We start from the raw sequence: 922746 nt of genomic DNA on the forward strand, positions 1-922746 counted from the left end.
CGACGACCGTGGGATCGACGACCTGGTTGATGCTGATGTCCTTGCCGTACCGCTCGGAGAGACCGCGCGTGACGCGGGCCGACTGGGCGGGGGTCAGTGGCGTCGCCGTGACGACGGTCGCGACGAGCTTGCCGGCCTGCTCGGCCACGATGCGCGAGGCGTCGCGGACGATCTCACCGATGCGGCGGCCGCGGGGCTGCTGCACCAGGGCCGACACGATCGTGATCGTCTGCTCCGAGGCCTTGGCACCGAGGAGCCGCTCGACGAGCGCGCCCTTCTGCTCGGGGCTGCCGAGCTTGGTGCCGAGCGCCAGCTCGAGGCCGGCGTCCGAGCGGACGGCGGTCTCGAAGGCGAACAGCTCCGACTCGATCGACGAGTCCGGACCCGCGGTGGCGGCGACGGCGCGGATGCCCGCGTCCTCGATGCCCGCGAGCAGGTCCTGCTGCGAGGACCAGCGCGAGCCGGCCACCGCGGTCAGGACCGCACGCGTCGCGTCCGACTGCCCGGCGAAGACACGGTCGATGAGGACCTTCTTGCCGGCCGCGTCGGCCGTGGGGTCGGACAGCAGCCCGAGCAGCTGCGGCGCACCGGCGATCGCACGCCCGGAGGCGAGGATCTCGGCACCCGCGGCCAGGCCGGCGCTCGGACCGAGGTCCGACAGCACCGCCCTGGTGGACGCGAGTGCTTCTCTGGTAGCGCTGCGCATGCTCAGTGCTCCCCCGTCTTCGTGGCCTGCGAGGCCTCGAGGTCGGCGAGGAAGCGGTCGACCACTGCGGTCGACTTGGCGTCGTCCTTGAGGGATTCACCGATCACACCGGACGCGAGGTCCAGCGCGAGGGTGCCCACTTCGGACCGGAGTGCCTGGACGGCGCTCTGGCGCTCGGCCTCGATCTGCGCCTGGGCGTTGGCCGTGATGCGTGCTGCATCGGCGGCCGCCTGCTCGCGGACCTCGTTGCCGATCGCCGTGGCATCGGCGCGGGCCTGCTCACGGATGCGCGAAGCCTCGGCGCGTGCATCGGCGAGCTGCTTGTTGTACTCGTCGAGCGCAGCGGCGGCCTGCTCCTGAGCGGCCTCGGCCTTCTTGATGCCGCCCTCGATGGCCTCGGTGCGCTCATCGAGCATCTTCGTGATGCGCGGCGTGACGACACGCCACATCACCACGAAGATGATGACGAAGGCGAGCGCCGACCACACGATGTCGTACACCGGCGGGATCAGCGGATTGTGCGCTTCCTCCGCCGCGATGATGAGTGCGTTCTGCATCGAGGAACCTTAGTTGGTGAAGATGAAGTACGTGGCGATACCGATGAAGGCCAGGGCCTCGGTGAAGGCGATACCGATGTACATGAGGGTCGTCAGGCGGCCCTGGAGCTCGGGCTGGCGAGCGACGGACTCGATCGTCTTACCGACGACGATGCCGACACCGATGGCCGGGCCGATCGCTGCGAGGCCGTAGCCAACCGTCGCGATGTTGCCGTTGATCTCCGCGAGAACGGTCGTTGCGTCCACGTGTTTTCCTTTCGAGGTGCGGGTCCGACGGTCGCCGGTCCCGTAGGGGGTCAGTGAGGAATCAGTGCTCGTCGGCCAGCGCCAGCTGGATGTAGACGGCGGTGAGGAGCATGAAGACGTAGGCCTGCAGCAGCGCGACGAGGACCTCGAAGAAGCTGAACGCGATGCCGAACGCGATGGTCCCGACGCCGAAGGCCTTGAAGCCGAGCGAAGCGTCGAAGAAGAAGAACTGCGTGGCCGAGAAGAACAGCACGAGGAGCAGGTGCCCCACGACCATGTTCATCAGGAGTCGCAGCGTCAGGGTGACGGGACGGAGCACGAAGGTGGAGACGAGCTCGATCGGCGTCACGATGATGTACAGCGGCCACGGCACCCCGGGCGGGAAGAGCGAGTTCTTGAGGAACGTGCCCGGGTGCTTGCGGAGACCGGCGTAGATGAAGGCGAGGTACGCGACGATCGCCAGGATCATCGGCATCGCGATGCGGCTGGTGCCGGCGAGGTTCATGCCCGGGATCAGACCGGTCAGGTTCATGAACAGTACGCCGAAGAAGATCGTCGCCAGGAGCGGCAGGAAGCGCTTGCCGTCCTTCTCTCCGAGGTTGTCGAAGGTGTTGCGACGGACGACGTCGAACGCGTACTCGATGAACGCCTGACCGCGGTTCGGCACGAGCTTCAGTGCACGGGTACCCACGAACGCGAACACCAGCAGAACGGCGACGGCGAAGAAGCGGATGAGGACGACCCGATCGATCTCGAACGGCGTCCCGGCGAAGAAGATCGCATCCGGGAAGAACTCGTTGATCGACGGACCATGGAACTCGGCGGCCTTGCTGCTCCCCGCCGCGACGGTGTCAACCGCAGCGGAGAGGGACAGGGGAAGAGCGTGGGATAGCAGCGCTGTCTCCTGTGTCGGCGCGCGCACATCATGGCACGCGATGGTGGACGTTGTGGAGGCTCGTCCGCCCCGAGCGAAAGGCTCCGGTAGCGGACTTCGAGAAGCCTATCAGGTGCGAGAGGCTTCCCGGCTTCTCAGACGCGGGGGGTCGGGTTCCCAGCGTCCGCGGAGTCGTCGAGGCCGTCGCCCGGCAGCCGGACGCCGATCGGGATGCGGGCCTTCGCGACGGCGACGACGTCGATCACCAGGGAGCCGACGACCCCCGCGATGATCACGATCGCCAGCACCGGGAAGTCGACCCAGTCGCGGTCCTTGAGCAGGACCAGCAGCACGATGAAGACGATGAACTTGAGCAACCAGGTGCCCATCACGATGCCGAAGAAGGCACCGGAGATCATCTGCCCCTTGGAGACGCGCAGCGCGACGAGGACACTGACGGCGGTGAGCCCGAGGAACACGACGCTCAGCACGGCGCCGAGCAGTCCCCCGACCAGCCCCGGGCCGTCCGCGACGAGGAACCCGATGAGCCCGCCGACCACCGCCAGGGCGACGGCGAGGACCGCGCCCCAGGTGATGATGCGGCGGAACACCGGCCGGACGTGGTCGAGCGCGTTCGGTGCGGTCACGTGATGTCTCCAGGGATCGTGCGGTCGTTGGCGGCCCGGTCGAGCGGGTCGAGGCTGGCGTCCACCACGGCGGCGGAACGGTTGGCGGTCTGGGCGGCGATCTCGGTGCGTTTGCGGCCGAGCGGCGCGAACGTCGCGACGGCGCAGACGGTGAAGCCGACGGACACGAAGACGACGACCCAGTACCAGTCCACGAAGAGGAACAGCAGGCACCCGAAGGCGACGGTCGCGGTCCACGCGTAGAAGATCAGCACCGCGTGGAAGTGCGAGTGCCCCATGTCGAGCAGGCGGTGGTGCAGGTGCTTCCGGTCGGCCGAGAACGGCGACTTGCCCGCGCTGAGCCGTCGGGTGACCGCGAGCCCGAAGTCCAGGATCGGCACGATCAGGATCGCGAACGGCAGCAGGATCGGGATGAACGCCGGCAGCAGCGCCTGGCGTGTCTGCACCGCCGCCGGGTCGATGTTGCCCGTGACCGACACTGCGCTCGTGGCCATCAGGAACCCGACGAGCAGCGCGCCGGCGTCGCCCATGAAGAGCTTGGCGGGGTGCCAGTTCAGGATGAGGAAGCCGAAACAGGCCCCGACGAGCACCGCGGTGAGCAGCGACGGCAGGTTGAAGAAGAACTCGGTCTGCACGACCACGCGGTTGATGAAGAACGTGTAGAGGAAGAAGACCCCACCGGCGATGATCGCGACGCCGGCCACCAGGCCGTCGAGCCCGTCGATGAAGTTCACCGCGTTCATCACGAGTACCACCGCCAGCACGGTGAAGATCAGGCTCATGTACGACGAGCCGACGCCCAGCGTGTTGCCGATGGGCAGCGAGACGATCGCGACGCCCTGCCAGGCGAGGATGCCCGCCGCGATGATCTGCCCGGCGAGCTTCGTCATCCAGTCGAGGTCCCAGATGTCGTCCGCGACACCGAGGACCACGATGATGGTCGCTCCCCCGAGCACCGCGAGCACGCGACCCGGTTCGGAGAACACGAGCCGGAAGTAGTCGGTCCCCGCTATCGACGGGAACAGGAACCAGGCCGCGAGCAGCGAGACGATGACGCCGATGTACATCGCGATGCCGCCGAGCCGCGGCGTCGGGGTGCGGTGCACGTCCCGCTCGCGGACCTGCGGGTACCACTTGTACTTCAGCCCGAGCTTCCAGACGATCAGGCTCATCACGAAGCTCACGACCGCGGCGATGGCCCCGGCGAGCAGGTAGTACTTCATGTGACGAGGTCGGCTCCGACGACCCGGATGATCTCCTCGTCGGGGATCACCCCGTGCCGGACGATGCGGAGCTTCCCGCCGTCCGACAGCCCGGTGGCGTCGACGATCGTCGAGCCGGTGCTGGCTTCGAAGCCGTCGTGCACCTCGACGGGTCCGCCGTCCAGGTAGATCGCGACGCTGTCGCCGAGCATGCGCTCGGCGGCGTCAACGTCCATCGCGGCCGGGTCGCCGGTGGAGTTCGCGGACGAGACCGCGAGCGGCCCGACCTCCTGCAGCAGTTCGAGGGCGATCCGCGAGTCCGGCATCCGCAGCGCGACCGTGCCGCGCGTCTCGCCGAGGTCCCAGTCGAGCGACGGCTGTGCGTGCAGGATGACGGTCAGCCCGCCCGGCCAGAACTCGGCCACCAGGTCGCGCACCGGCTGCGGGACCTCGCTGGCGAGGGCGTCGAGCGTGGGCGGACCAGGGATGAGCACGGGCGGCGGCGACTGCCGCGTGCGGCCCTTCGCGTCGAGCAGCCGCTGCACGGCCGTCGCGCTGAAGGCGTCCGCGGCGAGGCCGTAGACGGTGTCGGTGGGGACCACGACGAGCTCTCCGCGTCCGAGGGCGGCACGTGCGAGCCGCATCCCGGTCAGGAGCCCGTCGGAGTCGGTGCAGTCGTATCGGGATGCCATGACTCGACGATGATAGTGCGACACAATGGTGGACATCGTGAACGAGACGCCCGCACCCCCGCTCCTGTTCCTCTTCGACATGGACGACGTCCTGGTCCGGTACGACTGGCAGGTGCGCATGGCCGCACTCTCCGAGTTCACCGGACACGAGTTCCAGGAGCTCCGTCGCCGCTGGTGGGACTGCGGTCACGAGATGCGTGCCGAGGCCGGTGGGTTCGCCGACGGCGACGAGTACCTGGCCGCGTTCGAGCGCGCGATGGAGTGCGACGTCCCCGAGGCCGACTGGGCCCGGATCCGCGGATCCGCCATGACCGAGCTGCCGGAACGCATCGAGGCGGTCCGGATCGCGAGCGAGCACGGGCGTGTCGGACTGCTCACGAACAACGGTCCGCTGGCCGGCCGCTGGATCCACGAGTGGGCGCCGTCCCTGCCCGAGGTCTTCGGCGAACACCTGGACACGTCGAGCAACTTCGGTGCCCGGAAGCCCGAGCCAGAGGTCTTCGAGCGTGCGGTCGCGCACCACGGCGTCCCCGCGGGGCGCACGTTCTTCGCCGACGACATGCCCGAGAACGTCGCGGGAGCGCGGAGCATCGGCATCCACGCGGTCCTGGTCGAGCACGACACCGACCTGCGCGAGCACGTCCGCGCCTTCGTCGCGGCGCAGCAGCGCGAGGCCTCCCCCGTCGCGTAGCCCGCCACGCCCGTTCCTTCCCATCGCGGTCGCGCTGGAAAGCAGGAACGGGCATACATGGTCATTCCGAACGACCCGGTACGCCCGATCCCACCAGGTACGCCCGGATCCACCCGGCACACGCACGCCCGGCCGAGCGACGGGAGGCGCGGCCCGCGCCCGCCACGCCCGCTCCTTCCCATCGCGGTCGCGCTGGAAAGCGGGAACGGGCATACCTGGTCATTCCGAACGACCCGGTACGCCCGATCCCACCAAGTACGCCCGGATCCACCCCGCACACGCACGCGGGGCCGAGTGACGGGAGGCGCGGATCGCCCCCGGCTAGCGCGTCGCGGTGGTCGTGCGGTCGCGCCCCGTCAGGTCGACGTGCGTCTCCGGGGTGCGGAACCCCCGGCGCGCCAGCACCTGCCGCACGCCGGCGCCCTGCGGCTCGGCGTGCTCGACGACCAGGACTCCCCCGGGCACCAGCAACCGCCAGGCCGTCTCGGCGAGAGCCCGGACGGCGTCGAGGCCGTCGGGACCGCCGTAGAGAGCCATCGCCGGGTCGTGGTCGCGGACCTCGGGGTCGATCGGGATCGCGTCGTCCGGCACGTACGGCGGGTTCGACACGACGACGGACACGGTGCCGTCGAGTTCCGGCAGCGCGTCGGCGAGGTCGCCCTCGACGAGCCGGACGGTCCCACCGTGGGCGTCGACGTTCCGCCGGGTCCAGGGCAGGGCCTCGGCCGACCGCTCGACGGCGTAGACCACGGCGTTCGGCACCTCGGTGTCCATCGCGATCGCGATCGCACCGCTGCCGGAGCCCAGGTCCACGGCGATCGGCTCGGGGACCGCGGTCGCCCGCAGTGCGTCGATGCCGAACTGCACGACGCTCTCGGTCTCCGGACGGGGCACGAACACGCCCGGTCCGACGGCCAGGGTGAGCGCGCGGAAGTACGCCTGCCCGGTGATGTGCTGCAGCGGCTCACGGGTGGCTCGGCGCGCGACGGCGTGCCGGAAGCGGTCGACGTGCTCCGGCGCGATGCCGCCACCGATGAGTGCACGGGCCTGGACGGCACCGCGCGAGGTGTCGGTCGCCCACGCGAGCAGTAGCTCGGCGTCGACCCGGGGCGTCGGGACGCCGACGGCGACGAGCGCCGCGGTCGCCTGCTCGAGCAGGCGATCCGCGGCGTACGTGAGGGGCGTGTCGGCGGTGATCCGGGCCTCCAGGCTGGGTGTGCGGTTACGCGTCCTGGTCGCCGATGGCGGCCAAACGTGCCTCTTCGTCCGCCTGGATGGCGGACTGGATGACGGGCTCGAGGGCACCGTTCATCACGCGGTCGAGGTCGTACGCCTTGTAGCCGGTGCGGTGGTCCGCGATCCGGTTCTCCGGGAAGTTGTACGTGCGGATGCGCTCCGAACGGTCCATCCCGCGGATCTGCGACTTGCGCGCGTCCGAGGCGATCGCGTCGAGCTCCTCCTGCTGGCGCGCGAGGATGCGTGCACGGAGCACGCGCATGCCGGCCTCGCGGTTCTGCAGCTGCGACTTCTCGTTCTGCATCGCCACCGTGATGCCCGTGGGCAGGTGGGTGATGCGGACCGCGGAGTCCGTCGTGTTGACGGACTGTCCACCCGGGCCGGAGGACCGGTAGACGTCGATCTTGAGGTCGTTCTGGTTGATCTGGACCTCTTCGGGCTCGTCCACCTCGGGGAACACCAGCACACCGGTGGTCGAGGTGTGGATGCGCCCCTGCGACTCGGTCTGCGGCACCCGCTGAACGCGGTGCACACCGCCCTCGTACTTCAGGTGCGCCCAGACGCCCTGGGACGGATCGGTCGTGTTCGACTTGATCGCGACCTGGACGTCCTTGTAGCCACCCAGGTCGGACTCGGTGCGCTCGAGGAGCTCGACCTTCCAGCCCTTAGTCTCGGCGTAGTGCGAGTACATGCGCAGCAGATCGGCCGCGAACAGCGCCGATTCCTCGCCGCCCTCGCCGCCCTTGATCTCCATGATGACGTCACGGCCGTCGTCGGGGTCGCGCGGGATGAGCAGCCGGCGGAGACGCTCCTGGCGCTCCGACAGCTGCTCCTCGAGCCCGGGGACCTCGTCCGCGAACGCCGCGTCTTCACGCGCGAGTTCCTGGGCGGCGGCGAGGTCGTCCCCCGCCGCCTGCCAGGCCTCGTACGCGGACTTGATCTGGTTGAGCTCGGCGTACCGCCGGTTCACCTTCTTCGCCCGGGCCGCATCGGCGTGGAGCGCGGGGTCCGACAGCTGCTGCGTCAGGTCCTCGTGTTCCGCCAGCAGCCCCGCTACCGACTCGAACACGCGTTACTCCTGGTGACCGTTGTGGTGGGCGCCGGTCGTGGGGACCGACTTCTGCACCTGCACCAGGAACTCGACGTTCGACTGCGTCTCCTTGAGGTTCCGCAGCACGATCTCGAGGGCCTGCTGCGGGTCGAGCCCGGCGAGGGCCCGGCGCAGACGCCAGGTGATCTTGACCTCGTCGGCGGAGAGCAGCTGCTCCTCGCGACGGGTACCCGAGGCGTTCACGTCGACGGCGGGGAAGATCCGCTTGTCGGCGAGGTGACGGTTCAGACGGAGCTCCATGTTGCCGGTGCCCTTGAACTCCTCGAAGATGACCTCGTCCATCTTGGAGCCGGTCTCGACGAGCGCGGTCGCGAGGATGGTCAGCGAGCCACCGTCCTCGATGTTGCGCGCGGCACCGAAGAAGCGCTTCGGCGGGTACAGCGCCGCCGAGTCGACGCCACCGGAGAGCACGCGGCCCGACGGCGGGGTCGACAGGTTGTACGCACGGCCCAGACGGGTGATCGAGTCGAGCAGCAGCACGACGTCGTGGCCCAGCTCCACCAGGCGCTTCGCACGCTCGATGGCGAGCTCGGCGACGGTGGTGTGGTCCTCGGCGGGACGGTCGAAGGTCGAGGCGATGACCTCGCCCTTCACCGTGCGCTGCATGTCGGTGACCTCTTCGGGCCGCTCGTCGACGAGGACGACCATCAGGTGCGCCTCGGGGTTGTTCTTGGCGACGGCGTTCGCGATGGCCTGCAGCACGACGGTCTTGCCGGCCTTCGGCGGGGACACGATGAGACCGCGCTGGCCCTTGCCGATCGGCGACACGAGGTCGATGATGCGGGTCGACAGCTTGCCCGGCTCCGTCTCGAGGCGCAGGCGCTCGTTCGGGTACAGCGGGGTGAGGTCGTTGAAGTCGACGCGGGCCGCGGCCTCGTCGGCGGACTGGCCGTTGATCGACTCGACGGCGACGAGCGCGTTGTACTTCTGGCGGCTCTGCTGCTCGCCGTCACGCGGCTGCTTGATCGAACCGACGACGGCGTCGCCCTTGCGCAGGTGGTACTTCTTCACCTGGCCGAGGGAGACGTACACGTCGCTCGGGCCCGGCAGGTACCCGGTGGTGCGGACGAACGCGTAGTTGTCGAGGACGTCGAGGATGCCCGCGATCGGGATCAGGACGTCGTCCTCGGTGACCTCGGGCTCGAAGTCGTCGTTCTGGCCGCCACGGCCGCGCTTGCGGTCGCGCTGGCGACGGCTGCGGCCGCTCTCGGCCTCGTCAGCGTGCTGTTGCTGCTGCTGCTTCTGCTGGCCGCTGGTCTGCTGCTTCTGCTGACCGGCGTTCTGCTGCTGCTTCTGGTCGGCCTTGTCGTCCTGCTTGGCCTCGGCCTGCTTCGGCTGGTCGTTCTGCTTCTGGCCGCCGTTCTGCTGGCCGTTCTGCTGGCCGTTCTGCTGCTCGCCGCCGTTCTGCTTCGGCTGGTTCTGCTGGTCGGCGCCGTTCTGCTTCTGCTGGCCGGCGTTCTGGCCGCCGTTCTGCTGGTCGGCGCCGTTCTGCTGCTCGCCGTTCTCGGCGTTCTGCCCACGGCCACGACCGCGACCACGGCTGCGACGACCGCGACGCGAGCCGCCCTCGCCCTGCTCGGAGTTCTGGTCGCCCTGGTCGTTCTGGTCGCCGGACTCGTTCTGGTCCTGGTCGGCCTGGACGGCGGACGTCGGGGCCTGCTGGCCCTGCTGGGCCGCCTGGCTCGGCTGCTCGGCCTCGGCGGGCGTCGACGCCTGCTGGCCCTGCTCGGTGCCACGCTGGTCGGTGCCACGCTGCTCGGCGTTCCGCTGGCCACGGCCACGACGCTGCGAGCCGGACTGCGCGGCTTCCTGGGCGTCCTTCTCGGCGCGGACCTGGTCGAGCCCGGCGAGGAGGTCCTCGGTGCCGGTCTGGCCGTGGTTGGTGTGCTCGGCGGCCGAGGTCGGCGCCGCGTTCACGGTGCCACTGGACGACGCGCGGCGCGAACGACGGGCACGGCTCGGGGCTGCCGACTCGGAGGGTGCCTCGGAGTCGGCGACGGGTGCCTCGGCAGCGGGCTGCGCGGGGGTCTCGGCGGGCTCCGGCAGGGTCGGCTGCTCGGTGGCGGCCGGCTCGGCGGGGGTCTCGGCGACGCCGGCGGCGGCCGGGGCGGCCGGCGTCTCGTCGACGGGACGCTTGTCCTCGATGGAGGCGATCAGGTCGCCCTTGCGGAGCTTGGAGAGCCCGGTGATGCCGAGCGAGGAGGCGATGCGCTGGAGCTCCGGAAGACGGAGGGCACGCAGGTCGCTGGGGATCTCCACCTGGGCGGAGTTGTTGTCGGTCAAGGTCGGTGTTTCCTTTCGAACCGCAGAACGCGGAGAGTTTCCACCGTCCCGGATGCAGGGTGAGCATCGACCGCCGTTCAGACGACGGATCGGGATTCGGTGATCAGAAAGAGATGCACACTCGCGCACCGGACCCTGCGACGTCGCAGGAGCTGTCCTGAGGACGAGCGATCCGTACGGTTACGCGGGTTCGGCTTCGAGCGCCGAGTGCGCTGCCACTGTAGCACCACCGAGATCGACGGCCAGCATGAGCGGCCGCCAGTCGGATTCGGCGTGTCGCTGCACCAGTTCGGCGGCGGTCAGGCGCTGTGCCGGGTCGCTGCCGAGGACGAGCAGGCTCGGCCCGGCCCCGGAGACCACCGCGGCGAGGCCGTGCTGTCGGAGCAACCGGATCAGGGCGTCGGTCTCGGGCATGGCGCTGGCACGGTACGCCTGGTGCAGCCGGTCCTCGGTCGCGGCGAGCAGCAGCTCGGGGCTCTGGATGAGCGCGGCGACGAGCAGCGCCGAGCGGGAGACGTTGAACGCGGCGTCGGCGTGCGGGACCTGCTCGGGCTGCAGGGAGCGCGCGAGCTTGGTCGAGAGCGTCGAGGTCGGCACGAACACCACCGGGGCGACACCGCGGTGCACCAGGAGCCGCTTGTAGGCCGGGCCCTCGGCGGTCATCCACGCGATCGTCAGGCCGCCGAAGAGCGCCGGCGCGACGTTGTCCGGGTGGCCCTCCATCTCGGTGGCCAGGGTCAGGAGCGTCGAGGCGTCCAGGTCGACGATGCCCTCGAGCAGCCCACGGGCAGCCATCAGCCCGGCGACGATCGCGGCGGCGGAGGAACCGAGACCCCGGCCGTGCGGGATCGCGTTCGTGGCGTGCAGCTCGAGACCGGGCTGGTCGACACCGGCGTGCTCCAGGCCCCGGCGGACCGCACGGACGACGAGGTTCGTGTCGTCCGTGGCGACCTCGCCGGCACCGACGCCCTCGACGGTGACGGTCGCGCCGGGTTCGCGGCGGACACGCACCACGACCTCGTCGTAGAGCGAGAGCGCGAGGCCGAGCGAGTCGAAGCCGGGGCCGAGGTTCGCCGACGTGGCCGGCACCCGGACGCGGACCGCCGATCCGGTCGGCAGCGCACGGACCGCCCGTCCGGCCGGTACAGCACTGCGGGCGGTCATGCCCTCACCCGGTCCGGACGAGCGGTCGGAGATCACTGCTCGCTGACCAGACCGAGCACGTCGGCGATCGACTTCGTGTCGACCGGCACGCTCGTCGGGGTGACCTCGCCGCCGTCCGGCGTGCGGAGGGCCCACTGCGGGTCCTTCAGGCCGTGGCCCGTGACCGTGATGACGACCTTCGCGCCCTTCGGCACGACACCGGCGTCGGCACGCTCGAGCAGCCCGGCGACACCGATGGCCGATGCGGGCTCGACGAACACGCCGACCTCGGCCGACAGGATGCGGTGCGCCGCGAGGATGGCCTCGTCGGTGATGGCACCGAAGTAGCCGTCGGTCTCCTGCTGCGCCTCGAGCGCGAACTGCCACGAGGCCGGGTTGCCGATCCGGATCGCCGACGCGATGGTGTCGGGGTGCCGGACGACCTCGCCGTGCACGATCGGGGCGGAACCGGCGGCCTGGAACCCGAACATGCGGGGCAGCTTGGTGCTGCGGCCGGCGGCGACGTCCTCGCGGTAGCCGCGCGAGTACGCGGTGTAGTTGCCCGCGTTGCCGACGGGCAGGAAGTGGAAGTCCGGTGCGTCACCGAGGACGTCGACGACCTCGAACGCGGCGGTCTTCTGCCCCTCGATGCGGTCGTTGTTGACGGAGTTGACGAGGTGCACCGGGTAGTTCGCCGCCAGGTCGCGGGCGATGTCGAGGCAGTCGTCGAAGTTGCCCTGCACCTGCAGCAGCTGGGCGTCGTGGGCGACGGCCTGGCTGAGCTTGCCCATGGCGATCTTGCCCTCGGGCACGAGCACCGCAGCGGTGATGCCGGCGTGCGTGGCGTACGCGGCGGCCGAGGCGCTGGTGTTGCCGGTCGAGGCGCAGATGACGGCCTTCGCGCCGTGCTCGACGGCCTTCGAGATCGCCATCGTCATGCCGCGGTCCTTGAACGAACCCGTCGGGTTCATGCCCTCGAACTTCACGTAGACCTCGGCGCCGGTGCGCTCGGAGAGCCGACGAGCCGGGATGAGCGGCGTGCCGCCCTCTCCGAGCGTGACGATGGGCGTCGCCTCGGTCACGTCGAGTCGGTCGGCGTACTCGCGCAGGACTCCCTGCCACTGGTGGGCCATCAGGCTTCTCTCTCTGTCCGGTGGGGTGGATCTGGTGGTGGTTCGGCTCGGTGAGCCTGCTGGTCGGCCGGGAGGCCCGTGGTCGCGTCAGCGACCGACGACGCGCAGGACGCTGGTGACGTCCAGGACGACGTCCTCGCCGCGGAGGGCGACGACGGTGTCCGCCAGGTCGGCCTCACGCGCCAGGTGGGTGCCGATGACGAGCGTCGCGGTCCCCTCGGCTGCGCCGGTGGTGGTCTGCTCGACCGTCTCGACGCTGACGCCGTGCTTCGCGAGTACGCCGGCGACCGTCGACAGCACGCCGGGGGCGTCCGTGACGTGCAGGGTGATCTGGTAGCTCGTGCGGACGGTGCCGATCGGGAACACCGGCAGCTCGGACTGCGTCGACTCGGCGACCCCCGGACCGCCGATGACGTGCCGACGGGCGGCGGAGACCAGGTCGCCGAGGACCGCCGAGGCCGTCTCGACGCCACCGGCACCCGCGCCGTAGAACATCAGGTCGCCGGCGGCCTCGGCCTCGACGAACACGGCGTTCTTCGCACCGTGCACGCTCGCGAGCGGGTGCGACTCGGGCACGAGGGCCGGGTAGACGCGGGCGCTGACGCCCTCGCGGCCGTCCTCGTCGGTCAGACGCTCGGCGGTCGCCAGGATCTTCACGACGTAGCCGGCCTTGCGGGCGGCGCGGACCTGGTCGATCGTGACGTGGGTGATGCCCTCGCGGTGCACGGCGGCGAGCGGCACCGAGGTGTGGAACGCCAGCGAGGCCAGGATCGCGGCCTTCTGCGCGGCGTCGTAGCCCTCGACGTCGGCGGTCGGGTCTGCCTCGGCGTACCCGAGCTCCGTCGCGGTGGCCAGTGCGTCCTCGAACGTGGAGCCCTTGCGGTCCATCAGGTCGAGGATGAAGTTCGTGGTGCCGTTGACGATGCCCATGATCCGGACGATGCGGTCACCGGCGAGCGAGTCGTGCAGCGGACGGATGATCGGGATCGCCCCGGCCACGGCGGCCTCGTAGTAGAGCTGCGCGCCGACCTGCTCGGCCGCGGCGAAGAGCTCCGGGCCGTGGGTCGCGAGCAGCGCCTTGTTGCCGGTGACGACGTCCGCGCCGGACTGCAGGGCCTGGAGCACGAGGGTGCGCGCCGGCTCGATCCCGCCGATGAGCTCGACGACGATGTCCGCGCCGAGGATGAGCGATGCAGCGTCCGTGGTGAAGAGCTCCGCCGGCAGGTCGACGTCACGCTGCGCGTCCACGTCGCGCACGGCGATCCCGACCAGCTCCAGCCCGGCACCGGCGCGCGAGGCCAGCTCGTCGCCGTGCTCGAGGAGCAGTCGCGCGACCTGGGAACCGACCGAGCCGGCCCCGAGCAGCGCGACACGGACGTTGCGGTATTCGATCATCTGGTAGCGGTTCCTGTCGGTGGGGGTGCGCCCTGCGGGGTGGGCGGACCCGGTCGGGTCGGGGGTCAGCGGCCGGTGCCATCGGCGGGCACGGCGGCGACCCCGGTGTCACGGGCGAGGAGGTCGTCGATCGTCTCGCCCCGCACGAGGATACGGGCTGCGCCGTCCGCGACGGCGACGACCGGCGGGCGGCCCACGTGGTTGTAGTTGCTCGACAGCGCCCAGCAGTAGGCACCGGTGGCCGCCACGGCCAGCAGGTCGCCGCGCTGCACGTCGCCGGGCAGGTACTCGTCGTCCACCACGACGTCGCCGCTCTCGCAGTGCTTGCCGACGACGCGGCTCAGCACCGGCGGGGCGTCGGAGGTGCGGGCGAGCCGGGCCGTGTAGTCGGCGCCGTACAGGGCGGGACGGATGTTGTCGCTCATCCCGCCGTCGACCGAGACGTACGTGCGGGTCGCGCTGCCGCCGTCGTCGGTCTCGAGCGTGACCGGCTTGATCGTGCCGACGCGGTAGAGCGTCACCCCGGGCGGGCCGACGATGTAGCGGCCCGGCTCGACGGCGATGTCCGGCACCGGGATGCCGCGCTCGGCGCAGGCCTCGCCGATGATCGTGGCCAGTGCGTCGGCGACGTCCTCGGGGGCGAAGGCCGAGTCGGCCTCCGTGTAGTCGATGCCCCAGCCGCCGCCGAGGTTCAGCTCGGGCACCGGACCGGAGGCCACGAGCGTCGCGTGCACGTCCATCAGTCGGCGTGCGGCCTCGCGGAAGCCAGCGTCGTCGAAGATCTGCGAACCGATGTGCGAGTGCAGCCCGACGAAGGCGAGCGAGGGCTCGGCGCGGACGGCTGCCGCGGCCTCGACGGCCTCGGACAGCGGGATGCCGAACTTCTGGTCCTCGCGAGCGGTCGCCAGGTACTCGTGCGTGGACGCGTGCACGCCGGTGTTGATCCGGATGCGGACGCGCTGCACGACCCCGGCGTCGGCGGCGGCACGGGCGACTCGCTGCACCTCTTCGTGGCTGTCGAGCACGATCGTGCCGATGCCGACCTCGACCGCGCGGGTGATCTCGGCGTCGGACTTGTCGTTGCCGTGGAAGCCGAGCCGGCCGGGGTCGATGCCGCCGGCCAGGGCGACCGCGAGCTCACCTGCGGTGCAGACGTCCACGCGCAGGTCGGCCTCGGCCATCCACGCGACGACCTGCGTCGTCAGGAAGGCCTTGCCGGCGTAGTAGACGTGCGCGTGGCTGCCGATGCGCTCGAACGCCTCGGCGAACGCGTTCCGCACGCGGACGGCGCGGGACTGGACATCACGCTCGTCGACGACGTACAGGGGCGTGCCGAACTGCGCGACCAGGTCCGTCGCGCTGATGCCGCCGATCGCCAGGGTGCCGTCGTCGGTCCGCGTCGCGGACGCGGGCCAGATGCGGTCCACCAGTTCGGAGGCGTCCGTCGGGAACCGCAGCCGCGGCGGTGCAAGGGGGTTCTCGCTCACGGGACCCGATCCTACCGACGCGAGCCGTTCCTCCAGGCCGCGTTACGCACCCGTCTGCTCAGCCGCAGCTGCCGACGGTCCGCAGGCCGTCCTCGTTGAGCGGCAGCGCGTCCGCGGTGATCCGGACCGTCGCGTCCGACTTCGACACGTCGAGCGAGCGCACCCGCAGCGCCTCGGGCAGGAACTGCGCGGTGCAGACCTGCACCGGGACACCGGTGACACCCGGGATCGAGTCGACCTTGAGGCCGAGGTCGGAGTTCGTGATCCGGACGCTCTCCGGGGTGATGGTGATGCCGCGGCCGTCGTCCTGCGCGTCGACGGCGCCCTTCGCCGCGTAGGTGATGTCGTAGCCGAGCACCGACGACGACCCGGTGAGTTCGACTCCGCCGTCGACCAGGTTCAGCCGGTCGAACAGCGGGCTGTACTTCGCCAGGTCCTTGACGCTCGACGACGCCAGGGTGACGGTGCCGTCGACGTCGCGGACGTCGCCCTTGCCGTCCACCGGGACGTCCTGAGCGGTGACGTCGGCGGCGAGCGGGATGCCGTCGACCGTGAGCTTCGCCGAGGAGATCTCGACGCGGTCGAGGGTGCCGCTGATGAGCTGCGGGATGACGATGCCCTCGGCGTGGGCGTCGACCTCGCCGGTCGTGCCTTCCGGCAGCGACTGCTCGACCTGCTGGGCGATGATCCGGTCGACGACGCCGCGCAGCACGAACTCGGCGATCACGACGAGGGCGGCGAGCACGACGACGACCACGAGCAGGACGACGGGCCAGCGGCGGCGCGTGGTGGGGCGTTCGGTGGCTGCGGGCATGCGTCCTACCCTGCCAGTCCGGTCTGCGGCCGAGCTGCGGCCGGGCTGCAAAACACCGGTGTTCGCGCTCGGCACCGCGGAATGCGGGTGTTCGGTGCGCGAACACCGGTGTTTTGCGGAAGGAGTACCGCTACATGCGGGACGGCGCCGACACGCCGAGCAGGCCGAGGCCGTTGCGGACGACCTGCCCGGTGGCGTCGTTCAGCCACAGGCGCGTGCGGTGCAGGTCGGTCACGGGCTCGTCGCCGAGGGGCGAGACACGGCAGGAGTCGTACCAGCGGTGGTACAGGCCGGCCAGCTGCTCGATGTACCGCGCGATGCGGTGCGGCTCGCGCAGCTCGGCGGCGTGCCGGACCACCCGCGGGTACTCGGCGAGGGCTCCGAGGAGCGCGCTCTCGGACTCGTGGGTCAGCAGCGACGCGTCGAACACGGACCGGTCGACCCCGGCCGCCGCGGCGTTCCGGGCCACCGACTGCGTGCGTGCGTGGGCGTACTGCACGTAGAAGACGGGGTTGTCGTTCGTGCGCTTCGTGAGCAGGTCGAGGTCGATGTCGATCGCGGTGTCGCTGGCGAACCGGACCAGGGCGTACCGGCCGGCGTCGACACCCACGGCGTCGACGAGGTCCTCCATCGTGACGATGGTGCCGTTGCGCTTCGACATGCGCATCGGTTCGCCGTCCTTGAGCAGGTTGACCATCTGCCCGATCAGGATCTCGAGGTTCTTGCCCGGCTCGTCCCCGAACGCGGCGCACATCGCCATCATCCGGCCGACGTAGCCGTGGTGGTCGGCGCCGAGCATGATCAGGTTCCGCTCGAACCCGCGCTCGCGCTTGTCGAGGTAGTAGGCCAGGTCGCCGGCGATGTACGCGGGCTCACCGTCCGACTTGATGACGACGCGGTCGCGGTCGTCGCCAAAGTCGGTCGTGCGGAGCCACTCGGCACCCTCGGCCTCGTACATCACGCCGGCCGACCGCAGTCGGGCGATGGCACGCTCGACGGCCTTCGACTCGTGCAGGGCGTTCTCGTGGAAGTAGACGTCGAAGTCGACGCCGAAGTCGTGCAGCGACGACTTGATGTCCGCGAACATGAAGTCGACGCCCTCGCGACGGAAGAGCTCCTGCGCCTCGTCGCGCGGCAGGTCGCGGACGTCGATGCCCGGCTCGAGGGTCGCGATGACCCGTGCGGCGATCTCGGCGATGTAGGCGCCGCCGTAGCCGTCCTCGGGCGTGGGCTCACCGAGTGCGCTGGCGACGAGGGAGCGGGCGAACCGGTCGATCTGCGCGCCGTGGTCGTTGAAGTAGTACTCGCGGGTGACGAGCCCGCCCTGCGCCTGGAACACGCGGGCCAGGCTGTCGCCGACTGCGGCCCACCGCACGCCGCCCATGTGGATCGGGCCGGTGGGGTTGGCGGAGACGAACTCCAGGTTGATCCGGACGCCGTCGTACAGGTCGCCGGTGCCGAAGGACTCGCCGCCGTCCACGATGGTGCGCGCGATCTCACCCGCGGCGGCGGCCTCGAGCGTGATGTTGATGAAGCCGGGGCCGGCGACGTCGACCGAGTCCACACCGTCGAGCTCGGTCAGCTCGCCGGCGATCTCGGTCGCGAGCTCGCGCGGGTTCGTGCCGAGCCGCTTCGCGAGCTGCATGGCGGCGTTCGAGGCCCAGTCGCCGTGGGCGCGGTTCTTCGGACGCTCGAGCACCACGTGGGACTCCTCGATCGTCACGGTCTCGGACGCGCCTCGGCGCTCGACGATCCCGGTCAGGATCGACAGGTACGCGGCGGAGAGTTCGGCAGGAGTCACGAGGACCGATCCTACCGGGACGCCCAGGTCCGCACCGGTCGATGCAGCATCATGTCGGGATGACCCCCCGCAGCCGTGCCCGGGCGCTCACCGTCGCCACCCTCACCACCGCAGCAGCCGTCGTGCTCGCCGGGTGCTCGGGCGGCGGGGACAGCACCCCGTCGGCCACCGCGACCCCGGCGGGCAAGCCGGTGTCCGAGACCTGCGCGGAGCTCCTGCCGACCAGCGCGCTGTCGGTGTACGGGCAGACCTTCGAGCTCGACGACTCCTTCACCCCCGCGAAGGGCTCCCCCGCTGCGACCATCGCGAAGCAGCAGGGTCGCGTGTGCCGGTTCGTCAGCACCGACGCGGACGCCACGGCGATCACGCTCGCGGTCGCCGACCTGCCTGAGAAGTCGCTCACCAACCTGAAGGACGCCCTGTACGAGCGGGGCGGGTCCGTCCCCACCTACCGCGTGGAGGGGTACTTCGCCCTGAGCGGCGACGTCGGCCGCGCCGATGCCTTCGCCGACCCGTACTGGATCACCGCGCAGTCGACGCTGTTCACCGAGCCGGGCGGGGCGCAGCCCGTCGTCGACGCGGTGCGGGCTGCGCTGCAGCCGTCCGCGTCGGCCACGGCCACGCCCGCGGGCTGACCCGCGCTGCGGCCGCGCACGGTGCGAGGCCGCCGTCCGGTGCGAGGTTGCGCACGTGGTGCGCGGCTCGCAACGCTGCACGGAATGCGGAACCTCGCACGGGAACGCGACGCTCGCACGGTGCGGACGGGAGGCCCGTGGCGGGCCCGCACCGCGCCTCCAAGCCGGCGGCGGCCACGCACGGTGCGAGGCCGCCGTCCGGTGCGAGGTTGCGCACGTGGTGCGCGGCTCGCAACGCTGCACGGAATGCGGAACCTCGCACGGGAACGCGACGCTCGCACGGTGCGGACGGGAGGCCCGTGGCGGGCCCGCACCGCGCCTCCAGGCCGCCCGTCGTGACGTCCACGGCGCGACACGCGCTGTCCAGGACCACCCGCCGGACCTGCTACGGTTGTTGACACCCCTTGGCCCCCATAGCTCAGGGGATAGAGCACTGCCCTCCGGAGGCAGGGGCGGAGGTTCGAATCCTCCTGGGGGCACAGTCACATTTCCGCGCAAGCAGTTGTCTTCGCTTCGCTCAGTCAGCTGCGCGCGATGTCGCCTGCGGCGACCTCTCCCCGTTGAGACTCCTCCGGGTTCTTCGCCGGTCTCGCGGCTGGGTGCCTCGACGGCGTGCTACGCGCCTGCCCGGTAGCGTTCGGGCATGACGATGACGTTCCCGGCGCCCGGAGTCCACGCGCTGCGGGGCGGACCCGTGCTCCGGTGGGGTGTGATCGGCCCCGGGGAGATCGCGAACGACTTCACGACGACGCTGCACGCGAACTCCGACCAGCGCGTCGTCGCCGTGGGCTCCCGCTCCCCCGAGCGTGCCGCGGCCTTCGCCGCCCGCCACGGCGTACCCGGGGTGCACGGCTCGTACGAGGCCCTCGTGGCGGACCCCGCCGTCGACGTGGTCTACGTCGCCTCGCCGCACCCGCAGCACCTCGGGCACGCACTGCTCGCGATCGCCGCCGGCAAGCACGTGCTCGTCGAGAAGCCGATGACGACCTCGGCGGCGGACACCCGCACCCTCGCCGACGCCGCACGGGCCGCGGGTGTCCTCGCGATGGAGGCGATGTGGACCCGGTACCTGCCGGGCACCACCGTCGTCGCGCGTCTGCTCGCGGACGGGGTCCTCGGTGACGTCCGCCTCGCGACGGTCGACGTCGGGTGGCCGCACGACCCGGACCCGGCCGACCGGATGTTCGACCCCGCCGCCGGAGGGGGTGCCCTCCTCGACGCCGGTGTGTACGGGCACTGGTTCGCACGCTTCGCCACCGGCGCCCCGGTGACCAGCAGCACGACGGGGGCGGTCTCGGATCGCGGGGTGGACCTCCAGTCCGTCACGGTGTCGACGGCGGAGGGTGGCGCGCAGTCGGTGGTGACCACGTCGATGACGGCGTGGACGCCGGGGCTGGCGGTGATCGCCGGGAGCCGGGCCACGGTCCGGTACACCGACCACTTCGTGTTCCCCGCGTCGTTCGCGGTGCACCACCCGGGTGCAGAGGACCACTGGGAGGAGCCGACGGGGCTGCGGGGCCGTCATGGACTCGTGTGGCAGGCGGCGGCGCTCGCGCAGTACGTGGCTGATGGCCGGACGGAGTCGCCGGTGCACTCGCTGGACGACTCGATCGGGGTCGCGGCGGCGCTCGACGCGGCACGTGCGGCACTCGAGCCGACCGGTGCGGCACCGTCCGTTCCCGAGCAGGACACCTCGACCCTCTAGGATCACGGGCCGGTCGTCCCGCACGCGACCGGGAAGAGGCCTCGATGACCATCGGCACCGGGAACGCGCAGCTCGAACTCGCCCGCGGCGGCGACGCACCCGCCCCACGGACCCTGTTCGACGTCCTGGCGGCGACCGCGGCGACCCACCCGGACGCAACCGCCCTCGAGGACCCCGCCGGCAGCGTCGACTACGCCGCCCTGCTCGACCTCGTGCGCGCGCAGGCCGACGACCTGGCCCGCCGCGGTGTCCGACGGGGCGACCGGGTCGGGGTGCGGATCCCCTCCGGCGGGCGTGACCTGTACCTGTCGATCCTCGCCGTCCTCGCCGCCGGAGCCGCGTACGTGCCCGTCGATGCCGACGACCCCGAGGAGCGCGCCACCCTGGTGTTCGGCGAGGCCGGTGTCGTCGGGGTGATCGGCGCGGGCGGTGTCCTGCGTGACCGCAACGGCACGGAGCTGCCGGTGACGGACCCTGCGGCGAGCGCCGAACTCCCCCGGGAGACCGACGACGCGTGGATCATCTTCACGTCCGGGTCGACCGGGGTGCCGAAGGGTGTGGCGGTCACGCACCGCAGTGCTGCGGCGTTCGTGGACGCCGAGGCGCGGATGTTCCTGCAGGCGGCGCCGATCGGTCCGGGTGACCGGGTGCTGGCGGGGCTGAGCGTGGCGTTCGACGCGTCGTGCGAGGAGATGTGGTTGGCGTGGGGGCACGGTGCCGCGTTGGTGCCGGCGCCCCGGTCGTTGGTGCGGACGGGGGTGGACCTGGGGCCGTGGCTGATCGCGCACACGATCACGGTGGTGTCGACGGTGCCGACGCTGGCGGCATTGTGGCCGGACGATGCGCTGGAGCAGGTGCGGCTGGTGATCTTCGGTGGTGAGGCGTGCCCGCCGGAGTTGGCGGCGCGCATCGCGAGTCGTGACCGTGAGGTGTGGAACACGTACGGGCCGACCGAGGCGACGGTGGTGGCGTGCGGGTCCCTGCTCGACGGGAGCCAGCCGATCCGGATCGGGTTGCCGCTGGACGGGTGGGACCTCGCCGTGGTGGACGGTGCCGGACAACGGGTGGAGCCGGGCGGCGTCGGTGAGCTCGTGATCGGCGGGGTCGGGCTGGGGCGGTACCTCGACCCGGCGAAGGACGCGGAGAAGTACGCGCCGTTCCCGGAGCTCGGGTGGGAGCGGGCGTACCGGAGCGGGGACCTGGTGCGGTACGAGCCCGAGGGGCTGGTGTTCCAGGGGCGTGCGGACGACCAGGTGAAGCTCGGTGGCCGGCGGATCGAGCTCGGGGAGATCGATGCGGCGCTGCAGGCCCTGGACGACGTGGCGGGTGGTGCCGCGGTGGTGCAGCGGACCCCGGCGGGCAACCAGGTGCTGGTCGGGTACGTGGCCCCGGTGGCCGGGGCGACGGTGGACGTGGCCGCGGCGAACGCCCGGTTGCGGCAGGAGCTGCCGGCGGCGCTGGTGCCGTTGGTGGCCGTGGTGGAGTCGCTGCCGACGCGGACGTCGGGCAAGGTCGACCGTGCGGCGCTGCCGTGGCCGTTGCCGGGCGCCTCGGACGCGGCGATGCTGCCGGACACGGTGGCGTGGATCGCCGAGCGGTGGTCGGCGATCCTGGGGGTGCCGGTGGCGAGCGTCGACGACGACTTCTTCGCGCACGGCGGTGGGTCGTTGACGGCGGCGCAGCTGGTGTCGGCCATCCGGGAGCGGTTCCCGACGACGACGGTGGCGGACGTGTACGACCACCCGCGGATCGGGGCGTTGGCGGCGGCGCTGGACGAGTCCGGCCCGGTTGAGGCGTCGTCGCGTGACGTCACGCCGGTGCCTCCGGCGACGGGGTTGCTGATGACGCTGCTCGGGCTGCCGGTGCAGGTGCTCCGGGGGTTGCGGGTGCTGACGTGGACGGCCCTGGTGGCTGCGGTGCTGCACGCGACGACGCTGCCGTTCCTGCCGGTGCTGCCCTGGCCGGTGCTGGTGCTGGCGCTCCTGGTGTTCGTGACGCCGATCGGCAAGATGGCGCTGACGGTGGTGCTGGCGCGGCTGCTGCTCGCCGGGGTCCGGCCGGGGTCGTACCCCCGCGGTGGTTCGGTGCACCTGCGGGTGTGGTTGGCCGAGCGCATCGCCGAGGCGGTCGACGGCCCGTCGACGGCGGGTGCCCCGTGGATCAGCTACTACGCCCGGGCGCTCGGTGCGCGGATCGGCCGGGACGTCGACCTGCACACGTTGCCGCCGGTGACGGGGATGCTCACGATCGGCAAGCGTGCGTCGATCGAGCCCGAGGTCGACCTGGCCGGGCACTGGCTCGACGGCGACGTGTTCCACCTGGGGCACGTCCGTGTCGACGAGGACGCCGTGGTGCGCAGCCGGACGACGCTGCTGCCGGGGGCGCACGTCGGTGCGGGTGCCGAGATCACGGCGGGTTCCGCCGTCGGCGGCCCGGTGCCCGCTGGCGAACGCTGGGCGGGGGCACCGGCGGAGCGCACCGGGTCGGCTCGTGACGACCGGGAGGCCCGTCCCGCGACCCGTCGACGCTGGCTGCTGGCGTACGGGGCCGGGTCCCTGGCCGTGGCCGGGTTGCCGGTGGTCGGTGTCGCGGTCGGACTGCTGGTCGCCTTCGCCCTGGTCGGGCGGGCGTCGACCCTGGGCGACGCGCTGCTCCGTGCGCTGGTGACGGTCCCCCTGGCGACGGTCGTCGCCGGTGCGGTGTACGCGCTGCTGGTGGTGGTCGCGGTGCGGCTGCTCGGCATCGGGCTGCACGAGGGGCGGCACCCGGTGCGCTCCCGGATCGGCTGGCAGGTGTGGTCGACCGAGCGGGTGCTCGACGCGGCGCGCACCCTGCTGTTCCCGCTGTACGCCTCGCTCGTGACGCCGGTGTGGCTGCGGCTGCTCGGTGCCCGGGTCGGTCGGGACACCGAGATCTCGACGGTGCTGCTCATCCCGGCGTTGACGCAGATCGCGTCGGGGGCGTTCCTGGCCGACGACACGATGGTGGCGACGTACGAGCTCGGCGGCGGTCGGGTGCGGATCGGTCGTTCGAAGGTCGGCCGTCGTGCGTTCCTCGGCAACAGCGGGATGACGGGTGCCGGACGCTCGGTGCCGCGCGAGGCCCTGGTGGCGGTGCTGTCCGCGGTGCCGAAGAAGGCCAAGCGCGGGTCGTCGTGGCTCGGGTCGCCCCCGGTGCGGCTGCGGCGTGCGGCGACGGAGTTCGACGAGGCGCGCACGTTCCGCCCGTCCAGGCGGCTCAAGGTCGCCCGCGGCTGCTGGGAGCTGCTGCGCCTGGTGGCCCCGATGGTCTCCGCGGCCATCGCGCTCGGCGTGGCCGGAGCCCTGCTGGCGCTGTGGTCGGCCGTCGGGATCGGGTGGACGGTGCTGCTCGCCGGGCCGGTGCTCATCGCCGCCGGTGCCGTCGCCGCCGTGGTGTCGACGATCGCGAAGTGGGCGTTCGTCGGCCGGATCACCGCCCGGGAGCACCCGCTGTGGTCGTCGTTCGTGTGGCGCAACGAGGTGCAGGACACCTTCGTCGAGACCGTCGCGCGCCCCTGGTTCGCCGAGCAGGCCACCGGCACCCCCGCGCTGGCCGTCTGGCTGCGGAGCCTCGGTGCGACGATCGGCCGCGGCACCTGGCTCGAGACGTACTGGCTGCCCGAGGCCGACCTGGTCACCATCGGCTCCGGGGCGTCGGTGGCGCGGGGCACGGTCGTGCAGACGCACCTGTTCCACGACCGCGTGATGCAGCTCGACACCGTCCGGATCGACGCGGGTGCGACGCTCGGGCCGCACAGCGTGGTCCTGCCGGCGGCCGGCATCGGTGCCGGGGCGACCGTCGGGCCGTCCTCCCTCGTGATGCGCGGTGAGCAGGTACCGACGGGCTCCCGCTGGTCCGGCAACCCGATCGCTCCGTGGACATCCGCAGCACCGTCGGTGACCGCCCCACCGGCGCCATGAGGTTGACTGTCCCCGTGCCCTCCGATCCCGCTGCAGACCCGTACACCCCGCACAGCGGCGACCGACGGTGGAGCGCCGAGCACTACGAGCTCCGTCTCGACTACCGCGTCGCCACGAACCGCCTGGACGGCACCGCCACGATCACCGCGCGTGCCCTCGAGCCGCTCGACAGGGTCGTGATCGACCTGCACGGGCTCACGGTCGACCGGGTCGACGTCGACGGACGCCGGGCGAAGAAGGTCTCGACCGCGACGCACAAGGTGACGGTCACCCCGGCCGACCCGATCGCCGCCGACACCGTGTTCAGCGTGCACCTGCGGTACCGCGGCACCCCGCACCCCGTCCGGAGCGCGTGGGGACAGCTCGGCTGGGAAGAACTGTCCGACGGTGTCATCGTCGCCGCGCAGCCCACGGGAGCGCCGTCGTGGTTCCCGTGCAACGACCGCCCCGACGACAAGGCCACGTACCGGATCGAGATCGCGGCCGAGGCGGCGTACGACGTCCTGGCGAACGGGGAGCTGCTCGCCAAGGAGCGCGACCGCGTCGGCACCCGCTGGACCTACGCCACCACCGAGCCGATGGCGACCTACCTGGCGACCGTCCAGATCGGCCGGTACCGCACCACGAAGCTGCGCACGAGCGGGGTCCCCGTCACGCTGCACCACCCCGCCGACCTCGCCGCCGCCGCGAAGACCGACTTCGGCCAGGTGCCGGAGATGCTCGCGCTGTTCGGTGACCGGTTCGGCCCGTACCCGTTCGCGGCGTACGGCGTCGTGGTGACCGACGACGACCTGGAGATCCCGCTCGAGGCCCACGGCCTGGCGGTGTTCGGCCGGAACCACGTCGACGGCGAACACGGCACCGACCGCCTCATCGCCCACGAGCTCGCCCACCAGTGGTTCGGCAACTCCGTCACGGTCACCCGGTGGCAGGACATCTGGCTGCACGAGGGGTTCGCCTGCTACGCCGAGTGGCTGTGGTCCGAGGACCGCGGGGACGACACCGCCGACCAGCTGGCCGAGCGGTACCGGCAGGCGCTGCTCGAGCAGCCGGAGGACCTGGTGGTCGGTGACCCGGGCGCGAAGGACATGTTCGACGACCGCGTCTACAAGCGCGGCGCCCTCGCCCTGCACGCCGTCCGCCGCACGATCGGCGACGACGCCTTCTTCACCGGGCTGCGGAGCATCACCGAGCGGCACCGGCACGGATCCGTCACCGTGCCCGACGTGCTCCGTGCGTTCGCGGACGCCACCGGCCGGTCCGTCGCGGACGTCCTGGCGGTGACCGGACCCTGGATCGACGAGGCCTCGGTGCCGGCGCTGCCGGCGCCGCGCGTCGACTAGCGGGCTCCCGCCGCGCACGACGACCAGCTCGCCGTGCAATATCGTCGAACGGGGCGGCCGTTGGTGAGCGGCCGGTGAAGGGGGACACGCTCGTGAGGCAGACCAAGGCGGGACGGGCTGACAGCGTCGTCGAGTTCTGGCGGATGTTGGAGCTGTTTAGCCCGCAACCGATACCGAAACGCCGTGGCCCGGGTGTCTCGGAGTGGACTCCAGGCAAGCGTCTCCCGTGGGAGTCCCGCCCTGACGATGATCGGGACCTGGTCCAGCACCACGTCGTCTACCTCGGTCCCTACCCACTCGCAGGCATCTACGACTGGCTGCATCAGGCGTTCTCCGACGCTCAGGATGCCTTCGATTCACAGCCACCCGGGGAGAGCGCTTGCGCGGCACTCGTGGTCGACGAACACGGATCACTGGTACCAGGCTCGCCGACACTGTCGTCAGCGCTCTGGGCCGTCGGACGTATCAGGGCCGGCGACGATCGGCCATCGGAGTGGGTCGAGGCGTTCTCGCCGGCCGCGGAGCAGTTCACGGAACGCGTGACGGATCTCGTCGGCGAGGATGAGGACGACGGAACCACGCCGATCATCGGCGCCACGGCGATGCGCGAACTCCTCGAGGCCGCACATGCGAGTGCCGGCGTCACCGGACTCTCACGACTTGCAGGGCAGGACGTCCGTATCCGAAGTGTGCCGGTGAAGCGGGCAGCGCCGGACCAAACGGTCGACTCCGACTTCCTCAACAGTTTCTTCCTCGGAGACCTCACCGTCGTCCGGAATGCGGTGGACGCTGGTGACGTCGGGGCAGCGCTCAGGTCGTACCTCACACCAGACGGCGCAGTGGACGAGGAGTCGCGACACGACGTAGCGGCCGATGTCCAGGCCGAGAACGACCTGCTGGGTCCCTCGAAGATCCCACTCGGCCGGTGGCCGGCGTCGGCGACACACCACCTTGCGCGCAGTCAGCAGTTCGCCGTCAACCATCTGTTCGACGCTCTCGGGGACACAGGCGGAACCCGCGGTGTGAACGGCCCGCCGGGCACCGGGAAGACCACGATGCTCAGGGACGTCCTGGCGGGCAACGTCGTCGAGCGGGCCCGAACGCTCTCCCGCTTGCCAGACCCGAGTGCTGCTTTCTCACCGACCACGCACAGGTGGACGGCAGACCAGTACACCATGAGCGTTCCCGCCCTGATCCCGAGTCTCACCGGGTACGAGATGGTCGTGACGTCCGCGAACAACGCCGCCGTCGAGAACGTCTCCGAAGAACTCCCGTCGAGCGATGCCCTCGGCGAAGAGTTCGGAGACGCTGAGTACTTCGCGGACATCGCCACTTCCCTGCTGGACAAGCGGAAGGCGCCCGACAAGGATCCGCAGGCGTGGGGCCTCGTCGCCGCGAAACTCGGGAACAAGAAGAACCGGGGGCGATTCCACTCTGCATTCTGGTTCGGCGCCCGTGACGGCTCACGTCCCGGGCTCCAGGACATCCTGAAAGCGGTCAAGAACGGTGAGCGTGAACCGGCCGACTGGGCTCGGGCTCGCGAGGAGTTCAAAGCCGCTGAAGGCCTCGTCCAACGGCTCCTCGAGGAACGAGCCGCGGCAGCCCGACGGATCGCCGATCTCGAGTCCACGACTGCTTCCCTCCGCAGCCTCCGCGACCAGGAAGAGCGATCGCTGCACCAGCTCCGGCGCGCGCGGACAGCAGTTGCGGAACGGCAAGCCGTTCTCGAAGCTGCGCAACGACGTCAGTCCGAAGTGCAGCAGCGTCTGTATTCAATCATCGCGTTGCGTCCCGGTTGGGTGGAGGCACTCCTGACTCTCGGAAGGGCACCACGCGAGTGGCGAAGTCAGGTCACTCCCGTGATGGCGGAGCAGACGCAACGTCGACGGGAAGTGGGGTTCGCCGACGTTGAGTACGCAAGTGCACAGCACACCGCCACGGTCTCTGACGAGCAACTCGGGGCAGTCCGCACCGCCATGGCGGATACGCAGACGACCGCCGACTCCCTCGCCTCCCTCTGTTCCGAGGATCGCACCCGGTACGGAGACGCGTACCCGCTCGACGACACCTCCGTGGACCGCTTCCACACGCGAGCACCGTGGCTCGACCCCGAGCTCGACCGTGCACGCTCGATGCTCTTCCTCCAGGCTCTGCGGCTGCATCGGGCCTGGTTGGAGAACACTGTCGACAAGACGCTGCCAGGGTTGCGCGCCGCCGTGTCGGTCGTCGCCGGAAGCGCACCAGCGGGGCTTTCACCAGAAGCCGCGAAGGCTGCCTGGCAGCTCTTCTTCATGGTGGTCCCGATGGTGTCGACCACGTTCGCGTCGATCAGTCGGATGTTCGGTGCACTCGGATCGGAAGCCCTCGGCTGGCTGCTCATCGACGAAGCGGGACAGGCCTGTCCTCAGTACGCGGTCGGGGCCATCTGGCGTGCACGGCGAGTACTCGCAGTAGGTGATCCGTTGCAGCTCACGCCCGTGGTCACGATGCCGGCCAAGGCACAGCGTGACATCGCCACCGCGTTCGGCCTGACCTCCCTGTGGATTCCACCCGCAGCCTCGGTGCAGACGCTCGCAGATCGGGTCTCACCGTTCGGCACCACCTTGGCCGTCGGAGACGACGACAAATGGGTCGCGGCGCCCCTCCGCGTGCACCGGCGGTGTGACGACCCGATGTTCTCGTTGTGCAATCGGATCGCGTACGGCGGCCTCATGGTGAGCGCTGTCCACCGTTCACTCAAGGGTCCTAGCGGTCCCGATCGCTTCGACGGCACGGCCGGCCCGATCATGGCGAGCAGCTACTGGGCGGACACCCCCGCAGAGACTCCTGGTTCGCATCTGCAGGAGCGAGAGTTCGAGCGCCTCGGGCTTGCCATGGAGTACCTGCAGACGCACGGCGTCGACGCACACGAAGTCATCGCGGTCTCACCCTTCCGCGCCGTCGCGAATCGTCTCGAGAGCTTTTCGAGGGACTACCCCGGTATGCATGGTGGGACCGTGCACACCGCCCAGGGCCGCGAGGCTGAGGTCGTGTTCCTCGTGCTCGGAGGCGATCCTGATGCACCCGGCGCGAAGGCGTGGGCATCGGAATCGGTGAACCTCGTGAACGTCGCCGTCAGCAGAGCAAAGCGGCGGCTGTACGTCATCGGTGATCGTACTGCGTGGGCCGAGTTCCCGTTCTTCCGCGACCTCGCCGCCTCGCTCGGCTAGCCCGTCAGGCGATGTCCGCGGAGTCCGCCGGGTCGCAGCTGACCTCGGACCACACCGCGTCGAGCGACAGTCCGACCACGCCCGCGACCGACGCGATCGTCGAGAACGCCGGCGTCGCGATGCGGCCGGTCTCGATCTTCCGGAGCGTCTCCGGCGAGATCCCCGCGGCCAGGGCGGTGTCCACGATCGACCGCGGGCCACGGGCACGACGGAGCAGCGCACCGAGGCGACGACCGCGCGCGACCTCGTCGGGGCGGAGTGGGAGACGGACCATGACCACATAGTAATACCGGTATGATCATCCGCGTGATCGAGATCCTGACCCCCGCCGAGGTCGACAAGGGCCGCGCCACCGGAGCCCTCGTCGGCACGATCCTGCAGACCCTGCGCGAACGCACCCGCGTCGGCACCAACCTGCTCGAGATCGACCGGTGGGCGAAGCAGATGATCGAGGCCGCCGGTGCCGACTCCTGCTACGTCGACTACGCGCCCTCGTTCGGCCGTGGTCCGTTCGGCCACCACATCTGCACGGCCGTGAACGACGCCGTGCTGCACGGGCTGCCGCACGACCGGGTGCTGCACGACGGGGACCTGCTCACCCTCGACCTCGCGGTGTCCCTGGACGGCATCGCCGCCGACGCCGCGATCAGCTTCGTCGTCGGCACCCCGCGCTCCGAGGACCTCGCCCTCATCGACGCCACCGAACGCGCGCTGGCCGCGGGCATCGCCGCCGCCGGACCGGGCGCCCGCATCGGTGACCTGTCCCACGCGATCGGCACCGTCCTCGAAGCCGCGGGCTACCCGGTGAACGTGGAGTTCGGCGGACACGGCATCGGCTCGACCATGCACCAGGACCCGCACGTGTCGAACACCGGACGCCCCGGCCGCGGCTACACGCTCCGGCCCGGACTCCTGCTCGCGCTCGAACCGTGGGTTATGGCGGACACCGACGTCCTGGTCACCGACGCCGACGGGTGGACGCTGCGGAGTGCCACCGGAGCGCGGACCGCCCACACCGAGCACACCATCGCGATCACCGAGGACGGCGCCGAGGTGCTCACGCTCCCCCGCTGACCGTCCCGACGACCTCGACGGACAGGCCACCCGCCGCGACGACGAGCACCACGTCCGGCGCGGGGGACAGCACGGTGAGCGGTTGTCCGACACCCTCGAACACGGCGGTGCCGGCGGCCACGTCGACCTCCACCGCGAGCGGGTCGACGCGCAGCCCGCGACCGTCGCGTTTCAGCACGGCCTCCTTGGCCGCCCACGCGGTGGCGAGGATCGCCGGGTCCCCGTCGGCTCGACGGAGTTCGTCCGGGGTGAAGGCGTCGAGCGGTGCGGCAGCGACCCGCGACACCCGTTCGACGTCGACGCCGAGCGCCGACGGCCCCACCGCGAGGGCAACGACCCCCGGTGCGCGCGCCAGGCTCACGCCGACCGCGGTGCCCGCGACGGTCGCCCACGGACGACCGTGGTCTGTCCCCGCGCAGTGCGGGCAGACGCGCCCCGCGCGCACCGCGACCGGCTCGACGCCGGTCGCCGACGCGACGGCGGCGACCAGGGCCTCCCGGTCGTCGGCGCGGTCAGCAGTCGGCGTCCGGAGCGTCACCGTGACGGTCTGGAGGCGCGACCCACCGACCCGGGCGGCGCCCGTCGGTCGTGTGGTCGCGCCCAGAGCGGATCAGGCGTGCGTCAGCGCGATGAGCGCGACGTTCATGGTGCTGTACTGCCCCTCGGAGCGGGTCGCCTGGCGAACTCGTCCGCGCAGGACCTCGTAGCGGCCGTCGTGCTCGCGCACGAAACCGATCACACCCGTCGCCGGAGTCGACACCCGGTGGTAGCCGTCCTCGAGCGGGACGACCTCGGTGCTCGTGGTGCGTTCCATCGTTCTTCCCCTTCCGTTCATCCTCGAACAGTGGCGCCAGCATACCCCGGTACGGGGGACAAGACGTCCACAGGAAGCACGGTCCGGAGCGTTCCCCCAGAGTCTGGCGGTGCCCCTGCGTGGCCTGGATAGACTCCGGGCGACAGCGCCCTCGTGGCGCGGTCCGGTGCGGTGCCACGGGGTACCGACCGGCGACGGACGGAGGACGGATGCGAGCGGTCCAGCACGGATCGGGCACGGACGGATCGAGCGGGCGAAGGGGGACAACGCGGCTGTGGAGCCGTGTGACGGCGGCCCTGGTCGCGATGCTCATCGTCCTGGCTCCGGCAACGACCGCACACGCCACGGCGCCCGTCGACCTGGGCGGCGCGTACGTCCTCGACGAGGCCGACGCGCTGACCGCATCCCAGCAGTCGAAGGTCGAGCAGGCCGTGCAGGACCTGTACTCCGAGACCCAGACGCAGCTGTTCGTCGTGTTCGTGCCGTCCTTCACCGACCCCACCGACCACACCGAGTGGGGCCGGGCCGTGATGGAGCAGAACCAGATCGACACCGACGGCATCCTGCTCTCGGTCGCGGTCGACGAGCGCAACTACGACGTCCAGCAGACGAACGAGACCGCGATCTCCTCGTCCGACGTGGAGAACGCCGTCAACGACGCGCTGCTCCCCGAGCTCAAGCAGGGCGACTGGTCCGGCGCCGCCGTGGCCTTCGCCGACGGGCTGACCCAGTCGCAGGCCCCGGTGGACCTCACCTGGCTGTGGATCCTGCTGCTCGTCGTGGTCGTCGGGCTCATCGTCGTGGTCCTGGTCATCCGGACCCGGAACAAGCGCCGCACCGCCGCAGCGACCGAGGCGCAGGAAGCCTCGCTCGCCGACCTCGAACGCACCGCCGGCGGCGCCCTCGTCACCATCGACGACGAACTCCGCACCGCCGAACAAGAGGTCGGGTTCGCGAGCGCGCAGTTCGGCCCGGATTCCGCCAAGCCCTTCGCCGACGCCGTGCAGGCCGCTCAGCGCGAGGTCCGCAAGGCCTTCACGATCCGGCAGCAGCTCGACGACGAGATCCCCGACACCCCCCAGCAGCGCGCCGAGTGGGCGAACCAGATCATCGTGATCTGCGAACGGGCGCACGCCGCGATCGAGGAGCAGACCGAGGCGTTCGACCAGCTCCGGTCGCTCGAGGACGGCATCGAGGACGCAGCCGCGTCGCTCGCCCAGGCCGTGGCTGCCGCACCGGCTTCGGTCGGGGCCGCCGCCGCCGCACTCGACCGCGTCCGCGCCCGCTACACCGGCCGCACCCTCGCCACCGTGGCGAACAACGTCGACCAGGCCCACCAGGTGCTCGCCTTCGCCACCGAACGCTCGAACGCCGCCACCGCCTCCATCGCCGCCGGCGACAAAGGCGAGGCGGTCGTCGCCGTGCGCGACGCCCAGCACGCGCTCGCCCAGGTGCAGCAGCTCACCGACGGCGCACTCGCCGCCGAGCAGTCCTTCAACGAGGCCACCGCCCGCGCCGAGGCGATGCGCATCGACATCCAGGGCGACGTCGCCGCCGCCCGCAGCCTGCGCTCGGGCGGCCCGGACCTCGCCGCCGCGGTCACCCGCGCCGAGGCCGTGCTCCGCCAGGGGCTCGACCCGAAGGACCCCGTGGCGGCCGTCGACGCGCTGACCCGGGCGAACACCGAGATCGACCAGGCCATCGCCGCGGCACGGGGTGCCGAGGAACAGCGCCAGCGCGCCACCCAGGCGCTCGACGCGGCCCTGCGCGACGCCCGGAACCGGATCAGCCAGGCTCGCGACTACGTCTCCCTGCACCGCGGCGGCATCGGCCCGACCGCCCGGACCCGGCTGTCCGAGGCCCAGCGTGCCTACGACGACGCCGTCGAGCTCGCCCCGAGCAACCCCGGCCAGGCACTCAACGCAGCCCGCGCGGCCGAGCAGTACGCCGCCGCAGCGATGGACGCCGCCAACGACGACCTCGGTGGCTGGGGTGGCGGTCAGGGCGGTGGCGGTGGCGGCGCCCAACTCGGTGGCCTGGTCACCGGACTCGTCCTCGGCGGCCTGCTCGGCGGTCGCGGCGGCAGCTACGGCGGCGGCTCCTTCGGGGGCGGTGGCTTCGGCGGCGGCGGGGGCTTCGGCGGCGGAGGCGGCTTCGGCGGAGGCGGCGGCGGGGGCGGCGGCGGCTTCTCCGGCGGCGGCCGCTTCTGACGGGCACGCTCCCCCGCTCCCGACACGGCCGGACCCGACCGGAGCTGACCCGGCCTCCGGCACCCAGAACCAGACACGACCCGACAACACCGTCCACAGGACTTCCACGAAAGGGAACAGCAATGGCCAAGCAGACCATCTTCGGACGCATCTCCACCCTCGTGCGCGCGAACATCAACCAGATCATCGACGACGCCGAGGACCCGCAGAAGATGCTGGACCAGCTCGTCCGCGACTACACGAACAACATCGCCGACGCGAAGACCGCGATCGCGCAGACCATCGGCAACGTGCGCCTGCTCGAGCAGGACCACGAAGAGGACAAGAAGGCCGCGGTCGAGTGGGGCCAGAAGGCCGCCAACGCCTCCGCCGCCGCCGACAAGTACCGCTCCGAGGGCAAGTCGGCCGAGGCGGACAAGTTCGACAACCTCGCCAAGATCGCGATCGGCAAGCAGATCGCCGCCGAGCAGGAGGTCAAGGACGCGGAGCCGAACCTGGCGTCGCAGAACGAGGCCGTCGAGAAGCTCAAGACCGGTCTCGCCGGCATGGAGCAGAAGCTCGAGCAGCTCCGCGCGAAGCGGGACAACCTCGTCGCCCGCTCGAAGACCGCCGAGGCGCAGTCCCGCGTCAACGACGCCCTCGGCAACATCGACGTGCTCGACCCGACGAGCGACCTCGGCCGCTTCGAGGAGAAGGTCCGCCGCGAAGAGGCGAAGGTGCTCGGCCAGCAGGAGCTGCAGTCGTCCAGCCTCGACGCCCAGTTCGAGAGCCTCGAGGACGTCGGCAAGGACGCCGAGGTCGAGGCACGGCTCGCCGCGCTGAAGTCCGGCGGATCCTCGAGCATCTGACGAACGCCCTGACGACGCCGGACCCCAGCTGACAGACTGAGACGATGCACTTCCTCGTGGTCGGTCAGTGGCAGGGTTCGGCGTCGTCGCGCGCGATGCGGCTCGGGGACGGCGCGTCGGCGATCGCGGCCGACCTCCCCCGGGCGTCCACCACCGTGGTCGACGTCCCGGCCGGAGCGGGTGACCGCCTCGAGACCGCCGTCGCCCGCTACACCTCGGTGCTCGCCGTCGCCGAACGCGTCGCCGAGGAAACCGCAGTCGCCACCGAACCGGTGCTCGTCGTCGGCGGCGACGGCGCCAGTGTCCTCGGCGCGACCGCCGCCCTCGCACCGGACACCGCGTTCGTCCGCATCTCCGGGTCGAGCGGGTACCGCGCGCTCAACCGGGCCCAGCCCGTCGCCGCCGAGACCGCCGCCCTGCGCCTGCTGGTCGACCGCCCCGACGACCTGTTCCCCGGCCTGCCCGTGGTGCCGGCGTCCTCGGTCGTCGTCGCCGGGGTCCGCGGGGTCGAGGACGCCGAACGGGCCGCCCTCGACAAGGCCGGGATCGTGCACCTCGACGTCGACGCCGCCACCCCGGACGCCCTCGCCGCAGCGGTCGAGCGGACCGGTGCCGCATCGGTCTTCGTGCACGTCGACCTCGACGTCCTCGACCCGTCGGAGGTCGACGGACTCCTCGAACCCGTCCCGTTCGGCCTCGACGGCGCAGCGCTCGTCGAGCGCATCCAGGCCGCGACGCGCGGCCGCCGCCTCGTCGGCGCCGCGCTCACCGGATTCGCCCCCGTCGACCCGGACCGGGCGGTGGACGACCTCGGCGTGATCCTGCGCGTCGTCGGAGCGGTGACCAGCGCCTCCCGGGTGGGCTGACCACGGGCACGACGCGACCGGCGGACCCCCTGCCGGTCCGCGTACGCTCGGCAGCATGACGGACTACGACCTCATCGTGATCGGAGCCGGCGCTGTCGGCGAGAACGTGGCGGACTACGCCAGGAAGCGCGACCTTTCGGTCGCGATCGTGGAGGCCGAGCTCGTCGGCGGCGAGTGCTCCTACTGGGCGTGCATGCCCTCGAAGGCGCTCCTGCGCAGTGGACACGCCCTGGCCGCCGCCAAGCGGCTCGACGGTGCGAAGCAGGCCGTGACCGGCACGCTCGACGCCGCACACGTGCTTGCCCGCCGCAACTCGTTCACCTCCGACTGGAAGGACGACAGCCAGGTCTCGTGGCTCGAGTCCGCCGGCATCGACCTGATCCGCGGGCACGCCCGCATCACCGGCCCGAAGACCATCGACGTCGACGGCGAGACGCACACCGCGCGCGCAGCTGTCGCGGTCGTCACCGGTTCCCTGCACACGCTGCCCCCGGTGCCCGGTCTCGCCGAGGCGAAGCCGTGGGGCACCCGCGAGGGCACCAGCGCCCAGCAGGTCCCCGAGAGCCTGCTCATCATCGGCGGCGGCGTCTCCGGCTCCGAGCTCGCAACCGCGTGGGCGTCCCTCGGCGCGAAGGTCACCCTCGTCGCCCGGCACGGTCTGCTCGGCGGCATGGAGCCCTTCGCCGGGGAACTCGTCGCCGACTCCCTGCGCGAACTCGGCGTCGACGTCCGCACCGGCGTCAACCCGGTCCGGGTCGACCGCGACGAGCACGGTCTCGTCACCACGGTGCTCGACGACGGCACCACGGTCATCACGAGCGAGGTGCTCGCCGCCACCGGCCGCGCCGCCCACACGCGTGACCTCGGGCTCGAGACCGTCGGCCTGACCGCGGGTGACTGGCTCGACGTCGACGACACCATGCTCGTGCACGGCACCGACTGGCTGTACGCCGTGGGTGACGTCAACCACCGCGTCCTGCTCACCCACCAGGGCAAGTACCAGGCGCGCGCCGCCGGCGAGGCGATCGCCGCCCGGTACCAGGGCACGCCGCTGCACACCGAGCCGTGGGGCGCACACGTCGCCACCGCCGACCACGCCGCCTCGCCGCAGGTCACCTTCACCGACCCCGAGGTCGCGAGCGTCGGCCTGACCGAGGCGAAGGCCCGCGAGCAGGGGCTGAACGTCCGCGCGGTGGAGTACGACCTCGGTGCGATCGCCGGGTCCTCCCTGCAGGCAGACGGTTACACGGGCCGCGCGAAGATGGTCGTCGACGAGGACCGCGGGGTCGTCGTGGGCGTCACGTTCGTCGGCCAGGACGTCGCCGAGATGCTGCACGGCGCCACCGTCGCCGTCGTGGGCGAGGTCCCGATCGACCGCCTGTGGCACGCGGTGCCTGCCTACCCGACGATGAACGAGATCTGGCTCCGCCTGCTCGAGACGTACGGCCGCCCGGCCTGAGCGTGCGCAACCCGCTGCTCGACTCCCCCGTGTCCCGTGCGGGGTGGGTGTTCGCGACCGCCGTCGGGCTCGCCGTGGGCGTCCCCCTGTCGACGGGGCGGATCCGGGTGGAGGACGGGCTCGTGGTTTGCACGGGGCTGCCGCGCTGGGTGTTCCGGCGCGGCGGCACCTGCGTCGGTTCGGTGTACCTGACCCGCGACAACGACGGCCCGCGGGTGCTCCGGCACGAGCGGGTGCACGTCGAGCAGTGGCGCCGGTACGGCATGCTCATGCCGCTGCTCTACGCCGTCGCCGGGCGGGATCCCCTGCGGAACCGGTTCGAGGTCGAGGCCGGCCTGGAGGACGGCGGCTACCGCTGACGGGGGCGGGTGCGGCTACCGCTGACGGGTGCGGGTGCGACCTCGGCGGACGTGTCGGCCGGCGGCTCGGTCGGTCACGACACCCCGCCGGGAGCGCGGCGAGCGGTCGCAGACCGTCGCCTGCGGCGCCGCCAACCGACAGTTCGTGACCACTCGGCGTCCGGCGCACGACGTGTCGTGACCACTCGACGGCAGGCCCGCCAGGCGACGAAACGCGACCAGCCGACGGCCTGGAGGCGCGTGGCGGCGCCGCCACGGGCCTCCCGGCCGCCACGCCCCACCCCACTGCACCACCCGCCGGTCACAACACCCCGTCGGGAGCGCGGCGAGCGGTCGCAGACCGTCGCCTGCGGCGCCGCCAACCGACAGTTCGTGACCACACGGCGCCCGGGCCACGACGTGTCGTGACCACTCGGCGGCAGGCCCGCCAGGCGACGAAACGCGACCAGTCGACGGCCTGGAGGCGCGTGGCGGGCCCGCCCCGGGCCTCCCGGCCGCCACGCCCCACCCCACTGCACCACCCGCCGGTCACAACACCCCGCCGGGAGCGCGGCGAGCGGTCGCAGACCGTCGCCTGCGGCGCCGCCAACCGACAGTTCGTGACCACCCCGCGCCCAGGCCACGACGTGTCGTGACCACTCGGCGGCAGGCCCGCTAGGCGACGAAACGCGACCAGTCGACGGCCTGGAGGCGCGTGGCGGGCCCGCCCCGAGCCTCCCGGCCGCCACGCCCCACCCCACTGCACCCACCCGCCGGTCACAACACCCCGCCGACCCCGCGGCGAGCGGTCGCAGACCGTCGCCTGCGGCGCCGCCAGCCGACAGTTCGTGACCACACGGCGCCCGGGCCACGACGTGTCGTGACCACTCGGCGGCAGGCCCGCCAAACGGCGGCGGGCCCAGCCCAGCCCAGCGCGCCGGGCGGCGGCAGCGCCGCCCGCGCGTCAGGCCGCGCGCCGCCGCGGCACCACGAGCGGCGTGCCGGTCTCGGGGTCGGGGACGACGACGCACGGCAGGCCGAAGACGTCCTCGACGAGGTCCGCGGTGAGCACCGACGCCGGCTTCCCCGCCGAGACGATCGCCCCGTCGCGCATCGCGATGACGTGGGTGGCGTAGCGCGCAGCCTGGTTCAGGTCGTGCAGCACCGCGACGACCGTGCGACCGGCGGCGTGCAGCGTGGAGGCGAGTTCGAGCACGTCGTACTGGTGGGCGATGTCGAGGAACGTCGTCGGCTCGTCGAGCAGCACGATGTCGGTCTGCTGCGCGAGCACCATCGCGATCCACACCCGCTGCCGCTGCCCGCCGGAGAGCTCGTCGACGCTCCGGTCCGCCAGTTCCACCGTCTCGGTCTGCTCGAGTGCGGCCTGGACGGCCTGTCGGTCGGATCCCGACGATGGGTGCAGCAGGTCCTGGTGCGGGAACCGGCCCCGGGACACGAGGTCACGCACGGTGATGCCGTCGGGGGCGATCGGGGTCTGCGGGAGCATGCCGACCCGCCGGGCGACGGCCTTCGGGCGGTACGAGTCGATCGGCGCCCCGTCGAGGAACACCGTGCCGGCTCGCGGCTTCAGGGTGCGGGCGAAGGACTTCAGCAGCGTCGACTTGCCGCAGGCGTTCGGCCCGACGATGACCGTCAGCTCGCCGTCGGGGATGTCGACGTCGAGCGTGTCCACCACGACCCGGTCGTCGTAGGCCAGGGTCAGCCCGCGGGCCCCGAGCGCGGTGGTCGGGACCGGCCCGAGCGCGGTGCCCGCGTCCGACATCAGTGCTCGGCCTTGCCGTGCCGCCAGTACCCCATGAACGCGACCTGCTTGCGGTCGATGCCGACGCCGCGCACCAGGTGGCGGCGGAGTTCCTTGACGCAGCCGGCCTCACCGGCGATCCAGGCGTACACGGGGCGCTCGTCGACCGGGGCGGGGACGTCCCACAGCACCTGCTCGTCGACGTCGACGTCGGTGAGCTCGGCGGCCGGCTCGCACGCGGCGGCGGACGACGGCGCGACGGTGGAGGCCCAGGCGTGCACCTGGTCGGTCATCCGGACCCCGTGGGTGGCGCCGTTGCGGGCGATCCAGCGGACCTCGACCCCGGCGGGCGCGGTGACCGGCAACCGGTCGGCGTCGGTGGGCACCTCGATGAAGACGTGGCCGACGGTCGAGACGTCGAGCGCTTCGAGGATGGCGCAGATGGCCGGTGCGGCGGTCTCGTCCCCGGCGAGCAGGATCCGGTTCGCGTGTCCGGGAGCGAACTCGGCGGCCCCGGTCGGCAGGTCCTCCGGCGACTCGGGGACCCGCGGCCCGACGATGCGCAGCTCGTCACCGACGCGGCAGGCCGAGACCCAGCGCGACGCCGGGCCGGTGTCGCCGTGCGCGACGAAGTCGATGTCGAGCTCGCGGGCGTCCGGCCGGAACGAGCGGACCGTGTACGTGCGGAGCGGGTTGCGGGTCTCGTCCGGCAGCGCGCGCCAGGCGGCGTACCAGTCCTCGTCCTCCGGCAGTTCGGAGAAGCCGATGCCGGGCAGGGGCAGCACGATCTTGATCCGCTGGTCGAGACCGACCGAGGAGAAGTCGGCGAGCGCGTCGCCCGTCAGCGTCACCCGGACGAAGTTCGGGGTGAGCGACGTGACGGCGGCCACGCGGACGGAGAAGACGCGATACCGGGTTGCCACGGAATCGAGTATGGCATGCCTTACCTAACGTCTCCAGGCCCCCGGAACGGTGCGAGGATCGTCCCCGTGTCCGAAGCCCCCGACGACGAATTCGCCGACCTGCCCGCCCTCGCCAGCGCGAGCGGCGTCCCTGAGCCGCTCCGCGCCTCCAGGCAGGTGGTCCGCACCGCGGACGGGCAGGAGATCTCCGCCATCCGGTGGGGCGACGACGGCCAGGAGGCCCGGATCACCTACCTGCACGGGCTCGGCATCGACGCCCACAGCTTCGACACCACGGCACTCGCCGTGGGCGAGCCGGCGGTCGCCCTCGACCTGCCCGGCCACGGCCGGTCGTCGTGGCGGGAGGACGCGGACTACGCGGCGGCCGCGACGGCGCCGAGCGTGCTCGCCGCGCTCGACGCGCTCGCGGTGCCGCCGGGCATCGTCGTCGGCCACTCGCTCGGCGCCATCCTGTCCGCCCGACTCGCGGCCACCGCGCCGGAGCGGGTGACCGGGCTCGTGCTCGTCGACATGTCGCCGGACTTCGCGCAGCGTGCGGTGGACCGGATCGCCCGCGCGCTCGAGGCCGAGGAGCCGTTGGAGTCGCTCGAGCAGGTCGTCGACCGGGCGATCGAGGCGCGGGTCGGCGACGACCGGCAGGTGCTGCTGCGCGAGGCCCGGCACACCACGGCCCTCGGTGCGGACGGGCGGCTCGTGCGCCGCCACCACTTCCCGCACCTGCCCGCCGGGCGGACGTCGTCGGTGGGGCGCTTCGCCGATGCGTGGCCGGACCTCGAGGCACTGCGCGTGCCGATCCTGCTCGTCCGGGGTGACCGCGGGTACGTCTCCCCGAAGCTGCACGCCGGGTTCGCCGAACGCCTGCCGGACGCCGAGATCGTGACGGTCACCTCGCGGCACGCGGTGCAGAACCAGGCGCCCCTCGAACTGGCTTCGGCGATCCGGGCATGGGCCGAGCGGCACGGATTGTTGCACCCGATCGAAGAACCGTCGCCGGACGGCGCCAGCCGCCGGTACCCTCGTGCGAGCGCGAGGCCCGATCCCAGCCCTCGTGCCCGGAAGGAACCCACCACCCCATGAGTCCGATCCTGCTCCGTCGCACCGCGCGCACCTCGCGCATCGGGCGCGCTGCCCTCGCCGCCACCGCGGTCGCCGTCGTCTCCGCCCTGGCGCTGGCCGGCTGCTCCGGCTCGTCCGACACCACCGGCGGCAAGGACGCCACGGTGCGCGTCGGGCTGGTGCTCGAGCCGACGAGTCTCGACATCCGCACCCAGTCCGGGGCGGCGCTCGAACAGGTACTCATCGACAACGTGTACCAGGGGCTCGTCGGCCGGACCGCCGAGGGCGACATCCGCGACGTGCTGGCCTCGTCGCACGAGGTCTCGGACGACGGCCTGACCTACACGTTCACGCTGCGGGACGGCACGACGTTCCAGGACGGCAAGCCGGTCACCGCGGCCGACGTCGTGTGGTCGCTCGAGCAGGTCAAGTCGAACGACTCGTACGTCGACTCCGCCAAGCTCGCAGGGGTCACGTCGATCACCTCGCCGTCGGCCGACTCCGTCGTGCTGAAACTCGCGAAGCCCGACTCCGACCTGCTCTGGAACCTGACCGGCCGCTCCGGCCTGGTGCTCGAGAAGGCCGCGGACAACGACCTGTCCGACAGCGCGAACGGCACCGGTCCGTTCGAGGTGGCCGACTGGAAGCAGGGCGACTCGCTCACCTTCGACCGCAACGAAGACTACTGGGGCACGAAGGCGAAGGTCGCGAAGATCGTCTTCCGGTACATCACGGACCCGTCGACCGCCGTCAACGCGATGGCGAACGGTGACCTCGACGTCCTGAACCCGGTCGACGGCACGCTCAAGAGCCAGCTGCAGGGCAACGCCGACATCGCGCTGCACAGCGGCAAGACGACCGACAAGTACACGCTCGCGTTCAACAACCGCAAGGAACCGTTCACGGACGAGCGCGTGCGCCGGGCCATCCGGCAGGCGATCGACGCGAAGGCGCTCATCAAGGCGATCGGCGGCACCGGCGTGGAGCAGGGCGGCCCGATCCCGGAGCTCGACCCCGGCTACGAGGACCTCACCGACATCGACGCGTACGACCCCGCGAACGCGAAGAAGCTCCTGGCCGCCGCCGGCCAGCAGGACCTGAAGCTGACGCTCACCTACGCGAACATCTACCCGACCACGATCGGCGACGTGCTGAAGTCGCAGCTCGCCGACGTCGGGATCACCCTGACGGTCAAGCGTGTCGACTTCGCCACCTGGCTGTCCTCGGTGTTCCAGGCACCGAAGTCCGGCGAGCGGGACTTCGACCTGTCGATGGTCGACCACGTCGAGGCCCGTGACTTCGGCAACTGGGCGAACCCGGACTACTACTTCGGGTACGACAACGCGAAGGTGCAGGCGCTCTACGCCCAGTCGATCGCGGCGACCGACGAGGCCACGAAGACCGAGGCACTCCGCAAGGCTGCACGCATCGTCAGCGAGGACGCGGCCGGCGAGTGGCTCTACACGGCGACCGAGATCACCGCGGTGCGCTCCGGCGTGACGGGCTTCCCGGTCGACGGCGGGAACTCCCGCCTCGACCTGGCGAAGCTCGCGGTCAAGTGAACCGGAGCGGCCGCGGCGGGGTTTCCGTCCCCGTAGCATCGGTGTCGTGACCCGGTTCCTCATCGGGCGGGTGCTCCTGCTCGTCGTCGGCCTGCTCGTGGCGAGCGTCATCATCTTCGCCACGCTCCGCGTGCTGCCCGGTGACGTCGCCCAGGTCGTCGCCGGCACGCAGTCGACCCCCGCACAGGTGGAACAGCTCCGGCAGCAGCTCGGACTCGACCGGCCCGTCGCGGTGCAGTACCTCGACTGGATCGGTGGGGTGTTCCGCGGTGACCTCGGCCGCTCCCTGGTGACGAACGGCGCCGTCGCGCCGGAGATCGCGCAGAAGCTCGCGATCACCCTGCCGCTCGCCGCGATGTCGCTGACGACCGCACTGGTGATCGGCGTCCCGCTCGGGGTGATCGCCGCGGTGCTCCGTCGCCGCCCGGGTGGTGCGGTGATCGGGTTCGCGGCGCAGGCGGTCGCCGCCGTGCCCGTCGTGTGGGCCGGCATGCTCCTCGTCGCCCTGTTCGCGGTGACGCTGCACTGGCTGCCGACGCAGGGCTTCCCGCTCGACGGCTGGTCGGAACCCGGGCGGGCGTTCGCGTCGCTCGTGCTGCCCGCGCTGACGATCGGTGCGGTCGAGGGCGCCGTGATCCTCCGGTTCACCCGGTCCGCCACGCTCTCCGTCCTCGACGCCGACCACCTGCGCACGGCCGCCGCCGTCGGGCTCACCCGCACGCAGGCGCTGCTCCGCCACGGTCTGCCGAGCGTCGCCCTCACGGTGCTCGCCGTGCTCGGTGTCCAGATCGCCGGGCTGCTCGTCGGTGCCGTCGTCGTCGAGCAGCTGTTCTCACTGCCCGGGGTGGGCCGGATGCTCGTGACCGACGTCGGCCGCCGCGACATCACGAAGGTGCAGTCGGAACTGCTCGTGCTCACCGGACTCGTGCTGCTCGTCGGGTTCGCCGTCGACGTCGTGCACCGCACCCTCGACCCCCGACAGCGCGAGGTGCAGGGATGATCCGCCGCCTGGTGTCCCGACCGACCGGGGTCTTCGCCGTCGTCGTGCTCGGCCTGCTGCTCGTGCTCGCCGCCGTGTCGCTCGTCTGGACGCCGCAGAACCCGTTCCGCGCCGACCCGTTCCACCAGTGGGAGGGGCCGAGCGGCGCGCATTGGTTCGGCACCGACGCCGCCGGCCGCGACATCGCGAGCTACCTGCTCGCCGGCACCCGCACCACCGTGCTCGTCGCTGTCGGTTCCGGGGTGATCGCGAGTGTCGTCGGCATCGTCCTCACCGCGATCGGTTCGCTCACCGCCCGCTGGGTGCGCGAGGGCACCGCGGTCCTGCTCGACATCCTGGTGGCGTTCCCGACCCTGCTCACCGCGATGCTCCTGACCGCGGTGTTCGGCGGGTCGCTCGGCGTGGTGATCGTCAGCGTCGGGCTGTCCTTCGGCGTGACGATCGCCCGCGTGGCCCGCGGGGAGATCCCGCGGATCGCCCGGAGCGACTACGTGACCGCGGCCCGGGCGTCCGGCGTCGGCGGTGCCGGGGTGCTCTTCCGCCATCTGGTGCCGAACGCGGCGCCGCTGTTCACCGTGCAGCTGTCGCTCGCGATGGCCACGGCCGTGCTCGCCGAGGCCGGGCTGTCCTACCTGGGCTACGGCGCCGGGTCGGACACCGCGTCGTGGGGCAGCCTGCTGTCCGACCTGCAGACCTACATCGGGGTCCACCCCTGGAGTGCGACCTGGCCGGGAGCCGCCATCGCCCTCGTCGTCGCGGCACTGTCGTTGCTCGGCGACGCGGTGCGTGACGCCTCGGACCCGCGGCTGACGACGAGCGACCGCACGACGAGCGACCGCACGACGACCGACGGCACGACGCCCGACCGGAGCGCCGACCCGGCGACGACCACGCCGGGGGTGACCGCATGACCGACCACGCAGCCGGCCCCGCCGACGCCAACGGCACCGGCACCGGCCCCGCCCACGCCACCGCAGCCTCCGGGCTCGAGGTGCGCGGGTTGTCGGTCCGCATCACGGGGCGGACGATCCTCGACGACGTCAGCTTCACCGTGCCTCCCGGCCAGCGCGTCGGCGTGATCGGCGCGAGCGGATCCGGCAAGTCGATGACCTCGCTCGCCCTGATGGGCCTGGCGCCCACCGGCGCCGTCGTGACGGGCAGCGTCCGCCTGGACGGCACCGAACTCGTCGGCCTGCCCGACCGCGAGCGCGCGCGACACCGCGGGGCGGGCATCGCGATGGTGTTCCAGGAGCCGGGGACGGCGCTCGACCCGCTCCGCCGGGTCGGCGCGCAGATCGCGGAGCCGCTCCGGCTGCACCGCGGGTTCGACCGGCGTGCGGCCCGCGCGGCAGCCGTCGACCTGGCGGCGTCCGTGGGCCTGCCCGACCCGGAGTCGCTGCTGCGGCAGTACCCGCACCAGTTGTCCGGCGGGCAGCGGCAGCGGATCTGCATCGCGATGGCGATGGCGGGCGAGCCGTCGTACCTGGTGGCCGACGAACCGACCACGGCGCTCGACGTCACCACCGAGGCCCGCATCCTCGACCTGTTCGAGCACCTGCCGGCGGGCATGGTGTTCGTCACCCACGACCTCGCCGTGCTCGCGCGTATCGCCGACACCGCCGTGGTGCTCGACGCCGGCCGAGTGGTCGAGCAGGGCCGCGTCGCGGACCTGCTCGCCGCACCGCAGCACCCCGCCACCGCCGCACTCGTCGACGCCGCACGTGCCACCGCCAGGAGGACCGCCCCGTGACCCTCCCCGTCCTCGAGGCCACCGGCCTTCACCGCACCTACCGACTCCCCCGCCGCGGCCCGTTCGAGCCCGGTCCGGTCCGCACCGCCGTCGACGGTGTCGACCTGACGGTCGCCCCCGGCGCACGGCTCGGCATCGTCGGCGAATCGGGATCCGGCAAGTCCACGCTGGTCCGGTTGCTCGCCGGCCTGGAGGCCCCTTCCGCAGGCGCCGTCGCTGCCTCCGGCCGTCCGGTGGTCGCGTCCCGGTCCGCGCGTGCGTTGCGCTGGTTCCGTCGCGAGACCGGGGTGGTGTTCCAGGACCCCTACGCGTCCCTGGACCCGCGGATGCGCGTCGGCGCGATCGTCGCCGAGCCGCTGCGGGCCCTGCAGGTCCCGGGCTCGCACGACGACCTGGTCCGTGCCGTGCTGGAGCGCGTCGACCTGCCCGCCGACACGGTCGACCGGTACCCGCACGAGTTCTCCGGCGGGCAGCGGCAGCGGATCGCGATCGCCCGGGCGGTGGTGCACTCGCCGCGGATCCTGTTCGGCGACGAGCCGATGAGCGCCCTCGACGTGGTCGTCCGCGCTCGGGTGATCGAGCTGTTCCGGTCGCTCGCCGACGACCTCGGGCTGACGCTCGTACTGGTGTCGCACGACATCGGCGTCGTGCAGCGGCTGTGCGACACGGTCGCGGTGATGTCCGAGGGCCGGATCGTCGAGCACGGGCCGGTGTCGCTCCTCGACGCGCCGCAGCACCCGGTGACGCGGGCGTTGGTGGCGGCGGCGCCGACGCTGCCGTAGGCGGGGCTGCGCGGGGGTCGCGCGGGGACGGGTGCGGTGCCGGGTGCAGACGTGGAACGACACCGTCGACGTCGTACGACACCGACATCGTCGCCCGCACGCGCGTGCAACCGTTGCGGACGCGCTGGTGCGACAGGGTCGCTGTCGTACGACGACGACTTCGTCGCACCGGCTCGACGCACCCGACGCACCCGACGCACCTCGACGCGCCTGACGCACGAGCACGCAGCGCGCGTCAGGCGGTCCAGGCAGCCGGGTGCCGCCGCTGCCAGCGCAACCGGCGCTCGAGCTGCGCGCCGATCGCGAGCAGGACGCGCTCGCCTCCGGGGCGTCCGATCAGCTGCACGCCCATCGGCAGCCCGCCACCGTCGGGGTGGTCGTCGTCGGTCACGCCGACCGGCAGGGTGATCGCGGGGAGCCCGGACACGTTCGCCATCGACGTCCACGGTGAGTACGCGCACTGGCGGCGGAAGTCCTCGTCCGGGTCGTCGCCGTACCAGCCGAGGGGCCGCGGTGTCATCGCGAGGGTCGGCGTGAGCACCGCGTCGAACCGGTCGAACGCGCCGATGAGCGTCGTCGAGAAGGTGTCGAGCGTCGTCATCGCCTCGAGGACCTGCGTGCCGGACAGTGCCCGTCCGCGTGCCACGAGCCACGCCACGAGGGGGGTCAGCGACGACAGGTCGATGCCGGGCACCTGCGGCAGGCGGGCGGCCGAGCTCTCCCACGCCACCCGGAACGCGTCGGCGTACGGCACGCGGGGCATCCGGACGTCCTCGACGCCGTGCCCGACCTCGCCGAGCACCCGCACGGCGGTCTCCACGGCGGCCCGGGCCGCGGGGTCGACGACCACGTCGACGGTGTCGTCCCACGGTGAACCCTCGAGCACCCCGACGACGAACCGGCCCTCGCCGCGGACGGCGGCCGCGGTGAACGGCCCCTCGCCGGCGTCGGGGGTGACGAGCGCGTAGGGCGACGGCTCGGGCAGCCCGGTCGGCGCGACCAGCGCGTCGAGGAGCATGCCCGCATCGGCGACGGACCGGGTGAGCGGCCCGGCGACGGACAGACCGCCGACGCCGGAGCGGCCGGGCATCGACGGCACGCGGCCGCGGCTCGGCTTCAGCCCGACGAGTCCGGTCGCCGCGGCGGGGATCCGCACCGATCCGCCGCCGTCCGACCCGACCGCGGCGGGCACGAGTCCGGCGGCGACGGCGACGGCCGCACCGCTCGACGACCCGCCCGGCGCACGCGTGGTGTCGTAGGGGTTCCGCGTCACGCCGAGCCGGGTCTCGGACGACGAGGACATGCCGAACTCCGGTGACGCGGTCTTGCCGAGGCTGACGGTGCCGGCCGCGTCGAGCGCGGCGACGAGCGGGTGGTCGGCCGACGCGGGACGCTCCGGCAGGCTCGCGGTGCCGTTCCGCGTGGGGACGCCGGCGCGGTCGTACAGGTCCTTGTCGGCGGACGGGAGGCCCCACAACGGTCTCGACGTCGGCACCAGGTGGCCGAGGCGATCGGCTCGGGCCCGGGCAGCGTCCGCGGTGACCGTCACGAAGGCGCCGAGTCCGGCGTCCAGGCGTTCCACGCGGGACAGGTAGTGCTCGGTGACCTCGAGGGCGGTCGCTTCACCCCGGCGGATCCAGTCCCAGAGTTCCTGCGCGGAGAGGTGGTGGAGTTCGAACACGGCTCCGAGCCTAGGCGGCGGTGGCCCGTATCCTTCGACGGTGGACACCACTCTCCCCTCTGGCACGACGAAGCGCCGGATCGAACTCCGGCTCGTCCGGCCCCTGTTCGCCTGGTTCGCCCGGCCGACCGTCACCGTCGACGGGGTGGGGCACCCGGCCCAGTGGGGCACCGGCACGTGGGCGGTGCCGGACGACGGCGACACGGTGATCGGCGTGTACCTGTTCAACCGAGCGTGGCGGTTCGGGGCGGCCTCGGTGTCGGTCGGCGGCGCGACGGCGCTGGACTACCGGGGCGGGCTGCTGCCGGTGGGTGCGGGTCGGCTGACGCCGCGGGGCTGAGGGTCGCGCCGGGCAGGGTCGCTCGGCGGCTACTCGAACATCTCGGCGAGGAGCGCGTGCGGGTCACCGTCGACCACGTGCGCCGATCGTCGCTCCGGCCAGTGCGTCGTGGCGTCGTCCGGCCAGCACGGCACGACGTGGAGGTGCAGGTGCGGCACGCTCTGGCCGGCGTCTGCACCCGATGCCTGCAGCACGACGGTCCCGGTCGCGCCGAGGGCACCCTTCATCGCACGGGCGACACGCTGCGCCAGGGCCGTGGTGGCGGCGAGCGCCGTGGGTCCTGCACTGAGCAGGTCGGCGGTGTGCTCGACCGGCACGACCAGGGTGTGGCCGGGAGCCAGTGCCGAGTCGGGCAGGGGTGCGAAGGCGACGGCGTGCTCCTCGCGTTCGACCCACACGGCGGGTTCGTCACCGGCGATCACGGCACAGAAGACGCAGGAGTCCATCGGCCCAGTCTGCTGCACGTGGGGTGCCCGCTCCGCGTGGGACGATGGGCGCATGACCGCCACGCTCGTCGCCAAGGGCCTGTCCGGCGGGTACGCCGCTCGCACGCTGTTCGACTCCCTCGACCTGACGGTGGCGCCGGGCGACGTGATCGGGGTCGTCGGCGTGAACGGTGCCGGCAAGTCGACGCTGCTCCGGCTGCTGGCCGGGGTCGACGAGCCGCTGGCGGGCACGGTGTCCCTGGCGCCGACGGACGCGTTCGTGGGGTGGCTCCCCCAGGAGCACGAGCGCACCGCCGGTGAGACCGTCGCGGCGTACCTCGGCCGGCGGACCGGCTGCACCGAGGCGACCGCGACGATGGACGCAGCGGCGGCGGCGCTCGGCGACCCCGATGCCGGCGACGCAGCGGCCGACCGGTACTCGGCGGCGCTCGACCGCTGGCTCGCCGCGGGGGCCGCGGACCTGGAGGACCGGATCCCGGCGGTGCTCGCCGACCTCGGCCTCGAACCCGGCACCGGCGACTCGGGTGCGGACGGCGTCGGCCCGGACTCCCTGATGACCGCGCTGTCCGGCGGGCAGGTCGCCCGCGTCGGGCTCGCCGCGCTGCTGCTCTCGCGGTTCGACATCGTCCTGCTCGACGAGCCGACCAACGACCTCGACCTGGACGGCCTCGACCGGCTCGAGGCGTTCGTGCGCGGGCTGCGCGGCGGGGTGGTGCTCGTCAGCCACGACCGTGAGTTCCTGGCGCGCTCGGTGACCTCGGTGCTCGAGCTCGACCTGGCGCAGTCGTCGAACCGGCTGTTCGGCGGCGGGTACGACTCGTTCCTCGAGGAGCGCGAGATCGCCCGGCAGCACAAGCGTGACGCGTACGACGAGTTCGCGTCGACGAAGGCCGACCTGGTCTCACGGGCACGGACGCAGCGCGAGTGGTCGAGCCAGGGTGTCCGGAACGCCATGAAGAAGAGCCCGGACAACGACAAGATCCGCCGCCGTGCCGCCTCGGAGTCGAGTGAGAAGCAGGCGCAGAAGGTCCGGCAGATGGAGTCCCGCATCGCCCGGCTCGACGAGGTCGAGGAGCCGCGCAAGGAGTGGCAGCTCGAGTTCACGATCGGCAGTGCACCCCGGTCGTCGGCCGTCGTCGCGACGCTGTCGGACGCCACGTTCACCCAGGGCGACTTCACCCTCGGCCCGGTCTCGCTGCAGGTCGACGGCGGCGACCGGATCGGCATCACCGGTCCGAACGGCGCCGGCAAGTCGACCCTGCTGCGGGCGCTGCTCGGCAAGCAGGCACCGACGACGGGCACGGCCTCGCTCGGCTCGAGCGTGGCGGTCGGCGAGGTCGACCAGGCGCGTGCGGCGTTCACCGGCGACCAGCCACTGGCAGCGGCGTTCGAGGCGATCGTGCCCGAGTACACCACCGCCGACGTCCGGACGCTGCTCGCGAAGTTCGGGCTGAAGGCCGACCACGTCGGCCGACCGGCCTCGGCGCTCTCCCCGGGCGAGCGCACCCGGGCCGGGCTCGCACTGCTGCAGGCCCGCGGGGTGAACGTGCTCGTGCTCGACGAGCCGACCAACCACCTCGACCTGACCGCGATCGAGCAGCTCGAGCAGGCGCTGGAGTCCTACGACGGGACCCTGCTGCTCGTCACACACGACCGGCGCATGCTGGAGACCGTCCGACTCGACCGGCAGTGGCGGGTCGAGGGCGGCACCGTCACCGAACGCTGACGGATCGACCGAGGGGGACGCACCATGCGACGCAGCACCTGGATCGCGACGACCGCGGGGGTGGTGGTGCTCGCCGTCGCCGCCGTCGTGGTGGGGGTGACCGTCGGGTCGCCGGCACCGGAGCCGACCCGGGCGGCGCGGGCGACGACGACTCCGACCCCGAGCGCCACGCCGACCCCGACGCTCGCGGCCGTCCCCGCTGCACCATCCGACGCGACCCTGGCCGCACTGCCGTTGGCGTTCCACGACGCCGTCGTGCCGCAGTTGCTCGACGGCGGGGATGTGGAGCCCGAGGACACCTGGCAGATCGCGACCCCGCGCACGCCGCTCGTCGCCCTGTACGCGAGCCCGTCCAGCGGCGCCCGACCGGTGGCGACCCTGTCCCACCTGGTGTCGACGATCAACCGGCCCGCGGCGACCGCGGTGTGGGGTCGCTCCCCCGGCCGGGACGGCGGGATGCTCCTGGTGTCGACGCCGTCCCGCAACCGCACCCCCGGTGACGGCGGTGACCCGGACGCGCCGAGCGCGACGTTCGCCTGGGCCCGGGCGGCCGACTTCACCGTGACGGGGACCGACCGGATGATCCGGGTCGACGTCGCCGCCAGCACGGTGTCCGTCGTCACCCGGTCGGGCAAGGTCACCGCGACCGAGGCCGCCCGGCTCGGGACGCCGGAGGACCCCACACCGGCCGACACCGCCACCTACGTCGAGGCGGCGTACGTCGACACCCGCGTCGCGTACACGCAGGGCAACCCGATCATCCTGACCGGGGCGCACTCGTCCCGGATCCCGTCGTACGGCGGCAACGCTGCGCTGACCGCGTTGCACTACTACCCGGACCCGACCGGCAGCTCGCACGGCTGCGTCCGGATCTCGGCGGAGATGACCCGCACCCTGGCGGCGCTGCCCGTCGGCACCCCGATCCGGTTCGACTGAGACGGGGTCGACCGAGACCGGGTCAGTGGAAGGGGCAGCGGCCCCGGACCTCGCCACCCGAGGCCGGCTTCGTCGGCAGCCGGCGGCGGTCCACCTGCAGCCCGTCGTCGAGGATCGTCAGCCGCGGGTCGCTCAGCACCGAGACCGCGGCCGCGAGCGCGGCGACGGCGACCTTCTCGCCGGGGCACCGGTGTCCCGTGGCGACGTCGGCGCCACCGTGCGGGACGAACGTCGTGATCGCCTCGGAGTCCTCCACGCCGAGGAACCGCGACGGGTCGAAGTCGCCCGCACGGTCCCACGAGCGCTCGTCGGTGTCGGTCCCGGTGATGTCGAGCACCACGCGCCCGCCGGCGGGCAGGTGCTGGCCGTCCAGCTCGACGTCCGTGGTGGCCCAGGCAGGCAGCATCGGCACGAACGGCGCCGTCCGGCGGATCTCCTGCGCGAAGGCGACGGCGAGCGGGCCGTCGACGCGCGGACCGACGGCGAGCGGGCCGTCGACGCGCGGACCGTCGACGCGCGACCCGTCAGCGGTGTCGGCCGCCGCGCTCTCGGCGGCGATCCGTGCCCGCCACTCCGGCCGGTCGTGCAATTCCTTCGCCGCGAACGCCACGAACCGGGCCACCGCGATGGCCGGCCGGATGCTGTTCTGCAGTTCGATGCCGGCCAGCCGCGCCGGGAGCAGCGCCCCGGAGGGGTCCCGGTGCCACGCCCACTCGTGCAGTGCGGTGTGCGGCTCGGGGGTCAAGCGGCCACCGCGCACGGCCTCGACCAGCCGCCGGGCGTGCCGGTCCGACCAGTGCCGGTTCAGGACGGCCTGCAGGTACTCGGGTGAGTACGGCACCCCGAAGCCGTCGACGACCTGGGCGAGCCGTGCCGCCCACCGGGACTTCGCCGCCGGCGCCCCCGGTAGTCCGGCCCAGCGCATGACCGCACGGCCGATCGCGCCGACGGCAGCGTCGTACGCCGAGCGGGTGCCACCCGCGAGCCACGCGTCGCGTTCGGTCGCCCACTCCCGGGTCAGCAGGGGCGCGAGGCGCCGGACCTGCTCGTCCTCGTACGCGACGTCGACGAAGGTCGCCTTGCGGTGGTGGTGCTCCGCCCCGTCGAGGCTGTGCACCGACCCGACGCCGAACAGCGTCCGCTGCACGATGGCCGGCATCGCGCCGTGGCGTGCCGTGCGGTCGCCGTCGTAGAACAGCGCGACGCCCTCGGCACCACGCACGAGCAGCGCCGGACGTCCGAGCAGTCGGAAGCCCACGGCCCGCGCCCCCGGCCGGGTCCGGCGCCACAGGTGGGCACCGAACCCGTAGCCGCGGGTCAGGAGCGAGAGGGAGTCGTCGAGCGCCATGCAGCCATGCTGCCGAGCGCCGCCCGATCAGGCTCTCGGGATCCGGACCAGTCCGAGCCGCGCCACGACCTCGGCACTCTCCTCTTCGGGGGTGCGGTCGGCGGCGATCGTCAGGTGGGCCTCGTCGGGCTGCGGCGGCTCGAGCGTGGCGAGCTGCGACTGCAGCAGCGACGTCGGCATGAAGTGCCCGGAACGCTGCGACATCCGCTCCTCGATGAGCGCGCCGTCACCGGCCACGTGCACGAACACCACGCCGGGGGCCCGCAGCACGTCGCGGTACGAGCGCTTCAGGGCCGAGCAGGTCACGACGCCGTTCGTGCCGGCGTCCAGGTGTCCGCGGATCCAGCCGGCGACGACGTCGAGCCACGGCCAGCGGTCCTCGTCGGTGAGCGGGGTGCCGGCGTGCATCTTGTCGACGTTCGCCGGCGGGTGCATCGCGTCGCCCTCGGCGAACTCCCACCCGACCTGCTCCGCCACCATGGCGGCGACGGTCGACTTGCCGGACCCGGAGACCCCCATCACCACCAGGACACGTGCGTCCAGCCCGGTGTCGGCCGCCCCGGCAGCTGCGGCCGGACCGAGGTCTGCTGCGCCGCTCATCGGATGAACACCCCGGCCAGCAGGACCCCGAGCAGACCGAACACCGAGATGAGGCACTCGAGCACCGTCCACGTCTTGAACGTCTGCCCCACCGTGGTGCCGAGGTACCCCTTCACCAGCCAGAACCCGGCGTCGTTCACGTGCGACAGGAACACGGAGCCTGCACCGATCGCGAGCACGAGCAGCGACGTCATCGGCGTCGACAGGTCGGCGGCGATCGGCGCCATGATGCCGGCGGCGGTCACGGTGGCGACCGTGGCCGACCCGGTCGCCACGCGGACCAGTGCCGAGACGACCCAGGCGACGAGCAGCACCGAGACGCCGGAGTCCTTGACGGCGTCGGCGATCACGCCGCCGATCCCGGTGTCGATGAGCACCTGCTTGAAGCCACCGCCGGCACCGACGATGAGCAGCACCCCGGCGATCGGGGGCAGCGCGCTCTCGAGCGACTTCGACACCGCCGAGCGGTCCATGCCACCGCCGATCGCGAAGAAGACCATCGCGTAGACGGCCGCGATGCCGATGGCGATCATCGGCGAACCGAGGAAGTCGAGCAAGCTCACCCACGAGCCGGCGGCGTCGGGGGCGGTGGCCTCACGGATCGCCTGGGCGAGCATGAGCACGACCGGCAGCAGGATGCCGATCAGGGCGACGGTGAACGACGGGCTGCGCGGCTCGCTGATGACGCGCGTGAAGTCGCTCTTGCCGTTGGGCAGGGACGCGGTGTCCTGCGTGGCGGGGCCGCGCCGGGCCTCCCGTCCGGGGTGTGCCGGGTCGTCGGCGAAGGAGGCGGACCCGGAACCCGACCCCGAACCCGGGCCGGCGGTGGCGACCGCCCCACGCGATCCGAACATGTCGGGGACGGGGATGTCGACCCAGCGAGCCGCGAACCGGGCGAAGAGCGGGCCGGCCAGGATGATCACCGGGATCGCCAGCACGATGCCGAAGGCGAGCGTGGTGCCGAGGTTCGCACCGACGGTGGAGATCGCGACGAGCGGGCCGGGATGCGGCGGGACGAACGCGTGCATCGTCGACAGGCCGACCAGGGCGGGGACGGCGATCTTCATGATCGGCACCTCGCTCCGCTTGGCGACCAGCACGATGATCGGGATGAGCAGGACGAGCCCGACCTCGAAGAACATCGGCAGCCCGATGAGCGCCCCGATCAGGGCCATCGTCCACGGCAGCGCCGCCTTCGACGACTTCCGCACCAGGGTGTCCACGACGCGGTCCGCTGCGCCCGAGTCGACGAGCATCTTGCCGAACATCGCCCCGAGCCCGACCAGGATGCCGACACTCGTCATGGTCGCGCCGAAGCCGTCGCCGAAGCTCGTGACCGCCTTGTCCGGCGCCAGGCCCGCGCCGATCCCGACGCCGAGCGCGCCGATCGTGAGCGCGATGAACGGGTGCACCTTGAGCCAGGTGATGAGCGCGATGATCACCACGATGCCGACGAGCGCCGCGATGATCAGCTGCGGGATCGAACCGGACGGGTCGACCGTCTCGGTGGTGCCACCCGCGGCGAGCAGGTGGTCCGGGAGAGCGTGAGGCATCAGCGCCCCTTCCTGGAGTCGCTGCTGCGCGGCTCCGTCGCCTTCGTGTCGAGGGTGGACTGGCGCGACGAACGCCGACCCTCAATAATCTGATTAATCAGACTATACGACGTCGTCCCGCGCGCCAACCGCCCGTCTCCGGAGTCTGCCGCTTCGATGGGACCGGCGTCACGACGACCGCGTGACCCGTACTGCACGGAGGAAACGATGCCCACCGCACGCGGACTGCACGCCCACGTGCTCGACACCCTGGGCCAGCGGATCGTCGACGGCGACCTGGCCACAGGTGCCGTCGTCCGACCCGAACTGGTGGCCGACGAGTTCGGGGTGTCCCGCTCGGTCGTCCGCGAGGCCCTGCGCGTCCTGCAGTCTCTCGGCCTGGTCGAGCCCCGGCAGCGGGTCGGCACGCTCGTCCGCGACATCACCGCGTGGGAGCTCCTCGCCCCCACCGTGATCCGGTGGCGCGGTACCTCACCGGCGTACTTCGTGCAGCAGCGGGAGCTCGTCGAGCTCCGGCTCGGCGTCGAACCGGTCGCGGCGTCCCTGACCGCCGGCTCCGAGGGCGCGGACGCCGTGCTCGCCGCCGCCGAGGACATGCTCGACGCGTGCGGGCGCGAGGACAGCCGCGCCTACCTGGAGGCCGACGTCCGCTTCCACCGTGCACTGCTCACCGGGTCGGGGAACGCCGTGTTCGCGCACTTCGCCGGCACGGTCGAGGCCCTGCTCCGCACCCGCACGTCGGAGTCGCGCGACCCCATCACGCGCTGGACGCGCGAGGCGGCGCTCCGGCACCAGGCCGTCGGACGCGCAGCGGTCGACGGTGACGCGGACGCGGCGGCGGCGGCGGCCACCGCGCTGCTCCGCGTGACGCGCGACGAGTTCATCACCGAGGCGCCGGCGGGCTGACCCGGCCACGGCGGTCCGGCGCGGTCAGGGGACGGCCTGGAGGCGCGTGCCGGGCCCGCCACGGGCCTCCCGTCCGCCCTGCCCACGTTCGCCTGCGTGACGCGCGTCGACCGCGTCGGCTCCGTCAGCTCCGTCGGTCAGTCAGTGTCGTCGTGCGAACAGCCGCGGGCCGCGCAGGCGGAGCCGCATCGTGACGGTGCCGAGCCAGCGGTCGTACTTGTAGCCGACCTTGCCCATCCGGCCGACCTCCTCGAAGCCGAGCCGATCGTGCAGCCGGATCGACGCCTCGGCCTGGCGGTCCGCGATGACGGCGACGACCTCGCGCACGCCGGCCGACCGGCACTCGTCGAGCAGCGCCTCCATCAGCGCGCGGCCGAGCCCCTTGCCACCGGACGCGGCACCGAGGTAGATCGAGTCCTCGACGACGTGGTTCGAGCGGTCCCGGGGGTTCCACGCGTCGACCAGGGCGTACCCGAGGATCTGCCCGGCGGGGTTCTCCGCCACCAGGAACGGCAGCCGGCGCTTCCGGATGTCGTCGTAGCGCTTCTTCCACGCGGCGTACGTGAACGCCGCCGGGTCGAAGGTCACCGACGAGTTGCGGACGTAGTGCGTGTGGATCTCGCGCACGTGGGGCAGGTCCCCCACCTCGGCCGCACGGATGCGGTACTCGAAGGCGGTCTCGGTCGCCGCCGGGGCACGCAGGTGTCGCGGCAGGACCCGCCGTCGCTGGTATTCCTCCTCGAGCACGTGCCGAGCCTACTGAGCGGGCAGCGTCCAGTCGACGGGCGGTGCGCCCTGCGACTCGAGCAGCGCGTTCACCTGCGAGAACGGGCGGCTGCCGAAGAACCCGCGCGACGCACTGAGCGGGCTCGGGTGGGCCGAGGCGACGACCGGGGTGTCACCGAGGAGCGGTCGCACCGATCCGGCCTGGGCACCCCAGAGCACGGCGACCAGCGGGGTGCCACGGGCGACCAGCGCGCGGACGGCCTGGTCGGTCACCGCCTCCCAGCCCTTGCCTCGGTGGCTGCCGGCCTCGCCCGCCTGCACGGTGAGCACCCGGTTGAGCAGCAGGACGCCCTGGTCGGACCAGGCCCGCAGGTCACCGTGCTGCGGCGGGGTCACCCCGAGGTCGTCGGCGAGCTCGCGGTAGATGTTCGCCAGGCTGCGCGGCACCGGACGGACGGCGGGGTCGACCGCGAACGACAGGCCGATCGGGTGGCCGGGCGTCGGGTACGGGTCCTGCCCGACGACCAGCACCTTGACGGCATCGAACGGGGTCGTGAACGCGCGCAGCACGTCGCTGCCGGCGGGCAGGTAGTGACGGCCCGCAGTGGTCTCGTCCCGCAGCCATGCGCCGATGCGGTGCACGTCGACTTCGACGGGTGCGAGCGCCGTCGCCCAGCCGGGGTCGACCAGGTCGGCGAGCGGCCGCGGTTCCACGTCGGCTACGCGCCCATGGTGGCGACGGCCACCGACTCCTCGCCGGCCATCACGCGCCAGACGCTGCCGGTCCCCCGGACCTCGAGCGCGCCCTCGCCGACGACGAGCGTGGTGTCCTCGTCGATCGCGAGTCCGGCGGTGACGAACTCGGCCTCGGCGCTGGCGATGAGCCGCGCGAGGGTGCCGGCCTGCACCGCGTGCACGTCGATGGTCAGGTCGACCAGGCCGAGGCCCTCGCGGAGCTCGACCTCGTCCAGCCCCTCGGACGCCGCCTCGGGGCAGATCTCGACGCCGCCGATGCGCCAGCCGCCCACCAGCGCACGGTCGGCGGCGATCATCGCACCGGCCGAGTAGCCGAGGTAGGGCAGACCGTCGGAGACGAGCAGCCGGAGCTGGTCGACGAGCGGGGCGATCGCCGCCAGGTAGTCGGGGGTGACGCCGCCACCGACCACCAGGGCATCGACGTCGCTCAGGACGGTGGTGTCGAAGACCTGACCGGCCGCGACCTCGGTGACGAGCACCTCGGCCGTGCGCGGGCCGCCGAGGACCTCGGCGATGTCGGCGGTCGACGACGGGCTGCCGCCGTCCGGGCCCGCCACGGAGAGCAGGGCGATGCGCGGGACGCTCCGGCCGACCGCTGCCGAACGGGCGGTGGCCTCGGCGAGGAACGGCGCTGCGGCGTCCGAGGCGGCGAACAGACCGCCGCCGACCAGGTGGATGCTCACGACTCGGCCGTCACAGGGGCGAGTGCGCTCCACGGGAACGTGATCCAGCCGTCGACCCGACGCCACACGTGGTCGGGCTCGAGGACGGTGCCGGGCTTCGAGTACAGGCAGGCGCTCCGGACGTCGGCACCGGCGTTCCGGATGATGTCGACCACCAGGCGCAGGGTGCGGCCGGAGTCCGACACGTCGTCGACGACGAGGACCCGCTTGCCCGCCAGGCTCGGGGCGTCGAGGGCGGGGGCGAGCACGACGGGCTCCTCCAGCCGCTGCTCGACGTCGGTGTAGAACTCGACGTTGATCGAGCCGCACTCCTTGGTACCGAGCGCGTACGCCACGGCGCCGGCGATGATCAGTCCGCCGCGGGCGACGGCGACGACGACCTCGGGCTCGAAGCCGCTGGACAGGACGTCCTTGGCGAGCAGGCGTGCGGCGTCACCGAACTCCAGCCAGCCGAGTACCTCGGGCCCGCTCGTCACGGTCACGGTGGACGGAGCCGCGGGCTCGGGTTCGCTGCTGATCGGCATCCGACCACGGTACCGGCAGGGAGCCCACGCCCGCGACCCGCGGCCGCCGCCCGGGCGCTGCGCGGGTCCGGCGTGGGCGCTGCGCGGGTCCGGCGCGGGCGCCGCGCGGGTCCGCCGTGGGCGCTGCGCGGGTCCGGCGCGGGCACCGCGCGGGTCCGGCGTGGGGTCCGCTCAGCGGGGCGTCAGCGGGCCGCGCGCGAGCTTGTGCTGCGCCGACTGCGCCACCGGCCGGATCGTCACGAGGTCGAGGTTCACGTGCGCCGGCAGCTCCACGGCGTGCACGACCGCCTCGGCGACGTCGTCGGCCACGAGCGGCTCCGGCACGTCGTCGTACACCGCGGCGGCCTTCTGCTCGTCCCCGCGGAACCGGGTGAGCGCGAACTCGTCGGTCTTCACCATGCCCGGCGCGATCTCGACGACGCGGATCGGCTCGCCGTTCAGCTCGAGCCGGAGTGCGCCGACCAGGGCGTGCTCGGCGAACTTCGCGGCGTTGTAGCCGCCACCGTTCTCGTACGCGACGAACCCGGCGGTGCTGGTCACCGTGACGATGTCCGCTCCCCCGGACACGCGAGCGCGGTCGCGCAGGTGCGGCAGCAGCGCGGAGACGACGCGCTTCGTGCCGATCACGTTGACCTCGAACATGGCGCGCCAGTCGTCGACGTCGGACTCCTCGACACTCGCCGACCCGAACGCCCCACCGGCGTTGTTCACGAGCACGTCGGCACCGCCGAGGTCCGCGACCCGCGCGGCGAGCGCCGCCACGTCGTCGGCGTCCGTGATGTCGGCGACCAGCGTGTCGGCCCCGGTCTCCGCGGCGAGCGCCTCGAGCTTCGCGGCGCGGCGGGCCACGGCGAGCACGTCCCAGCCCCGTGACCGGAACAGCCGGACCGTGGCCGCCCCGATGCCCGAGCTCGCTCCGGTGACGACTGCGCGCCGTGCTGCCATGTGATCTGCCTCCTGCGTCGGTGACCGGGGCGCGTGGTGGCCCGGTCCGACCACCGTACCGAGCGGGACGCTTCCGGCACCGCACCGGGCCGTCCAGATCACGATCCGGTAACGTGACCGGCGATGACGACGGATGCCGCCCCTCCCGCCCCCTCGGCCCCGGCGACGCAGCTCGAGCCCGGTCGAGCCCCGCGCCGGATCCCGATGTGGGACACCGCGCGGTTCGTCGCGGTCACGCTCGTGGTCATCGGGCACGCGATCCAGCGGCAGACGCCGGCGAGCGAGCACGCCCTGGCGCTCTACACGTTCATCTACGCGTTCCACATGCCGGCGTTCGGCGTGATCAGCGGGTACTTCTCGTCGGCGGACACCCCGACGGCGAAGCGGATGCGCCGGACGATCACGGACATCGTGGTGCCGTACATCATCATGCAGACGATCTGGACCGTGGTGCAGGGCATCGTCGAGGGCGGCAAGGACTTCAACCCGACGAAGCCGACGTGGACCCTGTGGTTCCTGTTGGCCCTGGGCATCTTCAAGCTGATCCTGCCGTACCTGGCGCAGCTGCGGTGGCCGCTGTTCTGGGCGATCGTGTTCAGCATCGGCGTCGGCTACTTCGACAACGTCGACTCCACGCTCTCGCTCTCCCGCGCGATCAGCCTGCTGCCGTTCTTCCTGCTCGGGTGGCAGGTCAAGCAGTGGGGCGTCTTCGACCGCTGGTACGAGGCGTCCCGTCGCACGGTCGTCCGGGTGCGGATCGCCGCCGTCGTGGTGTTCGCCGCGTGGGCGGTGTCGTGCGCGGTCTGGATCCCGCAGTTCAAGGAGTTCGACCTGCACCACTGGTTCTTCTACGACGACTCCTACTCGGGGCTCGGCGAGGACGCCTGGTGGGCGGGTGCGGTGCGCTTCGGCCTGATGCTGCTCGCGACCCTGCTGACGGCGTCGTTCCTGGTGCTCATCCCCCGTCGGAACGTCTGGATCACGCAGTTCGGCGCCGCGACGATGTACGTCTACCTGCTCCACACGTTCGTCCTCTACCCGATCCGGGAGTCCGGCGTCCTGGCCGGCGAGCACTCGGCCTGGCCGTTCGTGCTCCTCATGGTCGTCATCGCGTGCGTCGTGAGCCTGTTCCTGGCGCAGCCGTTCGTGCGGCGCGGGATGCGGTGGCTGCTCGAACCGAAGGTCGACTGGCTGTTCCGCCGCGACGCGTGACATTTCCGCGCAAGCAGTCGTCTTCGCTGCGCTCAGTCGGCAGCGCGCGATGTCGCGGCAGGCCGCGACGGATCCCCCGTGGTCGCCGCCGTCAGCCCCGGGCACCATCCTGGCCGGGAGGCGCGGGGCAGCCCGGCGGGCGCGTTACGTCCCGAGGCGGGTGCGGTGGTGCGGGCCCGGCCACCTGCGTACCGTGACACCCGACGCACAGCAGCGCCGAGCCTCCGGGCCGAGCGCAGGGCGACCCGACGACCAGCCGCACCGGACAGGAGCACCAAGATGACCGAGCACGACGCCGCGCAGTGGCAGTTCGAGACCACCCAGGTCCACGCCGGCGCACAGCCGGACCCGACCACGGGCGCCCGAGCGACGCCGATCTACAAGACGACCTCGTACGTCTTCGCGAACTCGGACGAAGCACGCGACCTGTTCGCGCTCGCCAAGCCGGGCAACATCTACTCCCGGATCATGAACCCGACGAACGACGTCGTCGAGCAGCGGATCGCCGCACTCGAGGGCGGGTCCGGTGCCCTGCTCGTCGCGTCCGGCCAGGCTGCCGAGACCTACGCGGTGCTGAACATCGCGGGGGCGGGTGACCACATCGTGTCGTCGTCGTCGATCTACGGCGGCACGTACAACCTGTTCAAGTACACGCTGGCGAAGCTCGGCATCGAGACGACGTTCGTCGAGGACCAGGACGACCTCGAGGAGTGGCGCCGAGCGGTCCGCCCGAACACGAAGCTGTTCTTCGCGGAGACCATCGGCAACCCGAAGATCAACGTCCTCGACATCACGGGCGTCAGCGACGTCGCCCACGAGTCCGGCGTCCCCCTGATCGTCGACAACACGATCGCGACGCCGTACCTGATCCGTCCGTTCGAGCACGGCGCCGACATCGTGGTGCACTCGGCCACGAAGTTCCTCGGTGGCCACGGCACGGTCATCGGCGGGATCATCGTCGACGGCGGGAAGTTCGCCTGGTCGCAGCACGCCGACCGGTTCCCGGAGTTCAACACGCCCGACCCGTCGTACCACGGCGCGGTCTTCGCCGAGGCCGTCGGCAACGAGCTCGCGTACATCGTGAAGGCCCGGGTGCAGCTGCTCCGGGACCTCGGTGCGTCGAACTCGGCGGACACGGCGTTCGCGCTGCTGCAGGGCATCGAGACCCTGTCGCTCCGCATCGAGCGGCACGTGTCCAACGCGCAGGAGATCGCGGAGTGGCTCGACCAGCACCCCGACGTCGCCACCGTCGCCTACGCCGGTCTGCCGACGTCGCCCTGGTACGCCGCCGCGAACCGGTACGCGCCGAAGGGCGTCGGCGCCGTGCTGTCGTTCGAGCTCAAGGGCGGGGTCACCGCGGGCAAGGCGTTCGTCGACAACCTGCAGCTCTTCTCGCACCTGGCGAACATCGGTGACGTCCGCTCGCTCGTCATCCACCCGGCGTCGACCACGCACTCGCAGCTCACCCCCGAGCAGCAGCTCACCACCGGCGTAACGCCCGGCCTGGTGCGCCTGTCGGTCGGCATCGAGAACATCGCCGACCTGAAGGCCGACCTCGAGGCCGGCCTCGCCGCGGCCCGGGCGATCGCGCAGGAGAGCCAGCGCGCGTAGGTCCCGCGCGGCCTGCCCGCCTGCCTGGCTCCCTGCCTGCCTGCCGACGCAGAACGACAGGGTCGACGTCGTACGACATCGACCCTGTCGTTCTGCGTCGTTCCAACGCGCCCGACCCGCCCGACCTGCCCGGCGCGCCCGCGGCCCGGACACCCGGCCACGCGCCGGGCGTGACGTAACACGGCGGCGGCGACCCGCGCCTCCCGGCAGACTGGTCGCACGATGGACTGGCAGACGACCCCCGAGGACTCCGTGCCGTCCACCCTGGTGCCCGGCACCGAGCTCGGCACCCTCGGCAAGCCGCCCGTGACCGGTGCCTGGCGTCCTGGTGACCACCCGGGTGCACGCCACTTCGAGTCCCTCGGCGAGCAGTGGGTGCGCGGCGGCCGCCTGCCGTCCGTGCGCGTGGCGTACGAGACGTGGGGCACGCTCAACGCCGCCCGCGACAACGCGGTGCTCGTCCTGCACGCGCTGACCGGTGACTCGCACGTCGCGGGTGACCCCGGCCCGGGACACCGCACCGCCGGCTGGTGGGGCGACGTCGTCGGGCCCGGGCGGGCGATCGACACAGACCGGTGGTTCGTGATCGCGCCGAACATGCTCGGCGGCTGCCAGGGCACCACCGGGCCGTCGTCGGTGTCGCCGTCGGGCGCGGAGTGGGGCGCACGGTTCCCGTTCGTGACGGTGCGCGACCAGGTCGAGGTGCAGGCGCAGCTCGCCGACCGGCTCGGAATCGAGACCTTCGCGGCCGTCGTCGGCGGGTCGATGGGCGGCATGCACGCCCTCGAGTTCGCGGTCTCGCACCCGGCGCGCGTGCAGCGGCTGGCGGTCCTCGCGTCGACGGCGCAGACCACCGCCGACCAGATCGCGGCGAACTCGCTGCAGCGGGCGGCGATCCAGATGGACCCGGCGTTCGCCGGCGGCGACTACTTCGAGGCCGAGGTCGGCGAGGGACCGCACCGAGGCCTGTCGCTGGCCCGGCGGATGGCGCTCATGACGTACCGCGCGTCGGACGAGCTGAACAGCCGCTTTGCGCGGTCCTGGCAGAGCGACGTCTCCCCGCTCGGCGACGACGGCCGGTTCTCGGTGGAGAGCTACCTCGACTTCCACGGCAACAAGTTCACGCGGCGGTTCGACGCCTCGAGCTACGTCACGCTGACGTACGCGATGGACTCGCACGACGTCGGAGCCGGTCGCGGCGGGGTGTCGGCCGCCCTCGGGCTGGTGACCGCACGGACCCTGGTGGTGGGGATCTCGAGCGACCGGCTGTTCCCCGTCGAGGACCAGCACCGGATCGCCGCGGGCGTGCCGGACGCGCTCGACGGGGACACCGCAGCGGTGATCGAGAGCGAGTTCGGACACGACGGGTTCCTCATCGAGCACGAGCAGGTCGGGGCGCACCTGCGGCGGTTGCTGGAGTCCTGAGCGGGCCCGGCCGCCACCGCGGCGCGCCGAAGTCCCCCCAACGGGTGGCGCGCGTGGAATGATGGCGTGGAGCCCGGCACTGACCGACGCTCGGTTTCCCGCACCACCCAGATCGTCACCAACCAGGACATCGATGGACTTCATCGCACAGGAACGCGACCGCTTGCTGCGGTCGGCGACCCGTGTCGTGGGCATCGTCTGCGCGCTCGTCAGCGTCGTGGGCATCCTCTCCGCCGCCGCCGTGCCCACGCCGCCCCTCATCGGCGCACTCCTCTGCATCGCCGCGATGATCACCGCCCTCGTGTGCTTCGGTCGCGGCGGCGAGGTGTGGTGGACCGCCGCCATCGTCGTCGCCGGGCTCGCCACGATGGTGCTGCTCTTCACCGGCGTCGAGGACTCGGCCAGGCCCCTCATCGCCAGTGCCGTCATGCCCCTGGCCGCCGGCGGACTCTCGGCACCGCTGATGGCACAGCGCGGGCACCCGGTCGGTCTCGGCATCACCATCGCCGGTGGCGGCGCCGTGGTGGTGCTCATGGTGTGGGGGTCGGGCTCGCTCCTGTCGACCCCGGTCAGCGGCGCACTGCTCGGGTGGATCCTGATGGCCGTCGTGGCGATCTGGATCTCGCGCAGCATCCCCCGCGTCGCCCGCCGCATCTACAGCATCGGCACCGCCCACCGCGCCGAACGGCAGGCCAGCGAGACCGAGGCGCAGCGCCGCCAGGGTGCCCGCCTGCTGCACGACACCGTGCTCGCGACCCTGACGCTGCTGGCGCACTCCGGCGTCGGCGTCTCCGAGCAGGCGATGCGCGAGCAGGCCGCCGAGGACGCCCGACTGCTGCGGCACCTGCGCCTCGGTGCGACCCCGCAGCCCTCGCAGTCCGGTGACTACTCGCTCACCCGCGAAGAGGAGTCACCGCTCGGGCAGACCCTCGAGTCGGTCAAGCAGCGCTTCGGCCGGATGGGGCTCGAGGTCAGCTGGCACGGCACCGGGCAGGTCCTGCTGCCATCGAACGTGCTCGACGCGTTCCTGCTCGCGCTCGGCGAGTGCCTCGAGAACGTCCGTCGGCACGCCGGCGTCGGCGAGGCCCACGTCACGATCGTCCACGACAACGAGGTCGTCCGCGCGATGGTCACCGACTCCGGCGTCGGCTTCGACCTCACCACCGTCAGTGCCGAGCGACTCGGCTTCAAGGAGAGCGTCGTGAACCGCCTGCGCGAGGTCGGCGGCGACGCGAAGCTCTTCTCCGCGCCGGGCTCCGGCACCACCGTCGTCCTGGAGGCACCGCGATGACCCGGGTCCCCGAGGACACCATCGGCCGCCGTCTGCCCGGCGAGACCGCACCACCAGCACCCCGGACCCGTCGCGAGGCGCGCGAGCGGTACCGGACGAGCGAACGTCGCCAGGCCCGAGGGCTCCCGTCGACGTCCACCGGTGCCCGGTCCCTGCGGCAGGCCGCGAAGCCCGGCGCCTCGCTCGGTGCCGGCTACCTCGGCCTCGGCGCCGCGGTCCTCACCGCGATCGAGGCCCTCGCCGGCATCGTGTTCTTCCTGGTGCGCTGGAACGAGTACTCCGACCCGTGGTTGCCCGCCGTCGCCTGGGGGCTCTACGTCGTCGCCGCCGTCGGGGTCGGCCTCAGTGTCCTGACCTACGGCGAACGACTGACGGGTCCGGCGTTCGCGTTGATCTGCGTCGTGCTGGCCTGCGTCGTCACGCTCGACTTCATCGGCATCTGGCCCGAGCACGACATCGCGCACACCGCCACGGCGTCGATGGCCGCGGGCTTCGCGCTGCTGCCGATCGCCACGCTCCGCCCCGCCCGCGAGGTCGCCGTCGCCATCGGCGTGCTCGGCATCGCGTTCATCGTGATGGCCGTCGCGTCGACGCCGATCACCAACGACACCATGCCCGGCATCGTGTCCCTGCTGTCGCTCGTCGTCGTGCCGCCGGCGCTCGCGCTGTACGTCGTGCAGCGGTTCCGACAGCTCGTGCAGCGCGAGCTCGACCGGGTGCTCGTGCAGAGCAACGTGCAGGCCCCGCAGTTCGCCGTCGGCATGCTCGCCTCGGACGAGCTCGCCCGGCTCGACCTGGCCGCGGAGAAGCTGCTCGACGCCGTCGCGAACGGCACCGACCCGCTGCCGTTGTCCGACGCCTCGAGCTCGGTCGCCGCGTCACTCGCCACCGAGCTCCGCCTGCACCTGATCGAGGGCCGTCGCGAGACCTGGCTCTACCACGCCATCACCGAGTCCGACCACCTCGGTCGCTCGGTGAGCGTCGCCGACCCGACGGCCCTGGCGGGGCACCTCTCCCCCACCCAGCGCGACGGGCTGCTGCAGGCGATCTGGCAGATGGTCGGCGACGGCCGCACCGCCCAGCCCGGTATGCCCGTCGTCTCCGTCACGCTCGGCCCGATCGGCTCCGACGGCCATCCGGTCAGCGACGACACCATGGACGTGCCCGTCGTCATCGAGTCCCGCGGGGTGCCCCGGCGCAGCCTCGGCCCGACGGCCTGGAGTGCCCTGCAGCGCATCGGCCCGTACACCGAGACCGTCCGCGACGGCGCGCTGCACATCGTCGCGCACTGCGTCGTGAACCGACATCCGTCGATGTAGCCGCCGGACACCCGCACGCCTGACCGACTTCCGGCCCGGATCCTCCTAGGATCGGCCGAGCAATCCGCACCGAGAAAGGACGCCAGCATGGCGACTCCAGAGGAACCGATCCGACTCGCACTGGTCGACGACCACAGGATGCTCCTCGGCGCGCTCACGGAGTGGATCCGGAACGCGGCCGACGACATCACCCTGGTGGCCGCCGTCACGACCTGGCCCGAGCTCCTGACGAGCCCGGCGTTCCCGGTCGACGTGGTGCTGCTGGACCTGGACCTCAAGGACTCCATCCCGGTGTCGCTGAAGATCTCGACGCTCAAGACCGCGGGCGTCAAGACCGTCGTGATGAGCACGTACTCGGAGCCGAACGTCGTGCGCGAGGCCCTCGGCGCCGGCGCCCTCGGGTACCTCGTCAAGAGCGAGGACGCCGACATGATCGTCGAGGCGATCCGCTCCGCCCAGCGCGGCGAGCAGTACGTCTCGGCAGAGCTCGACCTCGCCATCAACAGCGGCGACGTCGGCGGTGTGCCGAAGCTCAGCGCCCAGGAGCGTCGTGTGATGGCCCTGTACGGCGGTGGTGAGCCCGTCAAGAGCGTCGCCTACCAGCTCGGCATCTCCGAGGAGACGGCGAAGAGCTACCTCAAGCGCATCCGCGAGAAGTACCGCGTGGCCGGCTTCGACGTGGGTACGAAGGTTGCGCTCCGGAAGCGTGCGATCACCGACGGCATCATCGTGCAGGACGGCAGCCCCCTGGGGCTCTAGCGCGCGTCGCGCGTTGCGCTTCGTGAGCAGCAATGGTCGGGTCCCGTCACGGGACCCGACCATTGCTGCTCACCATGTGCGGTGGCCGCACCACACGACGGACGGGAGGCCCGTGGCGGCGTCGCCACGGGCCTCCCGTCCGGTGGGTGCGTGCGCACACCCCGCGTGTCAGGCCGTCGGGACCGGTGCGGTGATCGGACCGGTGGACGGTGACGAGGAGCGGACCGCGGCACGACGGGTGCTCCGCCGCTCGACCGCGTAGCTGACCATCGTCACCAGGACGCCGAGCAGCGCCAGGCCGATGCCGAGCCAGCCCGGTGCGAGGAACCCGAAGCCGGCGGCGATGACCGCGCCGCCCAGGGCCGCACCGATCGAGTTGCCGATGTTGAACGCCGAGTGGTTCAGCGCCGCCGCGATCGTGCGGGCATCCCCGGCGACGTCCATCAGGCGCGACTGCACCGCCGGCGGGATCGCCGACGAGGTCGCCCCGAGCAGGAACGCGCCGAGCAGCATGCCCCAGAGCCACTGCGCCGTCAGGACGGTGATGAGCAGGGCGCCGATGAGCGCGAACATGCCGACGTAGATCGTGCGCTTCACACTGTGGTCAGCCAGGTGTCCGCCGAGCACCCCGCCGACGACCATGCCGATGCCCACGACGACGAGCACGATCGGCACGAACGACTCGGGCATCCCGGTGACGTTCTGCACGAGCGGCGAGATGTACGAGTACACCGCGAAGAACCCGCCGAACCCGACGGCGCCGAGGCCCATCACGATCCACACCTGCGGCACGCGGAACGCCCGGAGCTCGCGGCCGATCGTGGCGTGCTCGTCGCGGGCGCTCTTCGGCACGAAGGCCGCGACGGCCAGGAACGTCAGGGCGAACAGCGCGGCGACGACGCCGTAGGCGACCCGCCACCCGGCCACCTGTCCGACCCACGTGATCGCCGGGACCCCGACGACGTTCGCGACCGACAGGCCGAGCAGCACCATGGCGATGCCCTTGCCGCCCTTGCCCGGGCCCATCATGTCGCCGGCGACGATCGACGCGATGCCGAAGTAGGCACCGTGCGGCAGACCCGCGACGAAACGGGCGACGAGCACCAGACCGAACGAGGGCAGCAGCGCGCTCGCGATCGTCGCGACGACGAACCCGACGAGCAGTACGAGGATCAGGCCCTTGCGCGGGAACCGGGCGGACATCGCCGCGATGGTCGGCGCACCGACGACGACCCCGAGGGCGTACGCGCTGACGAGCCAGCCGGCGTGGGCGATCCCGGCGTCGGGATCCATGCCGTACTGCTCGGGGAGCAGGGCCTGCGCGATGTTCGGCAGCAGCCCCATCGCGACGAACTCGGTCGAGCCGATGGCGAACCCGCCGAGGGCGAGCGAGATGAGCGCGAGGGTGCGACGCGCAGGCGTGAGCTGTGACATGGGGCCTGTTCTCGTGCGGGCGGAGCGGGACGACGGTGCAGCACCCCACCGGACGGGGCGGCCGTGATGTCCTGGTCCATCGAGTGTAGACCGCTCCAACGGACCAGCGAAAGCCCGCCGGAGGTCAGGCTGCCTGGCGCTCCGTCGTGCGGGTCCGTGCCGGGGTCTGCTCGGGCAGCTCGTCGCGGTGCACCCATCCGGTGCCGCACTCCGCGCAGGTCGCCCAGGCGTTGTCGCCGTGTTCGTCCGTGTCGATGACGACCGTTCGCAGGTCGCAGTCGGGGCACCAGCCGTCGTGCATCATCACGCGCTCCTCGTCGTCTCAGAGGCCACCCGATGTGGCTCGATGCAGACCATGAGACACCCGACCACCGACATCCGAGGGACCGCTCCGGCGTGTCGTCCGTGCCGCCGCGGGCTACTCGCCGAGCGCGGCCTCGAGCCGTTCGAGCTTGCCGTCGATCTCGCCGGTGTGCCCGGGGCGGATGTCGGCCTTGAGCACGAGCGACACCCGCGTGCCGTACGCACCGACGGCCTCGGTGGCGCGCTTGACGACGTCCATGACCTCGTCCCACTCCCCCTCGATCTCGGTGAACATCGACGAGGTGCGGTTCGGCAGCCCGCTCTCGCGCACCACACGTACGGCGGCCGCGACGGCGTCGTGCACGGACCCGTCGGACGTTGCAGCGGGACCACCGGACGGAGCGACGGAGAAGGCGACGATCATGCGTCCATCCTGCCCGGCTCGGGCTGGTCGTGCACGGACGGCGACGAGCGCGCCGACACCCGTCCGGACCCCGCGCGACGCCCCATCCGCACCAGCACGACGACGCTCCACACCAGGATCGCCACCTCGAGCACGTTCCGCACCGTGAGCACCACGAGGATCCACGGCTGCACGCCGAGCAACTGGTCGTAGTAGCCCGGGTAGACCACCTGCGTGAGCAGGGCCATCGGCAGCGCGAGCACCGCGATGGGCACGAACCGACGCGCACTCGGGGTGCCCGCCGCGAGCCCCCACACGATCGGCACCGCGAACCAGCCGATGTACTGCGGCGACCCGACCTTGTTCGTCGCGATGAGCGCCGCCACGAACAGGAGCGCGAGGACCGGTGCGAGCTCGGCCCGACGGGCACCGCGGTGTGCGGCCCAGAGCGCGATCACGACCCCGGCCACCACGACGACGGCCATCAGCGGCGTCGACACCGCGGCGGCGACCGACGTGCCGGCACCGGACACCTCGAAGGTCAGGATCTCCTGGTCGTAGAACACCGCCGCTCCGGGGACACCGAACGCAGCAGCCCACATGAAGGGTGTCGCGAGCGGCGACTCGATCTGCAGGGCACGACCGGTCTGCTCACCGACGAAGGACAGCAGGTACGGCGCACCGCCCCACAGCACGTCGACGAGCACGATCAGGGCGCTCAGCACCAGGGCTCCGGCGAGCACACCCCGGCGGTGTCCGCGTCGCAGGAGCAGCAGCACCGCGACGAGCGCCGCGGGCCACACCTTCGTCCACGCGCCGGCAGTGAAGAGCGCGGAGGCGACGGCCGGCCTCGAGGCGACGAACGCCACGCCCACCATCGCGAACACCGTCGCGACGGTGTCGATCCGACCGAGCGCGATCGGCCCGAGCGCGAGCAGGAACAGCAGCCACCACCAGACGACCCGCACGCCGTGCACGCCGAAGCGGTCGGACGACCCGACGCGGGCCCGGAACCGCCACAGGAACGCGCACGCCACGGCGTCGAGCAACACCATCAGCAGCAGCCAGCCGGTGCCGATGGACTCGACTCCCCCGAGCGCCGCGGCCGCCATCGGCACGATCGCCAGGATCGGGTACACCCAGGCGCCGTCGACGCCGACCCAGAAGTCCGCGGTCCGCCCGGTCTCGATCCAGCGGCTGTAGGTGATGGTCACGTCACCGAGCGGCAGGTTCGCCGACACGAGGGTCAGCCACCACAGGAACCCGTGCACGGCGACGAACGCCAGGACGAAGCCGGCGAGTTCGAGCCACCGGGTCGAGGTCCTCTGCACCGGACGAGCGTAGCGGCCGGACCGGGGGCGATCGCTGCCACGATCTCAGGCTCTCCCGAGCATGACGTGTCACCGTTCAGTTCGTGACCTCCGACACCCCGCGCAAGCGCCGCAAGGCCGTCATCTGGATCTCCGTCATCGCCGCCGTGGTCGTCCTCGGCGTCGTGGGTGCGGTGGTCTTCACGAACGTCTACACGAGCACCGAGAACGCGAAGGCCTCGGCCGCGCCGTCCGTCGCCGCCACCCGCGAGGCCTCCACCCTCGACGGCACGGACCTGTCCGGCGAGTGGACGGTCGGCGGCGACTCGGAGGCCGGGTACCGCGTCCACGAGGTCCTGAACGGCTCCGACGTCACCGTCACCGGCCGCACCGACAGCGTCGCCGGCACCGCGACCGTCGACGGCACGAGCATCACCGCCGCGAAGATCACGGTGCAGGTCGCCGACATCACCACCGACTCCGACCAGCGCGACGCCTACTTCCGCGACTCCGCGATGGACGCCGCGGCCTTCCCCGAGGCCACCTTCGAACTCACCACGCCGATCGCCGACGCGGTCCCGAGCGGTTCCGACACGACGACCGTGACGGCTCCGGGGAAGCTCACCCTGCACGGCGTCACGAAGGACGTCACCGCGAAGCTGCAGGTCGGCCTGAACGGCGACGGCGTGGACATCTCCGGTTCGGTCCCGATCACCTTCTCGGACTACGGCGTGCAGGCCCCGAGCCTGGGGTTCGTCAAGGTCGACGACGCCGGTTCCGTCGAGTTCCTGGTGCACGCGACCCCCGCGAGCTGACGTCCGCGACGCGCGTCGCGCCCTTGACGTGACCGCAATCGGACGGGAGGCCCGTGGCGACGCCGCCACGGGCCTCCCGTCCGTCCCACGCTCGCGTCGACAACAAGCGACACCACCGACGTCGTACGACACCGACACTGTCGTCACCCCGCGCCCGCAACGAACGACGAAGTCGATGTCGTACGACCTCGACGCTGTCGCTCCCGCGCACCCGCAACAGTCCGCGCCTGCAGCGAACGACGAAGCCGATGTCGTACGACGTCGACACCGTCGTTCCACACCGACGACTAGCCGCGCGCGTCCCCGTCGACGACCAGGTCCCGCACGACCCCCGGCAGCTCGGCGATGAGCGTCGTCATCGGGAACGGTCCGCCGCCGGACGCCCGCCGCGCCGCGAGTCCGTGCACCACGGCGGCCGACGCGGCCAGGTGCGCGAGGTCCGACGGCGTGAGCAACGACCCGGCCGCTTCGACGGAGCCCTGCCGCGCGGCGACGAGCGCCCCGAGCACCCCACCCAGCACGTCCCCGGCACCGGCCGCCGCGAGCCACGGCGTCGCGGACGCAGCCACGAGCCGCACCGACCCGTCCGGGGTGATCACGTGGGTCCGCTCCCCCTTGAGCAGCACGACGCTGCCGGTCTGCTCCGCCGCTCGGAGCGCCGCCGCGGCCGGGTCCTGCTCGATCTCGACGCGATCGACCCCCAGGAACGATGCGAGCTCACCGGCGTGCGGGGTGAGCACGGCGAGCGGCCCGAGGTCGACGAGCGGGATCGCCCCGGCGTCGACGACGACCGGGACGCCGTCGTCGGAGGCGTGCGAGAAGCCCGACGCCGTCGTCTCGTCCAGGTCACCGAGCGACGGCGCCGAGACCCCGGAGCCGACGAGCCAGGCCTGCACGCGGCCGACACCGGACACGACCTCGGGGCGGCGGGTGAGCACGTGGTCGGTGGCGCGTGACGGCCCGACGTACCGGACCATGCCGACGCCGGTGTGCACGGCGGCGTCGACCCCGAGCACCGCGGCGCCGGGGTACTGGTCGGAGCCGGTCGCGACGCCGAGGACCCCGCGGCGGTACTTGGTGGACTCCCCCGTCGGCGCGGTGACCCACGCGGCGGCATCGGACGGTCGGAGGGGCACGAAGTCGTTCACCGGCCCCACGTTACGGTGGAGCGCATGAGCCTGTTCCTGCCTGGTCGCGTGGTGGTCTTCGACTACGGCGAGGTGATCAGCCGGACGCCGCACGCCTCGCGGGACGCCCTCGTGGCCGCCACCGGGGTCCCGGCGGACGAGCTGTTCCCGGTGTACCAGGAGCTCCGGCACGACCTGGACCGCGGCGACCTGTCCGTCGTGGCGTACTGGCGTGCGATCGCGGAACGGACCGGACGGACCTGGAGCATCTCGGAGATCCACCGGTTCTGGGCGATCGACTTCACCGGGTGGTTCGAGGTCGAGCCGGAGACCCTCGAGATCGTCGAGGAGCTGCACGACGCCGGCACCCGTGTGGCCCTGCTCTCGAACGCGGGCTTCGACTTCGGTGACCCGTACCGCCGCTCCCCCATGGGCTCGCTGTTCGAGACCGTCGTGGTGAGCGCCGAGGAGCACGTCCTGAAGCCCGCGGCATCCATCTACCGCGACACCTGTGCGCGCTTGGGAATCGACCCGGGTCAGATGGTGTTCGTGGACAACAGGGCCGAGAACGCCACCGGTGCGGAAGCGATCGGGGCGGTCGGCCACCACTACACGTCGCCGGCGTCGCTGCGGTCGTTCCTGACGGAACTGGCCGAGGCGCCGGCACCCGTCCTCTGAGGAGCCCGCGTGACGCACGCCCTGTTCGACCCGATCACCGTCCGTGACCTGACCGTCCGCAACCGCATCTGGGTCTCCCCGATGTGCCAGTACTCGGTGGACCAGCAGGACGGCGTCCCGACGCCGTGGCACCTCGTGCACCTGGGCGGGTTCGCCAAGGGCGGCGCCGGCGCGGTCGTGGTCGAGGCGACGGGTGTCGTGCCCGAGGGACGGATCACCCCGCAGGACCTCGGGCTGTGGAACGACCAGCAGCGCGACGCGTTCAAGCCGATCGTCGACTTCCTGCACGAGCAGGGCGCCGCGGCGGGCATCCAGCTGGCACACGCCGGCCGCAAGGCGTCGACCTACCGCCCCTGGGACACCACGCACGGCACCGTCCCCGCCGACCAGGGCGGCTGGACCACGGTCGCTCCGTCGGCCGTGGCCTTCGACGGCTACGACGTCCCGCGCGAACTCGCGGTCGAGGACATCCGCGTCGTCGCCCTCGCCTTCGCGCAGTCCGCCCGCCGCGCGGTCGAGGCCGGGTTCGACCTGGTCGAGATCCACGCGGCCCACGGCTACCTGCTGCACCAGTTCCTCTCGCCGCTGAGCAACCAGCGCACCGACCAGTACGGCGGCTCGCTCGAGAACCGTGCCCGCGCGCTGCTCGAGGTCGTCGACGCCGTGCGCGCCGAGGTCGGCGAGGGCTTCCCGATCGTCGTCCGGTTCTCGGCCACCGACTGGGTCGACGGCGGGCTCACGCTCGACGAGACCACAGTCGTCGCCCGCTGGGCCGCTGAGCACGGTGCCGACCTGGCCGACGTGTCGACCGGCGGCAACGTCGCGAGCGCGCCGATCCCGGTCGGCCCCGGCTACCAGGTACCGCACGCCGCAGCGATCAAGCGCGACGCCGGCATCCCGACGATCGCCGTGGGCATGATCTCCGAGGCGTTCCAGGCCGAGCAGATCGTCGCGACCGGCCTGGCCGACGTCGTGATGATCGGTCGCGAGATGCTCCGCGACCCGTCGTTCGCGCTCCGTGCCGCCGTCGAACTCCGCGTGCCGGTCGACTACGAGCCGCAGCAGTACCACCGCGCGCGGATCACGGCCTAGGCGCGGTCGCTTCTGTACGGATTCACGGTTCAGCGACCGCGCAGGCAGTACGATTGGCAGCACTGTGGACGATCCCCCGAATAGTTCTTCGCCTCACTCATCCGCCGCTCACTCGGTGAGCTGCACGTCATCCCTGTGCGCGAACGGGGGTGAATCATGAGTCCGATCGACATCGTCATGCTGATCGGCGGCATCCTGCTGACCCTCGGCACGGGTGTCTTCGTCGCGTCCGAGTTCGCGCTGGTCAACCTCGACCGCGCCGACGTCGAAGCGCGGCGCGACCGCGGTGAAGCCGGCCTCGCACCGGTCATCGGCGCGCTGAAGGTCACCTCGACGCACCTGTCCAGCGCACAGCTCGGCATCACGCTGACCACGCTGCTGACCGGTTACCTGCTCGAACCCTCGATCGCGAAGCTGCTCGATGCGCCGTTCCTGGCGATGAACCTGCCAGAGGGCATCGTCGAGACCGTCGGCTCGATCGTGGCGCTCGTCATCGCGACCCTGCTGTCGATGATCCTCGGCGAACTGGTGCCGAAGAACTTCGCGCTCGCGCTGCCCCTGCAGACCGCCAGGCTCGTGGTCCCGCTGCAGATCGCGTTCACGACGGTCTTCAAGCCCGCCGTCGCGCTGCTGAACGGCACCGCGAACGCCGTGCTCCGGTCGCTGGGCATCGAGCCGCAGGAGGAACTCTCCGGTGCCCGCAGCGCCGAGGAACTCACCTCGCTGCTGCGCCGCTCGGCCTCCGAGGGCTCGCTCGAACAGGACACCGCGACGCTCCTCGAGCGCACCATCTCGTTCTCCGAGCTGAGCGCCAGCGACGTGATGACCCCGCGCCCGAGGCTCTCCACCATCCGCGTGTCCGAGTCCGCCGAGGACGTCATCGCCCTTGCGCGCAAGACCGGCTTCAGCCGCTTCCCCGTCATCGAGGAGGACGCGGACGACGTCGTCGGCATCGTGCACGTCAAGCAGGCCGTCGCCGTGCCGCGCGAGAAGCGTCCGGAGGTCCCCGTCGGGGCCCTCATGACCGACGCCGAACGCGTGCCGGAGACCATGCCCGGCGACACCCTGCTCGCCGAGGTCCGCGGCCGCGGCTACCAGATGGTCATCGTCGTCGACGAGTACGGCGGCACCGCCGGGGTCGTCACGCTCGAGGACCTGATCGAGGAGATCGTCGGCGAGGTCTCCGACGAGCACGACCGCGCCCGCATCGACGTGGTCCGCTCCCGTGACTGGCTGACGTTCCCCGGTCTGCTGCGTCCCGACGAGCTCGAGGACCGCGCCGGCGTCAAGGTGCCCGAGGAGGGCCCGTACGAGACCGTCGGCGGGTTCGTCATGTCGACGCTGGGCCGCCTGCCCGTCGTCGGCGACGAGGTGCCCCTGGACGGCGGGGTGTTCCGCGTCGAGCGGCTGGACGGCCGTCGGATCGACCGCATCCGCTGGACCCCGACGCGGCCGTCGACCGACACGGCGGCGACCGCGATCATCATCCCGTCCACCAAGAGCACCCCGACCACCACGACGAAGGGCAGCACCCGATGAGCTCCGATTGGTGGGGCATCTTCTGGCTCGTCGTCCTGTTGATGGGCAACGCGTACTTCGTCGCGGCGGAGTTCGCGGTCATCTCGGCACGTCGCTCGCAGATCGAGCCCCGCGCCGAAGAGGGCTCGAAGGCTGCGCAGATGACGCTGTGGGCGATGGAGCACGCCACCCGCATGCTCGCCACGACCCAGCTCGGCATCACGGTCTGCTCGCTGCTCATCCTGAACGTGTCCGAGCCGGCGATTCACCACCTGCTCGAGGTCCCGCTGCACCTGACCGGCTGGAGCGCCGAGGTGATCGGCACCGTGGCCTTCGTGTTCACGCTGCTGCTCGTGTCGTTCCTGCACGTGGTGTTCGGCGAGATGGTGCCGAAGAACATCTCGTTCTCGATGCCGGACCGCGCCGCGCTGCTGCTGGTGCCGACGCTCTGGTACATCGGTCACGGCCTGCACTGGGTCATCGTCGGCCTGAACGAGGTCGCGAACGCCGTGCTGCGGCTGTTCCGCGTCGAGCCCAAGGACGAAGCGGTGAGCGCCTTCACGGTGGAAGAGGTGCAGACCATCGTGGAGCAGTCCCGCCGCGAGGGCACCCTGACCGACGACGGCAAGCTCGCCCTGGCGTTCGAGTTCACGGAGAAGAAGGTCCGCGACGTCGCCGTGCCGATGGCCGAGCTCGTCACCCTGCCCGACGACGCCACCCCGGCCGACGTCGAGCACGCCGTGGCGCAGCGCGGGTTCTCCCGCTACGTGCTCGTCGGCGAGGACGGCTCCCCCACGGGCTACGTGCACGTGAAGGACGTCATCGACCTGCGGCCGGACGAGTTCGACGACCCGGTGCCGCCGAAGCGCATCCGCCAGCTCATCTCGCTCTACACCGAGATGGACCTCGAGGACGCGCTCGCGACCATGCGGGCCGCCGGGCGCCACGTGGCCCGCGCCTTCGACGCGGACGGCCGCACGATCGGCGTGCTGTTCCTCGAGGACATCCTCGAAGAACTGGTGGGCGAGGTCGAGGACGCGACCCGACGCCGGTAGACGCACCGGCAGACGGACGGGAGGCCCGTGGCGACACCGCCACGGGCCTCCCGTCCGTTCGTGGTCGCGACCAGGGCGACGCGCGCCCCGTCCGCGCTACCAGCTGACGGGCAGGGGCTTGCCCTCCTCGTACCCGGCGGCGGACTGGATGCCGACCAGCGCGCGCTCGGAGAACTCGGCGAGGGACGACGCGCCCGCGTAGGTGGCGGAGCTGCGGACGCCGGTGGTGATCATGTCGAGCAGGTCCTCGACGCTCGGACGCTCCGGGTCGAGGTAGATCGTCGACGACGAGATCCCCTCGGCGAAGAGCGCCTTGCGGGCCCGCTCGTACAGGTCGAGACGCTCGAACCGCTCACGCACGGCCTTGGCCGAGGCCATGCCCCAGCTCTCCTTGTACGCCTTGCCCGCGGCGTCACGACGCAGGACGCCCGGGGCCTCGAGCGTGCCGGCGAACCACGAGCCGATCATCACGGCGGACGCCCCGGCTGCCAGCGCGAGGGCGACGTCGCGCGGGTAGCGCACCCCGCCGTCCGCCCAGACGTGCGCGCCGAGCGAGCGGGCCGCCGCCGCGGTCTCGAGCACGGCGGAGAACTGCGGACGACCGACGGCCGTCATCATGCGGGTCGTGCACATGGCACCAGGCCCGACGCCGACCTTGATGATGTCCGCTCCGGCCCCGACCAGGTGCGCGACGGCGTCGGCGGTGACGACGTTGCCGGCGACGAGCGGGATGCCGAGCTGCAGCGACGCGACGGTGCGGAGTGCACGGAGCATGCCGTCCTGGTGGCCGTGCGCGGTGTCGAGGACCAGGACGTCCACGCCCGCGGCTGCCAGTGCCTTCGCCTTGGCGGCGACGTCGCCGTTGATGCCGAGCGCGGCGGCGACCCGGAGCCGGCCGGAACCGTCGACGGCGGGCGTGTAGATGTCGGAGCGGATCGCGCTCGTCTGGCTCGTGGTACCGACGACCCGGCCGTGCCGCATCACCGGCGCGAAGTCGACCTCGGCGGCCGAGAGCACGTCGTACACGTGCCGGGGCGTGCCGGCGTCCTCGGCGTCGATCGCGGTCGAGGCGCCGTGCAGCAGGTCGCCGAGGACGGCGTCGGGGCCGGCGGTGCCGAGGCGTGTCGCGGGCACGCAGCCCAGGTACTCCCCGTCGGCGTCGCGGACGACCACACCACGGCCGGCCACCGGCAGGAGCTGCTCGAGGGCCTCGGCGACGGTGGTCTGCGCCCCCATGTCGTAGGCGGTGTCGAAGTCGACCGGCTGGTCCTTCACCCAGCGGATCGCGGCGTCGAGGTCCTGCAGGTGCATGTCCTGCGGCAACACGCCGAGACCGCCGCGGCGGGCCAGGGTGGCGGCGAGCCGGGGGCCGGTGACGGAGTTCATGTTGGCGCTGACGATCGGGATCGTGGCACCGCTGCCGTCGTTCGCCGCGAGGTCGACGTCGAAGCGGCTCGTCACGCCGGAGCGGCTCGGGACGAGGAAGACGTCGGAGTAGGTCAGGTCGTGCGTCGGCCGCGTCTCGTAGAACCTCATGCGCTCCACTGTACGGCTCCCGTCAGGGCCCCGACCGGGTGCTCGGGGGCTGCCGACTCGCGCCGCGGCTGACACGGAACGGACATGTCGGAGCGGCTAGGCTTGGCACCTGTGCGGCGCAGGGTTGCTCCGCACGACACACACGAGCATCTATCGACGGAGAGTGGGCGATCGGCTGTGTCGAGCCATCTGACCGGAACGGACGAGACCGCGGGCGAATTCGGGGCGAACGAGTGGCTCGTCGACGAGCTCTACGAGCAGTTCGTCGCGGACAAGGAGTCGGTCGACAAGTCCTGGTGGCCGGTCCTCGAGAGCTACCACCGCACGCAGGTCGGTGACGCTCCGGCTCCGGCGGGGTCCCCCGCACAGCAGGCGCCGACGCAGCAGCAGTCCTCGACGCAGCAGCCGGCCACCGGGGACACCCCCGGCGAGGCGAAGTCGGGTCCGATCCAGGCGAAGACCACCTCGCGCCAGCCGGCACCGCAGCCGATCCCGGCCGAGGCGAACGACGCCGCCGACGACCACGAGGAGACCCACGAGGACGTGGCGACCCCGCTCCGGGGCATGGCCAAGACGCTTGCGTCGAACATGGACGCCTCGCTGACGGTCCCGACCGCCACGAGCGTCCGGACCATCCCGGCGAAGCTGATGATCGACAACCGGATCGTCATCAACAACCACCTGCGACGCGCCCGCGGCGGCAAGATCTCCTTCACGCACCTGATCGGGTGGGCGATGGTGCAGGCGATCAAGGACTTCCCGAGCCAGAACGTCTTCTACGAGGAGCGCGACGGCAAGCCGTTCGTCGTCGCCCCGGCGCACGTCAACCTCGGCATCGCGATCGACGTCCCGAAGAAGGACGGCACCCGCTCGCTCCTGGTGCCGAGCATCAAGCGCGCCGAGACCCTGACGTTCGGGCAGTTCCTCTCCGCCTACGAAGACCTCGTCAAGCGTGCCCGTGACAACAAGCTCACCCCGGCGGACTTCCAGGGCACGACGATCTCGCTCACCAACCCGGGTGGCATCGGCACCGTGCACTCGGTCCCGCGTCTGACGAAGGGGCAGGGCTCGATCATCGGCGCCGGTGCCCTCGAGTACCCGGCGCAGTTCCAGGGTTCGGCGTCGAAGACCCTGGTCGAGCTCGGCATCGGCAAGACCATCACTCTGACGAGCACCTACGACCACCGCGTCATCCAGGGCGCCGGTTCGGGTGAGTACCTCAAGCACGTGCACGAGCGCCTCATCGGCGAGCACGGCTTCTACGACGGCATCTTCGCCGCGCTCCGGATCCCCTACAAGCCGATCCAGTGGGCGAACGACATCAACGTCGACCTGGCGCACCGGGTGAACAAGACCGCCCGCGTGCAGGAGCTCATCAACAGCTTCCGCGTCCGTGGGCACCTGATGGCCGACATCGACCCACTCGAGTACCGCCAGCGCACGCACCCCGACCTCGAGATCGAGAGCCACGGGCTGACCTTCTGGGACCTCGACCGCGAGTTCGTCACCGGTGGGCTCGCCGGCACCACCTCGGCACCGCTGCGCGACGTCCTCGGGATCCTGCGCGACGCCTACTGCCGCACGGTCGGCATCGAGTACATGCACATCCAGGACCCGGAACAGCGTCGCTGGGTGCAGGAGCGCATCGAGGTGCCGTACTCGAAGCCCTCGAAGGAAGAGCAGCTCCGCGTCCTCGGCAAGCTCAACGAGGCCGAGGCGTTCGAGACCTTCCTGCAGACCAAGTACGTCGGCCAGAAGCGCTTCTCGCTCGAGGGCGGCGAGTCCACCATCGCCTTCCTCGACACCCTCATCCAGCACGCCGCCGGAGCCGGACTGGCCGAGGTCGCGATCGGCATGGCCCACCGCGGCCGCCTGAACGTGCTGACGAACATCGCCGGCAAGACCTACGGCCAGATCTTCCGGGAGTTCGAGGGGTCCTCGCTGCCGGGCACGGTGTCCGGTCAGGGCTCCGGCGACGTGAAGTACCACGTCGGCACCGAGGGCGTGTTCCGCACGTCCGACGGCTCGAGCATCCCGGTGACGATCGCCGCGAACCCGTCCCACCTCGAAGCCGTCGACGGCGTGCTCGAGGGCATCGTCCGCGCCAAGCAGGACCGCGAGGCCCCCGGCAGCTTCGGTGTGCTCCCCGTGCTCGTGCACGGCGACGCGGCGATGGCCGGCCAGGGTGTGGTCGTCGAGACGCTGCAGATGTCGCAGCTCCGCGGCTACCGCACGGGCGGCACGGTCCACCTCGTCATCAACAACCAGGTCGGGTTCACCACCCCGCCCGAGTCGGCGCGCAGCTCGGTGTACTCCACCGACGTCGCGAAGACGATCCAGGCGCCGATCTTCCACGTGAACGGTGACGACCCCGAGGCCGTCGCCCGCGTCGCCGAACTCGCCTTCGCGTACCGCGAGGAGTTCCACCGCGACGTCGTGATCGACCTGATCTGCTACCGCCGTCGTGGGCACAACGAGGGCGACGACCCCTCGATGACGCAGCCGCTGATGTACAACCTCATCGAGGCGAAGCGCTCCGTCCGCACGCTGTACACCGAGGCCCTCGTCGGCCGCGGTGACATCACGCAAGAGGAGTACGACGAGGCGCACCGCGACTTCCAGGATCGCCTGGAACGCGCCTTCGCCGAGACGCACGAGGCACAGACCGGCACCATCCCGGTCATCGACGTCGACGACGACGGTGCGGTGCAGGGGCTCGAACGCCCGGCCGCGCAGCGCGACGACTCCGAGGTCGAGGTGCACGAGACCGCCGTGTCCGAAGAGCTCGTCCGGGCGATCGGTGACGCGCACAGCAACCCGCCCGCCGGGTTCTCCATCCACCCGAAGCTGCAGCAGCTGCTGACCAAGCGGACCGAGATGACGCGCAACGGCGGCATCGACTGGGCGATGGCCGAGCTCATGGCGATCGGGTCGATCCTGGTCGAGGGCAAGCCCGTCCGCCTCGCCGGACAGGACGCCCGACGCGGCACGTTCGTCCAGCGCCAGTCGGTGTTCCACGACCGGGTGAACGGCCAGGAATGGCTGCCGCTGTCGAACCTCACCGAGGACCAGGCCCGGTTCTACGTGTACGACTCCCTGCTGAGCGAGTACGCGGCGATGGCGTTCGAGTACGGCTACTCGGTGGAGCGCCCCGAGTCCCTCGTGCTCTGGGAGGCACAGTTCGGCGACTTCGCGAACGGCGCCCAGATCGTCATCGACGAGTTCATCTCGTCCGCCGAGCAGAAGTGGGGGCAGCGCTCCGGCCTCGTCCTCCTGCTGCCGCACGGGTACGAGGGCCAGGGGCCGGACCACTCGTCGGCGCGCATCGAGCGCTACCTGCAGCTGTGCGCCGAGGACAACATGATCGTCGCGCGACCGTCGACCCCGGCGTCGTACTTCCACCTGCTCCGCCGTCAGGCCTGGGCCCGGCCGCAGAAGCCGCTCGTCGTGTTCTCCCCGAAAGCGATGCTCCGGCTCCGTCAGGCGACGAGCGCGGTCGAGGACTTCACGACGGGAACGTTCGAGCCCGTGCTCGACGACGCGCGGATCACCGACAAGGGTGCCGTGCGCCGCGTCGTGCTGCACTCCGGCAAGGTGCACCACGACCTGCGTGCCGAGGTCGACAAGCGTGGCATCACCGACGTCGCACTCGTCCGGCTCGAGCAGCTCGCCCCGCTCCCCCTCGACCGCCTGCTCGAGGTGCTGGCGGGCTACCCGGACGCCGACGTCGTGTGGGCGCAAGAGGAGCCGGAGAACCAGGGCGCCTGGCCGTTCGTCTGCATGAACCTGTCGCCGCACCTGGGCGGCCGCCCGTTGTCCGTGGCGGCCCGCTCGGCGAGTGCCGCACCGGCGACGGGTTCCTCGAAGCGCTCCGCACAGGAGGCCGCCGAGGTCATCAGCACCGCGTTGAGCGCGTCGGCCTAGCCACGAGGAAGCGCCCCGTTCGGGAGTCCGAGGGACTCCGGCACGGGGCGCTTCGACGTTCGTGGGGAAGGCGGTGGCGCTACGCGATCTTCGTGTACCGCACCCCGGCGTCGTGGTACCCGCGCTTCTGGTAGAAGCGGTGCGCACTGTCCGTCGCGGCCGCGCTGACGGCACTGAGGCGACGCGCGCCCTGCTCGACCGCCCATGCTTCGAACGTGCCGATGAGCGCCGAACCGGTGCCGAGCCTCCTGGCCGTGTCGTCGACGACCAGCAGCAGCAGCTGCGCCGTCGGCTCGTCGCTGGCGTACGCCCACGTGACCTGCGCGCCGGCGACGGCGACGACCCGTCCGTCATCCCCCCGGACCACCCAGGTGCGGTGCCCGGCTTCGGGGGTGAGCCGATCGAGGCGGGCGCGCATCGACGCGTCGTCGACGTCGTGACCGAGCAGGCGGACGAGGGCGGCGACGTCGGCGACGTCCGTGTCGGACCAGGTGGTGGTCGACTCGACGGAGAGGGTCATGTCGGCCAACCTACCCGGGCCGTCGGTCGTGTTGCGACGGGCTTCCATAACAACTGATATTCATATACTCTGCTGTCATATCACCCGCCGGGTGAACCGACCGACAGGACAGCCATGCACATCACCTCCCGCCACGGCCGCACCGCCGCCTGGATCGCCTTCCCGCTCGCCGTCGTCGCCAGCGGCGCACTCATCGCCACGGCCTCGTACGCCGCCTTCTCGAGCAGCACCGACAACGCCGCGAACAGCTGGCGCACCGGTGCCGTCTCCCTCACCGACGACGACCAGGGCGTCGCGATGTTCGACGTCGACGACCTGGTGCCCGGGTCCGCCGGATCGAACTGCATCACCGTGACGGCGAACACCACCAACGCCTCGACCGTGAAGCTCTTCACCGCCGACGCGGCCGACGACGACGCGCTCGCCGAGCACGTCGGCCTGACGGTCGAGCGCGGCAGCCTCGGCACCCCCGACGACTGCAGCACGTTCACCACGACGACGACCGTGCACGACGGCACGCTCGCCGGCCTCATGGAGTCCGAGTCCTTCGGCACCGGCGTCGACGCGTGGAAGCCGGCGACGGGTACGGCGAGCACGACCTACCGCGTCAGCTACGACCTGGACGAGGATGCGCCGAACACCGTGCAGTCGTCCGAGGCCGGCACCTCGTTCGTGTGGGAAGCGCAGACCGACTGATCCCCGTCCCGATCCGTCCCACCCGACCCGCCCGTCCCGCCCGACCCGCCCGACCCGAGGAGCAGCCGATGCCGAACGTCGCCACCCGCCGTCACGTCCGCTGCGTCGGCGACCTGCCCCGGCTGCTCCTCGCGGTCTCGGCGCGGACGGTCCTCTGGTCGGTGCTGCTGCTCGCACTGTGGGCGTCGCTCCCCGCGGCGTTCGGGTGGCACGTCACGACGGTCGTCTCCGACTCGATGGCCCCCGGCATCCGGACCGGGGACGTCGTCGCCGCGATGCCCGTCGACCCGGACGACCTCGAGGCCGGACGGGTGCTGCTCGTCGAGGACCCCGACCACCGGGATCGACTCCGTCTGCACCGGCTCGAGCGCATCGAACCGGACGGCGCACTGCGTCTGCGCGGGGACGCGAACCCGACGGCCGACCGCACGGCCGTCGAACCCGCGGCGGTCCTCGGAGTCGGGGTGCTGCGGTTCCCGTGGATCGGGCTGCCGGGCGTCTGGATCCGCGGGGGCGACTGGGCCTCCCTGCTGCTGGCCGGCGTCGTCACCGCCGTGCTCGTCGTCGCCGGGCGAGCCGATCGCGACATCGTCGCCGGTCGCCCCTGCCGCACCTGCGGCACGCCCCGCCGTGACCTCCGCTCTCCCGTCGTCGCGGAGCCCCGGACGGCGACCGTCACCGCTCCGACGTCGACCACCGTGCCGGTCGCGGTGTTCACGGCAGCGGCCATCACCCTCACCCTGCTCGCCGGAGCAGGAGCCGGAGCTGGCGCGGGCGCTGGGTTCAGCGGTTCGACCGGCACCGCCTCGGCACTCGGCACCGGCGGGTTCGGGTGCTTCCACCAGCCCGCACCCGGCACGGCACTCGCGTGGGACTTCGCAGAGAAGAGCGGCCCCCGGGTCGTGGACTCGAGCGGGTCCGGGGCCGACGGCACCTTCACGCCCGCCGCTGCCCGGGTCGACGCCGACTGCGCCACGAACCCGTACGCGACGTTCTGGACCGAGGACGGGGCCGAAGGGTGGGCGGTCACCGACACCGCGGTCGCCGCTCCGAACGCCTTCACGATCGAGGTCTGGTTCCGCACCCAGGACACCGACGGCGGACGCGTGTTCGGCTTCGGCTCGGACCGCTCTGCGGCGTCCCAGTACCGCGACCGGCACCTGTACATCGGCGCCGACGGAGTCCTGCGGTTCGGCGTCGAGGGATCAGGGTCGCAGTTCAAGTTCACGCTGGGATCGACGGCGACGGTCACCGACGGCGAATGGCACCACGCGGTCGCGACGTTCCAGTCGCGATCGATGGCGCTCTGGGTCGACGGCCAGCTGCAGGGCAGTCGTTCCGACGCCGTCACCCTGCGGCAGTACGTCGGACACTGGCGCGCCGGACGCCAGACGCTGGCCGGTTGGCCGAACGCCGGCGACTACGTCTACACCGGCGACGTGGACACGGTCCGGGTGCACGAGCGCGTCCTCGACGCAGCGGCGATCACCCGCGCGTTCCAGGCCGGCCGCTGACGCCCGGCCGTTCGACGGAGCCGTGCTGTCAGTGCGTCGCCTGCTCCACCCGGATGCGCGCGAGGATCTCGCTGCGCAGCTGGTCGGGAGCGGTCTCCTTGCAGGCGCGACGGACGGTCTCCATGAGCACGACGCCGACGCGGTGCTCGGTCTGGCAGTCCTCGCAGCCGTCCATGTGCTCGCGGATGTCCGCGGCGTCCTCGTGGCGGAGCTCGTCGTGCAGGAACTCCTCGAGCTCGGCCTTCGCCTTCGAGCAGTCGCAGCCGCTCATCGTGCGTCCTTCCGTCCGGTGCGACCCGTGGCCGCGGTTGCCTTCGTCGTCTGTGCCGCGCCTCGTCCCCGTCCACGCATCGTCGCCGTCGACGCTGCGTCCGGGACGATGCCGGTCTCACGGGCGTGGTCCGCCAGGAGCCCACGGAGGAGCCGGCGGCCACGGTGGAGGCGGCTCATGACCGTCCCCACTGGGGTCTTCATGATGTCGGCGATCTCCTGGTACGAGAAGCCTTCGACATCGGCGAAGTACACGGCCATCCGGAAGTCCTCCGGGATGGCCTGCAGTGCGTCCTTCACGGCGGAGGACGGCAGGTGGTCGATCGCGTCGGCCTCGGCGGACCGGGCGGAGATCGACTGGGTGACGCTCTCCGCGCCGCCGAGCTGCCAGTCCTCGAGCTCGTCGATGGTGCCCTGGTACGGGTTCCGCTGGTTCTTGCGGTACGTGTTGATGAACGTGTTCGTGAGGATCCGGTACAGCCAGGCCTTCAGGTTCGTGCCCTGCTTGAACTGGCGGAACGCGGCGAAGGCCTTGACGAACGTCTCCTGCACCAGGTCCGACGCGTCGGCCGGGTTGCGGGTCATCCGCATGGCCGCACCGTAGAGCTGGTCCATGAAGGGCAGCGCCTGGTCCTCGAACAGGGACCGCAGCTCCCCCTCGGAGACGGTCTTCGCATCCACCGGCTCGTCTGCGGCGTCGTCGAGGGCTTCGTGCTCCTCTTCGACGGCGTCGAGCTGCACCTCGGTCTCGTCGACCAGGTGGTGCGGAGCTGCCTGCGGTTCGTCGGTCGTCATCGCCGCCAAGTCTAGGCCGAGCGTGCCGAGCGTCGTCGGCACCGCGGTCAGCACGGTTGCCGTGCCGGTCCGCTCTCGTGCGAGTGTTGCTGTCGCCACTGATCCTCCCGGTGCGTTCAGTACCCTGGTGAACCGATGGCAGACACGACGCATTCCCACAGCGGGGCCCAGCCCGCCGACCCCTGGATCGCCCCGGTCGCAGGGGGTCCGCTGCGCGGCGACGTCGCGCTGCCCGGGTCGAAGTCGCTGACGAACCGGGAGCTCGTGCTCGCGGCCCTCGCGGACGGCCCCTCGACGATCCGGCTCCCGCTGCACTCCCGTGACTCGGCGCTGATGATCGCGGGCCTCCGTGCGCTCGGCGTCGGCATCGAGGAGCTCGAGCCGGCGGCCGGCACCGCCCCGAACCCCTACGGCCCGGACCTCCGGATCACGCCCGCCCCGATGCACGGCGACGTCCGCCTGGACTGCGGGCTGGCCGGCACCGTGATGCGCTTCCTGCCACCGCTCGCCGCCCTGGCCGTCGGACCCGTCACGGTCGACGGCGACCCCTACGCCCGCAAGCGACCGATGCACGCCATCGTGCAGGGACTGGTGGACCTCGGTGTCGACGTCACGGACGACGGCGGCGGTTCGATGCCGTTCTCGTTCACCGGAACGGGCTCGGTCCGCGGTGGGGCCCTGACGATCGACGCCTCGGCGTCCTCGCAGTTCGTCTCCGGGCTGCTGCTGTCAGCACCCCGCTTCGACGAGGGCCTGCACCTCACCCACGTGGGCGAACGCCTGCCGAGCATGCCGCACATCGAGATGACCGTCGCGGCGCTCCGTGCCCGCGGCGTCCGCGTCGACGAGCCGTCGGTCGGCGAGTGGGTCGTGCACCCGGGCCCGATCGGCGCCCGCGACGTCACGATCGAGCCCGACCTGTCGAACGCGGCGCCGTTCGCCGTCGCCGCGCTCGTCGCCGGCGGCACGGTGCGCATCCGCACCTGGCCCACCGAGACGACGCAGGTCGGTGCCGATCTCGAGACGCTCCTGCCCCTGTGGGGGGCGAGCGTGGCACGTGACGGTGACGACCTGGTCGTCGACGGCGGCGTCGGGATCCGGGGTGGGGCCTCCTTGCCGGGTCTCGAACTCGACCTGAGCCGCGGCGGCGAACTCGCCCCGGCGCTCGTCGCGCTGGCCGCGCTGGCGGACGGCCCGAGCGAGATCACCGGCATCGGTCACCTGCGGGGGCACGAGACGGACCGCCTGGCCGCGCTGGCGGCGGACCTCAACCGGTCTGGAGGCGCGGTGCACGAACTCGACGACGGCCTGCGGATCGAGCCGGCGCCGCTCCACGGCAGCGCCTGGGGCGCGTACGACGACCACCGGATGGCGACCGCCGGGGCGATCGTGGGCCTCGTCGTCGACGGCGTCGCCGTCGACGACATCGGGTCGACCGCGAAGACGCTGCCGCAGTTCCCGGAGCTGTGGGCGGCGCTCGTGGCGTCCTCGGTGGCCGCTGCACCGGTGAGTGGGGACTGACGCATGAGTTGGTGGGACGACACCGACGGTGACGACTCCGACGGGGACGAGCCGTACGGGCAGTACGACGAGTCGAGCGTGCGGGTGCGCCCGAACCCGAAGGGCAACCGACCGCGCACGAAGACCCGTCCGACGTACGACGACGCCCCCGTCGGCTGGGTGACGAACGTCGACCGCGGGCGGTTCGGCGTGCTGATCGACGACCACGTCATCACGGCGACGAAGGCCCGCGAGCTCGGCAAGAAGTCCGTCGTCACGGGCGACCAAGTGTCGCTCGTCGGGGACGTCTCCGGCGACCCGGGCTCGCTGGCACGCATCGTGAAGGTCGCCGAGCGCACCACACTGCTGCGGCGGAGTGCCGACGACTCCGACGAGGTCGAGCGCGTCATCGTGGCGAACGCCGACCAGATGCTCATCGTGGTGGCCGCCGCCGACCCCGAGCCGCGCACCCGCCTGATCGACCGGTACCTGGTGGCCGCGTTCGACGCCGGCCTCGACCCGATCCTCTGCATCACGAAGACCGACCTCGCCGACCCCGCTGCGTTCCTGGCGCACTTCGCGTGCCTCGATCTGCGGATCGTGACGAGTCGGTCGGACGACGTCCCCTTCGAGGCCCTGCACGAACTGCTCGACGACAAGGTGACCGTGACCGTCGGGCACTCCGGTGTGGGCAAGTCGACCCTGGTGAACGCCCTGACCGGGTCGACGCGCGCGATCGGCGTCGTGAACTCCGTGACGGGTCGCGGGCGGCACACGTCGTCGTCGTCGATCGCACTGCGGGTTCGCGACGGCGGGTGGATCATCGACACGCCGGGTGTGCGGTCGTTCGGCCTGGGGCATGTCGACCCCGCGAACGTGTTCCGGGCGTTCGCGTCGCACGCCGTGCCGGTGCTGCCCGCGCGGGACGGCATCCCGCTGGCGCAGGCGCACGACTGGGAGATCGTCGACCGGGTGCAGGACGGGGAGCTGGGGCCGACCGGCGTCGAGCGGCTCGACTCGTTCCGGGCGCTGCTGACCGGGATGGGTGCGTCCGACCCCGGTTCCGAGTAGCGCGCGGGGGTGCTGGCTGGCGCTGGCCGGCGCTGGCCGGCGGCTGGTCGGCGCCGGTCGGCGGCTGGTCGGCGGCTGGTCGGCGGCTGGTCACGACACCCCGCGGTGTGTGCGTCGAGCGGTCACGAACTGTCGACTGGCGACGCGGTACCCGACAGTTCGTGACCACTCGAGCGCCAGCGCGCGGTGAGTCGTGACCACTCCGGTTCCCGCACCCCTCGCACCGGCGCCCGGTCTCCGCGCCCCTCGCACCGTGCAGACCTCGCACCGTGCGAGGGGCGCACGAACGGTGCGAGGTTGTGCACCCCGTGCGGGCTCGCGCGCCTCGCACCGAGTGCACAACCTCGCACCGGACGACGCCTCGACACCGAGCCGGCGTCGACAAGCGCGCATCGGGGTTGTACAGTTGCGGTCGTGTCTGACGTTGCAAAGTACAACTTTGCGCCGACCCCCGCTGTCGACGCCCCGTCCCCGAGCACGACGACGACGTCGCACGCGCACCACTCCCCCACCCACAAGTCCCCACGAGCCCCGAAGCCGCAGCGGTCCGACAGCGTCCTGCGCCCCGCCGGCCTCGGTCGTGTGCTGCTGACGTTCGCCTCGCACATCCTCGTGCCGCTGTTCCTGGCCGCCGGCATGGGCCTGGCCTACCTCGGTGCCTTCCACGCCCCGGCGCCGCAGGAACTGCCCGTCGGCATCGTCGGCCAGGGTGCGGCCACCCAGGTGTTCGCCCAGACCGTGACCGACCAGTCCGACGGGGCCCTCGTGGCCCACGTCGTCGCCTCGACGAAGGCGGCCGAGCAGCAGGTGCGCGACCGCGACCTCGCCGCCGTGTACGCGCCGACGGCGACGGGTGCCACGCTCTACGTCTCGACCGCCGCGTCGGAGACGACCGCGAGCGCCGCGCAGAAGGTCTTCCTGCCGATCGCCTACGACCAGCACGTGCCGTTCCGGGTCGTCGACGTCGTACCCACGGGCGACCAGGACACCACCGGCCAGGGGCTGTTCTTCCTGCTCGTGGCCCTGAGCGTCGGCGGGTACGCGTCCGCGATCGCCGTGGCCTCGGTCGCGACGAAGCTCCGTGCCGTGTGGACCGCGGTCATCGGGCTCGCCACCGCGGGGGTCGTCGCCGGCATCGGCGTGATCGTCGCCGGACCGATCTACGGCGTCATCACCACCCACCACTGGCAGGTGTTCCTGTTCGCCTGGCTCTACGACGCGATCATCGTCGCGCTCGGCGTCGGGCTGCACCCCGTGCTCGGCCGGTGGACCACCCCGATCCTCACGATGCTGTTCGTGATGCTGAACTTCACGTCGTCCGGCGGGATCTTCCAGCCGGCGTTCCAGCCCGGGTTCTTCGCCGCCCTGCACACCTTCTGGAGCGGTGCCGCATGGCTGCAGGCCGCACAGGACCTGCAGTACTTCCCGGACGCCTCCCTCGGCCGGTCGTCGCTCGTGCTCGCCCTCTGGCTGGCCGCCGCGCTCCTGCTCTGCGTCGTCGTGCACGGACTCGTCGCCCGCCGGACCCGCATCGCCCGCGAGCGCGAGGTCACCCGGCTCGAGGAAGAAGAGGTCGTCGCCGCGTAGCGACGGTAGGTTGGGCGACGTGGACCTCAGCGCCGACCTGGACTTCGCCCGCTCCCTCGCCGACACCGCCGACGCGATCAGCCTCGAGCGCTTCCGTGCCGCCGACCTGCACGTGACGAAGAAGGCCGACAGCACGCACGTCACCGACGCCGACCAGGCCGTCGAACGGGCCCTGCGCGAGCGGCTCGCCGCCGAGCGACCGGACGACGCGTTCCTCGGCGAGGAGACGACGGCGGACACCGGGGCCGAGGCCGTCAGCGAAGGGCACCGCCAGTGGGTGGTCGACCCGATCGACGGCACCGCCAACTACCTGCGCGGCGTACCGGTGTGGGCGACCCTCATCGCGCTCGCGGTCGACGGCCGCCCGGTGCTCGGCGTCGTCAGTGCGCCCGCCCTCGGCAAGCGCTGGTGGGCGGCCGAGGGCTCCGGAGCGTTCTCGCTGGACGGACCACTCCGGGTCTCCGGGGTGTCCGAGCTCGCCGACGCGAGCCTGAGCTACAACAGCATCCAGCAGTGGGACGACGACGACCGCCTCGAGCCGCTCGTCGACCTGTCGCGCCGGGTCTGGCGCACCCGGGCCTACGGCGACATGTGGTCGTACATGATGGTGGCCGAGGGCGTCCTCGACGTCGCCGGCGAACCGGACCTGAAGCCGTGGGACATCGCGGCCCTCGTCCCCATCGTCGAAGAGGCCGGCGGTCGCTTCACCTCGCTCGACGGCGACCCCGGGCCGTGGCACGGCAGCGCCCTCGCCTCGAACGGCCTGGTGCACGATGCCGTGGTCGAGGTCATCCGCCGCGACTCCTAAGACCGGTCGGCGCGCCGACCACCCCGCTCGGCGGACCCCGACGCCTCGGTCTGCTCGGCGGACCCCGACGCCTCGGTCTGCTCGGCGGACCCCGCAGCCGCGCCAGGGTGCTCGGACTCCCCGGACCGCCGCGCCGCCCGCCGACGCGCCACCAGGTCCGCACCGGCCAGCACGAGCGCCAGCGCCATCAGCGACACCGTGAACGTCGTGCCGCTGCGGAACGCGTCGTGGTACGCGTCGAGACGCCCGCCTGACCCGCCGGATCCCGACCCCGCCGCCTCGCTCCGCACGATCCCGTAGAAGATGCTGGTCGCGACCGCGGTGCCGATCGCCGTGCCGACGCGCTGGCCGAGCTGTTGCATCGACCCCGCCACCCCGGACTGCTCGACGGGGATCTCGGCCAGGGTCAGGGTCTGGTTCGGCGACACCACGAACCCGCCACCGAGTCCGCCCACCAGGAACGCGCCGGCCATCGCCCACGGCGTGACCTCCGGCGGGGTGGCGACGGCGGCGACCATGAGCAGCAGGAAGCCGACGACGACCATCCCGAGCCCGGCGACCACCAACGCCCGCCCGACCCGGTCCACGATCCGTCCGCCGATGTAGGAGCCCACGGCACTCGTCGCGGCGAAGGGGATGCTCACCATGCCGGCGAACAACGGCGACAGCCCGAGGCCCTCCTGCAGGTACAGCGTGACCATGAGGAACGACGCCGGCAGCGCCGCGAAGTAGACGGCCACGATCGACAACCCGTTGCGGTACGACGACAGCCGGAACAGCTCGAAGTGCACCACGGGCGACTTGCCCTGCCGCTTGAACCGCTGCTCCCAGAGCACGAACAGCACGAGGAACACCGCGAAGCCGACGAGCCAGAACCAGCGGCTCGCGGAACCACCGCCGCCACTGGTCAGCACGAACGGCAGCATCAGGGTGATGATGGCGGCACCGAGCAGCAGGATGCCGACGACGTCCAGTTCGCGGTCCTGCGCCTTCCCCTGGGCACCCTTCGGCAGCAAGCGGACGGCGAAGAGCAGTGCGGCGATCCCGAGGGGCACGTTCATCCAGAACAGCAGCCGCCAGCCGGACTCCTCACCGCCGATCGCGATGAGGCCACCGCCGATGGTCGGCCCGAGGGCGGTGGAGATGCCGATCATCGCCCCGAACAGCCCGAACGCGCGGCCCCGCTCCGGTCCGCGGAACAGCTGCTGCACCAGTCCGATGACCTGGGGCATCTGGATCCCGGCGGCGAAGCCCTGCAGGATCCGGGTGACGATCAGCACCTCGATGTTCGGTGCGACGGCGCACAGCAGGCTCGATCCGGTGAACGCGCTGAGGCCCACGATGAACATGACGCGCCGGCTCTTCAGGTCGCCGAGCCGACCGGCGGGCACGAGGGCGAGGCCGAACGCCAGCGCGTACCCCGCCACGATGAGCTGGAGCGACGAGCTGGTGGCCCCGAGGGACTGCTCGATCGAGGGCAGCCCGACGTTCACCTTGGACAGGTCGAGGATCGTCAGGGCCGCGACCGCCACGCAGACGGCGAAGGCCCGCCACCGGGTGCGGTCATCGAGGCGGGCGTCGGTCGGTTCGGCGTTGGACATCCCGTCCGTGCTACACCTGCGACGACGAACGAGGTCCGGACAGACCTGTACCCCGGTTCCGTCCGGCGGACCCGGATCGGGGTGCAGAGGGCGGGTGCCACACCCCCCTCGTGGCCCCCCGTACTGGGGGCACCGTTCTGGACATCTGCTCACCGGAGTCCGCTCGGCGAGCCGGTACCTGAGTTATCGTGCTCCAGACGGCAGGTCACGTGATGCTCTCGGATTCCCTAGATCCGGACGGCGGAACAGACCGGTCGTGTTCGTCCGAAGACCCTAACCCGAGGGGTGATACAGACGATGACATCATCGTTCCCGAGCGGAACCGAGTGCACCCACACTCGTCGACCGCATCCAATCCACGACAGTTCCGGCGCGCGCTCAGTCGCCGCCGCTCGTCTGCACTCCGCCACGGTCACCCGCCGTGCAGCAGTCCGGTCCGCCTCCGTGCGCCCCGTCGCAGCGACCCCCGTGTTCGCCGACGCCCTCCTCGCAGCATCCGCCTCCGGACCCGGAGGCCGGTGAGTCATGGCACTCACCGGTCGACGTCTCGAGGTCGACCGGATCGCGACCCTCGCAGTGCTCCCACGGGAGTCCGCGATGGTCGTGGTCGGCGACCCTGGTTCCGGACGTAGCAGCGTCCTCGACGCGGTCTCGAACCGCGTTTCCCTCCCCGTCGTCCGGGTCGGTGTCAACGGGAGTGAATCCCGCTGGCCGCTGGCCGGGGTGACCTCCCTGTTCACCGCGCTCGACGACCCCCGAGCGACCGCACACATCGCCCACCTGCTGCAGGCCGGCGGGACCGCAGCGGCCGTGACGGCCGGGCTGGCGGCGGCGCACGACTTCCTCGACGCCGTGCACGCCCTGACCCTCCCGCCGACGCTCGTCCTCATCGACGACCTCGACCGGATGGACACGGAGAGCCAGGAGCTCATCGCGTTCCTCGCCGGACGACTCGCGGGCACCGCCCTGCGCGTCGTGGCGACGGTCCGTTCGGTGCCGTCGGACGGTCCGCTCGCGGCCCTGCCGATCCTGCGCATCGAACCGCTGCCGGCGGACGAGGCCCTGGTCCTCGCCCGGGCCATGGCACCGGCCGAGGCGAACGACGGCGTCCTCGCCGTCCTCGCCGAGGAGACCGGTGGCAACCCGGGCGCGCTCCGTGAACAGCTCGCGGTGCTCACCCGGGAGCAGCTCACCGGCGCGGAGCCGATCGTGCTCCCGCTCCGACCCACTCCGACGACCGAGGCCATCGCGGCGCTCGCACTCGGGCCCGCCGCGGGACGCGATCTGGACGTCCTCGCGAAGCTCGCCCTGGTGCCCGTCGCGAAGACCACGGCGTGGGACCGCGACGAGCTGGACGACCTGGTCGGGGCCGGTCTCGCGACCGTCCGCGGGCAGAGCGTCACCGTCCGGCACCCGTTGGTCCGTTCCGCGCTCTACTGGCGGATGCCCGCCCGTGACCGTCGTGCGGCACACGCCGAGCTGGCCACGGCGAGCGCGGAGACCGACCCGCGGTCGGCCGCGTGGCACCGGAGCTTCGTCGACGACGTCCCCGACGTGGTCGCGCTGCTCCAGGCCGCACGGTCGTACGTCGTGGACGGCAACGTGCACGCCGCGATCGCGCTGACCGAACGTGCCCTGCACATCGGCGGCGGGACCGAGGACGAGCACGTCGCGCTCCTCGGGGTCGCGGAGGCCATGCTCGGCAAGCGCCTGCTCGGCTTCGCTGCGCGGTACCTCGCGGCGCTCCGTCCGTTCCGGACGACGCCGAACGAGGTCCGCCGGCTCCGGCTGCAGTACTCGGCCGAGTACCTCAGCGGTGACGCCGTGCACGCGGACGAGCTGCTCGTCCCCGTCGACGCGACCGACCCGGCCGAGGTGGACGCCGTCGCCGGGCTGATGGCCATGGTGGCGTGCTTCCGTGCCGAGGCGTGGGAGCTCGACCAGGCCAAGGACCTGCTGCACCGGATCGAACCGCTCGAGGGGTCGGCGTCCGCGCACACCCTCGAGATCGCGACGACCGCGCGGGAGCTCATCGCCGCCGTGGACGGCGTGCTGCCGCCCGACACCGAGCTGCACGACGGGCTCGCGACGTCGGAGCTCGTGGCGATGTCGGACCCGGCCCTGCTGCTCCTCGCCCACGCGCTGAGCATCGGCGAGCGCTACCGGAGCGCGCGACGGGTGTTCGCACTCGTGCTCGCCCGGGGGCAGGAGACCGCGGCGGTGTGGACCGAGGCGGCCCGCTACCTGACGTCCGAGAACGAGGTGCGCTCCGGCAACTTCCGGCAGGCGCTCCGCGCGATCGACGTGTGGGAGTCCGGTTCGTCCGTCGCCGAGCGGTTGCGTGAGCCCTCCCGGGCGATCGCCGTCGCGTGGCGGCACTTCGCCGAGGGCCGTTCCGCCGAGGCGCTCGACGTCGTGGACCGGTGCCTCGAGCACCGATCGACGAGTCGGCTCTGGGGTGCGACGGCGAAGCTGCACGCGCTCCGCGGCAAGGTCCTGCTGCTCGACGGCCGCCTCGACGAGGCAGCCACCGCACTCGAGGCCGCCGACGCCATCGGTCGGTCGCTCCGGAACCCCGCGGTGCTCCGGCACCTCGGCGACCTGGTCGAGGCGTACGTGCGTCTCGGACGGACCGACGACGCGCGGACGATCACGGCCCGCCTGGCGGCTGACCACCATGCCCGTCCCGGGCGCTGGGGTGCCCTCGTGCTGGCGCGGAGCCTCGCGCTCGTCGCCGACGACACCACCCGCGAGACGGCTCGTCGCCGTGCGCTGGAGCTGTTCCAGCCGCACGACTCGCAGTACGAGCGGGCTCGCACGTTCGCGGCGCTCGCCGCGGTCGGCAACCCGGCCGAGCGTCCGCGCCTCGGTGCGGCGGCCGCAGCGGCGTACGAGGCGGCCGGCCTGCGTCGACCGCTGGTGACGCCGGCGCCGGCTGCGGCGATGCCGCAGTTCGGCACGGGCTCGTCGTCGATCCGGTCCGGACCCGTGCTCTCGCCGGCGTTCCCGGGGACCCCGCGCAGCGCCCCCGACGCGTCGGCGGTGCTCACGTCACTGACCGCCGAGGAGCGTGCGGTGGTGCAGAAGGTCACCGAGGGGTACCGCAACCGCGAGATCGCCTCGTCGCTGTTCATGTCGCAGCGCACGGTGGAGCTGCGGCTCACGCAGATCTACCGCAAGGTCGGCGCGCGGTCGCGATCGCACCTGGTCGCGCTCCTCACGTAGGAGACGCACAACAGGACGGACGGGAGGCCCGGTACCAGCTGGTACCGGGCCTCCCGTCCGTCGTCCCTCGCTTGGTGCGACGGCGGTTGCGGGAGTCCGCACGCGACCGCAGCGCGGTGTGCCCCCGCACGCGGGGAACCGCAAGAGCGTCCGACGGGTGTTGCCGTGTGGTCGGCGGCGGGTGAGGCTTCTCCTGCACCGACCGCCGTGCCCCTCCCCCGGGGGCCAGCCCGCGGTACCCCGTCCGGTACCCGAACCCCTCGGCCCAACGACACCGACGTCCGTCCTCGCCTGATCCGAGGACGGGCGTCGGTTCCCGGGCCGGGAGGCCCCGGACGCGCGGCAGACCCGACGGCGGTCGGTGCCGCACCAGTCCCACCTCCCCGTTCCACCCACCCTCGTTCCCCCGAAGGGACAGCCGATGTGCGGCATCATCGCGGCCCGCGTGTCTGACGACGCGACCCCCTACCTGCTCGACGGACTCGAACGACTCGAGTACCGCGGGTACGACTCCGCCGGCATCGCCGTCCGGACGGCTGGCGGCCGTACCGAGACGATCCGCTCGGTCTCCCGCGTCGGCGACCTGCGCACCCTCGTCGCTGCACGCTCCGGTGACGCGCTCACCGGCGTCGGCATCGGCCACACCCGCTGGGCCACGCACGGTGCCGTGCGCGAGGCGAACGCGCACCCGCACGCCGACTGCACCGGCCGGATCTCGATCGTGCACAACGGCATCGTCGAGAACGCGGACCGGCTGCGCCAGACGCTCGAGGCGCAGGGCCACCGCTTCCGGTCCGACGTCGACTCCGAGGTCATCGCGCACCTGGTCGAGCGGGCGTTGGCGGTCGACCCGGACCTGATGCTCGCGGTGCAGATCGCGACGGCGCAGCTCGAGGGCTCGTGGGCGATCGTGGTCCTGGACGCCCGGGACGGCCGCATGGTCGTGGCGGCGGACCGTTCGCCGCTCGTCGTCGCCCGCTCCGGCCGCGGCGACTTCGTGGCGAGCGACATCGGCGCGATCGCCGAGTGGTGCGAGACGTTCGTGGCGCTGCGCGACGGCGACGTCGTCGAGCTCGGTGAGGCCTGGACCTGGTCGTCCGACGGCATCACGGTTCCCGTGCCGTTCCCCACGCCGTCCCCGTTCGCCGCCGCCGCACTCGACCTCGGCGACCACACCGACCACATGGCGAAGGAGATCGACGAGCAGGCCGACGTCGTCGCGACGATCCTGGACCGGGTGACCCGCCGCACCGCCGACGGCAGCATGTGGGTGGGCCTCGGCCTGGCCGGCTTCCACCGGCTGGCGATCGTCGCGTGCGGCACGTCGCTGAACGCGGGCCAGGTGATCGCGACCGCACTGCGCGGGATCGGTGGTGTGCCGACCGACATCGTCGTCGCGAGCGAGGCCGACCAGGCCGTCCTCGGTCCGGGCACCCTGGTCGTCGCGATCAGCCAGTCCGGTGAGACCGCCGACGTACTCCGCGCCCTGAACCGGTTCGAGGACCGCCACCCGGTGCTCGCGCTGACCAACAACATGCACTCCTCGCTCGCCCGACGGGCCGACGCCGTGCTCGACTGCCACGCCGGCCCGGAGATCGGCGTCGCCGCCACGAAGACGTTCACGGCGCAGGTCGTCGTCGGCGTCGCGGCGATGATCTCCGCGATGGTGGCCTCCGGCCGTATCGAACCGTCGCGCGCGCAGGTGCTCGTCGACGAGCTGCTCGACCTGCCGGCACGGATCGAGCACGCCGCGCGGGTGTCCGCCGAGCGGATGCCGCTGCTGGTGTCGAGCGTCAAGGAGGCGACGGGCTTCCTGTTCCTCGGCCGCGGTGCCGGACTGCCGTACGCCGCCGAGGGCGCCCTGAAGCTCAAGGAGCTCAGCTACCGCTGGGCCGAGGCGTACCCCGCCGGCGAACTCAAGCACGGGCCGCTCGCGCTGGTGGACGACGGCACCCCGGTGGTCGTCATCGACCACGGTGAGCCGAAGATCCAGTCGGCGATCGCCGAGGTCCGGGCCCGCGGTGGCTTCGTCATCACGATCGGCGGCGAGTCGGCGGACATCCCCGCGCTCGGCCGCCGTGGCACCGGGGACCTGGCCTGGGGTGCGATGACCGCGCCGTGGGGTCCGCTCGAGGCCGTCGTGCCGCTGCAGATGCTCGCGCGGGAACTGGCCCTGCAGCTCGGGTGCGACGTCGACAAACCCCGGAACCTCGCGAAGTCGGTGACGGTCGAATAGCCGGGCGCCGACGCGTGAACCGCCTGACGGTGTTCCTCGCCGTCCTCACAGCCCTGGCGATCACCGGCACCGTGGTCCTGGTCACGGTGGTGCTGACGACGCCCGTGCTCCCCTGACGCCGGTCCCGCAGGGTCTTCCTGGGCGGGGCTGCGATGCTGGTCACTTGACCACCGCAGCCCCGCCCCTCGTCTTCGTCGCGCTCCTCGTCGGCGCCGTCCTGCCGTTCGTGCCGTTCGTCGGCCGGGTGGCCCGCATCGCCGCGACCATCGCGCACGAGGTCGGGCACGCGATCGTCGTCGTGCCGTTCGGCGGGCGGATCCAGCGGATCGAGCTGCACCCGGACGGGTCCGGCGAGGCCTGGGTCCAGCTCGGCCGGGTGCCCGGCGGCATCCGGTGGCTCGTCCGGATCCTGAACCTGTACGCCGGGTACAGCGCACCCCTCTGGGCGGGGGTGCTCCTGGTGACCGGGGTGCTGCACGGCTCCCGCTGGCTGCCCGTGGTGGTGCTCGCGGTCATCGGGCTCGTCGCGCTGGCGTTCGTCCGGAACTGGTTCGGCCTGCTCGTCGTGCTCGGCTTCGACGCCCTCGCCCTGTGGGTGGCCGTCCGCCCGTCCGAGGCGACCGTCCTGGTGGTCGCCGCCGTCGGGGCCTTCTTCGTCGTCGACGGCCTGCGCTCGGTGGTGCAGGTCGGCCGCTGGCTGGTCACCGGCGCACGGGTGCAGACCGACTTCCACATCGCCGCGGCCGAGATGCGGGTGCCGGCGTCCCTGTGGTTCGTGCTGTTCGTCGCCGTGAACGCCGTCGCCGTGTGGCTGGCGCGCGAGCCGCTGCTCCAGGTCTGGGACACCGTCGTCACCGGGGTCCGCGCGCTCGTCTGAGGGGTCGCGGCCACGTAACCGGGGGCCGCAATCGCCTGTCCGCGCCGAGGGGCTGCGAGGCTACCGCCAGACGACCCCCGGAGGTGTCCCATGGCGACCGACGACCACGGCTTCGCGACCGAGCAGGTACACGGCGGCTTCGTGCCCGACGCCGGGCACGGCGCCCGGATCCCCGCGATCCACATGTCCTCCGGGTTCCTGTTCGACGACTTCGACCAGGCCCGCGACCGCTTCGCCGACACCGACGACGGCTACACCTACACGCGCCTCGGCAACCCCACGAACGCCGACGTCGAGCGTCGCGTGGCGCTGCTCGAACGCGGTGTCCAGGCGATCCTGGTCGGCAGCGGTCAGGCGGCGGCGACCGTGGCGTTCCTCGGCCTGCTGCAGGCCGGCGACCACGTCGTCAGCGCCCGGAGCATCTACGAGGGCACGCGCGGCCTGCTGCTGCAGAACCTCGGCCGGCTCGGCATCGAGGTCGACTTCGTCACCGACGCCCGCGACCTCGATGCCTGGGCCGCCGCGGTGCGACCGAACACGAAGGCGTTCTTCGCCGAGACGATCCCGAACCCGAAGAACGACGTCCTCGACATCACCGGCGTCGCCGAGACCGCACACCGCGCCGGCGTCCCGCTGATCGTCGACAACACCCTCGCCACGCCGTACCTGGTGCGCCCGGTCGAGCACGGCGCGGACATCGTCGTGCACTCGGCGTCGAAGTTCCTGTCCGGCCACGGAGCCGGACTCGGCGGCGTGGTCGTGGACGGCGGCCGGTTCGACTGGACCGCCGCCCCCGAGCGCTGGACGCACCTGACCAGCCCCGAGCGGTCCCTCGGCGGCGAGAGCTACGCCGAGCGGTACGGCAACCGGGCGTTCGCCGTGTTCGCCCGCGACGTCGTCGCCGCACGCATCGGCCCGGCGCCGTCCCCGTTCAACGCGTTCCTGCTCCGCCAGGGCATCGAGACGCTGTCGCTGCGGGTGGAACGTCACTGCGCGAACGCGCTGGCCGTCGCGTCCTGGCTGGACCAGCAGCCGGAGGTGACGAGCGTCGACCACGCGGGCCTGGCCTCCAGTGGGTTCCACGACCTCGCCCAGCGCTACCTGCCCCGCGGAGCCGGGTCCGTCTTCGCCTTCACGCTCGCCGGTGGCGAAGCCGCCGCGCGGGCGTTCATCGACGCCGTGCAGCTGTTCAGCCGGATGACCCACCTGGGCGACGTCCGCTCGCTGATCCTGCACCCGGCCACCACCACGCACGCCGGCCGCACGCCGGAAGAGCGCGCCGAGCAGGGCATCAGCGACGGCCTGATCCGCCTGTCGGTCGGCATCGAGGACGTCGCGGACCTGCTCCGCGACCTGGAACGCGGGTTCGCCGCGGTGCGGTCCGCAGACGCCACCGCAGGCCTGGAGGCACGTGGAGCGTCGGACGCGCAACGCACGGCAGCCGGTGGGCCGGCCCTCGACCGGCAGGAGCGCTGAATGGCCGAGCTGCAGCACTTCGGGTACTTCTTCTCCCGCGGCTTCGGCCCGCAGGCCTGGGGACGGTCCGACTGGGACTGGGGCCACGACTGGACGAAGCCGGACCTGTACCAGCAGTCCGTCCGGACGCTCGAGCAGGCCGGCATGGACCTGGTCATCGCCGAGGACGCCGTCTCGCTCGGCTCCCCCACGACCCTGGACCTGCGCATCCGCCAGGCGTACGGCGGCCCGAAGCACGACCCGCTGCTGCTCGCCCCGTACCTGTTCGCCGCCAGCTCGCACATCGGCATCGCGCCGACCGTCAACGCCGGCATCACTCCGCCGTACCTGGCGGCACGGCAGTTCGCGACCCTGGCGCACCTGTCCTCGGACCGGCTGGGCATCAACGTCGTCACCGACGTCGGCAGCGCACGCCACGCCGGCCTGCCGCCGCTGCCGCACGACCAGGCATACGACCGCGCCGAGGAGTGGATCACCCTGCTCCGCCGGCTCTGGCACTCGTGGGGCGACGCGTACGTCGGCGCACCGGACTCGTGGCACTTCGCGGACGGCGACGCGCTCGACGCGTTCCACCACGAGGGCGCCCACTTCACCGCCGACGGTCCGCTCAACGCCCTGCCGCTGGCGTCGGACCCCGTGGTCGTGTCCCCCGGTGGCTCGGGCCGAGGGCTCGCGTTCGCCGGCACCCACTCGGACGTGCAGCTCGCGCTCGCGCCGCTGTCCGCCGCCGCGGTGACGGACTACCGCGCCCGGGTGATCGCGGCAGCCGAGGCCGCAGGGCGGTCCGCCGCGGACCTGCGGATCCTGTTCGTGCTCAAGCCCGTGATCGTGTCCTCACCGGAGGAGGCCGACCGCATCGTCGCGGCGTCCGAGCACCCCACCGACGACGCCCTGCGAGCGGCGGCGATCGCGTGGTCGAGTGACTCGGAGACCGACCTGCTCGCGCTCGACCTGGACGCCCCGGTGCCCGAGGGGACCTTCGGTGAGCACGTCTCGGCCGGCACGATCCGCGGGCTGCTCGGGGACACCCCGGACGCACCGCTGCGGGCGCTGCTCGCACGCAAGGCGCGGCAGGGACGGATCGCATCACGCTCGGGGTTCGTGGGGACCGCCGACGAGTTCGCGGACTTCATCGAAGAGCTCGGCAGCGACGCCGACAACGACGGGATCATCTTCTCGGGCGACCTGCACCCGGCGCAGATCCAACGGATGTTCGGCGACCTGGTGCCCGTGCTCCGGCGCCGTGGGCTCCTGCGACGGGAGTACGGCGCCGGAGGGATCCGAGCGAACCTGTTCGACTTCTAGCGGAAGCGGCTGCGTCTGCGTCGCTGTCCGGCGGCACGGGCGCCCCGTCGACCGTTCGGTCCGGATCCGCGGTCCGGACGGTCGATGTGTGGCACCGCCCGTCGGCGTGAGGCTGGACCCACCACACCGAACGGAAGGTCCTCCCCCATGCGTCTCCCCCGCACCCTCGTCGCCACTGCCGCCGCAGCCCTCGCCGTCACCGGCATCACGGCTGGCGCAGCCGTCACCTCGTCGAACAGCGCCACCGCCGACGTCCGCACCGCCACGGACGCCCGCACCGTCGCCGTCACCGGCGATGCCGTCGTCGAGTCCAAGCGGCTGAGCTCCGCCGAAGCCATGCGGGCGGCCTCGGCCGCCCTCGCCGCTGCAGAGGCGGACGGCGCGGGCTTCGTCAGCGTCTCGGTCGTCGACCGCAACGGTCAGCTGCAGGCCTTCGTGCGCGGCGAGAACGCCGCGTCCCACACGATCAGTGCCTCGCGGCAGAAGGCGTACACCGCCGCGGCCTTCGGGTCGCCGACGTCCGAACTCGCGAAGCGCGCCACGGGCGACAACGCCGGGCTGAAGGACCTGCCCGGCACGCTGTTCCTCGCCGGGGCCGTGCCGGTCAAGGCGGGCGAGGCCTCCATCGGCGGCATCGGGGTCGGCGGCACCCCGTCGGGCGCCACGGACCAGGAGTACGCGCAGGCCGGGCTCGACGCGATCACGAAGTGACCGGGCGACGTCGGGGCGTGCTCCGACGACGCTGAGTCCGTCACGGCGACGGCGGGACGACCATCGGTCGCCCCGCCGTCGTCACGTCGTCGGGCCGTCCGGCGACCGCGCGGGGTGCGCCAAGCCGTCGAGGGCGATGATGCCCCGTCGGGTCGCCTCGGCCACCGCCCCGGCTCGGCCGTCGACACCGAGCTTCGCGAACACCCGCACCAGGTGCGTCTTCACCGTCGACTCGCTCATGAAGAGCCGCCCCGCGATCAGACGGTTCGTCGAGCCGTCAGCGAGCAGTTCGAGCACGTCGAGCTCACGTGGGGTCAGGGTCTCGTCCGGTCGGCGACCACGGTCGAGCATGCGTTCCGCCACGGCCCGCGTGTACACGGCGGTCCCGGTGGCCGCGGCCCGGACCGCGGCGGCGAGTTCCTCGGCGGTCGCGTCCTTGAGCAGGTACCCCGTCGCCCCGGCATCGAGCGCCCGCATGATCGACACGTCGGTCGCCGTGGCCGTGAACACGAGCACGCGGGTGGTCCGCACCAGTCCGGGGATCAGGTCGACACCGTTCCGCGTCCCCAGGCCCAGGTCGAGCACGACGACGTCCGGAGCCGCCTCGGCGACCAGGGCGCTCACGGCTTCCGGATCCCCGGTCGAGGCGACGACGTCGATGTCGGGGAAGGTCCCGAGGATCGCGGCGACACCGGACCGTAGCACCGGGTGGTCGTCGACGAGCAGGACGCGGGTCATGGTTCCTCCAACGGGACGGTCGCCCGCAGCACCGTACCGTCCGGGCCGGAGCGGATGTCGAGCGTGCCTCCGACGGCCTCGAGTCGCCGGCGCATCATCGTCAGGCCGTGTCCCCCGGTCGGCCCGGGCGTGACCGGCCGGCTCGGGTCGAAGCCACGGCCGTCGTCGCGGACGACGACTGCGACCGAGTCGTCCTGGTTCCGGAACTCCAGTGAGATCGACGCAGCGCCGGCGTGCCGTTCGGCGTTGCCGAGCGCCCCCTGCGCGCTCCGCAACAGGGCCATTGCACGTATCGGTGTCAGCGTCTGCGGCTCCCCGACCACCGACCAGCGGGCGCCCACGCGCTCGGCGGCTGTGGAGAGGGCGGCCGTCAACGAGTCCGTCGACCCGTCCGCCGCGCCGTTCGCTGACTCGCCGACGTCCGGGTGATCTGCTCCGAGGCCGTCGACCAGCGCGCGGGTGTCCACCACCGCGCTGCGCAGTGCACGGCGTGCCTGCTGCGCGAGGGCGTCGTCCCCGGACCGTTCCGCCGCTTCGGTCAGGAACAGTGCGCCCGCCACCGACTGCACCACCGTGTCGTGCAGCTCAGCGGCGACGTGCTGGCGTGCTTCGAGTGCACCGGCCCGCCGCTCGGAGGCAACGAGTCGCGCGCGGGTGGCGACGAGCTGCCGGACCGTTCGCGACCGCTCGTCCAGAGCCACCCGCGACACCACGATCGCGGCGAGGAACACCGCGCCGGACAGCAGACACCCCACGAGCAGCCCGGGGTCGTCGTTCCCGGTCAGACGGGGCACCGAGACCGCTGCGACGACGATCGCCGCAGCGCTGGCGAGCGTGGCCGGCACGAGCCGCGCGGTCGTCTGCAGCAGGACCACCAGCGGGACGACGCTCCACGCGGCGCTCGGGGCGACCACGACGAGCACGACCGCGAGCAGCGTCAGCCCGAGGGGCACCGCGACGGGGACCGGACGGCCCAGGAGCACGACAGCATTGGCCGAGCCCGCTGCGATCAGGGCGACCCCGAGGGTCACCGCGACGACGTGGTTCGGCTCACCGGCGTGGAACTGGTGGTACCGCAGCGTCCCGACGGCGGTGACGAGCGCCAGGGCTGCGGCGGCGAGGGTGCTCGCCCGGCGGCTGAGGCGCCGGCCCAGCCCGCGCCAGGACGACGAGGGTGGGACCGGGGGCACCGCACCAGGGTACGGACCCCCGGTCGGAGATCTGCTGTGCCGCTACTTCTTCTTCTTGGCCTTCTTGCCGTCGTCCTTCTTGGACTTCTTCGACTTCTTCTTGTCGTCGTCCTTCTTGGACGGCTTCTTGTCGTCGTCCTTCTTCTTCGACTTCTTCTTCTTGTCGTCGTCCTTCTTCGACTTCTTCTTCTTGTCGTCGTCCTTCTTCGACTTCTTCTTCTTGTCGTCGTCCTTTTTCGGCTTCGCCTTGCTCGCACCCGTCGGCAGCGGCAGGACGGCCGACACGGCCGCCGGCTCCGCCTGCGAGGCGTCGGCGTCGGCATCGCCGGACGCACCGGTCTCCGGCGACTCCAGCCCGTCGATCGGCTCGACGACCACGGCCGATCCGGTGTCCAGCTCGACGTCGACCGCGTGCTCCTCGAGCACCGGTGCCAGGGCGTCGGCGACCCGCTCGACCGTCAGCACCGCGTCCGCCTCGGCGAGTCGGAGCAGGGCCTGCGCGGTCCGGACCCGGGTGGTCGCCTTGCGCGCGAGGACGTCCGACCGTGCCCCTTCGAGGAACGTGCGCAGGGCGCGTTCCACGGCGGAGCGTCCGCGTGGGGCAGCGCGGTCGAGCCGATCGAGTTCCCCGGCGACCCCGGAGACGTCGTCGGCGACGTGCTCGTGGCGGACCGACTCGATGAGTGCGGCGATGGCGGCGGCGGCACGTTCGACCCCGGCGGAGCGCTGGTCGAGCACGACGAGCATCTCGACCACCGAGCCGTAGGTGACGGTCTCGAGGCGGACCGGCTCCGCGCCGCGACCGCGAACGACCAGGCGGGTGTCGGGTTTCGGCAGCCATGCGGCGAGGGCGGCGACCGTGGCGACGGAGCCCACGATCCGCTCGTACTCGCTGAGCACAACTCGTTCCTGCTCCCGCAGACGGACACGGATCGCGATCTCCTGCACCACGTGCTGACCTCTCGTTCGGGTTCGACGCGAGCGTGTTCTGCGCGCCTGCTCCGGAGCGTAGTCCTCGGACGTGGCGGAACAGCGAACGCCCCGGCACTGTCCAGGGGACGGTGCCGGGGCGTTCAGGTGGCGCAGCGTGACAGCGGTTCGTCGTTCGGCGAATGGTGGAGATGGGGGGAATCGAACCCCCGTCCATCGCTGCAATTCGACGTCTTCTACGGGCGTATCCGGATAGTTCGTTCTGCTCGGCCCCGTCCTTTGCTACCGGCTTCTAGGACGACGGGCCCAGTCTCAGTGCAAGTCCCGCACGGCCCTGAGGCGCAACCGTGCAGCAAGTCCTCTGGATGACGTCGGGATCAGGTTAGAAGACGGTCACCTGGCCGACGGACTTCATGTGCTGGGCTGCTTACGCAGCGAGAGCGAAGTCAGTGCGCTTGGAATTGGCACTTGTTGTTTTCCACGGATCGTTTACGAGATAACCGTGGGTCCTCGGCCCGCTTCCCGTCGGCACACAGGCAATGTCGAAACCGATCATCCCCATGCGGGCCGGACGTGCGAGCCGCTGTCACGCTGTTGAGTTGCCAATGCCCCTGTCGGAGCAGTCCCTCAGTCTAGCCGAGGAGATGCGTCAGCGCTACTCGCCGACGCGGTTCCGGGTGCGCATGGCCCGCTCGGCCTCACGCTTGTCGGTCTTCTCGCGCAGCGCCTGGCGCTTGTCGAACTCGCGCTTGCCCTTCGCGACGGCGATCTCGATCTTGGCCCGACCGTCGTGGAAGTAGATCTGCAGCGGCACGAGGGTGTACCCGCCCTGAGCCGTCTTGTGCGAGATCTTCACGATCTGCTGCTTGTGCAGGAGCAGCTTGCGCTTCCGTCGGGGCGAGTGGTTGTTCCACGTGCCCTCGGTGTACTCCGGGATGTGCACGGCGTCGATCCACGCTTCGCCACCGTCGATGTAGGCGTACCCGTCGACCAGGGACGCCCGCCCCATCCGCAGGGACTTCACCTCAGTGCCGGACAGGACCATGCCCGCTTCGTACGTGTCCTCGATGAGGTAGTCGTGCCGGGCGCGACGGTTCGTTGCGACGATCTTCTCCCCGCGTTCCTTCGCCATGACGACTCCTCTCGATGGTGACCGGTGCAGTGCGCTGCGTGGGTGGTTCGGCGCAGCCCTACAGACTACTCAACACGAAGCGGGCGGCGCACCTTCCCGGCGCGCCGCCCGCTCGCGGATGCTGTGCTGTGTCAGACCTTCAGGTACCGGCGGATGGCGATCGACGCCGACGCCGCGGCGAGGAGCACCCCGATCACGATCACCGCGGGGACCACGATGGCCGCGTCGCCCATGCCGATGAACGCCGTGCCGGTGAAGCGCTCCGCCAGGAAGTTCCGGACGAAGAACCAGACCACGGCGGTGATCGCGCCACCGGCCAGGACGGCTCCGATGGCGGCGGCGATCACCCCCTCGAGCACGAACGGTGTCTGGATGAACCGGTTCGACGCACCGACAAGCCGCATGATGCCGAGCTCTCGCCGTCGACTGAACGCCGACAGGCGGATCGTCGTCGCGATGAGCAGCACCGCCGCCACGAGCATGAGCGCCGCGATGCCGATCGCCGTGTACGACGAGGCGTTGAGCAGGTTGAAGATCGGCTGCAGGTACCCGCGTTGGTCGACGACGCTCTGCACGCCGGCGACCTTCGACAGGCTCTCGACCAGGACGTCGGCCTGCGAGGGGTTCTTCAGGTTCACCCAGAAGGTCTCGTTCAGGTACTCCGGCTTGACGAACTCCGTCGCGGCCGAGTCCTTGAACTGCTCCTTGAACCGGGTGAAGGCCTGGTCCTGGTTCTCGTAGTAAGTCTTCTCGATGTACGGCTTGAGCGTCGACGAGTCGAGCTGCGCCTGGACCTGTTCGCGCTGGTCCGCGGTGGCCTTGGCGCCGGTGCAGTTGCCCGTGGTGTCGGTGTCGGTGCACAGGTAGACGGCGACCTGCGCCCGGTCGTACCAGTACCCCTTCATCTGGTTGATCTGCATCTGGAGCAGGATCGCCGTACCGACGAAGGTCAGGGAGATGAAGGTCACGAGGACGACGGAGACGACCATCGACGCATTGCGCCGCAGGCCCGAGCCGACCTCGGACATGACGAGCCCGAGCCTCATCGGATGAGCCCCGGGATCGTCTGGATGCCGGTGGTGTTGGACACGGTGCCTCGCTGGATCGGGACGGCCTGGGTCTGGTAGCCGCCGGACTGCTCGTCGCGCAGGACGGTGCCGTTCGAGAGCTCGATGACCCGCCGCTGCATCTGGTTCACGATGCTGGCGTCGTGCGTCGCCATCAGCACGGTGGTGCCTCCCTGGTTGATGCGTTCGAGGAGCGCCATGATGCCGGCGGACGTGGTGGGGTCCAGGTTTCCGGTGGGCTCGTCGGCCAGCAGGATCGCCGGCTTGTTCACGACGGCGCGGGCGATGGCCACGCGCTGCTGCTCACCACCGGAGAGTTCGTGCGGCATGCGGGTGGCCTTGCCGGCGAGCCCGACGAGCTTCAGCACGTCGGTCACGGCCTCACTGATGAAGCCCTTGCTCTTGCCGATGACCTGCAGCGAGAACGCCACGTTGTCGAACACGTTCTTGTTCGGCAGCAGACGGAAGTCCTGGAAGACCACGCCGAGGTTGCGGCGGAAGTACGGGACCTTCCGCGATGCCAGGGACCCGAGGCGCTGCCCGAGCACGTGGATCTGCCCGCTGGTGGGCTTCTCCTCCTTGAGCACGAGGCGCAGGAAGCTGGACTTGCCGGAACCGGACGCGCCCACGAGGAACACGAACTCGCCCTTGAGGATCTCGAGGGTGAGGTTGTCGAGCGCCGGACTCGGGTTGCCCGAGTAGACCTTGGTGACCTGGTCGAATTTGATCATGACCGGATCAGGGTAGGTCGCCGCGCTTGGAAAGCAAGCGAGGCGCGCGGCTCACGAACCCCTACTCGGCGGCGGATTGCTTGCGCCAGCGGATGCCCGCGTTGATGAAGCCGTCCAGATCGCCGTCGAACACGGCTGAGGGGTTGTTCACCTCGTGCTCCGTCCGGAGGTCCTTGACCATCTGGTACGGCGCCAGGACGTAGGAGCGGATCTGGTCGCCCCAGCTCGCCGTGATGTTGCCGGCGAGTTCCTTCTTCTTCGCGTTCTCCTCTTCCTTCTTCAGGAGGAGCAGGCGCGACTGCAGCACGCGCATGGCGGCAGCACGGTTCTGGATCTGCGACTTCTCGTTCTGCATCGAGACGACGGTGCCGGTCGGGATGTGCGTCAGGCGCACCGCGGAGTCGGTCGTGTTGACGGACTGCCCGCCGGGGCCCGACGAACGGAACACGTCGACGCGGATGTCGTTCTCGGGGATGTCGATGACAGCGGTCTCCGGCATGAGCGGGATGACCTCGACCGCGGCGAAGGAAGTCTGGCGCTTGCCGGCGGCACCGAACGGCGACATCCGCACCAGGCGGTGGGTGCCGGCCTCGACCGACAGCGTGCCGAACGCGTGCGGGGCGTCGATCTCGAACGTCGCGGACTTGATGCCCGCTTCTTCGGCGTACGAGGTGTCCATCACGGTGGTCTTGAAGTTGTGCTGCTCGGCGTACCGGAGGTACATGCGGAGGAGCATCTCGGCGAAGTCCGCCGCGTCGACACCGCCAGCACCGGCGCGGATCGTGATGACGGCCGGACGGTCGTCGTACTCGCCGTCGAGGAGCGTCTGCACCTCGAAGTCGCCGATCATCTTCTGGATCGCCTTGAGCTCGGCGAGGGCTTCGTCGGCGGACTCCTGGTCGTCGCCCTCGTTCGCCATCTCGACCAGCACCTCGAGGTCGTCGATGCGCTGCTCGGTGTCGGTGATCTTCTTCAGCTCCGACTGGCGGTGCGAGAGCGCGCTCGTCACCTGCTGCGCGTGGTCGACGTCGTCCCAGAGGTCCTGGGCCCCGGCCTGCTCGCTGAGGTCGGCGATCTCACGCTGCAGGCGGTCGACGTCGACCACCGAGCGGATGTTGCCGAAGGTCTCGCGAAGGGCGGAGAGCTGCTCGGTGAAGTCCAGTTCGACCATGGTCATCGATCCTACCGGCGCGAGTCCGACTCGGCCGACCGGGAGGCCCGGTGCGGGTCCGCCCCGCTGGTCGCGGTCGTCCTCCACGCGCCTCGCACCCCCGCCCGGCCCCGTCATCCGGGCCTCCGGTGCGACCTGGCGATCGCGTACCGCCGCAGCCGCACGCCCCCGCGGCGCTCGGTCGACAGCAGGACGGCGTCGTAGTGCTCCAACACCCCGATGGAGCCGTCGTTGTCATCGCGGCAGACGGCGATCACCGGGTCGATCCCGACGCGCGAGGCGTGCGCGAGCACCTGGCCCAGCGCCCAGGTCGCCACGCCTCGGCCCCTCGCCGACGGACGGATCCCGTACCCGACGTGGCCGAACCGCTGCACGCCGGCGGCGTCTCCCGGCGCCCGGAGTGCGATCCCGCCCAGGACGCGTCCGTCCTCGACGATCCACCAGAGCGCTCCGGGTCTGGCGTGCAGTCGGCCGACCCAGGTGCGGAACCCGTCCTCGTCACCGACGTAGTCGTGGGTGGTGATCCCGAACCCGTCCTCGTGCGCGCCCGGCCCCCACTCGGCATGCGCTTCAGCCCACGCCTCGTACAACGCCGCCTGCGGTCTCACCAACTCGAGCATGTCCAAGTATCACAACGATGCGGCTCGGTGGCGATCCCCTCGTGGACATCGCGTCGGGCGCTCGGGCTGCGTCGCGAGGCACTGCCGAGTGATCGTCGCGCCCCGGCTGGAACGGGTCTGCTCGCGGCGAGCGCGCGGTCCTGCTCGTCTTCGGTGCAGAGCCCGACCCTGTCCGCGGCTAGTTCGGCCTGCGACGGTCGGATGTCACAACGGCCAGCAGGGCAACGGCGCCCAGACCGATGACGGGGAACGCGCCGACCGTCAGCGTCATCGCCGCCGGGTCGTCGGGGGCGAAAGCGAACCAAGCGACACCGACCAGTGCGATCCCGGCGACCGCGAACGCGGCCCCGATCGCGAGCACGGCAGCTCGGGCTGACCTGCTCATCATGACCGACTCCTTCCGCTTGCGCCGTCACGCTCCGACCGCTCCGTCGTGCGTGCTGGAATATTAGCGGCCCGATCACTGCAGGAGTCAACCGTCGGGATCGCGGGTGGCCTACCGCCCGAGCAGCGGCTCCCTCGACGCCATCCCCGCTGCACCGGCCCGTGCGACCGCATCCGGCAGCGCCGCCAGGAACGCGTCGACGTCGGCATCGGTCGTGGTGTGGCCGAGCGTGATCCGGAGCGCACCGCGGGCGTCCTGCTCGGACAGCCCCATCGCGAGCAGCACGTGCGACGCCTCGGGCACCCCGGCCTGGCACGCCGACCCGGTCGAGACCGCGACCCCGGCGGCGTCGAGCAGGAACAGGAGCGAATCGCCCTCGCACCCGGGGAACGTGAAGTGCGCGTTGCCCGGCAGCCGGTCGACGGGGTCCCCCATCAGCACCGCCGACGGCACGGCCGCACGCACCCCGGCGACCAGCCGGTCCCGCAGGGCGACGAGCGACGGGTGCGGCATCGGCTCGGCGACGACCGCACTGGCCGCCACGCCGAAGGCCGCGGCCGCCGGGGCGTCCTGCGTGCCGCTGCGCACCTGCCGCTGCTGCCCACCACCGTGGATGAGGGGCTCGACGGTGGCCTTCCGTCCGAGCACGAGCGCACCGATGCCGACGGGCCCGCCGACCTTGTGCGCGGAGACGCTGAGGGCGTCGAGGCCGGACCCGGCGAACAACACCGGCACCTGCCCGTAGGCGGCGACCGCGTCGCTGTGCACGGGCACGCCGGCGGCGTGCGCGAGCTCGACGATCCGCGACACGGGCTGGATGGTGCCCACCTCGTTGTTCGCCCACAGGAACGTGACCAGGGCGACGTCCGAGGCGTCGGCGAGCCGCGCCTCCAGTCCGGCGAGGTCGACGCGACCCTGCGCGTCCAACGGGACCACGTCGATGACGGCGCCCTCGTGGGTCTCCAGCCAGGTCAGGGTGTCGACGGTGGCGTGGTGCTCGCCACCCGGGACGACGATGCGGGGCCGCTGGCGGTCGCGCTGGCGAGCCCAGAACAGGCCCTTCACGGCGAGGTTGATGCTCTCGGTGCCGCCGGAGGTGAACACGACCTCCACCGGGTCGGCGTCGAGCGAGCGGGCGACGGCGGCGCGGCCGTCCTCGAGCAGCATCTTGGCGCGCTGACCGGCGCTGTGGATGGACGACGGGTTGCCGACGGTGCCCAGGGCATCGGTGAAGGCGGCGAGCGCCTCCGGCAGGATCGGCGTCGTCGCGGCGTGGTCGAGGTAGACCGACAAATGCACCCCCTGGATCGAGCAGTGTCCAGGATACGCGCCGGTCCTCGTACCCTTGTCGCGTGCACGAGACAGCGATCGACCTCACGCCGGGGTTCTCCCTGGGCGGGACCGTCCCCCGGTTCACCCTGCGGTCCGCGACGGCGACGGACGTCGTCCTGGTCGTGGCGAGCGCGGGAAGCGCCGACGGGGCCGACGGGGAAGACCGCTCCGGCGGCCGACCGACCCGGCACCCGCTCGAGCGTGTGCCGGACACGGACGTGTGGACCGGCGAGGTCCCCGGGATCGTGCCCGGCGACCGCTACCACCTGCTCGTCGACGGGCCGGTCGGGCCGCGGCACGAGTTCGACCCGACGCGTCCGCTGCTCGACCCGTACGCGCGGGGCATCCTGCCGACCGGCGACGACGAAGCGGTCGGCTCCCGCTGGACCAGCGTGGTCGTCGACGACGCGTTCGACTGGGGCGGCGTCGTGAAGCCGCAGGTCCCGCTCGACCGCGCCGTCGTCTACGAGGCGAACGTCCGCACCCTGACGGCCGCGAACCCGCACCTGCCGGAGTACCTGCGCGGCACGTACGCCGGGGTCGCCCACGAGAGCACGATCGCGCACCTGCACCGCATCGGCGTCACCACGCTCGAGCTGCTGCCCGTGCAGGCGTTCGACACCGAGCGGTGGCTCCGCGACGCCGGCCGGCAGAACGCCTGGGGCTACAACACGCTCGGGTTCTTCGCCCCGCACGCCGCGCACGCCTCGGCGCCGGCGCAGCAGGAGGGCGCCGACGCCGTCCTGCGGGAGTTCAAGGGCATGGTCCGGCTGCTGCACGAGGCCGGCATCCAGGTCGTCCTGGACGTCGTGTACAACCACACCGCGGAAGAAGGCCTGGGTGGTCCGACGACGAGCCTGCGTGGCATCGACGGTGCGAACCGCTACCGCTGGGCGCAGACCGACCCGCCCCGCCGGGACACCTACTACGACACCACCGGGTGCGGGAACACGCTCGACACCTCGGTCGAGGCGACGGCGGACCTCATCGTCGACAGCCTGGTGTACTGGGCGCGCGAGGTGCAGGTCGACGGGTTCCGCTTCGACCTGATGGCCGCCCTGGCCCGTGACGGCGAGCACCGGTTCGACCCGTCGCACCCGCTGCTCGAACGCATCCGGAACCACCCGGACCTGCAGGACACCCTGGTGATCGCCGAGCCGTGGGACGTCGGCCCGGACGGCTGGAAGACCGGGGAGTTCGGCGCGGCCGGCCAGCGCACGAGCGAGTGGAACGACGGGTTCCGCAACACCGTCCGCCAGTTCTGGCTCACCGACATCGCCGAGGAGCGCCGCACCGGTCTGCCGCAGACCGGGATCGGCCGGCTGGCTGAGGCGTTGTCGGGATCGAGGAGTGTCTTCGGCGCCGACCGCGGCCCGCTGGCGAGCGTCAACTTCGTCACCGCGCACGACGGCTTCACCCTGCTCGACCTGGTGTCGTACGACGGCAAGCACAACGAGGCCAACGGCGAGGACAACCGCGACGGCTCGAACGACAACCGCTCGTTCAACCACGGCATCGAGGGTGACACCGCCGACCGCGGGGTCCGCGCCGCGCGGGGTCGGTCGATGCGCAACCTGGTGGCGACCCTGATGCTGTCCGCCGGGGTGCCGATGCTCACCGCCGGCGACGAGCGGAGCCGCACGCAGCACGGCAACAACAACGCCTACGTGGTGTCCGACGACCTGACCCCGGTGGACTGGTCCGACGACGAGGACGCCGAGACGATGACCGAGGCCGTCGCCGCGCTGGCCCGGTTCCGGCGGGCGCACCCGTCGCTCCGCCCCACCCGCTTCGGCGTCGAGGGGCAGGAGACCCCCGGGGCCTCGCGGATGTCCTGGTACGGGCCGGACGGGCACCCGATGACGATCGAGGGCTGGGACCAGCCGGTGCACCGCGCCCTGCAGTACTTCGTCGAGTCGACGCCCGAACACGAGCCCTTCGACCGCGTCCTGGTGGTCGTGCACGGCAGCGGCCGCACCCGCGACCTGACCTTGCCGGTGCGCGAGGACGTCCTCGGGTACCGCCTGGCCTGGTCGAGCGAGAAGCACCGCGACCACGAGCGCCTCCGACCTGCCGGGCAGGTCTTCACCGCCTACGGCCCCGGCATCCACCTGTTCGAGGTGGCGTAGCGCCGAGCAGTCGGGTGCGGCCCGGCGTCGCGACCGACCGACGGACGGGAGGCCCGTGGCAGCCCCGCCACGGGCCTTGCGTCCGGTCCTCAACAGGCTCCACGGCGCGCCCGGCCCTCCACAGCGGGCCGATTCCGGGGAACGCGGAGCCGCCCGCCGGGTAGCGTCGCTTCCGTGGCCACCGCAGACCGACCCCGCCGCCCGAAGATCGGGCGCATCCCGATCACCGAGCTCGCCCCGAGGACGCCGAACGGCTTCCCCGGCAAGGCATTCGACGGCGAGGTGATCACGTTCGGTGCAACCGTCTTCCGAGAAGGACACGGCATCATCGGCGCCGACCTCGTCCTCGAACGCCCAGACGGTGGAACCCGCACCGTCCCCATGACCCTCGGTGCCCCCGGCACCGACCGCTACGAAGCCACCGTGCAGGTCGACCACGTCGGCGTCTGGACCTGGCACGTCGAGTCGTACTCCGACGACTGGGCGAGCTGGCTGCACGGCGCACGCCTGAAGATCGCGGCCGGCGTCGACACCGAGGCGACCCTGCTCGACGGTGCCGTGCTGCTCGACCGGCTGGCCGAGGAGACCGACTCCCCCGCCGCCACCCGTGCCGCCGCACGCGTCCGTGACACCGACCTCGACCCGGCCGAACGCCTGGCCGCCGTCGACGACCCGCGCATCGTCGCCGAGGTCGAGGAAGCCCCGCTCACTTCGCTCCGCACGCACTCCGCCACCCAGCTGCTCGACGTCGAACGCACCCGCGCCGGCGTCGGCGCCTGGTACGAGTTCTTCCCCCGCTCCGAAGGCGCGAAGAAGAACCCCGACGGCTCCTGGAAGAGCGGCGACTTCCGCACCGCGGCCCGCCGCCTGCCCGCCGTCGCCCGGATGGGCTTCGACGTCATCTACCTGCCGCCGATCCACCCCATCGGCACCACCGCCCGCAAGGGGCCGAACAACACGCTCACGCCCGGGCCGAACGACCCCGGCAGCCCCTGGGCGATCGGCTCCCCCGAGGGCGGGCACGACGCGATCCACCCCGACCTCGGCACCGAGGACGACTTCCGCGACTTCGTCGAGACGGCGAAGAACACCGGCATGGAAGTCGCGCTCGACTTCGCGCTGCAGTGCTCCCCCGACCACCCCTGGGTCACCCAGCACCCGGAGTGGTTCACGCAGCGCGCCGACGGGTCCATCGCGACCGCCGAGAACCCACCGAAGCGCTACCAGGACATCTACCCGATCCAGTTCGACACCGACCCCGAGGGCCTGGTCACCGAGGTCGAGCGTGTCCTGCGCCACTGGATCGCCTTCGGCATCCGCATCTTCCGCGTCGACAACCCGCACACCAAGCCGCTCTGGTTCTGGGAACGCGTCATCCGTGAGATCCGCGACGAGCACCCCGACACCGTGTTCCTCGCCGAGGCGTTCACCCGCCCGGCGATGATGCGCGCGCTCGCCGAAGCCGGGTTCCAGCAGTCGTACTCGTACTTCACCTGGCGCAACACCAAGGACGAGATCGAGGACTACTTCACGGAGCTCTCACACGAGACGAGCGACTACCTGCGCCCGAACCTGTTCGTGAACACCCCCGACATCCTCACCGAGTACCTGCAGTTCGGCGGCCGTGCGGGCTACAAGGTGCGTGCGGCGCTCGCCGCCACCGGTGCACCGACGTGGGGCATGTACGCCGGGTACGAGCTCTTCGAGGACGTCGCCCGACCGGGCTCCGAAGAGAACATCGACAACGAGAAGTACGAGTACAAGCCGCGTGACTTCGCCCTGGCCGAGGCCGAGGGGGCGTCGCTCGCGCCGTACGTCACGATGCTCAACCGCTTCCGTGCGGCGCACCCTGCGCTCCGGCAGCTGCGGAACCTGCACGTGCACGCCGCCGAGGACCCGGCGATCGTCGTCTACTCGAAGCACCTGTCGGGCGAGTACATCCGGTCAGGACGCCCCGACACCGTGATCGTGGTCGCCAACGTCGACCCGCACTCCGCCCGTGAGACCACCGTGCACCTGGACCTCGCCGCACTCGGTCTGCCGACCGAGGGCCTGTTCGACGTCCGTGACGTCGTGACCGGTCAGCGCTGGACCTGGGGCGCGTCGAACTACGTCCGCCTGGATGCGTTCCAGGAGCCCGTGCACCTGCTCGTCGTGGAAGGACCCCACCGATGACCCCCGAACCGACCGACCCCACGAAGCGCGGACCGGCCGTCCCGCCGGTGCCGCCTCCGCCGCCGGCCGTGCCGCGGTACGAACCGAAGGTCTCCGCGCCCGACGAGGACCTGCCCGGCGCCCCGCCGGTGCAGCGCGAGGCTCCCGACCGCGGGGTGGCGGAGTCCGCCACGCTCGCCGGGCACCCCGCCGACCCGACGCACCCGCGGCAGCCGTCCGTCGCAGCCACCTCGGCGTCCGATGCCCCGACGGCACCGACGGCACCGACCGGGGGCGCCGCCCCCGTGGTCCGGCCGGCCTCCGTCGAGGCTCCGGCCGCCCCCACCGCTGCTGCTTCGGCGCAGGCTGCTGCCTCGGCTCCGGCCGCCTCCGGTACGGCCACGGATCCGCGTCCGGCTCCGATCGAGGACTGGCTGCGTCTGCAGGTGGCTGAGGGCCGCTGGTCCCAGCCGCACGACGTCCTCGGCCCGCACCCGGTCGACGGCGGCACCAGCGTCCGCGTCGTCCGGCACCTGGCCCGTGCGGTGCGCCTCGTGCGCCCCGACGGCGACGACATCGAGCTCACGCACGAGGGCGACGGCCTCTGGGCCGGCGCCACTGCCGAATCCCTCGGTCGCTACCGGGTCGAGTCGGAGTACGACTACGACGAGTCGACGGACGAGGACGACGCCACGTGGACCACCGACGACGCGTACCGGTTCGCCCCGACGCTCGGCGAGCTCGACCTGCACCTGTTCGGCGAGGGCCGTGACGAGCAGCTCTGGCACCACCTCGGCGCACACGCCCGCACCGTCGACGGGGTCGACGGCGTCGCGTTCGCCGTCTGGGCGCCCCGGGCGACCGCGGTCCGCGTGATCGGCGACTTCGAGGGCTGGGAAGGCCGCACCACCGCGATGCGCCGTCTGAGCGACCTCGGCGTCTGGGAACTGTTCTGGCCCGGCGCCGTCGTCGGCCAGCGCTACAAGTTCCAGATCCTCACCGACTCCGGGTGGGTGGAGCGGGCCGACCCGTTCGCCCGCGAAGCCGAGATCGCCCCGGCGACGGCCTCGGTCGTCACCGAGTCCACGTACACGTGGTCCGAGGGCGACGCCGCGTGGATGGAGCGCCGCGCGCAGACCACCACGCACGACGCCCCGATGAGCGTGTACGAGGTGCACCTCGGCTCGTGGCGCCCCGGCCTGTCGTACCGCGAGGTCGCCGACCAGCTCATCGGGCACGTGGAGTACACCGGCTTCACCCACGTGGAGTTCCTGCCGCTCGCCGAGCACCCGTTCGGCGGCTCGTGGGGCTACCAGGTCACCGGGTACTACGCACCGACTGCGCGCTTCGGTTCGCCGGACGACCTGCGCTACCTGATCGACCGTCTGCACTCCGCGGGCATCGGCGTGATCATGGACTGGGTCCCCGGGCACTTCCCGAAGGACGAGTGGGCCCTCGGGCGCTTCGACGGCTACGCGCTGTTCGAGCACCCGGACCCCCGCCGCGGCGAGCAGCTCGACTGGGGCACCTACGTGTTCGACTTCGGACAGCCGCAGGTGCGCAACTTCCTGGTCGCGAACGCGCTGTACTGGTTCGAGGAGTTCCACATCGACGGCCTGCGGGTCGACGCGGTGGCCTCGATGCTGTACCTCGACTACTCCCGCACCGACTGGCTGCCGAACGTCCACGGTGGCCGCGAGAACCTCGACGCGATCTCGTTCCTGCAGGAGACGAACGCGACGGCGTACAAGCGCTACCCCGGCATCGTGATGATCGCGGAGGAGAGCACCTCGTGGCCGGGCGTGACCCAGCCGACGAGCGCCGGTGGGCTCGGCTTCGGGCAGAAGTGGAACATGGGCTGGATGCACGACTCGCTCGAGTACGTGCAGCGCGACCCCGCGTACCGCAGCTACCACCACGACGAGATCACGTTCTCGTTCGTCTACGCGTTCAGCGAGCAGTTCACGCTGCCGATCAGCCACGACGAAGTCGTGCACGGCAAGGGCTCCCTGTACGGCAAGATGCCCGGTGACGAGTGGCAGAAGCTCGCCAACGTGCGTGCCTACCTGGCGTTCATGTGGGCGCACCCCGGCAAGCAGCTGCTCTTCATGGGCCAGGAGTTCGCGCAGCCCGCCGAGTGGTCCGAGGCGAAGGGCCTCGACTGGTGGCTCCTCGACCAGCCCGGTCACCGTGGTGTGCAGGACCTCGTCGCCGAGCTCAACCGCATGTACAAGGACTCCCCGGCGCTCTGGACGCACGACTCGACGGCCGACGGCTTCGAGTGGCTCGAGGGCGGCGACGCACCGCACTCGACCCTCGGGTTCCTGCGGAAGGACGGCGACGACCGGGTCGCGGTGTTCGTGAACTTCTCCGGTGTGCCGGTGGAGCGCCGCTTCGGGCTGCCGACCGCGGGCGAGTGGCATGAAGTGCTCAACACCGACGCGGCCGAGTACGGCGGCTCCGGGGTCGGCAACCTCGGCGTCGTCACGGCGGAGGACACCCCGTGGGCGGGCCGCCCGGCCTCGGCGCACCTCGTGGTCCCGCCCCTCGGCGCCGTCTGGCTGAAGCTGGCCCAGTAGCCCGGCCAGCGTCCGCGACGCGACCGACCGACAGACGGGAGGCCCGGTGCCAGCTGGCACCGGGCCTCCCGTCTGTCCGTTGCCGGGTCCACCGCGATGCGCGAGACGCCGTCGTGTCCGCGGGACGCCGTCGTGTCCTCGCGACGCCGTCGTGTCCTCGAGACGCCGTCGTGTCCTCGAGACGCCGTCGTGTCCTCGAGACGCCCGGGAGACACCGAGACGCCGCCGTACCCGGCGGCGTCTCGGTGTCACGACGGCGTCTTCTTCGCCGCGCCGACCCTGCGGGCCTAGTACAGGGCGTTCGCCAGGCGGCGACGCGCCGCGACGACGCGCGGGTCCTCGCTGCCGATGAGCTCGAAGTACTCGACGAGCCGGACACGCAGGGCCTCGCGGTCATCGCCGAACACCGTCGGCACGAGGTCGAGCAGACGCCCGAAGGCGTCGTCGACGTGCCCGCCGGAGACGTCGAGGTCGGCGACCGCCAGCTGTGCCTGGACGTCCTGCGGACCGGCGGCCGCTGCCGCACGGATCTCGTCGGCCGTCCGACCGTTGAGCCGGTCGAGCAGCGACACCTGCGCGAGTCCGGCGACGGCCATCTGGTCGTGCGGGTCCTGCAGGATCGCGGTCTTGTACTCCTCGACAGCGGTGGCGTAATCGCCCCGCTCGATCGCGTCGTACGCCGCCTGGTGGTGCGGCGGGAGCGGCTCCGGCTCCGGCTCGCCCTGCTCGGCGTCGGAGGGGGCCGCTGCGCCGTCGACGGTGACGCGACCGGTCACGCCGTTCTGCTCGGCCGCCTGGAGCACCTGCTCGTAGACGTCGCGGACCTGCGCCTCGGGCAGTGCCCCGACGAAGAGCCCGAGCGGGCGTCCGCCGATCACGGCGGCCACGGTCGGGATCGACTGCGCCTGGAACGCCTGCACGAGCTGCGGGTTCGTGTCGGCGTCCACCTTGGCGAGCACCACGCGGCCGTCGTACTCCGCGGTGAGCTGCTCGAGGATCGGCGAGAGCTGCTTGCACGGCCCGCACCACTCGGCCCAGATGTCCACGATGACCGGGACGACGGTCGACAGCTGCAGGACGTCCTGGAACGTCGCGTCGGTGACGTCGATGACGAGCGACGGGACGGTCAGGTCAGCGCCGTTCACGGTGCCGGCTTCGGTGCCGGGCACGGCACCGCCAGGGGAACCCGCCGGGGCCGGAGCACCGGACGGCTGGGGCGGCCGCTGTGCGCGGTCGACGAGGGACGACAGGTCCACGGCTCCGCGGAGCCCGGACGGGGTCGGGGGGATGTTGCTCATTGCACCTCACTCGCTGCGGTCAGGCCCTGTGTGAACCCGAGCAGGACCACTTTGCCATCCGAGGCGACCGGCGGCACGTAGAAGAGCAGCTGGACGCTGTAGGTCGCGCTGATGCCCTTCTTGCTCGTGTCCACGCCGGACAGTGCCTTGACGGCACCCTCGGTGTTCACCTCGGCGCCGGAGGCGGTCGGGGTCACCTTCTCGACCTCGTCCAGGTCGGCGGAGACCAGGGCACCGGCATCGTCGGTCGCGATGGCGACGGCGGAGTCGGCCGGGACCTCGGACGAGTACTCGATCTTCGCCGTGTCCGGCAGCGCCTTGGCCTTCTTGTCCTTGTACGCCTTGCCGATGGTGGTGCGGAGCGCATCGCCCTCGGTCGCGAACAGGTCGGCGTACTCGCTGGCGGTGTCCTTCGACAGGATGTCGCCGTACGCGGTCGCCACCTGGTCGGGCTGGATCGTCAGGAGCTTCGACTCCGGCGCGAGCAGTGCGGCACCGATCGTCGTCGGCGCGAGGCTCGGGATCTTCGCGTCGGCCTCGAGCGAGACGTCGTACGCCACCTTGTAGGGATCACGGGCGCTGTCCTGCACCAGGGTCAGGGCCTGCGGCGCCGACTTGGCGTCGCAGTCCTCGGCGACGATCGTGAAGACCGTGCGCGGCCAGCTGTCGGTCTGCTGCGGCAGCGCAACGCACACCTGCGCGGCCGAGATCGCCGGGGGCGCCTTGACGTCCGCGTCCTTCGCGCGGATCGCGTAGTTCGCCTCGCGCAGTTCGAGCGCGGCACCCGTGAAACGGGTCCCGGCGAGCCTGCTGTCACGGGTTTCGTCGGCCTGCTTCGCCACGGCGGCGGTGCGCTGCACGACACGGGTGATCTGCTGCTTGGTCGCAGCCGTCGGCTCGGTCGTGTCCGCCGCCCCGGTGGCGGTGGCCGTCGGCGTCGCGGTGGCGAGCGACGGGTCGCCACCCTGCGGCCAGTAGTCCGAGGAACAGCCGGCCAGGGTCAGGGCACCGACGAGCAGCACCGGCACACCGACGAAGGCGCGCGATCCACGGCGACCGGGACGCGGCACCTGCGCGCCGGCTGCGGCAGCCCGGCGCGAGGCGCGCACCCGCGGCGGCCGGCTGCCCCCACTGCGACGACGGGGGCCGCGGCCGCGGCGCTGGTGCAGGAACGCGAGGACGAGCAGCACGAGGCCTCCGACGACGAACACGCCACCGGCCACCAGCAGCGGACCGACCGCCGGGGTCGCGGTGTCCTGCGGCCAGGTGACGGACACGTCGCTCGGGGCCGCGGCCTTGCCGTCGCTGACGACGAGCACCGAGACGTCCTGCGGCAGACGCACGGTGAACTGCCCGGCACCGTCGTACTCCTGGTACCAGAGGTCGCTGCCCTTCGGCGAGGGGACGCTCGTCCCGCTGCCCGAGGTCGATCCGACGAGCGATCCCTTCTCGGCGTCGAAGCGGAGCGTGGTGTGCTCGGCCTCACCGATCCAGGCGTCGACGTCGGCGGTCTTGCCGTAGGCCGCGAAGACCTTGCCGGAGCCGGACACGTTGATGCGCTGGTAGCCGGGGTTGGCGTTGAGGGTCGTCCCCGGGATCACCGTCACCGGGGCGGAACTGGTCGTCGAGCTCTCGGCCACGAGCGAGGACGGCGGCGCGAACACGGTCCGCTGTCCCACCGCCAGCGCCACGAGCAGCAGACCGATGACGAAACTGACGATCGCCAGGACGAATCGCACGAACTCTCTCCCTACCGCGCCGGGGTGGGGATGTCGGCGCGCGAATCAGCGACTCAGGATAGCGAGCAACGCTGGACAGTGCATCAATCCGCGCTGTCGCCGGACTCAGACGCCCCGCTCCGGCCCCCACTACAATCGACCGCGGGCCGAACCTGGCCCGCTGCCGACCCCAGGAGCGACACGTGGCGAACGACGAGGCCGAGTTCGGAACCGAGCTGCGCGGGTACCGCCGCGACGAGGTGGAGCGTTCGCTGAACGACCTGCGACGCGAGCTCATCAAGTCGAACAACGACCGCGCCGACGCCGCGAAGGAGATCCGTCTCCTGCAGGCCCGGGTCTCCGAGCTGCAGGGCGAGCTCGACGAAGCCGGCACCCCCACGTACAGCGGACTCGGCACCCGCCTCGAGTCCACCCTGCGCGTGGCCGAGGAGCAGTCGACCCGACTCATCAGCCAGGCGGACATCGACGCCCAGCGGCTCCGTGCCTCGAGCCGCGCCGAAGCCGAGCGCACCGTCCGCGAAGCACAGGAAGAAGCGCGCGACACCCTCGAGGACGCCCGCACCCGCGCCACCAACGAGCTCACCCGCGCCCGCGCCGAGGCCGCCGACACCGTCGAGCGCGCCCGCGCCGAGGCCGGTCTGCTCACGCAGGACGCCCGCAACGAAGCTGCCGCGATCCGCGGTGCCGCCGTGACCGAGGCCGCCGAGGTCCGCTCCATCGCCATCCGCGAGACGAACGCCCTGCGCGCCCAGGTCGAGCACGAGGTCGCCGAGCTCCGCGAGATCGCACAGCGGGAGTCCGCCGAGGCCCGCACTGCCGCCGCCGAGCTCGACCGCGAGACCGAGCACCGCCGTTCGGTCTTCGAGGCCGAACACACCCGCCGAACCGAGGACCTCGACCGCGAGGAGACGACCCGACGCGAGGCCCTCGAGCGCGAGGTCACCGAGGGTCGTGCCGCCTGGCACCGTGAGCGTGACGAGGAGCAGCAGGCACATGCGCTGGCCCTCGAGACCGGTCGCGCCGAACTCGAGTCCGAGGTCACGCGTCGCCGCGCCGAGCTCGACACCGAGGTCGCGGACCGCCGCCGCGAGCTCGACGAGGAACTCGCCGCCGCCCGCGCCCAGTGGGACCGCGAACTCGCCGCCGCCCGCACCGCACTGGAGCAGGAGACCGAGGCGGCCCGTGCGCAGCTCCGCGTCGACGAGGAGCAGACCCGCGTCGAGAACGCGCGCCTGGTGCAGGAGACCGCCGACCGGATCGCCCGTGAGCTCGAGGAGCACGACGCCCGGATCGCGCAGGAGCGCGCGGAGGCCGATGCGGCAGCCGAGCGTGCTGTCCGTGAGCACGAGAACGCCATCGCCGCCCGACGCGAGCGTGAGCACGCCGAAGTCGACACCGAGATCGCCGACCGCCGCACCGCCGAGCTCGGCGTGCTCGAGGCCGAGCGCACCGCCCTGCGGCAGGAGATCGACACCGCCCGCGCCGCCCTGGTGAAGGAGCGCGACGAGGTCCGCGCCGAGATCGCCCGGGAGCGCGACGAAGCCCGCACGACGCTCGAGTCGGAGCTCGCCTCCCGACGTGACGACGCCGAGCAGGACTACCTGCGGAAGCACCACGAGACGGTGACCGAGACGCAGAAGTACCTGGACGAGGCGAACCTGCAGCTCGCCGAGGCCACGCGTCGTGCGACCGAGGCCCGTGAACGCGCCGAGCGCCTGCAGCAGGAGGCCGACGACCTCGAGCGCACCAGCACGGCCGAAGCCCAGGAGCACGCGCGCACCATCGTCGCCGACGCGCAGGACCGGGTGCACCGGATGGTCGCCGACGCCGAGGAGCGCACCGCCGGCGTCATCGCCGAGGCCGAGGACCGCCTGGCGGCGATCCGGACCGAACGCGAAGCCGTCGCGGGGTACCTCGAGAACCTCCGCGGGGTCCTCACGAACGCCACCGGCCTGCTCGGCACGGCACCCGCCGCAGCGTCCGATGCGGACGCTGACGACGACGTGGACGCGACCGAACGCTGACGGTCCACCGCCTGGAGGCGCGACCCGCGCCTCCAGGCAGTGCCACCTGGTGCAGATGGCGGGCCGCAGGGCGTCTTCCGGGCGTCGTCAGACCGGCCAGTGGGTCGGCAGCGGCGCGCTGCCAGGGACGACGAGGTCGGCGATCGCGTCGAGGACGATCCGCACGTACCGCTCCCCCACCCACAGGTGCTTCGCGCCCGCGACCGGCACGACCCGGACGTTCGGGGCGAGTGCGAACCGTGCCGCCGCGGCCTCGGGCTGCAGGAAGTCGTCGTGCTCCGGGACGAGCGCCACGACCGGGACCTCGACGGCAGCCCAGCGGGCGAGTTCCTCGTCCGAGGTACGGTGCAGCGGCGGGGACAGCAGGACGACCCCGGCGACCGTGCCGGCCTCGACGTGTTCGAGCGCGTGCTTGAGGATCACCTCGGTGCCGAAGGACCACCCCACCAGCCACGGCGTCGGCAGGCCGCGGTCGATGACCTCGGCGACGGCGGCTCGCAGGTCGAAGCCCTCGGACACACCCTCGCCGAAGACGCCCTCGGACGTGCCGCGCGGCGACGTGACGGACCGGAAATTGAACCGCAGCACCGCGATGTCGGCGAGGGCGGGCAACCGCGCGGCGGCCTTCTTGAGCACGTGTGAGTCCATGAACCCGTGCGCGGTGGGCAGCGGGTGGAGCGTGACGATGGTTCCACGGGCCGAGGTGTCGGCAGGCTCGGCGAGTTCACCGACGAGCGTCAGGTGGTCGTCCGTGACCAGCTCGAGCTCGGTGCGACGGGCCGGCAGCTCGGTGGCGGATCGAATCTCGGTGTCGTGCTCGGTCATGCGATGCTCCAGCAGTGGTTGTGCCAGTGCCGGCGTGACGCCAGGTCGGCGGCGTCACCGAGCACGCCGTCCGCCCGCCAGACGACCACGTGGGCGGTGCCGGGCACGACGGTTCCGCCGCACCCCGGGCAGATGTACTCCTTCTGCGCCGACGCGGCCGAGATCGGCTGCACCTGGTACTCGCGACCGTGACGGACCTCGGTGCGCTTCCACGAGCTCATCAGCCGGTCGAGGGTGGTCTCCTCGTCAGGCTCGACGTCGCGACCACGGGGACGCCGCGGTCGGTTGCTGCGCGGCACCCGAGCAGCCGATCAGTACCAGTTGTTGGCCTGGCTGTGCCCCCAGGCACGACAGGGGGTGCCGTAGACGCCGGCGATGTAGTTGAGACCCCAGGTGATCTGCGTCGCCGGGTTGGTCTGCCAGTCGGCGCCCGCCGTGGCCATCTTGCTGCCGGGGAGGGCCTGCGGGATGCCGTACGCACCGCTGGGGTTGTAGGCGTTCACCCGCCAGCCGGACTCCTTGTTCCACAGCGAGACCAGGCAGTTGTACTGGTCGGTCCCCCAGCCACGAGCCGTGACCTGCTGCAGGGCGATCGCCTGCGCGCTGCCCGGGTCGGGCGTCGCGGCGGTGGCGGCGAGCGTGTTGGCGGCCGAGACCGGCTGGGTCTCGGTGGCCGCGGCGTCCGCGGTGTCGTCGGTGGTCTCGGCGTCGGCCTCGTCCTCTTCGACGACGGGCTTGACGACCTTCGGGGCCGGGACGGTGACGTCGTAGCCGTCACGGTCGGCGGCGGCCACGGCGTAGGTGCCGTGCGCGGTGTACTGCTGCGGCGCCGGCGGGGTCTTCACGAGCACCGGGGTGTCGACCGCGGCCTGTGCCACGTCGGCCTGCAGCGGGTTGAACAGCGAGCCACCCACGAACAAGAACACACCGACGAAGGACATCATCGGGGCCGTCGCGCGCTTGCGGGCCACGGCGTTCACCGACGAAGCGGCGGGCTTGCCGAGCTTCGGCGTCGCACGACACTGCACCGTCGCGGTGCGCTGCTTCGCGGGACGCTGGTCGGCGTCGACGAGGGCGTCGTGCGCGAAGGACGCCACGCGCTCGTCGGACACGCGGTTCGCCGCCACCGACTTCGGCGTGGCGACCGGACCCGTCGTCGCGGGCGCTGCCTGCGGGGTCACCCCGAACGCCGACGTCTCCGTCGTACGGGTTCGCTGCATTGCCGCGCGGCGCTCACCGGAAGCCTGGAGGCTGAGGTGCTCGCGGGTATCGCGGTCGGAGCTTGAGTCTGCCGTGTGCCTGCCCATGAGTAGGACCAGGGTAACGGAACGATCACGGAAAGCGAAGCACCTGGGGACAGCGCGTCGTCACCGGACAGCGAGCATCACTTCGACGACGGCGTCGAGCAGCGCGTCGACCTGCGCCTCGCGGTACCCGCCGTGCTTCGGGCGGAAGACGATCGAACGGACCTCGGTGAGGCTGAGCGGCTTTCCCTCGCGGAAGTACCCGGCGAGCCGGGCGGCGAACGCGTCGACGTCCTTCGGGTGGTAGCCGGTGCCGAGCACGTTGACCCGGCTGAACCGCTGGCCGTCGGGCCGCTCGAGCCGCGCCACGACGTCGGATGCCTTCGTCCGCGCTTCGGCGTACCAGGCCTTCTTGCCGACCTCGCTCATCTCCCGCTCACGCTCACGGGCCGCGAAGGCGTCCTCGAGCCGTTCGAGCGCAGCGTCGACGTGCGACGTGGAGTACCCGCCCTTGCGCATCGAGAAGGCCGTGGCGCGGATCTTCGCGGCCTCGATGCCGGGGGCGCTGTCGTCTGCGGAGTACGCGCGCCGGGCGTCCTCGAGGAAACGCTCGACTTCGTCGACGTCGTAACCGAGGGCGGAACGGGCTGCGGTCGGGAAGGTGGTGGCCACGGCGTCATTCTGCCAGTCCGGACCCGTGGCACAACCTGGACGCGCTGAGTGCGGCGTTCAGCCCGACACGAGCGCGGTCAGTGGTTGACGATGAGGTACAGCACGTAGGCGACCGCAGCGGACGGCAGGATGCTGTCGATGCGGTCGAGCAGGCCGCCGTGTCCGGGCAGGAACGACGAGATGTCCTTGATGCCGAGGTCGCGCTTGATCATCGACTCGGTCAGGTCGCCGAGCGTGGCCGAACCGGAGATGAGCACACCGAGCAGGACGCCCGTCCACCAGGGCAGCCCGAGCATGAACAGGGCCACCAGGATGCCGACGACGATGCTCGCCGCCACGGACCCGGCGAAGCCCTCCCACGTCTTCTTGGGGCTGATGCGCGGTGCCATCGGGTGCTTGCCGAGGTTCAGCCCGGTGGCGTACGCGCCGGTGTCGACCGCGACGACGACGAGGATGAACCCAATCACCCAGAGGTTGCCGTCCGGCTGGGCGGAGAGCAGCACGACGCAGGCGCCGAGCAGGGAGATGTAGGCCTGGACGAACAACCCGTTGCTGAGGTCACGGGCGACGTTGCCGGCCGGGGGCTTCTGCCGCGCGACGGCGACCTCGACCAGGCGCCAGACGCTGATCAGGACGATGCCGCCGAGCAGGGTGAACAGCGCCGCCACCTGCCCGACCAGGAACGCCGCCGGCACGATCGCGATCGCGACGGCGACACTCGGGATCCGCGGGACGTCGCGCCCGGCGAACCGCATCGCGCTCGTGAGCTCGTAGACGCCGACACCCAGCAGGAACGCCGCGACCACCATGAAGGACGGCGGCCAGAGGAGCAGCGTGCCGAGCATCACGACGGCGAACGCGAGCGCGATGCCGATCGCTGCCGGCAGGTTGCGCCCGGTCCGCGCGGTCAGCGCCTCGTTGCGCGCGCCGAAGTCGGCCTTGCGCTGGCGGAGCTGCGCCTCGAAGTCGGTGCGCGCCGCTCGTGCACGCGCATCGAAGTCCTGACGGAGCCCCTTCTTCACGGGCCCGCTCGACGCGGGCCCGTGCTCTGCTGTGGGGCGGTCATCGCCCTGGTCGGAGCGACGCATCAGACCTCGAGGAGTTCGGCTTCCTTCTTCTTCAGCGACTCGTCGATCTGGTCGACGTGCTTCTTCGTCAGGGCCTCGAGGTCCTTGTCGCCGCGCGAGATCTCGTCGTCGGAGATCTCACCCTTGAGTGCGTCGAGGTCGTCCTTGGCCTTGCGGCGGATGTTCCGGACGACGACCTTGTGGTCTTCGCCCTTCGTCCGCACGAGCTTGACGAACTCCTTGCGGCGGTCCTTGGTGAGCTCCGGGATCGTCACGCGGACGATGTCGCCGTCGTTCGTCGGGCTGGCGCCGAGGTTCGGGAAGGTCGCGATCGCGCGCTCGATCTCCTTGAGCGCCGTCTTGTCGTACGGCGTCACGATGAGCGTGCGGGCCTCGGGCGTCTGCAGCGACGCGAGCTGCGCGAGCGGCGTCGGCGTGCCGTAGTACTCGACCGGGATCTTCTGGAAGAGCGCCGCGTTGATGCGGCCGGTGCGGACGGTCGAGAAGTCGTCCTTGGCGACCTCGACAGCCTTCGCCATCTTCTCGGTGGCTTCGGTCAGGACATCACTGATCACGGTGTTACTCCTTCGGTACTGGCGTCGAGTCTAGTCAGCGCGGGGGTCAGTTGCTGACGACGGTGCCGATGCGCTCGCCACGGATCGCGGCCTGGACGTTGCCCTCGCCCTCCATGCCGAAGACGTGCATCGGCATGCCGTTGTCCATGCAGAGCGAGAACGCGGTGGCGTCGACGACCTTGAGGCCCTTCAGCAGCGCGTCCTGGTAGGTCACGTGGTGCAGCTTCTCGGCCGAGGCGTCCTTCTTCGGGTCGGCGGTGTACACGCCGTCGACGCCGTTCTTGGCGACGAGGACCTCGTCCGCCTTGATCTCGAGCGCACGCTGCGCCGCGACCGTGTCGGTCGAGAAGTACGGCAGTCCGGCACCGGCGCCGAAGATGACGACCCGGCCCTTCTCGAGGTGCCGCTCGGCGCGCCGCGGGATGTACGGCTCGGCGACCTGGGTCATCGCGATGGCGGACTGCACGCGGGTGGCAGCTCCCGCCTGCTCGAGGAAGTCCTGCAGCGCGAGTGCGTTCATCACCGTGCCGAGCATGCCCATGTAGTCGGCGCGACCGCGGTCCATGCCGCGCTGCGAGAGCTCGGCACCGCGGAAGAAGTTGCCCCCGCCGACGACGATCGCGATCTCGACCTCGCGCGCGGCGACGGCGATCTCCTTGGCGATGGTGCCGATCACGTCGGGGTTCACCCCGAGGGAGCCGGCGCCGAACGCCTCTCCCGACAGCTTCAGCAGAACGCGGCGTCGTCCGGTCTTCTCGTCGGTCATCTGGTCCGCACCCTTCGTCGTGGTCTCGTGGAAATGTACTCGCGGATGTGTCGCGCGCGTGCCGTGCCGGTGCGCGCGAAAAACGGGGCCAGGAACCTCGTTGGTTCCTGACCCCGTCACGGGTTCGTTACGCGCCGACCTTGACGCGGGCGAAGCCCTGGATCGTGATGCCGGCGTTCTCGGCGGCCTTCGCGACGGAGATCTTGTTGTCCTTCGCGTAGTCCTGGTCGAGGAGCGACACCTGCTTGATGTAGGCGTTCACCCGGCCCTCGACGATCTTCGGGAGCGCAGCCTCGGGCTTGCCCTCTTCGCGCGTGATCGCCTCGACGGTCGCACGCTCCTTCTCGATGGCCTCGGCCGGGACCTCGTCGCGCGTCAGGTACGTCGGGTTCGCGAACGCGACGTGCTGCGCGATCGAACGTGCCTCGGCGGCGTTGTCACCCTCGTACGCGATGACGACGGCGATCTGCGGCGGCAGGTCCTGGCTGATCTTGTGCAGGTAGATCTCGAAGGCCGAGCCCTCGACACGGCGGACCGTGCGGACCTCGAGCTTCTCGCCCAGCGCGGCGGCCGACTCGTTGACGACCTCGAGGACGGTCTTGCCGTCCAGCGGTGCGGCGTTGGCGGCAGCGACGTCGGCGGCACCGGCAGCGGCGACAGCGCCCAGCACCTTGTCGGCGAGGGTGGTGAACTTCTCGTTCTTCGCGACGAAGTCGGTCTCGCTCGCCAGCTCGACGACCGTGGCGGCGCCGTTCTCGGAGGTCGCGACGACGACACCTTCGGAGGTGGCACGGTCGTCGCGCTTGGCGACGGCCTTGGCACCCTTGATGCGGAGCAGCTCGACGGCCTTGTCGTAGTCGCCGTCGGCCTCGACGAGCGCGTTCTTCGCGTCCATCATGCCGGCGCCGAGGTCCTCGCGGAGCTTCTTCACGTCAGCAGCGGTGAAGTTTGCCATTGACTGGAGTCCTTTCTGGACTGTACGTGTGTGGAGAGTGGAGTGCAGTCGGGGCGCCGGACCCGGTGGGGTCCGGCGCCCCGGCGACTCACTCGGCGGGGGTGGTCTCCGCGGCTGCCTCGGCCTCGGCCGTCGGCTCCGCGTTCTTCGCCTCGTCGGCGATCGGCTCGCCGATCTCCTTCGCGGCGACCTGCGCGTCAGCGTCGTTCTCCTCGACGGGGGCGGCGGGCGCCTCGGTCGTGGCGGCGGTCTCGCCACCGAGGAGCTCCTGCTCCCACTCGGCGAGGGGCTCGCTGGCCTCGTCCTCGTCGCCACCGTTGTGGCGGGTCTTCAGGCCCTCGGCCGCTGCGTCGGCGACGATGCGGGTCAGGAGACCGACGGAGCGGATCGCGTCGTCGTTGCCCGGGATCGGGTACGTGATCTCGTCGGGGTCGCAGTTGGTGTCGAGGATGCCGATGATCGGGATACCGAGCTTCTGCGCCTCGTCGACGGCGAGGTGCTCCTTCTTGGTGTCGACGATCCAGAGCGCGCTCGGGGTCCGCGTGAGGTTGCGGATACCACCGAGGGTCTTGTGGAGCTTGTCCAGCTCGCGCTTCTTGATGAGGAGCTCCTTCTTGGTGAAGCCCTTCGTCGTGTCGTCGAAGTCGATCTCCTCGAGCTCCTTCATGCGCGCGAGGCGCTTGGAGACCGTCTGGAAGTTCGTGAGCAGACCGCCGAGCCAACGCTGGTTGACGTACGGCTGGCCGACGCGGGTCGCCTGCTCGGCGATGGAGCCCTGGGCCTGCTTCTTGGTGCCCACGAAGAGGATCGTGCCACCGTGCGCGACCGTCTCCTTGACGAAGTCGTACGCGCGGTCGATGAAGGCCAGCGACTGCTGCAGGTCGATGATGTGGATGCCCGAGCGCTCGGCGAGGATGAAGCGCTTCACCTTCGGGTTCCACCGACGGGTCTGGTGTCCGAAGTGGACGCCGCTGTCGAGCAGCTGGCGGATGGTGACGACGGCCATGTGCCGTCCTCCTTCTGTGTTCTCGGCGCGCAGCCGTGCTCTCGCACGTCGCTGCGGACCTGTTGCGGTTGTGTCGATCACGACCGTCGGTCGTGGTCCCTGGTGTCCTGGCACGCGACCGCCCGCTCGTGAGAGCGGGACCGGTGGTCGGGTACCGAGCCCGTGAGGGCTTGGTGGACACGCGAAGTCAGCGCGCATCAGCACGCTGCTGGATAGATGCTAACAGAAGGGAGGCCCGGATCACGCGCGCCTCGCGGCTGACGTGATCCGGGCCTCCTGTCCGGCGATCCGTGCGGAACGGACGCGGTGCGCGACCGGCCGATCAGGCCTTGGCGTCCACCGTGTCGCCGTCGGCGGAGATGCCCATCTCCTCGAGCGAGCGGCCCTTGGTCTCCGGGATCTTGGCGATGACGAAGAACAGCGACAGCAACGCGAACAGCGCGTAGATGCCGTAGGTGACCGTCAGGTTGAAGCCGGACAGCACCGGGAACGAGATCGTGACGATGAAGTTCGCGATCCAGTTGGCGGCCGAGCCGATGCCCAGCGCGGTGGCACGGATGCGGTTCGGGAACATCTCGCCGAGCAGCACCCACATGAGCGGACCCCACGTGGCACCGAAGGACACCACGAAGAGGTTCGCGAAGATCAGCGCGATGACGCCCCACGAGCCGGGGAGGCTCGGGCTGCCGTCGACGATCGTCGCCTGCGAGAACGCGATGGCGACCATGGTGAGCGAGACGAACATGCCCGCCGAACCGGCGACGAGCAGCGGCTTGCGGCCGACCTTGTCGACCAGGAAGATCGCGATGAAGGTCACGGCGACGTTGACCACCGAGGTGATCGTGGAGATGAGGAACGAGTCCTCCTCCTTGAAGCCGACGGCCTGCCAGAGCGTCGTCGAGTAGTAGAAGATCACGTTGATGCCGACGAACTGCTGCAGCACGGCCAGGATGATGCCCACCCAGACGATCGGCTGGAGCCCGAAGCGGTTGCCCCGGATGGAGCCCTTCTTCTCGTTGGCTTCCTTCTCGATGCCGTCCTGGATCTCCTCCAGGCTCGTGTTCACGGTGTCGCGCGGGACGATCTTGCCCATCACCACGCGCGCGTCGTCAGCACGACCCTTGGTGAGCAGGTAGCGCGGGGACTCCGGCAGCGTGATCGCCAGGACGCCGTAGACGACCGAGGGGATCACCCCGACCAGGAACATCCAGCGCCAGGCCGCGAGACCCCAGACCTCGGCCGAGGCGCTGCCCGCGGTGACGGCGAAGAGCTGGTCGGACAGGAGCGCGGCGAAGATACCGAGCGTGATCGCCAGCTGCTGGAACGAGGCCAGCCGCCCGCGGATCGCCTTCGGGGAGACCTCGGAGATGTACGCCGGTGCGATGACCGAGGCGGTACCGATGCCGAGACCGCCGACGAGACGCCAGATCACGAGGTCCCACGTCGCGAACGCGAACGCCGAACCGATCGACGAGACGAAGAACAGCACGGCGGCCCAGAACATGATCCGGGTGCGGCCGTAGCGGTCGGCGAGGCGGCCGGCGAAGTAGGCGCCGAACGCACAGCCGATCAGGGCCGAGGCGACGGCGAAGCCGCTGGCCGCGTCGGAGAGGTTGAACTCGCCCTTGATCGCGTCGACGGCGCCGTTGATGACGGACGAGTCGAAGCCGAACAGGAAGCCACCGACCGCCGCCGCGATGGCGAACAGGGTGACCTTCCCCTTGAACGCACGGTCTTCGCCGTGCCCGGTGGTCGTGGTGGACACGATGCTCCTGGGTTCTGCCGCCGTGCCGGTGTGCAGCACGGTGCCCCGGCGGTCGGCTGGTTCGCCGTCCGAGCGGCGTTGCGTGTTCCGGAGCGGCCCCGACTGTACTCCTCGCTCGGGATCTGGTCATAACCGGGGCGTGATCGGGACGGGCGGCCCCGCGCGCCGACGCGGAACGACACTGTCGCCGTCGTACGACGTCGGTTCTGTCGCTTCCGTCCTCGGCACATTCCTCCCCAGGCCTGGAGGCGCGACTCCCCCTCCACAGATCGCCCCGGTCCGCCCCGTGGCCGGGTTCCACTGCCCAGGCTGGGGACATGCGATCGAGCGCACGTCCCGTCCTGCTGTCCGTCGTGTGCGTTGCGCTGCTGAGCGGGACGGTGCTGAGCGGGACCGTGGTGTTCGGTGCCGCGCCGTCGACGGGAGGCGGGGCGACGGTGGGCTCCGGGGAGTCGGCGGGCGCCGGGGCGTCGGTGGGTGCCGGGGCGTCGGTGGACACTGTGACCGAGCCGCGCCGGGTCGAGGCTCGCTGGGTCTGGCCCACCGGATCGCGGGTGGTCGAGCGCGCATGGGAGGCACCGTCCTCGGACTACGCCGCCGGCCACCGGGGCCTCGACGTCCCGGCCGTCCTCGGCAGCCCTGCTTCGGCGGTGGACGACGGCACCGTGGCGTTCGCCGGGGCGGTCGGCGGCCGCACCGTCGTGACGATCGACCACGGTGACGGGCTGGTCAGCACGCTCGACTCGGTGACCCCCCTGGTCGCCGCCGGCGACGAGGTGGTGCAGGGCGCGCCGGTCGGCCGTGTCTCGGTCGGGCACTGTCCGGAGTCCGCGCCGTGCCTGCACCTCGGTGCTCGTGTCGACGGTCGCTACGTCGACCCGATGGCGTACCTGCCACCGGCCGAGTGGCCGGTGCTGCTGCCCGAATCGGCTTGGCCCGGGTGAGCCGAACGACCTGGACCGACCGGGAACCGACCGGGAACCGATCGGAACCGGACGGGACGCACGTCGGCGCAGGGTCAGGCGCGCGGGTGCGCTGTCCGGTACACCTCGCGCAGCCGGGCCGACGACACGTGCGTGTAGATCTGCGTCGTCCCGAGGCTGGCGTGACCGAGGAGTTCCTGCACCGCGCGCAGGTCCGCTCCGCCGTCGAGCAGGTGCGTCGCCGCGGTGTGCCGGAAGGTGTGCGGACCGCTCGGACCCTCGCCCGGCAGGTCACCGAGCAACCGGGCGACCACGCGGTAGGCACTGCGGACGCCGAGTCGGGCACCACGGTCGCCGAGGAACAGCGCCGCGCCTGCAGGTCCCTCCGCCCGTGCGGCGAGGGTGGGCCGTCCGCGCTCGAGCCACGCCTCGAGTGCGTCCCGCGCCGGAACCCCGAACGGCACCACGCGTTCCTTGCCGCCCTTGCCGAGCACCCGCACGGTCAAGCGTCCGCGATCGACGTCGGTCACGTCGATCCCGACGAGTTCGCTGACCCGGATGGCCGCCGCGTACAGGAGCTCGACGAGGGCCAGGTCCCGCAACGCCGTCGGGTCGTCCGTCGCCGCCCGGGAACCGAGTCCGTCGAGCAGGGCGCGCACCTGGTCGGCCGACACCACGCGCGGCAGGTGTGCCCCACCCTTCGGGGCGCGGAGCCGGACCCCGGCGTCGGTCGTCGTCACCCCGATCTCGCTCGCCCAACGCGTGAACGCCCGCACGGACGAAGACCGCCTGGCGATGGTCGACCGGGCGAGCCCCCGGTGGTCGGCGTCCCACAGCCAGTCGCGCAGGAGCTCGAGCTCGACGTCGGCGACGCGGTCGATGCCGCGACCGTCCGCGAACGCCACGAGCTGCTCGAGGTCGTTGGCGTACGCACGGAGGGTCTGCTCGCTGAGGCCACGCGCGTGCCGGGCGTGCCCGAGGAAGGCGTCCACCGCCACCACGAGTCGACCGTCCGTCCGCGCAACCACGACGCCAGCGTACGGCGACCCGACGTCATGCCCGACCCCACCCGCCGCCGGTGGCGACGACGAGTCCCTGCAGCTGTGCGAGCGCGAGCGCGTCGGCGACGTCGGCCGTCGACATCCCGGCCCGGCGGGCGATCTCGGCCTCGGGCAGGGCGCGACGGCCGAGCGCGTCGAGCACCCGGAGCACCTCGGGGTCCTGCCGGCCGGACAGGAGCGGTTCGTCCGGCACCGCTCCCCCGCTGGTACCGGTCGCGGGCCTCGCCGCCGCGACCGGATCCCCGGGGTGGACGACGATCTGCGCCCGCCCCTGTGCGATGAGCCGATGGCACCCGACCGACGCCGAGGACGCGAACGCTCCCGGCACCGCGAACACGGGCCGGCCGAGCTGTGCGGCGTGGTGGGCGGTGTTGAGCGCCCCGGACCGGGCGCCCGCTTCGACCACGACCGTGACGTCGGCCAGCGCGGCGATCAGCCGGTTCCGGGCGAGGAAACGCCACCGCGTCGGTCGTGTCCCCGGTGCCGACTCGGCGAGCAACGCCCCCTGCCGGGCCACGTTGTGGAGCAGTTGCGCGTTCCCCACCGGGTAGAGCTGGTCGATGCCGCCGGCCAGGACTGCGACGGTGGGCGTTCCGGCGGCGACGGCGACACGGTGCGCCACCGCGTCGATGCCGTAGGCACCCCCGCTCACGATGCGGCACCCGGCGTCCGCCGCCGTCGAGGTGATCTCCGCCGCGGCCTCGGCACCGGCCACCGTGTTCGCCCGGGACCCCACGACCCCGAGCGCCGGCATCCCGTCGCCGAGGTGCGCCCCTGAGCTGCGCGTCCAGAGGACCACCGGGGCGTGTGGCCCGAGGTCGTCCATCGCCGACGGCCACCCGTCGCTCCCGGGGACCAGCAGACCGGCTCCGACCGCACCGGCCGCCGCGAGCACGTCGCCCGCCTCGACAGTGGCCAATCGGGGCCGCCACCGTTCCACCGCGGTCTGCAGCACACCGAGCAGCACCGCTGGGTCCTCCGCACCCGGCACCTCGGCGTCGACGCAGCATCCCAGCAGCGAATCGAAGTCCTCGTCCGCGGCGAGCAGCACCGCACCGAGCGCACGCTCCGGTCCGAGGCCGGTGAGGAGCTCGCCGGCGACGGAGTCCCCCGGTTCGACGACGGCCGACCAGGCGACCCGTGCCGCGGCCTGCACCGGGTCCACCGCGGCACCGCTCGGCCCGAGCAGGCGCGCCACCGTGTCGAGGAGCTCCGTGCCCGCCGGGATCACAGCGCGCTCCGCAATGCGAGGGCACCGCGGACGTGCACACCCGTGGGCCGCTCCACCGCGTCGAGGTCGGCGAGCGTCCACGCCAGTCGCATCACGCGGTCCCAGCCGCGCATGGTCAGGGTGCCGAGGTCGAGTGCCCGGTCGAGGTCTGCCGTCGACCCGGGTTCGATGCGCCCCTCGGCCCGGAGCCACGCCCCGGTGACCTCGGCGTTGCGCGACCATCCCGTCCCGTGCAGGCGCTCCGCCATCCGGGCGCGGGCTGCCGCGACCGCCGCACGGGCGACCGCCGTCGTCGGGGTGCTGCCGTCGGCGTCCCGCATCCGACCCGTCGTCACCCGCGGCACCAGCACCCGGATGTCCATCCGGTCGAGCAGTGGCCCCGACATCCGACCGAGGTACCGGCGCACGGTGCTCGCCGAGCACTCGCACGGCTGCCCGTGCGCACCACCGGAGTTGCCGCACGGGCAGGGGTTCGCCGCCAGGACGACCTGACAGCGTGCGGGGAACTCGGCTGCACCCGCCGCACGGTGGATCGTGATCCGACCGGACTCGAGCGGCTGCCGGAGCGCGTCGAGGACGGCCCGCGGGAACTCCGGCGCCTCGTCGAGGAACAGGATGCCCCCGGTGGCGCGCGACACGGCTCCGGGGCGCAGGACCCCCGACCCGCCGCCGATGAGCGAGACCGCCGACGCGGAGTGGTGCGGGGCTTCCCACGGTGGCTTCGTGCTCCACGAGGCGGGACCCAGCCCGGCGACGGACCGGACCGCGGCGACCTCGAGCGCGGTCTCGTCGTCGAGGTCGGGCAGCAACCCGGGCAGCCGCTCGGCGAGCATGGTCTTGCCCGCGCCCGGTGGCCCGAGCAGCAGTGCGTGGTGTCCCCCGGCCGCCGCGGCGATGAGGGCTCGGACGCCGACCGGGTTCCCCACGACGTCCGACAGCTCGGCCACGGGACGCGGCACCGACGTGACCGGGACCGGCAGCACCGGATCGACCTCGACCGCCGGCAGGAGTGCCCCGGCGTCGATCGCCGCCGCCCGCAACGAGTCCACGCCGCTGATCCGCACCCCGCCGACCACGCGGGCCTCGGTCAGGTTGCCGACGGGCAGCACCACGCGGTCCGCACCGGCGTCGCGCGCGGCGACCAGCATCGGGATCACCCCGGGGACCGGACGCACCCGCCCGTCGAGCCCGAGCTCGCCGATGTAGACGATGCGCTCCGAGACGTCCGGCGCGAGACCGGCTCCGGCGAGCACGGCCATCGCGATGGCGAGGTCGAACCCCGATCCGCGCTTCGGGATCGCCGCCGGGGTCAGGTTCACGGTGATCCGACGTGCGGGCAGCGGGCACCCCGCGTTCGCCGCCGCGGATCGCACGCGTTCCCGTGCCTCTCCCAGTGAGGTGTCCGGCAGACCGATGATGCTGAACGCCGGGAGCTGACTGGTCAGGTGCGCTTCGACCTCGATACGGCGACCGGTGACCCCGAGCAGCGCGACCGCGGCAGCGCGACCGATGCCCGTCACAGCACACCCGCCAGGTGCTCGACGACCGTGCGGGGACCGTCGACGTGGACCGCGACGACGTCCACCCGGACCGCGCGCGCCGAGACCTCGGGATGCGCGTCGAACCACTCGGGCACGAGTCGTCGCATCCGGGTGAGCTTCGCAGCGGTGATCGCCTCGAACGGGTGGCCGGTCGCGGCCCCGGAACGGGTCTTCACCTCGATGAACGCGAGTGTGCAGGAATCCCAGGCGACGATGTCGATCTCGCCGCGGGCACACCGCCAGTTCCGCTCGAGCACGCGGAATCCCCGCGCCTCGAGCCAGACCACCGCTCGTTCTTCACCGAATCGTCCGAGTCGACCGTTCCGGAGCGACCGCCCCGGTGGACGTTGCACGTCTTGTTCCATGTCGTTGCCTCCACGACAACGATCTCCGGAACGAACGCCCCGATCGGCGGAGTCAGAGAGTCTGTGGAATCAGCACGGGCGAATTGCCCTCTGTGGAGGAAAGAAGAAGGACCCGGGCGATCGAGATCACCCGGGTCCTGCTGCGACGAGCGTCAGTGCGCTGCTGCGTAGGCTTCCTGCACCTGCGTCGAGATGCGGCCGCGGGACGAGACCTCGTACCCGTTCTCCTTGGCCCACTCGCGGATCTTGCCGAGCTCTTCCGAGTTGCCACGCTTCGGGGCGGACTTCGGGGCGGAACCGCCGCCGGTGCGACGACCGGAGACCTTGCGCGCTGCGGCGATGTAGTCGGAGATCGCCTCGCGGAACTTGTCGACGTTGTCGTTCGACAGGTCGATCTCGTACGACGAGCCGTCGAACGCGAATTCGACCGTCCGGCCTTCACCGGTGGTGATGGGGGAATCGTCGAGGTCGTCGACGAGCTGGACGGTGACCTTCTGTGCCATGGGGTGCTCCTGTTCGTGGGGCGGTTAAATCCCCATCAGAATAGCGCGAACAATTCACCGCCGGTCCGGATCAGCGGCGATTCACCCAGAAAGAAGCAGAAGAAAGGAAATTGACGATCACTCGTCGAGTGCGAGTTCCTTCGGCAGTTCGAGTTCCCGCGTCGTGAGTTCCTCGACGTTCACGTCCTTGAACGTGAGTACCCGGACGCCCTTGACGAACCGGTCGGAACGGTAGACGTCCCAGACCCAGACGTCGTTCATCGTCAGTTCGAAGTAGAAGTCGTGCTCCGTGTCACGGCGCACGAGTTCGACCTCGTTCGCCAGGTAGAAACGGCGCTCCGTCTCGACCACGTAACGGAACTGCGACACCACGTCTCGGTACTCGCGGTACAGGGCCAGCTCGACCTCGCGGTCGTAGTCGTCGAATTCGTCCTCATCCATTGCGCCCACAGTCTACGGCGACCCAGGGCCGAGCGGGCGACGGGCTCAACCCGCGACGGCGTCGAGTTGGTCGAAGCCGTCCAGCGCGACGCTCGAAGCCTGGTGCAACCAGGACTTCCGGTGCAGCGCGTGCGCCCCGATCGTCCGGATCGCGTCGTAGTGCGCCGTCGACCCGTAGCCCTTGTTCGACACCCACCCGTAGTGCGGAGCCTCGTCGTGCGCCGAGATCATGAGCGCGTCACGGGCGACCTTCGCCACTACCGACGCCGCGGCCACCGAGGCACAGTCTCGGTCGGCCTTGACCCGGACGACGACCTCGAGCGGATCGGCTGCCGGACGCAGCGACGCGGGCAGGGCGCGGCTCAGCCAGTCGAACGAACCGTCGAGCACCACCACCGCGCCGTCGAGCGACACCCCGTCGGCGACCAGGGAGCCGAGCGCCTGCGCACCCGCTGCGCCGAGGGCCGGGACGATGCCCTGCTGGTCGACGAAGTCCGCCGATGCCATACCGACCGCCGTGCGTGCCCAACGCTGCACGACGGGCACCAGGTCGGTGCGGCGCGCTTCGGAGAGCAGTTTGGAATCAGCGAGCCCCTGGGGCACACGACCGATGTCGAGCGTCACCGCGGCCACACCGACGCCGACCGGACCGGCGATGGCGCCACGGCCGACCTCGTCCATGCCGATGACCGTCACGCGGCCCTCGGCGAGCAGACGTTTCTCGAGCCGGAGCGACGGCCGGACGGCGGTCACTCGTCGCGCTCCTCCACGCCGGCGAACACCTCGGGATGGTCGTCGAGCCACGTCCAGCGGCTCGCCGGCCAGGAGATGACGAACGCGCGGCCCGTCACGTCGGACATCGGGACGAAGCCCTTCGACGGGGTGTCGCCGTTGTACCGGGAGTCCTTCGAGTCGTTCCGGTTGTCGCCCATCACCCAGATGGTGCCCTTCGGCACGGTGACCGAGAAGTCGGTCGCCGAGGCCGGGGCGCCGGCGGGGAGCTTCAGGTACGGCTCCTTGATCGGCACACCGTTCACCGACATCTGCCCGAGGTCGTTGCAGCAGGACACCTTGTCACCGGGCAGACCGATGACGCGCTTGATCAGGTGGTCGTCGCTGTCACCGGTGCCGAGACCGACCTGGGTCAGGGCCCAGTCGATCGCCTTGGCGGGCTGGGTGTCCGGCGTGACGCTCGGCACCTCGGATCCGGTGAGCCAGCCGCCCGGGTCCTTGAACACGACGACGTCTCCCCGCTTCAGCGCCACGGCGCCGGGGACGAGCTCGTTGACGATCACCCGGTCGTTGATCTGCAGCGTGTTCTCCATCGACGCCGACGGGATGTAGAACGACCGGATCAGGAACGTCTTGACCAGGAACGACACGAGCAGCGCCGCGATGAAGATGATGACGAGGTCGCGGACGAATGTGAGGACACCGTTCCGTTGCTTCTCGGCACGTGGCCTGCGCCCGGAATCCTCTGTCGTGTCCGTCATTTCCGCTCTCGTTCGAACCACTGACTCCCCGCAATGGGAAGAGCCCCCCGTCGATGCACAACCGTACATGGACGAGGGGCTCGCAGCGTCGTCCGGCTCGCGGACGTTCACTGTGAAGGCGATCAGGCGTCGCGCTTCTCCTTGATCTTGCGGCGGGCCGCCTTGCCGCGGAGCTCGCGCAGGTAGTAGAGCTTCGCACGACGGACGTCACCCTTGGTGACGATCTCGATGTGGTCGATGATCGGCGAGTGCACGGGGAACCAGCGCTCGACGCCGACCTGGAAGCTCACCTTGCGGACCTTGAAGGTCTCGCCGATGCCGTGGCCCTGACGGCCGATGACGACTCCCTGGAAGACCTGGATACGCGAGCGCGTGCCTTCGATGATGTTGACGTGCACCTTGATGGTGTCGCCGGGACGGAAGTCCGGGACGTCGGTACGCAGCGATGCTGCGTCGACGTTGTCGAGGAGCTGGCTCATGGTGGGTTTCACTCTCTGCGGACGCGCACGGGTCGCCGCGGATCGAAGGTTCGGAAAGTGGTGGTGCGTGCCCGGTGTCGGCGACTCCCCCGTGGCAGAGTCCAGCCAGGGCACAGCGTTCAATACTGCCACAGAGAGCGCGGGAGACAAAACGACGAGGATGGACCCATGATCGAACTCCGCACCCCCGCCGAGCTGGACGGACTGCGCGTCGCCGGCCGGTTCGTGGCCGACGTCCTCGACGAGCTGCTCGAGACCGTCGACGTCGGCGTCAACCTGCTCGACCTCGACCGCGTCGCGGCCCGGATGATCGCCGAACGCGGCGCGGAGAGCTGCTACGTCGACTACCACCCGTCGTTCGGCATGTCGCCGTTCGGCAAGAACCTCTGCACCTCGGTGAACGACGCCGCCCTGCACGGCCTGCCGCACGACCACACCCTGCAGGACGGCGACCTGGTGAGCCTGGACTTCGCCGCGAGCGTGGACGGCTGGGTCGCGGACTCCGCCGTCAGCGTCCAGGTCGGCACGCCGCGCGACGAGGACCAGGCCCTGATCGCCACGGTCGAGCGAGCACTCGCCGCCGGCATCGCGCAGGCGACTCCCGGCAACAAGCTCGGCGACGTCTCGCACGCCATCGGTCACGTCGCACACGAGGCCGGTCACGACGTGAACCTGCAGTTCGGGGGGCACGGCGTCGGTCGCACCATGCACGGGGACCCGCACGTGCCGAACGACGGCCGTCCGGGTCGCGGCCTGAAGCTCCGACCGGGGCTGGTCGTCGCGATCGAGCCGTGGCTCATGCAGACGACCGACGAGCTCTACCAGGACGACGACGGCTGGACCCTGCGCAGCGTCGACGGCTCACGTGCCGCGCACGTCGAACACACGGTCGCGGTCACCGAGGCCGGCCCCGAGGTCCTGACCCTGCGTCGCGCCCAGCGCGCCGACCCGACCGCCTGACGGACTGGAGGCACGGTGCGGGCCCGCCCCGTGCCTCCAGGCAGACCCGGCGGGGCCGGGTTTCGTGCTCAGCGACAGTTCACGCGGAACGAACCGCGAGGAGTGTCGCTCAGCCCGAAAATCGTCCAGCGGACAAGCGCGCGAGCCGGTCAGGCAGGCGGCAGCAGGTCCGGACGGACGCGCCGTGTCCGCTCCAGCTGCTGCTCGTGCCGCCAGGCACCGACGCGGGCGTGGTGCCCGCTGAGCAGGACGTCGGGGACGTCGAGGCCGCGCCACGACGCGGGCTTGGTGTACGAGGGGTACTCGAGCAGGCCGTCCTCGTGAGACTCCTCGACCAGCGACTCGGGGTTGCCGACGACGCCGGGGACGAGTCGGCCGACAGCCTCGATCATCGCCATCGCGGCGACCTCGCCGCCGTTCAGCACGTAGTCGCCGAGCGAGAGCTCGACGACGGTGGCGCGCGACGCCGCCCACTCGAAGACGCGGGCGTCGATGCCCTCGTACCGCCCGCAAGCGAACACGAGGTGCTCCGACGTCGACGCGAGTGACCGCGCGATCGACTGCGTGAAGGGCGTGCCGGCCGGCGTCGGGACCACCAGGGTCGACGAACCGTCGGGCCGGAAGAGCGCCTCGAGCGCCTGCGCCCACGGCTCCGGCTTCATCACCATGCCGGCGCCACCGCCGTACGGGGTGTCGTCGACGGTGCGGTGCCGGTCGGTGGTCCAGGACCGCAGGTCGTGCACGTGCAGGTCGAGCAGTCCGCCGGAGCGGGCCTTGCCGAGCAGGGACACGTCGAGCACGGAGAAGAACTCCGGGAAGATCGTGACGATGTCGATCCGCACGGGGACTAGTCCGTGACCGTCTCGGGGCGCGAGGTGTCCTCGGGGTCCTCGAACAGCCCCTGCGGCGGCGTGACCGTGACGGTGCCGGCGGCGATGTCGACCGCGGGCACGATGGCCGAGACGAACGGCACGAGGACCTCGCCGCGGGACGGCGTGTCGATCGCGAGCAGGTCCTGTGCGGGCATGTGGTCCACGCGGGCGACGGTGCCGACCTCGACGCCGTCACGCAGGACCTTGAGCCCGACGAGCTGGTGGTCGTACCAGGCGTCGTCCTCACCGGTCTCGGCGTCGGCGTCCTGCTCGACCCAGAGGATGATGCGCGCCAGGGACTCGGCTGCGGTGCGGTCGTCGATCCCGGCGAAGAACGCGACGGGGTGACCGTTGTACCAGCGGAGTTCGTCCAGCTCGAGAGTCTTGCCCGACCACGGTGAGTCGTCGGGGACCTGGAGCGTGAAGGTGGCGCCCGGGGTGAACCGACGATCCGGGTCGTCGGTGTAGAGCTCGAGCTTGATGCCGCCCTTGAGCCCGTGCGCCTTCGTGATTCGACCCACCCGGAGCTGGGTCGTCTCCCTAGGAATCGGTGTCCACCACGTCGACCCGCACGCGCTTGCCGTCGGCCAGGGCCGTGACGAGGGTGCGGAGCGCCTTGGCGGTGCGCCCGGCGCGACCGATCACGCGGCCGAGGTCCTCGGGGTGCACGCGCACCTCGAGGACCTCGCCGCGTGGGGAGGTGGAGCTGGCGACGCGCACGTCGTCAGGGTGATCGACGATCCCCTTGACGAGGTGCGTCAGCGCGGATTCGAGCAAGGACTACGCCTCGGTCGTCTCGTCGGCGGTCTCGGCGTCGTCGGCCTTGGCGGCGGGAGCCGTCTTCTCCGACTTCGGCTTGAGCACGGCCTTCTTCGAGGAGTCGACCTGGAAGGCCGGCTTCGGCTCGGCGACCTTGACCTTGGACTCGGTGTCCTTCTCGCCCTTGAACTTGGCCCAGTCGCCGGTCAGCTTGAGGAGGGCCGCGACCTGCTCGGTCGGCTGCGCGCCGACGCCGAGCCAGTAGAGCGCACGCTCGGACTCGATCTTGATGACCGAGGGCTCCTCGGTCGGGTGGTACTGACCGATCTCCTCGAGGACACGACCATCGCGCTTGGTGCGCGAGTCGGCGACGACGATGCGGTAGTAGGGCGCACGGATCTTACCGAGACGCTTCAGACGGATCTTGACAGCCACAATTGCTCCTGTTTGCTTTCGTTGTGGTTGAACTGGAACCGCGGGCGTGGGGGCACACACGGCGAAAGCTCGAGAGAGATCGCTCACAGCTGGATAGAGGGTCGAGCTGCGGCGATTCGACCGTTCATTCTTGCAGATTCCCGGCCGTGATGCGAGCCGACTCGCTACGGCGCGAGGCGTCGCACCGCTTCGAGGGCCTCGGACGTCGCCCGGACCGCGTCCACGCTCCGTGCGTCGCGCGCGCCGCCGACGACGGCGTACGGCACGCCGGCGGCCTGGAGGCCCGTGGCGAGTCCGTCAGGCGCGTCGCCCTCGGCGTCGGTCGCGCGCTCCTGCCCGGCGCAGACCACGACGGTGTCCGCCGGCACGCCGACCTCGTCCCCGTGCTCGTCGCGGATCCAGAGCACCCCGGGTTCGATGCGCAGGTACTCCTGCACGCCGCCGACCATCCGCACCCCGGCGTCCCGCAGCCGGCCGAGCGCGACCCACCGCGAGGTGATGCCGATCCCCTGGCCGAACTTGCCCGAACGCCGGAGCACCGTCACCTGCGCCCCCGGTCGGGTGGTACGCCGTGCCGCGGGGAGCCGCTGCGGCACGTCGCCGACGAGCTCCTCGGACACGTCGAGGTCCCAGCGGGCCGCGAACTCGGCGGCCCGGACGACCTCGTCGGGTGACTCGGTCAGGAACGCCGCGGTGTCCACGCCGATGCCACCGCCGCCGATGATCGCGACGGTGCCCTCGGGTACGCCGTTCCGCAGGGCCTGCTCGTAGGACAGCACGTGCGGCAGGGCGCTGCCGGGGACGTCGATGCTCCGCGGGACCACCCCGGCCGCGAGCACGACGGCGTCGCTGTCGACGAGGTCCCGAGCAGTGGCCGGGCGTCCGAGGTGGATCGTGGCGCCCCGCTCCGCGAGCTCGGCGCGGGCGGACCGCACCGTGGCGGCGTAGTCCTCCTTGCCCGGGACGAGTGCGGCGAGGCCGAACTGGCCGCCGAGGCGGTCGGAGGCCTCCCAGACGGTGACGTCGTGGCCCCGTCGGGCGGCGTCCACCGCGGCGGCGAGCCCGGCCGGTCCGCCACCGACGACGTCGACGCGCTTCGGGTCCGCGGTCGGCCGGGCGGGGAAGGCCACCTCGCGGGCGGCACGGGGGTTCACGAGGCAGGACACCGGTGCGCCGATGATCGAGCGGTCGAGGCACGCCTGGTTGCAGCCGATGCAGGTGTTCACCAGGGCGAACCCGCCCGCGAGCGAGCGCGACACGATGGCGGGGTCGGCGAGGAACGGCCGGGCGAGCGCGACGGCGTCGATCAGGCCGTCGCTGAGCACGGCTTCACCGTCGCGCAGGTCCGTCATCCGGTTCGACGCGATCACGCGGACGTCCGGGTACGCGGACGAGCGCACCACCGCGGCGATCCGTGCCGCGTACGCCAGCCAGGCCCCGTGCGGCACCGAGGCCTGCACGGTCGGGGTGCGGGACTCGTGCCAGCCGATGCCGACCGAGATGCCGTCGAGCCCGAGCGGCAGCAGGTCGTGCACGAGCGCGTCGACCTCGTCGTCGGTCGACGAGCCGGGCATCAGATCCGCGCCGGACAGCCGGATCGTCACGGCGAGCTCGGGCACCGCGGCGCGCACGGCCCGGACGACCTCGATCGCGAAGCGCCGACGCCGTTCCGCATCCCCGCCCCACTCGTCGTCGCGCAGGTTGGTCAGCGGCGACTGGAACTGGTTGATCAGGTACCCCTCGGACGCCATGATCTCGACGCCGTCGAACCCGATCGCGCGGGCGGTGCGGGCCGCGGCGGCGAAGTCCTCGATGGTCCGCTCGACCTCGGCCGACGTCAGCTCGGTCGGCACCACACCGCGGGCGGCCGCCCACGGCAGGGCCGAGGGTGCCACGACGCGCTGCGGGTCGCCGTGCCGGTCGACCATGCCCGACGCCAGCGCGTACCGCCCGGCGTGGAACAGCTGCGCGAGGATCGTCCCGCCCTCGTCGTGCACGGCGTCGACCGCCACCCGGAACCGCTCGTCGGCTCCCCCGACGCCGAACACCGCGAAGTCCGGACCCCCGCGGGCCTCGTCGTTCACCGCGATGCCGCCGGTGATGATGCACGCCGCCCCGCCGGCCGCCCGTTCGCGGTAGAAGGCGGCCATGCCGGCTCCGCCGTCGTCGTGCACCTCGAGCCCGGTGTGCATCGACCCCATCACCACCCGGTTCGCCAGGTGCAGGGGGCCGAGGGTCCAGGGTGACGCGACGGTCCGGAGGGACTCCGGCACGACGGGGGCGGAAGCGACGCTGCTCATGCGCCTATTCTGCGGGGTCCGCGCCCGGAGCGTCGGCCGGCAGCACCGCGTCGCGGAGGGGCGACGTCGTGTCCGACCAGTACGGCGGGGCGATGACCGTCAGACCGCCGTCCACCGAGAGCACCTGCCCGGTGATGTACCCGGCCTTGTCCGACAGCAGGAAGTCGACGGCGTCGGCCATGTCGTCGGCCGTCCCGGGGCGCTGCAGCGGGAGCTTCTCGAGGACGGTGTCCATCGGCGCCTGGCCGGGGACCTTCGTGTAGAAGTACTCGAGCGAGTCGGTGTCGATGAGGCCGCCGTTCACCGCGTTGACGGTGATCTGGCGCGGACCGAACTCCACCGCCATGTACTTCATGTACGCCTCGCTCATGGCCTTGGCGGCACCGAGTGCGGCGTAGGTCGGGAACGCCCGGAGCGATCCGTACGACGTCACGACGACGATGCGGCCACCGCGGTCCATGAGTTCCGCCGCGCGCTGGGCGCCGAGCACGAACGAGCGGGCGTTCGTGGCGTAGCTGCGGTCGAGGTGGTGCAGCTTGAGGTCGGCGACGGGCTTGAACGCGCTGGCCGCGGCGTTCGCGACGAACATGTCGAGGCGTCCGTAGGTGTCGCGCACCAGGTCGAACAGGGCGTCGATCGACTCCGGCTGCTCGATGTCGACCTGCGCCGTGATGCCGTCGCCGCCGGCCGCCCTGACGTCGGCCAGGGACTCCTCGGCCAGGTCGGCGTTGCCCTTGTACGTCACCACGACGGTGACGCCGCGCTGGCCGAGCTTCTGCGCGAGCAGGCGGCCGATGCCGCGCGAAGCGCCCGTGATGAGTGCGATGGGTGCGTTGGTGCTGTCGGTCACTGCGGTCCTCCAGGTGAGTGGGAGACGGACTGGAGGCGCGGGGCGGGCCCGCCACGGGCCTCCAGTCCGGTCGTCGGTCGGTTTCAGAACCCGGCTGCGCCGGTCACGACGGCGCGGCCGACGATCAGCTTCTGGATCTCGTTGGTGCCCTCTTCGAAGCGCTGCGCGCGTGCGTCGCGGTAGACGCGCTCGATGGCGTTGCGCTTCCAGTAGCCCTGCCCGCCGTGCACCTGCAGGGCCTTGTCGGTGACCCGGGCGAGCATGTCGACGGCGACCATCTTCGAGGCGCTGGAGAGTGTGCCGGCGTCGGGGCGGTCCTCTTCGTAGGCGCGAGCGGCCTCGAGCACCAGGGCGCGGGCGGCGGCGATGTCGGCGTAGTTCTCGGCCAGGTAGAACTGGATCGCCTGGCGGCTGGAGAGGCGCTTGCCGAAGGTCTCGCGCTTGTTCGCGTACTCGACGGCGAGCTCGTTCGCCCGCTCGGCGAGACCGACGGCGCTCATCGCGACGGACACCCGGCTCGGCAGCAGGAAGCCGCCGAGCGCGACCTCGAGGCCCTGGCCTTCGGCGCCCAGACGTGCGCTGGCCGGGATCGGGGTCTCGGTGAACCGCAGGATCGCGTGGTCGGTGCCGCGGATGCCCATGGTGTCGGAGTCGTCGATCACCTCGGCACCCGGCAGCCCGCTGTTCGGCATCAGGAACGCGACCGTGCCGTCCTGGCCGCTGGTGCCCTCGAGCCGAGCGGCGATGAGCCAGTGGTCGGCCTTGACCCCGAACGTGATGAGGTGCTTCTCGCCGTTCATCACGTAGGTGTCGCCCTCGCGCCGGACCGTCGTGCGGATGTCCGCTCCGGTGCCCGCGGTGGCCTCGGTCAGGGTGAACGCGACGAGCGTGTCACCCGCGACGGACGGCTTGACGACCTGCTCGATCTGCTCCGGCGTCGCGTAGGGGGCCATCGCGCGCCAGGTGCCGTTGATGACGTGCACGAGCATGCGGATGGAGGCGTGCGAGCGGGAGACGACCTCCATGATCTCGAGGTAGCGCGAGAAGGGGATCGCCCGTCCGCCGAGCTCCGTCGGGGCGGCGAGGCTGAGCCATCCGTTCTCCTTGAGCTCCTGGAACAGCTCGGGGGCGACCCGGCCCGTGCGCTCGATCTCGTCCGCCCACGCCTCGCCGGGGCCGCGGACCCACTCGGTGACCTCGGCCTTGAGCTGCTGGAAGGCGGCTTCGTCGAAGCCCGTGCTCGTCTGCTCGACGATCGTCATCGTGTCTCGTTCTCCTTCGTCGCGACGAGCGCGGCCGCCTGCTCGCGCAGGATGTTCTTCTGGACCTTGCCGACCGCGTTGCGCGGCAGCTCGGTGGTGTACTCGAGTCGTTCCGGCCAGTAGTACTTGCTCACGCCGGCCGTGTCGAGGTACTGCTGCATCCCGGCGAAGTCGAGCGGCTCGTCCGCGCGGGCGTTCACGACCCAGGCGCACGCACGCTCACCGAGCCGCTCGTCCGGCATCGCCACGATCGCGACGTCCGTGACCAGCGGGTGCTGGTACAGCAGGTTCTCGATCTCGACGACGGGGATCTTCTCGCCACCGCGGTTGATGACGTCCTTCACACGCCCGGTGATCGACAGGAAGCCCTTCTCGTCGACCTTCGCCAGGTCGCCCGTGCGGTACCAGCCGTCCGCCGTGAACACGTCGTCGGTCAGGTCCGGGCGGTCGAGGTAGCCCGCGAACATCGTCGGCGAGTGCAGCTCGAAGTTGCCCTCGGTACCGGCGGGCAGCTCGATCCCCGCGTCGTCGACGATGCGGATCACGATGCCCGGCAGCGCCCGGCCGTCGTGGCCGTGGGCGTCGGTGGGGTCGTCGCTGGGGCTGGACAGGGCCCCGAGACACGTCTCGCTCGTCCCGAAGGCGCCGAGGATGGCGCTGCCGAGCACCGTGCTCGCTCGCTGGGCCAGTGCACGGGGCACCGCGGCGCCCGTCGGCACGAAGATCCGGAGCGACTCCGGCTGCGGTGCACCGGCCTCGACCAGGTCGACGAGGTCGGTCAGGAACGGCGTCGCGCACTGCACGAAGGACGCCCGGGCGACGCCGAACGCCTGCTCGAGTGCGACCCGGCCGTCCCACACCGGCTGGATGACCTGCGGGGCACCGAGCCGGAACGCCAGCAGCATGCCGTACAGGAACCCGGTCTGGTGAGCGAGCGGCGACGGGATGTAGATGCGGTCGGCGCTGGTCAGCCCGGATTGCGCCACGTGCATGGCGGTAGCGAGTCCGAGCGTGCGGTGCGGGTGCTGCACGCCCTTCGGCTCCCCCGTGGTACCGGAGGTGAAGAGCAGCTGGCAGACGTCGTCCGGTCCGGGAGCGTGCGACGCGATCTCGTCGACGTCGACGTGCACGGCGGCGAGGGCGTTCTCGAAGTAGCGCCAGTGCCAGTCGCTCGCCACGACGCGCTCCAGGGCGTCGGCGGGCAGCGGCGGCTGGTTCGTCGGGGTGTCCCCCTGCCCGCGGGCCTCGGCGCGGAGCACGATGACGTGCTCGAGCGACAGGCGACGGTCCTGCGTGGCGGCCTCGTCGATGACGTCGAGGAGTTCGAGGGCGGGACGGCGCTTCCGGAACACGTTCGGCAGGAAGACCACGCGGGCCTTCGATCGCGCCAGCGTCATCGTGGTCTCGCGGGGGCCGAACACCGGCATGATCGGGGTGGCGACGGCGCCGATCTGGATCGCACCGAGGGTGATCGACACGAACTCGCGCCAGTTGGGCAGCTGCATCGCGACGGATTCACCCGTGCGCACGCCGAGTTCGAGCAGCAGGGCGGAGACCCGGTCGGCCTCGTCCTGCAGCTCCTTCCACGTGGTGTTCGCGGGGGTCGCACCGCCGACCTCGATCACGGCCAGGCCGTCGGGGTCGGTCTGCGACAGGGCGCGGACCCGCTCGCTCAGGACGAGCGGGTCGGCGTCGACGCCGGCGAGCTCGGGTACGGCGACGGCGGGCTGCGGGACGGTGGGCTGCGCGGCGGTGGGCTGCGCCGTGGGCTGCGCGACCGGCTGGTCGGTTGGCTCGGGCGCTGCAGGCGTCTCGAGGGGCGTGCCCAGGTGCGTGCGGACCCCGTCGGCCTCGGCGGCGTCGATCCGGTCGTCCCGCGCCACCTGGGCTGCGAGCCGGTCGCCGACCGACATGTCGAGCCCGACGGAGTTCATCGCCTCGAGGAACGTCGGGTAGGAGATCCGGTAGGCACGCGGGTAGGTCAGGCCGGACACCCCGTCGGCACTCGACGCCGCGACCGCGAGGGACATCAGCACACGGTGGTCGTTGAACGAGGACATCGGCGCACCGTGCAACCCGGCCGCGCCGACGCCGGTGACCCGGAGCTCGTCCGCGCCCTGCTCGGCACGGCCGCCCATCCGGTTCAACTGGAGCATCGCCGCCACCCGGTCGGATTCCTTCAGCCGGATGTGCGCCACGTTCCACAGTCGGCTCGTGCCCTCGGCGAAGGTGGCCATCGTCGACAGCACGGGCAGCAGGTCCGGGATCGGACGGCAGTCGACGTCGAGCGGCCGGAGCGGGGACCCGTCGTGCTCGATCCGGACGAAGCCGCTCTCCTCGTCGATCCGCATCGGCACGCCCATCGCGGTCGCGAGGTCCAGGAACTCGCTCTCCGGGTGGTCCGTCTCGGCCGTCGTCGTGGCCGTCATGCCGCGCAGCAGCACGTTCGACTCACGGGTGCCGGCCGCCGCGATGCCGAACGCTGCGGAGCCGATGTCGGGCGGGATGACGTAGTCGTGCGGGGTGGCCTGCTGGCCCGCCGGGATCCGGTACTCGAGCCAGTCGTCGGAGACCTCGACCGTCAGGCCGAACTGCCGCATCATCCGCACGGTGAGCTCGACGTAGGGCTGTTCGTTGAGCCGCCCGCCGGTGATGTGGATCCGGGTCTCGTGCTCGGCGAACGGGGCCACCAGCAGCAGCCCGGACACCCACTGCGACAGGGTGCCGGCGATCGTCACGTCGCCGCCGCGCGGACGCCTGGGCTGCACGGTGACGGGTGGGCAGTCGTTCGTCGCCTCGAGCTCCACCCCCATCTGCGTCAGCGAGGTGAGCAGCGCCTTGATCGGGCGGCGCTGGAAGTACTTCATGCCGGACAGGGTCATCGGGCGGTCGGCCAGCGAGGCGAGCCCGGTCATGAAGTAGAGCGTGGTGCCCGAGGACCCCATGTTCAGCAGTCCGTCGGCACCGCGCGAGCCGTGGTCCACGACGTCGGTCGCCCGGTACCGGCCGCCCAGCCCGGTCACGTGGTACGCGTTCCCGCGACGCTTGACGTCGACGCCGAGCGCGCGGAGCGTGCCCACGGTCCACTCCACCTGTCGCGTCGCGCTGACCCCGGAGACGACACTCGTCCCCTTCGCCAGCGACGCGAGCACCAGCGCGCGGTGCGCGTGGTACTTCGAGACCGGGATGTCGAGTTCTCCGACGAGCGGGGCGTTCGTCCCGCGCACCACCAACTGCATGCGTACCTCTTCCCTGTAGGAACATTTCAACGGTACGCCCGGAGTGGAACTAGTTGCAGGACGATCCGCACGATCGGGACAACGCTTCGTTGTGCGTGTCCGACAAGGACCCGGGCAGGATGGACGGCATGGACATCCGCTTCACCGAGTCCCGCCCGTCGACCATCGGCGTCGAGTGGGAACTCCCCCTGGTCGACCGGGCGACCGGCGACCTCGCTCCCCGTGCCCCCGCCGTCATCGCCGCCGTGCACGAGCGGCTCGGCGACCACGACCGCGTCACCGAGGAGCTGCTGACCAACACGGTCGAGGTCGTCTCGAGCGTCCACGACCGCGTGGGGGCTGCGACGAGTGAGCTGTCCGGCATCATCGGCGAGGTCATCGACGCCGCCGAACCGCTCGACGCCCAGGTGATGTGCTCGGGCACGCACCCGTTCGCGGTGTGGGACCAGCAGGAGATCACCCCGGACAGCGAGCACTACACGACGCTGATCGACCGCACCCGCTGGTGGGGACGCCAGATGCTCATCTGGGGCGTGCACGTGCACGTCGGCATCGACGAGCGCGACAAGGCGGTCCCGATCATGAACGCGATGCTCGCCTACGTCCCGCACCTGCAGGCGTTCACCGCGTCGAGCCCGTTCTGGGGCGGCACCGACACCGGGTACGCCTCGAACCGCGCCCTCATGTTCCAGCAGCTCCCGACCGGCGGGCTCCCGCCGCAGCTCGGCGCCTGGGCGAACTTCGAAGAGGTCGTCGGCGACCTCACCCACACCGGCGTCATCGACGGCGTGAAGGACCTGCGCTGGGACATCCGACCGTCGCCGGGCTGGGGCACCCTCGAGAACCGGGTCTCCGACGGCATCTCGACCCTGCACGAGGTCGGCGCCGTCACCGCGCTCGTGCAGTGCCTGGTCACCGCCTGCTCGGACCGGCTCGACGCCGGTGAGACCCTGCCCACCATGCAGCCGTGGTTCATCCGCGAGAACAAGTGGCGCGCGGCCCGCTACGGCATGGAGGCCGAGATCATCACGAACGTCGCCGGCGACGAGCGGCTCGTGACCGACGAGGTGCACGACCTGGTGCAGCGGCTCGACCCGATCGCCGAACGGCTCGGCTGCCTCGACGAGCTGCACCACCTCGACACGATGATCGAGCGCGGCGCCTCGTACCAGCGGCAGCTGCAGGTCGCGCAGGAGAACGGCGGCGACCTGCGCGCCGTGGTCCGCCACCTGGTCACCGAGTTCCGCGACGCGCTCTAGCCGCCACCGGACCGCCCCGGGCATACCTGGCCGAATCGGGCATACCTGGCCGAATCGGGCATACCTGGCCGAATCGGGCATACCTGGTCGTTCCTTTCGACCAGGTACGCCCGATTCCACTTTCCATCGCGCGTGCAATGGGAAGGAACGTCGCGCCGCGACCGGACCACGGACGGGAGGCCCGGTGCCAGCTGGCACCGGGCCTCCCGTCCGTCAGGTGGTCGCGATCGCGAGCCGCGTCAGCGCCCCAGGAACTTCTGCAGCGACGCGAGCTCTTCCTCGGTCGGTGCCTTGCCGCCCTTGGCACCCCCGAGGCCGAGGCCGGACCCCTGCGGGGCCTGCTGCGGCGTAGCCGCCGCGCCGGCAGCCAAGGCCGCGCGCTTGGCGGGGTTGCCCACCTTCGACTTCTTCTTGCCGCCCTGCTGCTGCTTCTTGCCGCCGTGCATGCCCGGGATCGGACCCATGCCCGGCATCTGCGGCACGCCACCGCGGGCGACGGTCTTCATCATCTTGGCGGCCTGCTCGAAGCGGTTGACCAGCGCGTTGACCTCGGTGACGGTCGATCCGGCACCGCGCGCGATGCGCAGACGGCGCGAACCATTGAGGAGCTTCGGGAGCTCACGCTCCTGGGGCGTCATCGACTGGATGATCGCCTCGGTACGGACGATCTCGCGCTCGTCGAAGTTGTCGAGCGCCTCGCGCATGCCCTTGGCTCCCGGGAGCATGCCGAGCATGCCCTTGATGGAGCCGGCCTTGCGGAGCTGCTGCATCTGCTGCAGGAAGTCGTTCAGCGTGAAGTTGTCGGTCGCGATCTTGTCCGCGACCTTGCGCGCCTCTTCCTCGTCGAAGGCGCCCTGCGCCTGCTCGATGAGGGACAGGATGTCGCCGAGGTCGAGGATTCGGCTCGCCATGCGGTCCGGGTGGAACGGCTCGAAGTCGTCGAGCGACTCACCCGTCGACGCGAACATGATCGGACGGCCGGTCACGCTGGCCACCGACAGGGCGGCACCACCGCGGGCGTCACCGTCGAGCTTCGAGAGCACGACACCGGTGAAGTCGACGCCTTCCTGGAACGCACGGGCCGTGTTGACGGCGTCCTGACCGATCATCGCGTCGATGACGAACAGGACCTCGTCCGGGTCGACGGCCTTGCGGATGTTCGCGGCCTGCTTCATCAGCTCGGCATCGACACCGAGTCGACCGGCGGTGTCGACGATGACGGTGTCGTACTGCTGGTCGATCGCGGCCTTGATGGCGTTCTTGGCGACCTTGACCGGGTCGCCGACACCGTTGCCGGGCTCGGGAGCGAACACGTGCACGCCGGCCTGCTCGCCGACGACCTGCAGCTGCTGCACGGCATTCGGACGCTGGAGGTCCGCCGCGACGAGCATCGGGGTGTGGCCGTCCTTCTTGAGCCACTTGCCGAGCTTGCCCGCGAGCGTGGTCTTACCGGCACCCTGCAGACCCGCGAGCATGATGACCGTCGGCGGCTTCTTCGCGAACTCGAGCCGTCGCTGCTGCCCACCCAGGATGCCGACGAGTTCCTCGTTGACGATCTGGACGACCTGCTGCGCCGGGTTGAGCGCGCGGTTGACCTCGTCGGAGAGGGCACGCTCGCGCACCGATGCGGTGAACGCCTTGACGACCTCGAGCGCGACGTCGGCGTCGAGGAGCGCCCGCCGGATCTCGCGGACGGTGCCGTCGACGTCGGACGGAGTCAGCCGACCCTTGCTCCGCAGATTGCGGAAGGTCTCGGTCAGCCGATCGGAGAGTGAACCGAATTGCGCCATGATCCGTCGATTCTACAAGGCTCCCGCCGACGGCACCGGCTCGTTCACCGCAGGAGGACACCCTCGGTCAATCCGACCGGCGCGTCGAGCCCCACGTCGATGACCACCGGCGCGCTCGACGGACTCCGGTCACCGGTCGGGAACCAGCGCCGGTCGGGCGACACCAGGATCACGAGACCGTCCACGTCACCGACCGCCGCGAAGGACTCCCCCGGCGGGTTGGCGTACGGCTCGAGACCGGCGCGTCGCAGAGCCGAGGCTGCGCCGAGGACGTCGGGGACGGGGACGCCGACCTCGCTGACCGAGACGAGCGGGACGCCGGCGTCGGTACCGACGCCAACGCGCCGGGCGCCCGGCTCCAGGTCCCGCCGCTCGATGAGTTCGAGGAGCTGCTGGTCGGGGCCCTCGAAGTAGACCGACCGCGAGTTCCAGTTCGGCGGCCCCTCGAACTCGTCCTGGTCAGCGGTACCGAGCACCGTCGTCAGTCCGGCGATCCAGGCCTTGGCCGCGTCGAAGGTCCCCGTGGGGATCGTGATCGCCAGGTGCAGGGCTCCGGTCATCTCCGGCAGTTCGCGGAACACGAGGAGCGTCGACCCCACCACGATGCGCACCGTGGTATCGACGATCTCGACCGAGCACCCCAGCCGTTCGTAGAACCGGGCGGTGTCGGCGAGCGAGCGGGTGGCGAGCTGTACCTGTCGGATGTCCATGCCCCCATCGGACCATCTCAACCTTTGTTGACGTCAAGCACCCCCGTTGTTGGACGCCGTCCAGAAACTGTCGTACGCTCGCCGCATGCCGGAACTCGAGATCGTCCGCCACCACGGCCTGCTCGACTACTCGGACGGCCTCGCCCTGCAGCGGGACCTGCACGCCGACGTCGCCGCCGGCCGTTCCCCCGGGGCCCTCGTGCTGTGCGAGCACCCGTCCGTGTACACCGCCGGACGCCGCACCGAACCGTCCGACCTGCCGACGAACGGCGCCCCGGTCGTCGACACCGACCGTGGCGGACGCATCACCTGGCACGGCCCGGGGCAGCTGGTCGCCTACCCGATCGTCCGGCTCGCCGAACCCCTCGACGTCGTCGCCTGGGTGCGTGACCTGGAGCAGGTCGTCATCGACGCCGCGGCTGCCGTCGGTGTGCACGCCGAACGGGTCGCGGGTCGCAGCGGCGCCTGGGTGCCGGGCACTGACGGCTCCCCCGCCGCCAAGGTCGGCGCGATCGGCCTGCACGTCGCCGAGGGCGTGACGAGTCACGGCATCGCGATCAACTGCGACAACGCCCTCGACGCCTACGCCGCGATCGTCCCGTGCGGCATCGCGGACGCCGGGGTCACGACGCTGAGCGCCGCGGCGGCGCACGCAGGTCGTGCCCACGTGACCGTCGACGACCTCGCACCCCTGGTCGCGGACCGCGTCCGACAGGCCGTCGACGGCATGCACAGCGGCCGCCGGATCAGCACGACGGCCCCCAGCACCAGCACCGGCACGAGCACCAGCACGAGCACCAGCACCGCGCCCGCCCGACAGGAGACCCTCGTATGACCCTCGCCCCCGAAGGCCGCCGCATGCTCCGGGTCGAGGCCCGGAACGCCGAGACCCCGATCGAGACGAAGCCCGCGTGGATCAAGACCCGTGCCACGCAGGGCCCCGAGTTCCGCGAGCTGTCGAGCCTGGTGCGCGAGAAGCAGCTGCACACCGTCTGCCAGGAGGCCGGCTGCCCGAACATCTTCGAGTGCTGGGAGGACCGCGAGGCCACCTTCCTGATCGGCGGCTCGCAGTGCACCCGTCGCTGCGACTTCTGCCAGATCGACACCGGCAAGCCGGAACCGCTCGACCGCGACGAGCCCCGCCGGGTCGCGGACTCCGTGGCGGAGATGGGCCTGCGGTACGCGACCGTGACCGGCGTCGCACGCGACGACCTGCCCGACGGCGGTTCCTGGCTCTACGCCGAGACCATCCGCGCGATCCACGAGCACTCCCCCGGCACCGGCGTCGAGATCCTGGTGCCGGACTTCAACGGGCGACCGGACCAGCTCGGCCCGGTGTTCGACGCCCGCCCCGAGGTCTTCGCCCACAACGTCGAGACCGTCCCGCGGATCTTCAAGCGGATCCGGCCGGCGTTCACGTTCGAACGGTCCCTCGACGTCATCACCCAGGGCCGCGACGCCGGGCTGGTCACGAAGTCGAACCTGATCCTCGGCATGGGCGAGGAGCGCGTCGAGATCGAGGACGCCCTGCAGCGCCTGTACGACGCGGGTACGGACATCATCACGCTGACGCAGTACCTCCGCCCGTCGCCCCGGCACCTGCCGGTCGCGCGCTGGGTCAGCCCTGCGGAGTTCGTCGAGCTCCGCGAGGTCGCCGAACAGATGGGCTTCGCCGGGGTGCTCGCCGGACCGCTGGTCCGGTCGTCGTACCGGGCGGGCCGGCTGTGGGCGCGGGCGACGGTGGCCCGCGGCGGCTCGGTTCCCGAGCACCTGGCCCACCTGCTCGACGCGACCCCTGGTCGCCAGGCCGTCTGACGCGCGCGCGGCTCGCGCGGCGTACGCGGTGTGGCCGGCGTTTCGCGCTGGGCGACAGTTCACGTGCTGCGGAGCACGTGAACTGTCGCTCAGGCCGAAACTCGGCGCGTCCGGACGACGCCCGGACAGACGGGAGGCGCGGTGCCAGCTGGCACCGCGCCTCCTGTCCGTCAGGTGGTGACGGCTACTTCGCGTCGGCCTCGACCGACTCCTTCGGCTGGCCGGTCGGAGTCAGCCCGCGCTCCTGGCGGCGCTTCGAGACCACCAGCGACGCGGTCGTGGCGACCGCGATCGTCAGCGCGATGAAGCCCAGCGAGAACCAGATCGGGATCTCCGGCGCCCACTCGATGTGCTCGCCACCGTTGATGAAGGGCAGCTCGTTGACGTGCATGGCGTGGAAGACGAGCTTCACACCGATGAACGCCAGGATGACGGCCAGGCCCTGGCCCAGGTAGATGAGGCGCTCCAGCAGGCCGGCGATCAGGAAGTACAGCTGCCGGAGGCCGAGCAGCGAGAACGCGTTCGCCGTGAACACGATGAAGGCGTCCTGCGTCAGCCCGAAGATCGCGGGGATCGAGTCGAGCGCGAAGAGCACGTCGGTCAGGCCGATGGCGACCATGACGAGCAGCATCGGGGTGAACAGCCGCTTGCCGTCGACACGGGTGGTCAGGCGGTCGCCGTCGTAGTGGTCCGAGGTCGGGATGATGCGCTTGAGGATCCGGATGAGCCGGGATTCGCCCTCGCTGCCGTGGTCGTTGCCGCTGCGGGCCTGCGACCAGGCGAGCCAGAACAGCAGCGCACCGAACAGGTAGAAGACCCACGAGAAGTTCTCGATGATCGTGACGCCGAGGGCGATGAAGACGCCACGGGCGACGAGCGCGATCGCGACGCCGACCAGCAGGACCTTCTGCTGGAACTCCTTCGGCACGGCGAAGCTCGACATGATGATGAGGAAGACGAAGAGGTTGTCGACCGACAACGCCTTCTCGGTCAGCCAGCCGGCGAAGTACTCACCACCGGCCTGCCCGCCGCCGAACACCAGGATCCCGATGCCGAACAGGATCGCCAGCCCGATGTAGAAGGCGGACCAGAACGCGGATTCGCGGATGTGGGGCACGTGCGGCGTGCGCACGTGCGAGTAGAAGTCGAACACCAGCAGCGCGAGGATGCCGGCGATCGTGATGAGCCAGACGAAGAGTGGGACGTCCACGGTGTCCTTCAGGTAGGGCGCGCCGCTGATGTGCGGGTACGCCGAGGCCTGAAGGTCTCTTCCGTCGCACGGCACCGGAACCGGTGTCGCACGACCGGCGCCCCGGGGCCGGATCGTTCCGGACCGTACTGACGGGGTCACCGAGAGGGAATACTCCCCTTCGTGTTCCCGAGCATACCGGGCACAGCGGACATGTGCCGCGCTCTAAGCTGGGAGCATGGCGAGTTCCTGGTCACTGTCCTCACGGCTGCGCGGCCTCTTCCAGCGCAAGACGATCGACGAGACCACGTGGGAGGACCTGGAGACCGCCCTCATCGGCGCCGACTTCGGGCCCGATATCTCCGAGGAGATCATCGAGGACCTGCACGCCCGCGTCGACCGGTACGGCACGACCGACCCCGCCGACCTGCAGCGCATGCTCCGCGAGGTCCTCGAGGAACGGCTCTCGAAGCTCGACACCACCCTGAAGCTCAGCGCGCGGCCCGCCGTGGTGCTCGTCGTCGGGGTGAACGGCGTCGGCAAGACCACGACGATCGGCAAGTTCGCCAAGTTCCTGAAGACCTACGACCGCACGGTGCTCGTCGGGGCGGCGGACACGTTCCGCGCCGCGGCGGTCGAGCAGGTCGCCACCTGGGCCCAGCGCGCCGGGGTCGACGTCGTCCGTCCGTCGCAGCCCGGGCAGGACCCGGCGTCGGTGGCGTACCAGACCGTCGAGAAGGCGATCCGCGACCAGACCGAGATCGTCGTCATCGACACCGCCGGGCGTCTGCACACCAAGGCCGGCCTGATGGACGAGCTCACCAAGATCAAGCGCGTGGTCGAGAAGCAGACCGAGATCAGCGAGGTCCTGCTCGTCCTCGACGCGACGACGGGCCAGAACGGCCTCGCACAGGCCCAGGCCTTCATCGAGGGTGCCGGCGTGACCGGCCTCGTCATCACCAAGCTCGACGGCTCGGCCAAGGCCGGCTTCGTGCTGAGCGTGCAGGAGAAGACCGGCATCCCGATCAAGCTCATCGGGCAGGGCGAGGGCATCAACGACCTGACGGGCTTCACGCCGCACGTCTTCGTGCAGAACCTCGTCGGCTGAGCGAACGCGGCGGCACGCCGAGGAGTAGCGTCCCTGACGGTCCGGGCATCTGCTCGGTCTCGTTCCAGGGATAGGAGACCCTCATGCCCGCACTGCTGATCATCGCGATCATCGTCGGCCTCGTCCTGCTCTTCAGCGGCATCTTCGTCGGTGCGCTGAAGTTCCTGCTCTGGGTGGGCATCGTGCTCATCCTGCTGGCGGTCATCGGCTGGCTGCTCCGGACGATCCGCGGTCGCGCGTAGCGACCCGGCGTCCTGTCCGGACGCACCTGACAGAACGGGAGGCGCGGTGCCAGCTGGCACCGCGCCTCCTGTCTGCCGTCCGGTCGCGACCAGGACGCCTAGGCGACCGCGTCCGCCGGCTCGCGCTTCTGCACCCGCTGCCCGACGACCGCCGAGACGCCGTCCTGCCGCATCGACACCCCGTACAGGGCGTCGGCGATCTCCATCGTGCGCTTCTGGTGCGTGATGACGATGAGCTGGGACGACTCGCGCAGACGCTCGAACACGGTCAGCAGGCGGCCGAGGTTGGCGTCGTCGAGTGCCGCCTCGACCTCGTCCATGATGTAGAACGGCGAGGGCCGCGCGGTGAAGATCGCGACGAGGAGCGCCACCGCCGCCAGGGACCGCTCGCCGCCGGACAGCAGGGTCAGGCGGTCGATCTTCTTGCCGGCGGGCTTCACCTGCACGTCGATCCCGGTGCCGAGCAGGTCGGTCGGGTCGGTCAGGTTGATGGACCCCGAGCCGCCCGGGAACAGGATCGGGAAGATGACGTCGAACGCTTCCTTCGTGTCGTTGAACGCGGACTCGAAGATCGTCTGCATCTTCGTGTCGAGCTCGTCGATGATCGTCAGCAGGTCCGTCCGGGTCTTCTGCAGGTCCTCAAGTTGCTCGGCGAGGAACGCGTGCCGCTGCTCGAGCGCCTGGAACTCCTCGAGCGCGAGCGGGTTCACCTTGCCGAGCTGTCCGAGGTCGCGCTCCGCGGCCTTGAGTCGGCGCTCCTGCTCGGCACGGACGTAGGGCACGGTCTCGACGTCGGCGGGGTCGATCTCGTCGGTCGTGTCGAACTCGGGCAGCGCCGGGCCGCCGGGCAGGGTGGACTCCGCGTCGACGAGGGCCACGTCGTCGGTGTCGGGACCCGCTTCTGCCGCTGCTTCCTCCGGCTCGGTCACGCCCGCGGCCTCGGCGGCGGCGGCCGCCGCCGCGCGCTCCGCCTCGCGGTGCTTCCGCGCGCGCACCCGCGGGTCCACGAGCACGTCGACGGGCACCGGCACGTGCGGCCCGTACTCGGCCACCAGCACGGCCTCGGACAGCCCGAGCTCGCTCTGCGCCCGGTCGAGGACGCCGGACACGTGCAGCTTCTTCTCGTAGATCTCCATCTCGAGCGAGTGCACGCCGTCGGTGATGGTCTGCAGGCGGTCCCGGAGCTCGCGCTCCTCGTTGCGGATCGTCTGCAGCTCGGTGTTGCGCTTCGACCGCTCGGCTTCCTCCGTCGCCAGCTGCACCCGCGCTTCGGCCAGCGAGCGGTCGACCGCTCCGAGCACCCCGGGCAGGTCGGCGAGGACGGCTTCGGCGGTCCGGATCTGGCCACGGCGGATGACGGCGAGCCGCGCGGCCTCCTCCGCGGCGGCGCGCTCGGCCTCGAGCTGGCGGTCGAGCTGGTCGGCGCGGTTCCGTTCCGCTCGCACCCGCTCGCGCACGGTCTCCACCTGGATCCGCTGCTCGACCTCGGCGGCACGTGCGGCCTCGAGCGCGTCCTGCAGCGCGGGACGCTCGGACGCGTCGACCACGGGGCGCTCCTGGTCGGTGAAGGCGCGGTGCGCCGACTCGGCCTCGGCCAGCACTGCATCCGCGGTCTCGACGGCGCCGTCGGTCTCGGCCAGCGCGGCACGCAGCCGCTCGACCTCGGCCGCGGCGTTCTCCGCCTTCGCCCGCGTCGACGCACTCGTGCGGTCGTACTCGGCCTTCGCCCGCGTGTAGGCGCGGGAGGCTGCGTCGGCCTCGTCCGCACGGCGGCGTGCGTCCTCGACGGCGCTGCGCGCGGCCTGGAGGCCCGTGGCCGCGTCCTCGGCGTCGGTCGCGATCGCGTCGCGTCGCGTCACGGCGTCGTCGCGCTCCGCGACGAGCTCGATGCGCGAGGTCGCGCGCTCCCCGCCGCCGGTCACGCGGACCGCACGGACGAGGTCGCCGGACCGCGTGACCACCGTGGCGTGCGGGGCGGCCGTGAGCACGGCCTCCAGGTCGAGGTCGTCGGTCTCCGCGACCAGCGTGTCCCGCAGGATCGACGCGAGCACCGGCGGTCCCTGCACCAGGTCCGTGGCACGGCGGACGCCGGCCGGCAGGGTCTCGGGCAGGGCCGCTGGGACGGACGCGGCGTCCGCGACGACGACGTCGATCCGGCCGAGGTCGGCAGCGCGGGCGTGGTCGACGGCGTCGAGCGCCGCACCGCGGTCGTCGGCGAGGACGGCGTCGGCGAGTCCCTCGAGCGCGGTGGCGATCGCGGCCTCGAACCCGGGCGACACCGTCAGGCTGTCGGCCAGGCGACCGACGATGCCCGCGCGACCGGCGTCGATCAGTGCCTGCGAACCGTCGCGGACCTCGATCGACATGCCGAGCGCGGTGACCCGGGCGTCGAGGGCGTCCCGCTCGCGTTCGAGGGCGTGGAGCCGGTCGCGCTGCTCGTCGCGCGCGGTCTGGGCCCGTTCGAGCTCGGCGCGCGCCTGCTCGAGTGTCTGCGCGAGCGCGGTCTCGTCGCCCCCCTCGGACGGGTCGACACCGAGTTCGGCGAGGGCCGCCGCGGCACGCTCGGCACGCTCCCCCGCCTCGGCCAGAGCCCGCTCCCGCCGCTCGCGGTCGGCGACGGCGGAACCGCGCTTCGACCGGGCGACGTCGACGGCGCTGGCGAGCCGCTGCGCCTCGAGGTCGTGCTGCGAGACCCGGGCAGCCTGGGCAGCGATGCGTTCGTCCAGGGCGTCCAGCGCGGCGCGTGCGTCCTGCACCGCGCGGGCGGTCGTCGCCGAACCGCCCTGCATCTCGTCGGCGCGGGCGGCGAGGCGGTCGGCCTCGGCTCGGACCCCGGCGACCTGCTCCTGGGTGACGGTCGGGCCCTGCTGCGGTGCGTCGGCCTGCTGCGCGAGGAACATCAGGCGCTGGTTCGCCAGGCTCGACAGGCCGCGGAGGCGCTCCTGCACGCTCTCGAGCCGGTGCACGACGGTGCGGGCGCGGTCGACGTCGTCGCCGACCATGCTCTGCTCGACGTGCTGCTGGCGCACCCGGGTCTGGTCGAGCCGCTCGGTCAGGACGATGCGCTCGGACTTGCGGCCCGCCTCGACCTCCTGGTGGTCGTGCAGCTCACGGCGCAGGCGCACCACGTCGTCGGCGAGGACGCGGGCCTTGGCGTCGCGGAAGACCGCGGCCACCGACTGGGCCTTGCGTGCGACCTCGGCCTGCCGCCCGAGGGGCTTCAGCTGCCGCCGGATCTCACCGGCCAGGTCGGACAGGCGGGTCAGGTTCGTCTGCATCGCGTCGAGCTTGCGGAGGGTCTTCTCCTTGCGACGGCGGTGCTTCAGGATCCCCGCGGCCTCCTCGATGAAGCCGCGGCGGTCCTCGGGGGTGGCGTGGAGCACCTTGTCGAGCTGCCCCTGCCCGACGATCACGTGCATCTCACGGCCGAGGCCGGTGTCGCTCAGCAGCTCCTGGACGTCGAGCAGCCGGCAGTTCTCGCCGTTGATGGCGTACTCGCTGCCACCGTTGCGGAACAGCGTGCGCGCGATCGTCACCTCGGAGTACTCGATCGGCAGCAGGCCGTCGCTGTTGTCGATGGTCAGCAGCACCTGGGCACGACCGAGCGGACCGCGGGTCGAGGTGCCGGCGAAGATGACGTCCTCCATCTTGCCGCCGCGCAGGGTCTTCGCCCCCTGCTCCCCCATCACCCAGGCCAGGGCGTCCACCACGTTCGACTTGCCGGAGCCGTTCGGGCCGACGATGCACGTCACGCCCGGCTCGAACGCGAACGTCGTCGGCTGCGCGAAGGACTTGAACCCCTTGATGGTCAGGCTCTTCAAGTACATGCGGTCTCCGGATGCTCTGGTTGGCGTCAGGCTAACGCGTGCGGGCGCGGGGACGGGGTTGGCACACGGGGCAGATGTGGCTCGACCGGTTCATGAAGGCCTCGCGCACGATCGTCGTGCCGCAGCGTGGACACGGCTTCCCCTGCTGCCCGTAGACGTTCAGGCGCTGCGAGAAGTACCCGGACTGCCCGTTGACGTTGACGTACTGGGCGTCGAAGCTCGTGCCGCCGTCCTCGAGCGCCCGGCGCAGGATGGCGCGGACCTCGTCGAGCAGCCGCCGCAGGTCGGCACGGGTGAGGCGGTCGGCGGCGCGGTCGTAGTGCAGCTTCGCGGCCCAGAGCGACTCGTCGGCGTAGATGTTGCCGATGCCGCTCACGACGCCCTGGTCGAGCAGCACCCGCTTGATGCCGCTCGAACGCTTCCGTGCCATCGCGGTGAACCGGTCGTCGTCGAAGGCGGGGTCGAGCGGGTCACGGGCGATGTGCGACACCTGCCCGGGCACCCACCGACGCCACACGGCATCGGGGTCGATCGCGTCGACCTGCCCGCCGAACCCGGCGGGAGCACCGTCGATCGTCGGCACCATCGCGTCGATCGCCATCGAGCCGAACGTGCGCTGGTCGACGAACTCGAGTTCCACGGGGGGCTCCGCCGCACCCGAGCGGTCGGAGCCCGCGGGCTGCACGTCGATGAGGATCCGACGGTGCTTGGCCGCCGGTCGACCACGGCCGAGCAGGATCTGCCCGCTCATGCCGAGGTGGGCGACGAGTGCCTCGGGGCGGTCCCCGTCGTGCTCGGGCTGCAGCGGCATCCAGAGGAACTTGCCCCGGCGGACGGCAGCGGCGATCGTGCGACCGGTCAGTCGGTCGGCGAAGTCCTCGGCGAGGCCGTCGTGCCGGGTGAGGGCACGGTCGTCGACCACGTCGACGTGCAGGACCCGCGCGCCGCTGACGGCGGGTTCGAGGCCGGCGCGGACGACCTCGACCTCGGGGAGTTCGGGCACGCGGTCAGGCCGCTCGGCCGGACAGCCGGGTCCAGGCGTCGAGCGCGGCGGCCATCTCGGCGGCCTTCTTGCTCGACCCGGTGCCGGTGGCGATGTCCTCGCCCTGCAGGACGACCGTCGCCATGAAGGTCTTGTCGTGGTCCGGGCCGGTCTCGGTGACGCGGTACGCCGGGTTGCCGAGCGAACGACTCGACGCGAGCTCCTGCAGGCTCGTCTTCGGGTCCATCGCGGCGCCGAAGCGGTCCGGGTCGATCATGAGCGGTTCGACCAGGCGGAGCACGAGCTCGGTGGCCGGGTCGGGGCCGGCCGACAGGTACGTCGCGCCGATGACGGCTTCGACGGTGTCGGCCAGGATCGACGACTTGTCGCGCCCGCCGGTCTGTTCCTCGCCCTTGCCCAGGCGCAGGTAGCGGCCGAGCCCGATCATCCGGGCGATCTCGGCCAGCGCCACGGTCGACACCAGGCTCGCTCGACGCTTGGCGAGGTCACCCTCGTCGAGGTCGGGGAACGACCGGTAGAGCTTCACGGTCACGGCCTGGCCGAGGATCGAGTCCCCGAGGAACTCGAGGCGCTCGTTGTGCTTGATGCCCCCGTGCTCGTAGGCGTAGGAGCGGTGCGTCAGGGCGAGCTGGAGCAGCTCGAGGTCGATGTCGGCCCCGAGGATGCCCTGCAGACGAACGACGTCCGGCCCCGCGGGGCGAGACCCCGCAGCGCCGGACGTTGTCGTCATGCGTTCGGTCCGATCAGACGTCGGCGACCTTGCGGCCCTTGTACTCCATGTACAGGGGCGTGCCGGCCGAGTCCTCGACGACCTTCGCGCGGTGCGGGAGGCTGTAGGTGACCTGACCGTTCTCGATCGTCTTCACGAGCTGGATCGGCGTGGCCTTCCACTGCGAACGACGGGCGTGCGTGTTCGCACGGGACTGCTTGCGCTTGGGAACGGCCATGGTGAATCTCTTTCGGTTGGTCGGTGGTCGGTACGGGGGCTGGCGGTGTCGGGACCTACTCGGTCTCGGCCCGCTCCTCGCCCTCGGTGGTCTTCGGTGCGGTGGTGTCACCGTCGGTGCTGTCGTCGAGCTCGATCGCGCTGAGCGCTGCCCAGCGGGGATCCAGCACCTGACGAGCGGGCTGCTCGCCGAGGTCGGCCAGACGCTCGCCCGTCACCGGGTCGAGTCCTGGGCAGTCCGGTCGGCAGACCGGCTGGAACGGCAGCGACAGCACCACCGCATCTCGAACGACCTGTTCGGTGTCCACGTGGTCATCGCGAACGAAGAAGTCGAAATCCTCCGAGGCATCATACGCGAACAGCTCGGCGAAATCGACCTCGATCGGTTCGCTGATGTCGATGAGGCAGCGCGAGCACTCCCCCGTGGCGTCGGCCGAGGCGTGTCCGGACACGAGGACACCCTCGTGCAGGCCTTCGAGCTTGACGTCGATGTGCAGTTCGGCACCCTGTCGGACGCCGATCAGACCGGCCCCCATCGCGTCGGGCACCTCGATGTCGAGCGAGTGCTCGCGCATCTCACCCGGCCGGTGCGCGAGGTCGCGCACGCGCAGGGCGTAGGGGCTGTTCACGGGGGAAGACACGATCGACAAGCCTAGCGCGATCGGGGCCGAGAGTCGAGGTGGCGACAGGCGTGTCCGGACGCGGTGGGCGCCGTGCGCGTGCCGGGCGGGCTGTGCAGGCGCGCTCAGCGGGCCGCGAGCGCGTCGGCGACCGTCTTCGGCACGTAGGGGGTGACGTCTCCGCCGAGCGACGACACCTGCCGGATCAGCGAGCTCGACACGTGCGCCCGCGACGCCTCGGGCAGCAGGAACACCGTCTCGACGTCGGCCAGGTGGCGGTTCATGATGGCCATCGGGGTCTCGTAGGCGACGTCCTCGCCGGACCGCACGCCCTTCACCAGGACCTTGGCCCCGACCTGGCGGCAGTAGTCCACCAGCAGGCCGGACGTCCACTCGCCCACCGTGACCGTGTCCGGCGCGCCGACTTCGACCAGCGAGTCGCGGATGAGCCGCACCCGATCGACCGCCTCGAACATCGCCGGCTTCTTGTCGGGGTTGTGCACCACGAGGACGTGCACCTCGTCGAAGAGCCCGGCCGCGCGGCCGATGACGTCGAGGTGCCCGAGGGTGACGGGGTCGAAGGAACCGGGGACCACCGCGATCTGCGCCATGGCAGCGACGATACCGCGCGGGCCGTCGTGCTCCGGGGTCAGTTCTTGCCGAGGAACGCCGCGTCGGACTCGTCGAGGCGCCGGGCGAGGGCGTCACGGAGGGCCGGGGACCCCTCGAGCTCGGGATCGGGTTCGAGCACGCGCTCCGCTTCTCCGCGGGCGTCGACGATGAGGTCGGCGTGCTCGACCACCCGGAGCAGGTTGAGCGAGGACCGCCCACCGGACTGCCGTTCGCCCAGGACGTCGCCCTCGCGTCGGAGCTCGAGGTCGACCCGGGCGAGCTCGAACCCGTCGTCCGAGGCGGCCACCGCGTCGACGCGCTCGCGCGAGGTGGTCTCGAGCTCGGCCGAGGTGACCAGCAGGCAGACCCCGGCCCACTGCCCACGACCGATGCGGCCGCGGAGCTGGTGGAGCTGCGAGACCCCGAACCGGTCGGCGTCGAGGACGGCCATCATCGCCGCGTTCGGGACGTCGACGCCGACCTCGATCACGGTCGTCGCCACGACCACGTCGAGGTCGCCGGCGGCGAAGGACGTCATCACGCGGTCCTTCTCGTCGGCGGTCATCCGGCCGTGCAGGACCGCGATCGAGCGCCCGTCGAGCACGGGCATGGTGCGCATCCGCTCGGCGGTGGCGAGCACGGTCGCCGGGGCACGCTTCGGGGCGTCGTCCTCGCCCTCGGCCGGCTCCGGCTCGCCGTCGTCCTCGGTGTGGGCGTCGTCGATGGCCGGGCAGACGACGAACGCCTGGCGACCCTTGGCCAGTTCTTCGGCCATGCGTGACCAGATCCGGGGTTCCCACCCGGGGTGCTCCGCCAGCGGGACCGTGAAGGTCTCGACACCCGCGCGCCCCGACGGCATGCCCGTGATGGTCGAGACGTCGAGGTCGCCGAACACCGTCATCGCGACGGTGCGCGGGATCGGCGTCGCGGTGAGCACGAGCACGTGCGGCGGGGTCGTGCCCTTGGTGCGGAGGGCCTCGCGCTGCTCGACACCGAAGCGGTGCTGCTCGTCGACCACCACGAGCCCCAGCTCGGCGAAGTCCACCCGGTCCCCCAGGAGCGCGTGGGTGCCGACGACCAGCCGTGAGCTGCCCGACGCCGCGGCGAGCAGGGCCCGGCGACGTTCGTCGGTGGACTGCGACCCGGTCAGGATCACCGGTCGGAGCTCGGCGGCCAGGTCCGGCCCGAGGAACTTCACGATGGAGCGCAGGTGCTGGGCCGCCAGCACCTCGGTCGGGGCGATGAGCGCGGACTGGCCGCCGGACTCGGCCACCGTGAGCATCGCCCGGATCGCCACGAGGGTCTTGCCGGACCCGACCTCGCCCTGGATCAGCCGGTGCATGGGCCAGGTGTGGGCGAGGTCCTGGTCGATGTCGGCACCGACGGCCCGCTGGTCGTCCGTCAACGTGAACGGCAGGGTGGCGTCGAAGCGCTCGAGGATGCCACCCGGGGCGGCCACGCGCGGGGTGGCCGCGGTGCGACGGGCCGCGATCCGGCGCTGCACCAGGGCGGTCTGCAGCACGAACGCCTCGCGGTAGCGCAGGGCGTCCTGCGCGCGCTTGAAGTCCGCGACCTTCTCGGGACGGTGCAGCAGCTCGAGCGCGCGGCGGAACGGCACGAGGTCGAGCCGGGACCGCGCGGACGCCGGCACCGGGTCGGGCAGGTCCGGCAGGGTGTCGAGGACGATCCCGATGGACTTCGCGATCTGCCACGACGTGAGCGAGGCCGTCGCCGGGTAGATCGGGATCGGCTGGCGCGACCACCGGATCGCTTCGTCGGAACCGGGTTCGGCCGTGGCGCGGGGGTCGTCGGGGTCGAACAGCTCGTAGTCGGGGTGGGCGAGCTGCCGGGCACCCCGGTAGTCGCTGACCTTGCCGGAGAAGATGCCCCGCGCGCCGGGGACGAGGTCCTTCGTGCGCCAGCCCTGGTTGAAGAACGTGAGGGTGAGCAGGCCCTTGCCGTCGCCGATCTTCGCTTCGAGGATCGAGCCGCGGCGCGCGCGCATGGTGCGTTCACGGACGTCGACGACCTCGGCCACGATGGTGACGGGTTCGCCGATCGCGAGCGAGTCGAGGGCCGTCAGTGCACCACGCTCGGCGTAGCGGCGGGGCGCGTGCTCGAGGAACTCCCCCACCGTGCGGTAGCCGAAGGCCTTCTCGATCGCGGTCGCCGTCCGACCGCCGAGCACGTTCGCGAGCCGCGCGTCGAGCGGCGCCGGACCGAGGTCGGGCGCGGCCGGCGCAGCGGGGGTTCCGGAGGTGACCACGCTCCAACGGTACCGGGCACGACCGACCCCACCCGTGCCTCCCGAGCGGCCTGTGGAGAACACCGGACCGGACCCGCCGGGCCGATACGGTGGCTGCATGACCCGCATCATCGCCGGCGCCGCCGGCTCCCTGACGCTCCGGGTGCCGAAGTCCGGCACCCGCCCGACGAGCGACCGCGTGCGCGAGGCGCTGTTCTCGTCGCTCGAGGCACGGGGGCTCGTCGAGGCCACGTCGGTGGCCGACCTGTACGCGGGAACGGGCGCGCTCGGGCTCGAGGCTGCGTCCCGCGGTGCGGCCGAGGTGGTCCTGGTCGACCGGGCATCCGCCGCCGCGCAGGCCTGCCGGGCGAACGCCAAGGCCGTGCAGCAGCGGGTGCCGGGCGTCCGGATCGACGTGCAGCCCCAGCCGGTGCTCGGGTACCTGCGCGGGACCGTCCGCACCTTCGACCTGGTGTTCATCGACCCGCCCTACGACGTCACCGAGCACGAGCTCGCCGAGGTGCTCGAGGCCCTGGCGCCGAAGCTGACGCCGGATGCCGTCGTCGTGGTCGAGCGGAGCAAGCGCTCCCCCGAGCCCACCTGGCCGGCGGGGCTCGCGCCGTTCAGCAAGCGCAGCTACGGCGAGACCGTCGCGTGGGAGGCCGTCGCCGCCGGCTGAGGCAACGGGGTCAACCGGGTCAGCCGGCGACGCCGTCCCAGTCGGCGTAGGGGTCCCAGCCGGTCGTCGGCACCGCGGCACCGGCGCGCAGCAGGTCCGCGTCGCCGCGCTCCCGCACGACACCGATGCGCCGGAAGCCCCCGGGCAGGACCGCGTCGGCCGGGAACGTGGCGAGCAGTCCGTGGTCCTCGCCACCGTGCAGCGCGACCTCGTCGAGGTCGGTGGCGGCATCGAGTTCGAGCGTCACCCGGCTGGCACGGGCGAGCCGACCGGCGTCGATCGCCAGGCCGTCGGACAGGTCGAGCATCGCGGTGGCCCCGGCCCCGGCTGCGAGCGGCCCGTCGGCGATCGGGGGCTCCGGGCGGCGCTGGCGTCCGACGTCGGGGTCGACGTCCGCGCCGCTCGCGACCGTCGCGGCACGGTCCGGCTCGCCCCGGCCGTCGACGCCGTCGCGGAACAGCCGGGACAGCCCACGGGCGGCACGTCCGAGCTCGCCGGACACCGCGAGCACGTCACCGACGGTCGCACCCGACCGCAGCACGGGCGCGCGGCCCAGCAGGTCGCCGAAGGCGGTGACGGCCACCGTGAACGTCGCCGAGGTGGAGAGGTCTCCCCCGACGACCCCGCACCCCGGCGCGAGTGCGTCGACGGCGAGCCGGAAGCCGTCGGCGATGCCCTCGAGGACGGCCACGGGGGTGTCCTGCGGTGCGGCGAGGGCGATCACGAGGCCGCTCGGCACGGCACCCATCGCGGCGACGTCGGAGAGGTTCGTGGCGGCCGCCTTCCAGCCGATGTCCGTCGGCGACGACCACGCCCACCGGAAGTCCGGACCGTGCACCATCATGTCCGTCGTCACGACGAAGCGGCCGTCGGGGGCGGCCACGACCGCACAGTCGTCTCCGGGGCCGAGGATCGGTGTGCCTGCGGGCAGGCGACTCGTGATCCGGTCGAGGACGACGAGTTCGCCGAGCTCCCCCACCGTCGGTCCGGCCCAGGCGTCGTCCGTTGCATCCACACGAGAACGGTAGCCTGGACGACGATGGACACCGCGCGCCGCACCCCTCGCACCCTCGCGATCGTGGGGGCCGTGATCACCCTCGCCGCCGGGCTGACCGGGTGCACGAACGCCGTGTCGATGTCCGCAGCCCCGTCGGCCAACGCAGCGGCGTGCGCCGCCGTGCAGGTCCGGTTGCCCGCGACCGTGGACTCGAAGTTCGACCTGCGGAACACGAACGCGCAGGCGACCGCTGCCTGGGGCGACCCCGAGGTGGCGATCTACCACTGCGGTGTCGCCGTCCCCACCGTGTCCGACCTGCCGTGCTTCTCACAGGGCGGCGTCGACTGGATCCGCGACGACCGGGGCGACCAGGTCGTCTTCACGACGTTCGGTCGGTCACCGGCGGTGCAGGTCGTGGTCGACTCGACGAAGACCACGTCGACGGTCGTGCAGGAGCTGTCCGACGCCGTGTCGTCGCTGCCGAAGGACGGCCACGAGTGCCTCGACCCGGACGACGTGCAGGGCTGACCCTCGTCAGCGGACGGCCGCGCGACCCAGCTCGATGAGCTCGGTGACGAGCTCGCCGTAGGACACCCCCGACGCCGCCCAGCAGCGCGGGTACATCGACAGCGGCGTGAAGCCCGGCATCGTGTTGACCTCGTTCACGACGAAGCCGTCGTCGGTCAGGAAGCAGTCGACACGGGCGAGCCCCGAACCACCGATGGCCTCGAACGCGCGGGCACCGATGGAGCGGATCTCGTCGGTCTGGTCGTCGGTCAGCGGGGCCGGGCAGAGCAGCGACTCGTCACCGCCCAGGTACTTCGAGGCGAAGTCGTAGAAGCCGTCCTCGGCCACGACGATCTCGCCCGGCAGGCTCGTGCGCGGCACACCGTCACGACCTTCGAGCACGGCGACCTCGACCTCGCGGCCGACCACACGGGGCTCGACGATCACCTTGGAGTCGTGCTCGAACGCCAGGTCCATGGCGGCACCCAGCTGCGAGGGCTCGTCGACGCGCGAGACACCCATGCTCGACCCCGCGCGGGCCGGCTTGACGAACAGCGGCCAGCCGTGCGCGGCGATCGTCTCGGCGACGTCCACCGGGTCGGCCGCCCACTGCCGGCGGAGCACGGTGGTCCACGGTGCGACCCGCAGCCCGGCGTGCTCGAGCACGGCCTTCGCGACGTGCTTGTCCATCGCCAGTGCGCTCGCGAGCACGCCGTCGCCGACGTACGGCAGCCCGGCGATCTCGAGCAGGCCCTGGATCGTGCCGTCCTCGCCGAAGGGGCCGTGCAGGATCGGGAACACCACGTCGACCGGGATCGCGGTGACCGTGCCGTCGGGGTGGGACACGACGAGTTCGTTGGTGGCCGGCGAGGTCGGGAACGCGATCCGCGTGCCGTTGTCGGGCACCGTCGGCAGCGCGCCGTCGCGGATAGTCCACTGCGCCGGGTCGTCCGACTGCAGCGTGAAGGCACCGTCCTGGGTGATCCCGATCGGCACGAGGTCGTACTCGGCCCGGTCGACGACGTCCATGATGCCGCCGGCGGTCACGCAGCTGATCTCGTGCTCGCTCGAGCGACCGCCGAAGAGCACGGCGACGGTGGTCCTGGGCATGGGGGTTCCCTCGGGGATCGTGGGCACGGGAGTCCCTTCGTGACTCGGTGCGGGACCGGTCACTCGCCCTGCGGCTCGTCGGTCTCGGTGAGGTGCGGCGCGATGTTGCGCGGATCGAGCCTACCGGCGAGGACCTCGCCGACCTGGCTGACGATGGGCATGTCGACGCCGTTCGCCGCGGCCAGCTCGAGGATCGGGGCGACCGAGGCCAGCCCCTCCGCCGTCTGGTTCATCTGGCGGACGACCTCGTCGAACCGGTAGCCCTGGCCGAGCAACCGCCCGGCGGTGTTGTTCCGCGACAGCGGTGACTGGCACGTGGCGATGAGGTCGCCGAGGCCCGCGAGTCCGGACAGCGTCGACGACTGCGCGCCGAGCGACACCGCGAAGTCGGTCATCTCGGCGAGGCCGCGCGTGATGATCGAGGCCTTGGTGTTCTCGCCGTAGCCGACCCCGTCGACGATGCCGATCGCGACGGCGATGAGGTTCTTCAGCACGCCGCCGAACTCGGTGCCGATGACGTCGGTGTTGATGAACGACCGGAAGTACGGGTTCGTCGCGACGGCGGCGACGTCGGTGGCGGTCTCCAGCGACGACGACGACACCACGGCGGCGGTCGGCTGCCGACGGGCGATCTCGAGCGCCAGGTTCGGGCCGCTGGCCACCGCGATGCGGTCCTGGTCGATGCCGAGACCCTGCAGCAGGACCTCGCTCATCCGCAGTCCCGTGCTCTTCTCGACGCCCTTCATCAGACTGACGACCGGCACGTCCGCGGGCAGCAGCTCGCGGATCGCGGCGAGGTTCGAGCGCAGGGTCTGCGAGGGCACCGAGACGTACACCTGCGAGGCGCCGTCGAGCACGCGCTCGAGGGACGTCGACGCGGTCAGGGTGCGGGGCAGGTTGATGCCGGGCAGGTAGTCCGAGTTGCGCTTGGTCTCGGTGATCTCGCGGGCGACCTCGGGGCGTCGGGCCCACACCACGGTGGACGCACCGCCCTCGGCCAGCACCTTCGCGAACGTGGTGCCCCAGCTGCCGGCACCGATCACGGCCACCCGGGGCTTGTCGGTCGACTGCATGACCACCCGGATCGCGGCGGTGTCGAAGGCCCCCGGAGCCGCGGCGGCGGGGTCGGGTCGGTCGTCGTGGGGTCGGAGGTCACTCAAACCGGCCGGTCTCCTTCTGGTTGTTCGCCGCCGGGTCCCAGCGGGTCGCGGGTGCCCGTTCGCCGCGGAGCACCTCGAGCAGCGCGGTGATCTCGCGCATGACGAGTTCGGTGGCCTCGCCGAGCATCTGCTGGTCGATCTGCCGACCGCGGTACGCCGACAGGTCGACCGGGTCACCGATGATCACGTCGACGCGGGACGGCGGGAACAGCCGGAGCTTCTTGCCGTACCTGGCCATGATGTTCTGCGTGCCCCAGTGGGCCATCGGGATGAGCGGCACGTCGTTCTCGAGCGCGATCCGCACCGCGCCCGTCTTGCCGCGCATCGGCCACAGGTCGGGGTCGCGGGTGAGCGTGCCCTCGGGGTAGACGATGATCGCCCCGCCCTGCTCGACCAGGGACCGGCCGCCCCCGAGCGGGTCGCTCAGGCGCGTCCGGCCGGAGCGTTCGACCGGGATCTGTCCCATGCCGGACATGAGCTTGCCGACCACGGGGACCTTGAACAGCGACGCCTTCGCCAGGAACCGCGGCGCCCGCTTCGAGATGTACACGGCGGTGCCCACGACCAGGGGGTCGATGTTCGTGAAGTGGTTCGGCGCGAGCACGAACGCGCCCTCCGCCGGCAGGCGGTTCGGGCCGTGCCAGTGGTAGCGCGCCGAGAACCGGAACGTCGGGATGACGATCGACGCGACGATCCGGAACGCGGTGTTCAGCTCACCGCGGCGCCACCGGCGCCCACGCACGGGGAGGCCGGTCGTGACCTGCGCGTCGGAGCCGCCACGGGCCTCCAGACCGTCGCCTCTCGCTTCTGCCGGCACTGTGCCTACCCAGCGAAGTCGAAGTCGGCGCCGAGCTTGCGCAGCTTCGGGATGAAGTGCTCGTAGCCGCGGCTGATGATGCCGACGTTGGTGATGTGCGACTCGCCGTCGGCGGTCAGCGCCGCGATGAGGTGGCTGAACCCGCCACGCAGGTCGGGGACGCGGACGTTGGCGGCGTGCAGCTTCGTCGGACCGGTGATGACGGCGGCCTGCTCGAACGGGCGGCGGGCGACGCGGCGGTCGTGGCCGGGCAGCCCCTCCTTGTGCACGACGATGTCGGCACCCATCTCGTTCAGCGCGTCGGTGAAGCCGAAGCGGTTCTCGTAGACGGTCTCGTGCACGATGCTCTGGCCCTCGGCCTGGGTCAGCGCGACGACGAGCGGCTGCTGCCAGTCCGTCATGAAGCCGGGGTGCACGTCGGTCTCGATGACGACGGGCTTCAGGGTGTCCAGCTCGCGGTAGAACCGGATGCCGTCCTCCTGGATGTCGAACCCGCCGCCGACCTTGCGGAAGACGTTGAGGAACGTCATGAGCTCCTGCTGGTTCGCGCCCTCGACGAAGATGTCGCCGTTGGTGGCGAGCGCGGCGGAGGCCCAGCTCGCGGCCTCGTTGCGGTCGTTGATCGCGCGGTGCGTGTAGCCGCGGAGCGACTCGACGCCCTCGATGAAGATGACGCGGTTCGGCTCGACCGAGACGATGGCGCCCATCTTCTGCAGGATCGCGATGAGGTCCATGATCTCGGGCTCGATCGCGGCGTTCCGCAGCTCCGTGACGCCCTTGGCGAGGGTCGCCGAGAGCAGGACCTGCTCGGTGGCGCCGACGCTCGGGTACGGCAGCTCGATCGAGGCGCCCTTCAGTCCGTCCGGGGCCGTCAGGTGGATGCCGTTGACCTGCTTGTCGACGACCGCACCCATGGCGCGGAGGGCGTCGAGGTGGAAGTCGATCGGACGGTCGCCGATGCGGCAGCCGCCGAGGTCGGGGATGAACGCCTCGCCGAGCTTGTGCAGCAGCGGGCCGCAGAACAGGATCGGGATGCGGCTCGACCCGGCGTGCGCGTCGATCTCGGCGAAGTGCGCCGACTCGACCCGCGACGGGTCGAGGATGAGTTCGCCTCGTGCAGGATCGGTGATGCGCACGCCGTGCACCTCGAGCAGCCCGCGGACCACCTTGACGTCGGAGATGTCCGGCACGTCACGGAGGATCGACGGGGTGTCACCGAGCAGCGACGCCACCATGGCCTTGGTCGCGAGGTTCTTCGCCCCACGGACCTCGATGCGTCCCACGAGCGGCTTGCCCCCGCGGATGACGATCTCGTCCGACTTGAGGCCCACGCGCGCCCCTGCGGCCGCTGCGTCCTGTACGAGAGAGTTCACTACTTCACCGGCAATGTCTTCGGCCGCCAACTGGAGCGGCGGGATTCGAACTCCGTGATCGAGGTCTCGTCACGGAGGGTGAGCCCGATGTCGTCGAGCCCTTCCATCAACCGCCAACGAGTGTAAGCGTCGATCTCGAAGGGGACGTCCACATCCCCCAGCGACACGCGCTGCGTCTCGAGGTCGACCGTCGCCTCGATGCCCGGGTTCGCCTCGACGGCGGCCCACAGGCGCTCGACCTCCGGTTCGGTCACGATCGCCGTGACCAGGCCCTGCTTGCCGGCGTTGCCCTTGAAGATGTCCGCGAAACGGGGCGAGACGACCACCGTGAAGCCGAAGTCGCGGAGCGCCCAGACGGCGTGCTCGCGGGACGAGCCGGTGCCGAAGTCGGGGCCGGCGACGAGCACACGGGCGCCCTGGTAGCGCTCCTGGTTCAGCACGAAGTCGGGGTCCTGCCGCCACCCGGCGAACAGGGCGTCCTCGAAGCCGGTCTTGGTGACGCGCTTCAGGTAGACCGCGGGGATGATCTGGTCGGTGTCGACGTTCGACCGCTTGAGCGGCGCGGCGATGCCGGAGACGGTGGTGATCTTGTCCATCAGAAGGTCCCCTCGGTGGCGGTGGCGGACGTCGCCGCCGCGATCTCGTCGTCGGTCTCCAGGTCCCACGGGCTGGACAGCGTGCCGCGCACCGCGGTGGCCGCGGCGACGAGCGGCGACACCAGGTGCGTGCGGCCGCCCTTGCCCTGGCGACCCTCGAAGTTGCGGTTCGAGGTGCTCGCGCAGCGCTCCCCCGGTGCCAGCTGGTCCGGGTTCATCCCGAGGCACATCGAGCAGCCGGCGAACCGCCACTCGGCACCGAACTCGGTGAACACCTTGTCGAGCCCCTCGGCTTCGGCTTCGAGCCGGACCCGCGCGGAGCCGGGCACGACCATCACCCGGACGCCGTCGGCCTTGGTGCGGCCCTTGATGATCGACGCGAAGGCCCGCAGGTCCTCGATGCGCGAGTTCGTGCAGGAGCCCATGAACACCGCGTCGACGGCGATGTCCTTCATCGGGGTGCCGGCGGTGATGTCCATGTACTCCAGGGCGCGGCGTGCGGCGGCCTGGTCGTTGGGGTCGCTGTAAGCGGCCGGGTCCGGCACGCTCTCGGACAGCGAGACGCCCTGGCCGGGGTTCGTGCCCCAGGTGACGAAGGGCTCGAGATCGTCCGCGTCGATGAACACCTCGGCGTCGAAGACGGCGTCGTCGTCGGTGGCGAGGGTCTCCCAGTAGGCGACGGCGTCGTCCCAGTCCTGACCGGTGGGCGCGTGGTCGCGGCCCTGCACGTAGTCGTAGGTGGTCTGGTCGGGGGCGACCATGCCGGCGCGGGCACCGGCCTCGATCGACATGTTGCAGATCGTCATGCGGCCCTCCATCGAGAGGGCACGGATCGCGGAGCCGCGGTACTCGAGCACGTAGCCCTGTCCGCCGCCGGTGCCGATCTTCGCGATCACGGCGAGGATGATGTCCTTCGCGGTGACGCCGGGGCGCAGCGTGCCCTCGACCGTGATCGCCATCGTCTTGAAGGGCTTGAGCGGCAGGGTCTGCGTGGCGAGGACGTGCTCGACCTCGGACGTGCCGATGCCGAACGCCATCGCGCCGAAGGCCCCGTGGGTGCTGGTGTGCGAGTCGCCGCAGACGACGGTGATGCCGGGCATGGTCAGGCCGAGCTGCGGGCCGACCACGTGGACGATGCCCTGCTCCTTGTCGCCCAGGGAGTGCAGCCGGACGCCGAACTCCTCGCAGTTGCGACGAAGGGTCTCGATCTGGATCCGGCTCGTCGGGTCCGCGATGGGGCGGTCGATGGCGAGCGTCGGGGTGTTGTGGTCCTCGGTCGCGATCGTCAGGTCGAGGCGGCGCACCGGTCGCCCGGCCTGCCGCAGGCCGTCGAACGCCTGCGGACTCGTCACCTCGTGCACGAGGTGGAGGTCGATGTAGAGGAGGTCGGGGTTGCCGTCCTCGCCCTTGACCACGACGTGGTCGTCCCACACCTTCTCGGCGAGCGTCTTTCCCATCAGCTCAGCCCTCCTCGTCCTCGTCGTTGCGCCGCGACCGCGGCCCGATCAGGCGACTCTACCATTGGTATACCAACGCGCGGCACCCCGCGCGTCGCGGGTCCGTCACCCCGTGGCGGCACAGCCTGGAGGCCCGTGGCGACTCCCCGACACCCGTCGCGGTGGGAAGATGGTGACGACATGACGACACCTGCGCACTCGACCCGGACCATCAACCTCGAGGGCGCGGCACGCGCCGCGATCGCCGGTGGCGCACCGCTCGCGCTGCTCATCGCCCTCGGCATGCCGGGGTACGCCGCCTTCGCCATGTTCGCCGGGTTCACCGCCATCTTCGGTGCGACCGAGCCCTACCGGCAGCGTGCCGTCACCACCGGTGTCGCTGGTGCACTGCAGGCGCTCTGCATGTTCGCCGGCATCGGGGTCGGGCTCGTCGGGTCGCCGCTCTGGCTGCAGGCCGTGGGTCTCGTCGTCGTCCTGGTGGTCGCGGTCTGCACCCTCTCCACGCTCCGGGCGATCCCCGCGCAGCCGATCTTCCCGGTGTTCGCGTTCGTCGTGTCCGCACTCGTGCCGATGCGCCCGGCGGACGTCCCGCTCGTCACGACGATCATCGTCTGCTCGGTGGTCTGGGCCTGGCTCGTCGCGATGTCCGGTGCGGTCCTCCGTCGGGTGTTCCACCCGCACGCCCCGCACCGGTTCCGCCCGCTGGCCGACCGCAAGCACCGGTCGCTCGCGATCCTCGAGACCCCGGCGCTGTGGGAGACCGTCGCGCTCAACGTCGTCGGGTCACTCGTCGCCGGTGCCGTCGCGGAGTCGATCCCCGGGCTCGGACACCCCTACTGGGCGGTCATCGCGGTGGTCTCGACCCTGCCGGCGATCCGCCAGCGGCACACCGTGGTCCGCGCCGGGCAGCGTGTGGTCGGCACGATCGGCGGCACGGTCATCGCGGTCGGCATCCTGCTGCTCGAGCCGTCGGCGTGGTGGATCGTCGTGCTGGCCGTCGTCGGACAGTTCTTCGCCGAGATCTTCGTCGCCCGGAACTACGCCGTGTGCCTGCTGTTCCTCACCCCGCTCGCCCTGGCGGTGTCGTGGTTGAGCCTGCCCGAGGCACCCCAGCTGCTGGCGCTCGACCGCATCGCGCAGACCGTGCTCGGTGCCGTGGTCAGCGTGGGGCTGCTGCTCGTCGGGCGTGCGATCGAGCGCCGGCGTGGCCGTGCCCTGGGTGCGACGAGCGCGATCCGGACCGTCTGACGCGCCCGGTCGAACCGGGCGTACCGGGTCGAACCGGGCGTACCTGGTCGAACCGGGCGTACCTGGTCGAACCGGGCGTACCTGGTCGAACCGGGCGTACCGGGTCGAACCGGGCGTACCGGGTCGAATCGGGCGTACCTGGTCGAATCGGGCGTACCGGGTCGTTCCTTTCGACCAGGAACGCCCGATTCCGCCTGGCATCGCGCGTGATAGGGGAAGGAGCGGGCGCGGACGGCGGACGGGAGGCCCGTGGCGGCGCCGCCACGGGCCTCCCGTCCGTCCGTGGTCGCGACCACCGCGTCCGTCGCTGACGCGACCCGCCGGCTCCACCCCCGCGTCAGTCGCGCGGCTGGATGTTCCAGGCGTCGATGACGGGGCGACCGTGCTCGTAACCGAGGATGCTGACCGAGGCGGTGCCGAGCTTCAGCACGGCGCCGTCCTGCGGCGCGAGCCGGATCCACGCGGCACCGAGTGCCCGCAGCACGTGGCCGTGGGCGATGAACACCGCGTCGTGGCCCTCGGCGAGCACCGGGCGGGCACGGTTCAGGATGCGCTCGACGCGGACCCGGACCTCGGCGGCGTTCTCACCGGGGGTGTCGCCGGCGGGGACCCCGTCGGTCCAGAGGTCCCACGGCCCGTGGCGCAGCACCTTGATCTGCGGGGTGGTGAGGCCCTCGTACGCGCCGTAGTCCCACTCGTACAGGTCCTCGTCGAGCTCGGGCTCGACACCGATCAGGTGCGCGGTGTCGCGGGCGCGCTGCAGCGGGCTCGACAGCGCCAGCGCGAACGACCGGTCCCCGAGGTACCGGCCCGCGCGCTTCGCCTGCTCGACACCGTTGTCGGTGAGCGGGATGTCGGTGCGGCCGGTGTGCTGCCCGCTCTTCGACCACTCCGTCTCTCCGTGACGGACGAGGACGAGTTCGCCGGGGCGTTCCGAGGTCATGAGTTCCTTCCGATCCAGAGGCCGAGCGCAGCTGCGCCGACCGAGACGACGAGCATCCCGAGGCCGTTCAGGACGGCGAGCCGGGTCTTGCCGGATCGGAGGAGCTGTACGGTCTCGACGCTCGCCGTCGAGAACGTCGTGTACCCACCCATCATGCCCGTCCCGAGCACAGCGACCGTCGAGGCGGGGACGGCGCCCGCCTGCCCGAGGCCCGTCAGGAACCCGAGCACGAGCGATCCGGACACGTTGATGAGCAGGGTCCCGACCGGGAACCCGGCGAACCGGGAGCCGGCGAGGCGGCCCTTGACGACGCCGTCGAGCACGAAGCGCAGGGCGGCGCCGGCTCCCCCGCCGACGGCGACCAGGACCAGTTCGACCGGGCTCATCGGGCGTCCTGCAGCGGCTCGGGGCGGGTGCGGGGCCGGGTGGCCGCAGCGACCCACAGACCGAGGACGACCGCGACGAGTCCGAGCACGACCGACAGCAGGGCGTACCCGCTGCCCGCCGCCCAACGGCCGAGGTCGAGCAGCTGCGCGGTGTCGTCCGCGAGCGTGCTGTAGGTCGTGAAACCGCCGAGGACGCCCGTGCCGACGAACAGCCGGACCGCGCGACGACGACCGACGTCCGGGCCGCGGCGTGCGAGCGCGTCGAGCAGGAAGCCGAGGCAGAACGCCCCGACGACGTTGATCGCGAGGATGGTCCAGCTGATCCCGTCGTGCGCGGGGAACGCTGCGGCGAGGAGTGCGCGGACGGCCGTCCCGATCGCGCCGCCGAGGGCGACGAGGGCGACGAGCCTCCAGCGCAGGTGCGGTGGGCGTTCGGCGTGCATCGTGCTCCCGTCGCGAGGCGATCGTTCCCCGGGCGACGGGGACGATCCAGGCTAGCCGAGACGACGAAACCCCCGCCGAGCCGGAGCTGGACGGGGGTTTGCGTGCTGGTGACCCCAGCGGGATTCGAACCCGCGTTACCGCCGTGAGAGGGCAGCGTACTAGGCCGCTATACGATGGGGCCGCGGCTGTTGTCGGACTCGGAGCATGTCACCTGTGGTGACCCCAGCGGGATTCGAACCCGCGTTACCGCCGTGAGAGGGCAGCGTACTAGGCCGCTATACGATGGGGCCGTTCCGACAACTCGACAAGTATTGCACAAGGCTCGCATCCGCACCAAAACGGGGCGTGTCGCCCGGGTGTGCCGCCGTGTCGGAGCGGGCATACGGTGGATCGATGACGGCGGACCACGACGCGATGGCAGCGCCTCGACACGTCGGCGGCAGCCCCTCGGCCACGGTCCGGATCGGCCTGTCCGGGTGGCAGTACGACGGCTGGCGTGGGGACTTCTACCCCGAGGGCCTCGCGAAGCGGCGGTGGCTCGAGCACGTGGCGTCGCGGTTCCCGACGGTGGAGCTGAACGGATCCTTCTACTCGCTGCAGCGTCCGGCTCGGTACCGGGCGTGGCGTGCGGCCTCGGGCGGGCAGCGGTTCCGGTTCGCGGTCAAGGGCGGCCGGTACGTCACGCACATGCTGCGGCTGCGGAACGTCGAGACCGCGCTGGCGAACTTCTTCGCCTCGGGTCCGCTGGAGCTCGGGGACACCCTCGGGCCCGTGCTCTGGCAGCTGCCCGAGCGCCTGCTGCCGACGCCGGAGGTGCTCGACGCGTTCCTCGGGGTGCTCCCCCGGACGCACGGTGCGGCCGCCGAGCTCGCACGCCACCACGACGACAAGGTCCCCAGCGAACCGGACGGACTCGTGGAGCCGGAGGAACCGGCGAGGCCGATCCACCACGCGCTCGAGGTCCGGGCAGCCGGCTTCGGCGAGGAGCACCTCGACGTGCTCCGCCGGCACCGCGTCGCCCTGGTCGACTCGCACGCCGGCGACTTCCCCCGCTTCCGGGCGGACACCGGGGCACCGCTCGCGTACCTCCGGCTGCACGGTGCACCCCGGACCTACCACGACGGGTACTCACCCCGGGCACTCGGCGGGTGGGCGACGACGGTCCTCGAGCACGCCGAGGCCGGCCGTGACGTCTACGTGTACTTCGACAACGACGCCGAGCGGCATGCCCCGTGGGACGCCCTGACGCTCGACCGCCTGGTCGCGGCGCGACTGCGTCGCGCTTCGTGAGCAGAAACGGTCGCCTCGGGCGCACGGACCCGACCGTTCCTGCACACGATGCGGACAGGAGGCCCGTGGCGGCGCCGCCACGGGCCTCCAGGCCGCGCAGCGCAGCCCTAGAGCGTGAGCGACTCCCCCGGACGCAGCACGACGAGCGACCCGGCGGGCTCGACGGCGTCGCGGAGCCGCCCCGTGTGCATGCCGAGCCCGACCTCGGACAGGGTGGCCTCGTGGATCGGGTACGCGCGGGACGGCGCGATCGCGGCGACGTAGTCCATCATCTCGGCGACCTTGAGCCACGGCGCCCCGACGGGTGCCGCGAGGACCTCGACCGGGACGCCCGGGTCCGTGTAGGAGTCGCCCGGGTGGAACAGCCGGCCGTTCACGAGCACGCCGGTGTTGTCGACGATCGGCACGGACGAATGGATCAGCTGGTGCCGAGTGCCGTGGAAGGTGAGCGCGAAGGGGCCGACCGTCCGGTGGTCGCCGTCCGTGACGACGTCGACCGTGACACCCGCCTCGGCGAGCGCCGCGCGGACCCCCTCCGGCCCGATGACGACCGCACGGGGATTGGCGTCGAGGATGCGCCGGACCTGCTCGGGGGTGACGTGGTCCGGGTGCTCGTGCGTGACGACGACGGCGACGACCCCGGTCACGTCGACCGGTCGGGTGAAGTTCCCCGGGTCGAGGACCAGGCGAGCGTCCCCCTCGGTGATGACCTGGCAGGCGTGTTCGAGTTTGGTGACCTCCATGCGGGCGACCCTACGCGGCACCGTGCGGGCGGGGCCCCGTGGTCGCGCGGACGACCAGGTGCGCGGGTGCCGCCGCGATCGGGCCGGCGACACCGCCGTCGACCTCGGCGAGCACCGCACGGGCAGCGGTCCGTCCCTGCGCCACCGGGTCCTGCGCGACCGTGGTGAGTCCGACGGTGGCGCCGTACTCGTGGCCGTCGACCCCCATCACGGACACGTCCTCCGGTACCGCGAGTCCGGCTCGGCGTGCGGCGAGCAGGACGCCGAGGGCCATCTCGTCCGAGGCGCAGAGCACCGCCGTCGGTCGCTCCGACGCGGGCTCGGCGAACAGCACGGCCCCGGCGGCGGTCCCGCCGGCGAACGAGAACCGGCCGTCGAGCGACCACCGTTCCGGTACGGCCTGTCCCGACGACCGCACGGCGTCGACGAACCCGTCCCGCCGCAGGTGCGGCACGGCGACGTTCATGCCGGCCTCGTCCTGCCCGCCGACGTAGGCGATGCGCCGGTGGCCGAGGCCGTGCAGGTGCTCGACCGCGATCCGGGTGACCTCGCGGTCGTCGACGCCCACGTTCCGCAGGCCCGGTGCCGGGCCGCCGATGACGACGATGGGGTGCCGGCTGAGTTCGAGTTCGGCCCGTTCGGTGGCGTCGAGCACCAGGGAGAGCAGGACGAGGCCGTCGACGCGGTGCCGCAGCATCGAGCGTCGGAACGCCCGGTCGCGGTCGCCGCCCGGGCCGCCGAGGTTGTAGAGGACCAGGTCGTACCCGGCCTGGCGGAGCTCCGCGTCGACACCGCCGAGCGCCTTGACGTAGAACCAGCGGTCGATGACGGGCACGACCACCCCGACGGCGCGCTGACGACCGGTGGCGAGGCCGGCCGCCGCCGAGCTCGGGACGTACCCGAGTTCGTCGGCGACCCGCTGCACCTGCTCGATCGTCGTGTCGGCCACGTTCGACATGCCGCGGAGCGCCCGCGACACCGTGGACTTCGACAGCCCCGTGACGGTCGCGATCTCCTGGATCCCCATCGGTGCGACCCGGGAGGCCCGTCAGCCGTCCGTGCCGTGCGTCACGTCCGCCGGTGCGTCGGGTCCACGGCGTCGGGCCGCCACCGCGGGCACGCCGCGGTCCGCCCGGCGTTCCGGTACCCGTGCGGTGCGCGCCTGCCGTCGTGCGGCCGGAGCGACCTCGTCCCAGCCGGCGTGCTGGTGCACCCGTCCGTCCGCGCCGGGTCGAGGCCTGCGACCGGTGGGGTCGGTGACCGACGTGTGCACCGGGGCCACCGCGGGTGCAGCACCGACGCCCCGGGGTACGGGCGCGCCCGTGCCGTCCTGCGGTGCGGTGCGGCGGAGGACGGCGACCCGCCACCGGTCCAGGGCGACGACGCCGAGCACGCACACGAGCAGGGTGAGTGCCCAGCCGAGCGCCGGTCGCCCGGTGAGCTCGCAGAACACCGTCACGCCGAGGAACAGGACGCCGAACATCCCGACGAAGCCGATCGCCTCCTCGATGCGGGCGGTGGGACGGGTGGGTCCGCGCTGCGCCATGGTCGTCAGCCCTTCACGCCGCCGGCGGTGAGCCCCGCCACGATGCGCCGCTGGAAGATCAGGACGAGGACCACGAGCGGGATCGTGACGATCGTGCCGGCGGCCATCACCGCCGTGTAGGGCTCCTGGTGCGGCTGCGACCCGGCGAACGAGGCGATCGCCACGGTCACCGGCTGGGTCGCGTCGCTCGACAGCTGCGACGAGATGAGGTACTCGTTCCAGCTCGAGATGAACGCCAGGATCGCCGTGGTGAACACCGCGGGCGCCGCGAGCGGCAGGATGATCCGCCGGAACGCCTGCACCCGGGTGCACCCGTCGATGCGGGCTGCTTCTTCCAGGTCCCACGGCATCTCGCGGAAGAACGACGCGAGCGTGTACACGGTCAGCGGCAGCACGAACGAGATGCTCGGCAGGATGAGCGCCTGGTACGACCCCATCCACCCGATGTCGGTGAACAGCTGGAACAGCGGCGAGATGAGGGCGACGCCGGGGAACATCGACGCGGCCAGGATCGCGCCGGCGATGAGCGACTTGCCGCGGAACTCGAGCCGGGCGAGGGCGTACGCCGCCGTGGTGCCGACGAGCAGGGCGATGATCGTCACGACGCCGCCGATGAGCAGGCTGTTGGCGAGCGCCCGACCGAGGTGGTTGCCGAGCGACGTGGAGAACGCCGTGGCGTAGTTGTCGAGCGTGACGTGCGTCGGCCACGGGGTGGCGTCGAACGTGAACCCGACGTCGCGGAAGCTCGTCACCACCATCCAGTAGAACGGCAGGAGGCACCACACGGCGATGACGATCGCCTGCACGGCCGTGCGGATGCGCGGCCCGGTGTCGCGGCGCACGCGCACCTCGGTGCGGTCGACGGCGCGGTCGCGTGCTGCTGCGGAGGACCGGGGGCGGTCTGCTGCGAGGGTCACTTGAGTTCACCCTTCTGCTGGGCGGCCTGCGTCTGCACGACGTTGGCGCCGAGGAACCGGACGAAGACGAACGCCACGATGAAGATCACCAGGAAGGTGATGGTCGACAGCGCTGACGCGGAGTTGAAGCCCTGCCGGATCTGTTCGACGACCAGGATCGACAGGGTCGTGGTGGCGTTGCCGGAACCACCGCCACCGCCGGTGAGGATCGCGGGCAGGTCGTACATGCGCAGCGCGTCGAGCACGCGGAACAGGATCGCGACCATCAGCGCGGGCTTGATGAGCGGCAGGGTGATGAGCACGAAGCGCTGGAACGTCGAGGCGCCGTCCATCTTGCCGGCCTCGTAGACCTCCTCCGGGATCAGCTGCAGCCCCGCCAGGATGAGCAGCGCCATGAACGGCGTGGTCTTCCAGGTGTCGGCGATGATGACCGCCCACCGGGACGCCCACTCGCCGCTCGTCCACAGGATCTGCTGCCCGAGGACGTGGTTCAGCACGCCGTTCGCGTCGAAGATGAAGTACCAGAGCTTCGCGGTGACGGCCGTCGGGATCGCCCACGGCACCAGGATCGCGGCACGGACGAGGGCGCGGCCCTTGAAGTTGCGGTTCATGATGATGGCCATCCACACGCCGATGACCGTCTCGGCGAGCACGGTGACGACGGTGAAGAAGAACGTGTTGCCCATCGACACCCAGAACTGGGAACCGAGGCTGCCGGGCGGGCACGTGACGTTGCCGCACTGCTGACCGAGCCAGTGCGCGTAGTTCGTGATGCCGGCGAACCCGCCCTGCACGAACAGGCCGGTGGCCTTGTCGAGGCCCTGGTCGAGCTGGAACGACTGGATGATCGCACTGACGACCGGGTAGCCGATGACGATCGCGAGGAGCAGGATCGTCGGGCCGATGAGGTACACGGCCCAGCGGCCGTGCTCGGCGTTGAGTCCGCCCTTGCGCCGTCGGCGCTTCGGTTCCATGCCCGTCGGGTTGGGGATGGCTGCGGGGATCTCGGTTGCTGCTGACACGTGTCGGCCTCCTTGCCGGGGGTGTCGGAACGCAAGTACGGGGCGGACGGGAGGCCCGTGGCGGACCCGCCACGGGCCTCCCGTCCGACGCGGCGTGAGCCGCTGTGTGTCAGCTGCTGGTCGCCGACTTCAGGGCGTCCTGCATGTCCTTCATGGCTTCGTCGACCGACTTCGATCCCTTGAGCGCCGCGTAGGTGTTGTCCTGGATCGCCTTCGTCACCGCCGGGTAGAACGGCGTGACCGGGCGCGGCTCCGCCGACTCGATCGACTTGAGCAGCGTCGGCAGGTAGGGCAGCTTCGCCGTCAGCTCGGAGTCGGTGTAGAGGTCACCGACGACCGGGGCGAGCGACCCCTGCGTCGCGAAGAACTTCTGCGTGTCGTTCGAGATGAGGAACTCGAGGAAGTCGTGCGCCGTCGCCTTGTGCTTCGAGTACACGCTGATCGCCGCGTTGTGCCCACCGAGGGTGGAGGCACCGACGCCGTCGGCACCGGGGATCGGCGCGATGCCGAACGTGTCCTTGACCTTGCTCGAACCGTCGGTCTTCGCCAGGTTGTAGACGTACGGCCAGTTGCGCAGGAACAGCAGCTTGCCGGCTTCGAACGCGGTGCGGCCCTGCTCCTCCTGGTAGGTGATGGCCTCGGCCGGAATGTTCCCGTCCTCGAACGCGTCGACCAGGTTCTGCAGGCCGGCCTTGGCGTCCGAGGTGTCGACGTCCGGGTCACCGCTCTTGCTGAGCACCGAACCACCGGAGCCGTTGATCGCCTCGGAGGCGTTCACCGTCAGACCCTCGTACTTCGCGAACTGCCCGGCGTAGCAGCCGATGCCGGCGTCCTTGGCGATCTTGCAGTCGGCCATCATCTCCTTCCACGTGGTCGGAGGCGTCTTGACGAGGTCCTTGCGGTAGTAGAGCAGCGCGCCGTCCGAGGTCTGCGGCGCGGCGTAGAGGGTGTCGTTGTAGGTCGCGGTCTTCACCGTCGACGGCAGGAGCTTCGAGGTGTCGATCTTCATGTCGCCGGTCAGCGGCGTCAGCCAGCTCTTCGCGGCGAACTCGGCGGTCCAGACGACATCAACGTCGACGACGTCGTAGTTCGCGTCCTTGGCCTGGAAGTGCTGCACGAGGTCGTCGTGCTGCTGGTCGGCCTGGTCGGACTGCTCCTTGAAGGTGACCTTCTCGTCCGGGTGGGCCTTGTTCCACTTCGCGATGAGCGGGCGGACGACGTTCGAGTTGTCCTTGCCCTGCACGTAGGTGATGGGTCCGCGGCTGTCCTGGCCGCTCTTGGCGTCGTCCGAGCCGGCGCCGGAGCTCCCGCTCGAGCAGCCGGTGAGCACGAGGCCGATGACGGCGACCCCGGCAACGGATGCGAACCGCACCCTTGAGCGTGTTGTCTTCACAGCGTTGTCTCCTCGTTGAGATCACCAGGGGGCATCGACCGGGTTCGACGACACTGCCCTGGAGCAAGCGCCGCTGCCTGCTGGTGGAGGAAGCTACGCCCGGTCCAGCGGGAGCGCAACCGGTTGCATCGGTTCCGTGACCTGAGCGTGACCCATGAGGTTCCCGTGGCTTCCTGGGTGAGCGCTCACCCCCGTCGGGGGCACACGCACCGCGCTGCGGAACCCCGCACGAACCCCGCCACTGCTGGTCCGGTCCGTTGTCCGGCCACCGCGGGCGGTCGTAGCGTCCCGAGCATGACCCTGCACTCCTCCGTCACCGTGCCCGGCCCCCGTCGGGTCGTCAGCGTCGACCTCGACGCTCCGCTGCCGCGCCTGGTCGCCGACGAGTCGGGTTCCTCCGCGCTCGTCGTCGGTTACCGCGACGGCTTCCCCGTCACCACCCTCGACGTGCTGCTCACCGCGGACCCGGCCGACGCCGCCCGCGCGATGGCGCCCCTGGTGGACGGCCTCGCACGGACCTCCGGTGCGACCCAGACCCCCATCCCCGACCTCGACCTCCCGCTCATCTCGATCGTCGTGTCGACCATCGTCACGCGGGTCGAGGACATCCGGAAGCTGCTCGACTTCCTCGAGCACCTCGACTACCCGCGGTACGAGGTCATCCTCGTCGACAACCGCGTGAAGCTGCCCGAGGTCGACGCCCTGCCCGGGCTGCTCGAGGGCCGCGACGTCCGGCTGGTCACCGAACGCCGTCCGGGCTGCTCCGCCGGCCGCAACGCCGGGGTCGCCGCGGCGCACGGCGAGATCATCGCGTTCACCGACGACGACGTCCGGGTGGACGCACAGTGGCTCCGGTCCATCGGCACGCGCTTCGTCCGCGAGCCCGAGGTCGCCGCGGTCACCGGGATGATCCTGCCCGTCGAGCTCGAGACCCCCGCGCAGATCTGGTACGAGGCGTACTACGGCGGCTTCAGCGGCGAACGCACCTTCCAGCCGGTGACCATCGTGCCGGACGACGTCCCCGGGGTCATGCGTCACGCGCAGGCCCGGGCCGTCCGCCCCGACGGCTCGGTGCAGAAGCACTTCGCCGTGTACGGCATCGGCGGCTACGGTGCCGGCGCGAACTGGGCGGTTCGACGGTCGGCGTTCGACGCCGTCGGCGGGTTCGACCCCGTGCTCGGTGCCGGTGTGCCCGCCCGCGGTGGCGAGGACCTGGCGATCTTCATCGACATCCTGTGGAGCGGTGGCCGGATCGGCTTCGAACCCCGCGCGGTCGTGCACCACCGGCACCGGCAGGACCTCGCCGGGCTGCACGGGCAGCTCCACTCGAACGGCGTCGGGTTCACGGCGCTGATGTGCGAGCTCATCGCGAAGGACCGCCGGCACGCGATCGTGCTCGCGCGGCTGATGCCCCGCGCCGGCAAGATCAAGCTGAAGCAGCTCGTGTCACGACTGGCCGGCCGGCGTGACGCCGCGGCCGAGAGCATCACCGAGGCCTCCACGACCCGGATCCCGCGCTCGCTGGCCTACCACGAGTTCCGCGGCTTCCCGGCGGGCCCGGCTGCGTACTTCCGCAGCCGTCGGTTCTGGCGCGAGGTCGAGGAGGGCCGCTTCCGCCCGTAGGCGGAGCAGCAGACGTCCGCACCGGAACGGACGGGAGGCCCGTGGCAGCGTCGCCACGGGCCTCCCGTCCGTTCCGATGCGTGCGGTGGAGAGCAGTGCACGCGGTGCGTGCCGTGCACGCGGAGCGCGGCCACCCGCGCCGCGGTCACCCGCGCCGCGACCGCCCGACGACGTACCGCCACGGTCCGCCCAGCGCCGCCACGAGCTCGACGCGCTTGAGGCCGGCCGTCGCCTCGCGGAACGCGTCGTCGACGGGCCACCCGCCGACGGCGTCCACCGCGGCGGACACCTGGTCCGCATCCGCGCCGGTGCCCTGTCCGAGCGCCCCGAGCTGCCGCAGCGCCCCGACCGCCCGACGGAGCACGGCCAGTGCGGTGCGCGGTCGCAGCATGAGCTTCGCGACCCACGCACCGAGACCGGTGCCGTAGCCGAGCGCCTGCGAGCGCAGCGCCGCACGGTCCGGCCGGTGCTTGTGCCAGACGACCGCCGAGGGCTCCACCGCGAGCGCACCGCCGGAGACCAGCACCCGGGTGAACAGGTCGGGGTCCTCGCCGGCGCGGGCCAGGGTGCCCGGGCCGAGTGCGACGTCGAACCCGCCCAGGGCGAGCGCGGCCGAACGGCGGAGCGACATGTTGGCACCGGTGCCGAACGCGCCGACCGAGAACGGGAACAGCGGCAGGTCCGCCGGCGGCGCCGACGTGCGGAACACCCGGCGGTCGGTGTTGCGCGCCCAGGTCACGCGCTCGTCGAAGTACCGCTGCGTGGGGGTCCGGAGTTCGCCGCTGGGCACGAGGCCGGTCACGCAGACGACGTCCGCGTCGCGGGCGTACGCGTCGGCGAGCGCTGCGAGCCAGTGCCGGTCGACGACCACGTCGTCGTCGACGAAGGCGACCACGGCCCCGGACGCGAGGGCGAGTCCGGCGTTCCGTGCGCGCGAGACGCCGGGTCGGGCCTCCAGGACGTACCGCAGGCGCGGATCCGCGAGCGACGTGACCACGTCGCGGGTGGCGGTGGTGGTGGGCGCGTTGTCGACGACCAGCACCTCGAAGTCGTCGTGCTCGGACGCGAGCACCGAGCGCACGCAGCGGCGCAGGTCCTCGGGCCGGTCACGGGTCCCGATGACGACGGAGACGCGTCCGACCGGCGTCCCCGCGGGGGCGGCCGGGAGGCCCGTGGTGCGCAGGGCGCGCAGGGCCGGTCCCAGCTCGGCCGGGTCCACGCCGCCGTCCGCGTCGACGCTGACGTCGACGAACCCGGCGATCTCGCGTCCGTCACGGACGAGCAGGCGGGCGCGGCGGAAGCCGGTGGCGCCGGCGAGTCCGACGGCGGACGCGGCGAGCGCCTCCTGTCGGTCGACGGCGCCGACCCAGGCTGCGCCGGCCCAGGCGGGCACGTCCGGGGACGGCATCGCGGGGGTGAGCGTGAGCACGCGGGTGGTGGTGGCCTGCTGGTCGGTCATGGTCCGATGCTCCGGTGGGGCTGCTGCAGGGTCAACGGCAGCCGCCCGCGGTTGCGGCGACGGTCGTCCGACTTGCGGTTTGCCGCCAGCACACGCCCCCGGACGGTAGGATCGTGAGGACGACTCGGCGGCAGCACGCCGGGCACGAGGAGGACGCATGTCGATGGGCCCCACCGACGAGCTCGGCGCCGTGCTCCCCTCGGAACAGAGCGTCTTCGTGGTCGACTCCGTGACCTGCGTCTGCGGCCACGTGCAGGACGCCCACGAGCACTACCGTCCGGGCACGGACTGCGCCCTCTGCGACTGCCAGAAGTTCCGCAAGAAGCGCTGATCAGGCCTTCCGGGCACTGATCGATCAGGGGCGGTGCGGGAAACCGCCGCTTCCCCGCAGACGGGCACGGGTCGCCTTGTCGGCCCCGGAACGGCGCGGTTAGCGTCGCGTCCATGGCCATCTCCCCCGCGGTCCCCGCGTGCATCGTCCTCGCCCACGAGGACCCGGCACACGTGCGCCGACTCGTCGAGGCGCTCGACCCGTTCCCGGTGTTCCTGCACTGCGACGCGCGCACCCCCGAGACGGTGTTCCGCGCCATGACCGACGGGCTGCCGGATCGTGTCCGACTGCTCCCCCGGATCCGGACCGGCTGGGCGCGCTGGGAGAACGTCGCCGCCGAGGTGTCCGGCTACCGGGCTGCCCTGGCCGAGACCGACGCCTCGCACGTGGCCGTGCTGACCGGCAGCGACTACCCGCTCGCGAACCCCGCCGAGATCACGGCCTTGCTCGAGACGCACCGCGAGGAGTCGTTCATCTCGGTCAACCCGCTGCCGTTCGCACCGTGGGGCCGTGACGGCGGCATCTCCCGCATCCGGTTCCGGCACTGGGCGTGGCGGAAGCACATGCTCCGGCTGCCGGTCCCCCGCCGCGTGCCGGCGAACGTCTCCTTCGCCGGGGGCTCACAGCTCAAGGTCCTCGCCCGCCGGCACGCCGCCGCCGTCGTGGACACCGTCGACCAGCGCCCCGACCTGGTCCGGTTCTGGCAGCGCACCTGGGTCGCCGACGAGACCTTCGTGCCGTCGGTGCTCAACTCGCCGTCGCTGACGCCGGGGTTCGCCGACGAGCACGTCCCCCAGCCGCTCTGGTGGATCGGGTGGGACGGCACCGCGCGGAAGAGCCCGCCGTGGTTGACCGTCGCCGACGCGGGGCAGCTGCTCGAGCGTCGGACGGACGCGGACGTCGAGGTGCAGCACCTGTTCGCACGGAAGTTCTCGACCGACCGGAGCGGTGACCTGCTCGACGTCGTGGACGCAGCCTTCGGGCTGCGCGCGGGCGCGGCGACGGCGTCGGCGTCGGAACGTCAGGACGCGGCAGCGGTGGTCGCACCGTGAGCTTCCCCCCGCAGACCCGCCGCGAGGCCCGCGCAGCGCGCGAGGCCGAGGCTCCCACGCCCATCGCCCGGGAGCCCATCGCCCCGGAAGCCACCGCACCCGTGCCCGAGTCGCTCGACACCGGATCGGTCGCCGTGCGGAAGGGCGCCTCCGTCCTGTTCGGCCGCGGCCTGCTGTACGTCGTCGTCTGGTCGATGCAGCTCGTCGTCTCGTCGCTCATCTCCCCGGTGCTCGCACACCTCATGCCGCCGGCCGAGTTCGGCGTCCTCGCCTCGGCCATCGCCCTGTACCAGGCGCTCGTCGTGCTGGCCGTCCTCGGCATCGACCAGGCGTCGGTGCTGCAGCGGGCCGAGGACGGCGACGACCGCCGGGCGCGCGGCCTGCTCGCCGTCGGCATGGTCACCGCGATCGTCGTCACCGTCGCGGCGCTCACCACGATCCCGGTCTGGGCGGACGCCGCCGGCTTCGTCGGCAACCACCCGCTGCTCCTCGTCGCGGTGCTCTGGACCGGCCCCGCCGCCATCGTGCAAATCTCGCTGGCGCTGCTCGTCGCCCAGGACCGCATCCGGGTCTTCGCGGTCACGAGTCTGCTGTCCTCGATCGGCGGCTCGGTCATCGGCCTCGGGCTCCTCACCTGGGTGCAGGCCGACGCGACCACCTACGCGTGGGGCGGCGTCGTCGCCCAGGGCGTGGCGATGGTCATCGGCATCGCGGCGACCCGTCCGCGTCTCGCCGGCCTGTTCGACCGCAAGACCACGGCCCGGGCGTTCCGCCTCGGCGTGCCGATCGCCCTCGGCAACCTGTCGTACTTCGTGCTGAACGCCGGCGACCGGATCGTCGTCCAGCGACTGCTCGGCCCGGACGAGGTGGCCCGCTACCAGATCGCCTACGTCGTCGGCTCGGCCGTCATCCTGCTCCTGACCTTCACCAACCAGGCGTGGGCGCCGCACTTCGCCGCCCTCCGCGACCCGGTCGCCCGCCGGCAGCTCGCGATGCACTCCCGCGACGAGCTGTACCGGATGCTCGGACCGGTCCTGCTCGCCGTGACCCTGGTGTCACCGGTCGCGCTGCCGATCCTCGCCCCGGCGTCGTACCGCGTGCAGGAGCTCTCGGTCGTCGTCTTCGTCGTCGCGATCACCGCGTTCCCCGTCGTCGCCAGCGGTGCGACCGGACGCCTGCTCCTGGTCGAACGCCGCGGTGTCGCCGTCGGGGTGATCGCCGCGATCGCCGGCGCCGTGAACATCGGCGCGAACCTCGTGCTCGTGCCCGTGCTCGGCATCGCCGGCGCGGGCCTGGCCACCGTCGTCGCCTACGCGATCCTGGCCGCCATGCAGCTGCTGGCCCTGCCCGACCGCCGTGAGTGGCGCGGACCGGGTGCCCGGATCGTCCTGACGACCCTCGCCGCGCTCGTCGTGGCCGCCGCGTCCCTGCTCCTGCCGCAGGACGTCCTCTGGAACTGGGTCCGCATCGCCGGGGTGGTCGCCTGCCTCCCCTGGTTCCTCCGCCGACTGAAGACCGCAAGGGGTGGTGTCTCGTGAGACCGCGACAGACTGCACACGACGGCACCCGCCGACTCCGCGTCGGCGTCCTGGTGACCGGACTCGCCATCACCGGCGGACTCGAACGCTGTGTGCTCGAGGACACCCGCGAGCTCGTCGCCGCCGGCCACGAGGTCGAGGTCTGGCACCGGAACGCCCAGTCGCCGCGCGCCGCCGAGGGCCCACCGCCCTACGAGGCGATGGGCGTGGAGCTGGTGGAGGCCACCGACTACCGGTTCGGGATCACGACCGCGCTCCGCGACGCCTGGCGGTTCGCCCGCGAGGGGCTGCGGATCCGACGGTCGCACCTCGACGTCCTCTGGTTGAACCGGCCCGAGTACCTGCCGTTCGGCCGGGTCGCGTCGCTCGTCTCCGGCGTCCCGCTCGCGGTGCACCTGCACCACGCGCCGAACTACCGGCGGCTCGGCCCGATCGCCGGCGGCCGCACCCGCTACTTCGCCGTCTCGCACGCGATGGCGCGCGCCTGGGCGGAGTCCGGCGTGCCGACGGACCGCATCACGATCGTGCCGAACGGTGTCGACACCGACGCGTTCCCGGCCGCCACCCCGGCATCGGTGCACGACGCCCGCGCGGCACTCGGCATCCCCGAGGACACCCCGACGGTGCTGTACTACGGTCGGCTCACCCGGTCGAAGGGCGTGCTCGCCCTCCTGGAGGCATGGGGTCGCGTCCGCACGGCCGCTGCGGCACGCGTGCTGGTCACCACTCCCCCCGTGGCCGGTCACGCGGCGCCCGCGCCGCTCCTCGTGCTGGCCGGTGCGCTCTACCCGGAAGAGGCCGACGCCGTGCACGCCGCGATCGACGCGCTCCCCGCCGGTTCCGTGCTCGTGCTCCCCGAGCGGGACGACGTCGTCCCGCTCCTGCACGCCGCCGACGTCGTGGTGGCGCCGTCCATCGAGCCCGAGGGCTTCGGGCGGGTCGTGGTCGAGGCGATGTCCGCCGGCCGTCCCGTCGTCGCCGCCGCATCGGGCGGCACCGGGGAGATCCTGTCGGGCGACTGGGCGCGGTACACCGTCGACCCGGCCGACCCCGACGCACTGGCGGAGAAGCTGCTCGACACCCTCGACGACGCCGAGCTCGACCCGTCCGTCGCCGCACGGTGCCGCGCGTGGGTCCGTGACCGCTACGGGCGCGAGCCGCACGTGCGAGCGCTGCTGCTGGCGCTGCTGGCACACGCCCGGCGCTGACCGGGGCCGGACCCGGCGCCGTCAGCCGGCGGCGGGTCCCGTGGACGGCAGCGTGGCCCGGGGGCTCTCGCCGTCGGCAGGCACGTCGATCGTCATCCAGTCGACCAGCAACGACCCGGCGGCGTCCCGGGGCGGCAGGCCCTCGAGGGATCCCGTCTGCACGACCAGGTGCATGCGTTCCACGGGGATGTCCTGCGTGGTGCTCCCGACGACCTCGTCGTCGACCAGGAACGACATCCGCGAGGGCGTCCACTCGATCGTGTACGTGTGCCAGTCGGCCAGCGACGCGTCGGTCTCGTGGTGGACGCACTTCTCGGCCGGGTCGACCAGGCAGTGCACGTTCAGCCAGGCGGGCGCACCGAGCGCGCCCTCGGGGAAGTCGATCTCGCCGTGCGCCCAGACGTTCTCGTCGCTCCAGAGCAGCACCGCCACCCCGTACCCGTCGACCTCGTCGCTCTTCATCCGGATGCTGTAGCGCCCGGAGGTCTGACCACCCCATCGTCCGTCGACGAGCGGGACGACCCCGCCGGCGAGCGGGGTGCCCGCCTTCGTCGTGCGCAGGTGCATGTCGAGCATCCCGTCGTGGGCGCTCAGCGTGGACGCCTGGTACCGACCGGTCCCCGCGGTGTCCGCGAAGCCGTGGTAGACGGTGAACCGGTCGTCGTAGGCCGCCTCGAACCCGCCCGACGAGGTGGTGTCGTCGAAGTCCTCCGAGAACACCCGCTTCCAGCCGTCACCGTCGCCGGTCGGCATCGCGACCCCGCTGGGTCCGGGGCCGACGGACGTCGTGCCGGTGGTCGCCGCGGCGACGGCACCGACCGCGACCATCAGGGCCGCGGCCACGATCGCGACCCGTCGTCCTCGTGTCCGGAGCGGGGTGCGGTGGCGGGAGGCGCCGAGGCCGTGCGCCGGTGCGGCACCGTGCGCGGCGGCCGACTGCTCGGCGACGGGGCGGGGGCCGTCCTCGTCCGGGGTCATCCAGCTGCCCACGCGCGGACCTCCGAGAGACCGACGTTGATCGTGCTGTTCGACACCCCGGTGGTGGTGAACCGCACCCAGGTGACGTTCCGGGCGGTGAAGTCGACCGTCCGGGCGCTGCCGTCGTTCGGGAGTGCGCCCACGGCGACCTGGCTGCCGTCCGAGAACGTCAGCGTGCCGCTCGTGATCTGGTCGTCGCTGTTCGGACGGTCGTGCAGGACGATGCGCTGGAGCGCGACGGGGGCGGCCCAGTCGAGCTGGATCCAGATGCCGGTCCGTCCCCAGGGCACGGCCCACTCGGCGGTGTGGTCGACCGGGTGGCCGGACACCACGCCGTCGACGGCCTTCGCAACGGTCTGGCCGTCGGCCGGGTTGTCGGCGATCGCCGTCGGGGTGGCCGAGCCGGTGACGTCCCGCAGGCCCGGAGCGGGCGTGGGCGTCGGGGTCGGGGTCGGCGTCGGGGTCGGGGTCGGCGTCGGGGTCGGCGTCGGGGTCGGGGTCGGCGTCGGCGTCGGCGTCGGCGTCGGCGTCGTGCCGCCGCTGCTGCTCGCCGGCGCCAGCGCGCGGATCTCGGCAAGACCCACGTTCTGCGTCCCGCCACTGACCGACGTCACCGTGAACCGCACCCACGTGACACTGCGCGCCGCGAACGTGATCCGCTGCACCGCACCACCGTTGCTCAACGCCGGTACCTGCACACTCGAGCCGTCCGAGAACGTCAACGTCCCGCCCAGCACCTGGTCCACGGAGTTCGGCCGATCAGCGAGGTCGACCGCGTCCAACGCCGTCGCCTTCGCCCACCCGAGCTGGATCCACGTCCCCGCACGACCAGACGGCGCGACCCACTCCGCCGTCGGCGCATCCGGGTACCCGCTCACCACACCATCGACCGCCTTCACAGCCGTCTGACCGTCAGCCGGGTTCTCCGCACTCGCCGTCACCGACGCCGAACCCGTCACGTCCGTCCGCGTCGGGGTCGGGTCCGTGGGGTCGGTGGGGTTCGTCGGCACCGGCGAGCCGGCGGTGTACTGCCGGCTGAGCCACGAGGTCTCCGGTCGCGCCGAGCAGGCCTGGTACGACGCGCAGGTCTCACTGTCATGAGCGGCGTAGGTGAAGAACGCGTCGGCCTTCGCGTGGGTCTGGGCCGTCGTCAGGTTCGCCGGACGGTCGGCGATCGGGTACCCCATGTACCCGGTGAAGCCGTGCGCGCCGGTGTACTGCCGCTGCACCTGGTCGGTCAGGTACGCGACCGTGTGGTGGTCGCTGTGGTCCCCGTCGCCGTACTCGCCCTCGTGGTCGAGGGTGTGGATGTCCGTCGGTGCGAAGTCCTGCACGATCCCCTGCAGCGTCGCCCGGAGCTGCGCGAGCGTGTACGTGGCGCTGTGCGGGGCGTCGGCGACGGTGTGCAGGGTGTCCATGTCGCCCGTGTAGAGGCGCTGGAGGCTCTCGTACCCGTTCGCCCAGAAGCCGTTGCCCTCGACGTTGCCGTCCGGCAGGTCCATGAAGACCAGGCTGATCCGCGGGTCGGCAGTGAGGGTCTCGGTGAGCAGGGTCCGTCCGGCGACCGTCGTGGAGCCGGTCGTCGACGCCGGGTCGACGCCGGCCATGCTCGCGTAGGCGGCCATCAGCCCGACCTGGCGTTCCTGCCAGTACCAGTCGGGCTTGCCGGCGTCACCGGCGGTGACGATCACGGAGCGCACGCAGCGTCCCGCGTCGATGTCCTTCCGCAGGTCCGTGCCCTGGAAGAGCAGGTCGTCGTCGGGGTGGGCGACGACGTTGAGCACCCGCCCGGCGCTGCAGTCCGCCGCCGCGGCCACGGCGGGCTGGACCGCGAGGTTCGGCGCGACCAGCACGGCGAGCACCGTGGCGACCACGCCCGCGACGGACGCGACGGTGGCCCGTCGCGTCCGCCGCGGTCTGTCGGAGGTCGGTTCAGTCGGTTGCATGGCGCAGGCCCTCCGTCGTCAGTTCGTACATCGCGGTCGTCCCCGACGACCAGACCCGCTTCCAGTAGGGCGAGGACGCCATGGCGGCGGCGAGCTCCTGGTAGTCGGCGTCACTCTGGTAGCCGTACCGCTCGTCGTAGGCGCCGAAGGGCTCCGCGACCAGGGCGTAGTAGCCGGTGGCCGACCAGTTCACGACCAGTTCCCGCGTCACGTTCGACAGGTCGGCCTCGGCGTCGTAGCCGCCGGTCGGGTCCGGGTACGGGCCGAGTGCTTCGCGGGACAGGTAGCCCACGTCGAAGTACCGTGCGCCGGTGTTGCTCGGGACGGCGTTGGCCGAACCGGTGAGCAGCATCACGGAGCCCGCGGGTGCCGTGCGGTCGTAGTACTGCGTCGCCGCGGACTGGCTCCGGGTCATGACGCGGTTCCAGTCGAGCGAAGTCTGCCCGAACGCACCGATCGCGACGAGCGCCGCCACCGCTGCTCCGGCGACCGCGAACCGCACGGCGGACGGGCGCATCCCCCGCTGCAGGACCGCCCCGACCGGGGCGAACCGACCGGCGGGCATCGGGAGCGCCGCCGCCAGGATCGCGATCCACGGCGTCGCGAAGAGCACGACGCGGAAGACGCCTTCCTGGCCGTAGTTCGTGGCGACGAGCAGCGAGATCGGGCTCGCGGCGGTGGCGAGCAGCGCCCAGTGCGTCCGGTCGCGCCGCATCAGCACGGTCACCAGGGCGATGAGCCCGAGCACCACGAGCGCGGCTGCCGGGATGTCGAACGCCAGGCGCGTGACGAGCGGCTTCGGCAGGACGGTCATGTCGTGCGCGGGCGGCTGCACGTTGTCGAGCACGCGTCCGACCGCCGCGAGCGAAAGGAACCGTCCGAGGATGTCACCGTTCAGCGCGGCGAAGACCACCGCCGGCACGAGCACGACGACGGGCAGCCACCAGGGGCGGAGCATCCGGAAGACGATGAGCGTGACGAGTGCGGCGACCGTCAGGTACGGCGAGATCTGGTGCGTCACGGCGAGCACGATGCCGATGAGGGTGATCGCGATGATCCGCGAGAGCCCCACCCGCCGTGCCCGCGGCTTGGCGGCGACCGAGCCGTCGGCGGTGGTGACGGCGGCGTCGCGCAGCGGTCCGGTGGCGAGCACGAGGATCACGATCGACATCAGGATGCCGGTCGACTGCGGCGAGAAGTACGTGGTGTTGAGCGAACCGGTCATCGCGGTCAGCAGCGCTGCGATCCACGGCCGACGGGCGCCGGGCAGCCAGTGCGCCGCCAGGACCCCGACCGCGATGGTCGTGCTGAACGCGAGCAGGACCGGCACCCAGGCGGCGATGAGGATCGTGTTGACGATGCCCCCGACGTCGGCGACCCAGGCAGCGCCCGCGAACAGGCCGGACCAGGTCTGGAAGATGTCGGCCGACGGGTTGGTCCCACCGAACTGGCGGATGTACTCGACGACACCGATGTGCCGGGCCGCGGCGGTCACGGTCGGCACGCCGTACGTGATCGCCTGGGCGAGCTGCACGACACCGCCGAGCACGACGACCGGCACGGCGAGCCCGCGACCGCGCACCGGGGCGATGACCGCGGCGGCGACGACGAGCACGAGGCCGACGACCAGGCCCGGGCCGAGCGAGCCGAACAGGCCGGCGGGCACCGGGTCGCCCATGTGGGTGAGCGCGGCGACGACCACGACGACGAGCCCGCCGAGCGAGAGCGCCGTCACGGTGGCGGTCGTGCTCCACCGGGGCCGAGCGGTCGCACGGTGCACGAGTCCGGCGCGACGGAGCTCCGCCACGTCACGGGGTACCGAGACGGCGAGCGCCGCCGCGGTGAGCACGACGACACCGACGAAGGGGACCGTCGGCGCCCAGATGTGGAAGGTCGCCATGGTGTACCCGATGGCGATCGTGCCGACGAGCGACCCGGTGACGGCGAGGACGGCGAACCGTGCGAGGGACATCGGACGGACGAGCAGCATCGGGGCGACTCCGAGCAGGGCGAACAGGAAGACCGCGACGGCGCTCGCCCGCAGCGTGGGCAGCTCGACGACGCTGCCGACGGCGGCCAGCACGAGCGTCAGCACGACGATCGCGGCGGCACCGAGTCGCGCCGCCGGCCCCATCGCGCCACCGGGGGTCGGTCGTGCCGGCCCCGCGGTGTCGAGGCCGCGCTGCAGCTCGTGGCGGCCGTGCGCCGTGCGGTCGATCGTTCCCGCGCCGCCCATGCGTTCCCGGAGCGCCAGGACCGGAGCGGTGAGCACGGAGCGCCGCTCGACGCGACGCAACCGACGCTTCGTCGCCGCGAACTCCGCGTCGACGGCGTCGACGGCGTCGACGGTGTCCGCGTCGCGTGCGGTGCCCGTCCCGTGGCCGTTCGCCGGAGCAGCGTCGTCAGCGTCGTCGCCCTGCTCGAGGCCGAGGCGCGCGAAGGCGCTGATGGCCTCCGGTGCCGCGTCCACCGAGGCGGTCAGCGTGTCGCGGTCGAGTGCGTTCTTGGTCATCCAGGCTCCGAGTCCGTGGCCGTGCGCGGCAGCGGCGGCGCGGAGCGACGCGACGTCGTCCGCCGATCGCTGCCACGCGATCGCGGCCGGTTCGACGGCGATCGCGGATCCGGCGAACAGCAGTCGTGTGAAGAGGTCGAGGTCGTCGCCGCCGCCGACGCGGGTGCCGGGGCCGAAGGCGGTGTCGAACCCACCGATCCGGAGCGCGGTCGCGCGGTGCACGGCGAGGTTCGCGCCGGTGCCGTAGGCCGAGGCGGCGAAGGGGTGCAGCGGGAGGTCGTCGACCGGGTCGTCGAGCCGGAACACCCGGCGGCGGACGGTCCGCCCACCGGGGGTGCGGTCGTCGTGCCAGCGCTGCGCCGGCGTCCGGAGCTCGGCACTCGGCACGAGCCCGGTGACGCAGGCCACGTCCGGGTCGGCCGCGAAGGCACGGGCGATCGCGGCGATCCAGCTGCCGTCGACGACGGCGCCCTCGTCCACGAACGCGACGACGTCGCCGGTCGCGACGAGCAGGCCGGCGTTCCGCGCGGCGGCGAGGCCGCCGTCGGGCGCGGCGATGGTGGTGACGCGGCGTCCGCCGATGTCGACGGTCGCCACACCGCCGTCGTCGGCGCCGTGCGAGACGACGACGACGTCGAAGTCGGGGTGTCCGTTCGCGAGCACCGACCGCATGGTCGTGCCGGCGGCACCGTCCGTGCAGAGCACCACGGTGACGGACGGCAGCACCAGACCTGCTGCCGGCCGACGCTCGGGTGCCGGCATGGGCCGGATCGCGCGCTGCAGCGCACGGACGTCGATGGTGCCGCCGATGCGGCGGCGTTCGGTGATCTCGGCCTCGACGAAGCCGAGCGGCTCGCCGTGGTCGCGGACGAGCAGGCGTGCACGCCCGTACCCGGTCGATCCCTGCAGGGCGATGACGTCCCGGTGGCTCGACGCGTGCACGTCGGCACGGTCGACCTCGCCGACCCAGAGCGCGCCGTCCCAGGTAGGGACGAGCGGCCCGGTCACGACCGGCGAGAGGACCATCGCCAGGGTCGCGCGGGTCACGGTGTGCCCACCGGCTGCGGGAGCGGGGCGGGTGCGGGCGGGGTCCGCACGACGACGGTGCCGAGGACCCGGCCGACGGCGTAGCCGGCGACCGTCGAGACGACGGAGAGCGCGATGGCGTACGCCCGCAGGCCTCCGCCACGACCGACGTGACGCAGTTCGCGCAGCACGGCGCCCGGGATCACCCGGGTCAGGTAGGTCGACTCGCTGGCGAGCGAGTCACCGGTGCCGACCCGACGGCTCAGCACGGCCTTCGAGATCCCCTCGTAGTAGCTGCGGCGGCGCAGGTAGCGCATCGTCACACGGTCCGGGGAGACCCGGTGCGAGACGTTCGAGCGCGGTTCGTGCCGGATCCGCGCGCCGGGACGGGCCTGGGCGATGCGGATGCAGAGTTCGGTCTCCTCGCAGCCGAGCGGCTGGTTGCCGACGCGGCCGATGCCGGAGCGGAAACCGCCGGCGAGCAGGATCGCGTCGCGGCGGAACGCCATGCTCGACCCGATGACGTTGCGGACGTCGCCCGGGGTCTCGGGCAGCCCGCGGTACGAGCACCCGACGATCCAGAGCAGTTCGTCGGCGTACGGGCCGGGGCCGGTCGCGGTCGGCCAGGACGGCGTGGCACGACCGCCGACACCGACGACGTCGGGGTCCTCGAGCGCGGTGAGCATGTGCCCGAGCCAGTCGGGGTCCGCGGTGGCGTCGTCGTCCAGGAACGCGACGACGTCGGCGTCGGTCAGGGCGACACCGGTGTTGCGGGCCCCGGAGAGTCCGCGGTCCTCGGTGTTCGGGACGACCCGGAGTTCCGGCCAGCGCGCGGCGGCGCGGGCCAGGAGCTCGGGCTCGTGGTCGATGACGACGACGACCTCGGGGCCCTCGGGCTGGCGCTTGGCCGACTCGACGCTGTCCTGCAGGTCACCCCAGCGCTGCTGGGTGTAGGCGCAGATGACGACCGCGACGGTCGTCACGCGACGTCCTCCTCGAGGGCGACGACGGACGCGACGACGGACGCCCCGGCGACGACGGACGCCCCGGCGACGGCGGACGCGGCGACGGGGGTCGCGACGGACGCAGCGACCGGCGACGCAGCGGCGGGCGCAGCAGCGACAGGAGGAGCAGCCGGCGCGGCGAGCTGCTCGGCCGGCGGGACGACGCTCATCGCCGCGCGACGGACCTCGGCACGGCCGATGGCGGCGCGACGACGCTCGTGCATGATCGACTTCAGCACGCGGATGCCGTCGGTCACGGCGTTGAGGTTGCTGGAACCGTGCACCCGGAGCTTCTCGTGGCTCGGCACCTCGGTGATCGCGAGTTCGGCGGCCGACCAGCGGCAGGTCAGGACGGTCTCGATCTCGAACCCGTCGCCCCACAGCATCGAACCGTCGGCCGGCTTCGGCAGCTCGGACGACAGCAGACCGATCTCCGGCAGGACGTCCGCCCAGAAGGCGTTGTAGCCGTAGCAGAGGTCGCTGTAGCGGGTGCCGAGGATGATGTTGCAGAGCATGTTCAGGCCGCGGTTGCCCATGTTCCGGACGATCGTGATGTCGTCGCTGCCACCGCCGAGCGAGTACCGGGTGCCCTTCGCGACGTCGGCGCCGTCGATGAGTGCCTGGACGAACCGCGGGATCTCGTCGGGGTCCGCGGAGCAGTCGGCGTCGAACATGACGACGATGTCGCCGGTGACGGCCTCGAAGCCGCAGGCCAGGGCGTTGCCCTTGCCCTTGCGGGTCTGGTGCACGACGCGGATGTCGGGCATCACGCGCTGGGCGGCGGCGATGGTGTCGTCGACGGAGTTGCCGTCGACCAGGATCACCTCGTACACGGGCGGGAGCTTCGGGAGGATGATCTCGAGGTTGCGGGCCTCGTTCCGTGCCGGGATGACGACGGAGACCCTCGGGTCTGCAGGGCGAACGGTACGTGCGGGCATGGCGCGGTCCTGTCGGGTCAGGGTTGCTGTCGGGTGGTGGCTCGTCGAGACGAGCGGCGCGTCCTCGGATGACGCATCGACGACGGTGACCGTCGTCGGTCGAGCAGCGGGACGCGGGTACGACGCCGCCTGCTTGCCGCGGGTGAGTGGGTACTCTCCCCCGCGGTTCCAACCATCGCCGTGGCCAGCGGGAGGGTCAATGCGCGGTGCGGTCCCTTGCGGACACCCGGGTGCGGATACGGAAACCCGCAACCCTCGTGCAGGTTGGCCCTCCGGCGCGGCGGCCGGCGGGTGGTGGACGCAGGACGAGCGGACGGGAGGCGCGGTGCCAGCCGGCACCGCGCCTCCCGTCCGCTCGTGGGCCGGTCTCAGACCTGCGGCACGTCCGCCGTCTCGAAGGCGGCCCGCAGCGCGACCGCCAGCTCGGCGACGTGCGGTTCCCGCAGCAGCGACGTGTGCTCGCTCGCGATCCGCACCATCTCGGTGGGCCCGCGCAGCAGGGCGGACCACCCGGCGGCGTCGGGGTTGGCGTCGGCGAGGACGTAGGTGGCCCTCCCGTGGAACGGCGTCGGGTGGTGGCGTCTGGTGACGATCTCGGCCTGGTCGAAGAACGCGTCGAAGTCCTTCTGCCCACCGTGTCGCAGCACGCCGGCCGTGTACGCACGGAGCCGCTTGGCGAACAGCGCTCCGTACGGCACACCCGCGGGCAGCACCCGCCTGACGGCGCGGTCGAGCCCCCGCTGCACGGCCCGGACGGCGGTGTTCGGCTGGTCGCGCGGCTCCATCCGGCCGAAGTGCAGGCGGGCCTGTTCGGACTTCGTGCGGGGCAGGTAGGTGTCGAGCAGGACGACGTGCTCGACCTGCTCGCCGCTCTCGGTGAGGAGCCGGGCGATCTCGAGCGCGACGAGTCCGCCGAGCGAGTGCCCGACGAGCAGGTACGGGCCGCGGGGCTGCACGATGCGCATCAGGGCGAGGTAGCGGCGGGCGCTCCGCTCGATGTTCCAGTCCGGCATCCCACGGCGCTCGAGGGCGTGCTGCTGGAACGCGTACAGGTCGTGCGCGGGCAGGTGCCGCGAGAGCGGCAGGAACGTCAGCGCCAGGGCACCGCCACCGGCGAAGCAGAACACCGGCGGACGGCCGCCCTCGCGCGCCTCGGACACCTTCACGACGTCGGGGTGGCTCGGCAGCGCGCTCGTCCCGCTCCGCACCCGTCGGGCGAAGGCGCGGAGCGTCGGGTGCTCGAGCACGTCCGAGGAGCGCAGGTCGACCCCGAGCCGGTCCTGCACGACGGCGAGCATCTCCTCGGCGGACAGCGAGTCGCCGCCGAGCGCGGAGAAGTCCTCGTCCAGGTGCACGCCCCGGAGCCCGAGCACCTCGGCCCAGATCTGCCCGACGACGAGCTCCCACTGGTCGTACTCGCCCTCGACCATCTCGGTCTCGACGCTCGGCGCCCCGGGGAGTTCGGCCCGGTCGACCTTGCCGCGCTCGTTCCGCGGCAGTTCGGTCATCGGCACGATCGACGCCGGCACCATGTACTCGGGCAGCCGCTCACGGAGCGCCCGGCGGAGCGCGCCCGGTGCCGGGGTGCGGTGCCCCGGGCGACCGACCACGTAGGCGACGAGCCGGGTGACGGAACCGGGGTCGACCTGTGCCGTCACGACCGCGTCGTGCACCTCGGGGACCGCGCGGAGGGCCGCCTCGACCTCACTCGGCTCGACCAGGTAGCCGCGGACCTTCACGGCGTCGTCGGATCGGCCGAGCAGCACGAGCCGCCCGTCGGGGTCGACGCGTGCCAGGTCGCCCTGCCGCCAGCTCGGGGTCCCGACGGGGATGCCGGCGACGGCCTCGGCTTCGCCGGTGTGTCCGGCCCGTTCGGCGGTCTTCTCCGGCGCGCCCCAGTAGCCCGCGGTCAGGGCGTCGGAGACCACGACGAGCTCGCCGGTCTCCCCCGGGTCGGCAGGGCTGCCATCCTCACGGAGCACGAGGACCGTCTTGCCGGGCAACGGCCACCCGGCGGGCACGACGCCCTCGGGCACCGGCTCGCCCGGGGGCACCGGGCAGTAGGCGACGCACGCGGTCTCGCTCGAGCCGAAGGCGTTCAGGAGCAGCGTGTCCGGGTCCAGGTGGGGTCGGGCCGCGGCGAGGTCGGCGCCGGTGACGGACTCGCCCGTGGTCATCAGGAAGCGCAGCCCGCCGAGCACCGGTGCGGTTCCGGCTGCGGTCCCGTGCGACCCGGGGGCGCTCTGCGACCCGATGATCGAGCGCAGCAGGTGCGGGGTGCAGACGAGCACGTTCACGTCGTCGTCCCGGAACCGCCCGAGCAGCCGCTCGACACCGAGTTCACGCGGCTCGAGCAGCACGATGGTGCCGCCGCAGAGCAACGTGTCGAACGAGAACAGGAGCCCGGCGGCGAAAGACAGCGGCAGGACGACACCGAGCCGGTCGCCGGGGCCGAGTCCGAGCGCGACCGCGTCCTGTTCGGCATCGGCGATCTGCTGCCGGTGCGTCAGGACGACGCCCTTCGGCATGCCGGTCGAGCCGGAGGTGAAGACGATGGCGAAGGGGTCCCGCCCGCCGGGGCGCACGCCGACGGTGTCCGCCGACGGGGCCGCGCCGGGACCGCCCGCGTCCAGCGGTTCGCCCGCGTCCAGCAGTTCGCCGAGTGCGTGCACCCGGCCGTCCCGCTCCGCGACGACGGCAGCGGCCAGCGCCGCACGCTCGGTGTCGGCCACGATCTCGTCGACGCCGGCGAGCCGGGCCACGTGCGCCAGGCGTGCTGCGGGCAGGTGGTCGTCGAGCACCACCACGGTCCGTCCGGCACGCACCAGCGCGAGGATGCCGATCACGGCCTCGGTCGACTGCCCCGCCATCAGCCCGACCGGCTTCGACGCCCCGCCCGGGGTGTCGCCGACTCCGGCGCCGCTGTGGTCGTCGGGTCGGAGCGTCACGGCCAGGGCTGCGGCCAGCGCGCGCGAGGCCCGGTCCGCTTCGGCGTAGGTGTACGGGCGGCCGTCGCCCGCGAGCGCGGCGGCGTCGCCCCGGAGTGCCACCACGCGGTCCCAGCGGTCCAGCACGGAGTGGTCGGCCGCCGCGGGCACGGCTGCGGGGTGGTTCCAGGGATCGACGGTCGTCAGCGGGTCGACGGAGGTCACGATGACACCTCGGGTGCTCAGCAGCGGACCGCCACGACTCCCGCGACGGTCTTCCGACCGTAGGTCCGCGCTCCCCCCGCCCGCGAGCAGTCGAGAGCCCGGTGCGGGGAACCGCAACCGGCCTGGAGGCGCGGCCTGCGCCCGCCACGGACGGTACGACTCCGGAACGACCGGACCACCGCCGTGGGCGCCTTCCGCACGGCGGCTCGCCCGGCTCGGGGATCGTGCGGTTCCGCGCAACCTCCGGATCAGCCGTGGCGTGACCGTGGATGAGCCGTGCATCCCCGATGAGGACGCTCGGAACCAGCGCGGCCGCGAACGAGATCAGCCCGGTACGAGAACAGCCCGGAACGAGAACAGCCCCCGGGAGATCCCGGGGGCTGTTCATCGAGTGCTGGGGTACCTGGACTCGAACCAAGAACGACGGTACCAGAAACCGCTGTGTTGCCAATTACACCATACCCCAAAAGGCCTGTCGGCCTTCTGGCCCGGTCACCCGGGGCACGATCAACTACTGTACAGCATCCCGGAGGTCCGCAAGACCACCCACCAGGTCTCGGTGCACGGCGGCGGCGGTCGCGGCTCCGTGTCCGGCGGCGACGATGAGCTGCTCCGGCCCGGGAGGCGTGACGTCTCCCACGGCGTAGAGCCCCGGGACGGACGTCCGGCCCACCCGGTCGACCACGAGGAGTCCCTGCGTGTCGCGCTGGAGCCCCTCGAGCGCTCCGGGCGTGTCGCTGTTCGCGGCCGTGTTCCCGCTCGTGGCGCTCGTACTCGTGGTGGCGCTGGTGCGCAGCCAGTCGAGGTCGGCGTGCCACACCGGTCGGACGAACCCACCGGTCCGCGGCTCGACGTGGCCGTCGGCGAGCCGGACGCCGGTCATCCCGGAGCGATCGCCCTCGAGGTCCTCGACGACCCGCTCGTCCACGACGACCCCCGCCGACGCCAGCCGAGCGCGGCCCGCGTCGTCGAGCGGCGCCACCCCGTTCGTGTAGACGATCAGGTCGTCGGTCCAGGAGGCGATGAGCAGCGCCCGGTCGACCACGTCGTCGGTCTCGCAGATGAACGCGAGCGGCTGCCCGGCCTTGTCGTACGCATCACACTCGACGCAGCTGTGCACCGCGGTGCCGTAGAACGCGCGGAGCATCGGCAGCGCCGGGAACTCCTCACGCAACCCCGTCGCCACGACGACCGTCCGGGCTCGAGCCTCGAGCTCGGTGCCGCGCCACGAGCCGTGCACCCGCCAGGTGTCCGTGTCGGCGTCCGGGGCCACATGGTCGACGACGGACTGCACGACCGTCGCCTCCGGGTACCCCTCGACCTCGGTCCGCCCGAGCTTCCGGAGCTCGAGCGGCGAGATGCCATCGCGCGTCAGGAACCCGTGCGACCGGAGCGTCGCGGCGTTCCGGGGGCGGTTCGCGTCGACGAGCAGCACGGTGCGCTTCGCACGGACCAGGTTGAGCGCAGCGCTCAGCCCGGCCGGACCAGCGCCGATGATCGCCACGTCGTGCACGACCGGGACGGTGTGCGCCGTGCTGCTCACGGTCGGTCAGCGCGCCGCGAGGGCGCGGAGCCGGATCAGGGTGGACTCCTTGCCCAGGATCTCCATCGACTCGAACAGCGGCGGACTGATCCGACGTCCGGACACCGCCACGCGCAGCGGGCCGAAGGCGACGCGGGGCTTCAGGCCGAGCTCGTCGATGAGGGCTGCACGGAGCGCGCCCTCGACGGCCTCGGTGGTCCAGTCCTGGACGCCCTCGAGTGCCGCGGTGCTCGCCGCCAGGACCGTCGCCGTGTCGCCCTTGAGCGAGGCCAGTGCGTCGTCCTCGACGACCAGGTCGGCGTCGGAGGTGAACAGGAACCCGAGCATCGCCGGTGCCTCGCCGAGCAGCTGCATGCGCTCCTGCACGAGCGGAGCCGCCTTGGTCAGGACCTCGAGCTGCTCCGGGGTCGCCGGGTCGCTGATGAACTCCGACAGGTACGGCAGCAGGCGCGACCGGAAGTCCTCCGGCGCCAGCAGACGGATGTGGTCCCCGTTGATCGCTTCGGCCTTCTTGTGGTCGAAGCGGGCCGGGTTCGGGTTCACGTCGGTGACGTCGAACGCCGCGACCATCTCGTCGATCGAGAACACGTCGCGGTCGGGGCCGATCGACCAGCCGAGCAGCGCCAGGTAGTTGACGAGCCCCTCCGGGATCATGCCGGCGGCACGGTGGTGGAACAGGTTGGACTCGGGGTCACGCTTCGAGAGCTTCTTGTTGCCCTCCCCCATCACGTACGGCAGGTGCCCGAACACGGGGATGGAGGGCGCGAGACCGATCTCGTACAGGGCCTCGTACAGGGCGATCTGCCGCGGCGTCGACGACAGCAGGTCCTCACCCCGGAGCACGTGGGTGATGCCCATCAGGGCGTCGTCCACCGGGTTCGTGAACGTGTACAGCGGCTTGCCGTTCGGGCGGACCACCACGAAGTCGGGGAACGTGCCCTGCTTGAAGGTGATCTCACCGCGCACCAGGTCGTCGAAGCTCAGGTCACGGTCGGGGACCCGCAGCCGGAGTGCCGGCTCGCGGCCCTCGTCGCGGAAGGCCTGGCGCTCGGCATCGGTCAGGTCACGCTCGTGGTTGTCGTACCCCTGCTTGGGGTCACGACCGGCGGCCTTGTTGCGGGCTTCCATCTCGTCCGGCGTGACGAAGGACTCGTAGATGTGGCCGGATTCCTTGAGCTTCGCGATCACGTCGTCGTAGATCGCGGTTCGCTCGGACTGCCGGTACGGTCCGTGCTCGCCGCCGGCGTCCACCCCTTCGTCCCAGTCGAGCCGGAGCCAGCGGAGCGCGTCGAGGATCTGCGCGTACGACTCCTCGCTGTCGCGGGCGGCGTCGGTGTCCTCGATGCGGAACACGAGCTTGCCGCCGGTGTGGCGGGCGTACGCCCAGTTGAAGAGCGCCGTACGGATGAGCCCCACGTGCGGGGTCCCCGTCGGGCTCGGGCAGAAGCGGACGCGGATGTCGGAGCCGGAGGCGGTGGTGAATGGCGCAGTCATGACCCGTCAACCCTACCGCGGCACCTGTCCCTCCCACCGGCCCTGTGGATGGGTCGCAGAACGCAGAAAACCCCTGACCACTAATGGTCAGGGGTTCCCTGGTTCTTCTACGTTAAGTCCGGCGGCGTCCTACTCTCCCACAAGGTCCCCCTTGCAGTACCATCGGCGCTGAGAGGCTTAGCTTCCGGGTTCGGAATGTGACCGGGCGTTTCCCTCTCGCTATGACCACCGGAACACTCTCGACCAGATCATGCATTTGGTCTCAAAGCTGTCCCAGCTACTGTCTTCCGTGAAGAAGACAGAGCGGTGTATTCAGTTTCGATTCCCGATCGTCTGTCGGGAACCACAAAGTGGACGCGAGCCCGTGCAACAAGTGCACGGAAATCAGTGTGTTATCAAGTCTTCGGCTTATTAGTACCGGTCAGCTCCACGGGTCGTTAGTCCCCGCTTCCACATCCGGCCTATCAACCCAGTAGTCTGCTGGGAGCCTCTCACACTCAAGGTGCATGGAAATCTCATCTCGAAGACGGCTTCCCGCTTAGATGCTTTCAGCGGTTATCCGGTCCGAACGTAGCTAATCAGCGGTGCCCTTGGCAGAACAACTGACACACCAGAGGTTCGTCCATCCCGGTCCTCTCGTACTAGGGATAGATCTTCTCAAATTTCCAACGCGCGCAGCGGATAGGGACCGAACTGTCTCACGACGTTCTAAACCCAGCTCGCGTACCGCTTTAATGGGCGAACAGCCCAACCCTTGGGACCTACTCCAGCCCCAGGATGCGACGAGCCGACATCGAGGTGCCAAACCATGCCGTCGATATGGACTCTTGGGCAAGATCAGCCTGTTATCCCCGAGGTACCTTTTATCCGTTGAGCGACAGCGCTTCCACAAGCCACTGCCGGATCACTAGTCCCGACTTTCGTCCCTGCTCGACCTGTCAGTCTCACAGTCAAGCTCCCTTGTGCACTTACACTCGCCACCTGATTGCCAACCAGGTTGAGGGAACCTTTGGGCGCCTCCGTTACTCTTTGGGAGGCAACCGCCCCAGTTAAACTACCCATCAGGCACTGTCCATGAACCCGATCAGGGTCCTACGTTAGACATCCAAAGTGACCAGAGTGGTATTTCAACAATGACTCCACGAACACTAGCGTGCCCGCTTCACAGTCTCCCACCTATCCTACACAAGCCACTCCGAACACCAATACCAAACTGTAGTAAAGGTCACGGGGTCTTTCCGTCCTGCTGCGCGTAACGAGCATCTTTACTCGTAGTGCAATTTCGCCGAGTTCGCGGTTGAGACAGCTGGGAAGTCGTTACGCCATTCGTGCAGGTCGGAACTTACCCGACAAGGAATTTCGCTACCTTAGGATGGTTATAGTTACCACCGCCGTTTACTGGGGCTTAAATTCAGAGCTTCGCCCAAAGGCTAACCCTTCCTCTTAACCTTCCAGCACCGGGCAGGCGTCAGTCCGTATACATCGTCTTGCGACTTCGCACGGACCTGTGTTTTTAGTAAACAGTCGCTTCCCACTGGTCTCTGCGGCCTTCAACGCTCACGGAGTAAATCCGGTCACGTGTCCGGCCCCCCTTCTCCCGAAGTTACGGGGGCATTTTGCCGAGTTCCTTAACCACGATTCTCTCGATCTCCTTGGTATTCTCTACCTGACCACCTGAGTCGGTTTCGGGTACGGGCGGCTGCAACCTCGCGTCGATGCTTTTCTCGGCAGCATAGGATCACTGATTTGCCCTTACGGGTACGCGTCGGATCTCAGGCACACAGACGACGGATTTGCCTATCGTCAGCCCTACATCCTTACACCAGGTTCACCTTACGGATACCATCGCCTGGCTCAGCTACCTTCCTGCGTCACACCTGTTCATACGCTAACCGCACCAGCATGGGGTCGAGCGTTAGACCGGCCACCATCACCCCGAAGGGATCCGGTTGTACCGGGTTAGGACTCTTAGCACCACTGGATTAGCTTGGGCGGTTGTTCGCCGGTACGGGAATATCAACCCGTTGTCCATCGACTACGCCTGTCGGCCTCGCCTTAGGTCCCGACTTACCCAGGGCGGATTAACCTGGCCCTGGAACCCTTGGTCTTTCGGAGGACGGGTTTCTCACCCGTCTTTCGCTACTCATGCCTGCATTCTCACTCGTGTAGCGTCCACGGCTGGATCACTCCGCCGCTTCACTCGCCACACGACGCTCTCCTACCACTCCGCACGACTGAACCACGAAGGCTTGTCTATAGTGCGAAATCTACAACTTCGGTGGTGTGCTTGAGCCCCGTTACATTGTCGGCGCGGAATCACTTGACCAGTGAGCTATTACGCACTCTTTCAAGGGTGGCTGCTTCTAAGCCAACCTCCTGGTTGTCTGTGCAACTCCACATCCTTTCCCACTTAGCACACGCTTAGGGACCTTAGTTGGTAGTCTGGGTTGTTTCCCTCTCGACGATGAAGCTTATCCCCCACCGTCTCACTGCTGCGCTCTCACTCACCGGCATTCGGAGTTTGGCTGACGTCAGTAACCTGTTGAGGCCCATCGGCCATCCAGTAGCTCTACCTCCGGCGAGAAACACGCAACGCTGCACCTAAATGCATTTCGGAGAGAACCAGCTATCACGAAGTTTGATTGGCCTTTCACCCCTATCCACAGCTCATCCCCTCCATTTTCAACTGAAGTGGGTTCGGTCCTCCACGACGTCTTACCGTCGCTTCAACCTGGCCATGGATAGATCACTTCGCTTCGGGTCTAGAACATGCGACTCAAACGCCCTATTCAGACTCGCTTTCGCTACGGCTGCCCCTCACGGGTTAACCTCGCCACATATCACTAACTCGCAGGCTCATTCTTCAAAAGGCACGCCGTCACCCCTACTAAGGAGGCTCCGACGGTTTGTAAGCAAACGGTTTCAGGTACTATTTCACTCCCCTCCCGGGGTACTTTTCACCTTTCCCTCACGGTACTTGTCCGCTATCGGTCATCTGGGAGTATTTAGGCTTATCAGGTGGTCCTGACAGATTCACACGGGATTTCTCGGGCCCCGTGCTACTTGGGATACACATCCGGCCATAACACCATTTCGTCTACGGGGCTGGCACCCACTACGGCCCGGCTTTCAAACCGGTTCGACTATGATGCGCTGTAACCGTCCCAGTCCGGCAGAACTGAGTGACGTGTCCCACAACCCCGACCATGCAACGCCCGCCGGCTATCACACATGATCGGTTTAGCCTCATCCGCTTTCGCTCGCCACTACTCACGGAATCACATGTTGTTTTCTCTTCCTGTGGGTACTGAGATGTTTCACTTCCCCACGTTCCCTCTACCCGCCCTATATATTCAGGCGGGAGTCACCAGGTCGCAAAACGCCTGGCGGGGTTTCCCCATTCGGAAATCCTCGGATCGATGCTCGATTATCAGCTCCCCGAGGCTTATCGCAGATTTCTACGTCCTTCATCGGCTCCAGATGCCAAGGCATCCACCGTTTGCTCTTAGAAACTTGACCACAAAGATTAAAATTGCGATCCAACGTCACCAATCAACAACCCGAGGGCTGATCATGGATGACGCGAATCAAAGATGCTCGCGTCCACTGTGTAGTTCTCAACATACGATCGGCACCAGCACTCCCCCACCACAACGGTAGGTTCACCCTGGCCCGACGAAGGACCCGTAGGCCCAACCCCCACCACCACTCACGTGACGACAGGAAGCCTGGTCCCTCAGGACCCAACAACGTGCACCAGCCAGTCGCTCCACCCCGACCCGTCCCAACCCTGCAAGCAGAGCGTACTGAGGTCGGAAGCATCACTCCCAACTGCACTGTCAATGTTCCACCCATGAGCTACCCGTCGGACACGTTCGGTCCGAATCAGGCGCCTGGACCATGCGTGCCCCGATAAGGGACAACACGAGGCCAGATGCTCCTTAGAAAGGAGGTGATCCAGCCGCACCTTCCGGTACGGCTACCTTGTTACGACTTAGTCCTAATCACCGATCCCACCTTCGACGGCTCCTTCCACAAGGGTTAGGCCACCGGCTTCGGGTGTTACCGACTTTCATGACTTGACGGGCGGTGTGTACAAGGCCCGGGAACGTATTCACCGCAGCGTTGCTGATCTGCGATTACTAGCGACTCCGACTTCATGAGGTCGAGTTGCAGACCTCAATCCGAACTGAGACCGGCTTTTTGGGATTCGCTCCACCTTACGGTATCGCAGCCCTTTGTACCGGCCATTGTAGCATGCGTGAAGCCCAAGACATAAGGGGCATGATGATTTGACGTCATCCCCACCTTCCTCCGAGTTGACCCCGGCAGTCTCCTATGAGTCCCCGGCATAACCCGCTGGCAACATAGAACGAGGGTTGCGCTCGTTGCGGGACTTAACCCAACATCTCACGACACGAGCTGACGACAACCATGCACCACCTGTACACCGACCACAAGGGGGCGACCATCTCTGGCCGTTTCCGGTGTATGTCAAGCCTTGGTAAGGTTCTTCGCGTTGCATCGAATTAATCCGCATGCTCCGCCGCTTGTGCGGGCCCCCGTCAATTCCTTTGAGTTTTAGCCTTGCGGCCGTACTCCCCAGGCGGGGCGCTTAATGCGTTAGCTACGACACAGAAACCGTGGAAAGGTCCCTACATCTAGCGCCCAACGTTTACGGCATGGACTACCAGGGTATCTAATCCTGTTCGCTCCCCATGCTTTCGCTCCTCAGCGTCAGTTACGGCCCAGAGATCTGCCTTCGCCATCGGTGTTCCTCCTGATATCTGCGCATTCCACCGCTACACCAGGAATTCCAATCTCCCCTACCGCACTCTAGTCTGCCCGTACCCACTGCAAGCCCGAGGTTGAGCCTCGGGATTTCACAGCAGACGCGACAAACCGCCTACGAGCTCTTTACGCCCAATAATTCCGGACAACGCTTGCACCCTACGTATTACCGCGGCTGCTGGCACGTAGTTAGCCGGTGCTTTTTCTGCAGGTACCGTCACTTTCGCTTCTTCCCTACTAAAAGAGGTTTACAACCCGAAGGCCGTCATCCCTCACGCGGCGTTGCTGCATCAGGCTTTCGCCCATTGTGCAATATTCCCCACTGCTGCCTCCCGTAGGAGTCTGGGCCGTGTCTCAGTCCCAGTGTGGCCGGTCACCCTCTCAGGCCGGCTACCCGTCGTCGCCTTGGTGAGCCATTACCTCACCAACAAGCTGATAGGCCGCGAGTCCATCCCCAACCAAAAAATCTTTCCACCACCAGACCATGCGGCCAGTGATCATATCCAGTATTAGACGTCGTTTCCAACGCTTATCCCAGAGTCAGGGGCAGGTTACTCACGTGTTACTCACCCGTTCGCCACTAATCCACCCAGCAAGCTGGGCATCATCGTTCGACTTGCATGTGTTAAGCACGCCGCCAGCGTTCGTCCTGAGCCAGGATCAAACTCTCCGTAAAAAAATACAGACCCAACACCCGAAGGCATCAGACCGAGTTGATTCTGACTGTTGACTGTCTACTGACAATCTTCAATCCAAAAGGAATTGCTTCATGACCCAGTCAGCAAGCCGACCAGGCACGAGGTCAATCAATAAATTGGCATTGACAATGTGCACGCTGTTGAGTTCTCAAGGACCAGACGCACTCCCCGCTCGACCCATCACAGGTTCCGCAGAGAGGCATTCGTCTTGTACAACATCCTGGGCGCACAACCAGAGGTCGTGGTTCCGAGGAGTTGGTTGCCTGAGTGGGACCCCGTCCGGACTGCATCTCCAGGTGTTCAACCCGGTGATCGTCTCGGCCGTTCCGTTCTCCGCCTCAGCGGCAACGAGTGATTACTTTACGCAGAGGTGAACGGCAGCGCCAAGCCGGGCCACATCCCGGGCGTGTCGCCATCTGCGCCGCGGCTGGGCACTGCCCCGAGAACGACGAACGGCCCGCTCCCCACCTGGGGGAACGGGCCGTTCGGCAGCGCTGTCAGTGCCGGGCGATGACGGGGTTCTTGAGCGAACCGATGCCGGAGATGGTGACCTCGACGATCTCGCCGTCGCGGATCTGTCCGACACCCGCCGGGGTCCCGGTCAGGATGACGTCACCGGGCAACAGGGTCCAGATCGAGGACACGAACTCGACGAGCGACGGGATGTCGTGCACCATCTCGTTCGTCGAAGCCGCCTGCCGGAGGTCACCGTCGACGCGGGTCTCGATGCGGATGTCCGACGGGTCGATCTCGGTCTCGATCACGGGGCCGAGCGGGCAGAAGGTGTCGAACCCCTTCGCCCGGGTCCACTGACCGTCGCGCGCCTGCAGGTCACGGGCGGTCACGTCGTTGGCGATCGTGTAGCCGAGGATGACGCTCGCGAAGTCCTCACGCCGGACGTTCTTCGCGAGCGAGCCGATCACGATGGCGAGTTCGCCCTCGTGGTCGACGCGTCCGATGTCGGCGGGGAGGCGGATGGGTTCGTCCGGACCGATCACCGAGGTGTTCGGCTTGAGGAACACCACCGGGTCGTCGCCGGCGCGCTCGTCCATCTCCGAAGCGTGCTCCGAGTAGTTGAGCCCGACGCCGATGACCTTCGAGCGCGGGATGACGGGCGCGAGGAGCTTGGCGTCGGCGAGTGCCACGCGCTCCCCCGTGGTCTCGAACCCCTGGTACATCGGGTCTCCCGCGAGCACCACCAGAGCGCGCTCGTCGAGGATGCCGTACCGGGGGTCTTCACCCTTGCTGCTGAACCGTGCGATCTTCACCGTTCGACCCTACCCACGCCCGCCGGTCGATCAGGACGCGTCGGTCAGCTTGGTCATCCACCCGTGCGGGTCGGGACGACGGCCGTACTGGATGTCGGTGAGCTCGTCGCGCAGGGACATCGTGAGCTCCCCCGCCCCGACGGTCGGCGAACCGATCGTGAAGCCGTCGCCCCGGAGTTCGGCGATCGGGGTCACCACGGCGGCGGTGCCGCATGCGAAGGCCTCGGTGATCGAGCCGTCGGCGACGCCGTCACGCCACTCGTCGAGGGTCACCCGGCGCTTCTCGACGGTCAGGCCGCGGTCCTCGGCCAGCTGCAGGATCGAGTCACGCGTGATCCCTTCGAGGATCGAGTCGGAGTCGGGCGTGACGAGGGTGCCGTCGGACGTGACCAGGACGACGTTCATGCCGCCGAGCTCTTCGAGGTACTTGCCCTCCACCGAGTCGAGGAACATCACCTGCTGGCAGCCGTGCTCGTAGGCCTCTTGCTGGGGCAACAGCGACGAGGCGTAGTTGCCACCGGTCTTCGCCGCGCCGGTCCCGCCCTTGCCGGCACGGGCGTACTGCGTCGACAGCCAGATCGACACCGGCTTCGGGCCCGAGGTGAAGTACGCTCCGGCCGGGCTCGCGATGCAGTGGTACGCGACGGCCTGTGCCGCCCGGACCCCGAGGAACGACTCCGTCGCGATCATGAACGGCCGCAGGTACAGGCTGGTCTCGGGCGCCGAGGGAACCCAGTCGACGTCGGTCTGCACGAGCTGCCGGATCGACTCGACGAACGCCTCGACCGGGAGCTCCGGGAGCGCGAGCCGTCGGGCGGACCGCTGGAACCGCCGGGCGTTGGCGTCCGGTCGGAACGACCACACCGAGCCGTCCGCGTGCCGGTAGGCCTTGAGCCCCTCGAAGATCTCCTGGGCGTAGTGCAGGACACTCGCGCTCGGGTCCAGGGACAGCGGCCCGTACGGGTGGATCGACGCGCTGTGCCAGCCGTCGTCGAGCGTCCACTCGACCGTCGCCATGTGGTCGGTGAAGTGCTTGCCGAAGCCCGGGTCGGCCAGGATCTGCTCGCGCTCGGCGGCCGCGCGACGGTCGGCGGACGGGGTGCTGGCGAACTCGAGTCCGAAGGCGTTGTCGGTGCTCATGGGGAGGACTCCTTCTCAGGCGGTGGTGGTGCGTGCCGTGGCCGCGGCGGCGATCGCGTCGCCGATCTCGGCCGTGCGACGCGGCGTGGTGCCCCGGTCGGCGAGGTCGGACTCCACCGCAGCCGTCACCGCGGCCGCCAGGTCACCGCGACCGATGTGGTCGAGCAACAGGGCGACGGAACGGATCGCGGCGGTGGGGTCGGCCAGCTGCTGACCTGCGATGTCCGGCGCGGAACCGTGGACCGGCTCGAACATGCTGGGGAAGGTGCCGTCCGGGTTGATGTTGCCCGAGGCCGCCAGACCGATGCCGCCGCTGATCGCGCCGGCCAGGTCGGTGATGATGTCGCCGAACAGGTTGTCGGTGACGATGACGTCGAACCGTGCGGGGTCGCGCACCATGTGGATGGTGACCGCGTCCACGTGCTGGTAGTCGACCGTGACGTCCGGGTACTCGGCGCCGACGGCCGCGACGGTGCGCTGCCAGAGGGCCCCGGCGTGCACCAGGACGTTGCTCTTGTGCACGAGGGTCAGGTGGCGACGCGGGCGTCGGTCCGCCAGCGCGAAGGCGTACCGCACGACCCGCTCGACACCGAAGGCGGTGTTCAACGAGACCTCGGTCGCGATCTCGTGCGGGGTACCGGTCCGGATGGCACCGCCGTTGCCGACGTAGGGCCCTTCGGTGCCTTCGCGCACGACCACGAAGTCGACATCGCCGGGTTCGGCGAGCGGCGTCGGGACGGCCGGGTGCACCGTCGTCGGCCGGAGGTTCACGTAGTGGTCGAACGCGAAGCGGAGCTTGAGGAGCAGCCCGCGCTCGATGATGCCCCCGGCGAGCCGCGGGTCACGCGGGTCACCGCCGACCGCTCCGAGCAGGATCGCGTCGTGCTGCGCGATCGCTGCCATGTCGTCGTCGGTCAGGATGTCGCCGGTCTCCAGGTACCGTGCGGCGCCGAGGGAGAACGGGGTCTCCTGCACCACGAGGTCGTCCGGCAGGACCGCGTGCAGGACCTTCAGGGCCTCGTCGACGACCTCGGGGCCGATGCCGTCACCACGGATGACCGCGAGTCGGATCGTCTGCGCGCTGCTCATGTCCGCCACTCCCCTAGAGCGTGATGTCGATCTCGCGGAGCGAGGACGCGTCGATCGCCGAGCGGACGTGCTCGAGGATCTCGGCCGGCACGGGCGAGTCGACCGTCAGGACGCTCAGCGCCTGGCCACCGGCGGCTTCGCGCGAGATCTGCATCGCGGCGATGTTGATGCCGGCCTGGCCGAACTCCTTGCCGTAGACCGCGACGATGCCCGGTCGGTCGGTGTACTCCATGACGACGTGGTGCCGGTCGAGCGGCACCTCGACGTCGTGCCCGTTGATCTCGACGAGCTTCTCGACCTGCTTCGGGCCGGTGAGCGTGCCGGACACGCTGATCGCCGGGCCGTCGGACTGGGCACCGCGGATCGTCAGCACGTTGCGGTACTCGGGGCTGTCGGTCTCGGTGATGAGGCGGACGGTGACCCCGCGCTGCTCGGCGATGAGCGGGGCGTTGACGTACGAGACCTGGTCGCTCACGACGTCGGTGAAGACGCCCTTGAGCGCCGCGAGCTTCAGCACGCTGACGTCGTACTCGGCGAGCTCGCCGTGCACCTCGACGTCGATGCTCGTGACCGGCGAGGTCGCCAGGGCGGTGAAGACCTGGCCGAGCTTCTCGACGAGCGGGATGCCGGGGCGCACGTACGGGTCGATGACCCCGCCGGCGACGTTCACCGCGTCGGGCACGAGCTCGCCGCCGAGGGCGAGACGGACCGACTTGGCGACCGAGACGCCTGCTTTCTCCTGCGCTTCGTCGGTGGAGGCACCGAGGTGCGGCGTCACGACGACGTTCGGGAGCGCCAGGAGCGGCGAGTCCTTCGGGGGCTCGGCGACGAAGACGTCGAGGCCGGCGCCGGCGATGGTGTTCGCCGTGAGTGCACGGTGCAGGGCGTCCTCGTCGATCAGGCCGCCGCGGGCCACGTTCACGACGAACGCGGTCGGCTTCATCAGGGCGAACTGGGCGTCCGAGATCATGCCGAGGGTCTCCGGCGTCCTCGGCATGTGGATCGTGGTGAAGTCCGCTCGGCGCAGCAGGTCGTCGAGGGAGACGAGCTCGACCCCGAGCTGCTGCGCACGTGCCGTGGTGACGTACGGGTCGTACGCGATGACCGTCACGCCGAAGGCCTGCAGCCGCTGGGTGATGAGCGCGCCGATGCGGCCGAGGCCGATGATGCCGACGGTCTTCTCGTAGAGCTCCACACCGGTGTACGACGAGCGCTTCCACGCACCGGCGGCCAGCGAGGCGTGGGCGGCCGGGATGTGCCGCGCGAGCGACAGGATGTGCCCGACCGTGAGCTCCGCCGCCGAGATGATGTTCGAGGTCGGGGCGTTCACCACCATCACGCCGGCGGTCGTCGCGGCCTTGATGTCGACGTTGTCGAGGCCGACGCCGGCACGGGCGACGACCTTGAGGCTCGGTGCCGCGGCGATCGCCTCGGCGTCGATCTTGGTGGCGGACCGCACGAGGACGGCGTGCGCGTCGGACAGCGCCGCCAGGAGCGCCGGACGGTCGGTGCCGTCCACGTTCCGGATCTCGAAGTCGGGCCCGAGGGCGTCGACCGTTGCGGGCGAGAGTTCTTCGGCGATCAGGACGACCGGCTTCGACACAGCAGCTGTTTCCTCACTCGAGACGGTTGGTATCCCACCATGCTATCGACGCGGGCCGGTGGTTACGACCGCGGGAGCGGTCCTGTGGAGAACCACACGACGGCCGGGAGGCGCGGGGCGGGGCCGCACCGTGCCTCCTGGCCGTGGGCGGGTCGCGTCAGAAGTCCAGCAGCGTCGGGACGAACAGCTGGAGGTCGAGCCAGAGGGCGCCGGCACCCGCGAACGCGACCACGAACACCGCGATCGTGACGGGCAGGCTCGCGCGCCGGGTGATGACGATCGCCGCGACGAACGCGACCGGCGCGATGAGGATGTCGAGCACGAGCCACAGCCACGGGGTGCTGGTCTGCAGCGAGTCGCCACCCGAGGTCGTCTGGAGGAACGCGTTGAAGGCGTCCACCCGCTGGTTGATCTGCGTCAGGTTGCCGACGGCCTGCACCGTCATGTAGGCGAACAGCGCCGCGAACACGACCCAGACCACGATCTTCGCGACCACGGGGGCACTGTTCCGGCGGGTCGTCGCCGGCACTGCCCCGGTCACCCGAAGCTCCGCGTCAGGAGGAACGGCCAGGGGAAGAGCACGACGGCGCCGAGGAGCATCCAGAGCAGGCGGGTCCGGGTGCGGCTGCTGCGCGCTGCCCAGAGCACCACCGTGAACCAGAGTGCCGGCGCGAGGATCGCGAGGAAGCGGAGCACCTCGACGAAGAGCGTGAGGACGGTGTCGACGCCGGAGACGTACGCGGTCGAGGCGGTCAGGAGCCAGGCCACCGTGTAGAGCAGGTAGAGGCCCCCGAAGACGCCGAACCCGACGAGCGCGCCGGAGGTCTCGGGTGCTTCGGGGTCACGGGCTCCGCGGTCGCGCACCGCCACCGGGTTGTGCGCCGCGTCGACGTGGGTGGCGTCGTCCGCGTCACCCCAGCTGAGGGCGGCGTCGTCGGTGTCGACGGCGTTCGGCACGTCCGGGTCGATCGACCCGTCTGGTGGGGATGCTGCCGTGGTCATGCCCCGATTCTACGAGGGACACGAACCCGGGGAGACCAGCGGCGGCCGGGAGGTCGACGTCAGACGTCGGCCGGCTGCGTCGCGAGGACCTCGGCGACGACGTCACGGACGGCCGGGAAGAGCGGGTGGCTCTCCATCAGGCCCGTGAGGATCTCGGTGAGCGCGTGCGCGGTCGCCCCGGAGCGCAGGAGTGCGTGCAGCTCGATCGACTCCGGGTCGTTCTCGTCGTCGAACGCGAGCGCCGCGCGGACCGCACCGAGCAGGTGTTCGACGGGCAGGCCGCGCTCGGCGAGCTGTGACGCCGGGCCGACGAAGCGTTCACGACGGCCGAGCTTGCGGAGCGGGTTGCGGCCGACGCGTGCCGTGGAGTCCGGCAGGTGCGGGTTCGCGATGCGGGAGAGGTTCGCGGCGACGTAGCGCGCGTGGTCCTCGGGGTCGAAGCCGTGCTTCGCGATCAGCAGTGCGGTGGTCTCGGCGAGCACCCCGTCGACCTCGGCGCGGACGGCGTCGTCCTCGAGTGCTTCGCGGATGAGCCGGATGCCCCGCACGTAGCCGTGGTAGGCGGCGGTGGCGTGCGCCGTGTTGACCGTGTAGAGCTTGCGCTCGACGAACGGCTGCAGGTCGTCGACCCAGGTGACGCCCTCGATCGTCGGCGGTTCGGCGTCGGAGCCGAGGAACGGGGTGCGCTCGATGACCCACTCGTAGAACGGTTCGAGCACGACGTCGAGGCCGCCGGACTGCCCGAGCACACCGGACTGGTCCGGGACGATGCGGTCGATCGCGCAGTTCGCGAAGACGGCGGCGATGTCGCGGTCTTCGAGGATGGGGGCGCGGCGGATGCTGGCGTGCAGGGAGTCGGTCGCGTTGAACGCGTTCTCGCAGGCCACGATCGTGACGTCACCGCGCTCGAGCGGACGTGCCGCGAGCCCTTCGGCGATGAGCGGCGCGACGAGCGGGAGCGTGCGTGCGCCCACGGCGGTGGTCACCACGTCGGCCTCGGCGATGGCCTGCACCACACGCTCGCGGTCGGTCTTGCTGCTGAGCGCACGGAACCCGTAGACGAGGTGCTCGACCGGCATCTCGCCGACCTCGTGCACCACGAACCGGCCGGCTTCGTTCAGGGCCGAGACCACGCGTTCGTCGACGTCGACGAAGGTGAGCTCGTAGCCGCTCGCCACGAGGAACTGGCCCACGAACCCACGCCCGATCTTGCCGGCGCCGATGTGGACCGCTCGCTTCGTCACCGCCATCGAACGATCATCCCATGCTGGTCGGGGCGGTCCTGACCGCGGGTGCGCAGCACGGCCGACGGGTGTCGGGAATCGTCCGCGCGCACGGCGGAGGGACGCCGGTCCGCGGCGTCGGGGCTGGAGAAGAGCTGCTGCATAACGTTCGGGTCACATCGCGAGGCGGCGGTGCAGGTGCACCGCCGCCTCGTCGTCGAGTGGTTCTCGGAAGACTACCGCGCGGCCGAGCCGTCCACGTAGTCGCCGTCGTTCTGCTTCCACGCGAAGAGCGCGCGGAGCTCACGGCCGGTGGCCTCGATCGGGTGGCCCTCGCCCTTGGCACGGAGCGCCTTGAACTCCGGAGCGCCGGCGTCCTGGTCCTCGATGAAGCGCTTCGCGAAGGCACCGTTCTGGATGTCCGCGAGCACCGCCTTCATGTTCTCCTTGACGTCCGGCGAGATCACGCGCGGGCCGGAGACGTAGTCACCGAACTCGGCGGTGTCGGAGATCGACCAGCGCTGCTTGGTGAGGCCGCCCTCCCAGATGAGGTCGACGATGAGCTTGAGCTCGTGCAGGACCTCGAAGTAGGCGATCTGCGGCTGGTAGCCCGCCTCGACCAGGGTCTCGAAGCCGTACTGGATGAGCTGCGAGGTGCCACCGCAGAGGACGGCCTGCTCGCCGAACAGGTCGGTCTCGGTCTCCTCGGTGAAGGTCGTCTTGATGCCGCCGGAGCGGAGGCCACCGATGGCCTTGGAGTACGACCACGCGAGGTCCCAGGCGGAACCGGACGCGTCGACCTCGACGGCGACGATCACGGGGACGCCACGGCCGGCCTCGTACTCGCGGCGGACGGTGTGCCCCGGGCCCTTCGGCGCGACGAGCGACACGTCGACGCCCTCGGGCGCCTCGATGTAGCCGAAGCGGATGTTGAAGCCGTGGCCGAAGACGAGCGTCGCGCCCGGCTTGAGGTTCGGTCGGATGTCCTCGGCGTAGACGATGCGCTGGACCTGGTCCGGCGCGAGGATGACGACGACGTCGGCCCAGGCGGTGGCGTCGCCCGGGGTGTGGACCTCGAAGCCCGCCTCTTCGGCCTTCTGCCGGCTCTTCGAGCCCTCCTGCAGGCCGATCTTCACCTCGACACCCGAGTCACGGAGGTTGAGGGCGTGGGCGTGGCCCTGCGAGCCGTAGCCGATGACGGCGACCTTCTTGCCCTGGATGAGCGTCAGGTCGGCGTCGGCGTCGTACACGATGTCAGTCACGAGGGTGTGTCTCCTTGGTTCTGTGGTCTGTGCCGGGCACCATCGGCGCCCGGGAAGGGTGTGACGGGCGCTCAGCGCACCCGGTCGGTGATGCTCTTCGGTCCGCGGCCCACGCCGAGGAGGCCCGCGCGGGCGAGCTCCTTGACGCCGTACGGCTCGAGCACGCGGAGGATCGCCTGGATCTTGCCGGGGTCGCCGGTCACCTCGACGATCAGGGAGTCGGTCGCCACGTCGACGACCTGGGCACGGAACAGGTTCACTGCTTCGAGCACCGCCGAGCGCGTCTGGTTGTCGACGCGCACCTTCACGAGCATGTGCTCGCGCTGGACCGACTGCGAGAAGTCCAGTTCGACGATCTTGATGACGTTCACCAGCTTGTTGAGCTGCTTCGTCACCTGTTCCAGCGGGAGGTCCTCGACGTCGACGACGACCGTGATCCGGCTGAGGCCGTCCACCTCGGTGTTGCCGACGGCGAGCGACTCGATGTTGAACCCGCGCCGGGCGAAGAGTCCGGCGACACGGGTCAGCAGACCGGGCTTGTCCTCCACGAGGAGGGAGAGGACGTGGCTCATGCGGTTTCTCCCGTCATGTCGGCGTCCTCGTCGTCCCAGGTGGGCGCGAGTGCCTGGGCGTACTCGATGGAGGAGTTGCTGACGCCCTGCGGGACCATCGGCCAGACCATCGAGTCACGGCTCACGACGAAGTCGATCACCACCGGGCGGTCGTTGGTCGCCAGGGCGAGCTCGATCGCGGCGTCGACCTCGTCGGCCTTCTCGACGCGGATGCCGAGGGCACCGTAGGCGTCGGCCAGCTTCACGAAGTCCGGGACGCGGCGCGAGGCGTGCCCCGTCTCGAGGTCGGTGAAGGAGTGCCGGCCGTCGTAGAACAGCGTCTGCCACTGCCGGACCATGCCGAGCGACGAGTTGTTGATGATCGCGACCTTGATCGGGATGTCGTTGATGACGCAGGTCGCGAGTTCCTGGTTCGTCATCTGGAAGCAGCCGTCGCCGTCGATCGCCCAGACCACGCGGTCCGGCTGCGCGACCTTCGCACCCATCGCCGCGGGGACCGAGTAGCCCATCGTGCCGGCTCCACCGGAGTTGAGCCAGGCGTTGGGCCGCTCGTACTTGATGAACTGCGCGGACCACATCTGGTGCTGGCCGACACCGGAGGCGTAGACGGCCTCGGGACCGGAGAGCTCACCGATGCGCTTGATGATGCCCTGCGGCGCGAGGAGTCCGTCGGTCGGCTCGGCGTACCCGAGCGGGAAGTCGGTCTTGAGCTGGTGGAGCTTCGCCCACCACTCGTCGGTCGACGCGCGGTCCTCGACGGCGATGCCGCCCCAGGCGTCGAGCAGGTCGACCAGGACCTCGCGGGCGTCACCGACGATCGGGACGTCGGCGAAGCGGATCTTCGAGATCTCGGCCGGGTCGATGTCGACGTGCACGACCTTGGCGTCCGGGGCGAACTCGTCGGCCTTGCCGGTCACGCGGTCGTCGAAGCGGGCACCGAGGGCGACGATGAGGTCGCTGTCCTGCAGGCCGAGCACCGCGGGCACCGTGCCGTGCATGCCGGGCATGCCGAGGTGCTGCGGGTGCGAGTCCGGGAACGCGCCGCGCGCCATCAGGGTCGTGACGACCGGCGCACCGGTCGCCTCGGCGAAGCGGAGCAGCTCGGCGGTCGCGCGGGAGCGGATGACCCCGCCGCCGACGTAGAGCACCGGGCGCTTCGACTCGGACAGCAGCTGCGCGGCCGCGGTGATCTGCTTGCCGTGCGCCTTGGTCACCGGGCGGTAACCGGGCAGGTCGATCTTGGGCGGCCACACGTACGGCGCCGACTTCTGCTGGGCGTCCTTCGTGATGTCCACCAGCACGGGACCGGGCCGACCGGTCGTCGCGATGAGGTGCGCCGCGGCGAGGGTCGCCGGCACGTCGGCCGGGTCGGTCACCAGGAACGAGTGCTTCGTGATGGGCATCGTGATGCCGACGATGTCGGCTTCCTGGAACGCGTCGGTGCCCATCAGTGTCGAGAACACCTGACCGGTGATCGCGATGAACGGCACCGAGTCCATGTAGGCGTCGGCGATGGCCGTGACGAGGTTCGTCGCACCGGGGCCGGACGTCGCGATGGCGACCCCGACCTTGCCGGACGACGAGGCGTAGCCCTCGGCGGCGTGGCCGGCGCCCTGCTCGTGACGGACGAGGATGTGGCGGATCGTGGTCGACGCCATCAGCTCGTCGTAGAACGGGATGATCGCGCCGCCCGGCAGGCCGAAGACGTCGGTGATCCCGAGGTGCTCGAGCGTCCGGAGGACGGCTCCCGAGCCGGTCAGGATCTCCGGCGACCGGCGTGCACCGGCGGCCGCGGACAACGGAGTTGCTTCCGTGGGCATGAGTGGTCCTTGCCTGAGTGGTGGCGGTGGTGCGGGTGTCGGACGCTAGCCCGTGACCGCGCCCTGGGCGGCGGACTTGACGAGCTTGGCGTACTTCGCGAGGACTCCGCGGGTGTAGCGCGGGGGCAGCGGGGCCCAGCCGTCACGGCGGGCCTCCAGCTCGGCCGGGTCGACCAGTAGGTCGAGCGAGCGAGCCGCGATGTCGACACGGATGCGGTCGCCATCACGAACGAAAGCGACTGGACCTGCGTCCACTGCTTCCGGTGCGATGTGGCCGATGCACAGGCCGGTTGTGCCGCCTGAGAATCGACCGTCGGTCAAGAGTAGTACATCCTTGCCGAGGCCCGCGCCCTTGATGGCCGCGGTGATGGCGAGCATCTCGCGCATGCCCGGGCCGCCCTTGGGGCCCTCGTAGCGGATGACGACGACGTCGCCCTTCTCGATCCTGCCCTCGGTCAGGGCGTCCATCGCCGCACGTTCGCGGTCGAACACGCGGGCGGGGCCCTCGAAGACGGAGGCGTCGAAGCCCGCGGTCTTCACCACGGCGCCCTCGGGGGCGAAGGAGCCCTGCAGGACGGTCAGGCCACCGGTGGCGTGGATCGGGTTGTCGAGCGTGCGGAAGACCTCGCCGTCGAGTGCCGGCGGGTCGATCTCGGCCAGGTTCTCGGCGACGGTCTTGCCCGTCACGGTCATGCACTCGCCGTGCAGCAGGCCCGCGTCGAGCAGCGCCTTCATGATCACGGGGATGCCGCCGTTGCGGTCGACGTCGACCATGACGTACTTGCCGAAGGGCTTCATGTCGGCCAGGTGCGGGACCTTCGAACCGATGCGGTTGAAGTCGTCCAGCGACAGCTCGACCTCGGCCTCGTAGGCGATCGCGAGCAGGTGCAGGATGACGTTCGTCGAGCCGCCGAGGGCCATCGCGACGGCGATCGCGTTCTCGAAGGCTTCCTTGGTGAGGATCTGGCGGGCGGTGATGCCGTGCCGGAGCATGTTCACCACGGCCTCGCCCGAGCGGTGCGCGTAGTAGTCGCGGCGACGGTCGGCGCTCGGCGGGGCGGCGGAGCCCGGCAGCGACATGCCGAGTGCCTCGGCCACGCTCGCCATCGTGTTGGCGGTGTACATGCCACCGCAGGCGCCTTCACCCGGGACGATGGCGCACTCGATCTTCTTGAGCTCTTCCTCGCTCATGGTGCCGGCCTTGCAGGCACCGACGCCCTCGAAGGAGTCGATGATGGTGACTTCCCTCATCGTGCCGTCGGCCTGCTTCACGTAGCCCGGCATGACCGAACCCGCGTAGAGGAACACGCTCGCCAGGTCGAGTCGCGCGGCGGCCATCAGCATGCCGGGCAGCGACTTGTCGCAGCCGGCGAGCAGGACGGTGCCGTCGAGGCGTTCGGCGTTGACGACGGTCTCGACGCTGTCCGCGATGACCTCACGCGAGACGAGGGAGAAGTGCATGCCCTCGTGGCCCATCGAGATGCCGTCCGAGACGGAGATGGTGCCGAACTGGAGCGGGTAGCCGCCACCGGAGTGCACGCCCTCCTTCGCACCCTGCGCGAGGCGGTCGAGCGAGAGGTTGCACGGCGTGATCTCGTTCCACGAGGACGCGATGCCGATCTGCGGCTTCTCCCAGTCCTCGTCTCCCATACCGACGGCCCGCAGCATGCCACGCGAGGTGGTTGCTTCGATCCCGTCGGTGACGACCCGGCTGCGCGGCTTGACGTCGATATCAGGCATGGGATGAGTCTAGGACGCTTTGGGATACCAGCCGTGCACCCCCGTGCATTCTCATGCTCCGGGCCCGCGATCAGCGGGTGGCGCGGAGCCTCGCCAGCTGCTTCAGGACCCCGGTCAGGGCCGCGGGGTCGGCGATGCGGTACCCGGCCCGGGTCTGGCCCGGCCCGACCTTCACCCCGACGTCGCCGTCGCCGAGCACGCGGAAGGCGTCCTCGTCGGTGACGTCGTCGCCGGCGAAGAACACCGCGTCGGCGCCGTGCAACTCGCGGAGCCGGGCGATCGCGTCGCCCTTCGTGACGTGGCGCACCGCGAACTCGACGATGTCCTTGCCACCGCGCTCGAGCACCTCGGGGTCGGCCTCGTGCGCCGCACGGCTCGCCGCCGCGTTCGCCTCGGCAGCGACCTCGGCGGAGACGCGGCGCGTGTGCACCCCGTGCCCCGCGGGCTTGTGCTCGATGACGACGCCCGGGAACCGTTCGCCGACCGCGTCGAGCGCGGCGCCGATCCGTGCCACACGACCGACCTCGTCATCGGACAGCGCGGCCTCGTCGTGGCCGTCCACGCGCCACTCGACACCGTGCGAGCCGACGAGCGCCATGTCCTCGGGTGCGTGGGTCACCGCGGCCAGGCTGCCGAGCGGACGCCCGGACACGAGCACCACCTCGGTGTCCTTCGCACGGTGCAGGGTCAGGACCGCGGCCCACGAGCCGGGCAGCGCGCCGACCTGCGAGGGGTCGTCGGCGAAGGGGGCCAGCGTGCCGTCGAAGTCGAGGGCGACGATCAGTCGCGGCGCAGCCGCGAGCGTCTCGAGGGCCGCGTCGATGGCGGTCTGGTCGGTGGTGGTCTCAGTCATCACGTGCCTCCCGGGTGTCCTCGGCAGCCCTGGCGGACTGGGCGTCCTGGTCGAAGATCGACATGTTGTCGGTCTGCGCCTCACGGTGCTGCTCACGCGGGTCGGCTGCGGACGGGTCGATCTGGGCGTTCCGCGGCGCGTGTCGGTCGAGCGCCTCGAGGAACGAGCGCGACCAGCGCGCCACGTCGTTGTCACGGACGCGCTTGCGGAGCGCCCGCATGCGCGTCGACCGCTCGCGACGCGGCATCTGGATGGCGCGCTCGATCGAGTCCTTGAGCGCCCCGATGTCGTGCGGGTTCACGATCACGGCCTGCTTGAGCTCGTCGGCGGCACCGGCGAACTCGGACAGGATGAGCACCCCGTCGTTGTCGAAGCGGGCGGCGACGTACTCCTTCGCGACCAGGTTCATGCCGTCGCGCAGTGCGGTGACGAGCATGATGTCGGCGGCCAGGTACAGCGCCACCATCTCCTCGCGCGGGTAGCCGTGGTGCAGGTACGAGATCGGCTGGTGGCCGATGACGCCGAGGTCGCCGTTGATGCGGCCGACGCTCAGCTCGATCTCGTCGCGGAGCGCCGCGTACGAGTCGACACGCTCGCGACTCGGGCTCGCGACCTGGATGAGGGTGGCGTCCTCGACGGCGATCCGGCCGTCCTCCACCAGCTCGCCGAAGGCCTTGATGCGGTGGCGGATGCCCTTGGTGTAGTCGAGCCGGTCGACACCGAGCAGCACCGTCTTCGGGTTGCCGAGGCTCTCGCGGATCTCGCTTGCACGCTCCTGCACCTCGGGCTTGCGGGCGATCGCCTCGAAGCTCTCGGCGTCGATGGAGATCGGGAAGTGCCTGGCCTCCACGTGCCGGACCGTGATGCCCTTGCGGCTGCGCGGGGCTGCCGGGTCGTCCACCGGGACGTCGATCGTGGTGCCCTTGGTCGTGTAGCCCTTGATGTGCCGCACCGCACGCAGGAAGTCGCTGGCGTCGTCGTGGCGCTGGAAGCCGATGACGTCGGCGCCGAGCAGCCCGTCGAGGATCTGCGCACGCCACGGCAGCTGCGCGTAGATGCCGACCGGCGGGAACGGGATGTGGTTGAAGAAGCCGATCGTCAGGTCGGGACGCTTCGCACGGAGCAGGGCCGGCACGAGCTGCAGCTGGTAGTCCTGCACCCAGACGATGCCGTCCTGCTCGACGATCTCGGCGATCTGCGTGGCGAAGCGCTCGTTCACCCGCTTGTACGCGTTCCACCAGTCGCGGTGGTAGCTCGGGTGCTCGATGACGTCGTGGTACAGCGGCCAGAGCGTGTCGTTGCTGAAGCCCTCGTAGTACTCCTCGACGTCGTCGTCGGAGAGCGGGACGGGGACGATGTGGATGCCCTCGTTGTCGAACGGTGCGACCTCGACCTCGGCCTGCCCCACCCAGCCGACCCAGGCTCCGTCGTTCGCGCGCATCACGGGTTCGAGGGCGGTGACGAGGCCGCCCGGCGAGTGCCGCCAGCCCTCGTTGCCGTCCTGGTCGACGACGCGGTCCACCGGGAGTCGGTTGGAGGCGACGACGAACGAGTAGCGGGTCTGTTCGGTGCGGTCTGCAGGCATGGGGTGGTGTGATCTCCGTTCCGCCCGGCCGGGGCCGGGTGCGTCGGTGCGTCGTGCGTCGGGTGCGACGGCCGGCGTGGTGCGCCGGGCGCGCTGCCGAAGTTACCAGCGTGGGGACAGCGCATTCACGGCGGATCGGCGGTTCCGCTACGCTGCAGGCACGTGTCGGGGGGACACGGGTGCTGGAGTGCGGCGCCGGCCTCCCGGTCGGAGAGGACCCCCAGCCGTGAGCGAGAACCCGCCCAACCAGCCCGTCCCGCCGTCGCAGCGTGGTCCCGGCCAGCCAGGTCCCGGCCAGTTCGGATCCGGCCAGTCCGGTCCCGGCCAGTCCGCCGGGAACGGCCAGCCCGCCTGGCAGCAGCAGCCTGGAGGCCCGCAGCAGTGGTCGGGTCAGCCCGCCCCCGCCGCGCAGCCGTCCGATGCGTTCGGTCGCTTCTTGCGCTCCGTGTCCGGTCGCGACTGGCTGGCGGCCGTGCTCGCCGCCGTCGGCGGCTGGGTCGCGGCGTACGTCGTCGCCGGGCTCTCACTGCTCATCACCGTGGGCCTGCTCGCATCCGGCGGCAGCGGTTCGGCCGCTCCGTCCACCGGGTCCGGCACCGACCTCGGCGCGGGCTCGGCCCCCGACGTGGAGTCCCTACTCTCCGGCGTGAGCGTCCTGCTCGGTGCGCCGGCGCAGCTCGTGGCCCTCGCCGACCTCGGCCGTCTGCACCTGTCCGGGTCCATCGGGTTCCTCGGTTCCGGTTCGGGCTCGCTCGCCGTGGTGCCCGCGCTGGTGCTCGCCGCGCAGGTCGTCCTGGCCGTCGTGCTCACCCGCCGGATCCGCACGCGTGGCCTCGGTCGCACGCAGGTGCTCGTCACCGCGGTGGTCTCCGGCCTCGTCACGACCGTGCTCACGAACGTCGCGGCCGCCCTGTTCGCGATCCGGTTCCCGTCGATGTCCGGCGCGGTCATCGAGCCGGTGCACGCCGTCGGTGTCGGGAGCATCCTCGGCGCGTTCGTCATCGGTGCCCTGGCCGCGCTCCTCGCCCGGCCCTCCGTCCTCGCTGGTGGCAACGTCTTCGCCGCCCGTCTGCTCGGCACACTGCGTGTCGCCGCGTCGCAGCTCACGGTCCTCGTCGTGCTGGTCGCCCTCGTCGTCCTCGTCGTCGCCGTCATCGCCCAGCCGTCCTTCGGCTCCGCGTTACCGCTGCTGCTCGGCAACGTCGCGGTCGGGCTGACCGCGCTCGGGTTCTTCGGTGGTGTGGGGACCTCCGGCTTCGGGTCCGCCAGCGACACCGCCTCGGTGTTCGGCGGGGCCGGCGGCTGGACCTGGCTGGTCGTGCTGTTCGTCGTCGTCACCTCGGTCGTGGCCGGGCTCGCACTCGCCGTCCGCCGCAACGACCGGATCCGCACCACCCTCGACTGGGTCGTCACGCCGCTGGTGTGGTTCGCACTCGGTCTGCTCTTCTTCGTCCTCGGCACCGGCGTCGCCTCGTACCAGGTGAGCAGCACGAGCTCCGTGGACGCATCGGGGTCGATCGGCGTCGCGCCGTGGACGCCGATCGTCTTCGCCCTGTGGGGCGGCGTGATCGAGGTCGTCGCCCGGTACCTCGCTCCGGTGCTCCTGCCCCGCCTCGGTGGTGCCGCGGTGCTCCGGACGTCGCGTCTGGTCGGGGCGGACCCCCGCCCCGTCGTGCCGCAGGCGTTCCCGGCCGGGCCCGTCGCCGGTCCAGGCGCCCCCGTGGCACCCACCGCCTCCGCCGACCCGGCCGCTCCCGGTGCTCCCGCTGCGCCCGGCGCGCCTGTCGCCGCCGATGCTCCGGCCGCCGCCGCGTGGAACACTCCCCCGGCCGCCGGCCAGCAGGCCCCGTACCCGCCGGCCGGGTCCGGTCAGGAGCCCGCGGACGGCCAGCAGTCGATCTCCGGCGCGCAGCCGTCGTACGGGTCGCAGCCGCCCTACGGCACGCAGGCCCCGTACGGCGCACCACCCGCCTACGGGTCGCAGCCGTTCATCGGCGGTGGTGCCCCCGCTCCGGCACCGATGTCCCCGCGGTCCAAGAAGATCCTGGTCCGTTCGCTCATCGCCGGCGGCGCCGTGATCGTCGTCGTCATCGCCGGCGCGGTCACGACGAGCGTCCTCCGCGCCAACGTGTGGGGTCCGGCACCGACCGTCAAGTCCTACGTGCAGGCCATCGCCAGCGGTGACGCCGACACCGCCGCCGACCTGAGCGAGGTCCCCGACGACGCCGCGATGCTCGACTCGAAGGTGCTCCGGAGCGCGAAGGACCGCCCGTCGGACATCCGCGTCGGCCGGGTGGCCCGGACCGGTGACACCGCGATCGCCACCCTGAGCTACACGCAGGACGGCAAGAACCGCTCCGGCCAGGTGTCGTTGCGGCGCACGGGCACCTCGTTCCTGGTGAAGGACGAGTGGCGTGTCACGCAGCCCCTCGCCCAGCAGGTCACCCTGACGGCCTCCGACGTGCTCGAGGGTGCACCCGTGACCGTCGGCGGCAAGGAGATCGGGAAGATCAGCGAGGGCAAGTTCACGTCCCTCGCCTACCCCGGCACCTACCAGGTCTCGGTCGGCGGGACGAAGTACTTCACCGGCGGCACCGAGGAGGTCGCCGTGGGCACGGCCGCGTCCGGCTACGTCGACTTCGCGCCGAAGGCGACCAAGGCACTCGAGCAGGACGCCGAGCAGTACGTGACCGACCTGATCGACGACTGCGCCGAGAAGACCGAGCTCCGGGCCCTGAGCGGTTGCCCCTGGTACGGGCCCTACGACGCCGACGGCGGCGTGCAGTACGACGTCACGTCGAAGCCCGAGCTGCAGGTCGAGGCGTCCCGCGCCGGCACCGTGATGGTGACGAGCACGAAGGACGGGAGCGTCTCGTACAGCTACACCTCGTACCTCGGTGACGAGAAGCGCGGCGAGGATTCCTTCGATGTGAACCAGTACCTGAAGGTGGAGGACGGCAAGCTCGTCTCCGCCTACTGAGCAGGAGCCGACTGAGCAGGAGCCGACTGAGCGGCTCCGCAGCACCGCGACGGCCGACCCGGGATCTCCCGGGTCGGCCGTCTCAGTAGGCTGACGAGCATGGTCAGGACACGGGCGTGGTGCAAGGGCGACACGGTCGAGCGGGACTTCCCCGTCGACCGGATCTCCGACCTCGTCGCCGATCCGGACACGTTCGTCTGGATCGACTACACCGACCCGACGTCGGCTGACCTCGAGCAGATCGAGGAGGAGCTCGGCATCCACGCGCTCGCGGTCGAGGACGCCGTCGAGCACGGACAGCGGCCGAAGCTCGACCGGTACCGGGACAGTCTGTTCCTGGTCGTCTACGACGTGGGCGGCACGGACGACGAGGGCGACCTGATCACGCACGAGGTCAAGGCCTTCGTCACCGAACGGGCGCTCGTCACGATCCACGGGTCCGACGTCGACACCACCCCGATGGAACACCGGCTCACGGCGAACTCCGACATCGCCGAACACGGCGTGCCCTGGCTCGTCTGGGCGCTGCTCGACGCCGTCGTCGACCGGGCCACCGACACCGTCGAGGACCTGGAGCGGCAGATCGACGCGCTCGAGGACGACCTGTTCGAGCCGGGCGACCCCCGTGAGCAGCAGATCCAGCGGCGGTCGTTCCGGCTCCGCAAGACCCTCGGGGTGCTCCGGCGGCTGGTCGTCCCGACGCGGGACAGCGTCGCCTCGTTGCTGCACGGTGACGCGGAGACGATCTCGAACGGCATCCGGCCGTACTTCCGCGACGTCGAGGACCACCTGGTCTCGATCGCCGACTCGGTCGAACAGCTGCGCGACGCGGTGTCGAGCGTGCTCGACACGACCCTGAACCTGGCGTCGAACCGGCAGAACACCGTCATGAAGAAGGTCACGAGCTGGGCGGCGATCATCGCGATCCCGACGGGGGTGACGAGCTTCTTCGGGCAGAACGTCGAGTTCCCGGGCGAGGGAGCCTGGAGCGGGCTCTGGGCGTCGCTCGCGATCATCACCGCGTCGTCGCTCGTGCTCTACCGCGTCTTCAAGACCCGCGACTGGCTCTGAGCGCGCAGGGCTCCGGCACCCGAACGGTCCGAGGCCCCGCCGACGTCAGAGCGCGAGCGCCAGGACCCCGGCGACGACGGTGAGCGGCGCGACGATGCACCCGAGCGCCATGTACCGGCCCCACGACAGGTGCACGCCCTCGGCCGACAGCCGCGCGTGCCACAGGAGCGTCGCGAGTGAGGCCCACGGGGTGATGAGACAGCCGGCGTTCACGCCGATGAGCAGGGCCGCGTACCGCACGGCCTCGTGCCCGGCGGCAGGTTCGAGCACCAGGTACGCCGGCAGGTTGTCGATGCCGTTCGCCGCCACCGCGCCCGCACCGCCGAGCAGCAGCAGCGGGCCGGTCCCGGTGCCGCCCTGCAGCGCGTGCACGATCGGGTCGGTGATGCCCGTCGTGTGCAGCGCCTCGACCACCACGAAGAGCCCGGCGGCGAACAGCAGGGTCGACCACGGCACGCGGGACACCCGGAGTTCGGACGGCGACCGGAACGCCGCGACCACGACGAGCACCACGGCGGCCAGGACCGCAGCGATCCACACGGTCACCCCGGCCGTCAGGGCGACGACGAGCGCGACGAGCACGGCGGAGGCGGCCCAGAAGAACACGGGGTCGCTCGGCGTGCGGACGGACACCGGCGAGTAGCGGCCGAACAGCTTGCCCCGGAACACCACGAGCAGGACGACGCACGGCACGACCACCCCGGCGACCGCGGGCCAGGCCATCAGCCCGGCGAACGGCAGCGGGCCGCCGAGCCCCATCCGGTCGACGGCGAGCAGGTTCGTCAGGTTCGACACCGGCAGCAGCAGCGAGGCGGTGTTCGCGAGCCAGACCGTGGTGAGGGCGAACGGCATCGGGGGCAGTCCCACACGCCGTGCGAGCGAGATGACGATGGGGGTGAGGAGCACCGCGGTGGTGTCGATCGACAGGAAGACGGTGCAGAGCACGGCGAGCACGACGACCGCACCCCAGAGCCCGATGGTGCGTCCGCCACCGACCCGGGCGGCGACGTCGGCGAGGCGGTCGAACACTCCGGCGTCCGCGGCCAGCTCGGCGACGATGGTCAGTCCGAGCACGAACCCGAGGACCGGCAGGACCCGGTCGGCGAGCACGGCGAGGTCGTCGAGGGGCAGCAGCCCGAACACGACGCAGACCGCGCCGACCACGAGCAGGGCCGCTCCGATGACCGCTTGACGCACGAACACTCCTCCGGCAGACACCGCGGCAGGGTGACCGGCGGCGCTCCAATGTACGGGCCGGTAGCGTTGTCAGCACGACGACAGGAGGCCTCTGTGCGCAAGTTCATGTTCAACGGTGCGGTGTGGAGTTCGCTCATCAGCGGCTACAGCGTGCTGCAGACCACCCGCCAGGGACCGCGCGACTGGCGGCTCGCGCTGACCTGGGTCGCGTGGCTCGCCACGACGATCGTGGCGATCGGCACGGTCGTCGAGGACGACCGCGCGGTCAAGGCGCGCCAGTAGGACCAGACGCGGCAGGCGGTCGCAGACGCGACCGGCCTGACGGACGGGAGGCACGGTGCCAGCTGGCGCCGTGCCTCCCGTCCGTCGTCCTGGCCGTCCAGGGCACGCCGATCCCGTCACCGGGTCAGCGCTCGGACTCCGGGATGCCGGAGGTCTGGATCGGTCCGGTGAAGAGCGCACCGCGCTCGTCGTCGCCGAACAGCTGCGAGTCCCCCTCTGCCGGGCGTCCGCGTCGGCGCGGCGCCGTCGCGCTCGGCTCGGTGAGCTGCACCCGCTGCACCGGCAGGGCGTCCGGATGGGTGCGCTGGATCCACTCGACCATCTCCTCGCGGACGTAGCAGCGGAGGTCGAACAGGCCACCGGCATCGGGTGCGGTCACGAGGATGCGGACCCGGACGAGTCCTCCGACGGCGTCCGTGACCTGGAGCACCTTGACCCGGCGGTCCCAGATCGTCGAGGTGTCGAGGATCCGGTCGAGCTCCGCCCGCATGTCGGCCGGGCTCACCCGCCAGTCGAGGTCGAACTCCACGGCGCCGAGCAGTTCGCTGCCGGTCCGCGTCCAGTTCTCGAACGGCGTGCTCGTGAAGTACGTCGACGGCAGCACGAACCGACGGTCGTCCCACAGGTGCACGACGACGTAGGTCAGGGTGATCTCCTCGATCCGACCCCACTGCTGCTCGACCACGACGACGTCGTCCACCCGGATCGACCCGGAGAACGCCAGCTGCATGCCGGCGAACACGTTGCCGAGCGTGGACTGCGCGGCGAGGCCCGCGACCACGGAGATGAGGCCGGCGCTGGCGAGCACGCTCGCACCGGCCGCTTCGACCCCGTCGAAGGTCAGCAGGATCGCGCCGACCGCGATGATGACGAGCACGGCGACGGTGAGTCGCCGGATGATGAGCACCTGGGTGCGGATGCGACGCGCCTGCCGGTTGTCGGGCACGTCGATGCGGAAGCGGTGCAGCCCCAGGTCCTCGAGGAAGATCGCGACCTGGCACGCCAGCCAGCACCCGGTCGCGATCGTGACGATGAGGAAGGCGTGCGCGACCTCGTCGCGCCACGGGTAGGCGTCGGCGTTCCGCGGGATGCTCGACGTGAACGCGATCCAGAGCAGGACCACCAGCAGCACGGTGCGGAACGGGTGCTTCGTCCGTGGCGAGAGCACGCCGGCCCAGCGTTCCCGGCGCGCGATCGCCCGGAGGACCAGGTGCAGGACGAGGGCGACGACGGCGGTGACGAGCAGGGCGAACCCGATCGCGACGAGGAGTCGGAGGAGGATGTCCATCCCTCCATGCAAGCAACGGACGACGGTCGTCGTTCAGGATCGGGCCACCGTCGGCTGTGCGGACGTTCAGCAGCTGCGGTTCGACCGAACCGGGGTTTGCGTGACGGCCCGGTCCGGTGCGCATGTAGGTTCTCTCGCATGACAGCGCAGAACGACACGGGTGGCAACCGAGCGCCGGCGAACGACTTCTCGCACGAGCAGGAGGGCTACCAGCACGGTCTGAAGCCCCGGCAACTGCAGATGATCGCGATCGGCGGCGCGATCGGCACCGGCCTCTTCCTCGGTGCCGGTGGACGCCTGCACACCGCGGGCCCCGCGCTCGCGCTGACCTACCTGGTCGCCGGGATCTTCGCCTTCTTCATCCTGCGGGCCCTGGGCGAGCTGGTGCTGCACCGCCCGTCCTCGGGGTCGTTCATCTCGTACGCCCGCGAGTTCTACGGCGAGAAGTTCGCGTACGCCGCGGGCTGGATGTACTTCCTGAACTGGGCGATGACCTCGATCGTCGACACCACCGCGGTCGCGATCTACCTGCAGTACTGGTCGGCCTTCACCGCCGCACCGCAGTGGCTGCTGGCGCTGATCGCCCTGGTCGTCGTCCTCGCGGCGAACATGGTCGCCGTGAAGGTGTTCGGTGAGCTCGAGTTCTGGTTCGCCCTGATCAAGGTCGCCGCACTGGTGACGTTCCTCGTCGTCGCGATCATCTGGCTCGTCTTCGCGTTCCCGGTCGAGGCCGGTGGCGAGGCCGTCCGGACCGGCTTCTCGATCTGGGGTGACAACGGCGGGCTGTTCCCGAACGGGCTGCTCCCCGCGGTCATCGTGATCCAGGGTGTCGTCTTCGCCTACGCCGCGATCGAACTCGTCGGCACCGCGTCGGGTGAGACGCAGAACGCCGAGAAGGTCATCCCGCGCGCGATCAACTCCGTGGTCTTCCGCATCGCGGTCTTCTACGTCGGGTCGATCGTCCTGCTCTCCCTGCTGCTGCCGTACACGGCCTACAAGGAGGGCGAGAGCCCCTTCGTGACGTTCTTCTCGTCGCTCGGCAACCCGCACGTCGGCGCGATCGTCGGCGGCATCATGAACTTCGTCGTGCTCACCGCGGCCCTGTCGTCCCTGAACGCCGGCCTGTACTCCACCGGACGTGCGCTCCACTCGATGGGGATGAACGGTTCGGCGCCGAAGTGGACCACGAAGATGTCGAAGGGCGGTGTCCCCTACGCCGGCATCCTGCTCACCGCGGCGTTGACCGTCGCGGGCGTCGTGCTGAACTACTTCGTGCCGAGCCAGGCGTTCGAGATCGCCCTGAACATCGCCAGCCTCGGCATCATCACCGCGTGGGGCACGATCATCCTGTGCCAGATGCGGCTGCGCCAGTGGGCCAAGCAGGGGCTCGCGAAGGAACCCTCGTTCAAGCTCCCCGGGGCACCGGTCACCGCCTGGCTGACCCTGGCGTTCCTCGCCTCGGTCATCGTCCTGATGGCGATCGACTACCCCGTCGGCACGTACACGATCGCGTCGCTCGTCATCATCATCCCGCTGCTCGTCGTCGGCTGGTTCCTGCAGCGTGACCGCATCCTGCGCATCGCCGCCCTGCGCGAGGGCGTCACGGGTCCCTACCCGATCGGTGTCCGCAACCCCGCCGCCTCGGTGCGACGCGACGACGACGGGAGCTAGCGCTCCGCTTGTCCCCGGAACGCAAGGCCCCCAGCGCCGAACACGAGCGGTCCGGCACCCGTCGCTACCATCAGCGGGTGCCGGACCGCTCTGTTTCTCCCACCCTCGACCTGCAGCTCAGCTGGCGAGGTGCCTACGGACGCCTCCGGGTGTTCGCGGATCGTCTCGAGGCCGAGACCGACTACCAGCGCGAGACGCGGACGACGGTGCCGATGGACGCGGTGCAGGGGTGGCGCCTCGGACCGTGCGACGAGGACGCCGTCTGCGTCGAGTTCCTCGCCGGGCAGGACACCTACCGGGTGCTGCTCGACACCCCGGACGAGCAGCTCGCTGCGCTGGCGATCCGGAAGGTGCTCGGCCCGCCGCTGGAGTCCTGAGGACGCCGGTGCCGGGCCGCGGGAGGCCGCGGCGCGGTTGCCCGGTTGCGCGGTTGCCCGGGGGCCGGGGGCCGGGGGCCGGGGGCCAGGTCAGTCGTCGCTGTCGACGCGGTCGGTGACGACGTCACCGGAGCCGGCGTCGATGCGCACGCTGTGCTTGGTGCCGGACGAGTCGAGCACGTCGCCCTCCCAGACCACCGCGCCGACGTGGTCGTCGAGTCCGAGTTCGGTCACGGTCCCCGCGTGCAGGTCCTGGAAGGCGTCGACGGCCTGCTTGACGCTCAGGTCGGCGGCGGCGACGAAGCGCTCGTGCTCGGCTTTGTCGTCCGCGTCGGCGGCCTCGGTCTGCGGGGTGCCGGCGACCGAGGTGCCGTCGGCGTTCGTGTGCACCTCGTGCTCGGTGCCGTCCTTCGTCACGACCAGGACCTCGTAGGCGGAGGCGCCCTGCTCCTGCTCGACCGAGATGACGGTACCCGACCCGACCTCGCCGCGTGCGGTGGCGACCGCCGCGAGCAGGGCCGTGTTCGAGCCGGTGGACGCGGCGCCGGACGCACCGGACGACGACGAACCGGAGCCCGACGAGTCCGTCGACGACGAGCCGACCGAGCCGGAGCCGGCCGAGCCGGTGTCGTCGTCGGAGTCGTCGCTGGCGCAACCGGTGAGTGCGAGCGCCGCGACGATCGGCAGGGCGGCGAACGCGGCGATGCGGCGGACGGAGGGCTTCTGGTGCTGGGTGCGGAAGTTCATGTGGACGAGCATCGCGTCGGGGTGCTGAAGCAGCCCTGAAGCCACCTGTTCAGCCGCCGAGTGCGATGCGGACGACGAACCGCGCGCCACCGAGCGGGGACGTGACCACGGACGTGTCGCCGCCGTGCGCCCGCACGGCGTCGCGGACGATGGCAAGGCCGAGCCCCGCGCCACCGGCATCCCGGCTGCGGGCCTCGTCGAGACGGACGAACCGCTCGAAGACGCGCTCGCGCTCGTCCTCGGGGACGCCGGTGCCGTCGTCGTCGACCGTGAGCACCGCGGACCCGTCGTGCTCGGTGAGCGACACGGCGACGCGTGTGCTCGCGTGCCGGACGGCGTTGTCGACGAGGTTGCGGACCACCCCTGCCAGCACGCGCTCGTCGCCGAGGACCCGCGCTGCCGAGATCGCCGAGCCGTCCACCCGGACCGCGGGGGCGTCGCCGTCCCGCGCGGGCGCGTCACCGGCCGTCGACCGCGCTCGCGCGCGGGCCACCGCGTCCAACGCCAGGTCGTCGAGGTCGACGGGGCGCCGCGTGCGGATCCCGCCCTCGTCGAGGCGGGAGAGCTCGAGCAGCCCGGTGACCAGGTCCTGCAGGCGCACCGCCTCGGACCGGACGACGTCGGCGAGGTCGGCCACCTCGGTCCGCCCCGGGTGCGCGACGGCGACCTCGGCGTGCTGCCGGATCGACGCGATCGGCGACCGGAGTTCGTGGGAGGCGTCGGACACGAAGCGCCGCTGGCTCTCGGCGGAGAGTTCGAGGCGGTCGAGCATGGCGTTCATGGTGCTCGCGAGCCGGGCGACCTCGTCACCGGTGTCCGGCACCTCGACCCGGGCGTCGGGACGGGCCGCTCGGATCGTCTCGACCTCGGTGCGCATCTGCTCCACGGGCCGCAGCGAGCGACCGGTGACGGCCCAGGTGACCGCGACCAGCACGAGCACCAGCACGGGCACCCCGACGGCGAGGAGCACGACGGCGGTGCGGACCGCGGTGTCGGCCTGGTCGAGCGTGCTGCCGTAGACGAGCGTCGCCTCACCGCCGCCGGGCAGGTCCACGTCGTCCGCCACGAGCAGCCAGCGTTCGCCGTCGTGGGTCCACCGGGACTCGTCGGCGGTGGGCAGGGCGGCGCCGTCGGCGTCCTCGCCGTGCGCCAGGACCGCCCCGCCGTCGCCGATCACCTGCACCAGGACGTCCTCGTAGCCGGTCACCGCGGCCGCACCGTCCGTCTCGACCCGCGAGGACACCTGCTCGAGACCGGCCTCGGCCGAGGTCCGCACGCCGTCGAGCAGCACGAGCCGCAGCACGACGACGAACGCGACGGCGCCGATGACCAGGGCCGCGAGGACGACGACCCCGGCGCCGAGGGTGGTGCGGGCACGGACCGACCGTGGGCGCCGTGGCCTGCTCCGTGCGGGCCCGCTCGCACGGGGGTTGACCGGCCGCTCAGCCACCGTCGGCCGCCAAGCGGTACCCGGCGCCACGGACCGTCTCGATCGCGGCACGCCCGAACGGCCGGTCGAGTTTCCGGCGGAGGTGTCCGACGTACACCTCGACGATGTTCGGGTCGCCCTCGAAGTCGACGTCCCAGACGTTCTCGATGACGTCGCGCTTCGACCGGACTTGTCCCGGGTGCCGTGCGAGGTACTCGAGCACGGCGAACTCGCGGCTGGTCAGCTCGACGGGGGTCTCGCCCCGAGCCACGGTGCGCGCCGCGGGGTCGACGACCAGGTCGCCGAGGGTCAGCACGGTGGGGCGCTCGCGGGCACCCCGTCGGACGAGCGCCCGGAGCCGTGCGACGAGCACCGGGTGCGAGAACGGCTTGGTGACGTAGTCGTCGGCCCCCGCGTCGAGCGCCTCGACCTGGTCCCACTCGCCGTCCTTGGCGGTCAGCATGAGCACGGGGGTCCAGTCGCCGTCGGCGCGGAGCTGCGCGCACACGGCCCAGCCGCTCAGGCCCGGCATCATCAGGTCGAGCACGATCGCGTCGTAGCGGAACTCACGCGCGTGCCACAGACCGTCCACGCCGTCGTTCGCGACGTCGACCGCCCACCCCTCGGCCTCGAGGCCGCGGCGTACGCCGTCGGCGAGCCGGACCTCGTCGTCGACCACCAGCACCCGCATGGGGTCGATCCTGCCGTGCCCCGCTGAAGCAGGGCTGAAGCGGCCGGCTCAGACCAGCAGCAGGATCCCTGCGATCACCGACGCGACGGCGATCGCGAGCGCGATGAGCAGGAGCACGAGGTGCACCGTGTAGAAGGTCGTCGGCTTGCCGGCGGCGTCGCGGGCACGAGAGTCCTTCGCGACGCGCTGGAAGAAGCGCGGCCAGGTGACGACGTTGAAGACGGCGCCGATGAACAGGACGACTGCGGCGAAGACGAGCACGGGACGATCCTACTGAACGCCGGGCGGGTGGTGCTGGTCCGGCGATGCCGGGCGGGTGGTGCTCGGCCGCCCCCAACGCGGCCGAGTCCCGACCCGGCAGGCCACAGGATCTGTAGCACCTGCTACAGACTCTACACGGCCTGTCCGGCAGCGTCGAGGGACTACGCGGTCTCGAGCGCGGCCTCGGCGTCGGCGAGGGCGGCACGCTCGGCGTCGGACAGTGACGCCCGTGCGCCCCGGACGCCGTCGTTGATCTCGACGATGCGGCGGCTGAGCCGGGTCGCGGGGTCGTCGGTCGGCGGGTAGGCGTTGTCCACCCCGATCCGTTCGTGCAGCGGCGCCAGGCGGCGCAGCGCATCGTCCACGCGGCGGGCCCGGCGCCGGCGGGAGATCCGGTGTCCGACGACGAGCAGCAGCATGCCGGACGCCACGCACAGCACGGCTCCCGGCGTGGTGACGTCGTAGGGCAGCGAGAGCGCGTGCGTGACGTCGAGGTCACCGGCGACGTGGGCGACGTCCATCACGACGACCACGACCATGCGGACGACCCCGAGCACCCCACCGAGGACCAGGACCCACAGCCCCACCAGGTCGGTGGTCGTCCGGGCTTCGCGGAGCCGGAGCACGCAGATGAACCCCGTCGCGCCGAGAGCGACTCCGAGGTAGACGGTCTGCGCGATCGAGTAGACGGTGGCCGCCGGGTGGGAGCCGGCGTCGAGCATGAAGGTCGTCGTGGTCGCGGGCTTGTCGAGCACGGTGAACGCGACGACGACCACCACGACGACCACGACGAAGGACACCACGACCGCGTTCCGGAGCCAGGGCCGCGCAGCACCGACCGCCTTCGCCACGCCCCACAGCAGCGTGCTCGTGCCGGCCACCATGAGGCAGTCGCTGACGACGGTCACGACGTTGTACCCGCCGAGCAGCGGGTCGAGCCACCGGTACAGCGGGTCGACGTTCGTCACGATGGTGGCGGCGAAGAGCAGGAACGTGAACGCCAGCGTGCGGTCCTGCCCGCGTTGCAGGACCAGCAGCACGATCGTCCCGACGATGAGCAGCACCGCCTGGACGACGGCGATGATCACCCGAAGACCCCTCGGAAGGCGCTCGGGCGGCCGCGGTGCTGGCGGATCACCGTGGCCAGGCGGTCGGCGAAGACCTCGGCCTCGTGCTCGTAGGTGTTCGAGAACATGCCCCGGGCCAGCGCACGCTCGACCTTGTACTCGGGCAGGTCGGGGACGACGTCGCGGATGTACGCGCTCTGCGGGGCGTGCTCCTGGTGCCGGTGCAGGACGTGCCCGAGCTCGTGGCCGATGACGAACGACCGGAACGTCGGCGAGGCCGTCGGCGAGATCATCACGAGGTGCGCGTGCTCGAGCGTGGCCACGAAGCCGCACACGGGCTCGGCGGCCAGGAACGACTCCTCGCGCACCACGATCGGCTTGCCGACGACGTCAGCGGCGGCGGCGACGGCCTGGTCGACGTCCGACCACCCCTCGGCGGCACCACGAGCCCAGAACGCCTCGACGAGGGCGTCGGTCATGCGACACTCCCCCGCTGCGATTCCTCCTCGAGCACCTCGGCGATGCGCCGCAGCGCGTCGGGTGAGAGTTCACCGGGGAAGGTCCGGGCCGCGAAGCCGCTCACGCGGGCGGAGCGCAGGGACCGGACGAGGGCGAGCTGGGCACCGATCCGTTCCGGTACCTCGCTGTCCTCGAGCAGGAAGCGTTCGTCGACCTCGAAGTACCCGGCCAGCAGGCGCAGGAGCTCGGTGTCGCGGTTGCGGCGGCCGTCGCCGGAGAGCATGTACGTCCACTTCGCCCGGGACAGCGACCCACCGTGGGCCGCGACGTACTCCTCGATCGAGGAGAACGGCACCGGGGCGCCACGCTGGGACTCCTCGAAGTCGAGGAGCAGGTTGAGGCGGCGCGCGAGCTCGGCGGCGTCGAGCGCCCCGCCCTTCAGATCACCCGTGTCCATGTCGGACTCCTCCCCAGCCGTGTCCGCGCGAGGTGTGGGTCCGGCGCGTGGACGCCATGCTAGCGCGGGCGCCCGCCACGCGCGCCGCTACCCTCGTGGGCATGCCCCGCCGCTTCCCCGCCACCGTCGCGGCACCGGTCGAGCACGAGATCGTCATCACGAAGTCGCGCTTCATCACCACCGTCGCGCCGGTCTCCGGCGTCGAGGACGCCGACCGCGTGATCGCCGAGGTCCGCCGGCGGTACTGGGACGCCCGGCACAACTGCACGGCGATGGTCACCGGCGTGCTCGGGGACCAGGCCCGTTCCTCGGACGACGGGGAACCCTCCGGCACCGCGGGCGTCCCGATGCTCGAGGTCCTGCGACGCCGCGGCCTGACCGACGTCGTCGCGGTCGTCACGCGGTACTTCGGCGGGGTGAAGCTCGGTGCCGGCGGACTGGTCCGGGCCTACTCGACCTCGGTGTCCGAGGCGCTCGACACGGCGGTCCTCGTCCGCCGCGAGGCCCTGACGCAGGTGCGCTTCGACGTCGACCACGCCGACGCCGGTCGGCTCGACAACGTGCTGCGCGACTGGGTCCGGCACCACCACGCGACGCTCGGTCCGACCGAGTACGGGCAGGCGGCGACCTTCAAGGTGTGGGTCCCCCACGAGTCGCTCGGCGCCCTGACGGCCGACCTCGCCGCCGCGTCGGCCGGTTCGCTCGAACCCGTCATCGGCGAGGAGCGGATCGTCGACGTCCCCGCCGACTGAATCCGCGGTTCCTGCACACCTCGGGCGTGTCTCCGCTTCGGCGTGGAAACCTGCCCGGAACGCACGAACGCCCCGACTCGATGAGCCGGGGCGTTCGTCCTGCGGTGCACCCCCTCGGACTTGAACCGAGAACCCACTGATTAAGAGTCAGTTGCTCTGCCAATTGAGCTAGAGGTGCATGTTCCGGCTTCCGTGCCGCAACGGGAATCAACAATAGCATGGGTTTCGCGCGCCCACGACCACTCGTGGGCGCACGACGCGAACAGGAGCACCATGACCGACCGTCTCGTCCCCGGCGACACCGCCCCCGACTTCACGCTGCCCGACCAGGACGGTGTGGAGCACTCCCTCGCTGCCCTTCGTGGCAAGAAGGTCATCGTGTACTTCTACCCGGCGGCCTCCACCCCGGGCTGCACCACCGAGGCCTGCGACTTCCGCGACAACATGTCCTCGCTGCAGGCCGCCGGCTACGAGGTCCTCGGCGTCTCGAAGGACGAGCAGGCGAAGCTCAAGACGTTCCAGCACGAGCAGGCGCTGACCTTCCCGCTGCTGAGCGACCCCGACCTCGCCGTGCACAAGGCCTACGCGGCCTGGGGCGAGAAGAACAACTACGGCAAGATCGTCACCGGCACGATCCGGTCCACGATCGTGGTCGACGAGGACGGCACCGTGCAGCTGCCGCTCTACAACGTCAAGGCGACCGGTCACGTGGCGAGCCTGCGGAAGAAGCTCGGCCTGGTCTGAGGACCGGCCACGCACCGGAGGCCCGGTGCCGGTTCTCGGAACCGGCACCGGGCCTCCGGTGTGTGGCGGACCAGACCGTCTACTCGGCCGGACGCGCGAGCGCGGCCGTCACCGACCGGGACAGCACCAGCGTGATGCCGAGCAGGGCCGGGACGAGCAGCAGCCAGCCGACCGCGGCGACCCGGAAGACGCCCTGGAACGCTCCGATCGCGATGGCGCCCTGCAGGACCTGCCAGACGATGATGCCGGAACGCACCCAGGCCCGGCCCTGCCACAGGCCGTTCAGCAGCGCACCGAGCCAGAGCGCGGCGATGGCGACGAGGACCGTGAGGGCGATGCCGGAGGCGATGCTCGTGGCCGGGGCGACGAGCAGTTCGACCACCAGGACGACCGTCACCACCACCAGCGCGAGGAACTCGAGGCCGACCACGGCGAGCAACCCCAGCATCGCCGGCGACCGGCGCGCGACGGGTGCGGAGGGATCGGTGTCGTTCGGGGTGTCGTCGTGCACAGTGATCCTCCAGCATCGGAACCCTTGATTTGGCCCTACCAGTATGGAACGATATTGGAGGTCGTTTGGACGGCACGATGTGGTGTGCGTCTCCCGTGGTTCATCGCTCCTCCCCCGAGCGTCTCGCGGGCGTCAGACACGCTTCCTGCGGACTCCTCCCCACAGTTGTCCCCTCCATGCCGCATGCATGGTCAGCGTTCCGATCCCCCGAACCACGGCCCCGGCCTGCCGTTCGAGCATCGACATCAAGGAGCACCACACATGGACTGGCGTGACAAGGCTGCCTGCCTCACCGCAGACCCCGAGCTCTTCTTCCCCGTCGGGAACACCGGGCCCGCCGTCGACCAGATCGAGAAGGCCAAGTCGGTCTGTGCGCGTTGCACGGTCACCGAGATGTGCCTGCAGTACGCACTCGAGAACAACCAGGACTCGGGTGTCTGGGGTGGTCTCAGCGAGGACGAGCGTCGTGCCCTGAAGCGCCGCGCCGCCCGCGCTCGCCGCGCGTCCTGACCCCGGTCGTCTGACACCACGACGCCCGTCGTCCCCTCGGGGGCGGCGGGCGTCGTCGTGCGTGCGGGCGGCTTCTGCAAGACACCGGTGTTCACGCATCGAACACCGGAATGCGGGTGTTCGACCGGCGAACACCGGTGTTTTGCGGACTCGAACCGCCGGGCGGCGTCAGGCGGGGGCGGTCAACCAGCGGAACGGGATGGTGATCGTCACCTCGGTGCCGCTGCCCGTCAGGGTGTGCCAGTCGATGGTGCCGCCGAGCTCGCCCTGGATGAGCGTTCGGACGATCTGCGTGCCGAGGCCCGAACCGACCTTGCCCTCGGGGAGCCCCACGCCGTTGTCGCGGACCTCGATCTCCAGGTGGTCGTCGAAGCGGCGGGCGACGATCTCGACCTCGCCGTCACGGCCGTCCAGCCCGTGCTCGACGGCGTTCGTCACGAGCTCGGTGAGGCCGAGGGCGAGCGGCGTCGCAGCCTCGGACGGCAGCACCCCGAACTCGCCGGTCTTCTTCGGGTGCACGGTGGTGTTGTGCGACGCGGCGACCTCGGTGACGAGCTTGAGCACCGAGTCGAACACCTCGTCGAAGTCCACCGTCTGGCTGAGGCCGCTCGACAGGGTGTCGTGCACGACGGCGATGGCGGCGACGCGCCGCATGGCGTTCTGCAGCGAGGTCCGCGCTTCGTCCGAGTGCGTGCGACGCGCCTGGATCCGGAGCAGGGACGCCACCGTCTGCAGGTTGTTCTTCACGCGGTGGTGGATCTCGCGGATCGTGGCGTCCTTGGTGATGAGCTCGCGCTCCTGGTGCCGCAGTTCGGACACGTCGCGGCAGAGCACGATGGCACCGATGCGCTCACCGTGGTCGCGGAGCGGGATCGAGCGGAGCGACACCGTGACGCCCTTCGACTCGATGTCCGCCCGCCACGGTGCGCGGCCGGTGACGACGAGCGGCAGGGACTCGTCGACGTCGAGCTGGGCACCGATGAGCTCGGTGGTGACCTCGGCGAGGGACTTCCGCTCGAGTTCCCCCTCGAAGCCCATGCGGTTGAACGCGCTCAGGCCGTTCGGGCTCGCGAACGTGACGATGCCGGCGGTGTCGAGGCGCAGCAGGCCGTCACTGGCACGGGGCGCACCACGACGAGGGCCCGCCGGTGCACCGAGGTCGGGGAAGTCACCGGTGGCGATCATGCCGAACAGGTCGTTCGCGCTCGCGGTGAAGTTGAGCTCCTGGCGGCTCGGGGTCCGCATCTCGTCCTGGTTGGAGTGCCGGGTGACGACGGCGATCGGCCGCTCGGTGGTCTCGGCGCTCTTCGCGCTGAGGCGGCGGAGCACCGGGATCGCGCGGACGCGAGTCGGGGTGTCCTCGTACCAGTCCGGCTCGGCGGAGTCGACGACCCGTGACCCGGCGAAGCTCTCGGTCACCTGGCCGCGCCACTCCTCGCGGATCTCCTGCCCGACGATGTCCCGGTAGAACAGCGTCGCCGCGGAGCTCGGCCGGGCGTGTGCGACGGCCACGAACGAGCCGTCCTCGGCGGTCGGCACCCAGAGCACCATGTCGGCGAACGACAGGTCGGCGAGGAGCTGCCAGTCCCCCACGAGCAGGTGGAGCCACTCCACGTCTGCTTCCGAGGAACGGCCTTGCGCGAGGACGAGGTCACTGAGGGTCGACACCCAGCCAGTCTAGGTCCGACGCCTTGTGGAGAACGTCGCCCTCTCCACAGCGTGGAACGGTTTGTATTTTGCATGTTGCACGCCCCATACGCTCGCTCCAACGACGGAAGGGGCAGGGGTGGCAGAGCAGGCACGCCGCATCGATCACGAGACGACGACGACGCACCCACCGCCGTTGCGGATCGTCGAACCGCCGCCGGAGCCCGCCACGGCGACCGGTCCCCCGGACCCGGCGACGACGGCACGAGCGCTCGGGCTCTGCGTCGCCGAGGTGCTCACCGGCGCGCGGGAGGTCGACAGCATCGCCCGGTGGATCAGCGACGACGTGCAGCGGCACCTGCAGCAGCGGGCCGCGGTGGCAGCGCACGCCCGGGGCTCCGGTCGGCGGGCACGCGGGCGCCCGGTGCTCCGGGTCGGCAGCGTCCTGGTGTGCCGCCCCGCGGCGGGCGTCGCCGAGGCGACGGTGGTCGTGCACACGCGCAGTCACGCGCGAGCGGTCGCCATGCGGCTCGAAGAGCGACACGGACGGTGGCAGGCGACCGCGATCGGGGTCCTGTAGCCGGGTCGCGGACGGACTGGAGGCCCGTGGCGGCGCCGCCACGGGCCTCCCGTCCGTCGGCGGTCACGCTTGGTGAGCAGGAATGGTCGGGTCCCGACGTGGGACCCGACCATTCCTGCTCACGATGCGCTCGCGCGCGGACGCTAGTTCTTCTTGGCCGCCTGGCGACGCTCGGCGCGGTTGCTCGCCGCGGCCTGGCCGGAGGCCGTGGCCGCGTTGCCGAACGCGGAGCCCTGCTCCGGTTCGGCGGCCGCTTCGGCCTCGGCCTGGGCGCGCTGCGCACGAGCGGTCGCCGCCTGCTCGAGGCGACCCTTCTCGTCGCGGACCTCGACCTCGCCGTCGATCGACGGCGCCGAGTACTCGAGGCCGGAGACCTCGTCCTCGCCGAGACCCTTGGCCTCGATCACCGCGTTCTCGCCGTCGGACTGCACCTGGACCTCGAGGTTGAACAGGTAGCCGACGGACTCTTCGCGGATCTGCCCCATCATCGTCTGGAACAGGGCGTAGCCCTCGCGCTGGTACTCGACCAGCGGGTCGCGCTGCGCCATCGCGCGGAGGCCGATGCCGTCCTTCAGGTAGTCCATCTCGTACAGGTGGTCGCGCCAGCGGCGGTCGATCACCGAGAGCACCACGCGACGCTCGAGCTCACGCATCGCCTCGTCGCCGAGGAGCTCCTCACGCTGCTGGTAGGCCAGCTTGGCGTCCGAGAGGATCTCGCGGGCCAGGAAGTCACGCGACGCCTTGCCCTTCGAGCCGGCCTCGGTGATGACCTCGTCGATGGAGATCGAGATCGGGTAGAGCGTGCCGAGCTCGGTCCACATGGCGTCGAGGTCCCAGTCGTCCGGGGAGCCTTCGCCGGTGTGGCTGTCGATCACGTCGTCGATGACGGCCTTGAGGAACGACTGCGCACGGTCGTGCAGGTCGTCGCCCTCGAGGATGTGGCGGCGGTCGCTGTAGATCGCCTCGCGCTGGCGGTTCAGGACGTCGTCGTACTTCAGGACGTTCTTGCGGATCTCGGCGTTGCGGCCCTCGACCTGCGCCTGGGCGGACCGGATCGCACGGCCGACGAGCTTGTTCTCGATCGCCAGGTCGTCCGGCACGTTCGAGCGGCCCATGAGGCTCTCGGCGGCACCGGAGTTGAACAGGCGCATAAGGTCGTCGGTCAGCGACAGGTAGAAGCGGCTCTCGCCCGGGTCACCCTGACGGCCGGAACGACCACGCAGCTGGTTGTCGATGCGGCGCGACTCGTGGCGCTCGGTACCGAGCACGTACAGGCCGCCGACGGCGCGGACCTTGTCGCCCTCTTCCTCGACCTCGGCCTTGACGCGGGCGAACACGTCGTCCCACTCGGCCTCGTACTCGTCCGGGGTCTCGGTCGGCGACAGGCCCTTGACGTGCATCTCCTGCACGGCGAGGAACTCCGCGTTGCCACCGAGCATGATGTCGGTACCACGACCGGCCATGTTCGTCGCGACGGTCACGGCGCCGAAGCGACCGGCCTGGGCGACGATCGCGGCTTCACGGGCGTGGTTCTTGGCGTTGAGGACCTCGTGCTTGACGCCCTGCTTGGCGAGGAGCTTCGACAGGTACTCGGACTTCTCGACGCTCGTGGTGCCGACGAGGACGGGCTGGCCCTTCTCGTGGCGCTCCGCGATATCCTCGGCGACCTGCTCGAACTTCGCCTTCTCGTTCTTGTAGACGAGGTCCGTCTGGTCGATGCGCTGCATCGGCTTGTTCGTCGGGATGGGGACGACGCCGAGCTTGTAGGTCGACATGAACTCGGCCGCCTCGGTCTCGGCGGTGCCGGTCATGCCGGAGAGCTTCTGGTAGAGGCGGAAGTAGTTCTGCAGCGTGACGGTGGCGAGGGTCTGGTTCTCGGCCTTGACCTCGACGCCTTCCTTCGCCTCGATCGCCTGGTGGATGCCCTCGTTGTAGCGGCGGCCCATCAGGATGCGGCCGGTGTGCTCGTCGACGATGAGCACCTCGCCGTTCATCACGACGTAGTCCTTGTCCTTCTTGAACAGGGCGACGGCCTTGATGGAGTTGTTCAGGAACGAGATGAGCGGGGTGTTCGCCGACTCGTACAGGTTCTCGATGCCGAGGTAGTCCTCGACCTTCTCGATGCCGGGCTCGAGGACACCGACGGTGCGCTTCTTCTCGTCGACCTCGTAGTCCTCGCCCGGGGTGAGGCGCTTGGCGATCGAGGCAAACTCGGTGAACCAGCGGTTGGCCTCGCCCGAGGACGGACCGGAGATGATGAGCGGCGTGCGGGCCTCGTCGATGAGGATCGAGTCGACCTCGTCCACCACGGCGAAGAAGTGGCCGCGCTGCACCATGTCGGAGGCCTGCCACGCCATGTTGTCGCGCAGGTAGTCGAAGCCGAACTCGTTGTTCGTGCCGTACGTGATGTCGGCGGCGTACTGCTCGCGGCGCTCGGCCGGGCTCTGGTTCGCGATGATGCAGCCGGTGGTCATGCCGAGCGCGCGGAAGACGCGGCCCATGATCTCGGACTGGTACGACGCCAGGTAGTCGTTGACCGTGATGACGTGCACGCCGCGCGACGGGATCGCGTTGAGGTACGCGGCGGTCGTCGCGACGAGGGTCTTGCCCTCACCGGTCTTCATCTCGGCGATGTTGCCGAGGTGCAGTGCCGCGCCACCCATGAGCTGCACGTCGAAGTGCCGCATGCCGAGGGTCCGCTTCGCGGCTTCACGCACGGCGGCGAACGCCTCGGGCAGGAGGTCGTCGAGGGTCTCGCCGTTGGCGTACCGCTCGCGCAGCTCCTTGGTCTCGTCGTGGAGTTCCTCGTCGGTGAGGCTCGAGAAGTCGTCCTCGAGGTCGTTGATGGCCGAGGCGTACGCCTTCAGCCGACGGAGGGTTCGTCCTTCGCCGATGCGGAGGACCTTCTCCAGCACGTTTGCCACGTGAACTCCTTACGAGGTCGTCGCGCGCGACCTGCACGCCCGATCGACCAGTCATGCTAGCAACCCGCGAACGCACGGCGCTGTGAGCGGCGCCGCTGCCCGCGGACACGGGTGTGCGCGGCCCGCGAACGGACCGCGCACACGGTGCGGGACCGGTGGTCCCGAGTGGGATCAGGCGATCGCGGCTGCGCGCTCCGCGTCGGCGTCCGCGTCGACCGCGGCCGGCGCCTGGCCGGCCGGCACCTCGTCGATGCCGATCACGCCGTAGTCCCAGCCCTTGCGTCGGTACACGACACTCGGACGGCGGGTCTCGGCGTCGAGGAACAGGTAGAAGTCGTGCCCGACGAGCTCCATGTAGTACAGGGCGTCGTCGACCGTCATCGGGGCGGCCTCGAAGACCTTGTGCCGGATGACGACCGGGCTGTAGACCTCGTTCTCGTCCTCGGCGGTCTCCTCGTCGACGACCGGGACGGCACCGGTCGCGACGTCCTCGATGAGCTTGCCGTCGGCCGGGACGACACCCATGCCGTCGAAGCCGCTGCCGGCGGCCTCGGCGACCGAGGTGGGGCGGTGCCGGCCGTGGTGCACCTTGCGGCGGTCACGCGCCCGACGGAGGCGTTCCATGATCCGCGCGAAGGCGAGGTCGAAGGCGGCGTACTTGTCCGACGCCGCGGACTCGGCCCGTACGAGCGGCCCCGGTCCGATCAGCGTGAGCTCCACGCGGTCCTCGCCCTGGCTGCCGCTCGACTTCTCGTGGTGGCGGCTGATGCGCACCTCGAAGGCGAGGGCGCGGTCGGCGAGCACGTCGATCTTCTCGGACTTCTGTTCGACGTAGGTGCGGAAACGGTCGGTGACCCCGACGTTCCGGCCCGTGATCGTCACGTCCATGTGGCGGCTCCCATCCAGTGTCGGCGCGTCGCCTCCGTCCGGCGACCCGAACGCCTTGTCGCGAGGCTAGACCCGGCGCACCCTCGGCGTCACGGGGAGGCGGCGAGTCCGTCGGACACTCACCGGACACACAGCGGCCACCGGGTGTTCACCGAGCGTCAGTCGTCGACGCTCGCCACGGCGACACAGCGCACCACCCGCCCGCCCGCAGCGCGCACGGCACGGACGCCCTCAGCCATCGTCACTCCCGTGGTGACGACGTCGTCGACGAGCACGACGTCGCGGCCGTCGACGCCGGACGCACGCAGGGTCCCGACGGTCGCGGCGACGCGTTCCACCGCCGACCGCTCCTTCTGCCCCGGTCCGGATCGCCGTCGTCCGGCAGGGGTGCGGACGAGGCGCCCCGTGTGCCGGACACCACCACGGGCGAGCAGCAGCACCACCGGGTCGAACCCACGCCGTCGGGCGCCCGCCCGGGACGGCGGCACCCGGAGCACCACGGTGCCGTCCGGGGCCGCGGCGAGCGCCGCACGGACGAGTGCACCGAAGCGGACGCCGAGCGGTCGGGCGACGTCGACCCGGCCCCGGAGCTTGAGTTCGAGGACCAGGGTGCGGACCAGCCCCTCGTACTCGAAGGCGGCGTCGAGCCGGACGCCGGCGACCAGCCGGACCCGCCGGGGCCGTGCTGCGAGCGCCGCGCCGCACGGTGGGCAGAGCGCGCGGTCCGGGCGGCCGCAGCCCAGGCAGGTGACGGGCAGGACGAGCCCGAGCACGGCGAGCAGGGCATCGCACCAGGGGGTGGGGGCGTCATCAGGGGACATGCCCACGACTGTGGTGGTGACCGGACGACGGCGGTGGGCCGGTGCGCCGGACGGTGGACGGGCCTCCAGGCCGGGTGGGGTGTGGAGGACCGTCGCGTCAGCGCTGGACGCCGAGCACGTCGGCGGTGACGCCCGTCGTGTCCCAGCCACCCCCGGTGGACTGCAGGACGTTGCCGCTCGACATCCGGAGCAGCAGCGCGCCACCGCTGCCGCCGCTGATCGCGGTGGCGCGCCCGTCGGGCTTCGGCAGGGTGCTCGACTTGCCGCCGATGGTGGTGCGGACGATGTTCGGACCGGTGGGGGTCTGCCCGACCGAGGCGACGTCGGTGTCGCTCACCCACGTGGCGTCGACCGCGGTGCCGCTGGCGGCCTGCACCCGGACCGGGGCGCCGAACGAGGTCGGTGACCGGTCGGAACCGCGGATGATCGCCATCACGTACAGGCCGGGGCCGTCCGAGGTCTGGATGAGCGCGAGCGCCCTGGTCGAGTCGCGGGACACCTGGAACGACACGAGGTCGCCGCGCGGCAGGGTGGTGCGCACCTGGTGGGGGTCGCCGCCGAGGCCGTACGCGGTGATGTGACGGGTGTCGGACTGCTGCCCCGCCCAGACGAAGCCGAGGTCGTCGACGGCGGGGGCGATGAGGTCGTCGCGGGCATCGACGCGCAGGCGGTCCTTGCCGCGCACGACGACGACGCCGTCCCGGTTGCCGACGGCGGCCGTGGTGCCGGACGCCGACAGGGCGATCGAGGTCGGGTCGAGGCCGGCGATCGCGGCCCCGACGCCGCTGCCGAGCTCGGAGACCTTGCCGGTGCCCGAGGCGGCGTAGCCGACGACGCCGTCCTCGTCGACCAGGGGTCGGGGGTCGACGTCGGGGTTCTGCTGGGCGTCCGCTCCCCCGGAGTCCGGCACCGACAGCGTCGCGCCCTCGATCGTCATCGAGACCGACGAGATGGTGGCGACCGAGGCGAGGGACTTGCTGAGCTGTTCCCGCATCCGGACCTTGTCGACGGTGCTCGCGCGCAGGGCGTCGCTCGACAGGTCGACCAGGGCGGTGCCGCTGTCGATCGTCACCGCGTTGAGGGACAGCTGGGTGCCCTCCGGGAACGACGAGACGACGGCGCCCTTCAGCCAGTCGGCGGGCCCCGCGAGCAGGGCGCTGGCGATGCGGGTGCTCGTGGAGGAGCGGGCGAGGAACCAGCGCTGGTCGGGCACGAGGAAGCGGTAGGTCGGGTCGTAGAAGTACAGCGCGTGCGGCTGGAACACCGACTCGAAGCTGACCGGCGACAGGATGATGCCGTCCGGGGCGTAGGCGATGCGCCACTCGCCGTCCTCGCGGACGAACTGGAACGTCAGCGTCGACGAGGTCGGGCGGACGGCCTGGGTGTACTCCCCCTCGGAGTCGACCGTGGCACTGGCCGTCATCGTGTAGGTGAGTTCGCTGTCGTCGGCGCGCTCGACGGTGCCGCTGCCGTCGCGGATCGTGACGCCCTGCCGCGGGTTCCACTGCTGGGCGAAGTCGGCGGCCAGGAACTGCCGGGCGATCGCGTAGTTGTCCTGGGCACCGGTCGCGGCGGCGATGAACCCGCGGAGGATCGCCGTCTGGTCGGACCCGGTGATCGGCTTGTCCGGCCGGAAGTCGACGCCCGAGAGCGACTCGTCCTTGATCGTCTGCCCGGTGCGCACGGCGCCGTCGGTCGGGATGGCCGCGCAGGCGGTGACCGCGAGCAGGCTGACCGCGGCGAGCACGACGGCGAGGACGTGGCGGATCCGGTGGCGCATCAGGACTCCTCTCGCACGGCGCGGGGGCCGTCGTACGACTCGTCGAGCTCGGGCAGCGGGATCGCCGAGGTGGCGGTGGTGCCCTGCTCGTTGCGCGGCAGGGTGAGCACGAAGGTCGAGCCCTCGCCCGGTCGGGACCACACGTCGATGCGCCCGCCGTGGAGCTTCGCGTCGCCGAGGCTGATCGCCAGGCCGAGCCCGGTGCCTCCGATGGTGCGCTTCCGGCTCGGGTCGGCCCGCCAGAAGCGGTCGAACACCCGAGCGGCGTCCTCCGGTGGCATGCCGACGCCCTGGTCGCGGACGGCGATGGCGACGGTGCGAGCGTCGCTGTCGACGACGACCTGCACGGGCTTCGCGTCACCGTGCTCGATGGCGTTGCCGACGAGGTTGCGCAGGATCCGGCGGACCCGCTTGGCGTCGAGCCGCATCGTGGTGTGGCCGCCGGGGGTCGCGAGCTGCAGCTCGACGCCGGCGCGTTCGGCGAGCGGACGGAACTCGTCGACGATGTCCGCGGCGAGGGACGCCGGCACGACGGGTGCGGTGTCGAGCTGCACCGCCTGGGCGTCGTACCGCGAGATCTCGAGCAGGTCGGCGAGGAGCATCTCGAAGCGCTCCACCTGGGTGTGCAGGAGCTCGGCGGACCGGCCGACCGATGGTTCGAACGCGTGCCGGGAGTCGTAGAGCATGTCGCCGGCGAGCCGGATCGTGGTGAGCGGGGTGCGGAGCTCGTGCGACACGTCGGACACGAACCGCTGCTGCACGCGGGAGAGCTCGGCGAGCTGGGTGATCTGGCGGCTGACCGCCTCGGCCATCCCGTTGAAGCTCCGCGCCAGGGTCGCCAGGTCGTCCTGCCCGCGCACCGGGATGCGTTCGTCGAGGCGCCCCGCGGCGATCTTCCGGCTCGTCTCGGCGGCACCGCGGATCGGCACGACGACGAGCCGGACGACGAGCGACGTGACCAGGGCGATGAGCACCATGAGCGCCACACCGCCGATCGAGAGCGTCTGGGAGACGAAGTCCAGGGTCTGCTGCGCGTCGGAGAGGTCGTAGACCAGGTAGAGCTCGTACTGGCCGGCGCTCGGGATCTGCAGCGTGGACCCGACGGCGAGGCCCGGCACCCGGCGCCCGTCGTCGTCGAGTTCGACGGGCTGCAGGCTCAGCCGCCCGGTGTTCTGCGCGACCTCCTTGCGCAGGGCATCGGTGATCACCGCGTCCGGGAAGCCCTGGCTGGCGATGGTCTGCAGCGTCTGCGCCGTGGACTGGTCCGGGCTCCGCTCGATCGCGATGCTCGTGCCACCCGGACTCGTCGTGTTCGACAGGATCGCCTGCCGCGCCTCGTTCTGCAGCGTCTCGAGCTCGGACTGGTTGTTGTCCTCACCCGCGGTCGCCGCGTCGAAGATCCCCTGGGCGACGATGGTGGCCCGTGCCGACTCGGACTCGATCTGGTCGCGGCGCTGCGAGTAGACGTTCGTCGAGATGCTCACCATGACCGCGGTGCCGATGATCCCCACCGCGAGTCCCGTCGTCATCACGGTGATGGCGACCGAGCGGAACATGAGCGAGCGCCGCCACAGGTACGCGATCGGACGCCAGGCGCGTCGGAGCCAGCGCCGCATCCGGCGACGGCTGCGGTCGACGACGCCGATCGAGACGGTGGCGCCGCCGGCCCCGCCGGCGCGGCCCGAGCGGCGTGCCGAGCCCGACGGGCGCGTCGAGGGCGGCACGGTGCTCAGGCTCCTCCGGCGCGGTACCCGACGCCGCGGACCGTGGTGACGGTCTTCGGGTTGTCCGGGTCGTGCTCGATCTTCGCGCGAAGCCGCTGCACGTGCACGTTCACCAGGCGGGTGTCCGCCTTGTAGTGGTAGCCCCAGACCTGCTCGAGCAGCATCTCGCGGGTGAACACCTGGTTCGGCTTCTCGGCGAGCGCCCGGAGCAGGTCGAACTCGAGCGGCGTGAGCGCGATCACGGTGTCGCCGCGGCGCACCTCGTGCCCGGCGACGTCGACCGTGACGTCGCCGACGTGCAGCACGGTGGCGTCGGACGCGCTCGGCCGCAGGCGGGTCCGGATGCGGGCGACGAGCTCCTTCGGGTTGAAGGGCTTCACGACGTAGTCATCGGCACCGTTCTCGAGCCCGAGGACGACGTCGGCGGTGTCGCTCTTCGCGGTGAGCATGATGATCGGCGTGCCGCTCTCGGCACGGATGCGCTTGCACACCTCGATGCCGTCGATGCCGGGCAGCATGACGTCGAGCAGGACGAGGTCCGGCTTGGTGGCGTGGAACGCGTCGACGGCGTCGTTGCCGTCGGCGCTGAACTCGGGTTCGTACCCCTCGGAGCGGAGCACGATGCCGATCATCTCGGAGAGGGCCTGGTCGTCGTCGACGACGAGGATGCGCGGTGTCATGTGATCTGGACTCCGGGTGGCGTGCGGGTGCCGTGGTCGGCACGTGTCCCCACACGATAGCCGAGGCCCCGCCGAGCCGGGTTTTCCGCCAGGATGGAGGTGGACCGTGCATCGCTGGCTCGGTCCGACACGACGAGGGGGCTGGAGTCATGTCCGATTGGCACACACCGGGCGTTGGGCAGCAGGGTGCGCCGACGCCGCCGGCGTCCGGACCCGGACCCCTGTCTGGAGGCCCGCCCCGCTTCTCCGTGCCGCCGCAGCCCGCCCCGGGGCCGGGTCAGGGGCGACCGGGCGGCCCGTCCGGCGGCTCGCGTCCGGTGATCCCCCTGCGCCCGCTCGGCCTCGGTGACGTCCTGGCCGGCGCGTTCACGGTCTTCCGCCGGAACGCCCGCGTGCTGCTGCTCTGGAGCGTGCTGCTGAGCGGCGTGCTCGGCCTGCTCTCGACGCTGGCCAGCACCTTCGGGCAGCAAGCGCTGCAGTCGCGGATGTTCTCGGCCCTCGACGGCGGCAGCGGTGCCGACTCGGTGGTCGCGGGCACGCTGACGCTCACGGCACTGCTCTCGGTCGTGCTGCCGTTCCTCGCCTACCTCGGTCGCGGGTTCCTGGTGGCGCCGGTCGCCGCGGACACCGGGCAGCGGGTGCTCGGCCGTCGAGCCACGTTCCGGGGGCTGTGGGCGCTGCTCGCCGGCCGCCGGTGGTCCGTCGTCGCGTGGATGCTCGTGCAGATCGGGGCCGGCGTGGTCCTCGCGATCCTGGCCGGGCTCGTGTTCTTCGGGGTGTTCGCAGCCATGGGTGCCGCCGACTCCGGCACCGGGTGGTTCGTGCTGGCGCTCGTGCTGTTCGTGCTCGGGATCGGTGTCGTCGTCGTGTGGCTCGCCACGCGCTTCGTGCTCACCGTCCCGACCATCGCGCTCGAGGGCCGGCCGGTCTTCACCGCTGCCGCCCAGTCGTGGCGCCTGACCCGCGGGGCCTTCTGGCGGACCTTCGGCATCCTGCTGCTCGTGCAGCTCATGTTCGGGTTCGCCGCGTCCATCGCGTCGATCCCGCTCACCATCGGCGCCGTGCTCATCGGGGGCACCTTCGACCCCCTCGGGCAGACGGGCGGCACGTCGGGTGCCGGTACCGGTGCGGTCATCGCCATCGTCGTCGGGAGCCTGCTCGCGATCGCGGTGCAGTGCATCACCGACGTGCTGAGCGCGTCGATCACCACGTTCCTCGCCATCGACCGGCGGATCCGCACCGAGGCGCTCGACCAGCGGATCGCGTCGCACCTCGACTCGGGGCAGCCGACCGACCCGTTCGCGCCGTCCGAGCCCGTCGCACGCCCGCCGTGGCCGCCGCAGCAGCAGTGGGGTGGCCAGCAGTGGCAGGCGCAGCAGTGGCCGGGGCAGCAGCAGTCCTGGCAGCCCGCGCAGCAGCAGCCGTGGCAGCCCGGTCAGCAGCAACAGCCGTGGCAGCCGGGCCCGCAGCAACAGCAGCAGCCGTGGCAGCCGGGTCCGGGCCAGGCGCCACCGAACGGCTCCGCGTGACGGCGGTCGACCCGGACGAGGCGCGGCGCCTGCTCGAGCGTGAACTCGAGCGGTCCGCCTACGACGGTGCCCGGCCGACGTGGTGGGACCGTGCCTCGCGCTCCTTCCTCGACTGGCTCGGGTCGCTCCGCGCCGACGGCATCGACTCCCCCGCTGCGGCCCGCACGGCGCTGGTGATCGCGATCGTGGTCCTCGTCGCGGTCGTCGTGCTCGTCGTCGTCGCCCGCGGACTCCCCCGCCGGCGCGCCCGGGCCGGTGACGGTGACACCGGCGGGGTGTTCGACGCCGACGACCTGCGCTCCGCCCGGGAACTCCTCGAAGCGGCACAGGCCGCGGTCCGTCGCGCCGACTGGTCAGCAGCGGTGCTCGACGGGTTCCGCGCGATCGCCAGGGGCCTCGGCGAGCGCGACCTGGTGCCCGACGTGCCCGGAGCCACCGCGCGGACGATCGCCGCACGGGGCGCCGTTCCGTTCCCCGCGTCGGCCGGTGCACTCGACGCGGCAGCGACCGCGTTCGACGCGGTCCGGTACCTCGGTGGTGAGGCCGACGAGGCCGCGGCCCTCCGCGTGCTCGACACCGAGCGCTCCGTCCGGCAGGCCCGCCCCGCCCGCGCCGAGGGACCGGCGGTACCGGCATGACGACCGACACCGCCACGCGGACGAGCACCGGGCCGACTCCTGCTCCGGCTCCGGCTCCGACCGAGGGACGCCGGTTCCGCGTCGGGTTCTGGGTCGCCATCGTCCTGGTCGGCGTCCTGCTCGCCGCCCTGACTGCCCTCGTGCAGGGCACCGACCCGGACGCACCGCGCGCGCTCGACCCGACCTCGACGACGGCGAGTGGTTCGGCCGCCCTGGTCCGGGTGCTCGAGCAGCGGGGCACCGCGGTCTCCGTCACCGACACCGTCGACGGCGTCAGTGGGATCGACGGCGGCACGGTGTTCATCGACGACGCCGACGGTGCGCTCGACCCCGACGTCGCGGAACGGATCGCCCGCACGGCGCGGCACGTCGTGGTCGTCGGCACGAGCGGCGCCGGGCTCGAGGCACTGCTCGGGCTCCCGGTCGACCCGGCCGTCCAGGTCGACGGAGACGCCACCGTCTCGACGGCCTCGTGCGGGATCCCGGCGGCGGCCTCGGCTGCCCGGGTCACCACCGCCGGCTCCGGGTACGCCGTGGACGACGACGACGACGCAGAACGGTGCGCGCCGACCGGCGACGGCGGCTCGCGCGTCTGGGGACTCGTGCGCACCGCGACGCCGGGCGGCGACGTCACCCTGCTCGGCACGACCTCGGCGTTCCGGAACGACACGATCGCCACCGCCGGGAACGCCGCGCTCGCCCTCGGGCTGCTCGGCGCCGAGGAGCGACTCGTCTGGTACACCCCGGCGGTCGGCACCCCCGACGCCGCCCCGACCCTCGGCGAGCTCGCCCCGCCGTGGGTCCCGAGTGCCCTCGCACTGCTCGCCCTCGTCGCCGTCGCAGCCGGTGTCTGGCGGGGCCGACGGCTCGGCCCGCTCGTCGTCGAGCGGTTGCCCGTCGTCGTCCGTGCTGCCGAGACCACCGAGGGGCGTGCCCGGATGTACGCCCGCACCCGTGACCGCACCCACGCCCTCGACACCCTGCGCGTCGCCGCCGTCCGCCGCATCGGCCGGATGCTCGGACTCCCCCGTTCGGCCCACGTCGACGAGGTCGTCCGGGCCGCGGCCCAGGCCACCGGCATCCCGCACACCCGTGTCGGTGCCGTGCTCGTCGGCGGGACCACCGCCGACGACCGTGCGCTCGTCGACGGCACCGCGGCGCTCGACGACCTCGAACGCGCCGTGCGCCGGGCGACCTCCGGCGACCGACCGACCTCTGACCCCGACCGACCAGGAGCACGACCGTGACCGACCTGCCCCCTGCCACCACCGAGCACACCGCGCCGGAGCACGACCCCACGACCGCGGCCGTCTCCGACCTGCGCGACGCGTTCGGCCGGGTCCGCACCGAGGTCGCGAAGGCCGTCGTCGGCCAGGAGGGCGCGGTCTCCGGCATGATCGTCGGACTCCTCGCGCAGGGGCACGTGCTGCTCGAGGGCGTCCCCGGTGTCGCGAAGACCCTGCTCGTCCGCAGCCTCGCCGCCGCGATGACGCTCGACACGAAGCGCATCCAGTTCACGCCGGACCTGATGCCCGGCGACGTCACCGGGTCGCTCGTCTACGACGCCTCGACCGGCACGTTCCCGTTCCGCGAGGGCCCCGTCTTCACGAACGTCCTGCTCGCCGACGAGGTCAACCGCACGCCGCCGAAGACCCAGTCGGCGCTGCTCGAGGCGATGGAGGAACGCCAGGTGAGCGTCGACGGTGACGCCCGTGCGTTGCCGGACCCCTTCTTCGTCGCCGCGACGATGAACCCGATCGAGTTCGAGGGCACGTACACGCTGCCCGAGGCGCAGCTCGACCGGTTCCTGATGAAGCTGACCCTCGACATCCCGCCGCGCGACGTCGAGTGGCAGGTGCTCCGGCGTCACGCCGACGGCTTCGTGCCGCGCGACGTCCGGTCGGCCGGCATCACCCCGGTGGTCGGCGTCGACGAAGTGGTCCGTGCGCAGCGTGCCGTGCGCGCCGTCGGTGCCCGCGACGACGTGCTCGCGTACATCGTCGACCTCGCCCGGGCCACCCGGCAGGCACCGTCCGTCCGTGTCGGTGTCAGCCCCCGCGGTGCGACGGCACTGCTCGCGGCCGCCAAGGCCTGGGCCTGGCTCACCGGCTACGACGCGATCACCCCGGACCACGTGCAGGCCATGACCCTGCCGGTCTGGCGGCACCGCCTGCGGGTCGCCGCCGACGCCGAGCTCGAGGGCGTCGGCGCCGACGGCGTGCTCCAGCAGGTGCTCGAGCAGGTGCGGGTGCCGATCTAGTGGCGGTCTCCGGCCGGTTCGTCGCGCTCCTCGCCGTCGCCCTCGTGCCCACCGTGCTGCTCGGCAGCGGGTGGGCCGGTCTGGCGTGGGTCGGGGTGGTGCTCCTCGCCGCGGCCCTCGACGTCGTGCTCGCCGCCGACCTGCGACGGGTCCGGGTGGAGCGGCGGATGCCCCGGCTCGCCCGACGCGACAGCACCGCGGACGGCACCCTCGTGCTCGCCAACGACGGCTCCCGAACGGTCCGCGGTGTGGTCCGCGACATGTGGGAGCCGTCGGCCGGCCACCGTCCCCGTCGGATCCGGATGACGGTCCCCGCCGGGGAACGACGGACGGCCCGGATGCGCTTCACACCGTTCCGTCGTGGTCGACGCCGCACCACCGGGGTCGCGGTGCGGTCCTTCGGTCCCCTGGGCCTCGCCGCACGGCAGCGGGTCGTCGCGGCACCGGGCGAACTCGTCGTGACGCCGCCGTTCCGCTCCCGACGGCACCTGCCGTCACGGTTGGCACGGCTCCGCGAGCTCGACGGCGAGACCACGCTGCAGCTCCGCGGGCACGGCACCGAGTTCGACTCGCTGCGCGACTACGTGCGCGGCGACGACGTGCGGTCGATCGACTGGCGCGCCACCGCGCGGCGGCAGGACCTCGTCGTCCGCACCTGGCGGCCGGAACGCGACCGGCGCGTCGTCGTCGTGGTCGACGCCGGCCGGGCGGGTGCCGGCCGGGTCGCCGACGAACCCCGGCTCGACACGTTCATCGAGTCGGCACTGCTCCTCGGCGCCCTCGCGGCAGCCGCCGGTGACCGCGTCGACCTGGTGGTGCTCGACGACACGGCGCACGACCGGGTGCACGGCGCCACCCGCACCGACGTCGTGCAGCGCTTCGGCGAGGCGCTCGCGATGGCCGAACCCGGGCTCGCTGCGACCGACTGGGCATCCGTGCCCGCGCTCGTCGACTCGATCACGACCTCGCGCGCCCTGGTCGTGCTCGCCTCGAGCCTCGACTCCGTCGGTGCCTCGGGCGACCTGCTCGCCGTGCTCCCCCGGCTGTCCCGACGGCACGCGGTCGTCGTGACGAGCATCGAGGACCCGGCCGTCCAGCAGATGGCACGCGGCGGGGTGGACCCGAACACAGCGATCCGAACCGCGCGGGGCGGACGGGTGCCGGGCCTCCCGACCGGCGCGGAGCGCGACGTCTACCGACGCGCCGCCGCCGAACGCAGCCTGCTCGACGCGGACGGTGCGGCGGACGTCGCACGGCGCTCCGGCGCCGAGGTCGTGCGCGGCGCACCGGCGGACGTCCCGCCGCTCGTCGCGGACGCGTACATCCGCGCGAAGGCCACCGGCCGGCTCTGAACCGGGACGGGCGCTAGCCGGCCACCAGGGCGGTGGAGCCGCGCTCGAACTCCTCGAGGTCGCCGCGCTCCCCCGCTCGGTACGCGCGGCCGCCGAGCACCCACTGGTAGGCGAGCACCGCGACCAGGGCGAGGGTACCGATGCCGATCTTGATCGGCCACGGCCAGTCCTGCCGCGTCACCACGCCCTCGACGATGCCGGACAGCAGCAGGGTCAGGGTCAGGCCGATCGCGATGGTGATGAGCGCACGGCCGTCCTCGGCGAGGGCCTGGGCGCGGGTGCGTCCGGACCCCGGCGCCACCCACGACCAGAAGATCATCAGCCCCGCGCCGCCGGCGAGGAACACCGAGTAGAGCTCGAGCTGCCCGTGCGGGGAGATGTAGAGGAAGAAGTCGGCCAGGCGCCCCTGGGAGTGCATGATCGCCGCGGAGACCCCGAGGCTGACGGCGTTCTGCATGATCGAGAACGGCACGAAGACACCGGTGATGCCGAACGCCACCATCGTCGCGGCGATGTAGGCGTTGTTCGTCCAGACCTGCGCGGTGAAGGCCCCGAGGCCACGGTCGGAGTAGTAGTCGACGAAGTCCTGCGTGGCGTACCGGCGCAGGGCCTCGTCGCTGCCGAACGTCGCCGTCGCACCGGGGGTGGTGGTGATCCAGACGGCGACGATCGCCGCGATCGCCACCGTCGCGAGCGCGACCCAGATGGTCACCCAGCGGATCCGGTAGAGCGCCGCAGGCAGCTGCCGCGTGAAGAACAGGGCGACGGCGGTCAGCGGGTCGACGGGGGTCCCCGTGAACCGCAGGCGGGCGCGGAACAGCGTCAGCGAGAGCCGGTCGCCGGCCACGGTGCGCGGTGCGGCGCCCCGGATGCGGGCGAGGTCGGTCGCGGCCTCCTGGTAGCCGGCGACGAGCCGGTCGACGTCCGCACCGGACCGGTGCCGGGCACGTGCCAGACGGTCGAGCTCCTGCCACCGGTCACGGTGCACCTCGGTGTAGGCATCCAGGTCCACGTGTTCCCCCTCAGGTCGCGCGATCTCCGACAGAATGATCCCATGCCGAAGCCCCGCACGCCGCGTGACCTCGCCGACGCCCGGTTCTCGCGCGACCTCGACGAGACCGCCGACGAGCTGGTGGTGGGCGAGGGCGTCGCGCTCGACGTCCAACCCGCCGGACTCGTGCTGCGGCTCGCGGCCGCGCTGCTGGACGGCCTGTGCGTCCTCGTCCTGTTCGTGCTCGCGCTGTTCGGTGTCTCGCGGCTCTGGCCCAGCGGCATCGACCCGGCCTGGGGCGCAGCGCTCGGCATCGTGCTGCTCGTCGTCGTGCTGGTGCTGGTCCCCGCGGCGGTCGAGACGGTGACGAAGGGACGGAGCGTCGGACGGTTCGCCACCGGCACCCGGGTGGTCCGGCTCGACGGCGGCGCGATCGGGTTCCGGCACGCCTTCACCCGGGCGCTCGTCGGCCTGTTCGAGCTCTGGATGACGTTCGGCTCGGTCGCCCTGCTCGTCGCGCTGTTCGGCAGTCGGCCCCGGCGCCTCGGCGACCTGCTCGCGGGCACGATCGTGCAGCACGAGCGCCTGCCGAAGCAGCGGGACCCCGAGGTGCTGCTGCCCCCGGAGCTGACGGCGTGGGCCGTCGTCGCGGACGTCTCGGCGCTGCCGCAGCGGCTGGAGAACCGCCTGGGGGCGTTCTTCCGCGGGGCTGCTCTGATGCGCCCCGAACTGCGCGAGGCCGCGGCGCAGACCCTGGCGGCCGAGGTGTCCGCGTTCGCGCACCCCGTGCCGCCCGTCCCGCCCGAGGTCTTCCTGGCCGGGGTCGTCGTGCTGCGGCGCCGACGGGACGTCCGGGCGCTGGGTGCCCGCGCCGAACTGCTCACCGCCGCGGGTGCGACGGCGGCGGCGCCCCCGCCCGGCTTCCCGCGCTGACGCGCCGCGCCGCGCGCCGCGCGCTGCTCGCAAAACACCGGTGTTCGCGCGCTGAACACCCGCGCGCAGGGGTTCAACGTGCGAACACCGGTGTCTTGCGGAAGCGCAAGAACGCAGCGCTCAGTAGCGGTAGTGGTCCGGCTTGAAGGGACCCTCGACGGGGACACCGATGTACGCCGCCTGCTCCGGACGCAGCGACGTCAGCTGCACCCCGAGGGCGTCGAGGTGCAGGCGCGCGACCTTCTCGTCCAGGTGCTTCGGCAGCACGTACACGCCGGTCGGGTACTCCTCGCGCCGGGTGTGCAGTTCGATCTGCGCGAGCACCTGGTTCGTGAACGAGTTGCTCATCACGAACGACGGGTGCCCGGTCGCGTTGCCGAGGTTCATGAGCCGGCCCTCGGACAGCACCAGGATCGACCGCCCGGTCGGCAGCCGCCACTCGTGCACCTGCGGCTTGATCTCGACCTTCGAGACGCCGGGGAGCGCCTCGAGCCCGGCCATGTCGATCTCGTTGTCGAAGTGCCCCACGTTCGCCACGATCGCCAGGTGCTTCAGCCCGAGCATCTCGTCGACCCCGACGACGCCCAGGTTGCCGGTGCACGTGATGACCATGTCGACGGTGTCGACGACGTCCGCCAGGCGCGCGACCTGGTAGCCGTCCATCGCCGCCTGCAGCGCGCAGATCGGGTCGACCTCGCTGACGATGACACGGGCACCCTGCCCGCGGAGCGCCTCGGCCGCCCCCTTGCCGACGTCGCCGTAGCCGACGACGAAGGCGACCTTGCCGCCGATGAGCACGTCGGTGGCGCGGTTCAGGCCGTCGGGCAGCGAGTGCCGGATGCCGTACTTGTTGTCGAACTTCGACTTCGTGACGGAGTCGTTGACGTTGATCGCCGGGAACTTCAGCTCGCCGTTCCGGAACAGCTCGTACAGACGGTGCACGCCCGTGGTGGTCTCCTCGGTGACGCCCTGGATGTCGGCCGCGATGCGGGTCCAGCGGTCCGACGACGTCTCGAGTGACCGCGCGACGGTGCCGAGCACGATCTTCCACTCGGTGCTCGCGTCCGGCTCGGCGACCGGAGCGGCGCCGGCCGCCTCGGCGTCGGCACCGGTGTGCACGAGCATCGTGGCGTCGCCGCCGTCGTCCAGGATCAGGTTCGGCCCGGTCCAGTCGGCGCCGGCCGCGGTGGCCTCGTCGCTCCAGTCGAAGATGCGGCTGGTGCACCACCAGTACTCCTCGAGCGTCTCGCCCTTCCACGCGAACACCGGGACACCGGCGGGGGCGTCCGGGGTACCGGTGGGTCCGACGGCGACGGCGGCGGCGGCCTCGTCCTGGGTGGAGAAGATGTTGCAGCTGGCCCAGCGCACCTGCGCGCCGAGGGCGACGAGCGTCTCGATGAGCACCGCGGTCTGCACCGTCATGTGCAGGGACCCGGCGATGCGCGCGCCGGCGAGCGGCTGCGACGCCGCGAACTCGTCACGCAGGGACATCAGGCCCGGCATCTCGTTCTCGGCGAGGCGGATCTGGTGCCGGCCCGCCTCGGCGAGGGACAGGTCGGCGACGCGGAACGCAGCAGCGGTGCGGGTTTCGGTGGGCATACCCACAGTCTTCCATGCCGGGAGGCGCGGATCACCAGCCGATCCCGGTCACGTCCCACGGGCCTCCCGTCCGACCACCGCGGCACGTCGCGGACGCGAGCCGTCAGTCGGCGTCGCGCGGCAGCGGCTCGCGCCGCACCACCTGCCAGCCCCGCGGGACGCGCAGGGTGGCCGCGTGGCGGGCGCAGAGGTCGTAGCCGTGCGGTTCGACCCGGGTCGACAGCGGACCGACGACCACCATGGAGTCGCCGTAGTCGTACGTCAGGGTCGACGAAGCGCTGTTGGCACACGCCACCTTGCTGCAGATCCGCACGTCCATCTCGTCAGGGAGCCTAGCGGAGCGTCCGGCGCGCACCGGTCCCCGCGTACGATGTGGGGATGCGTCGGAAGCCTCGCCTCGTCACCCCGGTCGACCGCGGTCGGGGGCGCTCCCGGCACGGCCGTGGCGGGCGGTCGAGCGTCACCGGACCGGAACTCGCCCCGATCATCACCCGCGCCGAGGCGTTCGACCGGATCGTCGGTGACAGCGCGCACTACCTGCTCGGTCTCTGGCCCGAGGAGCTGTCCGGCGTGGTGTTCCAGGTGGCGGACATGCCGAGCGACACGACGCTGCCGGACGAGATGCCGCGCTGGCGCATCGACCGCGACACCCGCCGCGTGACCATCTTCCGGATCCCCGTCGAACGGGTGAACCGGAGCCCCGAGAAGGACGACTCGGACCGCCGGATCATCATCGAGACCGCGGTGTTCCGCGCCGTCGGCGAGCTGATCGGCAAGGACCCCTGGGACCTGGCACCGGACCGCTACCGCCACTGGTGAGCCACGGCGGTCCGCCGACGACGTCCGTCGACGCGCGTCCGCCGGACGTCAGGGGTAGACGCGGACCGGGGTCGACACCGCGGTGGCCGGACGGATCGGGAACCCGGCGATCCCGTCGTCCCCGAGGTAGCTGACGCCGGCGACGACGCCGTCGGCACCGGTGATCGTGAGCTGCTTCGCGGTCTGGACAGACAGGGTCTCGGTCGCTCCCGACGGCACCTCGACCCGACGCTGCTCGTCGCCCGAGCGGATCGTCACGGTGCGGTCCGATCGGGTCGGGTTGACGAGGTTCAGCCGTGCGCCGTCGCCCGGGGCGATCGAGGTGATCGCCCGCTCGCCGAGCGGCTCCGCCGACGCGAACCAGCCGAGGTCGGTGCCGTCGCCGTCGGTCGGGGTCGTCGTGCGGGCCCCGGCGACGATCGGGACGGTCGAGGTGATGGTGAACGAGTACCGGCCGTCCGGGAAGTCGTCGAGCGGGACGTCGGTGACGACGCCGGGTTCGGCGGTGGCGTTGACGGTCGTGCCGCCACCGTCCGCCGTCGTGATGCCGAGGGTGACGCGTGCGGACCGCTCGCCGGGGACGAACAGCCGGACGACCGGTGCGGCGTCCGCGGTGTCGCTGCCGCGCTGGGCCGCCTTGGCGTTCGCGAGGGCGACCGCGGGGATCACCTGCGAGCGCGTGGGCGCGGCGCCGCCGGAGACGATGTCGTAGCCGCCCGGCGTGAGCGTCCGGACGACGGTCTCCTGCATGTGTGCCACGATCTGGCCGCCGGATGAGGTGACGTGCACGACGGTCGAGGCCGCGTCGGAGACGAAGCCCGAGAGCGGGACGACCTTCTGCGTGTTCGGCGCCACGACGATCCCGGTGGTGCCCGGCGCGCTGACGGTGCCGTTGCTGTCGAAGATCGCCAGGTCGACGGTGGCGTTCACGTCGGTCGGGTTCGACAGCGTGACGAGGCTGGTGCGCCCGGTCTCCGTCGAACCGCCGACGAGCCAGGTGGACTGGCTCGGGTCGTCGCACGAGGCGGCACCGGCACCGACGAGGTCGCCGTTCGAGACGCTCTGGAAGCTGCTGCCCGCGACCTGCGGCGTGGTCTCCCCCGCCGGGGCCGTCAGCAGCCGGGGGTCGCTGCCGCCGGTGGTCGAGGCGTCGAGCTCGGACCGGTCGACCGTCGAGCCCGTGGTCGCGGTGGCGACGGTGGCGGTGCCGACCGTGCTCGCCTGGGTCGCGTCGTTGCCGGCGTCGTCGGACAGGCGCAGGGCGCTGCCCGCGCAGACGCGCTCGGCAGCGGCCGGGATCGGTGTGACCGTGCGCCCGGCCGGACGACCGGGCTCGGAGTCGGTGCCGTAGGCGTGCGCCGCGGTGACGGCGCCGGCGGCGACGACGACGGCGACCGCCGTGGCGGTGCCGCGGACGACCCACCGGCGGACGGAGGCGGGGGTGCGGCTCATTCGTCTCGCTCCTCGTCGAAGGTGGTGGCGGGTTCCTCGGCCTCGATGACGTTCGAGGTGGCACGGCGGCGGCGCGGTGCCGTCGGGACCGCGAGCAGGGCTGCGGCGCCGAAGACCACGCCGAGCACGACGAGGTACAGCACGTGGGTGGCCTGGGTCGCGGCGGAGCCGGAGCGGGTGCGGTCGACCTCGCCGTCGTAGTGGAACAGCTGCCCGTTGGTGGTCTCGCCGATGCTCGTGAAGAGCGCGTTCTGCCCGATGGCACCCGCGGCCCGGTCGTGCACCGTCTGCGCCTCGGGGTCGTCGTCGGCGTCGTCGATGAGCACGAAGCTCACGCCGAGCTCGCGGAGCGCCGGCCGCGGGTCGTACCCGCTGCGGCTCGCCAGGTTGCCGGCGAGCGTGGTGAGGCGTGCGCCGGACTCGCTCAGCCGGAGTGCGGTGGCGTCGAGCGTCGACTGGTCGTCGAGGGTGGAACCCTGCCCGCGCTCGAGCGTGACGGCGAGCGATCCGTCGTCCTGCGGGACGACCACGAGCGTGCCGACGTCCGGGTTCGCCTGGGCCTCGGCGTTCACGTAGGCGCTGAGCACCCGGCCCGTGGTCGGCTCGATCGTGGCCGTGCCGAGGTAGAACGCTGCGAAGGCCGGCGCCACGGCGACCCCGGCGAGCACGGTCGCGACGAGGCCGGTGACCGGGGCGGCCTTGGGCAGCACGTCGATGCCGATGCAGGCCGCGACCACGAGGGCGAGCCAGTACACGGACAGACCGCTGCCGGGCCAGACGATGGTGGTGGTCGAGCCGACACCGGTGACGGTGACGTGGGTGGCGGCGAAGGCCGTCGCGAAGCCGAGGAGCGCGATGACGAGCGCCGAGCCGGCGACCGCCCAGCGGTGTCCGAGCATCGCCCCGATCGCGGCGACGGCCACGGGGAGCGCGAGGACGGCCATCACGATCGGCAGCGCCGCGGCGACCAGTCCGAGCCCGGAGGTGGCCGGGAGCCAGCCGCTCCAGTCCGGCAGGGGCTGCCCGATGGCCAGCTGGAGCGCGGACGGCGCCCGGGTCGCGGACGGCACACCGGGGTCGGCGAACACGGCGAGCAGGTTGCCCCGTGCCGCCTGCGCCAGGATCAGCGGCAGGAACAGCACCGCGGTCGGCACCGGGATGAACACACGACGGTGTGCCCGGCGCCAGCCGACCAGGAGCGCCACGAGCCAACCGATCAGCAGGACCGGCAACAGCGACGGCGCCGAGGCGGCGACGACGGCGAACAGGAGCGACGCGCCGGAGGCCCACGCCCACGAGCGGTGCGCCTCGAGCACGGCGACGAACAGCCACGGCAGGACCAGGTGCGCGATCACGGCGCCGAGGTGCCCGGTGGTCACCGCGCCGACGAGCGACGGGGCGATCGCGTAGAGCGACGCACCGATGACCGGGACCCACGTGCGGGTCGTGACCTTGCGCACCGCGAACCAGGCGCCCAGGGCGGACAGCGGGAACGCGACGAGCATGACGAGCACGACCGCGGTGGACGGCGACCAGAAGACGATCGAGCCGAGCACGGCGAGCACCGCGGCGAAGGGGTCGGACGGGCCGGTGAAGCCCGTGCCGAGCGAGTGGAAGCCGTACCCGACGTTCTGCCAGAGCTGCCCCGGGGTCGCGGAGAGCGGCAGGAGTCCCCCGCCGGTCAGGGCCGGCGACCCGAGCAGCGGGTAGAGCGTCACGACGCTGAGGACCGCGGCGGCCAGGACCACCCAGATGCCGCCGTCGCTCAGGAACGACGCCCGCGCGATCGGGGCGTCCTCGACCCGGGCGAGTTCGACGTCGCGCGAGGTGGTGCGGTGTTCGTGCACCCGCCGCCAGCTCACGCGGAGCGGCTCGACGGCTGCCCACCCGAGCTTCTTGGTGCGGGCCAGGTTCTTGCGCGCGCGCCCGGTGCCACCGCCGAACGCGACGGCGAACGCGGCGGAGAGTTCGGGGACCACGGCGGCGGGGTGCTTCGCGACGAGGTGTCCGAGCGCGCGGCCGATCGCGAACGGCACGAGCGTGAGCCAGTGCAGCCAGACCAGCGCGGCCGGCGCGTAGGTCATCCGGCGGTGCAGCTGGGCCTGCCGGTGCATCCGGACGCGCCGCGCCTCGGACACACGCTTGCGACCGAACTCCTCGATCGGTCCGGCGCTGGTGACCTTGGCCTCCGGCACGAGGGCGACGCGGTGTCCGGCGAGACGGACCCGGACCGAGAAGTCGAGGGCCGCGTCGACGTCCGGCAGCGCCGGGTCGAAGCCGCCGAGTTCGTTCCAGACCGAGCGGCGCACCAGCATGCCGCCAGCGGCGACGGCGAGCACGTCGGTGTTGCGGTCGTGCTGGCCCTGGTCGAGCTCGTCCTGCACCAGCACGATCGACCGGCCGAAACGGGTCATGCTCTCGCCGAAGGCACGGATGAGCGAGGGGTCGTCGTCGGCGACGAGCTTCGGACCGGCGACGACGACGGACGGTGCGATCTCGACGGCGGACAGCAGCTCGGCGAGCGCGGTCGGTGCCGGCGCGTTGTCGTGGCCGAGGATCCACAGCCACTCGTCGACCGGCTCGTCGGTCGCTGCGGGCGGCGCGCTGCGCTCGCCCTGTCGGACGGCGTCGCCGAACGCCCTGCCCGCGGGGAGACGGACGAGCTGCGCGGACCCACCGAAGGACAGTTCGGCGGTCGATCCGTCGGTCGTGCCGACGTCGACGACCACCAGGTTCTCGGGGTGGCGGGTCTGGGCGGCGAGCGCGTCCAGGGTCCGGTCGAGGTGGGCCGCCCCGTTGGCGGCGACGAGGATCGCGGTGACTCTGGGCTGCATGACGGGCGTCACTCTACGGTCTGGAGGCGCGGTGTCGGCTGCGCACGGCGGCGCGCCGTGAACCTGTGGGCGCGCTCACTGCACGGTGCGGGACGGGCGGAGGTGGTCGCCTTCCGGCGCCTTCGTCGCAGGCTCCTCAGGGGCGCAGTCGCACGGCGCTGGCGCGCCGTGAACGCTCCTACGCCCGCTTCCGCAGCTTGCGGCGTTCGCGCTCGGAGAGGCCGCCCCAGATGCCGAAGCGTTCGTCGTTCTCGAGCGCGTACTCGAGGCACTGCGCCCGGACCTCGCACGAGGTGCAGATCTTCTTCGCCTCGCGCGTGGAGCCGCCCTTCTCGGGGAAGAACGCCTCGGGGTCGGTCTGCGCGCAGAGCGAGTCGACCTGCCAGGCGAGCGGGTTCTCCTCGTCGTCGGTCTCCGGACGTCGGACACCCGGGACGCCGAGCGCCACGGGATCGACGTGCCAGTCCTCCGGAACTCCGGCGTGGAACTCGGAACCGTTCACCCTGATCACCCCTGCCGCCTCGACAACGAACCCCAACTCTTGCGGCCGTTGCCTGTAATTACAGCGGTGTCATTCGCCTGAGTCAAGTCGCGGATCATAGAAGGCACTGACCGCTCCAGCGTGTCATGTCCCCCGTTTGGGCGTGTCGCGCCGCACAGGTGGGCCTTCCGGGGGACAACTGACGCGTCCTCAGGCGCTCAGGAGGCGCTGCGACGGGCCTCCCACGCGCTCGACACCATCTCGTCCAGGGAGTGCCGCATCGCCCACTCGAGGTCACGGGCGGCGGCCTCGCCGGTCGCGACGATGCGGGCCGGGTCGCCGGGGCGCCGCGGTGCGATCTCGGGGTCGAAGGCGATCCCGGTGCCCGCCGCCATGGCGTCCATGATCTGCCGGACGCTGACGCCGTCGCCGCTGCCGAGGTTGTAGGCACGCTCGAGCGGCTCCCCCGCCTCGAGCTTCCGCGCGGCCACCGCGTGCGAGTGCGCCAGGTCGGCCACGTGCACGTAGTCACGCACGCAGGTGCCGTCCGGGGTGGCGTAGTCGTCGCCGTTGATCCGCGGGGTCCGGCCGGCGAGCAGCGCGTCGAAGACCAGCGGGAACAGGTTGTGCGGGCTGGCGTCGTACAGGTCGGGCTCCCCCGAACCGACGACGTTGAAGTACCGCAGCGACGTGGTGGTGAAGCCCGCGGCGACCTCCATGTCGCGCAGCAGCCACTCGCCGATGAGCTTCGACTCGCCGTAGGGCGACTCCGGGTTCTTCGGGGTGGACTCGACCACGGTCTCGACGTCCGGGGTGCCGTAGACCGCCGCGCTCGACGAGAACACCGCCTTGGTGACGCCGGTCTCGGCCATCGCACGCAGCAGGGTGGCCATGCCGGTGACGTTCTGCTCGTAGGTGTGCAGCGGACGCTCGACCGAGACGCCGGCGTACTTGAACCCCGCGACGTGGACCACGCCCGTGACCTCGTGCTCGCGCAGGGTGCGTGCGACGAGCTCGCCGTCGAGGATCGTGCCCTCGACGAACGGCACGTCGTCCGGGACGAACGCGCGGAAGCCGCTCGAGAGGTCGTCGAACGCGACCGTGTCGATGCCGGCCGAGCGCAGTGCTCGGACGACGTGGGACCCGATGTACCCGGCACCGCCGGTGACCAGCCAACTCATGCTCGCCACGCTAGCGGACGTCGGCGACGCCCCGGTCGCGGCGCCGGTGTCGCGCCCTAGGCGCCGGTGGCGATGAACACGGTGGACGTGATGCCGTCCGACGAGTCCGCCTCGACCGTCACGTCGCCCTCGTCCGGCGTGACGAAGCACGACTCGCCCTTGCGGAGCAGGGTGGCGGACTTCGCGCCGACGAGCGTGACGACGCCCTCGGTGCAGACGGCGATCGACGGGCCGACCAGCGGGGCGACGCCGCCGGTGCTCAGTCCCGCGGGGCGACCGTCGCCGTCCACCCGCAGCAGCGCGAACCCGACGCCGTCCGGCGCGAACCGGTCGACGCCCGGGGCGATGCGCTCCGGCTCGAGGACCGGGGCCGGGTACGCGGTGAAGTCGAGCACCCGCAGGAGCTCCGGTACGTCGACGTGCTTCGGCGTGAGCCCGCCGCGCAGCACGTTGTCCGACGGCGCCATCAACTCGATACCGAGCCCGTCGAGGTAGGCGTGGATGTTGCCGGCGGGCAGGTACATGGCCTGCCCAGCGGCGAGCGTCACCCGGTGCATGAGCAGGGAGACGACGATGCCGGGGTCACCGGGCCAGCTGGTCGCCAGGTCGCGGACGGTCGCGGTGTTCGGGGTGAGCAGGTCGTCGTCGAGCGAGACGGCCAGGTCGCTCGCGGCCTGCACCACGGCGAGCGCCGACTCGTCGGCGGTCTCGAGCCAGCGGACGGTGTCCTCGAGCCCGTGCAGCAGGTGCACCTCGAGCGGACCGAGCCGTCCGGTGCCGGCGTCGAGCACGCGCACCTCGGCCAGGGTCTCCTCGACGGGGCGGAAGCCGCTCAGCGCCTCGAACCGCTCGCTCAGCGCGACGACGAGCTCGGGCTTCGGGAACGGGTCCTTGTAGTTGCGTGCCGGGTCGTCGAGCGGGATCCCCTCGCGCTCCTCGCGGGCGAACCCTTCCTCCGCCTGCTCCGGGGTCGGGTGCGCCTGCAGCGAGAGCGGTGCCGCCGCCGCGAGCACCTTGAGGAGGAAGGGCAGGTCGGTGCGGTCCGGACCCAGTGCGGTCTCCGGCTCGTCGGCGATCCAGTCACGGAGCGTGTCGGCCCCGCCGACCATGGCCGGGTTGACGACGACACTGGGGCTGCCGGCGTGGGCGCCGAGCCAGAGCTCCGCCTGCGGGGCACCCGTGACGGTACGGCCGAGGAGCTCCGGGATCGCGGTGACCGAGCCCCAGGCGTAGTCGCGGGGGGTGTTCGTGATGCCGAGGAACATGGGCCAGAGCCTACCGGCGCGGCGCGCGACACTAGAATCTCCGCGATGTCTGCAAGCACGGTGGAACCGCCGACCCGAGGATCCCTCCGCACCTCTTCGCCCCGGTCGACCGACCCGACCCGGTGGGACATCCAGGGGCTCCGCGCGTTCGCGGTCCTGGCGGTCGTGCTCTACCACCTCTGGCCGGCACGTCTGCCCGGCGGGTTCGTCGGCGTCGACGTGTTCTTCGTCATCTCGGGTTTCCTCATCACCGGACACCTGCTCCGCGAGCTCACCGCCACCGGCCGGATCGGGCTCGCCGGGTTCTGGGCGCGCCGGGCGAAACGGCTGCTGCCCGGGGCGTTCATCACCATCGTCGCGACCGGTTCCGCCGTCCTGCTGTGGGTGCCGAGCGCGCTCTGGGGGCAGTACGGACGCGAACTCATCGCGTCGACGGTGTACGTGCAGAACTGGCAGCTGGCAGCCGACTCGGTCGACTACCTGGCGCAGGGCAACCGGCCGTCGCCGTTCCAGCACTTCTGGTCGCTGTCGGTCGAGGAGCAGTTCTACATCGCGCTCCCGCTCCTCCTGCTCGCCGCACTGTGGGCCGCTCGCCGCATGCGCCGATCGGGTGCCGACCCGGTCACCGTCACCCGGGTGCTCCTGGGGGCCGTGGTCGTGCTGTCGCTCGCGTGGAGCATCATCCAGACGCAGACGGCCCCGGGTGTCGCGTACTTCTCGACGGCGACCAGGGCGTGGGAGTTCGCGCTCGGCGGCCTCGCCGCGACCCTCCCCCTGACGGCGCCGCGGACGACGCCGGCGCGGTCGGTGCGCATCGTCGGCGCGTGGCTCGGCGCAGCGGGGCTGGTGGTGTCGTTGTTCGCCATCACCGCGTCGACGCCGTTCCCGGGCATCGCCGCGGCCCTGCCCGTCGTGTCGGCCACGCTCGTCGTGCTGTTCGGTGGGCACTCCGGCCTGCAGCGCGTCGGCCGGTCCACCCCGGTCGCGTTCCTCGGCCGGATCTCCTACGCGGTCTACCTCTGGCACTGGCCCGCGGTCGTCCTGCTGCCGATCGTGCTCCGCCACGACCTCACGACGAAGGACCGGCTCGCGATCCTGGTCGGCTCGGTCGTGGTCGCCGCCGTGACGACGCTCGGCATCGAGGAACCCCTGCGGTTCTCCGCGCGGGTACGGTCGCTCCGCCCGCGGCGGGTCGCGCTGTACGGCGTCGTCAGCACCGCCCTCGTCGTGGCGCTCGGTGCCGCGTCGCTCACCGCCCTGCACGTGCAGCAGGTCCAGGCGGCCGAGTTCCAGGAGCGCCTGAGCACCGGTGACGTCCGGTGCTTCGGAGCGGCGGCACTGATTTCGTCGTCCGATCCCTGCGTCAACCCGGCGCTCGCGGAGGTCCGCGTCCCCGCTCCCGCGAACGCCCTGGAGGACGACTCGAACCGGCCGGCGTGCTGGTCGAACGACTCGAGCGCGTTCAACGTCTGCGCGCTCGGCCCGAGGTCCGGCTACACGAAGCACCTCATCGCGATCGGCGACTCGCACAACAACGTCTTCGTGGACACGTACGAGAAGATCGCCGAGGCGCGCAACTGGCGCATCGACGTCGCCGGGCACCAGAGCTGCTACCTCACCACGGCGGTGCAGAGCGCCGGCTCGCAGAAGCAGGTCGACGACTGCAACGCGTGGAAGCAGAACGCGATGGCGTACCTCCGCTCCCACCCGGACCTCGACGGTGTGATCGTGACGCACTCGACCGGCAACGGGCCGGTCGAGCCAGCGGCCGGCGAGTCCGAGGAGGACGCCGTCGTCGGCGGCCTGGTGCAGGCGTGGCAGGCCGCGGCCGACGTCGGGATCCCGATCGTGGCGCTGCGCGACAACCCGGGCGCGCGACCGGACATCGTGGCCTGCGTGGGGCAGATGTCCGGACCGACCACCGACGAGTGCGACTCCAGCCGTTCGGTCGGGTTCACCCTGTTCGACGGCTCCGAGCAGGCGGTCGCCCGGATGCCGGACAAGGCGCGCCTGATCGACCTGTCGCGCTACTACTGCACCGACACGATCTGCCCGGCGGTCATCGGCGGCGTGCTCGTGCACCGTGACCGGACCCACCTGACGAACACCTTCGCGGTGACCCTGGCCCCGTACCTCGGCGACGAGATCGCCGGCGCACTCGACACGTTCGGCGGCGACGGTCGTCGATGAGCACGTACCCTGACGTCGTGACGAACACCTGGCCGCTGTCCCGCGGGACCGTCCCCGAGCGCGAGGCGTTCTCCTTCGGGGCCACCCTGCTGTTCGTGCTCTTCGCCGGGGACGCCGTCCCCAACACGCTCACGTGGGTGGGCGGGGCGGTCCTCTGGGCGCTCGTCGCCGCGTGGGGTGTCTCGATCCTGGTCCGGGCGCGTCCGCCGATCGTCCGGACGCCCTGGGCGCTCTGGTTCTTCCTGGGCTGGTGCCTGGTGTCGGTGGCGTGGTCGCACTGGCGTCTCGCGACGCTCGCCAGCATCACCGCGCAGGTGATCTGCGTCGCGGTGGCCTTCGCCGTCGCGTCCACCCTCACCTGGCGCCGGATCCTGGACGCGCTGAGCCTCGCCATGCGCTGGGTGCTGCTGGTCTCGCTGCTGTTCGAGGCGTTCGTGGCCGTGGTCGTGCGCCACCCGGTCGTGCCGGTCTGGACCGACTACGGCGACCGGGACATCCCGGACGCGTTCTACTTCTCGCGGGCCGAGCTCCTGACCGGCGGACGCATCCAGGGTCTGCCCGGCAACGCGAACCTGCTCGCCATGGTTGCCCTGCTCGTCGCCATCGCCGTCGCCGTGCAGTTCGCCGAGGGGCGCATCCGGCGGAACCGTGCCGTCGGCTGGCTGGTCCTGGCCGCCCTGGTGCTCGCCCTCACGCGGTCGTCCACCGTGCTCGTCGCGGCGCTCGTCGTCGTGGTCGTCCTCGTCGTCGCGCTGTGGATCCGGAGCGTCCCGACCGAGCGGCGGACCCCCAGGTACCTGGTCGTCCTGCTCGGGGCCGCGGTGGTCGCCGTGGTCTCGTCAGCGGCGAGCGGAGCCGTCTCGGAGCTACTCGGCAAGGGTGCCGACGCGACGGGCCGCGGGCAGATCTGGGACCGCGTCCTCGGCCTGGTCGATCAGCACCCGGTGCTCGGGTGGGGCTGGATCGGCTACTGGTGGCCGAGCATCCCGACGCTGGCCGACCTGGCGCACCGGAAGGGTGTGACCTACCTGCAGGCCCACGACGCGTACCTGGACGTGTGGATGCAGACGGGGTTGATCGGGCTGGTGCTGTTCGCCGTGTACGTCCTGACCACCCTGAACCGCTCGTGGTCGTCGGCGACCCGCATCGGGTACGGGGCGACGCAGGTCCCACGGCCGTTCGACCCGGTGTCCCTGCTGCCGCTGCTCGTCGTCGTCGCACTGCTCGTGCAGTCCGTCGCCGAGTCCCGGTTGCTCTACCAGGGCAACTGGGTGCTGTTCGCCCTCATCGCGATCAAGACGCGCATCGTCCTGGTCGGCGAGGAACCCCACTCCACGGGCGACGGCCCACGCACACCGGCCGCACGACGCGAGTTCCGGCTGCCGACCGGGCGCTGACCGCCTCCCCGGACACGGACCGAGCACACCGGGGCCGTCAGCGCTCGAGCAGTCGCGCGCACGGCACCCGTGCAAGCCACGGTGCTTTCCGGACGGCGACCGCACCCGTCGGGTCCCCGTCGCACGCCGCGACCGCCGCCGGGATCTGTGTCGCCCACACCGGACCATCGCTCCGGCGGGTCGGGCCCGGCCCGACGTTGCCCAGCGTGGCGACGACCACCACGGCGACGACGCACCAGCCGGTCAGGAGACGGACGAACCGGGTCGGCGACGAGCCCGAGGCCTTCCGCCTCGGCTGCTCCCCCAGCAGGACGCTCGCCGCGACGACTGCGCCGGCGAGCAGCAGCAGGCCGGACGCAGCGGCGTAGCGCAGCGGCGGGACGGCCGCGAGGGCCGCGGTCGGCGCCGCCCAGGGCTGCGCCTCGCCGCCGTTGGCGTACAGCGCCGCCCACCACAGGCCGCCGGACGCCACGGCGAGCGCCACGATCACCCACCGGGCTCGCCACTGCGCGACCACGACGGCGGCGACGAGCACGGCGGTCAGGAGCAGGACGGGGACGACCACGACGCCCCAGCCGTGCGTCACCACGGAGCGGACGGCGGCTCCGACGTCGGGGTTCCAGATCCCGGCGACCGGCTGCAGCACCCAGCCGGCGACCACGTCGGCGATCGTCGGCGAGCCCGCGGTGCGCGAACGGTGATCGGTGGCCGCCGTCACGATCTGTGCGACGCCTCCGGTCAGGGCGACCACCGTGACCGGGACGGCGCGGGGCCACGCCCGGGCTCCGGACGGATCCCGTGGCGGCCACCACGCGAGTCCGAGGAGCGGGAGGAACAGCACCGCCTGCAGCTCGGAGAGGACGACGAGGCCGGTCAGGACGGCGACGACGGCGGAGCCCCACCAGGTCCGTGCCCGGTACGCGAGCAGCCACGGCACCGCGAACAGCAGGAACCAGTGGAGGTTCGCGGCGTTCCCGGCGATCTCGAACGGGGCGAGGGGCAGCAGGGCGGGCACCGCGGCGAGCAGCGCACGGAGCGGCCACTGCGGCACGACCTCGCGGGACAGCACGAACACGGTCGCCGCCACAGCCCCGACGACCAGGCAGGCGCCGACCGACAGCGCCCGGGCGTACTCCTCGACGGGCACCGACCAGGCGACGTCGACGAGCACCCGCGGCACGAGGTGCAGGTACCCGGCGTACGGGTGCAGGAGGGAGTCGACCGGGCCGAGGGCGAGGCGTTCCCGGAGGAACACACCGCCGTCCTCCGCCCACACGGTCCCCCGGGTCGCCGGACCGAGGCGCCACCACGTGAGCGCGGCCACGACCACGCCGACCACGAGTGCGGCGCCGACCGCGCCGAGGGCGTGGAACGGGCGGGAGATCGTGCTCGCGGGGCGCTGCATCGTCGGACGACGCTAGCCGGTTCATCACGGATCAGCGATATCGACGCTCCGCGATGCCCGGCTCCGAGGTGCGTGCGCCAAGATGGTCGGGTGACGGACGGACGGTTGACGAAGCGTGTGCTCGCGCGCCGCTACCTCTCCGCGTGGGTCGGGTTCTCCGCCGGTGGACGGTTCAGCCAGGCGCTCGCGACGGTCATCGTCCTGTTCGCCTTCGGCCAGCCGACGGTCGAGGCGCTCGTCGGCCGTGCCGGGGTCTGGGCCGTGCTCGTCGCCCTCGTCGTCCTCGCCGGGCTCAGCCTGCTCGGCCAGCGCTACCGGATCGAGTGGCACGGGGTCCTCCCGCTGTCGCTCCTGGCCCTCGTCGGCTACTGCGCCCTGAGCGTGCTCTGGAGCGAGTACTCGTGGGTCGCCCTGCGGGGGCTCGTCAGCACCGTCTGCTTCATCGGCCTCGGCCTGTACCTGGCGCTCGGCCGCGACCTGGTGCAGCTCATCCGGGCGTCCGGCGACGCCTTCCGCATCCTGCTCGTCGCCGCGCTCGGCCTCGAGGTCCTGTCCGGGCTCGTCCTCGACCTGCCGATCCCCGCGTTCGGGATCCAGGGCACCATCGCCTACGGCGGCCCGATCCAGGGCATCGGCGGCACCCGCAACTTCATGGGGTTCATCGCGGCGATGGCCCTCGTCACCTTCGTCGTCGAGTTCCTCACCCGCTCGGTGACCACCTGGCGGGCGATCGGGTCCGTCGCCCTCGCCGTGATCGCGCTGATGCTGGTGCAGTCCCCCATCACCGGTCTGGCGATGATCGCCCTCGCGGTCACCGCCCTCGCACTGTGGTCGCTGCGGCACGCCCGCCCGACGACACGGCCCGTGGTCAACGGGGTCCTGGGCGGGACGGTGCTGCTCATGGTCGCCGTCGCCGTGCTCGCCCGGCACCGGGTCCTCGCCGAGATCGGCGCAGCGGGCGGTACCGCGACACGGCTCGACCTGTGGTCGCAGATCAGAGTGTTCATCGGCCAGTACCCGATCCAGGGCTGGGGCTGGGTGGGGACCTGGCCCCAGGAGGCAGTCGTCCCGTACGTCACCTTCATCGACCCCGCCGGGCACCGGTTCACGTCCGGGCTGAACGCGTTCATCGACGCGTGGCTGCAGATCGGTCTCGCCGGCACGATCATCCTCGGGCTGACGGCCGTGCTCGCGTTCGCACGCGCGTGGGTGACGGCGACGACGTTCCCCGGCGTCGCCTACGTGTGGCCGGCCGCCGTCCTGGTGCTCCTCGCGGTCACCAGCACGGCGGAGAGCTACCTGCTGCACGGCGCGGGCCTGATGGTCTTCGTGGCCGTCCTCGTCATCGCGGCACGACGTCGGTCGTGGCGTCGGCACCTGCCACGCACCTGATCGCCGAGCCGTGTGCCGACGGACACACCACCGCGCCGTCGAACGCGCTCCCGTCACCGGGTGCCCCTAGACTGCCCGGGACCGTCAGGGGGACGGTCCTCGTCGTCAAGGAAGCACCACATGCGCCTGCACCGCCGCCTCGCTCTCGTCCTGACCACAGCGCTCGTCGCCACCGGCGTCGCCGTCATCGCACCCGCGACGGCGGCCGACGCCGCAGCTCCGGCGACCGGTCGCTACACGCCGATCGACACGACGCGCGTGTGGTCGGGCGCGCTCGGCACGACGCCGAAGGCCGTGAAGATCGCCGGTTCGGCCGGGGTGCCGACGAACGCGACCGCCGTCGTCGTCAACGTCGAGGTCGCGAAGCCGACGGCCGCCGGCTACGTGCGGGTGACGCCGGCCGGCAAGGACGCCACCGTGGCCACCCAGGACTTCGCGGCCGGCCAGACGATCGCGAACCTCGTGACCGTCCGCCTGGTGAACGGGTCGATCCAGGCGAAGCTCTCAGCGGGCACCGCGAGCGGGTACTTCGACGTCGCCGGCTACTACGCCGACGGCGCCGGCGCGACGTACACCCCGCTGGACGCCGCCCGCGTGTTCAGTGGCCCGGTCGGCACCACCCCCGTCCCCGTGCCGCTCGCCGGCCGCGGCGGGATCCCCGCCGACGCCACGGCCGTCGCCGTCAACGTCGAGGTCAGTGGGCCGACGACGGCGGGCTACGTCCGGGTGACGCCCGCCGGGCAGGACCCGCAGGTCGTCACGCAGCTGTACTCGGCCGGGCAGTCGCTGTCGAACCTCGCCATCGTGAAGCTCGTCGGCGGTGCGGCGCAGGTGAAGCTCTCGAAGGGCTCGGGGACCGTCTTCATGGACGTCGCCGGGTACTACTCGAACGCGTCGACCGGTTCGGTGTTCGTGCCGATCGACACCACGCGCGCCTTCGCCGGAGCCGTGTCGACGACCGCGGGCACCGTCCGGCTCTCCGGCGTGGCCGGGGTCCCGGGCACCGCGACCGCCGTCGTCGCCAACGCCGAGGTCACGAAGCCCACGACGGCCGGGTACCTGCGCCTCACGCCGGCCGGACAGGACCCCCAGGTGGCGACGCAGCTGTTCGACGCCGGGCGGCCCGTCGCGAACCTCGTGATGGCCAAGGTCACCGGGTCGAGCGTCGACCGCCGGGTGCAGGCCAAGGTCTCGCGCGGCGCGGCGCAGCTCCACCTCGACGTCGCCGGGTACTTCCTGGACGGCTCGAGCGGGACCGGCTTCGGCGCCGACGTCTCGTGGCCGCAGGGCGGGTCGCCGTCGGACTACCCCGTCGGCCAGGCGTTCGGGATCGTCGGTGTGAACGGTTCGCTGCCGAACCAGGACAACCCCTCGCTCGCCCCGCAGCTCGCGTGGGCAGCCGGGTCCACGGGCGGGACGTCGCAGCCTGCGACGCAGCTCTACGTGCTCGCCGCGAACCCCGGAAAGGCCGCGTCGGTCTGGCCGCGGACGAACCGCGACCCGGGTGGCACGACGGTCACGAACCCGTACGGCACCTGCACCGGCGGCTACGACCAGGCGTGTTCCTTCATGTACGGCTACACCCGAGCGTACGAGGACACCCACACCCGTGGGGTCCCCAACCCGTCCTCCCACCGCTGGTGGATCGACGTCGAGACGGGGCTGTCCTGGCTGACGGCCGCCGACGCGAAGGACCACCAGACGCAGAACCGCGCGGACATCGAGGGCATGGTCGCCGCCCTGCGGGCCGCCGGGGTGTCCACCGTCGGCATCTACTCCACCGGGTACCAGTTCTCGCAGATCGTCGGCACCGTGCCGACGTCGTCGCCCCTGCGCGGACTGCCGAGCTGGCTCGCCGTCGGCGAGGACGGGGTGGCGGCCGCGCAGAAGGCGTGCTCCGGTGCCGGGCTGACCGCCGGCAGCCAGGTCCGGATGGTGCAGTACGTGGTCGACGACCAGGACCGCGACGTCACCTGCGTCTGAGCCGCGACGAGCGCCGGACCGGAGGCGCGGTGCCCGCCCGCACCGCGCCTCCTGCCCGGCGACGTGCCGGGAAACCACCGTCGTGCGGCGGGCGGATCAGCCGTGCCGTCAGGCGCGCGGCCGGCGCCGGAAGCGGCGCTGGAGTCCCCACCGGGTGACGCGGACCATGGCCTCGACGACGACCGAACGGCTCATCTTCGAGACCCCGTGCACACGATCGCGGAACCGGATCGGCACCTCGACGATCCGTCCGCCCAGGTCGTCGACCCGCAGGGTCATGTCGATCTGGAAGCAGTAACCCTTCGAGTCCACCGTGTCGAGGTCGATGCGCGCGAGCGACTCGGCCCGGTAGGCGCGGAAGCCCGCCGTGACGTCCCGCACGGCGACGCCGAGCAGGATCCGGGCGTAGGTGTTCGCGCTCCGGCTCAGCGCCTGCCGCGACAGCGGCCAGTCCACCGCCGACCCGCCCGGGACCCAGCGTGACCCGATCGCGAGGGCGACCGACTCGTCGTCGCGGACGGCGTCGAGCAACGCGGGCAGCCGGTCGGCGGGGTGCGAGCCGTCGGCGTCCATCTCGACGAGCAGCGGGTACTCGCGCTCGAGTCCCCACCGGAACCCGGCGACGTAGGCGGTGCCCAGGCCGAGCTTGCCGCTGCGCTCGACCAGGTGCACCCGCGGGTCCGTCGAAGCGATGTCGCGGACCACCCCGGCCGTGCCGTCGGGGCTGCCGTCGTCGACCACCAGGACGTGCGCCGTCGGCACCGCCCGGAGCACGGCGGCCGTGACCGCACGGACGTTCTCGGCCTCGTCGTACGTCGGGACGACGACGAGGGCCGAGGCCGGTGCCGGCGTCACCGGTTCGTCAGGCGCCGCTTGATCTTGCCCGCGACGCTGCGCGGACCCTCGGTGCGGAAGTAGTGCACAGCACGGCCGACGTCGTAGCGGACGCCCGACAGCGGCTTGCGCTCGGGCACGCGCACGCGCATCTGGTGCGGTTCGACGGCCGAGACGGTGTCGCGCACCGACTTGTCAGCCGCGCGGACGGGGTTCCGGCAGAACTCGACGAGCGGCGCGAGGACGTTCTCCCACGTGAACTGCTCGCGGATGCGGTCGACGTTGCCGATGAACTCGGCGCGGGCCTTCTTGTCGAAGAGCGCGGTCTCCAGCGCGTCGGCGAGGCCGTCGATGTCCTGCTCGTGCACGGCGATCCCGAGCTTCTCGGCAGCGACCAGGTCACCGAAGGAGTCACCGGCGGTCGTCACGATCGGCAGACGGGCCCACAGGTAGTCGAGGATCCGGGTGCGGAACGAGAACGTCGTCTCGAGGTGCTCGTAGTGCGTCGAGACACCGGCGTCGGCCTCGAGCAGGTACGCACCGCGCTCCTCGTACGGGATCCAGGCGTCGTTGAAGAAGACGTTCGTGCCCGTGAGTCCGAGGGCGTCGGCCTCGGCACGCACCTTGGCGACGATGTCCATCTCGGGGACGTCCGGGTTCGGGTGCTGCACGCCCATGAAGAACAGCTTGACGTTCGGCTTCCGCTCGGCGAGCCGGCCGATCGAGCGCACGAGCGTGATCGGGTCGAACCAGTCGTAGATCCCGCCACCCCACACGACGAGCTTGTCGGTCTTGCCGATGCCCGGCACCACGCCCTTGACCCGCTGCTGGTCGTGCACGGGCGGCGTCGAGGAGAGGCCGAACGGCACGACGCCGATGAGCGAGCGCAGGTCGGGATCGCGGGAGTACGTCCGGGCGTTCACCCGCCCGGACCCGGCGAGCTGGCCGAGCCAGAACATCCGCTGCCGTTCCGAGGCGCAGATGAAGTAGTCGCCGAGCTCGAGCTGGTGGTTCAGCGTGTCCGAGGCGTCGAGGATCTGACGGTTCCACTGGTCGACGTCGTCGCTGCGGCCCTGCTCGAGCTGCTCGAGGTGCAGCGGGTCGTAGACATCGACGACGAGGATCTTGCGCGTGGACTCGAGCACCGGGAACAGCCGGAGCGCGTGGCCCTGGACGATGATGACGTCCGCCCACGCCTCGTGCTCGACCATCTGCCGCGGGTGACGGTGCGGCACGGTGACGACGTCGTACGACGGGTCGATCTGCGACGAGCGCGTGAGGCTGATCACACGCACGTCGTGCTCGTTCGCGAGCTGCTTCGCCATCTGGGTGGCGCGGATCGCCGGTCCGGCCATCTTCTCGCCGATCGAGTCGCCGGTGATGATGAGGACGCGACGACGGGTCCCGACCTCGAGCACGCCGAGCGAGTGCACGATCTTGTCGTAGCCGGCCAGGTAGTTCTCGATCGGGTACGCGGGCTCGTCACGGTTGCCGAACAGGCGCAGGAGCTCGCGGTCACTGCGGACACGGCTCGCCTGGATCGCGCGGCGCGACTCGGTCATCGAGGGCAGCTGCTCGACGAACTGGTCGACGCCGTAGATGCCCGCCATGCTCGTCTTCGGCACCGGGATGGTCGGGACGCTGTCGTCGCCCGGGTTGCGGAGGTCGAGCTCGGTGGAGTCGAGTTCACCGCGGCCGACGGCCCGACGGACAGCCAGCGCGAGCGATCCCGGCAGTGCCGCCGCGAGCTGCTCGTCACCGAGGTTCTTGTACAGGGTGAAGAGCGCGTTCCGCTCGAGCAGGTACGTCTCGCGGAAGTCGCCGAACTTGTTCATCGACGCGTGGTGCTTGTGGAACGCGACCGACTTCGGCTGGTAGCGGAAGCGCCACCCGAGCAGGTTGAGACGCCATCCCAGGTCGACGTCCTCGTAGAACATGAAGTAGCGGTCGTCGAACCCGCCGAGCTGCTCGAACAGCTCCGCACGGATGAACATCGCCGCACCCGTGCCGAACAGCACGTCGGTCTCGGATTCCCAGCGGCCGGTGTCCGGCGACCCGGCGAAGGGCTTGTAGCCCATGCCGTACCAGGTCATCGCGGCCTCGGTGAAGTCGACGTTGACGCCTTCCCAGTCGAGGACCTTCGACGCCACGGCACCGATGTCCGCGCCGGCGGCGAAGGTCGCCATCGCCTCGCGCACCCAGCCGGTGTCCGGACGGGCATCGTTGTTCAGGAACGCCACGATCTCGCCGGAGGAGTGCTCGACGCCGAGGTTGCAGCCGCCCGTGAACCCGAGGTTGGCACCGGAGTCGACGAACGTGAAGTCGAGGTCGGAGGCCTTGAGCCGTCCGACGTGCTCGGGGCCGGAGCCGTTGTCCACGACGATGACCTCGAGCCGGTCCTGCGGCCAGTCCTGCTTGCGGAGCTCGGCGATGCTCGTCAGTGTGTCGTCCGTGCCCTTGTAGTTCACGAGAACGACGGACACGACTCCTGGCTTGCGCTCTGTCACGGCGAGTTCCTCCAGCTGCAGCCGCGGGCGCGGCACGGGTCGGTGATCCGGCCGTCGAGGATGCCCGACGGCCGACAACACCCTACAAGGCGCAGCACGGCGCTCGGCGGAGGTCGTGCCCGGGTCGGGCACAATGGGCACCGTGACGCACCACTCGATCCCCACGGCCCCCGCCCCGTCCCCGCTCGCCGCCGAGTACGACGCGATCGCTCGTGGCGACCACGCGACGGGCAGCAGGGGGACGATCCGCTTCGCGGTGTCGACGGACGACACCACCGAGGGCAAGGGCGACCTGTTCGTCGCGCTCGGGCTCGCCCGGGCGCTGCGTGCGCACGGCTGGGGCGTGGACCTGTGGCCGATCCGCCGCTGGGCCGAGGACGTCCCCGACGACACCACCGTGCTCGTCAGCATGATCGAGTCGTTCGTCCCCGGACTCGTGCCGTCCCGCACCGCCACGGTGGCGTGGGTGCGCAACTGGACGGCACAGTGGGCATCGTCGCCCTCCCTCGCCGAGTTCGACGCCGTGTGGGCGTCGTCCTCGATCGCCCGCGACGCCCTGTCCGAGGTGGTCGACGTCCCCGTCGAGGTGGTCCCGATCGGCGTCGACCTCGACCTGTTCCGGCCCGACGTGGACGGGACGCCCGGCCCGCGGACCGGACGCACCGTCACCACCGTCAACTTCTGGGGTGCCCGGCGCGGCGTGCAGGACGTGCTGCAGCAGGTGGCGCCGACCGAGCCCGTCGTCTGGTTCGCCGCCAACGTGGAGCACGTCGATGCCGCCCCGGGCGTGGAGCTCCGGCCGGCGGTGTCGTACTTCGCCCTGCCCGAGGTCTACCGGGCCGCCGCGTTCGTCGTCGACGACGTCATCGCGCCGGCCGCCGAGTTCGGCACCCTCAACTCACGGCTGTACGAGTCGCTCGCGTGCGGCGCGCTGCCGGTGACGAACTGCTCGCTCGGTCTCGACGAGCTCGGCCTGGCCGACGTCCCGGTCTTCACCGATGCGGCCTCGCTCGAGCGCGCGATCGCGATGCCTGCCGACGAGCGCGACGAACGCGCCGAACGGCTCCGGAACGTGGTCGTGGAACGCCACTCGTACGCCCGACGAGCCGAACAGGTCGCGCCGTCGCTCGACGCCGCGCTGGAGCGCGCAGCGACCCGCTCGGGCGCGCGGCACCCGCTGCTGCGGTGGGCGGCGCTGCAGCGCGAGGTCCTGCGCGCGACCGAGCAGGAGCGCGACGTGCACCGCGCCGGGGTCGACGACATCAACCGCCGGCTCATCGTGTCCGAGGAGGCGGTCGCGGTCCTGGACCGGGCCCGACAGGACGCCGAGGCCGCGCGGCGGCACGCCGAGGCCGAGCGTGACGCGATCGCGACCCGGTACGACGCCCTCACCCACTCCGCCGAGTTCCGTGCCCTCGACCGGCTCGGCGGCGTGGCGCGAGCCCTCCGGCGCCGCGGCTGACACCGGCGCCGCGGCTGCGTGCGCCCCGGGCTGGACGACGACGGAACGGGAGGCGCGGTGCCAGCTGGCAGCTGGGCCCACGCCGGCCGGTTCCGGCCGACGCGCCAGCGGCGGACCGGCCGTGCCCGGTGGGGAGCCTCCCGTTCCGTCGTCCCGTACCCGCTAAGAGACCGTCACCGTCTTGGTGCCGAAGTCCTTGTAGGCCCCGCCCGGCAGCTCCTGGTACCAGATGCGCACGGTGTGCTTGCCCGGCTTGACGCCGCTGAGCGTCGTCGCCAGACCGACGTCGGAACCCCATCCCGGGTGTGCCCGCTCCACGTCGGTCCGGACCGCGTTCGCCGTGCCGGAGGCCGCGCCGACACCGTCGAGGTGGATCTTGTACCTCACCGGGGCGAACGTGTCCGGGTCGATCGCCCAGCCCTTGACGGCGACGGTCCCCCGGCCGCCCGTCGCGGCGTCGTAGGCGCCGTACACGGCTCCGGTCTTGCCGGTGGGTGCGGGGACGGCGTCCTGCACGGTCACGGACTTCGTGCCGAAGCTGACGTAGTTCCCGCCGGGCAGGTCCTGGTACCAGACCGTCACCGTGTGGGTGCCCGCCTTGACGCCGGTGAGGGTGACCGCGAGCCCGAGGTCGTCACCCCACCCGGGCTTGGCGGCGGCGATGTCCGCACGGACCGCGTTCGCGCTGCCCGCGGCGGCACCGACGCCGTCGAGGTGGATCTTGTACTTGACCGGGTCGTAGCGGTCCGGATCGATCGCCCAGCCCTTCAGGGCCACGGTGTTCGGACCGGCGGTGGCCTGCTCGAACGAGCCGGTGACGGCGCCGGTCTTGCCCGTGGTACCGGTCGACGGCGGGGCCGCGACCGTGACGGTCTTCGTCCCGGCGCTGACGTAGGTGCCGCTCGGCAGGTCCTGCCACCAGAGGGTGACCGTGTGCTTGCCGGGGGTGAGGCCGGTGAGCGTGGTCGCCAGGCCGTGCGACGATCCCCACTTCGGGTAGGACTTCGCGACGTCGCTGCGGGCAGCGCTCGCGCTGCCGGCCGCCGCTCCGGCACCGTCGACGTGGATCTTGTACCGCACCGACGCGTACGTGTCCGGGTCGATCGCCCAGCCCTTCAGCGCGACCGAACCGATGCCGCCGGTGGCCGACTCGAACGAGCCCTTCACGGCGCCGGAGGTCCCCGTCGACGCCGTGACGGTGACGGCCTTCTGCGCCACGCGCACCCAGGTCGCGCCCGGCTTGTCCTGGGTCCAGAGCGACACCGTCCGCGATCCCGCCGCGACGTTCTGGATCGTCCTGGAGAAACCGACCGTGCTGCTGGCACCCGGGTACTTCGCGGCGATGTCGGTCCGCTGGACGTCGGCCGTCGCCGAGATCGCGCCGACACCGTCGACCTGCACCTTGTAGGCGGTCGCGGCGGACGAGTCCCGGTCGAGCGCCCACCCGCTCACCGCGATCGTGCCGGTGCCGCCGGTGACGGTCTCGAGGCTGCCCACCGGGGCCGCGGCCGGGACGGTGACGTCACCGCAGTTGAGCAGCGTGTTCGCGCCCGCGCCGACGTTGATGCCGAAGACGCAGACGGTGTGCTTGCCCGGCGTGATGCCCGTGAGCGTCGTCTGGAAGCCGTGTGCGGTGTTGCCCGAGCCGAGGCGCGAGGCCAGGTCGGTGCGGTTCGCGTCGGCCATCACCGACGCCTTGCCGACGCCGTCGACGTAGAACTGCGCCTTGATCGAGGCGGTGGTGTCCGGGTCGGCCGTCCAGCCGCGCACGGCGATGGTGCCGCCCACGTTGCCGGACTGCGAGTCGACGTGCCCGATCGGCGAGGAACCGCCCGTGGGCGATCCGAACCAGTCGGTGTACATCCGCCAGAAGTTGCGGTTGCCGTAGGCCGAGCAGGAGTCACCGGTGCCGTAGAGGTTCGACATCGCCGCCGTGTTCGGCGTGTACGGGGTGTAGATGTACAGGCCCGCGGTCGCCTGGTTCTTGATGTAGACCGTCTTGCGCCCGCACGCCGCGTTCGGGTTGTAGAGGATCGAGTTGTTGCGACCCGCCTGGTACGCCCACGACGTCGGCGACGCCTGGTAGCGCTTGAACTGCAGTGCCGCGGCGTAGACCTGCTGGCCGAAGCCGTAGTACGCCGGGTCGCACGGGGCGGTGTCCGGGCAGGCGAAGCCGGTGGCGTGCAGGTACATGTAGCTCGTCGGCGAGTTCGTCGCGACGATGCCCTGCTCCTTCTGCAGCAGGACCAGCAGCACCTTCTGGCTGATCCCGCACGCGGCACCCACCTGGGCGATGACCGTGGCTGCGGACTTGTTGCCGCCGGGGATCGCCGAGCACCGGTTCGGGACGACCCCGATGGCGCTCATGTTCTGCGTGAAGTCCTTCAGGCAGGCCGGGCCGCCCGAGGCGCGCTTGCAGTTCGGTGCGACGCTGTTGAGGAACGACTGGACGGCCGATCCGCTCATCGCGTCGCCGTCGTAGAAGTTGGCGTCGCTGATGATGTTGCCCGGGTCGAAGTTGGCGGGGACCGCGGCCGAGGCCGGTTCGGTCGTCGTCTGCTCGGACACGATCGTGCCGATGGTCAGGCCGCTCACCGCGATCGCCAGGGCGGCGGTCATGCCGAGCACCGCACGCAGGGGTCGACGGCGACCGCCACGGTCGAGGATGGAACGCATCACGGCACCTCCGCCGTCATCGGCTCGGACGTGGTCGACTTCGACCCGACCGAGTACTGCAGGGTGATGGACCACGTGCCGGTCGACACCTGGCTCGCGGGGAACGACGCCTGCGCGCAGTTCACGGACGAGGCGCTGGCATGCGCCGTGCTCGTCGCGCTGCGGGTGACGCCGCCCTTCTTCGCCTGGAAGGTGCAGGTCCCCGAGGCGTCGGTGGTGCCGGACACCAGACCGCCCGCCTGGAGCGTCTTGCTGCCCGCGTCCCATCCGGAGAACGTGACGACCGCCGTCGCCGGGAAGTCACCGGGGTCGACGTCGGGCTGCGGGGTCTCGCCGCTGCCCGGGAAGGCCGTCGGGACGTCGTCGTCGGACGGCTCCGCGGTCGGCTGGGTCGACTCGGGCGTCGAGGGCGTCGAGGGGGTCACACTCGGCGACGTCGTCGGGGTCGCGCTGGCCGTCCGCGTCGCGCTGGGCGAGGGTCGGGGGTCGTCGCCGGAGGAACACCCCGCCGCGAAGAGACTGAGAGCACCGACCACCGCGAGCGCAGCGATCGACCGTGGAGCAAGCTGCATGCTTTCGGGCCGTCCTGTGGTTGTTGACAAGGGTCCGGGTTGCGTCAACGGTAACCCCAAAGTGAAGGTTGAGAGTTGTTCTCGCGCACTTTGCCCCCCGCTCGGGGGCGGAGTCGCCAGGGATTCCGCGCACGGGGCGCGCGGCGTTCCCCCGCGGTGCAATGAGTATGCTGTTCCGGTCCTGCCCCCACGAACGAAGAGACGTATGGTCGACCAAGCCCGCATGACGGCGCTCGCGAACGAGCCCCTCGTCGTGATCGGCGCTCCGACGAGCGCCTTCAAGGGCACCTGGAGAGAACTGCGCGACGTCTTCCGTCAGCGCGAGATGCTCGGGATGCTCATCCGCCGCGACCTGAAGGCGCGCTACAAGGACTCGGCACTCGGGTTCGTGTGGACGCTGGTGCGTCCGCTGACCCAGCTGATGATCTACTACTTCGTGATGGGCAAGATCCTCGGCTCGTCACGGGCGATCGACAACTTCGCGATCTACGTGTTCACGGGCCTGACCGCCTACACGCTCTTCAGCGAGATCGTCGCCGGCTCGACCGGGTCGATCGTCGGCAACAGCGGGCTGATCAAGAAGGTCTACGTGCCGCGCGAGGTCTTCCCCCTCGCCAGCGTGGGCGCGGCCCTGGTCAACTTCCTGATCCAGTTCGCGATCCTCATCGCCGCGACCGTCGTGCTCGGGGTCTTCCCCTGGCACGAGGGGTTGATCTACCTCATCCCGTCGCTCCTGGTGATCCTGGTCTACGGCGCGGCCATCGGCCTCGTGCTGTCCGCGCTCAACGTGTACCTGCGCGACGTGCAGTTCGTGATCGACGTCGGCCTGATGGTGCTGCTCTGGGCGTCGCCGATCGTCTACTCGTACTCGATGGTCGTCGCCGAGCTGAAGGTGCAGTGGCTGCTGGCGGTCTACACGAACAACCCGCTCACCCTGTCGGTGCTGGGTCTGCAGAACGCGATCTGGATCCACCCGACGCCCGTCGACTACCCGCCGCACCTGATGATGCGCCTCGGCATCGCCCTCGTGATCGGGCTCTTCTGCCTGCTCGGGGCGCAGCGGGTGTTCTCCCGGCTGCAGGGCAACTTCGCGCAGGAGCTCTAGACCATGGCCATCAGCACCCCCGTCGCCCCGGCAGCCTCCGGCGCCCACACCGACCGCCCGGACGTCATCGTCATCGACCACGTCCGCAAGCGGTTCGTCGTCCGCAAGGACAACACCATCCGCGAGCGGATCGTCACCCTGGGCCGTGCCGGCCGGAAGCACCGGCAGGACTTCTGGGCGCTCGACGACGTCACCGTCTCGATCCAGGCCGGCACCACCGTCGGGCTCATCGGGCAGAACGGTTCCGGCAAGTCGACCCTGCTGAAGGCCATCGGCGGGATCATCCAGCCGACGTCCGGCACGGTCGCGCGCCGCGGTCGTCTGGCTGCGCTGCTCGAGCTCGGCGCCGGGTTCCACCCGGACCTGTCCGGCCGCGAGAACGTCTTCCTCAACGCGAGCCTGCTCGGCCTGACGCGCAAGGAGACCGAGGAGCGCTTCGACGACATCCTCGCGTTCTCCGGCATCGGCGACTTCATCGACACCCAGGTGAAGTTCTACTCATCCGGCATGTACGTGCGACTCGCCTTCGCGGTCGCCGTGCACACCGATCCCGACGTCCTGCTGGTCGACGAGGTGCTGGCCGTCGGTGACGAGGCGTTCCAGCGCAAGTGCCTCGACCGCATCCGCTCGTTCCAGGAGCAGGGCAAGACGATCATCATCGTCACGCACTCGCTCAGCCAGGTGCAGGAGATGTGCGACCGGGTCGTGCTCCTGAACAAGGGCAAGGTCCTGCACGACGGGGACCCGATCGGTGCGGTCAGCCTGTTCCGCGACGTCCTCGAGGAGCGCCGTGCCGGTGAGCTCAGCGCCGACGTGGCGGTCGGCCGCGGCACGGTCATCGGGGCCTCGGTGCACGCCGACGGCAAGGGCCAGCGCGACGGCGTCACGCCGGGCGACGACCTGCTGGTCGACATGGAGTTCGAGCACCTGGACGGCGTCGAGGACTGGGAGGCCGCGGTCCAGATCAACAACACGGCCGGACAGGTGGTGTACGGCACCACCACCGGCATCATGGGCATCCACCTCGACCCGCTGCACGGCCGCAAGAAGCTCCGCCTCCGGATCGCGGACACGAACTTCGGCACCGGCAAGTACTTCATCAACGTGTCGATGATGGACTCCGCTGGTCGGCACCTGCACGACCTGCCCGAGTGCGACTCGTTCGAGGTGCCGTCGTTCGGCGACGCCGTCGGCAGCGTCTACGCGAAGCCCTCCATCGAGGAGCTGGGCTGACGATCCCCGACGGCGTGACCAGCACCGCGGTCGTCGTCGTCAACTGGAACCGCGCCGACCTGACCACCGCGGCCGTCCGCGCCGTGCTCGCCGAGGGCGCCGCCGACGACGTGATCGTCGTCGACAACGGATCGACCGACGACTCCGTCGCCGTGCTCCGGCGCGATCTTCCGGACGCCGTCGTGATCGCGCGGGACGACAACGGAGGGTTCGCAGCCGGCGCGAACACCGGTATCCGGCACACCGACGCCGACGTCGTCGTGCTCCTGAACAACGACGCGGTGCCCGCGCCCGGCTTCGTCGCGGCGCTCCGCGACCACCTGGCGCAGGCGGGGCCGGAGGTCGCGGCGGTGACAGGCCGCATCGTGCTCGCCGGACGCTGGACGGGCCTCCCGATCGGCGTGACGCCCGCACCCGACCAGCGCGTCCTGCGCGACCACGACGGCCGTCCCTGGACGCCGTCGGCGGACGGCGAGGTGCGGCTCAACTCGACCGGCGTGCGCGTCGACCGCGACGGGAACGGCATGGACCGCGACTGGTTCGCGCCCGTCGACCGGGCCGCGGACGTCGACGTCTTCGGGTTCTCCGGCGGCGCGTCGGCCCTGCGGCGGAGCGCCCTCGACGACGTCGGCCTGCTCGACGAGTCCCTGTTCATGTACTACGAGGACACCGAGCTCGCCTGGCGGCTCCGCCGACGCGGGTGGCGCGTCGAGCACGCCGCCGGCGCGGTCGTGGAACACGACCACTCGGCGTCGTCCGGCGTGCAGAGCGACCTGTTCCTCTTCCGCAACGCGCGGAACCGGATGGTCGTCGCGCTCTGGCACGCACCGTGGCCGACCGTCCTGCGCGCGAGCGCCCGGACCCTCTTCCGCGGCCTGCGTGGACTGCGCACCGCGTCCACCCGTCGGGAGGCCCGGCTCGTCCTGGCAGCGTTCACGGACGTCGCCGGGGCGCTCCCGTCGCACCTCGCGCGGCGGCTCCGCGAGTCCCGGCGCGCGTCCGTCCCTCGTCGCAGCGTGGACCCGGGCGCATGAGCGCGGAGGGCTATCCTGGTCACTCCCCCGCCGACGGACCCGACCGTGGCGCCCCCGTTCGGAAGGACCCACGCGTGCCGCAGCTCACCGTCCTCGTCGACGGGACCGCGGTACCGCGCGAACTCGGCGGTGTGGGCCGGTACGTCGAGGGCGTCGTGTCACACCTGACCGACCCGGCGCTCGACGTCCACCTGGTCGTCCGACCCGTGCACGCCGAGCACTTCCGCGCCGTGGCGCCGGACGCCACCGTGCACACCGCGCCGGCGTGGACCGACTCCGTGCCGCTGCGGTTCGTGTGGGAGCAGACCGGCCTGCCGGCACTCGGCCGCAGGATCGGCGCGCAGGTGCTGCACTCCCCGCACTACACGTTCCCGTTCGGCTGGCGCGGTGGCTCCGTCGTCACCCTGCACGACGCCACGTTCTTCTCGAACCCCGAGTGGCACTCCCGCCTGAAGCGCGCGTTCTTCACCTGGTGGAGCCGTCGGTCGCTGCGCAGCCGCCCGGTCGTCATCGTGCCGAGTGCGGCCACCGCGACCGAGGCCGCACGGGTCGTCAGCGGGATCCGCGCCGACGTCCGGGTCGCACCGCTCGGCGTCGACCGTGCCGTGTTCCACGAGCCGTCGATCGCCGAGGTCGAGGACGCCCGGATCGCCGCGACACTCCCCGAGGGCGCACCCTGGATCGCGTTCCTCGGCACGATCGAGCCCCGCAAGAACATCACGGCCCTGCTCGACGCCTACGCCACCGTGCGGGCGTCGCGAGCGGCCGCCGGTTCGGACACCCCGTGGCTGGTGCTCTCCGGGGCACGCGGATGGGACGAGTCCGCGATCGCTCGACTCGACGCCCTGCAGCCCGACGACCACGTGATCGAGGCCGGCTACCTGCCCCTCGAGGACCTGTCCGGCTACCTCGGCGGTGCGGAGTTCGTCGTCTACCCGTCGCTCGGCGAGGGCTTCGGCCTGCCGGTGGTCGAGGCGATGGCCGCAGGCGCCTGCGTCCTGACCACCCGGCGGTTGTCGCTGCCCGAGGTCGGCGGCGACGCAGCGGTGTACACCGATCCGTCCGCACCCGCACTGGCCGAGGCGATGGCCGCGCTGCTCGACGATCCCGCACTCGTGGCGTCGCACCGGGCGGCCGCGCTGGCGCGTGCCGACGTGTTCACCTGGCAGGCCACCGCGGCCGTGCACGTCGACGCGTACGCCGCCGTCGCCGGGGGTGCACGGTGATCCGGGTCGCGGTGCTCACGGTCACCTACAACACCGGCGAGACCATCCGACCGTTCCTGGCGAGCGTCGCCGCTGCGTCGTCCGAACCGGTCGCCGTCGTGATCGCGGACAACGGCTCGACCGACATCGACGCACTGCGGGCGATCGGCGAGTCCTACGGCGCCGTCGTGGTGTCCTCCGGGGGCAACCGCGGCTACGGCGGGGGCATCGACGCCGCGCTGAGCGCCCTCGACGACGTGCTGCCCGACGTCCGCCCCGAGTTCCTGCTCGTCACGAACCCCGACGTCGTCCTCGCACCGGGATCGATCGACGAACTCGTGCGCGCCGCCGACCGGCTGCCGACGGGCGGGTCGTTCGGGCCGCGGATCCTGGACGAGCAGGGCGAGACGTACCCGTCCGCGCGCCAGCTGCCGTCGCTCCGGACCGGACTCGGCCACGCGGCGTTCTCGCGGTTCTGGCCCGCAAACCCCTGGAGCCAGCGGTACTGGTCCACGACGCAGGTCGTCGAGCGTGAGGCCGGCTGGCTGTCCGGCGCGTGCTTCCTCATCCGCACCGACCTGTTCCGGCAGCTCGACGGGTTCGACGAGTCGTACTTCATGTACTTCGAGGACGTCGACCTGGGCCAGCGCGTGGGTCGCTCCGGTCGCACGAACGTGTACGTGCCGACCGCCGTGGTCACCCACACCGGGGCGCACTCGACGTCGTCGAACCGTCGCCGGATGGAGATCGAGCACCACCGCAGCGCGTACCGGTTCCTGTCGCGGAGGTACCGGGCGTGGTGGCTGTTGCCCCTCCGTGTGGTGCTGCACGCCGGTCTGTCGCTCCGAGCCCGCTGGGTCACGCGCAAGTAGCGCGAGCCGGCGGCGGGCGTCAGGGGCCGGGGCGCAGACGCCTGCGTGCGGCGCGAGCGGCTGCGAGCAGCACCGCGGCCCGGGCGTCGAAGGAGTGCTCCGCCGCGATCCGATCGGCGACCGCAGCACGTTCGGCAGCCGCCGGCCACCCGTGCGCCGGGTCGAGCAGGGCGGCCACGTCGTCCCGCGAACGGGCGACGGCGAGCGTCGGGACGTCGAGCACGTCCCCGAGGCCGGCGACCTGGTCCGTGACGACGACCCCGCCGGACGCCAGCACGTCGAAGACCCGGTTCGACACGAAACCGCCCGCCGCCATGTCCGGCCAGTGGTCGTTGAGGACCACGCGGGCGGACGCGTACGCCGTCGCGACCTCGGTCCGTGACAGCGCGACGGCCCCGAGCATCGCGGAGGGCACGACGCCGTCCCACCCCGGGCCGTGCACACGCAGGTCGGTGCCGAGTGCGACCGCGTCGGCGACCACCGGCCGGGCCGCGCCACGGGTCGACCCGACGAACACCACGTGCCCCGCGTCCTGGCCTGCGTCCGACCGGGCGGCCGGGTGGAACACCGCCGGGTCGGTCGCCTGCAGCAGTGCCCCGACCGGCACGCCGGCACGTGCGGCGGCTTCGGCGGCCCACACCGGACCCGCAGCGAACGCTGCGTCGAACGACCGGAGCTCGGTGTCCGAGACGTCGTCGGGGTGGCTGATCACCCAGAGCAGGTTCACCGACGCCGGGTTCGGCGGCACACGGTCCAGCCCGCGGATGACGAGCGTGACGTCGTCCGCGGCGTCGTCGTCCCGGACGTGCGCGTCCCGCCGGTCGACGCGGACCCGCTGGCCGAGGCCCTCGAGCGCGCCCGCGAGCTCGGTGGCGAAGTGCACGTCGCCCCACCCGTCGCCCTCGGGCCCGGCCGGGGCGGCGATCTTGACGGACCAGGACAACCGGTCGTCGTCGGAGCGCGATCGGGGCGCCGGGGTGACGGGTCGCGCACCCCACGGGGGCAGCGGGGGTCCGGCTGCGACCGCTCCGTCGCCGTCCGGCGCCCGGTCGCGCCAGACCGAGAACGCATCCACCGTCGCCGCGTCGACCGTCCGTCCGGCCTCCGCCGAGCGGGTCAGCGACCACACCGCACGCACGGGGCGGCCGTCGCGGTCGGCGACCGCGCGGGTCCAGCTGGTCAGGGTCATCCGCTCGTCCGGGAGGCACGGTGCCGGCACCAGGGAAGCGCCCGGCAGCGAGACGGCCGGCTGGTCCGCTGCGAAGACCGGCACCGCGGCGAGCGGGGAGTCCTGGCGGTCGTCCGCCTGGCTGCGGGCCGGACTCGTCGACCCGTCGTCGGACCAGGGAAGCGCTCCCGGGCGCAGCAGCCGCACGCCGTCCCGCTGCGAACCGTCGGGCATCCGGATGCGGGCCTGGGCCACGCCGTCGCCGCCGGCCTGTGCGAGGACCCGCAGGTCCTGGTCGGTCACCCAGACCGTCGAGTCGACCGCCAGGAGCACACGCCCGACCCCGGCGGCGACCCCGGCGTTGATCGCCGAACCGATGCCGTCGACCGGCGCCGAGCGGACCCAGGGGATCCCCCGCGCCTGCTCGCCGACCGGCGACGCATCGGCGACGTAGCCGACCGCGCGGACGTCCGCCGAGGGGCCGAACGCCAGACGAGCCGCGGTGACCATCGACGGCAGCGCGTCGTACCGGTCGGACCGGCTCACCAGCAGCACCGTCACCGACACCTCGAGTGCCGGCAGGGCACCGTCCCAGCCGACCACCCGCTCGGGGTGGGCCGGCGTCACCGACGCGGGACGGGCCTCCGAGCCGGAGACCGCCGCATCCGGCCGGCGGCGACGGAAGAGTGCCATGCGAGGACCGGCCGCGCCGACGTCAGACGGCGAGCAGTCGCTGCAGGTAGACGCCGTAGCCGCCCTTGACGAGCGGTGCTGCCAGGTCGGCGAGCTGCGCGTCGTCGATCCAGCCGTTGCGCCAGGCGATCTCCTCGATGCAGCCGATCTTGAAGCCCTGACGGTCCTCGATGACCTTGACGTACTCGGACGCCTGCATCATCGACTCGAACGTGCCCGTGTCGAGCCAGGCCGTCCCGCGGTCGAGGACCTGGACGCCGAGCTCGCCCGCCTCGAGGTAGCGCTCGTTGACGGTCGAGATCTCGAGTTCCCCACGGGCGCTCGGCTCGATCGTCTTCGCGATCTCGATGACCTTGTTGTCGTAGAAGTACAGGCCGGGGACGGCGTAGTTCGACTTCGGCTCCGTCGGCTTCTCCTCGATGGAGACCGCGGTGAAGTCGTCGTCGAACTCCACGACGCCGTACGCCTTCGGGTCGGCCACGTGGTACGCGAAGATGGTGGCGCCGTCGACCTCGGTGTTCTTCCGCAGGTTCGTGCCGAGGCCCGTGCCGTGGAAGATGTTGTCGCCGAGGACGAGCGCGACGCTGTCGTCGCCGATGAAGTCCTCGCCGATGACGAAGGCCTGCGCGAGGCCGTCCGGGCTCGGCTGGACCGCGTACTGGATGTCCATGCCGAGGGACGAACCGTCGCCGAGCAGGGCACGGAACTGGTCGTTGTACTCCGGCGTCGTGATGACGAGGACCTCGCGGATGCCGGCCATCATGAGGGTCGACAGCGGGTAGTAGACCATCGGCTTGTCGTAGATCGGCATGAGCTGCTTGCTGATGCCCTTGGTGATCGGCCAGAGACGGGTGCCGGAACCCCCGGCCAGGATGATGCCCTTCATCGCGCTGTGCTTCCTTCGTTCGTTACTTGGTCGTGCGGAGCGACTCGGTGTACGCCACGCACTCCTCGTAGGTGGGCAGCAGACCCGCGGCGGCGGCTTCCTCGAGCGTCGGCGCGCTGGTGTCCTTCTCGGACAGGACCGGCTCGCCGAGTCCGTCGGGCAGCTCGAGGCCGACCGTCGGGTCGAGGATGGTGATCCCCTTCTCGCGCTCCGGGTCGTAGTGGGCGCTGACGAGGTAGTTCACCGTGGACTGGTCCTCGAGCGCGACGATGGCGTGCCCGAGGCCCTCGGACAGGTAGACGGCCCGACGGTCGACGTCGTCGATGCGCACGGAGTCCCACTGCCCGAACGTCGGCGAGCCGACCCGGATGTCGACGATGTAGTCGATGAAGGCGCCGCGCACCGCGGTCACGTACTTGGCCTGGCTCGGCGCGACGAGGGCGTAGTGGATGCCCCTGGCCACGCCGGCCGAGGAGATCGACATGTTCACCTGTCGGAGGTCCAGCGGGTGACCGACCGTCTCTTCGAGGACGTCGGCGCGGTACGCCTCGAGGAATGCTCCTCGTGCGTCGCCGTGCTGGACGGGCGTGAACTCCCACGCGCCGGGGATCTTCAGTTCGCGGATCTGCACGGCTGCACCCTACCAAGCCGCCCGCCCCGGGAAGCGTCGGCAGGCCGTACCTGCGCCGGTCCGTGGGTTCGCATAGGCTGTCATGGCCTCGCGCACCTGCCGGACCCCATGAAACGAGACACTGCGAACCCGTGAAGCTCTTCATCCAGATCCCCTGCCTCAACGAGGAGAACACCCTCGCCAGCGTCATCGACTCCATCCCGCGGGAGATCGACGGCATCGATGAGATCGAGATCCTGGTGATCAACGACGGCAGCACCGACCGCACCGTCGAGGTCGCCAAGGAGCACGGTGTCAAGCACTTCGTGCACCACACCACGAACATGGGGCTCGCCCGCTCCTTCCGGGACGGCGTCGACTACGCGCTGCTCCACGGCGCGGACATCGTCGTCAACACCGACGGTGACAACCAGTACCCGCAGTCGCAGATCGCCGAACTGGTGCAGCCGATCCTCCGGAAAGAGGCCGAGATCGTCATCGGCGACCGGCAGACGCGGACCATCGAGCACTTCTCCGGCTTCAAGAAGCTCATGCAGCGCTTCGGCTCGTGGGTCGCCAGCCGCGCCGCCGGGCTCGACCTGCCCGACGCCGCGAGCGGGTTCCGCGCGTACTCGAAGTACTCGCTCATCCGCCTGAACATCGTCACGCGCTTCAGCTACTGCATGGAGACCATCGTGCAGGCCGGCTACAAGCGCCTGGCCATCGCCTCCGTGCCGATCACGACGAACCCGAAGACCCGCGAGTCGCGGCTGTTCAAGAACATCTGGCAGCACATGTTCCAGTCGGGTTCGGCGATCGCCCGCGTCTACCTGATGTACCGGCCGATGGCGCTGTTCCTCTGGGTGGCGGCGATCCTCGGTGCGCTCGGGGCCTGGCCGCTCGTCCGGTACCTGGTGCTGCTGGCGATGCACACCGGCGGCAACCACCTGCAGTCGATCATCCTCGGCGTCGTCCTGTTGATCACGGCGGTGCTGAGCATCGTGATCGGCGTGGTGGCGGACCTGACCCGCCTGAACCGGACCCTGGCCGAGGAACAGCTCGACCTGCAGAAGCTGCAGCGGTATGGGGACTGAGCGCGGAGCGTCCGTGCTCGACCGGCGGACACGCTTCGCGCTCTGGGTCCGTCGACCCGGCAGCTGGGTGGAGATCGCGGCCTGGGCTGCGCTCGCAGCGTTCGTCGTCTGGACCATCGGACCGGCACTGATCGGACACGGCACCTTCCTGAACACGGGCCTGCTCGGCCGGTACACCCCGTGGGGTGCGGTGTTCCAGTCGACGACGACGCCGACCAACATCCTGAACAGCGACACGATCGACACCGTCGCGCCGCAGACCTCGCTCCTGACCCGCCTCGCCCACGAGGGCGTCTTCGGCGCGTGGAACCCCTACGTCGCCGGCGGCGCGGAACTCGGCGGCGTGCCCGACTCGGGCGCGTGGTCCCCGCTCGCGCTGCCCTGGTGGATCCTCCCCCTGGCGGCCGCGCCGGGCTGGGTGAAGCTCCTCGAGGTCGTCGTCGTCACGGTCGGCATGTCCCTGCTGCTGCGCCGCTGGGGTGTCCCCCGCGCGGGCTGGGCGATCGCCGCCCTCGTGTACTCGTCGTCCGGCTTCATGGTCGCGTGGTCGAACTGGCCGCAGACACGGGTCGCGGCCTGCATCCCCCTGCTCTTCTGGGCGATCGACCGCGCCGCGGTGGAGCTCCGCGCGCGTGACGTCATCGCCGTGGGCGTGCCGCTCGCGTCGATGCTGCTCGGCGGGTTCCCGGCCATCGTCGGCTACGCCCTCTTCATCGGTGGGCTGTACTTCCTCGTCCGCACGATCGTCGCGCACCGACGGTGGGTCCCCGTGGTCGTGAGCGGGGCGATCGCGGTGGGCGGCATCCTGTTCGGCCTGCTGCTGTCCGCGTGGCAGCTCGTCCCCTTCGCCATCAACGCCTCGAGCCTGGTCGACTTCAGCGGCCGTGGGCAGAGCGGCCCGAACGGTCTCGGCACCCCGCCGCTCGTCAGCGCGTGGGTGCCCGACATCTCGTTCGTGCAGAGCACCGGCCCCGCCTGGGGCATCCGCAACCCGGTGGAGGAGTACTCCTACCTGGGGATCGCGGCCGTGGTGCTCGTCGCCGTGGCGGTCCTCATCCGCCCGGCGACGCACACCGCCGCGGCCCTGCCCGACGACGCCACGCCGGCCGTCCGCGCACGGCACGACCTGGCCCGACGTCGCACCCGCGGCGTCGTCGCGATCGTCGCCTCGATGCTGGCGCTCGCGGTGGTCATCGTCTACCTCGGCGGCCCCGTCCTGTCCGCCGTCCGCGAGCTGCCGGTCTTCGACACGAACCCGATCGGTCGCGCTCGCGTCGTCGTGATGTTCCTCGCCGCTGCCATGGCCGGGGTGGGCTTCGGCCGCCTCGTGCAGCCGGAGAACCTCCGCGACGAGCTGGCACGCTTCCGCGCCGCCGGGCCCCTCCGGCGCACCGGTCGGATCGCGGCCGTCGCCGTCGTGCTGTTCACCGCCGTCGGCGTGGGGATGCAGACCCTGCTCGCGATCCCGCCGATCGCGGAAGAGTACGTGCACCGCACCAAGCTCGAGATCCTGGCGGTCGGCATCCTCGGCGCGGTCACCGTCGTGCTCGTCGTGCTCGTCTGGGTGTTCCGGTCGCGGGTGCTGGCGACCGTCGCCGCGATCGGGGTCGTCGCGCTCGTCGTCGTCCCCGCAGTGACGGCCACGAAGCCCTGGTGGCCGATCGCGCCCTCGTCCACGTTCTACCCGACCACCCCCGCCATCGACTACCTGCAGGAACACGTCTCCGCGCAGGACCGCTACGCCGCCACCGGCAGCGCCATGCTCCCGGGGTCGTCCTCCTACTACCGGATCCGCGAGACCACCGGACACGCGTTCCAGACGGGCGAGTGGAAGGACCTCATGCGGGCGGTCGACCCGGACACGTACCCGACGGCCACCTACCTGACGTTCGAACCGAACCTCATGCCGTCGCTCGCCCGGTCGGGGATCCTCGACCGGCTCAGCACGAAGTACCTCGTCGCCGATCCGTCGGGGCCGCTCGCCGGCACCGCCGAGCCGGGTGCAGCGCAGACGAAGTGGTCCGACCTGACCGCGGAAAACCCCTCGGTGGACTCGGCCAGCAACACCGGCCCGGTGAACGGCATCACCTTCACCGGTCCGCCGGCCCCGACCCTGACGCCCGGGGGCATGACCCTCGACGTGGCGATCATCGCCGACGACTCCGGCAAGACGATCACCTCGACGTCGACCCACGTGCCGGGCCTCGGCGGCCCGCGGAACGTGGCGCTCCAGGGCTCCACCATCCCGACGTCGACCTCGTGGCACGTCCGGATCACCGTGACCGGGCAGGACAAGCTCGTTCCGATCGGCACCGACGACGCCGGCGACGCCGTGATGAGCATCACCCGTCCGGTCTCCGGCGACGGCGTCCGCGTGGTGCACACCGGCGATGCGACGATCTACGAGCGCGGCAACGCCCTGGACCGCGTGCGCTGGGCCTCCGGCCAGGTGGTGGAACGCACCGGACCGGCGCGCGTCCGGGCACTCGCCGACCAGTCACTGCCGGACTCGACCGTCGTCCTGAGCGCGCCGTCCGAGCACACGGCCGACCCGGACTCGAGCGCCGAGATCACCCTGCGCGACAGCGACGTGAACAGCACGGTCGCCGAGGTCGACGCCACCGGGAGCGGCTGGGTGGTCGTCTCCGACTCGCTCCAGCGTGCCGGCTGGACGGCGACCGTCGACGGCGAACCGACCGACCTCGTCGCGGCCGACGACGCCGGCGCCGCCGTGTGGGTCCCCGGCGGCGAGCACACGGTGGAGCTGCGGTACGCGGTGCCGGGCGCCCGGACCGGGTACCTGCTGACCGGCGGCAGCATCGTCCTCGCCGTCCTCGCCTGCACCGTCGTCACCCTGCTCGTCCGGCGCCGCCGCAGGCGTGGCGACGACGCGGCAGGGCTGTGACCGGCTGGTATCGTCAACCGATCCACGGTCGGCCGGCGATCCTGAACGGGACGCCGACGACCGACGCACCACCGGACGGCCACCGCCGACCGGAGCACACCGATCCCAGAACCACACCGACTCCGAAAAGGAACCAGACCTCGTGAAGATCCTCGTCACCGGCGGAGCCGGCTTCATCGGCTCGAACTTCGTCCGACGCACCCTGCAGGACGCGTACCCCGGACTCGAAGGCGCCGAGGTCGTCGTCTACGACGCACTGACCTACTCGGGCAACCTCGAGAACCTCGCTCCGGTCTCGGACTCCCCCCGGTACACGTTCGTGCAGGGCGACATCCGCGACGCCGCGAAGCTCGACGAGGTGATCCCCGGCATCGACGCGATCGTGCACTTCGCCGCCGAGTCCCACGTCGACCGGTCGGTCCGCGACTCCGGCATCTTCGTCGAGACGAACGTCGTCGGCACCCAGCGTCTGCTCGACGCGGCGCTCCGCCACGGCACCGAGCGCTTCGTCCACGTGTCCACGGACGAGGTCTACGGCTCCATCAGCGAGGGGTCGTGGGACGAGGAGCGCCCGCTCGAGCCGAACTCGCCGTACTCGGCGTCGAAGGCCGGCAGCGACCTGCTCGCCCGCAGCTACCACCGCACGCACGGGCTGAACCTCTCCATCACCCGCTGCTCGAACAACTACGGGCCCTACCACTTCCCCGAGAAGGTCATCCCGCTCTTCGTCACGAACCTCATCGACGACCTGCACGTCCCGCTCTACGGCGAGGGCAACAACATCCGTGACTGGCTGCACGTCGACGACCACACCCGCGGCATCGCGATGGTCCTGACCCGTGGTCGCGCCGGCGAGATCTACAACATCGGCGGCGGCACCGAGCTGACCAACAAGGAGCTGACGCAGCTGCTCCTGGACGCGACCGGCAAGGACTGGTCGTACGTCGACCGCGTCGCCGACCGACTCGGCCACGACCTGCGCTACTCGGTCGACATCTCGAAGATCAGCAGCGAGCTCGGCTACGAGCCGCAGGTGCCGTTCGAGCAGGGCCTCGCCGACGTCGTGCAGTGGTACCGCGACAACCGCAGCTGGTGGGAGCCGCTCAAGGAACGCGCCGCACTCTCCTGAGCCGCCGCGGCCCAGGAGCACACCGGCGTGCTCCTGGGCCGACCCTGCTCGACCGCCACCCCCGACACGGAAGCGACACCATGACCCGGTACCTCATCACCGGCGCCGCCGGCATGCTCGGCCACGACCTGCAGCACGCCCTGGCCGGCCGCGACGTCACCGCCCGTTCCCGTGCCGAGCTGGACATCACCGATCCCGAGGCCGTCGACGCCGCGGTCGCCGGGCACGACGTCGTGATCAACTCGGCCGCCTACACGAAGGTGGACGACGCGGAGACCCACGAGGACACCGCGACCGCGGTGAACGCGGACGGGCCGGCGTTGCTCGCCGAGGCCGCGGTGCGGCACGGGGCCAAGCTCGTGACCATCTCGACGGACTACGTCTTCGACGGCAACGGCACCGCTCCCTACGCCGAGGACGCCCCCACGGACCCCCTGAACGCCTACGGCCGGTCCAAGGCCGTCGGCGAAGCCCGCGTCCGCGCGATCGCGCCGGACTCCTCGTACGTCGTCCGGACGGCGTGGATCTACGGCGCACACGGACCCAACTTCGCCGCGACCATGCTCCGGCTCGCGGCGTCCCACGACACCGTGAGCGTGGTCACCGACCAGGTCGGGCAGCCCACCTGGACCGGAGACCTGGCCGCACGCATCGTCGAGCTCCTCGACGCGGACGCCCCCGCCGGCATCTACCACGGCACGAACAGCGGTCAGGGCTCGTGGTACGACTTCACCCGGGCGATCTTCTCCGAGAACGGTCTCGACCCGGAGCGCGTCCTGCCGACCGACAGCGGTGCCTTCGTCCGTCCGGCACCCCGCCCGGCGTACAGCGTGCTCGGCCACGACGCCTGGTCGCGCGCGGGCCTCGCCCCGATGCGCGACTGGCGCGAGGCGTTGCACGCGGCGACCGAGGCCGGGATCTTCCGCGCATGACCCAGCCGTCCACCCTGGTGGTCGGCGCCGGCGGGTTCCTCGGCGGTGCCGTGCACCGGTCACTCGTCGGTTCGGGCGCAGCGACCACCGCCGCCCGCGTGCCGTGGGACGACCAGGACGCCGCCGTCGAGGCACTCGTCGACGCCTTCCGCTCGGTGCGGTCGCAGCCCGGCCGCTGGCGCGTGCTGTGGTGCGCGGGCACGGGGGTCGTCGCCACCGGAGCCGACGTCTTCGACGAGGAGCAGCGCCTGATCGCCCGGGTCCTCGACGCGACCCGGGACGACCCGTCCGGAGACGGCACGCTCTTCTTCGCGTCGTCGGCCGGAGCGGTCTACGCCGGCAGCGCCGAACCGCCCTTCGACGAGGGCACCGAACCGCTCCCGCTGGCTCCCTACGGCCACGCGAAGCTCGCCGCCGAGGCCCAGTTCCGGACGTGGGCCGCCGAGACCGGCACGCGCCTGGTTGTGGGGCGGATCTCGAACCTCTACGGCCCGGGCGCGAACCTCGGCAAGCCGCAGGGGCTCGTCTCGCAGCTCACCCTCGCCCACCTCGAGGGCCGGCCGTCGTCGATCTACGTGCCGATGTCGACCACCCGCGACTACCTGTACATCGACGACGCCGTCGACATGGTGCTCCGGACCATCGACCTCGTCGAGCAGGGTCCCCCTGCGGCCGCGGTCACGAAGATCCTGGCCTCCGGGCAGCCGGCGACGATCGCCGACGTCATCGACGCGGTCGAGCAGGCGATCGGCAGCCGCCTGGACATCCGCGAGGGCGCCGACCCCTCGGCCACGTTCCAGGGACTCGACCTCCGCATGCGGTCCGAGGTGCTGCCGCAGGTCGGCGACCGCACCTTCGTCCCGTTCCCCCAGGGGGTCGCGACGACCGTCGAAGCCATCCGCGCCCGTCGCGCACCCATCGGGGCCGAACCCGCCGAGCAGTAGGATCGCCGCATGCGTGATCGCCCCGCGGGTCGCATCGGGTCGTTGGACGGACTCCGTGGCGTCGCCGCCGCCGTCGTCCTGATCCACCACGGACTCCTCGTGGTGCCGACGCTCTCCGACGGCAACAACGGCCAGCCGATCCCGGCGAACCGCGCCTGGCTCGTCGACACGCCCCTCCACGTGTTCTGGGCCGGCGGCGAAGCGGTCTTCGTCTTCTTCGTCCTGAGTGGTTTCGTGCTGACGCTCCCCGCACTCCGCCGCGCACAGGACTGGATCGCCTACTACCCGAGCCGCCTGCTCCGGCTCTACATCCCCGTGATCGCCTCGGTCGGCCTGGCGCTGGCCCTGTTCCTGCTCGTCCCTCGGACCCCCGAAGCCGGGGCCTCGGGCTGGCTGCTCCGGCACGTCGAACCGCTCACCGCCGGCGGCCTGCTGGGCGACCTGACCCTGGTCGCGCCGACCCGACTCAACAGCCCCCTGTGGTCGTTGACGTGGGAGGTCGCGTTCTCCCTCCTGCTGCCGCTCTTCGTGCTCATCGCGAAGGCCACGCACCGGGTGTGGTGGCTCACCGCGATCGCCGCGCTCCTGCTCTCGGCACTCGGCCGGCAGTACCGCGAGGACTGGCTGATGTACCTGCCGATGTTCCTGCTCGGGTCCGCCCTGGCAGCCGGGTGGGAGCGGATCCCCGAGATCCGGCGTGGCCCGGGCTGGGTCCTCGCCGGACTGGCGGTGCTCGGCATCACGTTCGAGTGGTGGCTCCCCCGCTCCCTGGTCGGCATTCACGTCCCGATGGTGGTCGTCGCCTCGGCCGGGCTCATCGTCCTGCTGTGCGGGAAGTGGCTGCCGGCGGAACGCGTGATGCTCGGACCGGTCCCCCGAGCGCTCGGACGGCTCTCGTTCAGCCTGTACCTGGTGCACGAGCCGATCACGGTGTCGGTCGCCTACCTGCTGCCCACCTCGGTGCCGTGGCTCACGATGCTCGTGGCGATCCCGGTCGCCGTCGTGGTCGCCGGGCTCTTCGCCCGGCTCGTCGAGCTGCCGGCGCACCGGCTGGCCAAACGGGTCGCACGGACGATCACCGTGCGACGCGGACGCGTCGGCGGCCCGCCCGCCCGCGCCGACGACGCACGGCTCCCGGACGACGACCGCCGCGCAGCCTGACGGGCGTCAGGTCCCGGGACCGGGACGCAACGACTCTGCGGGCCTGGAGGCGCGTGACGGCGCCGCCACGCGCCTCCAGGCTGCCTGTGGTCGCGTCACCTCGTCGAGGGGACGCTCCCGGCTACCGGGCGCGTGCGGCGGTGAGCAGGGTGCGGTACCGGTCGCCGACGGCGCCGACGGTGTGTGCCGCGGCGGTGTCGGCCGCGGCGCGGCCGAGCCGCTCGGCCAGCGCGGGATCGGCGAGCAGGCGATCGATCGCCGCCGCGAGCGCGCGGGCGTCGCCGGGTTCGACGAGCAGCCCGTTCACGCCGTCCTCGACGACGTCGACGATGCCGGGGACCGCCGAGGCGACGATGGCGCAGCCGGCCGACATGGCTTCGAGGAGCGCCACCGGCAGGCCGTCGCGGTCGCCGTTGGCGGCCGGCACCGACGGGTAGAGCGCGATCGCCGCCTTCGCGTACTCGGACGCGAGCGCTTCCTTCCCCTGCGCGCCGAGGAACGTCACGGCCGAACCGGCACGGGCCTGCAGCTGGGCGCGCAGCGGACCGTCCCCGACCACGGCCACCTCGGTGGGCTGCTCGGCCATGCGGTCGAGGGCGTCGAGGAGGACGGTCGCGCCCTTCTTCTCGACCAGACGGCCGACGAAGAGCACCCGGCCGGGCACCCGGGTCTCGCGCTCGACGGCACGCGTGATCGGGTCGAGGTCGACACCCATCGGGACGACGTGCACCTGGTCGTCACGGGCGCCGAGCTTCCGGAGTTCGCGCGCCATGTCGGTGCTCATGCAGGTCACCGATGCGGCGCTGCGGATGACGGACCGCTTGACGGCCTGGAGGACCGGGTGGCGCAGCGCGTACAGGTCGCCGCCCAGCGTGGTCACGACGCGGGGCAGGTCGCCGAGCACGACGCGGCCGACGGCTCCCTGCGGGATGATCCAGTGCAGCAGCGCGACGTCGGGCTGCGAGCGGCGGCGCTCTCGGCCCAGCGCGGCGGCCATGGACACGAAGAAGAACGGGACCTGCAGCCAACGGGACTTCTTCGCCCGCAGGTTGTCGACGATCGCGCCGTCCGCCAGGTCACGCCAGCGCGACGGGAAGTAACCGAACCGACGGACCTCGACGTCCCCGATCCGCTGGTGCGCGCGGGCACCCTTCGTCATCGGGGCGACCACCACCACGCGGTACTCGTCCGACAAGGCCGTCGCGAGGTCGAGCACGAAGCCGGGCGTGCCGTCGCCGGCCTCGGCGGGGAAGGTCGACGCAGCGACGAGCAGGGTCGGGCGGAGTTCCGGATCGGGTCGCATCCAGCGCGCTCCCTTAGAGTTGTCGGTCGATGGACGCACAACAGCCTACGGGGTCGGCCGCGGGGTCCCCGGACCCGCTCGACACCTCCGCCGACGCCGCGATCGGCGCCGTCCCGACGACCGGACGGCGGGCCCGTGTGCTCACCGTCGTCAAGTGGGTGGCGGCCGTCGTGGCCCTCGCGTTCCTGGTCTGGAGCATCGCGCGGCAGTGGGACGCCATCAGTCGCGACTTCGTGCGGCTCGACGCCGGCACGATCGTCCTCGGCGTCGCCGCGACGATCGTCGCCCTCGTGGCGAACATGCTCTCCTGGCGGGCCATGATGTCGGCGAGCGGGTTCCGGGTGCGCCTCGCCGCGGCGTCCTCGATCTTCTTCGTCGGACAGCTCGGCAAGTACATCCCCGGCGGCGTCTGGTCCATCGCCGCTCAGGCCGAACTCGGGCGCGCACACGGCCTGCAGCGCACCGGCAGCGCCGTCGCGGCACTGGCGTCGATGCTCGTGAGCATGGTCACCGCGGCCGTCGTCGGGATCGTCGCGGTCCTGCTGGCCTCCTCCACCGGGTTCGCGACGTTCTGGTGGCTCATCCCCCTGATCGTGGTGGGGCTCGTCTGCCTGACCCCGCCGGTGCTCGGCCGCCTCATCGCCGTCGCGTTCCGGGTCCTGCGTCGCCCCGCCCAGGACACCACCCTCACGTGGACGGGCACCGTCATGTCGCTCGTCTGGTCGCTCGTCATGTGGCTGGCGTACGGAGTCCAGGCGACCCTCGTGCTGCGGGTCTTCGGAGCCGACTCGCCCACGCTCTTCCCGGTGGCCGTCGGCGCGTACGCCGTCGCCTGGCTCGTGGGGTTCGTGGTCGTCATCGCCCCGGCGGGGATCGGGCCGCGCGAGGGCATCCTGGTCCTGCTCCTCGGCAGCGTGGCCGGCGGATCGGCGCCGCTCGCCCTCGCCGTCATCAGCCGGGTCTTCATGACCATCGGGGACGTCGTGCTGGCCGGGGTCGGCGCACTGCTCGCGGCGCGCCACCGCCGGAAGACGGCCGCCGCCGCGCTGGGCGGTGGCGCTCCGGGAGCGCCCCGTGCCGACTGATAGGGTCGGCGTTCGGCCGCGCCGCGCGCACGGCAGCACCACGAGGAGGCGCACCACATGACAACGCTCCACGTCATCGTGGACCAGGTCGTCGCCCCGGTCCCCGGAGGCATCGGTCGGTACGCCGAAGAGCTCACCCGCCACCTCATCGAGCACGCCCCCGCCGGCTGCGAGGTGTCCGGCGTCGTCTCGGCGGTGGGCCGCGACGAACTCACCCACATCCGGACCCTGCTGCCCGGGCTCGCCGACCTCGACCGGCTGCCGCTCCCGCGCCGCGAGCTCTCCCTCGCCTGGCAGGGCGGGATCGTCGGCAGCCTGGCGAAGGGCATGGTGCACGCCCCGAGCGTGCTCGCCCCGTTGGTCCGGCACGACCGTTTCCAGGACCCGGGCCGGCAGACCGTCGTCACCGTGCACGACACGGTCCCGTGGACCAACCCCGAGACCCTGACGCCGCGCGGCGTCCACTTCCACAAGGCGATGGTCAAGCGTGCGTGGAAGCACGCCGACGCCGTGGTGGTGCCGACCCACGCGGTGGCGAGTGCGCTCAACGAGATCCACCGGTTCGACGACCGGCTCCGGGTCATCGGCGGAGCGCCGAGCGGGCGGCTCCGGCTGCCCGTCGACGCCGATCTCCGCGCCGAGCGGCTCGGGCTGCCCGAGCGGTACGTGTTGGCCGTCGGCACGCTCGAGCCGCGGAAGGCGCTGGGATCCCTGATCGAGGCGATGGCGCACCCCGACGCGCCGACGGACATCCCGCTCGTCATCTCCGGCCCGGACGGTTGGGGCGACGTCGACGTGTACGGCACGGCGGAACGAGCCGGTCTCTCGCGTGACCGGGTGAAGGTGCTCGGGCGGATCGACGACGCCGACCTCGCCGTGGTCTACGACCGGGCCACCGTGTTCGTGTTCCCGAGCCTGGCCGAGGGGTTCGGGCTGCCCGTCATCGAGGCGATGAGCTTCGGCACCCCGGTCGTGCACTCGGACGACCCCGCCGTGTCCGAGGTCGCCTCCGACGCCGGTGTCACCGTCGCCATCGGTCCGAAGGAGTCCTACCCGGAGCGGCTCGCGCAGGCCGTCTACCAGGTGGTCAACGACCCCCTGCTCGCCGGGCAGCTGGCCGTCGCCGGCCCCGATCGCGCACGCATGTACGACTGGAGCGATTCCGCCGCCGAGACCTGGCAGCTGCACGCCGACCTCTGACGGCGTGCAGCTGCCCGTCCGGCGGTCAGCCCGTGTACGAGTAGGTCGTGACCCAGTCGATGTACAGGTGGCCGACCCCGCCCCAGTTGCCCACCTGGAACATGTAGCGGTGCGCGGTGGTCGGGACGTCCCTGGTGACCGTCTTGATGACCTTCCCGTCGAGCGAGTACGACACGGACTTCCCGGGGATCCACTCGATCGAGTAGGTGTGCCACGAGCGCCACGTCGTCCCGGTGCTCAGGCTGGTCGCCGTCGCTTCACGTCCGGGCGTCATCGAGTGGTGGTGCAGCATCGGAGCGGACTCGAAGTTGGCCTCCGGGTAGTCGATCTCCCCGTCCGACCACTTGTCCGACGTCGGCCACAGCATGAAGGCGGCACCGTTCCCGTTGCCGCCGGCGGCCATGGCGCGCACCGTGAACTTCCCGCCCTTGTGTCCCCACGCGCCCGTGGGCGAGCCGAACGTGCCGGCTGACCCGCGCTTGCCGTCGAGACGGACGTCCATGTTCCCGTTGATCGCACTGATCTGCGTCCCCGAGTAGTACATCCCGCCCGTCCCGTCGGGGTAGGGCTGCCACGACTTCGCGTAGGACGCGGCGAACTTCCCCTTGGCCGCCGCGGTCGTCCGGAAGTCCTCGCGGAACGTCTGCTTGAACTTGCCGATGTTCCCGACCGGCGCGGATGTGTTCGCTGCCGAGGCGGCGCTCACCTGACCGAACGGCCCGGCGACCAGCACGACTCCCAGGAGCACGACGGAGAGTGCGGCTCTCGTGATCGCGCGTTTCTGCATGAGCTGTCACTCCCTGACATGACGATTCGCACCCGTTCCCGTGGGTGCCGGACTGCCGGCCCTCGGCCGTCCGGGGTCCACGGTAGTTGCGTTGTCCATCCTGCGCGGGGGGTTGACTTCGCCAGGGCGTCCCCAGTACGAGGGGTGTCGAACGGTACGGGGAGCGCAGCGGACGTCAGAGGGAGTCGCGGAGGCGCGCGGCCTTCTCCTCGACCAGGCGCTCGAGTCCTTCGGCGTACTCCGTGAGCCGCGCCGCGACACCGGGCTCGGAGGACCCGATGATCCGCGCGGCGAGCAGTCCGGCGTTCGCCGCGCCGTTGATCGCCATCGTCGCGACCGGGATGCCGGCCGGCATCTGGACGATCGACAGGAGCGAGTCGAGTCCGTCGAGCCGTGCCAGCTGGACGGGCACGCCGATCACGGGCAGCGTCGTCATCGAGGCCACCATGCCGGGCAGGTGGGCAGCCCCACCGGCACCGGCGATCACGACCCGGATGCCCCGCTGGGCGGCACCCCTGGCGAAGCGGGTCATCTTGTCGGGCGTGCGGTGCGCGGACACCACGTCCGCCTCGAACGGGATGCCGAGCTCGGCGAGGATGTCGGCCGCGGCCCGCATGGTCGGCCAGTCGGAGTCCGACCCCATGATGATCGAGACGAGCGGCTGTGCTGGGGCTGCGGAGTCGGTCACACGCCGAGCCTAGCCGAGCAGCACCCGCCGCCAGGTGTCACCGTCACGGCCGATCGTCCGCGCGTCGCGGACCCACCGCTCGGCCCGTTCGTCGGGCGCCCCACGCTCGACCGCGGCGCGGACGGCTGCCCGCCAGGCGTCGACGTCGTCGGGGACCCCGACCGCTCCGTACCGTTCGGCCACGGCGTACGACGGCCGGTCGGAGACCACGGCCGGCAGCCCGAGTGCCGTGTACTCCAGGAACTTCAGGTCGCTCTTCGCGCGGTTGAACTCCTCGTCGCGCAGCGGCGCGACCCCCGCACGCCAGCGCGCGCGGTGGGCGACGAGCCAGCGGGAGAACGCCGGGTAGTGCCCGTCGGGCACCTCGAGCCGGCGGAACCAGCCGGCGTCGCCGTCCTCGGTGACGCCGATGACCTCGAGCCGGATCGGGGTGCCGTCGGCGGTGGCCAGGTCGGCGAAGACGTCCCGGAGCAGTTCGAGGTCGGCGGCGTGGGTGAGCGTTCCCATGTACAGCACGCGGTGCTCGCCGGCCGGCCGTTCGTCGTCGTCGTCGGTCGCGCCGGACGTCCATAACCCCGGGTCGAGGGCGTTCGGCACGACCACGACGTGCCGGGCGACCGGACGCACCACCTCGGCGAGCTCCGGCGTGCTCACGATCACGGTGTCGGCGCCGCGCACCAGGGCGTCGATGGAGGCCAGGCGGTCCGGGTCGTACTCGGCACGGGCCAGCCGTGCCCGGCCGGACACCGTGAAGAAGTCGTCGTCGACCTCGGCCACCACCCGGATCCCCCGCCGCGCCGCGGTCTCGAGGAAGGGCTGTACGACGGTGCGCGGCAGGACGTCGCGCTGCACGAGGACCGCGGTGTACGCGGTGGTGTCGGCGCCCGCGACGAAGGCCACGGGATCGACCTGTCGGACCTCGGCGGCACCGGCGTCCGACAGGTGCTCCACCCGGCGCACGACGCGGACGTGGGCGGACGCGGGGTGTGCACCGCCCGCGCCCGCGACGACGTACCCGAGGACCGGCAGCGGCACGGCTGGAGTGGCCGTCGCCTGCTGCTGCTCGGGCTGATGCTCGTGCTCGGCATCGGGACGCGGCGCGCCGACGACGGCGCGGCGGAGCCGACGGACGGCCCGGCGGACGAGTTCACGCGGCATGGCGCCATTCTCCCGTACCCGCCGGACGGTCGCAGCCGCACCCGCCCAGGCGACCGCTCCGCTCGCCCTCGCGGTCGCGGTCGCCGTCGCGGTCGCGGTCGCGGTCAGCGCACCTGCACCGTCGCGCAGCCCAGCGACGTGTCGCCGCCCTTCCCGATCCCGACCGCGGTGAGGCACACCGATCGCTTCCCGGACGCGACCGGCACCGACCCGGTGAACCCGTGGTGCTCGCCGCCGCCGTGGACACGGTCGACGTCGCTGCGCTGCCGATCGGCGACGAGACTGCCGACGACCCGGCCGCCGACGCTCACCCGGACCGTGACCGGACGCTGCACGGCGTCCCGGTCGAACGCCCACCCCCGGACGCTGACGCGACCAGCCGATCCCGACGACGCTGATTCGCTCCGGCCGACCGGGGCCGCGACGGGCACCGTGACGCTCCGGCACGGGCTCGCCGTCCGGTCCGCGCCGCCGTCGATGTTCCGGGCGATCGCGCACACGGTGTGCTTCCCCGCCCCCGAGGCCACGATCTCGGCGAACCCGTGCGCGGGACCGGCGCCCCAGGTCCGGTCGACGTCGGCCCGGGCCCGATCAGCGGACCGGGACGCGACGACCCGTCCGTCGACTGTGAACGCGACCGTGCTGGCCGTGTCCGGAGCGTCCCCGTCGAACGCCCAGCCCGTCACGGCGACGCCACCGACCGCGACGGTCACCGACTCGAGGCCGACGTACGGGTCGTGCCGGAGGGCACGCACCTGCACGCACCCGAGCTCGGAGTCGGACCCCGCGCCGATGTTCACCGCGGTGACGCAGACGCGGCGGAGGCCCTCGGCGGCCGGCACCGCGGTGTCGAACCCGTGGGGCTCCCCGACGCCGTACGCCGCGTCGACGTCCGGGCGGGTGCGGTCCGCGCTCAGCACGCCGGCGGCGACACCGTCCACCGTCGCCCGGACCCGGACCGGCTGCGTCGGGTCGTCCTCGTCGAAGGCCCAGCCGCGCACGCGGACTCCGCCGCCGGCACCGACGACGGCCTCGAGCGCACCGCGCGGGGCCAGGTCCGCGGTGGGCACCCCGAGCCGGGCGTTCGCGACCAGCGCCTGCGCGTAGGAAGAGAACCACTTGCCTGCAGCCGGGGCACCGTTGCAGGTGCCGTCGCTCGCGCCGGGGGTCTTCACCCACAGCAGGGCGTCGAGCGCCGTGCCGTCGGACACCACCCGGGGCGAGGTGCCCAGACCGGCACCCGGCCCGTTGCACCAGGTGCCGCGCCAGCCCTGCCCGTTGCGCGAGGTGTCGATCACGTAGTGCGAGCCCCCGGTCGCGGCGGACACCTTCTGCGCGTACGCCTGCTCCTGCGCGGTCGGGTAGTAGTTCGCGACGTTCGTGAAGAACCCGCGGGCCTGCTGCACGCCCGCACTGTTCAGCCGCGACGCCATCAGCGCCGGCTGCACCCAGTTCGAGTTGCCGGCGTCCAGGTAGGCGGGGACCCCGGCGGCGGTCAGCCCGGCGACGGTGCGGGACAGGATGCGGTAGCGCTGCTCGTCGAGCGCGGTGCTGCACTTGGCGTTGCTGAGCATCGCGAGCGAGTCCGGTTCGACGATGACGGCTGCACGGTGCCCGGCGAGCGCCGCGGTGACCTGGTCGACCCAGGCGTCGTAGGACCGCTCGTCGAAGCCCCCGGCGGAGTACCCGCCGCAGTCGCGGTCCGGGATCGCGTAGAGCACGAACACGGGGGTGGTACCGGACTGCTCGGCCCCGGTGAGGGCGGTGCTGATCGTCTTGGTCAGCTGCGTCCCCTGGCTCCAGTCGCCGAGCCAGGTGGCGACGGGGTGGCCGGCGATGGTCCCCGCCGCAGCGGCTCCGGCCGGGTCGGTGGCGGCGAGGGCGGCCTGCGCCTTCGCGGCCTCGCTCGTCGGCGACCGGTACGGCCCGGCGCCGTAGAGCGACGCGGACGTGGCCGAGCGGATGGTGGCGGCCGAGGTCGCTGCGGACGCGGACGCGGTCGGCAGCAGGCCGGCGACGGCTGCGACGAGGGCGACGGCGGCGCCGCAGACGGCGGCACGGCGCGGACGGCGGCGCATGGGGACTCCCTGGACGGTGGGCACGGACCGTTCCAGGGGAACACGCGGTCCCGACCCCCGCCAGCCTCCCGACCGGGTGCCACCCGAGGGGGTGTCCGCAGAGCGGCCGACAAGTGCGTCCCGCACCCGGGACACTACGGGAGGCCCGTGGCGGCGTCGCCACGGGCCTCCAGTGACGTCATCCGGTCACGTCGGTGACGCGACCTCAGTCGTCGAAGTGCGCTGCGGCCGCGCGGGCGCGGTACACGACGTCGTCGACGTCGTCACCGAGCACCGTAACGTGCCCGATCTTCCGGCCGGGCCGGGGCGCCTTGCCGTAGAAGTGGTACTTCGCCTCGGGGAAGGCCTCGAGCGCTGCGGGGTACCGGGCGGCGAGGTCGCCGTCCGCGGGTCCGCCGAGCACGTTCACCATGACGGACGCCGGGGCGAACGAGCCGGTGGCTCCGAGCGGCAGGTCGAGGACCGCTCGCAGGTGCTGCTCGAACTGGCTCGTGGTGGCACCGTCGATGGTCCAGTGCCCGGTGTTGTGCGGACGCATCGCGAGTTCGTTGATCAGGATGCGTTCGTCGTCGGTCTGGAACAGCTCGACGGCCAGCACGCCGGTCACCCCGAGTTCTTCGGCGATGCGGACGGCGATCGACTCGGTCAGGTCGGCGATCCGGCCGGCGCTGTCCGGAGCGGGTGCGATGACCTCGGCGCAGACCCCGTCGCGCTGCACGGTCTCGACGAGCGGCCAGGCGACGACCTGCCCGGAGGGTCGGCGTGCCACGGACTGCGCGAGCTCGCGGGTGAAGGGGACGAGCTCCTCGACCAGGAGGGCCTGGTCGCCGCCGGCCTCGGCCACGGCGATGAACCAGTCGTCGACGTCGGAAGCGTCAGAGACCACCCGGACGCCCTTGCCGTCGTAGCCGCCCCGCGGCGTCTTGACGACGGCTCGGCCACCGTGCTCGGCGAGGAAGGCACGGAGTTCGTCGGGACCGTGCACGGCGGCCCAGTCGGGCACCGGCAAGCCGAGTTCGCTCAGCCGGCGGCGCATGGTGATCTTGTCCTGGGCGACGGCCAGCGCGTCCGGACCGGGGTGGACCGCCACGCCCGCGTCGACCAGGCTGCGCAGGACGTCCTGCGGCACGTGCTCGTGGTCGAAGGTCACGACGTCGACCTGCCGGGCGAACTCGAGCACCGTGGCGGCGTCGTGGTAGTCGCCCTCGGCGGTGGCGGCGATGCCTGCGGACATGCCCGGCCCCTCGGCGAGCACCCGGATGTCGATCCCCAATTCGACCGCGGCCGGCACCATCATCCGTGCCAGCTGTCCCCCACCGATGACCCCGACGCGCAACGCCATGCTGTGTGATCCTTCCGGCGTTCCCACCGCATGGTGTGAACGCGTTGTCTACAATCGCTGTTCGGGTCGCGCTCTGCACGACCGGTCACAACTCTACGGATCCTGGAGGGCTCGTGCGGCGCCTCATCGCCCAGCTGGCACGCTTCGGCGTCGTCGGTGCCGTCGGCTTCGTCGTGGACACCACGGTGTTCAACGTGCTGCGGTCGACCCTGCTGAACCCGGAGGACGTGCACTCGGGACCGTTCTGGGCGAAGGTGGTCTCCACGACGGTCGCCATCTTCGTCAACTGGATGGGCAACCGGTACTGGACGTTCCGCGAGCAGCGACGGGCCGTTGCCACCCGCGAGGGGGTCGAGTTCGTCGTCGTGTCCCTCGGCGGCATGGTCATCTCGCTCGGCTGCCTCGCCGTCTCCCACTACGTCCTCGGCTTCACGTCGGCGCTGGCCGACAACGTCTCCGGCAACGTCATCGGGCTGCTGCTCGGCACCGTGTTCCGCTTCTGGCTCTACAAGGTGTGGGTCTACCACCCGGAGCGCGTCGGACGCACCGGACCGGACGAGCGCGCCGGAGCCGACACCGTCGAGGACGCGACCGTCGCCGCGACGTCCCGGTCCGAGGCGTCCGGCCAGTAGTCTCGGAGCGATGCAGCACGCACCGCACCCCCTCGTCACCCGGGCGGAGGCCCTGCGGACCGCGGTGCTGACCGCCGCGTTCGGCCTCTGGCTCGTCCTCTGGGCGCTCGTCGTCCCGGCGTTCCAGGCACCGGACGAGCCGGCCCACTTCGACGCCGCCCTGCACGTCGCGACCGGCTCCGGGTGGCCCGACCCGGGCACCCTGCACGTGTCGAACGCCGTCGGGGCCGCGCAGCAGGAGCAGGCCTCCGGGGATGCGTCGTCCTGGTCGACCGTCAGCGCGCTGCTGCAGGAACACCCCGGCGACTCCCGGACGGTGAACCAGATGACCCAGCACCCCCCGACGGCGTACCTGGCGGACGCCGCCGTGCTCCGGGTCCTGCACCACGGCTCGCTGCGCTGGGACCACGCGCTCGTCGCCCTCCGGCTCGTCGACGCCGCGCTCGTGACCCCGCTCGCGCTGCTGACGTGGGCAGCGGTCCGCCGCCTGACGCGCTCGCCGCGCGCGGCACTGTTCGGCGCCCTCGCACTGTTCGCCCTGCCGCAGCTGGCGTCCGTCGGGGCGTCGGTGACGAACGACGCCCCGGTGCTCCTGCTCGGAGGCACGGTGGTGTGGCTCGCGACCCGGCTGCTCACGGGCGACCTCCGCCGCCGGACCCTGCTCGCTCTCGCCGTGGCGCTCGGACTCCTCGTCGCGACGAAGGGCACGGGGCTGCCGGCGATCCCCTTCGTGGCGCTCGTGGTGCTCGTCGCCGGAGCAGGCACGCTGACCGGTGGTGCACGATTCCTCCGGACGGCCGCCGCACTCGTCGTGGCGGGGGCGATCGGTGGGTGGTGGTGGGTGCGCAACCTCCTCGTGTTCCACACCCTGCAACCCGACGGCTACGCCGCGATCCGGCCGGACCGTCCGTTCCCGGCGGGTGAGCACCCGTCACCCGGGCACTTCCTCGACGTCAGCTGGGGAACGCTCGCGCGGACGTTCTGGGGGTCCCCCGGGCAGCGGGCGCAGGTGAGCATCGGTGACACCCTGACCGCCGTCCTGACCGCCGTCGCGCTCGTCGTGCTCGTCGGCTGGGCGTTCCGGCGCGGACCCACCCTGGTGCCGGCGGTGTGCCTCGCGGTGTTCCCCGGACTCCTGCTGCTCCTGCAGACGGCGAGCAGCGCCCGGGCGTACCTGGACACGACCGAGGTGGCCGGCACCCAGGGCCGCTACCTGTTCCCCGCACTCGTGTGCCTCGTGGTGCTCAGCGCCCTCGCGTGGCGGCGGCTCACGGGGCCGGGCGCCGGACGGACCGTGCTCACCCGGTCGCTCGCCGTCGCGCTGCCGGCGGTGGGGCTCTGGGGGCTCTCCGTCGTCAGCGCCTGGTTCTGGAACGCCGCCGACGGCCCCCTGTCGGCGACGAGCGTCGCGCGGTACGGGGCCACCGGTCCGGTGCCGTTCGCCGTGGTGCTCCTGGTCGCCGTCCTCGTCGCCGCCGGGATCACGGTCGGCGTGGGCGGGGTGTGGCGGCCGTGGCCCGTCTCGGTCAGCGCTCGGCGACCTGGATGACGTCCACCGAGCAGGACTGCTGCGGGGCGCCCTTGGCGTCCGAGCAGACCTGGTAGACCGGGAACGTGCCGACCACCGGTCCGATGGCGGAGTAGTCGCGGACCTGCGGGTCGCGCGGGTTCGTGTAGTTCAGGAAGTACTGCACGTCCGCTTCGCGGAGCAGGCCGACGAAGGCCGGGTCCTGGTAGTCGTACGCCTGCCCGTCCTCGCCGTACATCTGGGCACCGAGCCGGAACGCCACGAGCACCGTGTTGCGGGTGTTCGTGCCGAGGATCCTGCTGCCGGCGGGGATGACGTCGGACGCCAGGAGCGCGTCGACCAGCGGCTCGTCGGGGTGGATGACCTCGCCGAGGACCTGTCCGGCCGGGATGCCCGACGGGCGGACCTCGTACGTCGAGAACGGGGCGCGGACACCGTTCACGTTCTGACTGTACGAAGCGACCACGACCAGCACACAGCCGAGGACGGCGACGACCTTGCGGATGCGTCGACCGCGCCGCACCGTGCGCCAGAAAGTGGGCAGCAGGGCTCCGGCGACGAGCACCGAACCCGTGAAGAGCGGCAGGTAGTACCGCGCGTTGCCGCCCAACGACTCCACCGTCGCGATGCCCGCGTACCCGAGCAGGTACACGCCGGAGAACAGCCCGACGATGCTCGTGAAGACGAACCGCCGGTAGTGCACCACCCCGGCGACGGCCGCACCGACGAACACCACCCCGATGGCCAGGGCGAAGGGCGCGAACGAGCCGATGCGGGTGAAGTAGAAGGGCAGCGCTTCGAGGCGCTGCTCGACGTAGTACCGGACCTTGCCGACGAGCGTCGTCGTGCTGCTCTCGTCGGGCTCGGCCGCGACCGGTGTGCCGGCAGGCAGCCGGACCGGCAGCTCGCGCTCGGCGGTGTACACGCCGGCCTCGTACAGCGACGGGGTGCGGTCCTCGTTCGGCGACACCGCCAGCCCGTTCGGCGGCGAGGGGATCCGGACCTCCTGGTAGTCCTTGCCGGACGAGTCGGAGAACTTCTTCGAGACGTTGACCGTCAGTGACGATCCGAGCTCGATGCCACCGAACTTGGCCGACAGCGCCCCCACCCAGGGCGCGGAGAACAGCACCGCCGTCAGGAGCGCGACCACCGGCAGCAGCAGCGACCGCGGTTCTCGTGCGTCCCGCCGGTCCTGGAACCACCGGACGAGCGCCCACGACGGCACCACCACGAGGAACACGGGGACCAGGAACGCCTTCGTGCAGTACCCGATGGCGCACACCAGTCCGACGACCGCCGCGGCCACGACGATGCGCCGGACCGAACCGTGCCAGGCGCGGTCCGCCGCGAGCAACGACCACACGAAGAGCAGGCCCCACAGCAGCACGAGGGTGTCGGGCGTCTGCAAGGCGACGTTCGCCAGCATCAGCGGGGCGGTCGCCACGATCGACCACGCGGCGGTCCAGCCGTTGCCGGTCGTCCGCAGCAGCAGCCACGCGCCGACGCCCATCACGGCGGTGCTCGCCGCCAGGTTCACGATCGCGAACGCCGTGCTCGGTCCGAACCCCATCACCATGAACGGCGCCATCAGCCAGGAGACCATCGGGGACCAGTAGCCGTTGACCGCCTCGGCCCAGTGCCCGCCAGCGTACTGCTCGGCGATCGACATGTACGAGATGCCGTCGATGTTGGTCACCTCGAGCCGCGTGCGGTAGGCCACGACGCCGACCAGGACCGCGGCGACGAGCAGCAGCGCAGCGTTGGCCAGGATCGAGGAACGCGACGGGTGCCGCCCCTCGTGGAACGCGCCGAACCGACGACGGTGGCGCTCCCGCTCCCGCGTCCGTGGCCCGGCCGCGTGCGCGACAGCACGTGGCGGCACGGTCGTCCCCGTGTCTGTGTCCGCGATGCCCGTGCTGCCGCCCCCCGGGATGATGCTCAGCGCCCCATGCCGCGGTACGTGAAGCCCGCCGCGGTCCAGGCGTCGCGATCGAGGCAGTTGCGGCCGTCGATGACGACGGGTGACGCCACGAGCGCGGCGGCGGCGGTCGCGTCGAGCTCGCGGAACTCGGTCCACTCGGTGAGCACGAGCACCAGCTCCGCTCCCCCCAGTGCCTCGGCCGCGCTCTCGACGTAGTCGAGCTCGGGGCGCACGCGGCGCGCGGTGACGACGGCCTCGGGGTCGTACGCCGAGACGACGGCGCCGAGTTCGTGCAGGCGGGCCGCGATGTCGAGGGCCGGCGAGTCGCGGACGTCGTCGGAGTTCGGCTTGAAGGCCAGGCCGAGCACCGCGACGCGCTTGCCGCTGACGACCCCGCCGAGCAGCTCCTGGGCCAGCTCCACGACGTGGGCGCGACGGCGCAGGTTCGTGGCGTCGACGTCGGCCAGGAACGCCAGGGACTCCCCGACGCCCAGCTCGTTCGCCCGCGCCTGGAACGCACGGATGTCCTTCGGCAGGCAGCCGCCACCGAAGCCGAGGCCGGCGTTCAGGAACTTCCGGCCGATGCGGGCGTCGTGGCCGATCGCGTCGGCGAGCGCCGTGACGTCGGCACCGGCGACCTCGGCGATCTCGGCCATCGAGTTGATGAACGAGATCTTCGTGGCGAGGAACGCGTTGGCGCTGATCTTCACGAGCTCGGCGGTGGGCAGGTTGACGACGAGTCGGGGCGTGCCGGTGGACAGCGCCTCGGCGTAGACCTCGTCGAGGGCGGCGACGGCTTGTTCGCCGGCCTCGCCGTCGGGCACGCCGTAGACGAAGCGGTCCGGCGCGATGGTGTCCTGCACGGCGAAGCCCTCACGCAGGAACTCGGGGTTCCAGACGAGGGTGGCACCGGGGACGGCTTCGCTGACCTCGGCGGCCAGGCGTGCGGCGGTGCCGACGGGCACGGTCGACTTGCCGACGACGAACTCGCCCGCGGACAGGTGCGGGGTGAGCGCGGCGACGGCGGCGTCCACGTAAGTCAGGTCTGCGGCACCGGTCGGACCCTGCGGGGTGCCGACGGCGAGGAAGTGCACGCGGGCGCCGGCGACCTCGGCCATGTCGGTGGTGAAGCGGATCCGACCGGACTCGAGGGCCTCGGTCAGGATCTCGGGCAGGCCCGGCTCGAAGAAGGGGGCCTCGCCCGCAGCGAGCCGCTCGATCTTGGTGGGGTCGACGTCCACGGCGACAACCTCGTGTCCGAGTTTGGCCATGGAGGCGGCGTGCACGGCACCGAGGTAGCCGCAGCCGATCACTGAGATACGCACGTCGAAGACGGTACCGGTTTCTCGCCGAACTCTCATCACGGCGCCGCAGCGACGCCCGCGGCGACGCCCGCACCGGCCGGGGTCAGGCCCGCACGTCACCCCACGGCGGACGGTCCGGACCGCCGACGATCTCGTCCCAGTCCGGCTCACGGTGCCGGCGCCTGGCCTCGTACGCCTCCACCAGGTCGTGGAGGACGGCGACGACGAGGTCGGCGTGCGGCACGTCGGCGAGGACCACCGCCGGGTCGTCCCCGGGGAACACGAGCACGTCGCCGGAGCGGAACAGCCCCTGCAGCCCGCGGCGCCGCACGGTGACGTCGTAGCCGCGGGAGTGCAGGAGCTCCCGCCGCGTCCGCGTGCCGAGTCCGTTGACCACGACCAGGCGACGGGTGGTGACGACGTACCGCTCCGACATCCAGCGGAACAGCGGGACGGCGCCGCCGAACACGACGAGCACCACGACGACGAGCGCGACGACGGCGTTCAGCCACGCCAGCTGCGCCTGGAACACGCCGAAGCCGAACCCCCCGGCCGCGGTGACGAGCACGACGAACACCGCCGGGCGCACCAGCCGACGAGCGTGCGGTCGCAGGCGCGCGACGACACGTTCGGGCGGGGGCTCGGCGGTCATGCCGTCATGCATACCGCAGGTGGGTGACGTCTCCCACCGCGACGCCCCTGGTGCGCCCCGCCTGGTCCCGGATCGTGATGCGACCGGCGTCGTCGATGCCGGTCGCGTCGGCCTCCTCGACGGTGCCGTCCGGCAGCTCGAGGCGGATGCGGCGACCGATGGTGCCGCACGCGGCGCGGACGTGAGACCGGACCGTCTCGGCGGCGGGACCACCCGTGACCAGGCCGGCCACCGCCTCCAGGACGGACCGCAGGAAGGCGGACAGGACCGCGTCGGCCAGGGCGGGTGCGTCGTCGACCGCGCCGGCGAGCAGGAGCGAGGTGGACGTCGGGGTGGGCAGCCGATCAGCCGGGATCGTCAGGTTCACGCCGGCCCCGACCACGACGCTGCCGTCGGCGGCGACCTGGCAGAGGATCCCGCACACCTTGTCCCCGGCGACCTGCACGTCGTTCGGCCACTTCACCACGACGTCCGCGCCGGTGGGGAGCACCGACGCGATCGCGTCGCGCATGGCCGCGCCGGCCACCAACGGCAGCCAGCCGCGGTCGTGGTCGTCCAGGTCCGCCCGGACGAGCACGCTGGCGGCCAGCGTCTCACCGGCCGGAGCGGTCCAGGTGCGGTCGAGCCGACCCCGGCCCGCGGTCTGGTGCAGGGTCGCGAGGACGCTGCCGTGCTGCTGCTCCGGAGCGGCGGCGAGCAGGTCCGCGTTGGTGGACCCGGTCTCGGCGGGGGCGGTGATCGTCGCGCCCGCCGACCGGACCGCCTCGCTGGTGGCGGGGAACGACGGCGACGGGGATGTGGACATGCACGCAAATGTACGGGCAGGAACCGTGGGGGTCCTCCAACCGGCAGCGTCCCACCCGCCGGTAGGGTGAGCGGGTGACTTCAGGAGACACCCCCGATCTGTCGACGACGGCCGGCCGGCTGGCCGACCTCCGCGACCGGTACCACGAGGCCGTGACCGCCGCGGGCGAATCCGCCATCGCCAAGCAGCACGCGAAGGGCAAGGGCACCGCGCGCGAACGCATCGAGCAGCTGCTCGATCCGAACTCCTTCGTGGAGTTCGACGAGTTCGTGCGCCACCGCACCACGTCGTTCGGCATGGACGCCAAGCGCCCCTACGGTGACGCGGTCGTCACCGGCGTCGGCACGATCCACGGCCGCAACGTCGCGGTCTACGCCCAGGACTTCACGGTCTTCGGCGGGTCCCTCGGCGAGGTCGCCGGCGAGAAGATCATCAAGGTCATGCAGCACGCGCTGAAGACGGGCGTGCCGATCATCGGCATCCTCGACTCCGGCGGCGCCCGCATCCAGGAAGGCGTGGTCGCGCTCGGCAAGTACGGCGAGATCTTCCGCCTGAACACCCAGGCCTCCGGCGTCATCCCGCAGCTCTCCATCGTGATGGGCCCGGCGGCCGGCGGTGCGGTGTACTCCCCCGCCTTGACCGACTTCGTCATCATGGTCGACAAGACCAGCCACATGTTCGTCACCGGTCCGGACGTCATCAAGACCGTCACGGGCGAGGACGTCGGCTTCGAGGAGCTCGGTGGCGCGCAGACCCACAACGCGGTCTCCGGCGTGGCCCACTACCTGGCCGAGGACGAGACCGACGCGCTCGACTACGCGCGCTCGCTCATCGGGTTCCTGCCGGACAACAACCTGTCCGACCCGCCGGCCTACGACGTCGCCCCGGAGCTCGAGACCACCGACGCCGACCACGAGCTCGACCTCGTGATCCCGGACTCGACGAACCAGCCGTACGACGTCACCACGATCATCGAGCACATCGTCGACGACGGTGAGTTCCTCGAGGTGCAGCCGCTCTTCGCGCCGAACATCCTGATCGGCTTCGGCCGGGTCGAGGGCCGCACGGTCGGCATCATCGCGAACCAGCCGCAGGCGATGGCCGGCACGTTGAACATCGACGCCGGCGAGAAGGCCGCCCGCTTCGTGCGGTTCTGCGACGCGTTCGGCATCCCGATCCTGACCCTGGTGGACGTGCCCGGCTACCTGCCCGGCACCGACCAGGAGTGGACCGGCGTCATCCGCCGCGGCGCGAAGCTGCTGTACGCCTACGCCGAGGCCACCGTCCCGCTCGTCACCGTCATCACCCGCAAGGCCTACGGCGGCGCGTACATCGTGATGGGCTCGAAGCAGCTCGGTGCCGACATCAACCTGGCGTGGCCGACCGCCGAGATCGCCGTCATGGGCGGCCAGGGTGCCGTCAACATCCTGTACCGCGCCGAGATCAAGCGCGCCGAGGAGTCCGGCGAGGACGTCGCCGCGGTCCGCACGAAGCTCGCGAACGAGTACACGTACAACGTCGCGTCGCCCTACCTGGCAGCCGAGCGCGGTGAGCTCGACGGCATCATCCAGCCGCACGCCACCCGGGTGTCGGTCATCAAGGCCCTCCGGTCGCTGCGGGGCAAGCGCGCCACGCTGCCCCCGAAGAAGCACGGGAACATCCCCCTCTGATGGGTCGACACGCAGCAGCCGTGCCCTCGGACGAGCCCGCCTCGGTGGCGGACGTCCGGGTGGTCTCCGGCGACCCCACCCCCGAGGAGCTCGCCGCCGTCGTGGCCGTCCTGCAGCGCCAGGCCGACGAAGCCGCAGCGGCCGGACGCGCCGCCGTGGTCGTCGAGCCCCGCACGGGGTGGGCCGCCGGCGGCGGGACGCTGTGGAGCGGACACTGCGTGATCGATCGACGACGCGACGACCGGCACCGGGACCCGGAACCGGCCACGGGACGGCCAGGAGGCGCGGCACCGGCCCGCACCGTGCCTCCCGTCCGGTCCCTGCTCACGTCCACCGCCGGCGTCCCGCAGCTGGGTGCCGTCGCGCCCGGCGGGTCGGCGCTGGCCGCCGGTGGCGACCGCGTGGTCGCGGTCGACAGCGCGGTGCTGACCTTCGCCGACGACGTGTCCGTCGACGAGATCGACGCGTACGTCGCGACGGGCGAGCCGCTCGAGGTCGCGGGTGCCTTCACCATCGACGGCCGGGCCGCCGCGTACATCACGCGGATCGACGGCGCACCGTCCGCCGTGATCGGGATGTCGCTGCCGGTGCTGCGATCGATGCTCCTCCGGGGCTTCGGCATCGCCTGGCACGACCTGTGGGCACTGTAGACATCCGCACCTGTTCCGGGTGGTTCTTTGTGGGTGCCAGTCAAAACGCACTCCCGCCGCACGAATACGCTGATGTGTCATGCCCCGTATCAGCAAGGTCCTCATCGCGAACCGCGGCGAGATCGCCGTCCGCATCATCCGCGCGGCCCGCGACGCGGGCAAGGCATCGGTCGCGGTCTACGCCGACCAGGACCGCGATGCCCTGCACGCCCGCCTCGCCGACGAGGCCTACGCGCTGAACGGCACCACGAGCGCCGACACGTACCTCGTCATCGACAAGATCATCTCGGTTGCCCGCCGCTCCGGCGCGGACGCCGTGCACCCGGGCTACGGGTTCCTCGCCGAGAACGCCGACTTCGCCCGCGCCGTCATCGATGCCGGGCTCGTCTGGATCGGCCCGTCGCCGGAATCGATCGAGCGCCTCGGTGACAAGGTCTCCGCGCGCCACGTCGCCGAGAAGGTCGGCGCGCCGCTCGCCCCCGGCACCATCGAGCCCGTGCAGGACGTCTCCGAGGTCTTCGACTTCGTCGACCAGGTCGGTCTGCCCGTCGCGATCAAGGCGGCGTTCGGCGGTGGCGGTCGTGGACTGAAGGTCGTCCGCGACCGTGCCTCCGTCGAGGAGCTCTTCGAGTCCGCCACGCGGGAGGCGATCGCCGCGTTCGGTCGGGGCGAGTGCTTCGTCGAGAAGTACCTGGACAAGCCGCGCCACGTCGAGACCCAGTGCCTGGCGGACGAGCACGGCAACGTCGTCGTGGTCTCCACCCGCGACTGCTCCCTGCAGCGTCGTCACCAGAAGCTCGTCGAGGAAGCCCCGGCGCCCTACCTGACGCCCGAGCAGCAGACCGCGCTGTACGAGTCGTCCAAGGCGATCCTGCGCGAGGTCGGCTACGTCGGTGCCGGCACCTGCGAGTTCCTCATCGGTGCCGACGGCACCGTGTCGTTCCTCGAGGTCAACACCCGCCTGCAGGTCGAGCACTGCGTCTCCGAAGAGGTCACCGGCATCGACCTGGTGCGCGAGCAGTTCCGCATCGCCGAGGGCGGCGTGCTCGACTACTCGGACCCCACGCCGCGGGGACACTCGTTCGAGTTCCGCATCAACGGCGAGGACCCGGGTCGCAACTTCTTCCCCGCGCCCGGCCCCGTGCACGCCTTCAACGCACCGTCCGGCCCCGGCGTGCGTGTCGACTCGGGCGTCGTCTCCGGTGACGTCGTGTCCGGCTCGTTCGACTCGATGCTCGCGAAGCTGATCGTCACCGGCGCCACCCGTGCCGAGGCGCTGGAGCGTTCGCGTCGTGCACTCGCCGAGTTCGAGGTCACGGGCCTGCCGACCGTGCTCCCCTTCCACCGCGCCGTGGTGTCGGACCCGGCGTTCGCGACGGCCGACGACGAGCCCTTCAGCATCTACACGCAGTGGATCGAGACCGACTTCGTCAACGAGATCCCGGCGTGGAGCGGCTCCCCCGAGGAACTTCCGGCCCCGGCTGCGCGCGAGAGCGTCGTCGTCGAGGTGCAGGGCAAGCGCATCGAGGTCACCATGCCGTCGATCGTCGGTGGCGGTGCTGCCGGTGCCGGTCTCGCCGGTCGTCGTCCCGCCGGCCCCACCGCTCCTCCGAAGCGCCGCTCGTCGGCCGTCCGCGGGGGCCTGGCGAAGTCCGGGTCGTCCGTCGCGTCGCCGATGCAGGCCACCGTGGTGAAGCTCGCGGTCGCCGAGGGTGACACCGTGGTGAAGGGCGACCTGCTCGTCGTGCTCGAGGCCATGAAGATGGAGCAGCCCGTGCAGGCCCACAAGGACGGCGTCGTCACCGGCCTGAACGCCCCGGTCGGCCAGACGGTCTCGTCCGGTCACGTGCTGCTCGAGCTCGCGTAGCGCGGGCGTTTCTTCTCGCAAAACACCGGTGTTCGCCGGTTGAACACGCGCACACCGCGGTTCGACTCGTGAACACCGGTGTTTTGCTTCATCGAACACGATGCACTCCGGCTGCCTCGAGTGCCACGGGGCCGTTGCCGCCCGGCTCAACATCCGGCCACGTCACGCGGACGACCCTTCGGACGGAGCGGTGCGCACGGAGCCGGTCCTCTCGGAGCTTCTCGTCGATGACGACGCGCTCAGGGGTCCGACCAGCGCGCATCGTCCGGTCGCGGTACTTGACCAGCCCGTCGAACTCCACGACCACGCCGGCGTCCTCGAACCAGAAGTCCACCCGGCCGATCAGGCCGGCCGCATCGCGGAACTCCTGCTGCAGCACCGGCGCCGGGAACCCCGCTTCTGCCCAACACAGCCGCGCCACTGACTCACCGGGCGAGTCAGCAGCCGCGTCCGCGAACTCGATCACCCGTCGCGCGCGGGTGGACGCCCGCGGACGAGGCTCCCGGCTGCGCAGTTCGGCGAGCAGCGCTTCCTGTGACACTCCCCGGGCCAGCACCGCGTCCAACACGACCACCGCAGTGCGGAACGACGCTCGGAGCGCGACGTCGACCCCGGTGACCACGAGGGTCGTGACGGGCAGGCCGCCGACGCTCGCACAAGCGATGGGACGACCCGCCCCTCCGACCTTCTGCAGATGCGCGCGACGTTGACCGGTGGCTCGACGCGGATCGGTGGCGACGACGTGCTCGGGGAACTCTCCGAGCCACGGGAGTCCGAGCATCGCCACAGCCGACTCGTGGGAGATCACGAGGGTGGGGTGGATGTTCGGCGCGACCGCTTCGACCCGTGCACGATGGCGCTCCGCTGCAGTCGCTGCTTCGAACGCGTCTCGGTCGACGTACCGGCCGGCCGTGAGGCGGATGAGGGTTCCTCGGCGAGCGGCATCCGCGAGCCGTCGGTGCGCTTTCGGATCGGGATCGCCCGGAGCCGCGCCGAACACCGTGATGTGAGCCATGGCCCCACCGTCACGGCTCCCGCACGGCCCACACGACGACGACCCTCTCTTTGTGATCAGCCCTCGCTCCCCCACCCCCTGTGGAGGAACAGCAAAACACCGGTGCTCGCGCTCTGCACCGCGTTGTGCGGGTGTTCAGAGCGCGAACACCGGTGTTTTGCGGACCGGTGCCCTACGACACCAGGGGGCGCACCGCGGCGGCGAGGGCGTCGACCAGGCGCTGGGCCTCGGCGGGGGTGTCCGCGACCGTGTCGATGTAGACCTTCACCTTCGGCTCGGTGCCGCTCGGGCGGACGATCACCCGGGCGTCGCCGGACAGGTCGTAGCGCAGGATGTCCGAGGGCGGGAAGCCCGCCACCCCGTCGGCGTAGTCCGTCACCGTCTGCACGGACAGTCCGCCGAGCTCCGTCGGCGGCGTGGCCCGGAGCGACGCCACGATCTCGCCGATGCGCGACAGGTCGTCGACGCGGGTCGCGACCTGCCCCGAGGCGAACGCGCCGAACTCGGCGGCGAAGGCCTCGAGGTGGTCGGCGATGGTCGAGCCCGACGCGGCGAGCTCGTCGGCGAGGGACAGCAGCTCCAGCGCAGCCGAGATGCCGTCCTTGTCCCGCACGACCGACGGGTCGACCAGGTAGCCCAGGGCCTCTTCGTACCCGAACAGCAGCTCGGGCACGCGCGACACCCACTTGAAGCCGGTCAGGGTGTCGCGGTACTCCAGCCCGTGGCGCGCGGCCACCCGGGCCAACGCCGGCGACGAGACGATCGACGCAGCGAGGGTGCCGGTCGCGCCGGACTCCGAAGCCCGTGCGGCGGCCCGCCACCCGAGCAGCCAGCCGACCTCGTTGCCCGACAGTCGACGGTAGGAACCGGATCCGTCCGGGATCGCGAGTGCGAGCCGGTCGGCGTCGGGGTCGTTCGCGATCACCAGGTCGGCGCCGACCGCCAGACCGCGGGCGATCGCCAGGTCCATCGCGCCGGGCTCCTCGGGGTTCGGGAACGACACCGTCGGGAACGCACCGTCCGGCTCGATCTGCTCCGGCACGACCGCCGGCTCGGCGAACCCGGCCGCCGCGAACACCGCGCGGGCGGTCTCCCACCCGACGCCGTGCATGGCCGTGTAGACGACCTTCGGCTGCGCATCGCCCGCGAGCGCGGGAGCGGGCACGATCGCTGCCGTGGCGGCCACGTAGGCGTCGACCAGGGCCGACGTCGCCACGGTGTAGTCCGTACCGCGCGGCAGGTCCGTGACGGACCCTGCGGCGATGGCGTCGATGGCGTCCGCGATCTCGCCGTCGACGGGCGGGACGATCTGCGAGCCGTCGTCGTCCTGACCGAGGTAGACCTTGTACCCGTTGTCCCGCGGCGGGTTGTGGCTCGCCGTGACCATGACGCCGGCACCGACGTCGAGGTGCCGGACGGCGAACGCGAGCACCGGCGTCGGCAGGGCCGAGGGCAGCAGGGTGACCTCGAGCCCGAGGCCGCGCATGACCTCGGCCGAATCACGTGCGAAGACGTCCGAGTTCACCCGGCCGTCGTACCCGATCACGACGCTGCGCGAGCGCCCGGTGTCGATGAGGAACCGTGCGAGCCCCGCAGCAGCCTGGGTCACGACGACCCGGTTCATGCGCAGCGGGCCCCAGCCGAGCTCCGCGCGGAGTCCGGCGGTGCCGAACTGCAGCCGGCCGTCGAACCGCTCGGCGAGCGCCCGGACAGCGGGACCGTCGCCATCGGCCGCCGCGTCGATCGCCGCGGCCAGCTCGTCGCGGGTCTCCGGGTCGGGGTCCTGCGCCAGCCACGCCCGCGCGGTGCCGAGCACCTGGTCGAGGTCGAGCTTCACGATGCCGGCTGCCCGAGTGCGGCGACCACGCGCGCGAGCAGGTCGGCGATCACCGGCTCGGCCTGCTTGCCGGCCTCGAGGACCTCAGTGTGCGACAACGGGGTCTTCTGGATGCCCGCGGCGAGGTTCGTGATGAGCGAGAACCCGAGGACCTCCATGCCGGCCTGACGGGCGGCGATGGCCTCGAGCGCCGTGGACATGCCGACGATGTGCCCGCCGATGGTCTTCGCCATCTGGACCTCGGCCGGGGTCTCGTAGTGCGGGCCGCGGAACTGCGTGTAGACACCCTCGTCGAGCGACGGGTCGACCGTCCGGGCCAGCTCGCGCAGCCGCGCCGAGTACAGGTCGGTGAGGTCGATGAACGTCGCGCCCTCGAGCGGGCTGTCCGCGGTCAGGTTGATGTGGTCGCTGATGAGCACCGGCGTGCCCGGGGTCCAGTGCTCCTTGATGCCGCCGGCACCGTTGGTCAGCACCATGATCGAGGCACCGGTCGCCGCGGCGGTGCGGACGCTGTGCACGACCCGACGGACCCCGTGGCCCTCGTAGTAGTGGGTGCGGGCACCGATGACGAGCGCGTGGCGGCCGTCGGCGAGGCGGATCGACCGGATCGTGCCGGAGTGTCCGGGGACGGCCGAGGCGCTGAACCCGGGGACCTGCTCGGCCGGGATCTCGGACACGGTCTCACCGATGATGTCGGCGGCCTTGCCCCAGCCCGAGCCGAGGGTCAGGGCGATGTCGTGCCGCTCGATGCCGGACTGTTCGGCGATGGCGGCTGCGGCGTCCCGCGCGACCTCGAACGGGTCGGCAGCGGGGTCGTTCAGCGGGTTCTCGGTGCTCATGCCCCAACTCTAAAGGGCGGACTGCACGCTCAGTGCTCGCCGAGCGCCCGGTCCACCGCCGCCGTGATCTCGCCCTGGTCGAAGTGGTTCGCGATGACGATGACCTCGGCGTAGGTGTCGCCGATCGCCTCGACGAACTCCTGACTCGTCAGGATCACGTTGGCGTCGTCGGAGACGTCCCGCACGGACGCGACGTCCGCTGCGACGACGGACGCGGAGAGCCCGAGGGCGTCGAGTGCCTTCTCGGCGTTCACCTTGAGGATGCCGCTCGACCCGATGCCGGCGCCGCAGATGGTCACGATCTTCACGCGGAGACCCCCATGATCGTGCGGACCTCGTCCGCCGTGGTCGCCGCCGCGATCCGCCCGGTCACGGTGGCGTCGTTGAACAGGTTCGCGATCTCGCCGATCGACTCCAGGTGGGTGCCGACCTCGGCCACCGCGAGCCCGAGCACCACACGGACGGGGTCGTTGTGCGGGTGGCCGAACGCCACCGGAGCAGCCAGCGTCACGATGGCGAGTCCGTCCCGTACGACGGCACCACCCGGCCGGGCGTGCGCGAACGCGAGCCCCGGCGAGATGACGATGTACGGCCCGTGCTCCTCGACCATGCCGATCATGGCGTCGGTGTACTCGTCGGTGGTGGCACCCGAGGCGACGAGCGCACCGCCGACCAGGCGCATCGCGTCACGCCACGCGGGCGCGTCCGCACCGAGGAGGACGGCGGTGTCCGGCAGCGGTGGCAGTCCCATGCGTCAGGCCTCCTGGTACCCGGCGGTGATGGTGGCGATGATCTCCTCGCGGTCCTCGAGCGGCAGGAACGACCCGAGCGCGGCGTTGATCTGGAACGCAGCCAGGTCGTCGAGGTCGTAGCCGAACGTGCCGGCGAGCAGCGCGAGTTCCTTCGACAGCGAGGTGCCGCTCATCAGGCGGTTGTCGGTGTTCACCGTGACGCGGAAGCCGAGCTGGTAGAGCACGTCGAACGGGTGGTCGGCGAGGTCGTCGCCCCACGCGGCGATCGCCCCGGTCTGCAGGTTCGACGACGGCGAGACCTCGAGCGGGATCTCGCGGTCACGGACCCACGAGGCGACCTCGCCCAGGGAGGCCAGCGTCGAGCCGTCCCCGGCATCGGACAGGGCGACGTCCTCGAAGATGCGGACGCCGTGCCCGAGGCGGAGCGCCCGGCCGTCGACCAGCGCGGACCGGATGGACGCGAGCCCGTCGGCCTCGCCAGCGTGCACGGTGACGGGGAACAGTTCGGAGGCCAAATAGTCGAAGGCGGCGCGGTGGTTCGAGGCGGGGAACCCGGCTTCGGCACCGGCGATGTCGAAGCCGACGACCCCGGCGTCACGGTGCCGGACGGCGAGCTCCGCGATCTTGAGCGACCGGTCGGCGTGCCGCATCGCGGTGACGAGCTGGCCGACGCGGATGCGCCCGCCGGCGGCGTCGACGGCTTCCTCGATGCCGGCCTGTACCGCCTCGACCGTCTGGTCGAGGGTCAGTCCGCCCTGCAGGTGCTGCTCCGGCGCCCAGCGGACCTCGCCGTAGACGACGCCGTCGGCGACCAGGTCCTCGACGAACTCGCGGGCGATCCGGGTGAGCTGCGGTGCGGTCTGCATCACCGACGTGGTGACGTCGAACGTCTTCAGGTACTCGACCAGGGAGCCGGAGTTCGACTGGTCGGCGAACCACTGCCCGAGCTCGGCCGGGTCGGTGGTGGGGAGCGACACACCCGCCGACGCTGCGAGCTCGATGATGGTCGCGGGACGCAGGCCGCCGTCGAGGTGGTCGTGCAGTGAGACCTTCGGCAGGTCGTTGATGACCGCCCCGGCGTCGGGCAGGCGGTAGGTCGGGGCGTCGGCGCTCATGCCCCCCAGGCTATCGGTGGTCACCGCCGCCGCGCAGGCACCTGTGCACAACCCACAACGGAAGACACTGGAGGCTCCCCACAGCTGTGCAGGGAGCCTCCGGTCGGTCGGGTGGCCGGGTTCAGGACCCGATGCGCTCGCGCACGATCGGCCCACGTGCCGTGGCAGCGGAGCCCGCCGGGCCGATGGTCCACGCACCCTCGAGCGACTCGAGTGCGCGCGGGATCCGCGACGCGTCGTCGGAGTGGAGCGTCCAGAGCGGCTGGCCCTCGGTCACGGTGTCCCCCGGCTTGACGTGGAGCTCGATGCCCGCACCGGCCTGCACCGGGTCCTGCGCGCGGGCACGACCGGCCCCGAGCCGCCAGGCCGAGACCCCGAACGGCAGTGCGTCCTGCTGCGTGAGGACCCCCGACGTCCCAGCGGTGACGACGTGCTGTTCGCGGGCCACGGGCAACGCGGCGGACGGGTCCCCGCCCTGCGCCTCGATCATCCGACGCCAGGTGTCCATGGCGCGACCGTCCGCGAGCGCCGCTGCGGGGTCGGCGTCGGGCAGTCCGGCCAGCGTGAGCATCTCGGTCGCGAGCGCCACGGTCAGCTCGACGACGTCGGCGGGGCCGCCGCCGGCGAGCACCTCGACCGACTCCCGCACCTCGAGCGCGTTGCCGATCGTCAGCCCGAGCGGGACCTCCATGTCGGTCAGCAGCGCCGAGGTCGCGACCCCGGCGTCGTTGCCGAGGTCGACCATGGTCTGCGCGAGCTCCCTGGACGCCTCGTAGGTCGGCATGAACGCGCCGGACCCGAACTTGACGTCGAGCACGAGCGCACCGGTGCCCTCGGCGATCTTCTTCGACATGATGCTCGACGCGATGAGCGGGATGCACTCGACCGTGCCGGTGATGTCGCGGAGCGCGTAGAGCTTCTTGTCCGCGGGGGCCAGGCCGGACCCGGCGGCGCAGATGACCGCGCCGACGTCCTGCAGCACCTGCATCATGCGGTCGTTCGAGATGGACGCCTGCCACCCGGGGATCGACTCGAGCTTGTCGAGCGTGCCGCCGGTGTGGCCGAGCCCGCGGCCGGACAGCTGCGGCACCGCGACGCCGAACGACGCCACCAGGGGCGCCAGCGGCAGGGTGATCTTGTCGCCGACCCCGCCCGTGGAGTGCTTGTCGACCGTCGTCTTGCCGAGCGACGAGAACGACATCCGCTCCCCCGACGCGATCATCGCGAGCGTGAGGTCCTTGATCTCGCGCCGCTCCATCCCGTTCAGGAAGATCGCCATCGCCATCGCGGCCATCTGCGGGTCCTCGACGTAGCCGCGGGTGTACGCGTCGACGAGCCAGTCGACCTCGGCGGTGCTCAGGGCGCCGCCGGAGCGCTTCGTGCGGATGAGGTCGACGGTGTCGAACGGCTCGACGGCCATGTCAGTGCTCCTGCTGGTACGTGGCGAGGGTGCGCGGCCCGAAGGCGTCCGGCAGGACCTCGTCGATGGTGCGGATGCCGGAGAGCGTCTCGAGGAGCATGCCCTCGGTCGAGTGCTCGAACAGCAGCTGGCGGCAGCGGCCGCACGGCATCAGGGTCGCCCCGTCGCCGTCGACGCACGTGAACGCGACGAGCTTGCCGCCTCCGGTCATGTGCAGCTGCGACACGAGGGAGCACTCCGCGCAGAGCGTCACCCCGTAGCTCGCGTTCTCGATGTTGCAGCCGGAGACGATCCGGCCGTCGTCGGTGAGCGCCGCGGCGCCCACCGGGAACGACGAGTACGGCGCGTAGGCGCGCCGCATCGCGGCCGTGGCGGCGTCCCGCAGGACGCCCCAGTCCACGTCGTCGACCGGGAGGCCCGTGGCGGCGTCCGTCGGGTCGGTGGCGGTGACCGCCTGGTCACCTGGTTGCTGCGTGTCGGTCATGTGTCGTGCCTCCAGGCCGTCAGCTCTTGATGTAGGGCTTGCCGGACGCGGCGGGGCCGCGCGACTGCCCGACCAGGCCGGCCACGGCGAAGATCGTCACCACGTACGGCAGCATCAGCAGGAACTCGCTGGGCACGGGTGAGTCGATCGCTCCGAGCGTGTTCTGCAGGTTCGACGCGAAGCCGAACAGCAGCGCCGCGAGCGTCGCCTTGATGGGGTCCCACCGGCCGAAGATGACGGCGGCCAGCGCGATGTAGCCGGCGCCCGCGGTCATGTCCTTCGTGAACGGCCCGACCGCGTCGAGGGTGAAGTACGCCCCACCGAGACCGGCGATCGCACCGGCGAGGGAGACGTTCCAGAACCGGGTGCTCGTGACGTTGATGCCCACCGTGTCGGCGGCCTGCGGGTGCTCGCCGACCGCGCGGAGGCGCAGGCCCCAGCGGGTCTTGAACAGGCCGAAGGTGACGACCGCCACGGCGATGTAGGCCAGGTAGACGACGACCGTCTGCTCGAAGAACACCGGACCGATGACCGGGATCTGGTGCAGCAGCGGGATCTCGACCTTCGGGAACCGGATGCCGATGTTCAGGGTCTCCTCGTTCGGGGAGAGCACCTGCGAGTACAGGAAGCCGGTCAGGCCGGAGATGAACGCGTTGATGACGACACCGACGATGACCTGGTCGACCAGGTACTTGATGCTGAACGCCGCGAGGACGAACGACACGAGCATGCCGGCGACGAGCGCGGCGACGAGGCCGACCCAGGGCGACCCGGTGATCGAGGCGACCATCGCGGAGCTGAACGCACCGGCGAGGAACTGACCCTCGATCGCGATGTTCACCACGCCGACCCGCTCGGAGATGACGCCGCCGAGGGCACCGAACACGAGCGGGACGCTCAGGCTCAGCGCGCCGAGCAGCAGGCCGGGGATCGGCAGGGACGAACCGGCCGCGGCCCAGGTCAGGAAGCCGATGACGAAGACGACCGCGAACACCGACGTGACCCACAGCGGGACCCGGCGGAGTGCCCGCGTCTCGATGAACGCGTACACGGTCAGGATCGCGAGCAGGACGATGACGACGATGCCCGTCCCGAGCGCGGGCAGCGGGACGTTCGGCAGCGCGAAGAAGTCACCGGCGTTCGCGAGGCGGAACGTGGTGGTACCGGAACGCGGCAGCAGGCCGAACAGCACGATCGCGATGAGCGTGAACACGCCGTACCCGATCGGGAGCTTCCAGCTCCTGGTGGTCTCGACCGGACGGGCCGCGAGCGGCGACGCGGGGGCCGCGGTGGGGCTGATGGTGCTCATGCGGCGACCGCCTTCTTGCTGGTCTTGCTCGTCTTCGTGCGCTTGCGTGCACCCGGCTGCGGGATCCGGAAGATCGCGCGGACGAGCGGCGGCGCCGCGATGAAGAGGACGATGAGGGCCTGGATGACCCCGACGATGTCGATCGGGATGCCGTTGGCGGCCTGCATGGCGTATCCACCGTTCTTCAGCACGCCGAACAGGATGGCCGCCCAGAACACACCCCAGGGCTTGGAGCGGCCGAGCAGGGCCACGGTGATGGCGTCGAAGCCGATGCCGGCGTCGATGCCCGAGGTGAAGCCCGAGGTGACGGCGCCCTGCACCTGGTAGGCGCCGGCGATGCCCACCAGGGCACCGGAGATCAGCATCACCCAGATGGTCAGCGACGGGACGCTCATGCCGGCCACGCGGGCGGCACGGGGGTTCTCACCGATGGTGCGGAACCGGAAGCCGAGCGACGACTTGTTGACGAGCCACCAGACGACGACGACCGCGATGATCGCGACGATGAACCCGAGGTCCACGCCGTACCGCACGCCGAAGAGCTGCGGCAGCAGGGCGCTCTCCTTCGTGGCGGGCGAGATCGGGTTGCTGCTGCCCGGGGCCTGCAGCAGGCCCGGGGTGCGGAGCAGGTAGCTGACCAGGTAGAGCGCGACGTAGTTGAGCATGATCGTGACGACCACCTCGTTCGCACCCGTCCGGGCCTTGAGCACCCCGACGATGCCACCCCAGACCGCGCCGCCGACGATGCCGGCGAGGATCGTGAGCGGGATGTGGATCGCGGCGGGTCCGTCGAACGAGAACCCGACCCACCCGGCGGCAGCGGCGCCCATCAGGATCTGCCCCTGGCCGCCGATGTTGAACAGCCCGGCGCGGAACGACAGCGCGATCCCGAGTCCGGCGGCGATGAGCGGCACCGAGTAATCGACGGACCGCGTGAGCGGCCCGATCGCCTGCTGGAACGAGTCCGCGCCGAAGTTGAACACCGAGCCCTGGAACAGCGAGGCGTACGCGCCGCCGACCGCGGTGCCGACCGCCTGGAGCATGTCCGTCGGGCGGGCGAAGAAGTACCCGGCGGTGGCACGGACGTTCTCGTCCGTCACGGCGATGAGGATGCCGCAGGCGACCAGCGCGAGGACGACGGCGAGCACCGTGACGAGCACGGAGCCGTTCAGGATCCCCTGCAGGGCGGCCTGCCAGCGGTCACCACCGGCGCCGTTGCGGCGCTCGGTGTCCTCTGCCGAGTCCGTCATCAGGTGCGGGGTCGACTCGACCTCCTGCAGACGGTCGTCGGTGAGCGGGGCGTCCGCGGTGCCGTGCGCAGCCGGGGTCGGCTGCTGCGTGTTGTCTGGCGGTGGGGTGGTCACGCTGCCAGCTCCGTTCCGGTCGTGGGTGTGGCGTGGATCTCGCCGGCCGAACCGGTCATGCGGCCAGCTCCGTTCCTTCGGGGATCTCCCCGGCCATCATGAGGCCGAGGACGTCGCGGGGGGTGGTCGCGGGGACGATGCCGACGATGCCGCCGCGGTACATCACGGCGATGCGGTCGGCCAGGGCGACGACCTCGTCGAGCTCGGTGGAGACGACGATGACCGGCACCCCGGTGTCGCGGGTGGCGACGATGCGCTTGTGGACGAACTCGATCGAGCCCACGTCGATGCCGCGGGTGGGCTGCGCGGCGACGAACAGCCGCAGTTCACGGCTCAGTTCGCGCGCCAGGACGATCTTCTGCTGGTTCCCGCCGGACAGCCGACCGGCCGCGGTGGTGCGGCCGGGGGTGCGGATGTCGAACTCGGCGATCTTCTCGTCGGCGAAGGCGTCGCGTTCCGCCGACCGGATCGTGCCGGCGCGGACGAACTCGGCGTGGTCGGCCCGGTCGAGCATCAGGTTCTCGGCGATGGTGAACTCGCCGACCAGGCCGTCCTCCTTGCGGTCCTCGGGGACGAAGCCGACGCCCGCGTCGAGCACCTGCTTGACGCTCCGGCCGGTGAGCTCCTTGCCGTCCAGGGTGATCCGGCCGGCGTGGGCGGGCTCGAGGCCGATGATCGCCTCGGTGAGCTCGGTCTGGCCGTTGCCCTGCACCCCGGCGATCGCCAGGACCTCGCCGCGACGCACCGTGAAGGAGACGTCGTCGACGAGCACGATGCCGGACGGGTCGGTGACGGTGAGGTGCTCGACGACCAGGGCGTCGTCGCCACCGGTCGAGGGTTCTTTGTCGACCACGAGCGAGACGGCACGGCCGACCATCAGCGCGGCCAGCTCGTTGTTCGTGGCGGTCGGCGAGGCTTCGCCGACGACCTTGCCGAGACGGATGACCGTGATGCGGTCGGCGACCTCGCGCACCTCGCGGAGCTTGTGGGTGATGAAGACGATCGCGGTGCCGGCTTCGCGGAGCTGGCGCATGATGCCCATCAGCTCGTCGGTCTCCTGCGGGGTGAGGACGGCTGTCGGCTCGTCGAACACCAGCACGGAGGCGTCGCGGGACAGCGCCTTGATGATCTCGACGCGCTGCTGCACGCCGACGGGCAGGTCCTCGACCTTGGCGTCGGGGTCGACGTCGAACCCGAAGCGGTCGGAGATCTCCTGCACGCGCTTGCGGGCACCGGCCAGGTCGAGCCGCCCGCCGAAGGTGGTCTGCTCCTGGCCCAGCATGACGTTCTCGGCGACGGTGAACACGGGCACGAGCATGAAGTGCTGGTGCACCATGCCGATGCCGGCGCGCATGGCGTCACCGGGGCCGTCGAAGTCCTGCACCACGTCGTCGAGCAGGATCTCGCCCTCGTCGGCGTCGTACAGGCCGTACAGGACGTTCATCAGGGTGGACTTGCCGGCGCCGTTCTCACCCAGGAGGCAGTGGACCTCACCCGGCTCGACGGTGAGCGAGATGTGGTCGTTGGCGACCAGGGCGCCGAACCGCTTGGTGATGCCGCGGAGTTCGAGCTTCATGTTCGGGAGTCTATTTCTGTCTCGCGCGCGCCACGCGGGCGCACGGTGTCGCGTGCACCCCGCGGATGCACGATGTGGTGTGCGCCACCCGGGCGCACGAGAACGCGGGCGAGGGATGCTCCCCCGCCCGCGTTCACCGGGTCAGGACTGGGTCTTGACCTTGATCGAGCCGTCGATGATGCCGGCCTTCACGTCGTCGAGCTCGCCCTGCAGGCCCTTGTCGACCTTGGACTCGAAGTCGTGGAACGGCGCGATGCCGACGCCGTCGTTCTCGAGGGTGCCCACGTACGGGTCCTTCGAGAACTTGTCGTCAGCCGCCTGCTCGACGACGTCCTTCACGGCCGGGCGCATGCCCTTCTCGACCGAGGTGAAGGCGATGTCCTTGTAGCGGGGGTCGGCCTCGTAGAGGTCGCTGTCCGCACCGATCAGGACGGAACCGTTGTCGGCGTCCTTGATGGCCTCGGCGGCAGACTGGTAGATCGGGCCACCGACGGGCAGGATCACGTCGGCGTCCTGGTCGAGGAGCGTCTGCGCAACGGACTTGGCCTGCGTGCCGGCCTCGAAGCCACCGGTGAAGGAGCCCTTGCCGGTGTCGACGTTCCAGCCGACGACCTTGACGTCCTTGTCCTTCTGCTCGTTGTAGTACTTCACGCCGTCCGCGAAGCCGTCCATGAAGATGGTGACGGTCGGGATCTGCATGCCACCGAAGGTGCCGACGACGCCGGTCTTCGAGTAGGACGCCGCCGCGTAGCCGGCGAGGAACGCCGCCTGCGAGGTGTCGAACGTGATCGGCTTGACGTTCTTCGCGTCGATCGAGTTGTCGTCGATGATCGCGAAGTCGGTGTCGGGGTTCGCAGCGGCCTGCTTCTTCGTGGCGTCGGCCAGGTTGAAGCCGACGGTCACGACGAGGTTGCAGTTCTGGCCGATGAGCTGCTCGATGTTCGAGTCGTAGACGGTGGCGTCCTTCGACTCGGCCTCCTTGTAGGTGGCACCGAGGTCCTTGGCGGCGTCCTTCATGCCCTCGTAGCCGAGCTGGTTGAACGACTTGTCGTCGAACCCACCGGCGTCGGAGACCATGCAGGGGCGGAAGTCGGTCTTCTTCGCCGAGTCGGTGGTGGACGGCGCCGAGGCGCAGCCGGCCAGGACGGCGACGGTGCCGGCGAGCGCGAGGCCGCTGAGGACGACCTGTCGGGTACGAGATGTCACGGGTTGGTTCCTCCGGGGAGCGTGCCCGGACCACGTGCGTTCCGGGCGATCGTGGCGACAGTACACGACCGTCGGGCCGGTACAGGACCCGTTGCGGGGGTCCTGCGGATCGGTTACGGGATCGCGACCCCGCCGAAACGCGCCCGTAACGCGGGGTCGCACGCTGACCCCCAGTTCGAGGGGTTTGTCGGTGGAGCGCTACAGGACGTCGCCCCGGCCGCTGATCTTCAGGGCATCCACAACACCCTTCACCCGCTGCGCGTTCGCGCTGGTGGTGACGAGCAGGGCGTCCGGGGTGTCCACGACGACGATGTCCTCGACGCCGATGAGCGAGATGAGTCGCTGACTGTGCGAGATCACGATGCCGCTCGACGAGTCCGCCAGGATGCGGGCACCGTCCCCGAGCACGGCGAGGTTGTTCGGCCGACCGCCGGACTGCAGCTTGGCGAGGGAGGCGAAGTCCCCCACGTCGTCCCAGTCGAAGTCGCCGGGGACGACCGCCATGCGTCCGGCGGCTGCGGCCGGCTCGGCGACGGTGTAGTCGATGGCGATCTTCTCGAGCATCGGCCAGACGGCGTCGACGACGGCGCCGCGGGCCGAGGTGTCCCAGGCGTCGGCGAGCTCGTTGATGCCGGCCAGCAGCTCGGGCTTCGTCCGGCCGATCTCGGCGAGCAGCACGTCGGCGCGGGCGATGAACATGCCGGCGTTCCAGAGGTAGTTGCCCTGCTCGACGTAGGAGCGGGCGGTGTCCAGGTCGGGCTTCTCGACGAACGACTTCACCGCGTGTGCGGTCGGGGCACCCTCGATGTCGAGCGCGGCGGTGTCGGCGTTGATGTAGCCGAAGCCGATCGCGGGCTCCGTCGGGGTGATGCCGATGGTCGTCACGTAGCCGGCGCGTGCGACGGCGACGGCCTCGCGCACCGAACGACGGAAGCCGCGGGCGTCCCCGATGACGTGGTCGGCGGCGAACGAGCCGATGACGACGTCGGGCTCGCGGCGCACCAGGATCGCCGCGGCCAGGCCGATGGCGGCCGTGGAGTCCTTCGGCTCGCTCTCGAGCACCACGTTGTGGTCCTCGACGCCGGGCAGCTGCGACTCCACCGCGACCCGGTGCGCACGGCCGGTGACGACCATGATCCGCTGGTCGCCGGCGAGCGGCGCCAGGCGGTCCCAGGTCTGCCGCAGCAGCGAGGTGCCGGAACCCGTCAGGTCGTGCAGGAACTTGGGTGCGTCCGCGCGCGACAACGGCCACAGGCGCGATCCGATGCCCCCTGCGGGGATGATCGCGTAGAAGTCTTCGAGAGCGTCAGCCACGCGCTCACCGTACCGGTCCCACCGGGCGGATCCTGGGTGGTCTCCGCACGATTCCCGCATGCGGGCTCCCGCAGCGTTGTTCACCCGGCGCGCGCGTCCCGTTCACGTCGTCGGCCCCGCCGGGTCACGTCACGCCCGGAGCATGGGCAGCACCATGAGCGCACGCAGCGTGGAGCGCGGCACGTCCCCCCGGACCGTCGCCGTCGTGACCGAGAGCTTCCTGCCCACCCTCAACGGCGTGACCACCAGTGTCCTGGCGGTCCTCGACCACCTGGAACGACGGGGTCACCGCGCGGTCGTGATCGCCCCGGACACCCCCGGCCTCGCGCAGTTCCGGTCGCGCAGCGCCGTCGAGCGCTACCGCTCCTTCGACGTCCACCGCATCCCCGCCGTCGCCTACCGGCAGTTCCCGGTGGCGCTCCCCCACCCGGTGCTCGACACGATCCTCGCCGCCTCCGGCGCCGACGTGCTCCACGCCGCGAGTCCGTTCCTGTTGGGTGGGCGCGCGATCACGGCAGCCGGGAGGCTCGGCATCCCCTCCGTCGCCGTCTTCCAGACCGACGTGGCCGGGTTCGCCCGCCGCAACGGCCTGACCGCGACCGTCCCGTTGGTGCGGAAGATCCTCGGACGCATCCACGCCGGGGCCTCGCTGACGCTCGCCCCGTCGAGCGCGACCGCCGCGATGCTCGCCGAGGAGGGCGTGCCCCGCGTCGCCCGCTGGGGTCGCGGGGTCGACACCGAGCTGTTCCACCCCGCGCGCCGGTCGACCGGGCACGTGCGGGCACTCCGCCGCCGCCTGGCCCCCAACGGTGAGACCATCGTCGGCTACGTCGGACGCCTCGCCCCGGAGAAGGAGGTCGAGCGGCTCGCCGAGCTCGGCGGTGTCCCCGGCATCCGGGTCGTCGTGGCCGGAGGGGGTCCGTCGCGGGCGATGCTCGAACGTCGGCTCCGGCACCTCGACGTCACCTTCACCGGCCCCCTGCGCGGCGACGCCCTCGCCGACGCGTACGCGGCGCTCGACCTGTTCGTGCACACCGGTCCGGCCGAGACCTTCGGGCAGACCCTGCAGGAGGCCCACGCCTCCGGCCTGCCCGTGATCGCGCCGGCGTCCGGCGGCCCGCTCGACCTGGTCGCCCCGGGGCTCGACGGCGAGTTCTACGACGCCGATGCCCCGCAGGCCCTGCGGCACGCGGTCCTGCGGCTGCACCACGACCGCGCGCTGGCGGAGCGGATGGGTTCCGCCGGTCGACTCCGGGTCGAGGGAACCACCTGGGAGGCCGTCGGCGACCAGCTCCTCGACCACCACGACACGGCCCGCACCATCGGCGCGCCGCCCGTCGGACGGGGCCTCCGGGCCGGTCGGGACGAGAAGGTCAGCGCCCGCGCATAGGATGGGTCGTGTTCCACACGAACACGAACGGCAAGGGCTCGCCGATCGGGCGAGCCCGTCCTATGGAAGGACGAGCTCATGGCTGAGCACACCGGCGGGGGTACGGCGACCGCGGTGCCCGACGTCTCGATTGAAGCCCCGCGGGCTTCTCGGACGCCACAGGGCACGCTCTACCGCGGTTCGATCGGGATGTGGTCGTGGGTTCTCCACCGCATCACCGGCGTCGCGATCTACTTCTTCCTGCTCGTGCACATCCTCGACACGGCGCTCGTGCGGCTCTCCCCAGAGGCGTACAACGCGGTCATCGGCACGTACAAGACCCCGATCATGAACCTCGGCGAGATCGCGCTCGTCATGGCCATCGTGTTCCACGCCTTCAACGGCCTGCGGATCATCCTGATCGACTTCTGGTCGAAGGGCCCGAAGTACCAGCGGGCCATGTTCTGGATCGTCATGGTCCTGTGGGCGGTGGCGATCGCGGGCTTCCTGCCCCGCCAGCTCATGAACCTCGTCGCGGACTTCAACTGAGGGGCACGAACATGACCACGCAGATCGTCGAACCTCCCCGCTCGGCCGCAGCCGCCCGCAGCACCACCAACTGGGAGAAGTGGGGCTGGATCTACATGCGCGCTTCGGGCGTGCTGCTCGTCGTGCTGATCTTCGGCCACCTCTTCGTCAACATGGTGGCGGGCGAGGGCGTCAAGCAGATCGACTTCGCCTTCGTCGCCGGCAAGTGGGCCAACCCCTTCTGGCAGGTCTGGGACTCGCTCATGCTGGTCCTCGCCCTCATCCACGGCTCGAACGGCATGCGCACGATCGTCAACGACTACGTGTCGAAGCCCGGCATCCGCAAGACCCTCCTCGTCGCGATCCTGGCCGCCTGCGTCGTGCTGATCGTGCTCGGGCTCCTCGTCTGCTGGACCTTCGACCCGTGCCCCGCCGGCGCCGCTGCCGCCGACCTGCCGTCCTTCTGCCCCGCGCAGTAGCACCACCACCGTTGCTGCCCGCGTTCCCACCGTCTACGGAAAGACCCCTGTGACCGAGACCACCGTCCACCACCACCAGTTCGACATCGTCATCATCGGCGCCGGAGGCGCGGGCATGCGAGCCGCGATCGAAGCCGGCCCGAAGGCGAAGACGGCCGTCATCTCGAAGCTCTACCCCACCCGGTCGCACACCGGTGCGGCGCAGGGCGGGATGGCCGCGGCCCTCGCCAACGTCGAAGAGGACTCGTGGGAGTGGCACACGTTCGACACGATCAAGGGCGGCGACTACCTGGTCGACCAGGACGCCGCCGAGATCCTGGCGAAAGAGGCGATCGACGCCGTCATCGACCTCGAGAACATGGGCCTGCCGTTCAACCGCACGCCCGAGGGCAAGATCGACCAGCGCCGTTTCGGTGGCCACACCCGCGACCACGGCAAGTCCCCGGTCCGACGGGCCTGCTACGCAGCAGACCGCACCGGCCACATGATCCTGCAGACGCTGTTCCAGAACTGCGTGAAGCTCGGCGTCGAGTTCTACAACGAGTTCTACGCGCTCGACCTCATCATGGTCGACGTCGTCGGTGACGACGGTGTCACCCGCCAGCAGCCGGCCGGCGTCGTCGCGTTCGAGCTCGCGACCGGTGAGCTGCACGTCTTCCACGCCAAGGCGATGATCTTCGCGACCGGCGGCTTCGGCAAGATGTACAAGACCACCTCGAACGCGCACACCCTGACCGGCGACGGCGTCGGCATCGTGTGGCGCAAGGGCCTGCCGCTCGAGGACATGGAGTTCTTCCAGTTCCACCCGACCGGGCTCGCCGGGCTCGGCATCCTGCTGACCGAGGGCGCCCGCGGCGAGGGCGCGATCCTCCGGAACGCCTCGGGTGAGCGCTTCATGGAGCGGTACGCCCCCACCATCAAGGACCTCGCTCCGCGTGACATCGTCGCGCGCTGCATGGTGCAGGAAGTCGCCGAGGGCCGGGGTGCCGGACCGAACAAGGACTACGTGCTGCTCGACTGCACGCACCTGGGCGCCGAGGTCCTCGAGACGAAGCTGCCGGACATCACCGAGTTCGCCCGCACGTACCTCGGCGTCGACCCCGTCGTCGAGCCGGTGCCCGTGATGCCGACCGCGCACTACGCGATGGGCGGGATCCCGACGAACGTCAAGGCCGAGGTCCTGTACGACAACACCACCGTCGTCCCGGGCCTGTACGCCGCCGGCGAGTGCGCCTGCGTCTCCGTGCACGGCTCCAACCGCCTCGGCACCAACTCGCTGCTCGACATCAACGTCTTCGGCAAGCGCTCGGGCAACAACGCTGCCGAGTGGGTCCAGACCGCCGAGTTCCTCCCCCTGCCGGAAGACCCGGCGGCCGGAGTCCGCGGCATGCTCGACCAGCTCCGTGCCTCGACCGGCACCGAGCGCGTCTCCGCCCTCCGCAAGGAACTGCAGGAGGAGATGGACAAGAACGCGCAGGTGTTCCGCACGGACGAGTCGCTGGCCCGCGTCACCGAGACCCTGCACACGCTCCGCAACCGCTTCATGCAGGTCTCCGTGCAGGACAAGGGCAAGCGGTTCAACACCGACCTGCTCGAGGCCGTCGAGCTCGGGTTCCTGCTCGACCTGGCCGAGGTCGTCGTCTACTCCGCGCGCAACCGCAAGGAGAGCCGTGGCGGCCACATGCGCGACGACTACCCGAAGCGCGACGACGAGAACTACATGCAGCACACCATGGCGTACCTGACGGGCGACCCGCACTCGTCACTCGCCGACGACCACATCACGCTCGACTGGAAGCCCGTCGTCATCACGCGGTACCAGCCGATGGAGAGGAAGTACTGAGATGACCGACACCCTGGTCTCCGACGCACCCCGCACCGACACCGTGCAGGACGCTCCTCCCGGATCCTTCTCCGTCACGGTCATCGTCCGTCGCTTCGATCCCGACGTCGACGACGAGCCGCGCTGGCAGGACTTCGACGTCATGATGCTGCCGACCGACCGCATCCTCGACGCCCTGCACAAGATCAAGTGGGAGCAGGACGGGTCCCTGACCTTCCGCCGCTCGTGCGCACACGGCGTCTGCGGGTCCGACGCCATGCGCATCAACGGCCGCAACCGCCTGGCGTGCAAGACCCTCATCAAGGACCTCGACGTCTCGAAGCCGATCTACGTCGAGGCGATCAAGGGCCTGCCGCTCGAGAAGGACCTCGTCGTCGACATGGAGCCCTTCTTCCAGAGCTACCGCGAGGTGCAGCCGTTCCTGCAGTCCTCGTCGGCCCCGACGCCCGGCAAGGAGCGCGTCCAGTCCGTCGCCGACCGTGCCCGCTTCGACGACACCACGAAGTGCATCCTCTGCGCCGCGTGCACGTCGTCCTGCCCGGTGTTCTGGACCGACGGGCAGTACTTCGGCCCCGCCGCGATCGTGAACGCACACCGGTTCATCTTCGACTCCCGCGACGACGCCGCGAACGTCCGTCTCGACATCCTCAACGACAAGGAAGGCGTCTGGCGCTGCCGCACGACCTTCAACTGCACCGACGCGTGCCCCCGTGGCATCCAGGTGACGAAGGCGATCTCCGAGGTCAAGCAAGCGATCATGCGCGGCCGGGCGTAGTCCCGGCTCCGTCCAAGGCCCAGCACCACGCCGACCGATAGGCTCCCGACCATGACGTTCGCGGACACCCGCCCCATCCTCGACCAGCTCGGCTACACGACCCGGTACGTGCAGCTCCCCGGCGAGACCCTGCACGAACCGCCGGTCGAGGGGGCGCTCCGCATCGTCCAGACCGACGCCTCCGGCTACGCGCTCGAGGTCGTCGACTACGGCACGGCACGTCGTCTCGCGCAGGCCACGGGTGAGGACGACGCGGTCGAGATGCTGCGCCGGTTCCTGAACCGTCCGTTCCCGGAGCCGCGCGACATCCCCCGCCACGAGCTCGAAGGGCTCCGCGACCGCGCGGCGTCGACCTACCCGCAGCTCGCGCAGCAGGTCGCACAGGCCGGCGAGCAGGGGCTGACCATCCAGATCCCGGCCGGTGTCCCCGTCGACCGCATCGGTGGCCCGGACGGCTACCTGCTGCACCCGCTCGACACCCCGCTGCCCAGCCGGTCGCTGCCCCCGCACGTGGCCTCGTCGCCGGAGACCCACCGGTACGTCGTCGACCGGCCGTTCCTGGTGAACGTCCGCTTCGTCCAGCCGTGGTTCGAGCAGCCGGGTGGGGCCTTGCGCTTCCAGATCGCCGACCCGTCGGCCACCGTGCGTGACCTGGTCGTCGACGGTGCGCTCGTCCGTCTCCGGGTGGTCTGAGCCCTCCGACACACGAACAGCCCGCGCCACGCTCGACGCGTGGGGCGGGCTGTTCTGGTCCGCGGAACTACCGCAGGTCGGGGCGGTCGTACTGCGCGCCGGCCGGGCTCGACGGCAGGCAGCCGAACACGATCGCGGCGGCGCTGACGAAGAGCGCGATGAGCCAGAACGGGCCTGCCAGGTTCGCATCGTGCACGCGACGCCAGCCCAGGGCGATGCCCGGCACGATCGTGGCGAGCCACCAGAGGAAGTAGAGCCCGAGCAGCACGAAGGCGAACGGCGACGGCGCGCTGCTCCCCGTGGGGTTGCCGTACTCGTCGACGGCGCCGTTCGCCCCGACCGTCGCGAAGAGGACGGCGTAGAACCCGCCGAACAGCACGATGGTCACGATGGCGTTCGCGAGCACCGCGTACCAGAACTCACCCCGGCTGGCGCGGCCGTCGAACCGGGCGTACTTCTTGAAGAACCGGGTGAACGCGTCGAGGAACCCGATGCCGTACCACGGTGCCCAGAGCGGCGGGACCCCGTCGGGACTGAGCGGGATCGGCTGCGCGAACTGCGGGTACGGGTCGGCGTACGGCTGCGCGTACGGCTGCTGTCCGGAGCCCGGCTGCTGCCCGTACTGCGGCTGCTGCCCGTACTGGGGCTGCTGCCCGTACTGGGGCTGCTGCCCGTACCCAGGCTGCTGCCCGTACCCAGGCTGCTGCCCGTTCTGGGGCTGCTGCCCGTAGCCGGGCTGCCCCTGCGACTGGTCGCCGTCCGGCTGGCCCCACTGGGGCGTCCCGCCGTTGCTCATCGGTTCGTCCCGGGCCGGTCGTACCGTGCGCCCTGCGGGTTCGACGGCAGCAGGCCGAAGACGATGCCGACGACGCCGATGAACAGCGCGATGATCCAGAGCGCCCCGGAGAGGTTCGCATCGTGCAGGCGTCGCCAGCCGAGGGCGAGCGACGGCACCAGGGTCGCGAGGCCCCAGAGTGCCAGCAGGACGAGCACGACCCAGAAGACCGGCGGGACCGGGTCGACCACGGTGATCTCGTTGCCGTAGTAGTCGACGGTCCGGCTGTTGAGCGTGGTGAGGCGGATGACGGTGCCGATGGCCACGAGTGCCCCGGTGACGATCGTGTTCGCCAGGAACCACCACCAGAACTCGCTCCGGCTCGCACGACCGCTGAACGTGGCGTACTTCGCGAAGAAGCGCGCGACCGCCTTCGGGAACGAGATCCCGTACCACGGGGCCCATCGCGGCGGCGTCCCCGCGGCGTCGGTCTGCTGACCGGGCTGCTGCGGGGGCGCCCAATGCTGCGTGCTCTCGGTCATCGGGCGCCCTGCGGACGGTCGAAGCGCGCACCCTGCGGGTTCGAGGGCAGCAAGCCGAAGACGATGCCGACGATGCCGACGAAGATCGCGATGATCCACAGCGCCCCCGTCAGGTTCGCGTCGTGCAGGCGGCGCCAGCCGAGGGCGAGCGTCGGGACGATGATCGCGAGGCCCCAGAGCAGGAACAGGATGCCCGAGATGACGAACAGTGCCGACGGCTCGGTGACGGTCGACTGGACGCTGGTGGACGTCGAGGACGACATCGACACGGTCGAGCGCTCGGAGGTCGCGAAGCCGATGCCGTACAGGATGCTGAGGACGATGGTGACGATCCCGTTCGCCAGGTACCACCACCAGAACTCGCTCCGGCTGGCCCGACCGCTGAACGTCGCGTACTTCTTGAAGAAGCGGCCGACGGCCTTGCCGAAGGAGATCCCGTACCACGGTGCCCAGAGCGGCGGTTCGCCGTTCGGTCCGGTCGGCGGCTGCTGGCCGTACTGCGGTGCGCCGCCGTACTGGGGTGTGCCGCCGAACTGGGCGTTCGGCTGGTTGTTCGGATCCTGCGGGTACTGGTCGCTCACGTGGTCCCCCTCGAGTGTTGGCTGATGTTCACGGTCGAGTCAACCAGAACTCCTGAGAGGCCGTCAGGACCGACGCGGCGCGTTACCCCTGCTGTGGGCGGTCGTACTGCTGCCCCTGCGGGTTCGACGACATCAGGCCGACGATCAACGAGAACAGGATGCCGATCGGCGGGATGACGAACAACAGGGCGAGCAGGCCGCTGAGGTTCACGTCGTGCAGCCGCCGCACGGTCAACGCGATGAAGCCGAGCGCGCAGGCCAGGCTCCAGAGGCTGCCGAGACCGTCGGAACCGTCGTCGATGAACGGCAGCACGTTGAACCCGTTGCCGATGATGCCCGCGGCCGCCGAACCGATCAGGTACCAGAGCGCCCAGAACCAGTACTCCGACTGGCTGGCCCGGCCGTCGAACCGCACGTACTTCTTCCAGAAGCGCAGGAACGCCTGGGGGAACGGGATGCCGTACCAGGGCGCCCAGAGCGGCGGCTCGGACCTGCCGCCACTCGGCCGCCCCGGACCGGGCTGCGCGGACTGGCCGTACGGGTCCCGGGGCGGGTACTGGTCACTCATCGGTGGGTTCCTTCCGGCGGGGCTGTCGGTCCACACAGAGTGTGGCACTCCCCCGAGCCGGCGAGCGTCATCCGTGCGAACGACTCTGGCCCCGACCGTGCACCTGACCCGACCGTGCGGTCAGGGCAGGAGCGCGAGCTTGCCCCCGGGGTGCCCGGACTCCAGCAGCTCCGCCGCCGCCTTCGCCTCGGCCAGCGGGAAGGTCCGCGCCACCGGGACCTCGAGCTGTCCGGCACCGGCGAGGTCGATGAGCCGCTGCCGCACCGAGTCACGGAACGCCTTGCTGGCCGGCTGCGCCCCGCCCACCGCCGCCATGCCGTCCGATGCAGCCCGCGCCTGCGCAGCGATCGTCACGATCCGTGACCGGTCCGCGACCAACGCGAGCGAGACGTCGACGGCCTCGTCGGTGCCGACGCAGTCCAGTGCCACGTCGATACCGGAGGGTGCGAGGTCACGGACACGCGCCTCCAGGCCCTCGCCGTACTGGACCCACTCGCCACCGAAGCGTCGCACGACGTCCGCACCACGTTCCGACGCGGTGCCGATGACGCGGGTGCCGAGCAGCCGCAGCTGCTGGAGCAGGCTGACGCCGACCGCGCCCGAGGCGCCGTGCACCAGGACGGTGTCGCGCCCCTCGGCGCGGGTGACGCGGAGCATGTCGGCGGCGGTCGAGCCGGCGAGGAGCAGGTTGGCGGCCTCCGGGAAGCCGAGCGACGCGGGCTTCGCGAAGACGTCGGCCGCGGGCACCGTGACCGACTCCGCCCAGCCGCCGCTGATGCGGAACGCCAGGACCTCGTCGCCGACCGCTCCCCCGCCGGACGCGATCTGCGTGTCGGGGCCGACGGCGGACAGGACACCGGCGACCTCGTAGCCGACGGCGATGGGCAGGTCCGCGGGGTCGCCCTGGCGGGTGTGCTTGGTGTCGGCCGGGTTCATGCCAGCGGCGCGGACGGCGATCGTGACCTCGCCGGGGCCGGGCGCCGGCACCTCCGTGTCGACGTACTCCAGGACTTCGCTGCCGCCGAACCGCGGGGCCACCCAGTGCTTCGTCATGCGGGCGACGGTACGCCGGTAGCCTGCTGGCGTGACGAGCCACGAACGACCGACGGGCCTCGCGCTGACCTTCCGGCACGACGGCGCACTCCTCCTCGAGCTCCTGCACGGCTGGTACGACGCCTTCGACAGCGCCCTCACCCGCGTGGACGACGAAGACCGGATCCGAGCCGTGCTGCGCTGGTGGATCGCGACGACGCCCACGTCGACCGAGCGCCGCTCGACGTTCCCCGCCTGGCAGGAGTTCGGGTCGGATCGTGCGTTGCGGATGTTGATCACGGAACAGCCGAGCGCTGCGGCGAGGAAGCTCGCGTTCGGCACCGATTCCGCCTCGAGCGGCTTCGCGAAGACCCTGGCGACGGGGGCCACCGATCCGACGTCGCGGGCATCGCAGTTGTTCATCGACGGTGTCGCGCGCGGGGCCCTTCGTGTCTTCCGTAACGAACAGCAGCGTGCCGAGAAGCGTCTTGCCGGAGGGAAGTACCTCCCGATCCTCGAGGGGTACCTCGAGGAGATGCGTTCGTACGTCGACGTCAGCGACCAGTATGGCGCCTACCACGACGTCCGTACCGGCATCGGTGCGATCCTCGACAACGAGGAGTACCTCGCGCTGTCGACTGATCCTGGAGCTCGGGCGCTCTACGCGGAGCTGCTCGAGGAACAGAACAACTTGTACAACTGGTACATGGACCTCGCGAAGGGCGGGCACGAATGGGCTCGCAGGAGGCACTGACCCCAGCGACAGCCGCACGTCGTCGGTTCAGCGCCAATCCCAGGAGAACTTCCACTCGAGCGCGTCGAGCGCGGACGGGGCCACCTCTGGATGAAGTCGCGAGAAGTTCTCCTTGAACAGGTCCATTCCGCGGATCAAGTCGTTGTCGACGGAGGCCCAGCCGATCTGTGACAGCGTCTCATAGTCGCGCATGACCTCCTCGAGATCACGGTGAACCGTGTCGGGAAACGACTCCACTGCCATCCAGAACGCACCAGGTGTCGCACTGCGCCCCTTCCCGGTCAGTTGCACTACTGCTTGGCTGAGAGCAACATTCACGACCAAGTGCGGTCCTTCCGTTCAGCCCAGGTCACCCGGGCGGGGCTGGATGCCGGATCCACCTTCACGCTCGTTGTGATCGCCAGGTTGTTCTTCAGAGGCGGGATCCGCTCCCGATTCCCGATCGCCGCACCGATCGCTCGGCCGTGTGCTCTGGTCCTCACCTGACGAACGCCTTTCTTGTGATCATGGGGCCAGACCGGCTCTCGGGTCTCCTTCGAGGAACTGCGCAGCGTCGGCCACCGCACCGGCGGGAGCGATGATCTGCACCTCCTGCAGACGACCGTCCGGCTGTCAGAAGGGTCCTCGACCAGGCCCAGTCAGAACGGGCATCAGACCTGCGCTAGTGCCCGAGGAGCTTCTTGCGGAGCTCCTTGTACCGTACGGACCCTTGTACGCGGCTCACGAAATCGTCGACGGCTGCGGAGCGGTCCGAATAGTCGTCGACAGATTCCTCGGTGCTCCGTTCATTCGTCGTGGAGACCCGCCATCCGTCTGCTGTCTCGTAGATGCACGGGGTGTTCACATCGTTGGAGGGCCGCCGCATCCAGCAAAAGGGAACGCCCGCGGCCTCGGCGAAGGCGAGTTCGCGCATCACGTCGATGTCATCCATGAGTTCGTCCTGTTCTCAGTGCAGAGGAATTTCGCGGAGTACGCCGAGGACCTGGAGGATCTCGACCGGCAGCGGCAGTTGTACCTGCACTCCGCCGCCCGGAGAGCCGAAGCGACCGACTGCTGCGATCTCACCACGATACGCACCGAGGGATCCGAGGTCGTCCGCCGTCTTGTTGCGCTGCTGGAGCAGTGCGTTGACGAGTTCCTTGTCGATGCGCGACACGAAGTCCTCGATCGCGGCCGCGCGGTCCGCGTACTCGTGCACCCTCTCCTCCGTCGCACGCTCGTTCGTGGTCGAGACCACCCAGCGGCCGTCCGCCTCGTGAAGGGACGATACGTTCACGTCGTTGTGCGGTGCTCGCAGCCAGTTCAAGCCGGCACCGGCCGCTTCCGCGTCGGCGAGGTGTCGGAGCGCGTCGATCTGGTGCATCGGTGTCAGTGCTCCTCGTACTCTCGGTGCATCAGCGGACGGCTCTGCTGGCGATGAGGTCGTTGAGGTCCCGCAGCAGCGCCAAGGTACATCTCCAGCGCAATGGACTCGTCCTCGTAGTGCCGCCAGCCGACCTCGAGACACATCGGACGGAAGACTGCCGGTGCGATGGCCCGGGTCATCGGAGGTGACGATCGCGATCACTTCGGGCAGAGAACAGAGCCGCACCCACGCGAGCTGGCAAACGAGCGTTGTGCTGTCGTCAATGAGCACCTGAACGACGTGTTCCTCGCCTTCGGTCTCCCAGCGGAGCACCGTCCCGGATTTGTCCCTGAGGACGCCGATGCCGTCCGGGACACTCGCCAGTCCGGGGAACCACGAGACACTGTTCCGCCAAGCCCCTTCCCGCAGCAGATCTCGAACGCGAACCCAGAGCCGGCGACGGCTATCCGGAACGTCGTCTCCAGCTCGCCGAACTCGAAGAGGACGAGGTCGCCCCGTCTGATACCCGGAGCAGAAGACAGGTCCGGTGGTTCGTTGCCCACGAACTCCCCGAGCAGGTCGGCGTCATTGCGCGGGAGATCGCTGTGGTTCAACCGGCTCCTCGCAAGGCTCTGAGCTCCCGGAGGTGACGCGTCGGGCTCGGCGAGGTCACCACGTCCATCAATTGTTCAAGCGCCAGCTCACGCACCCGACAAAGTCGGTAGGCGGTACTCGCCTAGGCACACCGAACGCGCGGACAAAGTGTTCGTCGCTGCGGCCCTGCCACGAGAACGTCCACGTGCTGGCGACGACCGCCACCTGGACATCGTCGGGAGCCGTCGCTCTGGTACTCGACGAATCCGTGCACCCTCTTGACGAAGTCACCGATGGCCTCCTCACGATCTGAGTAGTCCTTAACGGACTCCTCGGTGGCGCGCTCGTTCGTCGTCGAGACACGCCAACCGCCATCCATCACGTAGATGCTCGGCATGTCGGCCTCGTTCGAAGGCCGCCGCATCCAGCAGCAACGAATGCCAGCAGCTTCGGCCACGGCGAGCTCACGCGTCGCGTCGACGTCGTCCATGGTTCGTCCTGCCTTCTCCGGCCGCTGCTCGAGGGCGTCGAGGACCCGGAGCATCCCGGCCCACGGTATCGGCCCGACAATCCCGAACCGGCCGAAAGCGACGCTCGGCCGTCGATACGCTGGTCGGGTGGCCTTCTCTTCGCTCCGCGCAAACCTCGACCGCTCCGGTTTCACCTCACAGTTCGTCGCGCTCCCCGGTGACGTGCTCGACGGACCGCCGCTCGAAGGCGCGCTCCGTATCGAGCCGTCCGGGACTGGCTTCGAGTTGCAGTGCGTGGATTACGGCCAAGCGCGAGTGATCGGACGCGCAGAGGACGAGGACGGCGCAGCGGAGGTGCTCCGTGCGTTCCTCCGCCGCCCGATGCCGGCGCCCAGGACGATCTCACGCAGAGAACTCGTTAGGCTCCGAGACTCGTCTGAGCGCTACCTTCCCGAACTGGCCGACCAGATCCGGTCCAGCGGCGGACAGGTCCTCATCCAGCTGCCCCCAGGAATCCCCGTGGACCGAGTCGGTGGGCCCGACGGATGGCTGCTCAACCCGTACGCCGCCTCGTTCGAATCGCGAGCGCTTCCGCCGACCGCGCTGTCGCTCCCGTCGACCGTCCACCCGTACGTGACGACGGAGAACGTCCTCGTTCACGCCCAGATCACACTCCCCTGGTTCGGGCAGCCCGGCGGCGCGGTCCGCTTCTCGATCGCGGAGGGTGCGGAGACGATCCGCGATCTGCTCGTCAGTGGCGCGCTGCAGAGGATCGTCGTTCAGGACTGAACGGACGGCCGCGCCTCGTGCCGAGAGACCGGAGTCAATCGGGAAGCGCAGGCTCGGCGAATGCTCGCCGGGAACCGGTCTCGAGCGCGCACTGCTCGATGCGGTCCACGGGAACACGCGCCACCGTTGCGAACGGCAACGAAACGACCCCTCCCGAACCAGGCACGGTGCGGGGCGCCGTGCGCCGTCCACCGGAGCACGTTCAACGTGGACTCGACCGTCGACGTCATGCCAGCGGGAAGCTCCTGGGGGTGATCGATGCAGCCAGTGGGCGCGTTCGAGGTCAGCTCGATCTCGGGTGACACCAGCGGCAGAGGACGCGATTCGACGCGCAGCATCGTCACCGTCTCCGTCTCTGAACACGACATCTGTCCAGTCTCCCGAGCCTCGGTCGCCTCGCCATCCCAGGACTTCCGAGTCCTGCACGACGTAACGCTCCAACGTCTCGTGATCGCCGAACTCCACGAGCGTCGGCTCGGTGACGACCCGCTCATGCCCAGCACTGCGCAAGAGGACCACGAGCACCTCGAGGCACGGTATTGCGGCGTAGTCCGATGGATCAGCGGCACGACGGAGTCGTTCAGCGCGAAGCAGCGGACGCCGCGGCCGCGAACGCCGAGCGGGCGTCGAGCTGGAGCGCGCACTCTTCGATCTGGTTCAGCGGCACCCGTGCCACGGCCGAGAACTGCACCGCATGGGCCTCCGGGAGAGCGCCGCCGAAACGGACTCGGTGTTCCGTTCCCGATGCGCTCCAGGTGAGGAGAACACCGGCGCCGTTTTGCTCCATAGTGAACCCTTCGGGGAGTTCGTGCTCTTGGTCGGGAAGCCAATGTGCGATCGGCAGGCCACGAGCTTCGCGAATGTACCCACTCGCGTCCGCGACGATCCACAATTCCGCGTCCGTGGCCGACCCGAACCGTGTGCCGGTCAGGGCGCCACGCCCCCGGTCTCCACGCCACTCCTCGACCGACGTGCCTGACACCGAGTACCGCTGCAGTGTCTCGTGATCGCCGAACTGCACCCTTCGCGGTTCACACGTGACGAGGTCGTTTCCGGCACGCAGCAGGACGTCCTCGAGGTACTGGAGGTCGGCGAACTCGCCTGGTTCACTGTCGGTCAACTCAGGATTCCCAATCTCTTGAGGTCGGTGACGGAAACGAACTCAATCGGATCGCCCGGCTTGAAGAACCGCACCTGCAGTCCACCGCCAGGGTGCCCGAAAGCCGGAGCGATCTCGCTCACCTCGATCTTCAGTCCCTTTCCTTCGAATGCAGCGGCATCAAAGTCGAACGTCGAGTACTTGTCGCTGAGGTTGGACGGCGGCAACGCTCGCTCTTCGAATGACGTCCCGGGGAACGAGAGGAATTCGCCCTTGTCCGCACCGAGCCGGTCCAACTGCGACCCGTACTGCTGCACGAACAACTGCGGATCCGTCCAGTCGACGCGATGGCCAGCAACAGCTCCCGCGTTGCCCGGGTACTCCGGCGCGTACGACTGCCAGTTCTCGTTCCAGTCGATGTACCGGTCTTCCCAGCCGTCCCGCGTGAGGTAGTTGCCGTCGGCGTCCTTGCCGTACAGGCTGTTCGGATTGCCCCAGTCGTCGACGAGAGCGCGCACTTCGTCGCTCATCCCCGCGCCCTTGTACGTCGGGTCGTCAGGAGCTCGGTAGTTCTCACCGAGCTCGTCGAAGTGGAGGTGCGGCTGGCCGTAGCCGGGCCGCTCGGCATCGCCCCGGGCCGACTCGTCACGCTCCCAGCCGGGACCACTGGGATCGTCGGAGAACACCGGGTCCGTCGAACGGTCGTAGTGGTGCGGGGGCGGAGTCCCGGACCCGTCGTGCCCGTCGCCGTCCGGCCGACCACCACCGGCGCCGTGATCGGCATCCGTGCCGTGGCCCGACCCACCGTGCCCGGCCGAATCGCCCCCGTGCCCTGCCCCGCCGTGCGATCCCGACGTCGAACCGCCGTCGCCTGTCGTCGTCTCACCGTGCTCCCCGCGCCCACCGGCCCCCACGAGCGCCGGCTCCCGCTCCGGCGCGTGCATCGTCGCGTCGCCGGCGTCGGCCCGCGCGTTCGCGTCGCTCCCCGCCCGCACGTCCGCGTCCGCCTCGGTCCGAGCCGGCGGCACCTCGACGTCGGTGTCGCCGTGCCGTCCGTGCAGGTAGTCACCGAGCCCGGTCTTGAAGTCGGCGAGGCGCCCGGTCGACCCGACCGCGTCGTCACCGACACCCTTGGTCATGATCGTCTTGAGCTCATCGAGCCTCGGCAGCACCTTGGTCAGGCCCTTCGAGACCCACGCGCCGGCATCGACGAGATCGAGGTACTTCCCCGCCTTGCCGACGGCCCCCGCGACTTCGCCGACCTTGCCGACGGCGCCGAGCTTGCCCGCCTGCCCGACGATCGGGACGACGATCGAGCCGATCCCCCACAGCGCCTGTCCGGCGGCGCGACCGGGGTCCCTGCCCCATTCGTCCCAACCGACGGTGGCCTTCCCCAGCTGGGTCCACGCCTCGCGCTGGAGGTCGGGGTCCTTCTGCATGGTCTTCGTGTTGAAGCCGGTGAGGGCGAGGACCCCACTCCACGACGTCGCCGCGGTCTCCAGGTGGAAGCCCGTGCCGTCCAGACCGACGAGGGTGCCGAGCCCCTTCACGGTGCCCCAGACGCCGTCGACGGCGACGCCCGTGAGCATGTTCGGCAGGAAGTCGACGGTCTTCTCGGAGCACGATTCCTTCCGCTCCGACGCGGTCCCCCACGGCAGCTTCGTGCCGGCGGGCAGTTTGTCGTACCCGTAGGCGAGGGCGTCGTCCGAACCACTGCCGCTCATCGCGTGCAGCGGTTGCAGGCCGGACAGCCCGCGGATGGTGTTCGCGCAGGTGCGCTCGGCAGCCTGGTACGCCACCACCTGGGCGGCGACGCCGTTGATGATCGCGTTGTTCTCGTCGGTCAGGGTCTCGTCCTGGTCCCAGGACTCGACGGTCGCGTTGTTGCCGTACTCGGTCGTCGCGGTCTTCGGGGTGAACGCGTCGACGTCGCGGTGCAGCTGCTCGGCACGCGTAACGTACGCCTTGAGCGCAGCGACGATCGGTGTGACCTCGGTGACGAACGTGTCGAGCGCCTTCGCCGCGGCGTCCAGGTCGTCGCCGAACGTCGTGCCCTGGGGCCCGATGGGCGTCATGACCGCGAAGAGTTCCTGATCGCTCGGGCCCTCGTAGGAACCGGAGATGCCGCTCCAGGCGGTGACGATGTCGGCCGTGCCGTCGCGGACGGCTGACGCGACGGTCCGCAGCGAAGCGGCGCCGCTCGTGATCGCCTCGAGCTGGACGTCCGTGTACGGGATGGCTCCCGTCTTGACGACGCCGGTCACCGGTCGAACATCCCGTCGAACGCGCGGAAGTCGCCGTTGGTGGACGCCGTGACGGCGTTCGCCTGCGCCGTGGCAGCACCCATCTCGTCATCGCCGTCGACGATGGCACGTGTCGCGCCGGCAGCGCCGTAGAGCGACGCCTGGATCCGGTTCTGGATCCCCGTCAGTGTGGCCTGCCGGTGCTCGAAGAACCCGGCGAGCGCCTCACCGATCACCGGTGACTGTGCTGCCGTCGCGGCGTCCTGCACGACTTCTCCGACACCCTGGATCGATCCGTCCGCGGATCCGCCCAGAGCGTTGTTCATCGTCGTGGTCTTGGTCGAGACGTCCGTCAGGACGGCCTCGACCCCGGCGGGGTCGACCCGCCATCCGTCGACCACGTCAGCCGATGTTGCCGACGGCCGACTTCGCCTTGCTGATGGCCGACTGCGCCGACTCGTCGTTCGACTGCAGCGATGCACGCAGCGTCGCGATGATCTGCTTGACCTCGCCGGCGACGGTGTTCCACCGCTGTTCCTTGGCGTGGTACTCGTCCGAGACGCCGTCGGCCTGGTAGTCGGCCATGGCTGCCTTCACGTCGGAGTCACGCTGCGCGATGAGCGACTCGAGCTGCGCCGCGACGGCGTTGAAGTTGTCCTGTGCGTTCTGCGAGGCCGCGACGTCGTAGTCGCGACGATCTGCCTGGTTGCCACCGCTCATGGTGTTCTCTCCCTCTCCCCGAAGATCCGTCAGGCGCGGCCGCTGAAGCGGGCCGCGTCGAAGTTCGAGCTGCCCTCGAGCGAGCTCGTGGACTGCGCCATGTCCTGGTCGCCTTCCTGGAACGAACGGTCCATGCCCGAGATGCCCTGCAGCACGCTCGCGAGCGCACCGTTCAGCTCGTTGGCGATGGTGTCGGTCTCGGCCTTGAAACGGTCGAAGGCCTGTCGACCGGCACCGTTGAAGCGACCCTGCAGCGGCTCGGCCGAGTCGGCCAGCTTGCGCACGAGCGTCCCCAGGTCACCGGAAGCACCGGACGTCTGCTTGGTCAGGTTGGTCAGGACCTGAGCCCCCATCGCGAACTTCATCGCGCATCCTCTCCGTCGTTCCCCCACCCCGAACGGGTGACAGCGAATACACGCAGCGTAGACCACGTCCGCCGCGCGCGTCACCCTTCGGTTCTGACATGATCGTTCCTGCCGAGGGGAGGTGGGGCATGTCGTCGATCGTGGTCGAGTCCGTGGTACCCGTGCTGACCTGTGGTCGCTGCGGGGTCGCGACGAGCCAGGGCCAGCGCTTCTGCACCGACTGCGGTGCCCTCCTCGGGCGAACGATCGGCTCCGCCGAGTACGACGCCGTGCAGGGCGTCGCCACGGCCCCGGCCGGTGCTGTCGTCCTCGCCCGGCTGGTGGACGTCGTCGTCTGCCTGCTCGGCGGTGCCGCCGGCGCCGCCCTCCTCTTCCTCGCCCACACCGCGGTCCCCTCCTCCGACCCCGTGGGTACCGCCGTCGCCGGAGCGGTCGCCGGGCTCGTCGTGACGACCGCGATCGTGGTGATGCGTGCCTCCAGGACGGGCCGCGGGCCGGGCGGGCTGCTCCTCCGTACCCGCGTCGTCGACGTCGACGACGCGCTGCCCGCCGGGCCCGTCCGACAGCTCGCCCGACTCGGTGGCGGTCGGCACCGACGTGCGCCCGGAGCCGGCCCGTGGGCCGCGGCGACGGGCACGGTGACCGCGTCGCTGCAGCGCGGACGCGAGCCGCTCGACCCCGCGGTGCCCGCGCTCGGCACCGCCTTCGGTGCCGCCGCGTCGGCGGGTGTCCGTCCGGGGTCGGCGCCGCTGCCTGGAGGCGCGGTGCAGGCTGGTCTCGACGCCACCCGTCGTGCGGGGTTCGGTCCCACCCCCGCGTCCGGGTTCGCGGCGGTGCCCGCGCCGACCGCACCCGTGGCCGACGACTCGGTACCGCCCGACGCGGTCGTGCTGCGCTTCGACTCCGGTGCGGTGCACTGGTTCCACGGCACGTGCGTGGTCGGCCGGAACCCCGAGGCCGAGCCCGGCGTGGCGACCGTCGCGGTGCCGGACCTGTCGCGCACGCTGTCGAAGACGCACGTCGCCCTCGTGCAGGCGGCGGGAGTCGTGGTGCTGCGCGACCTCGGCTCGACCAACGGCACCTCGGTGATCCGCTCGGACGCCTCGTTCGAGGACCTCGTCCCCGGCGTCGACCTGCCCGTGCCCGCAGGCGCGACGGTCCGGATCGGCGACCACGCGTTCGTGGTCGACCGGGTCGGAGCGACGCCGTGAGCCCGTTCCGCCGCGACACCGCCGCGGACGACCGTCCGGGCGCGACGCACCCGCTCGTCGACTCGGCGGGCGACGGCAGCATCCGGTACGAGACCCGCGCGGGGATCGTGCGGCTCGGACGTGCCCAGGCGGACCTGCTCGCCACCGCGGCAGCCGAGGGTGCCCGACCGATCCTGGTGACCGACGGCCTGTCCGTCGTGACCGAGGCCTTCCGCCAGGCGTTGCTCGACTGCGGCGGGGCGTGGGTCGTCCGCGGCGACGACGGCCTGCGGAACGGACTCGACGGCGGACGACTCGACGACTTCACGGACGCGCTCCGGACCGGACCGCCGACCTCGGTGCAGGACGTGGCGGTCGGGTACCTGCGCCCCTGGACGCCGACGGCGGAACACCTCGTCGTCTCGGTGTCCGTCCGGCACCGGGCCGCGGACGAGACCGTCCTCGGGGCCACCACCGAACTCCTTTCGACGGAGCTCGCCGGGGCGGCACCGACCGGCTGGGGAACGCACGAGCCCGCGGGTCGCGCCTGGGACCGCCGCACGCTGACCGAGGCCGCTCGTTCGCGGATGCCCGACCCGACGCGCTTCGTGGCGGTCGGCTCGGCCGACGCACCGGTCGCCCTGACGATCACGGCGCAGCGCACCGAGCACGGCGTCGAGGAGCTCACCACCGGGCTGCTCGCGGTCGGCGCCCTGGGCGACGCCGTCACCGACGTTCGGATCGCCGCCGTGGCGAAGGTGCTCGGTCGGCTCGCGACGACGCAACTCCCGCTCTTCGCGCTCGTGCTCCGCCGACCGGGCCGCGCCGACCTCGCCCAGGCACCCCGACTGGCCGCGCCGCCGGTACCGGTCGCGATGCTCCTCGGTGCGCCGGCCGTCCGGCAGCTCGACCTCGACGTCGAGGCGATGCGCGACCGCTTCGGCGCCGTCATCGCCGGACGCCCTCGGATCCCGGCGCTCGTGCTGCCCTTCGGGCGGCGGCAGGACCGCAACCCGGTCGACGAGCTGGCCGACGTCATCGACCACATCGGGCCCGACCGCGTCGCCGACGCCGTCGGGATGGACGACCGGACGAGGGAGCAGGTGCAGCGTGCCGCGGAACAGTGACTCGATCCTGCTGGAGAGCGTCTCGACGCACCGCCGACGACTCCGGCAGGCGTTCGTGCTCGGTCGCCTCGCCGACCGCCGGTTGGTGAACGACAACGTCAAGCGGTTCATCGGCAGCGTGGTGTTCGCCGCGGTCGTGGGGGTCGGGTGCCTCGGGTACTCCTTCGTCACGAACGCGCTGGCGCAGCAGGCCGCCCAGCAACAGGCGCAGCAGACCCCGCAGCCCCTCCGGACCGAGCAGACCGAGCCGACCGCGCAACCCCAGCAGGAGACCAATTGAGCGACTTCACCCGCGTGACCGTCGTCGGTGTCGGCCGCCGTGCAGACGTCGTCGTCGCCTCCGACGAGCCGTTCGCCGGACTGCTGCCGCGGCTGGTCGACATCCTCGACGAACCGATCGCGGACAGCGCGCAACCCGTCGCCCTCGTGCGCGTCACCGGTGAAGAGGTCTCCCTGGCAGCGGACGCCGCCACACAGGAGATCGCCGACGGCGAGGTCCTGCACCTCGTCCGTCGCGCCGACGCACCACCGCCGCCCGAGGTCTCGGACGTCACCGACGCCGTCGCGGACTCGCTCGGCCGTCGTCGCGACGGCTGGGGCACCGCCGCACGCTGGTCCGTCGCCGCCGCCGCCGTCGGGGCCACCGCCTCGGTCGCGGGCACCCTCGTGGTCGCCGCGTTCACCGTCGCCTCGGTCCGAGCCGCGTTCGACGGCGGGACCGTCTCCCCCGCACTGTTGCCGTCCGTGCTCGTCGGCAGCGGCGTGGTCCTGGCGATCGCGGCGCTCGTCGCGGGTCGTGCCGGGGCCCGCTGGACCGGCATCGCCCTCACCGCCGCGGCCACCGGGCTCGCGCTGCCGATCGGGCTGGCCGTCGGACCGGTCGTCGGGCGGGACGGCGACCAACCCGCGATGGTCGCCGCCCTGGTGCTCGTCTGGGCGTGGATCGCGCTCGGCCTCGGACTCGGCGTCGGACAGCGCACGCGGACGATCGGCGTCGCGGCCGTCGTCGGCGTCGTGCTCCCGCTGCTCGGCATGCTCACCTGGCTCACTCCGGCCCCGCAGGCCGCCGGCTGGGGCGTGGTCGGGATCGCAGCCGTCGCCGTCTGCGGGCTCCTGCCCTCGGTCGCGATGTCCTCCGCCGGACTGACCGGCCTCGACGACCGTGTGAGCGGCGGCGAGCCCGTCGCTCGCGGCCGCGTCGTCACGGCGCTCGAGGACGCGTACCGGGCACTCGACTGGACGACCGCCGCGGTGGCCGCCCCCATCGCCCTCGCCGGCGCCGCACTCGTCTCCGACCGCGACCCCTGGGCCGTCGGGCTCGGCGCCGCGGTGGTCGTCGTCGCCGCACTCCGCACGCGCGCCTTCCCGCTGACGCTGCAGGGCGTGCTGCTCTGGAGCGCCGTCGTGGTCGCCGCGGTGCTCGGGCTCCTCGGTCACGCCACCACCGCACCGTTCCAGGTGCTCGGCGCGCTCGCAGGCGTCGGGGTGCTCGGAGCCCTGCTCGCCGGGGTCCGGCCAGCCGCACACCAGCGAGCCCGCCTGCGGTCGCTCGGCAACGTCCTCGAGACGATCTCGGTCGTCGTGGCGCTGCCGCTGCTGCTCGGCACCTTCGGCCTCTTCGCCGCACTCCTGGAGACGTTCTGACCATGCGGCTCCTCGACGACGTCGTCCCCGCGCTCGGGCGGGCGTTCTTCGGCAGCGTGGCCGGTGGTGCACGCGAGCTCGACGATGCGCACCGGGCCATCCGGCAGGCCGTTCCCACCAGTCGGCGCATCGCGTTCGCCTCGCTCCGAGGCGGCACCGGCTGCTCCGTGACCGCGGCAGCCGTGGCGACCGTGCTCGCCCGTCGTCGCTCCGGACGGGTGCTCGGCGTGGACGGTGCCGCCGGGCTGCGCTCGTTCGCCACCCACGCCGGCGCCGACCGGACGGACCCGACGCCGCGGTCCGAGCGCCGTGACGCCGCCCGGACGTCCTGGGACGCGACCGACGGTCTGGCGGTGACCCCGTCCGGACTGCACGTGCTGCGGATCGGCGACCCGCGCCTCCCGAGCCGACAGGCCGCACCCGCCGAGTGGACCGACGCCGTCGAACCGATCGCGCGGTTCTTCGACGTCGTCGTCGGGGACTGGGGGTCCAGGAGCCCGTTCGTCGACCTCGGCGCCGTGGCTGCCGATGCCCACGTCGTCGCCCTCGTCACCGGCCCGGACCGCCCCGCCATCGAGGAGGGCGTCGCCCACGCCGACGCCGTCCGGCGGCACGCACCGGACACGCGCGTCCTGGTCGTCCCGGTCGACACCACGGGGGCTGGCCTCCGGGCCGCGAGCACCGCCGTCCGGTGGCCCGGGCACGCCGTCCACCCGATCCCGGGCGACCCGAGCGTCGCCGGGGGCGGCGAACGCCCCACGGCCTCCCGGATCGCGCTCATCCACCTGACGGCAGCGCTCGTCGACGCCGCGGTCGACCGTCGCACCAGCCGCACGACCCCGGAGGTCGCCCGGTGAACCGCGTCGTGCACCGGCCCGCCCGGGTCTCCACCCCGCTCGTCCGTCCCGAGGCCGAGCAACTCGCCCCGCCACCGCAGCTCCCGGAGGGGCCGAGTGGCGGCCTCCCGCTGCAGTCGCTGCTGCCGGTCGTCGGTGCGATCTCGTCGGTCGTGATGATGGTCGTGCTCCGGGGCAACAACCCGGTGCTCATGGTCGTCGCCGCCCTGGTCTTCGTGGTCGCCCTCGTCGGCGGCCTCGGCATGGCCTTCACCCAGCGGGGCAACGCCGTCCGGAACCGGCGGACGCAGCGCGAGCGGTACCTCGACTACCTCGAGGAACTGCGCGGCGACCTGCGGACGCGCACGACCGCCGTCCGGGAACGGGCCGAGCACGTCGACCCCTCGCCCGACACCCTCCCCCGTCTCGTCGGTGACCCGGCACGCCTCTGGGAACGGCGGCGCACGCACGGCGACTTCCTGCGGGTCCGCGTCGGATCAGGTGACGTGGGGTGGCTCGACCTCGCCGTGCCGCCCGACCAGAACCCGGTGCAGCCGCTCGACCCGCTCATGCTCGCCGAGCTCGAGCAGGTCGCCGAACACTACGGCACCGTGCACGCCATGCCCATCGCAGTCCGACTCGACGGCGCCGGGGACGTCTCGGTCGTCGGCGACCGCGACGCCGTGCTCGAGGTCGCACGGGCACTCGTCGTGCAGCTCGCAGCGCTGCACGCCCCGGACGACCTGCACCTCGCCGCGGCGTTCCCGGCGGCGCGCGCCGATGACTGGGACTGGTTCGACCTGCTCCCGCACGCACGGATGGACCGCACCTTCGACGGGCCGCTGCGCGCGCGCCGGGTCGCCGAGGACGTCCCGGCGCTCGCCCGCACCCTCGCCGGCGAGCTGGGCGAACGCGCCCGGACCGCCGCGATGTACCGGCGGTCCGGTGACTCGGCCAAGCGCAGCGACCTGCCGCGCCTGGTGGTGTTCGCGGACGAGCACGGCGCCGTCGCCGTTCCGCTCGCGCTCCCCGAGGGCGAGACCCGGCCGGAGGACCTCCGGATCACGGTCGTGCACCTCGTCGCCGACCGGCTGCACGAACCGTCGGACGTCCGGGTACGGGTGACTGCGAGGTCGCACGCCCCGGGTGCCGACCGTGGCACGGGCGCCGGATCCGGTGCACGCACGACGCTCCTCGAGATCGTCGACGCCCGCGACGTCGAGGAAGGTGAGCCCGCTCCGGTCCAGCTCGCCGTCTGCGACCCCGTCGCCCCGCCCCTCGTCACCGCCGTCGCGCGAGCGCTCGCACCCCTCCGACTGTCCGCCGACACCGAGCAGCGTGCCGAGTCGTCGGCCGCCATCGGCGTCTCGGACCTGCTCGGGGTCGATGACGTCGCCACGATCGACCCGGACCGCACCTGGCGCCCCCGAGCCCCGCGGGACTTCCTGCGCGTGCCGATCGGTGTCGACGACTTCGGCGCTCCGCTGCTGCTCGACCTCAAGGAGTCGGCGCAGCTCGGCATGGGGCCGCACGGCATCTGCATCGGTGCGACCGGATCCGGCAAGAGCGAGATGCTCCGCACCCTCGTGCTCGGCCTCGCGGTGTCGCACCCTCCGGAGGACCTCGCGATGATCCTCGTCGACTACAAGGGCGGTGCCGCGTTCGCCCCGTTCGCCCGCCTCCCGCACGTCGCGGGTCTCATCGACAACCTCGCCGACGACCCGCAGCTCACCCGGCGTGCCCGGGCGTCGATCGCCGGCGAGGTCCGACGGCGCCAGGAGATGCTGCGCGACGCCGGATCGGCGCCCTCCATCACGCACTACCGGGAACTCCGCACCCAGCGACCGGACCTGCCGCCGATGCCGCACCTCGTGCTCGTCATCGACGAGTTCGGCGAGCTGCTCACCGCGGAACCCGAGTTCGTCGACCTGCTCCTCATGATCGGGCGCATCGGACGATCGATCGGCGTGCACCTGCTGCTGTCGAGCCAGCGCATCGAAGCCGGCAAGCTCCGCGGCCTCGACACGTACCTGTCCTACCGGCTCGGCCTGCGCACGTTCTCCGAAGCCGAGAGCCAGGTCGTGCTCGACACGGGCGACGCGTTCCACCTGCCCGCCGTGCCCGGCTACGGCTACCTCAAGGTGGACACGAGCGTGTACACGCGGTTCCGATCCGGCTACGTGTCCGGCCCGGTCGAGGACGCCGCTCCCGCCTCGGCCGTCACCACGTCGTCCGCGGACACCGCCCCCGAGCCGTTCGAGCTGCCCGTCTACAACACGCTGGCGGCCGAGGACGACGCACCCGGTGAGGTCCCGCTCGAGGCACCCGACGTCGGGCGGAGCGTCGTCGACGAGGCCGTCGAACGCCTCGACCGCGGCGACCGCGACACCACGCCGGTGTGGCTGCCGCCGCTGCCGACGCGTCTCGCACTCGGCGCCGTCCTCGACCCCAACGCCGTCTCCGACCCGACCGGGGTCACGGTGCCGATCGGCCTGCTCGACGACCCCGCGCGGCAGCGACAGCGGCCGTGGATGCTGGACCTCACGCGGGGCGGCGGACACGTCGCCGTCATCGGAGCACCCGGATCCGGCCGGACCACGTTCCTCCGCACGCTGGCCGCATCGATCGCGCTGACCACGACGCCCCGCCAGGTCAGCGTCTACGGGATGGACCTCGCCGGCGGCGGCCTCGGTCGCATCGAGGGCTTCCCGCACGTCGGCGGTGTCGCCACGCGTGCCGACCGGAACCGCCTGCTCCGGCTGGTCGAGGAGCTGCAGGCGATGATCCGCCTGCGCGAACGGGTGTTCCGCGACCACGGCATCGATTCACTCGCGATGCTCCGCACCCGGCACGCCGCCGGCCGTGTCCCCGAACTGGGATCGGCGGACGTGGTGCTCCTCGTCGACGGGTTCGGCGTGATGCGCACCGAGTTCGAGGAGCTCGAGGACGCCTTCGCCGACCTGCTCCAGCGCGGCGGCAGCTTCGGCATCCACGTCGTCCTCGGGCTCACCCGGTGGAACGAACTCCGGCTCGCGAGCCAGCCACTGATCGGCCAGCGGTTCGAACTGCGCCTCAACGACCCGGCAGACTCCACCATCGCCCGCGCCGCCGCGGCGACCCTGAAGTCCGGCGAGCCCGGTCGAGTCCTCACCGACGGCGAGTTGTTCGGCCAGGTGGCCCTGCCGGTGCTCGACGACGTGGAGGACGGTGTGGTCGGCGACGAGCTCGGCGCCCTCGCGCAGCGGGTCGCCGACAGCTGGGGCGGCCCGGCTGCCGCGCCGATCCGCCTGCTGCCGGAGTCGTTCGACCCCGCCGAGCTCCCGGACCCGCTCGACACCCCGACGACGGTCCCGTTCGCACTCCGCCAGGACACGATGGACTTCGTGGCCTTCGACCCCGCCGTCGACCAGCACCTGCTGGTGTTCGGTGACACGGCCAGTGGCAAGACCGCGCTCCTCCGGGGGCTGGCGGCCGGGTTCATGGAACGTTCGACGCCGGACGAGCTCGTCCTCGCCTTCATGGACGTCCGCGGCAGCGCTGCGGCCGGGACGCCTGACGACTTCCTCGGCGGGCACGCGGCGAACGGCCGGGACGCCCGGGGGCTCGCCGCGGCCATCGCCGCGGAGCTCGAGCAGCGCGCCGCCGGCACGTCCACCGGACCACGGCCCCGCATCGTGGTGCTCGTCGACGACTACGACATCGTCGCCTCGGCCGGCACCGACCCGCTCGCGCCCCTCATGCCGTACCTGCCGTCGGCGCGTGACCTCGGACTCCACGTCGTGCTCACGCGGCCCGTCGCCGGTGCCGCTCGCGCGATGTACGACACCGTGATCCAGTCGATCCGCGACTCGGGTGCGACCGGGCTCGTGCTGAGCGGCGAACGGTCGGAGGGGCAGGTGTTCCCGAAGGTCTACGCGGAGCAGTTCCCACCCGGCCGTGGGCGTCTCGTCCGACGCGGGACGCCCCCGCGCATCGTGCAGGTCGCCCACTTCCCCACGGCGACGACCGTCGCCCCGGCGCAGGCCGACCCCGCCGGTCAGACGACCGTGCTCGACCCGAAGGGAGCCGTCGATGCCCCGTGAGGTGAACATCTTGTCCGCTGCGGCTCCCTCGTCGCTCGCACTGGTCGAGGCCGGAGCGCAGATCGCGCCGGATCTGCGGGTGCGAACGCTCGACCGCGTGGTCACCGAGATCGTCGACGACCGCGGGCGGGCCGTCCTGAGTGTCCAGATGCCCGAGCGTGTCGAGAACGCCGCGGAGATAGCACGACTCGCGCCGTGGGCGACGCTCGCCGCACCCGTCTGGTGGACCGAGGCCTGGGTTCCGTGGGGGCCGACGGGCGAGGTCGGTGTGGCGATCGTCCAGGCCTTCGCAGCGTCGATCGACGCCCAGCTCCTCGTGGAGGACGGCGCGTGAGCACCACACCCCCGACCTCCGCGCCGCTGCCGCCCATGCCCGGCTCCCGGCGGGCAGCCGCGCAGCGCGCCCGGACCGTGCTCGTCGCCGGGGTCGCCGGCGGCACCGGCACGACGACCGTCGCGGCACTCCTCGCCGATGCGGTCGGCGGACGTCTCGGCGTGGTGGTCCAGGCGACGGACCACTCCGGTGGCGAGCTCGCCGCACGACTCCCCACCCTGCAACCGGCCACCTCACGCGTGACGGTGCACGACATGGGGGCGCACGTCGGCCCTGCCGCCGTCCTCGCGGCGACGCCGGAGAACTCCCTCGTCGTGGTCGGGCGGGCCACCGCCGACGGTGCTGCGGACGTCCGGGCAGCGCTCGCGTCCATCGCCGACGCTCCGGACCCGACCCTCATCGGGCGATCGGTCGTGGTGCTCGTGGACCGCGGCGCGGCGCACGATCCGGTGGACACCCGTCGGCTGAGCGACACCGGGGTCTCGGCGGTCCTCGTGCTACGCGCCGACCGCGCGCTCGGCCGTCCCGGTCGGGTCCAGGTGGGAGCGATCAGCGACACCACGATCACGACGGTGTCCGGTCTGCTCACGGCCCTGGGCTGGTAGCCGCGACCGGTGGACGAACGGGAGGCCCGTCACCAGCTGGTGACGGGCCTCCCGTTCGGCGGTGCTGACGTCGTCAGGCGCGCGCGGACCGGATCCGCTCGGTGAACGCAGCGTGCAGCGGGTGCTCCGCAGCGAGACCGGTGATCTGCGTGGCGACGTCCGCGTCGGACGCGTCCGACGCCAGCAGCGCCTGCAGTTCGACGCTCTGCTCGTCGTCCGCGACGTCGAAGCGGAGCGCCGCGGCCATCGCGTCGAGGAGCGCCGTGGGCTCGGTGCCGTCCTCGGCCAGCGCGGCGGCGGGCGAGACGAACCGCTCGTCACGCGACAGCTTGCGGAGCGGCTGGCGGCCGACGCGGGTCACCGTGTCGGGCAGGTGCGGGTTCTCGAACCGGCCGATGATCGCCTGCACGTACGCGCGGTGCACCTCGGGGTCGAGCTCGTGCCGGCGGATGAGCAGGTCGCTCGTCTCGGCGAGCACGGACTCGAGCTCGGAGCGCACGGCGGGGATCGCGATGGCGTCCGAGATCTTGTCGGCCCCGGCGACGAAGCCGTGGTAGGCGACGGTGGCGTGCCCGGTGTTCACCGTGAAGAGCTTGCGCTCGATCGACGCCGCGAGGCCGTCGACGTAGTGCGCGCCGGGGATCTCCGGCTCGTTCCCACCGAACGGCGTGCGGTCGATGGCCCACTCGAAGTAGGTCTCGACGGTGACGTCGAGTCCGCCACCCTCGGGCTGTGCGGGCACGATGCGGTCGACGGCGGTGTTCGCGAAGACGGCCTTGGCCAGGGCGGCGTCGCGGCCGTCCTCGGGCAGGGCGGCGACGATGAACTCGCGCAGCCGGTCCGTGGCGTTCAGCGCGTTCTCGCACGCCATGACGGCGATCGGTGCGGCGTCCGCGTCACGGGCGACGAGCGCGCGCGCGATGACCGGGGCGATGAACCTCAGGACGTTCGGGCCCACGGCGCACGTGACGATCGCTGCGGTCGCGATCTCGGCGACCACGCCGTCCTCGTCCTGCGCGCTGTTCAGTGCGCGGAAGTTCGTGACCTCGTGGTCCTGGGCGCCGGCCCCGACCTCGTGCACGGTGTACGAGTCGGCTGCGGCCAGGGCGTCGATGAGCGGGGCGGCGACGTCGGCGAAGACGACCTCGTACCCGGCCTCGTGGAGCAGGAGCCCGACGAAGCCGCGGCCGATGTTGCCGGCGCCGAAGTGGACGGCGGTGCTGGTGCTCACTCGTTGACCTCGCCGAGGATCGACAGGATCGCAGCGGTGTCGGCCGCGTCGGTGAGCTTCTGGACCTCGTCCTCGTCGGAGAACACGATCGCGATCTTCGACAGGATGTCGAGGTGCTCGTTGTTCACGCCGGCGATGCCGACGACGAAGCGCACGGGGTTGCCGTCCCAGTCGATCGGGCTGGCGTAGCGGATGAACGACAGGGCGGACGACTTGATGGCGTCCTTCGCGTCGTTGGTGCCGTGCGGGATGGCGAGGAAGTTGCCCATGTAGGTGGACACGCTCTTCTCACGCTCGAGCATGGCCGGGTAGTAGTCGGCCGTGACCGCGCCCGCAGCCTCGAGGATCTCGGCCGCCTCCTTCATCGCTTCCGACTTGGTCGGCGCGGTGTCCTCGGTGTGGATGCGGATCTGGCTCTCCTGCAGGACGGGCATCGGGGGTTCTCCTTGTGTTGAGGACGAGATGGAGGGGACGGGTCAGCCCCGTCCCCTCCGATACTGCACTTCGTTACTGGTTGTGGCGTTACTGGTTCTTCAGCTGCTCGACGACCTGGTCGTACTGCGGAGCGTTCATGAAGTTGCCGACCGACACGTGCTGCGCGTTCGGGTTCTTCTGCTTCGCGCGGTCCGTCAGTTCTTCCTGCGTGATGATCAGGTCCTCGTCACCGGACAGGTTCGCGATCGCCTTGTTGGAGACCGTGACCCCTTCGATGCCCGCCTTCTTGATCTTGTTGCGCAGGACGCTGGCGCCCATCGCGCTCGAGCCCATGCCGGCGTCGCAGGCGAAGACCAGGTTCTGGACCTTCGTCGCCGTCGCCGTGCTCGCCGAGCCGACGCCGCCGAGGGAGGCCTCGGCCTCTTCCTCGTTGGCCGGGGAGTTGTTGCCGAGCAGACCGGCGGTCGCCGCGTTGACGTCGCGGCCCTTGTTGGCCTGGAGCTTCGCCATGGCGGCGCTCATGTCTCCGTCGTTGCCTGCGGCGCGGTCGCGCTTGCGGGTGGCGAGGAGGAAGAACGCGGCGACCGCGAACGTCACCGCCGCCGAGAACACGACCGACAGGATGACGCCGACGAAGCTGTCACGGGGCGTGTTGCCGAGCACCGCGATGATCGAGCCCGGAGACGCCGGAGCGGTCAGGCCCGAGTTGAAGATGACGTTCGTCAGCACGCCGGTGCCACCACCGAGGATGACGGCGATGAACAGGACCGGCTTCTGCAGCACGTACGGGAAGTAGATCTCGTGGATGCCACCGAAGAACTGGATGATGATCGCGCCGGGAGCGGTCGAACGGGCGATGCCCATGCCGAAGAAGGAGAAGGCGAGCAGGATGCCGAGGCCCGGACCGGGGTTCGCCTCGAGCAGGAAGAGGATCGACTTGCCCGACTCCTTGACCTGGTCGACGCCGAGCTGGTCGAGCACACCGTGGTTGATGGCGTTGTTCAGGAAGAACACCTTGGCCGGCTCGATGAAGACGCTGGCCAGGGGCAGGAGGGAGTGCGTGATGAGGAACTCCACCGCGACACCGAGCGCGTCGGCGATACCGGTGAAGACCTTCGACAGCCAGAAGAACCCGGCCAGGAACAACCCGAACCCGAGGATGCCCGCGGAGTAGTTGTTGACCAGCATCTCGAAGCCCGGCTTGATCTTGCCGTCCCACAGGCGGTCCATCTGCTTGACCAGGTAGGCGCCGAGGGGGCCACAGATCATCGCACCGAGGATCATCGTCGTACCGGAGCCGAGGATGACACCCATCGCGAAGATCGAACCGACGACGGCACCGCGGGTCTCGTAGACCATGCGGCCACCCTGGATCGCGATCGCGAGCGGGATGAGGTACGTCAGGATCGGGCCGACGACGCCGACGACGCTCCCGTCGCGGGAACCGCCGAGCGCCGCGACCGGCGTCCAGCCGTCCGGGATGAAGAAGGCCGTGATGATGCCCCACGCGATGAAGATCGCGATGTTGGGCATGACCATGCCGGAGAGGAACGTGCCGAACTTCTGAACGGCGACGCGTGCGCCGCCCCGCGACTTCGCGGGTGCGTCGGGCGCTGCAACGGACGACGTTGTCATGTGCGGTGACTTTCTGTGTGGTGGAGCTGCTGCGTGGTGATGGGAGGGGTGGTGCTGGGGGTGGTGGCTCAGGCGGCGTGCGTCGCGGCCGCGGCAGCGGACTTCGCGGCCGCCGCCGTGCTCGCGGCGAGTGCCGCCGTCGCCATCTCGCGGGCCTGTTCGAGCGTGTAGCGACCGAGTTCGGCGCGCACGTCGGCCAGGGCCGCGGGGGTCATCGAGAGGGTGGTGGCGCCGAGACCGACCAGGACGACGGCGAGCAGCGGGTCGGCTGCTGCCTCGCCGCAGATCCCGACGGCCTTGCCGGCGGTGGCGCCCGCGGTGCCGAGCTGCGCGACGAGGCGCAGGACGGCGGGGTGCCACGGGTCCTGGTAGGACGCGACGGTGCCGAGCATGCGGTCGGCGGCCATCGTGTACTGGGTCAGGTCGTTCGTGCCGATCGACACGAAGTCGGCATTCTGGAACACCTGCTCGGCCATCAGCGCGAGCGACGGCACCTCGGCCATGACACCCGCGGTGCGGATGCCGAGTTCGCGGGCCAGGGTGACGAAGTACTCGGTCTCCTCGGCGTCGGCGACCATCGGGGCCATGACCCACAGGTCGGCCTCGGTCGCGGCGTCGGCCTGCGCGAGCGCGGTGAGCTGGTCACGCAGGACCTCGGGGTGGTTCCGCAGGGCACGCAGGCCGCGGCGCCCGAGGGCCGGGTTCTCCTCGTCCTTGTCGGTGAGGAACGGCAGCGGCTTGTCTGCGCCGGCGTCGAGCGCGCGCACGACGACCTTCTTGCCAGGGAACGCCGCGAGGAGCTGACGGTACGACTCGGTCTGCTCGTCGACCGTGGGGGCCTTGGGCGAGTCGAGGAAGAGGAACTCGGTGCGGAAGAGCCCCACGCCCTCCGCACCGAGAGCAACGGCGCCGGCGGCGTCGGCGGGGCTGCCGAGGTTCGCGAGCAGGGGCACGACGTGGCCGTCGGCGAGCGCACCCGCGGTGAGCGGTGCTGCTGCGGCGGCGAGGCGGTCGGCGATGCGCTGGTCGACCTCGGCCACGAGCGCGTCGGACGGGTCGGTCGAGACGGTGCCGGCCACGGCGTCGACGACGACGTGGACGCCGTCGGCCAGGTCGTCGGCACCGGTCACACCGACGATGGCGGTGATGCCCTTGGCACGGGCGAGGATCGCGGTGTGCGAGGTCGGGCCGCCGTCACGGGTGACGAGAGCCAGGACCTTCTCGAGGTCGAGCAGCGCGGTGTCCGCCGGGGCGAGGTCGCGGGCGACGAGGACGAAGGGGGTGTCCGACTCGGGGACGCCGGGGGCGTGCACGCCGCGGAGCTTGGCGATGATGCGCTGGGCGACGTCGTCGAGGTCGGCCGCGCGCTCCCCCATGTAGCCGCCCATGCCGACGAGCAGGTCGCGGAACTGGGCGAACGCCTCGTACACGGCACGCTCGGCGTTGGTGCCGCCGTCGATGCGGGTGTGCACGTCGTCGAGGAGCGTCGGGTCCTGCGCCATGAGCGCCTGGGCCTCGAGCACGGCCTGTGCGTCGCCACCGGCGAGCTGTCCGCGCTTGTTGAGGTCGTCCGCCACGGCGGCCAGTGCGTCGTGCACGGCCTGCTTCGCGTCGTCCGCCGAGCCCACCAGGGCGTCCTTCGACGGTTCGCCGAGCGGGTCAGCCATCCGGAGCACGGGGCCGTGGGCAACGCCACGGCCGACGCCGGTGCCGAGCAGTTCGGACATTCGAGACTCCTTCATCTCACACGCGCTTGCGGTGGGGTGGATCGTTCGGTGCACACGACACGGGAACGGACCACGCCCGTGCGGCTGAGCAGCACACTACCCCGCTTCGCGTTGACAAACAAACACATCCGGGGATAAAAATGCAGAAACAGATGCCCGTTTGCGTCTGGCGGATCGAACGCAGGGGACGACATCGCGCATGTCGTGCCCGAGCATGTCCGTTCCGTTCCGACCCGAGACGACGAGGTCCGATGTACGCACCAGAACGCCACCAGCGCATCGTCGAGCAGGCGCGCGCGCAGGGCCGAGTGGACGTCAAGGACCTGGCCGAGCTGCTCGCCGTCACGCCCGAGACCATCCGCCGCGACCTGACGAGCCTCGAGCGCCGCGGCCTCGTCCGTCGTGCGCACGGCGGTGCGATCCCCGTCGAGCGGATCACCCTGCACCCCGGCGTCGGCGACCGCGGCGGGATCAACCAGACCGAGAAGATGGTCATCGCCGAGGCCGCCCTGGCGGAACTGCCGGAGAACGGCTCGATCATGATCGACGCCGGCACCTCGACCATCTGCCTCGCCGAGCTGCTGCCGACCGACCGCGGGCTGACAGTCGTCACGCACTCGCTCCCCGTCGCCACCGCCGTCGCGAACCGCCCGGGCATCGACCTGCACCTGCTCGGCGGCAACATCCGCAGCGACTCCCTGGCCGGCGTCGGCACCTGGACGCACCAGCTCATCGGCATGGTCAGCGTCGATGTCGCCTTCATCAGCATCAACGGCATCACGCCGGAGCGCGGTCTGACGACCCACAACATGGCCGAGGCCGCCGTGAAGAGCGCGATGATCAAGTCCGCACGACGGAGCATCCTGCTCGCCGACCACACCAAGTTCGGCCGCGAGGAGTTCGGTCGCGTCGCCCCGCTCGCCGCGATCGACACGATCATCACCGACCCCGCCGTCAACCTCGACCTGGTCCGCGAGGTCGAGGCCGCCGGCACCGAGGTCTTCTGGCCCGGCCGACCCTGACCGTGCCCCGTTCCCGCCCACCCAGCGCTCGCTAGCATGAGCCAACCACCCATCGACAGGAGTACATCGATGTCCGAAGCCACCCGCACCGTGACCGTCGCCAGCGCATCCGGCCTGCACGCTCGCCCCGCATCCCTCTTCGTCCAGACCGTGACGGCGTCGGGGCACCAGGTCACGATCGCCAAGGGCGACAAGTCCGGGAACGCCGGCAGCATCCTCGCCCTGCTCGGGCTCGGCATCGAGAACGGCGACGAGGTCACCCTCACCGTGTCGGGCGACGACGCCGAGACCACGGCGGACAGCCTGGTCGAGTTCCTGAAGACGGACCACGACGCGGCCTGATCGCGCAGGTCGCGTCCTGCACGCGACCACCAGACGGACGGGAGGCCTGTGGCTGCGCAGCCACGGGCCTCCCGTCCGTCGTCCGGTCGCCGCTACGGCGCGATGGGCGGGATCGCGCGCAGCTCGCCCCAGGCGAAGGAGCTCTCGGCGATGAAGTCCTGCAGGTCGTCGGCGAGGTCGTGGAGGAGTCCGGGCAGGTCGTCGACGTCCTCGACGAGGCTCCTCGTCCCCTGGGTCTCGCCCCCGATCTTCCAGACGACGCTCATCGAGCCGTCGATGAGTTCGTCCTCCTCGTGGTCGAGTTCCCAGTCCCCGTGCGGGCTCACCCAGAAGCGGGCTGAGCGGAACTCGTCCGGACGGAGCATCTGCGCTGCCACGGGTCGGAACGCGGCGAGCAGCTCGCCGACGGTCATCACGACGGTCATGGGCAGATCGTACGACCGAGGGCTGTCGGCACCCGCCGATAAGGTGTTCTGCATGACACGCCTGCGCCTCGCATCCGTCAACGTGAACGGCGTCCGCGCCGCCTTCCGCAAGGGCATGGGCGACTGGCTCGCCACCCGCGACGTCGACGTGCTGGCCCTGCAGGAGGTGCGCGCGTCGAGCGACGACCTGGCGGCGCTGCTCGGCGACGAGTGGGACATCGTGCACGACCCGGCGACCGCGAAGGGCCGGGCCGGCGTCGCGATCGCATCTCGACACTCCGCTCAGATCCACCGCGTCGCCCTGGGCGCCGACGACTTCGACTCGGCCGGCCGCTGGCTCGAGGCCGACTACGAGATCGGCGGGACGACCGTCACGGTGGTCTCCACGTACGTGCACTCGGGCGAGGTCGACACCCCCAAGCAGGACGAGAAGTGGAAGTTCCTCGACGCGATGACCGAGCGGCTGCCGGCGCTCCGCGAGCACAACCCGCTCGCCGTCGTCGTCGGTGACCTGAACGTCGGGCACGACGAGCGCGACATCAAGAACTGGAAGGGCAACGTCAAGCGGGCCGGCTTCCTGCCGCGCGAGCGCGCCTACTTCTCGCGGTTCTTCGGCGCCGACGGCGAACCGGTCGAGGGTGCCGACGGCTCCACGGGTCCCGGGCTCGGCTGGGTCGACGTGGGCCGCGCCCAGGCCGGCGACGTCGACGGTCCGTTCACGTGGTGGTCGTGGCGCGGGCAGGCGTTCGACAACGACACCGGTTGGCGCATCGACTACCAGATGGCGACGCCCGACCTGGCCGCCAAGGTCACGGAGTACACGGTCGACCGCGCCGCGGCGTACGACCAGCGATGGTCCGACCACGCCCCCGTGGTCGTCGACTACGAACTCTGACCCCTCTTCTCTCGCTTCACCTGACGCACCGGAGCACCACCATGACCAAGACCCGCATCTTCTCGGGCATCCAGCCGTCCGCCGGCTCACTGCACCTCGGCAACTACGTCGGGGCGCTCATGCAGTGGAGGACCCTGCTCGATGACTACGACGCCATCTACTGCGTCGTCGACATGCACGCGATCACCTCGCCCCAGGACCCGGCCGAGCTCCGCGCGAACACCCGGGCCACCGCTGCGCAGTACATCGCGTCGGGCATCGACCCGTCCAAGGCGACGCTGTTCGTGCAGTCGCACGTGCCCGCGCACGCTGAACTCGCCTGGGTGCTGAACACCCTGACCGGCTTCGGCGAGGCGAGCCGGATGACCCAGTTCAAGGACAAGTCGGCACGCCAGGGTGCCGAGGCCGCGTCGGTCGGGCTCTTCACCTACCCGATCCTGATGGCCGCGGACATCCTGCTCTACGACACCAGGGTCGTGCCGGTCGGCGACGACCAGCGCCAGCACGTCGAGCTCACGCGAGACCTGGCCGGACGCTTCAACTCGCGGTTCGGTGACACCTTCGTCACGCCCGAGGCACGCATCCTGACCGAGACCGCGCGCATCTACGACCTGCAGGACCCGACCAGCAAGATGAGCAAGTCCGCAGCGTCGGACAACGGCCTCATCCGCCTGCTCGACGACCCGAAGCGCACGGCGAAGAAGATCAAGTCGGCCGTCACCGACGCCGAGCGGGAGATCCGGGCCGACCGCCAGGCCAAGCCCGGTGTGACGAACCTGCTGTCGATCCTGTCGGCGTTCACCGGCACCTCGATCGCCGCGCTCGAGGAATCGTTCGCCGGCAAGGGCTACGGCGACCTGAAGGGCGAGGTCGCCGACGCCGTCGTGGCCGAGCTCGAACCGGTCCGCGCCCGCACACTCGAACTCCTCGACGACCCGGCGGAGCTCGACCGGCTGCTCGCCGTCGGCGCCGACCGCGCCGAGTCGATCGCGCAGGAGACCCTGGCCCGCGTCTACGACCGCATCGGGTTCGTCCCACGGTCGCGCGGCTGACCGTGCAGCCCGTCACGCTCGAGTCGGCGCGGGTCCGGCTCGACCTGCCCACCCGCGCCGACACCGCGGCGATCACCGAGGCCTGCCAGGACCCGGAGATCGTCCGGTGGACGACGGTGCCGACGCCGTACCGCGAGCAGGATGCCCGGACCTTCGTCGACGCCCTGGTCGGACCGGGTTGGGCCTCGGACCGCGAGTACACGTGGGCGATCCGACCGGCCGGTTCGACGTGGCGCGCGGGCATCATCAGCTACCGGACCGCCGGTCGTGACCTCGGGTTCTGGCTCGCACCGTCCGCGCGCGGCGCCGGGCTCATGCACGACGCCGTCCAGCTCGTCGTCGACTGGGCGTTCGAGCAGGGCGCGCAGGACGTCTACTGGGAGTGCTACGAGGACAACACGGCCTCGGCGGCGGTCGCACGTGCGGCCGGGTTCTCGTACACCGGCCTCGGCGCAGCCCGGGTTCCGGACCGGGACGGCGGCCCGACCACAGCGTGGACCGCACTGCGACGCGCCGACGGCACACCCGCATCCGAGCTCCCGTGGCCCAGCGCCTGAACGCGCTCACAACCGTGGTGACGTGTCACCCAACCACCGCCGGTAGGCTCGGCCCGTGAGCGACACGGCACGACCCACCGAGGTCCGGGCGATGCGCCGCGGGCTCGAACTCGCGGCCCTCGGGCCCGTCGTCGGCGACCACGCCCGCGTCGGCGCCGTGATCCTCTCCCCCGCCGGCGAGGTCCTCGCCGAGGGGTGGCACAAGGGCGCCGGCACCCCGCACGCCGAGGTCGACGCGATGGCCAAGGTCGATCCGGCACTGCTGCGCGGCGCAACGGCGGTCGTCACCCTCGAACCCTGCAACCACGTCGGGCGCACCGGGCCGTGCGCCGTGGCACTGCTCGACGCCGGGATCGCCCGGGTCGTCTACGCGATCGACGACCCCGGAGCCGACGTGCACGGCGGCGCCGACCGGCTCCGCGCCGCCGGGGTCCAGATCGTCTCCGGCGTCCTGGCCGACCAGGCCGAGGCGTTCCTCGAACGGTGGCTGCTCTCGGTCCGGCTCGGCCGACCGTGGGCCACCGTGAAGTGGGCTTCCAGCCTCGACGGGCGCGCCGCCGCTGCCGACGGCACGAGCAAGTGGATCACCGGCGCCGCCGCACGGCAGCACGTCCACGAACAGCGCGCCGCCCACGACGCGATCCTCGTCGGCACCGGCACCGTCCTGGCCGACGACCCGAGCCTGACCGCCCGCGGGGACGCCGGCGAACTCCTCGCCGACCAGCCGCTCGCCGTGGTGCTCGGTGACCGCCCGGTGCCGGCCGACGCCGCGGTCCGTCGGCACCCGCGCGGGCTCGTCACCCTGCCCGGACACGACCTGGCCACCTCGCTCGGTGCCCTGCGCGGGCACGGCGTGCACTCGGTCTTCGTCGAGGGTGGTCCCACGGTCGCCTCGGCGCTCATCGCCGCCGGACTCGTCGACGAGTACCTGGTGTACCTCGCCCCGGTGCTGCTCGGCGGACCCCGTGTCGCCCTCGACGACCTGGGGGTGGGAAGCATCTCCGAGCGTCGGCGGTTGGACGTACTATCGACCACCAGCCTCGGCCCCGACCTGCTGGTCCGAGCCCGACCGCACCGTCCGCAGCACCAGAACCAGCACCGCCAGCAACAGCAGCACGCGACACCCGGGCTCGGGAACGACGGGCCCACGAACGACCGGAGCACCCCATGACCGATGCGCTGACCTCCCCCACGCCGGGGAGCCCGGTCAAGTTCGAGGTGTCGACGAACGTGCCGACCACCCACGGCACCTTCCAGATGCGCGCCTACCGCGACCTCGTGACGAGCGCGGAGCACGTCGCGATCATCGGCACCCTGCCGGACGGCTCGATGCCCACCGACGGGGCACTCGTCCGGGTGCACTCCGAGTGCCTGACCGGTGAAGCCTTCGGGTCGTTGAAGTGCGAGTGCGGCCCCCAGCTCGACGCCGCGCTCGACACGATCGCGGCCGAGGGCGGTGTGGTCATCTACCTGCGCGGGCAGGAGGGCCGTGGCATCGGTCTCATCAACAAGCTCAAGGCCTACCGCCTGCAAGAGGACGGTCTCGACACCCTCGACGCCAACCTCGCGCTCGGCCTGCCCGCCGACTCCCGCGCCTACGGCGGCGCCGCGGGCATCCTCGCCGACCTCGGCATCACCCGCGTCCGGCTGCTGTCCAACAACCCGGAGAAGCGCCGCCAGCTCGAGGAGCACGGCATCACCGTCGACTCGCTCGTGCCGCTCGTCGTCGGCATCTCGGCACAGAACGCCGGGTACCTGGACACCAAGCGCGACCGGATGGGCCACCAGTTGCCGGAGCACCTCGAAGCCGGGGCCGGCGCGGGCGCGGGCGCCTGAGCGCGCGCCGGCGACGGACGCTGCGGCCAGCTGACTCTGGGCTGATTCGCAGGCAGACGACATCTGTCGTATGATCGGGCTTCCGTCACAAGCGGTCCCCCCTCAGCCGAACGCACCCGATCGGTGCCCGCGCCACCCCGCGCGAACCGATCGGTGTCCGCCGTTTCGGATCCTCGTGCTCCCCGTCGGGAGCACGCAGCACGGAAGACCCCGCACTGTCATGACCGCCGCCCCGGCACCCGCAACGCCCACCTCCGCTCCGGCACCCGCCGGCAACCCGCGCTCCCGCGTCGTCATCGCGAGCCTCGTCGGCACGTCGATCGAGTTCTACGACTTCTACGTCTACGCGACCGCCGCGGTGCTCGTCTTCCCGACGCTGTTCTTCCCGAACGAGGACCCGACGGCCTCGCAGCTGTCCTCCTTCGTCACGTTCGCCCTGGCGTTCTTCGCCCGGCCGGTCGGGTCGATCATCTTCGGGCACTTCGGCGACCGGATCGGACGGAAGACCACCCTCGTCGCATCGCTGCTCGTGATGGGCACCGCCACGTTCCTGATCGGCTGCCTGCCGACCTTCGACACCATCGGGGTCTGGGCCCCGGTCCTGCTCGCCGTGATGCGCTTCGCCCAGGGCGTCGGCCTCGGCGGCGAGTGGTCCGGCGCGGCCCTGCTCGCGACCGAGAACGCGCCGAAGGGCAAGCGCGGCGTGTTCGGCTCGATGCCGCAGCTCGGTGCCCCGATCGGCTTCCTGCTCGCGAACGGCCTGTTCATCGCGATCAACGCGGCGATGCCCGCCGGTGCCGACGGCACCCCGAACGCCGACTTCCAGGCGTGGGGCTGGCGCATCCCGTTCCTGCTCTCCGCCGTGCTCGTCATCATCGGCCTCTACGTGCGCTTCAAGCTCGTCGAGTCGCCGGTGTTCCGCGGTGTGCAGGAGTCCGGCACGGTCGCGAAGGTCCCGCTCGGCCGGGTGTTCCGCACCTCGTGGCGGGCCGTCATCGTCGGCACCTTCGGCATGGTCGCCACGTACGTGCTCTTCTACTTCATGACGACGTTCACGCTGTCGTACGGCACGACCGGCGCCGAGGCGAGCGCACTCGTCCCGAAGGTCGGCCTCGGCTACACCCGTGGCGAGTTCCTGACGCTGCTCATGATCGGCGTCGTGTTCTTCGGCATCTTCACCCCGATCGCCGGGCTGCTCGCCGACAGGTTCGGCCGCCGCAAGACCCTCATCCCGACCACCATCGGCATCGCGCTGTTCGGCCTGACGTTCCAGTTCTGGTTCGCGGCGTCGAGTGGGCCGATCACCGTGGTGACGTTCCTCATCGTCGGGCTCTCGCTGATGGGGCTGACCTTCGGTCCGATGGGTGCGCTGCTGCCCGAGCTGTTCCCGACGAACGTCCGGTACACCGGCTCGGCCATCGCGTACAACGTCGCGTCGATCCTCGGTGCGTCACTCGCCCCGACCATCGCGTTGGCACTCTGGAAGCCGGACGGCGACATCTTCCTGGTCGGCCTGTACCTGACGATCGCCGCGGTCGTGACGCTGGTCGCGCTGCTCTTCGTGCGCGAGACCAAGTCGAAGGACATCGCCGACGCCTGATCGGCGACCACCTGACGGACGGGAGGCCCGGTGCCAGCTGGCACCGGGCCTCCCGTCCGTCATGTGCGCGCCTCGCCCCCCCCGCGCAACACGCCGTCGTGTCAGCGGGACGCCGCATGCCCTCCGAGACGCCGCCGGATTCGGCGGCGTCTCGCGCGCGTGGCAGCGTCGAACGAAGACGCCGGCGTCTGCGCACCCGGTGCAGCGCGGCGAGACGCCGTCAACGCAGGTTGACGGATGTCGGTGCGTCAATGTAGGTTGACAGGCATGGACCGACCGACCATCACGAGCCTCGCGGCCGGAGCATCGGGGGACGACCCGTTCTCCGCCCTCGCCAACGTGCGGGAACTGCGCCGTGAGCTCGACCGGACCGAAGAGCTCGCCGCGCGACGTGCCCGCACCGCCGGCGCCTCGTGGCAGGAGATCGCGACGCTGCTCGGTGTCAGCCGACAGGCAGTGCACAAGAAGTACGGCAGAAACTAGGAACACGATGAGCTTCCCCTTCGCACGCCCGAAGACCTCCGACGGCCCCCGCGCCACGTTCGGTCGCCTGCTGTCCTACCTGTTCGAGAACAAGCCCGCGATGGTCGTGATCATCGTGCTGAGCGTCCTCGGTGCGGGGGCCTCGCTCGCGCAGCCGCTCCTGGTCAACCAGGTCATCACCGCGGTGCAGCAGGGCAACACCCTCAGCACGCTCGTGTGGCTGCTGGTCGGGCTCGTCATCGTCGCGGGGGTGCTGAACGGTGTGCAGCACTTCCTGCTGCAGCGCGCGGGCGAGGGCGTCGTGCTCTCTACCCGCCGCAAGCTCATCGCCCGCATCCTCAACCTGCCGATCTCTGAGTTCGACACCCGTCGGACCGGCGACCTGGTGTCCCGCGTCGGCAGCGACACCACGCTCCTGCGGGCCGTCCTGACCCAGGGACTGATCGAGTCGATCGGCGGCGCGCTCACGTTCGTCGGTGCCATCGTCGCGATGGCGATCATCGACCCGCTGCTGCTCGGCATCGTGATCGTCATCGTCCTGATCGCCATCGTCGTCGTCGGCGGGCTGAGCCGTCGCATCCGGGTCGCCTCGAAGCGTGCGCAGGAGAAGGTCGGCGACCTCACCGCGGCCGTCGAACGCGGGATCGGCGCGGTCCGCACCATCCGAGCGGCCGGCGCCACCGAGCGCGAGGTGCGCGAGGTCGACGGCCACGCGACCGAGGCCTACAAGCGGGGCCTCGACATCGCCAAGATGTCCGCCTTCGTCGTGCCCGTCGCCAGCATCGTCATGCAGGTCGCGTTCATCGCCGTCCTGGGCGTCGGCGGGGCACAGGTCGCAGCCGGCACCATCACCATCGCGACGCTCATCACGTTCATCCTGCTGCTCTTCATGATGATCATGCCGCTCGGCCAGGCGATGGGCGCGGCCGTGGCCGTCGCCCAGGCGCTCGGCGCGCTCGGCCGGATCGAGGAGATCCTGCACCTGCCGACCGAGTCCCAGGACGACGAGTCGGTCCGACCGGCCGCAGCGGTCGCCACCGACGACGCCATCGCGTTCGAGCACGTGTCGTTCCGGTACCGCGCCCAGGCGGACGCCTCGGGTGCCGACGGCGCGGTCGCGTCCGACCCCGCGGACCGTCCAGGAGGCCCGGATCACGTCGACGACGAGCGCCCGGCCGACGACGTGGTGCTCCACGACGTGTCGTTCCGGGTGCCCCGCGGCTCGCGCGTCGCACTCGTGGGCCCGTCCGGTGCCGGCAAGTCGACGACCCTGGCGCTCATCGAGCGGTTCTACGACCCCACCGACGGCGTCATCCGCCTGGGTGGCATCGACGTGCGCGGCATGGACCGCGACGAGCTCCGTGCCCAGATCGGCTACGTCGAGCAGGACGCCCCCGTGCTCGCCGGCACGATCCGCGCCAACCTGCTGCTCGGGTCGCCGAACGCCACCGAGGACGACTGCGTCCGGGTGCTCGAGGCGGTCAACCTCGGCGAGGTCCTGCACCGCGATCCCCGCGGTCTCGACGCGCAGGTCGGTGAGGACGGCGTGATGCTCTCCGGTGGGGAACGGCAGCGCCTGGCCATCGCCCGCGCGCTGCTCGCCGCTCCCCCGATCCTGCTGCTCGACGAGTCGACGTCGTCACTCGACGGGGTCAACGAGCAGAAGATGCGGCTCGCGATCGACGCCGTCGCCGAGGACCGCACCCTGCTCGTGATCGCCCACCGGTTGTCGACGGTGGTCGACTCCGACGTGATCGTCGTGCTCGAGCACGGCCGCGTCGTCGGCAGCGGCACGCACTCCGAGCTCGTGGAGTCGACGCCGCTCTACCGCGACCTGGCGAAGCACCAGCTGCTCGTGTGAGTTCGGGTACGGCCGCGAGCACCGCGGCCGTACCGTCGACTCGGACTCAGGCGGCGAACGGGTCCGGCGTCAGCACGTAGACGGTCTCGAGGTACTCCTCGATGCCCTCGTGCGAGCCCTCGCGGCCCAGGCCCGAGGACTTCACGCCGCCGAACGGGAACGCCGCATTGGACACGACGCCCGTGTTCAGCCCGAGCATGCCCGTCTCCAGGCGTTCGGCGAGCCGCTGGCCGCGCCGGAAGTCGGTCGTGAAGGCGTAGGCAATGAGTCCGTACTCGGTGTCGTTCGCGAGCCGGATCCCCTCGTCCTCGGTGCTGAAGCGCGTCACCGAGGCGACCGGTCCGAAGATCTCCGTCGTCATGATCTCCGAGCCGGGCTGCACGTCGTCGATCACGGTCGCCTCGTAGAAGGTGCCCGGGCGATCGATCCGGTGGCCGCCGGTGACGAGCCGGGCACCGCGGCCGACGGCGTCGTCGACCAGCGACGCGGCCTTGTCCACGGCCCGGTCGTCGATGAGCGGTCCGAGCGTCGTGCCGTCCTCGGTCCCCCGGCCGACGCGCAGGGCGTCCACCTTCGCGGTGAGGGCGGCGACGAACGCGTCGGCGATGCCGTCCTGCACGAAGAACCGGTTCGCAGCGGTGCAGGCCTCGCCCGTGTTGCGGAACTTCGCGAGCATCGCCGCGTCCACCGCCTCGTCGAGGTCCGCGTCGTCGAACACGAGCAGCGGGGCGTTGCCGCCGAGCTCCATGCTCGTCTTGAGCACGTTGTCCGCCGCCTGCTTGAGGAGCGCCGAACCGACGGGGGTCGAACCGGTGAACGTCAGCTTGCGCAGGCGCGGGTCGGCGATGATCGGCTCCGACAGCCCCTTGGCGTCGCTCGACGGGATCACGTTGAGCACTCCGTCCGGCAGCCCGGCGCGGCGGAACAGCTCGACCAGGAACAGGGTCGTCAGCGGGGTGAGGTCGGCCGGCTTCGCGACCACCGTGCAACCAGCGGCCAGGGCCGGTCCGATCTTCCGGGTCGCCATCGCGAGCGGGAAGTTCCACGGCGTGATCGCGTAGACGGGGCCGACCGGACGCTTCAGCACGATCGCGCGGCCGGTGCCCTCGGGGTTCGTGCGGTAGTCGCCGGTGATGCGGACCGCTTCCTCCGAGAACCACCGCAGGAACTCGCCGCCGTAGACGACCTCGCCGCGGGCCTCGGCCAGCGGCTTGCCCATCTCGAGCGACATCAGGGCCGCGAGGTCGTCGGCGTGCTCGTGCACCAGATCGAAGGCCCGGCGCAGGATGTCCGACCGTGTGCGCGGGGCCGTGGCTGCCCAGGACTCCTGCGCGGCGGCCGCGGCGTCGAGGGCGGCGACGCCGTCTTCGGGGGTGGCGTCGGCGACCTCGGCCAGGACGGCACCGGTCGACGGGTCGTGCACGGCGAACGTGGACCCGCTGGACGAGGCGCGCCAGGTGCCGCCGATGAAGAGCCCGGTGGGGACGTTCTCGACGCGGACGTGTTCGTCGGCGACGGTGGTGGTGGTTTCGTTCGTGGTGGTGTCGGTCACAGTCGTGCTCCTCCTGGGTTCGCGAGGCCCTCGTCCATGTCGCTGCGGTCGACGTGTCCGCCGGCCGCCCGGATCTCGTCGAGCGCACGGGCGCTGCGCTCGGCGTCGACGCCGGCCACCAGGTCCTCGTACACGGCGACGTCGAGGCCCGCGGCGCGGGCGTCGAGTGCCGAGGCCCGGACGCAGTGGTCGGTCGCGATGCCGACGACGTCGATCGTGTGCACGCGGCGCTCGGCGAGCACGTCGGCCAGCGGGACGCCCGCTTCGGTCACGGCCTGGAACGCCGAGTAGTCCGGCGTGCCCTGGCCCTTGAGGACGTCGACGTCGATCAGGGCGGTGTCGAGGTCGGGGTGGTAGTCGGCACCGGGCGTCCCGGCGACGCAGTGCACCGGCCACGTGTCGACGAAGTCGGGTCCGTCGGGTCCGGCGAAGTGTCCGCCGTTGTCGTCGTCGCCGTGGTGCCAGTCGCGGGACGCCACGATGAGGTCGTACTCGTCCCCGTGCCGACCGAGGAACGCGGTGATGCGCTTCGCGAGCGCCGCTCCCCCGGTGACCGCGAGCGCACCGCCCTCGGTGAAGTCGTTCTGGACGTCCACGACGAGCAGTGCTCTTGCCATGGGTCCATCCAACACCCGTCGGCTCAGGAGCCGGTGAGCTTGCTCCCGCACGAGTAGGTCGCGGCGGTCACCGCGTCGAGTGCCGGCAGTGCCGCCGCACGCGGCGAACCGATGGCGTAGAAGGCGAAGGTCAACCGGGACCCGTCGGCGGCGTCGATGTAGCCGCCGAGGGTGTTCGCGCTGTCGATCCAACCCGTCTTCGCGTGCACCTTGCCACGGGCGACCGCGTTCGCGCCGGTGAACCGGCTGGCGAGGGTACCGGACTGCCCGGACACCGGCAGGGCGTTCGCGAGCGTGCCGAGGCCCTTCGCGCCGGAGGCGACCTGCACCATCAGGTGGGCGACGAACTCCGGTGACACGGCGTTCGAGGCGCTCTCGCCCGAGCCGTCCTTGATCACGATGCCGGCCGGGTCGAGGCCGTAGGAGCGCAGCGCCGACTGGTACACGGACGACAGGGACGCCGCCGAGCCGTTCGACCCGGACTCCTTCGAGGACACCCGGGCGAGCATCTCGGCCAGGGTGTTGTCCGAGTTCGGGATCATCTGCCCGATGAGCGTCGACACCGGCTGCGAGGACACCGTGGCGATCGTCTCGGTGCCCGTCGTCGCCCGCTTGACGATCTGCGCGGAACCGGCGCCCGCGACTCCTGCGTTCGCCAGTGCCGTGCGGAAGGCGACGCCCGCCCGCCCGACCGGGTCCTCCGACCGCGGTGACGTCGCCGCTGCGGGGTTCGCTCGGTCGCCGTCGACCATCAGCGCGGTGACCTCCGGCTGGTACCCGATGGTGCGCTCGGAGACCGGCCACGTGGGGTCCCAGGCGTCGGCATCGCTCCAGTAGGAGTCGTCGGTGACGATCGTGGTGACCGGGGCGGCACCCACCTTCGCCTTCACCTGCTGTGCCAGCTGGGCGAGGGTCGGGGCGCCCGGGTACACGGTGCCGCCGCCGGCGGACAGCGTCGCGTCACCGTGCCCGACCAGGGCGACGGTGTTCGCGGACTCCCGTGTGACGGTCGTCGGGATGCGGTGGTCACCCCCGAGCACGGAGAGCGCGGTCGCCGACGTCAGGGTCTTCATGACACTGCCCGTCTGGGCGGCCCGCTCGCCGTGCTTCGAGAACAGCACCTTGCCCGTCTCGGCGTCCATCACGTACCCCTCGAAGTCGCCGAGGCCGCTCGCCGACGCAGCCGTCGCGATCGAGCAGGTCCGGAGGGCGGACGGGCCGGCGAGGTCGTCCGGCACCGCGCGGGCGTCGGCGGTCGGCGTCGGGGACGGCTTCGCCGTCGGGCGCTTCGTGGTGGTCGTCCGGTCCGGAGCCGAGGACGCGGTCCGGGTCGAGCTCGGCGCGGCGGCAGTCCGGGAGTCGGGGGTCGTGGCCGCTGCGACGGCGACGGCACCACCGGAGCCGACCACGAGCAGCGCCGCGAGACCACCCGCGATCCAGGGGACCGGGCGTCGTGCGGCGGAGGCGCGCACCGCGGTGACGGCGGCGCGGAACCGCTCCGGGACGGAACGCGTGGTGGGCTGCTGCTCGGACATCGTGACCGATCCTACGGAACTGCGGCAGGAGCCTCCAGGCCGGGGACGGGATCCGTCGAGGACGGGTGCCGGATCAGGGAGCCGTGCCGGGACCGTCGGCGGGGTACCGGACCCCGACCAGGCGACGTGCCTCGTCCAGCACCGCCATGATCGCGACGGTCTCGTCCGGGTCCATCGGGCCGCCGTCGTGGCGGCCCGACGTGATCATCGTCTCGAAGGCGCGTGCCTCGTGCTCGTAGCCGGCGAGCTCCTCGCGACCGTCGAACTCCTCGACCACGGCGCCGTCGCGGTCGCGGATCCGCCAGGTGGTCGGCGTGTACCAGGTGGAGTCGAGGTCGATGCGGCCGGTCTCGCCGATGATCGACGCCGTGTTCGGGCTCCGCAGGTCCATCCCGAAGTGGATCATCGACTGCGCGCCGCCCGGGTGCGTCATCACCAGGCCCATCTGCTCGTCGACGCCCTGCTCGCTCAGCGTGCCCGCTGCGACGAGTGCGGTCGGCACGCCGAGCACGTCCACCGCGAAGGAGACCGGGTAGATCCCGAGGTCGAGCATCGCTCCCCCACCGAGTGCCGGGTCGCGCAGCCGGTGACCCGGGTCCGTCGGGAGGGCCTGGTGGTGGGTCGCCTCGACCACCATCGGGCGACCGATCCGACCCTCGGCGACGATCTCGCGGATCATCGCCATCTGCGGCAGGAAGCGGGTCCACATCGCCTCCATCACCGCGACGCCCGCGTGCCGAGCTGCGTCGACGACCGTACGGGCCTCCTCCGCGGTCATCGTGAAGGCCTTCTCGACCAGGACGTGCTTGCCCGCCCGGATCGCGAGCAGGGCGTCCTCGGCGTGCCGGACGTGCGGGGTGGCGACGTAGACCGCGTCGATGCGCTCGTCCGCCACCAGGTCCTCGTAGGAACCGTGGGACCGCTCGATGCCGAGCTCCGCGGCGAAGGCCTCGGCGTGTTCGCGGGTGCGGCTGCCCACGGCGGTGAACACGATGCCGGCCGCGGTGCAGTCACCCACGAAGGACCGTGCGATGCCGCCTGTGCCGATGACTCCCCAGCGAACCGTCATGGGTCCTGTCTACCAGCGCGAGGTGGGCCGCGGCGGCGCTGTCAGCGGCGGTGGACGCCTCGGGTCGTCAGCGGCGGTGTTTGCCGAGCGCCGCGTCCGGGGCGGCCATCGGATGGTTGCGGAACCAGCGCAGGAGCTCACGGGCACGGCTCGTGTCGGCGCTCGCGTCGCCCTCGGCGAGGAACGAGTCGAAGCCGTCGGGCAGGTCGGCGTCCGGTTCGCGGTGGAACGCCATCTTCCACTCGCCGAAGCGCCGGGTGTGGATGCGCTCCTCGACCAGCAGACCGACATCGGTGTGCCGCGGGTCGTCGATGATGCGCTGGTACGTCTCGAGCACGGCCGCCTCGGGGCCCTCGAGCAACTGCATGAACCGGCCGTCCTTGTAGACGAGCAGACCGGACAGGCCGGACGCGGTGTTGCGGACCCGTGCGTGCTCGAGCAGTGCGTCGAGCCGCTCCTGGTCGAACACCTCGTTCGCCGCGCTCATGTAGACCAGGGACAGCAGCATGACGACCTCTCGGTGACGACGGAACGTGTTCCCTCTCATCGTGGACCGCACCGAGCCCGTCGGGCAGCCCCAGAACGGGGATCGTTCCCGTCCGCGCGCCCGCGTCGAGGTTCGGGTCATCGACGCGAGCACACGGGTGTCGGGTCGTACGACCGGACTGATTCGGAGCCCCCGTCCGGGGGGATTGGTCACTCACCTGTCGTAGGTGCGGACCCAGTCGATCTGGACGTGCCCCGGGTCGCCCCAGTTGCCGGTCTGGAACATGTAACGGTGCGGAGTGGTGGGGACGTTGCGCGGCACCGTGAACACGAGCTTGCCGTCGAGGTAGTAGCTGACGCTCTTGCCCGGCACCCACTCGGTCGTGTAGGTGTGCCACTCGTTCCAGGACACCCGGGTGTTGTAGTGCTCGAAGCGGCGCTCCAGCCCGGGCAGCATCGAGTGGTGGAAGACACGGGGCGACCCGTCGAACTGTCCCTCCGGGTAGCTCAACTCGCCGTCGGCCCAGGCGTTCGACGTCGGCCACAGCATGACCGCGATCCCGTTGCCGTCTCCGCCGGTCGCCCGCGCTCGGATGCTGAAGGTGCCGCCGACGTGTGACCACGCGCCGGTGGGTGTGCCGAACGTTCCGGCAGCACCGTGCTCACCGTCCATCGCGACGTCCAGGTAGCCGTCGTGGGCGCTGACGACCTCGTTCGAGTAGTACTTGCCGCCGGTGCCGTCGGGGTACGGCTGCCACGAGTTCCGGTACGTCTCGGCGAAGGGGCCGCCGGCTGCGGCGGGGGTGTCGAAGTCCTCGGAGAAGGTCGGCTCGCGGTCCGCCAGGTACGCGGGGCCGGTCGCGGACGCCGTCGGGGTCGCGGACGAACCGGTGCTCGGCGACGAGGTCGACGCGGACGTCGCGACGGACTCGGGCACGGCTGCCGCGGTCACCGCGAGGGCTCCGGCGGTGGCGGCGACCACGACGATGACCAGGACACGCTTCAGCACTGCGTCATCGCCGGTGGAGCGCTGGGCTGGTGGTCGGTCATCGTGTCCCCCGTATCGCGGACAAGGCTAGCCCGCGATCACGCCCGACGTCTGCCCCTCGGGCGAGGGACACGGATTCGTCCGGAATACGAAAACCCCGGTCAGAGCCACTTCGAGTGGACCTGACCGGGGTGTTCACGGAGCCGCCTGTCGGAATCGAACCGACGACCTATTCATTACGAGTGAATCGCTCTACCGACTGAGCTAAGGCGGCGCACACTCCATGTCCGGAGTGGCACGAGCAATGACTATACAGGTTCAGACGAGTGAACGCGAAACCAGCACGCCGAGCTCGGCGAAGGACCGTTCGAGCTCGTCGACCAGGTGTGTCCCGGCTTCGGAACCCGACCACTCCCACCATGCGTGGCGCAGGGCGGCGAGGGCGACGATGGCCGCGAGACCGGCGCGGCGACGAAGCGCCTCAGGGTCCGCGGCGAGCTCCGGGTCGGCGTCTTCGAGCCGCCGTGCGACGGCCGCCTGCAGCTCCGCCTGGAACTCCTTCATGGACGCCATCCGACGGCTGAACAGCTCCGGGTTCGCGCGGAGGACCTGCTGACGCTCCTCGATGAGCCCGCGCTCCTCGATCAGTTCGCGCGTGGAGTGCACGAGCAGCGTGCCGATGTCCGCGAGCAGGTCACCGCTCGGACCACCGTCGACGAACGCCCGCAACGCCGCGTCGTCGGGCAGCTGCGGGTCGTCCCCGAGGATCGCCTGCTCCTTGCTCGGGAAGTAGTTGAAGAACGTCCGCGGCGAGACGTCGGCTCTCCGGGAGATCTCGTCCACCGTGACCGCGCCGAGGCCGTCCTCGAGGGCGATCCGGAGCGCAGCCTGCTGGATGGCGCGCCGGGTGGCGCGGCGCTTCCGTTCGCGCAGGCCGGGTTCAGCGTCGGGCATGCCGTGATTGTCGCACGCCGTGCCTCAGCGGCGGGCGCGGGCGATGGTGACGAGCAGTGCTTCGAGCGCCAGGAGTGCCGCCACGTTGGCCGCGATGCGCTGGCGCGCCAGGGCGACGGCGTCGAGGACCTCGAGCGCGGCAGCGGGCGGTGTCGTCGGCAGCGCGTGCTCGAGCTGGTCTCGCATGGCCAGGTTGACCGGTTCCGCCGGGGCTCCCAGCCCCAGCAGGAGCAGGTCGCGGTACAGCGAGGAGACGTCCACCAGGATCCGGTCGAGGCCGTCGCGCAGGCTGCGGGTCGCACGGCGTTTCTGATCGTCCTCGAGGGCGCGGAGCTGTGACCGGAGCGCCGGCGGGATCGTCCCGCCGGGTTCGACCCCGAGCGAGCGCAGGGCCGCGTCGCGCTCTTCGGAGTCGCGCTGCTCGGTGATGGACTTGGCGTCTTCGTCGGCGACGGCGAGGAGCTCGGCGGCCGCCATGACGGCGTCACCCACGCTCCGCACACCGAGCACGGTCGTCAGGGTCCGGCGTCGGCGGTCACGTGCGGGCTCGCTCGTGGCCAGGCGCTGCGCCATGCCGATGTGGCTCTGCGCCTGACGAGCAGCATCCATCGCGAGGGCGCGGTCGACACCGGTCCGGGCGACGAGCAGGTCGGCGACGGACTCGATGCCGGGCACGCGCAGGCGTACCGAGCGGACGCGCGACCGGATCGTCGGCAACAGGTCGGCTTCACTCGGGGCGCAGAGGATCCAGACCGTGCGCTCCGGGGGTTCCTCGAGCGCCTTGAGCAGCAGGTTCGAGGTGCGCTCGGTCATGCGGTCGGCATCCTCGATGATGACGACGCGGTAGCGCCCGACCGACGGCGAGTAGTACGACGAGGTGACGAGCTGCCGGATCTCGTCGATCGTGATGATCACGCGCTGGGTGGTGAGCACCGAGACGTCGGGGTGGGTCTTCGCGGTGATCTGCCGCAGGGTGTGGTCGTCGTCGGGGCCGTTGCCCACGAGCGCCGCGGCGAAGGCGGTCGCCACGTTCGACCGACCCGACCCGGGCGGGCCGGTGATGAGCCACGAGTGCGTCATGCCACCTGTGCCGTCGGTCGACTCGGCCGCGTTGCGCAGCGACGCGACCGCTTCTTCCTGCCCGGTCAGGCCGTCCCACACGCTCACGGGACCATCCTGTCAGTGACCACCGTCATGCCGGGTCGATCCCGACGAGCGGAGCGACCGCTCGACGGACCGCGTCCTGCACGGCGTCGGTCGGGTCCGAGGCGTCGACCACCAGGAAGCGCGATGGCTCAGCCTCGGCCATCTCGAGGAAGGCCTGACGGACGGACTCGTGGAACGCCGCGGCCTCGGACTCGAGGCGGTCGAAGGTGTCCCCCCGTGCCGCGGCCACCCGGGCGCGTCCGACAGTGACGTCGAGGTCGAGCAGGATCGTGAGGTCCGGTGCCAGACCGTCCGCTGCCCACTCCGAGACGGAGCGGACCTGCTCGGCGCCGAGCCCGCGCGCGACGCCCTGGTAGGCGACGGACGAGTCGATGTAGCGGTCCTGCAGGACGACCTCGCCACGGGCGATCGCCGGACGGACGACCGTCTCGACGTGCTGGGCACGGTCGGCCGCGTACAGCAGCGCCTCGGCCCGGGGAGCGACGTGGCCCCGTTCGTGCAGGACCATCTGCCGGATCTGGACGCCGAGGTCCGTGCCGCCGGGTTCGCGGGTGCGCACCACGGTCCGGCCGTGCGCACCGAGCCACGCCGAGAGCAGCTCCGCCTGGGTCGTCTTGCCCGCGCCGTCGCCGCCCTCGAGCGTGATGAAGCGACCGGTCACTTCTTCTTGGCCGCCGTCCGACGAGCCGGGGTCTTCTTCTTGACCGGCCCCTTGGCACGCTTGTCGGCGATGAGCTGCACCGCGCGGGCGTGGTCGACGGCCTCGACGTCCTCGCCCTTCGGGATGGTCGCGTTCGTCTCGCCGTCGGTGACGTACGGGCCGAACCGGCCGTCCTTCATCTTGATCGGCTTGCCGGACACCGGGTCGGCGTCGAACTCCTTGAGGGCGGCGCTCGCGGTGCGGTTGCCGCCGTACTTCGGCTGCGCGAACAGCTCGAGTGCACCGGGCAGGTCGATGTCGAAGATCGCGTCCTCGCCGGGCAGGGTCCGGGTGTCGGTCCCCTTCTTCAGGTACGGCCCGTACCGGCCGTTCTGCGCCGTGATGTCGTTGCCCGTCTCCGGGTCCTGACCCACGACGCGGGGAAGGTCGAGGAGCTTCAGCGCGGTCTCGAGGTCGACGGTCTGCGGGTCCATCGACTTGAAGAGCGAGGCGGTGCGTTCCTTCGGCGCCGCGGCCTTCTTCGTCGTCTTCTTCGCGGGCGCCTTCTTGGCGGGGGCCTTCTTCGCCGTCGCCGTCTCGCTCGTCGCGGTCGCCGCAGCTGCCTCGGCCGCCGGGGCCTCCGCCGCTACGGGCGCCTCGACGACCTCGCCGGTCTTCGGGTCCACGGTGGGTTCGGGCTCGGGGGTGCGCTCCGTGACGTAGGGGCCGAAGCGGCCGTCCTTCGCCAGGACCTCTTTCCCGGTCTCCGGGTTGATCCCGACGACGCGGTCCCCGATCACCGGGGCGTCGACGAGTTCCTTCGCCTTCTCGACGGTCAGTTCGTCGGGAGCGAGGTCCTCGGGGACGTTGACACGCCGCGGCTTCTCGGGGTCGTCGCTCGGCACCTCGATGTAGGGGCCGTACCGACCGATCCGGAGCGTGAGGCCCGGAGCGAGCTCGACCGAGTTGATCTCGCGGGCGTCGATCTCACCGAGGTTGTCGATGACGGTCCGCAGGCCGCGCTGGTCGTCGTCGCCGCCACCGAAGTAGAAGCCCTTGAGCCAGTCCACGCGGTCGGCGTCGCCGCGGGCGATGCGGTCGAGGTCTTCTTCCATCTCGGCGGTGAAGTCGTACTCCACGAGCTCGCCGAAGTACTCCTCGAGCAACCGCACCACGCTGAACGCGATCCAGTTCGGCACCAGCTGCGTGCCGCGGAGCGAGACGTAGCCACGGTCGATGATCGTCGGGCTGATCGTGGGGTAGGTCGACGGACGCCCGATCCCCAGCTCTTCCAGCGTCTTGATGAGGCTCGCCTCGGTGAAGCGCGGCGGCGGGGTGGTGTCGTGCCCCTTCGCCTCGACGTCGGTGACCGAGAGGTGCTCGCCCTGGGCCACGTTCGGCAGGGCGACGTCCTGGCCGGCACGCTCGGAGGACTCGTGGCGGTCCTCGTCACGGCCTTCTTCGTAGGCGCTGAGGAAGCCGCGGAACGTGATGACGGTGCCCGAGGCGGTGAACTCGGCGTCGGTGCCGTTCGCGGTCGACGCGATGCCCTCGACCGACTCGGTGGAGGAGATGCCGAGCACGATCGACGCGGTCGAACCCTTGGCGTCCGCCATCTGGGACGCGATGGTGCGCTTCCAGATGAGGTCGTAGAGGCGCCACTCCACACCGGTCAGGGTGCCCTGCAGGTCCTGCGGGGTGCGGAAGGAGTCCCCGGCGGGACGGATCGCCTCGTGCGCCTCTTGCGCGTTCTTGCTCTTGCTCGCGTAGAGACGCGGCTTGTCGGGCACGGTGGCCGAACCGTACAGGTCGGCTGCCTGCTTGCGAGCAGCGTCGATGGCCTGCTTCGAGAGCGAGACCGAGTCGGTACGGATGTAGGTGATGTAGCCGTTCTCGTACAGGGTCTGCGCAGCACGAGCGGTCTGTCGCGGGGACAGACGGAGCTTGCGCGCGGCTTCCTGCTGGAGCGTCGACGTGGTGAACGGGGCGGCCGGGCGTCGCGTGTACGGCTTCGAGTCGACGCTGCGGACGGTGGCGTCACCGGCGCGCTCGAGGACCGTCGTCAGCGACGCGGCAGCGGCCTGGTCGAGCCGGACGACGTCACCACTGAGCGTGCCGCGGTCGTCGAAGTCACGACCGGAGGCGACGCGGGTGCCGTGGATCCGGGCGAGTCGCGCGGAGAAGGAGGACTCGCCGGCCTTCTCGAACCGGGCGGAGAGGTCCCAGTAGTTGGCGGAGACGAAGGCCAGGCGCTCGCGCTCACGGTCGACGACGAGTCGGGTGGCGGCGGACTGCACGCGGCCGGCGGACAGACCGGGGGCGACCTTGCGCCACAGGACCGGGGAGACCTCGTACCCGTAGAGACGGTCGAGGATCCGGCGGGTCTCCTGCGCGTCGACGAGGGCGGTGTCGAGCTCACGGGTGGCTTCCTGCGCGCGCTGGATCGCCTCCTTCGTGATCTCGTGGAAGACCATCCGCTTGACGGGGACCTTCGGCTTCAGGACCTGCAGCAGGTGCCACGCGATCGCTTCACCCTCGCGGTCTTCATCTGTTGCGAGGTAGAGCTCGTCGGCGTCTTTGAGGGCACGCTTCAGCTCGGAGACGGTCTTCTTCTTGGCATCGGACACGACGTAGTACGGCTCGAAGCCGTTGTCGACGTCCACCGAGAACTTGCCGAGGGAGCCCTTCTTGAGCTCGGCCGGCAGGTTCTTCGGCTCGACGAGGTCGCGGATGTGTCCGACCGAGGCCTGGACTTCGTATCCGTCACCGAGGTATTGCGCGATCGTCTTCGCCTTCGCAGGGCTCTCGACGATCACGAGCTTCTTCGTGCCTGGCACGTGTCTCCTTGATCGATGGTGCTGATCGGCCCTGTCCACGAGCGTGTCCGGGTCGACCGGGACATCGGTGACCGCGGGCCGACAGGCACACCATACACATAGTGTTCGGGCGGGTCGCCTGCCGGACCGGCCACCGCGAGTGCGCTGACGACGAACGGACCCGTGCCCACGACCACGCGGACCCGGGCCGTGGTGGCGACGAGTTCGCAGGCGTCGAGGGCGGCCCCGTTCGCCGTGGCGATCCGGGTGGCGACCGCGCAGGGCTCCCCCGGCACCAGCCCGGTGGCGGCCGCCGCGGTGCCCACGGCGGCGGCGTCGGCGGCGCCCTGGGCCCGGATGGCCTGCGTGCGGTGACCGGCTGCGGCGAGCGCCGACGACCCGACGAGGACACCCACGCCGAGGACCGCCACGAGCAGCACGGTCGCCGAGCCGCGTTGGCCGTCGGGACTCGTCACGTCAACCCCCTCGGGCCGCGGCGCACCCCGTCGCGGTCAGTGGGAGCGCCGCGGCGGGACCGGTCGCGCCGCGCGTGGCGTCGACGCAGACCAGGTCGCCGTCCGACCGGACGACGACCGAGACCCCCGGGACGATCCGGTCGGCCGCTGACCGCCCCTGGCTCTCGTCGTCGCGCCCGATCGCCCGGGCGGCGGTGGCTGCGGCGAGTTGCAGACGGCCCTGCGCGTCGACGACGAGGACCGCCGCGACGAGGGCGGTCAGCACGATCGCCACCACGGGGAGCGCCACCGCGAACTCGACGGTCACGGAGCCGCGCTCACAGCGAGAGCGCGCCACGGACGAGGTCGGTGAGGATGGTCTGGACCTCGCCGGACCGCATGACGGCGACGAGCACACCGGCGAAGGCCACGGCGGCGAGGATGACGACCGCGTACTCGGCGGTCGCCGATCCCCGGTCGTCCCGCAGTCGTGACCCCCAGCGGGCGACGAGGGGGCGCGGGTGACGGTGGCGGATGGTCCGACGGGTGCGGTTGCCGGGGGATGACGTGGTGCTCATGGTGTCCGTCCTTTCTGTTCGGTGGGACCAGCGTGTCCGGGCCGGGGTGTCGACGAGGCGGTCACGGTGGCATCTGTGGAGAAGTCATTCAGTACCGCCCACCGTGGAGGAGAGGACCCCCACCACCACGGGCACCACCCCTACGAGCACGAACGCCGGCAGGACGCAGACGCCGAGTGGCAGCACCAGTCGGACGGCCAGTCGTTCCGCCGCCACGAGCCCGTCGGCAGCGGCCTCGTCGCGCACGTCCTCGGCGGCGCGGCGGAGCAACCCTGCGGCGGGGACTCCTGCACGCCGGGCGAGGTCGAGGACCTCCCGCAGCCGGTCCAGGTCTCCGGCGGGCGCGGCGGCTCCCGCGGATGCCTCGGCGACGGCCTGCCCGGCGGTGGTCCACGACCCGCCTCCGGCGACCGCCACGGCCCAGGCGTCGAGGAGCACCCCGGGGACGCGGCCGTCGGGCGTCGCGGAACGGACCAGCCGGGCGGTCCACCTCCGACCGGCCAGGACGAGGGCCGCCGCGGTGCACGAGCACGCCCATCCGGCCGGTGAACCGACCAGGACCTCGACGGCTCCGGCGCCCCAGGCCGCACCGAGGCCCAGCCCGAAGAGCGGCAGCGCGAGCACGACCCGGGCGCTCGTCCGCGGACCGGCCAGGGCAACCCGGATCGCGCGGTCCGAGGCGGCGGCGCGTCGGAGCGCGCCGGCGAGCCCACGGAGGGTCTCCGCGACGGGCGCTCCCGTCCGGTCCGCCACGCGGAGGACGACGACGATGTCCTGCTGCGCGGGTCCCCCGGCCCCGGGCAGTCCGCCGACGAGCCGCCAGGCCCGCGGCGGCGGGACTCCCGCCGCGACCAGCGTCGCCACCCGGTCGAGCACCCCGGCAACCCGCGCCGGGCCGTCGGGTGTGGGTCGGTTCACCGCAGCCCGTCCACCGGGCGCACCTCGAGCCTCCCGTCCGGGCCGACGCACAACGTGCCCACGCCGCCGAGCCGCCGCTGTCCTGCTCGTCGTTCCACGTGCAGGACCAGGTCGAAGGCGCTGACGGCCTGCCGGGCGAGCGCCTCGGCACCGAGGCCGGCGAGTGCGCCGAGTGCTTCGAGGCGAGCGGCGACGTCGGCGATGCCGTTGGCGTGCACGGTGCCGGCTCCCCCGTCGTGCCCGGTGTTCAGGGCGGAGAGGAGTTCGCGGACCTCGGCGCCGCGGCACTCCCCCACGACGATCCGGTCGGGGCGCATCCGCAGCGCCTCGCGCACGAGCCGGTCGAGGCCGAGCGCGCCGACCCCCTCGGCGTTGGCCTGCCGCGCCTCGAGCGCGACGACGTGCGGGTGGGCGATCCGGAGCTCGGCGACGTCCTCCACCGTCACGATGCGCTCGTCGACGGGGACGTTGCCGAGCATCGCCGCGAGCAGGGTGGTCTTGCCGCTGCCGGTCGCGCCGGTGACCAGGACGTTCCGGCGCGCGGCGACGGCGTCCTCGACGACCGACCGTGGGACGAACGCGAAGGTGCCGCCGCGCTCGAGGGTGGCGAGGGAGGGTCGCTGGACCTGTGGCAGCCGGATCGACACGGCGGTGCCGCCGACGGACACCGGAGCAAGGACGACGTGGACCCGGACGCCGTCGCCGTGCCGGACGTCCGCGCACGGGGTGGTCTCGTCAAAACCATAAAATAGACATATGAACCAACCCGACGCCTCAAAGCCGACTGCGGAACGACTTCCGGCTGCAATCTACGCCCGGATCAGCCGCGACAAGGCGGGGGCAGGGCTCGGTGTCGACCGCCAGGAGGCTGACTGCCGCGCTCTCGCACACCGCCTCGGCTGGGACGTGGTGGCGGTCTTCGTGGACAACGACATCAGCGCCTACGACCGCCGGAAGGTGCGCCCGCAGTACCGGGCGATGCTGGAAGCCGTGCGGACCGGACAGGTCCGCGGCATCGTCGCCTGGCACCCGGACCGTCTGCACCGTCGGGCGGCAGAACTCGAGGAGTTCATCACCGTGGCCGAGGCACACAACCTCCAGATCCAGACCGCACAGGCGGGCTCGTACGACCTCGCGACCCCCGCCGGCCGAATGGTCGCGCGCATGCTCGGCGCGGCGGCGCAGCACGAGGTGGACCACAGTCGTGAGCGCGTGCAGCGAGCGAAGATGCAGGCCGCAGCGGATGGCAAGTACCGGGGCGGCATCCGGCCGTTCGGGTTCGAGAAGGACGGCGTGACCGTCCGCGAATCTGAAGCAAAGGTCATCCGCGAGTCGGCCAAGGCGGTCCTCGCAGGGCGCACTCTCGCCGCCCTGACGCGCGAGCTGAACGAGCGGGGCGTGCCGACCACCGGCCGTTCCGCGGAGTGGAAGTACGGCGCTCTGCGAGACATGCTGATCCGGCCGCGGAACGCGGGCCTTCTCGCGCGCGGCCTGCCGGGCAAGACCGGTCAGTCGTACGCCTACGAGGAGATCGGCCCCGCTTCGTGGGAAGCAATCATTCCGGAGGACGAGTGGCGCGCCCTTGTATCGCTCCTGACCGACCCAGCTCGCAGGATCAACACCAGCACCGAGAAGAAGTGGCTCGGGTCCGGCATTTACCGCTGCGGCGTCCCCGTGGTGGGCGAGGACGGCGCCGAGCACGCGTGCGGCGGCGTCCTTCGTGCGACGCCTCACGGTGGCACGGCCGTTCGCAAGTACGAGCGCCGGTACCTCTACCGCTGCTCGTCGTCGGCGCACCTGACAATCGGACAGAAGCAGACCGATGAGCACATCCGTAACGTGGTGGCTGAACTCGTGCGCGACCCTCGGATCGTCGCAGCGATGAGCCCCGGGAACGCACACCTCGCGGCCGACCGCGAGCGCCGAGTCGCACTAAGCGCGCGCCTCGAAGCGTTCGAGACGGACTACGCCCTCGGGAACATCACCGGAGCTCAGCTGCGGAAGTTCACCGAGCGCGTCGAGGCCGAGCTCGCCGACGTAGACACCCGGCTCGCGCAGGGCATAAGCCGGTCCGCGTCGTCTCCCGTACTTCGGGCTACGGATCCCGGCGAGGCGTTCCTGGAAGCGCCGCTCGATGTGCAGCGCGCGGTGCTCTCGACGGTGCTCCGCGTCGAGGTTCTGCCCGCCACGAATCGCGGTTCGGCGTGGGACGCCGAGCGGCTTCGGATAACGCAGATCGAATGAAGTGGTGCAGGATCCAGCCAGCCCGCTGGCCGAACCCTGCACCGCGACGTCGATCTAGAACTTGCCGTCCACGAACTTCTTGAAGGCCTTCACGAGGTCTTCAGTCGATTCGATGGCCTGCTTCGTGATCCGGATGTTCGTACGCCTACCCGGGCCGAACCCCTTCTGCTTCTTGAGCACGTCCTTCGGAGTCGGAACTTCCTTGCCGTTCAGGACCACCATCGTTCCGAGCTGCGCGTACGAGAGGATGGTCGTGCTCCAAAAACGCCTGGCGCTCATCAGAATCCTGGGCCGGGCCCAGCCAACAGGCACAAGGAGCAGGGGCTCGCCGTCCACGACCGGCAGTTCCACTTCCGCAGTCGTCCAAGCCTTGCTCGACGGGTCCCATACCTGTCGCTCAAAGGTCTTGACGCCGTCACCACCGGTCCTGAACTGCGGGTAACGGACGATCATGTCGGCCGTGAACGCGGCCAGAGGACCAAAAATGATCCGCGTGGTCAAATCGGAGGTGATGTCGTTGTCGACGCCTTCGACAAAGAGCGGGATGTCCTCGACCTGCTTCATGACGCCGACCCTGATCAGCGCCCGAACATCTCCGATGAGGGCGTTCCAGATGTCCGTTCCGACCTTGAGGGCACCGCCGTGTCCACGGAACCCAGCAGCGGCCATGCCCAGCCGCGTTTCGCGGGGTTCGGAGAACTTCTGAAGCAGCGCCTCACCCTCCTTGAGCGCCGAGGGCGTCCACAGGATGATCCGACTGGTGACGGCATCGAAGAACGTGTCCAGGCACGACACAGCGTCCGGCGCGAAGGGTGACGGCAACGCCATCAGCCTGATGGCGTGGGGGTCCACGTACAAGCGGTTGTCGTCGTCCAAGTCGACGTCGACGAAGGGCAGGGATCCAGTGATCCCGTAGAAGTCGCTGATGCGCCTCATGTGGTGTCTCCTCCTCAGGAGTAAGCGCCCGAGGAGAAGCCGGATGTGGCACATCCTGGAAACTTCGGTAAGCTGATGGGGACCTAGACAGTCGCCACCGAGCCCCTCGGGCCGGTTCTCTGGCTTGGTACCGCGGGAACGGTGCCGGGCCAGAAGTCTTTAGTTGGAGCTACCTGCCCCGGGACGATCCCGGGCGATTGGCGCGGTAGCTTGTGATGCGATCGATGAGGTCCATCACAAAGTCGCGGTCGGATTTCGAGAGCGCGAACAGGTCGACATCGAGCGTGATGTCGACCGACCCGCCCGAGTCGAGTTGCAGTGAGTGCTGCGCCGCGGACGAGTTGGGCACCCTCGGCACCTGCACCTCTGACGACCAACGGCCCGACCGATTGACTGTGGTCTTCCCGACTGAACGTGAGGCGCCTTCGGTGGCGACGGCTGCTGCCCGACTGACGGCCGATTTGCTAGCGGACCGTGCAGCGCTGTTTGCCGCGGCGATCGCCGCCCGCACAGCGGCTGAGTCGTCCCCAGACGTCATGTCAGCAGCTCTCATCAGCCCTTGGAACATGGACACCATTCGCGAGCGCTGACCGGGAGGTTGGAAGAGCGCGAAGGCTTGTTCCAGCGCATTCGTTGACGCGACGGTCGGGTCAAGGTCCTCGAAGATCGGCTTGTAGGCGCGCCGGATCAGCTTCTCGAGCGCCCTAGGCAAGTCGCCGGGAGGTGCAGAGATTAACCCCTCGAAGGTCGGGGTTACGAACCCATCGTCCGTGAGGAGGTCAAGCAGACGAAGCGCCTGCGCGGTGCGCGGGACCAAGCTCTCGCGGATCCCTAGCTTCTCCAGCGCCTCATTGTCGAAGTAGCGCAGTGTCGGATCCTTCCGCCTGGCCATGATCACGTCGAGCACGCTCGATGCCGGCGCGTACGGTGCTGTACCAAACCGTTCGATCACGTCGGACCTCCTTTCGTTACACTCAGACTAGCGTAACGTCGTTACATGTACCGCCGCCGTTACCAACTCGTTACATAGTGGTCACATTGGACGTTTCAAGTTGCAGCTGACAACTGGAAATTTGCCGTTTGCAGGGCGAAACGGGGCGTTCGCAAGTCGTCTGCCGCGAGCGCTCTCAAGACCGCTGAGAGCGCCGCGTAGCGCCCTGCAAATGGGAAACTTCCGGTTGGCTTCGCTCCCAAATCCGATAAACTGGAACAAGCGAGCCAGCAGCCCCACAGGGGCGCGCTCGTAGAAGAGGCAAGCCATGTGAGCCCTCCCGCGGATCGAACCACGGGCCGGCGACTGGGCGTCGCTGACTTCGAGATCCCTTCCCCTCACGCAGTTCAGCGCCATCGCTGTACCTGTCGCCGGGCGGGGTGGTTCGCCTGTCGGGGCCAACACGACAGGGCCTGGATTGTCCAGGGCAACGGGTACACACCCGGGGACTTCGTTCACGCGAAGGAAACCACCGTGGCCAACGTCACAACTCCCAGCCAGCCAGTCCCGCTGCTCGCCGCCGCGGGCCACTTTCAGGTCAGCGTTCAGACCGTCAAGAACTGGATCACGAAGCTCTACGTCCGCGGCTACGTCGATGCCGAGGGCACCGTCCTGGTCGACCTGCACGAGATAGAACAGGCCCTGCTCACCAACCCCCGGATGCGGGACGGCCGACGGTCCCGCTTTGGCGGCGCTCCGCTGGTGCCGCTGCCCGTCAAAGTCGAGGCGATCATCGAGGACGGTGACGCCAAGTGATCGACCGTATCGCCGCGAGAGAGGCCAAGCGGCGAGACGGTGAGGTCCAGCGGGACGTCGGCTGTATCCCCCCGCTTTCCGATGCTCAGGTGGCCCGTGTCGCCGCCTTGCTGAGCACAGCGCCGCTCGCGAGCACTTCGGAGGTCCCCCGATGAGCAGCTATCGGTGGCAGCCTGAACACGCTGCGAAGCACCGGAGCAAGACGCCACGGAAGTGCGACTGGTGTGGCCGGGACTACTACCCGCTCCGCAACAACCCTCGCCCGAGGTACTGCGGCGTCCCCTGCTCCGCCGCTGCACGACGTGCAGGCATTGAAACTCGGTCCGTGCACACCGAGCTGCCTATCGACCCCGCGCGCGCTGCTGCCGTCGCCCGGGAGATGCGCGAAGCCCTCGCTCGACTCCGGAAGGCGACCGAATCATGAGGCCGGAGGCCGAACGCCCGACAGTCCTCCTCCTCCATGCGAGCGGTAACCAGTTCACGATTCGTCCGGATGAGTGGGGTGGATGGCGCTGGGCGAAGCTCGTGGACAGGAACGACAGCAGAGAGGCACGCGAGGCGTTCGAGGCGGGACCGCTTCATGTTGTTTCCCCGGGCGATCCGCCGGGGCAAGCTCGAGCGGTGTCCGGAGCCGAGGCACGACGACTCCGAGCCGAGATCACGGGCGCGTACGAGAATCGGCGCCGGATCTTCGACCCAACCGATGAGCCCGCCACGAGGCCGTACATCCCGGGACTTTGGAATCACGGTCGAATCCCGGCGCTGTCCGGCCCCAAAGGTGTCGGTAAGACGACGCTCGTGTGCCAGCTAGCGGCAGCGCTGGTCCTCCCGCAGCGCCGCTTCCTCGGCCAGTTCGACCCCGCCGAGCTCACAGAGGAAGAACGCGAGCGGGACGTGTGGCTCATCAACTCGGAAACGAACCCAGGAGCCGTGCACGAAGAGCTGCTGCGTTCGGGCCTCGAGTTCGACTATCGCGAGGCTGTGCCGTGCTACCACGATCCCGACGACGACCATTGGCAAGAGCACGGCGTGCTCGTCGTGGAGCACCTTCTGAGAACGGGAGGAGCGAGGGCATTCGACCTCACCGACGACGCCGTGCGACAGCGTTGGGAGAACGACCTCATCGGGCTGACTGAGAGACGGGTGCCACCGCTTACGGTGATTGCCGACGGCGTGACTGCAATGCTCGGGTCGAACACATCTGGCTACGGCGCGTGGACGTCGGGATTCCGTCGGCTACTGCAGGAGGCAGGCATCCCGAACGGGCTTGGCGTCTTGCACTCCCCCATGTCCGCCGTGGGTCCGGGCCGTGCCCCGACGCCCATGAACGGTATCGAGTCGATGGGTGAGTGGGACGGGCTGTGGTACTTCGCCGCCGGCGCATTCCCGGTGCACCCTTGGACCAGCCGCGAACTCTTCACCGCTCCGCGGATGGGCGACCCCGTCGTCCTCTCGCACAAGGTGTCGATGGACGACGATCGGATGCTCCGGCTGCTCCCTCGCGCGACCAAGCCCGCGCAAGACCCAGGCACGAGCACGGTGCCTGGGTCCGACCAAGACGAGGCCGGAGAACGGGACGTACTCGATCGCCTTCGAGGGGCAGGAAGATCCGGGCTGTCGGGAACCGACCTGACGGGTAGTGGACGCGAGGGCAAGTCACGCCGAGAGGCGCGAGACCGCCTCGTTGAGTCCGGTCTGATCGTGTCTGTTCCTGACGGTCGCGGCACACGCTGGCTGCTGTCCGAGTTCCGCTGACCGCCGAGAGTGTCCCGTGTCCCGTGTCCTAGAGGGTGAGTGTCCTTGGACACTCATCCCTCTAGGGACACCGGACACGGGACATTCTCGGAGCGGCGGACAGGGCGGCCAGTGAGACGGCCGTGTCCCGTGTCCGAGCGCGTGGACACGGGACACGGTGCATCACTACATACCGAGGTCTTCCAGGAACTTCGCCACTGCCGCGTCCGCCGCCTCGTCGTCGGTCACGTCCGACCCGGCGATGGGAGTTGGTTCCTGCCGATCCTCGGATGCTCGTCCGTTCAAGAGCCCGAACCCTTCGCGGGCCACTCCCAGCGCTCTCGACCCGCCATGAGACTCGCACGAACGTCGTCAGCGCTGACCGCGCCCTCCTCCACGTCCCGCCAGGCGCGGAACAAGTCACGAGTGTCGATGAAGCAGCCGCCGGCACTTGCGAGGACCGCTAGGTCCCCGGCACTTGTAAGTGCGACCGGACGTGTCGATGGATCCTGTTCACGGTAGGAGTTCACGATGTGCCATAGGCCATCGGGGTCGCGGCCAGTTTCCTTGTAGAAGACGAGTAGCGGCCTACTCGTGATCTGCGCGACATCGTTCGCCTTCGCGCCCTTCGAGTAACCCTTCACCTCGACCAAGCAAGTCCAGTCGGGTTCCGACTCCCGCGCAACGCTCACTCGAAGATCTTCAAGCTTCGCACCGTTTTGCGTCGTGTGATGCTCGTCCATTTCTTGCACGCCGAACCCGAAGCATTCGAGCACGGCAGAAACCGCATCTTCCAGCGGCTTGCTTTGCTCGGTCAGCAACCTGCCGAACCCGGCCTGTGCATCGACGCTCGCCTCATGCACGGCGCCACGCGCGCTGTTTTCCTCTCGATCGAGTTCGGCAAGCGCTCGCTGCCGCTGTTCCTCGACACTCGCAAGCGCGGCCGTTGCTGATCGAACCGAGGGAGTGGCCCACTCGTCTGCGAGACGCCAATCCGGAGCCTCGGGGAAGCGAACTTGGTCCGTCTCATGTAGGGCTCGAAGCACAAAGGCAAGCCACTCGACGTGTCCAGTCGTCTCGCTTGGGAGCGCCCATACCCGCTGACTTCCGTAGTCAAGTAGGGCTGCCCATGGCAGCTGCTCCTCGCCCGCTACCACCAGGGGCGTCCATCCGGTCGGAAGCCTCATCAACCCGACTCTCCCTCGCGGGCCCGGGTCCTGACTCACGATCGTTCGCTCGAGTAGCCGCCGCTCTTCCCCATCAAGCGAGATTGGTGTGTACACGTGCCGCGCACTGAGCACCTCGCCGCGTGTTGGTTCGACCTCGGTGCCGCCCCATTCCCACGACGGAAGCACCCGTGCTCCAAAGGTGAGCGCGTGCATTCCCCCACCAACGTATGGAGTGTCGTCAAAGGAGACGATCAAGTCCCAGTCCGAGTCATGAATGTCGGTGATATCGAAAACGTCATCGACGAAATCGTATGTGCCCGCAAGGAGCCGGAGGGGCTCCCTCAAATGCTCAGGTACGTTTTCAAACAGGATGCGTGGGTGGGGCGCTTCGGACATATGAGCACAATAGATTCCCACACCGCACGTTCGACGCGTACACGCCGAGGCGTCCAGAGCGCCCGGTCCGTGGCCTGCAGTCGCACCAGCGGAGGAGTCCGCCTGAACCGGACGCCCTGGACGCCCTACGTGCAGCTACGCCGTAAGCACCGAGGGGAACTCGCGCATGTGGCGGGAGAACGCTTCGTAGCGCTGAGTCGGGTCCTCGATCCGCTCTACCGCCGCGAGCGAACGAGCAGCCAGCGCTGCGCGCGAGGGCTGGTACGAGAACGTCTGCGTGCGCGACGTCATCGATTGCGTGCGCTCGGTCGGCTTCGCGTTGAGAGTGCCGTCAGTAGCCATCGCAGACTCCTTATTTGCGGGCAGGGTTTCGCCTGATGTCGAAACCACGCCTACCAGTGTAGTACGCTTCGGGTCACGGCTAGCGGAATCTCTCGCAGCCGACGCATTCGCTGCTGGCAGTAGGGCCGAGCGTCCGATCAAGGGACGCCCATGCTGAAGTCCGCTTCGCTGACCGAGCACATCCGGCTGAAGGACGAGCGCCGTGTGCGCGACGGCCTCGACCGGAGCCGTCAGCGCATCGCTGCTGCCCTCTCGCTTTCCTGTCCCGAGTGCGCCGCTTCGCCTGGCGCGTACTGCACGTCGGCACTCCGGGGTCTTTGCCGGGTCCGGTTCGAGCAGGGCCTCGCCTTCTCGCTCGCCACCCCGACGAGAACGAAGGTGAGCGGCGCCCCCTCCCCCGCCCTCTCGATCCCGGGGCAGACATCGCAGCCGGACCGCCGCCACCCCAACCGGCACCCCGTGAGGAGCGCTCGGTGAGCCCCGCCCGCTTCATCCCCGTCACACACTCCGCCGCCGAGATCGCGGATTCTGTGCAGCGAGAGAACGCCGCAGCCGCGGGTGCCTCCTACGAGCGCGAGCAGAACGACCGCGCGCAGGCCGACCGGTGGCGCGAAATCGACAGCGCAGCGACGCGCCGCTTTGCGGCACGAGGAGCCGTAGGGGTGAGTACCGAGGGGCAAGTCACGCAGACGTTCGCCTGTCACTGCGGGAAGCACTCACACGGTCACGGAACGCCCGATCACTCGGACGGCTTCGCCAAGATCAAGCAGCCAACCCGCTTCGAGTCACCCGAGCCCGAGTGGTCGAAGCGCGTCCGGACCGACGCCGGGCGCGAGGAGGCCCGCGCTCTGGCGAAGCGAGTCGACGCTGCTCGCGCCCCGCTGTCTCCCCCCACCGGTGCCGCCACCAAGTCACTCCCAACCACCAGGGGGTCCAAGCAAGTCCGAATCACCGTTCGAAAGGACTCGAGCCGATGAGCACGCCCTACCTCGGCGAACACGCTGCGGGCCAGACCGGCCAGGCGGAACCTATTGGATGCCGCGACTGCGGAGCCCGGGTCACGGACCCGCTGGCACCGGTCGAGACCGTGCGCGCGACGGAGCGAGAGTTCCGACAGAAGCGCGGGGGTGCGGTCTTCGTGGATCAGCGAGAGCAAGAGATCCGCGTGAGCTTGTGCATCCGATGCGCAAAGCGAAATGCCAGGGCCGAAGCGTTGGTGGACGAGTACCCGGAGCTCTCCCGTGCGCTCGGTGATCGCTGGTACGCCGCCTTGGTGTTCGAAGCGCTGCTCATCATCCCGGACGTCCTCGGGCTCGATGAAGGCCGCATCACTAGGGGCGGCCAGAAGTCGATGCGCCTCGCGGTTGAGCACCTTCGCGCCGTTGGCGGTGCCGTGCGCTGGTCCGCTCTGCTGTTCCCCACACTCCGCGTGGACGTCGATCCGAGTCGACCCAGCCGGGCCCGCTGGGCGCACGTCACCGAGGACCAGCGCGACCGCCTGCACGAGGCGTTCGCTGCCCTGCTCGCCGACCTAACGGACGGACCGCGGCAGGTCCAGCCGCCGGAGGGCACGGAGTTCCGAACGGCACTCCGCGGATGCCTGCTCTGCGGGGTCGGATCGGTGCTCGCCACGCGACGGCACGCGGGCATCGCGTGGGGTCCGCTTCGCGGAGCGGAGCCGGGGTCTCTCGGTGGCCAGCGCCGGCCGGAGATGGTCTACGGCTATCTCTGCCCCGTGTGCAGCCGCGCTGCAACACAGGCCGGGCCGGGGCTCGGGCCGACCGCAATGGAGAAGGCCTTCTTCGCTTTCCTCGGTACACAGCCGTCCGAGCGCCCGGCTCGTGACGCTGACCTTTTCGGCCGCAGGACTGTTCAGGTGGAGGGACTGCGGGCCTGGGCCGTACTCTCCGACGGGACGCAGCCCAACGAGTCGCCGTGGGCCCATGTGCCCGACTTGAACGGGCTGGCGGACGAGCTTCGGAGGTTGCACCCCTGACAGCCTCGAAACTGGCAAAGTCCCGGTCAAAAATATGTCAAAAACTTGGTTTTGACTCGTCGACGTGGCGACCGCCGAGCGCGACGAGCCGGGTCGCGAGCTCGCGGGCTCGCGCTTCGGTCAGTCGAGGCTGGACGGCTTCGAGCCCGGTCCCGCGGTCGACCCACGTCCCCACGCCTCCGAGCACCAGGACGTCCGTCACGGTGGCATCCGCCACCAGGGCGGCGAGTTCCTCGAACTCTACGACCACGGCGGCCCGGCGACGAGTCGGCTGCGCGGTTCCGGGCAGGAAGGGGGCCGACGGAGCGAACGGCCGCGCCGGTGCCGAGAACACAGGCGGTGTCGACGCAGCAGGCGCCGAGGCGTGAGACGGCGACGCGGCGGACACCGACGCCGACGCGCGGGGAAGAAGAGGAGCACGGTGCAGGGGCATGCCGCCGACGGTAGGGAGCGCGCCACTGCCCCGGAGAGACGGTCCCCACTTCTGTGGACAACGTCGGAATGCCTCACCAACGGACCGGTTTGTCCCCCGAAACGGAAAGCCGTACCCCGGTCGATGATGCGACACCGACGCGCTCGGGGTGACCCACCACCCCCGCTTCCCGCGGCCGGACTGCGCGTAGCACCTGCTACGCAAGAACATGCGGAATGCATGCACGAGCATGGACCGGTCTGTCCACGCGACCGGCGTCCCTGCGCGGATCGGGGCACACGACGGCGCCCGACGAGCAACCGTCGCTCGAGTCGGACCCCCGGAAACAGAAGAGGCGGCACCGGTTGGGGGGAACAGGTGCCGCCTTGACATCGAGGGATTGGGGGGAATCCGATTCGATGCCGCCGGAAACGAGTCCAGCGGGAACTACTGTACCCCACGATCGGCCCTCGAGGGCAACCCCGGACACGACCTCCGGGCGTGCCGCGCCCCGACCCGGCCGAGGGGTAGTCTCCGGATGCACGCAGGCACCGGCGAGGGATGCACGCACGCAACCGCCCCGGATGCGCGCACGCACCCACGACGGATGCCACCAGAGGCCGCAACGACGCGAAAGGACATCGATGTCCACTCCGACCCAGACCGACCCCCGAGGCGACGACGGAGCGACCTTCGCGCCGCCGCCCGAGTTCGTGGCCGACGCGGTCGCCGGCGAGGACCTCCACCGCGCGGCAGCAGCCGACCGCGAGGCGTTCTGGGCCGAGCAGTCCCGCTCCCTGCTCGACTGGCGCACCCCGTTCACGCAGACCCTGGACTGGTCGGGCGCCCCGTTCGCGAAGTGGTTCGCCGACGGCACGCTCAACGTCGCCGAGAACTGCCTCGACCGACACGTCCGCTCCGGCAACGGCGACCGGGTCGCGATCCACTTCGAGGGCGCTCCCGGCGACACGCGCCGCATCACCTACGCCGAGCTGACCGCCGAGGTGCAGCGCGCCGCGAACATGCTCACCGACCTCGGCGTGGGCCGGGGCGACCGGGTCATCGTGTACCTGCCGCTCATCCCCGAGGCCGTCGTGACGATGCTCGCCGTCGCCCGCATCGGTGCCGTGCACTCGGTCGTCTTCGGCGGGTTCAGCGCGGAGAGCCTCCGCGCCCGCATCGAGGACGCCGGCGCGAAGCTCGTCGTGACCGCGGACGGCGGATGGCGGCGCGGCGCCGTCTCACCGCTCAAGCCCGCAGTCGACGAGGCACTGACCGGCGAGGGCACCGACACGGTGGAGCACGTCCTGGTCGTCAAGCGCGGCGGCAACGACATCGCCTGGAACGACCGCGACCTCTGGTGGCACGACGAACTCGCCAAGGCGGCACCGACCCACAAGGCCCCGGCGTTCCCCGCCGAGACGCCGCTGTTCATCCTGTACACCTCGGGCACGACCGGGAAGCCGAAGGGCATCGTGCACACCTCCGGCGGCTACCTGACGCAGGCGGCCTACACGCACAAGAACGTCTTCGACATGCACCCGGAGAAGGACGTCTACTGGTGCACCGCCGACATCGGCTGGATCACCGGCCACTCCTACGTCGTCTACGGCCCGCTCGCCAACGGCGTCACCCAGGTGCTCTACGAGGGCACCCCCGACGAACCGAAGCCCGGGCGCTGGTGGGACCTCGTCGACGCCTACGGCGTCACCGTCCTGTACACCGCACCCACGGCGGTCCGCGCGGCGATGAAGGCCGGCCGCGAGATCCCCGAGGCGCGCAGCCTCGAGACCCTCCGCCTGCTCGGCAGCGTCGGCGAACCGATCAACCCCGAGGCCTGGCAGTGGTACCGGCAGGTCATCGGCCACGACCGCACGCCGATCGTCGACACGTGGTGGCAGACCGAGACCGGCGCGATCATGATCTCCGCGCTGCCCGGCGTCACGAAGCTCAAGCCCGGCGCCGCGCAGACGCCCCTGCCGGGCATCGTCGCCGAGATAGTCGACGACGACGGCAACCGCGCCGACCCGGGTGAGAGCGGCTACCTGACGATCACCGAGCCGTGGCCGTCGATGGCCCGCGGGATCTGGAACGACCCGGACCGGTTCGTCGAGACGTACTGGTCTCGGTTCCCCGGCCGCTACTTCGCCGGCGACGGTGCGCGGCTCGACGGGCAGGGCGACATCTGGGTGCAGGGGCGCGTGGACGACGTCATGAACGTCTCGGGGCACCGCCTGTCGACGGCCGAGATCGAGTCCGCGCTGGTCGGCCACGAGGGCGTCGCCGAGGCCGCCGTGGTCGGTGCCGCCGACGAGACCACCGGGCAGGCCGTCGTCGCGTTCGTCATCCTGACGGCCGAGGCCGCCGCCGACGTCGACCGCGATGCCGCCTCCGCGGAACTCCGCAACTGGGTCGGCAAGCGGATCGGCGCGATCGCGAAGCCACGCCAGGTCGTCATCGTGCCGGAGCTGCCGAAGACACGCTCCGGCAAGATCATGCGGCGGCTGCTCCGCGACGCGGCCGAGGGCCGCCGCATCGGCGACACGACGACGCTCGCCGACCCGACGATCATGGCGACCATCTCGGAACTCATGGAGTCCCGGTGACGACGAGCAGGGCCTCCAGTCAGATCCAGACTGGAGGCCCTGCTCGCGTCCTGCGTTCGGCTGACGGTCCGTCAGGCGGTGAGCTCCACCACCAGCTCGACCTCGACCGGTGCGTCCAGCGGGAGCACCGCGACGCCCACCGCGCTCCGCGCGTGGACGCCGGCGTCCCCGAAGACCTCGCCGACCAGGGTCGACGCGCCGTTCGCGACCCCGGGCTGACCGGTGAACGACGAGTCCGAGGCGACGAAGACCGTGACCTTGACGACCCGCGCCACGCGGTCGAGCGAGCCGGCGACCGACTGCACGGCGGCCAGGGCGTTCAGCGCGGCCACACGAGCCTGGGCGGCGGCGGTCTCGGCGTCGACGTCGGTGCCGACCTTGCCGGTCACCGGCAGGGCACCGTCGACGAACGGCAGCTGACCGGCCGTGTACACGTACTGCCCCGTCACGACGGCGGGGACGTACGCGGCGACGGGCGCGGCGACCGCGGGGATCGTCAGGCCGAGGGCGGCGAGCCGGTCGGAGACGCTCATGCGTCGGCCTTGGGGCGCTTCAGGTAGGCGACGAGACCGCCCTCGGGTCCGGTGACGATCTGGACCAGTTCCCAACCCTCGTCCCCGTAGTTGTTGAGGATCGCGGTGGTGTTGTGGATCATCAGCGGCGTGGTGAAGTACTCCCAGCGAGTCATGCGGTTCCTTGCCAGCCTTTCAGTCGGGGGTGTCGTTTAGGCTGCATCCTATGTCTGCCCAGAAGACGTCTGCATCGCGGACCAAGCCCGTCTCAGCAGTCGGCGCCTTCATCGGATTCGTCGGGTTCAGTGCCCTCGCCGGCCTGCTCGTCACCATCGGTGTCACCCCGGCCATCGCGGTCGCCGGTGTCACGACGACGTCCACCATCGGCGTGTTCGAGTCCCTGCCGGAGTACATAGAGATCGGTGACCTCCCGCAGCGCAACGAGGTCTACGCGTACTCGGGCGGCAAGTCCGTGCACTTCGCGACCGTGTACGACCAGAACCGCGAAGAGCTGAAGTTCGACCAGATCAGCGAACAGCTCAAGAACGCCGCGATCGACGGCGAGGACAAGCGCTTCTACGACCACGGCGGCGTCGACATGACGTCCCTCGTCCGCGCCGGCGTCGGCAGCCTCGCGGGCGGTCTCGGCGATTCCGGCGGTGGCTCCACGCTGACGATGCAGCTCGTCCGCAACATCAAGATGCAGCAGGCCCTCGAGCTCCCCACGAAGAAGGAGCAGGTCAAGGCCTACAACGAGGCAGTCGAGCAGACCATCCCCCGCAAGCTCGAGGAGATGAAGCTCGCGATCGGGCTGGCGAAGAAGTACTCCAAGAAGGAGATCCTCACCGCCTACCTGAACATCGCCTACTTCGGCGACCAGACGTACGGCGTGCAGGCCGCCGCGCAGCACTACTACAACAAGAGCGCGACCGACCTGACCCCGGCCGAGGCGGCGTCACTGCTCGCCATCGTGCAGTACCCCGAGGCGCGCAACCTGTCGAACCCGAAGAAGTACGAGGCGAACGTCGCCCGGCGCGACGTCATCCTGAAGTCGATGTACGCCCAGAAGAACCTGACGAAGGCCGAGTACGACCAGGCCGTCGCCTCGAACCCGAAGGACTACGTCCGCCTGACCCAGCCCTCGCAGGGGTGCCGGGCGTCGGTCGGCGACGGATCGCAGTTCTTCTGCGACTACGCCGTCAAGGTCGTCAAGGAGATGTCGCAGCTCGGATCGTCGCAGAAGGCCCGTGACACCGCGTGGCGCAACGGCGGCTACAAGATCCAGACGACGCTGAACATCGACCTGAACGCCGAGCAGAAGCGACTCGTCAACACCTACGACAACAAGGCCGAGACCGGCCTGGCGCTGGGGGCCACGCTCAACTCGATCGAGGCGGGCACCGGTCGCATCCTGACGATGGCGCAGAACAAGGACTACGACCAGTCCCTGAAGTCCGCGCCGACGTCGACCTCGATCAACTACAGCGTCGACTACAAGTACGGCAACTCCGGCGGCTTCCAGACCGGCTCGACGTACAAGCTGTTCACGCTCCTCGCCTGGCTCAAGGCTGGTCACGGTCTCAACGAGGTCGTCAGCGGCGCACCACGGAACATGTCGTCCGGCTGGACCGCCTGTGGGTCACCGATCACCGCGGGCAACTACAACCCGAAGAACGACAGCCCCGGTGAGAGCGGCAACTACACGGTGGCCGCCGCGACCGCGGGCTCCATCAACCTGGCGTTCCTGAACATGGCGCAGAAGCTCGACCTGTGCGACATCCGCGACACGGCGGAGTCCCTCGGCGTGCACCGCGCCGACGGCGGCGAACTGCAGTACACCCCGTCGTCCGTCCTCGGCGTCAACGAGATCGCTCCGATGACGATGGCAGCCGCCTACGCCGCTGTCGCGAACAACGGCATCTACTGCAAGCCGATCGCCATCGAGCAGGTCACCTCCCCCAGCGGCAAGCAGCTCGGCGGACAGACCAAGGACTGCAAGCAGGTGCTCGACCCCGAGGTGGCCCACGCCGCTGTCTACGCCATGAAGGGCACGATCGCCAGCGGTACCGCCCGCGGCGCGCAGACCCCGGACGGTACCCAGCTCTTCGCCAAGACGGGTACCACCGACACCGCGAACCAGATCTGGCTCGTCGGGTCGAGCTCGCGGGTCGCGACGGCGTACTGGCAGGGCAACACCGACGGCAAGCTCAACAACCTGCGGCACTACAGCAACGGGGTCAACGGCACGTACGCCGGTGTCCGAGCGAGCGTGTGGCAGCAGGCGATGACCCCGATCAACGCCGCCTACCCCGCCGGTGCCTTCACCGACCCGAACACCTCCGCCCTCCGCGGCAACAGCAAGGCGCTGCCGGACCTCCGCGGCAAGACGGCCGACGAGGCCCGCGCCGCGATCTCGGGTGCCGGCTTCACCTACGTCGACGGCGGCGCGCAGCCGGGCGCCGGCAAGGCCGGAACCGTGACCTCGACCTCACCGTCGGCCGGTTCGCTGCTGTCGTCCGGGTCGAGCGTCACCGTCTACACCTCCGACGGGTCGCAGATCACCGTGCCGTCGGTGACGGGCAAGCCCCTCTCCGACGCACGCGCCCAGCTGAACCAGGTCGGGCTGACGAACGTCGCCATCGCCGAGCAGTACGCGAAGGGCGGCGGCGACAAGGAGTGCCGTGTCGCCTCGGTCGAGCCCGGCGTGCACACCGACGCCAACAAGGACTCGACGGTCACGCTGACCCTGTACGGCGACAAGAACGGCAAGGCGCCCAAGGACTGCAAGTGACCCGCGGTCGTACCGCACTCGGGGTCCTCGCAGCCGGCGCGGCCGTCGGTGCCGCGTCGGCAGCGTGGGGTTCGCTCGTCGAGCGTCGCCGTTTCGGAATCCGGTGGGAGACCGTCCCGGTGCTCCCGCCGGGCTCCCGCGACGTCACCGTCCTGCACCTGTCCGACATCCACATGGCTCCGTGGCAGGCCGACAAGCAGCAGTGGCTGCGCGACCTGAGCCTGGTCGAACCGGACTTCATCGTGAACACCGGGGACAACCTCGGCCACGCGACCGCGAACGCCGCCGTGGAGTACGCGCTCGAGCCGTTCCGCGGCGTGCCCGGGGTCTTCGCCTACGGGTCGAACGACTTTTTCGGGCCCTCCCCGCGCAACCCGCTCAAGTACTTCTCCGGGCCGAGCCGGATGCACAAGGCCGCGGAGCCCGTCGGTCTCGACATCGATCGGCAGACGGCGTTCTTCGAGTCGCTCGGGTGGCTCGATCTGAACGACCAGGCGCACGCGATCGAACTCCGCGGCTCCCGCTTCGAGCTGTTCGGCACATCGGACGCGCACCGCGACTGGGACCGGCTCGACCTGCTCCCCACCAACGTCGACGAGATGCGCAGTGACGTGCCGTGGTCCGAGGACGAGGACGGCCCAGCACCGGTCGCCATCGGTGTCACGCACGCCCCCTACCGTCGGGTGCTCGATGCCTTCGTGACCCAGGGCGCCGACATCATCTTCGCCGGGCACACCCACGGCGGTCAGGTGGCGGTCCCCGGGGTCGGCGCGCTCGTCACGAACAGCGACCTCCCCCGCCGGTACGCCAGTGGGCTGCACAAGTGGGAGCACCGCAACCACTGGTCGTGGCTCGAGGTCTCCGCGGGCCTCGGCACCTCGATCTACGCGCCCGTCCGGTTCGCCTGCCGACCCGAGGCCGTCGTGGTCACCCTCTCCGCACGGGCGTCCTGACCCGACTCGCCCGGGAGTTCGCCGGATGGTCGTGAGCACCCTGGATCATCGGATAGTATTGTCGGGTTGCTCCGGTACGGAGTGATCACACCGCGGGGTGTGGCGCAGCTTGGTAGCGCGCCTCGTTCGGGACGAGGAGGTCGCAGGTTCAAATCCTGTCACCCCGACACTGTGTTGAGACAGTACGAAGAAGGCCCTGGTTCTCCGGAACCAGGGCCTTCTGCTTTCCCCGGGCGCAGCACGACCGTCCGATGGGTCGCACGACCCACTCGGTCCGTTCGTCCCCCGCTGCGAGCACCACCTCCCGCTACGCTCGCAAACGCCATGCAGAACGACCATCCCCTCGCCGCCGTGCTCACCACGATCGCTGCGGAGTTCCCCGACATCGCGGACGACCCGGTGCTCGCGAAGAACCTGACGGAGAACGTCACGTCGATGATCGCCGAGGCCCACGAGCGCTACGCGGCGGGGACCGACGGCAGCGTCGTGAGCCACACGTTCCTCGACCCCGAGCACCTGGCGACCGGCAGTCTGCACGCCGAGCACGCCCAGCACCCGGCCGGCGCGATGCTCGCGGCGGAGATGCTCTTCGACGCCTACCTGCCGGTCTTCGTCGACGAGGTCGGCGCGGCGTCCACCGCCGAGGTCCTGCGGGCCACCAGGGCCCTGCACGCCGGCATCTGGAGCCGGTTCCCGGCCGGAGCGGTCGCGTACACGGAGGCGCTGCGCCAGCGTGTCACCACGGCACACCTGGACTCCCGCACGCAGATCGCGCGAGACCTGCACGACCGCGTGGCACACGGCATCCTCGCCGGGTTGCAGCGCCTCGACCTCGTCCTGCTGACGGACCCGCCCGCGGACGAGCGCGCCGCACAGCTCGACGACGCGGCACGGTTGCTCCGGAGTGCACTCGGCGACGTGCAGGACCTCGCGGTGAGCCTGCACGCCCGCGTCGGTGACGCGCTGCTGGACGACGCGCTCCGCCGCCACGTGCACGACCTGTTCCCCGACGACGACCACCTGTCCATCGAGTCGACGGGCACCTCCGGCCCGCTGCCGAACTGGCAGGCAGAGGAAGCGCTGACGATCCTGCTCGAGGCGCTCACGAACCGCAGCAAGCACGCCCCGGGGTCGACGGCCTCGGTGCGCTTCGCGTGGTCGCCCGCTGCCGTGGTGGTGACGGTGACCGACGACGGCCCGGGCTTCGACGTGCACAGCGACGTCGACGGTCGCCTCGGGCAGCAGACGATGCGCGAGCGCGCCGCGGTGATCGGCGCTCGGCTCCACGTCGAGAGCACCCGCGGCAGCCGACAGCACGGCACCACCGTCCGCCTGAGGATCCCGAGGGGCACCCTGTGACCGTCACCCACGTCGCCATCGTCGACGACCACCGGCTGTTCCGTGAAGGGCTCGCCACCATCCTGGCCGCGGTCCCCACGATCCGCGTCGTCGCACACGGCGAGCGACCGGCCGAGGTGCTCGACTCCCCCGAGGCCGCCGCGGTCGACGTCCTGTTGCTCGACGTCGAGCTGGACGGTCCTCCGGCACGGACGACGATCGCCACGATCCGCCGCACCCGCCCGGACATCCGGGTGGTGGTGCTCACGATGCACCGGGACGCGGTCCTCCGCCGCACCCTGCTCGACGCCGGCGCGGTCGACTTCGTCACGAAGGACACCCCGAGCCGCGAACTCGTCGACCGGATCGCGCGTGCGGCGCATGCCGATGCGGCTCCCGTCACGTTCCCCGTCGACCTGGTCACCGAGGCCCGTGCCGGCTCACCGCTGAGCGACCGCGAGCTCGAGGTCCTGCGACTCATCGCCGCCGCACGCACCAACGCCGAGATCGCCGCCGACCTGCAGCTCGCGATCGGCACCGTCAAGCGGCACGTCTACAACGTGTTCCGCAAGCTCGACGTCGGCTCCCGCGTCGGTGCCGTCGCCGCGGCCACGCGCCTAGGCCTGCTCACCTGAGGCTCCACGGAACTCCGTGAGCAGCAATGGTCGGGTGCCCAGTGGACACCCGACCATTCCTGCTCACGAAGCGACCCGGACTAGACGGACGCAGCAGCCGCGCCCGCGGGAACGAGCTTGCCGGCGGCGTGCAGCCCGGCCACGACGTCGAGCGCCTGGTGCCGGTACCGCGCCTGCGCAGCACCGGGCGACACGATCACGCCGTTCGCCCCGGTCGACGCCACGAGTGCGTTGATCTTCTCCGCGACCTGCTCGGCGTTGCCGTAGGCCTGACGCTCGGTACGGGCGGCGATGAACCGACGCTCGAGGTCGTTGAACTCGTAGGCACGCGCCTCGTCCATCGACACCGGCTCAGGCTTCCGGCCCGAGCGCATCCGGATGAACGAGATCATGCCCGGGGCGCTCTGCTCGTCGATGACGGCGGGGTCCTCGTCGGTGACGACCTGCACGCCGATCAGCGCGTTCGGCGTCTCGCGGAAGCGCGACGGACGGAACGAGTCGCGGTACAGGGCGAGCGCGGCCTCGGTGTTATCCGACGCGAAGTGGTGGGCGAACGCGAACGAGATGCCGAGCGCACCGGCGACCTGGGCGCTGTAGCCCGAGGACCCGAGCAGCCAGAACTCCGGCACGTCGCCGTAGCCAGGCACGGCACGGATGCCGGCCAGCGGGTTCTCCGCGCCCATGCCGGTGAAGAACCCGATCAGGTCGGCCAGGCGGTCCGGGAAGTCGTCGACGTCGAGTCGATCCGTACGGCGGAGGGCCATCGCCGTCGCGCCGTCGGTGCCGGGAGCGCGCCCGAGCCCGAGGTCGACCCGGTCGCCGTACAGGGCACGGAGCGTGCCGAACTGCTCGGCGACGACGAGGGGCGCGTGGTTCGGCAGCATGACGCCACCCGAACCGATGCGGATGGTCGAGGTGGCCGCACCCACGGCGCTCAGCAGCACCGCCGGAGCCGAGGACGTGATGCCCGGCATCCCGTGGTGCTCGGCGACCCAGAACCGCTCGTACCCGAGCTGCTCCGCGTGCACGGCCATGTCGATGGACCCCTGCAGGGCCTCGGTGTTGGACTGGCCGTACTCGCGGGTGGCCAGGTCGAGGACGGACAGGTGCAGGGTGTCGTCGGTCATGTGGTCACCAACGCACGCGGGCCCGCCCGCATTCCACCCCGGACCTGGACGTCGACCGGTCAGGACATGCCGTCGCCCGGCCGCCGACGGGTCACCAGGCGTCGCCTGGAGGTCGCGGCAGCGACGGTTCGCGACCACTCGGCGGACGCGTGCGGCGCGCCCTGGACGCACCGTGCAGCGGACTGGAGGCCCGTGGCGGGGCCCGTACCGCGCCTCCAGGCCGCCCTTCGGTGGCGTCTCGGGCGCCGAGCGTCAGGCGCCGTCGAGGCGGCCGCCGGACTCCGTCAGGTAGCAGTTGGCGCAGAGCGACTCGTAGGCGACGTCGACGCCGTCGATCGCGACCTGGGAGCCGTCGAAGACGAACCGACCGTCGACCGTGCGGGCGTTGAAGACCGCCTTGCGGCCGCAGCGGCAGATGGTCTTCAGCTCTTCGAGGGAGTGCGCGACCTCGAGCAGGCGGGCGCTGCCGGGGAACGCCTCGGTGCGGAAGTCCGTGCGGATGCCGTACGTGATGACCGGGATCTCGTCGAGCACCGCGATGCGCAGCAGGTCGTCGACCTGCCGCGGGGTGAGGAACTGTGCCTCGTCGACGAGCACGCAGCTGACGGCCCGCACCATGCCGTCCAGGCGGTCCGACTCGGGGTCGACGGCGCCGGCCGCGGTGACGGCCTGGCGCACGTCGGCGTCCGGGGAGAAGACGATGTCGACGGTCCGGGTGACGCCCAGACGGGAGACGATCTCACGGTCGCCCTTGGTGTCCACGGCGGGCTTGGCGAGCAGCACCCGGTGCCCGCGCTCCTCGTAGTTGTACGCGGCCTGCAGCAGGCCCGTGCTCTTGCCGCTGTTCATCGCGCCGTAGCGGAAGTAGAGCTTCGCCACTACGCGAGGAACCCGTCCTCGGCGGCCCGCCGGATGAGGTCGGACTTCTTCGAGGCGGGGCGGCCCACCTTGCTGTACTTCTCGCGCACGCGACGCAGGTAGGTCTTGGCGGTCTCGTACTGCACGTTCATCTGCGCGGCGACCTCGTTCGTCGAGTAGCCGGACACGTAGAGCCGGAGCGCCTCTTCTTCACCGGCGCTGAGCTTCGGCCGCTGGTGGGCGGCGGCGCCCGTCGGCAGCGGACGCCACTCCCGGGGCTGCGGGGTCTCGCGGGCGACGCCCATGATCTCGCGGGCGACGTCCATGACCTCGCGCATCGGGAGCGACTTCGACAGGAACGCCGCGGCACCGGCGGCCAGGGCACGGTCGCGGGACTCACGGCTGTCGACGCTCGAGAGCACGATCACCTTCGCGCCGGCGGCACGACAGGTGCGGACGCGGGCCTCGATCGAGACGGGTTCCTTGAGCTGGAAGTCGAGGAACACCAGGTCGGTCGGGAAGCTGTCGCTGTGGACCATCTCGAGCCAGGTGTGCGCGGTCAGGGCCAGGTCGAAGTCGAACGCGTTCACCGCGATCCAGCTCGACAGGCTGTCCAGCAGCACCTCGTGGTCGTCGAGGATGGCCAGCCGCACACGTCGTGCTCCCGGGTTCGGGAGGGACGGCAACCCCTCCGAGAGCCTGTTCGGGTCAGTGCTGGTCATAGGAGAACCTTAGTGCGAGGGCGGAAGGGCGGACCGCGACGTCGAGGTCGGGGAACGTCACGCGGAGGACGGCGAAGTAGGGGTCGAAGGTGCGGTGGATGCCGATGTCGGAGTCCGCCACGGCGAGCTCCATGTCGACGGTCACCCGAGCGGGTGCGGGCGACTGCGCGGGCCGGGCTGCAAGGGGCGCCGACGCTGCCAGGGACGCCGCCTGGGCGGCCGGGTCCGCCACCGTGTGTGCTCGTCGCACCGTCGCGCGGAACCCGGCCGGGTCGACGGTCGACGCGCGGAGCGCTGCGCGGACGAAGGTGCGGACGACCGCCCGCTGGTCGGTGTCGAGCGTCGCGATGAGGCCGTCGGGGTCGTCGACCACCGGCGCCTGGCCGCCGTCGACCCGGACGGCGTGCTCGAACCAGGTGCGATCGGCGTCGGCGACCATGGACGCCCGGATGCCGTCGGCGATCGCGCGGGCACGGGCACGGTCGGCGTCGGTGATGACGTCGCGCGTGCGGAGCTCGGCGAAGAACGGGGCGACGTCGCGGGACAGGATCGTCGAGCGGTCCTGCTGCACGCTCGCCGCGATGCCGTCCCGCTCGGCACGCGCGACGGAGTACGACCCGGCACGGATCTGCACCCGTTCGGCGAGCCCCGCAAAGGTCCAGGCGAACACCGCGGACGCGGCGGTCAGCACGAGCGTCGGGGCCGCGGCCAGGAACGCCGCGACGGCGACCGGCACCTCGTGCGGGAACTCGGCTGCACCCGCGCCCCAGGTCACGGCGTTCACCGCGGCCAGGACGACTCCGCCGATCGTCAGGTCGGTCCACGGGCGGTACGGCGCGACCATGACGATGCCGGTCGCGGTGATCAGGGACATGAAGTCGTTCAGGGCACTGCGGTCCGGCCCCCACTGCGCCGCGACGCTCGTGACCGACGCCAGGCCGAGCAACCCGACGTGCGCGACGAACGCCGAACGCGGGAACGGCGCACGGAACGGGCTCGAGGCAGCGAGCACCACCACCGCCGAGGCCGCGACGAGCAGCACCGTGAGGGCGCTGAGTGTCGGGCTGCCCACGACGTCGCGGTCGAAGATCGACACGAGCAGGGCCCAGACGACGCTGCCGGCCCCGAGCACGAGGGCCAGGGGCCGCGACCCCATCGCGCCGAGCGGGTCGTACTGCTGCGCGGTGCGGCGGGACCCGCGCTGCCGTGCCGCCGTCATCGCTCGGTCCCCCGCTCGTCGCTGACCACCGGCACGGTGACCGCGCCGGTGACCGGTCCGTACGGCACGGTCATCATGACGCTCGTGCCGGAACCGGGCGACGACCAGATCTGGACGTCGCCACCGACCCGGCCGATCCGCTCACGCACCGAGCCGCGGAGGCCCATCCGGTCGGCTCCGGTGGCGTCCTCGTTGAACCCACGACCGTCGTCGACGACCATGACGGTGCAGGACGCGCTGTCGTCGAACACGCTCACCTCGGCGGCGTCGGTCCCCGCGTGCTTCCGCACGTTGGCCAGGCACTGCCCGACGGCCCGGACGACCGCCGACAGTGCACGCTGGTCCAGGCGTTCCAGCGCGGAGGTGTCACCGGAGACGGTGACGTCGAGCCCGAGCGTCCGGTGCTCGTCGACCATGGCGCCGAACGCCTCGGCCGCGGCCCCGGGACGCGGGCGGGCGGTCGGCGCGAGCCACCCCTTGCCGGTGAGCACCGCGACGTCGGCGTCGACCGTCTCGGCGAGGTGCGGGTCCATCGGGCCGTCCGGCGCGAGGGCGATGGCGCCCAGGTGGTTGAGCACGGTGTCGTGCAGGATCGCGGACGCCTCGGCCTCGACCCCGGCGCGGTAGGCGGACACGTGTTCTTCGCGCGCGGAGCGCAGGAGTTCGGGCTGCACCCGTTCGCTCCGGCCCGTGCTGCGGGTGGTGAAGAGCACGAGCGCGACCACGAAGCCCAGGGTGACCCAGGCCAGGATGAGCGGACGGGGCGACTGGTCGGCCTGCACGATGGCGATCCAGGTGGCGAGTCGTCCGGTCAGGAAGCCCACGAAGGACCACAGCACGACCCGGCTCGGCACGGCCCCCGCTCCCCCGACCAGGATGAGCGGGATCACGACGAGGGACATCAGGTACGAGGTCACCCACCCGGTCGGCACCTGCTGCTGGACCCCGACGGCGAACCACCAGGCGCAGACACCGCCGACGGCCAGGAACGCGATCGCCGAGACCCGGGTGCCGAACTGCACGTGCACGCCGATCATGGCGAGCATCGGGACGACCGCCAGCGCGGTGCCGACGACCTGCACCCCGGGCTCGGACAGGCCGTAGAGCACGAGCGTGATGGCCGCGGCCAACAGGGACCCGATGGCGCCGGCGTGGAATGCGCGCACGGTCGACCACGCGTTCACTCGCGGTGCGAGGTGCGTGGGGATGCCGAGCACGAGGTGGATCCTTCCGGGTGGCGAGGGCGCCGTCCACGATCCAACCACCGGAGCAGCGGCCGTGTACCCCGAATCCGGGGCCGTGCGGCGACCCGCACGATGATAGCGGCCCGGACCGGGGTCTTGCTGTCCCCCGAACGTGGACCGGACACGACCCGGACGGACACCCCTCAGAACAGCGTCTGTGCCGCCGCCGGCCGGAGCAGCCGCTGGTCGAAGCCGGGGTCGGCGCGCTTCAGCGGTGACACCGTCGGCACCGACTGCTCCTCTGGCACGCCCGACTGCAGCGTTCGCGGTTCGGAGAAGCCCATCGACCCCGTCGCCGGGTCCACCCGCCCCAGTCCGACCCCGTGGGCCGCCAGGATCGGGCGGATGCGCTCCGACAGCCACCGTCGGTAGTCCTTCGGCGCGTAGGTGTTGTCGAGGTACATCGCGCGGTACCGCTGCACCAGGTCGGGTCGCTCGCGGCCGAGCCACTCGAACCACCACGGCTTGACGCCGGGTCGCAGGTGCAGCGCCGAGTACATGATGCTCGTCGCACCGGCCGCGGTCGCCCGACCGATGGCGTCATCGAGGTGTGCGCGGGTGTCGGTGATGTACGGCAGCACGGGCATGAGGAACACCGCGCAGTCGAGCCCAGCGTCGCGGATGGCCCGCACGGTCGCCAGCCGGGCCGACGTCGTCGGGGTGCCGGACTCGACCGACTGCTGCAGCGAGTCGTCGTACACGGCGATCGACATCGCGAGGTCGACCGGCACCACCTTCGCCGCCTCGACCAGCAGCGGGAGGTCGCGGCGCAGCAGCGTGCCCTTCGTCAGGATGCTGAACGGGGTGCGCGACTCCGCCAGCGCCTCGATCACACCGGGCATCAGGCGGTACCGCCCCTCGGCCCGCTGGTAGGGGTCGGTGTTCGTGCCGAGCGCCACCGGGTGGTGGTCCCACGAGGGCTTGCCGAGCTCACGCCGCAGCACCTCGGCGACGTTCGTCTTCACCACGATCTGCTGGTCGAAGTCGGCGCCGCCGTCGAACTCCAGGTACGTGTGCGTCGGGCGGGCGAAGCAGTACACGCAGGCGTGGCTGCACCCGCGGTACGGGTTGATCGTCCAGCCGTACGTCCCCGACCCGTCCGCGCTCGGCACCCGGTTCAGGGCGCTCTTCGCCAGGACCTCGTGGAAGGTCACCCCGGCGAACTCGGGCGTCGTCACGCTCCGGACGAACCCGCTGTTCGACTCCATCCCGGGCAGTGCGTCGCTCTGCTCGGCATCGATCGCCTGTCCACTCCACCGCATGCGGTCATTCGAACACACGTTCGAACAGACTGCAAGCCGGAGCGGTCCGGTGCAGTCCTCAGTGGTGCAGGCCGAGTACCTTCGCGGTGCGCTCGAGCGTGGCGTCCGCCAGCTCCGGGTCGTCCCCGAGGTCCTGCCCGTAGGTCGGCACCATCGCTCGGACGTCGTCCTGCCAGGCGTCCCACCGGTCCGGGAAGCACCGGTGCAGCATCGTGAGCATGATCGGCACGGCGGTCGAGGCACCCGGTGACGCCCCGAGCAGCCCCGCGATCGAACCGTCGGCGGCGGTGATGACCTCGGTGCCGAACTGCAGCACACCGCCCTTGTCCTTGTCGGGCTTGATCACCTGGACGCGCTGCCCAGCGGTGATGCGGTGCCAGTGCTCGGGCTCGGCGCTCGGCATGAAGTCACGGAGCGCCTCGAACTTGGTGTGCTTCGACGCGAGGAGCTGGCCGACCAGGTAGCGGACCAGGTCGAAGTTCGAGAACGCGACGCTCAGCATCGGGCGGAGGTTGTGCGGCCGGATCGAGCGGAACAGGTCGAGGACCGAGCCCTGCTTCAGGAACTTCGGGCTGAACCCGGCGTACGGCCCGAACATCAGCGACGAACCACCGTCGACGATGCGGGTGTCGAGGTGCGGCACCGACATCGGCGGGGCGCCGACACTGGCCTTGCCGTAGACCTTGGCCGAGTGCTTCTGCACCACCTCGGGGTCGTCGGTGCGCAGGAACTCGCCCGACACCGGGAAGCCGCCGTAGCCCCGGATCTCCGGGATGCCGGACTTCTGCAGCAGGTGCAGGGCTCCGCCGCCGGCGCCGACGAAGACGAACTTCGCGGCGATGCGCTGCGTCGACCGGCCGATCTCGTTGCGGACGTTGAGCACCCAGCCCTCGGACACCTTCGAGCGGGTCAGGTTGGTGACCTGGTGCGAGGGTTCGAACTCGACACCGTCGATCTCGAGCTGGTCGAAGAGCTGGCGGGTGAGCGACCCGAAGTCGACGTCCGAGCCGGCCGCCGAGTAGGTCGCCGCGATCGGCTGGTCTTTCTTGCGGCCGGGGATGAGCGCCGGCGCCCACTTCCGGATCTGCGACGGGTCGTCCGAGAACTCGATGCCCGCGAAGAGCGGGTGGTCACGCATGGCCTCGTACCGGGCACGCATGTAGGCGACGTTGGCCTCGCCCCACACGAACGAGATGTGCGGCGTGGGGTTGATGAAGTTCGACGGCTCCGGCAGCACACCGGTCTCGACCAGGTGCGCCCAGAACTGCCGCGAGACCTGGAACTGCTCGTTGACCGTGACGGCCTTCGCGATGTCGACACGGCCGTCCGGCAGTTCCGGCGTGTAGTTCAGCTCGCACAGTGCCGAGTGCCCGGTACCGGCGTTGTTCCACGGGTTCGAGGACTCCTGCGCAACCGTGCCGAGCCGCTCGTACACGCGGATCTTCCAGCTGGGCTCGAGCCTGTGGATGATGGCCCCGAGCGTGGCACTCATGATGCCTCCGCCGATCAGGACGACGTCGATGGGGTCCACCTGCTGCTCTGCCACCCGTCGATCCTACCGGCGGCATCCGACAGACGGACAGGAGGCCCGTGGCGGTGTCGCCACGGGCCTCCTGTCCGTCTGCTGGTCGCGCTCGGCGCGCTACGCGTCGACGGAGCGGCGCGCGACGATCGTCTCCGCGATCTGCACCGCGTTGAGCGCGGCGCCCTTCCGCAGGTTGTCGTTGCTGACGAACAGGACGAGGCCGCGACCCTCGGGCGCGGACTGGTCCGCGCGGATGCGGCCGACGAACGCCGGGTCCTGGCCGGCGGCCTGCAGCGGGGTCGGGACGTCGGAGAGTTCGACTCCGGGTGCGCTCGACAGGATCTCGGTCGCACGCTCGGGCGACAGCGGACGCTCGAACTCGGCGTGCACCGAGATGGAGTGCCCGGTGAACACGGGGACGCGCACGCACGTGCCGGCGACGAGCAGGTCGGGCAGCTCGAGGATCTTCCGGCTCTCGTTCCGGAGCTTCTTCTCCTCGTCGGTCTCGCCCAGGCCGTCCTCGACGATGCTGCCGGCGAGCGGCACGACGTCGAAGGCGATCGGGCGGACGTACTTGACTGGCTCGGGGAACGTCACGGCGGATCCGTCGTGCGTCAGCGCAGCGGTGTCCTGCTCGAGCGCGGCCTTCGCCTGGCCCAGGAGTTCCTCGACCCCGGCGAGCCCGGAACCCGAGACCGCCTGGTAGGTCGTCGCGACCAGGCGGCGGAGCCCGGACTCGGTGTCGAGCACCTTGAGCACCGGCATGATCGCCATGGTCGTGCAGTTCGGGTTCGCGATGATGCCCTTCGGCGCCTGGTCGATGGCGTGCGGGTTCACCTCGCTCACGACGAGCGGGACGTCGGGGTCCATGCGCCAGGCGCTCGAGTTGTCGACGACGAGCGCTCCGGCTGCGGCGAACTTCGGCGCGAGGGCCCGCGAGGCGGTGGCCCCGGCGGAGAACAGCGCGATGTCGATGCCGGACGGGTCGGCGAGCTCGGAGTCCTCGACCACGATCTGCTCGCCCCGGAACGGCAGCGTCGTGCCTGCGGAACGGGCGCTCGCGAAGAAGCGGACCCGGTCGGCCGGGAACGCGCGCTCTTCGAGCAGGCGACGCATCACGGCGCCGACCTGGCCGGTGGCGCCGACGACGGCGACGGTGAGGGTGCTCATGCGGTGCTCCTGGTGGTTCAGCGGATCGACGGGTCAGCGGGCGTCAGCGGCCGGTGCCGGCGTAGACGACGGCCTCGGCGTCGGCGTCGAGGCCGAACGCGCTGTGCACGACGCGCATCGCCTCGTTCAGGGTGTCGGCGCGGGTGACGACCGAGATGCGGATCTCGGAGGTGGAGATCATCTCGATGTTGATCGACGCGTCGTGCAGGGCGCGGAAGAGCTGCGCCGAGACACCGGCGTTCGTGCGCATCCCGGCGCCGACCAGGGCGAGCTTGCCGATCTGGTCGTCGTACTGGATGCTCTCGTAGCCGATGTCGGCCTTCGCGACCTCGAGCGCCGTCAGCACGGTCTGGCCCTGGTCCTTCGGCAGGGTGAACGAGATGTCCGTCCGCCCGGTCGACGCCGCCGACACGTTCTGGACGATCATGTCGATGTTCGCCCCTGCGCGCGCGACGTTGGTGAAGATCTCGGCGGCCTTGCCCGGCTGGTCCGGGACCCCCACGACGGTGATCTTGCCCTCGGAGAGGTCTCCGGCGATCCCGGTGATGATCGGTTCTTCCACGGTTTCCCCCTCGGCAGGGTTGTAGACGATGGTGCCCTCGTTGTTGTTGAACGAGGACCGGACGTGCAGGGTGACGCCGTGCCGCCGGGCGTACTCGACGGCGCGGATGTACAGGACCTTGGCACCCGAGGCTGCGAGCTCGAGCATCTCCTCGCTGGTGACGCGGTCGACCTTGCGGGCCTTCGGCACGACACGGGGGTCGGCGGTGAAGATGCCGTCGACGTCGGTGTAGATCTCGCAGACGTCGGCGTCGAGTGCTGCGGCGAGGGCGACGGCCGTGGTGTCCGAGCCGCCGCGGCCGAGCGTGGTGATCTCGCCCGTGGTGCGGTTGAAGCCCTGGAACCCGGCGACGATCGCGACGTGGCCGGAGTCGAGCGCCTCGCGCACGCGCTTCGGGGTGACGTCGACGATGCGGGCCTTGCCGTGCTGGGCGTCGGTGAGCATGCCCGCCTGGCTGCCGGTGTAGGAGGACGCTTCGACCCCGAGGCTCTTGATCGCCATCGCGAGCAGCGCCATCGAGATGCGCTCCCCCGCGGTCAGGAGCATGTCGAGCTCACGGCCGGCGGGGATCGGCGTGACGGAGTGCGCCAGGTCGACGAGTTCGTCGGTGGTGTCGCCCATCGCCGACACCGCCACGACCACGTCGTTGCCGGCCTTCTTCGTCTCGACGATCCGCTTCGCCACGCGCTTGATGCTCTCGGCGTCCGCGACGGATGAACCACCGAACTTCTGCACGATCAAGGCCACTGGCTGGTACTCCCGGAGACGGCGACACCGCGAGGTCACGCGGTCTCACAATGGTAGTCGGTGTTTCGGGGATGTTGCGTGCGAGCGGGCCCCGACGCAAGGATCCTGCGTGGGGGTCAACCGCCGACGACGCGGCGCCCCTCGAAGGCACGACCGAGCGTGACCTCGTCGGCGTACTCCAGATCGCCGCCGACCGGTAGCCCCGACGCGAGCCGCGTGGTGCGGATGCCCATCGGGACGAGCAGCCGGCTGAGGTAGGTCGCCGTCGCCTCGCCCTCGAGGTTGGGGTCGGTCGCGATGATGACCTCGGCCACCGTGCCGTCGGCCAGGCGCGTCATGAGCTGCTGGATGCGGAGGTCGTCCGGTCCGATGCCGTCGATCGGGCTGATCGCCCCGCCGAGCACGTGGTACAGCCCACGGAACTCCCGGGTGCGCTCGATCGCCGCCACGTCCTTCGCTTCTTCCACGACGCAGATCGTGGCCGGGGAGCGGCGCGGGTCACGGCAGATGCTGCACTGGACGTTCTCGGTGACGTTGCCGCAGATCTCGCAGAAGCGGACCCGCTCCTTGACGTCGGCCAGCAGCTCGGACAGACGACTCGGGTCGAACGACTCGGTCTGCAGGATGTGGAAGGCGATGCGCTGCGCCGACTTCGGTCCGATGCCGGGCAGGCGGCCGAACTCGTCGATGAGGTCCTGGACGATCCCGTCGTACATCAGGCACCGTCCTGGTGGAGAGCGGTCTCCTCGATGAACTGGGCGTTGAGGATCTCACGCACGACGGCCTCGCCGTACCGGCCGGCGACCGGGGCGCGGCGCGCGGGCGGTGCGGTGCGTGCGGGAGCGGCGGCGGGCTGGGCCGCGCGCTGCGGTGCGGCCTGCTGCGCCGGGGCTGCCGGCGCCGCGGCTGCGGGCGCTGCGCCGCGTCCGATCCCCGGGTCGGGGAACGGTGCGCCGTCGTCGTACGGTTCGTCATCGAGCGGGTAGTCGTCGACCGGTACGCCCGGCACGACAGGACCGCCGGGAGGCACGGCTGACGCTCCGGACGCCGCCTGCGGACCCGGGGTGGTCGGCTGGTCGGGCTGCCCGGCCGTGGCACCGGCCGGTCGCGCGGGTGCGGCCGACGGTGCCGGCTCGGTCGGCTGGGGCGTGCTCGCCTCGGCGGGGGCGACCGGCGCGGATGCTGGCACGGTGCCGAAGGGGGCCGCCCAGCTGGGCTCGACGGACTCCGGGACGGCGTCGGCGGTGGGGTCGCTGGCGGGGATGGTCGCGACCGCCCAGTCCGTCACCGGTGCACCGGAGGGAGCGGGGGTCGGCTCGGCCGGTGCCTGGTCGCGCTGCGGCGCGGACGCGGTCGGCGCTGCCTTCGGCTCCGGCGCGGACTTCGGCGCTGGCGCGGACTTCGGCGCCGGCGCTGCCGTCGGCGCAGGGGCTGCCGTCGACTCGGGTGCTGCCGACGCGGCCTTCGGCTCCGTGGCAGGGGCGGCCGTCGTCGTGGAGGCGGCAGCGGACGCCGGCGCCGGGGCTTCCGGTGCTGTGGGCGCCGGAGCCGGAGCCGGAGCCGGGCTCGCGGCGGCGGGCGCCTGCGCAGCAGGGGCCGAACGCTGGGCCGGTGCGGCCTGCTGCGCCGGAGCCGGCTGCTGCTGCTGCTGCTGCTGGGGACGCTGCTGCTGTCCGGGCCCGCGGGCGACGAACTTCACGCGGAGCCCGAGGACGTCCACGATGGCGGCGCGCAGCAGTTCGCTGACGCTGGCCGAGGGGTCGGACATCTCCTTGAACGAGGCGACGTCCTGCTGACTCGGGAACGTCAGCGTCAGCACGTCGTCGCGGAGCGCGGTGACCTGCGCCGTGACGACCACCGACCACGCCGAACGCTTGGCGTGCTGCACGTGCTCGACGATCTGCGGCCAGGAGTCGCGCATCTGCTGGAAGCCGACGGCACCGACGGTCCGGACGGCGGGCTCGTCACCGATCGTCGTGCCCTGACCGGTGGACGACGGACTGACCGGCTCGGCAGCGGGCTTCGAAGGCTCGGACTTCGCGGGCTCGCCCGAGGACTTCGCGGGCTCGGCCGAGGACTTCGCGGGCTCGGCCGAGGTCTGCTCGGGTGCGCCAGGGGTGCTCGGAGCGACCGCTGCCCACGACGCTGCGGCGTCACGAGCCACGGCTCCGGAGTCGGCCTGCGGCGCGGCGGGCTGCTCGACGGGACGCTCGGGCGTCGTGCGAGGCGCTGCCGGAGCGGGCGAGGGTGCGAGGGAGGGAGCAGGAGCCGCGGCTGCCGGCTGCTCACGACGCGGTGCAGCGGCGACGGCGGGAGCGGACTGCTCGCCGGCGCCGGCCTGGTGTCCACCGGCGTCGTGCCCACCGGCGTCGCCCACCCCGACACGACGTTCCAGCCGCTCCACCCGGGCGAGGGCCCCGCGCTGGGTGTCGTCGGCCTCGGGCACGAGCATCCGGGCCGTCATGAGTTCGAGGTGCAGCCGGGGCGAGGTCGCGCCGGTCATCTCGGTGAGGGCCCGGTTCGCGATGTCGGCGGAACGGGAGAGCCCGGTCGCGCCGAAGACCCCGGCCTGGCGGCTCATGGTGTCGAGCTCTTCCGGTGAGACCCCGCGCAGGACCGCGGCGGCGCTCTCGTTGGTCGCCGCGACGACGATCAGGTCGCGCAGGCGCTCGAGCAGGTCCTCGACGAAGCGGCGGGGGTCCTGTCCGGTCTGCACGACACGGTCGATCGCGGCGAACGCGGACGCCGGGTCGGCGACGGCCAGGGCGTCGACGACGTCGTCGAGCAGGGCGGCGTCGGTGTAGCCGAGCAGGGCCACGGCACGCTCGTAGGCGATCGCCCCGTCTTCGCTGCCGGCCATCAGCTGGTCGAGCAGGGACAGGGTGTCACGGACGGATCCGCCGCCGGCACGCACCACCAGGGGCAGGACGCCGGGGGCCACCGACACGGACTCCTGCGTGCAGAGCTGCTCGATGTACTCGAGCATCACCGCGGGCGGGACGAGCCGGAACGGGTAGTGGTGGGTGCGCGACCGGATGGTGCCGATGACCTTCTCGGGCTCGGTCGTCGCGAAGATGAACTTGACGTGCTCCGGGGGTTCCTCGACAAGCTTGAGCAGCGCGTTGAAGCCCTGCGGCGTCACCATGTGCGCTTCGTCGAGGATGAAGATCTTGTAGCGGTCGCGGGCCGGGGCGAACACGGCACGGTCGCGCAGGTCACGCGCGTCGTCGACACCGTTGTGGCTCGCGGCGTCGATCTCGATGACGTCGAGCGAACCGCTGCCGTCGCGGGCGAGTTCCACGCAGCTCGGGCAGACACCGCAGGGGGTGTCGGTCGGGCCCTCGGCGCAGTTCAGGCAGCGCGCGAGGATGCGGGCCGACGTCGTCTTGCCGCAGCCACGCGGGCCGCTGAACAGGTAGGCGTGGTTGACGCGGTTCGTGCGGAGCGCCGTGCGGAGCGGGTCGGTGACCTGCGACTGCCCGATCAGCTCGGCGAAGTTCTCGGGCCGGTAACGGCGATACAGGGCGGTGACCACGCGACAAGGGTAGCCGTCACGACCGACAACCCGCGTGCCCGTCCACAGGTCGTCCCGCCGGGCCGGACCACCCACAGGCGGTGGGCCGAGCGCCCGGACGGCACCGCGCCTCCCGTCCGTCTGGTCGACGGGCGGGAGGCGCGGTGTGTGACGCTGGTGCGGACTCAGCCGCGGGTGCGGCGACGGAACCCGCGGGCGAGGCGGGAGAGCCCCAGCAGCAGGAACCCGAGGGCCACCAGGCCCGCCGCGGTGCCGGCGATCGGGACGACGTCCGCGCCGGTCCAGGCGAGGTCACCGGTGCCGTTGCCGGAGCCACCGATCCCGTTGCCGGAGCCGTTCCCGGAGCCGCCGCCGGTGCCGTTGCCGGCCCCGATACCGGTCCCGGAGCCCCCGCCGGTCCCCGGCGTGCCGGGCAGTCCGGGCGTACCGGGCGTCCCGGGCGTACCGGGCGTTCCGGGGGTACCGGGCGTGCCCGGCTCCTCCGGGTCCACGGCGTCGTCCATCACCATGACGCGGAGCATCTGCGCCTGCGAGGTGAACCCGCCGACCGACTGGGTGACGCGCAGCATGTGCCCGCCGACCGGCAGCCCGACCATGACCCACCACGTGCCGTCCTCGTCGGCCGTCGTGGCGACCGCGTCGCGGCCCATCGGCTGCACGGTGACGGTCGCGCCGGGCTCCGCGGTACCGGTGACCATCAGGTCGTGGTCACCGTCCTCGTCCGCCGTGTACTGCGAACCCGGTGTCGGCGAGGTGACCGCGAGCGGCTCCAGGGTGTCGACCACGATCGGCACCTGCGGCGCCGCCGAGGTCGTGCCGTTCACCGACTGCGTGGCGCTGATCGTCCACTCCCCCTCGGGGACGCGCTCGAACACGACGCTCCACGCACCCTCGTCGTCGGCGGTGGTGGCGCGGACCTGCCCCGTGGACAGGGTCACCGTCACCGCGGCGCCGGGGGTGGCCTGACCGGTCACCGTGAACGAGCCGGTGTCCCCGAACCCGTCCGCCGGGATCAGCTGCCCGGGGTCGGGGCTCGTGATGACGATGCCCGTCTCCTGCGCGGCCACGACCGTGACGTCGGCGGTCACCGGGTCGGAGGTCCGACCGCCGACCGTCTGCGTCACCGACACCGTGTGGTCCCCGAGCGGGACGCCACCGATCGTGACCGTCCACGAACCGTCGTCACCGGCGGTCGTCGTCGCGCTCCGGCCGTCGACGTCGACCGTGACGGTCGCACCGGGCTCGGCGGTACCGCTCACCGGGACCGACGTCGTCGACCCCGTGGTCGGGAACGCCTGGCCGTCGGTCGGGCTCGAGATGACGACCGGCGTCGCGGCCGTCACGGTGAAGCCGACCCGCGGGGCGTCGGTGGTGGCACCGTCGACCGTCTGGCTGGCGGCGACGGTGTGGGTCCCCTCGGCGACGTCCGGCACCGTCACGGACCACGCGCCGTCGTCGTCCGCGGTCGTCGTGACCGCGGTGCCGTCGTCGATGCGGACCGAGACCGCGGCGTTCGGTGCCGAGGTACCGGTCACGCGCACGTCGGTCGAGCCGCCGAGCACCCGGTGGTCGGCGCCGTCGGCCGGGCTGGTCACGACGATCGCGTCCGCGGCGGCGACCACGACGGTCACGTCACGCTCGATCGCGTCGGACGTCGTGCCGTTCACGACCTGGCTGACGACGAGCGTGTGCTCGCCCGCCGGCACGTCGACCAGCGTGGTCTCCCACCGTCCGTCGGTGCCGACACGGACCACGACCGGGTCGGCGTCGTCGAGGACGACGCGGACCGTCGCGCCGGGCTGGCCCTCGCCGCCGACCGGGACGGTCGCGGTGGGGTCGGTGCTCGGCACGGTGAACGTGGTGTCGTCCGCCGGGGCGGTGACCGTCAGCGCCGCACCGGGTGCGACGGTGAAGGTGCTGCGCACCGCTGCGGACGTCGAGCCGTCGACCGTCTGGGTCGCACGGATCGTGTGCTCGCCGACGGCGGTGTCCGGCAGGTCGACGCTCCAGGTGCCGGCGTCGGTCGCGGTCACGGTCCGGGCGTCGCCGCCGTCGATCGTGACACGGACCTCGGCATCGGGCTCGGCGGCCCCCGCGGCGGTGAGGGTCGCGAGCGAGTCGCGCTGGGCGACCCGGATCGTGGTCCCGTCCGCCGGGGTGGCGATCGTGATCGGGTCGGCGACGAGGACGCGGACGTCCACCGTCACCGGCGCGGACTCGGTGCCGTCGACGCGCTGCGTGACGCTGACGGTCGTGGTGCCGGCCGGCACACCGGGAACCGAGACGCTCCACGCGCCGTCGTCGTCCGCGGTGGTCGACTCGGTGCGACCGTCGCCCAGGTCGACCACGATGGTCGCGCCCGGCTCGGCGGTGCCGGCGACGTCGACCGTCGTCGTGCCGTCCCCGTCGGCGACCGTGTACTCCTGGTCGGCCGTCGGCTCGGTGATGACGACGGGCGCGCCCGCCTCGATCTCGAACGTCGTCCCGACCGGGGTGGTCGAGGTCGAGCCGTCCACGGTCTGCGTCACCTCGACGGTGTGCTCGCCGACACCGAGGTCCGGCACGTCGACGCTCCACGACCCGTCGTCACCGGCGGTGACCGCGACGGGGTCGCGGTCGTCGACGGTGACCGTCACCGTGGCGCCGGGCTGGGCGTCACCGGCGACCGTCACGGTCGTCGTCGCGTCACCGTCGGCCACCGTGATGGGGTCGTCGCCGGGCTCACGGATGATCAGGTCGGCAGCCGCGACCACGGACACCGGTCGTTCGACCGCCGCACTCGTGGTGCCGTTCAGGGCCTGCGTGACCGAGGCCGTGAACGAGCCGGTCGGCACGTCCTCGACCGTGGTCGCCCAGCGGCCGTCCTCGTCCACGGTCGCCGTCGCGGTCCCGCCATCGCCGAGGTCGACCGTGACGGTCGCGCCCGGTTCCCCGGTGCCGGCGAAGTCCACCCCGGTGGTGGCGTCGTCGTCCGCCACCGTGACGGTGGTGGCACCCCGCGGCGTGGACACGACGAGCGGGGCGCCGGCACGGACCGACACCGCCGCCGTCACCGGCGTCGAGGTCTGTCCGCCGACGACCTGCGTCGCGGCGACGCGGTGGTCACCGACCGGGACGTCCTGGAAGGTGGTCTCCCACCGGCCGTCCTCGTCCGCGGTCACCGTCTCGGACTCGCCGGTCGAGAGCCGGACCGTCACCTCGGCGTCGGGCTGCGCCCGACCGGTCACCTCGACGTCGGCGGTGCCGGACGTGTCGGCGACCGTCAGGACGTCGCCGTCCTCCGGGGTCACGATGGTGAGCGCGGTCCCGGCCCGCACCGTGACGGTCTGGTCCGGGCTGGAGGCGGTGGTCCCGCCGACCGTCTGGCTGGCGGTGAGCGTCGGGGTGCCGACACCGACCCCACCGAACGTGACCGTCCAGTCGCCGTCCGCGTCCGCGGTGGTGGTCGCCTCGTCGTCGCCGAGTCGCACCGTCACCGGCGCGCCCGGCTCCGCCGAACCCGTGACCACGACGTCGCGCGTGGCGTCGGCGTCCGGCACGAGCAGGACCGCGTCGGTCCCCGGTGCGGTGATCGTGACGGCTTCGGCGGCCTCGATCGTGACCGTGCGCTCGACCGGGTCGGAGGTGCGCGGGTCGGAGACGGTGCCGGCCAGGGTCTGGGTGACCGTGACCTGGTGCGCGTCGACGCCGAGGTCGGGGAAGGTGACCGACCACGTGCCGTCGGCACCGACCGTCGTCTCCTGGTCCTCGGAGCCGGCGAGGGTCGCCGTGACCGCGGCACCGGGCTGGCCGGTGCCGGTGACCGTGACGTCGCGCTCGACGTCGGGGCCGGCGACCGTGATCGGGTCCGTGTCCGGACCGGTGATCGTCAGCGCGTTGGCCGTGACGACCTCGAAGGTGATCGGGACGGCGCTCGTCACGACGTCCTCGACCTCCTGGCTGGCCGACGCCGTGTAGACGCCGGTCGGGGCGAGACCGGTCGCGTCGACCGCCCACCGCCCGTCGTCGTCAGCCGTGGTGGTGAACCGGGTGCCGGGGCCGACCGAGACGGTCACCGCGGCGCCGGGCTCGGCCGTGCCGGTGATCCGGACGGTCGCGGTGGCGTCGGCGTCGACCACGACGAAGCGTGCGCCGCTCGCCGGGGTGTCGATGACGATGGCGTTGCCGGGGACCACGGTGAAGTCACGCGTGACCACCGGGCCGTCGGTGCCGTTCACGGTCTGCACGGCCTCGACGGCGTGCTCGCCGATGCCGAGCTGCGTGGTCGGGAGCTCCCAGTTGCCGGCCGTGTCCGTGACGACCTCGACGGGGTCGCCCTCGTCGATCGTGACGGCGACGGTCGCGCCGGGCTCCGCGGTGCCGCGGACGACCACGTTGGCCTGGCCGCCGGTGCCGGCGGGCACCTGCTGGGCGTCACCCGGTGCCACGATGACGAGCTCGTCGCCGGCCTCGACCGCGAAGTCACGGTCCACCGGTGCCGAGGTCGCACCGTCGACGGTCTGGGTGACCGTCGCGGTGTGGTCGCCGGTGCCGACGTCGGTGAGGACCACCGACCAGGCGCCCTGCGGGTTCGCCGTCGTGGACACCGCGTCGCCGTCGTCCAGGACGACCTCGATGCGGGCGCCGGGCTGCGCGGTGCCCCGCACGGTGACGTCGACGACGGAGTCGTCGGTGGCGACCGTGACCGTGGCGTCCTGCGCCGGAGCGGTCACGGCGAGCTGGGCGCCCGCCTGCACCGTGACGACCTGGCGGACGGCCGGCGAGGTGGTCCCGCCGACGGTCTGCGTCGCCGAGATCGTGTACCGGCCGGCCGGGACGTCGGTGACGGTCAGCGTCCAGGTGCCGTCGTCGTCGGCCGTCGTGGTGGCGGTCAGTCCGTCGCCGAGCGAGACCCGCACCTCGGCGCCGGCCTCGGCCGTGCCTGCCAGGTCGAGGTCGGTGGTGGTGTCGGCGTCGAGGACGGTGACGACGTCGCCGTCCTCCGGCGAGGTGATCGCGAGCGGGTCGCCCGCCTCGACGGTGAAGGTGGTCCCCACCGGGCCGGACGTGGTGCCGTCGACGCTCTGCCGCGCAGTGGCGGTGCGCTCTCCGACCGGGACGTCGGCGAAGGTCGTCGTCCAGGCACCGTCCTCGTCCGCGGTCACCGCGGCGGTGAAGGAACCACCGATGCCGACGGTGACCCGGGCGTTCGGGGCGGCCGAGCCGGACACCGTCACCGGGGTGGTCGAGCTCTCGTCGGCGACGGTGATGGTGCTGCCGTCGGCCGGCTCGTCGATGGTCAGCGCGGGGGCCGCCGTCACGGTGAAGTCCCGGGTGACCGGGGCACTCGTGGTGCCGCCGACGGCCTGGGTGACCTCGGCCGAGTACTCCCCGGCCGGGACGTCCGTGACGCTCGTCGACCAGGTGCCGTCGGCGTTCGCGCGGGTGGTGGCGGTCAGGCCGTCACCGAGGTCGACGTCCACGCGGGCACCGGCCTGGGCACTGCCGGAGAACGGGACGGACCGGGTGTCGCCGGCGAGCGGGAAGTCCTGGTCCGCCGTGGGGGTGTCGACGGTCAGGCCGGCCGCGGCCACGACCCGGAAGGACCGGGTCACGGGTGCCGAGGTCGTGTCGCCGACGGTCTGCGTGACGCTCGCCGTCTGCTCGCCCACCGGGACCTCGGGGACGGTGACGCTCCAGGCGCCGGCGTCGTCCGCCGTGCCCGTCGCGGTCACGCCGGCGCCCAGGTCGACGCTGATGCGCGCGTTCGCCGTCGCGGTGCCCGTCAGGGTGACCGGGGCGGTCTCCCCCGTCGTCGTGAAGGTCTGACCGGCCGTGGGGGTGGTGATCGTCAGGGCGCGCTGGGCCACGACGGAGAAGTCCTGCGTCGCGGTGCCGGCCGCGGTGCCGCCGACCGTCTGGGTCGCGGTCGCGGTGTACGCACCGGTGGGGACGTCGGCGATGGTCGTCGTCCAGGTCCCGTCGGCAGCGACGGTCGCGGTGCCGGTCCGGTCCCCACCGAGGCTGACGGCCACGGTGGCGCCGGGCTCCCCGGCCCCGCTCACGACGACGCTGCGGGTCGAGGTCGCCGACGGCACGGTGAACTGCTGTCCGGCCGTGGGCGCCGTGATGGTCGGAGCCGCGAACGCCGTGGCGCGCACGGTCGACGTGGCGAGGTCCACGGTGGCGACGTTCGCCCCGGGGAGCACGGAGAGCCGCAGGGCGTGCACGCTCCGCGATCCGGTGTCGTACCCACGGGGGTCGCGGAAGCCGGTGGTGTCCTGCGCGTTCACGGTGAGGTCGACGACCTGACGGAGCAGCAGCACGACGGGGCTCAGCAGGGTGGAGACGGCCGAGGTCGTCGCCGTGAGCGTCGTGCCGAGGTTCGTCAGGGCCGTGCCCGTCACCAGGGGACGCACGATGGTCTGCAGCGCCGGGATGACGACGGTGTTGACCGCCGGGGCGAGCAGGGCGCCGAGCACGTTCAGCCCGAGGGGCCCACCCGTCGCGGTCACCGTCGCGGTGGCGGGCGACGTGCCGGCGAGGGCGCCGAGCGTGGTGTCCGCGCGGAGGGCCAGTGCGGTGAGCGGGATGCCCGCGAGGTTGACGTTCGCGGTGACGTTCACCCGCACGGCGGTCGAGTTGATCGTGTTGACGACCGCGGTCTGCAGCGCCGTCGGCAGCTGCGTGCCGAGGATCGTCGTGATGCTCCGGTTGATCGAGCTCACGGCCGCTTCAGTCAGCACCGACGTGTTCGCCGGCTGACCGTTGAGCGTGGTGAGCCGGTCGAGGTCGACCGTGATCGCGCCGGTCGACGGGGTGATCGTCACCGCACCGTCCGTGAGCGGCTGCTGCAGCACACGGGTCAGGGTGTCGTCGAGGTTCAGGTCGACGGTCGCGGTGACCGTCGTTCCGTTGACGTTCACGAGTCCGAGGCTCGTCGTGCGGAGGAGCCGCTGCAGTTCGCCCGTCAGCGCCGTGGTCGTGCCGGACAGCGCGCCGTCGGCACCGACCGCGGAGTTCACCGTGCCCGAGAAGGTGCGCAGGTCGTTCCGGAGCGCGGTGCTGAGTCCGGCGACCGCCGGGCTCGTCAGGTTCAGGTCCGCGCCGGCGATCCGGTAGTCCGTCGTCGTCCCGACCGTGGTGCCGCGCGTCGCCTGGATCCGGGACGCCAGGGCCCCGACCCGCAGCTGCGCGTTCGACAGCACCGTGGTGTCGGCGCCGACGCGCGAGAACAGCGGGTTGAGGTTGACCGTCGCGGCGCCGGTGCCGGATCCGGTGCCGACCCCGATGCCGCCGTCGTTCGTCAGGAGCCCCGACGACGCGGTCGCGCCCGCGGCCGAGGTCGTGGCGTACTGACCGTCGACGCCGAGGGTCAGGATGCCGTTCGGGCCGAGCAGGTCGACGTCGTTGCCGAGGTCCACCCCGACCGCGTTGAGCGCCGTCAGGTTGAGCGGCTGGTTCGTGGTGCCGCCGCCGGAGCTCGCGCCACGTGCGGAGTACGCGCCGCCGAGCTGGGCGACCGCGTCGGCGTTCACGATGCCGGAGCCGCTGAGCAGCAGCCCCTCGGCCTCGGCGACGTCGGTCTGGGCGGCCGCAGCGGGTTGGATCGCCACGGTGGCGGCGATGAGCGCCGTCACCGTGGCGACGACGCCGCCGCGCAGGAGGAGCCGCCGACCGTCCGTCGCTCGTCCTCGAGCTCGGCCGTCGGCGCGGGTGATCCGTCGTGTCCGTTCGTCCGCTGCGGAGGGTACGGGGGTACCGGGCAGCGACGCGTGCCTGCGCATGCGTGTCTCTTTTCCTGGCGGGCGCGCCCGCCACCTGATCCTCGGAATCCACCGCTGGTGAGGCGGTGGAGGCTCCTCCGCTGGTGAGGCGGTGGAGGGTCGGAATCCTGGTTGGGGATTCCTGAGGCAGATCTTTACACATGATCAGGAAGCTGTCCGCAAGCATCGAAGAAAAAGGACGCGAGACCTCCCGAACGGGGGGCGACACCGGGGAGCTGACTCGACCCGGAACGAAGAAGACTCCTCACGCACCCGCCAGAGCCTGGTTACCCTTGCTGCGTTTCCGCCCTGGGGGAGTTGGCCTGGATGGCGTCACGTGAGGAGCCGCCGAGAAGTCTACCGGACGCGACGGGCAGACTCGAACACATGAAGATCGCCATCGCCGGAGGACACGGCCAGATCGCCCTGCTCCTCGCCCGCCAGATCACCGACGCCGGCCACGACGCCGTCGCGATCGTCCGCAACCCCGCGCACGTGGCCGACGTCGAGCAACAGGGGGCGCGTGCGATCGTCGCCGACCTGGAGCAGCTCGGCGACGACGACCTCGCGCTCCGCCTGCGCGGTGTCGATGCCGTGGTGTTCGCCGCCGGTGCCGGGCCGAACAGCGGCGCCGAGCGGAAGCTCACCGTCGACCGTAACGGTGCGATCCTGCTCGCCGACGCCGCCGAGCGTGCCGGCATCGAGCGCTACGTGATGATCTCCGCGATGGCGGCCGACACCTACGACCCCGAGCTCGCCGTCGTGCCCGCGCAGGACGACGCCGCGGTGTTCCAGGTCTACCTGCGGGCGAAGGCCGAGGCGGACGCGAACCTGCGGGCCCGACGCCTCCGCTGGACGATCGTGCGTCCCGGCGGTCTGCTCGACACGCCGCCGCAGGGCACGGTCCACGTCGGCCGGACCGTCCCGCGCGGCTCGATCCCTCGTGCGGACGTCGCGACCGTCGTCCTGCACGCCCTGCTCGACGACGCCGCGGTCGGCGTGCAGTTCGAGGTCACCAGCGGCGACACCCCGATCCCGGCGGCGCTGGGCGCCCTGACCTGACCGGTCGGCGCCGGCCGCACCGTGCGGTGGACGCGCCCCACGGACGGGCGGGAGGCACGGAGCCAGCCCGCCCCGCGCCTCCCGTCCGCAGCCTGCCGGCGCGCCGACGCGAGGCGACACGCGCCCCACGCGCCCCACGCGTCAGAGCGCGACCGCGGCCGACTGCCGGGCGATCTCGAGCTCCTCGTTCGTCGGGATCACGAGCACCGCGACCCGTGAGCCGTCGGTGGAGATGCGGCGGGCGTCGCGCGACGCCAGCTCGTTGCGGTCCGGGTCGATCTCGATGCCCAGGTGCTCGAGCCCCGCGAGCACGCGCCGCCGCAGCAGCGCGTTGTTCTCGCCGACCCCCGCCGTGAACACGACCGCGTCGAGGCCGCCGAGCTGTGCCGTGTAGGCGCCCACGTACCGACGGATGCGGTGGCGGTACACGGCGAGCGCCGCCTCCGCCTGCTCGTCGCCCTTGGTGGCGGCGTCCTGCACGTCCCGCATGTCGCCGTTGCCGGTCAGGCCGAGCAGACCGGACCGCTTGTTGAGCATGGTGTCGAGCTCGTCGAAGGTCATCCCGGCCTCGCGGTGCAGGTGGATGAGCACAGCGGGGTCGAGGTCGCCGGAACGGGTGCCCATGACGAGCCCCTCGAGCGGGGTCAGCCCCATCGAGGTCTCGATGGACTTCCCGCCGTCGATCGCCGCGACCGAGGCACCGTTGCCCAGGTGCAGCACGATCGTCTTGAGCTCGGCGAGTGGCCGGTCGAGGAACTCCGCGGCCTGCTCGGAGACGTACTTGTGGCTGGTGCCGTGCATGCCGTAGCGGCGGATCCCGTACTCGGCGGCCAGGTCGGCGGGGATCGCGTACGTGTACGCGTGCGGCGGCATCGTCTGGTGGAACGCGGTGTCGAACACGGCGACGTGCGGGACGTCCGAGAAGACCTGCTTCGCGGCGCGGATCCCCTCGAGGTTCGCGGGGTTGTGCAGCGGTGCGAGGCTGTTGAGGTCCTCGATCTGCTGCTCGACCTGGTCCGTGACGACCGTCGCGCGGTCGAAGGTGGTCCCGCCGTGCACGACGCGGTGGCCGACGACGGCGGGCGGGTGCTCGTCGAACGACGGGCCCACCTTCGCGAACGCGTCGATCATCGCCTGGAAACCGGCCGCGTGGTCGGGCACCGACGCGGCGTCGTTCGACGACGACTCCCCCGTCAGCGCGTTGGTGTGCTTCCAGGCCCCGGCGGGCTCGCCGATGCGCTCGACGAGCCCGGAGGCGAGCGTGCGCTCGTCCTCGAGTTCGATGAGCTGGTACTTGAACGAACTCGAGCCGGAGTTGACGACGAGGGCTGCGGTCACGGGGTGGTCACTTTCTGTCGGGCCTGGAGGCGCGGTGCGGGTCGGGCGGTCAGGCCGCGTCGGTCGCGGTGCCGGCCTGGATCGCGGTGATCGCGACGGTGTTCACGATGTCGCCCACCAGGGCGCCGCGCGACAGGTCGTTGATCGGCTTGCGCAGGCCCTGCAGGACCGGGCCGATCGCCACGGCGCCGGCCGAGCGCTGCACGGCCTTGTACGTGTTGTTGCCGGTGTTGAGGTCCGGGAAGATGAACACCGTCGCGCGGCCGGCGACCGGGGAGTCCGGCATCTTGGTCGACGCGACCGTGGGGTCGGCTGCGGCGTCGTACTGGATCGGGCCTTCGACGAGCAGGTCTGGCCGGCGTTCCCGCACGAACGCGGTGCCGGCGCGCACCTTGTCGACGTCGGCTCCGGAGCCGCTGTCGCCGGTGGAGTAGCTGAGCATCGCGACTCGGGGGTCGATGCCGAACTGGGTCGCGGTCTCGGCGGACGAGATCGCGATGTCGGCGAGCTGCTCGCTCGTCGGGTCCGGGATCACCGCGCAGTCGCCGTAGACGAGCACGCGGTCGGCGAGCGCCATCAGGAACACACTCGACACGATCGAGGTGTCCGGACGGGTCTTGATGATCTCGAACGACGGCCGGATGGTGTGCGCGGTGGTGTGCTTCGCGCCGGAGACCATGCCGTCGGCGAGCCCGAGCTGCACCATCATCGTGCCGAAGTACGAGACGTCGGTGACGGTGTCGCGGGCGAGCTCGATCGACATCCCCTTGTGGGCACGGAGCCGGGTGTACTCCTCGGCGAAGCGCTCACGCAGCTCGGGGTCGAACGGCGAGACGAGCTGCGCGGCCTCGAGGTCGAGGCCGAGCTCGGTGGCCCGCGTGCGGATGGCCGCGGGGTCGCCGAGGATCGTCAGCTCGCAGACCTGGCGCTGCAGCAGGGTGGAGGCGGCGCGGAGGATGCGGTCGTCCTCGCCCTCGGGCAGGACGATGCGCTTGCCGTAGCTGCGCGCCCGGTCGAGCAGGCCGTGCTCGAACATGAGCGGGGTGACGACCCCGGACGGAGCGAGCTGCAGGCGGTCGCGCAGGGCCTCGGCGTCGACGTGCTGCTCGAACAGGGCGAGCGCGAGGTCGGCCTTCCGGGGCGAGTCGGCGGCCAGGCGGCCCCGGGTCTGGGTGATCCGGAGGGCGGTGTCGTAGGTGCCGAGGTCGTTCTGCGCGATCGGCAGCGAGCTCGACAGGCCCTCGAGCAGCCGGGACACCTGCGGGGCGATCTCGAACCCGCCGTTCAGGATGACGCCGGCCAGGCTCGGGAACGTCTCGGACTGGTTGGCGAGCAGCGTGGCGATGAGGACGTCGCTCCGGTCACCGGGGACGACGACGATGCCGCCCTCGATCAGCCGGGGCAGCACGTTCTCCATGCTCATGCCCGCGACGACGGTACCGAGGGCCTCACGGTCGAGCAGGGCGTCGTCACCGCGGACCAGGGTGGCGCCGGTGGCCTGCAGCAGGGCGCGGACCGTCGGGGCGACGAGCACACGGTCCTCGGGGATCGCCCACACCGGGACGTCGGGGTGGTCGTCGTGCACGGCCTGCTCGACGCTCGTCACGATGGCGGCGAGGGCGTCCGGGTCGGCACGGTTCACCACGACGCCGAACAGCTGCGCGTGTGCCGCCCGCAGCTCGCTCGTCGTGACGTCCGCCACCTGCGCCATGCCCTCGGGGGTGCGGGCCGCTCGTTCGGCGGCGTCGCGGCCACCGAGCACGAGGAGCACCGGAGCGCCGAGGTTCGCGGCGACCTTCGCGTTGAAGGACAGCTCGGTGGGGCTGCCCACGTCGGTGTAGTCGGACCCGAGCACCACGACGGCGTCGCACTGCCGCTCGACCTGGGCGAACCGGGTGACGATGGTGCCGAGCGCCGCCTCGGGGTCGGCGTGCACGTCGTCGTAGGTGACCCCGACCGCGTCGTCGTACGAGATGCCGACGGCCGTGTGCTGCAGCAGCAGCTCGAGCACGTAGTCGGGTTCGACGACCGAGCGGGCGACGGGCCGGAACACGCCGACGCGGCCGACGGACCGGGCGAGGGTCTCGAGGACACCGAGGGCGACGGTGCTCTTGCCCGTGTGCCCTTCTGCTGACGTGATGTAGATGCGGGTCGACACGAGGCCCAGGGTAGTCGCCGCACATGTCACGACATCTGGGAGCACCGTTGCCGACGACACGCGGTCGTGAGCACCTCGGAGAACCTGTACCATTGGGTGTCGCCGTCGCGAGACGGTGTCAGGAGAATTCGCCTAGTGGCCTATGGCGCACGCTTGGAAAGCGTGTTGGGTGCAAGCCCTCGGGGGTTCGAATCCCCCATTCTCCGCAGCGAGCAAGACCGCAACACCCACGAAGGACCCGCACCGATCGGTGCGGGTCCTTCGTCGTTCCACGGTCGATCGGTCCCCCACCCTGCGGACGAGCGCGTGCCCTGTTCCCCCTCGGTTGGCCGGGAAACGCCGACCAGGGGTGGAACGGGCTGTCCCCGGTACCCGTCGGTCGCCTATGCTGGCCGAGCGAACGGCTCCGGGACGAGCCGACCGCGGTGCATCGAGCGGCAGGGGCGTCGCTCGGAGGGCGTGCTGGTCAGCGTGCCCGGAACACCCGAGGGGACGAGGAGACGCGCCATGGGGGACACCACCGTGCCCGCAGTGCCCGTGCGGCCCGCCGTCTTCGACACGGTCCTCCGTCCGCGCCGGTCCCTCGTCCGTTCCACCGCGCTGAGCATCGCCTTCTCGGCCGTGCCGCTCGCCGTCGCCCTGGTCTGGGTCTCGTTCCCGTTCCGCACGTGGGCCGTGTTCGCCGGCATCGTCGTCGCGATGGCCGCGGCCGTCGGCATCGTGTTCGTCCGACTGCACACCGCGTTCATCGGGATCGACGACGACGGTCTGACGATCCGTGGCGTCCTCACGGCGCACCGTCGGATCCCCCGCGACCGCGTGCACAGCCTGGTGCTCGCCACGACCTTCGGCTCGTCCGTGGACCGGACCGTGCGGGAACTCGTCGCGTTCGACCGGACCGGCACCCACCTCTTCCGGCTCCGCGCCGACGTGTGGGGCGACGACGGGCTCGACCGGGTGGTCGACGCGCTCGGCGTGCAGGTCGTCGAAGAGTCGCGGCCGGTCTCCTCCCGCACCTTCGCGAAGCGCTACCCGACGAGCCGCGCCTGGTACGAGCAGCGGTCGGCGTTCCTGCTCGTCGGCGGCCTCGTCGTGCTGGTCGTCGGCGGGTTGCTCGCCGTCGAGTTCGCCGGCCTCAACGCCCCCTGACCCACCGGCGGACCGGCCAGCGGCCACCGCACGGCACCCGTCAGCACGGCACCGGTCAGCACCGCACCGGTCAGCGCGGCACCAGTCAGCGCCGACGCCGCAGCGTCGAGAAGATCCCGCGCACCACTTCCTTCGCGATGGTCCCGCCCAGCCCGGAGCCGAGCAGGTCCGACAGCGGGTCCCCCGCGGATCGCCGCGTCCCGGACCGCCGCGTCCCGGACCGCTGCGTCCCGCCCGACCGACCGGAGCCGCCGGACCGACCGGACCGCCGGGCGTCCGACGCTCGCTCGGCCCGCTCGAACTCCCGCTGCTGCCGCTCGTACTCCTGCTGGGCATCCGCCGATGCGTCCGCCGCGGCGGCAGCTGCCTCGTCGGCTGCGGCAGCGGCGTCGGCTGCAGCGGCCGCCGCCTCCATCCGGCGCGCGAGCACCTCGCGCGCCGAGTCCGGATCGACGCGGGTGCCGTAGGTCGACAGGAGCGGTGAGGCCTGCACCCGCGCGGCCATCTCGTCGGCCGGCATCGGGTCCATCGACCCCTGGGGTGCGCGCAGCCGGGTCCACGCGACGGGGGTCGGTGCGCCCCGCTCGTTCATCACCGTGACGATCGCTTCGCCGGTCGCGAGCGACGTGAGGACCTCGCCCAGGTCGTAGTCACTCGTCGGGTAGGTCGACACCGTCGCCCGGAGCGCCTTCGCGTCGTCCGGGGTGTGGGCGCGGAGCTGGTGCTGGATGCGAGACCCGAGCTGCGCCAGCACGTCGTTCGGCACGTCCTTCGGGGTCTGCGTCACGAAGAAGACCCCGACGCCCTTCGACCGGATGAGCCGCACGGTCCGCACGATCTGCTCGGTGAAGTCCTTCGACGCCCCGTTGAACAGCAGGTGCGCCTCGTCCAGGAAGAACACGAGCTTCGGCTCGTCCTGGTCGCCGACCTCGGGCAGCTCGTTGAACAGGTCCGCCAGCAACCACATCAGGAACGTCGAGAAGACCTCCGGCCGGTCCTGCACACCGGGCACCTCGAGCAGGCTGACGATCCCCCGCCCGTCCGCCGCCGTCCGCAGGAACACCTGCGTGTCGATCTCGGGCGCCCCGAAGAACCGGTCGGCGCCCTGGTCGGCGAAGGTGACGAGCTCGCGCAGGATCACCCCGGCGGTCTGCTTCGACAGGCCCCCGAGCTCGGCGAGTTCCCCTTTGCCCTGCTCGCTCACCAGGAACGTCAGCACGCTCCGCAGGTCGTCGAGGTCCACCAGCGCCAGACCCTGCTGCGTGGCGTAGTGGAACACCAGACCGAGCGAGGACTCCTGCGTGTCGTTCAGGCCGAGCACCTTCGACAGCAGCAGCGGCCCGAACCCGGAGACGGTGGCACGGATCGGCACGCCCGTACCCTGCCCGCCCAGCGAGAACAGCTCGGCCTGGCTCGCGACGCCCTGCCACTGCTGGCCGATGCCCGCGGTGCGGTCGAGCAGCTTGTCGGTCGCCTGCCCCGCGACGGCCAGACCCGACAGGTCGCCCTTGATGTCGGCGGCGAACACCGGCACCCCGTTCGCCGCGATCTGCTCGGCGAGCACCTGCAGCGTGCGGGTCTTGCCGGTACCGGTCGCCCCGGCCACCAGCCCGTGCCGGTTCAGCATCGCGAGCGGGATGCGGACCTGCACCTCGGGCACCGCTGCGCCGTTGACCAGTGCACCGAGTTCGATCGCACCGCCGTCGACGGCGTAGCCGTCACGGATCGCCGAGACCGCGTCCGGTCCGAGCGGTCCGGTCCCACCCCGGACGGGAGGCGCGGCGCCGGTCGCCGCCGTCGCCACCGGATCCGGGGCGGTCGCCTCGACCGCCGCGGCAGGGGTGGTCGGAGCCGGTGCGGCCGCCGCGGCAGGGGTGGTCGGAGCCGGTGCGGCCGCAGGGGCGGGCTTCGCGTCGGGCGTGAGCCGCGCCTCCAGGCCGGTGGGTGGTGGGGACCCGACGACCGCGGGTTCCGCGTCGGCGGTGCGCTCCGTCTGCTCCTCCACCGCCAGTGCGGCGGCGAGCTCCTCGGCTCGCCGCGCCGCTTCGTCGGCGAGCCGACGTGCCTCGTCGGCGGCCCGCCTCGCTGCCTCGGCAGCCACCCGTGCCCGCTCCGTCGCGTCGCTCATGGGCTCAGCCTAGGGACCGGAGCGCGCGGCGGTCCGGGTCGTCAGTGCGTGAGCGCGGGGACCGTCCGGGGGCGGACCACGAACCAGAGCATCAGGATCGCGACGGCGGCGGTCGACGCCATCACCATCGCCATCGGTGTGGCCGTCGTGATGCCGAGCCAACCGACGACCGGCGAGATGAGCCCGGCGACGCCGAAGTTCAGGGCACCGAGCACCGAGGCGGCGGTCCCCGCCTCTTTTCCGTGGGCGGCGAGACCGATGACCTGGACGAGCGGGAACGAGAACCCGCACGCGGCGATGAAGAACCACAGCGGCACCAGCACACCGACCAGACCGGCCCCGAGCTGGTCGAGGACGATGATCGCGACCGACGCCAGCAGCAGGGTCGCGGTCGAGCACGCCAGGATCCACTGCGGACCGACGCGCTGGGCGAGCCGCGACGAGATCTGCACACCGAGGACGACCCCGACCGAGTTGACGGCGAAGAGCAGTCCGTACTGCTGGGCGTCGAGCCCGTAGACCTGCTGGAACAGGAACGGCGACGCGCTGAGGTACGAGAACAGCCCGCTGAACACCATGGCGCCGATGAGCGCGACACCGACGAAGATCCGGTCGGAGAACAGCGCCTTGTAGCGCTGGCCGATGGTGGAGTGCCCGGCCTCGTGCCGGCGGGCCGGCGGCAGGGTCTCGACGATGAGCAGGATCGACGCGATCACCACCGCCAGGCCGTAGCAGGCGAGGAAGACGAAGATGCCGCGCCAGCTGGTGATCTGCAGCATCTGCGAACCGATGAGCGGCGCGAGGATCGGCGCGAGGCCGTTCACCATCGCCAGGCGGGACAGCATCCGCACCAGCGGCTTGCCGCCGAACAGGTCACGCACCGTCGCCATCGCGACGACACCACCGGCTGCGGCGCCCATGCCCTGCAGCACGCGGAACACGGCGAGCAGCTCGATGTCCGGCGCGGTCGCGGCGCCGATCGACGCGGCGATGTGCACCGTCGTCGCGATGATCAGCGGCAGTCGGCGACCCACCTTGTCGCTCCACGGGCCGACCAGGAGCTGCCCGATGGCGAAGCCGAGCGTCGTCGCGGTGAGCGTCAGCTGGACCGCACCGTCGGTGACGCTGAACTGGTCCTTGATCGCCGGGAACGCCGGCAGGTACAGGTCGATCGTGAACGGACCGAGCGCCGTGAGGGCGCCCAGGACGAAGACGTAGACGAGTCGCTGCCCGCGGGAGAGCGAGTCTCCCGGGTGCAGCACGACCCGGAGCGAACCGGTGGTGGCGGGCGCGGTCACGAGACAGGAGTCCTTCGACGATGAGGGGGCGGGGGTGATCGCGGGTCGATCGAATCGATTCGTCCGCGGAACCATCCTACGGTCGCCGGTGCGTGCTCGGCGCCGCCGGTGCCGGCCGCCCGCGTGAAGCGGCTCGTGCTGCCCCTCGGCCGCGCGCGGACCATGCGGTAGCGTCGGACTGCTCGGGGGCCTTCCGGGTGAAGCGGATCAGAAGGGGGTGGGCGTCATGGTGGATGCCCGGATCCTGCACACCACTGCAGCGCTGCGCGAGGCGATCCTGCGACTCGCCGCGGACCGACCGGTCTCGGAGATCACCGTCGCCGACGTCACGCGTGCCGCCGGCATCAACCGGGCCACGTTCTACTCACACGCCGTCTCCCCCGGGTCGCTGCTCGCCGACGTCCTGACGCCGGAACTCGACCGCATCCGGCAGGACGACGCCGACGAGCGCCGAGCCGCCGCCGACCGGGGCGCCGGAGCCGACGAGCTCGCAGCCATCACCCGGCGCGGCATCAACGCCGTCGTCGAGCACGTGACGACGCACCGCGACATCTACGGCAAGGCGCTGCCGGACCCGAACGACGCGTCGCTGCACCGGCTGCTCGTCGAGCACTTCACGGTGTCGAGTGCCCTGCACATCCGCGAGCTCGACCCCGCACGCCGGCCCGAGCTGCTCGACGACGTCGCCGCGGGGTTCGTGGCGCAGGGGTTCGTCGGGGCGATCGAGGCCTGGCTGGCGGGGCCCCGACGGTCGCGGAAGGCGCTGGTGGAGACGATCACGCTGTCGTTCCCGGCGTGGTGGAGCTGAGCGGGCTGTTCGGTTCGGTCGTGTGATCGCGAGGGTGCTGGCCTGCTGCCGTGCTCGTGCTGCTCGTGCTGCTCGTGCTGCGCGTGCTGCGCGTGCTGCGCGTGCTGCGCGTGCCTACTCGGCGTCGGTCGTGTCGCCGTCCGACGGGTCGGTCTCCGGCTTCTCGCCGCGCTGCAGGGACTGCACGACCTCGACCGCGGTGGCAGCGACGTCCGCGTCGTCACCCTCCGACGGCACGCGGTAGTCGGCGGAGACGCCGTCGCCACCGGTGCCGGCGGCGGGCAGCGGGTCGCCGAGGGACACCACCACGACCCCGGCGTCGTGGGCGGTCTGGATCACACCGGTCAGGGCGGACGGTTTGGCCGCGTGCACGAGCAGGGCCTTGGCGCCCTTGCGCACGAGCTGGGCGACCGCGGTCTGCTGTGACGCCGCAGCGCCCGATGCCGGAGCGACCCGGACGTCGGGCCGGAACCCGGCGTCGGTCAGGTCGGTGCGGAGCCGGTCGGCGAGGGCCGCGTCGTCGTGGAGCAGGACGACACCGATCACTGCCTGCTGGTCGAAACCGCCGTCGGAGCTCGTCAGGTCGGTGCTCTGCACCGGTGTGGGGGCAGCCGACGTCGTGCCCTGGCACCCGGCCAGGGTCAGGGCCGCCGCCAGGGCGACGGTCACGGCGACGATGCGCAGCACGGGGTCTCCTCTTCGGTCCGGTCTGCCACGCTACCCGGCGGCCGGGCCGTGCGACGACGGAGTTCGCGACGGGACGGATCCGCCCGGACCCACCGGGGCCGTCGTCGCCGGCGCCGGCACAGGGCCGAGCCGTCGGACGGCCGCGATCGCCAGCGCAGCGAAACCAACCATCGCCGCGAAGACCAGGGGGAACGACACCGTGCCGTCGGCACCACCGGTCGCGGTGAAGAGCAGGCCGGTCACCGCGAGACCGATCACGCTGCCGGCTGCGTCAGCGATCGTCAGGGCCGAGCTCGCGAAGCCGTCGTCGCCCTCGCCGGAGAACCGCAGGGTCAGCATCGAGGCGCGCGGGTAGATCGCGCCCATGCCCGCGCCACCGACGAACCAGCCGACGACCAGCACCCACCACGACAGGTCGAACGTCGCGACCGCGAGCGCGGTCACCAGGCTGACGAGCACCAGCGTCAGCCCGACCCCGAAGGTGCGACGGGCGGTGAGCCGCTGCTCCCCCAGACGACCGTGCGCCCAGCTCGAAGCGGCCCAGCTGAGTGCCGCCACCGTCAGGGCCAGCCCCGCAGCGGACGGCGACAACCCGTGTTCGGCCTGCAGCAGGAACGGCACGTACGCCTCGCTCCCGAAGAACGACGCGGCGACGAGCCCGCGCAGCAGCACGACCGACGGCAGCCCGGCCGCGGCCCGGAACGTGCCGGTCGGCAGCAGCGGCCGCAGGGCGAACCAGGTGCCGACCAACCCGACGAGCACCGCCGCGACCATGCCCCACGGGGTCAGGTCGGGCGCGACGTTGAGCAGCAGGATCGACACGGCAGCGGCCACCGACCAGCCGATCCTGAGCCGCTGCCACGGCGGGCGGAGCGACGCGGCCGGAGCGTGCACCCGGCCGAGGGTCGGCACGAGCAGGGCGAAGGCGACCAGCGCGATCGCCAGCGCCCCGGCGAACACCCAGTGCCAGTTCCAGGTGTCGGTGACGATGCCGGCCAGGGCGGGGCCGATCAACGCCGGCACGACCCAGGCCGCGGCGAACCCGGCGAACACCGGGCCGTGCAGCTCGGCGGGGAAGATCCGGGCGACCAGCACGTAGAGCACCACGTCGATGGCCCCGGCACCGAACCCCTCGATGAGCCGGCCGGCCAGGAACACCTCCATGGTCGGCGCGAGCATGACCACGGCGGTCCCCACGGCGAAGAACGCCGCCGACACCCACGCCACGATCCGGCCACCGGCGCGATCCGTCCAGTTGCCGGCGAGCACCATCCCCGGCACCCCGGCGGCGAGCGGGGCGGCGAAGGCGAGCGCGTACAGGGTCTCGCCGTCGAGGTCGCGGCTGATCACCGGCATGATCGTCGTCATCGCCAGGTTCTGGAACGCCGCGACGCCGACGATCGCGACCATGCCGATCGTCGCGAGGGCGTACGGCCCGCTCAGCAGGCTGGTCCGCGACGCCGTTGTGCTCACCTACGACATCGTAGGGGCGAGGGGTGAGGGTGTGGCAGTGGTCCCGCGTCAGCGGTCCCGCGTCACCGGGCCACGCGTCAGCGCGTCAGCGCCTGCTCCAGGTCCGCCACCAGGTCGCCGGCGTCCTCGATGCCGACCGACAGCCGCACGACGTTCTCCGGCACGGCCAGCTCGGTGCCCTTGACCGACGCGTGGGTCATCTCGCTCGGGTACCCGATGAGCGACTCCACGCCACCGAGCGACTCGGCCAGGGCGAACAGCTCCGTCGACTCCGCGAACCGCTTCGCGGCCTCGGCGCCGCCGGACAGCGCGACCGAGAGCATCCCGCCGAAGCCGCGCATCTGGCGGGCGGCGACGTCGTGCCCCGGGTGGTCGGGCAGGCCCGGGTAGTAGACGCGCTCGACGCCGGGCGCGACGACGAGCGCCTCGGCGACGGCCTGCGCGTTCCGCGAGTGCCGCTCCATCCGCACCGCGAGCGTCTTGATGCCACGGGTGGTCAGGTAGGCGTCGAACGGCGACGAGATCGCACCCGCGCCGAACTGCAGGAACTGCACCTTCGCCGCGAGCTCCTCGTCCGCGAGCACGACGGCTCCGCCGACGACGTCGGAGTGTCCGCCGAGGTACTTCGTGGTCGAGTACACGACGACGTCGGCGCCGAGCGACAGCGGCTGCTGCAGGTACGGCGACGCGAACGTGTTGTCGACGACCACCAGGGCGCCCGACTCGTGCCCGAGGATCGCGAGCGCGGCGATGTCGGCGATCTTCATGAGCGGGTTCGTCGGCGTCTCGACCCACAGCACCGTGGTGGCCGGTGCCCCCTGCAGTGCCGCGCGGACCTGGTCGAGGTCGCTCATGTCGACGACCACGAGCTCGACACCCCACGGAACGTGCAGCCGACTCACCAGGCGGTGGGTGCCGCCGTACACGTCGTTGCCCATCACGACACGGCCACCGGGGACCAGCGCGGCGCGGAGCAGGGCGTCCTCGGCGGCGAGCCCGGACGCGAACGACGACGCCGCGACGCCCCCGTCGAGGTCGGCGAGGAGCACCTGCAGCGAGTCGCGCGTCGGGTTGCCGGCGCGCGAGTATTCGTAGCCGTTGCGCATGCCGCCGACGCCGTCCTGCACGTAGGTCGACGTCAGGTGGATCGGCGGGATGACGGCGCCGGTGGTCTCGTCGGGCTCCTGGCCGGCGTGGACGGCCCGGGTGCTGAACTCGGTCATGCTCGGTGGTTCCTTACTCGGAGAGGTAGGTGAGGAGGTCGTGCCGGGTCAGCACGGTGACGGGCTTGCCGTCCTCGACGACGAGGAGCGCGTCGGCCGACTCGAGCGCTCGACGTGCCGCGGAGACCGACTCGCCGACGCCGATGAGCGGCAGCGGGTCGCCGACGAAGCCGGTGAGCGCGTCCGACATCTTCGCGGTGCCGGTGAAGACCTGCTCGAGCAGTGCCTTCTCCTCGACGGCGCCGACGACCTCGCCGATGACGACGGGCGGCTCCGCGCTGAGCACGGGCATCTGCGAGACGCCGTACTTGGTCATGATGTCGACGACGTCGCGCACGGTGTCCGCCGGGTGCGCGTGCACCAGGTCGGGCAGGCGGCCGTCCTTGCCGGCGATGAGCGAGCCGACGGTGCGCTCGTCGTCGGTCTCGCCGAAGCCGTAGGAGCGCATCCACCGGTCGTTGAAGATCTTGCCGAGGTAGCCGCGGCCGCCGTCCGGCAGCAGCACGACGACGACGTCGTCCTCGGTCAGGTCACGGGCGGCGCGGAGTGCCGCGACGACGGCCATGCCGCTCGAGCCGCCGACGAGCAGTCCTTCTTCACGCGCCAGGCGCCGGGTCATCGCGAAGGAGTCGGCGTCCGAAACGGCGATGATCTCGTCCGGCACGCCGGCGTCGTACGCGCTCGGCCAGAAGTCCTCGCCGACGCCCTCGACCAGGTACGGGCGACCGGTGCCGCCGGAGTAGACGGAGCCCTCGGGGTCGGCCCCGACGATGCGGACGCCGCCGTCGGACGCCTCCTTCAGGTACCGTCCGGTGCCGGAGATCGTGCCGCCGGTGCCGACGCCCGCGACGAAGTGGGTGATCCGCCCCTCGGTGTCGCGCCAGATCTCCGGACCGGTGGTCTCGTAGTGGCTGCGGGGACCGTTCGGGTTCGCGTACTGGTTCGGCTTGTAGGCGCCGGGGATCTCCTGCACGAGCCGGTCCGACACCGAGTAGTAGGACTCGGGGTGCTCCGGCGCGACCGCGGTCGGGGTGACGACGATCTCGGCGCCGTACGCCGTCAGCACGTTGCGCTTGTCCTCGCCGACCTTGTCGGGCAGCACGAAGACGCACCGGTAGCCGCGCTGCTGTGCGACCAGGGCCAGGCCGACGCCGGTGTTGCCGGAGGTCGGTTCGACGATGGTCCCGCCGGGGCGCAGATCGCCGGAGGCCTCGGCCGCGTCGATGATCCGGGTGGCGATGCGGTCCTTCGACGACCCACCGGGGTTCAGGTACTCGACCTTCACCAGGATGGTCGCCCGCACCCCCTCGGTCACCCGGTTGAGCTTGACGAGCGGGGTGTCGCCGACGAGGTCGACGACGGAGTTCGCGTAACGCACGCCGTCGAGTCTAGGACGCGGTCCCCGCGTCCCGCTGGGATGTGTCGTGTGCGGACAACGCTCCGGGATCCCGCGGCGGACGGCGTGCCCTGGTCGCGCTGCGCGCCGGACGGGAGGCCCGTGCGGACGCCGCCACGGGCCTCCCGTCCGGCGCCCGGTCGCGACCGTCAGGGGCGGACGACGTCCGCCGACGAGTTCTGCTGTCGGTGCAGCTGCGCGTACGTGCCGTCGAGGGCGAGGAGTTCGTCGTGCGTGCCCTGCTCGACGATCTGGCCGTGGTCGAGGACGAAGATGACGTCGGCGTCGCGGATCGTCGACAGCCGGTGCGCGATGGAGATGGTGGTCCGCCCGGCCGCCGCCGTGTCGAGCGCCGTCTGCACGACGTGCTCCGAGATGGAGTCGAGCGCGCTGGTGGCCTCGTCGAGGACGAGCACCGGCGGGTCCTTCAGCATGACCCGGGCGATGGCGATGCGCTGCTTCTCACCACCGGACAGGCGGTAGCCGCGCTCCCCCACGACGGTGTCGTAGCCGTCCGGGAACGACGCGATCGTGTCGTGGATGTTCGCCGCACGGGCCGCACGCTCGAGCTCGTCGTCGGTGGCGTCGGGCTTGGCGTACCGCAGGTTCTCACCGATCGTGGCGTGGAACAGGTACGTCTCCTGGCTGACGATGCCGACGTGCCGCATCAGGTCCTCGTGCACCAGGTCGCGGACGTCCTGCCCGGCGAAGCGCACGGAGCCCTCGGTCGCCTCGTACAGCCGGGGCACCAGGTAGGACACCGTCGTCTTGCCCGCGCCGGAGGGACCGACGAAGGCCGCGAACTGCCCGGGGCGCAGCTCGAACGACACCCCGCGCAGGGTCGGCTTGTCGGCTTCGCCGTCGGGGTAGGTGAAGACGACGTCGTCGAAGGCGACGTGGCCGACCTTCGACTCGTCCACGGGCCGGGCGGTCGGCGAGTCGGTGATGGCCGGCTTGAGGTCGAAGTACTCGAAGATGCGGGCGAAGAGCGCACCGGAGGTCTGCAGGTCGAGGACCACGCGCAGCAGCCCGACCGTCGGGAACAGCAGCCGGGACTGCACCGTCGTGAACGCGACGATCGTCCCGGCCGTGATCGGGACGTCGCCGATGATCAGGTACGCGGCGACGACGTAGATGATCGCCGGGATGATCGACAGGAAGATCTGCACGATCGCGAAGAACCACTGCCCGGACATCTGCTGGCGCACCTGCAGGGTGATCTGGTTGCGGTTCTCGTCCCCGTAGCGGCGGGTCTCGCTGGCCTGCTGGTTGAAGCTCTTCGCGAGCAGGATGCCGGAGACGCTCAGCGCCTCTTGCGTGATGGCCGTCATGTCGGACAGCGACTCCTGCGTCTGCGCGGCGATGCGGGCGCGGACCTGGCCGACGCGGCGCTGCGCGATCACCAGCAGCGGCAGCAGGACCACGGCGACCAGCGTCATCTGCCAGCTCAGCAGGAGCATCGCGACCACGGCGGCGATCACGGTCACGGTGTTGCCGAGCACCGACGAGATCGTGTTGTTCAGCACGCTCGCCACGCCGCCGACGTCGTTCTGCAGGCGGGACTGGATGACGCCGGTCTTGGTGCGGGTGAAGAACGCGAGTTCCATCCGCTGCAGGTGCGCGAACAGGCGCATCCGCATCGCACCCATGACCTTGTTGCCGACCGTCGCGGTCAGGTACGTCTGCCAGACGCCGACCCCGGCGCTCGCGATCCAGAGCAGGACCATCGCGGACACGAGCTCGATCAGCACCGGGACGTCCGGGCGGCCCGACGGCGGGAACAGCCCGCGGTCGAACGCCTGCTGGGTGAGCAGCGGCGGCACGACCGAGATGGCCGCACCGATCAGCACGAGGACGACCGTGAGCACGATCGCCCGACGGTGCGGCTCGAACAGCGCGGCGATGCGCCGGACCAGGTGCGGGATCCTCGGCGCCTCGGCGTTGGCGGCCTTCTGCGCGCGGAAGTCGCCGCTCGAGATGCGCCCACCCCCGCGCGGACCGCCGCCTCGCCCGCCGTGTCCCATGCTCATGGAGCCACCGTAGCCCCGCGCTCGGACATCGACCGCTCTCTCCACAGCACCGCAGTATTTGACCCCGTTCAGGGGGCGTGCGAGCATGTGCCGTCCCCGTCCCCGCACCACCGAGGTCCCATGTCGTCCGCGCCGTCACGTCCCACGTCCCTGGGGGCGCAGATCGCCCGCCGCAAGCCGATCGAGCAGCTGCAGGCCGAAGCCTCCCGAGGTGTCAACGGTGAACCCCTCCGCCGATCGCTCGGGGTCTGGCAGCTGACGATGATCAGCGTCGGGGCCACGCTCGGCACCGGCATCCTGGTCGTCCTCGGCACCGCGGTCCCGCTCGCCGGTCCCGCCGTCTGGATCTCGTTCGTCGTCGCGGGGATCGCCGCGCTGCTGTCCGCGCTCTCCTACGCCGAGATGGCAGGCGCCGTCCCGACCTCGGGGTCCAGTTACTCGTACACGTACGCCACGATGGGCGAGGGCATCGCCTGGATCTGCGGCTGGTGCCTCGTGCTCGAGTACGCCGTCTCGGTGGCCGCGGTCGCGGTGGGTGCCAGCGAGTACGTCGACGAGACCCTCCGCGTGTTCGGCCTGCACCTGCCCACCGCGCTCGCCGCGCCCCCGGTCGACGGCGGCGTGGTCAACCTGCCCGCGGCGGTCCTGGTCCTGCTCGCCACCGTCGTGCTGCTGCCCGGTGCCCGCGAGAGCGCCTGGGTGAACACGGTCATGGTGATCGTGAAGATCGCCCTGCTGGTCTTCTTCGTCATCGTGGCGTTCACGGCGTTCCGGGCGCAGAACTTCGAGCCGCTCGCACCGATGGGCGCCGCCGGGGTCACCGCCGCCGCGTCACGGCTGTTCTTCTCGTACATCGGCTTCGACGCCGCCTCGACCGCCGGTGAAGAGGCGAAGAACCCCCGCCGCGACCTGCCCCGGGCGATCATCGGCTCGATCGCGCTCATCACCGCGCTGTACATCCTCGTCGCGATCGCCGCCGTCGGGGCCCGCTCGTGGACCGCGTTCTCGTCGTCCGAAGCGTCACTCGTCCGCATCGTGGTCGACGTCACGGGGCAGCCGCTCGTCGCCCTCGTGTTCTCGATCGGCGCCGTCGTCGCCATCGCCAGTGTCGTCCTCACCGTCCTGTACGGCCAGACCCGCATCCTGCTCACGATGTCCCGCGACGGCCTGGTACCGAAGGTCTTCGGGCGGGTCTCCCGTCGCACCGGCACCCCGATCGCGAACACGCTCATCATCGGCATCGCCGTGACGATCGTCGCCGCGCTCGTGCCCCTCGGTGAACTCGCCGACGCCACGAGCATCGGCACCCTCGTCGCCTTCGCCCTGGTGAACGTGTCCGTCATCGTGCTCCGCCGCTCGCAGCCCGACCTGGAGCGCTCGTACCGGGTGCCGCTGTTCCCCGTCGTGCCGATCCTCGGCACCCTGAGCTGCGTGCTGCTCGCGGTGTTCCTCGGCGCCACCACCTGGATCGCCTTCGGCATCTGGATGGTCGCCGGCGCCCTGCTCTACCTGGCCTACGGCCGCCGCCACAGCACCCTGCGCTGACGCGCCGCCGCGCCGCGCCCGCCGCGCCGACCTCACGCGCTCACCGACACCTCACGCGCGCCGTCCCCCGTGAGGTGTCGCTGAGCGCGTGAACTCGCACGCGGTTCCTCGTCCACAGCGGCCACGTTGAGACCGCCTCGTCCACAGATGCCCTGTTCGGACACCGGCGGCAGTCGCCGTCGACGAACATCACGGCATGAACGAGAGCACCCACCGCCCGCACCTGCTCCGTGCCACCGCACAGGACCCGACCCACGCGAGACTCCTGCAACGTCGGTACGCCTCGGGATCGTTGGTCCGCCTGCTCGCGGGCGTGTACATCGTGACCGAGGAGTGGGGAGCGCTGAGCGCTGTCTGCCAGCACCTCGCCCGTGCGCGGGCCATCGCGCCACGGCTGCGTCCTGGCTCGGTGTTCTCCCACGTCACCGCCGCGCTGATCCACGGCTGGCCACTGGTCGGGGACGCACCGGATCGGGTCCACGTGGTCGACCCGGCAGTCTCGGTCATCCAGCACCGAGCCGGTCTCATCCGTCATCCGAGCGGTCCGACGCCGCGGACCGCTGCCACGGCGTTCGACGGCGTACCGGTCACGGCTCCCCTGGACACCGCGGCGGCGCTCATCACGACAGGGTCGCCCCACGTCGCCGCCGTGGCCGTCGATGCCGGCATCCGTCAGGGGGTGCTCACCCTGGACGACCTCCGCGGCGTGGTCCCCGTCCGTCCTGCACGCGACTCGGTGCACGCCGAGACGGTCCTCTCGGCGCTCGATGCACGGCACGAGTCGGTCGGCGAATCGTTCGCTGCGATCCGGTTCGTGCAGGTCGGACTCCCGTCGTGCGAGCCGCAGGTCGAGTTCCGGCACCGCGACGGCACGGTCGACCGCGTCGACTTCTGGTTCCCGTCACTCGGCGTCGTCGTCGAGTTCGACGGCCGGCAGAAGTACGTCGACCCGTCGATGTTGCAGGGGCGCGATCCCGCGGACGTCCTCTGGGCCGAGAAGCGTCGTGAGGACCGGCTCCGCGCGCTCCCCGCAGTCAGGGCCGTCATCCGCGTGACGTGGTGGCACCTCGTCGAGCCCGACCGCCTCCGTGCGCTCTTCCGCTCGCACGGCGTCTTCATCTGAGCGGTACGACCTCACGCGCTGACCGACACTTCAGGGGCCGGAGCGCGCGTGAAGTGTCGTTGAGCGCGAAACGTCGCCGCGCCCGCCGCGCGCGGCCCCCGCACACGACGAAGGCCGCCGCCCCGAGGGGCAGCGGCCTTCGTGACCGGAACGGTCGAGACTACGCGAGCTCGATCGTGGCGCCAGCGGCCTCGAGGGTCGCCTTCGCCTTGTCGGCGGTCTCCTTGTTCGCACCCTCGAGGATCTTGGCGTCGGCGGTCTCGACGAGCGCCTTGGCCTCACCGAGGCCGAGCGACGTCAGGCCACGGACCTCCTTGATGACCTGGATCTTCTTGTCACCAGCGGACTTGAGGATGACGTCGAACTCGGTCTTCTCCTCAGCGGCCTCGGCCGGAGCAGCTGCGCCGGCGGGGGCGGCAGCGGCGACCGGGGCGGCCGCGGTGACCTCGAAGACCTCTTCGAACTTCTTCACGAAGTCCGAGAGCTCGATGAGCGTGAGCTCCTTGAAGGCCTCGATGAGCTCGTCCTGCGAAAGCTTCGCCATGATTTTCTCCTACTACTAGCTAGTACGTGTGGTTGATGAACGCGAGCCTGATCAGGCCGCGGACTCCTGCTTCTCGCGAAGGGCGTCCACGGTGCGGACGGCCTGCGAGAGGGGTGCCTGGAACAGGTACGCAGCACCGAACAGCGAGGCCTTGAGTGCGCCGGCGAGCTTGCCGAGCAGCACTTCACGGGACTCGAGGTCGGCGAGCTTGTCCACCTCGGTCGCGGTGAGCGGGTTACCGTCGAAGTAACCGCCCTTCACCACGAGCTCGGGGTTCGCCTTGGCGAATGCACGCAGCGACTTCGCGACGGCGACGGTGTCACCGTGGACGAAGGCGAGAGCGGACGGACCGGCGAGCTCGTCGTCGAACGACGAGATGCCGGCGTTGTTCGCCGCGATCTTGGTCAGCGTGTTCTTCACCACGGCGTACGTGGCGTGCTCACGGATCGAGTTGCGGAGCTCCTTGAGCTGCGCGACCGTGAGACCGCGGTACTCGGTGAGCAGAACGGCGTTCGAGCTACGGAAGGACTCCGTGAGCTCGGCGACCGCAGCTTCCTTGTTCGCCATGGTTCTCCTTGGGGGTCTTGCCGGCAGCCCCAGGTCCACGAACGAAAAAAGCTCCGGCGCAGAGGCTCGGAGCTGCTCTCACCAGATGGTGGGAGTGGTTCGGAACACCTGCGCGGGATGCCTCACGAGTGAGGACCTTCGGTCACGATGTTCACAAACACGTTGCGAGCAGCACGACATCCGGCGGTCTTTGGCTTCGAGAACTGTACCAGACGCTGTGGGCGTCACCAAACACCCCACTGGAGGCACGGGGCGGCCCCGCCCCGCGCCTCCCGACCGTCAGTGGGTACGGTCCACCGCAGCGGGTGTCGCCGACCAGTCCGCGGACCCGGCAGGGTCAGCCGACGACGACGCGACAGCCCCCGCCGCGGCGGCAGCCGCAGCAGGGTCGCGCGGAAGGTGCACCATGAACACGGTGTCTCCCGGCTCGCTCGTGACCTCGACCCGGCCACCGTGCGCCTGCACCACCGCGTCCACGATGGCGAGCCCGAGGCCGGTCGACCCGACCGTGCGGGACCGCGAGCTGTCGGCCCGGGCGAAGCGCTCGAACAGCTTCGGCAGGAACTCCGGGTCGATCCCCTGGCCGGTGTCGCGCACGGTCAGGTCGACTCCGCCGTCGACCGGCGCGAGGCCCACCGTGATGCGGGTGCCCTCAGGCGTGTGGGTCCGGGCGTTCGTGACGAGGTTCACGATGACCTGGTGCAGTCGTGCGGCGTCGCCCGTGATGGTCACCGGCTCCGGCGGGACGTCGACCTCGATGGGGTGTTCCGGCGAGGCGGCGTGTGCGTCGTTCACCGCGTCGAGCACCAGGCCGGTCAGGTCGACCTCGGCGAACTGGATCTCGCGGCCTTCGTCGAGCCGGGCGAGGAGCAGCAGGTCCTCCACCATCGAGGTCATCCGGATGGACTCGGACTCGATGCGGCTCATCGCGTAGACGACGTCCTTCGGCAGGTCGCCGCCCATGCGCCGGGTGAGCTCGGCGTACCCGCGGACCGAGGCGAGCGGGGTCCGGAGCTCGTGCGAGGCGTCGGCGACGAACTGCCGCACCTTCTGCTCCGAGCGTTCCCGGGCCTGCATCGCACTGCCGATGTGCCCGAGCATGCGGTTGAACGCGCTGCCGACCCGGCCGACCTCGGTTCGGGGGTCGGTGTCGGGCACGCGGACACCGTCGAGGGCGTCGCTGCGGTCGAGCGGCATGCGCGCGACGGTGGACGCGGTCTCCGCGACGCGCTCGAGCGGTCGGAGCGACTGCCGGACCACGAACGCGGCGACGATCGAACCGGCGACCAGTGCGGTCGCCACGACGGCGAGGACGACCCCGAAGAGCTTCCAGACGCTGTCGTAGACGGGGGCCATCGGGAGCCCCACGACCAGGACGGCCGGGCCGACGTTGACGGCGGCGAGGCGGTACCGCCCGACGTCCGAGCCGAGGTCGATCGTCTCCGGGTCGGCGTCCACGCGGACGGACCCCAGTGCCTCGGCGCTCGTCTGCGGGACCCCGCTCGGGCGGCCGTAGTCGTCGAGCACGTTCGCGATGACGACCTGCCCGTCGACGAAGTACGCGGTCAGGGTTCCGGCGGCCTGCCCCGACGGTCGGGACAGGTCGATACTCGGCTGCCCCGACTGGTTCTGCTGCAGGTACCGCTGCGCCCGGTGGGTGGCGCTCGTGATCTGCTTGTCGATCGCGCTGGTCTGGATCGAGGCGAGCGCGATGATGCTGGCTGCCCCGATCACCGCGCTGACGGCGACGACGAGGGCGACGATGCTCAGGACGAGCCGGCGCCGCAGGGTCACGAGGTCGGCTTGATGACGTACCCGACGCCGCGCACCGTGTGGATCATCGGGGTCTCACCGGCGTCGATCTTCTTGCGCAGGTAGGAGATGTAGATCTCGACGACCGACGACTTGCCGCCGAAGTCGTACGACCACACGCGGTCCAGGATCTGCGCCTTCGACAGCACGCGGCGGGGGTTCCGCATCAGGAAGCGGAGCAGCTCGAACTCGGTGGCGGTCAGTTCGATCGGACGGTCGGCGCGGTGCACCTCGTACGACTCCTCGTCGAGCACCAGGTCGCCGACCACGATGCGGGAGTCGCCGGCCTCGGAGATCGAGATCTGCGAGCGGCGGATGAGCCCACGCAGCCGCGCCACGACCTCCTCGAGGGAGAACGGCTTGGTGACGTAGTCGTCGCCGCCCGCGGTGAGCCCGGTCACGCGGTCCTCGACCGAGTCCTTCGCGGTGAGGAACAGCACCGGGGTGTCGTCGTTGTTCTGCCGCAGCCGGCTGAGCACCTGCAGCCCGTCGAGGTCCGGCATCATCACGTCGAGCACCATCGCGTCGGGCTTGAACTCCCGCGCCGTCGTCAGGGCGTCCTGGCCGCCGTTCGCGCTCTTGACGTCCCAGCCCTCGTAGCGGAGCGCCATGGACAACAGGTCGGTGAGGCTGGCTTCGTCGTCGACGACCAGGATGCGCAACGGGGTTCCGTCGGCACGCGTGAGGCGCGGGGCTGCTGCGGGCTGGGAGATGGTCACGTCTTCGAGTATCGAGAAGTTCCTATGAGTCGTCTGCGGCACGGCCCAGTGCGTTCTGTGGATCGAGGACACGTCCACGTGTGCCGCTCCGTACGTTGGGAGCATGTTGCGATCTGCAGCCTGGCCCCCGTCGGCCCGGCACCTGGACACCGCGCGGATCGAACGGACGACCGGGAGGCCCGGCTCGACACCGACGGACCGCCTCGCGGTCGCACGAGCGGTCGCCGCCACCACCCCACCCCTGTCCGCCGGGACGGCCGGCGGGTTCTTCGGCACGCTCGCCGCGGTCGCCGCGGCGGACGTCGCCACCGCCCGCACCGTGGAACCGCACCTGGACGCGCTCGGGATCCTGGCACAGGCCGGGGTGGACGTCGCGGACGGCTCGACCTGGGGTGTCTTCGCCGCCGAGGGCCCGGGCCTCCGGCTCGATGCCGCGCCCCAGAACGACGGCACGGTCCTGCTGCACGGCACGAAGCCGTGGTGCTCGCTCGCCTCGACGCTCTCGCACGCCCTGGTCACCGCGCACCTGGGTGACGAGCGGGTCCTCGTCGCCGTGGACCTGCGACAGCCCGGCGTCACCGTTCACGACGACGCCTGGGTCGCACGCGGCATGCCGGACGTGCCGAGCGGACCGGTCGACTTCGACGGCGTCCGGGCACGACCCGTCGGCGATCCCGGTTGGTACCTCGGCCGTCCCGGCTTCGCCTGGGGCGGCATCGGCGTCGCGGCCTGCTGGTGGGGCGGTGCGGTCGGGCTCGCCCGGGTGCTCCGCGAGACCGCGGCCGCGCACCCGGAGTCCGAGCTGCTGCAGGCCGCCCTCGGCGCCACCGTGGCCGACCTCGCCGACGCCGAGGACGCCCTCGCCGACGCCGCCGCCCGGATCGACGGGTTCGACCAGGGTTCCGACGACACCGACTGGCGGTTGCTCGCCCAGACCGTCCGGTCTCGGGTGCGCCGATCGGTCGACGCCGTGCGTGAGCGGGTGGTCGCCACCATCGGCCCGGCTCCGCTGACCGCCGACCCCGCCGTCGCCGCGCGGGTCGCCGACCTCGAGCTCTACGTCCTGCAGGACCACGGCGCCCGCGACCTCGCCCGCATCGGCCGCATGGTGCTCGAGCGGGGCGGTGTCGCGTGGTGAGCTTCGACCACCGTGAGCCGGGCACCGACCCGGCGGCGTGGACGGGGTTCCTCGACGGCCTGGACGCGCCGGCGATCGACCTGGCCGGCACCGGATCGGTGGTGGTCGTCGCGCCCCACGCCGACGACGAGACCCTCGGCGCCGGTGGGCTGATCGCGGCAGCTGCAGCGGCCGGCGTCCCCGTGCACGTGCTGCTGCTCACCCGCGGCGAGCGCTCCCACCCGGACTCCCCCACGACGACCCCGGAGGCGCTCGCCGCCGCCCGTGACGACGAGTTCGTGGCGGCCCTGCGCACCCTGCACCCCGACGTGACGTCGACCTCGGCGGGGATCCCGGACGGCGCGACCCGCGAACACCGAGACCGTGTCGTCGACACCCTCGACACGGTGCTCGCCGACGCCGCCCGCCCCGTGCTGCTCGTCGCGCCGTGGCGCGGGGACGGGCACCGCGACCACCGCATCGCCGGCGAGGTCGCCGAGGCCGCCGCGGCGAGCGCCGCCGACGTCGACCTGCTCGCGTACCCGGTCTGGGCCTGGCACTGGGACGACCCGGACCGCTCCGTCGCCCCGTGGGACGACGTCCGGGCCCTGTCGCTGCCCGACGACCTCGTCGCCCGGAAGCGTGCCGCCCTCGACGCCTACCCGTCGCAGACCCGGCCCCTGTCGCCCGCGCCGGGGGACGAGGCGATCGTCGACGACCGGCACGCCGCCCACCACCTGCGGACGACGGAGTGGTTCTTCGCGCCGGGGCCCGCCCCGTCGCGGTCTCGCGAGTCGTTCGACGCCCACTACGACCGGAAGCCCGAGGGGTGGGACTTCGACGGGTCCTGGTACGAGCAGCGCAAGCGTGCCGTGACGCTGGCGGCGCTCCCCCGCCCGCGCTACCGGTCGGCGCTCGAGCTCGGCTGTGCCACCGGGGTCCTGACGGCCGCCCTCGCCGAACGCGCGGACGACGTGCTCGGCACCGACATCTCGGCGGCACCGCTGGAGCGTGCTGCCCGCCGTGCCCCGACCGCGCGGTTCGTGCAGGCGGCCCTGCCGGCGGAGTGGCCGGACGGGCGCTGGGACCTCGTGGTGATGTCCGAGGTCGGGTACTACCTGTCGCCCGCCGACCTCGACGCGACGATCGACCGTGTGCTCGGGTCGCTCGATGACGACGGCGTGCTCGTGGCCTGCCACTGGCGGCATCCCGACGACGAGGCCGTGTCGAGCGGTGACGCGGTGGACGCGCGGCTGACCGAACGGTGGCCGCGTCCCGCTCTGCTCCGGCACGTGGAGGAGGACTTCGTCCTGAGTGTCCTTCCCGGCCCGGCGGTCACCTCGGTGGCCCGGGCCGAGGGGATCATCCGGTGACGCGACCGGAATCACGTGCACGCATCGACGTCGTCGTCCCCGCGCACGACGAGGCGGACCGGATCGCCGCGTGCCTCGATGCGCTCCTTGTGGCCGTCGACCGGCTCGCCGCGGAGCGACCCGGAGTCGACGCCGCCGTCACGGTGGTGCTCGACGGCTGCACGGACGGCACCGCTTCGGTGGTCGCGCGGTACCCGGTCGACGTCCTGACCACGGACCGTGTCGGGGTCGGTCGGGCACGGACCATCGGGGCAACGCACGCCCTCCGTGCGCACGACGGCGACCCGGCGGCCCGGTGGCTCGCCCACACCGACGCCGATTCCCGGGTGCACGAACGGTGGCTCGTCCAGCAGTGCGACGCCCTGGCGTCCGGCGCGCAGGTGCTCGTCGGCGCCGTCGTCCCCGACCCGGACGACCTGGCGCCCGCGGTGCTCGACCGCTGGACGCTGGCGCACCCGCCCGGTGCTGCCCTCGGCCACGTGCACGGCGCGAACCTCGGCGTGCTCGCCGCGGCGTACGTCAGCCTCGGCGGGTTCGACCCCGTGCCCGAGCACGAGGACGCGCGGCTGGTGGCCCGGGCGCGGGCGCTCGGCTTCCGGGTGGACGCCACCGTCGACCTGCCGGTGGTGACGAGCGGGCGTTTCGCCGGCCGGACCCCCGGCGGGTACGCGGAGCACCTGCGCCAGCGGTACGGCGACGTCGGCTGATGCGCCCTTAGTCGCCTCATAGGTCCGCGATGGGCCGGTCATCGACAGCGTGCCTAGGTTCTCCTCCGTCGGCCCCGCCGCGTGCTCTGCGCGGCCGGTGACCCCAGCCGGCCACCACCGAGGAGAACCATGTTCCTGACCTACCTCAGGCGCGAACTCACGAACCGCAAGAAGCAGACGGTCATCATCGCGATCGGGATGGCCCTGGCCATCGCCCTCGTGGTGATCGTGTCGTCGATCTCGGGTGGCGTGCAGGCAGCGCAGTCGAGCGTTCTGCAGTCCGTCTACGGCGTCGGCACCGACATCACCGTCACCAAGACCGCGACGGCGTCGACGAACGGCGGGCGTCCGAGCTTCGACTTCGGCAGTCAGGGCGACAGCGACGACGACAGCGGTTCGACCAACCTGTCGCAGTCGCGGCTCGCGGTCGCGCGCGGCACGAGCACACTGGACGCCGCGAACCTGTCCACGATCACGAGCACCGACGGCGTCAAGGCCGCGACCGGTGTGCTGACCCTCGAGAACAGCACGTTCTCCGGCCAGGTCCAGCAGCAGTCGACCGACGACAGCAGCAGCGACTCCAGCAGCGACAGCACGACCCAGCAGGGTCCGCCGAGCGGGGACACCGGCGGTGGCGGCGGGTTCGGCGGTGGGTCGTTCAGCGTCGACTCGTTCACGGTGACCGGCATCCCGGTGTCCGGCGCGACGGTCGGTCCGCTCACGAGCACCGAGCTCACGAAGGGGCGCACCTTCGCCGCGAAGGACGCGGGCAAGGACGTCGTCGTGCTCGATGCGTCGTACGCGAAGAGCGAGTCGAAGGCGGTCGGCGACACCGTCGACATCGGCGGCACGGACTTCACCGTCATCGGCATCGTCAGCTCCACCGGCTCGGCCTCGACCACGGGCTCGAACACCTACATCCCGCTCGACACCGCGCAGGCGCTGGCCGACCTCGACGGCAAGGTCACCTCGATCTACGTCTCCGCCGAGTCGTCGTCGGACGTCAGCACCATCAAGTCCGCACTGCAGGCGAAGCTGACGAGCGCCACCGTCTCCACCGAGGCCGACCTGGCATCGAGCGTGTCCGGGTCGCTCAGCACCGCGTCGAGCCTGGTCTCGAACCTCGGCAAGTGGCTGTCGATCGTCGTGCTCGCCGCGGCGTTCCTCATCGCGATCCTCTTCACGATCTCCGGCGTGACCCGCCGCACCCGCGAGTTCGGGACCCTCAAGGCGATCGGCTGGTCGAACGGCCGCATCACCCGACAGGTGGCCGGCGAGTCCCTGGTGCAGGGCCTGATCGGCGGCGTGCTCGGCGCCGCGGCCGGCCTGATCGGCATCCTCGTCGTGAACGTCATCAGTCCGACGATCTCGGCGAGCGCCTCGAGCACGACCGGCGGGGGTGCCGGTGGCGGTGGTGGCATGCCCGGCGGCGCAGCGACCGCGGCCGCGGGCAGCGGCACGACGGGCGGTGCACCGGCCGGGGGCTTCGGCGGCGGCGCGAGCACGGCGTCGACGACCGACGTGGTCCTGCACGCCCCGGTGACCGTCGAGATCATCCTGCTGGCGATCGGCCTCGCGATCCTCGGCGGCCTCATCGCCGGCGCGCTCGGCGGCTGGCGGGCGAGCCGGCTCCGTCCGGCCGAGGCGCTCCGGAGCGTGGCCTGATGCCGGGCCGCACCGACACGACCGAACCGACGACAGGAGCAACCGTGACCAGCACCGACACCGCGACCGGCGAGGCGGAGGCGAGCCGTGCCTCCAGTCCGATGTACCGGCTGACGAACGTCAGCAAGACCTACAAGCAGAAGAACCGGACCGTCACCGCCCTGACGAACGTCCACCTGACGATCCCGCAGGGGCAGCTCGTGGCCGTCCAGGGGCCGACCGGCGGCGGGAAGTCGACGCTGCTGCAGATGCTCGGAGCACTCGACCGGCCGAGTGCCGGGTCGATCCACCTCGGTGGCGACCGCGACGTGGCGAAGCTCGGCGACGGCGCACTGACCGACCTGCGGGCGACCGAGATCGGCTTCGTGTTCCAGAGCTTCAACCTGATCCCGACGCTGACGGCGCTCGAGAACGTCGAGACGGCGTTCGCGGGGTCGCTCGCGAACCGGTCCCGGAGCGAGGTCCGCGAGCGTGCGGTCGCTGCCCTCCGCGAGGTCGGACTGGGTGAGCGGATGGAACACCTGCCGGCCGAGCTGTCCGGCGGACAGCAGCAGCGCGTGGCGATCGCCCGGGCGCTGGTGAAGAACCCGAGCGTGCTGCTCGCCGACGAGCCGACGGGTGCGCTCGACGAGTCGACCCGCGACGAGATCATGGCGCTCATCGAGAAGCAGTGGCGGGAGCGCGGCCTGACCGTCGTCATCGTCACGCACGACTCGTGGGTCGCGAAGCGTGCCGAGCGTCGCCTGCACATCAAGCAGGGGCAGGTCCGCGAGGTCTAGCGGGGCGGCGGGGCGGCGGGCGGCGGGGTGTCCGTCCGCGTTTCGCGCTGCGCGACAGTCCACGCGTCCGGCGGCGCGTGGACTGTCGCTCAGCGTGTGAGGACGCCGCCGCCCCCGGCGCCGCAGACGCCGCCGCTACCCGGCCACCGGGTAGTCGCAGTACGCGAACCACGCCGAGTCCGGGGCCCACGGCGGCACGTTGACCGTCCCCTGCCCGCCGTCGAGGGCCACCAGGGTCTCGGGCCGGACCGCGATCCGTGCGCCGCGGACGAGCGAACCCGGCAGCAGCCGGAGTTCGACGCGGTGGTCCGCCGGGTGGCCCTGCACGCCGGGCTCGTACGACAGGTAGAGCAGGTGCGCGCCGTCCGGCGACAGGTGCGGGAACCAGTTCACCCGGTCGTCGTTCGTCAGGCGGACCGGGCTGTCGTGCCCGGGCCAGCGCACCGCCAGCTGCGCGGTGCCGGGGGTGAACCGCTCCGTGTTCCAGAGCAGGATCCCGCCGGCCGGACTGATGGCGCAGCCGTCATCGGGGTGCTCGTCCCGCGTGACGAACGTCGGATCGCCCGTCTCGGGGTCGACCATCGCGACGTCGGTCGTCCAGACGCCGTCCTCGGACAGCTCCCCCACGATCGCGGCGAGGGCGCTGCCGTCGGGGGCGATGCCGTGCAGGTAGAACTTCCGCTTGGTGGGCAGGGCGGACGCGACGTTGGTGATCCGGGTTGCGGGGCCGCCCTCGGGCAGCGGGACGCGGTAGAGCTCGCCGTCGCGGGCGCTCACCACGATGGAGCTGCCGGACGGCTCGAGCACGTGGTCGTTGTTGATCTCGTCGACGCCGTCCATCGGCACCGGCACGAGCGCGGTCTCGTCGAGGACGGTGCCGCTGTCGGCCGACGGCAGCCGCAGCAGCCACAGGTCGCCGTCGCCGTTGAGCACCAGGGTCTCGGCGTCCAGGACGTTCGGTGCCTCGACGAGCACCGTGGCCGACTCGAACACGAGCCGCGAGGTGCGGGACTCGACGCCGTACACGTGCACGCGGCTGGTCTGTCCGGGCAGCAGCTGCCGCCCTCGGGTCTCGTCGCTCATGGTTCCATCCTGTCGGTCGTCGGGTGGTCGGGGTCGGTGGGGTCGGTGGGGAACGGCAAAACACCGGTGTTCACGCTGCGCACCGCGTCATGCGGGGGCGTCGAGCGCGAACACCGGTGTTTTGCGGAAGGGGCGACCGCCTACTTCACGGCACCGGCGGTCAGGCCGGCGACGAACTGGCGCTGGACCACGAGGAACGCGGCCACGACCGGGATCGACACGACGAGCGACGCCGCCATGACCTGGTTCCAGTACACGTTCGTCTGCGTCGAGTACTGCTGCAGACCGACCGCCAGGGTCGAACCGAGGCCGTTCGTCATGACCGAGGCGAAGAGGACCTCACCCCAGGCCGTCATGAACGAGTAGATCCCGACCGCCACCAGACCCGGGCGGGCCGACGGCAGGATGACCCGGAACAGCGCACCCATCGGGCCCGAACCGTCGACCATCGCGGCCTCGTCGAGCTCGCGCGGGATGGTCTCGAAGTACCCGGCCAGCATCCAGATCGAGAACGGCAGCGTGAAGGTCAGGTACGTGATGATCAGGCCGAGCCACGAGCCGACGAGCTGGATGCCCAGGGTGTTGCCGAGGTTCGTGAAGATCAGGAACAGCGGCAGCAGGAACAGCACGCCGGGGAACATCTGCGTGGAGAGCACCGCGGTGGTGAAGGTGCTCTTGCCCTTGAAGTTCCAGCGCGAGACACCGTAGGCGGCGAACGTCGCGATGATCAGCGAGAACACCGTCGCCACCGTGCAGACCACGAGCGAGTTGATGAAGTACCGGCCGAGCGGCACCGTCGACCACATGTCGATGAACGGCTGGAAGGTGATCCTCGACGGGATCCACGTGAAGTTGTCCTGCACGTCGCCGAGGGGCTTGATGGCCGTGGTGATCATCACGTAGAGCGGCACGACCGTGAACAGCGTCAGGACGACCAGGGTGATGATCTTGAAGGACTTGGCGCCAGTTGTCTCACGCACGGACGGACCTCCGGTTGGTCACGGCGAGGTAGATGCCGGTGACGACGAGCAGGAAGAGCAGGAGCAGGACGCTCATCGCGGCACCGGAACCGAAGTTCCAGGTGATGAACGACGCGTTGTAGATGTGGAAGCTCAGCAGGTCCGCGGCGGGCGGCTGGGCGGTCGAGCCGAACAGCACGAACGGCGTGTTGAAGTCGTTGAACGTCCACAGGAACATCACGAGCACGAGCGTCACGTTGACCGGGCGGACCATCGGCAGCGTGATCGAGCGCCACTGGCGGAACGGCTTGGCGCCGTCGACCGAGGCGGCCTCGTAGACGTCGTTCGGGACGGACTGCAGACCGGCCATGAGCATCAGGAACGCGAACGGCCAGGTCTTCCAGATCGCCACGACGACGACGGCGACGAAGGCGTTGTTGCCGATGAGCCAGAACGGGGCGTCCCCGCCGAAGAGACCGAGCTGGTCGACGAGCAGGTGGTTCAGGGCCCCGGAGTCACGCTGGAACATGAACTTCCAGGTGATCACACCGGCGTACATCGGCAGCGCGTAGGGCACGAGGAACAGGGTGCGGAAGAGCCCGCGTCCGGCGAACGGCTTCTGCAGCGCGACCGCCGCGGCCATGCCGAAGGTCCAGGAGAGCCCGACCACGAGGATTGTGAAGGCGCACGTGATGAGGAACGAGTTGAGGACCCCACGGCCGATCGCCTGGTCGAAGTCGACGACGACCTGGTAGTTCCGGAACCCGGCGAAGGGCGCGGCACCCCAGTTCGCGATGAAGTACTTGGTGAGCTGGATGAACGAGATCCAGATGCCGGTGAGCATCGGGACGATGTGGATGAGCAGCTCGAACAGGATGGCCGGCGCGACGAGCGCGTAGGGCAGCCAGTGGGTCTTGCGCTTGCGACCTGGCGGACGGCCCGACATCGTCGGGGCCTTCGTGTGCGTCAGGTCGATGCGCTCCGAGTCGGGCAGGACCGTCGTGGACATCTGGTGGGGCCTTTCGGCAGGAGGGGCGTGCAGGTGCGGTCCGCGCGGGCCGTGGCAGCGGCCGGGAGGCGCGGGGTGCGTGGGGCGTCAGCCGCACGGCCGACGCGTGGTCGGCCCTGCGGCGTCCGCCTCACGGCCGACGGGTGGTCGGCCCTGGAACGTCAGGGGCTGGAGGCCCGGGCGCGTCCGGCGGACGCGACCCGGGCCTCCAGGGTGGATCAACCGGCGGCCTGGGACACCTGGTCCTGGGCGGTCTGCAGTGCCGACTTGATGTCGGCCTCGGAGACCTTGGAACCGGTCGCGATCTTGGCGAACATGTCGTTCATCGCCTTGCCGACCGTGGACTCGAACTGGTCCTCGGCGGGCACCAGCGGGAGCGGCTTCGCCTTGTTGTTGTAGATGTCGAGGAACGTCTTCGTCTGCTCGTCCGTGACGGAGTCAGCAGCCTCGGCGAGCACCGGCAGAGCCGAGTACGGCTTGTCCAGCGTCGTCTGCGTGTCCATGCTCGTCATGTACTTGACGAACTTGAGCGCGCCGTCCTTGTTCTTCGTGTTCTTGAAGACCGACAGGTTGATGCCAGCCGGGAACGAGGCGATCTGCTCGCCACCGCTCGGGGCGGGCAGCGCCACGACGCCGTACTCGTCCGACTTCATGCCGAGGGACTCGATGGTCGCGTTCGCGTTGTTCTGGTTGAGGATGAACGCGGCCTTCTTCTTCGCGAAGTCCGTGGTGGACTGCGTCGCGTTGTCGTACTGCGCGTTCGACGGGTTGGCGACCTTCGAGTCCTGCATCAGGTCGAGGTAGCGCTTGATGCCGTCGACGTTGGCCTTCGAGGTGAAGGTCGGCTTGCCGTCCTTGTCGAACCACTCGCCACCGTTCTGCGCCGAGTTGATGAACGCGAAGTGCGAGTTCTCGGTGTACGAACCACCCGCGAGGCTGAAGCCGTAGGTGTCACCCTTGGTCAGCTTCTCGGCGTCGGAGACCATCTCCTCCCACGTGGTGGGCGGGGTGATGCCGGCGTCCGACAGCATCTTCTTGTTGTAGTACAGGCCGTAGGCGAGGCCGTAGAGCGGGACGCTCGTGACCGTCTTGTCGGGCGCGCCACCGGTGGACAGGGCGACCTTGCCGAACTTGTCCTCGCCGCCGATCGCCTTCATCTCGGCGTCACCGAACTCCTGGAAGGCGCCGGTGGCCTGGAGCGAGGTCGCCCAGGTGTTGCCGATGTTGACGACGTCCGGGCCCTGGCCCGAGGTGACGGCGGTCTGGATCTTGTTCTGCAGGTCGTTCCAGCCGATGACCTGGAGGTCGACCTTGATCCCGGTCTCCTTGGTGAACTTCTTGAGGACGGGGGTCAGCACCTCCTTGTCGTTCTGCAGGGACGTGCCCTGGTTGGACGCCCAGTAGGTGAGCGTCTTGGAGTCGCCGGAGTCGCCGGACGATCCGGAGGAGCAGGCTGCGAGGCCGGACACGGTGAGTGCGGCGGCCGCGGTGATGGCCAGTGCGCGGATGGCAGTGCGCATGACTCTCTACTTTCTCGTCGTTGAGATGGTGCAGGGGATGGTGCAGAGGTGGAGCTGGTGCTGCGGATGGTGCTGGTCGGGTGCTGCTGTGGGTTGCGGGCAGCGCCCTGGCGGTCAGGCCAGGGTGCGTTCCGCGGGGTCCCAGCCCTCGGGGAGGGTCGGGGAGGGCGACACGGTGCTCTCGACGAGCACCGCCTCGCCACGTTCTGCCGCCTCGGCGATGGAGACCATCACGTCGAGGACGTGGAAGGCGAGCGCACCGGGGACGCGGTTCTCGTCGCCGGCCCGCAGCGAGCGGGCCAGGTCGACCACGCCGGTGCCGCGCGAGTAGGTGGAGCCGACCGCGGGGATCGTCTCGGACTCCTCGGAACCGAGGGCGTACAGCTCGGTGTCGCCGTCGAAGTTGTTCGGGTCGGGGAACACGACGGTGCCGGTCTCCCCCGCGATCTCGACGAAGCCGGTGCGGCCGCGGTCGGACTCGAACGAGAACACACTCTGCGCGCTCCCGCCGTTCTCGAACTCGATCAGCGCGGAGTGGTTCGTCGGGACGTCCACCGGGAACTCGGTGCCGGCCTTCGGCCCGGAGCCGATGGTGCGGGTGGCGCGGGACTTCGACGCCGTCGCCGTGACCTTCTTCACCGGTCCGAACGTCTGGACGAGGGTGGTGATGTAGTACGGGCCGATGTCGAACAGCGGACCGGCGCCGTACGCGAAGAGGAACTCGGGGCTCGGGTGCCACGACTCGGGGCCGGGGCTCTGGAAGAGCGTCAGGCCGTTCAGAGGGGTGCCGATGCGGCCGTCGCGGATGGTGCGGAGCGCGGTCTGCAGGCCGGCGCCGAGGAACGTGTCCGGGGCGACGCTGACGGTCTTGCCCGCGGCGGCCGCGGCGTCGCGGAGCTCCGCGGCGCTGGCACGGTCGAGGGCGTAGGGCTTCTCGCCCCAGACGTGCTTGCCGGCGGCCAGGGCCTGCAGCGCGACCTCGACGTGGGCGGCCGGGATCGTCAGGTTCACGACGATCTCGATGTCGTCGTCGGCCAGGAGCTCCTCGACGGTGCCCGATCCGGGGACGCCCCACTTCTCGGCCTGGGCGGCGGCGCGCGGCAGGTCGATGTCGGCGATGAAGCGGACCGTCACGTCGGGGAAGACGGTGAGGTTCGACAGGTACTGGTCCGAGATGACCCCGGCGCCGATGACGCCGACGCCGACGGGGCCGGTGCGGGTGGCGCTGTCGGTCGCCGTTGCGGCTGCGGTCGTGGTGTCGGTCATGCGCGGGCCCCCTCGAGGAACGTGTAGGAGTCGGCGACGGCCTGGAAGACGTCACCCTCGTGGTCGTCGAGCTCGACGACGTGCAGTGCGTCGGGCGCCGCGGCGATGATCTCGCGGATCGGCATGATGCCGTTGCCGACGGCGACCTGCTGCTTGTCGTCGTGCGAGCCGTCGCCGTCCTTGACGTGCAGGAACTGGACCTTGTCGCCGTACTTGCCGATGACCGCGACCGGGTCGTCCCCGCCGACCTGCACCCAGTAGGTGTCGAGCTCGAGCACGACGTCGTCGGACAGGGCGTCGGCGAAGACCTCGTAGGCGCTGACACCGTCGATGCGGTTCGAGAACTCGAACGCGTGGTTGTGGTAGCCGAGCAGCAGGCCGTGGTCGGCGGCGCGCGGGGCGAGGGCGCTGAGTTCGCGGGCGATCGCCTCGACGTCCTCGCGGGTGGTCCAGCGGGACTCGTCGATGTGCGGGTCGATGAGGGTCCCGAAGCCGAGGGTGGTGGAGGCGTGGAAGATGCGCTCGAGGTCCTGCTCGCCGGCGTCCAGCAGACGGGCGTGGCCGCTCGGGGCGGCGAGGCCGGCGTCGCGGAGGGCGGCGGCGAGTTCGTCGGCGTTGTCGACGAAGCCGAAGGCCTCGACGTTCGTGTAGCCGATGTCGGCGATGCGCTGCAGGGTGCCGGGCAGATCAGCACCGAGGGCATCGCGGACCGTGTAGAGCTGGACCGAGAGCGGTTGGGTCACCAGGGGTTCTCCTCGTCGAGATGGTGCGGTCGTCACTGACCGATCGTCACACTACGAGCACTTTTGTCGGCGGTCAAGCAGAAGTCCGAGGAATGTCGACGGACTTCATTGCGTGGCGCGAACGATGTGTGCTTCACTCCCCACATGGTCGACTTGAACCGGACGGCAGCGTCGCCTCCGGTCGGGACGAGCGAGCTCTTCCAGATCCTCCGCGACGGCGTGCCGCGCACCAGGGCCGAGCTCGCCGCACTGACAGGACTCGCACGCTCCACCATCGGCGTGCGCCTCGACTCCCTGATCGACATCGGGCTGGTCGGCGCCGTGGACACCGCCGTCTCCACCGGCGGCCGTCCGCCCGCCCAGGTGGCGCTGAAGCCCCGCGCCCGGCTCGTGATCGCCGCCGACCTCGGCGCCTCGCACGGTCGCGTCGCCGTCACCGACCTGGTCGCGGCACCGCTCGCCATCCGCGAGGCCCGGATCGACATCGCCGCCGGTCCGGTGCCGACGCTGTCCTGGCTCGTCGAGACGATCGACGACCTGCTCGCCGAGGTCGGGCGCAGCCGACAGGACGTCATCGCGATCGGGATCGGGGTCCCCGGGCCCGTCGAGTTCTCCACCGGCCGCCCGGCCAACCCGCCGATCATGCCCGGTTGGGACGGCTTCGACGTGCCCTCGTGGCTCCGCCAGCACATCGCAGCCCACGTCCTGCTCGACAACGACGTCAACATCGCTGCCCTCGGTGAGCGGGAGCACGGCTGGCCGGACGTCGACCACCTGCTGTTCGTGAAGGTCGCCACCGGCATCGGGTCCGGCATCGTCTCCGAGGGTCGGCTCCAGCGTGGCGCCCAGGGCACCGCGGGTGACATCGGCCACGTGCGGGTCTCCCGCGCCGGCGACGTCCCCTGCCACTGCGGCAACACCGGCTGCCTGGAGGCCGTGGCCTCCGGTCCCGCGATCGCCCGCGCACTCCGCGCGAAGGGGCACGACGTGCACACGGGTGCGGACGTGATCGACCTGGTGAACCGGTCGGACCTCGACGCGATCTACGCCGTCCGACAGGCCGGTCGCGACATCGGCGAGGTCCTGGCGACCTGCATCTCGCTCATCAACCCGTCCGTCATCGCACTCGGCGGATCGATCACGCAGGCCGGTGAGCACCTGCTCGCCGGCGTCCGCGAGGTCGTCTACTCCCGCTCGATGCCCCTGGCCAGTGAGCACCTCGTCATCGTGCAGTCCCGCGCCGGGTCCCTCGCCGCGCTGCAGGGAGCTGCGGCCCTCGCCATCGGGTACGCCCTCTCCCCCGCCGGGGTCGACGAGCTGGTCGCCTTCGCCGAGGGTCGCGAACTGGTCTCCTGACGCACACCCGCGATCGCGTGAGCGCGTCGGTTTCGGTCTTGCCGGTGGTCGGGGGGACAATCGTCGGGTGACGATCGTGCAGCCCACCCTGTGGGGCGACCTGGACCCCGGTCTGGGGGCGCATCCCGCCTCCGGAACACCGGTCCCGGCTGCGCGTGATGCGTTCACCGCCCTGCGTGGCCACACCGAGCGCATCGTCGCGCACTCCTCGGACCGCGTCGCCTGGCTCCGCGCCCGCGCCATGGGGATCACCGCCACCGACGTCGCCCGGCTCGCCTCGCTGCGCGCCGTCGAGGCCGTCGTCACCGAGAAGCGCTACGGCTCCCGCTTCTCCGGCAACGCGTTCACCGAGCACGGCAAGGACCGCGAACCGGTCATCGCCGCCTGGGCGGCCGCCACCCACGGCATCCAGCCCTCGGCGCACCTGTTCCACGCCGCTGCGAACCGCGCGCACCTCGCCACCCCGGACGGCGTCGGGGTCGACGAGTCGTCCCGTGTGGTGCTCGCCGAGATCAAGACCACCGGCAAGGCCTGGCGGAGCATCCCCCGGCACTACCTCCGGCAGATCTGGTGGCAGCAGTACGTGCTCGGTGCCGACCGCACCCTGTTCGTCTGGGAACGACACGACGGCTTCGTGCCGGTCGCCGACGAGCCCGAGTGCCGCTGGGTCGACCGCGACGACGACCAGATCCGCGGGCTCGTCCAGCTCGCCGACCTGGTGCTCGACAAGCTGCGCGGCTTCCGCTCCTAGCCCGTCTGCTGGACCGCCACCAGCTAGACCTTCACCATCCGCAGCCGGCTCATCCCCACGACGAGGATGCCGAGCAGGGTGATCGAGACCGCGATCCCGACCACGTAGATCGCGACGACGCCGTAGCCCTGCGCCGGATCGAGGAACGGGTACGGCACCCACCCGTCGGTCGCGCCACGGACGAGCACCACGGTGGTCCAGACGGCCGGGTAGAGCAGGAACCACCACACGTGGCGGAGCAGCAGCCGTGCGCGGTCGGAGAACAGCAGCCAGTCGAGCACCGCGTACACCGGGATGATCTTGTGCACGATGTCGTTCGACCACGGCACCGAGGCCGACACGTTCGCGCCCGTGAGCAGCGTGTTGTAGACGATGCCGGTCGTCGCGATGTACACCGTCGCGGCGCCACGGAGCACCGAGACGGCGAGGTCAGCCCGCTTGCGTCGGGCTGCGGCCACGAGCGTCACCGCGAGGGCCACGGCGACGATCAGGTTCGACTGGATCGTGAAGTAGCCGAAGAAGTTCCAGAACGAGTAGGTCGGGGTCTGCGAGCTCTCGAGCCACTGCGCCACGACCGCGACGACGATGGCGATGACGGCGATCAGTCGGAGCGAGTTCACGAGGGTGCGCACGGCTCCACGGTATCGGCACACGGCGACGACGTGCAGGAAGGGCCCGCACCGTTGCCGGTGCGGGCCCTTCCACGAGTCTCTCGACTCAGATGCTGTTGACGTCCAGCGGGATGCCGGGACCGAAGGTCGTCGAGACGGCGCCCTTCATGACGTAACGGCCCTTCGAGGACGACGGCTTGAGGCGGTTGATCTCCTCGAGCGCGGTCGAGATGTTCTCGTCGAGCTGCTCCGGCGTGAACGAGGCCTTGCCGACGACGAAGTGCACGTTGGCGTGCTTGTCGACGCGGAACTCGATCTTGCCGCCCTTGATGTCGTTGACGGCCTGCGCCACGTTCGGGGTCACGGTGCCGGTCTTCGGGTTCGGCATGAGGCCACGCGGGCCGAGCACCTTACCGAGACGACCGACCTTGCCCATGAGCTCCGGGGTCGAGACGGCGGAGTCGAACGAGGTGTAGCCCTCGGCGACCTTCGCGATGAGCTCGTCGCCACCGACCTCGTCGGCACCGGCGGCGATGGCGGCCTCAGCAGCCGCACCCGTCGCGAAGACGATGACGCGGGCGGTCTTGCCCGTGCCGTGCGGCAGGATGACCGTGCCGCGGACCATCTGGTCGGCCTTGCGGGGGTCCACGCCGAGCTTCAGCGCGACCTCGACCGTGGAGTCGGTCTTCGAGGAACCGGTCTCCTTGGCCAGGGCGACGGCCTCGGTCGGGGTGTAGAACTTGTCGGCCTCGATCTTCGCGGCCGCGGCCTGGTAGGCCTTGGACTTCTTCGCCATGGTGGTCTCCTTGCGAGATACGTGGTTGGCGAGCCGGCGAGGCTCTCCCACGGAAAGGTGTCTGGTGGTGGGCCGGAGCCCGATCGGTGCTTAGGCCTCGACCGTGATGCCCATCGAGCGTGCGGTGCCGGCGATGATCTTCGCGGCCTGCTCGATGTCGTTGGCGTTCAGGTCGGCCTGCTTGGTCTCGGCGATCTGACGGACCTGGTCCATCGAGATCTTCGCGACCTTGACCGTGTGCGGGGTCGAGGACCCCTTCTGCACACCAGCAGCCTTCTTGATGAGCTCGGCGGCCGGCGGGGTCTTCAGGACGAACGTGAACGAACGGTCCTCGTAGACGGTGATCTCGACCGGCACGACGTTGCCACGCTGCGACTCGGTCGCCGCGTTGTACGCCTTGCAGAACTCCATGATGTTGACGCCGTGCTGACCGAGCGCCGGACCGATCGGGGGGGCCGGGTTGGCGGCTCCCGCGTTGATCTGCAGCTTGATCAGGCCCGTGACCTTCTTCTTCGGTGCCATGACTTGTCTTCCTCCTGGAATCGAACACACGGGGATCCGTGCACTCTCCCGCTGGTCCGGCCGTTCCGGACAGCGGTGAAGGCCCGCTCGCACGAGGCGCGCGGGCCCAAACCCGTTCAGTGTAGTCGATCTCGGTGATCGCTACATCTGGGTGGTCGCTAGAGCTTGGTGACCTGGTCGAAGCTGAGCTCGACCGGGGTCTCGCGCTCGAACAGCGAGACGAGGACGGTGAGCTTGCCGCTCTCCGGCTTGATCTCGGAGATCGAACCCGGCAGGCCCGCGAACGAGCCTTCCTTGATGGTGATCGTCTCGCCGATCTCGAAGTCGACCTCGGCTGCGGGCTGCGCCTGCAGGCCACTGCCCTTCGCGCCGCCCTTGGTCGGGGCGGCCTCGGCGACCTGCACGAGGGACTTGAGCATGCCGAACGCCTCGTCGAAGCGGAGCGGCGTCGGGTTGTGCGCGTTGCCGACGAAGCCGGTGACGCCCGGGGTGTGCCGGACGACGGACCACGAGTCCTCGTTGAGGTCCATGCGGACGAGCACGTACGAGGGGATCCGGACGCGGGTGACCAGCTTGCGCTGCCCGTTCTTGATCTCGACGACGTCCTCCATCGGGACCTCGACCTGGTAGATGTAGTCCTCCATCGACATCGAGACCATGCGGTTCTCGATGTTCGACTTCACGCGGCGCTCGAAGCCCGCGTAGGAGTGGATGACGTACCACTTGCCCGGCTTCATCCGCAGCTCGGCCTTGAAGGCTTCGTACGGGTCGACCTCGGCGGGCTCGTCGTCCTCGTCCTCGGCGTCGAGTGCCTCGTCGGCGGCGAGCGTCTCGTTCGCCTCGGCGGCGGTCTCGGACTCGAGCTCGACTTCTTCCTCGTCCTCGACGGCCTCGACGGCGGCCTCGGCCTCGTCGGCGGAGTCGATCTCGAGGGCGTCGTCCACGACGGCGTCGGCCTCGGGGTCGCGGGCTTCCTGCAGGGCCGTCAGTGCTTCGTCGAGGCCGGCGTCGACGGTGCCGTCGTCTGGCTCGGAGCTGAGGCCGAGGGACTCGTCGTCGTCGCCCTCGATCGAGATCGCACGCTCTTCAGCGGACTCGACGGAGCGTCCTTCGCCGGTCTCGACGTCGCCTTCCTGGTTCTCCTCGACCTCGGAGGACTGCTCGGCAGCCGTCGCGAGGTCGATGTCATCGCGGGAGTTGTCAGACACAGTCGATTCTTTCCGTTCGGTGGTTCGGGTCGGGTTGGCGTTCGTTCACGGTCACGAGCGACGCCGTCACGATCGACGCCGTCTCGGGCGACCGTACTCCTCGAGGACGACCGCACACGGCAGTCGACGTCAGGGTCAGGCCGTGGGCCCGTTGCCGAAGACGTACCCGACGCCGAGACCGAACACGAAGTCGAGGATCGACACCAGGATCATCATGACGACGACGAACACGAGCACGACGCCCGTGTAGCTGAAGAGTTCCTTGCGGGTCGGCGTCACGACCTTGCGCAGTTCGCCGATCACCTGACGGATGAAGAGCACGATGGCAGCGATGGGCCCGCGGCGCTCGGCCCGGTCCTGCTTCGCCTTGGCGACGACGTCGTCCGCCGTCGTCTCCATGTCTTTGCTCGCCAACTTCTACCCTTCCAGAGTTGCAGGGCGGACAGGACTCGAACCTGCAACCTGCGGTTTTGGAGACCGCTGCTCTACCAATTGAGCCACCGCCCTTCGCAACACGGTTCGTCACCGATCCGCGTTCCGGTGGACGAGTCTACGGGAGTCCGTCACACGGTGTCCACTTGGCCCCTTCCACGGCGTGCCGCGCCGGTAGGCTGGACTCCGTGAGCACCGCAGCCCCAGGCCCCGAGTCCACCGCCCACGTGTCCGTCGACACCCTCGCCACCGCGCCGGCCGATCGTCCGCGCATCGCGTCCCGCATCGCGGCCATCGCCGAGTCCGCGACGCTCAAGGTCGACGCGAAGGCCAAGGCGCTCAAGGCCGCCGGGCGTCCGGTGATCTCGTTCGCCGCCGGCGAGCCCGACTTCGCGACCCCGCAGCACGTGGTCGACGCGGCCGTCGCTGCCGCGCAGGACCCGAAGAACCACCGGTACACGCCCGCGACCGGCCTGCCCGAACTCAAGCAGGCCATCGCCGACAAGACCGCCCGGGTGTCCGGCATCACCGTCGAGCCGTCGCAGGTCATCGTCACGAACGGTGGCAAGCAGGCGGTCTACCAGGCGTTCCAGACCATCGTCGACGCCGGTGACGAGGTCCTGCTGCCCGCGCCGTACTGGACCACCTACCCCGAGGCCATCCGGCTGGCCGGCGGCGAGCCCGTCGAGGTCTTCGCCGGCAGCGACCAGGACTACCTGGTGACGGTCGAGCAGCTCGAGGCCGCCCGCACCCCGGCGACCAAGGCACTGTTGTTCTGCTCGCCGTCGAACCCCACGGGCGCCGTGTACTCCGCCGAGCAGACCCGGGCCATCGGCGAGTGGGCGCTCGAGCACGGCATCTGGGTGATCAGCGACGAGATCTACCAGGACCTGGTGTACGACGGCGTCCGTTTCGCCGGCATCCTGGCCGAGGTCCCCGCCCTCGCCGACACCACGATCCTGGTGAACGGCGTCGCGAAGACCTACGCGATGACCGGCTGGCGCGTCGGGTGGTTCATCGGCCCGACCGACGCCGTCAAGGCCGCGTCGAACCTGCAGTCGCACCTGTCGTCGAACGTCTCGAACGTGTCGCAGCGCGCCGCGATCGCCGCCCTGACCGGTCCCCAGGAGCCCGTCGCCGCCATGCGCGAGGCCTTCGACCGCCGACGGAAGGCCATCGTCGACGGCCTCAACGCGATCCCGGGCTTCCGCACGCCGACCCCGCAGGGTGCCTTCTACGTCTACCCGGACGTCACCGCGCTGCTCGGTCGCGAGTGGGCCGGCACCACCCCGACGACCACGCTCGAGCTGGCCGACCTGATCCTCGAGCACGCCGAGGTCGCGGTCGTGCCGGGTGAGGCCTTCGGCCCCTCCGGCTACCTGCGCCTGTCGTACGCGCTGGGCGACGACGACATCGCCGAGGGCGTCGCCCGACTGGCGGCGTTCTTCGCGTAGACCTCGGGAACACAGAACGGGCCACCTCGTCGAGGTGGCCCGTTCTGCGTTCCGGGAGGCCCGTGGTGCGTCGTGCTCGTCCGTCCCGTCGCGCGGACGATCAGCCGAGCAGGTCGCCCACCACGACGGGTTCCGGGACGAGCGATACCCCGAAGCGGTTCAGGACGGTCACCTGCACGAACCGTGCGAGCTCGGCCACCTGCGCGGCCGTCGCCCCGCCGCGGTTCGTCAGCGCGAGGGTGTGCTTCGACGAGATCGCCGCACGGGAGCCCGGCACCGCGTAGCCACGGTGGACGCCGGCGTGCTCGATGAGCCACGCGGCACTGAGCTTGACGTCGTCACCCGCGGGCCAGCGGGGCGCGTCCATCGGCAGGGTCTCGGCGAACGCCGGCGAGACGATCGGGTTGGTGAAGAACGACCCGGCGCTCCAGGTGTCGTGGTCGTCCCCGTCGAGCACCATGCCCTTCGAGCCGCGCAGCCGCAGGACCTCGTCGCGGACGCTCGTGGGTGGCACGAGCGCACCGAGCTGGACCCCGAGCGAACCGGCGAGCTGCGCGTAGCGCACGGGCACACCGTGCTCCCCCGCGAGCCCGAGCCGGAACTCGACCGTCAGCACGACACCGCGCCGACCGTGCTTGAGGGTCGACGTGCGGTAGCCGAGCGCCAGCTCGGCTGCCGGGACCCACGCGCGCTCCCCCGTGGCCGCATCGAGGAACTCGACGCGGGTGAGCACGTCGGCGAGTTCGACCCCGTAGGCGCCGATGTTCTGCACCGGGGACGCACCGACCGTGCCCGGGATGCCGCTGAGGGCCTCCAGGCCGGTCCAGCCGTTCGCGACGGTCGTGGCGACGAACGGGTCCCACGGTTCCCCCGCAGCGACGCGCACCGCGACGCCGTCGGCGTCGCGGTCGGCGTCGACGCCCGTCGTCCGGACCAGCACGACGGTGCCGTCGAAGCCCTGGTCGGCGACCAGCAGGTTGCTGCCGCCGCCGAGGACGAGCCACTCGTGGTCGTCGAAGGCGTCGAGCGCGTGGGTGACGAGCTCGTCGGTCGTCGTGGCCGTGAGCAGCCGGGTGGCGGCCCCGCCGACGCGGAGCGTCGTCAGGTCGGCCAGCACCGGCTCGGACACGGTCAGCGGAACACCACCGTGACCTGCGCCTTGCCGAGCACGGTCTGCCCGGCGGCGGTCACGGTGAGGTCGATGCGCTTCGGCCGGCCGTCCTCGTCGACGGTGCCGACCTTCGCGACGATGCCGACGGTGGCACCCTGCTCCGGGTCGACGACGACGGGGCGCGTGAAGCGGACGCCGTAGCCCGCGACCCAGCCGCTGTCGCCGAGCCACTCGGCGACCGGCTGCACGGCGATGCCCATCGTGAGCATGCCGTGGGCGAGGACACCGGGCAGACCGACCGAGGCGGCGACGTCGTCGCGGTAGTGGATCGGGTTGAAGTCGCCCGAGGCGCCGGCGTACCGGACCAGCGAGTCGCGCGTGATGTGCACGTCACGCTCGGCGACGACGGTGCCGACCTCGAGCGCGGTGGCGGGTGCGGCGGTCATGCGTCGTCTCCTCGGACCACGAGGGTGGAGGTCGCCGTGACGACGTGCTCCCCCTCGGCGTCGTTCATGGTGCTCTGGGCGGTGACCATCGCGTTGCCGCCGAGGGTCTTCACGCTGGTGACCGTCAGGGTCGCGGTGAGCTCGTCACCGGCGACGATCGGCCGGTCGTAGGTGAAGGACTGCTCGCCGTGGACGACGCGCGAGAAGTCGATGCCGGCGTCGGGCTCGTTCAGGAGCTGCGCGAGCGTGGCCTCCTGCACGACGACGGCGAACGTCGGGGGCGCGACCACGTCGGCGTACCCGGCGGCACGTGCGGCGCCCGGATCATGGTGGACGGGGTTGGTCGCGAAGACCGCACGCGAGAACTCGCGCACCTTCTCGCGGCCGACCAGGTAGGGCTGGGCCGGCGGGAACGTCCTGCCGACGAGCTCGGGGTTCACTGACACCACGGCAGTCTACCGAGGCACGTCCGGAGGCCGGTGATCGATGAGAACGCTTCAGCTAGACTGTCTGAGACCGATTCGGGGGAATCGGAGCGTGCCGTGCGGCACGGGTTCGTTCGGGACGGGGAGGGCCGATGGACACCACGACGGAGTTCGCCGTGCACACGGGAGACCGGTGCACCGCCATGGAGGTCGCGGCCGCCGCGCTGCGCCGCACGGGCCACCACGTCGAGTCGACGGGTGGCACGATGACCGCGACGGCGGGCAGCCGCACGCTCACCATCCTGCTCGGTGCGCTCGTGCAGCCGGCCCGGGAGTACCGCCGGTACGAGCTGTCGACGGTCGTGGACGGCGCCACCACCACGATCACCCTGCGCCGGGCCGGGCACGGCACGGCCGTGTCGGGCGGCAGCATCGGGGCGAACCGGCGACGGGCCGCCTGGCAGCAGGTCACCGCCGCGGTCGAGGACGCGTTCCGTGCGGCCGGGGTGCTCGCGACGCGCACGGACACCGGCTCCCACCGCACGCAGTAGGCCGGCCCGACGGCCTCCGGCGGGTGGCCGCGCGGCGCACCGCCACAGGAGCGGTCACCGGGGAGCCGGCCAGCCATCTAGGTTGGGCCAGGGGCCCCGGAAAGGAACCGCCATGAGCATGGAGAGCGCAGCCTGGAGCTCGCTGTACAAGATCTCGTCCGCGCAGGGCGGCAAGCACGGGTTCTCCCGCGCATCCGTCCGACGGATCCTGACGTTCGCGGTGCCGTACCGGGCGAAGCTGCTGGTGTTCATCGGTCTGTCCGTCGTCGGCGCCTTCCTCGCGGTCGCGACGCCGGTCCTCGCCGGTCAGGTGGTCGACGTCATCGTCGCCCGCGGAGAGGTCTCGACGATCGTCCGGCTGGCCGTGGTCATCGCCCTGGTGGCCGTGGCCGACGCCGCCGTGTCGCTGACGACGCGGTGGTACTCGGCGCGGATCGGCGAGGGCGTGATCCTGGACCTCCGCACCGCCGTCTTCGACCACGTGCAGAAGATGCCCATCGCGTTCTTCACCCGCACCCGGACCGGTGCGCTCGTGAGCCGCCTCAACAACGACGTGATCGGCGCCCAGCAGGCCTTCAGCGGCACGCTGTCCGGCGTGGTCACGAACCTCGTGGCGCTGGTCCTCACCCTGATCGTCATGCTCAGCACCTCGTGGCTCGTGACGGTCCTCGCCGTCGTCATGCTCCCGGTCTTCCTGGTGCCCGCACGCCGGATGGGCAGCCGCCTGGCCGCCCTGCGCCGCGAGGCCGCCGACCACAACTCCGCGATGAGCACGCAGATGACCGAGCGCTTCTCGGCTCCCGGCGCCACCCTCGTCAAGCTGTTCGGCCGACCCGACGAGGAAGCCGAGGAGTTCCGCGTCCGTGCCGCCCGGGTCCGCGACATCGGTGTCCGGACCGCGATGCTGCAGTTCGTCTTCTTCACCGCGCTGATGCTCGTCTCCGCGCTCGCCCTGGCGCTCGTCTACGGGCTCGGCGGCTTCCTCGCGCTCGCCGGCCGGCTGGACACCGGCGAGGTCGTCACCCTGGCACTCCTCCTCACCCGGCTGTACGCCCCGCTGACGAGCCTGGCGAACGCGCGGGTGGAGATCATGAGCGCCGTGGTCAGCTTCGAGCGCGTCTTCGAGGTGCTCGACCTCGAACCGCTCATCCGGGAGCAGCCCGACGCGGTGACCATCGCCGACGGCCCCGTCTCCGTCGAGTTCGACGACGTCCGGTTCGCCTACCCGTCTGCCGACAAGGTGTCCCTCGCCTCGCTCGAGGAGGTCGCCACGCTCGACACCCGCGGCGGCGAGGAGGTGCTGCACGGACTGTCCTTCCGGATCGAGCCGGGGCAGACCGTCGCCCTGGTCGGCTCGTCCGGGGCCGGCAAGTCCACGGTCGCACAGCTGCTCGCGCGCCTGTACGACGTCGACAGCGGCGCGGTGCGCCTGGCCGGGACGGACGTCCGCGACGTCACGTTCGCCTCGATGCGGCACACCCTCGGCATGGTGACGCAGGACGGCCACCTGTTCCACGAGACCATCCGTTCCAACCTGCGCTTCGCACGGCCCGAGGCGTCCGACGACGAGGTGTGGGACGCCGTCCGCCGTGCGCGGCTCGAGCCGCTCATCCGGTCCCTCCCCGACCAGTTGGACACCATGGTGGGCGAACGCGGCTACCGGCTGTCCGGGGGCGAGCGCCAGCGGATGACGATCGCCCGGCTCCTGCTCGCCCAGCCGCGCGTCGTCATCCTCGACGAGGCGACGGCGGCACTCGACTCGACGTCCGAGGCGGCGGTGCAGGCTGCGCTCGGCGAGGCGCTCGAGGGGCGGACGGCGATGGTGATCGCGCACCGGCTCTCCACGATCCGCAGCGCGGACATGATCCTGGTGGTCGAGGACGGATCGATCGTGGAGCGCGGCACGCACGACGAACTGCTGGCCGCGGGTGGCCGGTACGAGGAGCTGCACCGCACCCAGTTCGCCGCGCAGGAGAACGTCGCGGTCGATGTGCAGGTGGCGGACTGAACGCGCGGCGGGTGGGCCCCGAGAATCGAAGTAGGGCCGGCAACAGAGAAGGCCCCCTGACCCAGGGGATCCTGGACGAGAGGGCCTTGCGTGTAGCGAGGGCGGGACTTGAACCCGCGACCCCACGATTATGAGTCGTGTGCTCTAACCAACTGAGCTACCCCGCCAGAGATCCGGAGCGGCACGCGCACCGGGTCGGAGCCCCGAGTCAGGATTGAACTGACGACCCCCTCCTTACCATGGAGGTGCTCTACCACTGAGCTATCGGGGCGATGTGCCGCGAACGGCACCACACGAGGATAGCAGACCTCCGACGCTGCTCCGGAACCGGACGAGACGCCCGGGCGTGCCGCGTCGTGGGCCGCTAGTTCGCGTTGGTCTTGAGCCACGCCAGCGGGTCCACCGGGACCCCGTCGACGTGCACCTCGAGGTGCAGGTGCGGGCCCGTGGAGTTGCCCGTGCTGCCGACGAGACCGAGGATGTCGCCGACCTCGACGTGCTGGCCGGTGACGACCTTGAAGGAGTTGTCCTCCATGTGGCCGTAGACGCTGACGAACTGCTTGCCGTCCACGTCGTGCTCGACCCAGACGTCGTTGCCGAAGCCGCCGTCGTTCGCCTGCACCTTGATCACGGTGCCGGCGGCGATGACGCCGATCGGGGTGCCCTCGCCCGGGGCGAAGTCGATGCCCATGTGGTTCGTCGAGCAGAACGAGCACCCGGCGACCTGGCGTCCACCGAAGCCCGAGGTGATCGGGACGCCGGTCAGGAACGGCCACTGGATGGTGCCGGTCGGGTCGTTCGTGAAGGTCGAGGAGTCGACGTTCGCGTACTGCGTGGCGTCGGACACCGTGTACTGGTCACGGGCGGTCGATCCGTCGGCCGAGGCACCGACCTGCATCGACTGCGTGGCGCCGTCGACGGTGGCACGGGCCGCGGTCGAGCCGGACGCCGGGACCCAGAGCGCCTGCGCCGGCAGGGAGGTCGAGACGACGAGGCCTGCTGCGAAGAGCAGTGCGCCGACCGCGGTCACGCGCGAGGCAGCACGGCGGAACGACGCGCCCTGCTTCGGGGACCGCACTGCTGCGGGGGTCGTGGCGGCCGTGGACCGGATGTGACGGGTCGCGCGGTCGACCGGGGTCTTCGTGGCCGGACGGCTGCTGCGGCGGCGCGATGCGGGGACCTGCCCCGTGACACGACGCGGCTGCGACGCCGAGGCAGCGGCGGCAACGGGAGCCACCCGCTGGGCGTGCACGACGGGCGAGGTGGGGGCCGGCGGCGTCACGATTGGGGAGGCCGGGCGCACGGGCGATGCCGGTGCGAGGTCGATCGGCGACACGGGGGCCGCGGGGGTTCCCGGCGTGACCGCACCGATCACGTCGTCGAAGCTCGGACCCGTCGAGCCCTGTCCCTCCTGCGCCACGACCGTGCCCTTCGCCGCGGCTCGCTCCGCCTCGATCCGAGCGCGTCGGGTCTGGTGGACGACCGGGGTGGCGGCGTCGACGGAACCGTCGGTGGGAGCGGACGACAGAGGAGTACGGGGCATGCGTGCGGTGGCGATCCTGATCAGAGAAGGGCTCACTCGTTGGTAACGAGCAGATAACGGGACCTGAGCACGCTAGCAGGCGAGGTCGCAGGTCGCCAGTCGTGGTCAGGTCCGCCCGGCACCCCCGGACCCGGGGATCGGCACGTCGTCAGGCCCGCACGGCTCCGAGCGCACCGGCCTCGAGACCGCGCACCAGGGCCTCGAGTTCGTCGGCGACGGCGGGGCTCGCGAACAGGAAGGAGCGCGTCCCTCCGGCCTCCCAGATGCGGATGGCCGCGCCGGCCTCCTGCGCGACGAGGGCGCCGCCGGCCATGTCCCACGGGTTGATCCCGCGCTCGTAGTACGCGTCCACCACGCCCGCCCCGACGGCGCAGCAGTCGAGCGACGCCGCTCCCCCGCGGCGGATGTCCCGTACCTCGCCGATGAGTCCGGCCAGCACCGCGACCTGCTCCCGGCGACGGTCGGCCGTGTACCCGAACCCGGTGGCGACGAGCGTCTCGGCGAGCGAACCGGGCGCGGCGACGGACAACGGTTCCCCGTCACGAGTCGCGCCCTGGCCGACGGCCGCGCGGAAGACGGTGCCCGTCGCCGGCGCCACGACGACGCCCGCGATCGGCTCCCAGGTCATCGGGTCGGGTGCGCCGCGCACGACGCCGATGCTCACGCCGTACTCGGCGCTGCCGTACAGGTAGTTGACCGTGCCGTCGATCGGGTCCACCACCCAGGTGATGCCCGAGGCACCGGAGGCCGACCCGGACTCCTCGCCGTGGAAGGCGTCGTCGGGGCGGGCCTCGGCGATGCGGGCGCGGATGAGCGCCTCGACCTCGCGGTCGGCGGCCGTGACCACGTCGACGATGCTCGACTTCCGGTCCGCGACCTCGACCCCCTCGGCGCGGCGACGTGCGGCCAGCGCCGCTGCGTCACGGGCGATCGACTCGGCGAGGTCGGCGAACTGGGACGGTGTGGGGTCGGATGCCATGCACCCATCCTCCCGGAAACACCATCGGCCCCGTCCGCAGTGGACGGGGCCGATCAGATGGTGGCAAGTGAGGGATTCGAACCCCCGAAGGCTACGCCGGCTGATTTACAGTCAGATCCCTTTGGCCGCTTGGGTAACTTGCCATGCGCACCCAGCCGGTGTGATCACCAACCGAAGGCGCGCACAAAAGCATAGCGGATGGCTGACGGTGGTCGTGACCACAGCGAGCCGATCCGCGCGACCGGAACCGGGCCTCCCGTCCGCCGTTAGGCTGTTCCGCATGGCAGACAGTTCCTTCGACGTGGTCAGCAAGGTCGACAAGATGGAGGCGGAGAACGCCCTCAACCAGGCGGCCAAGGAGATCGAGCAGCGGTACGACTTCAAGGGCGCCGACGCCTCGGTCGCGTTCAGCGGCGAGGACGTCCTGATCAAGGCGAACTCGGAAGAGCGCGCCAAGGCGGTCCTCGACGTGCTGCAGAGCAAGGCGATCAAGCGGAACATCAGCCTGAAGAGCCTCGACGCCGGCGACCCGTACCCCTCGGGCAAGGAGTACCGCATCGAGGTGAAGTTCAAGAACGGCATCGAGCAGGACGTGGCGAAGAAGATCGGCGCGTTCCTGCGGGCCAACGCCCCGAAGACGGTGAAGAGCCAGATCCAGGGTGACGAGCTCCGCGTCTCGTCGAAGAGCCGTGACGACCTGCAGAACACGATCCAGCTCCTCAAGGGTGAAGAGTTCGACGTCCCGTTGCAGTTCATCAACTTCCGCTGACCCGCGGCCCCTGCGAACGACACCCGACACCCCGTGGAGCACTGGCTCAGCGTCGTCATCACCGTCCTGCTCGTCCTGCTGGACCTGGCGATCCGCGTCTTCTCGATCATCTACGTCCCGATCAACCGGAAGCCGCAGACCGCGACGGCGTGGCTGCTCGCGATCTTCCTCATCCCCTACATCGGCTTCATCGTCTTCCTGGTCATCGGGTCGACGAAGCTCCCCCGCGCCCGTCGCGAGAAGCAGACCGAGATCAACGCGTACATCCTCGAGCAGACCGAGGGCATCGAGCGGGTCCGGCGCGACCACCCGTGGCCCGCGTGGCTCGAGAGCGTCACGCGGCTGAACCGCGAACTCGGCGCGATGCCGTTGGTCGGCGGCAACTCCGCGGAGCTCTACCCCGACTCCGAGGAGTCCATCGCCGAGATGACCCGGGCGATCGACCAGTCCCGCCGGTTCGTGCACGTCGAGTTCTACATCGCGACGCTCGACGACACCACGCGCCCGTTCTTCGAGGCGCTCGCGCGGGCGCAGGCCCGTGGGGTGACCGTGCGGTTCCTGCTCGACCACTGGGCCAGCCGCGGGTACCCGGGCTACAAGGACACCCTGTCGTTCATGGACCAGGCGGGCATCGAGTGGCACCTCATGCTGCCCCTCCTCCCGCTGCAGGGGAAGTTCCAGCGCCCCGACCTCCGCAACCACCGGAAGATCATGGTGATCGACGGCTCGGTCGCGTTCACCGGCTCGCAGAACCTGATCGACGCGTCGTACGACATCAAGTCGCACGTCGAGAAGGGCATGGTCTACAAGGACCTGTTCGCCCGGTTCGAGGGACCGGTCGTCGCGGGGCTCAACGCCCTGTTCGTCACCGACTGGTACAGCGAGACCGACGAGCTTCTGCTGCGCGAGAGCGACCCCGTCCAGCGGGCCGACCGCGGCGACGCGCTCGACTGCCAGGTGGTGCCGTCCGGCCCGGGCTTCGACGGCGAGAACAACCTGCGCCTGTTCAACGCGCTGCTCTACTCGGCACAGCAGAAGGTCTCGATCACGTCGCCGTACTTCGTGCCGGACGACTCGATGCTCTACGCCATCACCACGACGGCGCAGCGCGGGGTCGACGTCGAGCTGTTCGTCGGCGAGATGGGCGACCACGCGATGACCTGGCACGCGCAGCGCTCCTACTACGAAGGACTGCTCCGCGCCGGTGTGCGGATCTGGCTGTACCGCGCGCCGACGATCCTGCACGCGAAGCACTTCACGATCGACGACGAGGTGTCGGTGATCGGGTCGAGCAACATGGACATGCGCTCGTTCAGCCTGAACCTCGAGGTCTCCGTGATGGTGCGCGGGCACCGCTTCGTCGACGCCCTGCGCGAGGTGCAGGAAGCGTACAAGGAGCACAGCTTCGAGCTCACGCTCGACGAGTGGTTCGACCGTCCGCGCCGGTCCAAGGTGCTCGACAACGTCGCGCGGCTCACGGCGGCGTTGCAGTAGCCGCCTGGAGGCCCGGTGCGGCTCCGCCAGGTGCGCTCAGCGCATCGGGACGAGGGACACCAGGGCCCCCACCACCCGCTCGAGCGGGCCGCGACCCAGGAACCGCCGCCACAGCATCGCGAAGACCACCGAGCCGAGGGCGAACCAGCCCCAGGCCTCGACCGACTCGGGGGAGGTCGGCAGCATCGCGATGACCACGAGGTGCCCCGAGTACACCGTCAGCGGCATCGAGCCGACCGCGGCCAGGGGGAACGCGATCCGCTCGGCGACACGCCCGCGGCCGTCGAACACGAGCAGGCACAGGGCGATCACGGCGACCGCCACCCCGGCCGTCCCCACCACGTCGACGACTGACGACGAGTGGTCACGCGGGGACAGGAACAGCTGTGCGAGGGCCTGGCCGGGGGTCGAGCCCTCGCCCGCGTACGGGACCCCGGGGAACGCCAGGGCCGCGTCGTCCGGAAGCGGGGCGAGGACCGAACCGGCGACGTACGCGGTGGTGGCGACCAGTGCGCCGGCCGCCAGGAGCGCAACCTGCCGGCCACGTTCCTCCAGGCCGGCCCGGGCGACCGCGAGACCGACCAGGACGTACGCCAGGAAGGTGACCACGGGGTAGACCAGGCCGAGCTGGACGCCGATCATGCCGGCGTCCGCGTAGGCCGGCGCGATCGTCAGCGCGGCGAGCGGCGACAGCACTGCGCAGAGCGCGGCGATGCCGAGCAGCGCCGCCGGTCGGACGCGGAGCACCGGGACCACCAGCAGGAACAGCACCCCGTAGGTCGGCAGGATCACGTACACGGGGGTGTCGAGCGCCATCAGGGCGAACCCGATGACGACGACCACCACGGCGCGGATGGCGAGCCGGGCACGGATGCGGCCGATGGTGGGCGGGCCGGGCGGGTCGACACGGCCGCTCGTCAGGCCGATCGAGACCCCGGCGAGGACCGCGAACAGCGTGGACGGGCGGCCGTGGGCGACGGCGGTCCAGGTGGCGGGGTCGGTCCAGTCGAGCTGCTCCGCGATGCCGCCGACGTGTGCGGCCATCATGCCGAGCAGCGCGACCGCACGGGCCACGTCGACGGCCTGCAGCCGTGACCCCGACGCGGACGCGCCCCGCACCGCGGTGGGCGGGACGGGGCGCGTGTCGGTCATGGTCGTCAGCTGGTCGGGGTGTCGACGCGGCCGAGCGAGACGTCGATCATCTCGTCGCGCGGCACCACCTTGATGCGCTCGCGCCCGTCGACCGCGCCGAGCGCCTGCTCGTGGGTGTCGAGGTGGTGCCAACCCTCGAGGTCGGTGTACTCGACACCGCGCTCACGGAGCAGGGCCGGGATGGCCTCGTCGGACGGGTCCTCCGGGGTCCACCAGCTCGCCTGGTCGTTGACGATGTGCTGCACGGTCTCCATCGCGTCGGACTTCGTGTGTCCGATGAGCCCGACCGGACCGCGCTTGATCCAGCCGGTGGCGTACACCCCGGGGATCTGCTGGTTGTCGTCGTCGAGGACCTGGCCCTCGTGGTTCGGGATGACACCGTGCCGCTCGTCGAACGGCACCCCGGGCAGCGGGGAACCGAAGTACCCGACCGCGCGGTAGGCGGCCTGGATCGGGATCTCGCGGATCTCGCCGGTGCCCTCGACGCCGCCCTCGCCGTTCGGACGGGTGCGCTCGTAGCGGATGGCGGTCAGCTTGCCCTGCTCGTCGCCGACGAACTCGATCGGCTTCGCGTAGAAGTGCAGGTGGAGCCGGCGGCTGGCCTGGCCGACCTCGCGCGTGCGCCACTGCTCGAGGACACGGTTGATCACCATGACCTGCTTGTTCGTCGCGATCGCGGTCTTCGACGCCTCGTCGTGGTCGAAGTCCTCGTCGTAGACCACCATGTCGACGTCACGGACCTCGCCGAGCTCGCGGAGCTCGAGCGGCGTGAACTTCACCTGCGCCGGACCACGGCGGCCGAAGACGTGCACGTCCGTGACCGGCGATGCCTTCAGGCCCTCGTACACGTTCGCGGGGATTTCGGTCGGCAGCAGGTCTTCGGCGTGCTTCGCCAGGATGCGCGAGACGTCGAGGGCGACGTTGCCGACACCGATGACCGCGACGCTCTCGGCCTGCAGCGGCCAGGTGCGCGGGACGTCGGGGTGGCCGTCGAACCAGCTCACGAACTCGGCTGCGCCGTACGAGCCGTCGAGGTCGACGCCGGGGATGTCGAGGTCGGCGTCCTTGATCGCACCGGTCGAGAACACGACCGCGTTGTAGTGCTTCTTGAGGTCCTCGAGGGTGATGTCCTCGCCGTAGCGGACGTTGCCGAACAGCCGGACGACCCCGCGGTCGAGGACGTCACGCAGGGCGTTGATGATGCCCTTGATGCGCGGGTGGTCGGGGGCGACGCCGTACCGGACCAGACCGTAGGGCGCGGGGAGCTGCTCGAACAGGTCGATCGACACGTCGTAGCCGTGCGCCTCGCGCAGCAGGATGTCCGCGGCGTAGATGCCGGCCGGGCCGGCGCCGACGATGGCGAGTCGGAGGGTGGGCACTGATCGTCTCCAGTTCGTTCGGGTGGGGGTTCCCGGGGGCCTCCCGACCGGGCCGCCGTGGGCGTGCGCGTCGGGAGGGGTGTTCAGCGGCTTCGGTCGACCACGGAGTCCGCGAAGCGGGTGAGTGCCCGTTTCACGGTGCCGTCGGGGAGCGGGGCGAGGGCGGCGACGGCTTCGCGAGCCCAGGCGACGGCGACGGCGCGGGTCGCCGCGGTCGCCTCGTGTTCGCGGAGCGCGGCGACGGCCGACTGGTACGGCGCGGAGTCGACCACGTCGTCGGGCGCACCGTTGACGTCGCGCTCGATGCGCTCGACCAGGTGCTGCGCGGACGGATCGGTCGCGGCCATCCGGCGCAGCTGCAGGACCGGCAGGGTGTCCACGCCTGCGCGCAGGTCGTTGCCGGCGATCTTGCCGGTCTTGTCCGTCGCCGGGGCGAGGTCGATGACGTCGTCGACGAGCTGGAAGGCCACGCCGACCTTCTCGCCGAACGTACCGACGGCGTCGAGGTAGGCGCGGTCGGCTCCGGAGAACATCACGCCGGCGCGTGCCGCGGTGGCGATGAGCGATCCGGTCTTGTCGCTGAGCACCTGGATGTAGTGCTCGAGCGGGTCGTCGTCCGGCTGCGGCCCCGTCGTCTCGTGCAGCTGCCCCATGCAGAGGCGCTGGAAGGTCTCGGCCTGCATCCGGATGCCCTCGGTGCCGAGGTCGGCCGTGATCAGGCTGGCGCGGGCGAAGAGCAGGTCACCGGTCAGGATCGCCACGTTGTTGCCGTAGGTGATCTGCGCGGCGGGGACCCCGCGGCGGACGGGTGCCTCGTCCATGACGTCGTCGTGGTACAGCGACGCCAGGTGCGTGGTCTCGATGCTCACCGCGGCCTTGACCACGGCGTCGGTCACGCCGTCACCGAGCTGGGCGATGAGGAGGGTCAGGGTCGGGCGGATGCGCTTGCCACCGGCGGACAGCAGGTACCGGCTGGTGGTGTCGGCGAGCGTGTCGGTGGAACGCATGGCATCCTCGAGCCCCTGCTCGACGAGTTCGAGCCCGTCGTCGACCGCGGAGATGAAGCGTCGGTCGGCGGGCGTGGCGAACAACCGCTCGCCGATGCCCAGCGATGCGCGCAGGCTCGGCGCGCGACGTGCGACCGGGACGCTCGGATTCAAGTGCTGCTCCGTCTTCGGGGGTGGTGACCGGTCAGTAGGCGGCCGGGTCGACGCGCGGCTGCTCGCCGGTGTTCTGGTGGTCACGGCGGGCCTTCGCACGCCGCGCCGCGGACTCGCGCACCGTGTCGGCGACGGGCTTGCGGCCACGGTGCAGTGCGACGATACCGGCCGTCAGGTTGCGGTAGGCGACCACCGAGAAGCCGACACCGCGGAGCCACTGGGTGAGCACCTGCTGGTCGGGCCACGCGTCGATCGACTCGGCGAGGTAGCGGTAGGCGGCCGGGTTGCTGCTCGAGAGCCGCGCGATGCCCGGGAGCACGCGCTTCAGGTAGGTGCCGTAGCCGAAGCGCAGCAGGGCGCGGGGCGGCGTCGAGAACTCACAGATGACGACGCGGCCACCGGGCTTCAGGACGCGCAGCATCTCGGCGAGCGCCTGCTTCGGGTCGTTCACGTTGCGCAGCCCGAACGAGATCGTGACGGCGTCGAACGTGTCGTCGTCGAAGGGCAGCTGTTCGGCGTCGCCCTCGACGAAGGTGATCTCGGGGTGGCGTTCACGGCCGACGGCGATCATGCCGGCGGACAGGTCGAGCGCGGTGACCTCAGCGCCCTTCTTGGCGAAGGCCGCCGCGCTGGTCCCGGTGCCCGCGGCGATGTCGAGGACCTTCTCGCCGGGCTGCGGGTCGACCGCGCGGACCGTGGCGACACGCCACAGCGGGGCGTTGCCCGCCGACAGGATGTCGTTCGTGAGGTCGTACTTGGCCGCGACGTCGTCGAACATCGCCGCCACCTCGTCCGGGCGCTTGTTCAGGTCCGCTCTGCTCACACGATCAATCCTAGAGGTCCCGACCGAGCGTTCACCGGACTCGCAGCCACCCGGGCGGTGCGGGATCGGCGCGTAGCATCGGAGCCGTGACCCGAACCACCACGGCGGCGCCCCCGCTGACGGTCTCGACCCGGATCCTCGACGACCCGGGCGCCGTCCTCCGCCACACGCTCCGCGACCGTCCCCTCGCCTTCGTCCGGAACGGCGACGGCATCGTCGGCATCGGTGAGGCACTCCGGTTCACGTTCACCGGCCCCGACCGGATGCGTGACGCGGCAGCCCTCTGGCGCAGCGTCGTCGAGACCGCCGTCGTCGACGACCCGGTGCAGCTGCGCGGTTCGGGGCTCGTCGCGTTCGGGTCGTTCGCCTTCGCCGACGACTCCGCCGACGAGAGCGTGCTCATCGTGCCCCGGGTGGTCCTCGGTCGGCGTCGCGGCAAGGCCTGGCTGACCGCGATCGACACGACGCTCGGCGCGGAGCCCCTGGCCTTCACCCGGACCTCGGTCCCGGTCCCCCACGTCGGGCCGCACGTCTCCGTGGCGCTGCGTCCCGGGCACATCGACGAGGACACCTACGCCGCCAACGTGTCCGAGGCCGTCCGCCGCATCGTGGCCGGGAGCGCCCGCAAGGTGGTGCTCGCCCGCGACCTCGTCGGCACGCTGCCGCCGGGAGCCGATCGACGGGCGGTCCTGCTCGACCTCGCGGCCGCCTACCCGCAGTGCGTGACCTTCGCGGTGGACGGGCTGATCGGCGCCACCCCCGAGACCCTCGCCCGCACCGACGGCACGCGGCTGACCGCACGGGTGCTCGCCGGCAGCGCCGCCCGGGGCACCGACGAGGTGTCCGACCGGGCCGCCGCCGAGGCCCTGGCCAGCAGCGCCAAGGACGTCGAGGAGCACACCTTCGCGATCGACAGTCTGCTCGCGGCCCTCGCCCCGCTCGCGACGGACCTGCGCGCCGACGCCGAACCGTTCCGGCTGCAGCTGCCGAACCTGTGGCACCTGGCGACGGACGTGCAGGCCACGCTGCCGCCCGACACCACGTCACTGGACGTCGCCGACGCCCTGCACCCGACGGCCGCGGTCGCCGGCACCCCGACCGACGTGGCCGTGCGGTTGGTCGCCGAGCTCGAGGGCGTCGACCGCGGCCGCTACGCCGGGCCGGTCGGCTGGATGAGTGCGACGGGTGACGGCGAGTGGATGCTCGCCCTCCGCAGCGCCCGGATCGACGACGACGGCACCGTCCGAGCCTGGGCGGGGGCCGGGATCGTCGCCGGTTCGGAGCCCGCGCGCGAGGTCGCCGAGACCGCCCTGAAGTTCCGGCCGATCACCGACGCGCTGGCCTGAGGCAGCCGCGCGACCCGCGCGGGCGCGCAGCCGCGTAGCCGCGCGACACGCGCAGGGCGCAGCCGCGCGACCGGTCAGTCCGCCAGCGGGACCTCGATCACGACCCGCTCGGCGGGGTCGGTGAGCACCCGCTCGAGGTCACCCCACGTCGCCGCCCGGCGGTACTCCCACCCGAGGCCCGTGACGACCCGCTCGACGTCGACGTGCTGCGGGGTCGACATCATCCGCCGCATGTCGGCCTCCGGCGTGGTCTTCGCCACCTCGAGCCCGCGGAAGATCGCGCCACCGTGGTCGTTGCCGACGACGACCTGCACCCGGTGGGTGCGTTCTTCGGTGCCGGTGACGAACGCTCCGAGGTCGTGCAGCAGCGTCAGGTCGCCGAGGAGCACGCGGGTGGTACCCACCGAGGCCGAGGACTGTTCGAGCGCCGCGGCGATGCCGAGCGCGGTCGAGACGGTGCCGTCGATGCCGGCGAGCCCGCGGTTCGCGTGCACCCGGATCTTCTTGCCGAGCACCCGGGCATCGGCTTCACGGATGAGCTGCGACGCCCCGAGGACCAGCCGGTCGTGCGGCCAGGTCACGCCCCAGACGGCCTCGGCGAGCATGGCGCGGTCGACGGGTCGGCGACGGAGCGCGACCTCGTCACGCAGGAACTTGTTCCGCTCGGCGCGGTCGGCGGAGCGCTTGGCGTCGAGGTCCGGGCCGGCGTCGCCGTCGCCCAGGATCCGCCGGCTGGAGCCGACCCAGCGGCCGACCCACGCGCGGTGCTCCGGCCGGGTCCGCCCCGTCACGCGGACGTCGGACACGAAGGTGGTCAATGATTCGCTGGGCCCACGCCGCCGGTTCCCGGGCGACGCGCCAGCGGCGTCCGGGCCGTGCCGGTGGGGAGAGGCGCGGGCCGGGTCGAAGGGGTCGGCCGCCGGTCCGCGGACCACGATCGTCTCGACCCCGTCGCGCTGCAGGAGCGCGGGGACCTCCCTGCTGAGGGTCGGGTGGCCGAGCACGACGGCCCGGCGGACGGCACCGCCGTGGTCCGGGTCGCGCAGCAGTTCGCGGTAGGCCACGACCAGGTTGCGGCCGAAGCGCGCGCCGCTCGAGACCTCGGCGAGGAGCGGCGCGCCGAGTTCCCAGGCGATCCGCTCGGCGTCCTCGCCGGCGTCGTGCCCGGCGATGACGACGGTGCCCGGTTCGTCATCCGGGGTGAGTTCGGCGACCGGCAGACCGGTGTGCGCCCGGCGGGTGGCGAACGCCAGGTCGACCTCGTCGTCCGGCACGGGGCTGACGTGCTCCGGGGCGAGCCCGGCGGACAGCGGCTCGCGGAACGCGACGTTGAGCTGCGCGGGACCGGGCTGCCCGGTGTGCCCCGCTGCGGCGGCGACGGCCTGTCGGGCGAGGGTGCGCAGGGCGTCGCGCACCGAGGCGTCGACGCCGTGCGCCGACGGAGCCTCGACGTCGCGGACGAAGGCGACGGCCTGGCCGAAGATCCCCGGCTGGACGGTGGTCTGGTTGCTGCCGATGCCGCGCAGTTCGTCGGGACGGTCGGCGCTCAGCACGATCATCGGCACGCCGGAGTGGTGCGCCTCGAGCACGGCGGGGTGCAGGTTCGCCACCGCGGTGCCCGACGTCGTCACCACCGCTGCGGGCCGGTGCGTCTCGACCGCGAGCCCGAGTGCGAAGAACCCGGCGGTCCGTTCGTCCAACCGCACGTGCACGGTCAGCCCACCGGCGCGTTCCAGGGCGACCGCCGCGAGGGCGAGTGCCTGGGAACGCGAACCGGGGCTCACGACGACGTCGGTGACGCCGGCACGCACGAGTTCCTGCAGGAGGGCGAGCGCGGTGTCCGTCGCCGGGCTGCCCGAACCGACGGGGCCGTCAGCGATCGGTGCGGCCGTCGTCGTCGCGCTCGTGGAACTGGTCTTCGAGGTCTCGGAGGGTCGCGTCGTCCTGGTCCTTGTCCGTGAGGGTGGTGCCCGGCTCCGGCGTGGTGCCGAGGAAGTCCGGGTCGTCTTCGGGTCCACGGTAGCGGGCCGACGCACCGGGGTCGGCCGCCGGGGTGCGACCGAGCAGGAACCAGAGCACGCCACCGAGGACGGGCAGGACGATGACGAGCAGGAGCCACACGCCGCGACGCAGGGAACGGACGCGCTGACGCGGCATCGTGCCGCAGTCGATGGCCGCGTACACCGTGAAGGCGACGGCGGCCACGGCGACGATCAACCACAAGCGGACCATGCGGTGAAGTCTAGGTCGCGACCCTGTGATGCCCCTGCCGGTCGGCGCTTCCGTAGACTCACCGTGTGAAAGCGTGGCTCCTGTACACCCTGGCTCGGCTCGGCATCTTCGTGGTGGCGCTCGTGCTCCTCCTGCTCCTGACGCCGATGCCGTGGTACTGGGCGACGATCGTGGCCGCCCTGGTGGGCCTGCTCATCTCGTACATCGCCCTGTCCGGACTGCGCACGCAGGTGGCCCTGAGCCTGGCGAACCGCCGCGGCACCCCGGAGCGCGACGCCGACTCGGACTTCGAGGACGACTTCGTCGACGCCGCCGACTCCGACGCCGCGGCCACCCCGGCCGACCGTCCGGTGTCCGACGCCGACCGGCACGGAGCGCGCCGGGACACCGACGCCGACTGACCCGGGCGCGGGGCCGCCCGGTCGAGCAGCCGGAACGGCTACGGCTGGACGGCCAGGGTGATCCCGAGCACCACGCCGAAGGCGAGCGAGGCGAACGACGACAGCTGCAGGGCCGTGATGAGCTCGCGGGGCTTCCGTGACGACACCCCGATCGCCAGTGCCGGCAGGGCCAGCAGCAGCGAGAAGTACGTGAAGCCCGTGCGGAAGTACAGCAGCACGAACCAGAGCAGCACGACGTACGGCAGCATCAGGAACAGGCCGAAGAGGACGCGGGCCACCGGACGGCCGACGACCACGGCGAGCGTGCGCTTGCCCGCCAGCTGGTCCTCGTCGATGTCGCGGATGTTGTTCACCATCAGGACCGCGCAGGCGAAGAACCCGGCGGCGACGGCGGCTGCCCAGCCGTTGACGGTGACCTCGCGGATCTGCACGAACTGGGTGCCGAGCACGGCGACCAGTCCGAAGAAGACGAAGACGAACACCTCGCCGAGGGCGTTGTACCCGTACGGCTTCTTGCCACCGGTGTAGAACCAGGCGGCGACGATGGCGGCGGCCCCCACGAGCAGCAGCCACCACAGCTGGGTGAGCAGCACGATGACCAGGCCGGCGACCGCGGCCAGGCCGAAGAACGTCAGGGCGACGGTGAGCACGGTCCGGGGCTTGGCCAGGCCGGCTCCGGTGAGTCGTGCCGGACCGACGCGGTACTGGTCGGTGCCGCGGACCCCGTCGGAGTAGTCGTTGCTGTAGTTCACGCCGATCTGCAGGAACAGCGCCACGGCCAGGGCGAGCAGCGCGACCGCGAGGTGGCCGTCCTTCGCCAGGTAGTCGCCGAAGTCGCCGGGCTCACCGCTGTCGACGAACGCGACGGCGGTGCCGAGCACGACCGGGACGACACCGAGGGTCAGGGTGCGCAGGCGTGCGCCGCCGATCCAGTCGCGCGCGGTCGCCTTCCGCTTGGTGCGGGCGGGGGCAGCGGCCTTCGCCGGGTTGCCGGACCGGCCCTGCTTCTGCGTCGAGTTCTTCGTTCGTGCCACGAGCACCGATCTTATTGCCGATGCGACCGCCCGGCGGCTCGCGGTCCCGACGAGCGGACCGGGTCGACGAGCGCCTGCACGGCCCGACGGTCGGGTTTGCCCGACGGCAGCATCGGGATCCGGTCCACCAGGACCACGTCGGCGGGGCGGGCGGCACGCCCCAGGGCGGCTCCGACGTGGGTACGCGCGGCCTCGAGGTCGAGCGGCTGCTCGGTGACGACGACCGGGACCTCGCCCCACTCCCCCGCCGAGCGCCGGGCGACGACAGCGCTCTCCTGCCCGGGGAGCCCGCGGACGAGCCGTTCGACCGCACCGAGCTGGACCTTCTCGCCGCCGGAGATCACCACGTCGTCGAGGCGTCCGAGCACGCGGACCACGCCGTCGGACAGGGTCGCGGTGTCCCCGGTCCGGTACCAGCGCAGCCCGTCCCGCTCGACGAAGGCCGACGCCGTGCGGGCGTCGTCGTCGAGGTACCCCTCGGCGAGCATCGGCCCGGCCAGGTGCAGCTCGCCGTCGACCAGCGCGGTGCGCACCGTGCCGAACGGGACGCCGTCGTACACGCATCCACCGCTCGTCTCGCTCGCACCGTACGTCGTCACGATCCGGACCCCGGCGTCGAGCGCCCGCTGCCGGAGCGGCGCCGGGGTGGCCTGCCCGCCGACCAGCACCGCGTCGAACCGGGCGAGCGCACGCGTGGCGTCGGGGTCGTCGAGGACTCGTGCGAGCTGCACCGGCACCAGGGAGGTGTAGCGACGGGGCGCGGCCGGACCGACGACGAGCCGTTCGGCCGCCTCGGTGAACGCGGCGGCCGCGAAGTGCCCGGGTGGCACGACGACGGGGTCGGTGCCCGCGGTGATCGAGCGGGTCAGGACGTTGATGCCCGCGATGTAGTGCGTCGGCAGGGCGAGCACCCAGCGCCCGGGCCCACCGAGTGCCGTGTCGGCCGCGGCGGCACCGGCGAGGAGCGCCTCGGACGAGAGCGCCACGCGCTTGCCCGTGCCGGTGGACCCGCTCGTCTCGACCACCAGGGCGACCGCCTGACGGACCTCGGCCGGCGGTGGCGTCGGCAGTGCAGGAGCCCCCTCGGCGACGGGGAGCAGTGCGGGGCCGCCGGCGAGTGCTGCCTCCAGGCCGCGCAGCACGGCCGTCGGGTCCGACGTGCCGGTCGCGACCAGCGGACGGGGCATCAGTAGTGCCAGGGGAACGCGGTCCACTCGGGAGCGCGCTTCTCGAGGAACGAGTCGCGACCCTCGACGGCCTCGTCGGTGCCGTAGGCCAGCCGCGTGGCCTCGCCCGCGAACACCTGCTGGCCGACCATGCCGTCGTCCACGGCGTTGAACGCGTACTTGAGCATCCGGATCGCCGTCGGGGACTTGCCGAGCACGATCTCGCCCCAGCGGATCGCTTCACGCTCCAGGTCGGCGTGCGGCACCACGGCGTTCACCGCCCCCATCTCGTACGCGCGCTGGGCGGAGTACTCCTGGGCGAGGAAGAAGACCTCGCGGGCGAACTTCTGCCCGATCTGCTTGGCGTAGTAGGCGCTCCCGTAGCCGCCGTCGAACGAGCCGACGTCGGCATCGGTCTGCTTGAACTTCCCGTGCTCGGCGCTGGCGATGGTGAGGTCGCAGATCGCGTGCAGGGAGTGCCCGCCGCCCGCAGCCCAGCCGGGGACGACCGCGATGACGACCTTGGGCATCATCCGGATCAGGCGCTGGACCTCGAGGATGTGCAGCCGCCCCATCGACGCCTGGGCGGCCGCGGGGTCGACGCCCTCCGGCGGTGCACCCTCGTCGCCGACGTACTGGTAGCCGCTCCGCCCCCGGATGCGCTGGTCGCCGCCGGAGCAGAACGCCCACCCGCCGTCCTTCGGGCTGGGGCCGTTGCCGGTGAGCAGCACGACGCCGACACGGGGGTCCTGCCGGGCGTCGTCGAGGGCGCGGTAGAGCTCGTCGACCGTGCGCGGGCGGAAGGCGTTGCGGACCTCGGGACGGTCGAAGGCGACCCGGACGATGCCCTTGGAGACGTGCTTGTGGTACGTGATGTCGGTGAACTGCTCCGCGATCGGAGCGGTGGTCCAGACGTCGGGGTCGAACAGGTCGGAGACGGGAGCAGCCATGCTCCCAACGTACCGCCGGGCGTCTGGCGGGTCAGGCGCCCATGTCGGTCAGGATCTCCGGCGCGACGAACACCATGATCACGATGAGGATCACGGGGTTCGCGAAGAACGCCAGGACGACCCCGACGGCGCCGTACCAGCGTCCGAACGAGCCGACGGCGGCGACGAACCCGAGCACCGCGGCGACGAGCGTCAGGAACACGACGACGAAGCAGATGCCGAAGGCGAAGTTCGTGTCACCGCCCATGAACACGGCGAAGGCACTGGCGTCCACCGCGGCGGAGACGACGGCGAGGCCGAGTGCGATCTTGCCGACGACGGGGTTGCGGCGCCTCGTGGCGCCCGTCTGCCGCACGTCGACGGTGTTGCGCTGCATGAGGCGGGCGAAGTCGTCGGAGTCGCGCCCGGCAGCCGCCGCGGGTCGAGCGCCCGCTGCCGGTCGGGCTGCCGCCGCTGGTCGGGCTGCGGCCGCCGATCGGGCTGCCGACGCCGGACGGGCCGCGGCGCCCGACGGGTCGGACGGGCGCTGCGATGCGCGTTGCTGTGCTGCGCGCTGCCGCGGATCCACCGCCACCGAGCCTCCATCGTCTTCGGGTCGTTCCCCTGCCGACCGAGGCCGACCGATGCATGCTAGTGCCCTGCCCTGGCGGTCCCCTCCGAGGAACCGGCAGGCCCCCTGGGTGCGGTGGGAGGATGGCGGACGTGCTCCCCGACCTCGCCGAACTCCTCGCCGACGCCCACGTGGTGGCCCTGCCGATGCGCGTGCGGTTCCGCGGCATCACCACGCGCGAGGCGGTCGTGCTGCGCGGCCCCGCAGGTTGGACCGAGTTCTCGCCGTTCGTCGAGTACGACGACGCCGAGGCCGCCGCCTGGCTGCGGGCCACCGTCGACTTCGGGTGGACGGACCACGAACCGGCCGCCGACTCCGTGCCGGTCAACGCCACGGTCCCGGCGATCGCCGCCGACGCCGTCGCCGACCTGCTCGCGCGGTACCCCGGGTGCACCACCGCCAAGGTCAAGGTCGCGGAGCCCGGCACGACCGTCGACGACGACGTCGCCCGTGTCGCCGCGGTCCGCCGGGTGATGGGGCCCGAGGCCGCGGTCCGGGTCGACGCGAACGGGCTGTGGAGCGTGGAACAGGCCAGCGCAGCGCTGGAGCGGCTCGCACCGTTCGACCTGCAGTACGCCGAGCAGCCCTGTGCGACGGTGCCCGAACTCGCCGAGCTCCGGTCGCGCGTCGCCGGTCTCGGGGTCCGGGTCGCCGCCGACGAGAGCGTCCGGAAGGCGAGCGACCCCCTCGCCGTCGCCCGGGCCGGTGCCGCCGACGTCCTGGTCGTGAAGGCCCAGCCGCTCGGCGGGATCAGCGCGGCCCGTGCCGTCATCGCCGACGCCGGGTTGCCGTGCGTCGTCTCCAGCGCGCTCGACACCTCGGTCGGGCTCGGGATGGGAGCGTTCCTGGCCGCCGCGGCGATGACCCCCGGGTACGCAGCAGGGCTCGGGACGGCGGTGATGTTCGCCGGGGACGTCACGGCCGATCCCCTGTTGCCGGATGGCGGTCGGGTGCCGGTGCGCCGGGTCGACGTCGCGCCGGAGCTGGTGGAGCGCTCCGCCGCGTCGCCGGAACGCACGGCGTGGTGGCGTGCGCGGGTGGCCCGCGTGCACGCACTGCTCGCCGCCGGGTAGCGCACGCGCCGCGTCCTCACGAGACGCCGTCGTCTCCGCAAGACGCCGGCGTCTCCTTTCGGCGCCGCCACGTCATCGAGGCGCCGCCGAGTCATCGAGCCGCCGCCGAATCCTGCGGCGTCTCGCCGACGACGCGGCGTCCCACCGACACGACGGCGTCTTCCTGGCCGTGCACGCGACCCGACGACGGACGGGAGGCACGGTGCCAGCTGGCACCGTGCCTCCCGTCCGTCGTGGTCGCGACCAGGGCCGCATCAGCGACCCACGCGGCTCACAGCCCCGAGTAGCTGTGCAGGCCCTTGAAGAAGACGTTCACGACCGAGAAGTTGAACATCACCGCAGCGAAGCCGATGAGGGCCAGCCAGGACGACCGCGCACCGCGCCAGCCGCGGGTCGCACGGGCGTGGATGTAGCCCGCGTAGACGACCCAGATGATGAAGGTCCAGACCTCTTTCGTGTCCCAGCCCCAGTAGCGTCCCCAGGCGCGTTCCGCCCAGATCGCACCGGCGATGAGGGTGAAGGTCCAGAGGACGAAACCGACGAGCAGGACGCGGTAGGTCAGGACCTCGAGCCGGTCGGCGTCGGGCAGCGTCGCCATGAAGCGGAGCTTGCCGGAGGCCGTGCGGCCCTGGCGGTACGTCTGCACGAGCTGCGCCACCGCGAGCCCCGCGCCGAGCGCGAAGAACCCGGTTCCGGCGATGGCCACGAAGACGTGGATGACCAGCCAGTACGACTGTAGGGCCGGCTGCAGCGGGACGACGGGGACCCAGTAGTTCACCGTCGCGATGCCGAGCAGGATGATCGTCAGGCCGGTGATGAAGACACCGAGGAACTTCAGGTTCTGCCAGAACTGCACGAGCAGGAAGATCAGCGTGATCAGCGCCGTGCCGGTCAGCGAGAACTCGAACATGTTGCCCCACGGCACACGGTCGGCCGCGATGCCGCGGAGGACGACCGAGGCGACGTGCAGCACGAGCGCGAGGATCGTCATCGCCATGCCGACGCGCTCGAACTTCGTGCCGCGACCGGCCGAGCCACCCGACGGCGGTGCGGCGACCTGCTCGAGCACGACGGTGCCGCCGCGGACGGTCGCGACCGTCTTCGCGCCGCGTGCCGACGCGGCGCTGACCGCGTCGGACGAGCTGTCGTCGGCACTCGCGTTCTTCGCGGCGGCCGTGACCTCGCCGGAGCGTTTGGCCATGTCGAGGGCGAACGAGATGAACGCGACCACGTACACCGCCATCGCGGAGTACGTGAGCACGACCGAGTAGGTCGCGAGGTTCGTGGTCATGTCGTTCACTGGGGCATCCTAACTCCGAGGTCCGACGTGTGGCGCTGTGCGATGTCCGCGACGGCCCGTTCGAGGTTCGGGTCCTCGCCGCGTGCGAGTCCGGCGTACTCGAGGTCGTACTCGCCGCCCTGCGCATCGCGACGCGGGACGACCTTCACCCAGACGCGGCGGCGCGGGACGAACAGCGAGGTGAGCAGACCGAGGGTGGAGAGCAGGGCGAACCCGCCCACCCAGAGCTGCGAGGGGTCGTGGTGGACGTCGAGGGAGACGTACCGCTTGACGCCGTCGAAGGTGATCGACCCGGCGCCCTCCGGCAGCTTCTTCGTCTGGCCGGGCTCGAGCGCGATGCTCGCGGTGTCCGACTGCCGACCGGCGATCTGGTCGAGGCCCTTGGTGCTCAGCGTGTACACGCTCTGCGGCACACCGCTGTCGAGCCCGAGGTCACCCGTGTAGACCTGCAGCGTCAGCAGCGGGTTCTGGGTGTCCGGGTAGGCACTCGAGTACGCGCCGCTCGCGAGCTTCGACGCGGTGGGGTAGAAGAACCCGACCATGCCGAGCTGGTCCGGCTTCGCGTCCGGCACCTTGATGACGCCGGTGGAGGTGTAGTTCGCGTCCTCCGGCAGGAACGGCACGACGTCCTTGAACGCCACGTTCCCGTCGCCGTCACGCACCGTGACCTGCATCGCGTAGCCGTTGCCGAGCAGGTAGACGTTCGTGCCGCCGACGTGCAGCGGGTCGTTCACACCGAGGCGGCTCGTCTTCGGCTCGCCGCCCTTCTCGGTGCTCGTGACGGTGGCCGAGTAGTCGAGCGCCTGGCCGAGGGCGTCGAGGTTGCGCTCCTCGTACTTCGTCACGAACTTGTCGAGCCGGAGGTTGTAGCCCTTGAGGTCGGTCTGCTGGAACCAGCGACCGGGGTTGAACGAGTCGTACGACCCGAGCACGTTCGAGAAGGTCTGGCCCTCGACCAGCAGGCGCTGTCCGGTGAAGCCGAAACCGCCGCCGACACCGACCGCCAGGAGCACCCCGACGAGGGCGGCGTGGAACACCAGGTTGCCGGTCTCGCGCAGGTAGCCGCGCTCCGCGCTCACCGAGTCGCCGAACCGCTCGACGCGGTAGCCGGACCGCTTCAGGATCGCCATCGCGCGCGTCACCGCGTGCTCGGTAGACGGGAGGCCCGTGGTCGCGTCGATCCCGGTCGTCCCGTCGATCATCGCGTCGGGTTGCACCGCCACGGTGCGGAAGCCCGCCAGTCGCGTCAGGCGCGCGGGGGTCTTCGGCGGACGGGTCCGCAGGGCCTGCCAGTGGTGCTTCGTGCGGGGCACGATGCAGCCGATGAGCGAGATGAAGAGCAGCAGGTAGATCGCGGAGAACCACACCGAGGTGTAGGTGTCGAAGACCTGGAGCTTGTCGAGGACCGGGTAGAGCTGCGGGTGGTCGGCCTTGTACTGCACGACGCCGTTCGGGTCGGCGGTGCGCTGCGGGACGAGCGAGCCCGGGATCGCCGCGAGGGCGAGCAGCATGAGCAGGAACAGCGCCGTGCGCATGCTCGTCAGCTGCCGCCAGAAGAACCGGAGGTACCCGACGAAGCCGAGCTTCGGCTGGTTGACGCCGCCGTCGGTGGGGCCGGAGCCGTCGACGTGGTCGGACGGCCGCTGCGGGTCGGAGGCGCTGTCGGCCCCGTCGCCTGCGCCCGTCGGGATGTGCTCGTTGAGGTCAGACCGCGGGGACAAAGCTCTGGATCACCGCCCCGACGCTCGACATGACGGCCGACCAGATACCGGTGACCATGAGCAGACCGATGACGATCAGGATCGCTCCTCCGATGATGTTGACGGTGCGCATGTGACGCTTCACCGCCGCGATGGCCCCCGTGGCCCAGCCGGCGCCGAGGGCGACGAGGACGAACGGGATGCCGAGCCCGAGGCAGTACGCCACCCCGAGCCACATGCCCTGCCAGGCGCTGCCCGACTGCACGCTGAGCAGGTTGATGGCCGCCAGGGTCGGGCCGAGGCACGGGGTCCAGCCGAGGCCGAACACGATGCCGAGCAGGGGGGCACCGAGGAGCCCCGTGGCAGGGGTCCAGCTGGGCTTGATGGTGCGCTGCAGGAACGTGAACCGACCGACGAACACCAGGCCCATCGCGATAACGACGACCCCGAGGATCTGCGTGATGAGGTCGCGCCACCGCACGAGCCAGAAGCCGAGCGCCCCGAACACGGTGGTGTACGCCACGAACACCGCGGTGAACCCGGCGATGAACAGCAGCACGCCGAGCACCACGCGGCCCCGACGCTGCCCGCCCTCGGCGACTCCGCCGACGTACCCGAGGTACCCCGGAACGAGCGGCAGCACGCACGGGGACAGGAACGACACGAGCCCGGCGAGCGCCGCCACGGGCAACGCCACGGCCATCTGGCCGCTCAGGATCGCGTCGGCGAAGGGGTTGGAGGTCACGGGTCAGGACGCCTTGCCGGCGTCGAGCTCGTCGCTGACCAGGGTCTTCAGGATGCTCGTGCCGTCGATCGCGCCGAGGACCCGGGCGGCGACGCGGCCCTTGGTGTCGAGGACGATCGTGGCGGGCACCGCGTTCGGTGCGATCTGCCCGGACATCGCGAGCTGCATCGTGCCCGTGCGCTGATCGAGGACGGTCGGGTACTGCACGTCGAAGGTGCGCTCGAAGGCGGCCGCGGTCGCTGCTTCGTCACGCACGTTGACACCGATGAACGCGACGTCATCGGCGCCGGCGTACTCGTCGTGCACCTGGTTGAGGTACTTCGCCTCGGCACGGCACGGCGGGCAGCTGGCGTACCAGAAGTTCAGGACGACGACCTTGCCACGGAGGTCCTTCGACGAGACGGTGTCGCCGTTCGAGTCCTCGGCCCGGAAGGTGACCGGGTCGGTGCGGTCCTTCGCGGAGACCTCGGTCACGGCGCCGTCGCCGGAGATGTAGTTCTGGGTCGTGCCGTTGCCGTACTGCTTCGCGATGCCGCCGCTGTCCGACGAGCAGCCGGACAGGACCAGGACGGCGGCCACGGCCGTCGCCGCGAGGACCGCGAACCGCTTGCTGATGACGCGCACACTGCTCGTGCTGTTCACACTGCTCCTTCGTCGACGGCGGTCGCGCGCAGTTCCTGCGCGGGGTCCGCGTACCCGACCTCGGTGAACCGACCGGTCGACGCGGCGGGTACACGTTCGACGGTGGTGATGCTCGACAGGTCGCAGCGGCGCTTGCGCGGGTCGTGCCACAGGGGCTCCCCCGCGAGCTTCCGGTGGACCATCCAGATCGGCAGCTGGTGGCTGACCAGGACGACGTCGCCCTCGTCCACGCTCTCCCACGCCGTGGTCATCGCCGCGAGCATGCGGTTGGCGATGGACTCGTACGCCTCGCCCCAGCTGGGACGCAATGGGTTCGCGATCCACGGCCACTCCGCCGGGCGGCCGAGCGAGCGCTTCGTGAACCCGGGGGGCTGCCCCTCGTAGCGGTTCGTCGGTTCGATCAGGCGCTCGTCGAGCGTCACGTCGAGCCCGTAGGCGGCCGACCAGGGTGCGGCGGACTCCTGCGTGCGCTGCAGCGGGGACGCGACGATCCGACGCACGTCGACGCCGGCGTCCTTCCAGGCGGTGGCGGAGGTCTGGGCCATCCGCGTGCCGAGGTCGCTCAGCCCGAAGCCCGGGAGCCGGCCGTAGAGGACGCGGCCCGGGTTGTGCACCTCTCCGTGCCGGACGAGGTGGAGACGGGTCGCGGGCATGGGTTCCAGTGTAGGTCGCCCGCGGTTCCCACCGCCCCCTCAGGTAATTCACCGGATGCGGAAGCACTCAGCCGCCGAGCTCACCGGAGAGCCGCCCGTGCAGCGCGATCGAGCCGGTGTCGAGGTTCACCACCTCGACGGTCGACCCGTGCTTCGCGAACCGCTGTTCGACCCCGTCGAGCGCGGCGACCGTGGACGCGTCGAACACGTGGGCGTCGGCCAGGTCGATGATCACGTGCTCCGGGTCCTCGGCGTACGAGAACCGTGTGACGAGGTCGTTCGACGAGGCGAAGAACAGCGCCCCGCGGACCCGGTACCGCACGGTGCGGTCGTCGACCGGCTCGCGGACCACGGTCACCACGTGCGCCACCCGTCGGGCGAAGACCAGGGCCGCCACGACCACGCCGACGAGCACCCCGGTGGCGAGGTTCTCGGTCACGACGACCACCACGACGGTGACGAGCATGACCGCGGTCTCGCCGAGCGGCATCCGTCGGAGGGTGCGCGGTCGGATGCTGTGCCAGTCGAAGGTCGCGACGCAGACCATGAGCATGACCGCCGTCAGTGCCGCCATCGGGATCTGCGCGACGAGGTCGTGGAGCACGATCGTCAGGACCAGCACCGAGACGCCGACCGCGAAGGTCGAGACGCGGGTCCGGGCACCCGCGGTCTTCACGTTGATCACCGTCTGGCCGATCATCGCGCAGCCGCCGGTCCCGCCGAAGAAGGCGGACGCGATGTTCGCGACACCCTGACCCCACGACTCGCGCCACTTGCTCGAGCCCGTCTCCGTGATGGAGTCGACGAGCTGCGCGGTGAGCAGGGTCTCGAGCAGGCCGACGATCGCGACACCGAACGCGTACGGGGCGATGATCTGCAGCGTCTCGAAGGTGAACGGCGTCGTGATGCCGCCGAAGCCCGGGAGCGCCGTCGGCAGGGCGCCCTCGTCGCCGACCGTCGGCACGGCGATGCTGAACACCATCGTGAGGCCGGTGACGACGACGACCGCGATGAGCGGTGCGGGGACCGCCTTCGTCAGGAACGGGAAGCCGACGATGATCGCGATGCCGAGCACGGTCAGCGGCCAGACGACGAACGGGACGTCGTCGCCGAGCAGGTTCGGCAGCTGGGCGGTGAAGATGAGGATGGCCAGGGCGTTCACGAACGCGACGTTCACGCTGCGCGGGATGAAGCGCATCAGCCGTGCCACCCCGAGGAACCCGAGCACGAGCTGGAACACGCCACCCAGCACGATCGCGGGCACGAGGTACTCGATCCCGTGCTCCCGGACGAGCGGGGCGATGACGAGCGCCACCGAGCCGGCTGCGGCGGAGATCATCGCCGGGCGACCGCCGACGATGGAGATCACGATCGCGATGACGACGCTCGAGAACAGCCCGACCGCGGGATCGACCCCGGCGACGACGGAGAACGAGATCGCCTCGGGGATGAGGGCCAGCGCGGTGACGATGCCGGCCAGGACCTCTCGGGTGAGCATGCGGGGCGAGCGGAGGGCGGCGAGGACGCTCGGGGCCGTCGGCGCGTGTGTGATCACGGACATCGATCGGAACTCTACCCTCACGTGGGGGTAGAGTCGTACTCCGTGAGCACCAGCGACGTCCCCGACACGATGCACATCGGCGAACTCGCCGACCGCGCCGGCATGTCCCTGCGCACCATCCGGCACTACGACGAGGTCGGGCTGCTCGTACCGAGCGGCCGCACCACCGGCGGATTCCGGGTCTACACGGCGCAGGACCTCGAACGGTTGCTCGTGATCCGCCGGATGAAGCCGCTCGGGTTCACGCTCGACGAGATGGCCGAGCTGCTCCGCGTGGTCGACGCCCTCGCGACGAAGGACCCCGAGGACGAACCATCGCTGGCGGCCCGCCTCGACGCGTACCTCGAGGACGCCCGAGCCCGCCACGCCAAGCTCGTCGAGCGGGCCGGCATGGCCGAGGAGTTCATCGGCACGCTCGGCTCACTCCGCGCTTCGCTCCCCTGACGTGGCGACGTCCTCGGCGAGCACCCTGGCGCGCATGCGCTGCCGCTCGAGTTCGAGCTTGAGCTCCCCCTCCTCAACGTGGAGCTGCCAGTCGATCGCCCCACGTTGCGCCCAGTCCCACGTGCTCTCGCCAGGCGCAGGACCGATGTACGGCCGCTCCGCGGGAACCGTGTCCTCCTTCCGGACCAGCTCGCGCCAGGCACGGCGCAGACGAGTCGTCATCACGGTCTCCTCTTCTCGATGAACAGTTCCGCAAGCACCCTTGCAGCGGGTTCTTCTCCGGCAGGCACTTTCTGCATGTCGTACATCGCCTGTGCCAGGTTCCGGCCGATCTCGCGGCGCCCGACCTCGGCCGCGGTGATCAGCTCGAACACCACGGTCAACCGCGCCCAGTAGCGGTCCCGTTGTTCCCGCGCGACGTCCCGCCGCCACCGGATGACCGCCCACAGTCCACCGACGAACGCCACGAGCAGCGTGAACGCCGTCGTGCACAGCGCCGCCACCACCACCGCGACCGCCGCAGGCGGCCAGGTCGCGAGCTCCCCTGTCCCCGTCCCCACCCGGTCCCCCTCTCGTCCCGCGACCCGGCCACGTCGAGAACGCTACGGAGTCCACGCGCGCCGCCACGGGCCTCCCGGCATTCGGTGGAGAACGCCGGACGCAGGCGGCCGTGTGGAGGAAGGGACCCTGCCGCCCACGCCCCCGGACGCAGGCGGTTAGACTCGACCACCGTGATCGAACGCACCCGCATCGCCGACCTGGCAGCCCTCCCCGACGGTCCCGTCTCCGTGGCCGGATGGGTCGAGACCGTCCGAGACCAGAAGAAGGTGCAGTTCGTCGTGCTGCGCGACGAGACCGGCGCCGTCCAGCTCGTGAACCCGGCGACGCGCGAGGCCGAGGACGGCGACGACGCCGCACAGTCCGCGCTCGCGACCACCAACGAGATCTCCGGCCTGGCGCACGGCACCTTCGTGCACGTCACGGGCACGCTGAAGCACGACGAGCGCGTGAAGCTCGGCGGGCTCGAGGTCAAGATCGGTGCGCTGCAGGTGGTGAGTGCCGCGATCCCGGAGACCCCGATCGCCGACGACTCGTCGCTCGACAAGCGTCTCGACTGGCGCTTCCTCGACCTGCGCAACCGCAAGCAGAACCTGATCTTCCGCATCCAGACGACGCTGGAGCACGCGTTCCGCACGTACTGGGTCGACCGCGACTACATCGAGATCCACACCCCGAAGCTCATGGCGTCGGCGTCCGAGTCGCGCGCCGAGCTGTTCCAGCTCGAGTACTTCGAGACGACCGCCTACCTGGCCCAGTCGCCGCAGAACTTCAAGCAGATGGCACAGCCGGCCGGCTTCGGTGCCGTGTTCGAGATCGCCGACGCCTTCCGCGCCGACCCCTCGTTCACGAGCCGCCACGCGACCGAGTTCACCAGCGTCGACGCCGAGTTCTCGTGGATCGAGTCCCACGAGGACGTCATGGCGATGCACGAAGAGGTCCTGGTCGCCGGCATCACCGCCGTCAAGGAGAAGTACGGCAAGGACATCGCCGAGGTCTTCGGCTTCGAGCTGCAGGTCCCCGCGACGCCGTTCCCCCGCGTGACCCTGGCCGACGCGCGCAAGATCGTCGCCGACAGCGGCTACGACGTCGTCCGCGCCGACGGTGACCTGGACCCCGAGGGCGAGCGCCGCGTCGCCGCCTGGGCGAAGGAGCACCACGGCTCCGAGTTCGTGTTCGTCACCGAGTACGACGCCTCGATCCGGCCGTACTACCACATGCGGAAGCCCGGCGACCCGTCGGTCACCAACAGCTACGACCTCATCTTCAACGGCGCCGAGATCTCCACGGGTGCCCAGCGTGAGCACCGCGTCGACGTGCTCGAGGCGCAGGCCGTCGAGAAGGGCCTCGACCCGGAGGAGCTCGGCTGGTACCTCGACTTCTTCCGCTACGGCGTCCCGCCGCACGGCGGCTTCGGCATGGGCCTCGCGCGCGTGCTGATGCTCATGCTCGGTGAGCCGTCGATCCGCGAGGTCACGTACCTGTTCCGTGGCCCGACGCGCCTGACCCCGTAGGTCCCGCGCTGCGCGGCACCGCCGCGCGCACATGGTGAGCAGCAATGGTCGCCTCCCGATGCGGGAGGCGACCATTGCTGCTCACGAAGCGCGCGACGCGAAGCGACGAGCGCGCGCGGACGGGAGGCCCGGCTCAGCTCTGCCAGTCAATGGCGGCCCGCGCCGTGACCAGTTCACGGATCGCCGCTGCCGCCGCCTGGTGCTCCGGGTGCACCTGGTACGCATCGAGCCCGGCGAGGTCGTCGAAGCTGGCGACCACGGCGACGTCGTGGTTCTTGTCCGGGTAGGCGACGTTCTCGACGACCTCGAGCGAGCGGATCGACTCGACGGTGCCGACCAGACCGGTCAGGAGTTCGCGGATGCGGGCGATCGACGCGGTGCGGTCGAGATCGGTCCGCAGGGACCAGGAGACGACGTGGGAGATCATGCGCGGGCCTCGGCCTTCTCGAGCGCACGTGCGAGCCGGTCGGCGTCGACGTGCCAGTTGCTGTGGACGCGCCCGTCGATCAGCACGACGGGGATGTCCTCCGCGTACTCCTGGCGGAGGGCGTCGTCGTCGAGGATCGAGCGTTCCTGCAGGGTGACCCCCGGGTGGTCGGCGACGACGCGTTCGACCACGGGTCGGGCGTCGTCGCAGAGGTGGCATCCGGGCTTCGTCAGGAACGTCACTGCGGGCATGGTCCCAGCGTAGTCCGGGAACGCGAAAGCCCCGGCGAACCGGGGCTTCTCGTGCAGGTCCTCCGACCTGCGCAGACCTGTGAGGGTCTACTTCTTGTTGCGGCGCTGGTGACGCGTCTTGCGAAGGAGCTTGCGGTGCTTCTTCTTCGCCATGCGCTTACGACGCTTCTTGATGACAGAACCCATGTGGACCTCGCTCGGACTGATGCTGATGTACGGACACCGGGCCGAAGAGACCGCGGAAAATCAACCTGCCCGAGTCTACCGGCTGCCCGCTGTGATGTCGAACGCGCGCTCAGCCGACGTCCGCCACGCCACCGCGCAGCACGTCGGCGACGGCCGACTCGGGGACACGGAAGGAGCGGCCGAAGCGGATGGCGGGGAGCTCACCGGCGTGCACCATCCGGTACACGGTCATCTTCGAGACGCGCATCATCTCAGCGACCTCAGCGACGGTGAGGAAGCGCACGTCGTCGAAACTGCCGGTCATGGTCCGCCTTCGGGGCTCGCACGCGCGCTGCGCACGGGAGTGGTGTGACCTGTGTGGTCAGTGGCAACTGTAGAGGCGCGTGCGACCCGGTGTCCAGGATCAGTCCGCGCCCGGTGCGCACCGACCGTGCCGCGGGCTCAGTCCTCGTCGCCCCGCCGGGTGAAGCGCTTGCGGCTGCGGTCGACGACGCGCTCCCAGCCCTGCTGCGCTCCGGAGATCGCCGCGGTGGCCCGGTACGACGCCTCGGCCATCACACGGCCGAGTTCGGTGCCCACCTCGACGGTCGCCTTGCCGGCCGTGCCGTTCCGGCGGATCGACACCGGCTGGCCGTCCGGCGTCCACGCGGTGGTGGCCGGGGTGCCGTCGGCGTCGACCGCGCCCGTGAACGGCAGGACCCAGTCCTCCAGGTGCACGAGCGGCTCCGGGTCGAGCCGGTAGTAGCGGTGCTGCCCTTCTTCGCGACTGGTGACGAGACCGATGTCGCGCAGGACACGCAGGTGCTTCGACACCGTGGGCTGGCTGACCCCGAGGCGTTCGACGAGCTGGCCGACGCTGAGCTCCCCGCCGGTGACGTCCGAACCGTAGGCGGACAACAGCGTGCCGAGCAGCTCGCGCCGGGTCGGGTCCGCCACGACGGAGAAGATGTCGGCCATGGGGCAAGGCTAGCCGGGGCACCACGGATGTACCATGACGAACCGTCCCGGCCCATGTCCTCGGAGGCATACGCATGCTCGACCGAACCGAGCCGATCCCGCACCACGTGAGTGTCGGCCGACGACGAGCGAGCCGGATCGCGACGGTGCTGCGGTCGTCGCCGTCCCGACTGGCGATCGTCGTGTTCATCGCGCTGATCTTCCTGTTCACGGTGGCCTTCATGACGCCGTGGGCCACGGCGGACCGCAGCAGCACCCACTTCGCGGACGCCCTCTTCACCGCGGCGTCGGTGGTCTGCGTCACCGGGCTGTCCACCGTCGACATGGCGACGCACTGGTCGGTGTTCGGCAAGGTCCTGGTGGTCATCGGCACCCAGATCGGTGCCGTCGGCGTCCTGACCTTCGCGTCGATCCTCGGCCTGTTCGTCACCCGGAAGCTCGGCCTGCGCGCGAAGCTCATGGCGGCCGGCGACTCGAACCCGCTCCGCACCCACCACGGCGCCGTGCCCGAGGGGCAGGCCGTCCGGCTCGGCGAGGTCGGCACCCTGCTCGCGACGGTGGCGGTGAGCACCCTGTCGATCGAGATCGTCCTCGGCCTGCTGCTCCTGCCGTCGGTGCTCATCGCCGGCATCCCGTTCTGGACCGCGGTCGGCGACTCCTTCTACTACGCGGCGATGGCCTTCACGAACACCGGGTTCTCGCCGAACGCGGACGGCCTCGACCCGTTCGCCCACGACTACTGGTTCCTGACGCTGCTCATGATCGGTGTCGTGGCGGGGTCCATCGGGTTCCCGGTGATCCGTGCCCTCACGAAGCAGCTGCGCACCCCGCGGCGCTGGCCGATCCACGTCAAGCTCACGCTGGCGACGAGCGCGGTCCTGCTCCTCGGCGGCGCGGTCGTCTACACCGCCCTCGAGGCGTCGAACCCGACGACCTTCGGCGAAGAAGGAGCGGGGCGCACCGCGTTCCAGGCACTCTTCCTGTCGACGATGACCCGCTCCGGCGGGTTCTCGCTCGTCGACTTCGACCAGCTCAACGGCTCGAGCCTGCTCGTCACGGACATGCTCATGTTCATCGGTGGCGGATCCGCCTCGACGGCCGGCGGCATCAAGGTGACGACCCTCGCGGTGCTGTTCCTGGCCGCGGTCGCCGAGGCCCGCGGCCGCCAGAGCATGGAGGCCTTCGGTCGCCGGATCCCGAGCGACGTCCTGCGCGTCGCGGTGGCCATTGTGCTGTGGGGAGCGACGATCGTGGCCGTCGCGACCGTGGTGCTCCTGCAGATCACCGACGACTCGCTCGACCGTGTGCTGTTCGAGGTGATCTCGGCGTTCTCGACCAGCGGTCTGTCCTCCGGCGTGTCCGCGAACCTGCCGGAATCGGGCAAGTACGTGCTCGCCGCCACCATGTTCCTCGGCCGGGTCGGTACAGTGACCATCGCCGCTGCCCTGGCCGCCAGCCAGAGCCGGCAACTGTTCCGCCGTCCCGAGGAGAGGCCGATCGTTGGCTGACCGCACCCGTTCGTCGCACCAGCACGGTGCCATCAGTCACGACGCTCCCGTCCTCGTCATCGGGCTCGGTCGCTTCGGGGCCGCCACCGCCGGGCAGCTCGAACGCCAGGACCGCGAGGTGCTCGTCGTCGACACCGACGCCGGACTGGTGCAGAAGTGGTCCGACCGGGTCACCCACGCGGTGCAGGCGGACGCGACCGACATCGACGCGCTCCGGCAGATCGGCGCGCAGGACTTCGCCATCGCCGTCGTCGGCACGGGCAGCGACCTGGAGTCGAGCGTGCTCATCACGGCGAACCTGGTCGACCTCGGCGTCCCCCAGATCTGGGCGAAGGCGATCAGCCGCTCGCACGGCACGATCCTGTCCCGCATCGGCGCCAACCACGTCGTCTACCCCGAGCGCGAGGCCGGCGAGCGCACGGCGCACCTGGTCTCCGGCCGGATGCTCGACTTCATCGAGTTCGACGACGACTTCGCCGTGGTCAAGATGTTCCCGCCGCGCGCGGTCCGCGGCAAGGACCTCGCCACCACCGTGATCCGCACCCGCTTCGGCCTGACCGTGCTCGGCATCAAGCCGCCCGGCAACCCGTTCGTGCCGGCGACGCCGGACAGCGTCATCGGTGAGGACGACGTCATCATCGTCTCGGGTTCCGAGACAGACCTGGAGCGCTTCGCCGCGTACGAGTAGCGACCACCGGACGGACGGGAGGCCCGTGGCGACGCCGCCACGGGCCTCCCGTCCGCACTGTGGCTGCGTCCACGACGCGGTGTGCGTCTACGACGCGGCGATCTCCTCGGCACGCGCGATCGCGGCACGCGATGCGCGCAACAGCGTGTCCGCCAGGTCGGCGTCCTGCAGCACAGCGACGGCCCGTTCCGTCGTGCCCTTCGGGCTCGTCACCGCACGGCGCAGGTCGGCGGGCTCACGGCCCGACCGCTCGAGCAGCTCGACCGCGCCGCGGACGGTGCCCTGCACCATCGTCGCCGCCTGCTCGTGGGTGAACCCGAGCTCCTCGGCGGCACGCTGCCACTGCTCGACCAGCAGGAAGACGTAGGCGGGACCGGAGCCGGACACGGCGGACAGTGCGTCGAGCTGCTCCTCCGGCACCTCGATGACCTCGCCCGAGGCGGTGAACACCGACGACGCCAGTGCGACGGCCTCGGCGTCGGCCGAGGTGCCCGCGCTGATGCCGGTGACGCCGTGGCCGACGCCGATCGGGGTGTTCGGCAGGGCACGGACGACCCGGACGCCGGCGGGCACCCGAGCCTCCATGCTCGCGGTCGTGGTGCCGACGGCGACGCTGACCAGGACGGCACCGGGCTCCAGGTCGTCGGCGACCTCGTCGAGCAGGTCCGCGATCATGTACGGCTTCACGCCGACCACGACGAGGGCCGCGCCACGGACGGCCGCCCGGTTGGCGTCGGGGTCGGTGTCGCTCGCGGTGGCGTCGAGGCCGCGCTCCCGGTGGGCAGCGGCGGACGCCTCCGACTTCGTGGTGAGGGTCACGGTGGCCGGGTCGAGTCCCGCGGCGAGCAGGCCGTCGAGGACCGCGCCGGACATGGAGCCGACGCCGAGCAGGGCGGTGCGGGGCAGGTCGATCGTCATGCTCCCGACCCTACCGACGCGACCCGCCTAGGATCGTGTCGCAGACCACGAGAAGGGGACAGCTGTGAGCGCTTCCGGAGGCACGAAGGCGATCTTCGCCGCACTCGGTGCCAACATCGGCATCGCGATCGTGAAGTTCATCGCGGCGGCGATCAGCGGATCGGCGTCGATGCTGGCCGAGGGCGTGCACTCCCTGGCCGACTCCGCGAACCAGCTCCTGCTGCTGCTCGGTGGCCGCAAGGCCCGGCGAGCGGCGGACCAGGAGCACCCGTTCGGCTACGGGCGTGAACGCTACGTGTACGCGTTCGTCGTCTCCATCATCCTGTTCTCGGTCGGCGGTGTCTTCTCGCTCTACGAGGGCATCGAGAAGCTCGCCCACCCGCACCCGCTCGAGAACTGGTGGCTCCCCCTCGTCGTGCTCGTCATCGCCATCGGTCTCGAGGGCTTCTCGCTCCGCACCGCCCTGCACGAGGCCCGACCGCAGAAGGGTTCGCAGAGCTGGGTGCAGTTCGTGCGCCGTGCGAAGGCCCCCGAGCTGCCCGTCGTGATGCTCGAGGACACCGCGGCCCTGCTCGGCCTGGTCTTCGCCCTGTTCGGCGTCGGCCTGACGGCGATCACCGGCAACGGGGTGTTCGACGCGATCGGCACGATGCTCATCGCGGCGCTGCTCATCGCGGTCGCGGTGGTGCTCGGCATCGAGACGAAGAGCCTGCTCGTCGGCGAGGGCGCGACCGCCGCCGACGTCGAGCGCATCAAGCAGGCGGTGCTCGACGGCCCCGAGGTCGACGCGATCATCCACCTGAAGACCCTGTACCTCGGACCGGACGAGCTGATGGTCGGTGTGAAGGTCGCCGTCGACGGGGACCGCCGGCTCGGTGACGTCGCCGCCGGCATCGACACCGTCGAGCAGCGTGTCCGGAGCGCCGTGCCGATCGCCCGGGTGATCTACGTCGAACCGGACGTCCTGCGCACCGGGCCGCAGCCGCCGACCGAAGCGATCGTCATCCTCGCCGCGGACTGAAGAAGTCGTCGAGCAGCTCGGCACACGCCTGCTCGAGCACGCCCCCGATGACCTCGGAGCGGTGCGGCAGCCGGCGGTCCCTGGCGATGTCGTAGACGCTGCCGCTGGCGCCCGCCTTCGGGTCCCACGCGCCGAACACGACACGGGGCACCCGTGCGGCCATGACGGCGCCGGCGCACATCGGGCAGGGCTCGAGCGTCACCACGAGCGTGTGCTCCTCGAGGTGCCAGTCCCCCGTCACCGCCGCAGCAGCACGCAGCGCCAGGACCTCGGCGTGGGCCGTCGGGTCCTGCCGCGCCTCGCGCTCGTTCCGGCCGGTGGCGACCACGACGCCGTCGCGGTCGAGCACCACCGCGCCGACCGGCACGTCGTCGGTCTCCAGGCACCGTCGGGCCTCGTCGAGCGCACGCTCCATCGCCGGGACGAACGGGCGGGCTGCGGGCTCCTCCACGGGACCTCCTGACGGTCGGCGGCACGCTAGGCTCGACCCTATGCGAGTCCACGTCGCCGACCACCCGCTCATCACCCACAAGCTCTCGGTGCTCCGCGACCGTACGACGCCCTCCCCCACGTTCCGCGCCCTGACCGAGGAGCTCGTCACGCTCCTCGCGTACGAGGCCACGCGGGGCGTCCGGGTCACGGCGACGCCGATCGACACGCCGGTGGCGCACACCATGGGCGTCGCGATCGCCAAGCCGCGGCCGCTCGTCGTCCCGATCCTCCGCGCCGGGCTCGGCATGCTCGAGGGCATGGTCAAGCTCGTCCCGACGGCCGAGGTCGGCTTCCTCGGCATGGCCCGCAACGAGCAGACGCTCGAGCCGCAGACCTACGCCGAGCGCCTGCCCGACGACCTGTCCGGTCGGCAGTGCTTCGTGCTCGACCCGATGCTCGCCACCGGTGGCACCCTCGCCGCCGCGATCGACTTCCTGTTCGCCCGCGGTGCGCAGGAGGTCACGTGCGTGTGCATCCTCGGTGCCCCCGAGGGGCTCGCCATGGTCGAGCAGGCCGTCGGCGACCGCAACGTCTCGATCGTCCTCGGTGCGCTCGACGAGAAGCTTGACGAGAACGGGTACATCGTCCCGGGCCTCGGCGACGCCGGCGACCGCCTCTACGGCCTGGCCGAGTAGCGCAGACCCGACACGTCTCGGACAGGAGGCGCGGTGCCGGCTGGCACCGCGCCTCCTGTCGTCCGTGCGGTCGCGCCCACCGCACCCGCCGGTTCCGGGCGTACCAGCCCGTTCCGGGCGTACCTGCCCGTTCCGGGCGTACCCGGTCGTTTCTTTCCACGAGGTACGCCCGATTCGACCTTCCATCGCGTGCGCATTGGGAAAGAACGGGCGTGGCGCCCGACGCCCGTGCGGTCGCGCCCACCGCACCGTCCGTGCGGACGGTTGACACCGCGTTGGTATACCGCAGATACTCGTCACATGACTGCAACCGTGTCCACCCGCGTCCTCTCCGAGGCGTGCTCCTCCGCAGGGGCAGTGGGGACCGTCGGCATGATGATGCCGACCATGCCGGTCATGCGTTGTCGAATGTGTGCCTGATCGGCACCCGTTCCAGCCGGATCCCCCGCGACACCACCCCCGTCGCGAGCGCGTGATCCCCGGGTGACGGACACCGTCGGCGACGCGCACCACGTCACGAGGTCTGTCTCCCGTTCCCCCGGGTCGGCCCCGGTCCGCAGCAGGACCGCAGGGCACATCGGCGTACCGCCGTACCCGGGATGACGCATTCGACACCGGCCGCCGCGCCACCCGCGCACCGGCCACACCGCCCGGAGAACCACCATGTCGCTCACCATCGCCCAGCCCCGCACCGCGCTCCGCACCGCACCGGCCCCGACCGACCTCGGCACCGTGACGCCGATCCGCCCGCGCCCGGCCTCCCCGGCAGCCACCGGACCGGCCACCGTGCCGACGAGCCCCGTGGTCGCACCGCAGCGGAACCGCGCGCTCCCCGAGGGCACCGAGGCCCGCGGCTTCGCCCTGTACGTCGGCATCGACGAAGCGAAGGCCGCAGCCGCCGGCACGACCCTGGCCGCGGTGGTCGAGCAGCTGAAGGCCCTCACCGCGCAGCTCGTCCCGTCGTCCGAGACCTACGCGGCCGTCGCCGTCGCCGCCGAGCACTCCGGTGGCCGTGACGTCGACGTCGTCCGGCTCGCCCTGCAGGACCGCTCCGCGGTGGCCGCCCGCAAGCAGGCCGAGAAGCCCGAGCCCGAGGAGACCGGCGTCGTCATCGACATCTCGCGGAAGCGCGTGACCCTCGACGGCGAAGCAGCACCCCTGACCTACAAGGAGTTCGAGCTCCTGCAGTTCCTGGTGCTCCGCGAGGGCCAGACCGTCGACCGGTCCGCGATCATCGACGGCCTCTGGTCGGACGGCGAGGACGAGACCCCGAACGAGCGCACCATCGACGTGCACGTGCGTCGGCTCCGCTCCAAGCTCGGCGCGTTCGAGGAGATCGTCCGCACCGTGCGCGGCGTCGGATACCGCTTCGACCGGCACGCGGACGTCGCCGTGCGGTACGCGTCGACCCCGTCGCCCGACCTCTTCTGAGCCTGATCGGCTGCTCTTGGTGAACTCGCAGCGAACCGGCCCCGGAGAGGCTGGCGCGCCGTTACCGCTTCGTTATACAGTCGGTGGTGCAGACGGTGTTTGCTGTGGCACCGCCTGTGGAATGTGATTGCAGGAAACTCTTGGTGCAAGGGAGAGGGCCGGTCGCCGACAGGCGGCCGGCCCTCGTGCATGTCGCCCGGCTCCTGTCGGACCCCGTCGGTAGTGTGGTCAGACCGTACGACCGGAGGGAACGCGAACGTGAGCGAGACACGCCGCAGTGAGAAGGCGACCGCGGTCGCCGCCTGGGAAGCGCTCTTCCGCGCCCAGGTCGCCGTGATGCGGAGTCTCAACGCGGACTTCCCCGGCGACGAGATCTCGTTCAACGAGTACGACGTCTGCTTCAACCTGTCGACCCAGCCCGGCCGCCGCTGCCGCATGCGCGACCTCACCGGGCACCTGCTCCTCACCCAGCCGAGCGTCAGCCGCCTGGTCGACCGGCTGCTCGCCCGCGGCATCGTCGAGAAGCAGCCGGACCCCACCGACGCCCGCGGCGTGATCGTGGCACTGACCCCGCACGGCTTCGACGTCTACCGCCAGGTCGCCGTGCAGCACGCGGCGAGCATCGCGCAGCAGGTCGGCGCCGGACTGTCCGACCCCGAACTCCGCACCCTCACCGAGCTCTGCACGAAGCTCCGGCTGGCGGTCGGCACGGCACCGGGCCGGCGGTCGACGGCCCGCCCGGTGGCCGCTGCGGATGCGGCAACGGTGTGACCGGCGCGATCGTCTGGCTCCGTGACGACCTGCGGCTGTCGGACAACCCGGCGCTCCGTGCGGCGATCGACCACGGTGGCGACGTCACGGTGGTGGTCGTCCTCGACGAGCAGTCCCCCGGGCTCCGTCCGATCGGTGCCGCGAGCCGCTGGTGGCTGCACCACTCCCTGACCGCCCTCGATGCCGACCTGCGCGAGCGGGGTTCCCGGCTGGTCCTCCGGCGCGGTGCCGCGGCGACGGCGATCGACCAGCTCGTCGCCGACGCCGGAGCCGACGCCGTGTACTGGAACCGTCGGTACGGCGCCGTCGAGCGGGACGTCGACGCCGGCATCAAGGCGGCCCTGCACGACCGTGGCGTCGAGGCGCACAGCTTCGCTGCGAACCTGCTCTGGGAACCGTGGACCGTGCTCACCGGGCAGGGCGAGCCGTACAAGGTCTTCACCCCGTTCTGGAACGCCGTCCAGGCGCTGCCCGAACCGCGCCATCCCCTGCCCGACCCCGACGACCTGCCCGCTCCGGCCGACGTCACGGGTGATGCGCTGGCCGACTGGGCACTGCTGCCGACGAAGCCCGACTGGGCCGGCGGCCTCCGTGACGCCTGGACCCCGGGCGAGCACGGCGCGCAGCAGCAGCTCGAGCACTTCGTCGAGCACGCGCTCGAGGACTACGACCAGCGCGACGAGCCCGCGATGGAGGCCACGAGCAGCCTGTCGCCGTTCCTGCGGTGGGGCGAGATCAGCCCGTACCAGGTGTGGCACCGCCTGCACGAGCGGCTCGAGCCCGCGCAGCGCCAGAACGCCGCCGCGTTCCTCCGGCAGCTGGCATGGCGGGAGTTCAACTGGAACGAGTACTTCCACTGCGACGACATCGCCACCGTCAACGTCCGTCGGAACTTCGACGCGTTCCCGTGGCGTGACCCGGAAGCGGCCGAGCTCGACCGCTGGCGGCAGGGCCTGACCGGCTTCGACCTGGTCGACGCGGGCATGCGCGAGCTCTGGCACAGCGGCGCCATGCACAACCGGGTGCGATTGGCGGCCGGGAGCTTCCTCGTGAAGAACCTGCTCGTCGACTGGCGCGTCGGGGAACAGTGGTTCTGGGACACCCTGGTCGACGCCGACCCCGCCAACAACGCGGCGAACTGGCAGTGGGTCGCGGGCTCCGGCTTCGACGCCGCCCCGTACTTCCGGGTCTTCAACCCCGACCGGCAACTCGAGCGCTTCGACCCGCACCGCGAGTACGTCCACCGCTGGGTCCCCGCCGACGAGCTGCGCCCCGAGCCGATGGTCGACCTGAAGGCGTCGCGGCAGCGGGCGCTCGACGCCTACGAACGGATGCGGCGATCGTGACCGGGTCGCACCCCGCGGTCGCCGCCGTCGTCGACCAGGTCGACGAGCTGTTCCGTGCTCGTGTCGAACAGGGCATCGCGCCGAGCAGCGTGTGGGGCGTGTTCGACCGCTCCGGGCTCGTCGCGTCCGGTGGGCACGGCGACCGCGGGGACGGCCGGCGGCCGGACGCCGACACCGTCTACCGCATCGCCTCCTGCACCAAGAGCGTCACCGCCGCGACCCTGCTGACCCTCGTCGCACGAGGTGCGCTCGACCTCGACGCACCCATCACCGACTTCGTGCCGGCGTTCGGCGCCGTCACCCTGCCGACCCCGGACTCTCCCGTCCCCACAGTGCGGATGCTGCTGACGATGTCGGCGGGCTTCCCCACCGACGATCCCTGGGCCGACCGGCAGGAGTCGATCTCGGACGCCGAGCTCGACGAGGTCCTGCGCGGCGGCCTGCTGTTCGACTCGCTGCCCGGCACCCGCTTCGCCTACTCGAACCTCGGCTACGCCCTGCTCGGCCGGGTCGTCGCCGTCGTGACGGGGCGGCCCTTCACCGTGGCCGCCGACGAGACCGTGCTCCGTCCCCTCGGGCTCACCGACACGGTGTTCAGCGCCGACGAGTCCACCGGGTTCGTCGTCACCGGTGTCCGCGGACACGAGGGCGACTGGGAACCCCTGCCGATGACGGGCCCCGGCGCGTTCTCGTCGATCGGCGGGCTCTTCTCGACCGTCCGCGACCTGGCGCGCTGGGCGACGCACCTCGGTTCGGCGTTCTCCGCTGCGCCGGAACCCGGCCCGGTCTCCCCCGCCGATCGCCGGCTCATGCAGCAGGCGATGCGGGTCGTCCCGTCGTCCGTCGTGCCGGGTTCGGCCCGCGCGACGGCGTACGGCTTCGGGCTGTTCGTCGAGCAGGACGACCGCTTCGGCGAGCTCGTCTCGCACTCCGGCGGCTACCCGGGCTTCTCCGCGCACATGCGGTGGTCCGTGCGCGACGGCCTCGGGGTCGTCGCGTTCGAGAACGCCACGCAGGCCAAGGTCTCCGCGGCCGCGCAGCAGGCGCACGACCTCGTGCTCGACGCGGCGCTGACGGCTCGGACACCCGACCCGGCGGAAGCCGGCACCGACGTGGCCGGAGCGACCAGCGGGGTGGCGGCGACCACCCGCGCGACGCGAGCCGCCCAGGCCGCCGTGACGCGCCTCCTGGCCGACTGGCGCGACGACCTGGCGGATGCCATCTGCACACCGAACGTGGCCATGGACGTGCCCTACGACCGCCGACGGCGGGCGGTGGCGCAGGCCGTCGCGGACGTCGGCGCCGACCTCGGTGCCGCACCGGTGTCCGAGTACTCGGCGGCACCGTCGCACCTGCGCTGGTGGCTCCCCGGCACCTGCGGGCGCCTGCGCGTCGAGATCCGGCTCGCGCCCACCGCCGCGGGGCGCGTCCAGACCCTGAACGTCGTCCCCGAACCATCGGAGCGCTGACCCGACGGAGCGCTGGCCGAACACTGACCCGACGGAGCGCTGACCGGGGGTGCCGACCGAGAACCCGTCGGCTCAGACCGGCGGTCGACCGCCCACGAAGCCGAGTGCCCGCGCGGCGACCCGGGTGCCCTCGCGGGCTGCCGCACCGACGCGGACCGGATCCGTCGCCCACGCACGGACGAACCCGGCGACGAAGGCGTCCCCGGCGCCGATGGTGTCGACGACGGTCGCCGGTGTCGCGGGGACCCGGTGGACGCTGCGGCCCCGGCGTCCGATGAGCGCGCCGTCGGCCCCGGCCGTGACGACGACCAGTGGGACGTGCTCCGTCAACCGCCGTACCGCGGCGTCGAGGTCGTCGCCCCCGCCGAGGGCGAGCGCCTCGTGCTGGTCGGGGAAGAGTACGTCGACGCCCCGCAGGGCCTGCAGGAACCTTTCGGCACCGATCGTCTCGATCACCGCCACCGACGATGGGTCCACCGCCACGCGCGCCGGCCCCGTCCGGGCGCACGCCACCAGGTCGGCGAGCCGGTCGGCCCCGCCGCCGAGCATGGCGGCCCCGGTCAGGTGCACGATGTCGGCGCGGGCGACCACCGACGGCGGGACGTCGGCGGCACTGATCTTCCCGCTCGCGGCCGGGTCGGACATCGCGGTGCGACCGTGGCCGTTGCGGACCGAGACGACGACCCCGGTGGACGTCATCGCGTCGTACCGCAGGTGGGCGCGGACCCCGGCGTCCTCGAGCGCGCGTTCGTGGCGGTAGACGTCGTCGACCCCGACCCGGGCGACGACGTCGACCTCGGCCCCGAGCCAGCCGAGCCAGGTGGCCGTGTTGCCACCGGCACCGGTCGGACGGTGGCGGATCTCCGCAGCGGGGTCGTGCACCCCGATCCGGTGTGCGGTGGTGTGCACGAGGACACCGTCCAGGACGTCGCCGACGACCAGGAAGCGTTTTCCGGCGCCACGACGACGGCCCGTGACCACCCGTCCGGCGCGGGTCCCTTCGGGCCGGGACGGCGGCGGAGCGCCCTCGTACGGCATGGACATCCGAAACAGTGTACCCGTAGCCGAGTTTTTCTCCGTTTCTATCGGTGAAAACGGAGGTTTCGCGGAGAGATCACACACGACGACCATGGTGCCACTGAAATACCGGCTGCTAGTATGTGGGCGGTCGCGCGACCACCGCCCCGACGACGGAGATGCCATGCCCAGGAAGCCCGACCCCACCCGCAAACCCGCGATCCTCGAGAAGGTCGTCGACCACTTCGTCGAGACCAAGATCGAGGACGTCACGGTCCGGGGCCTCGGCCGCGTGCTCGGGACGAGCGCCTACCCCGTCGTCTACCACTTCGGCTCACGCGAAGCCCTGATCGACTCCGTCGTCGAACACCTGGCGGCCGCACGTCCGGTGGCGACACTCGACCCGGACGCCGATGCGGACGCCCTCGCCGATCACCTGGTCGCGGCCTTCGGCGGGCTCGACGACCCACACCGCGCGTTGGCCGCGCGACTCACCTTCGAACTCGGTTCGGTCGAGTCCCTCGACGGGCGGGACCGCCAGCGCCGTGCGCACCGCTGCCACGTGGCGGCCATCCGGGCGTGGTGCCGGGCGCACGGTGCCGACCCCGTCCTCGCCGAACGTGCGGCCCAGGACACGGTGATGGCCGCCCGCGGAGCCCAGTGGAGCGCGCTCGTCGACCGCGCGCACACCGAGGCCGACGCCGCACTGCGTCGCATCGCGCACGACCTGGCTTCGAGCACGACCGGCGCCGACCCCGCGCTGCGCGCGACCGTGCCCGCGTCCGAGGACCGGTCCCGGACCCGGTGACGGCGTGCGGTCCGGAACGGCACCCGGACCACGAACGGGAGGCACGGTGCCAGCTGGCACCGTGCCTCCCGTTCGTCAGGTGGTCACCGTGGTGACCCGCCGACGCGGATCAGAGCGTGACGAACCGCTGCGACTTCGCGTTCTCGAAACGAGCGGCGACGTTCTCCCAGTCGACGATGTTCCAGACGGCCTTGACGTAGTCCGCCTTGACGTTCAGGTAGTCGAGGTAGAAGGCGTGCTCCCACATGTCGAGCATGAAGATCGGGACGAGACCGAACGGGATGTTGCCCTGCTGGTCGAAGAGCTGGAACGTGGTGAGCTTCTGGCCCACGGTGTCCCAGGCCAGCACGGACCAGCCGGAGCCCTGGATGCCGTTCGCGACGGCGGCGAACTGCGCCTGGAACTTCTCGAACGAACCGAAGAACTCGTCGATCGCCGCGGCGAGCTCGCCCTCGGGGACCTTCGTGTCCGGGCCGAGGTTGGTCCAGAAGATCGAGTGGTTCACGTGGCCACCGAGGTGGAACGCGAGGTCCTTCTCGAGCTTGTTGATCGCGCCGAAGTTGCCGGACTCACGGGCCTCGCCGAGCTGCTGGAGCGCGGTGTTGGCACCGGTCACGTAGGCCTGGTGGTGCTTGTCGTGGTGCAGCTGCATGATCTTGCCGCTGATGTGCGGCTCGAGCGCGGCGTAGTCGTACGGCAGTTCCGGCAGGGTGTACTCAGCCATGTGAGGTCCTTTCGATCAGTGGGGTTGTGGACGCGGCTCCGCGGCTCACGAGAGCCGGGAACGATCGGTGAGGGAGTGGAATTCCCGGTTGTGGTAGACCAGCGGCTCGCCGCGGTCGGCACCGACGATGATGTCGAGCACCTCGGCCACGACGACGGTCGAGCTGCCGATGGGCGTCGTCGACAGCGGTCGGCAGCGGAGCGCACTCGCCGCACTCGGCAGGTAGCGGTCGCCGGACGGCAGGGTGCCCCAGATCGGGTCGTCGGCGGCCGGGCTGCCGGTCGACGCGAAGCGCTTGGCGAGTGCGACCCCGAGGGAGTCGACCAGGTGCACGACGAACAACGGCGCACCGAGCACGACCCCGGCCGAGCCGGAGTTCGTCGAGAGCGAGAAGACCAGCACGGGCGGGTCGACGGCCACGCTCGCGACGCTCGAGGCGGTGAGGCCGGTCGGTCCGTCCGGGCCTTCGGCCGTGATGACGGCGACGCCGGCAGGGTGCCCGCGGAAGGCGGACTTGTACGCGTCGGCGATGGATGCCGGTGCTTCGTCGGGCATGGTGATCGTGGTCGTTCCTTCGGGAGGGGCTGCCGTCACTCGGCGGCTGTCACCCAACGTATGACCTGAACCCTGGTTGAGGTCAACGATTCACAGGTTCGGGCGCGGCCGGGCGCGCCGCGGTGGCACTTCGTGAGCAGGAATGGTCGGGTCACGCACGGCGACCCGACCATTCCTGCTCACGAAGCGCAGCTCACGAAGCGCAGCTCGCGCCCGCAGTGCGCCCGCAGTGCAGCGCGGCCGCTCAGCGGCGCTTGAGCATGACGAGCGCACCCACGGCCGCCACCACCATGAGCACCGCGGCGACGCCCGCCGTGATCGTCACGCCGGAGTCGAAGGCCGCCCGCGCCGACTCGAGCAGCACCTGCCCGGCGCTGCCGCCGAGCTGCCCCGCCGCGGCGACCGCCCCGCCGAGGGTCTCCTGCGCCGCGACGTGCGCCGCCGAGGACAGCCCGTCGGGCACCACGACGTGCGCCCGGTAGGTCGTCGCCAGGATCGTGCCGAGCACCGCGGTCCCGAGCACGGCCCCGATCTCGTACGCCGTCTCGGACATCGCCGACGCCGCACCCGCCTTGTCCGCCGGAGCCGTCGAGATGATGAGGTCGTTCGTCACCGTCTCGGACGCCCCGATCCCGATGCCGAGCAGCACGAACGCGAACGCCAGGGCGGCGATGGAGGCGTGGTGTCCGAGGACCGCGACGAGGGCGTACGCCGCCGCCGAGAACAGCAGCGCGACCGACACGACCCAGCGCGGGGCGACACGCGCCACGATCGGCACGACCGCGAGCCCGGCGACGATGGTCAGGACCGAACCCGGGATGAGCACCACGCCGGATGCGAACGGGTCGAGCCCCGCCACGAGCTGCAGGTGCTGGGCGATGAAGAACAGGAACCCGGTGAGCGAGAACATCGCCGCCAGGTTCATCAGCACACTGCCCGTGAAGGCCGTGCTGCGGAACAGCCGCAGGTCGAGCATCGGCGTGCGGGACCGCAGCTGCCGACGGACGAACGCGATGCCGCACACGACACCGACCGCGAGCATGGCGATCGCGAGGCCGCGCTCCTCGGGGTGCACGACCGACTTGATGGCCCACGCGATGGGTGCGAGCGCGCCGAGGGACAGGAACATGCTCGGCAGGTCGACCGGCCCGGGCATCGGGTCGCGGGACTCCGGCACGCAGAACGGCACGCCGACGAGCATGAGCACGAGGATCGGCACCGCGACGAGGAACACGCTGCCCCAGTGGAAGTGCGCGAGCAGCGCGCCGCCGACGAGCGGGCCGAGCGCGTTGCCGGCGGCGAACATCGTCGACCAGACGGCGAGCGCCATCCGCCGCTCCCCCGCGTCCACGAACACGTTGCGGATGATCGAGAGCGTGGCCGGCATGAGCATCGCGCCGAACACGCCCATCGCGATCCGGGCCGCGACGAGCATCCAGGCGTCGGTCGCGAAGGCCGCGGCCACCGAGAACAGTGCGAAGCCGGTCGCGCCGATCACCAGGATCCGCCGTCGACCGATGCGGTCACCGATGCTGCCCATCACGACGAGCAGGCCGGCGAGCACCAGCGGGTACGCGTCCACGATCCAGAGCTGCGTGGTGGCGTCCGGGTTCAGCGCGCGGCTGATCGACGGCAGCGCGAAGCTCAGGATGGTGTTGTCGACCGAAATCAGCAGGACCGGCAGCATGAGCACGGCGAGCGCCAGGAACCGTCGGGCGCGGCTCCCGGTGACGCGGGTGGCGACGGGGCTGGTGAGCAGTGCGGACACGGCGGACTCCTGGGACTTCGAGCCGGACCAGGTCGACGGCGGGTGGTACGTGGGGCAGACGAGACGGGACGCGGGATGGACACGCGCCCCGTCAGGACTCCGTTAGTGTACCGTCCGGACGGTTTTGGTTGCAAATGCAACTGACGACGGCCGGGAGGCCCGTGGCGGTCCCGCCACGGGCCTTGCGTCGGTCCACTGGTCGCGTCGTCGGGCCTACGCCGATTCGCGGAGCAGCAACCGGTGGCGCACCGTGCGCTCGACGGCCTCGCCCGAGCGCGGCAGCTCGCCCGCGAGCATGCCGAGCGCCAGGTCGAGGGCCTGGCCCGCGACCTCGTCGAGGTCGACGGCCAGCGTGGTGAGCGTCGGTGCGACGAGCGTCCCGAGCGGCAGGCCGTCGACGCCGACCACGCGGACGTCACCGGGGACGTCGACACCGGCACGACGGCAGGCTGACAGCACGCCGAGGGCCAGCACGTCGTTGAACGCCAGGACCGCGTCCACCCGCCGGTGCTCGGCGAGGATCCGCTCGGTCTGTCCGGCGCCGGCCTCGGCGGTGGGTGCGGACGCGACGACGAGGTCGGGCAGGTACCCGCGACGCCGGAGTGCCGCGACCATGTGCTCCCCGCGCTGGCTCGGCACGCCGTCGGCAGCGGCGTCGAGCACGACGGGGTGCTTCACCCCGACGTCGACGAGGTGGTCGGCGAGGTCCTCGATCGCGGCGGTCGGGTCGATCCGGACCGCGGCGCGGGTCACCGGCCCCGAGGGGTCGAGTTCGACGACCGGGACCGAGCCGAGCCGTTCGATCCACTCCGGCGCACGGGACCCGAGGTAGCCGATCACAACGTCGGTCTGGGCACCGAGGGACTCCACCATCCGGTCCGAGTCGCTCGCGAGCCCGACGTCGGCGAGCATGACGTTCCACCCGCGGGCGGCGGCCAGGCCGAGCACCGCGGAGGCGAGTGCCGGTGCGTAGGGGTTCCGCAGGTCGTTGACGACGAGCCCGAGCTGGTGGTCGCCACCCGTGACGAGCCCGCGGCCGAACCGTGACGGACGGTAGTCGAGCGCAGCCGCGGCCTGGAGCACGCGGTCCTTGGTCGCCGCGCTGATGCCGGACATGCCGTTCATCGCGCGGGTGACGGTCTGCCGGGACACCCCGGCGGCCGCGGCGACGTCGATGATCGTCGCGCGGCCGCCCGGGGTCAGGCGCGGAGGTCCAGCCATGCCACCTGTTCCGGGGAGAGGTCGACGGAGAGGCCGGTCATGGACGACCGGGCCTCCGCGATCGTACGGGGTCCGAAGAGCGGGAACGTCGGGAACGGCTGGTTGAGCACGTACGCCAGCGCGATCGCCGTCGCGGGGACACCGAACTGCTCGCCGAGTTCGCGCGCACGCCGGAGCCGCTCGAAGTTGTCGTCCGAGTAGTAGCAGCGGACGAGTTCGGCGTCGCTGGTGTCCTCGGGCGTCGCGCGGCCGGTGAAGAACCCGCGGGCCTGCGACGACCACGGCAGCAGCGGGACCTGGCGTTCCTCGAGCCAGGCCTTCGATGCCGCATCGGTCGCGTGTTCGCAGCCGTCCCACGGCACGTCGTACGCCTCGGCGAGACCGAAGTGGTTGCTGAGCACCTCGAACTCGTGCTTGCCGTTGGCCCGTGCGTAGGCGTTCGCCTCGTCGAACCGTGCGGGCGTCCAGTTCGAGCCGCCGTACACCCGGATGCGCCCGGCTCGGCGGTGCTCGTCGAGCACGTCGACGAACTCCCCCACCGGGATGTCGGGGTTGTCGCGGTGCATCATGTAGACGTCCGCGTAGTCGGTTCCCTGGCGCTCGAGGCTCTCGAGCAGCTGCCGGGTGATCGACTCCGGGTCACAGTGCGGGGTGTGGGCGCCCTTCGTGATGACGACCACGTCCTCGCGGATCCCCCGGTTCTGGATCCACCTGCCGAGCCTGCCCTCGAGCACCCCGCCGCCGTAGATGTACCCGGTGTCGAACACGTTGCCGCCCTGCTCGACGAACAGGTCGAAGATCGCGCTGGCGTGTGCCAGGTCGGGCTGGTTGTCGACACCCATCACCAGGCGGGACATCCGCTTGCCGACGCCCGGCACCTCGCCGTAGCGCATCGGGTTGCCGTCCTGCACGGTGAGCGGTCGGCCGGACACCGTCGGGATGTCGGCGGTCTCGGCTTCGAAGGGGTAACGCAGGCCGATCGCCGCGCGCCACCTGTCGAGCGTGCGGGCCGTGGCGAGGGTCTCGTCGATGGTCATCTGCGCCGCTTCGACCCCGCCGGCACGCAGGGCGTCGGTGGTGGCGTCGGCTTCTCGGGCGTAGGGGTGCTCACCCGCGAACGACAGCGAGCGAGGGGGTTCGTCGACGGTGTGGATCTCGATGGTGGGGTCGTCGCCGAGGGTCCACGGGTCGGTGAGCACGATGCGACCGCGCGAGCCGTACACCGACACGGCGTTGTCGTCCTGCACGAAGACGCCGGTCCGGACCGTCGCCGTGGTCCCGCCCTTGTAGGTGAGCTGCGCGACCGTCCACTCGTCGACCCCGGTCGGCCCGAGCGTGCCCGTGGCGGTGAGGTCCACCGGCTCGGCGACGGCGACCCCGGTGGCGGCCTGCACGATCGCCGCGGCCATCGTCACCGGGTACCCGCCGACGTCGAGGATCCCGCCGCCGGCGGTGTCGACGTCGAACAGGCGACCGGTGCGCTCGCCCGTCCGGAAGGCGAACGAGGCGTCGACGTGGGTCACGTCGCCGATCACGCCGTCGCGGATCAGCTCGAGCAGCGCCGCGGTCTGCGGGTGGAAGCGGTACATGAACGCCTCGACGAGCGGCAGGCCGGCCTGGCGTGCGGCGTCGGTGAGCGCCATCGCGGTGCCGTGGTTCACGGCGAGGGGCTTCTCGCAGAGGACCGCCTTGCCGGCCTCGAGTGCGGCGAGCACGAGTCGGGCGTGCCCGGTGTGCACGGTCGACACGTAGACGGCGTCCACCCGCGGGTCGGCGAGGACCTCGTCGTAGGTCCCGGCGGTCACGTCCGCGAACCCGAACCCGGCGGCCTCGTCGGCGAAGCCCTGCGCCCGCTCGGCGGACGAACTGCCGGCCGCGACCAGGACACCCCCGCTGGCGGGCAGCTGCGAGAGGAAGCGTCGGGCGATGCTGCCGGGGCCGAGGACGGCCCACCCGGGGCGGTCGGTGGTGGTCGAGGTCGGGGTGGTGGCGGTGTTCGCCGTCTGCGCTGACATGCGGATCCTTGTCGTCTCGTGAACCTTCACGGTCGGCTCGACGCTAGCCGGTGCGGGAACGATGAGCAATGGTCCCGCGGCATTTCGTGAGCGTTCACGGCGACCACGGAGGAGCTGGCGTCCGCGCCCCCCGGAACTGCTCCTAGACTCTCGGCATGGCCAGTGCCCGCGACCGTGTCCTCGACAGCTTCGTCGCCATCGTGTGCGAGGAAGGCGAGCGTCCCGCCACGCTCGACGCCGTCGCCGCGCGCGCCGGTGTCTCGAAGGGCGGGCTGCTCTACCACTTCGGCTCCAAGGCCGCCCTGGTCGAGGGGCTCTGCGAACGGCTGTCGGACCTGTCCGCGATCGACGTCGAGCGCATGCAGGAGGCCGAGGACGGCGCCGCGCGCTACTTCGTCCGCAACTGCCTGTTCGTCGGCAGCGAGCTGGACCTCGCCCTGCTCGCCGCGAGCCGCCTGCAGCAGGCCGGTTACGAAGAGGCCGGACGGACCCTCGACGACACCGAGAACGCCTGGCTCGCGACCCTCGTCGACGCCCTCGGCGACGAGCCGACCGCGCAGGCCGTCAAGCTCCTCGGCGACGGGCTGTACCACCAGGCCTCACTCGGTGCCGCGAGCGAGGTGCGACCGAAGCGGGGCAGCGTCGACATGGAGACCCTGCTCACCGTCGTCGACCGTCTGATCGCGACGCGACCGGGAGCGTGAACCGGCACACCTCCGGCTGGGGATAGACTGGGGAACGATCCACTCGTCGACACCCGGAGGTATCCCGTGGGCCGCGTCATCGCCGCTGTTTTCTCGATCCTGCTGCTGCTGGTGTCGATGTACCTGTTCGGGTTCGCCTTCCAGGTGGAGTCGGGCCAGGCCTTCGTCTTCATGGCTGGCGTGCTCCTGATGAGCCTCTCCTTCTTCCTGCCGATCCACGTGTTCGGCAAGCGCTGACCAGCAAGCACAGACCAGCAACGCTGATCAGCAAGCACTCACCAGCAAGCACTGACCAGCTAGCACAGAACGGCCCCGCACCTCACCGGTGCGGGGCCGTTCTGTGTGGGGTGTCCGGCGCCTCAGACCAGGACGCGCAGGGACCGCAGCGTCACCGCGGTGCTGATCGCCGCGTGTGCGGCCTCGGCGCCCTTGTCCTCCTTGGAGTCGGGCAGTCCGGCGCGGTCGAGTCCCTGCTGCTCGTCGTCCAGCGTGAGCACACCGAACCCGACGGGCTTGCCGGTGTCGATCGCGACCTGCGTCAGGCCGCTCGTCGCCGCGCCCGACACGTACTCGAAGTGCGGGGTGCCACCGCGGATGATCACGCCGAGCGCGACCGCCGCGTCGAAACCGGCCTCGAGCGCGGTCTTCGCGACCACGGGCAGCTCGAAGCTGCCGGGGACGGGGATGACGTCGGCCGTCGCCCCGAGCCGCTCGACCTCGCGCTGCGCCCCGGCCAGCAGGCCCGCCGCGATCGTGTCGTGCCACTGTCCGGCGATGATGGCCACCCGGATCCCGGTGCCGTCGACCTGGTCGCGGTCCGCCGCGCCTGCTCCGCTCATCGTGTCGTTCCTTCCGTGGGCGCTGCGGTCGCTGCCGCCGCCCGGTCTGCCGCGTCCAGCCACTCGGCGAGCGCGGCGATGGTGATGACGGGCACGCCCTCGCGTGCCCCGAGTCCGACGAGTGCCGGCAGCCGCATCATGCTGCCGTCCTCGTCGACGATCTCGCAGATCGCCGCAGCGGGCCGGAGTCCGGCCGCGGTGACGAGCTCGATCGCTGCTTCGGTGTGCCCGGCGCGCTCGCGGACCCCACCCGGTCGTGCACGCAGGGGCACCACATGTCCGGGGCGGTGCAGGTCGTCGCGCACCGAGGTCGGGTCGGCGAGGACCCGCAGGGTGCGGGCGCGGTCGTGGGCGCTGATGCCCGTGGTCACGCCGACGGCGGCGTCGACGGTGACCGTGTAGGCCGTACCGCGGACGTCCTCGTTGTGCGCCACCATCGGCGGCAGGTCGAGGGCGTCGGCGATCTCGGTGCTGACCGGCGCGCAGATGAACCCGGACGAGTGCGCCACGGTCCACGCGATCCACTCCGGCGAGGCGAGCTCGGCGGACAGGATGACGTCGCCCTCGTTCTCGCGGTCCTCGTCGTCGACGACGATCACCGGGCGACCGGCCGCGATCGACGCGATCGCGGTCTCGATGCTCGACAACCCGAGTGCCTGCGGGGCGGCACCGACCTCGGCGACCATCACCGGGCCTCCGATCCGACGGTCTCGAGCGACTGCGCCGCGGCGTCGAGCCGCAGCATGCGGCGGACGTGCCGGGCCAGGACGTCGGTCTCGACGTTCACCCGGTCCCCCGGCACGCGGAGCCCGAGCGTCGTCGCCTCGAGCGTCTCGGGGATCAGGCTCACCTCGAACCAGGCCGCGTCGGGCGCGGTGTCCTCGGGCGAGACCGCGCTGACCGTGAGCGAGACGCCGTCGAGCGCGACGGAACCCTTGTCGACCACGAGCGGGCTGAGCGCCGGCGCGAGCGAGAACCGCACGCGCCGCCAGCCGTCACCGTCGGCCGTCTCGAGCACGGTGGCGGTGCCGTCGATGTGACCCTGCACGATGTGCCCGCCCAGGCGGTCGCCCACCGAGGCGGCGCGCTCGAGGTTCAGGCGGTCCCCCACCCGGAGTGCGCCGTGGGCGCTCATGTCGAGGGTCTGCTTCATGACGAAGGCGGTGAAGGTCTCGGGGGTCTGCTCGACGACGGTCAGGCAGACACCACTCGTCGCGATCGAGTCGCCGTGCCGGGCGTCCTGCACGACGACGGGGCCGTGCACGGTGAGCGCGACGGAGTCGCCCTGCTGCTCGACGGCGGTGACGGTGCCGAGTTCCTCGATGATGCCGGTGAACACTGGTGTCCTCTCAACGGGACTCCGGGGGCGTTCGACGATCGTCGGCATCGACGGACGGGTCGCACCCCACGGGTCGTGGGGTCGTCCTGTCCGCCCAGCGCGCCTCCCATCCGGACTTTCACCGTCGGTCCCGGAATCCCACCGGGTCAACCTCTGTCGGGTTCGCACCCGTCATCAGTTCGTGGACTGTCACCACCGGCTCGGAATTACACCGACCCCGGAGCGCTTGCGTAGTCGAACGATACCCCAGGCCGCTGACGGCCGCGCCACGGTGTCAGCGCCGTCGTAACCGGGCGTCTCCCCCGGGCATGGTGACCGAGGGGCGCCACGGTGTGACGCCCCTCGGTCACCCGCCGGTCAGTGCCGGCGACGGAGCATGAGCGTGCCCGCTCCGGCGAGGAGCAGCAGGAGCGCGAACCCGGCCGGCAGGACCGGCGAGCCGGCTCCCGTGTAGGCGAGCTCCGGCTGGCCGTCACCGGCCGCGGCGGCTGGCGCGACGGTCACGGCGCTCGCCCGGACCCCGCCGGTGGCAGCGGTCGTGGTGGTCACCACACCCGCCGTGGAGGCCCGGGTCGGCTCGACGACGCCGACCACGCCGACCGGGATGGTCGCCGTGCCGGGCGTGGTGCCGGTGTCGGTGCCCGTCCCGTCGGTGGGGACGGTTCCCGGGTCGGTGCCCGGGTCGGTGCCCGGGTCGGTGCCCGGGTCGGTACCGGGGTCGGTACCGGGGTCGGTACCGGGGTCGGTACCGGGGTCGGTGCCCGGGTCGGTACCGGGGTCCGTACCGGTGCCGGTGCCGGGGGTGGTGCTGGTGCCGTCACCGACGATGCCGATCCCGTTGCCGCCGATGGTGATCGGCAGGCTGATCACCGGGGTGACCTGGGTGCCGGAGAGCAGGCCGCCGTCGCCGGAGGTCGAACCGCCGGTCGTCGGGGTCGTGGTGCCGGTGGCCGGAGCCGTCGTGCCGCCGGTGCTCGTGCCGTCGCCGAGGACGCCGATGCCGTTGCCACCGATCGTCACCGGGACGTCGACGACCGGGGACACCTGCGTGCCCGAGGCCGTGCCGTCCGAACCCGAGGTCGAACCACCGGCCGCCGGAGCAGTCCCAGTGCCCGTGCCCGCGGCGGGCGTCGTGCCCGTCGCGGTGCCCGTCCCGAGCAGTCCGATGCCGTTGTCCGCGACCGTGACCGGGATCGAGACCACCGGGGACACCTGCGTGCCCGAGGCCGTGCCGTCCGAACCCGAGGTCGAACCACCGGCCGCCGGTGCAGTCCCGGTCCCGGTACCCGTGCCCGCGGCAGGCGTCGTGCCCGTCGAGGTCCCGTCACCGAGGACGCCGATGCCGTTGCCACCGATCGTCACCGGGACGTCGACCAGGCCGGTCACCTGGGTGCCGGAGAGCAGTCCGTCGGTGCCCGAGGTGCTGGGTGCCGACGGTGCTTCGGCAGCCGGCGCCGGAGTGGTCGCCGCCGGGGCGGTCGACGTCGAGGTGCCGTCGCCGAGGACGCCGATCCCGTTGCCGGCCACCGTCACGGGGACGGTCACGGTCGGGGCGACCTGGGTGCCGGAAGCCGTGCCGTCCTCGCCCGAGGTGCTCGGAGCCGGAGCGGCAGGAGCCGGAGCGGCAGGAGCCGGAGCGGCAGGAGCAGGAGCAGCAGGCGCCGGTGCCGGAGCCGGAGCCGATGCTGCAGGCGTCGGAGCTGCCGCGGGTGCGGCGGCCGAGACGGCGTCACCGGCGACGGCCACGGCGTTGCCGCCCACCGTCACCGGTGCCGCGACGTCCGGCACCACCTGGGTGCCCGAGAGCGTGCCGTCCTCGCCCGAGGTGCTGGGGGAAGGAGCGGTCGTGGCCGGAGCCGGAGCCGGAGCGGCGGGCGTGGACCCAGTCGCCGTCGACACTGCGTCGCCGAGCACGGCGATCGCGTTGCTGCCGAGGGACACCGGGGCGTCCACGGCGGGGGCCACCTGGGTGCCCGAGACGATGCCGTCGGCACCGGATGTCGTGGCCGCGTTCGCCGCAGCCGTGCCGCCGAGCGTGAGCCCGCCGACGAAGAGGGCGAACCAGAGCCCTCTGGAGACGTACTTGTTCATGGTCGTACTCCCTGATCGAGATCGTCACCGACCGCGGACGCAGCCGGGATGTGTGCGTGCCTGCCGTGGCGGACAGGCGCACCGATCTCAGTCAGGGGCGACGTCGTGCTCGCCGACGACGGATGCGGGGACCGCGTCGTCGGAGAGCGTGCCGCGAGACCCCGCGGCGAGGGAGACGATGTCGTCGGTCGAGCCGACGATGCCGACGGCTGCTGCGCCGCCGGAGGTCGAGGAGGCACTGCCGCCGAGCACACCGGCGTCGGCTCCGTCGAACGGGAGCCCGTGGCCCTCGCCGTCCGCGGGGACGAGCAGCGCGCGCCCACCGAGGGTCGCGTCCTGCGCCTCGACGGCCGCGGCGAGCGGGCCGACCGTGACCGTCGTGGCGACTGCGACGACCGGCTCCGACGGGCGGAGCCCGGCAGAGCGGTGGCCCAGGGCATCGGCGGCGACGGCGCGTGCGGGCGCCGAGGTGCCCTGCGCGGGGACCGTTCCGGGCCGGACGGGGGCGTTCGCGACCGGCACCGACGGGACGGGCCCGGCGGACGGGTTCGAACCGCCGCCCACCGGGAGCGCGGGGACGTCGACGACGGGGGCCGTGCCTCCTGGCAGGGTGCCGCCGACGGACGGGACGACGCCCCCGACCACGTCGGGGACGGTGCCCACGGTCGTGCCGACCGAGCCGAGCGTGTCGTCGACGAGGCCCGTGACCGGGCCGGTGACGGTGCCGAGGGTGTCGTCACCGAGGACCGTGCCGACCACCGGGACGCTGCCGACCACGTCGTCGACGGTGTCGACGACGGCGGTCACGGGGCGCGTGTCGGAGACGCGTTCCACGGTGCCGGTGACGGGGCGCAGGACGTTCGCGACGGTGTCGGTGACCGGCCGGGAGGCACTGGTCACCTGGTCGACGACCTGTCGCACCGGGCGCGTGGCCGGGCCGGCCGCGGGGGCGGTCGTGGTGGGCGCGGCAGCCGGGGTGGTCGCGACCGGAGCGGGGCTCGACGGCGCGGCGGGGGCCGCGGCAGGTGCGGGTGCCGCGGGCACCTGAGCGGGTGCGGGCGCGGGGGCCGGAGCGGGCGCGGGGGCCGGAGCGGGCGCAGCAGGAGCAGGTGCAGGTGCGGGCGCGGGTGCGGGCGCCACGGCCTTTCGGACGGGAGCCGTCACGCCGCCGACGACCTTGCCGACCTCCCCGGTCACGCCCTGCACGGTGCCACCGACGCCGTCCACGACGCCGCCGACGAGGCCGCGCTGCTCGGTCGGTACGGCCGAGGTCGTCGCGGCGGAGGCCGGTCGCGCGCCGAGCAGCAGGGACAGCAGCACGAGGGCGGCGAGGGTCCCGACGCCCAGCAGGACGATGCGGAGTGCGGCGCGCCAGGGTGCGCGCAACCGGTGGTCCATGCGCTCACCTCCTGATCTCGGCTGCGCACGTAGAGTGGTTGACCGGCAATGTACGCCGATCCGGTCCGGAACACACCCTGTTTCGGAAGAAATTCTCAGGAAGGGCCGTCCGTGGTCTCGATCTTCAACGCTCCGACCCGCAACCTGGACATCGTCACGCTGCACGAGATCCTGCGGCTCCGCCAGGACGTCTTCGTCGTCGAGCAGGAGGCCGCGTACGGCGACATCGACGGCCGTGACCTCGAGCCGGGCACCGTGCAGTTCTGGGCCGGCAACGGTTCGGTGGACGCGACGCTCCGCCTGCTCCGCGAGCCCGACGGCACCGAGCGCATCGGCCGGGTCGCCACCGCGAAGCACGCCCGCGGCCAGGGACTCGGCGCGCAGCTCATGGAGGCCGCGATCGCCGAGTCCCGCTCGCCGAGCATCGCCCTCGGTGCCCAGTCGCACCTGGAGCAGTGGTACGGCCGCTTCGGCTTCGTGCGCTCGGGGGACGAGTACCTGGAGGACCGCATCCCGCACATCCCGATGACCCGGAAGCGCTGATCCGGGCTTCCGCGCGTCACGCCCGCCAGCGCCGCAGTTCGTCGAACGAGCGGCCCTGGGTGGCCCGGTCGGCGACGAGGCGTTCGAACACGATGTTCGTCTGCGTCGTCGCCACCGAGGGGTCGCCGCTCAGTTCGTCGGCGACGAAGTCGCGGAGCTGCTCGGTCGACTCGCACGCGATGTGCACGAGGAAGTCCTTGTCCCCCGCCAGGAACGACACGTCCTGCACGACGGGCACCCGCAGCAGGCGCTTGGCGAAGTCCCGCAGTTCGTGGCGGGCCGCGGCGTGCACCCGGACGGACACCATCGCCTCGATCGAGAACCCGAGCCGGGCGACGTCCACCTCGGCCCGGTAGCCGCGGATCACCCCGGCGTCCTCGAGCGCGCGGACCCGTGCCAGGCAGGTCGACGGCGCGATGCCGACGGCGGCGGCGAGCCGGTTGTTCGGGATCCGGGCGTCGGCCGACAGGGTCCAGAGGATGCGCTCGTCGACCTCGTCGAGGCGCGGAGCGGGGTCGGGGCGACGTGCGGGACGGTCGGACACGGCTCGACGCTACCGCGGCGGCGCGAGCAGGGCGCGGAGGGCGTCCTCGAGCGCGGCCGACACGACGGCGTCGTCGGCGGATGCCAGCGGTTCCACCGCGGTGGACTGACGGAGCATCGACATCCCGAGCACCACCGCCAGCGCGATCTCGGCACGGACGAGCAGTTCCTCGGACCCCGCGCCGCCGACCGTGCCCGCGAGCCGTTCGGCGTACCGGCGCAGCGTCTCCCGGCGGATGGCATCGGCACCGTCGTCGCCGGAGGACCGGAGCAGGAGCATGAGCTGCAGGGAGTCATCGTCGGTCGGGGCGCGCACGATGTGCGTGATGATCCCGGTCAGCGCCCGTTCGAGTCCCTGCTGGCTCGTCTCCTCTGCCCCCAGGTCGCGGACGACCCGGTCGAGGCAGGCGCGGAAGAGCCCCTCCTTCGAGCCGAAGTACCGGTTGATGAGGGCCACGTTCACCCCGGCGTCCCCGGCGATGTCGCGCACCGTCGTCCCGCGGTACCCGTCGAAGGCGAACCGACGCCGGGCGGCCTGCACGAGCAGGAGTCGGGTGGCCGCGGCGTCCTTGCTCATGGAGCGCAGCCTATCGGTCCTCACAGGGATGTAAGCAAGCGTTGACATGCTCACCCGAGCGCGTACGCTCGTCATGTCAGCAATTGTTTACATCGACGACCACGACGACACGGAGCACGATGACCGACACCATGCGGAGCCCACGGACCGGCTCGCACCCCACCACGGACGGACGCCGGCCGAACAGCACGGCGATCATCGTCTACCTGTCCCTCGGCGGCCTGTCCTTCGCCGTCCTGCAGTCGCTCGTCGCCCCGGCACTGTCGACCATCGGGCAGGACCTCGGCGCCTCCACCAGTGCGACGAGCTGGGTGCTCACCGCCTACCTGCTCTCCGCCTCGGTGCTCACGCCGATCCTCGGTCGCCTCGGCGACATGATCGGCAAGCGCAAGGTCCTGATCGTGGTGCTGTCGATCCTGCTCGTCGGCGCCGTGCTCGCCGCCCTCGCACCGAACCTCGGCGTCCTGATCGTCGGGCGCGCGCTGCAGGGTGCCGCCGGAGCCGTGATGCCGCTGTCGATCGGCATCGTGCGTGACGAGCTGCCGAAGGAGAAGGTCAGCGTCACGATCGGCCTGCTGTCCGCGATCTTCGGCATCGGTGCCGGTGTCGGCATCGTCGCCGCCGGACCCATCGTCGAGCACCTGTCCTGGCACTGGCTGTTCTGGCTCCCCGCCGTGCTCGTCGTCATCGCACTGCTCGGCGCCGTCTTCGGCATGCCGGAGTCCCCGGTGCGGAAGCCCGGCCGCCTGGACATGGCCGGCACGTTCGTCCTGGCGGTGTCGCTCGTCGCGATCCTGCTCGCCGTCAGCGAGGGCGAGACCTGGGGCTGGGGCGACGGCAAGACCATCGGCCTGCTGGTCCTCGGCGCCGTCGCACTGGTCGTGTTCGTCCTGGTCGAGCTCCGGGTCGCCGAGCCGCTCATCGACGTCCGGCTCTTCGCGGTCCGCGGGGTCTGGACCGCCCACGTCGTCGCACTCGTCTTCGGGTTCGCGATGTTCGGCACCTTCGTCCTCGTGCCGACGCTCCTGCAGCTCCCGACGGCGCTCGGCTACGGCGTCGGCAAGGACGTCACCCAGGCCGGTCTCTTCCTGCTGCCGACCGTCGTGATGATGGTCGTCGCCGGGCCCATCGCGGGCATCCTGGTGCGCAAGGTCGGCCCGAAGCCGCCGATGCTCATCGGCGGGTTCGCCATCGTCGCCGCGTTCGTGCTGCCGGCGATCGCACACGCCGAGCTGTGGCAGGTGGTGGCCTCCGGCGTCCTGACCGGCATCGGCATCGGCATGGCCCTCGCCGCCTGCTCGAACGCGATCATCGAGAGCGTCCCCGCGAACCAGACCGGTGAGGCCATCAGCGCCAACACGGTCGTCCGCACCATCGGCTCGAGCGTCGGCACCGCCGTCATCGCAGCGCTGATCACCTCGCACAGCACGCCGCAGGGACTGCCGACCGACGACGCGTTCACCATCGGGTTCTGGGCGTGCACCGGCGTGGCGGTCGTGGCCGTGCTCGCCGCGCTCGCCGCGCCGTCGATGCGCGCCCGCCGCGCAGCGGCCGCCGCCCGTGGGATCGACGACCTCGAGGAGGTCACCGAGTAGGGCCCTGGCCCCGACCACCCGGGAGGCCCGTCCAGCGTCGTCGACGCGGGGCGGGCCTCCCGTCCGTCGCACAACCTGGGAACGCACCGGGCGCATCCGAGCCGGCGTGACGATCATCGGACCAGTCGCGTCCCGTCAGGGGACGCGGACCGCCGCGCCCGGACAGGAGACCCCATGAGCAGCACCGACCACGACGACACCACCGCTCCCGGACGGCCGTCGTTCCGCGACACGGTGACCGCGGGACTCGTGCAGAAGGCCCTCGAGCCGGTGCTGCGGGCCGTGCGCGACGAGGTCGCCTCGGCGCGGCGCGAGATCGGCGAGCGCGCGAGCGGTGCGAAGACCGGGCTGGTGCTCACCGGGGTGGCCGTCGGGTTCGCCGTGACCACCCTGGTCGCGCTGGCTGGCTTCGCGGTGGCGCTGCTCGCCCTGGCGCTGCAGCTGTGGGCGGCGACCGGGATCACGTTCGTCGTGTTCGCGATCGTGACCGCTGTCCTGTTCGTCGTCGGCCTGCGTGGGATCCGGCGGGGTGTGCCGCCGGTGCCGAAGGACACGATCCAGGCGGCGAAGCAGCGGGTGACGCACGCGACGGACGCCCGGACGGACGGCGTCGCGCGCGACTGACGGACTCGACGGACCGGCTGCGGGGGCCGTGACCGCCGGCGCGGGCTCCGCTACATCGCCAGGGTCATGCCGACCACGGCGACGGTCATCGCGAAGACCTCGCCGCTGCGGACGGCCCGCCGGTCCTCACGGCCCCACTCGTACCGGAGCAGCCAGCCGCTGAACGCGCAGTAGCCGATCACGCCGGCGCCGAGCACCGCGGACAGGGCGATGCCGTGCCCGGCGTGGTCGCCGGCGACGCCCGAGGCGTGACCCATCAGCAGCATCCCGGCCATCACGACGGCGGAGAGCGCGCGGTGGACGTCCATCGGCTCCGCGCGGCGACCGTCGGCGCGGCGGCGACGCATCACGGGCAACGGCGCGAGCAGGAGCAGGAGGGTCGCGGCGAACAGGGTCCACACCGCACCGGCGTCGACGACGGGCATGAGCATCGCGACGAGCATCACGCCCGCCGGCACGATCACGCCCGGGCGCGGTCGGTAGCGGTCACCGACGATGCAGCACACCGACGCGAACTGCGGCACGACGAGCATGGCGTCGGCGACGGTCTCGTGCACGTGGGGCGTCCTCGGTGCGGCGGAGTGGTGCGGGGTGGGGTCAGTCCTCGGCGCGGGCAGCGGCCTTGGCGGCGCGCTCCTGCTTCACGCGGGCGTTCTCGGCGTGCACGGCGGCCTGCGTCGCACGCTCGCGGACGAGCCACTCGGGCTTCTGCTCGAGCAGCGTCTTGATGTCCGCCGTCGTCAGTGCGTCGTCGATCCCCGCACGGCTCAGGCCGGAGATGGAGATCCCGAGCTTCTGCGCCACGACGGGTCGCGGGTGCGGGCCGTCGCGTCGGAGGTCCTCGAGCCAGGTCGGGGGTTCGGTCCGGAGCTCGTCGAAGGCGGTCCGCGTGAGGGGAGCGCTCTGGAAGGACTCCGGAGCGGCCGTCAGCAAGATGCCGAGCTTCTTCGCAGCCGTCTCGGGCTTCATGGTCTGTTCCTGCGCCATGAGGACAAGGGTACGGCCCCTATGCTCGTCTGCATGACCGCGGCTCTCACCATCGCCTTCGTGCCGGGGGTCTCCCCCGCAAAGTGGGCCCGTGTCTGGCGGGAACGCTTCCCCTCCGTCGAGCTCCGGCTGCGGCCGATCGGCGCCGACGACGTCGACGACACGCTGGCGGGCGAGGCCGACATGGTCTTCGCACGCATGCCCGTGTCCGAGCAGCACAACGCCATCCCGCTCTGGACCGAGACGGCCGTCGTCGCGATGCCCAAGGACTCCCCCCTCGCCGAACTCGCCGAGGTCGACCTCGCCGACGCCGAGGTCCACGTGATCGACGCCGGCCCGGTTCCGGCCGACATCGACGGATCGCTCGACCTGGTCGAGGCGAACGTCGGCGTCGTCGTGCTCCCCCAGTCGCTGTTCCGCGCCGCCAGCCGCAAGGATCTGGTGGGTCGTCCGCTCATGAACGCCGAGGGCACGCGCATCGCGCTGGTCTGGCGGGACGAGGACACCACCGAGACCACCGAGGAGTTCATCGGCGTGGTGCGCGGGCGGACCGCCAACAGTTCGCGCCAGCCGGGAGGCACGGATCGCGACGACGACGACGGCTCGCGTCCGGCTCGTGGCGGCACCAAGGCCGGGTCGGCTGCCAAGGGTGCGTCCGGTGGGTCGGGCGGGTCGGGCGGGTCGGGCGCGCCGGGCTCCAAGGGCGGCTCCGCCGGCGGCAAGGCCAAGGCCAAGTCGCCCGGCAGCGGGAAGTCCGGCAGCGGCAAGAAGTCGAACACCGGCAAGGGACCCACGCCCGGTCGCGGCAAGATGCGCGGCAAGCCGAGCCGGGGCTCCAAGGGCAACCGATGACGGACACGCGGCTGGCACTGATGCCGGCCACGCGCCTCCCGGCCTGGCTCCGGCGCACGATGGCCGAGTACGTCGAGTCACGGATGCAGGCGGGCGAGACCCGCGAGCAGGCCGAGGCGAACGAACAGCAGTCGCGGGACCGTTGGTTCCCGGGCGGGTCTCCCGCCGACGGGCACCTCGTGTGGGACGTCATCGACCAGGACGACACCGTCATCGGGTACCTGTGGATCGGACCGCTCACGCCGGGCAGCACCGATTGGTGGGTGTTCAACGTCGAGATCGACGAGGCGCACCGGCGCCGCGGGCACGCGCGGCGGGCACTCGAACTCGGGCACCGCGCCGCCGCTGAGAACGGTGCGACGAGCATCGGGCTCAACGTGTTCGGCTACAACACCGGGGCGCAGGAGCTCTACGCGGCGCTCGGGTACCAGGTGACGTCGGCGCAGATGCGGAAGCCGCTGGTCTAGCCCGCGGCGGCAGCGCGGCTGCTCGGGTCACAACACCCCGCGTGCATGGCCCCGGGCGGTCACGAAGTGTCGACTGGCCGCGCCCGGATCGACGTGTCGTGACCACTCGGCGGAGGCCAGCGGGGATTCGTGACCGTCCGAAGGTCCGTGTCAGCGCAGGACGGCTGCGGCGGCGCGGGTCACCCTCGCGCCGCGCGATTCCTCGGCTGCTGCGCGGGCCCGGGTGACGACGACGGCGTCGGCACGCTCGGCCGATCCGTTGTCGAAGGGCGGTTGCGGGTCGTACTCGATCTGCAACTGGATCGCCTCGGCCGCGGACTGTCCGGCGAGCTCGGCCGCGAGCCACAGCGCCATGTCGATGCCCGCGCTCACGCCGGCGGCGGTGACGACGGCGCCGTCCCGGGCGATCCGGGCGTCCACCGGCTGCGCTCCGAAGGCCTCGAGCATCGGCTTCGAGGCCCAGTGGGTCGTCGCGCGTCTGCCGGCGAGCAGCCCGGCAGCGCCGAGCACGAAGGCACCGGTGCACACCGAGGTGATCCACGTCGCGTGCTCGGCCTGGCGCCGCACGAAGGCCACGACGTCCGGGTCGAGCATCGCGTCGAAGGCACCGTCACCACCGGGCACCACGAGCACGTCCGCCGCTCGGGCTTCGCTCATCGTGGTCGTCGGGACGAGTGACAGGCCACAGTCGCTCGGCACCGGGTCGAGCGTCGCCGCCGCGTACTCGACGCGTGCGCCGGGCACGCGGCTGAGGACCTGCGCCGGACCGGTCAGGTCGAGCTGGGTCAGGTGCGGGAACAGCAGGAACGCGATCCGGATGTCGTCGGCCATGTCGCGACCATAGTCCCGGCGTTCCCGTTCCCGTTCTCGCTGGATTGCCCGTCAGCTCCAGACGCCGGAGGTCCCGCGCCGGTGGCTGCCCATCAGGTGGGTGTCGACGATGCCGAGCGCTTCCATCAGGGCGTACATCGTCGTCGGTCCGACGAAGGCGAAGCCGCGCTTCCGCAGCGCCTTCGACAGGGCGAGGGATTCGTCCGACTTCGTCGGGACCTCGGCGGCGGACCGTGGTTCGGGCGTGGTCGTCGGCCGGAACGACCACACGAAGTCGGCGAGGCCACCGTCCTGCCGCAGGGCGATCGTGGCGTTCGCGTTGGTGATCGTGGCGAGGATCTTCGCGCGGTTCCGGACGATCCCGGCGTCCGCCATCAGCCGTGCGACGTCGTCCTCGCCGAAGGCCGCGACGGTGTCGGCGTCGAAGTCGGCGAAGGCGGTACGGAACGCCGGTCGTTTCGCGAGTATCGTGCGCCACGACAGACCGGACTGGAACGCCTCGAGCGAGAGCCGCTCGAACACCCCGCGTTCGTCGCGGACGGGCATGCCCCACTCGGTGTCGTAGTACTCGCGCAGGAGCTCGTCCGACGACGCCCAGACCGGCCGGGCGAGGCCGTCGTCGCCGGTGACGAGGTCGGGCACGGGCGGGGCGTCGACGGGCTCGGTGCTCATGCGTCCATCCTGGCGGGCGCCGCCGACAGTGCCCGGCTCACTCGGCGGGCGGGCCGTCCTGCGTCGCCTGCTCGTCCATCCACACGTACTCCCAGCGGTGTCCGTCCGGGTCGGTGAAGCTCCGCTGGTACATGAAGCCGAGGTCCATCTCCGGCCGGTCTTCGGCGCCGCCGGCAGCGACCGCGGCGTCGACGATGCGGTGGACGTCCTCCTTCGACGGGGCGCTGAGCGAGTTGATGACCTCGATCGTGTCGGCGTCGGCGATCGTCTTGTCGGTGAACTCGGCGAACTTCGCCGTCGTCAGGATCATGACGTAGATCGACTCGGACACCACCACGCACGCCGCGGTGTCGTCGCTGAAGGCCGGGTTGATCGAGTACCCGAGCGCCTCGTAGAACGCCTTCGAGCGCTCGAGGTCCGTGACGGGCAGGTTGATGAAGACCATCGTGTCCATGGCGGTTCCTTTCGTCACGCTCAACCTGGACCCACCTGGAGCAGCGCGCAACCGTTTCGTGGGGGAACCAACCGGTACACAATATGCTGGCGTGATGCGGGCCTACGTGGACGAGTCAGAACCGGGTGGTGGGCGGGACCACACCGCGTACGTCCTCGCCGCGGTGATCATGCGGATCAACGGCGAGGAAGAAGCTCGCGAGGCGGTTCGACGGGCGACCCCTCGGCGCATGCGGAAGCTGCACTGGTACGAGGCGCTCGGGGAACAGCGCCTCTCATGGCTCGATCTCCTGCGACATGCCGTCGCCATCGTCGTCGTCCGTTACACCGGTCGACCGGCCCGGACGGAACGCCGTCGCAGGCGGTGCCTGGAGCGTCTCGCTTGGGAGCTCGATCAGCGAGGAGTCAGTCGTGTGGTCTTCGAGTCACGCGGGCCGGCACGGGACGCTGGTGATGCGTCGATGATGGAATCGCTCCGCGCTCGGGGCCTCGGCGCCGAGTTGCAGTACGAACACGTCCGAGGCGGTTTGGAGCCGCTGTTGTCACTCGCCGACATCGCCTGCGGGATGCACGTGCACGGGGCCGAGAGCGAGCACGTGCGATTGGAGGTCGTGCGGGCCGAATGACCGCCCGGACAGCGCAAAACCCCGGTCCCGCGCTGGCTGCAGGATGCTCCGGGGCTCACTTTCGACCGAGCAGCACCCGATCGACATATCAATGCTACCCGCCGTGCTCGGCTCCGGTCAAGGCGTGTGCAGCCCAGGCCGGAAACGACGAAGTCGCTGTCGTCCGACAGCGACTTCGTCGTTCCGTGTCAGGCCGGGGACGCCCGACCCGAGCGGCCTCAGGCCAGCTCGCGTCCCTCGCCCGCGGCACGCTGGTGCGACTCGGCCTCGGCCTGGCCGATGATGTCCTCGGCGGGCACCGGGTTCAGGCGGTCCCAGAGGAAGAACAGGCCGCCGCCGATGAGCAGCGAGATTCCGACCCACAGGTTGATGTGGATGCCGCCGGTCTTCTCGGGGTCGGTGTTCCAGTGCACGATCCCGACGATGGTCGTGATCACGCCGTAGAGCACGAACAGGCCGCCGAGGATGCGGCGCAGGTCGAGTCGGCGGGTGGAGCGGACGAGGGCTGCCTTCTGCTCCTCGGTCATCGCGCCGGGGGTGGTGGTGTCACTCATGAGAAGTGGTCTCCTTCGCGGATCAGAGGAACGGGAGGTACAGGACGACGCACAGCACGAGCGCGACGGTGCCGAGCAGGGCGGGCGAGCGGTACCAGGCAGTGTCCGTCGCGACCGAGTCGCCGTGCAGGTCGATCTTGCCGACGCCGTAGACGAGCCCACCGAGCTCCTTCTCGTCCTTCGGCTTGGTGAGCATCGAGACGACGAAGCCGACGACCAGCACGGTGACGAACGAGATGATCGCGCCGTACAGGGTCTCCGCGGTCGCGGTGGCGAACAGGTCCGGGTTCACCAGGTAGGCGATCCAGGTGATCGTCGGGGTCACGATGCCGAGGACGTAGCCCCAGAGCGCTCCCTGCGTCGTCATGCGCTTCCACAGCAGGCCGAGGATGAACACGGCGAACAGCGGTGCGTTGAAGAACGAGAACAGCGTCTGCATGTACGTCATGATGTTCGACGCCTGGGCCGCGATGAACGCGGTCGCGATGCCGACCACGACGCCGACGACGGTGACCCAGCGGCCGGTCTTCAGGTAGTGCAGGTCGGGCATGTTCGGGCGGATGTAGCGCTGCCAGATGTCGTAGGTGAAGACGGTGTTGAACGACGAGACGTTCGCCGCCATGCCGGCCATGAAGGACGCCAGCAGGCCGGTCACCGCGATGCCGAGCACACCGGTCGGCAGGTACATCTGGATGAGCTTCGGGATCGCGTCGTTGTAGGTCAGCGTGCCGTCGGCGAACTGGTTGCCCACCACGGCCGCGGCGATGAGGCCCGGGATCACGACGATGGCCGGGATGAAGAGCTTCGGGATCGCGGCGATGAGCGGGGTGCGGCGGGCCGCGGACATGTTCTTCGCCGAGAACGCGCGCTGCACCTCGGTGAAGTTCGTCGTCCAGTAGCCGAACCCGAGCACGAAGCCCAGGCCGAGCACGATGGCGAGCCAGTTGGCGCCGATCGGGTTGGTGACGTCGCCGAAGCCGGTGCCGGCCCAGGCCTGCAGGTGCTGCACGCCCTGGGTCTCGGTGATGGCCTTGGACAGGCCGTCCCAGCCGCCGACGCGGTGCAGACCGACGATCGTCAGCGGGATGAGCCCCGCGATGATCACGAAGAACTGCATGACCTCGTTGTAGATCGCGCTCGAGAGCCCGCCGAGGGTGATGTAGACGAGCACGAAGCCGGCGGAGACGATGATCGCCAGCCACTCCGGCCAGCCGAGCATGGCCTCGATGACGATGGCCATCGCGTAGAGGTTGATGCCCGCGATGAGCACGTTCGACACCGCGAACGCGATCGCGTTCACCAGGTGCGGTGCCTTGCCGAAGCGGCGCAGCATGAACTCCGGCACGGAGCGGACCTTCGAGCCGTAGTAGAACGGCATCATCACGAGGCCGAGGAACACCATCGCGGGCACGGCGCCGACGAGGTAGTAGTGCAGGGTGGCCATGCCGATCTGGGCACCGTTGGCCGCCATGCCGAGGATCTCGGTGGCACCGAGGTTCGCGGACACGAACGCCAGGCCCGTGATCCACGCCGGCATCGAGCGCCCGGACAGGAAGAAGTCCATGCTCGTCCGGACCTGCTTGCGGGCGGTGAACCCGATCCCGATGACGACCGCGAAGTACACGATGATCATCAGGTAGTCGACCCAGCCCAAGTCGAGCCGGATCCCTTCGTTCGCTGCAGCGAGAACCATTCACATCTCCACGTCAGTGTGTTGCAGTCGACAACTCTGCCGACCCGGACGGAGACGTTACACCGATTTGTGACCGTTCACATAGCCAGCGCATGCATCGTCCGAGCCGCGCAGCACTCCCCCGGTTCGCTACGCTCGGCCCATGACCGACGCGTCGCGCATCCTCGTCCTCAACGGCCCGAACCTCGACATCCTCGGGCGCCGCGACCCGGAGCAGTACGGCACCGTGACGCTCGCCGAGATCGAGGCGATCGTGCACACCGAGGCGGCCGTGCACGGGCTCGAGGCCGACTTCCGCCAGACGAACCGCGAGGGCGAGCTGGTCGAGTGGCTGCACGAGGCGCTGGACGACTTCGCCGCGGTCGTCATCAACCCCGCCGCCTACGCGCACACCTCGGTCGCGCTGCACGACGCGGTGGAGGCCCTGTGGGTCCCCGTCGTCGAGGTGCACCTGTCGAACACGTGGAAGCGCGAGCCGTTCCGCCACGTCGACCACGTCGCCACCGCCGCGACGGCGGTCATCGCCGGCGCGGGCGCCGACGGCTACCGCCTGGCGGTCGCGCACGTCGCGTCCCTGCTCGGCTGAGTCACGGACGGACCGGACCCACGCCGCCGGTACCGGGGACGCGCCGGCGGTCTCCGTGCGGTGCGGGCGGACTGGAGGCCCGTGGCGGCGTCGCCACGGGCCTCCAGTCCGCCTGCTGGTCACGCTGGGTCGCGCCCGTTCCTTCCCATCGCACGCGCGATGCAAGGTGGTTCCGGGCGTACCTGATGAGGAGTTCCGACCCGGTACGCCCGGAAGCACCAGGTACGCCTGGAAGAGCCGGGCGCGCGCACGCTGATCAGAACTCGGCGGGGCGCCGCACGTCGGTCAGGCCGGCGGTGGCGAAGCCGCCGCGGATGAGCGGCACGGCCCGGCGCACGGCCTGGTCGATGCGGAGCTCCAGGTCGACGCTCGCGATGTCGTAGCCACCCTCGCGCTTGGTGAAGTCCCGCTCGTTCCCGAACACCCCGAGCGGCAGGGTGGTGGACTGGAAGAACCCGAACAGCGGGCGCATCTGGTGCTCGACGAGCAGGGCGTGCCGGTCGCTGCCACCGGTCGCGGTCAGGAGCACCGGGGTGTCGACGAGGTCGTACTGGCCGACCCAGTCGAAGAACAGCTTGAAGGCACCGGAGTAGGCCGCCCGGAAGGCCGGGCTGCCGACGACGAGCACGTCCGCGGCCTCCACCGTCTCGAGGGCCTGGCGGGTGCGGTCGGACATCGTCTCGCGACCCGACGCCGCTCCGAGGTCGGCCAGCAGCGGCCCGATCTCGATCGTCTCGGTCCGGGCGCCGTCGATCTCCTCGGCCAACCGTGCCACCGTCGCCGCGACCAGGGTCGAGGTCCGCGAGGGGTCCGATGGGCTGCCACTGACGCCGACGACCAGTTCTCCGCTCATGCGGTCGATGCTCACACGCTGCCGGGGCGGGCGGCACGTTCGTGACGACATGTGTCGGGTGCCAGTCGGTCGGGGTAGCGTCCGCGCCATGCAGACCTTCCTGCCGTACGCCGACTTCCGGGCATCCGCCGAGGTCCTCGACGACCGGCGGCTCGGCAAGCAGCGGGTCGAGACACTGCAGGTGATGCGAGCACTGACGCTCCCCGACTACGGCTGGCAGCACCACCCGGTGACGGCGATGTGGCGCGGCTACCGTCCGGCGCTGATGGCGTACCAGGAGGCCACGTGCCGCGTCTGGGCCGAGCGCGGGTACGCCGACACGTGCCTCGAGAAGACCCTGCTCGACCTGGGCCGCGTACCGGAGGACCTGGCGGCGTACGAGCGCGGCGGCGTGCCGATCCCGCCGTGGAACGACGACGAGGCCCTGCACGTCTCGCACCGGTCGAAGCTCGTACAGAAGGCGCCTGAGCACTACCGGGAGCTGTTCCCCGACGTGCCGGACGACCTGGACTACGTCTGGCCGGGGACCTCCGAACCGGCGACGCACACCGTCTGACCGTCAGGCAAGCGCCCGACCGTCAGGCGACCGGGATCCAGCGACCGCCCTCGCGCCGGGTGACGACGTCGGAGCGGATCTCGACCACGTCCCGCAGCCCGTCGACGGCGGCGTCACGGACGCCCGCGGCGACACGGTCGTCCTCGGCCTCGAAGCGCACGACCGCGCACGGGACGCCACGGAGCAGCCGGACGTCCTCGGCCTCGACCACGGCGTGTTCGCGCACCAGGGCGGCAGCGGCGGGCAGGACGGCGTCCGGTGCCGTGCCGGGCGCGAGGGCGCCGATCGCCAGGGTCACGCGGTACGAGGGCATGCGACGACGCTACCGGGGAACCGGATCCCGCCGTGGGCTGCAGGGGAACCGACGCCGCTCAGGGGTGCGGACGTCGACCCACGGCGGGATCGCGGTGTACGGCGGGACACGACGACAGGGGGAACGTCGCGCCCCGCGCCGGACGTCGATCAGGGGGTCGACATCCGGTCTGGGTCCACCGCGCGGCTCGGTTCAGGGGAACCGCACGGTGGTGGACCTCAAGGGTGTTCGGTGTCCTCTCGGTACCGGTCCGTCTCGGCCGGTGCGGGCATCGACCGGTGGGCGGCGGCTGGCCGGACCATCGGGAGCAGGGCACTCCCGGCGGTCGCGAGCGCTCCGACCACGGCGATGATCCCGAGCGGGGCCGTGCCGAGGTCGTGCTGCGCTGCCAGGGCGAGCGCGACGAGGGTGGCCGGCGCCGGCAGGAGCTGCACCGCTCGGAAGCGGTCGTCCCGTCGTGTCCGGGTCATCATCGCGTTTGCCATGACGACACTCTGACGCAGATCGGTTGTCCGCAGAAGGGGGGACACGTACCCAGAGATGGAGTAGAACGTCTAGTACACCTCAGCCGAGAGCACGGACGGTCGCCACGGCGTCGGCCACGGCCCCGACGACGACCGGGACGTCGTCGGCCGTCAGGGCCGCGTCGAACGTCAGGCGCAGCGCGGTGCGCGCCACGTCCTCGGGGATCCCGAGCGCCGTGAGCACGTGGGAGGCCTCGGTGCTGCCCGCGGCACAGGCGCTGCCCGACGACGACACCACGTCGCGCTGCTCGAGCTCGAGCAGGACGGTCTCGCCGTTGACGCCCGGGAAGCAGAACGACGCGTGCCCGGGCAGCCGGTGCTCCCGCGACCCGGTGACGAACGCGCCGGGCACCGCGGCGAGCACGCCGTCGAGCACCGCGTCGCGCACGGTGGTCGCGGTGCCCTCCCCCGACCGCACCGTCTCCGCCGCCAGGCCGAGGGCGGCCGCCACCGCCACGGCACCGGCCACGTCCTCGGTGCCGGACCGCCGCCCCCGCTCCTGTCCCCCGCCGTGCAGCAGCGGCTCGAGCGGGACGCCGGAGCGCACGGCGAGCACGCCGGTGCCCTTCGGGGCGCCGAGCTTGTGCCCCGACAACGACAGCGCGTCGACGCCCAGGGCCCCGAGACCGATCGGCAGCCAGGGCGCGGACTGCACGGCGTCGGTGTGGAACCGCGCCCCGACCTCGTGCGCCACCGCCGCCAGCGCCGGCACGTCCTGCACGGTGCCGATCTCGTTGTCGGCGTGCGCGATCGAGACGAGCGTGGTGTCCGGGCGGAGGGCCGCTCGCAGCACCGCCGGGTCCACGCGGCCGTCCGGCCCGACGGGCAGCACGGTGACGTCGAAGTCGTGGAAGCGGGCGAGGTACGCGCAGCTCTCCAGCACCGCCTCGTGCTCGATGGCGCTCGTGACGACGTGCCGACCGCGGGGCGCGGCGAGGGCGATCCCCTTGATCGCGGTGTTCGCCCCCTCGGTGCCGCCGGTGGTGAAGACGACCTCGGCGGGCCGGCACCCGAGCACCCCGGCGACGGCGGCCCGTGCGGCGGTGAGTCCCCGCGCGGCCTCGTCCCCGACGCCGTGCGTCGACGAGGGGTTGCCGAACACCCCCGTCAGGTAGGGCCACATCGCCTCGAGCACCTCGCGGCGGACCGGGGTGGTGGCGGCGCGGTCCAGGTAGAACACGACTAGTCCCGCACGGGCACCGCGACGTGCTCGGGCACCGCGACGTCGATGTCGAGCCCGAGGTCGAGTGCCCGAGCCGAGTGGGTCAGCGCCCCGACCGAGATGACGTCGACGCCGGTGGCCGCGATCGCCGCGACGGTGTCGAGCGACACGCCTCCCGAGGCCTCGACGAGCGCGCGCCCGGCGACGATGCCGACTCCGATCACGAGTTCGTCCGGGGTGAAGTTGTCGAGCATGATCGTGTCGACCCCGGCCGCGACGACGGGTTCGATCTGGTCGATGCGGTCCACCTCGACCTCCACGTGCACGGTGTGCCCGAGGCGCTGGCGGGCCCGGGCGATCGCGTCGCCGATGCCGATCCCGCCGGCCAGGAGCACCGCCAGGTGGTTGTCCTTGGCGAGCACGGTGTCCGAGAGCGAGGTGCGGTGGTTGTGTCCGCCACCGCACCGGACGGCGTACCGCTCGAGTGCTCGGAGGCCCGGCGTCGTCTTCCGGGTGTCGACGATCCGCGCAGCGGTGCCCGCGGCGGCCGCGACGTGGGCCGCGGTGGTCGTCGCGATGCCCGACATCCGCTGGACCAGGTTGAGGGCGACTCGTTCGGCCCGCAGCACGGCCCGCGCCGACCCGGTCACGGTCGCGAGGACGTCGCCCGCCGCGAAGTGGGTGCCGTCGGCGACGTGCACCACGGCCTGGATCGACGGGTCGACGGCGTGCATCACGGCGACGAACACCGCACCGCCGCTCAGCACGCCGGGCTCGCGCGCGCCGAGGGTCGCGGTCGCGGTCGCCTCCGCGGGGATCAGGGTCTCGCTGGTGACGTCGCCCCAGGGCGCGTCCTCCTCGAGCGCGGTCTCGATCACGCGACGGAGCGCGTGCGGCGGGATGGTGCCGGGGTCGGTGGTCATGCGGGTACCTCCTGCGGGACGGCTGCGGAGCCGTCGGCGCGTTCGTCCGTGTGCTCGTCGGGGTGTGCGTCGGGGTGTGCGTCGGTGTGGTCGGCGACCCAGGCGTACGAGGCCGGGGCGGTGGGGTCGGTGTCGGGGTGGTCGGTGCGGGCGTGCGCCCCGCGGGACTCGGTGCGGGCCTCGGCGGCGAGCGCGACGAGTCGCGCCAGGTCGAGCAGCGCACGGTCCTCGTGCTCGCGCACGCCGCCGCCGGTCGGCGCCGTCAGCGCGTCGAGGTCGCGGCGTGCGCTGGCCAGCCCGACGGCGTCACGGAGCAGCCCGACGCGGTCCGTCATGACGGACTGGACCGCCTGCCGGACGGCGCCCACGTCGTCGAGGTGGGTCGCGCCTCCAGGCAGGGTCGGACTGGGCCCACGCCTGCCGGTTCCGGCGCGCTGCGGAGCCTGCGGAGCGGCGTGACGGCCGAGCAGGTGGGGAGAGGCGCGGATCGCGTCGGCCGCTCGGGGCACCCTGGTCACGTGGAGACCGGCGTCCCCGCGCAGGCGGAGCAGGCCGGGTCGCGGTGCAGCGACCGCGTCCGCTGCGCGGACCGCGAAGACGAGTCCCTCGAGCAGGGAGTTCGAGGCGAGCCGGTTGGCGCCGTGGACCCCGGTGCAGGCGGCTTCACCGACGGCGAGGAGTCCGGGCAGGCTGGTGCGGCCCTCGGCGTCGGTGGCGATGCCGCCCATCGAGTAGTGCGCGGCCGGTGCGACGGGGACGCCTTCGCGGGTCCAGTCGAAGCCGGCGGCGCGGGTGGCCCGGGTGAGTCCGGGGAACCGCGTGACCAGGAACCCGGCGTCGAGGCCGGTGGCGTCGAGGAGCACGGGTGCGCCGCCCTGGTCGCGCACCGCGGCGGCGATCCCCCGGGCGACGACGTCACGCGGAGCGAGCTCGGCGTCCGGGTGCACGTCGGTCATGAAGCGGTGCCCGGCGGCGTCGCGCAGGACAGCACCTTCACCCCGGACGGCTTCGGACACCAGGCCGCCACCGGGGACGGCCAGCCGCGTCGGGTGGAACTGGACGAACTCCAGGTCGGCGAGGACGGCGCCGGCGCGCCAGGCGGCGGCGACCCCGTCACCGGTCGCGACCAGGGGGTTCGTCGTCTCGCGGTACAGGTGCCCGGCTCCCCCGGAGGCGATGACGACGGCGTCCGCGTCGAGCCGGCGGGGTTCCCCGAGCAGGTCGAGGACGTCGACGCCGACGACCACGCCGCCGCGGACGACCAGGTCGGTCAGGCTCGTGCGCTCGAGGATCGTGACGTGTCGGCGGTGCAGTGCCGCGATGAGGGTGCGTTCGATGGCGGCTCCGGTCGCGTCACCGTCGGCGTGCACGACGCGCCACCGGCCGTGCGCGGCCTCACGACCGCGGGCGAGGTCGTCGCCGTACCGGTCGAGGGTCGCCGGGTCCGACGACCGGTCGAAGGGCACCCCGAGGGCGAGCAGGTCGCGGACGCGGGCCGGGCCGTCGGTGCACAGGACCTCGACGGCCCGGGCGTCGGCGCTGCCCGCCGCAGCGACGTGGGTGTCGGCCTGGTGCAGCGCCGCGGAGTCGTCGGCGCCGAGCGCCACCGCGATCCCGCCCTGGGCGTACGCGGTGGCGCTGTCGGCGAGCGCCCCCTTCGTCACCAGGGTGACGTCGTGCAGGGCACTGGCCCGGATCGCTGCGGTCAGGCCGGCGATGCCGGACCCGACGATGACGACGTGCACGGTGGTCTCCCTCGTTCGGTCGGGTCCGCGTCTCAGCCGCGGGGCTTGGCCGCGAGCATGCGCTCGAGCGCCACCTTGGCGTCGGCCTGCACGTCGGCGGGGACGACGATCTCGTTGAGGACCTCGCCGCGGACGAGTGCCTCGAGCACCCAGGCGAGGTAGCCCGGGTGGATCCGGTACATCGTCGAGCAGGGGCAGACGACCGGGTCGAGGCAGAAGATCGTGTGCTGCGGGTACTCGGCGGCGAGCCGGTTCACCATGTTGATCTCGGTGCCGATCGCGAAGGTGGTCGGCTCGGTGGCCGCGGCGACGGTCTTCCGGATCAGGTCGGTGCTGCCGGCGTGGTCGGCGGCGTCGACGACGGCCATCGGGCACTCGGGGTGCACGATGACCTGCACGCCCGGGTGCTCGCGGCGGGCCTGGTCGATCTGGTCGACGGTGAAGCGGCGGTGCACCGAGCAGAAGCCGTGCCAGAGGATGACCTTCGCCGCTTCGAGGTCGCTCGTCTCGTTGCCGCCGAGGGGCTTCCGGGGGTTCCACATCGGCATCAGGTCGGTGCTGATGCCCATCGCCTTCGCGGTGTTGCGGCCGAGGTGCTGGTCGGGGAAGAACAGGACGCGCTGCCCGCGCTCGAAGGCCCACTCGAGCACCGTCGCGGCGTTCGACGAGGTACACACGATGCCGCCGTTGCGACCGCAGAAGGCCTTGAGGTCGGCGGCGGAGTTCATGTAGGTGACCGGGATCACGGGGACGCGACCGTCGGCGTCGGGCTCGGTGCCGTACACCGCCGTCAGCTCCGCCCACGCCGCCTCGACGCTGTCGATGTCCGCCATGTCGGCCATCGAGCAGCCGGCGGCCAGGTTCGGCAGGATCACGCGCTGGTCGTCGCGCGCCAGGATGTCGGCGGTCTCGGCCATGAAGTGCACCCCGCAGAACACGATCGCCTCGGCGTCGGGCTTCGTCAGGGCGGCGTTCGCGAGCTGGAACGAGTCGCCGAGGAAGTCCGCGTGCCGGACGACCTCGTCGCGCTGGTAGAAGTGCCCGAGGACGACGACCCGGTCGCCGAGGGTGGCCTTCGCCCGCTCGATGCGCTCGTGGAGCTCGTCGGTCGGGGCCGTCTTGTACTCGTCGGGCAGGACACCCTGGCGCGGGGCACTCGTCGGGATGACGTCGGACATCGACGACCCCGGGCCGTACCCGGGGCGGGAGTCGAAGTCCCACGTCGGCACGGCGAGGTCGGGCGTGCAGGTGCTGCCTGCGGCCCTGCCGTTGGAGATGAGTTCGATCGTCGTGGCGATGGACACGGGGTTTCCTATCGGTTCCGCTGCTGGTGCTGATCGGCCCCGGTCTGCAGCGGGCCGTTGTCCGCGTAGGCCAGGTCGGGGTTCGAGCGGTACAGCCGGGCCGGACGGTGCCGGCCCCCGCTCGTGGTCTCGTCGGTCGGCAGGACCGCGTCGGTCTTCTCGACCTGCCGACGGAAGTTCGCGGGGTCGAGTGCTCGGCCGAGCACCGCCTCGTACACGCCCCGGAGTTCGGCGAGGGTGAAGCGGTCGCCGAGGAACGCCTGCGCGATCCGCGAGTACGACATCTTGTTGCGCAGCCGCCACAGGGCGTACTCGACGATGCGGTCGTGATCGAAGGCGAGCGGCGGGTGCTCGTCGGCCAGGAACCACCGGACGTTCCAGTCGTCGGGCACGACGTTCGCCTCGTCCGGGTGCACGAGCGCCCAGTAGACGATCGACACCACGCGGCTCGGGGAGCGTCCGACGTCACCGAACGCGTACAGCTGCTCGAGGTACCGCGGCTGGACGTTCGTCGTCTCGCGCAGTCGGGCGGCCGCGGAGTCCTCGAGGCCCTCGTCGTCGCCGACCCAGCCGCCGGGGAGCGCCCAGGAACCCTCGAACGGTTCGGCGACGCGACGGACGAGCGGCATCCACAGCGCCGGGGCCCCGGTGTCGGGGTGCGGGCGCAGTGCGACGATCACGGTGGAGACCGCGACGCGGATGCCTGCTTCGTCCATGGTGGAGATAGTGTCAATCTGACTCGAAGTGTTCGGGTTGGGATGACACTATCACTGCCGACGCGGTGCGCTCGTCACGAGCCGGAAACAGATCGTCACGGGGCCGAAAACTCCCGGGAGGCCGCCGCGGTTAGCGTGGAGGACATGACGACGGTGACGAGGGTGCATGCCGTGGTGTCGGGGACGGTCCAGGGGGTCGGCTTCCGGTACTGGACCGCTCGGAAGGCCGACGGGCTCGACCTCGTCGGCTACGCGAGGAACCTCTGGGACGGCACGGTGGAGGTCGAGGCAGAGGGACCCTCGGTCGCTGTGGACTCGTTGGTCGAGTGCCTGCGCACCGGGCCGCCGTCAGCGACCGTGACCGACGTCAGCCTGCGGTCGGTGGTACCGCACGGCGACGCCGACGGGTTCGCGATCCTGCACTGAGCCGACGTGCGTGGGAGCTGCGCCGACGACCGGCGTGCTCGGCACCGATCGTTCACCTGCGGATGTCGGAGCGAAGCGGAATAATCGCATCCACTCAGGGAGTTGGCCTGTCTGCGCGTCCTGCGCCACACCCGTTCCACCCGTCGTGACCCACCAGGAGCACCCGCATGACCCAGGCCGTCGATTCCGCCCCCCGCACGGGAAGCGTCTCGCAGCCGTCCGCTGCCGAGACCCGACTCGTGATCGGGCTGCTGCTCGTCTCCGCGTTCGTCGTCATCCTCAACGAGACCATCATGGGCGTGGCCCTGCCCCGGCTCATGGACGACCTGGACATCAGCGCCGCGACCGGCCAGTGGCTGACCACCGGCTTCCTGCTCACCATGGCGGTCGTCATCCCGATCACCGGGTTCCTGCTGCAGCGCTTCAACACGCGACCGGTGTTCGTCTGGGCGATGGGCCTGTTCTCGGTCGGCACGCTGATCGCCCTGCTCGCGCCGGGCTTCACCGTCCTGCTCGTCGGCCGCATCGTGCAGGCCAGCGGCACCGCGATCATGATGCCGCTGCTGATGACGACGGTCCTGACCCTCGTCGACCCCGCGCACCGTGGCCGCATCATGGGCAACATCTCGATCGTCATCTCGGTCGCTCCGGCCATCGGCCCGACGATCTCCGGCCTGATCCTCAACGCGTTCTCGTGGCGCTGGCTGTTCGGCTTCGTGCTGCCCATCGCGATCGCGGCGCTCATCCTCGGCATGGTCAAGGTGCAGAACGTCTCGACGCCGCGCAAGGCGCCGATCGACGTCGTCTCGGTCGTGCTCTCCGCCTTCGCGTTCGGCGGCATCGTCTACGGCCTGTCCAGCATCGGCGAAGCCGGCACGACCGGTCCGCTCGTCCCGGTGACCGCCCTGGTCGTCGGTGCCGTCGCCCTCGCGGTGTTCATCGTCCGGCAGACGCGCCTGCAGCGCACCGACAGCGCCCTGCTCGACCTGCGCACCTTCCGCACCCGTGGCTTCACGGTGCCGATCGTCGCGATGGGCCTGAGCTTCATGGCGATGTTCGGCACGCTCATCCTGCTGCCGATCTACCTGGAGCGCGTCCTCGGCCTCGAGGTCCTGCAGGTCGGCCTGCTGCTGCTCCCCGGTGGCCTGCTGATGGGCCTGCTCTCCCCCATCGTCGGTCGCATCTACGACCGCCGTGGCCCGCGCGTGCTGCTCATCCCCGGATCGATCATCGTCAGCGCCGTGCTCTGGGCGCTCTCCACCGTGGGCGTCGACACCAGCGTGTGGTTCGTCCTCGGTGCGCACGTGGTGCTGAGCATCGGCCTGGCCCTGACCTTCACGCCGCTGTTCACCGCGGCGCTCGGTGGGCTGCCCCCGAAGCTGTACTCGCACGGCAGCGCGGTGCTCGGCACGGCGCAGCAGCTCGCCGGTGCGGCGGGCACGGCCCTGTTCGTCACGCTGCTGACGATCGGTGCGGCCACCGCCGTCGAGGGCTCCGGTGCCCGTGGGGTCCAGGTGGCCACCGCGTCGGGCGTCGGCACCGCCTTCATGGTCGGCGCGATCATCTCGCTGTTCGGCATCCTGGCGTCGGTGTTCGTCCGCCGGCCGGAGGTGCCCGAAGGCGCGCCGACGCCCCCGCCCGTGCACTGACCGACGAGCCTCGCGCACTGACCGACGAGCAGGGCCGGACGCCGAACCCGTGACGGGACCGGCGCCCGGCGCCCGGCCCGCTCCCGTCTCCGGCCCACGTGGCAGGGTGGGCGCCATGCGGTCGACGACGAGCGAGCTCAACTGGTCCGGCACGGTCACGTACACGGCCGAACGGGTCGTCCGCCCGTCGTCGGTCGACGAGGCCGCCCAGGTCGTGGCCGACGCCGATCGGGTGCACGGCCTCGGCACCCGGCACTCGTTCAACGACGTCGCCGACACCGCGGGCACCCTGCTCGACCTGACCGGCATCCCCACCGACCTGGTCGTCGACGCCGAGCACCGCACCGTCACGCTCGGGGCCGGCACTCGGTACGGCGACGTCGCGGCCGACATCGACCGGGCCGGGTTCGCCCTGCACAACACGGGGTCCCTGCCGCACATCTCGGTCGGCGGTGCGGTCGCGACGGGCACCCACGGCTCCGGCACGACCCTGGGGTCGCTCGCCACCGCGGTGCGCGCGTTCGAGGTGCTCGGTCCGGACGGAACCGCCCGGACTCTCGACCGGACGGACCCCGCGTTCGACGGTGCCGTGCTGCACCTCGGACTGCTCGGCATCGTGACCCGGGTGACCCTCGACGTGGAACCTGCCTACCGGATGCGTCAGGACGTCTACGGCGCGATCCCCTGGGACACCTTCACGGCGAACGTCGCCGAGGTGCACGCCGCCGCGTACTCGGTGTGCGCCTACACGGTGTTCGGCGACGCGATCACCGAGGTCCTGGTGAAGTCACGCGTCTCCGACGGCGCCGAGGACGTGCCGGTGCCCGAAGGGCTGGCCGGCGCACGCCGGCTGCCCGGCACCCCCGGCGACGACCGCCGGACCGCGCGCGACGGCTCGGTCGGCCCGTGGTGGGACCGCCTGCCGCACTTCCCGATCGGGTCCGTCCCGAGCCACGGGTCCGAGGTGCAGAGCGAGCACTTCGTCCCGCTCCGGCACGCGGCGGCCGCCCTCGATGCGCTCCGGGGGCTCGCCGACCGGATCCAGCCGCACCTGCACGTCTGCGAACTCCGGACGATGGCGGCGGACGACCTCTGGCTCAGCCCGACCCAGGGCGAGGACGTGCTCTGCATCGCGTTCACCTGGAAGAAGCACCCGGCCGAGGTCGCCGCGCTCCTGCCCGACCTGGAGTCCCGGCTCGCAGCCTTCAACGGCCGACCGCACTGGGGCAAGATGAGCTCGCTCGACCACGCGGCGATCGCCGGGCTGTACCCGCGGCTGGCGGACTTCCGCGACCTCGTCGCCCGGGCCGACCCGGAGCGGACGTTCGCATCCGCGTTCGGCGAGCGGGTGCTCGGGACCTGAGCCGGGCCTCCAGGCCGTGCCCCGGAACCAGGTTCCGGACACGGCACCACGGGATCGCGCGGTGCTGTGTCCGGAACCTGGTTCCAGAGGCGGGAACGCACCCGATGCGTGCCCCGCTAGTCGGTCGTGAACGCGAGCGGCGTGATCGTCCGCGTCTCGCCGTCCCAGTGCCGGACGCCGCCGACGTCGAGCGTCTCCGGCAGCGGCACGGCGCGCAGCGCAGCGACGGCGCGCGGCAGGTCCTCGTCACGAACCCGGCGGGCCAGCGTGACGTGCGGCGACCAGTGCCCGGGCACGGACGTCTCGACGCCGCCGGGGGCGACCGCGTGCACCTCGCCGTGGAAGGTCGTGAGTGCCGCGTCGACGACCACCGCGCGCACGAGGACCGACCGACCGGCACCCGCGGGGAAGAGCAGCAGCCCGCCGAGCCGGATCGAGGTCGGGACCGACGTGCGGAACCCCGCCGGCACGGGCAGCGTGTCCCCGGCGGCCAGGGTGACGTGCGGAGCGTTCGACGGCGACGGGTGCCGGCCGAGGCTCGGCAGGTCGGCGTCGATCAGGGCCTGCCAGGCGGACCGCACGGCGGCGTCCGACTCCGGACCGAGGACGAGTTCGATGCTGCGCACGGTCAGAGTCAACCAACCGGGACCGCGAGGTGCCCCGTGACGGTCAGCGGGCCGCGCACTGGTGGCGATGTAACACAGCGGAACGGAACTCGCCCCGGGGGTGGACCGCACGTCACACTCGTCTCCACGCCGCGGACCACCGCGGCTCCCCCACACGCACGGCCCACGAGGAGCACCAGCATGTCCGCAGCCCCCGCACTGCCCGAGAAGCCGAAGGGCAAGCGCCCGATCGGCTGGATCGTCGCCGCCGCGATCGTCGTCGTGGCGATCGTCGTCGCCGTCATCGTCGGAGCCGTCCGCTCCGGGAGCAACGACGCCGGTGCCGCCGGTGACGCCGCCCCGAAGACCGTCACGATCGGTGTCGCGGACAAGTCGCTCGGCTACTGGAACACGTACACGAAGCTCGCGAAGGACAAGCTCAACGTCACCGTCAAGCTGACGAACTTCTCGGACTACTCGCTGCCGAACCCCGCCCTCAAGGACGGCCAGCTGGACATCAACCAGTTCCAGCACATCCAGTACCTGGCGGACTACAACGTCACCTCCGACGACGACCTGCAGCCGATCGGTTCGACCGCCGTGTACCCGCTGCCGCTCTACGCGACGAAGTACGACAAGCCGTCCGAGCTGCCCGCGAACGCGAAGGTCGCGATCCCGAACGACTCGATCAACCAGGCCCGTGCGCTCCTGATCCTGCAGGCGGCGGGCCTGGTCACGCTCAAGGACGGCGGCTCGGCGTTCTCCACCGCGGACGACATCGAGACGAAGAAGGTCGACGTCCAGCCCCTCGACGCCTCGCAGACCGCGAACGCGCTGCAGCAGGGCTCCGTCGCCGCCGCCGTCGTGAACAACAACTTCGCCACCGCCGCCGGCCTGCCGATCTCGGACGCGATCTACCAGGACGACCCCTCGAGCGCGAGCGCCGCCCCGTACGTGAACGTGTTCGCCGTCCGCGACGAGGACAAGGGCAACAAGACCTACCTCGAGCTGGCGGAGCTGTTCCAGGACGACGCCGTGCAGAAGGCCTTCGCGAAGGACCTGCCCGAGGCCGTCGCCCGCGACGAGAGCGCCTCGAAGCTGCAGGACGAGCTCGCCCAGGTCGAGCAGGACGCGAAGGCGGCCAAGCAGTAGTGCCGGTCCTCGTCGAACTCCGCGGCGTCTCGAAGCACTACCGCCGCGCCGACACCGGCGAGACCGTGGTGGCCGTCGAGGACGTCTCCCTGGACGTGCACCAGGGAGAGGTCCTCGGCGTCATCGGGTACTCCGGTGCCGGCAAGTCCACCCTGGTCCGCCTGGTCAACGCGCTGGAACTGCCGAGTTCCGGCACGGTGACCGTCGCGGGCCGCGAACTGACGGCGATCCCCGAGCGGGACCGCCGTCTGGCGCGTCGCAACATCGGGATGATCTTCCAGCAGTTCAACCTGTTCCGGTCCCGCACGATCGCCGGCAACGTCGCGTACCCGCTCAAGGTCGCCGGCGTGCCGAAGGCCGAGCGGAACCGTCGCGTCGCCGAGCTGCTCGACTTCGTCGGCCTGCTCGAGCGCGCCCACGCCTACCCGGAGCAGCTGTCCGGCGGCCAGAAGCAGCGCGTCGGCATCGCCCGCGCCCTCGCCGCATCGCCCGACCTGCTGCTCGCCGACGAGGCGACCAGCGCCCTCGACCCGGAGACCACGTCCGAGGTGCTCGCGCTGCTCCGCCGCGTCAACCGGGAGCTCGGCGTCACCATCATCGTCATCACGCACGAGATGGACGCCGTCCGGCAGATCGCCGACCGGGTCGCCGTGATGGAGCAGGGGCGGGTCGTCGAGGTCGGGGACGTCTACGACGTGTTCTCGACGCCGAAGACCGGCGCCGCACAGCGCTTCGTCCGCACCGCGCTGCACGACCGGCCCTCCCCCGAGACGCTCCGGCGCCTGCGGGACCGCCACCCGGGTCGGCTCGTCACGGTGCAGATCACCGACGAGGCCGGGCTGCAGAACCGCATCGACGCCGCGTTCCGCGCCGCCGGGGTCACCGCCGAGCTCGTCTACGGCGGGGTCGGCGAGATCCGGGAGCGCCGGATCGGGTCGCTCACCTACGAGCTGAGCGACGCCAGCGGCGGGCCAGGCCGGCCAGGCGGTCCCGGCGGGTCGGGCGCGCCTGACGCCGATCCCGGTGCCATCGACGCCGCGATCGCCGCACTCCGCGCCGACGGCGTCACGACCGACGAGGAGGCCGCCGCGTGAACAACAACTCGTTCCAGAGCGTGATCGACACGTTCGACGTCTTCCTCGCCGCCATCCGCGACACCATCGTGATGTCGCTGATCTCGCTGGTCATCGCCGGGGTCATCGGCCTCGCGCTCGGCCTGCTGCTGTACGCGACCCGGCCGGGCAACGTCCTCGGCAACCGCACCGCGTACACGGTGCTCAACGTGTTCGTGAACCTGATCCGCCCGATCCCGTTCGTGATCTTCCTCGCGGCGATCGCGCCGCTGTCACGGGTCGTCGTGCAGACCACGATCGGTGTCCCCGCGGTGACCTTCGCGATCTCGTTGGCCGCGGCCTTCGCGGTGTCCCGGATCGTCGAGCAGAACCTGCTGTCCGTCGACCCGGGCGTCGTCGAGGCGGCTCGGGCCTCGGGTGCGCACCCCGTGTCGATCCTGCTGACGGTGCTCATCCCCGAGGGCCTCGGCCCCCTGATCCTCGGGTACACGTTCATCTACATCGGCATCGTCGACATGACGGCGCAGGGCGCGCTGATCGGTGGCGGCGGACTCGGCGAGTACGCGATCACCTACGGCTCGCAGCGCTACGACTGGTGGGTGGTCTACGTCTCGGTGGCGGCGATCGTCGTCATCGTGCAGCTCGGCCAGTTCATCGGCAACCGCTTGGCGCGCGCGACGCTGCGTCGCTGACGCAGGCTCGCGGGGCGCCGGTGCACCGCCCTGGAGGCCCGGTGCCGGTCCACGAGACCGGCACCGGGCCTCCGGTGCGTCGCCGCTCGGACGGACGCGCCCAGCTTCGTGCGCCGAGTGGTCACGACTCCCCGCTCACCTCCGCCGAAGGCGCACGAACCGTCGCCCGACGCCCCCGCAACCGACAGATCCCGACCACTCGGCGTCACACCCGCGGCACGTCGAGCCACCTCGGCACGAGCCGCCGCCGCCCGACGACGCGCCCGGCAACCCACTGCCGAACGGTCCCGACTCCCCGCTCACCTCCGCCGAAGGCGCACGAACCGTCATCCGACGCCCCCGCAACCGACAGTTCCCGACCACTCGGCGCCACACCCCCGGCACGTCGAGCGACCTCGGCACGAGCCGCCGACGAACCGCCAACACGCCCGGCAACCGACTGCCGAGCGGTCACGACTCCCCGCTCACCTCCGGCGAAGGTGCACGAACCGTCGCCCGCCGCCCCCGCAACCGACAGATCCTGGCCACTCGGCGCCACACCCTCGGCACGTCGAGCGACCTCGACACGAGCGGCGAGCGGCAGCGGCAGCGCCGGGTCAGGCGGCGGGAGCCTCGACGGTAGTGACAGCGCCGGTCTCGCCCGGGTGCTCGTAGTGGGCACGCACCAGGATCGGGCGGTGGTCGGAGATGCCGGCCGGCAGGGTCTCGACGCCGGCGATGTGCAGGCCGACGCTCGTCGCGAAGTCGAAGTGGCCCGTGAACTTGCGGTAGCGCAGGTACGTCGGCTGGTCGGACAGCGACAGGGCGAAGCCGTGCTGCTCGATCTTGCGGCGCAGGTTCGTCTGGAACCACGGGTAGTTGAAGTCACCGACCATGACCGCGGGGACGTCCTTCGCCAGCTCGCGCAGGAACTGGTGCGCCGCCTCGATCTGCTTGCGGCGCAGGGAGTTCGTCGCGGTGAGCGGTGAGGCGTGGAACGAGGCGACGACGACCTCGGCGTCGGCCTCGGTGTCACGCAGGTGCATCGCGATGAGCCGCTCGTGCGCGGGTGCGAGGACCCGGTCGTGGAGCGACTTCTGCAGGGAGTGGATGCTGAAGTCCTGCACCTCGAAGCGGTCGTCACGCTTGTAGATCGCGAGCCCGAGTCGGTTGGTGCGGGTCGACGCGGCGAGCGAGAGGCCGCCGATCGACGGTGCGAGGTCGTTGCTGTCGCACTCCTGCACGCACAAGACGTCGGCGTCGGAGGCCTCGGCCAGTGCGGCGAGCTCGCTGTTCGCGGTGTGCTCGCGGAGGTTGTAACTGACGACACGGAGCTGCGTGGGCTGCACGGTCTGCTCTGATGCGATCGTGCTCTGCTGCTCTGGCGCGGCCATGCTGCCTTCCTGTCCGGGTGTTCCGGTCACCCTGCCGCGGTCACCGTACTCGGGTACCGCGGACGGTTGCTGAGACTGTAACGCCTGCCGGGTTTCGTCCGTGTGACCGTGACGGAAACGGACAGCGGCGGGATCAGGCGCGGACACGGCGGACCGGGCGGACGGTGTCGCCCGCTGTGCGACTCATCAGGATGCCCTCGACGCAGGCGACGACGAGCAGGGCGGCGATGACCCAGAACGCGGCGGTGTACGGTCCGTCACCGCCCAGGCCGGAGGCCGCACGGATGACCACGGCGGCGACGGCGACACCGAAGCCCGCGGCGGTCTGCTGCAGCGTCGACGACAGCGTGTTCGCGGGGGTCATGTCGGCCTGCTCGACGTCGGCGAAGGCGATGGTGTTGTACGCCGTGAAGCCCACGGAGCGGGCTGCGCCGCTGACGACGAGCAGCACGGCGAGCAGCCAGAACGGGGTGTCCTCGGTCATGAACGCCATCGCGACCACGGTCAGCGCGGCGACGGCCGACGACACGATGATCACCGGGCGGTAGCCGAACCAGCGGAGGAACGGGGTCGTCATCGGCTTGATGCCGAGGTTGCCGACGAACACCCACAGCACCGCGGACCCGGCGAGCACGGCGCTCCAGCCCCAGGCGTCCTGGAACAGCAGCGGGAGCACGAACGGCACCGCGGACACCGCCAGGCGGAACAGGCTGCCGCCGGCGTGCGACACCCGGAAGGTCTCGAGTCGGAACGCGTCGAGCCCCATGATCGGGTGCGGAGCCCGGCGGAAGTGCCGGATCGCGAGCCAGCAGCACACCGCGCCGAGGACCCCGGAGACGACGACCGCGGTGACCGGCACGACCTCCAGCGCGAGCAAGGACGCCATGACCACGAGCGAGCCGAGCCCGACGCAGGCGAGCAGCGACCCGAACCAGTCGAACGGCACGCGCTGCGCGGCACGCTCCTGCGGCACGAGCACCAGGGCGGCGACGAAGGCGATGACGCCGAGCGGGATGTTGATGAGGAAGATCCAGTGCCAGGTCAGCGTCTCGACGAGGACCCCGCCGATGAACGGCGCGATGATCGGTGCGGCGAGGGCCGGCCAGGTCAGGATGGCGATGGCGGTGACGAGTTGTTCGCGCCCAGCACTCCGGAGCACGACGAGGCGGCCGACGGGCACCATGAGCGCCCCACCGAGGCCCTGCAGGATGCGCCACAGCGTCAGCTCGACCAGCCCGGTGGACAGCGCGCACAGGGCTGACGCGATCGTGAACAGCGCGATGGCCCCGGCGAAGACGGTCCGGGAGCCGATCCGGTCGGTGAGCCAGCCGGACACCGGGATGAACACCGCGAGGGTCACGAGGTACGCGGTGATCGCGACGCCCACCGCGGCGGAGTCGACCCCGAGGTCACGCCCCATGGCCGGGGCGGCGGTCGCCAGGATCGTGCCGTCCAGGAGCTCCATGAAGAAGGTCCCGGCCACCAGCACGGCGACCGCCGTGCTGCCCGTCCGTCGTCTGGGTGTCGTCGCCGTCGTCGTCATCGCCCACCGAGACTATGCCCGCGGACGTCCGCGCCGTCACGGACGGGCCGCCCGCCGGACGCCGCACCGGCCGCCCACCGGGCGCGACGCGGCGCGCACGACGCGGGACGGGCCTCCAGGCGCGGTTCCGGGCGATCCTCATGCTCGGGCCGACTACCCTGGCCGGGTGCCGACCCGACCACCCGAACGCCGAGGAACTCGCGCGTGAGCCGCACCGACAGCGCCGCTGTGGTCGCCGCGGGCACGGCCAGCGGTCGACGACGTGTCCTGGACACCGTGGCCTCCCTGCCGGCGTGGGCGGCGGTCCTGCTCGTCTGGACGGGCGGCCGGGTCCTGTCGACCCTGTGGCTCGCGCTCGCGTACCCGCTCATCGGTCGTGCGCTCCCGGGCAACGCGATCTGGGGCAACGAGCACGGGTTCGGCGCCTTCCTGGTGGCGTGGGACGGGCAGTACTACGAGCAGATCTCGCTGCACGGGTACCCCGACGCGCTGCCGCTCGACGCCGCCGGCAACGTCGCGCAGAACGCCTGGGCCTTCCTGCCGGCGTTCCCCTTCACGATCCGGGCGCTGACCGCCTCGACCGGGGTGCCGTTCGAACTCGGTGCCCCGCTCGTCGCGATCGTCGCCGGGCTGCTCGCCACCTACCTGCTGCACCGCCTGGTGCGGGACCGCGCCGGGCACGCCGCGGCGATGTGGGCGGTCTTCTTCTTCAGCTGCGGTCCGCTGTCGTTCCTGCTGCAGGTCGGGTACGCGGAGAGCATGTTCCTCGCACTGTCCTTCGGGGCGCTGCTCGCCCTGGAACGTCGGCGCTACGGGCTCCTGACGGCACTCGGCGTCGCCGCGGCCTTCACCCGCCCGGGCGCCCTGGCGATCCCGCTCGTGCTCGGTGTCGTCGCACTCGTGCGGTGGGTCCGTGCACGGCGCGAGACCGGCCGGGTGTTCGAGGGCTTCCCGCTCCGCGAGCAGGTCCGGGTCGTCGCCGCGGGGCTGACCATGGTCCTCGCCGGGCTCGCCTGGCCGGTGATCGCCTCGCACGCCACCGGGACACCGAACGCCTACCTGGAGACCGAGATGTCCTGGTGGGTGAACTTCATCGGCCGGGTGGACTTCGTGCCGCTGACGCCGTGGTTCCTGATCGCGGGCCGCTGGCTCGGCGTGGGCGGGATCCTGATCGTGGTGTTCCTGCTCGTCACCTACCCGATCTGGTTGCTGCGCCGGTCGACGCTGCGGCTCGGGCCCACGACGGTGCTGTACTCCGCCGCGTACGCGCTGTACATCTTCGCGGTGTCGCTGCCGATGGCCTCGACCCCGCGGCTGCTCATGCCGCTCGCGCCGCTGTTCGGGTCACCCGAGCTGGTCGCGAAGCCCTGGATGCGGTGGACCTTCGTGACGGCCGCGTTGGCCGGGCAGCCGGTGCTGGTCGCGGTGCTGTGGCTGCTCGGCCCTCCGTGAGCGGCTGACGCGCAGCCTCAGCAGGCACCCGCCCCGACACGACACGACGCCGCCGTCCCGACAGGACGGCGGCGTCGCGCGTCGTGCGTCGTGCGTCATGCGTCGCGTCTCAGGCGTCGCGCCTTAGAGCTCGATCGTGCCGTGGTCGCCGGTGTCCGGCTGACTCTGCTTGCCGAGCGCCGCCTTGAACATCTGCACCAGGCTGCCGACCGGACCGGTGTCCTGGGTCCAGTACTCGACCGAGACTCCCTCGACCGTCAGCAGCCGGATCGACGGGTCCTGGCGGCCCTCCGGGAACCAGGCCTCGGCGAACGGCGACCAGAGCTCGTCGACGACCGAGTCGTCCCGGGTCACGGTCGCGGTCCCGGCGATGGACAGGTACCCGCCCTGCGACTCGATCGAGACGTTGACGTGCGGGTTCCGCGCGATGTCCTCGACCTTCTCGCTGCCGTCCTGCACCAGGAACCGCAGGGTCCCGTGGAACGTCTTGTCCTGCACCGCGAGGGGCCTGGCGTGCAGGTTCCCGTCCTCGCTCACCGTGGTGAGCAGTGCCGTGTGGGCGCCGTGGACGATGTCCGAGATGGCGGCGCGCTGGTCCGTCTGTGTGTCGGTCATGGTGCTCCTTTGCGTCATGCGCCCCGCTCCGCTCGACGTGCGACCGTCGGTGCACGGGGCCGTACCGTTCCGACCAGTGTGCCCCTCCGGCGCTGGACGCGTCAGCCCCGCGCGTCGAGGTGGTCCGGTCCAGGTCGGCCGGGAGGCCCGGTGCACGTCCGCCACGCCGCCCCCGTCCGTCGCGCGTGCTGTCCACGACGTCGGGATCGTGAGCACACGATGTCGCCTCCGCACCGGCGAACCGACCGTTCCTGCTCACGAAGTGGGACAGGGGCCGGGCGCGCGGCAGGGAGGCCGGGCTCAGGCGGGTTCGCGGATGGTGGTCTCGACGTCGACGACCTGCGGGATCTTCGGCATCGAGGCGAAGCCGAACGCCACGGGCGGGTCGAGCGGCGCCAGGTCCCCGAGCGGCTCCCCCGCCCAGGTCCCCCGCACGCCGGTGACGTCGTGCGCCCCGGTCACGCCGTAGTACTCGCGGCGACCGTTGCCCGCCGACCCCGCCGTGCCGGACCCCGGCGCGAGCAGCCGTGCCACGGGGTCGATCGCGGCGAGCCAGCGCGGGTCGCGGGCGATCGGCTTCGGGACGATGCGCAGGATCCGGCCGAGCGGCGAGATGCCTCCGACGTCGATCGAGGCCTGCAGTGCCCCGGCAGACAGCTCGAGGCCGCCGGCGGTGCGGCGGGCGCGGACGTCGACGACCGAGACGGTGTCGAAGCGGTAGGTGCCGGAGACGTACGCGGCGACGATCTCGTCGGGTGCGAGCAGCACGCTGGTGCCGTCGGGGAGTTCGAGGAACACGTCCGTGAACGGGCCGAACGGCGAGCGGTCCCACATGCCGACGACGATCCGGACGCCCGACGTGGTGCCGACGCCCATGATCCGGCCGCGGAACCGGCGTTCGACGACGGAGTCGGAGGCGTGACCAGCAGCGGGACCGGAGGCGTGGTCGGGACGTGACGACATGCCCTGGACCGTACCCGCGGCCCCCGTGAGCCGATCTCGGCGGCCACCCCGGGCCTCCCGGCCGTTGCCCGCGCGCCCTCTGCCCGCCGGAACCTGAACGCAAGACACCGGTGTCCACGCTCCGAACACCCGCGAAGGGTGGTGTGGAGCGCGAACACCGGTGTTTTGCGGACCGGACCGGCGTCCGTCAGGCGACGGGGACGGGCTGCGTCAGCAGCTCGCGCACGCGGGGTGCGACCTCGGTGCCGTAGAGCTCGATCGAGCGCATCATGTCGGCGTGCGGCAGACGACCCGTGGCGTACCGCATGTCGAAGCGCGAGGCGCCGAGGATCCGCATGTTGCGCGCGACCTTCCGGGCGACGGTCTCCGGCGAGCCGACGTAGAGCGAACCGCCGGCCGACAGGCTCGCGCGGTACCCGGCGACGTCGAGGGGCGGCCAGCCGCGCTCCCGGCCGAGCTGGTCGGTGACGGCCTTGTGGTACGGCCAGTAGCGCTCGGCGGCCTCTTCGTCGGTGGCGGCCACGAAGCCCGGCGAGTGCATCGCGATGGGCTGCTGCGGCAGGTCGAGCTGCGCGAGGGCCTGGCGGTACAGGCGGGAGAACGGGGCGAACTGGGCGGGCTGCCCGCCGATGATGGCGAGGAACAGCGGCAGGCCGTACGACGCGGCACGGATGACCGACTGCGGGGAGCCGCCGACACCGATCCACGTCGGGATGGCGCCGTGCTCGAGCTTCGGGAACACGTCCTGGTCGACCAGGCCCGCGCGCTTCGTGCCGGACCAGGTGACGGCGTCGCCGCCGCGCAGGGCCGCCCAGAGCTGGAGCTTCTCCTCGAACAGGACCTCGTAGTCGCTCAGCTCGTAGCCGAACAGGGGGAACGACTCGGTGAAGGAGCCACGACCCAGGATGACCTCGGCGCGGCCGTTCGACAGGGCGTCGACGGTGGCGAAGCGCTCGTACACGCGGACGGGGTCGTCGGAGGACAGCACCGTGACCGCGGAACCCATCCGGATGCGCTCGGTGCTGGCGGCGATCGCGGCGAGGACGACCTCGGGGGCGCTCACGACGAAGTCGGCTCGGTGGTGCTCCCCGACGCCGATGAAGTCGACGCCGACCTGGTCGGCGAGGACGGCCTGGTCGACGACGTCGCGGATGCTCTGCGCGTCGGACTGCAGGCTGCCGTCGGCGCGCTCGGTGACGTCTCCGAAGGTGTCGAGGCCGAGCTGCAGCGGTCCGATCCGGTCGGGTGCGGGCGGCGGGACGTCCGAGGGACGGTCGGTGCCGAATGCGTTGCTCATGGTGTCCTCCTGGTCGCACTTCCATGCGTTTGCATCAACATAGCACGGCGGCGGCGTGCGCGCACGGGGTCAGCGGCCGGACCGGGGCTGGGCCCGGGCGGCGCGCGGCCGGGGTCGGCCAGCCCGGACGAGTACGGTCACCCGCATGCCGAACCTCCCCGACCAGACCGGACGCCGCATCGTCGTCACCGGGTCCAACAGCGGCACCGGACAGGAGGCCGCCCTGCGCCTCGCCGGAGCCGGCGCCAGCGTCGTGCTCGCCGTCCGCAGCACCGAGAAGGGCGAGACCGCCGCCGCCGGCATCCGCGCCGCCCACCCCGCAGCCGACGTGGAGGTCCGCGAACTCGACCTCGCCGACCTGGCGAGTGTGCGCCGCTTCGCCAGCGGCATCGTCGACGAGGAACGTCCGATCGACGTCCTGGTCAACAACGCCGGCGTGATGGCGCCGCCGGAGCGCTTCGAGACCGTCGACGGCTTCGAGCTGCAGTTCGGCACGAACTTCCTCGGCCCGTTCGCCCTGACGAACCTGCTGTTGCCGTCGCTGCTGCGTGCGCGCACGCCCCTCGCCGACGGCCCCCTGGCCGAGGCGCCCCGGGTCGTCACGATGTCGAGCCTCGCCGCGATCCCCGGCCGGATCCGCTTCGCCGACCTGCAGTGGGAGCGCGGCTACAACGGCTGGCGCGCCTACGCGCAGTCGAAGCTCGCCGACCTGCTGCTCGCGCTGCACCTGCACCGCCTGACGGTCGAGGCCGACGTGCCCCTGGTCAGCACCGCCGCCCACCCCGGCTACACCCGGACGAACCTGCAGGCCGCGGGACGCTCGCTCGGTCGCTCGAAGCCGGTGCGGTCGAGCAACCGCGCCCTGCCGTTCACCCAGGCCGTCGAGCAGGGCACCGAGCCGCTGCTGTACGCGGCGGTCGGGCCGAACGCGGTGGGCGGCGCGTACTACGGCCCCTCGGGTCCGTTCGGCATGACCGGTCCGACCACCACCGTGTCGATCCCCGGATCCGCGCGGAGCGCCGACCTCGCCCGCTCACTCTGGGCCGTCGCCGAGGACCTCACCGGGACGCGCCCACCGCTCTAGCCGCGGTCGCGGGGGTCGCGCTGGCCGTGCCCCCCGCACGGTGCGAGGGGCGCCGCGGCCCGTGCGAGGTTCCGGACGTGGTGCGAGGGGGCGCGGGTCGCACCGAGGACGCAACCTCGCACCACTCGGACGTCGTGCGCGCCGGGAAACGGGCGCGGGGCGCGGCCGGGAGGCCCGGGGCGGGTCCGGCACGCCGCAGGCGTCAGGCGCGGTGCAGCTCCACCGACCCGTCCAGCCGACCGGGTTCGGTCAGGCGGGCGTGCTGCAGGACGGTGCGGCCCGGCGCGATCGCCGCGGCGACGATCGACAGGGTCGTCATGTGCCCCTCTGCCTCGTGCACGTCGCGGAGGATCGCGTCGGGGTGGTCGTCCGGCAGCGCTGCGGACTCCGCCAGCACGCCGAACCAACCGCCCCAGCCGTCCCCGGCGTCGCCACCGGAGTCCACGGTGCGGAGTTCGTCGAACGGTCCGAGCACCGGTGGGCCGGCCGGAGCGTCGACGGCACGGAAGGCCTCGAGCCACCGACCGATGCGTGGCGCTGCGGGGTCGTCGGCCGCACCGTGCGTGACCATGTGGACGCCGGGGCCGAGGTCGGTGGTGCGGACCTGTTCGCCGTCCCAGGTCAGCACCGAGGCGCCCTCGGCCGTGGCGCGCACCAGGTTGAAGGCCCGCGTGGTCGGCAACGTGCCGTCGTGACCGGGCAGCAGGTCGTCGGCGACGGCGTCCACCGGCACCACGCCACGGGTCGTCCAGGTGCCGTCGACGCTCGTCACGGGTTCGGCGCGGTTGAGCACCACGGCCAGGCCGGCTCGGTCGGACGCGGCGAGCCACGCACCACCGGCGGAGCGGTCACGGACACCACGGAGGTCCGGGTCGCGGTCCGGCCACCAGGCAGCGGGCGGGTCCCACGGACGCTCGGGCGACTCGTCCCGCAGGGCGAGCACGGTGACGGGCCACGCGGACCCGGGGTCGACGCGGACGACGACGGTGCACATGCCGTCGATCCTCGCACGTGGCCCCGGTAGCGTGAGCCAGGTGAACGCAGCAGCAGAGCGCGCCCTGACCGTCATCGTGGGGATCACCGGGGGCATCGCCGCCTACAAGGCCGTCGGGGTCGTCCGCGACCTGGTCAAGCGCGGCCACGACGTGCACGTCGTCCCGACCGAGGGCGCCCTGCGCTTCGTCGGACTGCCGACGCTCGAGGCCCTCAGCCGCAACCCCGTCACCACGAGCGTGTGGGACGACGTCGCCGAGGTGCGCCACGTCGCGCTCGGTCGCCGGGCGGACCTGGTCGTCATCGCCCCTGCCACCGCGGACTCGCTGGCCCGGATGGCGCACGGCCTGGCGAGCGACCTGCTCGGCACGACGCTGCTCGCGACCGAGGCACCTGTCGTGGTCGCCCCCGCGATGCACCCGCAGATGTGGGAGCACCCCGCGACCCGGTCGAACGTCGCCACGCTGCGTGGGCGCGGCGTCCACCTGGTCGGCCCGGTCGTCGGCGCACTCACCGGCGACGATGCGGGCATCGGTCGGATGGCGGAGCCCGAGGACATCGTCGCCGCCGCGCTCGCCGTGCTCGACCAGCACCCCGCACCGGCCGGCCGTCACGACGCGGACGGCTCGGGGGCCGGCACCGGCGCCCGTGGCGAACAGGGCGACCTGGCCGGCGTCCGCGTCGTCGTCAGCGCGGGCGGCACCCGCGAGCCCTTCGACCCGGTGCGGTTCGTCGGCAACCGCTCGAGCGGCCGCCAGGGGATCGCGATCGCCGCCGATGCCGTCCGTCGTGGGGCGTCGGTGACCCTCGTCGCCGCGAACGTCGAGGGCTCGCTGACCGCGGGGCTGGACGCGACCGTGGTGCCCGTCGGGTCCGCGCTCGAGCTCGCCGAGGCCGTGCACACCGCCGCCACCGAAGCCGACGTCGTCGTGATGACCGCCGCCGTCGCCGACTACCGTCCCGCCGAGGTGCTCACCGAGAAGCTCAAGAAGGACGCCCAGGGCGAGCGCATGACGCTCGAGCTGGTGCGGAACCCGGACGTGCTCGCCGACCTCGTGGCGGCACGGCGGACGGGGCAGATCATCGTCGGGTTCGCCGCCGAGACCGAACCCGACCGCGACGCGCGGATCGAGCTCGGGCGCGCCAAGATCAGCCGGAAGCCCGCGGACCTGCTCGTCGTGAACCACGTCGGCTGGTCGGCCGGCTTCGAGCGCGAGGAGAACGCGATCGAGGTCCTGGTGCCCGGTGGCGAGGTGGTCCGCGAGACCTCCGGCACGAAGGCCGAGGTGGCGACGGCGGTCCTCGACCTCGTCGCGACCGCACTGACGTGAAGGGGCACTGACGTGAACGGGCAATGTCGTGAACGGGCACTGACGCGGAGAAGCGGCACTGACCTGGTTCCGAGGACCGGCGAGCACGATGGGGCGCATGCGACGACGTGAGCGGATCCGACGTGCCAACCGCACGGCCACCATCCTGGCGGTGGCCCTCGGTGCAGCGGGCGCCATGCACTTCCTGCGCCCGACCCACTTCGACCGGATCGTGCCGGACGCGCTGCCCCCGCGGCTGACCACGCTGGCCTCCGGCGTGGCCGAGCTCGGCATCGCCGCCGGGCTCGCGTTCCCCGCGACCCGCCGCGCCTCGGGGTGGGCCGCCGCGGCGCTGTTCGCGGCGGTGTTCCCGGCCAACGTGAAGATGGCGAACGACCTGCTCGACCACCCCCGCTCGAGCCGGGCGATGCGGCTGGTCTCGGTGCTGCGGCTCCCGCTGCAGGCCCCGTTGGTGCTGTGGGGCGTGCGCGTCGGTCGGCACGCACCGAAGCCGTGACCCAGCCGTCGTGGACCCGCGCGGCGGTGCCGTTGCTGCACCGCCCGGTGACCCAGCACGCCTGGGAGGACATCGTGTTCGCGCACTGGCGGCACGACCCGGCGTCGCTGCAGCGGCTCGTCCCCCGCGGGACCCGTCCGGACGTGGTCGACGGCAGCGCCTGGGTGGGGCTGTCGGCGTACGTGTTCCGGGAGACCCGCGTGCCGCCGTTCCCGTCTGCCGGGCGGCTCGGCACCATGACGGAGGTCACGATCGAGGTGCTCACGGTGGACGACCAGGGGCGGCGCGGGGTGACCTACCGCACGGTCGACACCGCGAACGTGCCCGCCATCGTGGCCGCGCACGCGCTGCTCGGCGTGCCGTACACGTTCGCGCACGCACGTTCCCGTCGCCGCGGTGACGCTGTGGCGCACCGATCCGTCCGGCACCCGACCCGCGCGCTGCACCCGGTGCGGTGGGCGCGGTCGCTCCGGCAGGAACGCCCGACCGGCGCGGCGCGGCCGAAGCACGCGGCCTCGGTCCGGGTGACCGCCGGCGAGGTTGTCGACACCCCGCTGGCCGCCGAGCTCACCACCCGCGCCGGCATCCACGCGCGGTACCTGGCGCAGACCCTGTTCTGGCAGCGACAGCACCCGGTGCTCACCACCCGTTCGGCCACGCTCGACCGGCTCGAGGGTGACCTGCCCGACGCCGTGGGCATGCCGGGGTTGTTCGACCGGGCCCCGGACTCCCTGCTCGTGGTCGACGGCACGACCGTCCGGTACGGCTGGGGAGGGGTCGTCCGGTGACCGACGCACGCTCCGACGCACAGGCCGACGACCCGTTCGACCTCGACCGCTTCGTCCGGGCCCAGCAGGGTGTCCACGACGTCGCGCTCGACGAACTCCGTCGGGGTCGGAAGTCGTCGCACTGGATGTGGTTCGTGTTCCCGCAGCTGGCCGGCCTGGGGCGGAGCGCCACGGCCGTGCGCTACGCGATCCCCGGGACGGACGAAGCCCGCGCCTACCTGGCACACCCGGTGCTCGGCCCCCGTCTGCTCGCGGCGACCGACGTCGCACGCCACGCCCCCGCCCACTCCGCCGACGCCCTGCTCGGGGGCATCGACGCGGTGAAGCTCCGGTCGTCGATGACGCTCTTCGCCCGGATCGCAGCCGACCCGGGGCCGTTCGTCGCCGTGCTCGACCGCTGGTACGACGGCGCCGAGGACCCGGCCACGCTCCGCTTGCTCGGAGAGCACTCGGAACAGGAGTGACGCACACGACGCACGCGACGCACACGCACGTGACCGGCATCTGAACGTCCACACTGACACGCCCTGAGCCGATCGGAACGCCGTTGTCATATCAGGTACGGTGATGCGAGCACGTGCGATGCCGACCGTGCCCGTTCGCCCGGCGCCCCGACGCCACCGCCCCCGAAGGAGAACGCATGCCGGTCCCCCGCAGCGCCCCGACCGAGCACCAGCTGCTCCGTGACACCGTCCGCCACAAGATCCACGACGCGATCATGGACGGCACGCTCCTGCCCGGCGAACGCCTGAACGACGACGAGCTCATCTCCTGGCTCGGTGTCTCCCGCACGCCGATCCGCGAGGCCCTCAGCCAGCTGTCCCGCGCCGGCCTGATCGAGATGGCCCCGAACCGGTACACCCGTGTCACCACGCCGGACCCGACCGAGGTCGTCCAGGCGATGCAGACCCTCGGCGTGCTGTTCGGTGGCGTCGTCCGACTCGCGGTCCCGCGCCTGGGGTCGGCGGCCCGGAAGAAGATCCTCGCGCAGCTCGACAAGACGATCACCGAGCTCGAGGCCCACGAGGTCGCCGCGGTCAACCACGACGCCCTCGACGTCTTCGCCCTGTACGTCGCCGAGTGCGGCAACGAGAACCTGCAGCGTGTCTGCCGCGACACGATGGACGGCCTGGCGTTCCGGTTGCGTCTGCCGAACCTCGACGAGCTGGTCGACTGGGACCGGATGACCGAGGACTTCCGGCGCCTCCGGGCAGCGACCGAGTCCGGCGACAACGTCGCGGCCGAGCTCGCGACCGAGGCGATCCACCAGCTGCCGGGCGAGAAGCACTGAGTCCACCTGTACCCGCGTACAGGAACCGCCCGTCTCGCCGACGCGAGGCGGGCGGTCGACGTTCCACGGGCCTCCCGGTCGGTGGCCCGGCCACGCGCGTGACGCTCCCAGTCCCGGGGCCGCGCGGACCGATAGCATCGCTGGCGACCACCTGAACCAGGCACCCGGAGCAGCACATGAACCCCCGCCCGACGGACCGTACCGAGGTCGCCGCACGCCTGGCCGCCGCGGTCGGTCGGATCAACCGCCGGGCCCGTACCGACTCGGCCTCGCTCGGGTACGGCATCGTGTCGGCGCTCGCGTCGATCCAACGGCACGGACCCCTGCGCCCCGGCGACCTGTCGCGGATCGAGGTGGTCACGAAGCCCACGATGACCCGCATCCTGACCGAGCTCGAGCAGCGCGGCTTCATCCAGCGCGAGGCCGACCCGCGCGACGGCCGGGCGTTCATGGTGACGGCCACGCCGGAGGGCATCGAAGCGGTCGAGCAGGCCCGCGCGAACCGCACCGGGATCGTCGCCGAGCTCATCGCCGAGCTCGACGAGTCGGACGTCCAGGCGATCGCCGGCGCCCTGGCCGCGCTCGAGCGTGTCGCCCAGGGCGAGCATGCCCAGGAACCTCACACCTTCTAGGCTCCACACGACCGTTACCGAACCGTTACCAAGCGGTGGACGGACCGTTCTGCCAGCGTTCCTGGACGCGCTGCCCAGTCTGACCGGTCATGGTGTCGGCTCCGCCTGACCGCGGCCACCCCACGGCTGCTCCCGGCGGACGGACGGGCCCCACACCACCGTCCGGTCCTCACCGGCTCGAGGACTCCTCGTCGTCGCCGACGGTGTCACCGACACCGCCAGCCTCCGGCGTGCCCGTACGACCTCGGTCGCGCGAGCAGGAGTCCCTCCCCCACCGAGCCGCCGACCTGCGGAACCGATGCGACACACCCCTGAGCTCCCCACCACCACCGCCTCGACCCGACGTGAGGCCCTGAACACCCCCACCCGCCGGATGCGCCGGGCCCTGCGGCACCGCGCGACGCTGATCGCCGGCGGCGCGGCGGTCCTCGCCGTCGCCGGTGGCGCCCTGACCGTCGGCACGCAGCCCGCCATCGGCGAGGCCCTCGGCATGCCGACCGGCACCGCGAGCGCCTCGGCGACCGCGGAGCCCGCCCTGCGTGGCACCGCGCTCGACCGCGCCCAGGCCGCCGCCACGATCACCACGGCGAAGACCGTCATGCAGACCGCGAACGACAAGGTCGACACCTCGGCGCTCGAACAGCGTGTCGACGCCCTGAGCGACTACCCGGACCTGTCCGGCGCTGCGCTGACGAACCGGATCTCGACCACGGTCGCGTCGGCCGCCGACGTCGCGCAGGCGAGCGCCACGCAGGACAAGCGGGACGTCGACGCGAAGGCCGCGGCCGCAGCGAAGGCCGCAGCCGAGCGGAAGGCTGCCGCCGAGGCAGCGGAGGCCGCCCGGAAGCTCGCCGCCGGCAACACCGTCGCCGGTGCGAAGGCCACGGCGACCTCGCTCGCGTCGTCGGAGTACGGCTGGGGTGCCGACCAGTTCCAGTGCCTGGACAACCTGTGGACCAAGGAGTCCGGCTGGAACTACCAGGCCGTCAACGCGAACGGCGGCGCGACCGGCATCCCGCAGGCGCTCCCCGGCTCGAAGATGGCCACGATCGCCGCGGACTGGCGCACCAACGCCACCACCCAGATCACCTGGGGCCTGCAGTACATCAGCTCGGCGTACGGCACCCCGTGCGCGGCGTGGGGGCACTCGCAGGCGAACAACTTCTACTGATCGGCGCGGGTCGCGAAGGCGACCGGCAGACGGACGGGAGGCCCGTGGCGGATCCGCCACGGGCCTCACGTTGCGTTGTCTGGTCGCGGTCAGCCCACCCGTGCGACGCGCACGTCGGCGCGAGTCGGCGTCAGTGCGGCTCGTCAGAGTGACCGGCGGAGGACAACGGACGCCTCGGGGGTGTTCACCTGGAACGCGAAGGTCTCCTCGACGTACATCGTGACGTCGACGGCGTCGTGGCCCAGGTAGCCGAGGGCCAGGTCCTCGCCGACGGTGAACACGAAGTCCCCGCCGCGCTGACTGATCAGCAGCGACTCGTCGATGCCCGGCGCCCGCTCGACCTGACCGCCGGTGATGCCTTCGAGCTGCTCACGCAGGGGCGTGCCGGCGTCGTCGGTCTCGACGATGTCCGCCCAGTCACGGGGGCTGCACGCCAGGGCGTACGGCCCGGCGACCCCGACGTCACGGAGCGCGGCGACCGCAGCGGTGACCGCGGCCCGGAACGACCCCGGTGAGCCGTCGTGCGACTGTGCGGGCTGGGTCGACGCCTGCCCGGCCCCGGTGATGCCACCCTCCGGCCACCCCCGGAGCGTCGCCCGGTTCTCGTGGGCCGCGAGCCGCAGCACGGCCGCGTCGAGGTCACCCAGGTCGACGTCGGTGGCGCCGCGGGACGAGTCCACGAGTTCCTCGAGCGCGACGGTGAAGGTCGCGCGGACCTCGCAGAGCGGCAGGACCCTGCGGCGCCGTGCGGTGATGCCGTCGGCGACCCCGCCGGTCACGGCGTCGGTGCGGCCGAGGTCGACCGAGGACCACTGTCAGCCGCGCGGTCCGTCGAAGTCGACGATGCGCCGCGCGGCGAGCGCCGGGACCAGCCGGTCACGGGCTTCGGCGTCGAGCACCGCCCAGGTGTCGGCACCGAACGGCGCGAGTTCGCGGAGGAGGTGGTTCATGGCGTGTGCCCTTCCGTGCTGCGGAGTGAACCGATGCCGAGACCGGGACCGGTGGCGTCGGGAGCCGTCACCACGGACGGCGACGGTGGTGCCGCGAGAGCGGCGAGGTCCACCAGGCGATCGCGAGCGGGTGCGAAGAACGTCGCTCCGGTGATCGCGCGCGAGAAGTCGAGCAGCCGGTCGTACGTCCCGGGTGGATCGCCGACGAACATCCGTTCCAGCATCCGTTCGAGCACCCAGAGCTCACCGCTGTAGCCGATGAAGTAGGTGCCGTACTCCCCGCTGCCGGGGCGACCGAAGGGCATGTTGTCGCGGAGGACGTCGTGCTCGACCCCGTCGCCGTCGACGATGGTCGCGAGCGACTTGTGCGACGGCCGGACCTCGGTGGCGCTGTCACGCTCCACGTTGTCCGACTTCGACCGGCCGATGATCCGCTCCTGCGCGTCCGTCCCGAGGGCGTTCCACGCCGCCAGGTCGTGCAGGTACTTCTACACGACGACGTAGCTGCCACCGGCCCAGTCCGGGTCGTCCGCACCGACGAGTGCGGAGGCTGCCAGGTCCTGCGCGACCGGGTTCGCCGTGCCGTCCACGAAGCCGAGCAGGTCGCGGGTGTCGAAGTACCGGAAGCCGCTGACCTCGTCGACCACGGTGACGTGGTCCCCGAGCGCGGCGAGCAGCAGGCGTTCGAACTCGAAGCAGACGTCGGTGCGTTCACCCCGGATGTGGAAGAGCAGGTCTCCCCCGGTGGACGGCGCCGAGTGAACCGGCCCGGTCAGGGCGGGGAAGGGCTGCAGCGCGTCCGGACGGGCGTGCGGCGAGAACCGGTCCCACGCATCCGCCCCGATGCCGACGACGCAGGACAGGTGCGCGTCGAGGGCACGGAACCCGACCGTCTTCAACAGGCCGTCGAGGTCGCTGATGACGCCGCGGACCGCGGCCAGGTCGTCGTCGTCCGGGCCGACGTCGAGGGTCAGGAACACCGCCGAACGGGACAGCGGCGCGTCGACGCTCTGCGCGTCGATGGGCACGCGGCTGCCCGGTGTGCCGACCATCAGGCTGCGACGTGGACGGAGGCCATGGTGTCCGCCTTTCCTCCGCAGCCGTCCTGACGGTGCGGTTCGGTGCCGTGGGGTGTCTCCCGTCGAGCATCGCCACCCGACCCCTCGTCACGCCTGAGTCGGATGACCCGCTCCGACAGGGGGGATGCCGGGGTGACCAGGGGGTGATGTGGCGACCGCGTCGTCGTCGGTAGCGTCCGGAGCAGCCGCCACGGGCCTCCCGGGCGGCGGACGACCGACGATCCAGGAGCGACGATGACGATCAGCATCTCGGACGCACGACCGGCGCACGGCGCCGCGCCCGACGACGTCGGCGGGCGAACGGCCGGCTCGCCGCCCGGGGTCGCTGACCCCTTCGTGGTGGTCACCGGACCGGACGCGTCCGCCCGGGCGCGGGCGCTCGCGGACGTCGCCGACGCTGCCCGGGCGGACGGCCACACGGTCGTCCGGTGGCGCGCGGTGGGCGGTGACCCCGTCATCGAGGCCGCGTCGCTGGCCCCGTGGCTCGCGCTCGTCCGGGCACACGACGCGGGGGCACCGCGGCCGGACCCGAGCATCGTCCTCGTCGAGGACTTCGACGCGCTCGACGAGGACGCCAGGTCCGTGCTGCACGACCTGCTCGCCGCGCTGGCGCAGGACCTCGGGACGGTCGTGGTGGTCGCCGTGGGCGAGGGCCGGGCCGGATCGGGCACCCGGCTGCCGTCGGCCGACGTCCCCGTCGCCGTCACGGCCGCCTTCACCGGTGACTTCGGACTCGTCGACGCCGAGGCCGAACGGGCCGTGCGCCGTGGCACCCGACCCGATCCGTCGCTGGTGGCGGCGGTCGAGTTCGTCCGGGCGGTCCGGTCCGGTGACGTGCACGCCGGCAGGCGGAGCGTCCTGGCCGCGCTCGGGGAGCCCGACCGGGCGGGCGCCGACGACGTCCTGGTCGCGACGCTGCACGTGCTCTGCTACCTCGGCGGGCACGACTCCTGGTGGGACGAGGCGCTGGCGCTGACCGCGGACCGCGACCTCGACCCGGTGCTGCGGCTCGTCGAGGACTGTGTGGACGGCTCCGGCCGGACCGAGCACGAGCGTGCCGCGCTGTACCGCGAAGTGCTGGGATCCGCTGCCGACACGCAACCGTGGAAGGCCGTGGCACTGCACATCGCGTGGACGCTGCTCGACTCGACGGATCCGCGCCGGGACCACGTGGAGGCAGCGCTCCGGGGGGCGGGCGACGCCGGGCTCCTCGACTACTTCAGCTCGTGCCGTGCCGCCGTGACGCACTACCAGGCGGGGCGGCTCGACGCGGCGGGCGCGGCGTTCGACCACGTGCACCGAGCAGCGGAGCGCTGGCAGGCGGGGACCTTCGTCGCGCTGACGGAGGCGCTGCAGGCCCTGGTCCTGTCGGTGCAGGGCGAGCCGGAGCGGGCGGCGTGGAAGGCCGACCGCGCAGCACGGTGGGCGGCGCAGCACGGCACGCCGCTGGTCGCCCGGGCAGCGGAGCACGCCCGCTCGGCACTCGACGTCGCGACGGGCCGGTTCGAGGAGGCCCACAGCCGCTCGGCGATGCGACCGGGCGGGGCGGGGCGGTGGCTCGAGAGCAGCTACGGACCGATCGAGCTGCTCGATGCGGTGGAGTCGGCTGCGCGGCTCCGCCTGGCCGACCACGGGGCCGCGCTGGTGGCCCGGGCAGAACGGGCGTTCACCGACCAGCCGACCCCGCGCCGCTCCCTGGTGCTGCTCGCCTGCCGAGCGGTCGTCGACGAGACGCCTGGTGCCCGCGCCCTCTTCGAGGACGCGCTGGCCAGCGTCGACGGCGACGTCTCGCCGTTCGAGGTGGCCCGCGTCCGTCTGGCGTACGGCGAGTGGTTGCGTCGTGGGATGCACGCCCTGGAGGCCCGGGGCCAGTTCCGGCTGGCGGCGCGCGCCTTCGAGGTGCTCGGTGCCGGCGACTGGCAGGGCCGCGCAGAACGCGAGCTGCGCGCAGCCGGTGCCGCCCGTCCGCTGCCGACGGCGCTGGAGGCGGTCGACCTGAGCGAACAGGAACGCCGTGTGGCGTCCCTCGCCGCGGCCGGACTGACCAACAAGCAGATCGCCGGGCAGCTGTACCTCTCCCCGCGCACCGTGAGCGGGCACCTGTACCGGCTGTTCCCGAAGCTCGGCGTGACGACACGGGCCGGACTCCGGGATGCACTCCTGCGACTGGGAGGCGACGCGACGGGCGACGCACGGACGTGACCCTGTCAGGGACACCCTCGCCGGCCGCCCGCCCCGTGGACCCCGGATGCTCCCGCCACCACCCGCGACACCCCGGGCGGACGGCCCGGGAGCGTCACCGGAACCCGCCGCCGGGGTAACGGCAGGGCCCGTCGCCCGCGCACGGTCCGTTCGTAGACTCCAGCCACCGACGAGGACTGGTGGCCGCCGTGTTGACGGACGAGGAGTTGCTCCCCCGCGGAGACGAGTTCTCCGCGCCGGTGTCCGCCGTGCCCAGCAACCGGCTGCCGATCCGCGGCCGGAGCGTCGAACGGGGCGTCGCGGCCGATGCCCTGGCCGGTCTGTCACGGGGCGCGGGAGACGTGCTCGTCGTCCGCGGCGCTGCGGGCGTCGGCAAGTCGCGTCTGCTCGAGGACGTGGTCGACCAGGCGACCGCGGCCGGCCTCCGAGTGGCCGTCGGTCGCACGGACCGCGACGCACGCCTGATCCCGCTCGCACCGATCATGGACGCGCTCGGCGCCGGGCCCCGGCCGATCTCCGACCGCGTCCGGCTCAGCGCGGTGACGCTCGACCCGGAGGCACGCTACTGGCTCCTCCAGCAGCTCCAGGACGACCTGGAGCGGGCCGCGGCGTCGGACGGCGTCGTGGTCGTCGTCGACGACCTGCAGTGGTGCGACACGACGTCCCTGGCGGTGCTCCGATCGCTGTCGCGCCGACTCGCCGACGTCCCCGTGCTCTGGGTCGTCGCGGTCCGGACCGAGCACCAGGACCCGACGGTGACGGCGACCGTCGACGAGCTCGCCGCGACGGGACGGATCGTCGACCTCGACCCGCTGGACGAGGAGGCCACCGCCGCGATGATCGCCGACCTGGTCGGCGCGACGCCGGACGGCTCGGTCCTGCGTGTTGCCCGACGGACGGAGCACATCCCGATCCTCGTCGCCGAACTCGTGCGCGGGCTCGTCGACGAAGGCCTGCTGGCGATCGCGGACGGCGTCGCCACGATGCCGGGCGCCGCGCTGCCCGCGAGGTTCGGTGCGTCGATCCGCGAGGGCCTCCGACGCCTGTCGAAGCCCACGCAGCAGCTCGTGCAGGTCGGAGCGACCCTGGGACGCTCGTTCTCGGTGCGGTCGTTGTCGGCGATGCTCGACCAGCCGTCGCAGCGGCTGCTCCCCGGGCTGCAGGAAGCGATCGAGGCGGGGGTGCTCGTCGACGACGGCACGGACCTGTCGTTCCGTCACGACGTCCTCCGCGAGGCGGCGGAATCGATGATCCCCGCGGCCGTCCGCGACGACCTGCTCAGGCAAGCGGTGGACGAACTCCTGCGGCAGGGTGTCCCACCGGTCTCGATCGCCGCGCGCATCGCCACGGTGGCGCAGCGCGGGGACGTCCGCGCCGCCGAGGTCCTGCGCACCGTGGCGATCGACCTCGCGAGCACGGACGCCGCCGAGGCCGGGGCGCTCGCCCTGCGCGCCGCCGACCTCGCGCACGGCACCCCGGCGTTGCCCGGCATCGTCGTCGACGTCCTGCCGCTGCTCTGGCACAGCGGCCGGACGGCCGAGGCCCGCGCGCTGCTCCACGACCTGCAGGGCCGCCTCGCTCCGGAGGACGACGCACGCCTGCACCTGACCCTGGCGCGGCTGCAGACCGAGGGCTCCACGCCGGAAGCACTGCGGACGGTCGAGTCCGCACTGGCCCTGCCCGGCGTGAGCGCCGGCGTGCGGTCGCGTCTGCTCGCCGTGCGCGCGCTGAACCTCGCCCAGGCGGGACGGCACGCGGACCTCGCCGCCGCACTGCGGGAGGCCCGGGCGACGGTCGACGGCGACGCGGACCCGGTCGCCGTCGCCACCTTCGAGGCCAGTGCCTCCGTGCTCGCCTTCAACGAGGGCCGGTTCGCGGACGCGACGCAGGCGATCACGTCGGCGATGAGCCGGGTCGCAGCCACCGGGGGGTCGTCGAGCAGCTGGTTGCCCGAGGGGCTCTGGGTGGCGTTCCTCGCGGGGGCGCTCGGCGACACCGACCGTGCCGGACGCATCGCCGAGGCGAACGCCATCGAGACCCGGCGCAACCACCTGGCCCGCCCGACCGCCGCCTGGATGATGCTGCGCACGAGGGTGCTCTTCGACCAGGGCCGGCTGGAGGACGCCAAGACGTCGGCCGAGTCGGTCCTCGACCTGGCCGAGGACCTGGAACTCGGTCGGTTCGCGGCGCTCACTGCCGGGACCGTCCTCTTCCGCACGGCGCTGCTGCAGGGGGACCGCAGGGGGGCCGGCCGAACGCGGCACTTCGCCGAGGCCCTGCTCGCCGATCCCCCATCGGCGCGCTCGGGATCGTGGCTGCTGGCGCTCGAAGCGGACGCCCACGGCGAGGTCCGAGCCGCCGTCGACCGCAGCGAGTTGGCGTGGCGGAGCCTGGAGGAACCGATCGCGTCGATGTCGAGCCCGGCCGACTTCGCCGACGACGTCCACCTCGCGCGCATCGCGATCCGAGGGGGTCAGCTGGACCGACTCGAGCGGATCGAACGGGTGGCGCGGCTCAGGGCCACGGCGAACCCGGACAACGACCTGTGCGGCGGGACCTGGCTGCACGTGCACGGACTCGTCCACGACTCCGTCGAGAGCCTCGGCGCAGCGGTGGAGCGGCTGCGCCGGGTCGACCGCCGGCTCGTGCTCGCCGCAGCGCTCGAGGACCTCGGGTGCGCCCTCCGGCGGCGCTCCGTGCCCGCGGCCGTCGAGGTGTGGCGGGAGGCGACGGAGCTGCTCGACGGTGCCGGTGCCCTGCGCGAGGCCGAACGGTCGCGGGGGCACCTGCGCAGCGTCGGTGTCACCGTCCGAGCGATCCCCGCCGACCCGGGCATCTCGGGCATCTCGGGCCTCACCGCCCGCGAGGCGCAGGTCGTCGAACGGGTCGCAGCCGGCCTGACGACGCAGCAGATCGCGTCCGACCTGTTCATCTCGACCCACACGGTGACGAGCCACGTCCGGCACGTCTACGCGAAGTGGGGCGTCGCCTCTCGCCGGGAGCTCGCGGCACGGTTCCGGCAGCACCGATCCGGCTGACCACCGCTCGGGTCACACCGGTCCGCCGTCGAGCCCAGCGCCGAGCGCACGGACCGCCAGGTGCGGCGCGGTGGAGAACCCGAGCTCGATCCGTCCGGAGAACCCCGCGAACCCGGCGAGCACTCCGGCGCGGGTGCGGGTGGCGTCGAGGAACGCGAGGTGCAGGTCGGCACCGGTCCCGCCCGGGCCCGGCGTCCGGAAGCCGACGAGGCGACCCGCGACCGCGCGGTGCACCGTCGTCCCGGTCGCGCCGTCCTCGGTCCGGACCTCGTCGAAGACGCCGTCGACCGAGACGGCCACCGCGAAGTCGCGCGGCGGCAGGACCGTGGTGATCCGGGCCTCCAGGTCGGCCACGGAAGCGACGGACGCGACCGTCACCGCGAGGTCGGGCGAGAACGTCGAGACCACGGCGAACGCGACCGCGTCGGCCGCGTCCGCGACCGCCGCGGTGCCGTCCGGCAGCATCCGGAAGCACCGGCGCTCGCACACGACCAGGCCGCGGGGTCCGGCGTCGCCGCCGGCGAGCGCACCGAGTCCGAGGGTGCCGTGCCGACCGAGGGCCGCGACGGTGACCGGGACGTGGACGGCCGGTCGCCCGCGTCGAGGATCGTCGACGGCCCGGTGCGCCCATGCGGCGAGGGTCGCCAGGGACGTGGTCCCGTCATCCGTCGTCTCCCGCACCGTGCTCCTCGTCCGTCCTCGGTTCGACCGTAGGAACTCCGACCGCGCGGTACCAGCGCCGTTTGACTCAAGCGCCCGGGTGGGTGCGCGGCGCACGGTTGGACCATGAGTGCACGCGCGAACATGGTCTCCCCGTCCGTCCCCCCGTCCGGCGCGGGGTGCGTGGAGTGCGACGCGACGGGCTCGTGGTGGGTGCACCTGCGTCGGTGCGCCGCCTGCGGACACGTCGGCTGCTGCGACGACTCCCTGAACCGTCACGCCACCGCGCACTTCGCGGTCACCGGGCACGAGGTCATGCAGTCGTTCGAGCCGGGCGAGGGGTGGTTCTGGGACTTCGTCACGCAGGACTTCGTGGACGGACCCCGCCTCGCCGACCCGCAGGCGCACCCGACGACCCAGTCGGTCCCGGGTCCGGCCGACCGACTCCCCCGCGACTGGTCGGAGCAGCTGGCCGAGCGACGCTGACGCCGGTCGCGGCCGGTCGCGGCCGGTCGCGGCCGGTCGCGGCCGTCCGCGACCGGTCAGGGCAGCCGGCGGTCGCTGTCGAGCGCTTCCGATCGGGCGATCACCTCGTGCATCGTGGTGTGCGAGCGGACCTGGTACGACAGGTGTGCGACGGCCAGCACCACCGCCGATCCGACGCCCCACACGATCGAACCCGGGTCGTCGACGCCGAGCTGGTCGACCAGGATGGCGACCCCTGCGCCGGCGACGATCGAGTTCACCACCGCGATCGCGGACGACATCGTGAACAGCAGCCGGTACCACGACGGGGCCCGGCCGATGTCGAGCAGCTCGTTCGCCGCGTGCCGCCCGCGGGGCATCGGGAAGTACGTGTCGGCCTCGGGCAGCAGCCGGCCGTAGTAGCGACGGATGCGTTGCATCGCGGCGAGTGCCGCGACGTCCTCGAGCGAGGTCTCGACGAGGCGTTCGTAGGTGAAGGCACCGAGCAGGACGATCACCGGGATGATCGCGCCGAGGAACCCGAGCGCGAAGGGCGTGTGCGCGAGGAACCCGAAGGCGACGAGCGAGCTGGAGAGCGTGGTGAGGTACAGCGAGGAGCGGCTGCTCGACTCGCTGACCGTGATGCTCCGCGCGCTCTCGAGGACGAAGTGCTCGGTCATCAGGGCGTTGAAGAAGGCGGTCGGTCGGTCCAGGGAGGTGATCGACTCGGCGGCGGTCGGCAGTGTCGTGTCGGGTTCGTCGGGCATCACAGGGCTCCTCGGTCAGTCGCTCGTCGCCAGGTGGCGGTGGACGAAGGTCACGGCCATGGCGCCCTCGCCGACCGCTGCGGCGACGCGTTTGACGGACCCGGCGCGGACGTCCCCGGCGGCGAAGGACCCGGGCACGTTCGTCTCGAGCCAGAAGGGACGCCGCTCGAGCGGCCAGTGCTCGAGCGAGCCGTCGACGGCGTCGAGGTCCGGGCCGGTGACCAGGTACCCGAGCCGGTCACGGACCATCGGCGTCTGTTCGGCCCAGCTCGTGTCCGGTCGTCCGCCGATGCAGATGAACAACCGCGTGGCCGGCAGCGACACCGTGGCGCCGTCGCCGTCGGTGACCTCGATCGACTCGAGTCGGCTGTCCCCGTGCAGCGCCGAGACCCGGGAGCCCGTCCGGACCGTCACGTTCGGTGCGGCCGCGATCCTGGCGCTCAGGTACTCCGACATCGTGGCCGACAGCGACGCGCCCCGCACGAGCATCGTGACGTGCGCCGCGGAGCGGGACAGGTTCATCGCCGCCTGGCCCGCCGAGTTCGCCCCGCCGACCACGAAGACCTGCTCGCCGGCGCAGCCGTCCGCCTCGCTCGTCCCGGCACCGTAGTAGACACCGCAGCCGAGCAGCTCCTGCTCGCGCTGCAGCCCGAGCCGACGCCACTCGACACCGGTCGCGCAGATGTTCGCACGGGCGACGACGTGGCCGCCGTCGGCGAGGTCGGCGTGGATGCGGCCGTCGTGGAAGACACCGCGCACACCCTCGCGCATCACCAGGAGTTCGGCGCCGAACCGGACGGCCTGTTCCCGGGCGCGCTCGGCGAGGTCCGCTCCGGCGATCCCCTCGGGGAACCCCAGGTAGTTCTCGATGAGGCTGCTCGACCCGGCCTGCCCGCCCACGGCGTCCCGCTCGAGCAGGACGACGTCGAGCCCTTCGGAGGCGGCGTACACGGCCGCGGACAGCCCGGCGGGACCGGCGCCGTAGATCGACAGGTCGTACTCCTGGCGCCGCGGTGCGTGGATCCACCCGAGCCGGTCGGCGACCTCGCGCAGCGTGGGTGCAACGAGTTCCACGCCGTCGGGGAACACGACGAGCGGGAGCCGCGACGGATCGACCCGGTCGGCGCCCCCGACCCCGTCGACGTCGACCGGGAACCAGTCGAACTGCACCACGGAGCGTGACAGGAAGTCCCGCAGGGCGTAGGAGTCCGCGTCGAACGGCCGTCCGTACACGCGGACGCGACGTGACGGGAGCACGGCGGCGTCGGTCTCCATGGCTCCTCCGGTCAGTGCGACGACGATCGGTGCGGAACTGCTGCCGCTCCCTCACGAGCACGCTACGGACTGCCGGCGCTCCGCACGTGGTCCTGCGAGGGTCTCCTTCGGCGCCGCGGGCGGCGTCGGGTCGCGTGTGCCGGGGTCAGCTGCGCCCACGGCGGACGGGAGGCCCGTAGCGGCGTCGCCACGGGCCTCCCGTCCGATCTGTGGTCGCGGTCAGCCCACCCGCGCGACGCGCACGTCGACGCGACTGAGCGCCAGGCCCTGCGCCGCCGCGGTCGCCAGGGCGACGTCGTGGACGGCGCGTGCGACCTCGGGAGCCGGGCGGAAGCCGTCGGTGCCGATGACGACACGCAGGGCGCCGTCGTCGATGACGACCCGGAGCGGTCCGGTGCTCGTGGCGATGCTGCGGACCGCCTGCACGGCGCTCGCGACCGTCGGGCGGGAGCGGTACAGGTCGGTGACGCCGGAGACCTCGAGGACGGCGGCCTCGATCGCGGCGAGGGTCTCGTCGGTGGTGCTCATCGGGCCTCCTCGGGGTCGGTACCGGGCTCGGGGTCCGGCAGCAGGTCGCGGACGACGACGTCGACCGCCTCGACGAGCAGGTCGGTCTGCTCGGCCAGGGCGCCGGCCACGGCGGTGCGGACCAGGTCAGCGGTGGCGGGGATCGACGGACCGGACGCGATCGCGATCTCGACGACCACCCGGATCGGGGACGCGAGTTCGGTGACGTCGCCGTCGAGGTGGCAGCGGGCCACCAGGACGCCGGGGACCTCGTCACCGGTGCGGCGGATGAGGGAACGGATGGCCCCCTCGGTCATCACGGGGCGCTCGGTCTCGGACAGGGGGCGGAGCGGGACGTCGCGACCGGAGCGGGACTCGATCGAGATGTTCGCCAGGACGCCGCTGATCCAGGACTCGTCGGCCGGGGCCTCGTCGCGGGCGGCCGCCTCGAGCGAGCGGAGCGACGCGTGGCGGACGCGGATGATCGCGGCCAGGGCGTTCTGGCAGGCGGGCGAGTCGTCGATGCTCGGGTCCGCCGGCTGCATGCCGGCGTCGAGGTAGTCGGCGAGTTCGTCGATCGAGTGGCCGTCCAGGTCACCGGGTTCGAGGGCGTCGAGTGCTTCGGGGCTGTCGGGCAGGTCCGGCCGGATGCCGTCGTGGTCGGTCATCGCCATCCCTCCATGAGTCGGATCATGTTCTTCCTCGCTCGGGACAGCAGTCCCCGGACCGTCGAGGGTGGCAGGTCGAGTTCGGCGGCGATCTCGTCGTACCGGTACTCGAGCACCTCCTTCATGATCCAGCACCGTCGTTGGGCTTCGGGCAGTTCGGCCAGCGCACGTTCGACCGCGTCCTCGCGCGAGCGCGCCTCGGCGACCCGGTCGGGTGCGTCGTCGGCCGGCGCGGCGACCTCGAGCTCGGTGACGTCGTCGTGGACGCGCCGCGCGCGGATCCGGTCGAGGCACTTCCGGCTCAGGATGCGCATCAACCACGCCTTCACGCGCGCGAGGTCCTCGAGGGAGTCGAGGCGGTCCCACGCGGTGATGAAGGTCTCCTGCACGACGTCGTCGAGTTCGTCGGTGGAACCGAGGGTCCGACGGGCGTAGGCGCGGAGCAGCGGGGTGTGGCGACGGATCAGGACCTCGAAGGCCCGGACGTCGCCGTCGGACGACCGGCCAGCGAGGACCGCGTCGTCGAGCTCGGCGAGGGACTGGTGGTGCACGCGTTCCTTCTACTGGTGGTGGATGGTGAACGGCTGGGTGCGTCCGTCCACCGTCGTCGGACGGGTACTGGTGGGACGCATCCCGCACCGCGTTCGTCACACACCGAAGGGGCGCACACCGGACGGTTCCGGTGTGCGCCCCTTGCGTCCTGCGTGTCGGCTCGTCCCCCTGCTGGTCGGCTCGTCCTCCTGCCGGTCGGCTCGTCCTACTGCTGGATGAAGGCGAGCAGGTCGGGGTTGATGACGTCCGCGTGGGTCGTCAGCATCCCGTGCGGGAACCCCTCGTAGATCTTGAGCGTGGCGTTGCTGAGCAGCTCGGCCTGCTTGAGCGAGGCCGCCTTGTACGGCACGACCTGGTCGTCATCGCCCTGCGTGACCAGGACCGGGACGGAGATCGCCTTGAGGTCCTCGGTCTGGTCCGTCTCGGAGAACGCCTTGATGCCCTCGTAGTGGGCCAGGGCGCTGCCCGTCATCCCCTGCCGCCACCAGTTCGCGACCACCGGGGCCGAGACCTCCACGCCCGGACGGTTGAACCCGTAGAACGGCCCCTCGGCGACGGCCTGGTAGAACTCGGCGCGGTTCGCGGCGAGTGCGCTCCGGAACCCGTCGAGCACCGAGATCGGCGTGCCCTCCGGGTTGGAGTCGCTCTGCAGCATGATCGGCGGCACCGACGACACCAGGACGGCCTTGGCGACCCGGCCCTGGGGCTCGCCGTACTGCGCGACGTACCGCGCGACCTGGCCACCACCGGTGGAGTGCCCGATGTGGACCGCGTTCCGCAGGTCGAGGTGCTGCACGAGCGCATCCGTGTCGCTCGCGTAGTGGTCCATGTCGTGACCGGTGCCGATCTGCGACGAACGCCCGTGCCCACGGCGGTCGTGCGCGATCACCCGGTACCCCTTGCCCAGGAAGAACAGCATCTGCGCGTCCCAGTCGTCCGACGACAGGGGCCATCCGTGGTGGAAGACGATCGGCTGCGCATCGCGCGGCCCCCAGTCCTTGTAGAAGATCTCTGCACCATCGCTCGTGGTGACGAACGCCATCGTGAACCTCCGTGAGTTCCTGCTCCACATGTGACGCGGACTGGCCGCTGCCTCCCGATCGGCGGGAGACCGAAGCCCCTTCACCGTAGGACCGGTGCTCGCTCGACCGCTTGGGTCATTCATCCCGATCCGCCGGGCCGTGCGCGGCCCTGCTTGGTGCGGCGGCGTGTGTGCGCCAGAGTTGGCTCCATGTCGCTCGTCACCGCCGTCTGCCGCGTCGACCGCCTGCTGCCGGACTCCGGCATCATCGGCGTCACCGCCATCGACAAGCGCCCGGTCACCGGGAGCGTCCGGGTCCGGCCGCTCGGCCTGCGCGCCGACGTGCAGGCGAACCGCAAGTACCACGGCGGTGTGGACCAGGCCGTGTACGCCTACGCCGACGAGGACGCCGCGTACTTCGCGGACCTGCTCGAGCGCGAGGTCCCGCCCGGCCTGTTCGGCGAGAACCTCCGCACCAGCGGGATCGACGTGACCGGGGCCGTGACCGGGGAACGCTGGCGGATCGGCGACACCCTCGTGCTCGAGGTGACGGTCCCCCGCACACCCTGCGGCACCTTCGCCCGGCGCATGGGGGTCGACAAGTGGGTGAAGCGGTTCGCCGACGAGGGGCGGCCGGGGGCGTACTTCCGCGTGGTCAAGTCCGGTTCGGTCGCCGCGGGTGACCCCATCGAGGTGACGTACCGGCCGGAACACGGGGTGACCATCGGCGAGATCTTCGGCGACCTGGCACCCGATCGTGCGCGGGCCGTGCTCGAGTCGGGCGAGCGCCTGGCTCCGAAGGTCGTCCAGGACCTGTCGAAGGTCGCCGCGCGAGTCTGATCCCGACGAGCCCGTCGAGCCCGTCGATCCCGATCAGGCCGGTAGCGCGCCGCGCGAGGGGTCGATCGGACGCTTCGCCACGGGCAGCCCGGCGACCACCAGGTCGTAGGCGTTCGCCACGAGGTCCTCGACCAGGGTCTCGTCGATGCCGTCGCCCGGTGTCAGCGTGATCCAGTGCCGCTTGTTCATGTGCCACCCCGGCGTGATCTCGTCGTGGTCGCGCACCAGCGCCGCCCCGTGCGGCGGCGCGCACTTGAGGTTCACGATCGGGGTCCCACGCACCTCGGTCACCATCACGAACATCTTGCCGACGACCTTGTAGACCACCGAGCCCTCGCCGAACGGCTGGGTCTCGAGTGCCGCCGGCAGCCCCAGGGCCGTGCGGCTCGCGATCTCGTGCAGCTGCTCGCCGTCCATCTGACCAGGATGCCGCAGGCCGCCGACAGGGCACCCCGTTCGGGGGCGGGTCGTGAGCCTCGATCACGTCGTAGGATCACCACGCCGCGTACCCGACGCGGCGGTCGCTCGCGCGATCACCACCAGTTCCAGGGGGAACCCGTGCGCATCATCCGTACCCTCGGCATCGCCGCCGCCACCGCCGTCCTCGCGACCACCGTCGTCGTCGGCGGGACCTCGACCGCGCAGGCGGCACCGAAGTCCTACGCCAACTGCACCGCGGTGCAGAAGGTGTACTCCGGTGGCATCGCCAAGAAGTCCGTCACGAGCAACAAGGTCGTCTCGGGCGGTAAGACCACCACCCGCGCACTCAAGGGCACGGTGAAGAAGGACGACGCCCTGTACAAGGCGAACGCCAAGCTCGACCGCGACAAGGACGGCATCGCCTGCGAGAAGAGCTGACGCTCACTCGCGCTCGGTGACACCGGCAAGACACCGGTGTTCGCGTGCTGAACAACCGCACACCGCGGTGCGATGCGCGAACACCGGTGTCTTGCGTGCCCGGCGTGCGCCCGGGCCGTGGCGCGACGCGGCCGGCGTGTGCCCGGCGCGGTCAGAGCGTCGGGACGCCCTCGTGCCCGGACCGGGGACGCGGAGTCCCGGCGACACCGGTGACGACGGACCCCGCCGGGACGTCCTTCGTCACCACGGTGTTGGCGCCGACGACGGAGTCCGGACCGATCGTGATCGCCCCGATCAGCGACGACCCGGCGCCGAGCACCACGCGGTCCCCCACCACCGGGTGCCGACGGGCCCCCGGGCCGTGGTCGCCCCCGCGTCCGCCCAGGGTGACACCGTGGAACACGAGCACGTCGTCGCCGATGACCGCGGTCTCGCCGATGACGACACCCATGCCGTGGTCGATGAAGAACCGGCGGCCGATGCGCGCGCCGGGGTGGATCTCGATGCCGGTGACCGACCGTGCGACCTGCCCGAGCAGCCGGGCCGCGAATCGGGACCCGGGCAACCCCTGTGCGTTCCAGAGACGGTGGGTCACCCGGTACGTCCAGATGGCGTGCAACCCGGAGTAGACGATCGCGTTCTCCAGGTCGCCCCGGGCTGCGGGGTCACCGCGGCGTGCTGCGGACAGGTCCTCCCGGATGGTCCGCAGCACGCCTCGTCGAAGAGGACGACTCACGCAGTGAGCCCCTCGAAGAGCACCGTCGACAGGTAGCGCTCTCCGGTGTCGCACACGATGGCGACGATCCGCTTGCCGGCGTTCTCGGGGCGTGCGGCGATCTCGAGCGCCGCGTGGATGATCGCGCCGGACGAGATGCCCGACAGGATGCCCTCCTGCGTCGCCAGGGCGCGGGCCACCCGGAGCGCGTCGTCGAGCTCGACGTCGAACACCTCGTCGATGACGCTCTGGTCGAGGACCTCGGGCACGAAGTTCGCGCCGATGCCCTGGATCTTGTGCGGACCGGCCTTGCCCTCGGTGAGCAGGGGCGAGTCCTTCGGCTCCACGGCGACGATCTGCACGCCGGGCACGCGCTCCTTGAGCACCTGCCCGACACCGGTGATCGTGCCGCCGGTGCCGACACCGGCGACGAACACGTCGACGTGCTCCTCGGTGTCACGGAGGATCTCCTCCGCCGTGGTCTTCCGGTGGATCTCGGCGTTCGCAGCCGTCTCGAACTGGTGGGCGAGGATCGCGCCGGGGGTCTCCGCGACGATCGACTCGGCCTTGGCGACCGCACCCTTCATGCCCTCGGGCCCGGGGGTCAGGACGATCTCGGCCCCGTACGCACGGATCAACGCACGGCGCTCGACGCTCATGGTCTCGGGCATCGTGATGACGACCCGGTACCCGCGAGCAGCGCCGACGAGCGCGAGGGCGATGCCGGTGTTGCCGGACGAGCCCTCGACGATGGTGCCGCCGGCCTGCAGCGCACCGGAGGCCTCGGCCGCGTCGATGATCGCGACGCCCAGGCGGTCCTTGACGCTGGCGCCCGGGTTGTAGAACTCGAGCTTCGCGAGCACCTCGGCCCCGCCCGCCTTCGGCAGCCGGTTCAGCTTGACGAGCGGGGTGTTGCCGAACGCCTGGGAGATGTTCTCGTAGATGGTGCCGCTCATCCGGTCCGTCCTTCGCAGCTCAGGTCGCGCATCGCTCTTCCTGGAGGCGCGGTGTGCGCCCGATCCTAGCGACCGGACCCCAGGCGGTCCTGTCCGTGACGACGCGTGCGCGCCCGGCAATCGGTCCACACACTGTGGACCAACTGACACTCCCTCGGGCCATGCCGCCGCGCCCCACCGCGTCAGCGCACGAACGCCGTCCGGGCGAACCGCTCGTCGGTCGCCTCCAGCACCCGCAGCACGTTGCCGCCGGCCAGCGCACGCAGGTCCGACTCGCCCCAGCCGCGCCGGACGAGCTCCGCCGCGAGCACCGGGTACCGCGACACGTCCCGCAGGTCCGGCGGCAGCACCGGGGTGCCGTCGTAGTCACCGCCGAGGCCCAGGTGCGCCACACCGGCGACGTCACGCGCGTGCTCGACGTGGTCGGCGACGTCCGACACCGTGACCAGGGGTGGCTCGCCGGACATGCCCGACTCCTCCCAGTCCGCCCACGCCCGCGACACGAACTTCGGCACGAACGTGATCATCACCACGCCGCCGTTGTCGGCCAACCGGGCGAGCACGTCGTCGGGCACGTTCCGCGGGTGGTCGTCGATCGCGACGGTCGACGAGTGGCTGAACACGACGGGCCGGGTCGCCACGTCGAGGGTGTCCCGCATGGTGGCCGGTGCGGTGTGGGACAGGTCGACGAGCATGCCGATCCGCTCCATCTCGGCGACGATCTGCCGCCCGCGGTCGGTCAGGCCGCCGTGCGCACGCTCCCCGGTCGCGGAGTCGGCCCAGGGGGTGTCGTCGTTGTGGGTGAGCGTCATGTAGCGGACGCCGAGCCGCGCGAGGGTCCGCAGGACCGCGAGGTCGTCGCCGATCGAGTGCCCGCCCTCGGCGCCGAGCAGCGACGCGATCCGGCCGGAGTCGACGGCGGCACGGACCTCGGCGGCGGTGCGGGCGAGCGCGAGGTCGTCGGGGTAGCGCTCGATGATCCGGTGTGCGAGGTCGACCTGCTGCAGTGTCGTCGTCACGGGGTCCGGGTCGTCTGCGGGCACGAACACCGACCAGAACTGCCCGACGACGCCGCCGGCACGGAGCTTCGGGATGTCGGTGTGCAGCGAGTCGGTCTCGGTGTCGATGCCCTCGACACCGGAGTCGTGGCTGTCACGACGCTCCCACGGCAGGTCGTTGTGGCCGTCGATGACCGGGAACGGGAGCGCGTCGAACGTCATCCCCCGACGCTACCGCCCGCGCCGTCGTGGCTAGGCTCGAACCGTGCAGCCCGTCACCCTCCGCACCGATCGACTGGTGCTCTCGGCCCCCGAGCTCGGCGACGCCGACAGCGATCGGTCCGCCCCGACGGTCTGGCCGGCGTCGTGACCGTCTCGTTCCGGGTCGTGACCGACCTGCCGGTTCCGCCGGAGCGCGCCTTCGCGCTGTCGCTCGACATCGGCGCGCACGAGCGGTCGATGGCCGCGACCGACGAACGCGCCGTCGCCGGCACGACGGCCGGCACGATCGGCCTGGGCGAGACCGTCACCTGGCGTGCGCGGCACTTCGGGATCGTCTGGCGGATGACGAGCGGGATCACCGACCTGGAGGCACCGCACCGGTTCGTCGACGAACAGGTGCGTGGGCCGTTCGCCCGGTTCCACCACGAACACCGCTTCGAGCCGTCGGCCGGCGGCACACGCATGGTCGACACCATCACGTTCCGCGCGCCGCTCGGCCCGCTGGGCCGCCTGGCCGAGGTGCTCGCGCTGGCCCGGTACATGCCGCGGCTCATCGCCGACCGCAACGCCTCGCTCGCCGCCGAACTGCGTGCCGAGCTGCGCGCCGGATCCGACGGCGATCAGGGCGCAGCGAGCTCCCCCAGCGTGTCGTAGGCGGCGGCGACGGCGTCGACCCGCACCCGGCCACCGGGGCCTGAGGCGTCGTAGACGTCGTTCGTGATCGCGGCGACGACGGCGAACAGCGCGGCCATCGAGTCGAACGCCGACGGCGAGTCGACCGGGCAGAGGATCGCGGTGGCCGCGGGGGCGGCGATGACCGCGGCCGTCGGGTCGCCGAGGACGATGACGTCGGCCCCGGAGTCGACGCAGTGCCGGACGATCCGCTCGACCCCTGCGGTGTGCCGACGCACGGTCACCAGGACCACGAGGTCGTGCCGGTCGAGGTCGGCGACCTCTTCCCCGAGCCGCTGACCGGGTGACGGACCGACCCGGACGTCGGACCGCACCTGCGCCAGCTGGGACCGCAGTTGCAGCGCGATCGGATAGGCGCCGCGCTCACCGAGGACGAGCACGCGGCGGGCACGGACGATCCGACGGGCCAGCCGCGGGCGGTCCGCTCGGCCAAGCGACGCGAAGGCCGCGTCGAGGTTGCGCGCCTCGACCGCGCGCTGGTCGACGTGGGCGGCGTCCTCGGCGACCCACGGCAGGCCCGAGCCCCGTGCGGACATCAGGTTCTGCCGGACCTCGGCGGCGTCCTGGAACCCCAGCGACCGGACGAGTCGCGAGACGGTGGCCTTCGAGGTGCCCGACTCGGCCGCGAGTTCGGCGGAGGTGCCGACGAGCAGGAGTTCGGGGTCGTGGCGGACCATGGCGGCGACGCGTCGTTCGGCGGGCGAGAGCTGTTCCCAGACGGAGTCGATCCGGGCGCGGACGTCGGGGCCGGCGGTGCTCATGCGCGGGCCACCCGGTCGACGGCGACGGCCAGGGCGTCGAGGCCGAGGGCGATGTCCGGCGTCGACACGAACTCGTCCGGATGGTGGCTGATGCCGTCGGGGTTCCGGAGGAACAGCATCGCCACGTCGGTCACGAGCCCGAGCGACATCGCGTCGTGGCCGGCTCGTGAGAACAGCTCCATGGGCGCGGTCTCGCCCGTCGACGCGATCCCGGCGCGGACGGCGTCCATCAGCCGGGGCGAGCAGAACACCGCGGGCGCACGGTGCACCTCGGTCGGGGTGACGCTCACCCCGCGCCGTTCACCGATGAGCGTGAAGGCCTTGGTGAGTTCGTCCCAGACCTCGTCGCGCTCGTCGTCGAACTCGCCGCGCAGGTCGACCGAGAACCGTGCGAGCCCGGGGACGACGTTGACGGCTCCGGGTTCGACGGTCATCGTGCCGACGGTGCCGACCTGGTGCGAGGCCCGGCAGATGCGTTCCACCGCGAGCGCGGCCTCGGCGGCGGCCAGCAGGGCGTCGTGCCGGCGCTCGTAGGGGGTGCCACCGGCGTGCCGGGCCTCTCCAACGGCCTCGACCGAGAACCGGCGGGCACTCGCGATGCTCGTGACGACCCCGAGGGCCTGCCCGGCCTGTTCGAGGTGCGGCCCCTGCTCGATGTGCGCTTCGAGGTAGCCGACCACCGACGCCGGGTCGACCGCGGCGTCGCCGACGCGCTCCGGGTCGAGGCCGAAGTCGGTGAAGGCCCGCCGGAGCGTGACGCCGTCACCGTCGGCCAGCTCCCACCAGGCGTCGTCCCAGACGCCGGCCACCGCGGACGAACCGAGCAGGGCCTTGCCGAAGCGCGTGCCCTCTTCGTCGGAGAACGCGATGACCTCGAGCGCGACGGGCAGCGGACCGTCGGCGGTGAGCCGGGCGGCGGTGCGGATGGCCATGAGCACCCCGACGACGCCGTCGTACCGGCCGGCGTCCACCACGGTGTCCAGGTGCGAGCCGAGCAGCAGCACGGGCGCGTCGGGCGTCGCGCCCGCGGCCCGGCCGTGCAGGTTGCCGGCGGCATCCTGCCAGGTGGACAGTCCGGCGTCCTGCATCCAGCCCGCAACGAGGGCGTTCGCCCGGGCGTGCTCTGGTGACAGGTAGACGCGGGTGATGCGGCCCGGTTCGGCGCTGAGGGAGGCGAGCTCGTCGCACCAGCGGGCGACGAGTTCGGCGTCGGCGGCGCCCACGGCGGTGGCGTTCAGGACGGGCACGGCGCTCACGCGAGCACCTCGGCCCCGGCGGGAGCGACCGCGGCGGTGTCGTCGCGGAAGACGTCGAGTGCGGCATCGACACCGCCGCCGTGCGGGACCGCGCGCCCGGCCCGGCGCAGGGTGTGCTCGAGCGCGGCCAGGGTCGTGACCACGGTGTCCTTCCGGGCGTTGTAGCCCATCGTGCCGATGCGCCAGACCCGTCCGTGCAGCGGCCCGAACGAGGTGCCGATCTCGATCCCGTGGTCGTCGAGCATCGCGCCGCGCACCTGGTCGCCGACGACGTCGGAGGGGATCTCGACGGCGACGACGTTGTGCATCTTGTGGGCGACGTCACCGAAGACCCGGAGTCCGAGGGCCTGCACCCCGGCGAGCATCGCGCGCCCGGCGGTCTCGTGGCGGGCGACGACGGCGTCGCGGCCTTCCTCGAGCAGGATGCGGGCGCACTCGTGGGCCGCATAGAGCATCGAAGCGGCCTCGGTGTGGTGGTTCAGGCGGCGGGGGCCCCAGTAGTCGAGGATCATCGCGAGGTCGAGGTAGTTCGAGCGGATCGGTTCGTCGGCGACGTCGTCACCGGGCTCGCGGATGCCGGCCTCTACGCTCCGCCGCTCGTCGAGCACGGCCACGGCCCCCGGCGACAGCGTGACGGGTGCGCTGCCGGACGGGCCGCCGAGGCACTTCTGCAGCCCGGCACTCACGGCGTCGATCCCCCAGGCGTCGACCTCGAGCGGGTTGCCGCCGACCGTCGCGGTGGCGTCGGTGTAGAGCAGGACGCCGTACCGCTCGCAGATCGCACCGAGTTCGTCGAGCGGCTGGTTCATCGTGGTCGAGGTGTCGCCCTGCACGACCGCCAGCACCTTCGGACGGACGCGGGCGATCGCCGACTCGATGGCGGACGGCGTGAAGACCTGGCCCCAGTCGGTCTCGATGGTGTGGACCTCGGCACCCGCACGGCCGGCGATCTCGGCGAGCAGGTGCCCGAACCGGCCGAACACCGGCACGAGCACGCGGTCACCCGGGGCGAGCAGCGAGACGAGCACCGCTTCGATCCCCGCACGCGAGGTGCCGTCCACGAGCAGCGTCGCGTCGTTGCGGGTGCCGAACACGCGGCGGTAGAGCGCCTGCGTCTCGTTCATCGTCGAGGTCATCCACGGGTCGTACTGGCCGACGAGCGGCGTCGACAGCGCACGGAGCACGCGCGGGTCGGCGTCGATCGGACCGGGCCCCATGAGGATACGGGCGGGTGGGTTCACTGGGAGCATGCTGGTTCCTTCCGTTCCTGATCTGACGATACCGGAACGATCGTTACAGGGGTGTTTCCGCCGCGAGCACGGCCGTCCGGCCAGCTGCCCCTCGACGCCGACCACACCGCCGTCCGCCGTGGCGATGCGACGGCCACGGAGCCAGGTCTCGGTGACGCTGCCGCGCACGCGGAGCCCGTCGAACGCGGACACCGGGTTGCGGTGCTCGAGCCCGGCGACGTCGATGACGGACTCGGCGGACGGGTCGAACACGGCGAAGTGCGCCAGGGCACCGGGAGCGATCACCCCGCGGTCGCGCAGCCCGACCAGGGCGGCCGGACCGGTCGTGAACAGCGGCAGCAGCGCCTCGAGCGGGATCCCGCGACGCTGGGCCTCGGTCCACACCGCCCGGAACCCGACCTGCAGGCCGGCGACCCCGCCCCAGGCCAGACCCCAGTCGTCGGTCTTCAGGTCGGCGGTGGAGGGCGAGTGGTCCGACACGACGAGGTCGATCGTGCCGTCGAGCACGCCCGCCCACAGCGCGTCGCGGTTGGCGTCGTCGCGGATCGGTGGGCAGCACTTGTAGGCGGTCGCGCCGTCCGGGATCGTGCCCGCCTCGAACGACAGGTAGTGCGGACAGGTCTCGACCGTGATCCGGACGCCGTCGTCCTTCGCGGCACGGAGCATCGGCAGCGCACCCGCGTCGGACAGGTGCAGCACGTGCACCCGCGCACCGGTCGCCCGCGCGCCGTCGATGACCTGCGCGATCGCGGACCGTTCGGCGGCGACGGGCCGGGTGGCCAGGAAGTCGGCGTACCGGCCACCGAGCGCGCGGTGCGGCACGAGGTGCTCCGGGTCTTCGGCGTGCACGATCAGCAGGGCGTCGATCCGGGCGACCTCGGCGATCGCGGCTCGGAGCTGCCCGGGGTCGAGGTGCGGGAACTCGTCGACACCGCTCGGTGCCGTGAAGCACTTGAACCCGAAGACGCCGGCGTCGTGCAGGGCGTCGAGCGACCCGAGACTCGCGGGGACCGCGCCGCCCCAGAACCCGACGTCGACCGCCACCCGGCCCTCGGCACTCGCACGCTTGACGGCGAGCGCCTCGACCGTGGTCGTCGCGGGGATCGAGTTGAGCGGCATGTCCACGATCGTGGTGACGCCGCCCATCGCAGCGGCCCGGGTCGCGGACGCGAAGCCCTCCCACTCGGTGCGGCCGGGCTCGTTGACGTGCACGTGGGTGTCGACGAGTCCGGGGAGCAGCACCTGCCCGTCCGGCACGGTGTGGTCCTGCACGGCGTCGACGACCGCGTCGACGGGCAGGACGCCGGTGATGCGGCCGTCGTGGACGATGACCGCGGCCGGGCGGAAGGCGCCGTCGACCCAGGCTCGCCGCGCGCGGACGACCAGGTCTGCCGTGTCGCCCGCCGGGAGGCCCGTCATGCGCCCGCCCCGGCCGTCGCGATCGCAGCCGGGTGGCGTTCGAAGCCCGCGAGCAGCCCCGACATCGCCTTCACCGGCGGCAGGGCGTACTCGCCGCGCTTGCCCGTGGACAACCCGAGCCGGACGAGCGACTCCGCCAGGACCGTGGCCGCCGCGACGCCGTCGACGACCGGTGCCCCGATGGCCAGCGAGACCTCGGCGCAGAAGTCGGCCATGCCCGCGCACCCGAGCACGACGGCGTCGGCTCCCCCGTCGATGACCGCTCGGCACTCCTCGATCACGAGCGCACGGGCACCGGACTCGGGGTCGTCGAGCTCGAGCACCGGGACCTCGCACGCCCGGATCTCCGTGACGAGCGGGGCGAAGCCGTAGCGCTGGGCGAGCTCGTGGGCGCGGCCGGTCGTCCTCGTCAGGGTGGTGACGACGCCGAACCGACGGCCGAGCATCGCGGCGGCGTGGAACCCGGCCTCGGCGATCCCGATCACCGGCACCGTCGCGAGCTCCCGCGCGGCGTCGAGCCCCGGGTCGCCGAAGCAGGCGACGACGAACGCGTCCACCCCGTCCTGCTCGCCGCGGCCGATCTGCTCGAGCAGCCCGGGCACGGCCAGGGCTTCTTCGTAGTGGCTCTCGATCGAGGCCGGCCCCATCGAGGGTTCGACCGCTTCGACCAGCGTGCCGGGAGCGGCGACGGCCTGGGCCGCGACGCCAATCGCCCGCGTCATCGACGCGGTGGTGTTGGGGTTGACGACGCGGATGCGCATCGGGGTCCTTCCGGTGGAGCGAGTGGAGCCGTGGAACGGGTGACGCGGGTGGTGACCATCGTGGCGGGGGCGGGGCGGGCCTCCCGGCCGTGTCTCGGATCTGTGGACGACCGAGCGCCGCGACCCGCCCTGTGGAGGACGGGCCGCGACGCCGGCGGTCAGACGCGACCGACGGCCGCGCCGTCGTCGACCGTCGGGTCGTCCGCGTCGAGCACGGGCATGCTCGGCCGGGCGCGCTCGAGCGCCCAGAAGACGACGAGGCCCAAGCCGCACCCGATGAACCAGCTGTAGCTCGCCAGCCACGGCAGCACGCCCAGCGCCGGGGGCAGGACCGCGCTCGCGACCGAGACCGCGCCGGTGACCACGAGGGTCCAGATGGCGTTCGGGTTGAATCCGCCGCGGTACCAGTACCGGGCGGTGCGGCTCGTGGAGTACATGTCGTCGATCGCGATGCGCTGCTTGCCGACGATGTAGTAGCCCGCGATGAGGATGCCGAACAGCGGGCCGATCAGCGCACCGAGCACCCCGAGCGTGTACAGGATCGCCTGGTCGTTGCCGTACCAGTTCCACGGGGTGAGGAGCACCGAGCCGACCGCGGCGATCATGCCACCGGCCCGCCACGAGATCTTCCGGGGTGCCACGTTCGAGAAGTCGAACGCGGGGCTGATGAAGTTCGCCACGATGTTGATGCCGACGGTCGCGGTGACGAACGTCAGGCCGCCGAGCAGGATCGCGAACGGGGCGCCGATGGCCTGCACGGTCTCGATCGGGTCGGTGATGAGCTTGCCGAACACCGGCACTGTCGCACTGGCGCAGAGCACCGTCAGGACCGAGAAGAACAGGAAGTTGATCGGCAGCCCCCAGAAGTTGCCGCGCTTGACCGCACGGAACGACCGGCCGTAGCGCGAGAAGTCCCCGAAGTTCAGCATCGGGCCCGAGAAGTAGCTGACCACCAGGGCGACCGCGGACAGCATCACCGGGATCGACGCCCCGAAGGACAGCGGCTCGCCGACCGACAGGGTGAACGAGATGTTGCCGATGCCCGCCTGGCTGACCAGGTAGACCGCGAGCGCGATCATCACCACGTAGACCGCCGGTCCGGCCCAGTCGATGAACCGCTTGATGGCCTCCATGCCCATCCAGAACAGCGCGCCCTGCGCCACCCAGAGGATCGCGTACGAGATCCAGCCCAGGGCCGACAGCCCGAGGAACGAGTGGTCGAGCAGCCCCGCGGACGCCGGGATGAACTTGAGGAAGATGATGTTCAGCGACTGGGCGGCGAGGAAGGTCTGCACGCCGTACCAGGCCATCGCGATGAGGCCGCGGATGATGGCGGGGACGTTCGCGCCGAGCACCCCGAACACCGCACGGTTGATCACCGGGTACGGCACACCGGTGCGCTGCGACGGCTTGGCGACCAGGTTGGCGAAGACCTGCACGATGAGGATGCCGACCACCAGGGCGATGAGCACCTGCCAGCTCGCGATGCCGAGGGCGAAGAGCGACCCGGCGGTGACGTAGCCGCCGACCGAGTGCACGTCGGACATCCAGAACGCGAAGAAGTTGTAGCTCGTCCAGCGCTGCTCGCGCAGCGGGGCGAGGTCCTCGTTCGTGAGCGCCGGGTCGTACCCGGGCTTGACGACACCGGCACCCGCTGGGGCGGGAGCGGCGGTCGTGGTGGGGGCGTGGGGCGCGGCGACTGGTGTCGCGATGTCGGTAGCCATGGCGTCCTCCGAGGGAGTGGGAAGCGGGGCGGTGCGTGCTTGAGCACGAAGCTACGGAGCGACTTCGCCCCCGCCGTTTCCCTCGTGTAACGGTCGCGTGTCCCGCACCCCGTCCTGGAACGACCGTTCCGGAACGGCCGCCGAGACCGGCGCCGACCGCGCCCGGAGCCGCGCTGCGGCTTGCCGCATCGATGGGCACCGACCCCGCACGGACGCCGCCCCGACCCGAGGGGCGGTGACCGCCGGTGGTACGAATCGACCATGAGCAGGGGAATCAGGATCGACCACGTGGGCGTCACGGTGCCGGACATCGACGCAGCCACGCAGTTCTTCGAGGCGGCGTTCGACGCCGTCGTCCTGTACGACATGCGACGTCGTGACGAGACGCCGAACAGCAGTTCCGAGGCGCACGGCTACCTCGGCATCCCGAGCACCATGGCGCAGGGGGCCATGCGGATGCTCGCGCTGCCGGAGGGGCCGGGGCTCGAGCTGTTCGAGTACCTGGGGCCCGAGCAGCGGAACGCCGCACACCCGTCCGACCTGGGGTGGCAGCACCTGGCGATGTACGCCGACGACCTGGACGAGACGCTCGCCCGGGTCGAGGCGGCCGGCGGTACCCGGAACTCGGACCCGCGCGACCTGCGTGGTGACGAGGCGGGGGCCGGCAACCGGTTCGTGTACACCCGCACGCCGTGGGGGTCGACGCTCGAGCTCGTCAGCTACCCGACGCCGCAGCCGTACCTGGTGTACGCGCCGCGGCCGAAGTGGGCGCCGTGGCCGATGCCGGACGACGTCTACCCGGTGCCGGCACCCGCCGTGCACTGACGACCGACCGACGGACCGACCGACCGACCGCCCAGCCAACCGACCACCACACCGACCGACGGACCGCGCCTCAGTGCCGGGGCACCTGCCCCGTCCGCCGCACGGCCCGTTCGAGCAGTTCGACGTCGATCCCGACGTGCTGCCGGGCGATCACGCCCGCCTCGGGCGCCCGCCCCGAACACACCGCGTCCACCAGCGACTCGTGCTCGTGGAGCGCGCGGGTCTCCATCTCCGCCATGCCCTCGGCCGTGCCCCACAGGTGCGCCGGAGCGGCGATGGAGATCTGCGCCTCCAACCCGGCGAGCGCCGTCCGCAGGGCGTCGTTCCGCGCGGCGTCGATGATCGTCCGGTGCAGCACGGCGTCGGCCTGCTGCTTCTCGAGACCCGAGGTGGCGTCGCGGAACACCTCGAGCCGTGCACGGATCAGGGCGGCGTCCTCCGGGGTCACCCGTTCCGCGGCGGCCGTCGCGAGCGCCCCGTGCAGCAGCGCGATGGCGTCGGCGGTGTCCTGGATCGCCTCCCACCGGGCGAGCAGCACCCGCCCGACGGCGTCCGATGAGTTGTCCGGCCACTCCGTGCGGACGAACGTGCCGCCGCCCCGGCCTCGACGGGTCTCGAGCAGCCCCCGTTCGACGAGCCGGGCGATCGCGCCCCGCACGGTGACCCGGGCGACGCCGAGCAAGCCAGCGAGTTCGCGTTCCGGCGGCAGGTTCGCGCCGGGCAGGTACTCGCCCACGGCGACGGCGGTCACGAGGCGGTCCTCGACCTCGTCGACGCGCGTCTCGGTCGCACGATCGGACACACGGACCCCCTTCGCGGTGTTACGACCACGTTAAGGCAGCAGAAAAGGTATTGCGTGGGACCTTTTTCCGCTCCATGCTGACCCCCATGTCCAGCATCACCGAATCCACGATGCCGTTCCGCGACGGCGAGACCTGGTACCGGGTCACCACGCCCGACACCCCGGTCGCCGGCGCGCTGCCTCTCGTCGTCCTGCACGGCGGGCCCGGCATGGCCCACGACTACCTCCGGAACCTCGCGGCGCTGGCCGACGAGACCGGCCGGAGCGTCGTCCACCACGACCAGTTCGGTTGCGGCCGGAGCAGCCACCGCCCGGACGCCCCGGTCGACACCTGGCAGCCGCAGCTGTTCGTCGACGAGTACGCCGCCCTGGTCGAGCACCTCGGGCTCGGCGACCACCACGTCCTCGGGCAGTCGTGGGGCGGCATGCTCGGCGCCGAGATCGCGGTGCAGCAGCCCGCTGGCCTCCGCTCGCTGGCGATCTGCAACTCCCCCGCGTCGATGCAGCTCTGGGTCGACGGCGCCGCCGAGCTCCGCGCGCAGCTGCCCGCCGACGTGCAGGACACCCTGACCCGGCACGAGACGGCCGGCACCGTCGACGACCCCGAGTACCTGGCGGCGACGCAGGTCTTCTACGAGCGGCACGTCTGCCGCGTGGTCCCGAGCCATCCGGACTTCGTCGACTCCGAGGAGCAGATGGAGCGCGAGCCGACGGTCTACCACACGATGAACGGCCCGAACGAGTTCCACGTCATCGGCACGATGCGCGACTGGACCATCGTCGACCGGCTCGACCGCTTCGCCGTGCCGACGCTCGTCGTCGCCGGCGAGCACGACGAGGCCACCCCCGCCACGTGGGCCCCGTTCGTCGAGCGGATCGCCGACGTCCGGCAGCACGTCTTCCCCGGCGCGAGCCACTGCTCGCACCTGGAGCAGCCGGCGGAGTTCCGCCGGGTCGTCGCGACCTTCCTGGCCGCGCACGACGGGGCCTGACCCGGCCACCTTCGGTCTGGAGGCGCGGGGCAGGCCCGCCCCGCGCCTCCCGGCCGCAGTTCCCACCCCCACAGCCGCACCCGCCTTCCCGACGGCACCACCCGCTCCCCTTCCCCCCCCCCCCCCCCCCCCCTGCACCGTCCCTCCACCCGAAACGGAACCCGACATGTCGCAGCAGCACAGTGAGCTCTCCGCACAGCAGCAGCTCGAGGCCTACGGCTACAAGCAGGAGCTCAAGCGCTCCGTCTCCACCACCGACCTGCTCATCTACGGCCTGGTCTTCATGGTCCCGATCGCCCCGTGGGCGATCTTCGGGACCGTCTACAACGCCTCCAGCGGCATGGTGCCGCTGGTGTACCTCGTCGGCCTCGTCGCGATGATCTTCACCGCCCTGGCCTACGCGCAGATGGCGAAGTCGATCCCCCTCGCCGGCAGCGTGTTCTCGTACGTCGGCCGCGGCATCCACCCCACCGCCGGGTTCTTCGCCGGCTGGGCGATCCTGCTCGACTACCTGCTCGTCCCGACGCTGCTCTACGTGTTCGCCGCCGAGAGCATGGTCGGCATCTTCCCGGGCACGCCCCGCTGGCTGTGGGCGCTCGTGTTCGTCGCGATCAACACCGTCATCAACCTGGCCGGGGTGTCCTCGCTCAAGCTCGCGAACCGCATCTTCCTGCTCATCGAGCTCGTCTTCGTCGCGATCTTCGTCGTCATCGCGATCGTCGCGCTGACCGGCGGCACGATCCCCGACGCATCGTTCGGTACCGAGCAGATCTGGGACCCCGCCAAGGTGTCGGCGCCGCTCATCGCCTCGGCCCTGTCGATCGCGGTGCTGAGCTTCCTGGGCTTCGACGGCATCTCGACGCTGTCCGAGGAGTCCACCGGCCGTCGTGGCGGAGCGGGCACGGCGATGATCCTGGCGCTCGTCATCGTGGCGTTCCTGTTCATCCTGCAGACCTGGCTCGCGTCCGCCCTGGCCGCGGGGCGGGACTCGTTCTCGGACAGCGAGGCCGGCAACGCCTTCTTCACCATCGTCGAGCAGGCATCGTCGAGCGGCTGGGCCACCGCGTTCTTCGCCGTCAACGTGCTCGCCGTCGGCATCGCGAACGCCATGGCCGCACAGGCCGCGACGAGCCGTCTGCTCTTCTCGATGAGCCGCGACCGTCAGCTGCCCGCGTTCCTGCACAAGCTCAACGGGCGCCAGGTGCCGCAGAACGCGATCATCGTCGTCTCGGTGCTCTCCGCGATCCTGGTGCTGTTCTTCGTCGGGCAGATCGACACGATCTCGTCGCTGGTGAACTTCGGCGCACTGTTCGGCTTCATGCTCCTGCACGTGTCCGTCTTCGTGCACCACGTCGTCAAGGGGAAGTCGCGCAACTGGCTGCTGCACCTGGTCGTGCCGCTGATCGGGTTCCTGATCATCGGGTACGTCCTGCTCAACGCCGCGGTCGAGGCGAAGGTCGGCGGGATCATCTGGCTGATCGTCGGCGCGGCCGTGTTCCTGTACTACCGACGCACCGGCCGTTCCACCGAGGTCGGCTCCGAAGCAGAACCGACGACGGAGGACGCACGATGACCCCGGACCACTTCCTGCCGAACACCCTCGGCCGCACCGGGTTCTCGGCCGACCGGGAGCCCGTGCTGCGGGTCCGCCCCGGCACCGGCGAGACCATCGGCTTCGAGACCACCGACGCCGTCTACGCCGAACTCGACCAGCACCACGACATGGCGCTGCTGCAGGCACCGATCAACCCGGTGACCGGCCCGGTGTTCGTCGAGGGGGCGGAACCCGGCGACACCCTCGTGGTGACGATCCACGCCATCGAGCTGACCACGCACGGGTGGTCGGTGTCCCTCCCCGGTTCCGGGGCCCTGCAGCACGTGATGGGCGACCGGGTCTTCGCCCGCCGCTGCCCGATCTCGGACGGCTCGGTGCAGGTGTCCGACCGGCACCGGTTCCCCGTCCGGCCGATGATCGGGTGCATCGGGACGGCCCCGGCCGAGGGCGAGAACTCGACGATCATGCCGGCCCACCCGGAGGGCGGCAACATGGACGTCACCGAGGCCCGCCCCGGCTCGACGGTGTCCCTGCCCGTCCGGGTCCCCGGCGCACTGCTGTCGATCGGCGACATCCACGCGCTCATGGCCGAGGGCGAGTCGTCGTTCGTCGCCATCGAGGCCCAGGGCACCGCGATCGTCTCCGTCGACCTAGTCAAGGGCGGTCCGGTGCTCCGCGCACCGCGCATCGAGACCGCCGACGACTGGCTGTTCGTCGGCCTCGGCGACCCCGTGCAGGAGAGCGTCCGGCGCGGGTACGAGGATGCCTTCGCGTTCCTGGTCGACGAGCACGGCTGGACCGCCGAGGACGCCTACGCGGTGCTGAGCGCGGTCGGTGACTCGAAGCTCGGCGGGCCGACCGGCTCCACCGCACCGGACCCGTTGCACCCCTTCGCCGCCGTCGGTGCGGTCACCCTGCACCGGGTGCCGAAGGCGGTGCTGTGAGGGTTCGCTGATGCGGGTTCCCGGTACGGCAGCCGTGCCGGGAACCTGCACAGGCATGTGCACGATGATGGGCGCATGCACGACACCATCCGCTACGTCGCGATCGGCGACAGCTTCTCGGAGGGCATCGGCGACGCCGGACCCGCTCCGTTCCCCGGCTGGACCGGACGACTCGCGAGCGCGATGGCGGGAGCCTCGGACGCCCACGTCTCGTACGCGAACCTCGCCGTCCGCGGCCGACTGCTCGCCGGGGTCCTCGACGGCCAGCTCGGGGCCGCCCTCGCGCTCGACCCGGCGCCGACCCTGATCACCTTCTGCGCCGGCGGGAACGACCTGCTGCGCCCGCGCTTCGACGTGGACGCGCTGATCGGGCTCGTCGAGGCCGCCGCCGACCGCGTCGAGGCCACCGGGGCCCGCCTGGCGCTCCTCAGCCCGGCCGACCCGAGCGCCCGCCTGCCCCTCGGCTCCCTGATCAACCGCCGCGGTGACGCCTGGGCCGAAGCACTCGGCACGCTCGCCCGACGCCGTGGTCTGCCGTTCGTCGACGTCTCGCGCGACCCGCACCTCGGCCGCGCGGAGTTCTGGTCGGACGACCGACTGCACATGAACGCCACCGGGCACCAGCGCGTCGCGGACCTGGCGCTGCACGCGGTCCTCGACGGCCCAGCGCCGGTCGAGCCCGCGGACGCCGGTGCCGCCCGGGCCCGCCTGGGCGAGGAACTCCGCTACTACCGCGAGTACGTCCTGCCGTGGGTACAGCGTCGGATCACCCGCACGTCGTCGGGCGACGGGCGCTCGGCGACCTACCCGACGTGGACGCCGGTGCGCGGTCGGGACGCGTAGCCAGCGTCAACCCGCGTCTGCGAGCGTCGGCCTGCCTCGGCCCGCTCAGCCCGCGACGTACACGCGGGTGGTGACCCCGCTCAGCGCGTGCGCGAACTCGTCGCCCGCCGCCACGAAGCCGCCCGCCTCGTACAGCCGCACCGCCCGGTCGTTGTCGCCGAGCACGTGCAGCACCACGCGGGGGTGTCCGGCAGCCCGGGCGTCGTGCACCGCCTCGGACAGCAGCGACCGTCCGACCCCGCGGGCCTGCACCCCGGGGCGCACCGCGAGCAACGACAGGTAGGCGGCGTCCGACGGGTCCGTCGACCGCCCGGTGCCGGGTGCCGTCACGAGGACGAAGCCGTCGACCGCACCGTCCGGGCCGGGAGCCACCAACCAGGCGACGTGCTCCGCCGCGAACTTCTGCCGCGCGCGCTCCCGCACCGCCGGGTCCTCGGCGGCACCGTCGCGGGCGGCCACGGCCGCGGCCCACAGGTCGATGCAGGTGTCGGTCTCGTCCGGGGTCGCAGGACGCACGACCACGGACGACTCGATCACCCGATCAGCCTACGACCGCCCGGCTCCCGATCCTGAACGACGCCCCACGGTGCTCGTCGGGCAGCCGGTCACCGCGGCCGTGCAGCTTCTGGCGGAGCGACCCCGCCCCGTACTCCTCCGGGTAGGCGCCACGGGCACGGAGCTCCGGGATCACGATTTCGATGACGTCCTCCCACGTGCCCGGGGTCACCGCGTACGCCAGGTTGAAGCCGTCGACGTCGGTGAGCTCCTGGATCTCCTGCAGCCGGTCGGCGATGGTCGCTCCCCCGCCGACCGCCACCGGGCCGAGTCCACCGATCGCCGTCTGCCGCGCCAGGTCGCGGATCGTCCACTTCGACCCGTCCTCCCCCGTCGCCGCCGCGATGTTCGCCGCCGCCGACTGGATCGCGTTCGACTCGACGTCACCCAGGGGCTGGTCCGGGTCCCACTGCGACAGGTCGACGCCCATCCAGCCGGAGTTGAGCACCAGCGCACCGAGCTCCGACGCGTACGACAGGTAGTCCTCGTACTTCGCCTGGGCCAGCTCGTCGGTGGCGTCCGTGATCACGGTGAGCAGCGTGTAGACGCGGGCGGCGTACCGGTCGCGACCAGCTGCCTCCAGGGCGTCCCGGACCTTCGCGACGGTCGAGGCGAGCTGCTCGAGCGTCGGTGCGCCCACGAAGACCGCTTCCGCGTTCTCCGCGGCGAAGCGGATGCCGCGCGGTGACGCGCCCGCCTGGTAGATGACGGGCGTGCGCTGCACGGACGGCTCGGACAGGTGGATGCCGGGCACGTCGAAGTGCGTGCCGTGGTGCTCGATCGGGTGCACCTTCGCCGGGTCCGTGAAGACGCCGGCTTCGCGGTCGGCGACGACGGCGTCGTCCTCCCACGAGCCCTCCCACAGCTTGTAGAGGACCTCGAGGTACTCGTCCGCCACGTCGTACCGGTCGTCGTGCGACAGCTGGTCGGTCTGGCCCATGTTCCGTGCGGCACTCGGCAGGTACCCGGTGACGACGTTCCAGCCGACCCGGCCCTTGGTCAGGTGGTCGAGCGTCGACATGCGTCGGGCGAACGGGTACGGGTGCTCGTACGCGGTGCCGGCCGTGATGCCGAAGCCCAGGTGCTCGGTCACCGACGCCATCGCCGACACGAGCAGGATCGGGTCGTTCACCGGCACCTGCGACCCGGTGCGGAGCGCGGCCTCGTTCGAGCCGCCGTACACGTCGTAGGTGCCCAGGACGTCGGCGATGAAGATGCCGTCGAACGCCCCGCGTTCGAGCGTCTTCGCCAGGTCCGTCCAGTAGGTCAGGTCGCGGTAGTCCCGCGACCGGTCGCGGGGGTGCCGCCACAGTCCGGAGGACTGGTGCGCGACGCAGTTCATGTCGAACGCGTTGAAGCGGATCTGCCGGTGCTCGCTGCTGGTGGTCACGGGTCGAGACGCTACGTCGGACACCTCGGACCGTCACGGATCGTGACGAAGCGTGACGGTCGGCTCCGGCAACGGCCTGGAGGCGCGACCCGCGCCCGCCCCGCCGCCCACGACGGACGCGGGGCCGGCTCCAGGGCTCAGGCGCGGTCGTGGAGCGTGACGTGGTAGCCGTCGGGGTCGGCGAACGTGAACGTCCGACCGAAGGGGCCGTCGATCGGCGCCGAGACGATCCGGTGCCCGTCGGCGACGAGCGCGTCGTGGATCGCCTGCACGTCCGTCGCGTGCAGCCAGATCGCGGCGCCGATGCCGGGCTGCGCCACCGCGTCGAGGTCCGTGCCGGGCACCAGGTCGCGCAGGGCGAAGGCGATCGGCGTGGTCTCGAACACGACGGCGTGCGGCGGGCCCGCCTCGGAGCGGACGAGGCCGAGGCCGAGGTACCGCTCGTAGAACGCCTGCGAAACATCGAGGTCGCGGGTCTGCAGGGAGATGAAGTCGGGGCCGGTGATGGGCATGTGGTGCTCCTCGGGTTTGTGTCAGTCTTCTGACACAGGACAAGCTATGTCAGACTATTGACATGCGTCAAGACGACACCGGCATCCACCTCGAGACGTCGATCGGCTACCTGCTCAAGGAGACCGCGAGCGCTCTCCGCGCGTCGATGGAGGCCGTACTGCGCCCACTCGGCATGACGGTGACGCACTACTCCTGCCTCGAACTGCTCGCACAGCGCCCCGGCCTGTCGAACTCCGAACTCGCGCGGGGCACCTTCGTCACCCGGCAGTCGATGAACGTGTTGCTGCAGGCCCTGGAGCGGGACGGCTTCGTCACCCGCGCCACCGAGCCGTCGGTCGGCAAGGCGCTCCCCACGCAGCTCACCGACAGCGGGCGTCGGAGCCTGGCGCAGGCGAGCGCGGCGATCCGCGGCGTCGAACAGCGGATGCTCGCCGATCTGACCGACGACCAGCAGACCGAGGCCCGCCGGATCCTGCGGAGCATGGTCGCCTCGCTCCGCAGTCAGGCCAGGTAGCGCACCGAGGCGGCATCCTTCGGCGCGTAGCGCTCCTCGAAGTCGCGTTCGTTGGGGACCCACACGTCCCGCCAGAGGGCATCGTGCCGGCGCCCGAGCGCACGATCACGAGCCATGCCCCGACGTGCTGCCGTGTCGAGGTCCACGTCACACCAGATGCTGACGTCGAGGTGTGGGAGTGCGTCGGGGTGGAAGAGTCCGATCAGGTCGACGATCAGGACGTCCGTCTGCGGCAGCAGCTCAGCCGGGCCGAGGGCTCGAACCGACCAGTCGAACCGCTGGAACGCGCTCGCCCGACCGGTCCGGTGCGGTTCGAGCACCGACGACACCAGCCGGGGACGATCGACGCCGTCCCAGTCGACGGAGCGCCGGTGGGACCGGACGGGGTCGAGGAAGTCGTCGCCGCGGATGCGGACCGCGCCGGGGAGTCCCTCGACGAGCGTGCGCGTCAGCATCGACTTGCCGGATCCGCAGTACCCGGAGACACCGACGACGATCGGTGCACGGGCCGAGGCACGACGGGACGCGACCAGGTCGATGACGCCGTCGCGGTCCATCAGGCAAGCGTACGAGGTCGATGACGGTGCACCGGGGTTCGTAGGCTGAGCGGATGGACGTCGCACTGCGGGACAGCACCACCGAGGACCTCGAGTGGCTCGCCGAGCTCCGGGCAGTGGTGCTGCGCGACGACCTGACGCGGCTCGGGGTGTTCGACGAGACGCGCGTCCGACAGCGCCTCCGCGACGCGTTCCGGCCGCAGCTGACCCGCGTCGTCGTGGTCGACGGCCGCGACGTCGGGTCGGTCACCGTGCGGGTCGAGGACGACGTCCGCTGGGTCGAGCACTTCTACCTCGCACCCGACGTCCAGGGGCACGGAGTCGGGTCGACAGTGCTGCGCGCCGTCCTCGACGAGCCCCACGACGGCCCGACGCGGCTCAACGTGCTGGTGGGCAGCCCTGCCCGCCGACTCTACGAACGCCACGGCTTCGTGCTCGACACCGACGACGGCGTCGACGTGTTCATGACGCTGCGGGCCGTCGATCGAGCACCCCACGGAGTGCACTGAGCTGCTCGTCGACGACGTCGGCCATCCGGCGCTCGGCTGGTCCGGTGAGCCACGACTCGAGGGCCAGGTGGAAGAGCATCACGGTCGTCTCGGCGATCACCGCCGCCTCGGACGGATCGAGCCCGCGGTCGACGAAGGCCCCGCGCACCGCGTCCGTCAGGTCCGCACGCTTCCGGGCGTCGCGCTCCCGCAGTGAGGACTCGGACAGCACCAGCCGCCGCACCGACCCGACCTCACCGTGCCGCCCCTCGAACCGCTCGTCGGCGACGGTGCGGAGGCCGTGCACCACGATGTCGAGCGGGTCGATCCCGGCCGGCGCGCCCCCGATGGCGGCCCGGGCGAGATCGGGGATCTCGTCGCCGGCGAAGATCACCTCGCGCTTGTCGGCGAAGTACCGGAAGAAGGTGCGGGTCGTCAGGCCGGCCCGTGCGGTGATCTGCGGCACGGTCGTCGCCTGGTAGCCCTGCTCGGCGAAGAGCTCGAACGCCGCTCGCTCGAGTCGCCCTCGGGCATCCGGTGACCAACGCATGGGGCAAGAGTACTGGTGATGACACGTCGTGTCATGATTGACTCGGTGATGACACGTCGTGTCATGACTCACTTCGAGCAAGAGATCGGGACACCATGTCGTCATCGGGCAACGCAGCACTCTGGGCCACGTCGACCGGGCGGTTCGCCGTCGGGCCCGCCACGGTCCCCCAGCCCGGCCCCGGCGAACTCGTCGTCCGCGCCGAGGCCGTCGCCGTCAACCCGGTCGACGCCGTCGGTGGGCTCTTCCGGCACCTGGTGTACCCGAAGCTGCGGTTCCCCGCGGTCCTCGGGTCGGACGTCGCCGGCACCGTGGTCGCGATCGGCTCCGGCGTCGAGCGGTTCCGTGTGGGCGACCGGGTCGTCGGGCACGCCGCGGGACAGGAGCAGCACCGGAACAGCGCTGCCGAAGGGGCCTTCCAACACCTGGTCCTGCTGCTCGACCGTGTGACGACCCCGGTTCCAGATGCCCTGCCCGCCGAGCAGGCAGCGGTCCTGCCGCTCGCCGTCTCGACCGCCGCCGCCGGGCTCTTCGAACCGGACCAGCTCGCGCTGCCGCTCCCCACGGCCGATGCGATCGACCGCGACGGCGTCGTCCTGGTGTGGGGTGCGTCCACGAGCGTCGGCGCCAACGCCGTCCAGCTCGCCCGCGCCGCCGGGTACGCCGTGATCGGTACCGCTTCGCCGAAGAACCACGCGTTCGTGCAGGACCTCGGGGCCGAAGCCGTGTTCGACTACCGCGACGACGGTGCCGCCCGCCGCATCCTCGAGGCACTCGCCGACCGGGACCTCGCCGGCACCCTCGCCTTCGGGCAGGGCTCGCTGACCCGCACGCTCCCGATCGTCCGGGCAGTCACCGGCTCCGGCCGACTCGCATCGGCGTACCCGACGCCGGTGACGACGATCCGTGCGCGCCTCGAGCGTCGACACGGAGTCCACGTCACCGCGATCTGGGGCGGCCGCCCGACGGAGTCCGAGATCGGCCCCGCGATCTACCGCGACTTCCTGCCCGAGGCGCTCCGCACCGGTCGGTACCGCGCCACCCCGACCGCATCCGTCGTCGGATCGGGACTCGCCGCGATCCCGGACGCCCTCGCCGAGCTCCGCGCGGGTGTCTCTGCCAAGAAGCTCGTCGTCACGCTCCCCTGAGCCGGTAGCGTCAGCGACGTGACCGATGCCCACGAGCAAGACGACGAGACGTTCGAGATCACGATGTCGGGCGGTGGCACGCCGCGGGGGCACCTGCAGGACCCGAGCGCCGTGACGCTGCACCTGGACCCGCGGCTCCTCGGCAACACCGCCAGGGGCAAGGAGATGTTCGCACTGGCGATCGACCAGCAGCACACCGCGCTGTCCGACTACGCCACCGCCATCGCGGCCGCCGACGGTGACGTGACCGCTCCGGCCGTGCAGGACGCCGCGACCGCGCTGCACCAGGCGCTCCAGTTCCTGCCGATCGCCCACACCGCGTACACGGGTGTCGGCTTCCCCACGGCCCGCGTCGGGGACGGCTCCCGCCCGACCTCGCTGCGACCGGAACGCGGCGAGCGCGGCCTCGGCGTCCACCCCGACATGCTGACGGCGATCCAGGGGGACGCATCGCAGCGCTGGGAGCTCGCGTGCGAAGAGGACCTCCCCCTCGCCGTCGAGATCACACTGGCGACCGATCCGGACGAGAACGTGCGTTCCGCCTTCCTCATGGGGACGAGGTCACGAACCGTCGTCCTGCTCATGGAACAGCGAGAGACCGACCCGGAGATGCTCGAACAGCTCGCGCAGCAGGGCTACGCGAGCCCCGAACGGAAGTTCCCCGTGCCGCTCGCCGACCTCGTTCTCCGAGAGCTGGACGGCCTCTACGAGCTCCTCGGTCTCGACGACGACGCCGTCGCGCTCGTGAAGTCCCGCTGGGCACGGGCGCAGGAACGCGGCGAGCGCATCACCGTCGGCGACGCGCTCCGCGAGATCGGCGCCATCGCCTGATCGTCACCCCGCAGCGAGCGACTTCGCGTACCAGCGGTCGGAGTACGGGTCGTCGTTGAACGGCGGGACCCGGACGAAGCCGAGCCGTTCGTAGAGCGCACAGGCCTCGGCGAGCTCGGCCCGCGTGTCCAGCCGCAGCGACGTGATCCCGCGTCCCCGGCAGACGTCCTCGACGTGGCGCAGGAGCGCCGAACCGACGCCTCGGCCGCGGTGCTCCGGCAGCGTGAACACCTTCGTCAGCTCGCCGACGGCACCCACGAAGCGCACGCCGGCGCAACCGACCACCGCTCCCCCGTCGGCGGCGACGAGGAACACCCCGGAGTGTCCCTGCAGGTCGTCGTACGGCTCCTCGTCGAGCGCCCGGTCGACCTCGGCCGACGTCGCCGCCCGCCCGTACCACCGCGACGCGACCTCCGTCAGGTAGTCCCGCACGATCGCGTCGGATCCGGCCGCGCCGGGATGCGCTGTCTCGACGATCACGTGGTCCATCCTCGTGCTCGTGCTCGTGACCGCCATCAGTCCGCGCCGACGTCCGTCAGGATCGCCCGGACGACGACACTGCAAGGTGAAGGGAGAATCATGACCACGCTCCGCACCACCATCCTCACCGTCGGCATCGCCACGCTCCTCATCGGAGCGGCTGGCTGCGCGACAGCGTCCGGGCCGAGCGCGCCGAGCGCCACGCAGACGAGTGCGACGGCCGCCACGCCGACGACGACCCCGACCCCGACCCCGACCCCGACCCCGACGAGCGTCCGGCCGTCGTCCAGCCCGAGCGGCCCCGCGAGCTGGGTCTTCGGCGACGCGTCCTTCGGCCCCGTCCAGCTCGGTGTCACGGACGTCGGCACGGTGCTGCCGGCTGCCGGGTTCTCGCGGCAGCCGTCGAGCGGCTGCCCGACGTTCTGGGAGTGGCAGTCCGCCGACCTGTCCACCCCCAGCGGATCCGGGTACCGGATCCTCGTCACGTCCGACGACTCCGGGCCCGGTGTGCGCTACATCTCCGTTGCGGGACAGGCAACCGACCCAGGAGCGTTCTCGTCGCCCGTGCTGACGTCCACGGGCATCGCGCTCGGTTCCACCGCCGACGACGTGCGCGCGGCGTACCCCGGGCTCGAGAAGACGATCGACACGTGGGAGCCACCGATCGGCGGTTACCGCGAGTACGTGGCACCGACCACGGATGGCCACTGGCTGCACTTCGACACCACGGGTGGCGCTTCCGGCGCTGAGGACATCGTCACGACGATCGTCATCAACGACACGAAGGCGGCAACGCAGGACGTCTGCCGCTGACCGTGCTGCGGACGGGAGGCGCGGGGCGGGCCCGCAACGGGCCTCCCGACTGTCGGGTGCTCGCGATCGCGAGCCGCACCCGGGTCAGCGGGACGCGGTCGCCTCGCGCGCGGCGGCTTCCGCCGCGACCCAGGCGAGCATCCCGCACTTGACGCGCATGACGAACTTCGAGACGCCGTGGAAGGCGACGAGGTCCTCGAGGACGTCCTCGTCGGGCTCACCGACGCCGCGCGAGCGCATCATGGTGCGGAACTCCTCGGTCAGTGCGAGGAACTCGGGCACGGTGCGGCCGACCGCCATGTCGGTGAGGACGGACGCCGAGGCCATCGAGATCGAGCAGCCGTCGCCCTGCCAGGCGAGCCCGGCGATGCGGTCGGTGCCCGGCTCGAGCCGCAGGCTGACCGTGATCTCGTCGCCGCACGTGGGGTTCCGCTCGAAGTGCGAGGCATCCGCGTCGGGCATCACGCCGTCGCCGTGACGCGCCTTCGCGTGGTCGAGGATGACCTGCTGGTACAGGCTGTCGAGGGCGTTCACGCGGTCGCTCCGAAGTAGTCGCGGACCTCGGCGACGGCTGCGAGGAACCGGTCGACGTCGTGCTCGGTCGTGTAGACGTAGGTGCTCGCGCGGCTCGTGGCGACGAGTCCGAGGCGGCGGTGCAGGGGCTGGGCGCAGTGGTGGCCGGAACGCACGGCGATGCCCTGCGCGTCGAGGTACTGCGAGACGTCGTGGGCGTGCACGCCGTCGACGTCGAACGCGACCAGACCGGAGCGCGGGACGCCGGCGGGTGGGCCGACCACGCGGATGCCGGGCACTGCTGCCAGACCGTCGAGCATCCGGCGGGCCAGGTGCTCCTCGTGGGCACGGACGCGTTCCATGCCGATGCCCCGCAGGTAGCGGACGGCCTCGGCGAGGGCGACCGCCTGCGAGACGGGCTGCGTGCCGGCCTCGAACCGCTCGGGCGCCGGCATGAACTCGGAGCCCTCCATCGTCACGGTGGTGATCATCGAGCCGCCGGTGCGGAACGGCGGCAGGGTGTCGAGCAGCTCGGCACGGCCCCAGAGCACGCCGATGCCGTTCGGGCCGAGCATCTTGTGCCCGGAGAACGCGGCGAAGTCGACCCCGAGCTGCTGCACGTCGAGGGGACGGTGCGGTGCGGACTGGCAGGCGTCGAGCACGACGAGGGCGCCGCGGGCGTGGGCGAGACCGACGACCTGCTCGACGGGGGCGATCATCCCGGTGACGTTCGAGACGTGCGAGAACGCGACGACCTTCGTGCGGTCGGTGATCAGGGCCGCGGCGTCGTCGGCGGTCCAGGTGCCGTCGTCGGCGACCGGGATCCAGCGGAGGGTGGCACCGGTCAGCGCGGCGAGCTCCTGCCACGGCACGAGGTTGGCGTGGTGTTCGGCCTCGGTCACGAGGATCTCGTCACCGGCGCCCAGGCGGAAGCGCTCGGCGTCGGCACCGCCGCGGCCACGGCTGGCGTTGGCCATGCCGTAAGCGACGAGGTTGAGGGCATCGGTGGCGTTCGCGGTCCACACCACCTCGGTCGGGGCGGCGGCGCCGATGAAGCCGGCGACGGTGGCGCGGGCGTCCTCGTAGGCGTCGGTGCTGAGCGCCGCGAGCGTGTGGGCCCCGCGGTGGACGGCGGCGTTGTCGTGCTCGAGGAACCGGCGCTCGGCGTCGAGGACCTGGCGCGGGCGTTCAGCCGTCGCCCCGGAGTCCAGGTACGCCAACGGCTGCCCGTTCACGTCCTGCGCGAGGATCGGGAAGTCCCGCTTGATCGCCTCGACCTCGGTCTCGGTGAGCGGCTGGTTCGGCGCCACGACTGTCACGTCTCGTCCTCCTGGTGCTGCTGTCCGGAGCAACCCGTCCATGGTGTCCGTTGTTCCCGACCACGTCCAGTCGGCACGGCGACGGCCCAGGACCACGCCGGGTCCTGGGCCGTTGCACGTCGTCCGCTACTCGTTGCCGATCTTCTTGTCCGCAGCGTCGCGGGCACCGTCGATCTTGTCGTCGTACTTGCCGCCCGTGGCCTTCTTGACCGCGTCGGCCACGCCGCCGAGCACCTTGTCGCTGACGCCCTCGGCCTTCTCGCTCTTCAGGGCGTCCTGGACCTTGCCGTCCTTCAGGAACTCCTGGGCCTTCTTCGTGATGTCGTCGAACCCCGCCATCGGCTGCTCCTCGTCTCGGTGCGGAGCCCGTCGCTCCGTCCTGGCGCCGACAGTAGGCCGCCGGACAGCCGTCCGTACCGGAACGCTCGGGGTCTTCACACCATCTGTGCGCTGCGGCGGCGGGCGAGCACGTACCCGACGGCGACCGCGCCGGACACCGCGAGCAACGAGGGCACGAGGATGTCGGTGCCCTGCTGGGTGAACTCGACGACGAGCACGAGGGCGGTGAACGGCGCCCGCATGGTGGTGGCGAGGAAGGCCGCCGCACCGACGAAGGCGAAGGCCGCCAGACTCGGACCGTCGGCCGGCCACAGCAGCAGCCACGCACCGCCCAGGCCGCCGCCGATCGCCGAACCGATCGCGATCGACGGGGTCAGCGTGCCACCGACCGCACCGGCCCCGATGGTGGCCGAGGTGGTCACGGTCCGCAGGACAGCGAGCAGCAGCAGGAGCACGATCGGCGAGAGGCCGGCGAACGAGGCGTCGTCGAGCGTGGTGTTCATCGCGACGAGACCGAGCGCCCGACCGTTGCCGAGGATCTCCGGGAACGGGATCGCGATGAGCCCGACCATCGCGAAGACCACCGGCAGCACGACGAGCAGGTGCCAGCCCTTCGGGGCGATGCCCTGCAGCCGGTTGGTCAGCTTGACGAACCCGACCCCGGCGAGGCCCAGCACGGGTCCCACGACGACCGCCCAGACGAGCAGCGACGGCGAGAGGTGCATCGCGGGCACGTGGTACAGCACCTCGTCCGGGATCACGAGCCGGGCGGTGATGGCGGCGACGGCACTCGTGGCGAAGGCGGGCAGGGCGGTCGCGAAGCTGATCTCCCCGAGCAGGACCTCGACCGCGAACAGCGCACCACCGAGGGGCACGTCGTACACGGCGGCGAGGCCGGCTGCAGCACCGCAGGCGACGAGGATCTTCGTCTCGCGTGCGGTCAGCCCCGCACGACGGGTGACGAGCTGGGCGAGCCAGGCCCCGACCTCGCGCGGCGCCACCTCTTTGCCGATGGACGCGCCGAGCCCCACGGCCAGGATCTGGATACCGGCGTTCGCGAGCGTCGCCAGGGCCGGCATCCGCTTGCCGTCGACGGCCGCGGTGACCGAGACGATCGAGCGCCCCCACCGACGGAGCGCCCACCAGGCGAACCCGGTCAGGACGCCGGCCGCGGTGAGCGCGATGAACCGGTTCAGCCCGGACGGTGCGTCGGCGGCCTCGAGGTGCCCGCCGAACCCGTACCCGAAGGCGACGAACTGGATGAGCTGGAGCGCGAGCCAGACCGCGATGCCGGCGATGCCGCCGGAGACGCCCACCAGGGCGGTGACGACGGCGAGCTTGAGGGCCCAGACCGGGGTCGCGTGTCCGGAGTGCGGCATGACCGGAAGCCTAACGGGCTGGACGCACCCGATGACGGACCGCGACGGGCCGCCGGACGCGGGACGGGCCTCCAGGCCGGGAGCCCCGACCACCCGCCGTCAAACGGCCGTCACCCGGAACGGCACCACGCAGTCGGCCGGCATGAGCGGCGGCTGCAGGCCGACGGTGCCGAGCACCCGGCCGCTGAACACCCGCGGGCCGGACCACCAGTCCGGTCGCACCAGGTCGTGGCCGTCGCCGATGACCACCGGGTCGACGCGGTACGCCGTGTCGGGGTCGAGGTCGCGGAAGGTGACCCGGCCGGTGCCGGAGACCTCGGAGCGGCCGATGCCGGCGAGGAAGAAGACGGCCTGCTGCCGGTCCGGCGCGACCGCGCCGTACACGAGCCGCGCGTCGTCGACCTCGTCGGACCGCACCAGGTCACCGCCGTGCAGGAGCGGGCGGAGCTCGCGGTACAGCGCGATCCACTCGGTGAGCGCCGCGGACTCGTCGGCGGTCGCGCCGGCCAGGTCCCACTCGATGCCGAGGTGGCCGACCAGGGCGGTGCCGGCACGGAAGGCGAGGTCGTGGACGCGACCGGTCGTGTGGTTCCGGCCGCTCGCGATGTGCGACCCGAGCAGCTCCGGCGGCAGGAGCTGCTGCGTCCACTGGTGCATCTGCTGGCGCTCGAGCGGGTCGATGTCGTCGGACACCCACACCCGCGCGGTGTGCTCGATGACGCCGAGGTCGACCCGACCGCCACCCGACGAGCACGACTCGATCTCCAGGGACGGGAACCGCTCGCCGAGCGTCGCCATCAACCGGTACGCGGCGAGGGTCTGCTCGTGGACCGCTGCGCCGCAGCCCGGGAACCCCGCCTCGACGAGGTCGCGGTTGTGGTCCCACTTCACGGCGTCGACCGCGTACTCGCCGATGATCGCCGTCATCCGTTCGAGCACGTGGTCGAAGGCCTCGGGGATCGCCAGGTTGAGCACCTGCTGGTCGCGGGAACGCGCGGGCAGCCGACCGTCGGCCTGCAGGATCCACTCCGGGTGGGCGCGGGCGAGGTCGCTGTCCTCGTTCACCATCTCGGGTTCGAACCACAGGCCGAACTCCATGCCGAGCGCACGGACGCGGTCGACCAGGGGGCCGAGTCCGTCCGGCCAGACCTCCTCGTCGACGTACCAGTCACCGAGGCCGGCGTGGTCGTCGCGGCGGCCGCGGAACCAGCCGTCGTCGAGCACGTAGCGTTCGACGCCGAGGGCTGCGGCACGCTCGGCGAGGTCGACGAGGCGGGCCAGGTCGTGGTCGAAGTACACGGCCTCCCACACGTTGATCGTCATCGGGCGGGGCGTCGTCGGGTGCTGCGGGCGGCTCCGGAGCCAGCGGTGGAACCGTCGGGCCTGGTCGTCGAGGCCGTCACCGTGGGCGAAGTACACCCACGGCCCCTCGTACGTGGCACCGGTGTCGAGCCGGACCTCGCCGGGCAGCAGGAGTTCGCCGCCGCCGATGACCTGGCGGCCGGTGGCGAGGCGTTCGGCGTGGTGCCGGTGGTTGCCGCTCCAGGCGGTGTGGACGCCCCAGACCTGGCCGTGCGCGAAGCCGAAGCCCGGCTCCCCCACCGTCAGCACGGTCGCGGCGTCGGTGCCGGTGCGGCCCTTCCGTCCCTCGCGCTGGTGGGTCCCCACGACGAGTTCGCGGCGCTGCGGGGTCCGCTCCTTGCCCCAGCGGCCGGCGAAGTCCAGGATCTCGCGGGCCCCCGACGGGATCGGCATCGCGAGCGTCAGGTCGTCGACGGTGTAGACGCCGTCGGCGGTGTTCGTCACGCCCGCGCGGGCCCGCACGAGCCCGGAACCGAGCATCTCGATCGTCACCCGGACGGTGAGCCCGGCAACCGTGTCCTCGGCGTCGGCGGTGACCGCGGAGTCGGTGACCGCGAGCGACGTCACCGTGAGCGCCGGCGACCAGTCGGCGCCGTCACGGTGCCCGGCGAGCCCCGGACGACCGCTCCAGCCCCGGTGCGGCTCGGGCAGCACCGACAGGCGGACCGGGTCGTCCATCTCGTTCGGTGCGACGGGCGCGACGTCGGCGTCGGCGAGGGCCGTCAGCGCCTCGGTGTCGAGCGGTCCGAGTGCAGCTCCCCAGTGCACGACGGCGGGGAGCGCGTCGTCGCGGCAGTCCAGGACGAGCGAGACGCCACCGGCGGTCAGGTGGACGAGTTCGTGCGGCATGCGGGGCTCCAGTCGGCGTCGTTGCACGTCAGAGCTTTCCGGTCCGGAGCCGTCCGCTGCAAATCCGGTTGCGGCGCGGCTCCGGTTGCGGCTCAGGTTGCGGCTCAGGTCGCGGCGCGGCTCAGAACCAGCGCTTGACCTTGAACACCACGTAGAGGATCGCGGCGAACAGGACCATCGCGACGATCGACAGCGGGTACCCCCACGTCCAGCCGAGTTCGGGCATGTGCGTGAAGTTCATCCCGTAGATCGCGGCGATGAGCGTCGGCGCGAACAGGATCGCAGCCCAGCCGGAGATCTTCTTCGTGTCGTCGTTCTGCTTCTGCGCCGCCAGGGTCGAGTCGACGGTCAGGGCGTTCTGCAGCAGCTGCCGGAACGTGTCGAGGCGCTCCACCACCCGGATCGCGTGGTCGAGGACGTCGCGGAACCGCCGCTGCATCTCGATCGGCAGGTGGTACTTCTCGGCGCCGCGGTGCAGGTTCTCGATCATGTAGACGAGTGGACGCGCCGCACGCTGGAAGTCGACGACCTCGCCGAACAGCTCGTACACGCGCCGGGACACCCCGGCCTCGCCCGAGAACAGCTGGTCCTCGATCTGGTTGATGTCCTCTTCGAGTCCGTCGATCACCGGCACGTAGCCGTCGACGATGGAGTCCATCAGCGCCCAGAGCTGCGCCTGCGGGCCGACGGTCACCAGCCCGGGCTTGCCGCTCAACCGCTGCAGCGCCCGGGGAACGGTCTGCTTGCCGCGGGGGTCGGCCTTCACGACGGCGAGGAAGAAGGTCTCACCGACGAAGGCGTGCACCTCGCCGAACGCCACCTCTTCCTGCTGGTCGTTGTACAGCGCCGGCTTGAGCACCACGAACAGCGTCGAGCCGTAGCGCTCGAGCTTCGGTCGCTGGTGCCCCTCGGCGGAGTCCTCGACCGCGAGTTCGTGCAGGCCGAGGGCGACCGCGACGTCGCCGAGTTCCTCGGCGTCGGGCTGGTGCAGGACGATGCACGCGCTGGCGCCCTGCTCGTCGAGCATCCGGAAGGTGTCGTCGAGGGACGGACTCGCGATCGGGGCGATCCGGTCGATGTAGACGGTGTTCAGTTCGACGCTCACGCGCCCACCGTACGCAGGGTGGCCGGTCTCCGGCATGGAGGCCCGTGGCACGCCCGCCGTGCGCCCCGCGTCCTGCCTGAACGCGCGCTGCACGACCGGCGGCACCGGCCGCCTACGGTGCAGGTCATCAGCATGCTGACGAAAGGGACTGTCATGAAGAGGATCTGGAAGCGCATCGCGGTGGCCGTGAGCGCGGTCGTCGCCGTCATCGGCGCGTACGTCGGGTCGGGCGCCGCCGGTGGGACGCCCATCCAGGACGCCGCCGGTGGCGCACTGTCGGCGTCCTCCACCGCGATCGCCCCGGACGGCCCGGCCTTCTCGATCTGGAGTGTCGTCTACGCCGGGCTCATCGGCTACGCGGTGCTGCAGCTCTTCCGCACCGCGAACGACGAGCGGCACGAGCGGCTGGTGGTGCCGGCGGCGCTCTCCCTGCTGCTCAACGCCGCGTGGATCCTGTCCGTGCAGTTCGGGTTCCTGTGGGCGAGCGAGCCGATCATCGTCGCACTGCTCGTCGTGCTGATCTGGACGTTCACGATCCTGCGCCGGACCCCGTCCCGCGGGGTCGTCGAGGCGATCCTGACCGACGGCACCTTCGGGCTGTACCTCGGGTGGGTCTGCGTCGCGACGGCCGCCAACACCGCTGCGGTGCTGACGGCGGCGGGCTTCCGGGGCTTCGGACTCGGGCAGGACCCGTGGGGTGTGGTCGTCGCCGCGGTGGCCGGGCTCGTCGGGGTCCTCATCGCGCTGTGGGGCCGGGGACGCCTGGCGCCGATGGCCTCGGTCGCGTGGGGTCTGGCGTGGGTCGCCGTGGCCCGCTTCGAGGGGCCGCTCGTCTCCGTGCCGACGGCGGTGGCGGCCGTGGTGGCTGCGGCGGCCGTGGTCGTCGTGACCGTCGTGGTTCGTGCCCGCGCCGGCTGGGTCGGCGGGCGTGCCGGTCGGGCGGCGGCACCGGTGGCGGCCTGATGCGCGTGGTCTTGCGCGTCGTTTCGCGCTGAGCGACACCTCACGCGGCCGCTGGCCCGTGAGGTGTCGCTCAGCGCGAAGACTCGCGCGGCCTCAGCGCGACGACTCGGCGGACGCCACCAGGCCGTGCGCGGCGGCGACCGCGACGTTCGTGACCCGGCCGGCGTGCACGTTCAGGCCGGCGGCGAGTGCGGGGTCGGCCTCGAGCGCGGCCTCCCAGCCACGGTCGGCGATCGCGACGGCGTAGGGCAGCGTCGCGTTCGTCAGCGAGATCGTGCTCGTGCGCGGGACGGCCCCGGGCATGTTCGCCACGCAGTAGTACACGGTGTCGTGCACGGCGAACGTGGGGTCGTCGTGCGTGGTCGGGTGGGAGCCCTCGAAGCAGCCGCCCTGGTCGATCGCGATGTCGACCAGCACCGAGCCCGGCCGCATGTCGGCGACCATCGCGTCGGTGACGAGCTTCGGCGCGGACGCCCCGGGGATGAGCACGGAGCCGATCACCAGGTCGGCATCGCGCAGGGCCTCGGCGATGGCGTGCGCCGACGAGCGCAGGGTCGTGACGCGGCCGTCGAACCGGGCGTCCAGGGCCCGGAGCCGCGGCAGGCTGATGTCGAACACGGTGACGTCGGCGCCCATGCCGAGCGCCATCGTCGCGGCGTGTTCCCCTGCGACGCCGCCGCCGATGACGACCACGCGGCCCTTCGGCGTGCCGGGGACCCCGCCGAGCAGCAGCCCGCGCCCACCGTTCGTGCGCATCAGGTGGAACGCGCCGACCTGGGCGGACAGTCGCCCGGCGACCTCGGACATCGGCGACAGCAGGGGCAGCGAGCGGTCCGGCAGCTGCACGGTCTCGTAGGCGATCGCCGTCGCGCCCGAGTCGATGAGCGCGTCGGTCAGCGGTCGGTCGGCGGCGAGGTGCAGGTAGGTGAAGAGCACCTGGCCCGGCCGGATCATCGGGTACTCCGACGCGACCGGCTCCTTCACCTTGAGGATCAGCTCGGCGCGCTCCCACACCTCGGCCGCGGTGTCGACGATCGTGGCGCCGGCGGTGCGGTACTCGTCGTCGGTGAAGGCCGAACCGGACCCGGCACCGGCCTGCACCAGCACCTGGTGTCCGTGCGACCCGAGCTCGGCGACGCCGGCCGGAGTGGCGGCGACGCGGTACTCGTTGTTCTTGATCTCGGTGGGGACGCTGATGCGCATGCTGACTCCTTCGTGGGCGGTGCGTTCGTCCCGTCCATTGAGCACCGGATTCGCCCACAGCAGCGCTGAGCCGAACATCCGGACAGTGGCAACGCGATCCGTGTCACGAGATTCGGCGGAACGGTCCGCAGGAGCAGTCGGTCAGTGCCCGCGCAGCGACTCGCTCGGCAGCTCCCCGAAACGGCTGCGGTAGGTCGCCGAGAAGCGCCCGAGGTGCCCGAAGCCCCACGTGCGCGCGATCTCGGCCACCGTCGTCTCGTCCAGCCCACTGCCGACCAGGTCGGTCCGGGCGCCGTCGAGTCGCACGCCGCGCAGGAGTTCCCCCGGCGTCTGGTCGAGGTGCCGACGGAGGGACTGCTGCAGCCCGCGCGGGCTGAGCCCCGCCGCCGCCGCGATCTCCGGGGTGCCGATCGCTTCGCGCGCGTGCTCGTGCACGAACTCGAGCGCCCGGCGCAGGCGGTCGTGCTCCGGGCCGCTGCCGGACACCGACGCACGCCACTTGTTGCGCTGCGGGAACGCCCGGATCGCCGCGGTCGCGAAGGCCTCGGCGATGTCGTGCTGCACCACCGGGCTCATCGACCGATCGACGTCGAGCCACGTGGCCGAGTACTTCCGCACGACCGACCGCCACAGCGCGATGCCGTCGGCCGTCGGGCGGCGCATCGGCTCGAAGGCGAAGTCGTCGTCGCCGGCCACGGCACGGACGAAGTCGCGGTCCAGGTGCACCAGGTTCAGGGCGATGTCGCGGTGGTGCAGCGCGTACGGCTCGGCGAAGGGCAGCACGACTGGCACCCCGGCCTCGAGCTCGTACGTCTCGCCGCCCGAGGTGATCCGGCTCGAGCCGCTCCGCATCCAGGCGACGAGGAACTCGTCGTCGACCTGGCTCTCGCTCCGCAGGTCCACCATGAACCGTGACGAGCGCAGGGACATCCGCTCGTCACCGACGCCGGCGAAGTCCCAGTGGGCGTTCTCGTGGGTGCGACGGACCAGTGGTGCACGGAAGTCGTAGTCGCCCGTGAAGAACGCGAGCGCCTGGTCGACGTCGCTGCCGACCATCCGCCGGAAGTACCGCTGACCGGGCTGTTCGAGAGAAAGCACCATGGTCGAGAACCTACGACGGACCACCGACAAACTGCGTCAGGTCCTGACTCAGGGCTGCAGGATCGCCTGCCCCACGCTCTCGTCCAGGATCAGGTCCGTGATGAGTCCGGCGGCCAGCGCGCCCCGCAGCGACGCCGCCTTCGACCGCCCGGCGACGACGCAGACCCGCCGCGGCGCACGCTTGATCGTGTCGAGGTCCGGAGCGCCGGCGCGGGCGTTCACCCCGATGTCCTTCCACGAGCCGTCGGCCCGGTAGAACACCGTCGAGACGTCCCCGACGACCCCGGCCTGCGTGAGCTCGTCACGGTCCTCGGGGTCGAGGTACCCGCCGGAGTACACGTGCGAGGGCACCGGGGCCTGCGGGGCACCGACACCGAACACGACGAGGTCCATCCGCTCGTGCAGGTCGAGCACACGGCGGATCGAGCGCTCCCGGAACAGGGCCTCCTTCGTCGCGGGGTCGTCGAAGAACGCCGGCACCGGGAACTGCTGCACGAACGCCCCGTAGGCCTCGCCGAACCGGCGCAGGATCTCGGACGCGTAGACGATGCCGGTGGTGCGGGTGTTCGCGGCGCCGTTAATCTGCACGATCGTCGAGCCGTGGGTGGTCTTCGGCACCAGGTAGCGGCTGACCGCGCTCACGGTCGAGCCCCACGAGATCCCGATCACCATGTTCGACTCGACGTACTGCGTCAGGATCCGGGCGGCGGACAGCGCGACCCGCTCGAGCCGGTCGACGTCGCTCGTGTGGTCCGGCACCGGGACGACGTGCGCGTGCACCCCGAAGCGCGAGCGGATGCTCCGGCTCAGCGCGGCGGCCTGGTCCAGGGGAGAACGGATCTGGATGTCGACGAGCCCGGTGTCCCTGGCGTACTTCAGCAGCCGCGACACCGACGAGCGCGAGGTGCCGAGTTCGTCGGCGATCGCATCCATCGTCAGGTCCTGCAGGTAGTACAGGTGGGCGGCGCGCAGCGCCTGCTGCGTGCGCATGGGCTGAGCCGCATCGCTCATGGTGCTCCGATCTGTCGAACGCAACCATGCACGGACGTGCAGGGCCTCTGCAACCCCTGCCGCGCCTCCTGACCGCCGTGTCGGGCCTGGACGACACGTGTGCTGCACGTTCGTGCACGCGAGTTGCCCGCCTTGTCGAACGAGCGCACGATCGATCCTGACCCCACGAACAGACGAAGGAAGCGACGAACCATGTCGAAGAAGACACAGCCCCGGAACACGGTGACCGCCCTCACCGAGCGCCCGAACGCGCAGGTCCTCGTCGTCGGCGGCGGCATCAACGGCATCGCGACGTTCCGCGACCTGGCGCTCCAGGGCGTCGACGTCGCCCTGGTCGAGCGTGGCGACTACGCCTCCGGCGCCTCCGCGGCCTCGAGCCACATGATCCACGGCGGCATCCGCTACCTGGAGAACGGCGAGTTCCGCCTGGTACGCGAGAGCGTGCAGGAGCGCAACGGCCTGATCCGCATCGCCCCGCACTACGTCAAGCCGCTGCAGACGACCATGCCGATCTTCTCGACGTTCTCCGGCATCATGAACGCCCCGCTGCGCATGCTGACGCACAAGCAGCGCTCCACCAAGGAGCGCGGCGCGATGCTCATCAAGATCGGCATGACGATCTACGACTCCTTCTCGCGTGACGGCGGCTCCGTCCCGAAGCACGTCTTCCGCACCAAGAAGGCCGCGCTCGAGGACATGCCCGCCCTCAACAAGGACCTGAAGTACACGGGTACCTACTACGACGCGAGCGTGCACGAGCCCGAGCGCCTGGCCCTCGACGTCCTGAAGGACGGCCTTGCCGCGGGAGCCGGGAGCGGCTCAGCCGCGACCGCCCGCGCCACGAACTACGTCGAGGCAGCCGGCACCCGCGACGGCGGCGTCCTGCTGCGCGACCGCGAGACCGGCGACGAGTTCGTCTTCACCGCCGACGTCGTGATCAACGCCTCCGGCCCCTGGACCGACCTGACGAACGAGGCGTTCGGCGGCGAGACGAAGTTCATGGGCGGCACGAAGGGCTCGCACATCGTCGTGCACAACGACGAGCTGCTCGAGGCCACCAAGGGCCGCGAGCTGTTCTTCGAGAACGACGACGGCCGCATCGTCCTCATCTACCCGCTCAAGGGCCGGGTGCTCATCGGCACGACCGACATCGACGCCGACCCCGCGAAGCCGGTCACGACGACCGACGAGGAGATCGACTACTTCTTCGGGCTCGTGAAGCACGTGTTCCCGCAGATCGACGTCACCCGCGACCACATCGTCTACAGCTACTCCGGCATCCGCCCGCTCCCCCGCCACGAGGACACCGCCCCCGGCTTCGTGTCCCGCGACTACCGGATCGTGGACACCCAGATCGCCGGGCTGCCGAAGTCGACCGTGCTGTCGCTCGTCGGTGGCAAGTGGACGACCTTCCGTGCCCTCGCTGCACACCTGTCCACCGAGGCGACCACCAAGCTCGGCATGAGCCGCAAGGTCGACACCACGGGCATGCCAATCGGCGGTGGCAAGGAGTTCCCGACCACCGACGCGCAGCGCGCACTGTGGATCAAGTCGCACCGCGACGGCCTGGACGAGTCGCTGGTCGAGGGCCTGCTCGAGCGCTACGGCACCCGTGCCGCCGAGGTCGTGGACGTCCTGACCGACGGCCCGGTCGAGCCGCTCGAGTCCGACCCGTCGCTCACCCGCGCCGAGGTCGCGTACTTCGCCCGCCACGAGCAGGCCGTCCACCTGGTCGACGTCGTCCTGCGCCGCACGAACCTGGCGTTCGTCGGCGGGGTCACGATCGACCTGCTCGACGAGCTGGCCGACGTGCTCGCCGAGGCGCTCGGCTGGACGACCGAGGAGCGCGCGGACGAGGTCCAGCGCACGCTCGACGTGCTGCGTGAGTCGCACGGCGTGATCGTGCCGCTGACGTCCGCGTCGGCGTCGGCGTCGCAGCTCGCGTAGTCGACGCAAGGACAAGACGGACGGGAGGCCCGGTACCAGCTGGTACCGGGCCTCCCGTCCGTTCGTGGTCGCGTCTGCGAGCCGTTGGTCGCGTCGGCGACCGCTGGTCGCGTCAGAAACGCTCGCCGGTGGGGTCGAGCGCCGTGCGGTCGATGAGCTGGTCGCCGCCGACCGGCTCGCCTTCCCAGTCGACCAGGCGCCAGCCGTCGGCGAACGAGCCCTCGAGCTCGACGATGCCGGTGTTCTCCAGGTGGCGCTTCGTGCCGAAGTGGTCCGGGGTGTTCTGCGCAGCCGCGCTCGCCCACGTGCGGATCGCGGCACCGTGGCTGACGGCGGCGGCGACCGCGACCCCGGTGGCCTCGATCTGCCGGACGGCGTCGTCGTAGCGCTCGAAGAACTCGGTGCCGCTCTCGGCGCCGGGCATCCGGGTCGTCCGATCGCCGCCCGACCAGCCGTGCACGGTGGAGATGTAGGTCTGCACGGACACCTTGTCGCTCTTGCCCTGGGTGTCGCCCGCCTCGATCTCACGCAGGCCCGGCAGCACCACGGGCTCGAGGCCGAGCGAGGTCGCGAGGGGCGCCGCGGTGATCTGCGTGCGGACCATCGACGACACGAACAGTCGCTCGATCCCCCGGTCGGCGAGCGCTGCGGGCAGGGCGTCGGCCTGCTGCTGCCCGAGCTCCGTCAGCCCCGGTCCGGGCACCACGGCATCGAGGATGCCGTGCACGTTCGCGGGGGTCTGGCCGTGGCGGATGAGCAGCAGTCGCATGCCGCCACCCTACGGACCGCCCCTGACGTCAGCCCTGCCGGGTGTTCCAGCGGGGGTTCTTCTTGTTGATGACGTAGACGCGGCCGCGGCGTCGGACGACCTGCGAGCCGGGGATCTTCTTCAGGGCCTTGAGGGAGTTGCGGACCTTCACGACGAGCCTCCTTGTTGATAACGGTTTTCAGTTAGAGTAGCGGACATGCGTGCTGCTGCCATCACCCTCGTCACCGCCCTGCACCAGGCCGACGCCGACCGCGTCGCCGCCCGGATCTCGGACGGACACCGGATGCACGTCGCCGGGAGTGCCTTCGCCACCGCCCGCGCCGTGGCCGACCGTGCCGACCAGCTCGACCGGGTCTGCGGACCCGACGCGGGCCACGGGCTCGTCGTCACCCTGCACCCGGGGGCCGATGCCCGAGCGGTCGGCATGCTGCTCGCCAACGCGGCACGGTCCGAGACCGGCGACGACCGGGTGCTGCGGCACGTCGTCGGGGTTCTGCGGGCCGACGACGTCGCGCACCTGCTGTGGTCGGACGTCGACGACGCCTTCGTGGCCGCGGACCGGATGGCCGCACTCGTCGAGTACGCGACGGTGATCGCCCTCGACCGCATCGAACCGCTGTCGGGCCGTCGGCGTCGGGCGCTCGTGTCACTGCTGCACCGGATGGCGCCCCAGGCCGTGATCGTCGCCCTGCCCGCGATCCGCAGCGCCGCCGACCTGCCGGCCTCGAACGGTGGAGCCGCGCGGGTGCTCGCCACCGGTGCCGGCTGGATGCGGGCGCTGTCGAGCGGAGCGGACACCGGGCGCGAGGCCCGCGACGCCCTGGTCTCGATGCGCTACCGGGAGCCGCTGCCGTTCCACCCCGGACGACTGTCGTCCGTCATCGCCGACGACCTGTCCGCCGGGGTGAACGGCCGCGTGCTGCGGTCGCGGGGGTTCTTCCGCCTGGCGTCCCGGCCGGACCACGTCGGCTCGTGGTCGAGCTTCGGGTCGATGCTCGCGCTCGACCCCACCGCGAACCCGTCGTGGGACGCCGACGCCCCGATCGGGCAGGCGCTGTGGTTCGTCGGCGAGCAGCTCGACGTCCGGGCGATCGAGCGGGCGCTCGACGGGGCGCTGCTCACGCCGGCGGAGCTGCTCGCCGGACCGGACGTGTGGCGCGGCTGGCCGGACCCGTTCCCGGTGTGGCCCGCGGTGGACCCGGCGTCGGAGCACCGGCACGAGTGAGGGGGGGCGCGGGCGGGCGGGGGCGCGGGCGGGCGGGGGCGCGTGCGGCGGGGGCGGGCGGTTGCGGGCTGGTGCGGACGCCGAACGACACTGTCGATGTCGTACGACGGCGACATCGTCGCTCCCCGAACGGTGCAACAGCCCGCGCACGCAACGAACGACGGAGTCGCTGTCGTACGACAACGACCCCGTCGTTCCACGTCGGCCGGACGCACCCCGCCGACCGATCCCGCACGCGCGTCAGCGCGCTGGCACCCCCTCAGCCTCGCGCGCAGCAGCAGCCGCCGCGTCCTGCGCCGCGAACGGCAGGTCACCGAGGTCCAGGTGCGGGTTCGTGTCCTGCGTGAGCACGAGCTCCTTCGCCTCGTCCTCGGTCTCCACCGCCGGCATCGACCCGGGCAGCGGGCGCTGCGAGGACTCCTTCATGCAGAAGACACCGATCGCTCCGACGACGCTCATCGCCATCAGGAAGTACGCCGGCGCGAGCTCGTCACCCGTCGCGGTGAGCAGCGCCTGCACGATCAGGGGCGTGGTCCCGCCGAAGACCGCGATCGCGATGTTGTAGGCGAAACCCATGCCGCCGTACCGCGTCGAGGTCGGGAACAGCGCCGGCAGCGACGCAGCCTGGTTCGACACCCACAGCGCCGTCATCAGCGCGAGCAGTCCGAGGCCGGCGAGCGTCGACCACTGCGCCCCGTGCCCGATGAGCATGAACGCCGGCACGACGAGCACGACGGTGGTGGCGGCACCGATCCACATCACGACGCGGCGGCCGAGGCGGTCGGAGAGCTTGCCGGTCAGCGGCAGCATCACCGCGAGCAGCAGGAGCACCGGGATCGTCAGCAGCGTGCCGTCGATGGCGGAGTACCCGAGCGAGTCGGTCAGGTACGTCGGCATGTACGAGGTCAGGGCGTAGCCCACGGTGTTCGACGCGGCGACGAGCATGATCGCGATGACGATCGGACGCCAGTGCTGACGGACCATCGCGACGACGTTGGCCGGGCGCTCCCCCTCGAAGGACGCGCGGGACTCGGTCGCGGCCTCCTGCGCGGCCTGGGTCGCCTGGAACACCGGCGACTCCTCGATCCGCAGACGGAAGTAGATGGCCACGACGCCGATCACACCGGCCGCCAGGAACGGGAACCGCCAGCCGTAGGCGGTCATCGCCTCGTCACCGAGGGTGAGCTGCAGCACCGACACCACCGTGGCACCGAGCGCGAAGCCGAGGTAGCTGCCGAAGTCCAGGATGCTCGCGAAGAACCCGCGACGGCGGTCCGGGGCGTACTCGGTGACGAAGGTCGTCGCCCCGGCGTACTCACCACCGGTCGAGAAGCCCTGCGCGAGCTTCAGCACCACGAGCAGGATCGGGCCGAACACGCCGATCGTCGCGTACGCGGGGAGCGCCCCGATCAGGAACGTCGACGCCGCCATCATGATCAGCGTCGTCGCGAGCACCTTCTGCCGACCGATCCGGTCACCGAGGCGTCCGAACACGATGCCACCGAGCGGCCGCGCGATGTACGTCGCCGCGAACACCCCGAGGCTGAACAGGATCTGCACCGCGGGTTCGGCCGTCGGCAGGAAGACCTTCCCCATCGTGACGGCCAGGTAGCCGTACACACCGACGTCGTACCACTCCATGGTGTTGCCGACGACCATGCCGCTGACGGCTCGTCGCATCATGCTCTTGTCGACCACGGTGACGTCGCTCTCGCGCAGCCGTCGGTGCGGTCGGGGGTGGGTACTGCTGGGGTCGGAACCCATGCATCGCTCCTCGAGAAGATCGGTGGGCCGTCGGGAACCGGCCCAGAACAGCGAGCGACGTTACCGAGCAACCGAAATGTCATTGGCCGGTGATTCTCAGGGAACGGCGTGTCACCCGAACGGGGGTCGCCGCCGATCCGCACCAGTCCGGCGAACCCGGAAGCTGAGTAACGAGCCCGTAACATCGGCCCATGGCGATCGAACCGGAGACGAAGAACTGGACGTGGGTCATCGAGTCCGCGTGTCCCGAGTGCGGCTACGACGGCGGCGCGGTGACCGTCCGCGACGTGCCGGGCATCATCGACGAGAACACCGCAGGATGGCCCGCGGTCCTCGGACGCGATGACGTGCGCGACCGCCCCGACGACCAGACCTGGTCACCGCTCGAGTACGGCGCCCACGTGCGGGACGTCCACCGGAAGATGGCGGAGCGCCTCGAGCTGATGCTCACCGAGGACGCCCCGACGTTCCCGAACTGGGACCAGGACGCCACCGCCGTCGAGGACCGCTACGGCGAGCAGGACCCAGCAATCGTCGCCGAGGAGCTGCGGGAGTCGGCCGACCGCGCGGCCCGGGCCTTCGCGGCGGTGCCCGACGAGGTGCTCGAGCGCACCGGGCTCCGGTCCGACGGCAGCGCCTTCACCGTCGCGACGCTCGCCACCTACTACGCGCACGACCCGGTGCACCACCTGTGGGACGTGCGGCGCACGCTCTAGACGTGGGGACCACCGGCCTGGAGGCGCGGTGCGGCCCCGCCCCGCGCCTCCAGGCCGCACGCGGTCGCCCCCGAACCGGGCGTACCTCCCGAAACCGGGCGTACCTGCCGGAACCGGGCGTACCTACCGAAACCGGGCATACCTACCGAAACCGGGCATACCTGCCAAGAAGAAACGACCAGGTATGCCCGAAAGCACCATCCATCGCACGCGTGATGGGAAGGAACGGGCACCGAGCCGAGCGCTCAGGCGAGTGCGTCGAGCACTGCGCGCGCCGTCGCGGCGTCGGTCACCAGCTCGTTGACCAGCCCGCCCCGCACCGCGGCCACGATGCTCGCGACCTTGGCGCTGCCCACGGCGACCCCGACCGCGTGCGGCACGGTCGACAGGATCTCGCGCGAGGTCCGCACCATCCGGTCGCTGCCGGGGAACTCGATCGGCGAGCCGTCCGCGGCGTAGAAGTTCAGGCAGACGTCGCCGGCGGCCCGGTCGAACGCCACGTCCTCGACCGGGATGCCCCGGGCCAGGGCGTCACGCGTGTGCGTCGGCGCCCCGATGCCGAGGATCGCGCCCTTCGCTCGGCTCCACAGCCCGACGACGTGTTGGAACGCCGGGTCCTCGTCGAGGGTGGACCGCATCGCCGGGGACGGCAGCGCCTGGGCGAACAGGAACGCCGGGATCGCGCCGGAGTGCTCCGCGGCCGTCCGGGTGATCTCGTTCGTCTGGAACCACGGCATCGGGTCGGCCTGCCCGCCCACGGTGGGCACGAGCTGCACGCCGGGCATGGTCGGCATGCCGGACCGTGCGACGTCGTACACGGTGCGGCCGGACGACATCAGGACGGCGTCGCCGGGGACGAGTCCCATGCCCTCGACCGCGGCGGCCAGCGGGGCGGCCAGGTCGGCGCCGAGCGTGGCGGCGTGGGTGACCGCGGCGAGGTGGACCGCGCGCAGCCCGAGCACGACCTGCAGGCGTTCGGCGAGCGCCACGGTCTCGTCCTGGAACGGGTCGACGACCTCGATGCGGACGAGTCCGGCCTTGCGGGCCTCGGCGACGAGCCGCGAGACGGTCGGGCGCGAGACGCCGAGGCGCGAGGCGATCTCGACCTGCGTGGCGTCCTCGAGGTAGTACATCCGCGCCGCCTGGTAGACGGTGTCCAGCGGGAACCGGGTGCGCGACGCGTCGGGGCCGGGGCCAGCGGTGCTCTCGGACGACATGGAGCAGGACCCTTCGACTCGATCGGACACCGCGATCGTAGTCCGAGCAGGCCTCAGCGGATCGTGAACCCGCCGTCCACGCGGAGGTCTGCACCGTTCACCATGGCGCTCGACTCCCCCGCCAGGAACAGCACGGCCGCGGCGATCTCGTCGGGGGTCGCGAAGCGGCCGGTGGGGATCTCGTCCTGGTGCCGGATGCCGTTCTCGTTCGCCCAGGCAGCACGGCCGAGGTCGGTGAGGACGACGGTCGGCGACACGGTGTTCACGGTGACACCGCGGCCACCCCACTCGAGTGCGAGCACGGTCGTCAGACCGATGACGCCGGCCTTCGAGGCGCAGTAGGCGGCGTGACCGTCGATGCCGACGTGGGCCGCCTGCGATGCGATGTTGACGATCCGCCCGTACCCGGCGTCGAGCATGTGCCGGCCGACGGCCTGCGCCACGCGGAACGTGCCGGTCAGGTTGACGTCGATGGTCGCTGCCCAGGTCTCGGCAGCCAGGTCCTCTGCCGAGGCGAGCGCGGCGATGCCAGCGCAGTTCACCAGCACGTCGACGCCGCCGAAGTGCCGGACGACGTCCGCGACGGTGCGGGTCACGGAGTCGGCGTCGGTCACGTCGCAGGCGAAGCCGGCATGGAGGCCCGTGGCCGCGTCCGCCCCGTCGGCCGCGGCGTCCGGCCCGGTCGTCACGGGCCCGGCGGACGTGGGCAGGTCGGCCGCCGCCGACGTGGCACCGTCCGCACGGACGTCGACGACGGCGACGCGGGCACCCCGCGCGGCCAGTGCCCGCGCGATGGCGTTGCCGATGCCGGACGCCCCACCGGTCACCACCGCCGTGCGGCCGCTGAAGTCGTTGGTCAGGTCGATCGTGTCGGGGCCCGGTCGGAGGGCCGCGGCGAAGTCCGTCGTCATGTTCGCTCCCTTGCGTTCGCAGTCGAGCCTACCAGAAATTGTGTTCTGGACAAACGTTCCGCAGGGTGTACAGTCATCGCCGAAGCCACCCAACGGAGGAACAGCTCATGTCGACGACGACCGAGAACGCGGCCACGACCGCCCCCACCACGATCCCCACGACGATGCGCGCCGTCGTCGTCCACGGCCCCGGTGACTACCGGCTCGAGGAGCGTCCCGTCCCGACGCCCGGCCCCGGGGAACTCCTGCTCCGCACCGACGCCGTCGGCATCTGCGCGAGCGACCTGAAGTGCTACCACGGCGCCGCGAAGTTCTGGGGCGACGAGAACCGTGCGGCCTGGGCCGAGCGCGACCGCATCCCCGGACACGAGTTCGTCGGCACGATCGTCGCCGGTGACGACGCCGCCCTGACCAAGCGTGGCGTCGCCCTCGGTGACCGGATCGCCTGCGAGCAGATCGTGCCGTGCTGGGAGTGCCGCTACTGCCTCGAGGGCGCGTACTGGATGTGCAACGTGCACGACATGTTCGGCTTCAAGGGCTACGACGGCGCGATGGCCGAGTACGTGCTCGTGCCGGCGAAGGCGTTGACCCACCCGGTGTCGAAGGCGCTGCCCGGCCAGGTCGCCGCGTTCTCGGAGCCGTTGTCCTGCGCGTTCCACGCCGTCGAGCGCGGGGACATCAAGTTCGGCGACACCGTGGTGATCGCCGGTGCCGGCCCGATCGGCCTCTCCGCGATCGCCGGTGCACGGCAGAAGAACCCGCTCCGGATCATCGCGCTCGATGTGGTCGAGGCGAAGCTCGAGCTGGCCCGCAAGGTCGGCGCCGACCTCACGATCAACATCGCCCAGGAGGACGCGGTCGCCCGGGTCAAGGAGCTCACCGACGGCTACGGTGCCGACGTCTACATCGAGGCCACCGGGCACCCGTCGGCGGTGCCGCAGGGACTGAACCTGCTCCGCCAGCTCGGGACCTTCGTCGAGTACTCGGTGTTCAAGGACGACGTGTCCGTGGACTGGTCGATCATCTCGGACGACAAGGAGCTCGACGTCCGCGGCGCCCACCTCGGTCCGCACACCTGGCCGGCGGCGATCAAGCTGCTCGAGGCCGAGACCCTGCCGATGTCGGAGATCTGCACGCACCAGTTCCCGCTCGAGCAGTTCCAGGAGGCCCTCGACCTGGTCGGCGACTCCGCCGGTGCCAGCGTCAAGGTGTCGATCATCCCGTCCCTGACCGCCCCCACCACGGCCGCACAGGCCGCACAGGCCGCACGGGCCTGACCGACTCCGCCAGCAGGGAGAGAACGAGCATGTCAGCGACGACAGCCCGCGCCACCGGCGCCCGCACGACCGCGCCCCGCACCGAGGGCCGCCTGGACCGGATGGGCATCCCCCGTCCGCTCGCCCTCGGGTTCGTCGCCGTCCTGGTCTTCATGACCGGGAACGGCGTCGAGTCGAACTTCATCACGCCGCACATGGTGGCGGTCCTCGGCAGCCCCGAGGCCACCGTGGCGACGATCGTCACCTTCTACAGCTTGGCCGCACTGATCGGCAGCTACGTCTCGGGAGCCCTGTCCGACCTGGTCGGGCCGCGCCGCGTGATGATCCTCGGCTTCGCCGTCTGGGTCGTGTTCGAGGTCCTGTTCCTGCTGGCACTCGGCGCCGGCAGTGTCCCGTTCGCCGCCGTCACCTACGCGTTGCGTGGGTTCGGCTACCCGCTGTTCGCCTTCGCGTTCCTGGTCTGGGTGAACATCACCACCCCGGTCGAACGGAACGGCTCCGCGGTCGGCTGGTTCTACGTCGCCTTCACGGGTGGCCTGCCGACCCTCGGCTCGCTGTTCGCGATCGGTGCCATCCCGGTGTTCGGCGGCGGCACGGTCGGTGAGACCGGTGCGATGGTCGCCTCGATCGGCCTGGTCGTGATCGGGTTCCTCATCATGCTGTTCGGCGTCCGGCTGCCGAACGGGTTCACGCGCATCGCCCCCGCCGGCGAGAGCGCCTGGCAGGTGCTGACGAGCGGCATCCGCCTGACGGTCACGCGACCGAAGATCCTGATGGGCTTCCTCGTCCGCCTGATCAACACCGCGCCGGAGTTCGGCATGTTCGTCGTGCTCCCCGCGGTCATCGCGAACGAGCGCGGCTGGGGCCAGAGCCGCTGGCTGCTCATGACCGTCTGCGTTTACGCGACGAACATCCTGGTCAACGCCCTGTTCGGTTGGGTGGGCGACAAGATCGGCTGGCAGCGCACCGTCAAGTGGTTCGGCATCGTCGGCTCCGCCCTCGGGCTCATCGCCTGGTGGTACGTGCCGCAGCTCGTCCCCGCCGGGTCGAACTGGGGCTACGTGCTCTCCGTCGTCGCCGGCTGCGTGTTCGGCTGCCTGCTCGCCGGGTTCGTGCCGATGGGCGCGATCATGCCGGCGCTCGCCCCCGAGCACAAGGGCGCCGCGATGGCGATGTACACCACGGCCGCCGGGGGCGCCGCGTTCCTCGGCACCGGTGTCGTCGCCGCGGTCTTCGCCCTGGGCGGCGGCGGCCAGGCCGCCACGTGGACGTTCGTCGGCCTGTACGCCTGCGCCTTCGTGATGATCCACTTCCTCAAGGTCCCGCAGGGCGACCGAGGACACTGAGTTCCGGGCGACGACGGCCGTCCCGTCGTCGCCCGGTGCACCACCCACCACCATCCCCGGAGGACCCGCACCATGACCACGATCCACGACGACCCGGACGAGTTCGCCGAAGACCAGCTGAGCGGCTGGCTCGCGCTCTACGCCGACCGGGTCCGCGGCGTCCACGGCGGCGTCGTCACCCTGCCCACCGAGGGGGCCGCACCGCAGGTCGCCGTCGTCGTCGGGGGCGGCTCCGGCCACTACCCCGCGTTCTGCGGCGTCGTCGGTCCTGGCTTCGCCACCGGCGCCGTCGTCGGCAACGTCTTCACCTCGCCGTCGACCGCGCAGGTCTACTCGGTCGCCAAGGCCGCCGACCAGGGCCGCGGTGTCGCGCTGTCGTTCGGCAACTACGCCGGCGACACCATGAACTTCGGGCTCGCGGCCGAGCGGCTGCGCGCCGAGGGCATCGACACCCGCATCGTCGTGGTCACCGACGACGTCGCCAGTGCCGACGACGAGACGAAGCGGCGCGGCATCGCCGGCGACTTCTCCGTCTTCAAGGCGATGGGTGCCGCCGCTGCCGAGGGAGCCGATCTCGACGAGGTCGAACGGATCGGCCGTGCGTCGAACGCCGCGACCCGCACCATCGGCGTCGCGTTCTCCGGCTGCACCATGCCCGGCGCGACCGAACCGCTGTTCACCGTCCCCGAGGGCCACCTCGGCCTGGGGCTCGGCATCCACGGCGAACCGGGCATCCAGGACGTCCCGCTGCTCCGTGCGACGGATCTGGCGTCCCTGCTCGCCGAACGGCTGCTCACCGACCGCCCCGCAGCCGCCGGCTCCCGGGTCGCCCCGATCCTCAACGGGCTCGGTGACACCAAGTACGAGGAGCTCTTCCTGCTCTGGGGCCGGGTGCTGCCCCTGCTGCAGGACGCCGGGCTCCAGGTCGTCGAACCCGAGGTCGGCGAACTCGTCACGAGCCTCGACATGGGCGGCTGCTCGCTGACGCTGCAGTGGCTCGACGACGAACTCGAGCGGTTCTGGCGCGCCGACGCCTACACGCCGGCGTTCCGCAAGGTGGCGGCGCCGGTCGCAGCGCTCGTGCCGGCCGACGCGGTGGACGCCGCCGAGCACGAGGCGACGGTCGTCCCGGAGGCGACCGATGCCTCCCGGCAGGCCGCGCAGACGGCACGAGCCGCCGTCGAGGCGATGGACGCGCTCCTGCGCGAGCACGAGGAGACGCTCGGCCGCATCGATGCGGTCGCCGGGGACGGCGACCACGGCCGCGGCATGGTCAAGGGGATCGGTGCGGCGCGCAAGGCGGTCGACGGGCTCGGCCCGGAGGCCGGGGTCGCCTTCGTCCTCGGACGCGCCGGTGACGCATGGGCCGCGTTCGCGGGCGGTACCTCCGGTGTCCTGTGGGGCGCCGCACTCGAGGCGTTCGGCCGTTCCCTCGGCGACGACCGTGACTCGTACCGGGCGTCCGACGTCGTCGACGCGGCGCAGGACTTCGCCGACTCGATCGTCCACCTGGGCGGGGCGTCCCGCGGGGACAAGACGCTGCTCGACGCGCTGCTGCCGTTCGTGGACGAACTGCGCGGGGCCGTCGACACCGGCGCACCGCTCGTGGCAGCGTGGGAGACCGCGGCGCGGGTCGCGGTCGAGCAGGCCGAGGCCACCGCCGACCTCACGCCGAAGGTCGGACGGGCCAGGCCGCTGGCCGAGAAGAGCCTGGGGACACCCGACGCGGGTGCCACCTCGATGGGGATGATCCTCACGCGGATCGGCGAGGTCCTCGCCGCCCGTGCTGACAAGGAAGGAACACACGCATGACGTACCGTCTCGTGATCGGGTCCGACGACGCCGGGTTCGACTACAAGGAGATCATCAAGGCCGACCTGCTCGCCGACGACCGTGTGTCGGACGTCACCGACGTCGGCGTCGACTCGGACGGCCACACCGCCTACCCGCACGTCGCCGTGGACGCTGCGCGCCTGGTGGCGAACGGCGAGGCCGACCGCGCGATCCTGATCTGCGGCACCGGCCTCGGTGTGGCGATCAGCGCGAACAAGGTGCCGGGCATCCGTGCCGTGACCGCGCACGACTCCTACAGCGTGGAGCGGTCGATCCTGTCGAACGACGCCCAGGTGCTCTGCATGGGGCAGCGCGTCGTCGGCATCGAGCTCGCCCGCCGGCTGGCGAAGGAGTGGCTCGGCTACGAGTTCGACCGTGCTAGTGCCAGCGCCGAGAAGGTCAACGCCATCTGCGAGTACGACGGCAGCGCGCCCGCCGGCGTCGACGCCCAGGCGTAGGTCGCTCGGGTTGCGCACGACACCGGTGTTCGCGCACTGAACACGCCCGTTCGGGTGTTCGGCACGCGGACACCGGTGTCCCGCGAGCCGTTCCGCGCCGCTCAGCCGCGGGCGGCCAGGCGGTGCACGACGGCCTTCGTCGCCTCGTACAGCTCGCGGTAGTCCCGGTAGCCGGCCTCGTACGCCGCGGTCGCTGCAGGGTCAGGCTCGATCACCGTCGCCGGTGGGTTCCACGCACCGATGTCCACGGTGTCGCTCGGCCCCGCGACCAGCTCGGCAGCCAGGTACGCCGAGCCGAAGCACGCACCGATCGTCACGCTCGGCACCGTCTGCCGCAGCCCGGTGACGTCCGACACGATCGTGGGCCACAGCCGTCCGAGCAGCCCGCCGCCGGCCCCGACGAGTTCGCGGACCTCGACCCCGGCGTCGCGCAGCGCCTCGAGGTGGTGCCGAACCGCGTACGCCGTCGCCTCGAGCGTCGCCCGGTAGATGTCCCCGCGCGTGTGCCGGACCGTCAGTCCCGCGAGCACTCCGCGGGCGTCGGGGTCGGCGATCGGCGTCCGCTCCCCCGCGAAGTACGGCAGCATCAGCAGCCCGTTCGCCCCGATGCCGGAGCACCGCGCTTCCTCGAGCATGGTCGACCACTCGCCGTCGACCAGCCGCCGCAACCAGTCCGTGATCGCCCCGGAGGTCGCCATCCCCCCGGACACGCTCGGCTGGCCCGGGTGCGTGCCGACGGTCGTCCACATCCCCGGCACCGCCGTGGGTTCGGCCGTCGGAACGATCATGAACATCGTGGTTCCGTACTGCAGGAACATCCGGCCCGGCACGGACTCACCGACGCTCACACCCTCGGCCCAGGCGTCGATGGTCCCGGCTGTCACGGGGATGCCGGCCGGGAGGCCCGTGGCCGCGGCTGCCTCGGGCGTCACGACGCCCGCCTGGTCGCCCGACCACAGCAGGCGCGGCATGGCGAGACCGGGCGCCAGTCGGTCGCACCACTCCGGGATCCACCGGTTCACGTGCACGTCGTAGAGGGGTGTCGTCTGGCTGGCCGAGTGGTGGTCGAGGACGTACTCACCCGTCAGCCGCTCGACCACGCGGGACGACGGCATCGTGAACCGGGCAGCCCGCGCCCAGACGTCGGGTTCGTGCCGAGCAAGCCAGGCGAGCTTGACGCCGGCGGCCTGCGTGCTCAGGGCGGAGCCGCAGCGGGCACGGATCGCGCCCTCGCCGCCGAGCTCCGCCGTGACGTCGTCGAGCAGCGTCGCCGTGCGGGTGTCGATGCCGTACAGGATCGCCGGGCCGAGCGGCGCACCGTCGACGTCGGTCAGCAGCGCGCACGGTCCGATGCCGCTCACGCCGACCGCCTGCACCTCGACGTCGGGCACGCGGTCGAGCAGCGAGCGGGTGAGGGCGGTGAACTCTTCCCACCAGACTGCGGAGTCCATCTCGACCAGGCCCTGCTCGGGACGGTCGACGTCGTGTCGGCGGCTCACCTCGGCGAGCACGGTGCCGTCGAACCGGGCCAGCAACGCCTTCGTGCTCGACGTCCCGATGTCCAGACCGAGCACCGCTCGCATGCCGCCTCCTTCGCCGCCACACGACCGCCGCCGGTCGCGCCACGAGTCTACGAGCGACGCCCAGCTGCCTGTCGGGGGCCGGACGTACCGTACCGACGACTCCAATGCTCCACGAGGGGAACCCGATGAAGAAGTCAGCCTGGCTGCCAGCCGTCATCGCACCGGTCGTCGTCGCCGGCGCCGTTGCCGCCCCGATGATCGCGAACGCCGCGAACGACCCGATCGCGGGGACGAACCCCAGCGCGGCGGCCGTCATCGCCAGCATCGCGAAGTCGTCGGACGCCCAGTACTCGGGGAAGCTCTCGCAAACGAGCGCGCTCGGCCTCCCCGAACTGCCGACGGGTTCAGGCGGCTCCTCGCTCGAAGGTGACGCCTCCGACGTGCTCGGGCTGCTCACCGCGTCGCACACCGCCCGGGTCTACGTCGACGGCCCCGACAAGCAGCGCGTCCAGCTGACGCAGCAGCTCGCCGAGCAGGACGTCGTCCGCAACGGCGCGGACGTCTGGACCTGGGACTCGAAGGAGCGCACGGCCACGCACGTGACCCTGCCGAGCGACACCGCGAAGGACCCGCAGGGCGGGACGACCACCCCGGCCGACATCGCGAAGCAGGCCATCGACGCGATCACCCCGACCACCACCGTGTCGAAGCCGACCGAGGTCAGCGTCGCCGGACACGACGCCTGGCAGATCACCCTGACGCCGAAGTCGTCCGACACCCTCGTCGGAGCCGTCCGGTTGGCCGTCGACCAGCAGACCGGACTCCCGCTCCGCGCGAGCGTCCAGGCCGCAGGCGCGGACGACCCCGCGGTGCAGGTCGGGTTCACGAGCCTCGACTACGGCGCCCCGGCAGCCCGGCTCTTCGACTTCACCCCGCCGTCGAACGCCAAGGTCACCGAGAAGGACCTGTCCGAGGCCGGATCCCACGCGAAGGGCGAGCACGGCGACCGCCGTGCCACCCCGAGCGGTGACGAGCCGACCTTCACCGGCACGGGCTGGAGCACCATCGCCGAGCTCCCCGCCGGCACGGTGGACCGGTCCGGGCTCGAGGGCGAGGCCTCCGGCCTGCTCGACCAGCTGACCAAGCCCGTCGACGGCGGCCGTGCCATGCAGACGTCGCTCGTCTCGGTCTACCTGACCGACGACGGCCGAGTGCTCGCAGGTGCCGTGCCGGTCGCCTCCCTGGTCGACGCCGCGAAGTGAGCGCGGACGACCACGAGGTGCGCACCGCCGACCACGAGGTGAGCACGGCCGATCGCGGGGCGAGCTCGGCGGCACCGGCGCCCGACCTGGCGATCCGCACCACGGGCCTCCAGAAGGTGTTCCGCAAGCAGCGCGCGGTCGACGGGATCGACCTGGCGGTGCCGCGCGGCGCGGTGTTCGGGTTCCTCGGGCCGAACGGTTCCGGCAAGACCACCACGATCCGGATGCTGCTCGGGCTCTCGAGCGCGAGCGGCGGCACCATCGAGCTGCTCGGCGAACCGATGCCGAAGGCGCTGCACAACGTCCTGCCCCGCGTCGGCGCGCTCGTCGAGGGGCCGGCCTTCTACCCGTACCTGTCCGGCCGGGCCAACCTGCAGCGCTTCGACGCCGCCGACCCCACCTCGGACCCACGTACCCGCAAGACCCGCGTGGCCGGTGCCCTCGACCGCGTCGGGCTGACCCACGCGGCGGACAAGAAGGCGCACGCGTACTCCCTCGGCATGAAGCAGCGGCTCGGCCTCGCGAACGCCCTGCTGTCCCCGCGCGACCTGCTGGTGCTCGACGAGCCGACCAACGGCCTCGACCCGCAGGGCACGCGCGAGGTCCGCAACCTCATCCGCTCCCTGGCCGACGACGGCACCACGGTGTTCGTGTCGAGCCACCTGCTCGCCGAGATCGAACAGGTCTGCACGCACGCAGCCGTCATGCGGACCGGCAAGATCGTCGCGCAGGGCCCCCTCGACGAGCTGCGCGCAGCCGGGGCCCGGACCGTGACCGTGCGGACGCCCGACGTCGGGCAGGCGGGGTCCGTCCTCACCCGACTCGGGCTCACGCCGCGGCACGACGGCGGGGCCGACGTGCTGGTGGCCGACCTGCCGAACGAGCTGCTGCCCGAGACGATCACCGCGGAGCTCGTGCGCGCCGACGTCCGGGTGCGCGGCCTGACGGTGGGCGGCGGCACCCTCGAGGACCTGTTCGTCGCACTCACCGGAGAGGGATTCGATGTCGCAGCCTGACGCGGCCGTGCGCGACCTGCCCGTCCGCCGCCGGCAGCGCCCGTTCGCACTGCTCGGTTCCGAACTCGCGCTGGTGTTCCGGCGTCGCCGCACCTGGGCGATGCTCGGGGCGCTCGCGCTCGTGCCGATCCTGATCGCGGTCGCCGTGAAGCTCACCACCGACGGCGACGACGGAGGGCCGGCGTTCCTCGGCGACATCACCAACAACGGCCTGTTCGTCGCGTTCACCGCACTGACCGTGTCGATCCCGCTGTTCCTGCCGCTGACCGTCGGCGTGGTCGCCGGTGACACCGTCGCGGGCGAGGCCAGCCACGGCACGATCCGCTACCTGCTCGTCGCGCCGACGGGCCGCGTGCGGTTCATCCTGGTGAAGTTCGCCGGTGCCGTCGCGTTCTGCCTGGCCGCCACCCTGCTGGTGGTGCTGGTCGGTGCGGCGATCGGCGCCGTACTGTTCCCGATCGGCCCCGTCACGCTGCTGTCCGGCACCCAGGTTGGCGGCTGGTCGTACGCTGGCCGTGCCCTGCTGCTCGCGCTGTACGTCGCGATGTCGATGCTCGGGCTCGTGGCGATCGGCATGTTCACGTCGACGCTGACGAACGTGCCGGTCGGCGCGATGGCCGCGACGGTCGTGCTCGCGGGGGCGTCGCAGGTGCTCGACCAGCTCCCCCAGCTCGACTGGCTGCACCCGTTCCTGTTCTCGCACCAGTGGCTCGGGTTCGGCGACCTGCTGCGCGACCCGATCTCGTTCGACTCGTTCGGGTCGAACGCGGTGCTGCAGCTCGGGTACGTCGTGGTGTTCGGGGCGCTGGCCTACAGCCGGTTCGCCTCGAAGGACATCCTGAGCTGACGCGGCAGGGGCCCGGCACGAAGGTGTCGGGCCCCTGCGACGCTCCGCTCGCTCCGCTCGTTCAGCTCGCCGGCGACGCCGATCCGCCGGCCATCGTCTCCGTGTCGGTCCCCCGCGCATCGGCGTACCGGTCGCGCAGGTCACGGGCCTTCTCGGAGCGGTACCAGTCGAGCCGCGCCCCGGTCTCCACCGTCTGCATCCCGATCACGACCTTGCCGCGGGACTTCATCTCCGCCAGGTCCTCGTACGCCTCGACGATGTACTCGAACGGGTAGAAGCCCGAGATCAGGACCTGCACCCGGCGATCCTGCACGGCCTTCGCCAGCAGGGTGAGCAGCTCGCGGGTCTCCTCGTCCTCGGCGGGTGCACGGAGGAACCGGACCTCGATGTCCCGGCGCTCCTCCGACGACACGAACCGCTCCTGGCCGACGCCGAGACGTTCGGCCAGCAGCTCGGCGTTGCTCTCCCCGTGGTTGTCGATGAACGCGGTGATCGGCCGACCGTCGGCGATGTCGCGGATGCGGTCTTCCTCGCCCTCGCCGTAGGCGACGGGCAGCGTGCCGATCTGCCGCAGGTAGTCGTGGTTGCGGGGGCTGCCGAGGGCGATCACGGTCGCGCCGGCGTCGTGCGCCAGCTGGCACTCGATGTGTCCGACGCCACCGGCTGCGGCCGAGATGACGACGGTGTCCTGCGGTCCGAGCCGGAGCGACCGGACGACCGACACCGCGGTGCAGCCCGCCAGGTACAGGCCGCCGGCGACCTCCCACCCGACGTGCTCCGGCTTCTTGATGACGGCGCCGCGCGGCACCGCGATCCAGGTGGCGTGGGCGCCGCCGGTCGGCGCGTGCCCCATCACCTCGTCGCCGATGCGGAGGTCCTTCACGCCGTCGCCCCGCGCGCGCACGATGCCGGCGAAGTCGACGCCCTGGTGTGCGGGGAACTCGAGGTCGACGTGGTCGCGGAGCTTCCCCTCGCGCAGGAACCGTTCGATGTGGTTCAGGCCCGCGGCCACGATCTCGACGACGATCTCGCCCGGTCCGGCCTCGGGCTTCTGCTGGGGGACGAGCTCGACGACGTCGAAGTCGCCGTACCGGTCGTACTGCACTGCACTGCCGACTCGCATGGGTGCTCCTTCGCTCCAGGTGTGCGTCCGTGCTACTCGGTGTTCCCGCACGCAACCCGAAGACGTGGGGTACCGCGGCTGTGGACGTGACCAGACGGCGGACTGGAGGCCCGTGGCGGCGCCGCCACGGGCCTCCAGTCCGTCGTCACGCGCGTCCAGGGCGCGTGGGGACCGGGCTCAGTGCTTGCCGGCGGCCGCGATGACGGCGCGGACCGTCTCGGGGTCGAGGCGGAACGCCCGCGGGTCGGCGTCGCCCCGGGGCACGCGGACCGGTGTCGACCAGACGGAGCCGTCCGCGGCGACGTCGACGACGAGTGCGCCGCTGTCGACGACGGCCGATTCCTCGTCGTACGGCCCGACGATGTCGGTGTCGTTCGCGACACCGGGGGCGACGAGGACCGGGACGCCTGCGAGCGACCCGGCGAAGTGGTGGTGGTAGTGGCCGGCGAGGACGACCCGCACGTCGGAACCACGGATGACGTCGGCGAGCGCCTCGGGGTTCTGCAGGCGGAGGGCCTCGTGCAGCTCGGTCGGGGCGGGCAGCGGCGGGTGGTGCAGGACGACGACGGTGCCGTGCGGGGCGTCGTCCGAGCCACTGCCGGTACCTTCGGCCAGGACTGTGCGTAGGTGCTCGAGCGCCGTGTCGCTGAGCTCGCCGTACCCGGCACCCGGGACGCTCGTGTCGACGGTCACGATCCGACGCCCGCCGACGACCGACTGCCCGGAGACCGGGACCGTCGGCGGCAGGTACTCCATCGTGTGCATCAGCGCCGTGCCGCCCTGGCCCAGGACGTGCCCGTTCGCCAGGACCTGCCGGAAGCCCTCGCGCAGGTCGTGGTTGCCGGGGACCGCGACGAAGGCTGCACCGTGCCGCTCCGCCCAGCCGCCGACCCGGTCCCGCACGGTCGCGTAGGACTCGGGGGTGCCGTCCTCGGAGACGTCGCCGGACACGACCACCAGCCCGATGCCGGGCACCTCGTCGACGTGGGCGAGCAGCCGTTCGAGCGCGGCCGTGGTGTCGACCGCGCCCTGGTGCAGGGCTCCGTCGCCGGTCAGGTGGGTGTCGGAGAGGTGGAGGATGCGGAGGGTCCCGGCTGCTGGCGGCTGCATGCGTCCACGGTAGCCACGGCCCCCGTCAGTCCGGTGCTGCGGGCGCTTGGTGAGCAGGAATGGTCGGGTCGCGCCGGCGGACCCGACCATTCCTGCTCACGAAGTCTGCGTCCGACCGTCAGTCCGGTGCTGCGGCCAGCTGGTCCTCGAGGTTGAACACCTCGGGCAGCACCCGCGCCGTCTGGTCGGCGCGCCCGGTGGCTCCGGCGAAGAGGTCCTGCATGTGCGCCTCCCACGCCGTGGCCACCTCGGACGCGGCGAGCGCGGCGTCCGCATCGGCCACCGAGTCCGTCTCGTAGTACCCGATGAGCAGTCCGTCGTCGTCGAGGAACAGCGAGTAGTTCCGCCGCCCCGCCGCCGCAATCGCCCGGAGCATCGTCGGCCACACGGCGGCGTGCCGCTCGCGGTAGGCGTCGAGCAGCTCGACCTGCACCTGCAGCCGGAAGCAAACGCGGGTCACCGTCCGGCCTGTTCGCGGCGACGCTGCTCGGCGTCGTGGACGGTTCGCTCGTCGGCGGTGCGGACCGTCCCGGTGACCGTGGTGACGGTGCCGTAGCGCTCGGCTTCGATCGCCTCGAGGGTCTTGCCCTGGGTGCGCGGCGCCCAGATCGTGCCGACCAGGAACGACAGCGCGAGGAGCCCGAGGATCAGGCCGCCGAGGGCCCGCAGCCCGATGTCCGACAGCAGCAGCGGGAACCAGATGCTCAAGAGGCCGACCATGACGCGGGCGGCCAGGAACAGCACGCCCTGGGCGCTGGCGCGATACCGGGTGGCGAAGAGCTCGCTCGTCCACAGGCCGTAGAACGCCTGCGCGCCGATGCCCGACGAGATGCCCCACGCCACGGCGAAGAACAGCAGGGTGCCGAGGTTGGCGGGCGCGTAGATGAGCACGGCCCACGCGATGATCGCCAGCACGGCGCCGGCGGCGTAGAGCGCGCGGCGGCTGACCCGGTCGGCGTACCGCATGAAGCCGAAGTACGTCGCGGCCACCGTGCAGCCCCAGACCAGGATCTGCAGTCCGTACTGCTCGGTGACGCTCGTGACCCCGGTCGCCGCGTACACCCGGGGCTGGAAGATGCCGGCCTGCCCGGCGACGGTGTTCCAGAGCGCGTAGACGCCGAACAGGAACAGCATCGCGGTCAGGTTCTTCCGGCGGCTGAACAGCTGCGTGATCCCGTGGAAGAAGTTCGCCGTGCCGGTGGCCGCGCGCTCGTCCTTCCAGATCGCCGACTCGGGCAGCCCGCGGCGGAGCCACCACACGATCGCGGCGACGACGAACAGGTGGGCGAAGATGAGGCGGCTGCCGAGCAGGCCGAGCGGTGCCGCGGCGATCGCCAGGGCGAACCCGACCATCGGCCCGATCGACCACGCGAGCTGTGCCGTGCCGACGTGGGCCGCACGCTTGTCCGCGGGGGCCTGCTCGGCGATGTAGGTCCAGCTCGCCGGGACGCCCGCGCCGACGGCGATGCCGGTCAGGATGAAGCCGACCAGGAGCATGCCGTAGCTGCCGGCGAACACCGCGAGCAGGATGCCGAGCATGTAGAGGAGCAGGTCGTACGTGTAGATGAACTTCCGGCCGTACCGGTCGCACAGCGGTCCGCCGACGATCGCGCCGACGGCGGCACCGAAGGCGTTCGCGGACAGGCTCGCGAGCAGGCCGACCTCGAGGTCGCCGATCCGGAACTCCACCTGCCACAGGCTGAGGCTCGTGGCGATCGCGATGATCGACCCCGACTCGATGTAGTTCGACATGGCCACCGAGACAGTGGCCTTCCAGCCCGTGGTGTTCCGGGCTCCGATGCGGACCGCCATTGGTCCTCCGTTCGCGTGTTCGTCGGTGAATCGTTTCAACGGGACGACGAGGACGATAGCGCTCCGGTGCGCGCGCTGGCAAGAGCGGGTTCGCACGGCTGCTCCTCGCACCGTGCGAGGGGGCGCTCGCCCCACGCGAGGTTGCGCCCGCACCGTGCGAGGGGGCGTTCGCGTCGTGCGAGGGGGCGCTCGCACCGTGCGAGGTCGCGCCTCGCACCGTGCGCGGGCAGTGGACGCGACCACCCCACGGACGGGAGGCCCGGCACCGGCCCGCCCCGCGCCTCCCGTCCGCGTTTTCCACAGATCACGGCGCGGGCCGACCGCGCGGACCGCGCCGATGCCAGGATGGCCACATGGCGGTCAGTGTGCGAGAGGTGGCAGCGCTCGCGGGCGTGTCCCTCGGCACGGTGTCGAACGTGCTGAACCGCCCCGACAAGGTCGCTCCCGGCACGGTGGAACGCGTGCAGTCGGCGATCGCGACGCTCGGGTTCGTGCGCAACGACTCCGCACGGCAGCTCCGGGCCGGACGCAGCTCCACCGTCGGGCTCATCGTGCTCGACGGCGGCAACCCGTTCTTCACCGACGTCGCCCGGGGTGCCGAGGACGCCGCGATGGACAACGGCCTCGCGGTGCTGATCGGCAACTCCGACGAGTCGACCGACCGCGAACGCACCTACGTCGACCTGTTCGAGGAACGCCGTGTCGCCGGACTCCTGATCTCCCCCGCCGGGGACGACCTGTCCCGCCTCGCGCGGCTGCGTGACCAGGGCACCGCCGTGGTGCTGGTGGACCGTCGCGCCGACGACGAGCACTTCGCCTCGATCTCGGTCGACGACATCGCCGGCGGCCGCATCGCGGTCGAGCACCTCGCGGCGATCGGCCGCACCCACATCGCCTTCGTCGGCGGGCCGTTCGGCATCCGCCAGGTCGCCGACCGGCACGCCGGGGCACTCGCCGCCGCACAGGCCGCGGGCATCCGGCTCGAAGCCCTGCCGACCACCTCGCTGTCCGTGCTCGAAGGGCGCCGCATCGGCGAAGCGATCCAGGCACGGCCGGCCACCGAACGCCCGGACGCCGTCTTCGCCGCCAACGACCTGCTCGCCGTCGGGCTCGAACAGGCCTTCATCATGCGCGGCACCATCGCGGTGCCCGAGCAGATCGCCATCGTCGGTTACGACGACATCGCGTTCGCCGAGTCCGCCGTGGTCCCGCTGACGTCGGTGCGGCAGCCCGCGCAGGACCTCGGTCGTCGCGCGATCGAACTCCTGACGAAGCAGGTCGAGCAGGGGCAGGACATCGACCTCGAGCACGTGGAGTTCACACCGGAGCTCGTGGTGCGGCAGTCCTCCGTCGCCGACGCCTAGGGCGCGGTCCGGACACGGCTCCCCCGCCGCCTACGATCGGAGCATGGTGCATGTCCCCCGGCGCGACGGTCCGCCGAGCGTGCACCACGTCGCAGCCCGGGCCGGGGTCTCGCTCGCGACCGTCTCGAACGTCCTGAACCACCCTGAGCGGGTCGCCGACGCGACCGCCGCACGCGTGCGGGACGCGATCGACGCGCTCGGGTACACGCCGAACCGCAACGCCCGGGCGCTGGTGTCCGGCAGCACGCGCGCGATCGGCCTGGTGGTGATGTCGCTGCGGAACTCCCTGTTCAGCGACATGGTCAACGGCGCACAGCTGGCCGCACGGGAACGCGGCTTCACCCTGCTGATCGCCAGCAGCGAGGACGACCTGCAGGCGCAGGGCGAACACCTCGCCTACCTCGAGAGCGCCCGGGTGTCGGGGATCCTGCTCGCCTCGATGACGGAGTCCCGCGACCAGGTCGAGGTCGCGCGGCGCCACGGCCGACCCGTCGTGTACGTCAACTACGAACCGACCGAACTCGACGCGTGCGCGGTGGTCGTGGACAACGAGCAGGCCGGGTTCCTGGCGGCCGAGCACCTGATCGACCGCGGCTGCCGACGCATCGGGTTCGTGAGCGCCCGTCCGGACCTGCAGCCCGTCGACCGCCGACGGGCCGGGGTGCTGCGGGCCGTCGCGGAGCACCCGGGGGTCGAGCTCGTCGACGTCGACGCCGGGGACATCGACCCGCCGGGTGGCACCGACGCCGGGCTCCGCATCGCCCGGATGCCCGAGGACGAACGCCCCGACGGGGTGCTGGGTGTGACCGACCTGCTCGCGATGGCCGTCGTCTCCGAACTCCGGGCCGCCGGGATCCGCGTTCCCGAGGACATCCCCGTGTCGGGCTGCGACCACAACTCCGTGGCGTGGGGCGGTGCGGTGCCGCTGACCTCGGTGACGATGCACGGCTCGGAGATGGGTGCGGCCGCGGTGGAACTGCTGCTCGAGGAACTCACCAACCCGATGCACGTGCACCGGACCGTCGTGCTCGGCAGCGAGCTGGTGCCGCGCGAGAGCACGCTCGGTCGCGAGGGCGCGGCCGCAGCAGCCGCCGCGGCCGCCGTCGCGGGCACGATCACGTCGAGCGACCCGAGGCGCACCGAGGCCTGACCGGCGGCGGACCAACCCGCGAGAGCGACACATCCGCAGGTGGCCACGCCGTCCGGTCCGCCAGAGCGACAGATCGGCGCGAACGTTCGGCGGCGCGCTGTCGCCTTCGCGGGCCACGGGCGGCGGGCCGGCACGTCGGCGCGCACGGGCGGTGCGGGCAGCGGGAGCGGGCCACGGGCCGGCGCGCCGGCGCGCACGAGGCGACGCGGGCCCGCGGACGCGACCGGGCACCGGACGGGAGGCGCGGGGCGGGGCCGGCACGGGCCTCCCGGCCGGCGGGCGGCGCGACCACTGCACGGTGCAGCACCGCAGGTCGGTTCGGTGCGAGGTGCCGCACTCCGTGCGAGCCCGCGAGCCCGTCACGGAGTGTGGAACCTCGCACCAGACGAATGGACAAGTGAGCGAGCTGCGGGATCGCGTAACGAAATCGGCACAGCGATTGACACGCTTCAATCCGCGTGGTTCCATCCTGATTGAAACGTTCTAAAACGCAGTAACCGGACCCCGCGACGGCGCGGGATCCGGGTCCGTTTCACCCGGGGTACCCCAGCCCCGGGCCTTACGAGGAGGTAAGGAATGTCAGTTCGTTCCATGACCAAGCGCGCGATCGCCATCGGCGGCGCAACGGTCCTGATCGGCGGGCTCGCAGCGTGCTCGTCCGGCGGCTCCGCCGACGAAGGCGGCGGCAAGGTCGAGATCACCTACCAGGCCGACAACGCCCCGGCCACCGCGGCCACCGCGAAGCCGCTCATCGAGGCCTTCGAGAAGGCCAACCCCGACATCACCGTCAAGTTCGACACCCGACCCCAGGGCACCGACGGCGACAACCTGATCAAGACCCGCCTGTCGACCGGCGAGGCCGCCGACGTCTTCAACTACAACTCCGGCTCGCTCATGCAGGCCCTCAACCCGGACAACACCCTGGTGGACCTGTCCGACGAGAAGTGGGCGGGCGACGTCGACCCGCAGTTCACCAAGGTCGTCAGCACCGACAAGGGCATGTACGGCGCCCCGTTCGGCACGAGCTTCGGCGGTGCGGTGCTCTACAACACGAAGGTCTACGACGACCTCGGCCTCAAGGTCCCGACCACCTGGGACGAGTTCATCAGCAACAGCGAGAAGATCAAGGACGCGGGCGACGTCGCCCCGATCATCCAGACCTACGGCGACACCTGGACGAGCCAGCTGTTCGTCCTCGGTGACTTCGCGAACATCACCGCGCAGGACGAGAAGTGGGCGGACGACTACACCGCCAACAAGGAGTCCTACGCCGACGAACCCGCACTCGCCGGGTTCCAGCACCTCGCCGAGGGCAAGGACAAGGACCTCTACAACGAGGACTACGCCTCGGCCACGCAGGCGAACGGCCTGAAGATGCTGGCCGACGGCACCGGCGCGCAGTACCCGATGCTCACGAACGCGATCTCCGCGATCCAGCAGGACTCCCCCGACGCCGTCGACGACATCGGCGCGTTCGCCCTGCCGGCCGAGGACGCCGCGGACACGAACCTGACGATCTGGGAGCCGAACGGCCTGTACATCCCGAAGACGACCACCGGTGACAAGCTGGCGGCGGCGAAGAAGTTCATCGCCTTCGCGAACTCCACCGAGGGCTGCCAGGTGCAGAACGACACCGGCACCCCCGCCGGCCCGTACGTCATCTCGACCTGCTCGCTGCCGGACGACGTGCCCCCGATGATCGACGACCTGCAGAAGTACCTGGACGACGGCAAGGCGAGCCCCGCGCTCGAGTTCCTGTCCCCGATCAAGGGCCCGAACCTCGAGAAGATCTGCGTGCAGGTCGGCTCGGGCATCACCACCGCGAGCAAGGGCGCCGACCAGTACGACGACGACGTCGTCCAGCAGGCACAGCAGCTCGGCATCAAGGGCTGGTGATCGGTGTGACCGCGACCCTCACGACGGCGGTGGCCCCGCCGCAGACACGCAAGGCCGGCCGCCCCGGACCAGCGCGCAAGCGGATGCGCTCGTTCTACCCCGCGTGGTTCTTCATCCCCGCGATCGCGCTGTACGTCGTGTTCTTCGCGGTCCCGACCTTCGCCGGGTTCTACTTCTCGCTCACCCGCTGGACGCTGTTCGACCAGACCTTCATCGGCTTCGACAACTTCGTCCGGTTCTTCCAGGACCCGCAGCTCGTCTCCGGGTTCGTGCACACCTTCCAGTACGGCTTCGTGACGAGCGCGGCGAAGGTGGTCCTCGGACTCGCCCTCGCCCTGCTCCTCACGTCGCCCGTGCTGGGGCGCGGCTACCTGCGGGCGGTCGTGTTCTTCCCGGTGCTCGTGTCGACCATCGGCATCGGCATCACGTTCAAGGCGCTGATGGACCCGTTCCACGGGATCATCAACGGCGTGCTGGGTTCGGTCGGCCTGCCCACCCCTGGTTGGCTGACCGACCCGGCGCTCGCCCTGTGGAGCGTCGCAGCGGTGGACGTCTGGAAGGGCGTCGGCATCGCGACGCTCATCTTCATCGCCGGCATCGTGGCGATCCCGCAAGAGTACTTCGAGGCGGCACGGGTGGACGGCGCGAGCGCGTGGTCGATCTTCCGGAACATCACGTTGCCGCTGTCCCGCCCCGCGATGGGCACGGTCATCATCCTGTCGCTCATCGGCGGCCTGCGGTCGTTCGACCTGATCTGGGCGATGACCGGCGGCGGGCCGGGGTTCACCAGCGACGTGATCGCGAGCGTGATCTACAAGCAGTACCAGGCCGGGTTCTACGGCCTGTCCACCGCCGGCAACGTGGTCCTGTTCGTCGTCGTCACGGCGATCATGGTCCCCGTCTCGTGGCTCCTCAACCGCAAGGAGGCGGAACTGTGACCGCCGTCACCACCCACGGGACCGGTCACGCGCCGGCGTCCGGCAGCCGCCGCCCGACACCGGCGAGCCGGAACCGCCACCCCGGGCGTGCCCGCCGGTGGATCATCGGCTCGATCGCCATCGTCGTCAGCTTCGTCGTCTTCCTGGTGCCGTTCGTGTTCGTCCTGCTCCAGGCGGCGAAGAACCCCGCCGAGGCGAACCAGCTCGGCTTCAGCCTGCCGACGGACTGGCAGCTGTGGCAGAACCTGCAGGCGGTGTTCCAGAGCGGCGACGGCGGGATCCTCCGCGCGTTCTGGAACAGCGCCCTGCTGACCGTCGGCAGCGTCACCGTCATGGTCGTGTTCTCCGCGATGGTCGGGTACGTCCTGCAGCGGCGGCCGAGCAAGTGGAACGGCCTGATCAACTTCTTCGTGCTGGCGGGGCTCATCGTGCCGCCGGCGATCGTGCCGACCATCTGGGTGCTGCAGGGGCTCAACCTGTTCAAGACCATGGGCGGGATGATCCTCATCGAGGCGACCTTCGGCCTGTCGTTCTGCATCCTGCTGTTCCGGGCGTTCGTCGCGACGATCCCGAAGGAACTCGACGAGGCCGCCGTGCTCGACGGCGCCGGCCCGATCCGCCTGTTCTTCGGGGTGGTGCTGCCACTGCTCAAGCCGGTGATCATCACGGTCGTGCTCGTGCAGTCGGTGACGGTGTTCAACGACTTCACGAACCCGCTGTACTTCCTGCCGGGGTCCGAGAACGCGACGGTGCAGCAGACGCTCTACGCGTTCCAGAGCCAGTCGGTCAGCCAGCTGAACCTGCTGTTCACCGACGTGCTGCTCATCACGATCCCGCCGCTGATCCTCTACGTCTTCTTCAACCGTCAGATCGTCGCCGGCATGACCAGCGGCGCCGTCAAGGGCTGACCGCCCACCCCGGCCGGGAGGCGCGCCCCGCCTCCGCCACACCGCCCACCCGGGCGGACGGCCGGGCCCACGACCCCCGCACCGGTCGACGACGACCGGTCGCGTGAAAGGACCACCACATGACCACCTGGACCGCACCGTTCATCGCGGCCGACACCGACCTCGGCAGCGCCCCGATCCTGCGTCGGGAGTTCCCCCTCGACGACGGCCACGGCGCCGTCACCGCCGCCACCCTCGACGTCAGCGCCCTCGGCGTCGTCGAGGCCTGGCTCGGCGGGCAGCGCGTCTCCGACCACCTGCTCGAACCGGGGTGGACGAGCTACGAGTGGCGCATCCGCGTCGTCTCGCACGACGTCACCGAGCACCTGTCCGACACGCTCCCCGGCCAGCCTGCCGTGCTCGCGCTCGTCGTCGGCAACGGCTGGGCCGCCGGACGACTGGCCTGGGGCGGCGGTGGCGGCTGGTACACCGACGAGCGTGCCGGGTTCGCCGAGCTCCGGATCACCTTCGCCGACGGGCACGAGCAGCACGTCGCGACCGACACCGACTGGCAGGCCCTGTCGAGCGCGATCACCGCGGACCAGCTCTACGACGGGCAGGACATCGACGCCCGACTCCGCGACGGCTCGTTCCTGACGCCCGGCGAGGTCACCGTGCCCAGCGTCGACGGGCACCGGGGGCGGACGAGCACGGTGCACACGGTCGACATCGGCGAGCGCGAACTCGTCGCCGACACGGTGCCGCCGGTGCGCCCGCTCGCCGAGATCGCCCCGGTGGCGATCTGGACGAGCCCGTCGGGAGCGACCCTGCTCGACTTCGGCGTGAACCTGGTCGGGTGGCTCCGGGTCACCGCGACCGGCCCGGCCGGCACCGTGCTCACCCTGCAGCACGCCGAGGTGCTCGAGCACGACGAGCTCGGCACCCGCCCCCTACGCACCGCGAAGGCGACGGACCACTTCACCCTGCGTGGTGACGACGAGCCCGAGAAGTTCGAGCCCCGGTTCACGTTCCACGGGTTCCGGTACGCGCAGGTCGACGGCTGGCCGGGCACCCACGACGAACTCCGCGCCGCGGTCACCGCCGTGCAGGTCGGGTCGGACCTCACCCGCACCGGCACGTTCGCGTCGAGCCACGAGCTGCTGAACACCTTCCACGACAACGTCGTCCGGGGCATGCAGGGCAACTTCCTGAGCGTGCCGACGGACTGCCCGCAGCGCGACGAGCGACTCGGCTGGACGGGCGACATCGCCGCGTTCGCCCCGACGGCCTCGTACCTGTTCGACACGCGCACGTTCCTGGCCGACTGGCTGCGCGACGTCTGGCTCGAGCAGCAGCACGCCGACGGGGTCATCCCGTTCGTGGTGCCGGACGTGCTGAAGTACTCCCCCGCCGAGGACTTCGGCACGCCCGACGCGACCGCCGTCTGGTCGGACGCCGGCGTCTGGGTGCCGTGGACCCTGTACCAGGCGTACGGCGACACCGCGGTGCTCGAGGAGCAGTTCGACTCGATGGCCGCACACCTGCGCCGGGTCCGTGACCACCTGTCCCCGGAGGACCTGTGGGACACCGTGTTCCAGTTCGGCGACTGGCTCGACCCGGACGCCCCGCCCGAGGCCCCGGCCGACGCGAAGGCCGACAAGGGCGTCGTCGCGACGATCTGCGCCTACCGGTCCGCGACGATCGTGGCGGACGCGGCGGAGCTGTTGGGTGGTCACGAGGCGGAAGCAGCGGAGTTCCGGGAACTCGCCACGCGCCTCCAGGCCGGGTTCCGCACCCACTACCTGCAGGACGACGGGCGGATCCTGTCGGACGCGACCACGGTGTACACGCTGGCGATCGTGTTCGGGATCCTGTCCGAGCAGGAGCAGGCCGTGGCCGGCGAGCGTCTCGCCGAGCTGGTCGAAGCGTCCGGGTACCGGATCTCGACGGGCTTCGCCGGGACCCCGTTCATCACCGACGCGCTGACGCAGACGGGCCACCTGGAGGACGCCTACCGGCTGCTGCTGCAGACGGAGTGCCCGTCGTGGCTGTACCCGGTGACGATGGGCGCGACGACGGTGTGGGAGCGGTGGGACTCGATGCTGCCGGACGGCACGATCAACCCGGGTGAGATGACCTCGTTCAACCACTACGCACTCGGCGCCGTGGCGGACTGGATGCACCGGGTGGTGGGTGGCCTGTCGCCGCTGTCACCGGGGTACTCGGCCGTCCTGATCGCGCCGCAGCCGGGCGGTGGACTGACGTGGGCGGAGACCTCGCTCGACACCGTGCACGGGCACGTCGCCGTGCGGTGGGAGCTCGTCGACGGGGAGTTGCGCGTCCGGGCGACCGTGCCCGAGGGCGTCTCGGCCGTGGTGCGCCTGCCGGGTGCGCCCGAGCAGCGGGTCGGCGGCGGAACGCACGACCTCCGCGCCCCCGCCGCGGTCCCCGCCGGGTAGGCCCCTGGCTCGCGGTGCCCGTCCGTCGCACAACCAAAGTGCCTTCGAACCACACGATCGCGCGGCTCGAATGCACTTTGGTTGTGCGGCGGGGAACGGCACCGGGGCAGCGACGCCCACCACACCACCACGGTTGCGGCAGACCGCCGCGCGCCGTACTGTATGAAACGATTCAATCGCACACGAGGAAGTGACACGATGACATCGACCCCGAGCTTCGCCGGCATCGCCGACCAGCTGACACGACAGCAGATCGAGCTGCCCAGCTGGGCCTTCGGCAACTCCGGCACCCGCTTCAAGGTGTTCAGCACGCCGGGTACCCCGCGCGACCCGTACGAGAAGATCGCCGACGCCGCCCAGGTGCACGAGTACACCGGCCTGGCCCCCAGCGTCGCGTTGCACATCCCCTGGGACCTGGTCGACGACTTCGCCGACCTCAAGCGCCACGCCGAGGAGCACGGGGTGTCGCTCGGCACCGTCAACTCGAACACGTTCCAGGACGACGACTACAAGTTCGGCGCCCTGACCCACGTCGACGAAGCGATCCGGCAGAAGGCGATCGACCACCACCTGCGCTGCATCGACGTGATGGACGCCACCGGTAGCCGCGACCTGAAGATCTGGCTCGCCGAGGGCTCGAACTACCCCGGTCAAGAGGACATGCGCTCCCGCCAGGACCGCCTGCACGAGTCGCTCTCGACGATCTACGACCGCCTCGGTGCCGATCAGCGTCTGGTGCTCGAGTACAAGTTCTTCGAGCCGTCGTTCTACCACACGGACGTCCCCGACTGGGGCACGAGCTACGTGCAGACGGCGACACTCGGGCCGAAGGCGATGGTCTGCCTCGACACCGGCCACCACGCCCCCGGCACGAACATCGAGTTCATCGTGATGCAGCTCCTGCGCCTCGGCAAGCTCGGTTCCTTCGACTTCAACTCGCGCTTCTACGCCGACGACGACCTGATCGTGGGCGCCGCGGACCCGTTCCAGCTGTTCCGGATCCTGGTCGAGGTCATCCGCGGCGGCGGCTACGACAACCCCGACGTGGCGTTCATGCTCGACCAGTGCCACAACGTCGAGGACAAGATCCCCGGCCAGATCCGCTCGGTGCTCAACGTGCAGGAGATGACGGCCCGCGCGCTGCTCCTCGACCGTGTCGCACTGACCGCCGCACAAGAGGCGCACGACGTCCTCGGCGCGAACGAGGTCTTCATGGACGCGTACCAGACCGACGTCCGGAAGGACCTGGCCGAGTGGCGCGAGTCCCGCGGGCTGCCGGCGAACCCGATGCGCGCCTACCTGGAGTCCGGGTACCAGCAGTCGATCGCGGCGGACCGCGTCGGCGGCGTCCAGGCCGGCTGGGGCGCGTAGGAACATGACGAACACAGTGGAGGCACGGGTGGACCCCGAGGCGCACGGCACCGACGCAGACACCACGATCCGGGCGCTGGTCGCGCGCTCGAACGCGCTCGGCTCGGATCCGCGGATCACGAACTACGCGGGCGGGAACACCTCCGCCAAGGGCACCGACACCGACCCCGTCACGGGCGAACCGGTCGAGCTGCTCTGGGTGAAGGGCTCCGGGGGCGACCTCGGCACCCTCACCCCGGCGGGCCTCGCGGTCCTGCGCGTCGATCGCGTCCGTGCCCTCCAGGACGTCTACCCCGGCGTGGAGCGCGAGGACGAGATGGTCGCCGCGTTCGACTACACGCTGCACGGCAAGGGCGGAGCCGCGCCGTCGATCGACACCGCGATGCACGCCCTCGTCGACGCCGCCCACGTCGACCACCTGCACCCCGACGCCGGCATCGCGATCGCCACCGCGGCGGACGGTCCGGCCCTGACCGAGCGGATCTTCGGCGACCGGGTCGTCTGGGTGCCGTGGCGCCGACCCGGGTTCCAGCTCGGGCTCGACATCGCAGGCGTCAAGCGTGACCACCCGCAGGCGATCGGCACGATCCTGGGCGGCCACGGCATCACCGCGTGGGGGGACACGAGCGACGAGGCGCAAGGCAACTCCCGCTGGATCATCGACACCGCCGAGCGGTACCTCGCGGAGCACGGCACGGCGGACCCGTTCGGCGGCGTCCGAGCGGGGTTCGAAGCACTGCCGACCGACGAACGTCGCGCACGCGCCGCAGCCCTCGCCCCGACGATCCGCGGCATCGCCGGGCACGACAAGCCGGTCGTCGGGCACTTCACCGACAGCGACGGCGTGCTCGACTTCCTGGCGAGCGAGCGCGCCGAAGCACTCGCGGCCCTCGGCACCAGCTGCCCGGACCACTTCCTGCGCACCAAGGTCAAGCCGCTCATCCTCGACCTGCCGGCCTCGGCGAGCGTCGACGAGCAGACCGCCCGCCTCCACGAACTGCACGAGCAGTACCGCGCGGACTACCAGGCGTACTACGACCGGCACCGGACGCCGGACTCCCCCGCGATCCGCGGCGCCGACCCGCTCATCGTGCTGGTCCCCGGCGTCGGGATGTTCTCGTACGGCAAGGACGCCCAGACCGCCCGGGTCGCCGGGGAGTTCACCGTGAACGCGATCAACGTGATGCGCGGTGCCGAGTCGGTCAGCACGTACGCCCCCATCGACGAGGCCGAGAAGTTCCGGATCGAGTACTGGGCCCTCGAAGAGGCGAAGCTGCAGCGGATGCCCGCGCCCAGGAAGCTCGCGACGCGCATCGCCCTGGTCACCGGGGCAGCGTCCGGCATCGGCAAGGCGATCGCGAAGCGCCTGGCGGCCGAGGGTGCCGCCGTCGTCATCGCCGACCTCGACCTCGAGAAGGCCACCGCTGCGGCGGCCGAGATCGGCGGCCTCGACCAGGCCATCGGCGTCGCCGCGAACGTGACGGACGCCGCCGCGATCGACCAGGCGATCCAACAGACGCTGCTGCACTTCGGCGGCCTCGACCTCGTCGTGAACAACGCGGGGCTGTCGCTGTCCAAGAGCCTGCTCGAGACCACCGAGCAGGACTGGGACCTGCAGCACGACGTGATGGCGAAGGGGTCGTTCCTGGTGTCGAAGGCCGCCGCGAAGGTGCTCATCGAGCAGGGCCTGGGCGGCGACATCGTCTACATCTCGTCGAAGAACTCGGTGTTCGCCGGGCCGAACAACATCGCGTACTCCGCCACGAAGGCCGACCAGGCCCACCAGGTGCGGTTGCTCGCGGCCGAGCTCGGTGAGCACGGCGTCCGCGTCAACGGCATCAACCCCGACGGCGTCGTGCGCGGCTCCGGCATCTTCGCGAGCGGCTGGGGCGCCAACCGCGCCAAGACGTACGGCATCGAGGAGCAGGACCTCGGCAAGTTCTACGCGCAGCGAACGATCCTGAAGCGCGAGGTCGTGCCCGAGAACGTGGCGAACGCCGTCTACGCCATCTGCACCGACGACTTCTCGCACACCACCGGCCTGCACGTGCCCGTCGACGCCGGTGTCGCCGCGGCCTTCCTGCGGTAGCGACGACCGACGAACACCGAGCAGGAGCAGAGCATGCACACCAGCGGCAGCGTCGCCGCGGTCGACCTCGGGGCCACCAGCGGCCGGGTGATCGTCGGCCACGTCGACTCCGACGGGGTCCGGATGGACCACCTCGCACGGTTCCCGAACGGCCCCGTCACCCTGCACGAGGGCGACGCCGGCACCGGCCGCGACGCCCTGCACTGGGACGTCGTCGAGCTGTACCGACAGGTGACCGAGGGGCTGCGGCGTGCGTTCGCCGAGCACCCCGCGATCGCCAGCATCGGCATCGACTCGTGGGCGGTCGACTACGGCCTGCTCCGCGACGGCCGACTGCTCGGGCTGCCGTCGCACTACCGCGACGACCGGCACCAGGGCGGTGTCGTCCCCGTGCACGACCGGATGGCCGCCACCGAGCTGTACGCCCGGAACGGCCTGCAGCACCTGCCGTTCAACACCCTGTTCCAGTGGGCTGGCGACCCGTCGCTGCAGCTCGCGCAGCGTGCGCTGCTCGTCCCCGACCTGCTCGGGTACTGGCTGACGGGGGTCGAGGCGGCCGAGCGCACGAACGCCTCGACGACCGGGGTCCTGAACGCGACCACCCGTGGGTGGGACCCGGCGGTGCGGGCTGCTGCGGGCCTCCCGGCCGGGCTGCTGCCCACGCTGCGCGACCCGGGCGACCGACTCGGCCCCCTGCTGCCGTCCGTCGCCGCGCTCGTCGGCGGGCAGGCCGACGTGACGCTGGTCGGTTCGCACGACACGGCGAGCGCCGTCGTCGCGGTCCCCGCGACGGAGCCGGACTTCGCCTACATCTCGTCGGGCACGTGGTCGCTCGTCGGCGTCGAGCTCGACGCGCCCGTCCTGTCGGACGCGGCACGACGCGCGAACTGCACGAACGAGGGCGGTGTCGACGGCCGCGTCCGGTTCCTGAAGAACGTGTCCGGACTGTGGTTGCTGTCGGAGAGCGTCCGCACCTGGGAGCGCGGTGGCGACCACGTCGACCTGGAGGCCCTGCTCGTCTCCGCCGCGGCCGTCACCGCCCCGGTCCCCGTCTTCGACCCCGCAGACGAGTCGTTCACGGCACCAGGCGACATGCCGGCGCGGATCGCCGCGTGGTGCGCGGCGCACGGGCTGAGCGCCCCCGCGTCGCGCGCGGAGTTCGTCCGGAGCATCCTCGAGTCGCTCGCGACGGCGTACGCCGAGACCCTGCGCACCATCGCCGACGTGACCGGCAAGGCCATCCGGGTCGTGCACGTCGTGGGCGGCGGCTCGCAGAACCGGCTGCTCTGCCAGCTGACCGCGGACCGCACCGGCCTGCCGGTCGTGGCCGGCCCGGTCGAGGCCACCGCACTCGGCAACGTGCTGGTGCAGGCGCGCGCCGTCGGACTCGCGGGCCTCGGAGGGGCTTCACTGGAGGCACTCCGCAGCATCGTCGCACGGAGCGTCGAGCCCGTGCGGTACACCCCCTCGGCGTCGTCGCGCGCCGATCCCGATCGATCCCCCGTCAGGAGCCACGCATGACCACGACCGACGACCAGCACCGGATCGACCCCGCAACCGGCGCACCGGCGCCCGCGACCGGGTCCGCCTCCGCCGCTCGCACGCGGGTCAAGCGGCAGCTGCCGACGGTGCGGGACCTCGCGCCGCTCATGCAGTTCAAGAAGCCGTCGCTGCCGGGTCGGCGTCAGCGCCTCGAACAGGCCTTGACGATCTGGGACCTGCGGGACATCGCCGCCCGCCGCACCCCGAAGGCCGCGTTCGACTACACCGAGGGTGCGGCCGAGGCGGAGATCTCACTGGCCCGCGCGCGGCAGGCGTTCGAGGACATCGAGTTCACGCCGGCGATCCTGCGGGACGTGTCGAGGGTGGACACCTCGCGCCAGGTGCTCGGGGCGCCGGTGTCGTACCCGTTCGGCATCGCGCCGACGGGCTTCACGCGGATGATGCAGACCGAGGGCGAGCGGGCCGGTGCCCGGGCCGCCGGACGTGCCGGCATCCCGTTCTCGCTCTCCACGATGGGCACCACCGCGATCGAGGACGTCCGCGACGCCAACCCGCACGGGCGCAACTGGTTCCAGCTGTACATGTGGAAGGACCGCGAGAAGTCGATGGCGCTGGTCTCCCGCGCCCAGCAGGCCGGCTTCGACACCCTGCTCGTCACCGTGGACGTCCCCGTCGCGGGTGCGCGGCTGCGGGACAAGCGGAACGGGTTCTCGATCCCGCCGCAGCTGAGTGCCCGGACCGTGGTGAACGCGATCCCGCGGCCGTGGTGGTGGTTCGACTTCCTGACCACCGAGCCGCTGGCGTTCGCGTCGCTCGACCGCTGGTCCGGCACCGTCGGCGAGCTGCTCGACCACATGTTCGACCCGACCGTCACCTACGAGGACCTCGCCTGGATCCGTGACCAGTGGCAGGGCAAGGTCGTCGTCAAGGGCGTGCAGTCGCTGGCCGACGCCAAGCGCCTGGCCGACCTGGGCGTCGACGGCATCACGCTGTCGAACCACGGCGGCCGGCAGCTCGACCGCGCACCCGTCCCCTTCCACCTGCTGCCCGCCGTGGTCAAGGAGGTCGGGAAGGACACCGAGGTGCACCTCGACACGGGCATCATGTCCGGCGCCGACATCGTGGCTGCCGTGGCCCTCGGCGCGAAGTTCACGATGGTCGGCCGCGCCTACCTGTACGGGCTGATGGCCGGCGGCGAGGCCGGCGTGGACCGGATGATCCAGATCCTGTCCGAGCAGATCGAGCGGACCATGCGGCTGCTCGGGGTCGCCTCGCTCGACGAGCTCGAGCCGGGGCACGTGACGCAGCTGCAGCGGTTGCAGCCGATCCCCCGGGTCTGACCCGTCGGCTCGCCGCGCGTTGCACCGTGCACGTTCGACGGTCGGACACCGGGCGTTCGTCGGTCGATTTCCGTGACGCCCCCCGAACGGGTCACAAATGATGCAAGATGTCCGTGGACGTGTCAACGAAACCCTCGGCATCCGGCCGGCTGATGCGTCCGTCCCTCCCCGCATCCTGCGCCCGAGCATCCACGAGGAGCCCGACATCTCGACCCGAAGCACGTGCACGCCCTTGCGCGGCACGACCCCACGGACCACCCCCACACCCCCGACCACCCGAGGGGGCACCCGATGATCCGCCACCGCGCGATCCTGGCGGTCGCGACCGCCGGCGCCCTGGTCCTCGGTGTCCCCACCGCCGCCTCCGCCCGCACCTGGTGGGGTTGGGACGGCGAACGCCGCTGGCACGACGCCCCGGTGAACCCCACCCCGACGCCGGCCCCGGACGAGACGGAGACCCCGGCCCCCACCGACGAGTGGACCCCGGATGCGGAGCCCGAGCAGGACTCCGCGCCGATCGAGGACTCCGCCCCCGTCGCCGAGCCCGCTCCCGAGGCCGCGCCGGAAGCAGCGCCCGAAGCGGAGGGATCCCCCGCGGACCTGTCCGCGATCGCACCGGACGCCTCGTTCGTCGAGGACTTCAGCAAGGACGCCGTCACGGGCCTGGTCTCGTCGCTGTACCCGCAGTCGTGGCAGGCCTACCCCGACGGCACCTCGGGCATCTACGCGCCGAGCAAGACCGTGTCGGTGCACGACGGCGTGATGGACGTCGCCCTCGGCACCGGTGCCGGAGCTGCCGGCACCTTCGGCTCCTCCGACGGCGCCTGGGACCACGTCGGCGGCTCGTTCTCGGTCCGCGCGAAGGCGACCGGCGGCGACGGCAACGGCGCGGCCTTCATGCTGTGGCCGACGTCGAACGTGTGGGCCGACGGCGAGATCGACTTCCCCGAGGGCAACTTCGAGGACAGCCCCTCGGTGTTCCACCACTCGATGACCCCGGGCAAGGAAGCCGAGCGCGTCCAGCTCGGCACCGGCGTCTCGTGGCGCGACTGGCACACCTACAAGGTCGACTGGGTCCCCGGTGAGTCCGTCACCTACAGCGTCGACGGCAAGGTCCTCGGCACGATCACGCACGACGTGCCGACGACCCCGCACCGCTTCATGTTCCAGGTCGGCAACTGGGGCGAGAAGGGCAACCTGCTCATCGACTGGGTCTCGACGACCGAGTAGCGTCCGCAGGTCCACGACACGACCGACGGGAGGCCCGGTGCCAGCTGGCACCGGGCCTCCCGTCCGTCTGCGTGGTCATGTTCCGGGCGTCACGCGCGCCGCTCAGAAGAGCGCGTTCAGGTCCGCGTAGTCCACCCCGGCCGCCAGCGAGTCGTAGGTGCCGGTGGTCAGGAGTTCGGCCGTGGCCTGCCGAGCGACGGCGTACGCGGCCTGCGCGACGGCGGAACCGAGACTGATGCGGGCCACACCGATCCCGGCGAGTTCCGACACGGTCGGCGACCCCGGACCGGCCATCACGTTCACCGGGCCATCGATCGACTCCACCAGCGCGCGGATGGTCTCGACGTCTCGGACTCCGGGGACGAACACGCCGTCCGCGCCGGCTCCGCGGTAGCGACGAGCACGCTCGAGCGTCTCGGCCAGGCGTCGTTCGGGATCGACGAGACCGGCGAGGTGGACGTCGGTCCGTGCGTTGACGAACAGGGGCACCCCGGCTCGTTCCGCCGCGCGCCGGGCCGCCCCGATGCGGTCGGCGAGCGCATCCGGATGCAACCTGCCGTCCTCGATGTTGATCCCGACGGCGCCCGCTTCGAGCACCGCGTCCACCGTGCGCGCCACGCCGTCCGCGTCGTCGGCGTACCCGGACTCGAGGTCGACGGTGACCGGCACCGACACCGAAGCCGCGATCCGCGCGACCGAGTCCATCGCTTCCGCGCGGGTCAGGGTGTTCCCGTCCGGTCGCCCGAGGGACCAGGCGACGCCCGCACTGGTCGTGGCGATCGCGGTCGCGCCGGCGTCCTCGACGACTCGGGCGCTCGCGGCGTCCCAGACGTTGACGAGGACGAGTGGCCGGGATGGGTGGTCGTGGAGTCCGTGGAAGGTCGCGGCTCTGGTCGAAGTCGTGTTCACCCCTCGATCCCATCGGTCCGAGCGCGGACGAGCTGGCGGATTCCGGACGACGCGGTGGCGCCGCTCAGCCCTCGGTCCGGGAAGACCTGGGTGGGTTCAGCAGGTCTCCGTCCCACGACAGGTCGTCACCCTCGCGGACCTCGAACGCCTCGAACCGGTCGTCGTCGAGCACGCCGTCGACGAGCGCGCGCGATCCGGCGACGATCGTCGAGTCCCAGTCCTCCTCGGCGGCGATGACCCACGCGTGGTCCTCCGGCCAGACGAACGTCGTGGGCGGCGCCACCTGGTCGTGCCGCCCGAAGCTCTCCCAACCCGGGACCGCCCGCTGTGCCCACGACGGATCGGCGAGCTCGTCCAGGGTCGCGCTGAAGAGCCAGGTGTCCCGCTCGGGCCAGGCCATCAGCCCCCGCGCACGTCGGACCCGGTGCCGGCGTCCAGCCGACGGCGGCCCGCCCGTCCCCTCCCACGCTCCGACGACGAGGTCTCCGGGGGTCGACGTCGCGCTCCGCAGGTGCGTGGTGAGGACGGCGAGGTCCTGCGGGTCGAACCATCCGTCGTCCGACTGGTCCACGCGCCAGCCGTCGGCCCAGGACCTCGTCTGCTCGTCGTCGGTCAGGCGTCGCCACTGCACCAGGGGGTGCATCACGCGGTCGTTCCGGCGGGCGACCTCCGCCCACCGCCAGCGGGCGTGTTCGACGTCCGGGTGGTCGCCCCACTCGTCCGTGGTGTCGAGGTCCGCCCGGTGCGCGCCGACCGGGTGCAACAGTCGTGCGTACGCCTCGAACCCGGTGCCCGCGACACCGCCGACGCTCGCCCAGTGCCCGGCACGCGCGACGAGCCAGTCGCCCCGCGATGCCTCGCTCAGCAGGCGCATCGTGCTGCTGCTCAGAGCTTCTCGTCGACGAGCGCGATGAAGCGGCTGCCGATGCCCTCGACCTCGCGCCGCGTCAGGCCGGCGGTGGGCTCCGGCGCCTGGTACGGGGCGTGGTAGTCGCACATCAGGTAGTCCCATTCGGGCCACCACTTCTTCGGGCGCGCCTCTTCGTCGAAGCCGCAGACCACGCACTCCAGGCGCGTCCAGACCTTCTTGGTGCCGGTGCGGTTGGCGCGGGACTGCACGAGCCAGGCGGGCGGGTCCTGCTCGATCGCGTCGAGCTCCGCTTCGCTCAGGCGCGACGGGATGCCGTGGCGGGTCGCCATCTCGAGGGGGATGTCGAGCCGGACGGCGGCTTCGCGGCGGGAGAGCATCCGTCCAGGGTAGGTCCTGCCACTTCCCACCTCGAACTGCGACGGCGGGAAACCGCCAGCGACCGCTCCCGCGCCTGGCGAGACTGGCTCGGAGCTCGCGACCGCCGCGAAGCCCGACCGAGAGCCGAGCGCCGTGCACCACAGCCCCATCGACCCCGCGATCCTGTACTTCGGCACGCCTGTGGCGCTGCTGAGCACCATCGCCGACGACGGCACGACGAACACCGCCCCCATGTCGTCGATCTTCTGGCTCGGGCAGACCGCCGTCCTCGGCATGGGAAGCCGATCCCAGACCGCGCAGAATCTGCTCGCCACCGGTGAGTGCGTCATCAACCTCCCGTCCGCTGATCTGGTGGCCGCGGTGGACACGCTCGCCCTCACGACCGGACGATCACCCGTCCCCGCCGGCAAGGCCCACGTCCGCTACCGCCACGTCCCGGAGAAGCTCCGCCTCGCCGGGCTCCACGGCCGCCCCGGCGACACCGTCCGTGCGGAACGGATCGACGAGTGCCCGGTCAACCTCGAAGCGCACGTCGTGCACACGCGACCGCTCGCATCAGACGACGGCACCTTCGTCTTCGAAGCCTCGATCAGCCGCGTCCACGTGCACGAATCCATCCGCGCATCGGCGTCACTCAGTCCCAACTGTCGCGATTGGAACGTGGTGACACTCCACTATCTGCCGAGCTAGCCACCGTCGCGAGTGAAGCGTTCTCTGAGCCTCTGCGGTTCTTCCAGGTACCACCATCGGTCGCGACAGCGGGACCAGTGGCCTTCCGTCGCAAGGCTGCGATGCGCGCCCCGGAGCGCGACCGCGTAACTGCGCTCTACCACGAAGCGTCACGAGCGTTTGCACACGTCAGCGAGGCTTCCGGCTACCACGAGTTCGTGAGCGACTTCGGAGGGCGGTTTGGCGACCCCGCAGGGGCGGCGGCAGCAGTTCGAGCTGAAGTCGGGTTGGTCGGAGAGCAGCCGGTTCGGAACGTTACAAGGCTTTTAGAGCGGCTGGGGATCGGAGTCGTATCCGACCTCGAGGCCGACCATGACGACGAGTCTCGCGGCGATGTTTCGGGCATCACCGTCCCTTTCAAGCACAACCGACGGCCACTCGTCGCCACGCTTTCGATTGGACGAGGCGATGTGCAGCGTCTCACGATCGCTCACGAGCTCGGACACCTGATCCTCGACCGAAACGCACCCACGGTGAGTTGTTCGACCAGGAACCCGCAAGAGCAAGCCGCATTCGCGCTCGGCCGTGCACTGTTGATGCTTCCTTCGGTCCTGACAACACGAGTGAGCGAGTCGAGCACGCTCAAGCAGCTGCTGGAACTCAAGTCGGAGTTCGGCATGTCGGTGGGCGCCATCGTGTACTACGCGAACCGCATCGGAGCAATCAGCGGTGCCCGAGCACGAACGCTTCAGATCCAGATCGCTTCGCGCGGGTGGCGAGAGCGCGAGCCAGTCGACGTCACCCCTGAGAAGCCGATGCTGCTCCGGCAGGCAATGGCGAAGGTGTATCCGGCTGGGACAGTCGCGCGAGCGTCACACGATCTCGGCATTGCGCCTTCACGGCTTCGGCGCTGGCTAGGTGAGGACGCAGTGAGCGTCCGTGACGACGTGCGGCCCGCATCGAATGTCACGCGGATGCGATTCCGCTAACGCGAAGGGCATCGCAGCCCCAGCCACACCTGGCCGATCGCGGGTCACAGGGTTCGAACAGGCATCACATGGTGCTCGTACTGGGGTGTCTGAGACGGCAACCCAATAGACGAGAACTGGGAAACGTGCATAGACTGCGGGTGCACGTTGCAGTAGCGGCGTGAAGTGAGCTCGGCAGCCTTCCGGACGGTCGGTGAGCCGAGCTTCGCGCGTTAACCCGTGGACACGGCGGCGAAAAGCATCGGCTCGACGCGTCGCCGCCAGTCACCACCTTTCGCGTGGCTCCATGCGATGGCGTCTGCGATCCACAGCAGCGGCTCGTCGTGCGCCCCCATGTGGTCGTACACCAGGCTGTCCCGAAGCCCCCTGCTGCTCACTTCGCGGTAGAGGATGCGTCGGTCCGCCTGCTCGATCGATGCATCTCGCTCGAGGACTATACGGGTGTAATCGTTGTCTGCGGCCAGGTCGAGCAGCTGCATCAGACACTCTTCGCGGCCGTCCGCCTGCTTGTTCGCGGTGGATTGGACGATGTGAGCCCGGACCCCGAGCTCGACGAGCTTTGACAGGATGAGCCGCCGACGGGGATCGCTTTCACTGGTGAAGTGGATGCGGCGCTGGCCTTTGAGCACGAGGCCCCGCATCTCCTTTCGCAGCCCGTTTGCGTCGCCGGGAACGACAACGGCGGCGACCATCGTGTAGCCCTTGGCTTTCGTCTCGTCGACGAACAGCATGGTCACGACGCGTCCTCAGGTTCGAACAAGACCTTCCCGCGCGTGGACGCCGCCTTCTCGACGGCGGCTCGTGAGAACGAGCCCAGAAGTGTGTATCGGAACTGCTCTGCCCAGCCCGTGGGTGATCGGGGAGACGGGACGAACGTCGACGTCGACGTCAGCAGATCGCGTGCTTCCAGGCCGCGCAGTCCTCGTCGCGCGGTGGCTTCCGAGACTCCGTACCAGTTGGCGGACTGGTTGAAGGGGAGGATGAACTCTTCTTGCTGATCGAGTGCGATGAGCAGCATGACCTTTTCGGGATGGCTGAGGTCGGCGTCATACCCCTTCAGCCAGTACGAATACGGCAGGCGCAGCCAGTTGCCTTGCGCGGTCTTCTTGGGGCGGGTGTACTCGGTCCCGTCGCCGGACTCGTGGAGGAGCCGGTACTGCATGTCGTTGCCCCGGCGCTCCCGGTCGATGAGCCCGAGCTTTTGGAGCTTCCCGACGACCTTCGACCAGCGAGACTTCGCTGCGTCGAATGTCGCTGTCTCATCGAGGCGGATCAGCTGAGCCCAGGTTGCTGCGGGGTAGCCGGCAACGTAGGGCTCGCTGCTTGACGCCAGGGCGTGGATGAGGAGGTATGCGTCAAGAGCAGAGCTGTCGCGGGCCAGGAGCGCCAAGGCAGCGCCGCGCGACCCTTGCGTTCCGCGCGGACGTTGGAGGAAGTCACGGCGGATCGGGACGAATCCTCGGTTGGTGCCTTCGAGCAGGGGGATGAGCAGTTCGCTCCGAGGCGGCCGCCCTGTCGGAGCGGATGGTGCCCCGAAGGTTGGGCGGGTCGCTGTAGTCATGCGATGACCGTAGCCGGTTTTTCATCACGGCTCGCCGACTCTTTTCGCTGCGGGTCGCCGCCACAGATACCCCTTGCGAGGCCACCTGATGCCGGTTCGAGGCCTGGTCAATGCCGAGTGCGATGACCATAGCGGCTTGCCCCGCAAAGAGGTGGCGGCAGCTGGGTTGCCGCCGGAGCGAGAACCTTCATCAGCGAAGCACTTGCCGAATTGAGCCCGACGGCATTTGCGGTCCCGAGCGCAACCTTCACAGATTCCGTCCAACGGACGTTAGCGGGACAGTCCGCCGCGTTCCCGCTGGATGCCCTGCGTATGGCCCTTCCCCCGGGCCTTGCTGGTGCGAGGCTTGGTCTGCACCGCCGCGTCCAGCGATGACGCCGGCGCAGGCGGCGAAGCAGCTGCACATGTCCGTGCGCGAGCTCGCCGCGCTAGTCGAAAAGTCAGCGCTCCATACCGTCGTCACCGCGAGACAAGTCGGGTGTCGGCGACGGGTCAATGTTGAGGGAGCTGTCGGTGTTGGTTGACTTGGACACCTCGTCAGGGTCGACGCCGGCCTGGCGGAGCATCTCGCGGTCGCGGAGCTCGAACTCGTCGTACTGCGCCTCAGTGCCTTCCCCTCCAGTCGTGTCGATCACGGCTGTCTCTGCCGCCATCTCGTCGCGGACCTCGGACTGGATCGCTGCGGAGTCGCTGTCGGTGACGTTGTCGATCGCGTCGGTTGCCGCGGTACCGAGGACGGCGCCGGTCGCAGCGGCTGCCGCCGCGTCCTGCTGCCGGTCGGCGTCGGCAGTCGGGTAGCGGCGCGCCAGGCGGTCGGCCTGCTCCTTCTCACGCTCCGCCTTCCGCTGGGCCTCGCGGACGGCCTGCTCGCGGTCGCGGTCTGCCTTGCGCTGGGCGTCCTGCAGCGCGCGGCGGCGTTCGTCGTTGGCGCGCTGGATCTGCCGGGCTGCCTCCGAGGCGATGGTCTGCCCAGACCGTCCGGCATGGCGGCCAACGTTCTCGAGTGTGTCGTCGACGGGGTCACTCATGATGGGTCCTTCCTGTGCGGTGGTGGGCGACACGGAGGCCACGGGAGTGGTCTGAGTGCCGGCCGTGGCCGCGGGTGCCGCCTCAGCGGTGGGCGCCGGCGGAGTCGTCGCCGCGGCGGTCTCGGTGCTGGTCTCTGCGACAACGTCGGTGGCGGTGGCCACGGCCGTCGACGTCGCCTGCTGCACGCCCTCCGCGGCCGCGACCAGGGCGGTGCGGGCAACAGCGGTCTGCTCGGCTGCGTGGGTGGCGTAGCGCTCGCGCGTGGCCACGGTGACCTCGGGGGCGGTCGACAGGGCGGCCGCCTTGTGGAGCGCGGTTACGCGTTCCTGCAGGTGGTCGGCCACGGGGTTCCCGCGGAGCTTGTCCGGGATGGCCTGCGGCTCGGACGGGTCGATGCGGTACTTGGTGCGGAGGACGTCGACCTCGGCCGCGGTGCGGTGCCAGTCGAACATCCGCCACGGCTCGGAGGGGAGCCGTCCGAGCTGCTGCGTCCACGCTGGCCGCTCGAGGGCGAGGGCCGCGCCCCGCTCCTTGAGGCGGACGCCGATGTAGTGGTGGCGCTCGGCGAGGTGGTCGCGCCACTCGGCGGGGAGGAGTTCGTCCTGGTGGCGGCGGCCGTCAGCGATCCATGCCGGTACCCCGTCGACGGGTTCGCGATCGACGACGCGGACAACGGGCTGGTCGATGCCCTCGAGGGCCTTCTCAATACGCCAGTGCAGCACCGCCGGCACGTCCTCTGCGGTGGCGAGCTCGCGCTGCCCGTACGCGTCGCAGAGGGTCTGGACGGGATCGTGGCCGTAGTCCTCTGCGTGCCGGAGCGACGAGGCGAGGGCGCCCCACGACTCCTGCCCCTCGAGGGACGTCGCGAGCTCGCGGCCGAGGGCGCGTTCCACGATGGCGCCGGCGCGGAGCTCGTTGGCGCGGGTGGCGACGTCGGCGTGCTGGTCGATGAGCGTGACCAGGTCCTCGACGCGGTCTTGCTCGGCGCGGATCGTCTCGTGTGCGGACAGCAGCCGCTCGGAGCGGGCGGCGATCTGCTCGAGGGCGTCGGGGACGGTCGCGGCGTCGTCGAGGGCGAGGTAGAGCCGGTTGCTCTCCTTCCCGCGGGACAGGGCCGTGTGCGCGTCCTCGCGGCTCATGGTCGCGTCGCCGAGGACGTGGGTGTGCTCGGTGGTGAGGCCCTGGGAGCGGCTGATGGTTCGGGCGTAGCCGACCTCGACGTGCTGGGCGACGTAGCCGGCGGGCAGCTGGATCACGGCGCCGTGTTCGGCGTGGGCGACGTCGAGGGCGCCGTTGTCGCGGATCCCGGTGACGGTCCAGAGGTCACCGTTCTTCACCCGGTCGCGGCCGCCCTGGATCCGCAGGTCGGAGTCGTTGCGGCGGGTGACGATCGTGTCGCCGACGTGCGCGGCGAGTCCATCGCGCAAGGGGACGGACCGGGACGTGTTGACGTCGCCGGTGGAGATCCGGAACGCCTGCGCGCGGGCGTTGAGATCCGCGACGGCCGTGGCGGTGGGGGCGAGCATCAGGGAGCGCGTGCCGGCGAGGGTGTCCTGCTGCCATCCCTCGAACACTGCGGCGGTCATCCGCTCGCTGTCGCCGCCGACCACGCGGGCGTGCTCCTGGTACCAGGAGAACGGGTCACCGGGACGCATCGGGTCGCGGAGCCGGAGGGAGGCTTCTGCTTCCTCGGCGTCGCGGAAGCGGTGCACGTGCTCGAGCTGCACGGACCCAACCTCGCGGTCGATCAGGCGGAGCGCGCCGCCGGCCTCGACGGCGGAGAGCTGCCGGTCATCGCCGATGAGGCGGACGAACGCGCCGTGCTCCTGCGCGAGCTTGGTGACGTCGCGGAGACGCTTCGTGCCGGCCATGCCGGCCTCGTCGACCACGATGACGTCGCCCGGCTCGAGGGTGTACTTCGCGGACACGTCGTCCTGCTCGTGCGCGGCCAGGAACCCGTGGATGGTGGTCGCCTCGATGCCGACGGCTTCGGAGAGGACCGCGGCGGCGGGCGCGGAGGGGGCGAGTCCGATCATGCGGACACCGCCGACGGTCAGGGCTTCGTTGGCGAGCTTCAGCGCGGTGGTCTTGCCGGCACCGGCGGGGCCGATGCCGGCGACGAGCTCGACGTCGGACGTCGCGAACGTGCGCGCGAGATCCCGCTGCCCGGCATCCAGCGGCCCCGTGCTCGCGGCGGCGACGCGCTCGAACACGTCGCGGGAAACCGGCGCCATCTTCCGGTAGCGGGCCGCCTGCAGCAGCTCGTCCTCCGCCTGCAGGATCCCGGAGGAGGTGTAAACGGTCTTGCCCTTGTGCTCGAACACGGACTCACCGCTCGAGCGGGTCAGCGGCTTGAACGCGCCGTGCGGGGACGGCGGGGTGAGCGACACCGACGACTGCAGCGCGGTCTTCGCAACCTGCTGGACCAGGGGCTCGGCGACGTCCTGGTCCGGGATGATCTGCGCCAGCTGCCGGCGGGCTTCGGCCTCGACGACGCCGGCACCCCAGACCGCGTAGTGGTCCTCGACGGTCGCGAGGACGAGGGCTGCACGCTCGTCGACGTCGACCGTCGGGATACCGAACCCGTCGCGGGCCCGCACCTGAGCGATGCGCTGTGCGGCGGGGAGTACCTGGGATGCGCGGTCCTGTCCGACGCGTGCAACGGCGTCGTCGTGGGTGGCCTGCGGGGAGCGACCGTGCTCCTTCTGCGGACGGGTTTCGAGTGTCGCCTGCTGGGCGATCTTGATCTGCGTCTTGGTGTCGGGGGCGCGTCCGTGGTCGCGCTGGTACTCGGCGATGAGGCGTTCCACCTGCTCTCGGATCGACGCGGACCGGGAGGAGAACGTCTCCAGCAAGTCGGTGTCGACGCCGGCGATCTCCATGACGGGACGCTTCCCGGCGGCGACCGTGCGGGACTCGGTGGTGACGTCGAGCGCCTTGGTGACCTCGGACATGATGGCCGCGTTGTAGAACTCCGAGATGGGCACGTTCATGCGGTGCAGCAGCTTGGAGTCGATGGTGCGCCACTTGCCGTCGGAGCCCTTGACCTTGTTCGCGACCACCAGGTGGTCGTGCAGCTGGGGGTCGCCGTTGCGGGACTCGAAGTGCCGGAACGCAGTCACGGCGACGCCGCCCTCGACCTCGATCTGCTCGACGCCGTTGGTGCCGGCGCGGGTCGCCAACGCCTCCCGCTCGAGGTACGCGATCGTGGACGCGACGGCGCGGTCCTGCGCCTGTTCGATGCTCTTCCGGGTGTCGTCATCGCCGAGCGCCCAGAGCACGGACACGCTCTTCGCGGGTGAGCAGACCAGGTCGAACCCGGCGACGGCCTGCTGGTCGGGACGGGTCGCTGCGGTGATGTAGCGGCCGAGTTCTTCCTTGTCGGCGGGCTCGCGGCCCTTCGCGTCGCGAAACGTTTGCGCGCCCTCGCGGGAGCGAATCAGGCGCCGTTCCTCGGTGTTGGGCTCGTGCCCCTGGATGCGCTGGAACGTCGCGTACCCGGCCTGGATGCGGCCCTGCAGGGAGTTCTCTTCGGCCTTGTAGACGTAGTACGACCTGCCGAGTTTCGCGGCCTCCTGCGCATGCTTACCGGTCTTCCCCTCGGCGATCGCCTCGGCGATGATGCGGTCCGCGTCGGGGTGCAGGCCCTCGCCGAAGAGGGCCTTCATCTGCTCCTCGGTGACGGTCCCGGAGACGCCGAGAACGGCAGCGCCGCCGCCCATCCACCGTCCGGGTGGGTTCCCGTCGGCGGTGTAGTAGTCGCCGAGCTCACGGTCGTGATCGCGGCGTGCATCCCCGGTGGCGACCTCGGACGTGTAGTACGTGTACCCGTCGCCGGCGGACAGTACGTGCATGGTCATCATGCGCCGTCACCGCCTCGCTGGGGGTCGTTCAGGGCGCACGCGACCCAGCCGTAGTGCGGGCTGGTGACGGTGCGCATGCTGCGAGTTTATCCTCATTCATTTGTAATGCCTGAGGTGTGACGCACATGATGACTGAAGACCGGAGCGAGGAACGAGCGCAGGGTGGAAGGAGGGATGCGTGGCCGGGAGGATCGGAGTCGGTGGAGCGAAGCGGAGGCGACGCAGTGACGAGCGCGGTAGACAGGCGGAGACCGGGAGCGGCGGCCAGTGACGAGGAACGAGGAGCGTCGGGCCGTCAGCATCCGGGTCGATGACTGTCACAGGCCGCGCCGCTGGCGCGAGGTAGGCTGGGCGACAACAGGAGCGCCGCATGCTCCGCCGGTAGGGCGGTGCGGCCCGGATCGGACGGGTGGTGGCCGTTAGGGATTGGGGAATCGCATGGCTCAGGTTCGGACGTCAGGGAAGCAGGCCGCCGCGCGCAAGGCCGCACGCGAGCGGGCCGTGGAACGTGCGGCGGAGTTCCGCCGCCGGCAGGAACAGCTTGAAGAGCTCGCCGCCGAATACTTCGTCGCATCCGACGCCGTCGACGGCATCAACGAGGACGCAGAAGTCCGCATCCAGAAGATCCGTGACGAGGCCGCGACCGCGATCGCTGACGCGGAAGGGCGTGCACGGGCGATCATCGGTCGGATGCTAGATACGAAGGTCACCCGTGACGAAGTCGCTGAGCGACTCGGGATCGCGGTCCGCGATGTGAAGCGGGCCAAGAACAAGGCGACGCCCGCCGGAGACACGAGCAGCGACGACGTCACCACGGACACGCAGCCCGGTGACGGCGACAGCCCGGTGGAGACTCCCAGCGAGTCGGACGCGGCGTAGCGGGCGCACACGAAGCGAACAAACGAAGCAGCCCCCGACCATATGGTCGGGGGCTGCTTCGTTGTTGTGGCCGTTAGATTCGGCTGGTTGCCCACCACCACACGCACAGCGCGATGAAGCCTCCCCAGAACGTCAAGCAGGACCAGCCGAGCACGATGCCGGCGGTGGCGCGGCCGGGGATGTCAGTGCCTCGCGCGAGGCCGACGATGCCGAACACGATCGCGAGGACCGGGATCGGGATGATGAGACCGAACAGGATGGACTGGATGCCAAGGAGCACGCTCCATCGCGACAACGTCGTCCCGCGTTTCCGCACGTACACCGGCGGTGCCTGCTGCCACTGTTGCTGTGCGTAGTCGGTCATGATCCTGCCCCCGTTCGTTGGTTGCGGCGACGGTACTGCCGGCTTCCGACAGTGACGCTCACCAGAGCGTCGGTGTGGTCGCCGCGATCCCCGTCTTGCATGTCCGCACCGCGGCCGCATCCCACCCGTTGTCGCGGAACGCCTCGCGGAGCTCACGCGACAGGCGTACGCGTTCGGAGCGGGGGAAGCTGATCGTGCGGAGCGCCGTCGACGCGTTCCGGTGACGGCCGCGCTGCACCCGCTCGAGCATGTTCCCCCGGTGCGTGCCCGGCGCCAGGTGCGACACCGACAGGTCGACGTCGACGTGGACACACAGCGGCACGTCGCACACGTGCAGGAGCAGCGTCGACGGATGCAGGGCCGTGCCGGTCAGGTGTTCGTAGAACCACCGCTGAGGACGCATGGCGCGTTGCCCACCGTCGGGCTGCGGCAGCCAGAACCGGCCGTAGCCGTCGTCGCCGATCGCGCCCGTCCAGATCCAACAGTCCGTCGGCGCCGCCCCCTGCACCACGTGCTTCCAGAACCGTTCCTCCGCGCTGACGGCGACACGGCCACTCATCGTTCGATGCCGTCCCGGCCGCGCGGTTCCGTCGTCCGCGGCTCCTGCCGGCGCTGCTGCTCCCGCGCTCGGTTCTGATCGTCGTGGCCGGCAGACGTGAGGTGGTTGACGTTGTAGCCGGCGCCACGAAGCGTGTTGCGGTCCCGCTCAGCGCGACGCGTCGCGATCCACGGACCGGGAGCGAGCGCGGTCGCGTCCCTCTCGGTCCCCTCGAGCAGGTGCGCCCGGAGATACGCCGCGAGGGGCCGGTCGTTGCCGGCGACGGCGTGCAAGCGTGTGGTGCGGAGCTCGTCGACGTTGACGCGCTCCCAATCGATCGGGTGGCCGGCACGCTCCGCGATCGCGGACACATAGGTGCTCTGGGACCTGGTGTTCCCGTCCCGGTACGGGTGGATCGCCGACAGTCCTCCCCACCGGTCAGCGAGCCGGACCGCGAACGTGTCGGCGTCAAGGCCCGCCAGGTAGTCCTCCCGCTCAAGCTTTCCGAACAGCGTCGACAGGTTCGCGTCGATGTACTCCGGTCGGCAGTACGGGATGCCGGTCCCGGTGGCCTGCACGTCGACGTCGCGGACCTTCCCCGCGATCCCCGGCACCAGGTCGCCGAACATGCGCTCATGAATGCCACGCAGGTACGCGTAGTCCGGGCGGTCAGGAACGCGGTCGGCGCGGACCTCCGCCATCGTGATCGACGCGACGTCGTTCATCGCCTCGTCGAGCTGGCGCTGATCGCGGATCCCGGCAGCGTTCACCAACACCCCACCGCTACCCGGGTAGGTGTACTTGTCGTCGACGCTCATCCGCTCCCCCGCAGGACGCCGGCGCTCAGCGCTGGCGGAGCGGAAACCCGTGCTTCGCAGCGACCTCCGCGCGCGCCTCCTCCGGGGACAGTGTCCCCTCGAGGATGCGACGAGCACGGCCAAGAGCCTCGGCGTCGGGGAAGTGACCAGCGAGCTGCTGGCCCTTCTCGACCAACGCCATCTCCTGCTCGACGTCGACCGTCCGTGCGGTGTCGTGCTCGTTCTTGATGCTCATGGGAACTCCCCTGGTCAACGTCGATTCTACCAACCGCAGCTGTCTCGCAGCGGGGTGCGGGTGTGGGTGCGGGTGCGGGTGCGGGTTCAGCCTCTTCGACCCCGACGGTCGCGTGGCCCACGAAGGTCGGACCAGCCAAGTCCTGCGAGCAGCAGCACGGTCAACACCTGAACGAACACCACCGTCACTGCCCACGCGCCGGGATCTCCGAACGGGCCCCGCACGATGGTGTTGATAGTCACGAACACCATCGCGATGGCGAGTGCAACGAACACAGCCCCTCGGACGAGAGAGCGCCTACGGTCGCGATCACTCATCACAGGACACCTCCACGAATACCACCCAGCCGGCGCTCACTTCGGCTGCTTCCGGTTCCGGCGGATCACGTACACGGCGGTGGCCACGGGCAGCAGGAACGCCACCGCGCCCGACACCGATCGGCCAACGTGACCGTGCACGGCGCCGTCAACAATCAAGAACACCTGCCCGATCGCGAACAGACCAAGCCCGGTGAACACCGCACGCCACGGCTCGCTCCCGCGGGGGATGCGCCAATCGGCGTCCGTCGCACGGCGAGCTCCGACGATGATCGTCGCGACGCCAGCAGCGAGGAACAGCAACCACAGCCAGGTCAGCATCTACTCCCCCAAGCCCGGGACGGGGAACTCGGGGACGTGTATGAGGCCCGCCAACGCCAAGTAGACGAAGGTCGCTGAGACCATCAGGCCCAGGCTGAGACCGAAGACCGTCAAGCTCGACATCGACGAGTCCTGCGGGATGCCTCGAGTGCTCAGATGTATTCTGTCAGACGATCGTCTACCACAGCCTATACGGTGGTCTCTGACGGGATCGGTATCGGCCCGCAGGGACGGCACTCCCTCGTCACAGGGGTGTGTGTGCGGCGGAACGAAAGAGCGGAAGGCACAGACCCGAACGAAGGCTGCCGGTACAACCCTGGGACGATTTCCTACCGTCCATGACAGGAGCCGAAACTGAACAGCCGGAAACTCGGCCAGGTGGGACTGCGCAGCAGACACCCCCGACCCGGAGGGCAACACAGGCAAAGCACAACCACCCGAATAGGGTTCGCCATACATCGGGCCTAACCCCCGCAAACAAATGGAAAGTACATGCCTTTCACATTCATCGCGACCAAACGCGGCACTCGGGCCGCTCGGGCCGCGCTACTCGCGGCCTTCACTCTTCTGGTATGTGCCTGTACGGTCATCGGCCCGACGCTATCAGCATCGGCTGTCGATGCTGAACGCATCAGGCTACCAATAGTAGCCGGCACAGAGCTCCAATTTCCTGGTGCTAATTGCACGGCCGGACTTGTAGTCGTAAGAACCGGAGTCATCGCAAGATTGTCGCAGTATCAACGGGCCGTGAGGTACGTTGTCACCGCGAAACACTGCGGCGCCATGAATGAACATGTATCCGTAGGTGGCGAGGAAGTTGGATATGTGTCATGGGTAGACCCTGCCGAAGATTTAGAACTCGTGCGAATTGAACCGCAGCGTTCGGCGGAGTTCTGTGCACCTAGCACCTCTGGGTTTCATTGCTCAGGCCCTTCCTCGTACACACCGCGCGCGGTAGGAAAGGTGCTTCTTGCCACCCTGCAGTACAGGTACCTCCGGGCGACAGCCGTAGCAGGAACGGGTTCGCCTGCCGACGGCGAACTATTCTGTATCAGCGGAAAAAGTAGCGGTCAGTCTTGCACCTTTGCTGTTACCCCTTGGAGGCCAAGCTATGGTCTGCGCACTCCTGGGGATATGGCAGCGATCGGACAAACGCTCGTTTTTGGGGGTGACTCCGGAGCTCCCGTCGTGTCCCATCAGGCAAAGATTTACGGTATTCTCGCGGAGAATTCCACAGGACCCACACACAGCATTGTGAAGTACGTTCGCATTAGCCACTTTTTCCAAGACGCTGGGGGCTACGCACTCGCTCCAGCATGAGCTATCCCGACCATCCAGCCGTTGCCGGAACACCTCCGCCGGCCGTTGACCTGGGATCGGGATCAGAGCTGGCCCGGCATCCTGGCATCACGCCTGCGACGCATCTCGCGATCTTCTTCTGCGACCCGCGCAAGCCCTGGCAGCGCAGTTGGAACGAGAACCCCAGCAGCCGGCTCCGGCAGTACTTCCCGAAATCCACCGATCTCACCAATTCACAGCACGGAACGGCTCATCGAGGTCGCTGCGGAGCTCAGCGGGAGGCCTCGCGCTGGTGTTCGGTGCGTCTTTACCCGAGACCCCAGCGCTCATACTGGACGCCGGCGCCATGGCTCCGCTCTGAGCGGCGGTCCGATGAGATCCGCCGCGCTCCAGTAGCTCGCCGGCACCACAAGCAAGCGAACGTGAAGCGGCCCCGGCCTGTTGGGGGGAACAGACCGGGGCCGGCTGCAGCTCGAGCGAATTGGGGGGCTGCTCGAGCCGCGCGCGCCCGAAGCCACTGGGGGGAATGGTCCGGACGCAGACCACCACGGTACGCACGGCCCCCGACACCGGCAAGCGATCCGGCTATGACATTGCTGAGAGCTCCACGCGGTGCTTCACAGCAGCCCGCCACACCCACGCCGCGGTCGCGGCGATTGCCTTCGCTTCCATGCGGCGATCGACACCACGGTAGGTACGGATCCACGCGTGCACGGGCACCGGTGGCACGACGTCACCCATCGGCCCACCGCGGGCGTCTGCGGGCAGCGACACGGCTTCCTCGGGCACCCAGCGGCCACGCCGGCGCCCGCCTATCAGCGGGGCCCTTGCGGCTTCAGAGCCCGCTTCTTGATCGCTCGATGAGTAACCACACGTGGTGCACGAAGCCCATATGCACGAGCTGCACGGAGACGACGTCGCCGTCGGCCTGCTCAACGAACCCGAGGCAGGTCTGTAGGCCGGACCGGGTGAACTCGACTCGCACCCACACCGCCGGGTAGCCGGACACCCTTCTCCGGTGCCGGCGGGGCGTCTATGCCGAGCGGCTGGTCCTCGGGTGGATCGGGGTGGATGGGCGGCGCCCACCGGTGTTCGGGCATGCCACCGATGATGACCACGGCCGCCGACACCGCAGCCTCAGCGGTCGCGGCGGCGGCCGTCCTGCACTTCGCCAATCTGCTGCATCACACGCTGTAGGACCGCTTCCCGCATGTCCACGTCCGGCTGTGACCGGTCGAGCCGGTTCAACCGGCGGATGACGCTCCGCCGCGCAGCCGCGAGCTCGTCAACGGTCATCCACCGCAACCGCCCGAGTTCATCATCCACGACCAGCAGGGTAAACACTCAGACCGATCATCAATCCACCATGACCCCGCCATCTCGCGCAGCTGCAACCGACGCCAACGAACCAACCACGGCCCCTTGGATGGCCTGCGCAGCAAAGCGAAGACAGGGCGCATCCCTCTCCCGGCCCCCACGCTCACTCGGACCGGTCGTGTCGGCGCGATCGGTGAAGATGGATCCATGACCACCGTCCGCGGCACGATCCGCTCCACCAACACCAACACCATCACCGCTGACGGCCACGCAGACAACCAGAGCACCACCCGAGACCGCGCCGTCGACGGCCTGGAGCTCACCGGGTACGACGTCGTGCAGACGAACACGCTGAGCTCGACCGCGGCCGGGAACATCACCGTCCGTGCCGTCGCCCGGTCGACCGAGATCCGACCGCACGAAGCGTCCGGACCGAACTACGCCGCTGCCCTGGCGGGGTACCTGCAGTCGATCCCCGACGGGTGGATCACCCTGGGCATCACGGTCGGCGTCTGACGCCGCCGAGAGACGAGACAGCATGGGAATCGACCCCGCGATCGTGCTCACCTGCGATGGCTACCAGTGCGGCGCAAGACTCGCGCTGATCGACCCCAACGGGGTTAGCTATCACGGTGCCTGCAGGCACGCGGAATCGTCATGTTGGCACAGTAACGACTCCGCGCACTGCGTCAGCATGTGACGTGCCGACCGGCGTCTCGATAGCCGATCGGTCGCCGCACGGTCGGCACGAGCCCACGAAGTTGTGGGGACGGACCGGAGGAGCTTCGTCTCAACTCCGGCCCGCACAGGAGCTGGTGAGACCCCTGCGCGTGACCGTAGCCCTGGGATCATGACGGCGCCGGCAACAGTCCGCGATGCGTCGCGCCCGCTGCCGAGAGCCGGCGGTCAGATCTTCGTGAGGGCGCCAGCCGTCGCACCCGCCGCGCCCCAGTCGATGTTCGCGTCTGCAGCAGGGGCATGGAACTTCACTCGACCACGCACCGCGGCCTCGGTCGCCGTGTATAGCGGGTTGTCGAAACTGGCGATGAGCGCCGCGACAGCGTCCTGCAACCCCCGGTAAGCCTCCACGTCGTGCGCGTCGACGCCGGCAGTGACCTTGCCCGCAGCAGCAGCCGCGGCCTTCCGCACATCGGCGGTCGCTTCGCCGGCGTGGTCGATCGCGCACGCGTGCAGTGCTGCGAGGAGCATGGCCGCCTGGTCATGTGCCGGGCCGGAGAGGCTGGCGACGCGGGTGTACCGGTTCGCGGCCATCTCGACGAGACCTTCGGACTCGAGCCGGGCGATCGCTTCCCGCACTGGGGTGCGCGAGACACCGAGCCAGCTCGTGAGCTCCTCGTCGTTCAGGCGCTCCCCCGCCTCGAGCGTGCCGTTCTCGATCGCCTCGAGCATCTGCTCGTAGACGACGTCACGGAGGAGACGGCGGGGACCCTGGCTGGTCGGAGACTTCGGAACAGGCATACCGGGACCATGTCCCGGATATCAGTTGCCGGGTAGAGCGCCACGCTGAGGAGCCGGAGCTCCGACGCCGACCCGCCATGGCTGCCTGGTCGTGAGACACCGAGCCAGCTCGTGAGCTCCTTGGTCAGAATCTGCTGTCCGCCGAAGGGTTTTCGCTATACGATCGACTGGCGGGACCACTGGCAAACCGCTCCAACCGACACAGCCCGACTGAACACGCTTGAGCGACCATTGGCCGTCGAGCGAAAGGATTCGCATGGCCGGCAGATTCGATCGCCAACATTTTGTCACCGTTGCCGAAATCTCTGCGGTCATGCGCATATCGAAGGCGACGGTGTACAGGATGATTCAGTCCGGTGAGCTCCCGGCAGTTCGCTTCGGACGGTCCTACCGACTTCCCCGATCTGTAGTCCCCAGACTTGATCCCGACCCACAAGAAGGCAGCACTGCCACCACCAGCATGAACACCCGGAACCCGTCGCCGCCGAAACCTGGCAGCGATACGCCCACACCCATGAGCCGATCACACACACCCACGAGCACTATCCCGACAGCCACCACCGCCACGCCCACTGAAACCGCCCGGGACGCAGGCTTCGGTGTCTGGAAAGTCGGCGAGGACGTCAAGGACGCCTTCAAGTAACACGTGTCTCACGACCGATGGCTCGTCTCCTGCAAAAGACGGGCCATCAGCGTTGCTGGGGCCGCGACGATCTACTCCTCGATCGTGCCGCCGGCTTCCGCTTCGTCGACAGGAACGAAGGCAGCATGGAGCTGTTCGATCTCGCCGGCTTCGATGACGACGTAGTCCCCCCCCCGAGCGGTTCGACATCGTCGCTTCCGCTTGAGCGGTATCGAGGCTGGGTCAGGACAATGGCGCGGAGTGGGTGCGGGTCAGGGTCATTGTCGAACTCCCACAGGACGCCGCTAACCCACCCGCCTGACTTGAGCACCATGGCGACCTGGACAACCTCGTCCTCTGGGGCATCGCCGAACAGACGGGTCCAGGCGGACGTGTCTCGTGGGATTGCGGATCGCCAGATCCGGTTGAGGCCGCACCTATCGGCCCACTCCGAACCAAGAAGGTATCCGAGGAGAGTGGCGAGAGCGGCCGTACCGATCGCGGCGAAGATCGAGACTGCGAGGTGGTCGTGCACCCATCGAAGGTCGCCCGCGGCGAGTTCGCTGAGCCGGGTGCGAAGATCGGTCCACCAGATGGATGCGACCGCGACGATCGCATCGCAAATAGCGCTCACGAAGACCAGCACAGCAGTCTCTCGCAGGGCGGTGCGTTTGACCGCGGGCTGGTGGCCCTCCCGTGCGAAGATGAACGCCGCTCCCGAGAACAGGGCGAAGACGTAGAAGGCAACCCCCAGCGCACTCGTAGGCATTGAACCCCTTTTCCCGGTCATAATGCTAGGAGGAGGCGTAGCGATGGCGAAGTCAGCGGGTGGTCAGTCACGAAACTCGGTCACGGGCAAGTTCGTGACCGGCAAGTACGCGAAGTCAGGCGGCGGTACGTCCCGCACGACTGAGCGTGGCATGCAGGCGGCACACGTGCAGTACCGCCCAGCGCCACGGTCCGCCAACTCTCAGATCAAGCCGCCGGCGGGCTCGGCGCAAGCGAAGCGGCAAGGGCAGTGAGCAACAAGACTCGGAAGCCGCACGGACAGTTCGGGATTCAGCCCGCGAACATGCAACGTCCACCAGCGGTCCGTCCGTCGACGTCGCAGATCAAGCCACCGAAGCCGCCGAAGTCGAAGTAGCCGCAGCGCTGCTGCACAAGAGAGGCCCGATCACCGCTAGGTGACCGGGCCTCGTTGCAAAGGGATGCTCGGGTCAGCCCTTCACGTTGTTCGGGTCGTTGCCGGGCGCAATCGTGTCCTTCGCGCGCACCCGACCCTCTCGGTTGTGGATGGAGAGTTCACCACCACCCTGGTTGTTGATGATCGTCCGTGCACGGTAGATCGCCTCAGCCTGGGTGTCAGCGTGTGCCGAGGCTCGACTTCCGCCGCCTCGCACGTCCCAACCACCATTCGGGTTGGGTACCACGTTCCTGTTGCTACTCATGTCACCTCCTTTGTCGCGTTGACCCTAACCCGCACCACCGACACCTACATATGAAACGCCAGCGAGACGAGCTGCGAAGGGCATTTGGCGCCCGCTTGCGTCTCGATAGCCGATCGGCTAACGCACGCCCCGGGGCCGGATCCGGCGCACGCGGAAGTCCGGGGATCTCTGGCGAAGTCAGCGTGGTGGGCGCAGCACTGGGACCACCACGCCCGCATCATCTTCGACGAGCAGTATGGGCCGTTCCGCGCGTGCAACTCCGCAGGGCACCTTGCCGCAACAAGGCGGAGCGGTTGACCATTCGGCCTCAGGAACCGCCTGAGGATGCGGAACTCGTTTGAGCACGACACGCCGAGCTGCGGGTCCTGGTCCGCGGCCCAGGCCTCCACCGTGGTAATTCCTTCGTACCTCAGCCTCTGGTGTGCGCTCACATGAACTGTGCAACACCGGGCATTTCCGAAGCATCAACGCCGCACCAAGTGTCGGTCCGCCGACACTGCGGGTCAGTCAGGTAGATCCGCTTCCCCGGGCCCGAGCTCGGGTGCGCCGTCGAAGTAAGCACCTCGGATGCGTCGTACGTGCGTACGGTGCCGGTGGAGTCGGTGACCCGCGGTTGTTCTTCGCGAGCTCGAAACCGAGTCACTTGCACACGTCCGCCGTCGCGTCCTAGTCTCGAAGATTCTCAGGCGGCGCGGCTAGTCTCGAGGGAACGCTTGTTATACGATCGTCTAACAAGTCCCGATACGACTCAGCAAAGGGTGCGGCCGCGAACGGCTGCACTTAGTGCTCCTTTCGGGCACTTACCGCCCCCCACTTGCACGGCCACCTGCGACCCCGATCGTTTTCGCACTTCCAGTATTCGCGTCTCTTAGCTTGCATCCTCGAAGCAGCCTAGAGAAACAGGGTGAATCGACTGCTTCAGCCGCAACCCCACGCTGTGGCAGACGTTCTACTTCTGGCCAGCTCCGACTCACCGTATTCAAACCACCAAATTCAACGTAAAGGTCGCCGTAGGGCTTCATTACGAGAGTCCTGCGCCCGAAACCAAAGGAAACAAAATGACTTCTGTACGCCATCAAGCACATGTCGGTAGGAACCCAGGGGAGACTCGTCGTGGCTCGGGGCGACGACGCATCGCACTGGCGGCGATTGGAGCAGCCGTGGCCATGGCGAGCGTCGGAGCGATTTCATCAGCGGAAGCATCCACACCTGCCGTGCCTATCTACTCGTCGGCCGTCGGACCAGTTAGCCACGTGCTTGCCACTCACGTGCCAGCGGGTACTCGGGCCTTTTGGGTTGAGAGCTACATCGCTGGGGGCGGGGGCCGGTTTGGACAACGGCCGACCTGTGTTAGTTTCCCCGGGGGAGGCACCGTGAACTTCGACATTCGGAGCACGTCCCAGGCGCTCTCCATCACCCCTTCGGCAAATCCGCACTGCTCAGGAACTACCAGGAACGTTTCAACTGACATCGCGCCCCGGACCGATCGCAATTCACATTGGGACTTCCAGAAAGACCTTCGAGGACGCCCCATCTGGGAGGGCAACTCCATCCGCTGAGCTGGTGCCCGGAGAGACCACACCGCCATCCATCATTCCTTAGTCGTATGGCGCACTGATCTATTGATTGTAAATTAGCTATCCGAATGGTCCCCTTGGCTGAAAACGGCCGAGGGGACCGTTTCTTCCCGAACAACGACAACTGATCACCAGATGCCCGCCTACTGCCTCATCTGTCACGACGTGATCTAAAGTAACGTCACCTTGACCGGGGCTAGATCTGCGCGAGGACCTGAACGTCCCTGTGCGTACATTCACTAATCGGGTCCGATGATCATCGGGTACGCCGTGATCGATACTGCGCCGATCGCGAGGCACTCCTATACGATCGTCAAGCGAAGACGACAGCGGATCCACCGTTGTTGCCGATCGCCGGAGCCGCAGTCCCGATTAGCGATGGAAATATGTACCCAGGAAGCATCCACGTGCGTAACGCACTACGCTATGCGTCATTTGCCGCCACTGCCCTCGGTCTTATTGCTGGCGGAGGTGCGCAGCCGCATGTGTTCACAACAGCAGCGCCCAATGCCCACAATGTTGCATTGACCGCTTTTCGCTCGGGCAGCAGCGCCGGAACTGCACAAGTGCGCTTTCATTCATCAGGTCTAGGCAAGCCAAACGAGATTCGCGCGCTAGAACTCTTTTCTGTTGACCTTAGGACGGTTCGTTATTAACGAACTATCTCCCGTTCGACCCGAAGGAGAGCACCGCATCCACGCGCAAATGGACAATTCCCCTACGGGCCGACTCGCTTCGACGGGTGCAGAGCATCTCGACCAATAACTGCGGGATCGGGTCGGGGACGGTGGGCGGCATGGGAAAGGTCGCAACAACATCATGAGGGTCCTATCTCATTGCCGCGGGTGCCCCACCAAAACTCACACCCTAACTAAAGATGCACGGAAGGTGACGTTTTGAGTCCCGGAGCGATCGATGTACACGGGGGGCGTTCATCGCCGTTCTCGACGGGCTCATTCTATCCCGGCTCCATTAAGGCGGGTCCCTTCGGTCTCATCGAGCGCCGTCACGGAATGTCGGCAGCGCAGGCGACGCGGAATGTCGCCTGCCTTGCCGCGCAAGTGATCTACAGACAAAAGCTTGCAGTGGGTTGCACGAGACGACTGACACGTGCCGAAGCGACTTCGAGCGAAAGGCGTTGATTATGGGAAAGTTGATCAGTTCGGATCTCGTGGACGCCCTCACGGGTACGGCCATCAAAGACGGGAACGGACGCACCGTTGCATTCAGTTTCGACGGCATCGATTACGAGATCGACCTCTCCAATGAGAACGTTCTTGCGCTGACTGAAGCGTTCTCCGCGTACACAAAGGCCGGGCGGAAGATCAACCATCGCCCTCTCCGCTCCAAGATTCGGATTGCTTCGAAAGGCGGCCGCTTGGAATGATTCGCCGAGATTGGCGTGCATTCGTGCCTCGAAGTCACAAAAGCCCGTGGACGACCGAATTGTCAATGTCAACCACGTCTTGCGCTGCACAATTTACAGGCCCCCGCCGCTATGAACAGCTAGTCGCCTCCCAAAAGGGCGGCCGACGATACCCATGTTTGGCGAACAGCAGGTGCGGGCTGTCAGTCATCATTTCTGAGCGCAGCCTCATGGTTGACAAGTCGGAATGACGGTATATTTAGTAATTAGAAAAGCTTGAAGCTTTTCTCTTTCACTCGAGCGCTAGACCTGGAATGACGATGCATAGCCATCGAGTGGCATGTTACTAACGGTCAACAAATAGATGAACGGAGTAGTATCCATGAAAAGTTCTTGGATTATCAGTGGCAATCCTCGAAGGGCCAGTATTTCGTCACGTCTACTGGCGCTAGTCGCAGTTGCCGCTGCTCTATTTGTGGTCGCTCCTGCGACGGCCGCCCACGCCCAGTCGAACTACCGCGTATGTGGCATGTTCAACTCGACCGATCAGAAAAATGGGATCGGAACAGGGCTTGTTACTAAGATTTATAAGGACGGCGACGACACTTGTTCGAAGAAAGTCGTTTTCATCCATGATAATTACGGAAGAGCGTACCCCACATCGGTTGGCAGCTTCGAGTTCCTCTCGATTCCCTGTGAAGAATTTGCTCAGCGAACGGGTATGGCACGAAATAGCGGCATCAGCGATCCGTGCCCTTCAATGATCATCAATAAAATCTACCGCTTCACTTCTGCGGTCGACCTGCTTCATCCGGTAAGCCATCCTCACGTGGCCGCGCAGCCGTGGCATAACTAACAGACCATCGGCTCGCTCCTTCGCTCCCGGCAGGCGAGCGAAGGAGCGAGCTCGGCCGGCAGGCACTCGTTCCCGAATCGAACCGGCAGAGCCGCTTCAGAATCACAGAACTACTTGCTTGGGGTTCAGCGGGACCTCGAGCATCGGGATGGCGGCGAAGGCAGCGGCGACACCTCTGAACGCACGAGACCAGAAGCGGCCCAACTCGACGCCGAACTACCGGTCCTTCAACGGCTTCGCGACGAAATGACCACTGTGGAAGCGCGTGCTGCGTCGCGGAGACTTCATTCGTCGTCATAGCACTCTTCCTCATTGAGGATGACTCTGCCCAAGAGCTTTCACCACACCTCTGTTTGTGCACACGGAGCCGCGGGCGTGCTGCGAGGAGATGTGAGGCGCGCCTCGCTAAATGGCCTGGATCGTGCAGCGTTCTGTAGCATCCCTTGATGTGCGTTCCCTCCTTGGGGGAGGTGGACACGTCAGTGATAACGGAGGTTAGGACGGTATCCCGGAGCCGTACAAGGGATGCCAGATCGTGCTCGTTTTCGGGATACGAGAGAAGCAGGAGGACCGCGCCGGTTGTGGAAGCCTCGATTGCATCGGAGGCGGTTGTAACGGGAACTTTCAACCGGGCACAGCGGAAGGCCGAGCGTGAGAAGGAGCAGGCCGACCGCGCGGCTGCCCGTGAGCAGGGACACACCGAGCGCCTGGAGCGCCGATACCCGACCACGGACGCGGACCGGCAGCAGGACCCCGCGGCCGCGACCGGCGCCGTCCTCGGTGCCGCGGCCGCCGACGCGATCGACAACGCCACCGACCGCGACGCCGCGGTGATCACCGCCGACGGTCGAGACAATGCCCACGCAGCGACCGAGGAGATCCAAACTGATGCCGCGGCACAGACGGAGCCCCTACCTCTCGCCAGTCCAGCGCGTAGCCGGCGTCGTGACTGACGCGGTCCCAGAACACCCGCTGGGTTCGGCCGTTGCCCTCCCGGAACGGGTGGATGTAGTTGAACTGGTCGTAGTGATGCGCCAGGCGCATCACGAACCGGTCCCGGTCCATGCCGCGGAGCGTGTTGTCGGCGCGGAGCTCGTCGGCGGCGTAGCCGGCGGAGCGGCCGATCATCGACGCGGGCAAGAAGAACTCAGCCCCCGCAACGTTCATCCGCATGTCGACCGTGCGAACCTCGCCTGCCCAGTCGTAGACGTCGCTGAACAGTTTGCTATGGATTGCGCGCAGCTCGTCCAGGTCACCGGTCGCCGGCGGCGGGTACTCGAGCAGTTCCAGCATCCCCGCCCATGCCAGGTCGCCCTCTGCGACGTCGAGCTCGTGCTGGGTGCGAAGACCGAGTCGGTTTCGGAGGATCCCGGTGTCAGGGTCGAGGTAGGGGTCAGTCACGCTGCAGCACGATACGGCGAACCGTCACCGGACGCCGCCGTGGCGAGCGCGAACACGGGCGCGAAGCTCACGGACACTGATCCGGCCCGCGACGTAGTCCTCAGCGTCCGTACGAGACGCCGGCGTGACGTGCAGGCCCTCCATCTCGCCACTGGGCGCAGCGACCTCGACCCGACGACGCTCGTCGACGCCAGCCTGACCCGCAGTGCGGTGCGTGGTGCTGATGCTCATGGGGACTCCCCTGCTCGTACTCGATTCGAGCAACCGCAGATGCGTTTGAACGGGTCGGTGCAGGGGCGCCGCGTGCGAAGGATGAGCACCGGTGCTCACTGCTTCCCACCTCGGTCACGTGGTCCGCGAAGCTCGGACCATCCGAGCGCTGCGAGGAACAGGACGGTCAGCACTTGCACGACGACCACCGTCACCACCCATGCGGAGGGCCTCCGAACGGGCCCTGCACGATCGTATTGATAGTCACCGCCGTCATCGCGCCCGCCAGGACGAGGAGCCCGATGCCCCGGAGTGTGTGGCGTCTGAGGGCCGCCTCAGCCTGCCTCAGCGGGAACGTACCGTTCCCCTTTGTGGGTCGACCGACCCTCACCAGAAGTCCTCCACCAGTACAACGAGCATGGGGAAGAACACGATCACTGCTGCGAAGAACAAGACTGTTGCCGTGGCGGGGAACGGGACGTGTGCTGCACGCGCTCCCTCGTCTACTGGACGGACGAGGAGGGCGGCGACCCCACCGAGCACCAGCAGCACCGTTACGACGAGGAAAACCCAGACGGGCACCTCGAACCCAGCTATTCCCACTGTCGAGGTGAAGCTCGCTGCTGTGGCCATGGGTCCAGTGTCCTCGATCATGCGCGGGCGCCGGCGTACTGGGTGAACATGCGGTCCATCGTTGCTTCGTGGCGGGCGGCGCGGTCGTCCTCGCCGCGGGCGCGGGAGATCTCCGCGAACGCGGGGCGGTCCGGCTCGGCGGGGGCGGGTCGGCGGCACATCTCGGCGTAGTACCGGTCTGCGTCGTGCTCGGCCTGCTCGAGGCGGGCCCGCAGCTCGAGGACCTCGGCGATGAGCGCCGGGGCGGCCATCTGGAACCCGATCATGTAGCCGGCCTCCCACACCTGCCGCTGCTCGTCGGTGAGTTCCCACTCGTGGACGTGCTCGGTCGGGTCGGCGGTGGCGGCGTCGATGGCGCGGAACGCGGCCACGGTGTCGCCGGCGTAGAGCTCGTCGACGGCGTCGCGGGTGGACTGCTGCACGGTGTCGGGGCGGACGGTGGTCGGACGCTCGAGGGTCATCGTCATCACGCGGCCGTGCTCGAGGCGAGTTCGCCGATCTTGTCGGGGCGGAACCCGCTCCAGGAGCCGGTCTCCGTGTCGGTGACGGCGTTGGGGGCGTTGGGGGCGTTGGGGGCGTTGGGGGCGTTGGGGGCGTTGGGGGCGTTGGGGGCGTTGGGGGCGTTGGGGGCGTTGGGGGCGTTGGGGGCGTTGGGGGCGTTGGGGGCGTTGGGGGCGTTGGGGGCGTTGGGGGCGTTGGGGGCGTTGGGGGCGTTGGGGGCGTTGGGGGCGTTGGGGGCGTTGGGGGCGTTGGGGGCGTTGGGGGCGTTGGGGGCGTTGGGGGCGTTGGGGGCGTTGGGGGCGTTGGGGGCGTTGGGGGCGTTGGGGCGTTGGGGGCGTTGGGGGCGTTGGGGGCGTTGGGGGCGTTGGGGGCGTTGGGGGCGTTGGGGGCGTTGGGGGCGTTGGGGGCGTTGGGGGCGTTGGGGGCGTTGGTGGCGTTGGTGCCGAGGGTGGTCTTCCACTCTTCGATCTGCGCCTGGTCGACGTCGTCGAGGATCACCTCGGTGTACTCGATGCCGGCGGAGTCGAGAGCGCGCTCGGTGGCCTTGCACATGCCGCAGAACCCGGACTTGGTGTAAACCGTGATGCTCATCGAAATCACCTTTTCGTAAAGTTTGTGATGCAGGAGGCCCCTCCCTCGTTGCATGCTTCTATTCTATAACGCGCGGGCCTATATGTGTACCCTTTTTGGCACATTCTTTGCACCTTTTTCTGCCGGGCGGCACACCTTTCGGCAGCCTATGCATGCGCATTGTTTGGCACCAGGGCATGACGTTTGAGAACGTACGGCTGGGGCATCGATAACGGCGGGAGGGTTGGGAATCCCCAGGAGCATGAACGCCGTGCTGCTATTACCGTCACCCGATAGCAATAGCAGGGCCGCGCATTCCTAAACTGTGTCATCCCGGCGCTTTCACCATGTTGGAGACAGCCGCCGCCGTCCGCGGCTCAGCCTTTGACGGGGTGCGGGGTGCTGGTCGCGGTGGTGGTCATGGTGACGTCGTCCTGGTCGCACTCCCAGAACACGGATCGGATCTCGTCCGCGATCGCGTCGGGCAGCCGCTCGTTCGTCCATGCCGTCGACGGGAACGAGACGGTGACGGTGACCGTGGTCATGGGGTGGGTGGAGGACGGGCCGTGTCCGGCCCTGCCCCACTCGTACTGCCAGGCGAAGCCGACTTCGCCGGTGGGTCCGCCGCCGTGGACGTCGAGTGCGGCGCGGTGTTCGTCGTCGGTGTGGTTCGGGCGGCGGGTGCAGTGCCATTCGAGGCCGGCGACGTCGTACGTCGTCGCTGCGCACTCGACGCCGGTCGGGTCGAGGTCCGCGGCGTGTGCTTCCGGGTCGATCTGCTCGCCGATGGTGGCGGGGGCGTTCGTAGGTGATGTGCATGAGGGGTGCGGCTCTCTAGAGTTCGGGGGCGGCTTCTGGTCTGGGGTCGTGAGTGAGGGGCCGCGCCGCCGTCGCTATCGGCGGCGCAGCCTGCCCGCTACTGGCGCGCTGGTTTCGGGATGAGGTCGGTGTGCTGGAGCAGGAACCGGACCGCGGACCAGGCCGAGAGCTGCGCCCGGTCCCAGGCGTGGTGTCCGTCGTTGAACTCGCAGCCCTGCCCACCGGTGATGTCGCGGCCCTCGGCGAGCTCGCCGTTCTCGTCGCAGAGGATCGGGTGTGGCATGTTGCTGAACTCGCGGATGATGCGTTGCGCGACAAGATGCCCGGCGGCGGTGAAGTCGCGTGAGGTGTTGATGCCGTCGCAGCCGTACAGGACTTCGGTCGGCATCTCCCCCGGCTCCCCAGCAACCAGGATGGTGCCGTGGTCGGTGTAGGTGTCGGTCATCCCGTCGAACGAGCGACCCTCATACTTGCCGCAGATCTCGTCCACCTGGGCACTGGTAGGGCCGTCCTCGTGGTGGACGTTGATCCACGCCGACGCTGTGCCGTGGCCGAGTGCAGCGAGGTCCTTGGTCGGGATGATGGTGCTGGTCATGGGGTGCCCTTCGCTGGGTGCGATCGGTGGAGCGGGAGGAGGCAATTACGACTTGTCCCCTCCCGCGTTTGGTCACTCGTCGGGGCCGGTGTGGATCAGGGTGTCCACGAAGGTCGTGAACTCCGGTCCTGCTATCGCCGCGGTGTGCGTCAGGACGTAGCCCTGCTTCAACAGGATTTGCAGGTCCTCGTCACGTTCGGTGATCTTCGCCAACTGCCGCGGGATCTCGTCCTCCTTCACTACCGGGAAGAGCGTTGCCAGGCTTTCGATGCGTTGCATTTGTTCTTCCTCTCCATCTCGTTTTTTGCCGTGAAGGCGGTATTCCGCCTTAGCGACCGGAGGGCGCAGTGCAACCCGAAGGGCGATGGGGGAGAGACTTTCGGCGCGAGATAAGGGAGCGAAGCGACCGCGCGCCGAAAATCTCGGAGGAGCCGGTGGCGAAGCCACTTGAACGGAGACCCGGAGGTGGCCATGAGGGAGCGAAGCGACCGAGCCGCCGAAGGCTTCACGGCAAGAACCGGGCCGAAGGCCCCAAAGCGCCGGCGGAGCCAGTTCCACACGGAGCGAAGCGACTCCCGGCCTCCGGCCGGAAGCCCTGGACGCACCTTGTCCCGGCGGGTCCGGCAGGACGTGGGCTGGTGCTGCTGGCAGCATCCTGGGCATGAGATCTCGCCGCGACGGCCGGAAAAGCCGGCCCAGGAACCAGGGCAACCCGATCGACGTCCTGCTCGAGCAGGACGACACCACTCCCCCGACCTCCGCACCCGCCGACGTCGGCGTTGCTCGGACGGTCGAAGTGCTGCACTCGTTCTGGGTGCAGCCCGCGGACCTGGTGCCCTGCGATGTGGACGGCTGCACCGATCCGTCGGAACCGGAGGCATGGGAACCGGTCGACCTCGACACGGGCGATGAGCTGCCGGGCCGGTTCTGCGACGAGCATCAGCTCGCCTGGATCACCCGCCCGCGTGGGTCAACGCCGACCGCTGGGAATCTTGTCTCCCCCTGAGGGTTCTTGGTCGCGGCGCCGCTCTGCGGTGTCGTCGCGCTGCGAGCTCCGTCGAGCAGCGCCGAGGTGAGGAGGAGGCGGAGCCTCTTGCCGCCGTGCCCGGAGGGTGCGGCGCGGCCCACGGGCGCCAGGACGGGCCGCTGGGATATGTTCGGGCCGGGATGGGATACGAACCGGTACCGGGTGGACGTGGGAGCCGCTGGCTGCGACCCCCACACCGGTTCACCTACTCGGCAGCGGCGTCCTCGTCCTGGTCGGTCTGCTCGGGCTGGATACCTGCGGCGATCTTCTCGACCTGGCTGAGCGGGTAGCCCCACGCGGCCAACTGGTTGAGGTAGCCGCGGGAGTCGGCGTCCGGGGTGCGCCACCACTCACGGTTCGCCGTATTCTCGAAACCGGCGAGCACCACCGCGAGGGACATGTGCAGCCCCTTCGCGGGGTGCTGAGCAATCCACTGGAAGAGCGTGTCGCGCTCCCACCCACTCGACTTGATGCCGAGCAGACCGCTGGCGCTGACAATCCCGGACGCGTGCCGGGTGTATGCGTGGCCGGTCAGCGCGACAGCCAGGAACCGGGCCGCGTCCTTCGGAGCGTTCCTCCGCTGCAACAGGCACGCGATCCACTCGCGGCGCACGTCATCAGCGGCGTCCCACGCCTTGTTATTGGCGACCAGAACCCGACGAGCCGCCTTCCGTTCCTCCGCCTCGGCCGCGCGGTCCTCGTCGGACTTCTCCTGCGCGGACGCTCCGCCACCGACCTGACCGGTCGCGCGGTAGCCGAGGTAGCGGGGGTGGTGGGCGTCGGGAGTGGTGCACACCTGCACCGGCTCCGGGGTCCCCCCACTCGCTCACCGTCCACGCGACCCCCGCGCACTCGGCGTGGGCCTCGGGGTCCAGGGGGTGGCGCTCGGTGTAGTCGGTCACGTCATCGGCCGCGTCGGTGAGGCGGTCCAACGAGTCGTAGTCGTCGTCCTCCACGACCCGCTTCCCCTCAGCGACCAGTTCTGCGAGCACCTTCGCGCGGGCGTCGCGACGCTCGCGGTCCTGCCGCAACTCGGCGGCGTAGTGGGTCAGTTCGTCCTCGTCGTACCCCTCACTGATGGCTTCGTTCAACGCGGCCAATGCGTCGGCGTCGCCGTCGAACTCGGACAGGATCAACGCCTGGGTGAACGTCGCCTGCCCGGACGCCACGGCCGTGGCCGCCGCGTCCGACTTCGCGACAGTGAGGGTCTGCTTCACGGCGTCACGCTTCGTGCCTGTCTCGCGGGCGATCGCGGTGACCGACAGGCCCTCAATTTCCAACTGGCGGTACGCCGCGAGCCGGTCACCGTCCGTCAAGGCAGTGCGGCGCTCGTTCGCTACCAACTGCTCCGCAATCCGCTTGGCGGTGCTGTCGTCACGGGCCGTGACGAACACCGGGACAGCCACGGCAGCCTCGCAGGCGGCGAGGACGCGCATCTGCCCGTCGCGGACCACCACGGCCCCGTCGGCGTTCCGGTAGCCGATAGTCGGCAGGAGCACCCCGTGCTGCTTCACGGAGGCCAGGAACGCCGGGTCGAGATCGGCCGCGGTGCGGACGTTGTTCTCGATCACCACGTCCGCCGCGGGGACGCGCACCAGGTCGACGCCACTCGCGTCGGGCTGGGGCTGGTCGGTCAGGTGGGTGACGGTGATGTTCTCGGTCATGGTCATGTCGTTTGCTACGCTTTCCGGTAGTGGCCGGGTGCGGGTCCTGGCAAATTGCAGTTGTCGGGAGCTCCGCACCCGGTCTTTTTATGGGTGGGACTGCTGGGTGTTACTGCTGGCGGAACACGGCGGTCAGTGCTTCCGCCCGGGTGAGCGCCGTCCGTGCGTGCTGGAAGGCCCGCATGACGGCCGTGTACTGATCCGGCGACAGCGACCGGGTGTCCCCGGCTTCGTCGTAGGTCGGGAATAGGACCGTCCCGTACAGCGGCGACGCCGCCCGGGAACGCCCGAGAGCAACCGCCGCGACGGTGGCGAGGTCGTTGCGCTCCCCCGCATACATGCCTTCGTCATCGATCCACGCGTCGATCCGGCCGTCGAGGCGAACCACGTCCACCAGGCGGCACCCGATCTGCTCCCGCGTGCCCTGCAGGGTCGACTCACGTGCGTTCACGACGACGCCTTCAACCGCACCATCTGCGGTCGCTCGAATACCCATCAACTTCATTTCCATCTCTCCTTGTCCTCTCCTCGTTTTTTGCCGAGAAGGCGGTTTACCGCCTAGCAGCCGGGAGGGGTGTGTCTACCCGAAGGGCGGAGGTGGAGAGAATTTCGGCGCGAAATAAGGGAGCGAAGCGACCGCGTGCCGAAAATCTCGGAGGATCCGGCCGCGCCAGCGGCTAGACACAGCCCGGGAGGCTGCTACGAGGGAGCGCAGCGACCGAGCCGCCGAAGGCTTCTCGGTAAAAAACGGGCCGTAGGCCCACAGCACTGGCCGGCTTGCCGGCTCCCCCCAGACAAGACCAGCCCGCCGAAGGCGGCCCGCTCAGACCAGAACAGGCCGCCGACGGGCCCCTTGGATCCCTCGTGCTCGAGGAGCTCGCCGGCGCGCAGAGGCCAGCGAACGTGAAACGGCCCCGGCCCTGCAGAGGGCTGGGCCGGGGCCGCTCTAGATCAAGCCGATCGAGGCGGCTCAACCCGGTGCACCCGATACCCCATGCGAACCGACCGGAGTGCAGCACTCACGCTATGCGGGCCGCTCGACGCCCGGCAAGCGATCCGGCTATGACATTGCTGAGAGCTCCACGCGGTGCTTCACAGCAGCCCGCCACACCCACGCCGCGGTCGCGGCGATTGCCTTCGCTTCCATGCGGCGATCGACACCACGGTAGGTACGGATCCACGCGTGCACGGGCACCGGTGGCACGACGTCACCCATCGGCCCACCGCGGGCGTCTGCGGGCAGCGACACGGCTTCCTCGGGCACCCAGCGGCCACGCCGGCGCCCGCCTATCAGCGGGGCCCTTGCGGCTTCAGAGCCCGCTTCTTGATCGCTCGATGAGTAACCACACGTGGTGCACGAAGCCCATATGCACGAGCTGCACGGAGACGACGTCGCCGTCGGCCTGCTCAACGAACCCGAGGCAGGTCTGTAGGCCGGACCGGGTGAACTCGACTCGCACCCACACCGCCGGGTAGCCGGACACCCTTCTCCGGTGCCGGCGGGGCGTCTATGCCGAGCGGCTGGTCCTCGGGTGGATCGGGGTGGATGGGCGGCGCCCACCGGTGTTCGGGCATGCCACCGATGATGACCACGGCCGCCGACACCGCAGCCTCAGCGGTCGCGGCGGCGGCCGTCCTGCACTTCGCCAATCTGCTGCATCACACGCTGTAGGACCGCTTCCCGCATGTCCACGTCCGGCTGTGACCGGTCGAGCCGGTTCAACCGGCGGATGACGCTCCGCCGCGCAGCCGCGAGCTCGTCAACGGTCATCCACCGCAACCGCCCGAGTTCATCATCCACGACCAGCAGGGTAAACACTCAGACCGATCATCAATCCACCATGACCCCGCCATCTCGCGCAGCTGCAACCGACGCCAACGAACCAACCACGGCCCCTTGGATGGCCTGCGCAGCAAAGCGAAGACAGGGCGCATCCCTCTCCCGGCCCCCACGCTCACTCGGACCGGTCGTGTCGGCGCGATCGGTGAAGATGGATCCATGACCACCGTCCGCGGCACGATCCGCTCCACCAACACCAACACCATCACCGCTGACGGCCACGCAGACAACCAGAGCACCACCCGAGACCGCGCCGTCGACGCTTGACGCCGGGGAGAGACGAGACGGCATGGCAATCCACCCAGCGATCGTGCTCACCTGCGATGGCTACCAGTGCAGGGAAAAGCTGGCACTGATCGGCCCCAACGCCGTCAGCTATGCCGGTGCTCGAGGGCATGCCGAGTCGTACGGGTGGGGCTGCTCCACAGACGACGTCGACTGGTGCCCCACCTGTCGCGCAAGGCAGGCAACGCTCGCTGAGGAACGCTAGCGGCGCGAGCAATCGCGCCCCGGTCCGAGCGCTAGGGCAACGCTCCAGGACCGGAGCGTCGATGCTCACCAACGAGCCTTGGTCGAAAGACCAATCGGGTGTGGCTCGCACACAGAACCTATCCGTCCCCGTTTTGGAGGACAACCAGGCATCGCGCCTGCCGGCCACACGGTGCCAGGCGAGCACACATGGTGAGCGAGGACCTTGACTGCAGGTGCCGGACCGATCGGGCCGGAACGGTCCCTGGATGGGGACAGCGCACTCTTCTGGCCCCGGCGGGTCGAGCCGGGACTAGGGAGAACACCTCCCGGCTCGACCCGCACCCGCGCTCCGCCGGCGTCTCAATAGCCGATCCGTTACCGGGCGTGGAGCTCGAGGTAGTCGAGGGCCTGGCGCACCGTCTCTTCAAGGCGGGCGGGTGCTGTCGATGACGAGTCGATCGTCCGTGCGAGGCTCGTACTCGTCGACGGTGCGCTGTACCTCGTCCCACGTCGGCAAGGTGAACCCGGGCAGGTCGTTCGCACGCTGCTGCACCCGGCGACGGTGCTCGTCGACGTCTGCACACACGACCTCGATCACGCGCAGCGGTACCCCAGCGGCTTCCGCTGTCGACGCCCATCCGGCCCGAGCGGGTTCAACGCCACTCACCGCGTCCGCAATGACCATCTGTCCTCGCCGCAGATTCGGTACCGCGATGGCATGCATGATCGAGTAGGCGGCGATCCCGGACTGCTCGCGCGGAATCTGGTACTTCCACATCGCGCCCTCGATCGCATCAACGCGAAGCGTCAGCGAAGGCGTCAACTCCGCGATCGCCGCAGACAGCGTCGACTTCCCTGCACCGGGAAGACCACAAACCTGAACCAGCATCGGCAACTCCTTCGTTGGACGTGGCTCACTGTCTATCGGTCATGGACGCGCAGCACCAGCGAAGTGGATACCTCCGTCGGCTTCTGACGACGTGTCCGAATGCCGATCGACTACCGGACCAGCTCGCGTTCGTAGAGGTTGGAGGCGAAGTGTCGCCCGCCCTCGAGGGCCGTCACCGACACGTCGCTGACATACCGAACCCTTGCTGTTCGTAGGAGCGCCGCAAGCCCAGGTTGTCCGTCGCACAGTCAATCCGCACGAGTACCGCCCCACGATCGGCAGCTCTTTGCTCTACCCATGCCAGCAGTCGTTGCCCGAGCCAGCTGCCCCGACATGTCTGTGTCACGGCCAACCACAGCGGCTCTCGTTCGAGCGGGGGAGCTAACTGCGTTCTGAGAGTCCGCTCGGTTAACGCCTCACGGCTCTCTGAGACGACGCGTTGCCCAGAAAGCCGGCAGCGGTGCCATACAGTTCCCGATTTCACACCCTGCCCGCAGTACGCAGCGGGCGCCGAAGGTTGGACTATGCAGGCGATCTAGGAGCCGCTCGCTTACGATCCCTCCGACCTAGACGAGCGTCTAGATAAGTACCCAGGAGCGAGGACCAGTGAGCACCACCGCACCCCTGAGCAACGCGACCACGGCCCCGCCAACGCCGACCAGCCGACACTTCAACGGGCTCGACAGCCTCCGCGCCGCGAGCTTGATCGCCGTCATGGCGTTCCACGTCGCGCCGACGATGGCCCCGGGCGGATTCATCGGCGTGGACGTGTTCTTCGTCCTCAGCGGGTTCCTGATCACGACCTTGCTGCTGCGAGAACATCAGACGACAGGAACCTTCGCCCTGCGAGCGTTTGCTGTGCGTCGAGCTCGCCGGCTGCTGCCCGCGGCGCTGGTGATGGTGACGGTGATGACCCTGATCGCGACCGTGCTCGGCGGCGACCTCACCCGCAGCCTTGCGCGGCAAGTCCTCGGCGTCGTCACGCTCACCAGCAACTGGGAACAGCTGCTCGCCTCGCACGACTACTTCGCCGGCGCAGGTTCTCGACTCTTCGACAACTGCTGGTCCCTCGCCGTCGAAGAACAGTTCTACCTGTTCTGGCCACTCGTGCTCCTCGCCGCACTGCGTTGGCTCCGACCCGGGCGCGGGCGTTGGGCGCTCGTCGCACTGCTTGCCAGCACCGCGGCTGTCCCACTGATCCTGACGGCAGGAGAACACTTCGACGCCGCGTACCTGGCCACTCCAGCGCACGCCTTCGGTCTCGCAGTAGGAGCCACCATCGCCGTGCTGCACAAGCACTCGACTCCCCGACTACAGCGCACGGTCACGACGACCAGCGCGCGTGCTCTCCTGGCCCTTGGGGCCCTCGCCCTGGTCGGATTGACGCTCCTGCCGACCGCCGCTGTGCCGCAGAATCAATCCGCAGTCACGCTCGCCGGCGCTCTGGCGGGGGCAGCTCTGGTCATCGGCGTGGTCCACAGCCCGCGCCAAGTCGGCAATTGGTTGGAGCGCGGCCCCTGGGGGTGGCTGGGCAGGCGCTCGTACGGCGTGTACCTGTGGCACTTCCCGCTGATCGTCATCGCAGACGCTGCCAGCCGTTCCTGGAGCGTCTCCGGAGCAGCCCCGAACCTCCCCCACGTGTTCGCCCGCCTCGCTGCTGTCGTCGTCGCAGTGCTGGCGGGAGCTGCAAGCCTCAGGTGGGTCGAAGCTCCCATCCGAGCTAAAGGTTTCCGCGCGAGCCTTCGCCGACCTGCGGTCGCTACCGCTACTCTCGCTATCTGCATCTGCATCTGCGCAGCCGTCACCCTCGGCGTGATGAGCGTGCTTCCGGGGGGTGCACCCTCGCCCTCCCCCGGGCCTCCGCGCACATCTTGCAGCCCGTCTGCATTGCACGCCTCGAAGGCGGGAGCAGGCATGGTTGCCATCGGCGACTCGGTCATGCTCGCTTCGGCCTGCGGACTCCGCCAGAGTTTCCCTGGCATCACGATCGATGCCGTGGAGAGCCGGCAACTCATCGCGGCACCCAACCTCGTTCGCCGTCGCATCCGGTCAGAGCCATCGACGAGGACCGTCATCCTCGGCCTTGGCGTCAACGGTGTCGGCGGCACACCGGACCTCGAGGCCGCGATCCGTGCAGCCGGTCACCGTGAGGTGGTCCTCGTCACCGTCTCCGCACCCGTCGCATGGCAGGACACCGTGAACACCGAAATTCGCCGCGCCGCGGCGCATCACTCGAACGTCCGCGTTGCCGACTGGCACTCCGTCGCCCAGAAGCATCCAAATCTCATTGCACCGGACGGAATTCACCCTGGGCCGGCTGGCGGCGAACGCTACGCAGCTGCAATCCGCGCTGCACTTCGGCACGTGTCATGACTGGGCCAAAACCACGGCGGCACCTGGCGCACATTGGTCCGTCCGCCAGAAACGATCATTTCTGACCAGGTGCGCCGGAGAGTTCGACACGCCAGGCTCAGAACTGATTGAAACCCTCCTGGTGGCCGAACCCGCCGCTCTGATAGAAGCTGCCGCTTGCACTTGTCTCGGTACCTGCGTCTTCCCAGCTCCCGCGCACACCGATGAAAGAAACGGCCGGACACGCTTCTGCGGCATCAGCGGTGGCAGTGAAAGTAGCTGCCGGCCCTATCGCCATTACGGCACCGAGGGTGACCCCAGCGATCGTTCTCAAGCGAGCATGGATCGTGGACCGCCGTTGCGCATTGCTGCGCATTCGCTCAATCTTGACGCGAGGACCGACGAGTCACCAGTCGGCATATGAGGGGACCATGCCTACTTTCCGCGCTGCACCACCCGGGATACCCCCTGCCACGTGGGAGCTCGCTCACCGCCGGTCGGCCCTCCTGCTATAGGCCCTCGAGGTCGGCTTCCGCCGCGAGGGCGGCAGCGAGGTCCTTCTCCGACGGCAACGCTGCTCGCACGCCGGGTGGCAGCAGATCGTAGTTGGCGACACCGATCGGGGCCGGCTGTCCCGCGAGGGAGTACCGGACGACGGCGTCGTTCTTGTCCGCGACCAGCAACAGGCCCACGGTGTCGGCGTGCTGGGGTCGGCGGAGTTTGTCGTCGACGAGTGCGACGTAGAAGCCGAGCTGGCCGAGGTACTCGGGCTTGAACTTCCCGGTCTTGAGCTCGATCACGACGTACCGGAGCTGCTCGACGTGGAAGAACAGCAGGTCGACGTAGAAGTCGTCCCCGTCGACGTCGAAGTGCACCTGCCTGCCGACGAACGCGAACCCCTCGCCGAGCTCGCGGAGGGTGTCGATGATCCGGTCGACGAGTGCCTGCTCGAGGTGGCGTTCCTTTGCGTCACCGTCGAGGGCGAGGAAGTCCAGCACGTACGGGTCCTTCGTGATCTGCTGCGCCAGATCCGAGTCGCCCGGCGGGAGCACGTCGGCGAAGTTCGTCGGCGCCGCCTGGAGCCGGGTGTGCGCTTCGGAACGGATCTGGTGCTCGAGGACGTTCCGGGATCACCCGTGGTCGGCCGCCTGGCCGGCGTACCAGTCCCGGAGCTCGTGGTCATCGAGCCGATCGAGGAGGACTGTCATGTGCCCCCAGGGCAGTTGTGCAACAGCCTGTTGCAGAATCTGCTCATCCGGCCACGCGGCAGCGAACGCGCGCATGTACGCGAGGTTCCGCGGGGAGAAGCCCTTCATCTCCGGGAACTCAGCACGCAGATCCGTCGCGAGCCGGCCGATGACGTTGCTGCCCCCATCCTTCATCGCCCTGCCGCTGCAGGATCGTCGCACCGATCCCCCAGTACAGACGAATGAGTTCGGTATTCACTACAGACGAATGAGTTCGGTATTCACGCGGCGCTGCGCCGCAAATCGGGCAGCACGCACTTGCCGCTTCAGCTCGGCAAGTGCAGCGGCATACCCGGATACGGCTGGCGACGAATCAGACATCACGCTCAGTCTGCCCGACCAACGGACCTCCAGAAGCACGAACGAAGTGTTCTACGGGATCAACTATGCCAGGGCGGGGAGGATCCCCGAGCGGAAGGCGACCTCCCAAGGCACAGAAAGTCACCACGCACCTCGTCGACGACCACCGACGACACCATCTACAACAGTAAGGGCCGCACCATCACGTTCGGCTTCGACGGTGCGCACTACGAAATCGACCTCACCGATGACAACGCCGACGCGCTCCGCGGAGCGTTCTCCGACTGTATCTCCACCGCCCGCAAGGTGGGCGGGGGCTCCGGCCGTGCAGGCAGCAGCAGCAATCCGAAGCGTGGGAACTCGGAAGAGCTCGCGAAAATCCGCGAATGGGCCATCGCCAACGGCCACGAAGCCTCCTCCCGCATCCGCGTCAGTCGAGGCCGTCCGCGACGCCTACCACGCTTCCCACTGACGCCGCTCCCCCAGAAAGACAGCTGGCAAGCCCTGGGACGACCCAGCATTCCAATATCAGACGGCCCATTCCTGCCTCTTCGTACAGCCGCCGCATTGGAGCGATCCTGGAGGTGGACAAGTCGTTCCACTACCTCTAGCGTTTCGTTCACCAGACGATCGTCTGTCGAACCCACGACGGGCAGCAGCGAAGACCGCGCAGCCCCCTAACGCGAGGAGTTGCCTATGCGGATCAAGAAACTGGCAACCACACTACTGGTTGCCACGTCTGCTATCAGCATGCTTTCCGGAACATCCACCTGGAGCACTGCCTCCAACGCCAAGCTGCACATCTTTGATCAGGATAGCTACATTTACAACAATTCCTGGGGTGGCGGGACCAACGGCGAACAGGGGATCCGACGAAGAGACGGTCACGCCGACTTCCAATGGAACTGGAAGGGATCAGGGAACAGCGTGCAAGCTTACCCATCCGTTGTCCGCGGGTGGCACTGGGACAGCCCCCGATTCAGCACTCACAAACTCCCAATCTCAGTCGCCGGACCACCTTCCTGCAAAATGCAAAGCAAACTCAAATATGCGTTCAACGCTACCGGCAGCTACGACGTCGCGTATGATCTTTGGGCCGCCACCGACCGCAACTTGTCCTGGCGGACCCATCCATCTCTCGAAGTGATGATTTGGGGAGAACATCAAGACGCGAACCCAGCTGGGACCCCCGTGTCCACTGTGAGCATCGCTGGCCACAATTGGACCGTGTGGAAGGGTAGCGGAGCCTTTGGTGGACCAGTCGTGTCTTTCGTCTCCGATCGTGATGCCCTTCGTCACCCTCTGGATCTGATGCAGTTTGTTCATGAGGCTGCAGGGGCGCACGTAGACTCGCGCCTTCGTCTCATCAGCACCGAATTCGGGGTCGAGGTGGAACACGGAGTCGGATCGGCAACCATCAGGGATTGGTCCGAGCGACGCACAGCGAGTTGCAGATGAACTCCAGTATCTCATCAGCACAGCAAAGATTCGGGATGAATTTCAATGGTCTTGCGTGCGGTGGCTCGGCGAACGCTGAAGACATTAGCACCGCCACCACCTCGGAGCGGCGCAAGAGCGGCCCGGAGGCTGCACATTTGGCCATGCGACGCACCCGCCACGCAGTCAACAGATTTGGGAAAAACGCCCGCCAACAGGCACCAAAGCGTGCCGAGAAAGGTGTATATGCGAAATCATCCAGGTGATAGAGCTCATATTAACAAGGAGAATGTGGCAGTTGTCGCGTTAGATCTGTTCCGCGAGTACGGCTACGAACACGTCACTATCGAGGATATTGCGGACGTTGCTGACATCAGCAAACACAACTTGGAGCGAATGTTTCCAACCAAGGCCTCGATCATTTACGGCGATTTAGACGCTTGCGCGGAACGCCTACTCTTCTCCTTTACAGATGCACACCGAGACACGCCGCTCAAAGCCGCACTCGAAACCGCCTACCGCGCTATAGGCGACCTCTCGGACGAGGCCCTCGCAAGGATGCGTTTACGAGTCCAAATCCTCGCGACGCAGCCCGCAGTGGCCGGGGAGAGTGGTTTCTACCTGCAGTCACTGATCCCGCCGACCGTATGGTTCTTGAGCACTCGCGACGGTGGCTCTCCGGATAATTTCCGAACCTTCGTGATTGCGCATCTACTCGCCTCTGCCGCGACAGCCGCCCTCGCTTGGTGGGCTTCCCACACCGATGAAGACCCACGACACGCACTTACCGAGGCAGTAACTCTCGCCCTCAAGTGTGTATGAGGAGGGATTCAGCAGTGCGGCGGAATAATCCCACCGTCGACACTTTTTCACGAAGGAGAGACGAAAGTTGAAAACAATGGTGAATCATGTAAGGCGCAATACTTCGGTGCTGCCAAAGCTGTTGATCGCAAATTCAACACTCTCACTCGCCGCGACAACCAAAACCCTGTCGACTATCGCTGAAACAAGCGCAATCGGTCCGATAGATGTACAGTTCCAGACGTATTTGACTGGCGGCGCCCAGAACGCCCAGCAGCGGTCAAGGAGCTGCAAATGATCCGCGCTATCCGAGTTATTACGACGGCCCTCGGCGGCGTGCTCGTCGCGACTGTCGCGCTCGGGTTTGCTACTGCTCGAGCCGAAGTTCCGGCGCATACCCCAAGAGTGGAGTCGGCAAATATCGCGGACGCCACTGCGTCGTCCGGGTTCGCAACACACTACGACTTCGGACCGGGTGGCGGCGGGACCAACGGCAACTGCTCATTCCCAGCGCTCCCGAAGGACGATCTCTACGTCGCCGTCGGGCCCGACAAGTACCGGCACGGCGCCGGATGCGGGACGTTCCTCGACGTCACCGGGCCAAAGGCCAAGGTCCGCGTGGCCGTGATGGACCAGTGCCACGAGTGCGGACCCGGCCACCTCGACCTCAGCGACGCCGCATTCCGGAGGATAGGAAACTACAATTCTGGCAAGATCCCGGTGCGGTTTAAGTTGGTCAAGAACCCGACTGTGCCTCCCCTCGCTCTGCGGTTCAAGGAGGGGTCTTCCGCATATTGGGCGGCATTGCAGGTCATCAACAACGGGAATGCGATCCGTTCGGTTACGATCAGCGGCCACGGTCGGAGTCTGTCGATGACCCGGACGGAATACGGGTACTGGCTCGCACCGCGTGGAGCTGGCAACGGGCCGTACTTGGTTCAGGTTCGCGACGTGCTCGGACATCGCGTGGCGCTCCACAACGTTCCCTTGAAACCCGGGAAAGTCCAGCCGACAAAGTCCCGGCTATACGGTTGACGGCGGTCAGCGGGGGAACCCTTCGTCGTCATCAAGGCAGGTCCGACGGACTCGAGTCCCTCCGCGAGCAACACGACGACACCAGCCCCGCAGACCACATGAACAAGCGGCATTGGATCACGCTGCATCCCGGCGGCATTCTGGACGCAACGCACGTCGACGAGCTCGTAACCAAGTTGCTCCTGCTCGGCGGGCCTCCTGAGGGCTGGACAACCGTGGACTTAGCCTCTTTTACCAACCGCTAAACGCCACCCGCACCACGACGGGCGGAAGTGTGCCTTGAGTGGGTCAGATCGCGGGGCGTTCAGCGCGCTTCGTCAATATAGGTGTCGGTAGCGTCAACGAGAGACGGACGCGTACAGCGTCGGGAGGCATGCTGGCGGCGAGAGCTAAGTAAGCCGCGTCTCAGCTTGGTGGAGCAATGAAGTATCGCCGCGCAAATGCAAAGACCTTCGAGGAATCCCCTTAAGCGATCAGGTTCTGAATCGCCGGGTCAGTCGTTTGATTTCCAGCATCGGTGAGGATGGCGTAGAATTTCCCGGTCGTCGACACAACGGGCCCACAAGAATCGCCAGGGATGGGCGAGAAAGAATTATTGCGAGCCGCCCGAGGGAGACCAAGCCGCGCTCACGTTGACAAGCTCGGAATTCTGGTTGCCACGACGTCGCAATTAACCCCAGGCATTGCCCCGCTGGTGAAGAAGTGTTCGTCTGCACGCGGATCTCCCGAACCATTGAACGTGATTGCTCCGTCGCCACGTGTCCGTGGGTCAGAGAGGATGACGCGCCCCGCTGCGCGTGGAGTGTAGGTGTAGGAACGGTTACAGGTGACACCAAAGGTAGTGTGGTGGCAGAAGGGTTTACTGGTGCGCAAGCGGGTCTACTCGTGCGAGCGCAATATCATGGTCGGGATCCGTTCGGATAACCTGACTAACAGGGTCGGTACCCGCAAGAATGCCCTCGTTCAGTGTACTCACACACTGCTTTACAATCACTACGTACCGTGTAGCGCGCTCCTTTGCCGAAAGAAATGCAAAGATGCCGTTCTTTTTCAGTACGACGCCTGCAGTGCAGTCGCCGCAATGCTGCATTCGGACCGCCTTCCCCGCGCCAAGGGCGCAGCCCTACCCGGCCTGGAATTGCAGCACTAGCCGCGCCAGGGGGTCCGAGGACGCTGAGCAGCAGCGCCGCGACGACGATTGCAACGAGTGCCAGGAGGGCGTGCAGGGTGGTTCAAACACCACGAATCGCATACGTGATGCCATATCAATATATCTCGAAGTTTTGGGGTACCCATCGCGCTCGGGTTACAGGCAACGGGTCCTGGCCCGTTTCTGCAGGACCTGCCCGTCGTAATATTTCGTTCGATCGTCTAGCCATAATGGAACAACAAGGGCTCGCTTGTGACCGAGCGAGTACACAGCAGCTGAAGGGTGCGTGGAGGTGCTGCAACTCAACTGTCGAGCGACTGTCGGCGAAAGCAAGGAAGGAGCAGCTAGGGAGATGCGCTCTCTTGTTCGGTTCTGTCGCTATCGCCTCGCTAGCCCTGACGCCGTTCTTTCACTGCCGTGGAGCACCGCCGTAGCCGCGTATGCCAACAAGGTGAGGCTCAGGAGTACTGCGAGCGAATGCACGATCGGACGAGATTGGCGACGCGCAGTTTCATTCATGCGAAAGTCCGGCTTCAGCGCTTCAAGGGGCGCGATTTGGCCTGGTGTGCTGGCACTCGAGAGACTCAGTGGGGCCTGTCGAACGATTTCAGCTCCGGCGGGACTGCGGATACCGAACCGCGCACCCGGATCGGCATTTGGACGAGCTGTTCTCCGACGGTCAAGTCCGGGTCAAGGAGGATGCGGACCGCCAGGGCCCCCATCTCCTCGTACGGCAGTGCCGCGGTGGTGAGGGTCGGTTCGAGGTACAGTGCGATGTCGTCGTCGTCGAAGGAAACGACTGAGACGTCTTCGGAGACCCGGAGTCCTGCTTCGGTCAGCGCACGGTAGACACCGAAGGCGAGCCGGTCGTTCAGGGCGATCACCGCTCCAGGGCGACGGCCGCTGGCAAGCAGCCCCCGCATGGCTTCGTAACCGTGGTCGGGATCCCACTCGGGCATGTCGATTTCATTTATCGGCACAACGTCATGGGCCGCGAGGGCCGCCGATATCCCGGCGAGGCGCCGTTCGATCGCGCGGGTGGTCCAATCCGGACGTACGGACCGATCGCGGCCGATGATGACGACGTCCTCGGTGTGGCCGGCGTCGAGCAGGAGCCGCACGATCGACTCGCCGCCGGCGTGCTCATCAGCGAGGACGGTGGCGGTCGGACGGGATGCGACTGCGTTGAGCATGACGACGGGGATGTCCGCGTTGATCTCAGGGAGCTCGACGGCGTGCGGTCGGATCGAAGCGTAGATAAGCCCGTCCACCTGGTGGTCGACGAGCACGCCGAACGACGAGACGATCCCGTCCTGCTGGTCCTCGGTCTCGGTGATGAAGAGGACGTATCCCTGGCGCTTCGCCTCGGCGAGGGCGCCGCGGATCATGCCCGACCCGAACCGATCGGTCGTGATGGCCTCGGAGACGAGTCCGATGACACCGGACCGGCGGGTGGTGAGTGACCGTGCGGTGAGGTTCGGCCGGTAACCGAGTTCGCCCGCTGCGGCACGGATGCGGGCTGCTGCGTCGACGGAGACGCGCGATGCCGGGTGGGAATTGAGCACCTGCGAGACGGCTGCCTTGGACAGCCCGACGCGAGCGGCGACGTCGGAGAGCGTCACTCGACGAGCGCTCATCTCGACCTCGTCGTCATTGTTCGCACCTCTCCAGCATACGGGCTTGACAGACTATGGTGAACCGGTACACCATTTGTGATTAACCGGTTCACCAAGGCGGTGAACCCCTCGATGATGAGTGGTGGAACCCCGTGCACTACCTTCCCTCGACCGACGGCCAACGCCGCTTCCGGGCAACGGTGCTCCCGTGCTGAGGCTCCCCGACCACTGGGTGTGGGACTTCTGGTTCGCCGATGACGGCGACCGCCACCACGTGTTCTTCCTCCACGCACCGCGGTCGCTCGGCGACGAGCACCGTCGACACCGTGCAGCCCGCATCGGTCATGCCGTCTCCGACGACCTCGTCGACTGGGAGATCCTGGACGGACCGTTCGGGCCCGGTCCCGACAACGCGTTCGACGGAACGGCGACCTGGACCGGGAGCGTCGTGCGCGGCCAGGACGACCGCTGGTGGATGTTCTACACCGGCACATGGTTCCTCGAGGACGAGCCCGTCCACACCAACATCGAGACGGTCGGGGTCGCCGTGTCCGACGACCTCGTCACCTGGCAGAAGCTGCCCGGCCCTGTGACGCGCGCCGACCCCCGCTGGTACGAGACCCTCGGCAACGACCCCGACGTCGACGGCGCACTCTTCCCGGAAGAGGCCTGGCGCGACCCATGGGTCCACGAGGACCCTTCTGGCGGGCTCTGGCACATGCTCGTCACCGCCCGCTCCACCGAGGGACCGCTCGACGACCGCGGAGTCATCGGACACGCGACGTCCACCGACCTCGAGCGCTGGGAGGTACAGCCACCGCTGACCTCACCCGGATCAGGCTTCGTCCACCTCGAGGTACCGCAGGTCGTGCAGGTCGACGGCGCCTGGTTCCTGGTGTTCTCCTGCCCCGCTGACGCCCTCAGCACGGCCAATCCACGCGCCGACGAGACACCGGGCACCTGGTCGGTCCCGATCGACGGGCCCTTCGGCCCGTTCGACGTGACGGACGCCGAGCCGCTGACCGACGTGACGTGCTACTCGGGCCGGGTCGTCCGTCGTCGGGACGGCTCACCCGTCCTGATGACTTTCGCGAACGGCCGCGCCGGAGAACCCCTCCCCGGCTTCCTGCGCGACCCGGTCGACGTGCACGTCGTCGACGGTCGGCTGGCCCTCCGTCCAGCGACGCCCACGGCCCAGCCCCGGCCCCAGCCCCAGCCCTGCCCCGCCGGCAGCGGTAGGGCCGCTCCGTGAACGCCCGTCCCGTCGCCCGACACCCGATCCCACTCAAGGAGAACCATGCACACCACGTCCCTCGTCCGCCGGACAGGAACGGTCATCGCCCTCGCCGCGGTCGCCGCTGCCGCCCTCACCGGCTGCTCCTCCGGCTCCGCTTCCAGCAGTGCTGCTGGCAGCGGGACCGGCAGCATCGTCGTCTGGGGCCACCAGGGCCAGGACTCCGAGGTCGCGGCCATCCAGAACGCCGTCAAGGGCTTCAACGCGTCACAGAAGAAGGTGAAGGCGACCCTGAAGCTCATCTCCGGCGACACCTACACCAGCACCGTGACGAGCACCCCGACGAACAAGTTGCCGGATGTGCTCGAGATCGACGGCCCGACGCTCGCGAGCTACGTCTACAACGGCAAGCTCACTCCGCTCAGCGACTACGTGTCGAAGTCCACCGTCAGCAACGCCACGAGCGGCTCGATCGCCGAGGGTACCGACAACGGCAAGCTCTACGGCCTCGCGCAGTACAGCTCGGCGATGGGCCTCTACGGCAACAAGAAGCTCCTCAAGGCCGCCGGTGTTCAGCTCCCGACTTCGCCGTCCACTGCGTGGACGCCGGAACAGTTCTCGGCGGCGCTGAAGAAGCTCGCCGCGGCGAACTCCTCAGGGAAAGCGCTCGACCTCACCGAAGCGTCGATGAACGCCGAGTGGGGCACGTACGGCTTCTCGCCGATGGTCCAGTCTGCCGGGGGCAACCTCGTCCAGGGCGACAAGGCCACTGGTGTGCTGAACTCCGCTGCCTCGGTCAAGGCCCTCGAGGACATCGCGTCCTGGAAGCCCTACGTCGACGCGAACACGGACGGCAACGCCTTCCAGAACGGCCGCGTCGCGCTGAGCCTCAGCGGACACTGGAACTACCCGGCCTACTCGAAGGCGGCCGGCAGCAACCTCGTGGCCCTGCCGCTGCCGAACTTCGGCAAGGGTGAGAAGGTCGGCGCCGGGTCCTGGACCTGGGGCATGAGCTCGGCCACCAAGAACGGCAAGGCCGCAGGTGCCTTCATGGACTACCTGCTCAACGACACCAGCGTCAAGGCGATCACGGACGCGAACGGTGCTCCGGCAGCGACGAAGTCCGTGTTCGACAAGCAGGCCGACTACCAGCCCGGTGGTGCCCTCGCCCTCTGGGGGCAACAGCTCGAGCAGTCCTGCCCCGCCACGGCGATCACGGACTCCTGTATCGCGGTCTACCGACCGGTGACCCCGGGCTACCCGGTCATCACCTCGAAGTTCGCCAGTGCGCTCTCCGCGGCCTGGGGCGGCGCCGACGCGAAGGAGCAGCTGACCACCGCAGCCCAGTCCATCGACCAAGCCTTCTCCGACAGCAACGACTACAAGTGATCGGCGGTGGAGACGTCGGCCTGCCCGACGTCTCCACCGGTACCGCCCCCGAACAGGACGACCAGGAGCACCAGTGACCAGCACGCCCAGTCCCCAGTCGGATGCCCCGCCGACGCCATCCAGGGCGCGGGAGCGCCGCGCTCCCCGACAACTGCGCAAACAGCGGAGCGGCGCCTTTGCCGGTCCGCTAATGGCCCTCCCCGCGATGAGCGGCATCGTCCTGTTCATCGCAGTACCCTTCGTCGCCGCGATAGGGCTGTCGTTCTTCAACGTCCAGATCGGGTCGCCGCGTCCGCCGACGTTCCTCGGATTCACGCAGTACGTGCGCCTCTTCGCCGACCCCGTCGAGGCGCCGCAGTTCTTCCGCGCTCTCGGCAACAACCTCTTCTTCGCCGCGGTCGTCATCCCGGTGCAGACCGGGCTGGCGCTCGTGTTCGCCGTCCTGCTCAACCAGCAGCTCAAGGGCATCAAGTTCTTCCGCACTTTCTTCTTCATGCCCGTCGTCTTCCCCATGGCGCTCGTCGCTGTCATCTGGCGCGTCATCCTCGACCGCAGCGGGGACGGTCTGCTGAACAGCGCGGTCGAGACCGTGACCGGCGGGACCGTCGGCGCGCACAACTGGCTCGGCTCCGGCAACACGGCGATGTTCTCCGTCATCGTCCTGTCGGTCTGGCAGGGCGTCGGCTTCCAGATGGTGATCATCCTCGCGGCCTTGCAGGAGATCCCCGAGGAGCGCTACGAGGCCGCACGACTCGACCGAGCGAACGTCTTCCAGCAGTTCCGCTACATCACCGTGCCCGGCGTCCGGAACACCCTGATCTTCGTCGTGCTGCTCACGACGATCTTCGCCTTCCGGGTCTACGACCAGGTGTACATCCTGATCACCACCGCCGGGGGGAACGAGAACGCCCTCCGCACTGTCCTGTACCAGGCGACGAACGCGATCCTCGCCGAGAACAGCGTCGGTCAGGCAGCCGCCATCTCGGTGGTCCTCTTCCTGATCATCGTCGTCATCACCCTCGTCCAGCGAGCCGCCCTGCGCCAGAGGAGCGAAAGTTGAGCACCATCCGACCCACCCGCAAGCGACTCTCGAAGGCCGGCTCCTACGCCATCCTCATCGTGATGTCGGCGGTCATGTTCTCGCCGATCTACTACCTGCTGATCGGCAGCTTCAAGCCGAGCTCCGAGGTCCTCGATGGCTTCACCGGTTTCCTCCCCATCCACCTGTCGCTCCAGAACTACCTCGGGGTCTTCAAGGCCCTCGACTCGGACGCGACGGGGTACTTCTGGCGGTTCATGGGCAACTCCGTCGCCATCTCGCTGGTCATCGTGCTCGGCGGGCTCGTCGTGAACTCGATGGCGGGCTACTCCTTCGCGCGCCTGCAGTGGCGCGGCAAGAACGCGGTGTTCGTCATCGTCGTCCTGCTGATCATCGTGCCGTTCGAGTCCGTCGCGGTCCCGCTGCTGTTCTTGCTGAACGGCCATCGCGACACCCTGTTCGTGCAGATGATCCCGTTCGTGGCGAACGCGTTCTCGATCTTCTTGTTCTACACGTTCTTCCTCAACCTGCCGAAGAGTATCGAGGAGGCCGCGCGCCTGGACGGTCTCGGGGCCTTCGGCACGTTCGCCCGGGTCGTCGTCCCGAACGCCAGACCGGTCGTCGCGACCGTGGCCATCCTCACGTTCCTCAGCTCGTGGGGGTCGTACCTCTGGCCGTCGATCGTGACGTCCGATCCGAACGCCCGCCCGCTCCCGCTCGAGATGAGCGTGTTCTCCGGCCAGACGCCGGTCGACTGGGGACAGACGTTCGCTTTCGGGACCCTGCTGGTGCTGCCGGTCCTGATCGTCTTCCTCGCGTTCCAGCGGTTCTTCATCCAGAGTGTCGCCGGTTCGGCCGTCAAGGGATGACGCTCGCTTGCTCGAGTCGACGTGGAACTCGTCGGTTGTGCCAGGCGGCACTTCGGCCAGGAACGCGGAGTCGGGTTGCGAGCTCGTCGGTGCGCAGAGGTCGCGGAACATGAACCAGCCACGGTCGCGCGGAGGGCAGGCTCGGGTCCGGATTCAGGCTCGGCCTCGAGAGCGGAGCATGCAATGAGTGAGGCGTTCTCTGGGGAATCGGCGTCTGTGCGGTCGACCCATGTGGACGAGCTGCAGGCACACGAGATCGCGAGAGGCTCACTCGGCGAATCCGATAAGCCGCCGCGGACGGGTCTGGATGAAGTCGACGATGACCTAGACGGGCGGCAGGTCAGGCGTCGCGGCAAGTGTTCGAGCCGGCGCCGCGGGGCCAGGCGTCGTCGGCTTCACCGTCGTCGTTCGGCATCGGCATCGGCATCAACACGAGGATGCCTTCGAGCTCCATTCTGAGCCGCGGCGCCTGCGCGAGCGCGTCGAGCGCGTCGAGTGACTTGCTGGACGTGGGCAGGGATGTGGTCGCGGAGTCATTCGAGCAGGCGCTCCATCTTGTTGGGCATCCGCATCGCCGGCCACAGCGTCACGGAGCTGCAGAAGCAGAGCATCGATGTGTCGCCAGAAGTGACCTCGAGACTGCAATACCGGGGCTTCGACTTCAACGACGATCTTGAAGGCAAGCTATGCCAGGGTGGAGATGCCCCCGAGCGAAAGGCGACCTCCCATGGCGCAAAAAGTCACCACGCACCTCGTCGACGACCTCACCGGCGACACCATCGAAGACGGCAAGGGCCGCACCATCACGTTCGGCTTCGACCGCGCCTACTACGAAATCGACCTCACCGACGACAACGCCGAGGCGCTCCGCGAAGCGTTCTCCGACTACATGGCCGCCGCACGTAAGGTCACGGGCCGCGCCGGGCGCACCAGTGGCGGCAGCGCGCCGAAACGTGGGAACTCGGAAGAGCTCGCGAAGATCCGCGAGTGGGCCAACGCGAACGGCCACGAAGTCTCCTCCCGCGGCCGCATCAGCCAGGCCGTCCGCGACGCATACGACGCTGCACACTGACGCCACTCCCCCACGAAAAGAGCCGGCCGCCCTCGAGGGCGGCCGGCTCTTCTCGTTCACGCCGATAGGGCGCTCTTATGTCAGATCGTCCTCAGATAAATCGTTCGGAGCCAAGGTCGGAAGAGCTTCATCTTCGGGGAATTGAACAGCATCGAGCAAATCTGCCGTACGACTACGCCGTGTAACAAGACTGATCCTCAGGCAGCCCGCGCGCCCCCTAGGAGCGCCGGCTGTCTGCCCTCGCCTGTACCCCATCTCCCGAGGCAGCCGTGACTCCTGACCTTTTCGGGGACATCACCATCACTGTCGCCGTCCTCATGCTCACGGCTGCTCTCGCGGCCGGATGGATCGACGCAGTCGTCGGGGGAGGTGGACTGTTGCAATTACCAGCGCTTCTCCTCGTCCCGGGCATCACGACCGTCCAGGCCCTCGCGACCAACAAACTCGCCTCGCTGTCCGGTACCACCACCAGTGCGGTCACCTGGTACCGGCGTGCCCACCCCGATCTGCGGACAGCCCTGCCGATGGCAGCTATTGCCCTCGTGGGCAGCTTCGGCGGGGCGAACTTTGCAGCCGCGCTCCCGGCAAGCGTTTTCAAACCCGTCGTCGTCGCGCTTGTCGTCGTAGCCATCAGGAGGTAGGCGTACCCGACGAGGCCAGCATCCACGGATGGGTCGGACTGGCTGACGTGCCACAGCCGCTCAACCGTAGAACACTTGTACATCGCGACGCTGTTCAGCGCGGTCTCAATACGGGGCTAAGCAACGGCCGCAGCCGAAGCAGGGATGATCATGGTTCACCGTGCTACCCCTGGTCGCGGCCGGCACGCTGACTGCCGTGTTGGTCCTGGGAAGGTTCAGCGCGACCAACTCAGCCTCAGGAAAATCGGTCGGGTTCCGGGCGACGATCTCGGATTGATCAAGAACGGTCCGTCAAGGGACCGCCCGCCAATCACCGCACCGCGGTCTACCAATCCTGCAGGGGCGCCCTCCACCTCCTGTTACGCCGGGTCCCACTCCGATACTCGGTGAAGACACCGGCCGCATTGCCGCTGCCAGCGTTCCGGCGACTCCGGGTTCGGGACGCTTTTTAGTGATGAGTCTTCGGTCTGCGTCCCACGTTCGTACTTCACCTGAGTGCAGTCTCACATAAATGGGCACCATTGCGGTCTAAGGTACTGGTCAGACGATCATATAGCAAACAGCTTCGGTCATCCTGATTGGCGCCGGACTTCGTTGCCAACCTGCGGGACAGCACGGCACGACTTCAACCGTGTGCACCTCCCGACGCAATGGAAAGGGAAGGTCATATGAGTATTCGGTCACGATCTCGATTGATGATTGTCACGACCTGCGGCGTGCTCGCTGCAGTAGGGGCTTTGGCAAGCCCTGCATTCGCCGATTCCCCTGTAGGAGGCGATGTGCTGCAGCACTCAGTCCAGCCTGCTGAGCAGACCGCAACGCCGGGGCATTGGACGCCAGCTCGCAAGGGAGAACCACTCCCAGTTGCTTCGGTGTTCCCTACACCGACCGCGCAGCTGCCAGTTGCGCGTACCCCACTGGTGATTCCAGCAGGCACCACGCGGGACTTCCACAACGCAGGAATCAGCGGAACGACGTCTGGAACCAGTGAGCTTCAGAACCCCGTGGTGGTGGTCGAGCCGGGTGCGACCGTGAAGAATCTTATCATCGAGCCGCCAGCGGCAGATGGAGTGCACTGCCTTGGAACGTGCACGCTCGACCACGTTTGGTGGCTGAGCGTTGGAGAAGACGCAGCGACCCTTCAAGAGGGCTCGCCAAGCTCTTCTGTCATGAAAGTCATCGGGGGCGGGGCAAAGAACGCCTACGATAAAGTGTTCCAGATCGACGGTGCCGGTACAGCGTCGGTGACGGGATTTACTGCCGAGAATATCGGCACTTTGATGCGCAGTTGCGGTCAGTGCGTGCATCAACACACGAGACATCTCTACATTCAGAACGACTTCATTCAGAACGGCAAGTACAAGATTGCCGGTGTTAACGTGAACTATGGCGATACGGCTGACATCTCCGACGTGGTAGTACGCGGCTCGAGGATGCAGGTGTGTCAGCGTACCATCGGACACACCGACCGCCCAGCGGAATATCTTCCGGGCGACATATCCGACGGGACCTATTGCCGTTTCGACCCGTCAAAAATTGTCTTCCAGGGGTGATTCGTCGAAGATAGTTAATGGAGCGCACTCCAGCCGGGCGATCCAAGAACCTATCCGCCAGCAGGCCTTCACGACTGGTTAGGCAAGGACGGGAGGCGCGGTGCCAGCTGGCACCGCGCCTCCCGTGTGGTTGCCGAGTACGTTCCTCGGCCCATGGCGTCGCCGATCGCCGTAACGCCGCCACCGGCTTCCCAGTTGTTAGCTGTAATCCGACAAACCTGGATGAGCCCCGCGGCGGCGGCCGGGAAGCGCGACCCGGGGCGCCTGAGCCTTACCCTGTCGGACGTCGTCGTTGCTGTCGAGCTCGCCGATTGCGCTGCGTCGCTCGGGAAGCGCCAGCAAACCGGTGCCTTCCCGGGCGGCGCGTCGAGGGCCGCACCGAAGGTCAGGATCAGTAGGCCGCCGACCTGCAACATCGCCGTGGCCTGCGCGTGCGGCGAAAGGCTGGCGACCAACGGCTCAAGGTAGGCGGGCAAACCATCCCCGGCGTCGTTCATGAGCCCCATGCAAGCCGCGCAGGTCACACCGTCGCGGCCGTGCTGGTCGCTCCGAAATGGTATGCAGCATGGCGTCGACGATCGTCTCGACTCTCGAGCGTGTGCAACGTCTGGATCAGGTAGAAGACAGCGGCCGGCAGCGCTTCCTCGGTGAGCATCACCATCTTCTTCGCCAGAACCGGAGGGATTTCGAGCGGCAGCCACAACGCCACACGCCGCATGCAGAAACGGCGCAATGCTGCAGGGAAATTGCGGACCGGTTGCCTTGGCTGCCGATGTTCGTGGCCCGCGAGGATCGGTATGCATCTCGCGAGAGCTCAAACACGTATTGCTTCTGCCCACTCGAGGCTCAGCTGAATTGTAGGTCGTCACCCTCGTCGTCGTTGGGCATCGGCACCAGGAGGTCATCGATCGCGAGGCCGAGGCGATGCGCTTCCGCGAGTACCTCGGCGGATCGTGCGAACGCTGCGGCCGCCCGCACCTCGAGCTCACCGGCCTCCTTGTAGGTCTCGGCAGCACTCAGAGCGTCGAAGCGGCTCGACTTCCGAGTGTGCGCTCCGACGTTCTCGACGAACCCGGACGAGCTGCGCCTGGCCGGGACGATGGAGGTGATCGACCGCTTCGATAGCGGCACATCCGTCCTGGTCCAGCCGTAGATGTCGAGCGACAGCAGCATCTTGGCTGCGCGACGCCACGGTTCGGTGACGGGGAAGCCACAGTCATGCTCGGAGAAATCAGCCTTCGTCGAGTCCAGGAGCGCCCGGGTCTCGTGCTGATGGCCGAGGTAGGCGTTCCCGACCACACGGAGCCATCGTGTGACGGCGCATGCCAGGCACGTGACCGGGTCGTCGTTGCTGGGGATGACGCGGCCGTGGATCTTCACGATGTTGCCGAGCTCGATCAGCCCGGGCGTGATGCTCCGGGCCTCCTGACGACTCAACTGCAGGAAGCCGACCAGGACCACGAGGAAGGCGTCACGCCGGCCCCGGAGGCCGGCTGGGTGGCGGTACTTCGGGATCTCTGCCAGCGCCCATTCGACGTCCGCGACCGACGCCTCCCCCTTCCAGACACGATCTACCGGCGGCACCATGATCGGGGACGGCTCCCCCGCGGCGAGATGCTGGACGGCGATCGCCCTGCGTCGGATGCCTCAAACACGAGGGGCAGGGTGCCTGATAGCCGATCGCTCACCGCACGGCTTGCATGGGTCCACCGGCATGGGGACGGACCGGGGGATCGTCAGCTCAACTCCGGCCCGCGCAGGAGGCTGGTGAGACCCCTCACCCGACCGTAGCCCTCGTAGCCGATATCGGCTTAGGAACGCAAGCGCCATGGGCAATCGCGCCCCGGTCCGAGCGCTAGGGCAACGCTCCAGGACCGGAGCGTCGATGCTCACCAACGAGCCTTGGTCGAAAGACCAATCGGGTGTGGCTCGCAGAAGGAACCTACGCGTCCTCGTTTCTGAGGAGAACCAGGTTCAGCACCTCAACCAGTACACCCGCAGCTCAGCGCACCACGCATCGCCACCGCGACGCGTCCGGTGATCTCGTCGACGAAGTCCTGGTCGTCGTGCTCGAGCATGTCGTCAGGGGCATTCGTTGCCATCACCGGGATCCCTGGGCCGAGGACAATGCTGGCGGTCACGCCGAGGCCGTCGTCGTCCGTGTTGGGGACGTCGACGACGTCTCCTTCCCCGGTTTGCGCGAGGATCGCCGCGTAGTGCAGGACCACCGATACGGCAGCGTCGCTGACCAGGATCGTTGCCGAGCCGTAGCCGAGGTTCTTCATCATATTCCAAGCAGGTGCCGATGGACCCGTTCCCATCGCACACCTCTTTGGACGGTAGTGAGAGTTCGCTCTCCCGAGGGTCAGCGATGCGGCACTTGGACAGCCGACGGCTCGGTGCCAGGCGGGCACACATGTTGGGCGAGGATCTTGGCTGCAGGTGCCGGACCGATCGGGTCGGAACGGTCCCTGGATGGGGACAGCGCACTTTTCTGGCCTCTGGCGGATCGAGCCGGGACTAGGGAGAACACCTCCCGGCTCGACCCGCACCTGCGTGCCGACGGCGTCTCGATAGCCGATGGCGGTTCAAGGGGTCGTTGCAACGGGTGTTTGTTTCGGGTCCGAGAGTAGCTGCTCGAACGCTTCTGCCGGGGTGCGATAGTCCAGCGTTTTACGGGGTCGTCCGTTGAGTTCCGCGGCGACTTCGCGGAGCCGTTCCAGGGTGTGGACGCTGAGGTCGGTGGACTTGGGGAAGTACTGCCGGTGCAGACCGTTGGTGTTCTCGTTCGAGCCCCGCTGCCAGGACTTGTGCGGGTCGCAGAAGTAGATCGCCAAGTCCGTGGCGAGAGTGATGTCTTTGTGCCGGGCAAGCTCGGTGCCCTGATTCCACGTCAACGACCGACGCAGATGCTCGGGCAGGGTTTGAATCGTGGGGATCATCGCGTCGCGGACCGCGTCGGCACTGTGCCCATCAGGTAGGTGGAGCAGCATCACGTATCGGGTCGTGCGTTCGACCAGGGCGCCGATCACGCTCCTGGCGTTGATCCCGACGATCAAGTCACCTTCCCAGTGGCCGGGAACGGCACGGTCGTCGGCCTCGGCAGGGCGCTCACTGATCAGGATCATGTCGCAGATCTTCGACCACGACGCCCTCCGGGGCTCGCCCCGGTGCCGGCGGAGGGCGCGGCCGGTGCGGAGGTGTTTGTGCAGGTCAGCGCGCAGGTGCCCGCGGCCCTGCACGAACAGGGACTGGTAGATCGTCTCGTGCGATACGTGCATCTCCGGCCGGTCAGGGAACGTCCTGGCCAGGTCATCACGGACCTGCTCCGGGGACCAGTTCCTCACCAACCGCAACTCGACCTGCAGGGCAAGCTCGACCCGGTCAAGCTTCCGGGACTTCGGGTGCCGCGCTCGGACTCGGCACTGCTTCTCCGCCGAGTACGGCCGGTAGTTCCCGCTAGCTGCAACGTTCCTGCTGAGCTCGCGACTGATCGTCGATGGAGCCCGGCCGAGGGCTTTCGCGATCGCGTGCACGCCGGCACCGTTGAGGCGCAGGTCCGCGATCTGCAGCCGCTCTTCCAGACTCAGGTACCTGTCCGAGCGCGGCTTGTGCGCGAACGGGTTCCGCCCGCCGGCGGCTTTGACCCATCGGTATCCCTGACGTCGATCCACGCCGACAGCATCACAGGCCGCCGTCCGCCCGAGACCTTGTCTCAATAGCTCCCAGAACCGCGCTTCCCGCGCACGGTGTCCAAGCCTCGCTCCCATCTGCAACGCTCCGATTCACGGTGGTGTTGCAACGACCAGCTGAACCCAAGGATCGGCTATCGGACGTCGGTGGCTGACTCCTTGAACGGTATCCGCTTCGACTCTGGGCGTGGGTGACGCTCCGAGGGAGAGACACGACCGGCGCGCTGTGCCGTTTGTGTCGCACATGCTCTTGGTATGGATACGTCTCGTACGACCCGGGTACGCAGACGGCGTCACACTCGCCGTGATGATCGTTCTCGGGGCCTCCCTGGTGCCCAACCGACCTCGCCGCAGCGACGTGGGTCAGTTCGTCGTCGTAGCCCTCCGCAATCCACTCCGTCAGTTCGGTGACTGCGTCGGCGTCGCCGTCGAACTCGGACAGGATCAACGCCTGGGTGAACGTCGCCTGCCCGGACGCCACGGCCGTGGCCGCCGCGTCCGACTTCGCGACAGTGAGGGTCTGCTTCACGGCGTCACGCTTCGTGCCTGTCTCGCGGGCGATCGCGGTGACCGACAGGCCCTCAATTTCCAACTGGCGGTACGCCGCGAGCCGGTCACCGTCCGTCAAGGCAGTGCGGCGCTCGTTCGCTACCAACTGCTCCGCAATCCGCTTGGCGGTGCTGTCGTCACGGGCCGTGACGAACACCGGGACAGCCACGGCAGCCTCGCAGGCGGCGAGGACGCGCATCTGCCCGTCGCGGACCACCACGGCCCCGTCGGCGTTCCGGTAGCCGATAGTCGGCAGGAGCACCCCGTGCTGCTTCACGGAGGCCAGGAACGCCGGGTCGAGATCGGCCGCGGTGCGGACGTTGTTCTCGATCACCACGTCCGCCGCGGGGACGCGCACCAGGTCGACGCCCGCCGCAGCGGGAGTCGCGTCGACGGCGACCGCGGGTTGGGGCTAGTCCGTCATGTGGGTGACGGCGATGTTCTCGATGAGTCCGAGAAGTTTCGACCGGCGCCATCCATTGACGGAGGAGATGAGCACGAGGGTGCCGGTCGAAAGTTCTCGCGTGCGGTGGTGGCGACGGCTTGCGGCCCGGAACCTCGTCCGTACAATCGCCGAAGGCTTCCCGGGCAAACAACGAACCCGTCAGGGTTCGACAAGCACTGGCCGGCTTGCCGGCTCCCCTCAGACAAGATCAGCCCGCCAAAGGTGGCCCGCTCAGACCAGAACAGGCCACCGCCGGCGACCCGCTGAGGATTCCGCGCACACGAGGAGCTCGCCGGCGCGCAGAGGCCGGCGATGTGAAGCGGCCCCGGCCTGTTGAGGGGAACAGAACGGGGCCGCACTAGATCGAACCGATCGAGGCGGCTCAACCAGGTGCACCCGGTAACCCGTGAAAATATTCCGAGTGCAGCAATGACGCTATGCGGGGCCTTCGACGCCCAGCAACCGGTTTGGCTATGACGTCGCTGAGAGCTCCACGCGGTGCTTCACAGCAGCCCGCCTCACCCATGCCGCGGTCGCGGTCTGACCGCTCCCTCACTCGATCAGGACGGCGTCACTGGTCGCGGCGATCACCTTCGCTTCCACGCGGCGATCGACACCGCGGTAGTTGCGGATCCACGCGTGCACGGGCGCCGCCGGCACGACGTCACCCACCGGTACTGCAAACGGGTGCCTGTGCCTCATCGGGATGCTTCGCCGAGACAGCTGCTCGGTTCCCTCAACTCGATCGCCACTCGAGATGAGCGCCAGCACCACGGTGGCCATCCGAAGCTCTACGAGGAGCTTGGAGAGACGCATGCGGGTGCGTCTCCGCGACTCGGCCGTTCCGTTATGAGCACGGATGGCCCTCCTGAGGGTATTGAGCGTCCTCCGAAAGTGGACCCGGCATCGAGAATGTACTCCCCTGGTCATCCTCATCGACGAGACCCAATCCGCCGATCCGGCGGGGCTACGGACACTGGTCTACGCCTGGCAGCACCTGCAAGCTGAGGGCACCGATGTCCCAGCCGCGATATAAGCCGCAGGCTTTCCGAACGCTCCCGAAACCATCGCGGGGATCGTCACGTTCATTGAACTCTGCGCCTACCGACCGCTCGGGCCCCTGCACCAGAAGGGGGAAGAGAGCGTCAACCCTTCCGCAAAAGGCGCTCATAAGGCGCGCCCTCATCCCGTCACTCGCGCCCTGTCGGCCCGCCCAGGAGGCAGGAGCAAACTTCTTCATCAGTTTAGTACTCGCCGCGCTCGGGGGCAGGTAGCTACGGATCCGGGCTTACGACATCGCCTAGGCCCCCTCGCTTTCAACCACGAGAGTTCTTACCAGGCCACCGAATTGAGCAAGTTGTTCCGACGCACTCATCATCGCTCTGCGCGGCGCAGAAACCTATTCTGGATGGCTTCGGAGTTGATGTACGCACTCCTCCTCATCGGTAGGACCCCGGACGGCTACGAGTTGCCCTCCGCGCTCCGCCTCCTTCCGGTGGAACTCACGCCACAACGAGAGGGAGCGCCCCGATCTGAACCGGGGCGCTCTGTTGGATGCTAAGAGCAAGTTAAGGCTGTCACCCTTGGCGAGTCCTAGTCCCTTCAGCCTTCGAAGCCGATGCGATTCACACGCCTTTCGACTGCAAACCGGGCGGGCGGTCGTTGAAAATGATCCAATTCTTCGCCATGCCTGGGAAGAGCGTCCCACGACCGCCGGCGAAAGCATAATCAGGGTTGCATCCTGGAGCCCCAAACGACTGAACGTTGAGCCGGGCGTCGGGTAGCGAGTAGCTCCAGTTAGCCCAGGGAATCTGCTTCGGTCGATAGTTTGTGATAGTAATGCAAGTCCGCAAGCCTTTCGGCCCTGACACCAGGATCGACCGCACATCCGACGAGGTGCCCCGCCATGCTGTGTGGAAGGTAACTGCCACGTTGCTACCACTGGAGTTGTCGAGCGTCTCGGCCTGTGCAGACTGAGCAATCCCGGCACCAGCCACGATTGTTGCCGCACCAAGCAGGACCGTGGTTGCCGCGTAGGTGTATCGTCTACCAATTCGCGTGTGGTTGAGAGAGCGCATGAGATCTCCTAATAATGTCTTGTTCGGGATCGAATCGTGCTATCGAGCGTCGTCACTCTGTCGGATACCGAGATGATCAATTGTGCCAAGGTTGCGCATCCACGTGTGGCTTACGTGAGGGATGCTTCAAATCGAGGGTAGAATAGTATCGATAGATTTTATTGACCGCCATCCCGGGACATGGATCCAGCTGTGAAGTAATTTGGGGCATGCCGGTGGCTACAGCGAAATGCTCACATGTGTCCATCGAAAAGAACTTCACCGCAGTTGATCCTTGCCAAGCATTGCCGTAGTATTTCTTCATGAACTGCAGCTTGCTCTGACACGTCGAGTCACCTCCGTTTGCCACTTTCACGATGAGTCCTGTGCCATACCCTCCGCTTTGATTCGAAGAATTGTATGCCCCACACACGCGGTAGCCGGCCTGCGCCTGCGCCGGCGCCGGGCCGGTAATGACAAGCGCACTCACTGCGCACAGCAAGGCGGCCGAAATCATCACACCTCGCGAGGATCGAAATTGCCCCTCGGGGATGGCGGCCTTTCGGCTACTGAAAATCATATTCCTCATCCTTTTCATCATGCTGATAAGTGTTCGAGCACTCAAGGTCTCGCTGTTTGTGGGACACCCCGATCCAGTCGTCGATCTCGAACCCCTCGACGTGGAGGTCCTAGCTGGTCGTCGACAAGAGAAGGCGCACCGCAATGTTCTCTAGACGATCGTATAGCCGGGTGCTGGTTCGCGCGAGGGAGAAAGCCTGAGAGTCCACAGGGGTGCCGGCCTGAAGCTCACTGCATAGCGGCCAGCATGAACTGGGCGCCGGTGAGTAAGACGCGCCCTCTGCCGTCTAATCAGAGCTCCACCTGGTTGGGGCTGAGGCAGCAGCGAGAGAGGCTCTGGGGCCTCTCGCTGTGCTGACTGCTTCGGATACCCGACCGTTAGAGGCTCGTCTGCTGAACCTCTAGGGAGGAGGCCCTGTGAGTGCCCATTCCTGATGCATCATCAAGAATAAATGATATCGAGGCCGTGCAGGCGTTCCTATGAACCCTCGCTACGTCGCAGCGAGTTAGCGCTGCGAGACGCACGAATCGACCAAAATCCGCCTGTTCGATTCCGACCTACCAAAAATGTTATTTATTCATGCAGCGCTCCCCCGGCTTGATTAGGGCGAAACGCGGGTTTACCAGCCGATCGTGTGCAGTATTGCGAGCGTCATCGGCCCGGGACTTCGAATCGTCTCGCCGTAGTTCAAAACGGCAGTCATGAGTGCGTCCGGGCTTCCTTCTGGATACGCTCCGCATGGGTCACCGAAGTCCGCGACGACTGGGCAACTGTCGACGCCCATTAGGCCGACCGTAGGGGGCTTGCTACGATGGAGGAGAGGGAACTGCGACGAGGAGCAGGCTGAGTGGATGAGATGACCGCACCAGAGCGAGCACGGCAAGCGATAATTGTAGCGGCCGGTGCCCAATTTGCCTTGTTTGGCTACGAAGCAACATCCCTATCCCGAATCACGAAGGCAATGGGGAAACCAAAATCAGCGATCGGGTACCACCAATTCCCGTCGAAAGCCTCGCTTGCCTTAGCGGTGATCGAGCAGCAACAGCAACGGTGGAGGACAATCGCGGAGGTCATACCCAAGAGGGCACATCTCGAATATCTAGCAACGTTGCTCCTAACGACGTCCGTCGAAGCACGACAGTCCCCAATCGCTGCGGGCGCAATCCGGCTTTTGCACGAGGCGGCTTCGACAAATTTTCCCGTTCCTCCCGGCTTCAATTGGCCCGAGCTGATAAACCGCGAACTTCATGCTTGCTTCGTTGATGCAAATATTAACCCACGGTTACTACCCACGCATGCCGCGTCACTACTTCTGAATGCTAGTTACGGTCTCTTGACATCGTCCCAAAAGTTCGGGTTCGAAGAATTCATCGATCACCTTAAGGCTCTTTGGATCCCACTATTCGAGTCATTTGGCTTTCGAGATGCGGGAGAACGCATTAATCAAGTGGGGCCCGCATCAATGCCAAACGAACTGAACGCTGCCTGTTGAACTGCATCAACAGCATTAGGAAGGTTGATACCCAGAACTAGGAGGGCGTCGCTAAGGATTCAACCCGTCGGTATATGCAATACCTTCCCTTTAGTTCTTCCCGGTTGGATGCTCGATCAAGTCGCCGCCGGGTCCGTCCGCGTGGTGTCGAACACGGGCAGGATCGGGAACCGGGGATACTGCTAGATCTGGGCTGGCGAGTCGTCGCTCTCTGCGCCGGTGCCGGCTGCGACACCACCACCAACAGCGACCCCAACAGGGCAACCAATGTCACCACCGCCAGGACCGCTCCACGAACACGACCAGACAACGACGCAACGAACACGCGGAGAACCCCTCAACGCGTCACACCAACGCACAGCCCCCATGGCTGCACTGTGCAACTCCACACGAAACTACGGAGGAACGCTCAGTACCGCACCCGCACATGTGGGGGTCGAACCATGCCGCGCCCGACCACTAAGCAAGCGAAACGAACCCGCTCCCCGAACCAGTCGGAAAGCCGACCGCTCGCCGCACGGCTTGCATGGGTCCACCGGCATGGGGACGGACCGGGGGATCGTCAGCTCAACTCCGGCCCGCGCAGGAGGCTGGTGAGACCCCTCACCCGACCGTAGCCCTCGTAGCCGATATCGGCTTAGGAACGCAAGCGCCATGGGCAATCGCGCCCCGGTCCGAGCGCTAGGGCAACGCTCCAGGACCGGAGCGTCGATGCTCACCAACGAGCCTTGGTCGAAAGACCAATCGGGTGTGGCTCGCAGAAGGAACCTACGCGTCCTCGTTTCTGAGGACAACCAGGCATCGCGCTACCCGGCCACACGGTGCCAGCCGGCACACATGTGGAGCGAGGACCTTGACTGCAGGTGCCGGACCGATCGGGTCGGAACGGTCCCTGGATGGGGACAGCGCACTCTTCTGGCCCCGGCGAATCGAGCCGGGACTAGGGAGAACACCTCCCGGCTCGACCCGCACCTGCGGACCGACGGCGTCTCGATAGCCGATGGGTGGCCAAGGCGCACGAGGGCGCACCTCTTCCTCGGCTGAGTCTCCCTCGGTACCGTGGTGACATGGACTGCTTCGCGAGCTGGCGCACGCGCGACTGAAGGGACGGCCCTAGCCGTCGCTCTCCTCCACCCCAACCCCGGGCGTGGAGCCTTCAGACTGCTCACGAGAGAAGCGCAACCATGCACATCCGCGACTGCACCCCGCTCGACTTGCCCGCGCTCACCGAGCTCACGATCGATACCTTCCGCCCCCTCCTCGCCGGCTCACTCGTGCAGTTAAGAGCCGAGGTCACCGCGCACGACCACGGACACTGGGAAGACGACTACCACCGCGAGGTCCCCTCCCTGCTCGCTCCCGATGAGGGCCGCTTCATCACACTGGCGGAGGAACACGGCAAACCGCTCGGCTACGTCGGCTGGAACATCACGGGCACGTCATCCGGACGGCTGGAGATGGTTGCCGTCCACCCTGACGCTCGACGACGCGGAGTCGCGCGAGCGCTCTGCTCAGCGGCACTGACCAGACTCGAAGAGCTTGGCGTCGCCGTCGTGCACATCGGAACCGGCGGCGACGACTTCCACGCGCCAGCACGAGCCCTCTACGAATCCCTCGGCTTCATCCCGTACCCGACCGTCGACTACGCCCGGACACTCTGATCCGAGCCGGGAGGGCCGCCAACTGCAGCCCTCCCGGCTCACCACGTCGCCGCCGGCGGCGTCTCGATAGCCGATCCGTCACCGGGCACCTCGCCGGGCGGGTCTACTGAGACACCGAGATCCCCGGATCCTGGCGGGCTCCAGAAACGCCCGCACATGTGCGGTAGCCGATCCGCAACCGGAACCGCCCCTACTCCCCCACGTCCGAGCATCTCGGCAACGCCGCGATGTCCGTGCACCCGTACTCGCTCCACCCACCCTGGCCGTAGGTGTCGTACGCCGCAGTCGACGCCACCGTGGCCCCTGCACCATCCGTCCGGACGAAGGACGGGGTCGGATCACCCTCGGTCGTCCACCGGCCCCACTGGAGCGAGGCCGCTTCGCCCGCTTCGCTCGCGTCCCGCAGGCACCGCAGGCTCTCGGCGGGGAGCGCACCGTCGGCCTCGAGCTCCACGTCCCCGCAGTCGGTACCGCTCGGGTTGCTGACCCACTCGGGCGCATCGGCGAGTGTGCGGGCGGATGCGATGGGGTCAGCTGGCTGTTCGCTGCACGCCGACAGGAGGGGCAGCGCGACCAGCGCGAGTCCGGCGGCGGCGAGGACGAGTGGCTTCTGCACAGGACGAGCATGGCTGAACGAGACGCCCTGCCGGGTCACGGTCCGACAACATGTCGAGCGCTGGCGACCTGACGCCCGGTGGTCCACCCGAGACGGACAGGAGGCCCGTTGCCAGCTGGCAACGGGCCTCCCGTCCGCCTGCTGGTCGCGTCGACGACGCGACCAGCAGGCGCTGGTGCGTCAGCGCGATCGGACGATCGCGGCCTTGGTCTGGTCACGCAGGTACGCGATGCCGGCGGCGTTCGGGTGGAGTGCGCCGAAGAGGATGCTGTACTTCGTCCCGGCCAGCGGCGTGCTGTTCGCGGCGGTGCCGCGATCGGTCAGGGTGAGTCCTGCCATCCAGGCGGAACCCGACGCAGCACAGGGCGTGTGCGCGGCAGAGCCCTGGAGCGTCGAGACGTAGGTGAAGCCACGAGCCTGCGCCGCAGCCTTCACCGCTGCGTCGAGCGCGTTCTGGGTGCGGTGGAAGTAGGCGGTGTCGGTCGCGGTGAAGGGGAACGCGTTCTGCGGGAACGGCGGCTCGAGTCCGGAGTCACCGAGGAGGCTCGAGAAGCACCCCTTCGGGGACTGCGCCGAGCCCGGCGCGATCATCGGGTAGCCGACGACGAACACCTTCGCCCGCGGCGCACGCTGCGCGATCACACGGAACGTCTGCGCGAGCCGTGGCGCGACCGTGTTGTGGATGCGCGCTGCGAGACGGTCCCGCTCGACGCCGTGCACGACCGGTGCGTAGTAGTCCTTGCAGTGGTCGTAGGTCTTGCCGTGGATCTCCGAGAACACCGGACCGTCCTTGTCCAGCGCGACGCAGTTCGAGATGACGTCGGTGAACCCCAGGTCGTTCCCGCCGATCGACACCGTGACGACGTCCGTGTCCTTGGACAGCGCGTCGGCCTGGACGGGCGCGGTGGCACTGCCGACACCGGTCGCCTGCGGGACCCGGGTGATGTTGCCGGTGGTGGCACCGGAGCAGGCGCGGTCATCGAGCAGGAGACCCAGGGATGCCGCGACCTGGTGCGGGTAGTCGGTGGTGGACTGGAAGCAGCCAGCCGCCGGACCCGAGCCGTAGGGGGCGACGCCGAAGCCGCCCGCGTACGAGTCGCCGAGGGCCACGTAGCTGTCACCGCGGGACGGCGAGGACACGGCGGCCACGGACTGGGCGGGCGCCGCGCCGTCGGCGTTGGCCGCGGAGACGGGCCCGGCTGCCCCGACAGCGAGCGCTGCCGCCGTCAGGACGCCACTGGTGATCAGCAGCGCGTTGGTCCGGCGGAGGCGAGGAGCGTGACGCATGGAGCAGGTTCCTTCCAGAGGTCCATTCGACAGACGATCGTCTGACAAGTAGACGGCAGGTCGGCGGGACGCCCCGCGCCATGAGAGGGCCACAAGGTGCGGAGGTCGCACGACGACGCCGAACATTGGGCGAACTCCACAATACTTCTTGTGCATGTAGGGTCGCACCATGACCCAAGGACGGATCGACGACCCCGCCCAGATGCGCGCCCTCGCTCACCCGACGCGCCTGCGCATCCTCGGCCTGTTGCGGGCGAACGGCCCGCAGACCGCCGCGACGATCGGCGAGGTGATCGACGAGGCGCCGGGGACGATCAGCTACCACTGCACCCGACTCGCCGCCGCGGGCTTCATCGAACCCGCTCCCGACGCGGGCACGGACCGCCGTGAGCGCTGGTGGCGAGCCGCACACGACGCCTCCGTGTGGGAGCTCGCCGACGCGCTCGACGACCCGGAGCGGTTGCTCGCCACGAACGCCCTCGACCACGCGGTCGCCCGCGTGTACGCCGCGAACTACGAGGCGTTCGTCGACCTCGCGCCGACGCTCGGACGCGAGTGGGTGTCGGCGTCCTCGAGCTCGGACCGCGTGCTCCGCCTGACGGCAGCCGAGCTCCAGGACATGGGCGAGGAACTCCGCGGCGTCGTGGACCGCTGGGCCGGTGTCGCTGCCGAGCACCACGCCGGGGACGGCTCTGAGCAGGTCTTCGTGCTGAACCAGGCGTACCGATGGCCGCGCGCCTGAGCCCCCGCGCGCAACTGCGCGCACTGCTCGCGGTGCAGGTGGTGTCGCGCATCGGGAACGTCGTCACCACCATCACCGTGCCGTTCGCCGTCCTCGCGCGTGGCGGCTCCGCCACCGACGTGGGCATCGCCGCGTTCATGGCGACGGTGCCGATCGTGCTCGGCGGTCCGTTCGGCGGCGCCCTCGTGGAGCGGGTCGGGTTCGTCCGCTCGAGTGTCGCGTCCGACGTCGTCAGCGGGCTCACCCTGCTCGCGATGCCGGTGCTCGCCTGGACCGTCGGTCTGCCGTTCTGGGCGCTCCTCGCGCTCGTGTTCGTCAGCGGGCTGTTCGACACCCCGGGTGAGTCCGCCCGACGGGTGCTCCTGCCGGGGCTCGCGACCGCGGCAGGCGTGCCGCTCGAACGCGCCGTCGGCCACTTCGAGGCGTCGTCACGGCTGTCGGTGCTGATCGGTGCGCCCCTCGGTGGGACCCTGGTCGCCGTCCTCGGTCCGATGCCGGGCCTGGCCTGCGTGGCGATCACCTTCGGGGCAGCCGCGCTGCTCACGGCGCTCACGGTCCGCGGCGCGGTGGCGCCGGTCGAGCCAGGCGAGCCCGTGGAGTCGCAGGGGTACTGGCGCGACATCGCCGACGGGTTCCGGTTCTGCGTCCGCGATCCCCTGTTCCGGCTCGTCGTCGCGCTGGTGCTCGTGACGAACCTGCTCGACGCCGCACGCTCGACCACGCTCCTCCCGCTCTACGCCGACCAGCAGCTCGGCGGCGCGCAGGCGCTCGGGCTCGTCACCGGCGTCTTCGGGGGTGCGGCGTTCCTCGGCTCCGTCGCCTTCGGGTACGTGGCGCACCGCGTGCCGCGACGGTTGGTCTTCACCCTGTGCTTCGTCCTCGCCGGTGGGCCGTCACTGATCGTCCCGGCGCTCGGGCTCGGCCTGCCGTGGATGCTCGCGTCCGCCGCGCTCTCCGGGCTCGCGGCCGGTTCGATCAACCCGATCCTCGGAGCCGTCGAGCTCGAGCGGATCCCGGAGCACATGCGCGCGCGGGTGTTCGGCCTGCTCGGTGCCGGCGCGTGGGCGGGCATCCCCGTCGGCGGCCTGGTCGCCGGGCTCGCTGCCGACGGCGTGGGGGTCGAGGCCACCTTCGCCGTCGTCGCGGTCGTGTACACGGTCGTGACGCTCACGCCGCTGCTCGGCGGATCGTGGCGGCTCATGGAACGCCGTTCGGAACCGGCACCGACCGTGCTCAGTGACTGTCGGTCATCCCGCTGCTGACGTAGGAGGAGCCCACCGTGTCGTCGGTGAGCGTGCAGTTGTACATGGTTGCACCACTTTCCGTCCAGAGAGGCCCTCATCCGTGAGCTCGGGATCGCTTCGTTCGCCTGGTTCCGCGAGGCGGTCGCTGAGCGGGTGGACCTCTCCGAGAACGCTCCGGGAAAGCTCCTCCGCGCCTACGTCCGCGCTGTCTGCGACCTCGTCGCCGATGACCGGGATCCGGGGACCTCGCTGTCGCTGTGGCTTGCGCTGTCGACCGAGCCGAGCATTGCCGCACTGCTCACCGATGACATCGACTACTGGGATCGGGAGCTGGCGCTCGATGGCCTGGACACTGCAACGATCACGGCCGTGCAGATGGCAGCGGACGGGATCAACGTCATGGCCGTGGTCGCTCCAGATCGGGCCAGGTCCAGGGTGGCGACCCTGCGTCGAACGTTGCTCGAGCGCACCATGACCGCTGAGGGTGGAATCGGGCCAGTCGCCTAGGGCTCACACGGGGACAGTACCGACGCCACGGACTCACGCCGTCTGACCGCCCGGGTCTCACCAGCCGGTCGTGCAACGAATAACCACGGTCGGAACAGCCTGCTGCGCATCTCCGCGGCTCTGCTCGCAGATTCCGCTCCGCGCTTGGTGTCTGCTGCTGATCGATCAGTGTCGTCGAAGGATGCCGAGGAACTCGTCCGCCCAGTCGAGGTTGCGGGCGAGCTTGGCTCGGCGATCCTCGGTGTCCACGATGTACGCGTCGAGCTGCGCCTGAAGCCGGTCGCGCGCGGTGCCGTCCGCCGCCTGGAGTCCGTCGACGATGCTGAGGAGTTCGGCCATCTGCTCGAGGGAGTAGCCGAGGGGCTTCATCCGGCGGATCACGAGGAGACGCTGCAGGTCGTCGTCGGAGTAGAGCCGGAAGCCGCCCTCGGTCCGGCCGGTGGGATGGAGGAGGCCGACGTCGTCGTAGTGGCGCACGGTCCGGATCGACAGACCGGACCGCTCGGCGAGTTCACCGATGCGCATCGTCGATGCACCTGCCGCGTCCGTCACTGCTGCCACCTTCCGCCCGGTTGCCCGGTCCTGACCGATCGTACCGACCCTTGCGCAGCAACCCTTCCGTTGCGTTAGAGTCGGACAGGACCAACTCTTCCGCAACGGAAGATTCGGGTTCCCGGTTCGTTCCCCCGCGGCCGGCGTGCGCGACGCAGCGCCCCACGACATTCCCCTGCGGGCGCGGAGCGTCCGCCCCCTCATCGAAGGAGAACCGTGACAACGGTCACGCCCGCACCAGCTCAGGTGCACACCAGCCCCACCGTCCTGTCCGCACTGAAGAGCCCGCGCCTGCTGACCCGTGAGGCCCTTGCCGGCCTGGTGGTCGCCCTCGCGCTGATCCCGGAAGCGATCTCGTTCTCGATCATCGCCGGCGTCGATCCCCGCGTCGGGCTGTTCTCGGCGTTCGTGATGGCCGTCGTCATCTCGATCGTCGGAGGCCGTGCCGCGATGATCTCCGGTGCGACCGGCGCCATCGCCCTCGTCGTCGCCCCGGTGATGAGGGAGCACGGCATCGACTACCTGATCGCCACCGTCCTGCTCGGCGGCGTGTTCCAGCTCATCCTCGGCGGGCTGGGAGCTGCGAAGCTGATGCGGTTCGTGCCCCGGTCGGTGATGGTCGGGTTCGTCAACGCGCTCGCGATCCTGATCTTCACCGCTCAGTTGCCCAACATCATCGGCGTCGACTGGCTCGTCTGGCCGATCACCATCGTCGGCATCGCGATCATCGTGCTCCTGCCCCGGCTCACCAAGGCGATCCCCGCGCCGCTGGTCGCGATCGTCGTCCTGACCCTCGTCACCGTGCTCGCGTCCATCGCGATCCCGACCGTCGGCGACGAGGGCAAGCTCCCCGACAGCCTGCCGACGCTGTTCATCCCGAACGTCCCGCTGAACCTCGAGACGCTCACGATCATCGCCCCCTACGCCCTCGCCATGGCCCTCGTCGGGCTCCTCGAGTCCCTGATGACGGCAAAGCTCGTCGACGAGGTCACCGATACCGGCTCACGCAAGACCCGCGAAGCCCTCGGGCAGGGCATCGCCAACATCTGCTCAGGATTCATGGGCGGCATGGGTGGTTGCGCGATGATCGGCCAGACGATGATCAACGTCAAAGCATCCGGCGCCCGCACCCGCATCTCGACGTTCCTGTCCGGGGTGTTCCTGCTCGTGCTCGTCGTCGGGCTCGGCGACGTCGTCGCGGTCATCCCGATGGCCGCGCTCGTCGCCGTGATGGTCATGGTCTCCGTCGGCACCTTCGACTGGCACAGCATCAAGCCCTCCACCCTCAAGCGCATGCCCGTCGGGGAGACCATCGTCATGGTCCTCACCGTCGTGATCGTCGTCGCGACCGACAACCTCGCCATCGGCGTGATCATCGGTGTCATCGCGGCGATGGTCGTCTTCGCCCGCCGGGTCTCGCACTTCACCTCCGTGACCCGCAGCATCGAGACCACCGACAGTGGTGAGCAGCACGCGATCTACTTGGTCGAGGGTGAACTCTTCTTCGCATCGAGCAACGAACTCACCACACAGTTCGACTACGTCGGCGACCCCGAACTCGTCGTCATCGACATGAACCGGTCGCACGTGTGGGACGCCTCCACCGTCGCCGCCCTCGACTCGATCGAGACGAAGTACCACGCGCACGGCAAGCGGGTCGACATCCCCGGGATGAACGACGCCAGCCGGGAATTCCACGCGCGCCTCGCCGGAAACCTCGGCGCCGGTCACTGAGTCACGCACCTCCGCCCGGCCCCTCCAGCCGATACCGGCGCACCGCGCCAGCGGGGTGACGGCCGAGCCTGGAGGGACGGTGCCAGCTGGCACCGGGCCTCCCGTCCGCCCTGTGATCGCGTCGACGACGTATCAGCCTTCCCAGGGCCAGTACGGCCGCCAGGTCTCGCGGCCCCTGTTCGTCAACACGCTGACCTCCACCGGCCCCCGGATGCCTGACGACCGGGGATCAGCCGCCGCTGCGCTCCCGACGATGCACCCGCAGCGTGCCGATCCCCTGCACGATGCAGACGACACCGCTCGCGACGACGATGACCCCGGTCACGATCCGACCGATGGAGACCCCACCGAACAGCAGCGGGGCGACCGCGACAGCGATGAAGACGGCGCCCATCACGATGACGACGACCGGGTTCTGGGCGACGAAGAACCGGCGCCCACCGTTCGCTTCGGCGATCGCGCGGTCCCGAGCACGAGGGACGGCGTCGGGCGACCGACCCGCGCGGCGATCTGCACGCCGTCGCCGGCTGCGCAGGACCAACCACACCGCAGCGCCGATGACGACGGCCGCTCCGATCGCGAGCCATTCGACGATGTGGAAGGACCCGAAGACGATCACCAGGACGAACCCGACCGCGATGCCCACGAACATGTCCGTGGTCATTCGGTCGGTCCGGCCGTCGCCACTCGTGACGTACCCGGGTCGGCGTTCGTACGGATCGTGCTCGTCCACGGCCGGTCCGTCGGCCCGTTCGGTTCCCATGCTCCGAACGTACCGACGGCGGTCGGAACCCGTCCGGGTCAGCCCACTCGTTCCGCCGGCGGCTCGGCCCGGACTCCGCGTGCCGGACGCCGCTCCCGCACGATCGCCACCGCCTGGCGCAGCGACAACCCCGGCAGGTAGGTACGGACGATCGCGACGCCGATGGTGGGCAGCGCCACCGGGTCCGGGTACGCCATCACCAGGGGGTGCAGGTCGGGCCCGAACTTCGCCTTGAAGCGCAGCAGGGAACGGAACCCGTAGACGGGCTCGAGCGCACCGCCGACGACGTCGAGGACCGATTCGACGCCGCTCCGGCCGGAGCCCTGCGGTTCCGCCGAGGACGCGAGCGGTGCGGCGGACAGGCTGAGCCGTTCGGCACCGTCGGCGCGCATCCGGTCGACCGCACTCGCGACCAAGAACTCCATCACACCGTTCGGGGCGTCCGGCGCACGGCGCATCACGTCGAGCGTCCACCCGACCACCTGCCCGGCACGGTACGCGGGGAGCCAGCTGGTGACGGCGAGGACGGTGCCGTCCTCGCTCAGGGCGACGAGCGTCCGGACGGCGGGGTCGCGCATCTCGTCGATGCCGCCGAGGGTGAACCCCATCTCCGGCAGTTCGCGCTCGGCGACCCACTCTTCCGAGATCACCTCGATCTGGCGGGTGACCGATCCGGGCAGCGAGGCCCAGTCCGACCAGAGCGCGGTGGTGCCGGACCGTGCGGCCTTGTTCACGGCCGTGCGGACGTCCTGCTTGCGCTTGCCCGTCGTGGTCCAGGTGCGCGGGTCGAGGTCGGCGTCCTCGGCCACGGGGAGCGTCGTCCAACCGAGTCGGGCGAGCGCAGCGCCGAGGGTGGCGTCGATGCCGTAGAAGACGGGCGTCCAGCCGTGGTCGTCCGCGGCCCGTGCGAAGCCCTCGAGCGCCGCCAGCCGTGCGTCCTCGTGTCCGAAGGGGCCGCCGGTCGTCACGGCGACGCTCCCGGTGCGGTGGTAGGCGACCCCGGCTCGGCCGTCCTCGGTGAACCAGTACTCGTTGCCGGGCCAGGTCGTCATCCACCCGAAGGTGTCGCCGCCGCCAGCGACCAGGAGCGCCCGAGCAGCCGCCCGCGCGGCGTCCTGCCCGTCGAGGTCACTGTCCGAGCGTCCGGCACCGGTCGGCCGGACCGCGGCGATCGCCACCGCGAGCCACAGGAGCGGGCCCGAGATGCCGACGACGAACCGCAGCGCCGGCTCGGCTTGTCCGAGGTGCGTGGGCAGGGTCACGGGGGCGATCGGCCCGAGCACGGCGAGCGCCAGGTGGAGGGGCTCCCGCACGCTGTCGCCCGAAGCCACGGCGACGCCGACGACGACGACCGCGAGCACCAGGGCCGCGCCCGCGACCGTGACGGCGAAGGTCAGCAGTCGTCGCCGGTCGGTCCGGACCGGGAAGTCCGCGCGGCGCAGGACGAGCACCACGGCGGTGGCGATCGGCACCAGCACCGACGCGACGAGCGAGAGCGAGACCTCGAGGTGGTCAGACGCCAGACGCTGCACGACGGCGTGGTGCCGCTCGGGCAGCACCCCGTACGAGACGGCGGTCGCGAGGCCGGTGACCAGGTCGACGGTCACGACGAGCCACAGCGCGAACCGACTGCCACGCCGGAGGCCCACCGCACCGACCGCCAGGACCACGAGCGGCATCACGGCCAGCAGCGACTGGAACAGGCCGTGCGGGTGCACCGCGGCGAGCGCCCGGACGCAGCTGGCGGTCACCCCGGTCACCGAGCAGTGCGGCATCCGTCCGGTCGGCCCGGTGTCGAGCACCACGGCGAGCGGGGCGAGCAGCCCGAGTTGGGCACCGGTGACGAGCGCGAGGACGGGGCCGACCGCCGACACGGTGACCGCGGCCACCAGCAGCACGCGGGTCTCGCGTGAGGAGCTCCGGGTCCAGCCGCTCCGTACCGGTGACCGTCGCAGCAGGCGGCCGAGCACCAGGCCGACGACCAGGGCGAGCGCCGCGTGCAGGTCGGACGCGTTTCCGGCGTAGAGCAGCAGTGCCGCGACGACGGCGATCGACACGACCCGGATCCGGCGTCGCCACAGGGCGCCGGCGAACGCGCTCGCGGTCACGATGGTCCCGACGATCCAGGTCCAGGGGCCGACGTGTCCCAGGTGCACGAGGAAGCCGGGGTTGGCCGGGGCTCCGTCGAACAGCTGGAGCAGGGCACCGAGGCCGGTCCCCACGACGGTCGTGACGACCATCGCGAGCAGGGTGCGCCGCCAGCCGAGCAGCCGTTCGGACGCGCCGGTGCACACCACGACGGCGACGAAGGTGACGAGGAACCCGACGACGCTGGACGTCACCGCGACCACGCCGAGCGGGCCCATCGCCCCGCCCAGGGTGTCGAGCGTCCGACCGTGGAGTGCGCCGACGCAGCGGAGCACCACGGCGGCGATGCCGACGACGATCGTCAGGCCCGAGACGACACTCGTCAGCGGGTACCGACGGGCCACCGGCACGAGATGCTTCGGGTTCGCCCACGCGAGGGCCGCCGTCACCGCGCTCACCGGAGGCCCATGTGCGCGATCACGCCGGGCATCCCGACGCGCAGGGCGTCGCGGACGGTGTTCCAGTCGTGCGCGGAACCCTCGGACACCAACAGTCGGGTCTGCATCCCCGCGGCGTCCGCAGCTGCGCGGAGCGCCGTGGTCGACGCGACGTAGGGGTCGTCCTCGCTGCCGTAGGCGAAGACGGTCAGCTGCCCCGGGTACGGCCCGTGTGTCCGCATGATCGCCCGTGGTGCCGCTGCGGCGTACCGGCTGGCGGAGCCGCCGAACCCGACCTCGATGCTGTGCTCGACCGAACCGCTCAGGGGCGCGAGCTCGCTTGCGATCGCGAAGGTCGTACCGAACACATCGGGGTGCGCGGTGGAGAACTGCATGGCGCACGTCGCGCCCTGCGAGAACCCGACGATGCCCCAGGCCGAGGGCGCTGCCCCGACGCGCAAGTGCTGCCGGATCCAGTTCGTGGTGTCGGTCATGACGTACGTCGCGGAGCGCCCGAGGGGCGAGTCGACGCACATCGGGTTCCGGTCCGGTGCCCCGAGCTGATCGGGTGCCACGACGATCGGGGCCAGCCCGTGGTGGGCCTCGGCGAACGCGTCCATCACCGCGTCGAGCCGACCGGCCTGGAACATGTCGCTCGGCTGGCCGGGTTGTCCGGCCAGGCTGATCAGGACCGGCAGGGTCGGCGGTCGCTCGGTCAGGGCAGCGGGCGGCAGGTACACGTCCGCAGGCCGCGCGTGGAAGTGGGAGACGGTCGACGGGATGGTGACGGAGAGCACCTTCCCGCGTCGCGGCATCCGGGCGGGAGCCCGCCAGGTGGCCGGGTCGACCACCGGACTGGAGGCGCGCCCCACCCCCGTCTCGTGTCCCAGCGGCCCGGACGGGTACGGATCCGTCGCGACGGCCTGCTCGATCGTGCGGTAGGCCCCGAAGTCGACGTTGACGCCGAGGACGGCGGCCAGGGCCACCGCCACCGCCGCGAGCACACCGAACACGCGGCGGAGCCAGCCGCCCTGCACGACCGTCACGACGAGCAGGCCGACGGCGCCGAAGGCCAGGGCCACCCACATCCGGGTGATCGGGGTGAACGACACCCCGTACAGGTCCTGGACGTCCCCGAACCACCACACCGCGACCAGGCCGATCACGGCACCGACGGCCACGCCGCCGAGCCGCCAGACCAGCCCGCGGACCGGATGCCGGGAGCGACGACCGAACGCCGGCAGCAGCGCGGCGACGGCGAGGAGCCCCGCGGCGACGTCCACCGGGACGAGCACGGACGGTGCGACGACGGCGACGTGGAACAGGGGTCGGAGCAGATCGTGGAACATGGGGCCTCCCGGCGGACGGTGCAATCGTGGCGTCGGCCCGCTGCGAACGGGGCACCGACGCGCTTCCGGTTCGCACAGTTCCCACCTGTGCGGCTCCCAGGCAGCGCTCGAACAACCCCCAGCGAACCGTCCGGAGCGACGGGCACGCCGGACCTCTCGGTGGCGCACACCTAGGGTGAACGGGTGACGCACGACGGATCGGTACGGGCTGCACTCGCGGCGGTCGGAGCGGACGGCTGGGGGGACGGCGGGCCGCTCGTCGAACCCGGCAGCACGGCCTCGCCACGTCGGGCCGCGGTCCTGATGCTCTTCGGCGCGCTCGACCACACGCCGAGCGACCGACCGGCAGCAGCACCCGGGGTCCCGCGCGACCTCGACGTCCTGCTCCTCGCCCGGGCCACGACCCTGCGCGCGCACGCGGGTGAGGTCGCGTTCCCCGGCGGACGCATCGACCCCGGTGACGCGGACGCCGTCGCCGCCGCACTCCGCGAGGCACAGGAGGAAACGGGGCTCGACCCCGCCGGCGTCGAGGTGCTCGGCACACTGCCGGCCGTGCCCCTGGCGTTCTCGAACCACCTGGTCCGGCCCGTCATCGGCTGGTGGCGCGACCCCTCACCGATCCGCGTCGTCGACGAGCACGAGTCGGCGGCGGTGTTCCGGGTCCCCGTGGCCGACCTGCTCGACCCGGCGAACCGCGGCGTGACCGTGATCCGCCGCAGTGGTCAGGAGTGGCGCGGACCGGCGTTCACGATCGAGGCCGACGGGGACGAGCACCTGGTGTGGGGCTTCACCGCGATGCTGCTGGATGCGCTGTTCGACCGACTCGGCTGGACGGAACCGTGGGACCGGAGCCTCGAGGTGCCGCTGCCCGACTGAGCACCGGGAACGACAGCGGGTCGGCCCGCACCGCGTCGACCGCGTGGGCCACGGCCCCGATGACGACGACGTCGGCCCCGAGCGACGACGCGACGAGTTCCGGCACCGGGTCGAAGTGCCCCTTCGCGAGCAGGTCGCGCGCACGGTCGATGACCGCGACCGCCGGCTGGGCAATCGCGCCGGCGACCACGACGCGGTCGATGTCGAGCAGACTCGCGAGCAGGATGCAGACCCGGGCCAAGCGGTCACCCAGGCGGTCGACGATGGTGCGCGCGACCGGATCACCGCTCCGCGCGGCCGCGAACACCAGGGCGGCGTCGGCGGCGAGCGCGGCGTCCGCGGGGATCTGCCCGTCGGCGACGGCGTCCGCCACGAAGGTGCGGGCGACGGCGCCGATGCCGTCGGACGAGCCGACACCCTCGACGAGTTCGAGCACCCGCATCTCCCCGGCTCCGCCGTGGGCACCGCGCAGCAGGACCCCGTCGACGACGAGGCCTGCGCCGAAGCGTTCGCCGGACAGCAGCGCCGCGAACGAGGCGTCACCCGAGGACGGCCGCTCGGCGAGCGCGGCGAGGTTCGCGTCGTTCTCGACGAGCACCCGCCCGCCCGGCACGGCGTCGGCGAACCCCGGGTTCATCCGGACCCAGAAGCCGCCGTCGTCGGGCGAGGCCCCGGCGGCGTCGACCGGCGCCGGGATGCCCACGACGGTGACCAGGACCCGGGTGCGGTCGACGTCGGCCGAGGCGAGGGCGGCGGCCACGGTGTCGGCGAGGACCCCGAGTCGCACGGGCACGTCGAGGCCCGATGCACCCAGCGACCCCTCGGCACGACCGAGCACCGTGCCGCGCAGGTCGGCGACGAAGGCCGTGACCCGGTGCTGGCCGGCGTCGACACCGACGACGACCCCGGCGACCGTGTCGAGCTCGTAGCGGCGGGCGGGGCGCCCCATCCGGTACTCCCCCGCGGCGCGGGCGTCGTCGAGCTCGCGGAGCCAGCCGAGCCGCACGAGTTCCTCGGCCGCCCCGAGCACGGTCGACCGGGTCAGGCCGGTGGCGTCGATCGCCTCGGTCGCGGTGAACGCCGACGAGTCGAAGGCGTACGCGAGCAGCGTCTCTGCGCTCGTTCCACGGGGTGGCGGCATGTCGTGACCCTATCGCGCGACGAGTTCCTTGCGGAATTAGATTTTCTCGCTACATTTAGTTCCGCGGGCAGCATCGGAGCCGCTCGCGGGACGGAACGGCAGGGACGCCGGGTCCGGACGGACGGAGACGACGTGCAAGCACACGCCACCGCCAGGAGCGCAGCATCGGTCAGCCGACGCGGGTTCCTGCTGGGAGCGGGCGGCATCGGAGCGGGCCTCGCGCTCGCCGGATGCGCCCCGATCGGGTCCTCGAGCGCCAAGCCGGAGACCATCACGTTCTACGTGTCGAAGCCCGAGGTCATCGGCTACTTCGACGCCGTCATCGCGCAGTTCCACCAGAGCCAGTCGAAGGTCCGGGTCGTGCGCGACTCGACCTCGAGCATGTCCGCGAACTTCGTGCGGAACCGGCCGCCGGACCTCGGCTGCTGGAACTACAACTTCTCGGTCGTGCCGTTCGTCGAGCACGGCGCGCTGACCGACCTGTCCGACCTGCCGCAGGCCGACACCATCAACCCCGACCTGTGGCCGCTCATGGAGCAGACCGCCGACTACCCCGGCCGGAAGAGCGCTCTGCCGTACTCGGTGACGGCGGCGTCGGTGATCTACAACAAGGCCCTCTTCGCGCAGCAGGGGCTCGAGGTCCCGACGACGTGGAGCGAGTTCGCCGACGTGTGCGAACGCCTGACCAAGGCCGGCATCGCGCCGATCTACGGCACGTTCAAGGACAACTGGACGATCGCCCAGGGCATGTTCGACTACTCGATCGGCGGCATGATCGACACCCCGGCGACCTTCGAGGCACTCCGCCGCGAGGGCACGAACGTCGGCAAGGGATCCGCCGTCTCGTTCGAGCGCGACCTGCGGAAGCCGATGGAGCGCATGGTGCAGCTCCGCGCCTGGCACCAGGACGGCGCTGCGAGCCGCGGGTACGGCGACGGCAACCTCGCCTTCGCCCAGGGCAAGGCGGGCATGTACCTGCAGGGACCGTGGGCCCTCGGCGAGATCGCCAAGACCACGAAGGACATGGACCTCGGCACGTTCCCGCTGCCCGTCACCGACGACCCGGCCGACCGCAAGGTCCGCGTGAACGTCGACCTGGCGCTCTGGATCCCGGAGGCGTCCCGCAAGCAGGAGGCCGCCCGCGAGTTCCTGTCGTTCCTGATGTCCAAGCGGGTCAACGACGAGTACAACGCGGACAACAACGGCTTCGGGGTCCGCAAGGACGCTCCACCGGCGTCGAACCCCGCCCTCCGCGGCATGCAGTCGTACTACGACGACGCAGCCTTCTACCTCGGCGCCTCGCAGCTCATCCCCGCCGAGATCCCGGTCGCGAACTACGCGCAGTCGATCGCCTTCGGCGGCGACCCGCAGCGCCAGCTCCGCACCCTCGACGCCGACTGGGCGCGTCTCGCGCTCCGCACGGCCGCGTAAGGAGACGTCCGAATGGCAACCACGACCACCGAATCCATCACGACGGCGGACCGCCGCCGCCGTGGCGGAGCCGCCACGGGCCTCCAGGCCGGACGACGGGACGGACGACGCAAGCCCCGCGTCGACCCGCTCTTCCTGGCGTTCCTGCTGCCCACCCTGGTGCTCTTCACGCTCGCCATCACGCTGCCGGCCGTGATGGGCATCGTGCTGAGCTTCACGAACTCCGTCGGCTTCGGCGAGTTCCGCTTCACCGGGCTCACCAACTACATCGCGGTGTTCTCCGACCCCGCGATCCTGCAGGCGTACCTGTTCACGCTCGGGTTCTCGCTCGTCACCGTGATCGTCGTGAACGCGATCGCGTTCCTGCTCGCCATCGCGCTGACGTCGAAGATCCGCGGCAAGATCGCGCTGCGTGCGGTGTTCGTGCTGCCGATGGTGATCTCGGGGATCGTCATCGCCTACGTGTTCTCGTTCCTGTTCGCGAACAGCCTGCCGGCCTTCGCCACCGCGATCGGGTTCGGGCCGCTCGAGCAGAGCATCCTGGCGAACCCCGACCTGGCCTGGCTGGCGATCGTGGTCGTCACCGCCTGGCAGGCGATCCCGTCGACGCTCCTCATCTACATCGCCGGCGTCCTCTCGATCCCCGGCGAGGTGTACGAGGCAGCCGCCCTCGACGGTGCCAGCGCCTGGCGGCAGCTCGTCTCGATCACCGCACCGCTGACCGCGGGCTACATCCTGATCAACCTGGTCATCGGGTTCAAGAACTTCCTGAACTCGTACGACATCATCGTCGGCCTGACCGACGGCGGCCCCGGCACCTCGACCACCAGTGTCGCGATGTCGATCTTCAAGGGCTTCAACGGCGGCGACTACGCCTACCAGATGGCGAACGCCACGATATTCTTCGTCATCGCGGTCGTCATCGCCGTGATCCAGCTGCGGGCGACCCGCGGGAAGGCAGCGCTCTGATGTCCCTGCAAGCACCCCTGCGACCGGGGACCACCGCGACCGGCAGCATCCGTTCCGTCGACGCCGATCGCTCCTCCGGCTCGGGCAAGGCCGGCCGCGGTCGTTCGAACTGGCCCGTCACCGTCGTCCTCGTGCTCTGCGCGCTGTCGGTGCTCGTGCCGCTGTACGTCACCCTGACGATGGCGTTCAAGACCACCGGGCAGGCCGTCGACGGCAACGCGTTCTCGCTGCCGGCACCGTTCAGCGTCGACGGCTTCGTGCAGGCGTGGCAGCTGACCGACTTCCCGCGGGCCTTCGCGGTCTCGGTGTTCGTCGCCGCGATCACCGTCGTCGGCACGATCCTGCTCGCCTCGTTCACGGCCTACGCGATCGCCCGGAACTGGGACCGGCGACTGTTCCGCTGGTCGTTCTTCTACCTGCTCGCGGCGATGTTCCTGCCGTTCCCGGTGCTCGCACTGTCGCAGGTGAAGCTCACCGGGCTCGCGCACCTGGACAACCCGCTCGGCGTCGCGATCCTGCACGTCATGTTCCAGCTCTCCTTCAGCGTGCTGCTCTTCACGGCCTTCCTGCGGTCGATCCCGGCGGAGCTGGAGGAGAGTGCACGCATCGACGGTGCGAGCACGGGGCAGGTGTTCTGGCGACTCGTGTTCCCGCTGCTGGCACCGATGAGCGCCACCGTCGGCATCTTCGCGTTCCTCGCGTCCTGGAACGACTTCGTGATGCCGTCGCTGATCACCTCCGACCCGGCGCTGCAGACCCTGCCGGTGCTGCAGCAGATGTTCCAGACCCAGTTCAGCAACAACTACAACGTGTCGTTCGCCTCGTACCTGATGGCGATGGCCCCCGCGATCATCGTCTACCTCGTCACCCAGCGGTGGGTGATGGCCGGCGTGACCCAGGGCGCCATCAAGTGACCGACACCGCCGGTGCGGGGCCGACCGCGATCGCCGGTGCGGACCCGACCGACACACACCCCTCGAACCCCTCGACCCACGAAAGGCCCGACGTGACCGACACCCTCGCCCAGCCCGCCACGACCTCGCACGACGAGACCTGGTGGCGCCAGGCCAGCGTCTACCAGATCTACCCCCGCTCGTTCGCCGACGCGAACGGCGACGGCATCGGCGACCTGCCCGGCATCACCGAGCGGGTGCCGTACCTGGCCTCGCTCGGCATCGAGGCCGTCTGGCTCAGCCCCTTCTACCCGTCCGCCCTGGCCGACGGCGGCTACGACGTCGACGACTACCGCGACGTCGACCCGCGCCTCGGCACCCTCGACGACTTCGACCGGATGGTCGAGGCACTGCACGCCGCCGGCATCCGGGTGATCGTCGACGTCGTCCCGAACCACACGAGCGACCGACACGACTGGTTCCGCGAGGCCCTCGCAGCACCCAAGGGCTCCCCCGCCCGCGACCGCTACGTGTTCCGCGACGGCAGCGGACCGTCCGGCGAGGACGCCCCCGCCGACTGGATCTCGATCTTCGGCGGGCCGGCCTGGACCGCCGTCGGCGACGGCCAGTGGTACCTGCACAGCTTCGCGAAGGAGCAGCCCGACCTGAACTGGGCGAACCGCGAGGTCCGCGACGACTTCCTGCACACCCTGCGCTTCTGGTCCGACCGCGGCGTCGACGGGTTCCGCATCGACGTGGCCCACGGCCTGGCGAAGGACCTGGGCGAGACCCTGCCCACCTGGGCCGAGCTCGCCGAGATGCCGAAGGACGGCACGCACCCGCTCTGGGACCGCGACGACGTGCACGAGATCTACGCCGAGTGGCGGACGGTCTTCAACGAGTACACGCCGGCGCGCACCGCGGTCGCCGAGGCCTGGGTCCCCGCCCACCGCCGTGCCCGCTACGCCAGCGCCGAGGGACTCGGTCAGGCGTTCAACTTCGACCTGCTCGAGGCCGACTTCGACGCCGGACAGTTCCGCACGATCATCGAGTTCAACCTCGGGCTCGCCGAGCAGTCCGGCTCGTCGACCACGTGGGTGTTCTCGAACCACGACGTCGTCCGGCACGCCACCCGCTACGCCCTGCCGCCCCGCGCCGGTGGCACCGACAAGCAGGGCAGCGCGTGGCTGCTCGCCGGCGGCTCGCAGGACGCGCTCGACCGGTCGCTCGGCCTGCGCCGCGCACAGGCCGCCACGCTGCTCGAGCTCGCCCTGCCCGGCTCGGCCTACCTGTACCAGGGCGAGGAGCTCGGCCTGCACGAGGTCGGTGACATCCCGGACGCCGACCGCCAGGACCCGGCGTTCTTCCGCAACCCGGGCGTCGACGTCGGTCGTGACGGCTGCCGCGTGCCGATCCCGTGGACGCGCACCGGCTCGTCGTTCGGCTTCGGTCCGGACGGTTCGCACCTGCCGCAGCCGGCGTGGTTCGCGGACTCCAGCGTCGAGGCCGAGGACGCCGACCCCGACTCCACCCTGAACCTGTACCGGAAGGCGCTCGGCCTGCGAGGCCAGCTGCAGTCCGAGGAACAGCTCGAGTGGATCGAGACCGGCCGCGACGACGTGCTCGCGTTCCGTCGGCCGAACGGGTGGACCAGCGTAACGGTCTTCGGCGACGAGCCCTTCGCGCTGCCGGCCGGCGAGCTGCTGCTCGCCTCGGCCCCCGTGGTCGACGGCGCCCTGTCGGGCGTGGGGACGGCCTGGTTGCGTTCCTGACGCGACGCTCGCGCCCTGGGCGCGACCGGATGACGGACTGGAGGCGCGGTGCCAGCTGGCACCGCGCCTCCAGTCCGTCGCCCCCCGCGTCTGCCCGCGTCTGCCCGCGTCTGCCCGGCCTACCCGGCGGAAACCGGCGTACCTGCCGGAACCGGGCGTACCGGGTCGGAAGTTCTGACCAGGTACGCCCGTTCCCGCATCCCATCGCGGCCGTTCTGGGAAGGAAGTCCCGGTAAGGTCACCGCATGAGCGGGGCGAGCATCAGCGTGCAGGACTTCGTGATGCGGTTCGGCGACCGCAACGTGGTCGACGGGCTGTCGTTCGACGTCGCCCCCGGTGAGACGTTCGGGCTGCTCGGCAGCAACGGCTCCGGCAAGACCACGACGATCCGGGCCCTGCTCGGCATCACCACCCCGACGGCGGGCACGCTGACGATCGACGGCCGCCCCTACCGACCGGCCACCGGCGGCATCGGCTACCTGCCCGAGGAGCGCGGGCTGTACCGCAAGGAGTCCGTCATCGACGTGATGACCTACTTCGGGCGCCTGCGCGGGCTCCGCGGAGCCGAGGCGACCGCGTGGAGCATGGACTACCTGGCCCGGGTGGGGCTCGCCGACCGCGCGAAGCTGCGCGTCGACAAGCTGTCCGGCGGGCAGCAGCAGAAGGTGCAGCTCGGCATCACGATCATGGACCGGCCGCGGCTGCTCATCCTCGACGAGCCGACCAAGGGACTCGACCCGGTGAACCGGCGGCTCCTGCTCGACCTGGTCGACGAACGGAAGGCCGACGGCGCGACCGTGGTCCTCGTGACGCACCACATGGACGAGGTCGAGCGGCTCTGCGACCGCATCCTGCTCCTCAAGGACGGGCGGGCCGCCGCGTACGGGTCCGTGCCCGACGTGCAGGACGCCTTCGGTGGCGCCGTCGCCCGCGTGGGGCTCGACGGCCCCGTACCGAAGTCGTCGCTGTACCGGCTCGCCCGCCACGAGGGGCACGTCGCCTACCTGGTCCCGACCCAGGCCGCCGCTCCGGACGGTGCGGACGTCCTGGCAGAACTGGTCGCGGCCGGGGTGCACGTCACCGCGTTCGAGATGCGCCGGATCCCGCTCGACGAGATCTTCGTGCAGGTCTACGGGCACGACGCCCTCGCCGCTGCGTCGTCGGACGGGGCAGCGGCATGAGCAACCTCGGCACGGTCGTCCGGTTCGAGTTCGTCCGCGCGGTGAAGAAGCCCGCGTTCTGGATCGGCACGCTCGCGCTGCCGGTCGTCATCGTGGTCGTGTCGCTGCTCGTCGGCATCGGGCAGGCCGCCGGCACGAACTCCGTGGTGTCCGGGTCGTCCGCCACGAAGACCCCGTTCCACTACGTCGACGAGTCCGGCCTGGTGTCGGAGTCCGTGGCGGCGAAGTGGGGTGGGACGCCGTCCACCGATGCCACAGCCGACCGCGCCGCCGTCCGCTCCGGTGACCTCGACGCCTTCATCGCGTTCCCGTCGTCGCCGTCCACGACGGCCATCCGGGTCGACGCCGCCGACCGGGGGCTCTTCGCCAACGGCGTGTACTCGTCGCTGGCCGAGCGGGTGCTCGAGCAGAGCGTCGCCGCCTCGGTCGACGACCCCGAGACCGTGGAGCTGCTCCGCAGTCCACCCGCCACCGACGTCACCACCTACGCCGACGGCCGGGTCGCGCCGGGCTGGTTGTCCGTCGTGCCGCCGTTCCTGTTCGTCGCCGCGTTCTTCGGGCTCGTCATCCTGCTCGCCGCCCGGATGGTCACCGTCGTGGTCGAGGAGAAGGAGAACCGGATCTCCGAGATGATCCTGACCACGGTGACCGCGGGCGACCTGATCCGCGGCAAGGTCATCGCGATGCTGCTCGTCGGCTTCGTGCAGGTCAGCGTGTTCGTCGTGCCCGGCCTGGTCGGGCTGCTCGTCGCCCTGCCGTTGGTGTCGTCGCAGCTCGGCGGGCTGACGGTCGACCCGTGGCGGATGGTGACCGGGGCGCTGCTGCTCGTCGGCGGGGTGCTGCTGGCGTCCGGGCTGTTCGTCGCCGTCGGGGCCGCCGTGCCGTCGATCAAGGACGCCTCGGCCCTGCAGTCGGCGGCGATCTTCGCGCTGATCATCCCCCTGTACGCGGCGTTCTTCGTGATGACGACGCCGACGTCGCCAGTCGCGCAGTTCTTCACGTACTTCCCGACCTTCACGCCGATCACCGCGATGGTGCGGAACGCCGTCGGGGCCCTGACCGTGACGGAGTCGGTGGTCTGCATCGTCGAGGTGTTCGTCGTCGCCGGGCTGCTGCTGTGGTTCGCGGAGTACCTGTTCCGGCACTCGGTCGCGCAGTACGGGTCGAAGGTGACGGTGCGGCAGATGCTGTCGTGGCGGCGGGGGCGTCGGGGCTGATCCCGCTGATCAGCCGGCGGGGCTGATCCCGCTGATCAGCCGGCGGCGATGCGGCGGAGCGCGTCCAGGTGGGCGGCCCAGACGGCCCGACCCGTCGCGGTCAGGGTGATCGACGTCCGGGGCGTCTTGCCCACGAAGCCCTTCCCCACCGACACGTAGCCGGCCGCCTCGAGCGCGGAGACCTGTTTGCTCAGCACCGAGTCGCTGACCTCGACCGCGTCGCGCACCTCGCGGAACCCCAGGGTGCCGGCGCGGGTCAGGGCAGCGATCACCGAGAAGCGCACCGGGTGCTGCAGCAGGTCGTCGAGCTCGTGCCGGGGATGCACCCGGTCGGTGGTGCTCACGAGCGGGCCTCGCGTGCCGCGCACACCAGGGCGACCAGCAGCACGAGCCCCGAGGTGATGCCCGACCAGAGCACCGAGCCGTGCACCCACCCGACCACGGCGATCGCCGCCAGGTAGGTGACCGCCCAGCTGACGATGTAGACGGTCCAGCGGCGGCTCCGGGCGAAGGCCGAGCGGCCGCGGATGCTCACCATGAAGAACACCACCAGGGCGAACAGGGCGACGAGGGTACCGACGTAGACGGCGGCGAACGCGTCCCCGGTCGTGAGCCCCATGCCGAGCGTGCCGAGCGACGTCGCGACGCCGAGCGCGGTGATGAACGTGACGTACGGCCAGCGGACGGCGTCGTGCGCTCGTCGGCCGATCCGGTCCGCCTGGTCGAGCAGTCGGGCCGCCTCCGCGGGTCCGGGTCGTGCGGTGGTGTTGTCCATGGTGTCCCCTCTCGTTGACACCAGTGTTGCAAGGACTTTCCGGTTTGGCAAGTACTTTCCAAACCGGATGAATCGCCACTGCACTCAGACGCGGACGGGCGCCTCGTCGAGGTCCCACGAGGGGACGGCATGCCGCTTCCATCCCTGGCGCAGGGTGTTCGCCGCGCGGTCGAACTCGACCAGGACGTCGATGTGCGGGCGGACCAGCATCTGGATCTGCAGCCCCTCGTAGACCGAGAGCAGCTGTGTCGCAGCCTGGTACGCGGGGATGCCGGCCTCTTCCGAGCCCTTGTCGAAGTCGCGCTGCAGCCCGACGGTCAGCTGCTCGGCGTACTCTTCGAACCGCTTGCGGAACAGTTCGGCGAACCCGGACTCCGAGCTGGCCACGGTGATCAGCCCCGCGAGCACCCGGACGAGCCCGGGGTCAGCGACGTCCTCGGCCAGGGTCAGACGGACGTGCTCGATCGTGCACGTGGGCGGGTTCTTCCGCCGGGTCCCCCGCAGCTGCGCCCACCGGTCGTAGGTGACCAGGAGCAGGGCGTGCCAGGTCGGGAACAGCCGCTCGACGGTCTCGAGCGGGATGCCGGCCACCTCGGCGACGACCGCCGCGTCCACGGTGTCGAACGGGTGCAGCCGGTAGGCGCGGATGGCCGCGCGCACCGTGCGCTCTGCGAGGGACTCGTCGTCCTCGACGCGTTCGCCGTGCAGGGGTTCCATCCGACCATTGCAGCGCATTCCGGGCCGTTTGTCTCGTCCCAGAGCGGGGGCCGTGCTCCCGGCCGCGTCAGCGCGCCGGGACCACGGCGGTCAGCCGACGGTGACGGGCGCCGCCGGAGGCCGCACCCGCTGGCGCATCCACACGAAGAACCCGGTCAGGGTGAAGACGCCGTAGAAGACGTACATCAACCCGGAGGCGTAGTACCTGGCGGAGAACAGCAGCGGAACGCCGACCAGGTCGACCGCCACCCAGATGAGCCAGAACTCGACCCACCCCTTCGCCATGCCGTAGGTGGCCAGCAGCGATCCGACGAAGATCCACGCGTCGCTCCACACCGGCTCGTAGGACCCGAGCGCGCGGAAGACGGGGGTCAGCAGGGCGGTGCCGCCGACCAGGCCGACGACGAGCAGCAGACGGGTCCGCCAGGAGGCCCAGCGCGGGTCGATCACGGTCGTCGCGTCCTCGGGGCGGTGCGTCCACCGGTACCAGCCGTAGATGCTCACGATGATGAACATGACCTGACGGCCGGCCTGCCCGAGCAGGTTGACGGGGTTCGGGGTGTCGAAGAGCGCGCCCATGAAGACGGTGAAGAGCAGGGCGTTGCCGACCAGTCCGACCGGCCAGGCCCAGACCTTCCGGCGCATGCCCCCGAGGGCGCTGAGCAGCCCGAAGACGTTGCCGATCACCTCGCGCCAGAGCACCGTCTGGTCGCCGATGACGATCTGCGCGTCGAACAACCAGCGCACGATGTCCATGGGCCCTCCTCGTTTCCGGACGGTGCAACGACGCCGTGCGTACCGGCATTCCTTCTGTGATCGCTCCGCCCACGCGAAGCGCACACCCAGAAATCGGGGTACAAATCATGTCCTCCCTAGCGGGGACAAAAATGACCCCCGTTCTGGGGTCCGGGTGAACGCTCGTTCTCGCTTATCGGCACTTTGGGGGACAGGTAACGTCGACACCAGAGCGAGTCCAGCCCGCCCGAGCAGCAGCACATGCGCTCCGAGGCCCGGCGACCGCTCTCGGCACCGGTCAGCCGCGACCCCCTCCAACCACTGGGTCGATGACAACCTCCCCACCGGACACGACGCCCGAATGTCCCCGGTGGGCTTCAGCGTGCCCCGAGCACGCAGGAACGGATCCACCCCATGCACAAGATCGTCACCGGTGCCATCGCCGGCGCAGCAGGCGTCGCACTCCTCCTCGGCGGCGCGGGCACGTTCGCGCTCTGGAACGCCAGCGCCTCGAGCGCCGCGTCCGCCGTGAGCGCCGGCACCCTGACGCTGAGCGCCAACAACGACGGTGCCTGGAGCGACATCACGAACGGTCGTTCCACCGCGATCGACCCGACGAAGGCCCTGATGGTCCCGGGCAACACGTTCCAGTTCACCCAGACGCTGAACATCGGCGCGACCGGCCAGGACCTCAAGGCGAACCTGACCTACGCCAACCAGAGCATCACCGGTGACGCCGCGCTGCTCGCCGCCACGACGAAGACGCTGGCCGTCACCTCGACGAGCGCCTCGGTGGTGCAGTCCTCGTCGAACACGAACACCTTCGTCGTCTCGCCGTCCTCGTCCACGTCGACCGTCAAGGTCGTCTTCACGGTGACGCTCCCCTCGTCGGCGACCACCGGTCAGGGCGGCTCGATCAACCTCAGCGCGCTGGCCTTCACGCTCACCCAGACCGCGATCGGTTCCTGATCCACCGATCGCACCCCACCGACCACGACGACCAGGAGCAGGCACATGACCGCCACACCGCGGACGACGGGACGCCACCGCGCGGCCCGACGGCACCGCTGGGTGTGGCCGGTCGCGCTCGCCCTGGTCGTCGCGGTCGGAACAGCACTCCTCGGCACCGGCGGCACGTACGCGCTCTGGAACGGGACCGCCAGCACGGCGGCCACCACGGTGCGCTCCGCCACGGCGACCGTCAGCGTCAGCAGCACCACGGCGATGAACACCGCGGTCCTCGGGCCGGGCACGAGCGCCACCGGCACCTTCACGGTGCGGAACACCGGGTCGGTCCCGCTGTCGATGCGCGTCACGACGACGGCCTCGAAGTCGTCCGTCGCGGCGGCGACCGGTGAGCTGACGCTCCACCTCGTGATGGTGTCCTCGACCGCGAAGTGCGTGCCCGGGCTCACCGGCACGAGCGGGCGGCTCGCCACCTTCGACACCGGTACCGGGTCGTTCACCCTGCCGGCCGGGGTCAGCGGCACCGCGTGCCTCGAGATGGCCCTCGACGCCGACGCCCCGCAGACCGTCGCCGGCGCCACCACCGACTTCACCCTCACCGTCACCGGAACGCAGGTCTCCGCATGAACCGCCGCCTCCGGCTCCTCGTCGCCGTGCTCCTCACCGTCCTGTTCGTCGGCGGTACCTCGAGCGCCGCGTGGGCACTGTGGAGCGCGGCGGGCACCACCGCGGCGAGCACCACGGTCGGCACGGTCGCGGCGTCGATCAGCGGCACGAGCGCCCTCACCACGGCGTTCTCGTCGAGCGTCACCTCGACGACGAAGCCGATCACCCTGACCGACTCGGGCACCCTCGCCGGCACCGCCACCACCACGGTCTCCGTCGTGTCCGGCAGCTCGACCGCGCTCGCCAAGGCCGTCACCGTCATCGCCTGGCCGGTCGCCTCGACCGCAGGCTGCACCACGAGCACGGCCGTGGGCACCGGGTCCGTCACCGGCACCTGGGCCTCGCTGCCGAGCATGAGCGCGAAGCTCGCCGCCGGCACCTCCGCCGTCTGGTGCACCCGCAGCACCCTGCAGTCGTCGGCCCCGGCCGGCTCGACCGCCAAGGTGAACGTCAACCTCACCGTCACGAGCGGCACCTGGACCTCGGGCGTCGTGGCGGGCGGCTTCACCCTGACCACCCCGGCAGCGGTCGTCGACACCACCCCCTCGCTGGTCTGCACCGACCACGGCGGTTGGTACGTCGAGATCCGGTGGGACGCCGCGAACCGCCCGGTGGACACCTGGTACGGGGCCTTCGTCGGCTCGACGCCGGTCGGGCAGAAGGCGCAGGACTACTCCGCGTTCATCACGATCGCGCCGCCGGACGTCCCCGCGAGCGCCGGCACCGCGGGCACGCTGACCGTCACCGTCAAGGTGCTCGACAGCGCCGGCAACCCCACGTCGACCGTCGCGGGTACCGGCAAGGTCACGCTCTTCACGCAGGACAACGGGGCGGCGATCCGATGCGGCGCATGAGCACCCCCACCCCGCGTACCGGCTGGCGCGCCGTCGTCCACGCCGTCGTGCTCGGTCTCAGCACCGGGCTCCTGCTGCTCGTCGCCGCCCTGGCGGTCGTGCTGATCGTCGTGCCGAAGGCCACTGGCTCGATGCCGCTCACCGTCCTGACGCAGTCGATGGAGCCGACCCTGCCGCCGGGGACGCTGCTCGTGGTCCGTCCGACCCCGATCGACGACATCCGGGTCGGCGACGTCGTCACCTACCAGATCGTGTCCGGCCAGCCCGCGGTCGTCAGCCACCGCGTGGTCTCGGTGTCGTCGTCGTCGGACGGCGAGCGGACCTTCGTGCTCAAGGGCGACAACAACGCCGAGGCCGACCCGGCACCGGTCACCGCCGTGCAGATCCGTGGCGTGGTCTGGTACTCCGTGCCGGAGATCGGCATCGTCAACCAGGTCGTCAACGGGTCGCGGAGCTGGCTCATCCCCACGGTCGCCGGCGTGCTCCTGACGTACGGAGCGGTCATGATGAGCGCGGGCTTCGTGAGCGCCGCACGTCGTCGCCGCGCCCGCACCAGCCGCGCCCGCACGAGCCGCGTCGGCACCAGCCGCGGACGACGCAGCGCAGCGCACCACGTCGAGCGGACCACCAGCGAGAACAGGACCGAGACGACGACCACCACCCGGTCTAGGCTCGGTGGACGTGACGGACGGAGTGCAGCGGGCGCGGGAGCTCCTCGACGCGGCGGCCCGACGGCTCCGCGCCGCGGGCGTCCCGGACGAAGCACTCGGCGAGTACGTGCAGCCGAAGGCCGTCCTCGGGATCCGTCGTGACCCGACGATGCGGCCCCTCGGCCGGGTGTGGCGGGTCGGAGCACTCCTGATCGGGTCGTCCCCCGAGACCGCAGGCCGTGTCTGGGCCACCGGGTCGATCACCCGCGTCACCGAACCCGGTCGGTCGCAGTACCAGTCGGTCTCCGCCGAGGTCCGTCGCGCCTACCGAGCCGCCGCCGCGAAGGGGCACTTCGGCGCCGGTGACACGGTGAACCACGGCGCCGTCCCGATCCCCGTCGACGACTCCCTGGTCGGCGCCGAGGGCGTGCTCGTCGTCATCGACGACGTGCCGTCGGTCCGGTGGTCTCCGACCGCCGGCGCCGCAGTCCCCCTCGCCGACTACCTGGACGACCGCGTCGGGCTGCTCGTCGATCCCCCGCGGGGCGCGACCGACTGACGCGGCACCGGGCACGGGCCCTGAACCGGCCGACCCCACACCGCAGCCCGTCCGCCGGACGCGATCCGGGCCTCCAGGCTGACCGGACCGACCACGCGCCTGTCGCGACGTCACCCGGTCCCGATAGTGTCGGAACGTGAGCAACGAGGCATTCGACGACCGCTACGAGCTGCGCGAGTTCGCGCCCGGGACGGACGACAAGGGGGCACCGAACGCCGAGACGGCAGCGTGGATGCAGGCCGTCGGGATGGGCTTCCACGAAGCCGACCCCGACGCCGAGGGCGCGGCCCGCATGGCGTCGCACTTCATCGCCGACGAAGAGACGTTCCTCGGGGTCTACGTGCGCGAGCCGTTCCCGGGGTCCGTCGACGAGACGTGGCCGGCCGGCACCTTCACGTGGTTCCGCAAGGCGCTGAGCTGGGGCGACGGGTCCTCCGTCGACACCCAGGCGATCTCCGCGGTCACCGTCCGCCCGACCGAGCGTCGCCGCGGCATCCTGCGCCGGATGATGACGCACGCGCTCGAGCGCGGGGTCGCCGAGGGCTACGCCGTCGCGTCGCTGACCGCGTCCGAGGGCACCATCTACCGCCGCTTCGGCTTCGGCTGCGCCATCCGCGAGCGTGCCGTGCACGTCCGCCGCGAGCGGGCGCTCCCCCTGCTCGCCCCGACCTCCGGCACGGTGTCGGTCGTGACGCCGCAGTGGCTCGCCGACGGCCCGGGCAAGGCGGTCTTCGACCGGTTCCACGTCCGCACCCCCGGCTCGATGGTCCGCAACACCGGCACCTGGCCGATCGTGTTCGGCCTGCTCGGCCACGACGGGCAGAAGGCGAAGGACGTCCGTGCGGCGGTGCACCGTCTCGACGGCTCCGACGAGATCGACGGGTACGTCACCTGGCGCGTCAAGGAGGACCGCGGTTCCGACACCGCACTCGAGATCGTCGACCTGGTGTACGCGGACGACCAGGCCTACACCGCCCTGTGGGAGTTCCTGCTCTCGGTCGACCTCAACGACGTCGTGAAGTACACCCGCTCCCGCCTCGACGACCCCATCGTCGCGGCGCTCGGCGACAACCGTGCGTACGACGTCGACCACGAAGAGGACCACGTCTGGCTGCGCGTGCTCGACGTGCCCGCGGTGCTGGCCTCGCGGCCGTTCGCCGTCGACGGGTCGCTGACACTCGGGGTCACCGACGCGCTCGGCTTCACCACCGGCACGTACCGCCTCGACGTCCAGGAGGCCCGTGGCACCGTCACGCGCATCGCCGACGACGTCGACGTGGCCGGGTCTGACGTCCAGCTCGACGTCGCGGAGCTCGGTGCGCTGCTGATCGGCTCGGTCTCCCCCGTCACGTTGGCCGCCGCGGGGCTCGTCCGCGCTGCGGACCCGGCGTCGGTGGAGCTGCTCCGCGCGATGCTGCTGCCGCCGCGGACGCCGCACGGCATCACGTACTTCTGATGGACGTCGGCCGCGTGGTGGGGCGCGCGCGTCAGGTCGTCTCCGTCCTGGCGTCACCTGCCCTGCGTGCGGCCGCGCTCGGTGGGAGTCCCGTCGATGACCGCACCCGGGCTGCGATCGACTCGTTCGACTGGCTCACCGACGAGGGTCCCGACGCGTCGGTGCTCGGCCGGACGTCACGCGAACTCCAGCGACTGCAGTCGCCGGCCGCGGTGCTCGAGTTCGACCGGATCGAGCGGATGCCGGTGAAGGACGTCGAACGGCATGCGCTGTCCGTCCGGATCGTCGAGCTCGTGTTCGAGCGACTCGGACCGGACCGAGCCGTGCCGGAGGCCGTCCTGAACGCGGCCGTCGGCATGTTCGCGACCGATGTCTCTCTCGTGCGCCGGGATGCCGTGGACCTCGGCGTCCTGACGCGCACCGACGACGGTTCGGTCTACCGGTTGAGGGTCGACCGCCCGGCCTGAAGCTGCTGGCCCGTTCCGCCTCGTGCGAGGTGCGAGCGCTCTGGTGCGAGGTTCCCGATTCCGTGGCAGGCGGACGCGCTCGCACGGAGTACGGAACCTCGCACCACAACAGCGGCGGGGGCGCCGGACCTCGCACGGTGCGAGGCTCGGCACCTCGCACCGTGCAGCGCCCCTACGCCCGGCGCCGCACCCGCGAGGTGAACAACCTCGCACGGTGCAAGGGGCGAGCGCTCTGGTGCGAGGTTCCCGATTCCGTGGCAGGCGGACGCGCTCGCACGGAGTACGGAACCTCGCACCACAACAGCGGCGGGGCACCGGACCTCGCACGGTGCGAGGCTCGGCACCTCGCACGAGTGGCCGCGCCCTACGCCCGGCGCCGCACCCGCGGGTCGACGAACGCGTATACCACGTCGACGATCACGTTCGCCGTGACGATCAGCAGCGCCGAGAACAGCGTGAAGCCGACGACCACCTGCAGGTCGAGCGTGTGCACCGCGTCGATGAGCAGCGCGCCGAGGCCCTGCATCGAGAACACCTTCTCGGTGATGACCGCGCCACCGAGCAGCGACCCGAGGTCGAGCCCGAACAGCGTCACCACGGGCAGGATCGCCGTCCGGAGCCCGTGCCGCACGACGACCTGGCGCTCCCGCAGCCCCTTGGCACGGGCGGTCCGGACGAAGTCCTGCGACATCGACTCGAGCATCTCACCACGGGTCAACCGGGCGTAGATCGCAGCGCTGATGAAGGCCAGCACGCACCACGGCAGGATCAGGTGGGTGAACCAGCCGACCGGGTCGTCGCCGAAGGCCACGTACCCGCTCGTCGGCAGGATCCCGAGCACGAACCCGAACAGCAGGATGCCGAGCAGCCCGACCAGGTACGCCGGGGACGAGACACCGGCGACCGCGACCGTCATCACGGCCCGGTCGACGAAGGTGCCGCGGCGCAGTGCCGAGACGGTGCCGCCGAACACCCCGGCGACGAGCCACAGCACGGCGGCGCCCACGGCGATCGAGGCCGTGACGGGCAGGCGCGCCAGGATCAGCTCGGTGACGCTCTCGTGCAGCTGGAACGAGTACCCGAAGCACGGCGCCGCGCACTCGATGACGCTGTTGCCGCTGCCGAAGGTCCGGCCGGTGAAGATGCCGGCCAGGTAGGCGCCGAACTGTGCGAGCCAGGGCTTGTCGGTACCGAGGAACGCCTGGACCTCTCGCAGCCGGTCGGGCGTGCAGGGCTTGTCGCAGATCGCCCGGGCCGGATTGGTCGGCAGGAGCATGAAGAGCGCGTACGTGATGGCCGCGACGACGAGCAGCACGACGGCGGCCCCGAGCACGCGGATCGCGAGGAACCGCAGGGTGGCGGCGTTCACGCGGTGCCCCCTCGTGGGTCGAGGGCGTCGCGCAGGGCGTCACCGAGCACGTTGAAGGCGAGGGTGATGAGGAACAGTGCGGCTCCGGGGAACACGAGGTACATGGGATCGGTCTGCACCCAGCCGATGGCGTCGCCGATGCTGCGACCCCACGACGGCGTCGGTGGGTTGACGCCGACGGCCAGGAACGAGAGCGCGGCCTCGGCACCGATCATCGACGGGATCGAGATGGTGGCGTAGACGGTGATCGTCGCGGCGAGGTTCGGCAGCAGCTGCGTGCGGATGACGTGCCAGCGCCCGGCGCCCATCGCCGTGGAGGCGACGACGTAGTTGCGGCTGACGAGCGACAGCGTCTGCCCCCGCACGACACGGGCCACGGCCGGCCAGCCGAAGAACCCGATGACGAGCACGACGAGCACGGGCTTCGGGAACGTCGACGGCACGATCGCGGTCAGGGCGATCATGAACACGAGCGACGGGAACCCGAATATCACGTCGACGACCCGCGAGAGCACCCGGTCGTACCAGCCACCGAAGAACCCGGTCGTGACGCCGACGAGGACGCCGATGACGATCGACACCAGGGTCGCGGCGAGTCCGATGCCGAGCGAGGTCCGCGCACCGTACGTGACGATCGAGAACAGGTCACGCCCGGTCAGGGGCTCGACACCGAACCAGTGGTCGCCGCTGATGCCGCCGCCGGCACCCCGGGGCGCACCGAACGAGTTGAGGGCATCGATGTCGTACGAGTACGGGTCCTGCCCGGACAGCTTCGCGATGAGCGGGGCCGCCACCGCGACCACCAGGAACACCGCGATGACGACGGCAGAGGCCACCGCCCAGCGGTCCTGCCGGACACGTCGCACCACGGCCCGGAAGCCGGTCGTGCGGCTGGACGGTGCGACCGGTCGGTCGACGACGTTGGCCGTCACGAGGCCACTCCTTCCCACGCGCGCCACGCCTCGCGGCGAGCGGCCTGTCGCACGGGATCGGCGACGGGCGCTGCGGCGAGGAGCATGCGCGTGTAGTCCTGGTGCGGGTCGTCGAGCACGGCGTCGGTGCTCCCCCGCTCGACGACCCGGCCGTCACGCAGCACGATCACCTGGTCGGCGAGCTGGCGGACGACGGCGAGGTCGTGGCTGATGAGCAACATGCCGAAGCCGAACTCCCGCTGCAGCCCGGCGAGCAGGTCGAGCACGGCGGCCTGCACCGTCACGTCGAGTGCCGAGGTCGGTTCGTCGGCGATGACGAGTGCCGGGCGCAGTGCGAGCGCACGCGCGACGGCGACGCGCTGCCGCTGGCCGCCGGACAGCTGGTGCGGGAACCGCTCGGCCCACGTCGGGTCGAGCTGCACGGCGGTCAGGAGTTCACGGACCCGTTCGGCTCGCTCGGCGGCGGAGTCGGTGCCGTGCACGAGCAGCGGTTCCGCGATGCTCCAGCCGATGGTCTGTCGCGGGTTGAGCGACGACGCCGGGTCCTGGAACACGATGCCGACCCGGCTGCGCAGCTCGCGCAGTCGTCGTCCGCGAGCGGTGCGCAGGTCGCTGCCGTCCACCTCGACCGAGCCGGCGACGACGGGCACCAGGCCCGCGAGCGCGCGCCCGATCGTGGACTTGCCGGAACCGGATTCGCCCACCAGGCCGACGGTCTCGCCGGCGTGCAGGTCGAGGTCGATGCCGGACACGGTCGGTCCGCCTCGGCGCGAGTACCGCACGGCGACGTCGCGCAGGCGCGCCACGGGCGGCCGGGAGGCGCGACTCGCGTCCGCCTCGTCGCGCACCGCAGCGGTCTTCGCGCTGGGCGACACCTCACGCGCGCCCGGAGCCGTGAGCTGTCGGTGGGCGCGTGAGCCGGGCTCGCCGACCCGGGCGTCCGGGTCCGCAGCCGGCGTTGCGGACGCGGCCTCCAGGCTGGGGACGGCCGCGAGGAGCTCGCGCGTGTAGTCGGCGGTCGGGTGGGCGAAGACCTCGGCGACGGTGCCGTGCTCGACCGGGTCGCCGCGGCGCAGCACCAGCAGGTCGTCCGCGACGTCCGCGACCACGCCCATGTCGTGGGTGATGAGCAGCACGGCGAGGGAACGCTCGCGGCCGAGCCGCCGCAGCAGGTCGAGGATGCCGGCCTGCACGGTGACGTCGAGCGCGGTCGTGGGCTCGTCGGCGAAGAGTGCGACCGGGTCGCCGGCCAGGGCCATCGCGATCATCGCGCGCTGGAGCTGGCCGCCGGACAGTTCGTGCGGGTAGGCCTTCCGGATGCGCTCCGGGTCGGTGAGCCCGGCGTCCCGGAGCAGTTCGTCGACACGTGCCCGGACCCCGGCGCGGTCGAGCCCGGTCGGGTGGGCCCGGACGGCCTCGGCGATCTGCGTGCCGATCGAGAGGACCGGCGTGAACGAGTTCATCGGCTCCTGGAACACCACGCCGATGCCCGCACCCCGGACGGCGCGGACCGTCTCGACGGGGGCACCGATGAGTTCCTCGCCACGGAACCGGGCGCTGCCCGACACCGAGACCTGCGGCGGCAGGAGCCCGAGCACGCTCATGGCGCTGACGGACTTGCCCGAGCCGGACTCCCCCACCAGGGCGAGGACCCGGCCGGGCGTCAGGTCGAAGGAGACGTCACGGACGACGGGCTCCGCGTCGCCGAACGCGACGCGGAGCCCCTCGACCTGCAGGATCGGTTCGGTCACTGCTTGAGCGAGACCTTGAGGTAGTTCGGGTACGCCGGGAAGTCCGCGATCTGGAAGTTCTGCACGTTCGAACCGGCGAGGAAGGACTGCTTCGCGTAGATCAGCGGCACGACCGGAGCGTCGGCCATGATCTTCTTGTCCGCCTGGGCCCAGAGCTTCTGCGCGTCGTCCTGGTCGACCGTGGAGCTCGCCTTCGCGATGAGGGCGTCCGCCTCGGGGTTGCTGTACTTCGAGACGTTGTAGCCACCGCCACCGATCTGCGACGAGTCGTAGAGGGGCTGCAGGTTGGCGTTCGCGCTCGGGAAGTCCGGCTGCCAGCTCGACAGCGACAGGTCGAAGTCGGTGCCGTTGGTGGTCGCCTGCGTGAAGGAGTCGTAGTCGAGCGGCTTGAGCGTCACGGCGATGCCGGCACGCTTCAGGCCGGACTGCAGCGCCTGGGCCTGGGCGAGGTAGGTCGGGTCGTTCTGCGTCACGAGGGTCAGCTTCAGGTTGCTGACGCCGGCCTCCTTGAGCAGCTGCTTCGCCTTGTCGACGTCGCCGGTGGCCTTCGTCTCGTACAGGTCGTAGTCCTGGCGCCCGGCGATGCCCGGGGTGATGAGCGTCGAGGCGTACGAACCGGCGATCGCGCCGCCGGCGGCGATCCGGAAGGACTTGCGGTCGACCGCGTACTGCAGCGCCTGGCGGACCTTGAGGTCCTTGAGCTCGCCGCGCTGGGTGTTGATCGCCATGTAGCTGATCGGGCCGGCCTTCGACGTGGCCAGGCGGTCCTGGGCGGCCGGGTTGCTGCGCACCTGGTTGAGCTCGGCGGCACCCAGGTAGATGGCGCCGAACGAGTTCTTGGCGTCGCCGTTGTCCGCGATCAGCGTCTGCGTCGCCGTGGACTGGTCCTGGCTCTCCTTGAAGACGATCTTCGACGGGCCGGCGGTGCGGACCTCGTCGGTCTTCGCGCTCCAGTTCTTGTTGCGGACGAGCGTGACCTGCGAGCCCTGCGTGTTCGACTGCACCTGGTACGGGCCGGACGCGACCGGCTTCAGGTCGTAGGCGCCGGTGTCCTTGCCGTCACCCTCGGGCACCGGCGTGAAGGCCGGCATCGACGCGAGCCACGGCCAGTCGCCGTACGCGTCGTTCAGCTTGAAGACGATGGTCTTGTCGTTCGGGGTCTCGATGCTGTCGAGCGACTTGCCGTCGAAGGGGCCCTTGTAGTCGGCACCGCCCACCAGGAGCGACTTGTGGTAGCTCAGGCCACCGCTCAGCGTCGGCGCGAACGAGCGCTCGATGCCCCACTTGATGTCCTTCGTGGTGATCGGCGTGCCGTCCTGGAACTCGACGCCGTCCTTCAGCGTGTAGGTCCAGGTCTTGCCGTCGTCGCTCGAGACCCCGGTGTTGGTCGCCAGGTCGGGGACGACCTTCGCCGTCTTGCCCGGCTCGACGTCCCACGTGGTGAGCCGTCGGGCGACGAGGCCCATCGACGTGATGCCGAGGCTCTGGCTTGTCGCGGGGTCGAGGTGGAACGAGGTCTGCGGCGTCAGGATGTTGAGCGTGCCGCCCTTCGCCGTGCCCTCGGCGCCGTCGTCGGACGAACCCCCACCCGAGCAGCCGGTCAGGACCAGGGCTGCTGCTGCGGCGACGGCCGCGGTGATCGTCAGGCGGTTGGGGCGTCTCATGACGGTGCTGCTCCTCGGGGAAGGGGGTCGCGATCGCGGTGGCGGTCGCTGCGACGGCGGAACGGTTCACCCGCCGGGCGGCGTCCATCCTGACACCGCGACGGTGGCCCGTCCGAATCTCGCGTGCGTCGGACGACGCACGACGAAACATTGCAAGCGCCGGACGCCGTCCCGCTATTCCCGATGCGTTCGCACAGCGGTGCGTCAGCGGTCGAAGAGCCCACCGAGGAAGTCGTTGCCGAGGTTCGACGCCTGCTCGCCGAGGCCCGATGCCTGCTCGCCGAACCCGCCGAGGAGCTGCTCGCCCTGACCGAAGAGCCCCTCGACGCCACCGCCGAGGTCACCGAGCCCGAGGTCGCCCATGCCCGAGGCGATGCCCTCGAAGTCCACGCCGAGGTCGGCGGCCCCTGCCAGGACCGGCCCTGCGGCGGCACTCAGCACGGCTCCCCCGGCCACCGCCGCGGCGAGGCCACCGAACGCCATCGCGCCGGCGCCGACCGCTGCACCGCCGGCGAAGGCCCCGGCGCGGCCACGGCCGTTGCCGTTGCCGTTGCCGTTGCCGTTGCCGTTGCCGTTACGGCCGGAACCACCGAGGACCCGTCGGACCAGACCCGGACGGGACATCTCGCCGCGGGTCATCGCACGGGCCATGCCGCCCGCCGAGTCGTCGCGCAGGTGCTCGTGGGGCGGGAGCTCGGAGTTCAGGCGGTCGCGGACCTGCTGGCGCTGCGCGGGGGTGAGCCGCGCGAAGGCGTCGTGGTGGACCTGTTCGAGCTGCTCCGGCGACGAGGTGCGGAGCAGGTAGTCGTACTTCGCCAGGGCGACCTTGTCGGCGTCGGCCCCGTGCTGCGGCGTGCCGGCGTGCTGCTGCGGCTGGCCGTACTGCGCCGGCTGCGGCTGGCCGTACTGCTGCGGCTGCTGGCCGTACTGCTGCGGCGGCTGCTGCTGGTTCCGGTCGTCGCCGGTCAGCTTGTCCGCAGCGCTGCGCACGATGCCGCGCCAGTCGGTCCCGCCCTGCTGCGATCCGGCGCCGGGCGCGGTTCCCCCCTGCCCACGCTTCTGGAGCTGCTTGTCGATGGCCTTGGAGGCCATGCCGAGGATGCGGTTGAGGTTCGCCATGCCCCGACCTTTGCGTCCTCACATGTGAAGGCCCGGCGCTGCTCCGGTGCGACACCCGCGCAACGCATCCCGATCCCCTGGGAACCGGCGCGGCTCAGGACAGGATGCGCGCGAGGAACGCGTTCCGGAACCGCCCCGTGGGGTCGAGGTCCCGGGCGAGTGCGGCGAAGTCGGACAGCCGCGGGTACGCCTCGTGCAGCCGCTCGGCACTCGCGGCGGAGACCTTGCCCCAGTGCGGCCGCGGGTCGAAGGGCTCGAGCACGTCCTCGATCCGGGCAACCGTCGCGGCCACGGCGGCGGCGTCACGACGGAACGTGAAGTGCAGGCCCACCGACTGCCGACCGGACGACGGCGCGAGCCAGGCGGTGTCGGCCGCGATGGTGCGGACCTCGGCGGCGATGAGGATCGGGGCGAACAGCGACGCCAGCGGTCGGAGCGCCTCGAGCGCCGACACCGCCGAGGCTGCGGGGATCAGGTACTCCGCCTGGATCTCGGCCCCGGTCGACGGGGTGAACGAGGACCGGAAGTGCGGCAGCCGCTCGGACCAGGGCCCCGGCACGCCGCCCTGCTCGGTGACCCCGGCGGGGTCGTTCTCGCCCGGGTGCACCGGACCCGAAGCCGCTCGGGCTCCCAGGGCGACGAGGTCAACGGTCGGTGCGACCTCGTCGACGCGGTGCTTGACCCAGACCTGCCGGGCACCGCGGTCGTCGAACGACGTGAACATCGACACCGAGTACGCGTCGGACATCACCTGGTCGAACTGCGCGGCGACGGCGTCCCACGGCAGGTCGAGGTGCACCGTCGTGGCGACCTGGAACGTCGGCTCGATCGCGAGCTCCACCGCGGTGACGACGCCGAGCGCGCCGATCCCCACCCGGTGGGCGTCGAGCAGCCCGTCGGGCGACGAGGCGTCGACGTGCGCGAGAGCACCGGAGGCGCGGACGACGTCGAGGCCGACCACCGCCTGCGCGAGCGACGGGTTCCGCACACCGGAGCCGTGCGTGCCCGTGGCGACGGCCCCGGCCGTGGAGATGTGCGGCAGGGACGCGAGGTTCCCGAGTGCCCAGCCACAGGCCTCCAGACCGGCCGCGACCTGGCTGTGCGTCATGCCGGCGGCGACCCGCACGACGCGACGCGACGTGTCGATGTCGAGCACGGGCGGCAGGTCCGACAACGCGACCTGGACGGCATCGGTGTCGGCGATGGTGTTGAACGAGTGTCGCGAGCCGAGCGCCGTCAGGCGCGGCGTCGAGGCGACGAGCTGCTGGAGCTCGGCCACCGACGTCGGCCGGGCCAGCGCCGAGGCGCGGTAGGTGACGTTGCCCGCCCAGTTGGTGCGGGTGCGCTCGGCCGCGATCACGTCGTCCATCGTGGGTCCTGACTCCTCTAGAAGCCGCGGTCGAGACGGTGCCACGTCTGCTGGAGACGCAGCTCGTCGCGGAACCCGCGTGCGGTGGTGTGCTCGTCGATGACCAGGAACTCGGTGCCGACCATGGTCGCGAAGTCCTCGACGACCTGCAGGCCGACGGCCGTCGTCATCACGGTGTGGTGGGCGGCGCCGGCGGTGAGCCAGGCCTCGGCGGCGACGGGGAACGACGGCCGGGGCTCCCAGACCGCGCGGCCCACGGGCAGCTTCGGCAGGGCCTCGGTCGGGGGCACGACGTCGACGACGTTGGCGGTGAGGCGGAAGCCGTCGCGGGTGTCGGACAGCGCGACGACGACGGCCTCGCCGGAGTCGGCGGTGAAGACCAGGCGGACCGGGTCGTCCTTGCCGCCGATGCCGAGGGGGTGGATCTCGAGCGTCGGCTTCGTGGTGGTGAGCGTCGGCGAGACCTCGAGCATGTGCGCCCCGAGGATCTTCTCGGCGCCCGGGGTGAGGTCGTAGGTGTAGTCCTCCATCAGGGAGGCACCACCGGGCAGGCCGGCACCGGCGACGTTCATCGCGCGGACCAGGACCGCCGTCTTCCAGTCGCCCTCGGCACCGAAGCCGTAGCCGTCGGCCATCAGGCGCTGCACGGCCAGGCCCGGCAGCTGCTTGAGCGAGCCGAGGTCCTCGAAGTTCGTGGTGAACGCGGCGCTGCCGTTCTGCGCGAGCAGGGTGCGGAGGCCGATCTCGATGGCGGCGCCGTCGCGGAGCGCGGCGTGCCGTTCACCGCCGGCGCTGCGGAGTGACGGGTCCACGTCGTAGTCGCGCTCGTACGTCGCCACGAGTGCGTCGACCGCTGCCGTGTCCGCTGCTGCGGCCTCCACCGCTGCCGCGAGCTCGTTGACGGCCCACGCGTTGACCTGCACGCCGAGCTCGATCTCGGCCTCGGTCTTGTCGCCCTCGGTCACGGCGACGTAGCGCATGTTGTCGCCGAAGCGGGTCAGCTTCAGCTCACGGACGGCCGCGGCGCCGGCGGCGGCACGGGTCCAGTTCGCGACGCGCTGCTGGACGCGGGGGTCCGAGACGTGGCCGACGGCCGTGGCGTGCCGGACGCCGAGGCGGGCCAGTGCGTAGCCGAACTCACGGTCGCCGTGCGCAGCCTGGTTGAGGTTCATGAAGTCGAAGTCGATGTCCGCCCAGGGCAGCGTGACGTTCGCCTGCGTGTGCAGGTGCAGCAGCGGCTTGGTCAGCGCCTGCAGGCCGCCGATCCACATCTTGGCCGGGCTGAACGTGTGCATCCACGTGGTGACCCCGATGACCTTGTCGTCGGCGCTCGCCTCGATGAGCGCCCGGCGGATGCCGTCGGCGTCCTTGAGCACGGGCTTCCAGACCAGCTTCACCGGCAGGTGCCCGGCGAGTTCCGCGTGGACGGCCCTGCTCTGCTCCTCGACCTGGCGCAGGGTCTCCTCGCCGTAGAGCCCCTGGGAGCCGGTCAGGAACCAGACCTCGTAGCTGTCCAGCGTGGCCTGGGGGTCGACGGTGGTGTCCTGCGTCATCGCATGGCTCCTTCGGGGTTCTGTCCGTAGACGTTCTGGTAGCGATCGAAGAGTCGATCGATGTCGGCATCGGGGATCGGCACGGCGTCGCCGAGCTGCCGCGAGATGTGGACGGTCCGTGCCACGTCCTCGCACATCACGGCCGCCTTGACGGCGTCCTTCGCGTCCTTGCCGATCGTGAAGACGCCGTGGTTCTGCATCAGGACCGCGCGGCTGCGGTGGCCGCTCAGGGTGTCGACGATCCCGTGACCGATCGAGTCGTCGCCGATGATCGCGAACGGGCCGACCGGGATGGGTCCGCCGAACTCGTCCGCCATCGCCGTGATCACGCACGGGATCGCCTCGGCGCGGGCGGCCCAGGCGGTCGCGTACGTCGAGTGGGTGTGCACGACACCGCCGACCTCGGGCATGTTCCGGTACACGTAGGCGTGCGCGGCGGTGTCGCTGGACGGGCCGTGCTCGTTGCCCCAGCCCTCGGCCGGCACGCCGTCGAGGGTGCAGACGACCTGGTTCCCGGGCGTCAGGTCGTCGCTCGACACCCCGCTCGGCTTGATGACGAACAGGTCCGTGCCGGGCACGCGCTCGGAGACGTTGCCGCCGGTCCAGATCACGAGGCCGTAGCGGACGAGTTCGCCGTGCAGGCGCGCGACGCGCTCCCGCGTCGTCGCCACCGCCTGGCGTGTGGTCTCGTCGATCGCGTCCGTCATCGGGTCACTTCCTCTGTCTGGAGGCGCGGGTCGGCGCCGTCGGTCTGCTCGGTCGGTCCTGTGGTCGCGCTGGGGCGGGTCGCCGCCGCGGCGACGTCCTGCACGGGCAGTGCGGCCCGGTAGCGCTCCAGGTACGTCTGGAACCCGGCGACGTCCGCCGGCTCGGGTTCGGCCACGTGCACGGCGTCCCCGCCGAACACGGTGTCGGACAGGTAGTCGGCGAGCTGCTGGTCGGTGTGCTCGAGGTAGGCGGCCAGGACGGCGATCCCCCACGCACCGCCTTCGCCCGCGGTCTCCTCGAGCGCGATCGGCACGCGCAACGCCGCCGCGAGGAGCCGCTGCGGGCTGCCGGGCGTGCGGAAGAGCCCGCCGTGCGCGGTCATCCGGTCGACCTGCACCTGTTCGCCGTGCAGGACGTCCATGCCGATGGCCAGGGTCGCGAACGCGCCGTGCACCTCGGAGCGCACCAGGTTGCCGAGCGTGAAGCGTGCGCCGGGGGTGCGGAGCAGCAGGGGCCGGCCGTCCTCGACGCGGGTGACGGGTTCGCCGGCCAGGTAGTTGAAGGAGAGCAGGCCGCCGGCGTCGGGATCGGTGGCGTCCGCGACGGCCTCGGCGAGCAGCGTGGCGTAGACGTCGTCGATGCCGATCGGCGTCGCGCCGGTACGCTCGCTCGAGGCCTCGGCGAAGCGTCCGAACACCCGGGCCCAGCTCGCGATCTCGCTCGCGCCGTTGTTGCAGTGCACCATCGCCACGGCATCGCCGGCCGGGGTGGTGACGACGTCGAGTTCCTCGTGCGCGGTGGTCAGCGGCTGCTCGAGCACGACCATCGCGAAGATGCTCGTGCCGACGCTGACGTTGCCGGTGCGCGGGGCGACGGCGTTCGTCGCGACCATGCCGGTTCCGGCGTCGCCCTCGGGCGGGCAGAGCGGTGCGCCGGGTTCGAGCGTGCCGCTCGGGTCGAGCCAGGTCGCGCCCTCGGGGGTCAGCTCACCGGCTTCCGCGCCGGCGACGAGGACCTCGGGCAGCAGGGACCGCAGGTCCGGCACGCCGATCAGGTCCTGCGCGGTGGCGAGCATGGCGTGGTCGAAGTCCTTCGCGCCCGGGTCGCCGGGGCCGCTGTCGACAGGGCCGCCCTCGATCGGGAACATGCCGCTCGCGTCGCCGACGCCCAGGACGTTCCGCCCGGTCAGGCGTCGGTGCACGTAGCCCGCCAGGGTCGTGACACCGGCGATCTCGGCCACGTGCGGCTCGTCGTCGAGGACCGCCTGGTACAGGTGGGCGATCGACCACCGCAGCGGGATGTTGAACCCGAGGGCCTCGCTGAGCCGTTCGGCCGCGGGGCCGGTCGAGGTGTTGCGCCAGGTGCGGAACGGCACGAGCAGCTCGCCCGCGGCGTCGAACGCCAGGTAGCCGTGCATCATCGCGCTCACGCCCACGGCGCGGTACGTGGCGGGGGTGACGTCGTACTGCGTCTCGACGTCGGCCACCAGGGCGGCGTACGCGGCCCGGAGTCCGGTCTCGACGGCCTCCAGCGAGTAGGTCCAGCGGCCGTCGACGTACTCGTTCTCCCACTCGTGGGAACCGGCGGCGATGGGCACGAGGTCCTCGTCCACCAGGCAGGCCTTGATGCGGGTGGAGCCGAGCTCGATCCCCAGTGTGGTGCGGCCGTCCACGATCCGCTGTCGGCGGTCGTCACCCATGCGTTCCTCCAGAACCTCGTCGTCCCCAGTGAGCGCTCACATCCTGGCACGTGAGCGCTCACTCATGCAACGCCGCGGCGCGCCGCCCGCACTGCTCGTCCCGCTCATCGGGTCGTCCCGCTCGTCCCGTCCCGCTCGTCCCGTCCCGCTCGTCCCGTCCCGCTCGTCCCGCTCGTCCCGCTCGCCCGCCCTCCCGCCCGCCCGCCTGCCCCACCGGTCGCAACACCCCGCTCAGTTCCCCCCACCGGTCACGAACCGTCGTCCAGCGCATCGGCAGACGACCGTTCCTGACCACTCGACGTCCCACGCACGACGGGTCGTGACCGCGCGACGAACGAGGGGCGCCGACGACGTGCGACCACGGCAGCCCCACACCCGCGCAAGTCCCGACCACCGGCCACCCCGCACCCGCGCAAGTCGTCGACCACCGGCCACCCTCCACCCGCGCGAGTCCCCGACCACCGGCCCGCCGACCCCACGACACCCCGAACCGCGGCGCCCGGGACGGTCACGACACCCCGCCGCCTCCCCACCGCGCGGTCACGAACTGTCGGCTGGAGGTGCACCGAGCGACGAGTCGTGACCGTTCGGCCACGGCGGACGGGGTGTCGTGACCGCCCGACCACGGCGGACGAGGTTTCCCCACCGCGCGGTCACGAATTGTCGGTTGGAGGTGCGCCGAGCGACGAGTCGTGACCGCTCGACCACGGCCGCCGGGGTGTCGCGACCGCCCTAGGCGCCGACGGTGCTCTCGCGGATGACGAGCGACGGGGTCACGGCCGCGGACGACGCCGTCCCGCCGTCGATCAGGGCGAGGAGCGCCTGCCCCGCGACGCGTCCGAGCTCCTCGAGCCGCAGGTCCACGGTGGTCAGCGGCGGCCTCGAGGCGAGCGCCATCACGTCCCAGTCGTCGAACCCGGTGACCGCGACGTCTCCGGGCACCGAGCGCCCGAGCTCCCGCAGCCGGTCGCACACGCCCCGGGCGATCTGGTCGCTGCCGCAGACGATCGCGTCGACGTCGGGCGACTCCCGCGCGAGCACGTCCACCGCCTGCCGCCCCCAGCGCTCCGACCACTCGCCGTACAGCGGGTCGGTGACCAGGTGCGACCCGAGGACCGACGAGGCACCGGCAACCCGTCGTGCCGCGGACCGGTGTCGTGCCGGCCCTGTCACGATCGCGACCCGCTGCCGCCCGAGCGAGCGCACGTGCGAGGCGACGAGCGCCGACCCGGCGGCGTCGTCGAGGGTGATCGACACGTCGGAGTCATCGGTCGAGGGCGTGAAGGCGTAGACGACGGGGATGGACACGTCGATCGGGGGACGGGCGTCGGCGGAACGGCCGGTCACGATGATGCCGTCGACGCCGCGAGCCGCCAGGGAGCGCAGGTAGTGGGCCTCGCGCACGTGGTCGTCGCGGGTGTCGCACAGCAGGACGGCCATCCGCCCGGCGGACAGGGCGTCCTCGGCGCCGAGCAGCACCGGGATCGAGAACCGGCCGAACGAGTCGGTGGTGATCATGCCGACGGTGTAGGTCCGTCCCGACGACAGCGCACGGGCCCGGGCATCGCCGACGAACCCGAGCTTCTCGGCGGCTTCCTTCACCCGCAACCGGGTGGCGTCCCGCAGCTGCCCGGTGCCGTTCAGCGCCTTCGACGCGGTGCCGATCGACACCCCGGCGAGCGCCGCCACGTCGGTGATCCGGATCGGCTGACCGGTGCGTTCGAGCGCCACGGCAACCACCTTTCCGACGTTCAGGACGTGCCGATGACCTTACACAAAACCGTCGGGATGCCCTTGCGCGGCGTGCACCCCGTGTCGTAACGTCCACCGCAGAAACCGTTTTCCGGATGGCCAGCCCCATCCGAACGGCACCGAGTCACATCGCAAGGAGGCGACATGACCACCACGCTCGCGACCGATCGCGGCGCGCACACCGCGACCCCGGTCCTCCCGACCGCCGACGCGCACCTCACGCTCCGGCCGCTGCCGACCGGCGACGCCCGGATCACCGGCGGCTTCTGGGCGCTCCGCCAGGAGCGCAACGGCCGCGACGCCGTCCGCAGCGGATACCAGCAGCTGGAGACGGCCGGCAACTTCCGCAACCTCCGCATCGCCGCCGGGCTCGAGGAGGGCGAGGCCGTCGGCCCGATCTTCATGGACTCCGACGTGACGAAGTGGCTCGAGGCCGTGGCCTGGGAGTACGGCCGCGCCCCCGCCGAGGACCTGCTCGACCTGCAGCGCGAGGTCACCGCCCTGTACGCCCGGGCACAGGCCGACGACGGGTACCTGGACTCCGTGCAGCAGGTGCGCGGGAAGGGTGAGCGGTACACGGACCTCAAGTGGAGCCACGAGATGTACTGCGCCGGGCACCTGTACCAGGCGGCCGTGGCGCAGCACCGTGCGACGGGCGACACCGGTCTGCTCGACGTCGCGATCAAGAACGCCGACCACCTGGTCCGCACGTTCGGCGACGGCACCGCACCCGACGGCACACCGAAGACCCGCGACGTCGACGGCCACCCCGTCGTCGAGATGGGCCTGGTCGAGCTGTACCGCGAGACCGGCAACCGTGACTACCTCGACCTGGCGCACTGGTTCGTCGACGCCCGCGGGCACGGCATCATCGAGCGCGCCGGCGGCGAGCCGACGTACTTCTCCGACCGGGTGCCGAGCCGGCGGGCCACGACCGTCGAGGGGCACGCCGTCCGCGCCGTGTACCTGGCGGCGGGTGCCGTGGACGTCGCGATCGAGACCGGGGACACCGAGCTCCTCGCCGCGAGCGAGACCCAGTTCGCCGACATGATGGCGACGAAGGCCTTCATCACCGGCGGCCTCGGGGCACGCTGGGACTGGGAGGCGTTCGGTGACCCGTACGAGCTGCCGACCGACCGCGGCTACGCCGAGACGTGCGCGGCCATCGGCGGCGTGCAGTGGGCCTGGCGGCTGCTGCTCGCGACCGGCAAGCCGGTCTACGCCGACGCGATCGAGCGTCTGCTCTACAACGCGTTCCTCGCCGGGGTGAGCCTGGCCGGCACGGAGTACTTCTACGTGAACCCGCTGCAGCAGCGCGACCACGCCCACCAGGACGAGAACCGCTCCCCCGCCCACGGGCGACGCGGATGGTTCGACTGCGCCTGCTGCCCGCCGAACATCATGCGCACCTTCGCGAGCCTCGACGGCTACCTGGCCACGGCGACCGACGGCGGGCTGCAGGTCCACCAGTACGCCACCGCCGACGTCGGTCCGGTGCGGGTCGAGACCGACTACCCGCACGACGGCCGCGTCCGTGTCACGGTCACCGAGGACGGCCCGCTCGCCCTGGGCCTGCGGATCCCGGCATGGTCGGACACCACGACCGTCACGGGTCCGGGCGGGTCCGCGAGTCCGACAGCGGGCACGCTGCACGTCGTCGACCGCGAGTGGTCGGCGGGCGACACGGTCGAGCTCGTCTTCGACACGACGCCGCACCGCTACGTCGCCGACACCCGCATCGACGCCGCCCGCGGGCAGGTCGCGATCGAGCGCGGCCCGCTCGTGTACGCGGTCGAGCAGGCGGACCAGCAGGGCTTCACGGTCGACGACCTGACGGTCGACGCGGACGCGCCGATCACCGAGGAGCGCCGCGACGACCTGCTCGACGGCGTCGTCACGCTGCGGATCCCGGGGCACGCCCCGGCCGAGCACGTGCAGCCGGCCTGGCCGTACCAGCGTCTGGACGCGACCCGGTCTGGAGGATCGGATCACGCCGGAGACGTGACCGACGTCGACGACGTGGCCGGTCCGCAGGGCGCCACCACGGGCCTCCAGGCTGGTCACAACGGCCGCGACGTCACCGCGACCGCCGTCCCGTACTACGCGTGGGCCAACCGGGGAGCCGCGCCGATGCGCGTCTGGCTCCCGCTGGCGCGGTGACCGGCGTGGACCGCCGAGCGTTCCTCGTCGGCGGCGTCGCCGGCGGGGCCGCCCTCGCCCTGGCCGGGTGCTCCGGCACCCTGCCGAAGGTCGTCGCGAAGCCCGCGAGCTTCGGGAAGAACGCGACCGGCACCGTGCAGGTGTGGTGCCGGTCGGCGACCCAGGCCGGCCTGACGTCGGCCGTCGCCGGGTTCAACAAGGCGAACCCGGCGCTGCAGGTCCAGCTGACGCCCGTGCCGGACGCGCAGTACGTGACCAAGCTCGCGACCGCGATCCGCGGGGGTGAGCCGCCGGACGTCGTGGACATCGACGACATCAACTCGCAGCTGTTCATCTTCCGCGAGGCGTTCGCCGACCTGACCGACGTGGTCAAGAGCCTGGACTACTTCGACGCGATCTCCCCGGGGCACCTGCGCCTGCTCGAGTACCGCGACCGGTACTACGGCCTGCCCTACCTGGCCGACAACTCGCAGCTGTTCGTGAACACCGAGCTGTTCGAGCGTGCGGGCCTCGACGTCGAGGAGTCGACGAAGGACCTGTCCACGCTGCTCGACGCGGCGAAGGCCATCCGGAAACTCGACGACGACGTGTACGGCTGGTCGATCTCCGGCAACGCCGCCGGCATCATCGGCTTCGTCACGCAGCCGCACGTCTGGGCGACCGGGGTCGACATGATGACCGGCGAGGTGGGATCCCAGCGGGCGAACATCACCGGCAACGAGGCCCTCGAACGCATGCTCGAGTTCTACCGGCAGCTGTGGAAGGACGGCGTGCTGTCGAAGGCGACGTACTCCGACGCCGGCACCACGTGGGGTGCCGACTTCCGGGCCGGCAAGGTGGGGATCTTCCCGACCTCGTACGGGGCGACCGTGCCCGCGGCCACCAAGGCGATGCGGGCGAAGATGCAGACGGTGCTCATCCCGTCGTGGGACGGCCAGCGGTCGTTCTTCGACGGCGGCGACAACATGTGCATCCCGAACGGGGCGGCGAACCCGTCCGGCGGGTGGGCGTTCATGCAGTACGCGAACGGCCTCCAGCAGCAGCAGGCACTGCCGGACGGCGGGTACTTCCCGACGCGGTCGGACGCCGCCACCCCGGAGTACCGCAAGCGGTTCTCGCTGGCGTACGGGCCACTCGACGCCATCGACAAGGGCTACGCACCGCAGACGCTGGCGTACAACCTGCTCAACAACCAGCCGTCGTCGCCGTACTTCGCGATGTTCCGCGAGGCCGTGTTCGGGTCGGGGAGCGCTGCCGCCATGCGGACGGCGCAGTCCGACTACCAGCGGATCCTCGACCAGGTGCAGGCCTGAGCCTGCCTGTCTTCTCCGCTCGTCTCGCTCTTGTTGATGCACAGAGAGGTGCACGCATGTCGACCATCTCCACCCGGCGCCCCGCCGGCCGGACCGGCCCGGGCCGTCCCACCGTGGGCCGCGGCCCGGGGCGCGGCGGCTCCGTCCGGACCCGCAACTCGCTCACCCACCCGCCGCGCACCGGCGCCGTCCTCGTCGCCCCGGCGATCCTGTTCGTCGCCGTCTTCGTGCTCGTCCCGCTCGTGTTCGCGCTCTACATCTCGTTCACGAACTGGCCCCTGATCGGCCCGTACCGGTTCATCGGGCTGCAGAACTACCTGACACTGTTCCAGGACCCGACGTTCGTGCACGCCATCGGCTACACGCTGCTGTACACGGCGATCGTGACCCTGCCGATCCTGGCGCTCGGGTACTTCCTCGCCGTGCTCGTCCGCGCACGCCGCCGTGGCAGCACGATCCTGCGGACGGTGTTCTTCCTGCCGTACGTGGTCGGGCTGACGACGCTCTCGTTCATGCTCGTGCTCGAGGCGCAGCCGAACTCCGGGGCCGTCAACATGGTGCTCCGCTGGCTCGGGATCACCGACGGCAGCACCGCGTGGCTCGTGAACGGTCCGCTGGCGACACTGCTCATCTGCGTGCTCGTGGTCTGGGCGGTGTCCGGGCTGACCATGGTGCTGCTCATGTCGGCGATGCAGGGCGTCCCCGACGAGGTCTACGAGTCGGCGCAGCTCGAGGGGGCCTCCTGGTGGCAGACCGAACGCCTCATCACGTTCCCGATGATCCGCTCGACCGTCGCGCTGAGCGTCATCATCTCGGTGATCGGCTCGCTGCTCGCCTTCAACCAGTTCTACATCCTGACCCAGGGCGGGCCGGGCACCGAGACCACCACGATCGTGAACGCGATCTACAACCGCGGGTTCGTGAACCTGCAGCTCGGGGCCGCGACCGCCCAGTCGATCGCCCTCGTCGTGGTGATCGCCGCCGTGACGGTGTTCCAGTTCTGGGCACTGCGAGAGAAGGACTGACGCCATGAGCACCACGACCTCCCGTGCGGCCCTCGCGGCACCGGACCTGTCCACCAGGGCCCTGACCACCACGGGTGACGGCCCACGTCGGCGCCACCAGCAGGGCAGCGTCCAGCACCCCCGCGACACCACCGTGAAGCGCACCCTGTACGCGATCGCCGGCATCGGTTCCGCCCTCGTGTTCGGCGTCCCGCTCATCTGGTCGATCCTGCGGGCGTTCCAGTCCGAGGCCGTCATCACGCAGGCCCCGGACCCGGCGACGTTCTTCCAACTCGGGTGGCAGAACTTCGCCGCCGTCTTCGCCTCGTCCTCGCACCTGCTCACCGGCGTCGTGAACTCGCTCATCGTGTCGATCGCCACGGCGGTGCTGACCGCGGTGATCGCGACGATGGCCGGCTACGGGTTCGCCCGCTTCCGGTTCCGGGGCGCCGGGCTCGTGTTCGGCCTGGTGCTGCTGACGATGATGGTGCCGTTCCAGGCCATCCTCACGCCGCTGTACCTCGAGATGAACGCCATGGGGCTGACGAACTCGCTGCTCGGGCTCGTGCTGTTCTACACGACGGTGAACCTGCCGTTCGGGGTGTTCGTGATGCGGAACGCGTTCGAGTCGATTCCCACCGAGCTCGAGGACTCGGCCTTCGTCGACGGAGCCTCGCGCTTCCGGGTCGTCGTGTCGGTGCTCCGCCCGCTGCTCCTGCCGGGGGCGGCGACCGCGGCGCTCTACGCGTTCCTGGCGTCGTGGACGGAGTTCCTCGGAGCCCTGACGTTCCTGACGAAGGACTCGCTGTACACGCTGCCGGTCGCGCTGCTCAACCTGCAGACCGGTGCGTACGGGCAGGTGTCGTACGGCAACCTCGTCGCCGGGTCGGTGGTGGCGATGATCCCGTGCATCGCGCTGTACGTCGGGTTGCAACGGTTCTACGTCGCCGGGCTGTCGTCCGGGGCGTTGAAGGGCTGACGGTCGGGTCAGCTCGCCGGCGGCGCCCCTCGCACCGTGCGAGGGGCGCCGCCGGTGTGGTGCGAGGTTGCGTACTCCGTGCGGGGCGCAGGGGCTCGCACCGAGTACGGAACCTCGCACCACGCCGACCGCGCGGCACCGGACCTCGCACGGTGCGAGGGGGCGCTACGTGCTGCGCCGCACCACCAGCTCGGGCGCGAGCAGTGTCTCGTCGCGGGGCTCCCCCTCGACCAGGGCCCGCACGGTGTCGAGCACCCGCTCCCCCATCGCCCGGAAGTCCTGCCGCACGGTGGTCAGCGGCGGCGTGAAGTGCGCGGCCTCGGGGACGTCGTCGAACCCCACCACCGCGATGTCGTCCGGCACCCGCAGCCCCTCGTCGGCGAAGGCGTGCAGCACCCCGAGGGCCATCTGGTCGTTGCCCGCGAAGACGGCGTCGACGGTCCCCACGTCGATGTGCCGGGCGGCCGCGAAGCCGCTCGCCGGGGTCCAGTCGCCCTCGAGCACGACCGGTTCGAGCCCGGCGTCCTGCATGATCCGCACGTAGGTGGCACGGCGCACCTCGGACTCCTGCGACACGTGCGGTCCGGCGATGTGCACGATCCGCCGGTGTCCGCGGTCGAACAGGTGCTGCATGACGAGCGAGGTGCCGGCCGCCTGGTCGATGGCGACGGCGGCGACGCTCGGTGCGACCGGGGTCCGGACGGCGTCGCGCTGCACGGCGTTCGACACCACGACGGGCACGGTGACCGGCACGGTGAGCGACGCGAGGGCGTCGAGCACCCGGTTGTCGGCGGCGACCAGCACGATCGCGGCGACGTCCTGCGCGAGCAGCGTGGTGAGCGCCCCGGACAGGTCGGACGGCCGCGGCTCCTCGGGCAGGGTCGACAGCAGCACGTGGTACCCCGCGGACCGCGCGGCCCGTTCGAAGCCGATCGAGGTGCTCGACGGACCGTACAGCGCGTCGCCGGCGGTGATGATGCCGAGCGCCTTGCTCCGCCCACCGGCGAGCGCCCGGGCGGCGGCGCGGGGCCGGTACCCGAGCTCGGTGACGGCGTCGGTGACCTGCGTCCGGTACTGCTCTCGGACGGTCGGGTCGCCGTTGATCACGCGGGAGACGGTCTGGTGGGACACGCCGGCGCGTTCGGCGACGTCGAAGATCGTCGGGGCCTTCCGGCGCTTGCCGCCCCTGCCCTCGGGGGCGGTCGTGGTGCTCACGTGGCCAACCGTACCGCTCGGTCCGGCCGCCGCGGCAAGATCACGAAACGGCGGAGTTGAGTTGACACCCCGTCACGGAACCCACATGATGTGAGCGCTCACACGAGCGCATCCCACGGGGCACAGCAGCCCCGGCACCCGACCGCGTCGAGGACGACGCGAAGGAACAGAGGTACTTCGATGATGAAGCGCAGGATCATCGCGGGCGTCGCAGCCGTCGGCATCGCGATCTCGCTGGCCGCTTGCTCGGCCGGCGGCCGTGCGTCCACCGATGGTGGCGGCAGCGGCGACAACAAGGGCGCCCTCGTCGGCGTCGCCATGCCCACCAAGGTCTCCGAGCGGTGGATCAAGGACGGCAACGCCGTCAAGAGCGACCTCGAGAAGGCCGGCTACAAGGTCGACCTCGAGTACGGCGACAACAAGGTCCAGCAGCAGGCCCAGCAGGTCAGCAACATGATCACCAAGGGCGCGAAGGTCCTGATCATCGCGTCGATCGACGGTGGCGCGCTCTCCGACCAGCTCGACGCCGCCGCCAAGGCCGGCATCAAGGTGATCTCGTACGACCGCCTGCTGACGGGCAACAAGAACGTCGACTACTACGTGTCCTTCGACAACGAGAAGGTCGGCGTCGACCAGGCGAACAGCCTGCTCACCGGCCTGGGTGTGCTCGACGCTGACGGCAAGAAGACCGGCGAGAAGGGCCCCTTCAACATCGAGGTCTTCGCCGGTTCGCTCGACGACAACAACGCCGGGTTCTTCTTCAACGGCGCCATGAAGACGCTCAAGCCGTACCTCGAGGACGGCACGCTGAAGATCCAGTCCGGCCAGGACCAGCTGTCCCAGGCCGCGACGCAGCAGTGGGACCCGGCCACGGCCAAGGCCCGCATGCAGAACCTGATCGCCAAGTCCTACTCGGGCGGCACCACGCTCGACGGCGTGCTCTCGCCGTACGACGGCATCTCGATCGGCATCATCTCGGCGCTCCAGGGCGCCGGGTACGGCACGAGCGACCGTCCGCTCCCGACCGTCACGGGCCAGGACGCCGAGGCCGCCTCGGTCAAGTCGATCATCGCCGGCCAGCAGTACTCGACGATCTACAAGGACACGCGCAAGCTCGCCAAGCAGTCGGTCACCATGGCCGAGGACCTGCTCACCGGCAAGAAGCCCGAGGTCAACGACACGAAGAGCTACGACAACAAGGTCAAGGTCGTCCCGACCTTCCTGTTCCAGCCGACGGTCGTCACGAAGGACAACTACAAGGAAGTCCTCGTGGACTCGGGGTACTACACCGAAGCCGACCTGAAGTAGTCAGGCCCATCTCACGGACCGGAGGCGCGGTGCCAGACCGCACCGCGCCTCCAGTCCGTCTCCACCAGCGCGCCCACGCGCGCACGACGGAAAGGCGTCCACATGGCGGACACCATCCTCGAGATGCGGGACATCACCAAGACGTTCCCCGGCGTCAAGGCCCTGCAGGGCGTCTCGATCGAGGTCGAGCGCGGCCAGGTCCACGCGATCTGCGGCGAGAACGGCGCGGGCAAGTCCACGCTCATGAAGGTGCTGTCGGGTGTCTACCCGGCCGGCTCCTTCGACGGCGAGATCCTGCTCGACGGCGAACCCGTGCGGTTCGCGAACATCAACGACTCCGAGGCTGCGGGCGTCGTAATCATCCACCAGGAGCTGGCGCTCAGCCCCTTCCTGTCGATCGCCGAGAACATCTTCCTCGGCAACGAGCAGTCCAAGGGCGGCTTCATCGACTGGAACAAGACGAACCTGACGGCCGCCGAGCTGCTCAAGCGCGTCGGGCTGAAGGACAACCCCGTCACCAAGGTCGTCGACCTCGGTGTCGGCAAGCAGCAGCTCGTCGAGATCGCGAAGGCGCTCTCGAAGGAGGTGAAGCTCCTCATCCTCGACGAGCCCACCGCCGCTCTGAACGACGACGACTCCGCGCACCTGCTCGAGCTCATCCGCTCGCTGCAGGCCGAGGGCATGACGGCGATCATCATCAGCCACAAGCTCAACGAGATCAAGGCGATCGCGGACAAGGTCACGATCATCCGCGACGGCAAGACCATCGAGACGCTCGACATGCGGGCCGACGACGTGTCCGAGGACCGGATCATCCGCGGGATGGTCGGCCGCGACCTGTCGAACCGGTACCCCGAGCGCGAGAACCCCGTCATCGGCGAGGAACTGCTGCGGATCGAGGACTGGACCGTCCACCACCAGCTCGACTCGTCGCGCGAGATCATCCACCAGGCCAACCTCAACGTCCGCGCCGGCGAGGTCGTCGGCATCGCCGGGCTCATGGGCGCCGGCCGCACGGAACTCGCGATGAGCGTCTTCGGCCAGTCCTACGGCACCGGCATCAGTGGCACCGTCTACAAGCGCGGCACCCCGATCAAGACGCACACCGTCTCGCAGGCCATCGACAACGGCATCGCCTACGTCACCGAGGACCGCAAGCGGTACGGCCTGAACCTGATCGACGACATCAAGCGGAACATCTCCGGGTCGGCACTCGGCAAGCTCGCCAACTGGGGCTTCGTCAACTCGTCGGAGGAGACCACGGTCGCGACCCAGTTCCTCAAGAGCCTCAACATCAAGGCGCCGAACGTCGACGTCGTGACGGGGAAGCTCTCCGGCGGGAACCAGCAGAAGGTCGTCCTGTCGAAGTGGATGTACGCCGACCCCGACGTGCTCATCCTCGACGAGCCCACCCGCGGCATCGACGTCGGCGCGAAGTACGAGATCTACACGATCATCAACCAGCTCGCCGACCAGGGGAAGGCGGTCATCGTGATCTCCTCCGAGCTCCCCGAACTGCTCGGCATCTGCGACCGCATCTACACCCTCTCCGAGGGCACCATCACGGCCGACGTCCCGCGCGCCGAGGCGACGCCCGAGGTCCTCATGCAGTACATGACCCAGGAACGGGAGACCCCTGTCAATGAACGCGCTTAAGTCCGCCGTCGGCTACCTCACCGGGCAGCTCCGACAGATCGGCCTGTTCATCGCGCTGATCGTCATCGTCATCTTCTTCCAGGTGACCACGAACGGCATCACGCTGGCCCCGATCAACGTCTCGAACCTGATCGTCCAGAACAGCTACATCCTCATCCTGGCCATCGGCATGGTCATGGTCATCATCGCCGGACACATCGACCTGTCGGTCGGGTCGGTGGTCGCCTTCACCGGTGCCATGGCCGGCGTGATGATCACGCAGTGGAACATCCCGTGGCCGATCGCGGTCGTGCTCTGCCTGGTGGTCGGTGCACTCGTCGGCGCCTGGCAGGGCTTCTGGATCGCGTACTTCGGGATCCCGGCGTTCATCGTGACGCTGGCGGGCATGCTCGCGTTCCGCGGCGCGGCGCAGATCGTCCTGCAGAACCAGCAGATCTCGCCGTTCCCCGCCGGCTTCCGCTCGCTCGGCTCCGGCTTCCTGCCGTCCTTCGGCACCACCGGGTACGAGCCGCTCACGATGATCCTCGGCTTCGCCGCCGCGGCCGTCATGGTGATCGCCGCGTTCCGCGGTCGCATCACGCGTCGCAAGTACCAGCTCGAGAGCGAGCCGTTCGCCTGGTTCATCGTGAAGACGGCGTTCGGCGCCGTGCTCGTGATCTACGTGGCGCTCCTGCTCGCCAGCTACAACGGCACCCCGATCGTCCTCGTCGTGCTCGGTGCCCTCGTGGTGATCTACTCGGTCGTCATGCGGAGCGCGGTGTTCGGCCGCCACATCTACGCGATCGGTGGCAACGCCCTGGCCGCGCAGCTTTCGGGTGTGAAGACGAAGCGCGTCACGTTCCTGCTCTTCGTCAACATGGGTGTCATCTCGGCCCTGGCGGGCGTGGTCTTCACCGGCCAGCTCAACCTGGCGGCACCGGGCGCCGGCAACGGCTTCGAGCTCGACGCCATCGCCGCCGTCTTCATCGGTGGCGCGGCCGTCACCGGCGGCATCGGCACCGTGCCGGGTGCCATCGTCGGTGGTCTGATCATCGGCCTGCTGAACAACGGCATGTCGATCCTCGGTGTCGGCACCGAGTTCCAGTCCCTGATCAAGGGTCTGGTGCTGCTCGCCGCCGTCGCGTTCGACGTGTTCAACAAGCGCCGGGCGGCGTCCGCGCGCAAGTAGCGGTTTCGCGCGTGCGCGCGTGCACGTTCGCGCGTTCGCTTGGTGAGCAGAAACGGTCGGGTCCTCGATGGGGACCCGACCGTTTCTGCTCACGATCGCAACAGGACGGCCCAACCCCCGGCCGGGAGGCGCAGGGTCCCGTCCCCGAGATCGGCCCCGCCCGCCTCGACCTGCGTCGCGTCGGCCACGGGCACCTCGACGGGATCGTCCGACAGGTTCAGGGCGGTCACCACGGCGGCGTCCGCCGTCGCGGTCCGCAGCACCACGGCGGTGTTGGTCAGGTGCACGACGTCGGTGTGCGCGCGGTGCAGCCACGGGTTCCGGCGACGCAGGGCGATGAGCGCCTCGTACGCGTGGGTCAGGTCCGTCGGCTCCGGCACCTCGGCCGGGAACTCCGGGCGGACCGCGTCGTCACCGCCCTCGCGTTCCTCCTTCACCCCGGTCCAGCCGTACTCGTCGCCCGCGTAGACCACCGGGGTCCCCGCCACCGTGAACAGCACCGCGGCGGCGTGCCCGGCGAACCGCTCCCCCACCGCGCTCACGATCCGGGTGACGTCGTGGTTGCCGACGAACGTCGTCGGGGCGAATGTGGCCAGCAGCGCGTCGTGCCGCTCGATCGCGTGCGCGAGCTCGTGGCCGTTGCGGTCCGCGATGCCGTGCCAGATCCCCTGCCACAGCTCGTACTGGGTCAGCGAGTCCATCGTCGAGTCGCGCGCGATCGCCGCCGCGTCGCCGTGGATCACCTCGCCGCTGAACCAGGCGTCCGGGAACCGCTCCCGCACCCGTGGCAGCACCCGTGCCCAGAACGCCGGTGGCACCGCGTACGCCGCGTCGAGCCGCCAGCCGTCCACCCCGCGGTCCAGCCAATGCGTCATGACCTGCACCACGAGGTCCTCGGTGGCGCGGCTGTCGTGGTCGAGCGCGACGAGGATGTCGTGGCCCTCGAACAGCCCGACGGGCACGGACTCCCCCGGCTGCCACCCGGACCAGTCGATGGCGAACAGGTCGGCGGTCGGCGCCTCCGGGCCGTGGTCGGACAACGCGCGGAAGGCCGGGTGCTCACGGCCGACGTGGTTGAACACCCCGTCCAGCAGCACCCGCACGCCCCGCTCGTGCGCCGCGGCGACCAGGGCGTCGAAGTCGGCGTCGTCGCCCAGGCGCGGGTCGATGCGGAAGTGGTCGACCGTGTCGTACCCGTGGGTCGAGCTCGCGAACACCGGGCCGAGCAACAGCCCGTTCAGGCCGAGGTCGACGACGTGGTCGAGCCACGCGGTCAGGCGGTCGAGGCGGTGTTCGAGCGGACGCTCCCCCACCGGTGCCGTCGGACGGACCTCGGCGCCGACGAAGCCGAGCGGGTAGACGTGCCACCACATCACGTGCTGGACCCAGGCCGGCTCGGACGGACGGGCGGGGACGGTGTCGGGGTTCACCGCTCCGATGCTGCCAGGCGCACCTGGACCGTGTGCGTGGTCGCTGTGCACCGCCCTGCCGGGCAGGACGAGGATGGGGCCATGGGACGGGCGATCAGGACGGAAGCCGATGCGTCGGCGTCGGAGTCGGCACACGTCGAGCGCACCTGCGCCTCGTGCGGACGACGGATGCCGTCGTCGGCGGCGCCGGAGGCGAAGTGGTGTTCCGGAGCCTGCCGTCGACACGGTCTCGACGACACCGACCGGGCTCTGGAGCAGCGCATCGACGAACTGCTCGCGGCACGGGCGCGGACCTCGAGCATCTGCCCGTCCGAGGTGGCACGTTCGCTGGACCCGGATGACTGGCGACCGCTGATGGAGCCCGCGCGTCGAGCCGCCCGCCGCATGGTCGCGCGCGGCGAGGTCGAGATCACCCAGGGCGGGTCCGTCGTCGACCCGTCGACCGCCAAGGGTCCGATCCGCATCCGCCGTCCGCGGTGATCCCGGGCGCCGTGCGCCCACCTCAGGTGCGCTCGTGGACCGTACGGATGAGCCGTTCGAGCGCGGTCACCAGCGCCCGTGTCTTCTCCTGGGTCACACGCGACGTCGAGTACTGGAAGTTCGTCTTCTCATCGGTCAGGCGCTTGAAGTGCAGGCCGGGTCGGGTGTCCGGTGCGCAGGCCGTGTCGAGCAGCCGTCGAGCGGCGGCGTGGTCGTCGCCGAGATGGTGGTGGCCGAGGATCGCACCGCAGATCGCGTCCGACGCCGCGATCCCGCCGAGCACAGCGTTCGCACCGGCGGCCTTCCAGTCCGCGTGGCTCGTCGACTCGACGTAGAGGAGCGCGACCTCGAGGTAGGACTCCGCTTCGTCTCGGCGCATCGCGACTGCGGCCCTGTCGACGGCGCGCACGCGGGAACCCATCAGATGTACGTCCTGATCTCCTCGCCGAAGACTGTTCGGGCTTCTTCTCGCCACGATCCGACGAGCGGGTCTCCCTCGGCCACGAACCGACGGAGATCAACGCGGGTCACGTCGAAGACCTGGCACTCGTTGCCGGTCCACCGCCGGACGAGGTCACCGAGGCGGACGACGACGTCCGTGTCGACGGCCTCCTCGAAGACGACGAGGAGGTCCAGGTCGGACGTCGGCGTCGCGGTGCCTCGGGCAACTGAACCGAAGATCGAGACCGAGAGGACCCCGGCCTGCGCCGACGCGACGTACGCGCCGATCCGACGTTCGAGTTCGTCGCCGGCTTCGAGTCCGAGTTCCACCGCCGGCCAGAGCAGGTGTTCCCGGTTGACCCGGTAAGCAGAGTGCTGCAGACCGCGCTCGACCTGCACGAGCCCTGCCGCCTCGAGCTTGTCGAGCGCTCGTTTGATGCCGGTGTGCTGCGGAGCGCCCGCGACCCGCGCAACCTGTCGTCCGGTCATGCCCGAATCGGTCCGGGCGAGGACGCGGAGCGCGTCGGCCTGTGTGGCTCCCAGCAGCGTGGCGAGTGGTTGTGCGAGTTGCATGTCGATTCCTCCGCGGGGAGTGTACCGCTCAACGGTACAAGTGGTGCGTTCCTGTGTACACAGGACAGGCGCCGGGACGCGGTGAGGGAACACGTGTCGCCCAACGTGGGTTGCATCGAGGGATGACTGCAACCGGATCGACCGAACCGACCCCTGCCCGCCGCGAAGCCCTGGTCGTCGGAGCCAGTGGCATCACCGGTTCCGCCCTGGTGCGCCACCTGCTCGACCTCGGCTGGGACGTGACGGCACTCTCCCGCCGACCGCTCGCCGAACAGGGCGTCCGGACCGTCGCGGCCGACCTGCGCGACCCGGAGAGCCTGACGGCCGCACTCGCCGACGAGCACCCGACCCACGTCTTCTTCACCGCCTGGCAGCGGCAGGACACCGAGGCGGAGAACATCCGCGTGAACGGCGGCATGGTCCGCGACCTGCTCGCGGCACTGTCGCACGCTCCGCTCGAGCACGTCGCCCTCGTCACCGGCCTGAAGCACTACCTCGGCCCGTTCGAGGCGTACGCCGCCGGCGAGATGCCCGACACCCCCTTCCACGAGGAGGAGCCGCGCCTCGACACCCCGAACTTCTACTACGCGCAAGAGGACGAACTCTTCGCGGCCGCCGAGCGCCAGGGGTTCACCTGGTCGGTGCACCGCTCCCACACGGTGATCGGGCACGCCGTGGGCAACGCCATGAACATGGGCCTCACACTCGCCGTGCAGGCCACGCTGGCGAAGGAACTCGACCTGGACTTCGTGTTCCCCGGCAGTGAGGCGCAGTGGAACGGCCTCACCGACATGACCGACGCCGGCATCCTCGCCGAGCACATGGTGTGGGCCTCGACGTCACCCGAGGGTGCGGACGAGCCGTTCAACATCGTGAACGGTGACGTCTTCCGGTGGCGCTGGATGTGGCCGCGCCTGGCCGCGCACCTCGGTGTCGACCCCGCGCGCGTGGTGGGCTACGAGGACGCTCCGCGACCGCTCGAGGAGCAGATGGCGCCGTACGAGTCCGAGTGGGCCGGCATCGCCGAGCGCCACGGTCTCGCCGAGGCGGACATCACCCGGCTCGCCTCGTGGTGGCACACCGACGCCGACCTCGGTCGAGCGATGGAGGTCGTCACCGACATGGGGAAGAGCCGCGACGCCGGGTTCACGGCGTTCCGCCGGACCGAGCAGGCCTTCGCGGACCTGTTCGCCCGGTACCGGGCGGACCGGCTCATCCCCTGATCGGGGAGGGCGCCGATCAGAAGGCGTACCGGATCCGGCACGACGGCAGGTGCTCGGCCACGAGCTCGCGGAAGCGCTCGACGAGCTGCCCCTTCATGCCGGACCGGTAGCGCACGTTCACGGCACCGTTCTGGGACACCTTCTGCTCCTGCAGGTCCGGACGCCACAGCAGGTCTTCGGCCTTGGGATGCCACCCGAGGTTGACCTCGTGCAGGGGCTGGTTGTGGGTCAGGAAGATCACCTCGGCAGCGAGCTGCGCCTTGGCGGCCGGGGACAGCACGTCGTCGACCTGCCGGAGCAGCTCGGCCCAGTCCGACTCCCACGTCGGCGTGAGGATGACCGGCGAGAAGTTCAGGTGGACCTCGTACCCGGCGTCGACGAAGTCGTTCACCGCGGCGATGCGCTCGGCGATCGGGCTCGTGCGGATGTCGGTGACCTTCGCGGTCTCGTGCGGCATCAGTGAGAAGCGGATCCGGGTCCGGCCCATCGGGTCCCAGTCGAGCAGGTCGCGGTTGACGTACTTCGTGGCGAACGAGGCCTTGGCCGTCGGGGTCATCCGGAACAGGTCGCAGAGGTCGCGGACGTTGTCGCTGATCATCGCGTCGACCGAGCAGTCGCTGTTCTCGCCGATGTCGTAGACCCAGGCTTCCGGGTCGCACTGGTTCGGTTCGGTCTTCGGCCCCTGCTTGGCGATGTTCCGAGCCACGTGCTTGGTGATCTGGTCGATGTTCGCGAACACCGTCACGGGGTTGCTGTAGCCCTTACGACGCGGCACGTAGCAGTAGGCGCACGCCATCGCGCAGCCGTTCGCGGTGGACGGTGCGATGAAGTCGGCGGAGCGACCGTTCGGCCGGGTCACCAGCGACTTCTTCACGCCGAGCAGGAGCGCCTCGGTCTTGATCCGCACCCAGCGCTGGACGTTCCGTTCGTCGCCGTGCACCTCGGGGATGTTCCAGTGCGACTCGACCGGGACGATCTCGGCGTCCGGCCAGCGCCCGACGATCTCCTGCCCACGCTGCAGTTCGAGCGCGGCCGGCTCGGCGTAGATGCGTCGGACGTCGAGCATCGGGCGGACGCGTTCGTGGCTCATCGGCTCCTGTCTACCCGGCACCACCGACGGTGCAGACTCGGACCATGACCGCCGAACCCGACGACCACTTCTTCGTCGTGGACGGCCGACGCTGGCGCCGCACCGACCCCGCCCTGCCCGAGGAGCTCGCCGCCGCACTCCGCTCCCACCTGGGGCGCGGGCGCAACGCCGTGAAGACCGCGAAGCGCGCGGGCGACGACGAGGCCCTGGCGGCGGCGCGGCACCGGAACGGCGTGGCCAAGCACGGCCTGGGCGAACGCGGCCCCGAGTGGTGGAGCCGCCCAGAGGCCGACCGGATCGCCGACGCCGAGCGCGCCCTCGCCGACCTGGACGCCCTGCCGTGACCACGATCCGTCCACCTCGACTGGACCGCACCCTGACCGCCGTCGTCTTCGGCCCGGTGATCATCGGGACCGGAGTCACACTCGCGAGCGTGGCCTTCCTGCCCGGAGCATCGGTAAGGGTGTTCGTCTTCATCCTCGGTGCCGCCTTCATCGCCGGCGGGACCTGGGCCACGGCCAGGCTCCGACGCGTCGCCGTGCACCTGTGCGACGACACCCTCCGGTACTCCGGCTTCCTCTCGTCGTGGACCGCACCGCGTGCGGGGATCACCGCGGTGCTCGACGACGCGTTCGTCGAGTGGCGCGACGATCACGGGGCCGAACACCGACGGCAGATCTGGATGCTGACCCGAGCATGGGAGGACGACGGCACGAAGTTCGCTCCGCTCTGGCGGTGGCGACGCGAGGCACTCCTCGAAGTTCGAGCGTGGGCGGCGGCTCGCGAGGTCCGAAACGTCCCATAACGCCCGCGATGGGGAGCAGAATCGGGCGTACCTGGTCGAAACTTCCGACCAGGTACGCCCGATTCGACCAGGTACGCCCGATTCGACCAGGCGGCGCGGCTAGGCCTCGGTGTGCCCCAGGTCGGGCTCGACGAGCAGGCACGCGGTACGGGAAGCGGCGGCGTGCAGTTCGAGCACGACGAGCTCGTTGCGACCGTGGCGGAGCACCGGCCCCGGGATCGCCAGGGTCTGCTGCGGGCCCCGCGACCAGTACCGACCGAGGCAGAAACCGTTGACCCAGGCGACACCCTTCCGGAACCCGTCGAGCGACAGGTACCGGTCGTCCACGGTGTCGAGGTCGAACGAGCCAGCTGCGAACGTCGGTCCGGCGAGCACCTCGCCACCGGTCGGAGCGACCTCGGACAGCGCGGTCACGGCGGCCGGCGCGATGGGGTCGAGGGCGAGCGGCGATGCCGTCCACCGGGCGACCGGGACGCCGTCGATCGAGACGCCGCCGATCAGGCCCTTCGGCTCACCGATGCGGATGCCGTAGTCGACGCGGCCCTGGTCCTCGACGAGGAGCTCGAGCGTGCCGGTCACCGACGGCAGGGCGATGGCGCGGTCGTGGTGCTCACGCTCCAGGACCCCGACGACGACACCGTCGGCCGACACGATCGCTCGGTCGCGCACCTCGGTGCCGACGGTCAGCACCCCTCCGGTGGGCAGGTCGACCTCGGCGCGGTAGGCGACGAAGCCGCTCGCGGCCCCGAGGGCGTCGAAGGTCGGCGGCTCGTCGTGCGCGGACCACGTCGTGAGCGTGGGCAGCAGGGAACGGAGCGACGCGACGCGGTCCAGACGGACGGCGAGGTCCGTGGCGGGGGTGATCCGGGCCTCCAGGCCGTCGCCGGACGCGGCCACGGGAACGAGGCGACCCGATCCACCCGGCTCCATCGTCGCGGGCAGCGGCGGGACGGGCGCGTAGCGCGCGATCACCGAGCGGAACGCGTGGAACTTCGACGTCGGCCGCCCGGCCTCGTCGAGCGGCGCGTCGTAGTCGTAGGACGTCGCGATCGGGCGGTAGACGCCCTTGTCGTTCGCGCCGTTCGTGAAGCCGAAGTTCGTGCCGCCGTGGAACATGTAGATGTTCACCGAGCCGCCGGCTGCGAGCAGGACGTCCAGGTCCTCGGCACTGGCGGACGCCGGCGTGGTGTGGTGGTGCTCGCCCCAGCTGTCGAACCAGCCGTCCCAGAACTCCGAGCACATCAGGGGTCCGGTGGGCTGCGCCTGCCGCAGGCGCTCGAGCCGGGCGGCGGAGCGTGAGCCGAACGAACCGGTCTTGTGCAGTGAAGGCAGGGAACCGTCCTCGAGCATCGTGCCCATCGGCTGGTCGACGCTCGTGAAGGGGACGGTCAACCCGATGTCGCGGTGCATCTGCTCGAGTGCGCGCAGGTACTCGGGGTCGGAGCCGTAGGCGCCGTACTCGTTCTCGACCTGCACCAGGACGATGGGCCCGCCCTGGTCGATCTGCCGCGGGACCAGCACCGGGGCCAGGTGCTGCAGGTACGTCCGGACCGCCGCGAGGAACCCGGGCTCGTTGCGCCGCACGCCCACGGAACCGTCCGCGAACAACCAGTACGGCAGCCCGCCGTTCGTCCACTCGGCGCAGATGTAGGGGCCGGGGCGGACGATGGCGTGCATGCCCTCGGCGGCGACGAGGTCGAGGAAGCGGCCGAGGTCCAGGCCACCCGACAGGTCGAACACCCCGGGCGACGGCGCGTGCGCGTTCCAGGCGACGTAGGTCTCGATGGTGTTGAGGCCCATCAGCTTCGCCTTGCGGATCCGGTCGGCCCACAGGTCGGGGTGCACACGGAAGTAGTGGATCGCGCCGGAGAGGACCCGGTGCGGCTCGCCGTCGAGCAGGAAGTCGGTGTCGCCGATGGCGAAGCGCATGGTGTGGTTCTTTCGTTGCCGGCCGGGCCGGGCGTCGAGCCGGGCCGGCCGTGGAGCCGAGCCGGGCGTGGAGCGGGGCCGTGCGGACGTGTCCGCACGGCCCCGCGGGGATGCTGTCGAACTACTTCGACGAGACCGTGAAGCCCTGGTCCTTGCCGTACTTGGCGAGGGCCTTCTGCCAGGCCTCGAGGCCGGCGTCGAGCGAGGTGCCGTTCTCGTACGCCTGACCGACGGTGTCGGCGTAGACGCTGTTCGCGTACACCTGGTAGGGCAGGTAGGTGAAGTCGTTGTCCGAGGACTTCGACGCGTCGACGAGCACCTTGTTGATCTGCTGGCCGCCGAAGTACTCCGGCTTCTCGTCGAGGAACGCCGACGAGTCGAGGTCAGCGGTGGTCGACGGGAAGCCGCCGGACTCCATGAAGACCTTCGTGGACTCCTTCGAGGAGTTCAGCCACTTGAGGAAGCCCGCGGCGAGGGCCGGGTTCTTCGACTGCTTCATGACGACCTGGGCGCTGCCGCCGTTGTTCGCGGTCTGGGCGGTGCCACCGTCGTAGGTCGGCATCGGGGCGACGCGCCAGTCACCCGAGGCCTGGGCGACGCCGGACTCCAGGTTGCCGGGCATCCAGGCGCCGGTGATCATCGTGGCGATCTCACCGTTGCCGAGCTGCTTGTACCAGTCGTCGGTCCAGCCGACCGTCTTCGACAGCAGGCCCTGCTCGACGAGCTCGTTCCAGGTGCTCGTCCACTTCTTGGTGCCCTCGTCCTGCAGGTTGATGGTCACCTTGTCACCGTCGGTGGTGAAGGGGGTGCCACCGGCCTGGGCGATCATGCTCGTGGTGAAGCCGGCGTCGCCGGAGTCCGCCGCGATGTAGGCCTTCGGGTCTGCCTCGTGCAGCTTCTTGGCCGCGGTGACGTACTCGTCCCACGTCTTCGGCACGGCGATGCCGTGCTTGTCGAAGACCTTCTTGTTGTAGAACAGCGCCATGGGGCCGGAGTCCTGCGGCAGGCCGTAGACCTTGCCGTCGATCGACACCGAGCTCCAGGTGCTCTTCGCGAAGTCCTTCTCGAGCGAGTCGAAGCCGTAGCTCGACAGGTCGAGCAGCGACTCGGACAGCGCGAACTGCGGCAGGGCGTAGTACTCGACCTGGGCGACGTCGGGGGCGCCTGAGCCGGCCTTGATCGTGTTCTGCAGCTTCGTGTACTGGTCGGCACCGGTGCCGGCGTTGACGAGCTTGACCTTCACCTTGGGGTACTGCTTCTCGAACGCGGCGACCTGGGCCTTCGCCGACGGGGTCCACGACCAGTAGGTCAGGGTGCCACCGTCCTGCAGGGCCTTGTCGATGTCGTCGGCCGATCCGCCGGAGCCGGAGCCGCCGGAGGCGCACGCGGCGAGGGCGATCGCGGCGGTGACGCCGATGGCGAGGGCGCTGAGCCCGCGCCGGAGACGCTTGTTCATGGGAGTGCCTTTCACTTCTTCGTGGAGGGGGTGGTGCTGCTGTGTGCCGGACCGGGCGGCGCATGGCGGGGTCGCCGTGCGCCTGGTGTCCGAGGGGTCAGGCCTTGACCGACCCGGCCGCGAGGCCGGACTGCCAGAAGCGCTGGAGGAAGAGGAACGCGACCACGATCGGGATGATCGTGAGGAGCGATCCCGTGACGACGAGGTTGTAGATCGGCTGCGCGCCGGACCCGGTGGCCTGCGCGTTCCACTGGTTGAGGCCGACCGTCAGCGGGTACCACTTCGGGTCGCTCAGCATGATGAGCGGCAGGAAGTAGTTGTTCCAGGTGGCGACGACCGCGAACAGCAGGACGGTGACGACACCGGGCGCGAGCAGGCGGAGCGCGATCGTGAAGAAGATCCGGAACTCACCGGCACCGTCCATGCGGGCGGCCTCGAGCAGTTCGGCCGGGATCGCGTCGACCGCGTAGGTCCAGATCAGGTACATGCCGAACGGGCTGATCAGCGAGGGCAGGATGATCGCCCACGGGGTGTTGGTCAGGCCGACCTGCGAGAACAGCAGGAAGGTCGGGACCGCCAGGGCCGTGCCGGGGACCGCGATGGCACCGAGGACGACGGCGAAGACCGCGCGGCGACCGGGGAACTGGAACTTCGCCATGCCGTAGCCCGCGACGGTGGCGAGCAGGGTGGCCCCGCCGGCACCGACGACGACGTAGAGCAGCGTGTTGCCGAACCACTGCAGGAAGATGCCGTCGTTGTACGTCAGCGTGTCGACGATGTTCTGCCAGAGGTTGAAGTCCCCGCCGAACCACAGACCGAACGTGGAGAGCAGCGACGCCTGCGTCTTCGTGCTGTTCACGAGCAGGTAGAACAGCGGCGCGAACGAGTACACGACGAAGACGACCATGACCGCGGTGAGCAGGCCGGAACGCTTCGGCTTGCGTCCGCCTTCCGCGGTGCGGAGCTGCCTGGAGGCGCGGATCGAGCGGGTGCGCGGCGCACGTTGCGTCGTGGTCGCCTCGGTCACCGTGGCCGCTGCGGGCCCGGCGGGGTGCTGGATGGTGCTCATCGGTTCTCCTCGCGGGTGCCGCGGACCTGGACGACGTAGGCGATCACCGCGGTGATCACGCCCATCACGATCGCGACCGTGGCGGAGTAGTTGAACTGCTGACCGCTGAAGGACAGCGAGTAGGCGTACATGTTCGGGGTGAAGGCGCTGCCGATGACGTTCGGCGCGAGTGTCTTGAGCAGGTTCGGCTCGTTGAAGAGCTGGAAGCTGCCGATGATCGAGAAGATCGTGGCGATGACCATCGGGCCGCGGAGCGCCGGGAGCTTGATCGAGAAGACCGTGCGCATCGGGCCGGCACCGTCGAGCTCGGCCGCCTCGTACAGCTCACCGGGGACGGTGCGGAGTGCCGCGTAGAAGATCAGCATGTTGTAGCCGAGGAACTCCCACGTGACCACGTTGCCGATCGACGTCAGGACCCAGCTCGGGCTGAACGGCTGCAGCAGGTCGATGCCGAGCGCGTCGTTCGCGGCGCCCGTCAGACCGAACTGGTTGCCGTAGATGAAGCCCCAGATCAGGGCCGCGACGACCCCGGGGACGGCGTAGGGCAGGAACACCGCGATGCGGAAGAAGCTCGTCCCCCACAGTCGGGCGCTGTCCAGTGCCAGGGCAGCGACGAGCGCGAGGCCGAGCATGATCGGCACCTGGACGACCAGGAAGATCGCGACCCGACCGAACCCGGACCAGAACTTGGCGTCCTGGAAGAGCTGCACGTAGTTGGCGAACCAGACGAACTGGTTGCCGCCGATGAGCTGGTCGCGGAACAGGCTGAGCCAGAGCGCGTAGCCGATCGGCACGATGAGCATCAGGACCAGGACGACGACGAACGGGCCGACGAACAGCCATCCGGTGAACCGTCCCCGCTGCTTGGGGCGGCGGCCGGCGGGGCGCTCGGCGGTGGGGCGCGGTGCTGCCTCACCGGGGCGCGCTGCGAGCGTGCTCATGTGACTCCTTCGTCTGCTGCGTTCGGGTGGTCGATGTCGGCGGCTCGGCCCGGGCCGGATCAGGGTGTCCGGGCGGTCACCGATGTTGACGTCAACATCGAACGACGCGACGATAGCATGGCAACGTCAACATGCGCTAGCGTCCGGGGAGGCCGACCGTTCGGCCCCTCGATCCGGAAGGAGCGCCAGCGTGACGATGGAGTCCCCCGCCGGCACCCGCCGCGCCCCCTCGATGGCCGCCGTGGCCGACGCCGCCGGGGTGTCGATGCAGACGGTCTCACGCGTCGCCCGTGGCTTCGACAACGTCAGCCCGGAGACCCGCGACCGCGTCCAGCGCGCGATGGAGTCCCTCGGATACCGGCCCAACCGTGCCGCCCGCGCCCTGCGCTCCGGCCGCTTCCGCACCATCGGCGTGATCATGTTCACGCTCGCTTCCTTCGGCAACATGCGCACGCTCGAGGCGATCGCCGACGCCGCCGGGGTCGCCGACTTCACGATCACCCTGCTGCCCATGGCCTCGCGCACCGAGGCCGGCGTCCGCTCCGCGTTCTCGCGCCTGCACGAACAGGCCGTCGACGGCGTCGTGATCATCATCGAGTCGCACATCATCGACACCGCCGAGGTCGTGCTGCCCGACGGCGTGCCCATGGTCATCATCGACTCCACGGGCAGCACCGACCACCCCGCGATCGACACCGACCAGGCCGACGGCGCCCGGCAGGCCACGCAGCACCTGCTCGACCTGGGGCACGAGACCGTCTGGCACGTCGCCGGGCCGGAGTCGTCGTACTCGGCCGCCCGTCGCCTCGCCGCGTGGCAGGACACCCTGACGCGCGCCGGTCGCCCGGTCCCCCCGGTGTTCCGCGGCGGCTGGACGACCGAGCACGGCTACGAGGCCGGGCTCGAGATCGCTGCACGCCCGGAGATCACCGCGGTGTTCGCCGCGAACGACCAGACCGCCCTCGGGGTCCTGCGCGCAGCACACGAGTCCGGTCGCCCGGTGCCGTCGTCGCTGAGCGTGGTGGGGTTCGACGACTCCCCCGAGTCCGACTCGTTCTGGCCGCCGCTGACCACCGTGCACCAGTCCTTCGACGAGGTCGGCCGCCGAGCGGTCGCGAACCTGCTCGCCCAGATCGACGGCGAGCGGGTCAGCGTCGCGGCCGACCTGGTGCCGGTGCGGCTCGTCGAGCGGGCGAGCACGGCCGCGCCGCCGGCGCGCTGACGGGGCGCGCGTTTCGCGCTCCGCGACACTCCACGCGGGCCCGTTCCCGTGAGGTGTCGCCCAGGCCGTGGAGTCACCACGCGCCGGTCGGGAGGCCCGGTGCCAGGCCGCCACGGGCCTCCCGGCCGCCGCGCGGGCCACGTCACGGGCCCAGCGACAGTCCACGCGGCCGTCACCCCGTGAGGTGTCGCCCACCCCGTGAACTCGCCCCCGGCGCGCCCGCCGCGCACGCGCAACGCGCAGAGGACGTCGGGCGCGAGCGCCCGACGTCCTCTGTGCTCACTCGACGCCCGCCGTGGCGTGCGCCGAGGCGTCTTGTCAGCCGATCGAGACGGCGGTCCAGGAGACCGGCGGGAGCTCGATCGTGACGGTGTCGCCCTCGCGGCGGACCGACTCGTTCGTGCGGAGCCCCACGCGCGAGGTGTTCTCCAGGTCGTTCACGGCGTGCAGGTCGTCGTCCCAGACACCCTCGGCGTGGACGTCGCCCGTCGCACCGATGCCGGCCAGGTCGATCGTCACCGTCGTCGGCTCAGAGGGGTGGCGGTTGATCAGGAAGACCGCGGCCTTGCCGTCCTCGGACACGGTGGCGGCGGAGTCCACGACCGGGACCTCACCGTGCTTGCCGCCGTCGACCGTGTCGCCCGACGCCTTGACCTGCAGCGAGGTGCCCTGCGCCAGGCGCGAGGTGACCGAGAACGGGAAGAACGTCGTCTGGCGCCAGGCCGGGCCACCGGGCTCGGTCATGATCGGGCCGATCACGTTGACGAGCTGGGCGAGTGAGGCCGAGGCGACGCGGTCGGCGTGGCGGAGCAGCGAGATGAGCAGGCCACCCACGACGACGGCGTCGGCGACGGTGTAGACGTCCTCGAGCAGACGCGGGGCGACGGGCCACTCGTCGAGCGTGAAGGTCTTGGCCTTCGCCTCCCACTTCTTGATCGACCAGACGTTCCACTCGTCGAACGAGATGTCGATGCGCTTGTCGGACTTCTTCTGCGCCTGGACGTGGTCGGCGGCCGTGGTGACCGTCTTGATGAAGTGGTCCATGTTGGCGCCCGAGGCGAGGAACGACGGCAGGTCGTCGTCCTCCTCGTAGTAGGCGTGCGCGGAGATGTAGTCGACGTCGTCGTAGGTGTGCTCGAGGACGGTGCGCTCCCACTCGCCGAACGTCGGCATCGACGCTCCCGAGGAACCGCAGGCGACGAGTTCGAGGTCGGGCTGGATCTGCCGCATGGCCTTGGCGGTCATGGCTGCGAGCTTGCCGTAGTCGTCGGCGTTCTTGTGGCCGAGCTGCCACGGGCCGTCCATCTCGTTGCCGAGGCACCACATCTTGATGGCGAAGGGTTCCTGGCGACCGTTCGAACGACGGTATTCGGACAGTGCGGTGCCGGCGTCGATGTTCGCGTACTCGAGGAGCTCGATCGCCTCCTGCGTGCCGCGGGTGCCGAGGTTCACGGCGAGCATGAGCTCCGAGCCGACCTGGTCGAGCCAGTGCTGGAACTCGTGCAGGCCGACCTCGTTCGTCTCCGTCGAGTGCCAGGCCAGGTCGAGGCGGCGGGGGCGCTGCTCGACGGGGCCGACGCCGTCCTCCCACTTGTAACCGGAGACGAAGTTGCCACCGGGGTAGCGGATGGCGGAGACGCCGAGTTCCTTGACGAGATCGACGACGTCCTTGCGGAAGCCGTGCTCGTCGGCAGTCTCGTGGGTGGGCTCGTGGATGCCGTCGTAGACGTGGCGGCCGAGGTGCTCGACGAACCCGCCGAACAGGCGACGTCGCACCGGCCCCACGGTGAACGCGGCGTCGAGGACGAGGTGTGTGCGGGGCATGGATCTCCTTCGATCGTGGCAGTGCGGTTCGTGCGGGGAGCGGGTGGGGCCACGGACGGGAACCGAAGCGGGCCGTCACGAAAGTGAGCGCTCACCTGACAGAAACGCTACCGGGTTCCGCGCCGTCGCGAAAGGGGTGGCGGATGCCGGGAGCGAGCGCTAATGTGAGCGCTCACGGAGCACCGGAAGGTCGTTCCGTGTCCGGAGCAGCAGTGCTCCGGGTCCGGAGCAGCGATGCTCCGGCGGGAGCACCGACCCTGTTCCCGAGCCCGGCCCATCCCGATGGAGTGATGCCATGCCGATCCCACCCGCAACACCCGCGTCGCGCCTCTCGCGCCGGGGCTTCCTCGCCGCCGGTGCAGCGGCCGCGACGGTCCTGCCGCTCGCCGCCTGCTCGAGCCCCCTCGCCGCTGGCCTCGCCGGCAGCGCACTCAACCCCGAGACCCTCGTCTTCTGGAACCTGTTCGGCGGCGGCGACGGCGTCCGCATGCAGGCCATGGAGGACGGCTACGCGAAGCAGCACGGCGGCTCGAGCGCGCTGCAGGGCACCACGTTCGCGTGGGGCAACCCGTACTACTCGAAGCTGACACTGGCGACCGTCGGGAACAAGCCGCCGGACGTCGCGGTCGCGCACCTCACCCGCGCGAAGCCGCTCTGGGACGGTGACCTGCTCGACCCGATCACGTCCGACGACCTGGCGAGCGTCGGCCTGAGCGCCGCCGACTTCAACCAGAAGGCCTGGGCGGCGCAGAAGACCGACGGCAACAACATCGCGGTCCCGCTCGACACCCACCCCTTCGTCCTCTTCTACAACGTCGACGTCTGCAAGAAGGCCGGCCTGATCGACGGCGACGGCAACCTCGTCGACCTCAACGGCATGGACAACTTCGAGAAGGCCCTCGCCGCGGTCGCCAAGGTCACCGGCGGCACGGCGCTCAACGTCGCGAACGTGGTGCCGGAGACGGCCACCCCGTGGCGCTTCTTCTGGACGATGTACAACCAGCTGAAGGACGCCACCCCGTTCATCAGCGACGGCGGATCGAAGCTCACCGTCAACGAGGACGCCTACAACGAGGTCACGAGCCGGACCCAGAAGTGGGTGAAGGAGGGCTGGCTGAACAAGGCCCTCGACTACGCCACCGCGCAGTCGCTCATGTTCGACGGCAAGGCCGGCTTCTTCATGCAGGGCGAGTGGGAGATCAGCACCGCGCAGTCGATCAAGGGCCTGAACTTCGGCATGGCGCCGATCCCCCAGCTCTACGACAAGCCGGCGACCCAGGCGGACTCGCACACGTTCGTCCTGCCGAAGAAGGCCCGCACGCCGGAGCAGCGCAAGCAGCACATGCTCTTCATCAAGCAGATGCTCGAGCAGAGCCTGACGTGGGCCGAGGGCGGGCACGTGCCGGCCTACATCCCGACGTTCGACAGCGCCGCGTACAAGAAGCTCACTCCGCAGTCGAACTACGCGGCCGCAGCCGAGACCGCCGTGTTCGACGACGCCGCCTGGTACGGCGGTTCGGGTTCGACGTTCGAGGGCACGGTGGGCGCCCAGCTCGCCCTCGTGCAGCAGGGCAGCTCGTCCCCCGCGCAGGCCCTCAGCGCCATCAAGTCGCAGCTCGCGACGTACCTCAACACCCCGAGCCCCCTGTGACCCGGCACGCAACCACCCGGCGGGACCACCCCGGGCAGACGACCCCCGCGATCGCCGTGAACACCGCGCGAAAGGCACGATGACGTGACCACAGCACCTGTCCTCGACCGGCCGACCGACGCGGCCACCGCGCCGCGTCTCCGCCGGAACCGCTCCTACGGCTCCAGCGTGAACCGCGGCCAGGGCCGCAGCGGCTGGCTGTTCCTCGCCCCGTTCGGCCTGTTCTACGTGGCCTTCCTGCTCGGCCCGACGGTCTGGATGATCGTCACGAGCTTCTTCAACACCTCGACCGTCCGCACCGGGCTCGGCAGCTTCGCCGGGTTCGCGAACTACGCCGAGATGCTCGGGCGCAGCGACTTCTGGTCGTCGCTCTGGCACACGCTGCAGTTCACGCTGTACACGACCCCGCCGCTCGTCATCCTGGCGTTCGTGTTCGCCGTGCTGACGAACCGGATGAACCGGGGGCAGTGGTTCTTCCGTCTGGCGTTCTTCCTGCCGTTCATCCTGCCGTCGGCGACGATCTCGCTGATCTGGGTGTTCATCTTCACGCCGAGCACCGGTCTGTGGGCGAGCCTGCAGTCGGCGATCGGCATGACGCCCGGCTCCGGCATGTTGTCGAGCCCGAACACGGCCATGATCGGTGTCGCGATCGCCACCGTGTGGTGGACCCTCGGCTTCAACTTCGTGCTCTACCTGGCCGGTCTGCAGGAGATCCCGCGCGAACTGTACGAAGCAGCCGCCGTCGACGGCGCGTCGAACTGGCAGCAGATCAAGTCGATCACGCTCCCCCTGCTCGGCCGCACGACGACGCTGGTCGTCCTGCTGCAGATCATCGCGAGCCTGAAGATCTTCGACCAGGTCTACCTGATGACGAACGGCGGGCCGGGCATCTCGACCCAGGTCTCGCTGCAGCTCATCACCGGCGTCGGCTTCACCGACAACCGGCTCGGTGCCGCATCGGCCGCGTCGGTCCTCCTGTTCATCGTGATCGTGGCGATCGCGGTCATCCGGCAGCTCGTCGAGCGCGCTGCCGCCAAGCGAGAGATCGGGGCCTGACATGACCGCCACCGAGAGCATCACCACCGGCCGCAAGCTCCGCACCGGCGTCTCGTCCGCCGCTCCCACGAGCGCCGCGAAGATCGGCGTCAGCGGTCGTGGCTTCACGATCGCGTCGGGGATCGTCCTGACGATCTTCGCGATCATCTGGCTCATCCCGAGCGTCTTCGCCCTGAAGACGTCGCTGTCCGACAACGGCGTCGCCGCCCTCGGCGCGAACGCGATCCTGTCGAACTGGAACCCGACGCTGCACTCGTACTCGTCGCTGTTCCAGGCCGGCGACATCTGGAACTGGTACCTCGCCAGCGCCATCACGAGCGTCGTCACGGCGGCACTCACCGTGCTGTTCGCGTCGATGGCGGCGTTCGCCCTGTCGCGACTGGTGTTCCGCGGCCGCAACATCGCGTTCCTGCTCATCATCCTCGGGATCATGATCCCGACGCAGGTGCTGATCATCCCGATCTTCCAGGAGCTCAACGCGGTCGGCCTGCTCAACACCTACTGGTCGGTGATCTTCCCGCAGGTGCCCGCCGTGATCGCGGTGTTCATCTTCAAGCAGTTCTTCGACGGCATCCCGAAGGAGCTGGAAGAGGCGGCGCGCATCGACGGCGCCGGCATCTGGAAGGTCTACTGGTCGGTCATCCTGCCGCTGTCGCGTCCGGTGATCGCGGCCGTGACGATCCTGACCTTCGTCGGTGTGTGGAACAACCTGCTGCTGCCGCTGTTCGTGCTGTCCAACCCGGACCTCATGACGATCCCGGTCGGGCTCGCCACGGTCCAGGGCAGCTTCGGGCAGCGCTACGCCGACATCCAGGCCGGTGCGATCCTGGCGGCGCTGCCGCTCATCATCCTCTACCTGATCTTCCAGCGGCAGATCGTGGAGGGCGTGACGGGCTCGGGCCTCAAGGGCTGACGCCACCCCACCACGGACGGGAGGCCCGGTGCCCGCTGGCACCGGGCCTCCCGTCCGTCCGTTGGTCGCGTCGCGAGCGCGGCGCGGCTGGCGAGAGCGGGCGTACCTTGCGGAATCGGGCGTACCTGGGCAGAAGTTCTGTGGCAGTACGCCCGAAAGCACCGGGCAACGCGCCCGCCAGGGGAAGGACCGGGCGTAGCGGGCGGAACCGGGCGTGCCTGGTCAGAACGGGGCGTACCGGGCCGAACCGGGTGTACCTAGCGCGACCGGGCGTACCTGGTCAGAACGGGCGTACCCGGGCAGAAGTTCTGTGGCGGTATGCCCGAAAGCACCAGGCAAGGCGCGCGCAAGGGGAAGGACCGGGCGTACCTGATCAGAACGGGCGTACCTGGCGTGACCGGGCATACGTGGGCAGAACGGGCATACTCGGGCGGAAGTTTTGTAGCAGTACGCCCGAAAGCACCAGGTGCCGCGCGCGCCAGGGGAAGGACCGGGCGTACCTGGCGGAACCGGGCATACCTGGCGGGACCGGGCGTACCCGGCGGGACCGGGCATGACTGGCGGAACCGGGCATACCTGGGCAGAACGGGCGTACCTGGGCAGAAGTTCTGTGGCAGTCCGCCCGGAAGCACCAGGTGCCGCGCGGGTCAGGCGGGGACGGAGACCTTCGTCTCGTGCTTCCAGAACCCGGAGAACGTGATGCGCGACTTCGGCAGACCCGCACGGTGCAGGTGGCGGCGGCCCTCCGTTGCGAGCCGCGACTCCCCCACGACGAACGCGTAGCCCTGGTCGTCGGACGGCACGTGCCGCTGCAGTTCGGCGAGGGCGCCACTGCCGGGGATGGTGCCCGGCTGCCGGACGATCCACGTCACCTGCACGCCCATGGGGGCGTCGAGGTCGCGGATGTCGGCGGCGGTCGGGACCTCTTGGATGATGCGGCCGACGGTGTCGCGCGGCAACGAGGCAGCGATGCCGACGACGCCGGGCAGGCCGGTCTCCTCGGCGGCGACGACGACCTCGCTGGTACCGGCGGGGACATCGAAGATGCAGCCCTGGTCGAGCATCGCGAGCTCCTCGCCCGGACGTGCGGCGCAGGCCCAGATCGCGGCGCGGCCCTCGAGCTCGCCGCGGTGGTCCAGGTGTACGACGAAGTCGATGTCGAGCTCGGCGGTGCCGTCGGCGAGGAGGCGGTACGCGGCGACGGTGTAGTTCGCGCAGTGGGGGCGGATGTCCTCGGGGATGCCGAGGAACGTCGGCCACCACTTCTTGCCGTCAAGGTCGGGCATCCGGAAGGCGTCCTGGTCGGGGCGTCGGACGAACAGGCGGAACCAGTGGTCGAAGCCGAGGTAGCCGAACTCGTGCAGGTCGTCCCCGGTGACGGTGACGCGGTGCATCGAGGGGGTCACCCGCTGGGTCCGGAGGACACGGGCGCGGAAGAGCCGGGGGTTCGTCGGCAGGAGCCGCGGGGTCTTCGCCATGAGGCAAGGCTAACCTAAGATGACTTCCGTGCCAGCCCCCAATCCCGTTCTGGCTTCCGGTCCGGAGGCCCCCGAACCCGACGCGTCCCGAGCCCGAGCCGGCGATGCGTCCCGCGCCCTCGGCGTCCACCGGACCGCGATGCGGCGGCGGACCGCGGTGATCATCGGACTCGTCGTCGCCCTGGTGCTCGTCGCCGTGGCGAGCATGCTGCTCGGCAGCAACCGCATCGGTGTCGCCGAGGTGTGGGCAGGGCTCACACGCTCCGGGTCGAGCACCGACGAGGCGATCGTGTGGGGCTCCCGCATCCCGCGCACGCTGATCGGTGCTGCGGTCGGTGCGGCTCTCGGCATCGCCGGACTCCTCATGCAGGGACACACCCGCAACCCGCTCGCCGACCCCGGCCTGTTCGGCGTCTCGTCGGGAGCGGGGCTCGCGGTGGTGCTCGGCGTCTACGTGTTCGGGGTGACGAGCACGAGCGCGACCGTCTGGTTCGCCCTGGTCGGGGCCCTGGTCGCCAGCGTCGTCGTCTTCTCGGTGACCATCGCCGGCAGCGGCACGGCCAGTCCGGTTCCGCTCGCCCTCGCCGGGGCCGCGGTGTCGGCACTGCTCGCCGCCCTGACCTCCTTCGTCGTGCTGACCGACCAGGCCTCGCTCGACGCGTACCGGCTCTGGGTCGTCGGGTCGCTTGCCGCACGCCAGCTCGACATCCTCGGGGCGGTGTGGCCGTTCCTGGCCGCCGGGCTCGTGCTCGCGGTGCTGAACGTCCGCGCCCTCGACGCCCTCGGGCTCGGGTCCGAGCTGGCGAAGGGGCTCGGCGAGAACGTGCTCGTCGCCCGGCTCGTCGGCCTGGGCGGGATCACGCTGCTCGCCGCCGGCGCCACCGCTGCTGCCGGCCCGATCGGCTTCGTCGGCCTGACCGTGCCGCACGTCGCCCGCGCGCTCGTCGGCACCGGACACCGCTGGACCCTGCCGGTCTCCGGTCTCGTCGGCGCCGCCCTCGTGCTGCTCGCCGACGTCATCGGTCGCCTGATCGGCGGGTTCTCCGAGGTCGAGGTCGGCATCGTGCTCGCCGTCATCGGCGGCCCCGTGTTCGTCGCCGTGGCCCGTCGCCGGTCGCTGGTGTCACTGTGAGCGGGGCAGCGGTGCGCAGCACCGGCAGCACGCCCGGCAGCACCGGCAGCACGCCCGAGACCACCACGCCGGGCACGCCCACCCCCGCTGCCCACACCCCCGGCCGCGCCGGCATCCGCATCGGCCCCGTCGGCCTCGCCTGGCGCCCCCGGGTGTTCTGGTACACCGTCGGATCGCTCGCCACCGTCCTGGTGCTCATCGTGATCGGGACGGCGGTCGGCTCGACGTGGATCGCTCCCGGGGTCGTCATCAGATCCCTGCTCGGCCTGGAGTCCGGTCCGGACGCCTTCATCATCACCACCCTGCGCCTGCCCCGTGTGCTCACCGGCGCACTCGTCGGCCTGACGTTCGGGGTCGCCGGGGCGCTCACCCAGACCTTCACGCGAAACCCCCTCGGGACCCCGGACATCATCGGTGTCACCGCGGGCGCGAGCGTCGGTGCGGTCGCGGCCATCGTGCTCGGCGGCGGGACGTACTCGGTCTCGTCCCTGCTGCTCGGTGGCGGGATCCCGGTGGCTGCCACGATCGGCGCCCTGGTCGCTGCGGTCCTGGTGTACGGCCTGGGCTGGCGCGGCGGTGTGCAGAGCTACCGGCTCGTGCTGGTCGGCATCGGCGTGAGCGCGACGCTCGACGCCGTGACGAGCTACCTGCTCGTCCGCGCGAAGATCACCGTCGCCACCGCGGCGTCGCAGTGGCTCGTCGGCAGCCTGTCGAGCACCTCGTGGGAGAGCGTCTGGCCGCTGCTCGTGGTGGCCGTCGTCGCGATGCCGATCGCACTGGCGACGAGTGCGGCGCTCGGCATCGGGCAGCTCGGCGACGAGGTCGCGACGGGCGTCGGTCTCGGCGTCCAGCGGCACCGGCTGCTCGTCATCGCGCTCGCGGTCGTGCTGACCGCCGCCGCCGTGGCCGCCGCGGGGCCGGTCGGCTTCGTCGCGTTCGTCGTGCCGCAGGTCGGGCTCCGGCTCGCCGGCACGAACCGGCCGCCGCTGCTGCTCGCCGGTGCCCTCGGCGCCGTGCTCGTGCTCGCCGCCGACCTGCTGTCCCGTTCCGCGTTCCCGTGGCAGGTGCCGGTCGGCATCATCACCACCGTGATCGGGGCGCCGTACCTGATCTGGCTCCTCGTCCGTCACCGCAAGGAGATGTCCCGATGACAACACCGCACCAGCACGAGCACCACACCCCCGTCCTCGAAGCCACGGCCCTGTCCGTCGGCTACGACCGCCAGCCCGTGCTGCGCGACCTGGACCTGCGCATCGAACGCGGCACCGTCACGACGTTCCTCGGCGCGAACGGCTGCGGCAAGTCGACGCTGCTCAAGGCGTTCGGCCGCGTGCTCAAGCCGCAGGCCGGCGAGGTCCTGCTCGACGGCACCCCGATCCGCCGGGAACCGAACCGCCAGGTCGCCCGCAAGCTCGCGATCCTGCCGCAGTCCCCCGTCGCCCCCGCGGGAACCAGCGTCCTCGACCTGGTGATGCGCGGCCGGAACCCGCACCAGTCGTGGGCGAAGCCGTGGACCGCCGAGGACGCGGCCGTCGCCGAAGAGGCCATCGCCGCCACCGGTCTGACCGAGGTCGCACACCGCGACGTCACGAGCCTGTCCGGCGGGCAGCGCCAGCGCGCCTGGATCGCCATGGTCGTCGCACAGCAGGCCCAGACGCTCCTGCTCGACGAACCGACGACCTACCTGGACCTCGCGCACCAGCTCGAGGTCCTACGGCTCGTCCGGCGGCTGAACCGCGAGCAGGGGTCGACGATCGTGATGGTGCTGCACGACCTGTCGCTCGCGGCGCGGTACTCCGACCGGCTCGTGGTGCTGCACGACGGCGGGGTCGTGGCCGACGGCACACCCCACGACGTCCTCACCCCGGCACTGCTCGAGCAGGCTTTCGGTCTGCACGCCCGGGTGTTCGCCGACCCGGTGACCGGTGCGCCGATGATCGTGCCCGAGGCGGACGAGCACGACCCCGTGCCGAGTGCCCCGACGGAGCACACGGCCCCGAGCGCCCCGACCGAGCACACGGTGCCGACGAAAACCCAAGACGTGCTGGCGAGTGCTGCGAACTTAGGTTAGCCTCTCCTAACGTGAAGACCTCCCGACGTGGCCACCTGCGCGCCGCCCTCCTGACCTCCGTGACCGTCTCGGCACTCCTCCTGACCGGCTGCTCGAGCACCGGCAACTCGAACGACTCCGACTCCGACGGCGGCACCGCCGCGTCGAAGGCGTGGTCGTACGAGGACGCCACGGGCGCCACCGTGAAGGTCGACCACACGCCGAAGCGCGTCGTCGTGCTGAACGACATCGCCCTGTCGTTCATCGAGTACGGCCTGAAGCCCGTCGGCACCTTCGGGCAGCTGACGATGGCGAAGGACGCCCGCTTCGAGGGCCTGGACACCGACGGCATCACGCAGCTCGGCACCGCCTACGGCGACATCGACCTCGAGAAGCTCGCCGCGCTCAAGCCCGACCTCGTCGTCACGTCGGTCTACCCGACCGACGCCAAGGGCACGCTCGACACGAAGCAGCCCGGCTACGGCTTCAAGGACACGGCGCAGGAGAAGCAGATCGAGGCCATCGCGCCGGTCGTCCAGGTGAAGTGGGGCGGCAAGGGCGAGGACGTCATCGAGAAGATCGCGGAACTGTCCGAGTCCCTCGGCGCGAAGGAGTCGACGGTCGACGCCGCCGAGAAGCGCTTCGACACCGCGGCCGACGAGCTCGAGAAGGTCTCCAAGGAGAAGGACCTGTCGGTCGTCTCGATGTACGCCGACGGTGACGGCGCCTACGTCACCCGCCCGACCGACGAGCCGTCGCTGCAGATGTACGCGTCGTACGGGGTCGACTTCGTCAACCCGAAGCCCGAGGGCTTCTACTGGGGCATCTACTCGTGGGAGAACGCCGGCCAGATCACCGGTGACGTGCTGCTGCTGTCGCAGCAGGGCTACCAGGTCGCCGATCTGGAGAAGCAGCCGACCTTCGCCGACAACGCCGCGCTCGAGGCGGGGCAGGTCCACAGCTGGACGTTCCCGGCCCTCGACTACGCGTCGCAGGCCGACTACATGACCAAGCTCGCGGGTTGGCTGGAGGACAGCAAGAAGCTGTCCTAGGACCCACGCCCACGGCGGCCTGGAGGCGCGGTGCCAGCTGGCACCGCGCCTCCAGGCCGTTCGTGGTCCCGTTCCGGGCCGTCAGCCGACCGCGTCCGGACCGCCGCGCTACGATCCGGGCATGACCCCGCTCGCGCCACGTGTGCTGCACATCCTCTGCACGGCGTTCCTCGTCGTGGCGTTCCTGGCCTCGTTCATCGGTGGGTACGCGAACGCGAACGACTCCGGCGAGGGCGGCGCGAACATCGGTGCCGGTGCCCTGATGTTCTTCGGTGCACTCGCTGGCGCGGTCGGCATCGGGCTCGGCGTCACGGCGCTCGCCTCCGGCCTCGTCGCCGCCCGGCGCGGCGCAGCCTGACCACCGGTCGCGCGCCGTTCCGGACACCACGGTCGCGGTGGTGGCGGGATCACCTCGACCGGAGGATCATCGGCCCATGGAGTACTCGACGGCGATGCTCACCGAGGAGACATGGCCCGACTTCGCCGCGCTCGTGACCCGCAGCAACGGCGTGTGGGGCGGGTGCTGGTGCATCGGTTTCCACCCCGACGGTCCACGCGGGACGCCCGACCCGACGGTGTCCCACCAGGAGGCGAAGCACCGGCACGTGCGGAACGGCACGAACCACCAGGTGCTCGTCTACGCCGACGGCACGGCGGTCGGCAGGTGCCAGTTCGGGCGGCCGGTCGAGCTGCCGACGATCCTGAACCCCGGCGCCTACGCCCGGGAAGCCTCGACGCCGCCGGACTGGCGGATCGGCTGCGTGTTCGTCGAGTCCCGACACCGCGGCCAGGGGGTCGCACGCGCCGCGGTCACGACCGCGCTCGAGGAGATCCGGCGGGCGGGTGGCGGGACCGTCGAGGCCTACCCGGAGCAGACGGTCGAGCGGAAGCCGCAGCGCGGGGCCTACCTGCACACCGGACCGGAAGAACTCTTCACGCAGTTCGGGTTCGTACGCGACCGCCGCATCGCCAAGTGGCGGTGGGTGATGCGCACGACGGTCTGACCGCCGTACCCGCTCGACGCCGCACTGCCAGCTCGGCGCGCGTACCGTGGGCACCGTGACACGCACCGCTCCGGTACGACCGCACCGCCTCGCCCTCATCGGCGCCGCCGTGGCCCTGGTGATCGGGGTCGGACTGCTCTTCACCCCCTGGGACGGGCCGGTCATCGTGCTCGCCTGGGCGCTCATCGTCGCCGCTGTCGTCCTCGGCGCCGTGACGCTGTTCCTGGTGCGGGCTCCCCGCAGCTAGACCGGGACCCCGCCGGCGCGACGGGCTGGCGCAACCCGCGCGGGGACGACCGCCTGCCCCGGCCGTCCCGTCAGCTGCGCCGTCGCGCGCCCGCCGATCGAGGCGGGTTCGCGCGCAGGTGCTCGGCCGCTCCCCCGAGGATCCGCGCGAGGTCGTTGACGTCCGCGTCCGACATGGACGCGAACAGCAGGGTGTGCAGCGCCTCGATGTGCCCGGGGAAGACGGCGGCGAGGACGTCACGACCGCCCCGGGTGATCGTCACGACCGTGCTGCGTTCGTCGTCGGGCGAGGGCCCGCGGGTGACCAGCCCACGCTGCTCGAGCAGTTGCGCCTGGTACGTCAACCCGCTGCGGCTGTAGACGACCCCGTCGGCGAGGTCGGTCATGCGCTGCTGCCCGCCCGGTGCGTCACCGAGCCGGGCGAGCAGCTGGAACTGCACGTAGCTCAGGCCGCCCACGTCGCGCAGCTGCCGCTCGACCGCGTGGCGCAGCAGGCTGCTCACCTCGGTGAAGGCGAAGTACGCCCCGAGCTGCGTCGGGGTCAGGGAGTTCGGCGCATCGGTCACGGAACCCATCCTACCCATTGCTTCGAGTTCGAAGCAGTGCTAGCGTCTCCGTCAGTTGCTTCGAACTCGAAGCACAACGAGCAACACCGACGAAGGGCACGATCATGCAGGCAGTACGGTTCCACGAGGTCGGCGGTCCCGAGGTGCTCCGCACCGAGGACGTCGAGCAGCCCACCCCGGGCGCCGGGCAGGTGCGACTCCGCGTCGCCGCCTCGGCGTTCAACGCGGCGGACAACGGGATGCGGGGCGGGTTCCTGCCGATCCCGGTCCAGCTGCCGCACGTCCCCGGCTACGACGTGTCCGGCACCGTCGACGCGCTCGGCGACGGCGTCGAGGGGATCGCGGTCGGGGACGCCGTCATCGCGTTCCTGCCGATGGAACTCGACGGCGGGGCGGCCGAGTACGTCGTCGCACCGGCCGATGCGGTGGTCGCCGCACCGACGAGCATCCCGCTGCCCGACGCGGCGTCCCTGCCGTCGGTGGCACTCACCGCCTGGCAGGCACTGTTCGACGACGGGCGGCTCGAGGCGGGTCAGCGGGTCCTGATCACGGGCGCCGGCGGTGTCGTCGGGAAGTACGCGATCCAGCTCGCCGTGCGCGCCGGGGTCCACGTCATCGCGACGGCGAGTCCGCGCAGCATCGAGGCCGTCCGGGCAGCCGGCGCCCACGAGGTGATCGACCACAGCACGACCGACGTCCGCGCCGCCGTGACGGAGCCGGTCGACGTGCTGCTCAACCTCGCCCCGATCGACCCGCAGGACTTCGCGGCACTCGTCGACGTCGTGCGCGACGGCGGCGCGGTCGTGAGCACCACGGCGTTCATGGCCACGCCGGGCGACGAGTCCCGCGGGGTCCGGGCGGCGACGGTGTTCGTCCTGCGCAACCGCGAACGCCTGGCGGAGCTGGTGTCCCTGGTCGACGCCGGGGCGCTCACGGTCGAGGTCACCCGGCGCATCCCACTGGCGGAACTGCCGTCGCTGCACGCCGAGGCGGCCGCGGGACGGATCAGCGGCAAGGTCGTGGTCCTGGCCGGGTGACGGCGGCGCGACCCCGCCGCACCCGCACCACCCGCAGCAGCGCCGGATACGCTCGGCGCATGACGGACCAGGGGTGGCACGAGGACGTGCTCGGAGCACCGTACGAACGGCTCGAACTGCCGCTCGGCACCGACTCCGAGGGACCCGTCGTCGCCACCCTGGTCCGCCGCCGGCACACCCCGACGGACCTGCTGCTGCACGGTCGCGGGCCCCTGCACGGGGTCGACGTGCTCTACGTGCACGGCTGGTCGGACTACTTCTTCCAGGTCGAGCTCGCCGAACGCCTCGAGCGGCTCGGTGCCCGGTTCCACGCGCTGGACCTGCGGAAGTACGGTCGGAGCCTGCGCCCGTACCAGACCCCGGGCATGGTCGACGACCTGGCGGTGTACGACGAGGACATCGCGGCCGCGCTCGACGCGATCTCGGCCGAGCACCCCGGCTCGGACCGCCGCCGGCTCGTCCCGATGGGCCACTCCACGGGTGGCCTGACCCTGTCGCTCTGGGCCGCCCGGCACCCGGAGCTCGTGCACGGCCTCGTGCTGAACAGCCCGTGGCTCGAGTTCCAGGCCACCGCGGTCGGCCGGGCCATCGTCGCACCGGTCATCAAGCTCGGTGCCCGGCGGAACCCCCTCGCTCCGATGCCCGCCGTCGACCCCGGCTTCTACACCCGCACCGTCTCGGCCGAGGGCGAGGGGTCGTGGACCTACGAGCAGAAGTGGCGGCCGGAGCGCGGCTTCCCCCTGCACCCCGGGTGGCTCGCCGCGGTCTTCGACGGCCAGGCACAGGTCGAGAAGGGCCTGGGCATCGGGGTCCCGACCCTGGTGATGCTGAGCGACAAGAGCATGCTCCAGCCGCGGTGGGACCCCGGGATGGCGCGCGCCGACGTCGCCCTGAACGTCGACACGGTGGCGCACCGCTCGCTCTCCCTGGGCGAGGAGGTCACGGTCCGCCGACTCGAAGGTGCCCTGCACGACGTGGTGCTGTCCGCGCCGGAGGTGCGGGAACGGGCGTACGACGCCATCGGGCGCTGGGCGACCACCCTCCGCTAGTCCCGCGACGACAGTCCCGCGACGATGATCCCGCGACGCGTGCGACTCAGTCGGCCAGCCCGGCGACCGCGGCACGGGTCGCCGCGGCGACGAGCGCGTCCGACGACTCCGCACCGGGATCGGCCCGGCTCGTCATCACGACGAGCACGATGGGCGCCCGCCCGGGCGGCGTCACGACCGCGATGTCGTTCCGCACCCCGTAGGACGCCGTGCCGGTCTTGTCGGCGACCTGCCACGATGGGTCCACACCCGCACGGATCGTCGCGTCGCCGGTCGTGTTGCCGAGCATCGCCTCGCGGAGCACCCGCCGGTCGGCGGCGTCGAGGGCGTCCCCGAGCAGCACGGTCCGGAGGTCCGCCGCGAACCGCTCCGGTGTCGTCGTGTCCCGTCGGTCGCCCGGGGTCGCCTCGTTCAGGTCGGGTTCGACCCGGTCGACACGCGTCGTCCGGTCCCCGATGCCGCGCAGCCACCGCTCGACGGCGTCCGGCCCGCCGAGCCGCTCCACCAGCAGGTTCGCCGCGGTGTTGTCGCTGGAGCGGAGCGCGGCGTCGATGAGCTCGCGCACCGTCATCCCGGTGTCGACGTGCTCGCTCGTCACGGGCGCGTACTCGAGCAGATCGCCGCGGTCGTAGTGCACGACGGTCGCCAGGTCGGTGTCGGACGAGGCGTCGAGGACCGCAGCCGCGATGAACACCTTGTTCGTCGACGCGAACGCGAACCGCTCCCCCGCACGGTGCGCGATCGTCCGATCGTCCCCGGTGTCGACGGCGACGACCCCGAGCCGTGCGTCGTACCGCCGCTCCAGCGCCGCGAAGGCCCGGGCAGTGGTCGGGTCGGTCGACGGCGCCACGGACTCGGAAGCCGACCCAGAACAAGAAGCCGTTGCAGAAGCCGTCGCCGACGACGTCGGCCCGGTCGACGCCCCACCCGGGTCGCCGGAGCACCCCACCAACCCGACCAGCACCAGGGCCGTCAGGGCCGCGGTCGTCGTCCTCGTCCCACCTCGCACACCCCGAGCCTGCCCGATCACCGTGCAACTACCCTGAGCGGCATGCCAGCTCCCGCCGTCCACCTCACCCGCCTGGACCCCACCGGCGCCGACCGCCAGGAGTTGCTCGCGTTCCTGACGTCGGAGGAGTTCCCGTTCCACGTCCGACGCCGCATCAGCGCGGCCGACGCGGCGAGCGCCGTCGACTCCGGTGCCTACCGCGACGACGAGCACGACACCTCCTGGCTCGACCACGACGACCACGGGCGGATCGGTCTGGTCCGCCTCGAGGACCTGGCCGACCCCGTCCCCCTGTTCGACCTGCGCCTGGCCGGTCGGTTCCGGGGTCGGGGCCTCGGGGTCCCCGCCCTGCGTGCGGTGACCGACCACGTGTTCCGGACGATGCCGGCGATCACGCGCTTCGAGGGGCAGACCCGCGAGGACAACACCGCCATGCGCCGGGTCTTCGTCCGTGCCGGTTGGGTGCAGGAGGCCCACTACCGCGAGGCGTGGCCCGTCGACGGCGGCTCGGCCGTCGGGTCGGTCGGCTACGGCGTGCTGCGCCGCGACTGGGAGACGGGCGAGACCACCCCGGTGCCGTGGGACGACGTCGCGCGGTGAGCGGCTGACGGCAGCCGCCAGAAGGCGGACGGGAGGCCCGTGGCGGCGCCGCCACGGGCCTCCCGTCCGTCGGTCGGTCGCGTCTCAGGACCGCGACAGGCGCGCCACGGTGGCGTGCGCGCCGTCCGCGATGAGCCCGTCCAGGGCGTCGCGGTACGCCGCGACGAACCGCTCGTCGTCGACCAGGTCGCCGAAGACCTGGCGGTTCGTGATGAAGGCGAGGCGGTCCTCGCGCTGGGTCAGGGCGATGCGGCGCAGGGGTTCGGCGAGCCGGTCGACGATCTCGATGGGTTCACCGGACTCGTCGGTGCCCTCGTCGTAGCGGGCCCACGACGCGACGATGCCGGCGGACAGCGTGACCGGGCGACCGGCCGCCAGGTTCTCGCGTACGACGGGGAGCAGCCACTTCGGGATCCGGTCGCTCGACTCGGCGCAGAGCCGGGCGAGGGTGTCGCGCACCTCGGGGTTCCGGAAGCGCTCGATGAGGGTCGACTTGTAGTCCTCCAGGTCGATGCCGGGCACCGGGTGCAGCGTCGGCGTGCCCTCGTCGTCCATGTAGCGGCGCAGGAAGGTCGCGATCGCCGGGTCCTGCGTGGCCTCGTGCGCGTAGCGGTACCCGGACAGGTACCCGAAGTAGCAGAGCCCCTGGTGGCTGGCGTTGAGGAGCCGGAGCTTCATGAGTTCGTACGGCTCGACGTCGTCGACGAGCTGGACGTCGGCGTCCTCGTATGGCGGGCGGCCAGCGGGGTGGTCGTCCTCGAGCACCCACTGGAAGAACGGTTCGGCGACGACGGGCCAGGCGTCGTCGATGCCGAGCTCGTCGCGGACCCAGGCGCGGTCCTCGTCGGCGGTGACCGGGGTGATGCGGTCGACCATCGAGTTCGGGAACGCCACGTGCTCGTCCATCCAGTCCGCGAAGGCCGGGTCCTGCAGCCGGGCGTAGGCGGTGAACATCGACCGGGCGACGTTCCCGTTGCCCTGGATGTTGTCGCAGGACATCACGGTGAACGGGGCGAGGCCGCGGTCCCGTCGGCGGCGCAGTGCCTCGACCACCAGGCCGAACACCGTGCGGGGTGGGCCGTCGCCGCGCAGGTCGGCCGCGACGCCGGGCTCGTCGGCGACGAACTCGCCGGTGACGTGGTCGAAGTTGTAGCCGCCCTCGGTGATGGTCAGGCTGACGATCCTGGTGTCCGGATGCGCCATCTTCTCGACGACGGCGTCGGGGTCGTCGACGGCGAGCAGGTACTCGACGATGCTGCCGACGACACGGGACTCGCGGGTACCGTCCGGGTGCTTGAGGACGAGCGTGTACAGCCCGCCCTGTTCGGCCATCGCGGTCGCCATCCGACGGTCCTGCTCGAGCACGCCGACGCCGCAGATGCCGTACTCGCGGGCGTCGCCCTGCTGCAGGAGCCGGTCGATCACCATCGCCTGGTGCGCGCGGTGGAACCCGCCGACGCCGAAGTGGACGATGCCGGCGGTGATGCCGTCGCGGTCGTAGGTGGGCACGGCGACACCGCTCGCGGCGATCTCGTCGAGGGTCTCCGGGGACAGGCGGACGGGCATCGGGTACTCCTTCGTACGGCGGCGGATCCGCGAGCGGTGACGCGGCGGTTCGTCCGTCCAGTCTGGCACCCGCCACCTCCGGCAGAACAGTGGTGCAGCACAGGCGTTCTGCTCCGGGGGACGAACCTGGGGATGCACTCAACCTCGTTGCACCGAGTGCATCGATGCACCTAGTGTTCCATCTCGTGACCATCGCGACCGACCGCCGTGCTGCCCTCAAGGCGAAGCACCGTGCGGCGATCCTGCAGGCCGCTCGCGACCTGATCGACGAGCGCGGCGGCCGCGACTTCAGCGTGGACGACCTCGCCGCCCGGGCGGACATCGCCCGCCGCACCGTGTTCAACCACTTCGCCTCGCTCGACGAGGTCCTGCTCGCCGTGTGCGAACAGGAGCTGTCCGTCATCATCGACCGGTTCCTCGCCGACATGGCCCGGACCCCGGTCGGCGACGGCAGCCGGGCGTCGATGTTCGACGAGCTCGAGTCCGCGGCCCGCGGCGCCGACCTGGCTCCGGCGATCGCCAGCATGTACCGGATCCTCGGCGACCCCGGCAAGGACGACCCGAAGGCCGCGGTCCTGACCCAGACGGCGTTCTCGCGTGTGACCGAACGGCTCCGGCACGAGGTCGCCCGGCGCTACCCGGCCGCAGACCCCCTCGACGCCGCGCTGCTCGTCGAGTCGCTCATGAGCGGCATCGTCGTCATCGCGGAGCACTGGCTGGCGACGTCCGGCCCCGAGCTCGACCAGCCGGCGCTCGACGCGTGGGACGACCTGCTCGCCCGACTCGTGCACAGCGTCCGCAGCGGCTACATGGCCGACGACTGACACCGCCCTACCTCCTCATCCCCCAGGGGTCCACCGGCGCACCCCGCACCACCAGCACCTGACAACGAAAGGACCGCAGGCAACCGCATGGCCGGTCTCCTCTACCGTCTCGGACGGTTCTCCGCACGACGCCATTGGCTCGTGATCATCACCTGGGTCGCGATCATGGCCGTCGCGGGCGTCACGTACACGCTCTTCGCCGGCACCATCTCGTCGTCGATCACGATCCCGAACACCAAGACCAGTCAGGTGCAGGACCAGCTCGCCGACAAGTTCCCGTCGGCGAACGGCGGCAACGGCACGATCGTCTTCGAGACGAAGGACGGCAAGGCGATCTCGTCGTCGCAGCAGTCCGAGATCGACGACTTCCTGACCAGCCTCGAGAAGCTCGACGGCGTCAAGGGCACGACGAGCGGCTTCGCCACCCAGAAGCAGCTCGACGAGGGCCAGAAGAAGATCACCGACGGCAGGGCCACTCTCGCAGCCAACGAGAAGAAGCTCAGCGACCAGCAGAAGACGATCGATGCGGGCAAGCAGCAGATCGAACAGGCCCAGCAGCAGATCAATGCACAGAAGGCACAGGCTCAGGCGCTGACCGGTGCCGCAGCGGCAGCAGCGCAGCAGCAGATCGCGGCGGGCCAGGCGAAGCTCGACGCACAGCAGACGACGTTGGAGTCTGGCCAGCAGCAGCTCAATGCGGCGGCCAAGAAACTGGCAGACGGCAAGACGGAACTCGACCAGAACGCCGACCTGCTCGACCTGTCGAAGGACATCCGCTTCGTGTCGGACAACGGCAGCGCAGCGATCGGCACCGTGCAGTTCACGAAGTCGACCTACGAGGTCCCCGCGGACACGAAGACCGCCATCGCGGACGACGCCGAGTCGGCCGACATCCAGGGCGTCAACGTCTATGTCTCGAACGACATCGCACAGGGCGTGCCGTCGATCCTCGGCCCGGGTGAGATCGGCGGTGTCATCATCGCCGCGATCGTGCTGCTCCTGATGCTCCGCACGGTCATCGGCGCCGCGGTCCCGCTCGTCAGCGCTGTCCTCGGCGTCGGAGTCGCTTCGCTCACCGCCCTGTCGTTCTCGAGCGTCGTCGAGTTCATCTCGGTCACGCCGGTGCTGGGGGTGATGCTGGGCCTGGCGGTCGGCATCGACTACTCGCTGTTCATCCTGAACCGGCACCGGACCCAGCTGAAGCAGGGCATGCAGGTGCACGAGTCGATCGGGCTCGCGAACGGCACCTCGGGCAACGCCGTGGTGTTCGCCGGTGCGACGGTCATCGTCGCGCTGCTCGCTCTGAACATCACCGGCATCCCGTTCCTCGGCCTGATGGGCACGGTCGGTGCGGTCGCGGTGCTCTTCGCGATCCTCATCGCGACCTCGTTCACCCCGGCCCTGCTGTCGCTCATCGGCATGCGGATCCTGCGGAAGAAGGAGCGCGCGAAGATCGGCAACACCGACTCCACGCGGATCCCGAACAAGCCGATGTCGAGCTGGCGCGCGGTCATCACGCTCGTCCTCGGCGTCGCGGTGCTCGGCACCATCGCCCTGCCCGCGACCCAGATGCGCCTCGGCCTGCCGAGCGGTTCGTCCGAGGCCGTCGAGTCGAGCCAGTACAAGGCCTACAAGACGCTCGAGAAGGAGTTCGGCGCCGGTCAGAACGGCCCGCTGCTCGTCGTGGCGACCCTGCCGGAGTCGATCAGCAAGAGCGACGTCACCGCGACCGAGGTCACCATCGGCCAGGCGATCGCGAAGAACGACGACGTGAAGGCCGTGCTGCCCATCGGCGCCTCGAAGGACCGCGACATCATCGCGTTCCAGGTGAAGCCCGCCGGGGGCCCGGACAGCGTCTCCACCGAGAACGTCGTCAAGGACCTGCGCGAGCAGACCGTCTCCACCGACGACGGCAAGGTCACCCTCGGCGTCGCCGGCAACGCGTCGGCGAACATCGACGTGTCCGAGAAGCTCTCGAACGTGCTGCCGCTCTACCTCGTGGTGGTCGTCGGGCTGTCGCTGATCATCCTGATCATCGTGTTCCGGTCGTTCCTCGTGCCGATCACCGCCACCGCCGGGTTCATCCTGTCCGTGCTGGCGTCGTTCGGTGGGCTGACCGCGATCTACCAGTTCGGCTGGCTCGGCTCGGTCTTCGGTGTGCACGACCCGGCACCGATCCTGAGCTTCCTGCCCATCATCGAGATCGGCATCCTGTTCGGTCTGGCGATGGACTACCAGCTGTTCCTGGTGTCCGGCATGCGTGAGGCCTACGCCCACGGTGCGAGCGCGAAGGTGGCCGTCCAGCGCGGTCTGCACGCGGGTCGCGCCGTGGTCACGGCGGCGGCGATCATCATGATCTCCGTGTTCGCGGGCTTCATCTTCTCGGACTCGTCCACCATCAAGCCGATCGGCTTCGGGCTGGCGTTCGGTGTGCTGATCGACGCCTTCGTCGTCCGCATGCTGCTCATCCCGTCGGCGATGCACCTGCTCGGCAAGAGCGCCTGGTGGTTCCCGAAGTGGCTCGACCGCATCGTGCCGGACGTCGACGTCGAGGGCGCGAAGCTCGAGCGCACCCACCCGGTCGCCGGCCACGAGGACACGCACACCGGCACCCACGCGCTCCCCGTGGAGCCCGACGCGAACGCGCACGACTCGGGCCACCCGCCCGCGCACCGCGCGTAGTCGACGCACCAGCGCCACCACCCTGGAGGCCCGGTGCCGGTCCACGAGACCGGCACCGGGCCTCCAGGCCGTCGCGCCCACCGCCCCGGGTCGCGACCACGCCGCTTCGTGCACGAACGAAGTACCCTGAACGCATGACCCAGACCGCCCCGGACCCGCTCGCGCTCGACCGGCAACTCTGCTTCGCACTCGCGGCGACGAGCCGCAGCGTGATCGGCCTGTACCGCGACCTGCTCGAACCGATGGGCCTGACCCACCCGCAGTACCTCGTCATGCTCGCCCTGTGGGAGCGGGACCCGCGGTCGGTGCGCGAGATCGCCGGCGAACTGCGGCTCGACTCCGCGACGCTCAGCCCGCTCCTCAAGCGGCTCGAGGCCTCCGGCTACGTCCGCCGTACCCGCAGCGCCGCCGACGAACGCCAGCTCGAGGTCTCCCTGACCACCGCCGGGCACGCCCTGCGCGACCGGGCCCAGGCGGTCCCGCTCGCCGTCGCCGACCGGCTCGGGTGGCCACTCGCCCGGCTCGAGTCCCTGAAGGACGAGCTGACCGAGCTGCTGGAGCGCGTCGACCAGGTGTGATCCGCGGCCATCGGTGCCATAATGGTTCGTGCACGAACGAAAGGATGCACCGTGGGACGCTTCGGCCAGTGGTACGAACGGTGGAACACGACGCTCATCAACAAGATGGGCCCCTCGCAGATCGGCGCCGGTCGCCCCGAGGGCATCGACGACCGGACGATCGACCGGGGGTGCCCCCTGTGCGGCAAGCCCCTCTCGCAGCACCAGGTGATCCGGCCCGAGGGCCAGGTCCGCTCGTCGACGCTGGTGTGCCCGCGCGACTGACCGCGCTGCCTGAAGAAGTGCTCCGAGGCGGAATTGCATCGGACAACTCGTCGTTCGCCCTGAGGTGAAGCTCTTCGAACCCGCCTCCATCGGCGCCCTGTCCCTGTCGAACCGCGTCGTCATGGCCCCGCTCACGCGCACCCGCGCCGGCGAGCACGGCGTCCCGAACGACCTGCTCGTCGAGCACTACCGGCAGCGCGCCGGCCTCGGCATGATCATCACCGAGGGCACCTGGCCCGTGCAGGAGGGCCGCTCCTACCCCGGGCAGCCCGGCATCGAGACCGACGACCAGATCGCCGGCTGGCGCCGCGTGACCGACGCCGTGCACGCCGCCGGCGGCACGATCGTCATGCAGCTCATGCACGGCGGCCGCGTCTCGCACACCGACATCTCGCAGACCCCGCGCATCGTCGCCCCGTCCGCCATCGCCGCCCCCGGGCAGACGCACCTGGCCGACGGCTCGAAGGCCGACATGCCCGTCCCGCACGAGCTGACCACCGCCGAGGTACAGGAGGCCGTGCAGGGCTTCGTGCAGGCCGCCCGCAACGCGATCGCCGCCGGACTCGACGGGGTCGAGGTCCACGGCGCCAACGGCTACCTGGTGCACGAGTTCATGTCGCCGGTGTCGAACACCCGCACCGACCAGTACGGCGGCTCCCCCGAGAACCGCGCACGCTTCGCGATCGAGGTCACCACCGCCATCGCCGAGGCCGTCGGCGCCGACCGCACCGGCATCCGCCTGTCGCCCGAGCACGGGATCCAGGGCGTCATCGAGGACGACGCCGCCGACGTCCGCGCCACCTACACCGCCGTCGCCGAGGGCCTCGCGCCGCTGGGGCTCGCCTTCGTCGACGTCCTGCACGCCGAGCCGACCGGCGACCTGGTGCAGCACGTCCGCCGCACCGCGGGTGCGCCGTTCATCGTGAACTCGGGCTTCTCGTCGCTCACCACCCGCGACGAGGCCATCGCGATCGTCGAGGGCGACCACGCCGACGCCGTCGCCGTGGGCCGCGCCGCGATCGCCAACCCGGACCTCGCGCACCGCTGGGAGCACGACGCCGAGCTCAACGAGCCCCGTCCGGAGCTCTTCTACGGCGCGACCGCCGAGGGCTACACCGACTACCCGTCGCTGGCCGAGGCGCGCGCGACCGTCGCGTAGTCGACGCACCACCTGACGGACGGGCGCGCCCCGCTCCACGATGACGCGCCAGCGGCATGCGGGGCGCGCCGACAGAACGGACGGGAGGCCCGCGGCGACACCGCCGTGGGCCTCCCGTCCTTCCCCGGGGCACGCGCACGCGTGCGCCGACGGTCAGTGGTCGAGGACCGACATCGACCCGACCACCGCGACCGCCAACGGCCCGCTGTAGGACGCGCAGACGACGCCCATCCACGCGGCCCCCGCCCACGTCGCTCGCAGACGGCTCTTCCGCCGGTCGCGGAGCACCAGGCGACGCCCCGCGGCGGCGATCGCGTCGGCGTGCCCGTCCTCGAGCAGCGAGCGGTCGTCCTGGTACCGGGAGGCGGCGCGCACGATGCGCGGCACGACCTCGTCCAGGGCTGCCTCGACCTGCATCCACGGGGCCGGACGCGACCAGTCCGCGGTCCCCGGCGCCGAGAAGACCAGACGGTCATCGACCATCTCGACGTTCCAGCCGGCCGCGTGGTCGACGAGCGCTGCCATCACGTCAGGGGTGAGGACGTACAGCGCGTCCTGGCCGTAGTCCTCCGGCGCCCAGACGCGGAAGTGCCGGTCGAAGTCGCCCTCCAGCGACATCCGTTGCCGGTGACGGAGCACCACGGGCAGGTCGCTGCGTCGACCGTCGTTCGCCGTCGCGTCGAGGAGCAGGTGCGGCAGCGTGCCCGGTAGCCGGACGGTCAGGTACGTCCAGTCCCGCGAGACCATCCAGCGCCGCTGGACACAGCCGAACTCGACGTCCGGGACACCGTCGATGCGCACGGGGGCGCTTCCGAACCGCGGGTGGGCGCGGATGCCCGAGTACCGCGGCGTGACCATCGAATCGAGCGGCTTCGGTCGGACGGGCAGCTCGGGGTACCCACTGACTGCCCCCGTCAGCACCGCCCGCGCTTCGTCGGGACGCAGGGGCCGAGGTCGCTCGCCCCGGACCAGGAACACGACGAGGCCGATCACGCCGGCGACGAGCACAACGGACCAGGCTGCCCAGCGGACGACGTCGCCGGCCGCGGCACCGTTGTGGACGAGCCCGGTCCCCCAGACCACGAGCGCGGACGCGAGCCAGGCGAGCGGCACCTCGATCGCCAGGAGCAGCACGCTCCACCATCGTCCGTACCGACGCGCGCGTCGCCTCCGCGGTCGGCGCGCCGTCTTCGCTGCCACAACGTCGTCGGGCGCGGTCAACCAGCGCAGATCCATCGAGTCCCCCTCCGGATCAGGATCGTAGTCGGCGGGGCGCGGAGGTCGGACTGAGCGCTTCATCAGACGATCGTCTGCCGAATTGCAGGGCCGTCCCAAGTTGAGGGACGAAGTTGCTCGGACCATGCCGCGGCCATCAGCATCGCACAGTGCGATCAACGGCCAGCGGACGCTCGAGGCAACTGAAGGGGCACCCCCGTGCACATCTCGCGCCGAACTGCGCTCATCGGCATCACCGCCACCGTCCCGCTCGTCACGACCGCGCTCGCGGCCCCGGCAGACGCCGCCACCCCGTCCGGCGCGGCTGACTCAACCGGATCGACCGGCTCCTCCGGTACCTCCGACTCGGGCGTGCTCGCCGTGCAGCGCTGGCTCAACACGACCTTCGGGCACCTGCACGGGTGGGTGCACGTCGACGAGGACGGACTGACCGGCAGCGGCACCGTGCTCGGGATCGTGCAGGCCACCCAGTCGCTCCTCGGCATCTCCCCCGTCGTCGCGACGCTCGGGCCGACGACCCGTCGGAAGCTCGAGCAGCACGGCGACGTCGGGGCCGAGACGGGCTCCGACGCCGCGACCTGGTGCCGGCTCGTCCAGGCCGGACTCGTCTGCAAGGGTGCTGCGACCGTGACGCTCACCGGCGAGTACGACGCGGCCACCGTCGCGGCCGTGCAGGCGCTCCGGTCCGACCTGGGTGCCGAGCCCGGCGCACTCCCGCTGTCGGCCCACCTGTTCGGTGCCCTCCTGACCGTCGACCCGGTCCGGCTCGCCTCCGGCGGATCCCGAGCGGTGCGCGCGGTGCAGCAGTACCTCAACCGCACCTACGCCGAGGCGACCGGCGGCGCGTACGGCAGCACGAGCGGGCTCGTGGACACGAGCACGTACTCCGCGGCGATCCGCGCGGTGCAGGTCGCGGTCGGCGTCACGGTCGACGGCGCCTGGGGACCGGGGACGGCTGCCGCGCTCCGTGCCGCGGGACCGAGCGTCGTCGGGGTCGGGGCCACCGGCGCCTGGGTGCTGCTCGTCAAGGCGCTCCTGGTGCTGAACGGCGAGCGCGTCGTGTTCAGCAGTGCCTACTCGGCAGCGGACGCCGCGGTGGTCCGTGCGTTCCAGCAGTTCCAGGCGTTCCCGCCGGCCGAGCAGACCGGGACGTGCGACGCCGGCACGTGGGCGGCCCTGGCCGCGAGCACGGGCGACCCGGACCGTGCGACGACCGGTGCCGACACCGCGGTGCGCCTCGACGACGCCCGCGCGGCCGCCGTCCGTGCGTCCGGTGCCACCGGCGTCGGCCGCTACCTCACCAACCACCAGCAGTCCGGAGCGCTCGACAAGGCCCTGACCCCCGACGAACTCCGTGTGATGGCGAGCGCCGGGCTCGGGCTGTGGCCGATCTTCGAGGAAGGCGGGTTCACTGCCTCGTGGTTCACCGAGGAGCAGGGTGTCCGCGACGCCCACCGCGCCCACGACGCCGCCCGGCAGCTCGGGATCCCGAAGCAGACCACCGTCTACTTCGCCGCCGACTTTGACGCTTCGGCGGCGCAGGACGAGTCGCTCGTGGTGCCGTACTTCCGTGGCGTCGCCGCCGGCCTGCGGGACCGCGGGAACCTGTACAAGGCGGGCGTCTACGGCTCCCGCGCCACGTGCACCGCCGTGAGCAGCGCCGGACTCGCGCACTTCTCGTTCGTCGCCGGGATGTCGCCGGCCTGGGCGGGCAACCAGCTCGAGCCCCTGCCGGGCAACTGGTCGCTCAACCAGATCCAGAACCGCACGGTCGGGTCGGGCAACGGATCCACCGAGATCGACGCCGTGGTGGACTCCGGGCGCGACCCCGGCGTCCCCGCGGCTCGGCTGGTCGGCTGACCGGCTGCCGACCGGGATCGAGCACCGCCGTGACCACCACGACCCCGCGTGACGACGAGCCGCACGCCGCCTTCCCGCACCGTGCCACCTACGTCTTCTCGAACTTCGAGGAGGCGATCTCGATGGACTGCTACTGCGACGAGGGCGCCGACCACTTCGGCGTCTACCCGTTCTACGACGAGGTCATCAAACCGATCATCGACGATCTGAGCCGACGCGTCCGACGCCGGTTCGGGAAGGAAACCCCGTGAACACCGCACGCCCCACCACACCGACCACCGCCCGGCACCGCACCCGCCGGACCGCCGCGACGACCCTGGCCCTCGGACTGCTCGCGGCGGGCATCGCCCTGCCGACCACGGCGGCGAACGCCGACCCCCTGCCCACGTCCGCCGAACCGACGGGTTCCACGATGACCATCTCCCACGACGGTTCCCGTCCCGCGGCGACGACGGCAGAGCTCGACACCATCGGCGCGCTCATCCTCCGACGGCTGGAGCTCGCCGACCCGGTGGCGGAGTCGAAGTGGCTCAGCGGCAAGCCGATCGCCGACCCGGTGCGCGAACAGGCCGTCGTCGACGAAGCGGTGACCCTGGCGGAGCAGCAGGGCGTCGACCCCGTCCTGGTCACCCGGGTGATCCGCGCGCAGATCGCCGCGAGCAAGGTCGTCCAGCGTGGCCTCATCAACCACTGGACGCACAACCCGTGGACCGCACCCACCACGGCGCCGGACCTGACGACCATCCGGCCCCAGCTCGACGCCATCGACACCGACCTGGTCACCGCGCTCGGCCAGGCCCAGACCGTCGCCCAGGACCACCGGTGCGCACACCTGGTGGACGCCGAGCGGAAGCACCTCGACGTCGGACTCGACTCGCTGCACCGGAAGGGGATCGACGTGGCCTGGCACACGTTCTGCGCCGCCTGACGCGGGCAGGGGACGGGCCGTCATCATGAGCGGCCCTAGGATGTGGTGTTCACTGATCGCTCGACTCCGGGCGAGGAAGGACACCGCGCCAGATGAACCAGCGGCAGCTCGCCATGGAGGCGTCTCGACGAGCCATCATCGACGCCGCGGGGCAGCAGTTCGCGGCCTTCGGCTACGAGGCGACCACGTTCTCCCGCGTCGCCGAGGCGATGGGCAAGCCGAAGTCGGCGATCGGGTACCACCTGTTCCCGTCGAAGAAGGACCTGGCGACGGCCGTCATCGAACTGCAGCAGCAGCGCTGGCGTGAACTCTTCGACGCACTCCCCGCGCAGCCCGGCATCGAGCGGCTGACGGTGTTCCTCCTGACCACCGGGATGGACGTCCGCCGGGGCTCGGTGGCGGGCGGCGCGGTCCGGCTCCTGCACGAACTCGGCAAGGCCGGCGTGCCGGTGCCACGCGGCTTCGACTGGTTCGAGATGACGCGGGGCGAGCTCGTCAGCGCCGGGGTCGCGGCGGCGGACGTCGACGCGGCAGCGGTCCAGCCGTCCGTCCTGCTGCTCCTCAACACGACGCTGGGCATGGTGGACGGTTCGACGCAGCTGACCGACGACGAGCTCGTGGCGCAGCTCAAGGCCCTGTGGGCACCGCTCTTCACGTCGTTCGGCATCGCCGGTGCGTCGGAGGTCATCGCGGCGGCCCAGCCGTACTCCCCCGCCACATCGTGAGCAGGAACGGTCGAGTCCGGCTCCGGGACTCGACCGTTCCTGCTCACCGAGTCGCACGGACGTGACGCGCGACGGGTGGACCCGGGCGCGAACGCTGCTGATGAACGAAGAAGGGCCCCGGTGGAATCCACCGGGGCCCTTCTTCGTCCTGCTTGCTTGTGCGCTCGAAGGGACTCGAACCCCCAACCTTCTGATCCGTAGTCAGATGCTCTATCCATTGAGCTACGAGCGCGTGGCCTTGCGGCCGTGGAAGACTCTACAACAGGTGCGGCCCGGGCGCCAATCGAGGCGCTCCGGCCCCCGTGCTCGGCGTGTCGCGAGCGGTCTCCGACGGCCGCACCGTCACAGCGCCGCGGGCTCCTCGTCGAACACCTCGGCCAGGAACACCCGGAGCGCCTGCCACGATCGGCGATCGGCGCGCTCCTGGTACTGCGCGCCGTGGTCCGGGGCGTCGGTACCGGGCACCGCGAACGCGTGCATCGCGCCCGAGTACGTCACGACCTGCCAGTCGACGTCCGGCGCCGCCCGCATCTCGTCCTGCCACGCGTGCACGGCCTCGTCCGGCACGACGGGGTCGGCGCCCCCGGTGAGGACGAGCAGCTTCGCCCGGATGTCGGCGGCGTCCGAGGGGTCGTGCGCGATGAGGCCGCCGTGGAACGCCACGGCACCGACCAGGTCGGCCCCGGTCCGTGCGAGTTCGAGTGCGGTCGAGCCGCCGAAGCAGTACCCCATGACGACGACGCGGGCAGGGTCGACGTCGGGGTCGGCGAGCAGTCGCTCGAGTCCGGCGGTGGCGCGGGCGCGCAGCAGCGGCAGGTCCTGGTAGAAACCGCCGGCGACCTGGGCCGCGGTGTCGTCACCGGGGCGGACGCCCGCTCCGTAGATGTCCGCGCCGAAGGCGACGTAGCCCAGTCGGGCGAGCATCGTCACCCGTGCTTGGACGTGCTCGTTCACGCCGTGCCAGTCGTGCACGACGAGGACGGCCGGACGACGGCCCGCGATCGCGGCGTCCTTCGCGAGCACGCCGAGCAGTTCGGTGCCCTCGTGGTCGTAGGAGACGTCGTCGACACGGATGTCGGCGCCGGCGGGTTCGGGAACGGTCTGCAGGACGTCGTCGGTGGTGTTCACGTCGCCCGACGCTACGCCGCCGCCCGGGGTCAGGCCTCGATGTTGTCCCAGCCGTCGGGGCCGACGGACCCGGCGGCGTACTCGTCGAGGGGCGCCTTGCCGGCCTTCCACGCGTCGAGGAACGGGCCGACGACCTTCCAGCCCTGCACGGCGCTGTCACCGCGGACCGACAGCGTGGCGTCACCCTCGAGCACGCCGGCCAGCACCTCGCCGTAGGCGCTCAGACGCCCGGGGTTGAAGGTCACCTCGAGGCTCGTGTGGTCGATCGTGTACGGGTCACCGGCGCCGTTGACGTTGAGCTCGAGCTGCATCTCGTCCGGGGCGATCCAGATGCGCAGCCGGTCGGGCAGCTCGGTGCCGGTGAGCCCCTCGGGCACGTGCGGGGAGTCCTTGAACGTGATGACGATCTCGCGGCGCTGCGCGGCGAGCGCCTTGCCGGACCGCAGGGTGAACGGGACGCCGGCCCAGCGCCAGTTCGCGATCTCCAGGGTGAGCTGGGCGAGGGTCTCGGTGCCGAGCGACGGGTCCACGCCGTCCTCGTCGACGTACGACGGCAGCTGGCGGTCCCCGACGGTGCCGGCGGTGTACCGGGCGCGCTTGCCCGCGGTGACGACGTCGCCGCCCCACGGCCGGACGGCCCGCAGCACGAGCTCCTTCTGGGTGCGCAGGTCGTCGGCCTTGATCGAGGCGGGGGCCTCCATCGCGACGACGGCCATCACCTGCAGCAGGTGGCTCTGGATCATGTCGGTGAGCGCCCCGGCCTTGTCATAGTAGCGCGCCCGACCCTCGAGCCCGAGGGTCTCGTCGTAGACGATGTCGACGCGCTCGACGTGCTGCGACGACAGCAGCGGCTCGATGATGCGGTTGGCGAAGCGCAGCCCGAGCAGGTTGAGCACGGTGGAGCGGCCGAGGAAGTGGTCGACGCGGTGGATGCGCTCCTCGGGGATGAACGAGTGCAGGAGGTCGTTGAGGTGCGAGGCGCTGTCGGCGTCGGTGCCGAACGGCTTCTCGAGCGCCAGGCGGGTACCGGCGGGGAGGTCGAGGTGGGCGAGCTGCTCGCAGCTCTTCTCGGTGACCGCCGGCGGCAGTGCGAAGTAGATCGCGGGGTCGTGCTCGCACGCGGCGAGCAGCGCTCGCAGGTCGTTGGGGTCCGTGACGTCGGCCTTCCGGTAGGTCGAGGCGTCGACCACGGCCTGCAATCGGTCCTGCAGTGACGTCTCCCCCGAGGCGCCCTCGTCCTCCTCGTTCTTGGACGCCTGCGCGTTCTCGAAGGACTCGCGCACCTGCGCCTTCCAGTCGGCGTCGGACAGGTCCTCGACACCGGCCCCGACGAGCTGGACGTCCCAGTCGTCCTTCACCTGGAGCAGGGTGGCGAGGCCGGGCAGGAGCAGGCGCTTGGACAGGTCGCCGCTGGCTCCGAGGATGAGCAGGCTGGTCTGGAGGCTCGACATGCACCAGACCGTACTCACCGTCCCCCGGGGACGGCCGGGCCGCTACGGTGGTGTCAGTCCGGCGCGAGGGAGCACCATGAGCAGTGGGTACGAAGGGCGACGCCTCCGTGTCGCCGTGGTCGGGACGGGCATGATCGCCGGGGTCCACGCCCGGGCGGCCCGGGCCTCCGGTGCCGAGGTCCTCGGTGTGCTCGGCCGGAACGCCGCCCGGTCGGAGCAGGTGGCGGCGCAGCTCGACCTGCCCCGTGGCTACGCCTCCCTCGACGAGGTCATCGCCGACGCCCCCGACGTCGTGCACATCTGCACCCCGAACGACCAGCACCACCCGCAGGCGCTCGCGGTGATCGCGGCCGGCATCAACGTGGTGTGCGAGAAGCCCCTGGCGATCGACCCCGCGCAGGCCGCCGAACTCGTCGCCGCCGCTGCCGAGGCCGGTGTCGTGGCCACGGTGCCGTTCGTGTACCGGTACCACCCGATGGTCCGCGAGATCCGGGCGCGCATCGCCGACGGGGAGCTCGGCCGACTGCTCGCGGTGCACGGCCACTACCTGCAGGACTGGATGCTCGACGAGGACGCCTCGAGCTGGCGGGTCGACCCGAGCTCGAGCGGGCTGTCCCGCGCGTTCGCGGACATCGGCTCGCACTGGTGCGACCTGGTCGAGTTCGTGACGGGTGAGCGCTTCGCCTCGGTGTCCGCGGCGACCGACATCGTCTACCCGACCCGGCCGGCGGCGTCCGGTCCGTCGTTCTCCGGCTCCCCGGACCCGGACCCGGTGGCCGACGCGGCCGAACGCGCCGAGGTCACCACCGAGGACACCGCCGTCGCCACCTTCCGCACGGCCACGGGCCGCATCGGCAACGTCGTGATCTCGCAGGTCGCCTCCGGCCGCAAGAACCGCCTGTGGTTCGAGGTCGACGGCACCCGCGGCAGCGCGGCCTTCGACCAGGAGCAGCCCGAGTCGGCCTGGTTCGGCAACGAGCGCGGCGCGCAGATCGTGGTCCGCGACCCGTCGCAGGGGTACCCGGACCAGCGCCGGCTGGCGATCGTGCCGGCCGGGCACCCGCAGGGGTACCTCGACGCCTTCGCCGCCTTCGTCGCCGACACCTACACCGCGGTCCGCACCGGGGTGGCCCCCGACGGGTTGCCGACGTTCGCGGACGGCGCCCGCTCCGCGGACATCATCGAGGCCGTGATCGGCAGCGCGGCCGAGACGACCTGGCGGGAGATCCGGTGAAGCTCGGCATGCTGACCGCCTGCCTGCCCGGCTGGTCGCTCGACCGGATCGCCGGGTTCGCCCAGCAGCAGGGGTACGAGCGGCTCGAGGTCGCCGTCTGGCCGGGCACCGGCGGCCGTGACTTCGAGGCGGCGCACCTGCCGGTCGCCACGTTCACCGACGAGGACGCCCTGGCCACCCGCGACCTGCTCGACCGCACCGGGCTCGAGATCTCCGCGCTCGCCTACTACGAGAACAACCTGCACCGGGACCCGGAGCACCGTGCAGCGGTGCGGAACCACCTCGAGCACGCGATCGACACCGCGCAGACGCTCGGCATCCCGTACGTCGGCACCTTCATCGGCCGCGACACCACGAAGTCCGTCCGCGAGAACATGGCCGAGGGGAACCGGGTCCTGCCCGAGCTCGTCGACTACGCCGGCGAGCGCGGCGTGCGGCTGGTCATCGAGAACTGCGTGATGGAGGGCTGGCACCCGGACGGGTACCCCGGCAACCTCGCGTACTCCCCCGAGCTCTGGGGCTGGGTGACCGGTCTGGGCTTCGGGCTGAACTGGGACCCGTCGCACCTGACGTGGATCGGCATCGACCCGGTCGAGACGATCCTGCCGTTCGCCGAGCACATCGTGCACGCCCAGGCGAAGGACCTCGAGCTCTTCCCCGAGCGGCGCAACGAGTACGGGTTCTTCGGCAAGGTCGACAAGGGCGACGACCCGTGGGACATGGGCTGGTGGCGGTTCCGCGTGCCGGGCCGCGGTGTCGTGGACTGGCCGCGCGTCGTCGACCGCCTCTACGAGGCCGGCTTCGACGGCACGCTGAGCGTCGAGCACGAGGACCCGCTCTGGGGCGGCACCGACGACAGGGTGCTCGAGGGGCTGCGCATCGCGCACCGCACGCTGCGTCCGCTGATCGCGCAGGAGCCGTAGCCGGTACCGAGCAGGAGCCGACACCGAGCACCAGCCAGCACAGGCGCCCTGGTCTGGAGGCGCGGATCACGTGACCGACGTCGGTCACGTGATCCGCGCCTCCAGTCCGGTGCCTGTGAACGGACCCGTGCGCGCCCGCGCACGCTGGTGCCATGAGCACGACCGTGAGCGACTTCGTCATCGACCGCATCAAGGCGTGGGGGGTCTCCCGCGTGTTCGGGTACCCCGGCGACGGGATCGGCGCCTTCGACGGCGCGCTCGGCAAGGCGGCGTCGACGGGCGACGGCCTGGAGTACGTCCGCCCCACGCACGAGGAGATCGCGGCGCTGATGGCGACCGCGCACGCGAAGTTCACCGGCGAGGTCGGGGTCTGCGTCGCGACGTCGAGTCCCGGTGCCTTCCACCTGCTGAACGGGCTGTACGACGCGCAGATGGACAACCAGCCGGTGGTGGCGATCGTCGGCCAGCAGGGGCTCGCGGCGATGGGGTCGTTCACGCAGCAGGAGTCGAACCTGGAGCGCGTGTTCGCCGACGTCGCCTGCTACGTGCAGACGGTGGCCACTCCCGAGGCCGTCGGCGTGGTGCTCGACACCGCGTTCCGCACGGCGTCGCTCCGCAAGCAGCCGGCCGTCGTCGTGCTGCCCCACGACGTGCAGGCGATGCAGTACGACGCACCGCCGCTGGAGCACTGGGCCTCGCGGTCGAGCGACGTCCCCGCGTCCACCCGGATCACGCCGCCCGCCGACGAGGTCCGGAAGATGGCGGAGATCATCAACGCCGGGTCGAAGGTGACGTTCCTGGTCGGTGCGGGCGCGCGCGGTGCGACGGCCCAGGTGCTCGCCGCCGCCGAGAAGGCGGGCGTGGGGATCATCACGGCGCTCCGCGGCAAGGACGTGATCCCGTCCGACGTGCCGTACCACTCGCAGCAGCTCGGGCTGCTCGGGTCGCTGCCGTCGCTGCACCAGATCCGCGACTGCGACACCCTCGTGCTGCTCGGCACGAACTACCCGTACGGCGAGTACATGCCGAAGTCGGGGCAGGCCCGGGGCATCCAGGTCGACATCAAGCCGGAGCAGCTCGGCCTGCGGTACCCGACCGAGCTGAACCTGTGGGGCGACGTCGGCTCGACCCTCGACGCCGTGCTCCCGCTGCTCGAGCAGAAGACCGACAGGTCCTTCCAGCAGACCGTCGCCCACGAGATGCGCGAGTGGGAGTCGGAGATGCGTGCGCAGTCCGAGGTCGCCTACGACGACGGGGTGAACCCGCGCCGGGTGATCCAGGCCGTGAACGACCGGCTGCCCGACGGCGTCACGGTCACCGCGGACGCCGGCACGACCGCCGATTGGTACGGCCACCACATCCGGCTGCGCGAGGGCATGCGCGGCGACATGTCCGGCCGGCTCGCGACGATGCTCGCGGCCATGCCGTACGCGGTGACGGCGAAGTTCGCGTTCCCGGACCGTCCGGCGGTGTGCACGATCGGCGACGGTGCCTTCCAGATGCTCGGCATGAACGAGCTGATCACCGTGAAGAAGTACCTGGCGGCGTGGCCGAACCAGCAGCTCGTCATCGTGGTCATGCACAACGACGACCTCGGCCAGGTGTCGTGGGAGATGCGCACCGAGGACGGCAACCCGATGTGGCGCGGTTCGCAGGACGTCGAGTCGATCGACTACGCCGGGTACGCGACGCTGCTCGGGTTCCAGGGCATCGCCGTGCACGAGGACTCCGAGGTCGAGGCGGCGGTCGATCGGGCGTTCGCCCACCAGGGGGGTGACCCTCATCGACGCGTACGTCAGCCGGAGTGTCCCGCCGCTGCCCCCGCACATCACGAAGGAGTACGCGATCAACACGGCGAAGAGCCTGCTGAAGGGCGACCCGGTCGAGTTCGACGTGGTGAAGGACTCCGCCAAGGCGATGGCGACCGAGGTCACCGAGCGGGTGAAGGGCGCCCTCGGCCGCGACTGAACCGGGTCGGGCGAGCGCAGGGGACGGCCGTGTGAACGTCGTGTGACGACTTGCGACGGGGTCTGGCGAGTCGCCTGTGCGTCTTCGTAGGTTCGACGGCGATGAACACTTCCCACACCACCGGAACCGCCGGTGCGACGACCCGACGACGCCTCGGCGCCGGCGCGGCCCTCGCCACCGCCGGGGTCCTGGTCGCACTCTCCGTCCCGTCCGCAGCCGTCGCCGCCGAGGGCGACACGACGATCGACATCATCGACGTCAACGACTTCCACGGTCGCATCGAGTCCGAGGGCACCGCCGCCGACAAGGCCGCCGGCGCCGCGAAGCTCGCCGGCGTCGTGCAGTCGTACCGAGAGGCCAACCCGAACACGATCTTCGCCAGCGTCGGCGACAACGTGGGCGCCTCGACCTTCACCTCGCTCATCCAGCAGGACTCCCCCACGATCGACGCCCTGAACGCCATGGACCTCGACGTCAGCGCGATCGGCAACCACGAGCTCGACAAGGGCCAGGACGACCTGAAGAACCGCATCGACGACCGCGCCGAATGGCCGTACGTCTCGGCGAACATCGTCAAGGCCGGCACCACCGACCCCGCGTTCACGCCGTACTCCATCGTGGAGAAGGGCGGCGTCAAGGTGGGCTTCATCGGCACGACCACCGAGGACCTCATCCCCGGGCTCGTCAGCCCCGGCGGGGTCGAGGGCCTCGCGATGGCCCCGATCGTCAGCCAGGTCAACCGGTACGCCGTGCAGCTCACCGACGGCAGGGACGACAACGGCGAGGCCGACGTGCTCGTCCTGCTCGTGCACGAGGGCGCCACCACGAGCGCGCTCGCCGACGCCACCGGCACCGGTGCCTTCGGCAAGATCACCTCCGGCGTCTCGTCGAAGGTCTCGGCCATCGTCTCGGCGCACACCCACGCGACGTACAACCACTCCATCGCCGGCCCCGACGGCACGAAGCGTCCGGTGATCCAGGCCGGGTCCTACGGGGTGAACCTCGGACACCTGCGCCTCACCGTGGACGCGGACAAGCAGCTCACCGGGATCACGTCCTCGGTCACCTCCGTCAACGACGACAAGCGTGTCCCCGCCGACACCACCTCGGTCACCGAGGTGAGCGACATCGTGACCGCCGCGAAGGCCGTCGCCGACGTCAAGGGCGGCGAGAAGCTCGGCGAGATCACGGGCGACCTGCGTCGCGCCGTGCAGTCCGACCGCAAGGCCGAGAACCGCGGTGGCGAGTCCGTCCTGGGCAACTACATCGCCGAGGTCCAGCGCAGCGCCACCGAGCGGAACGGCTCGCAGGTCGCCTTCATGAACCCGGGCGGCCTCCGCACCGACATGGTCTACGCGTCCAGCGGCGCCGGCGACCCGGACGGCACCGTCACCTACAAGGAGGCCGCGCTCGTCCAGCCGTTCGCCAACACCCTGGTGACGAAGGACATGACCGGCCAGCAGATCAAGAACGCCCTCGAGCAGCAGTGGCAGCCGGACGGCCTCGAGCGTCCGTTCCTGAAGCTCGGCGTCTCGGACGGCTTCGCGTACACCTACGACCCGTCGAAGGGCCGCGGCGAGCGCATCACCGGCATGACCCTCGACGGCAAGCCGATCGCGCTGACCGACACCCTCAAGGTGACCGTCAACTCGTTCCTGTCGACCGGTGGCGACAACTTCGCCGCCTTCGCGACCGGCACGAACGTCGCCGACTCCGGCCAGGTCGACCTGCAGGCCCAGGTGGACTACTTCACCGACCACCCGAAGGTCGATCCCCTGAAGGACCAGCGCGCCGTCGGCGTCACGGTCACGCCGACCCCGGCCGGTGGGTTCCAGCCCGGTGACGAGATCGAACTCGACCTGTCGTCGCTCGTGTTCAGCAGCGAGGACCCCGCGAAGGCCGGCACCGTCTCGGTCAGCGCGGACGGCAAGGAGCTGGCATCGTCGGCGATCGACCCGACGATCACCGACAAGAACGACGAGCAGGGTCGCGCGACCCTGACCGTCACGGTCCCCGAGATCGAGGCCCCGGCAGCACGCGCCGCCGCCCGCACCGCCGGCTCCGTCTCGCTCGCCGCGGTGGCCGAGCCCGTCGCCACGACGGACGCACCGCTCGTGGTCACCCTGCCCGGCCAGACCATCACCCTCGCCGTGACGATCCCGGTCGCCGCAGCGGTCGACCCGACCGACCCGACCGACCCCACGGACCCGACGGACCCGACGGACCCGGTCGACCCGACCCCGGGCACGGGCGGCGGGGTCACCCCCGGCCCCGGCGCGGGTGGCGGTGACGACGCCGGCATCGGTGGCGTCGGCGGGACCGACGACGACCCGCGCGCCGGTGGCGACCTCGCCTACACGGGTGCGGACCTGACCGCTCCGGCGATCGCGGCGGGCCTGCTCCTGCTCGCCGGGATCACGGCGCTCGTGGTCCTCCGCCGCAACCGCGCACGACGTGCCGCGACGGTCCTGACGGACTGACCCCGAGCCTGCGGGCACACACGCGAACGGGCCGTCTCACCCTGGTGAGGCGGCCCGTTCGCGTCGGTCAGGAGGCCCGGCACAGCTCCGGCGCACGCGTCGCGCGACCCGGCGGTCACGGTTGCTGTCCCATCCCGGTCGATCACTGCGGATCCGCGGATCCGCGGGGTACTCTCGGGGTTGTCGCACCGCGACGCGTCGCGCCGGGTCGCTTTCAGCAAGTCGACGGTGGTTCCGTTCGGCGAGACTCCGCGACGCGGGCGTCCTCCGCCTCCAGGGAAACGGCGGAGGGCGCCCACCCTGGCGTCTCAGCGACTCAGCTCATCGGAAGAGCTGCTCGCCGATGTACGACCCCTTGCGGGGTGCCGGCGGGACGGCGAACACCGCGGACCCGATGTGCGAGACGTACTCGTTCAGCCGGTCCGAGGCGCCGAGCTTCCGCTGCAGCCGCGTGAAGTGGTCCGGGTCGTTCACGTAGGCGATGAACAGCAGCCCAGCATCGAGCTGGCCGTACTCGTTGAGCCCGTCGGTGTAGTTGTACGGCCGCCGCAGGATCTTCACGCCGCCGTTCGCCTCGTGCGCTGCGAGGGCGATGTGCGACGTCGCGTCGATCTTCGTCGCACCGTCGTCGTCCTTCGCGTGGAAGTCCGGAGTGGAGTGCTCCTGTCCGCCGGAGAGCGGCGCGCCCTGGATCTTCGTCCGCCCGAACACCCGCTGCTGGTCGCTGACGACGTCGGCGTCCCAGGTCTCGATGTTCATCCGGATCTTCCGCACCACCTGGTAGCTGCCGCCGGCCATCCACCCGGCGTCGCGGTCGAGCCAGACGAACCGGTCGTGGTCGGCGTCGGTCGTGATGTTCCGCGTGCCGTCCTTGAACCCCATCAGGTTGCGGGGCGTGCTCTGGTGCGGCCCAGCCGATGCCCGGCCGAAGCCGAGCACGGTCCAGCGGACGGTCGCGGTGCCGCGGGCCATCCGTGCCAGGTCGCGCACCGCGTGGTACGCCACCTGGGGGTCGTCGGCGCAGGCCTGCAGGGACAGGTCGCCGCCGGTCAGCCCCTGCTGCAGGTTGTCGCTCGGCAGCGTCGGGATGTCGGCGAGCGACGCCGGGCGCCGGTCGGCCAGCCCGAAGCGCTCGTCGAAGACGCCGGGGCCGAGCCCCAGCGTGACGGTGAGGGACGCGGGCCCGAGGTCGAGCGCCTCCCCGGTGTCGGCGCCGACCCCGTTGCCGTGCGCCGGTTCGACGCTGCCGACGGTCTTGCCGGCCTGCAGCTGGGCGATCGCGGCCGACCAGCGGGCGAGGAGCACCTGCAGGTCGGTCGTGACGGTGGTCGACAGGTCGAACGTCATGTAGACGCAGTACCGCTGCGGGGTGGTGCGGATCCCGCCCTGCGGCTGCCGTGCCGCGGTGGCGTAGAACGGCTGGCTCTGCGACAGGTCGATCGACTCGTCACCGTTCGTCGCCGCCGTGAACGGGTTCACGCCGGTCGCCGCGGTGGCGCCGCCGATCCCCGCTGCCGCGCCGACCCCGGCACCGGCCACGGCCAGGCCGGCGCCGAACAGCCCGCGGCGGGAGACGTTCGCCCGGGGTGCCTCGTCCGGCTCGGTCACGCGGTCGCGACCTTCTCGGCCAGGCGGGACAGCGGGTCCTGCAGCGCCTGGATCTGCTGCGAGATCGTGTTCGCGTCGGACTTCTTGGTGGCGGCGTCCCAGCTGGCGAAGCCGCCCAGGTCGTCGGCGTCGCGGTAGCCGTCCATCAGCGTGTTCGTGGCGTCGAACTGCTTCGCGATCTGCTTCGTCAGGGTCGGGTCGAGCTTGGTCAGCCCCGGCTTGAGGTACGCGAAGGCCTGACGGGCACCCTCGACGTTGGCGGCGAGGTCGACGAGGTCGATGTGGCTGTACGCCTCTTCCTCGCCGGTGATCTTGTTCGACTGCACCTCTTCGAGCAGGCCGGCGGCACCGTTCGCCAGGTCCTCCGGCTTGTAGTCCAGGGTCGGCACGAGCTTCGCGAGCAGCTGCACGTCCTCGGTCAGGTCCGCGGCGGTCTGCTTGGTCGACGCGGTGATCTTCCCGGCCTGGAACAGGTCCTTCTCGACGGCGTGGAACCCGCTCCAGCCGACGGCCGGGTCGAGGTTCGAGGCGCGCATGTCGATCAGGTAGTCGAGGTTGCCGGCGTTGTCGGTGGCCTTGAACCCCTTCTTGACGAAGCCGTCGACGTCGCTCTCCACGTGCTCGTAGAACGGACGGGCGTTCGCGTAGTCGGTCTTCGCTGCGTCGAGGTCACCGGCGTCGATGTCCTTCTGCAGCTGCTGGACCGCGGCGACCATGTCGGTGACCTGGCCGTCGACGTAGGTCGCGTAGCCCTTCGTGCCGTCGCGGAGCAGGGTCGAGGCGCTGCTGTTCGCGGTCGACGCGGCCTTGCCGGTGACGGTGAAGTCCGTCAGCTCGGTCTCGGCGCCGGGGCAGTACACCTGGTACTTCCCGCCGGTCAGCGTGGCGGTGAAGCGGACGGCGTCGAGGCCGGGCGCCAGGTTCTCCTTCTCGCCGAGGATCCGCTGGTCCTGCAGCAGCTCGACCTCGGTGATCGCGGTCGACGACTCGTTCTTCACCGTGAAGGTGACGGGGCCCGCGGGGACCTTCGTCGAGGACACCGCACAGGCGTCCTGCCCGTCGTTGGTGAGCGTGATGGTGACGCGGGAGACCTTCGCGTCGCCGGAGCCGGAGCCGCCGGCCTCGGCGGACCCACCGGCGCAACCGGTGAGTGCGAGGGCGGTGACGGCGCCGAGGGCGCCCAGGGTGATCAGGGGTCGGACGGGCTTACCGAAGGACATGGTCGGTGCTCCTTGCAGGGTCCGCAGCCGGAGGGCCACGAGCGGGGACGGGTTCGGGGGTGGGGACGGTGGGGAGTCGCCGGCGACGGCGGTCACGGAGGGCCAGCAGCGCCTGCACGGCGGCCGCGGCGCCGAGGGCGATCGGCAGCCAGGCCTTCCAGAGCAGCAGGTCGGCTGATCGCGAGTCCGCAGCGGCCACCGAGGCGGCCGACCGCTCGACGCGGGCGTCGGGGACGGACCAGACGGTGCGGTCCAGGGTCGTGGTGCGCGCGGATGGGAGGCCCCCACCGCTCAGCGTCAGCACCTCGCGTTCGTCGCGGGTCGCGTCCAGGACCCCACCGCGGACCGTCCACAGGGTCACCGTGTCGCGCACGGCCCAGCGGGCCGCGAACGGACCGGGGTTCGTCGACGGGGAGACCCCGACGGGCAGGCGTCCGAACAGGGTGACGAGGTCGTCCAGGGTCAGCGTCGACGGACGGTCGGCACCGCTCCCCTGATCGCCGGCCCCGTCCTGCACACCGGTGCCGGCCTGCACGACGCGCCACCGGTCGGCGGTCACGCCCGCGCGGGTGACGCGGCGGTGGGCCGACGTCGGCAAGGCGATCCGGGCCTCCTGGGCGGTTCCGGTGCCTGCCACCCGCAGGACGCCGGACGCACCGTCGACGCTGGCGGAGACGGAGCTGGCGTCGCCACTGACCGCGGTCGTGCGGGGCAGGTCGACCCCGCCCGTCGGCACGGCGATCGCGAGCGCCGCTGCGGCGACGGCGAGTGCACCGGCGACGGCGACGCGCACCCCGGGCACGCGGTCCGGCGACGGACGCCAGGCGCGCGGCCAGAGGGTCAGGGCCAGCACCGGGACGACGTAGAGGAACCAGCCGAGCACCTCGATGACCCGCGGGTCCGGCGGGATGCCGAGCACGCCGGTGACCAGGGCGCCCTGCACCGAACCGTTCGGGGCGAGCCATGACAGGTCGACGGTGCGCTGCTGGCCGATGACGATCCAGCCGGCCTCGTGCGCGCGGCGGAGGACGGTCAGCACCAGGCCGCCGGCGACGAAGACCAGGAAGACCCCGGTGCCGGTGAAGAACCGCGACAGGTTGAGGCGGACGCCACCGGTGTAGATGCCGAAGCCGACGACGACCGCGGCCGCGATGCCGATCACGGCGCCGAGGGCGGCGAGGCCGGTGTCCGACGACGCCTGGAACGTGGCGAGGAGGAACACCGAGGTCTCGAAGCCCTCCTTCAGGACGGCGAGGAACGCCATGCCGGCGAGTGCCCAGGCGGTGCCCCGGCCGAGCGCCGCGGTGGCACTGGCCTCGAGGTCGGCCGTCAGGGTGCGCGCGTGCGTGCGCATCCAGACGATCATGCCCGTGACGAAGACGACGGCGACGATGCCGATGACCGCCTCCATGGCCTCCTGCTGGGCCTGCGGCAGCGCCTGCTCGACAGCCTGCAGCCCGAAGCCGACGGCGATGCTGAGCAGCACCGCGAGCCCGACGCCCGACCACATCGGGGTGAGCGGGACGCGGTTGCGACGCAGGAACGCGGCGATGATGCCGACGATGAGCGTGGCTTCGAGGCCTTCACGGAGACCGATGACGAGAGTGGCGAGCATGACGAAGGTGAGGCTAACCTAACCGCCGAACGGCCCGCCAGTCGTGCGACGTGATGTTTGATGGTTCTCATGAACCTGCTGTCCGTCGACGGCCTGGCGTCGGTCACGAACGTGCTCGACCTCGCCGGGGTCTTCGCGTCCGCCCTGCTCGGCGGCTCCATCGCCCGCGCGATGGACTTCGACCTGTTCGGGTTCCTGGTCGTCGGGTTCGTCTCCGGACTCGGCGGCGGGATGCTCCGCGACACCCTGCTGCAGAACGGACCCCCCGTCGCGCTCGTCGACCCGCTGTACGTGCCGGTCGCCGTCGCCGGGGCGCTCATCGCGTTCCTCGTGTCGTTCTCCGAGGTGACGTGGGACCGGCTGTTCACCGTGCTCGACGCCGCCGTGATCGGCTTCTGGGCCGTGGTCGGCGTGCAGCGGACCTACGACGCCGGGCTCGACTGGCCCGCCGCGATCATCATGGGGACCATCACCGCGGTCGGCGGCGGGGCCATGCGCGACCTGCTGCTGCGGCGGGTGCCGGCGGTGTTCGGCGGGAACGCGCTGTACGCCACCGTGGCCGTCGCCGCGTCGGCCGTGATGGTGATCGCCTCGGCGCTCGGGTCGCCGTCGCTCGGCATCCTGCTCGCGATCACCCTGTCGCTCGGGCTCCGCTGGGGAGCGGTCCGCCGCGGCTGGGGGCTGCCGAACGGCCGTGAGTGGCAGCCGAAGTCGACCCTGGGTTCGCTGCTCCGGCGGGGTCGGAGCCTGCGACCTGACGCGCTCCGGTTGCTCCGGCGCCCGGGCCGTCGGACCGGCGCCGGCAGTGTCCGAGAAGAGCACGAGGACTGAGGGGCTGTCCCCCGCGGCTCCGCGACGCTACGATCAGTACCGCCGGGTATCGTCCTGGCAGTTCTACCGGGGATGATCCCGGTGAACGCTGTCCGCACAGCACCGACGCGACCCGAACGCGCCGGTTCCGAGCAGACGTGGGGATGGGGGCTTCGCTGATGCCGCGCGGGATCAGACGCGCGGCGCGGCAGGTCTCCACCACGATGCTCTCCCCGACGACCACCAGCACAGGTCGAAAGCAGCAACCGATGAGCGACGACGCTTCCCCCACCCAGCGCATCCCGCGTGCCGAGGTCCGGGAACGCCTGCTCGCCGCCGGAGCCGCGGTCTTCGCCGAACAGGGTGTGTACGGCGCCCGGCTCGACGACGTCGCCGCGCGCGCGGGGTTCAGCAAGGGTGCGGTCTACTCGAACTTCTCGTCCAAGGAAGACCTGCTCGCGCAGGTCATGCAGCGGTCCACGAACCTGGTGCTCGGCTCACTGCAGGAGCTCGTGCACGCCGACATCGCCGCCGTCGACGTCGGGGACGTCCTGCGCGCTGCGTTCGGCCAGCACGACCAGAGCGAGCAGTTCGCGCTGCTCTCGGCGTTCCGCGGGTACGCCGTGCGCCACCCGGAGTTCCTGCCCGAGTTCATCCGGCAGCGCCGGGTCCTGCAGGACGGGGTGCTCGAGCTGGTGCGGCTCTGGCTCGGTGCGCACCCCGAGGTCGACGTCGGTATGACCCCGGAGGAGTTCGCGACCGTGCTCATCGGGGCGAACGTCGGCCTGGTGTTCGACGCGCCGGCGCTGCCCGGGGTCGACCCCGGCGAGCTCGTCGCGACGCTGGTCGAGGCGGTCGTCCGCCGACGCTGACGCGTGGCGCGGCGCGGCGGCGCGGCGGTGCCGGCGCCCCGCTCGAACGGTGCGAGGTTCCGTAGTCCGTGCGAGGCCGCGCCGGTCGCACGGAGTACGGAACCTCGCACCACTCGGCGCACCCCTCGCACGGCGCGAGGCTCGCACGGTGCGCCCGCGCACGCGCAAGCGCCCGCGTCAGGCCGTGCGACGATCGCGACGCCGGGGCTTCGGCCCGTCGTGGGACCAGGCGGACGACGGCAGCAGGCTCGGCGGCAGCAGGCGCGACCGCACGACACGCAGGGTGGGCACCGACGCGTCGAGTGCGCCACGAGCTTCGCGGACGTGCCGCTCCAGCGCCGAAGTGTCCACCGATGCGACCCCGTCGGCGGCGAAGCGCTCCCGATCGACCGCGTCGACCGTGGCCTCCAGGTGGGGCACGACCGACGCCGGCAACCCGGGCCGTAGTCGTCCGAGCACGGCTCGGGCGGTCCGGGCTACGGCGGCGGCATCACCCGGCGGCGCGATGCCCGGGGCGTACCCGTGGTCGGCGACGTCGTCGAGCAACTCCCGCCAGGCCTGCACGGCGGGCGACCGGCCGGCGGCGATCGCCGACAGCCTCGACCGGCGGCGGACAGCGCGCACGAGGCCCGGGGCGACGAGGACCGCGAGCACGAGCAGCAGCCCCACGAGCAGCCCGACGGGGCCACCTGCGTCGCCGGAGCCGGACGCACCCGCGGCACCCGGCGCCGGGGAGGCCGACGGGGTCGGTGACGCGGAATCCTGCGCCGGGGTGGTCTGCTCGGGAGCCGGCAGCGGGGACTCCGGTGCCGCCGCGGTCGGCGAGGCCGAGGGCTCCTCGGACGGCGCGGCCTCGTCGGAGTCGGGCGTCGGCTCGAAGGCGACCCACCCCGCGCCCCGGATGTACAGCTCGGGCCAGGAGTGCAGCTGCCGGTTCGACACCGCGTACTCGCCGTCGGGCTGCGGCGACCCGGCCCGGTACCCGACCGCGATGCGCGAGGGGATGCCGAGCGTGCGGGCCATCACGGCCATCGCGGACGAGAAGTGCACGCAGTACCCGTCGCGGACCTTCAGGAACGTCGAGACGACGTCCATGCTGTCGCCGTCGTACCCCTGCTCGACGGGAGCGGTCTCGGAGTACGTGAACAGGTCGCTGCGGAACCACTGCTCGAGTGCCCGTGCCCGCCCGTAGTCGTCGGTCGCGGCGGCGGCGACGCGGGTCGCGGTGGTCGAGATGTTCGCCGGCAGGTCGTCGGGCAGGGCGAGGTCGGTGCGCAGCTGCTGGCGGCTGGGCTCCCGGAAGCCACGGCCGTCGGAGCGGGCGAGCACCCCCGAGGCGGCGACCGCGTCAAGGTAGTCGTTGGCGAAGGTCGAGGCCCCGTAGACCTCGTACATCGCACCGCGGGCGGTCGCGGCTCCGGTCGACCGGACGGTGCTCGAGTTCCCCATCCACCGCCACTGCGACAGGTCGAGGTTGGTGGACTGCGACTCGATCGACACCGCACCCGACGGCACCGGCAGGTAGGTGCTGGACAGCCCGGTGATCCGGACGGTCACGTCGCCGCGGCTCGCGAGGCGCGGGTTGACGCCCTCGGCCCACTGCTGCTCGTCGGCCGTGTCGGCCTCGGCCGCGTTCGTCACGGTCGGCACCCAGTCCCCCGTGCCGAACTCGTCCAGGTCGGCGAGCTTGAGGTACTCGGGCTGCCCGTCCGACGAGCGGTAGCGGAACACCTCGAGCTCGCTCGGGCGGCGCAGGTCGTTGCCGAGTTCGAGCAGGGTGCCGGGCCGTCCGGGCTGGATCGGCGACTGGATCGCACCGGTCACGCCGGACAACCAGCTGGCGTTGAGCGGCACGATCGTCGGCAGCCCGATGGCCACGACGAGCCCGATCGCCCCGACCACGGCGGCCGGCAGTGCGCGCTGCACGGGGCGGACGGACAGCCAGAGCAGGGCGAGGAACGCCACCGCCGTGGCGATGACGAGCGGGGTGCCGGCGGGCTGCCCGGTGATGACACCCGGAACGATCAGGATGACGAGGGCCGGTGCCGCGGCGAGCGACGGGATCCGCGCGATGGCGGCGAGGAACAGCGAGACCGCCGCGACCCAGCCGATCGACGCGGTGACCACGAGCCGGATCGCGTCGGTCTGCGGCAGCGGTGCGGGGTTCAGGCGGATCGCGGCGAGCGTCTCCCCGAGGGCCCCGTCTGCGTCGAGCCACCCGAGCGGTTGGATGTCGTTGACCAGGGCGGCGGCGCACGAGCAGGCGATGACCGTACCGACCAGGACGACGAAGCGGATACCGGGCGTCTGGCGGCGCACCGCGAGCATCACGGCGACGAGCACGGCGACGACAACGACGCCCGATGCCCACCAGGCGATGCCCTGCACGAGCGGCCGGATGGCGAGTGCGGCCAGGAGCACGGGCACCGGCGCGAGGGCCACGACCCAGGCGCTCGGGACGTCACGCAGGTCGTCGTCGCGCTCGAGGATCTCGCGCACGTCGGCACGGCCACGCGCGGGTGCGCTCACCCCGGTCACCGTGCGGCTCCGGACGGCGTCGCGCCGACGACCGGCACCACGAGGGTCCGCCAGCCGCCACGGTCGAGGATGCCCCGCACGGCCGGGTCCGGCGGCACGATCGTCGCCAGGATGCCGCGGCTCGACCCGCTGGTCGCGCTGACGAGCTCGGCGGCTTCGTCCGCGGTGCAGGTGCCGGTCACCACGGCGGTCATGCCATGCACGTCTCGGCCCCGGACCTCGGGCAGGACGTCGGTGACCTGTCGCGCGTCGGAGCGGAGCCGGACGTCGGCGAGCCCGACGAGCACGTCGGTGAGCCCGCCGACGTCGCCCGCGTGCCGGGTCGCGCCTTCGGGACCGTCGAACACGAGCACGACGCGGGAGGTCCGGGCGGCGAGCGCCCGGGCGACACTGGCCGCCACCACGACGGCGTGCTCGAAGGCCTGGTCACCGCCCAGGTCGGAGAGCTCGGCGAGGTCCTCGCGACCGAGCCGCTGGTAGGACTCGCGCCGGACGTCGAGGGCGATCACGGCCTCGGGCGGCTGGGCCTGGGTGGTCTGGCGGACGTGGAGTTCACCGCGCCGTGCACTCTGGGCCCAGTGCACCCGGCGGATCGGGTCGCCCGGTCGGTACGGGCGGAGTTCGCTGTCGTCGGCGGAGCCGCCCTGTCCGACCCGGCCCTCGTCGGCCGAGACCGCACCGGCGAGCGCGCCGGCGTCGATCGCCCCGAGGGGTGCCGAGGCCGGGACGACGACGACCTCTTCAGCAGGGACGACGGGACGGTCGATCCGGAGCAGGCCGAACGGGTCCTCCACCCGGATCGTCACCGGCCCGACCAGCGTCCGGCCACGGTGCATCGCGAGCGCCTCGACGTCGAGCACGGCCGGCGGCAGGTTCGGCCCGACCTCGGCGTAGGTCTCCGCCTCGGCCAGGCTGGCGAAGGCGTCCTCGAGCTGTTCGCGCACGAGCAGCGTCGCCCTCGGGCCGATCCGCAGACTGGTGCTGCCGAGGGTGATGCGTTCCCGGTAGACCTCGCCCACCTGGACGATCGCCCGAGCGGTGCTGCGGCTGCCGCGGAGCGGGGTGGCGACGACGAACGCCATCGCGATGCCGAGCACGACCAGCACGAGCAGCAGCAGGCCGGCCGTGACGGCGACGCTCGTGGTGCCGACCAGGCCGCCGCCGACCAGGCCGATGCCGACGGCGATGACCGTCCAGCCCCGGATCGTCGGGCGCGGGAACGGGGTGCGGCGTGCCAGTGACAGCCCGCGGCGGCCGAACCGTGCCGCCGTGGACCGCGCGGCACCGACGCGTCGCAGCAGCGACGGCGGTGCCGATGGACCGGCCATCAGGAGCGGACGGGGGTGGCCGTGAACGGGATGGCGGTGTCGGAGACGATGCGGACGACGATCTCGCGCACGGTGTCCTCGCCGGTGCCGCCGAGCCCACGGGCGACCGGCACGAGCCGGTGCGCGAGCACGATCGGGGCGAGCGTCGCGACGTCGTCGGGGGTGACGAACGGGCGGCCGAGCAGTGCGGCGTGCGCACGGGCCGCCTGCGCCAAGTGCAGCGTCGCGCGGGGACTCGCACCGAGCACGAGGTCGGGGTGGGTGCGCGTCGACCGGACGATCGCGATGATGTACGCCTCGACGTCGGGGGCGATGTGCACCCCGGCGACGGTCTGGATGATCGCCCGCAGCGTGCCGACGTCGACGATCGGCCGCAGGCGCGACAGCGGGTCGCTGCCGCCACGGTTCGCGAGCATCTGCCGTTCGGCGTCGACGCTCGGGTAGCCCATCGCGATGCGCGCCATGAAGCGGTCCCGCTGCGCCTCGGGCAGCGGGTACGTGCCCTCCATGTCGATCGGGTTCTGCGTCGCGACGATCATGAACGGCCGGTCGAGCGGGCGCGTGACACCGTCGACGGTGACCTGCGACTCCGCCATCGCCTCGAGCAGGGCCGACTGGGTCTTCGGGCTGGTGCGGTTGATCTCGTCGCCGATGACCACGTTCGCGAACACCGGGCCGGGCGAGAACCGGAAGGTGCCGGACGACTGGTCGAAGATGTTCACGCCCGTGACGTCGGACGGCAGCATGTCCGAGGTGAACTGGATGCGGTTCACCGACCCGCCGACCGAGGCACCGAGCGCCTTCGCGAGCACGGTCTTGCCGACGCCGGGGACGTCCTCGACGAGCAGGTGTCCCTCGGCGAGCATCACCGTCAGGGCCGTGCGGATGGCTTCCGCCTTGCCGTCGATCACCGTGGCGACGGAGGCCACGATGTCGTCGCCCACCGCCCGCACGTGTTCGAGCGGGAAGGCGGGGTCGGTCGGGTCCGGCACGCAGGGCTCCATCGTCGGGGACAGGTGTCGTGCATGCTACATCGGGCCGGTGACAGCACCCGGTACGGGTGCACGGACTGGTCGTTCCGCGCACCGGCGGCCGATCCGCGTGTGGTGGGGCCGGGAGGCACGACCCCACCACACGCCGATCCGTCACCTCGTGCGCGGAACGACCCACGGGCCTCCAGGCAGTGACCGGGTCAGCTGACGGACGGTCAGGACCGGGGCGCCAGCGCCGCGTCCGCGGCGCGCAGCACGCGCGCGGCGACCGCGACCCCTTCTTCGCGCCCGAGCTCGGTGTCCTCGTGCTCGATGTTCACCCACATGTCCGGGTCGATCGCACGCAGGGCCTCGAGGAACGTCGTCCAGTACGCCTCGTCGTGCCCCTTGCCGAGCGCGACGAAGTCCCACGCCGACGGCTTCGGCCACTCGTTCGCCCACTCGTCGCCGCCGAGGTTCGTGCGCGACTCGTCCGGCGACGACCGGCGGAACGAGTTGTCGAGCACCCCGTTGATCGCGGCGTGCGGGTTGATCCGGACGTCCTTGGCGGCGGCGTGGAACACGAGCGGCCCGAGGTCGCGGGCGACCGCCACCGGGTCCATCTGCTGCCAGAACAGGTGCGAGGCGTCGAGCTCGACCCCCACGTTGGTCAGCCCGCCGCGCTCGACGAGCTCCCGGATCGACGCCGGGTTGAACACGAGGTTCTGCGGGTGCAGCTCGAGCGCGACCTTGACGCCGTGCTCCCGGGCCAGGGCGTCGATCTCCTGCCAGAACGGCACGGCGACGCTCCACTGGTGCTCGAGGACGTCGAGCGCAGCCGAGTTCCAGGCGTTCACGATCCAGTTCGGCCGCGTCCCGCCCGGCTCCCCCGCCGGCAGCCCGGACATCGTCACGACGCGGTCCTGCCCGAGGCGGGCCGCGAGGCGGATGCTGCGCCGGACGTCCTCGGCGTGCGCGGGGCCGATCGCCGGATCGGGGTGCAGCGGGTTGCCGTTGCAGTTGAGCCCGGCGATCTCGACGCCGGTCCCCGCGAACTGCGCGAGGAACGCGTCACGCGCCCCGTCGTCCTGCAGGATCGCGTCGATGTCGGGCACGTGCACCGGGGGCAGGAACCCGCCGGTGTTCAGCTCGATGCCGGTGAGGCCGTTGGCCGCGATGACCCGGAGTGCGTCGGCGAGGGGCCGGTCGTGCAGGATCGCGTTGTAGAGACCGAGCTTCATGCGCGGACCCCCTCGGCGGTCACCGCGGTGGCGGTCACCGCGTCGGCCTCCGCCACGTCGACGGATGCACCTCCGGCCGCTGCGGACCGTGCCACGGCGTCGAGGACCTCCATGTTGTGCACGCCGTCGTCGAACGTGGCGTTCGCGGGCAGGGCGTCGGGCACGGCGCCGGTCAGCCCGGCGATCTCGTCGAGGAACGCCCGCGCCTGGTACTCGAACATCTGGTTCTGCCCCCAGCCGACGCCAGGGGCGTCCATCGCCATGCCGCCCGCGACGTAGGGGTGGTCCGGTCCGAGCACGACCTGGCGGTACCCACCCGTGCGCGAGCCGTCGGACTGCAGCGCGAGGCCGATCTCGGAGGCGCGCTCCTGGTCCCAGCGGGCGGCGCCGCGCTCGCAGAACACCTCGATCACGAGGCCGTTCGGGTGCCCGGCGGCGACGCGGGAGGCCTCGAGCGACCCGACGACCGTGCCGTCACCGAACCGTGCGCTGAACGTGGCGTAGTCGTCGTTGCCGACGGCCGCGGTCTCACCGGTGAGCGGGACGGCCTGCCCCCGCAGGGCGTGTCCGGCGGCCACGGGGCGCTCGGTGATCGACGTGGTGAACGTCCCACCGCTGACGCTCCGGACCGGGCCGGCCAGGAACTCGGCGACGTAGGACAGGTGCGAGCCGACGTCGGCGAGCGCGCCGGACCCCGGCTCCCCCGCGAAGCGCCACGAGAACGGGACGTCGGGCGAGGCGCCGTAGTCGGTCCAGTACCGGCCGGAGACGTGCAGGACCCGGCCGAGCGTGCCGTCCTCGACGAGCTCCCTGATGGCCGCGAGGCCGGGAGCCCGGCGGTAGGTGAACCCGATGCGGCCGAGCACCCCGCGCTGCGCGGCCTCGGCAGCGGCGGACGCCATCGCGCGTGCGTCGTCGAGCGAGTCGGACAGCGGCTTGTCGCACAGCACGTGCTTGCCGGCGGCGAGCAGCCCCTCGACGATCTCGCGGTGCAGGGTGTTCGCGACGACGACGCTCACCACGTCGATGTCGTCCGCCGCCGCGATGGCCCGCCAGTCGGTGTCGTGCCGCTCGTAGCCGAAGCGCCGTGCGGCCTCGGCGGCGAGGGGCTCGTAGACGTCGCCGACCGAGACGAGCCGGACCGGCGGCAGCGTCGAGGTGAACAGGGAGGGTGCGTTCCGCCACGCAGCCATGTGGGCCTTGCCCGCCATGCCCGCGCCGATGACGGCGACGCCGATGCTGTCGCTCATGTTCTCTCCTTCGAGAAGGTCGCTGGATCCCGATTCTGGAACGTTCCAGAACGTGTCGGTAGACTGTAGCCGCACCAGCCCATGTCCTGTCAAGCACCGTGCCGGAAAGGCCCAGCGTGACCCCTCGCCCGCCGACGATCATCGACGTCGCCGCACGCGCAGGCGTCTCGAAGTCCCTGGTGTCGATGGTGCTGCGCGACGATCCCGGGGTCTCCCCGGCCCGCCGCTCCGCGGTGCTCGCCGCCGTCGCAGAGCTCGGCTACCGCCCGAACCGCGCCGCCGCCATCCTCGCCGGCACCCGGACCCGCACCATCGGGGTCATCGTCGACGACTTCCGCAACCCCTGGTACGTCCCGATGCTCGACGGCATCCGCGAGGCCCTCGCCCCGCACGGACTCCGCCTCACCCTGGCAGACACCCGGGCCAACGCCCACCTCGACTCCTCGCCCTTCGACGACCTGGTCTCCCTGCGGGTCGACGGCGTGGTGCTCGCCGCCGAGGGCTTCCCCGACGTCGTCGTCCCCGCCGACACCCCGGTCGTGATCGCCGGCGCGCGCGAGGACGTACCGGGCGGACTCGACGTGGTCGCCTCCGACGAAGCCGCCGGCGGGCGGTTGGCAGCGGATCACCTGATCGGCCTGGGTCACCGCCGCATTGCCCACGTCACCGGCTCGGGAGGCCCGGCTGCCGTCCGCCGTCAGGCCACCGTCGCGCAGCTGGCCGCGTCCGGCATCGAGCCGCTGGTCTATGGCTCCGGCCCGACCTCGGAGACGACCGGCTACGAGGGCATGCGGCTCGCACTCCGGGAGCACCCCGCCCTGACCGCGGTGTTCGCCGCGAACGACGTCATGGCGATGGGCGCGATCGCCGCCGTGCAGGAAGCCGGACTCCGCGTGCCGCAGGACGTCTCGGTGATCGGCAACGACGAGACCCCGCTCGCCGCGTCACCCCTGCTGCGCCTGACGACGGTCGACCCGCACAACGACGAGGTGGGGCGCCTGGCGGCTGCGCGGTTGGTCGAGCGGATCGGCGCCGCAGCGGGGACGCCGACGGATCCGATCAGGACACTCGTGCCACCGACGCTCGTCGTGCGGTCGACGACGGGGCCGCCGCGCCTCTGAACTTCGCCGCTCGGTTGAGCGCCTTCGCTGCCGTCGGGTCAGGACCGAGCGACCTCAGCGAACCCGGCGGCGAGTGCCTCGATCCGAGCCTCGCGCTCGGCGAGTGCCATGTTCCGAACCGAGGAGAACACGAACTGCTTCGCTGCGATCGGGCGCAGTTCCAGGAGTGCGTCGAGCTCGCGTGCGCGGGGTCGCGACACGATCGCGGCGGCTTCCCGCCCGAGTACACGAGCGGCGACGTGGTCCGTGTTGGACCCGTACTCCTCCATGAGCTCGATCCGATCGTCGTTCCAGGATGCATCCCGGACCCGTTCGTCTTCGCAGTACCAGTCCACCGCCAGCGCAAGGTCCTGTGCGTCACGGTCGTTGGCGTGTCCACGGTCCACCCAGGCGCGCAGCTTGAGCAGCGTGTACCCAGCGACGGTGGGGAAGCGGACACGGTGCCCACTCGGCAGCTCGACCCACATCCCCGCGCTGAAGACATCGGCCATCCCGAACACGCTCATCTGCTCGCGGCGCAGGGCCGGCGTCACCACACCGTCGGGATCCTCGATCCTGCCGAATGGCATGAAGTCCACTTCCGTGTCGGCGACCATGAACCGCACGCCGTTGGAACCGGTCCGCGGGTACGTCGCCACGACGTCCTCGTACGTCTGCCAATCGTCGGTGGCGATTGCGATATCCACGTCGGACGTCGCACGCACGGCGTCAGTTCGACCGAACCCGACGTGATGGAGTCGGTCGCGGGCCTCCGCGCCGACGACCATGAGGCGCGCCGGGTCGACCTGTCGACCCGCGAGGTCTCGGACGACGTGATCGACGATGTCGAGACGTTCATCCGAGTGCATCGACGAGTCCCGTCTCCGCGCGGACCCTGGCCGCTGCTTCCTGCGAGCGAGAATCACCAGCAGCCATGAGCTCCGCGTACACGAGCAGTGGCGGTGCCGTCCTCACTCCGGACGGATAGGGCCGCGGGTCGGTCCAGAAGGCTTCCCGCACCCAGATGTTCGGCGCGGCCCCGGCACGCCAACGGTTCTCGAGCGCGAGCGCCGACGACCATGGCCGAACCCACAGTGACAGTGTTTCGGGCCGCAACCACGCGGTTGCCGCTTCACCGCTCCGGAACACCTCCACCCCGTCCACCGGCCGGACCTCGAGGGTCTGGCCGGCGAAGGCCCTCGCTCGCTTCTCAGCTCCGAGACCCGAGGCGAACGCGGCCGACCACTGGTCGATGAGCTGCTCGCGGGCTGCACTCCCGGGTCGGAGGTCTGCCTCGTCCGTCCCGGATGCCCTCAGCGAGTCGACGACCTCGCTGGCGAGCCCGACGGACACACCTGCGACCCTTGCGATGGTCCGACGCGGCGCCGACATCATCCCCGGCCAGGTCAGCAGGACGAACAGGACCTGCGCTCGTCGGTTGCTGAAGAGGTTCACGTTTCGACTGCTCACCGCGCGCTCCTCGAGCGCACCCTGTCCCGTCCGACCCCGCACGTCCAGGAGCACACCGTCGTGCCGGATGAACGCGTTGCCAGCAACGTCGACGAAGCAAGTCCCGAGCGATCGGAACTGCTCTGCGGTCCGGGCTGAGATCTTCGCACCGACCAGCAACGTCGGTGTCGTCTTCACGTTCCAGGGTGCCCGTCGCAGGGAATCCATCGTGAGCGGCTCGAGAAGTGCGATGTCCACCGGCCACCGCCAGCTCGGGTCGCCCTCGCGTGTGAGTACGGCGTCCCAGAGAGCAGAGCCATCGAACCCCTCAGGCTCCATCGAGGCTGCTACGTCGAAGCCGTACTCGCGGAGCCGCGCGGTGGTCTCGTACACGATCCGGTCGTCCATGCCGCTCCTCGTTCATTTTTTACTGACGTTCAATCTAATTGAACGAGTCGGAAAAATGAACACCAGGAGTGGATCAGGCCGGAACACCTTCGAGCCGCTCGACGGACTCGGCCAGGTCGGCGAGTTCGGGGACCTCGTGCGCCTCGGCGAGAGCGCCCTCGAGCGCCGCGGCATGGATCGGCGTCGCACGCTCGAGCAGGACCTGCCCGGCGTGCGTGAGCTCCGTGTAGAGCCCGCGACGGTCGTCGGCGCACAGGACGCGGGTCAGCAGGGCGCGCTCCTCGAGCCGGTTCACCAGCCGGGTGGTCGCACTCGGACTGAGGGCCGCCGCGCGGGCGAGCTGCTGCATGCGCATGTGGAAGCCATCCTGCCGGCGCAGCGCATCGAGCACTGTGAACTCCACGACGGACAGGTCGACCTGCCGGAGGTCCCGCTCCAGGCGCGTCTCGATCAGGCCGTGCAGTGCCGCCAGGGTGCGCCAGCCGTGGGCGCGGACAGCAGTGGAGGTGTCGTCGACGGACATCGGGGCTCCTTCGGTCGGTGCAGACGGCAACAGTTGCTTGCGCGGATACCCCGCGTGTGCAACTATCGATGTCCCGCGTCTGCAACAACCAGCGTACGCGGCACAGCTGCACGACGGAAGGACATCCATGCCCGCGGGACTCATCGCCCTCGCACTCGGCGGATTCGGCATCGGCCTGACCGAGTTCGTCATCACCGGCCTGCTGCCCGAGGTGGCGGCCGACTACGGCGTCACCGAGACCACCGCTGGCTGGCTCGTCACCGGGTACGCCCTGGCGGTCATCGTCGGGGCCCTCGGGCTCACCGCCGCGACCACCCGGCTCCCCCGCAAGCCCGTCCTGCTCGGGCTGCTCGTGCTGTTCATCGTCGGCAACACCCTGTCCGCGATCGCCCCGACCTACGGCGCGATGATGACCGGCCGTGTCATCGCCGCCCTGTGCCACGGAGCGTTCTTCGGCATCGGCTCGGTCGTCGCCGCGAACATGGTCGAGCGGTCCAAGCGCGCCTCGGCCGTCGCCCTGATGTTCACCGGGCTCACCGCGTCGAACGTGCTCGGCGTGCCGTTCGGCACCTTCCTCGGCCAAGCCGCCGGCTGGCGTGCGACGTTCTGGGCGATCGCGGCCATCGGTGTCGTCGCCCTGATCGGCGTCCTCGTTCTCGTCCCCGCGGTCCGCTCCACCGAAGTCCCGTCGCTCGCCCGCGAACTCAGCGCCTTCCGGTCCGGGCAGGTCTGGCTGTCGCTCGGCATGACCGTGCTCGGCTACGGCGGGATGTTCGGCGCCTTCACCTACATCGCGTACACGCTGACCTCGGTGTCCGGGTTCCCGTCGTCGGCGGTGCCGTGGCTGCTCATCGTGTTCGGCATCGGGCTGTTCGTCGGCAACTTCGCCGGCGGCAAGCTCGCGGCCCGCTCGATCGACCGCACCTTGCTCGTGGTGCTCGTCGTCCTGACCGTGGTGCTCGCGGCGTTCGCCCTCGTCGCGACCTCGCCGGTGCTCACCGTGATCGCCCTCGTGTTGATGGGGGCGTTCGGGTTCGCGACCGTCCCGGCCCTGCAGACCCGGGTGATGCAGTACGCCGACCACGCGCCGACCCTGGCGAGCGGGGCGAACATCGCCGCGTTCAACCTCGGCAACGCGCTCGGGGCCTGGATCGGCGGCCTGACCATCGCCGCCGGGCTCGGGTACACGTCGCCGATCTGGGCGGGGTCGGGGATCACCCTGGCGGCCGTGGTGCTGACGCTCGTGGCGATGGGCGCGGTGCGTCGGGCGCGCGCGGGAGTGCGAACCACGACGACGGGGAGCATCGCGACGGTCTGACGCGAGCGCTTCGGGCGCCAGGAACGACGAAAGCCCGGTCCGATCGGACCGAGCTTTCGTGTGGTGCGGAGACGGAGGGATTTGAACCCTCGGTCCCCTCAAAGGGGACTCCACCTTAGCAGGGTGGTGCACTCGGCCGGACTATGCGACGTCTCCAAGCACTCTCGCGAGCGCTGCGACCACCATACAGGAGGACCGCGCCACTCTCGACCCGACGCACGCCCGCGCGTGGCACGACCCGTCATACTCGGTCCCCCGAAGTGGGGACACGTGGGGGTTGTCGGGGCGTACCCCACTGCATAGCATCATCGGGACGCGGCAATCACGTTCCGGGGCTCGTCCCCGTCGTCGCGACACAGCACCCGACGTCGTTCCCCGTGCGGGCCCGGCGCGCCCGATCGCGTGGCGCCCGGCGGGGAGCGACTCCCCTGGGGGCGCGGCCCACCACCGCGCCCCCGTTTCTGCGTTCGGCGGCGGGCACGTACCGAGCCGAGACTCGTCCCCGTGGACAGTTCGCCGGTGCTGCAGGCCGCAAAGAGTCCGCTCAGCCGAGACTCGGGGACGGCAAGCAACCGACCGACCGCGCCGCGCCTCAGTACCCGAACGCCTTGGAGCAGGTCTGCTGGTCGGCGGACTGCCCCTCGAGTCCGTCGATGGTCTCGGGCGTCGCCGAGGGGGTGCGCGGGGCAGCGGACGACGGCGCCGCCGGGGTCGCCGGCGTGGCAGGCTCCGGCGCAGCGGCCGGCGACGAGGGTGCCGCGGTCGGCTGCGTCGGACTCGTCTCGGACCCGATGCCCGTGCTGTCCGCCCCGAGGGAGAACGACTGATCGGCCTTGATCTTCGCGAACAGCCGGTCGGCCAGGTACGTCGTGGGCTCGACCTTGCCCTCGTAGACACCGGTGCCGCCCGTGGTGCCCGGGTACTGCACGAAGTTCACCTGCGCCAGCGGCAGGTCCCGCAGCGCCAGGCCCATCTGCACCATCGTCCCGATGTCGTTCAGGCTCTGGGACAGCTGCATGTTCGACGCCGCCGCCCGGGCCAGCTTGTACAGGCGGGCCGGCGAACCGAGGGTGTCGTTCGACTTCACGGTGCGGAGCAGCGACGACAGGAACACCTGTTGGCTCGAGATCCGGCCGAGGTCCGACCCGTCGCCGACCCCGTGCCGGGTGCGCAGGAAGGCCAGGGCCTCGTCGCCCTGCAGGGTCGAGGTGCCGGCGGGCAGGTTCAGCCCGGTGTACGAGTCGGTGATCGGCTGGGCGACGCAGACGGGCACGCCGCCGATCGCGTTCGACATCTCGATGACACCCTTGAAGGACACCGCCGCCGAGTACTGGATGTCGAGTCCGGTCAGCCCGGCGACCGTCTGCGTGACGCAGTTCAGGCCCCCCTCGCCGAACGAGGTGTTGATCGGCTGCGCGGCCATCGCCGGGGCCGTGCCCGTGCCGTCGGTCTTCTTGCAGGCCGGGATCGGCGTGACGAGGTCGCGCGGGATGCTCACCGCGGTCGCGTTGGTGTGGTCGGCCGAGACGTGCAGCAGGATGTTGACGTCGTTGAGGGTCGCGTCACGCTCCCCGAACGCCGCGCTCTGGTCGGGGTCGTTGTCGGTGCCGACGACGAGCATGTTGAACCCGCCCGTGAAGGCGCTGAGCGGCTTCGCACCGCCCTGCGCCTGCGGTGCGGGCTGGCCCTGGATCTCCACGCCGTCACCGAGGTCGTCCGTGACCTGCTTCGCCGCGATCGCCGTCACCGAGACCGAGCTCACCAGGGCCACTGCGACGACGGCGGACACCGTCTTGGCAGCGGTCGCGAGGGGGCTCGAGCGCCGCAGACGTCCGTGCCGTGCGATCCCGGGTGCTCGGTTCAAGCGGTGGGATCGATCGCGGACGTCGTTCACGGGCACTCCTGTCGTCGGTGGACACGCCGGGGACGGCAACCGGTCAAGGCTGCCACGACGTTGCCTGACGATCCAGTGCGAGGGGCACCGCCACCGCGCACTGCTCGGCGGCGGGACCTGCGGACCACGGCGGCGGACGCGGACCTGAGCGGATCCGCAGCCGCCGCCGGTTCAGGCCGACACGACCACCCGGAAGCGGTCCGGCAGCGCGATCAGGGCCGACGACAGGTCGAGGAGCGCCGCGGCGCAGTCGTCGAGGGCGTCTCGCTCCGCGGCGTCCGCGGCCCGTTCGACGATCTCGACCCGTCGTCGCCGGTCCACAACGGCGTCGATCCCGTTCGCCAGGGCGACGTCGTCGGTGAAGAACATGTCGAGCACGATGCGCTGCGACAGCAACCAGTCACCGCTGACCGACGACCCGCGCCGCCGCAGGTACCAGGCCCCGAGTTCGACGAAGGCACCGGCTTCGGTCCAGCACTCGCGCAGCCACGCCTTGTCAAACCGGTCGTGGTACCCGACGGAGTTCGACGGCGGATCGACGAGCAGGGCCTGGGCGATCCGCAGTCGCTCGATCATCTGGTCGACCGACCACTGCGCGATCACGACACCGACGTACCGCTGCACGCTGGCCAGCTGCAGGGACTCGAGGGTCACGAGGGCTTCGCGCACCGGTGTGCGCGACACCCGCATGTCCGATGCGAGGGTGTCGAGCCGCAGTCGCTGCCCACGGCGGTACTCCCCCCGCAGGACGTTGTCGAGCAGTCGCAGGAACACCGCGTCGCGCAGCAGACTGCGGCGCAGGCCGTGGGGATCGAGGCCGTCGGCCCCGGTTCGGGCGGGAGTGTGCTCCATCACCCCAGGTTCACGCACGGGCGGCACCCCCGAGGCGAGGGCGGTCGCTGCCGTGGATCGTGGTCGCCGGTGTCGTGCTGTGGAGGAGTGCCATGCACGCACAGTGACAGCGCTGCGACGGCGGCGCTAAACACTCTGAATACAGAATGTCAGACCGCCGCCGCCGGGTTCACCTCCGGTCGGACTTCGCGTCCCCGGTGAGCACCGAGAGTGGTTGGGTGACGTCCTCGAGCCCCTTCCGCGCGGCGTCGACCCCGAAGATCAGGGCCACCACGCCGCCGCCGATCATCACCGCGGATCCGAGCAAGTACCCCCAGAACAGCGGCTCCCGCGACGACCCGTCACCGATGAAGGCGCCGTAGATGGCCGGCGCGACCGCACCGAAGATCTGCGCCAGGGCGAAGAAGTACGAGATGGCCTGCGACCGCAGCTCGAGCGGGAAGATCTCACTGACGGTCAGGTAGGCGCTCGATGCCCCGGCCGAGGCGAAGAAGAACGAGACGCACCAGAACGCGACCTGCACCGTCGCCGAGATCGCGTCGGCCCGGAACAGGAACGCCGACGTGGCGAGCACGAGGCCGGACACCAGGTACGTCAGGAAGATCATCTGGCGACGACCCCAGGTGTCGAAGAAGCGCCCCAGGATGATCGGGCCGAGCAGGTTGCCGATCGCGAACGGGAAGAAGTAGACCGCCGTCTCCGCCGTCTTCAGGCCGAAGAAGTTCGTCAGGACCAGGGCGTAGGTGAAGAAGATCGCGTTGTACAGGAACGCCTGCGTGATCATCATCGTCGCGCCGACGAGCGTGCGGGTCGGGTACTGCTTCAGCAGCACGCGCGCGATGGCGAGGAACCCGACGCGGTCGGTCGGCGTGACGGTCATCGCCTTCGACTGGTCGACCTCCGGCAGGGGCTTGCCGGTCGCCTTCTCCACCGACTCCTCGATGCGGGAGACGGTGGCCTCGGCCTCTTCCTCGCGCCCGTGCGTCATCAGCCACCGGGGACTCTCCGGGATGTGCCGTCGCAGGAAGATGATCGCGATGCCGAGCACCGGGCCGAGGAAGAACCCGATGCGCCAGCCGATGTTCTCGGCGAAGTAGGACGTGTCGAGCAGGTAGATGTTGGCGAACGCGCCGAGTGCCGCACCGCCCCAGTACGTGCCGTTGATGGCGATGTCGACGTGCCCGCGGTACTTCGCCGGGATGAGTTCGTCGATCGCCGAGTTGATCGCCGCGTACTCACCGCCGATGCCCAACCCCGCGACGAACCGGAAGGCCGCCAGGAACCAGAAGTCCTGCGCGAGGCCTGCGATGCCCGAACCGACCAGGTAGATCGCGAGCGTCAGGATGAACAGCTTGCGGCGCCCCAACCGGTCGGACATGCGCCCGAACACCAGGGCACCGACGACCTGGCCGACCAGGTAGATCGTGCCGAGGGACGTCACCTGCTGCGTGGACAGGTTCAGGTCCGCCTGGAAGCCCGCGTTCGAGACGATCTGGATCTCGAGACCGTCGAGGATCCAGGACACGCCGAGTCCGACGACGACGCTCCAGTGGAACCGGGTCCACGGCAAGCGGTCCATCCTGGCGGGCACCAGGCTCTTGATGGTTGCGTTCGCGCTGCTCACGAGATGGGACCGTACGCCGAGATCGCCGATGTGGTTCAGATGCGGAACGAGCAACCGGGGGCGGAGCCGGATCCCCCTACTTCGAATCCGGCTCCGTCGCCGGGATCTCAATGATCGCAAGTGCGATGGAAACCCACAAGCGGACGGTCGGGAGGCCCGTGGCGGGCCCCGCCACGGGCCTCCCGTCCGACAAGGCGTAACGTCCAGAACGTGACCCGACCTGACATCCGCACGGTCGGCGAGCTCCGCACCTCTGGTCACGTCCAGAAGACGGTCCGCGCCGAGATCCGCGACAACCTGCTCACCGCCCTGCGCCAGGGCACCGATCCGTGGCCCGGCCTGCACGGCTTCGAGACCACCGTCATCCCCCAGCTCGAACGCGCCCTGATCGCCGGCCACGACGTGGTCCTGCTCGGCGAGCGCGGCCAGGGCAAGACCCGGATGCTCCGCACCCTGCAGGGCCTGCTCGACGAGTGGACACCGGTCATCACCGGCTCCGAGCTCGGCGAGCACCCGTACGAGCCGATCACCACCGCGAGCATCCGGCGTGCCGACGACCTCGGCGACGCCCTGCCGATCAGCTGGCGGCACCGCGACGACCGCTACGTCGAGAAGCTCGCGACACCGGACACGAGCGTCGCCGACCTGATCGGCGACGTCGACCCGATGAAGGTCGCCGAGGGCCGCAGCCTGGGCGACCCGGAGACCATCCACTTCGGGCTCGTCCCCCGCGGGCACCGTGGCATCGTCGCGATCAACGAACTGCCCGACCTGGCCGAACGCATCCAGGTCGCGATGCTCAACGTGATGGAGGAGCGCGACGTCCAGATCCGCGGCTACGTGCTGCGTCTGCCGCTCGACGTGCTCGTCGTGGCGAGTGCGAACCCCGAGGACTACACGAACCGCGGGCGGATCATCACACCGCTGAAGGACCGCTTCGGCGCCGAGATCCGCACGCACTACCCGATCGAGCTCGACGACGAGATCGCCGTCATCCGGCAGGAGGCCCAGCTGACGGCCGAGGTCCCCGACGCCCTGATCGAGATCCTGGCCCGGTTCACCCGGGCACTGCGTGGTTCGAGCGCCGTCGACCAGCGCAGCGGTGTGAGCGCCCGGTTCGCGATCGCCGGTGCCGAGACGGTGTCCGCCGCCGCGGTGCACCGCGCAGCACGCCAGGGCGAGGACGAGGCGGTCGCGCGGCCGATCGACCTCGAGACCGCGGTGGACGTCCTCGGCGGCAAGATCGAGTTCGAGAACGGCGAAGAGGACCGGGCCGACGAGGTCCTCGAGCACCTGCTCCGCACCGCGACCGCCGAGACCGTGCGCTCCCGGTTCAAGGGTCTCGACTTCGCGGTGCTCGTGGACGCGCTCGACGGCGGAACGATGGTGACCACGGGCGAGCAGGTCAGCGCCCGGGCGTTCCTCGAAGGCCTGCCGTCGATCGGCGAGTCCGACCTGTACGACCAGGTGTGCGACCGGATGGGTGCCACGAACGACGGCGAACGCGCCGGCGCGATCGAGCTCGCACTCGAGGGCCTGTTCCTGGCCCGGCGCATCAGCAAGGAGTCCGGCGGGGGCGAAGCCGTCTATGGCTAGGCAGAACCGGCGCCTGACGCGCGACACCCGGTACGGCCGGTACACCGACGGACCCGACCCGCTCGCCGCCCCGGTCGACCTGGCCGAGGCGCTCGACGCCATCGGGCAGGACGTGATGGGCGGCACGTCGCCCGAGCGCGCGATGCGGGAGTTCCTGCGACGCGGCGGCCGGACGCAGCGCGGCCTCGACGACCTGGCCCGACGGGTGGCCGAGCGCCGCCGTGAGCTGACGAGCAAGAACAACCTCGACGGCACCCTGCAGCAGGTGCGCGAGCTCCTGGACCAGGCGCTGCTCGCCGAGCGCGGGGAGCTCGCCCGCAACGTCGACCTCGACGACGGCGACCGGGCCCTGGCCGAACTGCAGCTCGACAGCCTGTCGCCCTCTCCCGCCGCCGCGGTGCAGGAACTCGGCGACTACGACTGGACGAGCCCGACCGCGCGCCAGAAGTACGACGAGATCAAGGACCTGCTCGGCCGCGAGGTGCTCGACCAGCGCTTCGCCGGCATGAAGCAGGCGCTCGAGGGTGCCACCGACCAGGACCGGACCGCGGTCAGCGCGATGATGCAGGACCTCAACGCCCTGCTCGAGGCGCACGCCCGCGGCGAGGACACCCGGCAGCAGTTCGACGACTTCATGGACCAGCACGGGGAGTACTTCCCGTCGAACCCGGCGAACGTCGACGAGCTGCTCGACGACCTGTCAGCCCGCGCGGCCGCGGCACAGCGCATGCGGAACTCGATGACCCAGGAGCAGCGGGACGAACTCGACGCCCTCGCCCAGCAGGCCTTCGGCTCCCCCGACCTCATGGGGCAGTTGTCCCAGCTCGACGACACCCTGCGCGCGCTGCGTCCCGGCGAGGACTGGGGCGGATCCGAGCGCATGGAGGGCGAACAGGGCCTCGGGCTGGGCGACGGCACCGGGGTGTTCCAGGACATCGCGGACCTCGACGCCCTCGCCGACCAGCTCGCCCAGTCCGGGCCGGGCTCGGAGCTCGACGACCTGGACCTCGACGCGCTGTCCCGGCAGCTCGGCGACGAGGCGGCCGTCGACGCGAAGACCCTGCAGCGCCTCGAGCAGGCGCTCCGGAACTCCGGGGCGATGCGCCGCGGTGCCGACGGGCAGCTCCGGCTCACCCCGAAGGCGATGCGGCAGCTCGGCAAGAGCCTGCTCAAGGACGTCGCCCAGCGGATGTCCGGTCGCCAGGGCGCGCGGGACCTCCGTCGCTCGGGCGCCGCGGGCGAACCCTCGGGAGCGTCGCGGCAGTGGGCGTTCGGCGACACCGAGCCGTGGGACATCCCCCGCACGATCACGAACGCCGTGGTGCGGACGGCGGCCAGCGGTCGACAGGGTGCCGGCGTGCACCTGAGCATCGAGGACGTCGAGGTGCAGGAGACCGAGGCACGCACCCAGGCCTGCGTCGCGCTGCTCGTCGACACGTCGTTCTCGATGGCGATGGAGGACCGCTGGGTGCCGATGAAGCGCACCGCCCTCGCGCTGCACACCCTGGTGTCGACCCGGTTCCGCGGCGACGACCTGCAGCTCATCGCCTTCGGTCGCGAGGCCGAGGTGATGGACGTCGAACAGCTCGTCGGTCTCGACGCGATGTGGGACAAGGGCACGAACCTGCACCACGCCCTGCTGCTCGCCAACCGGCACTTCCGCAAGCACCCCACGGCCCAACCGGTGCTCCTCATCGTCACCGACGGCGAGCCGACGTCGCACCTCGAGCCGAACGGGCAGGTCTGGTTCGACTACCCACCCGACCCGGTGACGATCGCGCTGACCGTGCGGGAGCTCGAGAACGCCGGACGCCTCGGCGCCCAGACGACGTTCTTCCGGCTCGGTGAGGACCCGGGGCTCGCCCGGTTCATCGACGCGATGGCGAAGCGGGTGGACGGCAGCGTCGTGGCACCGGAGAACGACGACCTCGGGGTCGCCGTGGTCGGCTCGTACCTCGGCTCGCGTCGCGGGGCCGGTGGCGCGCTCTTCCGCGACGACTGGGGGCTCTGAAGCCCACACGAAACGGACTGGAGGCCCGTGGCGAGACCGCCACGGGCCTCCAGTCCGTTGTCGGGTGCGTCTAGAACAGTGGCCAGGGCACGGCGGGGCCGTGACCGGGTGGCGGCGGGAAGATCCCGACGGCGCGCAGGGCCCCGCAGCGCGCCCGGAGCGTGTCGATCTCCTCGTCCGTCAGGTGCTCGGCGAGCTCGTCGCCGAGACCACCGCGCAGGGCTTCGGACACGCGGTCGAGGCCCTCGAGCTCGTCCGGACCGAGGGGCTCCCCGATCCAGCCCCACAGGACCGTCCGGAGCTTGTGCTCGACGTGGAAGGTGAGCCCGTGGTCGACGCCGAAGCGGTGGCCGTCGGGCATCGCCAGCACGTGCCCGCCCTTGCGGTCGGCGTTGTTCACGACGACGTCGAAGACGGCCATCCGGCGCAGGGCCTCGGAGTCCTCGTGCACGAGCGTGACGGGCTGGTCGTGTTCGTCGATGGCCTCGAGCACGGGCAGCCAGGGCGAATCCGCTGCCTCGGCGAGCTCCGGCGTCACCAGGTCGACGGCGTCCTGCTCGGGGTCGACGTCCTGCCAGCGCTGCACCATGCCGGGCCCGAACGGACCGTCCCCCATCCACGTGGGCGGCACGACCCCCCAGCCGAACGCCTCGGAGACCAGGTGCGCGGCGATCTCGCGGCCGGCGAGCGTGCCGTCCGGGAAGTCCCACAGCGGGCGCTCGCCCTCGATGGGCTTGTAGACGACGGTCGCACCGTCGAGTTCGGCGAGGAAGGTGGCGTTGGACGCTTCGCGGATGCGCGCCCGGACGGAGAGCGAGCCGTCGCTCATGCGTCGCCGGGCGGACGACCGGCGGCGACGACCTCGCGCGTGCGCTCGACGAAGGCCCGGGCGGTGCCGACCGGGATCTTCACCTGGAACAGCTCGGCGGGCTCGGGGATCTCGACGACGGCCTCGATCTCGATGCCGTCCTCGCTCTCCTCGGACACGATCTCGACCTCGTCGTCGATCGGGTACGCCTCGATGACGACCTGCGCGGTGGCCGGGTCGAAGCCCAGGCTCAGGGCTCCGGCGCGGAACTCGGCCTCGACGGGCTGGTCGAGCGGCTCCGGGTCGCGGAGCTCGGCAGGCACCGACGGCGGCACGCTGAAGCGGTTGTCGTCGACGGTCGCGACCTCGTCGAGGAGCTCGTCGATCTTGTCGGCGAGCACGGCGGTCTGCTCCTTCTCGAGCGCGACGCTGGTGACGCGCCGACCGGAGCGGGCCTGGATGTAGAAGGCGCGCTCACCCGGACGGCCGATGGTGCCGACGACGAGGCGGTCCGGCCAGTCGAAGCCGTGGACGATGGTGGGCATACCCGCATTGTAGGAGCGCTCGGCTCCGGCCGTTCAGGGTCGGGCAGGACCCGCGGGCGCGTCGGGTGCCGGGTTGCCCGCGCCGCCGCCGACCGCGGCGTCCCCGCTGGGTGCCGGGGCGGTGCGCAGCCAGGACAGGTCACCGGACTCGGTGTTCGTCGCGACGACCTCGGGGCGGTGCTCGCCGTAGCGCACGACGGACACCGAGGCCGGGCCGACGCCGATGCGCTGGAACAGGTCCAGGTGCATGCCGAACGCGTCGGCGAGGACGCTCTTGATGATGTCGCCGTGGCTCACCGCGACCCAGACGGCACCGGGTCCGTGCTCCGCCTCGACCTCGGCGTCGATGCGACGAACGGCCGCGACGGCCCGGGACTGCATCGTCTGCATGGACTCACCACCGGGGAACACGACGGCGCTCGGGTTCGCCTGCACCGTGCGCCAGAGGGGCTCCTTCGCCAGGTCGGCGAGCCTCCGGCCCTGCCACTCCCCGTAGTCGGCCTCGGTGATGGCCCGCTCGATCAGCGAGGCGGGTGGCCCGGCCGGCCGGTCGGTCTGTCTGTCCAGGATCGCGCGGGCGGTCTGCCGGCAGCGCTCGAGCGGACTCGACACCACGGCGACGACGGGCACCGCGGCGATGCGCTCCGCGGTCCGCTCGGCCTGGGTGCGGCCGACGGCGTCGAGTCGCACGCCCGCGGTGCGTCCGGCCAGGACGCCGGTGGCGTTCGCGGTGGTGCGTCCGTGACGGACGAGGAGGACGGTCGCCATGCGCCCGATCCTAGGCGCGGGACGCGGTCGCCCTTGACGGGCCGCCCGGGGACCGATCAGATGGGGGCATGGCCGGGCGGCATCGACTCGCACTCTTCGCCACGTCGACGGTGACCGGGTTCGGGATCGCGACGTGGATCACCCGGACGCCCGCGATCCGCGACGAGCTCGGTGCCTCGATCGAGGCGATGGGCCTCGTCCTGCTCGGGCTGTCGATCGGGTCGATGATCGGGATCCTCGGCGCCGGAGCCCTGGTGCGGCGGCTCGGCAACCGCCCGCTCATCCTGCTCGGGGGCGCGCTGCCCGTCGTCGGCATGGTGCTCGTCGCGCTGCTCGCCCCGGCGCAGGTCGCCGCCGGGGTCTGGGTCGGGCTGTTCCTGATCGGCTTCGGGGCGGGAGTCGCCGAGATCGGGCTGAACGTCGAGGCCGCCGCGGTCGAACGGCAGATCGGGCGACCGGTCGTGCCGGTGCTGCACGCCTGCTTCAGCCTCGGCAGCGTGGTCGGTGGGGTCGTCGGCATCGCCATGACGGCGGCGGGGACCCCGGTCCGGGTGCACCTGCTCGTCGGCGCCGCGGTGATGGCCGCGCTGGCGGTGTTCGCTGCGCTGAACCTGCGGCCGGTGCCCCGTGAGACACCGACCGATGCGCCTGCCGTTGCCCGCGGCACCCGTCGGGGAGCCCGCCGCTCCGTCCTCACCGTGCAGCTCGCCATGATCGCCGTGATCACCCTGGCGATGGCCTTCGCCGAGGGTGCCGCGAGCGACTGGCTCCCGCTGCTGATGACCACCGACCACGACGCCCCCGAGTCCGTCGGGTCCCTCGTGTTCACCGGGTTCGCCCTCGCCATGCTCATCGGTCGTGCGGCCGGCACCCCGCTCGTCGCCCGGTTCGGTCGCGCCCCGGTCGTCCGGGTCTGTGCCGCGGTCGGTGCGGTGGGGGTCCTGCTCGTCGTGCTGTCACCGAGTCCGGTCGTCACCGCGGCGGCCGCCGGCGTCTGGGGGCTCGGCATCGCCCTCGGGTTCCCGCTGTCGATCTCCGCCGCGGGCGACCACCCCACCGACGGCGACCGCCGGGTGTCGGTGGTGGCCACGGCCGGGTACATCGCGTTCCTGGTGGGGCCGCCGCTGCTCGGCTTCGTCGGGGAGCACCTCGGCCTGCAGACGGCGATGCTCGTGCCCCTGGTCCTGCTGGTCGCGGCGTTCGTGGTCGCCCCGGCGACGCGGGGACGGGACACCGGGCGGACGATCGAGCCGGCGGAACCGGCGCGTCGGCCGTCCGGTCGGTAGCGTCTCGGGCATGCCGTTCTTCCGCGACGCTCCACGCCCGATCACCCCAGCCGCTCCGTCCAGGGTCCAGGCCGCGTGGTCCGACTCCGCCGGGCACTTCGCGACCCGGTGCCTGCAGCTCATCATCGTCGTGGTGGTCGTCGCCGGCGTCGTCTGGGCGAGCAACATCCTGAGCGTCGTCACGATCCCGGTGCTCCTCGCGCTCATCATCGCGTCGGCCATGCACCCGGTGGTGTCGTGGCTCCGCAAGCACCGGGTGCCGTCCGTGCTGGCCACCCTCGCGGTGCTCATCGGCGTCCTCGCGATCCTGGGGCTGATCGGCTGGCTCATCGTCGTCGCCGTCGAGAACCAGTGGGCGCAGCTGCAGAAGTCGGCAGTCGACGGGTTCCAGCAACTGCAGGAGTTCGCGAAGAACCTGCCGTTCTCGATCTCGGACAAGCAGATCGACGACGCGGTCGCGTCGGCGTCCGACTTCGTCACGAGCGCGCAGTTCGGCTCCGGTGCCCTCGCCGGAGCCTCGGCGACCGCGAACTTCCTGACCGGGCTCGTCCTGATGATCGTCGTGCTGTTCTTCTTCCTGAAGGACGGCCCGAGCATCTGGGAGTTCCTGCTCCGCCCCTTCACCGGTGAGCGCTACGCCCGAGCACGTCGCGTCGGCGACCGGGTCGTCTCCACCCTCGGCGGGTACGTCCGCGGCACCGCCACGGTCGCGGCGGTCGACGCGATCGGCATCGGAGTCGGCATCGCCATCGTCGGCGTCCCGCTCGCCCTGCCGCTGGCCGTCATCGTCTTCATCACCGCGTTCATCCCGATCGTCGGTGCCACCGCCGCCGGCATCCTCGCCGCCCTGGTCGCGCTCGTGGCCCTCGGTCCGGTGCAGGCACTCATCGTGATCGGCATCGTGGTGCTGGTGAACCAGCTCGAGGGCAACCTGCTGCAGCCCGTCCTGATGGGGCGCACCCTCAAGCTGCACGGCCTCGTCATCCTGATCGGGCTGACCGCCGGCACCGTCCTCGCCGGCATCACCGGCGCGATCATCTCGGTGCCGCTGATCGCCGCCGCCTGGGGCGCGATCCTGGTGTGGGACGGCCCGAACACCCCGGCACGACCGTGGCGGAAGAAGCGCAACGAGGACGTCACCGCGCACGAGCTGCCGCAGGGCTGATCCGCAGCGCCGATCCGTGAGGCGCGTTGCGGACATCCGCTTCGCGCAGCGGCCTTCCACCCAGCAGGATGGAGGAGTGCTCGTCTCCATCGTCTACATGAGCCGTGCCGTCGTCCCCTTCGACGACCAGGCCATGGCGGTGCTGCTCGCGGAGTCACGGCTGCGCAACGAAGCGCTCGGGGTCTCCGGGCTCCTGCTCGCGAAGGGCGGCCGGTTCATGCAGCTGCTCGAGGGGCCGGCGTGGAGCGTGCAAGACCGGTACGACGTGATCGCGAAGGACCGCCGTCACGGTGAGGTGAAGTCACTCGTGCGCGAGGACATCGAGCGCCGACGGTTCGACGGCTGGTCGATGGCCTACCGCGCGCTCGACGACTCGGACATCCGGTCCGAAGCGGGCTTCAGTCCCTTCCTGTCGGGCACGATGGACTTCCCGCGCTCGTTCGACCGGACCAGTGCTGCCTGGCTGCTGAAGTGGTTCCGCGACCGCGAGCTGCACGACCTCTGACCCGCCGGCAGCGACGCACTCCGCCCGCGCCGTACCCAGCGGTTCAATCGGTGCCGAACGCGTCCTCGACGACGGCGAGCAGCCGGTCGCGGTGCTTCGGGTCCGCCGTCGCCGCGATCACCACGCGCCACATCGTCGCCACCGCCGGCATCAGGTCGGTGCGCCGCGTCCGGACGTCGGACACGAGCTGCACGCCGGTGAAGTAGGGCACCACCGTCGAGCCGAGCTGCTCCGCGGTCAGGTCCGTCCGGAGTTCCCCGCTCGCGATCGCCAACCGGAACACGTCGACGATCCCGCCGATCCACTGCTCGTAGAAGCTCAGCGTCGCGGTCTGGAACTCGCCACGCTCCAGCGACAGCCGGATGCCCGCCCGCACGATCGGGTCGGTCCGGAGCAGGTCGGCGATGCCGTGCGACGCTCCGATCAGGGCGGCGACCGGCGAGCTGTCGGTGTGGCTGACGACGTCGAAGGTGCGGGCGTTCTGCTCGCCGATGACGCCGAGCGCCAGGGCGAGCTTCGTCGGGAAGTGGAAGTGCAGCGTGCCCTGCGAGACGCCCGCCGTGCGGGCGATGCCCGCGATCGTCGCGCCGGCGAAGCCGACGCGGTCGAACTCCTCCGCCGCGGCCACCAGGATCTGCTCACGTCGTTCCACGGGACCAGTCTGTCGGTCTGGAGGGACGGTGCCAGCTGGCACCGCGCCTCCAGTCCGAGGGGTGGTGCGGCTCAGGCCGCGTGCCGGCCGAGCGTGATGCGCTCCTCGGGCAGGTCCTGCAGGTCGCGGCCACGGAACCAGCGGAGCAGCCAGTCGGCGGGCGTGCCCGCCACCCCGGTCGGCAGACCGGTGCGGTCGCTGAGGAAGGTGCTGAACCCGGGCTCGTCACGGAGCTCGTCCCCGGTCGGGCTGCCGAACGCCATCGCCCAGCCGTCGAACCGACGCGTGCTGATGGACTCACGCGACAGCGACTTCACGCCGGTGTGCCGCGGATCGCGCTCGATCGCGGCGAAGCGGTCCTCGACGCTCCAGACCGGACCCTCGAGCACCTGCATGAAGCGGCCGCCCTTGGCGAGCAGGAGCCCGGAGACGCCGAGCGCGTGGTTGCGGAGCCGCGCCTCGCGCAGCATGGCGACCAGCTGGTCGTCGGTCAGGTCGTCGACGGCGACGGACATGTAGACGAGGGAGGTGAGCGAAGTCATCTCCTGCAGTCTGGATCGTGGTCGGCGGCACGGTCAACGCGTCGTCCGCACACCGCACCGGAGGGTGCGGCATGCGGACGACGGGCGGGGTGTCGGGTGTCGGGTTTCGGGTTTCGGGTGTCGGGTTTCGATCAGGTGAGGGCGAGCAGGTTGTTGACCTGTTCGTTGACCCCGGTCAGCGTCGAGATCGGCTTGCCGTTCGCGTAGACGTCGTCGAAGGCGGGCTGCAGCAGGGCCTGCACGTCGGCGGGGTTCTTCGTGACCGGGAACAGGAACGTGGTGTCCTCCTCGACCTGCCGGGTGAACGCCGAGACGTCGAGCCCGCGCTTCCGGAACGACGCCACCGCGGCCTCGGTGCCCGCGGGACGAGCGGGGAACACGATCCCGCTCTCACCGACGATCCGCTGCGCCTCGTCGCTGCCCAGGAACGCCACCCACTTCGCCGCGGCCTCGGGGTCCTTCGCCTGCTTCGTGATCGAGTCGCCGAGCCCGTTGAACATCGACGCACGGTGGCCCGACGGGCCGATCGGGGTCGGGGCGACCGCGACGTCGAGGTCCTCCATGCCGAGGTACGAGCCGATCATCCACGAGCCGTTGAAGGACAGCGCGCACTTGCCGGCGCCGAGCTGGACCTCGGGCCCGGTCGTGGTCGAGAACACCCCGTACTTCGCCATGTAGCCCTTCTCGGCCAGCCGGTAGTACCAGGCGAGCGTGTCCTGCACGATCCGCTCGTCGTAGCGGAACTTGTCGCCCCAGGGGTTCTCGTTCGTGTAGAACCAGTCGACCGATCCGGTGAACGGCGACCACTGGGTCTGTCCGAAGCCGTCGCCGCCGGAGCCGTTCGACGAGATGCCGTAGACGGCGACGTCGTCCTTGTCGAAGCCGTCCTCGTCGCCGCGTCGGCCCTTCGAGTCCACCGTCAGCCGCGCGAGCATCCGCTCGAACGTGCCGCCGTCGTCCGGGTTCCACGCGAGCGACCCGAGTTCCTCGGCGGAGACCCCGGCCTTCGCCATCGCCTTCTTGTCGTAGAACATCGCGACGGTGTCCCAGTCCTTCGGGGAGCCGTAGCGGTGGCCGTCCTGGCCCTTCCACAGTTCGGCGAGCCCGGACTGGTAGTCGTCGTCACGGATGCCCTTCGTGGCGTCGAGTTCGTCGAGCTTGTAGAGCACATCGAGGTCGGCGTACTGCGGGAACTTCGTCAGGTGGTCGGTGAAGACGTCGGGCGCGGTGCCGGCGATGAAGCCCGCGGTGAGCTTGGTCCAGTAGTCGTTCCACCCGAGCTGGGTGATCTTCACGGTGATGTCCGGGTTCGCGCGGTGGAACGCGTCGGCGACGGCCTGGTACGCAGGCTGCTGGTTGGCGTCCCAGAGCCAGTAGCTCACGGTGCGCGCACCCGACCGGTTCGTCGTGCGGCGACCGGGCGACGAGCAGGCGGCGAGCGCGCCGAGGGCCAGTGCAGAGGCGCCGCCGGCGAAGAGCGTGCGGCGGGTCAGTTGGTTCGTCATGGTGTTCGTCCTGTCCGAGCGCCGGGTCACTTGATCCCGGAGAAGCCGATGGAGTTGACGATCCGCTTGGCGAAGACGCCGAACAGCAGGATCATCGGGAGCGCCGCCACCAGGGTCGCGGCCATGAGCCCGGCCCAGTCGGTGCCGGACTGCGGGGTCTGCGACTTGAAGACGCCGAGCGCGACGGTCAGCACCCGCGAGCTGTCGGTGTACGACACCATGAGCGGCCAGAAGTAGTCGTTCCAGCTCGTGATGTACGTCAGCACGGCGAGGGTGGCGATCGGGGCCGCCGCCATCGGGATGACGAGCCGGAAGAACACGCGGACCTTGCCGGCGCCGTCGATGAGCGCCGCCTCTTCGACCTCCTTCGAGATGCCGAGGAAGAACTGCCGCAGGAAGAACACTGCGAACGGGGTCATGAACATCGTCGGCAGGGCGATGCCGAGCAGGTTGTCGACGAGCCCGAGCTGCTTGATGAGCGTGAAGTTCGGCAGCAGCGTGAAGATCGCGGGGACCATCAGGCCGGCCAGGAACACCCCGAACACCTTGTCGCGACCGGGCCAGCGCAGCCGGGCGAAGGCGTAGGCGGCCGCTGCTGAGAAGAACACCTGGCCGACGGTGACGAGCGTCGAAACCAGGATCGAGTTGAGCAAGTACCGCCAGAAGTCCAGCGCGGCGCCGGACCCGCCCTGGGCCAACGCCTCTTCGGTGGACTGCAGGCCGAAGACCCGCTCGAACCCGCCCAGGCTGAACCCGACGGGCAGCAGCGAGGTGGGGTCGGAGTTGATCGCGGTGTTCGACGACAGCGCGGTGCGCAGGATCCAGTAGAACGGGAACAGGGTGACGACGATGACGAGGATCATCGCGACCCAGGCGAGCACGCGGCCGAGCGACGGGCGACGACGGTGGCCGGCCCCCATCCGCGGCGGGCGGGACGTGGTGACGGAACGGGTGAGTGTCGTGGTCATGGCGCTTCCGTTCAGTCCAGGTCGGACTCACCCGAGCGGGTGAGTCGGTACTGGATGATCGTGATGATGCTGAGGACGATGAGGAGCGCGACCGAGACCGCGGACGCGTAGCCGAACTGGAACCGGCCGAACGCCAGGTTGTAGATGTAGTTCTGCACGACGTTCGTGGCGTTCGCGGGGCCGCCCTGCGTGGTGACGGCGACGGTGTCGAACACCTGGAACGACCCGATCACGGTGATGATCAGCACCAGGGACAGGATCGGGCGGAGCAGCGGCACCGTGATGCGCCAGAACATCTTCCACTCGCTCGCACCGTCGATACGTCCGGCCTCGTACACGGTCTCGGGCAGCGACTGCAGGCCGGCGAAGATGAGCAGCGCCGTGTAGCCGACGTGCCGCCAGACGTTGATGAGCGCGATCGAGGGGATGCCCCAGACGTCGCTCTGCAGGAACGGGATGCGATCGAGCCCGAGTGCGGCGAGCATCTCGTTGCCGATGCCGAGCTGGGTGTCGAGGATCCAGAGCCAGACGAGGGCGGCGACGACGTTCGACACCAGGTACGGCGCGAGCACGATGCCGCGCACGAAGGTCGACTTGGTCAGGCGGTGCATCATCACGGCGATGAACAGGGCGACGACGGTCTGGATGACGATGTTGATGAGCACGTACTCGACGGTCACCACCATCGAGTGCCAGAAGATCGAGTCCTGCACCAGGCGGGCGTAGTTCTGCAGGCCGGTGAACTCGGGCTCGGTGAGCAGGTTGTACGAGGTGAAGCTCAGGTAGATGCCCCGCACGGTCGGCCAGGCGAGGAACACCGCGAACCCGACGGCTGCCGGGGCGATGAAGACGAGCGCGAGCCACAGGTCGTTCCTGGGGCGGCGCCGTGGTGCGGTGGTGCGGGCACGGGCGAGGTCGGCGGACCGACTCCTCCGTCTCGTGCTGGCGGTCGTCAAGGGTGACGACACAGGGCTCTCGGTTGCCATCGCGACTCCTTCGTCTGCGGTGGACTGACGTGCAGCAGTCCGTGAGCCGGGAATCTACACGTGGGGACCACTGCTGGCAAGCGTAAGATTCCGGGCTGTGGACGGGGGTTGTCACGTGTAGACAACGTGTGTCAGGATGGCGCTCGATCGCATCGGAGCGACCCGCTCGGCGACGCATCCCACACCCTGGAAAGGTCACTGATGATCTCTGTCGGAATGGTCGGCGCGGGCCAGTTCGCCCCCCAGTTCGCCAAGCTGTTCAAGCTCCACCCCGACGTCGACCGGGTCTACGTCACCGACCTCGTCGGCGAGCGCGCGTCCGAACTCGTCGAGACCCAGCACCTCGACGGCACGTTCCCGGACTTCGACGCCGTCCTCGCCTCGGACGTCGACGCCGTCGCGATCTTCACGCAGCGCTGGACCCACGGTCCGCTCGTGGTCAAGGCCCTGCGCGCCGGCAAGCACGTGTACTCCGCCGTGCCGATGGCGATCTCCGTCGACGAGATCCGCGACATCATCCAGGCGGTCCGCGAGACCGGCCTGACCTACATGATGGGCGAGACGAGCTACTACAACCCCGCGACGGTGTTCGCCCGCAAGCAGGTCGCCGCCGGTGCCTTCGGACGGGTGTTCTACGCCGAGGGTGACTACGTGCACGACATGGACCTCGGCTTCTACGCCGCGTACCAGTACAGCGGCGGCGACGAGTGGAAGCGCACCGCCAGCTACCCGCCCATGCTCTACCCGACGCACTCGGTCGGTGGGGTCCTCGGTGCCATCCCCGGGCACGCGGTCAGCGTCAGCTGCATCGGCGTGAAGGACGACCGCGGCGACGGCGTCTTCGACAAGGACGTCAGCCAGTTCGACAACGACTTCTCGAACGCCACCGCCCTGTTCGAGCTCGACAACGGCGGGGTCATGCGCATCAACGAGATGCGTCGCGTCGGCTACCCGTCGCACATCCGCGAGTCACGGTTCCGCTACTTCGGCACCGAGGCCAGCTTCGAGCAGCTCGCGAAGACCAGCGTCTGGCAGGACAAGGAGGACTCGTACGACATCAGCGACAAGATCGACACCCAGGCGACGATGTCCCTCGACGACCCGCGCCTGGCCGACGTCGACCCGTCCCTGCGCGACGCGTTCGTCTCCGGCTACGCCGAGGTGCACGACACCGACCGCCTGCCCGCCGAGTACGACGGTGTGCCGACCGGACACGAGGGCAGCCACCAGTTCCTCGCCGACGACTTCGTCCGCGCCGTCGTCGACCGGACCCTGCCGCCGGTGAACGCCTGGACCGCCGCACGCTTCACCCTGCCGGGCATCATCGCCCACCAGTCCGCGCTGCAGGGCGGCGCCCGCCTCGAGGTGCCGGACTTCGGTGACGCCCCGGAGACGACGAGCGCTGCGACGGCGAGCGCACCGACGACGGCAGGCAGCACGTCGTCGGCTACGATCGCGTCCGAGTAACACGTGTCGTTCGGGTGCCGGTCCGTCGTGGGCCGGCACCCGAACGACGCTCCCGGACCCGACGAAGGTGGCACCCGTGACCGTCCCGACGAACCCCAGGGCGGTCACCCGTGCGGACGTCGCCCGCTACGCCGGGGTCAGCACCTCCGTCGTCAGCTACGTCGTGCACGACGGACCGCGCCCCGTCGCCGCCGCCACCGCCGCCCGGGTGCGCGAGGCCATCCGGGTCCTCGGCTACCGCCCGAACGCGAGCGCCCAGGCCCTGCGCACCGGCTCGTCGAAGATGCTCGGCCTGATCGTGCCCGAACTCGACAACCCGTTCTGGTCCGAGCTCGCCGTCGCCGTCACCCACGCCGCCGCTGCACGCGGCAACGACGTCCTGCTCGCCAACAGCGACGGCGACGCCGCCCAGGAACGCGAACGGCTCCGCAGCCTGTCCGCCCGCCAGGTCGACGGCATCATCGTGACGAGCATCATGACCCACCCGGACCTGTCGACCGTCACCGACCCCGGTCTGCCGATGGTCCTGCTCAACACGTTCTTCGAGGTCCCCGAGTACGCCAGCATCGGCGTCGACGCCCTGCGCGGCGCCCTCGACGGCACGCAGCACCTGGTCGAGCACGGCTACCGCTCGATCGGCCTCGTGATGGGGCACACCGGCTCGATGGAGCTCCGCGAGCAGGGCTGGATGCGCGCCCTGCGCCAGGCCGGCCTGCCCGACGGGCCCATCGTCCGCACCGACTTCACCCGGCGCGGAGGCTACGAAGCCGGCCTCCGCATGTTCGCCGACGAGACCGGCCCCCGAGCCGTCTTCGTCAGCTCCGACATGCAGGCGATCGGCGTCATGCGCGCACTGTGGGAACTCGGTCTGCGCGTCCCCGAGGACGTCGCGATCGTGTCGTTCGACGGTGCGGCCGAGGCGGACTACACGAACCCGCAGCTCACCACGGTCCGGCAGCCGATCGAGACGATGGCGGTCGCCGCGGTCGACCGCGTGCTCGGCCTCGACGCCGACAACCAGTGGCACCGCGACCTGGTCCCCGCCGAGCTGGTCCTCGGCGCGAGCTGCGGGTGCGACGTGCGTCGCTGACGCACCCACCGACGGTTTGGAGGCCAGGGGCGGGGCCGCCACGGGCCTCCTGGCCGTCAGCTGGTCGCGTTCAGGACGCCGGCTCCATGACGGCGCGGAGGCGCGCGGTCGGGATGCGCTGCTGCGCATCCACCGTCACGGCGGCGGCCTCGACCGCCTCGCCGGTCTCGGCGTCGACGAAGCGCAGGTCCGACGCCCGCTCGGACGGGCGGTGCCGGTCGGCCCAGCCGCCGAGAGCGAGCAGCACGAGCGACAGGTCGCGGCCGGCGTCGGTCAGGACGTACTCCTCGCGGGCACGTGCCCCCTCGGGCTTGTAGGTCGTGCGCTCGAGCACTCCCCCGTCGACGAGTGAGGCCAGCCGTGCGGTCAGGACCTCGCGCGGGACGCCGAGGCTCTGCTGGAACTGACTGAAGCGGGTCGAGCCGCCGACGGCGTCGCGAACGATCATGAGCGTCCACTTCTCGCCGAGGACGTCGAGGGAGCGTGCGATGGGGCAGCGCTCGTCGCCGCCGAGGATGCCGAGCATGTGTTCATCCTAGCTGGGTTCGATTTCCGGACACAACATGCTAGGTTCGGATTCCGTACTCAACTTCTCTCGTCTGGAGCACTCATGACCGACCTCACCAACGCCGTCGTCCTCGTCACCGGAGCGAACGGCGGCCTCGGCGCCGAGTTCGTCCGCCAGGCCCTGGAGCGTGGCGCCACCAAGGTCTACGCGACCGCCCGCAACCCGCGCACCTGGGACGACGAGCGCATCGTCCCGCTCGGCCTCGACGTCACGAGCCAGGAGAGCGTCGACGCCGCGGCCCGCGCCGCAGCCGACGTGACCATCGTCGTGAACAACGCCGGGATCGCCGGCTCCGACCCGCTCGTCGACGTCTCCGTCGAGGAGGTCGAGCGCATCTTCGCCACCAACGTCTTCGGTGCACTCCGCGTCGCCAAGGCGTTCGCCCCCTCGATCGCCAACGGCGCACTGGTCGACGTCCACTCCGCCCTGAGCTGGGTCGCCCTCGCCGGCGCGTACTCGGCGTCGAAGGCCGCGTTCTGGTCGATCACGAACTCCCTGCGCCTCGAGCTCGCACCCCAGGGCACCCAGGTCGTCGGCGCCCACCTCGGCTACACCGACACCGGCATGATCGCCGATCTCGACGTCGAGAAGTCCGACCCCGCCGACATCGTCCGGTCGATCTGGGACGCGGTCGAGGCCGGCGAGCACGAGGTCCTCGCCGACCAGGTCAGCCGCGACGTCCGTGCCGGCCTGAGCGCCCCGCTCACCGCGCTCTACCCGATGCTCACCAGCGCCTGAAGGCCGTCCCCGTCGGGTCAGCCGCCCGCGCCGCGGTCGGTGATCCGACGGTTCGTCGCGGTGATGGCGGCGCGCTCGTCGTCGGACAGGCCACCGGCGTGGAGGATCCGGCTCAGCACGTCGCTCTTCCGCTCGATGTAGTCGTCGATGTCCTCGGCCTCGGTGGCTGCCCGGCGTTTCACGGCGGCGTACTCGTCGCGGAGCGCCGGGTCGGCACGCAGCACGTCGCGGACGGCCAGGTGGTTCCGCAGCGCGAGCGAACCGATCGTGACGACGTAGGTGTTCGTCGGGGTGAAACGCTCCGGAGCCCGGAACGCCTGCCTGTCCGGGACGCCGAGTTCACCGCGCGGCTCGAACCCGATCGTCGCCATCGCCGCCACCGTAGCCGGCACGTCGGCTGCGTCCACCACGACGTCGACGTCGAGCACGGGCTTCGCCGCCAGGCCCGGCACGGAGGTGCTGCCCACGTGCTCGATGCTCCGGAACGGCACGTCGGCGTCTTCGAGTGCGGCGGCGTACGCGCCATGCAGCTGCCGGAACCGCTCGGGCCAGGCCGGCCGGTACTCGACGACCTCGATCACGGGGCCGGCGTCGGCGCGAGGAGCTGGAACATGACGTGGTCGCGCCAGACCCCGTCGATCTTGATGTACTCCGGCGCGAAGCCGTAGCGGGTGAAGCCCGCCGACTCGAGCGCGCGCTGCGAGCCGACGTTCTCGGGCAGGGTCTCGGCCTGCACGCGATGGAGCCGGAGCACGTCGAACGCGTGATCGGCGGCCGCGCGGACAGCGCGGGACGCGTGACCCTGGCGCGTGCGATCGGCGCGGATCCAGTACCCCATCGCGCACGACTGCAGGGCGCCGCGCGTGACGCCGCTCAGCGTGATCCGACCGAGGATTTCCCCGTCGGTCGACTCGATGACGAACGGCACCGCGTTGCCGGCCCGCTGCGCGGCGAGGGCCTGCGTGATGACGTCCCGCTGCCCGGACTCCGTGTAGTACGACGGCGCTCGTGCCGGTTCCCACGGTCGCAGGTGGTCGGCGTTCTCGGTGATGACCGCAGCCAGGACGGCCGCGTCGTCGAGGCGGAGTGGGCGCAACCGTGTGTCCATCGCGGAGGGTGTGGGATTCGAACCCACGAGACATCTCTGCCCACCTGTTTTCAAGACAGGCTCCATCGGCCGCTCGGACAACCCTCCAGTGACGCGACCACGTGGCGAGACGTGATCGCGTCCCGGGAAGTCTACCCGGGCCTCCAGGCTGGGGTGCGCGCGAGCGCGGACTAACGGGGCAGGGAGTCGAGCGCCGCTGCCAGGCCGTCGTCGGTGATGCCGCCGGTGAGCTCGTTGCCGGCGTCGACGACGTCGTCGGGAGCCTGGCCCATGACGACGCCGCGACCGGAGGTCGAGGCCCAGCGGAGCATGTCGATGTCGTTGCGGCCGTCACCCGCAGCGAAGACTCGGGACCGCGGGATGTCGAGCCACTCGCGCACGCGCTCCATCGCGGTGGCCTTCGTCACGCCCTCGGGAGCGATGTCGAGCCACGACGTCCAGCCGACGGAGTACGAGACCTTGTGCAGGCCCATCTGCTCGACGATCTGCAGGAAGTCCTCGGTGTCGTGGCCGGGCGAGATGACGACGACGCGGGTGGCCTCGACGCCGAGCAGCTGCTCGAACGGCACGTGCTCGCCCTCGACGGTCATGGTGTCGTCGGGGAAGTTGCCGGACAGCAGGAAGTGACCGGTCTCGTCCTCGACGCCGAACGCCGCGTTCTCGAGCGCGCCGTGGATGGTCTGCAGCACCTCGGACGGGTCGAACCGCTCGACGTGTTCGCGCACGTAGGAGCCGTCGGCGCGGCGGGCCAGGATGAGCGCACCGTTCGCGCACACCAGGTACTTCGGCCGGATGCCGAGGGTCTCGAGCAGGGGCACGGTCATGCCCTCGCTGCGGCCGGTCGAGAGCATGACCTCGTGGCCGGCGGCCTCGGCGTCACGGACGGCGGCGACGACTGCCTCGGTGATGACACCGTCCTCACGCATGGTGGTGCCGTCGATGTCGAGCGCGACCAGCCAGCGCTTGGTGCGGGCGGGCGCGTCGCTGCCCGCGCCCTGCGAGGTGCCGTCCACGAACCGTCCCTGGGTGCTCATCGGGGCTCGATCACCTCGACGCCACCGAGGTAGGGGCGCAGGACCTCGGGCACGACGACGGAACCGTCGGCCTGCTGGTGCGTCTCGAGGATCGCGACGATCCAGCGGGTGGTGGCGAGGGTGCCGTTCAGGGTGGCGACCGGAGCGGTCTTGCCGCTCTCGGTGCGGTACCGGATGTCGAGACGGCGGGCCTGGAACGTCGTGCAGTTCGACGTCGAGGTGAGCTCGCGGAACGTGCCCTGGGTCGGGACCCACGCCTCGATGTCGTACTTCTTCGCCGCGCTCGTGCCGAGGTCGCCGGCGGCGACGTCGATCACGCGGTAGTGGAGCCCGAGGTCCTGGAGCATCTGCTCCTGGTGGGAGACGAGGCGCTCGTGCTCGGCCTCCGCCTGGTCCGGGTGGACGTAGGCGAACATCTCGAGCTTGTTGAACTGGTGCACGCGGAGGATGCCGCGGTTGTCCTTGCCCGCCGAACCGGCCTCGCGGCGGTAGCAGGTCGACCAGCCGGCGTAGCGGTGTGCCTGTCCTTCCTCGAGCGGCAGGATCTCGTCGGCGTGGAACCCGGCGAGGGCGACCTCGCTCGTGCCGGTCAGGTACAGGTCGTCGGCTTCGAGCCGGTAGACCTCGGCCGCGTGCTCGCCGAGGAACCCGGTGCCGGCCATCGTCTCGGGGCGGACGAGCGTCGGGGTGATGAGCGGCTCGAAGCCGGCGGCGATCGCACGGTCGAGGCCGAGCGACATCAGCGCGATCTCGAGCCGGGCGCCCATGCCGCGCAGGAAGTAGAAGCGCGAGCCGGAGACCTTCACGCCACGCGGGATGTCGATGATGCCGAGGTGCTCGCCGAGGTCGGCGTGGTCCTTCGGCTCGAAGTCGAACTCGGGCTTGGTGCCGACGGTGCGGAGCGTGACGAAGTCGTCCTCGCCGCCCTCGGGCACCCCGGGGAGCACGACGTTCGGGATGCCGCGGACGACGGTGTTGAAGGTGTCCTCGGCCGCGGTGACGGTGGCCTGCGCCTCCTTCACCTTCGCGGCGAGGGCCTGGGCCTGCTGCACGAGCGCGGCCTTCTCGTCCTTCGGGGCCTTGGCGACGGTCTTGCCGAACGCGTTCTGCTCGGCGCGGAGCGACTCGAACGACGTGATCGCACTGCGACGGGCGGAATCGGCGGCGACGGCTTCGTCGACGACGGCCACGGAGGCACCACGCGCCTGCTGTGAAGCCTTGATGACGTCCGGGTTGTCGCGAAGCAGCTGTGGATCGATCACCGCCCCATCCTAGACGGGGGCAACCGCACGCAGCCTCGATCGGTAGCGTGGACGTATGTCGACCCCTTCGGAGACCGCGCCCGCGGACCAGGACGCCCTCCCCACCGAGCAGCGGACGGCCGCGGTGGTCTACAACCCGGTCAAGGTCCACCTGCCGACCCTCAAGCGCACGGTCGCGGAACACCAGCAGCAGGCCGGCTGGGCCGAGACCCTGTGGTTCGAGACCTCGGAGGAAGACCCGGGCGGCGGCATGGCCCGCGCGGCGATCGAGGCCGGTGCCGACGTCGTCGCGGCGGCCGGCGGTGACGGCACGGTCCGTGCGGTCGCCGAGGTCGTGCACGAGTCCGGTTCGACCCTCGCGCTACTGCCGAGCGGCACCGGCAACCTGCTCGCGCGCAACATGAAGCTCCCCCTCGACGACCTGGCCGCGAGCGTCCGGACGATCTTCCACGGCGACGACCGCAAGATCGACTTCGGCATGCTCAAGGTCGAGCGCCCCGGCGGTGAGCGCGAACGCTTCGGCTTCCTGGTGATGGCGGGCCTCGGGCTCGACGCCCGGATGCTCGTGAACACCCGCCCCGAGCTGAAGAAGAAGGTCGGCTGGCTCGCCTACGTCGACTCGCTGTTCCGCTCGGTGCGCGACGCGAACGCGTTCGAGTTCCGCTACCAGCTCGACGACGACGGCAATCACTCGCTCCGGGCGCACTCGCTCATCGTCGGCAACTGCGGGATGCTCCAGGCCGGCGCGATCCTGCTGCCCGACGCCGAGATCGACGACGGGGTGTTCGACATCGCCGTGATGCGTCCCCGCGGGTTCTTCGGCTGGGTGCGGATCGGTGCCCGGGTGTTCTGGGAGAACGGGATCCTGCGGGCGTTCCGCCGGTCGAACCTGGGCAAGACCGCCGTCGGCAAGAAGATCGTGTCGCGTTCACGCGAGGAACGACCCCTGCGCTACCTGCGCGGACAGGAGTTCACGGCGCGGCTCGAGCGGCCCGATGAGTTCGAGATCGACGGCGACCCGGTGGGCGAGGTCATCGCCTTCCGTTCGCGCATCGACCCGATGGGGCTCTCCGTGCGTGTGCCGGACCCGGCGGACGACCGCCACGGCTCGCGCCAGGTGCCCTGAGCCGACCCGGTCGCTGGCTCCGTCGCTCTGTCGCTCCGTCGCTCCGTCGCTCCGTCGCTCCGTGCGAGGTTCCGTCGTCCGTGCGAGGGCCGCGGGCTCTCACCGACTACGGAACCTCGCACCACACGGCATCACGGCACCGCGGAGCGCCGCGGAGCGCCGCGGAGCGCCGAGCTACCGCGCCCCGGGCTCGCCCGACACGATCGCGCGCAACCAGTCCCGCGCCTCGACGAACGCGGCGTCCGAGTAGCGGGCGGGCACCTCGGGGCGGGCACCGTCGGCACGCGGGTACGACCCGAGGAACGTCACGCGCGGGCTGAACCGACGCAGGCCGAGCAGCGCGTCCGCGACCCGCTCGTCGCGCACGTGCCCGTCGAGGTCGATGACGAACCGGTAGCGGCCGAGCTCGTCACCGATCGGGCGTGACGACAGCAGCCCCATGTTGATGCCCCGCGTCGCGAACTGCTCGAGCATGTCGACCAGGGCGCCGGGGTGGTCGGCGGGCAGCTCGACGATGACGCTGGTCTTGTCGGCGCCGGTCGGCTCGGGCAGGGCGAGGGTCTTCGACACGAGCACGAACCGGGTGACCGCCGAGGCGTTGTCCCCGATGGACGACGCGAGCACGACGACGTCGTGGTGGTCCGTGATGCCGGGCGGCGCGACGGCGGCGTCGGCGGTGGGGTTCGCCTCGAGCAGGGCGAGGGCCGCGGCGACGTTCGACGACGCCGGGATGTGGCCGTGGCCGGGCAGGTTCGCCTCGAGCCAGTTGTGCGTCTGCGCGTAGGCGACCGGGTGTGCGTTCACGGTGCGGACGTCGGCCATCGTCGTGCCGGGCCGGGCGACGAGCACGAAGTCGACGGGGACCAGGTACTCCCCCACGATCCGCACGCCGGGGATCCGGGCCAGGGCGTCCTGCGTGGCGCTGACCCCGCCGTCGACGCTGTTCTCGATCGCGATGACGGCCCCGATCGACCGGCCGGACATGACGTCGTCCAGGGCCTCACCGACGTTGTTGACGCTCCGCCAGGGCTTGCCGGCGGCGGCCTCAACGAGCTTCAGGGCCGCCTCGGTGAACGTGCCGGCGGGTCCGAGGTAGGAGTACGTGTCGGACGGCGCGGCGGGGTCGGTCATGCGGCGAGCCTATTGCAGGGACGGACTCCGTATGGGCGCAAGAAGCGCCCGTGCGGAGTCGCCAGGACTCCATCCGGAGTAGGCCTCAGTCCGTCGCCGCGCCCGTCAGCCGCTGCTCGCAGATCGCGGCGTCGTCATCCTCGCGCGGGTAGGTCAGCGCCGCGAAACGCCCCTCGGGGTCGAGCCGCGTCAGGAGCGACGCCGCGATGCCGTCGAGCTGCGCGACCTGCTCGTCGGAGAGCGCGTCGATGACCACCCGGCGGGCGGTGCGGACGTGGTCCGGAGCTGCCTCGACGATGGTGGCGTACCCGGCGTCGGTCAGGCGGACGTCGGTGGCGCGGCGGTCGGAGGTCGACGGGCACCGGGTGACGAGCCCGCGCTTCTCGAGGCGGGACACCACGTGCGACAGCCGCGGCAACGAGGCGTTCGTGGCCGAGGCGAGCGCCGACATCCGCAGGGTCCGGCTGTCGGTCTCGGAGAGCATCGCGATGACCATGTAGTCGAAGTGCGTCAGGTCGGCGTCGCGCTGCAGCTGCTGGTCGAGCGCCGCCGGCAGGAGCTCCATGACCGCGACGAGCTTCATCCACGCGCGCAGCTGCTCGCGGGTGAGCCACGGGGTCTCGTCGGTCATGACCTGATCATACCGAAAGGTTGTCCCTTTAACCAGTGCTGCGCACGGCGGACGAACCAGACGAACCAGACGAACCAGACGAACCGCCAGCGCGACGCGACCGCACCACTCCGACCGCGAGCACCACCACCACGACGACGAGCAGCGCCCCCTCGACGAGCAGCAGCCGTGTGCCGTAGTCGAACGGCAGCACGGTGGGGTTCTTCTGCCCGTGGTCCTTCGCGGCGATCTCCGGCAGGACCACCAGGGCGAGCACGCTGCCGAGCACGATCGCCGCCTGCACGACGACGAGCACCCAGGCCCGCAGCGAGCGTCCGGCCCGACGCAGCAGCAACCCGGCACCGACCACGAACGGGGACAGGACCGCGTCGTGCAGCACCACCGCCGCGAGCAGCCACACCCCGAGCCCGCCGATGCGGTTCGGCTTGACGGACGTCACGAGCACGTACGCCCCGAACGCGATGACCAGCACGCCGATCACCACGAGCACGATCCGCGCGGCCCTCACCGGAGCACCTCGATCTTCTCGATCCACTTGGTCTGCAGCACACCGGGCCGCCCGGGAGCGATGATCCGCGCCGGGAACCCGTGGTCCAGGTCGAGCGTCGCACCGTTCAGCTCGAGGGCGATGAGCGTCGTCGGGTCCTCGGCGTACTCCGGTCCCATGTCCATGATCCGGTAGCCGCCGTGCCGTTCCAGGCTCGTCACCCGCACGTGCGACCCCTGCGGCGCCTGCACGGCGTCGAGCAGGTCGCGCATCCGCACGCCCTTCCAGGTCGCCATCTGGCTCCACCCCTCGACGCACGAGATCGGCAGGTCGACCTGCGCGGTGCCGAGCGCGACGAGTTCCGCCCGGACGAACGTCCGGCTCACGTCGTGGCCGACGACGGTGAGCGTCCAGTCGGCGGCGGTCGCGCTGGCGAGCACACCGGCCGCACGCGCGGTCCGGTTCACCGGCAGTCCGTTCGCGCCGATGCCGCGGCCGCGGGCGCCGAAGACGTTGAACGGTTCCGCGAGCTTCGAGGACTGCCCTGCCGTGAGCGCGACGACACCGACGGTCGCCGCCGTCACGCCGGCGAAGAACCCGCGTCGGGCGATGCGCTGGCGTCGTCCGGTGGCTGCGTCCGGCGTCGGCCTGGAGGCCCGGCTCGGCTCCCCCACGTCGGCCGTCGGCTGGCCGGGACTCGGCTCCTCGGACACCTCACGGGTCTCCGGCGCCGTGTCCGGTCCGGAGGGCCGGGACTCGACGCCGGCGGGGGCGGGGGCGTCGTCGACGCCGTCGATCCAGCGGAACACGCGGCCCAGCAGACCCGGGGCGGTGGGCCGGGCGGTCTCGGCACCCGCAGCGTGCGGGGCGGACGCGGGATGAGCCTCCAGGCCGGGTGGGAGCAGTTCACTGCCGGACGCGGGGTCCGCGATGAACCGGCCGTGCGCGTCGTAGGAGTCGCGCTTCCGCCAGTAGCGGGCGATGACCGGCAGCTTGGCGGCGATGTGGATGGCCAGCGACCCGATGATCACGTAGGCCAGGGCGTTGTGCACCTGGCGGAACGGGAACGGCCACGGGTACCACTGGTACGTGTTGAGCAGGCCGGTGACGACCTGGATGATCGACGCGGACACGAGCACCGCGATCGACAGCCGCTCGAGCAGGTGCAGCACGCCGCGCACCGGGGGCACCTGCACCAGGGCGGGCATGACGGTGTTGAGCTTGGCGAGCAGCAGCGGGATGATCGCGATCCCGGTCGTGATGTGCAGGCCCTGCGTGAACTGGTACAGCTGCGTCGGACGGGTCGGGAACCGCATCCAGCCGAGCGGTTCCTGCAGCAGGTGGCTGTAGATCCCGGTGCCGAAGCAGATCAGGAACGCGATGCCGAGCAGACGCCCGAGCACCACCGCCGAGCGGGCGTTGCGGTTGGGGGACGCCAGAGCTGCTCGTCCGTCGTGCAGCAGGCGCTGGAGGCCGGATAGCCTCGACGGACCATGAGCGACCGACTGCGTGCCTTCCGACCGTCCCTGGCCGACGGCACCGCCGTCCGGATCGGCGCGGTGCTGGCCGTCGTGGGAGTACTCGCCCTGTCGGGCGTCATCGCCGTCGGCGTCACGCATCTGGGGTTCCTCCGATCGGGCCATCGTTCTGCATTCGTTGCGTGGACACTGATCGCTTGGACCGTCTTCGTGATCGCCGTGCTCGCGGTGCGTTTCGTGCCCGTCCGGTGGATGACCACCATGGTCATCGGCGGAGCGGTGGTGATCGGCATCGCCGCGCTGGTCGGACCGCCGAACACGAGCACCGACTCCGCCCGGTACGCGTGGGACGGCATCGTCCAGCATGCCGGTGTCTCACCGTACGCGCACACCCCCCAGTCCGCGGCACTGTCCGGTCTCCGACCCGGCTGGTTGTTCCCCGACAAGGTCGACGGCACGTGCGATCCGCTGAAGCCCCGGTTCCGCGGGCTCGGCGACGGCGCGGACGGGCACTGCACCGCGATCAACCGGCCGGACGTCACGACGATCTACCCGCCGATGGCGCAGCTGTGGTTCGCCGCGGTGCGGTTCTTCGTGCCGGCGACCGCGCAGTACCTGCCGTTCCAGGTCGCCGGGCTGCTCGTGTCGCTCGGTGTGACCGTCGGGCTCGTCCTGGTGCTCCGCCGGATCGGCCGTCCGACCTGGTGGGCGGCGCTCTGGGCCTGGTCGCCGCTCGTCGCCTCCGAGGCGGTCACCAACTCGCACGTCGACGTCGTCGGCGCCGCCCTCGCCACGGCCGGTGTCGTGCTCGTCGCCTTCGGCCGGCCGATCTGGGGCGGCATCGCGCTCGGGGCTGCGACCGCGACGAAGCTCATCCCGGCGATCGTGTACCCGCCGTTGCTCGGCCGCGGTCGGGCCTGGTGGGCGATCCCGATCGGCATCGCGGTGTTCGGGCTGCTCTACGTGCCCTACGTGCTGACGACCGGGCTCGACGTGCTCGGGTACCTGCCCGGCTACCTGAACGAGGAGGGCTACGAGGACGGCTCCCGGTTCGCGCTGGTGTCGCTCGTGGTCAAGGGCGACGCTGCGACCCTGGTGGTGGGGCTCCTGGTGCTGCTGGCGGCGTTCGTGGCGTGGCGGTTGTCCGACCCGGCGCGGCCGTGGTCGGGCGAGGTCCTGATGATCGGCGTGACGTTCCTCGCCGTCACGCCGCGCTACCCCTGGTACGCGCTGCTGCTCATCCCGTTCGTGGTGCTGTCCGGGCGGTGGGAGTGGTTGTCGATCGGCCTCGCCATCGCGCTGCGCGGGGTGTGGCCGTCGGCGGACGCCTACCGGTGGTGGTTGCTCGCGGCCGTGGTGGTCATCGTGGTCGTCACGCTCCTGCGCACGGAGCGGTCGGAGTGGCGACGGTGGTGGGAGCGGCTGTCGTTCCGGCGCGTGGAACACGTACGCTGACGACCATGGCACCCGCGATCCTGCTCGGTACGACCGGCTCCGTGGACCCGGCTCCCGCCGGGCTCGTCGACCGCTTCGGGCGTCGCGCCGTCGACCTCCGGGTGTCGCTGACCGAGCGCTGCAACCTGCGCTGCACCTACTGCATGCCCGCGGCCGGGCTGCCGTTCGCCCCCGACGAGGCCCTGATGACGGCGACCGAGATCGAGCGGCTGGTCCGGATCGGCTCGTCGCGGTTCGGCGTCCGCAAGGTCCGGTTCACCGGCGGGGAGCCGATGCTCCGGCACGACCTGGTCGACGTGATCGCCCGGTGCGCCGCGCTGCCCGACGCACCGGAGCTGTCGCTCACCACGAACGCGATCGGCCTCGCCCACCGCGCCCAGGGCCTGTACGACGCCGGGCTGCGGCGCGTGAACGTGTCGCTCGACACCGTCGACCCCGACGTCTTCACCACCGTGACCCGCCGCCCGTTCCTCGACAAGGTGATCGCCGGACTGTCGGCCGCGCACGACGCCGGACTCGACATCAAGGTGAACGCGGTGCTGCTGCGCGGGATCAACGACGAGGCCGCCCCGGAGCTCCTCCGCTGGTGCCTGGAGCGTGGCTACGAGCTGCGGTTCATCGAGCAGATGCCCCTGGACCCCGACCACGCCTGGGACCGCACCTCGATGATCACCGCCGCCGAGATCCGCGCGCTGCTGGCGACGTCGTTCGTGCTCACCCCGGACGACGCCCCGCGCGACGGTGCCCCGGCGGAGCGGTACCGCGTGCACGACTCCGTGACCGGCGAGCCCCTCGGCACCGTCGGCATCATCGCGAGCATCACCGAGTCGTTCTGCGCCGACTGCACCCGCACCCGGCTGACCGCCGACGGGCACGTGCGCAGCTGCCTGTTCTCCGACGAGGAGACCGACGTGCTCGGGCCGATGCGCTCCGGGGCGGACGACGACCAGGTCGCCGAGCTCTGGCGGCTCGCGATGTGGGCGAAGCCGCGCGACCACGGTGACGACAGCGACGAGCTCGTGCACCCGACGCGTGGCATGAGTGCGATCGGCGGCTGAGGCTTGACCACGATCCGGTTCTTCGCCGCTGCCCGCGCTGCCGTGGGCGTCGACTCCCTGACCACGACGGACCCCACCATCGAGGCCGCCCTCGGCGCGATCGACGCGGCCGACGTCGCGGACCCTGCGCGCTGGAGTGCGTTGCAGGAGCGCTGCTCGTACCTGGTCGACGGCGTGACCACGCGTGACCGGGCGACCTCGCTCGACGGTGTCGAGGTCGTCGACGTCATGCCGCCCTTCGCCGGCGGCTGAGTTCGGCGGCTGAGCGGTACGCCCGTTCCTTCCCAGAACGCGCGCGATACCTGGTGCTTTCGGGCATACCTGGTGCGAACTTCCGACCAGGTACGCCCGATTCGACCAGGTACGCCCGGAACGACCCGGTACGCCCGACTCGACCCCGTGCCCGCGCACCCCGCACCCGTTCCTTCCCAGAACGCCCGCGATACCTGGCGTCTCCGGGCGTACCGTGTCGGAACTTTCGACCAGGTACGCCCGATTCGACCAGGTACGCCCGGAACGACCGGGTACGCCCGACTCGACCCCGTGCCCGCGCCCGCGCCCGCGCACCCCGCGCCCGTTCCTTCCCAGAACGCGCGCGATACCTGGTGCTTCCGGGCATACCGTGTCGGAACTTCCGACCAGGTAAGCCCGATTCGACCAGGTACGCCCGGAACGACCCGCCCGCGCCCGACCCCGCCCCGCCCTACGGCGAGACGGACAGCACGATGAACGCGGCGAAGATCACCAGGTGCACCCCACCCTGCAGCCGAGTGGCACGACCGGGCAGCACGGTGAGCACCGCCGCGACGATCGTCAGCGCGAGCAACACGATCTGCGACGGCCCGAGCCCGAGCAGCAGCGTCCCCGGCATGAACAGCGAGGCGACCGCGATCGAGGGGATCGTCAGACCGATCGACGCCATCGCGGAACCCATCGCCAGGTTCAGGCTCGTCTGGATCCGGTTCCGTGCGGCGGCCTTCGACGCGGCGATGCCCTCCGGCAGCAGGATGAGCAGCGCGATCACGACACCGACGAACGACGGCGGGAACCCGACGGCGGCGACCCCGGCCTCGATCGCGGGCGACTCCACCTTGGCGAGCCCGACCACGGCGACGAGCGCGACGACGAGCAGCCCGAGCGACACCATCGTGGTGCGTCCGGACGGGCGGGCGGCGTGGGCGTCCTCGGACTCGACGAGCACCCCGCCGGCACGGTTGACCGGCAGGAAGAAGTCGCGGTGCGCCACGGTCTGCGTGACGACGAACAGCCCGTAGAGCACCAGTGACGCGATCGCGACGAACACCAGCTGCGTCCCCGTGAAGGAGGCGTCGTCGGTGCCGGTGGTGAACGTCGGCAGCACCAGGGTCAGCACGGCGAGCGCGGCCACCGTCATGGTCGCGGCGCTCGCGCCCTCCTGGTTGAAGCGCACGGTGTTGTGCCGCAGGGTCCCGATCAGGATCGCGAGGCCGACCAGCCCGTTCATCGTGATCATCACCGCCGAGAACACCGTGTCGCGCGCCAGGGTCTCGGCCTGCGCACCGCCCGAGCTCGACAGCGAGATGATGAGCGCGACCTCGATGATCGTCACGGCGACGGCCAGCACGAGCGAGCCGAAGGGTTCCCCGACCCGGTGTGCGACGACCTCGGCGTGGTGGACGGCCGCCAGGACCGTGACCGCGAGCACGACGGCGACGACGACCACCACGGCGGTGCCGAGCCCGTAGCGGCCGTACGAGAACGCGAGCACGACGGCCGCCAGGATCGGCGTGGCCACGGGCCACACCTTGGGGAGCCAGGAGGTCATCCGACCATTGTCTCAACCGCGGGGCGCGTAGACCGCCACTTCGGCTGCGGGGACGTCGATGCACACCGCGTCGCCGGGGGCGATCCCGAGCGCGGTCAGCCGCGCGAGCGTCAGGTCCGCCACCAGGTCACCGGCCCGCACCCGCACCAGTCCGTCGCGCGGCTCGAGCGACGAGACGGTGCGCGCGGCTCCGGCACCGTTCCGCGTCAGCACGGCGGCCGTCGGGTGGAAGGCAGCCAGGGCGGGCCGGCCGGGAGGCACGGCGTGCGTCCCGGACGCCAGCTCACCCCCGCCGTCGATCGCGATCCCACCCCCGGTGGCGGTCCCGCGCACCAGCGCGAGTCCGGAGAACGTCGCGGCGAACGCACTCGTCGGACGACCGAGCACGGCCGCGGGGGTGCCCTGCTCGACCACCCGGCCGCCCTCGAGCACGACGACGCGGTCGGCCAGGGCGACGACCTCGACCGGGTCGTGGGTGACGAGCACCGCGGGCCGGCCGGCGACGGCGGTCCGGAGTGCCGCGCGGACCTCGTCCTGCGCGCCGACGTCGAGCGCCGAGGTCGGTTCGTCGAGCAGCAGCACCGCCGGGTCGGTGGCGAGCGCCCGGGCGATCGCGACACGCTGCGCCTGACCCCCCGAGAGAGTCCCGGGGTCACGGGTGGCCAGGTCGGCGACCCCGACGGCGTCTAGCGCATCGCGGGCGAGCTGCCGGGCCGCGGCGCGACCGGCTCCGGCGGCTCGGGGCCCGAAGGCGACGTTCCCGACGACGTCGAGGAACGGGAACAGATCGGGCCGCTGTGCGACGAGTCCGGTCCGACGGCGGTGCGCGGGCAGGGTGTGCCGTGGACTCGAGGCACGGACCCCGTCGAGTTCGATGAGGCCAGAGTCGATCGGCAGCAGCCCGGCCAGGGCCTCGAGCACCGTCGACTTGCCCGCGCCGTTCGGCCCGATGACCGCCAGGCACTCCCCCGCCCGGACCTCGATCGCGACGTCGACGTCCCGCGGCTCGACGACGACGTGCGCCCGGACTCCCATCGCACCCTCGGCCGTCATGCCAGGGCTCCGCGGGTCCGGAACGACGAGGCCCCGATGACGACGACGGCCACCACGACGAGCACGACCGCCAGCGCCACCGCGGTGTCCGGGTCGACCTCGCGCTGCAGGTAGACCTCGAGCGGCAGGGTCCGCGTGACCCCCTGCAGGCTGCCGGCGAAGGTCAGGGTGGCCCCGAACTCGCCGAGCGCCCGGGCGAAGCACAGCACGAGCCCGGACACGATCCCCGGCAGGACCCGCGGCGTCGTGACGGTCAGGAACGTCCGGGTCGGCCCGGCGCCCAGCGTCGCGGCGACCCGCTCGTACCGGTCACCCTCGACGCGGAGCGCCCCCTCGACCGAGGACACCAGGAACGGCATCGCGACGAAGGTCTGCGCGATGACCACCGCCGTCGTGGTGAACGCGATGTGCAGGCCGTGGTCGTCGAGGAACGCCCCGACCACCCCGAGCCGACCGAAGGCCGCGAGCAGGGCGAGACCACCGACCACCGGCGGCAGCACGAGCGGCAGGAGCACGACGGCCCGGGCGACGCCGACCCAGCGCGACCGCGACCGCGCGAACAGCACGGCGAGCGGGTACCCGAGGACGAACGCGACGCCCGTGGCCGCGAGCGCCGTGCCGAGGCTGAGCGCGAGCGCGGTCAGTGACGCGGTGGAGGTCACGAGCCCGACGAACGACGACCAGTCCACCCGGCCGAGCATCGCGAGCACCGGCACGACGACGAACAGCCCGCCGAGCACCGCGGGCAGCGGGAGCCACCACGCGACCGGCGGCCGTCCGTCAGCGCGCGGAGCCACGGGTCAGGGCTTCCCGAAGCCCGCGTCGGAGAGCACGCGCTGCCCGGCCGCGGAGCGGACGTACTCCGAGAACGCCTGCGCGAGCTCCGGGTCCTGGGATTCCCGGAGCACGCCGATCGGGTACGTGTTGACGGCCTTGCTCGATTCGTCGAACGGGACCCCGTCCACCTTGCCGCCGGCCCCCCGGACGTCCGTCACGTAGACGAGTCCGGCATCGGCCTGACCGGACTCGACCTTGCCGAGCACGTCGGTGACGGACTGCTCCTCGCTGACCGGCTCGAGGTCGACGCCCGATGCGGACTCGACCTTCGCCGTCGCGGCACCGCACGGCACCGGGGCGGCGCACGTGACGAGCTGGACACCCGGAGCCGTCAGGTCGTCGAGGCCGCCGATGCCCCGCGGGTTGCCCGGGGCGACCGCGATCTCGAGCGTGTTCGTGGCGAAGGCCCGCGGCGACCCGGTCACCAGGTCACCCGAGGTCAGCTTCGTCATGTTCGCCTGGTCCGCCGCGGCGAACACGTCGGCGGGGGCGCCGTTCTGGATCTGGGTGACGAGGTCGCTGGAGCCGGCGAACGAGAACCGGATCGAGGCGCCGGGGTGCGCGGTCTCGTACTGCTTGCCCAGGGTCGTGAAGGTCTGCTGCAGGGACGCGGCGGCGAAGACGGTGATCGAACCCGACACGTCGGCGTCCGCGCTCGACGACGGTGACGAGGACCCCGCGGGAGCGTCGGCGGTGGAACACGCCGACAGGCCGAGCGTCGCCAGGACGGCGAGGGGTACGAGCAACGAGCGGGAACGACGGGTCATCGGGGGTCCTCCTGGTGGGCGGGTGCCTCGACGGCGACCATCGTGGCCTTGACGGACGCCACCGCGACGGACCCGACCTCGAGCCCCAGGTCGCGGACGGCCTCGGCACTCATCAGGGACACCACACGGTGCGGACCGCACTGCAGTTCGACCTGCGCCATCACGGTGTCGACGACCAGGTCGGTGACGATCCCGACGAAGCGGTTGCGCGCCGAGCTCTTCACCGCGGACGCCGGGTCGGTCAGCTCCGAGCTGCGTTCCCGTGCGTAGGCGGCGACCTCGCGACCGTCGACCACGGCTCGCCCCGCGTCGTCCGTGGCACGGGTGAAGGTGCCGCCGTCGACGAGCCGACGAACGGTGTCGTCACTGATCCCGAGGAAGGCCGCAGCCTCCCGTACCCGCAGTTGCGTCATGATCAACCGATCCTATCCGCGGATGCGGCGGCAGGGGCGGTGGAGGTGACCAGGCTGGGTCAGGACCGGTGCTCGATCGACACGGGCAGGCCCTCGCGACGCCAGGCCTCGAAGCCGCCGTCGAGCACCGCCACGCGCCTCCCGGCCGGCTGCCGAGCCGCCCACGCGTCCGCGCGGGGTCCGCGTGCGCAGTAGACGACGACCTCGTCAGCGCCGGTGTCGTCGGTGACGGCACCGGCGACCACGCCGTCCGCGCGTTCCTCGGCGGTCCGGACGTCGACGACGACCAGCGGGTCCGACGGGTCCGCCACCCTGGCGGCCAGGGCGGACGGCGCGATGCGCGGCGCCGCGGAGGCACCGGCAGCAGGTGCCGGTCGACGCGAGGCGGGCCCCCGACGGACGGGGCTCTCGGTCCAGCGCCACCGGCGGGCGTCGACGGTCAGGACGCGTCCGAGCAGCGGGTCGCCCGTGCCGGTGACCAACGCGAAGACCTGTCCCGCCATCACCGCACCGACCGCGCCGCACAGTGCGGGGACGACACCGTCGAGGGCGCATGACCCCTCGTCCGGCAGGGCGTCGGGGTGCACGTCGTGGAAGTCGACGCCGTCGGGCCCGGCGTCGCGGAAGACGCTGACCTGCCCGTCGTGGCCGAGCACGGTGCCCCACACGAACGGCACGCCGGCCGCAGCGCAGGCATCCGAGACGGCCCGGGTGACCACGACCGAGTCGGCGGCGTCCACCACGACGTCGTGTCCGGCGACCAGGTCCGGCGTGAACGACGCGACCACGGCGACCGCGTCGAGTTCGGGGTCGACGGCGAGAGCTCGGGCGACCGCGACCCGTGCCTTCGGCGAGCCGACGTCCGCGGCGGTGAAGAGCGTCTGCCTGGCCAGGTTCGAGGCGTCGACCGCGTCGGGGTCGACCACGGTGAGCCGACCGATCCCGGCGAGGTACGCGACCACCGGCGCCCCGAGCCCGCCGGCCCCGACGACGAGGACGCGTGATGTGGCCAGGCGTCGCAGCCCGGTGACCCCGACCTCGGCGAGCGCGGCGGTCCGCGAACCGAGCTGCACCCGCCCCGGGGAGAGCGCGGCGGCGGGGGCGACGAGGGGTTCCATCCCGTCATTCTGGCCCGTCGCACCGAACTCCTGCATGTGAGAGTTCAGTGCCTGGACGCGGCGGATCCCCAGAGCAGATCGGTACGGTCGCGGGCGTGAGTTCCCCCCGCACCGGCACCGTCCCGGTCCGACGCACGACGTCGGACGGGTCGGTGCGCGCGCGCTCGCTGGGTCTCGTCGCGGCGGCCGTCCGGGCCCTCGCAAGGACCCCCGAGATCACCGTCGGTGCGCTCGGCGTCGTCGTCGCAGCGGCCTTCAGCTGGGTGCCGTCGCTCTGGTACGACGAGGCCGCGACCGTCGCGAGTGCCCAGCGGAGCTGGCCGGCGCTGTGGGCCGAACTGCAGAACGTCGACGCCGTCCACGGGCTGTACTACGCCGTGATGCACGTCTGGTTCACACTCGTCGGGTACTCGCCGTTCACGCTTCGGTTCCCGAGTGCCCTCGCCATCGGGGTCTCCGCCGGGCTCGTCGTCGCCCTCGGCCGTCGTCTCGGCGGCGTGCGGCTCGGCGTCGTCTCCGGGATCGTGTTCCTGGTCCTGCCCCGCGTCGCCTGGGCCGGCACCGAGGGGCGCCCGTACGCCACCGTCACGACCTTCGCCGTCGCGCTGACCCTCGTGGGGCTCACCGCGGTCCGCCGCACCCGGATCCGGCACCACGCGACCCGGTGGTGGGTCGTCTACGGCATGCTCGCCGTGGTCGCCGTGCTGTTCAACGTCTACCTGGCCCTGGCCGTCGTCGCGCACGGGGTCGTGCTCCTCTGGACCGCCGTCGCCGACCGCGCCGCGCGGCGCGACGCCGTGCTCTCCGAGCGCAGCGGTCCGGTGGCCGCGCCGATCGTCGACCGAGCCGCGTTCGTGCGCTGGGGCGTCGCCGCCGTGGGCGCCGCACTCGTGGTGTCGCCGTTCATCGTGCTCGCCGCCGGGCAGGCCAAGCAGGTCGGCTGGATCACCGGCGTCGGGTGGGCCACCGTGCGCCAGGTCGTCGCGACCGCGTGGTTCGGTGCCGTCTGGCCGTACGCGGTGCTCGGGTGGGTCCTGATGATCGTCGGGGTCGTGCTCGCCGTGCGTGCCGCCCGACGCCCTGCCCCGGCCGCCCGCGACCTGCTCCGGATGCAGGCCGTCCGCGTCGCCGTCCCCCTGATGGTCCTGCCCACCGCACTGCTCGTCGGCGCCACCACGGCCGGGGAGCACCTGTACACCCCGAAGTACGCCAGCCTGAGCCTGCCGTTCGTCGCACTGCTCATCGGCCTGGCGATCACGGCGATCCGACCCCGGCGGTGGCTGGCGCTCGCGGTCGTCGGGATGCTGCTCGTGTCGGCCCCGACGAGCACGATCGTCCGGCTGCCCCACGCCAAGCAGGACTCGCACTGGGCGAACGCCGCAGCGATCATCGAGCGCGAGCGGGACCGGCGCACCGACCGGAACGAGGGCGTCGTGTTCGGCAGCGTCTGGCGGCACCCCGGCACCACCGCGCAGGTCATCGCCGATTCCTACCCCGAAGCCTTCACCGGGATGCGCGACCTCGCCGTCGCCGAGACCGGGGCCGAACGCGGACAGCTCTGGAACGTCAACGGCGACGTGGCCAAGACGGTGCCCGAGCGGATCTCCGGCATCGACACCGTGTGGTTCGTCGGCGGCAAGTCGCGGAACATCCGCCCGCAGGTCACCGAGACGCTGGTGGCCGAGGGCTTCCACGTCGTGCGCTACTGGCACACCGGCACGGTCATCCTCTGGAAGTACAGCCGCTGACGGTGGCGGTCCAACCGCCGACGGTGGCGGTCCAGTCGCTGACGGTGGCGGTCCAGCCGCCGACGGCTGTGCCGGGGCGTCGGGTCAGTGCACCACGCGTGCGCCGTGCACCGGACCGGTGGCCCGGAGTGCGACGAGGCCGGCGGCGCTGAGTTCGACCTGCAGTTCGAGCGCGGCATCACGGTCGCCCACCAGGAACGCCACGGTCGGGCCGCTGCCGGACACCAGGCCGGCCAGGGCACCGGACTTCTCACCGAGCTCCAGCGTCGCCGCGAGCCGGGGCTGCAGCCGCATGGCCGGTGCCTGCAGGTCGTTGTGGACGCAGTCGGCGAGCAGGTCGGGGTCACCCGCGCGCAGCGCCTGCAGCACGTTGGCCTCGACCACGGGGTGCGACGGCGCCGGGGAGATGTCGGCTCGGTAGCGCTCGCGGTGCTCGTCGAGCGCACGGTAGACGGCGGGGGTGCTCAGCCCGTCGTCGCTCAGGGCGAGGACCCAGTGGAACTCACCCTTGGCCAGCGCGGGGCTCAGCTCGTCACCGCGGCCGGTGCCCACGGCGGTGCCGCCGGCGAAGGCGAACGGCACGTCGGCGCCGAGCTGCGCGGCGAGCCGGAGCAGCTCCTCGCGACCGAGCGCGGTGCCCCAGAGCGTGTCGACGGCGAGCAGGGTCGCCGCGGCGTCCGCGGAGCCACCGCCCATGCCGCCGGCGACGGGCACCTGCTTGTCGATGGTCAGCCGCACCCCACCGCGGTGTCCGGCTGCGTCGGCCACGAGCCGGGCCGCACGGATGGCGAGGTTCGACTCGTCGACCGGCACGGTGCTCGTGTCGATCGGCCCCGTGAAGGTGACCGAGAAGTCGTCGGCGGCCTCGGCGGTGACGTCCTCGTACAGGGACACCGCCTGGTACGCCGTGGCGACGTCGTGGTAGCCGTCGTCCTGCAGCGCCCCGACGGACAGGAACACGTTGATCTTGCCGGGGGCGCGCGTCCGCACGCGGGTCGGTGCGGCCAACGTGGTCATGCGCCCAACCTATCCCGCTGCGGCTGCCGTGAACCCCCGCGCCAGGTCCGCGGTGATGTCGTCGATGTGCTCGAGGCCGATCGACAGGCGGATGAGTCCGTCCCCCACCCCGGCGGCTGCCCGCTCAGCGGAGGTCATCTGCACGTGGGTGGTCGATGCCGGGTGCACGACGAGCGATCGGACGTCACCGAGGTTCGAGACGTGGTCGAACAGCTCGAGCGCCGCCACGAACCGTCGGCCCGCGGCGACCCCGCCGGCCAGGTCGAACGACAGCACGGCCGACGGCCCCTTCGGCACGTAGCGCTGCTGCAGGTGGTGCCACGGCGAGTCCGGCAGGCCGGCGTAGTGCACGTGCTCGACCTGGTCGTGGGCGTCGAGCCAGCTCGCCACGGTGGCGGCGTTCGACACGTGCCGGTCCATGCGGAGCGACAGCGTCTGGATGCCCTGGAGCACCAGGAACGCGTTGAACGGTGCGATCGCGGGCCCGAGGTCGGCGGACAGCTTCGAGCGGGTGCGCTGGATGAACGCCCGTCGCCCGAACTTCTCGGCGAAGTTCGTGTTCGCGAACCCGGACTGCTCGGTCGTGGCCAGCTGCGGGTAGGCGCCGGCGTGGGCCGCCCAGTCGAAGTTCCCGCTGTCGACGATGAGCCCGGCGATGGCGCTGCCGTGTCCGGCCAGGTACTTCGTCGCCGAGTGCACGACGATGTCGGCGCCGTGCTCGATCGGGCGGACCAGGTACGGCGTCGCGATGGTGTTGTCGACGATGAGCGGCACACCGGCCTCGTGCGCGACCCCGGCCACCCCGGCGAAGTCCAGGACGTCCCCGCGGGGGTTCGGGATGGACTCGCCGAAGAACGCCTTCGTCTCCGGACGCGCCGCCGCCGCCCACTCGGACAGGTCGGTCGGGTCCTGCACGAACGTGAAGGTGATGCCGAGGTCCCGCAGGGTCGAGGCGAACAGCGTGTAGGTCGCGCCGTACAGCGAGGCGCTCGACACCACGTGGTCACCGGCGCGTGCGACACCGAGCACGGCCAGCGACGTCGCCGCCTGCCCGGACGCCAGCGCCAGCGCACCGATCCCGCCCTCGAGGTCGGCGATCCGGCGCTCGAGGGCTGCCGCCGACGGGTTGTTCACCCGCGTGTAGGTGTGGCCGGGAGCGTCGAGCATGAAGCGCGCGGCGGCGTCCTCGCCCGACGGGTAGACGTAGGCGGCGCTCTGCGCGATCGGCGGCACGTTCGCGCCCCAGCCAGGGTCGGCCTTGAAGCCGGCGCGGATCTGGCGGGTCTCGAACGCCCAGCCGTCCTCCGCGTTGGTCGGCGCGGCCCCCATCAGGACTGCGCCCCGACCGACTGCCGGACGAGCGGGATGACCTGCTCGCCGAACCGGTCCATCTCCTCGAGCTGCGGCGAGAACTGCAGCAGGAGCGTGTCGACGCCGGCGTCCTCGAACTCCCGGATGCGGTCCGCCACCTGCGACGGCGTCCCCACGAAACCGGGGCGCAGTCCGCGGTTCGACACCGAGTAGTCCTCGAGCGAGGGCACGTGCTCGAGCTGCGACTTCGAGATGAAGTCCTGGTACGACTCGTACGCCTTGCCGTGCTGCACGTCGGTGATCCGGGCGAGCTCGGCCTGCGCCTCTTCCTCGGTCTCGCGCACGATGACGTACGCGGCCATGCCGAACGCCTCGAACGGCGGCAGGCCGGCGTCGATGCGGCGCTGCTTCATCTCGTCGATCTTCGCGCGGAGCTCCGGGGCCGTGCCGCCGTGCGTGACGTAGGCGTCGGCGTACCCGGTGATGGCGGCCTTGCCGGCCTCGCTCTCCCCACCGGCGTAGATGCGCGGCGTCACGCGGGGCTTCGGCTCGAGGTGCGCGTTCTCGATGTCGTAGTACTCGCCCGAGAACGAGTACGGGGTCTCGCGCCACAGACCCTTCATGACCTCGACGAACTCCGCGGTGCGCTTGTACCGGTCGTCGTGCTCCGAGAAGATCCCGCCGTACTGCTTCGCCTCTTCCGCCCACCAGGCGCTCACGACGTTGAAGGTGAACCGGCCGCACGAGATGTCGTCGATCGTCGCCGCCTGCTTCGCCGTCACCGCGGGCAGGTGGTACCCGGGACGCATGGCCGCCATGATCTCCAGGCGCTCGGTCGTCGCCGCGATGGCCGCCGCGAGCGACCACGCCTCGAGCGAGGGCGCCGCCGTGCCCTTGATGTCGTTGAGGTTGAGCTCCGGCACGAGCGTCAGGTCGAAGCCGATCCGCTCGGCGCGCTGCGCCAGGCGCTTCACGTAGTCGAAGGTGACCGGCATGTTCTCGTTGTCGACGTTGCGCAGCCAGCCGCCGAAGAGCGGGGTCCAGTATCCGAATCGCACGTTGGTTCCTTGGGGGTGTGGGAAAGGCGGACGGGAGGCCCGTGGCGGGCCCGCCACGGGCCTCCAGTCCGGTGGTTCTTGCGTTCTCAGGCCGTGAGCTGCGCCGCGTACTGCGTCTCCAGCAGACCACCGAGGTACTTCGCGATGGAGCGCGGGCCGGAGGCCGGCGCGGACTCCTCGACCGCGGGGTTGTAGTTCGTGTTCGTGTTGATGTCGTAGACGACGGTACGGCCGTCCGTCGTCTCCATGAACTCGACGCCCGCGATGGTGATGCGCTGGTCGGCGAGGAACGTGCGGAGCTGCTGGACCAGCGGGTGCTCGGCGGTGATCTCGGTCCGGACGGCGAACGCCGGGGGCGCACCGGCGGTCTCGGTGCCGGGCACGTCGCAGACGGCGCCGGCGATGACCTGCGGCACCTCGCACGCGTCGGCGGGGCAGAGCTCGAAGCTGCCGGCGCTGGTGTCGACGCGGACGGCGTACACGAACTCGCCGCCGACGAACTCGACGCGGGTGATGAAGGGCTCGCGGGCCGTCAGGTACTCCTGCAGCAGGGTGATGCCGTCGACCGGGGCCTCGAACTCGGGGCTGTCGACGTAGGCGTCGAACTCGGCGAGCGAGTCGAACCGCCGCACGCCCAGGCCCTTGCCGCCCTGGTTGTGCTTCGTGATGAAGGGGACGTCCTGCCCGTCGGTGAAGGTGCGGGCGGCGTCCTTGAGCGTCGTCGTGCCGAACACGGCGGTCGTGCGCGGCACGTCGAACCCGGCCTGCTGCAGGAGACCGTGCTGCGCGACCTTCGACACCTCGAGCTCGAGCACGTGGCTGCCGCCGACGACCTGGCGGCCGGCTCGCTCGAGCCAGCCGAGGATCGCCCGGGTGTACTCCTTGCTGTGCTCGTGGCCGCGGGTGTGGGAGCTCGCGGACATGCGGCTCCAGTAGACGCCGGGTGCCGGCTCGGCCGCGAGGTCGATCTGCCCCTCGGTCAGCAGGATCTCCTCGACCGGGACGCCCTCGGCCTCGAAGGCGGCGGCGAGCGGGGGGAACCACTCGGGGTTCTCGTGGATGACGTACACGCGCGGAGTGCTCACGCCCCCACCCTAGGCACGGTATACCGCACGCGCCCAAGTGTGTGACGTGGCGTTGCTTCTCGGTGGGGGCGGGTCGCACGGGGTCCTGGTCGCTCGGTGCGAGGTTCCGTACTCGGTGCGACCTGCTCGCCGTCGCACGGCGTACGGAACCTCGCACCGTTCGGTGCCGGCGGTGGTCGACCTCGCACCGTGCGAGGTCGTCAGCCGGCGAAGGTCTGCTGTCCGACGACGCCGAGGAGCTCGAGCTTCTGCGCGTCTTCCGATCCTGGGGGCGCCGTGAACAGCAGCAGCGCCTGCGCCTGGTCATCGGTGTGCAGCACCTGGCAGTCCACGGTGATGCGGCCGAGCTCCGGCTGCACGATCGTCTTGTTGTCCGACCAGCGCGTGGCCACCTCGTGCTTGGCCCAGAGGTCGCGGAACTCGGCGCTGAGCGACTGCAGCTCGGCGATGAGTTCGGTCGCCCGGCGATCTCCCGGGCCCGCGAGCCCGACGGCCGCCCGGAGCGACGCGACCACCACCCGCCCCAGCCGCTCGTGCTGCTCGGGCGCGTACTTCGCGAGCTCCTCACCCGTCACGAACCACCGCCACGCCTGGTACCGCCGGTTGCCGGGCAGGTCGACCGAGCTGCTGAGGAGCGCCGCCGCGAGCCGGTTCTCGACCAGGGTCTCGCCCAGGTGGCTGACGACGATCGCCGGGGTGTCCTCGAGCCGGTCGAGCACCCGCAGGATCGCCGGATCGACGTGGTCGGCGCGGTGCATCCGGGTCGGGGCGTTCTGCCCGGCCAGGTGGAACAGGTGGTCGCGCTCGTCGAGGCTGCAGCGCAGGGCCCGGGCGATCGCCGCGATCATCTGCTCGGACGGCTGCGGTCCGCGTTGCTGCTCGAGTCGCGTGTAGTAGTCGACGGACATGCCGGCGAGGGCAGCGACCTCTTCGCGGCGGAGCCCCGGGGTCCGGCGTCGTGGCCCCTGCCCGAGACCGACGTCCTCGGGGCGCAGCAACTCACGGCGACGGCGGAGGAAGTCGGCGAGCGCGGCACGGTCCATGGGTCGATCATCGTCCGCTTCCGGCCCGGGTGCCAGGGATCGCCGATCCCCCGATGACCGCGCTCTGGTTGCGACCGTGTCCACGGAGCATCGTGGTGGTCATGGAAATCACGAACTCCACCGTCTTCATCCCCGGCGCGACCTCGGGCATCGGTCTCGCGCTCGCCCATCGCCTGCAGGCCGCCGGCAGCACCGTCGTGATCGGCGGCCGTCGCCAGGCCCTCCTCGACTCCCTCGCCGCCGAGCACGGCTTCGGCACCGTGCAGATCGACGTCGCCGACGCGTCGTCGATCGAGACCGCTGCCACCTCGGTGCTCGAGGCCTACCCGTCGCTCGATGCCCTCATCACCATGTCGGGGATCATGCGCGACGAGGACCTCCGCGACCCCGGGCACATCCACGACGCCGTCGAACTCGTCCAGACGAACCTGGTCGGCACGATCCGGCTCATCGACGCGTTCCTGCCGCACCTGCTCGCCCAGCCCTCGGCCACCCTGATGACCGTCACGTCCGGTCTCGCGTTCGTCCCGCTCACCGCGTCGCCGACGTACAGCGCGACGAAGGCCGGTGTGCACGCCTACACGCAGGCCCTCCGTCAGCAGCTCGTCGGGTCCTCGCTCGAGGTGCTCGAGCTCGCCCCGCCGGCCGTCATGACCGACCTGATGGGTGGCGCCGACTTCGGTGGGATGCCGCTCGACGCGTTCGCCGACGAGGTCATGGCGCTCATCGAGTCCGGCGCTGCCCCGGAGATCCTGGTGCAGAACGTGCACCCGCTGCGCTTTGCCGAGCGGAACGGCAACCACCAGCAGATCCTCGAGATGATGGCGTCCCGCGAGCACTGAGTCGGGCGACGGCCCACGTTGGCACGGTGCGAGGTTTCGTGTCCGGTGCGAGGCAGTTCGGCTCGCACGGAACACGGAACCTCGCACCAGGCGTGGTGCGCCTCGCACGGTGCGAGGGGCACGTTGCCCTGTCGCGGCGTCAGAGGGCGGCGAGGAGCTGCTGCAGTTCGGCCTTCGCGTCGGGCATCCGCTCGGGGCCGGTGAGCCGTTCCCGCTGCACCGAGATGCGGACGGTGTCCGGCTTCGGACCGTCCTCGGTGTTGAGCAGCACGGATTCGCGGTCGGCGAAGGTCCAGCGGGCCGAGGGGCGCCTGCCGCCGCGTCGCTCGGACGTCGGCATGGATCCGAGTGCCGCCGTGAACACCGGGACGATCCGATCGAGCACGGCCTCTCGTTCACCCGGGACCTGCCGTGAGGCCGACACCGCGAAGGTGCCGTCCGCACGCTGACCGGGGATGCGGAGCCCGCGGGCCTGTTCGTACCCGATGGTGATGCCCTGTGCCCACCACGGCTCGACGCCCTGACCGATCAACCAGGACGCGATCGCCGCGTGCCCGATGGTGGCTCCGTCCGCTCGGTCGATCAGGGCATGCCAGTCGTCGGGCTTCTTGCCCGTCGCTGCAAGGACGCGGTCCGGCGCCATCCCCTGTGCATGCGAGCGAACCGTTTCGGTCATGCCGTCATCGTAGGCTGCAGGACCCCGCCAGCACCGCTCACTGTCGGGAGCTGGCCCGCAGGCGACGCGCCAGCTGCGCACCCTTCGCGTCGATGATCAGCGGGAGACGCTCCTTGTCCACGACGCCGAACGCAGGATCGACCGTCACGAAACCGTCCACCTTCGACGAGATGGCGGTGGCGACGTGCACGGCACCCGAGGCTGTCAGGCCGAACTCCTCGATCAGCCCTGGGACTCCATCGCTGACGTCATCGATCCCGACCCAGTGCAGTTGCGTCGACCGCAGCAGGTCTCGCCATGCGGCCACATGGCGACGTGCAGCCTGCAGTCCCTTGTGGCGGGCAGATTCGAAGAGCTCGAACTCGGTGAACGCGCTGTACAGGATCCGCGTGTCGGCCAGGTCGAGGTGATCCCAGAACGCTGACGCCCCGACGTGCTGCGGCTCCGCACGGTGCAGCACGCATTCGATGAAACTCGTCTCGACGAGCACGACATCCGGCCTGCTGGTGCATCCGTCGAACTCCAGTACCCGATGCTCGTCGAACTCACCGGATCTGAGTCGCTCGAACACGATCAGCGTGCCTGGCGGATGCGCGCGATGGGTTCGGCTCGGCAGTCCGGATCGATCGACTCGATCGCACGCCGTCGGCGCTCGCGGCGTTCTTCGAACGTGCCTTCAGGTCGCGGCGTCCGAGCGAACAGCGCTTGCCGCTCGGCGTCGGTGAAGATCCTCGGCCCCGGCGGCCGACCAGGATCCGCGCTGAGCAGGGCGCGCCGACGACCCGCTGTGAGCTGTTCCTCGGTCGGGCCGCGGCGGATCGGTCGGCGTGGTTCGGTCGGCTGCATGGTGTCCCCTCGGTCGATGCGATCAACCGTAGGAGCATCGAACGGACTTCACGAAACATTCCGTATTTCGCTGGAGCCAGGCGCGAGGAGGACTACTCCGCAGCCGCCAGGACCGTCCGCCCGAGCCGCACGAAGTCGTCCACACCGATCGCCTCGCCCCGGGCGGTCGGGTCGATACCCGCCGCGGTCAGGACCTCGGACGCGTGCGCACTGCCGCCGAGCACCCCGGACAGGCTCTGCCGCAGCATCTTGCGTCGCTGCTGGAACGCCGCATCCACCAGCGTGAACACCCGCGACCGCAGGAGCTCGTCGCCCGGGGGCTCGTGCCGGTCGAACGCCACCAGGACACTGTCGACGTTCGGCACCGGCCAGAAGACCTGTCGGCTGACCAACCCGGCGGTGCTCCACGAGCCGTACCAGGCGGCCTTGACGCTCGGCGACCCGTAGACCTTGCTGCCGGGGCCCGCGGCGAGCCGGTACCCGACCTCGGCCTGCACCATCACGAGCGACCGCTCGATCGACGGGAAGGTCGCGAGCAGGTGCAGCAGCACGGGCACGGAGATGTTGTAGGGCAGGTTCGCGACGAGGTGCGTCGGCTCGACGTCGAGGTCCGTGGCGGCGACGGTCATGGCGTCCTGCTGCACGACCGTCAGCCTGGCGTCCGGCTGCATCGACGACACCGTCGACGGGAGCTTGGCGGCCAGGCGCTTGTCGATCTCGACCGCGGTGACGGGCGCGCCGGTCTCGGTGAGCCCGAGCGTCAACGACCCGAGCCCCGGGCCGATCTCGAGCACCCGTGCCGACGGGGTCACGCCGGCGACCGACACGATCCGCCGCACGGTGTTGGCGTCGTGCACGAAGTTCTGGCCGAGCTTCTTCGTCGGGGTGACGTCGAGTTCGGCCGCGAGCTCCCGGATCTCCGCCGGGCCGAGCAGTGCGCCCACGACTACTCGTCCACCGTCACGGGCTCGGCGTCCCACGCGCCGTAGACGAGCTCGGTGTTCGAGGCGATCTGGGCCGCGAGCATCGAGGCGTCCGTGCCGAGCGTCTCCGCCATCGACCGCAGGGTGAGCGGGATGAGGTACGGCGCGTTCGGACGGCCACGGAACGGGGTGGGCGTCAGGAACGGCGCGTCCGTCTCGATCATGACCAGGTGCCGCGGGGCCACGAGCAGCGCTTCACGCAGCAGTGCGGCGTTCTTGAACGTCACGGTGCCGGCGAAGGACATGTACCAGCCGCGCTCGGCGCAGAGCCGGGCGAGGTCCGGGCCGCCGGAGAAGCAGTGGAAGACGGTCCGCTCCGGGGCACCCACGCGGTCGAGGACCTCGACCACGGCGTCGTGCGCGTCGCGGTCGTGGATCGTCAGCGCGAGGTCGTGTTCCTTCGCGATGCGGATGTGCTCCTCGAACGAACGGACCTGGGCGTCGCGGCCGTCCTCGCCGGTGCGGAAGAAGTCGAGACCGGTCTCACCGATCGCCCGGACCCGCGGCAGCGCGGCGAGCCGTTCGATGCCGGCGAGGTGCTCGTCGAGCAGCCCCTGTTCCTGCAGCACGGGCGCTTCGTTCGGGTGCAGCGCGACGGCCGCCAGGACCCGGGGTTCCCGAGCGGCGATCGACGCGGACCACTCCGAGGTGGCGAGGTCCGTGCCGACCTGCACGACACCGCGCACGCCGACGCTCGAAGCACGGTCGAGGTGCTCGCGGTACTCGAGCGGACCGTCACCCCCGTCGCCGACACCGTCGGCGATCTCCATGTGGGTGTGGTTGTCGTACACCGGCACGACGAGCGCCTGCGGCAGCGGAGGGTACGTCAGGTCGCGCTTCGAGCCACCGGACCCCCCGTCCCCGCGGGACCGGACGTGCGAATCGGCGTCGGTCACGCGGAGACCTGCTCGATCCGGGGGAAGAGCCCGCCCTCGAGCGGCACCACGTGCGACGCTGCCTGCCACTCGAACGCGCGGTCGACCCGCTGCTCGGCGACGGACCCGCCGGCGCCGATCGAGGCCCAGAGCTTCTCGGTCGCCTTCGGCATGACCGGGGACAGCAGGACGGTGACGGTGCCGAGGCCGCGGAGCGCGATGGTCAGGACCGTGCCGAGGCGCTCGCGGTTGGCGTCGTCCTTCGCCAGGGCCCACGGCGCCTGCTCGGTGATGTACCCGTTCAGGGCGTCGACGAGTTCCCACACGATGGCGATCGCCTCGTGCGGGGCGAAGGCCGCGATGGCGGCGTCGGCACGCTCGGTGACCGAGACGGCCAGGGCGTCGATCGCCTGGTCGGACTCGGTCAGAGCACCGCGCTCCGGGACCTCGCCGTCGCAGTACTTCTGCAGCATGGCGACCAGGCGTGACGCCAGGTTGCCGTAGCCGTTCGCGAGCTCGGCCTGGTAGCGCGCCGAGATGTCTTCCCAGCTGAAGTTGCCGTCCTGCCCGAAGGTGATGGCGCGCAGGAAGTAGTAGCGGAAGGCGTCGGACCCGAACGTGTCGGTGATCTCCGACGGCGCGATGCCGGTCAGCTTCGACTTGGACATCTTCTCGCCGCCGACGAGCAGCCAGCCGTGGCCGAAGACGCGCTCCGGCACCGGCTGCCCGGCGGCCATGAGCATCGCCGGCCAGATGACGGCGTGGAACCGGGCGATGTCCTTGCCGACGATGTGCACGCTCGGCCAGAGGCGCCGGAACGCCTCGTCGTCGTCGGTGCCGTAGCCGAGCGCCGTGACGTAGTTGAGCAGGGCGTCGAACCACACGTACAGCACGTGGTCGCTGTCCCACGGGATCTTGATGCCCCAGTCGAAGCTGGAACGCGAGATCGACAGGTCGCGGAGTCCCTGCTTGACGAACGAGATGATCTCGTTGCGGACGCTCTCGGGCTGGATGAACAGCGGGTTCGACTCGTACAGGTCGAGCAGGCGCTGCTCGAAGTCGGACATGCGGAAGAAGTAGTTGCGCTCGGCCAGCACCTCGACCGGGATCGAGTGGATGGCGCAGACCTGCTGGCCCTCGTACGCACCGGTGCCGGCGACCAGGTCGCTCGGCTGCTTGTACTCCTCGCAGCCCACGCAGTAGAAGCCCTCGAACTCGCCGGCGTAGATGAAGCCGTCGTCGTAGAGCTTCTGCAGGAACGCCGTCACGCCGCGCTCGTGGCGTTCGTCGGTGGTGCGGATGAAGTCGTCGTTCGCGACGTCGACCGTGTCGAGCAGTGGCTTCCAGGCGTCGTTGACCAGCCGGTCGGCCCATTCCTTGGGCGAGACGTCGTTCGCCGAGGCGGTGCGCAGGATCTTCTGCCCGTGCTCGTCGGTGCCGGTGAGCAGCCAGGTGTCGTCGCCGCGCTGCCGGTGCCAGCGCGCGAGGAAGTCCGCGGCGACCTCGGTGTAGGCGTGCCCGATGTGGGGCACGTCGTTCACGTAGAAGATCGGCGTGGTGATGCTGAACGAGGACCCGGCGGACATGCGGACCATCCTACGGGCGCACGGAACCCCGATGACGCGTGCGGCGGTGGACTGTGGAGAACCGGGTCCGGGAGGCCCGTGACGGGCCCGCCCCGCGTTTCCAGACCGGCGGACGCGAACGTGACGAGCCCCGCTCAGCGCGCCGCGAGCGCCCCTTCGTACAGGTCCCGCTTCGACAGCCCGGTCGCGTCCGCGACCGCCGCGGCGGCCTCCTTCATGCGCATGCCGGCGGCCACCCGCTCGAGCACCAGCCGCACGCCGTCGTCGAGCGTGGCTTCTTCCGTGGCCTCTGCCGCGCCGGCGACGACGATGCAGATCTCGCCCCGCACACCCTCGGACGCCCACGTGACGAGTTCGTCCAGCGGCCCGCGACGGACCTCTTCGTACAGCTTCGTGAGCTCGCGGCACACCGCGGCGCGGCGGTCGCCCCCGAACCCGACGGCCATGTCGGCCAGGGTCTCGGCCAGCCGGTGCGGCGACTCGAAGAACACCATCGTCCGCTGCTCCCCCGCCAGCGCCTGGAACGCCCGGCGGCGCTCCCCGGCCTTGCGGGTCGGGAACCCCTCGAACGTGAAGCGGTCGGTGGGCAGCCCGGACACGGCGAGCGCCATGAGCACGGCCGACGGCCCGGGCAGGGCGGTGACGGTGACGCCGGCGGCCGCGGCGGCCTCGACGAGCGGGAAGCCCGGGTCGCTGATCGCGGGCATGCCGGCGTCGGTGAGGACGACGACGTCCTCGTCACGGGCGAGCTCGACGACCTCGGACGCCTTCGCCCGTTCGTTGTGCTCGTGCAGGGCGATGAGCCGCGGACGGTTCTCGATGCCCAGGGCGCGCATCAGGTGGATGGCGGTCCTGGTGTCCTCCGCCGCGACGACCGTGGCGTTGGAGAGGGTCTCGACGAGACGGCGCGAGGCGTCCCCGAGGTTGCCGATGGGCGTTGCTGCGAGGACGATCACGCACCCATTGTCCCCGCACCCCCGTCGCAGCGGGGACATACGGTCGATCCGTAGGATGCTCAGCGATGACCAGCGAGCTGACCGACGACCGCACGGCCGTGCCCGACGGGCCGGTCGGCTCGCGCCTGGACGACTGGTGGGGGCGGGTGCTCTCCACGTCGCGGCGGGTCGCCGTGTGGCGGTGGACGGGTCCGCTCGCGGTGACGCTCCTCGCCGCCGTGCTGCGGCTGGTGAACCTCGGCACCCCCCACTCGCTCGTGTTCGACGAGACGTACTACGTCAAGGACGGCTGGTCGATCGTGCACCTCGGGTACGAGGGCACCTGGCCCGCGAACCCGAGCGGTGACACCGCCCCGACGACCGACGACCGGTTCGTGCACGGTGAGACGGACATCTTCACGAGCGCCGCGGAGTTCATCGCGCACCCGCCGCTCGGCAAGTACCTCATCGGCCTCGGGATGCTGCTGTTCGGGGCGGACAACTCGTTCGGCTGGCGTTTCACGGTGGCCGTGCTCGGCATCGCGACGGTGTTCCTGACCGCGGTGATCGCCCGGTCGCTGTTCCGTTCGACGATGATCGGCACGCTCGCCGGCTTCCTGCTCGCGATCGACGGCCAGGCGATCGTGATGTCGCGGGTGACGCTCCTCGACGGCATCCTGACCTTCTTCGTCATCCTCGGGTTCGGGGCGCTGCTGCTCGACCGACGGCAGGGTCAACGGCGGCTCGACGAGTGGGTCGCCGCCCGCGCCGCCGCCGGGCGGACCACCCTGTGGGGGCCGGTGTTCTGGTGGCGGCCGTGGTTGTTCGCGATGGGCCTGGCCCTGGGGCTGGCAGCGGCGACGAAGTGGTCGGGCGTGTACTTCCTGGCGTTCTTCGCCGTGTACTCCGTGCTCAGCGACATGATGATGCGCCGCCGTGCCGGGGTCGAGTTCTGGTCGTCGAGCGCGCTGCTGCAGCAGGCACCGGTGTCGTTCCTGCTGACCGTGCCGATCGCCGCGGTGACCTACGTGGCGTCGTGGACCGGCTGGTTCGTGTCGAAGGACGGATGGGACCGCAACTGGCTGTCCTCGGGCGGCGAACGCTGGACCGGGCTGCTCGCCTGGGTGCCGGACAGCCTGCAGAACTGGTGGCACTACCAGTCGGAGATCTACGCCTTCAACATCGGGCTGCACACCCCGCACTCGTACCAGGCGAACCCGCTGCTCTGGCTCGTGATGCAGCGCCCCACGTCGATGTTCTACGTCGGCACGGACGCCGGACAGGACGGCTGCTGGGCGAACCGCTGCGGCGAGACGATCACCGGCATCGCGAACCCGTTCATCTGGTACGCCTCGGTCATCGCCACGGTGGCGCTGCTCGTGCTCTGGATCCTGCGTCGGAAGTGGGAGTACGGCTTCGTCCTGCTCGGCGTCGCGGCGGGGTACCTGCCCTGGCTGATGTACGTCGACCGGACGGTGTTCCAGTTCTACACGATCGCGTTCGAGCCCTACATGGTGATGGCGCTGGCCGCCGCGATCGGGTTGGTGCTCGGCAGGCGGAGCGACGAACGGTCACGCCGGTCGCGGGCGATCCTGTGGGTCGGCGTGTACCTGGGCGTCGTCGTGCTGGCCTCGGTCTACTGGTACCCGATGTGGACGGCGATGCAGGTGCCGTGGGACTTCGTCCGGTCGCACTACTGGGTCCCCAGCTGGCTGTAGCCGGTCCGGCAGGGCTGGCCGGTCTGACCGGGCTCGCCGCGCCCGTCGCGCTGGGCGCTCTGGTGGCGACCACCGCCGGACTGGAGGCGCGTGGCGACGCCGCCACGGGCCTCCAGTCCGGCGGTGGTCAGGACTGCGCGTGCAGCGCGCGCTCGATCGACTCGCGGTCCAGCGGGTCGCCGAGCATCGGCGCGGTGTCGTCCGAGCCCGGCAGGACGCCCTGGATCAGGAGTTCCGCGTAGCGGCGCCAGGCGTCCGGGTCGTGTTCGCGGGTGGCGTCGGCGACCGCACCGACCATCGCGGTGAGCATCGGCAGGTCCCGGTAGTCGAAGCCGGGGCGGACGACACCGGCGGTCTCGGCACGGCCGATGATCGCGGCGACCTGGCGTTCGAGCCGGTCGCGCTCCTGCACGATGGACGGACGGGCCTTGCCGGCGCGGACGATGGCGTCGGCGAGGGCTCGGTCGCGTGCACGGAACGCGAAGACGCCCATCAGGTACACCCGGAGCGCCTCACGCGGGTCGGACACGTCGGCGGCGCGCGCTGCGGCGTCGTTCATGGCCTCGAACTTGGTGGCGAGCAGCGCCTCGATCAGGGAGTCCTTGTCGGCGAACCGTCGGTAGACGGTGCCGACCCCGACGCCGGCCTCGTGCGCGATGTCGTTCAACGTGACGGAGAGCCCGCGCTCCGCGAAGCACTTGCGCGCCGTCTGCAGGATCAGCTCACGGTTGCGCGCAGCGTCGGCGCGCAGCGGTCGCTCGAGGTCGGACACGGAGTCGGTGGTGCTCACGATCCGACCGTAGTTGCACTTTCTGGGAACAAGTGGATGCCCTCCTTCCGTTTCGGTCTACACTGACCACAAACGGATGCCTCGCATCCGTTTTCGTCACCACCACATCTCGGGAGTGCCCGACGGCGCGCACCTCCACCCCACCCTCCAACCTTCTCGAAGGAGGCTGCCGTGACGGCAGAACACACCGTGCCGACCCCCACCGGGACAGCACCCACGACTCCGGGCACCACCCCCGCCAAGAGCAACCACCGCTGGATCGCCCTCGCGGTCATCGCCCTCGCACAGCTGATGGTCGTGCTCGACGCGACCATCGTGAACATCGCCCTGCCCTCGGCCCAGGCCGACCTGGACTTCGGCACCGACCAGCGACAGTGGATCGTCACCGCGTACTCGCTGGCGTTCGGCTCGCTGCTGCTGCTCGGCGGTCGTCTCGGCGACCTGTTCGGCCGCAAGAACACCTTCATCATCGGGCTGGTCGGCTTCGCCGTCGCCTCGGTGCTCGGTGGCCTGGCCGACTCGTTCGGCCTGCTCGTCGCGGCCCGCGCGCTGCAGGGCGTCTTCGGCGCGCTGCTCGCCCCCTCCGCGCTCGGCATGCTGACCACCACGTTCCGCGACCCCAAGGAACGCGGTCGCGCGTTCGGCATCTTCGGGTCCATCGCCGGCTCGGGTGCGGCCATCGGCCTGCTGCTCGGCGGCGTGCTGACCGAGTACGCCTCGTGGCGCTGGTGCCTCTACGTCAACGTCGTCTTCGCCGTGCTCGGCGTGATCGGCGCCCTCGTCTTCATGGAGAAGCCGCCGAAGGTCGAGCGTCCGCGCATCGACGTCCTCGGGGTCATCACCATCACGCTCGGGCTCGTCGGCGTCGTCTACGGCTTCTCGAACGCCGAGACGAACGGCTGGGACTCCCCCGTCACGATCGCCATGCTCGCTGGCGGTGTCGTGCTGATCGCCGCGTTCGTGTTCATCGAGACCCGCGTCGCCCACCCGCTCCTGCCCCTGCGCGTCGTGCTCGACCGTGACCGCGGCGGCTCGTTCATCGCGATCGGCCTGGTCGCGATCGGCATGTTCGGCATCTTCCTGTTCCTCACCTACTACCTGGAGCAGACCCTCGGCTTCAGCTCGCTGCAGACCGGTCTCGCGTTCCTGCCGATGCCGCTGTCGATCATGATCTCGGCGACGCAGATCGGTGGCCGCCTGCTGCCGCGCGTCGGGCCGAAGGTGCTCATCTTCGCCGGTGGCCTGGTCGCCGCGACCGGGCTCCTCCTGCTGCTCCGCACCGACCTGGACAGCTCCTACGCGGGCACCGTCCTGCCGGCGCTGATCGTGATCGGCCTCGGCATGGGCACGATCTTCTCGTCCGCGATGAACACCGCCACGACCGGGGTCGCCCGGGCCGACGCCGGTGTGGCCTCGGCGACGGTGAACACCATGCAGCAGATCGGTGGCTCGATCGGCACGGCGCTGCTGTCGACGATCTTCGCCGACGTGGTGTCGAACAGCCTGTCCGGGCTGTCCGCCGCCCCGACGAAGCTGCAGCAGGCCCAGGCCACGCTCGACGGCTACCACGTGGCGTTCGGCATCTCGGCCGGCGTGCTCGTGCTCGTCGCCCTGGCCGGCGGACTGCTCATCAACCGGCAGTCGGTGCGGGTCGAGCGGCTCGCACGTGCCGGGTCCGCCACGACCGGGAGCATCCCCGCCGCGGCGCACTGACGCCGGCGGTTCGCTCCGCACCTTCGGCCCGTTCCGGTTCTGCCGGGGCGGGCCGTCGTGCATGCCGGGGGGGGGTGGGGGGTGGGCGGGGGTGCCGACGCCGAACGACATCGTCGACGTCGTACGACGACGACATAGTCGCTCCGTGCACGCGCCGACAGTTGCACACGCGCGGATGCGACGGAGTCGATGTCGTACGACGACGACACCGTCGTTCCGCGTCAGCAGCGCCACCCCGCCCGCAGCCCGCCCCACCCCCGGTTGCGCCGTGTGTCCACGACTCTGGCCCACGTCAGGGGTGCGGATTATGGTGTGCGGCATGGCCCCCGTCCTGACCTCACCACTCGTGTCGACGCAGTGGCTCGCAGACCACCTCGGTGCTGACGAGCTCGTCGTGCTCGACGCCTCGGTGCACACGGTCGGGGCCGGGTTCGACACCACCTGGGTCCCCGGTCGGGACGCCCACGAGCAGCGCGGCCACGTGCCCGGTGCCCGCTTCGCCGACCTGATCGACGACTTCTCCGCCGCCGACGCCGACGTCCCGTTCACCCGCCCCGGCGCCGAGCGCTTCGAGGTCGCCGCGGCACAGCTCGGCGTGACGAACACCTCAACTGTCGTGGTCTACGACGACAGCGTCGGTGAGTGGTCGGCACGCCTGTGGTGGATCTTCCGTTCGTTCGGCTTCGATTCGGTCGCGGTGCTCGACGGTGGCTTCACGAAGTGGCGAGACGAGGGCCGCCCGGTCCGCGTGGGCGCACTCCACACGCCCAGGGCGCCGTCCGACCCCGATGCCGGCGCGTTCCTGGCCGGCGAAGAACGTGCGCTCTGGGCCGACCACGACCGTGTCACCCGAGCGGTCTCCGGCGAAGAGCCGGCGTCCCTGGTGTTCGCCGCGCCGTGGGCCGCCCTCGGCGACGACCACCCGCCGATCGTGCCGGGCAGCACCCCGATCACGGCGGACACCCTGGTGGACCCCGAGACGAACGCGTACCTGCGCGGTGCCGAACTCGAGCGGGCCTTCGCCGCGGTGATCGGTGCCGACGAGATCGTCACGTACTGCGGGGTGGGCAGCGCCGCGTGCGTCGACGCCCTCGCCCTGACGGTGCTCGGGCACGACCGGGTGAAGGTCTACGACGGTTCGCTCGCCGACTGGTGGCGGCACGAGCAGCTCGCCTCCTGACGGAACCGATCGCGGAACGACGGCCACGTCTGGCCGACGGCCGCGGACCGAGGCCCGGCAGCCGAGGACCGACGGCAGCGGAACGACGGCCCCGCCGCACTACCGTTGCACCATGAGCACCAGACGCGCGGTCATCCTCGGCGGCACCGGCGGGATCGGCTCGGCCGTCGCACGTGCGCTCCTCGACGCCTCCGGCCGTGGCGGCGACGACTGGCAGGTGGACGTCCTCGCACGCCGAGGCGGCCCCGCAGCGGATGCGCTGACCGCTTCCGGCGCCACGTTCACGTCCGGCGACCGCCGCGACCGTTCCGTCCTGCGCGACCTGCTCCGCCCCGGAGCCGACCTGCTCGTCGACACCGTCGGTGCGACGCGCGACGACGCCCAGCACCTCCTGCCGTTCCTCGACGACGTCGGCTCGACGGTCTTCGTCTCGTCGAAGGCCGTCTACGCCGACGAGCAGGGCCGGCACGCGAACTCGCTCGACAAGCCGGTGTTCGGTGGCGCAGTCACCGAGATCCAGCCCACGGTCGCCGCCGGGGACGGCGACCCGACGAGTCGTGACGGGTACGGCGCCGCGAAGGTGGCGGCCGAACAGGTCCTGCTCGACCACGGCGCCCCGGTCACCGTGCTCCGCCCGTCGAAGGTGTACGGCGTCGGCATCGGCCGCCCGCGGGAGTGGTTCGTCGTCCGCCGTGTGCTCGACGGCCGGGAGCGCATCCTGCTCGCCGACCACGGCCGCGGCATCGACCACACGACGGCGGCGAGCGGCATCGGTTCGCTCGTCCGACTCGTGGCGGACGCACCGGACCGCCGGATCCTCAACGTCGCGGACGCCGCTGCCCCGACCGTGCTCGAGATCGTCCGCACGATCGCCGGACACCTGGACCACCGGTTCGACGAGGTCCTGCTCGACGAGGACGCGCCCGCCTTCGTGGGCGGCACGCCCTGGTCGTCGCCGTCGCCGTTCGTCCTCGACACCACGGCAGCACGAGCCCTGGGTTGGGAACCTCCGGAGTTCCGGGCCGCCGTCGCCCCGGAGCTGGCATGGCTCGTCGAGACCGCCCACGCCACCCCTGCCGACGGCGACGTCCCGTGGGCCGACGACCCGTTCTGGGAGCACCTGTTCGACTACGGCCCCGAGGACGCCGCACTCGCGCTCCTCTCCCTCAACCTGGGCTGACACGGTGCTCCGGTCCGAGGTCCTGTTCATCGGCGGACGTTCCGGCGTGGGCAAGTCCACGGCGGCCGAGGCACTGCACGACCTGCTCGTCGCGGCGGACGTCCGGCACGCGGTGATCGAGGGCGACGTGCTCGACCTCGCCCACCCGGCCCCGCACGTCGAACACCCCGAGGCGCACCTGGCCGAACGGAACCTGGCCACGATCTGGGCCGGCTACCGGGCGATCGGTCACCACCGGCTCGTCTACACGAACACCGTGTCCGTGCTCGAGCACGAGCGCCTCGCTGCGGCGATGGGCGGCGATCCGCTGGTGCGCGTCGTCCTGCTCCGCGCATCCGACGGCGCGACCGCCGACCGGCTCGCACGACGAGCGGGTGGTGCGGTCCCGCAGGCGGAGCTCGCGCACAGCACGCGGACGGCCGGGAGGCTCGACTCGGCCACCGCGGACACGGTCACCCGGGTGGACACCGACGGCCAGGGCCCCGCCCAGGTGGCCGCACAGCTCGCGTCGATCACGGGGTGGCTCGAGCGCTGATCTCCCCGCTCGGCCTGTGCAGAGCGGGCATCCCGTCCACAGATGTCCCCGGGCGGTGGTCCGCCCAGTCGCCGGCGGGCACGCTGGAGCCATGAACGACAACCGCCTCGGCACCTCGGTCAGCCCGTACCTGCGTCTGCACGCCGACAACCCCGTCGACTGGCGCGAGTGGGGTCCCGAGGCGTTCGCCGAAGCGCGCGAGCGGGGGGTCCCGGTGCTGGTGTCCGTCGGGTACGCCACGTGCCACTGGTGCCACGTCATGGCGCGCGAGAGCTTCGCCGACCCGGAGATCGGCGAGCTGCTCCGGCGGGACTTCGTGTCGGTGAAGGTCGACCGCGAAGAACGGCCGGACGTCGACGCGAGCCTGATGGCCTCGGCCAGTGCGTTCACGCAACAGCTCGGCTGGCCGCTGACGACGTTCCTGACGCCCGACGGCCACGTCTTCTTCGCGGGGACGTACTTCCCACCCACTCCGGTCGGGCAGGTCCCGGCGTTCCGCCAGATCCTGGCCGCGGTGCTCGACGCCTGGACCGAGCGTCGGGACGAGGTCGACGCGAACGCCTCGGCCATCGCGACGGCGATCCGGCAGGGCGCCGTGGCGGACGCTGCCACCCGCTCAGGCGAGGGCGGTGCCGGAGCCGACCGGGGCCTCCCGTCCGTCGACACCATCCGGGCCGTCACGGACCAGCTGTCCCGGGCAGAGGACACCACCTACGGCGGTTTCGGCGGCGCGCCGAAGTTCCCGAGCACACCGCTGCTCGAGTTCCTCGCCGACGTGGCGGCCGACGGCGACGCCGAGGCCGACGGGCTGCTCGACCGGTCGTTGCACGCGATCCGCGCGTCCGAACTGACCGACGCCGACGGCGGCGTCTTCCGGTACGCCACCGAACGCGACTGGAGCGTGCCGCACTACGAACGGATGCTCTACGACAACGCGGGGCTGCTCGCCGTCGCGGGGGCCGAGCAGGCCCGCGGCATCGCGGACTTCCTCCGGGACACCCTGCGCCGTGCCGACGGGGCGTTCGTCGCCGCGCAGGACAGCGAGTCGACCATCGACGGCCGTCGGGTCGAGGGCGAGTGGTACCGCCGACCGGTCGCCGAGCGCGCCCAGCTCGACCCGCCACCGCTGGACGACCAGGTCCTCACGGGCTGGAACGGCCTGGCGATCCGGGGGCTCGCGATCGCCGGAGCACGGCACGGAGACCCGGAACTCGTCGCGCTCGCGCGGGGAGCGGCCGACGCGGTCCTCGCCGCCCACGTGCAGGACGGGCACGTGACGGTGCGGTCCAGCACACCGCGCGGGGCGTCCTCTGCTCCGGCCACCGTCGAGGACGTCGGACTGCTCGCCGAAGGGCTGCTCGAACTGGCCCTGGTGACGGGCGAGGTCTCCTACGCGACCGTCGCACGCTCACTGGTCGACGACGGCCTGGCCGAACGCTTCGACGTCGACCCGGTGCTCGCCGCCGCGGGGACGGCCACGGGCGAACAGCCGCAGACCGCGATGCGGTCCGGCACGGTGGCGCTGGCGTCGGCCGCCGCGATGCTCGGCGCGCTGACGGGCAACGGGGCACTGCGGGTCGCCGCGGCACGACTCGTCGCCGACCGCGCCCGCACCGGGACGGAGCGACCCCTCGGCCACGCGGATGCCCTCGGCGTCGCCCTCGCCCTGCAACGGCCGTCGCGCGAGATCGTCGTCGTCACGAGCGGCACCGACGACCCGATGCGGGCCGTGGCACACCGTGCTCGGCGCCCCGGCACGGTCGTCGCCACCACCACGCCGGAGCAGGCACACGACTGGACCGAGGCGGGGTTCTCGTTGTTCGAGGGTCGCGACGTGCTCGACCCTGCCGCGTACGTCTGCCACGACCGGGTGTGCGAACTGCCGTCCCGGTCGGCGGACGCCCTGGCCCAGCAGATCGCCTGACGCACCAGCCGCCCGGCGCGCCTGTATCCTGGAATGCTCATGTCTTCTCCGCTGCCCGTCATCACGTACCCGCCCGAACTGCCGGTCTCGCAGCGGCGGGACGACATCGCGGCCGCCATCCGTGACAACCAGGTGGTCATCGTCGCCGGGGCCACCGGTTCGGGCAAGACCACGCAGCTGCCGAAGATCTGCCTCGAGCTCGGGCGTGAGCACATCGGGCACACCCAGCCCCGCCGGATCGCGGCACGGACCATCGCCGAGCGCGTGGCGGAAGAACTGGGCGGCGGGGAGCTCGGCGGGCTCGTCGGCTACCAGGTCCGGTTCACCGACAAGGTCAGCTCCGAGACCCGCGTGAAGCTGATGACCGACGGCATCCTGCTGAACGAGATCCACTTCGACCGCGACCTGAAGCGGTACGACACGATCATCATCGACGAGGCGCACGAGCGGTCCCTGACGATCGACTTCCTGCTCGGCTACCTGAAGCGGCTGCTCCCCCGTCGCCCCGACCTGAAGCTCATCATCACGAGTGCGACGATCGACCCGGAGTCGTTCTCGAAGCACTTCGACGACGCCCCCATCATCGAGGTGTCCGGCCGCACCTACCCGGTCGAGATCCGGTACCGCCCCCTCGTCGCCGAAGACCAGGACGACGACGCCGACGACGAGTCCGACTCCCGCACCGGTGACAGCGGCAACGCAGCCGACGACCGCGACACCCTGCAGGGCATCACCGACGCCCTCGACGAGCTGGCGCAGGAGGACCCGGGCGACGTGCTCGTGTTCCTGTCCGGCGAGAACGAGATCCGCGACGCCCAGGACGCGATCGAGGGCAAGCGCTACCCGGGCACCGAGGTCCTGCCGCTGTACGGCCGCCTGTCCGCCGCCGACCAGCACCGGGTCTTCGAGCGCCGGCACACCCCGGGCATCCGCCGTCGTGTCGTCCTCGCCACGAACGTCGCCGAGACCTCACTGACCGTGCCCGGCATCAAGTACGTGATCGACACCGGGACGGCGCGCATCTCGCGGTACTCCCCGCGGGCCAAGGTGCAGCGCCTGCCGATCGAGGCGATCTCGCAGGCCAGCGCCAGCCAGCGTTCCGGTCGAGCGGGCCGCACGAGTGCCGGCATCGCGATCCGGCTCTACTCCGAGGACGACTTCGGCCGACGCCCCGAGTACACCGACCCCGAGATCCTCCGCACGAACCTCGCCGCGGTGATCCTGCAGATGATCTCGCTCGGCTTCGGGGACATCGAGTCGTTCCCGTTCCTGCAGCCGCCGGACAGCCGGGGCGTGAAGGACGGCCTCGACCTGCTCCGCGAGCTCCGTGCCGTCGACAAGGACGGCCGCATCACGAAGTCCGGGCGACAGCTGACCCGTCTGCCGATCGACCCCCGGCTCGGTCGGATGGTGCTCGAGGCCGCACGGCAGGGCGTCGGACGCGAGGTCATCGCGATCGTCAGCGCCCTGAGCATCCAGGACCCCCGCGAGCGCCCGCTCGAGAAGCGCGCGCACGCCGACCAGCTGCACGCCCGCTTCGCCGACCCGACGAGCGACTTCCTGACCCTGCTGAACCTCTGGAACCACATCGAGGACCAGCAGGAGGAACTCTCGTCGAGCGCGTTCCGCCGACTGTGCAAGGCCGAGTTCCTGAACTACCTGCGCATCCGCGAGTGGCAGGACCTGTACCGGCAGCTCTCCCGTGCCGCGAAGCAGGTCGACGTCCGAGTCGGACAGTCCCGCTCCGACGACGGTGACGCCGTGCACCGCGCACTGCTCGCCGGACTCCTCAGCCAGATCGGGCTGCGGGACCGCGAGAAGCGCGACTACCTCGGCTCCCGGAACACCCGGTTCGTGGTGTTCCCGGGCAGCGTGCTCGCGAAGAAGCAGCCCGCCGCCGTGATGGCCGCCGAGCTCGTCGAGACCAGCCGGCTGTTCGCCCGGACCGTCGGCCGGATCGACCCCGCCTGGGTGGAGCCGCTCGCCGGCGACCTGCTGAAGCGCACCTACGGCGAGCCGCACTGGGAGAAGAAGCAGGGGGCGGTCGTCGCCTACGAGCGGGTGACCCTGTTCGGGGTCCCGATCGTGCAGCGCCGACGCGTGCAGTACTCGCGGATCGACCCGGAACACTCCCGTGAACTCTTCATCCGGCACGCCCTGGTCGAGGGCGAGTGGGAATCGCAGCAGGCCTTCGACCGCGCCAACCGGAAGCTCCGCAAGGAACTCGAGCAGCTCGAGGAACGCACCCGCCGCCGGGACATCCTGCTCGACGACGAGAACGTCTACGAGTTCTACGACGCCCGGATCCCGGCCGACGTCGCCACGACCCGCGACTTCGAGGGGTGGTGGCGGACCACTCGCCGCGAGCAGCCGGACCTGCTCACGATGCGCCGGTCCGACCTGCTGGACGAATCAGCGGCCGAGGCCGCCGAGGACGACGTCGAGTACCCCACCCAGTGGCGGAGCGGCGACCAGCGTCTCGCCATCCAGTACCGCTTCGAGCCCGGCGCACAGGACGACGGGGTCAGCGTGCAGGTCCCCCTCGCGCTCCTGCCGCGGATGCGTGAAGAGGGCTTCGACTGGCAGGTGCGCGGCCTCCGCAAGGAACTCGTCACCGCGCTCATCAAGTCGCTGCCGAAGCAGATCCGCAAGAACGTCGTGCCTGCTGCCGACTGGGCCGAGAAGATCGTCGCCGAGCTGCCCGACGACGCCCCGACCGAGCCGACGGAGTCGTTCCGCGCCACCCTCGCCAAGGCGATCCAGCGCATGACCTACGTGCCGGTCTCCGAGTCCGACTTCGACCTGTCCCGCGTCCCCGCGCACCTGCTGCCGACGTGGGCCGTGGTCGACGAGCGTGGTCGCCGGGTCGAGACCGGCAAGGACCTGTCGGCCCTGCAGACCAAGCTCAAGGACCGGACCCAGCAGAGCGTCGCCTCCGCCACGGCGAAGGGCGCGAGACGGACAGGAGGCGCGGCTCGCGTCGCCTCCGCCGGCGCCGGTCGCCCGCTGGAACAGTCCGGACTCACCGCCTGGCCCGACCAGGACCTGCCGCAGACCCTCGACACCCAGCAGGCCGGCGGCGTCATCCGCGCGTACCCGTCCCTGGTCGAGGAAGGCACCGGTCCGAAGGCGACCGTCGGCGTGCAGCTGCTCGCCACCCCGTCCGACCGCGTCGTCCGGATGCCCGCCGGGGTCCGCCGTCTGGTGATGCACGCGGTGCCGTCGCCCGTGTCGTACATCCAGTCGCACCTGACCGCGCAGGAGAAGCTCGCGCTCGCCGCCAGCCCCTACCCGTCGACCGCCGCGCTGTTCGACGACGTGCTGGCCGCCGTGGTCGACGCCGGTATCCGTCGGGCCCACCCGGACGGCCTCGTCTTCACGAAGGCCGAGTTCGAGGCGGTCCGCGATGCCGTGTCGGGCTCCGTGGTCGACACGATGTTCACCGCGGTATCCGAGGTCGCGGCCGTCCTGGCCGCACAGCGCTCCGCCGAACGAGCACTCAAGCAGGCGAACTCGATGTCGCTGCTCGCCGCCCTCAGCGACATGCGGCAGCAGATGGAGCGCCTGGTGTTCCCGGGGTTCGTCGCCGTCGCGGGGCTCGACCGACTGCGCCGCATCCGCGTGTACCTGCAGGGCATCGAGGCGCGCGTGCAGAAGCTGCTGCAGAACCCCGGACGCGACGCGACCTGGATGCGCGAGGTGACCGTGGCGACCGACCGCTACACCGATGCCGGCGGCGCCTTCCCACCCGCGGTCGGGGCGCACCCGGAACTCGTGCACGCTCGGTGGATGCTCGAGGAGTTCCGGCTCAGCCTGTTCGCGCAGGAACTCGGGACCGCCGAGACCGTCTCGTTGCAGCGGATCACGAAGGCGCTGACCGCCGCACGCTGATGGGTCTACCGTGTCGGCCATGATCGGCACACTCGACGTCGTCGTCCTGGACTGCCCGGACACCCGCGCCCTCGCCCGCTTCTACGCCGAGCTGCTCGGCGGGGAGATCGTCGGCTTCGACGAGGACTGGGCGGAGCTCGCCCTCCCGTTCACCGACCACCGTCCGATCCTGGCGTTCCAGCAGGTCCACGACTACCGGGCGCCGGAGTGGCCCGGGCAGGCGGTGCCGCAGCAGAGCCACCTCGACGTGAAGGTCGACGACCTGGACGACGGCGAGGCCGCGGTGCTCGCGATCGGTGCGACGGCGACGGGGTCGGGCACGGAGACGTTCCGCGTCTACCTCGACCCCGCGGGGCACCCGTTCTGCCTCATCCGGCCGTCGGACTGACCGGTTCGGTCGCCAGACCCTCGACCACGGTCACGTTCGGCAGCGCGGTGAGTGCGGCGCCGGGCAGGAACAGCTTGGCGGCGCGACGACCGGCACCGATGACCACCTCGGGGGCGTCGAGGACGCGCGCGTCGATGTAGAGCGGCCACGAGGACGGCAGCCCGATCGGGGTGATGCCGCCGTACTCCATGCCGGTCAGCTCGACCGCTTCGTCCATCGGGGCGAAGCTCGCCTTGCGGACGTCGAGCAGCTGCTTCACGACGCGGTTGACGTCGAGCTTGGTCGATGCGAGGACGACGCAGGCGGCGTAGCGGACCTCGTCGCCGCGCTTCCCCGCGACGACGATGCAGTTGGCGCCGCCGGCCAGCGGGTAGCCGTACGCCTCCGAGAACGCGGCGGTGTCGGCCAGGTCGGCGTCGATCGGGGCCTCCTCGATCTTCATGACGACCTCGGTCGGCAACGCGACCAGGGCTTCGGCGACGGGGATCGCGAGGAATCCGGTGGCGACCAGGGCGGGAACACGTTCGAGCGTCGGCATGGCTCCACCGTAGGGAAGCGATCCCGCACGAGGGTGGAGCCATGACCGAACTCCGGGCGATCGACGTCGACCAGTGGCCCCGCCGGGAGCACTTCGAGCACTACCGGCACCGCGTGCCGTGCGCGTACGAGGTGACCGTCGAACTCGACGTCACGGCCTTCGTCGAGCGCGTCCGAGCGACCGGCCGTCGGACCTACGCGTCGCAGCTCTGGGCGATCGCGACCGTGGTGAACCGGCACGACGAGTTCCGGATGCAGCTGCTCGACGACGGCTCCCCCGCCGTGTGGGACCGTGTCCACCCGATGTTCACCGTGTTCCACCCGGACACCGAGACGTTCTCCGCTCTCGTCGTGCCGTACGACGACGACTTCGGCACCTTCCACGACGCCGCGGTGTCGACGATGACGGAGTACCGGGACGACACCCGGATGTTCCCGCAGGACGACCGGCCCGGCAACGTCTTCGACGTCTCGACCCTGCCGGGAGCGTCGTTCACCGGCTTCTCGTTGCAGGTGCGCGACGGCTGGGACCACCTGCTGCCGATCATCACGCTCGGCGGGTACCGGACCACTGGTGACCGGACGCTGCTGCCGCTGGCGCTGCACGTCGACCACGCCGCTGCCGACGGCTTCCACACGACCCGACTGCTGCGTGAGCTCGAGGAGCTCTTCGCCGCCCCTGGCTGGCTCGGCTGACCGTGCCCCTCGTCCCACCGCATCTCCTACGCTGACCCCATGACGTCGCAGTCGGAGACCCCCGCCCGCAAACGCATCGGGCTCGTCGGCGCGGGCGGCATCTCCGTCGCCCACCTGCCCGGGCTGCTCCGCCTGGGCGACGTGGTGGTGCACGCTCGCGAGGGCGCCCACGAACTCGTTGCCGCGTTCACCGACACCGCCCGGGCCGAGGGCAGCACGATCACCGTCGCCGACAGCCTCGACGAACTCCTCGCCGGGGTCGACGTCGTCGACGTGGTGGTCCCGACGCACGCCCA

At 71.0% G+C, this 922746-nt stretch carries 833 protein-coding genes, 15 tRNA genes, 3 rRNA genes, 2 other RNA genes, 8 pseudogenes and 1 riboswitch (2 of these 862 running past the window's edge); of the genes and pseudogenes, 345 read left to right on the forward strand and 516 right to left on the reverse strand.

Translation table 11 applies throughout. The annotated features are described in order from the left end of the window. The 7 genes from ORG17_RS09940 to ORG17_RS09970 all read right to left on the reverse strand — a co-directional run. Positions 1 to 706: the 5' portion of a F0F1 ATP synthase subunit delta gene (locus ORG17_RS09940; RefSeq protein ID WP_027465779.1), read on the reverse strand. The gene continues 89 nt to the left of window position 1, outside the view; the window shows 706 of its 795 coding nt (coding positions 1-706); it begins with the start codon at positions 704 to 706; its stop codon lies off the left edge, out of view. Between the two features lie 2 nt (positions 707 to 708). Beyond that, positions 709 to 1263: a F0F1 ATP synthase subunit B gene (locus ORG17_RS09945; protein ID WP_027465780.1), complete on the reverse strand. Its 555-nt coding sequence runs from the start codon at positions 1261 to 1263 to the stop codon at positions 709 to 711. Between the two features lie 9 nt (positions 1264 to 1272). Beyond that, the gene (gene atpE / locus ORG17_RS09950) at positions 1273 to 1509 is read right to left on the reverse strand and encodes an ATP synthase F0 subunit C (protein WP_027465781.1); all 237 of its coding nucleotides are present in this window, start codon (positions 1507 to 1509) and stop codon (positions 1273 to 1275) included. Positions 1510 to 1570: 61 nt separating this feature from the next. Further along, complete coding sequence (atpB, locus tag ORG17_RS09955) at positions 1571 to 2431, reverse strand: F0F1 ATP synthase subunit A (protein WP_027465782.1); 861 nt, start codon at positions 2429 to 2431, stop codon at positions 1571 to 1573. 107 nt (positions 2432 to 2538) lie between these two features. After that, entirely contained in the window at positions 2539 to 3030 is a 492-nt protein-coding gene (locus ORG17_RS09960; protein WP_035808335.1) for a hypothetical protein, read from the reverse strand. Beyond that, positions 3027 to 4253 (reverse strand): MraY family glycosyltransferase, encoded by a 1227-nt coding sequence (locus ORG17_RS09965; RefSeq protein ID WP_027465783.1) that lies wholly within the window; start codon positions 4251 to 4253, stop codon positions 3027 to 3029. Before ORG17_RS09965 ends, ORG17_RS09960 begins: the two co-directional genes overlap by 4 nt. Continuing rightward, positions 4250 to 4924 (reverse strand): L-threonylcarbamoyladenylate synthase, encoded by a 675-nt coding sequence (locus ORG17_RS09970; RefSeq protein WP_027465784.1) that lies wholly within the window; start codon positions 4922 to 4924, stop codon positions 4250 to 4252. Before ORG17_RS09970 ends, ORG17_RS09965 begins: the two co-directional genes overlap by 4 nt. 37 nt (positions 4925 to 4961) lie before the next feature. On the opposite strand from ORG17_RS09970, the gene ORG17_RS18345 reads away from it, so the two are divergent. Continuing rightward, entirely contained in the window at positions 4962 to 5615 is a 654-nt protein-coding gene (locus ORG17_RS18345) for an HAD-IA family hydrolase (RefSeq protein WP_214526165.1), read from the forward strand. A gap of 321 nt (positions 5616 to 5936) precedes the next feature. Here the strand turns inward: ORG17_RS18345 and prmC are convergent, their stop codons facing one another. From prmC to argS, 9 genes are all read right to left on the reverse strand, one after another. Then, positions 5937 to 6812 carry a peptide chain release factor N(5)-glutamine methyltransferase gene (gene prmC / locus ORG17_RS09980; protein ID WP_372443662.1) on the reverse strand — a complete coding sequence of 292 codons (876 nt, stop codon included), beginning with the start codon at positions 6810 to 6812 and terminating at the stop codon, positions 5937 to 5939. A 25-nt stretch (positions 6813 to 6837) separates the two neighbouring features. Next, positions 6838 to 7920, reverse strand: a complete 1083-nt coding sequence (gene prfA, locus ORG17_RS09985; RefSeq protein WP_017885756.1) for a peptide chain release factor 1 — start codon at positions 7918 to 7920, stop codon at positions 6838 to 6840. A 3-nt stretch (positions 7921 to 7923) separates the two neighbouring features. Further along, on the reverse strand, positions 7924 to 10245 hold the full coding sequence (gene rho, locus ORG17_RS09990; RefSeq protein WP_214526164.1) for a transcription termination factor Rho: 2322 nt from the start codon (positions 10243 to 10245) through the stop codon (positions 7924 to 7926). Positions 10246 to 10425: 180 nt separating this feature from the next. Next, positions 10426 to 11409 carry a homoserine kinase gene (thrB, locus tag ORG17_RS09995; protein ID WP_051596800.1) on the reverse strand — a complete coding sequence of 328 codons (984 nt, stop codon included), beginning with the start codon at positions 11407 to 11409 and terminating at the stop codon, positions 10426 to 10428. Between the two features lie 32 nt (positions 11410 to 11441). Then, a complete protein-coding gene (gene thrC / locus ORG17_RS10000) occupies positions 11442 to 12521 on the reverse strand; it encodes a threonine synthase (RefSeq protein ID WP_027465789.1) in 1080 nt (359 codons plus the stop codon). Between the two features lie 87 nt (positions 12522 to 12608). After that, complete coding sequence (locus ORG17_RS10005) at positions 12609 to 13916, reverse strand: homoserine dehydrogenase (RefSeq protein ID WP_027465790.1); 1308 nt, start codon at positions 13914 to 13916, stop codon at positions 12609 to 12611. 65 nt (positions 13917 to 13981) lie between these two features. Next, positions 13982 to 15403, reverse strand: a complete 1422-nt coding sequence (gene lysA / locus ORG17_RS10010; protein WP_214526163.1) for a diaminopimelate decarboxylase — start codon at positions 15401 to 15403, stop codon at positions 13982 to 13984. A gap of 58 nt (positions 15404 to 15461) precedes the next feature. Beyond that, on the reverse strand, positions 15462 to 16217 hold the full coding sequence (locus ORG17_RS10015; protein WP_214526162.1) for an LmeA family phospholipid-binding protein: 756 nt from the start codon (positions 16215 to 16217) through the stop codon (positions 15462 to 15464). Between the two features lie 130 nt (positions 16218 to 16347). Continuing rightward, a complete protein-coding gene (gene argS / locus ORG17_RS10020) occupies positions 16348 to 18018 on the reverse strand; it encodes an arginine--tRNA ligase (protein WP_214526161.1) in 1671 nt (556 codons plus the stop codon). Positions 18019 to 18077: 59 nt separating this feature from the next. On the opposite strand from argS, the gene ORG17_RS10025 reads away from it, so the two are divergent. The 6 genes from ORG17_RS10025 (at position 18078) to ORG17_RS10050 (ending at position 28851) form a co-directional block, all read left to right on the forward strand. Next, complete coding sequence (locus tag ORG17_RS10025; protein WP_027465794.1) at positions 18078 to 18653, forward strand: hypothetical protein; 576 nt, start codon at positions 18078 to 18080, stop codon at positions 18651 to 18653. A gap of 407 nt (positions 18654 to 19060) precedes the next feature. After that, positions 19061 to 19132, forward strand: a tRNA-Arg gene (locus ORG17_RS10030). A gap of 164 nt (positions 19133 to 19296) precedes the next feature. Continuing rightward, a complete protein-coding gene (locus ORG17_RS10035) occupies positions 19297 to 20358 on the forward strand; it encodes a Gfo/Idh/MocA family protein (protein WP_250892491.1) in 1062 nt (353 codons plus the stop codon). A 44-nt stretch (positions 20359 to 20402) separates the two neighbouring features. Next, positions 20403 to 24299 (forward strand): Pls/PosA family non-ribosomal peptide synthetase, encoded by a 3897-nt coding sequence (locus ORG17_RS10040; RefSeq protein WP_214527575.1) that lies wholly within the window; start codon positions 20403 to 20405, stop codon positions 24297 to 24299. Positions 24300 to 24313: 14 nt separating this feature from the next. Then, positions 24314 to 25642: a M1 family metallopeptidase gene (locus tag ORG17_RS10045; RefSeq protein WP_301565369.1), complete on the forward strand. Its 1329-nt coding sequence runs from the start codon at positions 24314 to 24316 to the stop codon at positions 25640 to 25642. Between the two features lie 92 nt (positions 25643 to 25734). Beyond that, positions 25735 to 28851 carry a DEAD/DEAH box helicase gene (locus tag ORG17_RS10050; protein ID WP_301565368.1) on the forward strand — a complete coding sequence of 1039 codons (3117 nt, stop codon included), beginning with the start codon at positions 25735 to 25737 and terminating at the stop codon, positions 28849 to 28851. A 4-nt stretch (positions 28852 to 28855) separates the two neighbouring features. Here the strand turns inward: ORG17_RS10050 and ORG17_RS10055 are convergent, their stop codons facing one another. Then, entirely contained in the window at positions 28856 to 29125 is a 270-nt protein-coding gene (locus ORG17_RS10055) for a helix-turn-helix domain-containing protein (RefSeq protein ID WP_173034076.1), read from the reverse strand. Between the two features lie 32 nt (positions 29126 to 29157). Between ORG17_RS10055 and map (ORG17_RS10060) the strand changes: the two genes are divergently transcribed. Then, positions 29158 to 29925 carry a type I methionyl aminopeptidase gene (map, locus tag ORG17_RS10060; protein WP_214527573.1) on the forward strand — a complete coding sequence of 256 codons (768 nt, stop codon included), beginning with the start codon at positions 29158 to 29160 and terminating at the stop codon, positions 29923 to 29925. Here the strand turns inward: map (ORG17_RS10060) and ORG17_RS10065 are convergent. Continuing rightward, the gene (locus ORG17_RS10065; protein WP_214527572.1) at positions 29909 to 30463 is read right to left on the reverse strand and encodes a 4'-phosphopantetheinyl transferase family protein; all 555 of its coding nucleotides are present in this window, start codon (positions 30461 to 30463) and stop codon (positions 29909 to 29911) included. The two genes, map (ORG17_RS10060) and ORG17_RS10065, sit on opposite strands and share 17 nt — an antisense overlap. A gap of 72 nt (positions 30464 to 30535) precedes the next feature. Beyond that, complete coding sequence (locus ORG17_RS10070; protein WP_017885770.1) at positions 30536 to 30739, reverse strand: hypothetical protein; 204 nt, start codon at positions 30737 to 30739, stop codon at positions 30536 to 30538. 284 nt (positions 30740 to 31023) lie between these two features. Here ORG17_RS10070 and ORG17_RS10075 point away from each other — a divergent pair, with 284 nt between their 5' ends. The 5 genes from ORG17_RS10075 to ORG17_RS10095 all read left to right on the forward strand — a co-directional run bounded on the left by ORG17_RS10075 (position 31024) and on the right by ORG17_RS10095 (position 36481). Next, positions 31024 to 32949 carry a TPM domain-containing protein gene (locus tag ORG17_RS10075; protein WP_301565367.1) on the forward strand — a complete coding sequence of 642 codons (1926 nt, stop codon included), beginning with the start codon at positions 31024 to 31026 and terminating at the stop codon, positions 32947 to 32949. 122 nt (positions 32950 to 33071) lie between these two features. Further along, positions 33072 to 33797 carry a PspA/IM30 family protein gene (locus ORG17_RS10080; protein ID WP_110859024.1) on the forward strand — a complete coding sequence of 242 codons (726 nt, stop codon included), beginning with the start codon at positions 33072 to 33074 and terminating at the stop codon, positions 33795 to 33797. A 44-nt stretch (positions 33798 to 33841) separates the two neighbouring features. Continuing rightward, entirely contained in the window at positions 33842 to 34663 is an 822-nt protein-coding gene (locus ORG17_RS10085; RefSeq protein WP_027465799.1) for an arginase family protein, read from the forward strand. Positions 34664 to 34718: 55 nt separating this feature from the next. Beyond that, the gene (locus ORG17_RS10090) at positions 34719 to 36122 is read left to right on the forward strand and encodes a dihydrolipoyl dehydrogenase family protein (RefSeq protein ID WP_214527570.1); all 1404 of its coding nucleotides are present in this window, start codon (positions 34719 to 34721) and stop codon (positions 36120 to 36122) included. A 2-nt stretch (positions 36123 to 36124) separates the two neighbouring features. Beyond that, a complete protein-coding gene (locus ORG17_RS10095) occupies positions 36125 to 36481 on the forward strand; it encodes a Fe-S oxidoreductase (RefSeq protein WP_175330772.1) in 357 nt (118 codons plus the stop codon). A gap of 943 nt (positions 36482 to 37424) precedes the next feature. Here the strand turns inward: ORG17_RS10095 and ORG17_RS10100 are convergent. Further along, a complete protein-coding gene (locus ORG17_RS10100) occupies positions 37425 to 38243 on the reverse strand; it encodes an ABC transporter ATP-binding protein (protein ID WP_111056362.1) in 819 nt (272 codons plus the stop codon). Beyond that, complete coding sequence (locus ORG17_RS10105; protein WP_231495675.1) at positions 38243 to 39145, reverse strand: siderophore-interacting protein; 903 nt, start codon at positions 39143 to 39145, stop codon at positions 38243 to 38245. Before ORG17_RS10105 ends, ORG17_RS10100 begins: the two co-directional genes overlap by 1 nt. Before the next feature lie 66 nt (positions 39146 to 39211). Between ORG17_RS10105 and ORG17_RS10110 the strand changes: the two genes are divergently transcribed. From ORG17_RS10110 to ORG17_RS10135, 6 genes are read left to right on the forward strand one after another with little or no spacing between them, the layout of a single operon-like run. Next, the gene (locus tag ORG17_RS10110) at positions 39212 to 40222 is read left to right on the forward strand and encodes an alpha/beta fold hydrolase (protein WP_214527569.1); all 1011 of its coding nucleotides are present in this window, start codon (positions 39212 to 39214) and stop codon (positions 40220 to 40222) included. Next, a complete protein-coding gene (locus ORG17_RS10115; protein WP_214527568.1) occupies positions 40219 to 41763 on the forward strand; it encodes an ABC transporter substrate-binding protein in 1545 nt (514 codons plus the stop codon). The genes ORG17_RS10110 and ORG17_RS10115 overlap by 4 nt, the downstream gene beginning before the upstream one ends. Positions 41764 to 41809: 46 nt before the next feature. Then, complete coding sequence (locus ORG17_RS10120) at positions 41810 to 42763, forward strand: ABC transporter permease (RefSeq protein WP_214527567.1); 954 nt, start codon at positions 41810 to 41812, stop codon at positions 42761 to 42763. Further along, entirely contained in the window at positions 42760 to 43674 is a 915-nt protein-coding gene (locus ORG17_RS10125) for an ABC transporter permease (protein WP_214527566.1), read from the forward strand. Before ORG17_RS10120 ends, ORG17_RS10125 begins: the two co-directional genes overlap by 4 nt. Next, complete coding sequence (locus ORG17_RS10130; protein ID WP_250892488.1) at positions 43671 to 44513, forward strand: ABC transporter ATP-binding protein; 843 nt, start codon at positions 43671 to 43673, stop codon at positions 44511 to 44513. Before ORG17_RS10125 ends, ORG17_RS10130 begins: the two co-directional genes overlap by 4 nt. Beyond that, the gene (locus ORG17_RS10135; RefSeq protein WP_214527565.1) at positions 44510 to 45295 is read left to right on the forward strand and encodes an ABC transporter ATP-binding protein; all 786 of its coding nucleotides are present in this window, start codon (positions 44510 to 44512) and stop codon (positions 45293 to 45295) included. The genes ORG17_RS10130 and ORG17_RS10135 overlap by 4 nt, the downstream gene beginning before the upstream one ends. 235 nt (positions 45296 to 45530) lie before the next feature. Here ORG17_RS10135 and ORG17_RS10140 read toward each other — a convergent pair whose 3' ends face one another. Further along, the gene (locus ORG17_RS10140; RefSeq protein WP_214527564.1) at positions 45531 to 46976 is read right to left on the reverse strand and encodes an amidase; all 1446 of its coding nucleotides are present in this window, start codon (positions 46974 to 46976) and stop codon (positions 45531 to 45533) included. A 40-nt stretch (positions 46977 to 47016) separates the two neighbouring features. Between ORG17_RS10140 and ORG17_RS10145 the strand changes: the two genes are divergently transcribed. Then, a complete protein-coding gene (locus ORG17_RS10145) occupies positions 47017 to 47316 on the forward strand; it encodes a hypothetical protein (protein ID WP_027465808.1) in 300 nt (99 codons plus the stop codon). A gap of 29 nt (positions 47317 to 47345) precedes the next feature. On the opposite strand, the gene ORG17_RS10150 is transcribed toward ORG17_RS10145, so the two are convergent. Further along, complete coding sequence (locus tag ORG17_RS10150) at positions 47346 to 47762, reverse strand: HIT family protein (RefSeq protein ID WP_110864029.1); 417 nt, start codon at positions 47760 to 47762, stop codon at positions 47346 to 47348. A 52-nt stretch (positions 47763 to 47814) separates the two neighbouring features. On the opposite strand from ORG17_RS10150, the gene ORG17_RS10155 reads away from it, so the two are divergent. Together ORG17_RS10155 and ORG17_RS10160 are read left to right on the forward strand one after the other, a co-directional pair. Further along, entirely contained in the window at positions 47815 to 49488 is a 1674-nt protein-coding gene (locus tag ORG17_RS10155) for an ABC-F family ATP-binding cassette domain-containing protein (protein ID WP_214527563.1), read from the forward strand. A 24-nt stretch (positions 49489 to 49512) separates the two neighbouring features. Then, positions 49513 to 50424, forward strand: a complete 912-nt coding sequence (locus tag ORG17_RS10160; RefSeq protein ID WP_214527562.1) for a L,D-transpeptidase — start codon at positions 49513 to 49515, stop codon at positions 50422 to 50424. Positions 50425 to 50446: 22 nt separating this feature from the next. Here the strand turns inward: ORG17_RS10160 and ORG17_RS10165 are convergent, their stop codons facing one another. Genes ORG17_RS10165 through ORG17_RS10175 form a run of 3 tightly spaced genes read right to left on the reverse strand, consistent with a single transcriptional unit; the run spans position 50447 to position 53925 of the window. Continuing rightward, positions 50447 to 51772: a cytochrome P450 gene (locus ORG17_RS10165; RefSeq protein ID WP_214527561.1), complete on the reverse strand. Its 1326-nt coding sequence runs from the start codon at positions 51770 to 51772 to the stop codon at positions 50447 to 50449. Positions 51773 to 51799: 27 nt separating this feature from the next. After that, entirely contained in the window at positions 51800 to 52372 is a 573-nt protein-coding gene (locus ORG17_RS10170; RefSeq protein ID WP_138803627.1) for a gluconokinase, read from the reverse strand. Next, positions 52369 to 53925 (reverse strand): GntP family permease, encoded by a 1557-nt coding sequence (locus tag ORG17_RS10175; protein ID WP_071244816.1) that lies wholly within the window; start codon positions 53923 to 53925, stop codon positions 52369 to 52371. Before ORG17_RS10175 ends, ORG17_RS10170 begins: the two co-directional genes overlap by 4 nt. A 207-nt stretch (positions 53926 to 54132) precedes the next feature. Here ORG17_RS10175 and ORG17_RS10180 point away from each other — a divergent pair, with 207 nt between their 5' ends. Next, positions 54133 to 54831, forward strand: a complete 699-nt coding sequence (locus ORG17_RS10180; RefSeq protein ID WP_214527560.1) for a FadR/GntR family transcriptional regulator — start codon at positions 54133 to 54135, stop codon at positions 54829 to 54831. 141 nt (positions 54832 to 54972) lie between these two features. Here ORG17_RS10180 and ORG17_RS10185 read toward each other — a convergent pair whose 3' ends face one another. The 5 genes from ORG17_RS10185 to ORG17_RS10205 form a co-directional block, all read right to left on the reverse strand. Further along, positions 54973 to 55578, reverse strand: coding sequence for a GNAT family N-acetyltransferase (locus tag ORG17_RS10185; RefSeq protein ID WP_214527559.1), 606 nt, complete (start codon positions 55576 to 55578; stop codon positions 54973 to 54975). Positions 55579 to 55587: 9 nt separating this feature from the next. Next, positions 55588 to 56271 carry a uracil-DNA glycosylase gene (locus tag ORG17_RS10190; RefSeq protein ID WP_214527558.1) on the reverse strand — a complete coding sequence of 228 codons (684 nt, stop codon included), beginning with the start codon at positions 56269 to 56271 and terminating at the stop codon, positions 55588 to 55590. A gap of 5 nt (positions 56272 to 56276) precedes the next feature. Continuing rightward, entirely contained in the window at positions 56277 to 56996 is a 720-nt protein-coding gene (locus ORG17_RS10195) for a Type 1 glutamine amidotransferase-like domain-containing protein (protein ID WP_111056349.1), read from the reverse strand. Further along, complete coding sequence (locus tag ORG17_RS10200) at positions 56993 to 57520, reverse strand: phosphoribosyltransferase (RefSeq protein WP_051596753.1); 528 nt, start codon at positions 57518 to 57520, stop codon at positions 56993 to 56995. The genes ORG17_RS10195 and ORG17_RS10200 overlap by 4 nt, the downstream gene beginning before the upstream one ends. 171 nt (positions 57521 to 57691) lie before the next feature. Continuing rightward, on the reverse strand, positions 57692 to 58465 hold the full coding sequence (locus tag ORG17_RS10205) for an SDR family oxidoreductase (protein WP_214527557.1): 774 nt from the start codon (positions 58463 to 58465) through the stop codon (positions 57692 to 57694). 123 nt (positions 58466 to 58588) lie between these two features. Between ORG17_RS10205 and ORG17_RS10210 the strand changes: the two genes are divergently transcribed. The 6 genes from ORG17_RS10210 (at position 58589) to ORG17_RS10235 (ending at position 66082) form a co-directional block, all read left to right on the forward strand. Beyond that, positions 58589 to 59677 (forward strand): acyltransferase family protein, encoded by a 1089-nt coding sequence (locus tag ORG17_RS10210; protein WP_214527556.1) that lies wholly within the window; start codon positions 58589 to 58591, stop codon positions 59675 to 59677. 279 nt (positions 59678 to 59956) lie between these two features. Next, positions 59957 to 61288 carry a bifunctional o-acetylhomoserine/o-acetylserine sulfhydrylase gene (locus ORG17_RS10215; RefSeq protein ID WP_071404574.1) on the forward strand — a complete coding sequence of 444 codons (1332 nt, stop codon included), beginning with the start codon at positions 59957 to 59959 and terminating at the stop codon, positions 61286 to 61288. 222 nt (positions 61289 to 61510) lie between these two features. Further along, positions 61511 to 62713 carry a homoserine O-acetyltransferase MetX gene (metX, locus tag ORG17_RS10220; RefSeq protein WP_214527555.1) on the forward strand — a complete coding sequence of 401 codons (1203 nt, stop codon included), beginning with the start codon at positions 61511 to 61513 and terminating at the stop codon, positions 62711 to 62713. Between the two features lie 133 nt (positions 62714 to 62846). Next, entirely contained in the window at positions 62847 to 64004 is a 1158-nt protein-coding gene (locus tag ORG17_RS10225; protein ID WP_214527554.1) for an ATP-binding protein, read from the forward strand. Further along, positions 64001 to 65323 (forward strand): hypothetical protein, encoded by a 1323-nt coding sequence (locus tag ORG17_RS10230; RefSeq protein WP_214527553.1) that lies wholly within the window; start codon positions 64001 to 64003, stop codon positions 65321 to 65323. Before ORG17_RS10225 ends, ORG17_RS10230 begins: the two co-directional genes overlap by 4 nt. A gap of 87 nt (positions 65324 to 65410) precedes the next feature. After that, a complete protein-coding gene (locus tag ORG17_RS10235) occupies positions 65411 to 66082 on the forward strand; it encodes a response regulator transcription factor (RefSeq protein WP_017888182.1) in 672 nt (223 codons plus the stop codon). 168 nt (positions 66083 to 66250) lie between these two features. Here the strand turns inward: ORG17_RS10235 and ORG17_RS10240 are convergent, their stop codons facing one another. From ORG17_RS10240 to ORG17_RS10255, 4 genes are all read right to left on the reverse strand, one after another. Then, a complete protein-coding gene (locus tag ORG17_RS10240) occupies positions 66251 to 67516 on the reverse strand; it encodes an MFS transporter (RefSeq protein WP_214527552.1) in 1266 nt (421 codons plus the stop codon). Positions 67517 to 67640: 124 nt separating this feature from the next. Continuing rightward, a complete protein-coding gene (locus ORG17_RS10245; protein ID WP_214527551.1) occupies positions 67641 to 67820 on the reverse strand; it encodes a hypothetical protein in 180 nt (59 codons plus the stop codon). A 114-nt stretch (positions 67821 to 67934) separates the two neighbouring features. Further along, positions 67935 to 68243 carry a thiamine-binding protein gene (locus ORG17_RS10250; RefSeq protein WP_017888186.1) on the reverse strand — a complete coding sequence of 103 codons (309 nt, stop codon included), beginning with the start codon at positions 68241 to 68243 and terminating at the stop codon, positions 67935 to 67937. Continuing rightward, positions 68240 to 69553: a glycosyltransferase 87 family protein gene (locus tag ORG17_RS10255; RefSeq protein ID WP_214527550.1), complete on the reverse strand. Its 1314-nt coding sequence runs from the start codon at positions 69551 to 69553 to the stop codon at positions 68240 to 68242. The genes ORG17_RS10250 and ORG17_RS10255 overlap by 4 nt, the downstream gene beginning before the upstream one ends. 83 nt (positions 69554 to 69636) lie before the next feature. Between ORG17_RS10255 and ORG17_RS10260 the strand changes: the two genes are divergently transcribed. Then, positions 69637 to 70347, forward strand: a complete 711-nt coding sequence (locus ORG17_RS10260) for a YceI family protein (RefSeq protein WP_027465827.1) — start codon at positions 69637 to 69639, stop codon at positions 70345 to 70347. A 287-nt stretch (positions 70348 to 70634) separates the two neighbouring features. On the opposite strand, the gene ORG17_RS10265 is transcribed toward ORG17_RS10260, so the two are convergent. Further along, complete coding sequence (locus tag ORG17_RS10265; protein ID WP_214527549.1) at positions 70635 to 71495, reverse strand: ADP-dependent NAD(P)H-hydrate dehydratase; 861 nt, start codon at positions 71493 to 71495, stop codon at positions 70635 to 70637. A 24-nt stretch (positions 71496 to 71519) separates the two neighbouring features. On the opposite strand from ORG17_RS10265, the gene ORG17_RS10270 reads away from it, so the two are divergent. The 4 genes from ORG17_RS10270 (at position 71520) to ORG17_RS10285 (ending at position 75817) form a co-directional block, all read left to right on the forward strand. After that, entirely contained in the window at positions 71520 to 72152 is a 633-nt protein-coding gene (locus tag ORG17_RS10270) for an HAD family hydrolase (RefSeq protein WP_071244826.1), read from the forward strand. A 9-nt stretch (positions 72153 to 72161) separates the two neighbouring features. Beyond that, positions 72162 to 73244 carry an NADH:flavin oxidoreductase/NADH oxidase gene (locus ORG17_RS10275; protein ID WP_027465830.1) on the forward strand — a complete coding sequence of 361 codons (1083 nt, stop codon included), beginning with the start codon at positions 72162 to 72164 and terminating at the stop codon, positions 73242 to 73244. A gap of 156 nt (positions 73245 to 73400) precedes the next feature. After that, entirely contained in the window at positions 73401 to 74783 is a 1383-nt protein-coding gene (locus ORG17_RS10280) for a hemolysin family protein (RefSeq protein ID WP_214527548.1), read from the forward strand. After that, positions 74780 to 75817 carry a hemolysin family protein gene (locus ORG17_RS10285; RefSeq protein ID WP_027465832.1) on the forward strand — a complete coding sequence of 346 codons (1038 nt, stop codon included), beginning with the start codon at positions 74780 to 74782 and terminating at the stop codon, positions 75815 to 75817. The genes ORG17_RS10280 and ORG17_RS10285 overlap by 4 nt, the downstream gene beginning before the upstream one ends. A gap of 96 nt (positions 75818 to 75913) precedes the next feature. Here ORG17_RS10285 and guaB1 read toward each other — a convergent pair whose 3' ends face one another. Further along, positions 75914 to 77353 (reverse strand): GMP reductase, encoded by a 1440-nt coding sequence (gene guaB1, locus ORG17_RS10290; RefSeq protein WP_214527547.1) that lies wholly within the window; start codon positions 77351 to 77353, stop codon positions 75914 to 75916. 177 nt (positions 77354 to 77530) lie between these two features. Between guaB1 and ORG17_RS10295 the strand changes: the two genes are divergently transcribed. Continuing rightward, on the forward strand, positions 77531 to 81277 hold the full coding sequence (locus ORG17_RS10295) for a multifunctional oxoglutarate decarboxylase/oxoglutarate dehydrogenase thiamine pyrophosphate-binding subunit/dihydrolipoyllysine-residue succinyltransferase subunit (RefSeq protein ID WP_214527546.1): 3747 nt from the start codon (positions 77531 to 77533) through the stop codon (positions 81275 to 81277). A 79-nt stretch (positions 81278 to 81356) separates the two neighbouring features. Here ORG17_RS10295 and ORG17_RS10300 read toward each other — a convergent pair whose 3' ends face one another. Continuing rightward, positions 81357 to 81797: a GNAT family N-acetyltransferase gene (locus ORG17_RS10300; protein ID WP_027465835.1), complete on the reverse strand. Its 441-nt coding sequence runs from the start codon at positions 81795 to 81797 to the stop codon at positions 81357 to 81359. Between the two features lie 114 nt (positions 81798 to 81911). Between ORG17_RS10300 and ORG17_RS10305 the strand changes: the two genes are divergently transcribed. Further along, positions 81912 to 82493: a hypothetical protein gene (locus ORG17_RS10305; RefSeq protein WP_214527545.1), complete on the forward strand. Its 582-nt coding sequence runs from the start codon at positions 81912 to 81914 to the stop codon at positions 82491 to 82493. A 68-nt stretch (positions 82494 to 82561) separates the two neighbouring features. Beyond that, positions 82562 to 84007, forward strand: a complete 1446-nt coding sequence (locus tag ORG17_RS10310; RefSeq protein WP_301565365.1) for a LamG-like jellyroll fold domain-containing protein — start codon at positions 82562 to 82564, stop codon at positions 84005 to 84007. 28 nt (positions 84008 to 84035) lie between these two features. On the opposite strand, the gene ORG17_RS10315 is transcribed toward ORG17_RS10310, so the two are convergent. Continuing rightward, positions 84036 to 84278 carry a zf-HC2 domain-containing protein gene (locus ORG17_RS10315; protein ID WP_027465838.1) on the reverse strand — a complete coding sequence of 81 codons (243 nt, stop codon included), beginning with the start codon at positions 84276 to 84278 and terminating at the stop codon, positions 84036 to 84038. After that, a complete protein-coding gene (locus ORG17_RS10320) occupies positions 84275 to 85126 on the reverse strand; it encodes a sigma-70 family RNA polymerase sigma factor (RefSeq protein WP_110864006.1) in 852 nt (283 codons plus the stop codon). Before ORG17_RS10320 ends, ORG17_RS10315 begins: the two co-directional genes overlap by 4 nt. Positions 85127 to 85207: 81 nt before the next feature. Here ORG17_RS10320 and aroA (ORG17_RS10325) point away from each other — a divergent pair, with 81 nt between their 5' ends. The 4 genes from aroA (ORG17_RS10325) to hisN all read left to right on the forward strand — a co-directional run bounded on the left by aroA (ORG17_RS10325) (position 85208) and on the right by hisN (position 90038). Beyond that, a complete protein-coding gene (gene aroA, locus ORG17_RS10325; protein WP_056068906.1) occupies positions 85208 to 86593 on the forward strand; it encodes a 3-phosphoshikimate 1-carboxyvinyltransferase in 1386 nt (461 codons plus the stop codon). 3 nt (positions 86594 to 86596) lie between these two features. Next, the gene (gene rsgA / locus ORG17_RS10330) at positions 86597 to 87643 is read left to right on the forward strand and encodes a ribosome small subunit-dependent GTPase A (RefSeq protein ID WP_214527369.1); all 1047 of its coding nucleotides are present in this window, start codon (positions 86597 to 86599) and stop codon (positions 87641 to 87643) included. 414 nt (positions 87644 to 88057) lie between these two features. Beyond that, a complete protein-coding gene (locus tag ORG17_RS10335) occupies positions 88058 to 89230 on the forward strand; it encodes an ABC-2 transporter permease (RefSeq protein WP_214527370.1) in 1173 nt (390 codons plus the stop codon). A gap of 19 nt (positions 89231 to 89249) precedes the next feature. Next, positions 89250 to 90038, forward strand: a complete 789-nt coding sequence (hisN, locus tag ORG17_RS10340) for a histidinol-phosphatase (RefSeq protein WP_111056333.1) — start codon at positions 89250 to 89252, stop codon at positions 90036 to 90038. Here the strand turns inward: hisN and ORG17_RS10345 are convergent. Continuing rightward, entirely contained in the window at positions 90035 to 91639 is a 1605-nt protein-coding gene (locus ORG17_RS10345; protein WP_250892431.1) for an MFS transporter, read from the reverse strand. The two genes, hisN and ORG17_RS10345, sit on opposite strands and share 4 nt — an antisense overlap. Before the next feature lie 525 nt (positions 91640 to 92164). On the opposite strand from ORG17_RS10345, the gene ORG17_RS10350 reads away from it, so the two are divergent. The 6 genes from ORG17_RS10350 (at position 92165) to ORG17_RS10375 (ending at position 101469) form a co-directional block, all read left to right on the forward strand. Then, entirely contained in the window at positions 92165 to 94864 is a 2700-nt protein-coding gene (locus tag ORG17_RS10350; RefSeq protein WP_214527371.1) for a helix-turn-helix transcriptional regulator, read from the forward strand. 421 nt (positions 94865 to 95285) lie between these two features. Further along, entirely contained in the window at positions 95286 to 97100 is a 1815-nt protein-coding gene (gene glmS, locus ORG17_RS10355; RefSeq protein ID WP_214527372.1) for a glutamine--fructose-6-phosphate transaminase (isomerizing), read from the forward strand. A 163-nt stretch (positions 97101 to 97263) separates the two neighbouring features. Further along, positions 97264 to 97977, forward strand: a complete 714-nt coding sequence (locus ORG17_RS10360; protein WP_181440684.1) for a M50 family metallopeptidase — start codon at positions 97264 to 97266, stop codon at positions 97975 to 97977. Positions 97978 to 98067: 90 nt separating this feature from the next. Further along, on the forward strand, positions 98068 to 99453 hold the full coding sequence (locus tag ORG17_RS10365) for an O-acetylhomoserine aminocarboxypropyltransferase/cysteine synthase family protein (RefSeq protein WP_214527373.1): 1386 nt from the start codon (positions 98068 to 98070) through the stop codon (positions 99451 to 99453). Beyond that, on the forward strand, positions 99454 to 100758 hold the full coding sequence (locus ORG17_RS10370) for an LLM class flavin-dependent oxidoreductase (RefSeq protein ID WP_214527374.1): 1305 nt from the start codon (positions 99454 to 99456) through the stop codon (positions 100756 to 100758). A 147-nt stretch (positions 100759 to 100905) separates the two neighbouring features. Further along, a complete protein-coding gene (locus ORG17_RS10375) occupies positions 100906 to 101469 on the forward strand; it encodes a GlcG/HbpS family heme-binding protein (protein WP_214527375.1) in 564 nt (187 codons plus the stop codon). An 81-nt stretch (positions 101470 to 101550) separates the two neighbouring features. Here ORG17_RS10375 and ORG17_RS10380 read toward each other — a convergent pair whose 3' ends face one another. The 11 genes from ORG17_RS10380 to ORG17_RS10430 form a co-directional block, all read right to left on the reverse strand. Next, positions 101551 to 102207, reverse strand: a complete 657-nt coding sequence (locus tag ORG17_RS10380) for a response regulator transcription factor (protein WP_214527376.1) — start codon at positions 102205 to 102207, stop codon at positions 101551 to 101553. Further along, positions 102204 to 103397, reverse strand: a complete 1194-nt coding sequence (locus tag ORG17_RS18350; RefSeq protein ID WP_214527377.1) for a sensor histidine kinase — start codon at positions 103395 to 103397, stop codon at positions 102204 to 102206. Before ORG17_RS18350 ends, ORG17_RS10380 begins: the two co-directional genes overlap by 4 nt. Before the next feature lie 42 nt (positions 103398 to 103439). After that, positions 103440 to 104348, reverse strand: a complete 909-nt coding sequence (locus tag ORG17_RS10390) for a hypothetical protein (RefSeq protein ID WP_214527378.1) — start codon at positions 104346 to 104348, stop codon at positions 103440 to 103442. A gap of 162 nt (positions 104349 to 104510) precedes the next feature. After that, positions 104511 to 104887: a transfer-messenger RNA gene (gene ssrA, locus ORG17_RS10395) on the reverse strand. Between the two features lie 95 nt (positions 104888 to 104982). Further along, on the reverse strand, positions 104983 to 105459 hold the full coding sequence (smpB, locus tag ORG17_RS10400) for an SsrA-binding protein SmpB (RefSeq protein ID WP_027465851.1): 477 nt from the start codon (positions 105457 to 105459) through the stop codon (positions 104983 to 104985). A 131-nt stretch (positions 105460 to 105590) separates the two neighbouring features. Then, positions 105591 to 106505, reverse strand: a complete 915-nt coding sequence (gene ftsX / locus ORG17_RS10405) for a permease-like cell division protein FtsX (protein ID WP_027465852.1) — start codon at positions 106503 to 106505, stop codon at positions 105591 to 105593. Then, positions 106502 to 107257, reverse strand: coding sequence for a cell division ATP-binding protein FtsE (ftsE, locus tag ORG17_RS10410; RefSeq protein ID WP_017888215.1), 756 nt, complete (start codon positions 107255 to 107257; stop codon positions 106502 to 106504). Before ftsE ends, ftsX begins: the two co-directional genes overlap by 4 nt. Before the next feature lie 61 nt (positions 107258 to 107318). Beyond that, the gene (gene prfB, locus ORG17_RS10415) at positions 107319 to 108428 is read right to left on the reverse strand and encodes a peptide chain release factor 2 (RefSeq protein WP_071244840.1); all 1110 of its coding nucleotides are present in this window, start codon (positions 108426 to 108428) and stop codon (positions 107319 to 107321) included. A 113-nt stretch (positions 108429 to 108541) separates the two neighbouring features. Then, positions 108542 to 109036, reverse strand: coding sequence for a GNAT family N-acetyltransferase (locus tag ORG17_RS10420; protein WP_214527379.1), 495 nt, complete (start codon positions 109034 to 109036; stop codon positions 108542 to 108544). A gap of 190 nt (positions 109037 to 109226) precedes the next feature. Next, on the reverse strand, positions 109227 to 109436 hold the full coding sequence (locus ORG17_RS10425) for a hypothetical protein (protein WP_214527380.1): 210 nt from the start codon (positions 109434 to 109436) through the stop codon (positions 109227 to 109229). Between the two features lie 108 nt (positions 109437 to 109544). Beyond that, positions 109545 to 110726 (reverse strand): cysteine desulfurase family protein, encoded by a 1182-nt coding sequence (locus ORG17_RS10430; protein ID WP_214527381.1) that lies wholly within the window; start codon positions 110724 to 110726, stop codon positions 109545 to 109547. 59 nt (positions 110727 to 110785) lie between these two features. Between ORG17_RS10430 and ORG17_RS10435 the strand changes: the two genes are divergently transcribed. From ORG17_RS10435 to glgB, 3 genes are all read left to right on the forward strand, one after another. Next, the gene (locus tag ORG17_RS10435; RefSeq protein ID WP_214527382.1) at positions 110786 to 112894 is read left to right on the forward strand and encodes a glycogen debranching protein; all 2109 of its coding nucleotides are present in this window, start codon (positions 110786 to 110788) and stop codon (positions 112892 to 112894) included. Positions 112895 to 113068: 174 nt separating this feature from the next. Continuing rightward, on the forward strand, positions 113069 to 115069 hold the full coding sequence (locus ORG17_RS10440; protein ID WP_027465863.1) for an alpha-1,4-glucan--maltose-1-phosphate maltosyltransferase: 2001 nt from the start codon (positions 113069 to 113071) through the stop codon (positions 115067 to 115069). Next, the gene (gene glgB, locus ORG17_RS10445; RefSeq protein WP_214527383.1) at positions 115066 to 117627 is read left to right on the forward strand and encodes a 1,4-alpha-glucan branching protein GlgB; all 2562 of its coding nucleotides are present in this window, start codon (positions 115066 to 115068) and stop codon (positions 117625 to 117627) included. The genes ORG17_RS10440 and glgB overlap by 4 nt, the downstream gene beginning before the upstream one ends. Before the next feature lie 287 nt (positions 117628 to 117914). Here the strand turns inward: glgB and ORG17_RS10450 are convergent, their stop codons facing one another. Next, complete coding sequence (locus ORG17_RS10450; protein ID WP_214527384.1) at positions 117915 to 118925, reverse strand: tetratricopeptide repeat protein; 1011 nt, start codon at positions 118923 to 118925, stop codon at positions 117915 to 117917. Next, positions 118922 to 120664 carry a hypothetical protein gene (locus tag ORG17_RS10455; protein ID WP_214527385.1) on the reverse strand — a complete coding sequence of 581 codons (1743 nt, stop codon included), beginning with the start codon at positions 120662 to 120664 and terminating at the stop codon, positions 118922 to 118924. Before ORG17_RS10455 ends, ORG17_RS10450 begins: the two co-directional genes overlap by 4 nt. Before the next feature lie 182 nt (positions 120665 to 120846). Here ORG17_RS10455 and ORG17_RS10460 point away from each other — a divergent pair, with 182 nt between their 5' ends. After that, complete coding sequence (locus tag ORG17_RS10460; RefSeq protein WP_214527386.1) at positions 120847 to 122688, forward strand: coiled-coil domain-containing protein; 1842 nt, start codon at positions 120847 to 120849, stop codon at positions 122686 to 122688. Positions 122689 to 122775: 87 nt separating this feature from the next. On the opposite strand, the gene ORG17_RS10465 is transcribed toward ORG17_RS10460, so the two are convergent. The 10 genes from ORG17_RS10465 to ORG17_RS10510 form a co-directional block, all read right to left on the reverse strand. Beyond that, on the reverse strand, positions 122776 to 123513 hold the full coding sequence (locus tag ORG17_RS10465) for an alpha/beta hydrolase (protein ID WP_214527387.1): 738 nt from the start codon (positions 123511 to 123513) through the stop codon (positions 122776 to 122778). Further along, positions 123510 to 123812 (reverse strand): hypothetical protein, encoded by a 303-nt coding sequence (locus ORG17_RS10470; protein WP_111056315.1) that lies wholly within the window; start codon positions 123810 to 123812, stop codon positions 123510 to 123512. Before ORG17_RS10470 ends, ORG17_RS10465 begins: the two co-directional genes overlap by 4 nt. A 12-nt stretch (positions 123813 to 123824) precedes the next feature. Further along, the gene (locus ORG17_RS10475; protein ID WP_250892433.1) at positions 123825 to 124733 is read right to left on the reverse strand and encodes a lytic transglycosylase domain-containing protein; all 909 of its coding nucleotides are present in this window, start codon (positions 124731 to 124733) and stop codon (positions 123825 to 123827) included. Positions 124734 to 124880: 147 nt separating this feature from the next. Beyond that, positions 124881 to 125429 carry a DivIVA domain-containing protein gene (locus tag ORG17_RS10480; protein ID WP_027465869.1) on the reverse strand — a complete coding sequence of 183 codons (549 nt, stop codon included), beginning with the start codon at positions 125427 to 125429 and terminating at the stop codon, positions 124881 to 124883. Positions 125430 to 125506: 77 nt separating this feature from the next. Further along, on the reverse strand, positions 125507 to 126517 hold the full coding sequence (locus tag ORG17_RS10485) for a phosphatidate cytidylyltransferase (protein ID WP_250892434.1): 1011 nt from the start codon (positions 126515 to 126517) through the stop codon (positions 125507 to 125509). Then, positions 126517 to 127071 (reverse strand): ribosome recycling factor, encoded by a 555-nt coding sequence (gene frr, locus ORG17_RS10490; protein ID WP_027465871.1) that lies wholly within the window; start codon positions 127069 to 127071, stop codon positions 126517 to 126519. Before frr ends, ORG17_RS10485 begins: the two co-directional genes overlap by 1 nt. Positions 127072 to 127117: 46 nt before the next feature. Beyond that, positions 127118 to 127837: a UMP kinase gene (pyrH, locus tag ORG17_RS10495; protein ID WP_027465872.1), complete on the reverse strand. Its 720-nt coding sequence runs from the start codon at positions 127835 to 127837 to the stop codon at positions 127118 to 127120. Between the two features lie 127 nt (positions 127838 to 127964). Continuing rightward, the gene (tsf, locus tag ORG17_RS10500; protein WP_214527388.1) at positions 127965 to 128792 is read right to left on the reverse strand and encodes a translation elongation factor Ts; all 828 of its coding nucleotides are present in this window, start codon (positions 128790 to 128792) and stop codon (positions 127965 to 127967) included. Positions 128793 to 128880: 88 nt separating this feature from the next. Continuing rightward, positions 128881 to 129798 carry a 30S ribosomal protein S2 gene (rpsB, locus tag ORG17_RS10505; protein WP_027465874.1) on the reverse strand — a complete coding sequence of 306 codons (918 nt, stop codon included), beginning with the start codon at positions 129796 to 129798 and terminating at the stop codon, positions 128881 to 128883. A gap of 322 nt (positions 129799 to 130120) precedes the next feature. Continuing rightward, positions 130121 to 131563, reverse strand: a complete 1443-nt coding sequence (locus ORG17_RS10510) for a sugar porter family MFS transporter (RefSeq protein WP_051596806.1) — start codon at positions 131561 to 131563, stop codon at positions 130121 to 130123. Positions 131564 to 131880: 317 nt separating this feature from the next. Between ORG17_RS10510 and ORG17_RS10515 the strand changes: the two genes are divergently transcribed. Next, positions 131881 to 132507: a murein hydrolase activator EnvC family protein gene (locus tag ORG17_RS10515; RefSeq protein WP_214527389.1), complete on the forward strand. Its 627-nt coding sequence runs from the start codon at positions 131881 to 131883 to the stop codon at positions 132505 to 132507. Between the two features lie 74 nt (positions 132508 to 132581). On the opposite strand, the gene ORG17_RS10520 is transcribed toward ORG17_RS10515, so the two are convergent. The 9 genes from ORG17_RS10520 to rplS form a co-directional block, all read right to left on the reverse strand. Then, positions 132582 to 133514, reverse strand: coding sequence for a tyrosine recombinase XerC (locus ORG17_RS10520; RefSeq protein ID WP_301565362.1), 933 nt, complete (start codon positions 133512 to 133514; stop codon positions 132582 to 132584). Positions 133515 to 133539: 25 nt separating this feature from the next. After that, positions 133540 to 134778, reverse strand: coding sequence for a DNA-processing protein DprA (gene dprA / locus ORG17_RS10525; RefSeq protein ID WP_301565361.1), 1239 nt, complete (start codon positions 134776 to 134778; stop codon positions 133540 to 133542). Then, a complete protein-coding gene (locus ORG17_RS10530; protein ID WP_214527390.1) occupies positions 134775 to 136298 on the reverse strand; it encodes a YifB family Mg chelatase-like AAA ATPase in 1524 nt (507 codons plus the stop codon). The genes dprA and ORG17_RS10530 overlap by 4 nt, the downstream gene beginning before the upstream one ends. Continuing rightward, positions 136295 to 136672, reverse strand: coding sequence for a YraN family protein (locus tag ORG17_RS10535; protein WP_035808666.1), 378 nt, complete (start codon positions 136670 to 136672; stop codon positions 136295 to 136297). The genes ORG17_RS10530 and ORG17_RS10535 overlap by 4 nt, the downstream gene beginning before the upstream one ends. Positions 136673 to 136836: 164 nt before the next feature. Next, positions 136837 to 137187, reverse strand: coding sequence for a histone-like nucleoid-structuring protein Lsr2 (locus tag ORG17_RS10540; RefSeq protein WP_017888250.1), 351 nt, complete (start codon positions 137185 to 137187; stop codon positions 136837 to 136839). Positions 137188 to 137304: 117 nt separating this feature from the next. Then, positions 137305 to 137628 (reverse strand): DUF2469 family protein, encoded by a 324-nt coding sequence (locus tag ORG17_RS10545; protein WP_017888251.1) that lies wholly within the window; start codon positions 137626 to 137628, stop codon positions 137305 to 137307. A 45-nt stretch (positions 137629 to 137673) separates the two neighbouring features. Further along, positions 137674 to 138381: a ribonuclease HII gene (locus ORG17_RS10550; protein WP_111056311.1), complete on the reverse strand. Its 708-nt coding sequence runs from the start codon at positions 138379 to 138381 to the stop codon at positions 137674 to 137676. Then, positions 138378 to 139121 carry a signal peptidase I gene (lepB, locus tag ORG17_RS10555; protein ID WP_214527391.1) on the reverse strand — a complete coding sequence of 248 codons (744 nt, stop codon included), beginning with the start codon at positions 139119 to 139121 and terminating at the stop codon, positions 138378 to 138380. The genes ORG17_RS10550 and lepB overlap by 4 nt, the downstream gene beginning before the upstream one ends. 122 nt (positions 139122 to 139243) lie before the next feature. Further along, positions 139244 to 139600, reverse strand: a complete 357-nt coding sequence (rplS, locus tag ORG17_RS10560) for a 50S ribosomal protein L19 (RefSeq protein ID WP_017888254.1) — start codon at positions 139598 to 139600, stop codon at positions 139244 to 139246. 168 nt (positions 139601 to 139768) lie between these two features. Here rplS and map (ORG17_RS10565) point away from each other — a divergent pair, with 168 nt between their 5' ends. After that, positions 139769 to 140560: a type I methionyl aminopeptidase gene (map, locus tag ORG17_RS10565; protein WP_214527392.1), complete on the forward strand. Its 792-nt coding sequence runs from the start codon at positions 139769 to 139771 to the stop codon at positions 140558 to 140560. 149 nt (positions 140561 to 140709) lie between these two features. Here the strand turns inward: map (ORG17_RS10565) and trmD are convergent, their stop codons facing one another. The 8 genes from trmD to aroA (ORG17_RS10605) all read right to left on the reverse strand — a co-directional run bounded on the left by trmD (position 140710) and on the right by aroA (ORG17_RS10605) (position 150277). Next, a complete protein-coding gene (trmD, locus tag ORG17_RS10570; protein WP_071244857.1) occupies positions 140710 to 141402 on the reverse strand; it encodes a tRNA (guanosine(37)-N1)-methyltransferase TrmD in 693 nt (230 codons plus the stop codon). A gap of 5 nt (positions 141403 to 141407) precedes the next feature. Next, on the reverse strand, positions 141408 to 141953 hold the full coding sequence (rimM, locus tag ORG17_RS10575) for a ribosome maturation factor RimM (RefSeq protein WP_171907871.1): 546 nt from the start codon (positions 141951 to 141953) through the stop codon (positions 141408 to 141410). Between the two features lie 19 nt (positions 141954 to 141972). Next, positions 141973 to 142209 carry an RNA-binding protein gene (locus ORG17_RS10580; RefSeq protein WP_017888258.1) on the reverse strand — a complete coding sequence of 79 codons (237 nt, stop codon included), beginning with the start codon at positions 142207 to 142209 and terminating at the stop codon, positions 141973 to 141975. A 3-nt stretch (positions 142210 to 142212) separates the two neighbouring features. After that, positions 142213 to 142626, reverse strand: coding sequence for a 30S ribosomal protein S16 (gene rpsP, locus ORG17_RS10585; protein ID WP_027465884.1), 414 nt, complete (start codon positions 142624 to 142626; stop codon positions 142213 to 142215). Positions 142627 to 142790: 164 nt separating this feature from the next. Beyond that, a complete protein-coding gene (locus tag ORG17_RS10590; RefSeq protein ID WP_214527393.1) occupies positions 142791 to 144926 on the reverse strand; it encodes an oxidoreductase in 2136 nt (711 codons plus the stop codon). Between the two features lie 4 nt (positions 144927 to 144930). Continuing rightward, positions 144931 to 145776 (reverse strand): SDR family oxidoreductase, encoded by an 846-nt coding sequence (locus ORG17_RS10595; RefSeq protein ID WP_301565360.1) that lies wholly within the window; start codon positions 145774 to 145776, stop codon positions 144931 to 144933. Between the two features lie 83 nt (positions 145777 to 145859). Continuing rightward, positions 145860 to 147038: an acyl-CoA dehydrogenase family protein gene (locus ORG17_RS10600; protein ID WP_214527394.1), complete on the reverse strand. Its 1179-nt coding sequence runs from the start codon at positions 147036 to 147038 to the stop codon at positions 145860 to 145862. Further along, positions 147035 to 150277 (reverse strand): 3-phosphoshikimate 1-carboxyvinyltransferase, encoded by a 3243-nt coding sequence (gene aroA / locus ORG17_RS10605; RefSeq protein ID WP_214527395.1) that lies wholly within the window; start codon positions 150275 to 150277, stop codon positions 147035 to 147037. The genes ORG17_RS10600 and aroA (ORG17_RS10605) overlap by 4 nt, the downstream gene beginning before the upstream one ends. 119 nt (positions 150278 to 150396) lie before the next feature. Here aroA (ORG17_RS10605) and ORG17_RS10610 point away from each other — a divergent pair, with 119 nt between their 5' ends. Continuing rightward, positions 150397 to 151536: a glutamate--cysteine ligase gene (locus tag ORG17_RS10610; protein ID WP_214527412.1), complete on the forward strand. Its 1140-nt coding sequence runs from the start codon at positions 150397 to 150399 to the stop codon at positions 151534 to 151536. A gap of 239 nt (positions 151537 to 151775) precedes the next feature. Here the strand turns inward: ORG17_RS10610 and ffh are convergent, their stop codons facing one another. Both ffh and ORG17_RS10620 read right to left on the reverse strand, forming a co-directional pair. Next, positions 151776 to 153326 carry a signal recognition particle protein gene (gene ffh, locus ORG17_RS10615; protein WP_214527396.1) on the reverse strand — a complete coding sequence of 517 codons (1551 nt, stop codon included), beginning with the start codon at positions 153324 to 153326 and terminating at the stop codon, positions 151776 to 151778. 44 nt (positions 153327 to 153370) lie between these two features. Beyond that, the gene (locus tag ORG17_RS10620; RefSeq protein ID WP_214527397.1) at positions 153371 to 154036 is read right to left on the reverse strand and encodes a VOC family protein; all 666 of its coding nucleotides are present in this window, start codon (positions 154034 to 154036) and stop codon (positions 153371 to 153373) included. Positions 154037 to 154121: 85 nt separating this feature from the next. On the opposite strand from ORG17_RS10620, the gene lipB reads away from it, so the two are divergent. Both lipB and lipA read left to right on the forward strand, forming a co-directional pair. After that, positions 154122 to 154871, forward strand: a complete 750-nt coding sequence (gene lipB, locus ORG17_RS10625; RefSeq protein WP_214527398.1) for a lipoyl(octanoyl) transferase LipB — start codon at positions 154122 to 154124, stop codon at positions 154869 to 154871. Beyond that, positions 154868 to 155851, forward strand: coding sequence for a lipoyl synthase (lipA, locus tag ORG17_RS10630; protein ID WP_214527399.1), 984 nt, complete (start codon positions 154868 to 154870; stop codon positions 155849 to 155851). The genes lipB and lipA overlap by 4 nt, the downstream gene beginning before the upstream one ends. A gap of 184 nt (positions 155852 to 156035) precedes the next feature. Here lipA and ORG17_RS10635 read toward each other — a convergent pair whose 3' ends face one another. Continuing rightward, the gene (locus ORG17_RS10635) at positions 156036 to 157061 is read right to left on the reverse strand and encodes a TerC family protein (RefSeq protein ID WP_110859106.1); all 1026 of its coding nucleotides are present in this window, start codon (positions 157059 to 157061) and stop codon (positions 156036 to 156038) included. A gap of 217 nt (positions 157062 to 157278) precedes the next feature. Here ORG17_RS10635 and ftsY point away from each other — a divergent pair, with 217 nt between their 5' ends. Together ftsY and ORG17_RS10645 are read left to right on the forward strand one after the other, a co-directional pair. Then, on the forward strand, positions 157279 to 158148 hold the full coding sequence (gene ftsY, locus ORG17_RS10640) for a signal recognition particle-docking protein FtsY (protein WP_027465892.1): 870 nt from the start codon (positions 157279 to 157281) through the stop codon (positions 158146 to 158148). Between the two features lie 83 nt (positions 158149 to 158231). Continuing rightward, on the forward strand, positions 158232 to 158390 hold the full coding sequence (locus ORG17_RS10645; RefSeq protein ID WP_171907827.1) for a hypothetical protein: 159 nt from the start codon (positions 158232 to 158234) through the stop codon (positions 158388 to 158390). A gap of 98 nt (positions 158391 to 158488) precedes the next feature. Here the strand turns inward: ORG17_RS10645 and ORG17_RS10650 are convergent, their stop codons facing one another. The 7 genes from ORG17_RS10650 to ORG17_RS10680 form a co-directional block, all read right to left on the reverse strand. Next, positions 158489 to 162217 carry an AAA family ATPase gene (locus ORG17_RS10650; protein ID WP_214527400.1) on the reverse strand — a complete coding sequence of 1243 codons (3729 nt, stop codon included), beginning with the start codon at positions 162215 to 162217 and terminating at the stop codon, positions 158489 to 158491. Positions 162218 to 162248: 31 nt separating this feature from the next. Further along, entirely contained in the window at positions 162249 to 163220 is a 972-nt protein-coding gene (mutM, locus tag ORG17_RS10655) for a bifunctional DNA-formamidopyrimidine glycosylase/DNA-(apurinic or apyrimidinic site) lyase (RefSeq protein WP_214527401.1), read from the reverse strand. Positions 163221 to 163224: 4 nt separating this feature from the next. Continuing rightward, on the reverse strand, positions 163225 to 163950 hold the full coding sequence (gene rnc / locus ORG17_RS10660; protein WP_173034235.1) for a ribonuclease III: 726 nt from the start codon (positions 163948 to 163950) through the stop codon (positions 163225 to 163227). 13 nt (positions 163951 to 163963) lie between these two features. Further along, positions 163964 to 164167 carry a 50S ribosomal protein L32 gene (gene rpmF / locus ORG17_RS10665; RefSeq protein WP_017888273.1) on the reverse strand — a complete coding sequence of 68 codons (204 nt, stop codon included), beginning with the start codon at positions 164165 to 164167 and terminating at the stop codon, positions 163964 to 163966. Positions 164168 to 164222: 55 nt separating this feature from the next. Continuing rightward, on the reverse strand, positions 164223 to 164795 hold the full coding sequence (locus ORG17_RS10670) for a YceD family protein (protein WP_071405664.1): 573 nt from the start codon (positions 164793 to 164795) through the stop codon (positions 164223 to 164225). Positions 164796 to 164911: 116 nt separating this feature from the next. Then, entirely contained in the window at positions 164912 to 165397 is a 486-nt protein-coding gene (gene coaD, locus ORG17_RS10675; RefSeq protein ID WP_071244868.1) for a pantetheine-phosphate adenylyltransferase, read from the reverse strand. A gap of 38 nt (positions 165398 to 165435) precedes the next feature. Next, positions 165436 to 167664, reverse strand: coding sequence for an ATP-dependent DNA helicase RecG (locus ORG17_RS10680; protein WP_301565359.1), 2229 nt, complete (start codon positions 167662 to 167664; stop codon positions 165436 to 165438). 97 nt (positions 167665 to 167761) lie between these two features. Between ORG17_RS10680 and ORG17_RS10685 the strand changes: the two genes are divergently transcribed. After that, on the forward strand, positions 167762 to 168322 hold the full coding sequence (locus ORG17_RS10685) for an RsmD family RNA methyltransferase (RefSeq protein ID WP_027465899.1): 561 nt from the start codon (positions 167762 to 167764) through the stop codon (positions 168320 to 168322). Positions 168323 to 168341: 19 nt separating this feature from the next. Here the strand turns inward: ORG17_RS10685 and thiL are convergent, their stop codons facing one another. Further along, the gene (thiL, locus tag ORG17_RS10690) at positions 168342 to 169337 is read right to left on the reverse strand and encodes a thiamine-phosphate kinase (RefSeq protein WP_214527403.1); all 996 of its coding nucleotides are present in this window, start codon (positions 169335 to 169337) and stop codon (positions 168342 to 168344) included. 24 nt (positions 169338 to 169361) lie between these two features. Here thiL and ORG17_RS10695 point away from each other — a divergent pair, with 24 nt between their 5' ends. Next, positions 169362 to 169847 (forward strand): DUF3515 family protein, encoded by a 486-nt coding sequence (locus ORG17_RS10695; RefSeq protein ID WP_027465901.1) that lies wholly within the window; start codon positions 169362 to 169364, stop codon positions 169845 to 169847. Between the two features lie 6 nt (positions 169848 to 169853). Here the strand turns inward: ORG17_RS10695 and ORG17_RS10700 are convergent, their stop codons facing one another. From ORG17_RS10700 to leuC, 6 genes are all read right to left on the reverse strand, one after another. Further along, positions 169854 to 170936 (reverse strand): D-alanine--D-alanine ligase family protein, encoded by a 1083-nt coding sequence (locus ORG17_RS10700; protein WP_176708971.1) that lies wholly within the window; start codon positions 170934 to 170936, stop codon positions 169854 to 169856. A gap of 59 nt (positions 170937 to 170995) precedes the next feature. Next, positions 170996 to 172009 (reverse strand): NAD(P)H-dependent glycerol-3-phosphate dehydrogenase, encoded by a 1014-nt coding sequence (locus ORG17_RS10705; protein ID WP_031259730.1) that lies wholly within the window; start codon positions 172007 to 172009, stop codon positions 170996 to 170998. Between the two features lie 79 nt (positions 172010 to 172088). Next, entirely contained in the window at positions 172089 to 172913 is an 825-nt protein-coding gene (locus tag ORG17_RS10710; RefSeq protein ID WP_111056300.1) for a lysophospholipid acyltransferase family protein, read from the reverse strand. A 5-nt stretch (positions 172914 to 172918) separates the two neighbouring features. Continuing rightward, positions 172919 to 174286: a UDP-N-acetylglucosamine 1-carboxyvinyltransferase gene (murA, locus tag ORG17_RS10715; protein WP_071244875.1), complete on the reverse strand. Its 1368-nt coding sequence runs from the start codon at positions 174284 to 174286 to the stop codon at positions 172919 to 172921. Continuing rightward, positions 174286 to 174882: a 3-isopropylmalate dehydratase small subunit gene (gene leuD / locus ORG17_RS10720; RefSeq protein WP_214527404.1), complete on the reverse strand. Its 597-nt coding sequence runs from the start codon at positions 174880 to 174882 to the stop codon at positions 174286 to 174288. The genes murA and leuD overlap by 1 nt, the downstream gene beginning before the upstream one ends. Continuing rightward, complete coding sequence (leuC, locus tag ORG17_RS10725) at positions 174882 to 176339, reverse strand: 3-isopropylmalate dehydratase large subunit (protein ID WP_111056299.1); 1458 nt, start codon at positions 176337 to 176339, stop codon at positions 174882 to 174884. Before leuC ends, leuD begins: the two co-directional genes overlap by 1 nt. A 180-nt stretch (positions 176340 to 176519) precedes the next feature. Between leuC and ORG17_RS10730 the strand changes: the two genes are divergently transcribed. Continuing rightward, on the forward strand, positions 176520 to 177587 hold the full coding sequence (locus ORG17_RS10730) for an FUSC family protein (protein WP_214527405.1): 1068 nt from the start codon (positions 176520 to 176522) through the stop codon (positions 177585 to 177587). A 337-nt stretch (positions 177588 to 177924) separates the two neighbouring features. Here ORG17_RS10730 and ORG17_RS10735 read toward each other — a convergent pair whose 3' ends face one another. The 5 genes from ORG17_RS10735 to ORG17_RS10755 form a co-directional block, all read right to left on the reverse strand. After that, positions 177925 to 178530 carry a histidine phosphatase family protein gene (locus ORG17_RS10735; protein WP_027465908.1) on the reverse strand — a complete coding sequence of 202 codons (606 nt, stop codon included), beginning with the start codon at positions 178528 to 178530 and terminating at the stop codon, positions 177925 to 177927. Continuing rightward, positions 178527 to 178916, reverse strand: coding sequence for a fluoride efflux transporter CrcB (crcB, locus tag ORG17_RS10740; protein WP_214527406.1), 390 nt, complete (start codon positions 178914 to 178916; stop codon positions 178527 to 178529). Before crcB ends, ORG17_RS10735 begins: the two co-directional genes overlap by 4 nt. Beyond that, positions 178913 to 179359: a fluoride efflux transporter FluC gene (locus ORG17_RS10745; protein ID WP_214527407.1), complete on the reverse strand. Its 447-nt coding sequence runs from the start codon at positions 179357 to 179359 to the stop codon at positions 178913 to 178915. The genes crcB and ORG17_RS10745 overlap by 4 nt, the downstream gene beginning before the upstream one ends. Before the next feature lie 106 nt (positions 179360 to 179465). Beyond that, positions 179466 to 179541, reverse strand: a tRNA-Glu gene (locus ORG17_RS10750). Positions 179542 to 179574: 33 nt separating this feature from the next. Further along, positions 179575 to 179650: transfer RNA gene (locus ORG17_RS10755), tRNA-Glu, on the reverse strand. A gap of 103 nt (positions 179651 to 179753) precedes the next feature. Between ORG17_RS10755 and ORG17_RS10760 the strand changes: the two genes are divergently transcribed. After that, complete coding sequence (locus ORG17_RS10760; RefSeq protein WP_250892632.1) at positions 179754 to 180650, forward strand: DUF72 domain-containing protein; 897 nt, start codon at positions 179754 to 179756, stop codon at positions 180648 to 180650. A 107-nt stretch (positions 180651 to 180757) separates the two neighbouring features. Here the strand turns inward: ORG17_RS10760 and ORG17_RS10765 are convergent, their stop codons facing one another. The 6 genes from ORG17_RS10765 to ORG17_RS10790 form a co-directional block, all read right to left on the reverse strand. Then, positions 180758 to 181393: an MBL fold metallo-hydrolase gene (locus ORG17_RS10765; RefSeq protein ID WP_214528021.1), complete on the reverse strand. Its 636-nt coding sequence runs from the start codon at positions 181391 to 181393 to the stop codon at positions 180758 to 180760. Positions 181394 to 181403: 10 nt separating this feature from the next. Next, the gene (locus tag ORG17_RS10770; protein WP_214528022.1) at positions 181404 to 182420 is read right to left on the reverse strand and encodes a LacI family DNA-binding transcriptional regulator; all 1017 of its coding nucleotides are present in this window, start codon (positions 182418 to 182420) and stop codon (positions 181404 to 181406) included. Positions 182421 to 182441: 21 nt separating this feature from the next. After that, positions 182442 to 182939: a hypothetical protein gene (locus ORG17_RS10775; RefSeq protein ID WP_214528035.1), complete on the reverse strand. Its 498-nt coding sequence runs from the start codon at positions 182937 to 182939 to the stop codon at positions 182442 to 182444. 5 nt (positions 182940 to 182944) lie between these two features. Beyond that, positions 182945 to 183787: a carbohydrate ABC transporter permease gene (locus ORG17_RS10780; protein WP_051596808.1), complete on the reverse strand. Its 843-nt coding sequence runs from the start codon at positions 183785 to 183787 to the stop codon at positions 182945 to 182947. Positions 183788 to 183852: 65 nt separating this feature from the next. Then, a complete protein-coding gene (locus ORG17_RS10785) occupies positions 183853 to 184830 on the reverse strand; it encodes a carbohydrate ABC transporter permease (protein WP_027465915.1) in 978 nt (325 codons plus the stop codon). A 157-nt stretch (positions 184831 to 184987) separates the two neighbouring features. Then, the gene (locus ORG17_RS10790; RefSeq protein WP_111056291.1) at positions 184988 to 186271 is read right to left on the reverse strand and encodes an ABC transporter substrate-binding protein; all 1284 of its coding nucleotides are present in this window, start codon (positions 186269 to 186271) and stop codon (positions 184988 to 184990) included. A gap of 294 nt (positions 186272 to 186565) precedes the next feature. On the opposite strand from ORG17_RS10790, the gene ORG17_RS10795 reads away from it, so the two are divergent. Next, positions 186566 to 187894, forward strand: a complete 1329-nt coding sequence (locus ORG17_RS10795) for a glycosyltransferase (protein WP_051596765.1) — start codon at positions 186566 to 186568, stop codon at positions 187892 to 187894. Between the two features lie 145 nt (positions 187895 to 188039). Here the strand turns inward: ORG17_RS10795 and ORG17_RS10800 are convergent, their stop codons facing one another. Continuing rightward, on the reverse strand, positions 188040 to 189353 hold the full coding sequence (locus tag ORG17_RS10800) for a glycosyltransferase family 2 protein (protein WP_214528023.1): 1314 nt from the start codon (positions 189351 to 189353) through the stop codon (positions 188040 to 188042). Between the two features lie 157 nt (positions 189354 to 189510). Between ORG17_RS10800 and ORG17_RS10805 the strand changes: the two genes are divergently transcribed. From ORG17_RS10805 to ORG17_RS10820, 4 genes are all read left to right on the forward strand, one after another. After that, a complete protein-coding gene (locus tag ORG17_RS10805; RefSeq protein ID WP_155896838.1) occupies positions 189511 to 189684 on the forward strand; it encodes a hypothetical protein in 174 nt (57 codons plus the stop codon). 113 nt (positions 189685 to 189797) lie between these two features. Continuing rightward, a complete protein-coding gene (locus tag ORG17_RS10810) occupies positions 189798 to 190736 on the forward strand; it encodes a beta-1,6-N-acetylglucosaminyltransferase (RefSeq protein ID WP_214528024.1) in 939 nt (312 codons plus the stop codon). After that, complete coding sequence (locus ORG17_RS10815) at positions 190733 to 192274, forward strand: lipopolysaccharide biosynthesis protein (protein ID WP_214528025.1); 1542 nt, start codon at positions 190733 to 190735, stop codon at positions 192272 to 192274. The genes ORG17_RS10810 and ORG17_RS10815 overlap by 4 nt, the downstream gene beginning before the upstream one ends. Next, complete coding sequence (locus ORG17_RS10820) at positions 192271 to 193482, forward strand: glycosyltransferase family 4 protein (RefSeq protein WP_214528026.1); 1212 nt, start codon at positions 192271 to 192273, stop codon at positions 193480 to 193482. The genes ORG17_RS10815 and ORG17_RS10820 overlap by 4 nt, the downstream gene beginning before the upstream one ends. A 21-nt stretch (positions 193483 to 193503) precedes the next feature. Here ORG17_RS10820 and ORG17_RS18355 read toward each other — a convergent pair whose 3' ends face one another. The 25 genes from ORG17_RS18355 to otsA form a co-directional block, all read right to left on the reverse strand. After that, positions 193504 to 194472, reverse strand: coding sequence for a glycoside hydrolase family 16 protein (locus tag ORG17_RS18355; RefSeq protein ID WP_214528027.1), 969 nt, complete (start codon positions 194470 to 194472; stop codon positions 193504 to 193506). Beyond that, positions 194457 to 196406, reverse strand: coding sequence for a PIG-L family deacetylase (locus tag ORG17_RS10830; RefSeq protein ID WP_301630808.1), 1950 nt, complete (start codon positions 196404 to 196406; stop codon positions 194457 to 194459). The genes ORG17_RS18355 and ORG17_RS10830 overlap by 16 nt, the downstream gene beginning before the upstream one ends. Then, the gene (locus ORG17_RS10835) at positions 196393 to 199965 is read right to left on the reverse strand and encodes a glycosyltransferase (protein WP_214528029.1); all 3573 of its coding nucleotides are present in this window, start codon (positions 199963 to 199965) and stop codon (positions 196393 to 196395) included. Before ORG17_RS10835 ends, ORG17_RS10830 begins: the two co-directional genes overlap by 14 nt. Continuing rightward, complete coding sequence (locus ORG17_RS10840) at positions 199962 to 200927, reverse strand: glycosyltransferase family 2 protein (RefSeq protein WP_071246821.1); 966 nt, start codon at positions 200925 to 200927, stop codon at positions 199962 to 199964. The genes ORG17_RS10835 and ORG17_RS10840 overlap by 4 nt, the downstream gene beginning before the upstream one ends. Continuing rightward, a complete protein-coding gene (locus ORG17_RS10845; RefSeq protein ID WP_214528030.1) occupies positions 200924 to 201886 on the reverse strand; it encodes a glycosyltransferase family 2 protein in 963 nt (320 codons plus the stop codon). Before ORG17_RS10845 ends, ORG17_RS10840 begins: the two co-directional genes overlap by 4 nt. A gap of 368 nt (positions 201887 to 202254) precedes the next feature. Next, positions 202255 to 205038 carry an AMP-binding protein gene (locus ORG17_RS10850; RefSeq protein WP_214528031.1) on the reverse strand — a complete coding sequence of 928 codons (2784 nt, stop codon included), beginning with the start codon at positions 205036 to 205038 and terminating at the stop codon, positions 202255 to 202257. A 394-nt stretch (positions 205039 to 205432) separates the two neighbouring features. Next, positions 205433 to 205504, reverse strand: a tRNA-Gln gene (locus ORG17_RS10855). Positions 205505 to 205549: 45 nt separating this feature from the next. Further along, complete coding sequence (locus ORG17_RS10860; protein ID WP_214528032.1) at positions 205550 to 206581, reverse strand: NAD(P)/FAD-dependent oxidoreductase; 1032 nt, start codon at positions 206579 to 206581, stop codon at positions 205550 to 205552. 6 nt (positions 206582 to 206587) lie between these two features. Next, positions 206588 to 208075 (reverse strand): glutamate--tRNA ligase, encoded by a 1488-nt coding sequence (gene gltX, locus ORG17_RS10865; protein WP_214528033.1) that lies wholly within the window; start codon positions 208073 to 208075, stop codon positions 206588 to 206590. Positions 208076 to 208191: 116 nt separating this feature from the next. Next, a 5S ribosomal RNA gene (rrf, locus tag ORG17_RS10870) occupies positions 208192 to 208308 on the reverse strand. Between the two features lie 158 nt (positions 208309 to 208466). Then, positions 208467 to 211594, reverse strand: a 23S ribosomal RNA gene (locus ORG17_RS10875). Between the two features lie 426 nt (positions 211595 to 212020). Beyond that, positions 212021 to 213542: ribosomal RNA gene (locus ORG17_RS10880) — 16S ribosomal RNA — on the reverse strand. Together the 16S, 23S and 5S rRNA genes form the textbook arrangement of a ribosomal RNA operon. A gap of 519 nt (positions 213543 to 214061) precedes the next feature. After that, positions 214062 to 214832 carry a fumarylacetoacetate hydrolase family protein gene (locus ORG17_RS10885; protein WP_027466538.1) on the reverse strand — a complete coding sequence of 257 codons (771 nt, stop codon included), beginning with the start codon at positions 214830 to 214832 and terminating at the stop codon, positions 214062 to 214064. 30 nt (positions 214833 to 214862) lie between these two features. Then, positions 214863 to 215972 (reverse strand): branched-chain amino acid aminotransferase, encoded by a 1110-nt coding sequence (locus tag ORG17_RS10890; protein ID WP_214525854.1) that lies wholly within the window; start codon positions 215970 to 215972, stop codon positions 214863 to 214865. Positions 215973 to 215987: 15 nt separating this feature from the next. After that, a complete protein-coding gene (locus ORG17_RS10895) occupies positions 215988 to 217061 on the reverse strand; it encodes a 3-isopropylmalate dehydrogenase (RefSeq protein WP_214525856.1) in 1074 nt (357 codons plus the stop codon). A 13-nt stretch (positions 217062 to 217074) separates the two neighbouring features. After that, positions 217075 to 218664 (reverse strand): phosphoglycerate dehydrogenase, encoded by a 1590-nt coding sequence (serA, locus tag ORG17_RS10900; RefSeq protein ID WP_027466535.1) that lies wholly within the window; start codon positions 218662 to 218664, stop codon positions 217075 to 217077. A 157-nt stretch (positions 218665 to 218821) separates the two neighbouring features. Further along, positions 218822 to 219160, reverse strand: a complete 339-nt coding sequence (locus ORG17_RS10905) for a hypothetical protein (protein WP_027466534.1) — start codon at positions 219158 to 219160, stop codon at positions 218822 to 218824. Positions 219161 to 219201: 41 nt separating this feature from the next. Continuing rightward, a complete protein-coding gene (locus ORG17_RS10910; protein ID WP_027466533.1) occupies positions 219202 to 219666 on the reverse strand; it encodes a hypothetical protein in 465 nt (154 codons plus the stop codon). Positions 219667 to 219725: 59 nt separating this feature from the next. After that, complete coding sequence (locus tag ORG17_RS10915) at positions 219726 to 220916, reverse strand: mannitol-1-phosphate 5-dehydrogenase (RefSeq protein WP_111056057.1); 1191 nt, start codon at positions 220914 to 220916, stop codon at positions 219726 to 219728. 209 nt (positions 220917 to 221125) lie between these two features. Further along, the gene (gene ilvC / locus ORG17_RS10920; RefSeq protein ID WP_027466530.1) at positions 221126 to 222151 is read right to left on the reverse strand and encodes a ketol-acid reductoisomerase; all 1026 of its coding nucleotides are present in this window, start codon (positions 222149 to 222151) and stop codon (positions 221126 to 221128) included. 71 nt (positions 222152 to 222222) lie between these two features. Further along, positions 222223 to 222723 carry an acetolactate synthase small subunit gene (ilvN, locus tag ORG17_RS10925; protein WP_214525858.1) on the reverse strand — a complete coding sequence of 167 codons (501 nt, stop codon included), beginning with the start codon at positions 222721 to 222723 and terminating at the stop codon, positions 222223 to 222225. Beyond that, positions 222720 to 224543, reverse strand: coding sequence for an acetolactate synthase large subunit (locus ORG17_RS10930; protein WP_027466529.1), 1824 nt, complete (start codon positions 224541 to 224543; stop codon positions 222720 to 222722). Before ORG17_RS10930 ends, ilvN begins: the two co-directional genes overlap by 4 nt. A gap of 45 nt (positions 224544 to 224588) precedes the next feature. Then, positions 224589 to 226283 carry a dihydroxy-acid dehydratase gene (gene ilvD, locus ORG17_RS10935; protein WP_214525860.1) on the reverse strand — a complete coding sequence of 565 codons (1695 nt, stop codon included), beginning with the start codon at positions 226281 to 226283 and terminating at the stop codon, positions 224589 to 224591. Between the two features lie 70 nt (positions 226284 to 226353). Continuing rightward, entirely contained in the window at positions 226354 to 227136 is a 783-nt protein-coding gene (otsB, locus tag ORG17_RS10940) for a trehalose-phosphatase (protein ID WP_027466527.1), read from the reverse strand. Then, positions 227129 to 228721 (reverse strand): alpha,alpha-trehalose-phosphate synthase (UDP-forming), encoded by a 1593-nt coding sequence (gene otsA, locus ORG17_RS10945; protein WP_214525862.1) that lies wholly within the window; start codon positions 228719 to 228721, stop codon positions 227129 to 227131. The genes otsB and otsA overlap by 8 nt, the downstream gene beginning before the upstream one ends. A gap of 226 nt (positions 228722 to 228947) precedes the next feature. Between otsA and ORG17_RS10950 the strand changes: the two genes are divergently transcribed. Together ORG17_RS10950 and ORG17_RS10955 are read left to right on the forward strand one after the other, a co-directional pair. Beyond that, positions 228948 to 231701 carry a hypothetical protein gene (locus tag ORG17_RS10950; RefSeq protein WP_214525864.1) on the forward strand — a complete coding sequence of 918 codons (2754 nt, stop codon included), beginning with the start codon at positions 228948 to 228950 and terminating at the stop codon, positions 231699 to 231701. 99 nt (positions 231702 to 231800) lie between these two features. Continuing rightward, entirely contained in the window at positions 231801 to 232772 is a 972-nt protein-coding gene (locus tag ORG17_RS10955; protein WP_071246402.1) for a magnesium transporter CorA family protein, read from the forward strand. Between the two features lie 45 nt (positions 232773 to 232817). On the opposite strand, the gene ORG17_RS10960 is transcribed toward ORG17_RS10955, so the two are convergent. Next, positions 232818 to 233969 carry an SLC13 family permease gene (locus tag ORG17_RS10960; RefSeq protein ID WP_214525866.1) on the reverse strand — a complete coding sequence of 384 codons (1152 nt, stop codon included), beginning with the start codon at positions 233967 to 233969 and terminating at the stop codon, positions 232818 to 232820. 93 nt (positions 233970 to 234062) lie between these two features. Between ORG17_RS10960 and ORG17_RS10965 the strand changes: the two genes are divergently transcribed. Continuing rightward, positions 234063 to 234251 (forward strand): hypothetical protein, encoded by a 189-nt coding sequence (locus tag ORG17_RS10965; RefSeq protein ID WP_027466522.1) that lies wholly within the window; start codon positions 234063 to 234065, stop codon positions 234249 to 234251. Positions 234252 to 234375: 124 nt separating this feature from the next. Here ORG17_RS10965 and ORG17_RS10970 read toward each other — a convergent pair whose 3' ends face one another. Next, entirely contained in the window at positions 234376 to 235539 is a 1164-nt protein-coding gene (locus tag ORG17_RS10970) for a mechanosensitive ion channel family protein (RefSeq protein WP_214525868.1), read from the reverse strand. Positions 235540 to 235677: 138 nt separating this feature from the next. Here ORG17_RS10970 and ORG17_RS10975 point away from each other — a divergent pair, with 138 nt between their 5' ends. Together ORG17_RS10975 and ORG17_RS10980 are read left to right on the forward strand one after the other, a co-directional pair. Next, on the forward strand, positions 235678 to 237210 hold the full coding sequence (locus tag ORG17_RS10975) for an amino acid permease (RefSeq protein WP_214525870.1): 1533 nt from the start codon (positions 235678 to 235680) through the stop codon (positions 237208 to 237210). Between the two features lie 77 nt (positions 237211 to 237287). After that, a complete protein-coding gene (locus tag ORG17_RS10980) occupies positions 237288 to 237587 on the forward strand; it encodes a hypothetical protein (RefSeq protein ID WP_146247836.1) in 300 nt (99 codons plus the stop codon). Positions 237588 to 237677: 90 nt separating this feature from the next. Here the strand turns inward: ORG17_RS10980 and ORG17_RS10985 are convergent, their stop codons facing one another. The 7 genes from ORG17_RS10985 to ORG17_RS11015 all read right to left on the reverse strand — a co-directional run bounded on the left by ORG17_RS10985 (position 237678) and on the right by ORG17_RS11015 (position 242698). Continuing rightward, positions 237678 to 238334: a PepSY domain-containing protein gene (locus ORG17_RS10985; RefSeq protein ID WP_214525872.1), complete on the reverse strand. Its 657-nt coding sequence runs from the start codon at positions 238332 to 238334 to the stop codon at positions 237678 to 237680. Between the two features lie 49 nt (positions 238335 to 238383). Continuing rightward, a complete protein-coding gene (locus ORG17_RS10990; protein WP_214525874.1) occupies positions 238384 to 239784 on the reverse strand; it encodes a sensor histidine kinase in 1401 nt (466 codons plus the stop codon). Then, positions 239777 to 240454 carry a response regulator transcription factor gene (locus ORG17_RS10995; protein WP_110865386.1) on the reverse strand — a complete coding sequence of 226 codons (678 nt, stop codon included), beginning with the start codon at positions 240452 to 240454 and terminating at the stop codon, positions 239777 to 239779. The genes ORG17_RS10990 and ORG17_RS10995 overlap by 8 nt, the downstream gene beginning before the upstream one ends. A gap of 48 nt (positions 240455 to 240502) precedes the next feature. Beyond that, positions 240503 to 240715 (reverse strand): SCO4848 family membrane protein, encoded by a 213-nt coding sequence (locus ORG17_RS11000; protein WP_027466517.1) that lies wholly within the window; start codon positions 240713 to 240715, stop codon positions 240503 to 240505. 161 nt (positions 240716 to 240876) lie between these two features. Beyond that, a complete protein-coding gene (locus ORG17_RS11005) occupies positions 240877 to 241803 on the reverse strand; it encodes a hypothetical protein (protein ID WP_214525876.1) in 927 nt (308 codons plus the stop codon). Next, positions 241800 to 242261, reverse strand: a complete 462-nt coding sequence (locus tag ORG17_RS11010) for an ImmA/IrrE family metallo-endopeptidase (RefSeq protein WP_214525877.1) — start codon at positions 242259 to 242261, stop codon at positions 241800 to 241802. Before ORG17_RS11010 ends, ORG17_RS11005 begins: the two co-directional genes overlap by 4 nt. Next, positions 242258 to 242698, reverse strand: coding sequence for a hypothetical protein (locus tag ORG17_RS11015; protein ID WP_051596928.1), 441 nt, complete (start codon positions 242696 to 242698; stop codon positions 242258 to 242260). The genes ORG17_RS11010 and ORG17_RS11015 overlap by 4 nt, the downstream gene beginning before the upstream one ends. 95 nt (positions 242699 to 242793) lie before the next feature. On the opposite strand from ORG17_RS11015, the gene ORG17_RS11020 reads away from it, so the two are divergent. Further along, complete coding sequence (locus ORG17_RS11020) at positions 242794 to 243450, forward strand: YigZ family protein (protein WP_214525880.1); 657 nt, start codon at positions 242794 to 242796, stop codon at positions 243448 to 243450. Between the two features lie 105 nt (positions 243451 to 243555). On the opposite strand, the gene ORG17_RS11025 is transcribed toward ORG17_RS11020, so the two are convergent. Beyond that, positions 243556 to 243628 (reverse strand) — tRNA-Lys (locus ORG17_RS11025). A 95-nt stretch (positions 243629 to 243723) separates the two neighbouring features. Here ORG17_RS11025 and bcp point away from each other — a divergent pair. Further along, positions 243724 to 244194, forward strand: coding sequence for a thioredoxin-dependent thiol peroxidase (gene bcp / locus ORG17_RS11030; RefSeq protein WP_027466512.1), 471 nt, complete (start codon positions 243724 to 243726; stop codon positions 244192 to 244194). A gap of 79 nt (positions 244195 to 244273) precedes the next feature. Here bcp and ORG17_RS11035 read toward each other — a convergent pair whose 3' ends face one another. Next, positions 244274 to 244705 carry a hypothetical protein gene (locus ORG17_RS11035; RefSeq protein WP_035808873.1) on the reverse strand — a complete coding sequence of 144 codons (432 nt, stop codon included), beginning with the start codon at positions 244703 to 244705 and terminating at the stop codon, positions 244274 to 244276. Between the two features lie 261 nt (positions 244706 to 244966). Here ORG17_RS11035 and ORG17_RS11040 point away from each other — a divergent pair, with 261 nt between their 5' ends. Next, the gene (locus tag ORG17_RS11040; RefSeq protein ID WP_017888820.1) at positions 244967 to 245215 is read left to right on the forward strand and encodes a WhiB family transcriptional regulator; all 249 of its coding nucleotides are present in this window, start codon (positions 244967 to 244969) and stop codon (positions 245213 to 245215) included. Between the two features lie 168 nt (positions 245216 to 245383). On the opposite strand, the gene ORG17_RS11045 is transcribed toward ORG17_RS11040, so the two are convergent. Further along, positions 245384 to 246883, reverse strand: coding sequence for a sensor histidine kinase (locus ORG17_RS11045; protein ID WP_027466510.1), 1500 nt, complete (start codon positions 246881 to 246883; stop codon positions 245384 to 245386). Between the two features lie 118 nt (positions 246884 to 247001). Here ORG17_RS11045 and ORG17_RS11050 point away from each other — a divergent pair, with 118 nt between their 5' ends. Further along, positions 247002 to 247442, forward strand: coding sequence for an Rv3235 family protein (locus ORG17_RS11050; protein WP_176708998.1), 441 nt, complete (start codon positions 247002 to 247004; stop codon positions 247440 to 247442). Between the two features lie 143 nt (positions 247443 to 247585). Here the strand turns inward: ORG17_RS11050 and secA are convergent, their stop codons facing one another. The 6 genes from secA to mtrA form a co-directional block, all read right to left on the reverse strand. Next, positions 247586 to 250366, reverse strand: coding sequence for a preprotein translocase subunit SecA (secA, locus tag ORG17_RS11055; RefSeq protein WP_111056066.1), 2781 nt, complete (start codon positions 250364 to 250366; stop codon positions 247586 to 247588). Positions 250367 to 250537: 171 nt separating this feature from the next. Next, positions 250538 to 251254, reverse strand: a complete 717-nt coding sequence (gene hpf / locus ORG17_RS11060; RefSeq protein ID WP_214525882.1) for a ribosome hibernation-promoting factor, HPF/YfiA family — start codon at positions 251252 to 251254, stop codon at positions 250538 to 250540. A 158-nt stretch (positions 251255 to 251412) separates the two neighbouring features. After that, the gene (locus ORG17_RS11065; protein ID WP_214525883.1) at positions 251413 to 252075 is read right to left on the reverse strand and encodes a ComF family protein; all 663 of its coding nucleotides are present in this window, start codon (positions 252073 to 252075) and stop codon (positions 251413 to 251415) included. A gap of 97 nt (positions 252076 to 252172) precedes the next feature. Next, a complete protein-coding gene (locus ORG17_RS11070) occupies positions 252173 to 253855 on the reverse strand; it encodes a GerMN domain-containing protein (RefSeq protein ID WP_214525884.1) in 1683 nt (560 codons plus the stop codon). After that, complete coding sequence (mtrB, locus tag ORG17_RS11075; RefSeq protein WP_214525886.1) at positions 253855 to 255579, reverse strand: MtrAB system histidine kinase MtrB; 1725 nt, start codon at positions 255577 to 255579, stop codon at positions 253855 to 253857. Before mtrB ends, ORG17_RS11070 begins: the two co-directional genes overlap by 1 nt. Positions 255580 to 255584: 5 nt before the next feature. Beyond that, entirely contained in the window at positions 255585 to 256259 is a 675-nt protein-coding gene (mtrA, locus tag ORG17_RS11080; RefSeq protein WP_017888813.1) for an MtrAB system response regulator MtrA, read from the reverse strand. A gap of 317 nt (positions 256260 to 256576) precedes the next feature. Here mtrA and ORG17_RS11085 point away from each other — a divergent pair, with 317 nt between their 5' ends. The 5 genes from ORG17_RS11085 to ORG17_RS11105 are packed head-to-tail and all read left to right on the forward strand — an operon-like array spanning position 256577 to position 262038. After that, entirely contained in the window at positions 256577 to 257788 is a 1212-nt protein-coding gene (locus tag ORG17_RS11085; RefSeq protein ID WP_214525888.1) for a glycerophosphoryl diester phosphodiesterase membrane domain-containing protein, read from the forward strand. Continuing rightward, positions 257743 to 258426, forward strand: coding sequence for a DUF4129 domain-containing protein (locus ORG17_RS11090; RefSeq protein ID WP_214525890.1), 684 nt, complete (start codon positions 257743 to 257745; stop codon positions 258424 to 258426). Before ORG17_RS11085 ends, ORG17_RS11090 begins: the two co-directional genes overlap by 46 nt. Beyond that, on the forward strand, positions 258423 to 259673 hold the full coding sequence (locus ORG17_RS11095) for a DUF4350 domain-containing protein (protein ID WP_214525891.1): 1251 nt from the start codon (positions 258423 to 258425) through the stop codon (positions 259671 to 259673). The genes ORG17_RS11090 and ORG17_RS11095 overlap by 4 nt, the downstream gene beginning before the upstream one ends. Positions 259674 to 259678: 5 nt before the next feature. Continuing rightward, positions 259679 to 260686: an AAA family ATPase gene (locus tag ORG17_RS11100; RefSeq protein ID WP_371836761.1), complete on the forward strand. Its 1008-nt coding sequence runs from the start codon at positions 259679 to 259681 to the stop codon at positions 260684 to 260686. Then, positions 260686 to 262038, forward strand: coding sequence for a DUF58 domain-containing protein (locus ORG17_RS11105; RefSeq protein WP_214525892.1), 1353 nt, complete (start codon positions 260686 to 260688; stop codon positions 262036 to 262038). Before ORG17_RS11100 ends, ORG17_RS11105 begins: the two co-directional genes overlap by 1 nt. Before the next feature lie 13 nt (positions 262039 to 262051). Here the strand turns inward: ORG17_RS11105 and ORG17_RS11110 are convergent, their stop codons facing one another. Then, a complete protein-coding gene (locus ORG17_RS11110; protein WP_111056074.1) occupies positions 262052 to 263050 on the reverse strand; it encodes a stage II sporulation protein M in 999 nt (332 codons plus the stop codon). Positions 263051 to 263092: 42 nt separating this feature from the next. Between ORG17_RS11110 and ORG17_RS11115 the strand changes: the two genes are divergently transcribed. Then, positions 263093 to 263962, forward strand: a complete 870-nt coding sequence (locus tag ORG17_RS11115) for an RDD family protein (protein ID WP_051596923.1) — start codon at positions 263093 to 263095, stop codon at positions 263960 to 263962. A 120-nt stretch (positions 263963 to 264082) separates the two neighbouring features. Here ORG17_RS11115 and ahcY read toward each other — a convergent pair whose 3' ends face one another. Together ahcY and ORG17_RS11125 are read right to left on the reverse strand one after the other, a co-directional pair. Continuing rightward, positions 264083 to 265561 carry an adenosylhomocysteinase gene (gene ahcY / locus ORG17_RS11120; RefSeq protein WP_214525894.1) on the reverse strand — a complete coding sequence of 493 codons (1479 nt, stop codon included), beginning with the start codon at positions 265559 to 265561 and terminating at the stop codon, positions 264083 to 264085. 103 nt (positions 265562 to 265664) lie between these two features. Further along, positions 265665 to 265880: a DUF3499 family protein gene (locus ORG17_RS11125; RefSeq protein WP_027466499.1), complete on the reverse strand. Its 216-nt coding sequence runs from the start codon at positions 265878 to 265880 to the stop codon at positions 265665 to 265667. 59 nt (positions 265881 to 265939) lie between these two features. Between ORG17_RS11125 and ORG17_RS11130 the strand changes: the two genes are divergently transcribed. After that, on the forward strand, positions 265940 to 266380 hold the full coding sequence (locus ORG17_RS11130) for a metallopeptidase family protein (RefSeq protein ID WP_214525896.1): 441 nt from the start codon (positions 265940 to 265942) through the stop codon (positions 266378 to 266380). A 48-nt stretch (positions 266381 to 266428) separates the two neighbouring features. Here the strand turns inward: ORG17_RS11130 and ORG17_RS11135 are convergent, their stop codons facing one another. The 5 genes from ORG17_RS11135 to manA form a co-directional block, all read right to left on the reverse strand. Next, positions 266429 to 267832, reverse strand: coding sequence for a DUF5719 family protein (locus ORG17_RS11135; RefSeq protein WP_027466497.1), 1404 nt, complete (start codon positions 267830 to 267832; stop codon positions 266429 to 266431). Further along, entirely contained in the window at positions 267829 to 270666 is a 2838-nt protein-coding gene (locus tag ORG17_RS11140; RefSeq protein WP_051596922.1) for a glycosyltransferase, read from the reverse strand. The genes ORG17_RS11135 and ORG17_RS11140 overlap by 4 nt, the downstream gene beginning before the upstream one ends. Positions 270667 to 270844: 178 nt before the next feature. Beyond that, a complete protein-coding gene (locus ORG17_RS11145) occupies positions 270845 to 271177 on the reverse strand; it encodes a WhiB family transcriptional regulator (RefSeq protein WP_081827389.1) in 333 nt (110 codons plus the stop codon). Positions 271178 to 271365: 188 nt separating this feature from the next. Continuing rightward, entirely contained in the window at positions 271366 to 272328 is a 963-nt protein-coding gene (galE, locus tag ORG17_RS11150) for a UDP-glucose 4-epimerase GalE (RefSeq protein WP_110861386.1), read from the reverse strand. 56 nt (positions 272329 to 272384) lie between these two features. After that, entirely contained in the window at positions 272385 to 273593 is a 1209-nt protein-coding gene (gene manA / locus ORG17_RS11155; protein WP_035808868.1) for a mannose-6-phosphate isomerase, class I, read from the reverse strand. A gap of 45 nt (positions 273594 to 273638) precedes the next feature. Here manA and ORG17_RS11160 point away from each other — a divergent pair, with 45 nt between their 5' ends. Both ORG17_RS11160 and ORG17_RS11165 read left to right on the forward strand, forming a co-directional pair. Continuing rightward, positions 273639 to 275783 (forward strand): acyltransferase family protein, encoded by a 2145-nt coding sequence (locus ORG17_RS11160; RefSeq protein WP_214525898.1) that lies wholly within the window; start codon positions 273639 to 273641, stop codon positions 275781 to 275783. Then, a complete protein-coding gene (locus ORG17_RS11165; RefSeq protein ID WP_214525900.1) occupies positions 275780 to 277180 on the forward strand; it encodes an O-antigen ligase family protein in 1401 nt (466 codons plus the stop codon). Before ORG17_RS11160 ends, ORG17_RS11165 begins: the two co-directional genes overlap by 4 nt. Positions 277181 to 277217: 37 nt before the next feature. Here ORG17_RS11165 and ORG17_RS11170 read toward each other — a convergent pair whose 3' ends face one another. Next, a complete protein-coding gene (locus tag ORG17_RS11170; RefSeq protein ID WP_214525902.1) occupies positions 277218 to 278585 on the reverse strand; it encodes a hypothetical protein in 1368 nt (455 codons plus the stop codon). A gap of 90 nt (positions 278586 to 278675) precedes the next feature. Between ORG17_RS11170 and ORG17_RS11175 the strand changes: the two genes are divergently transcribed. Both ORG17_RS11175 and ORG17_RS11180 read left to right on the forward strand, forming a co-directional pair. Next, positions 278676 to 279977 carry an O-antigen ligase family protein gene (locus tag ORG17_RS11175; RefSeq protein ID WP_214520455.1) on the forward strand — a complete coding sequence of 434 codons (1302 nt, stop codon included), beginning with the start codon at positions 278676 to 278678 and terminating at the stop codon, positions 279975 to 279977. A 120-nt stretch (positions 279978 to 280097) separates the two neighbouring features. After that, a complete protein-coding gene (locus tag ORG17_RS11180; protein WP_214525903.1) occupies positions 280098 to 281960 on the forward strand; it encodes a glycoside hydrolase family 25 domain-containing protein in 1863 nt (620 codons plus the stop codon). 108 nt (positions 281961 to 282068) lie between these two features. Here the strand turns inward: ORG17_RS11180 and ORG17_RS11185 are convergent, their stop codons facing one another. Further along, entirely contained in the window at positions 282069 to 282815 is a 747-nt protein-coding gene (locus ORG17_RS11185) for a polyprenol monophosphomannose synthase (RefSeq protein ID WP_214525905.1), read from the reverse strand. Beyond that, on the reverse strand, positions 282812 to 285466 hold the full coding sequence (locus tag ORG17_RS11190; RefSeq protein WP_371836758.1) for a glycosyltransferase: 2655 nt from the start codon (positions 285464 to 285466) through the stop codon (positions 282812 to 282814). Before ORG17_RS11190 ends, ORG17_RS11185 begins: the two co-directional genes overlap by 4 nt. Between ORG17_RS11190 and ORG17_RS11195 the strand changes: the two genes are divergently transcribed. Beyond that, positions 285444 to 286763 carry a glycosyltransferase family protein gene (locus ORG17_RS11195; RefSeq protein ID WP_214525907.1) on the forward strand — a complete coding sequence of 440 codons (1320 nt, stop codon included), beginning with the start codon at positions 285444 to 285446 and terminating at the stop codon, positions 286761 to 286763. The genes ORG17_RS11190 and ORG17_RS11195 overlap by 23 nt on opposite strands. A 162-nt stretch (positions 286764 to 286925) precedes the next feature. Here the strand turns inward: ORG17_RS11195 and ORG17_RS11200 are convergent, their stop codons facing one another. Next, complete coding sequence (locus ORG17_RS11200) at positions 286926 to 289439, reverse strand: hypothetical protein (protein WP_051596918.1); 2514 nt, start codon at positions 289437 to 289439, stop codon at positions 286926 to 286928. Further along, positions 289439 to 289864: a hypothetical protein gene (locus ORG17_RS11205; RefSeq protein ID WP_214525909.1), complete on the reverse strand. Its 426-nt coding sequence runs from the start codon at positions 289862 to 289864 to the stop codon at positions 289439 to 289441. The genes ORG17_RS11200 and ORG17_RS11205 overlap by 1 nt, the downstream gene beginning before the upstream one ends. 352 nt (positions 289865 to 290216) lie before the next feature. Here ORG17_RS11205 and ORG17_RS11210 point away from each other — a divergent pair, with 352 nt between their 5' ends. The 5 genes from ORG17_RS11210 to ORG17_RS11230 all read left to right on the forward strand — a co-directional run bounded on the left by ORG17_RS11210 (position 290217) and on the right by ORG17_RS11230 (position 295460). After that, positions 290217 to 291116, forward strand: coding sequence for an ABC transporter permease (locus tag ORG17_RS11210; protein WP_027466489.1), 900 nt, complete (start codon positions 290217 to 290219; stop codon positions 291114 to 291116). 3 nt (positions 291117 to 291119) lie between these two features. Next, positions 291120 to 292349 (forward strand): ABC transporter ATP-binding protein, encoded by a 1230-nt coding sequence (locus ORG17_RS11215; RefSeq protein ID WP_111056084.1) that lies wholly within the window; start codon positions 291120 to 291122, stop codon positions 292347 to 292349. Positions 292350 to 292363: 14 nt separating this feature from the next. Further along, entirely contained in the window at positions 292364 to 293383 is a 1020-nt protein-coding gene (locus ORG17_RS11220; protein WP_214525916.1) for a glycosyltransferase family 2 protein, read from the forward strand. Between the two features lie 74 nt (positions 293384 to 293457). Continuing rightward, on the forward strand, positions 293458 to 294609 hold the full coding sequence (locus ORG17_RS11225; protein WP_214525918.1) for a glycosyltransferase family 4 protein: 1152 nt from the start codon (positions 293458 to 293460) through the stop codon (positions 294607 to 294609). Further along, positions 294606 to 295460 carry a glycosyltransferase family 2 protein gene (locus tag ORG17_RS11230; protein WP_214525920.1) on the forward strand — a complete coding sequence of 285 codons (855 nt, stop codon included), beginning with the start codon at positions 294606 to 294608 and terminating at the stop codon, positions 295458 to 295460. The genes ORG17_RS11225 and ORG17_RS11230 overlap by 4 nt, the downstream gene beginning before the upstream one ends. Positions 295461 to 295479: 19 nt before the next feature. On the opposite strand, the gene ORG17_RS11235 is transcribed toward ORG17_RS11230, so the two are convergent. The 3 genes from ORG17_RS11235 to ORG17_RS11245 are packed head-to-tail and all read right to left on the reverse strand — an operon-like array spanning position 295480 to position 298838. Further along, positions 295480 to 297321: a glycosyltransferase family protein gene (locus ORG17_RS11235; RefSeq protein WP_214525922.1), complete on the reverse strand. Its 1842-nt coding sequence runs from the start codon at positions 297319 to 297321 to the stop codon at positions 295480 to 295482. Positions 297322 to 297343: 22 nt separating this feature from the next. Next, positions 297344 to 298207, reverse strand: a complete 864-nt coding sequence (rfbA, locus tag ORG17_RS11240) for a glucose-1-phosphate thymidylyltransferase RfbA (RefSeq protein ID WP_027466483.1) — start codon at positions 298205 to 298207, stop codon at positions 297344 to 297346. Positions 298208 to 298229: 22 nt separating this feature from the next. Beyond that, positions 298230 to 298838 (reverse strand): dTDP-4-dehydrorhamnose 3,5-epimerase family protein, encoded by a 609-nt coding sequence (locus tag ORG17_RS11245; RefSeq protein ID WP_027466482.1) that lies wholly within the window; start codon positions 298836 to 298838, stop codon positions 298230 to 298232. Positions 298839 to 298969: 131 nt separating this feature from the next. Here ORG17_RS11245 and ORG17_RS11250 point away from each other — a divergent pair, with 131 nt between their 5' ends. The 6 genes from ORG17_RS11250 to ORG17_RS11275 all read left to right on the forward strand — a co-directional run bounded on the left by ORG17_RS11250 (position 298970) and on the right by ORG17_RS11275 (position 306982). Next, the gene (locus tag ORG17_RS11250) at positions 298970 to 299911 is read left to right on the forward strand and encodes a glycosyltransferase family 2 protein (protein WP_027466481.1); all 942 of its coding nucleotides are present in this window, start codon (positions 298970 to 298972) and stop codon (positions 299909 to 299911) included. Next, positions 299901 to 302816 carry a glycosyltransferase family protein gene (locus ORG17_RS11255; RefSeq protein WP_214525924.1) on the forward strand — a complete coding sequence of 972 codons (2916 nt, stop codon included), beginning with the start codon at positions 299901 to 299903 and terminating at the stop codon, positions 302814 to 302816. The genes ORG17_RS11250 and ORG17_RS11255 overlap by 11 nt, the downstream gene beginning before the upstream one ends. A 142-nt stretch (positions 302817 to 302958) precedes the next feature. Further along, positions 302959 to 303945 carry a dTDP-glucose 4,6-dehydratase gene (rfbB, locus tag ORG17_RS11260; RefSeq protein WP_027466479.1) on the forward strand — a complete coding sequence of 329 codons (987 nt, stop codon included), beginning with the start codon at positions 302959 to 302961 and terminating at the stop codon, positions 303943 to 303945. Positions 303946 to 304025: 80 nt separating this feature from the next. Continuing rightward, positions 304026 to 304877, forward strand: a complete 852-nt coding sequence (gene rfbD / locus ORG17_RS11265; RefSeq protein ID WP_111056090.1) for a dTDP-4-dehydrorhamnose reductase — start codon at positions 304026 to 304028, stop codon at positions 304875 to 304877. Next, positions 304874 to 305821: an NAD-dependent epimerase/dehydratase family protein gene (locus tag ORG17_RS11270; protein WP_051596916.1), complete on the forward strand. Its 948-nt coding sequence runs from the start codon at positions 304874 to 304876 to the stop codon at positions 305819 to 305821. The genes rfbD and ORG17_RS11270 overlap by 4 nt, the downstream gene beginning before the upstream one ends. Before the next feature lie 9 nt (positions 305822 to 305830). Beyond that, on the forward strand, positions 305831 to 306982 hold the full coding sequence (locus tag ORG17_RS11275; protein ID WP_214525925.1) for an acyltransferase family protein: 1152 nt from the start codon (positions 305831 to 305833) through the stop codon (positions 306980 to 306982). A gap of 121 nt (positions 306983 to 307103) precedes the next feature. Here ORG17_RS11275 and ORG17_RS11280 read toward each other — a convergent pair whose 3' ends face one another. Beyond that, entirely contained in the window at positions 307104 to 308285 is a 1182-nt protein-coding gene (locus ORG17_RS11280; RefSeq protein ID WP_111056092.1) for a glycosyltransferase family 4 protein, read from the reverse strand. A gap of 29 nt (positions 308286 to 308314) precedes the next feature. Between ORG17_RS11280 and ORG17_RS11285 the strand changes: the two genes are divergently transcribed. Together ORG17_RS11285 and ORG17_RS11290 are read left to right on the forward strand one after the other, a co-directional pair. Further along, a complete protein-coding gene (locus tag ORG17_RS11285) occupies positions 308315 to 309370 on the forward strand; it encodes a lysylphosphatidylglycerol synthase transmembrane domain-containing protein (RefSeq protein WP_214525926.1) in 1056 nt (351 codons plus the stop codon). A gap of 57 nt (positions 309371 to 309427) precedes the next feature. Next, entirely contained in the window at positions 309428 to 310570 is a 1143-nt protein-coding gene (locus ORG17_RS11290) for a glycosyltransferase family 4 protein (RefSeq protein WP_071244218.1), read from the forward strand. A gap of 25 nt (positions 310571 to 310595) precedes the next feature. On the opposite strand, the gene ORG17_RS11295 is transcribed toward ORG17_RS11290, so the two are convergent. From ORG17_RS11295 to ORG17_RS11315, 5 genes are all read right to left on the reverse strand, one after another. Beyond that, positions 310596 to 311357 (reverse strand): glycoside hydrolase family 16 protein, encoded by a 762-nt coding sequence (locus ORG17_RS11295; RefSeq protein ID WP_027466475.1) that lies wholly within the window; start codon positions 311355 to 311357, stop codon positions 310596 to 310598. A 175-nt stretch (positions 311358 to 311532) separates the two neighbouring features. After that, positions 311533 to 312000, reverse strand: a complete 468-nt coding sequence (gene purE, locus ORG17_RS11300) for a 5-(carboxyamino)imidazole ribonucleotide mutase (RefSeq protein ID WP_071244222.1) — start codon at positions 311998 to 312000, stop codon at positions 311533 to 311535. 54 nt (positions 312001 to 312054) lie between these two features. After that, positions 312055 to 313203, reverse strand: coding sequence for a glycosyltransferase family protein (locus tag ORG17_RS11305; RefSeq protein ID WP_214525927.1), 1149 nt, complete (start codon positions 313201 to 313203; stop codon positions 312055 to 312057). A gap of 104 nt (positions 313204 to 313307) precedes the next feature. Further along, positions 313308 to 315281 carry a glycoside hydrolase family 6 protein gene (locus ORG17_RS11310; protein ID WP_214525928.1) on the reverse strand — a complete coding sequence of 658 codons (1974 nt, stop codon included), beginning with the start codon at positions 315279 to 315281 and terminating at the stop codon, positions 313308 to 313310. A 205-nt stretch (positions 315282 to 315486) separates the two neighbouring features. Beyond that, positions 315487 to 316623: a 5-(carboxyamino)imidazole ribonucleotide synthase gene (locus tag ORG17_RS11315; protein ID WP_027466473.1), complete on the reverse strand. Its 1137-nt coding sequence runs from the start codon at positions 316621 to 316623 to the stop codon at positions 315487 to 315489. A 113-nt stretch (positions 316624 to 316736) separates the two neighbouring features. On the opposite strand from ORG17_RS11315, the gene ORG17_RS11320 reads away from it, so the two are divergent. Both ORG17_RS11320 and ORG17_RS11325 read left to right on the forward strand, forming a co-directional pair. Continuing rightward, on the forward strand, positions 316737 to 317255 hold the full coding sequence (locus ORG17_RS11320) for a GtrA family protein (protein WP_111056096.1): 519 nt from the start codon (positions 316737 to 316739) through the stop codon (positions 317253 to 317255). A gap of 10 nt (positions 317256 to 317265) precedes the next feature. Next, entirely contained in the window at positions 317266 to 318804 is a 1539-nt protein-coding gene (locus ORG17_RS11325; protein WP_214525929.1) for a DUF2142 domain-containing protein, read from the forward strand. Here ORG17_RS11325 and ORG17_RS11330 read toward each other — a convergent pair. The 4 genes from ORG17_RS11330 to ORG17_RS11345 form a co-directional block, all read right to left on the reverse strand. Then, on the reverse strand, positions 318782 to 320665 hold the full coding sequence (locus ORG17_RS11330; protein ID WP_214525930.1) for a hypothetical protein: 1884 nt from the start codon (positions 320663 to 320665) through the stop codon (positions 318782 to 318784). The two genes, ORG17_RS11325 and ORG17_RS11330, sit on opposite strands and share 23 nt — an antisense overlap. A gap of 56 nt (positions 320666 to 320721) precedes the next feature. After that, positions 320722 to 322029 (reverse strand): UDP-glucose dehydrogenase family protein, encoded by a 1308-nt coding sequence (locus ORG17_RS11335; RefSeq protein WP_071244242.1) that lies wholly within the window; start codon positions 322027 to 322029, stop codon positions 320722 to 320724. 82 nt (positions 322030 to 322111) lie between these two features. Beyond that, complete coding sequence (locus tag ORG17_RS11340) at positions 322112 to 322660, reverse strand: PH domain-containing protein (protein ID WP_071244247.1); 549 nt, start codon at positions 322658 to 322660, stop codon at positions 322112 to 322114. A gap of 4 nt (positions 322661 to 322664) precedes the next feature. Continuing rightward, positions 322665 to 323465, reverse strand: coding sequence for a biotin--[acetyl-CoA-carboxylase] ligase (locus ORG17_RS11345; RefSeq protein ID WP_214525931.1), 801 nt, complete (start codon positions 323463 to 323465; stop codon positions 322665 to 322667). A gap of 74 nt (positions 323466 to 323539) precedes the next feature. On the opposite strand from ORG17_RS11345, the gene ORG17_RS11350 reads away from it, so the two are divergent. The 3 genes from ORG17_RS11350 to ORG17_RS11360 all read left to right on the forward strand — a co-directional run bounded on the left by ORG17_RS11350 (position 323540) and on the right by ORG17_RS11360 (position 327652). After that, positions 323540 to 325135 carry an acyl-CoA carboxylase subunit beta gene (locus tag ORG17_RS11350; protein WP_027466469.1) on the forward strand — a complete coding sequence of 532 codons (1596 nt, stop codon included), beginning with the start codon at positions 323540 to 323542 and terminating at the stop codon, positions 325133 to 325135. Then, positions 325135 to 325785 carry an acyl-CoA carboxylase epsilon subunit gene (locus ORG17_RS11355; RefSeq protein WP_214525933.1) on the forward strand — a complete coding sequence of 217 codons (651 nt, stop codon included), beginning with the start codon at positions 325135 to 325137 and terminating at the stop codon, positions 325783 to 325785. The genes ORG17_RS11350 and ORG17_RS11355 overlap by 1 nt, the downstream gene beginning before the upstream one ends. A 79-nt stretch (positions 325786 to 325864) precedes the next feature. Further along, positions 325865 to 327652 carry an acetyl/propionyl/methylcrotonyl-CoA carboxylase subunit alpha gene (locus ORG17_RS11360; RefSeq protein ID WP_214525935.1) on the forward strand — a complete coding sequence of 596 codons (1788 nt, stop codon included), beginning with the start codon at positions 325865 to 325867 and terminating at the stop codon, positions 327650 to 327652. Positions 327653 to 327740: 88 nt separating this feature from the next. Here the strand turns inward: ORG17_RS11360 and ORG17_RS11365 are convergent, their stop codons facing one another. From ORG17_RS11365 to ORG17_RS11425, 13 genes are all read right to left on the reverse strand, one after another. Continuing rightward, positions 327741 to 328667, reverse strand: coding sequence for a hypothetical protein (locus ORG17_RS11365; RefSeq protein ID WP_214525937.1), 927 nt, complete (start codon positions 328665 to 328667; stop codon positions 327741 to 327743). A gap of 172 nt (positions 328668 to 328839) precedes the next feature. Beyond that, positions 328840 to 330504 carry a phospho-sugar mutase gene (locus ORG17_RS11370; RefSeq protein ID WP_214525938.1) on the reverse strand — a complete coding sequence of 555 codons (1665 nt, stop codon included), beginning with the start codon at positions 330502 to 330504 and terminating at the stop codon, positions 328840 to 328842. After that, complete coding sequence (locus ORG17_RS11375) at positions 330501 to 331343, reverse strand: purine-nucleoside phosphorylase (RefSeq protein WP_027466461.1); 843 nt, start codon at positions 331341 to 331343, stop codon at positions 330501 to 330503. The genes ORG17_RS11370 and ORG17_RS11375 overlap by 4 nt, the downstream gene beginning before the upstream one ends. A 29-nt stretch (positions 331344 to 331372) precedes the next feature. Beyond that, a complete protein-coding gene (locus ORG17_RS11380) occupies positions 331373 to 331651 on the reverse strand; it encodes a PTS sugar transporter subunit IIB (protein WP_027466460.1) in 279 nt (92 codons plus the stop codon). Further along, complete coding sequence (locus ORG17_RS11385; protein WP_027466459.1) at positions 331648 to 332094, reverse strand: PTS sugar transporter subunit IIA; 447 nt, start codon at positions 332092 to 332094, stop codon at positions 331648 to 331650. The genes ORG17_RS11380 and ORG17_RS11385 overlap by 4 nt, the downstream gene beginning before the upstream one ends. Positions 332095 to 332097: 3 nt before the next feature. Beyond that, positions 332098 to 333210 (reverse strand): adenosine deaminase, encoded by a 1113-nt coding sequence (locus tag ORG17_RS11390; protein ID WP_214525939.1) that lies wholly within the window; start codon positions 333208 to 333210, stop codon positions 332098 to 332100. A 121-nt stretch (positions 333211 to 333331) separates the two neighbouring features. Continuing rightward, the gene (locus ORG17_RS11395) at positions 333332 to 334630 is read right to left on the reverse strand and encodes a thymidine phosphorylase (protein ID WP_214525940.1); all 1299 of its coding nucleotides are present in this window, start codon (positions 334628 to 334630) and stop codon (positions 333332 to 333334) included. Between the two features lies 1 nt (position 334631). Beyond that, on the reverse strand, positions 334632 to 335114 hold the full coding sequence (locus ORG17_RS11400) for a cytidine deaminase (RefSeq protein WP_071244268.1): 483 nt from the start codon (positions 335112 to 335114) through the stop codon (positions 334632 to 334634). 19 nt (positions 335115 to 335133) lie between these two features. Continuing rightward, a complete protein-coding gene (locus ORG17_RS11405; protein WP_027466455.1) occupies positions 335134 to 336423 on the reverse strand; it encodes an ABC transporter permease in 1290 nt (429 codons plus the stop codon). Further along, the gene (locus ORG17_RS11410) at positions 336420 to 337787 is read right to left on the reverse strand and encodes an ABC transporter permease (protein ID WP_173034510.1); all 1368 of its coding nucleotides are present in this window, start codon (positions 337785 to 337787) and stop codon (positions 336420 to 336422) included. Before ORG17_RS11410 ends, ORG17_RS11405 begins: the two co-directional genes overlap by 4 nt. Positions 337788 to 337842: 55 nt before the next feature. Then, complete coding sequence (locus ORG17_RS11415; protein ID WP_027466453.1) at positions 337843 to 339363, reverse strand: ABC transporter ATP-binding protein; 1521 nt, start codon at positions 339361 to 339363, stop codon at positions 337843 to 337845. A 141-nt stretch (positions 339364 to 339504) separates the two neighbouring features. Beyond that, a complete protein-coding gene (locus ORG17_RS11420) occupies positions 339505 to 340569 on the reverse strand; it encodes a BMP family lipoprotein (RefSeq protein ID WP_027466452.1) in 1065 nt (354 codons plus the stop codon). 198 nt (positions 340570 to 340767) lie between these two features. Continuing rightward, positions 340768 to 341883, reverse strand: coding sequence for a mannose-1-phosphate guanylyltransferase (locus ORG17_RS11425; protein WP_071244281.1), 1116 nt, complete (start codon positions 341881 to 341883; stop codon positions 340768 to 340770). Between the two features lie 154 nt (positions 341884 to 342037). Here ORG17_RS11425 and ORG17_RS11430 point away from each other — a divergent pair, with 154 nt between their 5' ends. From ORG17_RS11430 to ORG17_RS11455, 6 genes are all read left to right on the forward strand, one after another. Beyond that, a complete protein-coding gene (locus ORG17_RS11430; RefSeq protein WP_250891989.1) occupies positions 342038 to 343273 on the forward strand; it encodes a glycosyltransferase family 4 protein in 1236 nt (411 codons plus the stop codon). A gap of 78 nt (positions 343274 to 343351) precedes the next feature. Next, complete coding sequence (gene sdhC / locus ORG17_RS11435) at positions 343352 to 343801, forward strand: succinate dehydrogenase, cytochrome b556 subunit (RefSeq protein WP_017888739.1); 450 nt, start codon at positions 343352 to 343354, stop codon at positions 343799 to 343801. A gap of 11 nt (positions 343802 to 343812) precedes the next feature. Continuing rightward, positions 343813 to 344259, forward strand: coding sequence for a succinate dehydrogenase, hydrophobic membrane anchor protein (gene sdhD, locus ORG17_RS11440; RefSeq protein ID WP_027466446.1), 447 nt, complete (start codon positions 343813 to 343815; stop codon positions 344257 to 344259). 49 nt (positions 344260 to 344308) lie between these two features. Beyond that, positions 344309 to 346102 (forward strand): succinate dehydrogenase flavoprotein subunit, encoded by a 1794-nt coding sequence (gene sdhA, locus ORG17_RS11445; protein ID WP_027466445.1) that lies wholly within the window; start codon positions 344309 to 344311, stop codon positions 346100 to 346102. A gap of 1 nt (position 346103) precedes the next feature. Then, on the forward strand, positions 346104 to 346877 hold the full coding sequence (locus ORG17_RS11450) for a succinate dehydrogenase iron-sulfur subunit (RefSeq protein ID WP_071244286.1): 774 nt from the start codon (positions 346104 to 346106) through the stop codon (positions 346875 to 346877). Positions 346878 to 346928: 51 nt separating this feature from the next. Continuing rightward, positions 346929 to 347570: a TNT domain-containing protein gene (locus tag ORG17_RS11455; RefSeq protein WP_176709040.1), complete on the forward strand. Its 642-nt coding sequence runs from the start codon at positions 346929 to 346931 to the stop codon at positions 347568 to 347570. A gap of 67 nt (positions 347571 to 347637) precedes the next feature. On the opposite strand, the gene ORG17_RS11460 is transcribed toward ORG17_RS11455, so the two are convergent. From ORG17_RS11460 to ORG17_RS11480, 5 genes are all read right to left on the reverse strand, one after another. Next, positions 347638 to 348366 carry a DUF805 domain-containing protein gene (locus ORG17_RS11460; protein ID WP_214525942.1) on the reverse strand — a complete coding sequence of 243 codons (729 nt, stop codon included), beginning with the start codon at positions 348364 to 348366 and terminating at the stop codon, positions 347638 to 347640. Then, a complete protein-coding gene (locus ORG17_RS11465; protein ID WP_214525943.1) occupies positions 348363 to 348887 on the reverse strand; it encodes a DUF805 domain-containing protein in 525 nt (174 codons plus the stop codon). The genes ORG17_RS11460 and ORG17_RS11465 overlap by 4 nt, the downstream gene beginning before the upstream one ends. Next, positions 348884 to 349468 (reverse strand): DUF805 domain-containing protein, encoded by a 585-nt coding sequence (locus tag ORG17_RS11470; protein ID WP_083404092.1) that lies wholly within the window; start codon positions 349466 to 349468, stop codon positions 348884 to 348886. The genes ORG17_RS11465 and ORG17_RS11470 overlap by 4 nt, the downstream gene beginning before the upstream one ends. A gap of 82 nt (positions 349469 to 349550) precedes the next feature. After that, positions 349551 to 350036, reverse strand: a complete 486-nt coding sequence (locus tag ORG17_RS11475; protein WP_111056117.1) for a DUF805 domain-containing protein — start codon at positions 350034 to 350036, stop codon at positions 349551 to 349553. A 120-nt stretch (positions 350037 to 350156) separates the two neighbouring features. Then, positions 350157 to 351089: an NADP-dependent oxidoreductase gene (locus ORG17_RS11480; RefSeq protein WP_214525944.1), complete on the reverse strand. Its 933-nt coding sequence runs from the start codon at positions 351087 to 351089 to the stop codon at positions 350157 to 350159. A 31-nt stretch (positions 351090 to 351120) separates the two neighbouring features. Here ORG17_RS11480 and ORG17_RS11485 point away from each other — a divergent pair, with 31 nt between their 5' ends. Beyond that, positions 351121 to 351822, forward strand: a complete 702-nt coding sequence (locus tag ORG17_RS11485; protein WP_071244297.1) for a hypothetical protein — start codon at positions 351121 to 351123, stop codon at positions 351820 to 351822. Between the two features lie 27 nt (positions 351823 to 351849). Here the strand turns inward: ORG17_RS11485 and ORG17_RS11490 are convergent, their stop codons facing one another. The 4 genes from ORG17_RS11490 to ORG17_RS11505 form a co-directional block, all read right to left on the reverse strand. Next, positions 351850 to 352140: a hypothetical protein gene (locus tag ORG17_RS11490; RefSeq protein ID WP_176709043.1), complete on the reverse strand. Its 291-nt coding sequence runs from the start codon at positions 352138 to 352140 to the stop codon at positions 351850 to 351852. Between the two features lie 343 nt (positions 352141 to 352483). Next, complete coding sequence (locus tag ORG17_RS11495; protein ID WP_214525945.1) at positions 352484 to 352753, reverse strand: hypothetical protein; 270 nt, start codon at positions 352751 to 352753, stop codon at positions 352484 to 352486. A gap of 15 nt (positions 352754 to 352768) precedes the next feature. After that, a complete protein-coding gene (locus ORG17_RS11500) occupies positions 352769 to 353185 on the reverse strand; it encodes a TNT domain-containing protein (RefSeq protein ID WP_214525946.1) in 417 nt (138 codons plus the stop codon). A 718-nt stretch (positions 353186 to 353903) separates the two neighbouring features. Next, a complete protein-coding gene (locus tag ORG17_RS11505; protein WP_214525947.1) occupies positions 353904 to 354305 on the reverse strand; it encodes a hypothetical protein in 402 nt (133 codons plus the stop codon). A gap of 73 nt (positions 354306 to 354378) precedes the next feature. On the opposite strand from ORG17_RS11505, the gene ORG17_RS18360 reads away from it, so the two are divergent. Further along, a complete protein-coding gene (locus tag ORG17_RS18360; protein ID WP_214525948.1) occupies positions 354379 to 355020 on the forward strand; it encodes a TNT domain-containing protein in 642 nt (213 codons plus the stop codon). 580 nt (positions 355021 to 355600) lie between these two features. Here the strand turns inward: ORG17_RS18360 and ORG17_RS11515 are convergent. The 5 genes from ORG17_RS11515 to ORG17_RS11535 are packed head-to-tail and all read right to left on the reverse strand — an operon-like array spanning position 355601 to position 359447. Further along, positions 355601 to 356140 carry a hypothetical protein gene (locus ORG17_RS11515; protein WP_027466437.1) on the reverse strand — a complete coding sequence of 180 codons (540 nt, stop codon included), beginning with the start codon at positions 356138 to 356140 and terminating at the stop codon, positions 355601 to 355603. Then, positions 356137 to 358383, reverse strand: a complete 2247-nt coding sequence (locus ORG17_RS18365; protein ID WP_214525949.1) for a TNT domain-containing protein — start codon at positions 358381 to 358383, stop codon at positions 356137 to 356139. Before ORG17_RS18365 ends, ORG17_RS11515 begins: the two co-directional genes overlap by 4 nt. Beyond that, positions 358380 to 358763 (reverse strand): DUF6507 family protein, encoded by a 384-nt coding sequence (locus tag ORG17_RS11525; RefSeq protein WP_051596903.1) that lies wholly within the window; start codon positions 358761 to 358763, stop codon positions 358380 to 358382. Before ORG17_RS11525 ends, ORG17_RS18365 begins: the two co-directional genes overlap by 4 nt. Position 358764: 1 nt before the next feature. Then, positions 358765 to 359082, reverse strand: coding sequence for a pore-forming ESAT-6 family protein (locus tag ORG17_RS11530; protein ID WP_027466434.1), 318 nt, complete (start codon positions 359080 to 359082; stop codon positions 358765 to 358767). A gap of 29 nt (positions 359083 to 359111) precedes the next feature. Next, entirely contained in the window at positions 359112 to 359447 is a 336-nt protein-coding gene (locus tag ORG17_RS11535; RefSeq protein WP_027466433.1) for a WXG100 family type VII secretion target, read from the reverse strand. 98 nt (positions 359448 to 359545) lie between these two features. Between ORG17_RS11535 and ORG17_RS11540 the strand changes: the two genes are divergently transcribed. From ORG17_RS11540 to ORG17_RS11575, 8 genes are read left to right on the forward strand one after another with little or no spacing between them, the layout of a single operon-like run. Further along, on the forward strand, positions 359546 to 360658 hold the full coding sequence (locus tag ORG17_RS11540) for an FHA domain-containing protein (RefSeq protein ID WP_214525950.1): 1113 nt from the start codon (positions 359546 to 359548) through the stop codon (positions 360656 to 360658). Beyond that, complete coding sequence (locus ORG17_RS11545; protein WP_214525951.1) at positions 360655 to 361764, forward strand: DUF6177 family protein; 1110 nt, start codon at positions 360655 to 360657, stop codon at positions 361762 to 361764. The genes ORG17_RS11540 and ORG17_RS11545 overlap by 4 nt, the downstream gene beginning before the upstream one ends. Then, positions 361748 to 362044, forward strand: coding sequence for a hypothetical protein (locus ORG17_RS11550; protein ID WP_214525952.1), 297 nt, complete (start codon positions 361748 to 361750; stop codon positions 362042 to 362044). The genes ORG17_RS11545 and ORG17_RS11550 overlap by 17 nt, the downstream gene beginning before the upstream one ends. Next, positions 362041 to 363408: an EsaB/YukD family protein gene (locus ORG17_RS11555; RefSeq protein ID WP_214525953.1), complete on the forward strand. Its 1368-nt coding sequence runs from the start codon at positions 362041 to 362043 to the stop codon at positions 363406 to 363408. Before ORG17_RS11550 ends, ORG17_RS11555 begins: the two co-directional genes overlap by 4 nt. Before the next feature lie 2 nt (positions 363409 to 363410). Beyond that, complete coding sequence (locus tag ORG17_RS11560) at positions 363411 to 364265, forward strand: hypothetical protein (protein WP_214523292.1); 855 nt, start codon at positions 363411 to 363413, stop codon at positions 364263 to 364265. After that, positions 364262 to 368326 carry a type VII secretion protein EccCa gene (gene eccCa, locus ORG17_RS18370; protein WP_214525954.1) on the forward strand — a complete coding sequence of 1355 codons (4065 nt, stop codon included), beginning with the start codon at positions 364262 to 364264 and terminating at the stop codon, positions 368324 to 368326. The genes ORG17_RS11560 and eccCa overlap by 4 nt, the downstream gene beginning before the upstream one ends. After that, entirely contained in the window at positions 368316 to 368660 is a 345-nt protein-coding gene (locus ORG17_RS11570) for a hypothetical protein (RefSeq protein ID WP_111056131.1), read from the forward strand. The genes eccCa and ORG17_RS11570 overlap by 11 nt, the downstream gene beginning before the upstream one ends. After that, positions 368657 to 369265 (forward strand): hypothetical protein, encoded by a 609-nt coding sequence (locus ORG17_RS11575; RefSeq protein ID WP_139178715.1) that lies wholly within the window; start codon positions 368657 to 368659, stop codon positions 369263 to 369265. Before ORG17_RS11570 ends, ORG17_RS11575 begins: the two co-directional genes overlap by 4 nt. Positions 369266 to 369338: 73 nt before the next feature. Here the strand turns inward: ORG17_RS11575 and ORG17_RS11580 are convergent, their stop codons facing one another. The 4 genes from ORG17_RS11580 to ptsP form a co-directional block, all read right to left on the reverse strand. Then, positions 369339 to 370496: a mannitol-1-phosphate 5-dehydrogenase gene (locus ORG17_RS11580; RefSeq protein WP_027466427.1), complete on the reverse strand. Its 1158-nt coding sequence runs from the start codon at positions 370494 to 370496 to the stop codon at positions 369339 to 369341. Then, a complete protein-coding gene (locus ORG17_RS11585; RefSeq protein ID WP_071244331.1) occupies positions 370493 to 370930 on the reverse strand; it encodes a PTS sugar transporter subunit IIA in 438 nt (145 codons plus the stop codon). Before ORG17_RS11585 ends, ORG17_RS11580 begins: the two co-directional genes overlap by 4 nt. An 88-nt stretch (positions 370931 to 371018) precedes the next feature. Next, on the reverse strand, positions 371019 to 372566 hold the full coding sequence (locus ORG17_RS11590; RefSeq protein ID WP_027466425.1) for a PTS mannitol transporter subunit IICB: 1548 nt from the start codon (positions 372564 to 372566) through the stop codon (positions 371019 to 371021). A 68-nt stretch (positions 372567 to 372634) separates the two neighbouring features. Continuing rightward, complete coding sequence (ptsP, locus tag ORG17_RS11595; protein WP_027466424.1) at positions 372635 to 374293, reverse strand: phosphoenolpyruvate--protein phosphotransferase; 1659 nt, start codon at positions 374291 to 374293, stop codon at positions 372635 to 372637. 251 nt (positions 374294 to 374544) lie between these two features. On the opposite strand from ptsP, the gene ORG17_RS11600 reads away from it, so the two are divergent. Together ORG17_RS11600 and ORG17_RS11605 are read left to right on the forward strand one after the other, a co-directional pair. Then, on the forward strand, positions 374545 to 375315 hold the full coding sequence (locus ORG17_RS11600) for a DeoR/GlpR family DNA-binding transcription regulator (protein ID WP_027466423.1): 771 nt from the start codon (positions 374545 to 374547) through the stop codon (positions 375313 to 375315). A gap of 69 nt (positions 375316 to 375384) precedes the next feature. Continuing rightward, positions 375385 to 375657, forward strand: a complete 273-nt coding sequence (locus ORG17_RS11605; protein WP_022905912.1) for an HPr family phosphocarrier protein — start codon at positions 375385 to 375387, stop codon at positions 375655 to 375657. 92 nt (positions 375658 to 375749) lie between these two features. Here the strand turns inward: ORG17_RS11605 and ORG17_RS11610 are convergent, their stop codons facing one another. Next, entirely contained in the window at positions 375750 to 376082 is a 333-nt protein-coding gene (locus ORG17_RS11610; protein ID WP_214525955.1) for a hypothetical protein, read from the reverse strand. Positions 376083 to 376134: 52 nt separating this feature from the next. On the opposite strand from ORG17_RS11610, the gene ORG17_RS11615 reads away from it, so the two are divergent. The 8 genes and pseudogenes from ORG17_RS11615 to ORG17_RS11650 all read left to right on the forward strand — a co-directional run bounded on the left by ORG17_RS11615 (position 376135) and on the right by ORG17_RS11650 (position 384366). After that, on the forward strand, positions 376135 to 376977 hold the full coding sequence (locus ORG17_RS11615; RefSeq protein ID WP_173034549.1) for an exodeoxyribonuclease III: 843 nt from the start codon (positions 376135 to 376137) through the stop codon (positions 376975 to 376977). A gap of 41 nt (positions 376978 to 377018) precedes the next feature. Beyond that, positions 377019 to 378029 carry a tryptophan--tRNA ligase gene (gene trpS, locus ORG17_RS11620; protein ID WP_071244338.1) on the forward strand — a complete coding sequence of 337 codons (1011 nt, stop codon included), beginning with the start codon at positions 377019 to 377021 and terminating at the stop codon, positions 378027 to 378029. A gap of 2 nt (positions 378030 to 378031) precedes the next feature. Next, positions 378032 to 378586: a GNAT family N-acetyltransferase gene (locus ORG17_RS11625; RefSeq protein WP_214525956.1), complete on the forward strand. Its 555-nt coding sequence runs from the start codon at positions 378032 to 378034 to the stop codon at positions 378584 to 378586. A gap of 55 nt (positions 378587 to 378641) precedes the next feature. Further along, positions 378642 to 379757: a bifunctional diaminohydroxyphosphoribosylaminopyrimidine deaminase/5-amino-6-(5-phosphoribosylamino)uracil reductase RibD gene (ribD, locus tag ORG17_RS11630; protein WP_214525957.1), complete on the forward strand. Its 1116-nt coding sequence runs from the start codon at positions 378642 to 378644 to the stop codon at positions 379755 to 379757. Between the two features lie 29 nt (positions 379758 to 379786). Continuing rightward, positions 379787 to 380422: pseudogene (gene ribA, locus ORG17_RS11635) on the forward strand (GTP cyclohydrolase II); the annotation flags it as partial. Positions 380423 to 380642: 220 nt separating this feature from the next. After that, positions 380643 to 382022: an MFS transporter gene (locus tag ORG17_RS11640; RefSeq protein WP_071244347.1), complete on the forward strand. Its 1380-nt coding sequence runs from the start codon at positions 380643 to 380645 to the stop codon at positions 382020 to 382022. Positions 382023 to 382289: 267 nt separating this feature from the next. Beyond that, on the forward strand, positions 382290 to 382505 hold the full coding sequence (locus tag ORG17_RS11645) for a hypothetical protein (protein ID WP_027466417.1): 216 nt from the start codon (positions 382290 to 382292) through the stop codon (positions 382503 to 382505). Between the two features lie 7 nt (positions 382506 to 382512). After that, complete coding sequence (locus tag ORG17_RS11650; RefSeq protein ID WP_214523303.1) at positions 382513 to 384366, forward strand: ABC transporter ATP-binding protein; 1854 nt, start codon at positions 382513 to 382515, stop codon at positions 384364 to 384366. Between the two features lie 46 nt (positions 384367 to 384412). On the opposite strand, the gene ORG17_RS11655 is transcribed toward ORG17_RS11650, so the two are convergent. The 16 genes from ORG17_RS11655 to ORG17_RS11730 form a co-directional block, all read right to left on the reverse strand. Continuing rightward, entirely contained in the window at positions 384413 to 385918 is a 1506-nt protein-coding gene (locus tag ORG17_RS11655) for an NAD-dependent succinate-semialdehyde dehydrogenase (RefSeq protein WP_301565334.1), read from the reverse strand. After that, the gene (locus ORG17_RS11660; RefSeq protein ID WP_214525959.1) at positions 385915 to 386535 is read right to left on the reverse strand and encodes an isochorismatase family protein; all 621 of its coding nucleotides are present in this window, start codon (positions 386533 to 386535) and stop codon (positions 385915 to 385917) included. Before ORG17_RS11660 ends, ORG17_RS11655 begins: the two co-directional genes overlap by 4 nt. Positions 386536 to 386558: 23 nt before the next feature. Then, entirely contained in the window at positions 386559 to 388070 is a 1512-nt protein-coding gene (gene dacB, locus ORG17_RS11665; RefSeq protein WP_214525960.1) for a D-alanyl-D-alanine carboxypeptidase/D-alanyl-D-alanine endopeptidase, read from the reverse strand. A gap of 73 nt (positions 388071 to 388143) precedes the next feature. Then, positions 388144 to 389139 (reverse strand): Gfo/Idh/MocA family protein, encoded by a 996-nt coding sequence (locus ORG17_RS11670; protein WP_214525961.1) that lies wholly within the window; start codon positions 389137 to 389139, stop codon positions 388144 to 388146. Between the two features lie 67 nt (positions 389140 to 389206). Further along, the gene (locus ORG17_RS11675) at positions 389207 to 389647 is read right to left on the reverse strand and encodes a BLUF domain-containing protein (protein ID WP_051596899.1); all 441 of its coding nucleotides are present in this window, start codon (positions 389645 to 389647) and stop codon (positions 389207 to 389209) included. Between the two features lie 192 nt (positions 389648 to 389839). Continuing rightward, positions 389840 to 390634 (reverse strand): glycoside hydrolase family 16 protein, encoded by a 795-nt coding sequence (locus tag ORG17_RS11680; protein WP_214525962.1) that lies wholly within the window; start codon positions 390632 to 390634, stop codon positions 389840 to 389842. A 180-nt stretch (positions 390635 to 390814) separates the two neighbouring features. Then, positions 390815 to 390887 (reverse strand) — tRNA-Thr (locus ORG17_RS11685). Positions 390888 to 390931: 44 nt separating this feature from the next. Beyond that, positions 390932 to 391567, reverse strand: a complete 636-nt coding sequence (locus ORG17_RS11690; RefSeq protein WP_214525963.1) for a TetR/AcrR family transcriptional regulator — start codon at positions 391565 to 391567, stop codon at positions 390932 to 390934. Positions 391568 to 391591: 24 nt separating this feature from the next. Next, positions 391592 to 392734 (reverse strand): DNA polymerase III subunit delta', encoded by a 1143-nt coding sequence (locus tag ORG17_RS11695; protein ID WP_027466411.1) that lies wholly within the window; start codon positions 392732 to 392734, stop codon positions 391592 to 391594. A gap of 25 nt (positions 392735 to 392759) precedes the next feature. Next, complete coding sequence (gene tmk / locus ORG17_RS11700) at positions 392760 to 393395, reverse strand: dTMP kinase (RefSeq protein ID WP_027466410.1); 636 nt, start codon at positions 393393 to 393395, stop codon at positions 392760 to 392762. After that, positions 393392 to 396211: a type I DNA topoisomerase gene (gene topA / locus ORG17_RS11705; RefSeq protein WP_214525964.1), complete on the reverse strand. Its 2820-nt coding sequence runs from the start codon at positions 396209 to 396211 to the stop codon at positions 393392 to 393394. Before topA ends, tmk begins: the two co-directional genes overlap by 4 nt. Further along, positions 396187 to 396666, reverse strand: coding sequence for a hypothetical protein (locus ORG17_RS11710; protein ID WP_214520536.1), 480 nt, complete (start codon positions 396664 to 396666; stop codon positions 396187 to 396189). The genes topA and ORG17_RS11710 overlap by 25 nt, the downstream gene beginning before the upstream one ends. Before the next feature lies 1 nt (position 396667). Next, positions 396668 to 396973, reverse strand: coding sequence for a TadE family type IV pilus minor pilin (locus ORG17_RS11715; RefSeq protein ID WP_173034573.1), 306 nt, complete (start codon positions 396971 to 396973; stop codon positions 396668 to 396670). Between the two features lie 10 nt (positions 396974 to 396983). Further along, a complete protein-coding gene (locus ORG17_RS11720) occupies positions 396984 to 397223 on the reverse strand; it encodes a DUF4244 domain-containing protein (RefSeq protein WP_027466407.1) in 240 nt (79 codons plus the stop codon). A gap of 84 nt (positions 397224 to 397307) precedes the next feature. Next, entirely contained in the window at positions 397308 to 398141 is an 834-nt protein-coding gene (locus ORG17_RS11725; protein WP_214525965.1) for a type II secretion system F family protein, read from the reverse strand. Beyond that, positions 398138 to 398950 carry a CpaF family protein gene (locus ORG17_RS11730; RefSeq protein WP_307859264.1) on the reverse strand — a complete coding sequence of 271 codons (813 nt, stop codon included), beginning with the start codon at positions 398948 to 398950 and terminating at the stop codon, positions 398138 to 398140. The genes ORG17_RS11725 and ORG17_RS11730 overlap by 4 nt, the downstream gene beginning before the upstream one ends. On the opposite strand from ORG17_RS11730, the gene ORG17_RS11735 reads away from it, so the two are divergent. Then, positions 398898 to 400385 carry a recombinase family protein gene (locus ORG17_RS11735; protein WP_214525966.1) on the forward strand — a complete coding sequence of 496 codons (1488 nt, stop codon included), beginning with the start codon at positions 398898 to 398900 and terminating at the stop codon, positions 400383 to 400385. The genes ORG17_RS11730 and ORG17_RS11735 overlap by 53 nt on opposite strands. Before the next feature lie 54 nt (positions 400386 to 400439). Here ORG17_RS11735 and ORG17_RS11740 read toward each other — a convergent pair whose 3' ends face one another. Beyond that, positions 400440 to 401321, reverse strand: coding sequence for a hypothetical protein (locus ORG17_RS11740; RefSeq protein WP_214525967.1), 882 nt, complete (start codon positions 401319 to 401321; stop codon positions 400440 to 400442). 169 nt (positions 401322 to 401490) lie between these two features. Next, on the reverse strand, positions 401491 to 402273 hold the full coding sequence (locus ORG17_RS11745; RefSeq protein ID WP_214525968.1) for a DUF5343 domain-containing protein: 783 nt from the start codon (positions 402271 to 402273) through the stop codon (positions 401491 to 401493). 513 nt (positions 402274 to 402786) lie between these two features. Between ORG17_RS11745 and ORG17_RS11750 the strand changes: the two genes are divergently transcribed. Further along, a complete protein-coding gene (locus tag ORG17_RS11750) occupies positions 402787 to 403068 on the forward strand; it encodes a hypothetical protein (protein WP_214525969.1) in 282 nt (93 codons plus the stop codon). A gap of 420 nt (positions 403069 to 403488) precedes the next feature. After that, a complete protein-coding gene (locus ORG17_RS11755; protein ID WP_214525970.1) occupies positions 403489 to 404823 on the forward strand; it encodes an AAA family ATPase in 1335 nt (444 codons plus the stop codon). A 281-nt stretch (positions 404824 to 405104) separates the two neighbouring features. Here ORG17_RS11755 and ORG17_RS11760 read toward each other — a convergent pair whose 3' ends face one another. Both ORG17_RS11760 and ORG17_RS11765 read right to left on the reverse strand, forming a co-directional pair. After that, positions 405105 to 406367 (reverse strand): hypothetical protein, encoded by a 1263-nt coding sequence (locus tag ORG17_RS11760; RefSeq protein WP_214525971.1) that lies wholly within the window; start codon positions 406365 to 406367, stop codon positions 405105 to 405107. 135 nt (positions 406368 to 406502) lie between these two features. Then, positions 406503 to 406709 carry a hypothetical protein gene (locus tag ORG17_RS11765; RefSeq protein WP_214525972.1) on the reverse strand — a complete coding sequence of 69 codons (207 nt, stop codon included), beginning with the start codon at positions 406707 to 406709 and terminating at the stop codon, positions 406503 to 406505. Between the two features lie 973 nt (positions 406710 to 407682). Between ORG17_RS11765 and ORG17_RS11770 the strand changes: the two genes are divergently transcribed. Continuing rightward, a complete protein-coding gene (locus ORG17_RS11770; RefSeq protein ID WP_214525973.1) occupies positions 407683 to 408705 on the forward strand; it encodes a hypothetical protein in 1023 nt (340 codons plus the stop codon). Between the two features lie 37 nt (positions 408706 to 408742). Here the strand turns inward: ORG17_RS11770 and ORG17_RS11775 are convergent, their stop codons facing one another. Then, on the reverse strand, positions 408743 to 409138 hold the full coding sequence (locus ORG17_RS11775) for a hypothetical protein (protein ID WP_214525974.1): 396 nt from the start codon (positions 409136 to 409138) through the stop codon (positions 408743 to 408745). Positions 409139 to 409761: 623 nt separating this feature from the next. Here ORG17_RS11775 and acs point away from each other — a divergent pair. Beyond that, positions 409762 to 411723, forward strand: coding sequence for an acetate--CoA ligase (gene acs / locus ORG17_RS11780; protein WP_214525975.1), 1962 nt, complete (start codon positions 409762 to 409764; stop codon positions 411721 to 411723). Positions 411724 to 411794: 71 nt separating this feature from the next. Here the strand turns inward: acs and ORG17_RS11785 are convergent, their stop codons facing one another. Beyond that, positions 411795 to 412256 (reverse strand): RidA family protein, encoded by a 462-nt coding sequence (locus ORG17_RS11785; protein ID WP_214525976.1) that lies wholly within the window; start codon positions 412254 to 412256, stop codon positions 411795 to 411797. Beyond that, entirely contained in the window at positions 412253 to 412411 is a 159-nt protein-coding gene (locus ORG17_RS11790) for a DUF4177 domain-containing protein (protein ID WP_017888699.1), read from the reverse strand. The genes ORG17_RS11785 and ORG17_RS11790 overlap by 4 nt, the downstream gene beginning before the upstream one ends. A 50-nt stretch (positions 412412 to 412461) precedes the next feature. Here ORG17_RS11790 and ORG17_RS11795 point away from each other — a divergent pair, with 50 nt between their 5' ends. From ORG17_RS11795 to ORG17_RS18375, 5 genes are all read left to right on the forward strand, one after another. After that, positions 412462 to 415026: a transglycosylase domain-containing protein gene (locus ORG17_RS11795; RefSeq protein WP_071247319.1), complete on the forward strand. Its 2565-nt coding sequence runs from the start codon at positions 412462 to 412464 to the stop codon at positions 415024 to 415026. Further along, positions 415023 to 415979, forward strand: coding sequence for a metallophosphoesterase (locus ORG17_RS11800; protein ID WP_027466402.1), 957 nt, complete (start codon positions 415023 to 415025; stop codon positions 415977 to 415979). Before ORG17_RS11795 ends, ORG17_RS11800 begins: the two co-directional genes overlap by 4 nt. A gap of 93 nt (positions 415980 to 416072) precedes the next feature. Further along, positions 416073 to 416146 (forward strand) — tRNA-Pro (locus ORG17_RS11805). 157 nt (positions 416147 to 416303) lie between these two features. Then, a complete protein-coding gene (locus ORG17_RS11810) occupies positions 416304 to 417338 on the forward strand; it encodes a sensor histidine kinase (protein ID WP_214525977.1) in 1035 nt (344 codons plus the stop codon). Next, positions 417335 to 417952: a response regulator transcription factor gene (locus tag ORG17_RS18375; protein WP_111056152.1), complete on the forward strand. Its 618-nt coding sequence runs from the start codon at positions 417335 to 417337 to the stop codon at positions 417950 to 417952. Before ORG17_RS11810 ends, ORG17_RS18375 begins: the two co-directional genes overlap by 4 nt. Positions 417953 to 418032: 80 nt before the next feature. Here ORG17_RS18375 and ORG17_RS11820 read toward each other — a convergent pair whose 3' ends face one another. From ORG17_RS11820 to ffs, 13 genes are all read right to left on the reverse strand, one after another. Further along, positions 418033 to 419079 (reverse strand): LLM class flavin-dependent oxidoreductase, encoded by a 1047-nt coding sequence (locus ORG17_RS11820; RefSeq protein ID WP_214525978.1) that lies wholly within the window; start codon positions 419077 to 419079, stop codon positions 418033 to 418035. A 252-nt stretch (positions 419080 to 419331) separates the two neighbouring features. Beyond that, positions 419332 to 419958, reverse strand: coding sequence for a thymidine kinase (locus ORG17_RS11825; protein ID WP_214525979.1), 627 nt, complete (start codon positions 419956 to 419958; stop codon positions 419332 to 419334). Continuing rightward, the gene (locus ORG17_RS11830) at positions 419958 to 420659 is read right to left on the reverse strand and encodes a response regulator transcription factor (RefSeq protein WP_071247332.1); all 702 of its coding nucleotides are present in this window, start codon (positions 420657 to 420659) and stop codon (positions 419958 to 419960) included. Before ORG17_RS11830 ends, ORG17_RS11825 begins: the two co-directional genes overlap by 1 nt. After that, positions 420646 to 421878, reverse strand: a complete 1233-nt coding sequence (locus tag ORG17_RS11835; RefSeq protein WP_214525980.1) for a hypothetical protein — start codon at positions 421876 to 421878, stop codon at positions 420646 to 420648. The genes ORG17_RS11830 and ORG17_RS11835 overlap by 14 nt, the downstream gene beginning before the upstream one ends. Then, positions 421875 to 423095 (reverse strand): sensor histidine kinase, encoded by a 1221-nt coding sequence (locus tag ORG17_RS11840; RefSeq protein ID WP_214525981.1) that lies wholly within the window; start codon positions 423093 to 423095, stop codon positions 421875 to 421877. The genes ORG17_RS11835 and ORG17_RS11840 overlap by 4 nt, the downstream gene beginning before the upstream one ends. Positions 423096 to 423265: 170 nt before the next feature. Next, positions 423266 to 424384, reverse strand: a complete 1119-nt coding sequence (locus ORG17_RS11845; protein ID WP_214525982.1) for an Rv2578c family radical SAM protein — start codon at positions 424382 to 424384, stop codon at positions 423266 to 423268. Positions 424385 to 424442: 58 nt separating this feature from the next. After that, positions 424443 to 425930, reverse strand: a complete 1488-nt coding sequence (locus ORG17_RS11850; protein ID WP_214525983.1) for a malate:quinone oxidoreductase — start codon at positions 425928 to 425930, stop codon at positions 424443 to 424445. A gap of 96 nt (positions 425931 to 426026) precedes the next feature. Further along, positions 426027 to 427079 (reverse strand): aspartate-semialdehyde dehydrogenase, encoded by a 1053-nt coding sequence (locus ORG17_RS11855; protein ID WP_071405015.1) that lies wholly within the window; start codon positions 427077 to 427079, stop codon positions 426027 to 426029. A gap of 43 nt (positions 427080 to 427122) precedes the next feature. After that, positions 427123 to 428388: an aspartate kinase gene (locus tag ORG17_RS11860; RefSeq protein ID WP_017888681.1), complete on the reverse strand. Its 1266-nt coding sequence runs from the start codon at positions 428386 to 428388 to the stop codon at positions 427123 to 427125. 116 nt (positions 428389 to 428504) lie between these two features. Continuing rightward, positions 428505 to 429104, reverse strand: coding sequence for a recombination mediator RecR (recR, locus tag ORG17_RS11865; RefSeq protein WP_017888680.1), 600 nt, complete (start codon positions 429102 to 429104; stop codon positions 428505 to 428507). Next, positions 429104 to 431923: a DNA polymerase III subunit gamma and tau gene (locus tag ORG17_RS11870; RefSeq protein WP_214525984.1), complete on the reverse strand. Its 2820-nt coding sequence runs from the start codon at positions 431921 to 431923 to the stop codon at positions 429104 to 429106. The genes recR and ORG17_RS11870 overlap by 1 nt, the downstream gene beginning before the upstream one ends. A 164-nt stretch (positions 431924 to 432087) precedes the next feature. After that, a complete protein-coding gene (locus ORG17_RS11875) occupies positions 432088 to 439689 on the reverse strand; it encodes a choice-of-anchor G family protein (RefSeq protein WP_214525985.1) in 7602 nt (2533 codons plus the stop codon). Between the two features lie 232 nt (positions 439690 to 439921). After that, an RNA gene (gene ffs, locus ORG17_RS11880) (signal recognition particle sRNA small type) lies at positions 439922 to 440018 on the reverse strand. 37 nt (positions 440019 to 440055) lie between these two features. On the opposite strand from ffs, the gene ORG17_RS11885 reads away from it, so the two are divergent. Then, positions 440056 to 440730 (forward strand): SDR family oxidoreductase, encoded by a 675-nt coding sequence (locus ORG17_RS11885; protein ID WP_214525986.1) that lies wholly within the window; start codon positions 440056 to 440058, stop codon positions 440728 to 440730. A gap of 141 nt (positions 440731 to 440871) precedes the next feature. Here ORG17_RS11885 and ORG17_RS11890 read toward each other — a convergent pair whose 3' ends face one another. Together ORG17_RS11890 and pta are read right to left on the reverse strand one after the other, a co-directional pair. Beyond that, on the reverse strand, positions 440872 to 442068 hold the full coding sequence (locus ORG17_RS11890) for an acetate/propionate family kinase (protein ID WP_214525987.1): 1197 nt from the start codon (positions 442066 to 442068) through the stop codon (positions 440872 to 440874). A gap of 49 nt (positions 442069 to 442117) precedes the next feature. After that, positions 442118 to 444226 (reverse strand): phosphate acetyltransferase, encoded by a 2109-nt coding sequence (gene pta, locus ORG17_RS11895; protein WP_071405020.1) that lies wholly within the window; start codon positions 444224 to 444226, stop codon positions 442118 to 442120. 121 nt (positions 444227 to 444347) lie between these two features. On the opposite strand from pta, the gene ORG17_RS11900 reads away from it, so the two are divergent. Beyond that, positions 444348 to 444432, forward strand: a tRNA-Ser gene (locus ORG17_RS11900). A 301-nt stretch (positions 444433 to 444733) separates the two neighbouring features. Beyond that, entirely contained in the window at positions 444734 to 445375 is a 642-nt protein-coding gene (locus tag ORG17_RS11905; RefSeq protein ID WP_027466388.1) for a YdbT family protein, read from the forward strand. Between the two features lie 85 nt (positions 445376 to 445460). Here the strand turns inward: ORG17_RS11905 and ORG17_RS11910 are convergent, their stop codons facing one another. After that, positions 445461 to 447503 carry a helicase HerA-like domain-containing protein gene (locus tag ORG17_RS11910; RefSeq protein ID WP_214525988.1) on the reverse strand — a complete coding sequence of 681 codons (2043 nt, stop codon included), beginning with the start codon at positions 447501 to 447503 and terminating at the stop codon, positions 445461 to 445463. Between the two features lie 41 nt (positions 447504 to 447544). Next, positions 447545 to 448801 (reverse strand): multidrug effflux MFS transporter, encoded by a 1257-nt coding sequence (locus ORG17_RS11915; protein ID WP_214525989.1) that lies wholly within the window; start codon positions 448799 to 448801, stop codon positions 447545 to 447547. Positions 448802 to 449027: 226 nt separating this feature from the next. Here ORG17_RS11915 and ORG17_RS11920 point away from each other — a divergent pair, with 226 nt between their 5' ends. Beyond that, the gene (locus tag ORG17_RS11920; protein WP_139179218.1) at positions 449028 to 449609 is read left to right on the forward strand and encodes a TetR/AcrR family transcriptional regulator; all 582 of its coding nucleotides are present in this window, start codon (positions 449028 to 449030) and stop codon (positions 449607 to 449609) included. Positions 449610 to 449723: 114 nt separating this feature from the next. Here the strand turns inward: ORG17_RS11920 and ORG17_RS11925 are convergent, their stop codons facing one another. From ORG17_RS11925 to ORG17_RS11945, 5 genes are all read right to left on the reverse strand, one after another. Next, a complete protein-coding gene (locus ORG17_RS11925) occupies positions 449724 to 450296 on the reverse strand; it encodes a substrate-binding domain-containing protein (RefSeq protein WP_214525990.1) in 573 nt (190 codons plus the stop codon). 30 nt (positions 450297 to 450326) lie between these two features. Then, a complete protein-coding gene (locus ORG17_RS11930; RefSeq protein ID WP_214525991.1) occupies positions 450327 to 451769 on the reverse strand; it encodes an MFS transporter in 1443 nt (480 codons plus the stop codon). 77 nt (positions 451770 to 451846) lie between these two features. Further along, positions 451847 to 452992, reverse strand: coding sequence for a cystathionine gamma-synthase (locus tag ORG17_RS11935; RefSeq protein WP_214525992.1), 1146 nt, complete (start codon positions 452990 to 452992; stop codon positions 451847 to 451849). A 13-nt stretch (positions 452993 to 453005) separates the two neighbouring features. Continuing rightward, the gene (locus ORG17_RS11940; protein WP_214525993.1) at positions 453006 to 454370 is read right to left on the reverse strand and encodes a cystathionine beta-synthase; all 1365 of its coding nucleotides are present in this window, start codon (positions 454368 to 454370) and stop codon (positions 453006 to 453008) included. Between the two features lie 167 nt (positions 454371 to 454537). Then, positions 454538 to 456412 (reverse strand): ABC transporter ATP-binding protein, encoded by a 1875-nt coding sequence (locus ORG17_RS11945; RefSeq protein WP_176709724.1) that lies wholly within the window; start codon positions 456410 to 456412, stop codon positions 454538 to 454540. A gap of 126 nt (positions 456413 to 456538) precedes the next feature. On the opposite strand from ORG17_RS11945, the gene ORG17_RS11950 reads away from it, so the two are divergent. Further along, positions 456539 to 457963, forward strand: a complete 1425-nt coding sequence (locus tag ORG17_RS11950) for an amino acid permease (protein ID WP_214525994.1) — start codon at positions 456539 to 456541, stop codon at positions 457961 to 457963. A 196-nt stretch (positions 457964 to 458159) separates the two neighbouring features. Further along, complete coding sequence (locus ORG17_RS11955) at positions 458160 to 459086, forward strand: hypothetical protein (RefSeq protein WP_214525995.1); 927 nt, start codon at positions 458160 to 458162, stop codon at positions 459084 to 459086. A 160-nt stretch (positions 459087 to 459246) separates the two neighbouring features. On the opposite strand, the gene rplL is transcribed toward ORG17_RS11955, so the two are convergent. From rplL to ORG17_RS11975, 4 genes are all read right to left on the reverse strand, one after another. Continuing rightward, positions 459247 to 459630 carry a 50S ribosomal protein L7/L12 gene (gene rplL, locus ORG17_RS11960; protein WP_027466380.1) on the reverse strand — a complete coding sequence of 128 codons (384 nt, stop codon included), beginning with the start codon at positions 459628 to 459630 and terminating at the stop codon, positions 459247 to 459249. Positions 459631 to 459681: 51 nt separating this feature from the next. Next, complete coding sequence (gene rplJ / locus ORG17_RS11965) at positions 459682 to 460197, reverse strand: 50S ribosomal protein L10 (protein ID WP_017888663.1); 516 nt, start codon at positions 460195 to 460197, stop codon at positions 459682 to 459684. Positions 460198 to 460476: 279 nt separating this feature from the next. Then, positions 460477 to 461991, reverse strand: coding sequence for a sensor histidine kinase (locus ORG17_RS11970; protein ID WP_214525996.1), 1515 nt, complete (start codon positions 461989 to 461991; stop codon positions 460477 to 460479). Then, a complete protein-coding gene (locus ORG17_RS11975) occupies positions 461988 to 462728 on the reverse strand; it encodes a response regulator transcription factor (RefSeq protein WP_214525997.1) in 741 nt (246 codons plus the stop codon). The genes ORG17_RS11970 and ORG17_RS11975 overlap by 4 nt, the downstream gene beginning before the upstream one ends. 103 nt (positions 462729 to 462831) lie before the next feature. Here ORG17_RS11975 and ORG17_RS11980 point away from each other — a divergent pair, with 103 nt between their 5' ends. From ORG17_RS11980 to ORG17_RS12000, 5 genes are all read left to right on the forward strand, one after another. Continuing rightward, positions 462832 to 463866, forward strand: a complete 1035-nt coding sequence (locus ORG17_RS11980; protein WP_214525998.1) for an acyl-CoA dehydrogenase family protein — start codon at positions 462832 to 462834, stop codon at positions 463864 to 463866. Next, positions 463863 to 465218, forward strand: coding sequence for a bifunctional PIG-L family deacetylase/class I SAM-dependent methyltransferase (locus ORG17_RS11985; RefSeq protein ID WP_301565336.1), 1356 nt, complete (start codon positions 463863 to 463865; stop codon positions 465216 to 465218). Before ORG17_RS11980 ends, ORG17_RS11985 begins: the two co-directional genes overlap by 4 nt. After that, complete coding sequence (locus ORG17_RS11990) at positions 465215 to 465925, forward strand: glycosyltransferase family 2 protein (protein ID WP_214526000.1); 711 nt, start codon at positions 465215 to 465217, stop codon at positions 465923 to 465925. Before ORG17_RS11985 ends, ORG17_RS11990 begins: the two co-directional genes overlap by 4 nt. Positions 465926 to 466054: 129 nt before the next feature. Beyond that, positions 466055 to 467590, forward strand: coding sequence for an ABC transporter permease (locus ORG17_RS11995; protein WP_214526001.1), 1536 nt, complete (start codon positions 466055 to 466057; stop codon positions 467588 to 467590). Positions 467591 to 467691: 101 nt separating this feature from the next. Then, positions 467692 to 468369: an ABC transporter ATP-binding protein gene (locus ORG17_RS12000; protein WP_027466375.1), complete on the forward strand. Its 678-nt coding sequence runs from the start codon at positions 467692 to 467694 to the stop codon at positions 468367 to 468369. Positions 468370 to 468504: 135 nt separating this feature from the next. Here the strand turns inward: ORG17_RS12000 and ORG17_RS12005 are convergent, their stop codons facing one another. The 6 genes from ORG17_RS12005 to ORG17_RS12030 all read right to left on the reverse strand — a co-directional run bounded on the left by ORG17_RS12005 (position 468505) and on the right by ORG17_RS12030 (position 474949). After that, positions 468505 to 469452: a TolB family protein gene (locus ORG17_RS12005; protein WP_214526002.1), complete on the reverse strand. Its 948-nt coding sequence runs from the start codon at positions 469450 to 469452 to the stop codon at positions 468505 to 468507. Positions 469453 to 469592: 140 nt separating this feature from the next. Beyond that, positions 469593 to 470432, reverse strand: coding sequence for a carbohydrate ABC transporter permease (locus ORG17_RS12010; protein WP_017888647.1), 840 nt, complete (start codon positions 470430 to 470432; stop codon positions 469593 to 469595). Then, positions 470425 to 471420: a carbohydrate ABC transporter permease gene (locus ORG17_RS12015; protein WP_214526003.1), complete on the reverse strand. Its 996-nt coding sequence runs from the start codon at positions 471418 to 471420 to the stop codon at positions 470425 to 470427. The genes ORG17_RS12010 and ORG17_RS12015 overlap by 8 nt, the downstream gene beginning before the upstream one ends. Before the next feature lie 218 nt (positions 471421 to 471638). Next, the gene (locus ORG17_RS12020; protein WP_214526004.1) at positions 471639 to 472940 is read right to left on the reverse strand and encodes an ABC transporter substrate-binding protein; all 1302 of its coding nucleotides are present in this window, start codon (positions 472938 to 472940) and stop codon (positions 471639 to 471641) included. A gap of 114 nt (positions 472941 to 473054) precedes the next feature. Continuing rightward, entirely contained in the window at positions 473055 to 474206 is a 1152-nt protein-coding gene (locus tag ORG17_RS12025) for a Gfo/Idh/MocA family protein (RefSeq protein ID WP_214526005.1), read from the reverse strand. Further along, positions 474203 to 474949: a sugar phosphate isomerase/epimerase family protein gene (locus tag ORG17_RS12030; RefSeq protein ID WP_214526006.1), complete on the reverse strand. Its 747-nt coding sequence runs from the start codon at positions 474947 to 474949 to the stop codon at positions 474203 to 474205. Before ORG17_RS12030 ends, ORG17_RS12025 begins: the two co-directional genes overlap by 4 nt. 144 nt (positions 474950 to 475093) lie before the next feature. Here ORG17_RS12030 and ORG17_RS12035 point away from each other — a divergent pair, with 144 nt between their 5' ends. Both ORG17_RS12035 and ORG17_RS12040 read left to right on the forward strand, forming a co-directional pair. Next, entirely contained in the window at positions 475094 to 476305 is a 1212-nt protein-coding gene (locus tag ORG17_RS12035) for an ROK family transcriptional regulator (protein ID WP_214526007.1), read from the forward strand. 67 nt (positions 476306 to 476372) lie between these two features. Then, positions 476373 to 477056: a YqaJ viral recombinase family protein gene (locus ORG17_RS12040; RefSeq protein ID WP_214526008.1), complete on the forward strand. Its 684-nt coding sequence runs from the start codon at positions 476373 to 476375 to the stop codon at positions 477054 to 477056. 23 nt (positions 477057 to 477079) lie between these two features. On the opposite strand, the gene ORG17_RS12045 is transcribed toward ORG17_RS12040, so the two are convergent. From ORG17_RS12045 to ORG17_RS12070, 6 genes are all read right to left on the reverse strand, one after another. Beyond that, positions 477080 to 477688, reverse strand: coding sequence for a Pr6Pr family membrane protein (locus ORG17_RS12045; protein ID WP_214526009.1), 609 nt, complete (start codon positions 477686 to 477688; stop codon positions 477080 to 477082). 85 nt (positions 477689 to 477773) lie between these two features. Then, positions 477774 to 478463, reverse strand: a complete 690-nt coding sequence (gene rplA / locus ORG17_RS12050) for a 50S ribosomal protein L1 (protein ID WP_017888639.1) — start codon at positions 478461 to 478463, stop codon at positions 477774 to 477776. 90 nt (positions 478464 to 478553) lie between these two features. Then, complete coding sequence (gene rplK / locus ORG17_RS12055; protein WP_017888638.1) at positions 478554 to 478985, reverse strand: 50S ribosomal protein L11; 432 nt, start codon at positions 478983 to 478985, stop codon at positions 478554 to 478556. 158 nt (positions 478986 to 479143) lie between these two features. Then, a complete protein-coding gene (gene nusG, locus ORG17_RS12060; RefSeq protein WP_110861538.1) occupies positions 479144 to 480193 on the reverse strand; it encodes a transcription termination/antitermination protein NusG in 1050 nt (349 codons plus the stop codon). A gap of 135 nt (positions 480194 to 480328) precedes the next feature. After that, positions 480329 to 480592 (reverse strand): preprotein translocase subunit SecE, encoded by a 264-nt coding sequence (gene secE / locus ORG17_RS12065; RefSeq protein ID WP_371830607.1) that lies wholly within the window; start codon positions 480590 to 480592, stop codon positions 480329 to 480331. 35 nt (positions 480593 to 480627) lie between these two features. Further along, a tRNA-Trp gene (locus ORG17_RS12070) sits at positions 480628 to 480700 on the reverse strand. Positions 480701 to 480852: 152 nt separating this feature from the next. Between ORG17_RS12070 and ORG17_RS12075 the strand changes: the two genes are divergently transcribed. Beyond that, positions 480853 to 482079 carry a pyridoxal phosphate-dependent aminotransferase gene (locus ORG17_RS12075; RefSeq protein ID WP_071247383.1) on the forward strand — a complete coding sequence of 409 codons (1227 nt, stop codon included), beginning with the start codon at positions 480853 to 480855 and terminating at the stop codon, positions 482077 to 482079. A 100-nt stretch (positions 482080 to 482179) separates the two neighbouring features. Here ORG17_RS12075 and ORG17_RS12080 read toward each other — a convergent pair whose 3' ends face one another. The 3 genes from ORG17_RS12080 to ORG17_RS12090 are packed head-to-tail and all read right to left on the reverse strand — an operon-like array spanning position 482180 to position 484082. Continuing rightward, positions 482180 to 483208 (reverse strand): UDP-N-acetylmuramate dehydrogenase, encoded by a 1029-nt coding sequence (locus tag ORG17_RS12080; RefSeq protein ID WP_214526010.1) that lies wholly within the window; start codon positions 483206 to 483208, stop codon positions 482180 to 482182. Positions 483209 to 483210: 2 nt separating this feature from the next. Then, entirely contained in the window at positions 483211 to 483636 is a 426-nt protein-coding gene (locus ORG17_RS12085) for a MaoC/PaaZ C-terminal domain-containing protein (protein WP_027466539.1), read from the reverse strand. Then, entirely contained in the window at positions 483633 to 484082 is a 450-nt protein-coding gene (locus ORG17_RS12090) for an FAS1-like dehydratase domain-containing protein (protein WP_083404408.1), read from the reverse strand. The genes ORG17_RS12085 and ORG17_RS12090 overlap by 4 nt, the downstream gene beginning before the upstream one ends. Positions 484083 to 484213: 131 nt before the next feature. On the opposite strand from ORG17_RS12090, the gene ORG17_RS12095 reads away from it, so the two are divergent. Further along, positions 484214 to 484612 (forward strand): hypothetical protein, encoded by a 399-nt coding sequence (locus ORG17_RS12095; RefSeq protein WP_071406316.1) that lies wholly within the window; start codon positions 484214 to 484216, stop codon positions 484610 to 484612. A 112-nt stretch (positions 484613 to 484724) separates the two neighbouring features. After that, on the forward strand, positions 484725 to 486620 hold the full coding sequence (locus ORG17_RS12100; protein WP_214526011.1) for an ABC transporter ATP-binding protein: 1896 nt from the start codon (positions 484725 to 484727) through the stop codon (positions 486618 to 486620). Between the two features lie 93 nt (positions 486621 to 486713). Here ORG17_RS12100 and ORG17_RS12105 read toward each other — a convergent pair. From ORG17_RS12105 to ORG17_RS12125, 5 genes are all read right to left on the reverse strand, one after another. After that, positions 486714 to 486787 (reverse strand) — tRNA-Met (locus tag ORG17_RS12105). Between the two features lie 32 nt (positions 486788 to 486819). Continuing rightward, a tRNA-Thr gene (locus ORG17_RS12110) sits at positions 486820 to 486891 on the reverse strand. 93 nt (positions 486892 to 486984) lie between these two features. Next, complete coding sequence (locus ORG17_RS12115; RefSeq protein ID WP_214526012.1) at positions 486985 to 488163, reverse strand: peptidoglycan DD-metalloendopeptidase family protein; 1179 nt, start codon at positions 488161 to 488163, stop codon at positions 486985 to 486987. A 148-nt stretch (positions 488164 to 488311) separates the two neighbouring features. Further along, positions 488312 to 489142 carry an inositol monophosphatase family protein gene (locus ORG17_RS12120; protein WP_111056178.1) on the reverse strand — a complete coding sequence of 277 codons (831 nt, stop codon included), beginning with the start codon at positions 489140 to 489142 and terminating at the stop codon, positions 488312 to 488314. 58 nt (positions 489143 to 489200) lie between these two features. Then, positions 489201 to 489285 (reverse strand) — tRNA-Tyr (locus tag ORG17_RS12125). Between the two features lie 137 nt (positions 489286 to 489422). On the opposite strand from ORG17_RS12125, the gene ORG17_RS12130 reads away from it, so the two are divergent. Both ORG17_RS12130 and cls read left to right on the forward strand, forming a co-directional pair. Then, the gene (locus tag ORG17_RS12130; RefSeq protein ID WP_017888627.1) at positions 489423 to 489911 is read left to right on the forward strand and encodes a YajQ family cyclic di-GMP-binding protein; all 489 of its coding nucleotides are present in this window, start codon (positions 489423 to 489425) and stop codon (positions 489909 to 489911) included. 33 nt (positions 489912 to 489944) lie between these two features. After that, positions 489945 to 491405, forward strand: a complete 1461-nt coding sequence (cls, locus tag ORG17_RS12135) for a cardiolipin synthase (protein WP_071247396.1) — start codon at positions 489945 to 489947, stop codon at positions 491403 to 491405. 36 nt (positions 491406 to 491441) lie between these two features. On the opposite strand, the gene ORG17_RS12140 is transcribed toward cls, so the two are convergent. The 4 genes from ORG17_RS12140 to ORG17_RS12155 all read right to left on the reverse strand — a co-directional run bounded on the left by ORG17_RS12140 (position 491442) and on the right by ORG17_RS12155 (position 495919). Beyond that, positions 491442 to 492557: a heparan-alpha-glucosaminide N-acetyltransferase domain-containing protein gene (locus tag ORG17_RS12140; protein ID WP_214526013.1), complete on the reverse strand. Its 1116-nt coding sequence runs from the start codon at positions 492555 to 492557 to the stop codon at positions 491442 to 491444. Positions 492558 to 492562: 5 nt separating this feature from the next. After that, positions 492563 to 493936, reverse strand: a complete 1374-nt coding sequence (locus tag ORG17_RS12145) for an FAD-dependent oxidoreductase (protein WP_214526014.1) — start codon at positions 493934 to 493936, stop codon at positions 492563 to 492565. 83 nt (positions 493937 to 494019) lie between these two features. Further along, the gene (locus ORG17_RS12150; protein ID WP_027466355.1) at positions 494020 to 495096 is read right to left on the reverse strand and encodes a polyprenyl synthetase family protein; all 1077 of its coding nucleotides are present in this window, start codon (positions 495094 to 495096) and stop codon (positions 494020 to 494022) included. Positions 495097 to 495127: 31 nt separating this feature from the next. Beyond that, complete coding sequence (locus tag ORG17_RS12155) at positions 495128 to 495919, reverse strand: demethylmenaquinone methyltransferase (RefSeq protein WP_214526015.1); 792 nt, start codon at positions 495917 to 495919, stop codon at positions 495128 to 495130. Positions 495920 to 496005: 86 nt separating this feature from the next. Between ORG17_RS12155 and ORG17_RS12160 the strand changes: the two genes are divergently transcribed. Beyond that, the gene (locus ORG17_RS12160; protein WP_214524733.1) at positions 496006 to 497265 is read left to right on the forward strand and encodes an isochorismate synthase; all 1260 of its coding nucleotides are present in this window, start codon (positions 496006 to 496008) and stop codon (positions 497263 to 497265) included. Between the two features lie 74 nt (positions 497266 to 497339). Here the strand turns inward: ORG17_RS12160 and menD are convergent, their stop codons facing one another. Together menD and ORG17_RS12170 are read right to left on the reverse strand one after the other, a co-directional pair. Further along, positions 497340 to 499145 (reverse strand): 2-succinyl-5-enolpyruvyl-6-hydroxy-3-cyclohexene-1-carboxylic-acid synthase, encoded by a 1806-nt coding sequence (gene menD / locus ORG17_RS12165; protein ID WP_214526050.1) that lies wholly within the window; start codon positions 499143 to 499145, stop codon positions 497340 to 497342. After that, the gene (locus ORG17_RS12170) at positions 499138 to 499497 is read right to left on the reverse strand and encodes a PLDc N-terminal domain-containing protein (protein WP_111056182.1); all 360 of its coding nucleotides are present in this window, start codon (positions 499495 to 499497) and stop codon (positions 499138 to 499140) included. Before ORG17_RS12170 ends, menD begins: the two co-directional genes overlap by 8 nt. 65 nt (positions 499498 to 499562) lie before the next feature. Here ORG17_RS12170 and ORG17_RS12175 point away from each other — a divergent pair, with 65 nt between their 5' ends. Next, positions 499563 to 499898, forward strand: a complete 336-nt coding sequence (locus tag ORG17_RS12175; protein ID WP_214526016.1) for a DUF4229 domain-containing protein — start codon at positions 499563 to 499565, stop codon at positions 499896 to 499898. A 38-nt stretch (positions 499899 to 499936) separates the two neighbouring features. Here ORG17_RS12175 and ORG17_RS12180 read toward each other — a convergent pair whose 3' ends face one another. Genes ORG17_RS12180 through ORG17_RS12195 form a run of 4 tightly spaced genes read right to left on the reverse strand, consistent with a single transcriptional unit; the run spans position 499937 to position 503616 of the window. Beyond that, on the reverse strand, positions 499937 to 500938 hold the full coding sequence (locus ORG17_RS12180) for a 1,4-dihydroxy-2-naphthoate polyprenyltransferase (protein ID WP_027466351.1): 1002 nt from the start codon (positions 500936 to 500938) through the stop codon (positions 499937 to 499939). 5 nt (positions 500939 to 500943) lie between these two features. Further along, positions 500944 to 502119, reverse strand: a complete 1176-nt coding sequence (locus ORG17_RS12185; RefSeq protein ID WP_214526017.1) for an AMP-binding protein — start codon at positions 502117 to 502119, stop codon at positions 500944 to 500946. Beyond that, positions 502119 to 503048, reverse strand: a complete 930-nt coding sequence (locus ORG17_RS12190; RefSeq protein ID WP_071406303.1) for a 1,4-dihydroxy-2-naphthoyl-CoA synthase — start codon at positions 503046 to 503048, stop codon at positions 502119 to 502121. Before ORG17_RS12190 ends, ORG17_RS12185 begins: the two co-directional genes overlap by 1 nt. A 31-nt stretch (positions 503049 to 503079) precedes the next feature. Next, positions 503080 to 503616 (reverse strand): hypothetical protein, encoded by a 537-nt coding sequence (locus ORG17_RS12195; RefSeq protein WP_214526018.1) that lies wholly within the window; start codon positions 503614 to 503616, stop codon positions 503080 to 503082. A 125-nt stretch (positions 503617 to 503741) separates the two neighbouring features. On the opposite strand from ORG17_RS12195, the gene ORG17_RS12200 reads away from it, so the two are divergent. Further along, positions 503742 to 504731: an o-succinylbenzoate synthase gene (locus ORG17_RS12200; RefSeq protein WP_214526019.1), complete on the forward strand. Its 990-nt coding sequence runs from the start codon at positions 503742 to 503744 to the stop codon at positions 504729 to 504731. 271 nt (positions 504732 to 505002) lie between these two features. On the opposite strand, the gene ccsB is transcribed toward ORG17_RS12200, so the two are convergent. The 6 genes from ccsB to ORG17_RS12230 form a co-directional block, all read right to left on the reverse strand. Beyond that, positions 505003 to 506022, reverse strand: a complete 1020-nt coding sequence (ccsB, locus tag ORG17_RS12205) for a c-type cytochrome biogenesis protein CcsB (protein ID WP_214526051.1) — start codon at positions 506020 to 506022, stop codon at positions 505003 to 505005. 5 nt (positions 506023 to 506027) lie between these two features. Then, positions 506028 to 507752 (reverse strand): cytochrome c biogenesis protein ResB, encoded by a 1725-nt coding sequence (gene resB / locus ORG17_RS12210; RefSeq protein WP_250891990.1) that lies wholly within the window; start codon positions 507750 to 507752, stop codon positions 506028 to 506030. Next, entirely contained in the window at positions 507736 to 508434 is a 699-nt protein-coding gene (locus tag ORG17_RS12215) for a cytochrome c biogenesis CcdA family protein (protein ID WP_071247888.1), read from the reverse strand. Before ORG17_RS12215 ends, resB begins: the two co-directional genes overlap by 17 nt. 45 nt (positions 508435 to 508479) lie before the next feature. Continuing rightward, entirely contained in the window at positions 508480 to 509118 is a 639-nt protein-coding gene (locus tag ORG17_RS12220) for a TlpA family protein disulfide reductase (protein WP_027466343.1), read from the reverse strand. Further along, complete coding sequence (locus ORG17_RS12225; protein ID WP_214526020.1) at positions 509115 to 509771, reverse strand: histidine phosphatase family protein; 657 nt, start codon at positions 509769 to 509771, stop codon at positions 509115 to 509117. The genes ORG17_RS12220 and ORG17_RS12225 overlap by 4 nt, the downstream gene beginning before the upstream one ends. 67 nt (positions 509772 to 509838) lie before the next feature. Then, positions 509839 to 511332, reverse strand: a complete 1494-nt coding sequence (locus tag ORG17_RS12230; protein WP_214526021.1) for a SulP family inorganic anion transporter — start codon at positions 511330 to 511332, stop codon at positions 509839 to 509841. Positions 511333 to 511374: 42 nt separating this feature from the next. On the opposite strand from ORG17_RS12230, the gene ORG17_RS12235 reads away from it, so the two are divergent. Beyond that, complete coding sequence (locus ORG17_RS12235; protein ID WP_372443664.1) at positions 511375 to 511776, forward strand: MerR family transcriptional regulator; 402 nt, start codon at positions 511375 to 511377, stop codon at positions 511774 to 511776. Here ORG17_RS12235 and ORG17_RS12240 read toward each other — a convergent pair. Further along, the gene (locus ORG17_RS12240) at positions 511753 to 511998 is read right to left on the reverse strand and encodes a hypothetical protein (protein WP_146247853.1); all 246 of its coding nucleotides are present in this window, start codon (positions 511996 to 511998) and stop codon (positions 511753 to 511755) included. The two genes, ORG17_RS12235 and ORG17_RS12240, sit on opposite strands and share 24 nt — an antisense overlap. Next, the gene (locus tag ORG17_RS12245; RefSeq protein ID WP_214526022.1) at positions 511998 to 512336 is read right to left on the reverse strand and encodes a hypothetical protein; all 339 of its coding nucleotides are present in this window, start codon (positions 512334 to 512336) and stop codon (positions 511998 to 512000) included. Before ORG17_RS12245 ends, ORG17_RS12240 begins: the two co-directional genes overlap by 1 nt. Before the next feature lie 171 nt (positions 512337 to 512507). Here ORG17_RS12245 and aspS point away from each other — a divergent pair, with 171 nt between their 5' ends. Further along, positions 512508 to 513848 (forward strand): aspartate--tRNA(Asn) ligase, encoded by a 1341-nt coding sequence (gene aspS, locus ORG17_RS12250; protein WP_027466337.1) that lies wholly within the window; start codon positions 512508 to 512510, stop codon positions 513846 to 513848. A 133-nt stretch (positions 513849 to 513981) separates the two neighbouring features. Here the strand turns inward: aspS and ORG17_RS12255 are convergent, their stop codons facing one another. The 5 genes from ORG17_RS12255 to ORG17_RS12275 form a co-directional block, all read right to left on the reverse strand. Continuing rightward, entirely contained in the window at positions 513982 to 514275 is a 294-nt protein-coding gene (locus tag ORG17_RS12255) for a Dabb family protein (RefSeq protein ID WP_071247431.1), read from the reverse strand. Further along, positions 514272 to 514526: a glutaredoxin family protein gene (locus ORG17_RS12260; protein ID WP_071247435.1), complete on the reverse strand. Its 255-nt coding sequence runs from the start codon at positions 514524 to 514526 to the stop codon at positions 514272 to 514274. The genes ORG17_RS12255 and ORG17_RS12260 overlap by 4 nt, the downstream gene beginning before the upstream one ends. A gap of 87 nt (positions 514527 to 514613) precedes the next feature. Continuing rightward, complete coding sequence (locus ORG17_RS12265; protein ID WP_003792170.1) at positions 514614 to 514712, reverse strand: 30S ribosomal protein bS22; 99 nt, start codon at positions 514710 to 514712, stop codon at positions 514614 to 514616. 109 nt (positions 514713 to 514821) lie between these two features. Beyond that, a complete protein-coding gene (locus tag ORG17_RS12270) occupies positions 514822 to 515016 on the reverse strand; it encodes a helix-turn-helix domain-containing protein (RefSeq protein WP_017888579.1) in 195 nt (64 codons plus the stop codon). A gap of 137 nt (positions 515017 to 515153) precedes the next feature. Next, positions 515154 to 515669, reverse strand: coding sequence for an ArsR/SmtB family transcription factor (locus ORG17_RS12275; protein WP_051596885.1), 516 nt, complete (start codon positions 515667 to 515669; stop codon positions 515154 to 515156). 74 nt (positions 515670 to 515743) lie between these two features. On the opposite strand from ORG17_RS12275, the gene ORG17_RS12280 reads away from it, so the two are divergent. Both ORG17_RS12280 and ORG17_RS12285 read left to right on the forward strand, forming a co-directional pair. Further along, positions 515744 to 517177 carry a TrkH family potassium uptake protein gene (locus ORG17_RS12280; RefSeq protein WP_027466334.1) on the forward strand — a complete coding sequence of 478 codons (1434 nt, stop codon included), beginning with the start codon at positions 515744 to 515746 and terminating at the stop codon, positions 517175 to 517177. Further along, positions 517170 to 517865 (forward strand): potassium channel family protein, encoded by a 696-nt coding sequence (locus ORG17_RS12285; RefSeq protein ID WP_216852501.1) that lies wholly within the window; start codon positions 517170 to 517172, stop codon positions 517863 to 517865. Before ORG17_RS12280 ends, ORG17_RS12285 begins: the two co-directional genes overlap by 8 nt. An 87-nt stretch (positions 517866 to 517952) precedes the next feature. Here ORG17_RS12285 and proC read toward each other — a convergent pair whose 3' ends face one another. Then, positions 517953 to 518783 (reverse strand): pyrroline-5-carboxylate reductase, encoded by an 831-nt coding sequence (proC, locus tag ORG17_RS12290; RefSeq protein WP_027466332.1) that lies wholly within the window; start codon positions 518781 to 518783, stop codon positions 517953 to 517955. A gap of 64 nt (positions 518784 to 518847) precedes the next feature. On the opposite strand from proC, the gene ORG17_RS12295 reads away from it, so the two are divergent. Then, entirely contained in the window at positions 518848 to 519804 is a 957-nt protein-coding gene (locus ORG17_RS12295) for a cation diffusion facilitator family transporter (RefSeq protein WP_027466331.1), read from the forward strand. Here the strand turns inward: ORG17_RS12295 and ORG17_RS12300 are convergent. After that, a complete protein-coding gene (locus ORG17_RS12300; protein ID WP_071247896.1) occupies positions 519785 to 520219 on the reverse strand; it encodes a nucleoside deaminase in 435 nt (144 codons plus the stop codon). The two genes, ORG17_RS12295 and ORG17_RS12300, sit on opposite strands and share 20 nt — an antisense overlap. Before the next feature lie 76 nt (positions 520220 to 520295). Here ORG17_RS12300 and upp point away from each other — a divergent pair, with 76 nt between their 5' ends. The 5 genes from upp to ORG17_RS12325 all read left to right on the forward strand — a co-directional run bounded on the left by upp (position 520296) and on the right by ORG17_RS12325 (position 525948). Further along, complete coding sequence (gene upp, locus ORG17_RS12305; RefSeq protein ID WP_027466329.1) at positions 520296 to 520931, forward strand: uracil phosphoribosyltransferase; 636 nt, start codon at positions 520296 to 520298, stop codon at positions 520929 to 520931. 663 nt (positions 520932 to 521594) lie between these two features. Further along, complete coding sequence (locus ORG17_RS12310; RefSeq protein ID WP_214526023.1) at positions 521595 to 522362, forward strand: winged helix-turn-helix domain-containing protein; 768 nt, start codon at positions 521595 to 521597, stop codon at positions 522360 to 522362. A 258-nt stretch (positions 522363 to 522620) separates the two neighbouring features. Beyond that, entirely contained in the window at positions 522621 to 523133 is a 513-nt protein-coding gene (locus ORG17_RS12315) for a MarR family winged helix-turn-helix transcriptional regulator (RefSeq protein WP_181421263.1), read from the forward strand. Then, on the forward strand, positions 523130 to 524479 hold the full coding sequence (locus ORG17_RS12320) for a cryptochrome/photolyase family protein (protein ID WP_214526024.1): 1350 nt from the start codon (positions 523130 to 523132) through the stop codon (positions 524477 to 524479). Before ORG17_RS12315 ends, ORG17_RS12320 begins: the two co-directional genes overlap by 4 nt. Then, positions 524476 to 525948 (forward strand): serine hydrolase domain-containing protein, encoded by a 1473-nt coding sequence (locus ORG17_RS12325; RefSeq protein ID WP_214526025.1) that lies wholly within the window; start codon positions 524476 to 524478, stop codon positions 525946 to 525948. Before ORG17_RS12320 ends, ORG17_RS12325 begins: the two co-directional genes overlap by 4 nt. 72 nt (positions 525949 to 526020) lie before the next feature. On the opposite strand, the gene ORG17_RS12330 is transcribed toward ORG17_RS12325, so the two are convergent. Continuing rightward, complete coding sequence (locus tag ORG17_RS12330; protein WP_214526026.1) at positions 526021 to 526992, reverse strand: carbohydrate kinase family protein; 972 nt, start codon at positions 526990 to 526992, stop codon at positions 526021 to 526023. Between the two features lie 157 nt (positions 526993 to 527149). Between ORG17_RS12330 and ORG17_RS12335 the strand changes: the two genes are divergently transcribed. Next, positions 527150 to 527773: a TetR/AcrR family transcriptional regulator gene (locus ORG17_RS12335; RefSeq protein ID WP_214526027.1), complete on the forward strand. Its 624-nt coding sequence runs from the start codon at positions 527150 to 527152 to the stop codon at positions 527771 to 527773. 109 nt (positions 527774 to 527882) lie between these two features. Here ORG17_RS12335 and ORG17_RS12340 read toward each other — a convergent pair whose 3' ends face one another. The 5 genes from ORG17_RS12340 to ORG17_RS12360 all read right to left on the reverse strand — a co-directional run bounded on the left by ORG17_RS12340 (position 527883) and on the right by ORG17_RS12360 (position 534056). Next, positions 527883 to 528497, reverse strand: coding sequence for a superoxide dismutase (locus ORG17_RS12340; RefSeq protein WP_027466323.1), 615 nt, complete (start codon positions 528495 to 528497; stop codon positions 527883 to 527885). A 45-nt stretch (positions 528498 to 528542) separates the two neighbouring features. Continuing rightward, the gene (locus tag ORG17_RS12345) at positions 528543 to 529052 is read right to left on the reverse strand and encodes a flavin reductase family protein (RefSeq protein ID WP_214526028.1); all 510 of its coding nucleotides are present in this window, start codon (positions 529050 to 529052) and stop codon (positions 528543 to 528545) included. A gap of 244 nt (positions 529053 to 529296) precedes the next feature. Next, entirely contained in the window at positions 529297 to 530820 is a 1524-nt protein-coding gene (locus ORG17_RS12350; RefSeq protein ID WP_176709115.1) for an MFS transporter, read from the reverse strand. Positions 530821 to 531033: 213 nt separating this feature from the next. After that, complete coding sequence (locus tag ORG17_RS12355; RefSeq protein ID WP_111056217.1) at positions 531034 to 532041, reverse strand: LacI family DNA-binding transcriptional regulator; 1008 nt, start codon at positions 532039 to 532041, stop codon at positions 531034 to 531036. Continuing rightward, positions 532020 to 534056: an aldo/keto reductase gene (locus ORG17_RS12360; protein ID WP_214526029.1), complete on the reverse strand. Its 2037-nt coding sequence runs from the start codon at positions 534054 to 534056 to the stop codon at positions 532020 to 532022. Before ORG17_RS12360 ends, ORG17_RS12355 begins: the two co-directional genes overlap by 22 nt. 155 nt (positions 534057 to 534211) lie before the next feature. Between ORG17_RS12360 and ORG17_RS12365 the strand changes: the two genes are divergently transcribed. Beyond that, complete coding sequence (locus ORG17_RS12365) at positions 534212 to 534760, forward strand: TetR/AcrR family transcriptional regulator (RefSeq protein ID WP_027466318.1); 549 nt, start codon at positions 534212 to 534214, stop codon at positions 534758 to 534760. Between the two features lie 66 nt (positions 534761 to 534826). Continuing rightward, the gene (locus tag ORG17_RS12370; RefSeq protein WP_017888559.1) at positions 534827 to 534997 is read left to right on the forward strand and encodes a hypothetical protein; all 171 of its coding nucleotides are present in this window, start codon (positions 534827 to 534829) and stop codon (positions 534995 to 534997) included. A gap of 122 nt (positions 534998 to 535119) precedes the next feature. On the opposite strand, the gene ribH is transcribed toward ORG17_RS12370, so the two are convergent. The 5 genes from ribH to ORG17_RS12395 form a co-directional block, all read right to left on the reverse strand. After that, positions 535120 to 535599, reverse strand: coding sequence for a 6,7-dimethyl-8-ribityllumazine synthase (gene ribH / locus ORG17_RS12375; protein ID WP_027466317.1), 480 nt, complete (start codon positions 535597 to 535599; stop codon positions 535120 to 535122). Then, entirely contained in the window at positions 535596 to 536285 is a 690-nt protein-coding gene (gene ribB, locus ORG17_RS12380) for a 3,4-dihydroxy-2-butanone-4-phosphate synthase (protein WP_138803879.1), read from the reverse strand. Before ribB ends, ribH begins: the two co-directional genes overlap by 4 nt. Continuing rightward, positions 536285 to 536938, reverse strand: a complete 654-nt coding sequence (locus ORG17_RS12385; RefSeq protein ID WP_110895334.1) for a riboflavin synthase — start codon at positions 536936 to 536938, stop codon at positions 536285 to 536287. Before ORG17_RS12385 ends, ribB begins: the two co-directional genes overlap by 1 nt. Positions 536939 to 537032: 94 nt before the next feature. After that, a riboswitch (FMN riboswitch) is annotated at positions 537033 to 537167 on the reverse strand. A 128-nt stretch (positions 537168 to 537295) separates the two neighbouring features. Then, on the reverse strand, positions 537296 to 539029 hold the full coding sequence (locus tag ORG17_RS12390) for a hypothetical protein (protein ID WP_214526030.1): 1734 nt from the start codon (positions 539027 to 539029) through the stop codon (positions 537296 to 537298). A gap of 87 nt (positions 539030 to 539116) precedes the next feature. Next, positions 539117 to 540427 carry a hypothetical protein gene (locus tag ORG17_RS12395; RefSeq protein WP_214526031.1) on the reverse strand — a complete coding sequence of 437 codons (1311 nt, stop codon included), beginning with the start codon at positions 540425 to 540427 and terminating at the stop codon, positions 539117 to 539119. Positions 540428 to 540538: 111 nt separating this feature from the next. On the opposite strand from ORG17_RS12395, the gene ORG17_RS12400 reads away from it, so the two are divergent. Continuing rightward, entirely contained in the window at positions 540539 to 540970 is a 432-nt protein-coding gene (locus tag ORG17_RS12400) for a GNAT family N-acetyltransferase (protein ID WP_027466313.1), read from the forward strand. 16 nt (positions 540971 to 540986) lie between these two features. Here the strand turns inward: ORG17_RS12400 and ORG17_RS18380 are convergent, their stop codons facing one another. Beyond that, on the reverse strand, positions 540987 to 541514 hold the full coding sequence (locus ORG17_RS18380) for an Lrp/AsnC family transcriptional regulator (RefSeq protein ID WP_027466312.1): 528 nt from the start codon (positions 541512 to 541514) through the stop codon (positions 540987 to 540989). A 9-nt stretch (positions 541515 to 541523) separates the two neighbouring features. Further along, complete coding sequence (locus ORG17_RS12410) at positions 541524 to 542090, reverse strand: TetR/AcrR family transcriptional regulator (protein WP_027466311.1); 567 nt, start codon at positions 542088 to 542090, stop codon at positions 541524 to 541526. A gap of 119 nt (positions 542091 to 542209) precedes the next feature. Here ORG17_RS12410 and ORG17_RS12415 point away from each other — a divergent pair, with 119 nt between their 5' ends. Next, complete coding sequence (locus tag ORG17_RS12415) at positions 542210 to 543685, forward strand: MFS transporter (RefSeq protein WP_214526032.1); 1476 nt, start codon at positions 542210 to 542212, stop codon at positions 543683 to 543685. Between the two features lie 174 nt (positions 543686 to 543859). Next, positions 543860 to 544309: a phage holin family protein gene (locus ORG17_RS12420; RefSeq protein ID WP_214526033.1), complete on the forward strand. Its 450-nt coding sequence runs from the start codon at positions 543860 to 543862 to the stop codon at positions 544307 to 544309. A gap of 50 nt (positions 544310 to 544359) precedes the next feature. Here ORG17_RS12420 and ORG17_RS12425 read toward each other — a convergent pair whose 3' ends face one another. Both ORG17_RS12425 and ORG17_RS12430 read right to left on the reverse strand, forming a co-directional pair. Beyond that, on the reverse strand, positions 544360 to 544866 hold the full coding sequence (locus ORG17_RS12425; RefSeq protein ID WP_017888550.1) for a hypothetical protein: 507 nt from the start codon (positions 544864 to 544866) through the stop codon (positions 544360 to 544362). Positions 544867 to 544906: 40 nt separating this feature from the next. Continuing rightward, entirely contained in the window at positions 544907 to 545296 is a 390-nt protein-coding gene (locus ORG17_RS12430) for a DUF5997 family protein (RefSeq protein WP_017888549.1), read from the reverse strand. A 33-nt stretch (positions 545297 to 545329) separates the two neighbouring features. Here ORG17_RS12430 and ORG17_RS12435 point away from each other — a divergent pair, with 33 nt between their 5' ends. Both ORG17_RS12435 and ORG17_RS12440 read left to right on the forward strand, forming a co-directional pair. Continuing rightward, positions 545330 to 546148, forward strand: coding sequence for a LysR family transcriptional regulator substrate-binding protein (locus ORG17_RS12435; RefSeq protein WP_214526034.1), 819 nt, complete (start codon positions 545330 to 545332; stop codon positions 546146 to 546148). After that, positions 546145 to 546615, forward strand: coding sequence for a GNAT family N-acetyltransferase (locus ORG17_RS12440; protein ID WP_214526035.1), 471 nt, complete (start codon positions 546145 to 546147; stop codon positions 546613 to 546615). The genes ORG17_RS12435 and ORG17_RS12440 overlap by 4 nt, the downstream gene beginning before the upstream one ends. Positions 546616 to 546765: 150 nt before the next feature. Here ORG17_RS12440 and ORG17_RS12445 read toward each other — a convergent pair whose 3' ends face one another. Genes ORG17_RS12445 through ORG17_RS12455 form a run of 3 tightly spaced genes read right to left on the reverse strand, consistent with a single transcriptional unit; the run spans position 546766 to position 548572 of the window. After that, positions 546766 to 547446, reverse strand: coding sequence for a DJ-1/PfpI family protein (locus tag ORG17_RS12445; RefSeq protein ID WP_214526036.1), 681 nt, complete (start codon positions 547444 to 547446; stop codon positions 546766 to 546768). A gap of 51 nt (positions 547447 to 547497) precedes the next feature. Further along, on the reverse strand, positions 547498 to 548118 hold the full coding sequence (locus ORG17_RS12450) for a DNA-3-methyladenine glycosylase I (RefSeq protein WP_214522265.1): 621 nt from the start codon (positions 548116 to 548118) through the stop codon (positions 547498 to 547500). A gap of 37 nt (positions 548119 to 548155) precedes the next feature. After that, positions 548156 to 548572 (reverse strand): VOC family protein, encoded by a 417-nt coding sequence (locus ORG17_RS12455; protein WP_214526037.1) that lies wholly within the window; start codon positions 548570 to 548572, stop codon positions 548156 to 548158. Here ORG17_RS12455 and ORG17_RS12460 point away from each other — a divergent pair. Next, a complete protein-coding gene (locus tag ORG17_RS12460; protein ID WP_214526038.1) occupies positions 548553 to 549197 on the forward strand; it encodes a hypothetical protein in 645 nt (214 codons plus the stop codon). The two genes, ORG17_RS12455 and ORG17_RS12460, sit on opposite strands and share 20 nt — an antisense overlap. 218 nt (positions 549198 to 549415) lie before the next feature. Here ORG17_RS12460 and ORG17_RS12465 read toward each other — a convergent pair whose 3' ends face one another. Both ORG17_RS12465 and ORG17_RS12470 read right to left on the reverse strand, forming a co-directional pair. Further along, positions 549416 to 549751: a hypothetical protein gene (locus ORG17_RS12465; RefSeq protein WP_071247515.1), complete on the reverse strand. Its 336-nt coding sequence runs from the start codon at positions 549749 to 549751 to the stop codon at positions 549416 to 549418. Between the two features lie 22 nt (positions 549752 to 549773). Beyond that, positions 549774 to 551444: a sodium:solute symporter family protein gene (locus ORG17_RS12470; protein WP_071405106.1), complete on the reverse strand. Its 1671-nt coding sequence runs from the start codon at positions 551442 to 551444 to the stop codon at positions 549774 to 549776. Between the two features lie 142 nt (positions 551445 to 551586). On the opposite strand from ORG17_RS12470, the gene aroQ (ORG17_RS12475) reads away from it, so the two are divergent. Next, a complete protein-coding gene (gene aroQ, locus ORG17_RS12475; RefSeq protein WP_027466301.1) occupies positions 551587 to 552030 on the forward strand; it encodes a type II 3-dehydroquinate dehydratase in 444 nt (147 codons plus the stop codon). A gap of 256 nt (positions 552031 to 552286) precedes the next feature. Here aroQ (ORG17_RS12475) and ORG17_RS12480 read toward each other — a convergent pair whose 3' ends face one another. After that, positions 552287 to 552883, reverse strand: coding sequence for an NAD(P)H-dependent oxidoreductase (locus tag ORG17_RS12480; protein WP_214526039.1), 597 nt, complete (start codon positions 552881 to 552883; stop codon positions 552287 to 552289). Between the two features lie 88 nt (positions 552884 to 552971). Here ORG17_RS12480 and ORG17_RS12485 point away from each other — a divergent pair, with 88 nt between their 5' ends. Further along, positions 552972 to 553439, forward strand: coding sequence for an MSMEG_6728 family protein (locus ORG17_RS12485; protein ID WP_214526040.1), 468 nt, complete (start codon positions 552972 to 552974; stop codon positions 553437 to 553439). Between the two features lie 22 nt (positions 553440 to 553461). Here ORG17_RS12485 and ORG17_RS12490 read toward each other — a convergent pair whose 3' ends face one another. The 7 genes from ORG17_RS12490 to ORG17_RS12520 form a co-directional block, all read right to left on the reverse strand. Then, entirely contained in the window at positions 553462 to 553752 is a 291-nt protein-coding gene (locus ORG17_RS12490) for a hypothetical protein (protein WP_214526041.1), read from the reverse strand. 218 nt (positions 553753 to 553970) lie between these two features. Further along, complete coding sequence (locus tag ORG17_RS12495; RefSeq protein ID WP_214526042.1) at positions 553971 to 554237, reverse strand: hypothetical protein; 267 nt, start codon at positions 554235 to 554237, stop codon at positions 553971 to 553973. Positions 554238 to 554316: 79 nt separating this feature from the next. Continuing rightward, positions 554317 to 555456, reverse strand: a complete 1140-nt coding sequence (locus ORG17_RS12500; RefSeq protein WP_214526043.1) for a cysteine desulfurase family protein — start codon at positions 555454 to 555456, stop codon at positions 554317 to 554319. Between the two features lie 2 nt (positions 555457 to 555458). Continuing rightward, on the reverse strand, positions 555459 to 556361 hold the full coding sequence (nadC, locus tag ORG17_RS12505; protein ID WP_214526044.1) for a carboxylating nicotinate-nucleotide diphosphorylase: 903 nt from the start codon (positions 556359 to 556361) through the stop codon (positions 555459 to 555461). Then, the gene (locus tag ORG17_RS12510) at positions 556358 to 558106 is read right to left on the reverse strand and encodes an L-aspartate oxidase (protein WP_214526045.1); all 1749 of its coding nucleotides are present in this window, start codon (positions 558104 to 558106) and stop codon (positions 556358 to 556360) included. Before ORG17_RS12510 ends, nadC begins: the two co-directional genes overlap by 4 nt. Before the next feature lie 32 nt (positions 558107 to 558138). After that, the gene (nadA, locus tag ORG17_RS12515; protein WP_214526046.1) at positions 558139 to 559410 is read right to left on the reverse strand and encodes a quinolinate synthase NadA; all 1272 of its coding nucleotides are present in this window, start codon (positions 559408 to 559410) and stop codon (positions 558139 to 558141) included. Positions 559411 to 559418: 8 nt separating this feature from the next. After that, the gene (locus ORG17_RS12520; RefSeq protein WP_035808830.1) at positions 559419 to 560126 is read right to left on the reverse strand and encodes an NUDIX hydrolase; all 708 of its coding nucleotides are present in this window, start codon (positions 560124 to 560126) and stop codon (positions 559419 to 559421) included. A gap of 144 nt (positions 560127 to 560270) precedes the next feature. Here ORG17_RS12520 and ORG17_RS12525 point away from each other — a divergent pair, with 144 nt between their 5' ends. From ORG17_RS12525 to ORG17_RS12535, 3 genes are all read left to right on the forward strand, one after another. After that, positions 560271 to 560552 carry an acylphosphatase gene (locus ORG17_RS12525; protein ID WP_071247546.1) on the forward strand — a complete coding sequence of 94 codons (282 nt, stop codon included), beginning with the start codon at positions 560271 to 560273 and terminating at the stop codon, positions 560550 to 560552. A gap of 167 nt (positions 560553 to 560719) precedes the next feature. Then, positions 560720 to 562201: an MDR family MFS transporter gene (locus ORG17_RS12530; RefSeq protein WP_027466292.1), complete on the forward strand. Its 1482-nt coding sequence runs from the start codon at positions 560720 to 560722 to the stop codon at positions 562199 to 562201. Positions 562202 to 562316: 115 nt separating this feature from the next. Beyond that, positions 562317 to 563564 (forward strand): D-arabinono-1,4-lactone oxidase, encoded by a 1248-nt coding sequence (locus ORG17_RS12535; protein WP_214526047.1) that lies wholly within the window; start codon positions 562317 to 562319, stop codon positions 563562 to 563564. A 116-nt stretch (positions 563565 to 563680) separates the two neighbouring features. On the opposite strand, the gene ORG17_RS12540 is transcribed toward ORG17_RS12535, so the two are convergent. Then, positions 563681 to 564190 (reverse strand): 2'-5' RNA ligase family protein, encoded by a 510-nt coding sequence (locus tag ORG17_RS12540; protein ID WP_173034733.1) that lies wholly within the window; start codon positions 564188 to 564190, stop codon positions 563681 to 563683. 180 nt (positions 564191 to 564370) lie between these two features. Between ORG17_RS12540 and ORG17_RS12545 the strand changes: the two genes are divergently transcribed. The 3 genes from ORG17_RS12545 to ORG17_RS12555 are packed head-to-tail and all read left to right on the forward strand — an operon-like array spanning position 564371 to position 567086. Then, the gene (locus ORG17_RS12545) at positions 564371 to 565321 is read left to right on the forward strand and encodes a MetQ/NlpA family ABC transporter substrate-binding protein (RefSeq protein ID WP_214526048.1); all 951 of its coding nucleotides are present in this window, start codon (positions 564371 to 564373) and stop codon (positions 565319 to 565321) included. Further along, complete coding sequence (locus ORG17_RS12550; protein WP_214525444.1) at positions 565321 to 566415, forward strand: methionine ABC transporter ATP-binding protein; 1095 nt, start codon at positions 565321 to 565323, stop codon at positions 566413 to 566415. Before ORG17_RS12545 ends, ORG17_RS12550 begins: the two co-directional genes overlap by 1 nt. Further along, entirely contained in the window at positions 566412 to 567086 is a 675-nt protein-coding gene (locus tag ORG17_RS12555; protein WP_017888525.1) for a methionine ABC transporter permease, read from the forward strand. Before ORG17_RS12550 ends, ORG17_RS12555 begins: the two co-directional genes overlap by 4 nt. A 596-nt stretch (positions 567087 to 567682) precedes the next feature. Here ORG17_RS12555 and ORG17_RS12560 read toward each other — a convergent pair. Together ORG17_RS12560 and ORG17_RS12565 are read right to left on the reverse strand one after the other, a co-directional pair. Next, the gene (locus ORG17_RS12560) at positions 567683 to 568459 is read right to left on the reverse strand and encodes an endonuclease/exonuclease/phosphatase family protein (protein WP_214527910.1); all 777 of its coding nucleotides are present in this window, start codon (positions 568457 to 568459) and stop codon (positions 567683 to 567685) included. 133 nt (positions 568460 to 568592) lie between these two features. Next, the gene (locus tag ORG17_RS12565) at positions 568593 to 570002 is read right to left on the reverse strand and encodes an MFS transporter (protein WP_071247565.1); all 1410 of its coding nucleotides are present in this window, start codon (positions 570000 to 570002) and stop codon (positions 568593 to 568595) included. Positions 570003 to 570206: 204 nt separating this feature from the next. Between ORG17_RS12565 and ORG17_RS12570 the strand changes: the two genes are divergently transcribed. Then, positions 570207 to 571454 (forward strand): hypothetical protein, encoded by a 1248-nt coding sequence (locus ORG17_RS12570; protein ID WP_214527911.1) that lies wholly within the window; start codon positions 570207 to 570209, stop codon positions 571452 to 571454. A gap of 123 nt (positions 571455 to 571577) precedes the next feature. On the opposite strand, the gene ORG17_RS12575 is transcribed toward ORG17_RS12570, so the two are convergent. The 3 genes from ORG17_RS12575 to ORG17_RS12585 form a co-directional block, all read right to left on the reverse strand. Further along, positions 571578 to 572069 carry a pyridoxamine 5'-phosphate oxidase family protein gene (locus ORG17_RS12575; RefSeq protein WP_027466283.1) on the reverse strand — a complete coding sequence of 164 codons (492 nt, stop codon included), beginning with the start codon at positions 572067 to 572069 and terminating at the stop codon, positions 571578 to 571580. 300 nt (positions 572070 to 572369) lie between these two features. Beyond that, entirely contained in the window at positions 572370 to 573032 is a 663-nt protein-coding gene (locus tag ORG17_RS12580) for a hypothetical protein (protein ID WP_214522251.1), read from the reverse strand. Between the two features lie 187 nt (positions 573033 to 573219). Next, a complete protein-coding gene (locus tag ORG17_RS12585; RefSeq protein WP_250892590.1) occupies positions 573220 to 574329 on the reverse strand; it encodes an LLM class flavin-dependent oxidoreductase in 1110 nt (369 codons plus the stop codon). Positions 574330 to 574474: 145 nt separating this feature from the next. On the opposite strand from ORG17_RS12585, the gene ORG17_RS12590 reads away from it, so the two are divergent. Then, positions 574475 to 575413 carry an SDR family oxidoreductase gene (locus ORG17_RS12590; RefSeq protein WP_027466280.1) on the forward strand — a complete coding sequence of 313 codons (939 nt, stop codon included), beginning with the start codon at positions 574475 to 574477 and terminating at the stop codon, positions 575411 to 575413. A 202-nt stretch (positions 575414 to 575615) separates the two neighbouring features. Here ORG17_RS12590 and ORG17_RS12595 read toward each other — a convergent pair whose 3' ends face one another. Further along, complete coding sequence (locus ORG17_RS12595; protein WP_214527912.1) at positions 575616 to 576407, reverse strand: NRDE family protein; 792 nt, start codon at positions 576405 to 576407, stop codon at positions 575616 to 575618. A 64-nt stretch (positions 576408 to 576471) separates the two neighbouring features. Between ORG17_RS12595 and ORG17_RS12600 the strand changes: the two genes are divergently transcribed. The 7 genes from ORG17_RS12600 to ORG17_RS12630 all read left to right on the forward strand — a co-directional run bounded on the left by ORG17_RS12600 (position 576472) and on the right by ORG17_RS12630 (position 582115). Next, entirely contained in the window at positions 576472 to 577737 is a 1266-nt protein-coding gene (locus ORG17_RS12600) for a bifunctional phosphopantothenoylcysteine decarboxylase/phosphopantothenate synthase (protein WP_214527932.1), read from the forward strand. A gap of 97 nt (positions 577738 to 577834) precedes the next feature. Further along, the gene (locus tag ORG17_RS12605; RefSeq protein WP_071247576.1) at positions 577835 to 578233 is read left to right on the forward strand and encodes a DoxX family protein; all 399 of its coding nucleotides are present in this window, start codon (positions 577835 to 577837) and stop codon (positions 578231 to 578233) included. Next, positions 578230 to 579021, forward strand: a complete 792-nt coding sequence (locus ORG17_RS12610; RefSeq protein ID WP_051596878.1) for a YqjF family protein — start codon at positions 578230 to 578232, stop codon at positions 579019 to 579021. The genes ORG17_RS12605 and ORG17_RS12610 overlap by 4 nt, the downstream gene beginning before the upstream one ends. Beyond that, positions 579018 to 579485 carry a DUF1810 domain-containing protein gene (locus tag ORG17_RS12615; protein WP_214527913.1) on the forward strand — a complete coding sequence of 156 codons (468 nt, stop codon included), beginning with the start codon at positions 579018 to 579020 and terminating at the stop codon, positions 579483 to 579485. Before ORG17_RS12610 ends, ORG17_RS12615 begins: the two co-directional genes overlap by 4 nt. Positions 579486 to 579661: 176 nt before the next feature. Continuing rightward, a complete protein-coding gene (locus ORG17_RS12620; RefSeq protein ID WP_051596876.1) occupies positions 579662 to 580312 on the forward strand; it encodes a GntR family transcriptional regulator in 651 nt (216 codons plus the stop codon). A gap of 176 nt (positions 580313 to 580488) precedes the next feature. Then, positions 580489 to 580944 carry a MarR family winged helix-turn-helix transcriptional regulator gene (locus ORG17_RS12625; protein ID WP_027466277.1) on the forward strand — a complete coding sequence of 152 codons (456 nt, stop codon included), beginning with the start codon at positions 580489 to 580491 and terminating at the stop codon, positions 580942 to 580944. Positions 580945 to 581242: 298 nt separating this feature from the next. Beyond that, the gene (locus ORG17_RS12630; RefSeq protein ID WP_214527914.1) at positions 581243 to 582115 is read left to right on the forward strand and encodes an aggregation-promoting factor C-terminal-like domain-containing protein; all 873 of its coding nucleotides are present in this window, start codon (positions 581243 to 581245) and stop codon (positions 582113 to 582115) included. A 143-nt stretch (positions 582116 to 582258) separates the two neighbouring features. Here ORG17_RS12630 and ORG17_RS12635 read toward each other — a convergent pair. Together ORG17_RS12635 and ORG17_RS12640 are read right to left on the reverse strand one after the other, a co-directional pair. Next, positions 582259 to 583065, reverse strand: a pseudogene (locus ORG17_RS12635) (family 1 encapsulin nanocompartment shell protein). Beyond that, positions 583062 to 584117 (reverse strand): annotated as a pseudogene (locus tag ORG17_RS12640) (Dyp-type peroxidase). Before ORG17_RS12640 ends, ORG17_RS12635 begins: the two co-directional pseudogenes overlap by 4 nt. 261 nt (positions 584118 to 584378) lie before the next feature. On the opposite strand from ORG17_RS12640, the gene ORG17_RS12645 reads away from it, so the two are divergent. Both ORG17_RS12645 and ORG17_RS12650 read left to right on the forward strand, forming a co-directional pair. After that, positions 584379 to 586346 (forward strand): LuxR family transcriptional regulator, encoded by a 1968-nt coding sequence (locus ORG17_RS12645; protein ID WP_214527917.1) that lies wholly within the window; start codon positions 584379 to 584381, stop codon positions 586344 to 586346. Positions 586347 to 586525: 179 nt separating this feature from the next. After that, complete coding sequence (locus ORG17_RS12650) at positions 586526 to 589384, forward strand: AAA family ATPase (protein WP_214527918.1); 2859 nt, start codon at positions 586526 to 586528, stop codon at positions 589382 to 589384. 12 nt (positions 589385 to 589396) lie between these two features. On the opposite strand, the gene ORG17_RS12655 is transcribed toward ORG17_RS12650, so the two are convergent. Next, positions 589397 to 590065 (reverse strand): acetolactate decarboxylase, encoded by a 669-nt coding sequence (locus tag ORG17_RS12655; RefSeq protein ID WP_214527919.1) that lies wholly within the window; start codon positions 590063 to 590065, stop codon positions 589397 to 589399. A 105-nt stretch (positions 590066 to 590170) separates the two neighbouring features. Between ORG17_RS12655 and ORG17_RS12660 the strand changes: the two genes are divergently transcribed. Further along, complete coding sequence (locus ORG17_RS12660) at positions 590171 to 590530, forward strand: UBP-type zinc finger domain-containing protein (RefSeq protein WP_071247601.1); 360 nt, start codon at positions 590171 to 590173, stop codon at positions 590528 to 590530. Positions 590531 to 590586: 56 nt separating this feature from the next. On the opposite strand, the gene ORG17_RS12665 is transcribed toward ORG17_RS12660, so the two are convergent. The 6 genes from ORG17_RS12665 to ORG17_RS12690 form a co-directional block, all read right to left on the reverse strand. Further along, on the reverse strand, positions 590587 to 591276 hold the full coding sequence (locus ORG17_RS12665) for a hypothetical protein (protein ID WP_214527920.1): 690 nt from the start codon (positions 591274 to 591276) through the stop codon (positions 590587 to 590589). A 15-nt stretch (positions 591277 to 591291) separates the two neighbouring features. Next, positions 591292 to 592551 carry an NAD(P)/FAD-dependent oxidoreductase gene (locus tag ORG17_RS12670; protein ID WP_214527921.1) on the reverse strand — a complete coding sequence of 420 codons (1260 nt, stop codon included), beginning with the start codon at positions 592549 to 592551 and terminating at the stop codon, positions 591292 to 591294. A 219-nt stretch (positions 592552 to 592770) separates the two neighbouring features. Then, on the reverse strand, positions 592771 to 593079 hold the full coding sequence (locus ORG17_RS12675; protein ID WP_214524834.1) for a hypothetical protein: 309 nt from the start codon (positions 593077 to 593079) through the stop codon (positions 592771 to 592773). Further along, entirely contained in the window at positions 593076 to 593726 is a 651-nt protein-coding gene (locus ORG17_RS12680; protein WP_214527922.1) for an Asp23/Gls24 family envelope stress response protein, read from the reverse strand. Before ORG17_RS12680 ends, ORG17_RS12675 begins: the two co-directional genes overlap by 4 nt. Further along, positions 593723 to 594277, reverse strand: coding sequence for an RNA polymerase sigma factor (locus ORG17_RS12685; protein ID WP_214527923.1), 555 nt, complete (start codon positions 594275 to 594277; stop codon positions 593723 to 593725). Before ORG17_RS12685 ends, ORG17_RS12680 begins: the two co-directional genes overlap by 4 nt. 206 nt (positions 594278 to 594483) lie before the next feature. Further along, positions 594484 to 595320, reverse strand: coding sequence for an alpha/beta fold hydrolase (locus ORG17_RS12690; RefSeq protein WP_214527924.1), 837 nt, complete (start codon positions 595318 to 595320; stop codon positions 594484 to 594486). A 189-nt stretch (positions 595321 to 595509) separates the two neighbouring features. Between ORG17_RS12690 and ORG17_RS12695 the strand changes: the two genes are divergently transcribed. Next, positions 595510 to 596139 carry an MOSC domain-containing protein gene (locus ORG17_RS12695; RefSeq protein ID WP_027466266.1) on the forward strand — a complete coding sequence of 210 codons (630 nt, stop codon included), beginning with the start codon at positions 595510 to 595512 and terminating at the stop codon, positions 596137 to 596139. A 33-nt stretch (positions 596140 to 596172) separates the two neighbouring features. Here the strand turns inward: ORG17_RS12695 and ORG17_RS12700 are convergent, their stop codons facing one another. Continuing rightward, positions 596173 to 596556, reverse strand: coding sequence for an MmcQ/YjbR family DNA-binding protein (locus ORG17_RS12700; protein WP_214527925.1), 384 nt, complete (start codon positions 596554 to 596556; stop codon positions 596173 to 596175). A 141-nt stretch (positions 596557 to 596697) separates the two neighbouring features. Here ORG17_RS12700 and ORG17_RS12705 point away from each other — a divergent pair, with 141 nt between their 5' ends. Then, complete coding sequence (locus ORG17_RS12705) at positions 596698 to 596997, forward strand: excalibur calcium-binding domain-containing protein (RefSeq protein WP_196783335.1); 300 nt, start codon at positions 596698 to 596700, stop codon at positions 596995 to 596997. A gap of 151 nt (positions 596998 to 597148) precedes the next feature. On the opposite strand, the gene epsC is transcribed toward ORG17_RS12705, so the two are convergent. From epsC to ORG17_RS12720, 3 genes are all read right to left on the reverse strand, one after another. Continuing rightward, on the reverse strand, positions 597149 to 597709 hold the full coding sequence (gene epsC, locus ORG17_RS12710; protein WP_027466263.1) for a serine O-acetyltransferase EpsC: 561 nt from the start codon (positions 597707 to 597709) through the stop codon (positions 597149 to 597151). A 20-nt stretch (positions 597710 to 597729) separates the two neighbouring features. Then, complete coding sequence (gene cysK, locus ORG17_RS12715) at positions 597730 to 598668, reverse strand: cysteine synthase A (RefSeq protein WP_214527926.1); 939 nt, start codon at positions 598666 to 598668, stop codon at positions 597730 to 597732. Between the two features lie 182 nt (positions 598669 to 598850). Continuing rightward, on the reverse strand, positions 598851 to 599888 hold the full coding sequence (locus ORG17_RS12720) for a dipeptidase (RefSeq protein ID WP_027466261.1): 1038 nt from the start codon (positions 599886 to 599888) through the stop codon (positions 598851 to 598853). A gap of 144 nt (positions 599889 to 600032) precedes the next feature. Here ORG17_RS12720 and ORG17_RS12725 point away from each other — a divergent pair, with 144 nt between their 5' ends. Next, positions 600033 to 600542, forward strand: coding sequence for an SRPBCC family protein (locus ORG17_RS12725; protein WP_111056259.1), 510 nt, complete (start codon positions 600033 to 600035; stop codon positions 600540 to 600542). On the opposite strand, the gene ORG17_RS12730 is transcribed toward ORG17_RS12725, so the two are convergent. From ORG17_RS12730 to ORG17_RS12755, 6 genes and pseudogenes are all read right to left on the reverse strand, one after another. After that, a complete protein-coding gene (locus ORG17_RS12730) occupies positions 600509 to 601342 on the reverse strand; it encodes a MurR/RpiR family transcriptional regulator (RefSeq protein ID WP_071405077.1) in 834 nt (277 codons plus the stop codon). The genes ORG17_RS12725 and ORG17_RS12730 overlap by 34 nt on opposite strands. Continuing rightward, positions 601339 to 602598 (reverse strand): allantoate amidohydrolase, encoded by a 1260-nt coding sequence (locus ORG17_RS12735; protein ID WP_214527927.1) that lies wholly within the window; start codon positions 602596 to 602598, stop codon positions 601339 to 601341. The genes ORG17_RS12730 and ORG17_RS12735 overlap by 4 nt, the downstream gene beginning before the upstream one ends. Then, positions 602595 to 603848, reverse strand: a complete 1254-nt coding sequence (locus ORG17_RS18505; protein WP_214527933.1) for a pyridoxal-phosphate-dependent aminotransferase family protein — start codon at positions 603846 to 603848, stop codon at positions 602595 to 602597. The genes ORG17_RS12735 and ORG17_RS18505 overlap by 4 nt, the downstream gene beginning before the upstream one ends. 108 nt (positions 603849 to 603956) lie before the next feature. Next, positions 603957 to 605267 (reverse strand): annotated as a pseudogene (gene allB / locus ORG17_RS18510) (allantoinase AllB); the annotation flags it as partial. Continuing rightward, a complete protein-coding gene (locus ORG17_RS12750) occupies positions 605264 to 606028 on the reverse strand; it encodes an aspartate/glutamate racemase family protein (RefSeq protein ID WP_214527928.1) in 765 nt (254 codons plus the stop codon). The pseudogene allB and the gene ORG17_RS12750, both read right to left, overlap by 4 nt. A 158-nt stretch (positions 606029 to 606186) precedes the next feature. Continuing rightward, positions 606187 to 607752, reverse strand: a complete 1566-nt coding sequence (locus tag ORG17_RS12755) for an NCS1 family nucleobase:cation symporter-1 (protein ID WP_214527929.1) — start codon at positions 607750 to 607752, stop codon at positions 606187 to 606189. Between the two features lie 261 nt (positions 607753 to 608013). Between ORG17_RS12755 and ORG17_RS12760 the strand changes: the two genes are divergently transcribed. Next, the gene (locus ORG17_RS12760) at positions 608014 to 608577 is read left to right on the forward strand and encodes a VOC family protein (protein ID WP_035808811.1); all 564 of its coding nucleotides are present in this window, start codon (positions 608014 to 608016) and stop codon (positions 608575 to 608577) included. Positions 608578 to 608647: 70 nt separating this feature from the next. On the opposite strand, the gene ORG17_RS12765 is transcribed toward ORG17_RS12760, so the two are convergent. Next, positions 608648 to 609379: a FadR/GntR family transcriptional regulator gene (locus tag ORG17_RS12765; protein WP_111056264.1), complete on the reverse strand. Its 732-nt coding sequence runs from the start codon at positions 609377 to 609379 to the stop codon at positions 608648 to 608650. A gap of 86 nt (positions 609380 to 609465) precedes the next feature. Between ORG17_RS12765 and ORG17_RS12770 the strand changes: the two genes are divergently transcribed. The 4 genes from ORG17_RS12770 (at position 609466) to ORG17_RS12785 (ending at position 613713) form a co-directional block, all read left to right on the forward strand. Then, a complete protein-coding gene (locus ORG17_RS12770; protein WP_250892592.1) occupies positions 609466 to 610371 on the forward strand; it encodes a proline iminopeptidase-family hydrolase in 906 nt (301 codons plus the stop codon). 166 nt (positions 610372 to 610537) lie between these two features. Beyond that, positions 610538 to 611944 carry an APC family permease gene (locus ORG17_RS12775; RefSeq protein ID WP_027466251.1) on the forward strand — a complete coding sequence of 469 codons (1407 nt, stop codon included), beginning with the start codon at positions 610538 to 610540 and terminating at the stop codon, positions 611942 to 611944. Beyond that, on the forward strand, positions 611941 to 612870 hold the full coding sequence (locus ORG17_RS12780; protein ID WP_214528119.1) for an acetamidase/formamidase family protein: 930 nt from the start codon (positions 611941 to 611943) through the stop codon (positions 612868 to 612870). The genes ORG17_RS12775 and ORG17_RS12780 overlap by 4 nt, the downstream gene beginning before the upstream one ends. Before the next feature lie 75 nt (positions 612871 to 612945). Further along, a complete protein-coding gene (locus ORG17_RS12785) occupies positions 612946 to 613713 on the forward strand; it encodes an SGNH/GDSL hydrolase family protein (RefSeq protein WP_232536507.1) in 768 nt (255 codons plus the stop codon). 45 nt (positions 613714 to 613758) lie between these two features. Here the strand turns inward: ORG17_RS12785 and ORG17_RS12790 are convergent, their stop codons facing one another. The 3 genes from ORG17_RS12790 to ORG17_RS12800 form a co-directional block, all read right to left on the reverse strand. Then, positions 613759 to 614250: a GNAT family N-acetyltransferase gene (locus ORG17_RS12790; protein WP_214528118.1), complete on the reverse strand. Its 492-nt coding sequence runs from the start codon at positions 614248 to 614250 to the stop codon at positions 613759 to 613761. Positions 614251 to 614254: 4 nt separating this feature from the next. Further along, positions 614255 to 615658, reverse strand: a complete 1404-nt coding sequence (locus ORG17_RS12795; RefSeq protein WP_214528117.1) for an LLM class flavin-dependent oxidoreductase — start codon at positions 615656 to 615658, stop codon at positions 614255 to 614257. Positions 615659 to 615795: 137 nt separating this feature from the next. Further along, positions 615796 to 616170, reverse strand: a complete 375-nt coding sequence (locus ORG17_RS12800; protein WP_214528116.1) for a VOC family protein — start codon at positions 616168 to 616170, stop codon at positions 615796 to 615798. A 62-nt stretch (positions 616171 to 616232) separates the two neighbouring features. On the opposite strand from ORG17_RS12800, the gene ORG17_RS12805 reads away from it, so the two are divergent. After that, the gene (locus tag ORG17_RS12805; RefSeq protein ID WP_173034799.1) at positions 616233 to 616685 is read left to right on the forward strand and encodes a MarR family winged helix-turn-helix transcriptional regulator; all 453 of its coding nucleotides are present in this window, start codon (positions 616233 to 616235) and stop codon (positions 616683 to 616685) included. Here the strand turns inward: ORG17_RS12805 and ORG17_RS12810 are convergent. Next, complete coding sequence (locus ORG17_RS12810; RefSeq protein WP_214528115.1) at positions 616673 to 617242, reverse strand: uridine kinase family protein; 570 nt, start codon at positions 617240 to 617242, stop codon at positions 616673 to 616675. The two genes, ORG17_RS12805 and ORG17_RS12810, sit on opposite strands and share 13 nt — an antisense overlap. Positions 617243 to 617295: 53 nt before the next feature. Between ORG17_RS12810 and ORG17_RS12815 the strand changes: the two genes are divergently transcribed. Then, positions 617296 to 617751, forward strand: coding sequence for a GNAT family N-acetyltransferase (locus tag ORG17_RS12815; RefSeq protein WP_214528114.1), 456 nt, complete (start codon positions 617296 to 617298; stop codon positions 617749 to 617751). Here the strand turns inward: ORG17_RS12815 and ORG17_RS12820 are convergent. Beyond that, a complete protein-coding gene (locus ORG17_RS12820; protein WP_214528113.1) occupies positions 617705 to 618280 on the reverse strand; it encodes a TetR family transcriptional regulator in 576 nt (191 codons plus the stop codon). The genes ORG17_RS12815 and ORG17_RS12820 overlap by 47 nt on opposite strands. Positions 618281 to 618375: 95 nt before the next feature. Between ORG17_RS12820 and ORG17_RS12825 the strand changes: the two genes are divergently transcribed. Next, a complete protein-coding gene (locus ORG17_RS12825; RefSeq protein WP_214528112.1) occupies positions 618376 to 619428 on the forward strand; it encodes a zinc-binding alcohol dehydrogenase family protein in 1053 nt (350 codons plus the stop codon). A gap of 18 nt (positions 619429 to 619446) precedes the next feature. Further along, positions 619447 to 620259, forward strand: a complete 813-nt coding sequence (locus ORG17_RS12830) for a hypothetical protein (RefSeq protein WP_214528111.1) — start codon at positions 619447 to 619449, stop codon at positions 620257 to 620259. A gap of 3 nt (positions 620260 to 620262) precedes the next feature. Here ORG17_RS12830 and ORG17_RS12835 read toward each other — a convergent pair whose 3' ends face one another. Next, positions 620263 to 620739, reverse strand: a complete 477-nt coding sequence (locus ORG17_RS12835; RefSeq protein WP_214528110.1) for a GNAT family N-acetyltransferase — start codon at positions 620737 to 620739, stop codon at positions 620263 to 620265. Between the two features lie 99 nt (positions 620740 to 620838). Between ORG17_RS12835 and ORG17_RS12840 the strand changes: the two genes are divergently transcribed. Further along, on the forward strand, positions 620839 to 621552 hold the full coding sequence (locus ORG17_RS12840) for a hypothetical protein (RefSeq protein ID WP_214586059.1): 714 nt from the start codon (positions 620839 to 620841) through the stop codon (positions 621550 to 621552). A gap of 84 nt (positions 621553 to 621636) precedes the next feature. On the opposite strand, the gene sufU is transcribed toward ORG17_RS12840, so the two are convergent. The 6 genes from sufU to ORG17_RS12870 form a co-directional block, all read right to left on the reverse strand. Next, positions 621637 to 622086 (reverse strand): Fe-S cluster assembly sulfur transfer protein SufU, encoded by a 450-nt coding sequence (sufU, locus tag ORG17_RS12845; protein WP_027466240.1) that lies wholly within the window; start codon positions 622084 to 622086, stop codon positions 621637 to 621639. Beyond that, on the reverse strand, positions 622083 to 623375 hold the full coding sequence (locus tag ORG17_RS12850; protein ID WP_214528101.1) for an aminotransferase class V-fold PLP-dependent enzyme: 1293 nt from the start codon (positions 623373 to 623375) through the stop codon (positions 622083 to 622085). The genes sufU and ORG17_RS12850 overlap by 4 nt, the downstream gene beginning before the upstream one ends. A gap of 135 nt (positions 623376 to 623510) precedes the next feature. Beyond that, the gene (locus ORG17_RS12855; protein WP_027466238.1) at positions 623511 to 623723 is read right to left on the reverse strand and encodes an Rv0909 family putative TA system antitoxin; all 213 of its coding nucleotides are present in this window, start codon (positions 623721 to 623723) and stop codon (positions 623511 to 623513) included. Positions 623724 to 623818: 95 nt separating this feature from the next. After that, positions 623819 to 625102 (reverse strand): chloride channel protein, encoded by a 1284-nt coding sequence (locus tag ORG17_RS12860; protein WP_214528099.1) that lies wholly within the window; start codon positions 625100 to 625102, stop codon positions 623819 to 623821. Between the two features lie 99 nt (positions 625103 to 625201). After that, positions 625202 to 627313 (reverse strand): alpha-galactosidase, encoded by a 2112-nt coding sequence (locus ORG17_RS12865; RefSeq protein WP_214528098.1) that lies wholly within the window; start codon positions 627311 to 627313, stop codon positions 625202 to 625204. A 121-nt stretch (positions 627314 to 627434) separates the two neighbouring features. Continuing rightward, complete coding sequence (locus ORG17_RS12870) at positions 627435 to 628418, reverse strand: magnesium and cobalt transport protein CorA (protein ID WP_071247679.1); 984 nt, start codon at positions 628416 to 628418, stop codon at positions 627435 to 627437. A 153-nt stretch (positions 628419 to 628571) separates the two neighbouring features. Between ORG17_RS12870 and ORG17_RS12875 the strand changes: the two genes are divergently transcribed. Continuing rightward, a complete protein-coding gene (locus tag ORG17_RS12875; protein ID WP_214528097.1) occupies positions 628572 to 629381 on the forward strand; it encodes a tryptophan-rich sensory protein in 810 nt (269 codons plus the stop codon). A gap of 93 nt (positions 629382 to 629474) precedes the next feature. Here the strand turns inward: ORG17_RS12875 and ald are convergent, their stop codons facing one another. The 3 genes from ald to ORG17_RS12890 form a co-directional block, all read right to left on the reverse strand. Next, positions 629475 to 630584, reverse strand: a complete 1110-nt coding sequence (gene ald / locus ORG17_RS12880; protein ID WP_214528096.1) for an alanine dehydrogenase — start codon at positions 630582 to 630584, stop codon at positions 629475 to 629477. A 141-nt stretch (positions 630585 to 630725) separates the two neighbouring features. Further along, the gene (locus ORG17_RS12885; protein WP_214528095.1) at positions 630726 to 631685 is read right to left on the reverse strand and encodes an AraC family transcriptional regulator; all 960 of its coding nucleotides are present in this window, start codon (positions 631683 to 631685) and stop codon (positions 630726 to 630728) included. A 48-nt stretch (positions 631686 to 631733) separates the two neighbouring features. Then, positions 631734 to 632696: a sugar-binding transcriptional regulator gene (locus ORG17_RS12890; protein ID WP_027466231.1), complete on the reverse strand. Its 963-nt coding sequence runs from the start codon at positions 632694 to 632696 to the stop codon at positions 631734 to 631736. 192 nt (positions 632697 to 632888) lie between these two features. On the opposite strand from ORG17_RS12890, the gene ORG17_RS12895 reads away from it, so the two are divergent. Further along, on the forward strand, positions 632889 to 634643 hold the full coding sequence (locus tag ORG17_RS12895; RefSeq protein ID WP_214528094.1) for a glycerol-3-phosphate dehydrogenase/oxidase: 1755 nt from the start codon (positions 632889 to 632891) through the stop codon (positions 634641 to 634643). A 112-nt stretch (positions 634644 to 634755) separates the two neighbouring features. Here the strand turns inward: ORG17_RS12895 and ORG17_RS12900 are convergent, their stop codons facing one another. Together ORG17_RS12900 and ykgO are read right to left on the reverse strand one after the other, a co-directional pair. After that, the gene (locus ORG17_RS12900) at positions 634756 to 635412 is read right to left on the reverse strand and encodes a histidine phosphatase family protein (protein ID WP_111022141.1); all 657 of its coding nucleotides are present in this window, start codon (positions 635410 to 635412) and stop codon (positions 634756 to 634758) included. A gap of 28 nt (positions 635413 to 635440) precedes the next feature. Next, positions 635441 to 635563 (reverse strand): type B 50S ribosomal protein L36, encoded by a 123-nt coding sequence (gene ykgO, locus ORG17_RS12905; protein WP_017888460.1) that lies wholly within the window; start codon positions 635561 to 635563, stop codon positions 635441 to 635443. A gap of 45 nt (positions 635564 to 635608) precedes the next feature. Here ykgO and ORG17_RS12910 point away from each other — a divergent pair, with 45 nt between their 5' ends. Further along, positions 635609 to 636637: a GTP-binding protein gene (locus tag ORG17_RS12910; RefSeq protein ID WP_214528093.1), complete on the forward strand. Its 1029-nt coding sequence runs from the start codon at positions 635609 to 635611 to the stop codon at positions 636635 to 636637. A gap of 240 nt (positions 636638 to 636877) precedes the next feature. Here ORG17_RS12910 and ORG17_RS12915 read toward each other — a convergent pair whose 3' ends face one another. Beyond that, positions 636878 to 638401: an MFS transporter gene (locus tag ORG17_RS12915; protein ID WP_027466228.1), complete on the reverse strand. Its 1524-nt coding sequence runs from the start codon at positions 638399 to 638401 to the stop codon at positions 636878 to 636880. Positions 638402 to 638592: 191 nt separating this feature from the next. On the opposite strand from ORG17_RS12915, the gene ORG17_RS12920 reads away from it, so the two are divergent. Beyond that, a complete protein-coding gene (locus tag ORG17_RS12920) occupies positions 638593 to 639117 on the forward strand; it encodes a DinB family protein (protein ID WP_214527886.1) in 525 nt (174 codons plus the stop codon). 245 nt (positions 639118 to 639362) lie between these two features. Here the strand turns inward: ORG17_RS12920 and ORG17_RS12925 are convergent, their stop codons facing one another. Together ORG17_RS12925 and ORG17_RS12930 are read right to left on the reverse strand one after the other, a co-directional pair. Further along, the gene (locus ORG17_RS12925; RefSeq protein ID WP_214527885.1) at positions 639363 to 640334 is read right to left on the reverse strand and encodes a sugar-binding transcriptional regulator; all 972 of its coding nucleotides are present in this window, start codon (positions 640332 to 640334) and stop codon (positions 639363 to 639365) included. Positions 640335 to 640387: 53 nt separating this feature from the next. Next, complete coding sequence (locus ORG17_RS12930; RefSeq protein WP_250892578.1) at positions 640388 to 641245, reverse strand: GolD/DthD family dehydrogenase; 858 nt, start codon at positions 641243 to 641245, stop codon at positions 640388 to 640390. A gap of 107 nt (positions 641246 to 641352) precedes the next feature. On the opposite strand from ORG17_RS12930, the gene ORG17_RS12935 reads away from it, so the two are divergent. The 4 genes from ORG17_RS12935 (at position 641353) to ORG17_RS12950 (ending at position 646159) form a co-directional block, all read left to right on the forward strand. Further along, positions 641353 to 642522 (forward strand): zinc-binding dehydrogenase, encoded by a 1170-nt coding sequence (locus ORG17_RS12935; protein WP_301630815.1) that lies wholly within the window; start codon positions 641353 to 641355, stop codon positions 642520 to 642522. Between the two features lie 29 nt (positions 642523 to 642551). Then, the gene (locus ORG17_RS12940; RefSeq protein ID WP_214527883.1) at positions 642552 to 643868 is read left to right on the forward strand and encodes an MFS transporter; all 1317 of its coding nucleotides are present in this window, start codon (positions 642552 to 642554) and stop codon (positions 643866 to 643868) included. A 72-nt stretch (positions 643869 to 643940) separates the two neighbouring features. Continuing rightward, positions 643941 to 645680, forward strand: a complete 1740-nt coding sequence (locus ORG17_RS12945) for a dihydroxyacetone kinase family protein (RefSeq protein ID WP_214527882.1) — start codon at positions 643941 to 643943, stop codon at positions 645678 to 645680. Continuing rightward, on the forward strand, positions 645677 to 646159 hold the full coding sequence (locus tag ORG17_RS12950; protein WP_071247703.1) for a ribose-5-phosphate isomerase: 483 nt from the start codon (positions 645677 to 645679) through the stop codon (positions 646157 to 646159). The genes ORG17_RS12945 and ORG17_RS12950 overlap by 4 nt, the downstream gene beginning before the upstream one ends. 101 nt (positions 646160 to 646260) lie before the next feature. On the opposite strand, the gene ORG17_RS12955 is transcribed toward ORG17_RS12950, so the two are convergent. Next, entirely contained in the window at positions 646261 to 647742 is a 1482-nt protein-coding gene (locus tag ORG17_RS12955; RefSeq protein WP_176709186.1) for an FGGY-family carbohydrate kinase, read from the reverse strand. A gap of 125 nt (positions 647743 to 647867) precedes the next feature. Between ORG17_RS12955 and ORG17_RS12960 the strand changes: the two genes are divergently transcribed. The 3 genes from ORG17_RS12960 to ORG17_RS12970 are packed head-to-tail and all read left to right on the forward strand — an operon-like array spanning position 647868 to position 650807. Then, the gene (locus ORG17_RS12960; RefSeq protein ID WP_214527881.1) at positions 647868 to 648944 is read left to right on the forward strand and encodes a LolA family protein; all 1077 of its coding nucleotides are present in this window, start codon (positions 647868 to 647870) and stop codon (positions 648942 to 648944) included. Positions 648945 to 648982: 38 nt separating this feature from the next. Further along, positions 648983 to 649960, forward strand: a complete 978-nt coding sequence (locus ORG17_RS12965) for an ABC transporter ATP-binding protein (protein WP_214527887.1) — start codon at positions 648983 to 648985, stop codon at positions 649958 to 649960. Continuing rightward, positions 649947 to 650807, forward strand: coding sequence for an ABC transporter permease (locus ORG17_RS12970; protein ID WP_027466217.1), 861 nt, complete (start codon positions 649947 to 649949; stop codon positions 650805 to 650807). Before ORG17_RS12965 ends, ORG17_RS12970 begins: the two co-directional genes overlap by 14 nt. A 61-nt stretch (positions 650808 to 650868) precedes the next feature. On the opposite strand, the gene ORG17_RS12975 is transcribed toward ORG17_RS12970, so the two are convergent. The 4 genes from ORG17_RS12975 to ORG17_RS12990 form a co-directional block, all read right to left on the reverse strand. Beyond that, positions 650869 to 651930 (reverse strand): NADP-dependent oxidoreductase, encoded by a 1062-nt coding sequence (locus ORG17_RS12975; protein WP_051596869.1) that lies wholly within the window; start codon positions 651928 to 651930, stop codon positions 650869 to 650871. A 177-nt stretch (positions 651931 to 652107) separates the two neighbouring features. Then, entirely contained in the window at positions 652108 to 653040 is a 933-nt protein-coding gene (locus ORG17_RS12980; RefSeq protein WP_214527880.1) for a metallophosphoesterase, read from the reverse strand. Between the two features lie 118 nt (positions 653041 to 653158). Beyond that, on the reverse strand, positions 653159 to 653500 hold the full coding sequence (locus ORG17_RS12985) for an L-rhamnose mutarotase (RefSeq protein WP_214527879.1): 342 nt from the start codon (positions 653498 to 653500) through the stop codon (positions 653159 to 653161). Then, positions 653497 to 654852 (reverse strand): MFS transporter, encoded by a 1356-nt coding sequence (locus ORG17_RS12990; RefSeq protein WP_214527878.1) that lies wholly within the window; start codon positions 654850 to 654852, stop codon positions 653497 to 653499. Before ORG17_RS12990 ends, ORG17_RS12985 begins: the two co-directional genes overlap by 4 nt. Before the next feature lie 353 nt (positions 654853 to 655205). On the opposite strand from ORG17_RS12990, the gene ORG17_RS12995 reads away from it, so the two are divergent. The 11 genes from ORG17_RS12995 to ORG17_RS13045 all read left to right on the forward strand — a co-directional run bounded on the left by ORG17_RS12995 (position 655206) and on the right by ORG17_RS13045 (position 671079). Next, the gene (locus tag ORG17_RS12995) at positions 655206 to 656216 is read left to right on the forward strand and encodes a LacI family DNA-binding transcriptional regulator (RefSeq protein WP_214527877.1); all 1011 of its coding nucleotides are present in this window, start codon (positions 655206 to 655208) and stop codon (positions 656214 to 656216) included. Positions 656217 to 656259: 43 nt separating this feature from the next. Continuing rightward, positions 656260 to 657366: a LacI family DNA-binding transcriptional regulator gene (locus ORG17_RS13000; protein ID WP_214527876.1), complete on the forward strand. Its 1107-nt coding sequence runs from the start codon at positions 656260 to 656262 to the stop codon at positions 657364 to 657366. A gap of 576 nt (positions 657367 to 657942) precedes the next feature. After that, complete coding sequence (locus tag ORG17_RS13005; protein WP_214527875.1) at positions 657943 to 659262, forward strand: ABC transporter substrate-binding protein; 1320 nt, start codon at positions 657943 to 657945, stop codon at positions 659260 to 659262. A gap of 5 nt (positions 659263 to 659267) precedes the next feature. Then, a complete protein-coding gene (locus ORG17_RS13010; protein WP_035809020.1) occupies positions 659268 to 660200 on the forward strand; it encodes a carbohydrate ABC transporter permease in 933 nt (310 codons plus the stop codon). A 101-nt stretch (positions 660201 to 660301) separates the two neighbouring features. Further along, positions 660302 to 661108, forward strand: coding sequence for a carbohydrate ABC transporter permease (locus tag ORG17_RS13015; RefSeq protein ID WP_027466211.1), 807 nt, complete (start codon positions 660302 to 660304; stop codon positions 661106 to 661108). Positions 661109 to 661227: 119 nt separating this feature from the next. Beyond that, the gene (locus ORG17_RS13020) at positions 661228 to 663546 is read left to right on the forward strand and encodes a family 78 glycoside hydrolase catalytic domain (protein ID WP_214527873.1); all 2319 of its coding nucleotides are present in this window, start codon (positions 661228 to 661230) and stop codon (positions 663544 to 663546) included. Positions 663547 to 663744: 198 nt separating this feature from the next. Beyond that, entirely contained in the window at positions 663745 to 664917 is a 1173-nt protein-coding gene (gene rhaI / locus ORG17_RS13025; RefSeq protein WP_214527872.1) for an L-rhamnose isomerase, read from the forward strand. 4 nt (positions 664918 to 664921) lie between these two features. Then, positions 664922 to 667006, forward strand: coding sequence for a bifunctional aldolase/short-chain dehydrogenase (locus ORG17_RS13030; RefSeq protein WP_214527871.1), 2085 nt, complete (start codon positions 664922 to 664924; stop codon positions 667004 to 667006). A gap of 33 nt (positions 667007 to 667039) precedes the next feature. Beyond that, positions 667040 to 668527 (forward strand): rhamnulokinase, encoded by a 1488-nt coding sequence (locus tag ORG17_RS13035; protein WP_214527870.1) that lies wholly within the window; start codon positions 667040 to 667042, stop codon positions 668525 to 668527. Beyond that, positions 668524 to 669849, forward strand: coding sequence for an alpha-hydroxy acid oxidase (locus ORG17_RS13040; RefSeq protein WP_214527869.1), 1326 nt, complete (start codon positions 668524 to 668526; stop codon positions 669847 to 669849). Before ORG17_RS13035 ends, ORG17_RS13040 begins: the two co-directional genes overlap by 4 nt. A gap of 291 nt (positions 669850 to 670140) precedes the next feature. Then, a complete protein-coding gene (locus tag ORG17_RS13045) occupies positions 670141 to 671079 on the forward strand; it encodes a glycoside hydrolase family 16 protein (RefSeq protein ID WP_250892577.1) in 939 nt (312 codons plus the stop codon). Between the two features lie 102 nt (positions 671080 to 671181). On the opposite strand, the gene ORG17_RS13050 is transcribed toward ORG17_RS13045, so the two are convergent. The 3 genes from ORG17_RS13050 to ORG17_RS13060 all read right to left on the reverse strand — a co-directional run bounded on the left by ORG17_RS13050 (position 671182) and on the right by ORG17_RS13060 (position 673236). After that, positions 671182 to 671988, reverse strand: coding sequence for an isocitrate lyase/PEP mutase family protein (locus ORG17_RS13050; RefSeq protein ID WP_214527868.1), 807 nt, complete (start codon positions 671986 to 671988; stop codon positions 671182 to 671184). A 64-nt stretch (positions 671989 to 672052) separates the two neighbouring features. Then, positions 672053 to 672862 (reverse strand): hypothetical protein, encoded by an 810-nt coding sequence (locus tag ORG17_RS13055; RefSeq protein ID WP_214527867.1) that lies wholly within the window; start codon positions 672860 to 672862, stop codon positions 672053 to 672055. A gap of 11 nt (positions 672863 to 672873) precedes the next feature. Then, the gene (locus ORG17_RS13060; RefSeq protein WP_111022117.1) at positions 672874 to 673236 is read right to left on the reverse strand and encodes a hypothetical protein; all 363 of its coding nucleotides are present in this window, start codon (positions 673234 to 673236) and stop codon (positions 672874 to 672876) included. Between the two features lie 133 nt (positions 673237 to 673369). On the opposite strand from ORG17_RS13060, the gene ORG17_RS13065 reads away from it, so the two are divergent. Together ORG17_RS13065 and ORG17_RS13070 are read left to right on the forward strand one after the other, a co-directional pair. Then, positions 673370 to 673927 carry a flavin reductase family protein gene (locus ORG17_RS13065; RefSeq protein WP_214527866.1) on the forward strand — a complete coding sequence of 186 codons (558 nt, stop codon included), beginning with the start codon at positions 673370 to 673372 and terminating at the stop codon, positions 673925 to 673927. A 197-nt stretch (positions 673928 to 674124) separates the two neighbouring features. Then, positions 674125 to 674895 carry an ImmA/IrrE family metallo-endopeptidase gene (locus ORG17_RS13070; protein ID WP_214527865.1) on the forward strand — a complete coding sequence of 257 codons (771 nt, stop codon included), beginning with the start codon at positions 674125 to 674127 and terminating at the stop codon, positions 674893 to 674895. A 212-nt stretch (positions 674896 to 675107) separates the two neighbouring features. Here the strand turns inward: ORG17_RS13070 and ORG17_RS13075 are convergent, their stop codons facing one another. The 3 genes from ORG17_RS13075 to mobF form a co-directional block, all read right to left on the reverse strand. Continuing rightward, positions 675108 to 675632 carry a hypothetical protein gene (locus tag ORG17_RS13075; protein WP_214527864.1) on the reverse strand — a complete coding sequence of 175 codons (525 nt, stop codon included), beginning with the start codon at positions 675630 to 675632 and terminating at the stop codon, positions 675108 to 675110. Next, on the reverse strand, positions 675629 to 676456 hold the full coding sequence (locus ORG17_RS13080) for a hypothetical protein (protein ID WP_214527863.1): 828 nt from the start codon (positions 676454 to 676456) through the stop codon (positions 675629 to 675631). Before ORG17_RS13080 ends, ORG17_RS13075 begins: the two co-directional genes overlap by 4 nt. A gap of 440 nt (positions 676457 to 676896) precedes the next feature. Beyond that, positions 676897 to 681339, reverse strand: a complete 4443-nt coding sequence (gene mobF, locus ORG17_RS13085) for a MobF family relaxase (protein ID WP_250892575.1) — start codon at positions 681337 to 681339, stop codon at positions 676897 to 676899. A 447-nt stretch (positions 681340 to 681786) separates the two neighbouring features. Here mobF and ORG17_RS13090 point away from each other — a divergent pair, with 447 nt between their 5' ends. Continuing rightward, positions 681787 to 682227 (forward strand): hypothetical protein, encoded by a 441-nt coding sequence (locus ORG17_RS13090; protein ID WP_214527861.1) that lies wholly within the window; start codon positions 681787 to 681789, stop codon positions 682225 to 682227. 73 nt (positions 682228 to 682300) lie between these two features. Here the strand turns inward: ORG17_RS13090 and ORG17_RS13095 are convergent, their stop codons facing one another. From ORG17_RS13095 to ORG17_RS13115, 5 genes are all read right to left on the reverse strand, one after another. Next, a complete protein-coding gene (locus tag ORG17_RS13095; RefSeq protein ID WP_214527860.1) occupies positions 682301 to 682591 on the reverse strand; it encodes a hypothetical protein in 291 nt (96 codons plus the stop codon). 58 nt (positions 682592 to 682649) lie between these two features. Beyond that, positions 682650 to 683150 (reverse strand): hypothetical protein, encoded by a 501-nt coding sequence (locus ORG17_RS13100; RefSeq protein WP_214527859.1) that lies wholly within the window; start codon positions 683148 to 683150, stop codon positions 682650 to 682652. Continuing rightward, a complete protein-coding gene (locus tag ORG17_RS13105; RefSeq protein WP_214527858.1) occupies positions 683147 to 683947 on the reverse strand; it encodes a Fic/DOC family protein in 801 nt (266 codons plus the stop codon). Before ORG17_RS13105 ends, ORG17_RS13100 begins: the two co-directional genes overlap by 4 nt. Before the next feature lie 25 nt (positions 683948 to 683972). Then, positions 683973 to 684182, reverse strand: coding sequence for a hypothetical protein (locus tag ORG17_RS13110; RefSeq protein ID WP_214527857.1), 210 nt, complete (start codon positions 684180 to 684182; stop codon positions 683973 to 683975). A 353-nt stretch (positions 684183 to 684535) separates the two neighbouring features. Continuing rightward, positions 684536 to 684820: a hypothetical protein gene (locus ORG17_RS13115; protein ID WP_214527856.1), complete on the reverse strand. Its 285-nt coding sequence runs from the start codon at positions 684818 to 684820 to the stop codon at positions 684536 to 684538. 1323 nt (positions 684821 to 686143) lie between these two features. Between ORG17_RS13115 and ORG17_RS18550 the strand changes: the two are divergent. Continuing rightward, a pseudogene (locus ORG17_RS18550) lies at positions 686144 to 686407 on the forward strand (IS30 family transposase); the annotation flags it as partial. Between the two features lie 849 nt (positions 686408 to 687256). On the opposite strand, the gene ORG17_RS13120 reads toward ORG17_RS18550, so the two are convergent. Further along, on the reverse strand, positions 687257 to 687445 hold the full coding sequence (locus tag ORG17_RS13120; RefSeq protein WP_214586076.1) for a hypothetical protein: 189 nt from the start codon (positions 687443 to 687445) through the stop codon (positions 687257 to 687259). Positions 687446 to 687643: 198 nt separating this feature from the next. Here ORG17_RS13120 and ORG17_RS13125 point away from each other — a divergent pair, with 198 nt between their 5' ends. Then, on the forward strand, positions 687644 to 687952 hold the full coding sequence (locus ORG17_RS13125; RefSeq protein WP_301567881.1) for a hypothetical protein: 309 nt from the start codon (positions 687644 to 687646) through the stop codon (positions 687950 to 687952). Between the two features lie 390 nt (positions 687953 to 688342). Here ORG17_RS13125 and ORG17_RS13130 read toward each other — a convergent pair whose 3' ends face one another. Then, positions 688343 to 688915: a GntR family transcriptional regulator gene (locus tag ORG17_RS13130; RefSeq protein ID WP_214528165.1), complete on the reverse strand. Its 573-nt coding sequence runs from the start codon at positions 688913 to 688915 to the stop codon at positions 688343 to 688345. A gap of 256 nt (positions 688916 to 689171) precedes the next feature. On the opposite strand from ORG17_RS13130, the pseudogene ORG17_RS13135 reads away from it, so the two are divergent. Beyond that, positions 689172 to 689327, forward strand: a pseudogene (locus ORG17_RS13135) (helix-turn-helix domain-containing protein); the annotation flags it as partial. Positions 689328 to 689604: 277 nt separating this feature from the next. Here the strand turns inward: ORG17_RS13135 and ORG17_RS13140 are convergent. Beyond that, positions 689605 to 690306: a DUF6338 family protein gene (locus ORG17_RS13140; RefSeq protein ID WP_301630817.1), complete on the reverse strand. Its 702-nt coding sequence runs from the start codon at positions 690304 to 690306 to the stop codon at positions 689605 to 689607. Between the two features lie 448 nt (positions 690307 to 690754). Continuing rightward, positions 690755 to 690985 carry a DUF2188 domain-containing protein gene (locus tag ORG17_RS13145; RefSeq protein ID WP_214528134.1) on the reverse strand — a complete coding sequence of 77 codons (231 nt, stop codon included), beginning with the start codon at positions 690983 to 690985 and terminating at the stop codon, positions 690755 to 690757. An 84-nt stretch (positions 690986 to 691069) separates the two neighbouring features. Here ORG17_RS13145 and ORG17_RS18515 point away from each other — a divergent pair, with 84 nt between their 5' ends. The 3 genes from ORG17_RS18515 (at position 691070) to ORG17_RS13155 (ending at position 694784) form a co-directional block, all read left to right on the forward strand. After that, on the forward strand, positions 691070 to 691282 hold the full coding sequence (locus ORG17_RS18515; RefSeq protein WP_214528132.1) for a DUF4913 domain-containing protein: 213 nt from the start codon (positions 691070 to 691072) through the stop codon (positions 691280 to 691282). 2424 nt (positions 691283 to 693706) lie between these two features. Then, on the forward strand, positions 693707 to 693949 hold the full coding sequence (locus tag ORG17_RS13150; RefSeq protein ID WP_214528130.1) for an Lsr2 dimerization domain-containing protein: 243 nt from the start codon (positions 693707 to 693709) through the stop codon (positions 693947 to 693949). Positions 693950 to 694457: 508 nt separating this feature from the next. Further along, positions 694458 to 694784: a hypothetical protein gene (locus ORG17_RS13155; protein WP_214528128.1), complete on the forward strand. Its 327-nt coding sequence runs from the start codon at positions 694458 to 694460 to the stop codon at positions 694782 to 694784. A gap of 834 nt (positions 694785 to 695618) precedes the next feature. On the opposite strand, the gene ORG17_RS13160 is transcribed toward ORG17_RS13155, so the two are convergent. The 8 genes and pseudogenes from ORG17_RS13160 to ORG17_RS13190 all read right to left on the reverse strand — a co-directional run bounded on the left by ORG17_RS13160 (position 695619) and on the right by ORG17_RS13190 (position 699792). Further along, positions 695619 to 696185 carry a Fic/DOC family protein gene (locus ORG17_RS13160; protein ID WP_214528126.1) on the reverse strand — a complete coding sequence of 189 codons (567 nt, stop codon included), beginning with the start codon at positions 696183 to 696185 and terminating at the stop codon, positions 695619 to 695621. A gap of 24 nt (positions 696186 to 696209) precedes the next feature. Beyond that, a complete protein-coding gene (locus ORG17_RS13165) occupies positions 696210 to 696416 on the reverse strand; it encodes an antitoxin VbhA family protein (protein ID WP_214528124.1) in 207 nt (68 codons plus the stop codon). Between the two features lie 366 nt (positions 696417 to 696782). Beyond that, a complete protein-coding gene (locus tag ORG17_RS13170) occupies positions 696783 to 697028 on the reverse strand; it encodes a hypothetical protein (protein WP_214528122.1) in 246 nt (81 codons plus the stop codon). Between the two features lie 17 nt (positions 697029 to 697045). Further along, a complete protein-coding gene (locus ORG17_RS13175; RefSeq protein WP_214528120.1) occupies positions 697046 to 697495 on the reverse strand; it encodes a hypothetical protein in 450 nt (149 codons plus the stop codon). Positions 697496 to 697988: 493 nt separating this feature from the next. After that, positions 697989 to 698174: pseudogene (locus tag ORG17_RS18520) on the reverse strand (glutaredoxin domain-containing protein); the annotation flags it as partial. 302 nt (positions 698175 to 698476) lie between these two features. Next, positions 698477 to 698644, reverse strand: a complete 168-nt coding sequence (locus ORG17_RS13180) for a hypothetical protein (RefSeq protein ID WP_214528151.1) — start codon at positions 698642 to 698644, stop codon at positions 698477 to 698479. Between the two features lie 371 nt (positions 698645 to 699015). Continuing rightward, positions 699016 to 699513 (reverse strand): LPD29 domain-containing protein, encoded by a 498-nt coding sequence (locus ORG17_RS13185; protein WP_214528152.1) that lies wholly within the window; start codon positions 699511 to 699513, stop codon positions 699016 to 699018. A gap of 72 nt (positions 699514 to 699585) precedes the next feature. Then, positions 699586 to 699792 carry a hypothetical protein gene (locus ORG17_RS13190; RefSeq protein ID WP_214528154.1) on the reverse strand — a complete coding sequence of 69 codons (207 nt, stop codon included), beginning with the start codon at positions 699790 to 699792 and terminating at the stop codon, positions 699586 to 699588. A 382-nt stretch (positions 699793 to 700174) separates the two neighbouring features. Between ORG17_RS13190 and ORG17_RS13195 the strand changes: the two genes are divergently transcribed. Then, the gene (locus tag ORG17_RS13195) at positions 700175 to 700519 is read left to right on the forward strand and encodes a hypothetical protein (protein WP_214528156.1); all 345 of its coding nucleotides are present in this window, start codon (positions 700175 to 700177) and stop codon (positions 700517 to 700519) included. A 226-nt stretch (positions 700520 to 700745) separates the two neighbouring features. On the opposite strand, the gene ORG17_RS13200 is transcribed toward ORG17_RS13195, so the two are convergent. The 6 genes from ORG17_RS13200 to ORG17_RS18525 form a co-directional block, all read right to left on the reverse strand. Continuing rightward, entirely contained in the window at positions 700746 to 701126 is a 381-nt protein-coding gene (locus ORG17_RS13200; RefSeq protein ID WP_214528158.1) for a hypothetical protein, read from the reverse strand. Between the two features lie 52 nt (positions 701127 to 701178). After that, positions 701179 to 702210: a hypothetical protein gene (locus tag ORG17_RS13205; protein ID WP_214528159.1), complete on the reverse strand. Its 1032-nt coding sequence runs from the start codon at positions 702208 to 702210 to the stop codon at positions 701179 to 701181. A 103-nt stretch (positions 702211 to 702313) separates the two neighbouring features. Further along, a complete protein-coding gene (locus ORG17_RS13210) occupies positions 702314 to 702655 on the reverse strand; it encodes a DUF3846 domain-containing protein (protein WP_214528161.1) in 342 nt (113 codons plus the stop codon). 1161 nt (positions 702656 to 703816) lie between these two features. After that, the gene (locus ORG17_RS13215; protein WP_214586076.1) at positions 703817 to 704005 is read right to left on the reverse strand and encodes a hypothetical protein; all 189 of its coding nucleotides are present in this window, start codon (positions 704003 to 704005) and stop codon (positions 703817 to 703819) included. 934 nt (positions 704006 to 704939) lie between these two features. Beyond that, entirely contained in the window at positions 704940 to 705404 is a 465-nt protein-coding gene (locus tag ORG17_RS13220; RefSeq protein ID WP_214527748.1) for an AAA family ATPase, read from the reverse strand. A gap of 172 nt (positions 705405 to 705576) precedes the next feature. Further along, a complete protein-coding gene (locus tag ORG17_RS18525; RefSeq protein ID WP_367616854.1) occupies positions 705577 to 705888 on the reverse strand; it encodes a GNAT family N-acetyltransferase in 312 nt (103 codons plus the stop codon). A 122-nt stretch (positions 705889 to 706010) separates the two neighbouring features. Between ORG17_RS18525 and ORG17_RS13225 the strand changes: the two genes are divergently transcribed. Next, positions 706011 to 707777, forward strand: a complete 1767-nt coding sequence (locus ORG17_RS13225) for an acyltransferase family protein (protein ID WP_214527746.1) — start codon at positions 706011 to 706013, stop codon at positions 707775 to 707777. Positions 707778 to 708265: 488 nt separating this feature from the next. Here the strand turns inward: ORG17_RS13225 and ORG17_RS18390 are convergent, their stop codons facing one another. Next, positions 708266 to 708808, reverse strand: a complete 543-nt coding sequence (locus ORG17_RS18390; protein ID WP_307859329.1) for a PDDEXK nuclease domain-containing protein — start codon at positions 708806 to 708808, stop codon at positions 708266 to 708268. A gap of 78 nt (positions 708809 to 708886) precedes the next feature. Beyond that, the gene (locus ORG17_RS18395; protein WP_307859328.1) at positions 708887 to 709138 is read right to left on the reverse strand and encodes a DUF1016 N-terminal domain-containing protein; all 252 of its coding nucleotides are present in this window, start codon (positions 709136 to 709138) and stop codon (positions 708887 to 708889) included. A 123-nt stretch (positions 709139 to 709261) separates the two neighbouring features. On the opposite strand from ORG17_RS18395, the gene ORG17_RS18400 reads away from it, so the two are divergent. The 4 genes from ORG17_RS18400 to ORG17_RS13245 all read left to right on the forward strand — a co-directional run bounded on the left by ORG17_RS18400 (position 709262) and on the right by ORG17_RS13245 (position 712576). Then, a complete protein-coding gene (locus ORG17_RS18400; RefSeq protein ID WP_307859326.1) occupies positions 709262 to 709984 on the forward strand; it encodes a histone-like nucleoid-structuring protein Lsr2 in 723 nt (240 codons plus the stop codon). A gap of 69 nt (positions 709985 to 710053) precedes the next feature. Beyond that, complete coding sequence (locus tag ORG17_RS18530) at positions 710054 to 710761, forward strand: GH12 family glycosyl hydrolase domain-containing protein (protein ID WP_367616872.1); 708 nt, start codon at positions 710054 to 710056, stop codon at positions 710759 to 710761. A gap of 207 nt (positions 710762 to 710968) precedes the next feature. Then, positions 710969 to 711562 (forward strand): TetR/AcrR family transcriptional regulator, encoded by a 594-nt coding sequence (locus tag ORG17_RS13240; RefSeq protein ID WP_214527744.1) that lies wholly within the window; start codon positions 710969 to 710971, stop codon positions 711560 to 711562. 273 nt (positions 711563 to 711835) lie between these two features. Beyond that, positions 711836 to 712576, forward strand: a complete 741-nt coding sequence (locus tag ORG17_RS13245) for an expansin EXLX1 family cellulose-binding protein (RefSeq protein ID WP_214527743.1) — start codon at positions 711836 to 711838, stop codon at positions 712574 to 712576. A gap of 1734 nt (positions 712577 to 714310) precedes the next feature. On the opposite strand, the gene ORG17_RS13250 is transcribed toward ORG17_RS13245, so the two are convergent. Continuing rightward, positions 714311 to 715363: a LacI family DNA-binding transcriptional regulator gene (locus ORG17_RS13250; RefSeq protein ID WP_214527742.1), complete on the reverse strand. Its 1053-nt coding sequence runs from the start codon at positions 715361 to 715363 to the stop codon at positions 714311 to 714313. 187 nt (positions 715364 to 715550) lie between these two features. Here ORG17_RS13250 and ORG17_RS13255 point away from each other — a divergent pair, with 187 nt between their 5' ends. From ORG17_RS13255 to ORG17_RS13285, 7 genes and pseudogenes are all read left to right on the forward strand, one after another. Continuing rightward, positions 715551 to 716594, forward strand: coding sequence for a glycoside hydrolase family protein (locus ORG17_RS13255; protein WP_214527741.1), 1044 nt, complete (start codon positions 715551 to 715553; stop codon positions 716592 to 716594). Positions 716595 to 716639: 45 nt separating this feature from the next. Beyond that, positions 716640 to 717965: a sugar ABC transporter substrate-binding protein gene (locus ORG17_RS13260; protein WP_214527740.1), complete on the forward strand. Its 1326-nt coding sequence runs from the start codon at positions 716640 to 716642 to the stop codon at positions 717963 to 717965. A 205-nt stretch (positions 717966 to 718170) separates the two neighbouring features. Continuing rightward, the gene (locus ORG17_RS13265; RefSeq protein ID WP_250892534.1) at positions 718171 to 719025 is read left to right on the forward strand and encodes a carbohydrate ABC transporter permease; all 855 of its coding nucleotides are present in this window, start codon (positions 718171 to 718173) and stop codon (positions 719023 to 719025) included. After that, complete coding sequence (locus ORG17_RS13270) at positions 719022 to 719873, forward strand: carbohydrate ABC transporter permease (protein ID WP_214527738.1); 852 nt, start codon at positions 719022 to 719024, stop codon at positions 719871 to 719873. The genes ORG17_RS13265 and ORG17_RS13270 overlap by 4 nt, the downstream gene beginning before the upstream one ends. A 700-nt stretch (positions 719874 to 720573) precedes the next feature. Next, a complete protein-coding gene (locus ORG17_RS13275) occupies positions 720574 to 720945 on the forward strand; it encodes a histone-like nucleoid-structuring protein Lsr2 (RefSeq protein WP_372450005.1) in 372 nt (123 codons plus the stop codon). Positions 720946 to 721262: 317 nt separating this feature from the next. Further along, a pseudogene (locus ORG17_RS13280) lies at positions 721263 to 721577 on the forward strand (TSUP family transporter); the annotation flags it as partial. A 704-nt stretch (positions 721578 to 722281) separates the two neighbouring features. Continuing rightward, positions 722282 to 723139 (forward strand): pectate lyase, encoded by an 858-nt coding sequence (locus ORG17_RS13285; protein WP_214527737.1) that lies wholly within the window; start codon positions 722282 to 722284, stop codon positions 723137 to 723139. Between the two features lie 520 nt (positions 723140 to 723659). Here ORG17_RS13285 and ORG17_RS13290 read toward each other — a convergent pair. The 8 genes from ORG17_RS13290 to ORG17_RS13325 all read right to left on the reverse strand — a co-directional run bounded on the left by ORG17_RS13290 (position 723660) and on the right by ORG17_RS13325 (position 730462). Then, a complete protein-coding gene (locus tag ORG17_RS13290) occupies positions 723660 to 723848 on the reverse strand; it encodes a hypothetical protein (RefSeq protein WP_214527736.1) in 189 nt (62 codons plus the stop codon). 137 nt (positions 723849 to 723985) lie between these two features. Then, positions 723986 to 724726 (reverse strand): hypothetical protein, encoded by a 741-nt coding sequence (locus tag ORG17_RS13295; protein WP_214527735.1) that lies wholly within the window; start codon positions 724724 to 724726, stop codon positions 723986 to 723988. A 395-nt stretch (positions 724727 to 725121) separates the two neighbouring features. Next, entirely contained in the window at positions 725122 to 725424 is a 303-nt protein-coding gene (locus ORG17_RS13300) for a hypothetical protein (protein ID WP_214586073.1), read from the reverse strand. Positions 725425 to 725727: 303 nt separating this feature from the next. After that, on the reverse strand, positions 725728 to 726909 hold the full coding sequence (locus ORG17_RS13305) for an IS30 family transposase (protein ID WP_214527733.1): 1182 nt from the start codon (positions 726907 to 726909) through the stop codon (positions 725728 to 725730). Then, positions 726824 to 727714, reverse strand: a complete 891-nt coding sequence (locus ORG17_RS13310; RefSeq protein WP_214527732.1) for a hypothetical protein — start codon at positions 727712 to 727714, stop codon at positions 726824 to 726826. The genes ORG17_RS13305 and ORG17_RS13310 overlap by 86 nt, the downstream gene beginning before the upstream one ends. Positions 727715 to 728377: 663 nt before the next feature. Continuing rightward, entirely contained in the window at positions 728378 to 728641 is a 264-nt protein-coding gene (locus ORG17_RS13315; RefSeq protein ID WP_301565304.1) for a hypothetical protein, read from the reverse strand. 809 nt (positions 728642 to 729450) lie between these two features. Beyond that, positions 729451 to 729903 carry a hypothetical protein gene (locus ORG17_RS13320; protein ID WP_214527730.1) on the reverse strand — a complete coding sequence of 151 codons (453 nt, stop codon included), beginning with the start codon at positions 729901 to 729903 and terminating at the stop codon, positions 729451 to 729453. A 76-nt stretch (positions 729904 to 729979) separates the two neighbouring features. After that, a complete protein-coding gene (locus ORG17_RS13325; protein WP_214527729.1) occupies positions 729980 to 730462 on the reverse strand; it encodes a hypothetical protein in 483 nt (160 codons plus the stop codon). Between the two features lie 856 nt (positions 730463 to 731318). On the opposite strand from ORG17_RS13325, the gene ORG17_RS18535 reads away from it, so the two are divergent. Beyond that, a complete protein-coding gene (locus tag ORG17_RS18535) occupies positions 731319 to 731954 on the forward strand; it encodes a TetR/AcrR family transcriptional regulator (protein WP_367616873.1) in 636 nt (211 codons plus the stop codon). A 1184-nt stretch (positions 731955 to 733138) separates the two neighbouring features. Continuing rightward, on the forward strand, positions 733139 to 733615 hold the full coding sequence (locus ORG17_RS13330) for a GNAT family N-acetyltransferase (RefSeq protein ID WP_214527727.1): 477 nt from the start codon (positions 733139 to 733141) through the stop codon (positions 733613 to 733615). 190 nt (positions 733616 to 733805) lie between these two features. Here ORG17_RS13330 and ORG17_RS13335 read toward each other — a convergent pair whose 3' ends face one another. Beyond that, positions 733806 to 734231, reverse strand: a complete 426-nt coding sequence (locus ORG17_RS13335; protein ID WP_214527726.1) for a hypothetical protein — start codon at positions 734229 to 734231, stop codon at positions 733806 to 733808. 180 nt (positions 734232 to 734411) lie between these two features. Continuing rightward, the gene (locus tag ORG17_RS13340) at positions 734412 to 735518 is read right to left on the reverse strand and encodes an SGNH/GDSL hydrolase family protein (protein WP_214527725.1); all 1107 of its coding nucleotides are present in this window, start codon (positions 735516 to 735518) and stop codon (positions 734412 to 734414) included. 169 nt (positions 735519 to 735687) lie between these two features. Here ORG17_RS13340 and ORG17_RS13345 point away from each other — a divergent pair, with 169 nt between their 5' ends. The 3 genes from ORG17_RS13345 to ORG17_RS13355 are packed head-to-tail and all read left to right on the forward strand — an operon-like array spanning position 735688 to position 738011. Next, entirely contained in the window at positions 735688 to 736260 is a 573-nt protein-coding gene (locus ORG17_RS13345; RefSeq protein ID WP_111022089.1) for an ArsR/SmtB family transcription factor, read from the forward strand. Beyond that, a complete protein-coding gene (locus ORG17_RS13350) occupies positions 736245 to 737522 on the forward strand; it encodes an MFS transporter (RefSeq protein WP_214527724.1) in 1278 nt (425 codons plus the stop codon). The genes ORG17_RS13345 and ORG17_RS13350 overlap by 16 nt, the downstream gene beginning before the upstream one ends. Before the next feature lie 48 nt (positions 737523 to 737570). Beyond that, positions 737571 to 738011 (forward strand): hypothetical protein, encoded by a 441-nt coding sequence (locus tag ORG17_RS13355; protein WP_214527723.1) that lies wholly within the window; start codon positions 737571 to 737573, stop codon positions 738009 to 738011. A 165-nt stretch (positions 738012 to 738176) separates the two neighbouring features. Here ORG17_RS13355 and ORG17_RS13360 read toward each other — a convergent pair whose 3' ends face one another. After that, entirely contained in the window at positions 738177 to 738563 is a 387-nt protein-coding gene (locus ORG17_RS13360; RefSeq protein WP_301565306.1) for a MerR family transcriptional regulator, read from the reverse strand. A 216-nt stretch (positions 738564 to 738779) separates the two neighbouring features. On the opposite strand from ORG17_RS13360, the gene ORG17_RS13365 reads away from it, so the two are divergent. Continuing rightward, the gene (locus ORG17_RS13365) at positions 738780 to 740297 is read left to right on the forward strand and encodes a SulP family inorganic anion transporter (RefSeq protein WP_214527722.1); all 1518 of its coding nucleotides are present in this window, start codon (positions 738780 to 738782) and stop codon (positions 740295 to 740297) included. Positions 740298 to 740526: 229 nt separating this feature from the next. Here the strand turns inward: ORG17_RS13365 and ORG17_RS13370 are convergent, their stop codons facing one another. Genes ORG17_RS13370 through ORG17_RS13380 form a run of 3 tightly spaced genes read right to left on the reverse strand, consistent with a single transcriptional unit; the run spans position 740527 to position 744934 of the window. Further along, positions 740527 to 741060: a hypothetical protein gene (locus ORG17_RS13370; RefSeq protein WP_214527721.1), complete on the reverse strand. Its 534-nt coding sequence runs from the start codon at positions 741058 to 741060 to the stop codon at positions 740527 to 740529. 38 nt (positions 741061 to 741098) lie between these two features. Further along, a complete protein-coding gene (locus ORG17_RS13375) occupies positions 741099 to 743606 on the reverse strand; it encodes a bifunctional lysylphosphatidylglycerol flippase/synthetase MprF (protein WP_214527720.1) in 2508 nt (835 codons plus the stop codon). Further along, entirely contained in the window at positions 743603 to 744934 is a 1332-nt protein-coding gene (locus tag ORG17_RS13380; RefSeq protein ID WP_214527719.1) for an alpha/beta hydrolase, read from the reverse strand. Before ORG17_RS13380 ends, ORG17_RS13375 begins: the two co-directional genes overlap by 4 nt. A gap of 183 nt (positions 744935 to 745117) precedes the next feature. On the opposite strand from ORG17_RS13380, the gene ORG17_RS13385 reads away from it, so the two are divergent. After that, complete coding sequence (locus ORG17_RS13385; RefSeq protein ID WP_301565307.1) at positions 745118 to 745810, forward strand: NUDIX hydrolase; 693 nt, start codon at positions 745118 to 745120, stop codon at positions 745808 to 745810. Here ORG17_RS13385 and ORG17_RS13390 read toward each other — a convergent pair. After that, positions 745722 to 746951: an ROK family protein gene (locus ORG17_RS13390; RefSeq protein WP_214527718.1), complete on the reverse strand. Its 1230-nt coding sequence runs from the start codon at positions 746949 to 746951 to the stop codon at positions 745722 to 745724. The two genes, ORG17_RS13385 and ORG17_RS13390, sit on opposite strands and share 89 nt — an antisense overlap. 132 nt (positions 746952 to 747083) lie before the next feature. On the opposite strand from ORG17_RS13390, the gene ORG17_RS13395 reads away from it, so the two are divergent. The 6 genes from ORG17_RS13395 (at position 747084) to ORG17_RS13420 (ending at position 754414) form a co-directional block, all read left to right on the forward strand. Then, entirely contained in the window at positions 747084 to 748382 is a 1299-nt protein-coding gene (locus ORG17_RS13395; protein ID WP_214527717.1) for an extracellular solute-binding protein, read from the forward strand. Between the two features lie 12 nt (positions 748383 to 748394). Continuing rightward, positions 748395 to 749351 carry a carbohydrate ABC transporter permease gene (locus tag ORG17_RS13400; protein WP_111057796.1) on the forward strand — a complete coding sequence of 319 codons (957 nt, stop codon included), beginning with the start codon at positions 748395 to 748397 and terminating at the stop codon, positions 749349 to 749351. Next, positions 749351 to 750265, forward strand: a complete 915-nt coding sequence (locus ORG17_RS13405; protein ID WP_027466185.1) for a carbohydrate ABC transporter permease — start codon at positions 749351 to 749353, stop codon at positions 750263 to 750265. The genes ORG17_RS13400 and ORG17_RS13405 overlap by 1 nt, the downstream gene beginning before the upstream one ends. A gap of 92 nt (positions 750266 to 750357) precedes the next feature. Then, a complete protein-coding gene (locus tag ORG17_RS13410) occupies positions 750358 to 752016 on the forward strand; it encodes a glycoside hydrolase family 13 protein (RefSeq protein ID WP_214527716.1) in 1659 nt (552 codons plus the stop codon). A 245-nt stretch (positions 752017 to 752261) separates the two neighbouring features. After that, positions 752262 to 753197: an ABC transporter ATP-binding protein gene (locus ORG17_RS13415; protein ID WP_071247805.1), complete on the forward strand. Its 936-nt coding sequence runs from the start codon at positions 752262 to 752264 to the stop codon at positions 753195 to 753197. Beyond that, positions 753194 to 754414, forward strand: coding sequence for an ABC transporter permease (locus tag ORG17_RS13420; protein WP_214527715.1), 1221 nt, complete (start codon positions 753194 to 753196; stop codon positions 754412 to 754414). Before ORG17_RS13415 ends, ORG17_RS13420 begins: the two co-directional genes overlap by 4 nt. 35 nt (positions 754415 to 754449) lie before the next feature. Here ORG17_RS13420 and ORG17_RS13425 read toward each other — a convergent pair whose 3' ends face one another. The 4 genes from ORG17_RS13425 to pnuC form a co-directional block, all read right to left on the reverse strand. Then, entirely contained in the window at positions 754450 to 754758 is a 309-nt protein-coding gene (locus ORG17_RS13425) for a winged helix-turn-helix domain-containing protein (protein ID WP_214524699.1), read from the reverse strand. Further along, positions 754755 to 755189 carry a chemotaxis protein CheY gene (locus ORG17_RS13430; RefSeq protein WP_214527714.1) on the reverse strand — a complete coding sequence of 145 codons (435 nt, stop codon included), beginning with the start codon at positions 755187 to 755189 and terminating at the stop codon, positions 754755 to 754757. Before ORG17_RS13430 ends, ORG17_RS13425 begins: the two co-directional genes overlap by 4 nt. An 84-nt stretch (positions 755190 to 755273) precedes the next feature. Continuing rightward, positions 755274 to 755906 (reverse strand): hypothetical protein, encoded by a 633-nt coding sequence (locus ORG17_RS13435; RefSeq protein WP_071404264.1) that lies wholly within the window; start codon positions 755904 to 755906, stop codon positions 755274 to 755276. A gap of 90 nt (positions 755907 to 755996) precedes the next feature. Continuing rightward, the gene (gene pnuC, locus ORG17_RS13440) at positions 755997 to 756662 is read right to left on the reverse strand and encodes a nicotinamide riboside transporter PnuC (RefSeq protein WP_214527713.1); all 666 of its coding nucleotides are present in this window, start codon (positions 756660 to 756662) and stop codon (positions 755997 to 755999) included. Positions 756663 to 757055: 393 nt separating this feature from the next. On the opposite strand from pnuC, the gene ORG17_RS13445 reads away from it, so the two are divergent. The 7 genes from ORG17_RS13445 to ORG17_RS13475 all read left to right on the forward strand — a co-directional run bounded on the left by ORG17_RS13445 (position 757056) and on the right by ORG17_RS13475 (position 762259). Continuing rightward, positions 757056 to 757610 carry an alternate-type signal peptide domain-containing protein gene (locus tag ORG17_RS13445; protein WP_027466180.1) on the forward strand — a complete coding sequence of 185 codons (555 nt, stop codon included), beginning with the start codon at positions 757056 to 757058 and terminating at the stop codon, positions 757608 to 757610. 45 nt (positions 757611 to 757655) lie between these two features. After that, a complete protein-coding gene (locus ORG17_RS13450) occupies positions 757656 to 758234 on the forward strand; it encodes a TasA family protein (RefSeq protein WP_214527712.1) in 579 nt (192 codons plus the stop codon). Next, positions 758231 to 759127, forward strand: coding sequence for a hypothetical protein (locus tag ORG17_RS13455; RefSeq protein WP_214527711.1), 897 nt, complete (start codon positions 758231 to 758233; stop codon positions 759125 to 759127). The genes ORG17_RS13450 and ORG17_RS13455 overlap by 4 nt, the downstream gene beginning before the upstream one ends. Next, a complete protein-coding gene (locus ORG17_RS13460; RefSeq protein ID WP_250892533.1) occupies positions 759124 to 759939 on the forward strand; it encodes a signal peptidase I in 816 nt (271 codons plus the stop codon). The genes ORG17_RS13455 and ORG17_RS13460 overlap by 4 nt, the downstream gene beginning before the upstream one ends. Continuing rightward, the gene (locus ORG17_RS13465; protein ID WP_111029933.1) at positions 759905 to 760336 is read left to right on the forward strand and encodes a hypothetical protein; all 432 of its coding nucleotides are present in this window, start codon (positions 759905 to 759907) and stop codon (positions 760334 to 760336) included. The genes ORG17_RS13460 and ORG17_RS13465 overlap by 35 nt, the downstream gene beginning before the upstream one ends. Before the next feature lie 136 nt (positions 760337 to 760472). After that, entirely contained in the window at positions 760473 to 761792 is a 1320-nt protein-coding gene (locus ORG17_RS13470; RefSeq protein WP_214527709.1) for a GNAT family N-acetyltransferase, read from the forward strand. Then, positions 761792 to 762259, forward strand: a complete 468-nt coding sequence (locus ORG17_RS13475; RefSeq protein ID WP_214527708.1) for a DUF2087 domain-containing protein — start codon at positions 761792 to 761794, stop codon at positions 762257 to 762259. The genes ORG17_RS13470 and ORG17_RS13475 overlap by 1 nt, the downstream gene beginning before the upstream one ends. A gap of 364 nt (positions 762260 to 762623) precedes the next feature. Here the strand turns inward: ORG17_RS13475 and ORG17_RS13480 are convergent, their stop codons facing one another. The 10 genes from ORG17_RS13480 to ORG17_RS13525 form a co-directional block, all read right to left on the reverse strand. Further along, the gene (locus tag ORG17_RS13480) at positions 762624 to 763628 is read right to left on the reverse strand and encodes an ABC transporter permease (protein ID WP_027466175.1); all 1005 of its coding nucleotides are present in this window, start codon (positions 763626 to 763628) and stop codon (positions 762624 to 762626) included. After that, positions 763625 to 764560, reverse strand: a complete 936-nt coding sequence (locus tag ORG17_RS18405; RefSeq protein WP_214528109.1) for an ABC transporter permease — start codon at positions 764558 to 764560, stop codon at positions 763625 to 763627. Before ORG17_RS18405 ends, ORG17_RS13480 begins: the two co-directional genes overlap by 4 nt. Then, entirely contained in the window at positions 764557 to 766311 is a 1755-nt protein-coding gene (locus ORG17_RS13490; protein WP_214528108.1) for a dipeptide ABC transporter ATP-binding protein, read from the reverse strand. Before ORG17_RS13490 ends, ORG17_RS18405 begins: the two co-directional genes overlap by 4 nt. Then, positions 766308 to 767975 (reverse strand): ABC transporter substrate-binding protein, encoded by a 1668-nt coding sequence (locus tag ORG17_RS13495; RefSeq protein WP_214528107.1) that lies wholly within the window; start codon positions 767973 to 767975, stop codon positions 766308 to 766310. The genes ORG17_RS13490 and ORG17_RS13495 overlap by 4 nt, the downstream gene beginning before the upstream one ends. A gap of 204 nt (positions 767976 to 768179) precedes the next feature. After that, a complete protein-coding gene (locus ORG17_RS13500) occupies positions 768180 to 769094 on the reverse strand; it encodes a cation-transporting ATPase (protein WP_214528106.1) in 915 nt (304 codons plus the stop codon). 94 nt (positions 769095 to 769188) lie between these two features. After that, complete coding sequence (locus ORG17_RS13505) at positions 769189 to 770463, reverse strand: D-arabinono-1,4-lactone oxidase (RefSeq protein ID WP_214528105.1); 1275 nt, start codon at positions 770461 to 770463, stop codon at positions 769189 to 769191. A gap of 17 nt (positions 770464 to 770480) precedes the next feature. Beyond that, positions 770481 to 772016: an L-arabinose isomerase gene (gene araA / locus ORG17_RS13510; protein WP_214528104.1), complete on the reverse strand. Its 1536-nt coding sequence runs from the start codon at positions 772014 to 772016 to the stop codon at positions 770481 to 770483. Beyond that, entirely contained in the window at positions 772013 to 772723 is a 711-nt protein-coding gene (locus tag ORG17_RS13515) for an L-ribulose-5-phosphate 4-epimerase (protein ID WP_214528103.1), read from the reverse strand. The genes araA and ORG17_RS13515 overlap by 4 nt, the downstream gene beginning before the upstream one ends. After that, positions 772720 to 774423, reverse strand: coding sequence for a xylulokinase (locus tag ORG17_RS13520; protein ID WP_214528102.1), 1704 nt, complete (start codon positions 774421 to 774423; stop codon positions 772720 to 772722). The genes ORG17_RS13515 and ORG17_RS13520 overlap by 4 nt, the downstream gene beginning before the upstream one ends. A gap of 732 nt (positions 774424 to 775155) precedes the next feature. Beyond that, positions 775156 to 776154 carry a LacI family DNA-binding transcriptional regulator gene (locus tag ORG17_RS13525; RefSeq protein ID WP_214526807.1) on the reverse strand — a complete coding sequence of 333 codons (999 nt, stop codon included), beginning with the start codon at positions 776152 to 776154 and terminating at the stop codon, positions 775156 to 775158. Positions 776155 to 776319: 165 nt separating this feature from the next. On the opposite strand from ORG17_RS13525, the gene ORG17_RS13530 reads away from it, so the two are divergent. The 4 genes from ORG17_RS13530 to ORG17_RS13545 are packed head-to-tail and all read left to right on the forward strand — an operon-like array spanning position 776320 to position 781631. Next, positions 776320 to 778335: a glycoside hydrolase family 127 protein gene (locus tag ORG17_RS13530; RefSeq protein ID WP_214526806.1), complete on the forward strand. Its 2016-nt coding sequence runs from the start codon at positions 776320 to 776322 to the stop codon at positions 778333 to 778335. A 5-nt stretch (positions 778336 to 778340) separates the two neighbouring features. Next, a complete protein-coding gene (locus tag ORG17_RS13535) occupies positions 778341 to 779648 on the forward strand; it encodes an ABC transporter substrate-binding protein (protein ID WP_301565308.1) in 1308 nt (435 codons plus the stop codon). A 56-nt stretch (positions 779649 to 779704) separates the two neighbouring features. Further along, positions 779705 to 780673, forward strand: coding sequence for a carbohydrate ABC transporter permease (locus ORG17_RS13540; protein ID WP_071247863.1), 969 nt, complete (start codon positions 779705 to 779707; stop codon positions 780671 to 780673). A 4-nt stretch (positions 780674 to 780677) separates the two neighbouring features. Further along, on the forward strand, positions 780678 to 781631 hold the full coding sequence (locus tag ORG17_RS13545; RefSeq protein WP_214526804.1) for a carbohydrate ABC transporter permease: 954 nt from the start codon (positions 780678 to 780680) through the stop codon (positions 781629 to 781631). 165 nt (positions 781632 to 781796) lie between these two features. Here ORG17_RS13545 and ORG17_RS13550 read toward each other — a convergent pair whose 3' ends face one another. Beyond that, positions 781797 to 782846 (reverse strand): LacI family DNA-binding transcriptional regulator, encoded by a 1050-nt coding sequence (locus ORG17_RS13550; protein WP_081827356.1) that lies wholly within the window; start codon positions 782844 to 782846, stop codon positions 781797 to 781799. 180 nt (positions 782847 to 783026) lie between these two features. Between ORG17_RS13550 and chvE the strand changes: the two genes are divergently transcribed. The 3 genes from chvE to mmsB all read left to right on the forward strand — a co-directional run bounded on the left by chvE (position 783027) and on the right by mmsB (position 786978). Continuing rightward, entirely contained in the window at positions 783027 to 784154 is a 1128-nt protein-coding gene (chvE, locus tag ORG17_RS13555) for a multiple monosaccharide ABC transporter substrate-binding protein (RefSeq protein ID WP_027466162.1), read from the forward strand. Between the two features lie 102 nt (positions 784155 to 784256). Next, a complete protein-coding gene (gene mmsA, locus ORG17_RS13560; protein WP_027466161.1) occupies positions 784257 to 785810 on the forward strand; it encodes a multiple monosaccharide ABC transporter ATP-binding protein in 1554 nt (517 codons plus the stop codon). Further along, complete coding sequence (gene mmsB, locus ORG17_RS13565) at positions 785797 to 786978, forward strand: multiple monosaccharide ABC transporter permease (protein WP_027466160.1); 1182 nt, start codon at positions 785797 to 785799, stop codon at positions 786976 to 786978. Before mmsA ends, mmsB begins: the two co-directional genes overlap by 14 nt. Before the next feature lie 89 nt (positions 786979 to 787067). On the opposite strand, the gene ORG17_RS13570 is transcribed toward mmsB, so the two are convergent. Further along, positions 787068 to 788408 carry an alpha-amylase family glycosyl hydrolase gene (locus tag ORG17_RS13570; RefSeq protein WP_301565309.1) on the reverse strand — a complete coding sequence of 447 codons (1341 nt, stop codon included), beginning with the start codon at positions 788406 to 788408 and terminating at the stop codon, positions 787068 to 787070. 81 nt (positions 788409 to 788489) lie between these two features. Between ORG17_RS13570 and ORG17_RS13575 the strand changes: the two genes are divergently transcribed. Further along, entirely contained in the window at positions 788490 to 788888 is a 399-nt protein-coding gene (locus tag ORG17_RS13575; protein ID WP_111057637.1) for a DUF3253 domain-containing protein, read from the forward strand. A gap of 22 nt (positions 788889 to 788910) precedes the next feature. Here the strand turns inward: ORG17_RS13575 and ORG17_RS13580 are convergent, their stop codons facing one another. After that, complete coding sequence (locus ORG17_RS13580) at positions 788911 to 789297, reverse strand: hypothetical protein (protein ID WP_146247968.1); 387 nt, start codon at positions 789295 to 789297, stop codon at positions 788911 to 788913. Positions 789298 to 789308: 11 nt separating this feature from the next. Beyond that, positions 789309 to 789902, reverse strand: a complete 594-nt coding sequence (locus ORG17_RS13585) for a nucleotidyltransferase domain-containing protein (protein WP_214526803.1) — start codon at positions 789900 to 789902, stop codon at positions 789309 to 789311. 122 nt (positions 789903 to 790024) lie between these two features. On the opposite strand from ORG17_RS13585, the gene ORG17_RS13590 reads away from it, so the two are divergent. Further along, a complete protein-coding gene (locus ORG17_RS13590; RefSeq protein WP_111104290.1) occupies positions 790025 to 791125 on the forward strand; it encodes an SDR family oxidoreductase in 1101 nt (366 codons plus the stop codon). Positions 791126 to 791141: 16 nt separating this feature from the next. Here the strand turns inward: ORG17_RS13590 and ORG17_RS13595 are convergent, their stop codons facing one another. Beyond that, positions 791142 to 792215 carry a spore photoproduct lyase family protein gene (locus ORG17_RS13595; protein ID WP_214526802.1) on the reverse strand — a complete coding sequence of 358 codons (1074 nt, stop codon included), beginning with the start codon at positions 792213 to 792215 and terminating at the stop codon, positions 791142 to 791144. 44 nt (positions 792216 to 792259) lie between these two features. On the opposite strand from ORG17_RS13595, the gene ORG17_RS13600 reads away from it, so the two are divergent. Both ORG17_RS13600 and ORG17_RS13605 read left to right on the forward strand, forming a co-directional pair. Then, entirely contained in the window at positions 792260 to 792559 is a 300-nt protein-coding gene (locus tag ORG17_RS13600; RefSeq protein ID WP_214526801.1) for a biopolymer transporter Tol, read from the forward strand. Further along, positions 792556 to 793020, forward strand: a complete 465-nt coding sequence (locus tag ORG17_RS13605) for a hypothetical protein (protein ID WP_214526800.1) — start codon at positions 792556 to 792558, stop codon at positions 793018 to 793020. Before ORG17_RS13600 ends, ORG17_RS13605 begins: the two co-directional genes overlap by 4 nt. A 99-nt stretch (positions 793021 to 793119) precedes the next feature. Here ORG17_RS13605 and ORG17_RS13610 read toward each other — a convergent pair whose 3' ends face one another. From ORG17_RS13610 to ORG17_RS13625, 4 genes are all read right to left on the reverse strand, one after another. Then, complete coding sequence (locus ORG17_RS13610; protein WP_214526799.1) at positions 793120 to 794949, reverse strand: glycoside hydrolase family 35 protein; 1830 nt, start codon at positions 794947 to 794949, stop codon at positions 793120 to 793122. A 121-nt stretch (positions 794950 to 795070) separates the two neighbouring features. Further along, positions 795071 to 796405, reverse strand: a complete 1335-nt coding sequence (locus tag ORG17_RS13615) for an ABC transporter substrate-binding protein (protein WP_173034953.1) — start codon at positions 796403 to 796405, stop codon at positions 795071 to 795073. Between the two features lie 97 nt (positions 796406 to 796502). Then, positions 796503 to 797474, reverse strand: a complete 972-nt coding sequence (locus tag ORG17_RS13620; protein ID WP_027466151.1) for a carbohydrate ABC transporter permease — start codon at positions 797472 to 797474, stop codon at positions 796503 to 796505. Continuing rightward, on the reverse strand, positions 797471 to 798415 hold the full coding sequence (locus ORG17_RS13625) for a carbohydrate ABC transporter permease (protein WP_214526798.1): 945 nt from the start codon (positions 798413 to 798415) through the stop codon (positions 797471 to 797473). Before ORG17_RS13625 ends, ORG17_RS13620 begins: the two co-directional genes overlap by 4 nt. A 196-nt stretch (positions 798416 to 798611) precedes the next feature. On the opposite strand from ORG17_RS13625, the gene ORG17_RS13630 reads away from it, so the two are divergent. Beyond that, positions 798612 to 799637: a LacI family DNA-binding transcriptional regulator gene (locus tag ORG17_RS13630; RefSeq protein WP_035808788.1), complete on the forward strand. Its 1026-nt coding sequence runs from the start codon at positions 798612 to 798614 to the stop codon at positions 799635 to 799637. A 318-nt stretch (positions 799638 to 799955) separates the two neighbouring features. On the opposite strand, the gene arfA is transcribed toward ORG17_RS13630, so the two are convergent. Next, positions 799956 to 801461, reverse strand: a complete 1506-nt coding sequence (gene arfA, locus ORG17_RS13635) for an arabinosylfuranosidase ArfA (RefSeq protein WP_214526797.1) — start codon at positions 801459 to 801461, stop codon at positions 799956 to 799958. Positions 801462 to 801756: 295 nt separating this feature from the next. Between arfA and ORG17_RS13640 the strand changes: the two genes are divergently transcribed. The 3 genes from ORG17_RS13640 (at position 801757) to ORG17_RS13650 (ending at position 805081) form a co-directional block, all read left to right on the forward strand. Continuing rightward, positions 801757 to 803112, forward strand: coding sequence for an extracellular solute-binding protein (locus ORG17_RS13640; protein WP_027466147.1), 1356 nt, complete (start codon positions 801757 to 801759; stop codon positions 803110 to 803112). Between the two features lie 84 nt (positions 803113 to 803196). Then, a complete protein-coding gene (locus ORG17_RS13645; protein WP_027466146.1) occupies positions 803197 to 804168 on the forward strand; it encodes a carbohydrate ABC transporter permease in 972 nt (323 codons plus the stop codon). Between the two features lies 1 nt (position 804169). Then, positions 804170 to 805081 carry a carbohydrate ABC transporter permease gene (locus ORG17_RS13650; protein ID WP_027466145.1) on the forward strand — a complete coding sequence of 304 codons (912 nt, stop codon included), beginning with the start codon at positions 804170 to 804172 and terminating at the stop codon, positions 805079 to 805081. A 647-nt stretch (positions 805082 to 805728) separates the two neighbouring features. Here the strand turns inward: ORG17_RS13650 and ORG17_RS13655 are convergent. Then, entirely contained in the window at positions 805729 to 806559 is an 831-nt protein-coding gene (locus ORG17_RS13655; RefSeq protein ID WP_214526796.1) for a siderophore-interacting protein, read from the reverse strand. Positions 806560 to 806587: 28 nt separating this feature from the next. On the opposite strand from ORG17_RS13655, the gene ORG17_RS13660 reads away from it, so the two are divergent. The 7 genes from ORG17_RS13660 (at position 806588) to ORG17_RS13690 (ending at position 812044) form a co-directional block, all read left to right on the forward strand. Continuing rightward, positions 806588 to 807691, forward strand: coding sequence for a FecCD family ABC transporter permease (locus ORG17_RS13660; RefSeq protein WP_231495694.1), 1104 nt, complete (start codon positions 806588 to 806590; stop codon positions 807689 to 807691). Positions 807692 to 807702: 11 nt separating this feature from the next. Beyond that, positions 807703 to 808842, forward strand: a complete 1140-nt coding sequence (locus tag ORG17_RS13665; protein ID WP_214526795.1) for a FecCD family ABC transporter permease — start codon at positions 807703 to 807705, stop codon at positions 808840 to 808842. Then, a complete protein-coding gene (locus ORG17_RS13670; protein ID WP_214526794.1) occupies positions 808839 to 809762 on the forward strand; it encodes an ABC transporter ATP-binding protein in 924 nt (307 codons plus the stop codon). Before ORG17_RS13665 ends, ORG17_RS13670 begins: the two co-directional genes overlap by 4 nt. Positions 809763 to 809773: 11 nt before the next feature. After that, on the forward strand, positions 809774 to 810793 hold the full coding sequence (locus ORG17_RS13675) for an ABC transporter substrate-binding protein (protein ID WP_027466141.1): 1020 nt from the start codon (positions 809774 to 809776) through the stop codon (positions 810791 to 810793). A 121-nt stretch (positions 810794 to 810914) separates the two neighbouring features. Then, on the forward strand, positions 810915 to 811151 hold the full coding sequence (locus ORG17_RS13680) for a hypothetical protein (RefSeq protein WP_214526793.1): 237 nt from the start codon (positions 810915 to 810917) through the stop codon (positions 811149 to 811151). Between the two features lie 76 nt (positions 811152 to 811227). Beyond that, positions 811228 to 811797 carry a GNAT family N-acetyltransferase gene (locus tag ORG17_RS13685; protein WP_214526792.1) on the forward strand — a complete coding sequence of 190 codons (570 nt, stop codon included), beginning with the start codon at positions 811228 to 811230 and terminating at the stop codon, positions 811795 to 811797. Between the two features lie 55 nt (positions 811798 to 811852). Further along, positions 811853 to 812044: a hypothetical protein gene (locus tag ORG17_RS13690; RefSeq protein ID WP_110862603.1), complete on the forward strand. Its 192-nt coding sequence runs from the start codon at positions 811853 to 811855 to the stop codon at positions 812042 to 812044. 70 nt (positions 812045 to 812114) lie between these two features. Here the strand turns inward: ORG17_RS13690 and ORG17_RS13695 are convergent, their stop codons facing one another. Beyond that, on the reverse strand, positions 812115 to 812609 hold the full coding sequence (locus ORG17_RS13695) for a MarR family winged helix-turn-helix transcriptional regulator (protein ID WP_301565313.1): 495 nt from the start codon (positions 812607 to 812609) through the stop codon (positions 812115 to 812117). Positions 812610 to 812713: 104 nt separating this feature from the next. Between ORG17_RS13695 and ORG17_RS13700 the strand changes: the two genes are divergently transcribed. After that, positions 812714 to 813646 carry an NADP-dependent oxidoreductase gene (locus ORG17_RS13700; RefSeq protein WP_214526790.1) on the forward strand — a complete coding sequence of 311 codons (933 nt, stop codon included), beginning with the start codon at positions 812714 to 812716 and terminating at the stop codon, positions 813644 to 813646. A gap of 59 nt (positions 813647 to 813705) precedes the next feature. Then, a complete protein-coding gene (locus ORG17_RS13705; protein WP_111057625.1) occupies positions 813706 to 814695 on the forward strand; it encodes an alpha/beta hydrolase in 990 nt (329 codons plus the stop codon). A 46-nt stretch (positions 814696 to 814741) separates the two neighbouring features. On the opposite strand, the gene bla is transcribed toward ORG17_RS13705, so the two are convergent. Beyond that, positions 814742 to 815644 (reverse strand): class A beta-lactamase, encoded by a 903-nt coding sequence (gene bla, locus ORG17_RS13710; protein WP_372443736.1) that lies wholly within the window; start codon positions 815642 to 815644, stop codon positions 814742 to 814744. 102 nt (positions 815645 to 815746) lie between these two features. Here bla and ORG17_RS13715 point away from each other — a divergent pair, with 102 nt between their 5' ends. Then, positions 815747 to 816304, forward strand: a complete 558-nt coding sequence (locus ORG17_RS13715; protein WP_214526788.1) for a GNAT family N-acetyltransferase — start codon at positions 815747 to 815749, stop codon at positions 816302 to 816304. Positions 816305 to 816388: 84 nt separating this feature from the next. On the opposite strand, the gene ORG17_RS13720 is transcribed toward ORG17_RS13715, so the two are convergent. Next, complete coding sequence (locus ORG17_RS13720; RefSeq protein ID WP_214526787.1) at positions 816389 to 817870, reverse strand: mannitol dehydrogenase family protein; 1482 nt, start codon at positions 817868 to 817870, stop codon at positions 816389 to 816391. Positions 817871 to 818055: 185 nt separating this feature from the next. On the opposite strand from ORG17_RS13720, the gene ORG17_RS13725 reads away from it, so the two are divergent. From ORG17_RS13725 to ORG17_RS13745, 5 genes are all read left to right on the forward strand, one after another. After that, positions 818056 to 818694 carry a TetR/AcrR family transcriptional regulator gene (locus tag ORG17_RS13725; protein ID WP_027466131.1) on the forward strand — a complete coding sequence of 213 codons (639 nt, stop codon included), beginning with the start codon at positions 818056 to 818058 and terminating at the stop codon, positions 818692 to 818694. Positions 818695 to 818781: 87 nt separating this feature from the next. Further along, a complete protein-coding gene (locus ORG17_RS13730) occupies positions 818782 to 821376 on the forward strand; it encodes an MMPL family transporter (protein WP_214526786.1) in 2595 nt (864 codons plus the stop codon). 134 nt (positions 821377 to 821510) lie between these two features. Further along, the gene (locus ORG17_RS13735; protein ID WP_017888357.1) at positions 821511 to 821954 is read left to right on the forward strand and encodes a MarR family winged helix-turn-helix transcriptional regulator; all 444 of its coding nucleotides are present in this window, start codon (positions 821511 to 821513) and stop codon (positions 821952 to 821954) included. Between the two features lie 51 nt (positions 821955 to 822005). Next, positions 822006 to 822218: a hypothetical protein gene (locus ORG17_RS13740; RefSeq protein ID WP_027466129.1), complete on the forward strand. Its 213-nt coding sequence runs from the start codon at positions 822006 to 822008 to the stop codon at positions 822216 to 822218. A gap of 64 nt (positions 822219 to 822282) precedes the next feature. After that, on the forward strand, positions 822283 to 823377 hold the full coding sequence (locus ORG17_RS13745) for an alkene reductase (protein ID WP_214526785.1): 1095 nt from the start codon (positions 822283 to 822285) through the stop codon (positions 823375 to 823377). A 153-nt stretch (positions 823378 to 823530) separates the two neighbouring features. Here ORG17_RS13745 and ORG17_RS13750 read toward each other — a convergent pair whose 3' ends face one another. Further along, on the reverse strand, positions 823531 to 824511 hold the full coding sequence (locus ORG17_RS13750; protein ID WP_214524376.1) for a DUF3137 domain-containing protein: 981 nt from the start codon (positions 824509 to 824511) through the stop codon (positions 823531 to 823533). A gap of 300 nt (positions 824512 to 824811) precedes the next feature. On the opposite strand from ORG17_RS13750, the gene ORG17_RS18410 reads away from it, so the two are divergent. The 4 genes from ORG17_RS18410 (at position 824812) to ORG17_RS13770 (ending at position 828126) form a co-directional block, all read left to right on the forward strand. Beyond that, positions 824812 to 826473: a glycoside hydrolase domain-containing protein gene (locus ORG17_RS18410; RefSeq protein ID WP_214526784.1), complete on the forward strand. Its 1662-nt coding sequence runs from the start codon at positions 824812 to 824814 to the stop codon at positions 826471 to 826473. Positions 826474 to 826502: 29 nt separating this feature from the next. Beyond that, positions 826503 to 826724, forward strand: coding sequence for a hypothetical protein (locus ORG17_RS13760; RefSeq protein ID WP_214526783.1), 222 nt, complete (start codon positions 826503 to 826505; stop codon positions 826722 to 826724). Next, positions 826721 to 827401, forward strand: a complete 681-nt coding sequence (aroQ, locus tag ORG17_RS13765) for a gamma subclass chorismate mutase AroQ (protein WP_301565315.1) — start codon at positions 826721 to 826723, stop codon at positions 827399 to 827401. Before ORG17_RS13760 ends, aroQ (ORG17_RS13765) begins: the two co-directional genes overlap by 4 nt. Positions 827402 to 827493: 92 nt before the next feature. Next, positions 827494 to 828126 (forward strand): TetR/AcrR family transcriptional regulator, encoded by a 633-nt coding sequence (locus tag ORG17_RS13770; protein WP_051596854.1) that lies wholly within the window; start codon positions 827494 to 827496, stop codon positions 828124 to 828126. A gap of 159 nt (positions 828127 to 828285) precedes the next feature. Here the strand turns inward: ORG17_RS13770 and ORG17_RS13775 are convergent. The 3 genes from ORG17_RS13775 to ORG17_RS13785 form a co-directional block, all read right to left on the reverse strand. Then, positions 828286 to 828358: transfer RNA gene (locus tag ORG17_RS13775), tRNA-Arg, on the reverse strand. Positions 828359 to 828468: 110 nt separating this feature from the next. Further along, on the reverse strand, positions 828469 to 829254 hold the full coding sequence (locus tag ORG17_RS13780) for a dienelactone hydrolase family protein (RefSeq protein ID WP_214526782.1): 786 nt from the start codon (positions 829252 to 829254) through the stop codon (positions 828469 to 828471). 29 nt (positions 829255 to 829283) lie between these two features. Further along, entirely contained in the window at positions 829284 to 830705 is a 1422-nt protein-coding gene (locus ORG17_RS13785; protein ID WP_214526781.1) for a glucose-6-phosphate dehydrogenase, read from the reverse strand. Positions 830706 to 830781: 76 nt separating this feature from the next. Between ORG17_RS13785 and ORG17_RS13790 the strand changes: the two genes are divergently transcribed. The 4 genes from ORG17_RS13790 (at position 830782) to ORG17_RS13805 (ending at position 837310) form a co-directional block, all read left to right on the forward strand. Then, a complete protein-coding gene (locus ORG17_RS13790; RefSeq protein ID WP_250892301.1) occupies positions 830782 to 831939 on the forward strand; it encodes a Gfo/Idh/MocA family protein in 1158 nt (385 codons plus the stop codon). Next, positions 831936 to 832862, forward strand: coding sequence for a sugar phosphate isomerase/epimerase family protein (locus ORG17_RS13795; RefSeq protein WP_214526780.1), 927 nt, complete (start codon positions 831936 to 831938; stop codon positions 832860 to 832862). The genes ORG17_RS13790 and ORG17_RS13795 overlap by 4 nt, the downstream gene beginning before the upstream one ends. 152 nt (positions 832863 to 833014) lie before the next feature. Then, entirely contained in the window at positions 833015 to 834865 is a 1851-nt protein-coding gene (locus ORG17_RS13800; protein ID WP_250892300.1) for a thiamine pyrophosphate-binding protein, read from the forward strand. Positions 834866 to 834931: 66 nt separating this feature from the next. Beyond that, positions 834932 to 837310 carry a bifunctional metallophosphatase/5'-nucleotidase gene (locus tag ORG17_RS13805; protein ID WP_214526779.1) on the forward strand — a complete coding sequence of 793 codons (2379 nt, stop codon included), beginning with the start codon at positions 834932 to 834934 and terminating at the stop codon, positions 837308 to 837310. Between the two features lie 321 nt (positions 837311 to 837631). Here ORG17_RS13805 and efeB read toward each other — a convergent pair whose 3' ends face one another. The 3 genes from efeB to efeU are packed head-to-tail and all read right to left on the reverse strand — an operon-like array spanning position 837632 to position 841753. Beyond that, positions 837632 to 838918 (reverse strand): iron uptake transporter deferrochelatase/peroxidase subunit, encoded by a 1287-nt coding sequence (gene efeB / locus ORG17_RS13810; RefSeq protein ID WP_214526778.1) that lies wholly within the window; start codon positions 838916 to 838918, stop codon positions 837632 to 837634. After that, positions 838915 to 840138 (reverse strand): iron uptake system protein EfeO, encoded by a 1224-nt coding sequence (gene efeO / locus ORG17_RS13815; RefSeq protein WP_027466119.1) that lies wholly within the window; start codon positions 840136 to 840138, stop codon positions 838915 to 838917. Before efeO ends, efeB begins: the two co-directional genes overlap by 4 nt. Then, on the reverse strand, positions 840125 to 841753 hold the full coding sequence (gene efeU, locus ORG17_RS13820; RefSeq protein ID WP_214526777.1) for an iron uptake transporter permease EfeU: 1629 nt from the start codon (positions 841751 to 841753) through the stop codon (positions 840125 to 840127). The genes efeO and efeU overlap by 14 nt, the downstream gene beginning before the upstream one ends. A 69-nt stretch (positions 841754 to 841822) precedes the next feature. Between efeU and ORG17_RS13825 the strand changes: the two genes are divergently transcribed. Next, positions 841823 to 842584, forward strand: coding sequence for a trimeric intracellular cation channel family protein (locus ORG17_RS13825; RefSeq protein ID WP_214526776.1), 762 nt, complete (start codon positions 841823 to 841825; stop codon positions 842582 to 842584). A gap of 248 nt (positions 842585 to 842832) precedes the next feature. Next, positions 842833 to 843435 carry a TetR/AcrR family transcriptional regulator gene (locus tag ORG17_RS13830; protein ID WP_071246890.1) on the forward strand — a complete coding sequence of 201 codons (603 nt, stop codon included), beginning with the start codon at positions 842833 to 842835 and terminating at the stop codon, positions 843433 to 843435. A 177-nt stretch (positions 843436 to 843612) separates the two neighbouring features. On the opposite strand, the gene ORG17_RS13835 is transcribed toward ORG17_RS13830, so the two are convergent. The 5 genes from ORG17_RS13835 to ORG17_RS13855 all read right to left on the reverse strand — a co-directional run bounded on the left by ORG17_RS13835 (position 843613) and on the right by ORG17_RS13855 (position 850763). Next, the gene (locus tag ORG17_RS13835; RefSeq protein WP_214526775.1) at positions 843613 to 845964 is read right to left on the reverse strand and encodes a transglutaminase family protein; all 2352 of its coding nucleotides are present in this window, start codon (positions 845962 to 845964) and stop codon (positions 843613 to 843615) included. Between the two features lie 5 nt (positions 845965 to 845969). Then, complete coding sequence (locus ORG17_RS13840; RefSeq protein WP_027466116.1) at positions 845970 to 847301, reverse strand: DUF58 domain-containing protein; 1332 nt, start codon at positions 847299 to 847301, stop codon at positions 845970 to 845972. After that, positions 847301 to 848305 carry an AAA family ATPase gene (locus ORG17_RS13845; RefSeq protein WP_071246894.1) on the reverse strand — a complete coding sequence of 335 codons (1005 nt, stop codon included), beginning with the start codon at positions 848303 to 848305 and terminating at the stop codon, positions 847301 to 847303. The genes ORG17_RS13840 and ORG17_RS13845 overlap by 1 nt, the downstream gene beginning before the upstream one ends. 203 nt (positions 848306 to 848508) lie before the next feature. Continuing rightward, positions 848509 to 849513, reverse strand: a complete 1005-nt coding sequence (locus tag ORG17_RS13850; protein WP_176709257.1) for a sugar phosphate isomerase/epimerase family protein — start codon at positions 849511 to 849513, stop codon at positions 848509 to 848511. After that, the gene (locus ORG17_RS13855) at positions 849510 to 850763 is read right to left on the reverse strand and encodes a Gfo/Idh/MocA family protein (protein WP_214526774.1); all 1254 of its coding nucleotides are present in this window, start codon (positions 850761 to 850763) and stop codon (positions 849510 to 849512) included. The genes ORG17_RS13850 and ORG17_RS13855 overlap by 4 nt, the downstream gene beginning before the upstream one ends. Positions 850764 to 850879: 116 nt before the next feature. Between ORG17_RS13855 and ORG17_RS13860 the strand changes: the two genes are divergently transcribed. Then, entirely contained in the window at positions 850880 to 851884 is a 1005-nt protein-coding gene (locus ORG17_RS13860) for a LacI family DNA-binding transcriptional regulator (RefSeq protein WP_214526773.1), read from the forward strand. Between the two features lie 38 nt (positions 851885 to 851922). Here the strand turns inward: ORG17_RS13860 and ORG17_RS13865 are convergent, their stop codons facing one another. The 3 genes from ORG17_RS13865 to ORG17_RS13875 all read right to left on the reverse strand — a co-directional run bounded on the left by ORG17_RS13865 (position 851923) and on the right by ORG17_RS13875 (position 854243). Next, positions 851923 to 852570, reverse strand: coding sequence for a hypothetical protein (locus tag ORG17_RS13865; RefSeq protein WP_214526772.1), 648 nt, complete (start codon positions 852568 to 852570; stop codon positions 851923 to 851925). Positions 852571 to 852718: 148 nt separating this feature from the next. Next, positions 852719 to 853720, reverse strand: a complete 1002-nt coding sequence (locus ORG17_RS13870; RefSeq protein WP_214526771.1) for a type IV toxin-antitoxin system AbiEi family antitoxin — start codon at positions 853718 to 853720, stop codon at positions 852719 to 852721. A gap of 73 nt (positions 853721 to 853793) precedes the next feature. Continuing rightward, positions 853794 to 854243: a MarR family winged helix-turn-helix transcriptional regulator gene (locus tag ORG17_RS13875; RefSeq protein ID WP_214526770.1), complete on the reverse strand. Its 450-nt coding sequence runs from the start codon at positions 854241 to 854243 to the stop codon at positions 853794 to 853796. Between the two features lie 127 nt (positions 854244 to 854370). Here ORG17_RS13875 and ORG17_RS13880 point away from each other — a divergent pair, with 127 nt between their 5' ends. Then, on the forward strand, positions 854371 to 855561 hold the full coding sequence (locus ORG17_RS13880) for an MFS transporter (protein ID WP_214526769.1): 1191 nt from the start codon (positions 854371 to 854373) through the stop codon (positions 855559 to 855561). 66 nt (positions 855562 to 855627) lie between these two features. On the opposite strand, the gene ORG17_RS13885 is transcribed toward ORG17_RS13880, so the two are convergent. The 4 genes from ORG17_RS13885 to ORG17_RS13900 all read right to left on the reverse strand — a co-directional run bounded on the left by ORG17_RS13885 (position 855628) and on the right by ORG17_RS13900 (position 859931). Continuing rightward, positions 855628 to 855717, reverse strand: a tRNA-Ser gene (locus ORG17_RS13885). A 436-nt stretch (positions 855718 to 856153) separates the two neighbouring features. Further along, positions 856154 to 857425 (reverse strand): LCP family protein, encoded by a 1272-nt coding sequence (locus tag ORG17_RS13890; RefSeq protein WP_250892299.1) that lies wholly within the window; start codon positions 857423 to 857425, stop codon positions 856154 to 856156. Positions 857426 to 857626: 201 nt separating this feature from the next. Beyond that, a complete protein-coding gene (locus tag ORG17_RS13895; RefSeq protein WP_214526767.1) occupies positions 857627 to 858307 on the reverse strand; it encodes a GntR family transcriptional regulator in 681 nt (226 codons plus the stop codon). A 169-nt stretch (positions 858308 to 858476) separates the two neighbouring features. After that, the gene (locus ORG17_RS13900) at positions 858477 to 859931 is read right to left on the reverse strand and encodes an MFS transporter (RefSeq protein ID WP_371836744.1); all 1455 of its coding nucleotides are present in this window, start codon (positions 859929 to 859931) and stop codon (positions 858477 to 858479) included. 210 nt (positions 859932 to 860141) lie between these two features. On the opposite strand from ORG17_RS13900, the gene ORG17_RS13905 reads away from it, so the two are divergent. After that, on the forward strand, positions 860142 to 861527 hold the full coding sequence (locus ORG17_RS13905) for a MoxR family ATPase (RefSeq protein WP_214526766.1): 1386 nt from the start codon (positions 860142 to 860144) through the stop codon (positions 861525 to 861527). Then, a complete protein-coding gene (locus tag ORG17_RS13910; RefSeq protein WP_214526765.1) occupies positions 861520 to 863538 on the forward strand; it encodes a vWA domain-containing protein in 2019 nt (672 codons plus the stop codon). The genes ORG17_RS13905 and ORG17_RS13910 overlap by 8 nt, the downstream gene beginning before the upstream one ends. Before the next feature lie 70 nt (positions 863539 to 863608). On the opposite strand, the gene ORG17_RS13915 is transcribed toward ORG17_RS13910, so the two are convergent. The 3 genes from ORG17_RS13915 to ORG17_RS13925 are packed head-to-tail and all read right to left on the reverse strand — an operon-like array spanning position 863609 to position 865659. After that, entirely contained in the window at positions 863609 to 864367 is a 759-nt protein-coding gene (locus ORG17_RS13915; protein WP_214526764.1) for an SCO1664 family protein, read from the reverse strand. Further along, positions 864364 to 864891: a DUF3090 domain-containing protein gene (locus ORG17_RS13920; protein WP_027466105.1), complete on the reverse strand. Its 528-nt coding sequence runs from the start codon at positions 864889 to 864891 to the stop codon at positions 864364 to 864366. The genes ORG17_RS13915 and ORG17_RS13920 overlap by 4 nt, the downstream gene beginning before the upstream one ends. A gap of 33 nt (positions 864892 to 864924) precedes the next feature. Further along, positions 864925 to 865659: an MSMEG_4193 family putative phosphomutase gene (locus tag ORG17_RS13925; RefSeq protein WP_214526763.1), complete on the reverse strand. Its 735-nt coding sequence runs from the start codon at positions 865657 to 865659 to the stop codon at positions 864925 to 864927. A 68-nt stretch (positions 865660 to 865727) separates the two neighbouring features. On the opposite strand from ORG17_RS13925, the gene ORG17_RS13930 reads away from it, so the two are divergent. The 3 genes from ORG17_RS13930 (at position 865728) to ORG17_RS13940 (ending at position 868615) form a co-directional block, all read left to right on the forward strand. Continuing rightward, positions 865728 to 866945 (forward strand): MFS transporter, encoded by a 1218-nt coding sequence (locus ORG17_RS13930; protein ID WP_214526762.1) that lies wholly within the window; start codon positions 865728 to 865730, stop codon positions 866943 to 866945. A 10-nt stretch (positions 866946 to 866955) separates the two neighbouring features. Then, on the forward strand, positions 866956 to 868110 hold the full coding sequence (locus ORG17_RS13935; protein WP_027466102.1) for an AI-2E family transporter: 1155 nt from the start codon (positions 866956 to 866958) through the stop codon (positions 868108 to 868110). 76 nt (positions 868111 to 868186) lie between these two features. Continuing rightward, positions 868187 to 868615 (forward strand): BLUF domain-containing protein, encoded by a 429-nt coding sequence (locus ORG17_RS13940; protein WP_017888306.1) that lies wholly within the window; start codon positions 868187 to 868189, stop codon positions 868613 to 868615. Between the two features lie 43 nt (positions 868616 to 868658). Here ORG17_RS13940 and ORG17_RS13945 read toward each other — a convergent pair whose 3' ends face one another. The 5 genes from ORG17_RS13945 to ORG17_RS13965 all read right to left on the reverse strand — a co-directional run bounded on the left by ORG17_RS13945 (position 868659) and on the right by ORG17_RS13965 (position 873268). Continuing rightward, positions 868659 to 869267, reverse strand: coding sequence for a ScbR family autoregulator-binding transcription factor (locus ORG17_RS13945; protein ID WP_051596848.1), 609 nt, complete (start codon positions 869265 to 869267; stop codon positions 868659 to 868661). Positions 869268 to 869338: 71 nt separating this feature from the next. After that, entirely contained in the window at positions 869339 to 869809 is a 471-nt protein-coding gene (locus tag ORG17_RS13950) for a BLUF domain-containing protein (RefSeq protein WP_051596847.1), read from the reverse strand. A gap of 131 nt (positions 869810 to 869940) precedes the next feature. Continuing rightward, positions 869941 to 871314, reverse strand: coding sequence for an ABC transporter substrate-binding protein (locus ORG17_RS13955; RefSeq protein ID WP_214526761.1), 1374 nt, complete (start codon positions 871312 to 871314; stop codon positions 869941 to 869943). A 26-nt stretch (positions 871315 to 871340) separates the two neighbouring features. After that, positions 871341 to 872282, reverse strand: a complete 942-nt coding sequence (locus ORG17_RS13960) for a carbohydrate ABC transporter permease (RefSeq protein ID WP_171907877.1) — start codon at positions 872280 to 872282, stop codon at positions 871341 to 871343. An 11-nt stretch (positions 872283 to 872293) separates the two neighbouring features. After that, positions 872294 to 873268: a carbohydrate ABC transporter permease gene (locus tag ORG17_RS13965; protein WP_228516654.1), complete on the reverse strand. Its 975-nt coding sequence runs from the start codon at positions 873266 to 873268 to the stop codon at positions 872294 to 872296. A gap of 201 nt (positions 873269 to 873469) precedes the next feature. On the opposite strand from ORG17_RS13965, the gene ORG17_RS13970 reads away from it, so the two are divergent. Then, on the forward strand, positions 873470 to 874735 hold the full coding sequence (locus ORG17_RS13970; protein ID WP_372443721.1) for a Gfo/Idh/MocA family protein: 1266 nt from the start codon (positions 873470 to 873472) through the stop codon (positions 874733 to 874735). Positions 874736 to 874811: 76 nt separating this feature from the next. Beyond that, positions 874812 to 875825: a LacI family DNA-binding transcriptional regulator gene (locus ORG17_RS13975; protein WP_301565316.1), complete on the forward strand. Its 1014-nt coding sequence runs from the start codon at positions 874812 to 874814 to the stop codon at positions 875823 to 875825. A 70-nt stretch (positions 875826 to 875895) separates the two neighbouring features. Here ORG17_RS13975 and ORG17_RS13980 read toward each other — a convergent pair whose 3' ends face one another. Beyond that, a complete protein-coding gene (locus ORG17_RS13980) occupies positions 875896 to 876351 on the reverse strand; it encodes a winged helix-turn-helix transcriptional regulator (protein WP_214526759.1) in 456 nt (151 codons plus the stop codon). A gap of 84 nt (positions 876352 to 876435) precedes the next feature. Here ORG17_RS13980 and ORG17_RS13985 point away from each other — a divergent pair, with 84 nt between their 5' ends. After that, the gene (locus ORG17_RS13985) at positions 876436 to 877131 is read left to right on the forward strand and encodes an SDR family oxidoreductase (protein ID WP_214526758.1); all 696 of its coding nucleotides are present in this window, start codon (positions 876436 to 876438) and stop codon (positions 877129 to 877131) included. A gap of 17 nt (positions 877132 to 877148) precedes the next feature. Here the strand turns inward: ORG17_RS13985 and ORG17_RS13990 are convergent, their stop codons facing one another. From ORG17_RS13990 to serS, 5 genes are all read right to left on the reverse strand, one after another. Further along, the gene (locus ORG17_RS13990; RefSeq protein ID WP_214526757.1) at positions 877149 to 877712 is read right to left on the reverse strand and encodes a GrpB family protein; all 564 of its coding nucleotides are present in this window, start codon (positions 877710 to 877712) and stop codon (positions 877149 to 877151) included. Continuing rightward, positions 877709 to 878239: a GNAT family N-acetyltransferase gene (locus tag ORG17_RS13995; protein WP_214526756.1), complete on the reverse strand. Its 531-nt coding sequence runs from the start codon at positions 878237 to 878239 to the stop codon at positions 877709 to 877711. Before ORG17_RS13995 ends, ORG17_RS13990 begins: the two co-directional genes overlap by 4 nt. A 2-nt stretch (positions 878240 to 878241) precedes the next feature. Further along, a tRNA-Ser gene (locus ORG17_RS14000) sits at positions 878242 to 878326 on the reverse strand. Positions 878327 to 878409: 83 nt separating this feature from the next. Further along, positions 878410 to 879273, reverse strand: coding sequence for an HAD family hydrolase (locus ORG17_RS14005; protein ID WP_111122920.1), 864 nt, complete (start codon positions 879271 to 879273; stop codon positions 878410 to 878412). Continuing rightward, positions 879270 to 880535: a serine--tRNA ligase gene (serS, locus tag ORG17_RS14010; protein ID WP_027466078.1), complete on the reverse strand. Its 1266-nt coding sequence runs from the start codon at positions 880533 to 880535 to the stop codon at positions 879270 to 879272. Before serS ends, ORG17_RS14005 begins: the two co-directional genes overlap by 4 nt. A gap of 55 nt (positions 880536 to 880590) precedes the next feature. Here serS and ORG17_RS14015 point away from each other — a divergent pair, with 55 nt between their 5' ends. Continuing rightward, positions 880591 to 881661: a diacylglycerol/lipid kinase family protein gene (locus tag ORG17_RS14015; RefSeq protein WP_083404356.1), complete on the forward strand. Its 1071-nt coding sequence runs from the start codon at positions 880591 to 880593 to the stop codon at positions 881659 to 881661. Positions 881662 to 881835: 174 nt separating this feature from the next. Here the strand turns inward: ORG17_RS14015 and pheA are convergent, their stop codons facing one another. From pheA to ORG17_RS14035, 4 genes are all read right to left on the reverse strand, one after another. After that, on the reverse strand, positions 881836 to 882792 hold the full coding sequence (gene pheA / locus ORG17_RS14020; protein ID WP_214526755.1) for a prephenate dehydratase: 957 nt from the start codon (positions 882790 to 882792) through the stop codon (positions 881836 to 881838). Between the two features lie 85 nt (positions 882793 to 882877). Next, complete coding sequence (locus ORG17_RS14025) at positions 882878 to 883423, reverse strand: MarR family winged helix-turn-helix transcriptional regulator (RefSeq protein ID WP_214526754.1); 546 nt, start codon at positions 883421 to 883423, stop codon at positions 882878 to 882880. A gap of 28 nt (positions 883424 to 883451) precedes the next feature. Then, entirely contained in the window at positions 883452 to 883931 is a 480-nt protein-coding gene (locus tag ORG17_RS14030) for a hypothetical protein (RefSeq protein WP_214526753.1), read from the reverse strand. Continuing rightward, positions 883928 to 885529, reverse strand: coding sequence for a molybdopterin-dependent oxidoreductase (locus tag ORG17_RS14035; RefSeq protein WP_214526752.1), 1602 nt, complete (start codon positions 885527 to 885529; stop codon positions 883928 to 883930). Before ORG17_RS14035 ends, ORG17_RS14030 begins: the two co-directional genes overlap by 4 nt. Positions 885530 to 885598: 69 nt before the next feature. Here ORG17_RS14035 and ORG17_RS14040 point away from each other — a divergent pair, with 69 nt between their 5' ends. Genes ORG17_RS14040 through ORG17_RS14050 form a run of 3 tightly spaced genes read left to right on the forward strand, consistent with a single transcriptional unit; the run spans position 885599 to position 888153 of the window. After that, positions 885599 to 886843 (forward strand): glycosyltransferase family 87 protein, encoded by a 1245-nt coding sequence (locus tag ORG17_RS14040; RefSeq protein ID WP_214526751.1) that lies wholly within the window; start codon positions 885599 to 885601, stop codon positions 886841 to 886843. Between the two features lie 5 nt (positions 886844 to 886848). Continuing rightward, positions 886849 to 887901 carry a GTP 3',8-cyclase MoaA gene (gene moaA / locus ORG17_RS14045; RefSeq protein ID WP_214526750.1) on the forward strand — a complete coding sequence of 351 codons (1053 nt, stop codon included), beginning with the start codon at positions 886849 to 886851 and terminating at the stop codon, positions 887899 to 887901. A gap of 3 nt (positions 887902 to 887904) precedes the next feature. Then, on the forward strand, positions 887905 to 888153 hold the full coding sequence (locus tag ORG17_RS14050) for a MoaD/ThiS family protein (RefSeq protein WP_111057573.1): 249 nt from the start codon (positions 887905 to 887907) through the stop codon (positions 888151 to 888153). A 451-nt stretch (positions 888154 to 888604) separates the two neighbouring features. Here the strand turns inward: ORG17_RS14050 and ORG17_RS14055 are convergent, their stop codons facing one another. Genes ORG17_RS14055 through ORG17_RS14080 form a run of 6 tightly spaced genes read right to left on the reverse strand, consistent with a single transcriptional unit; the run spans position 888605 to position 893893 of the window. Then, positions 888605 to 889705, reverse strand: a complete 1101-nt coding sequence (locus ORG17_RS14055; protein WP_214526749.1) for a calcium:cation antiporter — start codon at positions 889703 to 889705, stop codon at positions 888605 to 888607. Positions 889706 to 889717: 12 nt separating this feature from the next. Then, on the reverse strand, positions 889718 to 890758 hold the full coding sequence (locus ORG17_RS14060; protein WP_250892298.1) for an ABC transporter ATP-binding protein: 1041 nt from the start codon (positions 890756 to 890758) through the stop codon (positions 889718 to 889720). Next, positions 890755 to 891555: an ABC transporter permease gene (locus ORG17_RS14065; RefSeq protein ID WP_214526748.1), complete on the reverse strand. Its 801-nt coding sequence runs from the start codon at positions 891553 to 891555 to the stop codon at positions 890755 to 890757. Before ORG17_RS14065 ends, ORG17_RS14060 begins: the two co-directional genes overlap by 4 nt. A gap of 3 nt (positions 891556 to 891558) precedes the next feature. After that, positions 891559 to 892362: a molybdate ABC transporter substrate-binding protein gene (gene modA / locus ORG17_RS14070; protein ID WP_027466068.1), complete on the reverse strand. Its 804-nt coding sequence runs from the start codon at positions 892360 to 892362 to the stop codon at positions 891559 to 891561. Beyond that, a complete protein-coding gene (locus ORG17_RS14075; protein WP_214526747.1) occupies positions 892359 to 892775 on the reverse strand; it encodes a TOBE domain-containing protein in 417 nt (138 codons plus the stop codon). The genes modA and ORG17_RS14075 overlap by 4 nt, the downstream gene beginning before the upstream one ends. A gap of 59 nt (positions 892776 to 892834) precedes the next feature. After that, entirely contained in the window at positions 892835 to 893893 is a 1059-nt protein-coding gene (locus tag ORG17_RS14080; RefSeq protein WP_214526746.1) for a ThiF family adenylyltransferase, read from the reverse strand. 95 nt (positions 893894 to 893988) lie between these two features. Between ORG17_RS14080 and ORG17_RS14085 the strand changes: the two genes are divergently transcribed. Further along, positions 893989 to 895641: a glycosyltransferase family 39 protein gene (locus ORG17_RS14085; RefSeq protein ID WP_214526745.1), complete on the forward strand. Its 1653-nt coding sequence runs from the start codon at positions 893989 to 893991 to the stop codon at positions 895639 to 895641. Positions 895642 to 895725: 84 nt separating this feature from the next. Here ORG17_RS14085 and ORG17_RS14090 read toward each other — a convergent pair whose 3' ends face one another. The 5 genes from ORG17_RS14090 to ORG17_RS14110 form a co-directional block, all read right to left on the reverse strand. Further along, on the reverse strand, positions 895726 to 896658 hold the full coding sequence (locus ORG17_RS14090; protein ID WP_027466065.1) for a 4-(cytidine 5'-diphospho)-2-C-methyl-D-erythritol kinase: 933 nt from the start codon (positions 896656 to 896658) through the stop codon (positions 895726 to 895728). 9 nt (positions 896659 to 896667) lie between these two features. Continuing rightward, positions 896668 to 897987 carry an O-acetylhomoserine aminocarboxypropyltransferase/cysteine synthase family protein gene (locus tag ORG17_RS14095; protein ID WP_214526744.1) on the reverse strand — a complete coding sequence of 440 codons (1320 nt, stop codon included), beginning with the start codon at positions 897985 to 897987 and terminating at the stop codon, positions 896668 to 896670. Continuing rightward, positions 897987 to 899027 (reverse strand): LLM class flavin-dependent oxidoreductase, encoded by a 1041-nt coding sequence (locus ORG17_RS14100; RefSeq protein ID WP_111058280.1) that lies wholly within the window; start codon positions 899025 to 899027, stop codon positions 897987 to 897989. Before ORG17_RS14100 ends, ORG17_RS14095 begins: the two co-directional genes overlap by 1 nt. An 86-nt stretch (positions 899028 to 899113) precedes the next feature. Beyond that, the gene (locus ORG17_RS14105; RefSeq protein ID WP_027466062.1) at positions 899114 to 900112 is read right to left on the reverse strand and encodes an ATP-grasp domain-containing protein; all 999 of its coding nucleotides are present in this window, start codon (positions 900110 to 900112) and stop codon (positions 899114 to 899116) included. 200 nt (positions 900113 to 900312) lie between these two features. After that, positions 900313 to 901155, reverse strand: coding sequence for a helix-turn-helix transcriptional regulator (locus tag ORG17_RS14110; protein WP_214526743.1), 843 nt, complete (start codon positions 901153 to 901155; stop codon positions 900313 to 900315). Between the two features lie 101 nt (positions 901156 to 901256). Here ORG17_RS14110 and ORG17_RS14115 point away from each other — a divergent pair, with 101 nt between their 5' ends. Next, entirely contained in the window at positions 901257 to 901997 is a 741-nt protein-coding gene (locus ORG17_RS14115; protein ID WP_214526742.1) for an SDR family oxidoreductase, read from the forward strand. Positions 901998 to 902136: 139 nt separating this feature from the next. Here the strand turns inward: ORG17_RS14115 and ORG17_RS14120 are convergent, their stop codons facing one another. The 6 genes from ORG17_RS14120 to rsmI all read right to left on the reverse strand — a co-directional run bounded on the left by ORG17_RS14120 (position 902137) and on the right by rsmI (position 907919). Continuing rightward, positions 902137 to 902673, reverse strand: coding sequence for a DUF4287 domain-containing protein (locus ORG17_RS14120; protein WP_214526741.1), 537 nt, complete (start codon positions 902671 to 902673; stop codon positions 902137 to 902139). 37 nt (positions 902674 to 902710) lie between these two features. After that, on the reverse strand, positions 902711 to 903244 hold the full coding sequence (locus ORG17_RS14125) for a type II toxin-antitoxin system VapC family toxin (RefSeq protein ID WP_155896858.1): 534 nt from the start codon (positions 903242 to 903244) through the stop codon (positions 902711 to 902713). Between the two features lie 367 nt (positions 903245 to 903611). Further along, a complete protein-coding gene (rsmA, locus tag ORG17_RS14130; RefSeq protein ID WP_111087865.1) occupies positions 903612 to 904463 on the reverse strand; it encodes a 16S rRNA (adenine(1518)-N(6)/adenine(1519)-N(6))-dimethyltransferase RsmA in 852 nt (283 codons plus the stop codon). Between the two features lie 2 nt (positions 904464 to 904465). Then, entirely contained in the window at positions 904466 to 905398 is a 933-nt protein-coding gene (locus tag ORG17_RS14135) for a TatD family hydrolase (protein ID WP_214526740.1), read from the reverse strand. Continuing rightward, positions 905395 to 906963 carry a methionine--tRNA ligase gene (metG, locus tag ORG17_RS14140; protein ID WP_214526739.1) on the reverse strand — a complete coding sequence of 523 codons (1569 nt, stop codon included), beginning with the start codon at positions 906961 to 906963 and terminating at the stop codon, positions 905395 to 905397. Before metG ends, ORG17_RS14135 begins: the two co-directional genes overlap by 4 nt. Positions 906964 to 907097: 134 nt before the next feature. Next, positions 907098 to 907919, reverse strand: a complete 822-nt coding sequence (rsmI, locus tag ORG17_RS14145) for a 16S rRNA (cytidine(1402)-2'-O)-methyltransferase (RefSeq protein ID WP_027466054.1) — start codon at positions 907917 to 907919, stop codon at positions 907098 to 907100. Positions 907920 to 907984: 65 nt separating this feature from the next. Between rsmI and ORG17_RS14150 the strand changes: the two genes are divergently transcribed. Continuing rightward, on the forward strand, positions 907985 to 909616 hold the full coding sequence (locus tag ORG17_RS14150; protein WP_214526738.1) for a dolichyl-phosphate-mannose--protein mannosyltransferase: 1632 nt from the start codon (positions 907985 to 907987) through the stop codon (positions 909614 to 909616). 127 nt (positions 909617 to 909743) lie between these two features. Here the strand turns inward: ORG17_RS14150 and ORG17_RS14155 are convergent, their stop codons facing one another. After that, positions 909744 to 910406, reverse strand: coding sequence for a TetR/AcrR family transcriptional regulator (locus tag ORG17_RS14155; protein WP_139179097.1), 663 nt, complete (start codon positions 910404 to 910406; stop codon positions 909744 to 909746). 171 nt (positions 910407 to 910577) lie between these two features. On the opposite strand from ORG17_RS14155, the gene ORG17_RS14160 reads away from it, so the two are divergent. The 7 genes from ORG17_RS14160 (at position 910578) to ORG17_RS14190 (ending at position 921217) form a co-directional block, all read left to right on the forward strand. Continuing rightward, entirely contained in the window at positions 910578 to 912119 is a 1542-nt protein-coding gene (locus tag ORG17_RS14160; protein ID WP_138801794.1) for an MFS transporter, read from the forward strand. 319 nt (positions 912120 to 912438) lie between these two features. Beyond that, positions 912439 to 913299, forward strand: a complete 861-nt coding sequence (locus tag ORG17_RS14165) for a sulfurtransferase (RefSeq protein WP_214527413.1) — start codon at positions 912439 to 912441, stop codon at positions 913297 to 913299. Between the two features lie 112 nt (positions 913300 to 913411). Continuing rightward, positions 913412 to 914479, forward strand: coding sequence for an NAD-dependent epimerase/dehydratase family protein (locus ORG17_RS14170; protein ID WP_214527414.1), 1068 nt, complete (start codon positions 913412 to 913414; stop codon positions 914477 to 914479). Positions 914480 to 914483: 4 nt separating this feature from the next. Next, positions 914484 to 915014 (forward strand): P-loop NTPase family protein, encoded by a 531-nt coding sequence (locus tag ORG17_RS14175; protein ID WP_214527415.1) that lies wholly within the window; start codon positions 914484 to 914486, stop codon positions 915012 to 915014. 91 nt (positions 915015 to 915105) lie between these two features. After that, a complete protein-coding gene (locus tag ORG17_RS14180) occupies positions 915106 to 916938 on the forward strand; it encodes a thioredoxin domain-containing protein (protein WP_214527416.1) in 1833 nt (610 codons plus the stop codon). 39 nt (positions 916939 to 916977) lie between these two features. Beyond that, the gene (gene hrpA, locus ORG17_RS14185; protein ID WP_301630822.1) at positions 916978 to 920829 is read left to right on the forward strand and encodes an ATP-dependent RNA helicase HrpA; all 3852 of its coding nucleotides are present in this window, start codon (positions 916978 to 916980) and stop codon (positions 920827 to 920829) included. 19 nt (positions 920830 to 920848) lie between these two features. After that, entirely contained in the window at positions 920849 to 921217 is a 369-nt protein-coding gene (locus tag ORG17_RS14190) for a VOC family protein (RefSeq protein ID WP_214527418.1), read from the forward strand. Here the strand turns inward: ORG17_RS14190 and ORG17_RS14195 are convergent. Beyond that, complete coding sequence (locus ORG17_RS14195) at positions 921198 to 921755, reverse strand: YbaK/EbsC family protein (RefSeq protein WP_214527419.1); 558 nt, start codon at positions 921753 to 921755, stop codon at positions 921198 to 921200. The two genes, ORG17_RS14190 and ORG17_RS14195, sit on opposite strands and share 20 nt — an antisense overlap. Positions 921756 to 921796: 41 nt before the next feature. Between ORG17_RS14195 and ORG17_RS14200 the strand changes: the two genes are divergently transcribed. Both ORG17_RS14200 and ORG17_RS14205 read left to right on the forward strand, forming a co-directional pair. Then, positions 921797 to 922450, forward strand: coding sequence for a CatA-like O-acetyltransferase (locus tag ORG17_RS14200; protein ID WP_214527420.1), 654 nt, complete (start codon positions 921797 to 921799; stop codon positions 922448 to 922450). A 39-nt stretch (positions 922451 to 922489) separates the two neighbouring features. Beyond that, a protein-coding gene (locus tag ORG17_RS14205) for a Gfo/Idh/MocA family protein (protein WP_176709307.1) crosses the window boundary here: on the forward strand, positions 922490 to 922746 show its start. 766 nt of this gene lie beyond the right edge of the window; the window shows 257 of its 1023 coding nt (coding positions 1-257); it begins with the start codon at positions 922490 to 922492; the stop codon falls past the right edge of the window.

Source organism: Curtobacterium flaccumfaciens pv. betae, assembly GCF_026241855.1.
Classification (GTDB): domain Bacteria; phylum Actinomycetota; class Actinomycetes; order Actinomycetales; family Microbacteriaceae; genus Curtobacterium; species Curtobacterium flaccumfaciens.

Bases quoted from the DNA above. Each gene is read 5' to 3' on its own strand.
- ORG17_RS09945 (WP_027465780.1), bottom strand. From the start codon at position 1,263: ATGCAGAACGCACTCATCATCGCGGCGGAGGAAGCGCACAATCCGCTG.
- ORG17_RS09965 (WP_027465783.1), bottom strand. From the start codon at position 4,253: ATGAAGTACTACCTGCTCGCCGGGGCCATCGCCGCGGTCGTGAGCTTC.
- ORG17_RS09970 (WP_027465784.1), bottom strand. From the start codon at position 4,924: ATGGCATCCCGATACGACTGCACCGACTCCGACGGGCTCCTGACCGGG.
- thrB (WP_051596800.1), bottom strand. From the start codon at position 11,409: ATGACCGCCCGCAGTGCTGTACCGGCCGGACGGGCGGTCCGTGCGCTG.
- thrC (WP_027465789.1), bottom strand. From the start codon at position 12,521: ATGGCCCACCAGTGGCAGGGAGTCCTGCGCGAGTACGCCGACCGACTC.
- ORG17_RS10005 (WP_027465790.1), bottom strand. From the start codon at position 13,916: ATGATCGAATACCGCAACGTCCGTGTCGCGCTGCTCGGGGCCGGCTCG.
- ORG17_RS10015 (WP_214526162.1), bottom strand. From the start codon at position 16,217: ATGCCCGCAGCCACCGAACGCCCCACCACGCGCCGCCGCTGGCCCGTC.
- ORG17_RS10025 (WP_027465794.1), top strand. From the start codon at position 18,078: ATGACCCCCCGCAGCCGTGCCCGGGCGCTCACCGTCGCCACCCTCACC.
- ORG17_RS10035 (WP_250892491.1), top strand. From the start codon at position 19,297: ATGACGATGACGTTCCCGGCGCCCGGAGTCCACGCGCTGCGGGGCGGA.
- ORG17_RS10040 (WP_214527575.1), top strand. From the start codon at position 20,403: ATGACCATCGGCACCGGGAACGCGCAGCTCGAACTCGCCCGCGGCGGC.
- ORG17_RS10055 (WP_173034076.1), bottom strand. From the start codon at position 29,125: ATGGTCCGTCTCCCACTCCGCCCCGACGAGGTCGCGCGCGGTCGTCGC.
- ORG17_RS10070 (WP_017885770.1), bottom strand. From the start codon at position 30,739: ATGGAACGCACCACGAGCACCGAGGTCGTCCCGCTCGAGGACGGCTAC.
- ORG17_RS10080 (WP_110859024.1), top strand. From the start codon at position 33,072: ATGGCCAAGCAGACCATCTTCGGACGCATCTCCACCCTCGTGCGCGCG.
- ORG17_RS10085 (WP_027465799.1), top strand. From the start codon at position 33,842: ATGCACTTCCTCGTGGTCGGTCAGTGGCAGGGTTCGGCGTCGTCGCGC.
- ORG17_RS10090 (WP_214527570.1), top strand. From the start codon at position 34,719: ATGACGGACTACGACCTCATCGTGATCGGAGCCGGCGCTGTCGGCGAG.
- ORG17_RS10100 (WP_111056362.1), bottom strand. From the start codon at position 38,243: ATGTCGGACGCGGGCACCGCGCTCGGGCCGGTCCCGACCACCGCGCTC.
- ORG17_RS10115 (WP_214527568.1), top strand. From the start codon at position 40,219: ATGAGTCCGATCCTGCTCCGTCGCACCGCGCGCACCTCGCGCATCGGG.
- ORG17_RS10125 (WP_214527566.1), top strand. From the start codon at position 42,760: ATGATCCGCCGCCTGGTGTCCCGACCGACCGGGGTCTTCGCCGTCGTC.
- ORG17_RS10130 (WP_250892488.1), top strand. From the start codon at position 43,671: ATGACCGACCACGCAGCCGGCCCCGCCGACGCCAACGGCACCGGCACC.
- ORG17_RS10150 (WP_110864029.1), bottom strand. From the start codon at position 47,762: ATGGACTCCTGCGTCTTCTGTGCCGTGATCGCCGGTGACGAACCCGCC.
- ORG17_RS10155 (WP_214527563.1), top strand. From the start codon at position 47,815: ATGACCGCCACGCTCGTCGCCAAGGGCCTGTCCGGCGGGTACGCCGCT.
- ORG17_RS10160 (WP_214527562.1), top strand. From the start codon at position 49,513: ATGCGACGCAGCACCTGGATCGCGACGACCGCGGGGGTGGTGGTGCTC.
- ORG17_RS10165 (WP_214527561.1), bottom strand. From the start codon at position 51,772: ATGGCGCTCGACGACTCCCTCTCGCTCCTGACCCGCGGCTACGGGTTC.
- ORG17_RS10170 (WP_138803627.1), bottom strand. From the start codon at position 52,372: ATGAGCGGCGCAGCAGACCTCGGTCCGGCCGCAGCTGCCGGGGCGGCC.
- ORG17_RS10175 (WP_071244816.1), bottom strand. From the start codon at position 53,925: ATGCCTCACGCTCTCCCGGACCACCTGCTCGCCGCGGGTGGCACCACC.
- ORG17_RS10180 (WP_214527560.1), top strand. From the start codon at position 54,133: ATGCCCACCGCACGCGGACTGCACGCCCACGTGCTCGACACCCTGGGC.
- ORG17_RS10200 (WP_051596753.1), bottom strand. From the start codon at position 57,520: ATGCCGATCAGCAGCGAACCCGAGCCCGCGGCTCCGTCCACCGTGACC.
- ORG17_RS10205 (WP_214527557.1), bottom strand. From the start codon at position 58,465: ATGGCAGCACGGCGCGCAGTCGTCACCGGAGCGAGCTCGGGCATCGGG.
- ORG17_RS10210 (WP_214527556.1), top strand. From the start codon at position 58,589: ATGACGACGGATGCCGCCCCTCCCGCCCCCTCGGCCCCGGCGACGCAG.
- ORG17_RS10215 (WP_071404574.1), top strand. From the start codon at position 59,957: ATGACCGAGCACGACGCCGCGCAGTGGCAGTTCGAGACCACCCAGGTC.
- metX (WP_214527555.1), top strand. From the start codon at position 61,511: ATGGACTGGCAGACGACCCCCGAGGACTCCGTGCCGTCCACCCTGGTG.
- ORG17_RS10225 (WP_214527554.1), top strand. From the start codon at position 62,847: ATGGACTTCATCGCACAGGAACGCGACCGCTTGCTGCGGTCGGCGACC.
- ORG17_RS10230 (WP_214527553.1), top strand. From the start codon at position 64,001: ATGACCCGGGTCCCCGAGGACACCATCGGCCGCCGTCTGCCCGGCGAG.
- ORG17_RS10235 (WP_017888182.1), top strand. From the start codon at position 65,411: ATGGCGACTCCAGAGGAACCGATCCGACTCGCACTGGTCGACGACCAC.
- ORG17_RS10240 (WP_214527552.1), bottom strand. From the start codon at position 67,516: ATGTCACAGCTCACGCCTGCGCGTCGCACCCTCGCGCTCATCTCGCTC.
- ORG17_RS10245 (WP_214527551.1), bottom strand. From the start codon at position 67,820: ATGATGCACGACGGCTGGTGCCCCGACTGCGACCTGCGAACGGTCGTC.
- ORG17_RS10250 (WP_017888186.1), bottom strand. From the start codon at position 68,243: ATGATCGTCGCCTTCTCCGTCGCTCCGTCCGGTGGTCCCGCTGCAACG.
- ORG17_RS10270 (WP_071244826.1), top strand. From the start codon at position 71,520: ATGAGCCTGTTCCTGCCTGGTCGCGTGGTGGTCTTCGACTACGGCGAG.
- ORG17_RS10280 (WP_214527548.1), top strand. From the start codon at position 73,401: ATGAGTCCGATCGACATCGTCATGCTGATCGGCGGCATCCTGCTGACC.
- ORG17_RS10285 (WP_027465832.1), top strand. From the start codon at position 74,780: ATGAGCTCCGATTGGTGGGGCATCTTCTGGCTCGTCGTCCTGTTGATG.
- guaB1 (WP_214527547.1), bottom strand. From the start codon at position 77,353: ATGAGGTTCTACGAGACGCGGCCGACGCACGACCTGACCTACTCCGAC.
- ORG17_RS10300 (WP_027465835.1), bottom strand. From the start codon at position 81,797: ATGACCCTCTCCGTCGAGTCGACCACCACCTGGTCCGACACGGACGTC.
- ORG17_RS10305 (WP_214527545.1), top strand. From the start codon at position 81,912: ATGCACATCACCTCCCGCCACGGCCGCACCGCCGCCTGGATCGCCTTC.
- ORG17_RS10310 (WP_301565365.1), top strand. From the start codon at position 82,562: ATGCCGAACGTCGCCACCCGCCGTCACGTCCGCTGCGTCGGCGACCTG.
- ORG17_RS10315 (WP_027465838.1), bottom strand. From the start codon at position 84,278: ATGAGCGGCTGCGACTGCTCGAAGGCGAAGGCCGAGCTCGAGGAGTTC.
- aroA (WP_056068906.1), top strand. From the start codon at position 85,208: ATGGCAGACACGACGCATTCCCACAGCGGGGCCCAGCCCGCCGACCCC.
- rsgA (WP_214527369.1), top strand. From the start codon at position 86,597: ATGAGTTGGTGGGACGACACCGACGGTGACGACTCCGACGGGGACGAG.
- ORG17_RS10345 (WP_250892431.1), bottom strand. From the start codon at position 91,639: ATGTCCAACGCCGAACCGACCGACGCCCGCCTCGATGACCGCACCCGG.
- ORG17_RS10350 (WP_214527371.1), top strand. From the start codon at position 92,165: ATGGCACTCACCGGTCGACGTCTCGAGGTCGACCGGATCGCGACCCTC.
- glmS (WP_214527372.1), top strand. From the start codon at position 95,286: ATGTGCGGCATCATCGCGGCCCGCGTGTCTGACGACGCGACCCCCTAC.
- ORG17_RS10365 (WP_214527373.1), top strand. From the start codon at position 98,068: ATGGCGACCGACGACCACGGCTTCGCGACCGAGCAGGTACACGGCGGC.
- ORG17_RS10370 (WP_214527374.1), top strand. From the start codon at position 99,454: ATGGCCGAGCTGCAGCACTTCGGGTACTTCTTCTCCCGCGGCTTCGGC.
- ORG17_RS10375 (WP_214527375.1), top strand. From the start codon at position 100,906: ATGCGTCTCCCCCGCACCCTCGTCGCCACTGCCGCCGCAGCCCTCGCC.
- ORG17_RS10380 (WP_214527376.1), bottom strand. From the start codon at position 102,207: ATGACCCGCGTCCTGCTCGTCGACGACCACCCGGTGCTACGGTCCGGT.
- smpB (WP_027465851.1), bottom strand. From the start codon at position 105,459: ATGGCGAAGGAACGCGGGGAGAAGATCGTCGCAACGAACCGTCGCGCC.
- ftsX (WP_027465852.1), bottom strand. From the start codon at position 106,505: ATGAGGCTCGGGCTCGTCATGTCCGAGGTCGGCTCGGGCCTGCGGCGC.
- ftsE (WP_017888215.1), bottom strand. From the start codon at position 107,257: ATGATCAAATTCGACCAGGTCACCAAGGTCTACTCGGGCAACCCGAGT.
- prfB (WP_071244840.1), bottom strand. From the start codon at position 108,428: ATGGTCGAACTGGACTTCACCGAGCAGCTCTCCGCCCTTCGCGAGACC.
- ORG17_RS10425 (WP_214527380.1), bottom strand. From the start codon at position 109,436: ATGATGAGCAGGTCAGCCCGAGCTGCCGTGCTCGCGATCGGGGCCGCG.
- glgB (WP_214527383.1), top strand. From the start codon at position 115,066: ATGACCCCCGAACCGACCGACCCCACGAAGCGCGGACCGGCCGTCCCG.
- ORG17_RS10450 (WP_214527384.1), bottom strand. From the start codon at position 118,925: ATGAGCAACATCCCCCCGACCCCGTCCGGGCTCCGCGGAGCCGTGGAC.
- ORG17_RS10465 (WP_214527387.1), bottom strand. From the start codon at position 123,513: ATGACCGAGCACGACACCGAGATTCGATCCGCCACCGAGCTGCCGGCC.
- ORG17_RS10475 (WP_250892433.1), bottom strand. From the start codon at position 124,733: ATGCAGCGAACCCGTACGACGGAGACGTCGGCGTTCGGGGTGACCCCG.
- ORG17_RS10485 (WP_250892434.1), bottom strand. From the start codon at position 126,517: ATGCGTCGCTCCGACCAGGGCGATGACCGCCCCACAGCAGAGCACGGG.
- pyrH (WP_027465872.1), bottom strand. From the start codon at position 127,837: ATGACCGACGAGAAGACCGGACGACGCCGCGTTCTGCTGAAGCTGTCG.
- tsf (WP_214527388.1), bottom strand. From the start codon at position 128,792: ATGGCAAACTTCACCGCTGCTGACGTGAAGAAGCTCCGCGAGGACCTC.
- rpsB (WP_027465874.1), bottom strand. From the start codon at position 129,798: ATGGCCGTCGTCACCATCCGCCAGCTGCTCGACAGCGGCGTCCACTTC.
- ORG17_RS10515 (WP_214527389.1), top strand. From the start codon at position 131,881: ATGCGATCGAGCGCACGTCCCGTCCTGCTGTCCGTCGTGTGCGTTGCG.
- ORG17_RS10540 (WP_017888250.1), bottom strand. From the start codon at position 137,187: ATGGCACAGAAGGTCACCGTCCAGCTCGTCGACGACCTCGACGATTCC.
- ORG17_RS10545 (WP_017888251.1), bottom strand. From the start codon at position 137,628: ATGGATGAGGACGAATTCGACGACTACGACCGCGAGGTCGAGCTGGCC.
- lepB (WP_214527391.1), bottom strand. From the start codon at position 139,121: ATGACGGACACGACAGAGGATTCCGGGCGCAGGCCACGTGCCGAGAAG.
- rplS (WP_017888254.1), bottom strand. From the start codon at position 139,600: ATGAGCCAGCTCCTCGACAACGTCGACGCAGCATCGCTGCGTACCGAC.
- map (WP_214527392.1), top strand. From the start codon at position 139,769: ATGATCGAACTCCGCACCCCCGCCGAGCTGGACGGACTGCGCGTCGCC.
- ORG17_RS10590 (WP_214527393.1), bottom strand. From the start codon at position 144,926: ATGAGCAGCGTCGCTTCCGCCCCCGTCGTGCCGGAGTCCCTCCGGACC.
- ORG17_RS10600 (WP_214527394.1), bottom strand. From the start codon at position 147,038: ATGACGATCGTCGAGCAGACGAGCACGGGCTTCGACGAAGCCGCCTTC.
- aroA (WP_214527395.1), bottom strand. From the start codon at position 150,277: ATGCAGTTGGTGGTGCGCGGGACGAACGCCCCGCTCGTCGGAGAACTC.
- ORG17_RS10610 (WP_214527412.1), top strand. From the start codon at position 150,397: ATGGACGGCATGGACATCCGCTTCACCGAGTCCCGCCCGTCGACCATC.
- ffh (WP_214527396.1), bottom strand. From the start codon at position 153,326: ATGGCGCAATTCGGTTCACTCTCCGATCGGCTGACCGAGACCTTCCGC.
- ORG17_RS10620 (WP_214527397.1), bottom strand. From the start codon at position 154,036: ATGGACATCCGACAGGTACAGCTCGCCACCCGCTCGCTCGCCGACACC.
- lipB (WP_214527398.1), top strand. From the start codon at position 154,122: ATGCCGGAACTCGAGATCGTCCGCCACCACGGCCTGCTCGACTACTCG.
- lipA (WP_214527399.1), top strand. From the start codon at position 154,868: ATGACCCTCGCCCCCGAAGGCCGCCGCATGCTCCGGGTCGAGGCCCGG.
- ftsY (WP_027465892.1), top strand. From the start codon at position 157,279: ATGGCGAGTTCCTGGTCACTGTCCTCACGGCTGCGCGGCCTCTTCCAG.
- ORG17_RS10645 (WP_171907827.1), top strand. From the start codon at position 158,232: ATGCCCGCACTGCTGATCATCGCGATCATCGTCGGCCTCGTCCTGCTC.
- ORG17_RS10650 (WP_214527400.1), bottom strand. From the start codon at position 162,217: ATGTACTTGAAGAGCCTGACCATCAAGGGGTTCAAGTCCTTCGCGCAG.
- rnc (WP_173034235.1), bottom strand. From the start codon at position 163,950: ATGACGACAACGTCCGGCGCTGCGGGGTCTCGCCCCGCGGGGCCGGAC.
- rpmF (WP_017888273.1), bottom strand. From the start codon at position 164,167: ATGGCCGTTCCCAAGCGCAAGCAGTCCCGTGCGAACACGCACGCCCGT.
- coaD (WP_071244868.1), bottom strand. From the start codon at position 165,397: ATGGCGCAGATCGCGGTGGTCCCCGGTTCCTTCGACCCCGTCACCCTC.
- ORG17_RS10685 (WP_027465899.1), top strand. From the start codon at position 167,762: ATGACCCGCATCATCGCCGGCGCCGCCGGCTCCCTGACGCTCCGGGTG.
- ORG17_RS10695 (WP_027465901.1), top strand. From the start codon at position 169,362: ATGGACACCGCGCGCCGCACCCCTCGCACCCTCGCGATCGTGGGGGCC.
- ORG17_RS10700 (WP_176708971.1), bottom strand. From the start codon at position 170,936: ATGCCCAGGACCACCGTCGCCGTGCTCTTCGGCGGTCGCTCGAGCGAG.
- ORG17_RS10705 (WP_031259730.1), bottom strand. From the start codon at position 172,009: ATGCAGTCGACCGACAAGCCCCGGGTGGCCGTGATCGGTGCCGGCAGC.
- leuD (WP_214527404.1), bottom strand. From the start codon at position 174,882: ATGGACAAGATCACCACCGTCTCCGGCATCGCCGCGCCGCTCAAGCGG.
- leuC (WP_111056299.1), bottom strand. From the start codon at position 176,339: ATGGGAAAGACGCTCGCCGAGAAGGTGTGGGACGACCACGTCGTGGTC.
- ORG17_RS10730 (WP_214527405.1), top strand. From the start codon at position 176,520: ATGACGACACCTGCGCACTCGACCCGGACCATCAACCTCGAGGGCGCG.
- ORG17_RS10735 (WP_027465908.1), bottom strand. From the start codon at position 178,530: ATGACCTCGGAACGCCCCGGCGAACTCGTCCTCGTCCGTCACGGAGAG.
- crcB (WP_214527406.1), bottom strand. From the start codon at position 178,916: ATGAGCCCGGTCGAACTGGTCCTGGTCGCCGTCGGCGGGGGAGCCGGC.
- ORG17_RS10745 (WP_214527407.1), bottom strand. From the start codon at position 179,359: ATGCACGCCGAACGCCCACCGCACCTGCGCTGGAGGCTCGTCGCCCTC.
- ORG17_RS10760 (WP_250892632.1), top strand. From the start codon at position 179,754: ATGACGGCGGACCACGACGCGATGGCAGCGCCTCGACACGTCGGCGGC.
- ORG17_RS10765 (WP_214528021.1), bottom strand. From the start codon at position 181,393: ATGGAGGTCACCAAACTCGAACACGCCTGCCAGGTCATCACCGAGGGG.
- ORG17_RS10770 (WP_214528022.1), bottom strand. From the start codon at position 182,420: ATGGGGATCCAGGAGATCGCGACCGTCACGGGGCTGTCGAAGTCCACG.
- ORG17_RS10775 (WP_214528035.1), bottom strand. From the start codon at position 182,939: ATGGCGCAGCGCGGACCCACCCGTCCCACCGCCCGCATCGAGGAGGCG.
- ORG17_RS10785 (WP_027465915.1), bottom strand. From the start codon at position 184,830: ATGGAACCGAAGCGCCGACGGCGCAAGGGCGGACTCAACGCCGAGCAC.
- ORG17_RS10795 (WP_051596765.1), top strand. From the start codon at position 186,566: ATGACCCTGCACTCCTCCGTCACCGTGCCCGGCCCCCGTCGGGTCGTC.
- ORG17_RS10800 (WP_214528023.1), bottom strand. From the start codon at position 189,353: ATGACCGACCAGCAGGCCACCACCACCCGCGTGCTCACGCTCACCCCC.
- ORG17_RS10805 (WP_155896838.1), top strand. From the start codon at position 189,511: ATGTCGATGGGCCCCACCGACGAGCTCGGCGCCGTGCTCCCCTCGGAA.
- ORG17_RS10810 (WP_214528024.1), top strand. From the start codon at position 189,798: ATGGCCATCTCCCCCGCGGTCCCCGCGTGCATCGTCCTCGCCCACGAG.
- ORG17_RS10830 (WP_301630808.1), bottom strand. From the start codon at position 196,406: ATGCAACCGACTGAACCGACCTCCGACAGACCGCGGCGGACGCGACGG.
- ORG17_RS10845 (WP_214528030.1), bottom strand. From the start codon at position 201,886: ATGCCCGCACGTACCGTTCGCCCTGCAGACCCGAGGGTCTCCGTCGTC.
- gltX (WP_214528033.1), bottom strand. From the start codon at position 208,075: ATGACTGCGCCATTCACCACCGCCTCCGGCTCCGACATCCGCGTCCGC.
- ORG17_RS10890 (WP_214525854.1), bottom strand. From the start codon at position 215,972: ATGAGCACCGACAACGCCTTCGGACTCGAGTTCGCCAGCACCCCGTCC.
- ORG17_RS10895 (WP_214525856.1), bottom strand. From the start codon at position 217,061: ATGAGCAGCGCGCAGACGATCCGACTCGCGGTCATCCGTGGTGACGGC.
- ORG17_RS10910 (WP_027466533.1), bottom strand. From the start codon at position 219,666: ATGACCACGGCAGCATCCCCACCAGACGGGTCGATCGACCCGGACGTG.
- ORG17_RS10915 (WP_111056057.1), bottom strand. From the start codon at position 220,916: ATGGCGGTGACGAAGCGAGCGGTCCACATCGGCGCCGGCAAGATCGGG.
- ilvN (WP_214525858.1), bottom strand. From the start codon at position 222,723: ATGAGCCACGTCCTCTCCCTCCTCGTGGAGGACAAGCCCGGTCTGCTG.
- ORG17_RS10930 (WP_027466529.1), bottom strand. From the start codon at position 224,543: ATGCCCACGGAAGCAACTCCGTTGTCCGCGGCCGCCGGTGCACGCCGG.
- ilvD (WP_214525860.1), bottom strand. From the start codon at position 226,283: ATGCCTGATATCGACGTCAAGCCGCGCAGCCGGGTCGTCACCGACGGG.
- otsB (WP_027466527.1), bottom strand. From the start codon at position 227,136: ATGACTGAGACCACCACCGACCAGACCGCCATCGACGCGGCCCTCGAG.
- otsA (WP_214525862.1), bottom strand. From the start codon at position 228,721: ATGCCTGCAGACCGCACCGAACAGACCCGCTACTCGTTCGTCGTCGCC.
- ORG17_RS10955 (WP_071246402.1), top strand. From the start codon at position 231,801: ATGGTCAGGACACGGGCGTGGTGCAAGGGCGACACGGTCGAGCGGGAC.
- ORG17_RS10970 (WP_214525868.1), bottom strand. From the start codon at position 235,539: ATGGACATCCTCCTCCGACTCCTCGTCGCGATCGGGTTCGCCCTGCTC.
- ORG17_RS10975 (WP_214525870.1), top strand. From the start codon at position 235,678: ATGACAGCGCAGAACGACACGGGTGGCAACCGAGCGCCGGCGAACGAC.
- ORG17_RS10985 (WP_214525872.1), bottom strand. From the start codon at position 238,334: ATGAACTTCCGCACCCAGCACCAGAAGCCCTCCGTCCGCCGCATCGCC.
- ORG17_RS10995 (WP_110865386.1), bottom strand. From the start codon at position 240,454: ATGCGGGTGCTGGTGGTCGACGACGAGGTCCGGCTCGCCGACGGCGTA.
- ORG17_RS11010 (WP_214525877.1), bottom strand. From the start codon at position 242,261: ATGACCGACGCCCTCGTCGAGGCGTTCTGGGCTCGTGGTGCCGCCGAG.
- ORG17_RS11015 (WP_051596928.1), bottom strand. From the start codon at position 242,698: ATGGACACGGGTGATCTGAAGGGCGGGGCGCTCGACGCCGCCGAGCTC.
- bcp (WP_027466512.1), top strand. From the start codon at position 243,724: ATGACCGACCGTCTCGTCCCCGGCGACACCGCCCCCGACTTCACGCTG.
- ORG17_RS11040 (WP_017888820.1), top strand. From the start codon at position 244,967: ATGGACTGGCGTGACAAGGCTGCCTGCCTCACCGCAGACCCCGAGCTC.
- hpf (WP_214525882.1), bottom strand. From the start codon at position 251,254: ATGGACGTGACGATCACGGGCCGGAACGTCGGGGTCACCGACCGTTTC.
- ORG17_RS11065 (WP_214525883.1), bottom strand. From the start codon at position 252,075: ATGTCCCCTGATGACGCCCCCACCCCCTGGTGCGATGCCCTGCTCGCC.
- ORG17_RS11070 (WP_214525884.1), bottom strand. From the start codon at position 253,855: ATGCGCCACCGGATCCGCCACGTCCTCGCCGTCGTGCTCGCCGCGGTC.
- mtrA (WP_017888813.1), bottom strand. From the start codon at position 256,259: ATGACACCGCGCATCCTCGTCGTCGACGACGACCAGGCCCTCTCCGAG.
- ORG17_RS11095 (WP_214525891.1), top strand. From the start codon at position 258,423: ATGACGACCGACACCGCCACGCGGACGAGCACCGGGCCGACTCCTGCT.
- ORG17_RS11115 (WP_051596923.1), top strand. From the start codon at position 263,093: ATGCCGAAGCCCCGCACGCCGCGTGACCTCGCCGACGCCCGGTTCTCG.
- ahcY (WP_214525894.1), bottom strand. From the start codon at position 265,561: ATGCCCACCGAAACCCGCACCGCTGCTGCGTTCCGCGTCGCCGACCTG.
- ORG17_RS11125 (WP_027466499.1), bottom strand. From the start codon at position 265,880: ATGGACGTGCGGATCTGCAGCAAGGTGGCGTGTGCCAACAGCGCTTCG.
- ORG17_RS11130 (WP_214525896.1), top strand. From the start codon at position 265,940: ATGCGTCGGAAGCCTCGCCTCGTCACCCCGGTCGACCGCGGTCGGGGG.
- ORG17_RS11135 (WP_027466497.1), bottom strand. From the start codon at position 267,832: ATGAGCCGCACCCCCGCCTCCGTCCGCCGGTGGGTCGTCCGCGGCACC.
- ORG17_RS11140 (WP_051596922.1), bottom strand. From the start codon at position 270,666: ATGCAGCCCAGAGTCACCGCGATCCTCGTCGCCGCCAACGGGGCGGCC.
- galE (WP_110861386.1), bottom strand. From the start codon at position 272,328: ATGAGTTGGCTGGTCACCGGCGGTGCCGGGTACATCGGGTCCCACGTC.
- manA (WP_035808868.1), bottom strand. From the start codon at position 273,593: ATGTTCCTCGGCATCACGAACACCCCCCGCGACTACGCCTGGGGCTCG.
- ORG17_RS11160 (WP_214525898.1), top strand. From the start codon at position 273,639: ATGTCTGCAAGCACGGTGGAACCGCCGACCCGAGGATCCCTCCGCACC.
- ORG17_RS11165 (WP_214525900.1), top strand. From the start codon at position 275,780: ATGAGCACGTACCCTGACGTCGTGACGAACACCTGGCCGCTGTCCCGC.
- ORG17_RS11170 (WP_214525902.1), bottom strand. From the start codon at position 278,585: ATGCAGCGCCCCGCGAGCACGATCTCCCGCCCGTTCCACGCCCTCGGC.
- ORG17_RS11180 (WP_214525903.1), top strand. From the start codon at position 280,098: ATGCGCCTGCACCGCCGCCTCGCTCTCGTCCTGACCACAGCGCTCGTC.
- ORG17_RS11200 (WP_051596918.1), bottom strand. From the start codon at position 289,439: ATGCGTTCCATCCTCGACCGTGGCGGTCGCCGTCGACCCCTGCGTGCG.
- ORG17_RS11210 (WP_027466489.1), top strand. From the start codon at position 290,217: ATGGTCGACCAAGCCCGCATGACGGCGCTCGCGAACGAGCCCCTCGTC.
- ORG17_RS11215 (WP_111056084.1), top strand. From the start codon at position 291,120: ATGGCCATCAGCACCCCCGTCGCCCCGGCAGCCTCCGGCGCCCACACC.
- ORG17_RS11235 (WP_214525922.1), bottom strand. From the start codon at position 297,321: ATGGCACTCTTCCGTCGCCGCCGGCCGGATGCGGCGGTCTCCGGCTCG.
- rfbA (WP_027466483.1), bottom strand. From the start codon at position 298,207: ATGAAGGGCATCATCCTGGCCGGGGGTTCCGGCACCCGTCTCTGGCCG.
- ORG17_RS11255 (WP_214525924.1), top strand. From the start codon at position 299,901: ATGGGGACTGAGCGCGGAGCGTCCGTGCTCGACCGGCGGACACGCTTC.
- rfbD (WP_111056090.1), top strand. From the start codon at position 304,026: ATGACCCGGTACCTCATCACCGGCGCCGCCGGCATGCTCGGCCACGAC.
- ORG17_RS11270 (WP_051596916.1), top strand. From the start codon at position 304,874: ATGACCCAGCCGTCCACCCTGGTGGTCGGCGCCGGCGGGTTCCTCGGC.
- ORG17_RS11275 (WP_214525925.1), top strand. From the start codon at position 305,831: ATGCGTGATCGCCCCGCGGGTCGCATCGGGTCGTTGGACGGACTCCGT.
- ORG17_RS11280 (WP_111056092.1), bottom strand. From the start codon at position 308,285: ATGCGACCCGATCCGGAACTCCGCCCGACCCTGCTCGTCGCTGCGTCG.
- ORG17_RS11285 (WP_214525926.1), top strand. From the start codon at position 308,315: ATGGACGCACAACAGCCTACGGGGTCGGCCGCGGGGTCCCCGGACCCG.
- ORG17_RS11290 (WP_071244218.1), top strand. From the start codon at position 309,428: ATGACAACGCTCCACGTCATCGTGGACCAGGTCGTCGCCCCGGTCCCC.
- ORG17_RS11295 (WP_027466475.1), bottom strand. From the start codon at position 311,357: ATGCAGAAACGCGCGATCACGAGAGCCGCACTCTCCGTCGTGCTCCTG.
- purE (WP_071244222.1), bottom strand. From the start codon at position 312,000: ATGGGGTCGGACTCCGACTGGCCGACCATGCGGGCCGCGGCCGACATC.
- ORG17_RS11305 (WP_214525927.1), bottom strand. From the start codon at position 313,203: ATGCCGCGTGAACTCGTCCGCCGGGCCGTCCGTCGGCTCCGCCGCGCC.
- ORG17_RS11310 (WP_214525928.1), bottom strand. From the start codon at position 315,281: ATGCGCCGCCGTCCGCGCCGTGCCGCCGTCTGCGGCGCCGCCGTCGCC.
- ORG17_RS11315 (WP_027466473.1), bottom strand. From the start codon at position 316,623: ATGGCGTTGCGCGTCGGGGTCATCGGTGGGGGACAGCTGGCACGGATG.
- ORG17_RS11325 (WP_214525929.1), top strand. From the start codon at position 317,266: ATGCAGCACGCACCGCACCCCCTCGTCACCCGGGCGGAGGCCCTGCGG.
- ORG17_RS11340 (WP_071244247.1), bottom strand. From the start codon at position 322,660: ATGACCGCCGAGCCCCCGCCCGAACGTGTCGTCGCGCGCCTGCGACCG.
- ORG17_RS11345 (WP_214525931.1), bottom strand. From the start codon at position 323,465: ATGTCCACATCCCCGTCGCCGTCGTTCCCCGCCACCAGCGAGGCGGTC.
- ORG17_RS11355 (WP_214525933.1), top strand. From the start codon at position 325,135: ATGGGTCGACACGCAGCAGCCGTGCCCTCGGACGAGCCCGCCTCGGTG.
- ORG17_RS11360 (WP_214525935.1), top strand. From the start codon at position 325,865: ATGCCCCGTATCAGCAAGGTCCTCATCGCGAACCGCGGCGAGATCGCC.
- ORG17_RS11365 (WP_214525937.1), bottom strand. From the start codon at position 328,667: ATGGCTCACATCACGGTGTTCGGCGCGGCTCCGGGCGATCCCGATCCG.
- ORG17_RS11375 (WP_027466461.1), bottom strand. From the start codon at position 331,343: ATGAGCACCGAGAACCCGCTGAACGACCCCGCTGCCGACCCGTTCGAG.
- ORG17_RS11385 (WP_027466459.1), bottom strand. From the start codon at position 332,094: ATGGGACTGCCACCGCTGCCGGACACCGCCGTCCTCCTCGGTGCGGAC.
- ORG17_RS11390 (WP_214525939.1), bottom strand. From the start codon at position 333,210: ATGAGCGCCGACGCCCCGACCTACCGCCTGCCCGACGCCGGGGCGGTC.
- ORG17_RS11395 (WP_214525940.1), bottom strand. From the start codon at position 334,630: ATGGCCGTCGAGCCGTTCGACACCGTCGACCTCATCCGCACGAAGCGC.
- ORG17_RS11400 (WP_071244268.1), bottom strand. From the start codon at position 335,114: ATGACCGACACGCAGCAACCAGGTGACCAGGCGGTCACCGCCACCGAC.
- ORG17_RS11405 (WP_027466455.1), bottom strand. From the start codon at position 336,423: ATGAGCACCATCAGCCCCACCGCGGCCCCCGCGTCGCCGCTCGCGGCC.
- ORG17_RS11415 (WP_027466453.1), bottom strand. From the start codon at position 339,363: ATGAAGCTCGAACTCCGCGGCATCACCAAGCGGTTCGGCGCCCTGGTC.
- ORG17_RS11430 (WP_250891989.1), top strand. From the start codon at position 342,038: ATGAGCGCACGCAGCGTGGAGCGCGGCACGTCCCCCCGGACCGTCGCC.
- sdhC (WP_017888739.1), top strand. From the start codon at position 343,352: ATGGCTGAGCACACCGGCGGGGGTACGGCGACCGCGGTGCCCGACGTC.
- sdhD (WP_027466446.1), top strand. From the start codon at position 343,813: ATGACCACGCAGATCGTCGAACCTCCCCGCTCGGCCGCAGCCGCCCGC.
- ORG17_RS11450 (WP_071244286.1), top strand. From the start codon at position 346,104: ATGACCGACACCCTGGTCTCCGACGCACCCCGCACCGACACCGTGCAG.
- ORG17_RS11455 (WP_176709040.1), top strand. From the start codon at position 346,929: ATGACGTTCGCGGACACCCGCCCCATCCTCGACCAGCTCGGCTACACG.
- ORG17_RS11460 (WP_214525942.1), bottom strand. From the start codon at position 348,366: ATGAGCAACGGCGGGACGCCCCAGTGGGGCCAGCCGGACGGCGACCAG.
- ORG17_RS11465 (WP_214525943.1), bottom strand. From the start codon at position 348,887: ATGACCGAGAGCACGCAGCATTGGGCGCCCCCGCAGCAGCCCGGTCAG.
- ORG17_RS11475 (WP_111056117.1), bottom strand. From the start codon at position 350,036: ATGAGTGACCAGTACCCGCCCCGGGACCCGTACGGCCAGTCCGCGCAG.
- ORG17_RS11480 (WP_214525944.1), bottom strand. From the start codon at position 351,089: ATGACGAAGCACTGGGTGGCCCCGCGGTTCGGCGGCAGCGAAGTCCTG.
- ORG17_RS11495 (WP_214525945.1), bottom strand. From the start codon at position 352,753: ATGGATGACATCGACGTGATGCGCGAACTCGCCTTCGCCGAGGCCGCG.
- ORG17_RS11500 (WP_214525946.1), bottom strand. From the start codon at position 353,185: ATGCACCAGATCGACGCGCTCCGACACCTCGCCGACGCGGAAGCGGCC.
- ORG17_RS11505 (WP_214525947.1), bottom strand. From the start codon at position 354,305: ATGCTCCGGGTCCTCGACGCCCTCGAGCAGCGGCCGGAGAAGGCAGGA.
- ORG17_RS11530 (WP_027466434.1), bottom strand. From the start codon at position 359,082: ATGAGCGGTGGCAACCAGGCAGATCGTCGCGACTACGACGTCGCGGCC.
- ORG17_RS11535 (WP_027466433.1), bottom strand. From the start codon at position 359,447: ATGAAGTTCGCGATGGGGGCTCAGGTCCTGACCAACCTGACCAAGCAG.
- ORG17_RS11540 (WP_214525950.1), top strand. From the start codon at position 359,546: ATGATCGTTCCTGCCGAGGGGAGGTGGGGCATGTCGTCGATCGTGGTC.
- ORG17_RS11560 (WP_214523292.1), top strand. From the start codon at position 363,411: ATGCGGCTCCTCGACGACGTCGTCCCCGCGCTCGGGCGGGCGTTCTTC.
- ORG17_RS11570 (WP_111056131.1), top strand. From the start codon at position 368,316: ATGCCCCGTGAGGTGAACATCTTGTCCGCTGCGGCTCCCTCGTCGCTC.
- ORG17_RS11585 (WP_071244331.1), bottom strand. From the start codon at position 370,930: ATGCCCGTCCTGCAGGAGAGCCAGATCCGCATCCACACCGAGGACACC.
- ORG17_RS11590 (WP_027466425.1), bottom strand. From the start codon at position 372,566: ATGACAACGTCGTCCGTTGCAGCGCCCGACGCACCCGCGAAGTCGCGG.
- ptsP (WP_027466424.1), bottom strand. From the start codon at position 374,293: ATGTCCGAACTGCTCGGCACCGGCGTCGGCCGTGGCGTTGCCCACGGC.
- ORG17_RS11600 (WP_027466423.1), top strand. From the start codon at position 374,545: ATGTACGCACCAGAACGCCACCAGCGCATCGTCGAGCAGGCGCGCGCG.
- ORG17_RS11605 (WP_022905912.1), top strand. From the start codon at position 375,385: ATGTCCGAAGCCACCCGCACCGTGACCGTCGCCAGCGCATCCGGCCTG.
- ORG17_RS11610 (WP_214525955.1), bottom strand. From the start codon at position 376,082: ATGACCGTCGTGATGACCGTCGGCGAGCTGCTCGCCGCGTTCCGACCC.
- ORG17_RS11615 (WP_173034549.1), top strand. From the start codon at position 376,135: ATGACACGCCTGCGCCTCGCATCCGTCAACGTGAACGGCGTCCGCGCC.
- trpS (WP_071244338.1), top strand. From the start codon at position 377,019: ATGACCAAGACCCGCATCTTCTCGGGCATCCAGCCGTCCGCCGGCTCA.
- ORG17_RS11640 (WP_071244347.1), top strand. From the start codon at position 380,643: ATGACCGCCGCCCCGGCACCCGCAACGCCCACCTCCGCTCCGGCACCC.
- ORG17_RS11645 (WP_027466417.1), top strand. From the start codon at position 382,290: ATGGACCGACCGACCATCACGAGCCTCGCGGCCGGAGCATCGGGGGAC.
- ORG17_RS11650 (WP_214523303.1), top strand. From the start codon at position 382,513: ATGAGCTTCCCCTTCGCACGCCCGAAGACCTCCGACGGCCCCCGCGCC.
- ORG17_RS11660 (WP_214525959.1), bottom strand. From the start codon at position 386,535: ATGGCAAGAGCACTGCTCGTCGTGGACGTCCAGAACGACTTCACCGAG.
- dacB (WP_214525960.1), bottom strand. From the start codon at position 388,070: ATGTCCGAGCAGCAGCCCACCACGCGTTCCGTCCCGGAGCGGTTCCGC.
- ORG17_RS11670 (WP_214525961.1), bottom strand. From the start codon at position 389,139: ATGACGGTTCGCTGGGGAGTCATCGGCACAGGCGGCATCGCACGGTCC.
- ORG17_RS11675 (WP_051596899.1), bottom strand. From the start codon at position 389,647: ATGCTGCTGTCCCTGGTCTACATGAGCGCGGCGAACGAGGTGTTCGAC.
- ORG17_RS11690 (WP_214525963.1), bottom strand. From the start codon at position 391,567: ATGCCCGACGCTGAACCCGGCCTGCGCGAACGGAAGCGCCGCGCCACC.
- ORG17_RS11720 (WP_027466407.1), bottom strand. From the start codon at position 397,223: ATGAGCACCACGTCATCCCCCGGCAACCGCACCCGTCGGACCATCCGC.
- ORG17_RS11735 (WP_214525966.1), top strand. From the start codon at position 398,898: ATGAACCAACCCGACGCCTCAAAGCCGACTGCGGAACGACTTCCGGCT.
- ORG17_RS11740 (WP_214525967.1), bottom strand. From the start codon at position 401,321: ATGAGGCGCATCAGCGACTTCTACGGGATCACTGGATCCCTGCCCTTC.
- ORG17_RS11755 (WP_214525970.1), top strand. From the start codon at position 403,489: ATGAGGCCGGAGGCCGAACGCCCGACAGTCCTCCTCCTCCATGCGAGC.
- ORG17_RS11760 (WP_214525971.1), bottom strand. From the start codon at position 406,367: ATGTCCGAAGCGCCCCACCCACGCATCCTGTTTGAAAACGTACCTGAG.
- ORG17_RS11765 (WP_214525972.1), bottom strand. From the start codon at position 406,709: ATGGCTACTGACGGCACTCTCAACGCGAAGCCGACCGAGCGCACGCAA.
- ORG17_RS11770 (WP_214525973.1), top strand. From the start codon at position 407,683: ATGAGCACGCCCTACCTCGGCGAACACGCTGCGGGCCAGACCGGCCAG.
- ORG17_RS11775 (WP_214525974.1), bottom strand. From the start codon at position 409,138: ATGCCCCTGCACCGTGCTCCTCTTCTTCCCCGCGCGTCGGCGTCGGTG.
- acs (WP_214525975.1), top strand. From the start codon at position 409,762: ATGTCCACTCCGACCCAGACCGACCCCCGAGGCGACGACGGAGCGACC.
- ORG17_RS11785 (WP_214525976.1), bottom strand. From the start codon at position 412,256: ATGAGCGTCTCCGACCGGCTCGCCGCCCTCGGCCTGACGATCCCCGCG.
- ORG17_RS11790 (WP_017888699.1), bottom strand. From the start codon at position 412,411: ATGACTCGCTGGGAGTACTTCACCACGCCGCTGATGATCCACAACACC.
- ORG17_RS11795 (WP_071247319.1), top strand. From the start codon at position 412,462: ATGTCTGCCCAGAAGACGTCTGCATCGCGGACCAAGCCCGTCTCAGCA.
- ORG17_RS11810 (WP_214525977.1), top strand. From the start codon at position 416,304: ATGCAGAACGACCATCCCCTCGCCGCCGTGCTCACCACGATCGCTGCG.
- ORG17_RS11820 (WP_214525978.1), bottom strand. From the start codon at position 419,079: ATGACCGACGACACCCTGCACCTGTCCGTCCTCGACCTGGCCACCCGC.
- ORG17_RS11830 (WP_071247332.1), bottom strand. From the start codon at position 420,659: ATGACCAGCACTGACCCGAACAGGCTCTCGGAGGGGTTGCCGTCCCTC.
- ORG17_RS11835 (WP_214525980.1), bottom strand. From the start codon at position 421,878: ATGACGGCGGCACGGCAGCGCGGGTCCCGCCGCACCGCGCAGCAGTAC.
- ORG17_RS11845 (WP_214525982.1), bottom strand. From the start codon at position 424,384: ATGCGGTGGAGTGGACAGGCGATCGATGCCGAGCAGAGCGACGCACTG.
- ORG17_RS11855 (WP_071405015.1), bottom strand. From the start codon at position 427,079: ATGAGCACCCTCACCGTCGCCGTCGTCGGCGCCACCGGCCAGGTCGGC.
- recR (WP_017888680.1), bottom strand. From the start codon at position 429,104: ATGTACGACGGGATCGTCCAGGACCTCATCGACGAGTTCGGCCGCCTG.
- ORG17_RS11875 (WP_214525985.1), bottom strand. From the start codon at position 439,689: ATGCGCAGGCACGCGTCGCTGCCCGGTACCCCCGTACCCTCCGCAGCG.
- ORG17_RS11885 (WP_214525986.1), top strand. From the start codon at position 440,056: ATGAAGATCGCCATCGCCGGAGGACACGGCCAGATCGCCCTGCTCCTC.
- ORG17_RS11905 (WP_027466388.1), top strand. From the start codon at position 444,734: ATGGGGGACACCACCGTGCCCGCAGTGCCCGTGCGGCCCGCCGTCTTC.
- ORG17_RS11910 (WP_214525988.1), bottom strand. From the start codon at position 447,503: ATGAGCGACGCGACGGAGCGGGCACGGGTGGCTGCCGAGGCAGCGAGG.
- ORG17_RS11920 (WP_139179218.1), top strand. From the start codon at position 449,028: ATGGTGGATGCCCGGATCCTGCACACCACTGCAGCGCTGCGCGAGGCG.
- ORG17_RS11935 (WP_214525992.1), bottom strand. From the start codon at position 452,992: ATGACCGAGTTCAGCACCCGGGCCGTCCACGCCGGCCAGGAGCCCGAC.
- ORG17_RS11945 (WP_176709724.1), bottom strand. From the start codon at position 456,412: ATGGGACACGGCGGGCGAGGCGGCGGTCCGCGCGGGGGTGGGCGCATC.
- ORG17_RS11950 (WP_214525994.1), top strand. From the start codon at position 456,539: ATGTCGTCCGCGCCGTCACGTCCCACGTCCCTGGGGGCGCAGATCGCC.
- ORG17_RS11955 (WP_214525995.1), top strand. From the start codon at position 458,160: ATGAACGAGAGCACCCACCGCCCGCACCTGCTCCGTGCCACCGCACAG.
- rplL (WP_027466380.1), bottom strand. From the start codon at position 459,630: ATGGCGAAGCTTTCGCAGGACGAGCTCATCGAGGCCTTCAAGGAGCTC.
- rplJ (WP_017888663.1), bottom strand. From the start codon at position 460,197: ATGGCGAACAAGGAAGCTGCGGTCGCCGAGCTCACGGAGTCCTTCCGT.
- ORG17_RS11980 (WP_214525998.1), top strand. From the start codon at position 462,832: ATGTTGCGATCTGCAGCCTGGCCCCCGTCGGCCCGGCACCTGGACACC.
- ORG17_RS11995 (WP_214526001.1), top strand. From the start codon at position 466,055: ATGTTCCTGACCTACCTCAGGCGCGAACTCACGAACCGCAAGAAGCAG.
- ORG17_RS12000 (WP_027466375.1), top strand. From the start codon at position 467,692: ATGTACCGGCTGACGAACGTCAGCAAGACCTACAAGCAGAAGAACCGG.
- ORG17_RS12005 (WP_214526002.1), bottom strand. From the start codon at position 469,452: ATGAGCGACGAGACCCGAGGGCGGCAGCTGCTGCCCGGACAGACCAGC.
- ORG17_RS12015 (WP_214526003.1), bottom strand. From the start codon at position 471,420: ATGTCCACGACGGTCCTGCCCGACTCGGAGCGCATCGACCTGACGCAC.
- ORG17_RS12020 (WP_214526004.1), bottom strand. From the start codon at position 472,940: ATGCGCACTGCCATCCGCGCACTGGCCATCACCGCGGCCGCCGCACTC.
- ORG17_RS12025 (WP_214526005.1), bottom strand. From the start codon at position 474,206: ATGACCGACACCACGACCGCAGCCGCAACGGCGACCGACAGCGCCACC.
- ORG17_RS12035 (WP_214526007.1), top strand. From the start codon at position 475,094: ATGGTCGACTTGAACCGGACGGCAGCGTCGCCTCCGGTCGGGACGAGC.
- rplA (WP_017888639.1), bottom strand. From the start codon at position 478,463: ATGGCGAAGAAGTCCAAGGCCTACCAGGCCGCGGCCGCGAAGATCGAG.
- rplK (WP_017888638.1), bottom strand. From the start codon at position 478,985: ATGGCACCGAAGAAGAAGGTCACGGGCCTGATCAAGCTGCAGATCAAC.
- secE (WP_371830607.1), bottom strand. From the start codon at position 480,592: ATGGAGACGACGGCGGACGACGTCGTCGCCAAGGCGAAGCAGGACCGG.
- ORG17_RS12085 (WP_027466539.1), bottom strand. From the start codon at position 483,636: ATGACCGCCGCACCCGCCACCGCGCTCGAGGTCGGCACCGTCGTCGCC.
- ORG17_RS12095 (WP_071406316.1), top strand. From the start codon at position 484,214: ATGGACACCACGACGGAGTTCGCCGTGCACACGGGAGACCGGTGCACC.
- ORG17_RS12100 (WP_214526011.1), top strand. From the start codon at position 484,725: ATGAGCATGGAGAGCGCAGCCTGGAGCTCGCTGTACAAGATCTCGTCC.
- ORG17_RS12115 (WP_214526012.1), bottom strand. From the start codon at position 488,163: ATGCCCCGTACTCCTCTGTCGTCCGCTCCCACCGACGGTTCCGTCGAC.
- ORG17_RS12120 (WP_111056178.1), bottom strand. From the start codon at position 489,142: ATGGCATCCGACCCCACACCGTCCCAGTTCGCCGACCTCGCCGAGTCG.
- ORG17_RS12130 (WP_017888627.1), top strand. From the start codon at position 489,423: ATGGCAGACAGTTCCTTCGACGTGGTCAGCAAGGTCGACAAGATGGAG.
- ORG17_RS12140 (WP_214526013.1), bottom strand. From the start codon at position 492,557: ATGACCGACACGCGCCCCGTCCCGCCCACCGCGGTGCGGGGCGCGTCC.
- ORG17_RS12170 (WP_111056182.1), bottom strand. From the start codon at position 499,497: ATGGTCCGCTTGTGGTTGATCGTCGCCGTGGCCGCCGTCGCCTTCACG.
- ORG17_RS12185 (WP_214526017.1), bottom strand. From the start codon at position 502,119: ATGCCCCGTCCGCTGGTCGCGACCGGCACGTCGGACCCGACGGCCGTG.
- ORG17_RS12190 (WP_071406303.1), bottom strand. From the start codon at position 503,048: ATGGCTGCTCCCGTCTCCGACCTGTTCGACCCCGACGTCTGGACCACC.
- ORG17_RS12200 (WP_214526019.1), top strand. From the start codon at position 503,742: ATGGCGGACGTGCTCCCCGACCTCGCCGAACTCCTCGCCGACGCCCAC.
- ccsB (WP_214526051.1), bottom strand. From the start codon at position 506,022: ATGACCACGAACCTCGCGACCTACTCGGTCGTGCTCACGTACTCCGCG.
- ORG17_RS12215 (WP_071247888.1), bottom strand. From the start codon at position 508,434: ATGGCCGTGGCGTTGCCCGTGGCGGCGCTCGCCGGGCTCGTGTCGTTC.
- ORG17_RS12225 (WP_214526020.1), bottom strand. From the start codon at position 509,771: ATGCCCGCGACCCGTCTCCACCTCGTCCGGCACGGAGAGGTGCACAAC.
- ORG17_RS12230 (WP_214526021.1), bottom strand. From the start codon at position 511,332: ATGTCCGTGATCACACACGCGCCGACGGCCCCGAGCGTCCTCGCCGCC.
- ORG17_RS12240 (WP_146247853.1), bottom strand. From the start codon at position 511,998: ATGACGACTCGTCTGCGCCGTGCCTGGCGCGAGCTGGTCCGGAAGGAG.
- ORG17_RS12255 (WP_071247431.1), bottom strand. From the start codon at position 514,275: ATGATCTCCCACGTCGTCTCCTGGTCCCTGCGGACCGATCTCGACCGC.
- ORG17_RS12260 (WP_071247435.1), bottom strand. From the start codon at position 514,526: ATGCCCGCAGTGACGTTCCTGACGAAGCCCGGATGCCACCTCTGCGAC.
- ORG17_RS12265 (WP_003792170.1), bottom strand. From the start codon at position 514,712: ATGGGTTCTGTCATCAAGAAGCGTCGTAAGCGCATGGCGAAGAAGAAG.
- ORG17_RS12270 (WP_017888579.1), bottom strand. From the start codon at position 515,016: ATGACCGGCAGTTTCGACGACGTGCGCTTCCTCACCGTCGCTGAGGTC.
- ORG17_RS12275 (WP_051596885.1), bottom strand. From the start codon at position 515,669: ATGGCCGACATCTTCTCCGTCGTGGCGGACCCGACCCGGCGCGAGCTG.
- ORG17_RS12280 (WP_027466334.1), top strand. From the start codon at position 515,744: ATGCTCGACCGAACCGAGCCGATCCCGCACCACGTGAGTGTCGGCCGA.
- proC (WP_027466332.1), bottom strand. From the start codon at position 518,783: ATGACGATCGACCTGCCCCGCACCGCCCTGCTCGGCGTCGGCTCCATG.
- ORG17_RS12300 (WP_071247896.1), bottom strand. From the start codon at position 520,219: ATGGAGCGTGCGCTCGACGAGGCCCGACGGTGCCTGGAGACCGACGAC.
- upp (WP_027466329.1), top strand. From the start codon at position 520,296: ATGCGAGTCCACGTCGCCGACCACCCGCTCATCACCCACAAGCTCTCG.
- ORG17_RS12310 (WP_214526023.1), top strand. From the start codon at position 521,595: ATGTCGCTCACCATCGCCCAGCCCCGCACCGCGCTCCGCACCGCACCG.
- ORG17_RS12330 (WP_214526026.1), bottom strand. From the start codon at position 526,992: ATGTCCATGCCGTACGAGGGCGCTCCGCCGCCGTCCCGGCCCGAAGGG.
- ORG17_RS12335 (WP_214526027.1), top strand. From the start codon at position 527,150: ATGCCCAGGAAGCCCGACCCCACCCGCAAACCCGCGATCCTCGAGAAG.
- ORG17_RS12340 (WP_027466323.1), bottom strand. From the start codon at position 528,497: ATGGCTGAGTACACCCTGCCGGAACTGCCGTACGACTACGCCGCGCTC.
- ORG17_RS12345 (WP_214526028.1), bottom strand. From the start codon at position 529,052: ATGCCCGACGAAGCACCGGCATCCATCGCCGACGCGTACAAGTCCGCC.
- ORG17_RS12355 (WP_111056217.1), bottom strand. From the start codon at position 532,041: ATGGCTGGACCTCCGCGCCTGACCCCGGGCGGCCGCGCGACGATCATC.
- ORG17_RS12360 (WP_214526029.1), bottom strand. From the start codon at position 534,056: ATGTCAGCGCAGACGGCGAACACCGCCACCACCCCGACCTCGACCACC.
- ORG17_RS12365 (WP_027466318.1), top strand. From the start codon at position 534,212: ATGGCCAGTGCCCGCGACCGTGTCCTCGACAGCTTCGTCGCCATCGTG.
- ribH (WP_027466317.1), bottom strand. From the start codon at position 535,599: ATGAGCGGAGCAGGCGCGGCGGACCGCGACCAGGTCGACGGCACCGGG.
- ribB (WP_138803879.1), bottom strand. From the start codon at position 536,285: ATGGTCGCCGAGGTCGGTGCCGCCCCGCAGGCACTCGGGTTGTCGAGC.
- ORG17_RS12390 (WP_214526030.1), bottom strand. From the start codon at position 539,029: ATGAACAAGTACGTCTCCAGAGGGCTCTGGTTCGCCCTCTTCGTCGGC.
- ORG17_RS12395 (WP_214526031.1), bottom strand. From the start codon at position 540,427: ATGGACCACCGGTTGCGCGCACCCTGGCGCGCCGCACTCCGCATCGTC.
- ORG17_RS12410 (WP_027466311.1), bottom strand. From the start codon at position 542,090: ATGAGCAAGGACGCCGCGGCCACCCGACTCCTGCTCGTGCAGGCCGCC.
- ORG17_RS12415 (WP_214526032.1), top strand. From the start codon at position 542,210: ATGACCGACACCATGCGGAGCCCACGGACCGGCTCGCACCCCACCACG.
- ORG17_RS12420 (WP_214526033.1), top strand. From the start codon at position 543,860: ATGAGCAGCACCGACCACGACGACACCACCGCTCCCGGACGGCCGTCG.
- ORG17_RS12430 (WP_017888549.1), bottom strand. From the start codon at position 545,296: ATGGCGCAGGAACAGACCATGAAGCCCGAGACGGCTGCGAAGAAGCTC.
- ORG17_RS12435 (WP_214526034.1), top strand. From the start codon at position 545,330: ATGACCGCGGCTCTCACCATCGCCTTCGTGCCGGGGGTCTCCCCCGCA.
- ORG17_RS12440 (WP_214526035.1), top strand. From the start codon at position 546,145: ATGACGGACACGCGGCTGGCACTGATGCCGGCCACGCGCCTCCCGGCC.
- ORG17_RS12445 (WP_214526036.1), bottom strand. From the start codon at position 547,446: ATGGCCGACGACATCCGGATCGCGTTCCTGCTGTTCCCGCACCTGACC.
- ORG17_RS12450 (WP_214522265.1), bottom strand. From the start codon at position 548,118: ATGAGCACCGAGCCCGTCGACGCCCCGCCCGTGCCCGACCTCGTCACC.
- ORG17_RS12460 (WP_214526038.1), top strand. From the start codon at position 548,553: ATGAAGACCATCGTGTCCATGGCGGTTCCTTTCGTCACGCTCAACCTG.
- ORG17_RS12455 (WP_214526037.1), bottom strand. From the start codon at position 548,572: ATGGACACGATGGTCTTCATCAACCTGCCCGTCACGGACCTCGAGCGC.
- ORG17_RS12465 (WP_071247515.1), bottom strand. From the start codon at position 549,751: ATGAGTGACACCACCACCCCCGGCGCGATGACCGAGGAGCAGAAGGCA.
- ORG17_RS12470 (WP_071405106.1), bottom strand. From the start codon at position 551,444: ATGGTTCTCGCTGCAGCGAACGAAGGGATCCGGCTCGACTTGGGCTGG.
- aroQ (WP_027466301.1), top strand. From the start codon at position 551,587: ATGACCGACGCGTCGCGCATCCTCGTCCTCAACGGCCCGAACCTCGAC.
- ORG17_RS12480 (WP_214526039.1), bottom strand. From the start codon at position 552,883: ATGAGCGGAGAACTGGTCGTCGGCGTCAGTGGCAGCCCATCGGACCCC.
- ORG17_RS12485 (WP_214526040.1), top strand. From the start codon at position 552,972: ATGCAGACCTTCCTGCCGTACGCCGACTTCCGGGCATCCGCCGAGGTC.
- ORG17_RS12490 (WP_214526041.1), bottom strand. From the start codon at position 553,752: ATGCCCTCGTACCGCGTGACCCTGGCGATCGGCGCCCTCGCGCCCGGC.
- ORG17_RS12495 (WP_214526042.1), bottom strand. From the start codon at position 554,237: ATGGCAAACGCGATGATGACCCGGACACGACGGGACGACCGCTTCCGA.
- nadC (WP_214526044.1), bottom strand. From the start codon at position 556,361: ATGACCACCGACCCCGGCACCATCCCGCCGCACGCGCTCCGTCGCGTG.
- ORG17_RS12520 (WP_035808830.1), bottom strand. From the start codon at position 560,126: ATGGACGAAGCAGGCATCCGCGTCGCGGTCTCCACCGTGATCGTCGCA.
- ORG17_RS12525 (WP_071247546.1), top strand. From the start codon at position 560,271: ATGACGACGGTGACGAGGGTGCATGCCGTGGTGTCGGGGACGGTCCAG.
- ORG17_RS12530 (WP_027466292.1), top strand. From the start codon at position 560,720: ATGACCCAGGCCGTCGATTCCGCCCCCCGCACGGGAAGCGTCTCGCAG.
- ORG17_RS12535 (WP_214526047.1), top strand. From the start codon at position 562,317: ATGCGGTCGACGACGAGCGAGCTCAACTGGTCCGGCACGGTCACGTAC.
- ORG17_RS12545 (WP_214526048.1), top strand. From the start codon at position 564,371: ATGTCCGCAGCCCCCGCACTGCCCGAGAAGCCGAAGGGCAAGCGCCCG.
- ORG17_RS12560 (WP_214527910.1), bottom strand. From the start codon at position 568,459: ATGGCCGCGCCAGAGCAGCAGAGCACGATCGCATCAGAGCAGACCGTG.
- ORG17_RS12565 (WP_071247565.1), bottom strand. From the start codon at position 570,002: ATGACGACGACGGCGACGACACCCAGACGACGGACGGGCAGCACGGCG.
- ORG17_RS12575 (WP_027466283.1), bottom strand. From the start codon at position 572,069: ATGACCGACACACAGACGGACCAGCGCGCCGCCATCTCGGACATCGTC.
- ORG17_RS12580 (WP_214522251.1), bottom strand. From the start codon at position 573,032: ATGTCGTCACGTCCCGACCACGCCTCCGGTCCCGCTGCTGGTCACGCC.
- ORG17_RS12585 (WP_250892590.1), bottom strand. From the start codon at position 574,329: ATGAGCAACGCATTCGGCACCGACCGTCCCTCGGACGTCCCGCCGCCC.
- ORG17_RS12590 (WP_027466280.1), top strand. From the start codon at position 574,475: ATGCCGAACCTCCCCGACCAGACCGGACGCCGCATCGTCGTCACCGGG.
- ORG17_RS12595 (WP_214527912.1), bottom strand. From the start codon at position 576,407: ATGTGCACCGTCGTCGTCCGCGTCGACCCCGGGTCCGCGTGGCCCGTC.
- ORG17_RS12605 (WP_071247576.1), top strand. From the start codon at position 577,835: ATGCGACGACGTGAGCGGATCCGACGTGCCAACCGCACGGCCACCATC.
- ORG17_RS12620 (WP_051596876.1), top strand. From the start codon at position 579,662: ATGCCGGTCCCCCGCAGCGCCCCGACCGAGCACCAGCTGCTCCGTGAC.
- ORG17_RS12625 (WP_027466277.1), top strand. From the start codon at position 580,489: ATGAACCCCCGCCCGACGGACCGTACCGAGGTCGCCGCACGCCTGGCC.
- ORG17_RS12630 (WP_214527914.1), top strand. From the start codon at position 581,243: ATGCGACACACCCCTGAGCTCCCCACCACCACCGCCTCGACCCGACGT.
- ORG17_RS12645 (WP_214527917.1), top strand. From the start codon at position 584,379: ATGACGATCAGCATCTCGGACGCACGACCGGCGCACGGCGCCGCGCCC.
- ORG17_RS12660 (WP_071247601.1), top strand. From the start codon at position 590,171: ATGAGTGCACGCGCGAACATGGTCTCCCCGTCCGTCCCCCCGTCCGGC.
- ORG17_RS12665 (WP_214527920.1), bottom strand. From the start codon at position 591,276: ATGCCCGACGAACCCGACACGACACTGCCGACCGCCGCCGAGTCGATC.
- ORG17_RS12670 (WP_214527921.1), bottom strand. From the start codon at position 592,551: ATGGAGACCGACGCCGCCGTGCTCCCGTCACGTCGCGTCCGCGTGTAC.
- ORG17_RS12675 (WP_214524834.1), bottom strand. From the start codon at position 593,079: ATGAGCACCACCGACGAGACCCTCGCCGCGATCGAGGCCGCCGTCCTC.
- ORG17_RS12680 (WP_214527922.1), bottom strand. From the start codon at position 593,726: ATGACCGACCACGACGGCATCCGGCCGGACCTGCCCGACAGCCCCGAA.
- ORG17_RS12690 (WP_214527924.1), bottom strand. From the start codon at position 595,320: ATGGCGTTCGTCACCACGAGCGATGGTGCAGAGATCTTCTACAAGGAC.
- ORG17_RS12695 (WP_027466266.1), top strand. From the start codon at position 595,510: ATGTCGCTCGTCACCGCCGTCTGCCGCGTCGACCGCCTGCTGCCGGAC.
- ORG17_RS12700 (WP_214527925.1), bottom strand. From the start codon at position 596,556: ATGGACGGCGAGCAGCTGCACGAGATCGCGAGCCGCACGGCCCTGGGG.
- cysK (WP_214527926.1), bottom strand. From the start codon at position 598,668: ATGAGCGGCACCATCTACGAGAACATCTCCCAGGCGTTCGGCAACACC.
- ORG17_RS12720 (WP_027466261.1), bottom strand. From the start codon at position 599,888: ATGACGTTCGACGCGCTCCCGTTCCCGGTCATCGACGGCCACAACGAC.
- ORG17_RS12730 (WP_071405077.1), bottom strand. From the start codon at position 601,342: ATGAGCACCGCCGGCCCCGACGTCCGCGCCCGGATCGACTCCGTCTGG.
- ORG17_RS18505 (WP_214527933.1), bottom strand. From the start codon at position 603,848: ATGCTCCCAGTGAACCCACCCGCCCGTATCCTCATGGGGCCCGGTCCG.
- ORG17_RS12750 (WP_214527928.1), bottom strand. From the start codon at position 606,028: ATGCGCATCCGCGTCGTCAACCCCAACACCACCGCGTCGATGACGCGG.
- ORG17_RS12755 (WP_214527929.1), bottom strand. From the start codon at position 607,752: ATGGCTACCGACATCGCGACACCAGTCGCCGCGCCCCACGCCCCCACC.
- ORG17_RS12760 (WP_035808811.1), top strand. From the start codon at position 608,014: ATGAGCAGGGGAATCAGGATCGACCACGTGGGCGTCACGGTGCCGGAC.
- ORG17_RS12770 (WP_250892592.1), top strand. From the start codon at position 609,466: ATGTCCAGCATCACCGAATCCACGATGCCGTTCCGCGACGGCGAGACC.
- ORG17_RS12775 (WP_027466251.1), top strand. From the start codon at position 610,538: ATGTCGCAGCAGCACAGTGAGCTCTCCGCACAGCAGCAGCTCGAGGCC.
- ORG17_RS12780 (WP_214528119.1), top strand. From the start codon at position 611,941: ATGACCCCGGACCACTTCCTGCCGAACACCCTCGGCCGCACCGGGTTC.
- ORG17_RS12785 (WP_232536507.1), top strand. From the start codon at position 612,946: ATGCACGACACCATCCGCTACGTCGCGATCGGCGACAGCTTCTCGGAG.
- ORG17_RS12800 (WP_214528116.1), bottom strand. From the start codon at position 616,170: ATGCCCATCACCGGCCCCGACTTCATCTCCCTGCAGACCCGCGACCTC.
- ORG17_RS12805 (WP_173034799.1), top strand. From the start codon at position 616,233: ATGCGTCAAGACGACACCGGCATCCACCTCGAGACGTCGATCGGCTAC.
- ORG17_RS12810 (WP_214528115.1), bottom strand. From the start codon at position 617,242: ATGGACCGCGACGGCGTCATCGACCTGGTCGCGTCCCGTCGTGCCTCG.
- ORG17_RS12815 (WP_214528114.1), top strand. From the start codon at position 617,296: ATGGACGTCGCACTGCGGGACAGCACCACCGAGGACCTCGAGTGGCTC.
- ORG17_RS12820 (WP_214528113.1), bottom strand. From the start codon at position 618,280: ATGCGTTGGTCACCGGATGCCCGAGGGCGACTCGAGCGAGCGGCGTTC.
- ORG17_RS12825 (WP_214528112.1), top strand. From the start codon at position 618,376: ATGTCGTCATCGGGCAACGCAGCACTCTGGGCCACGTCGACCGGGCGG.
- ORG17_RS12840 (WP_214586059.1), top strand. From the start codon at position 620,839: ATGACCACGCTCCGCACCACCATCCTCACCGTCGGCATCGCCACGCTC.
- ORG17_RS12855 (WP_027466238.1), bottom strand. From the start codon at position 623,723: ATGGCGGGGTTCGACGACATCACGAAGAAGGCCCAGGAGTTCCTGAAG.
- ORG17_RS12860 (WP_214528099.1), bottom strand. From the start codon at position 625,102: ATGCCGCACTCCGGACACGCGACCCCGGTCTGGGCCCTCAAGCTCGCC.
- ORG17_RS12865 (WP_214528098.1), bottom strand. From the start codon at position 627,313: ATGCCGCACGAACTCGTCCACCTGACCGCCGGTGGCGTCTCGCTCGTC.
- ORG17_RS12875 (WP_214528097.1), top strand. From the start codon at position 628,572: ATGAAGAGGATCTGGAAGCGCATCGCGGTGGCCGTGAGCGCGGTCGTC.
- ald (WP_214528096.1), bottom strand. From the start codon at position 630,584: ATGCGCATCAGCGTCCCCACCGAGATCAAGAACAACGAGTACCGCGTC.
- ORG17_RS12885 (WP_214528095.1), bottom strand. From the start codon at position 631,685: ATGGTGCTTTCTCTCGAACAGCCCGGTCAGCGGTACTTCCGGCGGATG.
- ORG17_RS12890 (WP_027466231.1), bottom strand. From the start codon at position 632,696: ATGAGCGATGCGGCTCAGCCCATGCGCACGCAGCAGGCGCTGCGCGCC.
- ORG17_RS12895 (WP_214528094.1), top strand. From the start codon at position 632,889: ATGTCGAAGAAGACACAGCCCCGGAACACGGTGACCGCCCTCACCGAG.
- ORG17_RS12900 (WP_111022141.1), bottom strand. From the start codon at position 635,412: ATGCGACTGCTGCTCATCCGCCACGGCCAGACCCCCGCGAACGTGCAC.
- ORG17_RS12910 (WP_214528093.1), top strand. From the start codon at position 635,609: ATGCGTGCTGCTGCCATCACCCTCGTCACCGCCCTGCACCAGGCCGAC.
- ORG17_RS12915 (WP_027466228.1), bottom strand. From the start codon at position 638,401: ATGGGTTCCGACCCCAGCAGTACCCACCCCCGACCGCACCGACGGCTG.
- ORG17_RS12920 (WP_214527886.1), top strand. From the start codon at position 638,593: ATGGCGATCGAACCGGAGACGAAGAACTGGACGTGGGTCATCGAGTCC.
- ORG17_RS12925 (WP_214527885.1), bottom strand. From the start codon at position 640,334: ATGTCGTCCGAGAGCACCGCTGGCCCCGGCCCCGACGCGTCGCGCACC.
- ORG17_RS12930 (WP_250892578.1), bottom strand. From the start codon at position 641,245: ATGACGACGGACTTCGCCGCGGCCCTCCGACCGGGCCCCGACACGATC.
- ORG17_RS12935 (WP_301630815.1), top strand. From the start codon at position 641,353: ATGTCGACGACGACCGAGAACGCGGCCACGACCGCCCCCACCACGATC.
- ORG17_RS12940 (WP_214527883.1), top strand. From the start codon at position 642,552: ATGTCAGCGACGACAGCCCGCGCCACCGGCGCCCGCACGACCGCGCCC.
- ORG17_RS12945 (WP_214527882.1), top strand. From the start codon at position 643,941: ATGACCACGATCCACGACGACCCGGACGAGTTCGCCGAAGACCAGCTG.
- ORG17_RS12950 (WP_071247703.1), top strand. From the start codon at position 645,677: ATGACGTACCGTCTCGTGATCGGGTCCGACGACGCCGGGTTCGACTAC.
- ORG17_RS12955 (WP_176709186.1), bottom strand. From the start codon at position 647,742: ATGCGAGCGGTGCTCGGTCTGGACATCGGGACGTCGAGCACGAAGGCG.
- ORG17_RS12960 (WP_214527881.1), top strand. From the start codon at position 647,868: ATGAAGAAGTCAGCCTGGCTGCCAGCCGTCATCGCACCGGTCGTCGTC.
- ORG17_RS12970 (WP_027466217.1), top strand. From the start codon at position 649,947: ATGTCGCAGCCTGACGCGGCCGTGCGCGACCTGCCCGTCCGCCGCCGG.
- ORG17_RS12975 (WP_051596869.1), bottom strand. From the start codon at position 651,930: ATGCGAGTCGGCAGTGCAGTGCAGTACGACCGGTACGGCGACTTCGAC.
- ORG17_RS12980 (WP_214527880.1), bottom strand. From the start codon at position 653,040: ATGCAGCCGCCAGCAGCCGGGACCCTCCGCATCCTCCACCTCTCCGAC.
- ORG17_RS12990 (WP_214527878.1), bottom strand. From the start codon at position 654,852: ATGGCGGTCCGCATCGGAGCCCGGAACACCACGGGCTGGAAGGCCACT.
- ORG17_RS12995 (WP_214527877.1), top strand. From the start codon at position 655,206: ATGGCGGTCAGTGTGCGAGAGGTGGCAGCGCTCGCGGGCGTGTCCCTC.
- ORG17_RS13000 (WP_214527876.1), top strand. From the start codon at position 656,260: ATGGTGCATGTCCCCCGGCGCGACGGTCCGCCGAGCGTGCACCACGTC.
- ORG17_RS13005 (WP_214527875.1), top strand. From the start codon at position 657,943: ATGTCAGTTCGTTCCATGACCAAGCGCGCGATCGCCATCGGCGGCGCA.
- ORG17_RS13020 (WP_214527873.1), top strand. From the start codon at position 661,228: ATGACCACCTGGACCGCACCGTTCATCGCGGCCGACACCGACCTCGGC.
- rhaI (WP_214527872.1), top strand. From the start codon at position 663,745: ATGACATCGACCCCGAGCTTCGCCGGCATCGCCGACCAGCTGACACGA.
- ORG17_RS13030 (WP_214527871.1), top strand. From the start codon at position 664,922: ATGACGAACACAGTGGAGGCACGGGTGGACCCCGAGGCGCACGGCACC.
- ORG17_RS13035 (WP_214527870.1), top strand. From the start codon at position 667,040: ATGCACACCAGCGGCAGCGTCGCCGCGGTCGACCTCGGGGCCACCAGC.
- ORG17_RS13040 (WP_214527869.1), top strand. From the start codon at position 668,524: ATGACCACGACCGACGACCAGCACCGGATCGACCCCGCAACCGGCGCA.
- ORG17_RS13045 (WP_250892577.1), top strand. From the start codon at position 670,141: ATGATCCGCCACCGCGCGATCCTGGCGGTCGCGACCGCCGGCGCCCTG.
- ORG17_RS13055 (WP_214527867.1), bottom strand. From the start codon at position 672,862: ATGCGCCTGCTGAGCGAGGCATCGCGGGGCGACTGGCTCGTCGCGCGT.
- ORG17_RS13060 (WP_111022117.1), bottom strand. From the start codon at position 673,236: ATGCTCTCCCGCCGCGAAGCCGCCGTCCGGCTCGACATCCCCCTCGAG.
- ORG17_RS13080 (WP_214527863.1), bottom strand. From the start codon at position 676,456: ATGACTACAGCGACCCGCCCAACCTTCGGGGCACCATCCGCTCCGACA.
- mobF (WP_250892575.1), bottom strand. From the start codon at position 681,339: ATGCACGTACTGTCCGCCGGCGACGGGTACACGTACTACACGTCCGAG.
- ORG17_RS13090 (WP_214527861.1), top strand. From the start codon at position 681,787: ATGGCTCAGGTTCGGACGTCAGGGAAGCAGGCCGCCGCGCGCAAGGCC.
- ORG17_RS13095 (WP_214527860.1), bottom strand. From the start codon at position 682,591: ATGACCGACTACGCACAGCAACAGTGGCAGCAGGCACCGCCGGTGTAC.
- ORG17_RS13100 (WP_214527859.1), bottom strand. From the start codon at position 683,150: ATGAGTGGCCGTGTCGCCGTCAGCGCGGAGGAACGGTTCTGGAAGCAC.
- ORG17_RS13105 (WP_214527858.1), bottom strand. From the start codon at position 683,947: ATGAGCGTCGACGACAAGTACACCTACCCGGGTAGCGGTGGGGTGTTG.
- ORG17_RS13110 (WP_214527857.1), bottom strand. From the start codon at position 684,182: ATGAGCATCAAGAACGAGCACGACACCGCACGGACGGTCGACGTCGAG.
- ORG17_RS13115 (WP_214527856.1), bottom strand. From the start codon at position 684,820: ATGCTGACCTGGCTGTGGTTGCTGTTCCTCGCTGCTGGCGTCGCGACG.
- ORG17_RS13125 (WP_301567881.1), top strand. From the start codon at position 687,644: ATGACCACCGTCCGCGGCACGATCCGCTCCACCAACACCAACACCATC.
- ORG17_RS13130 (WP_214528165.1), bottom strand. From the start codon at position 688,915: ATGCCTGTTCCGAAGTCTCCGACCAGCCAGGGTCCCCGCCGTCTCCTC.
- ORG17_RS13140 (WP_301630817.1), bottom strand. From the start codon at position 690,306: ATGCCTACGAGTGCGCTGGGGGTTGCCTTCTACGTCTTCGCCCTGTTC.
- ORG17_RS13145 (WP_214528134.1), bottom strand. From the start codon at position 690,985: ATGAGTAGCAACAGGAACGTGGTACCCAACCCGAATGGTGGTTGGGAC.
- ORG17_RS13150 (WP_214528130.1), top strand. From the start codon at position 693,707: ATGGGAAAGTTGATCAGTTCGGATCTCGTGGACGCCCTCACGGGTACG.
- ORG17_RS13155 (WP_214528128.1), top strand. From the start codon at position 694,458: ATGTTCAACTCGACCGATCAGAAAAATGGGATCGGAACAGGGCTTGTT.
- ORG17_RS13165 (WP_214528124.1), bottom strand. From the start codon at position 696,416: ATGAGCATCAGCACCACGCACCGCACTGCGGGTCAGGCTGGCGTCGAC.
- ORG17_RS13170 (WP_214528122.1), bottom strand. From the start codon at position 697,028: ATGGCCACAGCAGCGAGCTTCACCTCGACAGTGGGAATAGCTGGGTTC.
- ORG17_RS13175 (WP_214528120.1), bottom strand. From the start codon at position 697,495: ATGACGATGACCCTCGAGCGTCCGACCACCGTCCGCCCCGACACCGTG.
- ORG17_RS13180 (WP_214528151.1), bottom strand. From the start codon at position 698,644: ATGACCACGGTCACCGTCACCGTCTCGTTCCCGTCGACGGCATGGACG.
- ORG17_RS13185 (WP_214528152.1), bottom strand. From the start codon at position 699,513: ATGACCAGCACCATCATCCCGACCAAGGACCTCGCTGCACTCGGCCAC.
- ORG17_RS13190 (WP_214528154.1), bottom strand. From the start codon at position 699,792: ATGCAACGCATCGAAAGCCTGGCAACGCTCTTCCCGGTAGTGAAGGAG.
- ORG17_RS13195 (WP_214528156.1), top strand. From the start codon at position 700,175: ATGAGATCTCGCCGCGACGGCCGGAAAAGCCGGCCCAGGAACCAGGGC.
- ORG17_RS13205 (WP_214528159.1), bottom strand. From the start codon at position 702,210: ATGACCATGACCGAGAACATCACCGTCACCCACCTGACCGACCAGCCC.
- ORG17_RS13220 (WP_214527748.1), bottom strand. From the start codon at position 705,404: ATGCTGGTTCAGGTTTGTGGTCTTCCCGGTGCAGGGAAGTCGACGCTG.
- ORG17_RS18395 (WP_307859328.1), bottom strand. From the start codon at position 709,138: ATGAAGGATGGGGGCAGCAACGTCATCGGCCGGCTCGCGACGGATCTG.
- ORG17_RS18530 (WP_367616872.1), top strand. From the start codon at position 710,054: ATGCTTTCCGGAACATCCACCTGGAGCACTGCCTCCAACGCCAAGCTG.
- ORG17_RS13245 (WP_214527743.1), top strand. From the start codon at position 711,836: ATGATCCGCGCTATCCGAGTTATTACGACGGCCCTCGGCGGCGTGCTC.
- ORG17_RS13250 (WP_214527742.1), bottom strand. From the start codon at position 715,363: ATGAGCGCTCGTCGAGTGACGCTCTCCGACGTCGCCGCTCGCGTCGGG.
- ORG17_RS13260 (WP_214527740.1), top strand. From the start codon at position 716,640: ATGCACACCACGTCCCTCGTCCGCCGGACAGGAACGGTCATCGCCCTC.
- ORG17_RS13265 (WP_250892534.1), top strand. From the start codon at position 718,171: ATGAGCGGCATCGTCCTGTTCATCGCAGTACCCTTCGTCGCCGCGATA.
- ORG17_RS13275 (WP_372450005.1), top strand. From the start codon at position 720,574: ATGCCCCCGAGCGAAAGGCGACCTCCCATGGCGCAAAAAGTCACCACG.
- ORG17_RS13285 (WP_214527737.1), top strand. From the start codon at position 722,282: ATGATTGTCACGACCTGCGGCGTGCTCGCTGCAGTAGGGGCTTTGGCA.
- ORG17_RS13295 (WP_214527735.1), bottom strand. From the start codon at position 724,726: ATGGTGCCGCCGGTAGATCGTGTCTGGAAGGGGGAGGCGTCGGTCGCG.
- ORG17_RS13300 (WP_214586073.1), bottom strand. From the start codon at position 725,424: ATGAAGAACCTCGGCTACGGCTCGGCAACGATCCTGGTCAGCGACGCT.
- ORG17_RS13305 (WP_214527733.1), bottom strand. From the start codon at position 726,909: ATGGGAGCGAGGCTTGGACACCGTGCGCGGGAAGCGCGGTTCTGGGAG.
- ORG17_RS13315 (WP_301565304.1), bottom strand. From the start codon at position 728,641: ATGCGTCTCTCCAAGCTCCTCGTAGAGCTTCGGATGGCCACCGTGGTG.
- ORG17_RS13320 (WP_214527730.1), bottom strand. From the start codon at position 729,903: ATGCGCTCTCTCAACCACACGCGAATTGGTAGACGATACACCTACGCG.
- ORG17_RS13325 (WP_214527729.1), bottom strand. From the start codon at position 730,462: ATGATTTTCAGTAGCCGAAAGGCCGCCATCCCCGAGGGGCAATTTCGA.
- ORG17_RS18535 (WP_367616873.1), top strand. From the start codon at position 731,319: ATGACCGCACCAGAGCGAGCACGGCAAGCGATAATTGTAGCGGCCGGT.
- ORG17_RS13330 (WP_214527727.1), top strand. From the start codon at position 733,139: ATGCACATCCGCGACTGCACCCCGCTCGACTTGCCCGCGCTCACCGAG.
- ORG17_RS13340 (WP_214527725.1), bottom strand. From the start codon at position 735,518: ATGCGTCACGCTCCTCGCCTCCGCCGGACCAACGCGCTGCTGATCACC.
- ORG17_RS13345 (WP_111022089.1), top strand. From the start codon at position 735,688: ATGACCCAAGGACGGATCGACGACCCCGCCCAGATGCGCGCCCTCGCT.
- ORG17_RS13350 (WP_214527724.1), top strand. From the start codon at position 736,245: ATGGCCGCGCGCCTGAGCCCCCGCGCGCAACTGCGCGCACTGCTCGCG.
- ORG17_RS13370 (WP_214527721.1), bottom strand. From the start codon at position 741,060: ATGGGAACCGAACGGGCCGACGGACCGGCCGTGGACGAGCACGATCCG.
- ORG17_RS13380 (WP_214527719.1), bottom strand. From the start codon at position 744,934: ATGTTCCACGATCTGCTCCGACCCCTGTTCCACGTCGCCGTCGTCGCA.
- ORG17_RS13390 (WP_214527718.1), bottom strand. From the start codon at position 746,951: ATGCCGCCACCCCGTGGAACGAGCGCAGAGACGCTGCTCGCGTACGCC.
- ORG17_RS13400 (WP_111057796.1), top strand. From the start codon at position 748,395: ATGGCAACCACGACCACCGAATCCATCACGACGGCGGACCGCCGCCGC.
- ORG17_RS13405 (WP_027466185.1), top strand. From the start codon at position 749,351: ATGTCCCTGCAAGCACCCCTGCGACCGGGGACCACCGCGACCGGCAGC.
- ORG17_RS13415 (WP_071247805.1), top strand. From the start codon at position 752,262: ATGAGCGGGGCGAGCATCAGCGTGCAGGACTTCGTGATGCGGTTCGGC.
- ORG17_RS13420 (WP_214527715.1), top strand. From the start codon at position 753,194: ATGAGCAACCTCGGCACGGTCGTCCGGTTCGAGTTCGTCCGCGCGGTG.
- ORG17_RS13430 (WP_214527714.1), bottom strand. From the start codon at position 755,189: ATGGACAACACCACCGCACGACCCGGACCCGCGGAGGCGGCCCGACTG.
- ORG17_RS13435 (WP_071404264.1), bottom strand. From the start codon at position 755,906: ATGGAACCCCTGCACGGCGAACGCGTCGAGGACGACGAGTCCCTCGCA.
- pnuC (WP_214527713.1), bottom strand. From the start codon at position 756,662: ATGGACATCGTGCGCTGGTTGTTCGACGCGCAGATCGTCATCGGCGAC.
- ORG17_RS13445 (WP_027466180.1), top strand. From the start codon at position 757,056: ATGCACAAGATCGTCACCGGTGCCATCGCCGGCGCAGCAGGCGTCGCA.
- ORG17_RS13450 (WP_214527712.1), top strand. From the start codon at position 757,656: ATGACCGCCACACCGCGGACGACGGGACGCCACCGCGCGGCCCGACGG.
- ORG17_RS13455 (WP_214527711.1), top strand. From the start codon at position 758,231: ATGAACCGCCGCCTCCGGCTCCTCGTCGCCGTGCTCCTCACCGTCCTG.
- ORG17_RS13460 (WP_250892533.1), top strand. From the start codon at position 759,124: ATGAGCACCCCCACCCCGCGTACCGGCTGGCGCGCCGTCGTCCACGCC.
- ORG17_RS13475 (WP_214527708.1), top strand. From the start codon at position 761,792: ATGGACGTCGGCCGCGTGGTGGGGCGCGCGCGTCAGGTCGTCTCCGTC.
- ORG17_RS13495 (WP_214528107.1), bottom strand. From the start codon at position 767,975: ATGAGACGCCCCAACCGCCTGACGATCACCGCGGCCGTCGCCGCAGCA.
- ORG17_RS13500 (WP_214528106.1), bottom strand. From the start codon at position 769,094: ATGGCGAACCTCAACCGCATCCTCGGCATGGCCTCCAAGGCCATCGAC.
- ORG17_RS13505 (WP_214528105.1), bottom strand. From the start codon at position 770,463: ATGGACGACGTGATCGCGGCCGAGCGCACCCGCACCAACTGGGCGGGC.
- araA (WP_214528104.1), bottom strand. From the start codon at position 772,016: ATGACGCAGGACACCACCGTCGACCCCCAGGCCACGCTGGACAGCTAC.
- ORG17_RS13515 (WP_214528103.1), bottom strand. From the start codon at position 772,723: ATGACGGACGCGATCGACGAGACCACACGCCAGGCGGTGGCGACGACG.
- ORG17_RS13520 (WP_214528102.1), bottom strand. From the start codon at position 774,423: ATGGGTGACGACCGCCGACAGCGGATCGTGGACGGCCGCACCACACTG.
- ORG17_RS13530 (WP_214526806.1), top strand. From the start codon at position 776,320: ATGACCACCACGCTCGCGACCGATCGCGGCGCGCACACCGCGACCCCG.
- ORG17_RS13540 (WP_071247863.1), top strand. From the start codon at position 779,705: ATGTCGACCATCTCCACCCGGCGCCCCGCCGGCCGGACCGGCCCGGGC.
- ORG17_RS13545 (WP_214526804.1), top strand. From the start codon at position 780,678: ATGAGCACCACGACCTCCCGTGCGGCCCTCGCGGCACCGGACCTGTCC.
- chvE (WP_027466162.1), top strand. From the start codon at position 783,027: ATGATGAAGCGCAGGATCATCGCGGGCGTCGCAGCCGTCGGCATCGCG.
- mmsA (WP_027466161.1), top strand. From the start codon at position 784,257: ATGGCGGACACCATCCTCGAGATGCGGGACATCACCAAGACGTTCCCC.
- mmsB (WP_027466160.1), top strand. From the start codon at position 785,797: ATGAACGCGCTTAAGTCCGCCGTCGGCTACCTCACCGGGCAGCTCCGA.
- ORG17_RS13575 (WP_111057637.1), top strand. From the start codon at position 788,490: ATGGGACGGGCGATCAGGACGGAAGCCGATGCGTCGGCGTCGGAGTCG.
- ORG17_RS13585 (WP_214526803.1), bottom strand. From the start codon at position 789,902: ATGCAACTCGCACAACCACTCGCCACGCTGCTGGGAGCCACACAGGCC.
- ORG17_RS13590 (WP_111104290.1), top strand. From the start codon at position 790,025: ATGACTGCAACCGGATCGACCGAACCGACCCCTGCCCGCCGCGAAGCC.
- ORG17_RS13595 (WP_214526802.1), bottom strand. From the start codon at position 792,215: ATGAGCCACGAACGCGTCCGCCCGATGCTCGACGTCCGACGCATCTAC.
- ORG17_RS13600 (WP_214526801.1), top strand. From the start codon at position 792,260: ATGACCGCCGAACCCGACGACCACTTCTTCGTCGTGGACGGCCGACGC.
- ORG17_RS13610 (WP_214526799.1), bottom strand. From the start codon at position 794,949: ATGCGCTTCGCCATCGGCGACACCGACTTCCTGCTCGACGGCGAGCCG.
- ORG17_RS13615 (WP_173034953.1), bottom strand. From the start codon at position 796,405: ATGAACAAGCGTCTCCGGCGCGGGCTCAGCGCCCTCGCCATCGGCGTC.
- ORG17_RS13620 (WP_027466151.1), bottom strand. From the start codon at position 797,474: ATGAGCACCATCCAGCACCCCGCCGGGCCCGCAGCGGCCACGGTGACC.
- ORG17_RS13625 (WP_214526798.1), bottom strand. From the start codon at position 798,415: ATGAGCACGCTCGCAGCGCGCCCCGGTGAGGCAGCACCGCGCCCCACC.
- ORG17_RS13630 (WP_035808788.1), top strand. From the start codon at position 798,612: ATGGAGTCCCCCGCCGGCACCCGCCGCGCCCCCTCGATGGCCGCCGTG.
- arfA (WP_214526797.1), bottom strand. From the start codon at position 801,461: ATGCCCCGCACACACCTCGTCCTCGACGCCGCGTTCACCGTGGGGCCG.
- ORG17_RS13640 (WP_027466147.1), top strand. From the start codon at position 801,757: ATGCCGATCCCACCCGCAACACCCGCGTCGCGCCTCTCGCGCCGGGGC.
- ORG17_RS13650 (WP_027466145.1), top strand. From the start codon at position 804,170: ATGACCGCCACCGAGAGCATCACCACCGGCCGCAAGCTCCGCACCGGC.
- ORG17_RS13655 (WP_214526796.1), bottom strand. From the start codon at position 806,559: ATGGCGAAGACCCCGCGGCTCCTGCCGACGAACCCCCGGCTCTTCCGC.
- ORG17_RS13670 (WP_214526794.1), top strand. From the start codon at position 808,839: ATGACAACACCGCACCAGCACGAGCACCACACCCCCGTCCTCGAAGCC.
- ORG17_RS13680 (WP_214526793.1), top strand. From the start codon at position 810,915: ATGACCCCGCTCGCGCCACGTGTGCTGCACATCCTCTGCACGGCGTTC.
- ORG17_RS13685 (WP_214526792.1), top strand. From the start codon at position 811,228: ATGGAGTACTCGACGGCGATGCTCACCGAGGAGACATGGCCCGACTTC.
- ORG17_RS13700 (WP_214526790.1), top strand. From the start codon at position 812,714: ATGCAGGCAGTACGGTTCCACGAGGTCGGCGGTCCCGAGGTGCTCCGC.
- ORG17_RS13705 (WP_111057625.1), top strand. From the start codon at position 813,706: ATGACGGACCAGGGGTGGCACGAGGACGTGCTCGGAGCACCGTACGAA.
- ORG17_RS13715 (WP_214526788.1), top strand. From the start codon at position 815,747: ATGCCAGCTCCCGCCGTCCACCTCACCCGCCTGGACCCCACCGGCGCC.
- ORG17_RS13720 (WP_214526787.1), bottom strand. From the start codon at position 817,870: ATGCCCGTCCGCCTGTCCCCGGAGACCCTCGACGAGATCGCCGCGAGC.
- ORG17_RS13730 (WP_214526786.1), top strand. From the start codon at position 818,782: ATGGCCGGTCTCCTCTACCGTCTCGGACGGTTCTCCGCACGACGCCAT.
- ORG17_RS13735 (WP_017888357.1), top strand. From the start codon at position 821,511: ATGACCCAGACCGCCCCGGACCCGCTCGCGCTCGACCGGCAACTCTGC.
- ORG17_RS13770 (WP_051596854.1), top strand. From the start codon at position 827,494: ATGAACCAGCGGCAGCTCGCCATGGAGGCGTCTCGACGAGCCATCATC.
- ORG17_RS13785 (WP_214526781.1), bottom strand. From the start codon at position 830,705: ATGTCGAGCCTCCAGACCAGCCTGCTCATCCTCGGAGCCAGCGGCGAC.
- ORG17_RS13790 (WP_250892301.1), top strand. From the start codon at position 830,782: ATGAGCAGTGGGTACGAAGGGCGACGCCTCCGTGTCGCCGTGGTCGGG.
- ORG17_RS13800 (WP_250892300.1), top strand. From the start codon at position 833,015: ATGAGCACGACCGTGAGCGACTTCGTCATCGACCGCATCAAGGCGTGG.
- ORG17_RS13805 (WP_214526779.1), top strand. From the start codon at position 834,932: ATGAACACTTCCCACACCACCGGAACCGCCGGTGCGACGACCCGACGA.
- efeO (WP_027466119.1), bottom strand. From the start codon at position 840,138: ATGTCCTTCGGTAAGCCCGTCCGACCCCTGATCACCCTGGGCGCCCTC.
- efeU (WP_214526777.1), bottom strand. From the start codon at position 841,753: ATGCTCGCCACTCTCGTCATCGGTCTCCGTGAAGGCCTCGAAGCCACG.
- ORG17_RS13825 (WP_214526776.1), top strand. From the start codon at position 841,823: ATGAACCTGCTGTCCGTCGACGGCCTGGCGTCGGTCACGAACGTGCTC.
- ORG17_RS13830 (WP_071246890.1), top strand. From the start codon at position 842,833: ATGAGCGACGACGCTTCCCCCACCCAGCGCATCCCGCGTGCCGAGGTC.
- ORG17_RS13840 (WP_027466116.1), bottom strand. From the start codon at position 847,301: ATGGCCGGTCCATCGGCACCGCCGTCGCTGCTGCGACGCGTCGGTGCC.
- ORG17_RS13845 (WP_071246894.1), bottom strand. From the start codon at position 848,305: ATGGAGCCCTGCGTGCCGGACCCGACCGACCCCGCCTTCCCGCTCGAA.
- ORG17_RS13850 (WP_176709257.1), bottom strand. From the start codon at position 849,513: ATGAAGCTCGGTCTCTACAACGCGATCCTGCACGACCGGCCCCTCGCC.
- ORG17_RS13855 (WP_214526774.1), bottom strand. From the start codon at position 850,763: ATGAGCGACAGCATCGGCGTCGCCGTCATCGGCGCGGGCATGGCGGGC.
- ORG17_RS13870 (WP_214526771.1), bottom strand. From the start codon at position 853,720: ATGGACGACCGGATCGTGTACGAGACCACCGCGCGGCTCCGCGAGTAC.
- ORG17_RS13875 (WP_214526770.1), bottom strand. From the start codon at position 854,243: ATGTCCGTCGACGACACCTCCACTGCTGTCCGCGCCCACGGCTGGCGC.
- ORG17_RS13880 (WP_214526769.1), top strand. From the start codon at position 854,371: ATGCCCGCGGGACTCATCGCCCTCGCACTCGGCGGATTCGGCATCGGC.
- ORG17_RS13895 (WP_214526767.1), bottom strand. From the start codon at position 858,307: ATGGAGCACACTCCCGCCCGAACCGGGGCCGACGGCCTCGATCCCCAC.
- ORG17_RS13910 (WP_214526765.1), top strand. From the start codon at position 861,520: ATGGCTAGGCAGAACCGGCGCCTGACGCGCGACACCCGGTACGGCCGG.
- ORG17_RS13915 (WP_214526764.1), bottom strand. From the start codon at position 864,367: ATGAGCGACGGCTCGCTCTCCGTCCGGGCGCGCATCCGCGAAGCGTCC.
- ORG17_RS13920 (WP_027466105.1), bottom strand. From the start codon at position 864,891: ATGCCCACCATCGTCCACGGCTTCGACTGGCCGGACCGCCTCGTCGTC.
- ORG17_RS13925 (WP_214526763.1), bottom strand. From the start codon at position 865,659: ATGGCGACCGTCCTCCTCGTCCGTCACGGACGCACCACCGCGAACGCC.
- ORG17_RS13930 (WP_214526762.1), top strand. From the start codon at position 865,728: ATGGCCGGGCGGCATCGACTCGCACTCTTCGCCACGTCGACGGTGACC.
- ORG17_RS13935 (WP_027466102.1), top strand. From the start codon at position 866,956: ATGCCGTTCTTCCGCGACGCTCCACGCCCGATCACCCCAGCCGCTCCG.
- ORG17_RS13950 (WP_051596847.1), bottom strand. From the start codon at position 869,809: ATGACTTCGCTCACCTCCCTCGTCTACATGTCCGTCGCCGTCGACGAC.
- ORG17_RS13955 (WP_214526761.1), bottom strand. From the start codon at position 871,314: ATGACGAACCAACTGACCCGCCGCACGCTCTTCGCCGGCGGCGCCTCT.
- ORG17_RS13960 (WP_171907877.1), bottom strand. From the start codon at position 872,282: ATGACCACGACACTCACCCGTTCCGTCACCACGTCCCGCCCGCCGCGG.
- ORG17_RS13965 (WP_228516654.1), bottom strand. From the start codon at position 873,268: ATGGCAACCGAGAGCCCTGTGTCGTCACCCTTGACGACCGCCAGCACG.
- ORG17_RS13970 (WP_372443721.1), top strand. From the start codon at position 873,470: ATGATCTCTGTCGGAATGGTCGGCGCGGGCCAGTTCGCCCCCCAGTTC.
- ORG17_RS13980 (WP_214526759.1), bottom strand. From the start codon at position 876,351: ATGCTCGGCATCCTCGGCGGCGACGAGCGCTGCCCCATCGCACGCTCC.
- ORG17_RS13985 (WP_214526758.1), top strand. From the start codon at position 876,436: ATGACCGACCTCACCAACGCCGTCGTCCTCGTCACCGGAGCGAACGGC.
- ORG17_RS13995 (WP_214526756.1), bottom strand. From the start codon at position 878,239: ATGGACACACGGTTGCGCCCACTCCGCCTCGACGACGCGGCCGTCCTG.
- ORG17_RS14005 (WP_111122920.1), bottom strand. From the start codon at position 879,273: ATGAGCACCCAGGGACGGTTCGTGGACGGCACCTCGCAGGGCGCGGGC.
- ORG17_RS14015 (WP_083404356.1), top strand. From the start codon at position 880,591: ATGTCGACCCCTTCGGAGACCGCGCCCGCGGACCAGGACGCCCTCCCC.
- pheA (WP_214526755.1), bottom strand. From the start codon at position 882,792: ATGACCGACCCCGCCGCGCCGTCCGACACGTACTCCTACCTCGGACCC.
- ORG17_RS14025 (WP_214526754.1), bottom strand. From the start codon at position 883,423: ATGACCGACGAGACCCCGTGGCTCACCCGCGAGCAGCTGCGCGCGTGG.
- ORG17_RS14035 (WP_214526752.1), bottom strand. From the start codon at position 885,529: ATGCGTGACGCCGACGGCGATGACGCCCGACAGGGCGAGTACTCCCAC.
- moaA (WP_214526750.1), top strand. From the start codon at position 886,849: ATGGCACCCGCGATCCTGCTCGGTACGACCGGCTCCGTGGACCCGGCT.
- ORG17_RS14055 (WP_214526749.1), bottom strand. From the start codon at position 889,705: ATGACCTCCTGGCTCCCCAAGGTGTGGCCCGTGGCCACGCCGATCCTG.
- ORG17_RS14060 (WP_250892298.1), bottom strand. From the start codon at position 890,758: ATGACGGCCGAGGGTGCGATGGGAGTCCGGGCGCACGTCGTCGTCGAG.
- modA (WP_027466068.1), bottom strand. From the start codon at position 892,362: ATGACCCGTCGTTCCCGCTCGTTGCTCGTACCCCTCGCCGTCCTGGCG.
- ORG17_RS14075 (WP_214526747.1), bottom strand. From the start codon at position 892,775: ATGACGCAACTGCGGGTACGGGAGGCTGCGGCCTTCCTCGGGATCAGT.
- ORG17_RS14080 (WP_214526746.1), bottom strand. From the start codon at position 893,893: ATGGAACCCCTCGTCGCCCCCGCCGCCGCGCTCTCCCCGGGGCGGGTG.
- ORG17_RS14090 (WP_027466065.1), bottom strand. From the start codon at position 896,658: ATGACCACGTTGGCCGCACCGACCCGCGTGCGGACGCGCGCCCCCGGC.
- ORG17_RS14095 (WP_214526744.1), bottom strand. From the start codon at position 897,987: ATGGGGGCCGCGCCGACCAACGCGGAGGACGGCTGGGCGTTCGAGACC.
- ORG17_RS14110 (WP_214526743.1), bottom strand. From the start codon at position 901,155: ATGGACCGTGCCGCGCTCGCCGACTTCCTCCGCCGTCGCCGTGAGTTG.
- ORG17_RS14115 (WP_214526742.1), top strand. From the start codon at position 901,257: ATGGAAATCACGAACTCCACCGTCTTCATCCCCGGCGCGACCTCGGGC.
- ORG17_RS14120 (WP_214526741.1), bottom strand. From the start codon at position 902,673: ATGACCGAAACGGTTCGCTCGCATGCACAGGGGATGGCGCCGGACCGC.
- metG (WP_214526739.1), bottom strand. From the start codon at position 906,963: ATGTCCGCCGGGTCCTCGTTCAGCATCACCACGCCGATCTTCTACGTG.
- ORG17_RS14150 (WP_214526738.1), top strand. From the start codon at position 907,985: ATGACCAGCGAGCTGACCGACGACCGCACGGCCGTGCCCGACGGGCCG.
- ORG17_RS14165 (WP_214527413.1), top strand. From the start codon at position 912,439: ATGGCCCCCGTCCTGACCTCACCACTCGTGTCGACGCAGTGGCTCGCA.
- ORG17_RS14170 (WP_214527414.1), top strand. From the start codon at position 913,412: ATGAGCACCAGACGCGCGGTCATCCTCGGCGGCACCGGCGGGATCGGC.
- ORG17_RS14180 (WP_214527416.1), top strand. From the start codon at position 915,106: ATGAACGACAACCGCCTCGGCACCTCGGTCAGCCCGTACCTGCGTCTG.
- hrpA (WP_301630822.1), top strand. From the start codon at position 916,978: ATGTCTTCTCCGCTGCCCGTCATCACGTACCCGCCCGAACTGCCGGTC.
- ORG17_RS14190 (WP_214527418.1), top strand. From the start codon at position 920,849: ATGATCGGCACACTCGACGTCGTCGTCCTGGACTGCCCGGACACCCGC.
- ORG17_RS14195 (WP_214527419.1), bottom strand. From the start codon at position 921,755: ATGCCGACGCTCGAACGTGTTCCCGCCCTGGTCGCCACCGGATTCCTC.
- ORG17_RS14200 (WP_214527420.1), top strand. From the start codon at position 921,797: ATGACCGAACTCCGGGCGATCGACGTCGACCAGTGGCCCCGCCGGGAG.